The 909,900-nt window shown below is 68.0% G+C and carries 816 protein-coding genes, 7 tRNA genes, 3 pseudogenes and 1 riboswitch (1 of these 827 only partly in view); of the genes and pseudogenes, 497 read left to right on the top strand and 329 right to left on the bottom strand.

The annotated features are described in order from the left end of the window. On the bottom strand, positions 1-38 hold the beginning of the coding sequence (locus ODI_RS04100; RefSeq protein WP_067752237.1) for an NAD(P)-dependent oxidoreductase. 856 nt of this gene lie to the left of the window's left edge; only the first 38 of its 894 coding nucleotides appear in the window; it begins with the start codon at positions 36-38; the stop codon falls past the left edge of the window. Between the two features lie 11 nt (positions 39-49). Then, positions 50-1,390, bottom strand: a complete 1,341-nt coding sequence (locus ODI_RS04095) for a DUF3100 domain-containing protein (RefSeq protein WP_067752239.1) — start codon at positions 1,388-1,390, stop codon at positions 50-52. A gap of 185 nt (positions 1,391-1,575) precedes the next feature. Here ODI_RS04095 and ODI_RS04090 point away from each other — a divergent pair, with 185 nt between their 5' ends. The 8 genes and pseudogenes from ODI_RS04090 to ODI_RS04060 all read left to right on the top strand — a co-directional run bounded on the left by ODI_RS04090 (position 1,576) and on the right by ODI_RS04060 (position 9,374). Beyond that, on the top strand, positions 1,576-2,493 hold the full coding sequence (locus ODI_RS04090; protein WP_067752242.1) for a LysR family transcriptional regulator: 918 nt from the start codon (positions 1,576-1,578) through the stop codon (positions 2,491-2,493). A gap of 383 nt (positions 2,494-2,876) precedes the next feature. Further along, positions 2,877-3,689 (top strand): annotated as a pseudogene (locus ODI_RS22485) (NAD-dependent epimerase/dehydratase family protein); the annotation flags it as partial. Continuing rightward, a complete protein-coding gene (locus ODI_RS04085) occupies positions 3,669-4,610 on the top strand; it encodes an SMP-30/gluconolactonase/LRE family protein (protein WP_067752362.1) in 942 nt (313 codons plus the stop codon). The pseudogene ODI_RS22485 and the gene ODI_RS04085, both read left to right, overlap by 21 nt. A 50-nt stretch (positions 4,611-4,660) precedes the next feature. Continuing rightward, positions 4,661-5,629 (top strand): TRAP transporter substrate-binding protein, encoded by a 969-nt coding sequence (locus ODI_RS04080; protein ID WP_067752245.1) that lies wholly within the window; start codon positions 4,661-4,663, stop codon positions 5,627-5,629. 84 nt (positions 5,630-5,713) lie between these two features. Beyond that, positions 5,714-6,238, top strand: a complete 525-nt coding sequence (locus tag ODI_RS04075) for a TRAP transporter small permease (protein WP_067752248.1) — start codon at positions 5,714-5,716, stop codon at positions 6,236-6,238. After that, the gene (locus ODI_RS04070; RefSeq protein WP_067752251.1) at positions 6,238-7,518 is read left to right on the top strand and encodes a TRAP transporter large permease; all 1,281 of its coding nucleotides are present in this window, start codon (positions 6,238-6,240) and stop codon (positions 7,516-7,518) included. The genes ODI_RS04075 and ODI_RS04070 overlap by 1 nt, the downstream gene beginning before the upstream one ends. Beyond that, positions 7,515-8,423 carry an aldose 1-epimerase gene (locus tag ODI_RS04065; protein WP_067752254.1) on the top strand — a complete coding sequence of 303 codons (909 nt, stop codon included), beginning with the start codon at positions 7,515-7,517 and terminating at the stop codon, positions 8,421-8,423. The genes ODI_RS04070 and ODI_RS04065 overlap by 4 nt, the downstream gene beginning before the upstream one ends. A gap of 33 nt (positions 8,424-8,456) precedes the next feature. Next, the gene (locus ODI_RS04060) at positions 8,457-9,374 is read left to right on the top strand and encodes a DMT family transporter (protein ID WP_067752257.1); all 918 of its coding nucleotides are present in this window, start codon (positions 8,457-8,459) and stop codon (positions 9,372-9,374) included. A gap of 28 nt (positions 9,375-9,402) precedes the next feature. On the opposite strand, the gene ODI_RS04055 is transcribed toward ODI_RS04060, so the two are convergent. From ODI_RS04055 to ODI_RS04040, 4 genes are all read right to left on the bottom strand, one after another. After that, on the bottom strand, positions 9,403-20,610 hold the full coding sequence (locus ODI_RS04055) for a filamentous haemagglutinin family protein (RefSeq protein ID WP_098020836.1): 11,208 nt from the start codon (positions 20,608-20,610) through the stop codon (positions 9,403-9,405). A 145-nt stretch (positions 20,611-20,755) separates the two neighbouring features. Then, entirely contained in the window at positions 20,756-21,727 is a 972-nt protein-coding gene (locus tag ODI_RS04050) for a FecR family protein (protein ID WP_082985255.1), read from the bottom strand. Beyond that, complete coding sequence (locus ODI_RS04045) at positions 21,724-22,242, bottom strand: RNA polymerase sigma factor (RefSeq protein ID WP_067752365.1); 519 nt, start codon at positions 22,240-22,242, stop codon at positions 21,724-21,726. Before ODI_RS04045 ends, ODI_RS04050 begins: the two co-directional genes overlap by 4 nt. After that, positions 22,239-23,009 (bottom strand): STN domain-containing protein, encoded by a 771-nt coding sequence (locus tag ODI_RS04040; RefSeq protein WP_157929714.1) that lies wholly within the window; start codon positions 23,007-23,009, stop codon positions 22,239-22,241. The genes ODI_RS04045 and ODI_RS04040 overlap by 4 nt, the downstream gene beginning before the upstream one ends. A 201-nt stretch (positions 23,010-23,210) precedes the next feature. Here ODI_RS04040 and ODI_RS04035 point away from each other — a divergent pair, with 201 nt between their 5' ends. After that, complete coding sequence (locus tag ODI_RS04035) at positions 23,211-24,179, top strand: Bug family tripartite tricarboxylate transporter substrate binding protein (RefSeq protein ID WP_067752368.1); 969 nt, start codon at positions 23,211-23,213, stop codon at positions 24,177-24,179. Between the two features lie 19 nt (positions 24,180-24,198). Here the strand turns inward: ODI_RS04035 and ODI_RS04030 are convergent, their stop codons facing one another. Then, positions 24,199-25,092, bottom strand: a complete 894-nt coding sequence (locus ODI_RS04030) for a dienelactone hydrolase family protein (protein WP_067752268.1) — start codon at positions 25,090-25,092, stop codon at positions 24,199-24,201. Between the two features lie 153 nt (positions 25,093-25,245). On the opposite strand from ODI_RS04030, the gene ODI_RS04025 reads away from it, so the two are divergent. After that, positions 25,246-26,298, top strand: coding sequence for an AbrB family transcriptional regulator (locus tag ODI_RS04025; RefSeq protein ID WP_067752271.1), 1,053 nt, complete (start codon positions 25,246-25,248; stop codon positions 26,296-26,298). Positions 26,299-26,460: 162 nt separating this feature from the next. Next, positions 26,461-27,339, top strand: a complete 879-nt coding sequence (locus ODI_RS04020) for an SAM-dependent methyltransferase (RefSeq protein WP_082985256.1) — start codon at positions 26,461-26,463, stop codon at positions 27,337-27,339. Positions 27,340-27,431: 92 nt separating this feature from the next. On the opposite strand, the gene ODI_RS04015 is transcribed toward ODI_RS04020, so the two are convergent. The 12 genes from ODI_RS04015 to ODI_RS03960 all read right to left on the bottom strand — a co-directional run bounded on the left by ODI_RS04015 (position 27,432) and on the right by ODI_RS03960 (position 44,280). Then, positions 27,432-28,160, bottom strand: a complete 729-nt coding sequence (locus tag ODI_RS04015; RefSeq protein ID WP_067752274.1) for a putative type VI secretion system effector — start codon at positions 28,158-28,160, stop codon at positions 27,432-27,434. A 25-nt stretch (positions 28,161-28,185) separates the two neighbouring features. Next, positions 28,186-31,056 (bottom strand): T6SS effector BTH_I2691 family protein, encoded by a 2,871-nt coding sequence (locus ODI_RS04010; RefSeq protein ID WP_067752277.1) that lies wholly within the window; start codon positions 31,054-31,056, stop codon positions 28,186-28,188. Further along, positions 31,053-32,021, bottom strand: coding sequence for a DUF4123 domain-containing protein (locus ODI_RS04005; RefSeq protein WP_067752280.1), 969 nt, complete (start codon positions 32,019-32,021; stop codon positions 31,053-31,055). Before ODI_RS04005 ends, ODI_RS04010 begins: the two co-directional genes overlap by 4 nt. Then, positions 32,018-34,705 carry a type VI secretion system Vgr family protein gene (locus tag ODI_RS04000; protein WP_067752283.1) on the bottom strand — a complete coding sequence of 896 codons (2,688 nt, stop codon included), beginning with the start codon at positions 34,703-34,705 and terminating at the stop codon, positions 32,018-32,020. The genes ODI_RS04005 and ODI_RS04000 overlap by 4 nt, the downstream gene beginning before the upstream one ends. 13 nt (positions 34,706-34,718) lie before the next feature. Then, the gene (gene tssH, locus ODI_RS03995) at positions 34,719-37,433 is read right to left on the bottom strand and encodes a type VI secretion system ATPase TssH (RefSeq protein ID WP_067752285.1); all 2,715 of its coding nucleotides are present in this window, start codon (positions 37,431-37,433) and stop codon (positions 34,719-34,721) included. 49 nt (positions 37,434-37,482) lie between these two features. Further along, entirely contained in the window at positions 37,483-38,586 is a 1,104-nt protein-coding gene (tssG, locus tag ODI_RS03990; protein ID WP_162292288.1) for a type VI secretion system baseplate subunit TssG, read from the bottom strand. Next, positions 38,550-40,388 (bottom strand): type VI secretion system baseplate subunit TssF, encoded by a 1,839-nt coding sequence (gene tssF, locus ODI_RS03985; RefSeq protein ID WP_067752290.1) that lies wholly within the window; start codon positions 40,386-40,388, stop codon positions 38,550-38,552. The genes tssG and tssF overlap by 37 nt, the downstream gene beginning before the upstream one ends. A 42-nt stretch (positions 40,389-40,430) precedes the next feature. Continuing rightward, on the bottom strand, positions 40,431-40,916 hold the full coding sequence (gene tssE, locus ODI_RS03980; protein WP_067752293.1) for a type VI secretion system baseplate subunit TssE: 486 nt from the start codon (positions 40,914-40,916) through the stop codon (positions 40,431-40,433). A 77-nt stretch (positions 40,917-40,993) separates the two neighbouring features. After that, positions 40,994-41,497, bottom strand: coding sequence for an Hcp family type VI secretion system effector (locus tag ODI_RS03975; protein ID WP_067752295.1), 504 nt, complete (start codon positions 41,495-41,497; stop codon positions 40,994-40,996). A 41-nt stretch (positions 41,498-41,538) separates the two neighbouring features. After that, on the bottom strand, positions 41,539-43,029 hold the full coding sequence (tssC, locus tag ODI_RS03970) for a type VI secretion system contractile sheath large subunit (RefSeq protein ID WP_067752298.1): 1,491 nt from the start codon (positions 43,027-43,029) through the stop codon (positions 41,539-41,541). After that, positions 43,022-43,540, bottom strand: a complete 519-nt coding sequence (gene tssB / locus ODI_RS03965) for a type VI secretion system contractile sheath small subunit (RefSeq protein WP_067752301.1) — start codon at positions 43,538-43,540, stop codon at positions 43,022-43,024. The genes tssC and tssB overlap by 8 nt, the downstream gene beginning before the upstream one ends. A gap of 104 nt (positions 43,541-43,644) precedes the next feature. Beyond that, positions 43,645-44,280 (bottom strand): tetratricopeptide repeat protein, encoded by a 636-nt coding sequence (locus ODI_RS03960; protein ID WP_067752304.1) that lies wholly within the window; start codon positions 44,278-44,280, stop codon positions 43,645-43,647. 152 nt (positions 44,281-44,432) lie between these two features. Between ODI_RS03960 and tssJ the strand changes: the two genes are divergently transcribed. From tssJ to ODI_RS03935, 5 genes are all read left to right on the top strand, one after another. Continuing rightward, on the top strand, positions 44,433-45,044 hold the full coding sequence (gene tssJ / locus ODI_RS03955; RefSeq protein WP_074046788.1) for a type VI secretion system lipoprotein TssJ: 612 nt from the start codon (positions 44,433-44,435) through the stop codon (positions 45,042-45,044). An 81-nt stretch (positions 45,045-45,125) separates the two neighbouring features. Further along, the gene (tssK, locus tag ODI_RS03950; protein ID WP_067752306.1) at positions 45,126-46,472 is read left to right on the top strand and encodes a type VI secretion system baseplate subunit TssK; all 1,347 of its coding nucleotides are present in this window, start codon (positions 45,126-45,128) and stop codon (positions 46,470-46,472) included. A gap of 15 nt (positions 46,473-46,487) precedes the next feature. Then, positions 46,488-47,261 carry a type IVB secretion system protein IcmH/DotU gene (icmH, locus tag ODI_RS03945; RefSeq protein WP_067752309.1) on the top strand — a complete coding sequence of 258 codons (774 nt, stop codon included), beginning with the start codon at positions 46,488-46,490 and terminating at the stop codon, positions 47,259-47,261. Between the two features lie 16 nt (positions 47,262-47,277). Then, entirely contained in the window at positions 47,278-55,137 is a 7,860-nt protein-coding gene (gene tssI / locus ODI_RS03940; protein WP_162292287.1) for a type VI secretion system Vgr family protein, read from the top strand. A gap of 104 nt (positions 55,138-55,241) precedes the next feature. Continuing rightward, positions 55,242-55,736, top strand: a complete 495-nt coding sequence (locus ODI_RS03935) for a hypothetical protein (protein ID WP_231968193.1) — start codon at positions 55,242-55,244, stop codon at positions 55,734-55,736. A 68-nt stretch (positions 55,737-55,804) separates the two neighbouring features. On the opposite strand, the gene ODI_RS03930 is transcribed toward ODI_RS03935, so the two are convergent. The 4 genes from ODI_RS03930 to ODI_RS03915 form a co-directional block, all read right to left on the bottom strand. Further along, positions 55,805-56,746, bottom strand: a complete 942-nt coding sequence (locus tag ODI_RS03930) for a T6SS immunity protein Tli4 family protein (RefSeq protein ID WP_162292286.1) — start codon at positions 56,744-56,746, stop codon at positions 55,805-55,807. A 134-nt stretch (positions 56,747-56,880) separates the two neighbouring features. Beyond that, positions 56,881-58,593 (bottom strand): esterase/lipase family protein, encoded by a 1,713-nt coding sequence (locus tag ODI_RS03925; protein WP_067752322.1) that lies wholly within the window; start codon positions 58,591-58,593, stop codon positions 56,881-56,883. A gap of 28 nt (positions 58,594-58,621) precedes the next feature. Next, the gene (locus tag ODI_RS03920; protein WP_067752325.1) at positions 58,622-61,651 is read right to left on the bottom strand and encodes a type VI secretion system Vgr family protein; all 3,030 of its coding nucleotides are present in this window, start codon (positions 61,649-61,651) and stop codon (positions 58,622-58,624) included. Positions 61,652-61,734: 83 nt separating this feature from the next. Then, the gene (locus ODI_RS03915; protein ID WP_157929712.1) at positions 61,735-62,685 is read right to left on the bottom strand and encodes a hypothetical protein; all 951 of its coding nucleotides are present in this window, start codon (positions 62,683-62,685) and stop codon (positions 61,735-61,737) included. A 185-nt stretch (positions 62,686-62,870) separates the two neighbouring features. On the opposite strand from ODI_RS03915, the gene ODI_RS03910 reads away from it, so the two are divergent. The 6 genes from ODI_RS03910 (at position 62,871) to ODI_RS03885 (ending at position 72,187) form a co-directional block, all read left to right on the top strand. Next, positions 62,871-63,704 carry a M15 family metallopeptidase gene (locus ODI_RS03910; RefSeq protein ID WP_067752331.1) on the top strand — a complete coding sequence of 278 codons (834 nt, stop codon included), beginning with the start codon at positions 62,871-62,873 and terminating at the stop codon, positions 63,702-63,704. Between the two features lie 54 nt (positions 63,705-63,758). Continuing rightward, the gene (locus ODI_RS03905; RefSeq protein WP_067752334.1) at positions 63,759-65,120 is read left to right on the top strand and encodes a hypothetical protein; all 1,362 of its coding nucleotides are present in this window, start codon (positions 63,759-63,761) and stop codon (positions 65,118-65,120) included. An 85-nt stretch (positions 65,121-65,205) separates the two neighbouring features. Next, a complete protein-coding gene (gene tssM / locus ODI_RS03900) occupies positions 65,206-68,976 on the top strand; it encodes a type VI secretion system membrane subunit TssM (protein WP_067752337.1) in 3,771 nt (1,256 codons plus the stop codon). Further along, positions 68,973-69,956, top strand: a complete 984-nt coding sequence (gene tagF / locus ODI_RS03895; protein WP_067752340.1) for a type VI secretion system-associated protein TagF — start codon at positions 68,973-68,975, stop codon at positions 69,954-69,956. Before tssM ends, tagF begins: the two co-directional genes overlap by 4 nt. A 2-nt stretch (positions 69,957-69,958) precedes the next feature. Then, positions 69,959-70,753: an OmpA family protein gene (locus tag ODI_RS03890; protein WP_067752343.1), complete on the top strand. Its 795-nt coding sequence runs from the start codon at positions 69,959-69,961 to the stop codon at positions 70,751-70,753. An 85-nt stretch (positions 70,754-70,838) separates the two neighbouring features. Continuing rightward, positions 70,839-72,187, top strand: a protein-coding gene (locus ODI_RS03885) for an IS3 family transposase (RefSeq protein ID WP_098020833.1) whose coding sequence is annotated in 2 segments (ribosomal slippage) — positions 70,839-71,325 and positions 71,325-72,187 — 1,350 coding nt in all. Because the reading frame shifts where the segments join, the coding sequence is not laid out codon by codon here. Between the two features lie 66 nt (positions 72,188-72,253). Here ODI_RS03885 and tssA read toward each other — a convergent pair. Then, positions 72,254-73,372, bottom strand: coding sequence for a type VI secretion system protein TssA (gene tssA, locus ODI_RS03880; protein WP_067749716.1), 1,119 nt, complete (start codon positions 73,370-73,372; stop codon positions 72,254-72,256). A gap of 198 nt (positions 73,373-73,570) precedes the next feature. Between tssA and ODI_RS03875 the strand changes: the two genes are divergently transcribed. Further along, entirely contained in the window at positions 73,571-73,822 is a 252-nt protein-coding gene (locus ODI_RS03875) for a hypothetical protein (RefSeq protein WP_067749714.1), read from the top strand. 40 nt (positions 73,823-73,862) lie between these two features. Beyond that, the gene (locus tag ODI_RS03870) at positions 73,863-74,126 is read left to right on the top strand and encodes a PAAR domain-containing protein (RefSeq protein WP_067749712.1); all 264 of its coding nucleotides are present in this window, start codon (positions 73,863-73,865) and stop codon (positions 74,124-74,126) included. Between the two features lie 46 nt (positions 74,127-74,172). On the opposite strand, the gene ODI_RS03865 is transcribed toward ODI_RS03870, so the two are convergent. Further along, positions 74,173-74,628: an RcnB family protein gene (locus ODI_RS03865; protein ID WP_067749710.1), complete on the bottom strand. Its 456-nt coding sequence runs from the start codon at positions 74,626-74,628 to the stop codon at positions 74,173-74,175. A gap of 166 nt (positions 74,629-74,794) precedes the next feature. Next, complete coding sequence (locus tag ODI_RS03860) at positions 74,795-75,541, bottom strand: lytic transglycosylase domain-containing protein (RefSeq protein ID WP_082985136.1); 747 nt, start codon at positions 75,539-75,541, stop codon at positions 74,795-74,797. A 291-nt stretch (positions 75,542-75,832) separates the two neighbouring features. Between ODI_RS03860 and ODI_RS03855 the strand changes: the two genes are divergently transcribed. The 33 genes from ODI_RS03855 (at position 75,833) to treY (ending at position 128,933) form a co-directional block, all read left to right on the top strand. Then, a complete protein-coding gene (locus tag ODI_RS03855) occupies positions 75,833-76,501 on the top strand; it encodes a response regulator transcription factor (protein WP_067749707.1) in 669 nt (222 codons plus the stop codon). Positions 76,502-76,504: 3 nt separating this feature from the next. Then, complete coding sequence (locus ODI_RS03850) at positions 76,505-78,049, top strand: sensor histidine kinase (RefSeq protein ID WP_067749705.1); 1,545 nt, start codon at positions 76,505-76,507, stop codon at positions 78,047-78,049. A 124-nt stretch (positions 78,050-78,173) separates the two neighbouring features. Continuing rightward, positions 78,174-78,377: a Flp family type IVb pilin gene (locus ODI_RS03845; RefSeq protein WP_067749703.1), complete on the top strand. Its 204-nt coding sequence runs from the start codon at positions 78,174-78,176 to the stop codon at positions 78,375-78,377. 8 nt (positions 78,378-78,385) lie between these two features. Next, positions 78,386-78,916: an A24 family peptidase gene (locus ODI_RS03840; protein ID WP_067749701.1), complete on the top strand. Its 531-nt coding sequence runs from the start codon at positions 78,386-78,388 to the stop codon at positions 78,914-78,916. A gap of 112 nt (positions 78,917-79,028) precedes the next feature. After that, a complete protein-coding gene (gene cpaB / locus ODI_RS03835; RefSeq protein WP_067749699.1) occupies positions 79,029-79,976 on the top strand; it encodes a Flp pilus assembly protein CpaB in 948 nt (315 codons plus the stop codon). 65 nt (positions 79,977-80,041) lie between these two features. After that, positions 80,042-81,574, top strand: coding sequence for a type II and III secretion system protein family protein (locus ODI_RS03830; protein ID WP_067749697.1), 1,533 nt, complete (start codon positions 80,042-80,044; stop codon positions 81,572-81,574). Between the two features lie 20 nt (positions 81,575-81,594). After that, positions 81,595-82,287: a CpaD family pilus assembly protein gene (locus ODI_RS03825; protein WP_067749695.1), complete on the top strand. Its 693-nt coding sequence runs from the start codon at positions 81,595-81,597 to the stop codon at positions 82,285-82,287. A gap of 5 nt (positions 82,288-82,292) precedes the next feature. Continuing rightward, the gene (locus ODI_RS03820) at positions 82,293-83,567 is read left to right on the top strand and encodes an AAA family ATPase (RefSeq protein WP_157929711.1); all 1,275 of its coding nucleotides are present in this window, start codon (positions 82,293-82,295) and stop codon (positions 83,565-83,567) included. Between the two features lie 18 nt (positions 83,568-83,585). Further along, entirely contained in the window at positions 83,586-85,013 is a 1,428-nt protein-coding gene (locus ODI_RS03815) for a CpaF family protein (RefSeq protein WP_067749690.1), read from the top strand. Positions 85,014-85,035: 22 nt separating this feature from the next. Then, positions 85,036-86,019 carry a type II secretion system F family protein gene (locus ODI_RS03810; protein WP_067749688.1) on the top strand — a complete coding sequence of 328 codons (984 nt, stop codon included), beginning with the start codon at positions 85,036-85,038 and terminating at the stop codon, positions 86,017-86,019. A gap of 17 nt (positions 86,020-86,036) precedes the next feature. Next, a complete protein-coding gene (locus ODI_RS03805) occupies positions 86,037-86,981 on the top strand; it encodes a type II secretion system F family protein (RefSeq protein ID WP_067749685.1) in 945 nt (314 codons plus the stop codon). Continuing rightward, positions 86,978-87,931, top strand: a complete 954-nt coding sequence (locus ODI_RS03800) for a tetratricopeptide repeat protein (RefSeq protein WP_067749683.1) — start codon at positions 86,978-86,980, stop codon at positions 87,929-87,931. The genes ODI_RS03805 and ODI_RS03800 overlap by 4 nt, the downstream gene beginning before the upstream one ends. Further along, positions 87,924-88,433 (top strand): hypothetical protein, encoded by a 510-nt coding sequence (locus tag ODI_RS03795; RefSeq protein WP_067749681.1) that lies wholly within the window; start codon positions 87,924-87,926, stop codon positions 88,431-88,433. Before ODI_RS03800 ends, ODI_RS03795 begins: the two co-directional genes overlap by 8 nt. Before the next feature lie 2 nt (positions 88,434-88,435). Beyond that, positions 88,436-89,032: a TadE/TadG family type IV pilus assembly protein gene (locus ODI_RS03790; RefSeq protein WP_067749680.1), complete on the top strand. Its 597-nt coding sequence runs from the start codon at positions 88,436-88,438 to the stop codon at positions 89,030-89,032. Next, on the top strand, positions 89,029-90,594 hold the full coding sequence (locus ODI_RS03785; protein WP_067749678.1) for a hypothetical protein: 1,566 nt from the start codon (positions 89,029-89,031) through the stop codon (positions 90,592-90,594). The genes ODI_RS03790 and ODI_RS03785 overlap by 4 nt, the downstream gene beginning before the upstream one ends. Positions 90,595-90,629: 35 nt before the next feature. Then, complete coding sequence (locus tag ODI_RS03780; protein WP_067749676.1) at positions 90,630-100,724, top strand: putative Ig domain-containing protein; 10,095 nt, start codon at positions 90,630-90,632, stop codon at positions 100,722-100,724. Positions 100,725-100,732: 8 nt separating this feature from the next. Next, positions 100,733-102,454: a TolC family protein gene (locus ODI_RS03775; RefSeq protein ID WP_231968192.1), complete on the top strand. Its 1,722-nt coding sequence runs from the start codon at positions 100,733-100,735 to the stop codon at positions 102,452-102,454. Between the two features lies 1 nt (position 102,455). Then, positions 102,456-103,271: an efflux RND transporter periplasmic adaptor subunit gene (locus ODI_RS03770; RefSeq protein WP_067749671.1), complete on the top strand. Its 816-nt coding sequence runs from the start codon at positions 102,456-102,458 to the stop codon at positions 103,269-103,271. A gap of 30 nt (positions 103,272-103,301) precedes the next feature. After that, the gene (locus ODI_RS03765) at positions 103,302-104,678 is read left to right on the top strand and encodes an efflux RND transporter periplasmic adaptor subunit (protein ID WP_197707134.1); all 1,377 of its coding nucleotides are present in this window, start codon (positions 103,302-103,304) and stop codon (positions 104,676-104,678) included. Positions 104,679-104,683: 5 nt separating this feature from the next. Beyond that, a complete protein-coding gene (locus ODI_RS03760) occupies positions 104,684-106,906 on the top strand; it encodes an HlyD family efflux transporter periplasmic adaptor subunit (protein WP_067749667.1) in 2,223 nt (740 codons plus the stop codon). A 151-nt stretch (positions 106,907-107,057) separates the two neighbouring features. Further along, the gene (locus tag ODI_RS03755; protein WP_067749734.1) at positions 107,058-107,651 is read left to right on the top strand and encodes a biliverdin-producing heme oxygenase; all 594 of its coding nucleotides are present in this window, start codon (positions 107,058-107,060) and stop codon (positions 107,649-107,651) included. Next, positions 107,648-108,124 carry a YbaN family protein gene (locus ODI_RS03750; protein ID WP_231968191.1) on the top strand — a complete coding sequence of 159 codons (477 nt, stop codon included), beginning with the start codon at positions 107,648-107,650 and terminating at the stop codon, positions 108,122-108,124. The genes ODI_RS03755 and ODI_RS03750 overlap by 4 nt, the downstream gene beginning before the upstream one ends. A gap of 300 nt (positions 108,125-108,424) precedes the next feature. Next, positions 108,425-109,225, top strand: a complete 801-nt coding sequence (locus ODI_RS03745) for an endonuclease/exonuclease/phosphatase family protein (protein WP_231968190.1) — start codon at positions 108,425-108,427, stop codon at positions 109,223-109,225. Further along, entirely contained in the window at positions 109,222-110,433 is a 1,212-nt protein-coding gene (clsB, locus tag ODI_RS03740; protein ID WP_067749663.1) for a cardiolipin synthase ClsB, read from the top strand. Before ODI_RS03745 ends, clsB begins: the two co-directional genes overlap by 4 nt. Next, positions 110,430-111,416 carry a lysylphosphatidylglycerol synthase domain-containing protein gene (locus ODI_RS03735; RefSeq protein ID WP_157929710.1) on the top strand — a complete coding sequence of 329 codons (987 nt, stop codon included), beginning with the start codon at positions 110,430-110,432 and terminating at the stop codon, positions 111,414-111,416. The genes clsB and ODI_RS03735 overlap by 4 nt, the downstream gene beginning before the upstream one ends. Before the next feature lie 229 nt (positions 111,417-111,645). Further along, positions 111,646-113,217, top strand: coding sequence for a glycogen synthase GlgA (glgA, locus tag ODI_RS03730; RefSeq protein ID WP_067749661.1), 1,572 nt, complete (start codon positions 111,646-111,648; stop codon positions 113,215-113,217). A 59-nt stretch (positions 113,218-113,276) separates the two neighbouring features. Then, a complete protein-coding gene (locus ODI_RS03725; RefSeq protein ID WP_231968189.1) occupies positions 113,277-116,516 on the top strand; it encodes an alpha-1,4-glucan--maltose-1-phosphate maltosyltransferase in 3,240 nt (1,079 codons plus the stop codon). A gap of 8 nt (positions 116,517-116,524) precedes the next feature. Next, positions 116,525-118,045 carry a putative maltokinase gene (locus ODI_RS03720; RefSeq protein ID WP_157929709.1) on the top strand — a complete coding sequence of 507 codons (1,521 nt, stop codon included), beginning with the start codon at positions 116,525-116,527 and terminating at the stop codon, positions 118,043-118,045. After that, positions 118,042-120,228: a 1,4-alpha-glucan branching protein GlgB gene (gene glgB / locus ODI_RS03715; RefSeq protein ID WP_067749655.1), complete on the top strand. Its 2,187-nt coding sequence runs from the start codon at positions 118,042-118,044 to the stop codon at positions 120,226-120,228. Before ODI_RS03720 ends, glgB begins: the two co-directional genes overlap by 4 nt. Before the next feature lie 6 nt (positions 120,229-120,234). Next, the gene (gene glgX, locus ODI_RS03710; RefSeq protein WP_067749653.1) at positions 120,235-122,406 is read left to right on the top strand and encodes a glycogen debranching protein GlgX; all 2,172 of its coding nucleotides are present in this window, start codon (positions 120,235-120,237) and stop codon (positions 122,404-122,406) included. Next, on the top strand, positions 122,378-124,186 hold the full coding sequence (treZ, locus tag ODI_RS03705; protein ID WP_067749651.1) for a malto-oligosyltrehalose trehalohydrolase: 1,809 nt from the start codon (positions 122,378-122,380) through the stop codon (positions 124,184-124,186). The genes glgX and treZ overlap by 29 nt, the downstream gene beginning before the upstream one ends. Next, complete coding sequence (malQ, locus tag ODI_RS03700; protein ID WP_067749649.1) at positions 124,183-126,312, top strand: 4-alpha-glucanotransferase; 2,130 nt, start codon at positions 124,183-124,185, stop codon at positions 126,310-126,312. The genes treZ and malQ overlap by 4 nt, the downstream gene beginning before the upstream one ends. Beyond that, the gene (gene treY, locus ODI_RS03695; RefSeq protein WP_067749728.1) at positions 126,309-128,933 is read left to right on the top strand and encodes a malto-oligosyltrehalose synthase; all 2,625 of its coding nucleotides are present in this window, start codon (positions 126,309-126,311) and stop codon (positions 128,931-128,933) included. Before malQ ends, treY begins: the two co-directional genes overlap by 4 nt. A 19-nt stretch (positions 128,934-128,952) precedes the next feature. Here the strand turns inward: treY and treS are convergent, their stop codons facing one another. The 3 genes from treS to ODI_RS03680 all read right to left on the bottom strand — a co-directional run bounded on the left by treS (position 128,953) and on the right by ODI_RS03680 (position 133,825). Next, positions 128,953-131,040: a maltose alpha-D-glucosyltransferase gene (treS, locus tag ODI_RS03690; RefSeq protein ID WP_067749647.1), complete on the bottom strand. Its 2,088-nt coding sequence runs from the start codon at positions 131,038-131,040 to the stop codon at positions 128,953-128,955. Positions 131,041-131,158: 118 nt separating this feature from the next. Beyond that, the gene (locus tag ODI_RS03685) at positions 131,159-131,920 is read right to left on the bottom strand and encodes a fused MFS/spermidine synthase (RefSeq protein ID WP_067749645.1); all 762 of its coding nucleotides are present in this window, start codon (positions 131,918-131,920) and stop codon (positions 131,159-131,161) included. Positions 131,921-132,046: 126 nt separating this feature from the next. Next, positions 132,047-133,825 (bottom strand): sensor histidine kinase, encoded by a 1,779-nt coding sequence (locus tag ODI_RS03680; RefSeq protein ID WP_067749643.1) that lies wholly within the window; start codon positions 133,823-133,825, stop codon positions 132,047-132,049. A 212-nt stretch (positions 133,826-134,037) separates the two neighbouring features. Between ODI_RS03680 and ODI_RS03675 the strand changes: the two genes are divergently transcribed. Continuing rightward, positions 134,038-135,660 (top strand): EAL domain-containing protein, encoded by a 1,623-nt coding sequence (locus tag ODI_RS03675; protein ID WP_197707133.1) that lies wholly within the window; start codon positions 134,038-134,040, stop codon positions 135,658-135,660. Positions 135,661-135,691: 31 nt separating this feature from the next. Here the strand turns inward: ODI_RS03675 and ODI_RS03670 are convergent, their stop codons facing one another. Genes ODI_RS03670 through ODI_RS03660 form a run of 3 tightly spaced genes read right to left on the bottom strand, consistent with a single transcriptional unit; the run spans position 135,692 to position 138,532 of the window. After that, positions 135,692-137,002 (bottom strand): TRAP transporter large permease, encoded by a 1,311-nt coding sequence (locus ODI_RS03670; protein ID WP_067749639.1) that lies wholly within the window; start codon positions 137,000-137,002, stop codon positions 135,692-135,694. A gap of 24 nt (positions 137,003-137,026) precedes the next feature. Then, a complete protein-coding gene (locus tag ODI_RS03665; RefSeq protein ID WP_067749637.1) occupies positions 137,027-137,536 on the bottom strand; it encodes a TRAP transporter small permease in 510 nt (169 codons plus the stop codon). Positions 137,537-137,539: 3 nt separating this feature from the next. After that, the gene (locus tag ODI_RS03660) at positions 137,540-138,532 is read right to left on the bottom strand and encodes a TRAP transporter substrate-binding protein (protein WP_067749634.1); all 993 of its coding nucleotides are present in this window, start codon (positions 138,530-138,532) and stop codon (positions 137,540-137,542) included. A gap of 600 nt (positions 138,533-139,132) precedes the next feature. On the opposite strand from ODI_RS03660, the gene ODI_RS03655 reads away from it, so the two are divergent. From ODI_RS03655 to ODI_RS03635, 5 genes are read left to right on the top strand one after another with little or no spacing between them, the layout of a single operon-like run. Then, positions 139,133-140,815, top strand: coding sequence for a thiamine pyrophosphate-dependent enzyme (locus ODI_RS03655; protein ID WP_067749632.1), 1,683 nt, complete (start codon positions 139,133-139,135; stop codon positions 140,813-140,815). Next, a complete protein-coding gene (locus ODI_RS03650; RefSeq protein WP_067749630.1) occupies positions 140,812-142,887 on the top strand; it encodes a hydantoinase/oxoprolinase family protein in 2,076 nt (691 codons plus the stop codon). Before ODI_RS03655 ends, ODI_RS03650 begins: the two co-directional genes overlap by 4 nt. A gap of 3 nt (positions 142,888-142,890) precedes the next feature. Beyond that, positions 142,891-144,510: a hydantoinase B/oxoprolinase family protein gene (locus tag ODI_RS03645; RefSeq protein ID WP_067749628.1), complete on the top strand. Its 1,620-nt coding sequence runs from the start codon at positions 142,891-142,893 to the stop codon at positions 144,508-144,510. Beyond that, entirely contained in the window at positions 144,507-145,724 is a 1,218-nt protein-coding gene (locus ODI_RS03640; RefSeq protein WP_067749626.1) for a pyridoxal phosphate-dependent aminotransferase, read from the top strand. Before ODI_RS03645 ends, ODI_RS03640 begins: the two co-directional genes overlap by 4 nt. Next, positions 145,721-146,659: a LysR substrate-binding domain-containing protein gene (locus ODI_RS03635; protein ID WP_067749625.1), complete on the top strand. Its 939-nt coding sequence runs from the start codon at positions 145,721-145,723 to the stop codon at positions 146,657-146,659. The genes ODI_RS03640 and ODI_RS03635 overlap by 4 nt, the downstream gene beginning before the upstream one ends. Before the next feature lie 33 nt (positions 146,660-146,692). On the opposite strand, the gene ODI_RS03630 is transcribed toward ODI_RS03635, so the two are convergent. Then, positions 146,693-147,619 carry a LysR family transcriptional regulator gene (locus ODI_RS03630; protein WP_067749623.1) on the bottom strand — a complete coding sequence of 309 codons (927 nt, stop codon included), beginning with the start codon at positions 147,617-147,619 and terminating at the stop codon, positions 146,693-146,695. 150 nt (positions 147,620-147,769) lie between these two features. Here ODI_RS03630 and ODI_RS03625 point away from each other — a divergent pair, with 150 nt between their 5' ends. Beyond that, positions 147,770-148,423 (top strand): hydrolase, encoded by a 654-nt coding sequence (locus ODI_RS03625; protein ID WP_067749621.1) that lies wholly within the window; start codon positions 147,770-147,772, stop codon positions 148,421-148,423. A 114-nt stretch (positions 148,424-148,537) separates the two neighbouring features. On the opposite strand, the gene ODI_RS03620 is transcribed toward ODI_RS03625, so the two are convergent. From ODI_RS03620 to ODI_RS03605, 4 genes are all read right to left on the bottom strand, one after another. Beyond that, a complete protein-coding gene (locus ODI_RS03620; RefSeq protein WP_231968187.1) occupies positions 148,538-150,931 on the bottom strand; it encodes a TonB-dependent receptor in 2,394 nt (797 codons plus the stop codon). A gap of 209 nt (positions 150,932-151,140) precedes the next feature. Further along, on the bottom strand, positions 151,141-152,121 hold the full coding sequence (locus ODI_RS03615) for a FecR family protein (RefSeq protein WP_067749619.1): 981 nt from the start codon (positions 152,119-152,121) through the stop codon (positions 151,141-151,143). A gap of 18 nt (positions 152,122-152,139) precedes the next feature. Beyond that, positions 152,140-152,634: a sigma-70 family RNA polymerase sigma factor gene (locus ODI_RS03610; RefSeq protein ID WP_067749617.1), complete on the bottom strand. Its 495-nt coding sequence runs from the start codon at positions 152,632-152,634 to the stop codon at positions 152,140-152,142. A gap of 142 nt (positions 152,635-152,776) precedes the next feature. Further along, positions 152,777-153,232 carry a hypothetical protein gene (locus ODI_RS03605; RefSeq protein WP_067749615.1) on the bottom strand — a complete coding sequence of 152 codons (456 nt, stop codon included), beginning with the start codon at positions 153,230-153,232 and terminating at the stop codon, positions 152,777-152,779. Positions 153,233-153,938: 706 nt separating this feature from the next. Here ODI_RS03605 and ODI_RS03600 point away from each other — a divergent pair. Together ODI_RS03600 and ODI_RS22195 are read left to right on the top strand one after the other, a co-directional pair. Then, entirely contained in the window at positions 153,939-154,601 is a 663-nt protein-coding gene (locus tag ODI_RS03600; RefSeq protein ID WP_067749613.1) for a hypothetical protein, read from the top strand. A 110-nt stretch (positions 154,602-154,711) separates the two neighbouring features. Next, positions 154,712-155,035 (top strand): hypothetical protein, encoded by a 324-nt coding sequence (locus ODI_RS22195; protein WP_157929708.1) that lies wholly within the window; start codon positions 154,712-154,714, stop codon positions 155,033-155,035. Between the two features lie 772 nt (positions 155,036-155,807). Here the strand turns inward: ODI_RS22195 and ODI_RS03590 are convergent. The 5 genes from ODI_RS03590 to glyA all read right to left on the bottom strand — a co-directional run bounded on the left by ODI_RS03590 (position 155,808) and on the right by glyA (position 159,815). Beyond that, positions 155,808-155,898 (bottom strand) — tRNA-Ser (locus ODI_RS03590). Between the two features lie 120 nt (positions 155,899-156,018). After that, positions 156,019-156,639, bottom strand: a complete 621-nt coding sequence (locus ODI_RS03585; protein WP_067749609.1) for a riboflavin synthase — start codon at positions 156,637-156,639, stop codon at positions 156,019-156,021. A gap of 44 nt (positions 156,640-156,683) precedes the next feature. Next, positions 156,684-157,880, bottom strand: coding sequence for a bifunctional diaminohydroxyphosphoribosylaminopyrimidine deaminase/5-amino-6-(5-phosphoribosylamino)uracil reductase RibD (gene ribD / locus ODI_RS03580; protein WP_456299557.1), 1,197 nt, complete (start codon positions 157,878-157,880; stop codon positions 156,684-156,686). A gap of 36 nt (positions 157,881-157,916) precedes the next feature. Further along, positions 157,917-158,393, bottom strand: a complete 477-nt coding sequence (gene nrdR, locus ODI_RS03575) for a transcriptional regulator NrdR (RefSeq protein WP_067749607.1) — start codon at positions 158,391-158,393, stop codon at positions 157,917-157,919. 177 nt (positions 158,394-158,570) lie between these two features. Then, complete coding sequence (gene glyA, locus ODI_RS03570) at positions 158,571-159,815, bottom strand: serine hydroxymethyltransferase (RefSeq protein WP_067749605.1); 1,245 nt, start codon at positions 159,813-159,815, stop codon at positions 158,571-158,573. A gap of 313 nt (positions 159,816-160,128) precedes the next feature. On the opposite strand from glyA, the gene ODI_RS03565 reads away from it, so the two are divergent. Genes ODI_RS03565 through ODI_RS03535 form a run of 7 tightly spaced genes read left to right on the top strand, consistent with a single transcriptional unit; the run spans position 160,129 to position 166,274 of the window. Further along, entirely contained in the window at positions 160,129-160,551 is a 423-nt protein-coding gene (locus tag ODI_RS03565; protein WP_067749603.1) for a cupin domain-containing protein, read from the top strand. Further along, positions 160,548-161,699: a substrate-binding protein gene (locus ODI_RS03560; protein ID WP_067749601.1), complete on the top strand. Its 1,152-nt coding sequence runs from the start codon at positions 160,548-160,550 to the stop codon at positions 161,697-161,699. Before ODI_RS03565 ends, ODI_RS03560 begins: the two co-directional genes overlap by 4 nt. 35 nt (positions 161,700-161,734) lie before the next feature. Next, positions 161,735-162,442 (top strand): ABC transporter ATP-binding protein, encoded by a 708-nt coding sequence (locus ODI_RS03555; protein WP_067749599.1) that lies wholly within the window; start codon positions 161,735-161,737, stop codon positions 162,440-162,442. Then, complete coding sequence (locus ODI_RS03550) at positions 162,432-163,160, top strand: ABC transporter ATP-binding protein (protein WP_067749597.1); 729 nt, start codon at positions 162,432-162,434, stop codon at positions 163,158-163,160. Before ODI_RS03555 ends, ODI_RS03550 begins: the two co-directional genes overlap by 11 nt. Before the next feature lie 7 nt (positions 163,161-163,167). Next, positions 163,168-164,019, top strand: a complete 852-nt coding sequence (locus ODI_RS03545; protein WP_067749596.1) for a branched-chain amino acid ABC transporter permease — start codon at positions 163,168-163,170, stop codon at positions 164,017-164,019. After that, the gene (locus ODI_RS03540; protein ID WP_067749594.1) at positions 164,016-165,008 is read left to right on the top strand and encodes a branched-chain amino acid ABC transporter permease; all 993 of its coding nucleotides are present in this window, start codon (positions 164,016-164,018) and stop codon (positions 165,006-165,008) included. Before ODI_RS03545 ends, ODI_RS03540 begins: the two co-directional genes overlap by 4 nt. Before the next feature lie 45 nt (positions 165,009-165,053). Continuing rightward, the gene (locus ODI_RS03535) at positions 165,054-166,274 is read left to right on the top strand and encodes an acyl-CoA dehydrogenase family protein (protein WP_157929707.1); all 1,221 of its coding nucleotides are present in this window, start codon (positions 165,054-165,056) and stop codon (positions 166,272-166,274) included. A gap of 77 nt (positions 166,275-166,351) precedes the next feature. On the opposite strand, the gene ODI_RS03530 is transcribed toward ODI_RS03535, so the two are convergent. Both ODI_RS03530 and tyrS read right to left on the bottom strand, forming a co-directional pair. After that, a complete protein-coding gene (locus ODI_RS03530) occupies positions 166,352-167,008 on the bottom strand; it encodes a YbhB/YbcL family Raf kinase inhibitor-like protein (protein ID WP_067749590.1) in 657 nt (218 codons plus the stop codon). A 47-nt stretch (positions 167,009-167,055) separates the two neighbouring features. Then, positions 167,056-168,297 carry a tyrosine--tRNA ligase gene (gene tyrS / locus ODI_RS03525; RefSeq protein WP_067749588.1) on the bottom strand — a complete coding sequence of 414 codons (1,242 nt, stop codon included), beginning with the start codon at positions 168,295-168,297 and terminating at the stop codon, positions 167,056-167,058. Between the two features lie 378 nt (positions 168,298-168,675). Here tyrS and ODI_RS03520 point away from each other — a divergent pair, with 378 nt between their 5' ends. Together ODI_RS03520 and ODI_RS03515 are read left to right on the top strand one after the other, a co-directional pair. Further along, complete coding sequence (locus ODI_RS03520) at positions 168,676-170,097, top strand: M23 family metallopeptidase (RefSeq protein WP_067749586.1); 1,422 nt, start codon at positions 168,676-168,678, stop codon at positions 170,095-170,097. 19 nt (positions 170,098-170,116) lie between these two features. Further along, complete coding sequence (locus tag ODI_RS03515; RefSeq protein ID WP_067749584.1) at positions 170,117-171,238, top strand: anhydro-N-acetylmuramic acid kinase; 1,122 nt, start codon at positions 170,117-170,119, stop codon at positions 171,236-171,238. A 129-nt stretch (positions 171,239-171,367) separates the two neighbouring features. On the opposite strand, the gene erpA is transcribed toward ODI_RS03515, so the two are convergent. The 6 genes from erpA to pmbA form a co-directional block, all read right to left on the bottom strand. Next, positions 171,368-171,736, bottom strand: a complete 369-nt coding sequence (gene erpA, locus ODI_RS03510; protein ID WP_067749582.1) for an iron-sulfur cluster insertion protein ErpA — start codon at positions 171,734-171,736, stop codon at positions 171,368-171,370. A gap of 149 nt (positions 171,737-171,885) precedes the next feature. Further along, on the bottom strand, positions 171,886-172,662 hold the full coding sequence (locus ODI_RS03505) for a DUF6776 family protein (RefSeq protein ID WP_231968186.1): 777 nt from the start codon (positions 172,660-172,662) through the stop codon (positions 171,886-171,888). A gap of 108 nt (positions 172,663-172,770) precedes the next feature. After that, on the bottom strand, positions 172,771-173,832 hold the full coding sequence (gene argC, locus ODI_RS03500) for an N-acetyl-gamma-glutamyl-phosphate reductase (protein WP_067749581.1): 1,062 nt from the start codon (positions 173,830-173,832) through the stop codon (positions 172,771-172,773). A 160-nt stretch (positions 173,833-173,992) separates the two neighbouring features. Continuing rightward, complete coding sequence (rpsI, locus tag ODI_RS03495) at positions 173,993-174,385, bottom strand: 30S ribosomal protein S9 (protein WP_067749579.1); 393 nt, start codon at positions 174,383-174,385, stop codon at positions 173,993-173,995. Positions 174,386-174,397: 12 nt separating this feature from the next. After that, the gene (gene rplM, locus ODI_RS03490; RefSeq protein WP_067749577.1) at positions 174,398-174,826 is read right to left on the bottom strand and encodes a 50S ribosomal protein L13; all 429 of its coding nucleotides are present in this window, start codon (positions 174,824-174,826) and stop codon (positions 174,398-174,400) included. 368 nt (positions 174,827-175,194) lie between these two features. Then, positions 175,195-176,559, bottom strand: a complete 1,365-nt coding sequence (gene pmbA, locus ODI_RS03485; RefSeq protein WP_067749575.1) for a metalloprotease PmbA — start codon at positions 176,557-176,559, stop codon at positions 175,195-175,197. Positions 176,560-176,768: 209 nt separating this feature from the next. Here pmbA and yjgA point away from each other — a divergent pair, with 209 nt between their 5' ends. After that, the gene (gene yjgA, locus ODI_RS03480) at positions 176,769-177,323 is read left to right on the top strand and encodes a ribosome biogenesis factor YjgA (RefSeq protein WP_067749573.1); all 555 of its coding nucleotides are present in this window, start codon (positions 176,769-176,771) and stop codon (positions 177,321-177,323) included. Between the two features lie 40 nt (positions 177,324-177,363). Further along, positions 177,364-178,035 carry an alpha/beta hydrolase gene (locus ODI_RS03475; RefSeq protein WP_067749571.1) on the top strand — a complete coding sequence of 224 codons (672 nt, stop codon included), beginning with the start codon at positions 177,364-177,366 and terminating at the stop codon, positions 178,033-178,035. Between the two features lie 35 nt (positions 178,036-178,070). Here ODI_RS03475 and ODI_RS03470 read toward each other — a convergent pair whose 3' ends face one another. Further along, positions 178,071-180,530 (bottom strand): bifunctional acetate--CoA ligase family protein/GNAT family N-acetyltransferase, encoded by a 2,460-nt coding sequence (locus ODI_RS03470; RefSeq protein WP_067749570.1) that lies wholly within the window; start codon positions 180,528-180,530, stop codon positions 178,071-178,073. 251 nt (positions 180,531-180,781) lie between these two features. Between ODI_RS03470 and gltX the strand changes: the two genes are divergently transcribed. Continuing rightward, the gene (gltX, locus tag ODI_RS03465) at positions 180,782-182,179 is read left to right on the top strand and encodes a glutamate--tRNA ligase (RefSeq protein WP_098020828.1); all 1,398 of its coding nucleotides are present in this window, start codon (positions 180,782-180,784) and stop codon (positions 182,177-182,179) included. Between the two features lie 40 nt (positions 182,180-182,219). Here gltX and ODI_RS03460 read toward each other — a convergent pair whose 3' ends face one another. Continuing rightward, on the bottom strand, positions 182,220-182,753 hold the full coding sequence (locus ODI_RS03460; RefSeq protein WP_067749717.1) for a hypothetical protein: 534 nt from the start codon (positions 182,751-182,753) through the stop codon (positions 182,220-182,222). A 587-nt stretch (positions 182,754-183,340) separates the two neighbouring features. Between ODI_RS03460 and ODI_RS03455 the strand changes: the two genes are divergently transcribed. The 5 genes from ODI_RS03455 (at position 183,341) to ODI_RS03435 (ending at position 190,115) form a co-directional block, all read left to right on the top strand. Further along, entirely contained in the window at positions 183,341-186,250 is a 2,910-nt protein-coding gene (locus tag ODI_RS03455) for a ribonucleoside-diphosphate reductase subunit alpha (protein WP_067749568.1), read from the top strand. A gap of 24 nt (positions 186,251-186,274) precedes the next feature. Then, positions 186,275-187,459: a ribonucleotide-diphosphate reductase subunit beta gene (locus tag ODI_RS03450; protein ID WP_067749566.1), complete on the top strand. Its 1,185-nt coding sequence runs from the start codon at positions 186,275-186,277 to the stop codon at positions 187,457-187,459. Between the two features lie 302 nt (positions 187,460-187,761). After that, positions 187,762-188,328, top strand: coding sequence for a histone H1-like DNA-binding protein (locus ODI_RS03445; RefSeq protein ID WP_067749564.1), 567 nt, complete (start codon positions 187,762-187,764; stop codon positions 188,326-188,328). A gap of 102 nt (positions 188,329-188,430) precedes the next feature. Further along, positions 188,431-189,471 carry a hypothetical protein gene (locus tag ODI_RS03440; protein WP_067749562.1) on the top strand — a complete coding sequence of 347 codons (1,041 nt, stop codon included), beginning with the start codon at positions 188,431-188,433 and terminating at the stop codon, positions 189,469-189,471. Between the two features lie 80 nt (positions 189,472-189,551). Continuing rightward, positions 189,552-190,115, top strand: coding sequence for a YggT family protein (locus tag ODI_RS03435; RefSeq protein ID WP_067749559.1), 564 nt, complete (start codon positions 189,552-189,554; stop codon positions 190,113-190,115). Positions 190,116-190,217: 102 nt separating this feature from the next. Here the strand turns inward: ODI_RS03435 and ODI_RS03430 are convergent, their stop codons facing one another. The 8 genes from ODI_RS03430 to ODI_RS03395 form a co-directional block, all read right to left on the bottom strand. Beyond that, complete coding sequence (locus ODI_RS03430; protein ID WP_067749558.1) at positions 190,218-190,718, bottom strand: outer membrane lipoprotein; 501 nt, start codon at positions 190,716-190,718, stop codon at positions 190,218-190,220. Positions 190,719-190,818: 100 nt separating this feature from the next. Next, entirely contained in the window at positions 190,819-191,763 is a 945-nt protein-coding gene (locus ODI_RS03425) for a carbohydrate kinase family protein (RefSeq protein ID WP_067749556.1), read from the bottom strand. Between the two features lie 12 nt (positions 191,764-191,775). Beyond that, a complete protein-coding gene (locus ODI_RS03420; RefSeq protein ID WP_331716311.1) occupies positions 191,776-192,813 on the bottom strand; it encodes a DUF3426 domain-containing protein in 1,038 nt (345 codons plus the stop codon). 29 nt (positions 192,814-192,842) lie between these two features. Next, positions 192,843-193,754: a 50S ribosomal protein L11 methyltransferase gene (gene prmA / locus ODI_RS03415; RefSeq protein WP_067749552.1), complete on the bottom strand. Its 912-nt coding sequence runs from the start codon at positions 193,752-193,754 to the stop codon at positions 192,843-192,845. 147 nt (positions 193,755-193,901) lie between these two features. After that, the gene (gene accC, locus ODI_RS03410; RefSeq protein WP_067749550.1) at positions 193,902-195,248 is read right to left on the bottom strand and encodes an acetyl-CoA carboxylase biotin carboxylase subunit; all 1,347 of its coding nucleotides are present in this window, start codon (positions 195,246-195,248) and stop codon (positions 193,902-193,904) included. A 1-nt stretch (position 195,249) separates the two neighbouring features. Beyond that, a complete protein-coding gene (gene accB / locus ODI_RS03405) occupies positions 195,250-195,705 on the bottom strand; it encodes an acetyl-CoA carboxylase biotin carboxyl carrier protein (protein WP_067749548.1) in 456 nt (151 codons plus the stop codon). A gap of 96 nt (positions 195,706-195,801) precedes the next feature. Then, a complete protein-coding gene (gene aroQ / locus ODI_RS03400) occupies positions 195,802-196,236 on the bottom strand; it encodes a type II 3-dehydroquinate dehydratase (protein ID WP_067749545.1) in 435 nt (144 codons plus the stop codon). A gap of 69 nt (positions 196,237-196,305) precedes the next feature. Continuing rightward, a complete protein-coding gene (locus ODI_RS03395) occupies positions 196,306-196,854 on the bottom strand; it encodes a TlpA family protein disulfide reductase (protein ID WP_067749542.1) in 549 nt (182 codons plus the stop codon). 49 nt (positions 196,855-196,903) lie between these two features. On the opposite strand from ODI_RS03395, the gene mpl reads away from it, so the two are divergent. The 6 genes from mpl (at position 196,904) to mtgA (ending at position 203,470) form a co-directional block, all read left to right on the top strand. Continuing rightward, positions 196,904-198,274, top strand: coding sequence for a UDP-N-acetylmuramate:L-alanyl-gamma-D-glutamyl-meso-diaminopimelate ligase (gene mpl, locus ODI_RS03390; RefSeq protein ID WP_067749540.1), 1,371 nt, complete (start codon positions 196,904-196,906; stop codon positions 198,272-198,274). A 24-nt stretch (positions 198,275-198,298) separates the two neighbouring features. Continuing rightward, positions 198,299-198,925, top strand: coding sequence for a YqiA/YcfP family alpha/beta fold hydrolase (locus tag ODI_RS03385; RefSeq protein ID WP_067749538.1), 627 nt, complete (start codon positions 198,299-198,301; stop codon positions 198,923-198,925). Between the two features lie 55 nt (positions 198,926-198,980). Continuing rightward, the gene (locus tag ODI_RS03380; protein ID WP_067749536.1) at positions 198,981-200,870 is read left to right on the top strand and encodes a ribonuclease catalytic domain-containing protein; all 1,890 of its coding nucleotides are present in this window, start codon (positions 198,981-198,983) and stop codon (positions 200,868-200,870) included. 61 nt (positions 200,871-200,931) lie between these two features. Further along, positions 200,932-201,831 carry a TonB family protein gene (locus tag ODI_RS03375; RefSeq protein WP_231968185.1) on the top strand — a complete coding sequence of 300 codons (900 nt, stop codon included), beginning with the start codon at positions 200,932-200,934 and terminating at the stop codon, positions 201,829-201,831. 29 nt (positions 201,832-201,860) lie between these two features. Further along, positions 201,861-202,730 carry a shikimate dehydrogenase gene (aroE, locus tag ODI_RS03370; protein ID WP_067756664.1) on the top strand — a complete coding sequence of 290 codons (870 nt, stop codon included), beginning with the start codon at positions 201,861-201,863 and terminating at the stop codon, positions 202,728-202,730. Further along, positions 202,727-203,470, top strand: a complete 744-nt coding sequence (gene mtgA, locus ODI_RS03365) for a monofunctional biosynthetic peptidoglycan transglycosylase (RefSeq protein WP_067756668.1) — start codon at positions 202,727-202,729, stop codon at positions 203,468-203,470. Before aroE ends, mtgA begins: the two co-directional genes overlap by 4 nt. A gap of 31 nt (positions 203,471-203,501) precedes the next feature. On the opposite strand, the gene ODI_RS03360 is transcribed toward mtgA, so the two are convergent. After that, positions 203,502-204,761: a flavin-containing monooxygenase gene (locus ODI_RS03360; RefSeq protein WP_067756671.1), complete on the bottom strand. Its 1,260-nt coding sequence runs from the start codon at positions 204,759-204,761 to the stop codon at positions 203,502-203,504. 216 nt (positions 204,762-204,977) lie between these two features. Here ODI_RS03360 and ODI_RS03355 point away from each other — a divergent pair, with 216 nt between their 5' ends. The 5 genes from ODI_RS03355 to ODI_RS03335 are packed head-to-tail and all read left to right on the top strand — an operon-like array spanning position 204,978 to position 209,213. Continuing rightward, positions 204,978-206,096 (top strand): ABC transporter ATP-binding protein, encoded by a 1,119-nt coding sequence (locus ODI_RS03355; protein WP_067756720.1) that lies wholly within the window; start codon positions 204,978-204,980, stop codon positions 206,094-206,096. 7 nt (positions 206,097-206,103) lie between these two features. After that, positions 206,104-207,108, top strand: a complete 1,005-nt coding sequence (locus ODI_RS03350) for an NAD(P)H-quinone oxidoreductase (protein WP_231968184.1) — start codon at positions 206,104-206,106, stop codon at positions 207,106-207,108. A 31-nt stretch (positions 207,109-207,139) separates the two neighbouring features. After that, on the top strand, positions 207,140-207,775 hold the full coding sequence (locus ODI_RS03345; protein WP_067756674.1) for a glutathione S-transferase family protein: 636 nt from the start codon (positions 207,140-207,142) through the stop codon (positions 207,773-207,775). Beyond that, positions 207,772-208,248 (top strand): type II 3-dehydroquinate dehydratase, encoded by a 477-nt coding sequence (locus ODI_RS03340; protein WP_067756677.1) that lies wholly within the window; start codon positions 207,772-207,774, stop codon positions 208,246-208,248. The genes ODI_RS03345 and ODI_RS03340 overlap by 4 nt, the downstream gene beginning before the upstream one ends. Then, a complete protein-coding gene (locus ODI_RS03335; RefSeq protein WP_231968183.1) occupies positions 208,245-209,213 on the top strand; it encodes a 2-hydroxyacid dehydrogenase in 969 nt (322 codons plus the stop codon). The genes ODI_RS03340 and ODI_RS03335 overlap by 4 nt, the downstream gene beginning before the upstream one ends. 73 nt (positions 209,214-209,286) lie before the next feature. On the opposite strand, the gene ODI_RS03330 is transcribed toward ODI_RS03335, so the two are convergent. From ODI_RS03330 to ODI_RS03320, 3 genes are all read right to left on the bottom strand, one after another. Further along, complete coding sequence (locus ODI_RS03330) at positions 209,287-210,093, bottom strand: ABC transporter permease (protein WP_067756729.1); 807 nt, start codon at positions 210,091-210,093, stop codon at positions 209,287-209,289. A gap of 55 nt (positions 210,094-210,148) precedes the next feature. Then, positions 210,149-211,003, bottom strand: coding sequence for an ABC transporter permease (locus ODI_RS03325; RefSeq protein WP_067756680.1), 855 nt, complete (start codon positions 211,001-211,003; stop codon positions 210,149-210,151). Between the two features lie 94 nt (positions 211,004-211,097). After that, the gene (locus ODI_RS03320) at positions 211,098-212,123 is read right to left on the bottom strand and encodes an ABC transporter substrate-binding protein (protein ID WP_067756683.1); all 1,026 of its coding nucleotides are present in this window, start codon (positions 212,121-212,123) and stop codon (positions 211,098-211,100) included. A gap of 273 nt (positions 212,124-212,396) precedes the next feature. Here ODI_RS03320 and ODI_RS03315 point away from each other — a divergent pair, with 273 nt between their 5' ends. The 6 genes from ODI_RS03315 to ODI_RS03290 all read left to right on the top strand — a co-directional run bounded on the left by ODI_RS03315 (position 212,397) and on the right by ODI_RS03290 (position 217,894). Next, a complete protein-coding gene (locus ODI_RS03315; protein WP_067756685.1) occupies positions 212,397-212,810 on the top strand; it encodes a RidA family protein in 414 nt (137 codons plus the stop codon). A 5-nt stretch (positions 212,811-212,815) separates the two neighbouring features. Continuing rightward, positions 212,816-213,487 carry a DUF1028 domain-containing protein gene (locus ODI_RS03310; RefSeq protein WP_067756688.1) on the top strand — a complete coding sequence of 224 codons (672 nt, stop codon included), beginning with the start codon at positions 212,816-212,818 and terminating at the stop codon, positions 213,485-213,487. Between the two features lie 95 nt (positions 213,488-213,582). Beyond that, on the top strand, positions 213,583-214,560 hold the full coding sequence (locus ODI_RS03305) for a LysR substrate-binding domain-containing protein (protein WP_067756691.1): 978 nt from the start codon (positions 213,583-213,585) through the stop codon (positions 214,558-214,560). A 42-nt stretch (positions 214,561-214,602) separates the two neighbouring features. Next, positions 214,603-215,778 (top strand): acetylornithine deacetylase, encoded by a 1,176-nt coding sequence (gene argE / locus ODI_RS03300; protein ID WP_067756694.1) that lies wholly within the window; start codon positions 214,603-214,605, stop codon positions 215,776-215,778. Between the two features lie 104 nt (positions 215,779-215,882). Next, on the top strand, positions 215,883-217,061 hold the full coding sequence (gene lptG, locus ODI_RS03295; protein ID WP_067756696.1) for an LPS export ABC transporter permease LptG: 1,179 nt from the start codon (positions 215,883-215,885) through the stop codon (positions 217,059-217,061). Next, positions 217,058-217,894 carry a symmetrical bis(5'-nucleosyl)-tetraphosphatase gene (locus ODI_RS03290; protein ID WP_067756699.1) on the top strand — a complete coding sequence of 279 codons (837 nt, stop codon included), beginning with the start codon at positions 217,058-217,060 and terminating at the stop codon, positions 217,892-217,894. The genes lptG and ODI_RS03290 overlap by 4 nt, the downstream gene beginning before the upstream one ends. Positions 217,895-217,918: 24 nt before the next feature. Here ODI_RS03290 and ODI_RS03285 read toward each other — a convergent pair whose 3' ends face one another. Genes ODI_RS03285 through ODI_RS03255 form a run of 7 tightly spaced genes read right to left on the bottom strand, consistent with a single transcriptional unit; the run spans position 217,919 to position 222,849 of the window. Continuing rightward, positions 217,919-218,698: a lysophospholipid acyltransferase family protein gene (locus tag ODI_RS03285; protein ID WP_067756701.1), complete on the bottom strand. Its 780-nt coding sequence runs from the start codon at positions 218,696-218,698 to the stop codon at positions 217,919-217,921. Then, positions 218,695-219,993, bottom strand: coding sequence for a dihydroorotase (locus ODI_RS03280; RefSeq protein WP_067756704.1), 1,299 nt, complete (start codon positions 219,991-219,993; stop codon positions 218,695-218,697). Before ODI_RS03280 ends, ODI_RS03285 begins: the two co-directional genes overlap by 4 nt. 30 nt (positions 219,994-220,023) lie before the next feature. Then, positions 220,024-220,977: an aspartate carbamoyltransferase catalytic subunit gene (locus ODI_RS03275; protein WP_067756707.1), complete on the bottom strand. Its 954-nt coding sequence runs from the start codon at positions 220,975-220,977 to the stop codon at positions 220,024-220,026. Continuing rightward, positions 220,970-221,518 (bottom strand): bifunctional pyr operon transcriptional regulator/uracil phosphoribosyltransferase PyrR, encoded by a 549-nt coding sequence (pyrR, locus tag ODI_RS03270; protein WP_067756710.1) that lies wholly within the window; start codon positions 221,516-221,518, stop codon positions 220,970-220,972. Before pyrR ends, ODI_RS03275 begins: the two co-directional genes overlap by 8 nt. A 30-nt stretch (positions 221,519-221,548) precedes the next feature. Next, a complete protein-coding gene (gene ruvX / locus ODI_RS03265) occupies positions 221,549-222,034 on the bottom strand; it encodes a Holliday junction resolvase RuvX (RefSeq protein ID WP_082985407.1) in 486 nt (161 codons plus the stop codon). Next, positions 222,027-222,632: a YqgE/AlgH family protein gene (locus tag ODI_RS03260; protein ID WP_067756735.1), complete on the bottom strand. Its 606-nt coding sequence runs from the start codon at positions 222,630-222,632 to the stop codon at positions 222,027-222,029. The genes ruvX and ODI_RS03260 overlap by 8 nt, the downstream gene beginning before the upstream one ends. Positions 222,633-222,684: 52 nt before the next feature. Next, positions 222,685-222,849: a rubredoxin gene (locus tag ODI_RS03255; RefSeq protein WP_067756713.1), complete on the bottom strand. Its 165-nt coding sequence runs from the start codon at positions 222,847-222,849 to the stop codon at positions 222,685-222,687. On the opposite strand from ODI_RS03255, the gene ODI_RS03250 reads away from it, so the two are divergent. The 4 genes from ODI_RS03250 to hemL are packed head-to-tail and all read left to right on the top strand — an operon-like array spanning position 222,848 to position 225,883. Next, positions 222,848-223,045: a hypothetical protein gene (locus tag ODI_RS03250; RefSeq protein ID WP_067756716.1), complete on the top strand. Its 198-nt coding sequence runs from the start codon at positions 222,848-222,850 to the stop codon at positions 223,043-223,045. The two genes, ODI_RS03255 and ODI_RS03250, sit on opposite strands and share 2 nt — an antisense overlap. Positions 223,046-223,047: 2 nt before the next feature. Continuing rightward, the gene (thiD, locus tag ODI_RS03245; RefSeq protein WP_231968181.1) at positions 223,048-223,860 is read left to right on the top strand and encodes a bifunctional hydroxymethylpyrimidine kinase/phosphomethylpyrimidine kinase; all 813 of its coding nucleotides are present in this window, start codon (positions 223,048-223,050) and stop codon (positions 223,858-223,860) included. Then, positions 223,857-224,546 (top strand): thiamine phosphate synthase, encoded by a 690-nt coding sequence (thiE, locus tag ODI_RS03240; protein WP_098020825.1) that lies wholly within the window; start codon positions 223,857-223,859, stop codon positions 224,544-224,546. The genes thiD (ODI_RS03245) and thiE overlap by 4 nt, the downstream gene beginning before the upstream one ends. 59 nt (positions 224,547-224,605) lie before the next feature. Further along, positions 224,606-225,883 (top strand): glutamate-1-semialdehyde 2,1-aminomutase, encoded by a 1,278-nt coding sequence (hemL, locus tag ODI_RS03235; RefSeq protein ID WP_067757890.1) that lies wholly within the window; start codon positions 224,606-224,608, stop codon positions 225,881-225,883. A 174-nt stretch (positions 225,884-226,057) separates the two neighbouring features. On the opposite strand, the gene ODI_RS03230 is transcribed toward hemL, so the two are convergent. Genes ODI_RS03230 through siaA form a run of 5 tightly spaced genes read right to left on the bottom strand, consistent with a single transcriptional unit; the run spans position 226,058 to position 231,178 of the window. Then, positions 226,058-227,392 (bottom strand): putative bifunctional diguanylate cyclase/phosphodiesterase, encoded by a 1,335-nt coding sequence (locus tag ODI_RS03230; protein WP_082985376.1) that lies wholly within the window; start codon positions 227,390-227,392, stop codon positions 226,058-226,060. Positions 227,393-227,421: 29 nt separating this feature from the next. Further along, positions 227,422-228,222, bottom strand: a complete 801-nt coding sequence (gene siaD / locus ODI_RS03225; protein ID WP_067755843.1) for a biofilm regulation diguanylate cyclase SiaD — start codon at positions 228,220-228,222, stop codon at positions 227,422-227,424. Next, positions 228,222-228,596: a biofilm regulation phosphoprotein SiaC gene (siaC, locus tag ODI_RS03220; RefSeq protein ID WP_067755839.1), complete on the bottom strand. Its 375-nt coding sequence runs from the start codon at positions 228,594-228,596 to the stop codon at positions 228,222-228,224. Before siaC ends, siaD begins: the two co-directional genes overlap by 1 nt. Positions 228,597-228,619: 23 nt before the next feature. Further along, the gene (gene siaB / locus ODI_RS03215) at positions 228,620-229,162 is read right to left on the bottom strand and encodes a biofilm regulation protein kinase SiaB (RefSeq protein ID WP_067755836.1); all 543 of its coding nucleotides are present in this window, start codon (positions 229,160-229,162) and stop codon (positions 228,620-228,622) included. A gap of 27 nt (positions 229,163-229,189) precedes the next feature. Then, the gene (gene siaA, locus ODI_RS03210) at positions 229,190-231,178 is read right to left on the bottom strand and encodes a biofilm regulation protein phosphatase SiaA (RefSeq protein WP_098020824.1); all 1,989 of its coding nucleotides are present in this window, start codon (positions 231,176-231,178) and stop codon (positions 229,190-229,192) included. 358 nt (positions 231,179-231,536) lie between these two features. Between siaA and ODI_RS03205 the strand changes: the two genes are divergently transcribed. Continuing rightward, positions 231,537-232,028: a MarR family winged helix-turn-helix transcriptional regulator gene (locus ODI_RS03205; protein ID WP_067755833.1), complete on the top strand. Its 492-nt coding sequence runs from the start codon at positions 231,537-231,539 to the stop codon at positions 232,026-232,028. Positions 232,029-232,052: 24 nt separating this feature from the next. On the opposite strand, the gene ODI_RS03200 is transcribed toward ODI_RS03205, so the two are convergent. After that, positions 232,053-232,499, bottom strand: coding sequence for a DUF1425 domain-containing protein (locus ODI_RS03200; protein WP_067755831.1), 447 nt, complete (start codon positions 232,497-232,499; stop codon positions 232,053-232,055). Between the two features lie 158 nt (positions 232,500-232,657). Here ODI_RS03200 and argJ point away from each other — a divergent pair, with 158 nt between their 5' ends. Then, entirely contained in the window at positions 232,658-233,884 is a 1,227-nt protein-coding gene (gene argJ / locus ODI_RS03195) for a bifunctional glutamate N-acetyltransferase/amino-acid acetyltransferase ArgJ (RefSeq protein ID WP_067755829.1), read from the top strand. Between the two features lie 32 nt (positions 233,885-233,916). Next, complete coding sequence (locus ODI_RS03190; protein WP_067755826.1) at positions 233,917-234,951, top strand: XdhC family protein; 1,035 nt, start codon at positions 233,917-233,919, stop codon at positions 234,949-234,951. A gap of 24 nt (positions 234,952-234,975) precedes the next feature. On the opposite strand, the gene queC is transcribed toward ODI_RS03190, so the two are convergent. After that, complete coding sequence (queC, locus tag ODI_RS03185) at positions 234,976-235,701, bottom strand: 7-cyano-7-deazaguanine synthase QueC (protein ID WP_067755824.1); 726 nt, start codon at positions 235,699-235,701, stop codon at positions 234,976-234,978. Between the two features lie 230 nt (positions 235,702-235,931). On the opposite strand from queC, the gene ppc reads away from it, so the two are divergent. Together ppc and ODI_RS03175 are read left to right on the top strand one after the other, a co-directional pair. Beyond that, on the top strand, positions 235,932-238,793 hold the full coding sequence (gene ppc, locus ODI_RS03180; protein WP_067755821.1) for a phosphoenolpyruvate carboxylase: 2,862 nt from the start codon (positions 235,932-235,934) through the stop codon (positions 238,791-238,793). 21 nt (positions 238,794-238,814) lie between these two features. Continuing rightward, a complete protein-coding gene (locus ODI_RS03175; protein ID WP_098020974.1) occupies positions 238,815-239,798 on the top strand; it encodes an Lnb N-terminal periplasmic domain-containing protein in 984 nt (327 codons plus the stop codon). 24 nt (positions 239,799-239,822) lie between these two features. Here the strand turns inward: ODI_RS03175 and ODI_RS03170 are convergent, their stop codons facing one another. The 7 genes from ODI_RS03170 to ODI_RS03140 all read right to left on the bottom strand — a co-directional run bounded on the left by ODI_RS03170 (position 239,823) and on the right by ODI_RS03140 (position 248,081). Then, positions 239,823-240,611 carry an SDR family NAD(P)-dependent oxidoreductase gene (locus ODI_RS03170; protein WP_067755817.1) on the bottom strand — a complete coding sequence of 263 codons (789 nt, stop codon included), beginning with the start codon at positions 240,609-240,611 and terminating at the stop codon, positions 239,823-239,825. Further along, a complete protein-coding gene (locus tag ODI_RS03165; protein ID WP_067755814.1) occupies positions 240,601-241,533 on the bottom strand; it encodes a BKACE family enzyme in 933 nt (310 codons plus the stop codon). The genes ODI_RS03170 and ODI_RS03165 overlap by 11 nt, the downstream gene beginning before the upstream one ends. 23 nt (positions 241,534-241,556) lie before the next feature. Then, positions 241,557-242,519 carry a 3-hydroxyacyl-CoA dehydrogenase gene (locus ODI_RS03160; RefSeq protein ID WP_067755812.1) on the bottom strand — a complete coding sequence of 321 codons (963 nt, stop codon included), beginning with the start codon at positions 242,517-242,519 and terminating at the stop codon, positions 241,557-241,559. Between the two features lie 9 nt (positions 242,520-242,528). After that, the gene (locus ODI_RS03155) at positions 242,529-243,311 is read right to left on the bottom strand and encodes an SDR family oxidoreductase (protein ID WP_067755809.1); all 783 of its coding nucleotides are present in this window, start codon (positions 243,309-243,311) and stop codon (positions 242,529-242,531) included. 42 nt (positions 243,312-243,353) lie between these two features. Beyond that, positions 243,354-245,864: a branched-chain amino acid ABC transporter ATP-binding protein/permease gene (locus ODI_RS03150; protein ID WP_067755806.1), complete on the bottom strand. Its 2,511-nt coding sequence runs from the start codon at positions 245,862-245,864 to the stop codon at positions 243,354-243,356. A gap of 3 nt (positions 245,865-245,867) precedes the next feature. Then, positions 245,868-246,743, bottom strand: coding sequence for a branched-chain amino acid ABC transporter permease (locus tag ODI_RS03145; RefSeq protein ID WP_067755852.1), 876 nt, complete (start codon positions 246,741-246,743; stop codon positions 245,868-245,870). Between the two features lie 84 nt (positions 246,744-246,827). Further along, on the bottom strand, positions 246,828-248,081 hold the full coding sequence (locus tag ODI_RS03140; protein ID WP_067755803.1) for an ABC transporter substrate-binding protein: 1,254 nt from the start codon (positions 248,079-248,081) through the stop codon (positions 246,828-246,830). Between the two features lie 112 nt (positions 248,082-248,193). Here ODI_RS03140 and ODI_RS03135 point away from each other — a divergent pair, with 112 nt between their 5' ends. From ODI_RS03135 to ODI_RS03125, 3 genes are all read left to right on the top strand, one after another. Further along, positions 248,194-248,910, top strand: coding sequence for a GntR family transcriptional regulator (locus ODI_RS03135; RefSeq protein WP_067755800.1), 717 nt, complete (start codon positions 248,194-248,196; stop codon positions 248,908-248,910). A gap of 167 nt (positions 248,911-249,077) precedes the next feature. Continuing rightward, on the top strand, positions 249,078-250,910 hold the full coding sequence (locus ODI_RS03130; protein ID WP_082985374.1) for an alkaline phosphatase D family protein: 1,833 nt from the start codon (positions 249,078-249,080) through the stop codon (positions 250,908-250,910). An 83-nt stretch (positions 250,911-250,993) separates the two neighbouring features. After that, a protein-coding gene (locus ODI_RS03125) for an IS3 family transposase (RefSeq protein WP_098020823.1) occupies positions 250,994-252,348 on the top strand; the annotation gives its coding sequence in 2 pieces (ribosomal slippage) (positions 250,994-251,450 and positions 251,450-252,348; 1,356 coding nt in all). Between the two features lie 116 nt (positions 252,349-252,464). Here the strand turns inward: ODI_RS03125 and ODI_RS03120 are convergent. From ODI_RS03120 to ODI_RS03110, 3 genes are all read right to left on the bottom strand, one after another. Further along, positions 252,465-254,087: a methyl-accepting chemotaxis protein gene (locus ODI_RS03120; protein WP_231968180.1), complete on the bottom strand. Its 1,623-nt coding sequence runs from the start codon at positions 254,085-254,087 to the stop codon at positions 252,465-252,467. Positions 254,088-254,618: 531 nt separating this feature from the next. Beyond that, positions 254,619-254,695, bottom strand: a tRNA-Pro gene (locus tag ODI_RS03115). Between the two features lie 66 nt (positions 254,696-254,761). Then, positions 254,762-255,727, bottom strand: coding sequence for a polyprenyl synthetase family protein (locus tag ODI_RS03110; protein ID WP_067753956.1), 966 nt, complete (start codon positions 255,725-255,727; stop codon positions 254,762-254,764). Between the two features lie 254 nt (positions 255,728-255,981). On the opposite strand from ODI_RS03110, the gene rplU reads away from it, so the two are divergent. The 4 genes from rplU (at position 255,982) to proB (ending at position 259,116) form a co-directional block, all read left to right on the top strand. Further along, positions 255,982-256,293 carry a 50S ribosomal protein L21 gene (gene rplU, locus ODI_RS03105; protein ID WP_067753954.1) on the top strand — a complete coding sequence of 104 codons (312 nt, stop codon included), beginning with the start codon at positions 255,982-255,984 and terminating at the stop codon, positions 256,291-256,293. A 77-nt stretch (positions 256,294-256,370) separates the two neighbouring features. After that, positions 256,371-256,631: a 50S ribosomal protein L27 gene (rpmA, locus tag ODI_RS03100; RefSeq protein WP_067753951.1), complete on the top strand. Its 261-nt coding sequence runs from the start codon at positions 256,371-256,373 to the stop codon at positions 256,629-256,631. A gap of 130 nt (positions 256,632-256,761) precedes the next feature. Beyond that, positions 256,762-257,907 (top strand): GTPase ObgE, encoded by a 1,146-nt coding sequence (obgE, locus tag ODI_RS03095; protein WP_067753948.1) that lies wholly within the window; start codon positions 256,762-256,764, stop codon positions 257,905-257,907. Positions 257,908-257,958: 51 nt separating this feature from the next. Beyond that, the gene (proB, locus tag ODI_RS03090; protein ID WP_067753945.1) at positions 257,959-259,116 is read left to right on the top strand and encodes a glutamate 5-kinase; all 1,158 of its coding nucleotides are present in this window, start codon (positions 257,959-257,961) and stop codon (positions 259,114-259,116) included. Here the strand turns inward: proB and ODI_RS03085 are convergent. Beyond that, positions 259,092-259,787 (bottom strand): response regulator transcription factor, encoded by a 696-nt coding sequence (locus ODI_RS03085; protein WP_067753942.1) that lies wholly within the window; start codon positions 259,785-259,787, stop codon positions 259,092-259,094. The genes proB and ODI_RS03085 overlap by 25 nt on opposite strands. 108 nt (positions 259,788-259,895) lie before the next feature. Here ODI_RS03085 and ODI_RS03080 point away from each other — a divergent pair, with 108 nt between their 5' ends. The 3 genes from ODI_RS03080 to ODI_RS03070 all read left to right on the top strand — a co-directional run bounded on the left by ODI_RS03080 (position 259,896) and on the right by ODI_RS03070 (position 262,331). Further along, entirely contained in the window at positions 259,896-260,519 is a 624-nt protein-coding gene (locus tag ODI_RS03080; protein ID WP_098020822.1) for a helix-turn-helix domain-containing protein, read from the top strand. A 259-nt stretch (positions 260,520-260,778) separates the two neighbouring features. Beyond that, positions 260,779-261,642, top strand: a complete 864-nt coding sequence (locus tag ODI_RS03075) for a substrate-binding periplasmic protein (protein WP_067753936.1) — start codon at positions 260,779-260,781, stop codon at positions 261,640-261,642. 35 nt (positions 261,643-261,677) lie between these two features. Further along, positions 261,678-262,331 (top strand): RNA polymerase sigma factor, encoded by a 654-nt coding sequence (locus ODI_RS03070; RefSeq protein WP_197707132.1) that lies wholly within the window; start codon positions 261,678-261,680, stop codon positions 262,329-262,331. A gap of 1 nt (position 262,332) precedes the next feature. Here the strand turns inward: ODI_RS03070 and ODI_RS03065 are convergent, their stop codons facing one another. After that, positions 262,333-262,899: a GNAT family N-acetyltransferase gene (locus ODI_RS03065; RefSeq protein WP_067753933.1), complete on the bottom strand. Its 567-nt coding sequence runs from the start codon at positions 262,897-262,899 to the stop codon at positions 262,333-262,335. Positions 262,900-263,094: 195 nt separating this feature from the next. On the opposite strand from ODI_RS03065, the gene ODI_RS03060 reads away from it, so the two are divergent. Then, positions 263,095-263,574, top strand: coding sequence for a lytic transglycosylase domain-containing protein (locus ODI_RS03060; RefSeq protein WP_067753987.1), 480 nt, complete (start codon positions 263,095-263,097; stop codon positions 263,572-263,574). Then, positions 263,571-264,887 carry a cytochrome P450 gene (locus ODI_RS03055; RefSeq protein WP_067753930.1) on the top strand — a complete coding sequence of 439 codons (1,317 nt, stop codon included), beginning with the start codon at positions 263,571-263,573 and terminating at the stop codon, positions 264,885-264,887. Before ODI_RS03060 ends, ODI_RS03055 begins: the two co-directional genes overlap by 4 nt. Here the strand turns inward: ODI_RS03055 and ODI_RS03050 are convergent. From ODI_RS03050 to ODI_RS03010, 9 genes are all read right to left on the bottom strand, one after another. Then, positions 264,868-266,298 carry a helix-turn-helix transcriptional regulator gene (locus tag ODI_RS03050; protein WP_067753927.1) on the bottom strand — a complete coding sequence of 477 codons (1,431 nt, stop codon included), beginning with the start codon at positions 266,296-266,298 and terminating at the stop codon, positions 264,868-264,870. The two genes, ODI_RS03055 and ODI_RS03050, sit on opposite strands and share 20 nt — an antisense overlap. Positions 266,299-266,578: 280 nt before the next feature. Then, a complete protein-coding gene (sctT, locus tag ODI_RS03045; protein ID WP_067753924.1) occupies positions 266,579-267,424 on the bottom strand; it encodes a type III secretion system export apparatus subunit SctT in 846 nt (281 codons plus the stop codon). 14 nt (positions 267,425-267,438) lie between these two features. After that, positions 267,439-267,948, bottom strand: a complete 510-nt coding sequence (locus ODI_RS03040) for a hypothetical protein (protein WP_157929706.1) — start codon at positions 267,946-267,948, stop codon at positions 267,439-267,441. Between the two features lie 4 nt (positions 267,949-267,952). Beyond that, a complete protein-coding gene (sctN, locus tag ODI_RS03035) occupies positions 267,953-269,332 on the bottom strand; it encodes a type III secretion system ATPase SctN (RefSeq protein ID WP_082985311.1) in 1,380 nt (459 codons plus the stop codon). Continuing rightward, the gene (gene sctL, locus ODI_RS03030; protein ID WP_067753918.1) at positions 269,329-270,033 is read right to left on the bottom strand and encodes a type III secretion system stator protein SctL; all 705 of its coding nucleotides are present in this window, start codon (positions 270,031-270,033) and stop codon (positions 269,329-269,331) included. Before sctL ends, sctN begins: the two co-directional genes overlap by 4 nt. Next, on the bottom strand, positions 270,030-270,698 hold the full coding sequence (locus tag ODI_RS03025; protein ID WP_067753915.1) for a type III secretion protein HrpB4: 669 nt from the start codon (positions 270,696-270,698) through the stop codon (positions 270,030-270,032). Before ODI_RS03025 ends, sctL begins: the two co-directional genes overlap by 4 nt. A gap of 4 nt (positions 270,699-270,702) precedes the next feature. Next, positions 270,703-271,506: a type III secretion system inner membrane ring lipoprotein SctJ gene (sctJ, locus tag ODI_RS03020; RefSeq protein ID WP_067753912.1), complete on the bottom strand. Its 804-nt coding sequence runs from the start codon at positions 271,504-271,506 to the stop codon at positions 270,703-270,705. Further along, the gene (locus tag ODI_RS03015) at positions 271,503-271,883 is read right to left on the bottom strand and encodes a hypothetical protein (protein WP_067753909.1); all 381 of its coding nucleotides are present in this window, start codon (positions 271,881-271,883) and stop codon (positions 271,503-271,505) included. Before ODI_RS03015 ends, sctJ begins: the two co-directional genes overlap by 4 nt. A 10-nt stretch (positions 271,884-271,893) precedes the next feature. Beyond that, on the bottom strand, positions 271,894-272,475 hold the full coding sequence (locus ODI_RS03010) for an HrpB1 family type III secretion system apparatus protein (RefSeq protein ID WP_067753906.1): 582 nt from the start codon (positions 272,473-272,475) through the stop codon (positions 271,894-271,896). A gap of 231 nt (positions 272,476-272,706) precedes the next feature. Here ODI_RS03010 and ODI_RS03005 point away from each other — a divergent pair, with 231 nt between their 5' ends. The 12 genes from ODI_RS03005 to ODI_RS02955 all read left to right on the top strand — a co-directional run bounded on the left by ODI_RS03005 (position 272,707) and on the right by ODI_RS02955 (position 282,548). Further along, on the top strand, positions 272,707-273,798 hold the full coding sequence (locus ODI_RS03005) for an EscU/YscU/HrcU family type III secretion system export apparatus switch protein (RefSeq protein WP_067753903.1): 1,092 nt from the start codon (positions 272,707-272,709) through the stop codon (positions 273,796-273,798). Continuing rightward, the gene (gene sctV, locus ODI_RS03000) at positions 273,795-275,864 is read left to right on the top strand and encodes a type III secretion system export apparatus subunit SctV (protein WP_098020821.1); all 2,070 of its coding nucleotides are present in this window, start codon (positions 273,795-273,797) and stop codon (positions 275,862-275,864) included. The genes ODI_RS03005 and sctV overlap by 4 nt, the downstream gene beginning before the upstream one ends. A gap of 5 nt (positions 275,865-275,869) precedes the next feature. Next, entirely contained in the window at positions 275,870-276,457 is a 588-nt protein-coding gene (gene sctP / locus ODI_RS02995) for a type III secretion system protein SctP (RefSeq protein ID WP_067753900.1), read from the top strand. Beyond that, on the top strand, positions 276,451-277,587 hold the full coding sequence (locus ODI_RS02990; RefSeq protein WP_067753897.1) for a FliM/FliN family flagellar motor switch protein: 1,137 nt from the start codon (positions 276,451-276,453) through the stop codon (positions 277,585-277,587). The genes sctP and ODI_RS02990 overlap by 7 nt, the downstream gene beginning before the upstream one ends. Next, positions 277,584-278,237 carry a type III secretion system export apparatus subunit SctR gene (gene sctR, locus ODI_RS02985; RefSeq protein WP_067753894.1) on the top strand — a complete coding sequence of 218 codons (654 nt, stop codon included), beginning with the start codon at positions 277,584-277,586 and terminating at the stop codon, positions 278,235-278,237. Before ODI_RS02990 ends, sctR begins: the two co-directional genes overlap by 4 nt. A gap of 6 nt (positions 278,238-278,243) precedes the next feature. Next, positions 278,244-278,507 carry an EscS/YscS/HrcS family type III secretion system export apparatus protein gene (locus ODI_RS02980; RefSeq protein ID WP_067753891.1) on the top strand — a complete coding sequence of 88 codons (264 nt, stop codon included), beginning with the start codon at positions 278,244-278,246 and terminating at the stop codon, positions 278,505-278,507. Continuing rightward, positions 278,504-279,466 (top strand): hypothetical protein, encoded by a 963-nt coding sequence (locus tag ODI_RS02975; RefSeq protein ID WP_067753888.1) that lies wholly within the window; start codon positions 278,504-278,506, stop codon positions 279,464-279,466. The genes ODI_RS02980 and ODI_RS02975 overlap by 4 nt, the downstream gene beginning before the upstream one ends. Before the next feature lie 98 nt (positions 279,467-279,564). Next, complete coding sequence (locus tag ODI_RS02970; protein ID WP_067753886.1) at positions 279,565-280,890, top strand: hypothetical protein; 1,326 nt, start codon at positions 279,565-279,567, stop codon at positions 280,888-280,890. Positions 280,891-280,941: 51 nt separating this feature from the next. Beyond that, positions 280,942-281,184: a hypothetical protein gene (locus ODI_RS02965; RefSeq protein WP_067753884.1), complete on the top strand. Its 243-nt coding sequence runs from the start codon at positions 280,942-280,944 to the stop codon at positions 281,182-281,184. A gap of 110 nt (positions 281,185-281,294) precedes the next feature. After that, on the top strand, positions 281,295-281,468 hold the full coding sequence (locus ODI_RS22190; RefSeq protein WP_157929705.1) for a hypothetical protein: 174 nt from the start codon (positions 281,295-281,297) through the stop codon (positions 281,466-281,468). Between the two features lie 31 nt (positions 281,469-281,499). Beyond that, positions 281,500-281,955, top strand: coding sequence for a type III secretion system chaperone family protein (locus tag ODI_RS02960; protein ID WP_067753882.1), 456 nt, complete (start codon positions 281,500-281,502; stop codon positions 281,953-281,955). A 47-nt stretch (positions 281,956-282,002) separates the two neighbouring features. Beyond that, positions 282,003-282,548 carry a hypothetical protein gene (locus ODI_RS02955; RefSeq protein ID WP_067753880.1) on the top strand — a complete coding sequence of 182 codons (546 nt, stop codon included), beginning with the start codon at positions 282,003-282,005 and terminating at the stop codon, positions 282,546-282,548. A 53-nt stretch (positions 282,549-282,601) separates the two neighbouring features. On the opposite strand, the gene sctC is transcribed toward ODI_RS02955, so the two are convergent. Beyond that, positions 282,602-284,320: a type III secretion system outer membrane ring subunit SctC gene (sctC, locus tag ODI_RS02950; protein WP_067753877.1), complete on the bottom strand. Its 1,719-nt coding sequence runs from the start codon at positions 284,318-284,320 to the stop codon at positions 282,602-282,604. 225 nt (positions 284,321-284,545) lie between these two features. On the opposite strand from sctC, the gene ODI_RS22185 reads away from it, so the two are divergent. Next, positions 284,546-285,502, top strand: coding sequence for a hypothetical protein (locus tag ODI_RS22185; RefSeq protein ID WP_157929704.1), 957 nt, complete (start codon positions 284,546-284,548; stop codon positions 285,500-285,502). 166 nt (positions 285,503-285,668) lie between these two features. Continuing rightward, a complete protein-coding gene (alr, locus tag ODI_RS02940; RefSeq protein ID WP_067753871.1) occupies positions 285,669-287,243 on the top strand; it encodes an alanine racemase in 1,575 nt (524 codons plus the stop codon). A 136-nt stretch (positions 287,244-287,379) separates the two neighbouring features. Here the strand turns inward: alr and ODI_RS02935 are convergent, their stop codons facing one another. Together ODI_RS02935 and ODI_RS02930 are read right to left on the bottom strand one after the other, a co-directional pair. Further along, on the bottom strand, positions 287,380-289,371 hold the full coding sequence (locus ODI_RS02935; RefSeq protein ID WP_067753868.1) for a hypothetical protein: 1,992 nt from the start codon (positions 289,369-289,371) through the stop codon (positions 287,380-287,382). 169 nt (positions 289,372-289,540) lie between these two features. Further along, positions 289,541-290,644, bottom strand: a complete 1,104-nt coding sequence (locus ODI_RS02930; protein WP_067753865.1) for a GlxA family transcriptional regulator — start codon at positions 290,642-290,644, stop codon at positions 289,541-289,543. Between the two features lie 187 nt (positions 290,645-290,831). On the opposite strand from ODI_RS02930, the gene ODI_RS02925 reads away from it, so the two are divergent. From ODI_RS02925 to ODI_RS02910, 4 genes are read left to right on the top strand one after another with little or no spacing between them, the layout of a single operon-like run. After that, entirely contained in the window at positions 290,832-291,596 is a 765-nt protein-coding gene (locus ODI_RS02925; protein WP_331716310.1) for an amino acid ABC transporter ATP-binding protein, read from the top strand. Then, positions 291,596-292,246, top strand: coding sequence for an amino acid ABC transporter permease (locus ODI_RS02920; RefSeq protein WP_231968178.1), 651 nt, complete (start codon positions 291,596-291,598; stop codon positions 292,244-292,246). Before ODI_RS02925 ends, ODI_RS02920 begins: the two co-directional genes overlap by 1 nt. Then, on the top strand, positions 292,243-292,929 hold the full coding sequence (locus tag ODI_RS02915; RefSeq protein ID WP_067753858.1) for an amino acid ABC transporter permease: 687 nt from the start codon (positions 292,243-292,245) through the stop codon (positions 292,927-292,929). Before ODI_RS02920 ends, ODI_RS02915 begins: the two co-directional genes overlap by 4 nt. Beyond that, positions 292,926-294,362, top strand: a complete 1,437-nt coding sequence (locus tag ODI_RS02910) for an amidase (protein WP_067753855.1) — start codon at positions 292,926-292,928, stop codon at positions 294,360-294,362. The genes ODI_RS02915 and ODI_RS02910 overlap by 4 nt, the downstream gene beginning before the upstream one ends. Before the next feature lie 88 nt (positions 294,363-294,450). On the opposite strand, the gene ODI_RS02905 is transcribed toward ODI_RS02910, so the two are convergent. Continuing rightward, positions 294,451-295,092 carry a SecDF P1 head subdomain-containing protein gene (locus ODI_RS02905; protein ID WP_067753977.1) on the bottom strand — a complete coding sequence of 214 codons (642 nt, stop codon included), beginning with the start codon at positions 295,090-295,092 and terminating at the stop codon, positions 294,451-294,453. Between the two features lie 400 nt (positions 295,093-295,492). Between ODI_RS02905 and thiC the strand changes: the two genes are divergently transcribed. Next, positions 295,493-297,406 (top strand): phosphomethylpyrimidine synthase ThiC, encoded by a 1,914-nt coding sequence (gene thiC / locus ODI_RS02900; RefSeq protein WP_067753852.1) that lies wholly within the window; start codon positions 295,493-295,495, stop codon positions 297,404-297,406. A gap of 128 nt (positions 297,407-297,534) precedes the next feature. On the opposite strand, the gene ODI_RS02895 is transcribed toward thiC, so the two are convergent. After that, positions 297,535-298,509 carry a Bug family tripartite tricarboxylate transporter substrate binding protein gene (locus ODI_RS02895; protein ID WP_067753850.1) on the bottom strand — a complete coding sequence of 325 codons (975 nt, stop codon included), beginning with the start codon at positions 298,507-298,509 and terminating at the stop codon, positions 297,535-297,537. Positions 298,510-298,623: 114 nt separating this feature from the next. Here ODI_RS02895 and ODI_RS02890 point away from each other — a divergent pair, with 114 nt between their 5' ends. The 3 genes from ODI_RS02890 (at position 298,624) to ODI_RS02880 (ending at position 300,359) form a co-directional block, all read left to right on the top strand. Further along, positions 298,624-299,376, top strand: coding sequence for a tetratricopeptide repeat protein (locus ODI_RS02890; RefSeq protein WP_067753847.1), 753 nt, complete (start codon positions 298,624-298,626; stop codon positions 299,374-299,376). Positions 299,377-299,444: 68 nt separating this feature from the next. Then, complete coding sequence (locus tag ODI_RS02885; protein WP_067753844.1) at positions 299,445-299,984, top strand: YaeQ family protein; 540 nt, start codon at positions 299,445-299,447, stop codon at positions 299,982-299,984. A gap of 27 nt (positions 299,985-300,011) precedes the next feature. Then, complete coding sequence (locus ODI_RS02880) at positions 300,012-300,359, top strand: hypothetical protein (protein ID WP_067753841.1); 348 nt, start codon at positions 300,012-300,014, stop codon at positions 300,357-300,359. 57 nt (positions 300,360-300,416) lie between these two features. Here the strand turns inward: ODI_RS02880 and ODI_RS02875 are convergent, their stop codons facing one another. Continuing rightward, on the bottom strand, positions 300,417-301,841 hold the full coding sequence (locus tag ODI_RS02875) for an APC family permease (protein ID WP_067753839.1): 1,425 nt from the start codon (positions 301,839-301,841) through the stop codon (positions 300,417-300,419). Between the two features lie 398 nt (positions 301,842-302,239). Here ODI_RS02875 and ODI_RS02870 point away from each other — a divergent pair, with 398 nt between their 5' ends. Next, positions 302,240-303,610, top strand: a complete 1,371-nt coding sequence (locus tag ODI_RS02870) for a GGDEF domain-containing protein (protein WP_157929703.1) — start codon at positions 302,240-302,242, stop codon at positions 303,608-303,610. Here ODI_RS02870 and metH read toward each other — a convergent pair. Next, positions 303,597-307,376 (bottom strand): methionine synthase, encoded by a 3,780-nt coding sequence (gene metH, locus ODI_RS02865; RefSeq protein WP_067753965.1) that lies wholly within the window; start codon positions 307,374-307,376, stop codon positions 303,597-303,599. The genes ODI_RS02870 and metH overlap by 14 nt on opposite strands. A 412-nt stretch (positions 307,377-307,788) precedes the next feature. On the opposite strand from metH, the gene ODI_RS02860 reads away from it, so the two are divergent. The 8 genes from ODI_RS02860 to ODI_RS02825 all read left to right on the top strand — a co-directional run bounded on the left by ODI_RS02860 (position 307,789) and on the right by ODI_RS02825 (position 316,231). Continuing rightward, positions 307,789-309,792 carry a TonB-dependent receptor gene (locus ODI_RS02860; protein WP_067753834.1) on the top strand — a complete coding sequence of 668 codons (2,004 nt, stop codon included), beginning with the start codon at positions 307,789-307,791 and terminating at the stop codon, positions 309,790-309,792. A 2-nt stretch (positions 309,793-309,794) separates the two neighbouring features. Then, the gene (locus tag ODI_RS02855) at positions 309,795-310,727 is read left to right on the top strand and encodes a cobalamin-binding protein (RefSeq protein ID WP_067753832.1); all 933 of its coding nucleotides are present in this window, start codon (positions 309,795-309,797) and stop codon (positions 310,725-310,727) included. A 73-nt stretch (positions 310,728-310,800) separates the two neighbouring features. Further along, a complete protein-coding gene (locus ODI_RS02850; RefSeq protein WP_157929702.1) occupies positions 310,801-311,826 on the top strand; it encodes a DUF2931 family protein in 1,026 nt (341 codons plus the stop codon). Positions 311,827-311,889: 63 nt separating this feature from the next. Then, the gene (locus ODI_RS02845; RefSeq protein WP_067753828.1) at positions 311,890-312,228 is read left to right on the top strand and encodes a hypothetical protein; all 339 of its coding nucleotides are present in this window, start codon (positions 311,890-311,892) and stop codon (positions 312,226-312,228) included. 98 nt (positions 312,229-312,326) lie between these two features. After that, positions 312,327-313,127, top strand: coding sequence for a thiazole synthase (locus ODI_RS02840; RefSeq protein ID WP_067753962.1), 801 nt, complete (start codon positions 312,327-312,329; stop codon positions 313,125-313,127). 5 nt (positions 313,128-313,132) lie between these two features. Beyond that, entirely contained in the window at positions 313,133-313,981 is an 849-nt protein-coding gene (gene thiD, locus ODI_RS02835; RefSeq protein WP_067753826.1) for a bifunctional hydroxymethylpyrimidine kinase/phosphomethylpyrimidine kinase, read from the top strand. Positions 313,982-314,115: 134 nt separating this feature from the next. Further along, complete coding sequence (locus ODI_RS02830) at positions 314,116-314,796, top strand: protein-L-isoaspartate O-methyltransferase family protein (RefSeq protein ID WP_067753823.1); 681 nt, start codon at positions 314,116-314,118, stop codon at positions 314,794-314,796. Between the two features lie 16 nt (positions 314,797-314,812). After that, on the top strand, positions 314,813-316,231 hold the full coding sequence (locus ODI_RS02825; protein ID WP_408635934.1) for a TolC family outer membrane protein: 1,419 nt from the start codon (positions 314,813-314,815) through the stop codon (positions 316,229-316,231). 88 nt (positions 316,232-316,319) lie between these two features. Here ODI_RS02825 and ODI_RS02820 read toward each other — a convergent pair whose 3' ends face one another. From ODI_RS02820 to ODI_RS02795, 6 genes are all read right to left on the bottom strand, one after another. After that, positions 316,320-316,832, bottom strand: coding sequence for an adenylyltransferase/cytidyltransferase family protein (locus ODI_RS02820; RefSeq protein WP_067756554.1), 513 nt, complete (start codon positions 316,830-316,832; stop codon positions 316,320-316,322). Continuing rightward, on the bottom strand, positions 316,832-317,707 hold the full coding sequence (locus ODI_RS02815; RefSeq protein ID WP_067756552.1) for a ferritin: 876 nt from the start codon (positions 317,705-317,707) through the stop codon (positions 316,832-316,834). The genes ODI_RS02820 and ODI_RS02815 overlap by 1 nt, the downstream gene beginning before the upstream one ends. A gap of 261 nt (positions 317,708-317,968) precedes the next feature. Beyond that, positions 317,969-319,522: a ubiquinone biosynthesis regulatory protein kinase UbiB gene (gene ubiB / locus ODI_RS02810; protein WP_067756549.1), complete on the bottom strand. Its 1,554-nt coding sequence runs from the start codon at positions 319,520-319,522 to the stop codon at positions 317,969-317,971. 7 nt (positions 319,523-319,529) lie between these two features. After that, positions 319,530-320,162 (bottom strand): ubiquinone biosynthesis accessory factor UbiJ, encoded by a 633-nt coding sequence (locus ODI_RS02805; RefSeq protein WP_067756546.1) that lies wholly within the window; start codon positions 320,160-320,162, stop codon positions 319,530-319,532. Positions 320,163-320,425: 263 nt separating this feature from the next. Continuing rightward, positions 320,426-321,430, bottom strand: coding sequence for a Tim44 domain-containing protein (locus tag ODI_RS02800; protein ID WP_067756543.1), 1,005 nt, complete (start codon positions 321,428-321,430; stop codon positions 320,426-320,428). Between the two features lie 190 nt (positions 321,431-321,620). After that, positions 321,621-322,673, bottom strand: a complete 1,053-nt coding sequence (locus ODI_RS02795; protein WP_098020973.1) for a GlxA family transcriptional regulator — start codon at positions 322,671-322,673, stop codon at positions 321,621-321,623. Between ODI_RS02795 and ODI_RS22180 the strand changes: the two genes are divergently transcribed. From ODI_RS22180 to ODI_RS02770, 6 genes are all read left to right on the top strand, one after another. Beyond that, on the top strand, positions 322,672-322,878 hold the full coding sequence (locus ODI_RS22180) for a hypothetical protein (protein WP_157929701.1): 207 nt from the start codon (positions 322,672-322,674) through the stop codon (positions 322,876-322,878). The genes ODI_RS02795 and ODI_RS22180 overlap by 2 nt on opposite strands. Further along, positions 322,875-323,933: an ABC transporter substrate-binding protein gene (locus ODI_RS02790; RefSeq protein WP_067756537.1), complete on the top strand. Its 1,059-nt coding sequence runs from the start codon at positions 322,875-322,877 to the stop codon at positions 323,931-323,933. The genes ODI_RS22180 and ODI_RS02790 overlap by 4 nt, the downstream gene beginning before the upstream one ends. A gap of 18 nt (positions 323,934-323,951) precedes the next feature. Next, on the top strand, positions 323,952-325,019 hold the full coding sequence (locus ODI_RS02785; RefSeq protein WP_067756534.1) for an ABC transporter ATP-binding protein: 1,068 nt from the start codon (positions 323,952-323,954) through the stop codon (positions 325,017-325,019). Continuing rightward, positions 325,016-325,849 carry an ABC transporter permease gene (locus tag ODI_RS02780; RefSeq protein WP_067756531.1) on the top strand — a complete coding sequence of 278 codons (834 nt, stop codon included), beginning with the start codon at positions 325,016-325,018 and terminating at the stop codon, positions 325,847-325,849. Before ODI_RS02785 ends, ODI_RS02780 begins: the two co-directional genes overlap by 4 nt. A gap of 3 nt (positions 325,850-325,852) precedes the next feature. Then, positions 325,853-326,641, top strand: a complete 789-nt coding sequence (locus ODI_RS02775; RefSeq protein WP_067756529.1) for an ABC transporter permease — start codon at positions 325,853-325,855, stop codon at positions 326,639-326,641. 67 nt (positions 326,642-326,708) lie between these two features. After that, positions 326,709-327,722 carry a proline racemase family protein gene (locus ODI_RS02770; RefSeq protein WP_067756527.1) on the top strand — a complete coding sequence of 338 codons (1,014 nt, stop codon included), beginning with the start codon at positions 326,709-326,711 and terminating at the stop codon, positions 327,720-327,722. Between the two features lie 66 nt (positions 327,723-327,788). Here ODI_RS02770 and ubiE read toward each other — a convergent pair whose 3' ends face one another. Continuing rightward, a complete protein-coding gene (gene ubiE, locus ODI_RS02765) occupies positions 327,789-328,571 on the bottom strand; it encodes a bifunctional demethylmenaquinone methyltransferase/2-methoxy-6-polyprenyl-1,4-benzoquinol methylase UbiE (protein ID WP_067756524.1) in 783 nt (260 codons plus the stop codon). Between the two features lie 173 nt (positions 328,572-328,744). Between ubiE and phoB the strand changes: the two genes are divergently transcribed. From phoB to ODI_RS22475, 6 genes are all read left to right on the top strand, one after another. Then, the gene (gene phoB, locus ODI_RS02760; protein WP_067756522.1) at positions 328,745-329,443 is read left to right on the top strand and encodes a phosphate regulon transcriptional regulator PhoB; all 699 of its coding nucleotides are present in this window, start codon (positions 328,745-328,747) and stop codon (positions 329,441-329,443) included. A gap of 42 nt (positions 329,444-329,485) precedes the next feature. Beyond that, positions 329,486-330,781, top strand: a complete 1,296-nt coding sequence (gene phoR, locus ODI_RS02755) for a phosphate regulon sensor histidine kinase PhoR (protein ID WP_067756656.1) — start codon at positions 329,486-329,488, stop codon at positions 330,779-330,781. 108 nt (positions 330,782-330,889) lie between these two features. After that, positions 330,890-332,089, top strand: coding sequence for a phosphoglycerate dehydrogenase (gene serA / locus ODI_RS02750; RefSeq protein ID WP_067756519.1), 1,200 nt, complete (start codon positions 330,890-330,892; stop codon positions 332,087-332,089). Positions 332,090-332,266: 177 nt separating this feature from the next. Beyond that, on the top strand, positions 332,267-332,866 hold the full coding sequence (locus ODI_RS02745) for a MarR family transcriptional regulator (RefSeq protein ID WP_067756517.1): 600 nt from the start codon (positions 332,267-332,269) through the stop codon (positions 332,864-332,866). Further along, the gene (locus ODI_RS22480) at positions 332,832-333,029 is read left to right on the top strand and encodes a hypothetical protein (RefSeq protein WP_231968176.1); all 198 of its coding nucleotides are present in this window, start codon (positions 332,832-332,834) and stop codon (positions 333,027-333,029) included. Before ODI_RS02745 ends, ODI_RS22480 begins: the two co-directional genes overlap by 35 nt. Before the next feature lie 6 nt (positions 333,030-333,035). After that, a complete protein-coding gene (locus ODI_RS22475) occupies positions 333,036-333,275 on the top strand; it encodes a hypothetical protein (protein ID WP_231968175.1) in 240 nt (79 codons plus the stop codon). Positions 333,276-333,299: 24 nt separating this feature from the next. On the opposite strand, the gene ODI_RS02735 is transcribed toward ODI_RS22475, so the two are convergent. Then, positions 333,300-334,199: a LysR family transcriptional regulator gene (locus tag ODI_RS02735; RefSeq protein ID WP_067756653.1), complete on the bottom strand. Its 900-nt coding sequence runs from the start codon at positions 334,197-334,199 to the stop codon at positions 333,300-333,302. Positions 334,200-334,418: 219 nt separating this feature from the next. On the opposite strand from ODI_RS02735, the gene ODI_RS02730 reads away from it, so the two are divergent. From ODI_RS02730 to ODI_RS02690, 9 genes are all read left to right on the top strand, one after another. Continuing rightward, entirely contained in the window at positions 334,419-334,850 is a 432-nt protein-coding gene (locus tag ODI_RS02730; protein WP_067756514.1) for a VOC family protein, read from the top strand. Positions 334,851-334,865: 15 nt separating this feature from the next. Next, positions 334,866-335,645: a 5-oxoprolinase subunit PxpB gene (pxpB, locus tag ODI_RS02725; protein WP_067756512.1), complete on the top strand. Its 780-nt coding sequence runs from the start codon at positions 334,866-334,868 to the stop codon at positions 335,643-335,645. Then, a complete protein-coding gene (locus tag ODI_RS02720) occupies positions 335,642-336,652 on the top strand; it encodes a 5-oxoprolinase subunit C family protein (RefSeq protein WP_067756510.1) in 1,011 nt (336 codons plus the stop codon). Before pxpB ends, ODI_RS02720 begins: the two co-directional genes overlap by 4 nt. Next, the gene (locus ODI_RS02715; RefSeq protein ID WP_067756507.1) at positions 336,649-337,422 is read left to right on the top strand and encodes a LamB/YcsF family protein; all 774 of its coding nucleotides are present in this window, start codon (positions 336,649-336,651) and stop codon (positions 337,420-337,422) included. The genes ODI_RS02720 and ODI_RS02715 overlap by 4 nt, the downstream gene beginning before the upstream one ends. Positions 337,423-337,522: 100 nt before the next feature. After that, a complete protein-coding gene (locus ODI_RS02710; protein WP_067756504.1) occupies positions 337,523-338,491 on the top strand; it encodes a TRAP transporter substrate-binding protein in 969 nt (322 codons plus the stop codon). A gap of 110 nt (positions 338,492-338,601) precedes the next feature. Beyond that, positions 338,602-339,120 carry a TRAP transporter small permease gene (locus ODI_RS02705; protein WP_067756503.1) on the top strand — a complete coding sequence of 173 codons (519 nt, stop codon included), beginning with the start codon at positions 338,602-338,604 and terminating at the stop codon, positions 339,118-339,120. A 12-nt stretch (positions 339,121-339,132) separates the two neighbouring features. Next, positions 339,133-340,425: a TRAP transporter large permease gene (locus ODI_RS02700; protein WP_067756500.1), complete on the top strand. Its 1,293-nt coding sequence runs from the start codon at positions 339,133-339,135 to the stop codon at positions 340,423-340,425. Positions 340,426-340,558: 133 nt separating this feature from the next. Continuing rightward, complete coding sequence (locus ODI_RS02695) at positions 340,559-340,825, top strand: type II toxin-antitoxin system Phd/YefM family antitoxin (RefSeq protein ID WP_067756497.1); 267 nt, start codon at positions 340,559-340,561, stop codon at positions 340,823-340,825. Further along, the gene (locus ODI_RS02690) at positions 340,822-341,088 is read left to right on the top strand and encodes a Txe/YoeB family addiction module toxin (protein ID WP_067756494.1); all 267 of its coding nucleotides are present in this window, start codon (positions 340,822-340,824) and stop codon (positions 341,086-341,088) included. Before ODI_RS02695 ends, ODI_RS02690 begins: the two co-directional genes overlap by 4 nt. A 168-nt stretch (positions 341,089-341,256) precedes the next feature. On the opposite strand, the gene ODI_RS02685 is transcribed toward ODI_RS02690, so the two are convergent. From ODI_RS02685 to ODI_RS02600, 18 genes are all read right to left on the bottom strand, one after another. Beyond that, the gene (locus ODI_RS02685) at positions 341,257-345,198 is read right to left on the bottom strand and encodes a DUF3683 domain-containing protein (RefSeq protein WP_067756491.1); all 3,942 of its coding nucleotides are present in this window, start codon (positions 345,196-345,198) and stop codon (positions 341,257-341,259) included. Between the two features lie 146 nt (positions 345,199-345,344). Beyond that, positions 345,345-345,554, bottom strand: a complete 210-nt coding sequence (locus ODI_RS02680) for a hypothetical protein (RefSeq protein WP_067756488.1) — start codon at positions 345,552-345,554, stop codon at positions 345,345-345,347. Between the two features lie 27 nt (positions 345,555-345,581). After that, positions 345,582-346,343 carry a GAF domain-containing protein gene (locus ODI_RS02675; RefSeq protein WP_231968174.1) on the bottom strand — a complete coding sequence of 254 codons (762 nt, stop codon included), beginning with the start codon at positions 346,341-346,343 and terminating at the stop codon, positions 345,582-345,584. Positions 346,344-346,440: 97 nt separating this feature from the next. Continuing rightward, complete coding sequence (locus ODI_RS02670) at positions 346,441-347,076, bottom strand: YqaA family protein (RefSeq protein ID WP_067756485.1); 636 nt, start codon at positions 347,074-347,076, stop codon at positions 346,441-346,443. Between the two features lie 79 nt (positions 347,077-347,155). Beyond that, positions 347,156-348,859 carry a thiamine pyrophosphate-binding protein gene (locus ODI_RS02665; RefSeq protein ID WP_067756482.1) on the bottom strand — a complete coding sequence of 568 codons (1,704 nt, stop codon included), beginning with the start codon at positions 348,857-348,859 and terminating at the stop codon, positions 347,156-347,158. Further along, positions 348,856-350,073 (bottom strand): alpha-hydroxy acid oxidase, encoded by a 1,218-nt coding sequence (locus ODI_RS02660; RefSeq protein WP_067756479.1) that lies wholly within the window; start codon positions 350,071-350,073, stop codon positions 348,856-348,858. Before ODI_RS02660 ends, ODI_RS02665 begins: the two co-directional genes overlap by 4 nt. Before the next feature lie 27 nt (positions 350,074-350,100). Beyond that, positions 350,101-351,795, bottom strand: a complete 1,695-nt coding sequence (locus ODI_RS02655) for a GMC family oxidoreductase (RefSeq protein WP_067756476.1) — start codon at positions 351,793-351,795, stop codon at positions 350,101-350,103. A gap of 9 nt (positions 351,796-351,804) precedes the next feature. Further along, positions 351,805-353,154 (bottom strand): MFS transporter, encoded by a 1,350-nt coding sequence (locus ODI_RS02650; protein WP_067756473.1) that lies wholly within the window; start codon positions 353,152-353,154, stop codon positions 351,805-351,807. A gap of 92 nt (positions 353,155-353,246) precedes the next feature. Beyond that, positions 353,247-354,053, bottom strand: a complete 807-nt coding sequence (locus tag ODI_RS02645) for an enoyl-CoA hydratase/isomerase family protein (RefSeq protein WP_067756470.1) — start codon at positions 354,051-354,053, stop codon at positions 353,247-353,249. A gap of 79 nt (positions 354,054-354,132) precedes the next feature. Further along, positions 354,133-354,771 carry a UbiX family flavin prenyltransferase gene (locus ODI_RS02640; RefSeq protein ID WP_067756467.1) on the bottom strand — a complete coding sequence of 213 codons (639 nt, stop codon included), beginning with the start codon at positions 354,769-354,771 and terminating at the stop codon, positions 354,133-354,135. Between the two features lie 8 nt (positions 354,772-354,779). Next, positions 354,780-356,213 (bottom strand): UbiD family decarboxylase, encoded by a 1,434-nt coding sequence (locus ODI_RS02635; protein WP_067756464.1) that lies wholly within the window; start codon positions 356,211-356,213, stop codon positions 354,780-354,782. A gap of 69 nt (positions 356,214-356,282) precedes the next feature. Then, positions 356,283-357,869: an AMP-binding protein gene (locus tag ODI_RS02630; protein WP_067756461.1), complete on the bottom strand. Its 1,587-nt coding sequence runs from the start codon at positions 357,867-357,869 to the stop codon at positions 356,283-356,285. 5 nt (positions 357,870-357,874) lie between these two features. Then, positions 357,875-358,396, bottom strand: a complete 522-nt coding sequence (locus tag ODI_RS02625; protein WP_067756459.1) for a (2Fe-2S)-binding protein — start codon at positions 358,394-358,396, stop codon at positions 357,875-357,877. Continuing rightward, the gene (locus ODI_RS02620) at positions 358,393-359,235 is read right to left on the bottom strand and encodes an FAD binding domain-containing protein (RefSeq protein ID WP_067756456.1); all 843 of its coding nucleotides are present in this window, start codon (positions 359,233-359,235) and stop codon (positions 358,393-358,395) included. The genes ODI_RS02625 and ODI_RS02620 overlap by 4 nt, the downstream gene beginning before the upstream one ends. Continuing rightward, entirely contained in the window at positions 359,232-362,225 is a 2,994-nt protein-coding gene (locus tag ODI_RS02615) for a xanthine dehydrogenase family protein molybdopterin-binding subunit (RefSeq protein WP_067756453.1), read from the bottom strand. Before ODI_RS02615 ends, ODI_RS02620 begins: the two co-directional genes overlap by 4 nt. Positions 362,226-362,244: 19 nt before the next feature. Further along, complete coding sequence (locus ODI_RS02610; protein WP_067756450.1) at positions 362,245-363,696, bottom strand: aldehyde dehydrogenase family protein; 1,452 nt, start codon at positions 363,694-363,696, stop codon at positions 362,245-362,247. A gap of 36 nt (positions 363,697-363,732) precedes the next feature. After that, positions 363,733-364,707 carry a tripartite tricarboxylate transporter substrate binding protein gene (locus ODI_RS02605; RefSeq protein WP_067756447.1) on the bottom strand — a complete coding sequence of 325 codons (975 nt, stop codon included), beginning with the start codon at positions 364,705-364,707 and terminating at the stop codon, positions 363,733-363,735. Between the two features lie 94 nt (positions 364,708-364,801). Further along, on the bottom strand, positions 364,802-365,995 hold the full coding sequence (locus ODI_RS02600) for a mandelate racemase/muconate lactonizing enzyme family protein (RefSeq protein WP_231968173.1): 1,194 nt from the start codon (positions 365,993-365,995) through the stop codon (positions 364,802-364,804). Positions 365,996-366,242: 247 nt separating this feature from the next. Between ODI_RS02600 and ODI_RS02595 the strand changes: the two genes are divergently transcribed. Continuing rightward, positions 366,243-367,487: a D-amino acid dehydrogenase gene (locus tag ODI_RS02595; protein ID WP_067756444.1), complete on the top strand. Its 1,245-nt coding sequence runs from the start codon at positions 366,243-366,245 to the stop codon at positions 367,485-367,487. Positions 367,488-367,527: 40 nt separating this feature from the next. On the opposite strand, the gene ODI_RS02590 is transcribed toward ODI_RS02595, so the two are convergent. Next, positions 367,528-368,517: a tripartite tricarboxylate transporter substrate binding protein gene (locus ODI_RS02590; protein WP_082985399.1), complete on the bottom strand. Its 990-nt coding sequence runs from the start codon at positions 368,515-368,517 to the stop codon at positions 367,528-367,530. 324 nt (positions 368,518-368,841) lie between these two features. Here ODI_RS02590 and ODI_RS02585 point away from each other — a divergent pair, with 324 nt between their 5' ends. Continuing rightward, entirely contained in the window at positions 368,842-369,846 is a 1,005-nt protein-coding gene (locus tag ODI_RS02585; protein WP_067756441.1) for a LysR family transcriptional regulator, read from the top strand. Positions 369,847-369,867: 21 nt separating this feature from the next. On the opposite strand, the gene ODI_RS02580 is transcribed toward ODI_RS02585, so the two are convergent. Further along, positions 369,868-370,287 (bottom strand): winged helix-turn-helix transcriptional regulator, encoded by a 420-nt coding sequence (locus ODI_RS02580; RefSeq protein WP_067756438.1) that lies wholly within the window; start codon positions 370,285-370,287, stop codon positions 369,868-369,870. 64 nt (positions 370,288-370,351) lie between these two features. On the opposite strand from ODI_RS02580, the gene ODI_RS02575 reads away from it, so the two are divergent. Further along, positions 370,352-371,248: an aromatic alcohol reductase gene (locus tag ODI_RS02575; protein ID WP_067756435.1), complete on the top strand. Its 897-nt coding sequence runs from the start codon at positions 370,352-370,354 to the stop codon at positions 371,246-371,248. 21 nt (positions 371,249-371,269) lie between these two features. Here the strand turns inward: ODI_RS02575 and ilvA are convergent, their stop codons facing one another. Next, the gene (ilvA, locus tag ODI_RS02570) at positions 371,270-372,778 is read right to left on the bottom strand and encodes a threonine ammonia-lyase, biosynthetic (RefSeq protein WP_067756432.1); all 1,509 of its coding nucleotides are present in this window, start codon (positions 372,776-372,778) and stop codon (positions 371,270-371,272) included. A 91-nt stretch (positions 372,779-372,869) separates the two neighbouring features. On the opposite strand from ilvA, the gene ODI_RS02565 reads away from it, so the two are divergent. Beyond that, on the top strand, positions 372,870-373,490 hold the full coding sequence (locus ODI_RS02565; RefSeq protein ID WP_157929700.1) for a nucleotidyltransferase family protein: 621 nt from the start codon (positions 372,870-372,872) through the stop codon (positions 373,488-373,490). A gap of 8 nt (positions 373,491-373,498) precedes the next feature. Here the strand turns inward: ODI_RS02565 and ODI_RS02560 are convergent, their stop codons facing one another. The 8 genes and pseudogenes from ODI_RS02560 to purT form a co-directional block, all read right to left on the bottom strand. Then, entirely contained in the window at positions 373,499-374,065 is a 567-nt protein-coding gene (locus ODI_RS02560; protein WP_067756429.1) for an adenine phosphoribosyltransferase, read from the bottom strand. Positions 374,066-374,167: 102 nt separating this feature from the next. After that, on the bottom strand, positions 374,168-375,865 hold the full coding sequence (gene cydC, locus ODI_RS02555) for a thiol reductant ABC exporter subunit CydC (protein WP_067756426.1): 1,698 nt from the start codon (positions 375,863-375,865) through the stop codon (positions 374,168-374,170). A 119-nt stretch (positions 375,866-375,984) separates the two neighbouring features. Beyond that, a complete protein-coding gene (cydD, locus tag ODI_RS02550) occupies positions 375,985-377,766 on the bottom strand; it encodes a thiol reductant ABC exporter subunit CydD (RefSeq protein WP_408635885.1) in 1,782 nt (593 codons plus the stop codon). 68 nt (positions 377,767-377,834) lie between these two features. Then, positions 377,835-377,954, bottom strand: a pseudogene (gene cydX / locus ODI_RS22445) (cytochrome bd-I oxidase subunit CydX); the annotation flags it as partial. 19 nt (positions 377,955-377,973) lie between these two features. Further along, positions 377,974-379,131 carry a cytochrome d ubiquinol oxidase subunit II gene (gene cydB / locus ODI_RS02540; protein WP_067756423.1) on the bottom strand — a complete coding sequence of 386 codons (1,158 nt, stop codon included), beginning with the start codon at positions 379,129-379,131 and terminating at the stop codon, positions 377,974-377,976. A gap of 13 nt (positions 379,132-379,144) precedes the next feature. Next, positions 379,145-380,740: a cytochrome ubiquinol oxidase subunit I gene (locus tag ODI_RS02535; RefSeq protein WP_067756635.1), complete on the bottom strand. Its 1,596-nt coding sequence runs from the start codon at positions 380,738-380,740 to the stop codon at positions 379,145-379,147. Positions 380,741-380,881: 141 nt separating this feature from the next. Further along, complete coding sequence (locus ODI_RS02530; protein ID WP_067756420.1) at positions 380,882-381,433, bottom strand: GbsR/MarR family transcriptional regulator; 552 nt, start codon at positions 381,431-381,433, stop codon at positions 380,882-380,884. Between the two features lie 303 nt (positions 381,434-381,736). Further along, entirely contained in the window at positions 381,737-382,954 is a 1,218-nt protein-coding gene (gene purT / locus ODI_RS02525; RefSeq protein WP_067756417.1) for a formate-dependent phosphoribosylglycinamide formyltransferase, read from the bottom strand. Between the two features lie 155 nt (positions 382,955-383,109). Between purT and ODI_RS02520 the strand changes: the two genes are divergently transcribed. The 10 genes from ODI_RS02520 to ODI_RS02475 all read left to right on the top strand — a co-directional run bounded on the left by ODI_RS02520 (position 383,110) and on the right by ODI_RS02475 (position 390,915). Continuing rightward, entirely contained in the window at positions 383,110-384,099 is a 990-nt protein-coding gene (locus tag ODI_RS02520) for a KpsF/GutQ family sugar-phosphate isomerase (RefSeq protein WP_067756414.1), read from the top strand. Between the two features lie 2 nt (positions 384,100-384,101). Then, positions 384,102-384,695 (top strand): KdsC family phosphatase, encoded by a 594-nt coding sequence (locus ODI_RS02515; RefSeq protein WP_098020818.1) that lies wholly within the window; start codon positions 384,102-384,104, stop codon positions 384,693-384,695. A gap of 3 nt (positions 384,696-384,698) precedes the next feature. Beyond that, positions 384,699-385,313 carry an LPS export ABC transporter periplasmic protein LptC gene (lptC, locus tag ODI_RS02510; RefSeq protein WP_067756409.1) on the top strand — a complete coding sequence of 205 codons (615 nt, stop codon included), beginning with the start codon at positions 384,699-384,701 and terminating at the stop codon, positions 385,311-385,313. A gap of 7 nt (positions 385,314-385,320) precedes the next feature. After that, positions 385,321-385,920, top strand: coding sequence for a lipopolysaccharide transport periplasmic protein LptA (gene lptA, locus ODI_RS02505; protein ID WP_067756631.1), 600 nt, complete (start codon positions 385,321-385,323; stop codon positions 385,918-385,920). A gap of 13 nt (positions 385,921-385,933) precedes the next feature. After that, positions 385,934-386,770: an LPS export ABC transporter ATP-binding protein gene (gene lptB / locus ODI_RS02500; RefSeq protein WP_082985397.1), complete on the top strand. Its 837-nt coding sequence runs from the start codon at positions 385,934-385,936 to the stop codon at positions 386,768-386,770. Positions 386,771-386,969: 199 nt separating this feature from the next. After that, a complete protein-coding gene (hpf, locus tag ODI_RS02495) occupies positions 386,970-387,290 on the top strand; it encodes a ribosome hibernation-promoting factor, HPF/YfiA family (protein WP_067756406.1) in 321 nt (106 codons plus the stop codon). 337 nt (positions 387,291-387,627) lie between these two features. Next, a complete protein-coding gene (locus ODI_RS02490) occupies positions 387,628-388,083 on the top strand; it encodes a PTS sugar transporter subunit IIA (RefSeq protein WP_067756625.1) in 456 nt (151 codons plus the stop codon). 17 nt (positions 388,084-388,100) lie between these two features. Beyond that, the gene (gene hprK, locus ODI_RS02485; protein ID WP_067756405.1) at positions 388,101-389,027 is read left to right on the top strand and encodes an HPr(Ser) kinase/phosphatase; all 927 of its coding nucleotides are present in this window, start codon (positions 388,101-388,103) and stop codon (positions 389,025-389,027) included. Beyond that, complete coding sequence (gene rapZ / locus ODI_RS02480; protein ID WP_067756403.1) at positions 389,024-389,929, top strand: RNase adapter RapZ; 906 nt, start codon at positions 389,024-389,026, stop codon at positions 389,927-389,929. Before hprK ends, rapZ begins: the two co-directional genes overlap by 4 nt. Before the next feature lie 5 nt (positions 389,930-389,934). Continuing rightward, positions 389,935-390,915, top strand: coding sequence for a septal ring lytic transglycosylase RlpA family protein (locus ODI_RS02475; protein WP_408635932.1), 981 nt, complete (start codon positions 389,935-389,937; stop codon positions 390,913-390,915). 22 nt (positions 390,916-390,937) lie between these two features. Here ODI_RS02475 and rsmI read toward each other — a convergent pair whose 3' ends face one another. Beyond that, the gene (gene rsmI, locus ODI_RS02470) at positions 390,938-391,867 is read right to left on the bottom strand and encodes a 16S rRNA (cytidine(1402)-2'-O)-methyltransferase (RefSeq protein ID WP_067756401.1); all 930 of its coding nucleotides are present in this window, start codon (positions 391,865-391,867) and stop codon (positions 390,938-390,940) included. A 66-nt stretch (positions 391,868-391,933) separates the two neighbouring features. Here rsmI and ODI_RS02465 point away from each other — a divergent pair, with 66 nt between their 5' ends. The 4 genes from ODI_RS02465 (at position 391,934) to ODI_RS02450 (ending at position 394,361) form a co-directional block, all read left to right on the top strand. Then, positions 391,934-392,473: a YraN family protein gene (locus ODI_RS02465; protein ID WP_067756398.1), complete on the top strand. Its 540-nt coding sequence runs from the start codon at positions 391,934-391,936 to the stop codon at positions 392,471-392,473. A 63-nt stretch (positions 392,474-392,536) separates the two neighbouring features. Then, positions 392,537-393,130 carry a phosphoheptose isomerase gene (locus ODI_RS02460; RefSeq protein ID WP_067756395.1) on the top strand — a complete coding sequence of 198 codons (594 nt, stop codon included), beginning with the start codon at positions 392,537-392,539 and terminating at the stop codon, positions 393,128-393,130. Beyond that, positions 393,127-393,873 carry a BON domain-containing protein gene (locus tag ODI_RS02455; RefSeq protein ID WP_067756389.1) on the top strand — a complete coding sequence of 249 codons (747 nt, stop codon included), beginning with the start codon at positions 393,127-393,129 and terminating at the stop codon, positions 393,871-393,873. The genes ODI_RS02460 and ODI_RS02455 overlap by 4 nt, the downstream gene beginning before the upstream one ends. Further along, positions 393,870-394,361, top strand: coding sequence for a peroxiredoxin family protein (locus tag ODI_RS02450; protein ID WP_067756386.1), 492 nt, complete (start codon positions 393,870-393,872; stop codon positions 394,359-394,361). Before ODI_RS02455 ends, ODI_RS02450 begins: the two co-directional genes overlap by 4 nt. 81 nt (positions 394,362-394,442) lie before the next feature. Here ODI_RS02450 and ODI_RS02445 read toward each other — a convergent pair whose 3' ends face one another. From ODI_RS02445 to ODI_RS02435, 3 genes are read right to left on the bottom strand one after another with little or no spacing between them, the layout of a single operon-like run. Further along, the gene (locus ODI_RS02445) at positions 394,443-395,228 is read right to left on the bottom strand and encodes a MetQ/NlpA family ABC transporter substrate-binding protein (RefSeq protein WP_082985396.1); all 786 of its coding nucleotides are present in this window, start codon (positions 395,226-395,228) and stop codon (positions 394,443-394,445) included. A gap of 60 nt (positions 395,229-395,288) precedes the next feature. Continuing rightward, positions 395,289-395,948: a methionine ABC transporter permease gene (locus tag ODI_RS02440; RefSeq protein ID WP_067756619.1), complete on the bottom strand. Its 660-nt coding sequence runs from the start codon at positions 395,946-395,948 to the stop codon at positions 395,289-395,291. Next, positions 395,948-396,973 carry a methionine ABC transporter ATP-binding protein gene (locus ODI_RS02435; protein ID WP_067756381.1) on the bottom strand — a complete coding sequence of 342 codons (1,026 nt, stop codon included), beginning with the start codon at positions 396,971-396,973 and terminating at the stop codon, positions 395,948-395,950. Before ODI_RS02435 ends, ODI_RS02440 begins: the two co-directional genes overlap by 1 nt. 288 nt (positions 396,974-397,261) lie before the next feature. Between ODI_RS02435 and argB the strand changes: the two genes are divergently transcribed. The 7 genes from argB (at position 397,262) to ODI_RS02400 (ending at position 403,732) form a co-directional block, all read left to right on the top strand. After that, entirely contained in the window at positions 397,262-398,176 is a 915-nt protein-coding gene (gene argB / locus ODI_RS02430) for an acetylglutamate kinase (protein ID WP_067756616.1), read from the top strand. Beyond that, the gene (locus ODI_RS02425; RefSeq protein ID WP_067756378.1) at positions 398,176-398,934 is read left to right on the top strand and encodes a pyrimidine 5'-nucleotidase; all 759 of its coding nucleotides are present in this window, start codon (positions 398,176-398,178) and stop codon (positions 398,932-398,934) included. Before argB ends, ODI_RS02425 begins: the two co-directional genes overlap by 1 nt. 56 nt (positions 398,935-398,990) lie before the next feature. Next, a complete protein-coding gene (gene slmA, locus ODI_RS02420) occupies positions 398,991-399,566 on the top strand; it encodes a nucleoid occlusion factor SlmA (protein ID WP_067756375.1) in 576 nt (191 codons plus the stop codon). A gap of 223 nt (positions 399,567-399,789) precedes the next feature. Further along, positions 399,790-401,289: a DASS family sodium-coupled anion symporter gene (locus tag ODI_RS02415; RefSeq protein WP_067756372.1), complete on the top strand. Its 1,500-nt coding sequence runs from the start codon at positions 399,790-399,792 to the stop codon at positions 401,287-401,289. Between the two features lie 11 nt (positions 401,290-401,300). Continuing rightward, positions 401,301-402,365 carry an Ldh family oxidoreductase gene (locus ODI_RS02410; RefSeq protein ID WP_067756613.1) on the top strand — a complete coding sequence of 355 codons (1,065 nt, stop codon included), beginning with the start codon at positions 401,301-401,303 and terminating at the stop codon, positions 402,363-402,365. A 17-nt stretch (positions 402,366-402,382) separates the two neighbouring features. Then, a complete protein-coding gene (locus ODI_RS02405; protein WP_082985395.1) occupies positions 402,383-403,282 on the top strand; it encodes a spermidine synthase in 900 nt (299 codons plus the stop codon). Positions 403,283-403,351: 69 nt separating this feature from the next. Continuing rightward, complete coding sequence (locus tag ODI_RS02400) at positions 403,352-403,732, top strand: DUF1801 domain-containing protein (protein ID WP_067756369.1); 381 nt, start codon at positions 403,352-403,354, stop codon at positions 403,730-403,732. A gap of 76 nt (positions 403,733-403,808) precedes the next feature. Here ODI_RS02400 and ODI_RS02395 read toward each other — a convergent pair whose 3' ends face one another. The 3 genes from ODI_RS02395 to ODI_RS02390 form a co-directional block, all read right to left on the bottom strand. After that, positions 403,809-406,256 carry a membrane-bound PQQ-dependent dehydrogenase, glucose/quinate/shikimate family gene (locus ODI_RS02395; protein ID WP_067756366.1) on the bottom strand — a complete coding sequence of 816 codons (2,448 nt, stop codon included), beginning with the start codon at positions 406,254-406,256 and terminating at the stop codon, positions 403,809-403,811. Positions 406,257-406,569: 313 nt separating this feature from the next. Next, a complete protein-coding gene (locus ODI_RS22175) occupies positions 406,570-407,322 on the bottom strand; it encodes a hypothetical protein (protein WP_157929699.1) in 753 nt (250 codons plus the stop codon). Between the two features lie 173 nt (positions 407,323-407,495). After that, a complete protein-coding gene (locus ODI_RS02390; protein WP_082985394.1) occupies positions 407,496-408,494 on the bottom strand; it encodes a Bug family tripartite tricarboxylate transporter substrate binding protein in 999 nt (332 codons plus the stop codon). 196 nt (positions 408,495-408,690) lie between these two features. On the opposite strand from ODI_RS02390, the gene ODI_RS02385 reads away from it, so the two are divergent. The 3 genes from ODI_RS02385 (at position 408,691) to ODI_RS02375 (ending at position 412,231) form a co-directional block, all read left to right on the top strand. Continuing rightward, on the top strand, positions 408,691-410,445 hold the full coding sequence (locus ODI_RS02385) for an IlvD/Edd family dehydratase (protein WP_067756361.1): 1,755 nt from the start codon (positions 408,691-408,693) through the stop codon (positions 410,443-410,445). A 15-nt stretch (positions 410,446-410,460) separates the two neighbouring features. Continuing rightward, positions 410,461-411,171, top strand: coding sequence for a GntR family transcriptional regulator (locus ODI_RS02380; protein ID WP_067756358.1), 711 nt, complete (start codon positions 410,461-410,463; stop codon positions 411,169-411,171). Positions 411,172-411,265: 94 nt separating this feature from the next. After that, entirely contained in the window at positions 411,266-412,231 is a 966-nt protein-coding gene (locus tag ODI_RS02375) for a 3-hydroxyacyl-CoA dehydrogenase family protein (RefSeq protein WP_067756355.1), read from the top strand. Positions 412,232-412,527: 296 nt separating this feature from the next. Here ODI_RS02375 and ODI_RS02370 read toward each other — a convergent pair whose 3' ends face one another. Then, positions 412,528-412,905 (bottom strand): hypothetical protein, encoded by a 378-nt coding sequence (locus tag ODI_RS02370; RefSeq protein ID WP_067756352.1) that lies wholly within the window; start codon positions 412,903-412,905, stop codon positions 412,528-412,530. Next, positions 412,905-414,263, bottom strand: coding sequence for a PAAR domain-containing protein (locus ODI_RS02365; protein ID WP_082985393.1), 1,359 nt, complete (start codon positions 414,261-414,263; stop codon positions 412,905-412,907). Before ODI_RS02365 ends, ODI_RS02370 begins: the two co-directional genes overlap by 1 nt. Before the next feature lie 312 nt (positions 414,264-414,575). Here ODI_RS02365 and ODI_RS02360 point away from each other — a divergent pair, with 312 nt between their 5' ends. Beyond that, positions 414,576-415,160, top strand: coding sequence for a YceI family protein (locus tag ODI_RS02360; RefSeq protein WP_067756346.1), 585 nt, complete (start codon positions 414,576-414,578; stop codon positions 415,158-415,160). 45 nt (positions 415,161-415,205) lie between these two features. On the opposite strand, the gene ODI_RS02355 is transcribed toward ODI_RS02360, so the two are convergent. Together ODI_RS02355 and ODI_RS02350 are read right to left on the bottom strand one after the other, a co-directional pair. Next, the gene (locus ODI_RS02355) at positions 415,206-416,030 is read right to left on the bottom strand and encodes a hypothetical protein (protein WP_157929698.1); all 825 of its coding nucleotides are present in this window, start codon (positions 416,028-416,030) and stop codon (positions 415,206-415,208) included. A 5-nt stretch (positions 416,031-416,035) separates the two neighbouring features. Beyond that, positions 416,036-417,022, bottom strand: coding sequence for a GlxA family transcriptional regulator (locus tag ODI_RS02350; RefSeq protein WP_082985392.1), 987 nt, complete (start codon positions 417,020-417,022; stop codon positions 416,036-416,038). A gap of 122 nt (positions 417,023-417,144) precedes the next feature. Between ODI_RS02350 and ODI_RS02345 the strand changes: the two genes are divergently transcribed. Further along, positions 417,145-417,501 carry a DUF1428 domain-containing protein gene (locus tag ODI_RS02345; protein ID WP_067756338.1) on the top strand — a complete coding sequence of 119 codons (357 nt, stop codon included), beginning with the start codon at positions 417,145-417,147 and terminating at the stop codon, positions 417,499-417,501. A 24-nt stretch (positions 417,502-417,525) separates the two neighbouring features. Beyond that, the gene (locus ODI_RS02340) at positions 417,526-417,999 is read left to right on the top strand and encodes a VOC family protein (RefSeq protein WP_067756335.1); all 474 of its coding nucleotides are present in this window, start codon (positions 417,526-417,528) and stop codon (positions 417,997-417,999) included. A gap of 50 nt (positions 418,000-418,049) precedes the next feature. Here the strand turns inward: ODI_RS02340 and ODI_RS02335 are convergent, their stop codons facing one another. From ODI_RS02335 to gpmA, 4 genes are all read right to left on the bottom strand, one after another. After that, on the bottom strand, positions 418,050-418,841 hold the full coding sequence (locus tag ODI_RS02335; RefSeq protein WP_067756604.1) for a HesA/MoeB/ThiF family protein: 792 nt from the start codon (positions 418,839-418,841) through the stop codon (positions 418,050-418,052). 5 nt (positions 418,842-418,846) lie between these two features. Next, positions 418,847-420,304: a S41 family peptidase gene (locus tag ODI_RS02330; RefSeq protein ID WP_067756332.1), complete on the bottom strand. Its 1,458-nt coding sequence runs from the start codon at positions 420,302-420,304 to the stop codon at positions 418,847-418,849. A gap of 74 nt (positions 420,305-420,378) precedes the next feature. Further along, a complete protein-coding gene (locus ODI_RS02325; RefSeq protein WP_067756329.1) occupies positions 420,379-421,881 on the bottom strand; it encodes a murein hydrolase activator EnvC family protein in 1,503 nt (500 codons plus the stop codon). 2 nt (positions 421,882-421,883) lie between these two features. After that, on the bottom strand, positions 421,884-422,636 hold the full coding sequence (gene gpmA / locus ODI_RS02320; RefSeq protein ID WP_067756326.1) for a 2,3-diphosphoglycerate-dependent phosphoglycerate mutase: 753 nt from the start codon (positions 422,634-422,636) through the stop codon (positions 421,884-421,886). Between the two features lie 214 nt (positions 422,637-422,850). Between gpmA and ODI_RS02315 the strand changes: the two genes are divergently transcribed. The 5 genes from ODI_RS02315 (at position 422,851) to ODI_RS02295 (ending at position 426,286) form a co-directional block, all read left to right on the top strand. Next, a complete protein-coding gene (locus ODI_RS02315) occupies positions 422,851-423,270 on the top strand; it encodes a rhodanese-like domain-containing protein (RefSeq protein WP_067756324.1) in 420 nt (139 codons plus the stop codon). A gap of 72 nt (positions 423,271-423,342) precedes the next feature. After that, positions 423,343-423,600 carry a glutaredoxin 3 gene (grxC, locus tag ODI_RS02310; protein WP_067756321.1) on the top strand — a complete coding sequence of 86 codons (258 nt, stop codon included), beginning with the start codon at positions 423,343-423,345 and terminating at the stop codon, positions 423,598-423,600. A 73-nt stretch (positions 423,601-423,673) separates the two neighbouring features. Further along, a complete protein-coding gene (gene secB / locus ODI_RS02305; RefSeq protein ID WP_067756318.1) occupies positions 423,674-424,198 on the top strand; it encodes a protein-export chaperone SecB in 525 nt (174 codons plus the stop codon). Positions 424,199-424,205: 7 nt separating this feature from the next. Next, complete coding sequence (locus ODI_RS02300; RefSeq protein WP_067756315.1) at positions 424,206-425,261, top strand: NAD(P)H-dependent glycerol-3-phosphate dehydrogenase; 1,056 nt, start codon at positions 424,206-424,208, stop codon at positions 425,259-425,261. A 26-nt stretch (positions 425,262-425,287) separates the two neighbouring features. Further along, entirely contained in the window at positions 425,288-426,286 is a 999-nt protein-coding gene (locus tag ODI_RS02295) for a Bug family tripartite tricarboxylate transporter substrate binding protein (RefSeq protein ID WP_067756313.1), read from the top strand. Positions 426,287-426,310: 24 nt separating this feature from the next. Here the strand turns inward: ODI_RS02295 and ODI_RS02290 are convergent, their stop codons facing one another. Both ODI_RS02290 and ODI_RS22170 read right to left on the bottom strand, forming a co-directional pair. Then, the gene (locus ODI_RS02290) at positions 426,311-426,781 is read right to left on the bottom strand and encodes a tRNA (cytidine(34)-2'-O)-methyltransferase (RefSeq protein WP_067756310.1); all 471 of its coding nucleotides are present in this window, start codon (positions 426,779-426,781) and stop codon (positions 426,311-426,313) included. 32 nt (positions 426,782-426,813) lie between these two features. Further along, a complete protein-coding gene (locus tag ODI_RS22170) occupies positions 426,814-427,662 on the bottom strand; it encodes a ComF family protein (protein ID WP_157929697.1) in 849 nt (282 codons plus the stop codon). Between the two features lie 80 nt (positions 427,663-427,742). Between ODI_RS22170 and ODI_RS02280 the strand changes: the two genes are divergently transcribed. After that, on the top strand, positions 427,743-428,654 hold the full coding sequence (locus ODI_RS02280) for a methyltransferase domain-containing protein (RefSeq protein ID WP_067756307.1): 912 nt from the start codon (positions 427,743-427,745) through the stop codon (positions 428,652-428,654). 40 nt (positions 428,655-428,694) lie between these two features. Here the strand turns inward: ODI_RS02280 and ODI_RS02275 are convergent, their stop codons facing one another. The 8 genes from ODI_RS02275 to rsmB all read right to left on the bottom strand — a co-directional run bounded on the left by ODI_RS02275 (position 428,695) and on the right by rsmB (position 439,870). Continuing rightward, the gene (locus tag ODI_RS02275; RefSeq protein WP_067756301.1) at positions 428,695-430,113 is read right to left on the bottom strand and encodes a short-chain fatty acid transporter; all 1,419 of its coding nucleotides are present in this window, start codon (positions 430,111-430,113) and stop codon (positions 428,695-428,697) included. Positions 430,114-430,369: 256 nt separating this feature from the next. Continuing rightward, entirely contained in the window at positions 430,370-431,611 is a 1,242-nt protein-coding gene (locus tag ODI_RS02270) for a YbdK family carboxylate-amine ligase (RefSeq protein ID WP_067756298.1), read from the bottom strand. A gap of 306 nt (positions 431,612-431,917) precedes the next feature. Continuing rightward, a complete protein-coding gene (locus ODI_RS02265; RefSeq protein WP_067756294.1) occupies positions 431,918-433,387 on the bottom strand; it encodes a TrkH family potassium uptake protein in 1,470 nt (489 codons plus the stop codon). 19 nt (positions 433,388-433,406) lie between these two features. Next, positions 433,407-434,786 (bottom strand): Trk system potassium transporter TrkA, encoded by a 1,380-nt coding sequence (gene trkA / locus ODI_RS02260; RefSeq protein WP_067756292.1) that lies wholly within the window; start codon positions 434,784-434,786, stop codon positions 433,407-433,409. A gap of 7 nt (positions 434,787-434,793) precedes the next feature. Beyond that, positions 434,794-435,555, bottom strand: a complete 762-nt coding sequence (locus ODI_RS02255; RefSeq protein WP_067756291.1) for a response regulator — start codon at positions 435,553-435,555, stop codon at positions 434,794-434,796. A gap of 27 nt (positions 435,556-435,582) precedes the next feature. Then, positions 435,583-437,895 (bottom strand): sensor histidine kinase, encoded by a 2,313-nt coding sequence (locus ODI_RS02250; RefSeq protein ID WP_067756288.1) that lies wholly within the window; start codon positions 437,893-437,895, stop codon positions 435,583-435,585. Continuing rightward, complete coding sequence (locus ODI_RS02245) at positions 437,892-438,464, bottom strand: DUF4390 domain-containing protein (RefSeq protein ID WP_067756282.1); 573 nt, start codon at positions 438,462-438,464, stop codon at positions 437,892-437,894. Before ODI_RS02245 ends, ODI_RS02250 begins: the two co-directional genes overlap by 4 nt. Before the next feature lie 59 nt (positions 438,465-438,523). Next, entirely contained in the window at positions 438,524-439,870 is a 1,347-nt protein-coding gene (gene rsmB / locus ODI_RS02240) for a 16S rRNA (cytosine(967)-C(5))-methyltransferase RsmB (protein ID WP_408635883.1), read from the bottom strand. Between the two features lie 106 nt (positions 439,871-439,976). Here rsmB and ODI_RS02235 point away from each other — a divergent pair, with 106 nt between their 5' ends. From ODI_RS02235 to ODI_RS02220, 4 genes are all read left to right on the top strand, one after another. Beyond that, positions 439,977-442,145, top strand: a complete 2,169-nt coding sequence (locus ODI_RS02235; RefSeq protein WP_067756278.1) for an AsmA family protein — start codon at positions 439,977-439,979, stop codon at positions 442,143-442,145. Positions 442,146-442,258: 113 nt separating this feature from the next. Beyond that, positions 442,259-442,855 (top strand): BPSL1445 family SYLF domain-containing lipoprotein, encoded by a 597-nt coding sequence (locus ODI_RS02230; protein ID WP_067756275.1) that lies wholly within the window; start codon positions 442,259-442,261, stop codon positions 442,853-442,855. Between the two features lie 240 nt (positions 442,856-443,095). Then, complete coding sequence (gene rimO / locus ODI_RS02225) at positions 443,096-444,412, top strand: 30S ribosomal protein S12 methylthiotransferase RimO (RefSeq protein ID WP_067756272.1); 1,317 nt, start codon at positions 443,096-443,098, stop codon at positions 444,410-444,412. 2 nt (positions 444,413-444,414) lie between these two features. Then, positions 444,415-444,900 carry a cupin domain-containing protein gene (locus tag ODI_RS02220; protein ID WP_067756270.1) on the top strand — a complete coding sequence of 162 codons (486 nt, stop codon included), beginning with the start codon at positions 444,415-444,417 and terminating at the stop codon, positions 444,898-444,900. Between the two features lie 3 nt (positions 444,901-444,903). Here ODI_RS02220 and ODI_RS02215 read toward each other — a convergent pair whose 3' ends face one another. Then, positions 444,904-446,493: a phospholipase D family protein gene (locus tag ODI_RS02215; RefSeq protein ID WP_082985391.1), complete on the bottom strand. Its 1,590-nt coding sequence runs from the start codon at positions 446,491-446,493 to the stop codon at positions 444,904-444,906. Between the two features lie 183 nt (positions 446,494-446,676). Next, positions 446,677-447,234 (bottom strand): ferritin-like domain-containing protein, encoded by a 558-nt coding sequence (locus tag ODI_RS02210; RefSeq protein WP_067756266.1) that lies wholly within the window; start codon positions 447,232-447,234, stop codon positions 446,677-446,679. Positions 447,235-447,507: 273 nt separating this feature from the next. Here ODI_RS02210 and ODI_RS02205 point away from each other — a divergent pair, with 273 nt between their 5' ends. Together ODI_RS02205 and ODI_RS02200 are read left to right on the top strand one after the other, a co-directional pair. Beyond that, entirely contained in the window at positions 447,508-448,095 is a 588-nt protein-coding gene (locus tag ODI_RS02205; protein ID WP_067756264.1) for an LOG family protein, read from the top strand. A 2-nt stretch (positions 448,096-448,097) separates the two neighbouring features. Further along, on the top strand, positions 448,098-448,751 hold the full coding sequence (locus tag ODI_RS02200) for an HAD hydrolase-like protein (protein ID WP_067756261.1): 654 nt from the start codon (positions 448,098-448,100) through the stop codon (positions 448,749-448,751). A gap of 16 nt (positions 448,752-448,767) precedes the next feature. Here ODI_RS02200 and fmt read toward each other — a convergent pair whose 3' ends face one another. After that, entirely contained in the window at positions 448,768-449,709 is a 942-nt protein-coding gene (gene fmt / locus ODI_RS02195) for a methionyl-tRNA formyltransferase (RefSeq protein WP_067756258.1), read from the bottom strand. A 102-nt stretch (positions 449,710-449,811) separates the two neighbouring features. Then, positions 449,812-450,324, bottom strand: coding sequence for a peptide deformylase (gene def / locus ODI_RS02190; protein WP_067756255.1), 513 nt, complete (start codon positions 450,322-450,324; stop codon positions 449,812-449,814). Between the two features lie 160 nt (positions 450,325-450,484). Here def and dprA point away from each other — a divergent pair, with 160 nt between their 5' ends. From dprA to ODI_RS02160, 6 genes are all read left to right on the top strand, one after another. Further along, complete coding sequence (gene dprA / locus ODI_RS02185; protein WP_067756252.1) at positions 450,485-451,627, top strand: DNA-processing protein DprA; 1,143 nt, start codon at positions 450,485-450,487, stop codon at positions 451,625-451,627. A gap of 112 nt (positions 451,628-451,739) precedes the next feature. Beyond that, positions 451,740-452,648: a hydroxymethylglutaryl-CoA lyase gene (locus ODI_RS02180; protein ID WP_067756249.1), complete on the top strand. Its 909-nt coding sequence runs from the start codon at positions 451,740-451,742 to the stop codon at positions 452,646-452,648. A gap of 142 nt (positions 452,649-452,790) precedes the next feature. Next, positions 452,791-453,408, top strand: a complete 618-nt coding sequence (locus ODI_RS02175; RefSeq protein ID WP_067756247.1) for a glutathione S-transferase family protein — start codon at positions 452,791-452,793, stop codon at positions 453,406-453,408. 41 nt (positions 453,409-453,449) lie between these two features. Beyond that, complete coding sequence (locus tag ODI_RS02170; protein ID WP_067756245.1) at positions 453,450-455,525, top strand: 2Fe-2S iron-sulfur cluster-binding protein; 2,076 nt, start codon at positions 453,450-453,452, stop codon at positions 455,523-455,525. Between the two features lie 47 nt (positions 455,526-455,572). Then, a complete protein-coding gene (locus tag ODI_RS02165) occupies positions 455,573-456,037 on the top strand; it encodes a nuclear transport factor 2 family protein (protein WP_067756243.1) in 465 nt (154 codons plus the stop codon). 85 nt (positions 456,038-456,122) lie between these two features. Further along, entirely contained in the window at positions 456,123-457,013 is an 891-nt protein-coding gene (locus ODI_RS02160) for a LysR family transcriptional regulator (RefSeq protein WP_067756241.1), read from the top strand. A 3-nt stretch (positions 457,014-457,016) separates the two neighbouring features. Here the strand turns inward: ODI_RS02160 and ODI_RS02155 are convergent, their stop codons facing one another. Continuing rightward, entirely contained in the window at positions 457,017-458,006 is a 990-nt protein-coding gene (locus ODI_RS02155; RefSeq protein ID WP_067756237.1) for a LacI family DNA-binding transcriptional regulator, read from the bottom strand. Positions 458,007-458,242: 236 nt separating this feature from the next. On the opposite strand from ODI_RS02155, the gene ODI_RS02150 reads away from it, so the two are divergent. The 7 genes from ODI_RS02150 to ODI_RS02120 all read left to right on the top strand — a co-directional run bounded on the left by ODI_RS02150 (position 458,243) and on the right by ODI_RS02120 (position 463,232). Beyond that, on the top strand, positions 458,243-459,382 hold the full coding sequence (locus ODI_RS02150) for an L-talarate/galactarate dehydratase (RefSeq protein WP_067756234.1): 1,140 nt from the start codon (positions 458,243-458,245) through the stop codon (positions 459,380-459,382). A gap of 81 nt (positions 459,383-459,463) precedes the next feature. After that, entirely contained in the window at positions 459,464-460,426 is a 963-nt protein-coding gene (locus ODI_RS02145) for a Bug family tripartite tricarboxylate transporter substrate binding protein (RefSeq protein WP_067756231.1), read from the top strand. Positions 460,427-460,640: 214 nt separating this feature from the next. Beyond that, complete coding sequence (locus tag ODI_RS02140) at positions 460,641-461,024, top strand: PAAR domain-containing protein (RefSeq protein ID WP_074046824.1); 384 nt, start codon at positions 460,641-460,643, stop codon at positions 461,022-461,024. 5 nt (positions 461,025-461,029) lie between these two features. Beyond that, positions 461,030-461,536 carry a DUF4123 domain-containing protein gene (locus tag ODI_RS02135; protein ID WP_067756228.1) on the top strand — a complete coding sequence of 169 codons (507 nt, stop codon included), beginning with the start codon at positions 461,030-461,032 and terminating at the stop codon, positions 461,534-461,536. Next, complete coding sequence (locus tag ODI_RS02130; protein WP_067756225.1) at positions 461,526-461,870, top strand: hypothetical protein; 345 nt, start codon at positions 461,526-461,528, stop codon at positions 461,868-461,870. The genes ODI_RS02135 and ODI_RS02130 overlap by 11 nt, the downstream gene beginning before the upstream one ends. A 6-nt stretch (positions 461,871-461,876) precedes the next feature. Beyond that, positions 461,877-462,491 carry a restriction endonuclease fold toxin 5 domain-containing protein gene (locus ODI_RS02125; RefSeq protein WP_082985390.1) on the top strand — a complete coding sequence of 205 codons (615 nt, stop codon included), beginning with the start codon at positions 461,877-461,879 and terminating at the stop codon, positions 462,489-462,491. 9 nt (positions 462,492-462,500) lie between these two features. Then, the gene (locus tag ODI_RS02120) at positions 462,501-463,232 is read left to right on the top strand and encodes an immunity 52 family protein (RefSeq protein WP_067756224.1); all 732 of its coding nucleotides are present in this window, start codon (positions 462,501-462,503) and stop codon (positions 463,230-463,232) included. Positions 463,233-463,319: 87 nt separating this feature from the next. Here ODI_RS02120 and ODI_RS02115 read toward each other — a convergent pair whose 3' ends face one another. Then, entirely contained in the window at positions 463,320-464,336 is a 1,017-nt protein-coding gene (locus tag ODI_RS02115) for an amino acid ABC transporter substrate-binding protein (RefSeq protein WP_067756221.1), read from the bottom strand. Positions 464,337-464,658: 322 nt separating this feature from the next. Here ODI_RS02115 and ODI_RS02110 point away from each other — a divergent pair, with 322 nt between their 5' ends. Continuing rightward, positions 464,659-465,588, top strand: coding sequence for a LysR family transcriptional regulator (locus ODI_RS02110; protein ID WP_067756219.1), 930 nt, complete (start codon positions 464,659-464,661; stop codon positions 465,586-465,588). A gap of 370 nt (positions 465,589-465,958) precedes the next feature. Then, positions 465,959-467,068 carry a porin gene (locus ODI_RS02105; RefSeq protein ID WP_067756214.1) on the top strand — a complete coding sequence of 370 codons (1,110 nt, stop codon included), beginning with the start codon at positions 465,959-465,961 and terminating at the stop codon, positions 467,066-467,068. A gap of 198 nt (positions 467,069-467,266) precedes the next feature. On the opposite strand, the gene ODI_RS02100 is transcribed toward ODI_RS02105, so the two are convergent. The 7 genes from ODI_RS02100 to ODI_RS02070 form a co-directional block, all read right to left on the bottom strand. After that, the gene (locus tag ODI_RS02100) at positions 467,267-468,538 is read right to left on the bottom strand and encodes a phenylacetate--CoA ligase family protein (RefSeq protein WP_067756211.1); all 1,272 of its coding nucleotides are present in this window, start codon (positions 468,536-468,538) and stop codon (positions 467,267-467,269) included. An 85-nt stretch (positions 468,539-468,623) separates the two neighbouring features. Further along, positions 468,624-469,466 (bottom strand): ABC transporter ATP-binding protein, encoded by an 843-nt coding sequence (locus ODI_RS02095; RefSeq protein WP_067756209.1) that lies wholly within the window; start codon positions 469,464-469,466, stop codon positions 468,624-468,626. 78 nt (positions 469,467-469,544) lie between these two features. Beyond that, the gene (locus ODI_RS02090) at positions 469,545-470,861 is read right to left on the bottom strand and encodes an ABC transporter substrate-binding protein (protein WP_067756206.1); all 1,317 of its coding nucleotides are present in this window, start codon (positions 470,859-470,861) and stop codon (positions 469,545-469,547) included. A gap of 189 nt (positions 470,862-471,050) precedes the next feature. Beyond that, positions 471,051-472,115 carry a branched-chain amino acid ABC transporter permease gene (locus ODI_RS02085; RefSeq protein WP_067756203.1) on the bottom strand — a complete coding sequence of 355 codons (1,065 nt, stop codon included), beginning with the start codon at positions 472,113-472,115 and terminating at the stop codon, positions 471,051-471,053. Positions 472,116-472,140: 25 nt separating this feature from the next. Beyond that, positions 472,141-473,070: a branched-chain amino acid ABC transporter permease gene (locus ODI_RS02080; protein WP_067756201.1), complete on the bottom strand. Its 930-nt coding sequence runs from the start codon at positions 473,068-473,070 to the stop codon at positions 472,141-472,143. 10 nt (positions 473,071-473,080) lie between these two features. Continuing rightward, positions 473,081-473,908 (bottom strand): ABC transporter ATP-binding protein, encoded by an 828-nt coding sequence (locus ODI_RS02075; RefSeq protein ID WP_067756198.1) that lies wholly within the window; start codon positions 473,906-473,908, stop codon positions 473,081-473,083. Continuing rightward, positions 473,908-475,878, bottom strand: coding sequence for an AMP-dependent synthetase/ligase (locus tag ODI_RS02070; protein ID WP_067756196.1), 1,971 nt, complete (start codon positions 475,876-475,878; stop codon positions 473,908-473,910). Before ODI_RS02070 ends, ODI_RS02075 begins: the two co-directional genes overlap by 1 nt. A gap of 141 nt (positions 475,879-476,019) precedes the next feature. Here ODI_RS02070 and ODI_RS02065 point away from each other — a divergent pair, with 141 nt between their 5' ends. The 5 genes from ODI_RS02065 to ODI_RS02045 all read left to right on the top strand — a co-directional run bounded on the left by ODI_RS02065 (position 476,020) and on the right by ODI_RS02045 (position 481,605). After that, positions 476,020-476,694 (top strand): Crp/Fnr family transcriptional regulator, encoded by a 675-nt coding sequence (locus tag ODI_RS02065; RefSeq protein ID WP_067756192.1) that lies wholly within the window; start codon positions 476,020-476,022, stop codon positions 476,692-476,694. An 89-nt stretch (positions 476,695-476,783) separates the two neighbouring features. Next, on the top strand, positions 476,784-477,284 hold the full coding sequence (locus ODI_RS02060; RefSeq protein ID WP_067756190.1) for a copper chaperone PCu(A)C: 501 nt from the start codon (positions 476,784-476,786) through the stop codon (positions 477,282-477,284). A 47-nt stretch (positions 477,285-477,331) separates the two neighbouring features. Next, positions 477,332-478,477: a methyltransferase gene (locus ODI_RS02055; protein ID WP_231968172.1), complete on the top strand. Its 1,146-nt coding sequence runs from the start codon at positions 477,332-477,334 to the stop codon at positions 478,475-478,477. Positions 478,478-478,659: 182 nt separating this feature from the next. Next, positions 478,660-480,693 (top strand): phosphatase PAP2 family protein, encoded by a 2,034-nt coding sequence (locus tag ODI_RS02050; RefSeq protein ID WP_067756189.1) that lies wholly within the window; start codon positions 478,660-478,662, stop codon positions 480,691-480,693. A 186-nt stretch (positions 480,694-480,879) separates the two neighbouring features. Beyond that, positions 480,880-481,605 carry a YggS family pyridoxal phosphate-dependent enzyme gene (locus tag ODI_RS02045; RefSeq protein ID WP_067756186.1) on the top strand — a complete coding sequence of 242 codons (726 nt, stop codon included), beginning with the start codon at positions 480,880-480,882 and terminating at the stop codon, positions 481,603-481,605. A 42-nt stretch (positions 481,606-481,647) separates the two neighbouring features. On the opposite strand, the gene ODI_RS02040 is transcribed toward ODI_RS02045, so the two are convergent. The 6 genes from ODI_RS02040 to ODI_RS02015 all read right to left on the bottom strand — a co-directional run bounded on the left by ODI_RS02040 (position 481,648) and on the right by ODI_RS02015 (position 487,988). Continuing rightward, a complete protein-coding gene (locus tag ODI_RS02040) occupies positions 481,648-482,922 on the bottom strand; it encodes a TRAP transporter large permease (RefSeq protein WP_067756183.1) in 1,275 nt (424 codons plus the stop codon). Between the two features lie 36 nt (positions 482,923-482,958). Further along, positions 482,959-483,453, bottom strand: a complete 495-nt coding sequence (locus ODI_RS02035) for a TRAP transporter small permease (RefSeq protein ID WP_067756177.1) — start codon at positions 483,451-483,453, stop codon at positions 482,959-482,961. 91 nt (positions 483,454-483,544) lie between these two features. Further along, positions 483,545-484,528, bottom strand: coding sequence for a TRAP transporter substrate-binding protein (locus ODI_RS02030; RefSeq protein ID WP_067756174.1), 984 nt, complete (start codon positions 484,526-484,528; stop codon positions 483,545-483,547). Positions 484,529-484,590: 62 nt separating this feature from the next. After that, entirely contained in the window at positions 484,591-485,346 is a 756-nt protein-coding gene (locus ODI_RS02025; RefSeq protein ID WP_067756170.1) for an SDR family oxidoreductase, read from the bottom strand. 85 nt (positions 485,347-485,431) lie between these two features. Beyond that, the gene (locus ODI_RS02020) at positions 485,432-486,868 is read right to left on the bottom strand and encodes an aldehyde dehydrogenase family protein (protein WP_067756168.1); all 1,437 of its coding nucleotides are present in this window, start codon (positions 486,866-486,868) and stop codon (positions 485,432-485,434) included. 49 nt (positions 486,869-486,917) lie between these two features. Then, complete coding sequence (locus ODI_RS02015; RefSeq protein ID WP_074046823.1) at positions 486,918-487,988, bottom strand: tartrate dehydrogenase; 1,071 nt, start codon at positions 487,986-487,988, stop codon at positions 486,918-486,920. 160 nt (positions 487,989-488,148) lie between these two features. Here ODI_RS02015 and ODI_RS02010 point away from each other — a divergent pair, with 160 nt between their 5' ends. From ODI_RS02010 to ODI_RS01995, 4 genes are read left to right on the top strand one after another with little or no spacing between them, the layout of a single operon-like run. Then, positions 488,149-488,952, top strand: coding sequence for a FadR/GntR family transcriptional regulator (locus ODI_RS02010; RefSeq protein ID WP_067756165.1), 804 nt, complete (start codon positions 488,149-488,151; stop codon positions 488,950-488,952). Then, the gene (gene denD, locus ODI_RS02005; protein ID WP_067756163.1) at positions 488,949-489,923 is read left to right on the top strand and encodes a D-erythronate dehydrogenase; all 975 of its coding nucleotides are present in this window, start codon (positions 488,949-488,951) and stop codon (positions 489,921-489,923) included. Before ODI_RS02010 ends, denD begins: the two co-directional genes overlap by 4 nt. Before the next feature lie 29 nt (positions 489,924-489,952). Beyond that, positions 489,953-491,233: a 3-oxo-tetronate kinase gene (otnK, locus tag ODI_RS02000; RefSeq protein ID WP_067756161.1), complete on the top strand. Its 1,281-nt coding sequence runs from the start codon at positions 489,953-489,955 to the stop codon at positions 491,231-491,233. 18 nt (positions 491,234-491,251) lie between these two features. Next, positions 491,252-492,034, top strand: coding sequence for a hydroxypyruvate isomerase family protein (locus ODI_RS01995; protein ID WP_067756157.1), 783 nt, complete (start codon positions 491,252-491,254; stop codon positions 492,032-492,034). On the opposite strand, the gene otnC is transcribed toward ODI_RS01995, so the two are convergent. The 5 genes from otnC to nanR all read right to left on the bottom strand — a co-directional run bounded on the left by otnC (position 492,024) and on the right by nanR (position 497,256). After that, the gene (gene otnC / locus ODI_RS01990) at positions 492,024-492,752 is read right to left on the bottom strand and encodes a 3-oxo-tetronate 4-phosphate decarboxylase (protein ID WP_067756155.1); all 729 of its coding nucleotides are present in this window, start codon (positions 492,750-492,752) and stop codon (positions 492,024-492,026) included. The genes ODI_RS01995 and otnC overlap by 11 nt on opposite strands. Before the next feature lie 84 nt (positions 492,753-492,836). After that, entirely contained in the window at positions 492,837-493,709 is an 873-nt protein-coding gene (locus tag ODI_RS01985; protein WP_331716309.1) for a phosphogluconate dehydrogenase C-terminal domain-containing protein, read from the bottom strand. Further along, positions 493,706-495,121: a four-carbon acid sugar kinase family protein gene (locus ODI_RS01980; protein ID WP_231968171.1), complete on the bottom strand. Its 1,416-nt coding sequence runs from the start codon at positions 495,119-495,121 to the stop codon at positions 493,706-493,708. Before ODI_RS01980 ends, ODI_RS01985 begins: the two co-directional genes overlap by 4 nt. Positions 495,122-495,129: 8 nt before the next feature. Then, positions 495,130-496,428: a ribulose-bisphosphate carboxylase large subunit family protein gene (locus tag ODI_RS01975; protein ID WP_067756147.1), complete on the bottom strand. Its 1,299-nt coding sequence runs from the start codon at positions 496,426-496,428 to the stop codon at positions 495,130-495,132. 84 nt (positions 496,429-496,512) lie between these two features. Next, positions 496,513-497,256 (bottom strand): transcriptional regulator NanR, encoded by a 744-nt coding sequence (gene nanR, locus ODI_RS01970; protein ID WP_067756143.1) that lies wholly within the window; start codon positions 497,254-497,256, stop codon positions 496,513-496,515. Positions 497,257-497,437: 181 nt separating this feature from the next. Between nanR and ODI_RS01965 the strand changes: the two genes are divergently transcribed. Continuing rightward, positions 497,438-497,935, top strand: coding sequence for an acyl-CoA thioesterase (locus ODI_RS01965; protein WP_067756140.1), 498 nt, complete (start codon positions 497,438-497,440; stop codon positions 497,933-497,935). A gap of 45 nt (positions 497,936-497,980) precedes the next feature. On the opposite strand, the gene ODI_RS01960 is transcribed toward ODI_RS01965, so the two are convergent. Together ODI_RS01960 and ODI_RS01955 are read right to left on the bottom strand one after the other, a co-directional pair. Next, positions 497,981-500,170 carry a TonB-dependent receptor family protein gene (locus ODI_RS01960; RefSeq protein ID WP_082985387.1) on the bottom strand — a complete coding sequence of 730 codons (2,190 nt, stop codon included), beginning with the start codon at positions 500,168-500,170 and terminating at the stop codon, positions 497,981-497,983. 92 nt (positions 500,171-500,262) lie between these two features. Further along, positions 500,263-500,886, bottom strand: a complete 624-nt coding sequence (locus ODI_RS01955; protein ID WP_067756137.1) for a DUF2239 family protein — start codon at positions 500,884-500,886, stop codon at positions 500,263-500,265. 252 nt (positions 500,887-501,138) lie between these two features. On the opposite strand from ODI_RS01955, the gene ODI_RS01950 reads away from it, so the two are divergent. The 3 genes from ODI_RS01950 (at position 501,139) to ODI_RS01940 (ending at position 504,196) form a co-directional block, all read left to right on the top strand. After that, a complete protein-coding gene (locus ODI_RS01950; protein WP_067756134.1) occupies positions 501,139-503,346 on the top strand; it encodes a TonB-dependent receptor in 2,208 nt (735 codons plus the stop codon). A 216-nt stretch (positions 503,347-503,562) separates the two neighbouring features. Beyond that, a complete protein-coding gene (locus ODI_RS01945; protein ID WP_067756131.1) occupies positions 503,563-503,910 on the top strand; it encodes a type II toxin-antitoxin system RelE/ParE family toxin in 348 nt (115 codons plus the stop codon). Further along, on the top strand, positions 503,891-504,196 hold the full coding sequence (locus ODI_RS01940; RefSeq protein WP_067756128.1) for a helix-turn-helix domain-containing transcriptional regulator: 306 nt from the start codon (positions 503,891-503,893) through the stop codon (positions 504,194-504,196). Before ODI_RS01945 ends, ODI_RS01940 begins: the two co-directional genes overlap by 20 nt. 9 nt (positions 504,197-504,205) lie before the next feature. On the opposite strand, the gene ODI_RS01935 is transcribed toward ODI_RS01940, so the two are convergent. Beyond that, entirely contained in the window at positions 504,206-505,102 is an 897-nt protein-coding gene (locus ODI_RS01935) for a LysR family transcriptional regulator (protein WP_067756125.1), read from the bottom strand. A gap of 101 nt (positions 505,103-505,203) precedes the next feature. On the opposite strand from ODI_RS01935, the gene ODI_RS01930 reads away from it, so the two are divergent. Then, a complete protein-coding gene (locus tag ODI_RS01930; protein WP_067756122.1) occupies positions 505,204-506,457 on the top strand; it encodes an MFS transporter in 1,254 nt (417 codons plus the stop codon). Here the strand turns inward: ODI_RS01930 and ODI_RS01925 are convergent. From ODI_RS01925 to ODI_RS01910, 4 genes are all read right to left on the bottom strand, one after another. Then, complete coding sequence (locus tag ODI_RS01925) at positions 506,370-507,293, bottom strand: SMP-30/gluconolactonase/LRE family protein (protein ID WP_067756119.1); 924 nt, start codon at positions 507,291-507,293, stop codon at positions 506,370-506,372. The two genes, ODI_RS01930 and ODI_RS01925, sit on opposite strands and share 88 nt — an antisense overlap. Before the next feature lie 111 nt (positions 507,294-507,404). Next, on the bottom strand, positions 507,405-508,373 hold the full coding sequence (locus ODI_RS01920) for a Bug family tripartite tricarboxylate transporter substrate binding protein (RefSeq protein ID WP_231968170.1): 969 nt from the start codon (positions 508,371-508,373) through the stop codon (positions 507,405-507,407). Between the two features lie 258 nt (positions 508,374-508,631). Continuing rightward, on the bottom strand, positions 508,632-509,852 hold the full coding sequence (locus tag ODI_RS01915) for a CaiB/BaiF CoA transferase family protein (protein ID WP_067756113.1): 1,221 nt from the start codon (positions 509,850-509,852) through the stop codon (positions 508,632-508,634). Between the two features lie 2 nt (positions 509,853-509,854). Next, entirely contained in the window at positions 509,855-510,826 is a 972-nt protein-coding gene (locus ODI_RS01910; protein ID WP_067756110.1) for a hydroxymethylglutaryl-CoA lyase, read from the bottom strand. Positions 510,827-511,099: 273 nt separating this feature from the next. On the opposite strand from ODI_RS01910, the gene ODI_RS01905 reads away from it, so the two are divergent. Further along, positions 511,100-511,813: an IclR family transcriptional regulator gene (locus tag ODI_RS01905; RefSeq protein WP_067756107.1), complete on the top strand. Its 714-nt coding sequence runs from the start codon at positions 511,100-511,102 to the stop codon at positions 511,811-511,813. Positions 511,814-512,046: 233 nt separating this feature from the next. Beyond that, entirely contained in the window at positions 512,047-512,730 is a 684-nt protein-coding gene (locus tag ODI_RS01900; protein ID WP_082985385.1) for a YrbL family protein, read from the top strand. Here the strand turns inward: ODI_RS01900 and ODI_RS01895 are convergent. The 5 genes from ODI_RS01895 to ODI_RS01880 all read right to left on the bottom strand — a co-directional run bounded on the left by ODI_RS01895 (position 512,692) and on the right by ODI_RS01880 (position 517,100). Next, positions 512,692-513,240: a GNAT family N-acetyltransferase gene (locus tag ODI_RS01895; protein WP_231968169.1), complete on the bottom strand. Its 549-nt coding sequence runs from the start codon at positions 513,238-513,240 to the stop codon at positions 512,692-512,694. The two genes, ODI_RS01900 and ODI_RS01895, sit on opposite strands and share 39 nt — an antisense overlap. A gap of 81 nt (positions 513,241-513,321) precedes the next feature. After that, positions 513,322-514,152 (bottom strand): phytanoyl-CoA dioxygenase family protein, encoded by an 831-nt coding sequence (locus ODI_RS01890; RefSeq protein WP_067756101.1) that lies wholly within the window; start codon positions 514,150-514,152, stop codon positions 513,322-513,324. A gap of 30 nt (positions 514,153-514,182) precedes the next feature. Continuing rightward, a complete protein-coding gene (locus tag ODI_RS01885) occupies positions 514,183-515,403 on the bottom strand; it encodes an amino acid ABC transporter substrate-binding protein (protein WP_067756099.1) in 1,221 nt (406 codons plus the stop codon). A gap of 80 nt (positions 515,404-515,483) precedes the next feature. Then, entirely contained in the window at positions 515,484-515,792 is a 309-nt protein-coding gene (locus tag ODI_RS22695) for a twin-arginine translocation signal domain-containing protein (protein WP_157929696.1), read from the bottom strand. Positions 515,793-515,798: 6 nt separating this feature from the next. Then, positions 515,799-517,100, bottom strand: coding sequence for a DUF445 domain-containing protein (locus ODI_RS01880; protein WP_067756096.1), 1,302 nt, complete (start codon positions 517,098-517,100; stop codon positions 515,799-515,801). Positions 517,101-517,193: 93 nt separating this feature from the next. On the opposite strand from ODI_RS01880, the gene ODI_RS01875 reads away from it, so the two are divergent. Beyond that, positions 517,194-517,655, top strand: a complete 462-nt coding sequence (locus ODI_RS01875; protein WP_408635880.1) for a MarR family winged helix-turn-helix transcriptional regulator — start codon at positions 517,194-517,196, stop codon at positions 517,653-517,655. A gap of 41 nt (positions 517,656-517,696) precedes the next feature. Here ODI_RS01875 and ODI_RS01870 read toward each other — a convergent pair whose 3' ends face one another. Next, the gene (locus ODI_RS01870) at positions 517,697-519,202 is read right to left on the bottom strand and encodes a tripartite tricarboxylate transporter permease (RefSeq protein ID WP_067756092.1); all 1,506 of its coding nucleotides are present in this window, start codon (positions 519,200-519,202) and stop codon (positions 517,697-517,699) included. A gap of 204 nt (positions 519,203-519,406) precedes the next feature. Between ODI_RS01870 and ODI_RS01865 the strand changes: the two genes are divergently transcribed. Continuing rightward, positions 519,407-520,549, top strand: a complete 1,143-nt coding sequence (locus ODI_RS01865; protein WP_067756089.1) for an esterase-like activity of phytase family protein — start codon at positions 519,407-519,409, stop codon at positions 520,547-520,549. A gap of 33 nt (positions 520,550-520,582) precedes the next feature. Here ODI_RS01865 and ODI_RS01860 read toward each other — a convergent pair whose 3' ends face one another. Next, positions 520,583-520,831 (bottom strand): SlyX family protein, encoded by a 249-nt coding sequence (locus ODI_RS01860; RefSeq protein ID WP_231968168.1) that lies wholly within the window; start codon positions 520,829-520,831, stop codon positions 520,583-520,585. Positions 520,832-521,028: 197 nt separating this feature from the next. Continuing rightward, on the bottom strand, positions 521,029-522,864 hold the full coding sequence (locus tag ODI_RS01855; RefSeq protein ID WP_067756087.1) for a CocE/NonD family hydrolase: 1,836 nt from the start codon (positions 522,862-522,864) through the stop codon (positions 521,029-521,031). Positions 522,865-523,079: 215 nt separating this feature from the next. Here ODI_RS01855 and ODI_RS01850 point away from each other — a divergent pair, with 215 nt between their 5' ends. After that, positions 523,080-524,012, top strand: coding sequence for a LysR substrate-binding domain-containing protein (locus ODI_RS01850; protein WP_067756084.1), 933 nt, complete (start codon positions 523,080-523,082; stop codon positions 524,010-524,012). Between the two features lie 25 nt (positions 524,013-524,037). Here ODI_RS01850 and ODI_RS01845 read toward each other — a convergent pair whose 3' ends face one another. Then, entirely contained in the window at positions 524,038-525,012 is a 975-nt protein-coding gene (locus ODI_RS01845; RefSeq protein WP_067756081.1) for a Bug family tripartite tricarboxylate transporter substrate binding protein, read from the bottom strand. Between the two features lie 266 nt (positions 525,013-525,278). Here ODI_RS01845 and ODI_RS01840 point away from each other — a divergent pair, with 266 nt between their 5' ends. Then, complete coding sequence (locus tag ODI_RS01840; RefSeq protein ID WP_067756078.1) at positions 525,279-525,830, top strand: DUF4166 domain-containing protein; 552 nt, start codon at positions 525,279-525,281, stop codon at positions 525,828-525,830. Between the two features lie 19 nt (positions 525,831-525,849). Here ODI_RS01840 and ODI_RS01835 read toward each other — a convergent pair whose 3' ends face one another. From ODI_RS01835 to ODI_RS01805, 7 genes are all read right to left on the bottom strand, one after another. Beyond that, positions 525,850-527,055 carry an ABC transporter substrate-binding protein gene (locus ODI_RS01835; protein ID WP_157929695.1) on the bottom strand — a complete coding sequence of 402 codons (1,206 nt, stop codon included), beginning with the start codon at positions 527,053-527,055 and terminating at the stop codon, positions 525,850-525,852. After that, positions 527,036-527,872 (bottom strand): ABC transporter ATP-binding protein, encoded by an 837-nt coding sequence (locus ODI_RS01830; RefSeq protein WP_231968167.1) that lies wholly within the window; start codon positions 527,870-527,872, stop codon positions 527,036-527,038. The genes ODI_RS01835 and ODI_RS01830 overlap by 20 nt, the downstream gene beginning before the upstream one ends. Beyond that, positions 527,869-528,933: a FecCD family ABC transporter permease gene (locus ODI_RS01825; RefSeq protein ID WP_067756068.1), complete on the bottom strand. Its 1,065-nt coding sequence runs from the start codon at positions 528,931-528,933 to the stop codon at positions 527,869-527,871. The genes ODI_RS01830 and ODI_RS01825 overlap by 4 nt, the downstream gene beginning before the upstream one ends. After that, positions 528,933-531,347, bottom strand: coding sequence for a TonB-dependent siderophore receptor (locus ODI_RS01820; RefSeq protein ID WP_067756062.1), 2,415 nt, complete (start codon positions 531,345-531,347; stop codon positions 528,933-528,935). The genes ODI_RS01825 and ODI_RS01820 overlap by 1 nt, the downstream gene beginning before the upstream one ends. A gap of 105 nt (positions 531,348-531,452) precedes the next feature. Continuing rightward, entirely contained in the window at positions 531,453-532,433 is a 981-nt protein-coding gene (locus ODI_RS01815) for a FecR domain-containing protein (protein ID WP_162292285.1), read from the bottom strand. A 5-nt stretch (positions 532,434-532,438) separates the two neighbouring features. After that, positions 532,439-532,954: a sigma-70 family RNA polymerase sigma factor gene (locus tag ODI_RS01810; RefSeq protein WP_067756056.1), complete on the bottom strand. Its 516-nt coding sequence runs from the start codon at positions 532,952-532,954 to the stop codon at positions 532,439-532,441. A gap of 91 nt (positions 532,955-533,045) precedes the next feature. Continuing rightward, positions 533,046-534,977, bottom strand: coding sequence for a putative bifunctional diguanylate cyclase/phosphodiesterase (locus ODI_RS01805; RefSeq protein ID WP_067756053.1), 1,932 nt, complete (start codon positions 534,975-534,977; stop codon positions 533,046-533,048). A gap of 381 nt (positions 534,978-535,358) precedes the next feature. Between ODI_RS01805 and ODI_RS01800 the strand changes: the two genes are divergently transcribed. After that, positions 535,359-536,177: a prephenate dehydratase gene (locus tag ODI_RS01800; RefSeq protein WP_067756050.1), complete on the top strand. Its 819-nt coding sequence runs from the start codon at positions 535,359-535,361 to the stop codon at positions 536,175-536,177. A gap of 35 nt (positions 536,178-536,212) precedes the next feature. Here the strand turns inward: ODI_RS01800 and ODI_RS01795 are convergent, their stop codons facing one another. Continuing rightward, entirely contained in the window at positions 536,213-536,848 is a 636-nt protein-coding gene (locus ODI_RS01795; RefSeq protein WP_067756048.1) for a VTT domain-containing protein, read from the bottom strand. A gap of 183 nt (positions 536,849-537,031) precedes the next feature. On the opposite strand from ODI_RS01795, the gene ODI_RS01790 reads away from it, so the two are divergent. After that, entirely contained in the window at positions 537,032-538,942 is a 1,911-nt protein-coding gene (locus ODI_RS01790; protein ID WP_067756045.1) for a bifunctional metallophosphatase/5'-nucleotidase, read from the top strand. 89 nt (positions 538,943-539,031) lie between these two features. Here ODI_RS01790 and ODI_RS01785 read toward each other — a convergent pair whose 3' ends face one another. The 5 genes from ODI_RS01785 to ODI_RS01765 all read right to left on the bottom strand — a co-directional run bounded on the left by ODI_RS01785 (position 539,032) and on the right by ODI_RS01765 (position 545,386). Next, entirely contained in the window at positions 539,032-540,543 is a 1,512-nt protein-coding gene (locus ODI_RS01785; RefSeq protein ID WP_082985381.1) for an argininosuccinate lyase, read from the bottom strand. A gap of 120 nt (positions 540,544-540,663) precedes the next feature. Further along, on the bottom strand, positions 540,664-542,088 hold the full coding sequence (locus ODI_RS01780; RefSeq protein ID WP_067756042.1) for an FAD-binding oxidoreductase: 1,425 nt from the start codon (positions 542,086-542,088) through the stop codon (positions 540,664-540,666). 50 nt (positions 542,089-542,138) lie between these two features. Beyond that, positions 542,139-543,125 carry a Bug family tripartite tricarboxylate transporter substrate binding protein gene (locus ODI_RS01775; RefSeq protein ID WP_067756039.1) on the bottom strand — a complete coding sequence of 329 codons (987 nt, stop codon included), beginning with the start codon at positions 543,123-543,125 and terminating at the stop codon, positions 542,139-542,141. A 122-nt stretch (positions 543,126-543,247) separates the two neighbouring features. Further along, positions 543,248-544,153, bottom strand: a complete 906-nt coding sequence (locus ODI_RS01770; protein WP_067756036.1) for a dihydrodipicolinate synthase family protein — start codon at positions 544,151-544,153, stop codon at positions 543,248-543,250. A gap of 132 nt (positions 544,154-544,285) precedes the next feature. Continuing rightward, positions 544,286-545,386 (bottom strand): LacI family DNA-binding transcriptional regulator, encoded by a 1,101-nt coding sequence (locus ODI_RS01765; protein WP_067756033.1) that lies wholly within the window; start codon positions 545,384-545,386, stop codon positions 544,286-544,288. Positions 545,387-545,757: 371 nt separating this feature from the next. Here ODI_RS01765 and ODI_RS01760 point away from each other — a divergent pair, with 371 nt between their 5' ends. Next, positions 545,758-546,726 (top strand): Bug family tripartite tricarboxylate transporter substrate binding protein, encoded by a 969-nt coding sequence (locus ODI_RS01760; protein WP_067756575.1) that lies wholly within the window; start codon positions 545,758-545,760, stop codon positions 546,724-546,726. Positions 546,727-546,745: 19 nt separating this feature from the next. Here the strand turns inward: ODI_RS01760 and ODI_RS01755 are convergent, their stop codons facing one another. After that, entirely contained in the window at positions 546,746-547,675 is a 930-nt protein-coding gene (locus tag ODI_RS01755; RefSeq protein WP_067756030.1) for a LysR substrate-binding domain-containing protein, read from the bottom strand. A 178-nt stretch (positions 547,676-547,853) separates the two neighbouring features. Between ODI_RS01755 and ODI_RS01750 the strand changes: the two genes are divergently transcribed. From ODI_RS01750 to ODI_RS01730, 5 genes are read left to right on the top strand one after another with little or no spacing between them, the layout of a single operon-like run. Continuing rightward, entirely contained in the window at positions 547,854-549,476 is a 1,623-nt protein-coding gene (locus ODI_RS01750) for a hydantoinase B/oxoprolinase family protein (RefSeq protein ID WP_157929694.1), read from the top strand. Between the two features lie 13 nt (positions 549,477-549,489). Then, positions 549,490-551,637 (top strand): hydantoinase/oxoprolinase family protein, encoded by a 2,148-nt coding sequence (locus tag ODI_RS01745; protein ID WP_067756024.1) that lies wholly within the window; start codon positions 549,490-549,492, stop codon positions 551,635-551,637. Beyond that, a complete protein-coding gene (locus ODI_RS01740) occupies positions 551,627-552,841 on the top strand; it encodes a CaiB/BaiF CoA transferase family protein (protein ID WP_067756022.1) in 1,215 nt (404 codons plus the stop codon). The genes ODI_RS01745 and ODI_RS01740 overlap by 11 nt, the downstream gene beginning before the upstream one ends. Positions 552,842-552,874: 33 nt before the next feature. Continuing rightward, positions 552,875-553,348 carry an acyl-CoA thioesterase gene (locus ODI_RS01735; protein WP_067756020.1) on the top strand — a complete coding sequence of 158 codons (474 nt, stop codon included), beginning with the start codon at positions 552,875-552,877 and terminating at the stop codon, positions 553,346-553,348. Between the two features lie 26 nt (positions 553,349-553,374). Further along, the gene (locus ODI_RS01730) at positions 553,375-554,169 is read left to right on the top strand and encodes an enoyl-CoA hydratase (protein WP_067756017.1); all 795 of its coding nucleotides are present in this window, start codon (positions 553,375-553,377) and stop codon (positions 554,167-554,169) included. Between the two features lie 16 nt (positions 554,170-554,185). Here the strand turns inward: ODI_RS01730 and ODI_RS01725 are convergent, their stop codons facing one another. Then, positions 554,186-554,938 carry an IclR family transcriptional regulator gene (locus ODI_RS01725; RefSeq protein ID WP_067756572.1) on the bottom strand — a complete coding sequence of 251 codons (753 nt, stop codon included), beginning with the start codon at positions 554,936-554,938 and terminating at the stop codon, positions 554,186-554,188. Between the two features lie 94 nt (positions 554,939-555,032). Between ODI_RS01725 and ODI_RS01720 the strand changes: the two genes are divergently transcribed. The 5 genes from ODI_RS01720 to ODI_RS01700 all read left to right on the top strand — a co-directional run bounded on the left by ODI_RS01720 (position 555,033) and on the right by ODI_RS01700 (position 559,660). After that, entirely contained in the window at positions 555,033-556,004 is a 972-nt protein-coding gene (locus tag ODI_RS01720; RefSeq protein WP_067756014.1) for a Bug family tripartite tricarboxylate transporter substrate binding protein, read from the top strand. A gap of 34 nt (positions 556,005-556,038) precedes the next feature. Then, the gene (locus tag ODI_RS01715; RefSeq protein ID WP_067756011.1) at positions 556,039-556,725 is read left to right on the top strand and encodes an RraA family protein; all 687 of its coding nucleotides are present in this window, start codon (positions 556,039-556,041) and stop codon (positions 556,723-556,725) included. Beyond that, on the top strand, positions 556,722-557,660 hold the full coding sequence (locus ODI_RS01710) for an NAD(P)-dependent oxidoreductase (protein ID WP_067756008.1): 939 nt from the start codon (positions 556,722-556,724) through the stop codon (positions 557,658-557,660). Before ODI_RS01715 ends, ODI_RS01710 begins: the two co-directional genes overlap by 4 nt. 45 nt (positions 557,661-557,705) lie before the next feature. Continuing rightward, positions 557,706-558,671, top strand: coding sequence for a Bug family tripartite tricarboxylate transporter substrate binding protein (locus ODI_RS01705; protein WP_067756005.1), 966 nt, complete (start codon positions 557,706-557,708; stop codon positions 558,669-558,671). Positions 558,672-558,736: 65 nt separating this feature from the next. Further along, positions 558,737-559,660, top strand: coding sequence for an SMP-30/gluconolactonase/LRE family protein (locus ODI_RS01700; protein ID WP_067756002.1), 924 nt, complete (start codon positions 558,737-558,739; stop codon positions 559,658-559,660). A 41-nt stretch (positions 559,661-559,701) separates the two neighbouring features. On the opposite strand, the gene ODI_RS01695 is transcribed toward ODI_RS01700, so the two are convergent. Continuing rightward, positions 559,702-560,505, bottom strand: coding sequence for a formate/nitrite transporter family protein (locus tag ODI_RS01695; RefSeq protein ID WP_067756000.1), 804 nt, complete (start codon positions 560,503-560,505; stop codon positions 559,702-559,704). Then, the gene (locus ODI_RS01690) at positions 560,502-562,805 is read right to left on the bottom strand and encodes an FdhF/YdeP family oxidoreductase (protein WP_067755997.1); all 2,304 of its coding nucleotides are present in this window, start codon (positions 562,803-562,805) and stop codon (positions 560,502-560,504) included. Before ODI_RS01690 ends, ODI_RS01695 begins: the two co-directional genes overlap by 4 nt. Positions 562,806-563,107: 302 nt before the next feature. Between ODI_RS01690 and ODI_RS22605 the strand changes: the two genes are divergently transcribed. The 3 genes from ODI_RS22605 to ycaC all read left to right on the top strand — a co-directional run bounded on the left by ODI_RS22605 (position 563,108) and on the right by ycaC (position 565,015). Further along, positions 563,108-563,233 (top strand): hypothetical protein, encoded by a 126-nt coding sequence (locus tag ODI_RS22605; protein WP_269460524.1) that lies wholly within the window; start codon positions 563,108-563,110, stop codon positions 563,231-563,233. Between the two features lie 120 nt (positions 563,234-563,353). Beyond that, complete coding sequence (locus tag ODI_RS01685) at positions 563,354-564,118, top strand: SDR family oxidoreductase (RefSeq protein WP_067755994.1); 765 nt, start codon at positions 563,354-563,356, stop codon at positions 564,116-564,118. Between the two features lie 261 nt (positions 564,119-564,379). After that, entirely contained in the window at positions 564,380-565,015 is a 636-nt protein-coding gene (gene ycaC, locus ODI_RS01680) for an isochorismate family cysteine hydrolase YcaC (protein WP_067755991.1), read from the top strand. A gap of 76 nt (positions 565,016-565,091) precedes the next feature. Here ycaC and ODI_RS01675 read toward each other — a convergent pair whose 3' ends face one another. Together ODI_RS01675 and ODI_RS01670 are read right to left on the bottom strand one after the other, a co-directional pair. Beyond that, the gene (locus tag ODI_RS01675) at positions 565,092-565,871 is read right to left on the bottom strand and encodes an MOSC domain-containing protein (RefSeq protein WP_067755987.1); all 780 of its coding nucleotides are present in this window, start codon (positions 565,869-565,871) and stop codon (positions 565,092-565,094) included. 119 nt (positions 565,872-565,990) lie between these two features. Continuing rightward, positions 565,991-567,268: an MFS transporter gene (locus ODI_RS01670; RefSeq protein WP_067755984.1), complete on the bottom strand. Its 1,278-nt coding sequence runs from the start codon at positions 567,266-567,268 to the stop codon at positions 565,991-565,993. Positions 567,269-567,500: 232 nt separating this feature from the next. Between ODI_RS01670 and ODI_RS01665 the strand changes: the two are divergent. Continuing rightward, positions 567,501-567,692 (top strand): annotated as a pseudogene (locus tag ODI_RS01665) (MurR/RpiR family transcriptional regulator); the annotation flags it as partial. 280 nt (positions 567,693-567,972) lie between these two features. Here the strand turns inward: ODI_RS01665 and ODI_RS01655 are convergent. After that, positions 567,973-568,836 carry a MurR/RpiR family transcriptional regulator gene (locus ODI_RS01655; RefSeq protein WP_157929693.1) on the bottom strand — a complete coding sequence of 288 codons (864 nt, stop codon included), beginning with the start codon at positions 568,834-568,836 and terminating at the stop codon, positions 567,973-567,975. Between the two features lie 129 nt (positions 568,837-568,965). After that, positions 568,966-570,123, bottom strand: coding sequence for a Bug family tripartite tricarboxylate transporter substrate binding protein (locus tag ODI_RS01650; protein ID WP_082985380.1), 1,158 nt, complete (start codon positions 570,121-570,123; stop codon positions 568,966-568,968). Between the two features lie 114 nt (positions 570,124-570,237). Between ODI_RS01650 and ODI_RS01645 the strand changes: the two genes are divergently transcribed. From ODI_RS01645 to ODI_RS01630, 4 genes are all read left to right on the top strand, one after another. Beyond that, on the top strand, positions 570,238-573,918 hold the full coding sequence (locus tag ODI_RS01645; protein ID WP_067755977.1) for a hydantoinase B/oxoprolinase family protein: 3,681 nt from the start codon (positions 570,238-570,240) through the stop codon (positions 573,916-573,918). Between the two features lie 78 nt (positions 573,919-573,996). Continuing rightward, positions 573,997-574,704, top strand: coding sequence for an RraA family protein (locus tag ODI_RS01640; protein ID WP_067755975.1), 708 nt, complete (start codon positions 573,997-573,999; stop codon positions 574,702-574,704). Positions 574,705-574,713: 9 nt separating this feature from the next. Next, entirely contained in the window at positions 574,714-575,916 is a 1,203-nt protein-coding gene (locus ODI_RS01635; RefSeq protein ID WP_067755972.1) for a pyridoxal phosphate-dependent aminotransferase, read from the top strand. A gap of 62 nt (positions 575,917-575,978) precedes the next feature. After that, on the top strand, positions 575,979-576,923 hold the full coding sequence (locus tag ODI_RS01630) for a 2-hydroxyacid dehydrogenase (RefSeq protein ID WP_067755969.1): 945 nt from the start codon (positions 575,979-575,981) through the stop codon (positions 576,921-576,923). A gap of 246 nt (positions 576,924-577,169) precedes the next feature. On the opposite strand, the gene glmS is transcribed toward ODI_RS01630, so the two are convergent. Then, positions 577,170-579,002 (bottom strand): glutamine--fructose-6-phosphate transaminase (isomerizing), encoded by a 1,833-nt coding sequence (gene glmS, locus ODI_RS01625; protein ID WP_067755967.1) that lies wholly within the window; start codon positions 579,000-579,002, stop codon positions 577,170-577,172. 150 nt (positions 579,003-579,152) lie between these two features. Between glmS and ODI_RS01620 the strand changes: the two genes are divergently transcribed. The 3 genes from ODI_RS01620 to ODI_RS01610 all read left to right on the top strand — a co-directional run bounded on the left by ODI_RS01620 (position 579,153) and on the right by ODI_RS01610 (position 582,006). Beyond that, positions 579,153-579,638 carry an Lrp/AsnC family transcriptional regulator gene (locus tag ODI_RS01620; RefSeq protein WP_067755964.1) on the top strand — a complete coding sequence of 162 codons (486 nt, stop codon included), beginning with the start codon at positions 579,153-579,155 and terminating at the stop codon, positions 579,636-579,638. A gap of 104 nt (positions 579,639-579,742) precedes the next feature. Further along, positions 579,743-580,903 carry a DUF1624 domain-containing protein gene (locus ODI_RS01615; RefSeq protein WP_067755961.1) on the top strand — a complete coding sequence of 387 codons (1,161 nt, stop codon included), beginning with the start codon at positions 579,743-579,745 and terminating at the stop codon, positions 580,901-580,903. Further along, positions 580,903-582,006: a porin gene (locus tag ODI_RS01610; protein WP_074046821.1), complete on the top strand. Its 1,104-nt coding sequence runs from the start codon at positions 580,903-580,905 to the stop codon at positions 582,004-582,006. Before ODI_RS01615 ends, ODI_RS01610 begins: the two co-directional genes overlap by 1 nt. A gap of 20 nt (positions 582,007-582,026) precedes the next feature. On the opposite strand, the gene ODI_RS01605 is transcribed toward ODI_RS01610, so the two are convergent. The 8 genes from ODI_RS01605 to ODI_RS01570 all read right to left on the bottom strand — a co-directional run bounded on the left by ODI_RS01605 (position 582,027) and on the right by ODI_RS01570 (position 591,382). After that, positions 582,027-583,094 (bottom strand): glycosyltransferase family 4 protein, encoded by a 1,068-nt coding sequence (locus tag ODI_RS01605; protein WP_067755954.1) that lies wholly within the window; start codon positions 583,092-583,094, stop codon positions 582,027-582,029. Beyond that, positions 583,091-584,137: a glycosyltransferase family 9 protein gene (locus ODI_RS01600; protein WP_067755951.1), complete on the bottom strand. Its 1,047-nt coding sequence runs from the start codon at positions 584,135-584,137 to the stop codon at positions 583,091-583,093. Before ODI_RS01600 ends, ODI_RS01605 begins: the two co-directional genes overlap by 4 nt. Next, complete coding sequence (locus ODI_RS01595) at positions 584,134-585,471, bottom strand: O-antigen ligase family protein (RefSeq protein WP_082985378.1); 1,338 nt, start codon at positions 585,469-585,471, stop codon at positions 584,134-584,136. Before ODI_RS01595 ends, ODI_RS01600 begins: the two co-directional genes overlap by 4 nt. Before the next feature lie 38 nt (positions 585,472-585,509). Then, positions 585,510-586,832, bottom strand: a complete 1,323-nt coding sequence (locus tag ODI_RS01590; RefSeq protein WP_067755945.1) for a UDP-glucose dehydrogenase family protein — start codon at positions 586,830-586,832, stop codon at positions 585,510-585,512. A 237-nt stretch (positions 586,833-587,069) separates the two neighbouring features. Then, positions 587,070-588,452 carry an MFS transporter gene (locus tag ODI_RS01585; RefSeq protein ID WP_067755942.1) on the bottom strand — a complete coding sequence of 461 codons (1,383 nt, stop codon included), beginning with the start codon at positions 588,450-588,452 and terminating at the stop codon, positions 587,070-587,072. Then, a complete protein-coding gene (gene glmU, locus ODI_RS01580) occupies positions 588,449-589,819 on the bottom strand; it encodes a bifunctional UDP-N-acetylglucosamine diphosphorylase/glucosamine-1-phosphate N-acetyltransferase GlmU (RefSeq protein ID WP_067755939.1) in 1,371 nt (456 codons plus the stop codon). Before glmU ends, ODI_RS01585 begins: the two co-directional genes overlap by 4 nt. A gap of 65 nt (positions 589,820-589,884) precedes the next feature. Next, the gene (locus ODI_RS01575; RefSeq protein ID WP_067755935.1) at positions 589,885-590,709 is read right to left on the bottom strand and encodes a PhaM family polyhydroxyalkanoate granule multifunctional regulatory protein; all 825 of its coding nucleotides are present in this window, start codon (positions 590,707-590,709) and stop codon (positions 589,885-589,887) included. 40 nt (positions 590,710-590,749) lie between these two features. Further along, positions 590,750-591,382, bottom strand: a complete 633-nt coding sequence (locus ODI_RS01570) for a glycine zipper 2TM domain-containing protein (protein ID WP_067755932.1) — start codon at positions 591,380-591,382, stop codon at positions 590,750-590,752. A gap of 142 nt (positions 591,383-591,524) precedes the next feature. On the opposite strand from ODI_RS01570, the gene ODI_RS01565 reads away from it, so the two are divergent. Beyond that, positions 591,525-591,758, top strand: coding sequence for a DUF3717 domain-containing protein (locus ODI_RS01565; RefSeq protein WP_067755929.1), 234 nt, complete (start codon positions 591,525-591,527; stop codon positions 591,756-591,758). Between the two features lie 22 nt (positions 591,759-591,780). Here ODI_RS01565 and ODI_RS01560 read toward each other — a convergent pair whose 3' ends face one another. The 5 genes from ODI_RS01560 to ODI_RS01540 are packed head-to-tail and all read right to left on the bottom strand — an operon-like array spanning position 591,781 to position 595,798. Beyond that, positions 591,781-592,380, bottom strand: a complete 600-nt coding sequence (locus ODI_RS01560) for an SCO family protein (RefSeq protein ID WP_067756569.1) — start codon at positions 592,378-592,380, stop codon at positions 591,781-591,783. 26 nt (positions 592,381-592,406) lie between these two features. Then, a complete protein-coding gene (gene cyoE, locus ODI_RS01555) occupies positions 592,407-593,297 on the bottom strand; it encodes a heme o synthase (RefSeq protein ID WP_067755927.1) in 891 nt (296 codons plus the stop codon). A gap of 11 nt (positions 593,298-593,308) precedes the next feature. Beyond that, positions 593,309-594,349, bottom strand: coding sequence for a COX15/CtaA family protein (locus tag ODI_RS01550; protein WP_067755924.1), 1,041 nt, complete (start codon positions 594,347-594,349; stop codon positions 593,309-593,311). Positions 594,350-594,362: 13 nt separating this feature from the next. Beyond that, positions 594,363-595,013, bottom strand: a complete 651-nt coding sequence (locus ODI_RS01545) for an SCO family protein (protein ID WP_098020812.1) — start codon at positions 595,011-595,013, stop codon at positions 594,363-594,365. A gap of 29 nt (positions 595,014-595,042) precedes the next feature. Then, positions 595,043-595,798, bottom strand: a complete 756-nt coding sequence (locus ODI_RS01540) for an SURF1 family protein (RefSeq protein WP_082985377.1) — start codon at positions 595,796-595,798, stop codon at positions 595,043-595,045. 36 nt (positions 595,799-595,834) lie between these two features. Here ODI_RS01540 and ODI_RS01535 point away from each other — a divergent pair, with 36 nt between their 5' ends. Continuing rightward, positions 595,835-596,035 (top strand): twin transmembrane helix small protein, encoded by a 201-nt coding sequence (locus ODI_RS01535; protein ID WP_067755921.1) that lies wholly within the window; start codon positions 595,835-595,837, stop codon positions 596,033-596,035. Positions 596,036-596,049: 14 nt separating this feature from the next. Here ODI_RS01535 and ODI_RS01530 read toward each other — a convergent pair whose 3' ends face one another. From ODI_RS01530 to coxB, 5 genes are all read right to left on the bottom strand, one after another. Further along, positions 596,050-596,919, bottom strand: a complete 870-nt coding sequence (locus ODI_RS01530) for a cytochrome c oxidase subunit 3 (protein ID WP_067755918.1) — start codon at positions 596,917-596,919, stop codon at positions 596,050-596,052. A 74-nt stretch (positions 596,920-596,993) separates the two neighbouring features. Next, positions 596,994-597,218, bottom strand: coding sequence for a DUF2970 domain-containing protein (locus ODI_RS01525; protein ID WP_067755915.1), 225 nt, complete (start codon positions 597,216-597,218; stop codon positions 596,994-596,996). A 10-nt stretch (positions 597,219-597,228) separates the two neighbouring features. Then, positions 597,229-597,345, bottom strand: coding sequence for a cytochrome oxidase small assembly protein (locus ODI_RS22470; protein WP_231968166.1), 117 nt, complete (start codon positions 597,343-597,345; stop codon positions 597,229-597,231). Positions 597,346-597,383: 38 nt separating this feature from the next. Further along, a complete protein-coding gene (gene ctaD / locus ODI_RS01520) occupies positions 597,384-599,012 on the bottom strand; it encodes a cytochrome c oxidase subunit I (protein ID WP_067755912.1) in 1,629 nt (542 codons plus the stop codon). 103 nt (positions 599,013-599,115) lie between these two features. Next, positions 599,116-600,273, bottom strand: a complete 1,158-nt coding sequence (coxB, locus tag ODI_RS01515) for a cytochrome c oxidase subunit II (RefSeq protein ID WP_067756563.1) — start codon at positions 600,271-600,273, stop codon at positions 599,116-599,118. Between the two features lie 310 nt (positions 600,274-600,583). On the opposite strand from coxB, the gene ODI_RS01510 reads away from it, so the two are divergent. Together ODI_RS01510 and ODI_RS01505 are read left to right on the top strand one after the other, a co-directional pair. Further along, positions 600,584-601,393, top strand: a complete 810-nt coding sequence (locus ODI_RS01510) for an NUDIX hydrolase (protein WP_408635930.1) — start codon at positions 600,584-600,586, stop codon at positions 601,391-601,393. Then, entirely contained in the window at positions 601,394-602,404 is a 1,011-nt protein-coding gene (locus ODI_RS01505) for a LacI family DNA-binding transcriptional regulator (protein WP_067755906.1), read from the top strand. Between the two features lie 6 nt (positions 602,405-602,410). On the opposite strand, the gene ODI_RS01500 is transcribed toward ODI_RS01505, so the two are convergent. The 4 genes from ODI_RS01500 to rpoH all read right to left on the bottom strand — a co-directional run bounded on the left by ODI_RS01500 (position 602,411) and on the right by rpoH (position 607,450). Continuing rightward, positions 602,411-604,951, bottom strand: coding sequence for a cation:proton antiporter (locus ODI_RS01500; protein ID WP_067755903.1), 2,541 nt, complete (start codon positions 604,949-604,951; stop codon positions 602,411-602,413). A 317-nt stretch (positions 604,952-605,268) separates the two neighbouring features. After that, a complete protein-coding gene (locus ODI_RS01495; protein WP_067755899.1) occupies positions 605,269-605,679 on the bottom strand; it encodes a PIN-like domain-containing protein in 411 nt (136 codons plus the stop codon). Continuing rightward, positions 605,676-606,389: a hypothetical protein gene (locus ODI_RS01490; protein WP_067755897.1), complete on the bottom strand. Its 714-nt coding sequence runs from the start codon at positions 606,387-606,389 to the stop codon at positions 605,676-605,678. Before ODI_RS01490 ends, ODI_RS01495 begins: the two co-directional genes overlap by 4 nt. Positions 606,390-606,565: 176 nt before the next feature. After that, complete coding sequence (rpoH, locus tag ODI_RS01485; RefSeq protein ID WP_067755895.1) at positions 606,566-607,450, bottom strand: RNA polymerase sigma factor RpoH; 885 nt, start codon at positions 607,448-607,450, stop codon at positions 606,566-606,568. A 274-nt stretch (positions 607,451-607,724) separates the two neighbouring features. On the opposite strand from rpoH, the gene ODI_RS01480 reads away from it, so the two are divergent. Next, on the top strand, positions 607,725-608,720 hold the full coding sequence (locus tag ODI_RS01480; protein WP_067755893.1) for a Bug family tripartite tricarboxylate transporter substrate binding protein: 996 nt from the start codon (positions 607,725-607,727) through the stop codon (positions 608,718-608,720). A gap of 144 nt (positions 608,721-608,864) precedes the next feature. Then, the gene (locus tag ODI_RS01475; protein ID WP_067755891.1) at positions 608,865-610,625 is read left to right on the top strand and encodes an IlvD/Edd family dehydratase; all 1,761 of its coding nucleotides are present in this window, start codon (positions 608,865-608,867) and stop codon (positions 610,623-610,625) included. A gap of 12 nt (positions 610,626-610,637) precedes the next feature. Here the strand turns inward: ODI_RS01475 and ODI_RS01470 are convergent, their stop codons facing one another. Beyond that, complete coding sequence (locus ODI_RS01470; RefSeq protein WP_067755888.1) at positions 610,638-611,525, bottom strand: LysR family transcriptional regulator; 888 nt, start codon at positions 611,523-611,525, stop codon at positions 610,638-610,640. A 206-nt stretch (positions 611,526-611,731) separates the two neighbouring features. Between ODI_RS01470 and ODI_RS01465 the strand changes: the two genes are divergently transcribed. The 4 genes from ODI_RS01465 (at position 611,732) to ODI_RS01450 (ending at position 615,959) form a co-directional block, all read left to right on the top strand. Further along, the gene (locus tag ODI_RS01465; protein ID WP_067755886.1) at positions 611,732-612,655 is read left to right on the top strand and encodes a 2-hydroxyacid dehydrogenase; all 924 of its coding nucleotides are present in this window, start codon (positions 611,732-611,734) and stop codon (positions 612,653-612,655) included. Between the two features lie 4 nt (positions 612,656-612,659). After that, the gene (locus ODI_RS01460; RefSeq protein WP_067755881.1) at positions 612,660-613,583 is read left to right on the top strand and encodes a LysR family transcriptional regulator; all 924 of its coding nucleotides are present in this window, start codon (positions 612,660-612,662) and stop codon (positions 613,581-613,583) included. A 145-nt stretch (positions 613,584-613,728) separates the two neighbouring features. Continuing rightward, positions 613,729-614,871 carry a mandelate racemase/muconate lactonizing enzyme family protein gene (locus ODI_RS01455; RefSeq protein WP_067756560.1) on the top strand — a complete coding sequence of 381 codons (1,143 nt, stop codon included), beginning with the start codon at positions 613,729-613,731 and terminating at the stop codon, positions 614,869-614,871. 104 nt (positions 614,872-614,975) lie between these two features. Next, positions 614,976-615,959 (top strand): tripartite tricarboxylate transporter substrate binding protein, encoded by a 984-nt coding sequence (locus ODI_RS01450; protein WP_067755878.1) that lies wholly within the window; start codon positions 614,976-614,978, stop codon positions 615,957-615,959. A 21-nt stretch (positions 615,960-615,980) separates the two neighbouring features. Here ODI_RS01450 and ODI_RS01445 read toward each other — a convergent pair whose 3' ends face one another. Continuing rightward, the gene (locus tag ODI_RS01445; RefSeq protein WP_067755875.1) at positions 615,981-616,658 is read right to left on the bottom strand and encodes a hypothetical protein; all 678 of its coding nucleotides are present in this window, start codon (positions 616,656-616,658) and stop codon (positions 615,981-615,983) included. Between the two features lie 39 nt (positions 616,659-616,697). Continuing rightward, positions 616,698-617,543 carry an S-formylglutathione hydrolase gene (gene fghA / locus ODI_RS01440; protein ID WP_067755872.1) on the bottom strand — a complete coding sequence of 282 codons (846 nt, stop codon included), beginning with the start codon at positions 617,541-617,543 and terminating at the stop codon, positions 616,698-616,700. A gap of 128 nt (positions 617,544-617,671) precedes the next feature. On the opposite strand from fghA, the gene ODI_RS01435 reads away from it, so the two are divergent. The 28 genes from ODI_RS01435 to ODI_RS01300 all read left to right on the top strand — a co-directional run bounded on the left by ODI_RS01435 (position 617,672) and on the right by ODI_RS01300 (position 643,482). Further along, on the top strand, positions 617,672-618,376 hold the full coding sequence (locus ODI_RS01435; protein ID WP_067755869.1) for a hypothetical protein: 705 nt from the start codon (positions 617,672-617,674) through the stop codon (positions 618,374-618,376). Between the two features lie 380 nt (positions 618,377-618,756). Beyond that, positions 618,757-623,499 carry a glutamate synthase-related protein gene (locus ODI_RS01430; protein WP_067755861.1) on the top strand — a complete coding sequence of 1,581 codons (4,743 nt, stop codon included), beginning with the start codon at positions 618,757-618,759 and terminating at the stop codon, positions 623,497-623,499. A 9-nt stretch (positions 623,500-623,508) separates the two neighbouring features. After that, on the top strand, positions 623,509-624,975 hold the full coding sequence (locus ODI_RS01425; protein ID WP_067755858.1) for a glutamate synthase subunit beta: 1,467 nt from the start codon (positions 623,509-623,511) through the stop codon (positions 624,973-624,975). Positions 624,976-625,220: 245 nt separating this feature from the next. Beyond that, on the top strand, positions 625,221-626,114 hold the full coding sequence (gene rfbD, locus ODI_RS01420) for a dTDP-4-dehydrorhamnose reductase (RefSeq protein WP_067753439.1): 894 nt from the start codon (positions 625,221-625,223) through the stop codon (positions 626,112-626,114). Beyond that, on the top strand, positions 626,111-626,677 hold the full coding sequence (gene rfbC / locus ODI_RS01415; RefSeq protein WP_067753442.1) for a dTDP-4-dehydrorhamnose 3,5-epimerase: 567 nt from the start codon (positions 626,111-626,113) through the stop codon (positions 626,675-626,677). Before rfbD ends, rfbC begins: the two co-directional genes overlap by 4 nt. Positions 626,678-626,741: 64 nt before the next feature. Further along, the gene (locus ODI_RS01410; protein WP_067753445.1) at positions 626,742-627,593 is read left to right on the top strand and encodes an ABC transporter ATP-binding protein; all 852 of its coding nucleotides are present in this window, start codon (positions 626,742-626,744) and stop codon (positions 627,591-627,593) included. Next, positions 627,590-628,375: a lipid asymmetry maintenance ABC transporter permease subunit MlaE gene (gene mlaE, locus ODI_RS01405; protein WP_067753448.1), complete on the top strand. Its 786-nt coding sequence runs from the start codon at positions 627,590-627,592 to the stop codon at positions 628,373-628,375. Before ODI_RS01410 ends, mlaE begins: the two co-directional genes overlap by 4 nt. A gap of 78 nt (positions 628,376-628,453) precedes the next feature. Then, positions 628,454-628,993 carry an outer membrane lipid asymmetry maintenance protein MlaD gene (gene mlaD / locus ODI_RS01400; RefSeq protein ID WP_067753451.1) on the top strand — a complete coding sequence of 180 codons (540 nt, stop codon included), beginning with the start codon at positions 628,454-628,456 and terminating at the stop codon, positions 628,991-628,993. Positions 628,994-629,045: 52 nt separating this feature from the next. Continuing rightward, positions 629,046-629,822 carry an MlaA family lipoprotein gene (locus tag ODI_RS01395; protein WP_067753633.1) on the top strand — a complete coding sequence of 259 codons (777 nt, stop codon included), beginning with the start codon at positions 629,046-629,048 and terminating at the stop codon, positions 629,820-629,822. A 14-nt stretch (positions 629,823-629,836) separates the two neighbouring features. After that, a complete protein-coding gene (locus tag ODI_RS01390; RefSeq protein WP_082985294.1) occupies positions 629,837-630,484 on the top strand; it encodes an MlaC/ttg2D family ABC transporter substrate-binding protein in 648 nt (215 codons plus the stop codon). 220 nt (positions 630,485-630,704) lie between these two features. After that, a complete protein-coding gene (locus ODI_RS01385; protein WP_067753454.1) occupies positions 630,705-631,499 on the top strand; it encodes an ABC transporter ATP-binding protein in 795 nt (264 codons plus the stop codon). Beyond that, positions 631,499-632,275, top strand: coding sequence for an ABC transporter permease (locus ODI_RS01380; protein ID WP_067753457.1), 777 nt, complete (start codon positions 631,499-631,501; stop codon positions 632,273-632,275). The genes ODI_RS01385 and ODI_RS01380 overlap by 1 nt, the downstream gene beginning before the upstream one ends. A 6-nt stretch (positions 632,276-632,281) precedes the next feature. Further along, the gene (locus ODI_RS01375) at positions 632,282-632,554 is read left to right on the top strand and encodes a BolA family protein (RefSeq protein WP_067753460.1); all 273 of its coding nucleotides are present in this window, start codon (positions 632,282-632,284) and stop codon (positions 632,552-632,554) included. Beyond that, the gene (gene murA / locus ODI_RS01370; RefSeq protein ID WP_067753463.1) at positions 632,554-633,822 is read left to right on the top strand and encodes a UDP-N-acetylglucosamine 1-carboxyvinyltransferase; all 1,269 of its coding nucleotides are present in this window, start codon (positions 632,554-632,556) and stop codon (positions 633,820-633,822) included. The genes ODI_RS01375 and murA overlap by 1 nt, the downstream gene beginning before the upstream one ends. Positions 633,823-633,843: 21 nt before the next feature. Beyond that, positions 633,844-634,527 (top strand): ATP phosphoribosyltransferase, encoded by a 684-nt coding sequence (hisG, locus tag ODI_RS01365; RefSeq protein ID WP_067753466.1) that lies wholly within the window; start codon positions 633,844-633,846, stop codon positions 634,525-634,527. Between the two features lie 23 nt (positions 634,528-634,550). Further along, positions 634,551-635,855, top strand: coding sequence for a histidinol dehydrogenase (hisD, locus tag ODI_RS01360; RefSeq protein WP_067753469.1), 1,305 nt, complete (start codon positions 634,551-634,553; stop codon positions 635,853-635,855). Next, the gene (hisC, locus tag ODI_RS01355; RefSeq protein ID WP_082985295.1) at positions 635,852-637,009 is read left to right on the top strand and encodes a histidinol-phosphate transaminase; all 1,158 of its coding nucleotides are present in this window, start codon (positions 635,852-635,854) and stop codon (positions 637,007-637,009) included. Before hisD ends, hisC begins: the two co-directional genes overlap by 4 nt. A 13-nt stretch (positions 637,010-637,022) precedes the next feature. Continuing rightward, positions 637,023-637,610: an imidazoleglycerol-phosphate dehydratase HisB gene (hisB, locus tag ODI_RS01350; RefSeq protein ID WP_067753472.1), complete on the top strand. Its 588-nt coding sequence runs from the start codon at positions 637,023-637,025 to the stop codon at positions 637,608-637,610. A 40-nt stretch (positions 637,611-637,650) separates the two neighbouring features. After that, positions 637,651-638,331 (top strand): imidazole glycerol phosphate synthase subunit HisH, encoded by a 681-nt coding sequence (locus ODI_RS01345; RefSeq protein WP_067753475.1) that lies wholly within the window; start codon positions 637,651-637,653, stop codon positions 638,329-638,331. 65 nt (positions 638,332-638,396) lie between these two features. Next, a complete protein-coding gene (gene hisA / locus ODI_RS01340) occupies positions 638,397-639,137 on the top strand; it encodes a 1-(5-phosphoribosyl)-5-[(5-phosphoribosylamino)methylideneamino]imidazole-4-carboxamide isomerase (RefSeq protein ID WP_067753478.1) in 741 nt (246 codons plus the stop codon). After that, the gene (gene hisF, locus ODI_RS01335; protein WP_067753481.1) at positions 639,137-639,916 is read left to right on the top strand and encodes an imidazole glycerol phosphate synthase subunit HisF; all 780 of its coding nucleotides are present in this window, start codon (positions 639,137-639,139) and stop codon (positions 639,914-639,916) included. Before hisA ends, hisF begins: the two co-directional genes overlap by 1 nt. Positions 639,917-639,950: 34 nt before the next feature. Beyond that, entirely contained in the window at positions 639,951-640,355 is a 405-nt protein-coding gene (hisI, locus tag ODI_RS01330) for a phosphoribosyl-AMP cyclohydrolase (protein ID WP_067753484.1), read from the top strand. A gap of 29 nt (positions 640,356-640,384) precedes the next feature. Continuing rightward, the gene (locus ODI_RS01325; protein ID WP_067753642.1) at positions 640,385-640,720 is read left to right on the top strand and encodes a phosphoribosyl-ATP diphosphatase; all 336 of its coding nucleotides are present in this window, start codon (positions 640,385-640,387) and stop codon (positions 640,718-640,720) included. 26 nt (positions 640,721-640,746) lie between these two features. Further along, complete coding sequence (locus ODI_RS01320) at positions 640,747-641,115, top strand: histidine triad nucleotide-binding protein (RefSeq protein ID WP_067753487.1); 369 nt, start codon at positions 640,747-640,749, stop codon at positions 641,113-641,115. Between the two features lie 16 nt (positions 641,116-641,131). After that, a complete protein-coding gene (gene tatA, locus ODI_RS01315; protein WP_067753490.1) occupies positions 641,132-641,371 on the top strand; it encodes a Sec-independent protein translocase subunit TatA in 240 nt (79 codons plus the stop codon). A gap of 99 nt (positions 641,372-641,470) precedes the next feature. Continuing rightward, positions 641,471-642,097, top strand: a complete 627-nt coding sequence (gene tatB, locus ODI_RS01310) for a Sec-independent protein translocase protein TatB (protein WP_067753493.1) — start codon at positions 641,471-641,473, stop codon at positions 642,095-642,097. Further along, a complete protein-coding gene (gene tatC / locus ODI_RS01305) occupies positions 642,094-642,867 on the top strand; it encodes a twin-arginine translocase subunit TatC (protein WP_067753496.1) in 774 nt (257 codons plus the stop codon). Before tatB ends, tatC begins: the two co-directional genes overlap by 4 nt. Positions 642,868-643,173: 306 nt before the next feature. Beyond that, positions 643,174-643,482 carry a helix-turn-helix transcriptional regulator gene (locus ODI_RS01300; RefSeq protein WP_067753499.1) on the top strand — a complete coding sequence of 103 codons (309 nt, stop codon included), beginning with the start codon at positions 643,174-643,176 and terminating at the stop codon, positions 643,480-643,482. A gap of 40 nt (positions 643,483-643,522) precedes the next feature. Here ODI_RS01300 and ODI_RS01295 read toward each other — a convergent pair whose 3' ends face one another. Next, complete coding sequence (locus ODI_RS01295; RefSeq protein ID WP_067753502.1) at positions 643,523-644,689, bottom strand: trypsin-like peptidase domain-containing protein; 1,167 nt, start codon at positions 644,687-644,689, stop codon at positions 643,523-643,525. A 22-nt stretch (positions 644,690-644,711) separates the two neighbouring features. On the opposite strand from ODI_RS01295, the gene ODI_RS01290 reads away from it, so the two are divergent. Then, positions 644,712-645,488 carry a Nif3-like dinuclear metal center hexameric protein gene (locus ODI_RS01290; protein ID WP_067753505.1) on the top strand — a complete coding sequence of 259 codons (777 nt, stop codon included), beginning with the start codon at positions 644,712-644,714 and terminating at the stop codon, positions 645,486-645,488. A gap of 47 nt (positions 645,489-645,535) precedes the next feature. Here the strand turns inward: ODI_RS01290 and mscL are convergent, their stop codons facing one another. Next, positions 645,536-645,991 (bottom strand): large conductance mechanosensitive channel protein MscL, encoded by a 456-nt coding sequence (mscL, locus tag ODI_RS01285; protein ID WP_067753508.1) that lies wholly within the window; start codon positions 645,989-645,991, stop codon positions 645,536-645,538. 350 nt (positions 645,992-646,341) lie between these two features. Here mscL and petA point away from each other — a divergent pair, with 350 nt between their 5' ends. The 8 genes from petA (at position 646,342) to ODI_RS01245 (ending at position 651,399) form a co-directional block, all read left to right on the top strand. Beyond that, positions 646,342-646,983: a ubiquinol-cytochrome c reductase iron-sulfur subunit gene (gene petA, locus ODI_RS01280; RefSeq protein ID WP_067753511.1), complete on the top strand. Its 642-nt coding sequence runs from the start codon at positions 646,342-646,344 to the stop codon at positions 646,981-646,983. A 71-nt stretch (positions 646,984-647,054) separates the two neighbouring features. Beyond that, positions 647,055-648,440 carry a cytochrome b gene (locus tag ODI_RS01275; RefSeq protein WP_067753514.1) on the top strand — a complete coding sequence of 462 codons (1,386 nt, stop codon included), beginning with the start codon at positions 647,055-647,057 and terminating at the stop codon, positions 648,438-648,440. 22 nt (positions 648,441-648,462) lie between these two features. After that, on the top strand, positions 648,463-649,314 hold the full coding sequence (locus ODI_RS01270; RefSeq protein WP_098020810.1) for a cytochrome c1: 852 nt from the start codon (positions 648,463-648,465) through the stop codon (positions 649,312-649,314). A gap of 105 nt (positions 649,315-649,419) precedes the next feature. Continuing rightward, entirely contained in the window at positions 649,420-650,031 is a 612-nt protein-coding gene (locus tag ODI_RS01265) for a glutathione S-transferase N-terminal domain-containing protein (RefSeq protein WP_067753517.1), read from the top strand. A 2-nt stretch (positions 650,032-650,033) separates the two neighbouring features. After that, entirely contained in the window at positions 650,034-650,507 is a 474-nt protein-coding gene (locus ODI_RS01260; protein WP_067753519.1) for a ClpXP protease specificity-enhancing factor, read from the top strand. A gap of 58 nt (positions 650,508-650,565) precedes the next feature. Beyond that, positions 650,566-650,641, top strand: a tRNA-Thr gene (locus ODI_RS01255). A gap of 191 nt (positions 650,642-650,832) precedes the next feature. Continuing rightward, positions 650,833-651,111 carry a type II toxin-antitoxin system RelE/ParE family toxin gene (locus tag ODI_RS01250; protein WP_067753524.1) on the top strand — a complete coding sequence of 93 codons (279 nt, stop codon included), beginning with the start codon at positions 650,833-650,835 and terminating at the stop codon, positions 651,109-651,111. A gap of 9 nt (positions 651,112-651,120) precedes the next feature. Then, positions 651,121-651,399 carry a HigA family addiction module antitoxin gene (locus ODI_RS01245; protein ID WP_067753526.1) on the top strand — a complete coding sequence of 93 codons (279 nt, stop codon included), beginning with the start codon at positions 651,121-651,123 and terminating at the stop codon, positions 651,397-651,399. Positions 651,400-651,553: 154 nt separating this feature from the next. Here ODI_RS01245 and hpxZ read toward each other — a convergent pair whose 3' ends face one another. Beyond that, positions 651,554-651,928: an oxalurate catabolism protein HpxZ gene (hpxZ, locus tag ODI_RS01240; RefSeq protein WP_067753528.1), complete on the bottom strand. Its 375-nt coding sequence runs from the start codon at positions 651,926-651,928 to the stop codon at positions 651,554-651,556. A 176-nt stretch (positions 651,929-652,104) separates the two neighbouring features. Between hpxZ and ODI_RS01235 the strand changes: the two genes are divergently transcribed. The 9 genes from ODI_RS01235 (at position 652,105) to ODI_RS01195 (ending at position 661,798) form a co-directional block, all read left to right on the top strand. Further along, positions 652,105-653,502 (top strand): DUF2868 domain-containing protein, encoded by a 1,398-nt coding sequence (locus tag ODI_RS01235; protein WP_067753530.1) that lies wholly within the window; start codon positions 652,105-652,107, stop codon positions 653,500-653,502. Further along, positions 653,495-654,937 carry a GTPase/DUF3482 domain-containing protein gene (locus ODI_RS01230; RefSeq protein WP_067753533.1) on the top strand — a complete coding sequence of 481 codons (1,443 nt, stop codon included), beginning with the start codon at positions 653,495-653,497 and terminating at the stop codon, positions 654,935-654,937. The genes ODI_RS01235 and ODI_RS01230 overlap by 8 nt, the downstream gene beginning before the upstream one ends. Before the next feature lie 299 nt (positions 654,938-655,236). Further along, the gene (locus ODI_RS01225) at positions 655,237-656,724 is read left to right on the top strand and encodes a DEAD/DEAH box helicase (protein WP_067753536.1); all 1,488 of its coding nucleotides are present in this window, start codon (positions 655,237-655,239) and stop codon (positions 656,722-656,724) included. 124 nt (positions 656,725-656,848) lie between these two features. After that, entirely contained in the window at positions 656,849-657,481 is a 633-nt protein-coding gene (locus ODI_RS01220) for a LysE family transporter (protein WP_067753539.1), read from the top strand. 159 nt (positions 657,482-657,640) lie between these two features. After that, the gene (locus ODI_RS01215; RefSeq protein WP_067753542.1) at positions 657,641-658,333 is read left to right on the top strand and encodes a CsgG/HfaB family protein; all 693 of its coding nucleotides are present in this window, start codon (positions 657,641-657,643) and stop codon (positions 658,331-658,333) included. 11 nt (positions 658,334-658,344) lie between these two features. Then, the gene (locus tag ODI_RS01210; RefSeq protein ID WP_067753647.1) at positions 658,345-658,722 is read left to right on the top strand and encodes a DUF4810 domain-containing protein; all 378 of its coding nucleotides are present in this window, start codon (positions 658,345-658,347) and stop codon (positions 658,720-658,722) included. Beyond that, the gene (locus ODI_RS01205; protein ID WP_067753544.1) at positions 658,719-659,384 is read left to right on the top strand and encodes a DUF799 domain-containing protein; all 666 of its coding nucleotides are present in this window, start codon (positions 658,719-658,721) and stop codon (positions 659,382-659,384) included. The genes ODI_RS01210 and ODI_RS01205 overlap by 4 nt, the downstream gene beginning before the upstream one ends. A 69-nt stretch (positions 659,385-659,453) precedes the next feature. After that, a complete protein-coding gene (locus tag ODI_RS01200; protein WP_067753547.1) occupies positions 659,454-661,061 on the top strand; it encodes a peptide chain release factor 3 in 1,608 nt (535 codons plus the stop codon). Between the two features lie 65 nt (positions 661,062-661,126). Further along, positions 661,127-661,798 carry a hypothetical protein gene (locus ODI_RS01195; RefSeq protein WP_067753550.1) on the top strand — a complete coding sequence of 224 codons (672 nt, stop codon included), beginning with the start codon at positions 661,127-661,129 and terminating at the stop codon, positions 661,796-661,798. 100 nt (positions 661,799-661,898) lie between these two features. Here ODI_RS01195 and bfr read toward each other — a convergent pair whose 3' ends face one another. From bfr to rpoN, 3 genes are all read right to left on the bottom strand, one after another. Beyond that, the gene (gene bfr, locus ODI_RS01190) at positions 661,899-662,378 is read right to left on the bottom strand and encodes a bacterioferritin (RefSeq protein WP_067753553.1); all 480 of its coding nucleotides are present in this window, start codon (positions 662,376-662,378) and stop codon (positions 661,899-661,901) included. 373 nt (positions 662,379-662,751) lie between these two features. Further along, a complete protein-coding gene (locus tag ODI_RS01185; protein ID WP_067753556.1) occupies positions 662,752-663,024 on the bottom strand; it encodes a (2Fe-2S)-binding protein in 273 nt (90 codons plus the stop codon). Between the two features lie 124 nt (positions 663,025-663,148). Continuing rightward, positions 663,149-664,585 carry an RNA polymerase factor sigma-54 gene (gene rpoN, locus ODI_RS01180; RefSeq protein WP_067753559.1) on the bottom strand — a complete coding sequence of 479 codons (1,437 nt, stop codon included), beginning with the start codon at positions 664,583-664,585 and terminating at the stop codon, positions 663,149-663,151. 15 nt (positions 664,586-664,600) lie between these two features. Here rpoN and ODI_RS01175 point away from each other — a divergent pair, with 15 nt between their 5' ends. Further along, positions 664,601-665,461, top strand: coding sequence for a hypothetical protein (locus ODI_RS01175; RefSeq protein ID WP_067753562.1), 861 nt, complete (start codon positions 664,601-664,603; stop codon positions 665,459-665,461). A gap of 348 nt (positions 665,462-665,809) precedes the next feature. Then, the gene (leuA, locus tag ODI_RS01170) at positions 665,810-667,519 is read left to right on the top strand and encodes a 2-isopropylmalate synthase (RefSeq protein WP_067753565.1); all 1,710 of its coding nucleotides are present in this window, start codon (positions 665,810-665,812) and stop codon (positions 667,517-667,519) included. A gap of 60 nt (positions 667,520-667,579) precedes the next feature. On the opposite strand, the gene ODI_RS01165 is transcribed toward leuA, so the two are convergent. Then, positions 667,580-668,740, bottom strand: coding sequence for a DSD1 family PLP-dependent enzyme (locus ODI_RS01165; RefSeq protein WP_067753567.1), 1,161 nt, complete (start codon positions 668,738-668,740; stop codon positions 667,580-667,582). Between the two features lie 150 nt (positions 668,741-668,890). Between ODI_RS01165 and ODI_RS01160 the strand changes: the two genes are divergently transcribed. From ODI_RS01160 to ODI_RS01115, 10 genes are all read left to right on the top strand, one after another. Next, positions 668,891-669,949 carry a LacI family DNA-binding transcriptional regulator gene (locus ODI_RS01160; protein ID WP_067753570.1) on the top strand — a complete coding sequence of 353 codons (1,059 nt, stop codon included), beginning with the start codon at positions 668,891-668,893 and terminating at the stop codon, positions 669,947-669,949. Next, positions 669,946-670,965 (top strand): ABC transporter substrate-binding protein, encoded by a 1,020-nt coding sequence (locus ODI_RS01155; RefSeq protein WP_067753573.1) that lies wholly within the window; start codon positions 669,946-669,948, stop codon positions 670,963-670,965. Before ODI_RS01160 ends, ODI_RS01155 begins: the two co-directional genes overlap by 4 nt. 2 nt (positions 670,966-670,967) lie before the next feature. Beyond that, the gene (locus tag ODI_RS01150; protein ID WP_067753576.1) at positions 670,968-671,792 is read left to right on the top strand and encodes an ABC transporter permease; all 825 of its coding nucleotides are present in this window, start codon (positions 670,968-670,970) and stop codon (positions 671,790-671,792) included. Next, positions 671,746-672,645: an ABC transporter permease gene (locus ODI_RS01145; protein ID WP_082985296.1), complete on the top strand. Its 900-nt coding sequence runs from the start codon at positions 671,746-671,748 to the stop codon at positions 672,643-672,645. The genes ODI_RS01150 and ODI_RS01145 overlap by 47 nt, the downstream gene beginning before the upstream one ends. After that, positions 672,642-673,628 (top strand): ABC transporter ATP-binding protein, encoded by a 987-nt coding sequence (locus tag ODI_RS01140; RefSeq protein ID WP_067753579.1) that lies wholly within the window; start codon positions 672,642-672,644, stop codon positions 673,626-673,628. Before ODI_RS01145 ends, ODI_RS01140 begins: the two co-directional genes overlap by 4 nt. A 13-nt stretch (positions 673,629-673,641) precedes the next feature. Next, positions 673,642-674,463, top strand: a complete 822-nt coding sequence (locus ODI_RS01135; RefSeq protein ID WP_067753582.1) for a phosphodiesterase — start codon at positions 673,642-673,644, stop codon at positions 674,461-674,463. Positions 674,464-674,581: 118 nt separating this feature from the next. Then, a complete protein-coding gene (locus ODI_RS01130) occupies positions 674,582-675,655 on the top strand; it encodes an ABC transporter ATP-binding protein (RefSeq protein WP_067753585.1) in 1,074 nt (357 codons plus the stop codon). A gap of 9 nt (positions 675,656-675,664) precedes the next feature. Beyond that, complete coding sequence (locus tag ODI_RS01125) at positions 675,665-676,960, top strand: ABC transporter substrate-binding protein (protein ID WP_067753588.1); 1,296 nt, start codon at positions 675,665-675,667, stop codon at positions 676,958-676,960. 23 nt (positions 676,961-676,983) lie between these two features. Next, a complete protein-coding gene (locus ODI_RS01120; protein WP_098020970.1) occupies positions 676,984-677,883 on the top strand; it encodes a carbohydrate ABC transporter permease in 900 nt (299 codons plus the stop codon). Beyond that, positions 677,880-678,680, top strand: coding sequence for a carbohydrate ABC transporter permease (locus tag ODI_RS01115; RefSeq protein WP_067753591.1), 801 nt, complete (start codon positions 677,880-677,882; stop codon positions 678,678-678,680). Before ODI_RS01120 ends, ODI_RS01115 begins: the two co-directional genes overlap by 4 nt. Before the next feature lie 16 nt (positions 678,681-678,696). Here the strand turns inward: ODI_RS01115 and ODI_RS01110 are convergent, their stop codons facing one another. Both ODI_RS01110 and ODI_RS01105 read right to left on the bottom strand, forming a co-directional pair. Continuing rightward, a complete protein-coding gene (locus tag ODI_RS01110; RefSeq protein WP_067753594.1) occupies positions 678,697-679,014 on the bottom strand; it encodes a hypothetical protein in 318 nt (105 codons plus the stop codon). Positions 679,015-679,070: 56 nt separating this feature from the next. Further along, positions 679,071-679,415, bottom strand: a complete 345-nt coding sequence (locus tag ODI_RS01105; protein WP_067753597.1) for a DUF1840 domain-containing protein — start codon at positions 679,413-679,415, stop codon at positions 679,071-679,073. Between the two features lie 276 nt (positions 679,416-679,691). Between ODI_RS01105 and argS the strand changes: the two genes are divergently transcribed. The 3 genes from argS (at position 679,692) to ODI_RS01090 (ending at position 682,769) form a co-directional block, all read left to right on the top strand. Then, positions 679,692-681,377, top strand: a complete 1,686-nt coding sequence (gene argS, locus ODI_RS01100; RefSeq protein ID WP_067753600.1) for an arginine--tRNA ligase — start codon at positions 679,692-679,694, stop codon at positions 681,375-681,377. A gap of 11 nt (positions 681,378-681,388) precedes the next feature. After that, the gene (locus tag ODI_RS01095) at positions 681,389-682,048 is read left to right on the top strand and encodes an SPOR domain-containing protein (protein WP_067753603.1); all 660 of its coding nucleotides are present in this window, start codon (positions 681,389-681,391) and stop codon (positions 682,046-682,048) included. 94 nt (positions 682,049-682,142) lie between these two features. After that, positions 682,143-682,769 (top strand): thiol:disulfide interchange protein DsbA/DsbL, encoded by a 627-nt coding sequence (locus tag ODI_RS01090; protein ID WP_098020969.1) that lies wholly within the window; start codon positions 682,143-682,145, stop codon positions 682,767-682,769. Positions 682,770-682,854: 85 nt separating this feature from the next. Here the strand turns inward: ODI_RS01090 and metC are convergent, their stop codons facing one another. Both metC and ODI_RS01080 read right to left on the bottom strand, forming a co-directional pair. Then, positions 682,855-684,057: a cystathionine beta-lyase gene (gene metC / locus ODI_RS01085; protein ID WP_067753608.1), complete on the bottom strand. Its 1,203-nt coding sequence runs from the start codon at positions 684,055-684,057 to the stop codon at positions 682,855-682,857. Between the two features lie 111 nt (positions 684,058-684,168). After that, positions 684,169-685,281: an MBL fold metallo-hydrolase gene (locus tag ODI_RS01080; RefSeq protein WP_067753611.1), complete on the bottom strand. Its 1,113-nt coding sequence runs from the start codon at positions 685,279-685,281 to the stop codon at positions 684,169-684,171. A 109-nt stretch (positions 685,282-685,390) separates the two neighbouring features. Between ODI_RS01080 and ODI_RS01075 the strand changes: the two genes are divergently transcribed. The 7 genes from ODI_RS01075 to ODI_RS01045 all read left to right on the top strand — a co-directional run bounded on the left by ODI_RS01075 (position 685,391) and on the right by ODI_RS01045 (position 695,441). Then, a complete protein-coding gene (locus ODI_RS01075; RefSeq protein ID WP_067753615.1) occupies positions 685,391-685,768 on the top strand; it encodes a MerR family transcriptional regulator in 378 nt (125 codons plus the stop codon). A 60-nt stretch (positions 685,769-685,828) separates the two neighbouring features. Continuing rightward, the gene (locus ODI_RS01070) at positions 685,829-687,007 is read left to right on the top strand and encodes an isovaleryl-CoA dehydrogenase (RefSeq protein WP_067753618.1); all 1,179 of its coding nucleotides are present in this window, start codon (positions 685,829-685,831) and stop codon (positions 687,005-687,007) included. An 8-nt stretch (positions 687,008-687,015) separates the two neighbouring features. Then, positions 687,016-688,911, top strand: coding sequence for a bifunctional isocitrate dehydrogenase kinase/phosphatase (gene aceK, locus ODI_RS01065; RefSeq protein WP_067753621.1), 1,896 nt, complete (start codon positions 687,016-687,018; stop codon positions 688,909-688,911). Further along, positions 688,904-690,085 (top strand): acetyl-CoA C-acyltransferase, encoded by a 1,182-nt coding sequence (locus ODI_RS01060; RefSeq protein WP_067753624.1) that lies wholly within the window; start codon positions 688,904-688,906, stop codon positions 690,083-690,085. The genes aceK and ODI_RS01060 overlap by 8 nt, the downstream gene beginning before the upstream one ends. 197 nt (positions 690,086-690,282) lie before the next feature. Further along, positions 690,283-691,890, top strand: coding sequence for a carboxyl transferase domain-containing protein (locus ODI_RS01055; protein WP_067753627.1), 1,608 nt, complete (start codon positions 690,283-690,285; stop codon positions 691,888-691,890). Positions 691,891-691,931: 41 nt separating this feature from the next. Next, positions 691,932-693,971, top strand: coding sequence for an acetyl/propionyl/methylcrotonyl-CoA carboxylase subunit alpha (locus tag ODI_RS01050; protein WP_067753630.1), 2,040 nt, complete (start codon positions 691,932-691,934; stop codon positions 693,969-693,971). A gap of 115 nt (positions 693,972-694,086) precedes the next feature. Further along, positions 694,087-695,441 (top strand): IS3 family transposase gene (locus tag ODI_RS01045; protein ID WP_098020808.1). Its coding sequence is split into 2 segments (ribosomal slippage): positions 694,087-694,543 and positions 694,543-695,441, totalling 1,356 coding nucleotides; the frame shifts between segments, so codons are not numbered across the junction. A gap of 68 nt (positions 695,442-695,509) precedes the next feature. Here ODI_RS01045 and ODI_RS01040 read toward each other — a convergent pair. Further along, positions 695,510-696,697 carry an acetylornithine transaminase gene (locus ODI_RS01040; RefSeq protein WP_067755079.1) on the bottom strand — a complete coding sequence of 396 codons (1,188 nt, stop codon included), beginning with the start codon at positions 696,695-696,697 and terminating at the stop codon, positions 695,510-695,512. 80 nt (positions 696,698-696,777) lie between these two features. Continuing rightward, the gene (locus ODI_RS01035) at positions 696,778-698,064 is read right to left on the bottom strand and encodes a M20/M25/M40 family metallo-hydrolase (protein ID WP_067755077.1); all 1,287 of its coding nucleotides are present in this window, start codon (positions 698,062-698,064) and stop codon (positions 696,778-696,780) included. 255 nt (positions 698,065-698,319) lie between these two features. On the opposite strand from ODI_RS01035, the gene ODI_RS01030 reads away from it, so the two are divergent. The 6 genes from ODI_RS01030 to ODI_RS01005 all read left to right on the top strand — a co-directional run bounded on the left by ODI_RS01030 (position 698,320) and on the right by ODI_RS01005 (position 704,480). After that, positions 698,320-698,778: a DUF494 family protein gene (locus ODI_RS01030; protein ID WP_067755074.1), complete on the top strand. Its 459-nt coding sequence runs from the start codon at positions 698,320-698,322 to the stop codon at positions 698,776-698,778. A gap of 93 nt (positions 698,779-698,871) precedes the next feature. After that, positions 698,872-699,756 (top strand): tRNA glutamyl-Q(34) synthetase GluQRS, encoded by an 885-nt coding sequence (gene gluQRS / locus ODI_RS01025; RefSeq protein ID WP_067755071.1) that lies wholly within the window; start codon positions 698,872-698,874, stop codon positions 699,754-699,756. Positions 699,757-699,859: 103 nt separating this feature from the next. Next, positions 699,860-700,657 carry a sterol desaturase family protein gene (locus ODI_RS01020; protein ID WP_067755069.1) on the top strand — a complete coding sequence of 266 codons (798 nt, stop codon included), beginning with the start codon at positions 699,860-699,862 and terminating at the stop codon, positions 700,655-700,657. Then, on the top strand, positions 700,647-701,618 hold the full coding sequence (locus ODI_RS01015; protein WP_082985354.1) for a fatty acid desaturase: 972 nt from the start codon (positions 700,647-700,649) through the stop codon (positions 701,616-701,618). The genes ODI_RS01020 and ODI_RS01015 overlap by 11 nt, the downstream gene beginning before the upstream one ends. Further along, positions 701,602-703,533: a StlD/DarB family beta-ketosynthase gene (locus ODI_RS01010; RefSeq protein WP_067755066.1), complete on the top strand. Its 1,932-nt coding sequence runs from the start codon at positions 701,602-701,604 to the stop codon at positions 703,531-703,533. Before ODI_RS01015 ends, ODI_RS01010 begins: the two co-directional genes overlap by 17 nt. Before the next feature lie 8 nt (positions 703,534-703,541). Then, positions 703,542-704,480 carry a DUF6999 family protein gene (locus tag ODI_RS01005; protein ID WP_082985351.1) on the top strand — a complete coding sequence of 313 codons (939 nt, stop codon included), beginning with the start codon at positions 703,542-703,544 and terminating at the stop codon, positions 704,478-704,480. A gap of 51 nt (positions 704,481-704,531) precedes the next feature. On the opposite strand, the gene ODI_RS01000 is transcribed toward ODI_RS01005, so the two are convergent. Both ODI_RS01000 and ODI_RS00995 read right to left on the bottom strand, forming a co-directional pair. Beyond that, entirely contained in the window at positions 704,532-707,087 is a 2,556-nt protein-coding gene (locus tag ODI_RS01000; RefSeq protein ID WP_067755063.1) for a GDYXXLXY domain-containing protein, read from the bottom strand. A 119-nt stretch (positions 707,088-707,206) separates the two neighbouring features. Beyond that, entirely contained in the window at positions 707,207-707,989 is a 783-nt protein-coding gene (locus tag ODI_RS00995; RefSeq protein WP_067755088.1) for a class II aldolase/adducin family protein, read from the bottom strand. Between the two features lie 153 nt (positions 707,990-708,142). On the opposite strand from ODI_RS00995, the gene ODI_RS00990 reads away from it, so the two are divergent. From ODI_RS00990 to ODI_RS00980, 3 genes are all read left to right on the top strand, one after another. Further along, positions 708,143-709,084: a LysR substrate-binding domain-containing protein gene (locus ODI_RS00990; RefSeq protein WP_067755060.1), complete on the top strand. Its 942-nt coding sequence runs from the start codon at positions 708,143-708,145 to the stop codon at positions 709,082-709,084. Positions 709,085-709,126: 42 nt separating this feature from the next. Then, positions 709,127-711,832 carry a DNA topoisomerase III gene (locus ODI_RS00985; protein ID WP_067755057.1) on the top strand — a complete coding sequence of 902 codons (2,706 nt, stop codon included), beginning with the start codon at positions 709,127-709,129 and terminating at the stop codon, positions 711,830-711,832. A gap of 147 nt (positions 711,833-711,979) precedes the next feature. Continuing rightward, on the top strand, positions 711,980-713,311 hold the full coding sequence (locus ODI_RS00980) for an aspartate aminotransferase family protein (RefSeq protein WP_067755054.1): 1,332 nt from the start codon (positions 711,980-711,982) through the stop codon (positions 713,309-713,311). Positions 713,312-713,360: 49 nt separating this feature from the next. Here the strand turns inward: ODI_RS00980 and pdxR are convergent, their stop codons facing one another. Beyond that, complete coding sequence (gene pdxR / locus ODI_RS00975; protein WP_067755051.1) at positions 713,361-714,845, bottom strand: MocR-like pyridoxine biosynthesis transcription factor PdxR; 1,485 nt, start codon at positions 714,843-714,845, stop codon at positions 713,361-713,363. 201 nt (positions 714,846-715,046) lie between these two features. Between pdxR and ODI_RS00970 the strand changes: the two genes are divergently transcribed. From ODI_RS00970 to ODI_RS00950, 5 genes are all read left to right on the top strand, one after another. Then, positions 715,047-715,919 (top strand): transporter substrate-binding domain-containing protein, encoded by an 873-nt coding sequence (locus ODI_RS00970; protein ID WP_067755048.1) that lies wholly within the window; start codon positions 715,047-715,049, stop codon positions 715,917-715,919. Between the two features lie 13 nt (positions 715,920-715,932). Beyond that, a complete protein-coding gene (locus ODI_RS00965; RefSeq protein ID WP_067755045.1) occupies positions 715,933-716,574 on the top strand; it encodes an amino acid ABC transporter permease in 642 nt (213 codons plus the stop codon). 14 nt (positions 716,575-716,588) lie between these two features. Further along, entirely contained in the window at positions 716,589-717,254 is a 666-nt protein-coding gene (locus tag ODI_RS00960) for an amino acid ABC transporter permease (protein ID WP_067755042.1), read from the top strand. Continuing rightward, the gene (locus ODI_RS00955; RefSeq protein WP_067755040.1) at positions 717,247-718,005 is read left to right on the top strand and encodes an amino acid ABC transporter ATP-binding protein; all 759 of its coding nucleotides are present in this window, start codon (positions 717,247-717,249) and stop codon (positions 718,003-718,005) included. Before ODI_RS00960 ends, ODI_RS00955 begins: the two co-directional genes overlap by 8 nt. A gap of 63 nt (positions 718,006-718,068) precedes the next feature. After that, positions 718,069-718,830 (top strand): SDR family NAD(P)-dependent oxidoreductase, encoded by a 762-nt coding sequence (locus ODI_RS00950; protein WP_067755038.1) that lies wholly within the window; start codon positions 718,069-718,071, stop codon positions 718,828-718,830. Positions 718,831-718,878: 48 nt separating this feature from the next. On the opposite strand, the gene ODI_RS00945 is transcribed toward ODI_RS00950, so the two are convergent. The 3 genes from ODI_RS00945 to ODI_RS00935 form a co-directional block, all read right to left on the bottom strand. Beyond that, entirely contained in the window at positions 718,879-719,865 is a 987-nt protein-coding gene (locus ODI_RS00945; protein WP_067755035.1) for a Bug family tripartite tricarboxylate transporter substrate binding protein, read from the bottom strand. Between the two features lie 64 nt (positions 719,866-719,929). Then, on the bottom strand, positions 719,930-720,886 hold the full coding sequence (locus tag ODI_RS00940; protein ID WP_067755032.1) for a 2-hydroxyacid dehydrogenase: 957 nt from the start codon (positions 720,884-720,886) through the stop codon (positions 719,930-719,932). A 19-nt stretch (positions 720,887-720,905) separates the two neighbouring features. Next, the gene (locus tag ODI_RS00935; RefSeq protein ID WP_067755030.1) at positions 720,906-722,111 is read right to left on the bottom strand and encodes a mandelate racemase/muconate lactonizing enzyme family protein; all 1,206 of its coding nucleotides are present in this window, start codon (positions 722,109-722,111) and stop codon (positions 720,906-720,908) included. 171 nt (positions 722,112-722,282) lie between these two features. Between ODI_RS00935 and ODI_RS00930 the strand changes: the two genes are divergently transcribed. After that, positions 722,283-722,978, top strand: a complete 696-nt coding sequence (locus ODI_RS00930; RefSeq protein WP_067755027.1) for a FadR/GntR family transcriptional regulator — start codon at positions 722,283-722,285, stop codon at positions 722,976-722,978. Between the two features lie 4 nt (positions 722,979-722,982). Here the strand turns inward: ODI_RS00930 and ilvB are convergent, their stop codons facing one another. Continuing rightward, positions 722,983-724,857: a biosynthetic-type acetolactate synthase large subunit gene (ilvB, locus tag ODI_RS00925; protein ID WP_067755024.1), complete on the bottom strand. Its 1,875-nt coding sequence runs from the start codon at positions 724,855-724,857 to the stop codon at positions 722,983-722,985. A gap of 101 nt (positions 724,858-724,958) precedes the next feature. Between ilvB and ODI_RS00920 the strand changes: the two genes are divergently transcribed. Beyond that, a complete protein-coding gene (locus ODI_RS00920) occupies positions 724,959-725,417 on the top strand; it encodes an Lrp/AsnC family transcriptional regulator (protein ID WP_067755022.1) in 459 nt (152 codons plus the stop codon). A gap of 29 nt (positions 725,418-725,446) precedes the next feature. Here ODI_RS00920 and ODI_RS00915 read toward each other — a convergent pair whose 3' ends face one another. From ODI_RS00915 to ODI_RS00895, 5 genes are all read right to left on the bottom strand, one after another. Beyond that, positions 725,447-726,280 carry an AraC family transcriptional regulator gene (locus ODI_RS00915; RefSeq protein WP_067755020.1) on the bottom strand — a complete coding sequence of 278 codons (834 nt, stop codon included), beginning with the start codon at positions 726,278-726,280 and terminating at the stop codon, positions 725,447-725,449. 97 nt (positions 726,281-726,377) lie between these two features. Further along, positions 726,378-727,547: an alpha-hydroxy acid oxidase gene (locus ODI_RS00910; RefSeq protein ID WP_067755019.1), complete on the bottom strand. Its 1,170-nt coding sequence runs from the start codon at positions 727,545-727,547 to the stop codon at positions 726,378-726,380. A 121-nt stretch (positions 727,548-727,668) separates the two neighbouring features. After that, positions 727,669-728,187: a GAF domain-containing protein gene (locus tag ODI_RS00905; RefSeq protein ID WP_231968165.1), complete on the bottom strand. Its 519-nt coding sequence runs from the start codon at positions 728,185-728,187 to the stop codon at positions 727,669-727,671. Positions 728,188-728,194: 7 nt separating this feature from the next. Then, positions 728,195-729,169, bottom strand: a complete 975-nt coding sequence (locus ODI_RS00900; protein WP_067755016.1) for a Bug family tripartite tricarboxylate transporter substrate binding protein — start codon at positions 729,167-729,169, stop codon at positions 728,195-728,197. A 95-nt stretch (positions 729,170-729,264) separates the two neighbouring features. After that, positions 729,265-731,103: a gamma-glutamyltransferase family protein gene (locus ODI_RS00895; protein ID WP_067755013.1), complete on the bottom strand. Its 1,839-nt coding sequence runs from the start codon at positions 731,101-731,103 to the stop codon at positions 729,265-729,267. A gap of 165 nt (positions 731,104-731,268) precedes the next feature. On the opposite strand from ODI_RS00895, the gene ODI_RS00890 reads away from it, so the two are divergent. Then, on the top strand, positions 731,269-732,201 hold the full coding sequence (locus tag ODI_RS00890; RefSeq protein WP_067755010.1) for a LysR family transcriptional regulator: 933 nt from the start codon (positions 731,269-731,271) through the stop codon (positions 732,199-732,201). A gap of 28 nt (positions 732,202-732,229) precedes the next feature. Here ODI_RS00890 and ODI_RS00885 read toward each other — a convergent pair whose 3' ends face one another. From ODI_RS00885 to ODI_RS00870, 4 genes are all read right to left on the bottom strand, one after another. Beyond that, complete coding sequence (locus ODI_RS00885) at positions 732,230-733,105, bottom strand: ABC transporter permease (protein ID WP_067755006.1); 876 nt, start codon at positions 733,103-733,105, stop codon at positions 732,230-732,232. Between the two features lie 27 nt (positions 733,106-733,132). Then, on the bottom strand, positions 733,133-733,987 hold the full coding sequence (locus ODI_RS00880; RefSeq protein ID WP_067755003.1) for an ABC transporter ATP-binding protein: 855 nt from the start codon (positions 733,985-733,987) through the stop codon (positions 733,133-733,135). A gap of 3 nt (positions 733,988-733,990) precedes the next feature. Then, positions 733,991-735,022, bottom strand: a complete 1,032-nt coding sequence (locus ODI_RS00875; RefSeq protein WP_067755001.1) for an ABC transporter substrate-binding protein — start codon at positions 735,020-735,022, stop codon at positions 733,991-733,993. Positions 735,023-735,104: 82 nt separating this feature from the next. Beyond that, positions 735,105-736,010: a TauD/TfdA dioxygenase family protein gene (locus ODI_RS00870; RefSeq protein WP_067754998.1), complete on the bottom strand. Its 906-nt coding sequence runs from the start codon at positions 736,008-736,010 to the stop codon at positions 735,105-735,107. Between the two features lie 212 nt (positions 736,011-736,222). On the opposite strand from ODI_RS00870, the gene mnmE reads away from it, so the two are divergent. Next, entirely contained in the window at positions 736,223-737,584 is a 1,362-nt protein-coding gene (gene mnmE, locus ODI_RS00865; protein ID WP_067754995.1) for a tRNA uridine-5-carboxymethylaminomethyl(34) synthesis GTPase MnmE, read from the top strand. A 33-nt stretch (positions 737,585-737,617) separates the two neighbouring features. Here the strand turns inward: mnmE and ODI_RS00860 are convergent, their stop codons facing one another. Both ODI_RS00860 and ODI_RS00855 read right to left on the bottom strand, forming a co-directional pair. After that, a complete protein-coding gene (locus ODI_RS00860) occupies positions 737,618-738,613 on the bottom strand; it encodes a Bug family tripartite tricarboxylate transporter substrate binding protein (protein ID WP_074046813.1) in 996 nt (331 codons plus the stop codon). A gap of 2 nt (positions 738,614-738,615) precedes the next feature. Then, the gene (locus tag ODI_RS00855; RefSeq protein WP_067754992.1) at positions 738,616-739,845 is read right to left on the bottom strand and encodes an amidase; all 1,230 of its coding nucleotides are present in this window, start codon (positions 739,843-739,845) and stop codon (positions 738,616-738,618) included. 76 nt (positions 739,846-739,921) lie between these two features. Here ODI_RS00855 and ODI_RS00850 point away from each other — a divergent pair, with 76 nt between their 5' ends. Further along, positions 739,922-740,839: a LysR substrate-binding domain-containing protein gene (locus ODI_RS00850; RefSeq protein WP_231968164.1), complete on the top strand. Its 918-nt coding sequence runs from the start codon at positions 739,922-739,924 to the stop codon at positions 740,837-740,839. A gap of 33 nt (positions 740,840-740,872) precedes the next feature. Here the strand turns inward: ODI_RS00850 and ODI_RS00845 are convergent, their stop codons facing one another. Next, positions 740,873-741,214 (bottom strand): nucleotide pyrophosphohydrolase, encoded by a 342-nt coding sequence (locus ODI_RS00845; RefSeq protein WP_067754986.1) that lies wholly within the window; start codon positions 741,212-741,214, stop codon positions 740,873-740,875. 55 nt (positions 741,215-741,269) lie between these two features. Then, positions 741,270-742,187, bottom strand: coding sequence for an AraC family transcriptional regulator (locus ODI_RS00840; RefSeq protein ID WP_067754983.1), 918 nt, complete (start codon positions 742,185-742,187; stop codon positions 741,270-741,272). A 179-nt stretch (positions 742,188-742,366) separates the two neighbouring features. Here ODI_RS00840 and ODI_RS00835 point away from each other — a divergent pair, with 179 nt between their 5' ends. The 3 genes from ODI_RS00835 (at position 742,367) to fusA (ODI_RS00825) (ending at position 745,730) form a co-directional block, all read left to right on the top strand. Then, entirely contained in the window at positions 742,367-743,050 is a 684-nt protein-coding gene (locus ODI_RS00835) for an SDR family oxidoreductase (protein ID WP_082985350.1), read from the top strand. After that, complete coding sequence (locus ODI_RS00830; RefSeq protein WP_067754980.1) at positions 742,933-743,517, top strand: TetR/AcrR family transcriptional regulator; 585 nt, start codon at positions 742,933-742,935, stop codon at positions 743,515-743,517. Before ODI_RS00835 ends, ODI_RS00830 begins: the two co-directional genes overlap by 118 nt. A gap of 113 nt (positions 743,518-743,630) precedes the next feature. Then, positions 743,631-745,730: an elongation factor G gene (gene fusA, locus ODI_RS00825; protein WP_067754976.1), complete on the top strand. Its 2,100-nt coding sequence runs from the start codon at positions 743,631-743,633 to the stop codon at positions 745,728-745,730. A gap of 40 nt (positions 745,731-745,770) precedes the next feature. Here fusA (ODI_RS00825) and ODI_RS00820 read toward each other — a convergent pair whose 3' ends face one another. Next, positions 745,771-746,235, bottom strand: coding sequence for a MaoC family dehydratase (locus ODI_RS00820; protein WP_408635874.1), 465 nt, complete (start codon positions 746,233-746,235; stop codon positions 745,771-745,773). 266 nt (positions 746,236-746,501) lie between these two features. On the opposite strand from ODI_RS00820, the gene ODI_RS00815 reads away from it, so the two are divergent. Beyond that, positions 746,502-747,944, top strand: a complete 1,443-nt coding sequence (locus ODI_RS00815) for an NAD-dependent succinate-semialdehyde dehydrogenase (RefSeq protein ID WP_067754969.1) — start codon at positions 746,502-746,504, stop codon at positions 747,942-747,944. Positions 747,945-748,035: 91 nt separating this feature from the next. Here ODI_RS00815 and pyrE read toward each other — a convergent pair whose 3' ends face one another. After that, complete coding sequence (gene pyrE / locus ODI_RS00810; protein WP_067755081.1) at positions 748,036-748,722, bottom strand: orotate phosphoribosyltransferase; 687 nt, start codon at positions 748,720-748,722, stop codon at positions 748,036-748,038. 247 nt (positions 748,723-748,969) lie between these two features. Between pyrE and ODI_RS00805 the strand changes: the two genes are divergently transcribed. After that, positions 748,970-749,416, top strand: a complete 447-nt coding sequence (locus tag ODI_RS00805) for an HIT family protein (protein WP_067754966.1) — start codon at positions 748,970-748,972, stop codon at positions 749,414-749,416. A 9-nt stretch (positions 749,417-749,425) separates the two neighbouring features. Here the strand turns inward: ODI_RS00805 and ODI_RS00800 are convergent, their stop codons facing one another. The 3 genes from ODI_RS00800 to ODI_RS00790 all read right to left on the bottom strand — a co-directional run bounded on the left by ODI_RS00800 (position 749,426) and on the right by ODI_RS00790 (position 753,186). After that, positions 749,426-749,929, bottom strand: coding sequence for a DUF2938 domain-containing protein (locus ODI_RS00800; protein WP_067754963.1), 504 nt, complete (start codon positions 749,927-749,929; stop codon positions 749,426-749,428). An 86-nt stretch (positions 749,930-750,015) separates the two neighbouring features. Next, the gene (locus ODI_RS00795; RefSeq protein ID WP_173719621.1) at positions 750,016-751,680 is read right to left on the bottom strand and encodes a CehA/McbA family metallohydrolase domain-containing protein; all 1,665 of its coding nucleotides are present in this window, start codon (positions 751,678-751,680) and stop codon (positions 750,016-750,018) included. A gap of 129 nt (positions 751,681-751,809) precedes the next feature. Next, a complete protein-coding gene (locus tag ODI_RS00790; protein WP_067758470.1) occupies positions 751,810-753,186 on the bottom strand; it encodes a CoA transferase in 1,377 nt (458 codons plus the stop codon). 755 nt (positions 753,187-753,941) lie between these two features. Between ODI_RS00790 and ODI_RS00785 the strand changes: the two genes are divergently transcribed. The 5 genes from ODI_RS00785 (at position 753,942) to ODI_RS00765 (ending at position 759,389) form a co-directional block, all read left to right on the top strand. Then, entirely contained in the window at positions 753,942-754,652 is a 711-nt protein-coding gene (locus ODI_RS00785) for a response regulator (protein WP_067758383.1), read from the top strand. Further along, on the top strand, positions 754,645-756,057 hold the full coding sequence (locus tag ODI_RS00780; protein WP_067758380.1) for a sensor histidine kinase: 1,413 nt from the start codon (positions 754,645-754,647) through the stop codon (positions 756,055-756,057). Before ODI_RS00785 ends, ODI_RS00780 begins: the two co-directional genes overlap by 8 nt. A 166-nt stretch (positions 756,058-756,223) precedes the next feature. Next, positions 756,224-757,222: a Bug family tripartite tricarboxylate transporter substrate binding protein gene (locus ODI_RS00775; protein ID WP_098020806.1), complete on the top strand. Its 999-nt coding sequence runs from the start codon at positions 756,224-756,226 to the stop codon at positions 757,220-757,222. Between the two features lie 197 nt (positions 757,223-757,419). After that, a complete protein-coding gene (locus ODI_RS00770; RefSeq protein WP_067758467.1) occupies positions 757,420-757,857 on the top strand; it encodes a tripartite tricarboxylate transporter TctB family protein in 438 nt (145 codons plus the stop codon). Beyond that, positions 757,854-759,389, top strand: coding sequence for a tripartite tricarboxylate transporter permease (locus tag ODI_RS00765; protein WP_067758374.1), 1,536 nt, complete (start codon positions 757,854-757,856; stop codon positions 759,387-759,389). The genes ODI_RS00770 and ODI_RS00765 overlap by 4 nt, the downstream gene beginning before the upstream one ends. Before the next feature lie 107 nt (positions 759,390-759,496). Here the strand turns inward: ODI_RS00765 and ODI_RS00760 are convergent, their stop codons facing one another. Then, complete coding sequence (locus ODI_RS00760; RefSeq protein WP_067758372.1) at positions 759,497-760,663, bottom strand: pyridoxal phosphate-dependent aminotransferase; 1,167 nt, start codon at positions 760,661-760,663, stop codon at positions 759,497-759,499. A gap of 119 nt (positions 760,664-760,782) precedes the next feature. Here ODI_RS00760 and ODI_RS00755 point away from each other — a divergent pair, with 119 nt between their 5' ends. Then, complete coding sequence (locus tag ODI_RS00755; RefSeq protein WP_067758464.1) at positions 760,783-761,823, top strand: AbrB family transcriptional regulator; 1,041 nt, start codon at positions 760,783-760,785, stop codon at positions 761,821-761,823. Between the two features lie 234 nt (positions 761,824-762,057). Beyond that, positions 762,058-762,264 carry a cold-shock protein gene (locus ODI_RS00750; RefSeq protein WP_067758460.1) on the top strand — a complete coding sequence of 69 codons (207 nt, stop codon included), beginning with the start codon at positions 762,058-762,060 and terminating at the stop codon, positions 762,262-762,264. Positions 762,265-762,406: 142 nt separating this feature from the next. Here the strand turns inward: ODI_RS00750 and ODI_RS00745 are convergent, their stop codons facing one another. Then, a complete protein-coding gene (locus ODI_RS00745) occupies positions 762,407-763,021 on the bottom strand; it encodes a short chain dehydrogenase (RefSeq protein WP_067758370.1) in 615 nt (204 codons plus the stop codon). A gap of 113 nt (positions 763,022-763,134) precedes the next feature. Between ODI_RS00745 and ODI_RS00740 the strand changes: the two genes are divergently transcribed. From ODI_RS00740 to rpoC, 19 genes are all read left to right on the top strand, one after another. Beyond that, a complete protein-coding gene (locus ODI_RS00740; protein ID WP_067758458.1) occupies positions 763,135-764,031 on the top strand; it encodes a LysR family transcriptional regulator in 897 nt (298 codons plus the stop codon). Between the two features lie 297 nt (positions 764,032-764,328). Further along, entirely contained in the window at positions 764,329-766,248 is a 1,920-nt protein-coding gene (gene mnmG, locus ODI_RS00735; RefSeq protein WP_067758455.1) for a tRNA uridine-5-carboxymethylaminomethyl(34) synthesis enzyme MnmG, read from the top strand. Beyond that, a complete protein-coding gene (rsmG, locus tag ODI_RS00730; RefSeq protein WP_067758368.1) occupies positions 766,249-766,938 on the top strand; it encodes a 16S rRNA (guanine(527)-N(7))-methyltransferase RsmG in 690 nt (229 codons plus the stop codon). Beyond that, positions 766,935-767,729 (top strand): ParA family protein, encoded by a 795-nt coding sequence (locus ODI_RS00725; RefSeq protein WP_067758365.1) that lies wholly within the window; start codon positions 766,935-766,937, stop codon positions 767,727-767,729. The genes rsmG and ODI_RS00725 overlap by 4 nt, the downstream gene beginning before the upstream one ends. A 52-nt stretch (positions 767,730-767,781) precedes the next feature. Beyond that, the gene (locus ODI_RS00720; protein WP_067758363.1) at positions 767,782-768,699 is read left to right on the top strand and encodes a ParB/RepB/Spo0J family partition protein; all 918 of its coding nucleotides are present in this window, start codon (positions 767,782-767,784) and stop codon (positions 768,697-768,699) included. Continuing rightward, positions 768,692-769,681 (top strand): asparaginase, encoded by a 990-nt coding sequence (locus ODI_RS00715; protein ID WP_067758361.1) that lies wholly within the window; start codon positions 768,692-768,694, stop codon positions 769,679-769,681. The genes ODI_RS00720 and ODI_RS00715 overlap by 8 nt, the downstream gene beginning before the upstream one ends. A 118-nt stretch (positions 769,682-769,799) precedes the next feature. Next, positions 769,800-769,886 (top strand) — tRNA-Tyr (locus ODI_RS00710). 134 nt (positions 769,887-770,020) lie between these two features. Further along, a tRNA-Gly gene (locus ODI_RS00705) sits at positions 770,021-770,094 on the top strand. 45 nt (positions 770,095-770,139) lie between these two features. After that, a tRNA-Thr gene (locus ODI_RS00700) sits at positions 770,140-770,214 on the top strand. A gap of 66 nt (positions 770,215-770,280) precedes the next feature. After that, a complete protein-coding gene (gene tuf, locus ODI_RS00695; RefSeq protein WP_067758359.1) occupies positions 770,281-771,471 on the top strand; it encodes an elongation factor Tu in 1,191 nt (396 codons plus the stop codon). Between the two features lie 158 nt (positions 771,472-771,629). Then, positions 771,630-771,705 (top strand) — tRNA-Trp (locus ODI_RS00690). Positions 771,706-771,751: 46 nt separating this feature from the next. Continuing rightward, entirely contained in the window at positions 771,752-772,132 is a 381-nt protein-coding gene (secE, locus tag ODI_RS00685) for a preprotein translocase subunit SecE (RefSeq protein WP_067758357.1), read from the top strand. 10 nt (positions 772,133-772,142) lie between these two features. Then, complete coding sequence (nusG, locus tag ODI_RS00680) at positions 772,143-772,676, top strand: transcription termination/antitermination protein NusG (protein ID WP_067758354.1); 534 nt, start codon at positions 772,143-772,145, stop codon at positions 772,674-772,676. Positions 772,677-772,738: 62 nt separating this feature from the next. After that, on the top strand, positions 772,739-773,170 hold the full coding sequence (rplK, locus tag ODI_RS00675) for a 50S ribosomal protein L11 (protein ID WP_067758351.1): 432 nt from the start codon (positions 772,739-772,741) through the stop codon (positions 773,168-773,170). Positions 773,171-773,172: 2 nt separating this feature from the next. Beyond that, complete coding sequence (gene rplA / locus ODI_RS00670; protein ID WP_067758348.1) at positions 773,173-773,877, top strand: 50S ribosomal protein L1; 705 nt, start codon at positions 773,173-773,175, stop codon at positions 773,875-773,877. Between the two features lie 310 nt (positions 773,878-774,187). Then, complete coding sequence (rplJ, locus tag ODI_RS00665) at positions 774,188-774,712, top strand: 50S ribosomal protein L10 (protein ID WP_067758345.1); 525 nt, start codon at positions 774,188-774,190, stop codon at positions 774,710-774,712. 79 nt (positions 774,713-774,791) lie between these two features. Further along, positions 774,792-775,172, top strand: a complete 381-nt coding sequence (gene rplL, locus ODI_RS00660) for a 50S ribosomal protein L7/L12 (RefSeq protein WP_067758341.1) — start codon at positions 774,792-774,794, stop codon at positions 775,170-775,172. A 165-nt stretch (positions 775,173-775,337) separates the two neighbouring features. Continuing rightward, positions 775,338-779,450 (top strand): DNA-directed RNA polymerase subunit beta, encoded by a 4,113-nt coding sequence (gene rpoB / locus ODI_RS00655; protein WP_067758338.1) that lies wholly within the window; start codon positions 775,338-775,340, stop codon positions 779,448-779,450. Beyond that, a complete protein-coding gene (gene rpoC / locus ODI_RS00650) occupies positions 779,450-783,706 on the top strand; it encodes a DNA-directed RNA polymerase subunit beta' (protein WP_067758335.1) in 4,257 nt (1,418 codons plus the stop codon). The genes rpoB and rpoC overlap by 1 nt, the downstream gene beginning before the upstream one ends. A gap of 129 nt (positions 783,707-783,835) precedes the next feature. Here rpoC and ODI_RS00645 read toward each other — a convergent pair whose 3' ends face one another. Then, positions 783,836-786,232 (bottom strand): membrane-bound PQQ-dependent dehydrogenase, glucose/quinate/shikimate family, encoded by a 2,397-nt coding sequence (locus ODI_RS00645; protein ID WP_067758334.1) that lies wholly within the window; start codon positions 786,230-786,232, stop codon positions 783,836-783,838. A 300-nt stretch (positions 786,233-786,532) separates the two neighbouring features. On the opposite strand from ODI_RS00645, the gene ODI_RS00640 reads away from it, so the two are divergent. The 22 genes from ODI_RS00640 to ODI_RS00535 all read left to right on the top strand — a co-directional run bounded on the left by ODI_RS00640 (position 786,533) and on the right by ODI_RS00535 (position 812,219). Beyond that, positions 786,533-787,081 carry a sigma-70 family RNA polymerase sigma factor gene (locus ODI_RS00640; protein WP_067758331.1) on the top strand — a complete coding sequence of 183 codons (549 nt, stop codon included), beginning with the start codon at positions 786,533-786,535 and terminating at the stop codon, positions 787,079-787,081. A gap of 5 nt (positions 787,082-787,086) precedes the next feature. Continuing rightward, positions 787,087-788,094, top strand: a complete 1,008-nt coding sequence (locus ODI_RS00635; RefSeq protein WP_231968163.1) for a FecR domain-containing protein — start codon at positions 787,087-787,089, stop codon at positions 788,092-788,094. Positions 788,095-788,423: 329 nt separating this feature from the next. Then, complete coding sequence (locus ODI_RS00630) at positions 788,424-790,742, top strand: TonB-dependent siderophore receptor (RefSeq protein ID WP_157929692.1); 2,319 nt, start codon at positions 788,424-788,426, stop codon at positions 790,740-790,742. Between the two features lie 284 nt (positions 790,743-791,026). Further along, positions 791,027-792,283 carry an amidohydrolase/deacetylase family metallohydrolase gene (locus ODI_RS00625; RefSeq protein WP_067758326.1) on the top strand — a complete coding sequence of 419 codons (1,257 nt, stop codon included), beginning with the start codon at positions 791,027-791,029 and terminating at the stop codon, positions 792,281-792,283. Between the two features lie 18 nt (positions 792,284-792,301). Beyond that, positions 792,302-794,707, top strand: coding sequence for a xanthine dehydrogenase family protein molybdopterin-binding subunit (locus ODI_RS00620; protein WP_067758324.1), 2,406 nt, complete (start codon positions 792,302-792,304; stop codon positions 794,705-794,707). Beyond that, positions 794,704-795,558: an FAD binding domain-containing protein gene (locus tag ODI_RS00615; RefSeq protein WP_067758322.1), complete on the top strand. Its 855-nt coding sequence runs from the start codon at positions 794,704-794,706 to the stop codon at positions 795,556-795,558. Before ODI_RS00620 ends, ODI_RS00615 begins: the two co-directional genes overlap by 4 nt. After that, on the top strand, positions 795,555-796,043 hold the full coding sequence (locus ODI_RS00610) for a (2Fe-2S)-binding protein (protein ID WP_067758321.1): 489 nt from the start codon (positions 795,555-795,557) through the stop codon (positions 796,041-796,043). The genes ODI_RS00615 and ODI_RS00610 overlap by 4 nt, the downstream gene beginning before the upstream one ends. Before the next feature lie 45 nt (positions 796,044-796,088). Continuing rightward, a complete protein-coding gene (locus tag ODI_RS00605; protein ID WP_067758318.1) occupies positions 796,089-796,817 on the top strand; it encodes an SRPBCC family protein in 729 nt (242 codons plus the stop codon). Positions 796,818-796,887: 70 nt separating this feature from the next. Then, positions 796,888-798,072: an amino acid ABC transporter substrate-binding protein gene (locus tag ODI_RS00600; RefSeq protein WP_067758315.1), complete on the top strand. Its 1,185-nt coding sequence runs from the start codon at positions 796,888-796,890 to the stop codon at positions 798,070-798,072. Positions 798,073-798,102: 30 nt separating this feature from the next. Further along, positions 798,103-798,966, top strand: a complete 864-nt coding sequence (locus tag ODI_RS00595; RefSeq protein ID WP_067758313.1) for a branched-chain amino acid ABC transporter permease — start codon at positions 798,103-798,105, stop codon at positions 798,964-798,966. After that, on the top strand, positions 798,963-799,964 hold the full coding sequence (locus ODI_RS00590; RefSeq protein WP_067758310.1) for a branched-chain amino acid ABC transporter permease: 1,002 nt from the start codon (positions 798,963-798,965) through the stop codon (positions 799,962-799,964). The genes ODI_RS00595 and ODI_RS00590 overlap by 4 nt, the downstream gene beginning before the upstream one ends. Beyond that, the gene (locus ODI_RS00585) at positions 799,961-800,734 is read left to right on the top strand and encodes an ABC transporter ATP-binding protein (RefSeq protein ID WP_067758307.1); all 774 of its coding nucleotides are present in this window, start codon (positions 799,961-799,963) and stop codon (positions 800,732-800,734) included. Before ODI_RS00590 ends, ODI_RS00585 begins: the two co-directional genes overlap by 4 nt. After that, positions 800,727-801,449: an ABC transporter ATP-binding protein gene (locus ODI_RS00580; protein WP_067758304.1), complete on the top strand. Its 723-nt coding sequence runs from the start codon at positions 800,727-800,729 to the stop codon at positions 801,447-801,449. Before ODI_RS00585 ends, ODI_RS00580 begins: the two co-directional genes overlap by 8 nt. A 2-nt stretch (positions 801,450-801,451) precedes the next feature. After that, positions 801,452-802,684 carry a YlbE family protein gene (locus ODI_RS00575; RefSeq protein ID WP_067758301.1) on the top strand — a complete coding sequence of 411 codons (1,233 nt, stop codon included), beginning with the start codon at positions 801,452-801,454 and terminating at the stop codon, positions 802,682-802,684. Then, positions 802,681-804,294 carry a GMC family oxidoreductase gene (locus ODI_RS00570; RefSeq protein WP_067758298.1) on the top strand — a complete coding sequence of 538 codons (1,614 nt, stop codon included), beginning with the start codon at positions 802,681-802,683 and terminating at the stop codon, positions 804,292-804,294. Before ODI_RS00575 ends, ODI_RS00570 begins: the two co-directional genes overlap by 4 nt. Beyond that, positions 804,288-805,400 carry an ABC transporter ATP-binding protein gene (locus tag ODI_RS00565; RefSeq protein WP_067758295.1) on the top strand — a complete coding sequence of 371 codons (1,113 nt, stop codon included), beginning with the start codon at positions 804,288-804,290 and terminating at the stop codon, positions 805,398-805,400. The genes ODI_RS00570 and ODI_RS00565 overlap by 7 nt, the downstream gene beginning before the upstream one ends. Beyond that, entirely contained in the window at positions 805,400-806,533 is a 1,134-nt protein-coding gene (locus tag ODI_RS00560) for an ABC transporter ATP-binding protein (RefSeq protein WP_067758292.1), read from the top strand. Before ODI_RS00565 ends, ODI_RS00560 begins: the two co-directional genes overlap by 1 nt. Positions 806,534-806,606: 73 nt before the next feature. Next, positions 806,607-808,025: an extracellular solute-binding protein gene (locus tag ODI_RS00555; RefSeq protein ID WP_082985468.1), complete on the top strand. Its 1,419-nt coding sequence runs from the start codon at positions 806,607-806,609 to the stop codon at positions 808,023-808,025. Between the two features lie 19 nt (positions 808,026-808,044). After that, the gene (locus tag ODI_RS00550) at positions 808,045-808,923 is read left to right on the top strand and encodes a carbohydrate ABC transporter permease (RefSeq protein WP_197707130.1); all 879 of its coding nucleotides are present in this window, start codon (positions 808,045-808,047) and stop codon (positions 808,921-808,923) included. A gap of 12 nt (positions 808,924-808,935) precedes the next feature. After that, positions 808,936-809,763 (top strand): carbohydrate ABC transporter permease, encoded by an 828-nt coding sequence (locus ODI_RS00545; protein WP_067758289.1) that lies wholly within the window; start codon positions 808,936-808,938, stop codon positions 809,761-809,763. A 10-nt stretch (positions 809,764-809,773) separates the two neighbouring features. Then, on the top strand, positions 809,774-810,727 hold the full coding sequence (locus ODI_RS00540; protein ID WP_067758286.1) for an acetamidase/formamidase family protein: 954 nt from the start codon (positions 809,774-809,776) through the stop codon (positions 810,725-810,727). Positions 810,728-810,743: 16 nt separating this feature from the next. Next, the gene (locus ODI_RS00535; protein WP_197707129.1) at positions 810,744-812,219 is read left to right on the top strand and encodes an aldehyde dehydrogenase family protein; all 1,476 of its coding nucleotides are present in this window, start codon (positions 810,744-810,746) and stop codon (positions 812,217-812,219) included. Positions 812,220-812,239: 20 nt separating this feature from the next. Here ODI_RS00535 and ODI_RS00530 read toward each other — a convergent pair whose 3' ends face one another. After that, on the bottom strand, positions 812,240-813,169 hold the full coding sequence (locus ODI_RS00530; protein ID WP_082985467.1) for a LysR substrate-binding domain-containing protein: 930 nt from the start codon (positions 813,167-813,169) through the stop codon (positions 812,240-812,242). A 154-nt stretch (positions 813,170-813,323) separates the two neighbouring features. Here ODI_RS00530 and ODI_RS00525 point away from each other — a divergent pair, with 154 nt between their 5' ends. The 5 genes from ODI_RS00525 to ODI_RS00505 all read left to right on the top strand — a co-directional run bounded on the left by ODI_RS00525 (position 813,324) and on the right by ODI_RS00505 (position 817,589). Beyond that, a complete protein-coding gene (locus ODI_RS00525) occupies positions 813,324-814,229 on the top strand; it encodes an amino acid ABC transporter substrate-binding protein (RefSeq protein ID WP_067758282.1) in 906 nt (301 codons plus the stop codon). A 61-nt stretch (positions 814,230-814,290) separates the two neighbouring features. Next, complete coding sequence (locus tag ODI_RS00520; RefSeq protein WP_067758436.1) at positions 814,291-815,037, top strand: amino acid ABC transporter permease; 747 nt, start codon at positions 814,291-814,293, stop codon at positions 815,035-815,037. Between the two features lie 10 nt (positions 815,038-815,047). Continuing rightward, positions 815,048-815,737, top strand: a complete 690-nt coding sequence (locus ODI_RS00515; RefSeq protein WP_082985473.1) for an amino acid ABC transporter permease — start codon at positions 815,048-815,050, stop codon at positions 815,735-815,737. A 25-nt stretch (positions 815,738-815,762) separates the two neighbouring features. Then, positions 815,763-816,497: an amino acid ABC transporter ATP-binding protein gene (locus ODI_RS00510; protein ID WP_067758277.1), complete on the top strand. Its 735-nt coding sequence runs from the start codon at positions 815,763-815,765 to the stop codon at positions 816,495-816,497. A gap of 6 nt (positions 816,498-816,503) precedes the next feature. Beyond that, on the top strand, positions 816,504-817,589 hold the full coding sequence (locus ODI_RS00505; protein WP_067758275.1) for a threonine aldolase family protein: 1,086 nt from the start codon (positions 816,504-816,506) through the stop codon (positions 817,587-817,589). Between the two features lie 29 nt (positions 817,590-817,618). On the opposite strand, the gene ODI_RS00500 is transcribed toward ODI_RS00505, so the two are convergent. Together ODI_RS00500 and ODI_RS00495 are read right to left on the bottom strand one after the other, a co-directional pair. Then, positions 817,619-818,329 (bottom strand): phosphoribosyltransferase, encoded by a 711-nt coding sequence (locus ODI_RS00500; protein ID WP_067758273.1) that lies wholly within the window; start codon positions 818,327-818,329, stop codon positions 817,619-817,621. A gap of 9 nt (positions 818,330-818,338) precedes the next feature. Next, the gene (locus tag ODI_RS00495) at positions 818,339-818,848 is read right to left on the bottom strand and encodes a MarR family winged helix-turn-helix transcriptional regulator (protein WP_067758270.1); all 510 of its coding nucleotides are present in this window, start codon (positions 818,846-818,848) and stop codon (positions 818,339-818,341) included. Positions 818,849-819,300: 452 nt separating this feature from the next. Between ODI_RS00495 and rpsL the strand changes: the two genes are divergently transcribed. From rpsL to rpsJ, 5 genes are all read left to right on the top strand, one after another. Next, a complete protein-coding gene (gene rpsL / locus ODI_RS00490; protein ID WP_067758267.1) occupies positions 819,301-819,678 on the top strand; it encodes a 30S ribosomal protein S12 in 378 nt (125 codons plus the stop codon). A gap of 182 nt (positions 819,679-819,860) precedes the next feature. Continuing rightward, positions 819,861-820,331 carry a 30S ribosomal protein S7 gene (gene rpsG / locus ODI_RS00485; protein WP_067758264.1) on the top strand — a complete coding sequence of 157 codons (471 nt, stop codon included), beginning with the start codon at positions 819,861-819,863 and terminating at the stop codon, positions 820,329-820,331. Positions 820,332-820,354: 23 nt separating this feature from the next. After that, positions 820,355-822,457: an elongation factor G gene (gene fusA, locus ODI_RS00480; protein ID WP_067758259.1), complete on the top strand. Its 2,103-nt coding sequence runs from the start codon at positions 820,355-820,357 to the stop codon at positions 822,455-822,457. An 85-nt stretch (positions 822,458-822,542) separates the two neighbouring features. Continuing rightward, the gene (gene tuf / locus ODI_RS00475; protein WP_067758359.1) at positions 822,543-823,733 is read left to right on the top strand and encodes an elongation factor Tu; all 1,191 of its coding nucleotides are present in this window, start codon (positions 822,543-822,545) and stop codon (positions 823,731-823,733) included. 99 nt (positions 823,734-823,832) lie between these two features. Beyond that, a complete protein-coding gene (rpsJ, locus tag ODI_RS00470) occupies positions 823,833-824,144 on the top strand; it encodes a 30S ribosomal protein S10 (RefSeq protein ID WP_019937402.1) in 312 nt (103 codons plus the stop codon). A gap of 144 nt (positions 824,145-824,288) precedes the next feature. Here the strand turns inward: rpsJ and ODI_RS00465 are convergent, their stop codons facing one another. Further along, complete coding sequence (locus ODI_RS00465) at positions 824,289-826,490, bottom strand: TonB-dependent siderophore receptor (RefSeq protein ID WP_067758254.1); 2,202 nt, start codon at positions 826,488-826,490, stop codon at positions 824,289-824,291. Between the two features lie 125 nt (positions 826,491-826,615). On the opposite strand from ODI_RS00465, the gene ODI_RS00460 reads away from it, so the two are divergent. From ODI_RS00460 to ODI_RS00280, 37 genes are all read left to right on the top strand, one after another. Beyond that, positions 826,616-827,590 (top strand): helix-turn-helix transcriptional regulator, encoded by a 975-nt coding sequence (locus ODI_RS00460; RefSeq protein ID WP_067758251.1) that lies wholly within the window; start codon positions 826,616-826,618, stop codon positions 827,588-827,590. A 285-nt stretch (positions 827,591-827,875) separates the two neighbouring features. Continuing rightward, complete coding sequence (rplC, locus tag ODI_RS00455; protein ID WP_067758249.1) at positions 827,876-828,565, top strand: 50S ribosomal protein L3; 690 nt, start codon at positions 827,876-827,878, stop codon at positions 828,563-828,565. 4 nt (positions 828,566-828,569) lie between these two features. Beyond that, positions 828,570-829,190: a 50S ribosomal protein L4 gene (gene rplD, locus ODI_RS00450; RefSeq protein WP_067758246.1), complete on the top strand. Its 621-nt coding sequence runs from the start codon at positions 828,570-828,572 to the stop codon at positions 829,188-829,190. Then, entirely contained in the window at positions 829,187-829,483 is a 297-nt protein-coding gene (rplW, locus tag ODI_RS00445; protein ID WP_067758243.1) for a 50S ribosomal protein L23, read from the top strand. The genes rplD and rplW overlap by 4 nt, the downstream gene beginning before the upstream one ends. Then, positions 829,484-830,311: a 50S ribosomal protein L2 gene (gene rplB, locus ODI_RS00440; protein WP_067758240.1), complete on the top strand. Its 828-nt coding sequence runs from the start codon at positions 829,484-829,486 to the stop codon at positions 830,309-830,311. 12 nt (positions 830,312-830,323) lie between these two features. Beyond that, on the top strand, positions 830,324-830,599 hold the full coding sequence (gene rpsS, locus ODI_RS00435) for a 30S ribosomal protein S19 (RefSeq protein WP_067758237.1): 276 nt from the start codon (positions 830,324-830,326) through the stop codon (positions 830,597-830,599). A 3-nt stretch (positions 830,600-830,602) separates the two neighbouring features. Beyond that, entirely contained in the window at positions 830,603-830,932 is a 330-nt protein-coding gene (gene rplV, locus ODI_RS00430) for a 50S ribosomal protein L22 (RefSeq protein ID WP_067758234.1), read from the top strand. Between the two features lie 9 nt (positions 830,933-830,941). Next, positions 830,942-831,742 carry a 30S ribosomal protein S3 gene (gene rpsC, locus ODI_RS00425; RefSeq protein ID WP_067758231.1) on the top strand — a complete coding sequence of 267 codons (801 nt, stop codon included), beginning with the start codon at positions 830,942-830,944 and terminating at the stop codon, positions 831,740-831,742. Between the two features lie 2 nt (positions 831,743-831,744). Next, a complete protein-coding gene (gene rplP / locus ODI_RS00420) occupies positions 831,745-832,161 on the top strand; it encodes a 50S ribosomal protein L16 (protein ID WP_067758228.1) in 417 nt (138 codons plus the stop codon). Positions 832,162-832,172: 11 nt separating this feature from the next. Continuing rightward, positions 832,173-832,364: a 50S ribosomal protein L29 gene (gene rpmC / locus ODI_RS00415; protein ID WP_067758225.1), complete on the top strand. Its 192-nt coding sequence runs from the start codon at positions 832,173-832,175 to the stop codon at positions 832,362-832,364. A 1-nt stretch (position 832,365) separates the two neighbouring features. Continuing rightward, on the top strand, positions 832,366-832,647 hold the full coding sequence (gene rpsQ / locus ODI_RS00410) for a 30S ribosomal protein S17 (protein ID WP_067758221.1): 282 nt from the start codon (positions 832,366-832,368) through the stop codon (positions 832,645-832,647). A gap of 278 nt (positions 832,648-832,925) precedes the next feature. Continuing rightward, entirely contained in the window at positions 832,926-833,948 is a 1,023-nt protein-coding gene (locus ODI_RS00405) for a 2-keto-3-deoxygluconate permease (protein ID WP_082985466.1), read from the top strand. Continuing rightward, positions 833,945-835,159, top strand: coding sequence for a four-carbon acid sugar kinase family protein (locus ODI_RS00400; protein ID WP_067758218.1), 1,215 nt, complete (start codon positions 833,945-833,947; stop codon positions 835,157-835,159). The genes ODI_RS00405 and ODI_RS00400 overlap by 4 nt, the downstream gene beginning before the upstream one ends. Further along, positions 835,156-836,205 (top strand): 4-hydroxythreonine-4-phosphate dehydrogenase PdxA, encoded by a 1,050-nt coding sequence (gene pdxA, locus ODI_RS00395; RefSeq protein WP_067758215.1) that lies wholly within the window; start codon positions 835,156-835,158, stop codon positions 836,203-836,205. Before ODI_RS00400 ends, pdxA begins: the two co-directional genes overlap by 4 nt. Positions 836,206-836,212: 7 nt before the next feature. Further along, a complete protein-coding gene (locus ODI_RS00390; RefSeq protein WP_067758212.1) occupies positions 836,213-837,121 on the top strand; it encodes a GntR family transcriptional regulator in 909 nt (302 codons plus the stop codon). A 290-nt stretch (positions 837,122-837,411) separates the two neighbouring features. Continuing rightward, positions 837,412-839,052 carry a methyl-accepting chemotaxis protein gene (locus ODI_RS00385; protein WP_067758208.1) on the top strand — a complete coding sequence of 547 codons (1,641 nt, stop codon included), beginning with the start codon at positions 837,412-837,414 and terminating at the stop codon, positions 839,050-839,052. Between the two features lie 386 nt (positions 839,053-839,438). Further along, positions 839,439-839,807, top strand: coding sequence for a 50S ribosomal protein L14 (rplN, locus tag ODI_RS00380; RefSeq protein WP_067758205.1), 369 nt, complete (start codon positions 839,439-839,441; stop codon positions 839,805-839,807). 10 nt (positions 839,808-839,817) lie between these two features. Then, a complete protein-coding gene (gene rplX / locus ODI_RS00375) occupies positions 839,818-840,138 on the top strand; it encodes a 50S ribosomal protein L24 (RefSeq protein WP_067758202.1) in 321 nt (106 codons plus the stop codon). A gap of 12 nt (positions 840,139-840,150) precedes the next feature. Further along, the gene (rplE, locus tag ODI_RS00370) at positions 840,151-840,690 is read left to right on the top strand and encodes a 50S ribosomal protein L5 (RefSeq protein WP_067758199.1); all 540 of its coding nucleotides are present in this window, start codon (positions 840,151-840,153) and stop codon (positions 840,688-840,690) included. Positions 840,691-840,701: 11 nt separating this feature from the next. Next, the gene (gene rpsN / locus ODI_RS00365; RefSeq protein WP_067758196.1) at positions 840,702-841,007 is read left to right on the top strand and encodes a 30S ribosomal protein S14; all 306 of its coding nucleotides are present in this window, start codon (positions 840,702-840,704) and stop codon (positions 841,005-841,007) included. A gap of 11 nt (positions 841,008-841,018) precedes the next feature. After that, positions 841,019-841,414 carry a 30S ribosomal protein S8 gene (gene rpsH / locus ODI_RS00360; RefSeq protein WP_067758193.1) on the top strand — a complete coding sequence of 132 codons (396 nt, stop codon included), beginning with the start codon at positions 841,019-841,021 and terminating at the stop codon, positions 841,412-841,414. Positions 841,415-841,426: 12 nt separating this feature from the next. Beyond that, a complete protein-coding gene (gene rplF / locus ODI_RS00355) occupies positions 841,427-841,960 on the top strand; it encodes a 50S ribosomal protein L6 (RefSeq protein WP_067758190.1) in 534 nt (177 codons plus the stop codon). A 21-nt stretch (positions 841,961-841,981) separates the two neighbouring features. Further along, positions 841,982-842,347, top strand: a complete 366-nt coding sequence (gene rplR, locus ODI_RS00350; RefSeq protein WP_067758187.1) for a 50S ribosomal protein L18 — start codon at positions 841,982-841,984, stop codon at positions 842,345-842,347. Positions 842,348-842,362: 15 nt separating this feature from the next. Beyond that, entirely contained in the window at positions 842,363-842,881 is a 519-nt protein-coding gene (gene rpsE, locus ODI_RS00345; protein ID WP_067758184.1) for a 30S ribosomal protein S5, read from the top strand. A gap of 3 nt (positions 842,882-842,884) precedes the next feature. Continuing rightward, complete coding sequence (gene rpmD / locus ODI_RS00340; protein WP_067758181.1) at positions 842,885-843,070, top strand: 50S ribosomal protein L30; 186 nt, start codon at positions 842,885-842,887, stop codon at positions 843,068-843,070. A gap of 9 nt (positions 843,071-843,079) precedes the next feature. Continuing rightward, positions 843,080-843,520 (top strand): 50S ribosomal protein L15, encoded by a 441-nt coding sequence (rplO, locus tag ODI_RS00335; protein WP_067758178.1) that lies wholly within the window; start codon positions 843,080-843,082, stop codon positions 843,518-843,520. 15 nt (positions 843,521-843,535) lie between these two features. Continuing rightward, the gene (gene secY / locus ODI_RS00330) at positions 843,536-844,861 is read left to right on the top strand and encodes a preprotein translocase subunit SecY (RefSeq protein ID WP_067758175.1); all 1,326 of its coding nucleotides are present in this window, start codon (positions 843,536-843,538) and stop codon (positions 844,859-844,861) included. Positions 844,862-844,870: 9 nt separating this feature from the next. After that, the gene (gene infA, locus ODI_RS00325) at positions 844,871-845,089 is read left to right on the top strand and encodes a translation initiation factor IF-1 (RefSeq protein WP_009523889.1); all 219 of its coding nucleotides are present in this window, start codon (positions 844,871-844,873) and stop codon (positions 845,087-845,089) included. 33 nt (positions 845,090-845,122) lie between these two features. Next, on the top strand, positions 845,123-845,236 hold the full coding sequence (rpmJ, locus tag ODI_RS00320) for a 50S ribosomal protein L36 (RefSeq protein ID WP_067758172.1): 114 nt from the start codon (positions 845,123-845,125) through the stop codon (positions 845,234-845,236). A gap of 47 nt (positions 845,237-845,283) precedes the next feature. Next, positions 845,284-845,649, top strand: coding sequence for a 30S ribosomal protein S13 (gene rpsM / locus ODI_RS00315; RefSeq protein WP_067758169.1), 366 nt, complete (start codon positions 845,284-845,286; stop codon positions 845,647-845,649). Between the two features lie 15 nt (positions 845,650-845,664). Then, the gene (gene rpsK / locus ODI_RS00310; RefSeq protein ID WP_067758165.1) at positions 845,665-846,066 is read left to right on the top strand and encodes a 30S ribosomal protein S11; all 402 of its coding nucleotides are present in this window, start codon (positions 845,665-845,667) and stop codon (positions 846,064-846,066) included. Positions 846,067-846,077: 11 nt separating this feature from the next. Continuing rightward, positions 846,078-846,701 (top strand): 30S ribosomal protein S4, encoded by a 624-nt coding sequence (gene rpsD / locus ODI_RS00305; RefSeq protein ID WP_067758162.1) that lies wholly within the window; start codon positions 846,078-846,080, stop codon positions 846,699-846,701. Positions 846,702-846,849: 148 nt separating this feature from the next. Next, positions 846,850-847,836: a DNA-directed RNA polymerase subunit alpha gene (locus ODI_RS00300; protein ID WP_067758159.1), complete on the top strand. Its 987-nt coding sequence runs from the start codon at positions 846,850-846,852 to the stop codon at positions 847,834-847,836. A 346-nt stretch (positions 847,837-848,182) separates the two neighbouring features. Further along, a complete protein-coding gene (rplQ, locus tag ODI_RS00295) occupies positions 848,183-848,575 on the top strand; it encodes a 50S ribosomal protein L17 (protein ID WP_067758156.1) in 393 nt (130 codons plus the stop codon). A 242-nt stretch (positions 848,576-848,817) separates the two neighbouring features. After that, positions 848,818-849,156 carry a divalent-cation tolerance protein CutA gene (gene cutA, locus ODI_RS00290; protein ID WP_067758153.1) on the top strand — a complete coding sequence of 113 codons (339 nt, stop codon included), beginning with the start codon at positions 848,818-848,820 and terminating at the stop codon, positions 849,154-849,156. A 47-nt stretch (positions 849,157-849,203) separates the two neighbouring features. Beyond that, on the top strand, positions 849,204-851,138 hold the full coding sequence (gene dsbD / locus ODI_RS00285; protein WP_408635929.1) for a protein-disulfide reductase DsbD: 1,935 nt from the start codon (positions 849,204-849,206) through the stop codon (positions 851,136-851,138). A 39-nt stretch (positions 851,139-851,177) separates the two neighbouring features. Beyond that, positions 851,178-852,395, top strand: coding sequence for an MFS transporter (locus tag ODI_RS00280; protein ID WP_067758147.1), 1,218 nt, complete (start codon positions 851,178-851,180; stop codon positions 852,393-852,395). A 69-nt stretch (positions 852,396-852,464) separates the two neighbouring features. Here the strand turns inward: ODI_RS00280 and hemB are convergent, their stop codons facing one another. Beyond that, positions 852,465-853,487 carry a porphobilinogen synthase gene (hemB, locus tag ODI_RS00275; RefSeq protein ID WP_067758144.1) on the bottom strand — a complete coding sequence of 341 codons (1,023 nt, stop codon included), beginning with the start codon at positions 853,485-853,487 and terminating at the stop codon, positions 852,465-852,467. Continuing rightward, a complete protein-coding gene (gene yihA / locus ODI_RS00270; RefSeq protein ID WP_067758430.1) occupies positions 853,484-854,116 on the bottom strand; it encodes a ribosome biogenesis GTP-binding protein YihA/YsxC in 633 nt (210 codons plus the stop codon). The genes hemB and yihA overlap by 4 nt, the downstream gene beginning before the upstream one ends. Positions 854,117-854,460: 344 nt before the next feature. On the opposite strand from yihA, the gene ODI_RS00260 reads away from it, so the two are divergent. From ODI_RS00260 to ODI_RS00240, 5 genes are all read left to right on the top strand, one after another. After that, positions 854,461-855,156: a c-type cytochrome gene (locus ODI_RS00260; RefSeq protein ID WP_098020802.1), complete on the top strand. Its 696-nt coding sequence runs from the start codon at positions 854,461-854,463 to the stop codon at positions 855,154-855,156. 177 nt (positions 855,157-855,333) lie between these two features. Next, positions 855,334-857,421 carry a cytochrome c biogenesis protein ResB gene (locus tag ODI_RS00255; RefSeq protein WP_067758133.1) on the top strand — a complete coding sequence of 696 codons (2,088 nt, stop codon included), beginning with the start codon at positions 855,334-855,336 and terminating at the stop codon, positions 857,419-857,421. Further along, a complete protein-coding gene (ccsB, locus tag ODI_RS00250) occupies positions 857,418-858,755 on the top strand; it encodes a c-type cytochrome biogenesis protein CcsB (protein WP_067758130.1) in 1,338 nt (445 codons plus the stop codon). Before ODI_RS00255 ends, ccsB begins: the two co-directional genes overlap by 4 nt. A 209-nt stretch (positions 858,756-858,964) precedes the next feature. Next, positions 858,965-859,303, top strand: coding sequence for a helix-turn-helix transcriptional regulator (locus ODI_RS00245; RefSeq protein ID WP_067758126.1), 339 nt, complete (start codon positions 858,965-858,967; stop codon positions 859,301-859,303). 22 nt (positions 859,304-859,325) lie between these two features. Beyond that, entirely contained in the window at positions 859,326-860,570 is a 1,245-nt protein-coding gene (locus ODI_RS00240; RefSeq protein ID WP_197707128.1) for a type II toxin-antitoxin system HipA family toxin, read from the top strand. A gap of 58 nt (positions 860,571-860,628) precedes the next feature. Here the strand turns inward: ODI_RS00240 and ODI_RS00235 are convergent, their stop codons facing one another. From ODI_RS00235 to lptM, 3 genes are read right to left on the bottom strand one after another with little or no spacing between them, the layout of a single operon-like run. Then, positions 860,629-861,321 carry a dienelactone hydrolase family protein gene (locus tag ODI_RS00235; RefSeq protein WP_067758121.1) on the bottom strand — a complete coding sequence of 231 codons (693 nt, stop codon included), beginning with the start codon at positions 861,319-861,321 and terminating at the stop codon, positions 860,629-860,631. 22 nt (positions 861,322-861,343) lie between these two features. Beyond that, entirely contained in the window at positions 861,344-862,639 is a 1,296-nt protein-coding gene (lysA, locus tag ODI_RS00230; protein WP_067758119.1) for a diaminopimelate decarboxylase, read from the bottom strand. Beyond that, complete coding sequence (gene lptM / locus ODI_RS00225) at positions 862,636-862,884, bottom strand: LPS translocon maturation chaperone LptM (protein ID WP_067758117.1); 249 nt, start codon at positions 862,882-862,884, stop codon at positions 862,636-862,638. Before lptM ends, lysA begins: the two co-directional genes overlap by 4 nt. Positions 862,885-862,918: 34 nt before the next feature. Between lptM and cyaY the strand changes: the two genes are divergently transcribed. Next, the gene (gene cyaY / locus ODI_RS00220; protein ID WP_067758115.1) at positions 862,919-863,248 is read left to right on the top strand and encodes an iron donor protein CyaY; all 330 of its coding nucleotides are present in this window, start codon (positions 862,919-862,921) and stop codon (positions 863,246-863,248) included. Between the two features lie 83 nt (positions 863,249-863,331). Here cyaY and ODI_RS00215 read toward each other — a convergent pair whose 3' ends face one another. After that, positions 863,332-865,752: a mechanosensitive ion channel domain-containing protein gene (locus ODI_RS00215; RefSeq protein WP_067758113.1), complete on the bottom strand. Its 2,421-nt coding sequence runs from the start codon at positions 865,750-865,752 to the stop codon at positions 863,332-863,334. Positions 865,753-866,194: 442 nt separating this feature from the next. On the opposite strand from ODI_RS00215, the gene ODI_RS00210 reads away from it, so the two are divergent. From ODI_RS00210 to ODI_RS00160, 11 genes are all read left to right on the top strand, one after another. Continuing rightward, entirely contained in the window at positions 866,195-868,630 is a 2,436-nt protein-coding gene (locus ODI_RS00210; protein WP_067758111.1) for a DUF3772 domain-containing protein, read from the top strand. Positions 868,631-868,924: 294 nt separating this feature from the next. After that, complete coding sequence (ssuD, locus tag ODI_RS00205; protein ID WP_067758427.1) at positions 868,925-870,079, top strand: FMNH2-dependent alkanesulfonate monooxygenase; 1,155 nt, start codon at positions 868,925-868,927, stop codon at positions 870,077-870,079. After that, a complete protein-coding gene (locus ODI_RS00200; RefSeq protein WP_082985465.1) occupies positions 870,076-871,314 on the top strand; it encodes an acyl-CoA dehydrogenase family protein in 1,239 nt (412 codons plus the stop codon). The genes ssuD and ODI_RS00200 overlap by 4 nt, the downstream gene beginning before the upstream one ends. Continuing rightward, positions 871,311-872,369, top strand: coding sequence for a sigma-54 interaction domain-containing protein (locus ODI_RS00195; protein WP_067758108.1), 1,059 nt, complete (start codon positions 871,311-871,313; stop codon positions 872,367-872,369). Before ODI_RS00200 ends, ODI_RS00195 begins: the two co-directional genes overlap by 4 nt. A gap of 69 nt (positions 872,370-872,438) precedes the next feature. Further along, the gene (locus tag ODI_RS00190) at positions 872,439-873,230 is read left to right on the top strand and encodes a methionine ABC transporter ATP-binding protein (RefSeq protein WP_067758105.1); all 792 of its coding nucleotides are present in this window, start codon (positions 872,439-872,441) and stop codon (positions 873,228-873,230) included. Beyond that, on the top strand, positions 873,227-873,892 hold the full coding sequence (locus ODI_RS00185) for a methionine ABC transporter permease (protein ID WP_408635873.1): 666 nt from the start codon (positions 873,227-873,229) through the stop codon (positions 873,890-873,892). Before ODI_RS00190 ends, ODI_RS00185 begins: the two co-directional genes overlap by 4 nt. A 63-nt stretch (positions 873,893-873,955) precedes the next feature. Continuing rightward, the gene (locus ODI_RS00180) at positions 873,956-874,771 is read left to right on the top strand and encodes a MetQ/NlpA family ABC transporter substrate-binding protein (RefSeq protein WP_067758418.1); all 816 of its coding nucleotides are present in this window, start codon (positions 873,956-873,958) and stop codon (positions 874,769-874,771) included. Between the two features lie 7 nt (positions 874,772-874,778). After that, positions 874,779-875,600: a MetQ/NlpA family ABC transporter substrate-binding protein gene (locus ODI_RS00175; RefSeq protein WP_067758102.1), complete on the top strand. Its 822-nt coding sequence runs from the start codon at positions 874,779-874,781 to the stop codon at positions 875,598-875,600. Between the two features lie 27 nt (positions 875,601-875,627). Next, the gene (locus tag ODI_RS00170) at positions 875,628-876,434 is read left to right on the top strand and encodes a MetQ/NlpA family ABC transporter substrate-binding protein (RefSeq protein ID WP_067758099.1); all 807 of its coding nucleotides are present in this window, start codon (positions 875,628-875,630) and stop codon (positions 876,432-876,434) included. Beyond that, positions 876,422-877,507 carry a methionine ABC transporter ATP-binding protein gene (locus ODI_RS00165; RefSeq protein ID WP_067758096.1) on the top strand — a complete coding sequence of 362 codons (1,086 nt, stop codon included), beginning with the start codon at positions 876,422-876,424 and terminating at the stop codon, positions 877,505-877,507. The genes ODI_RS00170 and ODI_RS00165 overlap by 13 nt, the downstream gene beginning before the upstream one ends. Further along, positions 877,485-878,141, top strand: a complete 657-nt coding sequence (locus ODI_RS00160) for a methionine ABC transporter permease (protein WP_067758093.1) — start codon at positions 877,485-877,487, stop codon at positions 878,139-878,141. Before ODI_RS00165 ends, ODI_RS00160 begins: the two co-directional genes overlap by 23 nt. A gap of 14 nt (positions 878,142-878,155) precedes the next feature. Here ODI_RS00160 and ODI_RS00155 read toward each other — a convergent pair whose 3' ends face one another. The 6 genes from ODI_RS00155 to ODI_RS00130 are packed head-to-tail and all read right to left on the bottom strand — an operon-like array spanning position 878,156 to position 884,714. Next, positions 878,156-879,523 (bottom strand): LLM class flavin-dependent oxidoreductase, encoded by a 1,368-nt coding sequence (locus ODI_RS00155; RefSeq protein ID WP_067758091.1) that lies wholly within the window; start codon positions 879,521-879,523, stop codon positions 878,156-878,158. Further along, complete coding sequence (locus tag ODI_RS00150; protein WP_067758089.1) at positions 879,523-880,797, bottom strand: SfnB family sulfur acquisition oxidoreductase; 1,275 nt, start codon at positions 880,795-880,797, stop codon at positions 879,523-879,525. The genes ODI_RS00155 and ODI_RS00150 overlap by 1 nt, the downstream gene beginning before the upstream one ends. Beyond that, positions 880,788-882,026, bottom strand: a complete 1,239-nt coding sequence (locus tag ODI_RS00145; protein WP_067758086.1) for an SfnB family sulfur acquisition oxidoreductase — start codon at positions 882,024-882,026, stop codon at positions 880,788-880,790. Before ODI_RS00145 ends, ODI_RS00150 begins: the two co-directional genes overlap by 10 nt. Positions 882,027-882,062: 36 nt before the next feature. Continuing rightward, positions 882,063-882,884 (bottom strand): ABC transporter ATP-binding protein, encoded by an 822-nt coding sequence (locus tag ODI_RS00140; protein WP_067758083.1) that lies wholly within the window; start codon positions 882,882-882,884, stop codon positions 882,063-882,065. A 4-nt stretch (positions 882,885-882,888) separates the two neighbouring features. Next, on the bottom strand, positions 882,889-883,713 hold the full coding sequence (locus ODI_RS00135; RefSeq protein ID WP_067758080.1) for an ABC transporter permease: 825 nt from the start codon (positions 883,711-883,713) through the stop codon (positions 882,889-882,891). Between the two features lie 11 nt (positions 883,714-883,724). After that, the gene (locus ODI_RS00130) at positions 883,725-884,714 is read right to left on the bottom strand and encodes an aliphatic sulfonate ABC transporter substrate-binding protein (protein WP_067758078.1); all 990 of its coding nucleotides are present in this window, start codon (positions 884,712-884,714) and stop codon (positions 883,725-883,727) included. 245 nt (positions 884,715-884,959) lie between these two features. Between ODI_RS00130 and ODI_RS00125 the strand changes: the two genes are divergently transcribed. Genes ODI_RS00125 through ODI_RS00115 form a run of 3 tightly spaced genes read left to right on the top strand, consistent with a single transcriptional unit; the run spans position 884,960 to position 887,581 of the window. Then, a complete protein-coding gene (locus ODI_RS00125; RefSeq protein ID WP_067758076.1) occupies positions 884,960-885,940 on the top strand; it encodes a sulfonate ABC transporter substrate-binding protein in 981 nt (326 codons plus the stop codon). An 18-nt stretch (positions 885,941-885,958) separates the two neighbouring features. After that, a complete protein-coding gene (gene ssuC / locus ODI_RS00120; RefSeq protein WP_067758072.1) occupies positions 885,959-886,747 on the top strand; it encodes an aliphatic sulfonate ABC transporter permease SsuC in 789 nt (262 codons plus the stop codon). Positions 886,748-886,777: 30 nt separating this feature from the next. Beyond that, positions 886,778-887,581: an ATP-binding cassette domain-containing protein gene (locus tag ODI_RS00115; protein WP_067758415.1), complete on the top strand. Its 804-nt coding sequence runs from the start codon at positions 886,778-886,780 to the stop codon at positions 887,579-887,581. 14 nt (positions 887,582-887,595) lie between these two features. On the opposite strand, the gene ODI_RS00110 is transcribed toward ODI_RS00115, so the two are convergent. The 3 genes from ODI_RS00110 to ODI_RS00100 all read right to left on the bottom strand — a co-directional run bounded on the left by ODI_RS00110 (position 887,596) and on the right by ODI_RS00100 (position 888,959). Further along, positions 887,596-888,135 (bottom strand): DNA-deoxyinosine glycosylase, encoded by a 540-nt coding sequence (locus ODI_RS00110; protein ID WP_074046842.1) that lies wholly within the window; start codon positions 888,133-888,135, stop codon positions 887,596-887,598. Then, positions 888,113-888,409 (bottom strand): acylphosphatase, encoded by a 297-nt coding sequence (locus ODI_RS00105; protein ID WP_067758069.1) that lies wholly within the window; start codon positions 888,407-888,409, stop codon positions 888,113-888,115. The genes ODI_RS00110 and ODI_RS00105 overlap by 23 nt, the downstream gene beginning before the upstream one ends. A 61-nt stretch (positions 888,410-888,470) precedes the next feature. Continuing rightward, a complete protein-coding gene (locus ODI_RS00100) occupies positions 888,471-888,959 on the bottom strand; it encodes an Lrp/AsnC family transcriptional regulator (RefSeq protein ID WP_067758066.1) in 489 nt (162 codons plus the stop codon). Positions 888,960-889,203: 244 nt separating this feature from the next. Here ODI_RS00100 and mdeB point away from each other — a divergent pair, with 244 nt between their 5' ends. Both mdeB and ODI_RS00090 read left to right on the top strand, forming a co-directional pair. Continuing rightward, positions 889,204-891,897, top strand: a complete 2,694-nt coding sequence (mdeB, locus tag ODI_RS00095; RefSeq protein WP_082985471.1) for an alpha-ketoglutarate dehydrogenase — start codon at positions 889,204-889,206, stop codon at positions 891,895-891,897. 51 nt (positions 891,898-891,948) lie between these two features. Then, on the top strand, positions 891,949-892,479 hold the full coding sequence (locus ODI_RS00090) for a nucleoside 2-deoxyribosyltransferase (protein WP_067758063.1): 531 nt from the start codon (positions 891,949-891,951) through the stop codon (positions 892,477-892,479). A gap of 88 nt (positions 892,480-892,567) precedes the next feature. On the opposite strand, the gene ribB is transcribed toward ODI_RS00090, so the two are convergent. The 5 genes from ribB to prpR form a co-directional block, all read right to left on the bottom strand. Continuing rightward, positions 892,568-893,308 (bottom strand): 3,4-dihydroxy-2-butanone-4-phosphate synthase, encoded by a 741-nt coding sequence (gene ribB, locus ODI_RS00085; protein WP_067758060.1) that lies wholly within the window; start codon positions 893,306-893,308, stop codon positions 892,568-892,570. Between the two features lie 99 nt (positions 893,309-893,407). Then, positions 893,408-893,586: riboswitch (FMN riboswitch) on the bottom strand. A gap of 74 nt (positions 893,587-893,660) precedes the next feature. Then, entirely contained in the window at positions 893,661-894,251 is a 591-nt protein-coding gene (locus tag ODI_RS00080; RefSeq protein WP_067758056.1) for an SET domain-containing protein, read from the bottom strand. Beyond that, positions 894,248-895,084 (bottom strand): 3-methyl-2-oxobutanoate hydroxymethyltransferase, encoded by an 837-nt coding sequence (gene panB, locus ODI_RS00075; protein WP_067758053.1) that lies wholly within the window; start codon positions 895,082-895,084, stop codon positions 894,248-894,250. Before panB ends, ODI_RS00080 begins: the two co-directional genes overlap by 4 nt. 152 nt (positions 895,085-895,236) lie before the next feature. Next, on the bottom strand, positions 895,237-896,700 hold the full coding sequence (locus ODI_RS00070; RefSeq protein ID WP_067758050.1) for a catalase: 1,464 nt from the start codon (positions 896,698-896,700) through the stop codon (positions 895,237-895,239). A 196-nt stretch (positions 896,701-896,896) separates the two neighbouring features. Further along, on the bottom strand, positions 896,897-898,876 hold the full coding sequence (gene prpR / locus ODI_RS00065) for a propionate catabolism operon regulatory protein PrpR (RefSeq protein WP_067758408.1): 1,980 nt from the start codon (positions 898,874-898,876) through the stop codon (positions 896,897-896,899). Positions 898,877-899,102: 226 nt separating this feature from the next. On the opposite strand from prpR, the gene ODI_RS00060 reads away from it, so the two are divergent. The 3 genes from ODI_RS00060 to ODI_RS00050 are packed head-to-tail and all read left to right on the top strand — an operon-like array spanning position 899,103 to position 902,260. Then, positions 899,103-900,302 (top strand): CaiB/BaiF CoA transferase family protein, encoded by a 1,200-nt coding sequence (locus tag ODI_RS00060; RefSeq protein WP_067758047.1) that lies wholly within the window; start codon positions 899,103-899,105, stop codon positions 900,300-900,302. Between the two features lie 12 nt (positions 900,303-900,314). Further along, positions 900,315-901,226: a hydroxymethylglutaryl-CoA lyase gene (locus ODI_RS00055; protein ID WP_067758044.1), complete on the top strand. Its 912-nt coding sequence runs from the start codon at positions 900,315-900,317 to the stop codon at positions 901,224-901,226. Positions 901,227-901,279: 53 nt separating this feature from the next. After that, positions 901,280-902,260, top strand: a complete 981-nt coding sequence (locus tag ODI_RS00050) for a Bug family tripartite tricarboxylate transporter substrate binding protein (RefSeq protein ID WP_067758041.1) — start codon at positions 901,280-901,282, stop codon at positions 902,258-902,260. A gap of 73 nt (positions 902,261-902,333) precedes the next feature. Here ODI_RS00050 and ODI_RS00045 read toward each other — a convergent pair whose 3' ends face one another. From ODI_RS00045 to rpmH, 9 genes are all read right to left on the bottom strand, one after another. Beyond that, positions 902,334-903,197 carry an isocitrate lyase/PEP mutase family protein gene (locus ODI_RS00045; protein WP_067758038.1) on the bottom strand — a complete coding sequence of 288 codons (864 nt, stop codon included), beginning with the start codon at positions 903,195-903,197 and terminating at the stop codon, positions 902,334-902,336. A gap of 81 nt (positions 903,198-903,278) precedes the next feature. Beyond that, positions 903,279-904,049 (bottom strand): ABC transporter permease, encoded by a 771-nt coding sequence (locus ODI_RS00040; RefSeq protein WP_067758035.1) that lies wholly within the window; start codon positions 904,047-904,049, stop codon positions 903,279-903,281. After that, the gene (locus tag ODI_RS00035) at positions 904,046-904,855 is read right to left on the bottom strand and encodes an ABC transporter permease (protein ID WP_082985461.1); all 810 of its coding nucleotides are present in this window, start codon (positions 904,853-904,855) and stop codon (positions 904,046-904,048) included. Before ODI_RS00035 ends, ODI_RS00040 begins: the two co-directional genes overlap by 4 nt. Beyond that, positions 904,852-905,640: an ABC transporter ATP-binding protein gene (locus tag ODI_RS00030; RefSeq protein ID WP_067758032.1), complete on the bottom strand. Its 789-nt coding sequence runs from the start codon at positions 905,638-905,640 to the stop codon at positions 904,852-904,854. Before ODI_RS00030 ends, ODI_RS00035 begins: the two co-directional genes overlap by 4 nt. 7 nt (positions 905,641-905,647) lie before the next feature. Continuing rightward, positions 905,648-906,628, bottom strand: coding sequence for an ABC transporter substrate-binding protein (locus ODI_RS00025; RefSeq protein WP_067758029.1), 981 nt, complete (start codon positions 906,626-906,628; stop codon positions 905,648-905,650). A gap of 352 nt (positions 906,629-906,980) precedes the next feature. Beyond that, entirely contained in the window at positions 906,981-908,681 is a 1,701-nt protein-coding gene (yidC, locus tag ODI_RS00020) for a membrane protein insertase YidC (RefSeq protein ID WP_067758024.1), read from the bottom strand. Positions 908,682-908,787: 106 nt separating this feature from the next. Then, positions 908,788-909,090 carry a membrane protein insertion efficiency factor YidD gene (yidD, locus tag ODI_RS00015; RefSeq protein WP_067758021.1) on the bottom strand — a complete coding sequence of 101 codons (303 nt, stop codon included), beginning with the start codon at positions 909,088-909,090 and terminating at the stop codon, positions 908,788-908,790. Continuing rightward, the gene (locus ODI_RS00010; RefSeq protein ID WP_067758402.1) at positions 909,087-909,455 is read right to left on the bottom strand and encodes a ribonuclease P protein component; all 369 of its coding nucleotides are present in this window, start codon (positions 909,453-909,455) and stop codon (positions 909,087-909,089) included. Before ODI_RS00010 ends, yidD begins: the two co-directional genes overlap by 4 nt. Before the next feature lie 122 nt (positions 909,456-909,577). Then, entirely contained in the window at positions 909,578-909,712 is a 135-nt protein-coding gene (gene rpmH, locus ODI_RS00005; RefSeq protein ID WP_067758018.1) for a 50S ribosomal protein L34, read from the bottom strand. Positions 909,713-909,900: the final 188 nt, after the last annotated feature.

Genomic DNA, 909,900 nt, shown 5'->3' with positions numbered 1-909,900 from the left:
CCGGCGCGCTGGCCGGCGGCGTTCAATGCTTGCGTCATGTCCGGGCCCCTTACAGCGTGTGGACGAAGAATTGCGCGATGAAGGCGGCGCCGAGGAACACGCCGGCATTGGCCAGCAGCGACACGACGACGATGCGCCAGCCCAGGCGGCGGAACGCCGGCAGGTCCTTGGCCAGCGACAGGCCGGCGAAGGTCAGCATGGGGGTGATCAGCGCCAGGAAGCTCACCTTGCCGGTCAGCTCGGCGATGGTCGAGGCCAGCGGGAAGCCGGGGAAGGTCATGCCCATGGCGACCAGCGAGACCCAGCACACGGCCGGGATCTTGCGGCCCAGGCCGCGATAGATCAGGTCGCCGATGACGACCGCGCCCACCATCAGCGCCACGCCGGGCAGCGCTTCCAGGATCGGCACGCCGAAGCCCACGCGGTTGCCCAGCAGCACCATGAAGCCCACCACGCACCAGGCGAGCAGGCGCTCGAGCCACTTCAGGTCGGGCACGATCATGCCGGCGGCCTGCTTCTCGGTCTCGGTCAGCTGGATGGCGCCCTTGTCGCCGCGGTCGCGGCCACGGCCCAGCACGGGCTCCAGCACGCGGTAGGCCCAGACGGCGAAGGGCAGCGAGATGAACAGCGTCATGTAGGTGCCCACGGTCGTCGCGATCAGGTTGCTGGCGGCGGCGAAAGCGGCCACGTCCTTGGCGACTTCAGGCGTCTGCTGCGCGGCGATGGCGCCCACGGCGGCGGCGGTCATGCTGCCCGAGCCCACGCCCGCGCCCATGGCCAGGGCCAGCGGGTGGAAGAGGTTCAGGCTGGTGACGAAGCCCGCGAAGATCGAGATGAAGATGGCGCCGATGAGCGTGCCGGTCACGTACTCGGCCAGCACGCCGCGGCCCTCGGGCGAATCCATGCCGAACTTCTCGCCGATGATGGCCAGGCCCGGCTCGCGGCCGATGGAGAAGGTCGCCCCCACGGCCTCACGCTTGATGCCCAGCAGCAGCGCCACCGGCATGCCCAGCAGCACGCAGCCGAACAGGTTGCCGAACTCCTGCAGCAGCAGGCCCCAGCCGGCTTCCGCCAGCTTGGGCAGCGCGCCGCCCACCAGCAGGCCCAGCTTGGCGATGAAGATCAGCAGCGCGGGCTGCAGGACGGCGGATGCCAGGAACTGCGTAGGCAGGTCGACGCGCGTGGCCGCGGGCAGGCGTTGCTGCCAGATGCCCAGCGCCAGGCCGATGAGCAGCGCCCAGATCATGGGCAGCAGCACGACCTTGCCGATGCCCAGCGGGATCGCCAGGGGGCCGAGCGCCTCGGCCACGACGGCGATGACGATCGCCAGGACATAAAGACGTAGCGGGCTTGCGCTCTGCGCCTGACCGGCGAGCGGAATGGTTGCCATGGAACTTCTCCCCTTGGGCGCCGGCCTTGTTGTGCCGGTCACCTGGCTGAAATGAACGAATGTGGTGTGGCCAGGCCACTGCGCGGCCCAGCTAGTCCGCACTGTAGCAACGCGGAAAACTCCTCTTTCAGTTTTTTTGTTCTAATAATTCGCACACCACCCGTCCTGTCACAGAGCCCGCCGCCATGCCTGCCTTTCCCGAGCAACGCCTGCCCTATCTCTATGAGGCCGTGCACTGCGGCAGTGTGCGCGCAGCCGCCGAGAAGCTCGCCATCGCGCCCTCGGCCGTCAGCCGCCAGATCGCGCTGCTGGAAGAGGAGCTGAACGTGGCGTTGCTGGAACGCCACCGCAAGGGCGTGGTGCCCACGCAGGCGGGCCAGTTGCTGATCGACTACACGCGCCAGCAGGTGGCGCATCGTGGCGACATGCTCTCGAAGATCGAATCGCTGCGCGGCCTGCGCAGCGGCTCGGTGGCCGTGGTGACGGGCGAGGGTTTCGTGCAGGACCTCGTGCGCAACCCGCTGCGGGCATTCCGCGAACACTATCCGGGCATCACCGTCTCGGTGGAGATCAACGGCACCACCGAGATCCTGCGCCGCATCAGCGAAGACGAGGCCGAGCTGGGCCTGGTCTACAACACCCCCGCCGATTCACGCATCGTCATGCGCGCGGCCTGCCAGCAGCCCATGTGCGCCATCGTTGCCCCCGACCACCCCCTGCGGCGCGAGCAACACCTGGCATTCGCCGAACTCACGCGCTGGCCCATCGCCCTGATGAACGGCAGCTACGGCATCCGCCAGTTGCTGGCCCACGTGGAGTACACGGAGAAGACGCGGCTGAACCCCGTGCTCACCACCAACCTGATCTCGGTGCTCAAGGCCTTCGTCGCCACCGGCCAGGGCATCACGCTGCTGCCCCGCTTCTCGATCTCGCACGAACTGGCGGCGGGCGAACTGTTCGCCGTGCCCGTGCGCCATGACATCCTGGAACGGGCCGAGGTGCATCTGATCACGCGCGCGGGCCGGCACCTGTCGCCTGCCGCCAACCAGTTCGTCTCGCATTGCCTGCAGGGCATGTCCGCCTTCCGCCCCGGCGCCAATTGAAAGCTTCCGGCAGGGATCGCCGGACCTGACACCGCGTCCCGTCAGACGCGACAGCGATGTTTACGTTGTCATACAACTAAATTCCTGGGTTCTCTTCATCGGAACCCGCATGGCGATTGGGGATAGCGCTATTTCACCGCGGAACCGCAGCTTTCACGCATCGCCTCGGCTTCGTAAGCTTCGCGTAAACAAAGGCTCTCAGCCTATCGTAATCCCTAGGCGAGGGATTGCCCCGATGACTCGGGTTTGTCGTTGACATGCCGATTTTTGGCGGCAGATAATCCATCAACTCATACGACAACATATGACGAACGCATCGATCCGGTGACGCTTCGTTCCCGAGACAAGCCGCCCCCTTCCGGGGGCGATCATCGATTCCCGCCATGACCCGACCCGAGACCCCGAACCGCCTCGACCGCATCCTGCTGACCGGCGCCGCCGGCGGCCTGGGCAAGGTGCTGCGGCAAAGCCTGCGCCCCTACGCCCGCATCCTGCGCCTGTCCGACCTCGCCCCCATGGACCCCGCCGGTCCCGGCGAAGAAGTCGTGCCGTGCGACCTGGCCGACCGCGACGCCGTCGACGCCCTGGCCCGCGATGTCGACGCCATCCTGCATTTCGGCGGCGTCTCGGTCGAACGTCCCTTCGAGGAGATCCTGGACGCCAACATCCGCGGCATCTTCCATCTCTACGAGGCGGCGCGGCGCAATGGCGTGAAGCGCGTGGTCTTCGCCAGCTCCAACCACGTCATCGGCTTCCACAAGCAGACCGAGACCCTCGACGCCCACGCGCCGCGCCGGCCCGACAGCTACTACGGCCTGTCGAAATCCTATGGCGAGGACGTGGCCAGCTTCTATTTCGACCGCTACGGCATCGAGACCGTCAGCATCCGCATCGGCTCGTCGTTCCCGGCGCCCGCCAACCGCCGCATGATGTCCACGTGGCTCAGCTACCGCGACCTGACCGCGCTGCTCGAACGTGCGCTCTTCACGCCCGGCGTCGGCCACACGGTGGTCTACGGCATGTCCGACAACGACGTGGTGTGGTGGGACAACCGCCACGCGGCCCACCTGGGCTATGCCCCGCAGGACAGCTCGCGCGTGTTCCGCGACCAGGTCGAGGCGCAGCCCGCGCCCCCGGCCGACGACCCTTCGATGGTCTACCAGGGCGGCGCTTTCGTGGCCGCCGGCCCCTTCGAGGCCCCCGCCGCCCGCGCGCGGCCGCCCGTCGCCGGCGCCGAACTCATCGTGGACGCGCGCCACGGCGTGGGCGAAAGCCCGGTGTGGCAGGCCGCCGAACAGGCGCTGTATTGGGTGGACATCCCCGGCAGGACGCTCAACCGCTGGCGCGCCGAAGACGGCAGCCACACGGCCTGGACGGCCGGCGAGCAGATCGCCTGCCTGGCCCGCCACGGCGACGGCTGGGTGGCGGGCATGGAAAGCGGCATCTTCGCGCTGCGGCCCGAGGCCGGCGGCCAGCTGGCGCAGACGCTGCTGGCCCGCATCCCGCACGCCCTGGCAGGCATGCGCCTGAACGACGGGCGCTGCGACCGTCAAGGCCGTTTCTGGACGGGCAGCATGCTCATGGACATGGCGCAAGGCGCGCCCGTGGGCGCCCTGTACCGCCTGGACAGCGCCCAGCCCGGCCAGACGCTGTCCCCGCGCCTCGACGGCCTGGTGGTGCCCAACGGCATCGCCTTCAGCCCCGATGGGCGCACGATGTATGTGTCCGATTCGCATGCCAGCGTGCGCCGCGTCTGGGCCTTCGACTACGACACCCGCACTGGCACGCCGTCGAACCGCCGTCTCTTCATCGACATGAACTCGTTCCCCGGCCGTCCCGACGGCGCCGCGGTGGACGCGCACGGCTGCTACTGGATCTGCGGCAACGACGCGGGCCTGGTGCATCGCTTCACGCCCGACGGCCGGCTGGACCGTTCGCTGGCCGTGCCCGTGAAGAAACCCACGATGTGCGCCTTCGGCGGCCCGGGCCTGCGCACGCTCTTCGTCGCCTCCATCCGCCCGCAAGGCATCGACCTGTCCGACCAGCCGCTGGCCGGCGGCGTCTTCGCCCTCAATCCGGGCGTGGCCGGCCTGGCCGAACCCGCGTTCCGGGGCTAGGAGCCGGACGGCCCCTGCCCATCCTTCCATAAGAAAACAGGAGACACCCCATGAAACCGCTACGCACCCTGCTCGCCGCCCTGCCGCTGGCGCTGGCCCTGCCCTCCGTGGCCCTGGCCCAGACGCTGAAGGCGTCGGACACCCATTCCGCCGGCTATCCCACCGTGGTGGCGGTGGAGCAGATGGGCAAGAAGCTGGAAGCCGCCACCGGCGGCAAGCTGAAGATCCAGATGTTCTCCGGCGGCGTGCTGGGCACCGAAACCGAGGTGGTGGAACAGACCCAGCTGGGCGCCGTGCAGATCGCGCGCATCTCGCTGGGCGTGGTGGGCCCCATCGTGCCGGACGTGAACGTCTTCAACCTGCCCTACGTCTTCCGTGACGAGGCACACATGCGCCGCGTGGTCGACGGCGAGATCGGCCAGGAGATCCTCGACAAGGTCACGAACGCCAACTTCAACCTGGTCGCGCTGGGCTGGATGGATGGCGGCACGCGCCACCTGTACACCAAGAAGCCGGTGCGCACGGCCGCCGACCTGAAGGGCATGAAGATCCGCATGCAGAACAACCCCGTGCTGCTCGACACCATGGAAGCCATGGGCGGCAATGGCGTGGCCATGAACACGGGCGAAATCTTCAGCGCGCTGCAGACCGGCGTGATCGACGGCGCCGAGAACAACTCGCCGACCCTGCTGGCGCACAACCACTACCAGATCACCAAGTTCTTCACGCAAAGCGGCCACCTGATCATTCCCGAGCTGCTGGTGATGTCCAAGCGCAGCTGGGAAAAGCTCACGCCCGAACACCAGGCCCTGGTGAAGAAGGTGGCGCGCGAAGCGCAGCTGGAGCAGCGCGAGCTGTGGAACAAGCGCGTGGCCGAGAGCAATGACAAGCTCAAGGCCGCCGGCGTCGAGTTCATCGAGATCGACAAGACGCCCTTCCAGCAGGGCACGGCCCCGGTGCGCGAGAAGCACGGCGCGCCGTATGCCGAGCTGATGAAGCGCATTGCCGCGGTGCAGTAACACCGTCACCCCACGCCTGGGACACAGGCCGGCCCATGCGCTTCCCGATCCAGGTGGCGCAGGCGGCCGGCGTCCGGAGCCTTCATGAAGAACCTGATCCTGCGCGCCAACGACGCGTTGTACAACGCCTGCATCTGGATTTCGGGCCTGTCGCTGACCGCGATCGCCCTCATCATTCCCTGGGGCATCTTCGCGCGCTACGTGCTGGGCACGGGCTCGCGCTGGCCCGAACCCGTGGCGGTGCTGCTCGTCACCGTCTTCACCTTCCTGGGCGCCGCGGCCGCCTACCGTGCCAACGCGCACATGGCCGTGGCGATATTCACCGCCCGGCTGGGTGCCTCGTTCAGCAAGGGCTGCGGCGTGCTCATCCAATTGCTGATGGGCATCGTGGCGCTCTTCATGCTGATCTGGGGCATCAACCTGTGCATGGCCACCTGGGGCCAGTTCAACAGTGCCCTGCCCGGCTTGCGCACAGGCATGGCCTATCTGCCGATTCCCGTCGGCGCGGCCGTCACGCTCGCCTTCGTGATCGAACGGATGCTGCTCGGCGAACAGCATGAACGCCCCATCATGCAGCTGGATGCCCCCGCAGCCGAGGGAGTCGAATAATGGATGCCTTCGTCCTCATCGGCAGTTTCCTGCTGCTCATCGTTCTCGGCATGCCCGTGGCCTATGCGCTGGGCCTGTCCGCGCTCATCGGCGCGTTCTGGATCGACATTCCCTTCAGCGCGATGATGATCCAGGTGGCCGGTGGCGTCAGCAAGTTCTCGCTGCTGGCCATTCCCTTCTTCGTGCTGGCGGGCGCCATCATGGCCGAAGGCGGCATGTCGCGCCGCCTCATCGCCTTCGCGGGCGTGCTGGTCGGTTTCGTGCGTGGCGGCCTCTCGCTGGTGAACATCGTGGCCTCGACCTTCTTCGGCGCCATCTCCGGCTCGTCCGTGGCCGATACGGCCTCCGTGGGCTCGGTGATGATCCCCGAGATGGTGAAGAAAGGCTATCCGCGCGAATTCTCCACCGCCGTCACCGTCAGCGGCTCCGTGCAGGCGCTGCTGACGCCGCCCAGCCACAACTCGGTGCTGTACTCGCTGGCGGCCGGCGGCTCGGTGTCGATTGCCGCGCTCTTCATGGCCGGCATCCTGCCCGGCCTGTTGATGAGCGCGGCGCTCATGGCGCTGTGCATGGTATTCGCCCGGCGACGCAACTATCCCAAGGGCAAGGTGATTCCGCTGCGCGAAGCCTTGAAGATCTGCGTGGAGGCAACCTGGGGGCTGATGACGCTCGTCATCATCCTGGGCGGCATTCTTTCCGGTGTCTTCACCGCCACCGAATCCGCCGCCATCGCTGTGCTGTGGGCCTTCTTCGTGACGATGTTCATCTATCGCGACTACCGCTGGCGCGACCTGCCCAAGCTCATGCACCGCACCATCCGCACGGTCTCCATCGTGATGATGCTGATCGGCTTCGCGGCCAGCTTCGGCTACATGCTCACGCTGATGCAGATCCCGGCCCAGATCACGGCCACCTTCATGGCGCTGTCGGACAACCCGACCATGATCCTGCTGTACATCAACATCATGCTGCTCATCCTGGGCACGATGATGGACATGGCGCCGCTCATCCTGATCCTCACGCCCATCCTGCTGCCGGTCGTCACCAGCATCGGCGTCGACCCGGTGCACTTCGGCATGATCATGCTGGTGAACCTGGGCATCGGGCTCATCACGCCGCCGGTGGGCGCCGTGCTGTTCGTGGGCGCGGCGGTGGGCAAGGTCAGCATCGAAGCCACCATCAAGGCGCTGCTGCCCTTCTACCTGGCGCTCTTCCTGGTGCTGATGGCGGTCACCTACATCCCCGCCATCTCGCTGTGGCTGCCCGGCCTGGTGCTGTGACGCGCGACGTCCCGCGCACGCCCCTGCTGGTCCTGCAAGACGGCCTCACCCGGCTGGCGCTCGCGCCGTCGCTGGGCGGGGCCATCGCCAGCTGGCGGCGGCTGCGCGACGGGCTGCCGCTGCTGCGCGATGGCGGCGATGCCATCGCCTCGGACGCCAGCCCGCGCACCCTGGCGCAGTATCCGCTCGTGCCCTGGTCCAACCGCATCGGCCAAGGCGGCTACGAGACCCCGCAAGGGTGGCAGGCGCTGGCGCCCAACACCTCGCACGACCCCCACCCCATCCACGGTTCCGCCTGGCAGCAGGCGTGGCAGGTAGTCTCGCACGGCGCGCGCCACGCGCACTTGCGGCTCGCGTGCGCCACGCCCTTCGCCTACGTTGCCGAGCAGCGCATCACGCTGGACGAAGGATGCCTGGACTGCCGGCTGGTGGTCACGCATCACGACCACCGTCCCAACTGGCACGGGCTGGGCCTGCACCCTTACTTCCCTCGCAACGCCGCGACCCGGCTGCACGCGCCCGCGACAGCCGTCTGGCAGGGCCAGCCCGGCGCGCTGCCTGACGCGCTCACGCCGGTGCCCGCTGACTGGCGCTTCCCGCAGGCCCGTGCGCTGCCCGCCACCCCCGTCGACCACGCCTTCGACGGGTGGGATGGCACGTGCGTGATCTCGCAACCCGACCACGGCTATGCACTGGCCGGACGCGCCACCGGCTGCGGCCTGTACCTGCTGTATTGCCCGGCGGGCCGGGACTTCTTCTGCTTCGAGCCCGTCAGCCACCCCATCGATGCGCATCACCTGCCCGGCCGTCCCGGGCTACGATGGTTGACCTCGGGCCAGCAGGCCGCCCTGCGCTGGCAGTTGCGCTACCGGGAAACGCCCGCGCCTCACATGACAGGCGTATAGTCTGTCGACAACAAGTATCCTGAATCTTCCTCCGTGTCACACGCCGCCAAGCCTGCCGTCTTCCCCCGTCATGTCGCCATCGCCGTGCTGCTTGCCGTGGGCTGCACCTTTGCCGGCAACCACGTCGCCGCGCGCATCGCGTTCGATGAAGGCACGGGCCTGCTGCTGGCGGTGCTGGTGCGCTCGGGCACGGGCCTGCTGGCGCTGGGCGCGGTCGTCCTGTGGCAGCGCCAGTCGCTGCGGCTGCCCCCGGGCACCTGGCGGTGGCAGGCACTGCTCGGCGTGCTCATCACCATCCAGAGCCTGTGCCTCTATTCCGCCGTGGCCCGCGTGCCCGTGGCCGTGGCGCTGCTGGTGGCCAACGTATTCCCTGTGATCCTGGCGCTGCTGACCTGGGCATTGGGCGGCAAGCCGCCCAGCCGCCGCACCGCGCTCATCATGAGCATCACGCTGTGCGGCCTGCTGCTGGTGCTGGACATCCCCGCCAAGCTGGCCGGCCAGGCCGTGGGCCCGGAGTGGCTCGTGGGGATCGCCTGCGCGGTGACCGCCGCCTGCGCCTTCGCCTCGGGCCTGTGGGTCACCGAGCACAAGCTGGCGCCCCTGGCGGGCGCCACGCGCAGCTTCTACACCATCCTGGTCGTGTTCACGCTCATGATCGGCGCGGGCAGCGCGGGCGTGCTGCCCAGCGGCATGGTCACGCCCGACAGCCTGCGGGGCTGGCTTGGCATTGCCGCGCTGGCCGTGCTGTATTCCACCGCTTTTTCCATCCTCTTCGTGTCCATTCCGCGCCTGGACATGGCGCGCAATGCGCCGGTCATGAACATCGAGCCGGTCGCCACGCTGTTCATGGGCTGGGCCCTGCTGGGCCAAACGCTGGAACCGATACAGCTGGTGGGCGGGGCCATCGTGCTGAGCGGGATCATCCTGCTGGCGTATTCGAAGCAGCGTTGAAGCCGGCGCCGCGCCGGCTTCGTCCTGCTTACAGCCCCATCTGGCGGGCTTCCTCTTCCGTCAACCGCGCCCGCGCGCTTGCCGACAGCTTGCCCGCCGCCAGGGTTTCCATCATGCCGTCGGGCGGCGCCGATGAGTGCCGCTCGCCCGGCCGGCGCGCCTCCTCGCCAGCGGGCGCATCGCCGAAACCCAGGATCTGCACGCTGATGATGGAAGGCAGATTGCGGCGCGCTTCCCTGCGCTGACGCTGCACCGACTCCTGCGCGGCGCTGGCCGCCGACGAGGAGGCGGCACTGGCCGAGGTCAACGCCCCGGTATCCACCACGACCGCCAGCGGCACGCCCTTGCTTTCGCCCTGGACCTCGATGTTGGCGGCATTCAGCACCTGCAAGGCGGCGATGTTCAGGTTGCCCGCCACGCGGATGCCGGCGTCGCCCGCATTCACGGTGCCTTCCGGCGCCACCATGTCCACGTCGCCATCCCCGACCGTGCCGATGCCGCTGCCGCTCATGTCGGCGCGCTCGCGCACCACGGTGTTGGCGTCCTCATCGGTCAGCACCTCGGGCGAGGACGGCACGCGCACGGTCTTGGCGCCGCGCCCGGCATCGATGTCGCCGCGCGTGGACCAGAGGATCTGGTCGCTGCCCTGGCGCGTGGCCTCCGGCACGAAGGACAGCAGGCGCGACCGGTTGATCGTGATGTCGTCGCGTGCGAACACATTGATGTGGCCCGATGCCAGCGTCACCAGGCCGAAACCCGCTGGCACCTCGGCGCCCAGCGCGGCCACCTGCAGGCCGCCGCCTGGCGTGAAGACATTGATGTCGCCGCCCAGGTAAGTGCGCACCATCAGGTTGTTCGCGGTGATGTCGCCCCGCCACGCGTCCCCGGGGAACAGGGTGCGGACGGCGGCGTGGCCGCGGTTGTAGCCGCCGTTGCGCGGCAGCTCGTCCACGCCGGGCTCGTTCTGGTCGCGGCCCGCATCGCGCAGCTCCAGCAGGAAGGCCTGCCGCAGGAAGGCTTCGCGCGCCAGCGCCGGCAAGGCCTGATACCGCGCCCAGGCGTCCATCGGCGCCAGACGCTCGCCGGTCAGGGTCTCCATGTACGACACCAGCCCGCGCCTGACGGTCTTGGCAAAGCCATCCGCGCGCGTCTGCACCAGGTCGCTGAGGTAGATCGGCAGGCGCGTGCCCTCCGGCCCGGTCCCGGTCAGGTAATCCGGCATCGCCGCCACCCGAGCCGGATCCAGGTAGGCCGACTCGAAGGCAGCGTAATCCGCGGCACCCGCCAGCCCCGCCATCAGGGTGATGCCGGCACCCTGCTCGGGCAAGCCATTCACCTTGCGGCCCGGCACGGGGCGGTTATTGGTGTCGTAAGCCTCGTGATGACCCAGTGTGACCACCCGCAACGCGTTCGCGTAGATGTCCCGGCCGGCGGCCATCACCAGCAGCCCCGGCCCCTGGATCTCGATGTCGTTGACCGCATAGGGATTCAGGTCCGTGCGCAGATGCAGGATGTCGTTGCCGGCCTCCAGCAGCGTCACGTCGGTCGCGCGCAGGTTGCGGCCAAGCAGCTCGATGCCGCGGATGTCCACGCCCGCACGCACCCAGGTCTGTTCGTTGGCGCGCATCCTGAGCCCCGTGATGGAGCCTTGTGCGTACACGCGGCTGGCGTCCATGTCGTCGCGCAGATCCAGCACGTCCGGATTGCGGGCCGCCAGGTCATTCGGCTGTATCGGATTGCGCAGGATATCGTCGATGGGCCCGAGTTGATGCTCCCCCTGTTCATGCGTCGGCGCATAGGGCGAGGGCATCAACGCCAGGGGCGTGTAGGCCATATAGATGCCGGGCACCTTGAGGCCCATGCGTTGCGCGTCACGCGAGAGGCGGTCGATCAGCACGGTCGAGAAATCGAGATCGCCCCCCACCGCGATGCGCAGGTCATTGACCACGCCGGGCGCCATCTTCAGCGGCCCTTGCAGGGAAAGGTCGCCATTGAGCGCGCTCACCCGCAGGCGCGCCGGGAACAGGTTGCCGCCGTCCCCGATCAGGAAGTCCTGTTCGGTCGTGGCCGTGGTCAAGGTCACATCGCGGAAGATGAAGTCCGCCTGGTTGGTCAGCGTCACGTTGCCACCCGTCGAGACGAGCTCCAGCGCCGAGCGCGCGGTGTAGCCGTTCATCTTCGCACCGTGGTGCCGCGTGATCTCGCCCAGGCCATCCGGCCCGTAACGCACCATCAAGGGATCGACCACCGTCTGCAGCACGAGATCGCCCGCCGTTCGCAGGCTCAGCGTCGCGTCGCCCAGGGCCAGCACCGGCGCGAGATCCAGCTTGTGGACGCGCGACGGCCAGTCCTCGACCGTGACCGCCACGCTGTGGCCCACGCCGGTACGCGCGGCCGTGATGCGGCCGGCGCCGCGCGCCACGTAGTACTGCCCGCCCAGGATGGCGCCGCCGGCCTCGACCTCGAAGGCGCCGCCGTTGCGCAGATGCTGGGTCATCGCCTGGCCCAGCGCCAGGCCACCGCCCAGGCGCATGTTGGTGGGCTGCACGACCAGCAGGTTCACCAGGTCCGCGCCCGCGCTGACCGAAACGTTGCCGCCGCCCAGGGCGCCCACGCCCTGCTGGAAGGCGCCGTGGCGGACCCACCAACTGGACTGTTCGGGCGGGCGCAGGGCCGGCACCCAGTTCCAGTTCTCGTCGTAGCTGCCCTCGCCCACATCGTAGGTGCCGAAGTACAGCAGCTTGTTCACGTTGCCCTGACGGTTCAGCCATTCGACAAAGCGCTGCCCGGAAGGCTGCGCGCTGATACTGCCTTGCGCGGAGATGTCGAGATTGCCGCCCTCGATGGCATAGACCGCGTCGGCCCGGGCCGTCGTGAACACGCCGCCCAGGGTCGCATCCGCATCCCGCCGGCCTGCCGTGTACAGCACCGATGCCTTGTGTGCCAACGTCACGTCGCGGCCCGCCCGCACGAACAGGTCACCCGTACCGGTACGGGCGTGAATGCCGGTGCCGGTATCCACCGACGCATCGGGATCCGTATCGGGCGTGCCCAGCACCACGCTGCCACTGCCCGCGGGCAGCGCGGCAGCGGGCCGCAAGGCCAGGCGGTCGATGGCGGCAAGATCCGCGCCCGCGACCAGGCTCAGGTCCCACGACTCTCCGCCTTGCAGCGCGCCGTCGCGGCCTGCCAGGTCGAAGCCATCGCTCAGGTGGCCCAGCAGGCGCAGGTCGCCCGCCGCCCGCAGCGTCAGGCTGCCCAGGCGCAACGCAGGGAAGTCGGCATGCAGGTTCCAATCGGACGACAAGGTCAGGTCGCCCTGGCTGGCCAGCTCGATGGCCGGCATGATGGCAAAGCCGCTCGCGCCGCCCAGGCGGCTGGCGATGGCGCCGCCCTGCGCGCCGAAAGCCGAGGCCTCGGCCACCGCCTGGGCGCGCGCGGCGTCCACGTCGCTGGTCTCGTAGCGCTGCAAGCCTTCCAGCACCCGGGCACGATCACCCCGCACATCCAGTTGCAGGCGATCGACCGCCAGGTCCAGGTTGCCCGGCATGCGCAGCGCGCTGATGCGCACCCGGCCGCCGTCGCCGCCCCCCACGTCCACCAGCCCGCCCGCGATATCCACCCGGCCGCCCGCCGCTTCCAGCGTCACGCGTCCGCTGCCCACGGCCTCGGTCGCCCCCGCCAGGATGCTGCCGGCGGAGGTCATCGCGAATCCGCCGCCACCGACGAGACGCACCTTGCCGCCGTAAGGCGAACGCGCATCGATCATCCCGTCCACGCGAATGACGCCGCGATCGGCCTGCAGGGAAAAGTCGCGCACTTGCGTCAGGCCATCGACACGAACGTCGCCGTCGCGGACACGCAGGTGGCGCGCACGCGAGAAGCCGGCGTCGTTCAGCCGCTGCGCCAGCGTGGCATAGTCAGGCAGGCGATCAATATCCAGCGTCAATGCGCCGCCCAGGCCACCCAGGCCGGCCTGGGCGTGCAACACGCCCTCCAGCGTGACACCCTGGTCAGCCACCATGGCGAGCGTGCCCGCACTGGCGCCCGTGGCATCGCCCGACAGGTCGGCCACGCTGCCCGCGGCCAGACGGACGGCCCCGCCCACCGAGGTCAGCGAGATCTGCCCGGCGTCCACGTATTCGACCAGATCGTGGAACACCTTGCCCATGCCCCGGACGTCCAGCAGCGCGCCGTCGCCCAGCAGCAGGTCGCCCGCCGAGGCGGCCAGCGTGATCGCACCGCCGCGCGCGACGATCCGGCCATCCACGTGCAATTGGGCGCCCGAGAGCGACAGGCGCGCGCCCAGACCGCCGCCGTCCACCGGCACGGCTTCGCTGGCCGCCAGAACCAGCTTGCCTGCCGTGCGCAAGGACATGGCGGCGGCATCCTCGCCCACCAGTACCGGCGCACGCAGCACGACGTTCGCGCTACCCGCGTCCAGCGTGCCCTGGCCGCTGCCGAGGATGTCCTCTTCGCCCTGCAACAGCACCTCGCCGAAGCCGGACAGCGTCTTGGTCCCCTCGCCGAGCACCAGCCTGTCGGCCACGACAGCCAACGTGCCCTGCCCCGTGCCCAGCGGCGCGGTGGCCCCCGTGCTGTTGGCCAGGGTGACGCGCGCGCCGCGCAGCGACACGGTCTGGCCGCCATGGCCCGCAAAACCCGCGCCATCGAAGGTGACGGTGTGCAGCCCCGCCGCCAGCAGATCGACGGACTGGTGGAAATCGAAGCCCGTGTAGCTGCGCAGCGTCAGGCTGCGCGTGTCCGACAGTTGGGCCAGCGCATCGGCGTCCAGCACCAGGCCTTCGCCGCCGCCGAAACCCACCCGTCCCGCCGAGACCGTCAGCGCCCGAGCGGACAGGATGGCTGAAGGCGCCATGTCGGTGCGGCGGGTCGCGTCGATCAGCAAGGCTTCGCCGCCGGCCAGGCGCGCGCGCGCGCCGATGCGTACCCAGCCGCCCATGCCGCTGCTGTCCACGCCCTCGCGCAGCACCCGGCTCGGCGCACCGTTCGAGACACGCAGCAGGGCCCCCCAGTCGCGCGCGGGCGCCAACAGCGTGTCGTCCTCGGGCAAACCCGGCGTACCGCCATCGTCATATTGGGCCGCCTGTTGCGGCAGCAGCACCAGGTCGGTCGCGTCAGCGGCCAAGGTTCCGCGCGCCTCGACCTGGCTGCCCGCCTCGATGTTGAGCTGCTCGCTGGCCGCCAGCAGGATCTCCGGTCCCCACAACACGCTGTCGGTGCCATTGCGCACCACCAGGTCGGTGGCGGTGACCGACACGTTCAGGCCCAGCTCGCCCCCGCGGCGCGTGCCGCCCACCAACAGGCTGCCCGCGCCGAAATTCGACAGCCTGCCGGTGTCGAGCAGCAGGAAACCGTCGGCGCGCAGGTCGGCAGCGTCCTGCCCCGCACCCACCAGCGCGATCTTGCTGCCGGCAATGTCGACCAGGCCGCCGCGTCCGCCCGGCGCCGCAACCGAATGCAGGCTGCCATCCAGCGTCAGCGACTGGCGCGCGTCGAACACCACCGAGCCGCCATCACGCGGCAGGCGGGGCGTGACGATGTTCACGCCCGACTGGCGGTAGCGGGTGAGCTTGAAGGCTTGCGAGGAGAAATAATCATTGGCGCCCGCCTCGTTGTACTCGGTGTAGGCGCGCACCATGGCGCCGGGCATGATCTGCCAGGCCTGTTCCTGGAAGGCGAAGGAGCCATCCAGGCCATTGCCGCGCCGCCCCGCCATGACGAGGCTGCCATCCGCCAGGCGGGCCACCCCACCGGCTGCCGCGACGCCCAGCGGGGCATCGCCCGCCACCCGCACGGCATACGCGCCCGGCAGCAAGGCATAACGCGCCGGCAGCAGGGTGTACCAGCCCGCGGCCAGGCCCGGCCCGCCGGGCAGCCACAGTTGCTCGGCCGAGTCCGTTCCCGGCACGGGCGCGTATCGTGGCCCCTGAGGCAGGATGGCATAGGTGCCGGGCCGCGCCAGCACGTCATGCGAACCGCCCGGGCCCGGCACGAATTCCCAGGCCTGCAGATCGCCGCCGCCCGCGATGTCCACGCGGCCGCCCGGCGCCAGCGCCACGTCGGGCGCCTGCAGCAGGATGCGCTTCTCGGGCGGGGCCAGCAGCAGGCCATCCAGGGGATTGGACTCGTCCAGGATCTGGCGGGTCGGGTCCAGCCACTGCTCGCCATTGCGCAGCGTGCCGTACAAGGTATGGACGCCGGCGCCCGACACCGAGGTCAGGCTGTCCGGCCCCAGCACCAGCCGCTCAGAGGCCTCCAGCACGATCTGTCCATGCGGCGCGCGCAGCACGCCGTTCTGCTCGATCACGGGAGCGCGCAGCGTCAGGGAACTGCCCGCCGACAACGGCGCGCCGCCTTCGGCGCCGGCACGCGTGACCTGGATGGCATCGCCCGCGCGCACCTCGACCTGCACGCCGCTATCGGCGTGGACGACGCCCGCGGCCAGTTGCAGCGTGCCGTCCACGTCCATCAGCGCCGTTTCCAGCGGCGTGCCCACGTAGCGGATGGCGTCCGCGCGCAAGCGCGATTCTGCATAGCCGGTGATGCGCGCGCCGCCCGACCGGTTGACGCCGCCCCGCACCTCGATCACTTGCGCATCCAGCGACAAACGGCCCGCCAGTCCCGTCTCCGCACGGGCGGGCGCGGTGCTGTCAGGCGCGGCCAGTCCCAGCGAGATCATGGGCGCCGACAGGCGGGAGTCGGTGCCGTTCATGCCGGCCACCACGCCGTGCAGCGAGATCGAGCGGCCCAGCGACAGCGCCACGCCGTCGAGCTGGATCGCGGACTGCGACGACGACACGGACAGGTCCGCGAAACCGCCGCTCGCCAAGGCGCCCGGCCGCAGCACCAGCGCATAAGGACGCCCCGGCGCGGCCAGGCCGTCCCGCAGCACATCGGTGTAGAACACGTTGTCGCGGAAGGCATCCAGCACGTCGGGCGTCAGGCCGTAATCCACCGGATTCACGGGCTGCGGCGCAGGGCCCGCGCCCGCCGCCCGATCCGAAATCATCATCGCATGGCTGGAGCCGCCACCCAGCAGGCTTTCCAGCTCCAGCGGCAGGATCATCGTCATACCCGGCGGCAGCGCCCAACTGAAGGCCGGCGCGTAGTCCACGCCCAGGGCCTCGCGCCAATCGGCGTAGTCGCAGACGCCGTTGCCCGCCAGCCCGTAGCAATCCGGGTCCAGCCACTTCAGCGTCTCCTTGATCTGTTCGATGGGAGCGGGGCCGTTGCCGGCAGGCGCGGCATAGCCGATCTCCAGCCCGCCCCCCGCCGCGCCCGGGCCACCGGCCTGCCCCAGGAATGTCCCCTCCAGCGTGCCCACGCCGCTGATGCGGATGCGTCCCGCATCGCTGGGCCAGCGCAGGGTCTGGCGCGACGCCGTGAAGCCGTTGGCGCGCACGGCGTCGATCTCGCCCTCCGCGCCCGATACGTCGATCAGCGCACCGCGCGGCATCGCGAGCTCACCATAGAGGGTGATGTCGCCGCCCGGCAGCACCTTGCCGCCCCGCAAGCCGCTCGCGTCCCGGTGGATCAACGCGACGCCCCGCGCCAGCAGGCTGGCGCCCGCGTGCATGTCGGTTTGCCTGGCGTGGACCGTGATGCGTCCGGCCGGCGCATCCAGCGTGCCGCGCAACACAAGCGTGTCGATGGATTCGACCGTGCTGCCCAGGTCCAGGCTGGCGCGCGGCGCCAGGCGCAGCAGCGCGCCTTCGCCGATTTCCACCCGCTGGGCGCTGAGCGACAGGCCGCCCGGGGCCCAGGCCAACTGCTGGTCCGGGCGGCCCGTGGTCAGGCCCCCCGCCTCGGTGATGGCGGCGCCCGTCGGCAGGCTGGCATAGCCGCCATCCTCGACGTTGACGGCCACGCGGCGGTGTGTCAACTGCACGCCCGCGGGAAGCGTGATCGTGCCATCTCCGAACCCAGCGACGTCCAGCGTGTGGAAACCGCGGTCGCCATACAAGGATGCCGGCAGCACCACCGTGCCCGGCCCCGCCCCGCTCGGGTCGCCGCCGAGCTGCACGTTCGCCCCGATGCCCAGGGCCAACACGCCCCCTTCGCCCGCCGCATAGGCACGCAGATCCAGGCCTTGCAGCCCGCTCAGCGCATCCAGCTGGCCCACGCGCAGGACGCCCGCATCGCCCGCCGTCAACGCCGCACGGCCACGGCTGCCGACACGGACCTGTCCGCCCCCCGACACATCCAGCCGGGCGCCGGCCTCGACCCGCAAGTCACCGCCCTCGACGCTTAGCTGCAGCAATGCAATGGTGCCGCCATCAATCGCCGTTGCCTCGGCCCGCTGGCCGTCCTGACTGTCATTGAGCCAACTGCCCGAGACATCCAGCACGCTTCGCGCGCCCATCTGCAACGTGCCGCCCCGGGTCTCGACGATCAGCGTGCCGCCCGGCGCGCGGACCTGGCCATCCACCTTCATGTCGACCGAGGAGCCTTCCACCGCCCTCAGGTTCAGCGCCGCCCCCGGCGCCAGCACGAGGCGTGCGTCCGCGTCCATGACCACGTCACGCGTCACGTTCAGGTTCATCTCGCCCAGCCCTGAGGCATTCAGCATCGCATCCGACAGATACGTCCGCTTGGTGGGCCTCGTCTGGCCCATCTCATCCTTCGCGAGGGGATCGGAGCGGTCCTTGTCCAGGACGGTGTCGATGCCGAAGGAAGCCGGCAGCAGCCCGCGCTCGCCCGCGGACAGCACCAGGCTGCTCATCGACCAGCTGGTATCGTTGAACGAACCGCCGCCGATGGTCAGCGTCCCGCCCGCGACCGGCACGCGGCCCGGCGTGCGGCCCTCGGGCAGGCGCCCGGCCCAGATGTCGCCATCCAGCACCAGGCCCGCCCCCGCCTTGATCTCGATCTCGCCCGCCGCACGGCCTTCCAGGTAGCCCGGCTCGTGCAGGGCACGACCGCCTTGCAGCGGGTCGAACCAGCGCCGCGTCACGCCCCAGCGGCCATGCGCCACGGCGTAGCTGCCCGCCAGGCCGATATACGAGACGTCGAGCGGCGCGGCGCCGATTTCATGGATGCGCCCATCGCTGCCCAGCAGACGGCTGGCGGTGTTCAGGCCATCGCCATAGCGCACGGAACCGCCCGCTACGTCCAGGAGCGCGCCCGCGCGGGTGATGATGTCGCCCTCGGCATTCACCAGCGAGATGCCACCGCCCCGCGTGGACAGCTCGGCCAGGTCCGTCTTGCCGACCCCCACCCACCCCGACACATCGGCCAGCGGCGTGCCTACCCAGGCGCCCGGCACCGCGACGCCATCGTCGCCCATGATCCACTCGACACCCGACATCGGGCCGGCGCCATGACTGCCCGCCACGCGACGGTCCACCACGAGCTTCTGTCCGCGCAGCCAGCCGTCGCGCTGCATCGGGGAGTCCCGCAATTCGTTGATGCGCAACTCCACCGCCACGAAATTGCGCGCCATCGGCACGCCCACTTCCTGCAGGCCGGCGGTGCTCAGGAACGCCTGATCGGCCAGGTAGATGCGGCCGCCCCGGGCGCTGCCATCGCGCAGGCCGCGGGCGGATTCCTGAATGCCCAGCGCATTGCCCGAGGCCTGCACGTCGATCGTGCCCGCCGGCACACGCACGGTCGCCGCGCCCTCGAAGGACACCAGCTTGCCGTACAGGCGCACGCTGCCCGGCACATAGCGGGTGGCCAGCGCCGCGGCCTCGATCTCGCTCGTATCGCCGGCGTCGGGCAGGACCTGCGTGACGCTGCCCGCCCCCAGCGTCAGCGTGCCCGAGCTCCAGGAGCGCATCTCGTTGGTCGAGTCCGCGAAGGACATCATGCCCTGGCCCCAAGCCCTCAGGTGGATGGAGCCATTGCGGTTGTTCAAGGCCGTGCTGGCGTGCAGCACACCGCGTTGCGTGACGTCCAGGCCGTGCACGGTGATGTTGCCGCGCTCGGCGCTCACCACGCCGTCGTTGCGGACTTCATAGCCCACCTCGCGGGCGCGCGCGTCCATCACGTCCAGCACCCGCTCGCGGATCTCGGCCCGCGGCTGGCTCATGAAATGGCCGGTGAGCTGGTAATAGGTGAGATTGCGCGGATACGGCGAGGACACCGCCACGTCCAGCCCCCGCACCTCATTGGGCGTGCCTTCGTTGCTGACAGACGTAATGGTTTTCAGGAATATGTTCTCGCCCGCCGCCAGGATCACCTGGCCGTCCGGCGCGGCCAGCCCGCCCGCGTTGAGCACCTTCGGCGCGAACAGCATGATCTTGCCGCCCGCGTGGGCCTCCAGCCGGGCGCCGGCTTCCACCTCCACGGGCGCGGGCGCGGCCCCCGGCTCGAACGAGGGCGCGGTGCCAAAAGGCGAGATGGCCTCGCCCGCATGCTCGCCGAAGGTGGGAATGGCGTATCCCGTTCCCGCGCCCAGGTCATGGTTGCTGGGCGAATTGATGCCCTTGCGGAACTGCTCGTCGCTCAGCTTGAGGCTGGCCGCCACCAGGTTGCGCGCGTTGACCTGGCTGCTGCCATGGAAAATGACGCCATTGCGGTTGACCAGATAGACCGCACCCTCGGCGCGGATCTGTCCCGCGATGCGGCTGGGCCGGCCGCTCGGATCATTGATGCGGTTGAGCACCACCCAATCGTTGGCGCCACTGGCCGCCGTGCCTGCGCGCTGGTCGAAATGGACGGTGGTGTTGCGCCCGACGTTGAAGGACTCCCAGTTCAGGATGGCCTTGGACTCCACCTGTTCGACCACGACCTCGGTGCGTCCGCTCGTGGTGGACTGGCGAGGCGCCAGGGCGCCTGCCCAACCCGCCGTGGCGGATGCGGTGTCCACCGCCAGCCCCCCGCGCGCCAAGCCATCCGGGATGTCGCCGTTGGCTGCCAGCGCGGCACGCCGCGCCGCGTCCTGCGCGGCATTCTGGGCGGCGATGGCCTGGGCGCTCCGCGCCAGGTTCTCCATCTGCCGGCGGGCCTGTTGCGTCTGGGCACGCGCCTGCGGCGTGCCCACGGCCGGCACGCGCACGGCGGGACGCGCAGCGCCCTCGACATTGCCACGTTGCGCCGCGAACCAGTTGCCGCTGGCATGGGCATCGGGCGCACCGCCCATCAGCAGCGCAGCCAGGACGGTCGCCAGCGGCGTCAGCGCCGGACCCGGCACGCTGGCGCCAGCGTGGGGCGCACGGCGCGAACGCAGGCGGGAATGCGGGGAACACGAGGGGGGAACTAAGGACGTCATGGCGGCTTGGAATCCTGGGCTGAGCAGTGGCTGGAGCCGCCGTGTCGCGGCAGGCTCCCTGCTATCTAGTCGGATCACGCGGCGCCGATCGCTACCGGCAACGCCATGAATTTTTTATGACACCTTGCCGCCCGGCATGGATGACTCAGCCCAGGAACACCACCCTGCCCATGCGGCGCATGGGCAGGTGGTACAGCGACTGGATCTGGGCCACGGCCTCGTCCAGCGCGGCGATCTCGAAGTTCGCGCTGATTCGCCGCGCCGCCTGGCTTTCATCCAGCAGGACGACCCGCCCAGGCCGGTAGCGGTTGATCTCTTCGATGGCCTCGGCCAGCGGCAGATCGTGGAACACCAGCATGCCGCGCCGCCAATCGGCCTGAGCGCCTGCCGAGGGATAGGGCCGCAGCACGCCCAGCTGCCGCGCGTCATAGGCCACCTCGTGCCGCGCCGGCACCTGCAGCACCCGTTCGCCATGGCGCAACTCGGCCCCCCCGGCATTGCAGCGCAAGCGCACCGCGCCATCCCGCAAGCAGCGCAGTTCGATATCGCCGTGCGTCAGGCGCACGCGGCCCGCGCCCGCCACCACGTCCAGCGGCGCCGCGCGGCGAGCTGTCACGGCGGCTTCGCCGCGCAACAGGGCCAGGCGGGGCGCATCGCCCGCCATGTCCACCGACAGGCTGCTCTGCGTATTGAGCATCACGCTCGCCTGGGCCACGACGTCCAGGTCGCGCCGCTCACCGGTCGCGGTGCGATAGTCCGCATCCAGGTCGCGCCAGGGCTCCCACAGGCCCAGCGGCGGGCGCACGAGTCCCACTGCCCCCACCGCCCCGGCAGCCGTCGCGGCCAGCCCCAGCACCTGGCGGCGGGTCGGACGCGCGGGGCGTGCAACGGCGGGCGCATGCGCCGCATAGGCCCGGGTCACACCGCCCAGTTCGCGCCAGGTCTGCGCGGCGTGTTTCCACGCCTGCTCGTGCGCAGGGCTTTGCGCACGCCAGCGCCGGAACGACTCGCCATCCTGGCGCGTCGCATTGCCGCTGGCCAGGCGCGCCGCCCAGTCATGGGCCTGGGCCTGGAGGGCGCCTGCGCCGGCGAGGTCGTCGCGCTTCGCGCCCATCATTCCTGTTCCTCGTCCATGGCACGCGCGCAATGCCGATGCGCGGCCTGCAACTCGCGTCCGACCATGGCCAGCGAGATGCCCCAGCGGCGCGCCAGTTCAGCACGCGGCACCTCGTGCACCCGGGCAGACACCAGGATGTCGCGCTGCCGCGCCGGCAAGCCGTCCAGGACCGCGAACATCCGGGCCAGATCGTGGCGCGCGTGCGCCGTCTGGTCCGGCCCGGCCGCGTGGTCGGCCACGTCGAAGAAATCCGCCACCTCCGCCTCGCTCAACAGGCGATGGTCCCCACGCAGGCGATCGATGGCGGCATGCACGGCCGTGCTCACCAGATAGCTTTGCGGATGGGCGACGTTCTCGAACCCTTCCTTGCCGGCCAGCCGCACATAGGCGTCATGCAAGGCGTCTTCCGCGAGCTCTTCCGGTCCGCCCAGGCGCCGCGCCACCTGGCTGCGCAGCGAGGCGTAGCGCTCGGTCAGCACGCGGCGCAGTTCCACCAATCCCTTTCCGCCGCTCATGCGCGTCTCCAGGCAGGGCGGGCCGAGCGCCGGCGCCGCCGCGGACAACCGCCATGCCGGCGGGCCGACGCGGGTGTCAGCAGCAACAGCGTCGGCTGCCCATAACCCGCGGGAGGCGCCGACCCCAGGGAAAGATTCGTCAACGCCGCACGGATGCCGGGTTCCTGCTCGGGCCGGCCCGTCGCGACGATCTGCAAGGCGTCGATGCGCTGGCGGCTGTCGATCCGGAACCGCAGCAGCAGGCGGTAATCCCCAGTCTGCAACGCGGGATCGGCGCACAGCGCCCCCATCACGCGGCGGCGCACGCGCGCGGCATAGGCATCGACCGCGGGACGGACCGTCGGACGGGAAGCCTCCGCCTCCTCGGCTGGCGCGGCGGGCACCGGTACCAGCATGAAGGAACGGGAGGAGGTGTTCCGGGACACCAGCCCCGTGCCGGCCAGCAAGCCGCGCAAGGCCGCCTCCGGCGTATAGCGGCCATGCAGCGGCGCGGAACGGCGCGTGGCGGCCAATGCCGTGTCGTAGAGCACCGAGCGCCGCGTCTGCCGGCTATACGCCTCGAGCGCCTCGTGCAGGGGCAGGCTGGGCAGCTCGAAGGCCTGCGCGTCGTCCACGGCCTGGGCGAGGGCCGCGGCCTGACCCGGCTGAGACGCGCCCAGGACGCTCCATGCGGCGCCTGCCAGGACCAGCATGGCGATCAGCCTCGCCACCGCAGGCTTGCGGGCGACACGCGGATCGGCGCGGAAGGAGAGGCGTGGGACATGCACGGACAGGGCGGGAAAGGACGCAGGCAGAGCGTCCGGCGAAGGGCGCCAGCCTACCCCAGCGTGTTGACAGTCCCGTGACATCCGGCGGGCCGCCTGCGCGGGCCGACTACCCTCCCGGGCCATATGCAAATGGCCGATGCGTCTTGGACACGCCGGCCGCCCGGCGACAAGAATGCCGTTTACCTTGCCCGGACGCCCACCATGTCACGCACCCGATCCCCCGCCCGCCTGCGCCTGTGGGCCTGTGCCGCCCTGCTGCTGGGCTCGGCCCAGGCGCTGGCCTATCCCACCAAGCCCGTCACGCTGGTGGTCTCCTATCCGGCGGGCGGCAGCGTCGACGTCGCGGCCCGCATCCTGCAGCAACCGCTGTCGCAGGCGCTGGGCCAACCCGTGGTCATCGAGACGCGTGGCGGCGCGGGCGGGACCATCGGCACCAACCACGTGGTGAAGAGCCCGGCCGACGGCCACACGCTGCTCATCACGCTGTCCTCGCACACCATCAATCCGGCCATCTACAACAAGCTGCCGTTCGACACCGAGAAGGACCTCGCCGCCGTCTCGCTGGTGGCGTCCGCCCCGCAGATCCTGGTGGCGCATCCTTCCTTCCCTGCCGCCACGCTCGCCGATCTCGTGCAGCATGGCAAGGACAAGACCGACGTACCCTACGGTTCTGCCGGCACCGGCTCGCCCAGCCACATCGCCGGCGAACTGCTGAAACAGCGCACCGGCCTGCCCTTCGTGCACGTCGCCTACCGCGGCGGCGCGCCCGCCGTCATCGACGTGCTGGGCGGACAGATTCCGCTGCTGTGGGTGTCGCTGCCCGCCGTCACGCAACACGTCAAGGAAGGCAGGCTGAAAGCCCTGGCGGTGTCCACCGCCCAGCGCACGCCCGTGCTGCCCGACGTGCCCACCGTGGCCGAGACCCTGCCGGGCTTCGAGGTCGATTCCTGGTACGCCGTCTTCGCCCCCGCCAATACACCAGCCGACGTCATTGCCAAGGTACAGGACGGCCTCATCCAGGCCACGCGCGACCCCGCCATCCAAAAGGCCTTCCTGGACCAGGGCGCGGTGGCGGTGGGCAGCACCGCGCAGGAACTCGACGCGCAGGTCACGCGCGAGATCGCGCAATGGAAAACGCTGGCCAGGCAGGCCAGCATCCGCGTCGACTGAGCCGCGCGACGCGCCGCCTTCAACGCAGGGACTTGGCGAACCACTCCTGCATGCGCTGCCAGCCCGCCTCGGCCTCGGCCTTGCGATAGCTGGGGCGATAGTCCGCGTGGAACGCGTGCGGCGCGTCTTTGTACAGCAGGAAACTGGAGGCCTGCGCGGCAGGCGACCCCTTGCCCAGCGCGTCCTTCATGGTGTTGATGGACGTGACCGGAATACCGGCATCCTGCCCGCCATACAAGCCCAGCACGGGCGCGTGCAGACGCGCGGCCACGTCCACCGGGTGCGCCGGATGCAGGGGATCGGTGTCGCCCACCAGGCGGCCGTACCAGGCCACGCCCGCCTTCAGGTTGGGATTGTGCGCGGCATAGAGCCAGGTGATGCGCCCGCCCCAGCAGAAACCGGTAATGCCCAGGCGCTTGGCGTCGCCGCCTTGCTGCCCCGCCCATGCCACGACCGCATCCAGGTCGGCCATGACCTGCTCGTCGGACACCTTGCTGACGATCTCGCGTTGCAGCGTGGGAATGTCCTTGATCTGGCTCGGGTCGCCCTGGCGCGCGAACATTTCCGGCGCGACGGCGTAATACCCGAGGTGGGCCAGGCGGCGGCAGACGTCCTTGATATATTCGTGCACGCCGAAGATCTCCTGGATCACCAGCACCACCGGCGCATTGCGCTTGCCTTCGGGCGCGGCGCGATAGGCGGGCAGGTCGCCGTCGCGCACGGGGATCTTCACTTCGCCGGCCACCAGACCCTGCGTCGGTGTCTGGATGGCGGTCTGGGCCTGCACCGCGCCCGCCGCCACGGCGAAGCCGCCTGCCAGCGACGTCACGAGAAAGCCGCGGCGATCGAGAGTCAGCGGGGGCAACAGGCTGTCGAAGTCGGTATCGGGTTTGTCTGAGACGTGCGAAGACATGGGCGCATCCTTTGAGACGAGGCAGGCTTGCCGGGAGACCCACTATACTCGTGGCTCAGCCGCAAGAACCACCGTAGGTCCCGCCGTGTTCGCCTCCCCTCCCCATCGCCCTGCCCGCCCGTCCCTGGCGACGCGCATGCGGCGGGCTGCGCCATGAGCGGTGCCCTCCCCCTGCCCGAGCGGGCCAAACCCATCGCCGCACTGACGCTGGCGGCGCTGGCAGGCTGGCTCTTCTCCCTCCTCAATTCCCCGCTGCCCTGGCTGATCGGGCCCATGCTCGTCGTGGCCGCGGCGCAGATGCTTGGCGCCGACCTGCACGTGCCGCGCGGACTGCGCTTCGGCGGCCAGTGGATCGTCGGGGGCGCCATCGGCCTCTATTTCACCCCGCCCGTGCTGGCGATGCTGCCCGGCCTGCTGCCGTGGATCATCCTGGGACTGGCCGCCTCCATCCTGCTCAGCATGCTGGCCGCCAAGGTCCTGGCCCACTATGCCGGCATCGACCCCGTCACCGCGCTGTACGCCAGCTTCCTGGGCGGCGCGGCCGAAATGGCGAACCTGGCCGAACGCAGCGGCGCGCTGGTCGACCGCGTCGCCGCCGCGCAGTCGGTGCGCATCATCCTGGTCGTGGTGCTGATTCCCTTCGCCTTTCGCTGGGCCGACCTGCACGGCGCGGACAGCTACGCCACCGCCAGCCTGGTCTTCGACGCGCCCGGCTTCGTGCTGCTGATGGGCGCCACCTTCGCCGCGGGCCTGGTCTGCCACCTGCTGCGCCTGCCCAATGCCTGGCTGGTGGGCCCCGTCTTCGCCAGCATCGCCCTGAACGCGGCCGGCCATGCCAGCTCCATCATGCCGGTCGCGCTGGTGGATGTCGCCCAGGTTCTCATCGGCTGCTCGCTGGGCACCAAGTTCTCGCGCGAGTTCTTCCACGCCGCGCCGCGTTTCATGCTGGTGTCCACGCTGTGCAGCGCCGCGGTGCTGCTGGGCTCCTCGCTGGGCGCCGTCATCCTGGGCTGGCTGGCGGGGCTGCCCGCGCCCACGCTCATCCTGGGCATGGCGCCCGGCGGCATCGCCGAGATGAGCCTCACGGCGGGCCTGCTGCAATTGGGGGTGCCCGTGGTGGTGGCTTTCCAGCTGACGCGCCTGCTGGTGGTGGTGTCCAGCGCCTCGCTCATGCACCGGGCGGCCATGCGCTGGCTGCTGCGCTGACAGGCGCCTGCGTTAACAGGCTCTTACCCGGGTGGAACTCAGCAGCGTGTAAGCTGTCCTTGACTATGAACGCGCGCCCGCGCCTTGCGGGCGCATGGACGTTCCCGCCGCCTGCCATCCACGGCACGGGCCGGATCGACACCCTCTCAAGGAACGCTCACCATGCCCTTCACGCTCTCGCCCCGCCTTGCCGGCGCCACCGGCCGCGGCCCGCGCGCCAATCGCATTGCGAAGTCCCTCCGTGCCACCTGCCTGGCCGCCCTGCTGGCCGCGCCCTTCGCACTGCCTGCCCACGCGGCGCCGGCAGCCGCCAAGGCGGAAACCGAAAGCTATGTGCCCGACGTGGGCCAGGCCGGCAAGGACGTGATCTGGGTGCCGACCCCGCAGACCATGGTCGACAAGATGCTGGACATGGCCAAGGTCACGCCCAAGGACCGACTGATGGACCTGGGCTCGGGCGACGGCCGCACCGTCATCACCGCCGCCAAGCGCGGCCTGACGGCCAAGGGCATCGAGTACAACCCCGACATGGTCGAACTCTCGAAGCGCAACGCCGCCCGCGAAGGCGTGGCCAAGCAGGCGACCTTCGAGAAGGCGGATCTCTTCGAGACCGACCTGTCCAAGGCCGACGTCATCACCATGTTCCTGCTACCCACCATCAACGAGCAGCTGCGCCCCAAGATCCTGGAACTGAAGCCCGGCACCCGCATCGTGTCGAATTCCTTCCACATGGGCGACTGGGAGCCGGACGCCACCGAAGAGGTCAAGGAAGACTGCCGCACCTACTGCACGGCCCTGCTGTGGATCGTGCCCGCCAAGGTCGACGGCACGTGGAAGATCGACGGCCAGACGCTGCAGCTCACGCAGACCTACCAGATGCTGACGGGCAAGCTGGGCAACGCCGACATCACCGACGCGCGCCTGGACGGCAAGAAGATCACCTTCACCGCCAATGGCACGCGCTACACCGGCGAAGTGAACGGCCGCAGCATCAGCGGCACCAAGGAGGGCGGCGGCAAGTGGACGGCCAAGCGCGCCTGATTCCGCCAGCAAGGCATCATCCTGCAAGGTGAATTCCTGCAGGCGGAAAACGGGGCAGCCGCGGCTGCCCCGTTTTCACTCCGGCTGGTATCTCAATACCGGAAGAAGAAGTATCCGTAGTCGCCCGTTTCCTTCTCGCCGCGCTTCGCCCGCGAGGTCTTGCGCAGGCTGATGCGGGAGGGATCGGGCCAACCGAAGGTACGGAATATTTCCTCCGCCAGTTGCGGAAACACCGCCAGCTTGCGCGTGGCGCGATAGCCCAGGAAGCCGTAGACCAAGACCATCACGCCAGGCAGGTACAGGAACAGCTCGCGCGCGGTGGTCGCCCAACGGTCAGGGTGATCGCTGAAGAGCGTGAAGCCCACCGAGAAGCACGCCCCCACCAGATAGCAGGCAAAGGCGAACCAGGCATAGAAACGCAGGCTGGCGCGCCGATGCGCGACAGTGCCTTCGTGGCAATGGGGATAGACCGCGACGATGCCGTCATCGCGCCGGCGCGCGCCATAGGCCACCCACTGGTCCGGATTGCCCTGTGTGCCGGACAGCTTTTCAGCGGCCACGTCGAGCTCGTCGCCTTCCGAGAACGGGAAGCGCCAGAACCAGCCCTTCACGCGGCGGCCCTCCAGGTCGAACTCGACGTAGTCCGCCTCTTCGTTGCTGTCGGCGAAGGCCGTGCTGACCGCCGCGCCACCCATGCCCGCCAGCGCAAAGCTGGCCGCCGTCGCCGTGGTACCCACCGCGCCGCCGATCTCGCCCATCACGAAGTCCCGGGTGGCTCGGCGCCGCAACAGTCCCTGCACACGTCCGCTCAGCTTTTCCACGTCGCTCCCTCCGCCAGTGCGCCCATCAACCCACCGACTCCAGCGCGGCGGCGAACTTCTCTTCCTGCAGCTTGGCGTCCGTGAACGGCTTGCCGAAGGTCTGGTTGCCGAATGCCGAGGTCTCGCACCACTCCTCCAGGTCGTCGGGTGTGAAGTACCAGACCAGGATCTGGATGCCCGTCACCACGATGGTGACCTTCCAGCCAGCGATCATGCCAAGCACGCGCGCCAGCGCGGCCGCGGCCGCCCACCTGCTCACGTTCGTACCGACGAAGACCAGGATCCTGACGCCCGTCTTCTCGCCCAGCTTCTTGATGAAGGGCGCGGAAGCCACCGTCGCCAGCAGCAGGGTGTTGCCGATGGTCCCCACGCCGACCGCGAACTTCACGTAGTACAGGGTGGCCACGCCCAGCTTGTTTTCTTCCGCCGCCTGGCGGGCCGCCGCGAAATCGATGCCGGCGTTGATGAAGCTGGCGATGCCGCTCAACGCGGCGCCGCGCAGCTTCCAGATCTGGAAGCCCATCGCCCGCTTCGCGCCCAGCAGGTGATACGGCACGATGCCGATTTCGATGATGGCCGCACTGAGCGATGCGATGGACGCCACGATCTGGGCGTAATCCTTGCCTTTCTTGTCCGTCGCCGACACCATCTTGATCAGGTTGGCGACCTCGACGAAACCCACCGCCACGCCGATGCGCATGTTGGTGACCTGCTGCCTGGCTTCGATCGGACGGACACGCGACCACATTTCCGTCAGGGCCACCGAGCCGGGCTGGCGCACGATTGCCTCGTTGGCCTCCATGAGCGTGCGCGCGGTGCGGATGCGCGCCAGCGTCTGCGCCCGGTTCAAGCCCTCGTGCTGCGCCTGAAGCTTCACCAGGTTCAGGGAGTCGACATCCGGCACGCCGCCACGGACCAGGAACAGATGCTGGATCACTTTCTCGCCCACGTAGTCGGCCAGATTGTTGATGCGCAGATAGCTGAAGACCTTGTCGCCGCAGGTCACCACCAGCTTGTCGAAACCGACGTTCTTGAGCACGCGGTTCCAGGGGGGAATCTTGCTCGGGTCTTTCTGGTGGACCCGGCCCAGCGAGGCCTTGTAGTAGTTCGCGTACTTCTTGAAACTGTTGAGCAGCGCCACCACCGACGCGAACCCACCCGCGCCGCTGATGCTCTCGTCCTTCTTGGCTTGTGCCTGCGCCAGGCCCTCGGCAAGCTCCTTGCGCAGCTCGTCCTGGTTGGCGGCAATGGCGCGCCAGAACAGGGCGCCGGGCTGGGTGGGATCGGTGCGCTGCGTCACCAGCATGGTCAGGTAGGCCTCGCCCGAGGGGCAGGAACCCAGCCCCTCGATCAAGTCCCCGACCACCTCGGCGAACTCCTCGCCGTCATCCGGGTCCTCGCCGTGGTAATCCTCCAGGGTGTCCCACAACAGTGGCGACTCCAGCCACTTGATCAGGTCCTGCGCGCGATAATCCGCCAATTGCTTGATGGTGCGCTGGAACACCTCGTACTGCCGCTCGAAGGCATTGAGCTTGTCCCAGTTGATGTTGTCTTCGTAACGCGGCCAGGCCCCGGCAATCTCGCTCTGCTTGTGCTGGTCCAGCCGGCCGTCCAGTTCCGCCTGCTGCCGTTCCAGGTCGGTATGGTAGATATCGAATGCCTGGCCAGCTTCGCCACGCTTGTCCGCAGGCAGGTGTTGGGCAAACACCTGCTCGCGCTCACGCTGGTAGGTGGCGGCATCGATCTCGCCCGTGGCACGGCGGCGCTCCAGTTGCGCCATGGCCTGCTTGCCCTCCATCGTCGGGAAGTAGGACTCGATCACGGCATTGCGCACACGGATATCCTGTCCGCGGTCCCCGACCCGTATTCCCTCGCGCACCCGATCGGCTGCCTGGTCCGCCCGGTCCGCGGCCCGCGTTTCCAGCACGACCTTGGCGCCACGGATGTTCGCGGCCGCCGTGATCTCCAGCTTGCGCTCGTCGCTGTAGCGGGCCAACGCGCCCAACGCATCGGAGTAATAGCCGTTCAATTCATCCGTCAGCCCGATGGCGTCCCACAGGGCGATGCCCATCGGCCAATACTCGACGCCCATGCTGGGATCGCCGCACTTGTCCATCATCTGGTTGTGCAGCTGCTCCAGCACCTTGTCCTTCTGGTCGCCCTGCGCGGTATTGCGCAGGTGCCACGCATGGCGCGTGGACTGCATGCGCATCACCGCATCGACGTGCGTGCCGTTGGCGTGGCTGATGGTGGGCGGCGTCTCAGCGCCCTTGAAGGGCAGCTCCTTCGGCTCGCCATTCACCAGCTCATGGTCGCTGAAATACTCCAGGGCGGACTTCAGGTTGCTGTCGAGCGCGTAGATCTCCTGGTGGTTCGCCGCGACGGCCCCCGTGATCCACTTGGCGGGCTCGATGGGCTGCATGCGCTTGGCGCGGATGGCCGCGTCCTTGTAGCGATCCAGCGTCTTGTCGCTCCACTTGTGCTCGGAATACGCCAGCCAGACCTTGCCGCACTGCTCCGGCTTCTCGATGACCAGGTATTGCATGCGCAGCGCGTTGTGGCCGCCTTGCGAGGAACACGCCTTGGTCACCGCGCCCTGCACGCTCTGCGCGTCGGCCGCCTTCCACAGTTCACCGGCCTCGGTGACGGCATAGGCTTCCCAGTAATTCGATCCCTGCGGCCCCGACTCATAGAACAGGTACAGGAAACCCGCGCGCAACGTGCGCACCGCGTAGCGATACCTGTCGCTGATGGCCACGTCCTTGACCCGCTCTCCCGAATACACGCCCAGCGGATCGGCCCGGGGAACCGGAAAATTCTGGGGAATGACGGTATAGCGGCAGGGCAGCACGGGCAGGCCGGTCGCCTGGCAGGTTCTGCAGGGGTTGTTGCTCATGAGTCGTTCCTGACGAGTATGCCGTGGTCCAGGCCACGGCGGCAGTCCTCTTGCACGGCGTCCCATTCCGCCGTCGTGATGCCGGAAAACAATCGGGCCAGCGCGACGTCATCGGGCGCATCGGCGAAACGTTGCCGCAGCAATGCGTGCCGGTCGAAATCGGGCGACACCGTCAGCGCGCGCCAGGCACAGGCCTCCCAGTCGCGCGGATCGTCGTAGCCCAGGGCGCGCACGCGCCGCATGCAGGCAAGCACCTCGGGCAGCCTCGCCGACGCAGCCGACGGCCAGGGCTCGGGCAGGCGACGCCACGCGCGGTTCAAGGAGGCCAGGCCTTCCACAAGGTCCCACTGCGCCGCGTCCAGCGCCAGGCCCTGCGCCGGCACCGCGCCGCCACCGGGCTGGGCACGCACGGCCAGGCCGCCCCAGCGGTCGCGCTGCAGCCATTGGCGGCAGGGGCCCAGCACCGCGGCCTGCTGCGCGGCGCGCAACTGCGGCCACAGCACGTCCATCACGGCCGGATCGTGCAGGCGCAGCATGGCGCGCCAGCCTTGCGGATGCCGCGCCAGCATCACGCCGGAGAGATGGCGGGCCAACGCCGCGCCATCATCGCAGCCGAACAGCCAGCCACCGATGCGGTGGCCCATGCCCTGGCGCAGCGAGCCCAGCTCGCCATCCTCGACGGACATGTGTGCCGCCGCGCGGGCCAGGTCGGCGTCACGGTACGAAGACAGGTCCAGCCGCACCAGCCGGGGCCAGGCGGACGGATCGACATCGCGGTCGGCCAGCCGCACGGGCAGGCTGCGTACCTGCACGGCCTCACGCCAGGGCGCCCAACCCGGGTGATCCAGTGGATCACGCAACACCGGATCGATCAGCAGCCAGCAGACACTGCTGCCCAACCCCGCGGCGTGCTGGTGCAGCGACTCGGCCAATGCAATGCCATCTTCCTGGTATTCATGCGTCATAAGGCCACGACCCCGCCGCTGGCGCCCGCCGCGTCTTCCATGCGCTGCTGGCAGCCCTGGTAATCGCCCGACGGCGTGGCGAATGCCGCGCTGGCGGATTGCGGGCCGCTCCAGTCATGCGCGCCCGACCGGAACTCCACCTTGCCCGGAGCGTGCAGGTTGACCTTGCCGCCCTCGATGCTGAGATACGCGCCAGCGGCCGTGGCCAGCACGCGCTTGCCTGCGGTGACCTGCACCGATCCCTGGGCCGACGCGATGGTGACCTGCTTCTGCGCCTGCCACTCCATGCCCGTATCCTGGGCCTGGATGCGCAGCGGACCGCTGGCCGCATGCAGCCGCAAGCCCTGCTCCTGCACGGCACGCCCCTGCCCGGGCGCGGCCCCCTGGGCGAAGAGCACGAGGCCGTCAGCGACGTTGACCGCCATGTGTCCCATGGCCGCCCAGTTGACGTGGGGCGCGACGAAACTCGCGCTGCGGCCGGCCACGACGACGGCGTCAGCGGGGGTCAGCTGGCCGATGCCGCCTGGCGCACTGAACTGGAGATGGGGACGGCTATAGGCCGCTGCCTCTCCGCCCGTCCCGGCCTGTTTCGCGCCGACTATTTCGAACACGGCCGCCAGGCCCTCCAGCGCGGGGGCGGCGCCCTTGCCACCCTCGGGCTCGGCGCGATGCACCGCCGCGGCATCCGCCAACGAGCGCGCCGCCTCGTGCGCCGCCTGTATCTGGTCCACGGCCTCCTGGCTGTCCAGGTGCGCACCCTGCGCGTCGCGGCGCGCATCGGCGCTCACCAGCAAACCCGCGCCCGCGCGCACCGACACGGCCTCTGCCGTCGACAGGGCCGCGCCGTGCCCCTGGTCGTCCAGCCGCTCGTTGTCGCGTTGATGCTTGTGATGCCCCAGCGTCAGGCCGCTGTCGGCCTGCGTGGTCGAGACGTTCAGGCGCGCCTGGCCGGGCGAATCGTCCATGACGATCTGGTTGTAGCCGCCGTCGCCCTTGCCGCTCTCGGACAGGGCCTGCGTCTTGATGCCCGACAGCACCGCGTTGTGGCCGTGCGCTTCCTTCTCGCCCGCGAACCAGGCCGGCGCGTTGCCGGTGGCATTCGCCGCGCCGCCCTGCACGGTGTTGTGCGGCGCGTCGACGGCGCCCTCGCCGTTGTACAGCGTGCCCACCACGATGGGCCGGTCGATGTCGCCGTGCAGGAACTGCACCAGCACTTCCTGGCCCACGCGCGGCACGAAGTTGCCGCCCCAGTCGCCGCCCGCCACCGCCTCGGCCACGCGCACCCAGGTGCTGGACTGGCCGCGCGCGGGCGCGTTGTCCTCGCCGCTGGGGTGCGCCAGGCGCGCGCTGGCGCCCTCGCCGCGCTGCCAGTGGAACTGGATGCGGATACGGTGATCGCGGTCCGTCATCACCCGCGCGCCCTCGTCGCCCACCACCAGGGCGGTCTGCGTGCCGTGCACCGTGGGCCGCGGCAACAGCCGGGCGCCATGGCCGTCGCGCGTGGCGGGACGATAGGTCACGCTGGCCGGAATCGCGGTGAAGACGTTCTGGTAGAAATCCGCCTCGGCGCCGTCCTCGGCAGCCCCCAGCGCGACGTCCACGGCGCGTTCAAGCTGCTCGTCGAAATTGTTGCGCGCACGATGCCGCACCGACAGCAGCAGGTAATCGCCGTCGCCGGGTGCCCAGTGGCCATCCAGGCCGAAGCGCTGGCCGGCGGCGAAAGTGCGCACGGTACCGCGCCCTTCGTGGCGCGAGGCTGCCACCTGGCGCGCGGCCAGCGCGCTGTGCGCCAGGCGGTCGCCCTGCGCGTCGTTCTCATAGGCGTATTGGCCGGGATAGTCCTCGTCGACGAGTTCACGGTCCTTCGGAAACCCCGCGCTGGCCTGCGCGCTCACCGGCCGCGCCTGGCGGCTGCGGTAATCCCAGCTGGACAGGCGCACGGCATTCACGCCCCAGGCACGCCGGGCCTGCCACTGCTGCACGGTGTCCTCGGACTCCGTCACGTCGGCGCGCTGGAAACGCGCGCGCGCCTGGGCGCCGGCCTTCATCGCATCGTTGTGGTCGGCGATCACCACCGTGTGGCCCGCATCGCCCGGCGCGTGCTCGACCCAATAGAACAGTCCTTCTTCCGCCAGCAGGCGCTCGACGAAGTCGAAATCCGTCTCGCGGTACTGGATGGTCAGGCTGCGTTTGGCATAGACCGCACGGTCCTTCACTTCCCAGCGCCATTGCGGCGCCAGCCCGCCCTGGCCGTTGTAGTCGCCGAACACGCTGTCGACGATCTCGAAGACGCTCACGTCCTGGAAGACGAAGCTGTCGCGCCGCTCGCGCAAAAAGGCCAGCCAGGGCTCGACGATCAGGCGATAGCGCGCCAGGCCGCCATTGGCGCCCTCGAAGCGCGCCTCGGTCACGTGCCCGTTCCACACGCGCGGCGCATCCTCGCCCAGCGCGGTGCGCAGCGTCAGCGTCACCGGCTTGCCCAGCAGGCTGGCCAGCGGAATGTGCGCATCCAGCGCCAGCGCCGAAACCTCCAGGCGGCTCGCGCCGCCGCTCAGCATCTCCACGCCTTGCAGCGTTTCCGCCAGCAGCGTGTTGGCGCCCAGCGGCGTTTCCAGGTCCAGCAGGCGGTTGGCCTGCGTGAACGCGGCGGACATCAGGTGCGTGGGGGAAAAGGACGTGTCCATGGCTGGTGCTCCCTCAGCTCACGCGGTAGCGGAACTCGCCGTTCTTGGCCGCGCTCACCTTGATCTTCGTGACGGCCTCGCCCTGCGCCATGCGGCCCAGCACTTCGCCGGACACCTCGGGCAGCAGCGTGCCGTTCAGGATGTGGTCCACGTTGCGCGCGCCCGTGTCGACTTCGGTGCAGCGCGCCAGCACGGCCTCGACCAGCGCCTCGTCCCACTCGAACACCGCGCGGTGATTGGCCTGCACCCGTTCGGCGATGCGCGAGAGCTTCAGCGTGATGATGCGCACCAGCGCGTCGTCGTCCACCGGGAAGAACGGGATCGTCTTCATGCGGCCCAGGAAGGCGGGCTTGAAGGCCTTGTACAGCTGCGGCGTCAACAAGGCGTGCAGGTCATCCGGCGAAGGCCGCGATTCCGCGGGCTGGTTCAGGCAGGCCTGCATGATCGCGGACGAGCCCACGTTCGAGGTCAGGATGATCAGCGTGTTGCGGAAATCGATCTCGCGGCCTTCGGCGTCATCCATGACGCCCTTGTCGAAGACCTGGAAGAACATCTCCAGCACGTCCGGGTGGGCCTTCTCGATTTCATCCAGCAGCACCACGCTGTAGGGCTGGCGCCGCACGGCCTCGGTCAGCACGCCGCCCTCGCCATAGCCCACGTAGCCGGGCGGCGAGCCTTTCAGCCCGGAGACGCTGTGCGCCTCCTGGTATTCGCTCATGTTGATGGTGACCAGCTTGCGCTCGCCGCCATACAGGATGTCGGCCAGCGCCAGCGCGGTTTCGGTCTTGCCCACGCCCGACGGCCCCACGAAAAGGAACACGCCCTTGGGCTTGTTCGGATCCTCCAGGCCCGCGCGCGCCGTGCGCACGCGTTGCGCCAGCGCCTCCAGGGCGTGGTCCTGCCCGATCACGCGCTCGCCCAGCATGCCCTGCAGCGCCAGCACGGTGCGGATCTCGTCGTTGACCATGCGGCCCAGCGGAATGCCGGTCCAGCCCGACACCACCTCGGCGATCGTCTGCGCATCGACGCAGGCGGGCACCAGCGGATCCTCGCCCTGCAGCGCGCGCAGCTCGGCCTGCAAGGCGGCCAGTTGCTGCTGTTCGGGCGAGGCGGGCGCGGCGGTGGCCTTGGCGCCACGGCGCTTGGGCGCAGGCGCGGCGGCCGGCTCCGCGCCGGCATCCGCAGCCTGTGCGGGCGCATTCTCGCCTTCCAGCTTGGCGCGCAGTTCATGGATGCGCGTCACCAGTTCGCTTTCCTGCGCGTGGCGGGCCTCGGCCTGCGCCAGGGCCTCGCGCGCGGCGCCGATCTCGTCCTCCACCTCCTTCAGGCGGGCAGGCGCGGCGCCGCTGGCGCGGCGCTCGCGGCCCAGCGCGTCCAGCTCGGCCTGCAGCCGCGTCAGGCGATGACGGGCGTCGTCGATGCGCGCGGGCGTGGCCGAGCGGCCCAGCGCCACGCGGGCGCAAGCCGTATCCAGCACGCTCACGGCCTTGTCGGGCAGTTGGCGGGCGCTGATGTAGCGGTGCGACAGGCGCACGGCCGCCACCACGGCCTCGTCCAGCACGCGGATGCCGAAATGGCGCTCCATCAGCGGCGCCATCGCGCGCAGCATGCTCGCGGCCAGCGGTTCCGTGGGCTCCTCCACCTTCACCACCTGGAAGCGGCGGGCCAGCGCGGCGTCCTTCTCGAAGTACTTCTTGTATTCGCTCCAGGTCGTGGCGGCGATGGTGCGCAGCTCGCCACGCGCCAGCGCGGGCTTGAGCAGGTTGGCGGCATCGTTCTGGCCCGCCTGGCCGCCCGCGCCGATCATGGTGTGCGCCTCGTCGATGAACAGGATGATGGGCGTGGCGCTCTTCTTCACCTCGTCGATCACGTTCTTCAGGCGGTTCTCGAACTCGCCCTTCACGCTGGCGCCCGCCTGCAGCAGGCCCAGGTCCAGCGTGCGCAGCGACACGTTCTGCAGCACCGGCGGTACGTCGCCCTCGGCGATGCGCAGCGCCAGGCCTTCCACCACGGCGGTCTTGCCCACGCCTGCCTCGCCGGTCAGGATGGGATTGTTCTGCCGGCGGCGCAGCAGGATGTCGATCATCTGGCGGATCTCGGTCTCGCGGCCGATCACCGGGTCGATCTGGCCATCGCGCGCGCGCTGCGTCAGGTCGGTGGTGTACTGGTCCAGCGCCGGCGTGGCAGAGGGCTTGCCGCGCGTGTCGGGCGCATCGGACTCGGGCGCCTCGCTGGTGGCCTGCGCACGCTCGGCCTCCCTGGAGCCCCTTGCCAGCTCGTCATAGCGATGCTTCAGGTCGTCCAGGCGGAACGACGCGAACCGCGACGAACCCCGCAAGGCCAGTTGCGCCAGGTCCGGCGCGGTCAGGAGCGCCAGCAGCAGGTGGCCCGAACGGATGCGGGTGTCGTGGCTGTCCAGCGAGGCGATGAGCCAGGCGTGCTCGAACAGCGTCTGCAGGTGCGGCGAGAACACCGGCGTGCGCGTGTTGCCCGTGCGGACATTGCCCAGCTCGTGTTCCAGGTCGCCCTGCAGCGCGGCCACATTGATGTCGCAGCGCCCTGCCATCACCACGAAATCGCTGTCCGGCTGCTCCAGCAGGGCCAGGAAGACGTGCTCCAGGTCGACTTCGTAATGGCCACGGCCCATGCAGATGCTGGCGGCGCGTTCGGCCGCCTGGCGGCAGGTGGGGTTGAGCTTGCCTATCAGTGTCTTGAGCGGAGTCGTCATGGAAGGTTGCGTCGGGGTTCGGTGATGGCGAATTCGGTTCAGCCGGATGTCAATGGATCGTGTTCAGGCCGTAGCCGGCGTCGTCGCGGTCCTGGTCGGCGACCTCGGTGCACAGGAAGGAGTTCCAGCCCAGGCGGGTGCCGGACTGGCCATCGTCCTCGTCGGACAGCTGGCTGTTGCCCACTTCCTCCTTGGCCAGCACCAGCTTGATCTCGTACTCGAAGGTCGGGCCGCCCAGGAGCAGCAACAGCTTCTCCAGCGCCTGGGCCTGGCTGCCGCCAGGCAGGAAGCCCGCGAAGGCCTCCTTCTTCAGGGGACCGATGCGCAGGCGCAGGCACAGGTCGCGCTGCCAGATGCGGTCGCCAGCGAAAGCCGACACGCCCAGCACGGCGCCCGGCGCGCCCAGCACCGTGCGATGCGCCGGCGGCACGTCGTACCACCGCCCCACGAACTGCTCCACGCGCAGGTCCTCGCCGAAGTAGTCGGACAGCACGCGCTGCAGGTACTCGGCCGATACCGGCCGCTGGCGCACCGCCGCGGCATAGTGCGCGATGGCCTCGTCGTGCACCTGGCCCGGGCCGTCCATCATGCGGCGGCGCAACGCGGAGTGCCCCAGGCCGGCCAGGGACAGCAGCAGCGGCAGGTAATGGTGATCGCGATCGGTCTCGTGGCGCAGCGCCAGGCGGTACTTCTTCCAGGCACGATAGAACAGCGCCGCGGCGCGATTCGAGAAGATGTCGAAGAAGGCGCGCGCGCCGCGCTCGCGCGTGCGCGCCTCGCCCTGCGCCAGCGCCTCGGAATAATGCAGCGGCAGCGCGCCCTGCGCGCCCAGCAGGCCGAAGAAGGCCGGTGTCAGCGCCACCTGCCCCAGCTTGCCCGCCTGGATGGCCTCGCGGCGCACGTCCGGATCAGCCAGCAGTTCACCCTGGTCGTCATACGCCAGCGCGCCGGCCAGCTCGCTGGGCGGGAAGGCCAGCGAGGGGGAATTCAGGAAGCGCATCTGGGCCGCCACGGCATCGCGCCCGGGCTGGCCGCCCTGCCGGGCAAAATGCAGCTCCATCAGGCGCACCGCCTGGAAGAACCCGAAACGCTGCGGCTCCGCCAGCAGCGCTTCGATCACACCAGGATCGCGTCGCCGTTGCATGGCTGGCACCTCAGGATTTCCTCGGCATTGCGGCGCGACACCACCACCAGCTGCACGAAGCTGTTGGCTTGCACGTAAAGGCCGAAATAACGGTTGATGACGCTCACGAACGTATGCAGGCTCGTGCCGACGAAGTTGTCTTCGTTCACGGCCAGCTTGATCTCGATGCCGCGCACGAAGGTCGCGAAAGGCTCGCCCGGCATCCAGTGCGTGGTGGGCCGGTAGTCCATGCCCGTGATGCCCTCGATCTGGCGCGCCGAGGTCGCCGACCGCGACAGGTCATAGAGCCGCAGGGTTTCCTTCAGCGCCGCCAGGCCGCTGTGCACCAGCGACAGGTGATTCAGCGACAGATGCGAGATCAGCCGCCAGTGCGCCGCGCGGCCCTGCTCGAAGCGGTGCGCGTGCGTGGGCCGGCGCAGCAGGCGGATGGCGCGGGCAATCGAGCCGCCTTCCAGGAACAGATCGCCGCCGGACTGGCCCACGCTGAGCTGGGCCGGCAGGTCGCGGTTGGTGCAGGTGAGCTCCAGGCTCATCGTCTCCACCTGCGGCACGGCCGGATTGAAATCGATGTCCACGATGGTCAGCTCGGTTTCATAACCGGGGCTGCGCTGCGCGGTCAGCTCGTTGCGGCGCGCGGTCCAGTAATGCCCGCCCGTCTCCGGCGTCTGGCCGTGGCGCAGCGAATAGAACGGCCGGAACTCGATCACCGCGTCGCCCTGCGCGTTCTGGCGCACCTGGCGCACGCGGTCGATGGAATAGATTTCATAGCCGTAGGCGCGGCGCGCATCGGCCACGACCGGATAGTTCGCGCCGGCGTGCGTCACCCGGATGGGTTCCGCGCGCTGCGGGAACAGGTTCACCACGGGCGTGCAACCCAGGCGCAGGTTGTCCGCGCTCAAGGTCTCAAGCAGGCGCGCCGTGTTCGAATCGGCGCGCAGCTTGCTGACGGGCAGGTGCACCGTCACGCGGCGCGCGGCGCCCACCGTGGCGCGCAGCACGCGCAGGTCCAGGTCGACGAAATTGAATTTCTCGGGGAAGGAAAAATATTCCGCCAGCAGGCGATAGGCCGGATGCGAGCTGGCGGGGAAATCGATGAGCGATTCGTCGGCGCCCATGCCCACTTCGTGCAGCAGTTGGCCCGGCAAGCGTTCCCACCAGCCCAGGCGCGTTTCGGCATAGACCGCGCTCGTGCGTAGGAACAGGCAGTCGCGCAGGGCAGCCACGAAGGACGGCTCGCCGTGCAGATAGATCCGCAGCGTGTCCACGCCCAGGTTGGCCAGGTTGGCCGTCTCGCCCAGGCACTCCAGGGTCAGCGACAGCCGGCCCGTCACATCGGGCGCCAGCACCACGCTGCCCGGCGCGCTGGCCGCCGGCACGAACTCGGCATGCGCCACCTGCAACGGCGCGATGGTGACGTCGTAGGCGCTACGGAAGCGGCACGCCACGCCCTTGACGGGCTGCGACTTGAATTCCGTGCCGCGCGGCATGCGCACGGGCGCGGTCAGCTGGCCGGCCACGCCGCCCACGTCGAAATACGCGATCGAACACGCCGGGAAAGGCCGCAGGTAGTGCGGATACATCACCTCGAACAGCGCTTCGGTGAATTCCGGGTAGTCGTCGTCCAGCTTCTTGTTGATGCGCGCGCCCAGCAACGCGAAGGATTCGATCATCCGTTCGACGTGCGGATCCTCGCAGACCTCGCCGGACAGCCCGAGCCTGCCCGCGATCTTGGGGTAGCGATCGGCAAACTCGCGCGAGGTGCTGCGCAGGAAACCCAGCTCGCGTTCGTAATAGGGCAGTAGGTCTTCCATCTTTGCTCTCTTCTCGCTTCGCGCGCGGCGCCCGCGCGTTCCTCAGAGTCCCGGGCCGGTCTTGCCGCGGCCCTTGGTGACGGAATACTGCAGGGTGGACGGTTGCAGGGTCGCATCGAACGCCACGGGTTCGTGCGCGGGCCCCACGTCCAGGATGGCCGTGATGGCGAAATACAGGACCGACGTCGCGCGGCTGTCCACCTGCAGCAGCACGCGCACCTGCGTCAGGCGCGGCTCATGGCGGGCAATCGCCTGCTCCAGCGCGCGGCAGATGAACTCACGGTCGTAGAAACTGGCCAGGCTCAGGCCTGAGAAATCGGACAGCCCATATGTCAGGATCGAGCGCTGGCACTCCGGAAAGCGCGACAGCGTTTCCTCGGTGAAGACCATGCGCGTGTTCAGCAAGGCCTCGATGTCGCGGGCGACCGTCTCCTTGATCTCCTCGACCGAGAGACGGCGCAACGCGTGCGGCGCCTGGGATGGCGCCGCGAACAGCTTGTCGAACAGGCTGGGTTCGAATCCCTTCATGACGCCCCTGTACCCTCAATATGGCAACGGGCCGCGAACCTTGCCGGGTCGCGGCCCGCTTGCTGGGAAGGGACGAATTAGACCGAGTAGGTCTTGTCGTTCTTCGTCAGGCTCCAGGCGCCTTGCGCGTTGCCGCCCTGGTTGCCGCCGATCTTCTGCTGCGTGTACTTCCACTGCACTGCAGCGTACTTCAGCGAGAAGCTTTCGTTGGGCAGGCCTTCGCTGACCACCTCGGGCGCGACGCGCGAGATGATGACGTGCTTGAGCTTGATTTCCAGGTACTTGACGCGATTGCCTTCGCCGTCGGCGCGCAGGAAGTCGACGGTCACTTCGTCGAAGGTGGTGCCGCCCGAGGCGTGCTGGTACAGCAGCGGGCTGACGACGTCCAGGTCCTTCGTGAAGACCATCTCGCCATGCTCGGTGCGCTCGGCGGTGTGGCCGCCCGAGGTCGAGGCAGTGGCCGAACGCGGCTGGATGATCTCATGGCGCCAGGAGCCGACTTCGATCCAGTCCGGGTGATCCTTGTCCTGAGACTCCCCCTTCAGAGCGGGGTTGCCGAATTTGATGTAGATGTCCTTCATGAAATGACCTCTTCAGTGGGTAGGGTTGGGTTGACGCAACGTCACGACTTCTGGGCCTGGGCCGGCAATTCGGCAACCAGGCGCAGCGAGATCGAGAGCTCGTCGAGCTGGAAGTGCGGCCGCAGGAAGGCCACGGCACGGAAGACGCCGGGGCGACCCGGCACTTCGGCAACTTGCACCGAAGCCTCCCGCAAGGGGAACTGCGCTTTCTGCTCCTGCGAGGCGTTGTCATCGAGCAGCACGTATTGCGACACCCAACGATTCAGGAAGCCTTCCACGGACTGGGCCGAGGCGAAGCTGCCGATCTTGTCGCGCATCATCGCCTTCAGATAATGCGCAACCCGCGACACGGAGAAGATGTACTGGAGCTGGGCCGACAACACCGCGTTCGCGTTGGCGCTGTCGGTGTTGTACTTCTTCGCCTTCTGGACCGATTGCGCACCGAAGAAGGCGGCATAGTCCGAATTCTTGCAATGGACCAGCGGGATCAGGCCGAGGTCGCTGAGTTCCTTTTCCCGGCGGTCGGTGATGGCGATCTCGGTCGGGCACTTGAGCGCGACTTCGCCGTCATCGGTCTTGAAGGTGTGCGTGGGCAGGTTCTCGACCAGGCCCCCACCTTCCACGCCGCGGATGGCGGCGCACCAGCCAAAATCGGCGAAGGCGGAGGTCAGGCGCGCGCCGAAGGCCCAGGCGGCGTTGCACCACAGGTACTTGGCGTGATCGGTGCCGTCGACCTCTTCCACGAAGTTGAAGCCTTCCACCGAGGTGCCTTCCTTGGGGTCGTAAGGCAGACGGCCCAGGAAGCGCGGCATGGTCAGGCCGACATAGCGCGAGTCTTCCGAATCGCGGAAGCTGCGCCACTTGGTGTATTCCACCGTGTCGAAGACCTTGGCCAGGTCACGCGGGCGGCCCAGGTCGGCAAAGCTTTCCAGGCCCAGCAGCTCGGGCGAGGCCGAGGCGATGAAGGGCGCGTGCGCGGCGGCCGCGACGTGCGACATCTGCTCGATGAAGTACATGTCCTCGGGCTGGCGCGTCACTTCGAAGTTGCCCAGCAGGGCGCCGAAAGGCGCGCCGCCGAAGGTGCCGAATTCCTCTTCGTAGACCTTCTTGAACATCAGGCTCTGGTCGAAGTCGATGGCCGTCTGGAAATCGCGCACCAGGTCACGCTTGGTGGCGTTCAGCAGCTTGATCTTCAGCATCGGGCCCGTGTTGCTCTCCTGGCAGAGGTAATGCAGGCCCCGCCAGGTCGACTCCAGCTGCTGGAACTTGGGGCCGTGCATCACTTCGCTCAGCTGGGCGGAGATCAGGGTGTCCAGCTCGGCGACGCGCGCATCGAGCATGGCCGACAGGTTGTCGGACACCACCACGGTGCCTTTCATCACTTCCCGGACCAGCTCGCCGATGATGTCGCGGGCACGATCGTGCTCGGCATCGGACTTGGCGACGCGGCTCTGCTCGACGATCTGGTCCAGCAGGCCCGCCTCGGCCTGGGCGGCGGGCGCGGCATTCGCCTGGGCAGCAGTGTTACTCATGGCGATCTCCCTTCTTGTCCGTTTCGGTGCTCAGCTGCTTGAGCTTCTCGGTGCTTTGCAGCACGTCGCCCAACAGGTCTTCCAGCTTGTCGTTGCCAGCCAGCTTGTTGCGCAGGTCGGCCAGCTTGGTGCGGATCTCCAGCAGCTCCTTGAGCGGCTCGATCTGCTGCACCACGGCCTCGGGACGGAAATCGTCGATCGAGCGGAAGGTCAGGTCCACGGCGAAGGTGCCCTTCTCGTCGCTCAGGCGATTGCGCACCTGGTAGGCGGCGCGCGGCGCCAGGCCGTTCATGACGTCGTCGAAGTTGTCGACGTCCACGTTCACGAACTTGCGGTCCTTCAGGCGCGGCAGCTCGGCTTCCGATTGCGCGCTGAAATCACCGACGACGCCGACCACGAAAGGCAGTTCCTTCTGCTCGATCGCGTCACCCTTCTCGACGTCATAGGTCAGCTGCACGCGCGGCGGGCGCACTTTCTGCAGCTTCTTCTGGACGCTTTCTTTCTTGGCCATGGCTAGAACTCCAGGAGTCGGGCGCATCGGAATAAGACACCGCGCGCCGCGGGATAAAGACGGCTAGGGAAAACTGCGCGCCGGCTCCCGGCGCGCACGGGGAATCAACGCAGCAGGTTGCCGAAAGGATCGGGCGCGCGGCCAGGGGCGGCAGCGGGCGGGGCAGCCGGTGCAGGCGCGGGCTCGTTCGCTTGCGGACGTGCGGCGGGCGCTTCCGTGGGCTGGCGCGGGCGCGTATTGGTGTTGCCACGGGGCGGGCGCTTGCGGCCATCCGGGAACAGAATATCCTCGCCCAGCGTTTCGCGCATGGCACTGGCAAGCGCCACGGCGTCGGGACGGGCATTGCCGGCCAGCAGCGCATCGGCGCGCAGGTCGGCCAGCGATTGCATCGCCACGCGCAGGCCGCCCACGGCGCGCACGCTCTTCGCGACGTAATCCTGGGGGTCGCGGCGCAGCGCCTCGTCGGCGGACACGATGGCCTCGCCATAACGCTGCTCGTCAAAAAGGATCTTGGCCATATAGGACCACGGTTCGCCCTTCTCGGGATTGCGGGTCGCGATGGTCTCGAGTTGTTCGAGGGCGGGCTCGGCGCCCTTCTGCGCCAGCGTCGTCTCGGCCTGGGCCAGCGACTGGCGGAATTGTTCGTCGGACTGCGGCGTGGGACTGGTGGCGCAACCCGCCAGCACGATCAGCACACCGGCGATGAAAGCATGGCGAAGACTGCGATGAGAGGGCGGCATGGTGAGCAGTAAGTCCTGAGAGGCGAGGCGGCGTATTTCATCAATTACTTGTAAATCATTGACTACTGCATATTTCATAACATTACAGCGGATTTAGTGGCCCTTACGGCGTGCATTGCGCACACTTGCAAGAGGTTCCGGTATAAAGGGCCATGCTGAAACGAAATCTTCCAGCGCGCCTCCTGCGCGCCGGCCTTCTTTTGGTCGTGATCCCCGTGTTTACTGGCTGCGCAGGCGTCGGTGCCGTGGCTGAACTCGCCAATTCGGCCCTGGAAATGACAGGCCTGAAAAAGGACAAGAATGCGCCTGTCGAGGTGAAATTGACACTTGTTGCTGGCGAAAATTTAAATGTTAGTAACGGCCAGCCCCTGTCGATGATTACAAAAATATACTACCTGAAGAATAATGAAACATTTATGCGGGCCCCGGTCAACCAATTGATCGACCCCGCCCAGGAAAAGGCCGCGCTTGGCGACAGCCTGATCGCCTCGCGTGAAGTCCCGCTCATGCCGGGACAGCGCATCGAATCCATCGAGAAGGTCCCGCCCACCGCCCCCTACATCGCGGTGGCGGGGCTTTTCTTTTCTCCGGCCCCGCAACGCTGGAAGTTCGTCTTCCGCGCGGACGAAGCCAGGAGCACCGGCCTGATGATCGCGGCGCACGCCTGCGCGCTGACCGTCACGCAAGGCAAGCCCGTGCCGCTGCCCGGCATGCCTGCCTTCGACCCCTCGCGGCTCGCATCCGTGCGCTGCCCGGCGGGCTAGCGCGGCGCGGCGGCAGACAGCCCTCTCTATATAGATAGACCCACACACTTCCCGATAACGAACCGAAGATATCCCGACACCGTGAGTCACTCTCCCAAAGTCCTCTGGGGCGAAGGCCTCTTCCTGCGCCCGCAACACTTCCAGCGCCAGGACGCCTACCACGAGTCGCGTCTGGCGGAAATGAGCCGCGCGCTGCATCCCTATGCCTGGGGCCTGCAATCGCTGCGCGTCGATGAAGACGCATTGGCCAATGGCATGCTGCGCCTGACCGAACTGTCGCTGGTGTTCCCCGATGGCGACGCCTATCACGCACCCGCTGGCGACGCCCTGCCCCCGCCCGTGTCGCTGAACATCCTGGATGGCGCCACCGAAGCCGTCTTCCACATCGCGCTGCATCCGCTGAAGGAAATCGGCGGCAACTACCGCCGGCCCGACGCCGTCGACGCCTTCGACGCGCGTTATGTGCAGGTGAATGGGCCGGCGCCGGACCTCTACACCAGCGCCGCCGCCGCCGAGCTGACCTTCCTGCGCAAGAACGTGCGGCTCCTGGCCAGCCACGAACCGCGCCAGGCATTGCTGTCGCTGCCCGTGCTGCGCGTGCGCAAGACGGCCAGCGCCGGCTATGAAATCGACACCAGCTTCATCGCGCCCAGCATGTCGGTGCTGGCCTCCCCCGCCCTGCACGTGCAATTGCGCCGCCTGCTGGACGTGCTGCAGGCCAAGGTCAGCGCGCTGTACGGCTTTCATCGCGAGCCCAGCAAGAACATCATCGAGTTCCGCTCGGGCGACGTGGCGTCGTTCTGGCTGCTGCACACCGCCAACGAGGCCTATGCGGCGCTGTCGCATCTCTTCCATCACCCGCACCTGCACCCCGAGCGCCTGTTCCAGGAACTGCTGCGGCTGGCCGGCGCGCTGATGACGTTTTCCAAGGAGCGCACGCTGGCCGACCTGCCGGTCTATCGCCACGACGCGCCCGGCCCGGCCTTCGAGCAGTTGGACGGCATCCTGCGCGAACTGCTCGACACCGTCATCTCCACGCGCTACTTCTCGATCCTGCTGGAAGAAGTGCGGCCGTCCTTCCACCAGGGCCGCCTCGACTCCGACAAGCTGGACGAGGCCACGACGCTGTACCTGTCGGTGCAGTCCTCGCTGCCGGCCAGCGAGCTCACCGAAATGGTGCCGCTGCGCTTCAAGGTCGGCGCGCCCGACGACGTCGAGAAGCTGGTGCTCTCGGCCATGCCCGGGCTGCCCGTGAGCTATGCGCCGCAGGTGCCGCCGGCCGTCCCGGTCAAGCCCGGCGCCAGCTACTTCGTGCTGCAGAACCGCGGCTCGCTCTACGAAAGGATGCTGCAATCGCGCAGCATCGCCATCTACGCGCCCTCGGGCATCCCGGAACTCAAGCTCGACCTCATCGCCGTCACCCGCTGACGACAGGACCTCGCCATGACCGACGCGCCCTCCTTGCTGAACGATGCCGCCGTCTCGCGCGCCGAGGCGTATGCCGCCTCGCGTCCCGCCAACTCCCTGCTGGACCTGCTCTATGACGGGTTCCTGATGATCTTCCTGCTCAAGCGCGGCCAGGCGCCTGGCGACGCGGCCGCCTTCTCGGCGCGCGTACAGCAGTTCCTGGCGGACTTCGAGCGCAACGCCAAGAAGCTCAATGCGTCCAACGAGGACATCTACGCCACCAAGTACGCCTTCTGCGCGGCGGTCGACGAAACCGTGCTGATGTCGGGCTTCCCCATCCGCGACGCCTGGATGCTGCAACCGCTGCAGCTGACCCTGTTCGGCGAGCAACTGGCGGGCGAGAACTTCTTCAACCGGCTGGAAGACCTGCGCGCGCAGGGCGCGGCGCGCCTGGACTCGCTGGAGGTGTATTACATGTGCCTGCTGCTGGGCTTCCAGGGCAAGTACCTGCTGGAAGGCCAGGAGAAACTGGGCTACCTGACCGCGCGCCTGGGCGACGAAATCGGCCTGCTGCGCGGCAAGCGCACCGGCTTCGCGCCGCACTGGCCGCTGCCCGACAAGGTCTCGCATGCGCTCAAGCGCGACGTGCCGCTGTGGACCATCGCGGCGCTCTTCTCCCTGCTGGCCATGCTGGCCTACCTGGGCCTGACCCACACGCTCAAGGGCGACATGCAGACCGCCATGGCGCCCTACGAGCAGATCATCAAGCTGGGCCCCCGCGCCGCACACCTGAACATTTCCCTTCCCTGACGCCACACGGATGTCCATGAACGCCAGCCCCACCGCAGCGTCCGGCTACTCCTCGCTGGATACCGCCACCTTCGCCCAACACGAGCGGCTCGTCACGCTGCGCACGCCGCTGGACGCCGCGCTCACCGTCGCCAGGTACACGCTGCACGAGGGCGTGGACACCCTGTTCTCGCTGCGCATCGACTGCCTGGCCTCGTCCGCGCAGCTCGACGTCGCCAGCCTGCTGGGCAAGGAAATCACGCTGTCGCAACGCCTGGCCGATGGTGGCTGGCGCCGCTGGCATGCCGTGGTGGAATCGGTGGAGGCCCTGGGCAGCGACGGGGGCGTGGCACGCTACCGCATCGTTGCCGGCCCGTGGCTGGGCGCGCTGGCGTGGCGGCGCGACAGCTTCGTCTATCAGGACAAGACCGCCGCCGACGTGCTGGCCGAACTGTTCTCCGACTATCCGCTGTCCGCCCACAGCTTCGCCCACACGGGCGACCTGCCCACCCGCCCCATCCGCACGCAATACCGCGAGACCGACCTGGCGTTCGTGCAGCGCGTGCTGGCGGAAGAAGGCCTGAGCTTCCGTTTCGACCATGACCAGGCCGACGGCGACGGCGACGGGCGCGCGGCGCGGCACACGCTGGTGATCTTCGACGCGGAAACCGAGCTGCCCCAGGCGCCCGGCGCCGCCGTGCGTTTTCATCGCAGCGATGCCACCGAGACCGAGGACGCCATCGGTCGTTTCGGCGTGGCGCGCCGCGTCACCGCCAACAAGGTGACGCGCGCCAGCTGGAACGACCGCGCGTTGGCGGCACCCGCCGCGCAGGCGCAGGCCGACATCGGCGAGCTGCCTGAACTGGAGGACTACGAAGACACCGGCTATCTGCGTTATGCCGACACCGCCGTCGCCGAGCGCGACGCGCAGCGTGGCTTGCGGGCCCACCAGGCGCGCGTGGTGCGCTACGAGGGCGAAGGCACGGCGCGGGCCCTGGCCCCCGGCCATCGCTTCACCCTGTCGCAGCATGCGCGCTATGAGGGCGGCAACGCAGGTGGCAAGGACGGCGAACTGCGTGACGTGGGCGACAACCATTACGTGCTGCTGTCCATCACGCACGAGGCCGCCAACAATCTGGGCAAGCAGATCGCGCAGCAACTGGCGATCGACGGTGTCGAGGCCGGCAGCTATCGCAACAGTTTCTCGGCCCAGCCCGCCGCCGCGGCCATCGCCGCCCCCTGGCGTCCGCGCCCGCAAGCGCCGGAAAGCATGGTGGCGCTGGTGATGGCGGCCAGCGAGGCCCCCATTTCCACCGGACGCGACCTGCGCATCAAGGTGCAGTTCCCGTGGCAGCGCGGCGAGAAACCGGTAGAGGGCGGCCTGGCGCACCGCAGCCACGGCGACGGGCAGGGCAACGCACCCGGCGACGACACGTCGGGCACCTGGCTGCGCGTGGCCACCTGGCAAGCCGGCCCCAACTGGGGCGGCAATCACCTGCCCCGCCACGGCACCGAAGTGCTGGTGGAATTCCTGGACAGCGATATCGACCAGCCCGTGGTCACCGCCCAGCTCTACAACGATGCCGACCTGCCCCCTTGGTCTGCGGGCGTGGACACCGAGACCGATCATCCCGGCACGCTGAGCGGCTGGCACAGCAAGAGCCTGGGCGACGGCGGCTACAACCAGTGGCTGCTGGACGACACGGCAGAACAATTGCGCGTGCGCATGGCCAGTTCCGCCGGCGTGTCGCAACTCAACCTGGGCTTCATGGTGACGCAACGCCCGGAAGACACCCAGCGCGGCGCCTGGCGCGGCACGGGCTTCGAATTGCGCTCGGATGCCTGGACGGTGCTGCGCGCGGGCCAGGGCATGCTGGTCTCGACGACCGCGCGCGCGCTGGGTGAGTCCACCGCGGCCGACATGAAGGAAACCCTCGTCCTGCTGCGTGGTGCGCAGGAAAGCGCCGTCCGCCTGCACGACAGCGCGGCGCAACGCCAGGCACGCGGCCTTGCCGCCAACGCCAGCCACGACACGCTGATCGAATCGCTGGATCCCGAAGCCAAGGGCCGCTATCCCGACTCCGTCTCTGGGCAGCCGGCACGCAAGCCCGGCGACGATGCGCGCGAAGGCGACGCGCCGGTCGAGCGCATCGACGGCGCGCGCATGGTGCTGGACAGCCCCGAGACCATGAATTTCGCCACGCCGGCCACGGCGGTGCTGCACGCAGGCGAGAACCTTCACCTCACCTCGCAGGAAGACTCGCTGATTTCGGGCGCGCGCACCGTCGCCTACGCCAGCGGCCAGTCCGCCACGCTCTACAGCCATAACGTGGGCGTGCAGGTCATCGCGGGCGGTGGCCCGGTGTCCCTGCACGCGCATACCGACAAACTCCTCGGCGACGCCGGCGAGGACATCACCATCACGTCCACGAGCGAGGGCATCGAGATCCTCGCCCAACAGCGCATCACGCTGCAGGCCGACGGCGCGAGCGTCACGCTGGACGGCGCGGACATCCGCTTCACCGGCCCGGGCATCCTGTCCGTGAAGGCCGCCTCGCACAGCTTCATCGGTCCCGCCAGCGACGCGGCAAGCCTGCCCGGCCTGCCGCAAACCGCCATCGATGACCCGATGATCGTATCGGCCAGCATCATGCACAAGGCCGCCAACACACCGATCGCGGCCATCGCCAGTGCGACCGGCCTGGGTGGCACGGGCGCCGGCGCGGGCCTGGCCGGTGGCCTGGGTGACCTGGGCGGCCTGGCTGCCCAGGCCTTGGCCGGCGGCGGCACGCTCGCCGGCATCAACGGCCTGCCTGGCTCCCTGGCAGCCGCCGCGCAAGGCGCAGGCGGCTTGCTGGGTTCTGTCGCTTCCGTCGGCGAGATGGCCAGCGCGGGGGCAAGCGGACTTGCATCGCGCGCACTGGGCGCGCTGCCTGGCGGCATGGGCCAGACGCTGCAGAACGCCTACGGCACTGCCAGCGGCCTGGTGTCGTCGGCGTCCGGTGTCATGCAATCCGCCAACGGGCTGGCCTCGTCGGTGGGTGCGCTTGGTGGCGCGGGCGGGTTGTCCTCCCTCGGCGGCGCCGTCCAGGGGGCAAGCGGCCTGGCTTCTTCGCTGGGCAGTGCGCTGCCTGGCGCATCCGGGATGATGGCTTCGGTGGGCAATGCCATTCCTGGCGCCGCAGGCCTGACCTCGGCCGTCGGCGGCGCCTTGCAGGGCGCCGGCGGCATGGCAGGTGCTGCTGCGGGCGCGATGCAGCAGACCATGGGCGCAGCCGGTCAGGCCATCAGTGGCGTCACCGGCACGCTGGCGCAGGGTGCCGGCAGCGCGGTCCAGGGGATCGGCGGTGCGATGTCAGGCGTTATGCCCGGTGCGGGCGCCGCCACGGCGGGCATCGCCCAGGGCGTCACGCAAGGTGTCGGGCAAGGGCTGTCGGGCGCGCTGGGCGCTGGCGGCATTACTGGCGCGGGTGGCTCGGCCTTTGGTGCTTCGAGCGCTTCGGGCGCAGTGGTCGGGGCGGCAGGCGCAGGCATGACGGCGCCCCTGGGCGGCTCGCATGCAGGTATGCCGGGCAGCGCACTGGCAGGCAACCCTGGCAACGCAGGCGCAAACACGGGCATGGGCACACAGGCAGGCCTGGGTGCAGCAACGGGCAGCTCGAACATGAGCGTTGGTCAGCCGGGCGCGGGCGGTCTCGCACACGCCGGTTCCGCGCCAGCCTCGGCAGGATCGGCAGCAGGCCCATTCTCGAACACGTCCTCCTTGCCCGCTTCGGGCGCGGCAGGCACACCCGCAGGCGGCACGCACGTCGCGGCGGGATGGCAAGGCACCGGCCCCATGGCCCCCGCCAACGCGCCGGGCGTCTCGCAAGGAACGGGCTTGCTCGCTGGCAACATGGCCACAGGCAATGGCGGCCAACTGGGTGCCATGCCGGGGCAGGCAGGTACGCCCGCCGCAGGCTTCGCCAACCAGGAAGGTGTCTCGGGCATCGGGGCGGGGGGCGGTATCGCCAGCCCGCACAGCGGCGCGGCGATATCGTCGCAAGGCCTGCACAGCACGACGCTTGACGCACGAGAGACCGGCATGCCTGGCGTTTCGCCGTCGGCACTGACAGCAAGCGGGGGGGGCCTGGTCACTACCGGCAACGCACACACGGCCGGGTTGGCCGGCGGTGCAGGCAACCTGCCCCAGGCGGGTGCTGCCACTGCCGCCCTGCATGGCGGCAACCTCGGCACCGGCATGCCCCGCGCGGGCCTCGCCGACTCACGTGCCCTCTCGGCCCCCAACATGCACGGCGTACCGCTGGACACCGGCAGCGTTCAAAGCCTGTCCAGCCACAGCACAACCTCCTCGGCCTCGGCCTTGTCTGCACAAGCCTCGCTGACCGCACACTCGCCCCTGCAGGGCACGGCGGCTCCCAGCACTCCCACGGCAATCACATCCGGCCTCTCCGGCACGGCCGGAACATCCGGCCTGGTGGGCGTGTCGGCACTGGCAGCCGGTGCTGGCGCAGGTGCGTCGCTGGCTGGAGGTCTCTCCGGCGCGAGCGGACTCGCCTCGAATCTCTCCAGCCTGGCCAGCACCGCTGCCAGCCTGGGCGCACTACCGGGCGCCACCACCTTGGCGCAGGCGGCAGACGCCGCTGCCGCGCTGGCCGCCCGCTTCACCAGCGTCCCGCAATCCGTGATGACAGGCGCCGTGCCCGGCACGGCGACGTCCATCACCGGTATCAGCGGCGCGCCCATGACCGGCACGCACACCGCCGGCATCGGCGGTGCAGGCATCGGCAGTGTGGGAATGACGGCAACCGGCTCCGCCTCTGCGGGCCTGGGTGGCGTGACTGCCGGCATCGGCCAGGCCGGTACGCAGGCAGGCGCCTTCCCCGGCCAGGTTGCCACCGGCATCGGCGCAACGAACAACGGCATGCCAGGCCTGGGCGGCGGCGCACTCGGCAACACCGCCACGGGATCGATCGATGCAAGCGGCCTGCCCTCGAGCGCCATGGGCGCGGGCACGGTGGCTGACGCGGGCGGCCTGGGTGCGCTGGGTAGCGCGCAGGCAAGTGCCAGCCAGGCAGGCATGGGCGGCGCAGGCCAGGGCTTGGGCGGCATCGGTGGCGCCAATCCGGTTGCCAGCGGCGGCGCGAACCTGCCCGGCATCGGCGCAGGCGCCGGAACCTCCGTTGGCGCAACCGTGCCGGGAACACCCGGCACCGGCTTCGCCAATCCCGGCGGCATCGCAGGCACTCACGGCGCGCCTAACGGCATCCCCGGCGCGAACGCCAGTGGTGCACAGGCAAGCACGGGCCAAGGTCCGCTCCAGTCGGGTGCAAGTCTCCCGGCTTCCGGAAGCACCCAAGCCGGCGCCACGACGGGCAGCACCCATGCCGGTGCGGCCTATTCCGGCAATCCCGCTGCACAGGGCGGCAGCGCCGCAGCCGGTGGTCAGCCGGCGGCAGGCCAGCCCTACGCCAACACAGGCGCCAGCCAGACCGGTACAGGCACCACAGCAGGAACGACCACGCCCGCGGGAAATCCGGCGAACGCACAAGGCGGCGTAACGGGCGGTCAAGCCGGTTCGGCGCCCGGCAACCCGACATCGGCATCGGGTCAACCTTCCCAGCAGGCTGGCGCCGCACCGCAAGGCGCCGCCTCTGCACAAACCGGCGCCTCTGGCGCCACGAACACCACCGGCAATGCAGCGGGTGGCGCAGGCGCCGCCAATCCGGCCGGCACTGCTGCTCCCTCTGCGTCGGCCAACGCCCCTGCCGGCGCCAATCCCGGCGTCTCCTCGGGTGCTACGGCAGCCAACGGCAACGCAGGCATCGCTGCTGGCAGCACCCCGGCAACGGCGATGAGCGGGGCTACCCCCGCGACGGCCGGCACTGTCGCGGGTGTCGCCACGCCGGCTTCGGCTAGCGCCATCTCCGGAACTGCCGCATCCGGCGGAGGCATGAGTGCCGCCGCCATCCTGGGTGGTGGCGGCCTGGCTGCCGTGGCCGGATCGGCCATGAGCAGCCCTGGCCTGGCACAGACCATTTCCACCTCTGTCGGCCAGGCAGCCTCATCCGCGGCACAAGGAATCGGCGGCTTCGCCAACCAGGCATTGGGCAAGGTCGGACTGCCGATGATGTCCGCGCAAGCGCCGGCCGAGACAAGCACAAGCGGCGCTGTGGGCGGCGGTGGCATCACAGGCGGCGGTACGCTGGACCAGGCCATCGGCGGCGCCGTGGCAGGCGCGGTCACCGGCGCGATCTCCGGAGGCAAGCACGACAAGGTGCTGGCCTGGGCCGCCGCAGGCGCGGTGCTGCTCCCGTTGGCTGGCAAGGCGCTGTCCTCCATACTCGGCGGTGACGCTTCCGGCGGCGGCGCCACGCGCCCCGGCGATGGCGACGTCATTCCCAAGCCCCCCTTCCCCGGCGCCGACACCTCCGGCAGCCCCGGCTGGCCCTCGGCCACGGATGGCGCGGCAAGCAGCAACCGCGCACCGTCCACGTCGCCGTCGAGCTACTCCGGCAAGTCAGGCTCGCACCTGCAATACGTGAACCTGAAGGCCCGCGAAGACCGCTGGAACGATGGCCGCGCGCTGGACAGCCTGGACCGCCAGACCAGCAAGCCGCGCATCCACGTGAAGTTCAACAAACCCGGCGCGCACACGTTCACCATCAAGGTGGTGCCGGGCAAGGACAACATCCAATACAGTGCCGCCGAACAGGGCCGTCGTGCCTCCTACAAGGATGTCGGCACCTCGGTGCGGACCTACACGACCAAGGCGGACGGCACCTATATCGTCGACGATATCTCGTTGCCTGCAGCCGGCCTGAACACCTATACCTTTGAAGTTCGTGACGCGCGCAACCAGTTGGTCATGACCGAAACGGTGGAGACCGCACGCCGCTTCTACATCCAGGAACTGGTCCTGCCGGGCCAACGGCCCGGCGACCCCGCCAACGACGTCAGCCCGGCGCTGGCCGAATTCAAGCGGCTGGGCATCGACGTGGTGCAGTTGCCCCGGGCAACCGGCCCCACGACGGGCAACATCAACATCGACTACGAATCCGGCAGGCAGTTGCTGATGGGCAATGCCACGCGTCCGTACCAAGGCTCGGAAGGCCCTGCCCACGAGCCCTATACCATCGCGGTGTGCCACGTGCAGAGCCTGGCTTCCAAGGACGGCTTCACGCAACCCATCGTGGTCGACGCTATCGCCGGGCCGGGACAGGGTGGTGCGGTCATTCCCCTCGTCGATGGCACCGGCACCGGCTATTTCCTGTGGCATGGCATCGATAACGACCCCTGGTTCATCGACGCGGAGTTTTCCTACGTCGATGAGAAGGGCAAGTCACGGACGGTCAAGTTCCCCGTCGAACGCCTGCGGCCCTGGCCCAACGATCCGAAGATGCCCAACGCCTGCGCCACGATTCTGGCACGCATGAACGACTTCACGCCCACGGTGGTGAAGGGCTCGCTGGCTGTCAAGGTCTACGTGATGACCGGCGCCGCGGCGGGCGTGGCGTACTCGGGCGGCAACCTGATCGCGGTGGCCACGTACGATCCCTGGGATCGCACCGACACGGGCTACCAGTTGGAAACGCTGGTGCACGAACTGGGCCACGCCATCGGCATGACCCCCAGCGGCCCCAACTGGGCCAGCGACCCCAATGCCTGGGAAGACTTCGACGAGTCGAAGCTGGACCGCATTCCGAACTTCTACAGCGAAGCGGGCAACCACTGCCATTACGGTCAGCCTAAGATGGCGGAGTCGGATTACGTCCAGCACACGGGTGACTGCGTGATGTATGGCGGCGACACGACCAGCATCAAGTTCTGCCCCGACTGCTCCAAGGGCGTGCGCAAGGTCGACCTCTCCAAGGGATGGCTCCGCTTCAAGCTATGACCCCATCGCGCCTGCTCGCCCCTCTCCTGATCGTCCTCCTGGCCGGCTGCGCCGCGCCAGCCGCGGCGCCGGCCAGCCCAACGACCTCCACGACACACAGCCCCATGCGCACAGACTGGATCACCCCCGCCAGCTTCGCCGACGCCCCCGTCGGCACCAACGACGAACACGCCTGCCTGCCGCCGCGCCATGGCTACGATGCGCAGGTGAATATTGCGGCCCCGACACGCGTGACGCCCCGTTCCGACGGAACGCTGGTCGTGCCGGTATGCATGCGTGGCCTGGTGCCGGTGTCGATGGGCATGGACCCACCCACGGTTCATGCGCGCGACGTCGCCACGGGCAAGGAATACTCGGGCGTCGCCTATGTGCACCCGGCGCCGGGCGAACGCTATGGCGCCCACGCGGACATCATTCCCAGCTCCCGCCCCAAGCCCCAGCCCATCCCTGAAGGCACGCGCGTCGGCCAACAGTTCACCACCGACCTGGTGCGCAACGCGGGCATTCCGCGCGAGCCCGCGGTCTACGAGGTGCACATCCTGGCAGGTGGCATGAAGTCGGAAGTCGTGAAGGTGGAGGTCGCGGCGCCCACGCCCTGACGCGGCACGCCGGCGGCTTGGGCCACACCGGCAAGCCTCCATGGCGGGGCTTGCCGTACAAAGAGGGATCAACGCAGGCGCGTGCCTTCCAGAAGAGCCTCCCACAGCCCCATGAACTTGGCTTGCGGCGACCGGCCCGATTCGTCGGCATCGGGAAAATCCGCCCACTTGGCAGGCGCTTCTTGAGACGTGTACGCCACCTCGAGCGTCATCGTCACATGGGGCCGGGCAGCCCCCCCTCCAACCTCGCCCGGGAAGTACCATTGCGCGCTAACGGTGGTCTGATAGCCGCGGCCCTCTTTCGCGGTGATCGCGGATATATGTTCCGTGCCGGGCAAATCTGCGACCTCGCGCTTGCTGTCACGCAGAGGCTTGCCTTGGAAATCGTCGCCGTGGCCGAACAGGAAGTCTGGCTTGCGAGGCTTGAGCCCGGCCTGCTGCTCAGGGGAAAGCAAAGTGACTGTCTCGACATTCAACAGCATCGGCGGCGCGGCCGGGATATCGATGGCGAAGCGCACCGCCTCGCCCGGATCTCCCGCCCTGGGATCCGCGAAGAAGCTGCCCGCGGCGCAAAGCCCCTTCTGGGTGGGCATGGCATCGAATTCGCGTACCTGCAAGGCGCTCATGGCCGAGGCGATGTGCCTGGCCGAATTGCGGCGGGGCGTGAAATGGAACATGTGCCCGTCACGCCAGAGGTAGCCTTCCGTCTGGCCCATCTCCTCACCTTCGAAGCCCGGCCCCCCGAAATCCAGGCGGATATGCTCCGAACTGAAAATGACCGCGTCTTCCGTCAGATCCGTACGGGTGGAAGGCGAGGCATAGGGGCGGTTGTTCGAGTCGTGCGTTTTGCCCTGCAAGGTTCGCCAGCGTTCTTCCAGCAGTCGCTGGAACGCCTCACGGGACATTTTGCCGCGATAGGCGAACGGGGATTCCACGACCGATGTCGCCACCGCCACGCTACTCCCTTGGGGCAAGGGGACGACAAATCGTCCCAGGCAATGATTCTGCATGCTTCGCATAGTTTGCTCGATTTGGAATGAGTGGGATTCCTGGTCTGAAAACACTCCCTTGCTGCCGCCCCACAGCCAAGCAACCCCCGCGGCAGCAAGAATCCCGACGCCAAAGATAAGTCTTCTGGACCGCATCATTGCAACGACTGGGCCTTGGCGGCAATTTTTAGGACGGAGTACAACGTCACTTGCTGCACCTGTGGGTCCTTGTAGCTGCCTTGGTGATCAAAGCCTTGCATTTGTGCGAAGAAGGACGCGTGCTGGCGAGGCGCCACCCCTGAATGTGCGGGTACGGTGGCGTCGCCGGGTCCATCGGGTGGCCCTAGCCAAGCCCGATACGAACTCCCGGTGGAACGACGAATCACTCCCTGCCCGTTACGGTTGACCATCACGTCGCCAGCGGTCGATGAGTCAAAAATTTCACAATGCCCCTTCATCCCGTCCAGCATAAGCCGGGCGTTGCGGACACCCTCGGCTTGCGGCGTTCTGTTCAACACGCCGGTGCTGACCTCTCGAAGAGGCTGCAAGCTCCACGTCACCCTGCGCCACGCTTTCTGATGAACGTCGGAGCCGCAGTGGGCATAGGTCATGGGATGATAGTAGGCACCCAGCTCTTCGTGGAACGCCCTCGCCGTCGTCAGTTGCTCAAGATAGTCGCCCCATGCAGCCGTTACGCCTTGCTGAGTGGGATCCGAAGGGTTGATCGCCCTCGGGTTCATCAGCCGCCACCACACATCGTGACGTCCGTATATCTCCACATACGGATCCTGCGCGGGCACGCTGAAAAGCGTCCTCTTGGCCCTCCCCTCTCCGCTCTCCACGACGATCCAATCGGGCCCGTACTGCCGATTGGGCAGCAACTCCAAGGGCCCTGGTGCGTTGGCAAAGATGGCGGAGACTTCCGTTCCATTCGCACCAAGAATCCAGGAAGACACCAGCGCTTCGCTTGAGGCCCCGAACTGGGTTATCCGGAAACCCGGCGCTTCCCAACCGGTACGCACGCGCGCGTAGGCCGCAGGCGCTCCGACAGCGGGCTGGACGCCATGCACGATGCCCTGCACGTCGTCCGGGTAGCTTTGGGCATAGCTGCGCGCGATGAATCCCCCCATGGAATGGGTGACGAATATCACCTTGTCGCACTGCAGTCCCAGGCGGACACGACAATCCTGCCGTATCGCATCCACCCTGCGCTTCACATACTCCGCGCCCTCTTTATTGCTGGCGAGCCAGTTGTAGCCCACCGCATAGACCGGAAACCGCCACTCTGCGGCCTGCTCGATCTCCTCATCCGTCAACCTCTCGTAACCATGCAAAGTCCCCCATTCGGCAGGCGCCGCGGGCCGGACCGATTCCGTGCTGTCGGAGATTTTTCCTCGCTGCATGATGCGCCTGAGGTTACTTTCCAGATAGCTCATGATCGGCGCATAGGAGCTCACCATGGTGGACCCCCAGCCTCGGCGGGCAGCCTCCTGGGCGCTCAAACCGAAGACGATATCCTCGTCCTCCAGCAAATCCATGTCGGCGTCTTCAGGCTCCAGCGGGCGGACGGCTTTTGGATTCAAGAGTTGACGGCGGTCGGCCGCTCCCAGCCGCCAGAAGCCCGTGAGCATCCAGGTGTAGCTGTAATCGGGGCGCCATGCCCAATGACCCTGCCCCAGAAACATGCGGCGATTCTCCCGCACCGTCGTGATCAGGGGGCTGCCCATGATCCCGGGCAGGAAAATGATAGGAATCGCCTGCGTTGGCAACGCATAGACCTCATCCGTCCCGCCGGGCGTGGCGAATGGAATCTCTGCGTGCTCTACGCCGTCCTTATCCGGTCTCGTCTCATGGACGAGACCTTGCATGATGTGCTTTCTCATTGCTGCCCGAGATTCAGTCGTTATTCGGCAGGATCTTGATCAGGTACCGGCCCAGCAGTTCGCTACGCTGCACGCCAGTACGCCCCTCGGCATCGGTCACGCCCTGTATCCGTGCCCCGTCCTCGCGCACGATCTCGAAGGGACGATTGGCCATGGCCTTGCCCGACGGGCCGCGCACGATCACGTCCTTGTCGAAGCTGGCGTCGGGCCAGGTGTTCATCTGTTCGGACAAGCGGGTGGCGCCTTCGAAACGCTTGTCGCTCATCTTCACGTCGATGCGGCCGGGCGCCGTCACCGTGATGTTGCCGCCCTCGATCAGGATGCTTGCGCCGGCGGCAGTGGCAATCCGAATACGCGTCGGCGACGCTGCCTTCACCTTGCCCGCGCGGGCGGTCAGAAGGATGTCCTGCTGAGCCTGCGCCGTCAGCACATCGGCCTGTGCCTGCACCGATACGTCGGCAGTGGCGCAGATCACATCCAGGCCTGCATCCTGCGCACCTTTCTGCACACCAGCCACGACGCCCGCAGCCTGCCCCGCATGAATGCGCAGGCTGCCCGCCACCGCATGGTTCACGTCCTTGCCCGCCGAGGCGTGCACGGCATCACCCGCCACGTATTGCATGTGCTGGCCGGCGACCTGCGCCAGCCCGGCCCGGGCCGCCATCACCACGACAGCATCGTTCGTGTGCGGCACCTTGCCTTCGACAGCCTGGGTATGGCGCGACGCGGCATCGCCACGGGCAGGCGACAAGCCCTCTCCTGCCACGGTGCCTGAAACGGCACGATGAAACGCGGCCAGCGGCGGATACTCCGGGTCGCGGCGGCTCGCGCCCGCCTGCTCGGTGCCCAGCGCCGAGGCCAGCCTCACGCTCTGGTGCGCGCCCGCCATGTCGTCCAGCGACTTGGCCATCAGGTGCGCCTGCGAGGCCAGCGTCTGCGCGCCGGCCGCCTCGCCCGAGGGCGCGCCGGCCTGCGCAGCATAGGTCGTCAGCAACACCCCGGCGCCGCCACGCAGCGCGCCGTGGGCATCGGTGCGCAGTTCCGCGCCCACGCCCCGCAGGCTGCCGCGGTAATTGCCGGCCTGGTGGATCAGGTGGCCCAGCGTCAGACTGGTGGCCGCCTGCGTCGTGCTGACATGCACGCGCAACTGGTCGTCGCTGTCGTCCAGCACCACCTGGCTGTAGCCCGCGCCGCCGAATTCCTTGCTCTTGAAGCCGCTCAGCGCGGCGGCATTGCGATGCGCCTCGTCCGACGCCCCGGCGCCGTGCCAGGCCGGGGCGTGGCCGCCCACCAGGTTGGCCTGCGCGCTGGGCGCGAGGTCGCGTGCGGCCGCATACAACTCGGCGCCGCCGCCTTCTTCGCCCGCCGCGCCCGCGGGGGTCGGCGCCACGCCGCCTTCGCCACGGCCGTTGTACAGCGCGCCCACCACGATGGGCTGGTTCACGTCATGATCGAGAAAGCGCACCAGCACTTCCTGGCCGATGCGCGGCACGAAGGTCATGCCCATGCCGCCGCCGGCCTGGCGCTGCGCCACGCGCGCCCAGCGGCTGTGCGCCTGGTTGCCGCCCGTGCCCTGCCAGGGAAAACGGATGCGCACGTCGCCGCGCCGGTTGCGCAGCACTTCGTCCTTGCCGCCGGCCTGGTCGCTGCCCTCGGCGTCCACGACAACGGCCGTCTGCACGCCATGCACGGTGGGTGCGGCATGCGGCCAGGCGCCGCGCGCTTGCGACACGCGCGGGCGCCACGCACGGTCGCAGCGCAAGGCCCGGAATCCATTGGCGTAACCCGTGGCACGCGCCTGCGTGAGCAGCGCCTCGGCGGGCGTCTCGGCCGGCACCTCGCGCCACAAGGCGTCGTCGTCCTGGGCATTTACGGCATCGCCGCGCACCGGCGCCGCAGGGGCGGCGTCGAAGCTCAAGGCGGTGTCCAGCGGGCCCAGCCGCGCATCCAGCGATGCACGCGCCGCTTCGGGCAGGTTGTTGATGCCCACGTGCTCCACCGCATCGAGCGCGAAGACGGGCTCGAAATCCTTTTCGCCGGCGGGCCCAAGCGGCGCCATGTCCTTGAGCGTGAAACGCGTGCCCGACCGGAAGCTGCGCACGGTGCCACGGCCCAGGAACTGCTCGTCCTCGGCATGGAAGCCTTCCCACAACAGCCCGGCCTGGCGGCGCGCCTCGTCCTCGCTGGCCAGCGAGCCGTGGCCCGTGAAGTCGTACCACTCCAGGCCTTCCGCCTCGCCGCTGTCGGACTGCACCTCACCCGAGGCATCGCCCGACACGGCGCGCTTGCCGCCGCCCTGCCAGCCCAGCAGCGTGACGCGCTCGGTCACGCGGCGGCGCTGGCGCGCGAATGCCTGCACGCCATCGCGCGCCTCAGCCGCATTGGCGCGGTGGAAAGGCACGCCCACCGAGGACGAGGAGGCATCCTCGGGCAGTTGCCGGCTGTCGGCGAAGACCAGGATGGCGTGGCGCGAAGGCGCCTGCGTGTCTTCCACCACGGTCCAGCCCAGGCCGGCGCCGGCCATCACACGGGTAAGGAAGGCGTAGTCGGTCTCGCGGTATTGCGTGACGTAGGGCGCGACAGGCAGTTCGGCCACGGCGGCCGAGGCATCGCCCGACAGCTTCCAGCTGTAGCCTTCATAGGCATCGAGAATGCTCGTCAGGATGTCGAGCACCGGACGGCCTTCGAAGATGCGGCTGGCGCGCGTCTGGTCGGCCAGCCACAGCCACGGCACCACGGTCAGGCGATAGCGCGCCAGGCCGCCATCTCCCGCCACGCGCTCCGCCGCGCGCACCAGTCCGCTGCGGCTCGAGCGCTCGCCATCGGCACTCGTGGTCCACAGCGTGACCGGACGCGAGACCATGTCGTCGAGATCCAGGCTCGCATCATCGGACAGGGCCAGCACCCGCAGTTCGGGCAGACTCGACAGCGCCTCGCGCGCGGTCCAGGCTTCCACCTGCAGACCGCCAAGCGCGCCTTCACCTTCCAGGGCATAAAGCCGCGCGCCCGCGGAAAAGAGTGAGGAAAGGCTGGAGGATTCCATCGACATGCGTTCCACGTTTCAGGGGCTGGCCAGGGTCAGTGGCTGAGGTTCAGGAAAGGGGTTCGATCAGGCGTTCGATGACGTCAGGGACTCACTTCAGGCTGGGCAAGCGGGCACTCGGGGGCCTGCCCCCAATGGCCCGCGCAGACCTGCATGCGGCATTGCTGTCCGGCGAAGAAGCCCTGGTCGCGGCATTGCGCCAGACGCTCCTGCAGGGACGAGCCCGGCAGCTCGCGGATGAAGACGCCATCGGTCTTGTACACACGCGTGCCGGGCGGGGAGGCAGGCGGCAGGCCATAGGCCATCAATGCCGAGAGGATGTCCGCGTCGCTGTCCTGCGTGTCGCCGCGCCTGGCAGGGGCCGCGCGGCGCGGCTGCGCGGCCTTGCCGTTCGCATTGGCATTGGCCGCCGCCGCACGCGTGGGCCCCCGCGAGGCCTCCGGCTTCGCGCCGCTGTTCCTGGCGTTGGAAGGCTGCGGGCCCTTGGCCGGGGTGGCCTTGCCCGGCGGCGTCGCCGTCACGGCGGCCAACGGGCCTGCGCCCAGCGCAGCCAGCGGATTGGCGCCCTCGCCCAGGCCTTGCGGCCGGTCGTCGACCAGCGTGGCGGTCTGCGGCAGCGAGGGCTGCGCCACGCCGCCCAGCGACAGCTGGTCCAGCGGAGAACGCAACGGCGCGTTGTCGTCTTCGGCCGGCGCCTCTTCCTGTTCGATCACGGCCGGCGCATTGGCCACGACCTCGCCTTGCGGCGCGGGCGCGCTGGCCACGGCATCGCGGTCGTCCGCTTGCTGCCAATACGGCATCAGCCAGAATGCCGCGCCCAACAGCAGCAACAGCACCGCCAGCAGCCACAAGGCGCGCGCGCCTTTGCGCCGGGCTGGCGGCGCAACGTGCTGGGCTTCGGGATCGGGTTGCCGTCCTTCCAGGGCTGCGAGGATGCGCGCACGCCCCCCGGTCTCGTCCGGTCCGGAGTGGGCGGCCCCGAGCAAGGACGGGGAAGGCGTGGAGGAAGGCGTCGTGTGTGCGTTGTCTGCCATGCGAAGTTCAGCGCTGCCAGGGCATACCGCCCCACATTTGAGGCAACGGAGAGTACCCCACACGCCGAGGGAATTCATTGCGTCTTGTTACGATTCTCTCAGACGAAAACGCGCTTGCGGGGGTTGGAGCGCTTGCCTCGCTCGTCAATCCAACAAAAGATTACGCCTTCCCCAGAGAGAACTCCTTGCTGCACCTCATTCCGCTTTATTTCCTGTTGGCTGTCGCCGTGTCGGCGCTGCTCTTCTTCCCCGCGCTACGGCAGTGGACGAAGCAGCGCCTGCACGCCTGCAAGCAAGGCTTGGCGCGCGGTCTCTCGCGCTCGGCCAGCCACGCGGAAGGCGCGGCCGGGGGCACCGCGGCGGTACTGAGAAGCGCATTTTCGGGCTGCGTCGGGGCCGTCCAGCGGCATCCCATACCAATCCTGACAGTTGTCGCAATCCTGGCTTTGCCGACAACTTTCGCTTTCCTACTGAGACACAATCACACATTTGATTACGATGATCAGTGGAGTCCGCCCGATCGCCGCGTGGAGGCCCTGCTCACGGGTGAGCGGCTCGTGCCCCCGCCCGCGCTGCCCCCGGAAGTCTTCACCACGCGCGAAGTGGAACTGGTGCGTCCGAACCTGGCACGCGCCAGCCGCGAGTGGAACCTGCTGGACCCCGACTTCCGCCAGCGCCTGCTGGCGGTCTTCCAGATCATGCGTGAGGAACACGGCTATGAAATGGCGCTCATCGAAGGCTATCGCAGCCCCGAACGCCAGGCGGAACTGCAGAGCCAGGGCTCGCACGTGACCAATGCCGGCGCTTTCCAGAGCTATCACCAATATGGCCTGGCTGCCGACTCCGCCTTCCTGCGCGAGGGCAAGCTGGTCATCACCGAGAAGGATCCCTGGGCCATGCGCGGCTACGAGCTTTACGGCGAGGCCGCCGAGCGCGTGGGCCTGACCTGGGGCGGACGCTGGAAGATGATGGACTTCGGCCACGTAGAATTGCGCCGCCCCGGCGTAATGAAACGATAAGCGGAAACCTTGCCCCCTCATGCTGACACCCATGCAGACTTCGACCGACCTCCCATGAGACGCTTCCTGAAATACGGTGCCCTGGCGGCCCTCGTCTTCGCCCTGGTATGGCTGGCCGTCATCATCTGGTGGCAAGAGACGCGCACCCTGCCCTCGGGCCCGGACATCGCGCTCTATCTGTTTGCATTGCCCGCCGCGCTGCTGCTGGCGTTCTTCCTGGGCGTGAAGGCCGTGCGTGCCGCGCGCGCGCCCAAGCCTGCCCCCGAGGCCGCGCCCGACGCCGCGCCCCAGGCCCCCCGGCATGCGCGCCTGGCCGTCCTGGCCGCCGCGGCCAGCGCGGGGCCCGGCACCTCGGCGCAGGCCATCCTGGATGCCTGCGCCGCGCAGGCACGTGCCGCGCTCGATCCCGAACTGCTGAGCCGCGCCGGCTATCCGGTCTTCGCGGCCCGCCACGCGGCGCTGGACACCGCCACGCTGCGCCTGCACGCCGCCATCGGCGCGGCCTCGGCCGCCGACATCCCCGATGCCGCCTTGCGCGCCTGCGCGCTGGCCGAGCCCGTCGCGCAGGCCCTGGTGGAACAGGCCGACGCACACGTCGTCGCCACGCAAGGCCGCCTGCCCGCCGGCCAACGGCCCACACTGCACATGGATGTGGCACTGCCGGCTGGATGGACAGCCGCGGCCCAGCGGCTGGCACTGGAAACCCTCGCCCGCGCCGCCGCCGTCTGGCCGCCCGAACAGCTCCACCTTGCACTGATCCCGCCCGCGCAAGCGCACCCGGACGCCGACAGCGACACCACGCAACCGCTGCTGCGCGCGCTGGGCGCCCATGACCTCCCCGGGCTGCGCATCGTGCTGGCGCTGGATTCCGCCATCGACGCCGGCGTCATCGGCGCCTGGGAAGACCGCGGCGCGCTGATGGGTCCCGAGACCCCCGCGGGCCGCGTGCCCGGCGAATCGGCTGCCGGCCTGCTGCTGGTGACCGGCGCCGCCCCCGCGGCCGGCGCCTCGACGCTCGTCTTCTCGCCGCGGGTCCAGCGAGGCCGCCCCGCCGATGCGCGCGGCGCGGCCTCGGACACCACGCTGGGCGAACTGGCCGACGCCTTCCTGCCCGAAGAGAAGATCGACACCGCGCAGGTCGCCGCCGTCGTCAGCGACGCCGATCATCGGGGCTCGCGCACGCTCGAATCCGTGGGCCTGACTGCCCGCCTCTTCCCGCAGCTCGATCCGGCCAAGGATTGCCTGGTGCTGGGCACGGCCTGCGGCGCGACCGGCGCGGCCACCACCCTGCTGACGCTGGCCCTGGCGCTGGAAGCCAGCCGCGCCGCACAGGCGCCCGCCCTTGCCCTTTTGACCCAGGACCCGCTGGCGCGCGCGCTGGCCGTGGTGCTGCCTCCCTCTTCTTCCGCCGCCTGACCACAGAACCATGCATAGCCCATCAGGTTTTCTTTCTTCCCTCAGCAGCTTCTTCAGCACCTTGCGCCACTGGTGCAGCAGAGCGATGGCCAATCCCCGCACCTTCCTGGTGCTGGGCCTGCTCGCGCTGATCATCTTCCTGTTCCTGCTGGCCGACACGCTCGAGGTCGCCCTCATCTGGGTCGGCATGGTGCTGGGCGTGGTGCTGTTCGTCATGCTGCTGACCTGGCTGTGGCGCCGCCGCAAGGCGCGCCGCGCGGGCGGCAAGCTCACCGACATGCTGGAACACCAGGCGCAGACCGGCGCGGTGTCCAAGCGCGGCGAGGTCGAGGCGCTGCGCACGCGCCTGGCCGACGCCGTGCGCACCATCAAGACGTCGAAGCTGGGCCAGGTGTCGGGCAAGGAAGCCCTGTATGAACTGCCCTGGTACATCGTCATCGGCAACCCCGCGGCGGGCAAGAGCAGCGCGGTCATCCATTCGGGCCTGCAGTTCCCCTTCGCCGACAAGAACGGCGCGGCGGTGCGCGGCGTGGGCGGCACCCGCAACTGCGACTGGTTCTTCACCACCGAAGGCATCCTGCTCGATACCGCCGGCCGCTACTCGGTGCACGAGGAAGACCGCGAAGAATGGATGGGCTTCCTGGACCTGCTGAAGCGCTATCGTCCGCGCGCGCCCATCAACGGCATCATCGTGGCCGCCAGCATCAGCGAACTGTCGGGCTCCAGCCCCGAGTTCGCCATCAACCTGGCCAAGAACCTGCGCCAGCGCGTGCAGGAACTGGCCGACAGGCTGGAAGTGTTCGCGCCGGTGTACGTCATCTTCACCAAGGCCGACCTCATCGCCGGCTTCAGCGAATTCTTCTCGGACAGCGACCAGGCCGAGCGCGATCGCGTGTGGGGCGCCACCCTGCCCTACAGCACCGAGGAAAACCGCGACGTGCTGGCGCTCTTCGACACGCGTTTCGACGAACTGTATGACGGCCTGAAGGAGATGGGCGCCGCCCAGATCGCGCTGCGCCGCAACCACGACCTGCCCCCGGGCCTGCTGACCTTCCCGCTGGAGTTCGCCTCGATCAAGCCCGCGCTGCGCACCTTCCTGGCAACGCTGTTCGAGACCAACCCCTTCCAGCACAAGCCCGTCTTCCGCGGCTTCTACTTCACCAGCGCCCTGCAGGAAGGCGTCGCCCACAGCACCTCCACGGCGAAGCTGGCGCAACGTTTCGGCCTGGCCCCGGGCGGTCCCGAGCCCGTGCGCACCGTCACGGCCAACAACGGCTTCTTCCTGCGCGACCTGTTCTCCAAGGTGGTCTTCGCCGACAAGCGACTGGTTCGCCAGCACGCCAGTCCCGGCAAGATCCGCGCCCGCTACCTGGCCTTCTTCGGCATCGTGCTGGCGCTGGGCCTGCTGCTGGGCGGCTGGAGCTGGTCCTATATGGGCAACCGCCAGCTGGCCAGCAACGTGCAGGCCGACCTGGACCAGGTCGCGCGCATGCAGGCGGCCAGCACCGACCTGCAGAGCCGCCTGGAAGGCATGGCCATCCTGCAGGACCGCATCGAACAGCTGGATCGTTATTCCGCCAGCCGCCCGATGTCGCTGGGGCTGGGGCTCTACCAGGGCGACGTGCTGCGCGAGCACCTGCTGAAGGAGTACTACCACGGCCTGAACCAGTTCATGCTGGCGCCGGTGCGCGCCAGCCTGGAAGACTTCCTCGGCAAGGTCGACACCTCCGGCCAGTCCGCCAGCCTGCCCGGCGCGCAGGCCGGCCAGGACGGCGCCACCGCCAACAGGCCGGCCACGCCCGCCACCGTGGGCGGCAACAGCGACATGCTGTTCCAGGATGCCTCGCCGCGGAATGTCGACGACGCCTACAACGCGCTCAAGACCTACCTGATGATGGCCAACCGGCAGCACGTGGACCCCACGCACCTGTCGGACCAGATCACGCGCTACTGGCGCGGCTGGCTGGAAACCAACCGCGGCACCATGCCGCGCGACCAGATGATCCGCAGCGCCGAACGGCTGATCTCCTTCTATGCCAGCCGCTCCGCCGATCCCGCGTGGCCGCAGATCGAGACCAATCTCGCCATCGTCGAGAAGACCCGCGGCAGCCTGCGTTCCGTGATGCAGGGCATGCCCGCGCGCGAACGCGCCTATGCCACCATCAAGGCGCGCGCCGCCACGCGCTTCCCGGCCATTACCGTGGCAGGACTGGTGGGCGAGAGCGACGCGGCCGTGGTCGCGGGCAGCTTCGCCATTCCCGGCACCTTCACCCGCCAGGCCTGGGTGCAGTACGTCGAACCCGCCATCCAGGAAGCGGCCCGCCAGGAAATGCAGACCACCGACTGGGTGCTGGGCACGAGCGGGCGCGATGACCTGACGCTGGAAGGCAGCCCGGAGCAGATCCGCAAGAGCCTCGCCACGCTCTACAAGACCGAGTACGCCGAGCACTGGCAGAAGTTCCTGCGCGGCGTCACGATCCAGCCCTTCACGAGCTTCGAGCAATCGGTCACGGCCATGAACCGCCTGGGCAATCCCCAGACATCGCCGCTGGCCAAGCTCATCAACGAGACCTACGAGCAGACGTCCTGGGACAACCCCTCGCTGGTGAACGCCGGCCTGCAGCAGGCGCAGACCGGCATCGTGGCCTGGTTCAAGCGCGTCATCCTGCGCCAGACCCCGCCCGGCCCAGGCGCCCCCGCCCAGACCGCCGGCGGCGAAGCCATTCCCATGGGACCGATCGGCCGCGAGTTCTCGGACGTTGCGCGGCTCGTGGTCACGCGCGACAACCAGTCGCTGCTGGGCAACTACATGAACGCGCTGTCGCAGATCCGCACGCGCTTCAACCAGCTCAACAACCAGGGCGACCCCGGCCCAGGCGCGCTGACGCTCATGCGCCAGACGCTGGAAGGCAAGGACTCGGAATTGGCCGCCGCGCTGAAGCTCGTGGACGAGCAGATGCTGGCGGGCCTCACGCCCTCGCAGCGCGACACGCTGCGTCCGCTGCTGGTGCGTCCGCTCATCGAGGCCTACGCCATCATCATGCAGCCGGCCGAGACGGAACTGAACAAGGTCTGGGCGGCGCAGATCCACGAGCCCTTCAACCAGTCGCTGGTCAACAAGTATCCCTTCGCCGCCAGCGCCAGCGTCGAGGCCAGCGCGGAAGAGATCGGCCAGGTCTTCGGTCCGCAAGGCAGCATCGCCAAGTTCGTCAATGACACGCTGGGGCCCCTGACCGTGCGCCGCGGCGACATCCTGACCGCCCGCACCTGGGGCGACATGGGCGTCAGCCTGCAGCCCACCTTCACGGCCAACTTCGCACGCTGGGTCGCACCGTTGACGGGCGGCGCGGGTGGCGCGGCCGCGCAGGCGCAGACGCTGTTCCAGATCCAGCCGCGTCCGGCCTCGGGCATCACCGAGTACACCATCGAGATCGACGGCCAGCAGCTGCGCTACCGCAACACGCCGCCGCAATGGGTCAACTTCGTGTGGCCCAACCCGCAAGGCGCCCCCGGCGCGCGCATCACGGCCACGACCTTCGACGGCACGACGGTGGAGATCATCAACGAACCCGGCCGCTTCGGCCTGGAACGCCTGATCGGCACCGCCCAGCGCACCAGCAACGCCGACGGCAGTTTCGACATGATCTGGACCCAGTCCAATGTGTCGGTGCCGGTGAAACTGCGCATCATCAGCAGCGCCCAGGCCAGCGCCAGCGAGCCGGGCAGCCAGGGCCTGCGTGAACTGCGCCTGCCCGCCACGGTGGTGGGCGCGGCGTCCGCGCCCACCCGGCCTGCCCCCGCAGGCAACGCGGCTCCCTCCGCCGCCCAGCCGTCCCGCAACGGAGCCCAGCAATGACCGCCGCGCAATCCCTGCTTTTCCGCACCGCCTACTTCGGCAAGCTGCCCTCGCGCGGCGACTTCGTGAAGAACGCCGCCCACCCGCAGCTCATGGACTCGCTTGACAGCTGGGTGGCTGGCGCCATGGAGGTGCTGGGCCAGGACCCGCACTGGAAGCCCTTCTACGACGAAGCCCAGCCGCTGCAGTTCGCCTTCCTGGGGTCGCGCAGCAAGCTGGCCATCGCCGGCACGCTGCACCCCAGCCAGGACCAGTCGGGCCGCCGCTTTCCCTTCCTCGCCGCCACCTCGCTGGAAGTCGCGCAGCCCCTGCCCTTCATCGCGCGCAGTCCGGTCGCCTTCAGCCGGCTGTGGAGCCGCATGGACACGGCCACCGCCGCGCTGCTGGTCACGAGCGAACCGGGCCCGGGCCTGGCCGCGCTGAACGAACTGGAAGGCGAAGTGCGTCCCGCCGCCGACGACGGCTTCGACGCCTTCGTCGACCTGCAGACGGTCGAACGCGTCGAGGCCATGCTGCGCGGCGCGGGCCACAACGTCCGCATGCACGACATCGTGCTGGCGCTGGGCATCCTGCTGGCGCCGGTCATGTCCAGCGGTTCCTCCAGGCTGGGCAAGGGCCTGGCGCTGCCGCTGCCCGACGACCCGCTCTACGCCAACCTGGTCAGCGCCTACTGGATGACGCTGATCGCGCCCTTCCTGGGCCGCGCCGACTTCGAGATCGCCCTGTTCTCGGGCCGCATCGCTGGCGTGCCACGCCTCATCGTGGGCTTCGACGGTGCCTCGCCGGTCACGCTGGCCAGCATCCTGGCCGCCCCGCGCTTCCTCGCCGAGCGCCATATCGTGCTGGACGAAGCCCCGTGGGTGAACGATCACATCCAGGCCAGCCACGGCCTGGCCAAGCTGTCCAGCTACCTGCACCAGCCCCGGCTGTCGCTGCGCACCGCGCTGGACACCTTCAGCGAAGTCTTCACAGGAGCCTGAGCATGAGACTGCTCATCGTCTGCGCCGCGCTCACGCTGTCGGCCACCGCCTACGCCCAGGACGCCGCCACCGTGGTGCCGGCCAATGTCATCCCCCAACCCGGCCAGGTCGTCGCCAGCGGCGCCGTGCCCGACGAAGCCACCAAGGCCGAGGTGCTGGCCCGCCTGCAGAAGCTGTACGGCGTGGGCAACGTCATCGACCGGATCGAAGTGGGCGGCGTCGTCGCGCCGCCGAACTGGTCGCAGCACGTGGGCCGCCTGATCGACGCGCCGCTCAAGGACATCAGCCGCGGCCAGCTGGAAATCGACGGCACGCAGGTGCGCCTGCGCGGCGAGGTGACCAACGAGGCCAAGCGCCAGCAAATCGCCAGCACCTTCGCCACGTCGCTGAATCCCACCTATCGCATCGTGAACGGCCTGCACGTGTCGGCCGACCAGCGCGAACAGCATCTGCTGGACGACCTGCTGACCGATCGCACGGTGGAGTTCGAGACCGGCAGCGCGCGGCTCACGCAGCAAGGCCGGGCGCTGCTCGACCAGATCGCCGACGTGATCCCCAAGCTCACCAGCGACAAGGTCCAGGTCATCGGCCACACCGACAGCTCGGGCAGCCGCGCCACCAACCTGGCCTTGAGCCAGGCGCGCGCGGACGCGGTCAAGGCCTACCTGATCGACAAGGGCCTGCCGCCCTCGCGCTTCGAGGCCACGGGTGTCGGCCCCGACCAGCCGCTGGCCACGAACAGCACGGCGGAAGGGCGCGCCAAGAACCGGCGGATCGAGTTCCGGGCGTCCCGCTGAGCAGCGGGCACCCAGCCATGGAAAAGGGCTCCCTCTGAACTGACCCCCGAAAGTTGGACGAAATCCAATCTTCGGGGGTTTTTGCATGGCGAAGTACGACGAGCAGTTCAAGCTCAGGGTAGTCAGGCGGTATTTATCGGGCTCGGCGGGAGCCAAGACGGTCGGTGCTGAGCAGGGTCTTGGCCATGCGACGGTCAGACGCTGGGTGCAGAGCTACCGGGAGCATGGCCTGTCCGGGTTGCGCCGCAAGGGGGCAAGCTATGACGCAGCCTTCAAGCTGCAGGTGCTCAGGCGAATGCGGCAGGAGCACTGGTCGCAGGCCCAGACGGCGGCCGCGTTCAACATTCGCTGTGCGACTCACATTGGCAAGTGGGCACGCCAGTATGATGCGGGAGGACTGGGCGCATTGGCGCCCAAACGTAGAGGTCGACCTCCGATGCCCCACAAGCACCCGCCCGCGCCAATTCCCACGGACATGACTGCCGAGCAGATGCGCGAGGAGCTGGCCTATCTGCGCGCGGAGAATGATTATCTAAAAAAATTGAAGGCCTTGATCGAAGCGGAACGGACCGAAGCGCTGGTGAAAAAGCGCAAATTGTCCAAGGATTGAGGCCGACACATCCGCTGTCGCTATTGCTGCGGGCGGCCAAGCTCTCGCGCAGCACGTTCTACTACCATCTGAAGGCGCAGGGTGCGGTCGATCAGTACGCCGCGCTCAAGGCCAAGATCCGTGCTATCTACACACGTCACAAGGGCCGCTACGGCTACCGGCGCATCACGGCCGCGCTGCGCCAGGCCGGCCAGTGCGTGAACCACAAGACGGTGCAGAAGCTGATGCGGGCGTTGGGACTGAAGTCCTTGGTGCGGCCGAAGAGGTATCGCTCGTACCGAGGCGAGGTAGGCCGCGTGGCGCCGAACGTGCTGGCGCGCCAGTTCGAGGCCGACCGTCCGAACCAGAAGTGGGTCACCGACGTGACGGAGTTCAACGTGCGCGGCCAGAAGCTGTATCTGTCGCCGGTGATGGACCTGTACAACGGTGAGATCGTGGCCTACGAGACCAGCGAACGCCCGCTGTTCGGGCTGGTGGGCAACATGCTCAAGAAGGCGATGCGCCGCCTGTCGCCGGGCGACCAACCGCTGCTGCACTCGGACCAGGGCTGGCAGTACCAGCAGCCCAGCTACCGGCGCATGCTGGCCGATCGTGGCCTCACGCAAAGCATGTCGCGCAAGGGCAACTGCCTGGACAACGCCGCCATGGAGAGCTGGTTCGCCACGCTCAAGACCGAGTGCTTCTACCTGCGCCGCTACGACAGCATCGAGCAGCTTCAAAAGGCCATCGGCCAGTTCATCCACTACTACAACCACCAGCGTATCCGGCTCAAACTAAAAGGCCTGAGCCCGGTGCAATACCGAACTCAGGCCTTGGCCGCCTGATCTTTTAAACTGTCCAACTTCTGGGGGTCAGTTCACTCGGGAGCCCTTTTTTCACACTCGCGGCGCTCAGTTGCCGTCGGACGGCTTGCGCGCCACGCCCAGGATTTCCTCCAGCGCGCTGAGCGTTTCCTCGTTCTTCAGCACGGTGCGCAGCCACAGGTGCAGCGACATCTCGCCCCAATCCGCCGCCTTGTCGGCCAGGTAGGCCACCGGGCTGTGCGGTTCGGTGCGGCGGAAGAAGGCCGCCACGTCCCGCAGCTGCGCCAGCGCCTGCTCGCGCGATTGCAGGGGCCCCGGGATGGGCGCGGGCGCCGCCGGCACCGTGGCCGGCGCGGCCAGGGCGGGCGACAGCGTGGGCTCGATGCGGGCGGACGCGCTGTCGGGCACGGCAGCCGCCGGCGCGGCCGCGGGTTCCGAGCGCTCGGCCAGTCCGGCTTCGCGCGCGAAACGGCGCGTCAGGTCGCTGACCTGCCTCAGGCTGGTGCGCAGCGGCGAGAACGCGGGACCCTCATCGCCCAGGCGCTCGGTCAGGGTGGCTTCCAGCGCATCCACGGCCTGCGCGCAGGTATGCAGGTCCTGTTCCAGGCGCAGGTAGAACGTCGCAGGCGTGTCGCGGCGCGCCTGGTCGTACTGCTCCATCGTCACGCGGCCCTGCGACAGGTCATTGGCGCGTTGCGGCTCACGGCGGATCGAATTGGCCAGGGCCGAGGCGCTGTCCCACACCGCGGCGCCATAACGTCCGCCTTCGGTATCGGTCAGCGGCAGCTCGGTCACCAGCTGGCGCGAGCGCGACAGCAGCCAGGCCAGGTTGCCCACGCGCTGCTGCGCGTCGCCGTCTTCGGGCACGGGATGCACCGTGTCCCAGTAGTCGCGGCACAGGCCGTCCACCAGCAGCAGGCCGTCGCGCAGGCCCGGAAAGCCGCGCGTCTTGGCCCAGGCTTCCGCCAGCCAGCCCGCCACGCGCAGATCCTTGCTGCGCGTGCTCAGCACCTCGGCGCAGACGCGCGCCACGCGGTGCCAGTCGGCCTCCTTGATGTCGGTGACCCAGTCACCCTGGTCCAGATGCGGATCGTCCTGCCGGCGCGCTTCGCGGATCTCGTCGAACTCGGCGGAGAACACCATGTCCTCGCCAGCCGGCGCGTCGCCGGGGATGGGTTGCAGCAGCGTGTTGATGTCCGTCGTCATGATGGAGGCTGTATGAAGGGCAGATGACGCACGCGCGGCGCCACGCCGCGCGATGGGCTCACATCCTAACCGGGAAGGCGCGCTGTTACGTCTTCCTGACACGACCGCTTACAAAGCCGCGCGCGCCCTGCCGCTATCATGTGGCCTCGATTGTGGCGCCCAGCCTGGGCCGCAGCCCGCGCCTGTCCGAGGATCACCATGAAGAAGACGTTCTCGCTCGCCCCCAACGGCACGTATGTCATCGGCAAGCCGCGCCGTTGTCCCGACGGCACCTATGTCGGCGGCACCGGCGCCATCACGCGCGCCCCCGATGGCACCTACGTCGCGGGCAAGCCGCAGCGCGCGCCCAATGGCCGCTACCTGGGCGGCGAAGGCCGCGTCACCCTGGCGCCGGACGGCAGCTTCGTGGTGGGCATGCCCCGCCTCACGCCCGCCGGCGGCTATCTCTGATTTCCCGTCCTTCCTTCCGATCCGCCAGGAGCATCCGGACATGGCGCAACGCCCTGTGATCCGCAAGGGCGACACCACCTCGCATGGTGGCGTCGTCGTCACCGGCGACGAAACCGTCGTCATCTTCGGCCAGCCGATGGCACGCGTGGGCGACCAGGTCACCTGCCCGCGTTGCAACGGCACCCACGTCATCGTGGAAGGCATCGAAACCACCGGCTCGGACCGCAAGACCGCGCTGGAAGGCATGAAGACTTCCTGCGGCGCCACGCTCATCGCCAGCCAGCGTTTCTATCAGCTCGGCTGAAGCACGGCCAGGCCTGCCGCGTCAGCCCTGGCCTGTCGGGCCGTGATCAACGGTTGATCACGGAATCCAGGATGATGCCGGTGGCCACGCCCACCAGGAAATACTCGGCGCCCACGCCGACCCAGTGGTAGCCGTGGCGAGGCGGCGGCAGGCGATGCCCCCGCCAGTCCCGCACCACATAGCGCGGTTCGCGGTAGTAAGGCGGCAGGCGTTCGCCGCGCGACCAGCGTCGTTGTGTCGGATAGACGTTCACCACCACGGGTGCGCGGCCGCGATAGGCCCGGCGGTCGTCCTTCCAATGATGGCCGCCATTCCAGCCACGACGGTCATCCTTCCAGTCACGGCGATCATGGTGCCGGTCACCGCGCCGCGGGCCATCGTCGCGCCAATGCGGCCCATCGCCGCGGCCGCGCCAATCCCTTCCGTCGGGGCCGGCCATTGCCGGCAGGGTTGCCACCGCCAGCACGGCGGCAAGCAGGAGTCGGGTAGAGAGCGTCTTCATGATTCTTCCATCGAAGCGGCAAGCTGCGCCGTTGAGGAAATTCTAGGCAGCCCCATCGCGGAAGGTGTGTCGATTCTGTAGCAAACCGGGGGGTGGCGGACGATGCTGATTTCAGCCGATTTCAAGCCAGCCCGAACGTTGCGTTCCCGCCCCATCCCGCCGCGTGTCATCGCCGCCGCGGCGGCACCGTCACGAACCCCGCCTCGAAGCGCTGCACCGCCTGCGCCTCGCCCTGGGCCGTCCACACGGACAGCCCCGTCGTCGTGCCCGGGTCGGCCGTGACCGGCAGCGCGGCCACCGGCTTCGGTTGATAGCCGTCCATGATCTTGCGCACGTACTGCTTCGTCTCCGCGTAGTTGGGCACGCGATTGCCCGCGCGCTGCACCGCCCCTTCCCCCGCGTTATAGGCCGCCAGCACCAGCGCGAGATCGCCGTCGTAGCGCGCCAGCAAGTCGCGCAGATAGCGCGTGCCTGCGTCCACGTTCATGTCCAGCTTGCGCAGGTTCTGCGCAAAGACGGCGTCCGTGCCCGGGATCCCATAGCGGCGCGCCGTGTCGGGCATGAGCTGCATGAGGCCCACCGCCCCCTTGGGCGACACCGCGTCCACGTCGAAACCCGACTCGGCCTCGGCCACCGCGTGCAGCAGGCCGTAGTCCACGCCGTGGCGTTGCGCGGCCCGCTCCAGCGCCTGCCGGATTTCCGCGGTGGGCTGGGCGGCACGGCGGGCGCCGCCCGCGCGTGCGGACAAGTCGCGGAACAGCAGGCGATAGCGCGCATCCACCGCGCGGGCCGAAAAATGCGCCATGCCGGCCTCGTCGTACATCACATAGACGTCACCTGCCCGGGAGGACGAGATCGGCAAGAGGAGAAGACACGCCAGCGCGCCAGCGGTCCGGGCCAGGAGGATAGACATGGAATCAGGGAAGGAAAACGAGGCTGGACGCGGCCGTGGCCGCGCCGTCGAACGCGATGATCCTGACGGATCACCCCGGGTGGAATTTTACAAGAATGACAATCATTTTTATTTAGAATAAAATTAAATCTTGTTAACCTTCGCGCCCCATCCGTTGCCAGACGCGCGGCGATCCCGTAAATACGCAGCGTGGCGCATGGCTTCGGGGGAACGGCGAAGGTGCGCAAGGGGTGCAACACGTTCGACAGAGGACGCTGGCGGAAAGCAATGCAACGCTGGCGAGGAAAAAGCATGCGGATACTGCTGATCGAAGACGACAGCAAGGTGAGCTACTGGCTGGCCAGCAAGTTTCAGGCAAGTGGCCATCATTGCGTGCCAGTCGAATCGGGCGAGGCCGCGCTGGACGCGCTGGATCGTCACGCCTTCGACATCGTGGTGCTGGACCGCATGCTGCCCGGCATGGATGGCATGGAGGTGCTGCGCCGCCTGCAAGGCCGCCCGCATCCGCCCGTCATCATCCTTTCCGCCGTCGACCAGGCCTCCGACCGGGTCGAGGGACTTCGTGCGGGCGCGCAGGACTACGTGGGCAAGCCTTTCGACTTCCCCGAGCTGATGGTGCGCATGGAGCTGCTGGTGCAACGCAGCGATGACACGCCCGGCAACACGGGACGCCTGTGCGTGCGCGACCTGCAGATCGACCTGATGCGCCGCAAGGTCACCCGCTCCGGGCGCGACATCAACCTGACCGACAAGGAATTCCTGCTGCTGCGCACGCTGGCCGAACACGCCGGCCAGACGGTGCCGCGCGGCATGCTGCTGGAGAAGGTCTGGGGCCTGCAGTTCGATCCACAGACGAATCTCATCGACGTGCATGTTTCCAAGCTGCGCTCCAAGATCGACCGCGACTTCGCCCAGCCGCTGCTCAAGACGGTGCGGGCCATGGGCTACGTGCTGAGCTGACCGATGTCCACGTTGTCGCAATCCTTCTGGCCGCCTCTGCGAGCGTTCTGCCGCGGCCCCTTGCGCGGCCTGGCGCAAGCGTGGCGGCCGTTCTGGCAGAACCCCGGCGCGCACGCCGGCCCGGCAGAGTCCTCCGTCGCGCTGCGCACCAGCCACTTCCGCCAGACGACCTGCTTCGCCTTCATCTTCCTGCTTGTCACGCTGGGGTCGATCGCCTGGGGCCAGAACCTGCTCGAACAGGTGATGATCCGGCACGTGAAGGACATGGTGGCCACCGAGATCCGCGCCCACCAGACACTGAGCGGCCGCGACAGCGCCGCCCAGCTGGCGCTCGCGCTCAGCCAGCGCGAGACCACCGTCAACCGGCGGGAACGCGCGGCCGCCGTCCAGGACGCCGACGGCACCCTGCTCTATGGCAACGCCGAACTGCTGGCGCCCGGCCTGTGCGCGGGCCGGGCGGAACCGTGCCGCGGCTGGCTGCGCAGTTCGCACACGGGCGGCGACGGCATGCGGGAATGGCTGGGCCACGCCTATCTGCTGCCGGATGGCGGGCGCTACATCATCGCCTACGACATCCTGCCCATGCTCAACCGCATCTATCCGGTGCCGCTGGTGGTGGGCCTGAGCGTCTTTACCGCCTTGCTGCTCAGCCTGGGCGCCGGGCTTTTCTTCAGCATGGACGCGGCCAACCGCATCTCCCGCATCCGCCAGGCGATGGGCCGCTTCGCGCGCGGCGAGCTGGACGCCCGCGTGGCGCTGCGGGGCAGGCAGGACGAGTTCGACCAACTGGGCAAGGACGTGAACCAGGCGCTGGGGCGCATCTACTTCCTGATGGAAGAAGTGCGCAACGCCACCAACCACATCGCCCACGAGCTGCGCACGCCCTTGACGCGGCTGCAGCAGCGCCTGAGCAATGCCGCCGACACCATCCGCGACAACCCGGCCGCCGACAACGAGCTGGCGCTGGCGGAAGAAGAGATCCGGCGCATCCTGTACCTGTTCCGCGCGGTCATGCGCATCAGCGAGATCGAGACCGGCCGCTGCCACCATGAACCCGCCCCCATCGATATCCCCGCCCTGCTGCGGGACCTGCACGAGTACTACGACGTGCTGGCCGAGCAACGCGAACTGCGCCTGCTGACGACCCTGGATGAAGACCTGGCGCTGCACGGCGACGCCGCCCTGCTCTTCCAGGCGCTGGTCAACCTGGTCGACAACGCGATCAAGTATGCCCCTGCCGGCACCACCATCACGCTGCTCGCCCGCCGGGCTGGCGCCGGGCTGGAGCTGGGGGTTGCCGACGAGGGACCGGGCATCGACGCCGGCCATCGCGGCCAGGCCGTGCAGCGTTTCCGCCGCCTGACCCATGACCGCACCATCGCCGGCCATGGCCTGGGACTGGCCCTGGTGCAGGCCGTGGCGGCGCTGCACGAGGGCAGCCTCGTGCTGGGCGACAACCCGCTCCCGCGCGCGGCGCCAGGGGGGTTGCGAGGCCTGATGGCGGTGTTGCGCCTGCCCGCCACACCCGCCGCGCAAGCAGGTTCCTGAACGTTCCTGAACGACTTTTAATGATTGAACCGTTGCCGCGTAGCTGCAAATGAATCCTAATATCGTCTGTACGAAGGCCGGTCTGGCCGGCCTGTTTCCGCCCTTCTTTTCCAGGACTATCCCCGTGACTTCCCGCATCCAGCAATTCCTTCGCGACGAAAGCGGCGTGACCGCCATCGAATACGGCATCCTGGCCGCTGCCATGGCAGCGGCTGTCGGCGTGATCTTCGGTTCCGACGGCGCCTTCATCTCCGCCCTGCGCGACAAGTTCGGCGCCATCGCCTCGGACATCACCGAAGCCGGCACCGACACCCGTTCGGGCGGCTGATTTCCCCCATGAACGCCACGCTCGCCAGCATCGTCCTGCTGCCCGCCCTGGCCTGGGTGGTCGTCTCCGATCTGCTGTACCGCCGCATCAGCAACACGCTGGTGCTGGCGTTGCTGCTGTCGTGGGCGGCCTACGCGGCCTGGGTACTGGCGCAAGGCGACGCCGGCCAGCGCAGCGCGCTGCTGACAGGCGCGCTGGCCAGCATCGCCGTGCTGGCAGTGGGTTATTTCCTCTTCACGATGCGCTGGATGGGCGCGGGCGACGCCAAGCTCATGGCGGTGCTCTGCCTCTGGCTGGGCGACCACACCTTCGTCTTCCTCATCGTGACGGCGCTTGCCGGTGGCGTGCTGGCCCTGGCCCTGCCGCTGCTGCGCATGCTTGAGCGGACACTGGCACTGGGCCTGGTCCGGCTCAACACCTGGCTGTCCACGCTGGTCTTTCCCACGCCGCATGCCTTGCGGCCAGAACAGACCCAAGGCATTCCCTACGGACTCGCCATCGCCAGCGGCGCGGCCTTCGTGCTCTGGAGCGCCAGCTAGCGCCCGCAACACCCCGCTCGTCCTCTTGCCCCACCCTTGACCAGATTCCTCCGCCCTGACGGCGCTGTCACGCCACGGCTGAGAATAAAAAGCTAAATCGATCTCATTTGAAATGAAAACCAGATCCCTGATCCTGCTTGCCTCGGCGATCACACTGGCCGCCGGCGCGGCCCTGGTGGGCCGCGCGCTGATGCGGCCGCCTCCCCCCGTGACCATCGTCAAGGAAGTGGCGGCGCCCGCCAAGCCCCAGCAGCAGCGCCAGGTGCTGGTTGCCGCCCGGCCGCTGACACCCGGGGAATTCCTGGACGGCGGGTCGCTGGCCTGGCGTGCGCTGCCTGAAGACAGCCTGCGCGTCGAACACTACACCGCCAGCGTCGACGCCGACCGCCGCAAGATCGAGCAGGAAGTCGTGGGCGCGACGCCGCGCCGCAACCTGGCCGAAGGCGATGCGCTGACGCGCGAGACGCTGGTGCGCAACGGCGAGCACGGCTTCATCGCCACGGTGCTCAAGCCCAACATGCGCGCCGTCTCCATCCCCATCAACGCGGTCAGCAGCAACACCGGCCTGGTGAATGCCGGCGATCGCGTGGACGTGATCCTGTATCTCGAGCGCAAGGAAATGGAGATGCAGTCCCAGGACCTGCCCAACGGCGCCTACACGCTGCTGGCCGCCCAGACCATCGTCCAGGACGCGCGCGTGCTGGGCCTGAACGGCAACCCCTCCGGTATCGGCCCCAAGCTGCCTGCCGAGACCGACGAGAACACATCCGGCGGCCGCTCTCCCATCCGTGTCCTGTACGAAAGCATCACGCTGGAAGTGACGCCCGCCGACGCCGAGCGTCTCGCAATGGCCCGAGAAATCGGCGCCCTGCAGGTCGCGCTGCGTGGCGGGCGCCAAGAGGGCACGGCGACGGCCCAGGCCACCCACGCGGATATCTCGCCCGCCGTGACCCGGCTGGGCAATGCCACCGACATCTTCAAGCTGCCGACCCCGCAGGCGGTCAAGACATTCCGCGGTGAGCAACAAGGCCAGCAGACCTTCGCCCCGACGGCCCGATGACGATGCGCGTTCTCCGCACCCTTGCGGCACAGTCCGCCCCCCTTACCGACCCTTCCCACGCTGACATGATCCACCACGAGCCCCGCCGCGGCATCGTCCTGCGCCACCTCCAGCCCGGCCTGGCCGCCACGCTGTGCCTGCTGGCCGGCGCGAATGCCCTGGCCGCGCCGCCGACCCCCGTCGCATTGACCGGAGAGCGCCCCGCCGTCGCCGTGCAAAGCACGCCAAGCAAGCTCCCCTCGCCGCTGCAGCAAGTGCCCCCGTCGGGCGAGATCACGCTGCACGTTCGCGAAGGCCACCTGCTGAAGCTGCGGCGCGACGCCGCCAAGGTGCTGGTGGCCGACCCGCGCGTCGCCAGCTTCCAGGTGCCCTCGCCCAACAACATCTTCGTCTTCGCCCAGGGCGTGGGCACCACCACGCTGTACGCGCTGGACGCCCAGGACCAGGTGATCGCGGCCATCCGCGTCGTCAGCGAGCACAACCTGAAGGCGCTGCGCGAACAGATCCTGCGTTCGGTGCCCGGCGCCGACATCGAGCTGGAACCCTCGCTGAACAGCCGCATCATCGTGCGCGGCAAGGTCCGCACGCCCATCGAAGCACGCCAGGTGGTGGACCAGATCCAGGCCTACCTGGACGGCCTGGCCGGACAAGGCGGCCAGGGTGGCGGCGGCGGCGGTGGCGGCGGGAACAACCGCGACCAGGTCATCAATCAACTGAAGGTCGAGCTCTCTTCTCAGATCAACATCCAGGTCCGCGTGGTCGAGGTCTCCCGGTCGCTGTCGCATGAGCTCGGCTTCGACTGGGCCGCCACGCTGAACTCCGGCAGCGGCGCCTGGGGCGTCATGACCGGCGGCGCGGCGGGCGGCTTCGCCAAGGCCACCGAGGTGGTCAACCCCTCGCTCTTCGACTCGGTCACCGGCACGACCTTCTCGAACCTCATCCCGGGCTCCACCACGTCGCGCTTCGCGGCAGGCGGCATGCGCACCCGCGGCCGTTTCACGATGGGCGGCCTGATCTCCGCCCTGTCGTCCGAAGGCTTCGCCACCGTGCTGGCCGAGCCCAACCTGACGGCCATGTCCGGCGAAAGCGCCGCCTTCGCCGCGGGCGGCGAAGTGCCCATCGTCATCATCACCAACAACAACGTCCAGATCGACTTCAAGTCGTATGGCGTGATCCTGCGCATGACGCCCACGCTGCTGTCGGCCAACCGCATCAGCCTGCGCATCGCGCCCGAGGTCAGCGAATTGACCGAAGACGGCGCGGTGACGTTGCAAGGCGTTTCCGTGCCCGCGCTGAAGGTGCGCCGCGCCGACACCACCGTGGAACTGGCCAGTGGGCAGAGCTTCGCGCTGGCCGGCATGCTGCGCTCCACGCAGGCCCAGACGGTGCAGGGCGTGCCCGGATTGAGCAGCATCCCCTGGCTGGGCCGCCTCTTCGAGCACGAGGTCTCGGCCAAGGACGAAACCGAGCTGGTGATCCTGGTCACCGCCAACGTGGTCGACCCGGTCAGCGCCGGCGACCTGCAAGTGCCGGGCCAAGGCCTGCCCGGCATCGACGAGCTGGTGCCGCAGCAAGCCGCCATCGGCTACCTGTACTGAGCACCCAGCAAGGACACGCCATGACTCATCACACTTTCCTGACATCCAAGCCCGCCGCGACGTGGCGATTGCTGCCCCTGGTCCTGCTGGTCGCGCTGGCCGGGTGCCAGTCGCCGATCCACGAGACGCGCGCCAAGCGCTTCGGCACCGGCGTCGCCCCGCAGGCCATCACCGCCGAGCCGCGCGCCGTCGCGTTGGCCCTGCAGATCGCGCCGGATGGCCGCGGGCTGTCGCCCGACTCGCTGCGCGAGGCCAATGCCATGCTGAGCAGCCAGGGCCGCATCGAGACCCAGGTGCTGACGCTGACGCCCTTCAATGCGCAGGGCGCCGAGATCGCGCAACGGCTGGCCCAGGCGCTGGCGCGCAGCGGCGCGCGCGAGCCGCGCGTCGAAGCCGTGCCTGCCGACCCGCAACGCGTCGCACAGGCCGCCGAAGCCGGTTGGGACCTCGAGCTGCAATCCGAAGCGCTGGCCGTGGACATTCCGCGCTGCGGCATCGCCAAGCCCAACGAGTGGACCATCCACCCCTACTACGGCGTCGGCGCGCTGGGTTGCGCCAACCGCGCCAACATCGCCCGCATGGTCAGCGACCCGCGCGACCTGTCGCGTCCGCGCACGCTGGAAGGCGCGGACGGCAAGGCAGCCGCGGGCGCCGTCGAGCGCTACCAGACGGGCGAAACCCGCGACCTGCTCGACATCGACTTCGACAACTGATGACCATGAGCACCTACAACAGCGGCAACGCCCCCTCCTCCCGCGACGACCTGCCCGCCAACGGACCTGCCGTCTTCGCCGCCGCGGCCGACCTGGCCGTCATCGGCGGCCAACTGGAACGTCTCCAGCGCCCTGCCGCCGTGCTGCAGGCCGGCGGCCCCACCGAAGCGGCCGCCTGGTGCGCCGCGAACGGCGAGGCGGCCGTCATCCTGGTCGACATCACCGGCCAGGCCCATCCCATCGCCGCCCTGCTGGCGCTGGCTTCCCAGGCCGGTCCCGCCTGCCGCCTGATCGCACTGGGCGACAGGCAGGACGTCGACCTGTACCGCCAACTGCTGCAAGCGGGCATCTTCGACTACCTGGTGAAGCCGCCACGCCTGGACGTCCTGGGCGACGCGCTGGCGCGCGCCGACCAGGACGAGCCCCTGGCCCAGGGCGGCAACGCCCGCGCCGGCCGCTCCGCCGCCTTCGTGGGCACGGGCGGCGGACTGGGCGTCAGCACGCTCACCGCCACGCTCGGCCAATGGCTGGCACACACCCGCCAGACCCCGACCGTGCTGGTGGACTTCGACCGCCGCAAGGGCGACCTGCCCTTGCTGCTGGGCCTGGAAGCCGACACCGGCCTGGCCAGCCTGCTGGCGGCGCCCGGCATCGACCCCCGCCTGCTGCAACGCACGCTGCTGGCGGCCGCGCAGCAACCCGGCCAGGCCCCCTCCCGCCTGCATCTGCTGGCGCAACGTCCCGGCCCGGAAACACCCATCGATCCCGAACGCGCGCTGGAGCTGGGCGGCGCGCTGTGCCAGTGGTTCTCGCTGTCGCTGTGGGACCTGCCTTCGCATCGCCCCGCCGGCGCGGACGACGTGCTGGCACACGCGGACATCCGCGTGGTGCTGACCGAGATGACGGTCCAGGGCGCGCGCAACGCCCATCGGCTGCTGGCGGAACTGGGCCAGAGCAATCCGAACCAGCGCCTGCTGCTGGTGGCCAGCGCCGCCCGCCTGGCGCAAGCGCCCACGCTGCCCGCCGCCCAATTCGAGGATTTCGTCGGCCACGCCATCGACCATCACCTGCCGCACGCCGGCCAGGCGCTGGCCGCCAGCCTGCTGCAGGGGCCGCTGGACACCCGCCAATCACCTGCCTATGCCCAGGCCGCCGTGCAACTGGGCGGCCGCATCCTGGGACTGCCCGACATCGCGTCGCGCGGCACCACAGGCGTGGCGCAACGCCTGCGCGCATGGATCAACCGCCGCCCCGCCAATGCCGGCGCTGCCCGCGCCTGATAGAAAGGACCGACAGACATGCTGCCTCGCCGCAAGACTGTTCCGACGCCCGCCGCGAAGCCCTCGCCGGCGCCCACGCCGGCCATGACACCGCCCACGCCCGCCGCGCCGGCCGCCAACGACCACGTCTCGCGGCCGGCGCGCGCGGCAGCGCCTGTCCATGCCACGACGCCCAAGCCCGTGCCCGGCGCCGCCGTGGTGGCCACGGAGAACGCCAGCCAGCGCCGCGTCATCCGCGATGAACTCTTTGCGCAGATCGATCCCTTGAAGGCGGCGGCGATGCCGCGCAACACGCTGCAATCGCAGATCGACGCGCTCATCCGCCGCATCTGCGACGAACAGCGCCTGCAACTGTCGGCGCAGGAAGAACTGCACATCTCGCGCCAGATGCTGGACGAGATGGTGGGCGTGGGCCCCATCGAGCCGTTGCTGCACGATGACTCGGTCAACGACATCCTGGTGAACGGCGCGGGGCAGATCTTCATCGAGCGCTACGGCAAGCTCGAAAAATCGTCCATCACCTTCATCGACGAAGAACACGTCTTCAACACGGCGCAGCGCATCGCGGCGCGTGTGGGCCGCCGTATCGACGAAGCCAACCCCATGGTCGACGCCCGCCTGCCCGACGGCAGCCGCGTCAACGTCATCACGCATCCGCTGGCGCTGGGCGGCACGACGATCTCGATCCGCAAGTTCATGCGGCGCGACCTGTCGCTGGAATCGCTGGCCCAACGCGGCGCCATGTCGATGGACATGGCGGTGCTGCTGCGCCGCGCGATGGAAGCCCGGCTGAACATCATCGTCTCGGGCGGCACCGGCGCCGGCAAGACGACCCTGCTGAACGCGCTGTCGCAGAAGATCAGCCCGCTCGAACGCATCATCACCATCGAAGACGCGGCCGAACTGCAGTTGCAGCAGGAACACGTGGTCACGCTGGAGACACGCCCCGAAAGCGCCGAAGGCACGGGCCGCGTGGACCAGCGCGACCTGATGAAGAATGCCCTGCGGATGCGGCCCGACCGCATCATCCTGGGCGAGGTGCGCGGCGGCGAATGCTTCGACATGCTGCAGGCCATGAACACCGGCCACGACGGCTCGCTTTGCACGGTGCACGCCAACACGCCGCGCGACGCCCTCATGCGCCTGGAGAACATGGTGATGATGGCCAACATGCAGCTGCCGCTGCCCGCCATCCGCCGCCAGATCGCCAGCGCGGTGGACCTCATCGTGCAGATCGAACGCATGCGCGACGGCGGCCGCCGCGTGGCGTCCATCGTGGAAGTGTGCGGCATGGAAGAGGAAGTGATCCAGACACAGGAGCTTTTCGCCTTCCGTTCGCGTCCCGGCTCGACCTCCACCCAGGTGCTGGGCGAGCACATCGGCAGCGGCCTGCGCCCGAACTTCTATACCGACAAATCCCACCTGTTCGACCAGGACATCGCCTGAGCGTCACGCCAGGCCGCCCCCCATGCTCGATCTCTTCACCCTGCTCGTCTTCCTGCTGGTCTTCATCGGCTTCTATGCCGTGCGCGCGAACAGCCGCCGGCAACGCCGCGCGGACGCGATGGCGGCCCGCCTGGCCGGCCTGCGCCAGCAGATGCTGCGAGAAAGCGGACAGGCCGAGGCCGTGCTGCAGTCCGCCGACTCGATCGCGCTGCCCGGCCAGTCTGACCTGCTGCCGCGCTGGCCGTGGCTGGGCCGCCGCCTGACCCGCCTGCGCGATGGCCTGAAGGCGCTGGGCTGGCTGCGCACCCTGCGCCAGCGCGTGCTGCTGTCGGCGGCCGTGGCCCTCGTGGGGGGCATCGCGGTGGTGCACATGAGCGGCACGCCCTTCGCGCTGGTGCTGCTCGCCGCGCCCGTGCTGTGGCTGGCGCTGTGCACGGTGGCCTATCAACAGGCCATGGGCAAGCACCTGGTCGCGCTCACCCGCAGCCTGCCCGAGGCCATCGACGCCATCACCCGCATCTGCCGTTCGGGCGTGCCGCTGCACAGCGCCTTCGGCATCGCCGCCGATCACCTGCACGGCCCGCTGGCGCCGGAGCTGCGCGAGATCGAGAACTGGCTGAAGCTGGGCGTGCCCCTGAAGCAGGCCATGCAGCATTCCGCCGTGCGCGTGCCACTCGCCGAATACCGCTTCTTCGCAGTCATCCTCATCATCAGCCAGGAATCCGGCGGCCGCCTGGGCGACACGCTGGAGCGCCTGTCCGCCACGCTGCGCGCCCGCGCCGAACTGGGCATGAAGGTGCAGGCCAAGACGTCGGAAGCGCGCGCCTCGGCCAAGATCGTCGCCCTGCTGGTACCCGGCGTGCTGCTCTACATGTACCTGAACTCGCCCAACGATTTCCGCTTCATGTTCAACGACGCCGCCGGCATCAAGGTCATGGCCTACGCCGCCCTGAGCGTGGGCCTGGGCCTCTTGATCACCCACCTGATGGTCAAGCGCATCCGCTGACGGCCACGAGTCCTCCCATGTCCTTCCTCTCCGATCCTCTTGCACCCGTCCTGCTGCTGGCCTTCGTGGCCGGCCTGGTGCTGACGGTGTGGCTGCTGCGCGCCGAGTCGCGCCGCAATCCCCTGCATGAGCGCCTGGGCCCCAACCAGGCCGAGCGCGCCGAACTGGCGGCGCAATCCATCTCGCTGAATGATCGCGCGCCGCTGTCGCCCGCGCTGAACGCCATCGCGGCTTTCGGCCAGAAACTGGCCGGCACGGCACAGGACCGCCTGGCCATCGAGCGGCTGCTCGCCCAGGCGGGCTGGCGCCGTGCGGAAGCCACCGGCCTGTTCATGGCGGCCAAGTACGGCAGCGGCGTGCTGCTCTGCGCGGCCGGCCTGTGGTTGTTCACCAGCCCGCAAAGCCGCTTCGGCATGTCGGGCCTGGCGGTCGGCCTGGTGGCGCTCTTCGTCGGCACCACCCTGCCCGAACTGGTGGTCAAGATACGCGCCGCGCGCCGCCACGAGGCCCTGACCCGCAGCATGCCCGACGCCCTGGACCTGATGGTGATCTGCGCCGAAGCGGGCCTGCCCTTCCCGCGCATCCTGAAGGTGGTTTCACGAGAACTGGCCTTCAGCGCGCCGGCCATGGCCGACGAACTTGCCTACACCAGCGCCGAGCTGCAACTGCTGCCCGACCGCGCAGCGGCGCTGCGCCACCTGGCCGATCGCACCCGCGTGCCCACCATCGAAAGCATGGTCGGTTCGCTGCTGCAGGCCGAACGCTATGGCACGCCGCTGGCGCAGGCACTGCGCACCATCGCGGAAGAAAGCCGCAGCCGCCTCATCCTGGAACTGGAAGAGAAGGCCGGCAAGCTGCCCGCCCAGCTGAGCGTGCCGCTCATGACCCTGATCCTCCCGCCCGTGGTGGCCATCGTCGCCACCCCCGCGCTCATGCGCGTCATCCGGACCCTGATGCAATGACCGTGCCTTCCTTTTCCCGACTCCTGCGCCCGCTGGCGGCCAGCCTGCTCGCCGCCACGCTGAGCGCCTGCGGCGGCATCACCATCCAGGCCGATGCCAGCAATGGGCCTGCCGGCAAGCGCAACGTCCCCACGCCGGCCCCCACCACCGCCGCGGCACCACGTCCGCCGGCCAACAGCGCCGACAGCACGGCCGAAGGCCTGAAGCTGGCCCGCCTGCTGCGCGACCAGGGCCGTTATGAAGGCGCGGCCGGCGTCTATGCGCAACTGGAACAGCGCGGCGCGCTGAAGCCGCTGGAAGTGCTGGAATACGCCAGCGTCGCGGCGCCCGTGCAAAGCCCGCAGGAGAACCTGGCCCTGTTCGGACGCGCGCGCCGCGCGCTGAACGAGGCAGGCGCGAAACTGTCCGCCGCCGCCACCGTGACCCTGTGCAACGGCCTGGGCCGCGCCCGCATGAACATGGGCCTGCAGGATGCCGCGCTGGCGGACTTCGACTGCACGCTCGCCGTCGACGCCAACAACGTCCCGGCCCTGAACGCCAAGGGCGTGCTGCTGGATGCGCGCGGAGACCACGACGGTGCGCGCAAGCTCTTCAGCCAGGCCCTGGAGCTGGACCCGTCCGACTTCCGTGCGCTGAACAACCTGGCGTTGTCCCACCTGGCCAGCGGCGACCCCGAGCAAGCCATCCGCCTGCTGTCGCAGACCGATGCCCGCACCCTGCCCACCCTGGCGCTGAACCTCGCCTTCGCCCGCGCACTGCAGGGCGACGAAGCGGGTGCGCGCCAGTCGCTCTCGGCCATCATGTCGCCCTCATTGGTACCGCGCGCGCTGGAGGACTTCGCCCAGCGCCGCCAGCGCATCCGCGACGGCGCCCCCGTGGCCGGTGAGTTGCTGGCGGCCAGCCGCCACCTGCTGCAGCTGCGCGAGCAGGAGAAGGACGGCAATGGCTAAGCGTCCTGCCCTGCCGCGCCGCCAGCGCGGCTCGCTGTCGGTCGAGGCGGCCTATGTGCTGCCGGTGATCATCGCCGCGGCCATGATGTTCATGGAACTGGCCAACATCGGCCTGACCATCAACATGGGCGCCAGCGCGCTGGAGCGCGCCGTGCAGCAATTCCGCCAGGACGGTCCGGCCAGCCTGGCCGACGGCGGCGCCATGGAGTCGCTGCTGCGCCAGCGCATGGCGGCCGCCTCGCACAACTACCTGGACGAGTCCAACATCGCCACGGTGGAAGTCGAGCGCTACACCTCGCTGGACGCGATGGGTGGCGGCACGGAAGACGAGGAGACCACGCCCAACGCCTTCAGCAGCCAGCCTGCCTGGCGCATCGAGGTGGACATCCGCAAGGACTTCATCACGCCGCTGCCGCGCCTCCTGGGCGTGGACAGCAGCGCCTTCCGCTACCGCTACCAGCAGGTGCTGGCCTACCTGCCGCAACGCACGGAGACCGAATAGCCGTGAAGCTGCCCTCGCTGCGCCGACTGCAACGCGGCGCCTTCGCCGTGGAAGCCGCCCTGGCCTTGCCCATCCTGATCGGGGTGGGCGTGATCGGCGCGGACATGCAACGTATCCACAGCGAGCGCATCCGCGTCGAGAACGCCGCCGGCGTGCTGGCGGTGAACATCGCCGCCCAGCGCAGGCTGACCACGGCCGGGATCGACGTGCTCGCCGACGTCGCGATGCAGGGTCATGAAGCGATGCAGCAGCTCTACATCCTGAACGTGCTGCAGTCCGGCCGCGTGGCCTGGGCCTTGCGGCGCGGCGGCGCCGATGCGCTGTGCGACGCGCCGGTGGCGGGCGGCGTCTACACCGGCCAGCTGCCCGAGGATCCTCCGGCCGGCAACAGCAACGCGGCCGTGGACAACAGCACGATGTCGCTGATCGTCGTGAAGGCCTGCCGCGACACCGGGGATATCGCGCTGTCCAGCGGCGTCATGCTGCCGGCGGTGCTGGAGACCCTCACGCTGTTTCGCGCCACCAACAAGACCATCACCCTGGACACCCCGCTGACGGACGAGAGCCGTGCCAGCGGCCTCGCCTTCCCGCAATCATGATGCCCTTCACGCGCCGCCTTGCCTTCCCTCGCCGCCAACGCGGCGCTGCCGCCATTTTCCTCCTGCTGCTCATCGGCGGCGCCGTGGCCCTGTCGGCGTTCTCGTCGGACGGCACGCGCATGACCGCGGACGCCGCGCAACTGAAGCGCGCCACGGATGCGGCGGCGCTCGCCGCGGCCGGCGCCTATGCGGGCTCGCGCGATGCCAACATCCAGGACATCGCGCAGCGATACGTGGAAGCCAACCTGGGCATGGACCGCACGCAGCTCGAGGGCGAACTGACGGTCAGCGCCCAGGCCATCACGTTCGAGGACTCGCCCGGCGTGCGCGTCCGGGCCTCGTTCGTCGCGTCCTCGATGCTGGCCAGCACGCCCGCGCAGACGCTCGAGGTGGCATCCGCCGCCATCTCGCGCCAGCGCTCGCTCGAGGTCGCCCTGGTGCTGCCCAACACGCTGGGCGAGAACGCGGCCAACCTGGCCGTGCTGCGACGCCTGGGCAAAAGTTTCTCGCGCCGGCTGATCGCGGAATCCGAGAAGACCTGGGTCGCCCTCGTGCCCTTCAGCCAGGCGGTGAACGTGTACGACCCGCGCCATGCCAATCGCATCATCGACTGGAGCAGGAACGGCGCGTTGCGGCCGGTGGAACTGACGTCGTTGTTCCGGTCGGGCTACAGCGGCCTGAACGACCGCCGCATCCCGGACCGCCGCGCCAATCTGCTGTGCATGTATCGCGGCCTGAACCGCAACCAGAACTATTTCTGGGACGAGCCGCCCGCCAAGCAGTTCGGCATCTATTACCGCCATGACCTGCCCGAGAACGGCAGCCCGGGCGCGCCTCCCATCAGCTGGGTCGGGCCGAACCCGTTCTTTGGCCAGGCGACGGGCGTGAACGACACGCGCTGGATGGTGGCTGACCGGGGCTGCCCGAACGCGGCGCTGCTGCCGCTCACCAACGACCAGGCCGAGATCGACCAACGCCTGGACCAGATGTCCACGCGCTTCAACAACAACTATGCCATCGCCATGGGCTGGGCCGCCATGGCGCTTTCCCCGTCCTTCCAGGGCGACGCGGGCTGGGGCCTGGAGGATGATCTGCCCCGCGACTTCGACGACGGCACCGGCGACCGCGTGAAGGCGATCGTGCTGCTGGTGAACTCCACGGACCAGCGCTGGTTCGACTCGGATTCCTATAACGCATGGGTGGGCGAACGGATCGATGGTGTCGGCGATACCCCGGACGAGAGCGACGCCAACGTCATCACGCAGCGATTCCGCAATCTGTGCACCAGCTTCCGCGCGCGCCGCCTGAAGTTCTACCTGATCGTGACCGGCAGCGACGAGACGGCCAACAACGATCTGGGTTCGGATGGCAACGTGGAAAGCGCATCCGCGTTCCGCAAGATCGCCGGTCCGGGCCTTGCCGTCTGCGCCGAGAAAGGCGCCGACCAGCTTTACCTGCCTGGCCGCGATTTCGTCGCAACCGAAGGACGCATCCAGGCCCGCCTGGACGATCTCGCCGACGAACTTCGCCAGCTTGCCTCGCTGACCACGCTCATCGAATGAGCCCGGCCCCCTTGCTTCATCCTGAGAAGACAGCCATGACCCTTCGCCGCTCCGCCACCTTCCGCCACCAGACCCTGGCCCTGGAACCCCGCTTCCTGCTGGACGCCGCCATGGTCGAGACGGCCGTCGACGTCGCCAAGAACGTCGCGCCCACCGAGACGGCGCCAGGGGTGGAAGCCACGCCGAAAGACAGCAAGATCACGATCACCGACAGCACCGACAGTTTCCCCACCGTGGACCTGTTCGACGATGTCACCGTTCATCCGGATGCCGAGGGCGAGGAACTCGAGAACCTGGTGATCACCGTGGATCGCAGCGGCGCCAAGCATGCGATCGTCATCGACGGCACCGAAATCGCCCTGCAGGCCACGTCTTTCACCGGCAGCACCGCCGGCCACGGCTATTCCTATGACGTGCGCATCAGCGGCGGCACGACGACCATCACGCTGTCCATCAGCTCGTCGGCGAGCTACCAGCCCGCCGACGTGGCCGCGCTGATCGACGGCATGGCCTATCGCCCGCTCGACAGGACGGTGGAAAGCGGCACGATCCAGGTGAAGCTCGCCAGCCTGAGCGACGCCGGCCAGGAAACCGCGCTCCTGGACATTGGCGCCGAGATCGAGATCCTCAACCAGATCAACATCGCGCCGGTGCTGGCCGACGCTGGCGTGCCGGACCTGTCGCAGGCCGTCACGCTGGCCGACCTGGGCAGCAGCCGCGAGGTCGCCTATTCCCGCGACGGCAAGTATCTTTATGCGGCCAACGCATCGGGCAGCATTGCCGTCTTTACGATCGGCGAGCACGACGAACTGAGTTTCAAGGCCTTGCATGCCAATGTCGAGGGCCTGGGCAACCTGGTCGACCTGGCAGTCAGCGCCGACGGCAAGTCGCTGTACGGCATCTCCGGCGGACAGGTCGTGACGCTGGATATCGGCGCCGACGGCACGCTGTCGAATGCGCGTGCGATGAGCGTGGGCGACACCGTGCGCAACATGACCCTGTCCGACGACGGCAAGCAGCTCTACGTCACCCACCAGTACAACGGCATGTCGGTCTACAACCGCGATGCGGCCACGGGCGACCTGACCCTGGTGCATCGCCTGGACGAGGGCGCGCTGGGCGGCGGGCGTTCCCGCACCGTCTTCAGCACCGGCGACTATGTCTTCGTGGCGTCCGGCACCAGCCTGGTGACCTTGCAACGCAACGAGGATGGCACGCTCAGCAAGCTGGACTTCGGATCACTCGTGACCGGCATTCCCACCGGCACCACGCCCTCGCTGGCCGCCACGGCCGACGGCAGCCTGGTATTCATCGGCGACGGTTCCACCATCCGCATCTACGCACTGCGCGAAGGCACGCTGGAAGCCCGCGGCAGCGTCGCCCTGGGCGGCGTCACGGCGCTGGCCGTCAGCGCCAACGACAGCGCGCTCTATGCCACCTCCAGCAACGGCACGCTGACGGTCTATGTCATCGCCGCCAACGACACGCTGGTCGAACGCGGCACCGTGTCCGGCGTGGACGGCGCCGCCACGCTGGCGATCTCCCCGGATGGCGAGAACATCGTGGTGGGCGGCAGCAGCCTCTCCCGCCTGTCCACCACGCACGCCTACACCATCGGCGCCGACCCTGTGCGCTTCGCCGAGAACCTGACGCTCTCCGACGTCAATGCCGACCCCCTGTCGGGCGGCACGGGCGACTACAACGGCGCGACCCTTACCATCAGCGTGGACGCCGCGCACGGCGCCGGCAGCAATTTCGGTTTCGCCAGCGGCAATGGCCTGGCCCTGGTCGGCAACACCCTGCAGCTCAACGACGCGGCCATCGCGACGTTCGACGCGACCGGCGGCACGCTGACGATCACGTTCACCGCCGCCACCAGCACGGCCACCGCCAACCAGGTGCTGCGCCAGTTGACCTACGCCAATGCCAACGCCACGGCGGGCACCCCGATCACCTTGACCGTCAGCGGCAACGATGGCGCCCTGGACAGCAATACCGTGGAGGTCGTGCTGCCGGTGAACGCCGCCCCGCGGGTCGACGACGACGTCGCCACGGGCTACACACCCGCCGGCCCGGTCAGCGAGACCCCCTATAGCCTGGTGCTGCCCGACACGCTCTTCACCGATGCCGACGGCGACACGCTGACCTGGCGCGTCACCGGCCTGCCCGAGGGCCTGAGCTTCGATCCCGCCACGCGAACGATCTCCGGCACCACGGTCCTGACCGGCAGTTTCGCCGTCAAGGTGATCGTGAGCGATGCCTACGGCGCCACCGCGGAACATGCCCTGACCCTGACCGTCGACCAGATCGACAACCGTCCGCCGGTCGTCAGCGACACCGCGCCCGCCGCGCTGCCCCTTGCCCCCGAGGGCCAGGCAGGCTACAGCGTGACGCTGGACGCGGCCATGTTCAGCGACCCCGACAGCGGCTACGCAGACAGCACGCTGACCTGGAGCACGAGCACGCTGCCGGCGGGGCTGACGTTCGATGCCGCCACGCGCACGATCAGCGGCACACCCACCACGGCGGGCGATTACGAGATCACGATCACGGTGACCGACGAGCATGGCGCGCGCGCCGAACACGTCCTGGCGCTGCGGGTCATCGATGCCGCCGAAGCCCAGAACAGCGCACCCGCCCTGACGCCGGACACCGATACGTTGAACTACACGCACGACGGCACGCTCGAGGGCTTCTCGCAATACGTCAACCAGATCACGCTGTCGGCCGACGGCCAGACGCTGCTGGTCGCCGCCAGCACCGGACAACTGGGCAACGGCACCCACACGCTGTACGTCTACAGCCGCGACGCGGCCACGGGCGCACTGACGCAACGCCAGGCGCTGGCGCTGGCCGGCGCGACCACATTCTCCTATGCCAAGGACGGCAGCCGCATCTATGCCAGCAGCGGCAGCGGCACCGCCTATACCGTGACGAGCTTCTCCGTGGGCAGCGACGGCCTGTTGACCGAGAGCGGCGCATCCTCGGTCATCCCGGAACGCATCCTGCAGGTGGATATCGCGGACACCGGCAACACGCTCTATGCCCTCTCCGCGACCCGGGTCTATGCCTATACGGTTGGCGCCGACGGCGGCTTGACGGCCCTGGGCGACTACACGCACAGCAACGGCTTCGGCACGGCGATGTCGATGCAGGTCGGCGCGGACGGCACGGTGTTCGTGCAAAGCGCCGCCCGCCTGACCGTCTACACGGCCGCGGCCGACGGCAGCCTGTCGCTGGCGGGGCAACTGACACGCAACGGCACCGCGCTGAACTGGACCGACGCCACGGGTACCGCCACCCAGGTGGGCACCTTGCCCAGCGGCAATGCATTCAGCGGCGTGAATGCATTCGTGGTGTCGGCGGACAACAACCTGTACCTCACGACCGATAATTTCTATCTCACCACGCTGCATTTCGACAGCGCCACCCAGGCGATCAGCCTGGTCGACGCCAAGGGCGTCGCCGTCGGCAGCCAGACGGCGCACGGCGTTGCGCTCTCCGCCGACGGCAAGGCCTTGTACCTGGGCAGCGCGGGCGGCAACGGCCTGAGCCTGTACCGGGTGGGAGATGACGGCATCGCCACCAACGCCGGCAGCATCGTCACGGCGGGCGGCATGACCCGCTTCGCGGTGAGCGAGGACGGCAAGTCCATCTATGGCGGCAAGCACCGCTTCTTCGGTGTCATCGCCCTGGGCATGATCAGCGCCGGCGACGAAAGCCGCGGCAGCCACACCGAAGGAACGGCATCGACGCCCGCCGCCGGCATCACGCTGTCGGATGCCGACTACGACGCGCGCAACGGCGGCGCGGGCGACTACAACGGCGCCACGATCACCCTGGCACGCGAAGGCGGCGCCAATGCCGAGGACAGCTTCGGCTTCGCCGACAGCGACAGCCTCAAGCGCGTCGGCAACGACATCCAGCTCGATGGCGCGACCATCGCCAGCTTCACCAGCGTCGACGGCACGCTCACGCTGACTTTCGCCGCCGCGGCCTCCACCGCCACCGCCAACGAGGTGTTGCACCGCATCAGCTACGTCAACGCCAGCAAGGACCCGTCCACCACCATCCGCCTGGCCCTGTCGGTGAAGGACGAATTCCCCAGCGGCAAGGCGGACGTGGCCTTGGTGCTGACCGTCACGCTGGTCAATGACGCCCCGGTGGCAACCGCCACGCCGACCCACCCTGGCTACGATCCCGGCGCCGATCCCGTCACGCTCTTCCAGGACGCGGACGTCTCGACCGTCGAAGCCGGCCAGACCATCACCCAACTGACGTTCACCGTGTCCGGCGTGGCGAACGGCGCCAGCGAGACGCTGACGCTGGACGGCACCGCCATCCCCTTGGTGGCCGGCACCGGCACCACGTCGAGCGGACTGGCCTATGCCGTCACGGTGGACGGGGGCATCGTCACCGTCGTGCTGGAGGCCTCGGCTGGCCTGGACAACGCCGCCGCCACGGCGCTCATCAACGGCGCGCGCTACGCCAATGGCAGCGCCGAGCCCACGCTGGGTGAACGCGCCATCACGCTGACATCGTTGCGCGACAACGGCGGCAACGACCACGGGGGCCAGGACACGGCGTCGCTCAGCCTGAGCACGCGCGTGCAGGTGCAATACGAGGCGCCGGCGTTGAACACGCCGGCGGACTCGCTGGACTCGCCCGAGGTGTATGCCCCGGTCGCCGACGACGGCTTCACCGCCCTGTTCGACGAGGCGACCAGCGTGGTCTCCGTGGGCGACAGGATCTATATCCTGCAACCCACCACGGCATGGAACAGCAGTACGTTCAACGACGATCCGGTCTTCAGGCTCCATGTCCTGCAGCGCGCCGAAGACGGCTCGCTATCGGTGGTGCAAACCTTCACGCACGCGGAAGTCCCCGCGCTGACCGGCGCCTCCACCATGCGCGTCTCGGCTGCCGGTGCGACGCTCTACGTGGTCGGCGAGGCCGGCATCGCGCTGTTTGGCCGCGATGCCACGACCGGCGACCTGACCGCCGCGGGCAGCTTCGCCGCCGATGCGGTCGAGACCCACGGCATGATCCGCGACGTGCTGGCGCGAGGCGACAAGGTCTACCTGGCGGCGGGCGACAGCCTGCTGGTCTACACCCGCCAGGGCGATGCGTTCACCTTGACCGACACCCTGCCCGCCTCGGGCAGCGGCAGTGCAAACGTGGATGCCGCCAATTCGCTGGCGCTGTCGCCTGACGGCAACTACCTGGTGGTCGGCACGGCCGGCGGCGCGACGCTGGCCAGCGTCTTCCGGGTCGACCCCGCCACCGGCGCCCTGACCTTCGTCATGGCCGCGCAAGGCCAGGACCCCGCGGCGCAGGGCGCGTTCTATTATTCCTCCACGCTGGCCTTCTCGCCCGACGGCAAGACGCTCTACGTCGTCGACGCAGGCGAAGACGGCACCGCCAGCCTGCACACGCTGGCGCTGGGGGCCGACGGCCAATTGACGGCGGTCGCCGCCGCCACCCTGGACGGCGCCGCCCGCCAGGTCATCGTGTCGCCCGACGGTTCGGCGCTCTTCCTGATCGGCGAAGACAAGATCGGCATCTATCGCCTCGGCGCGGATGGCGCCCCCTCGCCGGTCGCCGAGCTGACCGAATGGGGGGACCGGTGGGAAGGCGGCATCGGCCTGGACGCCCTGCGCGGCGCCACGCTGAGCGAGGACGGCACCAGACTGTACCTGGTGGGTGACTTCTCTTCGGGCGACGGCTTGCTGACCCTGGCGCTGAAACCCGCCCCGGCCGCCTACACCGAAGGCGAAACGCCGGTGGCGGTGCTGCCCTCGGCCACGCTCTCCGACCCGCAACTGGACGCGCTGAACGGCGGCCTGGGCAACTACGACGGCGCCAGCATCTCGATTGCACGCGAAGGCGGCGCACAAACCGACGACCGCTATGGCTTCATCGACGGTGCGAACCTGGCGCTGGACGGCGAACGGCTCCTGCTGGGCGGCGTGGAGATCGGCACGTTCAAGCAGGACGGCGGCACGCTCACGCTGGTCTTCACCGCTGCCATCAGCCAGGCCGATGCACAGCAGGTGCTGCGCCGCATCGCCTACGCCAACGACAGCAAGGATCCCACCGCCGACGGCGACCGCATTACCCTGCGCGTCACGCTCAACGACGGCGACGGCAACAGCGACACGCTGTCGGCCGAGATCGCGCTGACGGGGGTAAACGACCCGCCTGTCGTCACCACCTCGCCGCTTTCGCCCACCTTCCAGGCCGAAGGCGAGCGGGTGAAGCTCTTCGAGAACACCGTGATCGATACCGTCGAGGCGGGCCAGAACATCGCGCGCGTCATCCTGACCGTCAGCCCCTCGGATGCCAGCGATTTCCTGGCCGTCGGCGGCAGCAGGATCACGCTGGACCGATCGTTGAGCGGCGTATTCACCCTGCCCAACGGCCAGCAGTACTCGGTGCAGCTCGCCAATGGCGTCGCCACCGTGACGCTGTATTTCAACGCTTCCGCCACGCACGTCGCCGCGGTCATCGACAGCCTCTCGTATGGCCACACCGGCGATGCCGCCAGCGGCAGCCGCGTGATCAGCATGGCCGTGACGGAGTGGGCCGACCAGAACCAGACGACGACGCTCGCCGATGCCGTGACCGTCACGCTGGCGGGCCCTGCCAGCCCCAACACCGCGCCCACGCTGGACGGCGGCGCCACCGTGCCCTATACGGAGCTGGCCGAGCCGGTGCTGATCGCGGCAGGCGCAACCCTGTCCGATGCCCAGATGGATGCCTTCAATGGCGGCGCGGGCAACTACGACGGCGCGGTGCTGACCATCTCCCTGGGCGCGGGCAAGAGCGCGTCTGACGTGCTGGGATTCAGGCCGGGCAATGGCCTGAGCCTGGAGGGCACCGACCTGAAGAAGGACGGCGTGACGATCGGCCAACTGACCGTCGCCGACGGCGTCATGACCATCCGCTTCAGCGACGCGGCCGGCACCACGCCGACCACGGCGGACGTGCGCAACACGCTGCGGCAAGTCACCTATGCCAACAGCAGCAATGTGCCCGGCGACAGCGTGGCGGTCAGCGTGACGCTGGCCGACCAGCGCGGCCTGGCGTCCGCGGCGCTGGACTTCGCCATCGACATCACCACGATCAACGACGCCCCGGTCGTGGGTGACGACCCGGTGCTGTCGCTGGGCGAACTCAAGGATGTGCAGGCGCTGGCCACGATATCCGGCCTGGGCACGCTGACCGCCAGCACGGTGTCCGGCGACGGCACGCATGTCTATGTGAGCGACGCGCAAGGCGCCATTGCGCTCTTCAGCCGCGACACGCAGACCGGCATGCTGAGCCACGTCGGCACGTTCCCCGCGGAAAGCAGCGTGGACGGCATCAAGCAATTGCTGCTGTCGGCCGACGGCGAGAACCTCTACGCCCTGCGTGCGGACGGCAATGCCATCGCCACGTTCGCGGTGGACGCACAAGGCGGGCTGAGCCACCAGGCCACGCTGGTCAGCGATCACGACGTCGACCAGAGCGCGCTCTTCAACCTGAAGGCGATCTCTCTGTCGCAAGACGGCAAGAACCTGTACGCCATCAACGGAACCACCCTGCTGTACCTGAACCGCGACGCCGCGAGCGGGACCGTGAGCTTCGGCGGCGCGCTGCCAGCCAGCATGAACGATGCCCCCTATCTGTGGCAGCCCACCGACATCGTCGTGCGCGGCGACCTCGTCTTCGTCGTGACCTTGCCGTCCAACGGGTCGACGCTGATCGTGTTCCAACGTGATGCCGACGGCGTGCCGACGGCACTGGGGTACATCCACTCCGGCGGCACCGACGCCAGCGGCCAGACCATTACGCTGGACAACATCCAGCACCTGGCGGTCAGCGAGGACGGCCGCACGATCTTCATCGCCAACAGCCGCACCAGCACCTTCAACGGGTGGGAAGGCACGTGGACGGTCGAGGAGCACCCCCAAGCCGTCCACGCCTTCAGCCTGGACGCCGCCGCCGGCGCGCTGACCTACCTGGGCACGATCAACGGCGACAAGGTCGTCGAAGGCATCGCCCTGTCGGCGGACGGCAAGGCGCTCTTCGTGACGCTGTCCGATGGTTCCCTGAACTACTACGCCACCGCCACCCTGGCCTTGCTGGAAACCCGCCAGGGCATGACCGGCGCGGAGCAGGTCGTGGTGTCGGCGGACGGCGGCGTCATCGTCGTCGGCGACGCCTTGACCGTACTGCGCACGCCTCCTGCCGCCAGCCCTGTCGCCATCATCGGCGGCGACCCCGTCCTGCTCGCCCCCACGCTGGAAATCCGCGATGCGGAGCTTGACGCGGCCGACGGCGGCGCGGGCAACTACCAGGGCGCCAGCCTCGTGCTGACCGGCCAGCCCGGCGACCGTTACGGCGTGCTGGCCGGCAACGGCTACACCGTGGACGGCGACACCATCCTGCTGGACGGCCAGGCCGTGGCGACCCTGTCGCAGACCGGCGGCACCGCCACCCTGCGCTTCACCGCCGCGCTGACCCGCGAACAGGCCAACGCCCTGCTGCGCCAGGTGAGCTACGCCAGCGACACGGGCACGGCGGGCAGCCGATCGATCACCGTGCGCCTGAACGACGGCGAGATCGACAGCGCCGCGCACACCGTGGACGTCACCGTGAGAGAACCCAACCGCGCCCCCGAGGACAGCGGCGAGTCCTTCACCCCCGATGAGGCATTGCGCGGCCGGCCCTACAGCCTGGTGCTGCCGGAGACGCTTTTCTCCGACCCCGACGGCGATACGTTGACCTGGGACGTCTCCGGCCTGCCCGACGGTCTCGGCTTCGATGCCGATACGCGCACCGTCAGCGGCACCGCCACGGCCGTCGGCAGCCACGTCATCACCATCACGGTGACCGACCCCGAAGGCAAGACTGCCACGCGCACGCTCACGCTGACTATCGCCGAGCCGCCCAACACCGCCCCGGTCGACAGCGGCATCACCGTCACGCCCGATACGGCACGTGCTGGCGAAGCGTATTCCTACACCCTGCCCGCCGGCCTCTTCACCGATGCCGACGGCGACACGCTGACCTGGCAAGTGCAGGGCCTGCCCGAGGGCCTGGTGTTCGACCCGAACACCCGCACCATCTACGGCCGCGCGCAGGCCATCGGGGCCTACTCCCTGTCCGTGAGCGCGGCCGATCCCTCGGGCGCCAGCATCACGCGCACCGTGACGCTGACGGTCGCCGAGGCCAGCGTCGTGCCCAATCCGGACCCGGGTACGAATCCAGGCACCGATCCCGGCACCGCGCCCACCCCCGGCACCCCGGCGGACGCGCCCCCGCCGGACGTCCTCATCCTCCAGCGCAACGATGTCTTCGACGTGCGCGCCCCCGTGGACGCGGAGGACGCCGTGACCTGGTTCACCTCGCAAGCCTTCGCGCCTGCGCCGCCGGTCGTCGCCGACAGCCTCGCGTCGACGCCGCGCGACGCGACGAACGGCGCCCAACCCCGCGACGCCGCCCAGGTGCTCGACCAGCTCCTGGCCGACTCCCTGGAACGCCGGGACGCGGACACCGCCACGCCTTGGCGGATGGAAACGCCCAACGGCGCCACGTCCCGCCTCATCGTGCTGGCGGGCCCCGACGCACAAGGCCTGAGTGCTTCCGTCGCCTCGCTGGCCGGGGTCTGGCGCAATGACCTGGCCGGCAACCGGCAACTGTATGCCCTGCCCGCGGGCCTCATCCGCAGCACCGAGCCGATTGCGGCCATCGGCCTGCGCATGGCCGACGGCAGCCCCCTGCCCGGCGGACTGCGCCTGGATGCCGCGCGCGGCCTGATCGTGGCGCCCGGCCTCTCCGGCACCGAGCGCCTGTCGCTGGTGCTGGTGGTCCGCAGCGCCACGGGCGACATCTTGAGCGTGCCCGTCACGCTGTCGGCGGCCAAGCCGGTGGCCTGGGCGCCCATGCATGACGCCGCCCAGGAAGACGCCGCGACCCTCGCCCACAAACCCGCCCTGAGCCAGCAACTGCGCCAGACCGCCGCGCAGGACCTGCTGGACCGGGCTCGCCAATTCCTTGCCAGCCTGGGCGACGACGTCCAGACAGCGCCCGCCCAAGCGTCCGACAGCGCCCGGCCGGCCGCCCCCCTCACCGTAGAAAGCTGATCTTCGCCATGACTCACACGACTAACTTCGAGACGCCCATGCCACGCCGCGCCACCCGCCCCCTCGTCCTGACCGTGCTCGCCACGGCATTGCTCGCCGGTTGCGCCGTGGCGCCGCCCGAGCGCCTGAGCACGCAGGACCTGCTTGCGCACGACCAGAGCGACCGCGGCGCGATGTTCGCCCAGCAGGAGCCGTTGTCCGGCCCGGTCACGCTTGACGAAGCCATCGCCCGCGCCGTGAAGTACAACCTGCAGCAGCGCCTGGCCCTGATGGAGCGCGCGCTGGAGGACAACCTGGTCGACGTGCAGAAGCAGGGCATGCTGCCCAAGCTGACCGCCCGCGCCGGCCTGCGCACCCGCAGCAATGACTATGGTTCGTCCAGCGAATCGCTGGCCACCGGCGCGCAATCGCTGGTGCCCTCGACCAGCCAGGAGCGCGAAGGCGAGACCGCCGACCTGCAGCTGTCGTGGAACGTGCTGGACTTCGGCCTGAGCTATTTCGGCGCCAAGGCCCAGGGCAACAAGGCGCTGGCCGCCGAAGAGCGCCGCCGCCGCGTGGTGGCAGACATCATCCGCCAGACCCGCAGCGCCTATTGGAATGCCGTCACCGCCGAGCGGCTGAAGGATCGCGTGTCCTCGACCCTGGCCGAAGCCCGCCAGACGCTGGAGTACGCCCGCCAGACCGAGGAGAAGCGCCTGGTGGCGCCGATCCTGGCGCTGCGCTACCAGCGCGACCTGCTCAACATGGTGCGCCAGACCGAAGCGCTGGAGAATGAACTGGCCCAGGCCAAGGCACGCCTGGCCACGCTGATGAACCTGCCGCCCGCCACCGACTTCACGCTGGCGCTGCCCGACGAAGGCCAATTGGCGCCGCCCCGGCTGGCCTATGCGCTGAACGACCTGGAAGCGCTGGCCATGGTGCGCCGCCCCGAGCTGCGCGAGGAAAGCTACCTGGCCCGCAACGCCGTGCTGGAAACCCGCATGTCGATCCTGCGCCTCTTCCCCAACGCGCAACTCTTCGGCGGCCTGAACTACGACAGCAACAAGTACCTGGCCAACAACAATTGGGCCGACGCCGGCGTGCAGGTCAGCTGGAACCTGCTGAACGTGCTGTCGTGGCCCGCCATCAGCCGCGCGGGCGAATCGCGCGAGGAAGTGGCCGTGCTGCGCCGCCAGGCCCTGCGCATGACCGTGCTCAGCCAGGTGCACATCGCCTGGCTGGAACGCGAACGCGCCGAGTCCGCCTTCACGCGCGCCAACGAACTGAGCCGCCTGCAGGACGCCATCCAGGTGCAGACCGAGAACGCCGCGCGCAACAGCGCCGAGACCCACCTGGAGCTGGTGCGCGCCAAGGTGGAGACGCTGCTGGCCACCCGCGCCCGCGACCTCAGCTATGCCGAACTCGTCAATGCCCAGAACACGGTCTACCAGGCCGCCGGCATCGACCCGCTGCCCGAGCGCATCGCCGACGAGAGCCTGGCCAGCCTGGCGCGCGACATCGCCGAGACCAATCGCCTGATCGAGCGCGGCCATGTAGACGTGCCGCGCCTGGCGCAGACCGATGCCCCGGCCGCCACGCCCGTGGCCCTGGCGGAACCGGCGGCGCCCGCGCCCGCCGCGCCGCCGGCGCGCCGCAACGTCAGCGGCAGCCCCTGGAACCACCTGGGTTCCGTGGCCGGCGCCGGCGCCGAACCTGCCGCCGTGCAGGCGCTGCCCGTGAGTGCGCGCTGACATGACCGGACATTACGCGCGACGCCGTCCCGGCGCCCGGCTGGCGCTGGCAGCCGCCCTGTGGCTGGCCGCGCCGGCCTGGTCGCAAGACCTGCCGCCGCTGCCCACGCCTTCCTCGCCGTTGTCCGCCCAGGTCGACAGCACCCGCGCGCAACTGGTGGCGGCACGCCGTGCGGTGATCTCCAGCGGACTGGCGGCGCGCATCGACCGCCTCCCCCTGCGCGAAGGCGACCGCTTCAAGAAGGGCGACGTGCTGGTGGCCTACGACTGCGCGCTGAACCGTGCGCGGCTGGAACGCGCCGTGCAGGCCGAGGCGGCCGCCCGCAAGAAGCTTGCCGTCGCGGAGCAGCTGGACACGCTGAAGTCCATCAGCCGCTCCGACGTGGAACAGGCCCGCGCGGCGGTGTCCGTGGCGCGCGCCGAAAGCGGCGCGGAGCGCGTGCTGGTGGAGCGCTGCACGATCACCGCGCCGTATGCCGGACGCGTGGGGGAAAGCTATGCGCGCGCGGCCGAAAGCGTGGCCGAGGGCCAGAAGCTGCTGAGCATCTACGACGACTCGGCCTTCGAACTGGAAACCATCGTGCCTTCGCGCTGGCTGGCGTGGCTCAAGCCCGGCTATCCGCTGCGCATCACCGTCGACGAAACCGGGCGCGATTACGCGGCCGAAGTCTCGCACATCGCCGGCGCCGTCGACCCGATCAGCCAGTCCGTGAAGATCATCGGCCGACTGGCCGGCAAGGACGGCGCAGCCGCCGACCTGCTGCCCGGCATGAGCGGCAATGTGCGCGTCGATCCCCCTGCCGGCAAGACGCCCTGACGCCACGCGGCATCCTCTATCGAACCCGCAGTGACCACGCCCATTTCCCCCACCCGCGAACAGCGGCTTGCCGCCCTCCTGCAACTGGAACAGCGCGCCCGCGCCTGCGCCGACACGCAGGAGCTGGCGTTCCTGATGGTCAATGACACGCACGCGCTGGCGCCCTATCGGCAGGCCGCGCTGTGGCTGCCCGACCCGGGCGGCGACGGTACCGTGTCGGCGCTGTCTGGCCTGGCCGTGCCGGACGCCAATGCGCCCTACACCGTCTGGCTGGCCGGCGTGCTGGCGGCCCGCGCCCGCGCGGGTGGAGCCGGCGCCTTGCACGCGCAGGCCGACGAGGCGGCCATGTGGGCCGAGCACCTGCCCGCCCACGGTTGGCTGCTGCCCCTGCCGCTCGCCGACGATCGCGACGGCGCCCCGCGCCAGGGGCTGCTGGCCCTGTGGCGCGACACACCTTGGGCGCCTGGCGAAAGCCAGGTCCTCGGCCTGCTGGCCGACGCCTATGCGCATGCCTGGCGCGCGCTCGCGCCACGCCAGGAACGGCGCGGCCCCAAAGGCTGGTGGGCGACGTTGCGGCACGGCAAGCGGCGCGGCCGCTGGTGGCTGGCCCTGGCCGCCGCCGTGCTCGTGCTGCTGTGCCTGCCCGTGCGGCAATCCGTGCTGGCCCCCGCCGAGGTCGTCGCCCGCTCGCCCTTCGCCGTGCGGGCGCCGCTGCAGGGCGTGGTGGACCGCATCGCCGTCACCCCCAATCAAGCCGTGAAGGCCGGCCAACTGCTGGCCGCGCTGGACTCGCGCGAACTCGAAGGCAGGCTGGAGACGGCGCGCCAGGCCTTGGCGGTGGCCGACGCCGAACTGCGGCAGAACCGCCAGCAGGCGCTGGTGGACGAGCGCAGCAAGGCAACCCTGGCCCTGGCGCTGGGCAAGCGCGACCAGGCGGCCGCCGATGCCGACTATTACACCAAGGCGCTCGCGCGCACCCAGCTGCACGCGGAACGCGACGGCATCGCCCTCTTCGACGATCCGGCGGACTGGATCGGCAAGCCCGTTGCCCTGGGCGAACGCATCATGATGGTGGCCGATCCGGGCGATGCGGAACTGGAGATCCTGCTGCCCGTGGGCGACGCCATCGACCTGCCGGCCGGCGCCACCGTCAGCCTGTTCCTGAATACCGCGCCCGCCGCGCCGCTGTCCGCCACCTTGTTGCGCGTGGGCTATCGCGCCGCACCCGCCGCCGACGGCACGCTGGCCTACCGGGTGCGCGCCCGCTTCGACGAGACCGTCGCGCCCGAGGACCTGCCCCGTGTCGGCTTGAAGGGCACCGCGAAGCTGTACGGCTCGCGTACCCCCCTGGCGGGCTACCTGCTGCGCAAGCCGCTGGCGACGCTGCGCGTGTGGCTCGGCCTGTAAGCGCGATGGCTTCCGCAATCCCGTCCCTGCCGCTGCCTGCGGACGCACTGCCCTCGCCTGCCGCGAAACCGGCGCCCCTGCCCTTGCTGCGCGAAGACCTGCTGTTGCATCGCTCTCCGCGCAACCATGACGGCTCGCCCGCCTGGACGCTGGAAGACCCCGGCCGCGCCGCCTTCTTCCAGATCGGCTGGGCCGAAGCCGAGATGCTGGCGCGCTGGCGCCTGGGCAAGGCCGATGCCATCGCCCACGCCATCAGCGATGAGACGACCCTGGCGCTGGACGCCGCCGACGTCGATGCCTTCGCGCAATTCCTGCAACGCAACAGCCTGGTCCAGTCACGCGGCCCCAAGGCCATCGCCCAGCACCGCCAGGCCGCCAAGGACCGCCAAGGCGGCCACTGGCTGAAGCAGCTGATGCACCAGTACCTGTTCTTCCGCGTCCCGCTGGTGCGCCCCGACGCGTTCCTCACGCGTACCCTGCCGCGGGTGCGGCGGCTCTTCTTCACGCGCACCTTCGCCCGGCTGACAGCGGCCGCCGGACTCGTCGGCCTGTTCCTGGCCGCGCGCCAGTGGGACCAGTTCCTGCACACCTTCCTGCATTTCTTCACCCTGGAAGGCGCGCTGGCCGCGGCCATCACGCTGGGCGCGGCCAAGGTGCTGCACGAACTGGGCCATGCCTATGCCGCGAAGCAGCATGGCTGCCGCGTCGCCACCATGGGCGTGGCCTTCATGGTGATGTGGCCGGTGCTGTACACCGACTCGTCCGGCGCCTGGCGCCTGGCCAGCCGGCGCAAGCGCCTGTCCATCGGCGCCGCCGGCATGGCGGCCGAGACCGCGCTGGCCGCCTGGGCCACGCTGGCCTGGAGCTTCCTGCCCGACGGCATGCTGCGCAGCGCGGCCTTCATGCTGGCCACCACCACCTGGCTGCTGACGCTGGCGGTGAACCTGAACCCGCTCATGCGCTTCGACGGCTACTTCCTGCTGTCCGACGCGCTGAACGTGCCCAACCTGCAGCACCGCGCCTTCGCGCTGGGCCGCTGGCGCCTGCGCGAATGGCTCTTCGGCCTGGGCGACGACAAGCCCGAAGTGTTCGCGCCCTGGCGCGAACGCACGCTGATCCTGTATGCCTACAGCGTCTGGATCTACCGCTTCTTCCTCTTCCTCGGCATCGCCCTGCTCGTCTATCACATGGCGTTCAAGCTGCTGGGCATCGTCCTTTTCGCCATCGAGATCGTGGCCTTCATCCTTCGTCCCCTCTATACCGAACTGCGCGCCTGGCGCGAACGCCTGGGCAAGGCGCCAGGCCAGGGCTGGAACCGCCGCAGCCGCCTGACCGCCGTCATGGCCGCGCTGGCCCTGCTGGCCGCCATCATTCCCTGGCGAACGCGCATCGACGCGCCGGCCCTGCTGCGCGCCGCGCAACAGGCGCAGATCATCGCGCCCGTGGGTGCCCAGGTGGAGCGGATCGCCGCCCAGGCCGGCCAGGCCATCCCGGCCGGCACGCCGCTTTTCGTGCTGCGCGCACCAGACCTCGAACACGAACGCGACGCGCTGGCGCGCCGCATCCGCGTGCTGCAATGGCAACAGGCCTTCCAGGCCATGACGCGGGACACGGCGGCCTCGGTGCCGGTGGCGCAGGGCGAGCTGCAGGCCGCGCAGGCGCGCTTCGACGTGCTGTCGCGCCAGGCCGCGCAACTGACGCTGCGCGCCCCCTTCGATGGCGTCGTCGCGGATCAGGCCCACCCCTTGGCCGAAGGCGAGTGGATCGGCCAGGGCGAATGGCTGGCGACACTGGCGGATCCGCGCCAGATGCGGGTGGAGGCCTACGTGTCCGAGCAGGACCTGCATCGGCTGCGCCAGGACGGCAAGGCCCGCTTCCTTGCCGAAGACCCACGCGTCGATGCCATCGACCTGCGCGTGGAAGACATATCGGCCACCGCGACCCGCCGTCTGCACGCGGCGCCTGAACTCAGTTCCACGCATGGCGGCGGCATCGCCGCGCTGCAGGCGCCGGCCAGCGACAAACGGCATGACCCGGAAAGCCAGGGCCTGATGCCGGAACGCGCTGTCTATCGCTTGCTGCTGCGCCCCGCCGATGACGCAGCGGCGCCCATGCCGCGCGCGCAGGCATTGCGTGGCACCGTGGTCATCGATGGCGCGGCCGAGAGCCTGCTGGCGAAGATCTGGCGCCGTGCCGCCGCCATTCTCGTGCGAGAGACCGGATTCTGAGCAGAGCCTTTCCTGGCGCGGCTTCCAAGCCAGTCGGCAGCTGCGTTCCTTAAGCAACTTTAACGTGTCATTCCCGGAGGGCTGGGAAATAATGAAACCCATTCGCGGCAGCCATCCCGCGTCCCCTCCCCTCTCATTTTCCGCCGCCATCATGACCACCGAAATCCTCGAGCGCCCCTCGCTGTCGCAGCGCCTGAAGCAAGAAACCAACGACCAGCACGAACGCATGCACACGCTGATGGCGCGCGCCGCGCCCTTCGCCAGCCGTGAGTCCTATGCCCGCTTCGTCGCCGCGCAATACCTGTTCCAGCGCGACGTCGAATTCCTGTTCAAGGACGCTGCCGTGAAGTCCGCCGTGCCCGACCTGGAAGCGCGCGGCCGCGAAGAAGCCTCGCTGGCCGACCTGCGCGACCTGGGCGCCGCCGCGCCGCAGGACGACATCGCCAGCGTCGGCGTCACCATGCCCGAAGCGCTGGGCTGGCTGTACGTCTCCGAAGGCTCGACCCTGGGCGCCGCCTTCCTCTTCAAGGAAGCGCAGGCCAGCCTGGGCCTCTCGGCCGAGTTCGGCGCGCGCAACCTGGCGGCCTATCCGGAAGGCCGCGCCATCGTGTGGCGCCGCTTCGTCGCCTCGCTGGACAGCGAGGCCATCGATCCGGACACGCACGACGCCGTCATCGCGGGCGCCAACGCTGCCTACGATCGCTTCGGCCAGTTGCTCACGCGTCACTTCGACCTGGGCGCATGAACCCGCTAGGCCGCATGCGCGCCGAGCCCGGCGGCCAGGCCCTGGGGGCCGGCTTGCCCGGCCCGCTCCATGCCGTGCCCGCGCCCGCACGCTCGCCGTTGCAGCGTGCGCTGTACTTCCTGCTGGCTTGCGCAAGCCTGTGCCTGGCGGTCGCCGGCGCCTTCCTGCCCGGCCTGCCCAGCACGGAGTTCGTGCTGCTGGCCTCTTGGGCGGCGGCGCGCAGCTCGCCCCGCCTGCACCACTGGCTGCACGCGCACCCGTGGTTCGGTCCGCTGCTGCGTAACTGGCGCCAGGGACGGCGCGTCAGCCGCGCCGCAAAGATCAGCGCAACCGTATCCATGACGGTTTGCCTGGGCCTGCTGATCCACGCCGGCCCGCCCGCCTGGGTGGCCTGGCCCGCCGCCGCGTGCATGGCAGGCGTGCTCGCCTGGCTGTGGCGGCGACCCGAACCCGACGCCTCCCGACCCGCCTGAGCGCAGCAGGCGCCTACGCCTGGATACCTTCAGACAAACCTTGGCAAGGGCGACTGCGGCATCGTGATGACAAATCCGATGCCCAGGAGGCGCCATGGTTTCCGCCCGTCTACCTTATTACGTTCCCGGCGTGCCTGAACGACCGGGCAGCACTGCGCCCGGCTCTTCTCCGGCGCGGTCCGGCCCGCGCCCGGCCAGCGCTGCCGCCACTGCGCCGGGTTCCCGCCTGGCGGCCGCGCCCACTGCCCCTGCCGCAAGCAGGCGCCCCGACGTCGCAGCCCCGTAACGTTGGTAACAAGCTTGCGCAGCAGCCCGCCCCCCTCCCACCTTCCCGACCTGCCTTCGGTGGCAGGCGCCCGTGCGCCCGTCGGCTTGCACGTGCTGACGGTCAACGCCCACAAGGGATTCACGTTCTTCAATCGAAAGATGATCCTCCACGAACTTCGCGACGCCATCCGCTACGCGGCACCGGACGTGGTCTTCCTGCAGGAGATCATCGGCGAGCACCAGCGCCATGCCAGCCGCTACCAGGCCTGGCCGACGCTGACCCAGTACGAGTTCCTGGCGGACGAGTTGTGGCCCAACTTCGCCTACGGCCGCAACGCGGTCTACACCGACGGCCATCACGGCAATGCGATCCTGTCCAAGTACCCCATCATCGCCTACGACAACCACGACATCAGCGTGCCCGGGCACGAGAACCGCGGCTTGCTGCATTGCGTACTGGACGTGGAAGGCGTACCGGTGCACGCGGTCTGCGTCCACCTGGGCCTGCACGAGACGCATCGGCGGCTGCAGCTGGAAAGCCTGTGCGCGCTGCTGCGCGACACCTTGCCGGATGGCGAGCCCGTCGTGGTGGCCGGCGACTTCAACGATTGGCGCCGCCGCGCCGGCCAGGTGCTCGCGGCCTGCGGCGCCACGGAGGTCTATACGGACAGCTTCGGGGCGCCCGCGCGCACCTTTCCCGCACGCTTCCCATTGCTGCCGCTGGACCGTATCTACGTGCGCAACATCCGGCAGTTCAAGCCCCGGCCGATGAGCGCCCGGCCCTGGCGGGCCCTGTCTGATCATTTGCCGATCGCGGCGGAGGTTGAGGTATGAACGTCCAATGGCGTAGCGGCAATCGCTTCGAACTGCTCGAGAACGGCGAGGAATTCTTCCCGCGCGTGATCGAGCTGGTCGGGCAGGCGCGCAAGGAAGTCCTGGTCGAGACCTTCATTCTCTTCGACGATAAGGTCGGCCAGCAGATCCGCGAGGCGCTGATCGCGGCGGCGCGGCGTGGCGTGCAGGTGGAGCTGACCGTCGATGGCTATGGCTCGGAAGGCCTGTCCGAGGAATTCGTCGGCGGCATGACCGACGCCGGCGTGGGCTTCCACGTGTTCGACCCGCGCCCGCGTGTCCTGGGCATGCGCACGAACTGGTTCCGCCGCATGCACCGCAAGATCGTGACCATCGACGGCGAGCGCGCACTGATCGGCGGCATCAATTACTCCGCCGACCACCTGGCCGACTTCGGTCCCGAAGCCAAACAGGACTACGCCGTGCAGATCGACGGCCCGCTGGCGGGCGACCTGCGCGAGTTCGCCCGCAAGATGCTGGCGCCCGCCAAGCGTGGCCTGCCGCGCCTGCGGCGCCGCCCGCCTCCCGAGGCTGACCTCGTCGAGCCGGGCACCGGCAGGCTGGTGTTCCGCGACAACGGCCAGCACCGCGACGATATCGAACGGGTCTATCGCACCGGCATCCGCAGCGCGACCAGGGAAATCCTGATCGCCAATGCGTATTTCTTCCCGGGCTTTCGCCTGTTGCATGACCTGGCGCGCGCGGCTCGCCGCGGCGTGCGGGTTCGCCTGATCCTGCAAGGCCAGCCCGACATGCCGGTGGCCAAGATGGCGGCGGGAATGCTCTACGAATACCTGCTCGAGGCCGGCGTGGAAATCTACGAATACTGCCAGCGCCCGCTGCACGGCAAGGTGGCGATCGTGGACGACGAATGGTCCACCATCGGCTCCAGCAATCTCGACCCCCTCAGCCTGTCCTTGAACCTGGAGGCGAACGTCGTGGTGCGCGATCCCGCGCTGAACCAGGCGTTGCGCGAAAGCCTGGAACGCCTGATGGCCCATCATTGCCAGCGCGCGCCCGCGCCCTCGCGTTCGGGCGGCACCTTGCGCCGGCTGTGGACGGGCGTGTTCGTCTTCCACTTCCTGCGGCGCTTTCCGGCATGGGCAGGCTACTTCCCCGCCCATCGCTCGCGCCTGAAGACCATTTCCGCCGACGCGTTCGACCACTCGGACGTGGGGGAGACCTCATGAGCGCCGATGCGCACACCCGCCAGCCGCGCGGGATGCGAGGCTGGATCCGGGCGCACGGGAGCGTGCTGAAGAAGTGCTTCGTCGGGCTCATCATGGCGGTGACCGCCGTGCTGATCGGCAAGCTGGCCATGCAGGTCGACTGGCCAGAGGTGCTGGCCGCGGCACGCCGCATCCCGCCGCTTACCATCGCGCTGGGCCTGGCGCTGGCAGCCGCGGGCTATGCCGTATATGCCAGCTTCGACCTGTTGTCGCGCCAGTACGCCGGCCATGACCTTCCCGCCTGGAAAGTGCTGGGCGTCACGGCCATCAGCTATTCGCTGAACCAGAACCTTGGCGTGCTGCTGGGCGGCGTGGCCGTACGCTTCAGGCTGTATGCCAAGCTGGGATTGGACACGCCGACGATCAGCCGGGTCTTTCTTTTCAGCACGGTCACCAACTGGCTTGGCTACGCCTGGCTGGGCGGCCTGCTGTTCGTGGGCGGCTTCGTCCCGACGCCTGAAGGCTGGGGGCTGGGAAAGGGTCTGCTGACGCTGATAGGCGCGGCGCTGCTGGCCATCTCGGCGGGCTACCTGGGCCTGTGTGCATTCTCGCGCAAGCGTGACTGGACGCTACGCGGACAGGAGATCCACCTGCCGTCCTGGCGCATGGCCGGCAGCCAGGCCTTGCTGGGCGCACTGTCGTGGTGCCTGATGGCTGCCATCCTGTATGCCTTCCTGCAAGGCGAGGTCGCCTATCCGACCGTGCTGGGCGTTCTCCTGTGCGCCAGCATCGCCGCCGTGGTCACGCACATCCCGGGCGGGCTGGGCACGACCGAGGCAATCTTCGTCGCCGCGTTGTCCTCGCAATTGCCCCCGCCCACCATCCTGGGCGCCGTGTTGATGTATCGGGCCTGCTATGCCTTGACGCCGCTGGTGCTCGGGTTGGTGGCCTACCTTGCGGTCGAGGCCAGGATGTCCGGCGCCGACACTCGTCACGCGCGGTAAGCGCCTCGTCAGACTTCGCGACAACTGCAACACATTCCCCGCGTGAGGGTGCCCCATGCCCCGCCGTGGCGCTCGCCGGGAGCGCCTTGCGCACCACTTCCGCCCATCGCACTCCGTCACGCGTCATTACACATGGGCGGAACCCGGGACGGAACGGATGCGTAGAGTGAATCCCAATGGGTTGGCCTGAGCATGTTGCCGCCAGCCGCACGTAATGGGAACGAGGCAAATGCCGCCAATTCGAGTGCTGATGGTAACGGCCGAGGCTTACCCCTTGGCGAAGACAGGGGGCCTGGGAGATGCGGTGACCGGCATGGCGCTTGCCATGGGGACTGCCGGCCAGGATGTCCAGGTGCTGCTTCCCGCCTACCCCGGCGTGGTCGACGGTTTGAGTCGTGCGCGCACGGTCGCGCGGCTGCCGGACCTGCCGGGCGGCCCGGCCACCCTGGTGCGTGGCCACTGCCGGTCTTCCGGACTGAGGGTCCTGGCCCTGTGCAACGACGCGCTGTATGACCGTGTCAGTCCCTACGTCGATGGCGAAGGCAAGGAACACCCCGATAACGCCCTGCGCTTCGCGGCGCTGTCCCACGCAGCAAGCTGCATTGCGCAAGGCCTGCCGGGGCTGGATGCGCCACACGTGGTCCACGCGCATGATTGGCACGCCGGCCTGGTGCCGTTGCTGATGCATGCGGCGGGCGTGCGCGGTGTGCGCACCGTCCTGACCCTGCACAACATGGCATTCCAGGGCGCATTCGACATGGCGTGGGCGGACGCCATCCATTTGCCCCGGATATATCGGAACACGCAGCACGCCGTGGCCTGGGACCGGCTCAATTTCCTGAAGGCCGGGATCCTGCACGCCGACCGCGTCACCACCGTCAGCCATCACTACGCCCAGGAAATCCTGACCCCCGCTTTCGGTTGCGGCCTGGATTCCGTCCTGGCTTCGCGCGGCGATGCGCTGATCGCCATCCCGAACGGGATCGACGCGCACGAATGGGACCCCGCGCGCGACCCCGCGCTGGGCGAAGACCGCTACAGCGCCCGCGACACCCGGCCAAAGACGCGTTGCAAAGCCGTCCTGCAGCATGCCTTCGGTCTGCATGCCAGGGAGGACAGCGTCATCATGGCCCTGGGCAGCAGGCTCACCCACCAGAAGATGGCGGACGTGGCGGTGCAGGCGCTGCCGCGCGCGCTGGATGCGCATCCGCGACTGCAGGTGGCGGCCATCGGCTGTGGCGACCCGGCCATGGAGGCCGCGCTGGCCGAGCTTGCGCAACGCTATCCGGGGCGTTGCGGCGTGCACATCGGCTATGACGAGACGCTGGCGCACCGCCTGCACGCCGGCGCCGACATCCTGTTGCATGGCAGCCGCTTCGAGCCCTTCGGCCTGACGCCGCTCTATGCCATGCGCTACGGCACGATTCCCATCGGCTCGCGCGTGGGCGGCATGGTGGACACCATCCGCGATCCGGGCCAGGAAGCGCCGCTCGAGGCCATGCGTTGCGCGACGGGCGTCCTGTTCGAGGGCGACAGCGTCGACGCCATGACGGCCGCCATCGACCGCACGCTGTGCCTGCAACAGCGCCCCGCGCTGTGGCGCGCCATCCAACGCAATGCCATGACCGCCAATTTCAGTTGGGACCATGCGGTCGAGCGGTATGCCGCGCTGTACCGCGACCTGGTGGGCGACCTTGCCGAGGCGGTCGCCCCGCGCGTCGCGGCCCGCCCGAAACCGTCCAGTCTGCTGGCATTGCCGGCACCGGGTCTGGCGGATGACGCCATTCCCGCCGCGGCCTGAGGCCCGCTGCCATGGCTGCCCGGCGCCGCGGCAAAGCCGCCCCACCCGCGGACGCCGCGTTGCACGCTGCGCCCCCCGCCTTGCTGCACGTGGGCCTGGCCGACCTTGGCAAGGCGGATGAGGCGGTTGGCGCCTGGCAGGGGCTGTGCGAGTTCGCGCAGCGCGTGGGCGCCAACGGGGTGTTGGTGGAGCCGCTGTGGCGGCGCGCTGCCGATGCCACGCAGGGCGAAGACCCCCAGGACGGCCACGGCGATGCGGCGCCCGCCGATGCCGACACCAGCACCACCCGCCTGGGCGGGCAAGCCATGCCGACCTTGCTGGCGGACATGGCACGCACTGCACGCGAATACGGACTGGCGTTGGTGGTGGAGGTGGCCCTGGACCGCGCCGCGCGCCACGCCACGGCCGCCACCGCCCTGCCCGAGTGGCTTGCCCAGCCGGTGGATGAGCCCGCCCGCGATCCCCGACAGCCGCCGACTGCGGGCCAAGTCCTGACGTTGCGCGCGGGTGCAGTCCCCCCAGCATTCCTGCAAGCCTGGCATGCGCGCCTGGCGAGCTGGCTGGATGCCGGCGTCGCAGGATTCTGCTTCGATGCGCCACAACGCCTGCCCGCCGCCGATTGGCGGCATCTGCTGGGCGGACTGCGCGGCCATGCCGCGCCCCTGCTTGCCTATGCCTGGACCCACGGCCTGGCGCCCGAACACCTGGCGGGCCTGCGTGGAGCGGGTTTCGATGGCGTCTTCTCTTCCCTGCCCTGGTGGAACTTCCAGGACGACTGGCTTCTGCACGAAGCGCATCGACTGCGCGCCGTGGCCCCGCTCATCGCGCCCGTCGGTGTCAGCCGGGGCACGCCCCACGCCGACCGCCGCATGCTGTGGGCAGCGGCGCTGGCGGGCGACGGCATGCTGCTGCCTGCGCGCACGCTGCTGCCCCCGCGCGAGATCGCGGCGGCAGTGTCCTGCCAGCGCCAACGCCCGCCTGCCGGCACCCTGTACATCGTGGGCGGCCCACCTGGCGGCGCCACCGCGCTGTTGCGGCGCGCCGGTACGCCGCTGGCCATTGCCGACACGGCGGACCTGTTGCTGATCAACCCCGACGCACAGGCGCCGGCGCAGGTGGCGCCCGGCCTCCTGGCCGGCGTCCTGCCGCCCGGCGCACTGCACATCGCGGACGAAGCCGGCACACCCGCCGACCTGCCCGACAGCCTGCCGCCGGGCGCCTGCCTGCGGCTCGCCGTCGGCGCACCGCAGCCCGTCGTGTCGACCGCCTACACCGCCATGCGCCGCCAGGCCCCGCAACGCCTGGCCATCGAAAGCGTGGCGCCGGCCGTCGACGATGGCGCCTTTCCCGCCAAGACCATCACCTATCGGCCACTGGCCGTCAGCGCGGACCTGATCTTCGACGGCCACGACACCCTGGCGGGCGAAGTGCGCTGGCGCGCATTGGACGAAGACACGTGGCAGGTCGCGTCGCTGGTTCCCCTGGGCAATGACCGCTGGGCGGCCAGCCTCACGCCTCGGCGCGTCGGCCGCCACGAATTCGCGATCGCCGCCTGGCGTGACACCTGGGCCAGTTTCACGTACGAGTTGCGCAAGAAGCACGAGGCGGGCGTGGCCAGTGGCCTGGAACTCCTGGACGGCGCGGCATTGCTGCGTGCGGCCGCCGCACGTGCGGGCAAGCGCCAGCCCGCCGAGGCGGTGCGCACCGTGAAGGCTGCGCTGCACGCCCTGGGCGACCTGCCTTCCCCGGCTTCCCAAGGCGAACGGCTGGCCGCCGCCGACCTTCCCGCCGCGACCGCCGAGCGTGTGGCCACGCTGCTGGACCCCGCGCTCGCACAGGCCATGCGTCTCGTGGATGACCGCGCCTTCGAGGCCGTCACGCCTGCCTACCCGCTGTGGGTGGACAGGCCGCAGGCCGAATTCGCCAGTTGGTATGAACTGTTCCCGCGGTCGCAATCCAGCGAGCCCGGCCGCCACGGTACCTTCGCCGATGTCGCCCGGCGCCTGCCCGCGCTGCGCGAGATGGGTTTCGACGTGCTGTATTTTCCGCCCATCCATCCCATCGGGCTGTCGCACCGCAAAGGCCGCAACAACAGCCTGATCGCGGCGCCCGGCGACGTCGGCAGCCCTTACGCCATCGGCTCGGCGGAAGGCGGCCATGACGCCATCCATGGGGAGCTGGGCAACCTGCAGGACTTCCTGGCGCTGTTGCGGGACGCTCGTACGCATGGAATGGACGTGGCACTGGATTTCGCCATCCAGTGCTCGCCGGACCATCCCTGGCTGGCCGAGCATCCCGACTGGTTCACCCGGCGCGCCGACGGCAGCATCCGCCACGCCGAGAATCCGCCGAAGAAATATGAAGACATCGTCAACGTCGCGTTCTATGCCGAGACCGGCAAGCGCGCCCGCCAGGCGTCCCTGTGGGAAGCGCTGCGCGACGTGGTGCTGTTCTGGGTGGCACACGGCGTGCGCGTCTTCCGGGTCGACAATCCGCACACCAAGCCCCTGCCGTTCTGGGCCTGGCTGATCGACAGCGTCCAGGATGCGCACCCCGATGTGCTGTTCCTGTCCGAGGCCTTCACCCGGCCCCGCATGATGTTGCGGCTGGCAAAGGTGGGGTTCACGCAGTCGTACACCTACTTCACGTGGCGGCACGGCAAGCAGGAAATCATCGACTACCTGCGTGAGCTCTCGCAGCCTCCGATGGCCGACACCTACCGGCCGAATTTCTTCGTCAACACGCCGGACATCAACCCCTATTTCCTGCAGGGCTCGGGACGCGCGGGTTTCCTGATCCGCGCAGCGTTGGCCGCCACGACCTCCGGGCTGTGGGGCATGTACAGTGGCTTCGAACTGTGCGAGGCCGCGCCGGTGCCGGGCAAGGAGGAATACCTCGACTCCGAGAAGTACGAGATCCGCCAGCGCGACTGGGACCAGCCCGGCAACCTGAACGCGCAGATCGCACGGCTGAACCTCATCCGCCGCCAGAACCCGGCACTGCAGTCGCACCGTGGCTTCCACGTGGCCGAGTGCGCCAACCCCGACCTGCTGTGCTTCTGGAAGGCCACGCCCTGCCACGGCAACATCGTGCTGGGCGTCATCAGTCTCGATCCGCATCGCGTGCAGCAGGGCGAGATGGCATTGCCGCGCTGGCTGGCAGGCAAAGGCCCGGCTGGCATCGTTGCAGAGGACCTGCTGGCGGACGGCACCGAGACGTGGTGGCACGACTGGCACGGCGTGACGCTGACGCCGGATGCGCCCTATCGCCTGTGGCGCCTGACGGCGGCCGCGCCATGAATTCGTCCATGTCGCCCCCGGCCGCCGCGCCGATTCCCGTGCTGGGCGTGCAGACGGCGCCAGGCTTGGCGCTGACGCCCCAAGCCTGCGCACAGCTCGAGACCGAGGTGCTGCCGGTCTTTCTCGCCACCCGCCGCTGGTTCCCGCAAGACCGCGACGGGCTTCCCGTGCGCGTGGCGGCCCTGACGCCCTTGCCCGACACGACCCCCGGCGTGTCGCTGGTGCTGGCCGAACTCGAAACGCCCGGCGCACCTGAAGGAGAACGCATCCTCCTGGTGCTGTCGGCCAGCTGGGAAACGCTGCCCGAGGCACCGTTGGCGCGCCTGGCGTTCGCCGGACGCGAGGGCTGGCTGGCAGAGGCAGCCGATACGACGGCGTTCACGCAAGCCATGCTCGCGGCGCTGCGCGCGACATGGCGTGCAGGCCAGCTTCGGGCCGTGCCCGAAGCTGGCCTGGCGTCGCTGGCATTGCCCGATCCGCTCGCGGTCCAACCCATCCGCGGCGAGCAGTCCAACAGTTCGGTCGTCGTGGGAAAGGCCGCGGTGCTCAAGCTGATACGTCGCGTCGCGCCCGGCGTGTCGCCCGAAACCGAAATGACTCGGCACCTGACACGCGCGGGATTCACCCATGCCCCTGCCTTGCTGGGCGCGTTGCAGCAGGACCTGACGCCTGGCCCCCGCACGCTGGCCGTCCTGCATGCCTATGTGCCGAACCATGGCGACGCCTGGGGCTGGACCCTGGCACAAGGCGAGGCAGCCCTGCGCGCCGCGCGCCAGTCGGGACAGCCCCCCGACTGGACCCCCTTGCAACGCATGACGGCCCGCATCGGCCAGCGCCTGGGCGAAATGCACGCGGTGCTGGCGCGGCCATCGGAGGACGCCCGCTTCGCGCCCGAACCCGCCAGCGCGCGGCACCTGTCGTCCCGCGCCACCCAGGTCCAGGACACGCTCGCGCGGGCGCTGGCAGCACTGGCGCCGCGCCTGGCTGACATGCCAGCGCGCGAACGGGAAGCGGCGCAGTGGCTGGTGGCCCGCCGGTCCTGGCTGGACGCCCACATCCAGGCACTGTGCCAGGCCGAGCTGGGCCAAACGCGCATCCGGGTGCACGGCGACTTCCACCTGGGCCAGGTATTGCTCAGCCCCGATGACGCCACGCTCATCGATTTCGAGGGCGAGCCCGCCAACCCGCTGTCGGTGCGCCGCGCCCGCCACAGCCCCTACAAGGACGTCGCAGGCCTGCTGCGCTCGCTCGACTACGCCGCGGCGATGCTGTCGCGGCAGGCGGCTGACCTGGCCGCCCTCGCCACTTTCCACGCGGCGACCGCCCCGGCCTTCCTCGATGCCTACCACCATGCCCATCCTGACGCGGGGTGCCAGGACGCCGGCCGCCGCGCGGCCCTGCTCGACCTGGGTCTGCTGGAAAAAGCAGCCTACGAAATCGTCTACGAATGCGCACATCGACCCGATTGGATAAACATCCCCGTGAACGGTCTGGCCAGGCTGGTCCAGGCAGCGGAGGGGCGCCAATGATCCCCGCCGACGATCCATCGCCCGATGCGCTGCGGGCCCTGCTCGCTGGCGAACATGGCCAGCCTTTCGCAGTGCTGGGCGTGCACGACAGTGGCGCTGGCCGGGTGCTGCGCGCGCTGCAACCCGGCGCCTCGGCGGTGACGGCAACCCTCGCGGACGGCACCGACGTGCCGCTGGACGACGCGGGCGGGGGCCTCTTCGTCGGCGTGCTGCCGACCGGCAGGAACGACCCCGTCCCGGCCTATCGCCTGCGCATCGACTGGTCTGGCGTGCAGCAGGACACGGCGGACGCCTATGCCTACGGCACGCAGATCGACGAGACCGACCTGGCCGGCCTGGCTGCGGGCGACTGGCGCTGCGCCCGTCGCGCGCTGGGCGCACACTGGCTGCGCCACGGCGAGGTCGAAGGCGTGCGCTTCTCTGTCTGGGCGCCGAATGCGCGGCGGGTGGCGGTGGTGGGCGACTTCAACAGCTGGGACGGGCGCCGCCACGGCATGCGGCTGCGCCATACCGCGGGCGTCTGGGAAATCTTCGTGCCCGGCGTACAAGCCGGCCAACGCTACAAGTACCAGGTCCATGGCGCAGACGGCCTCACGACCCTGCGCGCGGACCCCGTGGCCTGGCGCAGCGAACCCTCGCCCGGCACCGCCTCCCTGGTCGCCGACCCCACCGCCTTCGCCTGGACCGACACGGACTGGCTGACCCGCCGCGCGGCGCGGCAGGCGCCGGACGCGCCAATGGCCATCTATGAGTTGCATGCCGGCTCGTGGCTGGCCGACGACGCGGGTCCTGACGATACCTGGGACTTGCTGGCCGAGCGCTTGCCCGCCTACGCCAAGGCCATGGGCTTCACGCACATCGAACTGCTGCCCGTCATGGAGCATCCCTTCGGCGGCTCGTGGGGCTACCAGCCGCTCGGCATGTTCAGTCCCTGCGGGCGCCTCGGCACGCCAACGTCCTTCGCGCGTTTCGTGGACCGCTGCCACGCAGAGGGCATCGGCGTACTGCTGGACTGGGTGCCTGCACACTTTCCCAACGATGCCCATGGACTCGTGCATTTCGACGGCACCGCGCTGTACGAATACGCCGACCCGCGCGAAGGCTTCCATCCAGACTGGAACACCTGCATCTACAACCTTGGCCGCAACGAGGTTCGCGCCATGCTGGTGGCCAGCGCCATGCACTGGCTGCAGCACTACCACGTCGACGGACTGCGCGTGGACGCGGTGGCCTCCATGCTGTATCGCGACTACAGCCGCAAGCCGGGCGAGTGGATTCCCAACCACCTGGGCGGTCGCGAGAATCTGGAGTCGGTCGCCTTCCTGCGCCAGATGAACGAGGCCGTGCATGACGCTGCGCCCGGCGCGATCACGGTGGCCGAGGAATCGACCGCCTGGCCCGGCGTGACCGCCCCGGTGGCGCGCGATGGCCTGGGCTTCGACTACAAATGGAACATGGGCTGGATGCACGACACCTTGCGCTACATGGCGCACGAACCGGTACATCGCGCCTACCACCACGATGACATGACCTTCGGCCTGGTCTATGCGTATTCCGAGCATTTCGTCCTGCCGCTGTCGCACGATGAGGTGGTGCACGGCAAGGGTTCGCTATTGAACAAGATGCCCGGTTGGCACGGCGACAAGCTGGCCAACCTGCGCGCCTATTACGGTTTCATGTGGAGCCATCCCGGCAAGAAGCTGCTGTTCATGGGGGGTGAACTGGCCCAGCGCAGCGAATGGAATCACGATGCCACCCTGCCCTGGGCGCAGCTGGACGACACCGGCCACCGCGGCGTGCAGCGCCTGGTGGCCGACCTGAATCACCTGTACGCGGCCTTGCCGGCCTTGCACGCGCTGGATTGCGACCCCGACGGCTTCCGCTGGGTCGTGGGCGACGACCGCGGCAACAGCGTGCTGGCCTACCTGCGCAGCGACCGCCGGCAATGGGTGCTGGCCGTCTGCAATTTCACCCCGGTCGTCCGCGAAGGCTATCGCATCGGCGTGCCCGCCGCCGGCCGTTGGCGGGAATGCCTGAACACCGACGCCGCAACCTATGGCGGCGGCAACCAGGGCAATGCGGGCGGCGTGCACGCCGACCCCATTGCCGCCCATGGCATGGCGCACTCCCTTGTGCTGCGCCTGCCTCCCCTGACCACGCTGCTGTTGACCCCCGAGGATTGATCCATCATGGCCAGCCCCACAATCGACCGGCTGCTGCCGGGCCAGCCTTATCCGCTGGGCGCCACCAGCGATGGCCTGGGCGTGAATTTCGCGGTGTTCTCCGCCCATGCCACCCGCATGGAACTGTGCGTGTTCGATGCGCGCGGCCGCCACGAGATGCGCCGCTACGACTTGCCGGAGTGCACCGACGAGGTCTGGCACGGCTACCTGCCCGATGCCCAGCCTGGCCTGGTGTACGGCTATCGCGCGCACGGCCCGCATGATCCGGACAACGGCCACCGCTTCAATCCCCACAAGCTGCTGCTCGATCCCTACGCGCGCCAACTTACCGGCGCGCCGCGCTGGCACGATGCGCTGTTTGGCTATCGCATGGGGCACAGCCGAGCCGACCTGTCGCTGGACCGCCGCGACAGTGCGCCCTACATGCCCAAAGCCATCGTGCTGGACGACGCCTTCAACTGGGGCGGCGCGCGGCGCCCGCAGACGCCCTGGGAGCGCACGGTGATCTATGAAATGCACCTGCGCGGCGCCTCCATGCAACGCGAAGACCTGCGGCCGCCGCTGCGCGGCACCGCGACGGCGCTGGCCGACCCGCGCTTCATCGATCACCTGGGCAAACTGGGCGTGACGGCGGTCGAACTGCTGCCCGTGCATGCCTTCCTGCAGGACAGCTTCCTGGTGGACCGGGGCCTGCGCAACTATTGGGGCTACAGCACGCTGTGCTTTTTCTCGCCCGAGCCCGCCTACCTGGGCGACGGCGGACCCAACAGCCTGAAGCAGGCCATCCGGCGCCTGCACGGCGCCGGCATCGAAGTGATCCTGGACGTGGTCTACAACCACACCTGCGAGGGCAGTGAACTGGGGCCCACGCTGTCTTGGCGCGGCCTGGACAACGCCAGCTACTACCGCCTGATACCCGGCGAGGAACGCTACTACATCAACGACACCGGCTGCGGCAACACGGTCAACCTGTCGCATCCGCGCGTCCTCCAGATGGTGCTGGACTCACTGCGCTACTGGACCGAGGCCTACCAGGTGGACGGTTTCCGCTTCGACCTGGGCGTCACACTGGGCCGCGAGGGCACCGGCTTCGATCCTGGCTCGGGCTTCTTCGATGCCATCCTGCAGGACCCGGTGCTGGCCACGCGCAAGCTCATCTCCGAGCCCTGGGACATTGGGCCCGGTGGCTACCAGCTGGGCAACCATCCGCCCCGCTTCGCGGAGTGGAACGACCAGTTCCGCGACGGCGTGCGCCGCTTCTGGCGCGGCGACGAAGGCATGCGCGGCGCGCTGGCCAGCAACCTGTCCGGCTCGCGCGAATTGTTCGACAAGCGACATCGCCGGCCCTGGGCGTCCGTCAACTTCGTCACCGCGCACGACGGCTTCACCCTGGCCGACGTGGTGAGCTACACGGAACGGCACAACGAGGCCAACGGCGAGGAAGGCCGCGACGGCCACAGCGAGAACTACAGCGCCAACTGGGGCGAGGAAGGCGAGACGGAGGACGCCGGTATCCTGGCACAGCGCGCACGCGTGCAGCGCGCCATGCTGGCCACCATCCTGCTCTCGGACGGCACGCCGATGCTGCTGGCAGGCGACGAGTTCGGCAATTCGCAGTCGGGCAACAACAACGCCTATTGCCAGGACAACCCGATCTCGTGGCTGGACTGGCAGGTCGCGGCCAGCCCGGCAGGCCAGGCGCTCACGCGCTTCGTGGCGCAGGCCGTGTCCTTGCGCCGCGCGCACGCCAGCCTGCGCACGGCGCGCTATACCGACGTGGCCGAAGCGCTCACGCCCGGTCTCTCCCGCCTGGCCTGGTTCGACGCGCAGGCCCGCTTCATGGACCAGGCGGCCTGGGAGAATCCGCAGGATCGCGCGTTGCAGCTTCGCCGCGTGGCCGAACACGACGACGACCCGACTCAACTGGATGTCACGCTGCTGCTCGTCAATGGCGGCGCCGAGCCTGTCGACTTCCAGCTTCCCGAGCCACGGCTGGCGTGGCAGGTGTGCCTGGACAGCGGCGAGCCCGAGCGTCGCGACGCGCCGGGTGTTTCGGTCACGGTCGGCCCGCATGCCCTGATGATGCTTTGCGCCCAGGCCGACCGCGCCTCGCCCCACGCGCCTCCCGTTCCTTCCCCAAAAAAGACCGATGCCCGGAAATCCGCTACCCACGCTTGATCCTCCCGCGCCGGCGGACACCACGTGGCGCTTCGGCGCCGCCCTGCTGTCGAACGGCAAGGTGCGCTTCCAGTTGTGGGCGCCCAATGCCGCGCCCGGCCTGACGCTGGAGGTGGACGGGCACGCGCCCGTGCCGCTGGTGCCCGACGCGCAAGGCTTTGCCGTTGCCGACGTGGCCTGCGCGCCCGGCACACGCTATCGCTATCGCCTGGCGGACGGCCGCGCGGTGCCCGACCCCGCCTCGCGCCTGCAGGCGGGCGACGTGCACGACGACAGCGTGGTGGCCTCTCCCGTGGGCTACGCCTGGCAGCATGCTCAGTGGACGGGGCGTCCGTGGCGCGACAGCGTGATCTATGAACTCCATCCCGGCCTGGCGGGCGGCTTCGCCGGCATCACGCGCCAATTGCCCGACCTCGCCGCGCTGGGCATCACATTGCTGGAATTGATGCCCATCGCCGATTTCCCCGGCACGCGCAACTGGGGCTACGACGGGGTGCTGCCGTTCGCGCCGGACAGCGCCTACGGCACGCCGGACGCGCTCAAGGCCATGGTCGACACCGCCCACGGCCTTGGCATGGGTGTCATGCTGGATGTGGTCTACAACCACTTCGGACCGGATGGCAACTATCTGGCCGACTACGCCGGCGACTTCTTTCGCGACGACATCAAGACCCCGTGGGGCTCGGCGATCGACTTCCGCCGCCCCGCCGTGCGCCGCTATTTCCAGGAAAACGCCCTGTACTGGCTGCAGGAGTACCGCTTCGACGGACTGCGGCTGGACGCGGTGCACGCCATCGCCGACCATGGCTGGCTGCCCGAACTAGCCGCAACGCTGCGCGCCAGCCTGCCCGGCCGTCACGTTCACCTGGTGCTGGAGAATGACGACAACGCCGCCCACCTGCTCGAACAGGGCTACGACGCGCAATGGAACGACGATGCGCACCACGTCCTGCACCACTTGCTGACTGGCGAAACACGCGGCTATTACGCCGGCTACACCGGCCAACCCGGTGCCGACCTTGCGCGCGCGCTGTCCGAGGGTTTCGTCTATCAGGGGCAACCGTCGGCGCATCACGGCGGTACCCCGCGTGGCGAGCCCAGTGCCCACCTGCCGCCGCTTTCGTTCGTTACCTTCCTGCAGAACCATGACCAGGCCGGCAACCGCCCGCTGGGCGAACGGCTGGTCCACCTGACCGAGCCGGCGCGCCTGCGCGACGCGGTGGCACTGCAGCTGTTGTGCCCCCATGTGCCGCTGATCTTCATGGGCGAGGAATTCGGCGCGCGCACGCCCTTCCTTTATTTCACCGACCACCTCGACCCCGCGCTGGCCCAGGCCGTGCGCGACGGCCGCCGTGGCGAGTTCGCCGGTTTTTTCGATGACGGCGACACGCGCAGGGTGCCTGATCCCAACGCGGCCCGCACCCATGCGGACTCCGATCCCTGGACGAGCCCACCGGCCGATGCGGACGACTGGCGACGCCTGTATCGCAGCTTGCTGGCCTTGCGCCGCGCACACCTGGCGCCACGCCTGGAGGGCTGCGAAGCCACCCACGCGCAGGCGCTGGACGACCGGGCCGTCCACGTGGCCTGGCGCCTGCAAGACGGCACCCGTCTGGCCGTGCTGGCCAACTTCGGGCCCGCGTCCGTCGCGTTGCCCCAGCTTGCGCAAGACGATGCACGCCTGCCCTGCCTGTGGGAAAGCCGACCCGAGGCCGCCCGCGGGGCGGCCTCGGGAACCTTGCCGCCGGGCGTCACCTGGTTCCTGGAGGATGCCCGATGAACGCCGCCCACCCGCCCCAGGACGCGCACGTCACGCTGGCCCAGGCCGTCGGCCTGGCGGTGGACTGGACCGATGCCCACGGCCAGCCCCAACGTGTCTCGCCGGACAGCCAGCGCATGCTGCTGGCGGCCATGGGCCTGGACGGCGATCCGGCCGAGACACTGCACGCGCTGACGCAGAAACACGCCCAGGTCCGCGACTTCCACATCGGTGACGCAGGTGGTGTGTGGGTGGTACGCGCGGCGCGCCCGCCCGGCACGCACTGGCTGGACGAGACAGGCCGGCCGCACATGTGCCCGGCCCTGCCAGACCTGCCCGGGCACTGGCGGGTCCGGCTGCCAAGCCAGCCCGGCTATTACCGCTGCCTGCACGAGGGCCGCGACGTGACCGTGGCCGTCGCGCCGGCACGCTGCCCCACGCCTGCCGACCGGCTGGGCGGCGCCACACGTGCCTGGGGGGTGGCGGCGCAGCTCTACAGCCTGCGCGCAGCCAGCGCCGAGCGCCACGCAGGCGGCCACGGCGACTTCGCGGCCCTGTCGGACCTGGCACGGGCCGCGGCCCGGCAGGGTGCGCAGGCCGTCGCCATCAGTCCCGTGCACGCCGGGTTTGCCAGCGCGCCCGAGCGCTACAGTCCTTACTCTCCCTCCAGCCGGCTGTTCCTGAACATCCTGTACGGCAATCCGGAAGGCGTGCTGCCGGCCGCGCTGCTGCAGGCCGCGCGCACGGACCTGGCGCAGCCAGACCTGGCGGCGCTGGAGGCCGCGCCCTTGATCGACTGGCCGGCCACGCATGCCGCCCGCCTCGCCTGGTTGCGTGCGCTTCACGCACGCCTGGGCGCGGCGCCAGGTGACGTCCAGGCACGCTTCCAGGCCTTTCGCACGGCGGGCGGGCAGGCCCTGCGCGATCACGCCGTGTATGAAAGCCTGGCCACCGTACATGGCTCGGATTGGCGCGCCTGGCCCGACGCCCTGCGTCAGCCTCGTTCCGCCGCCGCCGACGGATTCGCCGCGACCCACGCGCACGACGTGCAGTTCCACCAGTTCGCGCAATGGCTGGCGGCGGAAAGCCTCGCCCGTGCCCAGCACACCGCGCGCGAGGCAGGCATGCGCATCGGCCTGCTGGCCGACCTCGCCATCGGCACCGACCCGCGCGGCAGCCAGGCCTGGAGCGATCCCGACAGCCTGCTGCCTGGCGTGGCGGTGGGCGCCCCGCCCGACATCCTCAACCGTGCCGGCCAGGACTGGGGACTGACCGCATTCTCGCCACGCGGCCTGCGCACACGCGGCTACGCGCCTTTCATCCAGATGCTGCGGGCGGCGCTGGCGCATGCGGGCGGCGTGCGGATAGACCACGTGCTGGGCATGGCGCGCCTGTGGCTGGTGCCGCAAGGGGCCTCGCCCGCGCAGGGCGCCTACCTGCACTACCCGCTGGACGACCTGCTGCGCCTGACCCGCCTGGAGGCGTGGCGCCACGAGGCGGTGGTGGTGGGCGAGAACCTGGGTACCGTGCCCGCCGGCTTCAACGCGCGGCTGGCGGCCTCCGGCGTCCTGGGCATGGACGTGCTGTGGTTCGCACAAGCCGAGGACGGCACGCCGCTGCCGCCTGCCGCCTGGTCGCCCGACGCGGTGGCCATGACCACCACGCACGACCTGCCCACGCTGTCGGGCTGGTGGCAAGGCACCGATATCGGGTGGCGCGCGCGGCTGGGCCAGTATGCCGGCGACGGCACCGACGTGGCACCCGCCGCCGACCCGCCCCAGGCCGCCGCCCAGACCGAAGCCCAGGCGCGTGCCCAGCGCGACCGCGAACGGCACGCCCTGTGGCAGGCCATGCGGCACGCAGGCGTCACGGACCTTGCCTCGCCAGAGGGCGCCCCTGCCGGCGGCCCGCCCTGCGCCACGCCGGATCGTGCACTACTGGCCTATGTGGCGTCGAGCCCCACCGCGTTGGCACTGTTCCCGCTGGAAGACTTGGCCGGCCTTGAGGAGCAACCCAACCTGCCCAACTCGGGCGATGCCCACCCCAATTGGCAACGGCGCCTGCCCACGGACCCGGCCACCTTGCTGGCGGAGCCGGCGTGCGTGGCGCGCATCGCGGCCATTCGCCGCGCCAGGACGACATCATGACCCCGCGCGCCACCGCCCGCCTGCAATTGCATGCCGGTTTCACGCTTGCCGACGCGCAGGCCCAGGTCGACTACTACGCCGCGCTGAGCATCAGCCACCTGTACCTGTCGCCCGTCACGCGCGCGCGCGCCGGCTCCACGCATGGCTACGATGTTATCGACCACGGTGCCGTCGACCCGGCACTGGGCGGCGAGGCCGCGCTGCGGGCGCTGGCCCAGGCCGCGCGCGCGCAAGGCATGGGCCTGGTCCTGGACATCGTGCCCAACCACATGGCCGTCCACGCCGACAACGCCTGGTGGTGGGACGTGCTGCAGCACGGACCCGCCAGCGCGCACGCAGGCACCTTCGACATCGACTGGCGCCCCGCCGACCCCGACCTGGCCGGCAAGGTGCATCTGCCCGTACTGGGCCAGGCCTACGGCGCCTGCCTGGCGCGCGGCGACCTGACACTGGCCCACGACGACGCGCGCGGCTATGTGCTGCGCGCCCACGACGCTCCCTACCCGGTCGCCCCCGGCACCCTGGCGCCCGCGGGCACGGTGGCCGAGACGCTGGCGCACCATGACCCGTCCAGTCCCTGCGGGCGCACGCGCCTGCACGCGCTGCTCCAAGCCCAGCATTACCGCCTGGCCTGGTGGCGCACCGCGCCCGACCAGATCAACTGGCGCCGTTTCTTCGAGATCACCGAACTGGCCGGCGTGCGCGTGGAAGACCCGGCCATCTTCGACGCGGTCCACAGCCTTGTGCTGCGGCTGTATGCCGAGGGCATCGTCGAAGGGCTTCGCATCGATCACATCGACGGCCTGGCGGACCCCGGCGGCTATGCACACCGCCTGCGCGAGGCCATGACACGCGCCCGCCCGGACGTCCCGCCCTACATCGTCGTCGAGAAGATCCTGGCGGAAGACGAAATCCTGCCCGGGACATGGCGCGTGGCCGGCACCTCCGGCTATGACTTCATGGACCAGGTGGGCGCACTGCTGCACGCCCCGCAGGCCCGGACCGTGCTGGACGAAGGCTGGCGCGCGCTGACGGGCGATGCCCGCTCGCCGCGCGTGCAATGGCAGGCCGCCCGCCACCGCATGATCACGCGCCACTTCCCCGCCGAGCGTGCGGCGCTCGTGCGCTGCCTGCTGCGCCTGGCCCGCCTCGATCCGTGCACGCGGGATTGGAGCGCCGTCGCCATCGACCGCGCCCTGTCGGCCGTCCTGGTCGCATTTCCCGTCTACCGCAGCTATGCCGACGCGCGCGGCCGCGACGCCGCCGATGCCGCCGTGTGCCAGCAAGCCTGGCGCGATGCACGCGTGCTGCTGGACAGCCGCCCGGGCGATCCGGCCCACGACCTCCTGCCGGTACTGGACGCATGGCTGGGCGGCACTCCCCTCCCATCGGACCCCGCCACGCGTGCCCTGCGCGAGGAAGCGCTGCGCCGCTTCCAGCAACTGACGCCGCCGCTGGCCGCCAAGGCGCTGGAAGACACCCTCTTCTATCGCCATGGTCCGCTGCTCTCGCGCAACGAGGTGGGCGCGGCGCCCGGGGCGCTGTCCTTGCCCCCCGCCCGGTTCCTGGCGCTGGCGCGCATACGCGGCCAGGATTTTCCCGGCGCCTTGCTGGCCACCGCCACCCACGACCACAAGCGTGGCGAGGACGTGCGCGCGCGGCTCGCCTCGGCCACCGAGGACGCGGCGACGTGGCACGACACCTTGTCGGCCTGGACGCGTGACTGGCACGTGGATAGGCCGGGCAAGGACGCACCGCTGCCGGCGGATCGCTACATGCTGCTGCAGACCCTGGTGGGAGCATGGCCCGTCGGCCTGTCGCCGGACGATGCAAAGGGTGTCGCCGACTTCATCGGCCGCGTCGGCGCCTGGCAGGAAAAAGCCCTGCGCGAAGCCAAGCTGCGCACCGACTGGTATGCCCCCGACACGGACTACGAAGCCGCCTGCGCGGCGTTCCTCCAGGCCATTGCGGACACGCCCGCAAGGCTTGCCGCCCTGTCCCGGCAAGTCGATGCCCTGGCAGGCCCGGGCATGATCAATGGTCTCTCGCAGACCTTGCTGCGCCACACCGTACCGGGCGTGCCTGATCTCTACCAGGGTCGGGAAAGCTGGGATTTCAGCCTGGTCGACCCCGACAACCGGCGCGAGGTGGACTACGCCGCCTTGCGCCAGGGCCTGGCCAATTCACCCGCCGCCACGGACGTCCACGCCTGGACCGACGGGCGCATCAAGCAGGCGCTGGTGCAGCGTTGCCTGGCGCATCGCCAGTCGCAAGCTGCCCTGTACGCCGCCGGCGAGCTCCAGCCGCTGGCGGTGGCGGGCACGCGGTCGGCCAACATCCTGGCGTTCCTGCGCCGGCATGGCCCGGCGCGACTGCTGGTCGTCGTGCCCTTGCACTGCACGCAAACCATGCCCTGCGCCGGTGCGAAGCCCGGCCAGGTAACGCCGGCCAGCGCGGCGTATTGGGGGGACACCCGCATCGTGTTGGACGACACGGACAGGCCAGCGCAGGCTTGGGACATCCTGCACGACGTTCCCGTCGCGATCGACGGCGACCTGCCCGTGCACGCGCTGCTGCGCGAATGGCCGGTCGCCGCCTGGCAGTGGCGCCAGGCAGGCTGAGCGGCCCGGCGGGCGAACACTAGGGCACCAGCGCGGGCACGGCGCTGGCCACGCGCAGGCACAAGCCTTCGTAACCTTCCAGCCGCAATGCCAGGCGCCCATCCTCGCCCAGGTCGCCCTCGATGCGCTCGTTGATCATGTCCACCACCGGCCCGGGCGCGGTATCTGCCAGCTGGATCACCTCTTCCAACGGCTCGGCGCCGAAATTCAATGCCGTCACCTGCGTGCCGCGGCCCGCGGGCAATTCGTGGATCATCACCAGCAAGCCCGGCGCCACCACGTCGGGAATGGGCAATTGCCTGCTCTCGGCGATGCCGTGCGCCTGCCGCAACGCCAGCAGTTTCTTCACCTGGCTGGCGAACGAGTCCGGATCCTCCAGCTGCGCCTGGATGCTGCCGTACAGGCAGCGTGCGCGCGGCAAGCCTTCGCCAGACAGCGCCGCGTCCGGGTTCGCGTCGATGAGGTCATAGGCCCCGCGGGCGATCCAGCGCGTATCGCCATCGGCCATCCGGTCGGCGACCTGCTCGGCGGGCAAGGGCAACGCCCCCACCAGGTCCCAACCCGACAACGCAAAGACGCCCGGCTGCAGCGCGTTGTACATGGCCATCAGCAGGTGCAGTTGCCGGATGCGCACGATGTCTTGAGGTTCCAGCGTGTCCAGGTCGCGGATGCCCAGCGCCGCGGTCGCGATGCTGGCCGACGTGCAGGCGATGCCGTTGGTCACGAAGCGCAGGTTGTAGGGGGCGTGCTCGCCGCTCAGACGCTCGTACACCGTCTCGCGGATGTGCTCACGCAGGATCGCGCCAGGCCAGGTCTGGCCACGGAAGATGAAGGGCGTATCGGCGTGCAGCGTCCAGAAGTGCACCAGCTCCAGCGTCAGCTCATCGTGGTTTTGCAAGGCGTGGATCAACGAGGCAGGATCGATGCCGAACTGGTGCACGGTGCGCAGCATCAGGCGCAGGAATTCGGTGTCGCCCGTCAGCAGCGCGTGCTGGTAGGCTGGCCGGGTGATGAAGTCATAGGACAGGTCCGCCCCCCCTTGCGACATGGCCGCGATGTCATCCACCGTCAGGTTCAATTCCTGGAAGCTGAACCCCCCTGCCTTGCGGATCATCCCCCCCACTATCTGGTTGCCCACGATGGACAAGGGGTGGCCTTCCGACCAGGCCTTGTCCTGGGCGCGTCGCTCCACGCCCAGGAAACCGTTGGCGTCCAGCCGTAGTCCGCGCGCGCCCATCACATCCAGGCTGTGCAGGGCGTCGCCCACCACCATCTGCTGCGCGGCGAAACTCGGGTCCAGCCAGTTCAGCGAGGGCTGGCCCTCCTTGAAGTAATGCAGGTAGACCCAGCGTCGCAGCTTGCCATCCGCGCCCATCACTTCGCCCGTGGCGCTCCAGTCGGTTTCCTTCACGCCCGGCTCGAAAAAGATCACGCGCTGCAGCTGCCCCACGATGTAGCACTTCTCCTTCAGCGCATCCACTGTTTCCGGGCTCAGGTTCACCGCGTCGCGGCCCTCGGGCACGTCAGGCAACAAGCCCCAGTCGTCGGCCTTGATCTCCACCATGTGATAAAGCCCGGGGTAATCCCCCACCGCCATCTCGGCCAGGCGAAAATCGGCGCCCTTGCCCGTGTGCGAGGGAATCACGTCATCGATGACGACGGCATTGAAGGCAGAGGCCATACGGCTGACGGCGATGAACTCCTCCTCGGTGCCGAAGCGCGGGTCGATGTCCAAGCCGATCCGGTCGAAATTGCCATCGATGGTCGGGGTAAACGCATCGCCACGCAGCCCGCCGCTGCGCTTGGTCGGTCCCACATGGATGGCCTGCACGCCGATGGACGACAGGGCCTGCCACAAGTCGGCGCTGCCCAGGCTCTTCAGCACGGAATCGCCCTTTGCCGTGATGACCGCCCCCGGATAGGCCGTGAACCACACCGAAGCGATGGCCAGGGCACGCCGGGGGTGGGCTTGCGCATAGGGATTGAGCCACATGCGCGCCTGCCCCCCGTAGCTGCGCGCACGATCGCGCGCCTGCGACAGCATCGACTGGTCGATGAGCCACTGAAGGGTGCCCGAAGACGGGGTGTCCGGAGAAGACGCCGACATCGCAAACGCTCCTGTACGCGGCCTCATGGCCCGATAGGAAACTCTATGCCTTCGGCGCGCGCCCATCCCGTAGCAGAGCGTCAGGAATGGCAACCAGACCCTGCGGCCACGCCAGGGCTCAGCGCATCGTCAGCGTCGCCTCGATGACCTTGAACGTCGGCGCCAGTTGCCGCCACGCATCCTTGGCCAGGTGGGCGGGCTTGCGCAACGCGGCGCCCAGGTCGGTTTCCTCGAAGCGTTCGCCCTTGCAGGCGAACACGATGCAGTTGGTCATGTCATCGTCGATGACTTCGAACAGCGCCGTCCCGAACACCGCGCGCAGGTGATCGAGGCACACCTGGCAGGTCTCGCTTTCCAGGTGCAGGTTCAGCACCAGGATGCCCTGGGGCGAAAGCGCGCGATGACAGTCCCTGAAGAACCCGGCTTCACACAGGGCGGCCGGCATGCCCTTGCCGTCATAAGCGTCGACCAGCAAGACGTCCGCCGGCGCGGGATCGCCTTGCAAGTAGGCCTTGCCGTCCGCCTGGATGATGCGAAAGCGCGCGTCGTCGGCCGGCACCCTGAACGCCTCTCGCAAGGCGATGACGCCCGGATCGATCTCGACCACCTCGATGTCGGCCTGCGGCAGGTAACGATGGCAGAACTTCGGCAAGGAACCGCCGCCCAGGCCGATCATCAGGATGCGGGCCGGCGCGCTGTCGAACAGCAGGAAACCCATCATCAGGCGGGTGTACTCCAGGTCCAGCGCATGCGGGTTCAGCAGGGACATGCTGCTCTGGATCGACGGGGAGCCGGCAAACTGCAGCGTCAGGGCTTCTCGAGTCTGGCGCAACTGGGCCTGGCCGGGCGGCAGGTCATGGACGGGTGGGGCGGGTGGCATCGGCTGGGGGACGGGAACGAAGAACGCGCCTAGCATAGCCGCCCGGCCCGGGCGCAGGCGTGGCCTTCGTGGGCCTGGCGGCATGGCTGGCGCTGACGGAGCGCTAAAGAAACGCCGAAGCCGGCCCTAGGGCGCTTGCTGCGGGGGCACGCGCAGGGTCACCCGCGTGCCGCGTGCCGGCGCGCTGTCCACCGCCACGCTGCCGCCCAGGCGTTCGGCGCGCAGGCGCATGCCTGTGAGGCCACGGCCTGTCCCGCCCCCGCTCTCTGCGGCCACCGCAGCATCGAAGCCCTTTCCGTCGTCCTGCACCTGTATGCGCAGATCCTGCCCGTCCTGCCCGATCTCGATGTGCAGGTGGCCGGGTTGCGCATGCTTCAAGGCATTGTTGATGGCCTCCTGCACGATCCGCAGGATGGACAATGCGCCGCCCGCATTCAGGCCAGCCAGCGGCGGCATGGCCTCGGCATTCCAGCTCAGCCGGATGCCCAGCGCCGCCAGGCGCGGCGCCAGCCGGAAGCGCAGGTTGCCCAGCAAGGGCAGCACGTCGCCGCCAGACACGTCCAGCGAATCGATGATCAGCCTCAAGTCCTGCAAGGACTCGTCGATGACCAGCGCCAATTCGCCCCGGTCCACATCCTGCCGCAAGGCCAGGCGCTTGGCGGTGATCAGCTGGGCGCCCATGCCGTCATGCATGTCCTGCAGGATGCGCGCCCGCTCCGCGTCGACGGCCTCGCCGCGGCTGCGCAATGCGGCATCCCGGTCCTGCACGAAGCGCTCTGCCAGGATCAACACCATCAACGCGCACAACGGCACGCCCGCCGCGGTGTTGTAGCGGAAGGCATCCCAGTGCGTCACGTCCAGCGTCAGGATGCTGGCGTGCACGAACGTGGCCGCCCACACCAGCGCCGTCAGGGCCAGCAGCAACATCCGGAGCGAACGCTGCAGCCAGGCGGTCTGCAGCAGCAGCGCCAGCACGTAGGCAACCAGCACATAGAAAGGCATCAACAACAGCGAGACCAGGTCCGTGGCCAGGCCCAGCGGAATCGTCGCCACCACGGACCCGATCACCAGCAAGGCCACCGCGACGATCCAACGCGGCAGTCGGGGCCGGCGCAACACGGACAGGCGGTAGGCGACGTGGCACAGGCAACTCAAGCCCGCGGCGACCGCCGCCACGCGCAGGACGCCCACCTCGCTGCGCGTGAGGGGCAGGTCGTGCACCAGGTCCAGGATCAGGGCAATCGCGGCGAAGGCCACTGTCATCGGGATGTCGAGATACTGGCGGCGCCGATAGGCATACGCGCAGGCCAATGCCATCGCCGACAGCATCAGGATGCCCAGCACGTAAGGCATGGCGGTGCTGAGCAGGCGTTGCGGCATCATCATCGCCGAGACGACCGGCGCCGGCCCCAGGCGCGGCGCGGACAGGCCGCTGCGCACGCCCGGATCGCCCAGCAGGCGAACCAGGATCTCGTTGTGCCCCGCCCTGAACATGCGGGAGGGCAGTTCGAAATACAGCGGCTGGTCGTTGAAGCGCAGCTCACGTCCGCCCGGCGCCTCGTCGGGCAGCCGGGTGTTCAGCAAAGAGCCATTGAGCCAGACCTCTCCTGCGATGGCGACGCGCGGCAGGTACAGGGCCTTGGGCGCATCCGGCACCGCTTCCAGGTCAAAGCGGATGCGATACCAGGCCACGCCCTTGGCCTGCGGCCGCCGCGCGCGCCAGCTGTCGGGCAGCGACACGACCTGCCACCCCGTCTCTGGCGGCTCGCGCGCGTCGCCCAGCACGAACTCGGCCTGCGTCAGCGTCTGCACGCCGGGCGCCGTCTGGGGGGGCAAGGCGGGGTCCCACACCAGCAGGACCATCTCGGCGGCCAGCACCAGCAACGCGAGAAGCCAGGTGCGCATCAGCCGCCCGCTGCGCGAAAGCGGGCAACGCGCACTGCGGCGCCGGCGGCGTGGACGAGGACGGTCATGGACACGCATTCTATGCCTGCGTGCCCGGGCGGCACAGTACCGTGAAAGGGGTATATCGGCCGTTGATCTTCGGCGAAAAACGGCAAATCCATCCTCCCCGCGGCTACACTCCGCTTCGATCAACCGGCCAGGTAACGGGATACATGATGAATCGACGCAGCATCGTTGTCATAGCGACCGTCGCCGCCATACTGGCCGCCGTCATCCCCCTGCTGTCGATCGCGGGCTATGCGCGCCATCGCGCCATCCAGGTTGAAACCGAGCACCTGAAGGCCTACAGCGGCTGGACGCTGCAGCGCGCCGAACAGAACTTCAGCCAGGCCCGGCATGTCTTCGACATGCTCGAACAGGACGCCTGGGCCGCCTGTTCGCCGGCCCACATCGCGCGCATGCGGGAACTCACCATCGACTCGCAGTCCGTCGACGAGATCGGTTATTTCGTCGATGGACAGCTTGCCTGCACCAGCTGGGGCCCCGTCCAGCAGGACATCGGCATCGGCGTGCCCAGCGCCACCCTGGTCGACGGCTATGCCCTTTACCTGCACATCACGCCCTTCGTCACCGGCGGCGCCCCTCTGCTGGCCATCTCCCGGGGCGACTACAACGTCCTGATGAAACACGAACGGCTGGTGGACGTGCTGACGGACACAAAGATGACGCTGGGCCTGGCCACCCTGGACGGACAGCTGATCGCCATGAGCCGCAAGGCGGACGGCGCCCTGTCCCAGGCGCTCGCCCGCGGCCTGGCGGACGGACACGACCAGGACCTGATGTACGCCAGCGCCGAGAACACGCACTTCCGCGCCTTTGCCATCACGGACCGCTCGACCGCCTTCGACCGCATGGACCAGGAGCTGCTCCTGCTGATTCCGCTGGGCGCGGGCATGTCCGTCATCCTCATCGGCCTGGTCGTCTGGATTTCGCGGCAGCACCTGTCGCCCCAGGGCGCGCTGCAACTGGCCATCAAACGCAAGGCTTTCGTCACCCACTACCAGCCCATCATCGAACTGGCGACGGGACAGTGCGCCGGCGCCGAAGCCCTGGTGCGCTGGCGACAGCCCGATGGCTCCTTCGTGCCGCCGGACATGTTCATCCCGCTGGCGGAACGCACCGGCCTGATCGAACCCCTGACCGATCTCGTCATCCAGCGCGTGGTCGACGACCTGGCCAGCATGCTGCGCCGGGAGCCGTCCATGCACGTGGCCATCAACATCGCCGCCTGCGACATGCAGTCGGGCCGCTTCCTGCCCGTGCTGTCACGCGCCCTGCGCGGCGCCGGTGTCGCGCCCACGCAAGTCTGGCTGGAAGCGACCGAGAGCGGGTTCATGGACGTCAATGCCGCGCGAGCCACCATCGACCAGGCCCGGCAGGCCGGCCATGCCATCGCGATCGACGATTTCGGCACCGGCTATTCCAGCCTGTCCCTGCTGCAGACCCTGCCGCTGGACGCGCTGAAGATCGACAAATCCTTCGTGGACGCGATCGGCACGCAGGCCGCCACCAGCATCGTCGTGCCGCACATCATCAGCATGGCCCACGGCCTCAGGTTCCGGATCGTGGCCGAAGGCGTGGAAACCGCGGCGCAGGAGGCCTATCTGCGCGAAGCAGGGGTGCAGTTCGTGCAGGGCTGGCTGTATTCGAAGGCCTTGCCGCTGGAAGCGTTCCTGGCGTTCTACAAGGCACGCAACCAGCGCCGGACCGCGCCGCCGCCGGACACCGAGGCGACCGGCTTGACGCCTCCGCCGGCCAGCCCGAGCGCGGGCTGAACCGGGACACGCCAGCCAACCCGCTCCGGCGTCATCGCATCATCATGTCCGGCACGGCCGTGACGATCTCCGGGAACACGGTGATCAGCACGACCGCCAGCAGCAACAGGCCGATGAAGGGCAGCGAGGCCATCGTCACGCGCCAGATGTCCCGCCCTGTCATGGACTGCAGCACGAACAGGTTGAAGCCCAGCGGCGGCGTGAGCTGCGCGATCTCGATCACGATGATGATGTAGATGCCGAACCACAGCAGGTCGATGCCCGCGGCCTGCACCATCGGCAGCACCACCGCGCTGCTGAGCACCAGGATGGAGATGCCCTCCAGGAAGCAGCCCAGCACCAGGAAGCACACCGTCAGCACCACCAGCAGCATCATCGGCGACAGTTCCATCGCCTGCACGGCGGCGGCCAGCACCTGCGGAATGCCCAGGAAGCCCACGGTGATGGACAGCACCGCCGCGCACGCCACGATGAACGAGATCATGCAGGATATCTTCATCGCCGAGAGCAGGCTCTCGCCCATGCTGCGCAAGGTCAGCCCGCCCGTGGCCGCGGCCAGCACCAGGGCGCCCAGCACGCCGAAGGTGGCGGCCTCGGTGGGCGTCGCCACGCCGCCGTAGATCGTGCCGATCACCGCGACGATCAGCAGCACCACCGGGATCAGGCGGCGCGAGTTCCACAGCTTGGCCCCGAACGGCATCGGCGGGTCGCGCGGCGGCACCTCGTCCGGATTGAGCGCCGACCACAGCATCACGTAGCCCATGAAGAGCGCCATCAGCAGCATGCCAGGCAGGATGCCCGCCATGAAGAGCCGCGCCACGGACTGCTGCGCCGTCACCCCATAGACGATCATGATGATGGACGGGGGAATCATCAGGCCCAGCGTGCCCGAGCCCGCCAGCGTCCCCAGCATCATGCCCTCGTGATAGCCGCGCCGCTTGAGCTCGGGCAAGGCCATGCGCGCCACCGTGGCGCACGTGACCGACGATGACCCCGCCACGGCCGCCATCATGCCGCAGCCCAGCACGTTGACGTGCAGCAAGCGTCCGGGCATCCAGTTCACCCAGGGCGCAAGGCCCTTGAACATGTCCTCGGACAGGCGCGTCCGGAACAGGATCTCGCCCATCCAGATGAACAGCGGCAAGGCCGTCATCGCCCATGACCAGCTGGCATCCCAGATGGTCGAGACCACCAGCGAGCCCACCGGCGTGTCCGTGAACAGCACCAGGCCCAGCATGCTGATGGCCAGCAGCGACAGCGACACCCACAGTCCGCTTGCCAGCAGCAACAGCAGGGCCACCAGCATGACCAGGCCGGCCAGCAACGTTGTTGATTCACCCATTGTTTTCACCTTCGGATGCCGGGCTCATTCGCCCAGCACCGCATCCTCGTTGCGTTCGTAGCCGGCCTTGCGGCCATGCGCCACCGCCCATGCGGCATCGAGCAACGCCACGGTCAGGATGACCAGGCCCGCCGCCATGCCCGCCTGCGGAATCCAGAACGGAATCGCCAGCAGCCCCGGACTGATGTCGTTGAACTCATGCGACTCGAAGGCGAAGATCACGGCGTACACCGAGGTGTACGCCGCCAGCCCCGCGCCCACCAGGCAGCTCCAGAGTTCGAAGGCCTTGCGCGCCCGGCCTTCCAGCCGCGTCACCAGCAGACCGATGCGGATATGGCCGCCGTCGCGAAAGGTATAGGCCAGGCCCAGGAAGGTGGCCGCCGCCATGAAGAAGCCCGACAGTTCGGTGGCATCCGCAGTCATGCCCAGCATCCGGCCGAACACCTGCGCCAGCACCGCCAGCCCGATGCCCGCCATGAACATGGCCGCCGCCAGTCCGCTGGCCTTGTACAGGCCATTCAGAAAGGTGCGCATGGCTCAGTTCCCCGCCTGCTTCTTCATCCCCAGGTAATCGTCGAGCACCTTCTGCTGCTCGGGATTGGCCGTCTTGCGCCACTCGGCCATCATCGTCTCGCCGACCTCGCCCAACTGCTTCTGGATGGAGTCGGGCGCCTCGGACACCTCCATGCCATTGGCGCGCAGCGTGGCAATGGTCTCGTCGCCCGCCTTGCGGCTCATGTCGAAGCCGCGCCTGGATGCGCGCTCGCCCGCGACCAGCACGATCTTCTGCAGGTCATCGTCCAGGCGCTTGAAGGCGCGGTCATTGACGATGACCATGTTCTTGTTGTGCAGCGTGCCCGTGTACATGAAGTACTTCACGTTGTCCCAGGCCTGCGTGTCGATGCCGGTCTGCGCGCTGGTGAACAGGGAGTCGATCAGGCCGGTGGCGAAGGCCTGCGGCACTTCCGCGAAGGGCAGGATGGTGGCCTGGAAGCCCAGCATCTGCCCCATCTTGAGCGTGGGCTGGGAATAGATCCGCAGGCGCTTGCCCTTGAAATCTGCCGGCGACGCGACCGGCGTCTTGGTGTAGAAGCCCTGTCCGGGCCAGGCCACGTAGGTGATGGCACGCAGATTGTGCCGCCCCAGGATCTTCTCGAAGTAGGGCGCCTGCGCCTGCATCAACTGCCATGCCTCTTCATAGTTGCCGGCGATGTTGGGCAGGCCGTCCAGGACGTACATCGGGTCTTCGTTGCCATAGACGCCCAGGCGCACTTCGCCCGCCTGGATCTGCCCCGTCTGCACCGCGCGCTTGATCGCGTCGTGCTTGATCAGGGTGTCGTTGGGACGCAGGTCGATCTTCAGGCGCCCGCCGCTTTCCTTCTCGACCTCGCTGATGAACTGACGGATGTTCTGGGTGAAGAAACTGCTTTCCGGATACCCGGTGGCCATGGTCCAGGTGGTGTTGGCACCGGCCATTGCCGCCGGCAGCGCCAGCGTGAACGCAGCCGCCCATTTTGCAATTGCTCGCATGGTTGATTCCCCTTGTTTTAGTTGCCTTTATTGGCAGCGGTCCTGTGGACCTTCGATGGAAAAAATCGGTCAAGGCATCGGCGCATCCTGATGCGATGCGCCATCGCCGCAAGCGGTCCTTCCTGCATGCCGGACACGCACGCCACCGGGCCGCCAGGCAATGCCGGCAGCCACAAGGACACGGGAAGACAGAGTGATGGAAGGGACGCCACCGCGAACCCGGCACCTGGCGAAATACCACGCCAGGCTTGGCTTCCAGACAGGCATGAAGTTGTTGAACACAGTACGCATACGCCCTCGGGCCCGATGCCCAGACACCCTCGACTGCACCCTGGCGTGGCACGCGCCATGCCCCATTCCGGTGAACCACCTGCCTGTCCGGACAGCGTTTGCGGCGATGCAGCAAACACGCCACAGGCATGCAAATTCTTGCGCCGATTTCGCGGCACATCAAACAAGTAATACTTGTTCAAAAACGCAATTTCTTGGTTTTCAACCGTCACGCCCCAAGCGCATGATCACTGGCTGCAAGACCTGCCCTGCGCACGGCGCCGACGGCGGGTCGCGCGATGCAAACCCGACATCACGATAGGGAACACCATGCATAGAAACGGGGGAAAACTATTGGTCGACAGCCTGCTTGCACTGGGCGCGACCAAGAGCTTCGGCGTGCCAGGGGAAAGCTACCTGGCCGTGCTGGACGCACTGCACGACACGGCGGGGAAACTGGACTATGTCCTGTGCCGCAACGAAGGAGGCGCCGCCTTCATGGCGGCGGCCTACGGCAAGCTCACCCGCAGGCCGGGCATCTGTTTCGTCACGCGCGGGCCCGGCGCCACCAACGCCTCGATCGGCGTGCACACGGCCCTGCAGGACAGCGCGCCCATGCTTCTGTTCGTGGGCCAGGTCGGCACCGACATGAAGGGCCGCGAGGCCTTCCAGGAGGTCGACTATCGCGCGGCTTTCGGCGCGCTGGCCAAATGGGCGGTCGAGATCGACGACGTCGACCGCATTCCCGAGATCCTGTCGCGGGCATGGACCATGGCCGTGTCGGGCCGGCCCGGACCGGTAGTCATCGCCCTGCCCGAGGACATGCTGACCGCGCGCACCACGGTGGAACCGCTGCGCGGCCCCGTGCAGGTGCATGAGCCCGCGCCGGCGGAACGCCCGTTGCGGGCGCTGCGCGCCTATCTGACGACCGCGCGCAGGCCGGTCATCCTGCTGGGCGGCTGCAACTGGGAAGACCAGGGCACCGCGCCCATCCAGCGGTTCGCCGAGGCCTCCGACATCCCCGTCGTCGCCGTGTTCCGCTACCAGGACCAGTTCGACAACCACTCTCCCGTGTTCTGCGGCGAAGCCGGCGTGGGCATGAGCCCCGCCGTCAGGACGCTGCTGCGCGATGCCGACGTGATCCTGGCCATCAACAACCGATTCGGCGAGAACTCCACCGAAGGCTATACCCTGCTGTCGGTGCCGGAACCTGCGCAAACGCTCATCCACGTGCACGCCAGCGACCTGGAGCTGGGCAAGGTCTACCGGCCCGCGCTGGCCATCCAGGCCGGGCCCAACGCCTTCGCGCGCGCCCTGGGCGAGCTTGCGCCGGTGCAAGGCGGCTGGGCCGACTGGCGCGCCTCGGCCCGCCAGGCCTATGAAGCGGGCTTCGACCTGCCCGACCTGCCTTCGCCCGTGGACATGGGCAAGGTCTGCGCCCATCTGCGCGACACCCTGCCCGAGGACGCCATCCTGACCAACGGCGCAGGCAATTTCGCCGTGTGGCCGGGCAAGTTCTTCCGCTATGGACCGCGCGCGCGGCTGCTGGGCCCGCAATCGGGCGCCATGGGCTACGGCCTGCCCGCCGCCATCGCCGCCAGGCTCGTGCATCCGACGCGCACCGTGGTGTGCTTTGCCGGCGACGGGGATTTCCAGATGAACTGCGCCGAACTGGCCACCGCGCTGCAGGCCGACGCGCAGCCCATCATCCTGCTCATCAACAACGGCATCTACGGCACCATCCGCGCGCACCAGGAACGCCATTATCCCGAGCGGGTGCACGGCACCACCATGTCGCGCAACCCGGACTTCGTCACGCTGGCCCAGGCCTATGGCCTGCACGCCGAGCGCGTGCAGCACACCAGCGAGTTCGCGGCCGCCTTCGCCCGCGCGCGCGCCTCGCGCACCGGCGCGCTGCTCGACCTGGCCATTTCGCCCGAAGCCATCACCCCTCGCCAGACGCTGAGCCAGATGCGCCAGCAGGCGCTTGCCGCAAAGGAAACCACCTCATGATGGGTCAAGACATACGCCTGGGCGCCGACATTGGCGGCACCTTCACGGACGTCGCGCTCGACGTGCGCGGCACGCTCTATTCCACCAAGGTACTGACCAACCACGCCGCCCCGGAGCAGGGCATCCTCGACGCCATCGCCATCGTGGCGCAGGACGCCGGCATCGCGCTGTCGGACGTGGACCTGATCATCCACGGCACCACGCTGGCCACCAACGCGCTGATCGAGCGGCGCGGCGCGCGCACGGCCTTCGTCACCACCGAGGGCTTTCGCGACGTGATCGAGATGCGCACCGAGAACCGCTACGAGCAATACGACCTGGGCATCGCGCTGCCGCCGCCGCTGATTCCGCGCGAAGACCGCTATACCGTGAAGGGCCGCATCAGCGCGCAGGGCGAAGTGCTCCAGCCGCTGGACGAGGAAGGCCTGGCCGCCATCGCCCAACGCATCAAGGCGGGCGGCTATGGCGCGGTGGCCATCGGCTTCATCCACGCCTACATGAACGACGCGCACGAGCGGCGCGCCCGCGACATCCTCGCGGCCCAGCTCGACCTCCCGATCTCGCTGTCGGCCGAGGTGTCGCCGCAGATGCGCGAGTTCGAGCGCTTCAACACCGTCTGCGCGAACGCCTATGTCCGGCCGCTGATGGCCAGCTACCTGAAGCGCCTGCAAAGCCGTCTCCTGGAAATGGGCGCGCGCTGCCCGGTCTACATGATCCACTCGGGCGGCGGCCTGATCTCGGTGGACACGGCCGCGCAGTTCCCGGTGCGTCTCGTGGAGTCAGGCCCGGCCGGCGGCGCGATCTTCGCCGCCGACATCGCGCGCCGCTTCGGCCTGGCGCGCGTGGTGTCCTATGACATGGGCGGCACCACCGCCAAGATCTGCCTGATCGAGGGTTTCCAGCCCCAGACGGCACGCACCTTCGAGGTCGCGCGCACCTATCGCTTCTGCAAGGGCTCGGGCATGCCCATCTCGATTCCCGTCATCGAGATGATCGAGATCGGCGCGGGCGGCGGCTCGCTGGCCTGGGTGGACGCGCTGGGACGCATCCAGGTGGGGCCGGAATCCGCGGGCTCCGAACCAGGTCCGGCCTGCTATGACCGGGGCGGCCAGCGTCCCGGCGTCACCGACGCCGACCTGCTGCTGGGCAAGCTCGATCCCGACAACTTCGCGGGCGGCAAGATCCGCCTGTCCGCCGACGCCTCCCGCGCGGCGGTGCTGAAGGACGTGGGCGAGCCGCTGCAGCTCGACGCCCAGGGCGCGGCCTTCGGCATCTGCGACGTCGTCGACGAAAACATGGCCAATGCCGCGCGGGTGCACGCCGTCGAGAACGGCAAGAACATCGCCGAGAACACCATGATCGCCTTCGGCGGCGCGGCGCCCCTGCACGCCGCGCGCCTGTGCGAGAAGCTCGGCATCGATCGCTGCCTGGTGCCCCGCGGCGCGGGCGTGGGCTCGGCCATCGGCTTCCTCAAGGCGCCTTTCGGCTACGAGGCCGTGGCGTCGCAGGTCTGCCGCCTGGCCGGCTTCGACAGCGCCGGCCTGAACACCCTGCTGGCGGACCTGAAACGCACCGCCGAAGGCTTCGTGCGCGAAGGCACCCAGGCGGAGGTCGGGCGCGAGATCACCGCCTTCATGCGCTATGCCGGCCAGGGCTGGGAGATCCCGGTCAGCCTGCCGGACCGGGAGTTCAGCCCGGCGGACGAGGCCATGATCGAGGCCGCCTTCCGTGAGCGCTATGCGCAATTCTTCGGCCGCGCGGTCGAAGGCCCCGCCATCGAGTTCGTGACCTTCTCGGTCAAGGTGCAGGAGATCCATCCCGAAGGCACGCGCCAGCCTCTCGTCGACCAGGGCAAACCCGTCGGCGCCAGCGTCCGCCGCAAGGTCTTCGACCCCGCGCTGGGCAGCGAGCAGGACAGCGCCATCGTCGAACGCGACGCGCTGTCGGCGGGCGACCGCGTCAGCGGTCCGGCCATCATCGTCGAACGCGAAACCTCCACCGTCCTCACCTCCCCCTTCGACGCCGTCGTGCAAGCCGACGGCACCTTGCTGCTCGTACGCAAAGGACACTGAGCCATGAGCCAGATAGACGAAATCCGTATGCAGGTCATGTGGAACCGCCTGATCTCCGTCGTCGAGGAGCAGGCGCTCACGCTCCTGCGCACCGCCTTCTCGACCTCCGTGCGCGAAGCGGGCGACCTCTCCGCCGGCGTCTACAACGCGCGCGGCGAGATGCTGGCCCAGGCGGTCACCGGCACGCCCGGCCACGTCAACACCATGGCCGAGGCGGTGCGCCACTTCATCGACGAGATCACGCCGGCGCGCATGTATCCCGGCGACACCTACGTGACCAACGACCCCTGGAAAGGCACGGGCCACCTGCACGACATCACCATGGTCACGCCGTCCTTCCGCGGCGAGGTGCTGGTGGGCTTCTTCGCCTGCACGGCGCACGTGGTGGACGTGGGCGGGCGCGGCTTCGGCGCCGACGGCAAATCGGTGTACGAGGAGGGCATCCAGATCCCCATCATGAAGTTCGCCGAGCGCGGCGACGTGAACCAGGACCTGATCCGCATCCTGCGCGCCAATGTGCGCGAGCCCAACCAGGTGATCGGCGACTTCTATTCGCTGGCCGCCTGCAACGACGTGGGCCATCGCCGCCTGATGGAAATGCTGGACGAGGTGAAGCTGCCCGACCTGGAAAGCCTGGGCGCCTTCATCCTGGCCCGCACGCACGCCGCCACCCTGGCGCGCATCGCCAAGCTGCCGCGAGGCACCTGGGCCAACGACATGATGACCGACGGCTACGACGAGCCCATCAAGCTGGCTGCCGCGGTCACCATCGCCCAGGACGGCGTGAACGTCGACTTCACGGGGTCCTCGCCCACCAGCCGCTGGGGCATCAACGTGCCGCTGATCTATACCAAGGCCTATGCGTGCTATGCGATCAAGTGCGTCGTGGCGCCGGACATCCCCAACAACGCGGCTTCGCTGGCGCTCTTCAACGTCTCCTCGCCACCCAACGTGCTGAACGCGCTGCGACCGGCCCCGGTGTCGGTGCGGCACGTGATCGGCCACATGGTGCCCGACCTGGTGCTGGGCGCGCTGGCCCAGGCCCTGCCCGGCCAGATCCTGGCCGAAGGCGCCGGCGCGCTGTGGAACGTGCACATCTCGGTGCGTCCCGCCGCGGGCCGGCAAGGCCGCCGCGCCGAGGTGCTGATGTTCAACTCCGGCGGCATGGGCGCCCGGCCCGGCCTGGACGGCCTGTCGGCCACCGCCTTCCCGTCGGGCGTGCACACCATGCCCATCGAGGCGACCGAGCACACCGGCCCCATCGTCGTCTGGCGCAAGGAGCTGCGTCCCGACTCGGGCGGCGCGGGCCGCTATCGCGGCGGACTGGGGCAGGTCATCGAGATCGCCCCCGCCGACGGCCACGAGTTCGACTTCTCGGCCATGTTCGACCGCATCACCTCGCCGCCGCGCGGCCGCGACGGCGGCGCTGCCGGTGCGCCGGGCAAGGTCGCGCTGGACGACGGCACCTTGCTGCGGCCCAAGGGATGGCAGCACGTGCCCGCCGGACGGCGGCTGGTGCTGAACCTGCCGGGCGGCGGCGGCTTCGGCGACCCGGCCCGACGCGCCGAGGACGCGCGAACGCAGGACCGCGTGCGCGGCTACGAGACCGGGGGCCAGTCATGAGCCTGATCGCGCAACGCCTGTCCGCCATCAAGCCGTCCGCGTCCATGGCGGCCTCGCTGGCCGCCCGGGAACTGGCGGCCACCGGGGTCGACGTGATCGACCTCAGCCTGGGCGAGCCCGACTTCGCGCCGCCCGCGCACATCATCGACACGGCCTTCCACGCGGCGCGCCAGACACGTATGCTGTACACGCCCGCCGCGGGCACGCCCGCGCTGCGCCACGCCGTGGCCGCCAAGTTCGCGCGCGAGAACGGCCTGGCCTACGCCATCGACGAGATCGCGGTCGCAGGCGGCGCCAAGCAGGTCATCTTCAATGCCCTCATGGCCACCATGGATCCGGGCGACGAGGTCATCCTGCCCGCGCCCTATTTCGTGTCCTACCCCGAGATGGTCAAGCTGCTGGGCGGCATCCCCGTCACCCCGGCCTGCGCCGCCGAACACGGTTTCCGGCTGACGCCCGAGATCCTGGAAAGCGCCATCACGCCCCGCAGCAAATGGCTGTTCCTGAACCTGCCCGGCAACCCCTCGGGCGCCACCTACAGCCAGGCCGAGCTGCGGGCGCTGGGCGACGTGCTGGCACGGCATCCGCACGTGCACATCCTGTCGGACGAGATCTACGAGCACATCATCTTCGACGGACGCTCCTTCGTCTCCTTCGGCCTGGCCTGCCCCGACCTGCGCGATCGCAGCCTGATCGTCAACGGTGTCTCGAAGGCCTATGCCATGACGGGCTGGCGCATCGGCTATGCGGCCGGGCCGCGCGCGCTCATCGCCGCCATGTCCAAGGTGCAGAGCCAGTCCTGCACGGCCGTCTGCACCGTGGCGCAGATCGCCGCCCAGGCCGCGCTGGAAGGCCCGCAGGACTGCGTCGCCGAGTATCGCGCCGCGTTCGAGCGCCGGCGCGACCTGGTCGCGCAGGGCATCGCCGGCATCGACGGGCTCACCCTGGCGCCGCCCGAAGGCGCGTTCTATGCCTACATCGGCTGCGCGGCGTTGATCGGCGCCACGACCCCACAGGGCGACACCCTGGCCGACGACGTCGCCGTCAGCCGCCACCTGCTCGCGCAGGCGCACGTCTCGTCGGTGCCCGGCACGGCTTACGGCCTGTCGCCATTCTTCCGTATCTCCACCGCGGCCTCCGATGCTACGCTTGCCGAGGCACTCCGCCGCATCGACACCGCTGTCGCCTCCCTTACCCGGCCACCACGAAGATGACCCGCAGCCCGCGCCTGCCCCCGCTCAACGCCCTGCGTGCTTTCTGGGTCGTCATGCGGCACGGCAGTTTCCGCGGGGCCGCCGAGGAGCTGCTGATCAGCCCGCAGGCCGTCAGCCAGCAGATCCAGCTGCTGGAGGAAAGCCTGAAGATCACGCTGTTCCGGCGCCGGGGCCGGCTGATCGAACCCACCGACCAGGCGGCCCTGCTCGCGCCCTTCGTGCAGGCGGGCTTCGACGAGCTGACCGAAGGCGTGCAGCGCGTGACGCGCGCCAGCAGCCGCAAGCGCATCAACATCAACGTCAGCCCCTACTTCGCCATGCACTACCTGATGGCCAGGCTGGAACGCTTCTCCAAGCAGATGCCCGATGCCGACCTGCGGCTCACCACCATGGTGACGCTGCCGGACTTCACCGCCGACGAGGTCGACGTGTCGATCCAGTGGGGCTTCGGCGAATGGAAGGACCTGGACACCACGCTGCTGGTGCGCGACCCGAAGATCATCTGCTGCACGCCCGCGCTGGCCAGGACCATCCACGCGCCCGAAGACCTGCTCACGCACACCCTGCTGCATCCAGTCATGGCGCGCGGCCTGTGGAACACCGTCCTGCAGCACCTGGGCATGGATGTCACCCTGCAGACCGGCAGCCTGCAACTGCTGGACGCCGCGACGCTGCGGCGCGCCGCCATCGCCGGCATGGGCGTGGGCCTGGTCTCGGACCTGCACGCGCACGCCGACCTGGCCGCGGGCCGGCTGGTGGCGCCGCTGGGCGTGGACGCGCTGGACGGCATGGACCCTGCGCAGATGCCAGGCTTCTACCTGGTGCTGCCGCGCTCGCACAAACGGGTCGCGACGATCGAAGCCTTCAGCCGCTGGGTCAAGGCCGAGCGCTGGGACCAGGAACCCGTCTGCGATTTCGATACCGATTGCGTGTGACGGCCACGCCCCGGCGGGCACGCCGCCGTCGGACTAGCGGACGCGGCGCGCGGCCGCCTTCGCGGGCCGGCTGCCCGTCTCGGCCGGACGCGAGGGGTCGCCCAGGCACTCGATCAGCAGCTCGGTCAGCACCCGCAACTTCCTGGCCGGATGCGCACCCGGCGGACGAATGACATACACCCCCGCGGGCGGCGGCGGATAACGCGTCATCACCGCCACCAGCCTGCCGTCCGCCACATAGGGATCGGTGACCGGATCCGGCACCCAGGCAATGCCCAGCCCTGCCGCGGCGGCCGCCGCCAGCGCCGCGCCGTTGTCGGCCTTGAAGCGTCCCTGCGGCCGTACCGAGACGATGCGCTCGCCATCCATGAACTGCCAGGTTTCGGTGCCCTGCGTGACCGCCTGGTGCGCCTCGACCTGGTCCGGCGTCTCGGGCGCGCCATGCGCCGCGATGTAGTCCGGACTGGCGACCAGCTTGCCGTACAGGGGCGCCACGCGCCGGGCGACCAGGTTGGAATCCGGCAGGTAGCCGACGCGGATCGCGCAATCGAAACCTTCCGCGATGAGATCGACGAAACGATCGCTGTACGACGTATGGATGTGGAGCTGCGGGTGCCGCCGCGCCATTTCCGCCAGGATGTTCGCGAAGAGCGTCGGGCCCAGCGACAGCGGCGCAGCCACGCGCAGGCGGCCGCACAGTTCGCCGTCGGGCACGATCGTTTCCCTGGCCTCGTCGATCTCGGCGCATACCCGGGCGGCGTGGTCGCGGAACACGGCGCCGGCCTCCGTCAACGCCGCACCGCGGGTGGTGCGCGCCAGCAGTTGGACGCCCAGCGCCGCTTCCAGCTTGACGAGCCGCCTGCTGACGATGGACTTGGACACGCCCAGCCGGCGCGCGGCCGGCGACACGCCGCCCGCATCAGCCACTTCCACGAATGTCCGCAGGTCTTCGATATCCATTTGGCGTTCCAGTTTTCGCGACACAGCGTAGCACGGCATACCGGTACCGCCGCGCAAACTGGAATGCCAGAATCCTCGGGACGCCGCCGTGCATGGCGCGGCGCTCCTGGCACCCCTGCCTCATCCGCAACATCGACAAAGGATGCATCAATGACCTTCCGCAATGGCCTGGATTCGCTGCTTCGCCCCGAAGACTCCGTACTCGTCCTGATCGACCACCAGCCCTACCAGCTCGCGAACGTGAACAGCCACGAGCCGCAAATGGTGATCAACAACACGGCAGGCCTGGCCAAGGCCGCCAAGGCCTTCGGCGTGCCCACCATCCTGACCACCGTGATCGCGGCGCAGGGCGGCCACCTCTTCCCGCAGATCACCGAGGTGTTCCCCGGCCAGGAAGTCATCGACCGCACCCTCATCAACACCTGGGAAGACAAGAAGGTGGTGGACCTGGTCAAGGCGACGGGCCGCAAGCAGTTGATCATCGCCGGCCTGTGGACCGAAGTCTGCGTCGCGATGCCGGCGATCCAGGCGCTGGGCGAAGGCTGGGACGTGACGGTTGTCACCGATGCCTCGGGCGCCGTCTCGGTCGAGGCCCACCAGGTGGCCATCCAGCGCATGATCGCCGCCGGCGCCAACATGATGACCTGGCTGGCGGTGGCCGCCGAATGGCAGCGCGACTGGGCCCGCACCGAGCAGGCCGTCGCCCTGACGGACGTGATCAAGCAGCACGCCGGCGGCAGCGGCATTGCCTTCCTGTGGGAGCAGCAGCTGCTGAATACGCCGGTGCCGAACAAGGCGGGTTGAGGCCGCCTGCCCCGCGCATCGGCGCCACGAGGCTGACCGATGGCCGGCAGGAAAATGGCAAGGCCCTGGTGCGTGGCACCAGGGCCTTGTCGCAGGCCTCGACGGGCGGGGCGCTCAGAACTGCATCTGGGCGGAGAACGCCACGCTGCGGGGCGGCCCCACGTAATAGCTGTTGATCCAGTAATTGCGGTCGGCCAGGTTGTTGACGTTCAGCCGCAAGGTCAGCGGCTTGCCCGACACCTTGGTGGCGTAGCGCAGGCCGACGTCCGCCGTCGTGAACGAGGGCAGGCGGCTGGTGTTCGCATCGTCGGCCCATTGCTTGCCGGTGTAGTAGATACCGCCGGTCAACGCCAGGCCCGGCACCTCGGCGAAGGCGTATTCCGAGTAGAGCTTCGCAACCGTGCGCGAAACGTTCATCGGCATCTTGCCGTCAAGCGCCGACTGCTTGACCTTGGCATCCAGCCACGTCAGGCCGCCGAAGACCGTGACGCGCTCGCTCACCTTGCCCGATGCCGTCAGCTCCAGCCCCCGGTGCTGCTGGCGGCCATCCTGCGTATAGGTGTTGCCACCGTCGATGAACTCGTAGGCCTTCTCGATATCGAACAGCGCCGCGGTCAGCAAGGTGCCGCCCACGCTGGCCTTGACCCCGATCTCCTTCTGCTTGCTGACCATGGGCGCCATGATCTGGTCCCGGTTGGACGCCTCTTCGGGCGCCACGCCGCCCTGCTCCAGGCCTTCGATATAGGTCGCGTACGTCGTCAGCCAGGACAGCGGCTTGTAGCTCAGCGAGACCGACGGCGAATTGCGACGCTGGTCGTAGTCGGGCTGCGTGCGAACGCCCTGCGCGTTCAGGCTGCGCGTGCGGATCCGGCTGTGGTTCACGCCGGCGATCAGCGTCCACTGGTCCCCGAACTCGATCACGTCGCCCAGGAACAGGTTCTGGTTCTCCATCTTGCCCGAGTAGTACGGCCGCGACGCGGTGTCGGGGAACACGGGCTCCGGCCGATGCACGGGCGCACTGCGCGGGAACGGTCCCAGCCAGCCGGTGTTGGGACTGTCCGGCGTGGCCCAGCTCTTGTCCGAATAACCGTAATAACCCAGGGTCAGGCGATGCGACAGCGGACCGGTCTCGAGATCGATGTCCGCCATCAGCGTGGCGGCCTGGTATTCATTCTTGGTGCGGCCGGAACGGATCGCGATCTGGTAGTACTCGTCGTTCAGGCGGCCCGAGTTCATGGTGTGGTCCTGCACCGGCCGGTCGTGATATTCCCGCATCACGCTGCCGCGCAGGGTGATGCGGTCGCTGGCCTGGTAGGTCAGCTTGCCCATCAGGCGGGTCTTCTCGAATTCGTCGCGGATCCAGGGCTGCGACCACTGCTTGCTCGCGTCCGGCACCGGCGTGCGGCTCACGCCCGGCCGATAGGTCCAATAGGCGCTTGCGCCTTCGGTGCGATAGCGGTGGTAGCTGGCGTTGACCTCGGCCAGCAGCCTGTCGGTCAACTGCCAATCCAGGGCGCCGCTGATCAGCGTGCGGTCGACCTTCTGGTCGTCGATGGCCGTGCTGCCGTCCTGGCGCACGACGTTCAAGCGATAGCCCGCGCGCCCTTGCGCGTCGATACGACCGCCGAAATCGCCATGCGCGTAGTACTGGCTGCCGCCATAGTTGCCCACGGTCAGGCTGTTCAGGCGCTCCAGGGTGGGACGCTTGTACACATAGTTCACCATGCCGCCCGGCGAGGCCGCGCCATACATGAAGCCGGACAGGCCGCTCAGCACTTCGACGCGCTCCTTGTCCTCCATCGACGTGGCGAAACTGTTGGGGCGGCGCAGGCCGTCCTCGGCGGTGTCATAGGTGCCGAAGCCGCGGATGCGCACCATGGGTGCCCAACCGGTCATCTGCGGCGTCGTGCTCTGCGTGGTGGGGTTGATGCGGAACACGTCATCGGGCGATTGCGCCTGGATGTTGGTGATCAGGTCGCGCGGCACGACGGTGATCGCATAGGGCGCATCGCGAATATCCATCGCGCCCAGCGTGCCCAACGACGACACCGTGCGCACGCGGTAGCCCTCGGCCTCGCCGCCTTCCTGCTGCAGCGCCGCGCCAGGCGGCAGCGTGTTGCCCAGCACCGTCACCGGCTTGAGCTGGGTGACGTCCGAGCGGTTGAGCGTGACCTCCCTGCCTTCGCGCCGATAGTCCACGGGCTGGCCGGCCAGCAGCCGCGCCAGGGCCTGGTCGGGGGTCAGCCTGCCTTGCAGCGCCGGGGCGCGCAGGCCCGAGACCGCCTCGGGCGCATAGAACACCTGCAGGCCGGTCTGGCGTCCCAGCTGGATAAGCGCCGCATCGAGGGATTGCGCCGGGATGTCGAGGAAGACGGCAGCTTCCTGCGCATGGATGGCCGGGCTGTGGAACGCCGTCAGGCACAGGGCCGCCGGCAGGGTCAGGTGCGCGCGCAGCAGGGCACGCCGCGCCGCCTGGCGCCAACGTGCGTCTGGGAAAAAGGAGGTCACGATAAAGGTCGTCCTGGTTGGGTCGGTCACACGAGAGGGATGGACCCCTTTGGCCAAAGGGACGAGCAGGGTCGGCGCTTGCCGCCGGCCATGCCCGTCCTGTAGACGCCTGGCGCGTCGCAAGTCCTGAATGGATCGCGGCCACGAATTTGAAACAAGATGAAACTTGAAACAAAACACGCAGGTGATCCCCCGCGGATGGCGCGGACTCAGCGCGGCAGGATGTCCACGGTGCCGGCCGTTCCAGCCTGGACGGAGACCGGCAGGATGCGCGGCAAGGCGGCAAGCAGCGCCTTGGGATTGGCCGTGTCGAAGATGCCCGACACGCGCAGCGCCGCAAGCCGGGGCTCGGCGAAACGCGGCCGCAGCGGGTCGGGCAAGTAGCGGTTCATCTCGGCAAGCGCCTGCGGCAAGGGGGTGTCGCGAAAGACGATGCGCCCATCACGCCACGCGATGGCGGCCTGCACGTCCAGATCCGGCGTGGTGGACGCCGCGTCCGCATAACGGGAACCCTGGCCCGCCGTCAGCAGCGCGCGCTGCCTGTTCCACCAGGGGCCGCGCTCGACGCGGACCGTGCCGCCGGCGACGGCGACGCTGAAGGCATCGCCCTCCCGGCGCACATTGAACTGCGTGCCCAGCACCGTGACCCGCCCCGTTCCCGCATCGACAACGAAGGGCCGGCCAGCGTCACGGGTCACGGTAAAGAACGCCTCGCCCTCCTCCAGCCAGATCCGGCGCTGCCCGGCGTCGTACCGCACCCGCAAGGCGCTGCCGCTGTTCAGCGACACCAGGCTGCCGTCGGGCAGGGAAAGCTCCTGGCGCTCGCCGCGCGCCGTCGCGATGCTGCGCGCGTATTCCTCGGGCAAGGGCCAGAGCTTCACCCCCACCAGCGCCGCGGCAGCCGTCGCGCCCATGCCCGCGCCCAGCGCCAGCCAGCGGCGGCGGCTGGGCAGCGACGGCGCTCGGTACGCCCGGCCCAGCCGGGCCTGCTGCGCCGCATCCAGCGTTCCCGCCGCCTGCCACAAGGCCTCGATCTCGGCGTACTGCCGCACATGCGCGGGATCGGCCGCCCGCCACGCCTCGAATTGCGCGCGCTCGCCCGCGCTGGCCTCGCCCGATTGCAGCCGGGCAAACCAGTAGGCGGCGCGATCACGCGCATCGTCCGAGGGCGGAAGGGAGGTCGAGGTCATCGGGTCAAGGCGCGCGCGTCAACTGCCCATGCGATCATGCAGGTATCTCATGGCCCGCATCATATGGCGTTCCACCATATTGCGCGACACGCCCAGGCGCTCGGCGATCTCGCCGTTGCTCAACCCGTCGAAGCGCCGCAGGCGGAAGGCTTCCTGGCAGGCCGGCGGCAGCTCGCACAAGGCATCGGTCAAGCGCTCGGCCAACTGGCGGGCCTGGTAGTGCGCCTCGGCGCTGGCGGCAGCCGGGTGCTCCGGTTCCGCCAACTCGTGCAGGGCTTGCGCCTGGCGCACGCGCTGCGCGCGATGCAGGCTGACGAGCCGATTGGCGACGCTGCGCCGCAGATAGGCCGAAGGGTCCTCCAGGGCACTGCCAGCGCGCTCCAGGCAGCGCAGCGCGGCATCCTGGGCGGCATCCTCGGCATCATGCCGGTTGGCGCCACCACGCGCCCAAAGCCGCGCAAGCTTGCGGTATTGCGCAAGCCATACCGGTTCGGCTGGCGGGACGGACGACATCGGAAAGCGGGCTCATCGGGATAGCATTGCGGACCCGCGATTATTGCCAATCATTCTCATTTCATCAATGGCCGTCGTGCCATGGCACCACCCGAGCCAGGCTGGCAGCCAGTTCAAGCGCCGGCGCGGGCCAGCCTGAACCTCAACGCTTGTTGCTGACCTTGCACCGCGCGATGAAAGTGCCGCCGGTGGCATCGGCCCGGGCGTTGGCGGGGCCGTGCAGCGAGGCCAGGAGGAGACCCTTGGTGGGATAAAGGGAATAGACCATGATCTCCGGCCCGTCGGGCACGAGGAAGGTGATCAGGGCAGGCCGGGCATCGATGACGTCGGCGAGCTGTTCGCCAGGCGGCTCGGCGGAATCGGCGGATGTGTGGCGGACAGTGCCCTGCTCGGGCCGGGTGCTGTCCCACACCAGCGTCCAGGTGCTGTTGCCGTAGCCGGCCTTCTCCTGCACGGGCTGGGACTTGCCCGCAGGCACATGGAAGAAGGTGCCTTGCGGATTTGCGCATTCAGCACTGAGTTGCACGGCCTGGGCGGTACCGAGCGTGGCGACGGTGAGGCCGGCAGTGAACAGCGAACGAAAGAGAATACGGCGCATGGCAAAACTCCTGTAACGCGCGGGCAGGTGGATCGGAGGGAGACGGTACCACCCCCCTCCTGCCCCTTGCGGGTCAACAAGGCCTTCACGCTGAAGGAAATCGACGTCGACGTGTCGCGATCGGCCACCGTCGGCCTGAGCTACGGCGACCAGTACAGCAACGGCAACCGAGGGCTCGCGCAGGCTCCCTGCACGTGCGCTGGCGCTTCTGACGCCGTCGGTCGGGCCGATGCCGACCGCGCAGCCGCTTGCCTAGAAAGAAAAGCCCCGCGGACGACGCTTGGTCCAGTCAATCTGAATGTGGTTGTAGTGCCGCTAGGGAGGAGGCTAATCTCTCATTCCTTCTACGTCCTGCTCCGTTGCAGGAAGGCCTTCATTTTCTGAATCAGCGCACCTCGCGCTGCATTGAACGATCACGTCAGCACACGAAATCGCGAGTGCCGATACTTCGGCCGGTACCTGCAGGAAAAGCAAAACCTACGTAATTCTGTTCATTCCCAGGTCGCACCTTTCCCCTATTTTCTAGTTTGGCTAGCGATCGGGCGGTTTCATCTTGCCATCGCTGGTCGGCAAGAAGCCGCCTGCAATCGGCATCGGGACCCGTTACCCGATCCCGTCACGCAGTCAGGTGATATCGACCGGTTCCAGGCCACCGGAGCCGTGCCAAACGAAGCCAATCCAAACGCACTGGAAATCGGAGATCAGCATGAACCTGCCTCGTCTTTTGGTTGCCTTGACGGCGGCCTTTGCATTGCATGTAGGAACCGCGGCTGCCACGCCTATTTATAGCGACGACCCCGAAGTTGAGGGCTTGCGCCAGATGGTCTGCGCCGCCAAAGGCGGCGTCGACATCACGAACCAGGGCACCCTGACCCTGGGTGGCGATGTCTCTTCGGCAGTGGTGTGCGCGGGCGCTGCGGAACCTGCAGCGGCTGGAACTGCGGTAACGCCCACCGCCGACGTTCAACCGCTCGCACTGTGCGGGCAGTTCAGTTCGGTCTGCGCATCGCTGTACCCGCCCTCGGGCACGTACACCATCACGAGCAGCAACCCGACGTTCACGACGTCATGCTCGGCCGACGTGAACGTGCGCTCGCGCCCGGGTGGTGGCACCAGCACAGGCACCTCGACCCTTAACTGCCGGGCCTATACGCCAGGCGGCAGTGCGGTGGGGTGCAATGTGAACTGGTCCGGGCCTTCGTCGTTCCCGGTTGGCGTGCGCGCCAATGTGTCCGTCAGTTTCACCTGCCTTGTGGCGGGCCCGGGTTCGCGCGGCACCGTCGCAGACTTCTCGTATCAAGACGCCACGTATGGCGCTGTGCGCGCAGACGGCCAGCAGACGAGCAGCCTGACCATCGTGCTGCAATAAGGGCAGTCGCCTGACACAGACACGTCATCAGGCTTGGGCGCAACCGGCCTATACTCATTTTACAAACCCGGTTGCGCCCTCTGCGAGCCGTCTCCTACGAGGAATCCGCCATGTCCGCTACGCTTGCTCGCCTCACCGCGCTGGTGCTGGGGATCGGCCTGACCTCATTGGCCGCTGCGCAAACTTTGACACCTGCACCATCGGATAACGAGGCAGTCCCTTCCTGCATCGACGTGCAAGTCGGCAGTGCTCGTAGCGTCTCCTATGATTGCCTGGCGCAAAGGATGGCGCCTCCCGAGAAAAAGCCCGGTCACCCAGATATACCGAACCCTGCCCTGGCTTCTGAGCGTGTCACGCGCCTGCCGCCGACGCAAACGGGTCTTTTCACCAGCCTGCACCAGATGCTGATTTCTGGCGTCAAGCGGGACAAATAGCCTTCTCGCCGTCACAAGAACCTTCTGCCTAGCCACGCGAAGCGTCACCGTGCGTCCACAGTCAGACCCATGAGAAAACAAATGCAGATGCTCCCCCGGTACGGCGTAGCCACAATTACCTACTTACTGCTCGCCGGTTGTGCGACATCTTCTGACGCCGGAAGCGTGGCGCCCGCCTCCTTGGTCAAGGTCCAATGCACGACGTCCAGCACCAGCGATCTTGGACCGTGCCAGGCACGCGCGAGCCAGCTATGCGATGGCACGGCCCGCTTGCGCGGCATCGATTCGCGTTCAGACGCCGGCAGCACTGGGCCGACCGGCAAGTACCAGCTCTACCACATCAGCGCCAGCTATGAGTGCATAAAACGAGAGACCCAACCGGCAAGCTGAGGCCCAGGCGGCAAGCGCCGTCACGACGCGGCCGAGCAGGCAAATCTCCGCCGCCCGGCGCGGCGGGGGAATTGCGCGCGCCGGCTTGAGGACTCTGCGGGCGCGCCCGTCCGGGCGACCGCGTCACCAGTGGAAAGTTTGTAGGCTTTCTCCCCGGGCTTGGCTTGGCGCAACTGGATGTCTGTGAGCGTGGCGAGCGCGCCGATGCGCGTGTTCTCCCGCTGGCATCTGGGGCGGGTGACGGCGAAACGTCGTTTGTACCAGCAAAAATACCAGCAAAAGCCGTGAGCCATCCTGAGACAACGTGGGGCAAAGAAAAACCCGCACAGCCAAGGCTGGTGCGGGTTCTGAGGCGACGTGAGACTACGTGCGCAATAATTCTTGGCGGACAGAGGGGGATTCGAACCCCCGATACGCTATTCACGTATACACGCTTTCCAGGCGTGCGCCTTCAACCGCTCGGCCACCTGTCCTGATCGTTTTTGCCCCCGAAAAACCAGGGCGCCAAAACGGCAATCCGCGATTCTAGCAGAATCGCCCAAAACTTTCCGCCACGCGAGGCGGCCCGACAGCAGCCCCGCCAGCTCGCCTGCTCAGCGCGCGCCCTGCCCCATCATCCGGTCCACATAACGCGCGATGGTGTCGATCTCCAGGTTCACGCGCGAGCCAGGCGTCAGCGCGCCCAGCGTCGTCGCCGACAGCGTATGCGGAATGATGTTGATGCTGAAGTCGCACCCTTCAGCCACGTCCTCCACCCGGTTCACGGTCAGGCTCACGCCGTTGACGGTGATCGACCCCTTGTAGGCCAGGTAGCGGCCCAGCGCCTGCGGCGCACGGATCACCAGTTCATGCGACTCGCCCACCGGCGCGAAGCGCTGGACCTCGCCCAGGCCATCCACATGGCCGGACACGATGTGGCCGCCCAGGTAATCGCCCACGCGCAGCGCCTTCTCCAGGTTGACCGGGCCGATGGCATCCAGGCCGGCCGTCAGGCGCAGGCTTTCGCGCGAGACCTCGACGTCGAACTGATTGCCCGCCATCTCGACCACCGTCATGCAGGCGCCCTGGATGGCGATGGAGTCGCCGATGCGCACGTCTTCCAGCGGCAGGCTGCCCGCCGTCACGCGCAGGCGCACGCCTGCGTCGCTGGCCCCCTGCTGCAAGGGCTGGACTTCGTCGATGCGGCCGACGGCGGCGATGATGCCGGTGAACATGACTAGCACTCCTTCGATTCAGATTCGGTTTCGGTGACGCGCGGTCAGGACGACAGGTTCAAGGCCACGCGATCGCGCAAGGCCTGCCAGCGGCTGGGCAGGTGCGCGCGCAGCCGCAGGTCCTCGCCCACGCGCTGGACATCGGTATAGGCATAGCGGCGCACGCCTTCCAGGGAGTCCAACCTGGGCAGCGCCGCCATGGGCGCGGCATCGCCCAGCAGCATGGGGGCCGAATAGCACAGCAGCTCGTCCACGCAGTCGGCCGCCAGCAGCGCGCCGCTCAGGATCGGCCCGGCCTCCACATGCACCTCGTTCACGCCATCGGCCGCCAGCCATTGCATGACGGCGGGCAGGTCGACGCGCTGGCCGTCGGCCTGCGGCAGCAGCACCACCTGGGCGTTGCGCGCGGCCAGGCGCTGCGCCTTGCCGGCATCCGCGCGCGCGGCGAAGATCAGCACCGGCGTGCCATCGAACAGGCGCGCCGTCTCGGAAATGGAAAACCCGCTGTCGATGACGGCCTTGCGCGGCGGGTGCGCGGTAGGCGCAAGCCGGGTGTCCAGCAGCGGATCGTCGGCGCGCACCGTGCCGATGCCGGTCAGCACCACGCAACTGCGCGCGCGCCACTGGTGGCCGTCGGCGCGTGCCTCGGGGCCGGTGATCCATTGCGAGACGCCGTTATGCAAGGCCGCGCGGCCGTCCAGCGACGCCGCCAGCTTCAGCCACGCCCAGGGCGTGCCGCGGCTCATGCGCGCGATGAAACCCACGTTCAGGGCCAGGGCCTCGTCCTGGCACAGTCCCGCCGACACCGCGATACCGGCCTCGCGCAGGATGCGCAGGCCGCGGCCATTGACCAGCGGGTTGGGGTCGCCCATGGCGACGACCACGCGCGCCAGCCGCGCGGCCACCAGCGCATCGGCGCAGGGCGGCGTGCGGCCGTGGTGGCTGCAGGGCTCCAGCGTGACGTAGGCCGTGGCGCCTGCCACGTCGTGGCCGCGCGCGGCGGCATCCCGCAAGGCGCTGATCTCGGCGTGCGGCCCGCCAGGGGGCTGCGTGGCGCCCTCGCCCAGCACCTGCCCATCGCGCACGATGACGCAGCCCACGCGCGGGTTGGGCCGGGTGGACGACAGGACACCCGCGGCCAGCGCCAGGGCGCGGCGCATCCAGTGCGTGTCGTCGGGAAAGGAAAGGGAGGTGTCGCTCACGGCACGATTGTATGCCCGCGCCAGGCCCCGCCCCGGCATGCCATCGGCAGGCGCAGGGACAACGCCCGCGAGGATTTACTTGCGCAGCTTCTTGGGCAGCAGCGGCCCCTGCATCTCGCGGATGGCTTCCACGAACTCGCCGATGTCCTCGAAGCTTTTGTAGACCGAGGCAAAGCGCACGTAGGCGACCTTGTCCATCTTCTTCAGCTCGGCCATGACCAGCTCGCCCAGGTAGGCGGACGGGACTTCGCGCTGGCCGCTGGTAAGCAGGCCTTCCTCGATGCGGGCCACGGCGGCGTCGACGTCTTCGGTGCTGACCGGGCGCTTGCGCAGCGACAGCGCCAGGCTGGCACGCAGCTTCTCGGACTGGTATTCGCTGCGGCTGCCGTTGCGCTTGACGATGGACGGCATGGCCAGCTCGACCCGCTCATAGGTCGTGAAGCGCCGGTCACAGGACAGGCAGCGGCGGCGGCGGCGAATGGTGTCGCCCTCTTCGGAGACGCGCGAATCGAGCACCTGGGTGTCGGCGTGGTCGCAGAATGGACATTTCATGGGAAGGAAACCTGGTCGCGATCGCGACTTGGTGACCGGCCGCGATACCGGCGCGCGCAGGGAAGACCTGGCGCGCCTCGGCCAGGACGGCCGAGGATGACGCGTAGTCTAGCGGAGACGGGCGCATGCGCCCAGGGGCCGGCGGAGAAAATCCGCGCGGCCCCCGCCAAGCGGGGCTTAGCGATATACCGGCAGGCGCGCGGTCAGGGCATTGACGCGCTCGCGCACCGACGCGATGGTCGCGGCGTCGCGCGGATTGTCCAGCACGTCGGCGATCAGGTTGCCGGTTTCCTCGGCCTCGGCTTCACGGAAGCCGCGGGTGGTCATGGCCGGGGTGCCCAGGCGCACGCCGCTGGTCACGAAGGGCTTCTCGGGGTCGTTGGGGATGGCGTTCTTGTTGACCGTGATGTGGGCATCGCCCAGCACGGCTTCCGCTTCCTTGCCCGTGATGCCCTTGGCGCGCAGGTCGACCAGCATGACGTGGCTTTCCGTGCGGCCCGAGACGATGCGCAGGCCACGCTTGACCAGGGTGTCGGCCAGCACGCTGGCGTTCTTGACGACCTGGGCGGCGTAATCCTTGAACTCCGGCGCCAGCGCTTCCTTGAAAGCCACGGCCTTGGCGGCGATGACGTGCATGAGCGGACCGCCCTGGATGCCGGGGAAGATCGCCGAGTTGACGATCTTTTCGTGTTCGGCCTTCATCATGATCACGCCGCCGCGCGGGCCGCGCAGGGACTTGTGCGTGGTCGAGGTGACGAAGTCGGCATGCGGCACGGGGTTGGGGTAGGCGCCGCCGGCGACCAGGCCCGCGTAGTGGGCGATGTCGACCATGAACAGCGCGCCGTGGTCACGGGCGATGCGGGCCATGCGCGCGAAGTCGATGTGCAGCGAGTAGGCCGAAGCGCCCGCCACGATCAGCTTGGGGCTGTGTTCCTTGGCCAGTTGCTCGACGCGGTCGTAGTCCAGGACTTCATTGGCATCCAGGCCGTACTGGTGGAAGTTGTACAGCTTGCCCGACGCGTTGACCGACGCGCCGTGCGTCAGGTGGCCGCCCTCGGCCAGGCTCATGCCCAGCACGCTGTCGCCCGGCTTCAGCACGGCCGTGTAGACGCCCTGGTTGGCCTGCGAGCCAGAGTTGGGCTGCACGTTGGCGGCCTCGGCGCCGAAGAGCTGCTTCAGGCGGTCGATGGCCAGCTGCTCGACCACGTCCACGTGCTCGCAACCGCCGTAGTAACGCTTGCCGGGATAGCCTTCGGCGTACTTGTTGGTGAGCTGCGTGCCCTGGGCCTGCATGACGGCGGGGCTGGCGTAGTTCTCCGAAGCGATCAGCTCGATGTGCTGTTCCTGGCGGACGTCTTCTTTCTGGATGGCGGCCCAGACGTCGGGGTCTACCTGGTCGATGGTGCGGTTACGGTCGAACATGGAGGGTCCTGGAATGAGGGTAAAGCGGTCAGTCGATGCGCTAGTTTACCCTGCGCTCCAAGGCGCCCGCCCTACCTGAGTTGGCAAGACACGCGCATGTCCCCGGACCGCAAAGCCGACTCATGGACAACATGAAGCCTGCTCAAGACGCAGACCAGGCCAGCCCCCCCCCCCCGGCCGAGGGGAGGCCCAAGAGGAAACCCACAGAAGCCCGCGAGACAACCCAAATAAAGACATAAGGACTCCTTAGTTATAAAAATACGATCGGACGTTTATATTTAATCCAAGTCCACATATCTCCCCCTCCAGGCACATGGCCGACCAGACCCCCGCCGTCACGCCGCGCCCGTTTTCCGGCGCCACCCTCCATTTCGAGGACGACCACGTCGCCATCTGGGAAGAGGTTTTCCTGCCTGGCATCCCCACCCCGCCGCATCGCCATTTGCGCGACTACATCGCCGTGTCCCTGACCGACGTTGACTTGCGCATCGAACCGCTGCCCGGAGAAGCGCCGGAATCCGCCACGTCCATCGTGGGGGAAAGCCAGGCCCATCCGCAGGCATTCCGCCGCACCTCCCGGCGCGGCCGGGTCGCCCACGTGGCCGTTACGACGCAAGGCGCGGGCCACGTCGCGGTCAACCTCGCCAACCAGGAAGCGCGCATGCTGATCATCGAAATCAAGGGCAGCGGCGCGGAAAAGCCCGCGCCCCGCTCCCGCCAAGGAGACACGGCATGATCTCGCGCCGCGCCCTGCTCCAGGGCAGCCTCGCCGCCGCGCTGGCCGCGCCCATGCGCCGCGTCCGGGCGGCCACGCCCTTGCGCCTGGGCGTCCTGCTGCCCTTCTCCGGCGGCCTCGAAGTGGTCGGCCACCAGGCCCGCCTGGGCGTGGAGCTGGCCGTGGCCCGGCTGAACGCCGCGGGCGGCGTGCTGGGCGCCCCCATCGAGGTCACCTGGCAGGACGACAAGACCGACCCCAAGACCGCGGTGGAACGCGCCACCTCGCTGATCCAGCGGCAGAAGGTCGCGGCCATCATCGGCCCCATCCTGTCCCCCTCCCGCGACGCCATCCTGGCGGTGCACCAGCGTCACCAGGTGCCCTTGCTGTACGCGGCCAGCTTCGAGGGCACCACCTGCAGCCCGCAACTCTTCAACGTGGGCACCGTGCCCAACCAGGAGCTGGACGCCCTGCTGGCAGCGCTCGGGGGTGGCGCGGACAAGCCCTTCTACCTTTTCGGCGCTGACATTGCCTGGGGCCAGAAACTCTTTCCCCGCGCCCGCGCGCTGCTGTCCGCGCAGGGCAGCCCGGTGGCAGGACAGGAGCTGCTGGCGCTGGGCACGACCGACTTCTCGGCCACGCTGCGGCGCATCGCCGACAGCGGCGCACGGGTCCTGGTCCAGGCCTTTCCCGGCGCCGGGGGCCTGAACTTCCTGAAGCAGGCCAGCCAGTTCGGCTTGCTGCGCCAACTCGACTACGCCTATGTCGGCTTCAGCGAATCCGGACTGCGCGCCTTGCAACCCGGCGAGGGCGAAGGCATCTGGACGCAGACCCCCTTCGTGGCCAGCCTGCGCACCGAGGCCGCCGCAAGTTTCGTGGCGGCGGCCCGCCAGCATGCACCCGCCATCCTGCCCACGCGTTTCGCCACGGCGCATTACAACGCCGTACTCGCCCTCGCCGGCGCGGCCGAACGCAGCAAGGACACGTCTCGCGAAGCCCTGTTGCAGGGCCTGCCCGGCGTCGCCCTGGACGGCCCCTCGGGTCCGGTCACCCTGGACCCGGCCAGCCGAGCCGCCAACCAGACCCTGTATCTCGGCCGCGTGCAGGCAGGCGAACTTGTCGCCACCCGGACGCTCGGCCGCATCCAGGCGGACACGCTGTGCGGCTAGCCCCGCGCCGCAAGGCCGCCGCAACGTCGCCTCCCTTGCTGCAAGCGCACGCCCTCGGCCATGCCTTTGGCCGCCAGTGCGCGCTCGACGGCGTCTCCTTGCGCATGGACAGCGGCGACACCCTGTGCGTGATCGGCCCTAACGGATCAGGCAAGACCACCTTGTTCAACACGCTGTCCGGTCAATTGCAGCCCCAGCGGGGCCAGGTCCTGTTCCGCGGCATGGCCCTGCGCGGCAGGCGGCCCGACCAGATCGCGCGGCTGGGCCTGGGCCGGAAATTCCAGGTTCCCAGCGTCTTCGGCACGCTCAGCAGCCTGGACAACCTGCTGCTGGCCCGCCGGGCTGCCGGCCTGCCTGCCCGCCCGGCCGACGTGGACACGCTGCTGCGCGACACCGGCCTGGCTGGGCGCGCCCAGGTGCCGGCCGCCGAGCTGTCGCATGGCGAGCGCCAATGGCTGGAGATCGCCATGGTGACCTCGCAGGCGCCTCGCCTGCTGCTCCTGGACGAACCCACCGCCGGCATGACGCAAGCCGAGACGCTGGCCACGGTCGCCCTGATACGAAAGCTGTGCCAGCGCGACGGCATCGCCTGCATCGTGGTCGAACACGACATGCAGTTCGTCGCGGCGCTGGAAAGCAAGGTGATGGTGCTGGCCGATGGCCGGGTCATCGCGCAAGGCGCTTTCGACACGGTCCGGCAATCAGCCGCCGTCCGGCAAGCCTATCTCGGCCATGACGCCTGAGCCCCACGGACTCCGCGTCAGCGGGCTCGGCGCCGGCTATGGCCAGGGCCTGGCAATCGCCGACATCACCTTGCACTGCGCGCCAGGCGAAACGCTGGGCCTGGTGGGCCGCAACGGCGCGGGCAAAACCACCTTGCTGCGCGCACTGGTCGCGCAATTGCCGCGCGACGGCCATGTCCACTACGCCGGCACGTGCCTGGACAGGCTCGCGCCCGAAGCCATTGCCCGGCACGGCATCGCCTACGTGCCGCAAGGACGCGGCCTCTTCGTCGACTTCAGCATCGAGGAAAACCTCATGCTGGCGGCCCACGCCCTGCCTGCCGCCCAGGCCAAGGCCCGCGACCTGCTCACGCCCGCCTACCAGGCCTTTCCCTGGCTGCGCGACCAACGCCGCAGCCGTGCCGGCAGCCTCTCGGGTGGCCAGCAGCAACAGCTGGCCATCGCCCGCGCCCTGGTGGCCCGGCCCGGCCTCATCCTGCTGGACGAACCCCTGGAAGGCATCCAGCCTTCCATCGTCGCCCGCATCGTGCAGGTGCTGAGGAACCTGCGCACCCAGACACGCCCCACTGCCCTGCTGCTGGTCGAACAGAACCTGGAGGTCGTCCGCGCACTGTGCGACCGCGTACTGCTGCTGGAGTCCGGCCGCCTGCGCCAGGCCTGGGACGCACGGGCGCTGCGCGACGACCCCGGCCTGATCGCCCGCCACCTGGCCCTCTGAGAACGCCATGGCCCTTGCCCTCGACCTGAACACCTACGTCGCCCTGTTGGCCCTCGTGTCGCTGGGCCTGGCCATCGTGCTGGGCCTGATGCACGTTATCAACATGGCCCATCCCGAGTTCCTGACCCTGGGTGCCTACGTGGCCGTGCTGACCCAGGCCGCCGGCCTGCCCTTCGTCGCCAGCCTGCCCCTGGCGCTGGCCGCCGCCGCGCTCACCGGCTGCCTGGTGGAAGCCAGCCTGATCCGGCACACCTATGGCCGGGCCGAGGACACCATCCTGGCCACGGCCGGCGTGGCGCTCGTCATGCGCCAGGCGTTCGTCCTGGGCTTTGGCGCCGACGCCTACAGCGTGCAAGCACCGGACACGGGCATGGTCCAACTCATGGGCACTGCCTATCCCAGCTATCGGCTCTGGCTGATCGGCGTCGCCGCGGCCACCCTCGCATTCACCTGGCTGCTGTTCTTCCGCACCCGCGGAGGCTTGGCCGCACGCGCCGTCATGGCCGACCGCGCCACCGCCCGCAGCCTGGGCATCCGGGGCGCGCGCCATGACCGCGCCACGTTCTCGCTGGGCTGCGGACTCGCGGGACTGGCCGGTGCCATGCTTGCGCCCCTGTCTTCCGTGGAGCCCATGCTGGGCAACCTATACGGCGCGCCCGCCTTCCTCTCGGTGCTGGTCGGCGGCATGGCCAGCATCGTCGCCCCGGTGCTGGGCAGCGCAGTGCTGGGCTCGGCCCAGACGCTCAGCGCGGCGTGGGTGTCGCCGGCCTGGGCGCCGGTCATCATGCTCGCGCTTGCCCTGGCATGCGTGCGCCTTTTCCCCGGCGGACTGCTGCGACCGCGCGCACGGCAGGCATGACACGCCCGCAAGCCGACACCACGGCCCCCCTGCTCCTGCTGGCCGCGTTCAGCCTCCTGCCTTTCCTGCTGGAAGACTGGCAACGCGCCGAGCTCACCCGTTACTTCGCCTACATGCTCTTCGCGGCCAGCACGGCATGGGTCTGGGGACACTGCGGACTGCTCTCTTTCGGCCAGGCTGTCTTCTTCGGCATGGGCGCCTATGCCATGGGCCTGGCCAGTTCGGACGCGCATGCCGGCCTGCAAGGCATGGCCGCGCTCGTCACCGGCATGGCAGGCGGCACCCTTGCCGCCGTCCTGCTCGCATTCTGCATCGGACGCGTGTTCCTGTCGGGTCGACAGGCGGCAGGCCCGCATTTCGCCATCGCCACGCTGGCCATCAGCCTGGTCGCGGAACACACCCTCACCAGCTCGCCGCTGCTGGGCGGGGCGAATGGCCTGCTGGGCATCTCGCTGCTGGAATTCGACTGGGCCATCCGCCTGGGACTGCCGCCTGACTGGGTTGCCTACTTCCTGGGGCTGGCCGTGCTGGCCTGCGGCGCGGGCCTGCTGGTTCATGCCGCCCGCCACCCCTGGGGCATCGCGCTGCAGGCCATCCGCACCCATCCGCTGCGGGCCGAGGCACTGGGACTCGACCTGGGACGCGAGCGCCGGCGCGCCTACATGCTGGGCGCGGCCACCGCCGCCGCGGCGGGCGCCTTCTTCGTCACGCAGTTCGGCTTCGCCGCGCCCTCGCTGGCCGGACCGGCGTTCTCCGCCGAGGTCATCATCTGGGTGGCCCTGGGCGGGCGCAAGCACATCGTCACAGCCTGCCTGGGTGCCCTGATCGTGCGCGGCACGGAGACCTGGCTCACCGGTCCCGCCGAAGTCTATCGCCCTCTTCTGCTGGGCCTGGCCTTCATCCTGGTGGTCCTGCGCTATCCGGAAGGCCTGCTCGCCGCAGCAGGCCGACGCCTGGCGCGGCGCGCGGCCGGACAGGGGCCACGCTGAGGCCGCCACCGTTTTCCAACCACCCGGCAATGCACCATGTCCGCCATGTCTCACCAAGATCTGCTCTCAGACCCCAGCCATCCGCCCGCCCCCGGCCTGGCCGACTGGCTCGCCCTCGCCGACGAGCTTGGCGACCGGCTGCGCCTCGACATCACCGAGCGGGAACAGGCCAACGCTTCACCCGCGCCGCAGATCGCCATGCTGCGCGACGCCGGCCTGTTGACGTTGACGATTCCCAGCGCCTGGGGCGGCAAGGGCCAGCCGTGGCACACCGCCGTACAGACCGTGCGCCGCCTGGCGCGCAGCGACGGCGCCATTGCCCAGTTGCTGGGCTATCACTACGCCTGGCTGCGCATCGCCCAGGCCATCGGCGGCGCCAACACCCAGGCCCTGCTCACCCAGACCGCCAGCCAGGGCTGGTTCTGGGCCAGCGCGGGGGCCCCCCGCGCCGGCAGGCTCGTCCTGCATCCCCGTCCCGAGGGCGGCTACCTGGTACAGGGCGAATCCGGGTTTGCCACGGGTGCCGCGGTCGCGGACCGCCTGTTCGTGCGCGGTGTGGACAGCGCCACCCAACGCGTCGTGGTGGTCGCCCTGGACACCCGCCAGGCCGGCGTCGAGCCTGGCGGCGACTGGAATGCCCTGGGACTGCGGCAATCGGCCAGCGACAGCCTGCGGCTGGTCAATGCGGCCGTCGCGGCGCAGGACGTCCTCGGCACATTCCAGACGATTTCCGAGCCGCCGCCGATGGTCTCCACGCTGGGCGTGCTGGCGTTCCAGTCCCTGTTCACGCAACTTCACCTGGGCATGGCCGAAGGCGCCGTCCTCGAAGCAGCGGACTACGTCCGCCAACGCGCCCAGCCTTGGGTGCACGCCCAGGTGGCGCACGCGCAGGAAGACCCACACATCCAGAACGGCTTCGGACAAGCGGTCGCGTCATTGCAGGCAGTGGCCGCGCTGGCCGAGCGCGCGGACGCGGCGGTCAGCTGGCTCTTCGGGCATGCGGAAAGCGCCACGCCCGCCCAACGCGCCGAAGTGGCGGAACTCGTGGCCTGCGCCAAGATCATTTCGGTGCAAGCAGGGCTGGCCGCGGCCAGTGACGTGTTCAACCTGACGGGCGCCCGCGCCACGCGCCGCGCCCAGGGGCTGGACCGCCACTGGCGCGACCTGCGCACCCTGACGCTGCATGACCCGCTGGCCTACAAGCTGAACGAGGTGGGACGTTATTTCCTGGGCGGCGAGGCGCCCGAACCCTCGAACTATCGCTGAGCGGGCAGGCCCGGAAACAGGACACCCCGCACGCGGCGGGGTGTCGGGAACATGGCGCCATGCCCTGCCGAAGGACGTCAGGTTGCCGTGGTCGACCCCACCTGTTTCGGCGCCAGGCGCGGATTGAGCGTGTACCAGCCCGAGACGGACGCCTCGGCCAGCGTCACGTCCTTGACCTCGCGCAGCACGTCCGGGCCCTTGAAGCGGCCGTCCAAGGGCAGCGCGTCCACGCGCAGCGCATACAGCGTGAAGATGTAGCGGTGCACCTTGGCGTCGTTCCAGGGCGGGCACGGACCGTCATAACCGAAATACTCGCCGTTCATGTCGCGGTCGGCGGCAAACAGCGCGGTGTAGTCGTTCAGGCCCTGGCGCGCATCGAGCGGCGCCAGCGGGCCGCCCTTGCCGCGCGGCGTGATGCCGCTGGAAAAAGTGCCTTCCTCGATCTCGCGCAAGTCGGCGGACAGGTTGATGACGGACCAGTGGAAGAACGGCACCCGCGGCAGATCTTCCGCCACTTCGCGCCCCTCCTGGTTCACGTCGTCCAGCAACTTGGGCGCGTCGGGGTCGACGCACACCAGCGCAAAGGAGCGCGTCCCTTCGGGCACGTCGTCCCAGGCCAGGTGCGGGTTGTAGTTGTCCGCCAGCGCCACGCGCGAATGCGGATCGATGCGGGCGAAGGCGTAGCGTTCCGGGATCGCCTCACCTTCGGAAAAGGACAGACTCCTCAGTTTCATGATGTGCTCCTTGGGTCCACCGGGCCCGCGCCTTGTGGCGCGCGAGCCTATCCACGCAAGGTAACACGGGCGAACTTGCGTTTGCCCACCTGGATCACATAGCTGCCCTCGGGCAATTGCAACGATTTGTCTTCCACGCGCGTGCCGTCCACGCGCACCCCGCCCTGCTCGATATTGCGCTGGGCTTCGGTGCCCGACGCGGCCAGGCCGGCTTCGCGCAGCACCTTCAGGATGCCCAGGGGCGCGCCCGCCAGGTTGACCTCGGGAATGTCGTCCGGAATGGCGCCATCGCGAAAGCGCGCCTCGAAGGCAGCCAGCGCGGCCTCGCCCTGGCCCTGGCCATGGAAACGGTCCACGATTTCCTGGGCCAGCAGCACCTTGGCATCGCGCGGATTGCGGCCGCCCTCAGTCTCGGCGCGCAGCGCCGCGATCTCGGCCTCGCTGCGGAAGGACAGCAGCGTGAAGTATTTCCACATCAGCGTGTCGGAAATCGACATGAGCTTGCCGAACATCGATTCGGGCGCTTCCGAGATGCCGATGTAGTTGCCCTTGGACTTGGACATCTTCTCGACGCCGTCCGTGCCCTCCAGCAGCGGCATGGTCAGGATGCACTGCGGCTCCTGGCCGTACTCCTTCTGCAGCTCGCGGCCCACCAGCAGGTTGAACTTCTGGTCGGTGCCGCCCAGTTCCAGGTCGGCGCGCAGCGCGACCGAATCATTGCCCTGCAGCAGCGGGTACAGGAATTCGTGGATGGAGATGGGCGTGCCGCCCTTGTAGCGCTTGGTGAAATCCTCGCGCTCCATCATGCGCGCCACGGTATAGCGCGAGGCCAGCTGGATCAGGCCGCGCGCGCCCAGCGGGTCGCACCACTCGGAGTTGTAGCGGATCTCGGTGCGGGTGGAATCCAGCACCATGCTGGCTTGCGCGTAATAGGTACGGGCGTTTTCCTCGATCTGCTCGCGGGTGAGCGGCGGACGGGTGGAGTTGCGGCCGCTGGGGTCGCCGATGGTGGTCGTGAAGTCACCGATCAGGAAGATGACCGTGTGGCCCAGGTCCTGGAGCTGGCGCATCTTGTTCAGCACCACCGTGTGGCCCAGGTGGATGTCGGGCGCGGTGGGGTCCAGGCCCAGCTTGATGCGCAGCGGCACGCCGGTGCTGCGGCTGCGCGCCAGCTTGCGCGCAAACTCGGACTCGACCAGCAGCTCGTCCACGCCGCGGCGCACGATCTGGAGATCGGCCTGGACTTCGGGGGATTCGATGAGAGCGGCGAGCGTGTCGGTTTGCGGCATGGCAAGAAAAGACCTGAAAAAGCCCCTCAATTGAGGGTGCAAAAATTCGTTAAAAGGTGTTAAAACTGTCGCAATCCCTAAGGGGCGTAGCTAACATTGCAGGTTAGTTTCGGCTGTTGATTCAGCGGGTGAATCATAGTGCAAGCGGCGGTATCGTTCCCGGGCCAGCCCCGGCAGCGTAACCGATACGGGCGACACAGTCCCCCGGCGTGTGCCACCGCAGGCCATGCCGCCCCGCCGGCGCCTGCCACGCGCGCCCGACGCGCGTGACGCCCCTCCGGCGACGCCCGCAGCACGTCTGGCAACACCCCGGCAGTACCTCGACGACACCCGGCAAGACGCATCCGGCAATATATTTCAGGCAAAAGGTTTTACACGATGACGCGTGGGCAGAATGAGACGGAGCGCCTCGGCGCCGCCAAGATTACGGATGCATCCGCGCTCCCCGAACCTGCCCGCCGCCCGTACCGCCGCCTGCGCGTGACCCTGCTGGCCAGCGCCGTGGGCCTGTTTGGCGCCGCCGCCGCGCTGGGCATGGTCCAGCCAAGCTCGCAGGAATCCCTGCCTCCGCTGCGCCAGGTCCAGGACATCATCACGCTGGTGCCGCCCGCGGCCGAGCCCGCCCCTGCCGTCGCGGCCGCTGAAGACGCTCCCTACGTCAACGAAACCCGCATCCGCCGGGGCGACACGCTGGCCGCCGTGCTGGCTCGCCTGAACATCGACGCGCCTGGCCTGCAAGGTTTCCTGACCCACGACACCTCGGCCCGCAGCATCTACAAGCTCTACCCCGGCCGCGCCGTGCAGGCCGCCACCGACGCCGATGGCAAGCTGCGCTGGCTGCGCTACATCCATACCCCGGGCAACGAATCCGACGGCCAGGTGGTCACCCGCCTGCTGCAGGTCGAACCCTCGGGCGACAGCTACAAGGCCGCCGAAGTCACGCACGACACCGACCGCCAGGTGCGCGTCGCCGTCGGCACCATCCGCAACTCGCTCTTCGGCGCCACCGACGCCGCGGGCGTGCCCGACGCCATCACCCTGCAGATGGCCGAGATCCTGGGCAGCAAGATCGACTTCCTGCGCGACCTGCGCCAGGGCGACACCTTCCGCGTGGTCTACGAGGCCCGCATGCACGAAGGCCGTTACGCTGGCGCCGGACGCATGCTGGCCGTGGAATTCATCAACCGCGGCAAGAGCCACTCGGCCGTCTGGTTCAGCCCCGAGAAGCAAGGCGGCAGCTACTACGCCTTCGACGGCACCAGCCTGCGCGGCGCCTTCCTGCGCAACTCGATCAAGTTCACGCGCGTGAGCTCGACCTTCGGCATGCGCATGCACCCCATCCACCAGAAGTGGATCGGCCACAAGGGCGTGGACTACGCCGCGCCGACCGGCACGCCCATCCACGCCACGGCCGACGGCACCATCGATTTCGCCGGCTGGATGAACGGCTACGGCAACACCGTCCGCATCCAGCACCACGGCAAATATTCCACGCTGTACGCCCACGCCAGCCGCCTGGCGCCCGGCATCAGCAAGGGTGACAAGGTTTCGCAAGGCCAGTTGATCGCCTACGTCGGCTCCACCGGCTGGGCCACCGGCCCTCACCTGCACTACGAATTCCGCATCAACGGCACGCCGGTCGACCCGCTGTCGGTCGACCTGCCCGTGGCGCGCGCGCTGGAGCCCAAGGAACTGCAGGCCTTCAAGACGGCCGTGGATCCTTACATGCAGCAGATCGCGTTGCTGGCCAATTTCCAGCAGACCCTGCCCGAGTCGCTGGCCAACGTCGCCAGCCGCTAAACCCGCTTTTCCCTCCGCCATGACTGCCGCGATGGCGCCCGCCCAGGATCTCTACGTCGGCCTGATGTCGGGCACGAGCATGGACGGCATCGACGGGGTGCTGGCGCGCATCGACGCGCAAGGCCGCCCCCAGCGCCTGGCCCACGCCAGTGCGCCGCTGCCGCAGATGCTGCGCGACGAACTCCATGCCCTGAACAGCAGCGGCCCCGATGAACTGCATCGGGCCGCGCTGGCGGCTGTCGCCCTGGCCCACTGTTATGCGGATGTCGTCACCCGCCTGCTCGATGTTGCGGGCGTGCGCCGCCATGAAGTGGCCGCGCTGGGTGCGCACGGCCAGACGCTGCGCCACCAGCCCGGCCAGGGCTACACGCTGCAATTGAACGCGCCCGCCCTGCTGGCGGAACTTACCGGCCTGGGCGTCGTGGCGGACTTCCGCAGCCGCGACGTCGCCGCCGGAGGCCAGGGCGCGCCGCTGGTGCCCGCCTTCCACGCGCGCGTCTTCGCCTCGGACGCCCCGCGCGCGGTGCTGAACCTGGGCGGCATTGCCAACGTCACGCTGCTGACGCCGGGCTCGGACATGCCTGCCGCGGGCTTCGACACCGGCCCCGCCAACATGCTGATGGACCTCTGGTGCCAGCAGCACACCGGCAAGCCCTATGACGAGGACGGCCAGTGGGCGGCGCAGGGCCAGGTGCAGGCCGGCCTGCTGCGCACGCTCATCGACAACGAACCCTGGTTCGCCCTGCCCGCCCCGAAATCCACCGGGCGGGACCTCTTCCATGCCGCGTGGCTGGCGCAACGCCTGCAAGGCATCGACGCCCGGCCCGAGGACGTGCAAGCCACCCTGCGCCAGCTGACCGTGGAAACCGTGGCGCGCGCCCTGGAAAGCCAGCCGCAAGCCGTGGCCGACATGCTGGTCTGTGGCGGCGGCGCCTATAACAAGGGCCTCATGCAGGCCCTGGCCGAACGCCTGGGCTGCCCGGTGAGCGCCACCGACAGCGTGGGCGTGCCCGCCCAGGAAGTGGAGGCATTGGCCTTCGCCTGGCTGGGCTGGGCCCACCTGCACCAGGTGCCCGCAGGCCTGCCCAGCGTCACGGGCGCGCGCGGCGCGCGCGTGCTGGGCGCGCACTACCCCGCCTGAGCCTCATTCCCTTCTCTTCGCCACGCCGGAAACGACAAGGGCCTGCCCTGAGGCAAGCCCTTGCTTGTGCGCCAGGGGCCACGCAAGCGTGGCGTCACTGGCCGCCTGGCGCGAAAACGCGCGAGACGCCTAGACCGAGAACGACGACCCGCAACCGCAGGTCGTGGAGGCGTTCGGGTTGCGGATGACGAACTGCGCGCCTTCCAGGTCTTCCTTGTAGTCGATCTCGGCGCCAACCAGGTACTGGAAGCTCATCGGATCGACCAGCAGGGCCACGCCGGCCTTTTCCAGCACGGTGTCATCTTCGTTGGTTTCTTCATCGAAGGTGAAGCCGTACTGGAAGCCGGAACAGCCGCCGCCTTGCACGAACACGCGCAGCTTGAGGTTGGGATTGCCTTCCTCGGCCAGCAGGTCCTTGACCTTGGCCGCGGCGGAATCGGTGAAGACGAGGGGCGTGGGGGGCGCCTGCAGATCGGTGCTTTCGGTGAGGGCGTTCATATTCTCTGACTCCTGGCGGCGGGCAACGGCGCCAACCGCGGATGGCATCGCAAGCGGGGCGCGGGAGCGTTCAGGCTTGCGGATGATGGCCGCGCTAGCATGCTGCTTGCGGCCCTAGGGTTACCACTATAGCGCAGGCTTGATGCGCCTCAAAACTCCAACTCGACGTTGCGCGTGGCCCGCACCGTGTCGCCGTCCAGGACGCGGATGGTGACGGATTCGGGGACGAAACCGCCCGGCACCGCCAGAACGCCCTGGCTACGCACATATTGATCGAAATTGAGCCTCAGCATTTCCTTACCCGCGTCGGTCGAAGGGGCAACGCTGCCGTCGGCGCGCACCTGCAGCGGCTGCAATTCGAGCGTGACGGGCTTGCCGCGCTGGGATCCCGTGGCCATGAATTGCAAACTGCCCACGAAGCCGCCGCTGTCGGCGCCATTGCGCATTAACAACACGCGGTAACGCAGGCCCGGCCCCTGGCGGCTGAACTCGGCCCCGCGGATGTCCAATGCGCCCTTCTGGCCCGGCGGCAGCAGCTGCTCATAGAACGCCAGTTGGTCGCGCACGCGGCCCAGCTCGGTCTGCTGCCCCAGCAACTGGGTTTCCAGCTCCTTGCGGGCGGCGCGCTCGACGGCGATCTCGCCATCGGAGGAATCGAGCTGCGCGCGCAGGAAGCGGATCTCGGCCTCGCGCTGGGCCACGCTGGCGCGCAAGGCGGTGAGCTGCTCCTTGGAGATGGCAGCGCGATCCTGGTCCAGATACAGGGCGGCGGCCCGGTATCCGGCCGCCGCGCCCACGCCCAGGGCGAGCAGGACGACCAAGAGCCACAGCAGGTGACGGACCCGGCCCGCGGACGCCTGCGCGGCGGGCGACGGCGTGGCCGGCTGGGCGGAGGGCGTGGACACCTCCGGCTCGGAAGACTTCATGGTGACGCGGGAATCCCTGAAAACGGCAGACCCAGGACAGACCCTGCCGGGTGACGGAGGTTCCCCCCGCCCCGGCGGCGATGGCTGGCCCTGCCGGCTGCCCTGGAATCAGGGCAGGATGGCGACCTGGTCGAGGCCGGCGGTTTCGGGCAGGCCGAACATGAGGTTCATGTTCTGCACGGCCTGGCCGGACGCGCCCTTGACCAGGTTGTCCTGCACCACCAGCACGATCAGCTGGTCGCCGTTGCCCGGACGCTGGACGGCGATGCGCAGGGTGTTGGACGCACGCACCGAGCGTGTCTCGGGCAGCGCGCCGGCAGGCAGCACGTCCACGAAAGGATCGTTGGCGTAACGGGCCTCGAACAGCGCCTGGAAGTCGGTGTCCATGGCGTCGGGCAGGATGCGGGCATAAAGGGTGGAGAACATGCCCCGGATCATCGGCACCAGGTGCGGCACGAACACCAGGCCCACCGGGCCGCCGTTCAGGCGCGCCAGCTGCTCGGAGATTTCCGGGTGATGGCGGTGGCCCGCCACGCCGTAGGCCTTGAAGTTGTCGCTGGCTTCCGAGAACAGGGTATGGACCTCGGCCTTGCGGCCGGCGCCCGTGACGCCCGACTTGCAGTCGGCGATGATGTGGCGCGTGTCGATGCGGGCGCCGCCCTCGAGCACGGGGGCCAGGCCCAGCAGCACCGTGGTGGGATAGCAGCCGGGGTTGCCGATGACGCGCGCGCGAGAGATGCCGGCGCGATCCAGTTCCACCAGGCCGTAGACGGCCTCTTCCAGCACGTCGGGGCAGGCGTGGTCGATCTTGTACCACTTCTGGAAAGTGGGGATGTCCTTCAGGCGGAAGTCGGCCGCCAGGTCGATGACGCGCACGCCGGCATCCAACAGTTCGCGCGCCTGGGCCATGGCCACGCCGTGCGGCGTGGCGAAGAACACCACGTCGCAACCCGACAGCGGCGCCTTGTCCGGCGAGGAGAACGCCAGGTCGACGCGGCCGCGCAGGTTGGGATACATCTCGGCCACCGGCATGCCGTCTTCCTTGCGCGAGGTGATCGCGGTCAGTTCCACGTGCGGGTGCTGGGAGAGCAGGCGCAGCAGTTCGACGCCGGTGTAACCGGTGCCGCCGACGATGCCGACTTTGATGCGGGATTGGGGGGTCGAGGCCATGTGCGTTTTCCTATGCGACGGACGACGATATTAACGCGTCCCGGCATGACAGCCGTGCGCGTGGGGAGCAGGAAACCGCCTTGCGGCGCCAGGCCTGCACCCGCGCGCGGAATGGAAAAAAGGCCGCTTGCGCGGCCTTTTTTTCGTACAGCAGACGGGATTAGCGCTTGCTGAACTGCTTGCGACGACGCGCCTTGTGGAAGCCGACCTTCTTACGTTCGACTTCACGGGCATCGCGCGTCACGAAGCCAGCCTTGGACAGCGTGGGCTTCAACGCGGCGTCGTAGTCGATCAGCGCACGGGTGATGCCGTGGCGGACCGCGCCGGCCTGGCCGCTTTCGCCGCCGCCATGCACGTTCACGTGGAAGTCGAACGACTCCAGGTGGCCGGTCAGCTCGAGCGGCTGACGCACGACCATGCGGCCCGTTTCGCGAGCGAAGTATTCATCAACAGGCTTGCCGTTGACGACGATCTTGCCCGTGCCCTTCTTGAGGAACACGCGCGCCACCGAAGTCTTGCGGCGGCCGGTTCCGTAGTTCCAGTTACCGATCATGATGGGCCTTCCTTAGAAATCCAGCGGCTGGGGCTGCTGGGCGGTGTGCGGGTGCTCGGCACCGGCGTACACCTTGAGTTTCTTGATCATGGCGTAGCCCAGGGGACCCTTGGGCAGCATGCCCTTGACAGCCTTCTGGATGGCGCGGCCGGGGAAGCGCTGTTGCAGCTTCTCGAAGTTGGTCTCGCGGATACCGCCCGGGTAGGTGGTGTGGCGGAAGTACTTCTTGTCTTGCGCCTTGGTTCCGGTGACGACGATATCGGCAGCGTTGATGATGACGATGTAGTCGCCCGTATCCACGTGGGGCGTGAATTCAGGTTTGTGCTTACCGCGCAGACGGCGTGCGACTTCGCTGGCCACACGACCGAGGACTTTGCCCTTGGCGTCGATCACAAACCAGTCACGCTTGACTTCATGCGGCTTGGCCACAAAGGTCTTCATGATGGTTCCTAAGAATAAATATGGATTTGTGCCATCCGCCCAAAAAGGGACAGGCTGGCGGTTTCACCACCGGGTTGCTGAAATGCTGCGTGTGCTTTTGGGTGCGTCTCTGGGTGAGCCGAGAGGCTCTGAAACGCAAATTGCCGCACTTACCGCATATCTACCTGGCGGCGCTACCGTGGGAAGGTTCGTGGCCTGAAGCGTTAGAAATTTCGCCCGTGCACCTGACACCTTTTCCAAGGTAAGCCGGTGATTCTAGCACAGAACAACTTTCTGTAAACCTGTCAAGGCCTTAGCCCGCCATCCCGGACAAGCCGGCATGGCGGGGGCGCAACAGGGCGGCAAGCGGTAGCCCCCTGCGGACAGGCTCAGGCGCCCGCCACCGCCATCCGTTCGATCAGGATGGAACCGGTGCATTTGGTGCCACGGCAGATCTCGTCGGCGCCGATGGCCACGATCTGCCGGAACATCTCGGCCAGGTTGCCCGCGATGGTGACTTCCTGCACGGCGTGCTGGATTTCGCCATTGACGACCCAATAGCCGAAAGCGCCGCGGGAATAGTCGCCCGTGACGTAGTTCACCCCCTGCCCGATGAGCTCGGTCACCAGGAAACCCGTGCCCAGCTTGCGCAGCATGGCGCGGAAGTCGTCATCGGGACGCGTCAGGCGCGAGCGCAGCGTCAGGTTGTGCGAGCCGCCCGCGTTGCCCGTGGACACCATGCCCAGCTTGCGGGCGGTGTAGCTGGACAGGAAGTAGCCCTGCAGCACGCCGGCCTCGACCACCTTGCGGGCCTGGGTGCGCACCCCCTCGTCGTCGAAGGGCGAACTGCCCATCGCGCCGGGCACGAAAGGATCCTCGGCCACGTCCAGGTGATCGGCCAGCACGGGCTTGCCCAGCGCATCGACCAGGAAGCTGGCCTTGCGGTACAGCGCCCCGCCGCTGGTGGCCTGCGTCAGCGCGCCCAGCAGGCCGAGGGCCAGCGGCGCTTCGAACAGCACCGGAAACTTGCCCGTCTTGATACGGCGGGCCGACAGGCGCGACAGCGCGCGCTCCGCGGCATAGCGGCCCACGGCCTCGGGGTCGGCCAGCTTGCTGGCGTCGCGGTCGCTGGTGTACCAGTAGTCGCGCTGCATGTGCGCGCCGCGTCCGGCGATGGGCGCGGCCGACAGGCTGTGGCGCGAATAGGGGTAGCCCGCCAGGAAGCCGCGCGTGTTGCCCAGCACGAAGTGGCCTTCGTAGGTGCTGACGCTGGCGCCATCGGTGTTGGTGATGCGCGCGTCGGTGTCGGCCGCGGCACGTTCGGCGCGCAGGGCCAGCCTGGCGGCCTCTTCCGCGGAGATCGTCCAGGGATAGTGCAGCGACAGGTCCTGGGGTTCCTGCACCAGCAGGTCGGCGTCGGGCAGGCCGGCCACCGGGTCTTCCGCGGTGTAGCGGGCGATGTGCCAGGCAGCCTCGACGGTTTCCCGCAAGGCAGCCTCGGAGAAATCGGAGGTGGAGGCCGAGCCGCGCCGCTGGCCGGCATAGACCGTCACGTCCAGCGAACGGTCGCGGGTCTGCTCGACCGTCTCGACGTCCTTTTTGCGCACTGTGACCGCCAGACCCTGGCTTTCCGACACCTCGGCGGCGGCATCGCTTGCGCCCAGCGTACGCGCGTGGTCCAGCGCCTGCTGCACGAGTTCGCGGAAACGCGCCTGGTTGGCCTGGATGGGAAGGGAGTGTTGAGCGTTTGCCATGGCTGTCCGTTGCGGTGAGACGGGTATCATAGCCAAGTCGCCGGACCGCGCGCGAACCGCGCCCCGCCCGGGCGGTTCCGGCCCGTCCCGCCTGCCGTCCTGTCTCCGGGCCCGCGTCCAGCCCCTGTTCCGGCCTTTTTTTGGCCTTTTTTTGGGGCCCTTTCCCGGCCCGTTTATTTCCGCCCGCCACCGCCAGGCTCCTCCACGCCATGCACGCCCATTCCGATACCCCCGACCACGACGACGCGTACGACGATTTCGACGACCGACCCAGCAAATCGCAGGTCAAGCGCGACATGCACGCCCTGCTCGACCTGGGCAAGGAGCTGATCGACCTGCCGGTCGACCGCCTGAAGCAGTTGCCGCTGTCCGAGCGCCTGTACCAGGAAATCCGCGAAGCCCAACGCATCACCAGCCACGGCGGCCGCCGCCGCCAGGTGCACTTCGTCGGCAAGCTGATGCGCGACGCGCCCGCCGACGAGATCCGCCAGCAACTGCACGACTGGGCCAAGGGCTCGCGCGAGCAGACCGCCCACATGCACCGCCTGGAAACCCTGCGCGACAGGCTGCTGGCCGATGACGACGCCCTGACCGGGCTGCTGGCCGACCATCCGGGCGCCGACATCCAGCGCCTGCGCACCCTGATCCGCGAAGGCCGCAAGGAAGCCGCCGCCAACGCCGCCCTGACGCAGGGCCGCGAGCCGCAGCGCAAGCATTACCGCGCGCTCTTCCAGGAGCTGAAGGGCATGATCCCGGCGCCCTGACCCGCCTCCTTTCTTTCACCCGCGACACGAGCCTCACACCATGACCTCCGCCCTGCTGGACACCATCGAACGCGAAACCGGCACGACTCCCACCCATGCTGTCATCTGGCTGCACGGCCTGGGCGCCGACGGCAACGACTTCGTGCCGATCGTGCCCGAGCTGGGCCTGGACGCCACGCCGGCCGTGCGCTTCGTGTTCCCCAATGCGCCGGTGCAGCCCGTCACCATCAACGGCGGCATGGCCATGCGTTCCTGGTACGACATCCGCGTGGTGGACCTGTCACGCCAGGAAGACGGCGCAGGCATCGCGCTGTCGGCGCAGGCCGTCCAGGCCCTGATCGCCCGCGAGAACGCGCGCGGCATTCCCACGCGGAACATCGTGCTGGCGGGCTTCTCGCAAGGTTGCGCGATGACGCTGCACACGGGCCTGCGCCATCCGGAAAAACTGGCCGGCCTGGTCGGCCTGTCGGGCTACCTGCCGCTCATCGACACCGCGGCGGGCGAACGCCACACCGCCAACAGCACCACCCCCATCTTCCTGGCCCATGGCCTGCACGACCCCGTCGTGCCGCTGGCGCGCGCCGAGGCCTCGCGCACGGCGCTGGAACAATTGGGCTATTCGGTGCAATGGCACACGTATCCGATGCCGCACTCGGTCTGCATGCCCGAAGTGCAGGACATCGCGGCCTTCCTCAAGCAGGTCCTGAAGTAAGCGCCTGACACCGCGGGCATCGCACCCACGGACTACTAGGCCGGCGGCGGCCCCGCCGTCGCCAGGTCCAGCCAGACCCGGCGCATCTGCGGATCTTCCTCGTCGACGTCGTTGACGAAACCCAGCCGCGTCATCAGCGCCAGCATTGGCCGGTTGTTGGCCAGCACCAGGCCGTCGATGTATTCCAGGCGCTGCTCGCGCGCGGCCTCGATCAGCACCGACATCAGGTCGAAGCCCAGGCGGCGGCGCTGCCAGTCATCGCCGATGACCAGGGCGTATTCCGCGCCCCGCCCATCCGGATTGCGCAGATAGTGCGCCAGCCCGATGATGATTTCGCGCGGATGGCCGCGATGCTCCGGGTTGGGCACCTGCGTGGTCGCCACCAGCGCCAGCTCGCGGTGATAGTCCACCTGCGTGTAGCGCGCCAGCATGCGCGGGGTGAGTTCGCGCATCATCGACACGAAACGCATGTAGCGCGTGCGCTCGGACAACCCGCGCGTGAATGCCTGCAGGGCCTCCGCATCCTCGGGCCGGATCGGCCGCACCACCCACGGCGTGCCATCCGCGAAGGCGCGCGCCTGCACCCAGCGCGTGGGATAGGGATGGATGGCCATGTGCGGATAGCCATGCGCCTGCGGGGAATCGCAGGCCGCCTGTTCGCGCAGCACCATGCACACGCCGCCCGCGGTCAGCGCGCTGTCGCCTACATGCAGCGGGTCCAGCGCCAGCGTCTCGACGTCGGGCAGCTCGGTGACCAGGTCGGACACCTGCTCCAGCACGCCGCGCAAGGCGTCCAGCGCGGCGGGCGTGGCGCTGCCCGACAGCACGCGGCGCCAGAGGCGGCTGCGCTCGATCAGCTGGCGTGCCAGGAAGGCATTGAGCGGCGGCAGGTCCATGCCCCGATCGGACACGTCCAGCACGCCCGCCGGACCGCCCACGCCCAGGCGCAGCACGGGCCCGAAACGTGCGCCGGTCTCCACGCGGATGGCGGCCGGCACGGCCAGCGCGTCGTCGGGGGGCGACGCGTCGGGCTCGGCGATGCGCACCGGCACGTCGAAGGCGCGCAGCAGGGCCTCGCACTCGTCCTGGTTCAGTTCACGGCGGCCCGCCGCGCGCGCGGCGGCCACGATGGCGCGTGCCTGGCCCAGATCGGGCGGACGGCCGGGCGGCTCGGGCGGCTGGGTCTGCAGCAGCAGCTGCTGGTTGTAGTGGTGCGTGGCCAGCACGCCGAAGGCGTCCGCCGCCGACTCGGGCGTGCGGAAGGCGGGCGTGCCGGCGTCGTCCAGGCGCCGGCGCAGGGGCCGCATGCCGGCATCGCCCATGAAGCAGGTGATCACCGGCTTGCGCGCCTTGGGCGCCAGCTCGGCCAATTGCGTGGCCACGGCGGGAATGTCGGAACGCGCATCAGGCGCCAGCAGCACCAGCACGCCGTCGACGTTGGCGTCTTCCTGCAGCGCGTCCACCACCGCCTTGGTGCGAGCGGGCGTGAGCGGCAGGTAGGTGATGACGGGATTGGACGGCGTGACACCCGGCTCCAGGACCTCGCCCAGCGCCCGCAGGGTGGGCGGCGTCAGCTCGGCGCGCACCGTGGGCGCGTTCGGGCCCATCAGGTCCAGGGCCAGCTGGGGCGGCCCGCTGCCGTTGGAGACCAGGGCGATGCGCCGCCCGCGCGGCCGGCGCGCATAGCCCAGCACCTTCAGGGCCGAGAAGAGCTGTACGAAATACCGCACGCGGACCGCGCCGGCGCGGCCCAGCGCGGCGTCGAACATGGCGTCGGCCAGGCTGGAGTCCAGCGCGCGGCCGGCCTTCAGCACGACCACCGGCTTGACGCTGGCGGCCGCGCGCAGCGCGCTCATGAACTCGCGGGCGAAACCGACCTCTTCCACATAGAGCGCGATGCTGTCGGTGCGCGGGTCGCTGGCCAGGTAGTCCAGCACCTGCGGCAGGCCCAGGACCGCCTCGTCGCCCAGGGCCAGCGCCGTGGAGAAGCCGATCTGCACATCCTCGGCCCAGTCCATCACCGAGGCCATGATGGCGCGCGACTGCGCCACCAGCGCCACCTTGCCGCTGCGCGCCAGCAGCGGATGCTGGCTCAGATTCAGCCCCGCGTGCGGACGCTGCACGCCGAAGGAGTTCGGCCCCAGCAGGGCGCATTTGTGCGCCAGCGCCCAGTCGCGGCACAGCGCGCTGCTTGCAGCGGGGTCGGGATCCGCCTCGTCGTGCGGCAGGAAGATGGCGCCGGCGGGCCGCCACGCAGCCAGCCACGCCAGGGTCCGCGGCAGCAGACGGGGCGCCACGCAGACCAGCGCCAGGTCCGGCCGGCCCTGGCCCACTTCCGGCGACGGCCCGCTGGGCGCCTCGCCCGGCGCGCAATCGGCCAGCACCAGCTTCTCGCGCAAGGCGGGCGGCAGGGAGTGCAGGACGGGCAGGGGACGATCGGCGGCCACCAGCAGTGTGCGCGGCTCGAACAGCGGGGCGAGGGCGTGACGCAGCATGAGGGAGGGTTCAGTCCAGAATCAACAGTCCGATGGCGGCAAGGCAGGGATCACACGCGAAAACCGCGGCAGTCGCGGCACCGCCCGGCGGGCATTCATCTCCGTCCTTTAAAATGACCCGCATCCGCCGGACCACGCGGCCACCCGTTCACGGGCCTGCACGGTTCCCGCAACGATACACCCTTGCCACGGCGGGCAGGCCGCTCCCGGCAGGCCTGCCTCGCCCGACCTTACGCCACATCATTTCGCCCATGTCCAACACACCCGTCCGTACCCGCTTCGCCCCCTCGCCCACCGGCTTCCTGCACCTGGGCGGCGCGCGCACCGCGCTTTTCGCCTGGGCATTCGCCCGCCACCACGGCGGCACCTTCGTGCTGCGCATCGAGGACACCGACCTCGAGCGCTCGACGCCCGAGGCGGTCGAGGCCATCCTGCAGGGCATGGCGTGGCTGGGCCTGGACGCCGACGAAGGCCCCTTCTATCAGATGCAGCGCATGGACCGCTATCGCGAGGTGGTGGCGCAGATGCTGGAAGCCGGCACCGCCTATCGCTGCTACAGCACGCCCGAGGAAGTCGAGGCCATGCGCGAAGCCGCTCGCGCCGCGGGCCGCAAGCCGCGCTACGACGGCACCTGGCGCCCCGAGCCGGGCAAGACCCTGCCCGCCGTGCCGGAAGGCCGCCAGCCGGTGATCCGCTTCAAGAACCCGCTGGAGGGCGTCACCGCCTGGAACGACCTGGTCAAGGGGCCCATCAGCATCGACAACGGCGAGCTGGACGACCTCATCATCGCCCGCCCCGACGGCACCCCCACCTATAACTTCTGCGTGGTGGTCGACGACTGGGACATGCGCATCACCCACGTGCTGCGCGGCGACGACCACGTCAACAACACGCCGCGCCAGATCAACATCCTGCGCGCGCTGGGCGGCGAGTTGCCTGAATACGGCCACGTGCCGATGATCCTGGGCCCGGACGGCGAGAAGCTGTCCAAGCGCCACGGCGCGGTCAACCTGATGGAGTACGACGTCCAGGGCTACCTGCCCGAGGCCATGGTGAACTACCTGGCCCGCCTGGGCTGGAGCCACGGCGACGACGAGCTCTTCACCCGCGCCCAGCTCGTGGAGTGGTTCGACACGCGCAGCCTGTCGAAATCGGCATCGCAATGGGACCCCAAGAAACTGAACTGGGTGAACGCCCACTACATCAAGCAGGCCGACGACGCCTGGCTGGCCAACCACGTGTCGCCGCGCGTGGCCGCGCTTGGCGGCGACCCGCAGGCCGTGGACCTGGTCGCGGTGATCGGACTGCTGAAGGATCGCGCCGAAACGCTGGCGCAGCTGGCCGAAGGCGCCCTGCTGTTCTGCGGCCCGGCCCGTGAGGCCCCCGCCGAACTGGTGGCCCAGCACCTGACCGAGGACGCCCGTGCCGCGCTGCGCGACTTCGCCGCCCAGGCCGCCGCGGGCGACTGGACGCGCGAGGCGCTGAGCGCCGCGCTGAAAGCGGTGATGGCCGCGCGCGGCCTGAAGATGCCGCAAGTGGCGATTCCGCTGCGCGTGGCCGTCACCGGCCAGACGCAAACCCCCGCCATCGACGCGGTACTGGCCATCCTGGGCCGCGACGTCGTGCTGGCGCGGCTCGGCAAGATCTGATCGGCAACGGCATTGCTGGCGCCAGGCGCCGGCAATGCCCTCAAGGCATCATGTAGCCCGCAGGCATCTTGCGGGCCGTCATGCTGCCGGCGCCCGGCTGCCCTTCGCGGAACACCATGCGCGTGCCATCGACACGCTCGACGCGATAGGTGTTGCGGTAGATCGGGTCCTTGGCGTCCACCAGTTCGCCGTTGGAACGCGTGACGATGGTCGTGAATCCCCGCGCATCCTTCGCTTCCCAGCAACCCGACTCCCGCAATTCCGAGCGGATGTTGCGGCCGGCCTGGACCCGGGTTTCCATCTTGTAGCTGCCATCGGCAGACAGCACGAGCAGGCGGCGGAACTCGCCTTTCACGCCTTTCTGCTGGCTGACGGCATACCAGGTGGCGGCCAGCGCACCGGCTGCGGCGGGTGCCGCGGCGCAGACCGGCGCCTGGGCCGGCTGCGGCGGCGCGCCGGTAGCCGCGCGGCTGTCCCCCGGCTTGGCCGGGGTGGCCTGGCGCTGCCCGGCGCAGCCGGCCAGCAGGACGATCATCAGCGCGGATACCCCCGCGCGCACTGCGGAAATGGCCATGAAACCCTCGATGGCGGAGCCGGCGCGGCAACGCCCCACGCGTGCTGCCATGGGCGCCAAGCCCTCGCCGCCAATCTACCTGCGCGAGTGGGAGCGGGGCAATCGGAGATACGCCTTTTTGCATTCCCGCAACGTCGTGTTCAAATCGCGCCTTTTTTGCGGCATGTACCGGGCGCCCCGACAGTGGAAATGTGAGAGAGAAACCGAGCCGTCACATGACCCGGGGATGACAAGGGTTGCGACGCTGAAACGGCCGAAAAGCCGCGTCAGGGCGGAGGGTGATAGCAGTCACTACGCCCTTGCAGGCAAGCAGGCATGCGCGTACGCATTCAGTAACAACCCCGCTCGCCCGCCCGGCGGAAATTTGTTGAAGAGGTTACACTTACGCCACTAGAATTAGTGCCAACGCTGGTCACAGCCACCAGATGTTGTGGTTGGCACGGCGACGCACCCGATAGAAAAGCCCTCCCCGATGGGACAAACCTGCTTGCGTCGCAATCCTCCGTAATACAGCAACACACCGTACCGAACATCCCACAAGAGGCAGGCACCTTCGATGCCTGTCTATTTCTCGCACAGGAGCTTCCATGCAGACTTCGACCGCCGCTGACACGCGGCCTAGCGCCGTGCCGCAACAGCCCGCGACCACAGAGGCCCCCGCCACGGGGCAGTGGTCCGGTTACCACGTCATCCGCCGCAACGGCGCCGTCGTCGGCTTCGAGCCGGGCAAGATCGCCATCGCCATCACCAAGGCGTTCCTGGCGGTCAACGGTGGCCAGGGCGCCGCGTCCGCGCGAGTGCGCGAACTGGTCGACAACCTGACCCAGCAAGTGGTCAACGCCCTGCTGCGCAACCGCCCCAATGGCGGCACCTTCCATATCGAAGACATCCAGGACCAGGTCGAGCTGTCGCTGATGCGCTCGGGCGAGCATGACGCCGCGCGCGCCTACGTGCTGTATCGCGAGAAACGCGCCCAGGAGCGCGCCCACGCGCCCGCTGTCGCCTCCGATCCGCACCCCACCCTGAACGTCACCGAGAACGGCGCGCGCCGTCCGCTGGACCAGGGCGCGCTGCGCGCGACCATCGAAGCCGCCGGCGTCGGCCTGACCGAGTTCATCGACACCGAAGCCATCCTGCGCGAAACCATCAAGAACCTGTACGACGGCATCCCCGTCGACGAGGTCTACAAGTCCGCCATCCTGTCGGCGCGCTCGCTGGTGGAAAAGGATCCGGCCTACAGCCAGGTCACCGCCCGCCTGCTGCTGCACACGATCCGCAAGGAAGTGCTGGGCAAGGAAGTCTCGCAAGCCGAGATGCACACGGCCTACGCCGACTACTTCCCCACCTTCATCGCCCGCGGCATCGAGAACGGCCTGGTCTCGCCTGAACTGGCCAAGTACGACCTGCCCCGCATCTCCGCCGCGCTGAAGGCCGACCGCGACCTGCAGTTCAGCTACCTGGGCCTGCAGACCCTGTACGACCGCTACTTCCTGCACGTGCGCAACGTCCGCATCGAGCTGCCGCAGGTCTTCTTCATGCGCGTGGCCATGGGCCTGGCGCTGCGCGAAACCGACCGCGAAGCCCGCGCCATCGAGTTCTACGAGATCCTGTCCTCGTTCGACTTCATGAGCTCGACCCCCACGCTGTTCAACTCGGGCACCCTGCACTCGCAACTGTCGTCGTGCTACCTGACGACCGTGTCGGACGACCTGGAAGGCATCTACGACGCCATCAAGGAAAACGCCCTGCTGGCCAAGTACGCCGGCGGCCTGGGCAACGACTGGACCCCCGTGCGCGCGCTGCGCAGCCACATCAAGGGCACCAACGGCGAAAGCCAGGGCGTCGTGCCGTTCCTGAAGGTCGTCAACGACACCGCCGTGGCGGTGAACCAGGGCGGCAAGCGCAAGGGCGCGGTCTGCACGTACCTGGAAACGTGGCACCTGGACATCGAAGAGTTCCTGGAACTGCGCAAGAACACCGGCGACGAGCGCCGCCGCACCCACGACATGAACACGGCGAACTGGATTCCCGACCTGTTCATGAAGCGCGTCATGGAAGCCGGCGACTGGACCCTGTTCTCGCCCTCGGACTGCCCCGACCTGCATGACAAGGTGGGCAAGGACTTCGAAGTCGCCTATCTGGAATACGAACGCCGCACGACCACGGGCGAGCTGACGCTCTTCAAGAAGATGCCGGCGCTGACCCTGTGGCGCAAGATGCTCTCGATGCTGTTCGAGACCGGCCACCCCTGGATCACGTTCAAGGATCCTTGCAACATCCGCTCGCCGCAGCAGCACGTCGGCGTGGTGCACAGCTCGAACCTGTGCACGGAAATCACGCTGAACACCAACGACGAGGAAATCGCGGTGTGCAACCTGGGTTCGGTGAACCTGGTCGCCCACATGAAGCCCTCGGCCAATGGCGGCTTCGAGCTCGACCACGACAAGATCAAGCGCACGGTCACCATCGCCATGCGCATGCTCGACAACGTGATCGACATCAACTACTACGCCGTCAAGAAGGCGAAGGACTCCAACGAGCGCCATCGCCCCGTCGGCATGGGCATCATGGGCTTCCAGGATTGCCTGCAGATGATGCGCGTGCCCTACGCTTCGCAAGCGGCCGTCGAGTTCGCCGACCGTTCGATGGAAGCCGTGTGCTATCACGCCTATTCGGCCTCCAGCGACCTCGCGCAGGAACGCGGCCGCTACCCGTCGTACGAAGGTTCGCTGTGGTCGCGCGGCATCCTGCCGCAGGACACGCTGGCCATGCTGCAGGAAGAGCGCGGCGGCCACGTCGAGGTCGACACGTCGAGCACGCTGGACTGGGATGCGTTGCGCGCGCGCATCAAGCAAAACGGCATGCGGAATTCCAATTGCGTCGCGATTGCCCCAACCGCAACTATTTCCAATATCATTGGCGTGTCTGCGTGCATCGAACCGACCTACCAAAACTTGTACGTCAAATCGAATCTCTCCGGCGAGTTCACGGTTGTTAACGATTACCTCGTTCGCGATCTCAAGAAACTCGGTCTCTGGGACGAAGTCATGGTCGCCGACCTCAAGTACTTCGACGGCACCCTGTCCCGCATCGATCGCGTTCCCCCCGAACTCCGCAAGCTCTACGCCACGGCCTTCGAAGTCGAGCCGCAATGGCTGGTCGAGTGCGCGTCGCGCCGCCAGAAGTGGATCGATCAGGCACAGTCGCTCAACATCTACATGGCCGGCGCCTCGGGCAAGAAGCTCGATGAAACCTACAAGCTCGCATGGCTGCGTGGCCTGAAGACTACCTACTACCTCCGCACGCTGGGCGCCACCAGCGCGGAGAAGTCCACCGGCAAGGGTGGCGAACTGAACGCCGTCGCCACGGGAAGCACGTCTGTCGCCGCCTCGGCCGCCAGCACCGCCCCCAACCTGCCGGAACCCGAAATCCTCGGAGCGGTTTGCACCATGAAGCCGGGCGACCCCGGTTTCGAAGAGTGCGAAGCCTGCCAGTAACCACCGACTCCGGAGAAAACCATAATGCTCGATTGGGACGACGAACCCCGCCAACAACCGGCCACCAGCCCCGCCCCCGCGGGCGGTGACCGGCCCTCCGCCGAACCCGCGCGCGCCGCGGTCGGCGCATTCAACGACACGGCGCTGCAGCCGGCGGCCGCGCCGCAAGCTGCAGGCGCCGAAGGGACCGCACGCCGCGTCAGCGCCGCCGACAAGCGCATCATCAACGGCGAAACCGACGTCAACCAGCTGGTGCCGTTCAAGTACAAGTGGGCCTGGGAAAAGTACCTGGCCACCTGCGCCAACCACTGGATGCCGCAGGAAATCAACATGTCGCGCGACATCGCGCTGTGGAAGAACCCCAACGGCCTGACGGAAGACGAACGTCGCATCGTCAAGCGCAACCTGGGCTTCTTCGTCACGGCCGACTCGCTCGCGGCCAACAACATCGTGCTGGGCACCTACCGCCACATCACGGCGCCCGAATGCCGCCAGTTCCTGCTGCGCCAGGCATTCGAGGAAGCGATCCACACGCACGCCTACCAGTACATCGTCGAAAGCCTGGACCTCGATGAAGGCGAGATCTTCAACGCCTACAACGAAGTCCCGTCGATCCGCGCCAAGGACGAGTTCCTGATTCCGTTCATCGACGCCATCGCCGATCCGGACTTCAAGACCGGCACGCCCGAAGCCGACCAGACGCTGCTGAAGTCCCTGATCGTGTTCGCGTGCCTGATGGAAGGTCTCTTCTTCTACGTCGGCTTCACGCAGATCCTTGCGCTGGGCCGCCAGAACAAGATGACCGGCGCGGCCGAGCAGTACATGTACATCCTTCGCGATGAATCCATGCACTGCAACTTCGGCATCGACCTCATCAACACCGTCAAACTTGAGAATCCTCACTTGTGGACACCGGAATTTCGTGAGGAAATCCGAAATTTGTTCCTCAAGGCAGTGGAACTGGAATACGCTTACGCCGAAGACACGATGCCGCGCGGCGTCCTGGGCCTGAATGCATCGATGTTCAAGTCCTACCTGCGCTTCATCGCGAACCGGCGTTGCCAGCAGATCGGTCTCGAGCAGCTGTTCCCGCAGGAAGAGAATCCCTTCCCGTGGATGGCCGAGATGATTGATCTGAAGAAGGAACGAAACTTTTTCGAGACGCGAGTCATCGAGTACCAAACCGGAGGCGCGCTCAACTGGGAGTGAGCGTGCTTGCCCGGAGATGCTTTCCGGGTCAGGGGTAGTCGCGACACGCGCTTGGCAGCAGCAGTGAATACGGCAAGCGGCTGGAAACGGCCGCTTGCTGGCGCCATTTGAGATGGCTCGCGCCAAGGGGCGGGGGCCATATCAAATGGTCGTGCGGCATTCATTAGCGCAAACCGTCATGCCGTCGCCTTCAAGGGACGGCGGCTTGCGCCGATGAATAGCCCGGGCTGGTACCTCGCCCTCCGGGGCAGGCGCTTGCACGGGTTTAAGTTCTGGGACCCCTGAACCTAAGGAGCAAGACCATGGCAACTGCCAAGAAGGCCGCCAAGAAGGCGGTCAAGAAAGCCCCGGCCAAGAAAGCGGCCGTGAAGAAGACCCCGGCCGTCAAGAAAGTCGCGGCCAAGAAGCCCGCTGTGAAGAAGGTTGCCGCCAAGAAGGCGCCGGCCAAGAAAGCCGCAGTGAAGAAGGTCGCCGCCAAGAAGGCGCCGGCCAAGAAGGCTGCCGTCAAGAAAGCCGCTGTGAAGAAGGTTGCCGCCAAGAAGGCGCCGGCGAAGAAAGCCGCCGTCAAGAAGGTTGCCGCCAAGAAAGCCCCGGCGAAGAAAGCCGCGGTGAAGAAGGTTGCTGCCAAGAAGGCCCCGGCGAAGAAGGCCGCGGTCAAGAAGGTTGCTGCCAAGAAGCCCGCCGCCAAGAAGGCTGCCGCCACCAAGGCCCCCGCGGCCAAGAAGGCGCCTGCCAAGAAGGCTGCTGCCAAGAAGCCCGCTGCGAAGAAGCCCGCTGTGACGCCGCCGTCGACGGCTGCTGCACCGGGCGCCAAGACCGCGCTGAATCCCGCGGCTTCGTGGCCCTTCCCCACGGGCGGCCGCCCCTAATTCGGGCCGTCCTGAAAACCGCCCGGCGCCGCAAGGTACCGGGCGGTTTTTTTATTGCCTCCCCCCTGCCTGCATGCGTCCACCTCTTTCCCTGGATCCCCCTTGAAGCTGCCTCGCCCCCCTCGCATTGCCACCGTATTGCTCTTCGCCCTCGGTCTGTCGGGCTGCGTGACGCAGCCTCTCGGTAGCGGCCAGCACGAAAAGGAGCAGGCGGAATATGCGCAGATGCTGTATGTGATCGGCGAGGCCCTGAAGGCCGACATGGCGGTGGTGCTGGTGGCGGACCTGACGCCCCACAAATCGCTCGCCGACGCGGAAGGCATGAGCAAATGGACATCGAACGTCATCTGGACCCACGAGGCCAAGCCGGAGATCGCGTTCAGCCGTAAATTCCAGAACAACGAACTGCAACGCGACCCCAAGACCACCTATCTGTTCAAGGCGTTCGAGGTCCATATCCTGCCGCCCGGCAAATACCTGCTGACCGGGGGCGACGACTACCAGCTCAAGGCGACGCTCGACGCATTCGGCAAGAAGCCGGGCGCGACCGGCAGGGCACGCGGCGCGCGCGGCACGGCGTCCCTGACGCCCGAGACCTACCGCGAGTACTACCTCGAGATGAACTGGAAGGAAGGCACCACGCACACGCAGACCCGCACCCAGAAATACTGCACCACCATCCATCGGGCCTCGGGCAACTGCGTCGCCTGGGGCGAACAGCAATACGACGAGACGACGCCCGGCATGGGGGCCGGCTATTACCAGGACACGGATTCCCGCGACATCCCGGCGCTCAAGGTGCAGGTGCGCCTGCCTCCCAAGCAGGCGCTGGCGAGCTTCACGCTGCAGGGCGGGCAACTGGTGCTGAGCCAGCGCAGCCATCTGAAGACGCCGAGCTATCGCTACCGCCAGGGAAACTGCCGCAAGGTCGCCGCGGACAAGGTGGACTGCCCGTTGGAGGGCTTCACGGTGCATACGCTTGCGCCTCCCATGGACTTCACGCGCAACTATCTGGCCACCCGTGCCACGCTGAACGCCGAACAGCAGGCCCTGCTGTCGCGGCTCGTGCCGATGCAGGTCACTGTCCTGGGCCGCCAGGGGCCGGCCGATCCGGTCTGGGGCACGCCCATCTCGCTGCCTTGAATGCCCCCCGGCTCCAGACTCGTGCCCCGCCAACGCTTGCATGCGACAATGGCCGCCACAACTGACTGATACCTTTCCCCATGTTCGGCGACATCATCCGCTTCCTGCTTGAAATTGCGTTCACCCTGCTGGGCGCCGCGCTGCTCGCGCGCGCCTGGTTCATCGCGGTGCGCATGCATCCCTTCCACCCGGTGGTGCAGTCCATCAACCAGGCGACCAACTGGCTCGTCATGCCCTTGCGCAAGATCCTGCCCAACACCGGCAGGATCGACTGGGCCTGCCTGCTGGCGGCCTGGCTCGTGGCCCTGGTGTACCTGGTGCTGAGCTGGCTGGTGTCGACGGGGAGCATGGTGCCGGTGCAGTTGCTGCCGGCCGCGCTGGGCGCCGCGCTCCTCACCGTGGCCCGCTGGTCGTTGAACCTGGTGCTGTGGCTCACGCTGTTGCAGGTGGTGCTGTCCTGGGTCAACCCGGCCGCCCCCATGATGGGCCTGCTGCGCACGCTGACCGCCCCCTTGCTGGACCCGCTGCGCCGCATCCTGCCCAATATGGGCGGCATCGATCTCTCGCCGCTGGCGCTGCTGATCATCGCCCAGGTCCTGATGATGGTGCTGGCGCGCGTCAGCTACGGCATCTTCGGCGTCTGATCGCCTCTGCTGGCTACCCGGCGTTCCGTAAACGGGGCGCCAAACAAGAAGCCCGCCGACAAGGCGGGCTTCTTGCTGAACGGGCCAAGCCGTCCGAGGCGCTTACAGCGGCGCCACGCGGGTGGGGCCGGCGCCGCTGATGACCTGCACGCGCTGGCCCACGCTGACGGGCGTATCGGCTTCCTGGGCAACCACGCGGGTTTCGCCGTTGTCCAGACGGACCGAGATTTCGTAGCCCGAGGTGCGGCCCACGCGGTTCTCGACGGCATTACCGGCGATGGCACCCAGGATGGCGCCGCCCACGGTGGCGATGGCACGGCCCGTGCCGCCGCCCACGGCGTTGCCCGCGACGCCGCCCAGGGCACCGCCGGCCAGCACGCCTGCGCCGCTCGACTTGCTTTCCTGGATGCTGATGGGACGAACGCCCGTGACGGTACCGGTACGCACGATCTGTTCGCGCTGTGCCTGGTCATAGCTGTAGACCTGGCTGGAAGCGCTGTTGTTCGCGCAACCGGCCAGCACGCCAAGCGAAGCCGTCACGGCCGCAATGGCCATCCAGCGCGAGGCGCGCGATTGAATGGCGGTAGTCTGGGTGGTCGGCATGGTTTTCTCCTGATCGAGCGAATGACTCACGGGCAAATATTACCTGGGGCATTCGGACCAATAATAGTCCGATGGCAACAAGCTGCAACCCTTGGATTCTTCAGACGCGCGGGAGTTCTAGGCCATAAGTTTCAAGCAATTTCGCACTGATCTCGGCGCGCGAAGGCGCGTGGTTCTGGGGTCCCTGCGAAGCGATCTTGATGGCGCCCATCAGGTTGCCCAGCTTGCAGCTGTCCTCCCAGCTCCAACCCTCGATCAGGCCATACAGCAGGCCGGCGCGGTGCGAATCCCCGCAACCGGTAGGATCGACAACGCCGCCGGCCTTGACCGGCGCAATGATGATCTCGCGGCCTTCCGTGTAGAGCGTGGCGCCTTCGGCGCCGCGCGTCACGACGACCGCGCGCAGGCCTTGCGCGATGTCCTGCATGGAGCGGCCCAGGCGCTGCTCGACCACGCCGGCTTCGTAATCGTTGACCGTCATCGCCTGTGCCATGTCCAGCATGCGGGCCAGGTCGGCACCGTCGAACAGCGGCATGGCCTGCCCCAGGTCGAAGATGAACGGCACGCCGCCGGCATGCAGCCGCTCGGCGTGCGCGAACATGCCTTCCTTGGCATCCGGCCCCACCAGCGCCCAGCCAGCCTGCACCCCGGTCAGGTCGTTGCTGGCCGAGAAGGACATCGCCCCGGGGTGGAAGGCCGTGATCTGGTTGTCCGCCAGGTCAGTGGTGATGAAGCATTGCGCCGTCAGCGTGTCGGGCACCACCTTGATGCGCGAGGTGTCGATACCCAGATCCTGGAAACGCGCCAGGTAGTCCGTGGCGTCCTCGCCCACCGTGGCCACCGGCACGGGGGTGCCGCCCAGCAGGTGCAGGTTGTAGGCGATGTTGCCGGCGCAGCCGCCGAACTCCTTGCGCATGCGCGGCACGAGAAAGGACACGGCCAGCGTCTGGATGCGGTCTGGCAGGATGTGGTCCTTGAAATAGCCGTCGAACACCGCGATGGTGTCGAAGGCAACGGAACCGCACATCAGGACGGGCTTGCTCATGCTGGATAGACCTCAGGGAAAGAATTTATCGATTTGGTAACCATTGACGGACAGGCCACCGGTGCGCAGCGGCACGGCAAGCGTGACCTCCTCGCCCGCGGCCAACGGTCCGCGCTGCCGCCCGCCCGGCAGGTAGTCGGCGGCGGTCAGCATGCGGCGCGCCACGACCGTGTCGGACAGGTCGGTCAGGCTCAGCATGAGCGCGGGCCACTCCTGCGGCTGGGTATAACGATTGCGCAACACCACATGCAGGATGAGGTCGGGACGCCCGGTATCGGGGCGCCCGGACTCGTTCGCCCCCGCCGATCCGGCGGGCGGCGGCTGCAGCGACGACGACATGATGGAGATGCGCTCGGCCCGGCGAGCATAGCCCACCTTGCATTGCAAAGGCTGGCACAGCAGTTCCAGGGCCGGACGCAACGTAGGGACGGCCAGGGCCAGTTGCGTGCGATAGACGAGCAGGCCCTGCCCCACCGCGAGCAGCAGGGCGAGCACGCATGCCCAGCCCCAAAGCTGGCGGCGCAGCCGCGCGCGCTGCAGCAGGTCGTCGTCGAGAAAGGCGGGCGACGGCGCGGCAACGGGATCGCGGCCCGGATAGATGCCATCGGCCGGCCTTGGCGCGAAGCCGTCATCTTCCGGCATCCGCGCAAGGATAGGGCTGTCCTCGCCGTCCGCGGCCTGCAGGTTCGCGCCCGCCGCGGGTGCCTCCACGCGGCGCGTGCGCCACACGAAAGGCGCCGCCGAGGAAGGTGGCGCGCCATCGGGCAGGAACATGGCGGGTTCGCGCGCGCGATCCGGCGCCATGGCCTCGTCGTCATCGTCCAACGCACCGTCCTGCTCGCGCTGCGCGCTGTGGCGCAACATGTCGGCGCGATTGCGCAGGACCGCCGGCGGCTGCCTGCGAGGCAGGGGCTCATCGGCCGACGTCAGGCAGGCATAGCCGTCGAACACCGCCGCGCAATTGCCGCAACGCACCAGCCCGCCGCGCAGGCGCAACTGCTCGGCCTGTACCTTGAAGGTGGCGCCGCATTGCGGGCAACGGGTGTTCATGACCATCGGGATGCGTCCCGGCCCGCGGCCTAGCTTCGCTGGCCGTGCAGGCAAACCCAGCCATCGCGGGTCTGCCAGACGGACAGGGCAATCCAGGGCGCATACGCGGCGGCGACCTCCTCGGCCTGGCGGGCCAGCACGCCGGACAGCACCAGATGGCCGCCCGAGGCCACGCGGCCGGCCAGCATGGGCGCCAGCACCTTGAGCGGATTGGAGAGGATGTTGGCCACGACCACGTCGCTCTGGCCGTCGGGCAAGCCATCGGGCAACGCCGCCAGGACAGCCACGCCGTTGACGCCGGCATTGTCCAGCGTGGCTTGCACTGCCTGCTCGTCGATGTCGATGCCGCGCGTGAGGCCTGCGCCCAGCTTGCGGGCCGCGATGGCAAGAATGCCCGAGCCGCAGCCATAATCCAGCACCGTCGCGCCTTGCGGCAGGCACTCGGCCAGCCATTCCAGGCAAAGATGGGTGGTGGGATGGCTGCCGGTGCCGAATGCCAGGCCCGGATCCAGCTGGATGGCGATGCGCGTGTCGGAGGCCTGCGGCGCGGGCACCTCGTCGGCGTGCCAGCTCGGCACGATGAGGATGCGCTCGCCCACGTGGATGGGGCCGAACTGCGATTGGGTCAATCGCACCCAATCGGCATCCGGCACGTCGCGCAGATGCCAGTCGCGCACGGCCTCGGCCGGCACGCCGCTATCGAGCAGGGCGGCTTCGATCAGTTGGGCGGGGTCCGCGCCATCGGGCAACAGCGCCACGACGCGGTTGCGATCCCAGGCCAGGGTCTCGGGTTCCAGGCCAGGCTCGCCAAACAGGGGTTTCTCGGCATCGGTGTCGCTGTCGGCATCCTCGACGGACACGGACAGGGCGCCAGCTTCGAGCAGCGCGTCGGACCAGGCTTCGGCCAGGTCTCCCGGGCAGGACAGCACCAGTTCACGCATAGTGTTTTTCCATCATCAAACCAGGTGGACGATCCACCCGGCATAAGCGCCTGCGTCTCCGATCCGGGCCACCGCGGAGCCGGCTCTGCCGGTCCGCCAGTGGCGCCCCCTGGGGGGGAAGCGCCGCAGGCGCTTCGGGGGGGACCGCTACGGACGTTGTTCCAGCTTGTGCTCCAGGTAGTGGATGCTGGTGCCGCCTTCGATGAAGCGGGCATCCTGCAGCAACTCGCGGTGCAGCGCAATGTTGGTGGAGATGCCCTCGACCACCATTTCGGACAGCGCGATGCGCATGCGCGCGAGCGCCTGCTCACGCGTGTCGCCATAGGTGATGACCTTGGCGATCATCGAGTCGTAGTTGGGCGGGACGAAATAGCCGTTGTAGACGTGCGAGTCGATCCGCACGCCCGGGCCGCCCGGCACGTGCCAGTTGGTGATGCGGCCGGGGCTGGGCGTGAAGCGGAAAGGATCTTCGGCGTTGATGCGGCACTCGATCGAGTGGCCCTTGAACGCGATGTCGCGCTGGCGCAGCAGGAACTTCTCGCCGGCGGCGATCAGGATCTGCTGCTGGACGATGTCCACGCCCGTGATGAGCTCGGTGACCGGGTGCTCGACCTGGACGCGCGTGTTCATCTCGATGAAGTAGAACTCGCCGTTCTCGAACAGGAACTCGAAGGTGCCCGCGCCGCGGTAGCCCATCTTGCGGCAGGCATCCGCGCAGCGGTCGCCGATGCGCTCGATGAGGCGGCGGGTGATGCCGGGGGCCGGCGCTTCCTCGATGACCTTCTGGTGGCGGCGCTGCATGGAGCAGTCGCGCTCGCCCAGCCAGACGGCGTTGCGGCCGCCGTCGGCCAGCACCTGGATCTCGACGTGGCGCGGGTTCTCGAGGAACTTCTCGAGGTAGACCTCGGGGTTGTTGAACGCGGCGCCCGCTTCCGACTTGGTCATGGTGACCGCGTTCAGCAGCGCTGCTTCGGTGTAGACCACGCGCATGCCGCGGCCGCCACCGCCACCGGCGGCCTTGATGATGACCGGGTAGCCGACTTCACGCGCGATGCGCAGGACTTCCTGGGGGTCGTCGGGCAGCGCGCCTTCCGAGCCGGGCACCACGGGCACGCCGGCTTCGATCATGGCGTGCTTGGCGCTGACCTTGTCGCCCATCAGGCGAATGGTCTCGGGGCGCGGGCCGATGAAGACGAAACCGCTCTTTTCCACGCGCTCGGCGAAATCGGCGTTCTCGGAGAGAAAGCCGTAGCCGGGGTGGATGGCTTCAGCGTCGGTGACTTCGGCGGCCGAAATGATGGCCGGCATGTTCAGGTAGCTGTCGCGCGACGGCGCCGGCCCGATGCAGACGGACTCGTCGGCCAGGCGGACGTACTTGGCCTCGCGGTCCGCCTCGGAATGCACCACCACGGTCTTGATGCCCAGCTCCCGGCACGCACGCTGGATGCGCAGGGCAATCTCGCCACGGTTGGCAATAAGGATTTTTTCGAACATATCAACCAATCACGAACAAGGGTTGGCCGTACTCGACGGGCTCGCCGTTCTCGATCAGGATTTCCTTGATGACGCCGGACTTGTCGGCTTCGATTTCGTTGAGCAGCTTCATCGCTTCGATGATGCAGAGGGCGTCGCCTTCCTTGACGGTCTGGCCGACTTCGACGAAAGGCTGCGCGCCGGGGTTGGGCGCGCGGTAGAAGGTGCCGACCATGGGCGCCTTCACCAGGTGGCCCTGGGGCACTGCCGGCGCAGCGGGCGCGGCGGCTTCGGCCGGGGCGGCGGCGGGGGCGCCGGCCGCGACGACGGGCGCCTGGGCGTAGATGGGCTGCGGCGTGGCGGCGGGTTGCGAGAACTTGACGATGCGAACCTTGCCCTCGCCCTCAGTGATCTCGAGTTCGGCGATGCCCGATTCCGCCACGAGGTCGATCAGGGTTTTGAGTTTTCGGAGATCCATACAAGACTTTCCATAAAGTGCGTGGCCGCTACCCGCCGGACGGGACGCCACAGAAAAATTGAAACGAGCAAGGCGTGGCAGGTGCCACGCCGGAGATCAGTACGCCACGGCGTAACGCAGGGCGGCTTCGTAGCCAAACGTGCCCAGGCCCGCCACGACACCCACCGCCTGGTCGGACAGATAGGAGTGGTGGCGGAAGGGCTCGCGCTTGTAGACGTTGGAGACGTGAACCTCGATGAACGGGATGGCCACGCCAGCCAATGCGTCCCTCAATGCCACGCTGGTGTGCGTGTAGGCGCCGGCATTGATGATGATGAACTCGACCGACTCGCGCGCCGCGCGCTGGATCCGGTCGACCAACTCTCCTTCGTGATTGGACTGGGCGCTTTCGACGGAAACGCCCAACTCCCGGCCAAGGACGGCAAGCCGCTCATCGACCTGCGCCAGCGTGACGCTGCCGTAAAGTTGCGGTTCCCGCGTGCCCAGCAGATTGAGGTTGGGACCGTTGAGAACCAGGATGCGTTGCGCCATTTTGTCGGCAGAAGTTAACGATAGACCGTTTTTTTACGTCAAAACGGGGCTTGTTGTCCATCGTGACAACTAGGTGTACCGATCTAGCGAACGGGCCAGGTCATCGGGGTTGATCTGCCCCAGAACCTTGCGGGATACCGTCCCATCTGCGTCGAAAATGAGCGTAAAAGGCAGCCCGCCTGCGGCGTTGCCCAGCCCCCTGACAATATCGATACCGCCATGCCCCGCGACCAGCAGGGGATACCCCACCGGCACCTTTTCGGAAAATGCGCGCATGTTGTCCGCGGAATCGATGCCGATGCCGACAAAGTGCACGCCCGGATATTTCTTGTGCAAGGCGTCCAGGTCGGGCATTTCCTTGACACAGGGGGGGCACCAGGTGGCCCAGAAGTTGACCAGCATCGGCTTGCCGCGGAAGCTTTCCATGGCGACGGGCTTGCCGGACAGGTCAGGCAAGGTCAGCGCATAGAGGTCTGTCGGCGCGGCCGCCGCGGCCGTGCCCGGGGCGGCGCGCTCGGCGCCCGGCCCCATGCGGGAGGACTCGCGCCAGGCGAACCAGCCTCCGCCAATCATGGCGGCCACGCCCAGGGCGCCGGAAAGAAAGACTCGACGTTTCATGCGCGAATGATAACCGCCCGGGCCACTACAATGCAGGCCGGAGGTTTCCATGCATCTGCACATATTAGGGATCTGCGGCACGTTCATGGGCGGACTGGCCCTGATCGCCCGCGCCGCGGGACATCGCGTGACCGGCTGCGACGCCGGGGTCTACCCCCCCATGAGCACGCAGCTCGCGGAACAGGGCATCGACCTGATCGAGGGCTTCAGCCCCGACCAGCTGGCGCTCAAGCCCGACCTGTACGTCATCGGCAACGTGGTCTCGCGCGGCAATCCGCTCATGGAGGCCATCCTGGAATCCGGCGCGGCCTATACCTCCGGTCCGCAATGGCTGGGCGAGCACGTGCTGCGCCAGCGCCACGTCCTGGCCGTGGCCGGCACCCACGGCAAGACGACCACCAGTTCGATGCTGGCCTGGATCCTGGAATACGCGGGCCTGGCGCCCGACTTCCTGATCGGCGGCGTGGCCAGCGACCTGAAAGTCTCGGCCCGACACGCCCCCGGCGCGCGGCACTTCGTGATCGAGGCGGATGAATACGACACGGCGTTCTTCGACAAGCGCTCGAAGTTCGTGCACTACCGTCCGCGCACGGCCATCCTGAACAATCTTGAATACGATCACGCGGACATCTTCCCCGATCTGGCCGCCATCGAAACCCAGTTCCACCACCTGGTGCGCACGATCCCCGGCAGCGGCCGCATCGTGCTGCCCACGGATTGCGAGGCGCTCGAACGCGTGCTGGCGCGCGGATGCTGGTCGGAAAGCGTGCGGATCGGCGACGAAGCCGGCTGGTCAGGCCAGCCGCTGGACGCACAGTCCTTCCGCGTGCTGCACGCGGGCAGGCCCGTGGGCGAGGTCCACTGGGCGTTGACCGGCGCGCACAACCAGGCCAATGCCCTGGCGGCGCTGGCGGCGGCCGAGCACGTGGGCGTGGCGCCCGCGACCGCGATCGCGGCGCTGTCGGCCTTCGGCGGCGTGAAGCGCCGCATGGAATTGCGCGGCGAAGTGCGTGGCGTGGCCGTCTATGACGACTTCGCCCACCACCCCACCGCCATCGCCACCACCCTGGACGGCCTGCGCCGGCAGGTGGGCGACGCCCGCATCCTGGCGGTGCTGGAGCCGCGCTCGAACACCATGAAGCTGGGCACCATGGCCGCCCGCCTGCCGCAAGCCCTGGCGCTGGCCGACCGCGTCTATTGCTTCGGCGCGCGCGAAGGCAAGCATGCGCTGGGCTGGGACCCGGCGCAGGTCCTGGCCCCCCTGGGCGGCCGCGCCAGCGGCTGGGACGACCTGGACGCACTGGTGGCGGCGGTCGCCCGGGAAGCCCGCGCCGGTGACAAGGTGCTGGTCATGAGCAATGGCGGCTTCGGCGGCATCCACGGCAAGCTGCTCACCGCGCTGGCCTCGCCGGCAAGCTGACCCCTCTCCACGACAGGCCCCGGCATGCTCCTTTATCTACACGGCTTTCGCTCCTCGCCCCAGTCCTACAAGGCCCAGCTCACCGCCAAGACCCTGAGCGCGCTGGGCATGCAGCGCTGGTGGCGTTGCCCGCAACTGCCCGTGTCGCCCCGCGAGGCCGCCCAACTGGCCCTGGCCGAGGCGGAAAGCCTGCTGGCCGGGCCGCGCTGGCCGGGCTGCCCCGACGGGCCCGACGGGCTGACGGTGGTGGGCTCGTCGCTGGGCGGCTACTACGCCACCTGGCTGGCCGAGCGGCTGGGCTGCCGGGCCGTGCTGCTGAATCCCGCGGTGCTGGCCGCCCGCGCCCTGGCGGCGCAGGTCGGCGAGCACCAGATGTATCATTCGGACGCGCCGATGACGTTCCTGCCCGAATACCTGGACGAGCTGGACGCCCTGCATGTGCCGCGACTGACACGCCCCGAGCGCTATTTCCTCATTGCCGCCACCGGCGACGAGGTGCTCGACTGGCGCGACATGCGCGACTACGCCGCCGGCTGCAGGCAGCACATCATCGAAGGCGGCGACCACGCGCTCTCCGGCTTCGAGCGCTGGTTGCCCCTGGTGCTGGCCTTCGCGAACCTGCCGGCGCCGCCCTCCCCGGCCTCACCCTGACACTCCGCTCGCCGCGACCAGCGCGGCGGCCCCCCGGTATCCATAGGCATTGACGATGTATCTGTTTTACGAAGAAGACGGCGGTTTCAAGGCAGGCCGTATCCTGTCGGAGGCCGACGCCAGCCTGCAGGTCGAATCGGAGTCGGGCAAGCGCAGCAAGATCAAGACGGCCAGCGCGCTGTTCAAGTTCGACGCGCCCGACGCCCCCGCGTTGATCGCCCAGGCGCAACAGCAGGCAGAGGGCATCGACCTGCCCTTCCTGTGGGAATGCGCGCCGCAGGATGAGTTCGACGCCACGGAATTCGCCGCCGACTATTACGGCCATGCCCCCGGCGCCGTCGAAAAGGCCGCGCTGATCCTGGCGCTGCACGGCGCGCCCGTGTATTTCCACCGGCGCGGCAAGGGCCGCTACCGTCCCGCCCCCCCCGACATCCTGGCAGCGGCGCTGGCCGCGCTGGAGAAGAAGCGCCTGGCCGCCGAGCAGCAGGCCAGCTGGGTCGACGACATGGCCGCGGGCCGCCTGCCCGAGGCCATCGGCGCCATCGCCGAAACCCTGCTGGTGCGGCCCGACAAGAACGGCATGCCCTGGAAGGCCCTGGAGGCTGCCTGCACCCGCCTGCAGAAGACGCCGGAGCGCCTGCTGCTGGACCTGGGCGCGTGGCCGCATGCGCTGGCCCTGCACAAGCGCCGCTTCCTGGCGACCTATTTCCCGCGCGGCATCGATTTCGGCGACATCACCCTGCCCGCCCTGCCCGACGGCCTGCCCGAGGCCGAGGTCACCGCCTATTCGGTGGATGATGTCACCACCACTGAAATCGACGACGCCCTGTCCGTGAGCGTGCTGCCCGACGGCCGCGTTCGCGTGGGCGTGCACATTGCGGCGCCGGCCCTGGCGGTCACCCGCGACAGCGACCTCGACAAGCTCGCGCGCGCGCGCCTGTCCACGGTCTACATGCCGGGCGACAAGATCCCCATGCAGCCCGATGCGGTGAACGATGCGTTCTCGCTGGAAGCGGGCCGCCCCGTGCCGGCCCTGTCGCTGTACGTGACGGCCGACCCGGCGACGGGCGAGATCGCGGCCACCGAGACGCGCCTGGAACGCCTGACGGTCAAGGAGAACCTGCGCCACAACATGCTGGACGGGCAGGTCACCGAAGCCGCGCTGCAGGACCCGGACGCGCCGCTGCCCTACGCCGACTGGCTGCGTCCGCTCTGGCAACTGGCCCAGGCGCTGTCGGCCCAGCGCGACATCGTGCGCGGCAAGACCGAGAACAACACGCGGGTGGAATACAGCTTCTACCTGGACGGCAACCCCGACGATCCCGACACGCCCGTGCGCCTGGTGCCCCGCCAGCGCAACGCGCCGCTGGACCGCCTGGTGGCCGAATACATGATCCTGGCCAACCGGGTCTGGGGCGGCCTGCTGGACGAGTGCGGCGTGCCCGGCATCTATCGCTCGCAGCAGGCGGGCCGCGTGCGCATGAGCACGCAGTCGCTGCCCCACGAGGCGATCGGCGTGCCGCAGTACGCCTGGAGCACCTCGCCGCTGCGCCGCTACGTCGACCTGGTGAACCAGCGCCAGTTGATCGCCGCCGCCGAACACGGCGTGTCGGCCCGCCTGGTGGCGCCGTACAAGCCGCGCGACGCGGATCTCTTCGCCATCATCGGCGCCTTCGACGCCCAGTACGCCGCCTGGGGCGAGTTCCAGTCGAACCTGGAACGCTACTGGTGCCTGCGCTGGCTGGCGCAGCAAGGCATCACGCGCACCCGCGCGCAGGTGCTGCGCGAAGACCTGGTGCGCCTGTCGTGCGCCCCCTTCGTGACGCGGGTGGGCGGCCTGCCCGAACTGGAACGTGGCCAGGAGGTCGAACTGGACATCCTGGGCGCGGACGAGCTGGCGCTGACGCTGGACTGCCGCTACGTCTCGACGGTGGAATCCGCCTGAGCCGGGCGGGCGCCCGAGGAAAATTCCCGGGCACCCGCCCTCGCCTCGTAAAATGGCGCGCGTGCAAGCCCACTCCGTCGCCCCCTCTTCGCTGAACCGTCTGCTGCGCTGGCTGGCCTCGCCCCGCCGGCAGCGGCTGCGTTTCGGCATCGTGGTCTCGCTGGCCGTGCACGCCGGCGTGCTGAGCCTGGGCGCGGCCCTGCCCGATCCGGCCCGCCCGCCCGCCCGCGGCCTGGAGGTGGTGCTGGTCAATCGCGAAAGCGCCGAGGCGCCCGCGCAGGCCAGGCTGCTGGCCCAGATGCAGCTCGATGGCGGCGGCGCCGATGCCGAAGGCCACGCGCAAAGCCCGCTGCCCTATACGGGCGAGGCGGCGCAGGCCGTGGTGCTGGAAGCCTTGCGCCAACGCCAGCGCGAACTGGAAGACGAGCAGCGCCGGCTGCTGACGCAGCTGGAAAGCCGCCGGGCCGCCCCCGCCGACAAGCCGCGCGCCAGCGCCTGGGAAGACACCCGTGAGGCGGGCGCCGACAACGAAGACCAGCCCGCCGTCCTGCAGAACGCACAGGCCGCCGCGCTGAGCGAGCAGGTGAAGCAGTACAACGCCCGCCCCCGCAAGCATTTCTTCGCGCCGTCCACGTCGGCCTCGCCGTATGCGCAATACGTGGACGGCTGGCGGGCCCGCATCGAGCAGACCGGCACCCGCCACTATCCCGCCGAGGCACGGGGCCGCCTCTATGGCTCGCTGCGCATGACCGTCACGCTGCGCGCCGATGGCAGCGTCGCCCAGATAGACATCGACCGGCCCGCGCCGCACGCGATACTGAACCAGGCGGCGCGCCGCATCGTCCAACTGGCTGCGCCCTTCCCGCCGTTCCCGCCAGACATCGCCCGCGAGACCGATCTGCTGTCGATCACCCGCACCTGGCATTTCACCCACGACAGGCTGGAGGCCGGCGCGCCCTGAGCGCCCGCCTCCGCCACCCTGGAAGCCCCATGACCCTTGCCGCTCCCGCCCGCTACGCCGTCGTCGGCAATCCCGTTGCCCACAGCCGCTCGCCGCGCATCCACACGCTGTTTGCCGCCCAGACCGGCAAGACGCTCGTGTACGAGAAGCTGGCAGCGCCGCTGGACGGTTTCACGGCGACGGTGGCGGACTTCTTCGCCGCTGGCGGCCTGGGCCTGAACGTGACCGTGCCGTTCAAGCTGGAAGCCCATGCGCTGGCGGCGCGGCACCTGAGTCCGCGCGCGCGCGCCGCGGGCGCCGTCAACACCCTGTGGCGCCAGGACGGCGCGCTGCACGGCTGCAATACCGACGGCGTGGGCCTGGTGGCCGACCTGAAGCGGCTGGACGCGCCGCTGGACGGCGCCCGGGTGCTGCTGGTGGGCGCCGGTGGCGCGTCGCGCGGCGCGCTGGGACCGCTGCTCGATGCCGGCTGCGCCCGCCTGCGCATCGCCAACCGGACCGAGGCGCGCGCCTTGCAACTGCTGGCGGACTGGCAGGCCCAGGGGGGCTCGGATACGCGCCTGGATGCCACGGGCCTGGCAGGCGCGGGCATCGCGCAGGGCTGGGACCTGGTCATCAACGCCACGGCCAGCAGCCTGGCCGATGCCGCTCCCGACCTGCCCGCCGCGCTGTATGCGGCGGGCGCGCACGCCTACGACATGATGTACGGCGCCGCCCCGACCCCGTTCATGCGCCAGGCGCGTGCCGACGGCGCCGCGCAGGCGCACGACGGCCTGGGCATGCTGGTCGGCCAGGCTGCGGAAAGCTTCCATATCTGGCACGGCTTGCGGCCCGACCCCTTGCCCGTCCTGGCCGCCCTGCGCGAAGACCTGGCCCGCCCCGCGGAGGTGCCGGCATGAGCACCTCGCCGCGGCGTGGCGCGCCCCCTCGGCGCGTGTCCTGGTTTCGCATCATCACCGGCGCGCTCATGGCGCTGGTGTCGCTGGCCATCCTGTACCAGCTGTGGTTCCTCTTCATGGTGTTCTGGTACGCGCACCAGAACCCGGGCGGCAGCGCCATGATGCGCGCGGAGCTCACGCGCCTGCAGGCCGAGGACCCGGATGCCAGGCTGCGCTATGAGTGGGCCGATTACGACAAGATCAGCCGCAACCTCAAGCGCGCCGTGATCGCCTCCGAGGACGCCAACTTCACCGAGCACGAAGGCGTGGAGTGGGACGCCATCCGCAAGGCCTGGGAGTACAACCAGCGCCAGGCCGCCCGCGAAAGCAGCAAGCGGCGCGGCGGCTCCACCATCACCCAGCAGGTGGCGAAGAACCTGTTCCTGTCTGGCGACCGCAGCTATCTGCGCAAGGGCCAGGAACTGGTGCTGGCCTACACGATCGAGCACGTCATGACCAAGGAACGGATCCTGGAGCTCTATCTGAACGTGGCCGAATGGGGCGTGGGCGTGTTCGGTGCCGAAGCCGCCGCCCAGCATTACTACGGCGTGGGCGCCGCGCAGCTGTCGGCCAGCCAGGCGGCCCGGCTGGCGGCCATGCTGCCCAACCCGCGCTACTACGACAAGCACCGCAACACGTCCTATCTGAACGCCCGCACCGGCACGCTGCTGCGCCGCATGAACATGGTGCAGATCCCCTGACCCGCGGGAGATCCGCGCCAGCCGGCGCGGGTCACGCGCCGGCGGACTTTTCGTACGCCAGGTAATCCAGGTGGATGCCGATGTGATCGGCGATGTACTTGGCATCGTGCCAGATCCCCCAGATGAAAGACGAGGAACGATTCGTCTGGTTCGGCAGGCCCACGAAGTAGATGCCCTTCTCGGGGGTGATGCCGCGCTTGTGCACGGGATAGCCCTTGTCGTCGAAGATGTCGAGGCCCACCCAGCTGTAGTCCACCTTGAAGCCCGTGGCCCAGACGATGCTGCGGATGCCGGCCTGCGCCAGGTCCAGGCTCAGGATCGGCTGCGTCAGGCATGCCGGATCGTCCAGCAGCTGCCACGCCTCGGGCTCGGGCGGCAGGTCCAGGCCATTCTGCTCGATGTACGCATCCGCCTCGCGCAGGACTTCGAAGTAATCCTGGTCGCCCTGCGCCACGTTGCGGGCCAGGCCTTCCTCGAAGTTCATCACGCCGTTCGCATAGTCCTTGGCGATGCCCACCAGTTCGATGCCCGAGTGCGCCAGGCGGCGGAAATCGATCGTCCTGCCGTTGTCATAGCCGCTCACCGCGAACGCGACGTGCTCGCGCTTGGGCTTTTTCTTGACCTCGTCCCACATGCCCAGGGCGCCCAGCCACCAGCAGTAGTCGCGCCCGCGATAGGCGCGCGGCGGGCGGTAATGCTCGCCCACCGACAGATAGACCTTGCGGCCGGCCTGGCGCAGTTCCTCGGCGATCTGCGAGCCCGATGCGCCCGCGCCGACGACCAGCACCGCGCCATCGGCCAGTTGCGCGGGGTTCTTGTAGGCCGATGAATGAACCTGCTGGATGCCGGCTTCGGCCGGGACGATCCGTGGATAGCTCGGGATCTGGAAGGCGCCGGTGGCCACCACGACATGCTGCGCGTCGATCACGCCTGCCGAGGTCGTCACGGTGAAGCCAGGGCGCTTGTCGTTGCGCGTGACGCCCAGCACTTCCACGCCCGTGCGCACAGGCGCCTTGATCATGGCCGCATAGTCCTCGAAATACTTGGCCATGCGCTCCTTGGGCGGGAAGACATCCGGTCCGACGTCATCGAACTTCAGGCCCGGGAAGCGGTCGTGCCAGGCGGGGCCGTTGGCCACCAGCGAGTCCCAGCGCTCGGAGCGCCAGCGCTCGGCGATGCGCTTGCGCTCCAGGACGATGTGCGCGATGCCCATTGCACCGAGGTGTTCGCTCATCGCAACGCCGGCCTGTCCGGCGCCGATCACCAGCGTATTGGTTTTTTCAACTGACATGTTCTTTCCTAGGAAGTATCGAGACCAGGTCCGGCACGGGAACCGCGCACCCGACGATGCGACGCAGTGTGAGCCAGATGGCCAGGCGAGAGAACTTCGTTTTTTGGACGCTGGGCTTAGGAAAAAGCAAATCACTGCCGGCTTTCGCTTTTTCCGATGCCGGGCCTCAGCATCGACAAAGCGTCGTGGCCCGACCCTTGCCGTATTCTGCAAATCATGAAGAACAGCCCCCTGCCTCCCGACTCCTCCTGCGCGGTCAGCCTCGAAGGCGTCGTCAAGAAATACCGCCAGCAGACCGTGCTGCAGTCGCTTACGCTGAAGATCCAGCGCGGCGAATTCCTGACCCTCCTGGGCCCTTCCGGCTGCGGCAAGACCACGCTGCTCAACCTCATCGCCGGCTTCGCGGAAGCGGACAACGGCGAGATCTTCATCGAGAACCAGCTGGTGACCGACCTGCCCCCGTATCAACGGGAGATCGGCATCGTGTTCCAGAACTACGCCCTCTTTCCCCACATGACGGTGGCGCGCAACATCGGCTATGGACTGCGCATGCGCGGGACGCCGCCCGATGAGATCGCGCGGCGCGTGAAGGAGGCGATGGCGCTGGTGAAACTGACCGACCTGGCCGAGCGCAAGCCGCGCGAACTCTCCGGCGGCCAGCAGCAGCGGGTCGCGCTGGCGCGGGCGCTGGTCATCCGCCCCAAGGTGTTGCTGCTGGACGAGCCGTTCTCGGCGCTGGACAAGGGCCTGCGCGGGGCCATGCAGATCGAGATCCGCGAGATCCAGCGCAAGCTGGGGGTGACCACGGTGTTCGTCACCCACGACCAGAGCGAGGCGCTCAGCATGTCGGACCGGATCGCGGTGATGTCCGGCGGCGTCATCCGCCAGATCGCCACGCCTGACGAGCTGTACCGCAACCCGCAGGATCCTTTCGTGGCCGCGTTCCTGGGCGACGTGAACATCCTGCCGGCGCACTACCACGGCGCCGATCCGGGCGGCATCCTGCTGCGCCTGGGCGCCGGCCTGATCCGCGTCGACCGCGACCGCCTGGTCGGAGGCTCGCACGAAGGCCGGCGCCTGGATATCTACGTGCGGCCCGAGCAGATCCGCCTGGAGGCCCTGCACGGGGATTCCGTGCTGAGCGGCACGGTGGTGAACCATGTCTTCCAGGGCGACCACATCGATTCCTATATCGACGTCGACATTCCGGTGGCGGGCAACCAGCGCGTCATGGTGCGCACGGCGGGACTGAGCGCGCCGCGGCAATGGCCGGTCGGCACGGTCACCGGCCTTGCGCTGCCCGGCGAGGGCATCAGCGTCTTCAATGCCGCCTGAGACGCGCATGGCACCGATGACGATCCCCTCGGCCATGCAGGCCATCATCGCCACCACGCCCGGCGACGCGAGCGTCCTGGCGCTGGCTGAACGTCCCGTCCCGCAACCCGGCCACGGCGAGGTGCTGCTGCGCGTGCTGGCAGCCGGCGTCAACCGGCCCGACATCATGCAGCGTGAAGGGCTGGCCAAGCCCGCGCCCGGCGTGACCGACGTGCTGGGCCTGGAAGCCTGCGGCGAGGTGGCGGCCTGCGGTCCTGGCGTGCCCGGCCACCTGCTCGGACAACGCGTGATGAGCCTGCTGCCCGGCGGCGGCTATGCGCCCTGGTGCGTGGCGCGCCTGGACCATTCGCTGGCCGTCCCGGCCACGCTCGACGATGCGGCGGCAGGCGCGCTTCCCGAAGGCCTGTTCACGGTCTGGCACAACCTGTTCGAACTGGGCGGCCTGCGCCTGGGCGAAACCGTGCTGGTCCACGGCGCGGCGGGAGGCATCGGCACCCTGGCGGTCCGCCTGGCCCATGCGGCGGGCGCCCGGGTCATCGCCACCGCCGGCAGGGCGGATCGCCTGCCCGCATTGCGGGACATGGGCGCAAGCACGGCCCTCTGCTACCGCGATGCCGATTTCGTGCAGGCCTGCCTGGATCACACCGACGGCAGGGGCGTGGACGTCGTCCTGGACATGGTGGGCGGCGACTACGTGCGCCGCAACCTGCAGGCGCTGGCCTTTGGCGGCCGGCACGTCAGCCTCTCCTTCCTGCAAGGTGCGACGGTCGAACTGGACCTGCTGGTCCTGATGCAGAAGCAGCTCAGCCTGCACTCCTCGACGATGCGCCCGCAAAGCCCCGCCGAGAAGGCGCGCATGGCCCAGGCCATTGCGCGGCACGTGCTGCCGCTGGTCGCGGACGGCCGCGTCCTGCCTCGCGTCTGCGACAGCCTGCCGCTGGCACAGGCGGGCGAGGCACACCGGATGCTGGAGCGCGGAGACGTGTTCGGCAAGGTCGTGCTGCATCCCTGACCCCTTCCCGCCGCCCCCATCAGGACGCCCCATGCTCCAGTTGCTCTACGCCCCGACATCGCCCTATGTCCGCAAGGTCGTGGCCTGCGCGCACCTCTGCGGCCTGGCCGACCGGATCGAATGGCTGGACAGCGCGGCGAACCCGATCCGGCGCGACGCCAGGATCGCCGTCCACAACCCGCTGGCCAAGGTGCCGACCCTGATCCTGCCCGATGGACAGCCGCTGTACGACAGCCGCGTGATCTGCGAGTACCTGGCCGACCTGGGCGGGAACCCCGACCTGTTTCCCGCCGCGGGGCCGCAACGCTGGCAGGCGCTGACGCGGCAGGCACTGGGCGATGGCCTGCTCGACGCAGCCCTGCTGGCGCGCTACGAGTCCACGGCCCGGCCGCCCGAGTGGCAATGGCCCGCCTGGCGCGAGGCGCAACTGACCAAGGTCGCCGCCTGCCTGGACACGATCGAGACCCTGGCGCCGAACCTGGCCCTGGACACGCCCTCCATCGGCGAACTCACGCTGGGTTGCGCGCTGGGTTACCTGGACTTCCGCTTTCCCGAACTCGACTGGCGCGCCCGCCATCCCGCCGCCGCGGGCTGGGAAGCCAGCTTCCGCGCCCTGCCCGCCCTGCAGGCGACCCTTCCCCATGAGCCCGAGACGACACGACCATGACCTTGCCCTCCGCGCCCGCCGATGCCGGCCGCCCCACGATCTGGTTCCTGAACGGCCCCAATGCCAACCTGTATGGCCTCGACGCCAACAAGACCTATGGCACGGAGAGCTTCCCGGCGCTGCGCGAACGCTGCGAAGCGAAGGCAGCCAGCCTGGGCCTGGCCCTGCGCTTCGTGCAGTCCAACCATGAAGGCCAGTTGGTCGACTGGATCCAGGAAGCGCGCGGCGAGGCCCCGGGCCTGATCATCAACGCCGCCGGCCTGACCTATTCTTCCGTGCCCATCCTGGATGCCCTGCTGGCGTTCCCGGGCCGGATCATCGAAGTGCACATGAGCAACATCTGGCGGCGGGAGCCCTTCCGCCATCACTCCTATATCTCGAAGGCCGCCGACGGCGTCATCGCGGGACTGGGCGGGGAAGGCTACGAACTCGCCATCGACGCCATGTCCCGCCTGGTCAGGACGCCCCGATGAGCGGCGGGACCCAGGCCATGACCGGACACCCCAGCGGCGCCCTGGTGTTCTACAGCGCCTTCGACGATTTCGATACCTGGAAGAACGCCCTCCATGCCTGCCTGCCCTCGCTGCGCATCCTGCATGCCAGCGAGGTCACCGACCCGGCCGGGATCCACTATGCCCTGGCCTGGAAACCCCCAGCGGGTTTCTTCGACAGCATGCGCAACCTGCGCCTCATCATCAACCTGGGCGCGGGCGTCGATGCGCTGGTCGGCCGCAAGGACCTGCCGGCCAACGTGCCGATCACCCGCATCACCGACCCCGACATGGCGCGCATGATGGCGGGCTACGTGCTCTTCGCCACGCTGCGCCACGCGCGCGAGATTCCCTGGTTCGAGCAGGCCCAGCGCCGTGGCGAATGGGCCTATCGCCACCCCCGCTCGCCACGGGACATCCGTGTCGGCGTGCTCGGACTGGGCGAACTCGGCGCACACGCCGCCCACGAGCTGCAGCGCCAGGGCCTGACCGTGCTGGGCTGGTCGCGCAGCCCGCGCGAGATCCCCGGCGTGCGCTGCCACGCGGGCATGGATGCCCTGGACACCGTGATCGCCCAATCGGACATCCTGGTGATCATGCTGCCGCTCACGCCCCAGACGCACGGGCTGCTCGGCCGCGAGCGGCTTGAACGCCTGCCGCGCGGCGCCTCGCTCATCAACGTGGCCCGCGGCGCGCTGGTCGACCAGGCCGCCATGACGGCCCTGCTGCGGGACGGCCATATCGGCGCGGCCACGCTCGACGTCTTCACGCACGAACCGCTGCCGGCGGACGATCCGCTCTGGCGCATGGAGAACGTGCTGATCACGCCCCACCTGGCTTCCGTTGCCATTCCGGCATCGGCGGCCACGCAGATCGCCGGGAACATCCTGCGCGTCGCACGAGGCGAGGCACCGCTGCACGAGATCGATCCGTCGCGCGGCTACTGACCGCCTGGCCCCTGAACAAAGAAAAACGGCGCCGGATTCGCATCCGGCGCCGTTTTTCTTGGCCCTGCCGGGCTCAGTGCCCGTCCTCGATATTGAGCACCTTGCCCAGCCCGAGGAAGTAGTTGGCGAACGCGAGCAGCGTGGCGGTGACGGCGATGTAGACGACGGACAGCGCCGCCAGCGTCGGGTCCGCGAACTCGCGCACGTAGTTGTACATGGAGACCGGCAGCGTCTGCGTCATCTGCGTCGTCACGAACAGCGACGCCGTGAACTCGCTGAAGGACATGATCGCCGCGAACAGCCATCCGCCGAAGAGGCCGGGCCCCAGCAGGGGAAGGGTGATCGTGAACATCACGCGCAGGGGCGATGCGCCCAGGCTGGCCGCGGCCTGCTCCAGCCTTTCGTCGAGGTTCTCCATCGACACGTAGACGCTGCGCATGACGAAGGGCAGCACCAGCATCACGTGGCAGAGGATCACCAGCCCATAACCCCGGTCCAGGTCGAACTGGGCGACCAGGATCAGCAGCCCCAGGCCCAGCGTGAAATGCGGGATCACCAGGGGCGACAGGAGGATGCCCTGCAGCAGGTCCTTGCCCGGGAAGGCCATGCGCTTCACGGCGATGGCCAGCGCCGTCCCGATGCCCAGGGCGATGAATGACGACCAGAGCATCACGATCAGGCTGGCCCGGAAGCCCTGCTGGAAGTCCGGATAGGTGAAGGCGCGGATGAACCAGCGCCAGGACCAGGTCTCGGGGGGAAAGGTCAGCAGCGCCTTGTCGTTGAAGGACGCCAGGGTCACGACGAAGACGGGCAGCAGCACGAAGGCCAGGATGAGGACGATGAGCAGGGGCGCGCCGATGCGCAAGAGCAGCATCGTCATGTCCCGGCGGCGCGGCGCCGGGGTGGCGCGGGAAAGGGAAGAGGCAGTCGTCATGCTAGTGGGCTCCCATTGCCTTGAGGCGGCGGGTCGCGCGGCCGAGCAACAGCAGCGCCGCGAAGGTCAGGGCCAGTCCGGCGACGCTCAGGCTGGCGGCCAGCGGGAAGTTCATCGACGAGAACCCCAGTTGATACACCAGGGTGGACACCGTGGGCACGCGCCCGCCCCCGATCATCTGCGGCGTGGCGAAGGCGCTGAACGTCCAGGCGAAGGCCGTGGTGATGCTGGCGATGATGCCGGGCATGGACAGCGGCAGCGTCACCGTCAGGAACGTGCGCACCGGCCCGGCACCCAGGCTTTGCGCCGCCTTCTCGTAGTCGCGGTCGATGTGCGAGATGGCGGTGGCCAGCATCAGGACCACCACGGGAATCGTCACGTGCACCAGCGCGATGAGTACGCCCAGATGCGTGAACATCAGGTTCAGCGGCAGGTCGATCAGCCCCAGCTTGCGCAGCGTGGTGTTGATGAAACCGTTGCTGCCCAGCACGATGATCCACGAGTACGTGCGCACGATCTCGCCCAGGAACAGCGGCGTGATCGACACGATGAGGATGAAGGGCTTCAACACGCGGTTGCGCACGCGCACCAGTGCGTAGGCCAGCGGATAGGCGATCAGCAGCGAGAAGATCGTGGTCTCGATGCTGAGCAGCAGGGTGTTGGTGAAGGCCGTCAGATAGATGGACTTGCCCAGGCCGGTGAAATTCTCCAGCGTCAGCCCGCCCACCTCCATCGAGCCGGGAATGAATGCACGCACGCTGAACTGGAGCACCGACGCCATCGCCACGCAGATGCACAGCGCGACGAGCCCTGCGGGGGAAATCAGCCATCCCCTCAGACTGGAACGCGTGTTCATGGATCTTCCGTCTTCCGTAAGCGTTGAAATCTCGAATTGCTTGCGTCCCGGCGCGCGCGCTCGGCGGCCGGGACGCGAACGCGGCAGGGCGCGATCAGTTCATGATGTTTTCGGTGAACCACTTGCGCCACTCGGCGGTCTTCTCCGCGCGCAGCTTGTGATCGATGATGATGGCCTGCTTTTCCCACTGTTCCTTGGTGGTGAACACGCCGGGCAGGGCCGCGTCCTCGGCCGAGACCTTGGCGTTGGTCACGACCGGGCTGGCCTTCTTGTAGGCCACGATCTTCGACTGGACCTCGGGCGACAGCGCGATGTCCATGAACTTGTAGGCCAGGTCGGTCTTGGTCGTGCCTTTCATGATGCCCATGGTGTCCACGCCCAGGACCGCGCCTTCCTTGGGCATCGTGACCTTGATGGGCACGCCCTGGCCGATCATGTAATAGGCGTTCATCGACAACAGCACCTGCACGGGCGTCTCGCCGGTGGCGATCAGCTGCTGGCTGTTGGCGTCGTTGGTGTAGAAGGCCTTGAAGTTGGGCTTGAGCGCGCGGAGCTTGTCCGTGCCCTTTTCCCAGGTGCTGGCATCGCCGCCCGAGAGCAGCGCGGCCACGTTGATGATGTGGCTGGGGTCGAAGTCCGGCGCCGACAGCTTGGCCTTGAGCGCGGGGTTCCACAGGTCGTTCCAGCTCTCGAAGGTGATGTCTTTGGGCACCAGGTCGGGGCGATAGCCGATGGTATAGACATAGGCCCAGCTGCCGACGTGGAAGGGACTGATCCTGGCCTGCTCCACCAGGTTGGCGTAGTTGGGCAGCTTCGCCGTGTCGAGCTTCTCGAACAGGTTGCCGTCCGCGTACAGCCAGCCGATGTGCGAGGTCGTGAAGGTGATGTCGCTTTCCGGCGTCTTGCTCAGCTTGGCCTTGTTCAGGCGGTCGATCGTGCCGCCGGTGATGTACTTCACCGGCACGCCCGTCTGGCGGGTGAACTCCTTGCCGATGTTCTCGTCGATCAGGTCGCGGAAGCTGCCGCCCCAGGTGCTGATGACGAGGGCTTCCTCGGCCGAGGCCACGCTGGTCAGCAGCGCGCAGGAAAGCAGACTGGCGACCGTAAATTTTCGAATCATTGCAAACCCCTTGTGATGTTGTCGTCCGACGAGCGCTGCCGACCGGAGTCCAGATGATGGGAGAGGCGGCCTGCCGCACCAAGTCACCTTTTCCTTAGGGCCGGTTCGCATTTCCCGAACCGCCATGCCGCCCAGGCCGGGTCGGAATTTCCGAGAGCGCCCACCGGAAAAAACAAATAGGCGCGACGGCGCCGGGGATCGACGATGGAAGCCTCGCTTTTTCCCGCAGGTCTGCGCCCGCGCCCAGCCCGTGCCAACCCTTTCCAGGCAACCATGAAACACACGCGCATCCGCCCCTTCAACACCAAGGCCACCTATCCCGAGCAAAGCCTGGACAACGACCTGTGCCAGGCCGTCGTCGCGCGCGGCAGCACCGTGTTCCTGCGCGGACAGATCGGCCAGAACCTGGACACCTCCGAAAGCGTCTGCATCGGCGACGCGGCGGGCCAGGCGGAACAGGCCATGGCCAACATCGCCATGCTGCTGAAGGAGGCCGGCGGCGAGCTCAAGGACATCTGCAAGATCACCATCTACCTGATCGATCCGCGTTACCGCGAAGCGGTGTATCGCGTGGTGGGCCGCTGGCTGCAGGGCGTGCACCCGGTTTCCACGGGCCTGGTGGTGTCCGCGCTGGCCCGCCCGGAGTGGCTGGTCGAGATCGACGCCACCGCGGTCATTCCGGACTGAACGCCATGACGTTCTCGATCCTCGCGCGCTGCCCGGACTCGGGGCAGTTCGGCGCGGCAGTCTCGTCCTCGTCGCCCGCCGTGGCGGCGCGCTGCATCCGCGTGCGCGCCGGGGTGGGCGCGGCGGTCAGCCAGAACATCACCGACCCCGCGCTGGGACCGTTGGCACTGGACCTGATGGCACAGGGACGCACGCCCGAGCAGGCGCTGGCGCAACTGCAGACGCGCCCCTTCATCGACTACCGCCAGCTGATGGCCATCGACGCCGCGCATCCGCCCGCCGTCTTCACCGGTCCGAGCGCGCTGGGCACGCTGGCCAGCGCGACGGGCACGCACGCCGCCTGCGCGGGCAACATGCTGGCGTCGCGGGACGTTCCCGGCGCGATGCTGGCTGCCTTCGAGCATGCCAGCGGCCCGCTGGCGGAGCGGCTGATGCGGGCGTTGCTTGCCGGCCAGGCCGCCGGCGGCGAAGAGGGGCCTGTCCACTCGGCGGGCCTGCTGGTCTGCCACGAACTGGACTGGCCGCTGGTCGACCTGCGCCTGGACTGGGTCGAACACGCCCCCGTCGAAGCGCTCTATGAGACGTGGAAGGTCTACGAACCGCAAGTCGAGGCCTACGTCACCCGCGCCCGCGATCCGCGCGCGGCACCCAGCTTCGGCGTGCCTGGCGACCTCTGACGCGGGCGTCGCGGGGGCCGCGCCAGGCGCCTCCCCCCTCGCCCTGGAGAGTGTGGATACACTGAAGCCCGCCTCTTGCTTCCCTGAATCGGACAATGCTCAATCGCATCTCGCTGCGCCAGATGGAGTATTTCGTGGCCACTGCCAGGCACGGCAGCATCGCCTCGGCCTCCTCGCAGATCCATATCTCCCCGCCCTCCATCTCGGCCGCCATCGCCCATATCGAGACGGAGCTCGGCGTGCAGCTGTTCGTGCGCCACCCGTCGAAAGGCCTGGCGCTGACACCGCTGGGCATGCACGTGATGCAGGAGTGCGAAGGGCTGCTGGAGCGCGCCTCGCGGCTGTACGACATCGCATCGGACTCCAACGACAGCATCCAGGGCGTGCTGCGCGTGGGCTGCTTCCAGCCCCTGGCCGCCATGATCGCCCCGGAAGTCATCTTCGGCTTTGCCCGCGCCTTCGAGAAAGTCGAGCTGCACATGGTGGAAGGCGACCAGCAGGAGCTCATCAACAAGCTGCACACCCTCGACATCGACGTCGCGCTGACCTACGACCTGCAGCTGGGCGAGGAAATCGGCTTCGAGAGCCTGGCGCAAATGCCGCCGCACGTGCTCGTGAGCGAACTGCACCCGTTGGCACAGCAGATCGCCGTCACCCTCGAGGAACTGGCCCAGCAGCCCATGGTGCTGCTGGATCTGCCCATGAGCCGGGAGTATTTCCTGTCGCTGTTCTCCAAGGCGGGGCTGGAACCCAATATCGTCGCCCGCTCGCGTTCCGAGGATGTCGTGCGGTCGATGGTGGCCAACGGTTTCGGCTATGCGCTCTTCAACGTCCGGCCCAAATCGACCCAGTCGCTGGACGGCAAGCGCCTGGTGCGCCTGCGCCTGGCCGGGGAACAGCGGCCGATGCTGCTGGGCATGGCCACCTACAAGCCGATGAAGCTCTCGCGGCTGGCGCAGGCCTTCATGCAGCGCTGCCGCGCCTACATCTCGAACCAGTACATCCCTGGCATGAGCGCGGCCAGCTTCTTCGACCCCCACATTTCGAACCCTGCCGGGCCGCCGCCCCGCTGAGCGCGGCGCAGCGGCCCGGCGCCCCTCTTCCCAGCGCAAGCCATGACGTCTCCCCTCCCTTCCGACAGCCTCGCGCTGCTGCGCGAACTGATCGCCTTCCCTTCGGTCACCCTCACGCCCAACGCCGCACTGATGGACCGTGTCCAGGCGATCCTGGACACGGCCGGCATCCCCTCGACACGGGTCCCCGACCCGCAGGATCCCTCGCGCTGCAACCTGTACGCCAGCGTCGGCCCCCAGGGCCTGCCGGGCATCCTGCTGTCGGGACATACCGACGTGGTGCCGGTCGAGGGCCAGCCCTGGACCGTGGCGCCCTTCGCGGCGACCGAGCGCGAGGGGCGTGTCTATGGCCGGGGCGCCGCGGACATGAAAGGCTTCGTGGCCTGCGCCGTCATGGCCATGGTCCTTGCGGCGCGGCAGCCGCTCAAGCGCCCCTTGCAACTCGCGCTGTCCTTCGACGAGGAAATCGGCTGCGTGGGCGTCCGGCACCTGCTGCATGCGCTGAAGGACCTGCAACCCCAGCCCTCCCTCTGCGTGGTCGGCGAGCCCACCCTCATGAAAATCGGGACGGGCCACAAGGGCAAGGCTGCCTATCGGGCCCGCTGCCGCGGCCAGGCCGGCCACTCGGGCCTGGCGCCCCACTACGTCAACGCCATCCACACGGCGGCCGATCTCGTGGCCGCGCTGCGGGAGGTGCAACAGGACCTGGCGGCCCACGGGCCGCGCGAGGCAGGCTACGCCGTCCCCTACTCGACCGTGCACGCCGGGACGATCCGGGGCGGCACCGCCCTGAACATCGTGCCGGCCGACTGCGACGTGGATTTCGAAATTCGTAACATCGCTCTGGACGAACCCGCCGAGATCCTTGCCCGGATCGTGGCGCGCACCCAGGCGCGGATGCGCGACGCCCAGGCGCTGCCCGCGGCACAGGCACCCGATATCCAGCTCGTCAACGCCTATCCCGGCCTGTCCGTCCCCGACGACGCGCCGAGCGTGCGGCTGCTGGCCTCCTTCCTGCCGCCGGACACGCCCCGCACCAAGGTGGCATTCGGAACGGAAGGCGGCCTCTTCGGCCGGCAATGGCGGCAGACCGCCGTGCTGGTCTGCGGCCCGGGCAGCATCGAAGTGGCCCACAAAGCCGACGAATATGTGGAGATATCGCAGATCGAGGCCTGCGACCGGATGCTCGCCAACTTGGCAAAACACCTATGCGCCTAGGGAAAGCACAGGAAAAACCACAGCCCGGGCGCTGCGCGTCGGCAAAGAATCCGAAAACGTCGCAAAATACCGGGTTTACACCTTCGGTCCAGAACCCGACCCCTATGCGTACAGCCCGTCGCTACCTGGCACGCGAAATCTATCGTTCCTGCACGGTCGTGCTGCTGGCCCTGCTCGGCCTCTTCACGTTCTTCGCGCTGGTCGATGAGCTGGACGGCCTGGGCGGCAACTTCACGTTGCTCTCGCTGCTTTACCTGCAGGCGCTGGCCCTGCCGACGCGCCTCTACGACCTGCTGCCCATCGGCCTGCTGATCGGCGCCATCCTGGCCCTGGCAGGCCTGGCACAACGCAACGAGCTGGTGATCCTGCGCGTGTCCGGCGTCAGCGGCCTGCGTCTCATGGGCATGCTGTGGCTCGTGACCCTGCCCGTGATGGTCCTGGCGCTGCTGCTCTCCGAGGTCGCCACGCCCGCGGCGGAACTGCGCTCGGGCGAAGCCAACCTGCTGCTGCGCGGCAAAGCCGGCGGCGGCCGCATGGCCAGCGGCTACTGGTTCAAGGAGCCGGTGGCCGGTGGCGGCTCGCGCATCCTGAACGTGAAGAACCTGCTGGCCAACGGCGGCGTGGGCGACGTCACGCTCTACGAATTCGAGAATGCCCAGACCTTGCGCGCGTTCTCGACCGCCAAGACGGGCCGCTTCGAGGACGGCAAGCTGATCCTGGAAGACATCGGCGAGAACACCATTGCCAGCGATGCGACGGACCGTTTCAAGGATGCCGCCGCGCCCCAGAAACCGCTGCTGGCCAGCCGTCGCCTGGAAAGCCGCACCCTCGACACCACCCTGACACCCGAACGCCTGCTGGCCCGCGTGCTGACGCCCGAGCGCATGTCGCTCTTCAGCCTGTGGGACTACATCGACTATCTCCACGCCAACAACCTCCAGACGGACCGCCAGGTCGTGGCGGTCTGGCGCAAGCTCGTCTACCCCTTCACGCTGCTGGTCATGATGACCATCGCCGCCCCGATCAGCTTCATGCAGACGCGGCGCGGGGGCGTCGGGGCCAAGGTTTTCATCGGCATCCTGCTGGGGGTCGGTTTCTTCATGCTCAACCAACTGGCGCTGAACGTCGGCATGCTGGGGCGCTGGCCGCCCTGGGTGACCGCGCTCGTGCCCAACGCCGCCGCGCTGACGCTGGCGCTGGGGTCGCTGTGGGTCATGGAAAGCCGGCATACCCTGGCGAACCTGTCCCAGCACCGATGGCCCTGGAGAAAATCTAGCGTATGAGCAGTCCCGACATCTGGATGATCGGCGATGTGCAAGGGTGTTGCGGTCCGCTGGACGCCCTGCTTGAGCAACCTGAACTCACGGCCGACCCGGCTGCCCGCTACTGGTTCGCGGGCGACCTGATCAACCGGGGCCCCCAATCGCTCGCCACCCTGCGCCGCATCCGCGACATGGAGGAACGCTCCGTCTCCATCCTGGGCAACCACGACCTGCACCTGCTGGCCGCCGCCGCCGGCGTGCGCCGGCCCGGCAAGAACGACACGATCGACGAGATCCTGGACGCGCCCGACGCCGATGAACTGATCGACTGGCTGCGTTACCGGCCCCTGGCGCATTACCAGCATGACCATCTGATGGTCCATGCGGGCGTGCTGGCCAAATGGGATGTCGCCAAGACGCTGTCGCTGGCGGGCGAAGTGCAGGACGCCCTGCGCTCGGCCAACTGGAAGAAACGCCTGCAGAAGATGTACGGCAACGAACCCGTGCACTGGAAGGACGGCTTCGAGGGCGCCAAGCGCCTGCGCGTCATCATCAACGCGCTCACCCGCATGCGGCTGTGCACGGCCAAGGGACTGATGGACTTCACCGCCAAGGCCCTGCCGGGCGATCCGCCGCCCGGCCTCATGCCGTGGTTCGACGTGCCCAAGCGCGCCACCCGCGACGTAACCGTGGTGTTCGGCCACTGGTCGACGCTGGGCCTGCTGCTGCGCGACGATGTGATCTGCCTGGACTCAGGCTGCGTCTGGGGCGGCCAGCTGACCGCCGTGCGCCTGCAGGACCGCCGCGTCGTGCAGGTGAAGTGCTCGCAATTCCAGGATCCGGGCAAGGACTGAGCGTCCCTGCCCGCGCGGCGCGGCTCAGCCCGCCGCGGGGTCCATCGTCTCGTCCACGCCCCTGCGCACTTCGTCGCGCACCATGGCGTGCGCACGCGTGGCAAGCGCCACGCGGGTACAGACCTCGCCTGCGTCGTTCTGCCGCACCAGGGGCGGCAGGAACACGGCCTCGATCACGACGCTGCGGCTGCGCAGCACGCGCCACGCATTGCCCATCAGGCTCTCCTCGCCGACGAAGGCCGCGAAATCGCTGCGCCGTCCCTCGTGCATGAAGCACAGCGCGACCGGCTGGATGGCGACATCGAGATGGCGGGCCGGCTCGAAGAGACTGGGATGGAAGGGACGCACGTCATAGCCCGGCGAAGTCGTGCCTTCCGGGAAGAGGCCCACGGCTTCGCCGCGGTCGAAACGCAGGCGCATGGCCTCGCTGACCGCATGCACCGCGTGGCGCTGGCCACGCTCGATGAAGACCGTGCCCGCGCCCGCCACCAGCCAGCCGATGATCGGCCATTTGCGGATCTCGGCCTTGGCGACGAAGGCGGTTGCCCGCACGCTGTTCAGCACGTAGATGTCCAGCCACGAGACATGGTTGGCCACCCACAGCACCGGCGCCTGCAGCACCGGCTCGCCGCGTACCAGGATCTTGACGCCGCAAGCCGCCATCAGCGTGCGGGACCACTTGCGGTTGGCGATGGCCTTGGCACGCACGCTCATGAACGGAAATGCCGTGGCGATGATCAAGAGGCCCAGCAGGACCAGCGCCAGTGCGATCGTCAGCCGCAAGACATAACGGAGGAGACTCACGCAGCCGCTTCCCAGACGACGCGGCCGCCCACCACCGTGCTCTTCACGCGCCCCTGCAGCACCATGCCGTGGAACGGCGTGTGGTGGCTCTGGCTGAGCAGCGTGTCACGGCCCACCTTCCAGCGCGCATCGAGATCGACCAGGCAGAAATCCGCCGGCGCGCCCACGCCCAGGCGGCCGCAAGGCGGCAACGCCGGGGCGCCAGCGGCCAGGATGCCGGCAGGCTCGCTGGTGACGCGCGCCAACGCCTGCTTGAGCGGCACGCCTGCGTCTTCGGCCCACTTGATGGTCAGCGACAGCAGCAGCTCCAGGCCCGTGGCGCCGGCTTCCGCCTCGGCGAACGGCAGCAGCTTGCCATCGTCGTCCACCGGCGTGTGGTCCGAGCAGATGGCATCGATGGTGCCGTCCAGCAGCCCGGCGCGCAGGCCGTCACGGTCGCGCTGGCCGCGCAGCGGCGGCTCGACGCGGAAATTGCTGTCGTAATAGCCGATATCCACGTCGGTCAGGTGCACGTGGTTGGCCGAGACGTCGCAGGTCACGGGCAGGCCTTCGCGCTTGGCCTGGCGCACCAGGTCCACGCCCGCGGCGCTGGAGATGCGGCACAGGTGCAGGCGTGCGCCGCTGACGCGCTGCAGGTCGAACAAGGTGTTCAGCGCAATGGTTTCAGCCTGCACCGGCACGCCCGACAGGCCCAGGCGCGAGGCATAGGCGCCGCTGGCGGCCACGCCGCCGCGCGCCAGCCACGGATCCTGCGGACGCAGCCACAGCACATAGCCGAAGGTGTGCGCGTATTGCATGGTGCGCAGCAGCACGCCGGTGTCGGTCACGGCCTGGTCCGCCTGCGAGAAGGCCACGCAGCCCGCCTCGGTCAGCTCGGCCATCTCGGTGACGACCTCGCCCTTCAGGCCCACGGTCATGGCGCCCAGCGGATACAGGTGCGCCTGGTTCAATTGGCGCGCGCGGTGCTTGAGCATTTCGACCAGGCCCGGCTCGTCGAGCGGGGGATCGGTGTCGGGCGGCTGCACGAGGCTCGTCACGCCGCCGGCCAGCGCGGCCTGCATTTCGGACTCCAGCGTGGCGCGATACTCGAAGCCAGGCTCGCGCAGGCGTGCGGCCAGGTCGACCAGGCCCGGCAGCACGGCCAGTCCGGCGGCGTCCAGCGTGCGGCTCGCCTCGAAGCCGGCGGGTATCTCGCCCACGCCCACCACGCGGCCCCCGGCCACGTAGAGGTCGCAGACACGGTCGATGTCATTGGCCGGATCGATCAGCCGGCCGCCCTTGATGTGCAATTTCATCTGTGTTCTCTACCGAAAGTCAGTGCCGGCTCAGGCGCTGGCGCCCGCCACGATGCTCATGACAGCCATGCGCACCGCGATGCCGAAGGTGACCTGCTTCAGGATCACGGCCTGCTCGCCATCGGCCACGGCGGAGTCGATCTCCACGCCCCGGTTCATGGGGCCGGGGTGCATGACGATGGCGTCGGGCTTGGCCAGGGCCAGCTTCTCGCGCGTCAGGCCGTAGTGCTTGAAGTACTCGTGCGAGGACGGCAGCAGCGCGCCGCGCATGCGCTCGCTTTGCAGGCGCAGCATGATGATCACGTCCACGCCCTTCAGGCCCGCGCTCATGTCGGTGAAGACGCGCACGCCCATCTGTTCCAGGCCGCCCGGCAGCAGCGTCAGCGGCCCGATGGCGCGGACTTCCGCCACGCCCAGCGTGGTCAGCGCATGGATATCGGAACGCGCCACCCGCGAGTGCAGGATGTCGCCCACGATGGCTACGGTCAGGTTGGAGAAATCTTTCTTGAAGTGCCGGATCGTGTACATGTCCAGCAGCGCCTGCGTCGGGTGGGCATGGCGGCCGTCGCCGGCATTGACCACGTGCACGTGCGGCGCGACGTGGCGCGCGATCAGGTGCGGCGCGCCGCTGGCCTGGTGGCGCACGACGAAGAGGTCCGCCTGCATCGCCGACAGGTTGGCGATGGTGTCCAGCAGCGACTCTCCCTTGGCGGCCGAGGAGGCATTGATGTTCAGGTTGAACACGTCGGCCGACAGGCGCTTGGCCGCGATCTCGAACGTGGTGCGGGTACGGGTCGAGTTCTCGAAGAACAGGTTGAATACGCTCTTGCCGCGCAGGAGCGGCACCTTCTTGACGTCGCGCTCGGCCAGCGGCACGAAGGTCTCGGCCGTGTCCAGGATGTGCGTCAGCACGTCGCGGGGCAGGCCTTCGGTGGTCAGCAGGTGCGTCAGCTCGCCATGCCGGTTGAGCTGAGGGTTATTCATCGTCCGTTTCCTTTTCGAGGGCGAGGGCAAAGCTGCCGTCTTCCTGGCGGGTCAGCACGAGGCTGCCGTCCGGAGCCGGCTCCACCCGCGCGCCCACGGCGCAGGCAGCAACAGGCAGTTCACGTCCGCCACGGTCGAGCAGGACCGCCAGCCGGATCGAGGCGGGGCGGCCGTAGTCGAACAGTTCGTTCATGGCGGCGCGGATGGTGCGGCCGGTGAAGAGCACGTCGTCGACCACGATCAGGTGCGCGTCGGCCACCACGAAGGGGATGTCCGAAGGCTGCACCTGGGAATGCAGGCCGATGCGGTCGAAATCGTCGCGATAGAAGCTGATGTCCAGGGTGCCGGGCTTGCCGGGCAGGCCCAGGTCGGCCTGCAGGCGCTCGGCGAGCCAGGCGCCGCCGGAGTGGATGCCGACCAGGTGGACAGCGCCGGCGGGCAGCGCAGCCAGCTCGCGGCGCACAGCTTCACGCAGGCTGGCGTAGAGGGTTTCGGCGTCAGGCAGGGCGTCGGGGGTATAGACGGGAGGCGTATGGGACATGGTCAGGAAAGGGTTGCGCGATCACTGCAACTAACGGATCGCATCCAGATATCTTTGCAGAATAATAGCCGCTGCGACGGCGTCCTCGGGCGCGTGGGTGCCCAACTGCGCCTGTGCCTCCATGCTGGAGCCCCGCTCGTCGACCAGGACGACCGGCAGGCCGAAGCGCCCATGCAACTGGTTGGCGAAGCGCCGGCCCTGCAGGCTGGCGTGCTGCTCCGTGCCCGCCGAGGTCAGCGCCAGGCCGACCACCAGCCGTTGCGGCTGCCAGTCGGCCAGCAGTTGCGCGATCCGGGCGAAGCGGCCATCGCGGGTGGGGGCCAGGATGATTTCCAGGGCGCCCGCACGGCGCGTGACGGTATTGCCCAGGGCCACGCCCAGCTTGCGCGTGCCGAAATCGAAGGCCAGCAGCGTCTCGTCGGCGCCAGCGCCCGGGGGAGCGGCAAGGTCGAGCACGGTGACGCCCGTGCCCTGCCCCACCGAAGGCAGCGGTTTTTCCGGGACCGGCTCAGGCATGCCCGGCGCCACCCGACAGCATGACCGGATCGATGCCCAGCAGCTTCAGGGCAGCCGGGTAGCGCTCTTCCGGCGCCACGTCGAAGATGATGCCCTGGTCGGAGGACATGCTCAGCCAGGCGTTCTGCGACAACTCGCTTTCGAGCTGGCCCGCGCCCCAGCCCGCATAACCCAGGGTGACCAGCATGCGGGGCGGGCCGTTGCCGTCGGCCACGGCCTGCAGCACATCGCGCGAGGTGGTGAGCGCGAGCTCTCCGAGGCGGATGCTGGAGGTGTAGTCGCCCGGCGGCGCATGCAGCACGAAGCCCCGGTCCGTCTGCACCGGTCCGCCGAAGAACACCGGCGCGTCGCGCGCGGGCATGATCTCCAGCTTCATGTCGATGCGTTCGAAGAGCGAACCCAGCGTCAGGTCGGTGGGCCGGTTGATGACCAGGCCCAGCGCCCCGCGCTCGGTGTGTTCGCAGACGTAGATGAGCGTGCCGGCCAGGCTGCCTTCGACCATGCCGGGCATGGCGAGCAGGAACTGGTTGGACAAGTCGATGGCAACGCCAACCGGCGTCGGGCCGTTGTCGGCGACGGGTTCTTTGCTTGCTGTCATGGCGCCCCCCTCCATCGGGTAGTGAAACTTTGCTGGCTGCCCTTGCGCGAAATCAGATTTCCATCAGCTCGAAATCTTCCTTGCGCGCGCCGCATTCGGGACAGACCCAGTTCGGCGGCACGTCTTCCCAGCGGGTGCCGGGAGCGATGCCCTCCTCGGGCAGGCCTGCTTCTTCTTCGTAGACCCAGCCACAGATCAGACACATCCAGGTTTTCATGCTTGATTTCTCTCGTTTCGTTCGGGACGACGCGCCGGCCGGCACGACGCCGGGCGAACGATACGCGACCTTCCCCTACAATGGGGTCAATCTTACCGAAACCCAACCGGCGCTGCCCGGGGTCCGCGCGGAAAGCCGGCACATGCGCCTGGCCTCCTCGCCGCAGCCCGCGCGCCGCCGCAACCTGATGCCGTAGCCGTGGCCGCCATTCCGACTCCCCCCCTCGTCCTGCTCTTCGGCCCGGTCGACCCGACCGGCGCCGACGGCCTGCCCGCCGATGCCATCACCTGCGCGGCGCTGGGCGCCCACGGGCTGGCCTCTCCCACCGCGCTGACGGTGCAGGACAGCGCCAGCATCGAAGACGTCGTACCCCTGCCCCCCGAGCAGATCGACGACCAGGCCCGCTGCCTGCTCGAGGACATGGCCGTGCAGGCCATCAAGGTGGGCACGCTCTATACCCCCGAGGCCGTCAGCGCCGTGGCCCAGGTGGCCGCCGACTACAGCCACCTGCCGCTGGTGCTGCACCTGGGCGGCCAGGGCCTGCCCGTGGGCGACGCCGCCGAGCAGGAAGACGCCGAGGACGTGCTGGGCGCGACCTTCGAGCTGCTGCTGCCGCAAGCCGACGTGGTCGTGGTCGACCACCTCCTGCTCCTGCGCTGGCACGCCGAGGGTTTCCTGGAAACCAACGAAGCCTCGGATGCCTACCTGGCGCTGCTGTCCGCCGGGGCCGACTGGGTGCTGACGCTGGGCCATGCCCTGCAGGCGGGACACCGCAACAGCCTCTTGTCCGGCCCCGACCAGCAGACGGCCTCGTGGCCCTGGCAGGCCCCGCCCGAGCGCACCGGCGACACCGGCGGCGCGCTGGCCGCGGCGCTGGCCGTCTGGCTGGCGCACGGCCTGACGGTGCCCCAGGCCGCAGAACGCGCCATTGCCTACGCGGACGCCGCGCTGGGCAGTGCCTTCCGGCCCGGCATGGGCCGCCACATCGCCAACAGGATGATCCGCCTATGACCGATATCCCCCACGCCGCCCCGCCTTCCCCCGCCACGCCGGCCACCCGCCTGCCCCGCGGCCTGTATGGCATCACCCCCGAGTGGGACGACACCGACCGCCTGCTGGCCGCCATCCGCGCCGCCGCCCGCGGCGGCCTGCGCACGCTGCAATTGCGTCGCAAGACCGTCTCGCTCCCCTTCAAGCATCAGCAGGCCATCGCCGTGCGCGACGTGTGCCGCGAGCTGGGCGTGGTCTTCATCCTGAACGACCACTGGCGCCTGGCGCAGGAACTGGGCGCCGACGGCGTGCACCTGGGCCGAGAAGACGGCGATCTGGCGCTGGTGCGCCAGAGCGTGGGCGACAGCCTGCTCATCGGCGCATCCTGCTATGACGACATCGGCCGCGCGCGCGACCTGCTGGATGCGGGCGCCGACTACATCGCCTTCGGCGCGGTCCATCCCTCTCCCACCAAGCCGCAGGCCGTGCGCGCGCCGCTGTCGCTGCTGGGCGAAGCCCGCACGCTGACCGATGCGCTGCCCGCGCCCCGCCCGGCCGTCGTCGCCATCGGCGGCATCACGCCCGATAACGCCGGGGCCGTCGCCGAGGCCGGCGCCGACGCGCTGGCGCTCATCAGCGGGCTGTTCGAGGCGCCGGACGTCGAAGCCGCCGCGCGCGCCTGCTCCGCCCTGTACACGCAGGCCTGAGCGGCCGCGACATGACACATCCCTCACCCTTGCCCATCCGTCAGGACACCCAACCCGCCATGTCCCGCAACGAAGACCTCTTCACCCGTGCCGCCCGCAGCATTCCCGGCGGCGTGAACTCCCCCGTGCGCGCCTTCCGCTCCGTCGGCGGCACGCCGCGCTTCATCGCCCGCGCCCAAGGCCCCTACATCTGGGATGCGGAAGGCACGCGCTATATCGACTACGTGGGCTCGTGGGGTCCGGCCATCCTGGGCCACGCCCATCCCGAGGTGATCCGCGCGGTGCAGGAAGCCGCCGTCAACGGCCTGTCCTTCGGCGCCCCCACCGAAGCCGAAGTCGAGATCGCCGAAGCGCTGATCGCGCGCCTGCCCTCGCTGCAACAGGTGCGCCTGGTGAGCTCGGGCACCGAAGCCACCATGAGCGCCATCCGCCTGGCGCGCGGCGCCACGGGCCGCAACAAGATCGTGAAGTTCGAGGGCTGCTACCACGGCCACGCCGACAGCCTGCTGGTCAAGGCGGGCTCCGGCCTGCTCACCTTCGGCAACCCGACCTCGGCGGGCGTGCCGGCCGAATTCGTGGCCCACACGCTGGTGCTGGACTACAACGACCAGGCCGCCGTCGAGGCCGCCTTCGCGCAGCACGGCCAGGACATCGCCTGCGTGATCGTCGAACCCGTGGCCGGCAACATGAACCTGGTGCGCCCCGCCGCCGGCTTCCTGCAGGCGCTGCGCGACCAGTGCACGCAGCACGGCGCCCTGCTGATCTTCGACGAGGTCATGACGGGCTTTCGCGTCGGCCCGCAAGGCGTGCAAGGCTTGACGGGCGTGACGCCCGACCTGACGACGCTGGCCAAGGTGATCGGCGGCGGCATGCCGGTGGGCGCCTTCGGCGGCCGCGCGGACATCATGGCGCACGTGGCGCCCGTGGGCGGGGTCTACCAGGCCGGCACGCTGTCGGGCAACCCGGTGGCCGTGGCCGCGGGCCTGGCCACGCTGCGCCTGATCGGCGAGCCCGGCTTCCATGACCGCCTGGGCGCGCAAACCGAAAAACTGGTGCAGGGCCTGTCCGCCCGCGCACAAGCGGCCGGCGTGACCTTCAGCGCCGATTCACTGGGCGGCATGTTCGGCCTGTATTTCGGCGCCAAGGTGCCGACCTCGCTGGCGGAAGTGTCGGCCTGCGACACACAGGCCTTCACCCGCTTCTTCCACGGCATGCTGTCCGAAGGCGTGCACTTCGCGCCGTCGGCATTCGAAGCCGGGTTCGTGTCGGCCACGCATGATGACGCCGTCATCGAGGCGACCCTGGATGCGGCGGAAAGGGTGTTTGCGCGGCTTTGAGTCTTTGCCGGGATTGATTTGTCTTGGTGGGGTTCCGAGACCGCCGGGTTGACGGCCGCCGCGGCTGGGCGGGACGGCGGGCGCCTTCTGCGGGGGGCGGGGCGCTGTGGGCGCCCCACCACGCGGCAGGCGGCCGACGGCACGACCACACTCGGCGGCCGTCAACGAAGCGGTCTAAAACACCACCCCCGCCCCCCGCCTCTGCCTCAACCACCGCGGCAAATCCTCGGCCCCCAACGGCTCCGCATACAAAAACCCCTGGGCAGCCTGCGCCCCACATTCAGACAGGAACTTCCGCTGCGCCTCGGTCTCCACGCCCTCCACCACCACGGCCAGATTCAGGCTGGCGCCGATCCCGACCACGGCGCGCGTCAACGCCCGCACCATCCGGTCGTGGTCCAGCCCCTGGATGAAGCCACGGTCCAGCTTCAGTTCGTCGACGGGTAGATCGCGCAGGCGCGCCAGGCTGGAATAGCCGGTGCCGAAGTCGTCCACCGACAGCCGCACGCCCAGGGCGTGGACGGCGTGGATCATGCGGGCCGATTCGGCGTCGGGGTCCATGTAGACGCTTTCCGTCAGCTCCAGCGTCAGGTCGCTGGGCGCCAGGCCGCAAGCCGACAGCACGGCCGCCACCTGCTCGGCCAGGTCCGGATTGCGGAACTGCGTCGGCGACAGGTTCACCGACACCGATGGCACTTTCGCGCCCGCCGCGCGCCAGCGGGCCAGTTGCTGGCAGGCTTCGCGCACGGCCCAGGTGCCGATCTGGTCGATCAGGCCGCAGGCCTCCGCCAGCGGCACGAAATTGTCCGGCAGGATTTCCCCCAGGCGGGGATGCTGCCAGCGCGCCAGCGCCTCGACGCCATAGAGCTCGCCGTCGGCCAGGCGCAGCTGGGGTTGATACCGCAGCAGCAACTCGCCCTGCGTGGACAAGGCGCGGCCCAGCGCCACCTGCAAGGCGCGGCGGTCGGCGTTGCGGTCCGTTGCCTGGGCGTCGACCAGGCCCAGCTGGCACACCCGGGCCTGCAGCGCATCGCGCTCCAGGGCCAGGCGGGCGTGCTGCACGGCCAGGTCGATGACGGGCACGGGCAGCAGGGCTTTCGGGTCGCCGCCACGCGCATACGCGCAGAAGAATCCCAACAGCGCGCCATCATCGCCGCGCAGCGCGCGTTCCACGGCCAGCGTCCAGCCCTGTTCGGCCAGCCAGGCCGTGATCGGCGCGATGTCGGGATCGCCATGCAGGTCGTTCAGGCAGGCGGGCTGGCAGCCGCGCAAGCGGTCCGCATACCCTGGCGGCAGGCCGCCGGCCATCGTGGCCAGCAGGCCGCCCGCGGGGTCGCGGCGCACCACGGCGACCGCGGCATTGGGCGCAAGCGTGAAGACTTCCCGGCACAGGCCTTGCAGGAACGCCACCGTGGCAACGCCACCCGAAGCGTCTTCCAGCAGGCGCTGGTGTGCTGCCAGCAGGTCCAGCAACTCGGGTGCGGCAGGTGAAAAAGAGGAGTCAGGCATGGGCGCTCGGCAGGCGGCGTCGCCGCCGGCTAGGCCGTCACGCCATCGTCGGCGTAGATGCGATTGCGGCCCAGCTGCTTGGCACGGTAAAGCGCCCGGTCGGCGCGGTCAATCGCAGCGGAGAAATTCTCGCCAGGCTGGTAGCGCGCCACGCCGATGCTGACCGTCAGGCTCAGCGTGTGGCCCGCCACGGTCAGGGGCGCCAGGCGCAGGCCTTCCTGCACCTGCGCAGCCGCTTGCCGTGCGCCATCCAGCGACGATTGCGGCAGGATCAGCACGAACTCCTCGCCGCCCCACCGCGCGCACAGCGCATCGCCCTCGATGTTGCTGGCCAGCGTGTGGGCCATCTCGACCAGGACGCGGTCGCCGACCTCATGGCCGTACTGATCGTTGACGCTCTTGAAATGGTCCACGTCGATCACGGCGATGCAATAGCTCTCGCCGCCCGCCGCGACCATCGCGGTCTCGTCGCGCAGGCGCTCCATCACCATGCGGCGGTTATAGAGCCCGGTCAGCGGATCACGGTGCGAGGCCTCGCGCAGCGCCTCGTTCAGGTCCCGCATCATTTCCTGGTAACGGTCGGAGATGCGCGCCACCTTGCCGATACGCTTCATCTGGCGTTCGAAGCGTTCGTTGATGCTCATCTCGCGTTCGCGCGCCATGGCCTGGTACGCGTCCGAGATGTAGGTGATGCGCTCGATGCGTGCCATCTGGCTCTGCGACTGTTCCCACAGGTCGGACAGCGCCGCACGCAGCGGATGTCCTTCATGACCGGGGTCTGCCAGCAGACGCTGGATGCGCGCCTCGAGGTCCTCTCCGTGCGTTTTCATTACCGGCTCGTGATCTCGAACGGAAAGGAACAATCTTCCTTGAATTCCTCGGCCAGTTCGGCGACGCGCTCGTTCTGCTGGTCATAGACCCAGCGCAGCGACACGTCACGCTTGGCGCGATAGGCTTCCTCGACGAGGTCGAGGATGTCCATCATGGCCTTGACGCTGCTGGTGTTCAGGTACAGCAGCTCAAGCTCCAGGCGCAGCGGCTTGTCGGTGCTGCCCAGGTATTCCTCGACCCAGCGGATCACGGGACCGAACAGCTCGAAGGAGTTCTCGGGATAGGAGTCGCCCCGCATGTGCAGGATGCCCCGCTCGAAATCGGCCGAGACACTGGGCGTCGACTGGGTGGCGGAAATATTCAGGTCGTTCATGGTCGTTGGCAAGTAGTTCGGGGTCAGATGACCACGCTCAAACTGAAGAATGCGCGCTGGCCGATGGTGTGGCTGAGCGTCGCGCTGAGGGGTGCGCTGGACTTGCGCGCGATGTCGATGAGACCCAGGCCGGCGCCGGTGGCGGCCTCCTGGTCGCGCGGCTTGCGCAGTTGTTCCTTGTAGAGCGCCTTGAGCGCGTTCTTGTCGAGGCCCGACAGCGACTCCACGGCCTTCAGCAGCGCCTGGCCGTCCTCGGGCTCGACGCTGTTGCCTGCCGACACCACGTAGCGGCCCAGGTCATCGCGGGCGATGACCACCGTGGCGGCCGAATCCAGCTCGGAAAAGCCTCGCGTGACGGCGTAATGGCGGATGTTCTGCGTCATTTCAATATAGACCGCGAACACGTCGGTGGCAGCACGAGGCTGCGCCTGTTCCTGCTCCAGGTAGTTCTTCAGCGCCTTGCCGATTTCTTCAATGAGGCTGCGCGAAATCGGGCCATTGAAGCAGAGCAGCGTGCGGTCGCTATTGAACCGCTCGCGCAGCGCGTATAGCTCGGGGGCATTCATGGTGCGTCGTATCCTGTCGGAAAGCGATCAATCAAATCGGAAAGCCAATATCGTAATGTCGTCGCGCTGGGGGTTCTCACCCTGGTAATGCGTCAGGCGCTGTGCAAATGCCTCGGATTGCTCCGCAAGCGGCATTCTCGCGCACTCCTTCAGCATTTGCGTGAACCGTGTGTTACCGAAACCAAATCCATGGTCGCCGCCCGACTGGTCGAGGAAGCCGTCGGTGCTGAGATAGAACGTCCAGCCTTGCGACAGGTCAAGCGCGATATTGTCCAGCTCGGGCTCGCGGCGGTCGAACAGGCCGCGGCGCCCGCCCTTGAACTCGCGCACCTGCTCGCCATCGCTGGCATAGAGCGAGATCTTGGCGCCCGCGAAACGCAAGGCCTTGGCCTCGCGGTCGACGTAGACCAGGCCGGCATCCAGGTTCGTGGCCAGCGCACGCGGCAATTGGGCATCGGCCAGCATGCTGCGCAAGGTCTGGTCGGTGCGCGCCAGGATGGCGGCCGGATCGCGCGGGCCGCATTCGGCGATGGCGCCATCGATGGCCGCCCGGGCCAGCATGGTCATCAGCGCGCCCGGCACGCCATGGCCGGCGCAATCCACCACGCCCAGCAGGCAGTTGGCGCCATCGGCATGGAACACATAGAAGTCCCCGCCCACCACATCACGCGGCTTCCACAGCACGAAGTGGCGCACGCCCAGCGACTGGGTCAGCTGGCGATCCGGCAGGATGGCCTGCTGGATGAGGCTGGCGTAGTCGATGGAGTCGCCAATCTTCTTCTGTGCCACCGCCATCTCGCGGTTGGCGGCCTCGAGCGCCGACGTGCGCTCGCGCACCTTCGACTCGAGCTCGGCCGTATGGCTGCGCACCTTGTCGGCCATCATGCCGAAGGCACGGGTCAGGTCGCCGATCTCGTCCTTGCCACGGCTCGGCAGCGACACTTCATAGCGCCCCTGGGCAATGGCGCGCGCCGAATGCTGCAGGCGGCGCAGCGGCGACAGCACGAGCCGCTCGACCAGATAGCCGAAGCCAAGCAGCAGCGCACCCAGCAGCAGGACGAGGGTGAGCAGCGTGGGCAGCATCCAGTCGCGGTCGAGGATCTTGGCCGCGCGCAGGTCCACGGCGGTCAGGACATACCAGTTCAGCTCGGGCACGAAGGCCAGGGCCAGCAGTTGCGGGCGGCCTTCCATGGTGACGTTCAGCGCCTGCACCGATCCGCGTTCGGCGCGCGCGCGCAGCATCGCATCATGCAGGGCGTCCTTGCCGGCGCTGTCATCCACGAGATCGGACAGGCGGCTGTCGCTGGTCGAGGGACCGATGGCCGAGTTCAGCGCGATGCGCGTCTTGTCGGGATGGGCCTGGATGGCGCCATTGGCATCCAGCACGACCGGCGTCACGCCCACTTCGCCCGTATTGACGAAGTCGGACAGGAAGTCGCTCAGGTCCAGGCTGGCCCCGGCCAGCCCCAGCGGCGTGTCGCCATCCTTGATCAGGACGTTGAGCCAGATACGGGTCAAGCCCAGTTCGCGGTCGGTATTGATGTTGAGCGTGTAGTCCGACCCGCCCATGACGGTCACGTAGAACCAGCTGTCCTTCGGGTTCGCCCGCTCCAGCGTGTAGCGCGAGGCGTCGGAGAACGGCTTCTCGTCGTCGTTGTAGTAATAGTTGCCCGACGACTCGCTGACCAGGAAATAGGCGCGGTCGGCGAGGTCACGGCGATAGCTTTCGGCTTCGCGAAAGAACATGGCGCGGCGGGCCGGGTCGTTTTCGGCGCGCAGCCACTGGTGCGTCAACTCGGAATTCGCCAGGCGGCGCGACAGCGCCAGTTCACGCGACAGCGGCCCCAGGATGCGCTGCAGGTTCAGCTGCGTGAAATTGCGCGCATAGGCCGCGCCAAAATGTTCCCTGACGTTGTCGACGGCCAGCCAGCCGGCGAGCCCCGCGGGCACCAGGGCCAGCAGGCATGCCAGGATCAGCGCCACCAGCGATTTACCACGCAAACCCAGGTGGGCCATGTTGTCAGACTTCCGGAAAATGGTCGTAGAAGGCCAGTCCGCGCCGCGCGGTTTACCGGCAAGGGAAATGCCGCAAGTCCTGGAAAACACGCCGCCAGGACGTGCGAAGATCTGGCGGGCGCATGGCGGGAAACGGCCGCCACGCCTGCAAACAGTAGGTCCCAGACGCCAAAACTGCCACTCGTTTCTCGGCGAGCGGCAGCAGGTTGCGGATTTTATCACCCGCCCATGACGGCGCCTTGACGAAAAATACTGAGTGCATACACAGTATTAAGTTCGCCACAATGGAACAATCAGGGTTACATTTGCAGCGATCAAGCGTGGCAGTGGCCACTTCATCGCTATCCAGAAAGCAACAATGACTGATCATCCAGACCTCGAGACCCGACCGCTACCCGACGGACATGATGACCTGCGCGTCTGGCTGCGCATCATGACCTGTTTCAACCTCGTCCAGACCGAGATGCGCACCCGGCTGCGGGAACGCTTCGACATCACCCTGCCCCGCTTCGACCTGCTCGCCCAGCTCGAGCGCGTTCCCGACGGCCTGAAGATGGGGGAATTGTCGCGCCGCATGATGGTCACCAACGGCAACATCACGGGCATCACCCAGCAGTTGGAGAAGGAAGGCCTGATCTCCCGCAGCAACGCCGCCAGCGACCGCCGCGTGTCGGTCCTGCGCCTGACGCCGCAAGGTCGCAAGGCCTTCGCCGTCATGGCGCGAGAGCACGAAGCGTGGATCAAGCGTCTCTTCAGCGACCTGAGCGACCAGGACCGCGAGACGCTGTACCGTGGCCTGAGCCTGCTGAAGGTGAGCGTGCGACGCAACCGCGTCGCACCCGATCAGTAGCGCGACGGCGCGCCTGGACGGCTGTCAGGGCTCGGGCCGTTCCTTGGCCAGCTCCAGACGGAAATCCACGGCCTCGGGCACGGGCGCCTGGCCTTTCAGCAGCCGGGGCGTATCCGACACCATCACCGAACCCGGACGCCATGTGTCCGGCTTTCCCACAGCGCTGCCGCTGGCGTCCAGCCAGCGGTACCGGTAATAGAAGTCGTAGGGCTTCTTGCCCAGGGGTTGCAGCGCTGCCTCGACGACCAGCAGCCCCGCTGCCTGAGAGGTGGCAAAGCGCTGGATGCGCACGCCGCTCACGCCTTTCCCGCCCTCGATTTTCTGCGCGACCTCCGCCGTCGCGGCATAGCGTGGCACGCCCGCCCCGTTCCCGCCCGACAGGGGCGGCAAGCTGCATCCGGCCAGGGCCAGCAAGGCGGCCAGGCATGCCACCGGGACCTGGCGGCGCACGTTGGCGAAACGTGGATTCATGGTGCTCTCACATCGCGAAAAGCGACAGGATACGGCATGACAGGCATCGCCGGCAGTGGACGATGACGTCCCGCGGACATGCATGCCCTGCCAGGATTGGTCATAATGGGGGATCAAGGACGCACTCCTTCCTGTCACCAAAACCATAGAGACGCAGCATGGCGGTCAACCTGAACATTCCTGACGATTCCGACGTTTTCGCCGTTCCGGGCGTGGAGATCGGCGTCACCGAAGCCGGTGTGCGCAAGGCCAACCGGCGCGACCTCACCGTATTCCGCCTTGCCGAGGGCAGCACCGTCGCAGGCGTCTTCACCCGCAACCGTTTCCGCGCCGCGCCCGTCCAGGTCTGCGAAGCCCACCTGTCGGCAGGGCTGCCCATCCGCGCGCTGGTCATCAACACCGGCAACGCCAATGCCGGCACCGGTCCGCAAGGCCTGGCCGCGGCCAACGCCACCTGCGACGCGCTGGCCAAGGCCTTGCAGCTCGACGCCCGCCAGGTGCTGCCCTTCTCCACCGGCGTCATCCTCGAGCAGCTTCCGGTCGACCGCATCGTGGCCGGCCTGCCCGCCGCCATCGGCAAGCTGGGCCCGGACAACTGGGTGCAAGCCGCGCACGGCATCATGACCACCGACACGCTGCCCAAGATCCACTCCTCGCGCCACGCGCTGGACGGCAAGACGGTCACCATCACCGGCGTGAGCAAGGGCGCGGGCATGATCCGTCCCAACATGGCCACCATGCTGGGCTACCTGGCCACCGACGCCGGCATCGCCCAGCCGCTGCTGACCGAACTGGCGCGCGAACTGGCCGACGTGTCCTTCAACCGCATCACCGTCGACGGCGATACGTCCACCAACGATTCGTTCATCGTCATCGCCACCGGCAAAAGCGGCCTGTCGATCGAAAGCCGCCAGGACCCCCACTTTCCCGCCGTGCGCGCAGCGCTGGCAGCGGCCGCCACCGATCTTGCACAGAAGATCGTGCGCGACGCCGAAGGCGCCACGAAGTTCATGACCATCCGCGTCGAGGAAGCCGCCGACACCGAGGAAGCGCTCAAGGTGGCCTATGCCGTCGCCCACTCGCCCCTGGTCAAGACCGCCTTCTACGCCTCGGACCCCAACCTGGGCCGCATCCTGGCCGCCGTCGGCTACGCCGGCATCGCCGACCTCGACACCGCCACCGTGCGGCTGTGGCTGGACGACGTGCTGGTCGCCACCGGCGGCGGCCGCAATCCCGACTACCGCGAGGAAGACGGGCAGCGCGTCATGAAGCAGGCCGAGATCCTGGTGCGCATCGCGCTGGGCCGCGGCCACGTGGCCGACACGGTCTACACCTGCGACTTCTCGCACGAGTACGTCAGCATCAACGCCGACTACCGTTCCTGATCGCCCAGGCCTCGCAACACAGGCAGCGCCCCATGGATAGCGTCGACCTCGAAGTCCTCCACCGCAGCAACCAGTGGCTGGCCCAGGGGCGCCGCGCCCTGCTGGTCACGGTGGTGCAGACCTGGGGCTCGTCGCCCAGGCCCGAAGGCGCCATGCTGGTCGTGCGCGAGGACGGCGCCGTGACAGGCTCGGTCTCGGGCGGCTGCATCGAGGACGACATCATCGACCGCGTGCGCCGCCAGGGCATCACCGATGGCCTGCCGCAATCGTTGCGCTACGGCGTCAGCGCCGACGAAGCGCACCGCTTCGGCCTGCCCTGCGGCGGCACCATCCAGCTCGTCATGGAACCCCTCACCGCCGCCAGCGGCATCGACGCCCTGCTGGCGCGCGTGCAGGCCGGCGAGCTCGTGCAGCGCACGCTGGACATGAAAACCGGCAGCGCCACGCTCACCCGCGCCAGCGCCCGGGACATGCTGGCATTCGACGGCGAGCACCTGATCACGGTGCACGGACCGCGCTATCGCATGCTGGTGATCGGCGCTGGACAGCTGTCGGAATACCTGTGCCAGGCCGCCCTGGGCCTGGATTTCCGCGTCACGGTCTGCGACCCGCGCGAGGAATACGCAGACAACTGGCCCGTGCAGGGTGTCGAGCTCGTGCGCGACATGCCCGATGACGTGGTCATGGCCATGAACCTGGACGAGCGTTGCGCCGTCATCACGCTCACGCACGATCCCAAGCTCGACGACCTGGCGCTGATGGAAGCGCTGCGCACCCCGGCTTTCTACATCGGCGCGCTGGGATCGCGGCGCAACAACGAGGCACGCCGCGAGCGCCTGCTGGCGTTCGACCTGACGCTGGCCCAGGTTGCGCGCCTGCGCGGGCCGGCCGGCATCTACATCGGCAGCAAGACGCCCCCCGAAATCGCCATCTCGATCCTGGCCGAAGTCATTGCCGCGAAGAACAACGTCTCGCTGCCCGATATCCTGGGCGTCGAGGGCGCCAAGCACGCCAGGAAAATCGCCGCGAACACGGCCTCCGGCTGCCTGGTCAGCCCCCCTCGCTGACCCGGCGGCCGCCCCGGGCCAGGGTCAGGCCTGGCGCCACTTCAGCCATCCCTGCGCGCGCAGCGCGCAGGCCGGACACGTGCCGCAACCGTAGCCCCAGCCATGGCGCGCGCCGCGCTCGCCCAGGTAGCAGGTGTGGCTGCGCTCGACGATCAAGTCGACCAGCGCATCGCCGCCCAGCGCGCGGGCCAACGCCCAGGTCTGGGCTTTGTCCAGCCACATCAGCGGCGTCTCGATCAGCACGCGCGTGCCCATGCCCAGGCCCAGTGCAACCTGCTGCGCCTTGATGGTGTCGTCGCGGCAGTCGGGATAGCCGGAAAAATCCGTCTCGCACATGCCCCCCACCAGCACGTCCAGGCCACGGCGGTAGCCCAGCGCCGCGGCCAGCGTCAGGAAAAGCAGGTTGCGGCCAGGCACGAAGGTATTGGGCAGGCCGTTGGCCTGCATCTCGATGGCGCGGTCCTGGGTCAGCGCCGTATCCGACACCTGGCCCAGCACGCCCAGGTCCAGCAGGTGGTCCTCGCCCAGGCGGGCAGCCCATTCGGGGAACTGCGCACGCACGCCGGCCAGCACCTCCAGCCGCGCATCGAGCTCGATGCGATGGCGCTGGCCGTAGTCGAAAGCCACCGTCTCCACGTGCGCATAGCGCGACAAGGCCCAGGCCAGGCAGGTCGAGGAGTCCTGGCCGCCGGAAAACAGCACCAGCGCGCGGCGCTCGGCGGACAGGACAGCGGGAGAGGGAGCGGACATGAGGCACTTCCTGAAGCAATGAGATCAGGCGCACTGTACCGCTACGGCGGCAGGCCCGTCGAACCCCTGCCGCGGCGCCGGCTTGCCGCCCCCAAGGGGCCTGCTTTCCGTCTCGCGGCGGCCCACCGCCAAAAAGTGCCATACTTTCCCCGCGATCCCGCTTCCGCAGCAACCCGCGTCCTCGTTCAAACAAGACAAGATCAGCCTGACCGGCCCTTTGGAGACCCGCCTTGCGCACGCCCCGCCCGCAGTCCTCTTCCGATGAACCCCTGCGCGACGGCATCCGGCTGCTGGGCCGGCTGCTTGGCGAAGTCATCAAGGAATGCGAGGGCAAGCCCGCTTTCGACACCATCGAGACGCTGCGCCGCTCGGCCGTGCGCTTCCGGCGCGAAGGCCGCGCGGCCGACGCGCGCCGCATGCGTGACAAGGTGGGCCAGCTGCGCGGCGAAGACGCGAACGCCGTCGCGCGCGCCTTCAGCTACTTCCTGCACCTGGCCAACATCGCCGAGGACCACGAACAGAACAAGCAGCAGCGCGCCGACACGCTGGCGCAGACCGCGCCCGCGCGCGGCAGCGTGCGCGGCGCCCTGGCGGTGCTGAAGGAACAGGGGGTGACGGGCGCGCGCCTGCGCAAGCTGCTGGCCGACGCCTGCGTGGTGCCCGTGCTGACCGCCCACCCCACCGAAGTGCAACGCAAGAGCACGCTGGACCTGCACCGCCTGATCGCCCAGGCGCTGGCGCGCCGCGAAGGCGAGCTGACGGGGTCCGAACGCGAGGACATCGACCTGGAGCTGCTGGGCCGCATCACCACCTTGTGGCAGACCCGCATGCTGCGCGAGTCGCGCCTGACCGTGGCCGACGAGATCGAGAACGCGCTGTCCTACTACCGCAGCACCTTCCTGCCCGTGATCCCGCGGCTGTATGCGGATCTGGCGCGGCTGGTGGAAGGCGAGCCCCGCTCGCCCTTCGCCGCCGCGCCCGAACCGCTGCAGCCCTTCCTGCGCATGGGCAGCTGGATCGGCGGCGATCGCGACGGCAACCCGAACGTCGATGCCGGGACGCTGGAGCACGCCCTGCTGCGCCAGGCCACCGTGCTGTTCGACCATTACCTGCTGGAAGTCCATGCGCTGGGCCAGGAGCTCTCCGCCACCCGCTGGCTCACGCAGGTATCGCCGGCCCTGCTGGCATTGGGCGAGACAGGCGGCGACGATTCGCCGCACCGCCGTGACGAGCCCTATCGGCGCGCGCTGGTGGGCATGTACAACCGCGTCGCCGCCACGGCGCAGGCGTTGACCGGCCAGGACCTGGCGCGCCGGCCCACGCGCCCCGCGCCCGCCTATGCCGCCCCCGCCGAGCTGGCTGCCGACCTGGCCGTGCTGGCCGAGTCGCTCGCGGCCCACCACGGCGCGCCCGTCGCCCGCCTGCGCCTGAACGCGCTGCGCCAGTCCGTCGAGGTCTTCGGCTTCCACCTGGCCACGCTGGACCTGCGCCAGAGCTCGGATGTGCATGAGCGCACCCTGACCGAACTCTTCCAGCGCGCCGGCGTCCAGCACGAGGGCGCGCTGCTGGACTACGCCAGCCTGGACGAAGCCCAACGCGTCGCGCTCCTGCGCGCCGAACTCGCGCAAGGGCGTCCGCTGGCCTCGCCCTGGATCGAATACAGCGAGGAAACGCGCCGCGAGATGGCCGTGCTGCGCGCCGCCGCCGAGGGCCGCGCCCGCTACGGCGAGGCCGCCCTGCGCCAGACCATCGTCTCGCACACCGAAACCCTGAGCGACCTGCTGGAAGTGCTGGTGCTGCAGAAGGAAACCGGCCTGCTGCCCGCGCCGGGCGCCGACGGCAGCCCCGCGCCCGATGGCGGCCTGATGGTGGTGCCGCTCTTCGAAACCATTCCCGACCTGGAGAACGGTCCGGACATCATGGCCCGCTTCCTGGACCTGCCCGAGGTGCGCGCCCGCGTGCGCGGCGCCCAGGGCGGCGTGCAGGAAGTCATGCTGGGCTATTCGGACAGCAACAAGGACGGCGGCTTCCTGACCTCGAACTGGGCGCTTTACCAGGCCGAACGCGCGCTGGTGGACGTGTTCAACGAACGCGGCATCGCGCTGCGGCTCTTCCACGGCCGCGGCGGCACGGTGGGACGCGGCGGCGGCTCCAGCTTCGATGCCATCCTGGCGCAGCCGCCCGGCACGGTCGCCGGGCAGATCCGCCTGACCGAGCAGGGCGAGGTCATCCAGAGCAAGTACAAGGATGCCGAAGTGGGCCGCTGGCACCTGGAGCTGCTGGTCTCGGCCACGCTGGAAGCCAGCCAGGCGCCGCGTTCGCGCGCGGCCAGCGACGAGGACGCCTACATGGCGCGCTATGGCGACGTCGTGTCGCACCTGTCCGAGGCGGCGCAGCGCGCCTATCGCTCCCTGGTCTACGACACCCCCGGCTTCGCGCAGTACTTCTTCGCCGCCACGCCCATCAACGAGATCGCGGGCCTGAATATCGGCTCGCGCCCGGCCTCGCGCAAGGGGGGCCAGCGCATCGAGGACCTGCGCGCCATCCCCTGGGGCTTCTCGTGGTCGCAATGCCGCCTGCTGCTGACGGGCTGGTACGGCGTGGGCACGGCCATCCAGGACTACCTGGCCGACGGCGCGCCGGGCGCCCCCGGCAGCCGCAAGGCGCGCCTGGCCCAGCTGCGCGAGATGGCCGGCGCCTGGCCCTTCTTCCGGGTGCTGCTGTCGAACATGGAGATGGTGCTGGCCAAGACGGATCTGGCGATTGCGGCGCGCTATGCCGAGCTGGTGCCGCAGAAGGCGCTGCGCGAGCGCATCTTCGGCCGCATTGCCGACGAGCACGCGCGCACCCTGGCCGTGTTCAAGGAGATCACGCAACGGGAGCTGCTGGCCGACAACCCCGCGCTGGCGGCCTCGCTGCGCGAGCGCTTCGCCTACATCGACCCGCTGAACGCCTTGCAGGTGGAAGTGCTGCGCCGGCACCGCGCGGGCCTGAAGCGCGGCACGGCGCTGGCCGACACGCCCAAGCCCATGCAGCGCGCCATCCACCTGACCATCAACGGAATCGCGGCCGGCCTGCGCAATTCGGGCTGAGCCATGACGCGTCCGCGCACCATGACCACGATCCTGGTCCTGGCCTCCCTGCTCGCCGTGCTGGCGGCAGCCTGGGGCGCGCTGGCGCTGTGGGTGCAGTTCCCGGCCCCGCCGCCCCGGCGCATCCTGATGGCCTGCCTGTGGATGGCGGCCATGCTGGCCCTGCTGGTGCTGGCCTGGCAGGGGCGCAGCCTGCTGCCGCTCATCGGACACGTGCTGCTGCTGGCCTTGCTGGCGGCATGGTGGCTGGGCATCCAGCCGTCGAACACGCGCGACTGGGCGGACGATGTCTCGCGGCCCTCCACCGGCGAGATCCACGGCGACATCGCCACGCTGCACGATGTGCGCAATTTCGACTGGCGCACGGCCACGGACTACACCCCGCGCTGGGAGACGCGCCAATACGACCTGTCCACGCTGCGCGACGTGGACATGATCCTGTCGTACTGGACCATCGAGCCCATCGCCCACACCCTGGTGTCCTTCGGCTTCGAGAATGGCGAGCGCGTGGTGTTCTCGGTCGAAATCCGCAAGGAGCGCCACGAAAGCTTCTCGGCGCTGGGCGGTTTCTTCAAGCAGTTCGAGGCCAGCGTCATCGCGGCGGACGAACGCGACATCGTGCGGGTGCGCAGCAACGTGCGCAACGAGCGCGTGTTCCTGTACAAGGTGCAGATGCCGCAGCCGGTCATGCGCTCGCTCTTCGCGGCCTATGTGCAAGAGGCCAACCGGCTGTCGGCCGAACCGCGCTTCTACAACACGCTGACCGAGAACTGCACCACCATCGTCTACGGCATGATGCGGCGCCTGGTCGACGGCCTGCCCATGAACTGGCGGCTGCTGGCCTCGGGCTATCTGCCGGCCTATGTCCATGCGCGCGACGCGCTGGCGCCCGGCGTGGCGCTGGATGTGCTGCGCGAACGCGGCCACATCAATGCCCGCGCGCATGCGGCCGGCGACGCGCCGGATTTCTCGCAACGCATCCGCGCGGGCGTGCCCGGTTACTGAGCGCCGGCCACGTCCCGCCGGCGGCTACATGGTCGCCGACAAGCCGCCGTCCACGGCCAGGATCTGCCCCGTCACGAACCCTGACTCGCGCGCGGCCAGGAACACCATGGCGCTGGCCAGGTCTTCCGGCGTGCCCCAGCGCCCCGCGGGCGTGCGGCGGCGCAGCCAGGCATCGAACTCGCCATCGCCATGCAAGGCCTGGGTCAGGTCGGTGCGGATGTAGCCCGGCGCCAGGGCGTTCACGGTGACGCCACGCGCGGCCAGCTCCGCCGACCATTGCCGCACCAGGGCGTGCAAGGCCCCCTTGGCGGCGGTATACGCCGTGACGTTCTCACGGCCCAGGATGGCGGTGATGGACCCGGTGAAGACGATGCGGCCATGCCCGCGCGCCGCCATGCCGCGGGCGGCGTGACGCGCCAGCGCCCATTGCGCGGTCAGGTTCGTGAACAGCACGCGCTGGAAATCCGCCAGGTCGAATTCCAGCAGCGGCGCGCGATGCTGCACCCCGGCATTGGCGAACAGGATGTCCACCGGCCCCACGCGGGCTTCGGCCGCGTCCATGGCGGCGGTGGCGCCCTGCAGGTCATCCACGTCGAAGACCACGGCCTCGGCGCGGATGCCAGCCTCGCCCAGCTCGCGCACCGTGCGGGCCGCCCGGCCTGCATCGCGGCCGTTGACCAGCACGCGGGCGCCCTGCCGTCCCAGCGCGAACGCGCAGGCGCGGCCGATGCCGCGGCTGGCGCCCAGCACCAGCGCTACCTGGCCCGCCAGGGAAAAGAGCGGCCCCGTGCCGCAGCCCGGATCAGAAGCCAACCTTGTCTCCGCCCTTCAGGTCCAGGATGCGGCGCGCCTCGGCGGGCGTGGCCACCTCCATGTCCAGCGCCTCGATGATGGTGCGGATGCGCGTGACCTGCGCGGCATTGGATTCGGCCAGCTTGCCCGGCCCCAGCCACAGGGAATCTTCCAGGCCCACCCGCACGTGCGAGCCCATGGTCAGGCCCATCGTGGCCAGCGGCAGCTGGTTGCGGCCCGCCCCCAGGATGGACCATTGGTACTGGTCGCCGAAAAGCCGGTCGGCGGTGCGGCGCATGTGCATCAGGTCTTCCGGGCTGGGACCGATGCCGCCCAGGATGCCGAACACCGACTGCACGAAGAACGGGCCTTTCACCAGGCCACGGTCGTGGAAGTGCGCCAGGTTGTACAGGTGGCTGATGTCGTAGCACTCGAACTCGAAGCGCGTGCCGTTGTCGGTGCCGCGCTTCAGGATCGTCTCGATGTCCTGGTAGGTGTTCTTGAAGACCAGGTCGCGGCTGTTCTCCAGGTGCTGGCGCTCCCACTCGTGTTCGAAGGTGTCGAAGCGCTTGAGCATCGGGAACAGCCCGAAATTCATGGACCCCATGTTCAGCGAGGCGACCTCGGGCTGGTAGGTCATGGCCGGGCGCATGCGCTCTTCGACGGTCATGTGCGGGCTGCCGCCCGTGGTGATGTTCACCACCGCGTCGGTGGCGGCCTTGATCTTGTCCAGGAAAGGCTTGAAGAAGGCCGGATCCTGCGTGGGGCGGCCATCCCTGGGATCGCGCGCGTGCAGATGCAGGATGGCCGCGCCGGCCTGGGCCGCGCCGATGGCGGCATCGGCGATCTCGTCGGCCGTCACCGGCAGGTGCGGCGACATGCTGGGAGTGTGGATGGCGCCCGTGGCGGCGCAGGTGATGATGACTTTTCGCTTCGTTGCCATGACTGTCTCCGCAAAGAGGGGTATCAGGATGTCTTGCCGTCGTCGGCGGCGAAGCCCTGCTTCAGGGCCGCCAGCCGCATCAATCGTTCGTCGCGCCAGATGCGCCGCTCGGCCAGTTCCGCGGCCGGCAGTGCCGCGCGGCGCTCGGCGTGCAGGCGTGCCACCAGCGCTGGCGGCCAGGGGTCGCTGTCGGCCTGCTCGCGGGCGATGGATTCATACATGCCCCCGTAGCGCGCGCAGTAATCGGCCAGCCCCTCGGGCGCGTTCAGGTCGATGGTCTCGAACGGCCCCATGAAGGACCAGCGCAGGCCCAGGCCGTCGCGGATCGTGCGGTCCAGGCCCTCGGCGTCCACATAGCCCTGCGCGTACAGGCGGAAGGCCTCGCGCAGCAAGGCGCCTTGCAGGCGGTTCAGGACGAAGCCCTCCAGTTCGCGGCGCACGATCACCGGCGCCTGCTTCACGCGTTCCATCAGCGCCGCGGCGCGCCGCAGCACCTCTGGCTCGGTCCACGGTGCGCCACAGATCTCCACGACCGGCACCAGGTAAGGCGGGTTGACGGGATGTGCGATCACGCAGCGTCCCCGCCCCGGCAGGTCTTCCGTGAAGGCCGAGGCCGGGATGCTGGACGTGGAGCTGGCCAGGATCGCGGCGGGCGGCGCGACGGCGTCCAGGCGCGCGTGGATCTCGCGCTTGATCTCGACGCGCTCGGGCAGGCTTTCCTGGACATAGTCCACGCCCGCCAGCGCCGCCTCCAGCGTCGGGCAAGGCTGCAGGCGCGCCACGATGGCCGGCACGTCCTGCACCAGGCCATGCGCCGCCAGCGCCTGCAGTTGCGCGGCGATCAGGTCCACGGCGCGCGACAGGGCCTGGGCGTCGCCATCCCACAGCCGCACCGTCAGGCCGGCCCTGGCGAACACGATCGCCCAGCCCTGGCCGATGAGGCCCGTTCCCACCACGGCAACGGCGCCGTCCTGCTGCGTATCCATGCGTGCTCCTCAGCTCAGTTTCTGCGTATGGCCGTCCACCACCAGTTCCTGGCCGGACAGGTTGATGGCCGCGTCGCTCACGGCGAACAAGGCCATGTTCGCGATGTCTTCCGCCGTCACCATGCGGCCCAGGGCGGCCTGGCTTTCATAGGCATGCGTCACCGCTTCAAGCGGCAGGCCAGTGGTCGCGGCCTTGGCCGCGATCACGGCGCGGATGCGCGGCCCGTCCACGGCGCCGGGCAGGATCGCGTTGACGCGGATGCCATCGGCGCCCAGCTCGATGGCCAGGGACTTGGTGAAGCCCACCACCGCCCACTTGGAGGCCGAATAGGGCGAGCGCCCCGGGAAGCCCAGGTGCCCGGCGGCGGAAGACAGATTGAGGATGGAAGGGTTCACGCCGCGCCGCAGCCGCGGCACCGCCAGCCTCGCGCACAGGAACTGGCCGGTGATGTTCACGTCCAGCGTGCGGCGCCAGTCGGCCAGCGACAGCGTCTCGACCCCGCCCGTGGGGCCGGCCACGCCCGCGTTGTTGACCAGGATGTCCAGCCCGCCCAGGCAGGCGTCCGCAGCCTCGAACAACGCGGCCACGCTGGCCTCGTCGGACACGTCGGCGCTGATGCCCTGCAGCCCCGGCAGGGATTTCCGTGCCGCCGCCAGCGCCGCCTCGTCCACGTCGCAGACGAACACCTTGGCGCCCGCGCCGCGGAAGGCCCGCGCGATGGCCAGGCCGATGCCGCTGGCGCCCGCCGTCACCAGCACGCGGCGGCTTGAGAGGGTCTTGTCACCAAACATGATGCTGCTCCTTGCGTGAAGAATTGCGCTTGCCCGCCCTGTTCACACCCACAGCTTCTCGCGCCGCAAGGCCAGGTCGGTCAGGAGCGGCAGCGCCGGCCCGTGATGCGACACCCGTCCGCGATCCAGCACCAGGGCCGTGTCGGCCAGCGCCAGCGTAAGGTCCAGGTTGTGGTCCACGATGAGGATGGTGATCTCGCCCTTGAGCTTCAGGATGGCATTGAAGACTTCCTCCGTCATCGCGGGCGAGAGCCCTTCGAAGGGTTCGTCCAGCAGCAGCACGCGCACATGGCCCGACAGCGCGCGCGCGATCGCCACCATCTGCTGTTCGCCGCCCGACAGCAGCTCGGCGTTCACCATGTAGCGCTCGCGCAGGCGCGGGAAGATCGAGAAGATACGCTCGTCGTCCCAGGCATCCTCGCTGCCGCGGCGCAGGCGGCCCAGCATCAGGTTGTCCTTCACCGTCAGCCCGGGGAAGAGGCGCCGGCCCTGCGGCACGAGGGCCAGGCCCAGCCGCGCCATGGCCTCGGGCACCGGCGACTGGATCGTCTGCCCCGCCACCGTCACCTCGCCCTGCGCCAGCCGCGCCATGCCGATGAGGCTCTTCAGCAAGGTCGACTTGCCCGCGCCATTGCGGCCCAGCACCGCGACGATCTCGCCGCGATGCGCCGAGAAGCCGATGCCCGACAGGATGTGGCTCTTGCCGTAATAGGCCTCGATGCCCGCCACCGCCAGGGTGACTTCGGTGGACACCTCGGTGGGCTGCACCTTCGCGGCAAGCGCCTCGCTGCCGGAGCCGATATAGATTTCGTGCACGCGCGCGTCACGCTGCACCGTCGCGGCATCGCCTTCGATCAGCACGGCGCCCTGGTTCATCACCGTGATGCGGTCGGACAGGGCGAAGACGCGGTCCACGTCATGCTCCACCAGCAGCACGCCGATGCGGTCGCCCACCGCCCGGATCAGCCGGCCGATGCGGTCGCGCTCGGCCACCGCCAGGCCGGCCAGCGGTTCGTCCAGCAACAGCAGGCGCGGCGCGGAGCCCAGCGCCAGGCCCATGTCCACCAGGCGCTGCCCGCCATAGGACAGGTCCTCGGCCAGGGCCGTCTCCATGCCGGTCACCCCCAGGAAACGCACCAGCTCGTCGGTCTCGCGCTGGGCCTTGTCCAGGTCGGAGGCCCGCCGCAGGATGGCGTAGCGCGCCGGGTCGCGCGCCATGACCGACAGCAGCAGGTTGTCGCGCACCGACAGGCCTTTGAAGAGGTTGGTGATCTGGAACGAGCGCGCCACGCCTGCCCCGCAGATCACGTCCGGCGTGCCCGCCGTGAGATCGCGCGTCCCCAGCCTGACCTTGCCTTCGTCGGGCGCGAACATGCCCGACAGCAGATTGAAGAACGAGGTCTTGCCCGCGCCATTGGGGCCGATCAGCGCGTGCACGCCCTGGTCCGAGATCGTGGTGCTCACGTCCGCCACGGCCTTCACGCCGCCAAAGCGCTTGCTCACGCCTTCGGCCACCAGCGGCTGGCGGTCGGCACGTTGCAGGAAGGACGGAAACTCGCCCACCTCGGGCGGCGTGCTGCGGGCGCCCATCGCGGCGGCGCGGTCGGCCTCCGGGCGGACCATGCGCCACACCCGGTTCCAGATACCGGCCAGGCCCGCGGGCGAGAACAGGATGAAGGCGATGAACACCAGGCCGAACCAGAGCAGCCAGTTCTCCGTCACCATCGACAGGTACTCGCGGAACAGCACGAAGAACAGCGCGCCCAGGATCGGGCCGGCAAAGCTGCGCATGCCGCCGATCAGCACGATGGCCAGCAGCTCGCCCGAGAACGGCACCGACAGGCTCTCGGCCGAAGCGATCCGGTGGTTCAGCACCGCCAGCCCGCCCGCCATGCCCGTGACCGTGGCCGAGATGGCGAAGGCGATGAGCTTGTAGCGGCGCACCGGATAGCCGACGAAGCGCGTGCGCACCTCGTTCTCGCGGATGGCGAGCAGCACCTTGCCGAAAGGCGAGTGCGTCAGGCGCAGCAGCAGGGCGGCCACCACCAGCCCGATCACGGCCACCACAGCATAGAAGGTCGGCCCATGATCCAGCGGCAGGCCGAACAGGCTGTGGCGCTCGATGCCGCCCATGCCGTTCTCGCCGCCCGTCAGCGAGGTCCAGCGAAACGCCACCGTGAAGCACAGCGCCGAAAAAGCCAGCGTGAGCAGCGAGAAATACACGCCGCGCCGGCGCAGCACCAGCGCGCCCACGGCGAGCGACGCCACCGCCACCAGCGCCACCGCGCCCAGCACGGGCAGCACCACGCTGTCGGGCAGATAACGCACCTGCAGGATGGCGACCGTGTAGGCGCCAATGCCGTACCACGCGCCATGCCCGAAGGACACCAGGCCGGTCTGGCCCAGCAGGACGTTCAGCCCCAGGCCGACCATCGCCAGCAGCACGCAATCGACAGCCGAGGTATAGGTCAGCCCGCCCGCCTGCAGCGCGAAGGGCAGCACCGCGAGGCCCGCGGCCAGCGCCGCCAGGGTCTTGAGTTCAGTGTTCTGCATGGCTTACTCCAGGCGTTCCATGCGCTCGCCCATGATGCCGCGGGGACGCAGCAGCAGGACGGCCAGCATCAGGAGATAGAGGGAGGCTTCCGACGCCGGCGGATAGAAGTACGCCGTCAGGCCGCGCAGCACGCCGACCAGCACGGCCGCCACCACGACACCCCAGAAGCTTCCCAGGCCGCCGATCACCACCACCACGAAGGCGGCGGTCAGGATCTCGTGCCCCATCGCCGGGTGCACGCCCGTCACGGGCGAGAGCAAGGCGCCCGCCAGGCCCGCCAGGCCGATGCCGATGCCGCACACCGCCGTCAGTACGGGCGCCAGCGAGATGCCCAGCGCACGCACCATGTCCGGATCGCTGATCCCGGCACGCACCACTTTGCCGAAGGCGGTGCGGCGCAGCAGCCACCAGGTGCCGCCCAGCGCGGCCAGGGCCACGGCCAGCATGGCCAGCCGGTAGTTGGGATACATGAAGTCGCCCACGGTGACCATGCCCCGCGCGGCCGGCGGAATGGAGAACTGCAGCGGCGAGGCGCCGTAGATCATGCGCAGCGACTGCTCGATCACCATGGCCAGGCCGAAGGTGAACAGCAGGCTCAGCACCGGATCGGCCTTGTAGAAGCGGCGCAGGAAAAGCCGCTCCACGATCATGCCCAGGATGGCCACCAGCAGCGGCGAGGCCACGAAGCCCACGCCGTAGCCGGCCCAGCCGGTGATCGTCACCATGAAATAGGCGCCCAGGGCGAAGAACGCGCCATGCGCCAGGTTCACCACGCCGCCCAGGCTGAAGATGATCGACAGCCCCAGCGCGATCAACAGGTAGTAGAAGCCGAGCAGGAGGCCGTTGACCACCTGCTCGGCGAGGAAGATCAATTCCATGCCCATCGCTTCCTTGCCAGACACTTGCACCGGTATGCCTTCCCCTGCGCGCACGGCCCCCGCGGGCCGTGCGCGCGGGAAACGTCACGCGAACTTGCAGGCGTTCTCCGCCATCGTGGGCAGGAGCAGCTCCATGTCCTCCTCGGGACCCGGCACGGGCGCACTGGTCTGGAAGATGTCCCACTTGTCGGCCGACTTGTCCTTGCTGGGCGTCACCGTGTACATCTCGAAGACGAGCTGGTGGTCCCATTTGCGGAAATAGCCCTCGCGCTGGCGCAGCACGTCGAACTTCACGCCGCTCTCCAGGTAATCGATGAGCTTGGCCGTGTCGTCGCTGTCGGTTTCCTTGATGGCCTGGGCCAACACCTTCACCGCCAGGTAGTCGGCGATGGCCTGGTTGTCGGGCGGACGGCCGAAGCGCCTGGTGAAGGCTTCAGTGAACTTCTGGCCCGAGGGCGACTTCACCTGGTGCGTCCAGATGATGGGCCACACGCCGCTGAAGCCGGCCGCCCCCGCGCCCCAGATGCTGGTGGCGTTCAGGTCCGCGCCCGCCAGCGGAATGGGCAGGCCGAACTCGTTGTACTGCTTCATGAAGTTCGTGGTCTGGTTGCCCGCCAGGTTGCTCATGACCAGGTCCGGCTTCTGCTGGCGGATCTTCAGGATCACCGAGCTGAACTCCGTGGCGTCGGTGGGGATCATGTCGTTGGACACGAACACCGCGCCGTGCTCGTCCATGAACTTCTTGGTCTGCGCGAAGAGGTCGTGGCCGAAGGCGTAGTCGGCGGTGAACGCCATCCAGCGCTTGCCCTTCACCATGTTCTGGCGCAGCAGTTCACGGCCCACCGTGCGCACATACATGGTGTTGTTGGCTTCCAGGTGGAACAGCGTGCGGCTGCAGCTCTTGCCCCGCAGCTCGTCGGAATTGCAGCCCGTCTGCAGGAACAGCTTGTTGGCGCGCGCGGCCACTTGCGAGATCGCCAGGCCCGAGGCCGAACTGATCTCGCCCACCAGCGCCAGCACGCCGTCGCGCTCGACCATGCGTTGCGCCTTGGCCGAGGCCGTCTGCGGATTGACGCTGTCCTCGCTCATCAACTGGAACTTGCGGCCACGCACGCCGCCCGCCTGGTTGACCTCGTCGACCGCCAGCGTCGCGCCCATGACGGCGTACTCGCCCATCGGACCGAGGAAGCCGGTGCGCGGCGTCAGGTGGCCGATGCGATAGACGTCCGAGGATTGCGCGCGCAACAGCGCGGGTGCCGCGCCCAGCACGGCGGCCGTCGTCGCGCCAAGCACCAGCTGCCGGCGTGACGCGGAAAAACGGGGATTGCCTGTCTTCACGAAAGTCTCCTTTGGATGGTGTTGCGCGAAGGCTGTGCCGCCTTTCTGGAATCGAGTGTATATCTGTGATCACAGATACCAATACCGTGGATACCCTAATATAATTCCGCCCATGGCCCTCACCGAACTCGTCACTCCCGTCCCCAAGCGCCAGACGCTTGGCGCCGACGTCCACGCGCAGATCCGCGAACTGCTGACCAGCGGCCGCCTGCGTCCCGGCGAGCAGATCTCGCTGCGCACCACCGCCCAGGCGCTGGGCGTCAGCGTCATGCCTGTGCGGGAAGCGGTCTATCAACTGGTGGCCGAGCAGGCGCTGGAAGTCACCGCCAACCGCAGCATCCGCGTGCCCCGCATGACGGTGAGCGCATTCCGCGAGATGACCTACATCCGCGTGCACGTGGAGTCGCTGGCGGCGCACCACGCGGCACAGCACTGCACCAAGGCGCTGACCAGGGAGATGCGCGGCTGGAACGAGAAGCTGGAAGCGGAGATGCGGACCGCCGAACCCGACGCCGCCAAGCTGATCCTGTTCAACCGCGAACTGCACTTCGCGATGTACCGCGCGGCGCAGATGCCGCTGCTCTTCAAGATGATCGAGAGCCTGTGGCTGCGGGTGGGGCCGATCCTGAACTACGACCTGCGCTCGGGCTCGCCGAGAGTGAAGGAGCGCACGGCGGTAACGCACCACCAACGGATGATCGCCGCGCTGGACAAGGGCGATACGGTGGGGGCCGGGGAAGCCTTGCGGGACGACATCCAGAGCGCCGCGAACACGATCATCGCGGCGGGGGTGCTGTTGGATGCGGATGATGCCGGGGATGAGGGTTAAGACTGCCTAGTTGACGGCCGCCGAGGGTGGTCGTGCCGTCGGCCGCCCACCCTCGGCGGCCGTCAACCCAGCGATCCCCCCCACACCAGATTTCACAGGGCTGTCACCAACCCCCACCAAACTTGCGTTCGTCCCCCTCCCACAGCCAACGACGAATCGCAAACCCCATGACGACGAACATCCCCTCGCGCCGCCGCTTCCTCCGCGGCGCTGCCGGCACCCTCACTGTCGCTTCCTCCCTGGGTCTGGGCGCCTGCGGCAGCAGCAACGACGATCCCGACGAGTCCCAAAATCCCGCGCCCAGCGCCAGTTTCCTGCATGGCGTGGCCAGTGGCGATCCGCTTGCCGATCGCGTCATCCTGTGGACCCGCATCACGCCTGAGCGCGAGCGCGAGGTCGAGCTGGTCTGGGAGCTGGCCGAGGACGACGCCTTCACGCGCGGCCTGAAGACCGGCACGCTGCTCACCGATGCCTCGCGCGACTACACCGCCAAGATCGACGTCACGGGCCTGGCCGCCAACACCGTGTACTGGTACCGCTTCAAGCACGACGTCACCACCAGCACCATCGGCCGCACCCGCACCCTGCCTGCCGGCGCCGTCAGCCAGGCGCGGCTGGCCGTGTTCTCCTGTTCGAACTTCCCCGCGGGTTACTTCCACGTGTACGCCGAAGCCGCGCGCCGTGACGACCTGCATGCCGCCATCCACCTGGGCGACTACATCTACGAATACGCCAGCGACGGCTATGCCTCGGACAACGCCGCCGCCATGGGCCGCGTCTCGGAACCCGCCAACGAGATCGTCTCGCTGACCGACTATCGCCGCCGCTACGCGCAATATCGCACCGACGCCGACCTGCAGGCCGTGCACGCCGCCCTGCCCTTCATCGTGATCTGGGACGATCACGAAATCGCCAACAACACCTGGCGCGAAGGCGCCGAGAACCACCAGCCCGAGACCGAAGGCGCGTTCGACGTGCGCAAGGTCGCGGCCGTGAAGGCCTATCACGAATGGCTGCCCACCCGTGAACAGGTGCCGGTCGACCACCTCTATCGACGCTTCGAGTTCGGCGACCTGCTGACCTTGCACATGCTGGACACCCGCCTGGTCGCACGCGACGAACAGCTGGACTACACCCGCTACTTCCCTGCCCTGCTGGGCAACCCCGATCCCGCAGCGGGCCTGACGGACTTCCTGACCCAGCTGGGCACGGATCTCGGCGACACGAACCGCCAGTTGCTGGGCGCCGAGCAACTGGGCTGGCTGCAACAGGGCATGATGGCCTCGTCGGCCACGTGGCAGGTGCTGGGCCAGCAGGTGCTGATGGCCCCCGTGACCCTGCCGCTGCCCGTGCTGCTGGGCCTGCTGGCCGGCGCGGGCCAGCTTGGCGACGTGACCCTCCCGCCCGGCTTCACGATCGACCCGGCGGCCTATGCGACGCTGCTGCAACGCCGGAGCAACGGTGAAGTCCTGACGGCCCCGGAAAACGCCATCCTGGACCTGCCCAGCCTGCCCTACAACCTCGACTCGTGGGACGGCTACTGGGCCGCACGCGAAACCGTGCTGCAGACCGCGCGCACCCTGGACAAGAACCTGGTGGTGCTGGCCGGCGACACGCACAACGCCTGGGCCAGCGACCTGCGCAGCATCGCGGGCGAACGCGTGGGCGTCGAGTTCGCCACCTCGTCGGTCAGCTCGCCGGGCTTCGAGGAATACCTGGGCGCGGGATATCCGCCCGCGGCGCTGTCGGCGCTGGTTCGCCAGTTGTCCAACCTGAACACCTTGGGCGCCGTCGGCAGCCACTGGGCTGGCAGCCTGCAGTATTCCGACACCAGCCGCCGCGGCTACATGGTGATCACCGCCACCCACGCCGAAGTCCGCGCGGATTGGCACATGGTCGACACCGTGCAGCAGGAAGCCTACACGGCCGTGCTGGACAAGAGCCTGCGCGTGCTGCCGGGCGCGGCCAACCGCCGGCTGCTGGATGACATCGTCGGCTGACGTCAGCTCACGCGAGGAAAAACGGCCCCCAAATGAACTGACCCCCGAAAGTTGGACGAAATCCAATCTTCGGGGGTTTTTGCATGGCGAAGTACGACGAGCGTTTCAAGCTCAAGGTAGTGAAGGAGTATCTGTCAGGATCGGGGGGATCGAAGACGGTGGGCGCCAGGCACGGTCTTGGTCACGCCACAGTCAGGCGGTGGGTAAGTAGCTATCGAGAGCACGGGGTGTGCGGCCTGCGTCGCAAGGGCGCGAGCTACGACGCGGCATTCAAGCTGCAGGTGCTCAATCGGATGTGGCGTGAGGGGTGGTCTCTGACGCAGACGGCGGCAGCATTTGATATTCGCTCGGCGAGCCACATTGGTAGGTGGGAGCGTCAGTATCATGAGGGTGGAAATGAAGCCCTTGAGCGCCGTCGGCGCGGATGCAGAGCCATGTCAGATCAGTCAGTAAAACCGTCAGGGCCCACAGCCCCAGAGCAGAAAACCCTTGAGGAGGTGCTCAAGGAAAACGAGTACCTCCGAGCGGAGAACGCCTACCTAAAAAAGCTCGATGCCTTGATCCAGCAAAAGAGGGCGGCAGCGCAGAAAAAGCGCAGTTGATCGCTGGGTTGAGGCAAGAGCATCGCGTAGGTGTGCTGCTGGCAGTCGCAGGGCTCTCGCGCAGCACGTTCTACTACCACTTGAAGGCGCGGGGCGTGGCAGACAAGTCTGCGGGGCTCAAGGCCAGGATCAGTGCCGTCTATGCGCGCCACAAGGGCCGCTACGGCTACCGACGCATCACGGCCGCGCTGCGCCAGGCCGGCCAGTGCGTGAACCACAAGACGGTGCAGAAGCTGATGCGGGCGTTGGGACTGAAGTCCTTGGTGCGGCCGAAGAGGTATCGCTCGTACCGAGGCGAGGTAGGCCGCGTGGCGCCGAACGTGCTGGCGCGCCAGTTCGAGGCCGACCGTCCGAACCAGAAGTGGGTCACCGACGTGACGGAGTTCAACGTGCGCGGCCAGAAGCTGTATCTGTCGCCGGTGATGGACCTGTACAACGGTGAGATCGTGGCCTACGAGACCAGCGAGCGTCCGTTGTTCGGGCTGGTGGGCAACATGCTCAAGAAGGCGATGCGCCGCCTGTCGCCGGGCGACCAACCGCTGCTGCACTCGGACCAGGGCTGGCAGTACCAGCAGCCCAGCTACCGGCGCATGCTGGCCGATCGTGGCCTCACGCAAAGCATGTCGCGCAAGGGCAACTGCCTGGACAACGCCGCCATGGAGAGCTGGTTCGCCACGCTCAAGACCGAGTGCTTCTACCTGCGCCGCTACGACAGCATCGAGCAGCTTCAAAAGGCCATCGGCCAGTTCATCCACTACTACAACCACCAGCGTATCCGGCTCAAACTAAAAGGCCTGAGCCCGGTGCAATACCGAACTCAGGCCTTGGCCGCCTGACCTTTTAAACTGTCCAACTTCTGGGGGTCAGTTCAAAACCCGGCGGCACGCCGGGCTCGGGGGCCGTTGCGCTTCACGCCAGGATCCGTCCATCCAGGCCGATCCTGGCGCGGCGATCAAGCCGTCAACAATCGCGGCATGCCCGCGCCGCGCTCGGCCTGTTCCACCGCCACGCGCAGCGGCTCGCCGTCCACCTTGAAGATCGAGATCGCGCGCAACAGATAGCGCGACTGTTCCGCCAAGGCCTGCGCCGCGGCCGACGCCTCCTCGACCAGCGCGGCATTCTGCTGCGTGACCGAATCCATCTGCGCCACCGCCACGCCCACCTGCTCGATGCCCTGGGTCTGCTCGCCAGAGGCATTGGCGATTTCGCCGTTGATGTCCGCCATCGCGCCCACGGCCTTGACCACGTCGCCCATGTTCTCGCCGGTGCGGCTGGCCAGGCGCGTGCCGTCCTGGATGATGCCCGACGAACGCTCGATGATCTCGCGCACCTCCTTGGCCGCCGTGGCGCTGCGTTGCGCCAGCGCACGCACCTCCGAGGCCACGACCGCGAAGCCGCGGCCCTGCTCGCCTGCACGCGCGGCCTCCACCGCCGCATTGAGCGCCAGGATGTTGGTCTGGAAGGCGATGCTCTCGATCACCGAGATGATGTCGTTGATCCTGCCCGAGCTGTCCTGGATGGCGTTCATGCTGGCCACCACCTGCGACACCAGCTCGCCGGTCTGGCGCACCTGCGCGGCCGAGGTCACGGCCAGCTCGCTGCCCTGGCGGGCGCTTTCGTTGTTCTGCCGGACCGTGGAGGTCAGCTCTTCCATGCTGGCGGCGGTTTCCTCCAGCGAAGCGGCCTGCTCCTCGGTGCGCTGCGACAGCTCGGTGTTGCCCTGGGCGATCTGTTCGGCGGCGCTGGAAATCGATTCCGCCGATTCGCGGATGCCGTGGACGATGCTGCCCAGCCGTCGGCGCATCGCCTCCAGCGACGCCATCAGGCTGGCGTCGTCGCCCGCAGGCACGGCCAGGCGCACGGCCAGATTGCCCGAGGCGATCTCGCCGGCCACGCGTTGCGCCTCGGCGGGCTCGCCGCCCAGCTGGCGCAGGATGCTGCGGGTGATCAGCACGGCCGCCAGGATGCCCAGCAACAGGGCCAGGCCGGCAGCCACGCCGATGGTGACGGACAGGCCCGCCCCCGTCACTTGCGCCGCGTCGGCGGTGTCGGTCGACAGCGTCGCTTCCAGGTCGGCCAGCTTTTCCAGCTGCGCCAGCCAGGCATGCTGGCGCCCGCGCAGCTCCTTGCCCAGCACGGCGGTCCCCTCTTCCACCCGGCCATCCAGCATGAGTTGCATCACCTGGTTCGCATAGGGAACGGTCTCCTGGGCCAGGCGCTGGATATCCGCCAGCAGCGCATGCTCCTCGGCCGTCGTATGGGGATCGTCGCGATACATCTGCGCCAGGCGCGCCGATGCGTCCTGGTAACGCTTGCCCGCGTCGTTAAAGCGGTCGTACTCGGCCTTGACCAGGTCGGGCGCGGTAAAGAGCGCCACGCTGCGCACGTTGACCGCACGCACCTGCAGCGCCATGTACATGTCGTCCGCCAACTGCTTCTGTACTGCGTTCACCTCGGTGATGTCCACCAGGCTGCGCCGCATCTCGTTCATGCCGTACAAGCCCAGCCCGCCGATCACGCCCAAGAGGGCCAGCAGGATGCCAAAACCCAGCGCCAGGCGCGAGGCTACTTTCATGCGATGCAAGTTCATGTGTTGTCCGCCTTGAGCGGCCTGCGCCGGTTTTCCCTGCCGGCATGGCCAGTGAATGCTGCGTGGGAATCGCCGCATCGGCCAGCGTCATCGCGCTGAACACTGAAACCATACGCAACAAAACACGCAAAATAGTGACATTAAATGACACCATTCGCCAATCGGTTCTATTGATGGAGACAGGCAGATCGATCGAGGGCCTTGATGGCGGCCGCGGCGGCAGCGATGAAGTTTTTCGGCGTGCAGGCCCGCCACCCGCGGCGCGAGCGCCCTGGATATGGAGACGTGGGGAGAAAAGTGGCGCGCGCGAATGGCGCGGCAAACAAACACAAAAAAGCCCCCACGCCGCGCCTTCGGCTTGCTGCCCCCCAAGGGGGCCGCTTTTTGTCTTGGGGCGGCCCAGCGACAAAAAAGCCGGCATCGCTTGCGCGTGCCGGCTTCCTGCGGACGATATATCGGGAATGTCGTCCTGAATCTTGCCATCAAGGTCCGACCTGCTTAGCCAAATCACTAAGCTGGTCGGGGCGAGAGGATTCGAACCTCCGACTCCTGCGTCCCGAACGCAGTACTCTACCAGGCTGAGCTACGCCCCGTACTTGATGCTTCTACTTCTATCTTCCCCGCGGCGGAACTTCCTGATCCCCACCCTGTGAAACAGGTCAGCGATCACGATCCACCGCGAAAGCGCAAAATTCTAGCAGGGATTTCGAGAAATCGGAAATCGGGTACGCAGCCAGGGCCTCCCGGGCTGTCCCGGCCTCGGCCAGCGCGCAGCGGCGGGCATGGTCCAGCGCATCGGTGGCATGGATGGCCGCGGCCACCGCCTCGAAGTCGCCCTCGCCCGTTTCAATGGCCGAACGGACCAGGTCGCGTTGCGCGGGCGTGCCCACTTCCATGACGCGGATGAGCGGCAGCGTGGGCTTGCCTTCACGCAGGTCGTCGCCCACGTTCTTGCCCAGGGCGCCTGCGTCGCCGCTGTAGTCCAGCACGTCGTCGATCAGCTGGAAGGCCGTGCCGATGTGGCGGCCATAGGCGGCGGCGGCGGCTTCCTGCTCGGGCGTGGCGCCCGCCAGCACGGCGCCCACCTGGGCCGAGGCCTCGAAGAGCTTGCCGGTCTTGTAGCGCACCACCTGCAGGTAGCGCGCCTCGGAGACCTCGGGGTCGCGCACGTTCAGCAGCTGCAGCACCTCGCCTTCGGCGATGACCGTGGTGGCGCCGGACATGATCTCCATGATGCGCATGGAGTTGGCCTCGACCATCATCTCGAAGGCGCGCGAATAGAGGTAGTCGCCCACCAGCACGCTGGCGGCGTTGCCGAAGACCGCGTTGGCGGTGCTGCGGCCACGGCGCAGGTCGGACTCGTCGACCACGTCATCGTGCAGCAGGGTCGAGGTGTGGATGAACTCGACGACCGCGGCCAGCAGGTGGTGGTGGGCGCCCTGGTAACCCAGCGCACGCGCGATCATGAGCAGCAGTGCCGGGCGCATGCGCTTGCCGCCGGCGCTGACGATGTATTCACCGATGGTACGGATCAGCACCACCTCGGAATCCAGCCTGGCTCGGATGACGGCATCGACGGACTTCATGTCGTCGGCAACGGGGGCAAGCAAGTCAGACAGATTCAAGGCGGATCCGGTATCGAAAAAACGCCCCTTGGGCGAAGGGCAAGCGGGCGGGCGCCGGGCTATCCCGGTGCGCGCAAACAACAGCCGATTATACGGGCGTGGCGGCCCCTCCCCTGCGCCCAGGCGCATCGGCGCCGGCCGGAAAGCCCATTTCCCGGTGCGCCCGCTTGACTTTCGTTTGACTATCAATGGCTTGCGGGCTAGAATCCCGAGTTCGGCGCTTTTTGTGCCGGAATATTTTCCAAGGAACCCTCATGTACGCGGTCATAAAAACCGGTGGCAAGCAGTATCGCGTTGCCGCTGGCGAAAAACTCAAAATCGAACAGATACCGGCAGACATTGGGCAAGAAATCACCCTGGACCAGGTTCTGTCCGTGGGCGAAGGCGAAACGCTGAAGATCGGCGCGCCCTTCGTTTCCGGCGCCGCGGTCAAGGTCACGGTTCTTGCGCAAGGACGCCACGACAAGGTCAAGATCTTCAAGATGCGCCGTCGCAAGCACTACCAGAAGCGTCAAGGCCATCGCCAGAACTACACCGAGATCCGCATCGACGCGATCACGGGCTGATCTGGCACCGAGCAGATCCGGTATCTTCCCAGCATCCTTTCTCAGCCTCCTGGGGCAAGAATTCGTAGGAGCCAAACATGGCACAGAAAAAGGGCGGCGGCTCAACCCGCAACGGCCGCGACTCAGAAAGTAAACGCCTTGGCGTCAAGGTGTACGGCGGCCAGGCCATCCTGGCTGGCGGCATCATCGTGCGCCAGCGTGGCACCCGCTTCCACCCCGGCACCAACGTCGGCGTGGGCAAGGACCACACCCTGTACGCGCTGACCGACGGTCACGTGAAGTTCGGCGTCAAGGGCAAGCTCAGCAAGCAGACCGTGTCGGTCCTGGCTGCCGAGTAAGTCGCGCCACGCACGCAAGCCGGCCGCAAGCCTGGCTGAAAAAGCCCTGCCCTGGCGGCAGGGCTTTTTTGCTTGTCCCCCGGGACGGCACACTTGGCGGCCACGCGGCCGCGCTTAGGACACACAGATCATGAAATTCGTCGACGAAGCCACCATCGAAGTCATCGCCGGCAAAGGCGGCAACGGCGTGGCGAGCTTTCGCCGCGAAAAATTCATTCCCCGCGGCGGCCCAGACGGCGGCGATGGCGGACGCGGCGGCAGCATCTATGCCGTGGCCGACCGCAACATCAACACGCTGATCGACTTCCGCTACGCCCGCCTGCACCGCGCCAAGAATGGCGAGAACGGCCGCGGCTCGGACCAGTACGGCGCCGCCGCCCCCGACATCACCCTGCGCGTGCCCGTGGGCACCATCGTGCACGACGCCGAGACCGGCGAGGTGCTGTTCGACCTCAACCACCACGCGCAGCAGGTGACGCTGGCCGCCGGTGGCCAGGGCGGCATGGGCAACCTGCACTTCAAGTCCAGCGTGAACCGCGCGCCGCGCCAATGGACGCCCGGCCGCGAAGGCGAGCAGCGCAAGCTGCGGCTGGAACTGAAGGTGCTGGCCGACGTCGGCCTGCTGGGCATGCCCAACGCCGGCAAATCCACCTTCATTGCCCGCGTGTCGAACGCGCGCCCCAAGATCGCCGACTATCCCTTCACCACGCTGCACCCGAACCTGGGCGTGGTGCGCACCTCCGAGGCCCGCAGCTTCGTCATCGCCGACATTCCCGGCCTGATCGAAGGCGCCTCGGAAGGCGCCGGCCTGGGCCACCAGTTCCTGCGGCACCTGGCGCGCACCCGCGTGCTGCTGCACCTGGTGGATGTCGCCTCGCCCGACCCGGACGCCGACCCCATCCCGCAAGCCGTGGAGAACGCCCGCGCCATCGTCGAGGAACTGCGCCGCTATGACGCCGACCTCCACGCCAAGCCGCGCTGGCTGATCCTGAACAAGCTGGACATGGCAGGCGAGGACCCGGCGGGCCTGCAGGCGCGCTTCGTCGAGCAGCTGGACTGGCAGGGCCCCACCTTCGCGATCTCGGCCCTGACCGGCGACGGCACGCGCGACCTGCTCTACGCGCTGCAGGACTACCTGGATGCCGAACGCAGCAAGGACCAGCAGGCGGAGGACGAAGCCGCCGGCACCTACGTGCCGGAAGACCCGCGCTTCGACCCTGCCCGCGATCAGACCCAAACCCAGGCCAACGCCACGCCGCCCGACGACGCGCAATAGGTCATAATCGCGGCATCCCCGCCGCCTCCCCCCTTACTCGTTCCTCCGGTCATGTCCGCCGCCACGCCTGCTGTCTCCGTTGTCGCCCCCGCCGGCCGCCTGGTCGTCAAGGTGGGCTCCTCGCTGGTCACCAACGAGGGACGCGGCATGGACCGCAACGCGCTGTCGCACTGGGCCCGGCAGATCGCCGCGCTGCGCCAGCAGGGCAAGCAGGTCGTGCTGGTGTCCAGCGGCGCCATCGCCGAAGGCATGGCGCGGCTGGGCTGGCACCAGCGTCCGGCGGCCATGCACGAACTCCAGGCCGCCGCCGCCGTGGGCCAGATGGGCCTGGCCCAGGCCTACGAGGCCGCCTTCGCCGAGTTCGGCCTGCGCACCGCGCAGATCCTGCTGACCCACGAAGACCTGGCCGACCGCACCCGCTACCTGAACGCGCGCTCGACGCTCTTCGCGCTGCTGCGCCTGGGCGTGGTGCCCATCGTGAACGAGAACGACACGGTGGTCACCGACGAGATCCGCCTGGGCGACAACGACACGCTGGGCGCGCTGGTCACCAACCTGATCGAGGCCGACGCGCTGATCATCCTGACCGACCAACGCGGCCTGTACGAGTCCGATCCCCGCAAGAATCCCGATGCGCGCTTCGTCGCGCATGCGCAGGCGGGCGAGCCCAGCCTGGAAGCCATGGCGGGCGGCGCCGGCAGCGCGGTGGGCACGGGCGGCATGCTGACCAAGATCCTGGCGGCCAAGCGTGCCGCGCGCAGCGGCGCCCACACGGTGGTGGCCTCGGGCCGCGAGCACAACGTGCTGCTGCGCCTGGCCCAGGGCGAATGCATCGGCACGGAATTGCAGGCCACGATGCCGGTGTGGTCGGCGCGCAAGCAATGGCTGGCCGATCACCTGCGGCTGCGCGGCCGCGTGGTGCTGGACGCCGGCGCCGTGCGCGCGTTGCTGCAGGAAGGCAAGAGCCTGCTGCCCATCGGCGTGCTGCAGGCGGAAGGCGAATTCGCGCGCGGCGACGTGGTGGCCTGCGTGGACGAGACCGGACGCGAATGCGCCCGCGGCCTCATCAATTATTCCGCGGGCGACACGCGCCGCATCCTGCGCAAGCCCTCTTCACAGATCGCCGCGGTGCTGGGCAGCATGTCCGAACCCGAACTCATGCACCGCGACAATCTCGTGGTGCTTCAGAGCGCCCCCGCGAACGCGTAACCCCAGCCCGAGACGGTGCGCAGCGGCAAATCGATGCCTTGCCGCGCGGCCTTGCGGCGCAGGCGGCACACCAGCATGTCCAGGCGGCGCGTGGTTTCCCCGGCACGCGCGGCCAGATAGGCGCGCCGGTCGAGGCGTGCATCGGGCGCCGCCAGCAGCTCGGCCATGAACGCGCGCTCGGCGCCCGTCAGCACCAGGCTGGCACCCTCGGGCGCGCGCAGCACCCATCCTTTCTCCAACAGCCGCCAGACTGACGGGGCTGGCCGCAAGGGCGCATCCGGCACGCCGCGGCCATTGACCCGGCGGGCCAGCGCCTGCAACGCCGCCACCAGCTCTCCCACCTGCAGATCCCCTGCCAGGCACAGGTCTGCGCCCTGCCGCATGACCTCGATGCGCTGGTCGGCGCCGTCGTAGTGCGACACCGCGACGATGCCCGCCTGGGGACTGCGTTGCCGCAAGCCCGAGCACAGGCTGGCCAACGTCGCCGGAGACCCCGCCAGTACCAGCAGGGGCGCCCTGTCACCCGCGACACGCCGATGCGCGTCGCCTTCCGAACGGCATCCCTCGACGCCCATGCCGCAGCGGCGCATGGCGCGCACGGCGGCACGGCGGAAGGCCTCATCGGAGGACAGCACAAGCACGGGACGGCCCGTGGCGACGAAATGGTCCATGCGGTTTCCTTGCGTGGCGCACCGACGCGGGCAATGCGCCGGGCTCGGGGGAAGCGTCGAGGAAAGATCGGGATTTTTTCTTGAGTCCTGGCGCGAGCCCCGCAGATTATGGAGACCCAGGCGATACTGCTGACGTCAACTAAGAGATTCTTTGCCTCTTCCTGCGCGCCGCCGCACCTGGATTACCGGTCTGCCGCGCACCGCGCCCACCCGATCATCACGAACGTGATTCTACCGAACACCAAAGTGATTGGAAGCTCCGATTCAATCACGGACGTGAAAACCTTTGGCGAACGGCTCCGTCACGCGCGACACCTGCGCGGCATGACCCAGCGCGAACTGGCGCTGGCGAGCAAGGTATCGCAAAGCGCGATCGGCAATTACGAAAGCGATCTGCGCAATTCCAGCCGTGCGCTGCTGCGGCTGGCGCAGGCGCTTGCGGTCAGCCCCGCATGGCTGGAGAACGGCCAGGGGGCCATGGAAGCCACCGCCACGGCGGCTGGGTATCCCATGCCACGCCACAACACGCCAACCCTGCGCGACGAGTTGACGGCGGAGCAACCCGCCCAACCCGCGGAATGGCTGTTCGACGCGCGCGATCACGAGCGCTACCTGCAACTCCATCCCGAGAACCGGCGCTTCCTGCGCCAGGCCATGCGCGCGCTGCTGGACTCGCTCCATGCGGAGCAAGGCACGCCCGTGTCCACGCGCAAATCCCGCCGCCCTACTTAATCCCGCGCACCCCGCGTTGCCGTCACCGTGTCGACATGCCCGCACCGAATTGGTGTCGCAGGCGATGCCGGCACGCGCGCCGACGGGGCATCGCGCACCATGCTGGCGTTCCCCGCAAAGCCGCGCCAGCAAAGGAGACAAGGGATTTCCCTCGATGTCGCAACGGTGCCATTTCTCCGCGCTTTTCTGCTATCCGGCCACGCCTCGCCCACATAAGATCGCCGCACATTCCACGCAACAACAAACAAGGGGTCATATCATGCGTACCTATCTGCTGGCGGGCGCGGTCGCGGCTTGCGCCTTCCTCTCCGTCACCACGCCCGCGACGGCGCAGCCGCTCAAGACCGTCGAGCCGGGCGTGCTCACCGTCGCGTTCTCGGGCGACATGCCGGGCACCGGATGGCAGGACGGCCGCATGACCGGCTACGACGGCGAAGTGCTGGAACGCGTTGCGCGCGCGCTGAACCTGAAGATCAAGCCCGCGCTCATGGAGTGGTCGGGCACGATCGCCTCGGTGCAATCGGGACGCGTGGACATCATGGCGGGCACCATGGGGTGGACGGCGCAGCGCGCGAAGATCATGACGCTGAGCGACCCCATCCAGTACTTCAAGAACGGCATCACGCAGACCGAGAAGACCAACTGGACCCGCCTGAAGGACCTGGAGAACAAGAAGGTCGGCACGATCACCGGGTTCTCGTTCATTCCTGAACTGCGCAAGCTCGACGGCCTGACGCTGTCGCTCTACGACACCTCGGACGCCGCCGTGCGCGACCTGCTGGCAGGCCGCATCGACGCGGTCATCGGCGACCCGCCCGTCATGCAGTACGCCCTGTCGCGCAATCCGGACTGGAAGCTCAAGTTCAACGCGTTCGAGGACAACGATCCGAAGTTCCCCTTGCTGACCGGCATGGGGCAGGTGGTCTTCGGCATGAACAAGGACAGCGAAGCGCTGGCCAGCGCCGTGAACGCGGAGATCGCCAAGCTGTGGAAGGAATGCGCCATGCGCGGGATCGGCAAGACCTACGGGCTGGAGCAGGACGTGTGGTACGTGCCCCAGGGCGCCAACGCCCGGCACGGGGTGGACCGGCCGGAAAGCTGGTCGCTGCCCGCTTGCCCGTGATCGTTTCTCCCACCGCCGCAAGGGAGGCGATAGCCATGCGCAAGACCTGCCAACCCACCCCGCTGGCGCGTCGACGCGCGCATGCCGGCGCCACGGCCGGCGGCAGCCCGGCCGCTGCCGGCCTGATGCGCGCCGGCACCCAGGACATCCGCGTCGAACCTTGGGAAACAGCCGAAAGCATCTATGACCTGCTGCCGGAGACGCTCCCCGCCCTGTCGCGTTTCGCGCTGCGGATGACAGGCCATCCTCACGACGCCGAGGACCTGGTCCAGCGCACCTGCGTGCGTGCGCTGGAATGCGGACATCAGTTGCGGCCAGGTTCGTCCGCGCGCAGCTGGCTCTACGCCATCATGTATTCGCTGTGGATGAACGAGTTGCGGGCGCGCCAGACCCACGGCGGCGAGCATGCGCCGTGGGACGACGCACTGGCTGCGCCATGCGACCATGGCCCGGACACGGAGTTGCAGTATCGGCAGACGGTGGAGATGCTGGAGCGCCTGCCCGAGCAGCAGCGCGCGGTGCTGCGGCTGGTCGCCATGGAAGGCTTCGGCTACAAGGAGGCCGCGCAGCGGCTGCAATTGCCCATCGGCACCGTCACCAGCCGCCTGGCCCGGGCCCGCGCCGCGATCGACAGGATGCTGGGCGCGAACGGCCTGGAGACGCCCGCCACCCGGCGCGCGGCGGACTGACCTAGGCGCGCGGCGCCCCCTCGCGCCGCGTCATCGCATAGAGCAGGCTGTCTCCCACGCGCGGGCCCTCACCGCCGTTGGGGCGGATCTCCCAGTTCTCCAGCCGCGCTTCCAGCCGGAAACCCAGGCGCTCCATGGCGCTGGCTGCCCGCCCTTCCGGCGCGCAGAAGGCGTGCACGCGATGCACGTCGGGGTGATCGGCGATCCAGTCCACCAGCTTGCGCAGCACGTGCAGTCCGGCGCTGCGGCGACGCACCGCCGGACTGCTGGCGCTGATGACGCCGATCTCCACGCGCGGCATGTAGGGCTGCACCTCGATGACGCCGCTGATGTCGCCGTTGTCCTTGCCCTGCACCACCCAGGCGAAGCCCGTTCCCAGATGCCAGTTCCGGCGGTAGCGCTGGATGGCCGCCAGGGTTTCCGCCTCGTCGCGATGCCGGGGGAACGCCAGCCAGCGCATCACGTCCTCGTCCGCGAAAAGATTGCGAAAGAGCGCCGCGCTGTCCGCCTCGGTGGGCGGCCGCGCGACGACCTTGTCGGATTCGATGATCAGTGGTGGCAGGAACATGGGCACATCGTAAGAGGCGGCGCGCAACGCGCGGGCCGGCGGGCGAACCCGCGTTGCGCGAAACGAAACCTGCCTCGCGTGTGGCCGGCGAGCCCGCCGCAATTTCGCCCCCATGCAAATGCCTTCGTGCCCGTGCGCGTGCGCACGGCCCGCCATCCCTACCATCGCTTCCATCATCCCGATACCGGTCACGCCATGAAGACGCCCCGTTTCCCACGCCAAGCCTGGATCGCCGCCTTGCCCCTGACACTGGCCTGCCTGGTTCCCGGCGCCGCGTGGAGCAAGGCGCAGCTGGAGCAGTGCTTTGACGCCGCCTCGGAGTTCCACCAGGTCAATCCGCTGGTCCTGCGCGCCATCGCGTGGCAGGAGTCGCGCCACAACCCCAAGGCCATCAACCGGAACAACAATGGCACGACCGATTACGGCATCATGCAGATCAACTCCATCCACCTGCGCGAACTGGGTGCCTACGACATCTCGGCCGAGACGCTGATGAAGCCCTGCGAGAGCATCTTCATCGCGGCGTGGTACCTGCGCCGCATGATGGACCGATACGGCAACACCTGGGATGCCGTGGGCTCCTATCATTCGCAGACCCCCGTGCACCGCGACCGCTATGCCAAGGGCATCGTGTCCACGCTGCGCGGCTGGGGCGTCCTGCAGGCGGCGCGATGAGCGCCGGCCTGCTGCTTGCCGAACACGAGGCCGCGCCTGCGGGACCTGCGCCCGGCCAGGCCGTGCCACGCCGGGACGACGCCGCCATTCTGACGCCGCTGTTCCAGGACGACCTGATCGCGCGCGAACGTGATGGCGTGCTGCGGCTTTACAAGGCCCTGACGCGTGACCGGCCCCTCTTTCGCGACGCCAATGGCAGCTGGGTGGTGTCGTCCTTCGAACAGGGTTGCGCCGTGCTGTCCGACCCCGCCTATGTCGCCCAGCCGCCACTGCCCGCCGAGGAGGCCGCGGTCTATGCCCCCATCCTGGCCACCATGCTGCTGCGTGACGGCGACGCGCACGCGGCGCTGCGGCGCCACTTCGCGCCGCTCTTCAAGACCCAGCGCATGGATCGCCTGCATGCCTTCATGGACCAGGACATCGCCACCTGCGTGGCGGCCCTGCCGGCCTCGGCATTCGACGCAGGCGCGTCCCTGGCCCATCACCTGCCCGCCCGGATGGCTTGCGTCCTGATGGGGCTGGCCCCCGAGCACGCGCCGCGCCTGGTTGCCCTGACGGCGCCGGTGCTCAGGCTGATCAGCGGCACACCGCTACCTCCCACCTCCATGCTGGCGCTGCTGCAAGCCAGCCGCGTGGCGATCCAGGCGCTGGCCACGCTGATGGCCAGGCAAGCCCCGGCGACGCTGCACTACCTGGACATCGACCCCCACGCCCTCGCCACGCACGCGCTGTCGGACGGCACCGAACACGCGAGCTGCGCCAGCAACCTGTGCCTGCTTTTCGTGGCGGCCTACACCACTTCGATGCTGAGCCTGGGCAATACGCTGGCGCTGGCCACCCAGCGCCCCGGCCTGTGGACGCAGATGGCGCAGGAGCCCTCGCGCATTCCCCGCACCGTCGCCGAACTGGGCAGGCTGGCGCCCGCCGCGCAGGCCTTGCAGCGATACGCCGCGCATGACCTCACCCTGGGAGACGTCCCCCTGCGCGCGGGCGAACCCGTGGTGGTGATGGTGGCGGCAGCCAACCGCGACCCCCGTGCGTTCGAGCACCCGGACGAAGTGGACCTCGGTCGCCACGCGCGGACCCTCACGTTCGGCGCCGGCCCCCACGGCTGCGTGGGCGTCGGACTGGCGCGCCGGCAACTGGGCGGCCTCCTGGCCGCGCTCACTTCCCGCTATCCGCGCCTCGCTCCGCTCGCGCGGCCATCGCGCGGCTTGCAGATCGGCACCTTCCTGGGGTACGACAGGCTATGGCTGGGGGTGCCTGCGGAATCGGCGAAAGCGCCCGCCCCTGTCAGGCAGCCGAACGCATGATGGTGTCGGTGGGAGACTCGTTGAACTCACGGCGGTACGCATTGGCCAGCGTGGACCGGTGGCGCACGCCCCATTTGGCGGCGATGGCCAGCACGTTCTTGGAAGACCCCTCGCTGAGCAGTTCGCTGTGGATGCGCTCCATCCGCAGCCGCCGGATGAGCTGCGTCGGGCTGATGCCGATACTGCTGCGCATGGCCAGTTGCAGGGCACGCTCCGTGACGCCGATGTGCGCCGCGACCTCCTTGACGGACAGGTCGGGCTGGTCCAGGTGCTCGACCAGATAGGCATAGGCCCTGCGGTACTTCCCCACGAGTCTCGCGCTGATGTCGTCCGCCGCCGCCACCTGTTCGCGCCTCGCCGCCGGCAGCGGCACCAGGGTGTTCATCGTCATGGCCTGTTCGCGCGTGCGTTTCATGGCCAGCAGGCAATAACGCCGGTAATGCGCATCCGCCTCAGTGCGCCTGCCCTGGCGGCGAGGCAGCTCGGCCTGGCAGAACAGGTAGTCCAGCAGCCAATGGCCGCCACGGGGCATGCTCACGCCGGGTTCCCCGAACGACTCCAGCGCCTGGCGCGCGACATCGGGCGCGCCGCCCGCCAGCGCCGCGACCGCCAGGTCCAGCCTGAGAAAGCGCGCGTACTCGGGCATGCCCAGTCCGGCTGCCCACTGCACCGTGTCATGCAACGCCGCCAGGCCGTGCTGGCCGCCCTCCGCCAGGGTGCGCAGATGCTGCTGGAAGGCGCCATGGCGGGCAAGCGCGCCGCCGTCGACAGGCGAGGACAGCGAGGGTTCGAGGTCGGCCGGCAGCCGCAATTCCGTCACCAGATGGCGCCAGAACACGTGGTCCACAAGGCCCTCGGCGCCGCGCCAGCGCACCTGCGCGAGCAGCTCCTGCTGGAGCACCGCCGCAAGCGCGGGCCACACGCCTTCCGCCGCCTCACCCGCCATGGCCTCGACGCGCTCGGCGCAGTCCCAGGCGGCCTCCAGCTGGCCAAGCTGGAACATGACGAGCGCCAAGCCCAGCCACGCCTCGCGTTGCAAGGCGGGTTGCGCGCGTTCGTCTTCCACGACACGGCGAAAGCAGGCCAGCGCCGCGCCGTTACGCTGCAGGAACAGCGCCTGCCAGGCCGCATTGCGGCATGACAGCACGCGGAAGTAGTCGCGCTCGTCGGCCAACGCCTTGAGCGCATCGCGATGCAGCTGCTCCGCCTCCTCGTAGCGGCCGAACAGCCACTGCATATCCGCGTAAGCCCGCTGCGTGTCGGGGCCCGCGGGCACATCCGCGTCCATGCGCGCGGCCAGCTGACGCTCGAGGGCGTGGAACTCGCCCTGCCACGCCAGGCGGACCTGGGAGGGAGACAGGGCGGGGGATGCCGTCAGTGCCGCCACGGCGAAATACAGATGCGTGTGCATAACTGCAACTCCTTACATATTTCTTCCGCCACGCCGCCTGCACATCGCAGGCGGCGCCGCTCGCAAGCCAGGGCGGCTGGTAGCCGCCCAGCCCCGGAAGCCGGGCCGACCCGTTACGAGAACCTCAAAAACGCCCCGTTTATTCCTCGCTTTCCGCTAGCCATTGCCACGCAATGTAAAAAGTACTACCGGGCATTCCGACGTCTTCTCTCACAATTGCGAAGATCAGTGTTACGGCGTAACAGCATCGTGACATTTCCATACAAGGCGCGGGGTCGGTTCAGCGATCCCCCCTGCCCTGCAGCGGCGTGGCGGCACCGCCCGCCGGCCCCTCGCGCAAACCGAGAGCGGATATCTGCTCACGCAATTCCGCCAGGGTGATCTGGTCTTTCACCTGATCGACGAACGTGGCCACCAGCATCGCCAGCGCGACCAACGCAAAAGCGCCTTTCAGGGGCTGCCCCAACGTTTGCAGCTCCAGTTTGGCGGCCACGCGCGCCGCCATGCCGATGGCCAGGTCGATGATGACCAGGAGCACCATGAATGGCATGGCCATCTTGGCCAGCATCAGCATCATGGAATCCGTCTGCCGCAACACGAAGTCTCCCAGCATGGCCGCTGGCGCCGGCGACAGCGACGCCAGCGGCCACCAGCGATAGGAGTCGTACAGGATGCCGAGCAATACGATCATGCCGCCCAGCCCCCAGAAGACGACGATGGCGCACTGGCCAAGCAGGGTCCCCAGGATGCTGGTCTGTTCGCCGTAGCTGGGGTTGGATGACTGGACATTGTTGTAGCCGTTCAGTTCGTCCACATAGCTGCCCACGCTTTGCGCCACCCAGAACACCGCCCCCGCCGCGTAGCCCAGCACCAGCCCGATGAGCGCCTCTTTCAGGCAAATGAGCACCAGCACCGCGCCGTGCATCAGCAACTGGTCGGGCGACTGGCTGACCGCGATGAAGAAACTCCAGACGATCACGATGCCGTTGCGCACGAGGCCCTGCAGATAGTCTCCCGCCGTGGGGGGGAAGATGATGAAGAGCACGGCCAGCCGGATGCTGCACAGTCCGGTCATGATGAGCAGCTGGATCGCCTCGCGGCCCATCTCGTGCACGGTGATGTCCATGGCGCGTCCGGTCCTTAGCGCTGCAAGCCGCCCGCGCGACGCCGCGCGGCGCTGTTTTCCTCGGCCTGCTCTTCCTGCCTGTGCATGTCGCGCAGGGTCTCGCCGCGGCGCAACAGGGCGATGCGTTGCGCATAGGCGTCCATGCGCGCCTGGCAGCGTCCGACGCCCCGGGCCAGTTCGTCGGCGTGCTCGCGCGCGGCGTCGCGCGCCCGGGCCCTCCGCGCAACCTCCTTGTCGGCCGCCGCTTGCCGCGCCTCGCGGTCCTCGCGTTCGCGAAGCAGGACCACCATGCGCGCGGCGGAAAACGCCGGCTGGTCCTTCAATGCCTGTATCCGCTGCGCGCAACTGGCCACCGCCTCGCGCGAATGCGTCAGGGCGTCCTGCGCGGCGTCGTGGGCCTGCGCGCGCTCGGCTTCCCGATCCCGCGCCTCGCGCAGGCTCACGCGCAGGGCGTCATGCTCACGCCGCGCCTTGTCCTGCATGATCCGGTAGACCGCCAGCCGCCTGCGCGCGTCGTTCGTCATGCATTCACCTTGGCAGGTCCGCCAGCAGGGCCAGGCCATCGAACGTGTCGTCGAAGGCCTGGAACTCGTCCGTGCGCTGGGCAAGGAATGCCTGGATCGCGCCGTGTCGCGCCAAGGCCTGGTCCGCCAGGGGGTCGCTGCCGGCCTGGTACTCGCCAATCTGCACCAGGGTTTCCACCTCGCGATGCCGGGCCATCAAGCTGCGCAGCCGGCCCGCCGCGCGCTGATGCGAAGGCGCCACCACCTGGGGCATGACGCGCGACAGGCTTGCCAGCACGTCGATCGCGGGGTAATGGTTGCGCGCCGCGATCTCGCGCGACAGCACGACGTGCCCATCCAGCAGGCCGCGCACTTCCTCGGCCACCGGGTCGTCACCGCTCTCGTCCTCGGCCAGCACGGTATAGACGGCGGTGATCGCCCCCTTTTCATTCAAGCCCGTGCGCTCCAGCAGGCGCGGCAGCTCGGCGAAGGTCGAAGGCGGAAAGCCGCGGCGGGTCGGCGGCTCGCCCGCTGCCAGGCCGATCTCGCGCTGCGCACGCGCGTAGCGGGTAAGGGAGTCCATCATCAGCAGCACATGCTTGCCCTGATCCCTGAAGTCCTCGGCGATGGCCGTGGCGATGTGGGCCGCCTTCGCCCGCTCGATGGCGGAGCGGTCCGACGTGGCGCAGACGACCACGGACCTGGCCATGCCTTCCTCGCCCAGGGTCTGGCTGATGAACTCGCGCACCTCGCGGCCTCGTTCGCCGATCAGGGCGATGACGTTGATGTCGCAGCGCGCGCCGCGCGCGAGCATGCCAAGCAGGGTGCTCTTGCCCGCGCCGGCAGGCGCGAAAATGCCGATACGCTGGCCGATGCCCAAGGTCAGCAGCCCGTCGACGGCGCGCACACCCGTCTCCAGCGCCGTATCCATCAGTGGACGCGCCATGGGATTGGGCGGTTCGCCGAAGGCCGAACGCCAGGCTCGGCCGGTAATGGCGCCACGGCCATCCAGCGGCTCGCCCAGGCTATCGACCACGCGGCCCACGAGGCCTTCACCGACCTGGATGGACAGGGCCCGCCCCAGCGCGTGCACCTGGGTCGAGCGGGACAGGCCATCGACCGGTCCGAAAGGCGAGAGCAAGGCCGACTCGCGGGCGAATCCCACCACCTCGGCCCGCTGCAACAACGAGCCATCGGCACGACGCAGCTCGCACAGCTCGCCGATCTGCGCGTCCACCCCAACGGCACGTATCAGCGTGCCCACCACCTCCTGCACCTTGCCGGTGCAGGCCGTCAGCGGGCGTTCATGCAGCGCGCGGCCGATCGATCCGATCAGCTCCGTCCAGGCCTGGCGCGGAGGTTCGCCCAAGGGCAGGGGCGAGGAGGCAGGCGGCGGCTGGGTCATCCTTCCTGCTTGTCCAGCGATCGCTGCAACACGGCCGCGAGCGCACGCAACTGGACGTCCAGGCTGGCGTCCACGGTGCCCACCTCGGTCTGGCAGACGCAGGCGCCGGCGGCCAGGCCCGCATCGGCTTCCACCGTCACGGACATGGGCTTGCCCGCGGCCCGCCAGCGCTCGGCCAGCTGCGCGAATGCTTCGCTGGCGGCCGCCTGGTCCTCGGGGTGCACCTGCACCACGATCGCCGCATGCTCGCCGATGATCCCCTCCACGGTCTGGACCGCCCGCGCGAAGAGATCGCCGGGGGCATGCACGCGCACGATACGGCTGACCGCCTCCACCACGATCGCCGCCACCTCGTCGCGCGAAGCAAGCTGGGCGGCATGCCGCAAGGCAAGCGCGGCATCGGCCTCTTCCCACCATTGCGCCAGGGCATCCACGCGTCCCTGTTCCGCGCCACGCAAGGCCGCCGTCTCGTAGGCGGCCTGCGCATCGGCCAGCAGGGACGCCGCCGCGATTTCCGCCTCGCCCAGGCAGGCCTTCGCCCGCGCCTGCGCCTCGGCCATCCGCGCCTCGCAGGCCTGGTGAGTCGCCACCCAGGCTTCATCGAGCGACATCAGACGGCCTTGCGCATGCGCGGGAATGACCGCGTCCGCCAGACCGATGGCCAGTTCCCCTTCGCCGGGCGCGCGCAGCCAGACCATCATGCCAGCATCTCCTCGTGCCTGACGGCCAGTTGCGCCACCAACAGGCTGCCGCGCGTGTCGGCCCAATCGCACACCGCCGGCACGCCCACGGCGCAGGCCGCATCGAGCGCCAGCGGAATGAGGCCACAAGGCCCCTGGTCGAACACCACGCCGTCGCGAAGCAGCAGGCAATACCCTTGCCAAGCCAGCGAGTCGGCGCAACAGCGCGACAACGCGCCGCCGGACTCGACACTGGCAGGCGATGCGTGGGCCAGGATGCCCGACACCCACTCGCCTGCCCGCGGACCCAGCCACGACGCCAGCAACGCGCGGCGCGGCGTGTCGATCCAATGGCGCAGTTCGGCCGCATGGGCATGCAGCGCGCGCAGGCGGGCGAGCCGGACCATGTTGCCGACGGACAGGCCGTACAGCGCCTGTCCTCCTCGCAGGAATGCATCCAGCGCGGGCATGGGCAACCCGGCGGCGGACAACCAGCGTTCCGCCTGTTCCGCCGTGACGCCGCCGGACGCGCCGCGCAGCACCTGCATGCCTACGTCCTGGCGCGAGTCATGCAGCCACGTGTCCACCTGGCGCCTGTGGCGCTGGTGGGAAAGCAGGCGGCGCGCCACCTGCCGGGCCTGCACCCGGTGGCGGTCGCCCGCGCCAATGGGAATGGGTTCGACCATGGGCTTACTCGTTGGCGTTGGCCGCCACGGCCTTGCCCTCGCGGCGAGAGCGGCCGAACAGGCCACCCAGCGCCTCGGGCCAGCCGGCGGCGTGGCGCCGCAATGCCAGCGCAATTGCCGAGGCCCCCAGCAGGAAGAGTCCCAACGCCGCGCCCACCAGCAGATTCCGGTCCGGCTCGCTGGCGCGCGCCTGCGCCGGCATGACCAGCGGGTCGGCCTGCACCAGTGTCAGGCTGACCTGGTCATACGACAGCCCCTCGACGCTGTGCACCACCATGTTCTTGATCTGGGGCGTGAGCGCGTCCAGGTTGGCGTCGGAACGGTACTTGATGAAGACCGACGCCGAGGACGGCCGCACCGACGTGGCAAGCGGATCGTTATTGGGCAGCACGATGTGCACGCGTGCCAGGATCACGCCGTCGATCCGCGACAAGGTCTCGGAAAGCTGCTGTTCGCTGCCGTAGATGAAGCGCACGCGCTCCTGCACCGGCGTGGACACGAAACCGTCCTTCTTGAAGAGCTCGCCCAGGTTGTCGTAGCTGCGCTCCGGCAGGCCGCGCACGCGCAGCACTTCCATGGCCTGCACCATGGCGTCGCGCTTGACCACCGCGCTCCAGCTCTTGCCGCCGTCCGGGCTTTCCTTACGCGCCGGGATGCCGGCCTCAAGCAGCGCCGCCACCACTTCGTTGGAGTCCCGCTCGCTCAGGTTGCTGTAAAGCGTCTGGTCCGAACACGCAGCCAGCAACAGCACGCACGCGGGTGCCAGGACGCAGGCGCGCGCGCGCCGCAGGAGGGCGGGCGTCATCATTGGTTTTTCATGAGCGTGGACAAGGCGTCCTTGGACGCGGTGATCGTGGCCATCTTGGCCTGCATGTCCACGGTCAGGCTGGCGGTCTCGACCTGAACCAGCATCGCGGCCGCGAACATCTTGTCGGGCGCCAGGCTGGACAGATTGTTGCCGAGCCAGACCGCATCGTTCGCCACGCGATGGATGGCCGCATCCTGCGCGTGCGCGATGGCCGCGATCGGATTGGTCTGCTGCGCCCCGGCCGCCTGCGGCGGCGCAAGCGGCCCTGTCTGCATGAGTTCGGCGAAGCGCTGGGCCGCATCCTGGCTGACGGCGCCAGGATCGACATTGGTCACCGCCTGCACCGCCTCTTTCAACTGCACGGCATCGATCTGCATGGCGTCCCCCTCAAACCCGTAGATACGCACCCGCGGGCGCGATGGTTGCCGCAGGCGCCGATGCAGCGGCGCCCATATCGGTCAAGGCTGCCTCCTGGCTGCGCTGGTTCTGCTCGATCAACTCGCGCACCGAATCAGGCTCGTCATAGACACCCTTCACGCTGGCTTCGCGCGCCGCCCGCTCCAGGTCCTGGCGCGCCACCAGCGCCTGCACCAGCAGGCGATGGGAGTCGGTGACGCGCTGCCCGGCCAGCAAGGCGTCGGCGGCGGCACGCCAGTCGGCGTCGCCCAGCAGGCCCATGCAGAACACGGCCATGGCGTCGCTGCTGGGCGAACACAGCCCGCGGTCGCGCAGGTCCGTGAAGATCGCGCTGGCGCCCTGCCAGTCCCTGCGCGTCACGGCCACCATGCCACGCAGCATGGCCAGCTCGCGCAGCCCGGGACGCAGGGTCTGCAGCATATCCACCATCTCTTCCATGTCGTCCGGTTCGATGGTCGCTTCGGGAAACTTCCTGAATACCACCGCGTTGAACAAGGCGACCAGGCCGGCGAACGCATCGTCGCCGCACTGGATTTCCGCTGTCTGCGTCATGGAGCCCTCTCATGGATGTCAATGAAGTGCTGGCATCGTATGCCTGCCCGCCAGGCGCCGATGGACGGCAATGCGAAGCGATCGTCCGGGAAGCGAAGCCCAGCCTCGGGCGGGCCGCAGCGCCGCCTGGGCCTTCGCCGGCCGGGCTGGCGGTTCGCTTTTCCGCCACGCGCGTCGCGGCGGCGTGGCTATGGTGCCGGGACCCGCCTGCCTGCGGGTGGAAGCCCTGCCATGAGCGAAGAGAAAACCGAAAGCCCGACAGAGAAGAAACTGCGCGACGCGCGATTGCAGGGCGCCGCGCTCAAGAGCCAGGACATCGTCGACAGCATGTCGCTGCTGGCGGTGGTCGTCCTGATGATCAGCGCCACCTCGTGGCTGGCCGGCCATTTCAATGACATCCTGGCGGAAGGCCTGGCCTTCGTGGACGGCGACCACGACGACACCGCACTGCTCTCCGCGCTGTGGCGCATCCTGCGCTCGGCGCTCATCGCCTCCCTTGCGGTCGTTGCCGCGGCGGCCGGCGCGGCGCTGCTGGCGCTTGCCCTGCAGGTCGGATTCCATCCCACGCTCAAGCCCGTCACGCCGAGGCTGGAGAACGTGAACCCCGTCGCCGGCTTCAAGCGGCTGTTTTCCTTGCGGGCGCTGCTGGACCTGGCCAAGTCCATCGTCAAGGCCTTGATCTTCCTTTGGATAGGAGGACTGGTGCTGGCCTGGCTGCTGCCCATTGCGCTGGCCGCCGCATACCAGCCCGTCAGGGAGCTTGCGCATCTGGCCTGGCAGGCCTGCATGCGCCTGTTGCAGTTCTGGCTGGGCGTCTACCTGGTGATCGGCCTCATCGACTGGTTCCTGCAGCGCATGGTGTTCCTGCGCAGCCAGCGCATGTCCAAGGACGAGGTCAAGCGCGAACACAAGAACGACGAGGGCGATCCGATCATCAAGGGTGAACGCCGCAAGCTGCAGCGCAGCAGCGCGGACGGCCCCGAGCCTTCCCCGAAGGCCGCCATGCGCCAGGCCTCGGTGCTCGTCACCAACCCCACGCACTACGCGGTGGCGTTGCGATACCACCCGCAGGAGTGCCCCGTCCCTCAGATCCTGGCCACCGGCATGGACGAGCAGGCGGCCGTGCTGCGCGAACTCGCGCGGCGCGAGGATGTTCCCATCGTCGCCAACCCGCCCCTGGCGCGCGCGCTGTACCAGGCCGGGCCGGGCGCCTACATACCCGAACCGCTGTTCGAGGCCGTCGCGGCCGTGCTGCGTTGGGTGCTTGCCACCGCGCACCTCGAACAATCCTCCACCCTCCCGCAGCAGGCCAGCGATCCATGATGATCAAGACGTTCAAGCTCCCCACCGGCGGCGAAGCCGGCATCGCCATTCTGCTGGCGGCGGTCGTGATGCTGATGATCCTGCCCCTGTCGCCCACGATGATCGACATCCTGGTGTCGATCAACATCTGCGTCAGCATCACGCTGTTGATGACCACGATGTACGCGCGCGGACTGACATCGCTGACTGCCTTCCCGACCCTGCTGCTCTTCACCACCCTGTATCGCCTGTCTCTGAACATCGCCTCGACGAAGTCCATCCTGCTCCACGCGGAAGCGGGCGACATCATCGAGAGCTTCGGCAACCTCGTGGTGGGGGGCAACCTGGTCGTGGGGCTGGTGGTCTTCGCCATCATCACCATCGTGCAGTTCATCGTGATCGCCAAGGGCTCCGAGCGCGTGGCGGAGGTGGGCGCCCGTTTCACCCTGGACGGCCTGCCCGGCAAGCAGATGAGCATCGACGCGGACCTGCGCGCCGGCATCCTGACGCCGGAGGAGGCACGGCGCAAGCGCGCCCACCTTTCCCTGGAAAGCGCCCTGCATGGCGGCATGGACGGCGCCATGAAGTTCGTGAAGGGCGATGCGATCGCCGGGCTGCTCATCACGGCGGTCACCATCATCGCCGGCATCGCGGTGGGCGTGCTGTACCACGGAATGAGCACGTCGCAATCGGCCTCTCATTTCGCGGTGCTGTCCATCGGCGACGCCATGGTGTCGCAGATCCCGTCGCTGATCATCTCGGTGGCGGCGGGCATCATGATCACGCGGGTGTCCGATGACACGCAGTCCACGCAGAAGGGCAACAGCTCGCTGGGCGAGGACATCGTGCGCCAGATCCTGGGAGACCCTCGCGCGCTGGGGTTCGCCGCGGTGCTGGTAGGCAGCTTCGCCGCGATGCCGGGCTTTCCCTGGCCGCTGTTCCTGCTGCTGGGCGGCCTGCTGGGCGTGGCCAGTTTCCGCGCGGCGCGCAGTGGCGCCTCGGGGAGCGAGCCGCCCGCCGGCGGATCCCCGTTGCAACGGGCCGGCGCCAAGCAGGAAGACGCACGGATACGCGCGCAGGCGCCCCAGTTCACCTGCGCCGTCGGCGTCAAGCTCTCGCCAGCGCTGGCCCGCGGCCTATCGCGCGAACGCCTGGACGCCGCATTCGAGCGCCGCCGCGTCGCCCTGCAGGAAGCACTGGGCCTGCCCTTCCCGGGCATCACCATGTGGCACAGCGATACCGTCAGCGACCACGGCTACCAGGTGCTGCTCCAGGACGTGCCCGTCGCCACCGTGGCCTTGCCGCCCGGCAAGCTGCTGGTGCCACAGGCCGAGGACGATGCGACGCTAGCCGCGCGTTGCGAGGCGCGCGGCGCGGCCGGCGGCTTCGAGAAGACCTGGTGGCTGTCCGCCAGGGAGGCGGCCGACGTACCCCAGGCCTGGTCCGTGGAAGAGGTGATCGCCAACGAGACCATCGGCGTGCTGCGCAAGTCGGCCTCCATCTTCGTCGGCATCCAGGAAACGCAATGGGTGCTGGACCAGCTCAACGTGGACTATCCCGGCCTGGTGACCGAGGTCCAGAAATCGCTGTCGGTGCAACGCATCGCCGAGGTGCTGCGCCGCCTGCTCGAAGAGGAAGTGTCCATCCGCAATGCGCGCGGCATCATGGAAAGCCTGGTCATCTGGGGCCCGAAGGAAAAGGACCTGCTGATGCTCACGGAGTATGTGCGCTGCGACATGGCGCGCTATATCGCGTGGCGCGCCACCGCGGGCGGCAGCGCCCTGCCCGCGGTGCTGCTGGAGGCGGAACTGGAGCAGTACATCCGGCAATCCATCAAGCAGACTCCCACTGGCAACTTCCTTGCCTTGCCACCGGAAGAGATCGACGTGATCGTGCAGCGCATCGTCGCGCTGTCGGAGCCGGACGCGAGCGGACGCGTGGCGGGCGCGGCGCTGGTGGCGTCCATGGATATCCGCAGGTATGTGCGGCGCATGATCGAGGTGCGGCTGAACTGGCTGCCGGTTTATTCCTACCAGGAACTCGGCGGCCTGGTGGAACTGCGGCCGCTGGGCCGCGTCGGCATGTAATCGCCATGCGCGTCCTGCGTCCCGCCTCGCGCGCCGCCGACACGCCGGACGAGACCGGCGGCCGGCCGGCACGGCCGTCCCAGGCCTTCGATTTCGCACGGCTGCTGCGGCGGGCGCGCCTGCCCGGCCCGCTGCCCCCCGGCGACCAGGAGGATCCGCTCGCCGCGCCGTCGCCGGCCGTCGTCGTGCCGCCGCTGCCCGCGCCGGCGCAGCACCTGCCCGCCCAGCCGCACACGGACTGGTTTCTTCAGCACAGCGCAGGCAACGACCCCGTGCAATCCCTGGCGTGCGACCAGGCCCAGGCGACGGCGCTCTGCTCGGCCATCGCCGGGCACGTGGCGGGGTTCTGCGCCGACCCCGCGGTGGCCAGCCGGGGAGACTGGATGCTGCGCGTCACGCTGGACCCGGTGCTGCTGCCCGGCTGCGTCCTGCAGATGGACCTTTCGTTTCTCAGGCTCGCCCTTCGCTTCGAAACCCGGGAGGCCGACACGCGGGCGCTAGTGTTGCGCCATGTGGACACGCTCGAAACCAACCTCACTGCCCTGTTGCGGCAACACGCCATGGTGCACGACCTGGAGATCACGGTGTGGTAGCGCACGCGACTGACACGTCACGCCCCGAGGCGCCTGCTGCTGGCGGGCCGCCCGCCTGGTCCCCCCTGGCGGGCAGCCTGCCCCGCCACGCACCGGATGACGCCCGCCTCCTCAAGCTGACGCATGACAGGCGCCTGGCGGCCTTGCTGCGCACGCTGCCGGCGCTGGAGAACACGCGCCTGGAATTGTCGTCCCCTGCCCCGGGCGCCCGGCCTCGCGTCTGGGTCCTGCTGGGCCACGCCAACGACGCGGGCTGGCTGGGGCTGGATGACGCGACGATGCCTGCGCTAAGCAGCCTGGCGACGCCGCGCCGGCAGGGCGATGCCGACGCCCACGCCGCACTGGGCCGCGCCATCGCCTCGCAACTGTTGTCACCGCTGCTGGCATTCCTGCGCACCCTGGGCCTGCCTGCCCTCGATGTGCTGGCCGTGTCAGGCACGGCCCCGGCCCTGCCGGCCTGCACGTTGTGGCGGCTGGCGCTGAGACAGGGCGAGGGCAGGCCGCTGGAGGCCTGGTTCCCCACCCCGCCCGCCGGCTGGCTGGACGCGGTCGCGGAGCGTATCGCCGCCTGCCGGGGCCCGACCGGGCTGGAGACCTCCCGGCTATGCCTGCCGGCATGGCTCGTCCTGGGCCGCCAGGCGCAACGCATCCGGACACTGAGCGCCTTGCGCTCCGGCGACATCCTGCTGCACGTGATCGATCCCGAGCCTGCGCGTGATATCGCCGCGCACGCCCCGTTCAATGCCACGCTGCGCTGGGTCGGCGCGGCCACGCCGCGCACCCGGCGCTTTCTGCAAGCCGCGGTGCGGGTCGACGGCGCCCAACTCACCCTCCAGGAGGCCCCCCGCATGACCCAGGAACTGAACGAGGACTTGCCCGATCCGGATGCATCCGACAGCGCCGTGCCGCTGGACGAAGTGGAGCTGCCGCTACAGATCGAGGTGGCGGCCATGGCCCTGGCTGCGGCCGACGTGGCGGCCCTGCAGCCGGGCCAGGTCCTGACCCTGCCCGCCACGGTGCGCGACGCGCGGGTCCGGCTGACCGTCTTCGGCCAGCAGGTCGCCACGGGTGAACTGGTGTGCGTAGGCGATCACCTGGGCGTGCGCATCCGCGCGACGGAGCGCCCATGACCCAGCTTGGAGACCTGACTGGCCTGATGCTGGCCGTCATCGCGATCAGCCTGCTTCCCTTCGTCGCGATGGTGGTCACTTCCTACGCCAAGATCGTGGTGGTCCTGGGGCTTCTGCGCAATGCCATGGGCGTGCAGCAGGTGCCGCCGAACATGGTGCTCAACGGCATCGCCATCCTCGTCTCCATCTACGTCATGGCCCCCATCGGCAGCAAGGCGATGGAAGTCCTGCAACAGAACAACGGCCGGGAAACGAACCCGACCCAGCTCACCATCGACGTGCTGGGCGCGGCGCGCGAGCCGTTCAGGGAATTCCTCATCAAGCACACGCCCCAGCGCGAAAAGCAGTTCTTCCTGCATGCCGCCCGCAGCGTATGGCCCGAGGACATGGCCGCCAAGCTGAACGAGAACGACCTGATCGTGCTGGCGCCCTCCTTCACGCTGTCCGAGATGACGGACGCCTTCCGCATCGGCTTCGTACTGTACATCGCCTTCCTCGTGGTCGACCTGGTCATCGCCAACATCCTCCTGGCGATGGGGCTGAACCAGGTCCAGCCCGTCAACGTCGCCATACCGTTCAAGCTCCTGCTCTTCGTCCTCATGGACGGCTGGTCCACGCTGATGCATGGCCTGGTCATGACCTACCGGTGAACGCCCATGGAAGTCGAAAACCTGATCAGCATCACCACCGAAGGCCTGCTGCTTTGCCTTTACGTCTCGCTACCCGTCGTGCTGGTGTCGGCCGTCACGGGCCTGCTGGTCGCGTTCGTGCAAGGCATCACCGCGATGCAGGAAGCCATGCTTGCCCACCTGATCAAACTGCTGGTGGTGACGGTGACCATCGCGCTCGGCGCCGCGGCGGGCGGCATCGCCATCCTCCGCTTCGCCGAGAACCTGCTCATGCGGGTCGTGCCGTCGTGAGCCGTCGCATCGCCGCAGGACAGGCGGCCGCCTCCTTCGCCCCGGAGCACGCGCAGCTGCGGCAGACGCAAGGCCGGCGCACGCAGTTGCGGCTGCTGGCGCGCCGCAGGCAGGCGATGCGCCTGCACGACGACCTGCTCATCCGTGACGCGCAGCATGGCATTCCCCACGCCACCGTGGCGGACGACAGGCGCACGCGCCGCCGGGAACTGCTGGCCCGGCTGTCGGCCAGGCGCGCGCAAGCCGCTGGGGCCGGCGACACGCAAGCGCCGCCGCCCGTCCCGTCCGCGGCGCCGTCGGAACCTGGCGCCACGCCACCGGAAACACCCCGCCCGCAAGACCTGGCGGCTTGGCGCGACGCCCCGCCGCCCGCCGCCGATACGGGTGGGAGGGCGCCGCTGGCCGTCGGTGAACGCAATGCCCGGCAGCAGGCCGGCCACCAGGACGACGCGGACGAACGGCGGGAGGGCGCAGGCGCCGAGCCGGCAACGGGCGCCGGTCGCCGCCGCACGATCGCCGTGGGCCGTGCGCGCGCCGCCGCGCCCCTGCGGCAGGCTGGCGACCTGCAGCAGTTCCTGTGGGCGCACCATCGCGATGCGCTGACCGCGCTCCCCATGATGGCCGATGCCTGGGCCCGCGCCTTGCTGCACGCCATCGACAGCGCGGGCGCTTCCCGCTCCTGCGTCGACGCGGCGCTGGCCTGCCAGGAAGACCTGCTGGCAGCCTGGGCTCGCCACGGCGAACGGCTGGAGGTGAAACAAGGCGCCTTGCTGCAAGCCTTTCTGCCGGCGCTGCGCGACCATGCGCCCGCGCCGGATGGCGGAGCCGGCAGGCCATATGCCCTGTTGCCGCTGCTCATGATCAGCGGCTTGCGCCCGCGCACACCCACGCAGTTGCGGGAGACGCGCACGCGCGTGCGCAACCAGCGCCTGGCTCGCCTGCCTCCGAAGGAGCGCTGAGGTGCCTTCGTTCCCGGATCGCTCGCTTCGCATTGCGAGCCAGCCCTTTCCCTTCCGCCGCTAGGATGGCGGCACGAGATGCCACAAGGCGGAGCACGATGAAACGATTACGCGTACTGACCGGCATCCACGCAGGCGTCTCCGTCGTCCTGGGCGTGGGACGGGTGCGCGTGGGCCGCGACAGCCAGTCCGACATCCTGATCTCGGACTGGACGGAAGCGGACGTCATGCTGATCGTCCCGCAGGAGGGACCGGTGCTCGCCCACGCCGTCAGTGACGCGGGGGACGCCGGGGACGCGGCGGACAGCCTGGCGCTCCCGCCGGCCGGCGACGACCCGGCGCGGCCACTGCCGGACTACGCCGCGCAGCGTCACGGCGAAGTCGTCTTCTGCATCGGCCCCGATGACGAACCCTGGCCGCCGGACGTCACCTTGCTGCAGGCCCTGTACGGCGCCGGCCCCGCCAGTGCGCGGCGCACGCCATCCCGCTGGCGCACGCCCGCGCTGGTAGGCGTGGGCGCGCTGGCTTGCGGGCTGGCGGCGGTGTGCGCGTTGTTGCTGATGTCCGAAACCGGCCACGCCCTTGCCGTGCCGCCGGCGCAGGATGCCAAGGCCAGGCAGTTGCTGGCCACGCGGCTGCAAGCCGAATTCGATCACCAGGGCTGGACTGACCTGCACGTGCGCACGCAGGCGGGCCGGCTCCAGGTGCATGGCTACGTGCCTAACCTCGCCGCCGATGCGCGCGTGCGCGACGTGCTGCGCACGCTGGGCGCGACGGAGGCGGAACGGCGCTACCGGGATGCTGGCGGCGACGCGCAGGCGCTGCGCCAGATGCTGGCCCAGCACGATATCAAGGTCAGCTACACCGGCGAGGGCCGCTTCCATCTTGCCGGCAAGGTGGCCTCGCTGCCTGCCTTCGAGGACGCCCTGACCCGCGCGCGCGGCGAGCTGGGCAACCCCGAGGTCCGCATCACCACCGACATCACGCAAAAACCCGACAGGGCTCCCGCACTGGCCTATGTGAACGTCTTCGCCACCGACAACCTGCGCGTGGCGCGTACGCCTGACGGCACCCGCCACGTGTTCTCCGCCACCTCGCCGGCGGAGACCGCCGGGCAGCCCGACGCGCCCGCCAGCCCGTCGCTCGGCACGCCCGCCAGTCCGCCGCCTGCGGCGCCCGCCGCCGCCGCAACGCCGGCCATCCACGTCCTGTCGCCGGACGCGGACATTCCCCCAGCGGTCGCGGCCGCCACGGCGGCCCAAGCCGCCGCCCCGCCGCGGCAAGCCGAGGCCAGGCCTGCCGCCGCCCCGGCGGCCGCCAAGCCCACCCGCCGCAAGGCCCGCGCCACCTATGTTCCGCCCCGTCCGCCCTTTCCCGAGGACGGCCGCTACGTCGGCCTGCCCAGCATGTCGGGCGCGCCCTGAGCCGGCCAGCGCCCACCTTCCACGCGCCCATCCTGATAGAGGTCATCCGCCATGTTCGACGATATCCAGTCTGCCTCCCGCGCCATGCAGGCCAGCGCCCACTACGACGCGCCCGGCCTGGCCAGCCAGATCGCCGCCATCGACCAGGCCCTTGCCGCCAGCGCCGAGAAAGTCGACGACGCCCTGCGCGCCACCGACGACGCCGCACGCCGACAGGCCTTGCGCACGGTGTACCGCGGCCTCCAGGCGTCCCGCCGGGGAGCGAGCCGTCTCGCCGACCTGGCCCAGTCCTAGACCGCCCGGCCAGCATGTCCCGGCGGCGCCTCGGCGTCGCCGAGCATCCTCCTCTGGTCAATCGCCAGAGGCCTTTTCCCTTCACCCTTCCTTTTCAGTGAGGTCTAACTATGGCAGCAGCAGCAGGCGCCGCGACCGGCGCAGCCGGCGGCATCATGAGCGCGATGATTCCCGCCATGACCGCGATGGCGGAAATGCAGGTCACCATGTCCCTGACGCAGGCCGTTCTGGATATCGCCAAGACTGGCGCGTCCGACGCCGAGCGTTCAGCGCAGAAGACCTGATCCGCGTCCAGCGGCGGGACGGGGAAGGCAGGTGGACATTGGCCAGTTCGAGGCGGTGCTGCGCGACCTGGCCGAGTGCGTCGACCTTCCCTCTCCCGACCCGCTGCTCAAGACGCGTGCGCTCGACATCGAGGGCTTCGAGGTCCGCTTCGAGTATTTCGAAGCGGACCCGGCCGCGATGTATGTCAATTTCCACTACGGCACCGTCACCGCCGGCCGCACGCTGGCGCTGTTCCGCTTGATGCTGGAAGCCAATCTGCTGATCTACGCCCAGGACCAGGCACAGTTGGGACTCGATTCGGACACCGGTGGAACGGTGCTGATCCTGCGTCTGGGCCTGACACACGAGCTCAGCGGCGAAGTGCTGGTCGAGACGATGGAACACTATGCCGAGCACGGCCGATACTGGCGCAAGAACATCATCGAAGCCAGCGACGAAATGTTTGCGGGAATCGTAAGTGGCGACTATAAATGGTTAAAAGCCTGATTTCTGGCAGGCAATGGTGGGGGACATCTTGAAATTGAGTCTTTGCGATGCGCAGCCGCATCACTAGCCCGAACACGGCCCAAGCCGCGGGACAGGAAGACCCCGCCGGCCGGCCCGATGCCCTTGCCAGCCGGCCCGGGGCAGATCGCCCCGTCCCCGCCGACGGCGCGCTTGCCCCGCTGAAGGCCAAGCCCGCGCCCAAGGCGCAGCAGGCCGAGCCCAATACCGAGAGGCGCGTCTCGCTGCCCGCCGTGCCCGGCAGGCTGCCCCTTGCCCCCCCCCCCTCCGCCATCCTTGCCTCCAGCCGCCCGGCTGCCACGGCGCAGGCTCGGCTCGATGCGCTGGAACCCGCGCTGGTCCAGCTCCTGGGCTCGACCAATGGGCATGCCAGCCATCTCGCCGAACGCCTGGAAGTGTTGACCCGGCTGGTCGAGAAAGGCGTGTCGCAAGTCGAACTGGGCGACGTGCTCGACCGGACTGACGCCATCCTGGAATCGGCCATCGAGTTCGAGCGCGCCGAGATCATCGACAAGGCGCAGTGCCGGGACATCACGGATTACGTCACCGCCTTGCGCCAGAAAGCCGAGGAATGACACCGGGGGCGATGCCGGCCGGGCCGTCCGCGGCCTGGCCGGCATCGCCCGCGTCAGAGGTTGATGACCCGTGGCGTAAGCAGGAACAGCCGTTCGCGCTGCGCGCTGGTATTGGTCTTGTGGCGGAACAAGGCGCCGATGAGCGGAATATGGGACAGGAAAGGTACGCCCGTCTCCCCCTCTTCGGTCTGGTTCACCTTGTAGCCCGCGATCAGCAAGGACTGCCCCTCGTTGATGAAGGCCGAGGTGGTGATGTTGGTCGAGGTGATCACCGGGATGTTGTCCACCGACTGGCCGGTGATCCTGCCATCCTGGATGACCACATCCATCTTGACCTGCACCCGCTCGGTGTCCTGCACCACCATCGGCAGGACATTCAGGGACACGCCGGTCGTCACGGTGAACAGGTTGCTGGCCGCGAATCCGGCCACGCGCACGAAGAACTGCTGGTTGTTGTCCATCCGCGCCTCGAGGTTGTCCAGGGTGGTCACTTTCGGGCTGGCCTGGATGCTGGCGCGATTGTCCTGCTGCAGCGCCGAGATCCGCGTCATGATGTAGCGGCCCGCGTCACCCACGACGGCCGAGATCGACGCCCCGACGGGCGCGGCCGCCACGGCGCCGCCGCCGGGCAGGATGACCGTGCCGAAATTGGGCGCCACCCGGCCATCGAAGGCATTCTGCGCGCCGCCCGTTCCCGTCTGGAAGTCGAAGCGGCTGCTATGGATGCGCCAGTCCACGCCCAGCTGCCGCAGCGCGCCTTCCTCGATGTCGATGATATGGGCTTCGATCTCGATCAGCCTGGGCTTGACGTCCAGACGCTCGATCAGCTCGGCGTACTGATACATGCGGTCCGGCGTGTCGCGCACCAGCACGGAATTGGTGCGCTGGTCCGGACGGATCACGGGCAGGTCCTGGCTGCCGCCAGGCAAAGGCGGCGCGGTGCCGCGCGCGCCCGCGATGTTCTCCAGCGCCGGCGACGGCGTGCCCGCCAGGCCGCCCAGCACCGAGTTCGGCATGTTGCCGGCCAGGCCAGGCAAGGGACCGTTGCCGGGCATGCCCACGGCATTGTTCATGGGCCGCAGATTGCTGATGTCTCCCATCGCGTCGCCCCGGGGAATGGTCTTGCCGCCGCCCTCGTCGGGGTGGAACATGCCGCTCAGGACCTTGGCCACCCCGGGCAGGAAGACCGAGGAGCCGCCCAGCGCGACGGTTCGGTCCATGGCCCAGGCATGCTTGAGCGGGTACACGCGGATGACCGTGCCGCTGCGGTGCCGCGCCTCTTCGTCCAGCCGCTCCGCCACCGATTGCACGAGGCTCACGTAGGCCTGCGGGCCGGTGACGATGACGGTCTTCTGCCGGCTGTCGTAGGTGATCCGGAACCGGGTATCCAGCACGCCCGTCGAAGTCAGCACGTCGCGCAGGTCACGCATGGTGGCGTGATTCAAGCGCACCAGCGTGCTCTTGACGTCATCGGGCGGCACGACATGCAGGATGCTGCCGTCGTAGTACCAGACGAAGCCGAAAGTCGAGGCCAGCGTCTCCAGGAAACGCTGGGGCGGCATGTGGAATTCGCCGCGCACGGTGCCGCTGACATCCTTGGAGATGCGCGCCGTGATGCCCTGGCTGGCCGCCAGGTCGCGCAGGACTTCCTTCACGTCCTGGCCGTTGGTGGTGTAGTCGACGCGGTTGCTGACCCAGCGCACGGGCGCCGCGTGGGCGCCCAGGCTGCAGACGAGCAGGGCAAGGAAAATGAGCCGTTTCACGATGTTCATGTCATCCTGCGGGAAAGATCGGGGCTGCGGAAGGGCGGGCATCGGCGGGGCCAGGGCACGAAGCCCGAGTCGCCGTGATCGACGTGTGCGTACTGTATGCCCGGGGATGGCGGCTGGCGCGGCGGGATCGGACGCGGCTTCGCATGCGGCGCATTGGCTTCGCAATTCGCGACAGGTGCGCGCGGGACTTCTCCATCATGGGAACATCGCCACGGAAACCGCCACGTGCCCTCCTCCCGTCCGCTCTCCCCCTCCGCGCTCGATATTCGCCAACCAGACTTCGGCGAACGCGCGCCAGCCACGCCGGCAGGCCCCGTCGAGGTCCCTGCGCGCGGCCGGCCCTCGACGCGCCCGCCTTCGCCGACGGGGCTGGACGGATTGGAGGCCTTGCGCCAGGCCCGTCACGATCAACATTCACCCCGGCCCGATCGCAACGGGGGGCGCGATCCCGATCCTGCCTCGCCCCTTCCCACGGCCCGGTCCTCGCGCGCGCCCTCGCCGACCCGCATGCGCGCCCGGCTGCCCTCGATGGAACCGCCGCCCCGCCTGGAACTGCCGCCCCACTGGCAACCCGTGCCCCCCTTCGAACCGCCGCCCCGCCTGGAACACGACGCCGATACGGCGTCCTTCTCGCGACGCTTCCCGACCATGGAGGAAATCGAGGATCGGGAAGGCGGGCGGCCCCAGCGGCTGGGCGCCGACCGGGCGCCGTCACCCAGCATGCACGGGCACGCGCCCGTGCCTGACGCCAGGACGGAAACTTCCTTCGTCCCGCCGCCACCGCGCCGCTCGAACTCGATGCCGGCACGCCCCCGCAACAGGACAGATGCAAGGGTGGACGACGGCACCCACGCCGCGCCCGCCCCACCCGAGCCGGGGACCCCGCCTCGGCCGTACTCGTCGCGCCCGCCGCACATGCCGGACGCGGACACGGGCGCGCGCCCCGGCATGGGCCGCCACGACACCCGCCCGCCATCCATCGAGCAGTTGCTGAACCAGCTGTCTTCCCTGGAAGCCAGCGAGAACGTCGACACCAGCAACATGACCGAATCGGAAAAGATGCGGCACCACCAGGTCACGTTCGCCAAGATGCAGATCTACCAGGCCCTGCTGGGCGCGGTCATCGACATCGTCAAGAGCCTGGCCAGCGGCATCGAAAGCGCGGCGCGGCCGCCGCGTTGATGGCGGCGCGCCGCTGTCTTCGCGCGGGCTAGCGCGCTTTCGGGTCTGCAGCGTGCGCAGGCCGCGCAAGGTGGGAGGATGGTTCCGGGACGTTGCAAGGCCTGTCCGGACACGCCGCGACAACGACCGTCCATTCCTACCACCCCTGTCTTCTCCGAGGTTTCTCATGGTCCCATCCCCCTCCGTGGGCAGTTCGTCCACCCCTCAGCCTGCCATCGCATCCTCGTCCGCGGCACCGCCGCCCCCGCCTCCCGTCGTTGCCAGCGCACCCAGCAGCAGCCAGCATCTCGGCCTGCTGAAAGGACGCGCGGCCAAGGGAGCGCAGCCCAACCGCCCCCTGGGCAAGCCGCTGCCGGTCGCCGAAAGCGCGGGTACGTCCAAGCCTCCTGTCTTTGCCCGCGCCAATCTGGCACGCGCGAAGTTCTGGGCAAAGGACAGTCCCATCTACGCGAAGATCATGACCGCGCTGAACGAGCCTCGCATCGAGGCATCCTTCGCCGCCACGCTGGAAGTCAATCTCGGCAATATCCGGAAGAACTACCGTAAAGGCGCCGACAAGCTGGGCGCGCACGTGGAAGCCGCTGCCGTCATCAAGGCCGACGCCTATGGCCTGGGCGCCACGACGGTCGCCAAGGCGCTCATGCAGGAGGGATGCCGCACGTTCTTCGTGGCGCGCACCACGGAAGCCATCAAGTTGCGCAGCGAGCTGCGCGACGAAGACCATCCGCTGGCCGACACGGTGAAGATCCACGTCCTGGACGGCCTGCTGGCTCATGTGGAACCGCGCGTGCTGGTCGAATACGACATCTCTCCCGTCCTGAACTCACCTGCGCAAGCCAAGCGCTGGAGCGACCACGCGGCGAACTCGCCGACCGGCAAGCTGCCTTGCATCCTCCAGTTCGACACCGGCATGAACCGCGCGGGCATGACCGAGGCCGAAGCCGAAACGATGATCGCCCAGTTGAGCGGCACGGCGGGCCCGGACGCCGCCGGCAGCCTGGAGCAGGAAAGGTATGCGGGCCTGGAAGTCACCCACATCATGACTCACCTGGCGAAGGCAGGTGAGGCTGCGCCGCGTCCCGGCGAAGGCAACGACGCCACGCGGCAGGCGGGAGAAACCAGCCAGGCCCAGCTCGCACGTTTCGAGACGCTTTGCCAGCATTTCCCGCAAGCCAAGCACTCCATCGGCGCATCGTCCACCGTCTTCCTGGAACCTGCCTTCCACAAGGACATGGTCCGCATGGGCGGGACCTTCCATGGCCAGGCGCCGTTCGAAGCGGATACGAACCCGCTGCTTCCCACGATCACGCTGGTGACCAGCCTGTCGAAAATACACCAGCTGAAGGCGGGGGAAGGCACGGGCTACGGCCTCAGGTTCACGGCCCACCAGGACATGCCCGTGGCGACCATCCCCCTGGGATATGCGGACGGCCTGCCTCGCCGCGCCCACGGCAACGCACCCGCCGACGCCGGGCAACCGGAGGCCTTCGTGCTGGTGGAGGGCCGCTACCGCGCCCCGTTCGTGGGCGCCACGTCGATGGACATGTCGACCATCGACTTGAGCGCGGTTCCGAAGGCGTTCCACCACGAAGGTGCACGCGTCACCGTGATCGGTCCGCACGAGGCGAGCGGCCAGGGCATCACGCCTGATCACTTCGGGGACAGCGAAGGCACCAACGCGTCGGAGTTGCAGACCAAGATCACCTCCCGCGTCCGCAAGACCTATACCGACCAGGCCTGATACCGCCCACGCCACACCTTGGCCTCTCCCTTCGGGGAGAGGTTTTTTTTCGGCGGGCCGTCCCAAGGCAAAAAAAGGGTGGCGCCCGACAAGCGCCACCCTTCCCGACTGCCTGGCCGGCTATCGCCGGCGTGCCTCACGCCTGATGCGTGGAAGGTATCGTCTGCGGGTCCCGCTGCGACAAGGGAATGTCGACCTCGGGCACCGTCAGGGCCAAGCTTTCGTCATCCTCCGTTCGCGGCCCGGGCTGCGCCGAGCCGGCGTTGGCGAACGGCTCGTACAGCACGCAATTGGTCGCGCCGATGATGATGTCGGCCACCGCCTTCGACAATTCCGGGTTGTTCGCCAGCACATCCGAACGTTCGGCCATCGCCACCATGCCCAGCGTCATGGACAGGATGCCGGTGCGCACCGCCCACGGCCCCATCGCCGCGTTCTTCAAGTGCGCCGATTCCGCCTCGACGGTCAAGCCCAGTTGCAAGGGATGGGACTCCCTGCCCTGCTCCGCGTTCTGGTTGAGCCAGGAGCGGACCGCGGGAATGCTCTGGAACATCAGGTCTTCCGCGCATTCCCCCACCCAGTTGATGACGCCGCGGGTCACCGCGTTGGCGATCACCGTGCCGGCCGCCGTGCCCGCCAGGGCGGCCGCCGGCCCCGACGGCGAGGCGAACTCGGTCATGCCCCGGTTCACCAGCGCCTGGTCGATGCCGTAGAGCACCGAAATGATGGCGAAGTGCTTCGCGTCCATCGCGTAGCCCTGGGTGGTGTGCTCCGCCATCGCCGGGTTCACGAAGCGCAGCAGGCAGTTGGAGAACAGGTCGCGCCACGCCGTGTAGGCCGTGAAGGCCACCATATTGGCGGCAGCGGTGGACGTCCCCCCCGTCATGGCGCCCGCGACGCCCACGGCCAGCGTGCCCAGGCCCATGATCGCCCGTGAGCGCACGCTGGTCGACGTCTGGGTGCCGTGCGAGCGGTCACGCATCCAGCCCAGCGCCTGCGACGCGACCGCGGCGGCGGGCATCCCCACGCCGACCATGGTTCGCACATTGCTGCTGGCATTGGTCGCCTCGAAGGCTGCCTGCACGCCATGGCCGATGAACTGGCGCAGGATCGTGGGCAACAGCACCCCGGCGGCATTGCGCACGGCCACGTTGGCGACGGATGCGCCGACCTTGGACGCCGAGTGCGTGAACTCCTCGTTGGCCCCTACCTTGCGCAGCACGGCGGTCAGCAGCGAGGCCGCACGCTTGAAACGGCCGACTGCCTCGGTGTCGCCGTGGGCCGGCGGAAAATCGGGGGACTCGGCGGCATCCTGGATGACCGCCGCCACGATGTGCATGCCTTCTTGCTGACCCGGCACCGCGCGGATCGACAGGGAGTCGCTCGAGGCGGCACGCGGCGCGCGGATCGCCAGGGGCGCGTGCATGGGCGGCGCTTCGCCCGAGATCGCGCGTGCCACGCCTTCGCCCGACAGGCGCAGCGCGGGAGGCGGGCTATCGCTCCGCGGCGCTTCATGCACCTGGATCTCCGCGGAATGCACCGAGCGGGGCGGCGTGCGGGACTTCCGCTTCCCCGACACGCTGCCGGAACCGTGCGCGGCAGGCGTCTGTGGACCAGGCTCCGGCGCATGTTCCTCGCGCACCGACTCGCGGGATGGGCTGCGCACTGGCGTGGAACCGCGAGACGAGCCTTCGATGAATTCCGAGATCGCCTCTTCGCCCCCTTCGGGCAGCGGCGTCCGGGCCGCGATATCCAGCACGTCAGCCAGACTGGCCGTCGTGGCCGCTTCGATCTTGCGCGCCGCGTCCTCGACCTGCTCGGGCTCGATGTCGGCCTTTTCCAGGGAGGCGTCCAAGGGTTTGAAAATGCTGGACAGATTGCTATGGATGCCCGCGACCTCGCGTTCGTCGGCCGGAGGTTCGGTGCTGGACGATGCGCTGCGCGCGTGCGAGCTGGCGCTTGATGCGGGCCGGGTGGGCGAAGGCGGCCGCCCGACAGGCAAGGAGGCGTTGGAACGACGCGGCGTTGGAGCGGAGTGCACGCTGCCTGCAGTGTTCCGCTCCGCAGGCTGCGGCGCAACGGCATGCAGGTCGGGCGTGCTGGAAGACGAGATATTGGGCGTGGGCATGAGAGCGGTCCTGGAAAGGGAAGAAGAGGAAAGGCCGGTCCGCGAACGGACGCAGGCCTTGCCAACCCATTCTTCCCGCTCCACAGCCCCCGGGCGTTCGCCCAGGCGAAACACTGCGTCCACTTGCGAAGACGCGGGCCCACCGCCACGCGCCTGGCGCGCGCCTGACTCAGGCGCGCGCCGCCTCGCTACTCAAGGCCTTGCGCAGCCTGCCGGGCGGCAGGCCATACAACTGCTGGAAATGGCGGATGAAATGCGACGCATCGGAGAAACCCGCTTCATGCGCGATCGCCGAGACCGGCAGGTCGCTGCTTACCAGCAGCCAGCGCGCGAAACGCAGCCGGGTGCGGCGGTAGTATTCCGAGGGGCTGGCCCCTGTCTCGTTCAGGAAGACCCGCTCCAACTGGCGGCTGCTGGTCTTCACCAGCCTGGCGATCACCGCGATTTCCAGCGGCGTGGCGATGTTCTTCTCCATCAGCACGATGGCCTGGCGCAGCGTCTTGTGATCGCTGGGCTCGTAGCCCAGCGCGTGCCGGCGCGCGACGTGGGTGGCGCTGTGGTCGGCATCCACCGTCATCTGGTGCACGACCTTGGCCGCCCGGTCCGCGCCGCAATGCAGATGCACCAGCTCGGCCACCAGCTCGACGATGGAAATGCCGCCCGGACAGGTGATACGCCCCGGGCTGAAGGCGTAATGGGCGCGCGTCTCGTAGGGCACGACCGGGTGGCGGGCTTTCCAGTCCTCGACGTGGAAAGGATGGATGCAGGGCGTGTGCCCCTCCAGCAATCCCAGCTCGGCCAGCACGAAGCTGCCCGTGCAGATGCCGATGAGCGGCACGCCGCGCGCATCCGCTTGCCGCAGATAGGACACATAACGCCGGTCGACATCGGCGTCACGCCCCAGCAAGCCGCCGATGACGGCAAGGTAGTCGAACTCGGTCACGTCGTCGAACGGCTGGTCCACCGGGACGCGCACGCCACAGCTGGCGGGCACGCCCTCACCGGGCACGCCCAGGACCGCCCAAGAACAACGGTTCTGGCGGCTCTGGTCGCCGACATCCGCGGCATGGCGCAGTCCGTCGCACAGGCCCGCCAGGGACAGCAGCGGAAACCCCGGCCACAGCAGGATGCCGATGCGCAGCTCCACGCCATCGACGGCGTGGAGCGCCCGCCGCGCAGGCAGCGCGGAACGGTCCAGCTGGTCCACCAACTGGCGGGACGTCAGGGTGGCCGGCCGGTCCGCCGTGCCGGCCATGTCGGAATCATTCAACATGCTCAGGTTCCGGAAGGGTCTCTAGGCAAGCACCGGCCCTAGGGGGTTTCCCGCAATGTCGCTTCTGTTCTATCCGTCGTCAACCCCCTGCTATGAGGCCTGCGCGTTGATCCATATATTGGACCGCGTTGATTATTGATGAAAAAAACGTAGCGAGGTAGGTATGGTTGGTAACGACTTGCTCCGAGTGCAGCGGCTCCGAAAGCAGTACGGCGACACCGAGGTGCTCAAGGACATTTCCTTCACTCTCAAGCGCGGGGAAACCTTGGCCTTGATCGGCCCCAGCGGGTCGGGCAAGTCGACCTGCCTGCGCTGCATCAATTTCCTGGAGCAGCCCAACGGCGGCGACATTTGGCTGGAAGATGAGCTCATCGGCCGCGTCCGCAACGGCGCACGCGAGCGCGTGATGAGCGACAAGGAACTCGCGCCGCAACGGCGCGAAATCGGCATGGTCTTCCAGCTCTTCTATCTGTGGCCGCATCTGACAGTGCGCGACAACGTGGCCCTCGCATCCATCAAGGCCGGCGGCCTGACGCGCAGCCAGGCCTACGAGCTTGCCGAACAGATGCTCGGCAAGGTGCACATGCTGCACAAGGCCGACCAATACCCGGAAAAACTGTCGGGCGGCCAGCAGCAGCGCGTGGCCATCGCCCGTGCCTTGGCCCAGCGCCCGAAACTGATCCTCTTCGACGAACCCACTTCCGCGCTGGACCCGGAACTGGTGGGCGAGGTGCTGGGGGTCATCAAGGAGCTTGCCGACGAAGGCCGCTCGATGATCCTGGTCACGCATGAGATCCGCTTCGCGCGCGACGTCGCGGACCGCGTCATTTTCATGGAGGGCGGCCTGATCGTCGAGGAAGGGCCTGCCCAGGACGTCATCAACCGCCCAGCCCAGGAACGCACCCGCGCCTTCCTGGGCCAGGTCCACGCGGACGGAGGCATTGCTGCCTGATGATGCAACATCTCCCCACCATCTTCGCCACCCTGCTCGACGGCGCGTGGATCGCGGCGCAGATCGCGCTGGGCGCCGCGCTGCTGGCCTTCGTGCTGGGCCTGGCACTGGCGCTGCTCGACGTCTTCGTTCCCTTGCGCGCGCTGCGCCTGGTCATCGCCGCCTTCATCGAGTGGATGCGCAACGTGCCCGCGCTTGCGCATCTCTTCATCCTGTATTTCGGCCTCGCCTCTGTCGGCATCCGCTTCTCGCCCATCACCGCCGCCGTGCTCGGCCTGGGGCTGGTGGGCGCGGCGGTGCTGTGCGAGGTGTTTTCCGCTGGCATGCGCGCCCTGCACATCGGCCAGCGCGAAGCCGCCCTTGCAGTGGGACTCACCCCCATGCAGACCTTGCGGCACATCCTGCTGCCGCAGATGCTCAAGCTCACGCTGCCCGCGGTCACGAACTATGTGGCCCAGCTGATCAAGGACACCTCCATCGCCTCGGCCATCGCCGCCCCGGAAATCATGTTCTGGGCCCGCAACCTGGTGACCTCGACCTTCCAGACTCCGTTGATCTATGCCAGCGCGATCGTGCTCTACGCGATGATCGTCCTGCCAGTCAGCTGGCTGCTGGGACGCCTGGAACGCCGCCTGGGAGTCGGCCAATGATGGAATTTCTTGCAAGCTACGGAGAATACTGGTCCGAGTGGTTTCCCCGCCTGCTGGAGGCGGGACGCGTCACCCTGGCCCTGTCCGCCCTGGGTTTCGGCCTGGCCCTGGTCACGGGCAGTCTGCTGGCGATGCTGTCGCGCTCGCCCTGCAAGCCGCTACGGCTCGTCGCGGCGGCCATCGTGGAATTCCTGCGAGCCGTCCCGCTGCTCGCGCTGCTGCTCGCGCTCTACTTCGGGCTGCCAGCCTTCGGCCTCACGCTGTCCGGCTTCTGGGCCAGCGTGATCGGCCTGGGCATCCAGGGCGGCGCCTACGTGGCGGAGATCCTGCGCGGCGGGCTGGATTCCGTGCACCGCGGCCAACGAGAAGCCGCATTGGCCGCCGGCCTCACGCCAAGACAGGTCTTCGCATACATCATCCTGCCCCAGATGCTGCGGGTCATCCTGCCACCGATGGTGAACTGCTACGTGACCTTGCTGAAGGACAGCTCGTTGTGCGCGCTCATCGCCACGCCCGAACTGATGCTCGCGGCACGTGCCATGTCCAGCGAATACTTCCTGCCGCTGCAGATATTCGTGCTCGTCGGACTGTGCTACTTCGTTATCGCCTTCCCGCTTTCCGTCCTGTCGCGCCAACTTTCCAAACGGCTCTCGCGTGGCCGTCGCTCACTGGGAACCCCATGAATCCGCAAGCAGAAAACCGGATCCCCTCGCTCTCGGACGCCGCCGCGGCCATCGCAGCCGGAAAACTCACCAGCACCGCGCTGGTCACGCAGCAACTGGCGCGCATCGACGCAATGGACCGCAAGCTGCATGCGTATGTCGACGTCTATCGCGACGAAGCGCTGGCGGTGGCTGCCTCGCTCGACGCCATGCAGGAGGCCGGCATCCGCCTGGGTCCGCTGCATGGGGTCACCGTCGCCATCAAGGACCTGTTCGACATCGCCGGCAAGCCGATCGGCGCAGGTTCGCTCGCACGCCCGCCGCGCCGATCCGCGCTCACGGCCACCGTGGTCGATCGCCTGCGCGCGGCCGGCGCCGTCGTACTGGGCAAGACCCAGACCGTGGAGTTCGCTTTCGGCGGCTGGGGCACGAATGCCGTCATGGGCACGCCGTGGAACCCCTGGGACCTCGAGACGCACCGCATTCCCGGCGGCTCCAGCAGCGGCTCCTCGGTCGCGGTGGCGGCCGGCATGGCATGCGGCGCGCTTGGCACCGACACGGGCGGATCGGTGCGCATCCCCGCGGGGCTATGCGGACTGGTTGGATTGAAGACGACCGGCGGGCTGGTCAGCCGCCACGGCCTGATCCAGCTTTGCCCGACGCACGACACGGTCGGTCCCATCGCGCACCGGGTACGCGACGTGGCGCTGTTGCTGGATGTCATCGCGGGCCCCGATCCGCAGGACGCCGCCAGCGTCCACAGCCCAGTGCGCTCGGTCAGCGGCCAGCTGGACGGCGACGTCTCCGGCACGCGCGTCTGGATCCTTCCCGAATCGGAACGGCAGGACATCGAACCCGCCGTGCTGGCCGCCTACGACGGCGTGCTCGAAACGCTGGCCCGCCTTGGAATGTGCCTGGTCGAGCGCGCCCTGCCGCAAAGCCTGTCGGAATCCATGCGCATCGCGGGAGCGCTGATGAGCGCAGAGGGGTTCGCCCACCTGGGCGACCTGTTTGAGCAGGATCTCGTGTTCGATCCTCACGTGAAACGCCGCATCCTGGCAGGGCGCGACATCCCTGCCGCGCAATACATCGGCCTGCTGCGTCTCAGGGAACAGGCAAGACTGGCCATGCTCGCGGCCATGGAACCGGTGGACGTCTGCGTCATGCCCACCAACGCCATCACCGCCATCTCCGTGGCGGAGGTCGATGAGTCCATGACCACGCTGTCACGTTTCGGCCGCTTCGTGAACCTGCTGGATCTGTGCTCCGTGGCGGTTCCCGCGGGCTTCTCGCACGAAGGCCTGCCTATCTCCGTGCAGTTCGTCGGCCGGCCCTGGCACGAGCCTCAGGTGCTTCGCATTGCCCGGGCCTTCGAGGATGCGACACGCTGGTATCAGGTCATGCCGCAAGGCCTGGAAGAGGCATTCGTCACCAACCGCCCCGCCGCGGCCTGAAACGCCCTGCCAGCGACGTGGCCCGCATGACAAACGGCCTCTCCCTTGCGGGAGAGGCCGTCCTGTTTGCGCAGCGCAACCAGCGCGTTCAGCTACCCGACTGCGCGGGCACCGTCGGCGCGGGCGCGGCGCCCGGCTGGGTGGCGCCGCTGGGCGCGGGCTCGGCGGCGGGATCGTCGCCACGGATGGCCGCGGCGATTTCCGCGGCGGCTTGCGCGTTGGGCGTGCCGAAGGCCAGCACGCCACGATCCAGCGGCTCGGAAATGCGCGGCGCGGCGACCAGCTCGCGGTTGATCACCAGCGCCAGCATATTGCCCACGTTCTTGCTGCTGATCTCGCTCAGCTTGCGCGCACCAGCGTCGTTGAAGCGCAGGCCCACGAAGTTCTGGCCCTGCTGGTCGACCATGGCGGCAGCCTCGACGAGATCGCCGCGAGTCAGGACCGGCGTGCGCTGGACGTACAGCTTGCCATCCTGCAAGGGCACTTCCAGCAGGCCGGCTTCCTGCTTGGTCTGGGCAATATAGAAGCCCACCTGGGCTGCCGAGGCGGCCGCCTGCGCCGCCGGCGTGGCGGGCGAGCCAGGCTTGGCGGCTGGTGCCGGTTGGGCCTGGCCCGGCGTGGCAGGCGCGCCCGCGGCACCGGCGGATTTGTCGGAAGCGGTCTGGCAACCCGCCAGCACCAAAACCAGCGCGGCCGCGACCGGTGCCAGGTAACGCTTGTGGGTGTGCATCATGCTCGGCCTCTTCTCTTCTGAATGGAAACAATGTCGTCGGGCCCACAGGCCCCAGACGGAAAAGTGTAGCGGGGCGCGGCCTGCCTATCGGGTATGCGGCCGTGCGGGGTTGCGTCTGAATGTAAGCCCGCCCGATGCGCGGGACAAGCCCGCGTGCTGCAACGCAGCACCGGCAGCGTTCGACGGGCCGGGGCCGCGCGCCCTATACTTCGCGTTCACGCAGGGGTACTCCCGCGCCGCGCCCGCGGCGCGCAAGGGGGTTGAGAGAGTCCCTTCGTACCAGTACGGATAATGCCGATGCTGGGAGCGATAGTCCGGTTGCGCGCACGCATTCGCCCGTGCGCGTCCGGATTCCGTCCCTATCGGCTCCAACCAACGCTTTCGTTTGGAGCTACACATGAACGCCAATCCCAAGTTCCTGGCCGCCACGGCCGAAGTCGACTCGGCCGCCGTCGCGCCGCTGCCGCAATCGCGCAAGATCTACCAGCAAGGCTCCCGCCCCGACCTGCGCGTGCCGTTCCGGGAAATCTCGCAGGACGACACGCCCACGATGTTCGGCGGCGAATCGAACCCGCCCCTGACCGTCTACGACACCAGCGGTCCCTATACCGACCCCTCGGTGCAGATCGACATCCGCCGCGGCCTGCCCGCCCTGCGCCAGGCCTGGATCGACGAGCGCGGCGACACCGAACTGCTCGCCGGCCCGACCAGCGACTACGGCAAGGAACGCCTGCTCGACCCGAAGCTGACCGCCATGCGCTTCGACCTGCAGCGCCCGCCGCGCCGCGCCAAGGCCGGCGCCAACGTCTCGCAGATGCACTATGCCCGCCGCGGCATCGTCACCCCCGAGATGGAATACGTGGCCATCCGCGAAAGCCTGCGCCGCGAGCAATACATCGAGACCCTGCGCGCCAGCGGCCCCGATGGCGAGAAGCTGGCCCGCCGCCTGCTGCGCCAGCACCCCGGCCAGTCCTTCGGCGCGGCCATCCCCGGCGAGATCACCCCGGAATTCGTGCGTGACGAGATCGCGCGCGGCCGCGCCATCATTCCCGCCAACATCAACCACCCCGAAATCGAGCCGATGATCATCGGCCGCAACTTCCTGGTGAAGATCAACGCCAACATCGGCAACTCCGCCGTCAGCTCGGGCATCGGCGAGGAAGTCGAGAAGATGACCTGGGCCATCCGCTGGGGCGGCGACACGGTCATGGACCTGTCCACCGGCAAGCACATCCACGAAACGCGCGAGTGGATCATCCGCAACTCGCCCGTGCCCATCGGCACCGTGCCCATCTACCAGGCGCTGGAAAAGGTCGACGGCAAGGCCGAGGAGCTGACCTGGGAGATCTTCCGCGACACGCTGATCGAGCAGGCCGAACAGGGCGTGGACTACTTCACCATCCACGCCGGTGTGCGCCTGCCCTTCATTCCCATGACCGCCGACCGCATGACGGGCATCGTTTCGCGCGGCGGCTCGATCATGGCCAAGTGGTGCCTGGCGCACCACAAGGAGAGCTTCCTCTATGAACGCTTCGAGGAGATCTGTGAAATCATGAAGGCCTACGACGTCAGCTTCTCGCTGGGCGATGGCCTGCGCCCGGGCTCGGCCTGGGACGCCAATGACGAGGCGCAGTTCGCCGAACTGAAGACGCTGGGCGAACTGACCCAGGTGGCATGGAAGCACGACGTGCAGGTCATGATCGAAGGCCCGGGCCACGTGCCCATGCAGATGATCAAGGAGAACATGGACCTGCAGCTGGAACACTGCCACGAGGCGCCGTTCTACACGCTGGGGCCCCTGACCACCGACATCGCGCCGGGCTACGACCACATCACCTCGGGCATCGGCGCCGCGCTCATCGGCTGGTACGGCACCGCCATGCTCTGCTACGTGACGCCCAAGGAACACCTGGGCCTGCCCAACAAGAAGGACGTGAAGGACGGCATCATCACCTACAAGATCGCGGCCCATGCCGCCGACCTTGCCAAGGGCCATCCGGGCGCGGCCATCCGCGACAACGCGCTGTCCAAGGCGCGCTTCGAGTTCCGCTGGGAAGACCAGTTCAACCTTGGCCTGGATCCTGACACGGCCAAGGAATTCCACGACGAGACCCTGCCCAAGGACTCGATGAAGGTCGCCCACTTCTGCTCGATGTGCGGCCCGCACTTCTGCAGCATGAAGATCACGCAGGACGTGCGCGAGTATGCCCAGCAGCAGGGCCTGAGCGCCAATGACGCGCTGGCCAAGGGCATGCAGGAAAAATCGGTGGAGTTCGTGAAGAAGGGCGCGGCCATCTACCACCAGCAGTAGGCACAGGGCCTCGCTGGAAAAGGGCCGCGCGCCAGCGCCGGCCTTCATCCGGGACACCGCGGAGCTGGCTTTGCCAGTCCGCTGGTGTCGCCCCCCTAAGGGGGGAGGCGCGCAAGCGCTTCGGGGGGTTAGTCTAATCTGGCGCCAGACATTTCCACCAGGGCTTTGAAGCGCTCGATTTCCTTCAGCACGAAGGCATCGAGCGCGGCCGGGTCACGCAGCGGCCCCACCTGCACGCCCATCTCCTCCAGCTGCTTGCGGATGGCGGGTTCCTGCAGGATCGCATTCACTTCCTTGTTCAGCCGCGCGACGATCTCGGGCGGCGTGCCGGCGCGGGCCGCCAGGCCGTACCACGCCGCCGCGTGCATGCCCTTCAGCCCCACCTCGTCGAACGTCGGCACGTCAGGCAGCACGCTCAGGCGCTCGCCCGAGGCCACGGCCAGCGCGCGCAAGGCGCCGCCCTTCACCTGGCTCAGCGAGCCGGTGTCCAGCATGAAGTCGATCTTCTCGCCCAGCAGGTCCGCCACGGCCAGGCCGCTGCCCTTGTAGGGAATGTGCGTGATCTCGATCCCCGCGCTGTGCACCAGTTGCGCCGCGGCCAGGTGCTGCGACGAGCCCACCCCCGCCGTGCCGTAGTCCAGCTTGCCGGGGTTCGCGCGCGCGTAGTCCAGCAGCTCGCGGGCGGTCTTGAAGGGCGACTTGGCCGGCACCTCGAGCACGTTCGGAATGGAACCGACGAAGGCCACGTGGGCGAAATCCTTGGCCGCGTCGTAGCCGGTCTGGCTGTACAGATGGGTGTTGATGGCGTTGGTGGAACTGGTCGTCATCAGCAGCGCATAGCCGTCGGCCTTCTCGCGCACGAACGCGGCCGTGCCGATGTTGCCGCCCGCGCCGCCCTTGTTCTCGACCACGATGGGCTGGCCCAGCTGCTCGCCCAGGCGCTTGCCCACGATGCGGGCGATGACGTCCGTGGCGCCGCCAGGCGCCCAGGGCACGACCAGGCGGATGGGCCGATCGGGATACTGCGCCTGCGCGCAGGCGGGCATGGCCACGGCCAGGGCGCCAGCGGCGAAGAGAGGGGCAATGAAACGCTTGACTGACATACTTGTCTCCCATTCTTATTTGAAACGTCAAAGAATTGTCCGCCAGACCGCGCCATCTGTATATGGAATAATCTCGCGGCTTTCTTTTCCCAGGAAGACCCACAGGATCCAGCCATGCCGATACTCGGATTGGGGGTGCATGTCCTCATCGCCCTGTTCTTCGCCGTTCACGCCGTGCGCAGCGGCCAGCAGACCTACTGGCTCTTCATCCTGTTCTCCTTTCCCTTGCTGGGCAGCCTGGTCTATTTCCTGACCATCTACCTGCCCAGTTCGCGGCTCGAGCGCGGCGCCCGCCGCGCCGTGGCGGCTGCCGGCCGCGCGCTCGACCCCACCCGCGACCTGCGCGAAGCGCAGTCCGCCTATGACTACGCGCCCACCGCGCAGAACCAGATGCAGCTGGCCGCCGCGCTGCTGGCAGCCGGCGATGCGCAGACCGCCGCGCAGCACTACGAGGACTGCCTGAAGGGGCCCTTCGCCACCGACATGGAGATCCGCCTGGGCGCCGCCCGCGCCTTCCTGGCTTGCGGCCGCAGCGCCCAGGCCGTGGCCCATGCCGAAGCCATCCGCCAGGCCCAACCCGATTTCCGCGCCGAGACCGTCAGCCTGCTGCTGGCCCGCGCCTATGCCGCCGACGGCCAGGAAGCCCGGGCCCAGGCCGAGTACGAAGCCACCCATGCCCGCTTCGGCACCTTCGAGAGCCTGGCCGAATACGCCATCTGGGCCGCCGAGGCCGGCCGCGCCGACCTGGCCGAAAGGCTGTATGCCGAGGCGCGCCAGACCATCACGCGCTGGAGCCGCCCTGTCCGCACGCAGAACCAGGCGCTGATCCGCCGCCTGGAAGCCGCCCAGCGCGGCGCGTCAGCCTAGCCGCCCACGGGGCGGGCATCGCGGCGCAGTACACTGCGCCCTTTCCCGACGCCCTTCCGATACGCTTCATGGCCCTGCGCGCAACCATCTACAAGGCGGACATCAACGTCGCCGACAACGACCGCGGCTACTACGGCAGCCACGCCGTGACCGTCGCCCGCCACCCTTCCGAGACCGAAGAGCGCCTGATGGTGCGCCTGATGGCGTTCGCGCTGCATGCCGATGCCGAGGACACGCTGGCCTTCACGCGCGGCCTGAGCGAGGCCGACGAACCCGATCTTTGGCGCCTGGACCTGACCGGCGCCATCCAGCAGTGGATCGAGACGGGCCTGCCCGACGACCGCCGGCTCATGAAGGCAAGCGGCCGCGCCGACGAAGTCGTGGTGTATGCCTATGGGCGCAGCGCCGACATCTGGTGGAACGGCATCAAGAACAAGGTCTCGCGCGCGCGCAACCTGAAGGTCTTCATCCTGGCGCCCGAGGCCACGCAGACGCTGGCCGCCCTGGCCGGGCGCACCATGACCCTGAACATCAACGTGCAGGACGGCACGGTGTGGGTGTCCGCCGACAAGGGCGAGGCCAGCGTCGAGATCGGCATCCTGCGCTGAAGCGCAGGCGGCACGAGCCTGACCCCGATGGAGATCGCCGGCTACATCGCCATCGCGCTGGGGGTAATCTTCATGATCTCCGCGCTCTACGCGCAATCGGCGCTGTCGGCGCTGCTGGACCACTTCCGCCATGATCCCGAACTGCTGAAGGAAACCGGCGCGATCTCGGACCTGTATTTTCTTTTCGACCTGCTGCAATGGCGGCACGGGTTCGTGAAGTACCTGTACCGGCATCCCGAACCGCCGGCCGCGATCGCCGCGGCGTTTCCCGACTATGCACGGCTGAGGAAGATTTCGAACGTGGTGTATGCCTTGAAGATCGGGCTGGGCGTCTATCTGCTGGCGATGTTCGTGGCGATGTCGGTCATCCGATAGCCTCTTCAAAGAAACGGCGGCCCGCAGCCGCCGTGTCATCTCCACCTGCCTCTTTCTTTATTCCCTGGCCGGCACCCCGTCATCATCGTCCAGTTGCTCGGGGTCCAGCCTGCCGATCTGCTTGTTGGCGATCACGGTGATGCCCCACATCACCACGCCCAGCGCCAGCAGCCAGCCCGCCACCTGGTACTGGATGACGTCGCGGCCCGTGATGGGCGTCACCAGGAACAGGCACGCCGCCGCGCCCAGCACCGCCACCACGGTGTTGGTGCGGAAGTGCTGGTGCTCTACCTTGTGGCGGCGCAGCACCAGCACGGCCACGTTCACGAAGGCGAACACGCCCAGCAGTAGCAGCGCGGTGGTGCCGCCCAGCGCCTTGATGGCCTGCGATTCGACGTTGGCGACCAGCACGATCAGCGCCACGCCCAGCACGGTGGTGAAGACGATGGCGGCCCAGGGCGTGCGGGTACGCTGGTGCACGGCAGCCAGGAAGCGCGGCAGCACGCCCTGGCGCGACATGCCGTACAGCAGGCGGCTGGCCATCAGCATGTTGATGAGCGCGGAGTTGGCCACCGCGAACATCGAGATGATGGGCATGATGGTGTCCATGGGCAGGCCGGGCGCGGCGCGCTCGACCACCAGCACCAGCGGCGTGTCGCTGCCGGCGAGTTCGCCCACGGGAATCAGCGCCACGGCGCAGATGGACACCAGCACGTAGATGACGGCGGTGATGCCCAGGCCCGTCAACATGACTTTCGGGAAGATCTTGTGGGGCGCGTGGGTTTCCTCGGCCATGTTGACCGAGTCCTCGAAGCCCACCATCGCGAAAAAGGCCAGCGCCGTGGCGGAGGTGATCGCCAGGAACACGCTCTTGTCCTCGGGCGTGTCGAAGGCCACGACGCGCGAGAAGTCCGCCTGGCCGCCCGCCATCGCATAGAAGCCCAGGCCGATGACCAGCAGCAGGCCGGTCAGCTCGACCAGCGTCAGCACCACGTTGAACTTCACGCTTTCCGAGACGCCGCGGAAGTTGATGACCATGATGAGCAGCATGAAGCCGACCGCGCCCAGCATCACCATGTTGCCGTCCGCCTCGATGCCGAAGGCCGCGAACATGTTGGCGGCGAAGGCGTTCGAGGCCGTGGCCGAGGACGTCAGCCCCGAGCACATGACGGTGAAGCACACGATGAAGGTCAGGAAGTGCACGCCGAAGGCCTTGTGCACGTACAGGGCGGCGCCCGCGGCCTTGGGATACTTGGTGACCAGTTCCAGATAGGAGAAGGCGGTGAGCAGGGCCACGCCGAAGGCCACGAGGAACGGCGCCCAGGCCGCCCCACCCACTTCCGCCGCCACCTGTCCGGTCAGGGCATAGATGCCGGTGCCCAGGATGTCGCCGATGATGAACAGCAGCAGCAGCTTGGGTCCCATGACCCGCTTGAGCGGGGTGTTGTCTTGCGTCGTCGTCGCGTGATCCGTGGTGGCCATGTTCCCCTCCAGCCTTGAACGGCGGGGGACATGTCGCGCACTCCCGCCTTGTGCACCGATTCTAGAAGCGCGGATGAAAGCCAAATGCAAGCAACGCTGCAAGCAAAGGTCACAATTGTTGGATTCCTACCGGAAAATCCAGCATTCCGAAGCCAGCACTGACGCGCCGTAACCCGCGCAGCATGGCTGTTACACCCGCGCCAGGGAATGGCAACACATGGCAGCAAACCTGCGAGCACTCCCCCCGGACAGGCGGCGGCGCCTCTAGAATGCCAACACGCAATGCCCGGCCCGCGTCGCAGCCACCCCAGTGAGCCAGACGGCCAGGCGAGATCAAGGAGTCCGCCATCGCCTCCGCTCACCTCCAACAGAGACTGGCCGTCCGCGGGCTGCTGCGCTTGCCATGGGCGCCGGCATTGCTGGCGGGGGCGGTGGTGTTGGCCGCCTGCCTGGCGGGGCTGCTGACGCGGCCGGTGGGATTCCTGGCCTTTTTCTGGCCGGCCAATGCCCTGCTGCTGGGGCTGATGATCCGCGTGCCTGGCACCGCGCGTCCGTCCGGCTGGCTGGCCGCGGGCGCGGCCTATATGGCGGCGGACCTGATCATCGGCACGCCATTGCTGACGAATGTCATCCTGAACGCCGCGAACCTGGCGGGCGTCGGCCTCGCCTATGCGGTCTACACCCGGCTGCCACCCGGCCTGCGACGGCTGCGGCATCCCGCCTCGCTGCTCCATCTCACGCTCGTGGCTGTCGCGGGCGGCGCCGCCGCGGGCGTGATCGGCGGCCTGGCCAACCCGATCCTGTTCGGACGCAGCGTGATTTCCGGCTGGGTATTCTGGTGCGTCACGGAGATCGTCAATTTCATCGCCATCCTGCCCGCGCTATTGAGCGCGCCCACCCTCGCGGCGTGGCCGCGCGTGCGCGCGCAACTCGCTCGCACGCGCTGGACGGATTACCTCCCCGTGCTTGCGCTGGCGCTTTCCTGCCTGGCGGCACTGCTGATAGGGGGCCCGGGTACGCTGGCCTTCCCGGTGCCCGCGCTGCTGTGGTGCGCGCTGGCCTATCCCGTCTTTCCCACGGCGGTCCTGACCTCGCTGTTCGGCTTCGGCACCTTGTCACTCGTCGCCGCCATGCCCGTCTTCGACGTGGCAGCCTCCCAGGCGACAAGCGACCTGATATCGGCCAGGCTGGGCATTTCGCTCGTGGCGCTCGCCCCCATCATGCTGGCAATCGCCATGCAGAACCGCAACAGGCTCATGGCCCGGCTGCAACACCTGGCCGCCCACGACACGCTGACCGGCGTGGCCAACCGAGGCGCCTTCCAGGCGCGGGCCCAGGCGCTGCTTTCCAGCCGCCACGGACCCGCCGCGGCGCTGATGATCGACCTCGACCACTTCAAGAGCGTGAACGACACCGTCGGCCATGCGGGCGGCGACGCCGTCCTCGTCACGTTCTCGCAGCGCGTGGCGCAATGCCTGCGCAGAGACGACGTGCTGGGCAGAGTGGGGGGCGAGGAGTTCGCGGTCTGCCTGCCCGACTGCCCGGCACGGGACGCGATTGGCATCGCCGAACGCATCCGCGCCGCGGTCAAGCAGCCCATACGGCTGAGGGACGGGCGCCAGTTGACCGTGACGGCCAGCGTGGGCCTGTCCACGACGGACGGTACCGCTCCCGTCGCGCTCGAGGCCCTGCTCGCCGAGGCCGATGCCCGGCTCTACGACGCCAAGTCACGCGGCAGGGACCGCGTGGAAGGCATCAGCCCAGGCTAGAGGCCAGCACGCGCTTCAGCGCCGCCTCGGGCTCGCCGCTGCGGCGCGCGTAGTCGGCAAGCTGGTCTTCGCCGATGGTGCCCACGTTGAAGTACTGCGATTTGGGATGGCTGAAATAGAAGCCCGACACCGCCGCCGCCGGGAACATGGCGTAGCTCTCGGTGAGCTGCATGCCGATTTCCTCGGGCGCCAGCGTGTCGAACACACTGCGCATCACGCGATGCTCGGGGCAGGCAGGATAGCCGGGCGCGGGCCGGATGCCCTGGTACTTCTCGGCAATCAGCGCCTCGTTGTCCAGGTCCTCGCCGGGCACGTAGCCCCACAGGTCGCGCCGCACCCGCGCGTGCAGGCACTCGGCGAAGGCTTCCGCCAAGCGGTCGGCCAGCGACTTCAGCATGATGGCCGAATAGTCGTCGCCGGCGGCCTCGAATTCCTTTTCCTTCTTCTCCACGCCCAGGCCCGCGGTGACCGCGAACATGCCGATGTAGTCGACCAGGCCGCTGTCGCGCGGCGCGATGTAGTCGGCCAGGCATTTGTTCTCGACGCCTTCGCGCTTGACGCCCTGCTGGCGCAGGTTGCGCCAGGTGAAGAGCACCTTCTCGCGCGTCTCGTCGGCATAGACTTCGATGTCCTCGTCATTGACGCGGTTGGCCGGATGGAAGGCCGCCACGCCGCTGGCGGTCAGCCAGCGGCCGTCGATGATGCGCTTGAGCATGGCCTGGCCGTCCTCGAAGACCTTGCGGGCCTGCTCGCCCACCACCTTGTCCTCCAGGATGGCGGGGTACTGGCCGAACAGGCTCCAGGTCTGGAAGAAAGGCGTCCAGTCGATGTAGCGCGCCAGCTCCGCCAGGTCGTAGTGCTTGAACGTGCGGCGGCCGATGAACTTGGGCCGCGGCGGCGCATAGGCCGACCAGTCGATGTCCGGGCGCGCCGCGCGCGCCTCGGCCAGCGGCATGAGCGGCGTGGCCTTGCGGTTGGCGTGGCGGCGGCGCACGTCCTCGTAGTCCTGCTTCAGCTCGTCGATATAGGCCTGCGCCTTGTCCGACACCAGGTTCTGCGCGACGCCCACCGAACGGCTGGCGTCGGGCACGTAGATCACCGGGCCGTCGTAGTGCGGCGCGATCTTCACCGCCGTGTGCACGCGGCTGGTGGTGGCGCCGCCGATCAGCAGCGGCGTCTTGCGCTCGGCGAAATACGGGTCGCGCTGCATCTCGCTGGCCACATAGGCCATTTCCTCGAGGCTGGGCGTGATCAGGCCCGACAGGCCGATCATGTCCGCCTGCGCTTCCTTGGCGGCCTCCAGGATCTTGGCGCAAGGCACCATGACGCCCATGTTGACCACTTCGAAGTTGTTGCACTGCAGGACGACCGTGACGATGTTCTTGCCGATGTCGTGCACGTCGCCCTTGACGGTGGCGATCACGATCTTGCCCTTGGCGCGCACGTCGCCGCCGGCCGCCGCGATCTGGCGCTTCTCTTCCTCGATGAAGGGCACCAGGTGGGCCACGGCCTGCTTCATGACGCGGGCCGACTTCACCACCTGCGGCAGGAACATCTTGCCCTCGCCGAAGAGGTCGCCCACGATGTTCATGCCATCCATGAGCGGGCCTTCGATCACCTCGATGGGCCGGCCGCCGCGCGCGGCGATCTGCTGGCGGATCTCTTCCGTGTCCTCGACGATGAAGGCGGTCAGGCCGTGCACCATCGCGTGGGCCAGGCGCTTTTCCACCGGCTGCTCGCGCCAGCTCAGGTCTTCCTCGCGCTTGGCGCCGCTGCCCTTGACCGTGTCGGCGAACTGCACCAGCCGCTCGGTGGGCGTGCGCGTGTCGTCGCTGTCCTTGCGGCCCACAGGCGTCTCGCGATCCAGGATCACGTCCTCCACCAGGTCGCGCAGCTGCGGCGCCAGGTCGGCATAGACGCCCAGCTGGCCGGCGTTGACGATGCCCATCGTCATGCCTTCGCGGATGGCGTAATACAGGAAGACCGTGTGGATAGCCTCGCGCATGGGCTCGTTGCCGCGGAACGAGAAGCTGACGTTGGAGACGCCGCCCGAGATGCGCGCATGCGGCAGGTTGTCGCGGATCCAGCGCGTGCCTTCGATGAAATCCACCGCGTAGTGGTTGTGCTCGTCGATGCCGGTGGCGACCGCGAACACGTTCGGATCGAAGATGATGTCCTCGGGCGGGAAGCCCACCTCTTCCACCAGCAGCTGGTATGCCCGGCCGCAGATGTCCTTGCGGCGCTGCAGCGTATCGGCCTGGCCTTCCTCGTCGAACGCCATGACCACCACGGCCGCGCCATAGCGGCGGCACAGGCGCGCGTGATGCAGGAAGGGCTCGATGCCTTCCTTCATGGAGATGGAGTTCACCACCGGCTTGCCCTGCACGCACTTCAGGCCGGCCTCGATGACCTCCCACTTGGAACTGTCGATCATGACCGGCACGCGGGCGATGTCGGGCTCGGACGCGATCAGGTTCATGAAGCGCGCCATGCAGGCCACCGAATCCAGCATGGCTTCGTCCATGTTGACGTCGATGATCTGCGCGCCGTTCTCGACCTGCTGGCGGGCCACGGCCAGGGCCTCGTCGTACTTTTCCTCGCGGATGAGGCGGGCGAACATCTTGCTGCCGGTGACGTTGGTGCGCTCGCCCACGTTGACGAAGAGCGTCTCCTCGTCGATGTTCAGCGCCTCCAGGCCCGACAGGCGGGTCTTGACCGGCACCTCCGGCACGACGCGCGGCGTGAGCGTGCGCACCGCCTCGTCGATGGCCTGGATGTGGTCGGGCGTGGTGCCGCAGCAGCCGCCCGCCATGTTGACCAGCCCGGCGCGCGCGAACTCCTCCAGCAGCGCCGAGGTGTCGGCCGGGGTTTCATCGAAGCCGGTCTCGGCCATGGGGTTGGGCAGGCCGGCGTTGGGATACACGCAGACGAAGGTGTCGGCGATCTTGGCCAGCTCGGCGATATAAGGACGCATCAGCGCCGCGCCCAGCGCGCAGTTCAGGCCGATGGTGACCGGACGGGCGTGGCGCACCGAGTTCCAGAAGGCCTCCACCGTCTGGCCCGACAGGATGCGGCCCGAGGCATCGGTGACGGTGCCCGAGATCATCACGGGCAGGCGCACGCCGCGCGCCTCGAAGACCGCCTCCACGGCGAAGATGGCGGCCTTGGCATTCAGCGTGTCGAAGATGGTCTCGATCAGGACGATGTCGATGCCGCCATCGAGCAGGCCGTTCATCTGCTCGACATAGGCCTCGCGCAACTCGTCGAAGGTGACGTTGCGCGCGCCGGGGTCGTTCACGTCGGGCGAGATCGACGCCGTCTTGGGCTGCGGGCCCAGCGCGCCGGCCACGAAACGCGGGCGCTCGGGCGTGCTGTAGGCGTCACAGGCCTCGCGCGCCAGCTGCGCCGAGACCTTGTTCAGTTCGTAGGCCAACTCCGGCAGGTCGTAGTCGCCCTGGGCAATCGAGGTGGCGCCGAAGGTGTTGGTCTCGATGACGTCCGCGCCAGCGGCCAGGTACTGGCGGTGGATCTCGCTGATGACGTCGGGACGCACGAGCGACAGCAGCTCGTTGTCGCCCTTCAGGTCCTTGTGGTGATCGGTGAAGCGCTCACCCCGGAAATCGGCCTCGCCCAGCTTGTAGCGCTGGATCATCGTGCCCATCGCGCCATCCAGGATCAGGATGCGGCGCCCCTCGCCCAGCAGGCGCGCGAACTCGGCGCCGTGGGTATAGGACTCGGGAGGAAAGGGCAGCGAGGGGAAGGGCATGTGTGGACCAGGTGCGACGAAAAGGCCCGCCACGCGCGGCAGGGCCAGGAAAATCAATCAGTTATCGTAACAAAATGATGACGCCGTGATAGAGTCTCGCCCCGAACCGGTGCTTTCGATGCACGGCGCGCCCGGCAGCAGTTCATGACGGCGCGCCTCGCATCGGGAAAGTTCAAACGGGAAACAGGAAGAGGCCGCCCGCCGCGTCGTCGCGCCGCAACGTCTCCAGCCTGTGCTGCCCCCGCAACGGTCACTCCGCGCGCTGCCGCCGCGGACGAGCCCGATACCGGCCGGTTCACCACGGAGGATGCCCCGCGCCTGCCGCACACGCTCGGCTGCGCCCATGGCGCGGCCACCCTCCATGTCGAGAATGACGTGCGGGGACGCGCGTCCACCCGAGGTGACTCCTTCCATGAAACGCACTGCCCTGCGCCCCTACGCCGGCGCCGCCCTGCTCGTGGCGCCGCTGCTGGCCCACGCCCAACCCGCCCCCGCGCCGGCCCAGCTGGACTCCGTGACCGTCACCGCCTCGCGCGTGGCCGCGGACACCGACAGGCTGCCGGTCGCCTACGACATCATCACCGCCCAGGACATCGCCAACAGCAGTGCCCGCAACGTGCAGGAGCTGCTGTCGACGCAGACCGGCGTGCACCTGCTGAACAGCTCGGGTTCCAGCGACCGCCAGACCATCGACCTGCGCGGCTTCGGCATGACCGGCTCCAGCAACACGCTGGTGCTGATCGACGGCGTGCGCCAGAACGACAACGACCTGTCCGCGCCTTCGCTGGGCGCGGTCCCGCTCGCCAGCATCGACCGCATCGAGATCATCCGCGGCAGCGGCGCGGTGCAGTACGGCGGCGGCGCCACCGGCGGCGTCATCAACATCATCACCAAGACCGGCTTCAACGCCGAGCACCGCGTACAGCTGTCCCACACCGTGGGCAGCTACGACCTGCACCAGACCGACGCCTCGGTGGCCCTGCACAATGAGCGGGTTGCCTTCGACGCCTACGGCCAGGTCATGCGCACCGACAACTACCGCGACAACAACGCCGAGCGCCGCGACAGCGGCGGCGCGAGCCTGGCCTTCCGCCACGACGGCGGCCAGATCCGCGGCTACGTGCGCACCAGCAGCCAGAAGCTGGAATTGCCCGGCGCGCGCGGCGTGCCCAACGCCATGGGCGAGGACGAATATCACAACGACCGCCGCGGCGCGACGACGCCCGACGACTACGTGCGCCTGCACACCGATGCCTTCGGCCTGCAGGCCGAACAGCGCATCGGCACCGGCACGCTGTATGCCGACCTGGGCCAGCGCGACAAGCGCCTGTATGGCCTGAGCTTCGGCAGCACGGTGCGCGAGCAGGATCTGGACGAAAGCACCGCCAGCGTGCGTTACCGGCTGCCCTTCAACGGCGGCCACAGCCTGGTGGTGGGCGCGGACTGGCAGCGCGGCACCCTGGACGGCGAAGAGCGCAGCGCCTTCGGCGACTCGGCCTGGCGCACGTCCCAGACCCAGCGCGGCATCTTCGGCGAAGTGCAGATCCAGGCGACCGAGTCGACGACCGTGACCGTGGGCGGCCGCCGCCAGGCATCGGACGACCGTATCACCGTGCGCCAAGGTTTCGCCCCCGAATCCGACCAGTCGCACCGCCTGGGCGCCTGGCAGGCGGGCGTGCGCCAGCAGCTCGGCAATGACTTCAGCGCCTATGCCCGCATCGGCCGCAGCTTCCGCATCGCCAACGCGGACGAGCTGATGTCGCTGTTCGGCCGCGACCCGCTGATCCCGCAGACCTCGGTGGACAAGGAAATCGGCGTGGACTGGCGCTCGGGCGCCACCCGCGCGCGCGTGTCGTTCTTCCAGTCGGACCTCGACAACGAGATCCACTTCAATGCGCTGGACGGCGGCGGCTTCGGCTCGAACGCCAACCTGCCGCCCACGCGCCGCCGCGGCATCGAGATCGAAGGCAGCCACGCGTTCAGCGACGCGCTGTCGTTCAACGCCAATGCCACCTGGCTGCAGGCCCGCTTCCGCGAAGGCACCTTCGCGGGCGTCGACCTGGCCGGCAAGACCGTGCCGCTGGTCCCCACCTGGATGGCCAATGCCAGCGTGACCTGGCGTCCGATCTCCGAGCTCGCGCTGAACCTGGGCGCGCAGTACGTCGGCAAGACCCGCCTGGACAACGACCAGGCCAACCAGTTCCACGCCCGCCTGCCGTCATACGTGCTGGTCAACGGCCGCGCCAGCTACCAGATCACCAAGAACGTGGAAGCCAGTTTCGCGGTGAACAACCTGTTCGACCGCAAGTACGCCACCTACGGCGTGCGTGCCGGCTCGGTGGGCGAGGCCGGCCGCTACAACCTGTACCCGGCAGCCGAGCGCAACGTCATGGCCACGCTGGCCGTGCGCTACTGAGCATGCCCCCCCCGGTGTCCCGATTGATATCGAACCGGGCGCCAGTCGCGGCGGCGCTCGCCGCCGCGCTGGCCCTGTCCGGCTGGGTGCATGCCGCCGCGCCGGACTCGCCTTCCACGGCCATCCTCATCCTCGATGACGATGGCCGTTCCATTTCTCTGCCCGCCCCCGCGCGGCGCGTCATCACCCTGACGCCCCACGCGACCGAGCTGGTCTATGCCGCCGGCGGCGGCGACCGCCTGGTCGCCACCGTCGCGTCTTCCGACTATCCGCCCGACGCGCGCGCCCTGCCCCGCGTGGGCCTGGGCATGACGACCAATCCCGAAAGCCTGGCTGCCCATGCTCCCGATCTCGTGATCGGCTGGCGCACCGGCAGGATGGATCCCGCCGCCACCGCGCTGGCCCGTCTGGGCACGCCGCTGTTCGTGAGCGCGCCCGGCACCCTGGCCGACATCCCCGGCACGCTGGAACGCTTCGGCGGCCTGCTGGGCACGCAGGCGGTGGCGCAGCCCGCGGCGGATGCGCTGCGCACGCGCCTGGCCACGCTGGCCGCGCGGTATGCGCACAAGCCGCCCGTGCGCGTGTTCGTGCAGATCGGCGAACGCCCGCTCTATACCTTGAATGGCGCGCACATCGTGAGCGACATGCTGCGCGCCTGCGGCGCGGTCAATGTGTTCGCGGACCTGGCCCTGCCCGCGCCGCAGGTCAGCGAGGAAAGCGTGCTGGCCGCGCGGCCCGATGCCGTGCTGCTGGGCGCCGGCCCCGACAGCGCCCGGCTGATTCGCGCCTGGCAGGATCGCGGATTGCCGGCTGCGATGTCCGGCCATGCCTATGCCCTGGATCCCGATACGCTCTGGCGTCCGGGCCCGCGCATGATCGATGCCGCCGAAACGCTGTGCCCCTTGCTGGACGCGGCACGCAGACCGCAAGGCTAGAGGCCCGGCACGGCGCCTGTCCCCGCCCCAGGCGAGCGATACACTGCAAGGCCCCGCCCATCTCGTGCCTGCCATGCATCTCCTTTCCCTGCGTGCCCTGATCGCCTGCCTGGCACTGCTGGGCGCCACCAGCGCCCTCGCCGCACGCGCGAGCCCGGCCTTCATGTGGCTGGGATCGATCTCCGCGCCGCAGGAGTATCCGGTTGAAGTCTACGAAGGCGCACTGATCGCGGACGGCTACAGCTATCCGTTCAGCCCCATCTGGGGACTCATCCATGGCGGCTGGGGACAGCCCGGCGGCGTCATGAGCCTCGGCGCCAGGCCGCAAGCGCTGCCGCACACCTTGCGCATCACCTGGTATGCCGTCAAGGAAAAGGTCTTCTACACCGGCGAATGGCCGCTGGACACCGCAAGCCTGAACGCGCGCTGGGAAGCAGCCCGGCCCAATCCCCGTACCGGCAAGCGCTCGCCCTATACCTCCCTGCTGGTCGGCTTGGGCCCAGCGGGCAAGGTGGTGTTGTGGGCGCACGGCTCGGTCAGCCAGGTCCAAGTGGGCAGTTTTCGGGCACGAGCCACCACGCTCACGCAAGAAGATGCGCGCGAGGATTTCCAGTTCTTCTTCCGCGATGCGTATCGCCATACCGTCCATGCCGAACGCGAGCTTTATGCACCCGCGCTGCTCGCCCGGCTGAAGAAAGAGGGCTGGCCCGATCCGGCGCGCTATGACGCCTACGAGACCCGGTATCCCTGGCAAATCGACGGTTCCCGCCTGGGCCGGCAAGGCCCGATCAGACTGCTTTACCAGGCCTTCAACGGCGACCTCGACATTCGCGTCCCACAAGCGTTGGAGACCGCGCCTGCGCCACGCCCCTTGCCGCGGCGCATCCAGGCCGTCTGGCACGATCCGGAGGGCAGGGAGTGGGTGATGGACATGCACCTCGCGTTCGAAGACATCAAGGCGGCCATGGACGCGCTGGACGGCGCCACCGACATCCGGTTACGCATCGAGACCCATCCGGACGGCCCCCGCCTTTATGCTGTTTCCGCCCGGCAGGCCCTGCAGGTCCGGCTCCAGCATGTCGATGTCGTGACGGATTGACGGCCCGGGCGCCTTTCGTTGCGCAGCGCCCTGACGCGGCCTTATCCAACAGGATACATTTCGATGAAGCAGCACGCGGGCTGGACACTGGTGTTCGGCATGAGCCTGGCATTCACCGCGCAGGCCCAGGACGTCAGGACGCCCACCGAAAAAGAAGCCGCCACCGCGGTTGCCGAGATGCTGCCCGACTACGCCGACTACCTGGACGGCGTGAAGCTGGGCACCTGCATTCCGGCCGTCGCCGCCAGCCAACCGGGCCAGGTTGCCTGCACCGCGGCCATCCGTCTGGGCGCCGCCGCCAACGAAACCCAATTGGACTTCGTGCCTCGGGGCCAGGCCTGGGATGCCATGCCCAGCAGCTCGCAGGACAAACTGCCGTTCCCCGATCCGAAGCTGCACTGATTGCCAGTGTGGGTACAGGGCGGCGCCCGGCCCAACTGCTTTATCATGGGGGTTTCCTTTCGCTGCGGGTCATGCGCCCCGCCGCCTTGCACCCCATCATGACGACTACGGACACTCTGACCATCGCGGGCACCGCCTACGGCTCGCGCCTGCTGGTGGGCACCGGCAAATACAAGGATTTCGACCAGACCCGCGACGCGATCGAGGCAAGCGGCGCCAATATCGTCACGGTGGCCATCCGCCGCACGAACCTCGGCCAGAATCCCGGCGAGCCCAACCTGCTGGACTACCTGCCGCCCTCGCGCTACACGCTGCTGCCCAATACCGCCGGCTGCTACAGCGCCGATGACGCGGTGCGCACGCTGCGCCTGGCGCGCGAACTGCTGGACGGCCACGACCTCGTCAAACTGGAAGTGCTGGGCGACTCGCACACGCTCTTCCCCAACATGCCCGAGACGCTGAAGGCGGCCAGGACGCTGGTCGACGATGGCTTCAAGGTCATGGTGTATTGCACCGACGATCCCATCCAGGCCCGCATGCTGGAAGACATCGGCTGCGTCGCCGTCATGCCGCTCGCGTCCCTCATCGGCTCGGGCATGGGCATCCTGAACCCCTGGAACCTCAAGCTCATCATCGACCAGGCCCGCGTGCCCGTCATCGTCGACGCGGGCGTGGGCACGGCATCGGACGCCGCCATCGCCATGGAACTGGGCTGCGACGCCGTGCTGATGAACACCGCCATCGCGGCGGCCCAGGACCCGGTGCGCATGGCAGGCGCCATGCGCAAGGCCGTCGAGGCCGGCCGCGACGCCTTCCTGGCCGGCCGCATGCCGCGCAAGCGCTACAGCGGCGCGCCCAGCTCGCCCACCGAAGGGCTCATCACCGGCGGCGCGAACTGAACGCCATGGCCAGCGCCTCCCGCGCGCGCGCCCAGGGCGCGCCGATCCCCAACGCCCTCACGATCGCCGGCGTCGACCCCTCGGGCGGCGCCGGCATCCTGGCCGACGTCAAGGCCATGAGCGCCCTCGGCGCCTATGGCTGCGCGGTCATCGCCGCGCTGACCGCCCAGAACACACAGGGCGTCTCGCACATCTCGCCGGTGCCGCCCGCCTTCGTCGGCGCGCAGATCGACACGCTGTTTGCCGACGTGCGCATCGATGCCGTGAAGATCGGCATGCTGGGCCAGCGGCCCGTCACCGAGGTCGTGGCCGAGAAGCTCGCCAGGTACCGGCCCGCCCACGTGGTGCTGGACCCGGTCATGGTGGCGAAAAGCGGCGACCTGCTGCTGGAGAACGACGCGGTGGGCGCGCTGCGCGAGGCCCTGCTGCCCCAGGCCACGCTGCTCACGCCCAACCTGCCAGAGGCCGGCGTCCTGCTCGGCGAACGCGCGGTGGAGACGGTCAAGGAAATGCGCCGCGTGGCGGAAAAGCTGCGTGAACGCATGGCATATTCCGGCCACCGCTGGGTGATGCTCAAGGGCGGCCACCTGCCTGGCCAGGACACCGTCGACCTGTTGCACGATGGCGACCGCATGATCGAACTGCCGGGCCTGCGCGTGGAAACCCGCAACACCCACGGCACGGGCTGCACGCTGTCGGCCGCGCTGGCCGCGCTGCTGCCCCAGACCGGCGACGTGCCCGAGGCGGCCCGGCGCGCCAAGGCCTACCTGACGGAGGCCATCCGCCACGCCGACCTGCTGCAGGTGGGCAGCGGCCACGGCCCCGTGCACCATTTCCACGGCTGGTGGCGCTGAGGCCCGAGCCACATTTCTGCGGCACGTGAAACTAGCCGCTACAATGGCTTGCGACCCCCGCGCCCTGCCGCGGTCGCTTCGCGGGCCGGACACCCTCCCGCCCCCTCCCTCCCCAAGTGCCCGAAGTGCCAGACATGAACGCATCCACTCTGCCCGACGTCGAAAAAGCCCGCTTCAACATGGTGGAACAGCAGATCCGCCCCTGGGACGTGCTGGACTCCAACGTGCTCAACGCCCTCAGCCAGGTGCGCCGCGAACTGTTCGTGCCGCCTGCCGTGCGTGCGCTGGCCTTTTCCGACGTGGAACTGCCGCTGGAAATCAACGGCACCGACACGCACCAGACCATGCTGTCGCCCAAGGTCGAAGCCAAGCTCGCGCAGGAACTGCGCCTGCAGGCCAGCGACTGCGTGCTGGAAGTGGGCACGGGCTCGGGCCACCAGGCCGCGCTGCTCAGCAAGCTGGCCCAGACGGTCGTGTCGGTGGAAATCGACAACCGCCTGAGCGCCTTCGCCCAGCAGAACCTGCAGCTCAACCACATCGCCAACGTCAAGGTCGAGACCGGTGACGCCAGCAACGGCTGGGGCTCCACCGAGTACGACGCCATCCTGCTGACGGGCTCGGTGCCTGTCGTGCCGGACGCCTTCAAGTACCAGCTGCGCGTCGGTGGCCGCCTGGTCGCCGTGGTGGGCCAGGGCATGCAGATGACCGCTTGTCGCATCACGCGCACGACGGCCGCGACGTTCGAGACCGAGAACCTGTTCGAGACTGTCATCAAGCCCCTGCGCGGCGCCACCGTCTCCAAGTTCAAGTTCTGACCCCATGCGGGACGGGCTGCGCAAGAAGCTGGTCCTGCTGTCGCTAGTCGGTGCGGGCCTGGTGGGCAGCAGCCTGCCTGCCGCCGCGCAGGACCTGATCCAGTCCTGGCAGGCCGCCCTGGCCCGCGACCCCGTCTATGCCGCCGCGCGCGCCGCCTATCGCGCCGGCCAGGAAAGACTCCCCCAGGCCCGCGCGGCCCTGCGCCCCACCGTCACCGCCGAAGTCGGCGCGGAATACCTGGAGGTGCGCGGCGCCAGCAACCTGTCGCGCGCCGATTCCGGCAACCGCGGCACCTGGGCGCTGGCGCTGACCCAACCGCTCTTCGACCGCGCCGCCTGGGAAGCCATGGACCAGGCCAGGCTGCTGGTGGCCGACAACGAGGTCGCCCTGGCGCAGGCCCAGCAGGCGCTGATCCTGCGGCTGTCACAGGCCTATTTCGACGTGCTGGCGGCCCAGGACACCCTGGCGGCCATCGAGGCCGAGAAAAGCGCCGTGGCCGAGCAACTGGCCTTCGCCAAGCGCAATTTCGAACTGGGCAATGCCACCGTCACCGACACCCACGAAGCGCAATCGCGCTACGACCTGCTGATCGCGCAGGAACTGGCAGCGGGCAACACCCTGGACCTGGCGCGCGACACGCTGGCCACGGTCACCGGGGAGCGCCCGCTGGCGCTGGCCGAACTGCCTTACGAAACCCGCCTGCCCGCCCCCGTGCCCGCCCGCCAGGACGACTGGATCACGCAGGCCACCCGCGCCAGCCTGGCCGTGCAGCGCACGCAGCTGCAGACCCAGGCGGCCCAGCGCGGCATAGAAATCGCCCGTTCCGGCCACTATCCGCGGCTGGACCTGCGCGCCTCGTCGGGCAGCGCCACCAACAGCGGCCTGCAGAACCGCAACCTGCCCGCCAGCCTGTCGGGCCGGCCGCTGGACAGCAACGTCGGCGTGGTGCTCTCCATCCCCATCTATACCGGCGGCGGCACCTCCTCGCGCGTCACCGAACAGATCGAACTGGCCGAACAGGCCCGCCAGAACGCCCTGGCCGCGCGCCTCGAGGCAGAGCGCGACGCACGGCAGTTCTTTTCAGGGGTCACCACGGGCCTGGCGCGCATCCGCGCGCTGGAGGCCGGCGAACTGTCCAGCCGGTCGGCCGTGCAGGCCAACCGCACCGGCTATGAAATGGGCGTGCGCATCAACCTGGACGTGCTGAACGCCCAGCAGCAGCTCTACACCACGCTGCGCGACCTGGCGCGCGCCCGCTACGACACGGTCATGGCCAGCCTGCGCCTGCGGGCCGCCACCGGCACGCTGTCGGAGAGCGACCTGGAAGCCGTGAACCGACTGCTGGTGCCCGCCACCGGCGAAGCCGGCTCGCGCATGGCCGAGCGCGCCCGCGCCGCCCGCCAGGCGACCACGCCGCCTGGCGTGACGCGCTGAACGCGCACGCAGCGCACGCAGCGCACGCAACCGGATCATCAGGGAATCACGGCGGGAACCCCGCCGCAGGGCTGGGCAACAGCCGCGCTCAGCCGCGGATCTTGCCGACCAGCGCCGTGGTGGAGCGCTGGAACTCGAAGGGAATGGCCACCGCGCGCCCGCCCCAGCTTTCCACCAGGGCGGTTTCGGGCAGGACGGCCATGTCGTAGTCGCCGCCCTTCACGATCACGTCCGGACGCAGCAGGTCGATGAGCTGCTCGGGCGTGTCTTCATCGAACCAGGTGACCAGGTCGGTGCAGCCCAGGCTGGCCAACAGTGCCGCGCGGTCTTCGCAGGCATTGAGGGGCCGCTCGGGGCCCTTGCCCAGGCGGCGGGCCGAGGCATCGGTGTTCACGGCCACGATCAGCGTGGCGCCCAGCTGGGCCGCGCGATCGAGATACGTGACGTGGCCACGGTGCAGCAGGTCGAAGACGCCGTTGGTGAAGACCCAGGGGCGCGGAAAGGCGCCCGCGGCCAGCGCCTGGGCGCAGTCCTGCGGCGTCATGACCTTGGCTTCGAAACGCGCCGGCTGTCCGGCCGGCGCGAGGTCGCGTTCGCCCATCAGTTGGCGGCGGGAAGGATGATGCCCGAGCTGGTGGCGTTGCGCACCAGTTCCTTGCGGTAGCGGTTCAGGTCCTGGACCGTTTCGAAGGCGGTGCCCATCAACAGCGACAGGTTGTGCAGGATGCGGCCGCTGACCTTGGTTTCCCAATCCTTGTCGAAACGGATCTGGGTGTCCAGCCAACGCTCCAGCCAGCCGGGTTCCGGCAGCTTGGACTGCACGGTGTCATTGGGGAACATGTCCTTGTTGACGTGCAGGTTGGTGGGGTGCAGCGCCTGGGGCGTGCGGTGGGCCGAGGCCATGAGCACGCCGATCTTGCTGAACGCCATGCGGGCCTGCGCGGCCGAGACCTGGTTCTGGTCGCCCAGCGCGCGCTTCATGTAGCGCAGGTAGGCGCCGGCATGACGGGCCTCGTCCTGCGAGATGATCTTGTAGATGGCCTTGATGACCGGCTCGGTGTGCCAGTCGGCGGCGCAGCGGTACCAGTGGTTCAGGCGCACTTCGCCGCAGAAGTGCAGCATCAGCGTTTCCATGGCCGGCGCCGGATCGAATTCGAAGCGCACGCGGTGCAGCTCTTCCTCGGTGGGCAGCAGCTCGGGCATGAAGCGGCGCAGGTATTCCATCAACACCAGCGAGTGCTTCTGTTCCTCGAAGAACCAGACCGACATGAACGCGCTGAAATCGCTGTCTTCGCGATTGTCGCGCAGGAACATTTCGGTGGCGGGCAGCGCGGCCCACTCGGTGATGGCGTTCATCTTGATCGTGTTCGCCTGCTCGTCGGTGAGCTTGCTGCGATCGAAGTCGTCCCACGGAATGTCGGCGGCCATGTTCCAACGCACCGATTCCATGGATTTGAAGAGTTCAGGATAAAGCATGAGACGTGCCTTTATATCTCTAGAGGTTCCCGCTGATGAGCTGCGCGTGGTGGGCAGGTGGCCAGGGTCCTTGTCTTGACGTCGTACCAGTGGGTCTAACGGTCAGTTTGGGAGTGCCTGCGAAGGTTTCACGCGCGACGAGCGCGGCGGCAGGCCTGGATGTCTAAGAATTAACGCTGCCGCACGACGATCATATGACCATATTTTGAATGTTTTGTTTCACAGAGGGCAAAAATTCGCATTCTCAATTAGGTCGTTCCCTTATTGCGACAACGCCCAGAGGGCGATGGTGATCGCAAGTGCCCCCAGCCCTGCCACGGCAGCCAGCAGCCGGTTGCCCTGCTCGCGCGCGCGGCGCAGTTGGGCCAGCTCGGCCAGCACGGCCGGCGTCAGGTCTGGGCGATCCAGTTGGGCATGCATCAGGCGCGGCAGTTCGGGCAGCAATTGCGCCCACTGGCCGGCTTCCTTCCGCAGCTTGCGGCGCAGGCCGGGCAGGCCCACGCGTTCGTGCATCCATTGTTCCAGATACGGCTTGGCGGTCTTCCACAGGTCCAGTGCCGGGTCCAGCTCGCGGCCCATGCCTTCGACGTTCAGCAGCGTCTTCTGCAGCAGCACCAGTTGCGGCTGGATTTCCACATTGAAACGGCGCGAGGTCTGGAAGAGGCGCAGCAGCACCTGACCCAGCGAGATCTCGGCCAGCGGCCGGTCGAAATAGGGCTCGCACACCGCCCGCACCGCGCCTTCCAGCTCTTCCTCGCGGGTATCGGGGGGCACCCAGCCCGACTCGATGTGCAATTGCGCCACGCGGCGATAGTCGCGCTGGAAGAAGGCCAGGAAATTCTGCGCCAGGTAGTTCTTGTCGAACTCCGACAGCGAGCCCACGATGCCGAAGTCGAGCGCGATGTAGCGGCCGAGCGTCTCGGGCCGGTCCGATACGTAGATATTGCCTGGGTGCATGTCGGCGTGGAAGAAGCCGTCGCTGAACACCTGCGAGAAGAAGATCTCCACGCCCGTGCGGGCCAGCGTCGGAATGTCCACGCCGGCTTCGCGCAGGCGCGCGATCTGGCTGACCGGGATGCCGTACATGCGCTCCATGGTGAACACCGTGGAGGTCGTGAACTCCCAGATCACCTCGGGCACCATCAACAGCTGGCCACGCGGCGTGTCGGGCGAGAAATTGCGGCGCAGCTGGCTGCAATTGGCGGCCTCGCGCACCAGGTCCAGCTCGTCGTGCAGATACTTGTCGAACTCGGCCACGACGTCGCGGGGCCGCAGGCGGCGGCCATCGGGCAGCAGCCGCTCGATGAGGCCCGCCAGCACGCGCAGCAGCTGCAGGTCCTTGTCGATGACCGCGCGCATGCCCGGGCGCAGCACCTTGACCGCCACACGGCGGCCATCGTGCAGCACGGCGAAATGCACCTGGGCGATGGACGCGGAGGCCACCGGATCGGTTTCGAACTGCGCAAACAGCTGCGCGGGCGGCGCGCCCAGCGCGGCCTCGATGCAGGCGGCGGCCTCGGCCGAGGGGAACGGCGGCACGCGATCCTGCAGGCGCGCCAGTTCATCGGCAAGGTCGGGCGCGATCAGGTCGCGCCGGGTGGACAGCACCTGGCCGAACTTCACGAAGATGGGGCCCAGCGACTCCAGCGCCAGGCGCAGGCGCTCGCCACGCGGGCGGCTCGGCCGGGTACCCAGACGGATGACGCGCAGCAGGCCCGAAGCCAGGGGGTGGTTCAGGCCGGTCAGGACGAGGTCGTCCAGCCCATGGCGCAGGCAGACGAAGATGATGCGGACCAGGCGCAGGAACGTCAGCATGGCCGCCTCAACCCCGCGCCGCGGTCAATCGGGCCACGCGGGCCTGCAGCGCGGCCAGGCGGGCAGCGCCGGCATCCAGCGCGGCCTGGGTGTCGGCCAGGTCGCGGCGCCACGTCTGCCACTCGGGCTGGCCCACCAGCATGCGGTTTTCCTCGCTCAGGTATTCGGCGACGTTGCCCGTCAGGCGTTCGCCCGCGACCCGCGCACTGGAGAACATGGCCTTGCAGCCCGCCACCACGCGCACGGCTGGCGCGTCGCCGATCCAGCGGGCCAGTTCGTCTTCCGGATCTGGCCGCAACTGGCGCGCCAGGTCACCTACCACCTGGGCCAAGGCGGCGTCGCCCGAAATATGTGTCATGTCGGCAATGGCATCGCCGCCCGCGCCCGGCAACAGGCGCGCCAGCGTGACGCGCTCGGGCACCACGCCCAGCGTCACGTCGATGCTGGCATCGGCGGCAGCCGGCACCACCGTGCCCGCCGCCTCCACGCTCAGCGCCAGCGCAAAGCCGCCCAGCGTGAAGCGCACGGTCTTGCCCGCATGGCGCGCCAGCCGGTCGCGCGCCCAGGGCTCGCGGGCCAGCACGGCATTGATCGCACGGGCGGCAAGCCGCGCCGGAGGAGGCAGGAAGGCAGGCAACATGAAGAGAAAATGCAGGCCGGATCAAGGACGCCAGCCAAGCGAAGACGACGACACCGCAGTGTAACGTGCCCCGGGGAACAACCCGGGCCGGCCAGGCTCGCACCAACCACGCCGCTGCGCCAGAAAAAAGACACCGCCACAAAAACCAAAGGCCGGGACAAAGTCCCGGCCTACCAGGGGTGCCGCGGAGCCGGCTTTGCCGGTCCGCCAGCACCGCCCCCTTTGAGGGGGGAGGCGCGAAGCGCCTCGGGGGTGGGCCCCACTCAGCTGGCGTATTCGACCGGGATCTGCTGGATGCCGGCCAACAGCCAACCGCCGTTGTCGGGCTTGTACAGGTTCCAGACCTCTTCGAAGCGGAAGGCTTCGGCGCCGGCTTCCTCGCGCAGCATGCCCGAGTAGCGCACGCTGGCCAGGTGGCCTTCCGAGACCTTTTCCACGCCGAGCAGCTCGGCATTCAGCAGCACGACTTCCGTCTGGCTGGTGCCGTCGCGCTGGGCAAGCTGCGGGCTCAGTTCGGCGATCAGGTCATCGGTCAGGTATTCCTGCAGGCGCGAGGTGTCGCCGCTGTCCCAGACCTTCTGGATCTCGATGAAGTGTTCCTTGGACTTCTTCAGGAACTGGGGCGTGTCGAAGTCGGCGCCCGGCAGAAACCAGGTGGGGTCCTGGCCTGCCGTGGGCGCCGAGGCCGCAGCCACCGGGGCGGCGGCAGCAGCGGCAGGCGCCGCGGCGGCGGGCTGCAGCGACTCGCGCCATGCCGGTTGCGACTGGCCGTCGCGGCCGCCATTGTTGCCACCGAAGGCGCCGCCCTGGCCGGCGCCCTGCATGGCGGGGCGCGCGGCGCCACCGCGCAGGCGGCGGATCAGGAACAGCACGGCGAAGACAACCAGGGCGATCAGCAGGGCGCTGGCCAGGAACTCGGCGAACGCGGCGCCCAGGCCCAGGTGCGACAGCAGCGCGGCGATACCCAGGCCAGCGGCGATGCCGGCAATGGGGCCGAACCAGCGCGACGCGGTGCTGCGCGAAGCGGCGCCGGCGGCAGCGCCGGTGGCGGCGGCAGGCGCGGTGGCCGAACGCTGGGCGCCGGCCGTGGGCGCGGCGGCGGGCGGCGTGGCGGCGCGCTGCTGCATGACGTTGGTGGACTGGCGGCCGGCGTTACCACCGCCGCCCATGCGGCGGGCTTCGGCGTCGAAGGTCGTTGCCAGCATCGCCGTACCGGCGAAAGCAAGCAAGGCAGCGGCACAGTAGCGGGAAAGACGCTTGGTGGACATGTCTTGTACTCCTCGGTGACGGACCCGCCCCGCGGGCAGTCGCCAACCTGATTGGTGTGTGAGAGTCAGATTACTGAGGACCGCGCTTGCGCAGCCTGTCAACTCAAATCTTACTCGAAGCTGAACGTTAGTCAAAACCGGAATGTCCGGCCCGGGGCCAGGGGACCGACATGGTACGCGAGACGCCCGCTCAGGGCTCGCCCGCTACGCGCGCCAGCTCCTGCAGGTAGCGCCGCGGCGACATGCCATAGCGGCCGCTGAATTCGCGCGAGAAATGCGCGCCGTCGGCATAGCCGCAATCCAGCGCCACCTGGGTGATGCTGCGCTGGCCCCCCTGCAGCAGCCAGCGGCCATACTCCAGGCGCAGGCGCCGGTAGCAGGCCATTGGCGACTCGCCCAGCGAGGCCTGGAAGGCCCGCTCCAGCTGGCGGCTGCCGATGCCCACGTAGCGGGCGATGGCATCCAGCGAAGGCGGGCTGTCGAGCCGCTGCTCGATGTAGTGCATGGCCTGGCGCACCCGCAGGTCCTCGATGCCGTCCAGGTCGCTGTAGAAATGCGCCTGCGGCAGCCGGGCCGGGCGGATGCCCTGCAGCATCATGTGCCGCACCGCCTGCTGCGCCTTGTCGCGCCCGCAATGGCGCGCCACCAGATAAAGCCCCAGGTCGATGGCGGCAGTGGAGCCGGCGCAGGTGATCAGGTCGCCTTCATCGACGAACAGGCGGTCCACCACCGCGTGCGGCTGCGGATGGCGGGCGCGGAAATCGTCCAGCACGTTCCAGTGGATGCAGACGGTGCGCGACCCCACCAGCCCCGCCTGCGCCAGCACGAAGGTGCCCGTGCAGATGCCCAGCATGCGCACGCGCCGGCTGGCAGCCAGCGCCAGCCAGTCGGCCAGCGGCTGGGGCAGTTTGTCGTTCAGGTAATCGTTGCCGCCGCAGACCGCGATGTAGTCGAACTGGGCAGGGTCCTGCAGGCCGGTGATGTCGGACACCTGCAAGCCCGCGCTGGAGCGGCGCGGCTGCCCGTTCACGCTCATGATCTCCCACGAGGTCGCGATCTGGCGGCTGCGTCCGCCCGGGTCGCCCGCCAGGCGCAACACGTCGATGAGACCCGAAAAGGCCGCCAGCGTGAACTGGTGCAGCAGCACGAAGCCGATGCGCAGCCGCGAGGTGACCGACGCATCGACGGCGTCGCCGTCGCGAACGGGCAGGACGGAAGGCTCGGGTGCAGGGAGGCCATTCATGTCGGAATTATTCAACTTTTTGACCGGCACATTCAAGCTGGCGACGGTCATGCAGGCGCAATATCTCCTTGCGCGCAGCGATGTTCGTTCAGGTTCCAGCGAGCCGTCGGGCCGCCCCAAGGCGAAGCCGCCCCCCTCCGGGGGCGGCAAGCCGAAGGCGCGGCGTGGGGGCTCCCTATACAAACACTTCAAGGGGAAACCATGACTCACCGTGCACACCGCGTTTCGCGGCTGGCCTTGCTATGCCTTACGGGTTTGTTCGCCGTCTCGACGGTGCAGGCCCAGAAGACCGACAAAATCACCGTCGCCTGGTACGGCGGCAATTGGGGCGAGGCGTTCAATGCCTGCGTCGCCCAGCCGTTCACCAAAGCCACGGGCATCGCGGTCGTGCCGGACATCGGCACCTCGACCACCACCCTGGCCAAGCTGCAGCAACAGAAAGCCTCGCCCACGCTGGACGTGGCCTGGCTGGACGGCGGCATCAGCGAACTGGCCGAGCAGGCCGGCGTGCTGGAGACGCTGGACCCGGCACGGCTGAAGAACCTGGGCAACCTCATCGACCGGGCCGTCTACCGCAAGGATGGCCAGGCCTATGCCGTGGGCTCGGGGTTCTATTCGCTGGGGCTGACCTACAACACCAAGGAAGTGCCCGCCGCCCCCGCCTCTTGGCAGGACCTGTGGAAGCCCGAGTACGCCGGCGCCGTGACGGTGCCCTCGCCCGCCAACTCTTCCGGCGTGCCCTTCATCTTCTTCCTGAGCCAGATGCTGCTCACCGGCCCGAACGACTTCTCCCCGGTCTACAAGAAGCTGTCCGCCCTGGACGCGGCGCTCTTCTTCGACAGCTCGGGCGCGGCCTCCAATGCCTTCCAGAGCGGCGAAGCGATCATCGGCGCGCACTTCAACGTGGGCGCCTGGGACCTGATCGACAAGGGCATGCCCATCGGCTTCACCGTGCCGAAGGAAGGCGTCTGGGCCACCGACGCGCGCCTGCACCTGGTGAAGAACGGCCCGAACCGCGAGGCGGCCGAGCGCTTCATCGATACGGCAATGACCCCGCAGGCGGCGGAATGCCTGGCCACGCGCCTGTACCTGGGCCCGGCGGTGCAGGGCGTGAACCTTCCCCCGGAGGTCAGCAAGAAACTGCCCTGGGGCGAGAAAGGCTCGGTGGCGTCGCTGCGCTTCTTCGACTGGAACGTCATCAACGCGCGCCGCGCCGAGGTGACCGAAGCCTGGAACCGCGAAGTCGCCCACAAGCGCTGACGCCAGCAGAGACTGACGATGCCTCACCTTCTTTCCATCGACGGCGTGCGACGCACGTTCGGCAAGCACGTCGCGCTCGACGACATCCGCCTGGACGTCGAGCAAGGCGAATTCATCGCCCTGCTCGGCCCCAGCGGCTGCGGCAAGACGACGCTGCTGCGCGCCATTGCCGGCTTCCTGTCGCCGGACGCCGGCCGCATCGCGATCGACGGCCAGGATGTCGGCGCGCTGCCCGCGCACCGGCGGCCGCTGAACACGGTGTTCCAGAACTACGCGCTGTTCCCGCACATGACCGTGGCGCAGAACGTGGCCTACGGGCCGCGGCGCCAGGGCGCTTCGCGCCGCGAGGCGCATGAGCGGGCGCTCGAAGCCCTGGACATGGTCGGCCTGCGCGACATGGGCGAGCGTCATCCTCGCCAGATGTCCGGCGGCCAGCAGCAGCGCGTGGCGCTGGCGCGCGCCATCGTGAACCGGCCCAAGCTGCTGCTGCTCGACGAGCCGCTCTCGGCGCTGGACCTGAAGCTGCGCAAGCGCATGCAGCTCGAGCTCAAGCACCTTCAGGAGAAGCTGGGCATCGCCTTCATCTTCGTCACGCACGACCAGGAAGAAGCGATGGTCATGGCCGACCGCATCGTCGTCATGAACGGCGGACGCATCGAGCAGGTGGGCAAGGGCGAAGACATCTACCTGCGTCCCCACACCCGCTTCGTGGCCGACTTCATCGGCGAGGCCAACCTGCTGGCCTGCCGTGCCGCCGGCACGGGGATGCTGGCGCTGGGCTCGCAGGAAGTGCCCGTGCCCTGCGCGCAGCCCCTGCCCGCGGGCACGCTGACGGCGATGCTGCGGCCCGAGCACCTGTGCCTGCTGCCTGCTGGCGTGCCCGTGCCCGCAGGCCTGGTCAGCTTGACCGGCACGCTGCGCGAGCAGGTCAGCGTGGGCAGCCACACGACGCTCTATGTCCGCACCGAGGCTGGCGAGCTCGCCGTGCGCCAGATGGGCATGCCGGACGTGGCGCTGCGCGACGGCGACGCCGTGACGGTGGGCTTCGCGCCCGACCGGCTGCACCTGATCGCGGACGCATCATGAGCCGCCGCGCCCAAGTCCTCGCGCTGCTGCTGGGCGCCCCCACCGCGTTCTTCACGGCCTTCTTCCTGGCGCCGCTGGCAGTGGTCGCATTGGCAAGCATCACCAGCGACGGCGGCGGCCTGACGGCGGCGCATTACCTGCGCATCCTGGGCGACCGCTATCACTGGGACGTCATCGCGGTGACCTTCCGCATCGGCGCGCTCACCACCGTGTTCTGCCTGCTGGTGGGCTATCCGCTGGCGTGGTACCTGGTGCGCGTGGTGCGCTGGCAGGCCTGGCGGCGGGCCTGCGTGATCATGCTGGTGGTGCCGCTCTTCACCAGCAACATCGTGCGGTCTTTCGGCTGGATGGTGCTGCTGGGCCGCAACGGGCTGGTCAACGACACGCTGACAGGCCTGGGCCTGGCCGACCGCCCGGTGCGCTTTCTCGGCACCGAGACCGGCATCCTGATCGGCATGGTCTATATCCTGCTGCCCTTCGTGGTGCTGGCGGTCGGCAACGCCCTGGCCCGCGTGGACCGCAGCGTGGAACAGGCCTCGGCCGACCTCGGCGCGGGCCCGGCAGCCACCTTCTGGCACGTGACCTTCCCCTTGACGCTGCCCGGGCTGGTCGCGGGCGCCATCATGGTCTTCACGCTGTCGGTCAGCGCCTACGTCACCCCCGCCCTGCTCTCGGGCGGCCGGCTGTCCGTGCTGTCGATGCTGATCTTCCAGCAATACAGCTCGGTCTTCGATTTCCACTACGGCGGCGCCCTGAGCGTGGTGCTGCTGGCGCTCACGCTGGTGCTGGTCGCGCTGGCCGGGCGTATCGGCGCCGTGCGCGGGAGCTGATCCATGTTGACCCGAACCCTCATCCGTCTGATCGCGTGGGCCGCGCTGGCCTACCTGGTGCTGCCCCTGGTGGTGATCCTGGGCGCCTCGCTCACCACCACCAGCTACCTGGCCTTCCCGCCGCAAGGCATCACGCTGGCCTGGTATGAAAAGCTGCTGGACGACCCGAGCTACGTGGCGGCCTTCACCACCAGCACCGTGCTGGCGCTGGCAGCCACCGCGGCGGCCATCGTGCTGGCCATCCCCGCCGCGCTGGCGGTGGCCCGCTACGACTTCCCGGGCAAGGCCACGCTGTCGGCCATCCTGATGTCGCCGCTGGTGCTGCCGCACATCGTGCTGGGCGCGGCGCTGCTGCAGTTCGGCGCGCACATCGGGCTGACCCGCAGCTTCCTGGCCCTGCTCATCGGCCACACCGTGATCATCACGCCCTTCGTGCTGCGCTCGGTGCTGGCGCTGCTCTCGCCCGAACAGCGCAGCCTGGAAGAAGCCTCGGCCGACCTGGGCGCGGGACCCGTGCAGACCTTCTTCCTGGTGGTGCTGCCGCAGATCCGGCCCGGCGTCGTCACCGGCGGCATCTTCGCCTTCATCTCCTCGTGGATCAACGTCGAGCTGTCCATCTTCAACACGACGGCGCAGCTCAACACCATCCCCGTCAAGCTCTTCAACTACGTCCAGTACACGATCGACCCGACCATCGCCGCCGTCTCCGCGGCCACGATCCTCGCGGCGGTCGTGGCCATCGTGATCCTCGACCTGACCGTCGGCCTGGACATGCTTTCCGAACCCGATTGACCCCACGCGGCGCCTGCCGCAGCCCGACCTTTCCTTCTTCCCCCTCATCTGCCAGGAGTACCCAGTCATGCGCAAGCAAGACGCGTTCGACGTCATCTATACCCACACCGAAGGTGAACCGCTCTGCATCATCCACAGCGGCATTCCCTACCCCGCCGGCTCGTCCATCCTGGAGAAGCGCCGCTTCCTGAAGGAAAACTACGACTGGCTGCGTGAAGCGCTGATGCGCGAGCCGCGCGGCCACAAGGACATGTTCGGCGTGTTCCTGACCCCGCCCTCCAGCCCCGACTACGACGCCGGCCTGATCTACATCGACGGCACCGAGTATTCGCACATGTGCGGCCACGGCACCATCGCGGTCAGCATGGCCATGGTGGCCAATGGCCTGGTGCGCCGCGGCGAGAACGGCATCACGCGCATCCGCTTCGAAACCACGGCCGGCCTGGTCGTGTCCGAAGTGGCCTCGGAAGGCGACACCGTGCTGTGGACCCGCTTCGAGAACGTGCCAGCCTACGTGGCCGAACAGGACATTCCCGTGACCGTGCCGGGCTATGGCGAACTGAAGGCCGACATCGCCTGGGGCGGCAACTATTTCGGCATCGTCGACCTGACGGACTGCGCGCTGCGCATCTCGCCCGACAACGGCACGGAACTGTCGCGCCTGGGCCTGGCCGTGCGCGACCAGCTGAACGCCAAGATCCGCCTGCAGCATCCCACGCAGGCCCACGTGACCGACCTGAACTTCATCACCTTCTGGCACCCCGCCACCATCGAAGGCGCCTTCTACAAGAACGTGCACGTCTTCAGTGCCGGCCAGCTCGACCGCTCGCCCGGCGGCACCGGCACCAGCGCGATGATGGCGATGTTCGAGGCACGCGGGAAGCTGGGCATGAACCAGCCCATCCTGAGCGAAGGCCTGCTGGGCAGCGGCACCTTCGAAGGCTGCTTGCTGGGTGAAGTGGACCTGGGCGGCAAGCGCGCCGTGCGCCCGACCGTGAAGGGCACCGCCAGCATCCTGGGCACCGCCCGCTGGATCATCGACCGCAACGACCCCGTTGGCGCAGGTTTCCTGATCCGCTGAGCTAGCGGTTGCACGCAAGAAAAAGGGCTGCCCCGGGCAGCCCTTTCGTCGTACCCCGTGCGTGGTTCAGTCCAGGCGCACGCCTTCGTGCAAGGCCACCAGGCCCGCGGTCAGGTTGAAATACTGCACCCGGCTCAGGCCTGCGGCGCCCATCATGGTCGCCAGCGTGTCCTGGTCGGGATGCATGCGGATGGACTCGGCCAGGTAACGGTAGCTGGCCTCGTCGTTGGCCACCTTGCGGCCCAGCCAGGGCAGCACGTTGAAGGAATACCAGTCGTAGGCGGGCGCCAGCGGCTTGGCGATGCGCGAGAACTCCAGCACCAGCAGCTTGCCGCCCGGCTTCAGCACGCGGCGCATCTCGGCCAGCGCGCGGTCCTTGTGCGTCATGTTGCGCAGGCCGAAGGCCACCGAGACGCGATCGAAGGTCTGGTCCGGGAACGGCAGGTGCTCGGCGTCGCAGACCGTGACGGGCAGCAGCATGCCGCCGTCGGTGAGGCGGTCGCGGCCCACGCGCAGCATGGATTCGTTGATGTCGGTGAGCCACACTTCCCCGGTGGGGCCGGCGCGCTTGGCGAAGGCCCGGGCCAGGTCGCCGGTGCCCCCGGCGATGTCCAGCACCTTCATGCCGGGCCGGATGGCCGCGCGGTTGACGGTGAAGGCCTTCCAGACCCGGTGCATGCCGGCCGACATGAGGTCGTTCATGACGTCGTAGCGGGCTGCCACGGAATGGAAGACGCCAGCCACCCGGGCGGCCTTCTCGCCCTCGGGCACCGTCTGGTAACCGAAGTGCGTGGACGAGTCCGATCCGGCGGGGGTCGAGGAGGATTGGGGGGCTTGTGACAGGCTCATGCCGCAATCGTAGCCGATCCCGCCCCAAGGCAAGTTTCCCTGTGAAAATGAAAGGGTGTCGGAACCGTGCCACCTCGACGGTCCTGCGGCCGAAAGCGTCACATACCTGCAACATTACGGCCATACTATGGCAACGTCCGCGCCATAGAAGCGCTTTATCAGGTCAGTCCGCAATGTCCAGCACCATTCTCGTTGTCGAAGACGAACCCGCAATCCAGGAGCTGATTGCGGTCAACCTGTCCTTCGCGGGACACAAGGTCCTCCGGGCCACCGACGCCGAGCAGGCCAACACCCTGATCCGTGCCGAACTGCCAGACCTGGTGCTGCTGGACTGGATGCTGCCGGGCGCCTCGGGCCTGTCGCTGGCGCGCAGCCTGCGCGGCGACGAGCGCACCCGCGCCGTGCCCATCATCATGCTGACCGCCAAGAGCGCCGAACATGACAAGGTCGACGGCCTGGAAGCCGGCGCCGACGACTACATCACCAAGCCCTTCTCGCCCAAGGAACTGATGGCCCGCATCAAGGCCGTGCTGCGCCGCCGCGCGCCGCAGCTCACCGACGACGTCATCGACGTCTGCGGCCTGAAGCTGGACCCCGTCACGCACCGCCTGACCGGCCACGGCAAGGCGCTGCCCATCGGCCCCACGGAATTCCGCCTGCTGCACTTCTTCATGACGCACCCCGAGCGCGTCTTCTCGCGCACCCAGCTGCTGGACCAGGTCTGGGGCGATCACGTGTTCGTCGAAGAGCGCACCGTGGACGTGCACATCCGCCGCCTGCGCAAGGCCCTGGAACCCAGCTCGCACGACGGCCACGTGGAAACCGTGCGCGGCAGCGGCTACCGCTTCACCGGACACGTGCCTGCGCGCTGATTCCGCATGCCTGCTCACGCACCGAATGCGACAATGCAGGCCATGATCTGGCTTCGTACACTCGCCGCACTGCTGTTCTGTTTCTTCGTCGCCGGACTGGTGCATGTCTTCGTGGGCAGCGCCGCCGGCTGGATCGCCCTGTCGGTCGCGCTGGCCGCGCTCACGGTCTGGCGCAGCTGGGCACTGGCCCGCGTCTCCCGCTGGGCCCTGCACCCCGATACCCCGCCGCCCACCGCCGCGGGCGCGCTGGACACCCTGGTCGCCACCGTCTATCGCCACCGCCGTACCCTGACGCGCGAGCTCACCGAAAGCCGTGATGCGCTGCAAGGCATGCTGGCGGCCGCCCAGGCCCTGCCCGACGGCGCCGTGACCCTGGACGCCGGGTTCCACATCGACTGGTGCAACCGCATGGCCTCGCGCCATCTGGGCCTGCGCCTGCAGAGCGACCGTGGCAGCAATCTGCTGAACCTGCTGCGCTCGCCCGAATTCATCGCCTACGCCAACCAGGACGAGTGGCCCGAGCCCATCCTGGTACGCATCAAGCAGGACGGCCACGACCGCCTGCTGATGATGCACCTGACCCGCTACGCCCGCGACCAGCGCCTGCTGATCACCCGCGACGTCACGCAGATCGAGAAGCTGGAAACCACGCGCCGCGACTTCGTGGCCAACGTGTCGCACGAGCTGCGCACGCCGCTGACCGTGCTGACCGGCTTCCTGGAAACGCTGCACGACATGCCGGTGGACTCCATGTCCGCCGACCAGCGCGAGCAATACATCGAGATGATGCACGAGCAGGCCCAGCGCATGCAGGCCATCGTGGCCGACCTGCTGACCCTGTCCACGCTGGAGTCCTCGCCCAGCGCCGAGCCGCACGAAGTGGGCATGGCCGAACTGCTGGAGAAAGCCCGCAAGCAGGCGGAAGCGCTGTCGGGCGGACGCCACGACTTCGTCTGGCAGGTCGACGACACGCTGGACGTGCTGGGTTCCGAAACCGAGCTCATCTCGGCGCTGTCCAATTTGCTGGTCAACGCCGTGCGCTACTCGCCGGAACGCACCGCCATCACCGTCACCTGGCAGGGCACGCCCGACGGCGGCGCCCGCTACTCGGTGGCGGACACCGGCATCGGCATCGCCGCCCACCACTTGCCCCGCCTCACCGAGCGCTTCTACCGCGTCGACCGGGGCCGCTCGCGCGCCATCGGCGGCACGGGCCTGGGCCTTGCCATCACCAAGCACATCGCCATGCGCCACGACGCCGAGCTGGAAATCGCCAGCGTCGTCGGCAAGGGCAGCACCTTCAGCCTGCGCTTCCCCGCGGAGCGGGTGACCCGGTAAGGCCCACCCCGAGGGGAAACCCTTCCCGGGTCAGGGATGACCCTGACTGCGGGGGCGTTTTGCGCGACAATGGCAGGCTGTGATTCTCATTTGCATTGGAAGCCCCGCATGGCCCAGATCGTCCTGTTCGAGAACATCCACCCCAGCGCCCGCGAAGTCTTCACCGCCGCCGGCCTGACCGACATCGCCACGTATTCGTCGGCGCTGCCGTCCGCGGAAATCTTCGACGCCTTGCGCGGCGCCGAGCTGGTGGGCATCCGCTCCCGCACCCATCTGGACGCCGACCTGATCGGCCGCCTGCCCGCCCTGCGCGCGGTGGGCTGCTTCTGCATCGGCACCAACCAGGTCGACGTCAACAGCGCCATGCTGCGCGGCGTGCCGGTCTTCAACGCCCCCTTCTCCAACACCCGTTCGGTGGCGGAGCTGGTGCTGGCCGAAGCCATCCTGCTGCTGCGCCGCGTGCCCGAGAAGAACAACCGCGTGCACCTGGGCCATTGGGACAAGTCGGCCGCGGGCGCCTTCGAGGCGCGCGGCAAGACGCTGGGCATCGTGGGCTACGGCAACATCGGCTCGCAGCTCAGCACCCTGGCCGAAAGCCTGGGCATGCGCGTGATCTACCACGACGTGGAAGCCAAGCTGCCGCTGGGCAATGCGCGGCCCGCCGGCTCGCTGCAGGACCTGCTGGCCCAATCCGACGTCGTCACGCTGCACGTGCCGGGCGGCAAGGCCACCGAGAACATCATCAACGCCCAGGCCCTGGCTGCCACCAAGCGCGGCGCCATCCTCATCAACGCCTCGCGCGGCACGGTGGTGGACATCGCGGCGCTGCACGCAGCCGTGCAGTCGGGCCAGATCGGCGGCGCGGCGCTGGACGTCTTCCCGACCGAGCCCAAGAGCGTGGACGAGCCCCTGGACAGCCCGCTGCGCGGCCTGCTCAACGTGATCCTGACGCCGCACATCGGCGGCAGCACGCAGGAATCGCAAGAGAACATCGGCCGTGAAGTCGCCGAGAAACTGGTGCGCTTCTTCCAGAGCGGCACCACCAAGGGCGCGGTGAACTTCCCCGAGCTGCCCTACCAGGACGCCGGCGGCAACCGCCGCCTGCTGCACGTGCACCGCAACCTGCCGGGCGCGCTGGGTTCGCTGGACAACCTGCTGGCCGAACATGGGCTGAACATCGTCAGCCAGCGCCTGCAGACGCAGGGCGAGATCGGCTACGTGATCACCGACGTGGACGGCGAGGTCAGCGACATCGTCATGGCGGCGCTGCGCGCGCACCCGATCACGGTGCGCTGCGATCTGGTCTAGGCTGCCTGGGCAGTCTCCCGCAGAAGGCCGCGGCTGGTGTCCGCGGCCTTTTTCTATTGAGTGGTTCCAGCGCACGCGGCGCAACCAGCCTCCCCTGCGCGCGGCCTCACCAACCCGTAAAAAGCAAGGCATCAACCTTGCCAATCGATTCAAAAAAGGCAACAATCGATCTCATATATGAATCATTCTCTCGCCGCCACCTTGCTGCCGGAATATCGGCGCCGCATCCTGGGACTGCTGTTACTGCATCCGGAAGCACAATTGCATGGTCGCGAGATCGCGCGACGCACGGGCTTATCTGCCGGGACCGTGACGCGCGAACTCAACAGGCTGGTGGCTGTTGGCCTCCTGCAACGAGAGAAACGCGGCAACCAGCAGTTGTATCGAGCGGACAAAAACTGCCCTATCTTCCTGGAATTAGCCAGCATTTTGCGCAAGACTTCAGGCGTGGCGGATGTGCTGACGACAGCGCTGACGCCCTTGGAAAAACAGATCGCGGTGGCGTTCATCTTCGGTTCGGTCGCACAAGGACGCGAAAGCGCGACCAGCGACATCGATGTGATGCTGATCGGCAGCCTGGGATTTGACGACGCCGTACGACACCTTTGGCCCCTGCAGCCGTCGCTAAGCCGGGAAATCAATCCGCAAGTCTTCAGCTGCGAGCAGTTCGCGGCGCGGGTGGACGAGCCCTTCTTTCGCGACGTCCTGGGCAAACCAAAGCTCTTCCTGATAGGAGGCAATGATGAGCTTGCAGAACTTGTTGGGGGTGAGCCTTGAAAAGGCACCTCCCAATGCTCTGCAAATTACGCAGTTGTTGGCAGCGGCGAATCGGAACATCGCCGACGCCCGGATCGCCAGCTTGAGCGAGGAAAACCAGTTCGACGCTGCCTACAAGGCAATCATGCAACTCGCCATGGTGGGCCTGCTGGCCAACGGCTAGCGGCCCTTGACCAGCAAACCAGGGCATCATCAAACAGCCATCCAGTCACTTACCCTGAAAGTGGGCTGGCCTCCAGAAAAAGTGTGGCCGCTGGACGCGCTACGCAAGCAGCGCAACCTGGCAGACTACTCAGGCGATCTCGTCTCGACGGCCGCCGTGCAAAGCTGCCTGAATAACGCTCAGTTGCTGCATCTCCATATTCGCAGTTGGCTTCAGACACATCATCCGACCCTCCTGCCCGACTGAGCGAGCGCCGCGGCACCGCCCGCGTCAGGCCTCTCCGACCTGCACCGCACGCGGTGCCACAGCCGACGCCGCGACCGCCTGCAGGCAACGCGCTATCTCCAGAGCGGGCCGCTCCAGCCGTTCGTCGCGCCGCGCCACGATGCCGATCTCGCGGTCCACCGCGTCTTCACCCAGGCTCACCAGCTGCAGGCCTCGCGTATCCATCCAGGCCGAACAGGGCAGCAGCGCCACGCCCAGCCCCACCCTCACCATGTTGGCGATGGCCTCGATCTCGTCCAGCTCCACCACGTCCTGCGTGACGATGCGGTGCCGACGCAATACCGTGTCGGCCAGCCTGCCGCCGAAAGACGCCTTGTCGTAGCGCACGAAGGGCTCGGATGCCGCCATCTCGCGCCAGGGCCGCAGGGACATGCGTTCGGGCGCCGCCAGGACGATGGGTTCGCGCAACAGCCCGCGCCAGACCAGGTCGGGCGGCAGCGCGAACGGCGGCTTGATCATCAGCGCAAGGTCCACCTCGCCGGCGTCGGCCTGGGACAACAGGCTCAGCGACACGCCCGGCACCACGCGCACCCGGACCTCGGGCAAGGTCTCGCGGAAGCGCCGCAGGGCATGCACCAGCAGGCCCTGTTGCACGGATGCGATCGACCCCAGGCGCAAGGTGCCGCTGACGCTGCTCAGGCCGGTGTGGCTGACCATGCGGTCGACCTGCGCCAGCACCTGCTCGGCCTGGGCCAGCATGTCCTGTCCGGCGGGATTCAGGACCGCGGCGCGGGCGCTGCGGTCGAAGAGTTCCATGCCCAGGAAGGACTCCAGCCGCTTGATCTGGGCGCTGACCGCCGACTGCGTCAGGCCGAGCGCATCGCCCGCGCCGGCAAAGGAACCGTGCCGGGCCACGGCGGAGAAGGTACGGAACTCACGAATCATGGCAGCGGGGTCGGGACGGAACCAGGGCGAGCACAAGGCCAGGCGTGCCGGCGTGATTGATCAATAATATTCTTGCTAAGAATCAAAAAATATCGTTTTTATATCGAAAAAACAAGGTCTAAACTTGCCTTTCGCTGGATGCGGCACGCCGGTTCCCAAGCCCGCCGCCCACCCGGAATCCTTCATTCAAGCCCTCGTATTTTCGGAGTTTTCAGTTCCATGAGCACCCAAGCCGCCATGCCCCCCTTCCACCTCGCGTTCCCCGTGCGCGACCTGGCCGAAGCCCGTGCCTTCTACGGCGACCTGCTGGGCTGTCCGGAAGGCCGTAGCTCGTCGGAGTGGATCGACTTCAACTTCTATGGCCACCAGATCGTCGCCCACCTGGCGCCCGAAGAGTGCACCCCGGTCACCACCAGCGCCGTGGACTCCAAGAACGTCCCCGTGCGCCACTTCGGCGCCGTGCTGAACCTGGAACAGTGGGAAGCCCTGGCCAAGAAATTGACCGATGCCGGTACGAAGTTCATCATCGAGCCGTACATCCGCTTCAAGGGTGAAGTGGGTGAGCAGGCCACGATGTTCTTCCTGGATCCGTCGAGCAATGCCATCGAACTCAAGTCGTTCAAGAACCTCGATTCGCTGTTCGCCAAGTAAGGCATGGCTGCGCGCATGAGCGCTGCCCCGTCGACCCAAGGCAGCTCCGACAGCGCCGCGGCGCCCGGGTGGCGCTTGCGCCCCCAGGGCGACCGCTGCCTGATCGTCAATTTCGGCGATGCCATCGCCCCGGAAACGGGGCGCCTGTGCCTGGCCCTCGCGCAGAAACTGCGCGAGGCCGCGCTGCCTGGCGTCACGGATGTCGTGCCGTCCTTCGTGGCGGTGGCGGTGCACTACGCGCCGCTGCCTGACGGATCCGGCCCCACCTGGGACACGCTGTCGGCCCAGGTGCGCGCGCTGATCGAAGCGGGCCTCGATGCCGCCGACGAAGCCGGACGCGACGTCGAGATTCCCGTCTGCTACGGCGGCGAACACGGGCCCGACCTCGAGGACGTGGCCCGCGCCTGTGGCCGCACCCCCGACGAAATCATCGCCCTGCACAGCAGCGAGCCCTGCATGGTCTACATGCTGGGCTTTGCGCCGGGGCACGCCTATCTCGGCCTGCACGAACTGAACCTGCCGCGCCGCGACGAACCGCGAACCGAAGTGCCCGCGGGCTCCATCGCCATCGCCAACCGGCAGACCGTCATCTATCCCAACCGCCTGCCCGGCGGCTGGCACATCCTGGGCGCAACGCCGCTGGTCATGTTCGACGCGCAACGGGATCCGCCCGCGCTGCTTTCGCCGGGCGACCGCGTGCGCTTCGTGCCCATCAGCGAGGCGCGCTTTCGCGCCATGCGCGCGGAACTGCAAGCCCGTCAGCCCGCTGCGCCCACTACCGGAAAACCAGCATGATCAAGGTGCTGAAACCCGGCATGCTGTCCACCTTCCAGGATCTGGGCCGCCACGGCAGCCAGCACCTGGGCATCCCCGTGGCCGGCGCCATGGACGCGGCCGCGCACCGGCTGGCGAACCTGCTGGCCGGCAACGAGGCCGACTGCGCCACGCTGGAAATCACGCTGACCGGGCCGCTGCTCTGTTTTGAATCCGCCGCCTGTATTGCGCTGGCGGGCGCGGACCTGGGCGCCACGCTCAATGGCAAGCCCCTGCCGCCGCACCGCCCCGTGCTGGCCCAGTCCGGTGACCTGCTCGCCTTCGGCGGCCGGGTGTCGGGCACGCGCGCCTACCTGGCGATACGCGGCGGCTGCGCGCTGGATCGCATGATGGGCAGCGACAGCACCTATCTGCGCAGCGGCTTCGGCGGCTTCCAGGGACGCGCGCTGGCCAAGGGCGACACCCTGCGCCTGAACCAGCCCATCCGACTGAAGGATGCCGAACTGGCCGCGCTGGACGCCGCGCTGTGGGAATTGCGCATCACGCTGCCCGCGGCGGTGCGCGCATCGGCGCGCGACACCGTGCGCGTGACCGAAGGCAGCCAGTGGGAAGCCTTCACGCCCGACAGCCGCGCGGCCCTGCTGGAACAGCCCTTCCGCATCAGCCCGCAATCCGAACGCATGGGCTACCGCCTGAAGGGGCCGTCGCTGACCATGACGAAGCCCACGCAGCAACTCTCGGAAGCCATCAGTTTCGGCACCGTGCAGGTGCCCTCGGGCGGTGATCCCATCGTGCTGATGGCCGACCGCCAGACCACCGGCGGCTACCCGAAGATCGCGCAGGTCATCCAGGTCGACCTGCCGCTGCTCGGGCAACTGGGCCCCGGCGACACGGTCCGCTTCGCGGCGGTGACGCTGGCAGAGGCCCAGGCGCTGGACGCACGCCGGGAGCAGGCTTACGCTCGCCTGCATGGGCAGCTGGCGGGGCTGCGCGATCTGCAACGCAGGCACCTGAAGGAGACCGCATGACGGCGCGCAGCATCGATCTGAACTGTGACATGGGCGAGAGCTATGGGCCCTGGGTCATGGGCGACGACCTGAACGTGCTGCCGCACGTGACCTCGGCCAACATCGCCTGCGGTTTCCACGGCGGCGACCCCGCCATCGCGCGCAAGACCGTCGCGGCCGCACTGGCACAGGGTGTCGCGCTGGGCGCGCACCCCGGCCTGAACGACCTGCCCGGTTTCGGCCGGCGCAACATTCCCATCACGCCCCAGGAAGCCTACGACATCACCGTGTACCAGGTGGGTGCGCTGGCTGGCGTGGCCGCCTCGCAAGGCGCGCGGCTGCATCACGTGAAGGCCCACGGGGCGCTCTACAACATGGCGGCCAAGTCCGCCCCGCTGGCCGAGGCCATTGCCCGCGCCGTGCGAGACGTGGACGCGGGCCTTGTCTTCTATGGCCTGGCCGGCAGCGCGCTGGTGCGCGCGGCCGAAGACGTGGGCCTGATCACCGCCAGCGAAGTCTTCGCCGACCGCAGCTACCAGGCGGACGGCACGCTGACGCCGCGCGGCCAGCCCGGCGCCATGATCGAGACCCTGGAGGCCTCCATCGCGCAGGTGCTGCGCATGGTGCAGGAAGGCAAGGTGCGCAGCGCCGACGGCCAGGACGTGACGGTTCGCGCCGACACGCTGTGCATCCACGGCGACCAGCCCGGCGCCGTCACGTTCGCGCGCGGCATCCGTGCCGCGCTGGCGGACGCGGGCATCGCGATCAGGACCATGCAGCGCCAGGCTTGATCCTGGCGCGCACATATTCGACGGACGCGCGGACCACGCGCGCCGCGTAACACCACGCCGCGAAACAGACCGGCGTGAAAGTTCTACAAGGGGAACTGCCATGAAACTGCTGCACACCGTTGCACTGACCGGCCTGCTGGCCGCCGGCCCCGCGCTGGCGCAAAGCACCTGGACGCTGCCCACCGCGTATCCGGAAACCAACTTCCACACGCGCAACCTCAAGCAGTTCATCGAGGACGTGGACACGTCCACCGGCGGCAAGCTGAAGATCACGCTGCACTCGGGCGGCGCGCTCATCAAGATGCCCGAGATCAAGCGCGCGGTGCAGACCGGCCAGGTGCAGGCAGGGGAAATCTTCCTGGGCACCATGGCCAACGAAACGCCGCTGTACTCCTTCGACAGCATCCCCTTCATGAGCGCCGGCCACGCCGACGCGCAGAAGCTGTGGGCCGCCGCGCGTCCGCTGGTCACGGCGCGCCTGGACCGCCAGAACCTGCACGTGCTGTATTCGGTGGCCTGGCCCGCGCAAGGCATCTATGCCAAGCGTGAGCTCAATGCCATCGGCGACTTCAAGGGCCTGAAGTTCCGCGCCCCCAGCCCCAGCACGGCCGACTTCGCCAAGCGCCTGGGCGCCGTGCCCACCGTGGTGCAGGCCGCCGACATCCCGCAGGCCTTCCTGACGGGTCTGGTCGACGCCATGATGACCTCGTCCACCACCGGCGTGGACACGCAGGCCTGGGACTACCTGAGCCACTTCTACAGCGTTCCCACCATGTTCCCGCAGAACATCGTGTTCGTGAACAAGGCCGCCTGGAACAAGCTCGACGAGCCCACCAGGAAGGCGGTCACCGAAGCGGCCGCCCGCGCGGAGGCCCGCGGCTGGGAAATGAGCGCCGAGGAGAACGCCACCAACATCGGCAAGCTCAAGGAAAACAAGCTGACGGTGCTGGACGTGCCGCCCGCGCTGATGACCGATTTCACCCGCGTCGGCGGCGAGATGGCAAAGGACTGGCTGGCCAAGCTCACCCCCGAAGAGCGCGCGGCGCTGGAACCCGTCCTCAAGCGCTGACCACTGGCCCGGCGCCGGCCGGCCTGGCCGAGCGCAGCGGGCCCACGGCGGCGCGCAGCGGGACGGCCCGTGGCCGCCGCCGACCCTAACAACGATTCAAGGGGGCCGTCATGCGGCAAGCTCTCAATACCCTCTACAAGTCGGCGGGCGTGCTCGCCTGCCTGTTCCTCATCGCCATCGCCGTCCTGACCCTTGCGACGATCGCCGGACGCATACTTGGCCTGGAACTCTATTCCATGGACGAGTTCGCGGGCTGGTGCATGGCCGCGTCCACCTTCCTCGCGCTGGCCTCCACGCTGCGCAAGAACGAGCACATCCGTGTCTCGTTGCTCATCGAGCGCCTGGCTCCCTCGTACCGCAAGATCGCCGAAATGCTGTGCCTGCTGGTGGCCACGGTATTCATGGGCATCTTCGCCTGGTACGCCATCACGGGCATGATCGAATCACACCAGTTCGGCGAGGTCACGCAAGGCATGGTGCCGGTGCCCCTGTGGATCCCCCAGATCGGCATGGCCGTGGGTGCGCTGATCATGTTCATCGCACTGACCGACGACCTCCTCTGCGCGCTGCGCGGCAAGGATCCTTCCTATCTTGTCGCCAAGCCGGTCTCCATGACCGAGCAGATCTGAGGAGCGCGCATCATGGTCATCGAAACCGTATTCGTGCTCGGCCTGCTTTTCGCGCTGCTGCTGGGCGGCGTCTGGATCGGCATTGCCCTCTTCGCCCTGGGCTGGGCCACGCTGACCGTCTTCACCGACACGCTGCCCGGCCCGCTCATGGCCAATACGACCTGGGGCGCGGCCAGCGCCTGGTCGCTGACGGCACTGCCCATGTTCATCTGGATGGGCGAGATCCTGACGCGCAGCCGCGTCTCCGAGGACATGTTCAAGGGCCTGGTGCCCTGGCTGAACCGCCTGCCGGGCCGCCTGCTTCACTGCAATGTGGTGGGCTGCGGCATCTTCGCGGCCATCTGCGGCTCGTCGGCCGCCACGGCGGCCACCATCGGCCGCATGACCGTGCCCGAACTGACACGACGCGGCTATGACGAGCGGATGGTGATCGGCTCGCTGGCGGGCTCCGGCACGCTCGGCCTGATGATCCCGCCCTCCATCATGATGATCGTCTACGGCATCACCGCCGAGGTCTCGATCGCGCGGCTGTTCATCGCGGGCGTGCTGCCGGGGCTGCTGCTCATCCTGCTGTTCTCGGGCTTCATCGCCATCTGGGCGATGCGCAACCCCTCGAAGGTTCCGGCAGCCGAAGCGCGCACCACCCTGAAGGAGAAGCTCTGGGAATCCCGCCTGCTGATCCCGACGGTGCTGCTCATCGCCGCCATCATCGGCTCGATCTACACCGGCATCGCCACGCCCACCGAGGCCGCCGCCCTGGGCGTGCTGGGCTCGCTGATCCTGTCCGTGGTTTCGGGCAGCATGACGTGGAAGGTCTTCTGGGAAAGCGCCATGGCGGCCACCCGCATTTCCTGCATGATCGGCTTCATCATCGCCTCGGCGGGTTTCCTCACCACGGCCACGGCCTTCATCGGACTGCCCGCTGCCATCGCGCAAGGCATTTCCAACATGGGCCTCAGCCCCGGCGGCCTGATCATCATGCTGACGATCATCTTCATCGTCCTGGGCTGCTTCCTGGACGGCGTCTCGATGATCGTGCTGACCTCGGCGGTGTTGCTGCCGACCGTCACCGCCGCCGGCATCGACCTGATCTGGTTCGGGATTTTCGTGATCCTGGTGGTCGAGATGGCGCAGATCACGCCGCCCGTGGGCTTCAACCTGTTCGTGCTGCAATCGCTGACGGGCAGGGACATGTTCACCATCGCAAGGGCGACGATGCCATTCTTCTTCCTGCTGCTCCTGGCTGTGGCCCTGCTGTGGTTCGCGCCGTGGCTGGCGGTGTGGCTGCCGAAGGCGATGCTGTAGGCAAATCATGAGCGACGCCAAGGCCGGGGCGGAATCATCCTGCCCCGGCCTTGTTCATTCCCGGCCGACATGTACAATTATCTGTACATGTCATTTCCGTCTTCGTGCGAGCTGGCCCCCCGCCCCAAAAGCCATGAAAATCGTCAACTACACCGATGCCCGCAACGGCCTGAAAGCCGTCCTGGATCAGGTCAGCGATGACGCGGACGTCACCGTCATCACGCGCAGGGACGGGCCCGATGCCGTCGTCATGTCGAAGGCGCACTACGACGGCATCATGGAAACGCTCCACCTCCTGCGCTCCCCGGCAAACGCGGCACGGCTGCGCGTGTCGGTGGCGAACGTCCGCGACAAGGCTTACCAGGCACGGAATCTCATCCATCCTGACGAGCAAGCATGACTCCACCGCCCAAGGGCGTCTGTTTCGACAAGCATGGCTGGGAAGACTACCTCTCCTGGCAAGACGACCCGAAGAAAAGAAAACGCATCAACCAGCTCATCGACCACACCTTGCGCACGCCTTTCGAAGGCATCGGCAAGCCCGAGCCCTTGAAAGGCGACCTGCAGGGCTTCTGGTCACGGCGCATCGACGAGGAGCACCGGCTGGTCTACTGCGTGGAAGACGAACAACTGATCGTCATCCAATGCCGATATCACTACTGACGCCGGCACCACCGGAAGGGGCGCTCATGTCGCTCGCCGTGTCCGTGTGCGCAGTCCTGCTGCTGCGCGGCCTCTGCCGGCGGCGGATCCGCCAGCAGCGCCGCACATGAAAAAGCCGGGCCCGCTCACCGCGGCGCCCGGCTTCTTTCTTGCCAACAGGCCGTCAGCCTACACCAGCACCCGCTCGATCCCGCCAGCATTCGCGCGGTCGACGTACTTCTCCATCCAGTCGGCGCCCAGGATGTGGCGCGCCATTTCGACGACGATGTAGTCGGCCTCGGTGCCCACGTCGCCCTGGTAGCGCGACAGGCCCTGCAGGCAGGACGGACAGGAGGTCAGCACCTTCACCTCGCCGTCGTAGCCATCCTGGCGCAGCGTGTCGGTGTTCTTCAGCATCTCTTCCTGCTTGCGGAAGCGGATCTGCGTGGAGATGTCCGGCCGCGTGACCGCCAGCGTGCCCGACTCGCCACAGCAGCGGTCGGTCTTGATGGCGCCCTCGCCCACCAGCGACTTCACCGTCTTCATCGGATCCTGCAGCTTCATGGGCGTGTGGCAGGGGTCGTGGTACATGTAGCGCACGCCCTTGGCATCGTCCAGCCTGATGCCCTTCTCCAGCAGGTATTCGTGGATGTCGATCAGGCGGCAGCCCGGGAAGATCTTCTCGAATTCGTAGCCCGCGAGCTGGTCGTAGCAGGTGCCGCAGCTGACCACCACCGTCTTGATGTCGAGGTAGTTCAGCGTGTTGGCCATGCGATGGAAGAGCACCCGGTTGTCGGTGATGATCTTCTCGGCCTTGTCTGTCATGCCGTTGCCGCGCTGCGGATAGCCGCAGCACAGGTAGCCCGGCGGCAGCACGGTCTGCACGCCCGCGTGCCACAGCATGGCCTGCGTGGCCAGGCCCACCTGCGAGAACAGGCGCTCGGAGCCGCAACCCGGGAAGTAGAACACCGCCTCGGTGTCGGCCGTGGTCAGCTTGGGGTCGCGGATGATGGGCACATAGGCCGAATCCTCGATGTCCAGCAGCTTGCGCGCCGTCTTCTTGGGCAGGCCGCCCGGCATCTTCTTGTTGACGAAGTGCACGACCTGCTCGCGCATGGGCGCGCGGCCCACGGTGGCGGGGGGCGCGTCGACCTGCTTGCGCGCCACCGAGGCCATGACGTCGTGCGCCAGGCGCTGGACCTTGTAGCCCACGCCCACCATCGCCTTGCGGGTGGCGTTGATGGTGGCCGGGTCCTTGGCGTTCAGGAAGAACATCGCCGCGGTGGTGCCCGCGTTGAAGGACTTGCGACCCATGCGCCGCAACAGCGCGCGCATCTGCATCGACACGTCGCCGAAGTCGATGTCGACCGGACAGGGGTTGTAGCACTTGTGGCAGACCGTGCAGTGGTCGGCCACGTCCTCGAACTCTTCCCAGTGCTTCAGGCTGATGCCGCGGCGCGTCTGCTCTTCGTACAGGAAGGCTTCGATCAGCAGCGAAGTCGCCAGGATCTTGTTGCGCGGCGAATACAGCAGGTTGGCGCGCGGCACGTGCGTCGCGCAGACGGGCTTGCACTTGCCGCAGCGCAGGCAGTCCTTGATGGCATGCGAGATCGAGCCGATGTCGCTCTGCTGCATGATCAGCGATTCGTGGCCCAGCAGGTTGAAGCTGGGCGTCCAGGCATGGCGCAGGTCGGCGCCAGGCAACAGCTTGCCCGCGTTGAAGCGGCCTTGCGGGTCGACTTCGCGCTTGTACTGCTGGAAGGGCGCGAGTTCGGCTTCGGTCAGGAATTCATACTTGGTAAGGCCGATGCCGTGCTCGCCCGAGATCACGCCGTCGAGCTCGCGCGCGATCTGCATGATGCGCACGACCGTCTGGTTGGCCTCCTGCAGCATGCCGTAGTCGTCGGAGTTGACCGGGATGTTGGTGTGCACGTTGCCGTCGCCGGCGTGCATGTGCAGCGCGACGAAGACGCGGCTCTTGAGCACGCGATCATGGATGGCCTGGGCTTCCGCCAGCACCGGGGCGCAATCGGCGCCGCCGAAGATGTGCTCCAGGCCCGCGCGCACCTCGGTCTTCCACGAGACGCGCACCGTGCGGTCCTGCACCACGTCGAAAACCCGTGCGCCAGGCTGCGCGGCATGGCGCGCGCCCAGCTCGGGGATGATGGCGGCCAGGCCCACGTCAGGCAGCGCCGGCAGCGCGTCGGCCAGCGGCAGGTCCAGATTGTCGAGCAGCCACTGCCAGCGTTGGCGGGCCTCGGCGATCAGGGCCTGGGCGCGCTGCGTCTGCTCGGCCAGCAGCTCGGCGCGCGACTCGGCGTGTTCGTCGTCGTGGTGCGGCTTGGCAACGGCCAGCGGACCCTGCAGGTAGGTATCCAGCGCGTCCAGCAGGCGCAGCTTGTTGCGCGTGGACAGCTCGATGTTGATGCGCTCGATGGCGTCGGTGTATTCCCCCATGCGCTTCAGGGGAATCACCACGTCCTCGTTGATCTTGAAGGCGTTGGTGTGGCGCGCGATGGCGGCGGTGCGCGAACGGTCGAGCCAGAACTTCTTGCGGGCTTCGGGGCTGACCGCGACGAAGCCTTCGCCGTGGCGCGTGTTGGCCAGGCGCACGACTTCGCTGGCGGCCGCGGCCACCGCGTTGTCGTCATCGCCGACGATGTCGCCGATCAGGACCATCTTGGGCAGCTCGCCGCGCTTGCTCTTGGTGGCATAGCCCACCGCGCGCAGGTAGCGTTCGTCCAGGTGCTCCAGGCCCGCCAGGATGGCGCCGCCCTTGCGGCCCTCGGCGTCCAGGAAGTCCTTGATCTCGACGATGGACGGGATGGCGTGGCGCGCCTGCCCGAAGAACTCCATGCAGACCGTGCGCGTGTGGCGCGGCATGCGGTGCAGCACCCAGCGCGCCGAGGTGATGAGGCCGTCGCAGCCTTCCTTCTGCACGCCGGGCAGGCCGGCCAGGAACTTGTCGGTGACGTCCTTGCCCAGGCCTTCCTTGCGGAAGCGGCGGCCTTCGATTTCCAGGATGCGGGTGCGCAGCACGCGCTCGCCGGGCTTGTAGGCGCCGTCGGACCAGGTCAGCTCGAAGCGCGCCACGTCCACGTCATGGATCTTGCCCATGTTGTGGTCCAGGCGCACCGTGTCCAGCCAGTTGCCATCCGGGTCGACCATGCGCCAGGAGGCCAGGTTGTCCAGCGCGGTGCCCCACAGCACGGCCTTCTTGCCGCCGGCGTTCATGGCGACGTTGCCGCCCACGCAGGACGCTTCCGCCGAGGTCGGGTCCACCGCGAAGACGTGGCCGGCGCGCTCGGCGGCTTCGGCGACACGCTTGGTGACCACGCCCGCGCCCGACAGCACCGTGGCGACGGGGCTGTCGAGGCCGGGCAGCGTACAGGACTCGACCTCGCCCAGCTTGTCGAGCTTCTCGGTGTTGATGACGACCGACTTCCACGACAGCGGGATGGCGCCGCCGGTATAGCCGGTGCCGCCGCCGCGCGGCACGATGGTCATGCCGAGCTCGACGCAGCCGCGCACCAACGCCGCCATTTCGTTCTCGTGGTCGGGCGTGAGCACCACGAAGGGATATTCCACGCGCCAGTCGGTGGCGTCGGTCACGTGCGAGACGCGCGACAGGCCGTCGAACTTGATGTTGTCGCGCGCCGTGCTGCGGCCCAGCACCTTGACCACCTGCTTGCGCAGGCGCTGCGTTTCCTCGAAGCCTTCCTCGAAGGCCGCGATGGCCGCGCGGGCACGCACCAGCAGGGCGGCGACCTTGTCGTCGCGATCCAGGTCGTCGGTGGCGCGGCGGCGGTCGATCTCGCGCAGGCGGTGCTCCAGCGCCTCGATCAGCAGCTTGCGGCGCTTGGGATTGTCCAGCAGGTCGTCCTGCAGGTAGGGATTGCGGCGCACCACCCAGATGTCGCCCAGCACCTCGTAGAGCATGCGCGCGGAGCGGCCCGTGCGGCGCTCGCCGCGCAGGTCATCCAGCAACTGCCAGGCGTCTTCGCCCAGCAGGCGGTTGACGATCTCGCGGTCCGAGAACGAGGTGTAGTTGTAGGGAATTTCACGCAGACGCGATTGCTCGGTGGGCGTGAGGGCGGCGGTCAGGAGATGGGTGGCGAGGGGGGCGTTCATGGCTGAGGTAATAAGCCCTTAAAGAGCCATTTTACGGCATCGACGGAGAGGCGGCCCGGGGAAACCCCGACAAACAAAAAGCCGCCCGGCGGAAGGGGCGGCTGTCGTCTTGGTCGCGCGCGGCGCGGAAAGCGCCGCAGGAAAGGCTAGGCCGCCTGCAGGGAACGGAGCTTTCCGGATCGCCAACCTTGCAGCGATGCGCCGGCTTCGATGCCGGCGCTGCCTGTGGTGAGGGCTTGGCGGCCGGCCTCGGTCAGGCGCAGCCGTTTGACGATGATCTTGGCGTCAGGGCGCGAGACGACCTCCACGCGCTCGATGAGGGGCGTGACCGGGGCATGCTTGATTGGCTTTTCCATATCAATTCCCAAGGTCTGTCCGTCACCCTAGTATCTGCGGGTGACGAATTCGCCGATGGCATCGCTGACTGAAAGGAGGAGGTCCGTGGCCTCCGCCGGGTCGAAAATGCCCTTGGCGCTTGAATCCAAGTAAATCACGCCCAGCACGTGCTGTCCACTTTTGTCCAGCACGGGCACGGCGGCCGCGGAATAGCGGCCGGGCGTGATCTGGGCCACCTGGGCCTCGGTGTAGCCCCAATCCGACACCAGTTCCGCCCGGTGGTCGGACTCGGACTCGGCCTCGCTGGACATGACGTAGGGCTCGCGCTTGCGCACTGCCTGGCCGGTGATGCCCGTGTTCAACGAGAAGCGCCGGCCCAGGCCGCCCGTGGCGCCAACATAGGGAATGATCTGTTCGATCTGGGTGGGCCGGTCCAGCGGCGGCACGATCCGGTGGAAGGTGGCACGCAGGTCGGGGAGCTCGCCGCGGGCCTGCCCCACCTGGTGAAGCACCGCGGCATGCAGCGCGGCGGTGGCGGCGTACAGCCCTTCGTGCGTCACATCCGGGCCTTCCCTGGCGTCCTGGCGCCGCGCCAGCGCCACGCGCAGCAGCCCGGCGCAGGCCAGCCACGCCACCATGCCGGCCGCCAGGTAGCCCAGCGGCATGCGCAAGGGGTTGCCCCACAGGTTGACGGCGGTGAAACCCGCCGCCACCACGGGCGGCACGCTGGTGACGGTCTCGAGGAACCAGCGGCGGCGCCACAGGGGCGGACGCTCGACGCCGGGGATGTGCTGGGCACGCAGGGCCATTGTTGGAGTCTTGTCGGTAGCCTGGAGTCCGACAACGATATACAGCGGGGATGACAGCGGCAAGCGCGCGGCGGCGCGGGTTTGTGACAGGACGCTGCTAGATTTCCTTGACGGCCCAGAGCAGGAAGGCCGTCATGGTGAGGTAGCGGCCGAACTTGCCGATGGCCATGTAGAGGACGCAGGGCCAGAACGACAGGCGCAGCCAGCCGGCCGCGGCGCACAGCGGGTCGCCCACCACGGGCAGCCAGGACAGCAGCAGCGCAGGCGGGCCCATGCGGGTCATCCAGGCGCGGGCACGCTCGTTCCAGCGGCCGCCGGGCGCGCCTTTGGGGGCGGCTGGCGGTTGCGCGGCGGCCAGCGCCGCGGCATTGGCCTGTTCAACCGTCGGGTCGGCCACGCCGGTGGCGACGCCCTCTTCCCTGGCCGCCACCCTGGCCTTCTCGGCCTCGTGGGCGTCGTGCTTTTCCTTCCAGGCCTCGTAGGCCTTGTGCGCGCCCAGGCCCATCCAGTAGCTGGTGGCGCCGCCCAGGGTGTTGCCCAGGGTGGCGATCAGCACGGCGGGCCAGAACATGTGCGGCGAGAGCTGGATGTAGCCGAAGACCGCCGGCTCGGAACCCAGCGGCAGCAGCGTGGCGGAAATGAAGCTGACGAGGAAGATGGCCGAGAGCCCCACGCTGGGCAGGGCCAGCGTGGCAAGCAGCCAATCGACGGAGGAAAGGAGGAAGGCTTCCATGAGGGCGCCAGTGTATCCCCGGGGGCTTTCTGTCGCCTGTCACGGCCTGTAAGGCAAGGTTGCCGCCTGCTCGCGCCCGCTACAGGCCGGCCTTCTCCCGCAAGGCGGAAATCGTCAGGCGCGGCGACAGGGCATCCTGGCTGACGCGCAGCTCGATCACCGCCGCCTTGCCCGAGGCCTGCGCACGCGCGAATGCCGCGGCGAAATCCTCGGTGCGTTCGACCACTTCGCCATGCGCGCCATAGGCGCGGGCCAGGTCGGCGAAATCCGGGTTGGACAGGTCGGTGCCGCAGACGCGGCCCGGATAGTGGCGTTCCTGGTGCATGCGGATGCTGCCGTACATGCCGTTGTTCACCACGATGACCAGCACGTCCAGGCCGTACTGCACGGCGGTGGCCAGCTCCTGGCCGTTCATCAGGAAGCAGCCGTCGCCGGCGAAGCACACGGCCTGGCGCTCGGGGTGGGCCAGCTTGGCGGCGATGGCGGCGGGCAGGCCGTAGCCCATGGTGCCGCTGGTGGGGGCCAGTTGCGTGCGCACGCCGCGATACTGGTAGAAGCGCTGCACCCACAGCGTGTAGTTGCCCGCGCCGTTGCTGATGAAGGTGTCCGCGGGCAGGCGCTCACGCAGGAAGACCATGATCTGGCCCAGGTCCACCGGTCCGGGCATGGGCGCGGGCTGGAGGTTGTCCAGGTAGTCGGCGCGGGCCTGGCGCGTCCAGTCGCGGCGCGCGGCGGGCACCTCCCGGGGCGCAGGCAGGGCAGCGGCGGCGGCCGCAAAGGCGTCCATGCCCGCATTGATGCCCAGGTCGGCGTGATACACCCGGCCCAGTTCCTCCGGGTCGGCGTGCACGTGGATCAGCGCCTGCCTCGGGCGCGGCACGTCCAGCAGCGTATAGCCATGGGTGGTGGTCTCGCCCAGGCGCGGGCCGATGGCCAGGATCAGGTCGGCGTCCTGGATGCGGCGCGCGATGCGCGGATCCATGCCCAGGCCGGCCTCGCCGACGTAATGGTCGTGATGGTTGTCCAGCAGGTCCTGGCGGCGGAAGGCGCAGGCCACCGGCAGGCCGAAGCGCGCGGCGAACGCGCCCACCTGCTCGCTGGCCGCGCGCGACCAGCCGCCGCCGCCCAGGATCACCAGCGGGCGTTCCGCAAGGGCCAGGCGCTCGGCCAGCTCGGCCATCTCGGCCTGGCCGGGGCTGGCCTGGGCACGGCGGTAAGGCGGGCAGTCCGCCACCTCGGCCATCTCCTCCAGCATGTCCTCGGGCAAGGCCAGCACCACCGGGCCTGGCCGGCCCGACGTGGCGATGTGGAAGGCACGGTTGATGTACTCGGGAATCCGCGCGGCGGTGTCGATCTGGTCGACCCACTTGGCGATGTGGCCGAACATGTGGCGGTAGTCGATTTCCTGCCAGGCCTCGCGGCCCAGCGCCTCGCGCGCCACCTGGCCCACGAAGACGATGAGCGGCGTGGAATCCTGGCGCGCCGTGTGGATGCCGATGCTGGCGTTGGTGGCGCCCGGCCCGCGCGTCACGAAGCAGATGCCGGGCCTGCCGGTCAGCTTGCCATGCGCCTCGGCCATGTGCGCCGCCCCGCCTTCCTGGCGGCAGACGATCAGTTCCAGGTCATCGCGCACGTCGTGGAAGGCGTCGATGGCGGCCAGGAAGCTCTCGCCCGGCACGCAGAAGGCGCGGTCGGCGCCATGGGCGCGCAGCGCGTCGATGAGGATGCGGCCACCGTTGCGAGGGCCGGCTTGGGTGGAATCGCGAGTAAGGGTGTCGCTCATGAGGCTTCCCGGGTTGCTTGCGTGAGGATGTCGGTGCCCTGCGCCTGCATGGGCACGGGTCGATGCGCGCGGCACAGATAGGCAGGGCCCAGGCGCGCCACGTCGGGGCAGCCCAGCAGCGCCAGGTCCACGTCCAGTTCGCGCCGCAGCAAGGCCAGCGCATGGGCCACGCCCGCCTGCCCGCCTGCCGCCAGGCCATACATGGCGGGGCGGCCCACGAAGGCCGCGTGCGCGCCCAGCGAGACGGCCTTGATGATATCGGTGCCGCGCCGCACGCCGCCGTCCAGCAGCAGCGTGAGGCCGGGCGCCGCGGCGGCGATGGCGGGCAAGGCATCGAGCGAGGCCACCGCGCCATCCAGCTGGCGGCCGCCATGGTTGGAAATGAAGATGCCATCCACGCCGATGGACTGCGCCAGTTGCGCGTCGGCGGCGCGCAGCACGCCCTTGACCACCAGCTTGCCGGCCCAGCGCTCGCGGATCCAGGCGATTTCCTTCCAGCTGAGCGCGGCGCGGCCGGCGCGGTGGTCGCCGCGCGCGGCGGCAATGATCGGGCCGCCGCGCTGGGCGGTGAAGTTCTCGAAATGCGGCACGCCCTGGCGCAGCAAGGTGCGCGCGAAGGTCTCGGCCATCCAGCGCGGATGCGTGAGACCGCCCCACACCAGTTTCGTGCTCAGCCGCAGCGGCAGGCTGAAGCCGTTGCGCAGTTCGTTCTCGCGCGCCGAGGCAATGGGCACGTCGGCCGTCACCACCAGCACGCCGATGCCCGCACCCGCGACGCGGTCCAGCAGCGGACCGATGACCTCGGTGCGCGCAGGCACATAGGCCTGGTACCACATGCCCGGATACGCCTCGGCCACGCGTTCGAGCGGCGTGGTCGAGGCCGCGCTCAGCACGAAGGGCAGGTTCGCCTCGCGCGCGGCGCGCGCCATCGCCACGTCGCCATCGAAACCGCAGATGGCGGTGACGCCCATGGGGCTGATGCCCAGCGGGGCGGCATAGCGCGTGCCGAACAGGGTGACGCCCAGTTCTCGCCGGGACACGTCGACCAGGGGGTGCGTCTGGAAGCGCCAGCCATCGAAGGCGTCGCGGTTGGCCCGCAGCGAGGACTGGTCTTCGCTGCCGCCGCTGACGTAGCCATAGACACCGGGCGGCAGGCGGCGGCGGGCAATGACGGCAAGGTCCGCTATGGACAGGGCCTGGTTGGCGGCGCTCATGGCACGCTCCCGCGTGGCGCCAGGGCCTTAGTGTTCCGCACGCAGCGCATCGCTGATTTTCTCCGCGATCATGATGACCGGAATGTTGGTATTGGCCGTCGGCAGCCGCGGCATGACCGAGGCGTCGGCGACATGGAGATTGCGCATGCCGATGACCTTGCCACCGGCGTCCACCACCGCCATCGGATCATCCAGCGCGCCCATCCGGCAGGTGCCGCTGGCGTGCCAGACACCGAAGACGCTGCGGCGCACGAAGGCTTCCAGCTGGGTGTCGTCGGCCAGGATGTCCGCCAGCGACACGCCGCCCGTCATGCCGTGGCGCAGGATCATGCGGCGTAGCGGCGCGGGCACGTCCAGCATGGCGCCCAGGATCCGGTTCAGGCGCGCGTTGCCGGGCGAATAGGCGCTCAGCCGCTTGATCCGCGGCGTGAACGCAGCCGGGAAGAGATCGTCCGGATTGGGGTTGAGCGCGGGCGCCACGGCCAGCTGGGCCACGCGGCGCACGCACTGCATCATGCGCGCCAGGTCGCTGTCGTCCGACAGCAGGCCGAGGTCCACGTCGGGATGCGTGTCGGCGTCTGGCGAGACCAGCCTGACGGCGCCTTGCGAACGCGGCCGGTTGCACCACATGAAATAAAGCGCCAGCCGCGCGCCCAGCGCATGCCAGCCGGCGCGCGCGGACGCGGTCACGTACATGTCCGAGGCGCACCCCCCGGGCAGTCCCGAGGAATAGCGCATGGCCAGGAAACTGGCGCGGCGGTAGGACATCGGCAGGCGCAAGGCGCGCGGCAGGAACTGCGCCAGCGTCAGCGCGGGATGGTCGCGCAGGTTGCGGCCCACCCCCGGCAGGTCCAGGACCACCCGGATGCCCAGCTTGGCCAACGCATCGCCCGGGCCGATGCCGGCCCGCAGCAACAGGGCCGGCGATTGCAGGGCGCCCGCGGTCAGCACCACGCGCCCGGCACGCACCGCTTGCGACGCGCCGCCACGCCGCAACGTCAGGCCGGTGATCTCGCGGCCTTGCAGCGTCAGGCCCTGCACGGTCGTGTCGGCCCAGATCGCCAGGTTGGGCCGCGCGCGCGTGGCCGCATCCAGGTAAGCCTGAGCGGTGGACACGCGCCGGTCGTTCTCGTTGGAGAACGCGGGCGGGAAGAGGCCGTCCTCGAAGTCGCCGTTCTGGTCTTCGCGCAGCGGCAGGCCGCTGGCCGAGAAGGCCTGCCGCACCGCCTTGCCGAAAGGCGGGAACGCGTGCGCGGGGATGCGGCGGATGGGCAAGGGTCCGTCCTTGCCATGCAGGGGACCGCCGCAATCCAGGTCGCGCTCGAGCTTGCGGAAGTACGGCAGCACGCTGGCCCAGTCCCAGCCCGTCGCGCCCAGTTCGGCCCACTCGTCGTAGTCGCGCGGCAGGCCCCGGTTGGCGGCCTGCACGTTGATGCTGGAGCCACCGCCCAGGATGCGGCCCTGCTCATAGGCGCGCTGGGTCGGCTTGCCATCCGGCCCTGTGGTGATGCGCGCCTTCAGGCCGGGCCAGATGTAGGTATCGCCGTGGAAGAGCCCCATGGGATAGCTGTCCAGGATGGCCGCGGGCTCCTTGCCCGGCGGCATGTCCTGGCCGGCCTCGACCAGCAGCACGCGGCGCGCCGGGTCGGCGCTCAGGCGGTTGGCCAGCACGCAGCCGGCCGAGCCACCGCCCACGATCACGACATCGTAGAAATCCTGCATGCCGCCGACCTAGCGGAAATTGCCGCGCGTTTCGCGGATGACCAGCGCGCCCAGGATGTAGACCGCGAAGGCCCCGATCGAGAAGTAGCCCAGGATGCGCGGCACGTCGGCCATGGTGTTGGCCGCCAGCGAGACGAAGGTGGGCGTGAGGCCGCCGATGGCGAAGCCGATGTTCCACGACAGGCCGGTTCCCGTGGCGCGCAAGGCCGTGGGGAAGCGCTCGTTCAGGAAGATCAGGATCGGCGCATAGGCCGCATTGCCGAGGAAGGCGATGCCCAAGGCATAAGGCAGGATGGTGGCGGCATCGGTGGCCTGGCCCATGCCGTTGAACAGGATCGGCAGCAGGATCAGCGCGGGCACGCCCAGCGCCAGGAAGGCCAGCTTGCGGCCGATGAAGTCGCTGATGAAACCCACGAACAGCGAGGCGAAGAAGGCGCAGACGCTGGCCCAGATCAGGATGCGCGACGCCTCGCTGTTGGGCAGGCCGTTCACCAGCCGCAGGAACGAGGGCATGTAGCCCGAGGTCAGGTAATAGGCCGCGCCGCCGCCGAAGGTGATCAGCAGGTTGAACATCAGCACCTTGCGGTACTCGCCGCCGAATAGCGTCTTCACGGGGGACACGCGCGGCGCGTTCGCGCGCTTCTGCGCGCGGGCGGCCTGCGCCTGCTTGAAATACGGCGACTCTTCCAGGTTGCCGAAGATGAAGAGCCCCAGCACCGCGCTCAGCAGGCCCGAGAAGAACATGCAGCGCCAGCCCCACACGGCGAACGCATCCCCGGGGAAAATGGACGACACGATCCAGAACACCAGCGCCGCCAGCAGCGCGCCCAGCGCCGCGCCGCCCCCCACGAAGCCCGACATGGTGCCGCGCCAGCGCGGGGCGACCGATTCGGTGCCGATGGTGTGCGTGGCCGCGACCACGCCGCCAATGAACATGCCCTGCACCAGGCGCAGGATCAGGAACAGGACGGGGGCGATGATGCCGGCCTGGTGGATCGTCGGCAGCAGGCCGAAGGCGGCCGTGGACACGCCCGTGCCCACCAGCGCCACCGTCATGGCGCCCTTGCGGCCATACAGGTCGGCATAGTGGCCGAACACGGCCGACCCCAACGGACGGATGATGAGCGCCACGGCCGAGGACGCGTACACCGCGGCCAGCGACAGCGTGGGCTGCGAAGACGGGAAGAACAGCACGCTGACCACCGGGGCCACGTACAGCAGGATGAACAGGTCGAACAGGTCCAGTGACCAGCCCAGCACCGACGCGGCAATCGCGTTGCGCCGCTGGCGGGGGCTGATCTGCGGCGCCTCGTCAGGCGCGGGGGTGGCTGGGTTGGCTTGCGAACTGCTGCTGGCCATGGTGTCTACTCCTCGATCTTCTTATTGGTGCCCGGTGGTGTCGGAAGGCCGCGCGGGCGCACGCGGCCTTCCCTCCTGCCATCGATGGCCGCTCAGTTGCCCGTGAAGGTCGGCTTGCGCTTGCCGTGGAAGGCTTCGACGCCTTCCTTGAAATCGTGCGACTGGCGCAGGCGGCTGTAGCAATGGCCTTCCAGCTCGATGGAGGCCGACAGCGAGGCGTCCTCGGTGTCGTTCAGCAGCTTCTTGGCCGTGCGCTGCGCGAGGGGCGAGAACACGACCAGCTCTTCCACCAGGCGGTCGGTGGCGGCCTCCAGCTCGGCATCGGGCACGATCTCGGTGGCCAGGCCCCAGTCATAGGCCTGTTGGCCGGGAATGCGGCGCGAGCGCATCACGACGTCCTTGGTGCGGGTGATGCCCACCATCTTCTGCAGGCGCGCGGAACCGCCCGAACCGGGGATCTGGCCCAGCTTCTGCTCGGGCAGCGCGTATTGTGTGGTCTCGGTGACCAGGCGGAAGTCGCAGGCCAGCGAAATCTCGAAGCCCACGCCGAAGCAATAGCCGCGGTTGGCCACCACGACGGGCTTGCTGCAGCGCGCGGGCGCGGCGATGTTCCAGGCCAGCCTGGACACGTGCTCGGGCGTGGCTTCCAGGAAACCCTTGATATCGCCGCCGCTGGAAAAGTGCTCGCCTTCGGCGCGCAGCACGATGACGCGCACGTCGTCGTGCTCGTCCAGGGCTTCGAACACCAGGCGCAGCTGGTCGCGCTGGAACATCGAGATGATGTTGAAGGGCGGGCGCGCCAGCACGATGTCGGCGCGCTTGCGGCCGGCGTCGATCTCGACGCGGAAGCCGTCGAGCTTGTCCAGCAGACGCTGGGCGGAATGGGTCAGTGCGGTCATGGTGTGCTCCAGGTCAGGGGTCCGTCGCGCGCGGCGGAGAAATCGGAATCAGGTTGGAAAGGGTCGTCGGGTTGTCGGGTCAGGTGTCTTGGGCTGCCGACGTCTCGCCAGGCTTGCGCAATCCCTCCCAGCGCCGCACCAGCCCCTGGTGCGGCACATCGAAGAGATCCAGCACGCGGCCCACGGTGTGGTCGATCATGTCGTCCAGCGAGGCCGGCATCGCATAGAAGGCCGGCACGGGCGGAAAGACGATGGCGCCCATTTCGGTGGCCGTGGTCATGTTGCGCAGGTGAGCCAGGTTCAGCGGCGTCTCGCGCGCCAGCAGCACCACGCGGCGGCGCTCCTTCAGCGCCACGTCGGCGGCGCGCGTCACCAGGTTGTCGGCCATGCCCAGCGCCACGCCCGCCAGCGTCTTCATCGAGCACGGCGCGATCACCATGCCTTCCGTGCGGAACGAACCGCTGGAGATCGCGGCGCCGATGTCCTTGGCGTTGTGCACCACATCGGCGAAGGATTCGATCTCGCCGCGTGTCAGGGACAGCTCCTGCGAGGCGGTCAGGCCGCCCGAGGCAGACATCACCAGGTGCGTTTCCCAGCCAGGCAGCTGGCGCAGCACCTGCAGCAGGCGCACGCCATAGACCGCGCCGCTGGCGCCGGTGATGGCGACGATCAGGCGGCGCGGCGGCGCGGCGGGAGTCGAGGTAACGGGCGGCTGCATGGCGATGCTCAGGACAGGTGGAAGTCGGCGCGTGCGCCGCTGTCCAGGTCACGCGCCGGGTCCACGGTGTCTTCGCCCGGCACGCGGACCTTGGTGAAGACATGCTCGTGGTACGCCACCGGACGCGTGGCATCCAGGCCCATCTTGGCGCTGATGCCCTGTTCGTGCGGCGGTTGCACGCCGTCCCTGGCCGGACGCGTGAGCGTGGTCGACGGGTCCAGCGCCGAGCCCTGCGCGCCCGCGATCACCACCAGGTCGCGATCGGCCTGGAAGCGCGTGGCCACCGCCCACTCGACCTGCTGCGGATCGTGCACGTCCACGTCCTCGTCCACCACGATCACCTGCTTGATGTCGTAGTGCGCGCCGAAAGCCGCCAGGATGACGTTCTTGGGCTGGCCCTCGTGGCGCTTGTGCATCTTCACGTACAGGTGATAGCGGCCCACCCCGCCGATCGACAGGTGCACGTCGCGCACGTCCTGGTGGCTGCGCTGCAGGATGGCCAGCAGCGTCGCCTCGCGCGGGATCGAGCCCAGCAGCAGGTGCTCCATCTCGGCCGGGATGATGGTGTGATAGATCGGGTCGCGGCGATGCGTGATGGCGTCGACCTGGATGACCTCGCGCGCCTCGCGGGCGCTGTAGTACTTCGGAAACTCGCCGAAGGGGCCCTCTTCCTCGCGCACGCGCGGCAGCAGGCGGCCTTCGATGACGATCTCGGCATGGGCGGGCACCCGCACCTCGTTGGTCAGGCACTTGGTCACGGGCAGCGGCGCGCCGTGCAGGGCGCCGGCGATCTCCAGTTCGTCATGGTCGATGGGCGTGATGGCCTGCGAGGCCAGCATCGTCATCGGGTCCACGCCGATCACCACCGCCACGGCCAGCGCCTCGTTGCGCGCCTCGGCTTCCTTGTAGAAAGCCCACAGGTGGCGCGGCAGCAGCAGGATGGCCATGCGGTCGCGGGCATGTACCTGGATGCGGTTGATCGACACGTTCTGCACGCCCGTCACCGGATTGCGCGCGATCACCAGGCCCGCCGTGATGTAGGGACCGTTGTCATGTTCGCTGTGCGTGGGCACGGGCAGGATGCCGCGCACGTCCGGCTCGCGATGCACCACCTGCTGGCAAGGCGGATCCTGGACCTCGCGCCAGGCCATCGGCGCCTCGGCCGCGCGGCGGAAGGCATCCAGCAAGCCGGATTGCGGCACGCCCATGGCCTCGGCGATCCAGCCGCGCCGGGACATGAAACCGGACACCACCGGCACCGTGGCGCCCTCGGGCTTGGGGAAGTAGACGGCCTTCCGGCCGTCCATGTGCTTGGCGATGGCCGCCAGCTCATGGGTCAACGCCACGCCCTCGCGCGCCACCGCCAGCCTGCCCGTGTCCTGCAGATGGGCCAGCCAGCGCCGGAAGTCGGTGTGGACCGGCAGTGCCTGTTCGTTCCTCATTGCTCTGTGCTCCCGCTGCGCGCGCGAGCCGTGCTCGCACGCAGATTTGGTCGATGGCGCCCGCGCGCCCTAGGATTTCGCCGGCGCGGCGGGCGCGGCGCCCTGCCCGCCCTCGGCTTCGTATTCACCCGCCACCAGCTTCCTGCGCAAGACCTTGCCCACGGGCGATTTGGGAATCTCGGTCACAAACACATATTCACGCGGACGCTTGAAGTTCGGCAGGTCCGACTGGCGGCAGTGCGCGTCCAGCGCGGCGGCTTCCGCCGCGGCGTCGGCCTCGGCATCCTTGCGCTTGACGAAGGCCACCACGCGCTGGCCCCAGCGTTCGTCGCGCAGGCCGGCCACCGCCACCTCGTCCACGCCCGGATGCAGCGACACCACCGACTCGATGTCCACCGGCGAGATGTTCTCGCCGCCGCTGATGATCATGTCGTCCACCCGGCCCGTCACGAAGAGATCCCCGTCTTCGTCGAAGTAGCCCGTGTCGCCCGTGCAATACCAGCCCTGGCGCAAGGACTTGGCGTCGGCATCGGCCCGGTTCCAGTAGTGTTCGAAGGCCTCGTCTCCCGACAGGTCGGCCACGATCTGGCCTTCCTCGTTGACCGCCGCCACCTCGTCGGGCGTCTGCGCATCGAGCCTGATGACGCGCAGGCGCGTGTTGATGCCCGCACGGCCGGCGCTGCCGGGCTTCCTCATGGCGTCCTGGTCGATGGAGAAGGTATAGACCTCGGACGAGCCGTAGTGATTGACGAAGAGCTCGGGCCCGACCGCGGTGTTCAGGCGTTGCAGCAGCGCGTCGTGCATCGGCGCGCCGGCGAATCCCAGCTTGGTCACCGAGGACAGGTCGCCGCCCTGGCGTTCCTGGCAGGACAGCATGTCGTGATACAGCGTCGGCACGAGATACAGGCAGGTGATGCCCTCTGCCTCGATGATGGCCAGGGTCTGCGCCGCGTCGAACTTCGGCATGCACACGAAGAGGCCGTCGACCAGCGCCATCGCCAGCAGCGAGCGCACGCCCATCGTGTGATACAGCGGCATCACGCCCAGCGTGCGCTCGCCGCGGCGGTAGAGATTCTGCGCCACGTGGCCCAGCGCGGCGGCGCGCTCGTGGCGATGGCGGCGCGGCACGCCCTTGGGCTTGCCGGTGGTGCCCGAGGTGTAGAGCATCAAGGAATAGTCATCGGCGCTGGCCTGCGGCTGCAGGGCGCCGGCAGGCGTGGCCAGCAATTGCGCGAAGGTGGGTGCGCCGCCGATGGGCGCGCCGGCCAGCGCGCCCACGGCCACGCAAGGCACGGTCTGCACGGCCTTGCTGGCACGCACGGCCTCTTCGTTGACCGCCTCGAAGAACACCACGCGAACCTGCGCATCGGCCGCGCAGTAGTCCACCTCCTCGGGCTTGGCGCGCCAGTTCAGCGGCGTCATGATCAGGCCGGCGAACTGGCAGGCCCAATGCAGCGTGGCCATTTCATAGCGGTTCTGCAGCACCGCCAGCACGTGGTCGCCACGCGCCAGGCCCATGCCCTGCAGGCCCGCGACCAGCCCGGCGATTTCGTCGCGCCATTGCGCATAGGTCCGGCGCAGGTCGCCGTCGACGATGGCAAGCGCTTGCGGGCTGCGCTCCACGCTTTGCAGGAAGGTCCGTCCAAGGTCCAGCATGTGTCTCACTCCCCCGTGGTCGCCGGGGCGGTGGCCGCCCGGCGCGCCGCTGCCGTCTCCAGGACGGCGCGGACGATGTTGGTGTAGCCGGTGCACCGGCAAAGATGGCCCGACAGCATGTCGCGCACCTCCTGTTCGGTCGGGTCCGGGCGCCGGCGCAGGTAATCCGCGCAGGACATCAGGATGCCGGCCGTGCAGAAGCCGCACTGCAGGGCGTGGTTGCGATGAAAGGCTTCCTGCAGGTCCGAGAAATCGTCCTCCAGGCCGCACAGTCCCTCGACCGTGTCGACGCTGCGCTCGTCCACCTGCACGGCCAGCGTCAGACAGGCGCGGCCTGCCACGCCGTCGATCTGCACCGTGCAGGCGCCGCACACGCCGTGCTCGCAGCCGACGTGCGTGCCGGTGGCGCCCAGCGTGTCGCGCAGGAAATCCGAGAGCAGCGTGCGTGACTCGCACGCGCCGCTGCGCGGCTGGCCATTGAGCGTGAGCCGGATGACGTGGCTGCCGTCCTGGGCATAGGTCTTCATGTCGTCTCCTCGGCGGCGCGCGCGTCCGTGACCCGCGCGATCATCTGCGCGCCCAGCCGGCGCACCAGGTGGCGGCGAAAGCGCGCGCTGGCGTGGTGGTCATCCTGGGCGCCCAGCGACCAGGCGAAATCGTTCAGGGCCGTGTCCTGTTCGGCGCCGGCCTGCAGCGGCAGCGTGGCCGCGCGTGGCCGGTCCGCGACGCCGCCCACCGCCAGCCGCAGCGCGTCGCCGCGCCGCACGGCGGCCACCGAGGCCACAGCGAAGTCACCGTGGCGCGTGGCGAATTCGGTGAAGGCCACGCGCTCTCCTTCCCTGCCCAGCGGGAAACGCACCTCTTCGACCAGTTCATCGGGCGCACGCGCCGTCATCAACATGCCCTGGAAGAAATCGTCGGCCGCCAGCACGCGGCGCTTCTTCGGGCCGCGCAGCACCACTTGGCCGCCCAGCGCCACCAGGGCCAGCGGCAGCTCCGCGCTCGGGTCGGCATGCGCAACGGAGCCGCAGACCGTGCCGCGATTGCGGATCTGGAAGTGCGAGATATGGGGAAATATCTGCGCCAGCAGCGGCACTTCGCGCGCCAGTTCCGGCCGCCATTCGACGCTGGCCTGGGTGGCTGCCGCGCCCACGCACAGGTGGCCATCGGCGATGCGCGCGTAGTCCAGTTCCTGGCAACGCGAGATGTCGATGAGCGCCGTGGGCTGCGCCAGGCGCATGTTCAGCACCGCCATCAGCGACTGGCCGCCCGCCAGGATGCGTGCGTCCTGGCCCAGCTTGGCCAGCAGGTCGATGGCTTCCTTCGCCGTGTCGGCGCGTATGTAGTCGACGGCCTGCGGCTTCATCGCCCCACTCCCAGGCGGCGCAGCAGGCGCCGCCACCATGGGCCGGACGCAGACGCGGCCGAGCCGCCTCCCGCCTGCCGGCCCAGTTGCTCGAACAGCTGGCGCAGCACGATCTTGGCCGCGCCTTCCAGCATGCGTCCGCCCACCGCGGCCACCTTGCCCGACACCTCGGCCTGGTAGTCATAGCCCAGCAGCGTGCCGCCTTCGGCGGCGGTCAGCGTGACCTTGCCGCTGCCCTTGGCCGACCCCACCGACGACAGGCCCGAGCCGGACAGACGCAGGCTGTTGGGGGGGTCGAGCTCGGACAGCGAGACCTCCGCCGCGTAGCGCGCCTTGATCATGCCCACGCCCACCGTGACGTCGGCGCGATAGCGGTTCTCGCCCACGGCCTGCAAGGCGTTGCAGCCCGGGATGACATTGGCCAGTGCCTTGGGGTCCAGCAGGACCGCGAACACCGCCTCGGGCGAGGCCGGCAACAGCACTTCGCCGCGCGCAGCCAGCGCCTTGCCGCCCTTGCCCGCCGGTTCGGCGCTGGCCTCCTCCTGCGGTTTGCTGGAGGGCGGGTCTTCCATGCCCAGCAGGTCCATCACCCGCGTGGCCGTCAGCGGCAAGGTGATATCGCGCACGCCCAGCGCATCGGCCACGGCGTTGGCGATACAGGGCGGCGTGCTCATGTTGTTGCCCTCGCCCACCCCCTTGGCGCCCAGCGGCGTGAAAGGCGATGGCGTCTCCTGGTGCAGGATCACCGGCTCGGGCACTTCGCAGGTGGTGGGCAGCAGGTAGTCGGCATAGGTGCCCGACTGGAAGCTGCCGTCCGCGCCGTAACGGAACTCTTCCATCAGCGCCGCGCCCAGGCCCTGGGCGAACGCGCCGCGGATCTGGCCATCCACCAGCGCCGGGTTCAGGATGCGGCCCGCGTCGTGGGTCGTGATGTAGCGGTCGATGCGCACGCGGCCGGTATCGCGATCGATCTCCACCGCGCACACGTCGAACGCGAAGCCATAGGCAGCCGAGGTATTGACCCGGTCCTGCTCATCGGGCGCGGTCAGTTGCGGCGGCGTCCAGAACGCCGTCTCGCGCAGGCCCGGGTCCATGCCTTCCGGCAACAGGCCGGGCGCCCAGTGCGGCGAGGCGGCCAGGCGGGTGAAGGCCACGCCGCGCTCGGGCGCCTGCTCGGGAAAGATCTTGCCGTTGGCAAAGCGCACGTCCTCGGGCGCCACGCCGAACTGGTGGGCCGCGATGCGCGACAGCTTGTCGCGCAGCTTCAGGCAGGCCAGGTGCAGCGTGCCCGCCACGGCGCCCGCGAAACGGCTGGAATAGTTGCCGGCCGCGACCGACCAGGCATCCTTGGCCGTGTCGAATTCCACATTCACCGCCACCTGCTCGGGCTGCACGCCGAACACGTCGGCCACCACCTGGGCGCAAACCGTGCGATGCCCCTGCCCCGCGGGCGACGAGGCCACCACGACGTTCAGGCCGCCCAGCGGATCGATGCCCACGGTGGCGGCGGCGATGGCGCCGTTCTTCGGGCCCGCCTTGGCGCGCGCCTCGGCGGGCATGGCCGTGGTGATGTAGCCCATGTTGGACACCGAGGGCTCGACGATGGCGGCATAGCCGATGCCATACAGCCGGCCTTCGGCGCGCGCGGCGTCGCGGCGCGCCAGCAGGTCGTCCAGCCCGCCCTCGGCGCGCACGCGATCCAGCGCCCCCGTGTAATCACCCGAGTCGATCAGGGCGCCGGCCGCCGCCTGATAAGGGAAGGCATCGCTGGGAATGAAGTTGCGCCGGTACAGCGCCAGCGGCTCGATGCCCAGTTCCACCGAGATGCGCTGCATCACGCGCTCCAGCGCGAAATACACCTGTGGTCCGCCGAAGCCGCGCACCAGTCCGGCAGGCGTCTTGTTGGTCAGCACCACGCGGTTGCGCACGCGCAGGTTGGGAATGTCGTAGGCGCCCGTCAGGCAGCCATGCATGCGATAGAAGGTGGCAGGCTCGGGCGCCCGCAGATAGCCGCCCACGTCGTCCAGCTGGTCGTAGGACAGCGCCGTGATGCGGCCGTCTGCGCGCACGGCGGCCTCGATGCGGCTGGCGCGGCCCGTGGCCGACGTCGCGGCCGTCAGGTGCTCCAGGCGGTCTTCCACCCACTTCACCGGCGCCTGCGCCTTGCGCGCGGCCAGGCACATCAGCACCACATAGGGGAACACCGACTGCTTCACGCCGAAGCTGCCGCCCGAATCCTTGAAGGTCTTGTGGCGCAGCTGGTTGCCGGAAATCTTCAGCGCCAGCGCCATCACCGTGTGCAGCGTGAAGGGCCCCATGAAATTGGAGCTGGCCTCGTAGCCATCCTGTGCCGAGAGGTACTGCGCCACCACCACCGCGCCCTCGATCGGGGTGCAGGAATTGCGCGGATAACGCACGTCCAGCGCGATCACGTGGTCCGCCTCGGCGAACGCCTTCTCCGGGTCGCCGTAGCGGAAGCTGCGGTCGCTGACCACGTTGGTGCCGACCTTCTCGTGCAGCACCGGCGCGTCGTCCTCGGCGGCCTCCACCACGTCCACGGCAGGCGGCAACTGCTCGTAGCTGACGGTGACGCGGTCGGCGCCGTCTTCCGCCTGGTAGCGCGATTCGGCGATCACCACGACCACGGGCTCGCCCACGTAGCGCACCTTTTCCTGCGCCAGCGCCCATTGCTCCATGGGCTGCTTCACGCCCACCACGAAAGGCTTGGACCAGGCGGCCACGTCCTCGGGCAGCAGCACGGCCCGCACGCCCGGCACGGCCAGCGCCGCGCTGGCGTCGATGCCCGTGATGCGGGCATGCGCGTGGGGGGCGCGCACCACGGCAGCGTGCAGCGTGCCCGCGGGCACGGCCACGTCGTCGCCATACTGGCCGCGGCCGGTCAGGATGGCCCGATTCTCCAGCCGCGCCATCGGCCGTCCCAGGTGAGGCCGGTTGTCTGACGCGTCCGAAGACGAAGAGGAATGACTCATGCTTGTGCTGCCTGCCGGCTCAGACCACGCCGGCGTTCTGGTAGATGTGCTTGATCTCGACGAAGTCGATCAGGGCGTCGAACCCGTGCAGGCGGCCGATGCCGCTGCGGCGGTAGCCGCCGGTCTCCGCCTCGGCGAAGAGCTTGTTGTGGTCGTTCAGCCAGACCGTGCCGTTGCGCAGCGCGCGCGCCACGCGCCAGCCGCGCGCGCCGTCGTTCGTCCACACGCTGGCGGACAGGCCGAACTCGCTGTGGTTGGCGCGCGTCACGGCCTCGCGCTCGTCCTCGAACTTCTCCAGCACCAGCAGGGGACCGAAGATCTCTTCCTGCACGAAGAAGGCGCTGGTGTCGCGGTGCGCCACCAGCGTGGGCAGCAGGTAGCAACCCTGCTTCGGCGCATCCTGCGGGCGGCCGCCGCGCACGATCACTTCGTCGGCGGCATCCAGCGTGGCGGCGATGCGCGCCTCCACGTGATCCCGCGCGGCGGCGTCGATCAGCGGCCCGATCTGCACGCCCTGGGCCAGGCCTGGTCCCACGCGCAGCGCCCCCAGCGCCTGCGCCAACGCCTGCTTCATCTCGTCGTAGCGCGAGGCATGCACCAGCACGCGGCGCGCGGCGGTGCACTGTTGCCCGGAAATGATGGTGGCGGCGGCCGCCAGCGCCGGCGCCACCTTGGCCACATCGGCATCCTCGAAGACCAGGCAGCTGGACTTGCCGCCCAGCTCCAGCGACAGCTTCTTCATGGTGGGCGCGGCGGCGGCCATGATGCGCTGGCCCGTGCCGTTAGACCCCGTGAAGCTGATGACCTCGACCTCGGGCGATTCGACCAGGCGCTGCGCGACCGCGTGGCCGGTTTCGCTCAGCAGGTTCAGCACGCCCTTGGGCAGGCCCGTGGCGGCATCGAGTTCGCGCAGCACGTCCCAACTGACCAGCGCCGTCTGCGGCGCGGGCTTCACCACCGTCGTGCAGCCCGCGGCCAACGCCGGCGCCAGCGAGCGGATCAACAGCACGATCGGCGCGTTCCACGGGATGATGAGGCCCGCGACGCCGGCCGGCTCCTTCAGCAGGGTCGAGAACACACCCGGCTCGACTTCCATGGCGTGGCCGGGAATGTGGCGCGCCAGGCCGGCGTAATAGCGGATCTCGGAGATCGCGCCCGCCATCTCGCCGCGCGACTGCGCCAACACCTTGCCGTTCTCGCGCGTCAGCAGTTCCGCCAGCGCCTCGGTCCGCGCCTCCAGCCTGTCGGCCCAGCGCAGCAGCACCTGCTGGCGCAGGCGCGGGTTCTGCGCCCAGTCGGGCCGCTCGAACGCCTCGCGCGCGGCGGCGATGGCCGCCCGCGCGTCCGCGTCCCCGCTGTCGGGAAAGCGCCCCAGCACGCTGCCGTCCGACGGGTCGGTGCTGGTGGCGGTCTTGCCCGAGCGCGCCGGCTGCCAGGTGCCGCCGATCAGGTTGAGGGCTTCGATGCTCATGTGCTGCGATTCCTGTTGCTGTGTTGTCGGCGAGGCTTACTGCGGCGGAATGCCCGACTCGCTCACGACCTTCTTCCACATGTCCATCTGCTGTCCGATGAAGGCGCCGAACTCGGCGGCCGTGCCGCCATCGGGCACCACGCCCTGCTCGGCAAAGACCTTGCGCACCTCGGGCTGTTTCAGGATGGCGTTGATCTGCGTGTTGAGTTTCTCCACGATGGGCGCGGGCGTGCCTGCCGGCACCACGAAGCCGTGCCACGACGACACCTCGTAGCCCGGCACGCCGGCCTGGCCGAGGGTGGGCAGTTCGGGCATCAGCGGCGAGCGATCGGCGCTGGCGATGGCCAGCGGCCGCACCTTGCCCGACTGGATGAAGGGCAGCGCGTGGGGGAAGGCGTCGAACGCCACTTCCACCTGGCCGCCGGCCAGGTCGGTCAGCAGCGGCGTGCTGCCCTTGTAGGGCACCTGCGTCATCTCGACGCCCGCCATGCTTTCGAACAGCTCCATCGCCAGGTGGTTGGACGAGCCGCTGCCCGACGAGCCGTAGTTGATGGCGCCCGGCCTGGCCTTGGCCGCGGCCAGCACGTCGGCCGTGCTCTGGTACCGCGACTTGGCATTCACCACCAGCAGCATGGGCGAGCGGCCTGCCAGCACCACGGGCGCGAAGTCCTTCGCCGTGTCATAGGGCAATTGCCTGTAGAGCCAGGGGTTGGCCGCGAAGGGGAACTGCACCACCAGCACGGTGTAGCCATCGGCCGGCGCCTTGGCAGCGAACGACGTGCCGATCTGCGTGCCGGCGCCCGGCTTGTTGTCGACGATGGCCGGCTGGCCCCAGGCCTCGGCAAGCTTGGCGCCCACCACGCGGCCCAGCGTGTCGTTGAAGCCCCCCGCCGGATACGGCACCACGATCCGGATCGGCTTGTCCGGATACGTGCCCTGCGCCGAGGCGCCGGCCGCCAGGCCAAGCACTCCGATCGCCAGAACCGCTGCTGCGCGCGCTACCTTGTTCATGCTGTCTCCCTTGTCTTATTGGATGACCCGACCTTCCTGCCAGGCCTTTCTGGGGTCGCGTCGGCCCGGTTCTGTCGCCGGGTCCGCCACGCCGTCACACGTAGGCCGGCCCCTCGATGGCGGGGTGGGCCTTGATGAATGCCTCGTCGACCTCGACGCCGATGCCGGGGGCTTCCAGCGGCCGCACCATGCCTTGCGCGTCCACACGGAACGGCTCGGACACCAACTCGTCGCGGAAGCGGTTGCGGCGCGACACGTCGGCCTCGAAATAGCCGCCGTTGTCCAGCGCCGACAGCACCTGCACGGACGCGGCCATGTTCAGGCCCGTCATCGAGGTATGCAGGTGGATGGGCAGGCGGTACGACGACGCCAGGCCCGCGATGCGCAGGGTCTCGGTGATGCCGCCCGTCTTGGACAGGTCGGGTTGCAGGATGGCGGCCACGCGGCCTTCCACCAGGCGCGTGAACTCGAAGCGCGTGTAGTGGTTCTCGCCCGCGGCGAAGGGCACGTTGCCGAAGGCCCGGGCCAGTTCGTAGTGGCGGTAGTCATGGGCGGGAAACGGTTCCTCCAGCCAACCCACCCGCAGGCGGTCCAGCGCGGGAATGACCTGGCGCGCATCCTCCAGCGTGTAGGCGCCGTTGGCGTCGGCCAGGATCGTGACGTCCTCGCCCAGCGTCTCGCGCACGGCCTCGGCGCGCGTGATGTCGCGCCGCCAGGTGTCGCCCAGGCGCAGCTTCACCGCGCGATAGCCCGCGGCCACGTGCTTGCCGGCCTCTTCAACCAGTTCGGCCGGCGGCTGCCAGCCCAATGCGACGCCGCCGGCATAGGCGGGCACGGCACGGCCCGAGCCGCCCAGCAGGCGATACAGCGGCTGGCCCGCCGCCTTGCCGCGGATGTCCCACAGCGCCATGTCCAGGCCGCTCATGGCGACCACGCAGCCGGTGCCCAGGCCCATGCCCACCAGCTGGCGGCGATAGACCAGGTCCCAGATGCCGGTGGTGTCGCCCGCGTCGCGGCCCAGCACGGCGTCGCGCAGGGCGGTGTTGATGAAATGCGCCACGGTGGTGTGGGCGCGGCAGTGGTGCGACTCGCCATAGCCCGTCAGCCCGCACTCCGTCGTGACCTTCACGATCACGGCATCGCGCTTGACCGCCCGACCCACGCCCAGCGTCACGCTGTCGCCGGCCGCGACGGGAAACGACACCGCGCTGGCCTGGACGTCACGGATCTTCAATGCGGCGGCCCCGAAGGAGGATGCCTGGGTCGGTGCTGCGGCGGACTGCGTCATGCTGCCTGTCTCCTGCTCGCCCGTCTTGCGGACAATGCTGTGGTCTTGTGGGGCGAGTCTAGGTAAGGGCAGCAATCATGTAAATTAATCTTTAATGATTAAAACAATCAGTTCAAATGATGACCCTGAAACATCACCCATGAAGGACTGTCGCAGCGCCCCCGCCATGAGGCCGGTTTGACAGCACGTTGATGGCGTCGATAGGATCGGCCTGATCCGCAGCAAGCAGGCAGTCAAGAACACATCCATGCATATCGTCGTCATCGGCGCCGGCATCATCGGCACGAGCACCGCCTACGCCCTGATGCAGGACGGCCACTACGTCACCCTCATCGACGCCGCCCCGCACGCGGGCACGCAGGCCAGCCGCGCGAATGGCGGCCAGCTCAGCTACAGCTTCGTCGCGCCCCTGGCCGAACCCGCGGTGCTGCCCCAGTTGCCGCGCTGGCTCTTGCGCGAGGACTCGCCGCTGCGCTGGCGGCCGCGCGCAGACCCGGCGCAATGGCGCTGGATCCTGTCCTTCCTGCTCGCCTGTCGGCGTGGTCTCCACCAGGAGACCACGCGCGACCTGCTGGCACTGGGCATGGCCAGCCGCCACGCGCTGCGCCAGCTGGTCGAGCGCGAGTCGCCCGCCTTCGACTTTACGGCCAGCGGCAAGCTGCAGGTCTACGGCGACACGAAATCGCTGGACGCGGCACGCCGCCGCACCGAGTTCCTGGCTTCGCTGGGCTGCCCGCAACAGATCCTGAGCACCGCCGACTGCGTGGCGCGCGAACCCGCGCTGGCCGACATGGCCGGCGGCATCGCCGGCGGGGTCCATACGGAAACCGAGGACGCGGGCGATGCCCACGCCCTGTGCCGCCACATGGAAGAAGGCCTGCGCCAGTCCTCGCGCAGCCAGTTGATGTTCGAGACCACGGTGCAAGGCTGGCGCACCAGTGGTCTGCGCGTGGTGGCGCTGCGCACCTCGCGCGGCGAACTGGCCGCCGACGGCTACGTGCTGGCCGGCGGCGTCGGCTCGCAGGCCCTGGCGCGACGGCTGGGCATGGACCTCGGCATCTATCCGCTGAAGGGCTACAGCCTCACCTATGCGCTGACGCCGGACAGCCGCGCGCCCACCATGAGCGTGAGCGACATCGCCAGCAAGGTGGTCTATGCGCGACTGGGTGACCGGCTGCGCGTGGCCGGCATGGTGGACATCGGCCACGTCACCACCGAGATCGACGCCGGGCGCATCACCCGCATGGAGCAGGCGGTGGCGCAGCGCTTCCCGCGCCTGAACGCCGCGGGCGCGCCCAGCGCCTGGGCCGGCCTGCGTCCGGCACGCCCGAACGGCAAGCCGCTCATCGGCCCCACCCGCTATGACAACCTGTGGCTGAACACCGGCCACGGCATGCTGGGCTTCACGCTGGCGGCGGGCAGCGCCCGCCTGCTGGCCGACCAGATCGCCGGACGGCCCACTTCCCTGGCCGGCGACCTGTTCCAGCCCTGAGCGCCCGGGGGGCACGCCCCGGACGCCCTGACCGCGCGCCTTACTGCGCGCGAATGTTGGCCTGCCTGATCACCTTCGACCACTTGGCCATTTCGCCTTCCACGAACACCTTGAAGTCTTCCGGCGACCCGCCCAGCGGCTCCACGCCCTGGTCGGCGTAGATCTTGCGCACATCCTCGGACTGCATGGCCTTGTTCAGCTCGGCGTTGATCTTGGCGATGATCGCGGGCGGCGTGCCGGCCGGCGCGAAGAGGCCATAAGGCACCGACACCTCGAAGTCCGCATAGCCCTGCTCGGCCACGGTCGGCACATCGGGCGCCAGCGGCGAGCGCTTGGGGCTGGTGATGGCCAGCGCGCGCATCTTGCCGGCCTTCACGTGCGGCAGCACGTGGGGCACGTTGTCGAACATCACATCCACCTGGCCACCCAGCAGGTCCGTGACCATGGGCGCGCTGCCCTTGTACGGAATCTGTGTGAGGTCGGTGCCCGTGGCGACCTTGAAGTACTCCATGGTCACGTGGTTGGACGTGCCGTTGCCGGACGAGGCGTAGTTCAGCTTGCCGGGCGCCGCCTTGGCGCGCGCCACCAGGTCCTGCAACGACGTGATCGGCGACGCCTGGCGCACCACCAGCAGGTTGCGGGCCTGCGCGCCGCCCACCACCGGCACCAGATCCTTGCGGGTGTCGTAGGGCAGCTTGTCGTACAGGAAGGAATTGACGATGAACGGGAAGCCCTGGATCAGCAGGGTATAGCCGTCGGGCGCGGCGCGCGCCGCCATCTCCGTGCCGACGATGGTGCCGGCCCCGGCCTTGTTCTCGACCACCACGGGCTGGCCCCAGGCCTCCTGCAGTTTGCGGGCGAAGATGCGGCCCAGCGTGTCGTTGAAGCCCCCGGGGGTGTAGGGCACGATGATCTTCACGAGCTTGTCGGGATAGGACGCGGCGGCGTCCGTTACGGCGTGCGCCCCCAGGCTGGCGGCGCCCAGGGCGGCGGCCAGCAAGAGGCGGGTGAGCGTCTTGGCTGCATTCATGCTTGTCTCCGTTTTTATAGGCATGGCATCGGGCGCCAGTGTGCTGTCCCACAGATACGTCGGCATGACGAAACGTGCCGGTTGGGGCCAGGGCTAGGCGCGAACCGCAGCGATACCCGTAGGTATCGCGAGGATTCGCAACGACGCCATGGGTTCAACCGGCGCGTTTCGTGTCGGCGTATCTGTGGGACAGCACACCAGGCACCGTGCTGCGGCACAGTGTGTGAGGGCACATACATCAAGTCAATTAATCATTAATGATCGAACCCATCACTAATGATGATATAAATCCCGGCATCTCCTCCTGCCCTCCGGAGCCCCGGCATGGAATTCCGCCAGATCCAGTATTTCGTCTGTCTTTTCGAGGAAGGCACGGTCACGCGCGCGGCCAAGCGCCTGAACATCGTGCAGCCCGCGCTCAGCATGCAGATCGCCAAGCTCGAAGAGGAGGTCGGCCAGCGCCTGTTCGACCGCAGCACCCAGGGCATGCAACCCACGGCGGCGGGCAGGCAGATGTACCGCCTCTTCCTGCCCGTGCTGCGCGACTTCGCCCACGCGCGCGAACAGGTCATGCGCACCGACGGCGAGCTGGGCGGCCACGTCAATGTCGGCATGATCGCGTCCATCGCGCAGGGCGTGCTGTCGGACATGCTGATCGAGTTCTCGATGCGCCATCCCAAGGTCAACGTGACGCTGACCGACGGCTACAGCACCATGCTGGCCGACTGGGTGGCGGGCGGCCAGATCGAGGCGGCCATCATCAACAAGCCGCGCCGCCCCCTGGCCCTGAACGTGGAGCACATCGCCGACGAGGACCTGGTGCTGCTGACCAGCGTCAACCACCACCAGGCGCTGCCCGCCAACGTGCCATTCCGCATGGTGCCCACGCTGGAGCTCGCATTGCCCACGCGCCATCACGGCCTGCGTGGCATTCTGGAAAGTTTCGCGCAGGCCGAGGACGTGGACCTGGCGCCCACCTGCGAGACGGACTCCATCGTCAGCATCGTGAAACTGGTGGAGCGCACGCAGTTCGCCACGCTGCTGCCGCGCGTGGCCGTGCGCCGCCGGCTGGAGCGCGGCCACCTGCGCTGCCACAACGTCGTGTCGCCGCGGCTGTCGCGCCAGGTCGTGTGCGTGACGCACCCGCGCCGCCCGCTGTCTCCCGCCACCACGGCCTTCCTGGCCATGCTGAACCTGCACATCCGCGCGCTGGAAGGCGAAAGCAGCACGCCCGCGCGCGAGGGCGGCACGCAGGCCGGCGGTGTCAGCGAGACCTTGGGCGAGCAGGCGGCGCAGGCCGCGCTGGCGCAGTTGCGCGGCGCCGGTTGAGCATCGGCCTTACCGACCCGCTCAGCCTTGCTCCGCGTCGTAGCGCCGGCGTGCGCTGCGCAAGCCCTCTGCGTGCGCGATGACCCACTGCCAAAGCGGAAGCATGCCGGTCAACAGCCCCCGCCCCAGCTCGGTGAGGCGATATTCCACACGCGGCGGCACCTCCCGAAAATCGTGCCTGGATATCAGGCCGTCGCGCTCGAGCTGGCGCAGGGTGCGGGTCAGCATGCGCTGCGTGACACCCTCGAGCCTGCGCGCGATTTCCGCGTGACGCAGCGTGCCCCCCACGCCCAAGGCATGCACCACCCCCAGCGACCAGCGATTGCCGGCATGCGACAGGATCTCCCGCTTGAGGCCATCGTCATCGTCGCTCAGGGCATCGCAGGCTTGCTGCGACTGCCTCATGAGGGCATCGAACTCGGGGGTGGCTTGCGGTATCACGGGTGTGCCTTCTTCTCTTCGGGGAATCGCGTCACTATTATTCCCGACTCCACAGGAGTCGAGCATGTCAGCCATACTTTCATCGAAGCCATCGACGCTCGTGCTTGGCGCGGGCGAACTGGGCGCCTGCGTCCTGCGCGAACTCGCGCTGCTGCGCAACCAGGGCCAGGCAGGCCCCATCAGCGTGCTGCTGCGGCCTGGCAGCAGGACCGATCCGCGTGAAACAGGCGCCGAGGCCGTCGAAGCAGACCTGGCCACGGCCACCGTGACGGCGCTGGCGCACGTCTTCTCGCGATTCGACCAGGTCATCTGCTGCACGGGGTTCGTCGGCGGGCCCGGCACCCAACGCAAGATCACCGATGCCGTGCTGAAGGCCGGCATCGCCCATTACATCCCGTGGCAGTTCGGCGTGGACTACGACCGCATCGGACGCGGCAGCGGCCAGGACGTCTGGGACGAGCAGCTCGATGTCCGGGACATGCTGCGCGGACAGGATCAGGTCCGCTGGACGATCATTTCGACAGGCATCTTCACCAGCTTCGTCTTCCTGCCAGCATTCGGGCTGGTGGATCTTGCCGGGAACACCGTGCACGCACTGGGAGATTGGGACTACCGGCTCACGGCGACCACGCCGCAGGACATCGGGCACCTGACCGCCCGCATCGCCACGTCGCGTCCCGACTTCGACGACCAGGTGGTCTTCGTCGCCGGCGACACGTTCTCGTACCGTGAACTGGCCGACACCGTCGAAAGCGTGCTGGGCAAGCCCGTGCGACGGCACTGCTGGCGCCTGCCGCAATTGCGGGCCGACGCAGCGGCGCACCCGGACGACACCCTGCGCAAGTACCGGCTGGCGTTCGCCCGTCCGGACGGCGTCGCCTGGCCGAAAGACCAATCCTTCAATGCCCGGCACGACATTCCGGTGACCGATGTGGAAACCTGGCTGCGCGAAAACCGCTGACGCATCCGCCAGGAAAAGACCCTAGAGGAACAGGCGATACGCCGGGTTCTCGGTTTCGTTCCAGTACGGATAACCCAGCTCTTCCAGGAAGCCCTTGTAGCGCTTCTTGTCCGAGGGCGGCACCTGGATGCCGACCAGGATGCGGCCATAGTCGGCGCCCTGGTTGCGGTAATGGAACAGGCTGATGTTCCACTCTTGCGGCATGGCCTCCAGGAAGCGCATCAGCGCGCCCGGACGCTCGGGGAACTCGAAGCGGTACAGCAGTTCATCGCTGGCCAGGCCCGAGCGTCCGCCCACCATGTGGCGCAGGTGGGTCTTGGCCATTTCGTCGTGGGTCAGGTCCAGCGTGTCGAAGCCATGCTTGCGGAAGTTCGCCGCCATGCGCGTGGGCTCGGCAGGCGAGGCCACCTGCACGCCCACGAAGACGTGCGCCTTGTCGGCATCCGAAATACGGTAGTTGAACTCGGTGACGTTGCGCTCGCCCACCAGCTTGCAGAAGCGGCGGAAGCTGCCGCGTTCCTCGGGCATGGTCACGGCGAAGATGGCTTCGCGCGCCTCGCCCACCTCGGCGCGCTCGGCGACGAAGCGCAGGCGGTCGAAATTCATGTTGGCGCCGCAGGTGATGGCCACCAGCGACTTGTTCTTCCACTTGTTCTGGGCCGCGTACTGCTTGGCGCCGGCAAGCGCCAGGGCGCCCGCAGGCTCCAGCACGCTGCGCGTTTCCTGGAAGACGTCCTTGATGGCCGCGCAGATGGCGTCGGTGTCGACCACCACGAAATCGTCCACGACCTGGCGCACCAGGCGGAAGGTCTCGGCGCCCACCTGCTTGACGGCCGTGCCGTCCGAGAACAGGCCCACGTCGGACAGCGTCACGCGGCGGCCGGCGCGCACGCTGCGCACCATGGCGTCGGAGTCGACCGTCTGCACGCCGATGATCTTGATGTCGGGGCGCAGCGCCTTCACATACGCGCCCACGCCGGAAATCAGGCCGCCGCCGCCGATGGCCACGAAAATGGCGTCGATGGGATCGGCGTGCTGGCGCAGGATTTCCATGCCCACGGTGCCCTGCCCCGCGATCACGTCAGGGTCGTCGAAGGGATGCACGAAGGTGAGCTTTTCTTTCTTCTCCAGTTCCAGCGCGTGCGCATAGGCATCGGAAAAGCTGTCGCCGGCCAGCACGACCTCGCCGCCCCAGCCGCGCACGGCATCGATCTTGACCTGCGGCGTGGTGACCGGCATGACGATCACGGCGCGACAGCCCAGGCGGCTGGCCGACATGGCCACGCCCTGGGCATGGTTGCCCGCCGAAGCCGCGATCACGCCGCGCGCCAGCGCCGCCGGCGGCAGGTGCGCCATCTTGTTGTAGGCGCCGCGCAGCTTGAAACTGAACACCGGCTGCGTGTCCTCCCGCTTCAGCATCACCGCGTTCGAAATTCGCTCGGACAGCAAAGGGGCGTGTTCCAGGGGCGTTTCGACGGCGACGTCGTAGACTTTCGACGTCAGGATGCGTTTCAGATAGTCGGTGAACATGGACAACAGCAAAGGAATGAAGGAAGGTGGCGCGCGGCCGGGGGACGTGCAAGCGGTCTTGCGACCGGCCTGGCCATCAGGGGCCGCGAGCGTGCTCACCCCGCAGGGTGCGGGCCAGATTACCACAGCGCCCCTGGCCGTCGCGGGGCGCGTCGGCCTCGTGCTGGCGGGGGGCGCGGGCCAGCGTTTCGACCCCAGCGGCAAACGCTACAAGCTGGTGCAGCCGCTGCCGGATGGGCGCGCCGTCGTGCGCGCGGCCTGCGAGGCGCTCCTGCCCTGGGTCGATGCCGTGGTCGTGGTGTGCGGCGCGCGCCAGGCGGAAATCGCCAACGCGCTGGCAGGCCTGGCCTGGCAGGCTGTTCCCTGCCCCGACGCCGCACGCGGCATGGGCGCCACCCTGAAACACGGCATCGCCGCCACGCCAGCAGCAAGCGGCTGGGTCGTGGCGCTGGCCGACATGCCTTTCCTGGCTGCCGGCGATATCGGCGCCGTGGTGCAGGCCCTGGCAGCCGGCGCGCGCATCGCACGCCCGCGCCACGAGGGCGTGCCCGGTCATCCCGTGGGGTTTTCAGCGGACTGCCGCAACGCCTTGCTGGCGCTGGACGACGCGCAAGGCGCGGGGCCCTGGCTGCGCCAGCAGGCGGACATCACGTGGGTGGCGGGCGGGCCGGGCGTGGTGCGCGACGTGGACGTGCCTGCCGACCTGGGCTGAGCCGGGGCTCAGGCCGCCGGGGCGTCCTCGGTCTCGCCGCCGAACTGGCAGACGGTGTAGAGCGGCGTGCCCGTCGCGGCAATGGCGCGCGAGCCGCCCAGTTCGGGCAGGTCGATGACCGCGGCCGCCTCGACCACATTGGCGCCCAGGCGCTGCAGCAGCTTGATGCCCGCCAGCATCGTGCCGCCGGTGGCGATCAGGTCGTCCACCAGCAGGACGCGCTGGCCGGTACGCACGGCGTCAGCGTGCATTTCCACCGTCGCATTGCCGTACTCCAGCACATACGACTCGGACACCGTGCGGGACGGCAGCTTGCCCTGCTTGCGCACGGGCACGAAGCCCAGGTTCAGCTCATAGGCCAGCACGCTGCCCACGATGAAACCGCGCGCGTCGATGCCCGCCACCAGATCCAGGCGCTGGCGCATGTAGCGATAGACGAAGAGATCGATCAGCACGCGGAAGGCGCGCGGGTCCTGCAGGACCGGGGTGATGTCGCGGAAGGTGACGCCGGGCTTCGGCCAATCAGGCACGCTGCGGATGGCGCGCCGGACCAGATCGTGGAGATCGTTCTGCATGGAAGGGCGTCCAGGGTGAAGAGGGGCAGCGGCCCGGGGACGCCACTATAACCGCCCGCCCGGCGGCGAAGCCAGCGAAGTCCGCGTTGCGGACAGACGCCCTCACACCGGGCCGGCCACCGGAAGCAAGCGCCCGCTTTCAACGCGCAGCACGCGGTGCATGACGCCCGGCGGCAGGCTGGCGTGCGTGGACAGCACCACCGACCTGCCCCGCGCCGCGCGTGGCAGATCCGCAAGAAACGCCCTCTCGGTCTCGGCATCCAGGCCCTGGGTGGGCTCGTCCAGCACCAGGACCCGGGCCGGGCTCAGCAACGCCCGCGCCAGGCACAGGCGCCGCGCCTGGCCGGCCGACAAGGTACGTCCCGTTTCGCCCGTCCAGGTGTCCAGCCCTTCCGGCAGGCCGCGCACGAACGCGCCCAGCCCCGCCGCATCCAGCGCCTCCCACAAGGCGGCCTCGCCCGCCTCGGGCGCGCCGATCAGCAGATTGGTGCGCACCGTGCCCAGGAACACCGGCGCGTCCTGCGACAGCAGCGTCACGCGCGCATGGAGGTCTTGCTGGCGCAGGGCGCGCAGGTCCACGCCGCCCAGCGTGACCCGGCCGGCGGTCGGATCGGCCAGGCGCAGCAGCAGGCTCAGCAGCGTCGACTTGCCCGCCCCGCTTTCGCCGACCAGCGCGATGCGCTCGCCCGGCGCCACGCTCAGCGACACGTCGCGCAGCACGGCGCGCCCGCCCGGCGCATAGGCATAATCCACCGCCTCCACGCGCAAGGTCACGTCGGCCGGCGGCGGCGCAGGCGTGCCGGGATCGCGCACCGCGGGCGACAGGGCAGCCAGCTCAGCCACCCGCGCGCCCGCCGACGCCGCGCCGCCCAGCCGCGACGCGCCACGCATCAACGGCCCCACCACCTCGAAGAATCCCAGCACCGCCAGCAGCAGCCCCACCAGCACGGGACCGGGCAGCGTGCCATTACGCAGGGCAGGCAGGCCCCAGACCAGCACCGCCAGCACACAGGCGCCCGCCACGGCCTGCAAGGCCGCCTGGCCCGCGGTGCCCAGGTTGGCCTGGCGCTGGCGCGCCCGCGACAAGGCGGTACAGGCCTGCGCAAACTCGCGGCGCGCAGCGCCCTCCGCATCCAGGGCCAGCAAATCGGCGTGGCCTTCCACGGCCTGCAGGGCCTGGCTGCGCAGCTCGGCCGCCGCCTGCTGCGCAGCCGCGCCCGGCGCACGGCTGGCCTGCGCCAGCCACCACGGCACCAGCAGGGCGCTGGCGCCCACCGACACCGCCAGCGTCCAAGCGGCGGCGGGCAGCCAGAGGCCCAACACCACGCCCAGCGCCGCGCCGCCCAGCAAGGCGCAGGCGATGGGCACCAGCACCAGCAGGAACACCGAATCCAGCGCATCGACGTCGCCTGTCAGGCGCGCCACCAGGTCGCCATCGCGATAGCGCGACAGTTGCGCCAGGTCCAGCGGCAACAGCTTGCCGAACACCACCGTGCGCAGGTCCGCCAGCAGGCGCAGCGTGGCGCCATGGCCGGTCACGCGTTCGCCGTAGCGCGCGGCGATCCGCAGGAAGGACAGGCCGCGCACCAATGCCGAAGGCGCGAACAGGTTGAACGCCATGCCCGCGGTCGTCAGTGCCGCGCCCGTCAGGAACCAGCCCGAGACCCCCAGCAGCCCCACGCCCGCGGCCAGTGTCACGCCGGCCAGCGCGAAAGCCGCGGCCAAGGCCCCGGCGCGCTGGCGGTACAGGGGCGCCAGCAAGCGCCACAGGTCTCGCGCCCAGTGGCGGCGCGCGGGCATTGACGCGCCGGCCGCCGCCTGGGCGGGCAACGCAGCGGTGCGCGCGTGAACGGGCGTGCTCACTGGACTACCTTCGCGCTTCGCACTCCGGTATTCGCCCTTGGGACGGCCCGGCGGGCTCATGCCACCCTCCCGCCCGCCTGGATCCGCAACACGCGCGGGAACGCATCCAGCACGGCCTCATCGTGCGTGACCAGCAACAGCGTGCGGCCCTCGCAGAAGGCCAGGATCTCGCGCAGCACCGCGTCGCGCGTCCCGCCGTCCAGGTGCGCGGTCGGCTCGTCCAGCAGCACCAGCCCCGGGTCGCGCAGGAAGAGCCGCGCCAGCGCCACGCGCTGCGCCTGTCCGCCCGACAGGCCATAGCCGCGCGGCCCCAGCTCGGTGTCCAGCCCTTGCGGCAGGTCCTGCGCGAAGCGCAGCACGCCCGCGCGCTCGGCCGCCCGATGCAGCGCCTCGGCATCGGCTTGCGGCGCGGCCAGGCGCAGGTTCCCGGCAATCGACCCGGCCTGCAGATAAGGACGCTGGCTGATGAGCGCGACACGCTGGCGCAAGTCCGCGCGCGGCCAGTCGGCCAGCGGCCGGCCATCGAGCCGGATCGTGCCCTCACCGTCGCGCAGTCCCGCCAGGGCCTCGAGCAAGGTGGACTTGCCGATGCCGCTGGCGCCGGCCAGCGCGACGTGTTCGCCCGGCGCCAGGGAGAAACCCGCGGCATCGATGACTGGCAGCGGCCGCCCCGGCGCGCGCAGGACCAAGCCCGACACCTGCAAGGCAGCAGCGTCCGACGCCGGCTGCGCCGCCGGCGCACGCAGGGTTTCCTGTCCCTGCCCCGCGGCCAAGGCGGCGGGCTCGGGCAGGGTTTCGAAGGTCGCCGCCAATTGCGCGGTCGCCGCCCTTGCGGTGGCGCGGTCGTGATAGTGCGCGGCGAACTGCCGCAAGGGCGCATAGACCTCCGGCGCCATCAGCAAACAGAAGAGACCGGCCTGCAAGCTGAGCGGCGACACGCGCAGGTCGACGAAGCCCAGGTAGCTCAGCCCCACGTACAGCGCCACGCCGGCCACGCCCAGCGCGGCAAAGAATTCCAGCACGGCCGAGGACAGGAAGGCGATGCGCAACACCGCCATCGTCTTGGCGCGCACCACCTCGGTCGCATCACGCACCGCCTGCGCCTCGGCCTGTGCGCGGCCGAACAGCTTCAGCGTGGCCAGGCCGCGTACCCGGTCGGCGAAGAAGCCGGACAGGCGTGCGAACGCCTGCAGGTGGCGGCGGTTGGCGGCTTCCGCGCCCCAGCCCACCAGCGCCATGAAGACGGGGATGAGCGGCGCGGTCAGCAACAGAATGAGGCCCGCCACCCAGTCCACCGGCATCAGCGCCAGCGCGAAGGCCAGCGGCAGGAACGCCGCCGCGACCATGGCGGGCAGATAGCGGGAAAAGAAACCGTCCAATGCCTCGACCTGTTCGGCCAGCATGCTGGCCAGCTCGCCGGAACGCTGGCCGCGCGTCCATTGCGGACCGCGCGCCAGCAGTTGCGCAAACAGGGCCTGCCGCAACGACAGCTTGATGGACTCCGCGGCGCGCTGCCCGGCACGCTCGCCCAGCCAGGTCAGCAGGACGCGCGCGCCCATCAACGTGGCCACCACGGCGATGCCGCCGTACAGCGTGCCCACCGGCGCGCCTTCCGCAATGGCCTGGTGCAGCACCTGGGCCAGGAACCAGGTCTGCGCCAGCAACAGCGCGCCGGCCAGCAAGGGTGCGGCCACCGCCGCCATCAAGGGCCGGCGCGCGGCACGCGCCAGCCCGGCCAGCCAGCGCGCGTGCGCCCGTCCGGGTGACGAGGCCGCGGCGGCGAGCGGCGCCGCCGGCTCGTCTGCCGGCACGGGCTGGGCGGCCGGCGTCAGGCTCACGGCTGGACCGCGGGCGAGTCCAGGGGATCGTCGGTCTCGCGCTCGGGATCGGCCCCGCCGCGCAAGGGGTCCTGCGTGCGGCGCAACGGCTCGTGCTCATGCCCTTCGCGCAGTTCGAACCACATCGCGTTCAGGATGGCGAACGCGCAGGCCAGGCCCAGGCCCAGTATCCAGGAGAAGTACCACATGGCGTTTGGCTCCTTGGTCTCAATAGGAATTCGGCGTGTCGCCGACGGTGTGCTCGGTCACCTTGCCGCGCATCACGCGGTACACCCAGCTGGTGTAGGCAGTGACGATAGGCAGGAAGATCAGCGTCACCAGCAGCATGATCCACAGCGTCAGGTGGCTGGACGAGGCGTCCCACACCGTCAGGCTGGCGCGCGGGTCCAGGGTCGAGGGCATGATGAACGGGAACATCGACAGGCCGACGGTCAGGATGATGCCGCTGATGGCCAGCGCCGACGCCACGAAGGCCAGGACGTTGCGACGCACGGACACCAGCAGGGCCGTCAGCAGGGCCATGCCCACGCCCAGTGCCGGCGCGGCCCAGGCCAGAGGCCAGCGTTCATAGTTCTGCATCCAGGCGCCCGCGCTGACCGCCACGGTCTTGGCCGCCGGGTTCGACGCGCCGTCCGTCACGATGGCGCTGGTGATGGAATAGCCGTCGATGCCCGACGCGATCCACACGCCGCCCAGGGCGAACAGCAAGGCCGTCAGCACCGCGCCGCCACGCGCCCATTGCCGGGCACGCGCCGCCACCGGACCTTCGGTGCGCCAGGCCAGCAGCACGGCGCCGTGCGTGACCAGCATCGCCACGCTCAGCACGCCGGCCAGCAGGGCGAAGGGATTGAAGAGCGCGAAGAACGAGCCTTCGTACACCGGCCGCAAGGTGGCCGGGTCGGCGCCGAAGGGCACGCCCTGCAGGATGTTGCCCATGGCCACGCCGAACACCAGGCTGGCGATCACGCCCGAGGCGCACAGCAGCATGTCCCAGCGGGCGCGCCAACGCGTGCCTTCGAACTTGCTGCGGTACTTGAAACCCGCCGGCCGGATGATGAGCGCCACCAGCAACAGCAGCATCGCCAGGTACAAGCCGGAGAACGAGGCGGCGTAAAGCAGCGGCCACGCCGCGAAGATCGCGCCGCCCGCCGTGATCAGCCAGACCTGGTTGCCTTCCCAGACGGGACCCACCACGTTGATGACCACGCGCCGTTCGGCGTCGGTCCTGGCCACCACGGGCAGCAACGCGGCCACGCCGAGGTCGAAGCCGTCCATGACGGCGAAGCCGATGAGGAGCGCCCCCATCAGCGCCCACCACACCACGCGCAGCGTGCCGTAGTCCAGGGGAATGATGAACTGTTCCATATTGAACTCCGTATCAGCGCGCGGCGGCGGGGGCGTTGGCGAGGGCGGCGGCGCCCACGGGATCGCTGGGCGCAGGGGCCCGCGGCTTGGACTCGTCCTTGGGGCCGCTGCGCACCGCATGCAGCATCACCTTCATGCCCACGATGAAGAGCACGGTGTAGAGCGCCAGGTAGACCGACAGGCTGATGACCAGGTCCGTCAGCGACAGGCCCGATGCCGCATAGAAGGTCGGCAGCACGCCTTCGATCACCCAGGGCTGGCGGCCATATTCCGCCACGAACCAGCCGCATTCGATGGCGATCCAGGGCAGCGGCAGGCTCCACAGCGCGATCTTCAGGAAGCGCGGGCTGGTGGCCAGCCTGCCGCGCGACGCCAGCCAGAAGGCCGCGGCGAAGAAGGCGATGAAGTAGATGCCCAGCGCCACCATGATGCGGAAGGTCCAGAAGAGCGGCGCCACCGTGGGCACGGTGTCCCAGGCCGCCTTGGCGACTTCGGCGTCCGTGGCCAGGGCGATGTCCTCGCGATAGCGCTTCAGCAGCAAGCCGTAGCCCAGGTCGGGCCAGGTGCGGTCGAACAGCGCGCGGGCTTCGGCGTTCTTCGGGTCGGCGCGCACCTGCTGCAAGGCGCCATAGGCCACCACGCCATTGCGCACCCGTTGCTCGGCCAGCTTCACCAGGTCATTGATGCCGAGCATGGGCGTGGTCACCGAACGCGTGCCGATCAGGCCCATCACATAGGGAATCTCGACGGCGAAATGGTTCTCGCGTCCGGCCTGGTCGGGAATGGCGAACAGGTTGAAGCTGGCCGGCGCGGGCTCGGTGTGCCACATGGCTTCCATCGCGGCGATCTTCATGCGCTGGTGCTCGGTGGTCAGGTAGCCGCTTTCGTCGCCCAGCACCACCACCGACAGCGAGGCGGCGAGGCCGAAGCTGGCGGCCACGGCCATCGAGCGCTTGGCCAGGTCCAGGTGACGGCCGCGCAGGATGTACCAGGCGCTGATCGACATGACGAACATGGCGCCCGTCACGTAGCCCGCGCTGACGGTATGCACGAACTTGGCCTGTGCCACCGGATTGAACACGACGGCCGCGAAGTCCGTCATTTCCATGCGCATGGTTTCGGGGTTGAACACCGAGCCCGTGGGGTTCTGCATCCAGCCGTTGGCGATCAGGATCCACAGCGCCGACAGGTTGGTGCCCAGCGCCACCAGCCAGGTCACGATCAGGTGGCTGACCTTGGACATGCGGTTCCAGCCGAAGAAGAACAGGCCGATGAAGGTCGCTTCCAGGAAGAAGGCCATCAGCCCCTCGATGGCCAGCGGCGCGCCGAAGATGTCGCCCACGTAGTGGCTGTAGTACGACCAGTTCATGCCGAACTGGAACTCCATGACCACGCCCGTGGCCACGCCCAGCGCGAAGTTGATGCCGAAGAGCGTGCCCCAGAACATCGTCATGCGGCGCCAGATGGTGCGTCCGGTCATGACGTACACGCTTTCCATGATGGCGATCAGGAAGGACAGCCCGAGCGTGAGGGGAACGAAGATGAAGTGGTACATGACCGTCAGGGCGAACTGCAGCCGCGACAGGTCGACGACGTTGAAATCAATCATGATGGCCAACCTTGCAGGAAGGGAGATCGGCCCGACAGGGGCCGCGACGAACAGGCGCCGCGGCCTGTGGTGACGCAGAGGGGGTATCCGGATTCATGAGGGTGCTGCCTTGGGTCGTGCTTCAGGGAAGGAAAGGGGGAATCAGCGTTTGCCGCCACCGCTGAGTTTTCCGGCGATGCTCAGCACCTTCTGCACCTTGGACCCCAGGCGCATCAGGCGCTCCAGGGTCTCGGGCGGCAGGCGCTGGATCTCGTCGAACCAGGCGGTGGAAAGCTCGATCAGCTCGAGCATGTCTTTCATGCGGGCTTGCGCGTGGCGCTCGGCCGCGTCGGCCGGCGGCTCCAGCAGCGTGTCGCGCAGCAGCGTCAGGGTGGGTTCGATCTCGCGCTTGCGCTTTTCCTCGACCAGCACCCGGAAGATTTCCCAGACGTCGCTGGGCGAATCGAAGTAGTCACGCCGATCGCCCACCTGGTGGACCATCTTCACCAGCCGCCAGGACTGCAGTTCCTTCAGGCCCATGCTGACGTTCGAGCGCGAGAACCCCAGGGTCTCGGCGATGTCATCGGCATTCAGCGGCTTCTCGGACAGGAACAGCAGCGCGTAGATCTGGCCGACGGTGCGATTCACGCCCCAGCGGCTGCCCATTTCTCCGAAATGCAGGACGAAACGTTGGGACTGGGGGGGGAGTTGCATGGGGCTGGCCTGCGTTGTCGCGCGTGTTACGTTTTTTGTTACGTTGATTTCACTACTTGCTGAAATTATCGAACTTCATGTGATTAAAAGCAAACGTAACGCGCACGGCCAGCCGCAAACCGTGCCGGCCAGGCCACAGTTGGCCCGGGGCTTGCTTCAACGACATGTCAGAAACCGCGCCAAGGCCGGCTCGGGACGAAAAAAAACCGCCAGGGGGGTCCTGGCGGTTTTCCAAGCAAACCTTGCGGCCTCGGGCGGCCGGCGTCGCGCCCCGCCCAGGACGCCCCGCTCACGGCACGCGGCTCAAGGCGCCTTGACCGTCACGGCGGCGCTGACGCGGCGCGCCTTCTCGCGTGCAGCCTCCACGTCGTCCGCCACGGCCAGGCCCACGCCCATGCGGCGCCTGGTGAAGGACGCCGGCTTGCCGAACAGGCGGATGTCCGTGCCCGGCTCGGCCAGCGCATCGGCCACGCCATGGAAGCTGACGCCCTGGGCATCCACCCCGCCATAGATCACGGCGCTTGCGCCCGGCTGGCGCAGGCGCGTGTCCACCGGCAGGCCCAGCAGCGCGCGGGCATGCAGCTCGAATTCGTTCTGGGCCTGGGTGATCAGCGTGACCATGCCGGTGTCGTGCGGACGCGGGCTGACCTCCGAGAACCAGACCTCCTCGCCCGACACGAACAGTTCCACGCCGAAGATGCCCAGGCCGCCCAGGTCGCCCGTGACGGCCAGCGCGATTTCCTCGGCGCGGGCCAGGGCCTTGGGCGCCATGGGGTGCGGCTGCCAGCTCTCCACGTAATCGCCGTCGACCTGCTTGTGGCCGATGGGCGCGCAGAACCCGGTCTGCACCGTGCCGTCGGCGCCGCGATAACGTACGGTCAGCAGGGTGATCTCGTAGTCGAAGTTGATGAAACCCTCGACGATGGCGCGTCCGGCGCCCACGCGCCCGCCTTCCTGGCAGTAGCGCCAGGCGGCCGCCACGTCGGCCTCGCTGCGCAGCACCGACTGGCCCTTGCCCGACGAGGACATCACCGGCTTGATGACGCAGGGATAGCCGATGCCGCCGTCGATGGCGGCGCGCAGTTCGGCCTCGGTGTCGACGAAGCGATAGGGCGAGGTCGGCAGGCCCAGGGTCTCGGCCGCCAGGCGGCGGATGCCCTCGCGGTTCATGGTCAGGCGCGCGGCGCGGGCCGTCGGTGTCACGCGGGTGACGCCGGCTGCCTCCAGCTCCACCAGCAGGTCGGTGGCAATGGCCTCGATCTCGGGCACCACCACGTCGGGACGCTCGGTTTCGATCACGCGGCGCAGCGCAGCGGCGTCGGTCATGGGCACCGTATGCGAGCGATGGGCCACCTGCTGGCCGGGCGCGTTGTCATACCGGTCCACGGCAATCACCTCGGCGCCCAGGCGCTGCAGGGCGATCACCACTTCCTTGCCCAGTTCGCCGGCGCCCAGCAACATGACGCGGGTGGCCGAGGGGCTCAAGGGGGTACCGAGGACGGGCGTGGGCAGGTCGGCCATGACGATCGAATTCCAAAAATAGGGACGCCCAGGAACGCCGGGCGGGCAGGAAACGAAGCTTGCCACAGCGCCGCGCCCGCCCGCAAACGCGCCATCCCGGCGGACGCCACGGGGTTTCCCTGCACCCTGACGCCCCTCTGAATTAAACTCCTGCGATGACCGACACCCCTATCTTCCAGCCGGGCGACGCCCTGGCCAGCGCGCGCCGCACCCTCCTGACGGAGGCGCAGGCCATCGAGACGCTGGCCGCGCGCCTGGACGACGCCTTCGCCGAGGCGGTCCGGCTGCTGCTCGCCTGCCGGGGCCGCGTGGTCGTCAGCGGCCTGGGCAAGACCGGCCACATCGGCCGCAAGATCGCCGCCACGCTGGCCTCCACCGGCACGCCGGCCTTTTTCCTGCACGCCGCCGAGGCCGTGCACGGCGACCTGGGCATGCTGACCGCCCAGGACGTCCTCATCGCGCTGTCGCACTCCGGCGCCAGCCAGGAACTCCTGACCGTGCTGCCCGCGGTGCGCCGCCTGGGCGCCAAGGTCATCGCCATCACCGGCAACCCGCAGTCCGAACTGGCGCAACTGGCCGACATCCACCTGAATGGCGCCGTCGACCAGGAAGCCTGCCCGCTCAACCTGGCCCCCACCGCCAGCACGACCGCGGCGCTCGCCCTGGGCGACGCGCTGGCGGTGGCCTGTCTGGAAGCCCGCGGCTTCGGCCCCGAGGACTTCGCCCGCTCGCACCCCGGCGGGGCGCTGGGCCGCCGGCTGCTGACCCACGTGCGCGACGTCATGCGCCAGGGTGGCGCGGTGCCGCGCGTGCCATTGTCGGCAACGCTCTTCCAGGCGCTGGAGGAAATGTCGGCCAAGGGCATGGGCATGACCGTCATCGTCGATGACGCGAACCGCCCCGCCGGCATCTTCACCGACGGCGACCTGCGCCGCCTGATCGAACGCCGCGGCGACCTGCGCGGCCTGCTGGCCGCCGAAGGCATGAGCCGCAACCCCCGCACCATTGCCGCCGAGGCGCTCGCCGTCGACGCCGCCGCGCAAATGGATGAACAACGCCTGAGCCAGATGCTGGTAGTGGGCAAGCAAGGCGAACTGATCGGGGCGCTGCACATGCACGACCTGATGGCCGCCAAAGTGGTTTGACGATGACGATGAGCATTCCCCACCCCGCCGAATCCCTGGTCCTGTCCCGCGTGACCCCCGTCGTGCGCGAACGCGTCTCGGCCGTGCGTCTCATGGTGTTCGACGTGGACGGCGTCCTGACCGACGGCAGCCTCTGGTATGGCGAGAACGGCGAGGCGCTCAAGCGCTTCAACGTGCTGGACGGCCATGGCCTGCGCCTGCTGGGCGAAAGCGGCGTCATCGTGGCGCTCATGACGGGCCGCCAGGGCCCCATCGTCGACCGCCGGGCCGCCGAACTGGGCATCTCGCATGTCCTGCAAGGCGTGCGCGACAAAGGCACCGCCCTGACGGAACTGGCGCAGCGCCATAATGTCCTATTGGACCAGACCGGCTACATGGGCGATGACCTCATCGACCTGCCCGCCATGCAGCGCGCGCGTTTCGCCGCCAGCGTGCCGGGCGCGCCGGCGTACGTCGCCCAGGCCGCGCACTGGGTCGCCAGCCGCCCCGGCGGCGAAGGCGCCGCGCGCGAATGCTGCGACCTCATCCTGGCCGCGCAAGGCCGGCTGGGCACCTATTTCCAGCCCGGCCTGCTTGGCCCCGGAGCCATCCAGTAAGCCATGAAAGAACGCTTTTCCTCCCTCGTCGCGCTGGGCCTGCTGCTTGCCCTGGTATTGGGCACGTGGTGGGCGGCCGACTACGCGCAACGGTCGATCCCCATCGACCCGCCCCGCCGCGTCACCCACGAGCCCGACTCCTGGGCAGAGAAGTTCGTCATGCTGCGCGCCGACGAGACCGGCGCCCCCATCAACCGCCTGGAAGGCGATTTGATGCAGCACTATCCCGACGACGACTCCTACGAGATCACCAATCCGCGCGCCGTGGGCCAGCGCGCCGGCACGCCCGTCACCATCGGCACGGCGCGCGTGGCCGTCATGGACCAGGACGCCAACCGCATCATCATGCGCCAGGATGCCCACCTGCACCGCATGCCCGACGGCCAACGCGCCGCGATGGACGTGCGCAGCGAGGAGATCATCATGCTGATCGACCAGGACCTGGCCTACACCGACAAGCCCGCGCAGGTCGACCAGGGCCGCTCGCGCATGAATGGCACCGGCATGCGCTACAACAACAAAACCCGCCAACTCGAGGTCCACTCCGCCACCGACGTGCAGATCTCCGGCGCCGAAACCCGTTCGCGCAACACGCGGACCGATACTCCCTCACGATAAAAAGATGATGACCGCCTCGCGCTCCTTCCTCCCCGCCCTGCTGGCCGCACTGACGCTGGCGCTGCCCGTGCACGCCGCCCAGCAGCCGCCCGCCGAGGACCCCGACACCCTGATCCTGTCGGACACCCTGCACTATGACGACGTGAAGCGCACCAGCACCTTCACGGGCAACGTCATCATGACCCGCGGCGACCTGACCCTGAAATCGGACACGCTGGCGATGCGCGAGGATGCCGACGGCTTCCAGTTCGGCACCGCCACGGCGAACAAGGGCAAGGAGGTCTTCATCCGCCAGGTCCGCGCCGGCACGGCCGAAGTCATGGAAGCCACGGGCCTGCGCGCCGAATACGACGGCAAGAACGAAACGCTGGACATCATCGGCCAGGCGGTCGTCACGCGCCTCGTGTGTGGCAAGCCCTTCGACAACGTGCGTGGCCAGCGCATCCGCTACAACCAGAAGACCGACACCTACGAAGCCTTCGGCGGCGGCGACTCGGCCGCGCCCGGCGGACGCGTGCGCTCGGTCGCGCAGTCGCGCGCCAAGTCCGACGCGGCGGCCGCGGCATGCAAGGACGTCGCCCCGGCCAAGCCCGCGGCGTCGAACTGAGGGGGCCGCAAGCATGAGCGCAGACGCAAAAGCCACCGCCAACGCCAACGCCACCGACGCCGACCTGCCCGGCGCCTCGGCCGCCGTCGCCAGCGGCCTGTCCAGCCAAGCCGGCCGGCTGCGCGCCGTCGGCCTGCGCAAGACCTACAACAGCCGCACCGTGGTCCAGGACGTCTCCATCGCCGTGGACAGCGGCGAGGTCGTGGGGCTGCTCGGCCCCAATGGCGCGGGCAAGACCACCAGCTTCTACATGATCGTGGGCCTCGTGCCCGCCGACGCCGGCCGCATCGAGATCGACGGCGTGCCGGTCACCGCCATGCCCATCCACAAGCGGGCACGGCTGGGCCTGTCCTACCTGCCGCAGGACGCCTCGGTGTTCCGCCGCCTGACGGTCGAACAGAACATCCGCGCCGTGCTGGAACTGCAGGTCGACGCCAACGGCAAGGCACTCTCGGCGGCCAAGACCGAGGAACTGCTCGAATCGTTGCTGGAAGAACTCCAGATCGGCCACATCCGCCGCAACATGGCCATCTCGCTGTCGGGCGGCGAACGCCGCCGCGTCGAAATCGCCCGCGCGCTGGCCACGCAGCCGCGCTTCATCCTGCTGGACGAGCCCTTCGCCGGCGTGGACCCCATCGCGGTCATCGAAATCCAGCGCATCGTGCGCTTCCTGAAGAGCCGCAACATCGGCGTGCTCATCACCGACCACAACGTGCGCGAAACGCTGGGCATCTGCGACCGCGCCTACATCATCAGCGAAGGCAAGGTGCTGACCGATGGCCATCCCGACGAGATCGTCGGCGATCCCGCCGTCCGGCGCGTCTATCTGGGCGAGCACTTCCGGATGTAAAAAACCGGTGCCAGACCCGTTCTTGCTTACACGCAAGAACCCACGTAAAACGACGTGTAACGACCCCGCCCAGACCCTTGGTTTCGGCGGGGTTTGTCTATACACTGAATTCACGACGAACTCGTTTCAGGAGGATGGCCTACAAGTCCAAACCCGCGTACCCACGCGCCTTGTTTTAGTCACGATAGGAGAGTTCCATATGAACCTGAGCATCAGTGGTCACCATCTCGACGTCACCCCCGCCATCCGGGAATATGTCCTCACCAAGCTGGCGCGCGTGCTGCGTCACTTCGACAACGTCATCGACACGCAGGTCATACTCTCGGTCGAGCCCCTGAGGCACAGAGCCGAAATCACGATGCGTGTCCGCGGCAAGGACATTCATTGCGAAGCCGTCGAGGAAAACCTTTACGCGGCCATCGACGCCCTGGCCGACAAGGTCGACCGCAAGGTCATCCAGCACAAGGATCGACTCCAGAACCACTCGCATGAGCCCGCAAAGCGGCAAATGGCGGCATAGCGCCCGTCAACGTGCACGCGGCGTGTCCCTGAGCTGACGCGCCCTCGCCTGGCGTCCCTCGAGCTTTCGCGGGGCCCAGGCCAGCCAAGATTTTCTTGGTTTCCAGCAGTCCATCCCCCCATTCCGACACACTCGCTCCTGGCGGCTTGCTGCCCCCGGCCGTACCGGTCTATGCTTGTCCCTCACGGCGAGGCTTCGGCCACGCACACTGATTGCGGCAATGCCACGCCGCCAGGCTTCTCGCGGGGACTGGCGCGCATCGTCCGAAGACGCCCGCCCAGCATGCGGCGCCGGGGCGTTTTGTGCATTGCGACATTCGAAACCTATAATGCTTCGCATGAACCACTTGTCGCGTATCCTGCCGGCCGGAAATGTCGTCCTTGACCTGCCGGTCACAAGCAAAAAGCGGGCGTTCGAACAAGCCGGCCTGCTCTTCGAAAACCAGCACGGCCTGGCGCGCACCACGGTGTTCGACAGCCTGTTCTCTCGAGAGCGGCTGGGCTCGACGGCCCTGGGACAGGGCGTCGCGGTGCCGCACGGCCGGGTCAAGGGCCTGACCGAAGCGCTGGCGGCGTTCTATCGTCTGGCACAGCCCGTGCCCTTCGATGCGCCCGATGGCCAGCCCGTCAGCCTGCTGATGATCCTGCTCGTGCCGGAAACGGCCACCCAGCAACACCTGGACATCCTGGCCGAACTCGCGCAACTGCTGTCGAACAAGCCCTTGCGTGAACGCCTGAATACCGAGACAGACCCTGCCATCGTGCACCGGCTGCTCACCACCGGCCAGCCCTGACCTCTACAGAGCGTGACATGCTGACAGTCCAGGATCTTGTAGACGACAACGCCGACAAAATTCCCTTCACCTGGATCGCCGGCCACGCTGCCGCGGACAACGGCATCCCGGACGACGGAACCTCGGCCGCCGACCTCATCGGCCACCTGAACCTCATCCACCCCTCGCGCATCCAGGTCGTGGGCGAGGGCGAAATGGCCTACTACACCCGCATGGATGCACGGCGCCGATCACAACAGATCGACGAACTGCTGGTGGGCAACGTCCCGGGCATCCTGCTGGCCGACGGCCTGTCCGCCCCGGACGACCTCATCGAGAACTGCGAAAAGCACAACGTCCCGCTGCTGTCGACGCCGATCAGCGCCGCGCAGGTCATCGACCTGCTGCGCGTCTACCTGGGCAAGCGCCTGGCGCCCACCACCACCGTGCACGGCGTCTTCATGGACGTGCTGGGCGTGGGCGTGCTGATCACCGGCGAATCGGGCCTGGGCAAGAGCGAGCTGGCGCTGGAACTGATTTCGCGCGGCCACGGGCTCGTCGCCGACGATGCCGTGGAGCTGTCGCGCACCGCGCCCAGCGTCATCGAAGGGCACTGCCCGCCGTTGCTGCAGAACCTGCTGGAAGTGCGCGGCCTGGGACTGCTCGACATCCGCACCATCTTCGGCGAGACCTCGGTGCGCCGCAAGATGCGCCTGAAGCTCATCGTGCACCTCATCCGCGCCACCGCGCAGGACAAGTTCGAACGCCTGCCGCTGCAGGACATGACGCAGGACATGCTGGGCCTGCCCATCCGCCGCGTCATGCTGCAGGTGGCCGCCGGGCGCAACCTGGCCGTGCTGGTCGAGGCCGCCGTGCGCAACACCATCCTGAAGCTGCGTGGCATCGACACGCTGGGCGAATTCATGGAACGCCAGACCATCGCGATCATGCAGAACAGCAAATGACGGCGCCCATCGAAGAGTCCCCGGCGCTGCACGTCGTCCTGATCACCGGCATCTCGGGCTCCGGCAAGTCCGTTGCGCTGCGCCTGCTGGAAGACTCCGGCTACACCTGCATCGACAACCTGCCCGTGCGCTTCCTGCACGAGTTCCTGGGCAACGCCAAGGAAGACGAAAGCCTCAAGCGCGTGGCTGTCGCCATCGATGTCCGCTCGCCGGGCGAACTGGCCGAGCTGCCCGACGTCATCACCGCGCAGCGCGCCATGGGCACCGAACTGCGCGTCATCTTCCTGGATGCCAACACAGACACGCTGGTGCAGCGCTATTCGGAATCGCGCCGGCGCCACCCGCTGGCCGACCGCCTGCGCACCGCGACGGGCGGCACGCCCTCGTTGAAGGAATGCATCGCGCACGAACGCGAGCTGCTGGCGCCGCTGCGCGAGCAGGAACACGTCATCGACACCTCCGAGCTCACGCCTGGCCACCTGCGCGCCTGGGTGCGCGACCTGGTGCATGCCGACCGCCAGCCGCTGGTGCTGACCTTCCAGTCCTTCGCCTACAAGCGCGGCGTGCCGCGCGACTCCGACCTCGTCTTCGACGTGCGCTGCCTGCCGAACCCGCATTACGACAGCCAGCTGCGTCCGCTGACCGGCAAGGACGAACCCGTGGCAGCGTGGCTGCGCGGCTTCGACGAGGTCGAGCAGATGATCGAGGACATCGAGGGCTTCATCCGCCGCTGGCTACCGCGCTACATGCAGGACACGCGCAGCTACCTGACGGTGGCCGTCGGCTGTACAGGCGGCCAGCACCGTTCCGTCTACATCGTCGAGGAACTCTCGCGGCGCTTCGCCGACCACCAGCCCCTGCTCGTGCGTCACCGCGCACAACCGGCAAACGACCCCGCATGAACACCATGATGCCTGCCTCCAGCCACGGCGGTGCGCGCGGCTGGCGCGTGCTGCGCACCGCGCTGATCGTCGCCACCGTCCTCGTCCTTGCCGCCTGCGGCGCCTCGCCCAAGAAGTCGGGCGGCGGCGGGTATTACAAGGACGACGGCCCTCACGACAGCCCGCCCAGCAACCTGGACGCCATCCCGGATGCCGTGCCGCGCATCGAACCGCTGTCCGCCGGCACGATGCGCCCCTACGTCATCTTCGGCAAACGCTATGTGCCGGACACCACCGACCGTCCCTACAAGGCGCGCGGCCGGGCATCGTGGTATGGCCGCAAGTTCCACGGCAACAGCACCTCCAATGGCGAGAAGTACGACATGTACGCTATGACGGCCGCGCACACCACCCTGCCGATACCCAGCTATGTGCGCGTCACGCGCGTGGGCACCAACAAGACCGTGGTGCTGCGCGTGAACGACCGCGGCCCCTTCCATGACGGGCGCATCATCGACCTGTCGTATGTCGCGGCCCACAAGCTGGGCATCATCGGCCCGGGCAGCGGCGAGGTCATCGTCGAGCGCATCCTGCCCGACGAGATCCGCGAGATCCAGGCAGGCCGCGCCGCCGCCAATCCGGGCGCGCAGGCAGTGGCCTACGAGCCCGCCCCCGCACCACAGGCGCAACCGCTACCCCCGCCTGTCGCCGCCATCCCGGCTTCGTCGGCCCCCACGCAAGCGGCCATCGGCGCGCCCGACACCGGCGCGCGCGGCGTCTTCCTGCAACTGGGCGCCTTCGGCGAAGCCGGCAATGCGCACGCCCTGGCCGGGCGCGTCGGCACGGCGTTCTCGCCGGGCGAGACGCCTGCCATCAATGTGCATCAATCGGGGTCGTTCTATCGCGTACGCATCGGGCCGTACGCCGACCGCATGAGCGCCGAGCGCGCGGCCCAGGACGTGGCCAACCGCACGGGCGTGATTCCCAGCCTGGCGATCGTGCCCTGACCTTGCTGCGTCGCGGCCGGGCTCAGCCCGGTTTGCGCGCCAGCGCGGCCGCGTACAGCTGGTCGCGCGGCAGGCCGCTCACCTTCGCGGCCACGCGCGCGGCGTCGCGCACCGACACCGTTTCCAGCAAGGCATCCAGCAGCGCCAGGGTTTCCGGCGCAATGGCCTCGTCGCCGCGCTCGGGCGCGGCGGGCGCCTCGTGCACGATCAGCACGAACTCGCCCTGGCCGCGGTGCGCATCGGCCGCCAGCCAGGCCGCCGCCTCGGCCAGCGTCACCGTCGCGATTTCCTCGAAACGCTTGGTCAGCTCGCGCGCCAGCGTCAGCTGCCGCTCGGGGCCGGCCACCTCCAGCAAATCCGACAGCGTGGCCGAAAGGCGGTGGGGCGACTCGTAGATCACCACCGGCGCGGGCAGCGCGCACCACAGGCGCAGCCAGCGCTGGCGTGCCGCCTGCTTGGCGGGTGCGAACCCCGCGAAGGCAAAGGCGGGATTCTCGTCGGACGTGACGCCGCTGCCCATCAGGGCGGCGATGACGGCGCTGGGGCCCGGCACGGGCACCACCTTGTGGCCAGCCTCGCGGGCAGCACGCACGATGCGGGCGCCCGGGTCGCTGACCGCGGGCGCGCCTGCGTCCGACACCAGCGCCACGCGCTCGCCGCGCGCCAGGCGCGCCACCACGTCCTGCGCGGCGGCCGCCTCGTTGTGACGGTGCGCGGCCATGAGCGGCGTGCCCACGCCCCACGCGTCCATCAGCACGCGGCTGGCGCGGGTGTCCTCGGCGGCGATGACGTCGGCGCGCACCAGCGCCTGCCAGGCCCGCAGGCCCAGGTCGCCCAGGTTGCCGATGGGCGTGGCCACCACGTACAGGGCCCCTTCGGGCCAATGCTGGCCGTCGACGCGCTCGGCCACGCGGCGCCAGGCATCGTGGGGGGACTGGACGTTTTCGTTCATGGGGGACTTCTCAGGCGCTGGAGGGTCTGCCAGTGTAGCCGCCACCCTCTTTCGCCCCGCGCTGCCATGCCTGCCCCCACCGACACGCCGCTTCCCGCCCTGCCCGCCTCGGCCTGGCAGACCGTGCGCAACGCCCAGAAAAAGGCGCAACGCAGCCGCCAGCGCGCGGCCCGGCCACGCGCTGCCGACGGTCGGGCATCGGAGGCGGCGCAGACGCCGGCCAGCCCCGTCACGGCCGCCCAGCGCCGCGGCCAGGCCACGGAAGACGCGGCGCTGGCCCTGCTGTGCCGCGCCGGCCTCGCGCCCCTGGCGCGCAACCTGCGCTGCAAGGCGGGCGAGATCGACCTCGTCATGCGCGACGGCGACGTGCTCGTCTTCGTCGAGGTGCGCTACCGAGCGGCGGCTCGCCACGGCGGCGCGGCGGCCAGCGTGGACGCCGCCAAGCAGGCCCGCGTGGCCCGGGCCGCGGCGCATTTCCTGCCCCGTCTTGCCCGCGCCGGCTGGAACGGCCGGCAACCCGCCTGCCGCTACGACGTCGTGGCCGCGGAAGACGGGTCGCTGACCTGGCTGCGCGGCGCCTTCGACACCCCGGACGCCCCCGCTTGACCACGCGCAGGACCGCCTTTCCCGCCCGCGCCACGAGACAGCCGCCGTGAGATAATCGCGCCCATGGACATGACCTCTCGTATGACGGCGCATTTCAATGACGCCATCTCCACCTTCCAGGAAAGCAGCCAGGCCCTGAGCGGCCCGCTCGCCCTGGGCGTGGACCTGTTGTTCGCCGCCCTGGCCAACAACGGCAAGATCCTGGCCTGCGGCAATGGCGGCTCGGCCGCCGACGCCCAGCACTTCATCGCCGAGCTGGTCGGCCGCTTCGAGCGCGAACGCCTGCCGCTGGCCGGCATCGCGCTGAACACCGACACCTCCATCCTGACCGCGGTCGGCAACGACTACGGCTACGAACACGTCTTCGAACGCCAGGTCCTGGCGCTGGGCCAACCCGGCGACGTGCTGGTGGCCATTTCCACCAGCGGGAACTCCGTCAACGTGGCACTGTCCATCGAAGCAGCCCATGAACGCGACATGCGCGTCATCGCGCTCACGGGCAAGGGTGGCGGCCAGTTCAACGACCTGCTCACCCCCGACGACGTCCACCTGTGCGTGCCGCATGACCGCACCATGCGCATCCAGGAGGTCCACATCCTGCTGTTGCACGCGCTGTGCGACGGCATTGACGCCTTGCTGCTCGGAGACCCCGCATGACCCTGACCGCCCGTCGCGCCGCCCGCCCCCTGCTGATCGCCGCGGCACTCGCCGCCGGCACCAGCCTGCTGTCGGCCTGCGCCCCGCTGGTCGTGGGCGCCGCTGCCGGCGGCACGGCCCTGGTCGCCACCGACCGCCGCACGGCTGGCGTGCAGCTGGAAGACCAGAACATCGGCTTCAAGGTCGAAAGCAACATGCGCCGCCATTTCGGCGACACCGCGCGCATCAATGCCTCGGCCTACCAGACCAAGGTCCTGCTGACCGGCGAAGCCCCCAATGAAACGGTCAAGCAGCAGGCCTCCGAAATCGCCGGCAAGGTCGAGAACGTCACCCACGTCTACAACCAGCTGAACATCGGCCCGGTGTCCAGCGCGGAAGCCCGCACCAACGACACCTGGCTGGGCACCAAGGTGCGCACCGCCCTCATCAACACCAAGGGCGTGCCCTCGCGCACGCTCACCGTCACGGTCGAGCGCGGCGTGGTCTACCTGCAAGGCAAGGTCACCCGCCTGGAAGGCGATTACGCGTCCGCCGCCGCCGCCAACGTCAGCGGCGTGAAGCAGGTCGTGCGCCTGCTAGACGTCATGACGCCCGAGGAAGAACGCGCGCTGGCCGAATCGCAGGAGAACCCCGGCAGCCAGAAGAGCCAGGCCGCCCCCATCACCCATGGCAGCGAGCCTGCCCAGGAAGCCGCGCCGCAAACGCTGCCGTCCTCGGGCGTTGAAGTCATGCCCATCCAATGAAAAAACTCCTGATCGGCCTCGTCCTCGTCATCGCCGGCGGCATTGGCGCCTGGTTCATCTGGAACCCCGCGCCCAAGGCGCCGGAACTGGCCTTCACCACGATCAAGGGCGAGCAGCTTTCCATGGAAAGCCTGCGCGGCAAGGTGGTGCTGGTGAAATTCTGGGCCACCAGCTGCGTCACCTGCATCAAGCAGATGCCCGACACCATCGAGAACTACACGCGCTTCCACGATCGCGGCTTCGAGACCATCGCCGTGGCCATGAACTACGACCCGGCCAACTACGTCCTGAACTACGTCGAGACGCGCAACCTGCCGTTCAAGGTCGTGCACGACACGAAGGGCGAGATCGCCAAGGGCTTCGGCGACGTGCGGCTCACGCCCACCGCCTTCCTGATCGACAAGCAGGGCCGCATCGTCAAGCGCTACCTGGGCGAATACGACAAGGCCGATTTCCACGCCACGCTGGAAAAGGCGCTGGCCGGCTGAAGCCGCCAGGCGGCACACGAAAAAATAGCCGCCAGCAGAGGGCGGCTATTTTTTTACCCGTCTCTTACCTGACTGCGTCCCTCAGAACGCCGGCACCACCGCGCCCTTGTACTTCTCCTCGATGAAGGCCTTGGTCTCGGCCGACTGCAGAGCCTGGATCAGCTTCTTCACGGCCGGGGCATCCTTGTTGTCGGGACGCGTGACCAGCAGGTTCGCATAGGGCGAGTCCTTGTCTTCGATGAAGAGGGCGTCCTGGGTGGGCGACAGGCCGGCTTCCAGGGCATAGTTGGTGTTGATCAGCGCCAGGTCCACGTCCGCCAGCACGCGCGGCAGCGTGGCCGCCTCCAGTTCGCGGAAGCGGAACTTGCGCGGGTTCTCCGCCACGTCGCGCGCCGTCGCCAGGATATTGGACGGGTCCTTCAGCTTGAGCAGCCCCTGCTTCTGCAGCAGCACCAGCGAGCGGCCCGCGTTGGACGGATCGTTGGGAATCGCGATGGTGGCGCCATCCTTCAGATCGGCCACGGCCTTGACCTTCTTCGAATAGGCGCCGAAAGGCTCGACGTGCACCGCGCCCACCGGCACCAGGTTCGTCCCGCGGTCCTTGTTGAACGTGTCCAGATAGGGCTTGTGCTGGAAGAAGTTGGCGTCCAGGTTCTTCTCGAAGACCTGCAGATTGGGCTGCACGTAGTCGGTGAAGACCTTGATGTCGAGCTCGACACCCTCCTTGGCCAGGCGCGGTTTCACGAACTCCAGCAGCTCGGCATGGGGCACGGGCGTGGCCGCGATCGAGAGCTTTTCCGCCTGCACGCCACTGGCGGCCAGCGCCAGCACGGAAGTGGCGATCAGGGAACTGACGGTCTTGAACATGATGACTTCCTCCAGGAACGATGAAACAGCACGATTGAACGGACAGGGATCGGGAAGGCCTTATTTCCGGTTCAGGCGCTGCACCAGCCAGTCGCCCAGCACCTGCACCCCCTGCACCATGACCACCAGCGCAGCGACGGTCACGATCATCACGTCGGTCTGGTAGCGCTGATAGCCGAAACGCACCGCCAGGTCGCCCAGGCCGCCGCCGCCGATCACGCCCGACATGGCCGAATAGCCCACGAGCGTGATCGCGGTCACCACGGTCGCGGCAATGAGCCCGGTCGTGGCCTCGGGCAGCAAGGCCCACAGCACCGTCTGGCGCGAATCCGCGCCCATGGCATGGCAGGCTTCGGTCACGCCGGGGTCCAGTTCACGCAGCACGTTCTCCACCAGCCGGGCGAAGAACGGCGCCGCGCTGGCCACCAGCGGCGGAATCGCGCCCTGGACCCCCAGCGACGTTCCCGCCAGTACGCGCGTGAGCGGAATCATCACGATCAGCAGGATCAGGAAGGGCACGGAGCGCAGGACGTTCACGATGAAGGAGAGCACGCCGTAGACGGCACGGTTGGCCAGCATCTGGCGCGGCCCCGTCAGGAACAGCACCACGCCCAGCGGCAAACCGATCAGCACCGTGAAGCCCAGCGAGAAACCCGTCATCAACAGCGTGTCGGCAGCCGCCTCGCCGATCAACGGCCAGTCCAGGGAGGCCCAGTCCATCATCGCAGCACCTCATGGTCGATCCGCGCCTCGGCCAGCCTCGCCAGCAGCCGCGCCACGGTCGCCTCGTCGGCGTCCACGGCCAGCACCAGCTGTCCGTAATGCGCTTCCTTGATGCGGCTCACCGTCCCTTGCAGGATGCTCAGGTCGACGTCCAGTTCGCGTGACAGGCGCGAGAGCAGGGGACGGGCGGTGTCATCGCCCCGCAGGCTCAGGCGGAGGATCCGTCCCGGCGCCGCATCGGCCAGCGCCTGCCAACCTTCGGCCTGCACCCCGCTTTCGGCCAACAGGCGCTGCGTCACCGCGTGCCGGGGGTGCAGGAAGACATCCAGCACCTCGCCGGACTCGACGACGCGGCCGGCGTCCAGCACGGCGACGCGATCGCAGACGCTGCGGATCACGTCCATGCCATGGGTGATCAGCACGATGGTCAGGCCCAAGCGCTGGTTGATGTCGGCCAGCAGCCTCAGGATGGACTGCGTGGTTTCCGGATCCAGCGCGGACGTGGCCTCGTCGCACAGCAGCAAGGTGGGACGGTTGGCCAGCGCCCGCGCGATTCCCACCCGCTGGCGCTGGCCACCCGAGAGCTGGCGCGGATAGGCGGCAACATGCGCCGACAGCCCGACCAGTTCCAGGACCTCTTTCGCCCGCGCCACCCGCTCCGCGCGGGGCAGGCCGGCCAGCCGCAGCGGAAAGCAGACGTTGTCCAGCACGGTGCGCGAATCGAGCAGGTTGAAATGCTGGAACACCATGCCGATGCGCTGGCGCAACGTGCGCAGCGCCGGCATGTCCAGGCGCGTGATGTCCACCCCATCGATCCAGACCGAGCCGGAGGAAGGCCGCTCCAGCAGGTTCAGCATGCGGATCAGCGTGCTCTTGCCCGCCCCCGAGCGGCCGATGATGCCGAAGACCTCGCCCTGGCCGATTTCCAGGTCGATGTCGCGCAGCGCCTCGAAAGCGCCCTCGGGTCCGCCATCGCCCCCACGGGCCGGGAAGGACTTGCTCAGATTCTCGATGCGTATCACGTAAGACGGAACTCCTATGCTTGCCGCGCAGGTTACCGCAAGCACGCGGGCAAGCCTGATATCTCGTCCTTATGGACACACGATCCGGGGTTATAAGGCCGGATGGCCCCCCGGATCGGCGAGCCCCTTGCATGCCGGTACAATGCCCGCAAGACCCAACGGCCCGCCCTTTCCAGCGGGCCGCGCTTTTCCGCCCGTGGGTTCCACCGGCCCAGGCCAAGGTTGGCAGGCCGGTTATCCGTCACCGTTCCGTTTTCCTGTCATCAGACTCTAAGGTTGCCCGCCGCCATGACTTCCTCCGACGCGCTCGAACCCGACCCGCTCAGCCTGCTCTCGCCCGCCATCAAGGCAGGCGTGTTGTCGGAAGCCCTGCCCTATATCCGCCGCTTCCATGGCAAGACCGTGGTGGTCAAGTACGGTGGCAACGCCATGACCGAAGAGCGCCTGCAGCGCAGCTTCGCGCACGACGTCGTGCTGCTGAAGCTGGTGGGCCTGAACCCCGTGGTCGTCCACGGCGGCGGTCCGCAGATCGATACGGCGCTGTCGCGCCTGGGCAAGAAAGGCACGTTCGTGCAGGGCATGCGCATCACCGACGCCGAGACCATGGAAGTGGTGGAGTGGGTGCTGGGCGGCCAGGTGCAGCAGGACATCGTCATGATGATCAACGAGGTCGGCGGCAAGGCCGTGGGCCTCACCGGCAAGGATGGCGGCCTGATCCTCGCCGAAAAAAAGTACATGGACGACAAGGAACATCCGGGCGAGCGCCTGGACATCGGTTTCGTGGGCGACGTGGTGCGCATCGAGCCGGCCGTGGTGAAGGCGCTGCAGGATGACCAGTTCATCCCCGTCATCTCGCCCATCGGCTACGGCAGCGACGGCACCGCCTACAACATCAACGCCGACGTGGTGGCCGGCAAGATGGCGGAAGTGCTGGGCGCGGAAAAGCTCATCATGATGACCAACACCCCGGGCGTGCTCGACAAGAATGGCAACCTGCTGACGGGCCTGACCACGCAGACCATCGACGAGCTCTTCGCCGACGGCACGATCTCGGGCGGCATGCTGCCCAAGATCTCGTCCGCGCTGGACGCCGCCAAGAACGGCGTGAACTCGGTGCACGTCGTCGACGGCCGCGTGCCGCACTGCCTGCTGCTGGAAATCCTGACCGACCAGGGCGTGGGCACGATGATCCGCTCGCAGTAATGCGGGGACCTCGCCGCCTGCACGGCCCCACCCCGCGGCTCCTGCGCACGCGGGGCGTGGGGCCGGGGCCCGGCGCCACGCCGGGCCCGGTGTGGTTGTTCGACCTGGACAACACCCTGCACAACAGCTCGCACGCCATCTTCACCCACATCAACATCGGCATGACCCGCGCGGTCATGGAGACGCTGGACGTGGACGAAGACCAGGCCAACGTGCTGCGCACGCGCTACTGGAAACGCTACGGCGCCACGGTCATCGGCCTGAACCGCCATCACGGCGTCAACGTCGACGATTTCCTGGCCCGCAGCCACGATTTCGACGTGCCCGAACTCGTGCGCGCCCCCAAGTCGCTGGCCTATCGCCTGTCGCGCCTGCCCGGACGCAAGGTGCTGCTCACCAATGCGCCGCGCCACTATGCGCTGTCCGTGCTGAAGCACCTGAAGCTGCTGCGCTTCTTCGACAGCATCTGGGCCATCGAGCAGATGCGCATCCACGGCACCTTCCGTCCGAAACCCTCGCCCGCGCTGATGCGCCATGTGCTGGCACGCGAGGGCATTCCCGCCTCGCGCGCGATCCTGGTCGAGGACACCCTGGAAAACCTGCGTGGCGCGCGCCAGGCAGGCCTGCACACGGTGCACGTGTTCCATCCCGGGACGCCCTTCGCACGGGGCCACCGGGGCCGCGCAGATTACGTGGACTTGCGGGTAAACTCGGTCGAGCACCTGCTGTGCAGACGCCGCCCCCTGCGGCGCCGCTAGGCAGGCTACGCCGCGCACCATGCGGGGCGTGCACGACATCGGAACCGCAACAGGCCATGGCCAGCAAACCCGGCGAACGTAGAAACCGCATCCTGCAAACGCTGGCCGAGATGCTCGAGCAACCGCGCGCCGCGCGGATCACCACCGCGGCGCTTGCCGCGCGCATGCAGGTCTCGGAAGCCGCCCTCTATCGCCACTTCGCCAGCAAGGCGCAGATGTTCGAAGGGCTCATCGAATTCATCGAGACCAGCGTCTTCACGCTGGTCAACCAGATCACCGTCTCCGAGCCGCGCGGCCTGGCCCAGGCGCGCGGCATCGCCAGCATGCTGCTCGCCTTCGCCGAACGCAATCGCGGCATGACCCGCGTGCTGACCGGCGACGCGCTGGTCACCGAGGACGACCGGCTGCAGGAACGCATCAACCAGTTCAACGATCGCGTGGAAGCCTCTTTCCGCCAGTCGCTGCGCACGGCGGTGACCGAAGGCGCCCTGCCCGCCGACGCCGACCTCAACGCCCATGCCAGCCTCCTTACCCACTTCGTGCTGGGCCGCTGGCTGCGCTACGCCCAAAGCGGCTGGCGCATTGCGCCCACGGCCCATCTCGACACCCAATTGCGGCTGCTGCTGGCCTAAATAATCGAAAAAGGCCCGCCGCGCGCGCGGGTATCTTGCGTGCGCTTGCGATGCATCAAGGAAATACCCATATGGTAGATAGGGAGATACGCAAGAAATTGTGATAATTGGGGGCATCATTGCTGGCGCCCGACTTGCTGAAGGCGCCAGCGCGCCTTACCCCGAGCACCTGTCCCGACGGCCGTCCGGCCCGACCACAGGGGCTCTCACAGGAGCACCAGGCATGAACGCCTCCAGCAGTCCCTCGCCCGCCGCACCAGCCCCCGCGGCCCGCACACGCATTCCGCCTGGCCTCGTCGCCGGCGTCGTCGCGCTCATCGTCGTGCTGTTGCTGCCGCTGCCGGCAGACCTGCCGACGGCGGGCCACTACATGCTGGCCATCCTGGCCTTCGCCGTCGTCATCTGGATCACCGAAGCGGTCTCCTACGAGGCCAGCGCCATCATGATCACGGCGCTCATGGCCTTCCTGGTGGGCACCGCCCCCATGATCGACAACCCCAGCGTCGACTACGGCACCTCGCGCGCCATCAGCATGGCGCTGGCCGGCTTCTCCAACAGCGCGCTGGCGCTGGTGGCGGGCGCCCTCTTCATCGCCGCGGCCATGACCCACACGGGCCTGGACAAGCGCATCGCGCTGGTCACGCTCAACCGCGTCGGCACCAGCACCCAGCGCGTGCTGATCGGCGCGGTCGCCGTCACCATCGTGCTGAGCCTGGTCGTGCCCAGCGCCACCGCGCGCAGCGCCTGCGTCGTGCCCATCATGATGGGTGTCGTCGCCGCCTTCGGCGTCAACAAGCGCTCGAACATCGCCGCCGGCCTCATGATCGTCGTGGCCCAGGGCACCAGCATCTGGAACGTCGGCATCCAGACGGCCGCCGCGCAGAACCTGCTCACCGTCGGCTTCATGGAAAAGATGCTGGGCGCGCGCGTCACCTGGTCCGACTGGCTGGTGGCCGGCGCCCCGTGGGCCGTCATCATGTCCATCGTCATGCTGGTGGTCGTGCTGAAGATGCTGCCGCCCGAAAGCGACAACCTGGCCGGCGGCAAGGAAGCCGTGCAGAAGTCGCTGGCCGACCTGGGCCCCATGCCCGGCCCGCAAAAGCGCCTGATGGCCGTGGCCATCGGCCTGCTGGCGCTCTGGTCCACCGAGGGCAAGCTGCACAGCTTCGACACCACCTCCACCACCTATGCCGGCCTGGTCGTGCTGATGCTGCCGCGCGTGGGTGTCATGACCTGGAAGGACGTGCAGGCCCGCATCCCGTGGGGCACCATCATCGTCTTCGGCGTCGGCATCAGCCTGGGCACCGCGCTGCTCACCACCAAGGCCGGCCAATGGCTGGGCGCGCAGGTCGTGCTGCACACCGGCCTGGACGCCGTCGGCCCGCTGGGCGTGCTGGCCATCCTCAGCGCCTTCCTCATCCTCATCCACCTGGGCTTTGCCAGCGCCACCGCGCTGACCTCGGCCATGCTGCCCATCCTGATCGCCGTGCTGCAGACCCTGCCCGGCGACTTCAACCGCCTGGGCCTGACCATGATGCTGGGCTTTGCCGTCAGCTTCGGCTTCATGCTGCCCATCAACGCGCCGCAGAACATGGTGTGCATGGGCACCGAAACCTTCACCGCGAAACAGTTCGCGAAGGTCGGGGTCATCCTGACAATCGTCGGCTACCTGCTCCTGCTGCTGTTCGGCGCGACCTACTGGAAGTGGCTGGGATGGATGTGAGCAGCAACGCCGTGACGGTGACCCTGGAGGAGGCGCGCAGCTTCGGCGCAGCGCTCGTGCGCGCCCAGGGCGCCCCCGAGGACATCGCCCAGGACGTGGCCGAACACCTGGTCGAGGCAGACCGGGTGGGCTACACCAGCCACGGACTGTCCATCCTGGGCAGCTATCGCAAGGCGCTGGACGCGGGCCTGCTCGATCCGCAAGGGCGCGCCGAGCGGGTGAACGACCGCGGCACGCTGCTGGCCTTCGAGGGCCATCACGGCTACGGCCAGCACGTGGGCCGCGACGTCTTCAAGCAAGGCATCGCGCGCACCCGCGAGCGCGGCCAATGCATCCTGACGCTGCGCAACAGCCACCACCTGGGCCGCATGGGCCACTACGGCGAGATGTGCGCGCACGCCGGCTTCGTGCTGCTGGCCTTCACCAACGTCATCGACCGCAATCCCACCGTCGCCCCCTTCGGCGGCGCGCAGGCGCGCATGACCACCAACCCGCTGTGCTTCGCCGGCCCCCTGCCCGATGGCCGGCCGCCGCTCATCGTGGACATGGCCACCAGCACCATCGCCGTCAACAAGGCGCGCGTGCTGGCGGCGCAAGGGTCGGAGGCGCCCGCGGGCGCGCTCATCGATGCAGAAGGCCGGGCCACCACCAACCCCGGCGCGCTCTTCACCGACCCGCCCGGCGCGCTGCTGCCTTTCGGCGGCCACAAGGGCTATGCCCTGGGCCTGGTCGCCGAACTGCTGGCGGGCGTGCTGTCCGGCGGCGGCACCATCCAGCCCGAACGCCCGCGCCGCGGCGCCGCCACCAACAACCTCTTCGCGCTGATCCTGGACCCGCAGGTCGACTTCCAGTCCGACTGGCGCACGCACGAAGTGGGCGCCTTCATCGACTACCTGCTGGACACGCCGCCGCAACCGGGCGTTGACCGCGTGCAATACCCCGGCGAATACGAGGCCGGCAACCGCGCGAAGCACGCCACGCACCTGACCTTCGACGCCGCCATCTGGCAGGGCCTGAGCACGCTGGCCCATGACCTGTCGGTGCCGCTGCCCGCGCACCGGACGGACCCGGCGTGAGGGGCTGGCTGGGCCCTTTGCTTGACCACAAGGTGCTGTCCCGCCTGGGCGGCATCCTGCTCGCGTGGGGGCTGCTTGCCGCCGCCCCCGCGCAGGCCCAGCACACCATCCTGCACACCGAGCAATCGCCGTTCTCGCCCATCATCGTCTATGAGCTGGCGGGCGAACGCTGCATGGCTTTCGGCACCTTCCTGGGCGCGGGCCGCCAGACCTGCCAGGACGTGAAGGCGCCGCGCCGCATGGTCTTCGACTACACCCGGATGATGATGTCGGCGCTGCTCACGCAGCCCCAGCCCGAGCGCATTCTCGTCATCGGCCTGGGTGGCGGCACGCTGCCGCGCGCCTATGCCGAGCTGCTGCCCAAGGCGCGCATCGACGTCGTGGAGATCGACCCGGCCGTCGTCAAGATCGCCCGCACGTTCTTCCACTTCCAACCCTCCGACCGCGTGCGCGTGCACGAGGCGGATGGCCGCCAGTTCGTGCAGGACGCCGTGCGGGCAGGCACGCGCTATGACCTGGTGCTGCTGGACGCGTTCGACGTCGACTACATCCCTTCGCACCTGACCACGCGCGAGTTCCTGGCGGAGGTGAAAACGCTGCTGGCCCCGGGCGGCGTGCTGGCCGCCAACACCTTCACCGGCAGCACGCTGTTCGAGCGCGAGTCCGCCACCTATGCCGAGGTCTTCGGCCCCACCTACAACCTGCGCAGCGGCAACCGCGTCATCCTGGCCGCCAACGGCCCCTTGCCCGACGCCGCCGCGCTGCAACGCAACCTGCAAACCTGGAAGCCTCGCCTGACGCCGTACGGCGTGGACCTGGAGCGCGAGCTGGGCCGCTATGGCCCGCCGCCCGACTGGCCGCGCGATACCGCCTTGCTGCGCGATGGCGTGGACACCAAAACGCCGTCCCTGCAGTAAGCAAGCCCCCATTTCCGACCCCGGGCCTGACCTGCACCGTCGCTCAGGCCTCTCTCATGAAGGAGACCCATGCGCCCGAAGCCGCCCAAGACACCGGACGACTACGTTGAACTGCAACAGGGATGGGTCCGTCACTATGTGGAGTATCTGCGCGAACACGTCCAGGCGGCCGCCGCCGTCACCGAGACCCTCATGTGGGGGCACCTGGTCTACCTGTCCGACGGGCCGGTGCTGCTGATCCGCGCCGAGGGCAAGCGCGTGCTCTTCGCGTTCTGGCGCGGCAAGCGCCTGCAGGAAGTCGCGCCCACGCTGAGACCCGTGGGGAACTACGAGATGGCGACGATCGAGATCCATGAGGGGCAACTGCCCTCGCCCGCGGTCATCGAGTCGCTGGTGTCGCGCGCCGTGCTGCTGAACAAGCAGCTGGGGAATCCGCAGGACGTGAGCTGACGAGGCGCCATGAAAAACAAACGCCGGCACGTGTGGCACGTTGCCGGCGTTTGCGCCATGGTGGATACCTTGCGGCTTACTGCTTCGGCAGGGCGTAGGCGATCACGTAGTCCCCACGGTCAGGCGAATTGCGCGCCCCACCGGCCGAGATCACGATGTACTGCCGGCCATCTTCCGTCGACTTGTAGCTGATCGGCGTGGCCTGGCTGCCCACCGGCAGGCGGCCCTTCCACACTTCCTTGCCCGTGCCGCTGTCGTACGCGCGCAGGTAGTAATCCTGCGTGGCGGCGATGAACACCAGGCCGCCTTGCGTGGCCATCGTGCCCCCGATGGTCGGCATGCCGATCGGAATCGGCAGGCCCATCTTCACGCCGAACGGACCCGTGTCCTTCACCGTGCCCACCGGCACCTGCCACAGCATCTGCTGCGTCTTCAGGTCGATGGCGCTCAGCGTGCCGAAAGGCGGCTTCTGGCACGGGATCTCCAGCTGCGACATGAAGCGCACCTTGGCGTTGATGGCATAGGGCGTGCCCGACAGCGCGACCGGGCCGCTGATGGCGGCGGCTTCGTTGCCGTCGCTCTTCCTGGCCTGCACGTTGGGCGACACTTCCACCAGTTGCACTTCCAGGCCCACGCGCATGTCGTTCACGAACAGCAGGCCATTGACCGGATCGATCGACAGACCGCCCCAGTTCATGCCGCCCAGCGAACCCGGCAGGTTCAGCGACGCATCCGTGCCCGGCGGCGTGAAGAGACCCGTATAGCGCTTCGACTTGAAGTGGATGCGGCACAGCAGCTGGTCGAAGGGCGTCGCGCCCCACATGTCCGACTCTGTCAGGTCGTCCGCGCCGATGGAGGGCATGCCCACCGAGAAGGGCTGCGTCGGCGAATAGGTCTCGCCCTGGATGTTGCCCGCGGGCACCGGACGCTCTTCCACCTGGGTCAGCGGCTTGCCGGTCAGGCGGTCCAGCACGAAGATCTGACCAGCCTTGGTGCCGAAGATCAGCGCCGGCGTCGTGCCGCCCTGGCCATTCGGGAAGTCCGCGAAGGTCGGCTGCATGGGCACGTCGAAGTCCCACAGGTCGTCGTGCACCGTTTGGTACACCCACTTCTCCTTGCCGGTCGTCGCGTCCACCGCCAGCATCGACGCGCCGTACTTGCGGTCCAGCGCCGTGTGCTTCACGCCCCACAGGTCCACCGCCGCGCTGCCCACCGGCATGAACACCGTGTTGGACGTCGAGTCATAGGACATCGGCGCCCACACGTTCGGCGTCGAGCGCGTATAGGTCTGGCCGTCGGCTGGCGCGGCCTGGTCTTGCGGCTTGCCCGGATCGAAGGCCCAGCGCTGCGCGCCGGTGATCACGTCGAAGCCGCGCACCACGCCGCCAGGCATGTCGGTGCTGACGTTGTCGGCCACGCGCCCGCCGATCACGATCGTCGTGCCCGCCAGCGTCGGCGCCGAGGTCGGGTAGTACTCGCCCTTGTCCGCGCCCTTGCCCATGCCGGCGCGCAGGTCCACGCGGCCATTCACGCCGAAGTCGGGGCAGAACGCGCCCGTGTCGGCATCCAGCGCGATCAGCTCGGGGGCCACGCTGTTCATCAGGATGCGGCGCTGGCAGATGGCGCCGGCAGGCACGCTCACCGGCAGCACCAGCGACGCGCCTTCCGTGTTGGGCTGCGCCAGCGGCTCGGCCACGTCGAAATAGGCCAGGCCACGGCAGCGCATCCACTTCTTCTGCTTGGCATTGATCTCCGTCTTCCAGAGTTCCTTGCCCGTGGTTGCGTCCAGCGCGATCACGTTGTTGTGCGGCGTGCACAGGAACACACGATTGCCGATCTGCAGGGGGGTCTGCTGGTCTTCCGCCCCGCCACCGCCAGGGCTGACGGGCGTGTCGCCGGTGCGATAGGTCCAGGCGACTTCCAGGTCCTTCACGTTGTCGCGGGTGATCTGGTCCAACGCGGCGAAACGCGTGCCGCCTTCGGTGTTGCCGTAGTGGGACCAGTTCTTTTGTTCCTTGGCGGGGTCGACGGGCTTCAGGGCCAGTTGCTCGCCCTTCGACACGGGCGCGTGCGGCATGAACATGCCGGCGACGGTGGCAACGCAGGCGACGGCCAGGACGGCGGCGACGACCTTGGATGCACTGCGCTTCGTGGGGGTGCTGTCCTGCTGCTTGTCAGTGCGCAGCAGCGGATAGGACAGCGACACCAGGATGCCCAGGCCGGCCAGCACCATCAGGCGCGACACCAGCGGCCAGAAGTCCAGGCCGGCGTCGGCCACGGCCCAGATCAGCGTGCCTGCGAAGGTGAGTGCATAGAGCCAGGCGCCGCTGGTTTTGCGGCGGGCGATCTGGATGCCCGAGAGCAGCAGGAGGATGCCTGCGATGAGGAAGTAGGGGCTGCCGCTTAGGGTGACCAGCTGGAAGCCGTAGTAGGTGAAGAAGGCGCCGGTTGCCAGGATCAGGAAGGCAAGGACGAGGCGCCATGCCGTGGCAAGCACGGAGGGGCGGGGAGCGGGGGTAGACATTGGTGTGGTTCCAGAGCGCATCAGCTGGCCGAGGGGGCTCGGCGTTTGGCTGATCAGATGCGGGGGAAGCGGGCTTCCCGTGCATGGCTGTCAGTGCGGCTCGGGGGAGCCGCTATGTCGTGGCACGAGGGGTTGGGCCACTACGGGGCGGGACTATAGCGCTTTGTGGCCTGCAGAGTCCTGAATGACCCCAACAAACTCACGGCTAAGAGCGCTAGGCTGCGGAGATGATGCGGGCACGATCCTGTAAACAATTTATCCAAGAGAGATCAGGAATCCAGAAGGCACAGCGTCCGAATTGGCGTTAGTGCCTTTAGATTTGCTGCATTCTCACGTTCCGCCTTGATCCCTTGGATTCTCTCCAGACCTCCACCCTAAGTGCCAAAGACGGCTGCCGTCGAGAAGGTTGACGAGAGGGAGAGGGTCGAAGCCCCTCACTCACAGATAATAAGGGGTCCGAAAACTCGTGCGGCGGAAATATTGGCGTTTGCTGATGGTAGCTGGGTGCCGAACGCAAAGATGCGTCCAAACCGTTTAAAAAATCAACATCTACTCGATTCCCCAGCATCCTCTCCGCTTGCTGCATCGCTTGATCCACCGATAGCCGCCCACTTTGCACTTGATCGAACAGTTTTCTCAGCTTTCCTAAATCACCCCCTTGCTTTGTTATCTTAGGCTTTACTTTTTCGGCACCAAAAGGAGCCGCTGCCGCCTTCCCAAGGAATGTCCCTGCAGCACTCACTTGAGACCAGATAGTCTCAATGCCCGAGACAAAAGACCCGTATTGGCCTATCCCGAAATAAAGCACCGTCGCTAGCGTAGCTATGCGACCCTTGCCTTTTATAGACCCCTCATCTACGACAAGAGACAGAGAGTAATCAGGTAGTGCCAACGCTTCAGCCAAATGGCCATCCCACTGATCGAATAGACGAGTCGAGTACGACTCAAACTCTTCGCCCGCCAAGCTAGGCACATCGATATAAAAACTCGCCTGCCCCAGATCAATCATTTTTTGAACATTTTCATTGTTGGTGCAATCTCGCTTTTTATCACTATTCGAGACCAATCACTTATACATAATTCAATCAAGTGCCAAACAATTAACACGTCCTTGGCAAACGAATTTAAAAAAACGCCCCGGCTCCAGACTCTCGTCCAGAACCGGGGCGCTCCCCCGCCGTATGAGTCGGGTTCAAAGGGCCACCATCACCCTCCCAACCCCATCACCAGCTTTCTACATCACTCAGGCTTGATATTCGCCTTCTGAATCACGTCCCGCCATTTACCCACTTCCTTGGCGATCTCCTTGCCCGTATCCGCAGCCGACGCATATTCAGCAATCGCGCCCTGCTTCAACAGCGCATCCTTCACGGCCGGGCGGGCCAGGATTTCCTTCAGCGCGGCATTGACCTTCTCCACCACATCAGCAGGCGTGCCAGCCGGCGCCAGAATCCCAAACATCGAATTCACTTCGAAGTTAGGCAAACCCGCCTCGGCAGCGGTCGGCACATCCGGCAGCGTCGACACACGTTGCGCCGTCGTCACCGCCAGCGCACGCAGCTTGCCGCCCTGAATATGCGGCTGCGCGGCCGGCACGGTTTCGATCATGGTCAGCACCTGGCCGCCGATCAGGTCGGTCATGGCGGGGCCGCTCCCGCGATACGGAACCTGCAGCAGGTCCACGCCCGCCGTCACCTTGAACAGTTCACCCGACAGATGCTGCGGCGAGCCATTGCCCGAGTTCGCATAGGTCAGTTCGCCCGGCTTTGACTTCGCCAGATCAATCAGTTCCTTCAGGTTGTTGGCCTTGACGCTGGGATTCACCACGAAGACCAGTGGCACGCGGCCCAGCAGCGACACGGGGGTGAAGCTCTTTTCCAGGTCGTAGGACACCTGCTTGGCGTACAGCACCGAATTGATGGAGTGGCTGGTCAGCGCGCCCATCAGCAGGGTGTAGCCGTCAGGGGCGGACGAGGCGACGGCGGCGGCGCCGATGTTGCCGGCGGCACCCGCGCGGTTTTCCACGACGACCGTCTGGCCCAGCGATTCACCCAGCGCCTGGCCGACGACGCGGCCGATCACGTCGGTGGCGCCGCCGGGCGGGTAGGGAACGATCAGGCGGATGGGCTTGTCGGGATACGCCGCTTGAACGACGGGTGCGGCAGCGGCGAACGCGGCGCCAGCGACCATGACCGCGCCAAGCATGCGCGCACGACAGGAATTCAGGGAAAACCTCATGGGTACAGCCTCCTGGTTATCTAACGCCACGTGTCGCGGCGTCTTATTTACAGGCCGGTTTGCCCGGCACTTGCGGCCATCATAGGAATGGGTGATATGATTGTCAACGACATTATCGATAATCTAAACGGCCCTTTCCCCCTTTTATTCCATCCTTTGTGCCCGGATTTTTTCCTGGGCGAGATGACGCATCGCCATGAGCCAAGACAATTCCAATCGCGACGACGACCAATCGAAATCCGGCCTGCGCAAGGGCCTGACGAACTACGGCGACGCCGGCTTCTCGCTGTTCCTGCGCAAGGCCTTCATCAAGGGCGCGGGCTATACCGACGACGCGCTGGCGCGTCCGGTGGTGGGCATCATCGACACGGGCAGCGCCTATAACCCCTGTCATGGCAACGCCCCCCAACTGGTGGAAGCGGTGAAGCGCGGCGTGCTGATGAGCGGCGGGCTGCCCATGCCCTTCCCCACGATCTCGGTGCACGAGAGCTTCTCGCAGCCGACCAGCATGTACCTGCGCAACCTGATGTCGATGGACACGGAAGAGATGATCCGTGCCCAGCCGATGGATGCCGTGGTGCTGATCGGCGGTTGCGACAAGACGGTGCCGGCGCAGTTGATGGGCGCGGCGTCGGCCGGCGTGCCCGCCATCCAGCTGGTGACGGGGTCGATGCTGACGGGCGGCCATCGCGGCGAGCGCGTGGGGGCCTGTACGGATTGCCGCCGTTTCTGGGGCAAGTACCGTGCCGATGAAATCGATGGCGAGGAAATCGCCGACGTGAACAACCAGCTGGTGGCCAGCGTGGGCACCTGCTCGGTGATGGGCACGGCCAGCACGATGGCCTGCATGACCGAGGCGCTGGGCATGATGCTGCCGGGCAGCGCCGCGCCTCCCGCCGTGACCGCCGACCGCATGCGCTATGCCGAGCAGACCGGCGTGACCGCCGTGACGATGGCGCGCAATCGCCTGACGCCCGACAAGATCATGACGCCCGCGGCCTTCGAGAACGCACTGCGCGTGCTGCTGGCCATCGGTGGCTCGACCAACGGCGTGGTGCACATGACCGCCGTGGCCGGCCGCCTGGGCTTCGACATCGACATGAAGCAGCTCGACAAGATGAGCCGCGAAACCCCGGTGCTGGTGGACCTGAAGCCCTCGGGCCAGCACTATATGGAAGACCTGCACAAGGCGGGCGGCGTGCCCGCGCTGCTGCGCGAGCTGCGTCCGCTGCTGCGTTTGGAAGCGCTGACCGTGACAGGCCGCACGCTGGGCGAAGAGCTGGACGACGCCCGTCCGCCCTTCACGCAGCACGTGATCCGCACCGTGGCCGACCCGATCTATCCGCAAGGCGGCATCGCCGTGCTGGAAGGCAACCTGGCCCCCGGTGGCGCGATCATCAAGCAGTCGGCGGCCGCCCCCGCGCTGATGGAGCATGAAGGCCGCGCCGTGGTGTTCGAGAACGCCGAGGACATGGCGAATCGCATCGACGATCCGGACCTGGACGTGAACGCCGACGACGTGCTGGTGCTGAAGAACATCGGCCCGACGGGCGCGCCGGGCATGCCGGAAGCCGGCTACCTGCCGATCCCGAAGAAGCTGGCCCGCCAGGGCGTGAAGGACATGGTGCGCATTTCCGACGGCCGCATGAGCGGCACGGCGGCTGGCACCATCGTGCTGCACGTGACGCCCGAAGCCGCCGTGGGCGGCACGCTGGCCTATGTGCAGAACGGCGACCGCATCCGCCTGAGCGTGGCCAAGCGCGAGATCAGCCTGCTGGTGGACGAGGCCGAACTGGCCCGCCGCCGCGCCGAGAAGCCGGTGGTGCGTCCGGAGGCCGGGCGCGGTTATCGCAAGCTGTTCCTGCAGACCGTGACGCAGGCCGACAAGGGCGTGGACTTCGACTTTTTGCGGTCGGAGGAGAATAACGGGAAAATCCCGGAATCGCGCTGACCCCTCTCCTTTTCCATGCCCGACCTCGCCAGCCCCGACATCGCCGTGCCGCTCCCTCCCGGGGCGCACGCGCCTGCGCCCGTCCATGACGTCGCCAGCGCGGTGGCGGCCCTGGAAGAGGACATCGTGCTCAACCGCCTGCATCCGCGCGAGCGGCTGACGGAAGACGAGCTGATGCAGCGTTTCGGCCTGAAGCGTCACGCGGTGCGCGACGTGCTGGCCGAGCTGACGCGGCTGGGCCTGGCCGAGCGGCGCAAGAACGTGGGGGCCGAAGTGCGGTCCTTCACGGTACGCGAGGTGATGGAGCTGTACGCCGTGCGCGAGCTGCTGGAAACCGAGGCCGCGCGCCAGGTGCCCTGCCCGCCCGCGCCGGAAGACCTGCAGCGCCTGATCGACGTGCAACGCCAGCACGACGCGGCCGTGGCCGCGGAAGACCCACGCGCGGTGTTCCGCACCAACCTGGCGTTCCACCAGACGCTGTTCGGCCTGTGCGAGAACCTGGTGCTGCAGAAGGCCATCCAGGAATATGCGCGCCAGACCCACTCCATCCGCTTCAGCACGCTGGTGTCGGCCGACTATCGCAGCCGGGCCCGGCACGAGCACTGGCAGATGATCGAGGCCCTGCGCCAGGGCCAGCGCGAGGTGCTGGTGGCGCTGTGCCGCGAACACATCACGCCGTCGCGCGACGGCTATCTGGCGGCGAACCGCCATCTTCAAGAGGGTTAGCGCGCGCGTTCGGACAAGGACGGACCGCTGGCCCTGTGCAGTCTCGCTGTCTTGCGACGGCGTTCATAACATCGATAAACAGGAGCAAGCCCTCATGTCCGCAGCATCCCCCGCCTATCTGTCCGCGCCGTCCCAGACCCCCTCCGTGGTGGTGGGTGGCGGCACGATGGGTGCCGACGTCGCCGTGGTATTGGCCCGCGCGCAATCGCCCGTGACCGTGATCGAGACCAATGCGTCACGCCACCCCGCCATCGTGGAGAAGGTGCGCGCGGCGCTGGCCGACCGGGGCGAAGCGGAATTGGTGAAGCACCTGAGCGTGGCGGTGTCGCTGGATGACGTGGACTGGACCCGCGTGCGCCTGGTGATCGAATGCATTCCGGAATCGCTGTCGGCCAAGCAGGGCCTGTTTGCCGACCTGGTGAAACGCAGCACGCCCGACACGGTGCTGGCCAGCAACAGCTCGAGCTTCCCGATCAGCCAGATCGGCGAAGGCCTGGAGACGCAAGGCCGCATGGTGGGCCTGCACTTCTTCATGCCCGCGCACCTGGTGCCGCTGGTGGAAGTGGTGCGCGGTGAAAACACCGACCCGGCAGCCGCTGAGGCACTGAAGACCTTCATGCGCCGTTGCGGCAGCGTGCCGGTGCTGGTCAAGCGCGACATTCCGGGCTTCCTGGCCAACCGCCTGCAACACGCCCTGGCGCGTGAGGCCTTCAGCCTGCTGGAGCAGGACATCGCCAGCGCCGAGGACATCGACGCGGCGGTGCGGTTTGGTTTTGGTTTCCGTTTCCTGGCGGCAGGTCCGGTCATGCAGCGCGACCACGCGGGCCTGGAAGTGCATACGGCAGCTGCCGCCACGATGTATCCCTCGCTGTCGAATACTGACAAGCCCGCCACGGTGCTGTCGGAGCGCGTGAAGGCCGGGCAGTATGGAATGAAGTCCGGCCAGGGGTTTTATACGTGGAATGCCGAGACGGCCGCGGCAGAGCGGGCGCGCTATGACCGGATGCTGCGGGAAGGGTTGGCGTTGATTGCGGGGGATTTGCCGCGGGTTGAGCCGTAAGCGACCAGTTTGTGCTGGGGTGCTTAGGTCAGTGCTTTTTCAAGCGCTGACCTGCGAGCCGCTTGCCACCGAGCGTCGGATTCTGGTCTCTTCTCACGACAAAGCAGCACTGAGCGCGCTACCAAGCGGCAGCACCAACAATATGGTCAAGCCCGAACCAAAATAAAAATGGCACTTGGATGCTTGAGAAAAATTGGCTCACCCGCCGCGGAAAAACAAACTAATACTGCAATGATGCAAATGGAGAGGGTAAGTGCTTTGATATAAAGCTAGCATGATGAATCGCCCCCATGCGCTCAACCATCCAATAGCATCAGTACGTAATTAGCAGTCAACAGCACCACGCCAATGGCCCATGCTCCATAGACGGTTAAAAGCGGCTTCTTGATGTCGCCGGGGAACCGAGAAGCATCCAGATGGGAAAACATGGCCGCGTTCTTCCGCCCAACTGGGCCTTTAGCATTTGGGAACGCCAACCAGATCGTCGTCATCGTGCATATTCTGAGTAGCTCATGAAGCGAGAATTCCCCCTTGCTTCGCGCCGAATCTTTCGGCTGACGTACGAGCTCAAGCATTCCATCCAGCTTACGACGATAGAAATGGATGCCCACCACGACCCAGACCAAGAAAACGAAGGAAAACAGCAGCGCAATGGCTGCACTTATCTCTTGCATTAGTGTGCCAACCCTTCGATGATTTCGTATCCTGACCGGGTGATATTGCCTCCCCCGTATTTTCCTGCATTGGATCCCAACTCGCCGCCCAAAAGCGCAGCCCCTACCACCCCGGCAGCGCACACTAATGCAGGCACGCCCCCTGCGGGAGCGAGATACGCGCAGATCGCTATCCCACCGGCTGCACCAGCCGCTCCTCCCAGTAAACCACCAGCCACGCCCGAGACCTCAGCCCCTGCCGTCACGACGCACTCTTTTCGCGTACTGGCATCATCGCTACAGACGTCATAAATCTCCACCCCAGCCTTCGTGCTCACGAAAGCCAATCCCAAGTTGGTACCTACTCGTTCATATTTGCCGAACCACTCCACGATCTGGCGTTGTCTGGAGATATAGATCGGTGAGCCCCCTTTACGCCAAATATTAGTGACTGATTTGCTGGAGAGATTCAGTGCAGCTGACAGCTTGACCTGGTCGGGAACTCCTGCTCGCGCCATCAACATACGGTTGAATTTGATGTCCAGTTGCGCCAACAGCTTCGCTCGCTCCGCTCGAAACTGCGCATCGTTCAGGCTACCCGAGCGTTTCAGTGAATCCTGCGCACTTGACTCCAATTGGCTCAGAACTCTGGTTATTTCCAATCGCTGTTGCTTGAAGAAAAGCGCTGCACTTCCCACAACGCTGTCGCCTTCTTGCACCACAGCATAAGCGAGCAAGTCCCAATTATCGACTAAGGTCTGCACGTTCGTCGCAGACAACTTCGCCCGCAACGACTCCACCTCCTGCACCTCCCGCATCAGCTTGCGCGACTCCGCCGCATAGATCTCCTGGTCATAGTCGCTGGACACCATGACGATGCTGCCGAACTGCGCGTATCGGCCAAGATGGCTGTTGAGCTTGATGAAGCGGCGGACATGCTCGGGCTTGCGATCCGCCAGCAGTTCGTGCGCCAACCTGCCGATGCCGATGGGACGGCGCATATCCTGGATATAGAAGGACACCTGCGCCTTGCCGGGCACCAGACGTTTATTGGGTTCTTCCTCCGGGGTCGCGGACGTCGATGCGCTATCAGACCCGCTGCCGCTGCCTACGGCACACAATTCGGTCCAGAATTGCTGGCTGGCGATCAGCACTGCGCCGCAAGCCGTGCGCATGCCCTCCAAGGCCAGTAGCCTGTCACTCCCACAGGCCATCGCGCCCTCCACGATGGGAAAAGTGCCCTTGCACTGCGGGCACGTGACCATATCCCCTTTTCGCGCTGCCGGCTGCCCGAAGACGTTGATCGTCTGGTCGCCTGAGATCACGACCCCGCCATGTGTGGTGCGGTCTCCAATTCGTATGACGGGTCTGCGCTGCATCGGGCTCAACGGGAGATAAGAGGGAGCCCGGACTATATCAACATTCCAAAAGTTGAGACTTCAATGGCGCGGAGTCGCATTATTCCCGGCGCACGCCAGCATTGCCAGTCTGAAACAAGCAAAACCGCGCGTGCCCCAAAGCCAGCAGGCATCCCTGATGGTCTGCATCAAGTATTCACACCTTGAAGAAGTGAAAAGCCAGGGCGCAACGGTAAGCTGAAGGCGAACTGAATGGACGCGCGACGGTCCATTTCCCGGTGCCTTGCCGCCAACCCGCGCAAGGCGCGTCCCGCCACATCATGGAGAAGCCCAATGAAGACAGTGAAGTCGTTCGTCCTGGCCGCCGGCCTGGCCGCCAGCACCGCCACCCTGGCCGCCCCGGTCACCTACGACATCGATCCGTCCCACACCTACCCCAGCTTCGAGGCTGACCACATGGGCGGACTGTCCAAATGGCGCGGCAAGTTCAACGAAACCAGCGGCACCATCGTGCTGGATCGCGCCGCGCGCACGGGCACGGTGGACGTCACCGTGAAGATCGATTCGGTGGACTTCGGCCACGACGAAATGAACCAGCACGCCGTGGCCCCGGACATCTTCGATGCCAAGCAATTCCCCACGGCCACGTTCAAGGGCAAGTTCACGGAGTTCGACGGCGACCGTCCCGAAAAGGCCACGGGCGAGTTCACGCTGCGCGGCGTGACGCGCCAGGTGACGCTGGACATCGACGACTTCGTCTGCATGGACCACCCGATGAAGAAGGGCACCGAGGTCTGCGGCGCCGATGCCTCGCTGGAGTTCAACCGGGGCGATTACGGCCTGGATTTCGGCCTGAAGATGGGCTTCAAGCCCGAAGTGAAGCTGCAGATCCAGGTGGAAGCGCTGCGCCGCGGCTAAGCCGCATGCCTCGCGCGCCAGGGCTCGATCGAGCCCTGGGCCTGATCACTTCGGCCTGACCCAGGGCGCCAGCAAGGTCGACAGCCGCTTGCGGGTTTGCGCCCGGGCCCGGTCGGCCTGCGCCTGCGGCAAGAAGACATCCTCGCCCGCCGAGGGCAGGCGGCCCTTGCCGCACAGCAAGGCGTCCGGGCCCCGCATGGGCGCGACGCGGATATCGAGGTCGTGGGCATAGCGCAGCAATGCCTGCTGGACGTTCTCGGGCAGGCTGCGCGCATAGGCCCACAAGGCAGACTGCCCGCGCCGCACGTTGTCTTCCCAGAAGACCAGGGCTTCGGCGTCGCGGCAACGGCGGCTTTCCACTTCGGCCACGGCCACGGCATACAGCGCGTGCGCCACGGCGGTCTGCCGCACTTGGTCGGCCTGCGCCGCCAGGGCCTCGGCCTGCGCGGGCGTGTCGCGCGCACTGTTCTCCAGCGTCTGGCCCATCGTCCAGAGACTGTCCGCATAGACGTAGGCCATCGAGGCCGGCGCGCCGGTATAGACCACCAACCGCTCCCAGTTCGCCTGCGCCGACAGCGAGGGCAGGTCGACGACGTGCTGCTTGGTCAGGTCGGTGATCCGCCACATGTCCTGCCTGGCCAGCGCGTCGTCCAGCTCGGCCCGATAGGCGGGCATCTCGTAACCCGGCTGTTCGCCCACATAGCGCGCCATGGCGGCGCGATAGGCCGAGATGATGTCGCCCGTGGCGTCATCGGGCGGCACGGCCGGGGGACCGGCGCGCGGCACCTCGGCGGCATGGACGGAAAGAGAGAGTGCAGCCAACGCACAGGCCAGCCAGGGCGCGACGGCGCGCAAAGAGTAGGAACGCATCGGCGTCATGTTAACTGCCCGGCCGCCGCCTTGGCATAGCGCTCGCGGTACAGCACCGGCGACAGCCCGCTGAACTTCACGAAGACGTCGCGGAAGGCCTTGGCGTCGCTGTAGCCCACTTCGTACATGACCTCGGCCACCGTCTCGCGCGAGGTTTCCAGCCGGCGCTTGGCGGCCTCCACGCGGATGCGCTGCAAGTATTCCAGCACGCTGCTGCCGGTGGCCTGGCGAAAGCGCCGCTCCAATGTGCGGCGTCCCAGCAGGAAGCGATCGGCCAGGTCGTCCACGGTGATGCGGTCGGCGTAGCGGCCCTCGATGTGATCCTGCACGCCGCGCACCACTTCGTCGGCATGGGTCTTGTCGCCCGAGAAGACGGCATAGGGCAGCTGGCTTTGGCGGCTCCAGTCCAGCTGGAAATACTTGGCGCACCAGATGGCCGTTACGCGGTCGGCGTATTTTTCAATCAGATACAGCACCAGGTGCGCGGCCGAGAACGCGCCGCCGCTGGTGTAGATGCCCTTGCCTGCCAGCACCACGCGGTCGCTGACCCATTGCACGGTGGGAAAGGCGCGCGCGTAGTCCTGGCGGGCGGCCCAGTGCACCACGGCACGCTGCCCGTCCAGCAGGCCGCCCGCAGCGGGCAGCGCCGCGCCCAGGCACAGGCTGGCCACTTCGCCGCCGGCCTGGTGATGACGGACCAGCCATTCGATGAGCGGACCATTGGCGCGCACGGCATCGGCCACCGGCCCCTGCAGCGGCGGCACCACGCAGAGATCCACCGCGCCGGTATCGGACAGGACGCCGTCGGCCAGCACCTGGATCCGTCCTCCATCGAGCCGCACCTGGGCGGTGGCGGCGATGAGGCGCAGGGAGAACCGCGGGGGATCGCCGCGCGCCTGCAGGTAGCGATTGGCCACCTGGAAACCGTAACGGGCGTTCTCCAGCATGGCGATGTCAGCACACTCGGGAACGAGAAAGGCGACGTTCTTCATGCCGGCGAGCTTACTCCAAAGCTGTCGCAATCCACCCGCCAGATTGTCGCAATCCGCCATCCGGCGGGAACGAGGCGGCCACTACAGTATCCCTGCAACAGCCCCCACTAGGAGGAACCATCATGAGCCAATACATCGACGGATTTCTGGTGCCCGTGCCCGCGGAACACATCGAGGCCTATGCCCGCATGTCGAGCAAGGCGGGCGCCATCTGGAAGGCGCACGGCGCGCTGGACTACCGCGAGTGCGTCGGCGACGACCTGGACGTGCCCGACATGACCTCGTTTCGCCAGTCCGCCGGCGCCAAGGACGGCGAGCTGGTCGTCTTCGCCTGGATCCTGTACCCCAGCAAGGAAGACCGGGACCGCATCAATGCCGCCGTCATGGCCGACCCGCGACTGAACTGCGAGGAAGCCAAGGGCATGTTCGACTTCCGCCGCATGGCCTGCGGCGGCTTCCGCAGCATCGTGCACGTCTGAATCACCCATTTTCTTGAGCCCGCCATGAACCAGCCCGTGAAACGCATTCCCGACGACATGCACGCGGTGACCCCGCACCTGGCCGTCGATGACTCCCGCGCCGCCATCCGCTTCTATAAACAGGCCTTCGGCGCCACGCAGGCCGCGCTGCTGCCCGGCCCCGGCGGTCGCATCATGCACGCCATGGTCCGCATCCGCGACTCGGCCGTCATGTTGCACGACGCCATGGCCGAATGCGGCTCACCCAGTCCCAAGGGGCTGAAGGGCACGCCGGTGACGCTGCACCTGTACGTGGAAGACACGGACGCCGCGTTCGCGCAAGCGGTGGCGGCGGGCGCGACGGCCGTAATGCCGCCCGCGGACATGTTCTGGGGCGACCGCTATGGCGTGGTGGAGGACCCTTTCGGGCACCGCTGGTCGATTGCGACGCACATGCGGGATCTGACACCCGAGCAGATTGCGGAAGAGATGAAGGCGTTCATGCCGGGCGGCGACTAGACGGCCAGATCCAGGCACGATGCCGGCCCTGGTGGCCGGCGTGATGGCATTCAGAGATCGACGGCCGCGCCGTCATCGACCTTGCCCGCGTGCGGTCTCACGCCGCACACCCGGCATTCAGGGTCGCGTTGGACACGGGCGCTGCGCCATTGCATGGTGAGCGCGTCCAGCCACTGCATGCGGCCGTCCAGGCTTTCGCCCAGGCCCATGATGAGCTTGAGCGCTTCGGCTGCCTGCATGGCGCCAATGATGCCCACGACCGGCGCGAAGACGCCCGAGGTGGCGCAGTTCATTTCTTCCGGCGTGTCGGTGTCGGGGAACAGGCAGTGATAGCAGGCCGAGCCGGGCTTGCGCTGGTCGAACACGGTGACCTGGCCGCCGAAGCGGATGGCCGCGCCGGACACCAGCGGCTTGGAGAACAGCACGCAGGCTTCGTTCAGCGCATGGCGCGTCTCGAAGTTGTCGGTGCAGTCCAGCACCACGTCGGCGGCCGCCACCTCGAGCTCCATCAGGGAATCTTCCAGGCGCAGCACTTGCGCGCGGACCTGGATCTCGGGGTTGATGGCTTCCAGCATCTGCTTGCCGGACTCGGCCTTGTTCTTGCCGATGCGCGCGGTGGTGTGCAGGATCTGGCGCTGCAGGTTGCTGAGCTCGACCGCGTCGTGGTCGGCCAGCACGATTTCGCCGACGCCGGCCGAGGCAAGGTAGACGGCGGCGGGCGAACCCAGGCCGCCCGCCCCCACCACCAGGGCCCGCGCATTGATCAGCTTCTGCTGGCCTTCGATACCGATCTCGTCCAGCAGGATGTGCCGCGCATAGCGCAGCAACTGCGCGTCATTCAGTTCGTTCATTTGCTCGGGCTGGGGGGCTCGGGCTGAACGCCACCGGGGGTGATCTTCAGGCGCTCGGTCTCGGTCTTGCCGCTCGCCTTCTGGTCAGCCGCGGCCTGCTTCGGACGCTCCTTCGCCTTTTCCACCGGCTTGCCATCCAGCACGTTGATGGCCTGCTTCAGCTGGAAGTCATCGGCGCCGCCGAATTCGAACATCTTCAGGTCGGACGGGGGGCCGTCGCCCGTCGAGCGGATTTCGCCCTCGGGGTTCTGCTGGTTCGACAGGTGACGCTGCAGGTCGGCTTCACGCGGCAGGCGGAAGAGATCGCCTTCGGCGGTGTCGGCCACGACGATGTCGGGCTCGATGCCGGTGGCCTGGATGGAGCGGCCCTTGGGCGTGTAGTAGCGCGAGGTCGTCAGCTTGATGGCGGTGTCGGCCGACAGCGGCAGGATGACCTGGACCGAGCCCTTGCCGAAGGTGCGGTTGCCCACGACCTTGGCACGGCCGTGGTCCTGCAGGGCGCCGGCCACGATTTCCGAGGCAGAGGCCGAGCCGACGTTGACCAGGACGACCATGGGCACGGTCTTGGCCCAGGCCGGCAGGTCCGTCAGGTAGTTGCGCTCGTTGCGGGCGAAGTCGATGGGATTGGCCATGTACTTGTGGCGCGAATCCGGCACGCGGCCGTCGGTCGAGACCACCAGCACATCAGGCGGCAGGAAGGCCGACGAGACGCCGATGGCGCTGGTCAGCAGGCCGCCCGGGTCGTTGCGCAGGTCCAGCACCAGCGCGCGCGGCGCGCCCTTGGCGCCCAGGTCGTTCAGGTGGCGGATGAGATCCGAGCCCGTCTTTTCCTGGAACTGGGCGATGCGGACGTAGCCGATGTTGTCGTCGAGCATCTTGCTGCGCACGCTGCGCACCTTGATGACGTCGCGCATGATCTTGATGGTGAGCGGCTGGGCCTGGCCCTCGCGCATGACCGTCAGGACGATGGGGGTCTTGGGCGCGCCGCGCATGAGCTTGACGGCGTCGGTCAGCGACATGCCCTTGGTGGACGTGTTGTCGATGCGCACGATGAGGTCGCCCGCCAGGATGCCGGCGCGCGCCGCCGGGGTGTCCTCGATGGGGGAGATGACCTTGACGAAGCCGTCTTCGGTGCCGACCTCGATGCCCAGGCCGCCGAACTCGCCCTGCGTGGCCGTCTGCATGTCGCGGAAGGCTTCCGCGTCCAGGTAGGCCGAGTGGGGGTCCAGGTCGGACAGCATGCCGGTGATGGCACCGTCGATCAGCGCCTTGTCGGAGACGGGTTCGACGTAGTTGTTCTTGATGGCCGCGAAGACGCTGGTGAACTGCCGCAACTCTTCGAGCGGCAGCGGCGTGCCGCGTTGGGCCACGGCGGTGATGCCCAGGCTGATCATGACGCCGGTCACGACACCGAGGCCGACCAGTCCGAAACTGCGATATTTACGAGTGCTCATGCACGTTCCCGTGTCGGTGTTGGGACTGCGCGCCAGCCGGCCGACAAACCGGCCCGGCGCATCGGCACGCGGGCTTACCGCGATATGAACTGATAAGGGTCGACGGGCGCCCCCCGGTGCCGAACTTCAAAGTATAGGCCCGAATCCACCTGCCCGCCCGTGGAACCCGCGGCGGCAACCGCTTCACCGGCACGGACGACGTCGCCCACCCGGCGCAACAGGCTCTGGTTGTAGGCATAGACGGTCAGGTATTGCTCTCCATGGTCGACGATCAGCAGATTGCCGAAACCGCGCAGCCAATCGGCATAGACCACGGTGCCGGCCGCCACGGCCTTGACCGGCGCGCCCTCGGCGGCCTTCAGCAGCACCCCGCGCCAGACGCCCCCTTCCGGACGGCTGGAACCGAAGCGCGCCATGACCTGCCCGGGCACGGGCGGTGTCAGGCCCGATTTCAGGCCCTTGAAGCCGCCGGCGGGCGGCAAGGTGGCCTGGGCGGACCCGCGTATCGGTTCCTTGACGGCTGAGACACGCTCTTCGGCCGAGGGTTCCATGGCTTTTGCCCGGGCGGCGGCCTGGGCGGCCTCGCGGGCACGGGCGGCGTCCTCGGCGGCCATGCGGGCCCGGGTGGCTTCGTCGGCCCGGCGGGCAGCCTCGGCGCGGGCAGCGGCCTCGCGCCTGGCGTCGCGTTCGGCCTGGGCGCGGCGCTCGGCCTCGGCTTTCCTGGCGGCTTCGGCGGCGGCAGCCGCCTTGCGGGCCGCTTCGGCGCGCCGGGCGGCTTCAGCCTTGCGCGCTGCCTCGGCGGCCTTGCGGGCGGCCTCGATCTGCTTTTCCAGGTCGCCGATGACCCGCGACAGGCGCTGGTTGTCCCGGTCCAGCCGGTTGGCCTCGGAACGCTGGGCCGACAACTGGCCGTCCAGCTTGGCCAGCAGGGTGGCACGGGTGCGCTGCTGGGCCACCAGGGCATCCCTCTGGGCGCCGGTGTCGGTCTCGACCTTCTGGATCTCGGCGCGGCGGGCGTCGGCGGCCTGCTGCAGGTCGGACAGGCGCTGCAATTCACGCTGCAGGCGCGCCAGCGCGTCGGCGCGGGCGCGCGAGACGTAATCCAGGTAGCCCAGGTTGCGGCCGATTTCCTGGGGGTCGTCGCCCGACAGCATGGCCGTCCAGGGCGACAGGCCGCTGGCGTACTGGGTGCGCAGCTGGGCGGCGAGCTCTTCGCGGCGCACGCCCAGTTCCTTGTTCTGCGCGACGATCGCGTCTTCCAGGCGCTCCAGCTCGCCGCCGGCCTGCTTGCGCTGGGTGGCCAGCTCATCCAGGCGGCGGTTGATGCGGGAGATCGCCGTTTCGGATTCGCGCAGCGCGTCGGCCGCTTCCTTGCGGGCCGACTCGCGTGCATCGATGTCCTTCTGCAGGGCGTCGATGCGATCGCGCAGTTCGGCCTGGCGTGTTTCCGCCTCGGACTGGCGCGCAGCCATGTCCGCGGAGACCCCCTCCTGGGCCAGGCCAGGCGGGGTTGCCACGGCCAGCAGGGCCAACGTGAAGCCGGCCGCCGCGCTAGCCGCCGCGCGCGCTTTCGTCATGATCAGCCTTGCCTGGCCTTGCCCTGGGCGGCGACGGCCGCCATGGCGGCGGCGATCTCGTCGGCGTTGCCCAGGTAGTAGTGCTTGATCGGACGCAGGTCGGCGTCCAGCTCGTACACCAGCGGCTGGCCGGTCGGGATGTTCAGGTTGACGATGTCTTCCTCGGACACGTTGTCCAGGTGCTTGATCAACGCGCGCAGGCTGTTGCCGTGGGCGGCGATCAGCACGCGGCGGCCGGCGCGGATGGCCGGGGCGATGGACTCGTTCCACAGCGGCAGCACGCGCGACACGGTGTCCTGCAGGCATTCGGTGGCCGGCAGTTGCTCGGGCGTCAGGCGGGCGTAGCGGCCGTCGAAACGCGGATGGCGCGGATCGTCCAGTTCCAGCGGGTTCGGGGCGATGGCGTAGGCGCGGCGCCAGATCAGCACCTGCTCGTCGCCGTACTGGGCGGCGGTCTCGGCCTTGTTCAGGCCCTGCAAGGCGCCGTAGTGGCGCTCGTTCAGGCGCCAGCTGTTGTGCACCGGGGTGTACATGGCATCCATGGCATCCAGCGCGATCCACAGGGTGCGGATGGCGCGCTTCAGCACCGAGGTGTAGGCCAGGTCGAACGCATAGCCCTCGCGCTTGAGCAGTTCGCCCGCCTGGCGGGCCTGCTCACGGCCGGTTTCGGTCAGGTCGACGTCGGTCCAGCCGGTGAAGCGGTTCTCGAGGTTCCACTGGCTCTCACCGTGGCGCATCAGGACAAGTTTGTACATGGCGAATGCAGGTTAAAGTTGAAGAATCCGCTCATTTTATAATCTTGCGGTTTCGGTCCGGGGTTTTGCAGCAAAGGCGCGCCTTTGCGGCGACAATCCGGGCTCCGTCGCTTCCCCCCGCGGGCCATGCGCGCGTGGTGCGCCGGGCCTCGCGGCACGAAGCCCTTTTGACCGCCCTCTTTGACACGCGTGCCTTGGCGCGCAGGACAGCAACGTGGATTTCCTTCTCCAGCAAAACAACCTTCTCATCCTCGGCGTCGCCATCCTCTCGGGCCTGATGCTCGCCTGGCCCGCGATCAACCGTGGCCGCGCCGGCGCGGCAGTGGACACCGACGCGGCCATCCGCCTCATCAACCAGAAGCAGGCCGTGCTGATCGACGTGCGCCCCGCCGAGCGTTTCCAGGCCAGCCACATCGCCCAGGCCCGCAGCGTGCCGCTGGATGAAATCGAACAGAAGGCCGCCTCGCTGCCCAAGAACAAGCCGCTGATCGTGGTCTGCGAACTGGGCCGCGACTCCGGCAAGGCCGTCGCCAAGCTCAAGGCCCAGGGCCACACCGAGGTCGTCGCGCTGGAAGGCGGCCAGCAGGCCTGGATCAAGGCCGGCCTGCCCACCACCGGCAAGAAGGCGGCCTGAGCCAGGCAGCCTGAGCCCGATCCGAGGCCGGCCTGGGTCAAGCCCAGGGCTGGCCGCAGCAAGGAGTCATCCATGAAAAAAGTCATCATGTACAGCACGGCCGTGTGCCCGTACTGCGTGCGCGCCGAAATGCTGCTCAAGCAGCGCGGCGTGGCAGAGATCGAGAAGATCCGCATCGACACCGACCCGTCACAACGGCAGGTCATGATGGAGCGCACTGGCCGGCGCACAGTGCCGCAAATCTATATCGGCGACACGCACGTCGGCGGTTTCGACGACCTGGCGGCGCTGGATCGCGCCGGCGGGCTGGAACCGCTGCTGGCAGACTGACACCTGCCCTGACGTCCACGATCCGGCGGCTTGCCCGCCACCCCCTTTACCTCCTCTCTACCCAGGAAGCCTCATGTCCGAGCAAGACCAAGCCGCCCAAGCCGGCCAGGAACCCGCCTTCAACCTGCAGCGCGTCTACCTGAAAGACCTCTCCCTGGAGATGCCCAACGCGCCGCACGTCTTCCTGGAACAGGAAGGCCCCAAGGTCGAGATCAGCATCAACGTCGGCGGCCAGCGCCTGGCCGAGACCATCTTCGAATCGACCGTCACCGTCACCGTGACGACCCGCATCGAAGACAAGGTGCTGTACCTGGTCGAGGCCACGCAGGCCGGCATCTTCGAACTGGCGAACATCCCCGCCGAGCAGCTGGATCCGCTGGTCGGCATCGTCTGCCCGACCATGCTGTATCCCTACCTGCGCGCCAACGTCGCCGACGTCATCACCCGCACCTCGCTGCCCGCGCTGCACCTGGCCGAAGTCAACTTCCAGGCCCTGTACGAACAGCGCATCGCCGAGCTGCAAGCCCAGCAGCAAGGCCAGGCGACCAACGGCGCCGACAGCGGCATCATCCTGCCGCCGGGCGCCACGCGCCAGTAAGCGCGCGATGCCTGCCCCCGCCGCCATCCAGCCCCAGCAAGGCCGCCTGCGCGTGGCCGTGCTGGGCGCGGGGGCCTGGGGCACCGCCCTGGCCGCCGCCGCCGCAAGACTGCATCCCACCCTGCTGTGGGCCCGCGACGCGGCCCAGGCCGCGGCCATTTCAAGCGCCCACGAAAACATCCGATATCTCCCTGGCGTGCGCCTGCCCGCAACGCTGGGCTGCACCGACAGCATGGACGCCGTCTATGCGCACCTGCGCGACGGCGACCAGGCATTGATCATCCTTGGCGTGCCGGTGGCCGGCCTGCAGGCCGCCTGTGCGGGCCTGGCGCTGGGCCTGCCCGCGCATGGCCTGGGCCACGCCGCCGTCGCCTGGACCTGCAAGGGTTTCGAGGCCGACACCGGCCGCCTGCCGCACGAAGTGGTGGCGCAGGCGCTGGCCGCCGTGCCCGCGCTGGGCACAGGCGTGCTGTCCGGCCCGTCCTTCGCGCGCGAGGTCGCGCAGGGGCTGCCCGTGGCGCTGACCATCGCCAGCCCCAGCGCCGACGTGCGCGAGCTGGCCATGGCCGGCCTGCATGGCGGCAACGTCCGCGTCTATGCCAGCCAGGACGTGGTGGGCGTGGAGGTGGGCGGCGCGGTGAAGAACGTCATCGCCATCGCCTGCGGCATTGCCGACGGCCTGGACATGGGCGCCAACGCGCGCGCCGCGCTGGTCACGCGCGGCCTGGCCGAGATGACCCGGCTGGGCGTGGCGCTGGGCGCGCAAGCCGAGACCTTCGCCGGCCTGACCGGCCTGGGCGACCTGGTGCTGACCACCACCGGCGACCTGTCGCGCAACCGCCGCGCGGGGCTCGAAATCGGCCGTGGCCGGCCGCTGGCCGACATCCTGGCGGGCGGCATGACCGCCGAAGGCGTGCGCTGCGCGCGCGCCACGCTGCAGCGCGCCCGCGCGCTGGGCGTCGACATGCCCATCACCGAGGCCGTCAGCCGCGTGCTGTTCGAGAACCTGGCGCCGCGCGACGCCGTGCAATTGCTGCTGGGCCGCGAGGCCGGCTTCGAATAACGCATAACAACACCCGGAGACCCGCGATGGTGCCTGGCAATGTCTTCACCGCCCGACTGCGCCAGTTCGGTGCGGCCCTGACCGCTGCCTGCGCGCTGCTGGCCGGTGCGCCTGCCCAGGCCGACTGGCCCGAGAAGCCGGTGCGCATCATCGTGCCGTATCCGGCGGGCTCCTCGCCCGACACGCTGGCGCGCGCCATTGCCGGGCCGCTGTCCGACGCGCTGGCCCAGCCCGTCATCGTGGAAAACAAGCCCGGGGCGGGCGGCAACATCGGCACGCGCAGCGTGGCACATGCCAAGCCCGACGGCCATACCCTGCTCTACACGATCAACGGCCCGCTGGTGACCGCGCCCACGCTGTATCCGCGCACGCTGGGCTACGACCCCGGCGCGGATCTCGCGCCCATCTCGCTCATCGGCACCAGCCCGAACGTGCTGGTGGTGGCCAAGAACCTGAACATCAAGTCGGTCGAGGAACTGGTGGACCTGGCGCGCCGCCGCCCGGGCGCCATGAACTATGGCTCGGTCGGCCCGGGCAGCTCGGCCCACCTGGCCATGGAAATGTTCAAGCATGACGCCGGCATCGACCTGCTGCAGGTGCCCTACTCCGGCTTCCCGCAGGTCATCACGGCCATCCTGGCGGGTGACGTGCAGGCGGGCTTCATGGTGCCTGCCATCGCCATGCCGCAAGTGCGCGACGGCCGCGCCCGCGCCCTGGCCGTGACCAGCCTGCAGGCGGACCCGGCGCTGCCTGGCGTGCCGCCCATGTCCGAGGCGGGCTACAAGGACTTCGAATCGATTTCCTGGAATGCCATGCTGGCGCCGGCGGGCACGCCCACGCCCGTCATCGAGCGCTTGAACCGCGAACTGGCGCGCATCCTGGAGCGCCCGCAAGTGCGCGAGCAATTCGCGCAGCAGTTCTTCACCGCCAGGTCTTCCACGCCCGAAGCGCTGTCGCACCGGATCCGGGATGAAAAGGCGCGCTGGGACGCCGTGATCACGCGCCTGGGCCTCTCGCTGGACTGAGCGCGCCGCGCAGCGTGGCGGCGCTCAGCCGCCGTGCGCGTAGCCGTGCTGGCGCCAGGCCTCGAAGACCGCCACCGCCACCGCATTCGACAGATTCAGGCTGCGCTGCCCCGCGCGCATCGGCAGTCGCACGCGCTGTCCGGGGGCGAAGCGCTCATGGTCCGCATCGGACAGGCCGGCCGTCTCGCAACCGAACACGAACACATCGCCCGGCTGGAACGCCACGTCCGGCAGCAGGCGCGTGGCCCGCGTGGTCAGGGCGAAGCAGCGCTCGGGCGGCGCGCCCGCGGCGGCCAGGGCCGCCTCCAGGCTGTCGTGCACCTGCATGGGCTGCCACTCGTGATAATCCAGGCCGGCGCGCCGCAAGCGCGCATCATCCAGTTCGAAGCCCAGCGGCCGCACCAGGTGCAATTGCGCCCCCGTGTTGGCGCACAGGCGGATGACGTTGCCCGTGTTGGGCGGGATTTCGGGATGGACGAGGATGACGTGGAACATGATCGCGGCATTGTACGAGCAGCGATTTTTTATCACCGGCCCGCCCCAAGCCAAAAAACGGCCCCCTCGGGTGGGATGACGCCGGCGGCCGCGCCGGCCCCGTCAACCGGCATCTCGCTCCACGCCCGGGCGGCCACCAGCACCACCACCTCGGCGGCACCGGCACGCACCAACGCACGGGCCGCCGAATCCGCCGTGCTGCCGGTGGTCATCACGTCGTCGACCAGCACCACGCGCGCGCCATCGATGCGTACCGGACAGGCGTAGGCGCCCAGCACCGCAAGCCGCCTGGCCTCACGGCCCAGGCGGCTTTGCTTGCGGCCATCGCGCACCCGCGCCAGCCACTCGCCCCGGCAGGACCACCCCAGTTCGGCGGACACCGCACGCGCCAGTTCCGCCGCGGGATTGAAGCCCCGCCGCTGCAGCGACGCCCGGCTGGCGGGCACGGGCACCAGCACGCGTGAGGCGTCCTGGCACAGGCCCGCCTCGCGCGCGGCCTGGCTCATCAGGGCCGCCACGGCCCGCAACCGCGACAGGCGCAGGCGGTTCTTCAGGTCCAGCACCAGCAGGTCGGCGGGCGGGCGGTAGTCGAACGCCGCCACCGCCTGCACGAACGCCGCGTGGCGCAAGGGGCAGCCACACCCGCGCCCGGCCGTATCCATCGCCGGCATGGCGCAGCGCAGGCAACGCCGGGGCGTGGCCGCCTGCCACGCCAGGCGCAGGTCGTCGGCGCAGCCCCGGCACAGGCGGGCGCCGCGCGCGGCGCCGCCGCACAAGGGGCAGTCGGTCGACAGCCGCGCCACGATCCGGTGCCACGCATCGGCCAGCCGGCGCGAACCCGGGCTAGGGGTATTCAGGGCCGCTGCCGGGGGATGGTCCATAATGTTTGCCTCTTTGGAAGTGTCCACGAGACGCATCCCAGCATGTTTACGCGGCGCGTGGCGCCGCAGGCCAGAGCAATATGTCCTCCCCCGCCCCCCTTCCCTTGCGCACCGACGACGTCCGGCGCCAGTTCACCCGCCGTGGCGAGCTGGCCGAGGCGCGCTTCTTCTACGACGAGATCGCCACGCGCATGGACGAACGGCTGGGCTACATCCGGCTGGCGCCGCAGGCGCTGCTGGACGCCGGCTGCGGCACGGGCGCGAACCTGCCCACGCTGCGCGCGCGCTATCCGCAGGCGGGCTATACCGGCCAGGACCACTGTGCACCGCTGCTGGACATCGCCCGGCGCAAGCACACCGCCAGCGGCCCGCTGGGCTGGCTGAAGCAGCTGGGCAAGCGCCAGCCGTCCGTGCAGTTCGTGCAGGCGGACCTGGCCAGGACCGAACTGCCCGCCGAGAGCCTGGACCTCGTGTGGTCCAACCTGGCGCTGCACTGGCACCCCGAACCGCATGCCGTGCTGGCCGAATGGCGGCGCGTGCTGCGCGTGGACGGCCTGGCGATGTTCTCGTGGCTGGGCCCGGGCACGCTGAAGGAACTGCGCCAGGCGCTGGCCGACGCGAAGCTGGCCACGGCCACGCCCGCCTTCGTCGACATGCATGATTTCGGCGACCTGCTGGTGGAAAGCGGCTTCGCCGACCCGGTGATGGACCAGGAAACGATCACGCTGACCTATCGCGACCCGGTGAAGCTGCTGGCCGACGTGCGAGCGCTGGGCGGCAACCCTGCCGCGGCGCGGCGCGCGGGCCTGGCCTCGCGGACATGGCGCCAGCGGCTGCTGGATGCGCTCGACGCGCAGCGCAACGCCGACGGGCTCATCGCGCTGTCGATGGAAGTGTCTTACGGCCACGCGTGGCGGGCCGCGACGCGGCGCAGCGCGCCCAACGAGACGATGCTGTCGGTCAGCGCGATCGGACGCAAGGCGCGCGACTGAGGGCCCGGCCGACAGGCCGGGCTTGCCGCGCATTCGGCAACTAGGGCTGCATCGGCGGGATATAGGCCAGCGTCTGGCCCAGCGCCCACAGCAGGATCAGCACCAGCGGGATGTGCACCAGCAACTGCACGAAGGTGAAGCCGATCAGGTCGCGCGCCTTCAGGCCCAGCACGCCCAACAGGGGCAGCATGTAGAACGGATTGATCAGGTTGGGCAGCGCCTCGGCGGCGTTATAGATCTGCACCGCCCAGCCCAGGTGGTATTCCAGCTGGTTGGCGACCTGCATGACGTACGGCGCCTCGATGATCCACTTGCCGCCGCCCGACGGGATGAAAAAGCCCAGCACGGCCGAGTACACGCCCATCAGCACGGCATAGGTGTCGTGCGACGCGATGCGCATGAAGAACTCGGAGATGTAGTGCGCGATCGTCTCGCCGCCGCTGCCGTCGACCTGCGTCATGATGGCCGCGATGGAGCCGTACAACGGGAACTGGATCAGCACGCCCGTGGTGGTGGGCACCGCGCGCGCCACCGCATCCAGGAAGCTGCGCGGGCGCCAGTGCAGCAGTGCACCCGCCATGATGAAGAGCAGGTTGTAGGTGTTCAGGCCCGAGATCGCCTGGATGGCGGGCTTGGCCATGAACTCCTGGATCAGCCAGCCGGCGGCCAGCGCCACCAGCACCAGGATCAGGAAGGGGCTGTGCTCCAGCCACTCGCCGGGACGCGTGGGCTTGCTGACCTTGGGCGCCTCCAGCACCGGATCCACGCCGCAGGCCTTGGCGTCGCGCGCGCTGGCAGCGCTGGGCGCGGTCACGTAGGCAATGATGAGCGAGACCACCATGATCGCCAGCAGCATCGCGCCCGATTGCCACAGGAAGATGGTTTCCGTGAAGGGAATGACGCCCGTGATCGCCAGGATCGAGGGCGGCAGGCTGCCAGGGTTCGCCTGCAGTTGCGCGGCCGACGAGGACAGGCCCAGCGCCCACACGGCGCCCAGGCCCAGATAGGCGGCGGCGCCGGCGGCGCGATAGTCCATCTTCAGGTCTTCGCGGCGCGCCATGGCACGCACGAGCAGCCCGCCGAACACCAGGCTCAGGCCCCAGTTCAGCAAGGACGCGACCATGGAAATGATGGCGACCCAGGCCACGGCCGAGCGGCCGTTCTTCGGCAGCATCGCCAACCGGTGGATCAGCCTGGAAGCCGGACCTGAGGTGGCCACGACATAACCGCCGATCACCACGAACGCCATCTGCATGGTGAAGGGGATCAGGCTCCAGAAGCCGTCGCCGAAGGCCTTGGCGGTGGAAGCGGGGGTGGCGCCGATGGCCAGCGCAGCCAGCGTCACGATGAGGACGCCGACGGTGGCGAAGACCCAGGAGTCGGGGAACCAGCGTTCCGCCCAGGCGGCGCAACGCATGGCGAAACGTGCCGAGCGACTTTCTTCTAGGGGTGCTGCCATGATTCAACCTCTATAGCGTGTGTACGGGGAAACGACGATCAAACGACAAAACGCGGCGGCGCCACGGTGTATCGCCGTGGCGCCGCCGCGCGGAAAAAGGGTTCAGGGTAGGGGCAGCCGCCCCCAGGCCGGACAGTCCGCGCCTGCGCCTTTTTGGGCGGCGCAAGCACACAGGGCCGCAGCCTGGCGGCCACGGCCCTGTCGGGCGAAGAAGGTGAGCTTGCGATGCTGCCGCGGGCTCATGGGTGATGCAGGATCAGTGCAGGGTGCCGGGAGGGACATCCGGCGTGGCAAGGGTCTGCACGGCCATCATGGGCTCGGACGTGGCGCGGATACGGCGCCGCGTGGCGGCCTGCTCCGGCGTGGTCTGCTGCACGGCCTTCTCGCGGCCACCGTCGAAGGCATGGGTCATGGCGTCGACCATCGCGGGAAGATCGCGCAGGCGATTGAACTGCGCCCGCATCCAGCGCGCGTCGCTGCCGTTCTTGCGCACGTCCTCGCGCAACCCGGACAACATGTCGAGCGTACCCAGTTCGTCGGCCACCGGCATCAATTGCTCGAAGGTGTCGCGCAGGTGATCGGCCAGGCGCATGCGCTGACCATCCGGCGTGACGTAGTTGCCATGCAGGCCGAAACGGCAGGCCTGGAAGTGGTTGCTGGCATAGGCCATCCACGCGCCATCGGCCGGGCCGGGATTGCGCATGACCCAGACCGACAGGGCCTGCGCGAAGGCCGCCAGCTGGCAGGCCTTCTCGACAGTCAGCGGCGTATCGCAGATGCGCAGCTCGACCGTGCCGAACTCCGGCTTGGGGCGGATATCCCAATAAAGATCCTTGATGCTCTCGGCCAGGCCGAAGGAATGCAGCTTGGCCAGGTGGGCCTCGAAGCGATACCAGTCGTCGATCTCGGCCGGCATGAAGCCGGACAGCGGGAAGCTGTTGACCGAGTGCAGGCGCGAGCACGAGAAGAGCGTGTCGACGCCCTCGCAGTAAGGCGAGGAGGAAGACATGGCGATGAAGTGCGGCACATAGGGCGTGAGCCGGCGCGTGAGCGCGATGGCGTGGTCGCCCGACTGCACGCCCACGTGGATGTGCTGGCCGAACACCGTGAACTGGCGCGCCAGGTAGCCATACATCTCGGCCAGGTACTGGAAGCGTGGCGTATCGGAAATGGCGCGATCCTGCCAGCGCATGAAGGGATGGGCGCCGCCGCCCGCCACGCGCACGCCGACCACTTCGGCGGCATTGCACAGGGCATCGCGCATTTCACGCATCTCGACCAGCAGGCCGGCGGGATGGGTATGCACGGACGAATTCAGTTCGATCATCGAGCGGGTGATCTCGGGCTTGACCCGGTCAGCCATGGGATGGTCGGAGAGTTGCGCGATCAGTTCTTCGGATGCGACTGCCAGGTCGAAGCTGCGGGGGTCGATCAGCTGCAGTTCAAGTTCGATGCCTAGCGTGTTCGGGGCCGAGGAAACAAAGGGAATGTGTTCCATGCCGGTCTCCTAAGGGCGGCGGACCCGCGGTCAGGCACTCACACGCGGATCCCCTGAATGAGGGGGGGTTGCCGCGCAAGTGTATAGGCCGATTCATGGCAGAAAGATTGAAATTCGTGACATTTATCGCAGCATTGGCGCACGATGACGTAAACGCCCCGTGCGCATAACGAAAGCGGTCACTGACTTTTCAAGGAAAACGCGCCCTGGGGCGACGCACACGCTGTAAAGGCTTTTACAGCAAGGCTTTCCAGGCATTCGGGTTTACCCCAAATAAGGGAAAACCACGAGCGGCGGCCACTCGGTTCACTTGCGCCAGAAGCCCGGCGTGAAGAGGATCAGCACGGTGAAAAGTTCGAGCCGGCCGATCAGCATGGCGAAGGTGCAGACCCAGGTCTGGAAGTCGGTCAGGCCGGCGAAATTGCCCATGGGGCCCACGCTGCCCAGGCCAGGCCCGGTGTTGTTGATGCTGGCGATCACCGCGGAAAAGGCCGTCAGCGGCTCCAGTCCCGACAGCAGCATCAGCGCCGTCATGACCGCGATGGACAGGCCATAGACCAGCATGAACGCCAGCACCGAAACCAGCACGCGCGGCGGCACCACGCGCTCGCCCACCCGCACCGGCGTGATGGCGTGGGGATGCAGCATGCTCACCATCTCCTGGCGCGCCTGCTTGACCAGGATGATGGCGCGGATCATCTTGATGCCCCCGCCCGTGGAGCCCGCCGAGGTGCAGAACATGGCCAGCACCAGCATCAGCAGCGGCGCGAAGAGCGGCCATTGGGCGTAGTCCACATTGGCGAAGCCCGTGCTGGTGGCGACCGACACGGTGTTGAAGATGCCATAGCGCAAGGCCTCCAGCGGATCGCCATAGACGCCGCGCCAGTACAGGTAGGCCGAGATCAGCAGGCCCGCGCCGAACATCACCACCAGGTAGGGCACGGCTTCCGGGCAACGCCAATAGGCCTTCAGGCTGTGCTGGCGCAAGGCGTTGAAGTGCGTGGCGAAGTTGATGCCCGCGATCGTCATGAACACGACCGCCACGGCCTCCACGCCGACCGAGTCGTAGTGCACGAAGCCTTCGTCATAGGTGGAGAACCCGCCCAGCCCCATCGTGGACGACATGTGGCACCAGGCCTCGAACCAGGACAGCCCGACGGCGCGATAGGCCAGCAGGCAGATGATCGACAGGCCGAAATACACGCCGTACAGCGCCTTGGCCGTGCTGGCGATGCGCGGCGTCAGGCGGTCGTCCTTCATGGGGCCGGGCGTCTCGGCCCGGAACACCTGGTGCCCGCCCACGCCCAGCAGCGGCAGCACCGCCACGGCCAGCACCAGGATGCCCATGCCACCCACCCAGACCAGCGTCGTGCGCCACAGGTTGATGGAGGGTGGCAGGAACTCCAGCCCGGTCAGGATCGTGCCACCGGTGGTGGTCAATCCCGACATGGCCTCGAAATAGGCGTCCGTGAAGGACAGCGGCGTGCCCGCGCGAGCGAAATAGATCTGCAGCGGAATGGTGGCCAGCGCGGGCAGCACGGTCCACACCAGCGAGGCCAGCAGGAAGCCGTCGCGCGGACGCAGCTCGGTGCGGAAGCGCCGCGTGCCCAGCCAGCAGGCAAGGCCCAGGCCCAGCGAGATCAGGAAGCCGTCGACGAAGGCATCGAGCGCCGCGTCGCCATTCCAGGCCGCCACCACCAGGGGGAAAATCATGGTGGTGGCGAACAGGGCCATGACGAAGCCCAGCGTGTGCAGGATGGCGGCGAGACGGCGCATGGGGAGCGTGGGCGGCGCGTCAGAAGAACGAGGCCGAGACCTGGAAGAGCTTCTCGACCTTGGCCATCTGCGAACGCGTGGGCACGAAGACGATGACGTGGTCGCCGGACTCGATGAGGGTGTCGTTCTCGGCCATGATGATCTCCTCGCCGCGCACCAGCGTGACGATGGCCGCGCCGCGCGGCAGGCGGATGTCCGACACGCGCCGGCCCACCACCTTGGAATTCGAACGGTCGCCGTGCGCCACGGCCTCCAGCGCCTCGGCCTTGCCCTGGCGCAGCCGGTGCACGGCCACCACGTCGCCGCGCCGCACGTGGCGCAGCAGCTCGCTCATGGTGGCCTGCGAGGGCGACACGGCGATGTCGATATGGCTGCCCTGCATCAGCTCGCCATAAGCCTGGCGGTTGATCAGCGCGATGACCTTGCGCGCGCCCAGCCGCTTGGCCAGCAGCGAGGACATGATGTTGTCCTCGTCGTCGCTGGTCAGCGCCAGCCACGTGTCCATCTCGTCGATGTTCTCGCGTTCCAGCAGGGCCTCGTCGGTGCCGTTGCCGTGCAGCACCAGCACGTTGGAAGGCAGCTGGGCTGCCAGGTATTCGCAGCGTGACTGGTCGCGCTCGATGATGCGCACGCTGTAGCCCTCGTCGGCCAGGTCGCCGGCCAGGCGCATGCCGATGTTGCCGCCGCCCGCGATCATGACGCGCCGCACGCTCTTTTCCGCCTCGTGCAGCTGGCGCACCGCGCGCCGCGCGTGGCGCGTGTCGCCCACCAGCAGCACTTCGTCGCCCGGGGTAATGATGCCGCCGGCGCCCTGCGTGACCGGCTGGCCGTTGCGCTGCACGTCCACCAGCCGCGCGTTCACGTCGGGAAAGACGGCGTCCATGTGACGCACCGATTGGCCCGCCAACGGGCTCTTGGGGCCGACCTTCACGGTGACGACGCTGACACGCCCCTCCGCGAACTCGACCACCTGCAGCGCTTCCGGGAACTCGATGAGGCTGTGCAGATAGGTGGTGACGCTGCGCTCGGGGCTGATGAGCGAATCGATGCAGAAGCCGTCCTCGCCCAGCAGCTCCGGCATCTCGGGGATTTCGGGGGAACGGATGCGGGCGATGCGCCGCGGCACGTTGAAGATCTGGCGCGCCAGCTTGCAGACCACCAGGTTGGCGCTGTCCTGCTCGACACAGGCGATCAGCATGTCGGCGTCGTCGGCGCCCGCCTGCTTCAGGATGGAAGGCTGGCAGCCGTCACCCTGCACCGTGCGCAGGTCGAAGCGTTCGTGGAGATAAGCCAACCTGTCGGGGCGCTGATCGATGACGGTGATGTCGTTCTGCTCGGACACCAGGTTCTCGGCCACGCTGGTGCCGACGCGCCCAGCGCCCACGATGAGGATCTTCATGAATGCGTCAGAGGCTGCGCTTGCGTGAAGACTCGATGCCCAGCTGCTTGAGCTTGCGGTACAAGTGCGTGCGCTCCAGGCCGGTTTTCTCGGACACGCGGGTCATGCTGTGATTCTCGCGGCCCAGGTGGTATTCGAAATAGATGCGTTCGAAGGCGTCGCGCGCCTCGCGCAACGGCAGGTCCAGCGATACGCCGCTGACCTGGTTGGCCGCGGCCGGGGGCTCGGCGGCATCGGCCTGCGCCGGCGCCACGGCGGCAGCCGGCGTGGCGGCCAGGCCCGGGGAATAGGCGGCGGCCGATGCCGCGGGTGCCTGCTGGTGGTGCGGCACGGTCAATTGGGCGGTGGCGGCCGCCACGGGCGCGGGAGCCGGCGCGGCGGCCACGGCGGTGCCTTGCGGCAGGCGCACGCGCGCCAGGCCAGCGGCCACCGTCTTCAGGAGGCGCTGCAGCGTGATGGGTTTTTCCAGGAAGTCGATGGCGCCGATGCGCGTGGCCTCGACCGCCGTGTCGATGGTGGCATGGCCGCTCATCATGATGACAGGCATGTCCAGCAGGCTTTGCGACGCCCACTCCTTGAGCAGGCTCACGCCGTCCGTGTCGGGCATCCAGATGTCGAGCAGGACGAGATCCGGACGCGTGCGCTGGCGCGCTTCACGTGCCTGTTGGGCGTTCTCTGCCAACTCGACCGTATGACCTTCGTCATACAGGATCTCGGACAGCAATTCGCGAATGCCGATTTCGTCGTCAACTACCAGAATACGGGCCATAAGTGATCACCTGTTATGTCCGCCGCATTATCCCTGTTCCGAGACAGGGGCGTCCACCTTGTCCGAGTGGCCTGCCAAGCGCGTCAGGAGTATGGTGACGCGCGCGCCCCCCTCCTTCCGGTTTGCCAGGTCGATGCGACCGCCGTGCTCTTCGACGATCTTCCTGACGATAGCCAGTCCCAGGCCGGTGCCGTGAGACTTGGTCGTTACGTAGGGCTCGAAAGCCCGCTGCAGCACCTGCGGCGCGAAACCGCGCCCGGTGTCCGACACCGTGAAGCGCACGGCGCAGTGTTCCTTGCCGTCCACCTGTCCTGCCTGGGCCAGCCTGGTGCTGACACGCACGATGCCCTGGCCCTCCTGCTCGGCAATGGCGTCGCGCGCATTGGCAAGCAGATTATGAATGATCTGGCGCAATTGCGTGGCATCGCCTTCGATCTCAGGCAGATTCTCGGCCAGATCGACTTCCAGCCGCAAGGCCTGGCCGCTGGGATCGCGCGCCTCGCCCGCGATCGGATCCCAGCCATAGAGCGCCAGCACCTCGTCGACCAGCGCGTTGAAGTCGATGCGCTGCAGCACCGCGGGTGGCGTGCGGGCGTATTCGCGGAAATCGTCGACCATCTGCTTCAGCGACGAGACCTGGTTCACGATGGTCTGCGTGGCGCGCGTGACCATCTGCGCATCGGCGGCCTCCAGCCTGCCGGCAAGCTTGTGCGCCAGGCGCTCGGCGGACAGCTGGATGGGCGTGAGCGGGTTCTTGATTTCGTGCGCCAGGCGCCGCGCCACCTCGCCCCAGGCAACGGTGCGGTTGGCCGAGATGACTTCGGTGATGTCGTCGAACACCAGCAGGTAGCCCGTGCCGCGTCCGTCGACCTGCAGGTGGGTGCCGCGCGCCAGCAGCGTCACGGAAGGCGGCGAGCCGACGCCCGCGGGCGCCAGGTGCGGCATCGCGACCTCGACCTGCTGCTGCCAGTGCGCCCGCTCGGAGCCCACCGCGTCGTGGGCCGAGAAGGCCTGGCGCACCATCTGCGCGAAGGCCAGCAGCCCATCGATGGTTTCCAGCGGCCGGCCGATGACGGCGCGCAGGTCGGAGTGCAGGATGGTCTGCGCCCCACGGTTGATCGTGGTGACACGGAAAGCCTCGTCGAAGGTCAGCACGCCGGATGACAGATTGGCCAGCACGCTTTCCAGGTAGACGTTCGAGCGTTCGAGCTGCTGGCGGTTGCTCTCGACCATGCGGCGGGCTTCGTCGAGCTGGCGCGTCATGGCGTTGAACGAACGGGTCAGTTGGCCCACCTCGTCGCGCGCGGGCGGCTCGGGCAGGGGCCGGTAGTCCCCCACGCTGACCGCCTGGGTGCCGGCCGCCAGGGTCAGCAGCGGGCGCACCAGGCGCTTGGACAGGTAGAGCGCCACCGCGATGGCGCCGAAGGTGGCCAGCACCAGCGCCAGCGTCAGCGTCAGGCCATAGAGCTTGCGGATGCCCAGGCGCGACAGCGAGAGTTCCTGGTAGTCCCGGAACCCTTGCTGGACCCGGTTGGCGTTGTGGGCGATCTGCTCGGGCACGGGCTGGATGAGCTGCAGCCAGCGCGGCTCGGCGGTCGCGCCGCCCAGGTTCAGGGAGTCGTAGCGCTCCGGGGTGTTGATGGGCACGACCACGCGCAGGTGCAGGCCCTCTTCCGACGCGGAGGCGCCCGGATCGTCGGCCTCGGCCGCCAGGTAGCCGCGCGAGATGCGCAGCTGGTTCAGGACCGTGGCGGGCGGCAGTTCGGGCAGCAGCCGGCCGAAGTTGCCGGTGGAGAACGACACCATGCGGCCGTTGGTGAAGACCATCGCCTCGCTGATGCCGTTGGCCTCGCGCAGGCGCGTGAGCGCCAGTGGCAGGGCACTGTCGGGCGTGTTGGCCAGCTGCTGCGCGAAGGCGCGGCCCTTGGCATCCAGGTCGGCCAGCAGGGAGTCGAGCGCCGCGCGCCCCAGGTTCAGGCCGGCTTCCAGCGAGTTGTCCACCCGCACGTTGAACCAGGACTCGATGGAGCGCGACAGGAACTGCACCGACAGGGTGTAGATGAGCGCCCCGGGCAGCACCCCGATCAGGGCGAACGCCAGCGCGAAGCGGGCGGTCAGCCGCGCGCCGAACTGCCTGCGCCGCAACTGCCGCACCAGCCGCACGGTGAGCGCCACCACCCAGACGCCCATGGCCAGGGCCAACACGCCGTTCAGGATGACCAGCAGGTCGTAATAACGGGCGAAGCGCGAGGCGTTGCCGGTGGACCAGGCCAACAAGCCCAGGAGGGCCAATCCGCTGATTGCGCCGATGATCAGCGCAAAGCGCAATACTTTCGTCATGGCTCGCTGGCCCCGCGCACCGAGAAGCTGAAGGGCGCCCAGGGGGTCGTCAACGACCACGAACTGCTGTTCAAGGCATTCACCTGGAAGGGCCGGGCCAGTTGGGAGGTATCCAGCCGCAGCCGGAACTGACCACGGTATTCGGTATCGGAGCGCAACCGGTCCAGCGGCACGACGGACCAATGGCGCACCTTGCGCACCACCTCCATCGCCTCGTCCAGCGTGGACACCGGCAGCGACAGCTCATCCGCGCCCACCCGCCACTGGCGCGTGAGGGCGTTGTACACGACGCGCCAGGTGATGCTGGCCTCGGCCACCTGCTCGTCGAACCAGTACCAGCGGTCCCGTGAAATGACGACGTCCGCCGTGAAATAGAGCGGCAAGCCGCGCTCGGCGGCATCGCGCAGCTGCGGGTTCAGTTCGAAATCCACGTCCGCGTCGATGCGCAGCAGGCCATCGTGGATCGCCGGGTCGATGCGCGTGACCGACGGATCGGCCGCCCAGGCAGGCGCGGCCGACAGCCAGGCGGCCAGCGCGAGCAGGCAGACGAGGATCCGGCGGGAGATCATGCAGTCAGGGGAAGCGAACGGGAATCGTTGCAGCGCATCATGCCGGTATTCTTGGCGATTCAGGCACGCTTGGCAAACAAGGCATAGAAAAAGCCGTCGTGTTGATCCGACAGCGGCGCCGCCGCTCCCGATGGCAGGATCTGGCCGGGCGCAGGCAGGCGCTCGGCGTCGCCATGGCGGCCGGCAAAGGCCTGCGCCTGCGACTCGCCCTCTTCCGGGAAGATCGAGCACGTCACGTACAGCAGCCTGCCGCCCGGCTTCACCGTGCGCCACAGCGCATCGGCGATGCACGCCTGCAGGGCAGCCGTGCGCGGCAGGTCATCGGGGCGGCGCAACCAGCGGATGTCGGGGTGCCGGCGCACGATGCCGGAGGCCGTGCAGGGCACGTCGGCCAGCACGGCGTCGAAAGGACGGCCGTCCCACCAGGCATCCAGGTCGGCGGCATCGGCGGCCACCAGCGTCACGTCCGGCCCCGACAGCCCCAGGCGCGCCAGGTTTTCCCCCACGCGGGCCAGCCTGTCGGCATCGGCGTCCAGCGCCAGCAGCTCCACCCTGGCGCCCTCCAGCAGGTGCGCGGTCTTGCCGCCAGGCGCGGCGCAGGCGTCCAGCACCCGCCAGCCGTCCTGTGCGTCCAGCAGGGGTGCCGCCACCTGGGCGCCGGCATCCTGCACCGACCACCAGCCCTCGGCATAGCCCGGCAATTGCGCCACCGGCCTGGGCGTTTCCAGCACCAGGCCGTGGGCGTGCACCGGCACCGCCGCCACGCCCGCCTCGTCCAGCGCGCGGGCCACCTCCTCGCGGCTGGCCCGGCGCGGATTGACCCGCAAGGTCAGCGCGGGCGGCGTGTCCGCGCCGGCAAGCAGGGCCTGCCAGGTATCGGGGTAGGCCTCGGCCAGGCGGGCAATCCACCAATCGGGGTAGTTCCAGCGTGCCTCGCCCGTGTCGGGCAGTGCCGCCACCAGGGCGTCGCGCTCGCGCAGGTAGCGGCGCAACACCGCGTTGACCAGCCCCTTGGCGCCTTGCAGGCGATGCTGGCTGGAAACCGCGCGCACGGCCTGGTCCACCAGCGTATGCGGCGCGTAGCGCGAGACAGCCCGGCGGCGGGCGCCCGTCTCCGTGTCGGCCTCGGGCGCCGTCGAGGCATCCAGCAGGGCCAGGGAAACCAGCAGCAGCGCATCCAGCAGCGGCTGCGTGGGCGGGCGCGGCACCAGCGCCTCGCGCAGGGCGCGGGCGCGGCCCAGGCCGCGCATGACCTGGAAGGACAGCGCCTGCACCGCGGGCCGCTGCACCGCAGGCACGGCCGCCAGCGCATCGGTCAACGACCGGCCGGACAGCACGGCCTGCAGGTTGCGGGCGGTGGACAGGAGAAGAACGGAAAGCGGCGGAGCCTGGACGGATGTCTGCATGGAGCGCATTGTAGTTACATCCAGTCAGGCAAAGGCCCGCCAAGACGCGTAGTCTGCCCGGACGGCTTGGCTATGCAACAGGAGACCCGCCATGGCACGCGGCCCAATGTCACGCGGCATCAAAATCCTCATCGGCCTTGCGGCCACTCTCGTCGTGCTGGTGGTGATCGCGGTGGTTTTCATCGCCACCTTCGACTGGAACCGCGCCCGGCCCATGATCAACGACAAGGTGTCGACGGAGCTGAATCGCCCCTTCGCCATCAACGGCGACCTGACGGTGCAATGGCGCCGCGAGCCCGGCGTGACCGGCTGGCGCGGCTGGGTGCCCTGGCCGAACGTCACGGCGCGCGACATCACCCTGGGCAATCCCGACTGGGCCGAGACGCCGCAGATGGCCAGCCTGGCCGCCGTCGAGGCCCGCCTGTCGCCCTTGCCGCTGATTGCCCGGCGCGTCGTCATCCCGCAAATCCAGCTGACCGGCCCCACTGCCTCGCTGCAGCGCCTGGCCGATGGCCGCGCCAACTGGAATTTCTCCCTGCCTGCCAAGGAAGGCGACGAGGCCAAGGCCACGCCGTGGGACCTGGACATCGGCACGATAGGCTTCGACACCGCGAAGGTCGACCTGGATGACGCGGTCGTGCAGGCCAAGCTGTCGCTGGCGGTGGACCCGCTGGGCGAACCCATTCCCTTCTCGCAGCTCACGGCTTTCGGCAATAAGCCCGCCGAGGACGTAACGGGCGGTGACGGGAAGCCGCGGGCCGAGGCCGGCGACAAGGCAGCGGCTGGCGCGGAGGACGCGACGGACGCCCCCACCCCGGGCGACTACGCCTTCGGCTGGAAGATGACCGGCAGCTACAAGGCGCAGAAGGTATCCGGCGAAGGCAAGGTGGGTGGCCTGCTGGCCCTGCAGGACGCCGCCACGCCCTTCCCCCTGCAGGCCGACCTGCGCGCGGGCGCCACCCGCGTGCGCCTGGCCGGCACCTTGACCGACCCCATGAAGCTGGGCGCGCTGGACCTGCGCCTGGCCCTGTCGGGCAACAGCATGGCCGACCTCTATGCCCTGACCGGCGTCACCCTGCCCGATACGCCGCCCTACTCCACCGATGGCCGGCTGCGCGCCGACCTGCACAACCCGGCGGGCGCCGTCTTCGATTACTCCGGCTTCAACGGCAAGGTCGGCGACAGCGACCTGCACGGCGACATCCGCTACGCCGCCACCCAGCCTCGTCCCAAGCTGACCGGCAAGCTGCGATCGGATCTGCTGCAACTGGCCGACCTGGGGCCGCTCATCGGCCTGCCGGCCGACGGCGCGGACAAGGCCGACAGCAAGGAGAAAGCCGCGCAGGCCAAGGACGACAAGAGCGGGCAGCCCGCCGGCAAGGTATTGCCGTATGCAGAGTTCCGCACCGACCGCTGGCGCGCCATGGATGCCGACGTGTCGCTGACGGGCAAGCGCATCGTCCACAGCGAACGCCTGCCGCTGACCGACCTGAACGCCCGGCTGATCCTGGAAGACGGCACGTTGCGGCTCATGCCCCTGCGCTTCGGCGTGGCGGGCGGCTCGCTGGACGCGGCCATCCGCCTGGACGGCGGCGACACCCCGCTGCGCGGCCGCATCGACCTGCAGGCCCGCAGCCTGGCCTTGAAGCAGCTCTTCCCGGGCTTCGAACCCATGCGCACCAGCCTGGGCGAGATCAACGGCAAGGCCGCCATCGATGGCACCGGCAACTCGGTGGCGGCGCTGCTGGGAACGGCCAATGGCAGTCTCAGCATCCTGATCAACGACGGCGCCATCAGCCGCGGGCTGACCGAGATTGCCGGCCTGAACGTGGCCAACTACCTGATCACCACGATGTTCGGCGACGACACCGTGAAGATCAATTGCGCGGCCGCCGACATGCGCATCGAGAAAGGCGTGATGCACCCGCGCATCTTCCTCTTCGACACCGAGAACGCCCTGGTCGAAGTGGAAGGCCCCATCAACCTGCGCGACGAGACGCTGGACCTGGACATCACCCCGCACAGCAAAGGTTTCCGTATCTTTTCACTACGCTCGCCGCTGTATGTGCAGGGCACTTTCGCCAATCCCAAGGCGGGCGTGCATACCGGTCCGTTGTTGGCGCGCGGCGCCGGCATGGTGGCCCTGGGCGCCCTGCTCACGCCCGCGGCGGGCCTGCTGGCACTGATCGCGCCCAGCGTGGGGGAAGACAACGCCTGCACCCAGATGGTGGAAGACATGAAGCAGCGGGGCCGCAAGGCGCCGGCCAAGCGCTGAAGCGCCTCGAGAACTGTTGCAATTGCTGGCGCACTGTCAGGCTTTGCTCACTTCGCTGACAGTTTTAAGGCGGATAGTAGTCACCGGGACACCACATTTCACGGAGAGCCAACATGACGAAAATCACCCACATCCTGAACCGCCGCACCGCGGCTGCCGCCACCCTCGCCCTGGCCGGTCTGGCCATGGCCGGTTGCACGGTCAACAACCACGAAGCCCGCTCGACGCCCACCGAGCAACGCGCGGAAATCAACTCGGCCGCCGACGGCGCGCTCTCGCGCCTGTACACCGCCGCGCCGGAATCCAAGCAACTGGTGCGCGACGCCAAGGGCGTGCTGATCTTCCCGCAAGTGCTGGGCGCTAGCTTCATCGTGGGCGGCGAATACGGCAACGGCGTGCTGCGCGTCGGCGGCAGGAACGACTCGTACTACAGCGTCGCCTCGGGTTCGCTGGGCTTCCAGGCCGGCGCCCAGTCGCAAGCCACCATCCTGCTGTTCATGACCGATGAAGCCCTGCAGAAATTCCGCAACAGCAAGGGCTGGACCATCGGTGCCGACGCCAACGTCGTGGTCGCCAAGATCGGCGCCAACGGCCACATCGATTCGAACACGGCGCGCCAGCCTGTGGTCGGCTTCGTGCTGAACAACGCCGGCCTGGCCGGTGGCGTGTCGATCCAGGGTTCGAAGATCACGCCGGAACCGAATCTGTAAGTCGTTACGGCATGCCGGGCCCAGCCCGGCGCTTCCCCTATCGGGCCGCCTCCATCCCTGCAGGTGGCCCGACGCTTTCCTGCCGGCACCTCCCCACATTTCCCCGATCGCTGTGCCCCGCACACCACAATCCGATCCGATGAGAGACGAAATTGGGGTCGCTGATGAGGCCAGGGGACCAAGGAGCGGTAAAATTTCGCCCTTCTCGATCGCCGGGCCTCGCCCCGCCAAGGTTTCCCCATGTCTACCCCCAAAGTCGGTTTCGTCAGCCTGGGCTGTCCGAAAGCCCTCGTCGACTCCGAGCGCATCCTCACCCAACTGCGCACCGAAGGCTACGAGGTCGTCTCCTCCTACGACAACGCCGATGTCGTCGTCGTCAACACCTGTGGCTTCATCGACAGCGCCAAGGCCGAGTCGCTGGACGCCATCGGCGAGGCCATCGCCGAGAACGGCCGCGTGATCGTCACGGGCTGCATGGGCGTCGAGGAATCGGCCATCCGCTCGGTGCACCCCAGCGTGCTGGCCGTGACCGGCCCGCAACAGTACGAGCAGGTGGTGCGCGCGGTGCACGACGCGGCGCCCGCGCCCGTCATCCACAACCCCTATGTGGACCTGGTGCCGCCGCAAGGCATCAAGCTGACGCCGCGCCATTACGCCTACCTGAAGATTTCCGAAGGCTGCAACCACCGCTGCAGCTTCTGCATCATCCCGTCCATGCGCGGCGACCTGGTCAGCCGTCCCATCGGCGATGTCCTGGACGAGGCCAGGCGCCTGGCCGACGCCGGCGTGAAGGAACTGCTGGTGATCTCGCAGGACACCAGCGCCTACGGCGTGGACGTGAAATTCCGCACGGGCTTCTGGAACGGCCGTCCGGTGCGCACGCGCATGACCGAACTGTGCGAGGCGCTGTCCGAACTGGGCATCTGGGTGCGCCTGCACTACGTCTATCCCTATCCGCACGTGGACGAGGCCATCCCGTTGATGGCCGAGGGCAAGATCCTGCCCTACCTGGACATCCCCTTCCAGCACGCCAGCCCCGCGGTGCTGAAGGCCATGAAGCGCCCCGCCTTCGAGGACCGCACGCTGGCCCGCATCCACCGCTGGCGCGAGACCTGTCCGGACTTGACCCTGCGCTCGACCTTCATCGTCGGCTTCCCCGGCGAGACCGAGGCCGACTTCCAGTACCTGCTGGACTGGCTGACCGAAGCCCAGCTCGACCGCGTGGGCTGTTTCCAGTATTCGGCCGTGGACGGCGCGCCGGCCAATGCGCTGGCCGGCGCCGTGCCCGAGGAAGTGAAGCAGGAACGCTGGGAGCGCTTCATGGCGCATCAGCAGGGCATCTCGGCCGCCCGCCTGCAACGCAAGGTCGACACCGAGATCGACGTGCTGATCGACAAGGTGGACGAGGACGGCGCGGTAGGCCGCTCCAGCGCCGACGCGCCCGAGATCGACGGCTGTGTCTACGTGGCCAGCGACCGCGAACTGTCGCCTGGCGACATCGTGCGGGTGCGCGTGACCGAGGCCGACGAGTACGACCTCTGGGGCGACACGGTTTGACGATGGACGCGCGCGCAGAGGAACTGGTGCGCCTGCTGCAACTGCAGCCGCATCCCGAGGGCGGGCTGTACCGCGAGGTCTTCCGCTCGGCGCTGGGCGTGCGGCGCGAGCCCGACGGCGCGTCCCGCTGCGCGCTGACCTCGATCTATTTCCTGCTGCCGCGCGGCGCCGTCAGCCGCTGGCACCGCGTGGCGGCCGACGAGGCCTGGCACCACTACGAGGGCGAGCCCATCGAACTGTTGGTGCTGCTGCCTGGCGCCTCGCACATCGAGACCTGGCGCGTGGGCCGCGCAGATGCCGACACGGCGCCGGTGCGCGTGGTGCCTGCCGGCGCCTGGCAGGCCGCCCGCCCCACCGGCGCCTACGCGCTGGCGGGCTGCTCCGTGGGTCCGGGCTTCGAATTCCAGGATTTCACGCTGGTCTCGGACGTGTCCGCCGCGGACATTCCCGTGGCGTTGACACAGGCGCCCTACGACGCATTCTGCTAGGCCCTAGAGCATCGGCTCCAGCGGCAGCAGCGACAGGATGTCCACGCCCAGGCGTTTCAGCGCCGTGGTGCCCGGCTCGGTCGTGTGCCGCAACGTCTGGCCGTCGCGCTGCTCCAGCCAGACCAGCGTGTCGTCGTCTTCCAGCCGCAAGGAATAGGCCGCCTGCGGGATATCCGTGTCGAACACGCCCGACACCGCCCGTGCCATCTCCGGGCTGTCGATCAGGAAGCCCAGCTCGGTATTCAGGTTGAACGAACGCGGGTCGAAGTTGAACGACCCGACGAAAAGCCGCTTGCCATCGACCGCGAAGGTCTTGGCATGCAGGCTGGAGCCCGAACTGCCGAAACGTCCCTTGCCGCGGATCTCCACCGCCTCGCCCTCATCCGAGGCGCGCATTTCATACAGCTCGACCCCGGCGCGCAACAGCGCCTTGCGGCGCTTGGCGTAGCCCGAGTGCACCACCGGCACGTCGGTCGCTTCCAGCGCGTTGGTCAGCACGCGTATGCGCACGCCCTGTTCCACCAGCGCCGCGAAGGCCGCCACGCCGGATTTCGTCGGCACGAAGTACGGCGACACGAGGTCGAACCCCTGCTCGGGATCGCCGATGGCACGGCGCAGCTGTTCCGGCAGGTTGCCGTCCTCGCCCTTGACGCCCAGCACCTTGTCCGGATCGTCGCTGACCATGTGCGTGACGGCCCACTGCACCGCCAGCTCGCCTTGCACCAGTTGCTGGATGAAGGGCAGTTCCTCCAGCGCCTTCATGTAGGCCGCGGCGGCCGGGTCGCGCTCCAGCACCGACGCGCGCGCGGCCAGGTCCTGCAGGTCGCTTTCCGGCGCAGCCTTGATCAGCTGATCCACGGGATAGGCGGATTCACTGGCCCAATAGCGGTCGAAGTCTTCCGAGACCTCGCGCACCACCGGGCCGATGGCCAGCACGTCCAGGTCGGCGAACAGCACGTCCTCGCCCGCGCCGAAATACTCGTCGCCCACGTTGCGGCCGCCGATGATGGTGGCCTGGTTGTCGGCGGTGAAGGACTTGTTGTGCATGCGCCGGTTCAGGCGGCTGAAGTCGGTCACGAAGCCCAGCATCTTGGGCCAACGCAGAACGAAGGGATTGAAGAGCCGCACCTCGATGTTCGGGTGGGCATGCAGGGCAGCCAGCACACGGTCCAGGCCATTGGTGCCGTTGTCGTCCAGCAGCAGGCGCACCCGCACGCCGCGGTCGGCGGCCTCGTGCAGGGCTTCCAGCAGCAATGTGCCGGTCATGTCGTCGCGCCAGATGTAGTACTGGACGTCCAGCGTGTGCGTGGCCGCGCGCGCCAGCAGGATGCGCGCGGCGAAGGCGTCGTGGGCGTCGTCCAGGGCGTGGATGCCGCTCTTGCCCTCGCGGTCGCCCTTGTAGGTCATCGCGCCCTGGCCCAAGGGAGTGTCGCGGGAGGCCTCCACCGCCAGCGCCTGGGAGGCGGGACGGGGTTTCAGCGGCGGCAAGCTGCACCCTCCTGCCCAGGGCAGCAGGCACGCCAGTAACAGGCCTGCGGCCCAGCGGCGGACGTGAACGGTCGAAGGGCGCGAAGGCGGTACGGCAGGCGGCATGGCGAACGAGGCAGCATGGTGGACAGGCGGTGGGCCACAAGCAAAAACCGGGGCGTCCCGCTGATAGCGGGACGCCCCGACTGGCAAGGCCGGCGGGCGCGGCCGATGGGCGCTTGGGCCCCTACTGCCCGCGTTGGAAAGCGGCCCCGCGCAATGCGCGGGCTCTCACGCCACCTTCCGGGTTCAATTGCGCGTCAGGAAGTCCGACAGGTCGTCGGCGTGCTCTTCCTCGACGGCAAGGATCTGCTCCAGCATACGCCGGGTGGTCGGATCCGTATCGCCAATATAGTCCACCATCTGGCGGTAACTGTCGATGGCGATGCGCTCGGCGATCAGATCTTCCTTGATCATGTCCTGCAGCGTGTCGCCCGTCGCATATTCCGCGTGGCTACGCTTGGAGAGGCCGTCGGGCGAAAAGTTCGGCTCGCCGCCCAATTGCACGATCCGCTCGGCGAGCTGGTCGGCATGCTCCTGCTCCTGGGCGGCGTGCTCGGCGAACTCGGCGGCGACCGGCTCGGCATTCAGGCCCGTAGCCATGAAGTAGTGGCGCTTGTAGCGCAGCGTACAGACCAGTTCGGTGGCCAGGGCGCCATTGAGCATGTCGATGATGGTTTCGCGGTCGGCGCGGTAGCCTTCCGTGACGGCGCCCGACTCGATATCCTTGCGGGCCTTCTTGCGGATGGCTTCCACGTCCAGGTGAAAACCGGTGTGGGGCACTTTTTCGGCGAGATGCGATTTCATAGTGGTGGTCTCCCATGAGAGGCGCGGCCCGCTGGGCGGGTCCGCGCCGTGTCGGAATCAGCTGGGTCCAGTGTATCGACGGCCCTCGCCGGGCTTGTGTCTCGATGGATAGGGCTTGTGACGGAAGGTGTCGCTTTTGCCTTGGGGCCGCCCCAAGGCAAAAAGGCGCCCCACCCCACGCCGCCTGCGCCGCGCTGGGCGATTGCTTATAGTTGCCCTTTTCCCTGGGCACCGCGCCGGGAACGAATCATTTCCTCACAAGACACATCAGGTATGAAACGTAAGTCTCTCTGCATCTATTGCGGCTCCAATCCGGGCCGCCAGCCCGTCTACCTCGAGGCGGCGCGCGAACTCGGCCGTGAAATGGCCCGCCGCGGCATCGCCCTGGTCTATGGTGGCGCCAGCGTGGGCATCATGGGCGCGGTGGCCGACGCCGTGCTGGCCGAAGGCGGTCACGTCACCGGGATCATTCCCGAATCGCTGGTCAAGAAGGAACTGGCGCACAACGGCCTGTCGGAATTCCACGTGACCCAGTCCATGCACGAACGCAAGCGCATGATGGCCGACCTCTCGGACGGCTTCGTCGCCCTGCCCGGTGGCGCGGGCACCATGGAAGAACTCTTCGAGATCTGGACCTGGGCGCAGCTCGGTCATCACGACAAGCCCTGCGCGCTGTACAACGCCGGCGGCTACTACGACCTGCTGTCGGCCTTCCTCGACCACATGGTGGCGGAGCAGTTCGTGAAGCAGCCCCACCGCGACATGCTGATCGTGGCGAACGAGCCGGGCACGCTGCTGGACCGCCTGGAGACCTACGAGGCCCCCGTGGTCACGAAGTGGATCGGCCGCGGCGAAACCTGAGCATGACGCTTCCCGCCGGCACGCCGCGCTATGCGCTAGTGGCCTTCGACTTCGACGGCACGCTGGCCGACACCATGGACTGGTTCGACGGCATGATCGAGGAGGTCTGCGCGCGTTACGGACTGCGCACGCCCGACCGCGAGGAGCGCGCCGCGCTGCGCCTGCACGACGCGCGGGAGGTGTTCCGCAAGCTGGGGCTGCCGCTGTGGAAAGTGCCGGCGGTGGTTGCCTTCCTGCGCCGCAGGATGGCGGCGTCGCGCCCGGGCCTCGCGCTCTTTCCCGGCATCGAGGACGCGCTGGCCACGCTGCACGCGGCCGGGGTGCGCCTGGCGCTGCTCAGTTCCAACAGCAGCGAGAACGTGCGCGAGGTCCTGGGGCCGCGCATGTGGGCCTGCTTCAGCGAGGATGCCTGCGGCAGCGACGTGTTCGGCAAGGCCGGCAAGATGCGCCGCCTGCTGCGCCGGCAAGGCGTGCCCGCGGCACAGGCGCTGCTGGTGGGCGATGAACTGCGGGACATCGATGCCGCCCGCGAGGCGCGGGTGGCGGCGGGCGCCGTGACCTGGGGCTACAACCTGCCCGACGTGCTGCGCGCACGCCAGCCGGACCTGCTGTTCGAGACGCCGGCGGACCTGGCCCGGCTCATCCTGGCGGATTGAGCCAGGCCCTTGGGGCTCAATTGCCCTGCCAACCCCGCACGAACACGTCCACCGGCTGGCGCTTGCCGCCGGCCTTCTGCAGTTCCAGCAGGCGCAGCACGCCCGCCCCCGTGGCGATGTCGATGCCCTGGGCATCCGCGCGGATGACGCTGCCCGGCGCGGCGTCGGCGGTCATCGAGGCCACTTGCGCGCGCCACACCTTCACGGGCTCGTCCAGGCCCGGCAGGCGCACGCTGGCGCCCGGCACCGGGTTGAAGGCGCGCACCCGGCGCGCCAGCAGCTCGGCGGACTGCGTGAGGTCCAGCGCCGCCTCGGCCTTCTCCAGCTTGGCCGCATAGGTCACGCCCGCCTCGGGCTGGGGCCGGGCGTGCAGGCGGTTTTCCGACAGGCCGAGCAGCGCCTCGACGATGGCCTCGCCGCCCACCTGCGCAAGCGCATCGTGCAAGGCGGCCGCGGTCTGGTCGGCGCCGATGTTCACGGCGCGCTCGAGCAGCATGTCACCAGTGTCCAGGCCCGCATCCATCTGCATGATGGTCACGCCGGTCTGCGCGTCGCCTGCCTCGATGGCGCGCTGGATGGGCGCGGCGCCCCGCCAGCGGGGCAGGAGGCTTGCATGGATGTTCAGGCAGCCGCGCCGCGGCAGGTCCAGCGTCCATTGCGGCAGGATGAGGCCGTAAGCCGCCACCACCATTGCCTCGGGCGCGGCGTCGTGCAAGGCGGCCTGGGCCTGCGCGGCCTCGTCCGGATACTTGCCATCCAGGCGCAGGCTGCGCGGCTGCAGCACCGGAATGCCAGCCGCCACGGCGGCCTGCTTGACCGGGCTGGGCGTGAGCTTCAACCCCCGGCCCGCAGGCCGGTCGGGTTGGGTCAGGACGAGCACGATCTCGTGGCCCGCGGCGCGCAGCGCATCGAGCGCCACGCGGGCGAATTCAGGCGTACCGGCAAAGACGAGGCGCATGGAGGAAAAGCCAGGAAGAAGACGGCGCGAGCCGCAAGGGGATGCGCGAAGCGCAATGACAGCATACCCGCCGGCTGGCGGCGGGCCTGCAGGCAGGAGGAATCAGGCGCGGGCGGATTCGCGCTCGGACTTGCGCGCGCGGGTCTTGATGCGCGTCTGCTTGAGCTGCGAGAGGTATTGCACGAAGACCTTGCCGTCGAGGTGATCGATTTCGTGCTGCACGCAGACGGCCAGCAGGCCATCGGCGTCGAATTCATAAGGCTCGCCACGCTCGTTCAGTGCACGCACGCGCACGGCGGAGGGACGCTCGACTTCGTCGTAGACGCCGGGCACCGACAGACAGCCTTCCTCGTAGGTCTTGCGTTCTTCGCTGCTGCCCAGGATCTCGGGATTGATCAGCACGATCAGGCCGCTGCGGTCCTCGGACAGATCGATGACCACCACGCGTTCGTGCACGTCCACCTGGGTGGCGGCCAGGCCGATGCCGGGCGCGTCGTACATGGTCTCGGCCATGTCGCGCACCAGTTGGCGAATGCGGTCGTCCACCACTTGCACCGGCTTGGCCTTCTTGTGCAGGCGCGGATCGGGATAGTGAAGGATGGGAAGCAAAGCCATGGCACTGCGGACCTGTGAGGGAAGGGAAGCCCTCATGTTAGTTCAATAGCCCAGGGAGTTCTAATAGATTTGCACTAATACGCCCATGCGGGGTTTTCCGGTGTGACGGGCTTGTCCCGCTGACGCCACAGGTGTGCGCCATGGCCGACACACTGGCAGGATGGATGCCTCTCCCGCCGCCGCCCCCTCCGATCCCTCCCACTGGCTGCGCCTGTCGCTGGAACCCGGCGTCGGGCCTGTCACCGCGCTGGGCCTGCTGCGGGCCTTCGGGTCGCCCGGCGCCATCCAGGAGGCCACGCACGCGGCGCTTGCCCGCCTGACCAGCCCGGCATTGGCGGACCAGCTGAAAGCGGACCCGCCCGCGCCGATGCGCGACGGCATCGAACGGGGACTGGCATGGCAGGCCGCAAGCGCCTCGCACCATCTGCTGACGCTGGACGATGTCGCCTATCCCGCCATGCTGCGCACGCTGCCCGACCCGCCTCTCGTCCTGTACGCGCGAGGCGAGCTGGCGCGGCTACAGAGCGACGGCATGGCGATCGTCGGTGCACGCAACGCCACGCCCGCGGGCCTGGCGAACGCGCAAGCCTTTGCCCGACACCTGGCCGGGGCGGGCTGGTGCATCGTCAGCGGCCTGGCACGCGGCATCGACGCGGCGGCGCACACGGGCGCGCTGGAGGCCGGCGCCGATGGCGGCAGCACCGTGGCCGTGCTGGGAACAGGAATCGATCTGTGCTATCCCGCCGCGCATCGCAAGCTGGCCAATGCCATCGCGGCGCAGGGCGTGCTGCTCACCGAGCTGCCGCTCGGCACCGAACCGCTGCCGCACCACTTTCCACGCCGCAACCGCTTGGTGGCGGGGCTGGCGCGCGGCGTCCTGGTCGTCGAGGCGGCCAGGCAGTCAGGCTCGCTGGGCACCGCGCGCCTGGCCGCCGAAGGGGGACGCGAGGTCTTCGCCCTGCCCGGCTCCATCCATTCGCCCCTGTCGCGCGGCTGCCACGCCCTGATCCGCCAGGGCGCGAAGCTGGTGGAAGTGGCGCAGGACATCACGGAGGAGCTGGGACCGCCGAAGGGCGGACGCACCCGATGGGCGGCGCACGCCCCCGACGGGACGCCCGAGCCCGCTCCGCTTTCCGCCGCGGTCCATCCGCTGCTGACAGCCATGGGCTACGAGCCCGTGCATCCCGACACGCTGGCCTTGCGCACCAGCAGATCGGCGGCGTCGCTGCACGCGGATCTGCTGGCGCTGGAGCTGGAGGGCGCGGTGTTGCGGCTGCCAGGGGGAAGGTTTCAGCGGTGTTGAGTCCCGCCTGTGCCGCCTCGCGTGCCGCCCCCCACGAGACTAGAATCACCTGCAAGACTGGCCGCCTCGCGTATCAGGCCGCCCACCCAGAACAACAACACCGGAGCCAAGCATGCCCTTGCCCCACCGCGTCAAGATCGTCGAGGTCGCCCCGCGCGACGGCCTGCAGAACGAGAAGGCCTTCATCGATACGGCCATCAAGGTCGAGCTGGTGGACCGGCTGGCGGCCGCGGGCTTCCAGAATGTCGAGGCCGCGTCCTTCGTGTCGCCCAGGTGGGTGCCGCAGATGGCCGATGGCGCGGAGGTCATGGCGCGCATCACGCGCCGTCCCGGCACGCTTTACTCCGCGCTGACGCCCAACCTGAAGGGCTTCGAGGCGGCGCGGGCGGCGGGGGTGGACGAGGTCGTCATCTTCAGCGCGGCCAGCGAGGCGTTCGCGCAAAAGAACATCAACTGCTCCATCGCCGAGTCGATCGCCCGCTTCGAGCCGGTGGCGCAGGCCGCGCGCGAGGCGGGCATCCGCTTGCGCGGCAGCATCAGTTGCGCGTTGGGCTGCCCTTATCAAGGCGAGGTGCCCGCCAGCGCGGCCGTGGATGTCGCCCGGCGCTTCCTGGCGCTGGGCTGCGACGAGATCGACGTGGCGGACACCATCGGCGTGGCCACGCCCGCCAAGGTCCGCGCGGTGATGGATGCCGTGACGCAAAGCGTGGACCCCGCCCGGATCGCCGCGCACTTCCACGACACCTATGGCCAGGCCGTGGCCAATATCGTGGCCGCCCTGGAAACCGGCATCACCATCGTGCACAGCTCGGTGGCGGGCCTGGGCGGCTGTCCCTATGCGCGCGGCGCGACCGGCAACGTGGCGACCGAGGACGTGCTGTACCTGCTGCGCGGCCTGGACATCGACACCGGCGTGGACCTGGACGCGGTCGTGGACACGGGCCAATGGATCTCGGCCCACCTGGACCGCAAGAGCGCCAGCCGTGCGGGCAACGCCCTCGCAGCCAAGCGGGCGGCATAGCAGCGCGGGGATCCCGCGCAGCGATTATTTCTTCCTGCGCAATACTGAAGTGTTTTCACCGGCCATTCTCTTCATGACCTGATGGCAGCACACTGGCTTCCAGGACGGGCACCCGCCTTTCCCCCAGACCAGGAAGCCCATCATGAAGCTCTACCACCACCCGCTGTCCGGCCACGCGCACCGCGCGCATCTGTTCCTGTCGCTGCTCGGCCTGCCCCATGAGCTCGTCGAGGTCGACGTCAAGGCCGGCGCGCACAAGCAGCCCGCGTTTCTGGCGCTCAACCCCTTCGGCCAGATCCCCGTGCTGGACGACGACGGCACGATCGTGTCCGACTCCAACGCCATCCTCGTCTACCTGGCCACCAAGCATGGCCGGACCGACTGGCTGCCCCAGGACGCCGTCCAGGCCGCCGCCGTGCAGCGCTGGCTGTCCGTGGCGGCTGGCGAACTCGCCTATGGCGCCTGCGCCGCCCGCCTGGTCACCGTCTTCGGCGCCACGTTCCGTCCCGAGGAAGTGATCGCCCGGGCGCACGCCTTGCTGGCCCACCTGGACAAGCACCTGGCCGCGCGCCAATGGCTGGTCGGCGAGCACCCCACCATCGCCGACGTCGCCCTCTACAGCTATCTCGCCAACGCGCCCGAAGGCAATGTGGACACCGCCGGCTATCCCGCCGTGCTGGCCCACCTGCGCCGGATCGAGGCCCTGCCCGGCTTCGTCCCCTTCGCCCAGACGCCCGCCGGCCTGCGCGCCGCGGCCTGACGGGCCACCGCCAGACGACGCACGCGGACAGGAGACACGCCATGCGCGATGCCCCGAACCGGACCCGGCTGCCGACCTGGCACGAAGGCGAGCTCGCCCTGCAACGGCACGTGGGCGTGGCGGAAAAGATGGACGGCGTGGGCAAGCGGGTCGTGCGCGACCACATGCCCGACCAGCACCGCGCGTTCTACGCCCAACTGCCTTTCCTGCTCGCGGGCAGCGTCGATGGCCAGGGTGATGCCTGGGCCACGGTGCTGGAAGGCCAGCCGGGCTTCACGCAATCACCGTCGCCCACGTCACTGCGCATCGACGCGCGGCCGGCCCCCTCGGATCCGGCAGGCGCGGGCATGCGCGACGGCGACGCCATCGGGCTGCTGGGCATCGAACTGCACACGCGCCGGCGCAACCGCGTGAACGGCACGCTGCGCGCGGCCGGCCCCGGCGCCCTGCTGTTCGAGGTCGACCAGAGCTTCGGCAACTGTCCGCGCTATATCCAGTTGCGCGACTTCACCTGGTCGCGCGAGCCAGGCCAGGCGCATGCGGGCAGCATCGACACCGGCACGGCGCTGGACGACGGCGCACGTGCCATGATCGAGGCCGCCGACGCATTCTTCGTCGCGTCCTATGCCGACCGCGAAGACAGGCAGCAGGTGGATGTCTCGCATCGTGGCGGCAAGGCGGGCTTCGTGCGCGTGGAGGCAGACGGCACGCTGGTCATCCCCGACTTCAATGGCAACCTGTTCTTCAACACGCTGGGCAACATCCTGCTGAACGGCAAGGCCGGCCTCACGTTCATCGATTTCCGCAACGGCGACCTGCTGCAGATGACGGGCGATGCCGAGGTGCTGCTGGACTCGCCCGAGATCGCGGCCTTCCAGGGCGCGGAGCGCCTCTGGACCTTCCGCCCTCGCCGCGTCGTGCGGCGCGGCGGCGCACTGGCGCTGCGCTGGGCCATGCAGGACGAGGCCTGGTCGCCCGCCTCGCTGATGACCGGCGACTGGGCGCAGGCCGCCCAACGGCTGCGCGCGGCGGAACTCGCCACGCGCTGGCGCCCGTACTCGGTCACCCGCATCGTCGAGGAAAGCGCCACGGTGCGCTCCTTCCACCTGCGGCCCGCCGACGGCGCCGGCCTGCTGCCCCACGCGGCAGGGCAACACCTGCCCATCCGTATCGCGCTGCGCGGCGCCGACAAGCCCGTCATCCGGACCTACACGCTGTCCCGCCCCCCTTCCGACGGCGAATACCGCATCAGCGTGCGGCGCGCCGGCGCGGTGTCCGCCCACCTGCACGACACGGTACGCGTGGGTGACATCATCGAAGCGCGCGCGCCCGGCGGCGCCTTCACGCTGGACGTCGCGGCGAGCCGGCCCGCAGTGCTGCTGGCCGGCGGCATCGGCATCACGCCCCTGCTCGCGATGCTGGGACACGTGGTCTACGAGGGCCTGCGCAAGCAGGCCATCCGCCCCACCACGCTGTTCTATGCAACGCGCGACGCGCACGACCGTCCCTTCCAGCAGGAACTGGATGCGCTGGTGCGGGCGGGCCGCGGGGCCGTTCGCGTCATCCGCGTCGTGAGCCGGACTGACGGTGCCCAGGCCGGGCAGGACTATGACGCAACGGGCCGCATCGACATGGCGCTGCTCAGCCAGCACCTGGCGTTCAACGACTACGACTTCTACCTGTGCGGGCCCCCCGGTTTCTCGCAATCGCTCTACGACGGGCTGCGCCACGTCAACGTCGCCGACGACCGGATCCATGCCGAGGCCTTCGGGCCCGCGGCGCTGACCCGGACCGCCTCGGCAGCCTCGCACAGCGACACCCCCAAGGCCGTGCCCGCCACGCAATCGGTGCCGGTCATCTTCACGGCTTCCCTGAAGGAAGCGCGCTGGGAGCCGGCATCGGGCAGCCTGCTGGACCTGGCCGAAGCACGCGGCCTGGCGCCCGAATTCAGTTGCCGCGAAGGTTCCTGCGGCACCTGCAAGACCAGGCTGCTGGCAGGCGCCGTGGCGTATCCGGTGCCGCCCTCGGCGGCGGTGGCCGAAGACGAAGTCTTGATCTGCTGCGCGGTCCCCGCGCACACTGAAGGCGATGCCCCGCGCCTCCAGTTGGCACTCTGATGCCACGTAGCAACCGCCCCTATCCCAGACCCTTGCAGGAGCCTGCCATGTCCCGCCCCCCGCTGCCCCCCTTCACCGAACAGAGCGCCATCGAGAAAGTCCGCCTGGCCGAAGACGGCTGGAACAGCCGTGACCCCGCCAAGGTCGCGCTGGCCTACACCCTGGACACCCGCTGGCGTAACCGGGCCGAGTTCCCGCAAGGACGCGACGAGGTCGAGGCCTTCCTGACGCGCAAGTGGAACCGCGAGCTGGACTACCGCCTCATCAAGGAACTGTGGGCCTTCGGCGGCAACCGCATCGCGGTGCGCTACGCCTACGAGTACCACGACGACAGCGGCCACTGGTTCCGGGCCTATGGCAACGAGAACTGGGAATTCGCCGAGGACGGCCTGATGCGCGTGCGTCACAGCAGCATCAACGAGCACCCCATCACCGAGGCGGAGCGCAAGTTCCGCTGGCCGCTGGGCCGCCGCCCTGACGACCATCCCGGCCTGAGCCACTTCGGCTTCTGACGCCTCGCCCCTGCCTGCGCGCGCAATTCATGCCATGATCCCGGCACATACCGGCCAGCAACGGCCAATCAGACCGGGAACACGCATGGATCGCTGGCAGGCAATGCGCATTGCCGTCAAAGTCGCTGACAGCGGCAGCTTCGCGCAAGCTGCCCGCCAGCTGCACCTGAGCCCCGCCGCGATCACCCGCGCGGTGTCCGCGCTGGAAGACCAGCTGCGCGCGCGGCTTTTCGTGCGCACCACGCGTTCGGTCAAGCTGACCGACGCGGGCAGCCGCTATGTCGAGGATTGCCGGCGCATCCTGGCCGACATCGACGAAGCCGAGGCCGCGGCGGGCGGCCTGCACGCCACGCCTTCCGGCACCCTGACCCTGACCGCGCCCATCCTCTTCGGACAGATGGTCGTGCTGCCCATCCTGCACGACTATCTTGCCGCTTACCCGGCGATGCGCGGCAGGACGCTGTTCCTGGACCGCCCGGTGAACCTGCTGGAGGAAGACATCGACGTCGCGGTGCGCATCGGCCACCTGCCCGACTCGGGCTTCACCGCGATACAGGTGGGCAGCGTGCGGCGCGTCGTCTGTGGCGCACCCGCGTATTTCTCGCGCCACGGCACGCCCGCCACGCCGGCGGACCTGAAGGACCACCGCCTGATCGCCCCGACCGGCGCATGGGCCTCATCGGAGTGGCGCTTCGCGGGCAATCAGCGGATCACCACCGATCCCTGGCTGCAATGCAACACCAACGACGTCGCCATCGCCACGGCGCTGGCGGGTGCCGGGCTGACGCGCGTGCTGCATTACCAGATCGGCCCCGCCCTGCAGGCCGGCCAGTTGCAGATCGTGCTGGCCGGGTTCGAGGAGCCTGCCCTGCCCATCCACGTGCTGTATCCGGAGGGCCGCCGCGCATCGGCCAAGGTGAAGGCGTTCGTGGACATGGCGGTGACGCAACTGCGCGCCCACCCGTTGCTGCGCTGAGGCTCAGCCCGCCGTCGACGCCCGCTCGACGATGCGGAATCCCACGTCCACGACCGGCGCATCCACGGTTTCGCCGCGCAGGCGGGCCATCAGCACGCGGGCGGCTTCGGTGCCGATCAGGGCGCCGTCCACGTGGACGGTGGTCAGCGCAGGCGCCAGGTGCGCCGAGAAATCCGCGCCGCCAAAACCGCAAACCGCCAGGTCTTCCGGCACGCGCAGGCCGCGCACGCGCGCCTCCGTCATCACGCCTTCGGCCAGGGCATCGGCGCTGCAGAAGATGGCGCGCAGCGAAGGATCCTGCGCCAGCAGTGCCGCGCAGGCGCGGCGCCCGGACGCCACGTTGCTGGGCGCGGGCACGGTGACGGTGGGCACGTCGTGGCCGATCACCGACAGGAAACCCGCGCGGCGAATGGCCGCGCGCTGGTCGTCGCCCGTGGCCAGGCCGACGCGCGGCCATCCCTTGGCCTGGAAGTAGTCTCCCACGGCGGCCCCCACCTTGTGATGCGAGAAGCCCACCACCATGTCCAGCGGCTGGGCGCTGAGGTCCCAGGTCTCGACGACCGGGATGCCGATGTCGCGCAGGCGACGTGCCGCCACCGTGTCGTTCAGCAGCCCCGCCACGACGATGCCATCCACGCGCCGCCCCGCCATCGCGGCCAGCAGGGCTTCCTCGCGGGCGTGGTCATAGCCCGTCTGGCCGAGGATGAGCTGGTAGCCCTCGCGATCGAGGTCGGCGGTCAGGGCCTGGATGGTGGGCAGGAACTGCGGCACCGAGATGATCGGCACCAGGGCCGCCACCGTGCGGCTGCGCCGCGACTTCAACCCGCCTGCCAGCAGGTTGGGGATGTAGCCCGTGGCCGCCACGGCCGCCTGGACGCGCGCGATCGTCGCGGCGGACACGCGCTCGGGATTGCTGAGCGCGCGCGAGGCGGTGATGAGCGACACACCGGCTTCACGGGCGACGTCATGCAGGGTGATGGACTTGGCTTTCATGGGCCGCTACGGGTTTTCCTGAGACGTTTCGCCGTTGCCGGGCATGTTGGATAACGTTACCATCATTCGTACCGACACGCAGGGTCAAGCGCCCCGCGTACGAGTGGGACACCCGTCCTGCCCCTGCCGCGGCAACACGCGCCCGCCATCGGCGCTTTTTATTTTCCCAGAAATGACAACGTTATCCATCGTGCTGTCCTGCTTCACGATGCTAGACGAAACACCCCGGAATCCTCATGACCGCTACTTCCGCCGACCGCATTGCCTGGCTGCGCATCTCCTCCTGCTATCTGCCCCTGGCCACTCCCATCAGCGACGCCAAGGTCCTGACCGGCAGGCAGAAACCCATGACCGAGGTCGCCATGCTCTTCGTCGAGGTGCAGACCGAGAACGGCGACGAGGGGATCGGCCTGAGCTATTCCAAGCGGGCCGGCGGCCCCGGCCAGTTCGCGCATGCCCAGGAGATCGCCCCCGCGCTCATCGGCGAGGATCCCAGCGACATCGGCCGCCTGTGGACCAAGCTGTGCTGGGCGGGCGCCTCGGTGGGCCGCAGCGGCCTGTCGACGCAGGCGATCGGCGCCTTCGACGTGGCGCTGTATGACCTGAAGGCGCGCCGCGCGGGCCTGCCGCTGGCCAAGCTGCTGGGCGCCTATCGCGACTCGGTGGCCTGCTACAACACCTCGGGCGGCTTCCTGCACACGCCGCTGGAGCAACTGCTGGTGAACGCCAGCGCCTCGCGCGCGCGCGGCATCGGCGGCATCAAGCTGAAGGTCGGCCAGCCCGACCGCCAGCTGGACATCCGCCGCGTCGAAGCCGTGCGCAAGCACCTGGGCGACGAGGTGCCGATCATGGTCGACGCCAACCAGCAATGGGACCGTCCCACCGCCCAGCGCATGTGCCGCATCTTCGAGCAATACAACCTCATCTGGATCGAGGAGCCGCTGGACGCCTACGACCACGAGGGCCACGCGGCGCTCGCCACGCAGTTCGACACCCCCATCGCCACCGGCGAGATGCTGACCAGCGCCGCCGAACACGGCGAGCTGATCCGCCATCGGGCGGCCGACTACCTGATGCCCGACGCGCCCCGCGTGGGCGGCATCACCCCTTTCCTGAAGATCGCCGCGCAGGCGGAACAGGCCGGCGCGATGCTGGCCCCGCACTTCGCGATGGAGCTTCACGTCCACCTGGCCGCGGCATATCCTACGGAACCGTGGGTCGAGCACTTCGACTGGCTCGAGCCGCTCTTCAACGAGCGGCTCGAGATCCGGGACGGGCGCATGCTCGTGCCCACGCGGCCCGGCCTGGGCCTGTCGCTCAGCGAACAGGCCCGCGCCTGGACCCGGGAGAAGGTGGAAGTGGGCAAGCGAGCCTGATTGCAATCCGCCCCGCGCGTCGCGCGGGGCGCCAAGCAGCACCACCGGCGCGAAGACGCCGACACCCTTGAGGAGACATCCATGAAGAAACTGCTGACCACGCTGGCGCTCGGCCTGGCCGTCGCCGCCACGGCACAGGCCCAGACCTGGCCCGCGAAACCGGTGACGATGCTCGTGCCCTTCCCGCCAGGCGGCTCGACGGATTTCATCGCCCGCGCCGTGGGCGCCAAGCTGCAGGAAAAATTCGGCGGCACCTTCGTGACCGAGAACCGGCCCGGCGCCGGCGGCACCCTGGGCGCCACGGTGGCCAAGCGCGCCGCTCCCGATGGCTACACCCTCTTCGTCTCCTCGCTGGGCCCCTTCGTGATCGGCCCGCACCTGGTCAAGGACCCGGGCTACGACCCGCGCAAGGACTTCGACTACATCACCGTCGCCGTGCAGGCGCCCAATGTCCTGGTGGTGCCGGCCAACTCGCCGTACAAGTCCGTCAACGACGTGCTGGCCTACCTGAAGGCCAACCCGGGCAAGATGACCTTTGCCTCGGCGGGCAACGGCACCTCGGACCACCTGACGGCCGAACTCTTCTGGCAGGAAACCAAGACCGAAGCCACGCACGTGCCCTACAAGGGCGGCGCCCCGGCCATCATGGACCTGATCGGCGGCCAGGTGAACGCCAGCTTCAGCAACATCAACACGTGTCTGACGCACGTGCAGTCGGGCAAGCTGCGCGCGCTGGCCGTCACCAGCGCCAAGCGCTCGCCGCTGCTGCCCGACGTGCCGACCATGGAAGAGCTGGGCCTGAAGGGCGTGACGGTGACCTCGTGGCAGGCCTTCGCCGCGCCCAAGGGCTTTCCGACCGACGTGCGCGACAAGCTGCGCACCGCCATCGTGGAAAGCCTGAACGACGCCTCGGTGAAGCCCAAGCTGCTGGAGCTGGGCTTCGAGATCGTCGGCAACACGCCCGAGGAATTCACCCGGTTCCAGGCCGAGGAATATGCGCGCTGGGGCAAGGTGATCGAGACCGGGAAGATCACGGCGAACTAAGCCACATGCTCGGAAAAATGTGGGGCTATCTTTCGAGGTAGGCAAGTCTCTGAAGCGCTAGGGGCCTGGATCCGGTACCGCAACCGGCGCCAGGCCTTTTCATTCGTCTTAGCTTGCCAGTCGGCGCACCTGTCACTCTTTCTTCACCCCTCAAGGAATTTCCACAAGTCAGAACGCCAAGGTATGTTCGTGGCAGACATGAGAGGCATGCAACATGGCTGGACGCGCAATTATCCGAAAAGGAGATTCCACCTCCCACGGCGGCACTGTGATCGAAGGGCATGCCATGGGCATACTTTTCGGACGCGAGATTGCTCTGGTCGGCCACCTGGTGGTATGCCAGAAGTGCAAGGGGGCATTCCCGATCCTGCCCGATGCAGGACGCCGGCATACCTTCATGGATAAGGAGACCGCCGTCGAAGGAATGCGCACGGCCTGCGGGGCAGTGCTGATCGCATCCCAAACGGTCGCTTGCATAGATGAAGCCGCGGGCACTACCGGCCCCCGAAATAGCATCACGCCCCAAAGTGGCACGCTTTGCCAAGAATGCCTGGAAACTGCCGCGCGCAACGCAGCCACACTCGTGACGCGAGGCTAAGCCCGATGCCCGGGGATATCGAGGACTATCTAGCCGCCACCCAACAACAAGTGAGCCATCCCTTGCGGCTTTACGGTCTGGCTGATGGCGTATTGCATGCCCACGCGAATCCTGCGGCCCCGCTATCAAGATCCAGTTCCTGCATCGCCTTGTTCGACCACACCCCCGATCACGCGCTTGCCCATGCCGGTCCATGGTTGCTGGACGCGACCGATCCCGCCGGCCCTGATAGAGCTACCTTGAAGCGCCTGGGATGCAGCGGTGACGGATGCATCTGGCTCATCAGCACCCATTCTTTCGCAGACTTGGCAGATGCTTTGCGCGCGCGCCTGGATGTCCGGTTGCCATCAGGCGCTACCGCGCTGCTGCGCTATTACGACGCGCGAATCAGCGAGCAAATTCTCGCCGTGTTGTCGATCACCCAGCGTGCCGAATTTTTCGGCCCGGTGCGCCAGTGGCTGTCCCAGTGCCAAGGACGACTGACTCGCATCTACCCCACCCATGCCGATTGATCTCACTCCGCAGCAACTCGCAGGCCTATCCAAGATCGACGCCCATAACTTCGTACTGGGTGTACAGCAAGACCTGCTGCGGGCGTACCCAGGCTTGCCCCAGGCGGGATTGACCGAAAGGCTGGCGGCAGCGCGCGACATGGGCATCGATATCGACGCAGACCTGGTTGAATTTCTCAAGACCGAAGCACTGGCACCCGGTTTCTACACTCAGCCTGGATTCCGCCGCTGGATAGCCAAGCCAGGCAGGCCGGCGGAGCAGCGTTTCCACGACTACATGCAAGTGATGCGATGGCAGACACGCCGGGCAGCGCAAGGCAGCAACAAGGAGTAATGCATCATGCCTGCACCATTGGCAATCCCCATCGCGACGTGGATAACGGAAGCGCTGATCGCGGCGGCCGGTCGGCTCGCCGTGGGCGCTGCTACTGGCGCGGCCGTGGGGGGCGTGGCGGCCCTGCCGGGCGACACGCCTAGAGAGGACAGCGAGGCCAAGTCCGGGGCCATGGCGACAGACCGTGAGCTCTCGCGTACAGCGGAAGCCTGTAAAAAATGTCCACCGGACATGGGCCTGATGGTCAGACAGCCTCACGGTGTGAATTGGAACGCCTACACTTACCAGGCCAGGATCACCGGCTTTCCGTTCGACACGGTGAGTTGTCGCTGGAGCGACGAATGGGTCTGGATGGGTGTGAGGTTCGATGGATTTGTATCGGGCGAGTGCCTATTACAGGAGGCGAAGGGAAATTACGATCAATTCGTCGACAGGGACGGCGAAGTGAAAGAATGGTTCTTTGGTTTTGATGATATGGAAATAGAAGCTGGCAGGCAGGCAATGGTAGTGCGTGGTTCTGCACCGGCGAGATTACGTTGGTACTTCCAGACACCCAAAGCGTGGGGGCTCATGCGCCCTGCCTTGACAGCCTTGAGTATCGAGTCGATCTTCGTCCCCTAGGCCAATCGAATGCTGATCACCTGCCAATTCAAAGACTCCACGCTTCGCTCGGACGATTTCAATGAAATGCTCCGACGCCTGCATATCATTGCCAAGTTGCTCGCAGACAAGTCAGAAGGCTTGACGCACTGGTTCGCGCAAGGAAACTCTCGCGAAGAGGCTTTTCTATACCCGGCCTTCGAGGGTGATGAGGCGTCGACAGCTTTGCTCGCGGTTCTGCAGCACAAATTCCATGCAGACAAATCGTTCACCTTCGTGTCGATTTGGAATGGCGCAGAAAAACCGCAAGATGGGGTAGTCCTCGCGATGCACGTCAACAGTGTTGGCGCGCCCTGCACCATTAAGATCTCTTACCACAAACGCCGTGACGATCGCTTTGGGAAAGCAGACTCCGTCAAGGACATCCTCATCTCGTTGATATCGCTGTTTCCCGCGCAATACATATCTGTCGCGCCACGGTATTACGACCAGCATCAAGTCTTCGAAGACAAACCCGGCGCAGGCTGGATGCTTTACTTGCCCCGCGTCATCACCGCCCAGCAACTCCCCGAGGCCCAAGCACTTATCCCGACACCCTCGGCAGGAAAAAAACAAAAAGGCACGATCATCATCAGCACCCTGGATGAGATATTTTCCCTGGACAATGCGCGCCACATCGAGCGAGCCAATCAGATCGAACTGCGCCTGGTCGATCAGGATCTGATAGACACCTACGCAGATATGTACCAATCGGCAGATTAAGCCCAGGCTGACGCTGCCAAACCATCAGGAAAGCGAGGTAGCCCAAGCGGCTTTTGCCTGCACGCATCTCCTCGCCGCCCAACTCCCTTACCGCACCGGCAACGCGTACATCAGCCCGCCATCGGTCCATTGCCTGTTGAGCCCCCGCTCGATCTTCAGCGGGCTGCCCAGCCCGACGTTACGGTCGAAGCTTTCACCGTAGTTGCCCACCTGCTCGATGATGCTGCGCGCCCAGGTCTCGGACAGGCCCATGTTCTTGCCCGCGCCGGGCGTCACGCCCAGCAGGCGCCGCACGTTCGGATTGGCGCTCTCCAGCATCTGGCCCACGTTCTTCGACGTGACGCCGTATTCCTCGGCCTCGATCATGGCGAACAGCGACCACTTCACCACGTTCAGCCAGGTGTCGTCGCCCTGGCGCACGAAGGGTCCCAGGGGCTCCTTGGAGATGATCTCGGGCAGCACCACGTAGTCGTCCGGGTTCTGCAGTTTCGAAATGCGGATGGACGCCAGGCCCGAGGCATCGGTGCTGAACACGTCGCAGCGGCCGGCCGCGAAGGCATTGACCACTTCGTTGAAGGACTCGATGACCACCGGTTTGTATTTCACCTGGTGCGCGCGCGCCCAGTCCGCCAGCGTGTTCTCGTTGGAAGTGCCCGTCTGCAGGCAGATCGTCGCGCCGTCGATCTCCCTGGCGCTTTTCACGCCCAGCGCGCGCGGCACCAGGAAGCCCTGGCCGTCATAGAAATTGATGCCCGCGTGGATGATGCCCAGCGCCGTGTCGCGCTGCTGCGTGACCGTGGTGTTGCGCGCCAGCAGGTCGATCTCGCCGGACTGCAGGGCCGTGAAGCGCTGCTGGGCATTGAGGGGCACGATCTTCATCTTGCCCGCGTCGCCGAACACCGCAGCCGCCACCGCACGGCACAGGTCCACGTCCAGGCCCTTCCAGTTGCCTTGCGCGTCGGGCGCCGAGAAGCCGGCGAACCCCGTGGTGGTGCCGCATTGCACGACGCCGCGCTGCTTGACCGTCTCCAGCGTCGTCGCCGCATGCGCGCCTTGCGCCGCCATGAGCGCCAATGCGCCCGCCACTGCCTTCCAAGCCTTCATGATGTGCTCCTGCCTTGCGTGTTGCGTGGACGAGGCCTCTGCCCCTGCCTGGCCGGCAGCGTAACCGGCGAGCCGGGGCGCAGACAAACGCGTTGCCTGCGGAAAGTCGGCAAATCGCCGACGAACAGAAGCAGAACGGCAAGAATTACCCCCCCATTACAACCAGGTGTCATAAAACTGTCCGCAAAAAGTCCTTACAGTTCGGCACGCGGTTCCATTGGATGCTGGCCTGCCCGCCTCAGGGCGGAGGCGCCTGTTCCCGGCACGCAGAACCGCAAGCCTCACCATGACGTACGCTGCACCTGCTTCCTTTCCAGACGCCGTGAGCCCTGCCGGCGCACCCTCGCAACCCGATCTCAACGACATCGCCTTGTTCGTGGAGGTGGCCAGGCGCGGCAACATCTCGCGCGCGGCCGACACCACCGGCGTTCCCGCCAGCACGGTTTCGCGCCGCCTGCGCAAGCTCGAAGCCACGCTGGGCGTGTCCCTGCTGGTGCGCACCACGCGCCAGATCACCCTGACCGATGCCGGCCGCCTGTACTTCGAACGCTGCCGGCAACTCGTCGAGGAAGTGCGCGACGCGCACTCGGTCCTGCACGAGCTGGGCGTGCGCCCGCGCGGCACGCTGCGCGTGCTGTTGCCCGAACCGCTGGAAGCCCTGGACTTCAGCCAGCTGGCGCGTGAGTTCGCCGAACACTGGCCGGAACTGGAATACCGCTATGACTACAGCCACGAACCGAATCCGCATCCCGCGCGGCAGTTCGACGTGGCCTTGCGCTGGGGCGAACAGGCCGACTCCGACCTGATCGCCCGGCGCCTCGCGGACATCCCGCACCAGTTGTATGCCTCGCCGCATTACCTGCGCGAACATGGCGTGCCCGCCTCGCCCGGCGATCTGATCCGGCACGAATGCCTGGGCTCGGACGTGTGCGGTGAGCTGAGCGCCTGGACGCTGGAGCGGGATGGCGAACGGGTGCGGATCCCGGTGACGGGCCGCTTCGGCTCCAACAACCCGGAGTTGTTGCGCCGGCTCGCCATCACGGGCGCGGGCATCGTGGCCCTGCCCTGTGTCGGGTCCCGGCAGCCGGATCACATGGTGCCCGTGCTGCCGGCCTGGCAGTTGGCCTCCATTCCCCTGTACGCCATGTTCGCCAGCCGCCGTCCGCCCGCGCGCACGCGCGTCTTCCTGGATTTCCTGCAGGCGCGCATCCAGGAGATGCTGCATTGCAAGCGGGATGCTGTTGCGGCGTGACAACGTCTGGCTCAAGACGGCGCCTGCGGGCGCTTTTTTTCGTCCTCACGCAGCGCGGCGCACCCGCGCTGCACCAGGAAAGCGCAACATTTTTGAAACGTGTGCTTGCACTTCGCAATGCCTTGCGCCGCAAGGGTTTACCCAAGATCCCGCGTTTTTCCGCACACGCTGGCCCACGCCTTTCATGACAGTGCCTGCATGCATTGCGCCACGGGCGGCAAAGAGCTTGCCATTGCGCATATTAATCGTCCCGTCTCCCCCTCCCATACTGCGAAGGCACCAGAACTGCCAGGCGCGCCGCCGCCCTCACCGGCACGCGCCCGACACCCATGCGCCACACAGGCGCTTTTCATTTCGGAGAAGAAGACTCATGAAGTTCAAGCTTTGCGCCCTCGCCGCCACCCTGGCCGCCGGCCTGGTTTCCGCCGCCCAAGCCCAAACCACCGTGACCCTGTACGGCGTGGTTGACCTGGGTATCGGCTACGAGAAGGTCGAAGGCCCCAACGGCTTCGAACAAAGCCGCGTCGGCATGATCGACGGGGGCCACGGCAGCTCGCGCTTCGGCCTGAAGGGCGCGGAAGACCTGGGCGGTGGCCTGAAGGCCATCTTCACGCTGGAGAACGGCTACAACGCCTCGACCGGCAAGCAAGGCCAAAGCGGCCGCCTGTTCGGCCGCCAGGCCACGCTGGGCCTGCAAAGCGATTCGTGGGGCAAGATCCAGGCCGGCCTGAACAAGAACTTCCAGACGTCGTGGGTCGGCGAAGCCGTCAGCCCCTTCGGCACCAACTTCGGTTCGGCCTCGATCGGCTCGACCTTCTCGGGCGCCGCCAGCGTGCGCTACGACAATCTGGTCACCTACGAAACCCCGAAGTTCGGCGGCTTCCAGGCTGGCGTGGGCTACTCGTTCAACGCCGACAGCGGCAAGACCAACACCGGCTTCGCCACCGACCTGAACAACCGCGCCACGACCCTGGGCCTGCGTTACTCGGCCGGCCCCGTGTACCTGGCCGCCGCCTACGACAGCGTGAACCTGTCGAACCAGAATTCGCGTGATGAAGACGAAATCCAGTCGTTCATGCTGGGCGGCACCTATGACTTCGAAGTGGTCAAGATCGGCCTGGCCTATGGCCAGGTGCGTGACGGCTGGATGAAGAACACCGACATCGGCGTCGGCCCCTCGGGCGCCCGCTATGCCGGCAGCTACACCGCCGCCAAGGGCTTCCGCGCCAACTCGTACCTGGTTGCCGCCACCGTTCCGCTGGGCGCCAACAAGGTCTTCGCGTCGTGGCAAGCCGCCGACCCCAAGAACGACAAGCTGAACGGCCAGGACGAAACCACCAACGTCTACAGCATCGGCTTCACGCACGACCTGTCCAAGCGCACGAACGTGTACGCCTACGCGTCGTACGCCGACAACTTCTACTTCCGCGAAGACGTGAAGAGCACGTCGGTGGCGGTGGGTCTGCGTCACCGGTTCTAAGCTGGCGGTTCATCCACCGCGGTTGCCGACATAGCAAGGAATCTCCGGCCTGGCTACAGTGGCTTCCGACTTTCGCGAAGGGAAGTGTCGCGGTGGATGATCGTGATGCTGGAAGGGTTGGGCCGCCTCTCGGGGCGGCCCGCTCGTTTCTGGAAGGCGCCGGGCGCGGGCCCGGCGCCTTTTCCCATTGCCGGCATGTCATTCGTAGGACCGCGCGTCCTCGATCACCTTGCCATCATTCGGCAGGTCGCCCTGCCGCACATGCTCGACCTCGGCGCGCAGCTTGGTGACGTCCCGCACCGAGCCCGCGATCTTCTCCGCCAGGCCGGGCGGCCAGGCATCCGCCTCGACCCGCAAGTGCAACACGTCGCTGCCCGCGGCGCCGCTCACCACCAGCCGGGCCCTGCGGATCTCGGGGTGGCGCGACACGATGTCGGCCACCTGCGGCGGGTGCACGAACAGCCCGCGCACCTTGGTGGTCTGGTCGGCGCGGCCCATCCAGCCCTTGATGCGCGTGTTCGTGCGTCCGCAAGGGGAACGTCCAGGCAACACGGCGGAAAGGTCGCCGGTGCCGAAGCGCACCAGCGGGTAATCGGGATTGAGCGTGGTGACGACCACCTCGCCCACCTCGCCGTCGGGCACGGGAATGCCGGTGCCCGGCCGCACGATCTCGACCAGGATGTCCTCGCCCAGCACCAGGCCCTCGCGCGCGGGCGTCTCGAAGGCGATCATGCCGAGGTCCGCGCTGCCATAGGCCTGGTAGCCGTCGATGCCACGCGCGCGCAGCCAGTCGCGCAAGGAAGGCGGGAACGCTTCGCCCGACACCAGCGCGCGGCGCACCGACAGCAGCGGCACGCCCATTTCATCGGCTTTCTCCAGGATGATCTTCAGGAAGCTGGGGGTGCCCGTATAGCCGCTGGGCGCCAGGTCATGCATGGCGCGCACCTGCTGCTCGGTCTGGCCCGTGCCGCCCGGGAAGACCGTGCAGCCCACGGCGTGCGCCGCCGTCTCCATCATGGAGCCGGCAGGCGTGAAGTGATACGAAAAGCAGTTGTAGGCCAGTTCGCCCGCCCGGAAGCCCGCGGCATACAGGGCACGCGCGAAACGCCAGTAGTCCGGCCTGGCGCTTTCGGGCTCATAGATGGGGCCGGGCGAGGCGAACACCCGCAGCGACTGGCCCCAGCCGATGGTCGAGAAACCGCCGAAGACGCGTTGCAGCGTGGGCGCCGCGCCCGCCCCCGGTGCACGGGCCGACTGCTGGGCTTCCAGCAATTCGTGCTTGCGCAGCACGGGCAGCTGGGCCAGCGCCTCGCGGCCGCGCACGGCCCACGGGTCGACCCCCTGCAATTGCCTGGCCACCGCCGGCGCGCTGGAGACGGCGCGCGCCACCGCGCCCGGCAGGGCCGCCATCAGGTCGCGTTCGCGCCGCTCGGGATCGCGGGTTTCCAATGCATCGAAGTACTCGGACATGATCCTGCCCCTGCTGCCTTGCGTTCATGCCTCGGCCGCGCCGGGCATTCCGTGATCGGTGGACTGAAATGCTGCGTCGGTAAGGCTAGGCCAGCCAGCGCTTGCGCCGGCGGTAGAACTTGGTGTCGCGAAAGCTCTTCCTTTCGCCGCTGGAGATGCCAAGGTAGAACTCCTTGACGTCCTCGTTGCTGGCCAGCACGCTGGCCTCGCCGTCCATCATGACGCGGCCGTTCTCCAGGATGTAGCCGTAATCCGCGTAGCGCAGCGCGATGTTGGTGTTCTGCTCGGCCAGCAGGAAGCTCACGCGCTCGCGCTGGTTCAGGTCGCGCACGATCTCGAAGATTTCCTCCACGATCTGCGGCGCCAGGCCCATCGAAGGCTCGTCCAGCAGGATCATGTTGGGGTCCGCCATCAACGCGCGGCCGATGGCGCACATCTGCTGTTCGCCACCCGAGGTGTAGCCCGCCTGGCTGCCGCGGCGCTGCTTCAGGCGCGGGAAATACTGATACACGCGTTCCAGCGCTTCCTGAACGCCGCCGCGATCCAGCTTGCGCGTATAGGCGCCGGTCAGCAGGTTTTCCTCGATGGTCAGGTGGGCGAAGCAGTGCCGCCCTTCCATCACCTGCACCACGCCGCGCTTGACCAGGGCGGCGGGGGTCAGTTGCTCGATGCGTTCGCCGCGATACTGGATCTGGCCCTTGGTGACCTCGCCCCGCTCGCCCTTCAGCAGGTTCGATACCGCACGCAGCGTCGTGGTCTTGCCCGCGCCGTTGGCGCCCAGCAGGGCCACGATGCGGCCTTGCGGCACGCGCAGCGACACGCCCTTGAGCACCAGGATCACGTGGTTGTAGATGACCTCGATGCCGTTGACGTCCAGCAGGATGTCGGGCGCGGCACTCTCGGCCGATGGGCTTGCGGTCTCGCTCATGTTGCGGTTCCTTGCGTGGCGGGATGTGGCCGGCGGCGCTGCCGGCGCGCCCGGCCTCGCGGCCGGACGCGCACGGGATCAGCACGTGCGCGGCGTGACGCCCTTCTCCTTGGCATAGCGGGCGGCCAGTTCCTTCACCATCGGATCGATGATGCTCTTGTCGCCCTCGTACCAGTCCGACGCGATGGTGAACTTGGCGCCGTCCCACTGCACGATGCGGGCCCAGTCGCCGCCCACGTGGTTGGCGCACGAGGTCTGGATGGGCCGCATGATGCCGCCGAAGCCCAGCTGGTCCAGGCGTTCCTGGGTCAGGTTCAGGTTCTCGTAGCCCCAACGCACCTGCTCGGGTGTCATGTGCTTGCCCTTGCCGTACTTTTCCTGCGCGGCGCGGATGGCCTCGACCTGCAGCATCGAGATGATCATGCCGCGGGTGTGGGCGATGGTGCCGACCGTGTTGCCGCCGCGGTCGGTGCCCTGGCCCTTGTCGTACACATGCGTCTTCAGGTCGTCGTGGACCTTGCCCCGCTCGGCGCTGTTCTGCAGCGTGATGGCGTTGTAGCCCTTGGCCACGGCGCCCAGGTCCTTCACGTCGCCTTCCGAGCCCGCCCACCAGATGGCGTACATCTTTTCACGCGGATAGCCGCTGGCCTGCGCCTCGCGGATGGCCGTGGGCGTCATGATGCCGGCGCTCCAGAGCAGCACGTAGGCCGGACGCGACTGGCGGATCTGCAGCCACGTGGACTTCTGCTCGACGCCGGGCGCGGTGACCGGATAGAGCAGGACCTCGAAGCCGTGCTTCCTGGCGCGCGCCTGCAGCAGCGGAATGGGCTCCTTGCCGTAGGGCGAATCGTGGTAGACCAGGGCGATCTTCTTGCCCTTGAGCTTGTCCATGCCGCCTTCCTTCTTGGCGATGTCCTGCAGCATCACGTCGGCGGCGGTCCAGTAGGTGCCACCCAGCGGGAAGTTCCATTCGAAGACGCTGCCGTCGGCCGACTGCGACAGGCCGTAGCCCGGCGTGACCACCGGCACCTTGTCGCCCGGCGCCTTGTCGGTCACGGCGAAGGTGATGCCGGTGGACTGCGTGTCGAAACCCGAGGCGCCGCCCGAGCGGCCCTTCAGGCGCTCATAGCACTCCACGCCGCGGTCGGTGGCATAGGCCGTCTCGCACTCCTCATAGACGATCTTCACGCCGTTGACGCCGCCATCGCGGGCGTTCACCAGCTTCAGGTAATCCATCTTGCCGTCGGCCCAGGGAATGCCCAGCGGCGCGAAGGACCCCGTGCGATACGCCAGCAGCGGGATGAACTGCTCGGCCGAGAAGGCCGGCAGCGACACGGCGCCCAGCGCGCCGGTTGCGGCGAGCGTGGCCGCGACACGTACCAGTTTCTGCTTCATCTCCAACTCCTCCTCGGGGGTGCCTTCGCACCGCTATTAGCGGGCCCGGTCTCATGGCCGGGTTGCTTCAAAACAGCGACTCGCGTCGCAATGCACAATGCATCCAGGGCGTCGCGGAGCTGGCTTTGCCAGTCCGCTGGCGCCGCCCCCTTGAGGGGGAGGCGCAAAGCGCCTCGGGGGTGGGCCCCATCAATGCGGGAACGGCCAGATGCGGAGCTTCTCTTTTCCGATGCTCCACAGCCTGGCCAGCCCATGCGGCTCGGCAATCAGGAAGAACACGATCAGCGCGCCGAACACCATGTGCTCGATGTGCGCGGCGGTATCCACCGACAAGGGCAGGCCGAACCAGCCCGGCACATTGGCCAGGAAGATCGGCACCAGCACGATGAAGGCCGCGCCGAAGAAGCTGCCCAGCAGCGACCCCAGCCCACCGATGATCACCATGAACAGCAACTGGAACGAGCGGTTCAGGTCGAAGGCCAGCGGTTCCCACGAACCCAGGTGCAGGAAGCCCCACAGGGCGCCCGCCACGCCGACGATGAAGGAGCTGACCGCGAAGGCCGTGAGCTTGGCGTAGACCGGCCGGATGCCGATGACGGCGGCGGCCACGTCCATGTCGCGGATGGCCATCCACTCGCGGCCGATGGCGCCGCGCACCAGGTTCTTGGCCAGCAGCGTGAACACCACCACCATGCCCAGCACGAGGTAGTACCGGTCCAGCGACGAGGCGATGGGCATGCCGAACATCTCCAGGCGCGGCACCGACACGTTGCCCGAGGGCGAGTAATTGGTGAAATAGGGAATGCGCAGGAAGGCCCAGTCGACGAAGAACTGCGCCGCCAGCGTCGCCACGGCCAGGTAGAGCCCCCGGATGCGCAGGCTGGGAATGCCGAACAGCACGCCCACCGCCGTCGCGCACAAGCCGCCGAACAGGAACTGCAGCAGCAGCGGCACCTCGGGCACGCGCACGCCCAGGTTCCAGGCCGCATACGCGCCCACGGCCATGAAGGCGCCGGTGCCCAGCGAGATCTGCCCGCAATACCCCACCAGGATGTTCAGCCCCACGGCCGCCAGCGCCAGGATCAGGAAGGGAATCAGCACGGCGCGCAGCAGGTAATCCGACGCCAGCATCGGCACCGCCACGAAGGCCACCGCCAGCAGCAGCGCCATGAAAATGCGGTCCTGCCGGATGGGCAGGATCTGCTGGTCGGCCCGGTAGCTGGTCTTGAACTGGCCGTTCTCGCGATAGAACATGTCTGGTCCTTTTTTTCAGCAGGCCTTAGACCCGGTCGATGATCTTTTCACCGAAGAGGCCTTGCGGGCGGAACAGCAGGAACACCAGGGCCAGCACGTAGGCGAACCAGATCTCGATGCCGCCGCCCACCATCGGGCCCAGGTAGACCTCCGACAGCTTCTCGCCGACGCCGATGATGAGGCCGCCGATGATGGCGCCCGGCACCGAGGTGAGCCCGCCCAGGATCACCACCGGCAAGGCCCGCAACGTGGCCGTGGCCAGGGTGAACTGCACGCCGAACTTCGAGCCCCAGATGATCCCGGCCACCAGGGCCACGATGCCCGCCACCAGCCACACGATCACCCAGATGCGGTTCAGCGCGATGCCGACGGACTGCGCCGCCTGGTGGTCGTCGGCCACCGCGCGCAGCGCGCGCCCGGTGCCCGTGTACTGGAAGAAGACCGCCAGCATCGCCACCAGGGCCGCCGCCACCAACGCCGCCGTCAGGTCTTCCAGGCTGATCAACAAGCCCCCTTCGAATACCGACTCCAGCACGAAGAGCGGATCCTTGGGCATGCCCACGTCGATGCTGTAGACCGAACTGCCGAAGGCGATCTGGCCCAGGCCGTCCAGGAAGTAGCTGATGCCCAGCGTCGCCATGAGCAGGGTCGTGGCCTCCTGGTTGACCAGGTGGCGCAGCACGAAACGCTCGACCGCCCACGCGAAGACGAACATCAGCGCGGCGCTGACGCCGAAGGCCAGCACATTGGCCAGCAGCTTGTTTTCGAAGCCCAGCCATTGCGGGATCCAGACCGAGAAGCGGGCCATGGACAGCGCGGCCACCAGCACCATCGCGCCCTGCGCGAAGTTGAAGACGCCGGAAGCCTTGAAGATCAGCACGAAGCCCAGGCCGATCAGCGCGTACAGCATGCCGCTCATGAGGCCGCCGAACAACGTTTCCAGGAAGAATCCCATGACGCGTCTCCTAGGCCTGGGCAGCGGTCGCGTTGGCCTGGGCATCCACGCCGAGATAGGCGCGGATCACGTCCGGGTTGGCCCGCACCGCGTCGGGCGTGCCGTCGCCGATCTTGCGGCCGTAGTCCAGCACCACCACCCGATCCGAGATGTCCATGACCACGCCCATGTCGTGCTCGATCAGCACGATGGTCGTGCCGAACTCGTCGTTGACGTCCAGGATGTAGCGGCTCATGTCCTGCTTCTCCTCGATGTTCATGCCAGCCATGGGCTCGTCCAGCAGCAGCATGCGCGGCTCCATCGCCAGCGCCCGCCCCAGGTCCACGCGCTTCTGCAGGCCGTAGGGCAGCCGTCCCACGGGCGTCTTGCGCCAGGCCTGGATCTCCAGGAAGTCGATGATGTTCTCGACGAATTCGCGGTGGCGGGTTTCCTCGCGCTCGGCCGGCCCCAGCCGCAGGGCCTGCGACAGCAGGCCGCACTTCATGCGCAGGTTGCGTCCGCTCATGATGTTGTCCAGCACGCTCATGCCCTTGAAGAGCGCGAGGTTCTGGAAGGTGCGCGCGATCCCCATCTCGGCCGCGCGGCGCGGGCTCATGCGCGAGAAGGTCTTGCCGTCGAAGACGATGTTGCCCTGCTGCGGCGTATAGACGCCGTTGACCACGTTCAGCATCGAGCTCTTGCCCGCGCCGTTCGGGCCGATGATGGCGCGGATCTCGTGCTCGCGCACGTCGAAGGAAATGTCGGTCAGCGCCTTGACCCCGCCGAAAGCCAGCGAGATGTTCTTCATGTCCAGGACGACGTCGCCGACCCGGCTTGCGCGCCCGCTTTGCTTGTCCATCATGCGATTGCCTCCGCCGCGCGCACCGGATGCACGGTTGCCTCGCGGATGGTCAGCGTCGCGGCGATCTTGCCGCTGCGGCCATCCTCGAACTTGACCTCGGTCTCGATGTACTGCGACGCCTGCCCCGCGAACAGCGCATCGATCAGCACCGCGTACTTCTGCGCGATGAAGCCGCGCCGTACCTTGCGGGTGCGGGTCAGCTCGTCGTCGTCCGGGTCCAGCTCCTTGTGCAGCACCAGGAAGCGGCGCAGCTGCGAACTGCCCAGCTTGGCATCGCCGGCCAGGTCGGCGTTCACCTGGTCCACGCACTCGGCGATCAGGTCGATGACCTCCTTCTTGCCCGCCAGGTCGGCATAGCCGGCATAGGGCAGGCCACGCCGCTCGGCCCAGTTGCCCACCGCTTCCAGGTCGATGTTCACGAAGGCGCAGGCGATCTCGCGGTCGGCGCCGAAGGCCACGGCCTCCTTGATGTAGGGGAAGAACTTCAGCTTGTTCTCGATGTACTTGGGCGCGAACAGGCTGCCATCGGCCAGCTTGCCGACGTCCTTGGCGCGGTCGATGATCTTCAGTTGCCCGTCCTCGTCCAGGAACCCCGCGTCGCCGGTGCGGAACCAGCCGTCCTCGGTCATCGTTTCCCGGGTGGCCTGCGGGTTGCGGTGGTATTCCTTGAAGAGGCCGGGGCTCTTGACCAGCACTTCACCGGCCTCGCTCACCTGGATCTCCACGCCCGCCACGGGCGGGCCCACCGTATCGGCGCGCACCTGGCCGTCGGCCTGCACGCACACGAACACGGAGGTCTCGGTGGAGCCGTACAGCTGCTTCAGGTTGATGCCCAGCGAGCGATAGAACACGAAGAGGTCCGGCCCGATGGCCTCGCCCGCCGTATAGGCGATACGCACGCGGCTCATGCCCAGCGCATTGCGCAAGGGACCGTAGATCAGCACGTTGCCCAAGCCGTACATCAGGCGGTCCAGCGCGCCCACGTCCTCGCCGTCCAGGATGCGCGTGCCCACCCGGCGCGCCAGCGCCATGCAGCGCCTGAAGAGCTGGCGCTTCACCCAGCCGGCATCTTCCATGCGGATCAGCACCTGCGTGAGCAGGCCTTCCAGCACGCGCGGCGGCGCGAAGTAATAGGTGGGACCGATGTCGCGCATGTCGATGGCGACGGTCTCGGGCGACTCGGGATGGTTCACGGTGAAACCGGTCACCAGCAACTGCGTGTACGAAAACATGTTCTGCCCGATCCACGCTGGCGGCAGGTAGGCCAGCACGTCCTCGCGGTCCGTCAGCGACTCCATGCGTTCCACGGCACGCGCCCGGTCGATCAGCGCATGGTGGGTCAGCACCACGCCCTTGGGCTTGCCGGTGGTGCCGGAGGTATAGAACATGGCCGCGGGGTCCTGCGGCTGCACCCGCGCGATGGCCGATGCATACGCGTCCGGATGCGCCGCGCCATGCGCATCGCCGCGCTCGGCCAGCGCATCGCAGGACAGCAGCGCCGGGTCGTCGTAGTGGCGCAGGCCGCGCGGGTCGTCATAGATGATGCTGCGCAGTTGCGGGCATTGGGCGCGCGCCTCCAGCAGCTTGTCGACCTGCTCCTGGTCCTCGACCACGGCGACGCCCACGTCGGCATCCTGCAGCACGAAACCCATTTCCTGGGCGACGGCGTCCTGGTAGAGCGGCACGGGGATGGCGCCCAGGGCCTGGGCCGCCATCATGGCCATGTAGAGACGCGGCCGGTTCTCGCCGACCACGGCCACGTGCTGGCCAGGTTCGACGCCCAGCGTGGCCAGCCCCAGCGCCATGCGTTCGACTTCGCGGGCAACCTGCGACCAGGTGTAGGTCTGCCAGATGCCCAGGTCCTTCTCGCGCAAGGCCGGACGGTCGCCGCGCTCCCGGGCATGCGCGAGCAGCAGCGCCGGGAAGGTGTCGGCAAGCGTGGCGGCGGTGGATTCGGGTCGCGACACGTTCGTCTCCTCCGGATCACCTGGTTCCCCGCGCTGGACGGGAAATACCGGTATCCGTGATTGTTGGGCATAAGGTATAAGCTAGCTGCCGCCCCAACTGTCAGAATCACGACATTCCCGGGGCATTCAGGGTATATCCCGATGCCGATTGCCGACTCGCTTCAACTCGCCGCTGCCTGGACCCGCGTGCTCACGCCGGAACAGCTCGCGCGCGTGGAGCGCGACGTCACGACGCAGGAGGTGCCGGCCGGCGCCATCATCGAACGCAAGGGCGAGCTGGCGCAGGTCTGGATCGGCGTCATCGCCGGGTTGGTGAAGATTTCCGTGGGCAATGCCGAGGGCAAGCTGGCCTCGCTGACCGGCGTGCCCGCCGGCGGCTGGATCGGCGAAGGCTCCCTGCTGAAACGCGAGCGCCGCCGCTATGACGTGGTGGCCCTGCGCGACTCCGTCATCGCCCGCCTGCCTGCGCCCACCTTCGAATGGCTGCTCGATTCCAGCATCGCCTTCAATCGTTACCTGCTCGACCAGTTGAATGAACGCGTCGCGCAGTTCATCGGCAAGGCCGAGCACGACCGCCTGCTGAATCCGGATGCGCGCGTGGCCCGCTGCCTGGCCGAGCTTTTCAACCCGCTGCTCTACCCGGGCATGGGCATGCGGCTGGCCATCACGCAGGAAGAACTCGGCTACCTGGGCCGCGTGTCACGCCAGCGCGCCAACCAGGCCTTGCGCACGCTGGAGGCGGCCGGGCTGCTGAAGGTGGAATACGGCGCGGTGCGCGTCCTGGACCTGGACGGCCTGAAGCGCTACGGGCCTTGATCCAGGTTCAAGGCCGGGCCGCGGGCGGCGGGTACACTTGCTGCGATCCGCCGACCGGCACCGCCGTCGGCCCGACGAGGAGACCCTCCATGATCTTGCGCAGCATTGCAGCCGGCCTGCTCGGCCTTGCCTTGTCCACGTCCGCCCTGGCCGCCGACATCGCCATCGACGCCCCCTGGGTGCGGGCCTCGGCGCCCGGCCAGAAGAACGGCGCCGGCTACCTGGCCGTGACCAACACCGGACAGGCGCCCGACCGGCTGCTGGGTATTTCCTCCGCTGCCGCCGGACGCGTGGAGCTGCATACCGTCGTGAACGAGAAAGGCGTGGCCAGCATGCGGCCGGTCGAGGCCGTGGACCTGGCACCCGGCGCCACCGTCACGATGAGCCCGGGCGGCTATCACATCATGTTCCTGAAGCTGGCCGAGCCCTTCAAGCAAGGCGCGACGGTGGCCGCCACGCTGCGCTTCGAGTGCGCGGGCGAAGTGCCGGTGAACTTCGAGGTGAAGCCGGCCACCTATACTGGCACCCCCGCTGGCAACGACGCCGGCAAGGATGCCGGCCATGCGGGCCACGGCGCGCACAAACACTGAGTTTCCTGACGCGCGGTGCATTGGCGCCGTGCCCTGCCTTGCCTACCGTGCCTGACACTTCCCCTCCCCTGCTGCACTGGACCGAGAACCAACTGCCGGCCAGCGCTCGCTGGCGCGCCGAGAATGGCGCCGCGCCGCCGCGCCGCGTCGTGCTGGCCGACGACACGATGACGGCCGACGCCGCCTATCGGCTGGCCAGCGAAGGCACCGGTCTCCTGTGGCGCGGCGACTTCCACAATGCGCGGCAACTGCTGCAAGCCCTGGCGCGGCGCATCGACAAACGACGCGCCAAGCAGGCCTTGCCCGCCAGCGACCCGCGAGAGGCCTTCAACCAGCACCGCCAGGCGCAGGCGCAGCGCGCCCGCACGCTGGGCATGCTGCTCATCGAGCTGGACGCAGGCTACGGCTGCGCGCTGCGGCGCGCGCCCGACCTGCGCGACGCCTGTCTGGCTGCCTATGGCCCCGCGGACGGCCCCAGCGTCGCCTCGCTGCGCGAACTGCAAGGCCTGGTGGGCGCGCAGCAATGGCGCCTGAAAGGCGTCGAGCTGCCCGCGCTGGGCGGCGCGCGCATCCATCCGCACTATGGCGTGTTCTCGCCCGTGCGCGGCGAATACCTGCGGCTCGTGGCACAGGCGCCGCTGCCCGCTGGCGCCGAGACACTGGCCGTCGACGTGGGCACGGGCACCGGCGTGCTGGCCGCGCTGCTGGCCCGGCGCGGCGTGGCCCGCGTCATCGCCACCGACCTGAATCCCCGCGCGCTGGCCTGCGCACGCGACAACCTGGCGGCCCTGGGGCTGGCCCAACGCGTCACCGTGCGGGAGGCGGATCTGTTCCCGCCCGAGCGGGCACCGCTCGTGGTGTGCAACCCGCCGTGGCTGCCTGCCCGGCCGTCCTCGCAACTGGAAATGGCCGTCTACGATCAGGACAGCCGCATGCTGCGCGGCTTCCTGGACGGCCTGGCCGCGCATCTGGCGCCTGGCGGCGAAGGCTGGCTGATCCTGTCAGACCTGGCCGAGCACCTGGGGCTGCGCAGCCGGGAAGCGCTGCTGGACTGGATCGCGGCGGCAGGGCTGACCGTGGCCGGCCGGCTGGACGCCAGGCCCGAACACCCGCGCGCCGCCGACGCGAGCGACCCGCTGCATGCGGCGCGGGCGGCGGAAGTAACGTCGCTGTGGCGGCTGCGGGCGGCCTAGAACGGCCAGGCCTGCCGCGAACCCCATGCACGCCTTGGCAAGGCGGCATCGATAGGCATGGGGAATGAAGGGACTGGAGAAATGGCGTATTTCTCAAAAAATATCGATCTATTTCATTCCCCTGAAATACTTAAAATCTAAATTATCCAACCTTTCAATTCGTGGTACTTAGGTTGGATTAGATGGAATTCCAAAGAAATAAACTCGCTTACGCCGTTTTCCTGGCCTGCGCGATCAGTCTGGCCGGTTGCGGCGGCGGCGATTCGGGCAGCCCGGCAGTCCCCGACGAGCCCGTCACCCCGACCCATCCCGACACCCCGACCGAGCCGGCTGATCCTGATTTCGTCGACAGCGCGCCTGTCAACGACGCCGTCACGGCGTATGTCGATGCCTCCTACAGCAATACGCAGAACAATGTTTGCCATGTCACGGTGGACTCGAATGCCGGGATTCGCCTGGCTGACGGTTTCCTGGACATCTGGACGCCGGCCACCCTCCTTGCCGATGCCGGCCGTGGGGCCCGCGCAGCCGGAACCGATCCGGTCACGGGCGAAGCATGTCCCGCCGTGCCTGCCGGTACGTGGGACGGCAATGCGAACTCGGGCGGGACGGTCGTCAACCAAGCGGTACATGACGCAAACATCAGGTTCTCCGTGCAGGCGACGAACAACCGCAGCCTGGAGCAGGAAGAAACGGCATCGATCGACCAACCCGTGCACGGCGCCTACCTGATGACCGAAGGCATGGGGCACATGGCCCAGGCCTGGCGGGATGCTTCCGGCATCACAGGGTCTTACGCATTCAATCCCGACCGAAGCGTCACGGCCACGGGCACGATGAGCGGCTCGGTGAACAGCCAGCTCGGCAAGGTCGTCGTCCTGATCGATGACGGCCTCGACCAGCCCGACAATGACGAAGCAAAGCGCTTCTACAAGTATGCGCGCCCCTACCTCTGGGACAACAACGTCAAGATGGCCCCGGGCGTCAACTACACCGGTCCCAGCGTCGGTTCCTCCGACTTCGTCAGCGGCCACACCGTGGGCGCCTGGCGCCGGGCGGCCAGCATGGCCTACGCCATGCCGGAACGCTTCCAGGAGTTCTATGCCCGCGCGATGATCCATGGGCAATCCCGCGTCTGGGGTGGCGCGCACTCTCCGCTGGCCTCGATCGGCGGACGCATGTCGGGACTCGCCATCGCGGCCGCCAACCTCTACAGCTCGGAGAATCCCGACCTGAAACAGGAACTGCGCAACCCCGACATCACCGCCCAAGCCAAGCGCGAAGCACGCGAACAGGCCCTGACGGTCATGCAGGCCCGTGCCGGCACCACCACGTGGCGTGAGTTCTACGATTATCTGCATGCCGGTCAGAACACGGATCCGGCTGGCCAGGACTACGATCGCTTCGCGGACCACGGCAAGAACAAGGCTGCGTTCCTGGAAGGCATGAACTATGGCATGACGGACCAGATCATCCACCCCACGGATCTTGCCGCAGTCGTACCCAAGGGCGCCGAGGTCCTGATAGAAACCCGTTACCCCTACCTGACTTCCGAGCAACGCCGCGTCGTGCTCAAGACGACGGCCTTCCCCTCGGGCTACCCCGTCATGACGGATGAGGAAGGCTGGGGCCGCCTGAACATGTTCGCCGCAGGCGACGGCTATGGACAGTTCAACGGCCTGGTCACCATCGACATGGATTCGTCGCTCGGCACTTTCGCCACCTACGACATCTGGCGTAACGACATTTCCGGTGAAGGCAAGCTGGTCTTCAACGGGGATGGCACGCTGAAGCTCGGCGGGCGCAACGCCTACAGCGGCGGCACGCTGATCAATGGCGGTGCGCTGGAAGCCGCCTCGGCCTCCGCGTTGGGCAGCGGCAGCGTGCAGGTGAACGGCGGCACCCTGATCGTCAGTGCCGGTGCACCGCTGGAGGTCGGCAACAACTACACGCAAAGCGCCGGCGCCCACCTTGAAGTCGTGATCGGTGCGGACGACCAGGTCGGCGTGCAAGTGAAGAACACCGCAAAAATCGAAGGCGGCACCCTGCACGTGAAGTTCGCCCCTGGCTATCAACCCATCGCCGGCACGACGCTCAGGATCATCAGCGCGGGCAGGATGGAAGGCGACTTCTCCAAGGTGACGGTGGACAACTGGAACGTCCTGTCGGTTTTCACCCCCACCGGCATTTCGGTGGATCTGGCGGAGCCGAAATAAGGTTGGCGCAGGCATCGCGCGGCAATCCCACCGCCTTTGATCCGTGAGGCAGGTCAACGCCGCGCACCCGACATCAACGCATGGCATTCCCGGGTACCGCATACCCTTGCGGTGCCCGGGAATTTTTCTTTCCCGAAGAATCCGCTATCCTCGGCCCCATCGCATGCCGAACCGAGTGTTTCTTCCATGGCCGATGACGCGCCGACCCTCCCCCCCGACACCTTCGCCACCCGCCTCGCCACCCTGCGTGCCCGCATCGACGCCGCCTGCGTGCGCCACGGCCGCAACCCGGCCGACGTCGCCCTGCTCCCCGTCAGCAAGACCTTCGGCCCGGACCTCATCCGCGAAGCCACCCGCCTGGGCCTGAAGCGCTTCGGCGAAAACAAGGTGCAGGAGATCCGCGACAAGGCCGAACCGCTGGCCGATTGCGGCATCGATTGGGTGGTGATCGGCCACCTGCAGACCAACAAGGCACGCGACGTGGCGCGCCTGGCCGCCGAGGTGCAATCGCTGGACCGGCTGGAACTGGCGCAAGCGCTGGACCGCCGCCTGCAGCAGGAAGGCCGCGCGCTGGATGTGCTGTTGCAGGTGAAGACGTCCGACGAGGAAACCAAGTCGGGCCTGGCGCCCGCCGACGCGCCCGCGCTGCTGCGCGAACTGGCCAGACTGGACACCCTGCGCGTGCGCGGGCTGATGACGTTGGCCGTCAACTCGGATGACGAGGCTGCCGTGCGCACATGCTTTGCCAGCCTGCGCACGTTGCGCGACCAGCTGCGGCAGGATGCCCCCGCCGGCATCACGCTGGACCGCCTGTCCATGGGCATGAGCGGCGACTTCGAACTGGCCATCGCCGAAGGCTCGACCGAGGTGCGCATCGGCTCGGCGCTGTTCGGCGCGCGCAGCTACGCCTGACATCGCATCGCCGCGCCGCCCCACGCGGCGCGGCGGCCCTTTTTACCGATAGACCAAATCCCGCAACGTCAGGCTGATCGCCGGGATCGTCGTGATGAAGACCAGGCACACCAGGATCACCGCCACGAAGGGCAACAGGCTGCCGATGATCCGGTCCAGCGATATTCGCGCCACCGCGCAGGCCGCGAACAGGTTCACCCCGAATGGCGGCGTGATCATGCCCAGCGCCAGGTTCACCACCATGATGAGCCCGAAGTGCACGGGGTCGATGCCGAAGAACATCGCCACCGGCGCCAGGATCGGCGCCAGCACGATGATGGCCGCCGAGGTCTCGATGAACATGCCGATCAGGAACAACGCCACGTTCACGCCCAGCAGGAACCATATCGGCGAGGTCAGCGTTTCCTTCAGGTAGTTGCCGATGTCGTTCGGCACGCCCGCGCGGGTGATCAGGAAGGCAAAGAGCCCGGCGTTGGCAATGATGAACATGATCACCGCCGACGAGACCGCCGACTTCTTCAGGACGGGAAACAGGTCCTTCAGGCCGATCTCGCGGTAGACGCAGGTGCCCACGAAGAGCGCATAGACCACCGCCACGGCGGAGGCCTCGGTGGGCGTGAAGATGCCCCCGTAGATGCCGCCCAGGATGATGACGGGCATCATCAAGGCCCAGAACGCAAGGCGTGACGAGCGCCAGAGCGACAGGCGGCCTTCGCCGTCGTTCTTGCCCCAGCCACGGATCTTGCAGGTCACCCACACGAAGCCCATCAATGCCAGGCAGACGAAGATGGCCGGGCCGATGCCTGCGATGAACAGCTCGCCAATCGACACTTCCGCCGACACGCCGTAAAGGATCATGGGAATGGACGGCGGCATGATCACGCCCAGCTCGGCGCTGGTCGCCTGCAGCGAGGCCGCGTACGGCGTGGGATAGCCATGCTTGATCAGCGCGGGAATCAGGATGGCGCCCACCGCGAAAGTGGTGGCCACCGACGAGCCCGACACCGCCGCGAAGATCATGCAGGTCAATACACAGGTCATCGGCAGGCCGCCCTGCACGCCGCCCACGATGGACTTGGCGAACTCCACGAGACGACGCGAGATGCCGCCCGTCTCCATGAGATTGCCCGCCAGGATGAAGAAGGGAATGGCCGCCAGGGGAAACTTGTTGATCGCGCCGAAGATTTCCTTCACGGACAACAGCATGTTGGCGTCCACGACGTGGATGCCGAGGATCGCCGACAGCCCGATGGACACCGCCACCGGAATCGTCAGCGCGAAACACAGCACCATGCTGATCAGCATCGCTGTAGACATGTCCTGCCTCCTCCAGGCCGTGGCCTTGCCGCGGCGCTATTGCGCGTTTTCGAGCTCGCGATTGATGGGGTCCAGCCACTGGCCGACGATGCCGAACAGCGACACGACGCCGCCCACGGGCACGGCCAGGTAGGCCCAGAACATGGAGATGCTTTCCAGCCCGGCGATGGTCTGCACGCTGCCTCGACGGGCGTAGTCCCAGCCCACCACGATGAACACCAGCGACAGCGCGATGCCAGCCAGCGCCACCACGGCATCCAGGCCGCGCCCCACCCCGCGCGGCGTCCAGCGGCGCAGCACGTCCACGCTGATCATGGCGCCCACGCGATAGGCCTTCGGGATGCCCAGGAAGACCATCCAGATGAGCGAGAAGCGGATGAGCACTTCGGTCCACTCGGTGGTCTGCTCCAGCACGAAGCGGGCGATCACCTGGTAGAAGCCCAGGCCCGCGGCCAGGGCCAGCATCAGGCAGGCCAGCACCAACGCCGTCTGCGTGACGACGTTTTCCACTGCCAGGAATTGCCGTTTCATGGTCGACACCTTGCAAGGAGGCGGCCCCGGCCGGCACCCGCCGTCCGGAGCATGAGGCCGGCCGCGCCCAGTCCAGGCACGGCCGGAGGACTTACTGGACGTTGCGGATCTCGTCCAGCTTGTCCTGGCCGAACTGCTTGGCGAACTGCTTGTAGACGTCCGCCAGCGCAGCCTGGTAGGCCGTCTTGTCCACGTCAGTGACGATCTGCATGCCGTTCTTCTGCAAGGCGGCGACGGCCTCCCTTTCGTCCTTGTCCACGCGCGCGCGGTTGGCGGCGATGCCGGCCTTGGCCGCCTCCTGGAAGGCATTCTGGTCTTCCGCCGACAGGCCCTTCCACGCGTCCATGCTCATCAGCACCACGCAGGGCGAAAACACGTGGCCGGTCAGGCTCATGTATTTCTGCACCTGGTCGAGCTTGTTGGACTGGATGATGGACAGCGGGTTTTCCTGCCCGTCCACCGTGCCCTGCTGCAAGGCCGTGAAGACCTCGGTGAAGGACATGGGCGTGGGAATGATGCCGAAGGCCTTGTAGGCCTGGATGTGCACCGGATTCTCCATGGTGCGCATCTTCAGGCCCTTCAGGTCGGCCGGCGCATTCACCGCGCGACGGCTGTTGGTCATGTGACGGAAGCCGTTGTCACACCAGCCCAGCGCCTTCATGCCCTTGGGCTCGAACTGCGACAGCATCTTCTGGCCGATGGGGCCGTCCAGCACCTTGCGCGCGTGGTCGTAATCGCGGAACAGGAAGGGCACGTCCAGGATGCGCGCCTCGGGCACGAAGTTGGGCACCGGTCCGGTGGACGACAGCGTGAGCTCCTGCGTGCCCAGCTGCACGGCCTCGATGGCCTCGCGTTCGCCGCCCAGGGCGCCCGCGTGGAAGCCCTGGATCTGGTAGCGGCCGTTGGTCAGGCGCTTCACCTCATCGGCGAATTTATGCACCAGGTCGCCGTAGTGGGAGTTCTCCGCCACGGTGGTGCTCATGCGCATCTGCTTGGGCTTGTCCTGGGCCGAGACCTGGGCGGCAAACAGCGCCGACAAAGCCACCAGCCAGAGTCCTGCGGGTTTCTTATGCATGATTCGTCTCCGTTGTTGTCATGGCGCCTGAGCCGCGCGCGCGAGGTGCTGCTGGGGTGTTGCTAGGCGGTGCGTCCTCCATCCACCGGCAGTTCCACGCCGGTGAGCAGGCTGGCAGCGTCCGATGCCAGGTAGACCGCCGCGCCCGCGATGTCCTCGGGCGTGGACAGCCTGCCCAGCGGGATGTTGGCGGTGATCTTGGCGCGGTTCTCGGGCGTGTCGCTCATGCCCATGAAATGCTCGATGAGGCCGGTGGCGCCCATGACGGGCAGGATGGCGTTGACGCGGATGGCCTCCGGTCCCAGTTCGATGGCCATCGAGCGGGTCAGCGTGTTCACCGCGCCCTTGGTGCCGTTGTACCAGGTGAGGCCGGGGCGCGGCTTCACGCCCGCGGTCGAGCTGACGTTGATGATGCAGCCGCCCTTGCCGCGCTTGCGCAGGTGCGGGATCAGCGACTTGGCGGTCAGATAGATGGACTTCACGTTCACCGCATAGACCAGGTCGAAGGTGGCCTCGTCCACGTCCAGCATGGGTTGGCTGCGGTGGGTGGTGCCCGCGTTGTTCACCAGGATGTCGGGCACGCCGAAGGTATCGAGGGTGTGCTGGATCATTTTCTCGACGTCGGCGCCCTTGCTCACGTCGCAGCCGACGAAGTTGGTGTCGGCGCCCAGTTCGCGCGCCAGCTTCTCCACGGTCTCGGGCTTGATGTCGGCCAGCACCACCTTGGCGCCTTCGCGCACATAGGCCCGTGCGATGCCTTCGCCGAAACCGCCGCCCGCGCCGGTCACGATCGCGATTTTTCCCTTCAGTGCTGCCATGCCTCTTCTCCTGTCTGGTGATGTCTCAATGGACTATCTTCGTGCTGCGCACTCAGGTGTGCCCGCTTGGGGCGGCCCGGCGCGCTCACGCGTAGTGGTGAACGATGGTCTTGGTGATGCTCATTTCTTCCAATGCCAGCAGGCCCTTCTCGCGCCCGTGGCCGCTCTTGCCGAATCCACCGAAGGGCAGTTCCACCCCGCCGCCGGCGCCATAGCAATTGATGTAGACCTGGCCGCTGTCGATGCCGTGCGCCACGCGCTGCTGGCGGCCGCCGTTCTCGGTCCAGACGCCTGCCACCAGGCCATAGTCGGTGCCATTGGCCAGCGCGATGGCGTCGGCCTCGTCCTCGAAGGGCAGCGCGGCCAGCACCGGACCGAACACTTCTTCCCTGGCCAGCATGTGGTCCCGCGGTACGTCCGCGAAGAAGGTCGGCGCGACATAGAAGCCGCCCTCGGGCAGGCCCTTGTCCAGCTCGCCCTGCGCGGCGATGCGCGCGCCCGCGCCCTGCGCGTTCTCGATGAAGCGGCGCACACGGCCCAGCTGGCACGCATTGATGAGCGGGCCGCAATCCAGGTCGTCGGCCTGCACGCCGGTGCGCAGCGCGCGGAAGCGCCCGGCCACGCGGGCCACCACGTCGGCATAGATGTCCCGCTGCACCAGCAGCCGCGACCCCGCCGAGCAGGTCTGGCCGGCGTTCTGGATGATGCCGTTGACGATGGCGGGAATCGCGCGGTCCAGGTCCGCGTCGGCGAACACGACCTGCGGCGACTTGCCGCCCAGCTCCAGCACGCACTTCACATGGTTGCGCGCGGTTTCCTGCTGCACCAGCGTGCCCACCTGGGGCGAGCCCGTGAACGACACGAAGTTCACGCGCGGGTGCGAGATGAGCGCCGCGCCGGCGGTCTGGCCGTAGCCCGGCACCACGTTGAAGACGCCATCGGGCAGGCCGGCCTGCGTGGCCAGTTCCGCCACGCGCAGGATCGTCAGGCTGGCGTCCTCGGCCGGCTTGATGACCGAGACATTGCCCATGGCCAGCGCCGCGCCCACCGAGCGGCCCAGGATTTGCGCCGGATAGTTCCACGGGATGATGTGGCCGACCACGCCGAAGGGCTGGCGCACCAGGTTCACGCCATAGCCGCGCTGGTAGGGGATGACGTCGCCATGGATCTTGTCGGCGGCGCCGCCATAGAACTCGAAATAGCGCGCCAGCAGCTTGATGTCGTTGCGCGCGGTCGTCATGACCTTGCCGCAGTCGCGCGACTCCAGCCCCGACAGTTCGTCGGCATGGTCGGTGATGAGCTCGGCCAGCCGCGACAGGATCCTGCCCCGCTCGGTCGCGGTCGCAGCCCCCCAGGGGCCGGCCAGCGCGGCGCGCGCGGCCTGCACGGCCAGGTCGATATCGCCCGCCTGCCCGTCGGCGATCACGCCGATCTCCTCGCCCGTGCCGGGGTCGATCACCGGGATCGTCTTGCCCGACTGGGGATGCTGCCACTTGCCGCCGATGTACACCATGCCTTCCATGTCCGCTCCGTTGCGATGCGTGGGTGGCGGCCCGTGGCCGCCGGGGGATTCAGGCGCCCGAGGCGATGACCGCCGCCACCGCGCGGCCGACCTCGACCGTGCTGGCCTTGCCGCCCAGGTCACGCGTGCGCGGTCCGTCGGCCAGCACGGTCTCGATGGCGGACAACACCGTCTTCGCCGCCTCGGCGTGCCCCAGGAAGTCCAGCATGAGCGAGGCGCTCCAGATCTGGCCGATGGGGTTGGCGATGCCCTTGCCCGCGATGTCCGGCGCCGAGCCGTGCACCGGCTCGAACAGGGACGGAAAGGCTCGCTCGGGATTCAGGTTGGCCGACGGCGCGATGCCGATGGTGCCCGTGCACGCGGGCCCCAGGTCCGACAGGATGTCGCCGAACAGGTTGGACGCCACCACCACGTCGAACCAGTCGGGGTGCTGCACGAAGTGCGCCGTCAGGATGTCGATGTGGTACTTGTCCCAGCGCACGTCCGGATACTGCGTGGCGATATCGGCCACGCGCTCGTCCCACCAGGGCATGGAGATGGAGATGCCGTTGGACTTGGTGGCCGCCGTCAGGTGCTTGCCGCGTTTCTGCGCCAGCTCGAAGGCGTACTTCAGGACGCGGTGCGCACCGTGCCGGGTGAAGACGCTTTCCTGGATGACCACCTCGCGGTCGGTGCCTTCGAAGAGCCTGCCGCCGCTGTTGGAATACTCCCCTTCGGTGTTCTCGCGCACGATCAGGAAATCGATGTCGCCAGGCTTGCGGTCCGCCAGCGGCGAACGCACGCCGGGCATCAGCTTCACGGGACGCAGGTTGATGTACTGGTCGAAGCGGCGGCGGAACATGAGCAGCGAGCCCCACAGCGCAATATGGTCCGGCACGATTTCGGGCCAGCCCATCGCGCCGAAGAAAATGGCCTCGTGCCTGCCGATCTGGTCTTCCCAGTCGGGCGGCACCATCGCGCCTTCGCGGGCGTAGCGCTGCGAATTCCAGTCGAATTCGTCGAACTGGAAACCGATGCCGAAACGCGTGGCCACGGCATCCAGCGCGCGCAGTCCTTCCGGCATGACTTCCGTGCCGATGCCGTCGCCGGCGATCACGGCGATCCTGTGCTTCGTACCCACTTCGTCTCCTCGCGTCCGGCGTGTGCACCGTGACTTGTTATACAAATTCGTCATACAATTTGCGCATGGTGCCAGACGCGCCCGGCCGCACGTAACCGGAATAACCCTAGGGTCCCGCCGTGCCGGCAGGCGCGCGCCGCACCGCTACCAAGGAAAACGCATGAGCCTGGACACCGCGCGCCCTGCTCCGTCCGACCAAGGCACCCTGGCCGACCAGGTCACCGCCGCATTGCGGCAAGCCATCCACGATGGCCAGTACCCCGTGCACTCCAACCTGCCCACCGAGGCCGTGCTGACGCAACGCCACGGAGTGAGCCGCACCGTCGTGCGAGAAGCCATCTCGCGGCTGCGCGTCGACGGCCTGGTCGGCACGCGCCAGGGCAGCGGCACGGTCGTGCTGGGGGCCAATCCCAACGTGCCCTTCCGCATCGACCTGGACATGCGCGGTTCGGCGGACCACGCCATCTATGTGCTGGAGCTGCGCCGCAGCGTCGAGGCCGAGATGGCCGCGCTGGCCGCGCAACGCCGCAGCCGCGCCGAGGCCGCCGCCATCTGGCGCGCGCTGGAAGCCATCGCCCAGGCCACCCGCCAGGGCCGCGACGGCGTGAAGGAAGACATCGCCTTCCACATGGCCATCGCACAGGCCAGCGGCAACCCGCTTTTCCCCTCCATGCTGCGCTTCCTGGGCCACCTGCTGACGGACACCATGCACCTGACGCGGGGCCACGAGGCGCAATACCCGCGCAAGGCGCAGAAGGTCATCGCCGAGCACACCGCGCTTGCGCAGTCCATCCAGGATGGCGACGCCGTCGCGGCACGGCGCGCGGCCAGCACCCATATGCGCAACACCGACACGCGTATCCGCGCGGCCATGCAGGAACACGCCAGCGCAGCGGCGGGCGACGCGCCCCGTTCCCCTGCGCGCCCCACCCCAAGCAGAAGGAAACAGGAGACCCACCCATGAAAGTGCTCGTGACCGGCAGCAGCGGTTTTCTTGGACAGCGTTTCATCGAGGCCTTGCTGGCGCGCCGGGACATCCCGGATGGGCGTGGCGGCGCCGGGCCCGTCACCGAGATCCTGGCGCTGGACCAGGGTCCAGGCGCCCTGCAGGACACGCGGGTGCGCGACATCCAGGCCGACATCGCCGATGCCGCGCAATTGCGTGACCTGATGACGCCCGACCTCGTTGGCATCGCCCACCTGGCCGGCGTGGTCAGCGGCACGGCCGAAGCCGACTTCGACCTGGGCATGCGCGTGAACCTGGACGGCACCCGCACGCTGCTGGAGGCGGCGCGCGGCCTGGGCCGTCCCATTCCCTTCCTGTTCTCCAGCTCGCTGGCCGTGTACGGCGGCGACCTGCCGGAGGTGGTCGACGACGACACCCGCCCCGACCCGCAGTCCTCCTACGGCATCCAGAAACTCATCGGCGAACTGCTGGTGGCCGACTACACGCGCAAGGGCTACATCGACGGCCGCAGCGTGCGCATTCCCACCGTGTCGGTGCGCCCCGGCCTGCCCAATGGCGCGGCATCCAGCTTCGCCAGCGGCATCATCCGCGAGCCCATGGCGGGCGAGCGCGCCATCTGTCCCGTGGACCCCGGCACGCCCTTGTGGCTGGCGGCCACCGACCGCGCGGTGGAAGCGCTGGTGCACGCGTTCCTGCTGCCGGGCGGCAAACTGGGCAAGGCACGCAGCATCAACCTGCCCGGCCTGACGGTCACGGCGGGCGAAATGGTGGACACGCTGCGCGAGCTGGCGGGCGATGCCGTGGCCGACCGCATCGACTGGCAGCCCGACACGCGCATCAAGGCCATCGTCGACACCTGGCCCGCGCGCATCGACACCAGCCGCGCCCAGGCGCTGGGCTTTGCCCCGCCCGGCACCGGCGCCGAACTGGTGGCCGACTATGTGCGCACGCAGGCCCCCGCGGCCTGACCCCGCCCGACACCGAAGGAGACACCGCCATGCTGCTGGGCTGCATCGCCGATGATTTCACCGGGGCCAGCGATCTGGCCAACACGCTGGCGCGTGCCGGCATGGCCACGACGCAGTTCGTGGGCGTGCCGCCCGACGCCTCGCCCGACACCTGCGAGGCTGGCGTGGTCGCGTTGAAGACGCGCTCCATTCCTGCCGACGAAGCCGTGGCCCAGTCGCTGGCCGCCTTGCGCTGGCTGCGTGCCCAGGGCTGCCGCCAGTTCCTGTTCAAGTATTGCTCCACCTTCGATTCCACCCCGGCAGGCAACATCGGCCCGGTGGCCCTGGCGCTGCTGGACGCGCTGAACGCGCCCGGCGCCTTCGTCTGCCCGGTCTTTCCCGCCACGGGCCGCACGCTCTACATGGGCCACCTGTTCGTGGGCGACAGGCTGCTGTCGGAATCCGGCATGCAACGGCATCCGCTCACGCCCATGACCGACCCGGACATCCGCCGCTGGCTGGGCCGCCAGATCGAGGGTGAAGCCGGCCTGGTGCGCCACGACGCCGTTCGGCGCGGCAGTGCCGCGATCGGCGAGGCGTGGCGCGACGAGGTGGCGGCCGGCCGCAGGCTCGTGGTGGTCGACGCCATCACCGACGACGACCTGCGCGCCATCGGACATGCCGCGCGCGGCCACGCGCTGATCACCGGCGGCTCGGGCATTGCGCTGGGACTGCCCGAGAACTTCCGCGCGCAAGGCCTGCTGTCCGGCGAACGGCTCGCCTTCGAGCCATTGCTGGGGCCCGCCGCAGTGCTGTCCGGCTCCTGCTCGAGCATGTCGCTGCGGCAGGTGGACGACTATCGCCAGGACCATCCCTCGCTGGCGGTCTCGCCCGATGCGCTGCTTTCCGGCACACTGACCGTGGAAACGGCGCTGGCCTTCGCGCGCAAGCACCTGGCCGACGCCCCGCTGATCTATTCCAGCGCCGACCCCGACAGCGTCGCCCGCGCCCAGGCCGCCCATGGCCGCGACCGCGCGGCACAGGCCGTGGAAGCCTTCTTCGGCGAACTCGCGGCGCAGCTGATCCAGGCCGGCGTCACGCGCCTGGCCGTCGGCGGCGGCGAAACCTCGGGTGCGGTGGTGGGCGCGCTGTCGCTGCGCCAGCTCGCCATCGGCCCCGAGATCGACCCGGGCGTGCCCGTGCTGTCCGCCTGCCCCGCCCTGGCCGGGCCGCAAGGCATCCGGCTGGCCTTGAAAAGCGGCAACTTCGGCACGCCGGATTTCTATCGCAAGGCCCTGCGGCAGATGTCGCACGCCGCCCCCCACCCCTGATTCTGCTGGAGCCCTGCCATGCCCCGCTTCTCCGCCAACCTCGGTTTCCTCTGGCCCGACCTGCCGCTGCCGGCACGCATCGAGGCCGCGGCCCGGGCAGGCTTCAAGGCCATCGAATTGCATTGGCCTTATGACACACCGGCGGACGAAGTGCGCGCCCGCTGCGAGCAGCTTGGCCTGACCCTGCTGGGCGTGAACACGGTGGTGGGAGACGGCGGACGCGGCGAGTTCGGGCTGGGCGCGCTGCCCGGGCGCGAAGCCGATTTCCAGGCCGCCGTCGACCAGGCCATCGCCTGGAGCGTGGCAGCAGGCGGCCAGTCCATCCACGCCATGGCGGGCATCGTGCCCCCGGGCTCGCGCCCGCTCGCCACCGACACATTCGTGCGCAACCTGGGGCTGGCGGCCGACAAGGCCGCCGAGCACGGCCTGACGCTGCTGCTGGAACCCATCAACCCGCGCGACAAGCCCGGCTATTTCTACTCCCGCGTGGCCGAGGCCGACACGATCATCGACTACGTCGGCAAGGACAACGTGCGCCTGATGTTCGACGCCTATCACGTGGGCGTGACCGAGGGCGACGTGCTGACCAGGCTGGCGCGGCACCTGCCGCGCATCGGGCACGTGCAGATCGCCGCCGTGCCCAGCCGGGCCGAGCCGGATGAAGGCGAGCTGCGCTACGAGATCCTCTTCGAACAGCTGGACGCGCTGGGCTACGCGGGCTGGGTGGGCTGCGAATACAAGCCGCGCGGCGACACCGACGCGGGGCTGGCATGGTTCGGCAAGATGGGCCTCAGTCCTTGACCGCTGGGCCATGCCCCGCGCAACCCGCATGCCCTGCCTCGCAACTGCCGTGCGCAGGCAACTGGCCTACCGCGTCATCCAGCTTGAAGACCGACACCAGGTCACGCACCTGCGCGGCATCCAGCCCACGCGGGTTCATGCCGCGCAGCAACAGGAAGAGCTTGGCGGTTTCCTCCAGCTCCTCGGTGGCGAAGACCGCCGCCTCCAGGTCCGCGCCAGCCACCACCGGGCCATGGTTGGACAGCAGCACCGACGCGTACTTGCCCGCCAGACCCCGGATGGCTTCCGCCACGGCGGGATCGCCGGGACGGTAGTACGGCAGCAATGCCGTGCGGCCCACGCGCATCAGGTAATAGGGCGTGAGCGGCGGCAGCACGTCGCGCGGGTCGATGCCCGGCAACATGGAAATCGCCACCGAATGCGTGGAATGCAGGTGCACCACGGCGCGCGCGCCATCGCGCGTGTCGTACAAGGCCGTGTGCAGCGGAATCTCCTTGGTCGGCGCATCACCCGACAGCAGGCGCCCCTGCGCGTCCAGGCGCGACAGCCGCGCCGGGTCCAGGAAACCCAGCGAGGCATTGGTGGGGGTGACGAGCCAGCCGCCATCTTCCAGGCGATAGCTGATGTTGCCCGATGAGCCGGGCGTCAGGCCCCGCTCGAAGAGCGAGCGGCCATAACGGCAGATGGCTTCCCGCAGGAGGGTCTCGTTGGCGGCCATGCGTGTTGTCTCCGTGGACGTTGCCGGGCCCGTCATTGTGCGCCTGGCATGACGGCTCGCACAATGCGGCACCCGGCAGGCGGATCAAGGCGTGGTGATCTGCCGGATGCTCTCGGCCACCGCCTTGGGCTCGAAGACCTTCTTCCAGTCCGGCGCGAACAGCTCGCGCTTGGCGATCTCCACCGCCTTGATGGCCGCGTCCGACATGCGCGCGTGAGGCCCCATCAGCCCGAACTGCATCGCGGTCAGCACCGTCATGTGCCCCAGGATGAAATCGTGCGCGGCCTGCTCCGGCACGCCGCGCCGCACGGCCTCCTGCGTCGCCTCGCGCATGATGGCGATGCAGGTCGCGCCGATGGTCTCGGACAGCACCGGCTCCAGGATCGCCATGTGCTCCACCGTGACGCGGTGCGCGCGCATCACCGGCGCGTACATGCGCCGCGCCACGTCCTCGGCCAGCGCATAGTGCGCGTCGGGCCCGCGCATCAGCGAGCACACGATGTGCTGCTTGGCGGCCACGCCGCCGAAGTAGTCCTGCTTGGCCTCGGGCGTCACCTCGTCATTGAAGAGCGGCGGGTGGCACGGATGCGCCACGAAGATCGTCAGGTCTTCGCGTTCCGGCAATTCGCCCGCGAACGGCGCCGCGGCATCCAGCGCGATCAGGATGGCGCCCGGCTTGTAAAGACTCTCCTGCTGCGCGGTGATGCGGCCGATCAGGTTGTCGGGAATGGCCAGGATCACCACGTCGGCCTGCCGCAATGCCGCCTCGGCCTCGACGCACGTGATGTCCAGCTCGCGCAGCCGCTGGCGGCCCGCCTCGCTGACTTCGATATGGCTTACCTGGTACGGCGCGCCCTTCAGGTTGGCGGATACGCGATAGCCCATCTTGCCGCCCGCGCCCACGATGGCGATGTGTTGCATGCTTGTCTCCTCGTCCTTGTGTGTGTTGTGCTTCACCCCGCCACGCGCGGCATGCCCGCCCGCACGTCGCCGAAGAATCCTTCTCCGCCCATCTGCCCCCCCTTCAGCGCCACCTGCAGGCCTGGCGCGCCGTCCCTCGGTTCGCAGGCCTCGCACAGCGGCACGCCCGGCGCGAAGGCCGCATGCAGGCGCAGGGCCGAGATGCCCATGGCCTGCATCACCTGTCCCGAGGTGTCGCCGCCGGCCACCGCCACCCGCTGCAGGCCCGCCCCCTGCGCGGCGGCGCGCAGGGCGATGCCCAACGCCTGGCCCACGCGGGCCAGGGCATCGGCCTCGTCCAGGCCGCGCGCGCGCAGCACGGAGCGGAACTGCGTGATCGCCGGATCATCCGGTCCCTGCGCCGTATAGGCCAGCACGCTGCGCCCGCCTGACAAGGCGGCCAGCATGCGCGCGCCCAGCGCGGCACCGCTGGCGGCCACGTCGTCCAGCAGGGTCTCCGGCGCCACGCGCAGGCAGGCGAAGCCATCCTGCCCCGCCTGCGTGATCTGCGCGGCGGTGACCGGCGAGCAACTGCCCGACACCGCCGCGATGGCCTGCACCCGCGACGCCCGGCCGGGCGGTGGCGCGCCGGGCCGGGCCAGTCCGCCGGTCTCGCGCCAGGCGGCGATCAAGCCGTACTCCACGCCCGACGAGCCCACGCAGAACAGGGGATGCCCGGGCTGCGCGCAGGCCGCCTGCCACAGCAGGCGGCCTGCCGAGGCCAGCGTCGCCTCGTCCAGCACGTCCATCAGCAGGATCTCGTGGTCCGCCATCGCTCGGGCATGGCGCGCCCTGGCGTCCGGCCGCGTCGCCTCGGTGAAATCGAAGAGGCCGCCACGCAAGGTCGTCTGCGCGGCCAGGTGCCGCAGCAGGTCGGCTTCCGCCATCGGGGTGACGGGATGCGCGGCCATGGTGGGATGGCGGTCGATGCGCCAGACGCGCTCGCCGCCAGACGCGTACAGATGACCGAAAGCGGTGTAGCGGCGCAAGGCAGGCGCGCCCACGATGACCGGCGTCGCGCGCGGCACGGGCGAGGGAAACGCCGCCCGGCCCAGTTCGATGGCCCGGCCGATGCTGCCCAAGGCGGGCGAGGAGTCGAAGGTGGAACAGACCTTGTAGTGCACGAGCGGCGCGCCTGAGGCGGCCAGTGCCGCGTACGCCGCTGGCAGATGCGCGTCCATCCAGGCCGGCCCCTGGCTGCGGCTCACGCCGGCCAGGCCGATCGCCGCATAGCGCCCCCGCGCCGCCGCCAGCGCCCGTGCGTCCGGCGTACGCAGGAACAGCAGGGTCGGCGCGCCCTGCACGGCCAGGGCCTGCATGGCATCGGTGGAGCCCGTGAAGTCATCGCCCAGGAATGCCAGGGCGGGCGCCTCGGCATCGGAAGGCATCGAGAAGGACGACTGGGACACGTCGCCCCTCACTTGCCGAAGAAATCAAGCGCCTGGCGCAGCGCCGCGTTGCCGACGGCAGCCTCCTGCACGGCTTGTCCGCGCGCTGCCGCCTGCCAGGCCGCGCGCACGCTCTCCACCCCCGCGGCAATGCCGCCCGGATGCGCCACGATGCCGCCGCCGCAGGTGTAGATGAGATCGTCGCTGCCCAGGGCACGATAGGTGTCCGCGGCCTGCCCCGCCCACTGCCCCGAAGAAAACACGGGCATGGCCGCGTAGCCCGGCAGCCCCTCCGAGAACAGCGGCTCGGCCAGCGCCCTGGCCGATGCGATCACCGATTCATCGGGCTCCGAGAACTTGTTGCGCAAGCCGTTCACATGCATGTGGTCAGCGCCCGCCAGCCGCCACAACACCTGCCAGGCGGCATAGTCGAAACCCAGGGCCGGATGGCGGCTGAGGTAACCCCAGCCATTGCGATGCGCGTGGATGGGCAGCGCGCAATGGCGCCGCAGGTAGGCCAGCCCAGCCAGCCCGATGCTGTTCACGCTGACCATCACGCACGTGCCTTCATGCGCCAGCACCGTATCGTGGTGGCGCCGCATGGCGTCCAGGTCGTCGGTGATGTTGAAGGCCACCATCGGCTTCTTGCCCGTGCGCGCGGCATGGTCGTTGACCACGCGCATCACGGCATGCACCCGCGCCTCGAACGGACAGTGCGGCCCGTCGGCCTGCAACTCGTCGTCCTTGATGAAGTCGATGCCGCCTTCGCACAGCGTCGCCACCATCGCCGCCGTCTGCTCGGGCGACAGCCCCACGCTGGGCTTGATGATCGTGCCCACCAGCGGACCCGCGCGCACGCCCGCCAGCCGCCGCGTGCCCGTCACGCCAAACTGCGGCCCCGGATAGCGCGCCGCATAGCCGTCAGGCAGATTCAGCGTCAGCAGGCGCAGCCCCGTCACGTCGCGCAGCTCGAACAGATTGCCCGCCACCGTCGCCATCAGGTTGGGCAGGGAACAGCCGAAGTTCTCCTCGCTCCAGGACAGCTCGATGAGCGCCCGCCGCACCGGCACATCGCCCGCGCGGCGGGCCGTGGGCAGGCTGGCGTGCGGGGCGCCCTCCACTTCCTGCACCGACTCCACGACGGCATCGCAACGCGCGGCCCGCGCCTCGACCTCCGGCGCCAGCCGCACGAAGGTGCCGGTGGACTGCTCGCCGGCGATGGTCTCGGCCACCTTGCGCGGGTCTGCCGGGGTTTCCAGCCAATAGCGGGCACGCAGCCGCGTATTGGGGGCCTTGCCGCTGGAGAGGATGCTGCCGGATTTCGTCATGTCATCAGACCAGTTGGTTGATGCCGCGCCCGTGCTGGCTCGCAACAGGATGAAAGGATCGCTTTTGCCGCCGGACCGCCCCTGTCAGGCTCGCTTGCGGACGGCGCGTCCCGCCGGCACGCACGCCTGGGTCGACTGCTGATACAAGCGGTTGGCCCGCGTCAGGTGATCGGTCATGGCGCGCGCGGCGCCGTCGGGGTCGCCCGCCGCCACGCTGTCGTAGATGGCCTGGTGCTCGGCCAGGGTCTGCTGCTCGGCGCCCGGCGTCTGCACCAGCGCCACGTGATAGCGCGCCAGCCACTCGTACATGGCCACGCTGACGGCCGTGAAGATCGGATTGCCGGAGATGTCGGCCAACTGCTGGTGAAAGGCCTTGTCCGCCTGCAGGAAGCGCTGGCCGTCATCCGCCGCCGCGGCCTGCAGACGGAGGTTGTCGCGCAGCGCCGCCAACTGGGGCTCGGTGGCGCGCTCGGCCGCGCGGCGCACCATGCCGACCTCGAAGAACTGGCGCGCATCCTTCAGGTAGGCCAGGTTGGCTTCCGAGCCTGCCAGCATGTGGTCCCCCAGCGCGGCCATGTGCTGGATGACCGAAGCCGGCGAAGGCCGCGTCACCCGCGTGCGCTCGCCATGCAGGATCTCGACGATGCCCATCTTCTCCAGCGCGAAGAGCGCCTCGCGCACGGCCGGGCGTCCCACGCCGTACGCCTCCATCAGCGTGCGCTCGGAGGGCAGGCGCGCGTCGTGCGCGAACTCGCCCGCCTGGATGCGGGCCAGCAGGCGATCGGCCACTTCCTGGTAGAGCTTGCGGCGGTTGATGACGTCGGGCATCGGCGGCACTCCACAACTGGTCTGATGAGACTATGAGTTCTGCCAGCGCGCCTCGCCATCCTCGATTTCCCGGATGCGGGGCCCGCGCAACAGCAGGAACCGCCCCTTGCTCCCCGCACTGCGCAGGCACGCCAGTCCGTACAATCGCGCCATCCCGCCACCCTCTTTGCGGCCGCCGCCCATGAAGAACGATTCCAACCACCAGCTTTCGATGACCATCCTGATGACGCCCGACATGGCGAACTTCGCCGGGAACGTCCACGGGGGCACCATCCTGAAGTACCTCGACCAGGTGGCCTACGCCTGTGCCAGCCGCTATGCCGGCCGCTACGTCGTGACCCTGTCGGTCGACCAGGTGATCTTCCGCCAGCCCATCCACGTGGGCGAGCTGGTGACGTTCTACGCCTCGGTGAACTACACCGGCCGCACCTCGCTGGAGGTCGGCATCAAGGTCGTGGCCGAGGACATCCGCCAGAAGCTGGTGCGCCACGCCAACAGCTGTTATTTCACGATGGTGGCGGTGGACGACGACCGCAACCCGGTGCCCGTGCCGCCGCTGCAGCCTTCGGACGACGAAGAGCGCGAACGCTTCCAGGCCGCCGAGCTGCGCCGCGAGCTGCGCCAGGAAATGGAACGCCGCCAGAAGGCGATCAAGCTGAAGGTCGCGGCGGAAAGCTGAGGCAAACAGGAGGCGGCCCTGAACGGGCCGCCCGGTGTACACACGTCAGAACGTGTATTGCACGCTGGCGCCCGCATACCAGGCGATACCCGGCGCCGGCTCGTAATAGCGGCGATTGCCATCCCCCACGATGACCGAGCCGATGTATTGCTTGTCCAGCAGGTTGTCCAGGCGGAACAGTTGGCGGAAGGTCCACGGGCCGTGCGTCTGCTCGAACTGGGTGCGCCAGTTCAGGACGGTGTAGGCAGGCGCGGGGGCTCGGGTGTTAGTGTCCTCGACGTAGACCTTACCGCGATATACGGCCTCCAAGCCGGTGGTCACCCACGGACGAGGTGTCCAGGCAATCTCGGCGTAGGCGTTCATTTCCGGCACACCTGGCAGGCGGTTGCCGCGCGCGATAAGGTTGGTTCCGTTCGTGAAGCTACTGTCGTAGGTCGCGTCCAGATACGTGAACGCCGCAGCAGCACGCCACTGGGGGCTCAGACGCGAATCCAGCGAGAGTTCGGCGCCGCGGCGCAGGGTGTTGCCGGCATTCCTGTAGCTATTTCGGCCGCCTTGCGCCTCGGCAACCACCAACTCATCTTTCGTACGAATCTGGAAGACGGCCACATCCACACGCGTATCCTCGCCGATCAACGCCTTGATGCCAGCCTCTATCTGTTCGCTGCGCGAGGGGCCCAACGCGCTGTTGAAACCGCCGCCACCTGCCGAATAAGCCAGCTCACCCAAGGACGGCGTTTCCGTTCCTTTGCCCGCATTCACATAGACATGCAAGGCAGGCGTTACAGCATAAGAGGCCCCCAAGGCTGGGGCATAACGCGTGTAGCGCCTTGAGCCCGTGTCATCTCCGTTGGACAGATAGTGATCGTCCACCTCGATCTTCACCTCATTGCGACGCAACCCGGCCTGAAGCGTCCAACGGCCCACTTCCCAACTCGCATGGGCGTAGGGGTCAACCGATGTGACGGTGTTGATTTCGTCACGGCGAAGACGTCCACGCACCCCCAGGTGCTCGACGCCGCCCTCAACGATGAAATTCTCGTAACCCTGACGGTCGTCCTCGCTACGGTCATATGCCAAACCGCCCGTCAGCGTCAGCGTCCCTCCGCCAAACCCAAAAGGCTGTTGCCACTGCGCTCCGCCACCCTCGAAGCGGCGGTTGAAGTCCACAACCCCGCCGGCATGCGTCTGCAAGCCGGTGCTCGGGTGTGGCCGTTGCTGAACATCACTCGGTATCGACAGATACTGTGTCACTCTCCGCGCACCGCCGTAAGCATTCAATGACAGCGTTCCATCGCCGATCCGCCGCTCGTAGGCGATACCACCCTGTCTGTGCCGAATGCTCTTGCGTGTATTGAAGTCCAGCGCCTGCGACGCCACCCCACGCGGATTGTCCCGCGCCATCTGCCAGGTCAGCCCCAGCGGATCATCCGTGTTCCGCTGATCCAGGCTGCTGAACACCACGCGCAAGGTGCTGCGGTCATCGGGCCGGATCGTCAGCTTGCCGAAGCCCTGGTCGCGCCGCACCGCGCTGTGCTCGCGATAGCCATCGCTGCTCATGCGCGACGCATCCAGCACATAGCCCACGCCGTCGATCTCGCCTTCCGAGCCCAGCCGGCGCTTCCACAGGCCGTCGCTGCCCGACAGCGTTTCCGCGGTGATGCTGGGACGTCCCTGGCCATCGCGCGAGAACACCTGGATCACGCCACCGGCATTGCTGCCGTACAAGGTCGCCATCGGGCCGCGCAGCACTTCGATGCGCTCGGCGGTGTCCAGGTTGAAGGTGGCCGCCTGGCCTTGTCCGTCGGGCGTGCTGGCGGGAATGCCGTCGGTGATGAGCTTCAACCCACGCACGCCGAAGGGCGTCTGCGCGCCAAAACCGCGCGAGGAGATCTGCAGGTCCTGGGCGTAGTTCTGGCGGTTCTGCACCACCAGGCCCGGGACGCGCGCCAACGCTTCGGACGCGTTGATCCGCAATTGGCCGGTCGCTATCTGGCTCGCGTCGACACTGTCGACCGAATACGGCGCCATGAAGCTGGAGATTGCGCCGTAGCTGCCGGACACCACGATGGTGTCCAGCGTGTTCGGCTCGGGGGAAGGCTGCGCGGCCTGCGCGTGGGCGGCGCTCAGGCCACCGGCCAGCAGGGCCACGGCCAGCGCGCCGGGACGCAGCCGCCAGGAGGAATGAAAGACGAAGACAGGGCGGGCCTGCGGGGCGGACCGTTCAGGGGTCATGCGGATCTCGGGTGAAGCAAGGCGGTCGAACCACCAGGAAAGTGCCGCGTCGCCACCAGCCGTCCGCGCTGGTCCCCCAGGGAAAACGGCCCTCAGGCCAGGGCCGGCTCTTCGATCTCGAAGGCCGTCAGGGCCAGCCGCGCGGCATGCGCGCGTATATCGACCGGCCAGCCGCTGATATGTTCACGAAACGCGGCGGCATCGCCGGAATATAACGCCCGCGACGCTTCCTCGTAGCCAGGGCGGTTGCCCGCCATCGTCTGCATGAAGGCGTCGCACGCTGCCTGGGCGCTGCGCACCCGGTCATGCCACGCGTTCTCGCGCTTGGCGGCATCGACCAGCTTGCGCAGCGTCACCGACGCCCCGCCGGGCTGGGCGGAGAGCCATTCCCAATGCCGGGGCAGCAGCGTCACCTCGCGCGCCACCACGCCCAGTCTTGGCCGGCCCGGGCCTCGGGGAACGGGCGCTGCCGGGGCCACCTCTGCCTCCGGGCTGGCATCCGCCACGCGCAGGCGCGCGGCCACTTCGTCGGGCGAGCCCCGCAAGTCCAGATCCACCTGCCTGCCGGTGGCGTCGTCGAATACCAGCAGGCTGCGCCCAGGTTGCGCATCCAGCGCCGCGCGCGCCGCGCCGGCCACATGCGAAGGCGCGCCAGTAGCCAGGCACTGGTCCCCCGAAAAAGCCGTATAGCTGGGCGAGAAGGCGATGTCATTCATGGGGCGTCTCCGGTAACGGTCCATCATCCTTCCGATACTACCCAGCCCAATTTCGCTTTCAATATCACCCGGATTTAAATTGTGCCGCAACGTTACGCACCCACTCGGTGTGGCGTGCATGCGACACAGTTGCTTACTTTGTTGCAAGAGGCTGGGGGTTGAGGGCTATCCGCCTTGCAAGAGTCAAGAATCGTCAAGAATAATAAGAACGATTCACATTTTCCTTAAAGCGTCCTGACAGGATTCCGCCACATGCCTTCTCGTTTCCCCACCGTCCGCCCCACGCTCCTGGCCCGCGCCCTGCGCGCCGCCTTGGCGACGGCGTTCGTCAGCCCCGCCCTGCTCCCCCTGGCAGTGCAGGCGCAGACCGTCTCCGCGCCCACGCCTTCGCCCGACGTGCAGACGCTGCAGAGCGTGACGGTCCGGGCCGAAGCCCCGATCTCGGCCCCCACGCCGACGACCTACGGCGGCGGCCAGGTCGCCACGGGTGGCCAGATGGGGATCCTGGGCAACCTGGACATCATGGAAGCGCCCTTCACGATCAGCAGCTATACCTCGAAACTGGTCCAGGATCAGCAAGCTCGCACGCTGGGCGACGTCTTGAAGAACGACTCGTCCGTGCAAGTAGGCAACGGCTTCGGCAACCAGGCGCAGACCTTCGTGATCCGCGGCTTCGCGCTGAACAACGACGACCTGTCCTTCAACGGCCTGTACGGCATCCTGCCGCGCCAGGTGCTGCCCACCCAGATGGTCGAGCGCGTCGAGGTCTTCAAGGGCGCGAGCGGCTTCCTGAACGGCGCCGCCCCCGGCGGTTCGGGCCTGGGCGGCCTGATCAACATCCAGCCCAAGCGCGCCACGGATGACCCCATCTCCCGCGTCGACGTCGACTACACCAGCCGCGGCCAATTCGGCGGCGGCGTGGACATCGGCCGCCGCTGGGGGGCAGACAACCAGTTCGGCGTGCGCGTCAATGCCGCACACCGCGATGGTGAAACCTCGGTCAAGGACGCCGACGAGCGCATCAGCATGGGTTCGGTCGGTCTCGACTTCCGTGGAGAGCGCCTGCGCGTGTCGGTGGATGCCGGCGCACAAAGGGTCCGCTACGACCATCCGCGCTCGGCCATCCGCCTGAGCAGCACCGACGTGCCGAGCGCACCGGAAACGGACGTGAACTACGGGCAATCGTGGGCCTACTCCGACCTGGAAAGCCGCTTCCTGGTGGGCCGCGCTGAATTCGACATCAACAACAACTGGATGGCCTATGCGGCCATCGGCACCAGCACCGATGAAGAAGAAGGCCTCTACGCCACGCCGACGGTCGGCGGAGACGGTATCGGCACCCAGGGCTACCTGAATTCGCCCTATCGCCGCGACTCGGTCACCGGCGAAACCGGCCTGCGCGGCCGTTTCAACACGGGATCGGTCGGTCATCGCGTCAACCTGAACGTCTCGGCGCTCAAGCAGATCGGTCGCACGGCTTACGCCAGCCCGGCCTTCGGCACGCCGGCCAGCCCCCAGAACATCCACGACCCCGTGCAATTCGAACGCCCTGCCGAAGGCCCTTCGGTCGGCGATTTGAATGACCCGCCCCGCTCCGAGCGCACCATCCTGCGCAGTGTCACGCTGTCGGACACCCTGTCCTTCATGGATGAACGCTTGCTCGTGACGATCGGCGCACGCCACCAGTCGATCGACCAGCGCACGTACGGCGCCTTCGGCTCGGCGTACGACGACTCGGTCATCTCTCCGATGGGCGGTATCGTCTTCCGCGCCACGGACAACCTGTCGGTGTACGCGAACTACATCCAGGGCCTGGCACGCGGTGAAGTCGCCCCGAACAACGCCGCCAACCCCGGCGAATTGTTCAAGCCAGCACGCACCAAGCAGATCGAAGCCGGCGTGAAGGCCGACTTCGGCGACTACGGCGCCAGTTTCGCCGTGTTCCAGATCCAACGGCCTGATTTCTATCAGGACATCAACACGAATATCTTCAGCGACGCCGGCCGTCAACGTAATCGCGGTGTCGAACTGAATGTGTACGGCGAACCCATGACGGGCCTGCGCCTGATCGGCGGCATCACGCTCATGCAAGCCAAGCTGCGCAACACCAACGGCGGCCTGCAGGACGGCAACTATGCCCGAGGCGTGCCCAAGTACCAGGCAGTCCTGGGCGCCGAATACGACCTGCCCGCGCTGCAGGGCTTGACCCTGCAAGGCCATGTCTCGCGCCGCGGCGCGCAGTACATCGACATCAACAACAGCGCCGAGATCCCGGCGTGGACCCGCGTCGACCTGGGCGCGCGCTACACCACCAAGCTGCAAGGCAAGGAAGTGACGTGGCGCCTGGGCGTGGACAACGTCTTCGACAAGAAGTACTGGGCCACCGTAGCGCCCCAGTTCGGCCAGATCACGGCCGGCACGGGCCGCGTCTACAAGGCCACGATGTCCGTCGCCTTCTGATCGCCGCGCCGCCAGGCGTACTGAAGCAGGGCAAGACCGCCCCGGCCGCCATAAGGCGCCGGGGCGGTTTTTCTTTTCCGTTCGAGTCTCTCCTCATGGAGAAAACGCGCGCAGGGGGAGGCACAGAGCAAGCCTCCCCGCGACAATCCTGGCCATCCCGCGCACCCCCTCTCCATGGTGTTTCGCGCGTTGACGAAATTTCGCTTATTAACGAAAATGGCCCGATATCGAATTGCGCATTACCTAACCGCCGACCACCACGACCCGTATCTCTCACGGCTGAAGTACGCCCGTGATCAGCAGGCGCGAATCGCCGTCATCCGGCGTATCGCTCGCCTAGGGCAAGGCAACTTCGGCGACCATCGCTATTGCCGAGAGGGTGTCTGGGAATTGCGCATCGACATGGGACCAGGCTACCGCGTGTACTACGCCACGGCTGGCCCACAACGGGTGCTTCTGCTTTGCGCTGGCGACAAGCGCAATCAGACCAACGACATCGCCCGTGCCGTGGCGTACTGGAACGACTGGCAGCAAAGGAAAGACGATGAAAACCCGCCCGCATGACGATGCCATGGCCGAGCTGTACCGCGACGACCCCGAACTGGCGCTTGCCGCGCTCAATGCCATCCTGGCGGATGGCGACCAGGGAGAACTCCTGGCCGTCCTGCGCCAATTCGCGCAAGCGTTCGGCGGTGTGCAGGAAGTTGCCCGGCGGGCGGCCTTGAATCCCACCCAGCTCTACCGCACACTTTCTCCGCAGGGCAACCCTGCGCTCAGCAGCCTGACTGCGATACTGAAGGCAATGGGACTTCGATTGGAAATCCGGCCCCTGGCGCACGCCACCTCATAAAGCACCGCCTCACTCCAACCGCCCCCGCAATCCCTCCTGCACATAATCCAGGAAGCACGAAATCCGCGCGCCCAGCGCGGTGTTGCGGTAGTACACCGCCTGGATGGGCTGGCGCACGTCCACCGTGACGCGCGCCAGCACCTGCACCAGATCCCCGCGCGCGCGATCGGCGTGGGTCATGAAGTCCGCCAGGCAGACGATGCCCTGCCCTGCCAAGGCAAGCTCGCGCAGGATCTCGCCGTTGCTGGCCTGCAAGGCCGGCGTGATGACGTAGCGCTCGTCCTGCGCATGGCGCAGCGGCCAATGGTTCAAGTGTTCCGGCTGCGAGAAACCCAGCAGGCTGTGCCGTGCCAGGTCAGCCACGTTGCGCGGCTTGCCGCGCTCGGCCAGGTAGGCCGGACTGGCCAGCACCCGCAGGCGGCTGTGGCCCAGCGGGCGCGCGTGCAGCGTGGAGTCGCGCAGGATGCCGATGCGGATCGCCACGTCGGTGCGCCGTTCCAGCAGGTCGATGTTGCCCTCGTCGCTGTGCAGCGACAGGTCGATCTCCGGAAACCGCCGGCGAAAGCCATCCACCAGCGGCACCAGCGCATGCACCATGAACGGCGTGGCCGCGTTCACGCGCAACCGCCCGGCGGGGCGGCTGCGGCGCACGGCCATCTGGTTCTCGGCGTCTTCGACCGCGTCCAGGATCTGGCGGGCCCGCGCCAGGAACAGCGCGCCTTCCTCCGTCAGTGCCAGCCGCCGCGTGGTCCGGCGCAGCAAGGTGGTGCCCAGCTTTTCCTCCAGGCGCGCCAGCGCCCGGCTGACGCCGGAAGCGGTCTGGGACAACTGCTCGGCCGCGGCGGTGATGGAGCCTGTGTCCACCACGGCGGCAAAGACGGAAAGCTCATCGAGGGTCGTTTTCATTCTTGAATATTAGTCAAAAATATTCTGCCTGGAACCCCGTTTTTTGAAAGGATGGGCGGCGCGATACTGCCGGGCACTTTCCCCGCAACCGGATTCCCGCCATGCGCATTGCCCTCCTGGCGCTCACGATCAGCGCCTTCGCCATCGGTACCACCGAGTTCGTGATCGTCGGACTCATCCCGACCATCGCCGCCGATCTCGGCGTGTCGTTGCCCTCGGCTGGCCTGCTGGTCAGTCTCTATGCCCTGGGCGTGGCCATCGGCGCGCCCGTGCTCACGGCGCTGACCGGCAGGCTGCCGCGCAAGACGCTGCTGCTCGCGCTCATGGTGCTCTTCACGCTGGGCAACCTGCTGGCCTGGCAGGCGCCGGGCTATGGCCCGCTGGTGGCCGCGCGCATCCTCACGGGCCTGGCGCACGGCGTGTTCTTCTCCATCGGCTCGACCCTGGCCACCAGCCTGGTGCCCAAGGAGAAGGCCGCCGGCGCCATCGCCATCATGTTCACCGGCCTGACCGTCGCGCTGGTGACCGGCGTGCCGCTGGGCACTTTCATCGGTCAGCACTACGGCTGGCGCGAGACCTTCCTGGCGGTGTCGCTGCTGGGGGTGGTCGCCTTCATCGGCAGCCTGCTGTTCGTGCCGCGCAACATCCCGCGCGGCACCACGGCCACCCTGCTGCAGCAGGCCAAGGTGCTGGGCCAGGGCCGGCTGCTGCTGGTCTACGCCATGACGGCCGTGGGCTACGGCGGCTCGTTCATCGCCTTCACTTTCCTCGCGCCGATCCTGCAGGACGTCACCGGTTTCGCGCCCGGCGCGGTCAGCCTGGTGATGCTGGTCTATGGGGTGTCGGTCGCCGTGGGCAACCTGTGGGGCGGCCGCCTGGCCGATCGACAGGGACCGATCCCGGCGCTCACGCGCATCTTCCTGCTGCTGGCCATCGTGCTGTTCGTGCTGACCTGGACCGCGCACAGTCCGTGGCTGGCGCTGGCCACCGTGCTGGCCTGGGGCGCCGTCGCCTTCGGCAACGTGCCCGGCCTGCAGGTCTATGTGGTGCGCCAGGCTGAGCGCCACGCGCCGCAGGCGGTGGACGTGGCCTCGGGCCTGAACATCGCGGCCTTCAACCTTGGCATCGCGCTGGGCGCCTGGGGCGGCGGCCTCATCGTGGAACACCTGGGCCTCATGCACACGCCCTGGATCGGCGGCGTGGTGGTGCTGGGCGCCCTGGCCCTGACGGCCTGGAGCGGTCGCCTGGACCAGCGCGACGCGCGCCGTCAGGCGTGCGAGTACAGCGCCGCGCCCTCGCAGGGCAGCGCGGCGGTCAGCACCGTGCCGGTCGAGGAATCGGTCAGCACCAGCTGACGCGTGCCCGGCCGGAAAGCCACGTTGGTGATGGTCTTGCCGCAAGGGCTTTGCACGAAATGGGTGACCTCGCCCATGGCGTTCAGCACGAAGGCGCCGCCCAGGCTGGCGTGCGCAACCACCAGTTCGTTGTTCGCGCCCACCGCCATGCCATCGGGGCCGCTGGTGCCGAAGAACGTGCGCAGCACGCCCACCTTGCTGAGCGAGCCGTCACGCTGCACCGGGCCGCGCCACACGGCGTTGCCGCGCGTGACAGCCAGGAAGAAGGCCTTGCCATGCGCGTCCAGCGCCAGGCCGTTGGGGCTGGGCGCATTGGACAGCAGCACGTCCAGGCGGCCATCGGCGGGATCGTAGCGGTAGACGCGTCCGCTGGGGTCGTGCATGCCGGTCTGGCCCTGGTCGGTAAACCAGCAGCGGCCCTGTGCATCGAAGATCAGGTCGTTGATGCCCTTGAAGGACTCGCTGTTGCGATGGCCCAGCACGGCTTCGGGTTGGCCGCCCTCGGGCGACAGGCGCAGCAGGCCGCGGCGGTAGTCGGCAATCCAGATGCTGCCATCGCGATGGATGGCCAGGCCATTGGGCCAGCCGTCGTACTCGGCCACCACGTGCCAGGCGCCTTGCGCATCGATACGCAGGATGCGGCCGTGCGGAATGTCGGTCACATAGAGGTTGCCCGCGCGGTCGAAGACCGGGCCTTCCAGGAAACTGTCGATGGGTTCGCCCGCCTTGTTGGCATCCGCCCAGGCTGACGGCCGGGGCAGGCGCAGCGCATCGGGCATCGCGGTCAGCACCTCGGCCTGGATGCGTTCGGGCGGGGTGAAGGAAAGGTTCCACATCTTCTTTTTCTCCTGGAAAGAAAACAGGCGCGGCCGATGGCCGCGCCTGTGGGGCGCGCGTGTCAGTCTACGACAGGCACGCGTTCACGCGTATTGCCTTGCCCGCGCCGATTACTCGGGTTTGACGCCAGCCTTCTTGGCGACGTCGGTCCACAGCGTGATTTCCTCGCTGACCAGCTTCTGGAACTCGGCGGGCTTCAGCGTGCCGGGCTTGGCGCCCTGCTCTTCCAGCTGGGCACGCAGCTTGTCGTCGTCCAGGGCCTTCAGCACCAGCGTCGACAGCTTCTCGACGACGGGCGCGGGCGTGTTGCGCGGCACGGCGAAACCGAACCAGTTGATGACCTGGTAGTCGGCCAGGCCGGCTTCCTTGAAGGTCGGCACGTTCGGCAGGGCCTTCAGCCGCTCATTGCCGCTGACGGCCAGCGCGCGCACGCGATTGCCCTTGATGGGGCCGATGGCGGTGGGCGTGGCGGTGATCAGGAAGTCGATCTGGCCGGCCATCAGGTCGGTCATGGCGGCGCCGGCGCCACGGTAGGGGATGTGGGCGACGTTGATCTGGGCCTGGTCACGGAAGACTTCCGACGACAGGTGGGTGGAGCTGCCTTGGCCGCCCGAGCCGAAGTTCAGCAGGCCGGGGTTCTGCTTGGCGTAGTCGATCAGGTCCTGCATCGTCTGGAATTTCGACGCTTGCGGCACGACCAGCGTGACGGGCGACTGGATCAGCATGCTGACCGGCACCAGGTCGTTCTTGTGGTCCCAGGCCAGCTTGTCGAACAGCGCCGGCAGCATGGCGTAGGTCGTGTCGTTGGTCAGGATGTTGTAGCCGTCGGCGGCCGACCGGACCACGTCCAGGGTGCCGATGGTGCCCGACGCGCCGGCCTTGTTCTCGACGAAGAAGGTCTGGCCATTTTGTTCCGTCAGCTTTTGCGCGACGATGCGGGCAGCGTAGTCGGTGGTGCCGCCTGCCGAATACGGCACGACGATGCGCACGGGCTTGGACGGATAGGTATCAGCCGATTCTGCGGCCTGGGCGTTGAACGCGAAGGCCAGCATGGCCGCTGCGACGAGGGGGAATTTCACACTAAGTCTCCAGGTGGATAAGCAAAGCATGGGAACAGTCCAGACCTGGCGGGCTTTTGACCCGTCAAGTCGCAACATGCTGCCACGCATGAAAGCGTTATAAAAGGTATCGGTTGTATCACCGATTGAAACGTTTGAACAAAGGGGTTATTTCGCACCAAAAAGTGAAAAGTTCGCGACTGTCGCGGGCGCGGGATGCAAGGAACCGGGGCGCGTCCGGAAATCCGGCCGCGTCCTTTCCTTTGGCACCGCCCGCGATCAGCCTTCGCCGTCGTGGATGATCTGCTGGGATTCCAGCGCCTTGATCTCGTCGGCGCTGTAACCCAGTTCCCGCAGCAACGCAGCGGTATGCTCGCCGATGGAAGGCGGATTGCTGCGCACGCCCAGCCGCTCGCCATCCAGCATCAGCGGCAGGAGCGGCGTGCGGGTATCCAGGTCCGCCTGCGCGCCGCTGGCATCGGGCGCGATATGCACAGGTGCCAGGCCGCCGCTTTCGCGCAGGTGCTCGTCCTCGAACAGTTCATGCGGCTGCGTGATCGGCGCGAAGGGCAGTCCGTGCGCTTCGAAGCGCGTCGAGATCTCGTCCGCGGAATAGGTTGCCATCACGGCGCGCAGTTGCGGCATCAGCCACTCGCGCTCGGCCACGCGTTGCGGGTTGGTCGCCAGGCGCGGCGACGCCTTCAGCGCGGCCAGGCCGAAGGCGTCGCAGAACAGGCGCCATTGCGTATCCGACACCACGCCGAGGAAAATCTGCCCGCCGTCGCGCGCCTCGAACACGTCGTAGACCGCCCAGGCCGCCACGCGGCTGGGCATGGGCTTGGCGGGCTTGCCGGTCACGGCGTACTGCATCATGTGCGTGCCCATCAGGAACACGTTGTTCTCGAAGAGCGAGCTTTCGACCTGCTGGCCGCGGCCCGTCGTGTCGCGGGTGCGCAGCGCGGCCATGGCGCCGATGGCGCCGAAGATGCCGCCCATGATGTCGTTGACCGACGCCCCGGCCCGCAGCGGACGGCCTTCGGGACCGGTCATGTAGGCCATGCCGCCCATCATCTGCACGACCTCGTCCAGCGCGGTGCGCTGGTCGTAGGGCCCCTTCAGGAAGCCCTTGTGCGAGACATAGATCAGGCGGGGATTGAGCTTGGACAGCGCCTCATAGCCCAGGCCCAGCTTTTCCATGGTGCCGGGCTTGAAGTTCTCGCTGAACACATCGGCCGTGGCAAGCAGGCGCAGCACGGCTTCGCGGCCAGCGGGCTGCTTCACGTCCACCGCCAGGCTCTTCTTGTTGCGGTTGAACATGGCATAGAAGCCCGAGCCCGAACCGGGCAGGCGGCGCGTGTTGTCGCCGTTGACGGGTTCGACCTTGATGACTTCGGCGCCCAGGTCCGCGAGCAGCATGCCGCAGCTCGGGCCCATGACCATGTGCGTGAATTCGACGACGCGGATGCCGGCGAGCGGCAAGGGGTTCTTCTGTTCGCTCATGATCAGGCCTGCGCTCCGCAACCGACGCGCGCGGGCGTCTCGGGCGGCACGCGGCCATCGGCATAGACGAAGCCCTTGGGCAGGCCGGCGTCAGGGACGTGGCCGTACAGCGGCTCGCCAGGCAGGCCTTCGGCCAGCACGGCGCGCGCGGCCAGCAGCTTCTCGACGTCGATGCCGGTGTCCAGGCCCATGGCTTCCAGCAGATACACCAGGTCTTCGGTGACGATGTTGCCGGTGGCGCCCGGCGCGTAGGGACAGCCGCCCAGGCCGCCCTGGCTGGCGTCGAAGGTGGTGACGCCAGCATCCAGCGCGGCGACCACGTTGGCCATGCCCTGGCCACGCGTGTTGTGGAAGTGCGCGCCGCCCGCCTTCTCGCCCAGCTCGGCCTGCAGGCGACGGAACATGCGGCCCACCTGGGCCGGGTTGCCGTAGCCCGTGGTGTCGGACAGGCCGACCTCGTCCACGCCCAGCTCGGCCATCAGATGCCCGATGCGCATCGTTTCGTCATCGGCCACGGCGCCGGCCAGCGTGCAGCCGAAGGCCACCGACATGCCGGCCTCGATGGCAATGCCGGGGTACTGCGCGTTGCGCAGCGCCACGACCTGGCGCACTTCCTCGAAGACCTGTTCGTGCGTGCGGCGGATGTTCGCCAGCGAATGCACTTCCGTCACCGAGATCGGCAGCGTGATCTTGTGCACGCCAGCCTCGAACGCGGCCTGCGCGCCCTTCAGGTTGGGCACGAGCACGGCCACGTGCAGGCCGGGCAGGGTCTTGGCATGGGCCACCACCTGCGCGGTGTCGGCCATTTGCGGCAACAGCTTGGGAGAGACGAAGGAGCCGACCTCGATTTCCTGCAGGCCCGCCGCATGCAGCGCCGAGATCCACTGCGTCTTGTGCGCCAGGCTCATCGTGCGCTTGACGCTTTGCAGGCCGTCGCGGGGTCCGACCTCGCTCACCAATACTTTTGTTGCCACGGGACATTCCTGTTTCTGTCGGGGACGTCCCAGCGCACGAAGCGTTGTGCGTTTGGACCGCGTCTCCGGATTTATTCATCGTAGACCTTGCAGTCCGCGATTCTGTTCTATAAGATTCCGTTCTATAGGATACATATCCTAAGGAACGCTACTTATAAATTCTATTTGATAGAATCAAGTTCTATCCTTAAAATAGATTATTCGCTTGACCGTCCGCGCTGTCAATCGCGCCGCGGTCTTTTCCCTGCTGTCTTTTTGGTACGCGAGTCATTCATGCCCAGGAAATCCGCGCAGAAGTCCGTCGCCGACGAGAACCTCGCCCCCGGCGGCGTTGCCGCCGTCGACAAAGCCCTCACGGTGCTTGCCGCCTTTCGCAATGGCGACGAGTCGCTGAGCCTGACCGAATTGGCCAACCGCACGCGGCTCTACAAGAGCGCGGTGTCGCGGCTGCTTGCCTCGCTGGTCCATGGCCGACTGATCCGTCAGACGGAAACCGGTCGCTATGCTATCGGCCCGGAAGTGGCACGCTTGCATGCCCTTTACGCGGCGTCCTTTTCACTGGAACCGCTGGTCACGCCGCTGCTGCAACGCCTGGTGGCGCAGACCGGTGAAAGCGCGGCCTTCCACGTGCGCCAGGGCGACCAGCGCATCTGCCTGTATCGGGTCGATTCCCCGCAGCCGCTGCGCGACCACCTGAAGGCCGGCGACGTGCTGCCCATGGGGCGTGGCGCGGGTGGCCGCGTGCTGAGCGCCTACAGCGGCGGCATCGGCGAGGTCTATGAGCAGATCCGCCGCGACGGCGTCATCCTGCTGAACGGCGACCGCACGCCCGACCTGTCGGGCATCTCGGCGCCGGTCTTCAAGAACGGCACGGAGCTGGTGGGCGCCGTCACACTGACCATGCCCACGCATCGCCTGAACCCGAGCCACGTGCAACTGGTGAAGGACGCGGCGCGCGAGCTCTGCGACACGCTGGACAGCAACTAGGCCGACGCCAGCCTCCGTGCAGCGGAGGCCCTGTCCGCCACGTTGACACAAACGTCGAATTTGCGTCAAAACAACGAATCCCCTTGGGCTTGAGGTGACTCAAGCATTCCAGGGGGCTTCCACGCGCCACCTGGGCCCTCCAAGGCAAGAAGCGCTGATAATATTTGTTTCATCATCATGAAATAAATGCCGGGAATCCTTGCCTTGTGCGACGAGGACGGGCGGAGACGCAGATGGATTCGACTGGCCGCGCCACATCGACAGACCCACCCGAGGCATTGAGCCTGGCCACCCTGATCGGCACCGGCAATCAGCGGGAATGCTGGCAACACCCGCTGGACCCATCCCTGTGCATCAAGGTGAGCCGCGCCGGGCAATCTGCCGACCTCCTCGAGAATGCGCTCGAGCTGCATTACCTCCAGCACCTCAACACCCGCAAGCTCACGTCGCAGCACCTGCCCAAGATCCATCAACCGGTAGCCACCTCGAAGGGCCACGGGATCGTGGTGGAACTGATCCGGGGCCGCGATGGCCAGGCCGCGCAGACGCTCGAGCGCATGCTCCACTCGGGCGCCATCTCCCAGCTGGAAGCACTTGGCTTGATCACCGAAATGCTGCACTGGCTGCACAAGAACGGTGTCATCTGGAACGACGTGAATCTGTGCAATGTCGTCGTCGCACATACCTGTGCGGGGCGCCCTTACCTGGTCATCGTGGATGGCCTGGGCGGACGCCGCTACGATTTCCGCTACCGGCTACGCTGCAAGTTCAAGTTTCTTGAACGCTGGACCGCGCGCCGAAAGATCAACCAGCACTTCCCCAAGATCCTGGCGTATCTCGGACTGAGTGACGCACCGCCGGCTGGCTCGAAGGCGGCATCAGCCGCCCTGCCCCGCGGCGCCACGGTCCACCACTGAATCCATCGCACGCGCCAGGTAGCAGGCGCCCTCGCCATACTGGCGCAACTTTTCCGCCAGCCCCGGCATCACCCCGACCGGCGTCGCGTACCCCAGCCGCAGCCAGTAGGGAACGGCCTCGGCCAGTGCCACCAGGCAGCCATGTCGCAAACCAGCTTCCCAGGCCTGGCGCCTGCCGGCTTCGTACAGTGCCTTGCCCACGCCGCGCCCCTGCGCGCGGGGATGCACGGCGCAATCATGCAGGAACCAATGGTCGGCGCCTGCCGGCAGTGAGGGCAAGGCCTGGCCGAGTTCGGGCGGCAACCCGCCCGACCACGGATACGCGACCAGGTAGCCCTGCATCGCGTCGCTGGCGGCATCCCTCGCCACCCAGCAGGTCGCCGGAGACAAGGCCAGGCGATTCAGGAAGAAGCCCGCCTCTTCGTTGAGGATGGCGGGGTAGGCGGCGGCCTGGACATCGAGCACGTCGGGGATGTCCGCGGCGCACATGCCGCGCAGGACCAGGGACATGGCAGACACGCGCGCCATGGGCGCGCAGGATAGGGGAACTGGCGGGATCGTAGCACCCGCCCGCTCCGCTCCCCGACGCCCTCAGGCCTGCGCCGACATGTCCGCGGCCTGCAATACCTTGCCATCCTTGTAGCTGCCCCAGGCGGAACGGAGCTGCTGCATCGACAACGGATCGAGGTCCATGGTGGGCAGGTCGTCGGCATCCCAATGGCCGTACTCGTCCACACCCCGCACCAGCGTGGCGCGGCCACGCCGTTTGAGCAGGCGCGCATGGGTGGGCACGTAGAAGAACGCGAACCCCATCCGCCGGCCCGTGCTCCGGTTGGGCAACGAGCTGTGCGCCGTGCGCTCGTGGTGCAGCGAAAACTGTCCCGCGCGCAGCGGCATCGACACGGCCCGGCTTTCATCGATGCCGATCAGCGACTGTCCCTTGGCCAGCATGTTGTCCGGCGCGTAGGTTTCCTCATGCTTGAAGTCCGGCCCCCGATGCGAGCCGGGCAGCACGCGCAGGCAGCCGTTCTCCTCCGTCGAGTCCGTCAGGCCGACCCATGCCGTGATTTCGTCGTGCGGATCCAGGCCGAAATAGGCCGAGTCCTGGTGCCAGGAGACGTAGCGCGGATCGCCGCCGTCCTTGGCGAAGATGGAGGCGCCGAAAAGCAGGATGTTGGGGCCGATCAGGTCCTCGACCGCGTCGAGGATGCGAGGATGGCGGCCCAACGCCACCAGGTCGGGCAAGGCCAGGTGCCCCTTGATCTTCAGCGTCTGGTTGGCGTCGTAGCCGCTCTGCTGCTCGTAGGACTCGATGCGGGCGCGCAGCCGCGCGGCCTCCTGTGCGTCGAAGGCATCGAAGGGATAGGCGTAGCCGTGCTGGCGGAAATCATCGATCTGCGCGGGGCTCAGGTGCTTGGGCATGGCAAGTCTCCGGTCGTTCTTTCCGTTGATTCACTTCGCGCTCAGCCGCAACGCGGAGGCCTGCGCGGGGACGGGGAACAGCACGACGGGATTGCCGTCATGGATCTGGATGATGGGCAGTTCGCGATTCATGTTCATGCCGTCCTCGCGGAATTTCACCGGACCATAGAAAGTCATGACGTCCAGCCCCGCCAGCGCATCGCGTACCTTGGCACGGTCCCGCGTGCCCGCGGCCTCCACCGCCTTCTGCAGCACCACCAGCGCCGCGGCCGACGAGGCATGGACGTAGTCCGGATCCTTGCCGGTGCGGTCGCGCACGGCCTGCGCAAAGGCCTGCGTTCCGCCAAACACGTCATCCGAGGAATAGGTCTGCGACGCGTGCCACCACGTCGCGCTGGTCACGTTCTCGGCCAGCGGGCCCAGGCCATCGACGAACTCGGGATAGGCGGGACCCGTCACCATGGTGAGGATGGGCGCATCCACGCCCAGGTCGGCCATCTGCTTGCGCGCCAGGATGAGATCGCTGGTGTAGCCGGTGACGTATATCCAGTCCGGCCTGGCCGCCTTGATCGCGGTAAGCGCCGCGCTGAAGTCCATCGTGCCCACGGGATAGAGCGTGTCGTACACGACCTTCAAGCCGGCCTTCGCCGCCTGCCTGGACATCGTGGTCGCCATCACCTTGGGAAAGACGTCGTCGCGCCCCAGCACGGCGATCGTGCCGGTCCCCGGCCGCTGCGCCGTGAAATACTCGATCATCGTGTCGATCAGCCCCACGGAGGGCGCCAGGGTGCCGAACAGATGCTTGTAGCCCTGGTTGTGCACGGGCTCGCTGGAGGCGACCGCGATCACCGGCACGCCATAGCGCTCGGCGACGCCGGCGACCACCTTGGCATGGCCGGACCCGAAGGGCGCGGTCATGAAATCGACGCGGTCCTGGGTGATCAGGCGCTCGGCCAATTGCTGCGCACGCTTTTCGTCGGACTGGTAGTCATAGGTCACCAGCTCGACCGGCACTTTCGCGCCGCCGATCATGATGCCCCCCTGGGCCTGGATGCGTTCGAGCCAAAGCTGGTAGGCCACCTGCTGCTTCTTGCCTTCCTCGGCCAGCCCGCCGCTCAGTGCCAGGGGCGCCCCGATGCGCAACGGCTTTTCCGCCAGGCTGGGAAGGCTGGCGGTGGCCGCCAGACAGGCCAGCGCCCCGCCCACGACGGCGCGCCACAGACGCCGCGCGCTGGCGGCGGAAAAACCCATGAGGTGATGCATCGCAGTGATCCCTTGAGTGATTCAAGAGGCGCATGAAATCTTGCCCCAGCGGACACGGCGGCAGCCGTTCATGCTTCAACCATGCAAGTTGCGTGCCAGGTATTTCCAGGTCTTCCCTGCGCTGATACGCGGCATCCCCGCCAGGCCTTTATCGGCGCGGGTTTGCGGCAGGTCAAGATAAGTGGTGCACCCCGCTTCATGGCACGGGCGACACGGCTGGCATGCACGTTGGCGGGGCGGAATCCGCACCGTCGTGCAGCATTTGCGTGGCATGCCACGCAGTGGTGAGGCGCGCCGCCTGCAGCGGCGCCCAGCGTGGCGTTCTTCAGAAACGAACGGCGTTGTTTGACGGCATTTTTATCTTCCGGCGAAAGCAAGGCGTGTCACGCCGATGCGGCAAGCACCAGGGCGTGCAGGGCCAGGCCGATCAGGCCGCCCACCAGCGTGCCGTTGTAGCGGATGTACTGCAGGTCGCGGCCCACGCTGAGCTCCAGTTCGTCGACCAGCTTGCGTTCGTCCCAGGCCTTGACCGTGCGCGCGATGTGCGCCGAGGCCTCCTCGCGCAGGTCTTCCGTCAGCGTCTCGGCGTTGGCCATCACATGCGCGTTGATCGCGTCACGCAGGGACGCGTCCTCGCTTACCTTGCGGCCCAGCGCCAGCAATACGTCGTCCAGGTGGCGCGCCAGCACCGAATCTTCGCGCATCAGGTCGCGGCGCAAGGCGTCTTGGATGTCGTCCCACAGACCGCGCACGTATTCCTGCACGTCGGGATGATCCATCAGGCGCTGCTTGATGGCCTCGGCCTGGTGTGCGAGGTCGGGATCGTCGCGCAGGCGCGTGACATAGTCCGCGAACCAGGCTTCGTATTCCTGGCGCAGCGGATGCTCGGGCGCCGACAGCACGTCGCGCAGCTCTTCCAGCAGCGCGCGCGACATCCGGTCGGCCAGCCGATCGGCGATGTCATCCACCGACGACACCAGCTCCACCGCGCCCACCAGGCGCGGCCATTCACGGCTGGCGTGCTTGACCAGCAGGGCCGACACGCGCTGGCGGATTTCCTCCTTGCCCAGGTATTGCGCCATGCGCTCCAGCGCGGCGTCCAGCAGTTCCTGGTGACGGCCGTCGCGCGTCAGCAGGCCAAGCACGTCTCCCGCGGTGGCGGCCGCGTTCCACCGGTGCAGGCGGCCCATGACGAAACCGTGGATGGCGCGGCGCACGGCAACCTCGTCCAGCAATTCCAGCGACTGCAGTGCCGCCTGGCGCGCCCCCTGCGCCAGGCGGCGCGTGTTGTCGGGCACGGCCAGCCATTGCCCCAGGCGTGCGGCTGGGTCGAAGGCCTGGATGCGCGCCATCAAGATGCCGGGCTCCAGGAAGTGGTCACGCACGAAGACGCCCAGCTTGTCGGCCAGGCGATCCTTGTTTGAGGGAATGATGGCGGTGTGCGGCACCGGTATGCCCAGCGGGTGGCGAAACAACGCCACCACGGCGAACCAGTCCGCCAAGGCGCCCACGGTGGCCGCTTCGCAGAAGGCGCGCAGCCAGGCCCAGCCGCCCTGCCCGCCCATGGCATGCGCAAGGATGAGCCCCGCGACCATGAGCGCCAGCAGCGCCGCGGCGCCGATCTTCATGCGGCGCAGTTCGGCGCGGCGCGCGGCAAGGGTCTGGGTACGCGAGGCGTCTGTCATGGCCCGCAGCGTAGCACCGGCGGACGGGCCGACCAAGCACGCGGCCCATGGCGGCATGCAGCCGTACAATGGAACGTCCTCAGGGTACAGACCATGTCCGCGATGCCAGACACCGAACACAGTCCCGTCGTGCCCGCCGTGCCGCAGCGCGTTCCCGGCAAGGCGGACTTCATTGCGCTGTCCAAGCTGCGCTACGAATTACGCAAGTTCCTCGCCTTCAGCGAAGCGGCCGCCGCCGCCAATGGCCTCACGCCGCAGCAGCACCAGGTGCTGCTGGCCATCAAGGGCTCTCCCGACGACGTGCTGACGGTCGGCGAAATCGCCGACCGCATGCTGCTGCGCCATCACAGCGCGGGCGAACTGGTCGGCCGCCTGGAGCGCATGGGCCTGGTCAGCCGCGAGCACGATCCGCGCGACCGGCGCCGCATCAACATCCGCGTCACCGAACTGACCGAAGCCAAGTTGCGGCTGCTGTCAGGCGCGCACCTGGACGAACTCAGCGCCACCGGCCCGCTGCTCAGCACCCTGCTGAAGCACTTCGTGAAACGGGCCTGAGCTCGCATCGCGCGGCGCAAGCCCGACACCGGCCGCGGCACCTACTCCTCTTCGACGAACGCCTCCTGGCGCTTGCGCTTCACCGACGGCAGGGCCACCAACACGACCAGTATCAGCGCCGCGCCCAGTAGCGACGCCGACAGCGGACGCTCGATGAAGGTCATGAATTCCCCGCGCGAGAGCAGCAGCGCCCGGCGGAAGTTCTCTTCCATCATGGGACCCAGCACCAGACCCAACAGCAGCGGCGCGCCTTCGCACTTCAGCTTCGCCCACACATAGCCCACCATCGCGAAGACGGCAGTGATGTAGATGTCGAAGACGTTGTAGTTCAGGGAATAGACGCCAACCGTGCAGAACACCAGGATGGCCGGAAACAGGATGCGGTAGGGCACCTTCAGCAGCTTCACCCACAGGCCCACCAGCGGCAGGTTCAGCACCACCAGCATCAGGTTGCCGATCCACATCGACGCCACCAGGCCCCAGAACAGTTCCGGATGGCTCGTCATGACCTGCGGGCCGGGCTGGATGTTGTGGATGGTCATGGCCCCCACCATCAACGCCATCACGGCGTTCCCCGGTATGCCCAGGGTGAGCAGCGGAATGAAGGAGGTCTGCGCGCCCGCGTTGTTGGCCGACTCCGGCCCCGCCAGGCCGGCGGGATGGCCCTTGCCGAAACGCTCCGGCTCCTTCGATATCTTCTTTTCCAGCGTGTAGGAAGAGAACGACGACAGCGTCGCGCCGCCGCCCGGCAGCAGGCCCAGCATGCAGCCCAGCGCCGTGCCGCGCAGCATGGCGGGCGCCGCCTCCTTCATTTCCTGCCGGTTCGGATACAGCGAGCCAACCTTGTCGGTGATGTCGACGCGGTTCTCTTTCTGCTCGAGGTTGGACATGATCTCGGCCAGGCCGAACACGCCCATGGCGACGATGGCGAAGTCGATACCGTCCTGCAGTTCCGGGATGCCGAAGTCGTAGCGCGCCACGCCCGAGTTCACGTCCGTGCCGACCATGCCCAGCAGCAGGCCGATGAGGATCATCCCGATGGCTTTCAGCAGCGAGCCCGACGCCAGCACCACGGCACCGATCAAGCCCAACGCCATCAAAGAGAAATATTCGGCGGGACCGAACTTGAACGCGATCTCCGCCAGCGGCGGCGCGAACGCCGCGATCAGCAGGGTGGCGAAGCTGCCAGCGAAGAACGAGCCGATCGCCGCCAGCGCCAGCGCCGCACCGGCGCGGCCATTGCGCGCCATCTGGTGCCCATCCAGCACGGTCACCACGGCAGCGGTCTCACCCGGCAGGTTCACCAGGATGGCCGTGGTCGAGCCGCCATACTGCGTGCCGTAATAGATGCCAGCCAGCATAATCAGGCCGGCGATGGGTGGCAGCACATAGGTGATGGGCAGCAGCATGGCGATGGTGGGCACTGGACCCAGGCCAGGCAGCACCCCCACCAGCGTGCCCAGGATGCAGCCCAGCAGGGCATAAAGCAGGTTCTCGGGCGTGAAGGCCACCGAGAAGCCCAGCATGAGGTTGTCTAACAATTCCACGATCGACTCCAGACACGGAGAAAGCAAAGTGAAAGGATCGTATAGCGATACATTTACCCTTAGACACCCGGGATAACCTGCATTGAACACATGGGATTTATCAGATTCCGCTCGCGCGACTCATATATCGTGTCACCACTCTATTTCCGGAAATTCTGTCGAACTGCTTTCATTGCCTGCTGGCTGGCCGTGGCGCCACAGGCCGTGCTCGCGCAAGCGCCCTCCCCGACGCCCGCGCTGCCCGGCCTGCGCCTGCTGGGCAGCGCCACGCTGCCCGCCGGCCTGATGGTCGACGGCACGCGCGTGGGCGGCCTGTCCGGCCTGGACTACGACCCGGCCACGCGGAAATGGCTGCTGGTCAGCGATGACCGCTCCCAGCACGCCCCGGCACGGGTCTACACCGCCACGCTGGACCTGGACGCCGATGGCCTGCACGGCGTGACCTTCACCGGCATGCGCGTGCTGCGGCAGGCGGACGGCACGCCCTATCCCGACCCGTGGCGCTACTTGTGGGCGGGTGGCGACGTGCCGGACTGGGAAGCGGTGCGATGGGACCCGTTGGCGCCCGGCTTCTGGCTGGCTGGCGAAGGCGACCGGGCGCTGGGCCTGCCGCCCGGCATCGTCCGCATGAGTCCCGCCGGCCAGCTGCAGGCGCAACTGCCCACGCTGCCGGGCTTCGGTGTCCACCGCCTGCGCATCCAGGGGCCACGCCGCAACCTGGCCTTCGAGGGGCTGACCTTCACGCCGGACGGGCAATCGCTGTGGGTGGGCATGGAGGGGCCGCTGGCGCAGGACGGGCCGGCGCCCACGCCCGATGAAGGCGGCTGGGCGCGGTTCACGCGCATCGACCGAGAAGGCGGGATGCTGGCCCAGGTGGCGTATCCGGTGGACCCGATTCCGGCGCGTCCCGCGCACGGACGCCACGCGGACAACGGCGTGTCGGAGATCCTGGCCCTGGATGCCACCCGGCTGCTGGTGCTGGAACGCGCGGCGGTGCAACCGGCAGACGGCCCCATGCGCAACTTCCTCCGGCTTTACCTGGCGGACCTGTCCACGGGCAGCGACGTGCGTGGCCAGGAACGGTTGCGGCCCGGCGCCTTCACGCCGGTGACGAAGCAACTGGTGCTGGACCTGACGACGCTGGACACGCGCCTGGACAACCTGGAAGGCATGGCCTGGGGCCCGCGCCTGCCCAACGGCAACGCCACGCTGGTGATGGTGTCCGACGACAACTTCAATGCATCCCAGGTCACGCTGTTCCTGGCGTTCGAAGTCCGAGAGGAAAGCCGCAACGAGCCGGGACGCAGCGGAGCCGGCTCCGCCGGTCCGCCAGCATCGCCCCCTTGAAGGGGCGCGCGCGCCAGCGCCTCGGGGGTGGGCCTAGTAATGCGGAGGCAGTTCGTCGCGCAGGTTGCGCGGCGTACCGGGGCCTTCCTGCCCCTGCCGCCGCAACTCGAACAGTTCCTTGCCCAGCAGCTCGATCTGGCGTTGCTGGCGGAAGATCGTCTGGTTGAGCTGGTCCAGCATGTCGTCGGCCAGCCCGGCCTTGATCTCCAGGTCGAAAAGGCGCTTGGCCAGCGCCTGCAGGTCAGGCAGCGCGTCGGTGTCGGTCATGATGTCGGTCGCCATGGGCAAAGCGGAATTATCGCCCGCGTTCGCGCGTGGCCGCCCAGCACAGCAGGGATCCCGCCGTGACCATGCCCACGCCCTGCCAGCGAGAGGCCGCCCTCACCGCCCACCGCCGCTCCTTCGCACCGCCGCTTTTCAAGGCAGCGATCATAACGCCGCGGCAAGCCCTTGCCCGCCGCGGCGCCGCCAGGCCAGCGTCAGGCGGTTTTCCAGGGCAGCAGCACCCGCGAGGCCTGGCCTTCGCCCATCCCCACGCTCAGGCGCGGCGGCCGGCCATGCGGCACTTGCCCGCAGTGGTCCTTGTCGGCCCCCGCGATCGACAGGCGCACCCGGCTGCCGGCGGAGAAACGCCACGCCGTGGGAATGAACGCCAGGCGCACGAATTCCTGCCGCCCCGGCACCAGCGGCGCGGCGTCGTCCTTGCGGCAGGAATGGAAGGGCCAGGTCGTGCGGTAGCTGTCCGGACACGGCGACTCCTTGCGGTGCAGGAGACGCAACAAGCCTTCGCTGACATACCGCTCGGTGCCATCCGCCTCGATCTCGGTCAGGTAGGCGAACAGCGCGCCGTCGCGTTCGCTGCTGGCGACGAACAGTTCCAGCACGGCATGGCCTGCCAGTTCCATCGCCTGCGCCAGCGGCGCGGACGTGAAGCTCAGCATGCGGTCGGTGCGGCCCTGCCAGTCGGGGTAATAGGACGTGCTGTTGATGGCGGCGATGCGCTCATAGCGCGTGCCCTGCCCCGTGCCCAGCGTGAAGTCCACCTGGTAGTCGGCCTGCGTGGCGGCCGCATCGGCCTGGCCCGCCAGCGCCGCGCCGGCGGACAGGTAAAGCGGCGTGTCCTGCGCTTGCGGCAGGGGCGGCCACTGGCTGGCGGCGCGCCACTGTTCCGAATGCAGGGCGTAATAGTGGATCGGCGCCTCCCGGTCCAGGCCCGTGTCGCGACCCAGCAGATAGTGGTCGAAAAAGCGCAGCACTTCACCCAGCCAGGGCGCCTCGGCCATCTCCTGCTTGCGCCACGGCGAGATGTCGATGCGCGCGCCATGGTCCCACGGCCCCAGCATCAGGTGCCGGCGGTTTTCCGACAGGGTCAGGTAGCGCGAGATGGCGCCGTTCATGTAGCCGCCGCCATCCATCCACCCCGATACCGACAGCACGGCCACGTCCTTGGGGATGGAGGCGGCCAGGCTGTAGGGGCTGAAGGAGGCGGAGCTGAAGGTCTCGTCATAGGGCAGCGGATCTTCGCGGAAGCGGAACTCCGGCATGAACTCCGTCTGGCGGAAGTTGCCCAGGTGCTCGTGCACGGCCTGGGCCAGCAGCGCGCCGTCCGGGTCCTCGTCCACGGGCTGGGGGCCCGCGAAACCGGGATTCGCGTAATACACGAAGCGCGACAGCATCTGGCGCTGGTCATGGTCCAGCGCCACCATCAGGTCGTCGTAGCTCTGCGTCAGCGCCTTGAGCTGCAGGCCGCCAGGAAAGTAGTTGTCGGCATAGGTGTCCCACACCGAGAACAAAGGCGCGATGGCCCGCACCGCCGGGTGGCCGGTGCTTGCCAGGAAATCCGAGGCCGCGCCCAGATAGGAAATGCCGGTGGCGCCCACCACGCCATCGGACCAGGGCTGCGCCACGATCCAGTCCACCACCTCCTTGCTGTCGTCACGCTCGCGCGGCGAGCGGAAGCTGTCGCGCGTGCCGAAGCTCGCCCCCGTGCCACGCACGTCGATCACCACGACGGCATAGCCACGCGGCACCAGGTAGTCGCGCAACTTGGCGGTGTTGGGCGCGCACTCGCCAGTCGCGCCGGGCGCCATCCTGAAACGGCGGTAGTACGGCGTGAACAGCGTGATGGTGGGAAACGCGGCAGGCGCTGCCTGGTCCGCCAGCGGCACCGGCACGTAGACATCGATGGCCAGGCGGCAGCCATCGCGCATCGCCAGGTAGCGCGATGCCGGCGCCGGCACGCGATGGGTGGCGGGACGCGAGGCTTCGTACTGTTGCGGCGTGACGCGCCAGGCGGTCGGGTTATCGGAAGACATGAGCACATCCAGGAAGGGAAGACAGGAAAGGGCGCGCACGCATCGGAAGCCGATGCGATACGCCGGAAAGACGAAAGAAGGCGTCGAGGCATATGCCAAAACGATTGCGCCACGCACACGGCGCAAGCCTTGCTAGACTTAGGCGCGGGGGCGAGCATGTCCCCGCGCTGGCCGCTCCATGCCGGGCACGCCAGGCTGCCCTATCGGAACGACCCATGGATTTACGCCAGCTGAAATACTTCACCCGGATCGTGGAACTGGAGAGCATCACCGCGGCCGCCGAATCGCTGCACGTGGCCCAGCCCTCGCTCAGCCAGCACGTGGCCAAGCTGGAGAACGAATTCAACGCGCAACTGCTGGTGCGCGGCCCGGCCGGCGTGCGCCCCACCGAGACCGGCAGGCTGCTGTACAGCCACGCGAAGCAGGTCCTGCGCCAGGTGGATGCGGCAAGGGCGGCGGTCGAACATGGCCGCGACACGCCGTCGGGCCACGTGAGCTTCGGACTGTCCACCAGCGCCTCGCGCGTGGTCGCCGTGCCACTCTTCGACGCGGTCCGGCAGGCATACCCGGAAGTCATGCTGGAGCTGATCGAAGGCAGCAACGCCGACCTGGCGGAATCGGTCGTGCGGCAGCGGCTGGACCTGGCGCTGGCCATGGACGTGGGGCAGCGTCCCGACCATATGCAAGCCACGCCGGTCCTGGACGAACAGCTGCTGCTGGTGGGCCTGCCGCTGCCCGACGGCGCGCGCGCCGTCAGCCTGGCGGGCGTCGCGGCGCTGCCGCTGGTGCTGCCCAGCTTCCCGAACTCGATCCGCGTCCTGTCCGAGCGCGCCTTCAGCGACGCCGGCCTGGCGTTCAACCTGATCGCCGAGACCAGCGCGGTGTCGGTGCTGCTGGCACTGGTGCGGGCCGGCCGCGGCTGGACCATCCTGCCTGCCTCGGCGCTGGGCGACCCGGACGCCAAGGGACAGGACCTCGTGGGCATTCCCATTTCGGACCACGTGTTCACGCGGCGGGCATCGCTGTGCCTGTCCGCCTCGGCCCAGCAGAGCCTGGCCTGCAAGGCGGTGCGCGAACTGGCCCGGGCGCTGATCAGGGACATGATCGACGATGGACGCTGGCAGGGCGTGACGCGCCTGGACGGTTGAACACGGCCCGGGCGCGCCTGGCGCCTTACTCCACCTGCACGCCCACGCGGCGCACGAACTCGCCCCAGAAGGCGGAATCTTCGCCCGCGCGCTTGCGGATCTCGTCGGCGGTGCCGGCAAAGGGCAGGAAGTACAGGGCCTTCAGGCGCGCCTGGATGCCGGCGTCGTTCACGGCGGCCTGCGTCGCGGCGTTCAGCCGCGCCACGACCTGGGGGTCCAGGCCGGCGGGGCCGACGATGGCAAACCAGCCGGGCATGGTGGGCGCCTTCAGGCCCAGCTCCTTCAGCGTCGGCACGTCAGGCACCTCCGCGATGCGCTGCTCGCCCAGCACGGCCAGGGGCACGACGTTGCCCGCCGTCACCTGCGGCAGGGCCGCGCCCAGCACGCTGGTCATGAGATCGATCTGGCCGGCCAGGACGGCGTTCAAGGCAGGGCCGGACCCCTTGTAGGGCACGTGCATGAGTTTGATGCCCGCGGCGTCGGCGACCATCTCGGTGGAAAGGTGCGTCGAATTGCCGGCGCCCGCGCTGCCATAGGTCAGCGTATTGGGCTTGGCACGGGCGCGCTCGATGAGCGCCTGCATCGACGTGATGCCGCTTGCCTTGCTGGCCACCACGATGAAAGGCGTGTCGATCACCGGCGCGACATACGAGAAATCCTTCTCGGCGTCGTAGGGCAGGTTCTGGTACAGGTGCGGATTGAAGCTGATCTGCGAGACGCCGGCCAGCATCAGGGTATAGCCGTCGGGCGCCGACTTGGCCACGAAGGATGCCGCGATCACGCCATTGGCGCCCGGACGGTTTTCCACCACCACGGGCTGGCCCAGCGAGGCGCCCAGCTTGTCGCTGATGAGACGGGCGACCACGTCGCCGCCCGAGCCCGCGGACTGCGGCACGATCAGGCGGACGGGATGGCTGGGAAAGGCTTGCTGCGCCTGCGCGGGCGTGGCAAGCAACGAGATGGCGGCGCACAGCGCGCCCAGGATGTGGCGTGTGGACATGGCATTCCCCTTGCTTGGCGGTTTGAGCCGCCTTGTGTCACTCCGGCCTGGCCGGGTGTGCCCGGTACCGCCCGGGCTTGCGAGCATCTTAGGAACGCCGCCCGCCCCCGACAAATACGGCTTGCCTATGCGCGCATAGGAAAAAACGTTGGCTCCCGCAGCATCGCGGCGCCCGGCGAATGGCCAGTGAAAACAATTTCATGGCCGCGAAATGTGCCACGGGCTGACAAGGACGTTTAATATTTCAGCCGCAACTGAAAGCAGCCATGACTCCACGCGCGTCCCTCTACGAACAGCTCCTGGGCCCCCGCTACGCCCTCCTGCCCGCCGCCGTCCGTCGCTTCCACTCCCTGCAAGGCCAGCACACCCTGGGCGGCCATATCGTGGTCGACGGCGCGGAATCCGCCATCGGCCGCCTGCTCATGCGCGCCATGGGTTTCCCGCCCACCAGCATGGCCCGTCCGCTGCGCTTCGAGCTGGACGCCACGCCCGACAGGGAAATCTGGACACGCCACATGCTGGCGCGCCACACCGTCACCACCCTGGTCCTGCGCGACAATCACCTGGTGGAGTCCTTCGGTCCGCTGCGCCTGCGCTATGAGGTCGAGGCGGACGCCACCGGCCTGCGCATGCGCGCGGGGCGCGCCAGTCTCCTGGGCATCCCCCTGCCCGGCTTCCTGACCCCGCGCATCGAGACCAGCGAGCGCGAGGCCGATGGCCGCTATGCCTTCGACATCCGCGCCAACTGGCCCGGCACGCGGCGCCTGATCGCCTATCGCGGCACCGTGGACCTGGACCGCCCGCCCGTCCAGCGCTGAGCAATCCAGGCGCGAACGTTCAGCCTGCCGCGTCCTTTTCGCAATCGCGTCCATCGCCGAAACCCCGGCTCAGGTGGAACAGGAAAGGGGCATCCGGAATCTGCGTGTAGCGCCGAATGATCTCCCGGTAGGTTCCCGCCGGATCCAGGTGCCCCAGCGTGGCCGGATACATCATCCGCCCCAGGTACTCCAGCGCGGCGATGTTGTAGGCGCTGGTGTAGAACTGGTGATACAACCCCTGGGCGCAATCCGCCGGCGTGCGCGCGACCAGCCTGAAGGCCGGCCGCGCCATCAGGTCGGCCATGACCGCAGCGGCCGCCTCGCGGGTCGCGCCATAACCGAAAGGGATGACGCGCGCGCCGCGCCGCACGCGCGCCGTGCCCGTCATCACGTAGTGATCGGGCCGGTCACGGATGAGGCGTTCCAGCGCGATGTCGCCCGTGGACCCGCGCAGCAGCGGCGTGGCGTAATTGCTGCCCCCCGCGGCATCGACCATCTGGCCCCAGGACGTGCGCCCCTGCGAATAGCAGCACTGGTCCAGGCCCAGCCGCCCGGCCCGGCTCTCGATGAAGACGCGCGGCGCGGCCATGCCCGCCTCGCGGGGCTGCGTGATGCCCGCCTGCAGCGCCTGCCAGCGGGCCGCGTGGAACGCCAGGTACTCCTCGGCGCGGGCCTGCTGGCCCACCGCCTGCCCCAGGGCCCGGATCGTGCGCGGCGTGTTGCCCAGCGGGTCGATGGACGCGTCCACATAAAGGATTGGAATGTTCAGCGCCGCCAGCACCGCCTGGGCCGGCCCGCGCTCCACGGCCGGCCGCGCGCGCAACTCCAGCACCAGCAGGTCGGGCTTCATGCGCACCAGCCGCTCCAGGTCGGCGTTGCCGCTCGCGTCGAAATGCAGCTCAGGCACCTGCCCACCTTGCGGCCAGCGCTGGCGCATCAGGTTCCAGATGGTCGGGTCGGAATTCCCCAGATTGTTTTCCCAGGCGACCAGCCCCGCGAAAGGGTCTTCGCGATTCAACAGCGCCAGCGCAAGCAGGTGGCCGCCGTTCTGCAGGAAGATGCGGCGGGGCTCGCGCGCCAGGTGGACGTCGCGTCCCGCGACATCGGTCACGGTGACGGGATAGGCGCCAGCGTCGGGCGTCTGCGCAAACGCGCCGGACAGGGCCGACCACCCCAACATGGCCGCCAGCAACGGCGCTCGCCACTCAATGCGAGGGATCGGCATCGATGGCCTCGTCCGCATGCACGCTCAGGTAACCCCGCGCGCAGGTCTCCACACGGGCGCGCACGCCATACGCCCGCGCCAGCGTCTCGGGGGTCAGCGCCGACAGGGGCGTGCCGGCCGCGCAAAGCACGCCTGCCTTCAGCACGACGACCTCGTCGGCCCAGCGCGCGGCCAGGCTCAGGTCGTGCAGCACGACGATCACCAGCCTGCCCTCGCCAGCCAGGGCGCGCAGGGTGCGCATGACCGTTACCTGATGGCGCAGGTCCAGCGCACTGGTGGGTTCGTCCAGCAGCAACACGCCAGGGTCCGGCGCCAGGGCCTGTGCCAGGCTTGCCATCTGCCGCTGGCCCCCCGACAGCCCGTGCAGCGGCGACATCGCCAACGCCGCGATGCCCAGGTGATCCAGCGTATCCATGGCCCGCGCCATCGCGGCGTCACTCGTGATCGGCGCACGGCCCGTACGCAGCCGCAAGATGCTCAACAGGCTGTCCAGCACCGTCATGTCCAGATCGTCCGGCAGCCGCTGCGGCATGTAGCCCACGCGCGCCGCGCGCTCGGCGGGCGGCATCGCGGCCAGCGGCAAGCCATCCAGCGAGATCTCGCCCGTGCACGGCACGATGCCTGCCAGCGTCTTCAGCAAGGTGCTCTTGCCCGCGCCGTTCGGCCCCAGCAAAGCCACCACGCTGCCCGGCCGCAGGTCGGGGAGATCGAGCCCATCGATCACCGGCTTGCGGCGGTAGCCTGCCCGCAACCCGCGCACGCGCAGGCCGCCAGGCGCCGCCACGTCCTGCAAGGCGTGGCTCGGCATCGCGCTCATGATCGGCGCTCCCGGCGCAGGATCAACCCCAGGAACACCGGCACGCCCACCAGCGCGGTGACGATGCCCACGGGCAGCAGCACGCCGGGCACCAGCGTCTTGCTGGCAATGGACGCCAGCGACATCAACAGGGCACCGACCAGGGCGCTGGCCGGCAGGAAATGGCGGTGATCCTCGCCCACCAGCATGCGTGCCACGTGCGGCCCGACCAGCCCCACGAAGCCGATGGCCCCGACGAAGGCCACCGCCGTGGCCGCCAGCAGGCTGACCCGCAGCAAGGCCCCCAGCCGCAGGCGGCCCACGTCCACGCCCAGGGTACGCGCGCGGTCCTCGCCCATGCGCAGCACATTCAGGCGCCAGGCCGACCGCAGCGTGAAAGGCAGCACCAGCAGCAGCACCAGGCCCAGCGCCTGCAGCTTGGGCCAGTTGGACAACGCCAGGCTGCCCATGCTCCAGAACACCAGTTGCTGCAGGTCCTCGGGGTTGGCGATGTACTGCAGCAGCGCCACCAGCGCGTTGAAGGAGAACACCATGGCGATGCCGAACAGCACCATCGTCTGCCGGCCGCCGCGCCCGCCACGCGTGACGGCCTGCAGCAGCAGCACCGAGCCGAAGGCGAAGAGAAAGGCGCTGGCCGCCAGGCTCCAGCCCGCGGGCACGCCGGGAATCTGCAGGCCCAGCACGATGACCAGGGCCGCGCCCAGCGAGGCGGCCGAGGACACGCCCAGCGTGAAGGGGTCGGCCAGCGCGTTGTCCAGGATGGTCTGCATCTCGGCGCCCGCCAGCGACAGCGCGGCGCCCACCAGCACGGCCATCAGCGCGTAGGGCAAGCGCAGCGACCACACGATGACCGCCGTCTCGGCCTCGACACTGCCCGGCGACAGGATCGCCGCCAGGATCTCGCCCGGCGCGAACGCCGCCGCCCCCAGCGAGACGTCCATCGCCACGCTGAACGCCAGTCCCAGCGCAATCAGCGCCAGGCGCAGCCACCGCGCGCGCTGCGCGGCGGCATGCGCCCGCGCGATCCCGGCGCGGGCGCCCTCGGCCACGGCAACCGCCATCAGAACGCGCCGCGCAAGGTCAGCATCGCGCCGCGCGGTTCGCCGTAGTAGGTCTGGCGGAACTCATGGCCCGATATCTTCTTGAAGTAGCGCTTGTCGAACAGGTTGGTGACCGTCAACGTCAGGTCCATGTCGGGACGCAAGGCATAGCCCAGCTGCAGGTCCACCAGGGTGTAGGCCGGCTGCGTCCAGCGCGCGCCGCCGCGTTGCACGTACTGCTCGCTGAGCCAGCGCAGGCCGCCGCCCACCGACACCCGGTCGAGCACGCCATCGGCAAAGCGATATTTCGTCCACAACGAGAAGTTGTGGCGTGGATAGGCCGAGTTGTACGGCAGGCCCACTTCGTTGTCGGCGCCCTCGCGATACCTGGTCGAGGTATAGGCATAGCCGGCGCTCATTTCCCACTGCGGGGTCAGGCGTCCCGACACCTCGGCCTCGACGCCCTGGCTGCGTACCTTGCCCGCAGCCAGCGAGAAGTCCTCGTTGTCCGGGTCCGCGATGGCGCGGTTCACGTCGTCGATGCGGAACACCGCCAGGTGCGTGTTCAGCCGCTGGTCCAGGTATTCGCCCTTGATGCCAAGCTCCACCTGCCGCCCCACGCGCGGCGCAAGGAAGCCGCCGCCCGCCGACTGCTCGGTCTGCGGGCTGAAGATGCGGCTGTAGCTGGCATAGGCCGAATGATGCGCGTCGAGGTCCACGACCAGGCCCGCATAGGGCACGAACTCGGCCTTGATGCGCTGGTCGCTGTCCGGCGCATCCGGGTCGCGGGTGTCCCACCAGGCATAGCGTCCGCCCAGCAGCACGGTCACGGGTTCGACGGGCTTCACCCGGGCCTGGGCATACACGCCGTACTGCGTCACCTGGGTGCGCGGCAACTCGCCCGGCTCGAACAGCGTGGGGGCCACGCCCAGGTCGGGCCGGTCGATGTTCTGGCGGAACGACACGAACGGCGCCTGCACCTGCCCGCCCTGGTATTCCTGGTAGTTCGCGCCCGCCGTGATCTCGTGGCGCAGGCCCCAGGCGTCCACCGGCAACGTCAGGAAGGCGTCCACGCCCTTGTTCTCCTGGCGCGAGCGCTGGCGCGCGGCACGGATCGTGACGTCGTTCGTGACGGGGTCGATGTAGCTGTGCGTCATGTAGCGGTTCAGCCAGGTCCTGCGCACCGAATGGCTGGCATTCAGGCGGAACTTGCCGCCATCGGCCAGGCGATGCTCCAGCTCGGCGAAGTAGCTGAGCGCGTTGTCATCCTTGTTGGCATCCTTCGACCCGAGGTAGGTGGAGCGCGGCACGTCGATGTTGCGGCCGTCCGCGTACTGCGGCAGGCCCACGAACACCAGCGAGCCGCCCTCCTGCCAGGTGCCGCCCACCGACAGCGTGGTCGACGGCGTGAAGTCGTACTCCAGCGTGCCATAGACCGTGCGGCGATCCGAATAGACCCGGTGCAGGTGGCTGCCCGCGCGATCCTCGATCACCACGCCACGCGCGCGCAGGCGGCCATCCTCGGTCAGCGCGCCCGTGCCGTCGATCTCGGCGCGATAGCGGTCCCAGGTGCCCACCGACACCGCGCCCTTGAAGCCGGGCTCGGCCAGCGCGCGCTTGCGCACCAGGTTGATCGTGCCGCTGGGCTCGGCCGCGCCTTCCAGCAGGCCCGTGGGACCGCGCCAGACTTCCACGCGGTCATAGATACCCAGGTCCATCAGGGCGTTGCCCCACATGCCCTGCCCGCCCTTGAACGGCAGGCCGTCGACCAGGTATTCGTTGATGAGGAAGCCGCGCGACTCGATGTTCACGATGCCCGTGCCCGTCGGGCTTGCCTTCACGCCGGTGACGTAGTCCATGGCCTGGCCCAGCGTCGTGACGTTCTGGTCGTCCATGCGCTGGCGGGTCAGCACCGTGATGGATTGCGGCGTCTCGCGCAAGGAGTGCGTGCTCTTGCCCATGGAGACCGCGCGCGCGGTATAGGAACGCGTGCCTTCCGTGACGGTTGGATCGACCAGCGTGGCCGCCACCATCACCGGCGCCAGTTGCGAGGCGCCGCGCACCGGCGCGGGCGCCGGCCTGACGGTGATCGCGCGGCTGGGCGTGGTGACGCTTTCCAGGTCCGTGCCCGCCAACGCGCGGCGCACCGCCTCTTCCGCGTCGAACATTCCCTGCACCGCGCCGGCCTGTCGGCCGGCCACCAGCGCGGGATCGACCGAGATGACCCGCCCGCTGCTCAAGGAAATGCGATTGAGCGTGTCGGCCAGCGGACCGGCAGGCAAGGCATAGACGTGCAAGGCATCCGACTGGCCGGGCGGGATGGACTGGGCCAGGACGGGCGTGGCCAGCGTGCTGGCGGCCAACGCCAGCGCGACGGGCAGGGCAGCGACCGCAAGGGCTGGCGCGCGCGGACGGGACCCGGTGGGGCAGGGCATGGAGGCTCTCCGATTATCGACTCTGCAAGGCTTGTGTCGTCGAGGAGCCGGAACCAGACACGAATTTACAAATATTCACCAAACTGCCGATCGAGGTCGAGTGGCCTACACCCGGCGTTCGATCAGCGTCAGCCAGCCGCCATAGTCGCGCACCCGGATGGGCAGGGTGTCGGCCAGGCCCGCCAGGGAGGCCGCCACGTCATCCAGGGGAAAGCCGCCTTGAACCAGCAGGCGTCCCGCATCGGGCGCCACGCGCAGCACGCCACGGCGATAACGCTGCAATTCGGCCACCACCTCGGCCAGCGGCCGCTGGTTCACCAGCAGATGGCCTTCCAGCCATTCGGCGCCGGTGATGCCCGCGGCGTCGAAGCCGTCGATGCGCGCGGCATCGAAGACCGCTCCTTCCCCTTCGCGCAGGACCCGCCTGGCGCCATGCCGCGTACGGATCTCGACGTCGTGCGACAAGGCCGCGACGCGCGTGCGCTCGGCTTCCTGGCGCACCAGGAAGCGCGTGCCCAGGGCCAGCACGCCGCCTTCCCGCGTCAAGACGACGAAGGGGCGCACCGCGTCCGCCACCACGCTGGCCACGAGTTCGCCCGCTCGCAGGCGGACCTCGCGCCGTTCAGCGGTATAGGCGACGTCGGCGGCCGAGCGGGCGTTCAAGGCCAGGTCGCTGCCGTCCTGCAAGGCGTAATGGCGGCGCTCGGCCGTGCCGGTACGCAGATCGGCGCCCAGCTCGGACAGCGGCAGGTAGCGGTTCGCCACGACGCCGCCCAGGGCCGCGCCCGTGCCCATCGCCACCAGCGACTTCAGCACGACCCGCCGTCGCGGGCGCAGCAGGATGTCGCGCGCCACCTCGCGTGCCGGCCAGGCGGCGCCGTTGCCCGCGGCCAGACAGGCGGGCTGCAGGGCGGCCTGCACGCGCTGCCAGGCCGCCTCGTGATCCGGCTGCGCGCGCCAGGCGTCGAAGGCAAGGCGATCCTCGGCCGTGGCGGCGCCCGAACGCAGCCTCACCATCCAGTCGACCGCGGCCTCGGTCGCGGCCTGGGCGTCCTCCTTGTCGTGCGTCGCCGCGCGTCTTGCCACGCCGCTCATGCCTGGGCCACGGCCACGCAGTGCAGCAGCGCCTGCTTGATGTGGCGCGCCACGGTGCGGGTCGAAACGCCCAGCCTGGCGGCGATCTCGTCATAGCCCATCTCGTCGAACTGGCTATAGAGGAAGGCCCGGCGCACGTCGCGCGGCAAGCCGTCCAGCAGGCGGTCCAGCTGGGCGATCGCCTGGATGGCCATCGCGCGCGCCTCGGCCGACGGGGCGTGATCGGGCGACGCGGTCTCCAGCCACTGCAGATAGGCCCGCTCGATCTCGCGATCGCGATACAGGTGATAGACCAAGCGCTTGGCGATGCGCGTGAGATACGCGCGCGGCTCGCGGATGAGGCTGGGGTCCTCGCGCGACGCCACCACTTGGCAGAAGGTCTCGGATGCGATGTCCTGCGCGTCGCCCTGATGCCGCATGCGGCGCAGCAACAGCGAGACCAGCCAGGAATGATTCTCGGCGTAGAGCCCGTGCAGGACCTGCTGCCGACTGGATTCAACGGAGGGAGGCATGGCGTTGCGAAGATCGGCGTGCAGCGCCGTATTTGAAAATAGTTCTTATTATTACATCAACGTCAGCCGCCCAGCCAGCCCTGCGCCTGGCTCAGGCCGATATCCGCAAGGCCGCCTCGAGACCGAAAGTCTGCGCAAACTGCTGTGCCGGCAATGGCCTGCCGAACAGATAGCCCTGCCCCTCCTCGCAATGCTCGGCCAGCAAGCGCTCGCGTTGCGCATCGGTCTCGATGCCCTCGGCGATGGTGCACAGGTCGAAGCTGTGCGCCACGTCCAGGATCGCCCGGATCACCGTGGCATCGCGTTTCGACTCCAGGATCCCGCTGACGAAGGAGCGGTCGATCTTGATGCGCGTGAGCGGGTGCGTCTTCAGCAGGCTCAGCGACGCATAGCCCGTGCCGAAGTCATCGAAGGAGATGCCCACGCCATGCGCGCGCAGGCGCCGCAGAATCTCGAGCGCCGTATCGTCATTGTTCAGGACGATGTTCTCGGTGATCTCCAGTTCCAGCGCCTCTGGCGGCAGACCGTGGCGCGCCAGCGTCTCCATGACCTCGGTCGCCAGGTCGCCCACGCGGAACTGCACGCCGAAAAGATTCACCCCGATGCGGAAATCATGGGCGCCGCTGCGCCGCCAGAAGGCGGCCTGGCTGCAGGCCTCGTCCAGCACCCATGACCCCACGGTGGCCGCCAGGGGCCCGCCCTCCAGCGAAGGCAGGAAAACCCCCGGCGCCAGCAAGCCCAATTGCGGATGCCGCCAGCGCAGCAAGGCTTCGGCGCCCGTCAGTTCACCGCTCGCCAGCTTGATCTGCGGCTGGTAGAAAAGCAGGAATTCACCATTGGCGACCGCCCGGTGCAACTCCATGCCATACAGGCGCCGGGCCACGGCCTCCAGCCTCAGGTTGGGCACGAAGACGAAGATCCGGCCCCGGCCGACGGCCTTCGCCTTCACCAGCGCCAGGTCGGCATTGCCCACCAGCTCGAGCGCCTCGTGGGCATGCAGCGGCGCCAGTGCCACGCCGCAGCTGGCGGTCAGCCGCAACTCCTGCCCCTGCACGGAAATCGGTTCGGCAACGCGCGCCAGTACCGCCTGCGCCAACTCGGTCGCCTGCTTGAGGTCCATGACGTTGGGCTGCAGGATGGCGAACTCGTCCCCGCCCAGGCGCGCGACCGTGTCGCAAAGCCCCACGGTGCGCGCCAGCCGGGCGGCCAGTTCGCGCAGGATCACGTCGCCCACCGCGTGGCCCATCGTGTCGTTGATGTCCTTGAAACCGTCCAGGTCCACCATGAGGATGGCCGCTGACGAGGGGTGCGACAGCACCTCCTCCACGCGCCGATAGAAGATGCCGCGGTTGGCCAGGCCCGTCAACGGATCGAAGCTGGAGAGCTTGCGCAGGTCGTCGTTCTCGCGCTTGCGCGCCATGTCGGAATCGGCCTGTTGCGCGGCAGCGGCGGCAAGCGCCGCATTGGCGCGCTCCTGCTGGGCACGCGCCTGGGCCTCCTCGCGGGCATGCTCGGCGCAGACCTCGACCCGGCGCAACTCCAGCCGATCCCCCGCCATGCGGGCCAGCTCGCGCAAGCGGTCCTTGTCTTCCTCGCCGAAGTCACCATGCGGCTCGGTGTCGATGATGCACAGTGCGCCCAGCGGATGGCCTTCGGGCGAATGCAGGGGCACCCCGGCATAGAACCGGATGTTCGCTTCCCCGGACACCAGCGGATTGTCGTGAAAACGGTCATCCAGCCGCGCATCGGGCACGACCATGACATCGCCCTGGGTGATCGCGTGGGCGCAGAAGGACACGTCGCGCCGCATGTCCGTCACGCCCACGCCGACGCCGACGCTGGCGGCGAAGAACACATGGTCGCTGCCGATCATGTTGATGGCCGACACCGGCATGTTGAACATGCGCGATGCGATACGTACGACCGGGTCCAGGCTGGGCAGCGAATGCTGCGGATCCAGCCCATACTCCGAAAGCGCATGCAGCCTCTCGGATTCGTTCGGCAAAGGTGAGGGGCATTTCATCGAAAGCCTCCTGTCTGACTCTCCCTGTGCTGCGCCGTACTCGATTCCCGGCGACACGCGGGCGAAACGCACAACGCCCACCTCCTGCCTTGCCGCCATCGCTGCACGCGCCGCGGGAGGTGCCGTTGGAACTTTGTTTGTCGTGCGCCACGAAACATCGCCCTCTTTCCCAAGGCGATTGGAACAGGCAGCCAGGTATCGAAGTGTGACCAGCCCAAGGAAAAAAGCCAGTCACAGCTGTAACTAGCTGTTCCAGCCTCCGAATTTAGCGCACGTTCTCGCGGTTTTCCAGCGCTTGGAATGCGTCGCCGGGCGATATGCTTGCGCCCGACGTGGCGGTCATCGTGTCCGCCCCGAGCCGAGACCCCCAATACCAACAACATGTCCCGTCCCGACACCCCCGCCAAGATCGCCTATCTGGGGCCCGCGGGCACCTGGTCACACCAGGCCTGCCTGGACCTCTTCGGCCGCTACACGGCCATCACGCCGCTGGACAAGGAGGCGCTCTTTGCCGCCTACGCCAGCGGGCAGGCCGACAAGATCTGCGTGCCGGTCATCACCTCCACCGTCGGCGTGACGCCCTACCTGGATCCCATCCTGGCCCTGTCCGCGCCCTGCATCGTGGCCGAATACGCCCGGCAACTGGACTACAGCCTGCTCGCCAACCGGGGCGCCACGCTGGATGACATCCGCAACGTCCTCGCCCACCCCATCGCCCATGCCGAGGTCAAGGCCTGGATGGACCGGGTGCTGCCGCACGCCGGCCGTGTCCACACCGCCACCAACGGCGCCGCGGCGCAGGAGGTTGCGCGCAGCGGCTCGCTGGCGATGGCGTCCATGGGGCCGCGCGTGGGCGCAGCGGTATATGGCCTGGTCTCCCTGGCCGACGGCATCGAGCAGGGGCCGCACAACGTCACGCGCTGGTGGGTGCTGGGGCGCGAAACGCCAGCGCCGACGGGCCACGACAAGAGCACGCTGTGCGTCGAGACGGACGACGAAGGCCTGTCCACGGCCCTGGCCACCCTGGTGAAGGGCGGCATACGCATCCTGACGGTCTATGAACGCCCCAGCCGCCGCTCGCTGGACACACACAGGTACGTCATCGACGTGGCCGGCCACCGCGGGGATGCCGCGCTGGCGGACGTGCTGACGCATTGCCCCGGCACGCGCGTCCTGGGCTCCTATCCGCGCACCTGCTGAGACAGGCCCGAGGCGGGCCGGAAGGCCGGTGCGCGTCAGGCGCCCTGCCGGTTGCGCCAGCGCGCCAGCGCGTGAATGGCCAGCGGCCCCACCGACAGCACGATGATGATGAGCGACACCCAGTGCAGGTTCTGCTTCACCCACGGAATCGCGCCCAGGAAGTGGCCGGCCAGCAGCATCACGCCCACCCACAGCGCCGCCCCCACCACGTTGTAGGCGAAGAACGTGCGGCGGGGCATCCTGGCCAGGCCTGCGCAGAACGGCGCCACGGTACGCACGATGGGAATGAAGCGCGCCACGATGATGGTCTGCGCGCCGAAGCGCGCGAAGTAGCCAGCGGCCTTTTCCATGTGCGCGGGCTTCACGAGCTTGCGCGCCAGGATGCGCTGGCTGAGCGGCGAGTTGCCGATGCTGTAGTTCAGCGCATCGCCCGCGATGGCCGCCACCGTCACGGCCAGCAAGGGCAGCCAGGGCGACACGCCCGCCAGCCCCAGGAAGGCGCCGGCGGCGAAAAGCAGCGAATCGCCCGGCAGGAAGGGCATGATCACCAGCCCTGTCTCCACGAAGACGACCGCGCAGATGATGAAGGTGCCCAGCACCCAGTTCTGCGCCAGCAGGGCCATGAGGCCGTGCTCGCTGGTGAGCCAGGAAAAAGCGTCGATAGGGTTCATGATGCTGCGACAAGCAAAGAAACGGAAAGCAGTCCGCACTATACCGGCGGCGTGTCAAAACCATGTCAAGCCGGGGGATTTCATTTTCATTTCCGATGATTGTTTTTTCATTCTGGATTCACGCCGCCGTCACACACGGCAAACAGAATGCGGGCCTCGATCACCACCGATGGATAGAGGCAAATGAAGGACTGGAAACGGAACGCGATCGCCGCCGCGATGCTGAGCGCAATGGCGCTGATGGCGGGCTGCGGCAGCAGCAACGACGACGATGAAACGCCCCCCGTCACCGAGACGCCCGCGGAACCCCGTCCGCTGGAGCTGACGATCCTCCACATCAACGACCAGCACTCCGCGTTGGACAGTTCCGACAGGACCCTCATGCTGAAGGACAGCACGGGCACGCCCACCGAGGTGGAAATCGCCTCGGCGGGCATGCCCCGCGTGAAGGCAGCCATCGACGCGCTGGCCGCCGAATCATCGAACGTGATCACGTTGCACGCGGGTGACGCCCTGACCGGCACGCTGTACTTCAATCGTGCCGGCGAGGCCGGACAGGCCGATGCCGCGCTGATGAACACCGTCTGCTTCGATGCGATGGCCGTGGGCAACCACGAATTCGACAAGGGCGACGCCGGCCTCAAAGGCTTCATCGACTTCCTCCACGCCGACACCTGCAAGACCCCGGTACTCAGTGCGAACGTGCAATTCGGAGAAAGCTCCCCGCTGCACGGCACCGGTCTGGTCAATCCATCGACGATCATCGAGCGCGACGGCCAGCGCATCGGCATCGTCGGCCTGACCATCGCCACCAAAACCAAGCAATCCTCCAGCCCGGATGCCACCACGACGTTCTCGGACGAAACGGAAGCAGCCCAGGCGCAGATCGACGCCCTGCGCGCCGATGGCATCGACAAGGTCATCGTCCTCAGCCACATCGGCTACCACTACGACAAGGACGTCATCGCCAGGCTGAGCGGCGTGGACGTCGTGGTGGGCGGCGATTCGCACTCGCTCCTCGGCCCGGACACGCTGGAGACCTATGACGTGGGCTCCCCGGAAGGCCCCTATCCCACCCGTCTCACCGACAAGGACGGCAAGCAGGTCTGCCTGGTGCAGGCCTGGGAATACACGAAGGTGCTGGGCGAGTTGAAGGTCAGCTTCGACGCCAACGGCGACGTGACCGCCTGCGAAGGCACGCCTCACGTCCTTCTGGGCGAGACCGTGACCGTGGGAGGCGCCGCGCCATCCCCCGAGGATCTCGTGGCGTTCCAAGCGGACCTGGCGGCCGCCGGATACCTGCGCCAGCAGGCACCGGACGCCGGCGCCGAGGCCGTGCTGCAACCCTTCAAGGACAAGGTCGAGGTCTACAGCCAGAGCGAAGTGGCGCTGGTGACGCAGGAACTGTGCCGCCGCCGGGTGCCGGGCACCGGTGGAGACACCAGCAACTCCAGCGCCGCCTGCAACGCGGAAGGCAAGGTCGCCCAGCGCGGTGGCGATATCCAGCAACTGGTGGCGCAGGCCTACCTGGACATGGCCAACGACAGCTACGGTGGTGCCGACATTGCGCTCCAGAATGGCGGTGGCGTGCGCCAGCCCCTGAACCCCGGCCGCATCACCGCTGCCCAGGTCATCGAGGTGCTGCCGTTCGGCAATGTGCTGTGGCGCATGGAAGTCACCGGCGTCGAGGTCAAGGCAATGATCGAGGACGGCATGGACGCCGTCTTCCGCACCGGTGGGACTACCGGGCCCTACCCGTATGCGGGCGGCCTGCGTTGGGATGCCGACCGCACGCAAGCCAAGGGCAACCGCGCCAGCAACCTGGAAGTCCTGGACCAGGCCACCAACACCTGGTTGCCCCTGGACGAAACCCGCACGTACCGCCTGTTCCTGCTGAGTTTCCTGGCGGGCGGCGGTGACGGCTACACGACACTCGGCAACGTTCCCACCGACCGCCGCGAGGACATCGGTGCGCTCGACGCCGACGTCTTCCAGGCCTACATCGACAAGCAGCCCAGGGATCCAGGCACGGGCCTGCCCGTCCTGAACCGGGTGGCTGACGATCTCTACAGCACGAAATCGTTCACGGAGTAGGAACGACCGGCAGGCGCGGCACCCTCACCCGCGCCTGCCGCGATATCCCTTTCTTTCCAGGCGGCCCGCCGGCCGGCCGCCGTGGCGCCTCAGGGCGGCAGCAGCCGGGCGAAATCCCTGTCCAGCCGCGCCAAGGCATCGTCGATGTGGTCGCGACGCGCGCTGGCCCAGCCGGCGTCCGCAGCCAGGCGCTTGCGGGCCAGCTCAAGCATGCGCGCCATCTCTGCCGCTTGCGGCCCGCCGGCGGTCGCCCGCGCCGCCACGATGGCGCGCGGATCCAGCGCGGCGCGGAACGCCGCCTCGTCCATGGGCAGGTCGGCCTGGTATTTCGTGCCCTTCACCGCCTCGCCGTAGATGCGCCGCGCCTCGGCGTAGGGGAAGTCGGGCGGGCGGATGCCGTGCTCGCGCGCATGGGTGACCACCTCGGACGCGAAATGGTGGCCCACCCGGAAGGGCAGGCCGTGATCCCGCATCAGCACGTCCGCCAGTTCCTGCGAGGCGGTCCAGTCGCTGTTGAGTTCCTCCAGCGCGCGATCCCGGTTGATCACCAGCGCCTTCAGCACGCGGTCCCAGCGCTTCAGCACGGCGATGGCGGCGTCCACCATTGCAGCGTTCTGCGTCACGTCCTTGGGATCGGGCATGCCGGGCGTGATGTTGTGGGTCTGCAGGACCGGCCCCATGGCCAGCGTCAACGCCGTGGACGCCTCGCTGCGCGTGTTGTTGAGCAAACCCGGATTGCGTTTCTGCGGCATCGCGCTCGACACATAGGTATTGCCGCCGCCTTCCTCCAGCAGGATCCATGGGCGCGGCTGGGCATACTGCGTCAGCACGTCCTCGACGAAATTGCCGGCATGCAGGGCGATGGCGGTCACGATGGATGCCACCTCCACCGGCTGGTCCATGGCGGCGATCTGCGAGGCGTCATAGGCGTTCTCCACCAAGGCGCCAAAGCCCAGGTAGTCGGCCATGCGCTGGCGGTCCAGCGGCCAGCCCGTGCCATTGAGCACGGTCGTGCCCATCGGGGACCGGTCTATCCGGGCATAGGCCTCGCGGATGCGTTCGGCATCGCGCTGCAGGCCGGCGGCATGGCCCAGCAGGTAATGGCCGTAGCTGTTGGGCTGGGCGGCCACGCCGTTGGTGTAGTTGGGCACGATGGTGTCCACGTGCTGGCTCGCCAGCTCGACCAGGGTGCCAGCGGTCTGGTTCAGTTGCGTGCTGAGCGCCAGCAGCTTGTCGCGCAGCATGGCCGCGCGGAAGGTCGCATGCATGTCCTGGCTGGAGCGGCCGGCATGCAGCAGGGTGATGTCCTCGCCCGCGGCCTTGATCAGCAGCGGCTCGAAGGTGATGACCGTATTCGGGCGCTTGGCGCCGGCAGCGTTGCCCGCGTCCAGCACCTTCTGCAGGCCGGCGGCCAGGCGCGGCGCCATGGCCTTGTCGAGCAGGCCCTGATCCGTATTGATGACCGCGGTGGCCTTGTTGATTTCCCCCAGCCAGAAGAACTCGTCACGGGGCGGTGCATCCGCGGCCTGCGCGGCAACGGCCACGCTCAGGAGCAGGACGGGTGCGGCGTTGCGCCCCAGGCGATGCAGGGTTTGTCTCATGCTGTTCTCGTTGTCGGGTGGGGAGCGAAAAATTCTAGCCCCGGCAGCCTGACATGCCGCTGGCAAGATTGCGACCACGCGTAACGATGGCGGCTATGCCGCGAGGCGCGGCGCAGGACGCTACTGGCGCGCCACCACCCGCCCAGGATTGAATATCCCCTTCGGATCGAACAGCTGCTTGATGCGCGCCATCATCGCCATTTCCACCGGCTGCTTGTAGCCCGCAACGGTGCTCACGCGCAGCTGGCCCACGCCGTGCTCGGCGGAGATGGACCCGTTCATGCCGGCCACCACGTCATAGATGGCCTGCGAAATCGTCTTCTCCGACGCCCGCATGGCGCGGTACGCCTCGGCATCCGACCCTGCAGGAGCCGACACGTTGTAGTGCAGGTTGCCGTCGCCCACGTGACCGAAGACGAAGATGCGCGCCCCCGGCAGCACGCGCTGCACCGCGGCGCCCGCGGCATCGATGAACTCGCCGATGCGGGAAATGGGCAGCGAGATGTCGTGCTTCACGTTCTCGCCGTCCGCGGTCTGCGCCTCGGGCAGGTGATGGCGGATCTTCCAGAAGGCGGCCGACTGCGCCAGCGACGACGCAATGGCCGCGTCGGTGACGATGCCGTCCTCGAATGCCGCGGCCATCAGGGCCTCGAAGCGCGCCGTCGCGTGCGCCTCGTTTTCCGCGTCGCTGGACTCGAGCAGCACGTAGTACGGGGCCTGGGTTTCGACGGGACTGCGCGCACCCGGCATGTGGTGCAGCACGAGCGCCACTGCCGGACCGCTGATCAGTTCAAAGGCGGTCAGACTGGCGGACAGGCAGGACTGCGCCAGCGCCAGCAGCTTCACCGCGCTGTGCGCGTCGGGCACGGCGGCGAACGCCGTCATCTGCGCGGCGGGACGCGGAAACAGCTTGACGGTGGCCGCGGTGATGATGCCCAGCGTGCCCTCCGCGCCGATGAAGAGCTGCTTCAGGTCATAACCGGTGTTGTCCTTGCGCAGGCCGCGCAAGCCGTTCCACACCTGGCCGTCGGGCAGCACCACCTCCAGCCCCAGGCAGAGATCGCGCGCATTGCCGTAGCGCAGCACCTGGATGCCGCCCGCGTTGGTCGACAGGTTGCCCGCCAGCGTGCAGCTGCCTTCGGCCCCCAGGCTCAGCGGGAACAGGCGGCCCGCGCGCGCGGCGGCTTCCTGCACGGAAGCCAGCACCGCGCCGCCTTGCGCCGTCAAGGTGTTGTTGTAGGGATCGACATCGACGATGGCGTTCATGCGCGCCAGCGACAGGATGATGCTGTGGCCGCTGTCGTCCGGCACGCTGCCGCCCACCAGCCCGGTGTTGCCGCCCTGGGGAAACAGCGACACGCCGTGCTCGCCGCACCAGCGCACCAGCGCCGCGACGTCCTCGGTCCGCTCGGGCTGGACGAGCGCGATGCTGCGGCCCGTCCAGCGCTTGCGATAGTCGGTCAGGTGGGGCGCGAGCGCGTCCCGGTCTTCGATCACGCGCCCCTGGAAGGCGGCGCGCAGGGACTCGCTCAACGCGTGTGCCATGACACTTCTGCTCCTGTCGATATCTTGCGGGCGCTGATGCCAGCCAGCGCTCAGTTCGGCTCGATGTTGGCGTCCTTCACCACGGCCTTCCACTTCTCGATCTCGGTGCCGATGAAGGCGTCGAAGTCCTTGGGGCCCTTCACCATCGGCACCGCGCCCAGCTCGACCACGCGCTTCTGCATCTCGGGCTGCGCCATGGCCTTCTGGATGGCGTCGTCGATGCGCGCGATGATGTCGGGCGAGGTCTTCCTGGGCGCCAGGACGCCGAACCACGAACCCGCCTCGAAGTTGGGCACGCCGGCTTCCGCCATGGTGGGGACGTCGGGCAGGTTGGTGCTGCGCTGGGCGCTGGTCACCGCGAGGGCGCGCAGCTTGCCTGTCTGGATATGCGGCAGGGAGGTCGGCAGGTTGTCGAACATCAGGTTGACCTGGCCGCCGATCAGGTCGGTGACCGCCAGCGCGCTGCCCTTGTAGGGCACATGCACCATGTCGATCTTCTCGCGGCTCTTGAACATTTCGCCCGACAGGTGGATGGAGCTGCCGGCGCCGCTGGACGCGAAGCTGAGCTTGCCTGGATTCTTGCGGCCGTATTCGATCAGTTCCTTCACGCTCTTGACCGGCATCGACGGCGTCACCACCAGAACGTTGGGCACCGACGCCACCAGCGTCACCGGCGCGAAATCGGCAGCCTTGAAGCGGATGTCCTTGTAGATGCTGTAGTTGATGGCCTGCGTGCCCACCGTGCCCATCAGGAAGGTATAGCCATCGGCATCTGCCTTGGCCACGAACTCGGCGGCAATGTTGCCGGCCGCGCCCGGGCGGTTCTCCACGACCACCGTCTGGCCCACGGCCTTCTCGATGTGCGGGGCGATGAGACGCGCGACCACGTCGGTGTTGCCGCCCGCCGCGAAGGGGATGATGAGCCGCAGCGGCTTGGTAGGCCACTTGTCGGCGGCCTGCGCGGCCAGCGGCACGGTGGCGAGGGTGGCCGCACCCAGGCAGGCGGCCAGAAGGCGTTGCGTGTAAGGCTGGAACATCGCTTGTCTCCTTGATGTGTTGTGTGTCGTTGCGCGGCCCTTGCCACGCAACGATTGCGACGTCTGCGCACGCGCGCCTCTTGCGGGCGGGCTGTGCGCGGGTACTGCCGGGTACGACTACGTCAGCCCGCGTCCTTGAGGTCGCGCGCCAGGCGTTGCAGCAGGCGGTCGATTTCCGCGTGATCCGTGGCATCCAGCCTGGGGCCGGGCGTGCGCATGCCGGCGTGCCGGATCGCGCCACGCCGCCGCAGCACCTCCTTGCGCACCGCCACCCCCCATTGGCTCTGGTTCTCGTAGCTGAGCAAAGGCAGATAGCGGTCGAACACGTCGTGCGCCTCGCCCACCTTCCCCGCGGTGTAAAGGGCGTAGACCTGCGACAGCATCTCGGGATGCGAGAAACCCGCCATCGGCCCGTCGATCCCGCGCCCCAGCTCCAGCGGCAGGAACATGGCGTTGTTGCCAGTCAGGATCGCCACGCGGCGCCCGGGCAGGGCACGCAGCCTGGTGATCTTGGTGAGGCTGGGCAGGTCTTCTTCCTTGATGACCTGGATCTGTGCGTGGCGCGCAATCAGTTCGCCCATGATCGGCACCGACATCCAGGTGCCGGTGGAGAAGGGAAAATCCTGCAGCACGACAGGCACGTTGCCGATGCGCTTGAAAACCGCGTCGAAGTAGCCCAGCACCTCCTGCTCGGTGCGCAGGCCGCCGGGCGGCGCGATCATCACGCCCTGGGCGCCCTGGTCCATCACCAGTGCCGTCAATTCGGCCAGTTGCGCCACGCTGCTGTGGCTCACGCCGACCACTACCGGCCGGCCCTGCGCACGCTTCACGTAGCGCGCCGCCACGGCCACCGACTCCGCCTGGGTCAGCTTGTTGGCCTCGCCGGCCACGCCCAGCACCGTCAGGCCGCTGGCCCCGTGCTGGAAATAGAAATCCGTCAGCGTGTCCACGCTGTCGAGGTCGATCTCGCCGTTCTCCTTGAAGGGCGTCTGCGCGACGATATAGACGCCTTTGGCCTGGTCCAGCATGCGGTCTCCTGCGCCCGGCGGCAGCCGGGCCTAGTGAATTATTAGCGCTAATATTACGGCGCGAGGACCGTCTCTGCCATAGGGGCTTACGCGTAGTCGGCGGCCGGGAAAGGAAAACCGGGGCGGAATGCCTCAGGCGCTTTCCCGCCGCATCAGGGTGAAACCCACGTCCACGATGGGCGCGTCGACCAGCCTGCCTTCCAGCCGGTCCACGATGCATTGCGCCGCACGGGCGCCGATGGCCGAGCCGTCGATGCGCACCGTGGTGAGCGGCGGCGTGGTCGACATGGCATAGGCCTGGTCGCCGAAACCGACCACGGCCAGGTCCCGCGGCACGCTGCGGCCGCGCGCGGCCGCCTCCAGCAGCACGCCCATGGCGATCATGTCGGTGCTGCAGACGACGGCATCCACGGCCGGGTCGCGCGCGAGCAGGTCGGCCAGGCCACGCCGGCCGCCCCCCATGGTGGCGGGCGCACGCAGCAGCGCGATGGGCGGCTCGGGCGCCTGCGCAGCGATGAGCCCGCACTCCCGCCCCGCCGCGATGAAGCTGCGCAGGCGCCGGCCCGCGCGGGGATCGTCGCCCGCCACGATGGCCGGACGGCGCCGGCCCGTTTCGGCCAGGAAACGCGCCACGCAGGCGCCCGCGGCCTCATGCGAGAAACCGATGAGCATGTCCACCGGGTCGGCGATCCAGTCCCAGGCCTCCACCACCGGGATGCGCGCCGCGCGCAGCTGCACGCGCGCGGCCTCGGTCAACACCGTGCGCATCAGCACGATGCCATCGGGGCGTCGGCCAAGGATGGCTTGCAGGGCGCCCGCTTCCTTGTCGGCGTCATAGCCGCTCTCGGCCAGCATCATCTGGTAGCCCCGGCCGCTCAGGTGATGGCTGAGCGCCTGCAGGGCCTCCAGGAACACCGGGCTGCCCAGCGTGGGCACGACCACCGCCACCAGGCGGCTGCGGCCGCTGGCCAGGCTGCCGGCGATCAGATCCGGCACATAGCCCGTCTGCGCAATGGCGTCGCGGATGATGCGCACCGTGCGCTCGGGCACGTTGTCCGGCGTGTTGAGCACGCGCGAGACCGTGTGCATCGACATGCCGGCCACGCGCGCGACGTCGGCCAGGGTCACGCGGCCCGAGCCTCGGCGCGGACGGCGGGCAGGCGGCGCGTCGGACGGCGCGGCGTTCTCGCCCGCGGGCGCACGGCGCGTCGATCGCTTCGGGGTGGCGGACATCCAGGCTCCTGCACGTTGGAAATGGCACGGCGCCCATCATAAGGCCGGCCGCGCCGCGTCCCCATCACGGTGCGCCGCATGCCGCGACACGGTGCGCCACGCGCCCGCGTGGCGCATGCGCGCGCCTCGCCAAGCCGCATGTATGTTCATTCCGCATAGGGTAGGTTCGAAAAAGAATTATGCCCACGCCGCCGTTGTTCACATAATTTGAACGCGAACGAGAGTCCGGGACGATGCAGCCAGGACCACGGAAGCGGCTGGCCAAGGGCTGCAACGCGGCGCGCGGCACGCCACTGCTTCAAGGGGGATTCCGACCCTGTTCGGTAGGGAGAGGCATGCTCGAACAACACCACATCAAGGCGGAAAAAATCATGAAGAAACTATTGTGCGCGCTATTCGCGGCCACCTTTTGCCTGGCCGCGCCAGCCCTGGCCGACACCTATCCTTCCAAGCCGATCAAGCTGGTCGTGCCGCTGGCGCCCGGCGGCACGGCCGACGTCCTGGGCCGGCTGCTGGCGCAGAAACTCAACGAGAAATACGGCCAGAGCGTCATCGTGGAGAACCGTCCCGGCGTGGGCGGCAACATCGGCGCGGAGAACGTCGCGCGTTCGGACCCGGACGGCTACACGCTGCTCTTCGGCACCATCGGCATCCACTCGACGTTCCATATCTACAAGGACCTGAAATACAACCCCACCAATGATCTCAAGCCGGTCGTGATCCTGGCCGAGACGCCCAATGTGCTGGTGGTGCCCAAGAACGTGTCCCTGGCCAACACCGCCGCAATCATCGCGGAAAGCAAGGCCAAGCCGGAATCGCTGTTCTTCGGGTCGGCAGGCTTCGGCAGTTCCACGCACATGGCGGGCGAGCTGTTCCGCTTCCAGTCGCACGCGGCCATCTCGCACATTCCCTACAAGGGCAGCGGCCCCGCGCTCACCGACCTGGTGGCGGGCCGGCTGCAGCTGATGTTCGAGAACCTGCCCACCGCGCTGCCGCTCATCCAGGCCGGCCAGCTCCGCGCCGTTGCGGTCACCAGCGCCGAACGCGCGCCGAGCCTGCCGAACGTGCCGACCATCGCGCAGGACGGCCTGCCCGGGTATGCCTTCACGGCATGGTTCACGATCTCGGCGCCCGCCGGCACACCCGACGCCATCGTCAGCAAGCTGAACAACGACATCCGCGCGGTCATGCTGGACCCGGCCCTGCAGCCCCGGCTGGCCGAGATGGGCGTGACGCCCGTGCCGGGCAACCGGGACGCTGCCGCCACGCGCGCCTTCATCGGCGAGGAGACGCAGAAGTTCGGCACCATGATCAGCCAGGCCAACCTCGTGGCCCAATGAGGCAGGATCAAGGCTGGGCCTAGCCCCACTGCTGGCGCAGCGCGGGCATCGCGGCTTTCAGCCGCTCGATGAACATCGACGAGATGCGCGACGGCGAGGAATCCAGCGCCGTCAGCAGCATCAGCTCGATCGGCAGGCTGGGTTCGAAGCGCTTGATGACCAGCCCGGAGCGGCGCAGGTGCATGGCCGCGAAGGGACTCACCAGCGCGGCACCCGCGCCCTGCATCGCCAGCAGGCACATCGTCATGGCGTAGCTCGTTTCGGCCGATAGATGCGGCGTGATGCCTTCGTCGGCGAACATCTGCGCAATGGCCGTGTGCGACGCGCTGTCGCGCGACGGCAGGATCATCGGCACGCCCTCGAGGTCACGCACATTGATGGAGCGCTTGCCCGCCAGGGCATGCGTCCGGTCCATCACGCACACCGTGTTCACCTCCACCAGCGGCTCTGCATTCACGCCTGCCGTATCGATGGACTTCAACGCCACGCCCAGGTCCGCCTTGCCCGACACCACGCTGTGGCGGATGAGGCTGGAGTTCACGGTTTCCACCGAGATGCGGATGCCCGGCTCGTCTTTCAGGAAGCGTGCCGCGATGTCGGCCAGCGGCCCCATGCCGAAGGACGGCAGGCTGCCCACCACCAGCCGCCCGCTGTGCCCGCCACGCAACTCGGCAATGGTGTGGGCCACGTGCTCCAGGCCCGCATAGGTGCGCTCGATGGTGTGGAACAACACCCGGGCCTCGGGCGTGGGCACCAGCCGGCTCTTGCGCAGCTCGAACAGCTTGATGCCGATGTGGCGCTGGAAACGCGCGATCAATTTGCTGACCACCGGCTGCGAGGTGTGCAGCAGCACGGCGGCCTCGGTAGCCGTGCCGCGCAGCATCACCGCGCGGAAGGCCTCCAGCTCGTGGATCTTCAGGGTGTGCGCGGACAGCGGCGTTTCACTCATGGCGGGCGTTCTTGGCTGGGGGATTGGCTGTCACAGGGGCTGTCACAGGGGTATGTCTGTTCGGCATGCCCGGCAGCGAAATAAACATTGGGAAGACATAGTCTAAATCGCTACAGTGAATCGGTACCAACAAAAAAACATTGCCGCGCCTGGGCGGCAATGCCTTCAAGGGGAAATGATGAGCCAGACGTTCGATCCCATCACGCTGGAGCTCCTGTGGACACGCATGATCTCCATCGTGGACGAGGCCGCCGCCGCCATGGTGCGCACCTCGTTCTCCACCATCGTGCGCGAGTCGAATGACTTCGCCTGCGTGCTGACCACGGCCGACGGACGTTCGGTGGCGCAAGCCACCAACAGCATCCCGTCGTTCATGAACACCATGCCGCGCACCATCCGCCACTTCCTGGACGCCTATCCGCTGGAAACGCTGGAACCCGGCGACGTGCTGATCACCAACGACATCTGGATGGGCACCGGCCACCTGCCGGACATCTCGGTGGCCAAGCCCGTGTTCCTGGACGGCAAGGTCGTGGCCTGGGCCGGGTCGGTGGCGCACGCCCCCGACATCGGCGGACGCATCCGCTCGGCCGATGCGCGCGAGGTCTACGAGGAAGGCCTGCAGATCCCGGTCATGAAGGTCATGCGCCGTGGCGAGATCGACCCCACCTTCGAAATGATCCTGCGCAAGAACGTGCGCGAGCCCGATCAGGTCATGGGCGACCTTTATGCCCAGTTCACCGCGCTGCGCATGATCGAGTCGCGCATGCTGGCGCTGCTGGAGGAGCGCAGGCTGGACACGCTGGACGGCCTGGCCGCCGAGATCCACGCGCGCTCGGAGAAGGCCATGCGCGATGCGATCCGCGCGCTGCCCGATGGCGAGTACCGCCACCACGCCGTCAGCGACGGCCTGGACCAGCCGGTGAAGCTGGCCATCACGCTGACCGTGAAGGGCGACGAGATCGAGGTGGATTACGCCGGCACCGACGGCCAGGTGCCGCGCTCGATCAACGTCTGCCTGGCCTACACCATCGCCTACACCTGCTACGGCCTGCGGGCCGTGCTGCTGCCCAACGTGCCCAACAACGAAGGCGTGATGGCGCCCATCCACGTGAAGGCGCCGCTGGGCAGCATCCTGAACTCCACCCCGCCCGCGGCGGGCGGCGCGCGCGCGCTGATCGGCCACTTCGTGCCGATGATGGTGATCGGCGCGCTGTCGCAGGCCATGCCCGAGCGCGCCATCGCGCAGGTGGGCTCGCCGCTCTGGTGCGTGAACCTGTCGGGCGTGCGCGAGACGGGCAGGCCCTTCACCAACCTCTTCTTCATGAATGGCGGCTACGGCGCCTCGCAGAAGCAGGACGGCGCCAACGTGCTGTCCTGGCCCAGCAACATCTCGTCGACCCCGGTGGAGATGATCGAGAAGATGTCGCCGCTGCACGTGCGCCACCGCAAGCTGCGCGACGACGCCGGCGGCGCGGGCCTGCATCGCGGCGGCACCGGGCAGGCGATCGCGCTGGAGAACCGCAACAAGACGCCCATCGTCGTCAGCTTCATGGCCGAACGCACGCGCCCCGAGGCCGCGGCGCAGGGGCTGGCAGGCGGCGAGGCCGGCGCGCCGGGCGCGGTCATCCTGAACGGCAAGCCGGTCAATCCGAAGGTTCAGCACGTGCTGAACCCCGGCGAAGTGGTGGAACTGCTCACGCCGGGCGGCGGCGGCTACGGCCCGGCCAAGGACCGCAACAAGGACGCCGCGACGGCCGACCTCGCCGACGGCTACGTCACGCGCGCCGCGCAACACTGATTGGGGAATCATCATGACAGCAGGCAAATACTCCCTGGGCATCGATATCGGCGGCACGTTCACCGACATCGTGGTCTACGACGACATCAGCGGGAAATCCGTCTCGCACAAGGAACTGACCACGCCGCACGCTCCCTATGAAGGCGCGGTGCGCGGCGTGCGCACGCTCTTCGAACGCGAGAAGATGGCCTACGCCGAGGTCGACCGCGTCATCCACGCCACCACGCTCTTCACCAACGCGCTGATCGAACGCAAGGGCGCCACCACCGGCCTCATCACCACTGCCGGTTTCCGCGACACGCTGGAAATGGCGCGCGAGCACAAGTACGAACTCTTCGATCTCCACATCGAACTGCCGCGCGTGCTGGTGCCGCGCCGCCACCGCCTGGAAGTCACCGAGCGGATGGGACCGGACGGCACGGTGCTGCAAGCGCTGGACGTCCAGCAAGCGGTGGAGCAGGCCGGTCGCCTGGCCGAGGCCGGCGTCTCGTCGGTCGCCATCGTCTTCCTGCATGCCTATGTGAATCCGGCGCACGAACGCGCCGCGCGCGAGGCCATCCAGAAGGCGCACCCCGGCCTCTTCGTGTCGATCTCCTCGGACGTGTCGCCGCAGATCCGCGAGTTCGAACGCACCTCCACCACCGTCGCCAACGCCTATGTGAAGCCGCTGGTCGACGGCTACCTGGACCGCATGTGCGCCGAGATCGCCAAGCTGGGCATCGGCGCGCCGCTCTTCATGATGCTGTCCAACGGCGGCCTGACCCACGTGGCCGAGGCCAAGCGCGTGCCCATCCAGCTGCTGGAATCCGGCCCCGCCGCGGGCGCGCTGGCCGGCGCCTTCTTCGGCCACAGCGCGCAGGTCGATGACATCCTGGCCTTCGACATGGGCGGCACCACCGCCAAGCTCGCCATCGTCGATGGCGGCGTGCCGCTCATCGCCCATCACTTCGAGGCCAGCCGCGAGAAGCGCCTGACCGAAGGCAGCGGCCTGCCGATCTCGATCTCCACCATCGAGCTCATCGAGATCGGCGCGGGCGGCGGCAGCATCGCGCACCTGGACGCGCTGGGTCTCCTGAAGGTCGGCCCGGAAAGCGCCAGCTCCAACCCAGGCCCCGCCTGCTATGGCCGCGGCGGCGCGCAGCCCACCGTCACCGACGCCAACCTGGTGCTGGGCTTCCTGGACCCAGCTTCCTTCGCGGGCGGCACGATGACCATCGACGTTTCCAAGGCCGAGGACGCCATGCGCCCGCTGGCCGAGCGCTCGGGCATGGACGTGCCCGAGTTCGCCTGGGGCATCCACTCCATCGTCAACGAGAACATGGCCGCGGCGGCGCGCGTGCACGTGGCCGAGCGCGGCCACCACGCCGGCCGTTTCGCCTTGCTGCTGACCGGCGGCGGCGGCCCCCTGCACGGCTGCGAAGTCGCGCGGCGCCTGGGCATCCGCCAGGTCGTCTGCCCGCCGGGCGCGGGCGTGGCCTCGGCGCTGGGCCTCTTGATGGCGCCCGCGCGCATCGACCGCATGGTCAGCGTCGGCTGGAAGCTGGAAACCGTGGACTGGAAAGAACTGGAGCAGGCCTACGCGGACATCGAGAACGATGCGCGCCAGGTCATCGAATCGACGCTGCCCGGCCAGGGCGCGAAGGCCCAGGTGCAACGCGCCGCCGACCTGCGCTTCGTGGGCCAGGGCTTCGAGGTGATCACCGACCTGCCCGCCGGCCCCTATGGTCGCGGCAGCTACGACGGCATCCGCGAGGCCTTCCTAGCGAACTACGCCAAGACCTTCGGCCAGCTGCCGCCCAGCGGCGAGATCGAAGTCATCAACATCCGCGTGGCCGTCTCGGCCCAGGCCGGCAGCGGCTCGCTGGACGTGCAGACAGGTTCCGTGGCGGCCACGCAGGCCCTGACGGGCCAGCGCCGCATGTACCTGGGCGACCGGCAGGCCTATGCCGACGTGCCGGTCTACGAGCGCAGCGCCCTGCAGGCCGGCCAGGCCATCGCCGGCCCGGCCATCGTGCAGGAAGCCTCCTCCACGCTGATCATCCCCGACCTGGCGCGCGCCACCGTGGACGCACGCGGCAACCTGCTGGTCGACCTGCAGCCGCAACAGGACGGCCGCGCCAACCTTTCTTCCCGCGAGGCTGAACGTGAACATGCAAACTGAAGCCGCGTTCCCGGCCACGGCCCAACGCGAAGGTCCGCTCAAGCGCTTCCGCGTGCTGGACCTGACGCGCGTGCGCGCCGGCCCCACCTGCATCCGCCAGTTCGCCGACTGGGGCGCCGACGTCATCAAGATCGAAAGCCCCGACCACATGGAGGTCAGCGATGGCTGGGGCGGCCTGCGCGACGGGCCGGACTTCCAGAACCTGCACCGCAACAAGCGCTCGCTGACGCTCAACCTGAAGGACCCCAAGGGCCGCGAGATCTTCCTGGAACTGGTGAAGCAGGCAGACGTGGTGGCCGAGAACTTCCGTCCCGACGTGAAGTTCCGCCTGGGCATCGACTATGAAACGCTGAAGGCGGTGAACCCGCGCATCGTCTACGCCAGCATCTCGGGCTTCGGCCAGGACGGCCCCTATGCCAAGCGGCCGGGCTTCGACCACATCGTGCAAGGCATGGGCGGGCTCATGTCCATCACGGGCGATCCTTCCCATGGTCCCATGCGCACCGGCATCGCCGTGGCAGACACGGGCGCGGGGTTGTATTGCGCCATGGCCATCATGACCGCCTTGCTGGAACGCGAGGAGTCCGGCCAGGGCCAGTGGGTGCAGGTATCGCTGCTGCAGGCCATGATCGCCATGTGCGACTTCCAGGCCGCGCGCTGGCTGTTCCTGAAGGAGATCCCCGGGCAGCCAGGCAACAACCACCCCACCTCGATCCCCACCGGGGTCTATCCCACCGCAGACGGCTACATCAACATCGCCGCGGGCGAGCAGGCCATGTTCCGGCGGCTGTGCACGGCGCTGGAGGTGCCCGAGCTGATGGAGCGCGAGCCCTACAGCACCGAGCAGGGCCGTTCCGACAACCGTGTCGCCTTGAATGCCGAGCTGAGCGCGCTCACCCGGCAGCGCAGCACCGCCGACTGGATGGTGCGCATGGAGGAATGCCACGTGGCGGCGGGTCCCATCAACCGCATGAACGAGGTCTTCGCCGACGCGCAGGTGCAGCACCTGGGCATCGCCACGCCGGTGAAGCACAAGCGCATCGGCCCGGTGGAGGTCGTGGGCCAGCCCTTCATGATGAGCCGCACGCCCAGCCAGGTGCGCAGCGCGGCACCCGACCGGGGCGAGGACACAGAGGAGATCCTGCGCGAGCTGAACTACTCGGCCGGGCAGATCGCGGCCCTGCGGGAACAGGGCGTGCTGTGAGGCGTCACGGTTCAGGCCTCAGGACGTGAACGCATGCTGACGATCATCGACGACGGCAAGCCGGCGCCCGCGCCGGTCTTCCAGGCGCGCATCCCGGTACGCTGGGGCGACCTGGATGCCGACGGCCACGTCAACAACACGGTGTTCCTGCGCTACGTGGAAGAAGCGCGCATGCAATGGGCGCAGGCCCTGTCGCTGGCCGCGTCCGCCCCCGGGCTCACGCCGGTGGTGGCGAACCTGGCCTGCGAATACCTGGCGCCCCTGCACTATCCCGCGACGGTCATCGTGTCGATTGCCTGCGCGCATGCGGGCAACAGCAGCCTGCAGCTGCTGTTCTCGCTGCATGTCCCGGCCGACGCGGCCGACCTCGCGCCCGCGCTGCATGCCCGTGCGCGCATCACCTGGGTCTGGCTGGACGCCGGCACGGGCCGGCCGCATGCCATGCCAGAGTCCTTGCGCGCGGCCTGCACGGCCGCCGCGCCCTCCCCTCCCTCATCGGCGGACTGATCCGCCACGCACCAAGGAGCAGCACCATGTCCGAGCAACAGGGAAGCGTCGTCGCACAGAAGGACGGCGCCATCGGCTGGGTCATCTTCAACCATGTCGAGAAACACAACGCCGTCTCGCTGGACATGTCGGCGGCCGTGCCCGGCATCATCGCCGGCTTCGACGCAGACCCGGACGTGCGCGTGGTCGTGCTGAAAGGCGCGGGCGAACGGTCCTTCATCGCGGGCTCGAACATCTCCACCTTCGACGCCGTGCGCACCGACGCCGCGCAGAACGAGAAATACCAGGCGCTGTCGCAAGGCTCCTATGACTCGGTCTACCACTGCGGCAAGCCCACCATCGCCATGGTGCGCGGCTACTGCATCGGCGGCGGCATGGACTACGCCGCCAGCTGCGACATCCGCATCTGCGCCAGCGATGCCGTGTTCGCCATCCCGGCGGTGAAGCTGGGGCTGGGCTATGGCTACCAAGGCCAGATCCGCCTGAACCGCCTCATCGGCAGCGCGCAGGCGCGCGACCTGTACTTCACCGGCAGGCGCTATGACGCGCAGGACGCCTTGCGGGTGGGACTGGTGCACGAAGTGGTCGAGCCGCAAGCACTGGAAGCGCGGGTGCGTGAGTACGCGCAAGGCATCGCCGCCAATGCGCCGCTGACGCTGCGCGCATTGAAGCGCGTCTTCCTGGAACTGGAGCGCGACCCGGCCGCGCGTGACATGGATGCGGCGCACGCGATGATCGCTGCGTGCTATGCCAGCGAGGATTACCAGGAAGGCAAGGCGGCGTTCGCGGAGAAGCGCAAGCCGCGGTTCCAGGGGAAATGAAGCGGCGGTCCGGGCGCTACGGCGACATCGGCCGGGCAGATGCCCCGCCCTGCCGCCCACCCATCATCGCCCGCGACAACTTCCCCGCCACCGACAGCACCACTTCCCTGTGCTGCGTCAGCACCGCCTCGCTCAGACGCGAGATCGGGCCCGAAATGCAGATGGCGCCGAACAGCGCCCAGTTCATGCCATAGACAGGCGCGGAGATGCTCGACACCTCGGCATCCCGCTCCCCGAGCGACATCATGTAGCCCGCGCGCCGAATGGATTCGTACGGCTCCCCTGGCTCGCCCGAGAACGCCAGAATGACCCGCCCCGGACTGCCGCGGTCCAACGGTAGCCCGGCCCCCAGCCGCACGTGATGGCGGATGGCCTTCGGGCCCTCCACCCGCACCACGCAGATGCGCTGGTTCCCTTCGCGCACATAGAAGGTCGCGCTTTCCCCGGTCGCCAGGCTGAGCTCGCGCAGCAGCGGCTCGACCACGTCATGCACGTTGAAGGTGGCCTGGTAACACGCGCCCAGCCAGCCCGCGGCGCGCGCCAGCCGCCAGGTGCCGTCGGCGCGCTGGGCCAGATAGTCGTCCATGGCCAGCGTGCGCGCCAGGCGCAACACGGTGGAACGGTGATAGCCCGTGCGCCGGCTGAGCTCAGCCAGCGACAGGTGGGCGTCCTGCACCCCGAAGGCCTGGAGGATGCGCATGGCGCGGCGGACGGCAGTGACGCCCTCGCCCGCGTCGGCGGCGGGATCGTCTTGCGCAATATCGTTCATGGCATGGAACATGTTCTGCTGTGCGAAACGCTATTGTACAGAGCGGAACATACGCTGAGAATGCAGTCACACCAAAACAAGATCGGAGACTGCAATGAAGACCTTGCGCGTCGCGCTCGTGGGCCTGGCCCTGGCCTGCTCCGCCCTGCCCCTGGCTACCCAGGCCGCGTATCCCGAAAAACCCATCCGCCTCATCGTGCCCTTCCCACCCGGCGGCGGCACCGATGCGCTGGCGCGCGCGGCCGCCAACAAGGTGGCCAGCGATACCGGCTGGCGCATCGTCACCGAGAACCGTCCCGGCGCGGGCGGCAACCTGGGCGTCGACATGGTGGCCAAGGCCCCGGCCGATGGCTATACGCTGGTGCTGGGCCAGACCAGCAACCTGTCGATCAACCCCAGCCTCTACCCCAACCTCCCCTATGACCCGCAGAAGGACCTGACGCCCATCGGCCTCATCGCCGATGCGCCGCTGGTGCTGGCCGTGGCGGCCAACTCCCCCTACAGGACGCTGGCCGACATGGTGGCCGACGCCAGGCGCCAACCCGGCGTCCTGAACTACGCCAGTTCCGGCAACGGCACGGTCTCGCACCTGGCCACCGAACAGTTCCAGAAGGCCGCCGGCATCCAGTTGACGCACATCCCCTACAAGGGCGCATCGCAAGGCGCGAACGACCTGATCGGCGGCGCGATCCAGATGTACATGTCCTCGGTGCCGACGCTGATCGGCCACATCCGCAACGGCAAGATGCGCGCGCTGGCCGTGACCTCGCGCGCGCGTACCGCCGACCTGCCCGACGTCCCCACCTTCGCCGAGTCCGGCGTGCCGGGCTTCGAGGCCGTCACCTGGTTCGGCCTGGCCGGCCCCGCGGGACTGCCGCCAGACGTGGTGCAGGCCCTGAACGCGGCCTTCGCCAAGGCGGTGAAGGATCCCGCCACGCAACAGCATTACCAGACCCAGGGCGCCGCCGTGCTGACCAGTTCGCCGCAGGCATTCAGTGAGCTGATCCGCAAGGAAAGGACGCGCTGGGAACGCATCGTGCAGGAATCGGGCGCGCGCGCCGACTGATGCACCCACTTCATTCTTCCCTCGCAGACCCATCATGAACCAACTTCCCGACATCATCCGTGACTTCGACCGCGTCAGCCCCGAAGTCGTCAAGCAGGCAGCCGGATTCCAGGCTGCCATCCTGGCCGACGTCGCCGGCCGCCGCGGCACGCTGCACGCCCGCGTGGCGCCCGTGCATGAACGCATGGCGCTGGCCGGCCCGGCCTTCACCGTCGAGGTCCGCCCTGGCGACAACCTGATGATCCACGCCGCCATCGCCATGGCCAAGCCGGGCGACATCATCATCGTCGACGGCAAGGGCGACCAGACCGCGGCGCTGATGGGCACGCTGATGCTGAGCGCCTGCAAGAAGCTCGGCCTGGGCGGGGTCGTCATCGACGGCGCCATCCGCGACAAGCTGGAAATCCTGGACCTGGGCTTCCCGGTCTTCAGCGCAGGCTTCAACCCCGCCGGTCCCACCAAGTTCGTGCCGGGCCGCATCAACCACCCCGTCTCCGTGGGCGGTGTCGCCGTGCAACCGGGCGACCTCATCGTCGGTGACGCGGACGGCGTGGTCGTCGTGGAACGCGCCAAGGCGCCCGCCATGATGGCGCTGGCGCAGAAGAAAGTGGCCGACGAGGCCGCCCGCCTGGAAGCCATCGCGCGCGGCGACACCGCGTCGACATGGCTGCCCGCGGCCCTGCGGGCGGCCGGCGTCCTGAAGGAAGGAGAGTCGCTGTGACACGCGGCACCATCCTCGTCACGGCTGCCGACCTGGCGCTCCAGGCCGTGGCGCTGCTGGACGGCTACGACGTGGTGTACGCCGGCAAGACACCGGCAGAGGCCGACATCGTCGGCCTCTGCAGGCAGCACGACCCTGTCGCCATCATCGTCCGCTACAGCGGCGTGTCGCGCGCCGCCATCGAGGCCGCGCCGTCGCTGAAGGTGATATCCAAGCACGGCAGCGGCACCGACACCATCGACAAGGCAGCCGCCCAGGCGCATGGGGTCGCGGTGGTGGCCGCCGTCGGCGTGAATGCGGCCGCCGTGGCCGAACAGGCACTGGCGCTGCTGCTGGCCTGCGCCAAGTCAGTGCCGCGGCTGGATGGCCGCATGCATGACGGCCACTGGGACAAGGCCACGCACAAGAGCCTGGAGCTGCAGGGCCGCACCGTCGGGCTCATCGGCCTGGGCGCCATCGGCCTGCGCTTTGCCAAGATGGCCCACGCGCTGGATGTGCAGGTGATCGGCCACGACCCCTACACACGCGACCTGCCCGCCCATGTGCGCGCCGTGGACCTGGACACGCTCTGGCGGGACGCCGACGCCATCTCGCTGCACTGCCCGCTGACCGACGACAACCGCGGCCTCATCAACGCCGCCACGCTGGCACGCTGCAAACCCGGCGTCATCGTGGTCAACACGGCCCGCGGCGGCCTCATCGACGAAGCCGCGCTGCTGGCGGCGGTGCGCAGCGGACAGGTGCGCGCCGCGGGCCTGGACAGCTTCGCCGTCGAACCCATGACGGCAGGCCATCCCTTCCAGCACCAGCCGGGTTTCATCCTCAGCCCGCACATCGGCGGCGTCACGAGCGACGCCTATGTGAACATGGGCGTCACCGCCGTGCGCAACGTCCTGGACGTGCTGTCTCGCAAAGGCCACGCCCAGCCCCTCTGACACAGCGCCACCGCAGTCATCATTCCAATAACCGGAGACAACCCCATGACCCCTCGCAACGCCATCGCGGCGATGTGCCTTGCCGCCCTTTCCCTGGTGGGTACAGCCGCCCACGCTGCATTCCCGGAACGGGCCATCACCATCGTCGTGCCCTACGCGCCTGGCGGCGCCTCCGACACCGTCGCCCGCCTGCTCGCCAATCGCATGGCCGACAAACTGGGCACGAGCATCGTCGTCGAGAACAAGCCTGGCGCCAGCGGCACCATCGGCGCCAATTTCGTGGCGCGCGCGCCGGCCGATGGCTACACCGTCCTGTACGACGCCACGCCCTACTCCATCAACCCGCAACTGTTCGCCAAGATGCCCTTCGCCGCGGACGCCCTGCAACCGCTGTCGCTCGTGCTGCTGCAGCCCAACACGCTGATCGTCAAGCCCGACTCGCCCTTCAAGGACGTGACGTCGCTGGTGGAAGCGGCCAAGACCAAGCCCGGCACGATCAATTTCGCCTCCGGCGGCAGCGGCACCGTGCAACGCCTGGCTGCCGAACTGTTCCGCCAGCAGCTGGGCCTGGACATGGTCCACATCCCCTACAAGAGCGGTGGCCCTGCCATCGTCGACGTGATGGGCGGCCAGGTGGACTTCATGTTCAGCACCGTGGCCGCGGCCTATCCGCTGGTCTCCACCGGCAAGCTGCGCGCGCTGGCGGTGTCCTCTGCGCAACGGTCCGGGCGCCTGCCCGACGTTCCCACCGTGGCGGAATCGGGCGTGCCGGGCTACGAAGCCTATGAATGGAACGGCCTGTTCCTGCCCAAGGGCACGCCCGAGGCCGTGAGCGCCAAGCTGCACGCCGTGCTGGTGCAGGTGCTGGATGAGGCGGAGGTCAAGCAGCGCCTGTCGGACCTGGGGGCGCAGCCGGCAGGCTCCACCCCCGCCGACTTCTCAGCCTTCCTGCGGAAGGAAAGCGCCAAGTGGGCAGAGGTCATCGAGGCAGGCAGGATCAGCCTGGATTGAACGATGCCCCGCCGCCATGGCGCCATGGCGGCATTCCCGTCCGGTTTGTCAACACGGTTTCCCGCATGTTCCTGCTCAACGCTCCCCTCGTCAGCGATCTCGCACTGTTCACGTCCCTGCCCGAGGCTTTCCGCCGGCACGCCCGCAGCGACTGGGCCGACGCCAATCGTGGCGGCGCCCTCACGGACTCCTTCCTGGAAGGCCCTGTCTTCGACCGCGCGGGCAACCTGTACGTCACGGACATTCCCTGGGGCCGCATCTTCCGCATCGATCCCGCAGGCGAATGGACGCTGGTCGCCGAGTACGACGGCGAACCCAATGGCATGAAATTCCTGGACAGCGGCACCCTGCTCATCACCGACTACAAGAACGGACTGATGCAGCTGGACATCGCCTCCGGCAAGGTCGCTGCATTCCTGGCACGCCGCAACAGCGAACGCTTCAAGGGCGTGAACGACCTGGTGTTCGACACCGCGGGCAACCTCTACTTCACCGACCAGGGGCAAAGCGGCCTGCATGACCCTTCCGGACGCCTTTACCGACTGAGGCCGAGCGGGCAACTGGACCTGTTGCTGGCCAACGTCCCCAGTCCCAACGGCGTGGCCTTGTCTCCGGATGAACGCGTGCTGTACCTGGCAGTGACGCGCGGCAACTGCGTCTGGCGCGTGCCGCTGCTGCCGGACGGCAGCGTCGCCAAGGTCAGCCAGTTCTTCACGTCCCATGGCGCGAGCGGTCCCGATGGCCTGGCGGTGGACCAGCAGGGCCGCCTGCTGGTCGCCAATCCCGGACTGGGCTACGTGTGGGTGTTGAATCACCGGGCAGAGCCGGTGCAGGTCCTGCGCGGACCCGAGGGATGCTCCACGACCAACCTGGCGTTTGGCGGCGCCGATGGCCGCGACCTGTATGTGACCAACGCCACGCATGGGCAGATCCTGCGCGCGCGGCTCGACGTCGCGGGCCTGCCGCTGTCCTCCGGCGCGAGCCACTGATCGGCCGCGGCCAGCTCCGGGGAAGTGGGCCCTGGACGGCCCTACCCCGCCTGCCGCCCGTAGGCCGCCCAGTAGACGAGCGCCACCAGCGCGCCACCCACCATGTTGCCCGCCGTTGCCGGCCCCAGGTTGCCCAGGATCGCGGGCAGGCTCATCGGCCCCGCGTCGCCGCTCGCGGCCTGCACCATCCACGCGTAGGGCAGCAGGTACATATTGGCGACGGAGTGCTCCAGCCCGGCCGCGACAAACGCCGCGACGGGCAGCATCAGGCCGGCTATCTTCTGCGTGACGGTGCGGCCCGCGGCAGCCAGCCAGACGGCCAGGCACACCAGCATGTTGGCCAGCACGCCGCTGGCGAAAGTGGCCAAGAAGCCGTTGCCGACCTTGTTCCCGCCCAACGCCAGCGCCGCGCGCCCGACCGAGCCTTCGCCCGCCTCATGCAGGCCGGCTCCCATCGCCATCGCCGCCAGGGCCACCGAACCCAGCAGATTGGCCGCATAGACGATGCCCAGCGCGCGGGCCGCCTGCCCCAGTCGAATCCGTCCCGCCGCCACGGGCCCGGCGAACAACATGTTGCCAGTGAAGAGTTCGGCGCCCGCAAGGATCACCAGGGCGAGCCCCAGGGAGAAAACGGCCCCCGCCAGCACCTGGCCCAGCCCGTGGGGCAACGCCTCCGCACCCGCCAGGGCGACGGTCGAGAAAAGGCCCCCCAGGCCGATATAGGCGCCCGCCAACATGCCCAGCATGACGAGCACGCGCGGCGGCAACGCGGCCTTGCCTGCCAGCCCGTCGAACACCTCTTCGAGCAAGGCGGGCGGTGACGGCAAGGAGGTGTCCTGGCTCATCCGCCGCTCCCTGGGGCGCGATCCGGGCCGGCGCGTACCGGCACCGACTTCGCCGCGGGGGTCTTGCTCTGCTCGGCGTACTGCCACAGCGGGATGAGGCCGTTGCACTCGGGGTAGTAGGCCGCGCAGGTGCCGGCCGGCAGGTCATAGTCGATGACCCGCAAGCCGCCCAGGGTGCGCAACACCCCGTCGTCCACCGCCGTCGTCAGCCGCGCGTCGCCGTGCTCGGGAATGCCCAGGCGCTCGCGGTCCTGGCGATTCATCATGATGATCATCCGTGAATCGTGGATGCCGCGCAGCCGGTCGTCGTAGCCATACACCGTGGTGTTGAACTGGTCGTTCGAGCGCAGCGTGACCAGGCGCAGAACGTTCGGGTCCCGACCATCGTCGAAGCTGGACGACAGCGCCTGCGGCAACAGGAAGTGCGCCTTGCCACTGTCGGTTTCCCACTCGCGCCGGCGCGCCGCCACGTCGCGCGGAAAGCCGCCCGGCACGTCAAGGCGCGCGTTGAAGTCGTGGAAGTCCCTGGGAAAGAGGGACGCGATCTCATCCCGCACCCGCGCATAGTCGTCCGCCCATGCGCCCCAGGGCACCTTGGGATTGGGCGGCAGCGCGGCCTTGGCCAATTCCGCCACGATGCGCGGCTCGGACAGCAGGTTCGCGCTGGCGGGCGCGTGCTTGCCGCGCGAGGCATGGATGCAGGTCGTGGAATCTTCCATGGTCACGATCTGCGGCCCCGTGGCCTGCTCATCGATTTCCGACCGCACCAGCGTCGGCAGCAGATAGGTCGTGCCCGCGGTGATGAGATGGCTGCGATTGAGCTTGGTGGCGATCTGCACCGACAGGTCCATGCTGCGCCATGACGCCTCCATGACGGTGGTATCCGGGATGGCCCGGATGAAGTTGCCGCCCAGGCTGATGAACGCCTGGATGCGCCCGGCCACCACTTCCTCGCAGGCCTCCACCGTATTCAGTCCATCCTCGCGCGGCGGCGTGAATCCATAGCGCTCGCCCATGGCGTCCAGCGGCACGAGCGCGGTCTTCTCCGCGATCCCCACCGTGCGCTGACCCTGCACGTTGGAATGGCCGCGCACGGGACAGATGCCCGAGCCTGGCCGGCCGATGTGGCCGCCCATCAGCAGCAGGTTCACCAGCGTCTGCACGTTGTCCAGGCCCAGGCGATGCTGGGTGAGCCCCATGCCATAGATGGCGATCACCGAGCGGGCCCGCGCGAAGGTATCGCCCGCGGCCTCCAGCGCGGCGCGCGGCAGCCCTGACTCGCGCTCGATCTCCGGCCATGCGGTCCTGCGCACCAGGGCTTCGAATTCCGCGAAGCCGGTGGTGTGATGGGCAATGAAGCCTTCGTCGAGCACGCGCGCCCCGCCGGTTTCACGTGCGGCGTCGTCCATGGCCAGCAGGGTCTTGGCCATGCCCATCATGGCCGCGATATCGCCGCCGGCGCGCACCTGGTGATACTGCGTCGCGATCTGGGTGGGAGAGTTGCTCAGCATCTGGCCCGGGTGCTGGGGATTGACGAAGGTCTCCCAGCCGCGCTCGCGCAGCGGATTGAACACCACGATGGGCACGTCGCGCTCACGGGCCAACTGCAGCGAATGCAACAGGCGCGGCGAGTTGGTGCCCACGTTCTGGCCGAAGGACAGGATGCAATCGGTCTGCTCGAAATCTTCCAGCAGCACCGTGCCCACCGGCGTGCCCAGGCTTTGCGCCAGGCCGACCGAGGTGGTCTCGTGGCACATGTTCGAGCTGTCGGGCAGGTTGTTGTTGCCGTACAGCCGCGCCAGCAGCTGGTACATGAACGAGGTTTCCAGCGACGCGCGCCCCGAGGCATAGAACACCACACGCTTGGGGTCGTAGCCCTTGAGCCTGGCGCCGATATCGGCGAACGCTTCGTCCCAGCCCACTGCAATGTACTTGTCGCTGGCCGGGTCGTAGCGCATCGGATGCGTGAGACGCCCCTCATTCTCCAGGTCGAAGTCCTGCCACGCCAGCAGTTCGGTCACCGTGTGGCGCGCGAAGAAATCCGGCGTGGTGCGCTTGGGCGTCAGGTCCCAGAAGGTTGCCTTGGCGCCGTTCTCGCAGAACTCCGCTGTGTGCGGCTCGCCCGGCTTGGCCCAGGCACAGCTGGTGCACATGTATCCCTTGGGCTTGTTGTGTTCGCGCAGCAGGGCGGGGATGCTGGCATACGCCCGCTGGCGCGTCGAATGCTTGACCAGGGACCTCACCGATCCCCATCCGCCCGTGGGCTGGTCGCTGGGCCGATACTTCAGTTCATTCTTCATGCGCGTCCCCTTGTCTGTCGCTGTGCCGAAGCTGTCTATAAGCTGAACGCTAACGGCCAAGGGCACGGCGATCCTGTTTCCCTGTGTGTCGAGGACTCTCCAAGCGCGAGGGGGGGATCCGTCCACTCGCGCCGCCGCAAGGGGGGCACGGCGCCTCGCGCTGGGTTGCCGTGCCAACCTATCGGTAGGACGTTGTCACCACTTTCCCAGCACGCCTTGGCGCATCGATCCTCATCGCCCGCCCGACGAAGGGGCCGGCCTTCGACACCGCGCAAAGCCATGGCAAGCGCGTGCGCATCGACGTGAGCCGTGCGCACTTCTGGGACGTCACAGGTCGAGGTGGCTGGCATGGACGCCGCCAGCGCAACGTGGTCGACTGCTACGGCACGCACGACAAAGCCCAGGCCGGCGACCTGTCCGGGCACTGATCGGCGCGGCGCTGCCGAACCTCCCCCTCGGCCCCGCCCGGGAGGTATGCTCTGCAGGCGCGCCTGCCTGGAGACAGGGGCAGCGCGGATTGCCGTTCACACAACAACAAGGAGTCAACGATGAGTGGTGGAAAAGTCGCCGTGGTCACGGGTGCCGGCTCCGGCATCGGCCGCGCGGTTGCGCTGGCATTGCTGGGAGGAGGCTATCGCGTGGTGCTGGCCGGCAGGCGGGCAGCGAACCTGGAAGAGACGCGCGATGCGGCGCAGGCGACGCACGGCGCGGGCGACCGCGTGCTGTGCGTGCCGACGGACGTGACGGACCCGGCCGCGGTGCGCCGCCTGTTCGACACGGCGGTTGAAGAATTCGGCCGCGTCGACCTGCTTTTCAACAACGCCGGCCGCGGCAATCCGCCGGGCTCCTTCATCGACTGGACGCCGGAGCAATGGCAGGACGTCGTGAACACCAACCTGAACGGCATGTTCTATTGCATCCAGCAGGCCTTCCGCGTCATGCGCGACCAGTCGCCGCGCGGCGGCCGCATCATCAACAACGGCTCGATCTCGGCCCACGCGCCGCGGCCGAACTCCATCGCCTACACCGCCACCAAGCACGCGGTCATGGGCCTGACCAAGACCGCCTCGCTGGACGGCCGCGCCCATGACATCGCGGTCGGACAGATCGACATCGGCAACGCGCTGACGGATCTTGCCGCGCGCATGGGCAAGGGCGTGCCCCAGGCCAATGGCGAGGTGGCGGTCGAGCCGCTGATGGACGTGGCTGTCGTCGGCCAGTCGGTGCTGTACATGGACAGCCTGCCGCTGGAGGCCAACGTGCTGTTCCACACGGTCATGGCCACCAAGATGCCGTTCGTGGGCCGCGGCTGAGCCCGGCCGGCGGTTGCTCCTGCTTGCGCGGTCATGCCCGCGCAAGCATTCCCGCTCCCCCTTGGCCCTCGCTTGGCACGGCTTGGCGCAAGGCCATCGTTCCTATGATAGGACGCTGTACCAAAAAATCGCTATCTACCGGGCCATCGTTCCCTTCTTTAAAGTTCTGCTCATGGACAGCACGCAACGACGCGGTGCTGCAGGACTCCCCCCACCCCGGTGCTCACCCACTACGCAGCACCCACCTGAAGAGAGAACGCCATGACCCAGCCCTACGCCAAGCTCGACAAGAACAACGCCGCCGTCCTGCTCGTGGATCACCAGGCAGGCCTGCTGTCCCTGGTGCGTGACTTCCAGCCCGACCAGTTCAAGAACAACGTCCTGGCCCTGGGCGACCTGGCCAGGTACTTCAACCTGCCCACCATCCTCACCACCAGCTTCGAGCAAGGCCCCAACGGCCCGCTGGTGCAGGAACTGAAGGACCAGTTCCCCGACGCCCCCTACATCGCCCGCCCCGGCCAGATCAATGCCTGGGACAACGAAGACTTCGTCAAGGCCGTGAAGGCCACCGGCAGGAAGCAGCTGATCATCGCCGGCGTCGTCACCGAAGTCTGCGTCGCCTTCCCCGCCCTGTCGGCACTGGAAGAAGGGTTTGAAGTGTTCGTCGTGACCGATGCCTCGGGCACCTTCAACGAAGTCACCCGCGATGCCGCCTGGGACCGCATGTCCCAAGCCGGCGCCCAGCTGATGAGCTGGTTCGGCGTGGCCTGCGAACTGCACCGCGACTGGCGCAACGACATCGAAGGCCTGGGCACGCTGTTCGCCAACCACATCCCCGACTACCGCAACCTGATGGCCAGCTATTCGGCCGTGCAGGCCGCCTCGCAGGGCAAGTGACCTGCGCGACGCCCATGCGAAGACGGCGGGACGGGCCATGGAGGCCTGTCCCGCCGTCTTGTCTCCGATCCGTCGATCAGCCCTGCAGCGTGACGCGGTCCTCGACGCGCACCTCGCCGCCCTTGCGCACTTCACCGTAGACCCCGCACAGCACGTGCCCGAAATGCCTGGATAGCGCGGCGGGGATGGCCAGGTCGCGCTCGGCGGTGACCGGATCCACGTTGACGGCCGGGCAGCGCTTGGTCTGTCGCACGATGCGCAAGGTCGTGTCGCCCACCTGCACGTCCTTGTCCATCCAGTCCATCTCGCTCCACGGCTCGCCGTTGTCGAAGTAGATGTTCGACCGGAAGCGCAGCGGGTTCACCGCCACGCCCATCGCCCGCGACAGATCCCGCACCGAGGCCAGGTTGATGAACGACACCGCGTTCATCAGGGCCTCGGAATTCACGCTGACGTCGGTATATCGGATGCCTTCGGCCGACACGATGGCCGGCGGTCCATCAAGCTCGGCGTCCGCGAGATGATCGGCGATGCGCTGCGCGCACTTCGCCCGGTCCGCCGGGTCGGACAGCCGGTAATGCGTGACGGTGCCTTGCGGATCCTTCACCACCAGCGTCTCGCTATCGTCCAGGTAGCGCGTGGACAGGGCAGCCAGCGCCTCGTGCTTGAGCAGCACCAGGTAATCGGTCTTGGGGCGCGGCGTGAACGTGGCGGCGTCGAAGGTCCACGACCCATTGGTGATGGCGTAGCGGCGATCGGCGGGAATGCCCTTGCCGGCGATGAGATCGACACGGTCCAGCGATTCGCCGGACAGGCCTTTCACCGGAAAACGGAACAGGCTGTGGACGGAACCCATGGATGTTGTGCTCCCCGAGAATGTTGGCGTGGCGCCCGCCGCCTGTGACGCGCCGGGCCGACACGCCACGATATCGCAATCCAGCGCGGCTCGGCACCTGCCTGCGCCCCGGCACGCGATCAGGCCTGCGGCCGGCCCGTCTCCTCGACCGCCTCGCGGTCCAGCGCGCCCTGCACCAGTTCTTCCGTCACGCGCATCTCCACGCCGGTGGGCGACATCTGCGCGGCGGCCGCGAACGGCGCCACAGGCACGGGTTCCGGGCGCTCCTTGCGGCGCCAGACCAGGAAGACCAGCAAGGCCAGGTGCATGCCCGCGAAGGCCCAGAACAGGCCATTCGGTCCCATCCTGGCCATCATGCCGGAAATGGCGATGGGGCTCAGCGCCGAGCCGATCGAGTTGATCAGCAGCAGCCCCTGGATCATCGGCACCAGCGACTCGGCCTGCGCGCGATCCACCGCGTGGCTCACCGCCACCGGATACACCGCGAAAATGCCGCCGCCCGTCAGGAACAGCAGCCCCATCAACAGGACGGGCGTCGGCGGCAGCGCCAGCACCGCCACCGACAGGGCCGTGCACAAGGCGCCCAGGACGATCAGCACCGACAGGCGGCCGCGTTTGTCCGACCAGCGTCCCACCGGATACTGCAGCACCATCGCCCCGAAAATGGTCGCCGCCATCATCGCCCCGATCTCGCCCACCGTCAGGCCGATGCGCTGCAGGTAGAGCGGCAGCAAGGTATAGACGGCGGCAATCGCCAGGCCCGACACAAAGCAGCTGACGACGCCCGTCGGACTCATGCGCAGCAGCCTGAGCGGGGGCAGCGGCTCGACCCGTTCGACGTGCGGCGAGTGGCGCGGCAGCAGCACGATGGGCAACAGCGACCAGATGGCCAGGATGCCCGCCAGGATGAACGGCGCCTCGACGCCCCACGCATCCAGCGCGCCCAATTGCGCCTGCCCGATCATGCTCGAGCCGTACAGGGCGATCATGTAGAAGGCCAGCAGGCGGCCGCGCATCTTCGCGTCGGCGGCCAGCAGCAGCCAGCTTTCCACCACCAGGAACACGCCCACGATGGCCCAGCCGTAGACCAGGCGCAGGAAGAGCCAGCCCCAGACATCCACGAACAGGCTCTGCACCAACACGCTGACGGCGATCAGGGCGGCGAAGCAGCTATAGGCACGAATGTGGCCGATGCGCACGATGAGCCGATCGTTGAAGATCGCGCCCAGCGTCAGGCCGATGAAATACGAGGAAGAGACCAGGCCCACGGCCGTGGCGGAGACGCCGGCGGCGTCCAGCCGCAACGTGGTCAATGAGGCCGCGAAGCCATTGCCGACGCAGACGATGAACAGGCTGAACAGGGGCGCCAGCCCGGTGGCCAGCAGTTGCCGAAACATGGGGGAATCGATCCATCAATGACGGGGCGTCGGCGGGTGGAACCTCCCTGGGGAGGCAAACGCCGACAGCGGGGCCGCGCGTCGCGGCGGCGATTCTACTCTTTCCCGTTGCGTGGCATGGCGGCCCCTGCGTGGGAATCGCGCCACCTCTTGCGCAAGCCTGTCGCATCCGCCCCATTGAATAAAACAACTGTAGCAATTACTAGAGCACAGCCATCGGGAAATTGCCGCCATGACGCTTGCCCGCCGGATCGACAGCCTGACCCATGCTCAGCAGGACCTGGCGCGCTACATCCTCGACCACAACGAGCCGGCCGCCTTCATGACCGCCCGGCAGCTTGCCGACGCGGTGGGCCAGAGCGATGCGGCCGTGGTACGTTTCGCCCAGGCAGTCGGCTACACCGGCTATCCGGAACTGCGCACCGGGCTGCGCGGCGGCCTGCTGGAATCAACGTCGAGCACGGCGACCTGGCGAACCGCCTGCGCGAAAAAAGCGCTGGCCATGCGCAGGATGTCCTTGGCGCGGCGCAGTTCTCGGTTCTCCCGCTCCAACTCCTTTGATGCGCTCTCACCAACTGGTAGTGACGCCTTCGCGCTGGCCACTGCCGACCTCGTGGCGCTTGACCCACGTCAGCAGCCTCTGCGCGGAGCAGCGGTTCTGTCAAGAGTAGAAGCCTCCGCAAAAATCCGGGGCGGTTCGCTATTCATGAAGAATGGTAGTGTATTTGGCTGTAGCGAAACATTCGTTCCACTTCAGCCAAGTTCTTTGCGGCGCGTTTGCGATTCTTTATCAGCACTTCTGAACAAATCGCATTTATCAAAGAAAGCCCGCTAGTTAGCGAAGTTGCTGTGCTGAGTACGGACGTATGCACTGAAAAGAGCACATCTGCCAAGTTCGCCGTGGGCGACATTGGTCCATCCGTGATCGCTATGAGCTTAGCGTGAGCCTCATGCGCGTATTGCATCGCTGCTACCGTCAAGCGAGCATGCCGCGGGAAGCTGATGCCTATCAGTACATCCTGCAGGCCAATATTCCGAAGGGGTTCGAGCGTTTCCCCCCCAAGCGCATCAAGCAACACCACATTACCCAACATCTGTTGCAACTGAAAGTACAGGGAGTGAGCAAGGCAAAGTGAAGTGCGAAGCCCGATGATGTAGATCGTGCGCGCATTGGAGACTATATCAACTGCTTGATCCATGCTTGCAGGCGGAATTCCTCGCTCTGTACGCAGGATATCTTCAATGTCTTGATGAAATAGCTGAGAGTAGGGCCTACCCGAACGCTCACGGTCAGGCGCCGTAAATTTCAACCGTTGCAACGGCTCCAAGTGTCGCCGTATATCACTCTGTAGATCTCGCCTGAAGGCAGGATATCCGGCATAGCCCAGCAACACGGCAAATCGGGATACAGTTGATTCGCTGATGCCCAAGCGCTCGGCCACGCGAGCAGCAGGCAGCATAGCCACGTCTTCGGGTTTTTCCAGCACGAACTGCGCAACCGCACGTGCGCCTTCGCTCATGTTCTCAAGGTTCTTGCGTATGCGATCGTTGAGCTGGGAGGAGAGCATGGCGGAAGCGGGGAACAAGGCGGACCGTGGGCCCGAAAATGCTGCGATCCGGCGAAGAATACCAGAACGCCCCCCTGACTTCGGGGTCCGGGCGCACGGACTTTGCGCCCGGCGCCAGCCCTGGCTAGTTTACTTCTGCACCAGGCCGGCAGCTTTGATCAATGGCGGCAAGGTCTCGTGGCTTTCCTCGAACTGGGTCTGCAATGCGGCGCCACTCAAATACTGCGGAATCATCGCCATGCTTTCCATGGCCCGGATGAACTCCGGATCCTTGGTGGCCTGCTCGACGGCGAGCTCGAGCTTCTTGCGCACCTGTTCGTCCAGTCCCTTGGGTGCAGCCAGGCCCGTCCATACATCGGCATCCCAATCGAAGCCGGCATCCCGGATCGAGGGCACATCCTTGATCGCCTCGATCTTCTTGGCCGAGAACGAGGCCAAGAAACGGACCTTTCCCGAAAGCACATAGGGCAAGGCTTCGCCCGCCAGGGTCGCTACCTTGATCTGGTCGCCGAGCAGCGCCGTAATGACCTGTGCGCCCCCCCCATAAGTGACGAATTCGGTGCTCAAGCCTTTTTCCTGCAGCATGCGCGCGGTGGCCAGGTGCGTGCCCGACCCCAAAGTGGTGATGCCGAACATCACCTTGCCCGGCTCGGCTTGCATGTCGCCCAAGAGATCCTGCAGCGTCTTGTAGGGCGAATCGGCGGGTACGGCCACATAGAGCGTGGTCAACGCATAGTTGGCAATCAGCGAGAAGTCCGTCTTGGCGTCATAGTTGACCGATTGCATGTTGGGTGTGATGACGGCATTGGGCGGCATGAAGACGCCTAAGGTATAGCCGTCGGGCTTGGCGCGGGCCACCTGCCCCAGCGCGATCGACCCGCCGCCGCCGGGCCGGTTCACCACGACCACCGAAGCCCCCGGCAGCGTCTTCTCCAATGCGCGGCCGAGCGCACGCGCCGTAACGTCGATGGAGCCGCCCGCGCTGAACGGCACGAACAATTGGATAGGGCTTGCCGGAAAACTATCTGGAGCGGCAGCCGTGCTCTGGAAGGTCAAGGAAAGGCCGGTTGCCAGCAGCAGGGCACGGCTCCAGGTGGTGATACGACTCATGAAATTCCCCTTTTTCTTGAATGACATAAATACGTCAGTCATAGTATTTAGTTGAGAGAAATACATCACTTTGTGCGGCAAACCGCACAGCATGCAGGCACGTTGAACAGCCGGGGAAATAGCCAAGAGACTTCCCAAGCCGCCCTGAATCCAGTGAAACATACGCATGCCGATCATGCAATATATTTATCTAAAATAAATTGCCATGACAGAAAACTTGCACGATAATTGGGGCTGGATCAACTACCGACGCCAGCCAGGCACCAGGACCATTCAATGAAGCAAGCTCAAATGCGTTTGTCCCTAGGCGTGGACATCGGCGGAACGTTCACCGACATAGTGGCCTTGGACGAAACATCCAACCGTGTCTGGTCATTCAAGGAACTGACCACGCCCCAGGCGCCTGCCCAGGGTGTCGTGCGCGGCATCGCCAAGCTGTTCGAGCGGGAAAGCTTCCGGCTTGACCAGGTAGGCCGTGTCGTCCACGCCACGACACTGTTCACCAATGCCCTGATCGAGCGCCGCGGCGCCAAGGTAGGCTTCATCACCACCGAAGGCTTCCGCGACGTCGTGGCTATCGGCCGAGAACGCAAGTACGACATCTACGACCTGCAGATCGAGATGGTGGCCCCCTTGTGCAGCCTGGAAGCCTCGTACGAAGTGCCCGAACGCATCGACGCCGCAGGCGCCGTGGTGATCCCGCTGGACGAAGCGGTGCTGGTGGCGACGGCCGAACGCGCATTGGCCGATGGCTGCGAAAGCCTGGCTGTGGGCCTGATCAATGCCTATATCAACCCTGCCCATGAAATCGCCGCGCGACGCGTCATCGAGCAACGGTTTCCCGGCGTGCCGCTGTCCATCTCGCACGAGATCGCCAACGAAGCTCGCGAATACGACCGCTTCTGCACGGTGATGGCCAATGCCTACATCCAACCACTGGCCATCGGCTACCTGCAGGTGCTGGCCGGAGAGCTGCGTGCCATGGGCCTGGCTTGTCCGCTGTTTGTCATGCGTTCCAACGGCGGCCTTACGACCGTGCAAGAAGCCTCGCGATCGCCTATCCAATTGTTGGAGTCAGGACCGGCGGCAGGCACCCTGGCCGCCGCCTATTTCGCCAAGCGCAGCGGCTCGGAAAACTTCGTGGCTTTGGACCTGGGTGGCACCACCGCCAAGCTGTGTGCCGTGGAGAACGGCGAACCGCTGGTGTCGCACGTGTTCGAAGCCGCGCGTGAAAAACGCTTTGTGCCCGACAGCGGCCTGCCCATCCGCATCCCCACGATCGACCTGATCGAGATCGGCGCCGGCGGGGGCGGCATTGCCCGCGTGGACAAGCTGGGCCTGCTGAAAGTGGGCCCGACCAGCGCCGGCTCGGAACCCGGCCCGGCTGCCTATGGCCGTGGCGGCGTGCACCCCACGGTCAGCGACGCCAACCTGTTGCTGGGCTACCTGAACCCAGGTTACTTCGCCAACGGCACCATCAACCTGGACCGCAATCGCTCGGACGCCGTATTCGGGCGCCTGAGCCAGGACTTGGATGTTCCGCTGCACGCCGCAGCCGGCGGCGTGCACGACTTGGCAAATGAAAGCATGGCCGCGGCTGCCCGAGTGCATGCGGCGGAACGCGGCCAGGATCCGTCGCGTCTGGCCTTGCTAGTCACGGGCGGCGGCGGCCCGATCCATGGTGGTGGCGTCGCCCGCAAGCTGAAGATATCGACCCTGATCTGCCCCGCCGCCGCCGGCGTGGCGTCGGCCATCGGCCTGGTGCTGGCGCCAGTACGCGTAGACTGCGCGCGCTTCCTGGGCGCGAAGCTGTCTGACCATACCCTACCGACTATTCAAGACGCCTTCGATGCGCTCTCGCGGGAAGGTGCTGCGCAAGTGGCAGACATGCTGCCCGGCCACCCCGCCGCCGACATCGCCTATTTGGCCGAAATGCGCTACGCCGGCCAAGGCTTTGAACTGTCAGTCACGCTGACCGAAGCACTGGCCAGTGTGGACCCGGTGCAATCCATCCGCGCCGCCTTCGAGGCCCAGTACAGCGCGGTGTTTGGCCAGGCGCTGGCGTGGGGCGAAGTGGAGTTGACCATGCTGCGCGTGACGGCGTCGCTCACCCTGGTGGACCCGGACACCGAGCTGAGCTTTCCGGTATCCGGACCGGACATCGGCTTGCAGGCACGTGTAGGAGAACGGGAAATCCTCATTCCCGGCCAGGACCAGGCCACCATGGCTGGCGTCTACCGCTGGCATGCCATTGCCGAAGGTGAGTCGGTGGACGGCCCCGCCGTGGTCGAACAGCCCGGGTCTACCCTGGTGCTGGCCAACGGCGACCGCTTGGTCATGGGCAAGGGTGGCACGGCCATCGTCAGCATTGCCGGCGCCAGCTCGCACAACAAGCATTTCGACAGCGTCAGCCTGGAGATTTTCTGGCGTCGCCTGATCGCCATCGTCGACGAAGCCGCCGCCGCCCTGGTGCGCACCTCGTTCTCGACCGTGGTGCGCGAGTCCGACGACTTCTCGGTGGTGTTGACCGACAAGCATGGCAACGCCTTGGCGCAAGGCACCAAAAGCATCCCGGTCTTCATCGGCAGCCTGCCACGCACGGTGCGGCATTTCATTACGCATTTCGGCCTGGACAACATCCATGAAGGCGATGTCTACGTGACCAACGACGCCTGGCTGGGTACCGGCCACCTGTCGGACATCAACGTGGCTGCGCCCATCTTCCACGACGGCAAGCTGGTGGCCTTCGCGGCCAGCACCGCGCACGCCGTGGACATCGGCGGCAACTCCAATGCCTACGCCATCCCCGACATCTTCCAGGAAGGTTTCCAGATCCCCATCATGAAGCTCAAGTCGCGCGGCGTAGTCAACGAGGCCATCGTGCAACTGCTGGCCAAGAACGTGCGCGCCCCGGACCAGGTGGTGGGCGACCTCTTCGGCCAGATTTCGGCGCTGACGGTGATGGAGCGACGCGTCAAGACCGTGATGCAGGAGTGGAACCTGGCGCACCTGGACGACTTCGCCCGTGAATCGTTCGCGCGCACCGACAACGCCACGCGCAACAGCATCCGTGCCATCCCCAATGGCAGCTACCCAGCCAGCCAGCTCATGGATGGCCTGGGTACGCCACTCAAGCTCAATGCCAAGGTCATCGTCGAGGACGAGCGCATTACGGTGGACTACGACGGCACGACCGACGAGATCCGCGCCGCGCTGAACGTGGCCTATTGCTACACGCATGCCTTCACCGTGTATGCCCTGAAGTGCCTGCTCGATCCGGACAGCCCCAACAACGAAGGTTCCTTCCGTTCACTGGATGTGCTGGCGCCCGAGGGCAGCATCCTGAACCACAACTTCCCACTGTCCGGCGGCAACCGCGCCACCGTCGGCCACTACCTGCCCTCGCTGGTGTTCCAGGCACTGGCCCCTGCCCTACCCGGCAAGATCCAGGCCAGCGCCGGCTCGCCCATATGGGCCATGCTAATCAAGGGGCGCACCGCAGCAGGAGAAAACGTCATGATCAAGGGCTTCTTCAATGGCGGCATGGGCGGCTCGCATGCCCGTCACGGCCTGGCTGCCGTCAGTTGGCCCAGCAACATCTCGGGCGCACCGCTGGAAGTTCTCGAACGCCTGGGACCGGTACGCGTGAACTACCGCCGCCTGCGCACCGGCTCGGGCGGCAAGGGCTGGCACCGCGGAGGAGACGGTATCGACATGGAATTCCTGATTACCGAGGCGGGCACGTACACGCTGAACATGGTGGGCGACCGTGTGCGCCATGGCGCCCCCGGCGTGTTTGGTGGTGGCGAAGGCCAACATGGCCAGGCCCTGCTCAACGGCGAACAGATCGACCTGCGCAAGAGCCACGAATTGAAAAAAGGCGACGTGCTGGTGGTGCGCACCCCCGGCGGAGGCGGATTCGGTTCGCCCGACTGGCAGGCGTGCGATCTGCAGGCCCTGCTGAGCGACTGAATCCCCTTCAAGAACCCAAGCGCTTGCCCTGCGCAACCCACGCACACGTTGCCGGCAGGCCTTACCCAAGGAGCAAACATGTCAATAGGAAACCGTGTCTTTCCCCGCAACTGGCCAAGCCTGGGCGACCTGGTCGAGCAGTACCGCGGTCTGCCCGTGGCCAACATCAGCGACTCGATGCAACGCCTGTCAGGCGGCGGAAGCCGGCTACGCCCGTATCACAATGGCGCCTACCTGTGCGGCCAGGCACTGACCGTGCGCGTGCGCCCCGGTGACAACCTGATGGTGCATCAGGCCATCGAAATGGCGCAGCCTGGAGACGTCATCGTAGTGGAGGCCGGTGGCGACCTGACCAACTCGATCATCGGTGAATTCATCCTTGCCTACGCCGAACGCAAGTCAGTGGCCGGTTTCGTCATCGATGGCGCCATCCGCGACGTAGCCGCCATACGCCAGTCGAACATGCCCGTTTTCGCCGCCGGCGTCACGCATCGCGGCCCCTACAAAGCGGGGCCGGGCGAAATCAACGTGCCGGTGATCCTGGGCCAGATGACCGTGAACCCCGGCGACCTGATCGTGGGGGACGACGATGGCGTTCTGGCCATTGCCGCTGCCGATGCCACCGACCTGTTGCCGGCGGCCCGCAAGAAGCATGGCGCCGAGCAAGGCAGCTGGGATCGTATCCGAGCCGGCAAGGACGACCGGTCGTGGGTCGAGGCCGCCGTGCGTGCCTCGGGCTGTGTTTTCATGCCCGCCGGCGCCAGCGCTGCCGGCAACGCCAAGTAAGGACCAGCGATGCCCACAATACTCTCCAGCGCGGTCATGCGCATGAACCCGTCGGCTACCATGCGCGTGGCGCAGACCGCCCGCGAGCTGAAAGCCGCCGGCCGCGACGTGATCTCGCTGAGCACCGGCGAGCCCGACTTCCACACGCCCGAGCACATCCAGTTGGCGGCCCGAGACGCCGCCGCGCGCGGCCAGACCAAATACACGCCTGCCAGCGGCATCGAGGCGTTGCGTCAGGCCATCGTGACCAAGCTCTCGCGCGAGAACGGTCTGCACTACGGCATGGACGAGGTGATGGCGTCCAACGGCGCCAAGCAGGTCATCTCCAACGCCCTTATTGCCACCATCAACCCGGGCGACGAAGTCATCATTCCCGTGCCCTATTGGGTCACGTATCCCGAGTTGGTCGGCCTTTTGGGCGGGGTACCGGTGTATGCACAACCCGAGGCAGGCACGCTGAAACTGACGCCGGCAGTACTCGAGCATCACATCACGGCGAAGACGAAATGGCTGATGCTGAACTCGCCATGCAATCCCTCGGGCGCAGTGTACAGCCTGGCAGAACTGCAGGGCCTGGCGCAGGTTCTGGCGCGCCACCCGCATGTACACGTAATGAGCGACGACATCTACGAACACCTGGTCTACGACTCGGTGAAGTTCGCGACGCTGCCTCAGGCGGCCCCCGAGCTGAAGGCGCGCACGTTGCTGGTCAATGGCGTCTCGAAGGCCTACGCCATGACAGGCTGGCGCATCGGCTACGCGGCTGGCGACAAGGCGCTGCTCAAGGCCATGCAGAAGGTACAAAGCCAGCTTACCTCAGCGCCCAATTCGGTAGCGCAATGGGCGGCCGCTGCGGCGCTGGACGGTCCATTCGACGACGTGCTGCGGTTTCGGCAGGCCTATGCGCAGCGACGGCAACTGGTGGCGCGAGTACTGCAGCCGGCACGCGGCTTGCGGTACGCGATGCCCGAAGGTGCTTTCTATTACTTCATCTCGTGCGAAGACGCCCTGGGCAAACACACCGAAGATGGACGGGCGCTGGCCTCGGACCAGGACTTTGCCCAGGCCTTGCTGACGCAGACCGGCGTGGCCGTCGTGCCAGGCACGGCCTTCGGTCAGCCCGGCTACTTCCGCATTTCCTTCGCCACCGAGACCAAGGCCCTGAAGAAGGCCTGCGAACGTATCGCTGCCTTTTGCGCTTCGTTGCGCTGACCATGACGGGCCGCCTGCGCGCGGCCTGCCGCTGAAGTCTACAGCGACTAGGAGAACGGGCCATGACGACTGCCAGCAAACCCGCCGTACTGGCGATCACCCGCAACAGCGACGCGCACCTGGCCTGGATGCGCGAGCATTTCGACATTACGGTGGCGGTGGAACCCGACTTCAGGCAACGCACCATCGAACAACATGGCGCACGATTCCGTTGCGTTCTCACCAATGGCTCGGAGGGCCTGCACGCGGACGAGATCACAGCCTTGCCTAATCTGACGCTGGTCTGCGTGCAAGGCACAGGCTACGAGAAGGTGGACGTCGCGGCGGCCCGCCAGCGGGGCATCACCGTCACCAATGGTGCGAGCAGCAACGCGATTACGGTGTCCGATCACGCCTTTGCCTTGATGTTCTCGCTGGTGCGCGGCATTCCCATGCTCGACGCCTTCGCACGCCAGGGCGGCTGGCGCTCACAACTGCAGCCGCTGCCCATCGTATCGGGCCGCCGGCTAGGCCTGTGCGGCATGGGGGCGATCGGGCAATGCATCGCCCGACGCGCGGCAGCCTTCGACATGCCAGTGGGATACTTCTCGCGAAATCCCAAGCCGGATGTTCCAGCCACTCATTTCTCCAGCGTCATGGCTTTGGCGGCGTGGGCCGAGGTCTTGATAGTAGCCTTGCCCGGTGGCATGGCCACGCACCACCTGATAGGCGGCGACGCCTTGCGTGCATTGGGAAGCAAAGGTTATGTGATCAATGTCGGCCGTGGCAGCGTGGTCGATACGGTAGCCCTCGTGGCTTGCCTGCACGCAAGCGAAATCGCCGGCGCCGGCCTCGATGTCTATGAAGGCGAACCAGCCTTTCCGGCAGCCTTTGAAAACTGCCCGAATCTGCTGGTGACACCGCACGTGGGCGGATGGTCGCAAGAAGCGCTGGACAACAGCGTGCGTATGTTCATCGACAATGCCTTGCGGCACTTTTCGGGACGGCCGCTGACAGGGGTACTGTGACTCATTAAATGGGCATTGGCAATGGCGCTGGGTAATCCCCCCCGCTAAAGCGTTGGATCCAGAAGTGGAATTTTCTCGTTGAGGTGTTCTACAGCATGAGGAAATCGAGATCCACTGACTGAACCCTCTTACACGACAAACCGTATGAGTTAGCGGCAAGATTAGAAGGAATCGGTTTAGACAGACTTTATTCCGTCTAAACCGACTTTATTCCTTACCCTCAGCCGCGCGCCCCTGGCTACCGCCTCACTCCACCGTCACGCTCTTCGCCAGATTCCGCGGCTTGTCCACGTCCGTCCCGCGCGCGCAAGCCGTGTGATACGACAGCAGCTGCAGCGGCACCGTGTGCAGGATCGGAGACAGCATGCCGTAATGCTCGGGCATGCGGATCACGTGCAGCCCTTCGGCGCTGGCGATCTTGCTGTCGGCGTCGGCGAACACATACATTTCGCCGCCGCGCGCGCGCACTTCCTGGATGTTGGACTTCAGCTTCTCCAGCAGCGCGTCGTTCGGCGCGATGGTGACCACGGGCATTTCGTCCGTGACCAGCGCCAGCGGGCCGTGCTTCAGTTCGCCGGCCGGATAGGCCTCGGCGTGGATGTAGCTGATTTCCTTCAGCTTCAGCGCGCCCTCCAGGGCGATGGGATAGTGCATGCCACGGCCCAGGAACAGGGCGTTCTCCTTGTTGGCGAAGCGCTCGGCCCAGGCGATGATCTGCGGTTCCAGGGCCACCACCGAACCGATGGCCGCGGGCAGGTGGCGCAGCGCCTTCAGGTGCGCGGCCTCGTCCTCGGCGGACAGGCGGCCGCGTGCCTTGGCCAGCACCAGCGTCAGCAGGAACAGCCCCGTAAGCTGCGTGGTGAAGGCCTTGGTGGAGGCCACGCCGATTTCCACACCGGCGCGCGTGATGAAGTTCAGCGCGCACTCGCGCACCATGGCGCTGGTGGACACGTTGCAGATGGTCAGCGTGTGCTGCATGCCCTGGTCGCGAGCGTGCTTCAGCGCGGCCAGCGTGTCGGCGGTTTCGCCAGACTGCGAGATGGTGACGACCAGGCTGCGCGGGTTGGGCACGCTGTCGCGATAGCGGTATTCGCTGGCGATCTCGACGTTGACGGGGATCTGGGCCAGCGATTCGATCCAGTACTTGGCGGTCAGGCCGGCGTAGTAGCTGGTGCCACAAGCCAGGATCAGCAGCGAGTCGACTTCCTTGAAGATCTTGTCGGCGCCATCGCCGAAGAGCTCGGGCGTGATGTGCTCGATGTCCTGCAGCGTGTCGCCCACGGCGCGCGGCTGCTCGAAGATTTCCTTCTGCATGAAGTGGCGATACGGGCCCAGGTCGGCGGCGCCGGTGTGGACCTGCACGGTGTTCTGCTTGCGCGACACTTCGCGGCCGTCGGCATCGACGATCCAGACGCGGTCCAGCTGCAGGTCGGCCACGTCGCCGTCTTCCAGGTAGATGATCTGGTCGGTGGTGCCGGCCAGGGCCAGCGCGTCCGAGGCCAGGAAGTTCTCGTGCTTGCCGATGCCCACGACCAGCGGCGAGCCCTGGCGGGCGCCGACCACGCGATGCGGTTCGTCGCGGCAGAAGACGGCGATGGCATAGGCGCCATGCAGGCGGCGCACGGCTTGCTGCACGGCTTCGAACAGGTCGCCCTGGTACAGGTGGTTGACCAGGTGGGCGATGACTTCGGTGTCGGTCTGGCTTTCGAACACATAGCCAACGGCTTGCAGCTCGGCGCGCAATTCGTCGTGGTTCTCGATGATGCCGTTGTGGACCAGCGCGATGCGCGGCTCGTCCTTGCCCTGTGCCGAGAAGTGGGGGTGGGCGTTGTGCGTGAGCGGCGCGCCGTGCGTGGCCCAGCGGGTGTGGGCGATGCCGGTGAAGCCGTTCAGCTTGTCCTGCTCGATCTGCGAGGCCAGTTCCGACACGCGCTGCGTGCTGCGCGTGCGGCGCAGCTTGCCGTCCAGGTAGACCGCCACGCCGCAGGAGTCATAGCCACGGTATTCCAGGCGCTTCAGGCCTTCGACGAGGATGGGGGTGATGTCGCGCTGGGCGACGGCGCCTACGATGCCGCACATGGAGAATGCCTCCGATCAAGAAAACGATGGGGCATTGTGCGTCAGGCGAGAAGAAATTTGATGTCTTAATTCCTTGATTTTTGGCCGTTTATTTTCTTACATTATTGTGATTAAATTAAATTCCATATTTATGATTTACATGGAATTTTCATGCAAGAAAGCCCGTCCGAGCTGCCGGAACTGGATGATCTGGACCGCCGCATCCTGGCGCAACTGCAGGAAGACAGCGCGCTGACCAACCAGGACCTGGCCGCGCGGGTGCATGCATCGCCGCCCACCTGCCTGCGGCGGGTGCGCCGGCTGACCGAGCTGGGCGTCATCGAACGCCAGGTGGCCATCCTGGATCCGCGCAAGCTGGGCAGCACCCTGACCGCCATCGTGGAGGTCACGCTGGACAACCAGGCCGCCGAAAGCCTGGACGCCTTCGAACGGCAGATGTGCAAGGAAGCTGCCGTGCTGCAGTGCTACCGCGTGTCGCCCGGCCCCGACTTCCTGCTGGTGGCGCAGGTGCGCGACATGCCGGCCTATCACGCACTGGTGCACCGGGCCTTCACCGCCCAGGCCAATGTGCGCAACGTGCGCACCTTCTTCTCGGTGCATCGCGCCAAGTTCGATACCCGTATCGCGGTGGACTGACATCCGGGCACGTCACACGGACAGGCGGGCGCCACGCCATTGCAATGAAACGTTATTTCATTACAATCCTGCCTCGTTCCCTTGTCCTGCCTCCCCCGTTTTCCATGTCTTCCCCCGCTGCCCCCCCCTCTTCCCGCCTTCTCGCCATCGACGCCCTGCGCGGCCTGGTCATCGTGATCATGCTGCTGGACCACGTGCGCGAGACCGTCTTCCTGCATCACCAGGTCGGCGACCCGATGGACGCGGCCGCGACCGAACCCGTGCTGTTCTTCTCGCGCCTGCTGGCCCATCTGTGCGCGCCGGTGTTCGTCTTCCTGACCGGCCTGTCGGCCTGGCTTTACGGCCAGAAGGCGGGCAGCACACGCGAGGTGGCGGCCTTTCTTGCCAAGCGCGGCCTGTTCCTGGTGGCGCTGGAAGTCATCGTGGTGAACTTCGCGTGGACAGGCCAGTTCCCGCCCACCGTGGTCTACCTGCAGGTGATCTGGGCCATCGGCCTGTCGATGCTGGCACTGGCCGCGCTGGTGTGGCTGCCCCGCACGGCGCTGGTGATGGTCGGCGTGGCGCTGGTGGCGGGCCACAACGCGCTGGACGGCGTGCACTTCGCGGCGGGGCACGCCATGCATGTGCCCTGGGCCATCCTGCATGACCGCGGCTGGCTGGCAGTGAGCGAATCGCTGCGCCTGCGCACCTCGTATCCGGTGCTGCCGTGGATCGGCGTGATCGCGCTGGGCTACGCGGCCGGCCCCTGGTTCGGCAAGGCGACCGCGCCTGCCCTGCGTGCGCGCTGGCTGTGGACCGCCGGCCTGTCGGCCCTGGCGGCCTTCACGCTCCTGCGCGCTTTCAACGCCTATGGCCAGGCACAGACCTGGCAGCCGCAGGACACCCTGCTGCGCACCATCATGGATGTCGTGAACATCACGAAGTATCCGCCCTCGCTTTTCTTCCTGCTGCTGACGCTGGGCCTGGGCCTGTTGTTGCTGGCATGCATCGAACGCGCGGGCGAGGCCCGCTGGGTGCGCGCCCTGTGCGTGTATGGCGCGGCGCCGATGTTCTTCTATCTTCTGCACCTGTATGTGCTGAAGGGGCTGTACCTGGTGTGCGTGGCCGTGTGGGGCCTGAACCAGGGCAAATACTTCGGCGTGGACAGCATGGCTGCCGTGTGGCTGATCACGGTGCTGCTGGCCGTGGCGCTGTACCTGCCGGTGCGCGCCTTCGGGCGCCTGAAGGCGCGCCGCCGCGACATCGCGTGGCTGAAGTATCTGTGATGCGGATCAGGCAATGTTGCGCCGTGGTGGCGCTGGCTGCGCTGTCCGCGCCCGCCGCCGCGCAGACCGCGGCGCCCAGCACCGGCGCCGTCACCCTCTATGGCGTGCTGGATCTCAGCATGACGGGCACGCACCGCGATGAGGAGGGCTCGTCGCTGGCCCTGCAATCCGGCGTGCAGTCGGGCTCGCGCTGGGGCCTGCGCGGCCACGAAGACCTGGGCGGCGGCTGGCGCGCCCGCTTCCAGCTGGAAAGCGGCGTGGTCGCCAACACGGGCCGCTCCGCGCAAGGCAGCCGGCTTTTCGGGCGCGCCGCGTGGCTGGGCATCGACAGCCCCCTGGGTGATCTGCGCCTGGGCCGCCAGACCTCGGTGTCGTCCGCCGTGCTGGCCGACTTCGATCCTTTCCTGGCCTCCTACCTGGTCACGGGCGCGCAGACCTCGCTGCAACCCTTCAACGCCAATCGCAACGACAACACGCTGGCCTACTGGACGCCGTCCGCCGGCGGCTGGCGCGCGGGCGTGGACTACAGCTTCGACCAGAATGAACCGCGCGCGGGCAGTGCCACGCGCAGCAAGGTGATGAGCGCGGCGCTGGTGCACGAAGGCGCCGCGCACGCGGTGACGCTGACGGTGGAGCGCGCGGACTGGGGACCGGGCTCGCCGCATGACCTGGGCATGCAGGCCGCGGACGGCAGCGCCAAGCCCTATGCGGTGTCGTTGGCGGCACGCGGCAAGATCGATGACCTGACGCTGTATGGCGCGTGGTCGCTCATGCGCCACGGCTCGACCGTGCCCGCCATCCAATGGCCCGGCCAATCCGTGTACTACCCGGGTTCCACCGTGCACGGCGTGATGCTGGGCGGTGCGTGGCGGGTGGGCGCGGGATCGGTGCTGGCTTCATGGCAGGCCAGCCTGCCGCGGGACGGCGGCGCGCTGGCGCGGCAGGATGCCACGCACAACCAGCAGGTGCTGTCAGTGGGCTATGCCCATGATCTGTCCAGGCGCACGAATGTGTATGCGGTGCTGGGGCACATGATCGGCGCCTGGCACGACGCCGGCTGGCGCGAGACGCAGTATGCGGTGGGGCTGCGCCACCGGTACTGAGTCCGCCCGAAGCGGGCGCCTCAGCGCCCGCGCCGCGCCAGGCCCTGCGTCATCTGTTCCAGATAGCGCCGGCCCATTTCCGTGACGTCGTGCTCGCTGCGGACATAGGCATGGGCCTTTTCGGTGACCTCGGCACGCAGCGCCGCATCGTCCAGCAGGCGCGCCATGCCATCGGCCAGGGCCGCATCGTCACCCACGGGGCACAGCACGCCACGACCGTCGGCCAGGGATTCCGCCAAGCCGCCCGCCGCCGTCGACACGACCGGCACGCGCAACAGGAAGGCATCCAGCACGCTGCTGCCCAGCGCCTCTTCTTCCGAACTCATGACGAAGACGTCCATGATGCTGTAGAAGTCCTCGACGCCACGCCGGAAGCCGCACAGCTGATAGGTGCCTGCCAAGCCGAGTTCATCGACCAGGTCGCGCGCCGCCTGCTCGCGATGACCGCCGCCGCCAAAATGCAGGAACACGAAATCGTCTCGCGTCTTCGCCAGGCGCGCCACGGCGCGGATGAGCGTCAGCGGATCCTTGTCCTGGATGAGCGCCGCAGAGGTCGCCAGCACCTTCTTGCCCTGCAACTGGTATTCCTGCACCAGCGCATCGACGTTGGCCTGGTCGATGGCGCGCGGCTCGACCGCGCTGCGGATCACCACGGGCGACAGGCCCAGGCGGCGCGGCTCGGCGGCCGCCATGTCGCTGACCGTGGCCATCACATCGACACGGCGCCACTTGGCGCCTGTCTTCCATTCCTCGCCCGGCTTCACCACGAAGGACGTGCGGCGCGAGAACACCACCAGCGCGCCATGCAGGCGCTTGGTCAGCACGGCCCAGGTCACCGTATTGGCGGTCTGCGCGTGGATCACGTCGTGGCGCCGGCCGCGCGTGGCAAGGTAAGCCAGCTGGCCAGGCACGTTGCGCGCGGTGTGGACGGTGAAGCCCTCGGCGCGCGCGCGTTCGGCCATGGGCCCGCCTTCGCGCGCCAGCAGCTCGACCTCGTGGCCCGCCGCCCGGAAGGCCAGCATGCAATAGAGCGTCTGGCGCTCACCGCCGCGCCAGCCTTTCTCGAAGTTGAGTTGAAGGATTTTCATAGGGGTGGCGTAGTCGGGGGCGACACGGGAAAAGGCTGATCCGCCAGCGTCAGCGCCGGAAAACAATCAGAGAACGCGCGGACCAACGTCTGCAGATCGATCTCCGCCGGAGAGACCCGGTGCAAGGTTTCGCCGCCTCCGGGCCCTTGGGCGAAGGTTCGCGCCGGCTCCCCCGGCGCGAAGACACCCAATGTGCGCAAGCCGCAAGCAGACGCGATATGCAGCACGCCGGAATCATGGCCCGCATAGGCCTCGCAATGCGCCAGCAGTCCGATCGTGCTGTCCAATGAACCGTCGCCCAAGACATCGCCATACAAGCCAGGCGCATTCAGATCACGCAGGCGCTGCAACTCTTTGGATACGCCAAACCACACCACCTGCTTGCCAGCGTCTGACAAGACCTGCGCGAACGAACGCCACACCTCCAAGGGCAGGCAGCGCGTGGGGCTGCCTGCGAAGGCGTGCAAGCCCACCCAGGGTCGCGTCTTGCCATGCAACTGCGCGACATCGATGGCTGCCTGCTCACGAGCGGCCTGGACTTTGGCTGGATCGAGCACGTAATGCGCCGATCTTTCTGTCTCGCCCAGTGCATCGAGCAGCGTCATCAAGGCAGGCACCACCGGCTGTTGCCGGCTGGGCAGCGGCGCCACATGCGTCAGGAATCTCTTGAGCTTTGGATAGGCATAGCCAACACGCACCGGAATCCCGGCCAGCTTCGCCAGCCAGCCCAGGCGCCAGTTCTTGCCGACGAGAATCGCCACGTCGTAGCCCGTGGCCTTCAATACTCGACGGGCAGCGAGAAACGCGCGCAGGCGCCCCCGGCGCACAAGCGGGTTGATGGCCAGGACAGCCGGCACGGCGTGCACCTGATTCGTACCTGGCATGAATCGCGCCACCGTGGCGGTATCTGGCCGTGCCAGCACATCCACGGTAGCGCCAGCGCGCAGCGCATTCGCGATGGCGGACGCAAAGACCAGGTCGCCCAGATTGTCCTGGCAGACCAGAAGGACACGGCACGAGGAAAGTCCGCCCAGGCCGCTCATGGGCCGATGCGTTCCGTTCTTGTGGCTTCCTGGCCCGGCTCGGCAAGCGCCAGCAGCAAGGTGACCGTCCCAAGATAAAACACCGTGCCGATGGAGCGATAGAACATGACATCCGTCAGCGAGAAAATCGCATAGCCTGTCACCACAAGCAGGCCTCCGAGCGCTATCTCGGCACGCCACGGCTCGACGCTGCGGGACAGCCGGAAAAACCGCCAGGCCGGATAAGCGTATGAGAACAACAACGCCAGCAGGCCCAACAGGCCAAGATTGGCGGCGGCATTGAAATAATCGCTGTGCGCATGCCGGAATCGTGGCGAATCGACTCCCTCGGCCTCGAACACATAGCTGCCGGGCCCCGCGCCGAACAGCGGATGCTCGACAGTGACGTCCAGCGCATGCTTCCACATGCGCAGGCGATATCCCACGGAGTCCTGGCTGGCGTTCGGATCAAAAGACAACAGGGCGGTATAGGCCAGGCCGACACGATGTCGCAGCACATCGCCAGGCATGAGTGCCTGCGCCACCAGGATGCCCGCGAGGAATACCCCCACGATCCCGATCAAACGCCCCTTCTGCCGCCGGGCCCACGCCGATGCCACGACGATGAGCAGCAGGAAGGGCAGCGCGACCCACCCCCCTCGCGACATCGACAAGAGGCTGGCCAGCAGGCCGCACAGCAGTGCGAACCATCCCAGGAGGCCCCAACCCAAGGCGCCGTGGCGCCGCGCAAGCTTCAACCCACTCAGCAGGCCAAGGAGGCCGAGCAACAATGAAATATTGCCGAAGTAGATGGGATTGACGGCGCCACCTGCACGGCCAATGCCCTCACCCACTAGCCACGCATCCAGCCAGCCATGGACCTGGGCATACGCCGTCGCAAAGCACAGGATCGCACCGACGATGTAGCAAACCCAAAGCTTGTTCGCGATGCGCTGTGCGTTGCCTTGCCAGAACGGCGCAAGCCCGAAGACGATGAACGGCACCAGGAGGAACTTCAGGTAAGGCGTATCCAGCTCGCGGCCCTGCGACACGAGAAAACCATTCGCGGCCCAAGAGCTCAATGCCGCGACACACCATAGCAAGCAAACGATGACCCAGGCGCGCAGCGACTTGGACACCCCTAGCCCTTGCCCGCGCCTTCCCAGCAAGACAAGCAAGCCCAGCAGGCTCAGTGCAGTCCAGGCCCAGGATTCAGCTTTGACCAGCACCAGCCCGACGAAACTGATACAGGAGAAAAGAAGCAGGAAAACCCACAACCAAAACCTTCCCGGCGCCGTGTCCGACAGATCGTGTTCACTTTGGGGGAAAGCAAGGAAACGAAAGAGAAAATTCATGAGGTATGGGGTGGAATGGCTGATTTCAATCGAAAATTTCAGCGACGACCGATTCCCTCATAGTCAAAGCCCAAATCGCGCAGATCGGCGGGATCATACAGGTTACGTCCATCGAAGATAACCGGCGTCTTCAGCGCGCGCTTGACGCGCTCAAAGTCAGGGGCGCGGAAGACCTTCCATTCCGTCACGATGATGAGGGCATCTGCTCCCTCCAGCGCGGCATACATGTCGTCGGCCAGCGTGACACGATCATTGCCGGCCAGCAGCTTGCCGGCCTCGTGCATGGCGACCGGGTCATGGGCGCAGACACGCGCGCCGCGACGGGTCAGCTCATCGATGACCTCAAGACTGGGCGCCTCGCGCATGTCGTCGGTGTTGGGCTTGAAGGCCAAGCCCCACAGCGCGAAGGTCCGGCCCGACAGGTCCTCGCCGAAGCGCGCGATGGCCTTGCGCGCCAGTGCGCGCTTCTGCTCGACGTTGGTGGCTTCCACCGCATGCACCACGCGCATCGGCAGGCCGAACTCGTCGGCGGTGCGGATCAGCGCCTGCACGTCCTTGGGGAAGCACGAACCGCCGTAGCCCGCGCCGGGATACAGGAAGTGGTAGCCGATGCGCGAGTCGGCGCCGATGCCGCGGCGCACGTGTTCGATGTCCGCGCCCAGCGCTTCGGCCAGGCCCGCCATCTCGTTCATGAACGAGATGCGCGTGGCCAGCATGGCGTTGGCGGCGTACTTGGTGAGTTCCGCCGAGCGCAGGTCCATGACCATCAGGCGGTCGTGGGTGCGCTGGAAGGGGCCGTAGATGCGGCGCATCACGGCGACGTCTTCATCGCTGTCGGCGCCGACGATGATGCGCTCGGGGCCCATGAAGTCCTTGACCGCCGAGCCTTCCTTCAGGAATTCGGGATTGGAGACCACGCCGAAAGGCAGCTCGACGCCGCGCTCGGCCAGCACCTCGGCCACTGCCGCGCGCACATTGTCGGCGGTGCCCACGGGCACGGTGGACTTGTCGACGATGACCTTGCGGTTCGCCATGTGGCGGCCGATGTTGCGGGCGGCGGCCAGCACGTATTGCAGGTCGGCCGATCCGTCCTCGCCGGGCGGCGTGCCCACGGCGATGAACTGCACGTCGCCGAAGGCCACGCTGGCTTCGATGTCGTTGGTGAACTGCAGGCGGCTGGCCTCGACGTTGCGCTGCACCAGCTCTTCCAGGCCCGGCTCATAGATGGGGATGCGGCCTTCGCGCAGCATGGCCACCTTGGCCTCGTCCACGTCCAGGCACATGACGTTGTTGCCCATGTCGGCCAGGCAGGCGCCGGTGACCAGCCCCACATACCCCGTGCCTATCACGGTGATCTTCATGAATCGCGTCCCTACAGGAATCCGTGGCGCCGCCAGTCGCGACGCCGGGGGGAATTATAGAAGGCCAGGCGTGGCTGCCGGGCGACGGCGCGGGCCGGCCCAAGACAAAAGGCGTCCCCCCGGGGGGCAGCAAGCCGCAGGCGCAGCGTGGGGGCCCCTTTTGTCGCCGGGCCGCCCCCAGACAAAAGACGCCCCCCCCGGGGGCAGCAAGCCGAAGGCGCGGCGTGGGGGCCCCTTCTATGGCCGTAGCCTCTTCAGCCTGACGCCGTTGACGGCCACGGCCAGCACGGCACAGGCGCTGCTGAAGGCCAGCGCCAGCGTGGGCCCGCGCAAGGCCGCCAGGCCGAAGGCGATGGCCACCAGCGCAGTGCCGAAACTCTGGCCGAAGACCCGGGTGGTGGCCTGCAGGCCACCCGCCGCCCCGCTGCGGTGGCGGGGCGCCGAGGTCAGCATGGCGCGGTTGTTCGGCGTCTGGAAGAAGCCGAAGCCCACGCCGGCCAGGAACATGGCCGCCGCCGTCCACGACAGAGGCACGTCCAGCGGCAAGGCCGACAGCACGGCCAGCCCCACCGCCATGGTGCCCGCGCCGATGCCGGCCAGCATCGCGGCGGAATAGCGGTCCGACAGGCGTCCCGCGGGCGGGGCCATGAGGGCCGCGCCCAGCGGCCAGGCCGACAGCAGCAGGCCAGTCGTCAGCGCATCCAGGCCGCGCTCCTGCTGGAAGTAGAAGGGAAACGCCACGAACGCCGACATCTGCGCCGCGAAGGACAACGCCGAGGCGGCGACCGCGTAGGCCAGCGACGGAATGCGCAGCAGGTCCACCGGCACCAGCGGCTCGGGCTGCGCCAGCGCACGGCGCACCAGCCAGACGGCCAGCGCGGCCGCCACGGCAAGCAGGCCCAGCGAGCGGACCGTGTGGGAGGCCAGGTGATCGATACCCAGGATGAAGCAGGCCAGCATGATCATGCAAAGCACCGCGCTGGGCAGGTCGAAAGGCTTGCGGGTGCCCGGCACGTCAGGCAGCATGCGCACGCCCAGGAAGGCCAGCAAGCCGATGGGAAGATTGATGGCGAAGATCCACTGCCACGAGGCCAGCGACAGGATGCCCGCGCCGATGGTCGGCCCCAGCACGGTCATGATGCCGACCGTCATGGCGTTCCAGCTGATGCCCCGGCCCATCATGCGCAGGGGATAGATGTTGCGCACCAGTCCGCCGAAGAGGCACATGAGGCTGGCCGAACCCGTGGCCTGGAAGACCCGCGCCAGCACCAGCGATGCCAGCGACCCCGACAGCGCGCTGGCCAGGGAACCCAGCAGGAACACGGTGAGCCCGATACAGAACATGCGCCGGAAGCCCACGCGCTCCGCCACCGCCGAGAGCGGCAGCAACAGCATGACAACCGTGAGGTTGTAGGCGTTGACGATCCAGACCGCGGACGCCGGCGTCGTGTCCAGGTCGGCCGCGATGGTGGGCAGCGCGACGTTGGCGATGGTGGCGTCCAGCACCGCCAGCGACATCGCGGTCAGCAGCGTCAGCGCGGCCCAATGGCGCCGGGGCGTGGGCAGGCCATCGGCCGCCGCCCCGGCAGGGGAAGACGCGTCGGGATCCGCCGGGCTCAAGACTTCTTCACGGGCCGCGTCCAACCCTCGATGGTGGCCTGCTTGGCGCGCGACAGCGTCAGGCGGTCGGCCGGCGCTTCGCGCGTCAGCGTGGTGCCCGCGCCGATCGTGGCGCCTCGGCGCACGGTGACGGGCGCCACCAGTTGCGTGTCGGAACCGATGAAGGCGTCATCCTCGATGATGGTGCGGTGCTTGTTCACGCCGTCGTAATTGCAGGTGATCGTGCCCGCGCCGATGTTCACGCGCGCGCCCACCTCGGCATCGCCCACATAGGCCAGGTGATTGGCCTTGCTGTCTTCGCCCAGCACGGTGTTCTTGATCTCGACGAAGTTGCCGACATGGCTGCGCGCGCCCAGCTTGGCGCCCGGACGCAGGCGGGCATACGGACCGATGCGCGCGTCGCCGCCTACCTCGGCCTGCTGCAGATGGCTGTAAGCCTCGATGCGCGTGCCCGCGCCGATGGTCACGTCGCGCAGCACGCTGTGCGGGCCGACGTGCACGCCATCGGCCAGCTCCACCGTGCCTTCGAATACGCAGCCCACGTCGATGAACACGTCACGGCCGCAACGCAGCGTGCCGCGCACGTCGAAACGGGCGGGGTCGGCCAGCGTGACGCCGGCCTCCAGCTGCCGGCGCGCCTGTTCGAGCTGCCAGGTGCGCTCCAGCGCAGCCTGCTGCACGCGGCTGTTCACGCCCAGCGTTTCCCAGCCGGCGGCCGGCTGGGCGGTGCTGACGGTATCGCCGTCGCCCACGGCCAGGCCGATGATGTCGGTCAGGTAGTACTCGCCCTGGGCATTGTTGTTGTCGATGCGCGAGAGCCAGTCCTTCAGCTTGGCGGTGGGCGCGGCGACGATGCCGGTGTTGACCTCGCCGATGGCGCGCTCGGACTCGCTGGCGTCCTTGTGCTCGACGATGCGCAGGACACGGCCTTGCGCGTCGCGCACGATGCGGCCGTAGCCGGTGGGGTCCGCGAGCTGCTCGGTCAGCACGGCCAGGCCCTGGCCGCGCGCGGCCAGCAGGCGCTGCAGCGTGTCGGGCTGCACCAGCGGCACGTCGCCATACAGCACCAGCGTGGCGTCGTCGGCATCGCCTTCGACCAGCAGCGGCACGGCCTGCTGCACGGCGTGGCCGGTGCCGTGTTGGGGTTGCTGCAGCGCGAACTGCACATCGGGCTGGTCGGCGAACGCTTCCTTGACCCGGTCGGCGCCGTGGCCCACGACGACGACGATGCGCGCCGGCGACAGCGCACGGGCGCTGTCCAGCGCGTGCGCCAGCATGGGCTTGCCAGCCAGCGCATGCAGCACCTTGGGCAGATTGGATTGCATGCGCTTGCCCAGACCAGCGGCGAGGATGACGATATTCAGCATAGGGATTCCAACAAAAAAGAATGCGCGGCGCGACCAATCGCACCGCGCGTAGATGAGGAGAAGAATCAGCCGCCCGCCACCGTCTTGCGGGGCGCGCGCTTGGCCGCGGACTTGGCGGCCGGCTTGGAGGAGGACTTCGTGGCGCGCTTGCGCGGCGCGGCGGAAGACTTGGCGGCAGGCGCCGTGGCGCTGGCCGGCTTGGCGCCCGGCTTCGCGGCGGGCTGGGCCGAGGCTTTCGCGGCGGGCTTCGCAGCGCCCGCTCCCATGCCCGGCATGCTGGCGGCCGTCGCCTGGGCCAGCGTGTCGAACTGCTGCTGCAGCAGGTTCCACCAGGCATTCGCCGCGGCGGGCGTCGCCTCGGCGGCAGCTGCGGCAAGACCTTCCGTGCCCGGCACTGCCGCCGCGGCGGCCTCGGGCGCCTTGTCAGCCGGGGCCGGGGCCGCTGGCGCAGCAGCGGCCTGGGACGCGGCCGGCTTGGCCGCCTGCCTGGGCGACCTGCCCTCGGCCGGGCGCCGGATACCCAGCAGCACGTCCAGCGGGGAGCCTTCGCCCGCTCCGCCCGGCGCGCTGGCGGACATGCCGTCGGCGAACGCACGCAGCGTGGAGATCGTGGCGCGCTGCACCTCCAGCCCCTGGATGGTGCTGCCCAGGAGCGAGAGGTTCAGTTGCAGCCAGTTTTCCACGGTGCGCAGGTCGCTGATGCGGCGCTCGAGGTCTTCCAGGCTGAGCGGCGGCGTGATGGGCATGCTTTGCGCCAGGCCGCCCGCGCCAGCCAGGCTGGACCACGCTTGCCGCATCATTTCCATGCTGGCCATGATGGGGTTGCCGGCGAGTTCGGGAGACTGCCCCACGCCGGGCAGCACGAAGGGGTTCTTGGGAGTCTGCGTCATGCCTTGTCTCTGGCGGGCTGGAGCGGGACCGGTGCCGCGCTCAGCGCAGCACGACCCTGCCGTTGTCGTTGATGCGAACGTGGTCGCCCGAGGCCAGGTTGAACGGCTCCTGGCTATTGAAGGTGCGAAGTTCGCCGTCGCTCATGCGCACCTTCATCTCGTGGCGTGTCACGGTTCGTTGCCCTTGGATATTACGCTCGATTTCACGGCCGGCCAAAGCGCCCCCGACGGCGCCCAGCACGGTCAGCGCCGTCTTGCCATTGCCGCCGCCGAACTGGTTGCCGACCACGCCGCCCACGACGCCGCCCGCCAAGGTGCCGACGATGGCGTTGCCCTGGTTATCGACGGGCACCTGGATCTGGCGCACGCTTTCCACGGTGCCGCAGCGGGCGCAATCAGCCGCCGCGGTCGCGGCTGGCTTGGCTGCCGGTTTGGCGGGCTGCGCCGGCTTGGCGGGCTTGGCTTCAGGCGCAGCGGGCGCCTGGGCCAGCATCTGGGCGTCGGCGACGCCGGAAGCGCCTTCCTGGGCTTGGGAGCGGGGCAGCCAGCCGGCGAAGCCGGCGATGCCGACCACGCACAGGGCGATGACGGCGACGGCGGCCGCGGCCACCAGCGGATGCAGGCGAGAGACGGGCGAACCGCCCGGGGGGTGATAGGGTTGGATCGAGCTCATGGCGATACCTCCTTTGTTGCGTCGCTGCTGGTATAGCACCCGCTTTCGGTATCGGAATATTGCGTGGGTGACGGTTTGCAAGCGATCAAACCGTCACAAGTCCGGGCCTGCCGCCAGGCCGCCAATCTGGGAAAATGGCGGCATGTCCACGATCTCCCTGCCCGAACTCGAGGCCGCCATCAATTACTGGCGCGCCCGCTCGCCCTCGACGGGCGAAGACCTCAAGCTCTGCCCGCAGGCGGCAGCGTTGGCCGTGCCCTACGCCGGCATGATCGTCGCACGCGCGCACGACCTGAGCCTGGACGCGCTGGCGCCCGACGCGCGCGACGCCTACGCCGCCTGGCTATCGGTTCAGTCGGGACAACCGCCGGCCTGACACCGGCCCGGCGCATCACGCCTCAGAGCAGGGCGCGGATGTCGTGCACCAGCACATCGTTGCTGGCGCTGTTGTTCAGCAGCACGCGCGTCTGGCCCTTGGCGTCGAACAGATAGAAAGCCGCCGTGTGGTCCATGGAATAGTCGCCATCGGGACGCGGCGACTTCGCGAAATAGGCCTTGAACGAGCCCGCCGTCTGCCGGACCTGCGCCAGCGTGCCGGTCAGCCCTTCGAAGCGCGGGTCGAATGCCTTGACGTATTCGCGCATGATGGCGGGCGTATCGCGCTCGGGGTCCACCGTGATCAGCAGCACCTGCACCCGGTCGGCATCCGCGCCCAGCGTCTGCATGACCTGGGCGAGTTGCGCCAGCGCCGTGGGGCAGACATCGGGGCATTGCGTGAAGCCGAAGAAAGCGACGACGACCTTGCCGGAATAATCGGCCAGGGTCTTCGTCTTTCCGTCGGTGCCGACCAGCGACAGGTCCTTGCCCAGGTTCGTGCCGGTGATGTCGCTGCCCTGGAAAGCGGGACGATCCTGGCCGCAGGCCGACAGGACCGCCGCGGCGCCCAGCGCCAGCGCCGCGCGCAGCACGGCGCGGCGGGAGGGATGCGGAGAGGACATGAAGGCTGCCAAAGCTGCGGCGGCCATTACAGCAGCTGCAGCCAGTGATCGAGGAGCAGCGCGCCGAAGAGGAGCGCCAGGTACAGGATGGAGTAGCGGAACAGCTGGCGCGCCAGCGCGTCGCTGTATTCCTGGTACAGGCGCCATGCCATGTAGAGGAAGCGCCCGCCCAGCGCCAGCGCGGCGGCCAGGTAGAGCAGGCCGCTCATGCGGATGATGTAGGGAAGCAGCGTGGTGGCCAGCAGCGCCACGCTATAGAGCAGGATGTGCAGGCGCGTGAACTTCTCGCCATGGGTGACGGGCAGCATGGGCAGGCCCGCGTTGGCATAGTCGTGGTTGCGGTACAGCGCCAGCGCCCAGAAATGCGGCGGCGTCCAGATGAAGATGATCAGCACCAGCACCCAGGCCTCGGCCGGCACGGCGTTGGCCACGGCAGCCCAGCCCAGCGCGGGCGGCATCGCGCCAGACAGCCCGCCGATGACGATGTTCTGCGGCGTGCGCGGCTTCAGGATGACGGTATAGATGATGGCGTAGCCGACGAAGGTGGCGAAGGTCAGCCACATCGTGAGCGGATTCACGCCGTGATACAGCACCATCATGCCGGCCCCGCCCAGCAGGCCGGACAGGCCCAGCACCTGCGGCGCGGTGATGGTGCCGCGCGCGGTCGCCCGGCGCGCGGTGCGCAGCATGCGGGCGTCGACTTCCTGTTCGATGAGGCAATTGATGGCGAAGGCCGCGGCGGCCAGCAGCCAGATGCCCAGGGTGGCCAGGGCGACGGTGGCGGGGTCGGGCAGGCCCGGCACCGCCAGGAACATGCCGATCACCGCGCAGAAGACGGCAAGCTGCGTCACCCTCGGCTTGGTCAGCACGAGGTATTGGCGCAGGAGCCCGGTTTGCGAGGCGGCTAGGGTGTTCATGGGGCGGTATTTTAGGAAATCTGGCCGGGTCGTGCTTGCCCCGGGGCGGGCGGCGGCGCCAAGCCGGCACGCGCGCAGCGCGACAACAACGTTACACCCGCCAGCACCAGTCCCGCCGCGCCACCGTTGTGCAGCACGGCGATCAGCAGGGGCCACTGGAAGAAGATGGTCGTCAGGCCGGTCAGCAGCTGGGCCAGCAGCAGCGCCAGGATCAGGCGCGCGGGCCCTGCCAGGCCAGGCTCGGCCCGCAGGCGCCAGGCCAGCGCCCCCAGATAGGCGAACACCAGGAAGGCGAAATTGCGATGCACCCAATGGATGGCGGTCAGCGCGTCCTGGGAGATCATGTCGCCCGAGGGCAATTCGCCCAGGCCGCGGATCAGGGAATATCCCCCGGCGAAATCCATGGGCGGCACCCAGCTGCCGTGGCAGGTGGGAAAGTCCATGCAGGCCAGCGCAGCGTAGTTAGTGCTTACCCACCCGCCCAGCGCGATCTGCACGAAGAGCAAGGCGAGCCCCCCGGCCGCCCAGGGCGTCCAGCGCCGGGCCGCGGCGGCCACCGGCGGATGATGCCGCACGCGCGCGGCCAGCCAGGTCATCAGCGCCAGCAGGCCCATGCCGCCCAGCAGGTGGGCGGTCACCACGGCCGGCATCAGCTTGTGCGTCACGGTCCAGGCGCCGAAAGCGCCCTGCACGCAGACGGCGATCAGCGTCACCACCGCCAGGCGCGGCGTGTGGCCCAGTTCGCGGCGGTAGCGCCAGGCCATCCAGGTGATGGCGATGATCAGCATGCCCAGCAGCGAGCCGACGTAGCGGTGGATCATCTCGATCCAGGCCTTGGACATCGTGACGGGGCCATACGGCATGGCCTCGACCGCCTCGCGGATGTCGCCCACGGCCCCCAGGGGCGTGACCTTGCCGTAGCAGCCGGGCCAGTCCGGACAGCCCAGGCCCGAATCGGTCAGGCGCACGAAGGCGCCGAACATGATGAGGTCCAGCGTGAGAAACCAGGTGAAGAACACCAGCTTGCGATAACGGTCGTGAAGAGAGTGCATGAATCGTGGCGGGTCAGCCGATGCGCGAGTTGTAGATCAGCTTGCTCAGGTCCTTGCGGAAACGCAGCGGATCGGCCTCGGCGGGGTATTGCAGGATGAGGTTGCCGTGCGGATCGGCAATCCACATCGGCGCGGCCAGGCCGGCATCGGCCTGGGGAGTGTCCTTGGACAGGTATTCGGCCAATTGTTCCGGCCGGGCGCGCAACATGATAGTCCCTCGGTAGGCATCCAGCACTTTGTCAGGAACGGGCTGGTCGTCGGTGATGAACCAGATGCGCGTCACGCGCTCGACGTTCTTGCCCTGGCTGGCGTGCGAATTGCGCAGGATGAAGAGCTTGCGCGCGCACGCTTCCTCGCACTGGGCGCCGTCCACCGTCATCAGCAGCCATTCGCCTTTCAGGCTGTTCAGGTCGAAGGGCTTGCCGTCCAGCGTGGTCAGGGTCAGTTCGGACGGGGCGGGCATCGGCCGCTGCGGCTGCACCAGTTGGCCATAGTTGGTGGATTCCGACGGCCACCATTGCGGATTGAAATAGACCATCACCGCGCCCAGCACGGGCGCAATGCTGACCAGCAGCACCAGATAGAGCGGCAACAGGCTGCGCCGCGGCAGCGCGGGCTTCGGGGCGGATGCTGTTGCGGGCACGGCGGACTCCTGTTGGGTCATGACTGATGTCCTGCTGGGGTGAATGAGGCTCAGCGCAAGCCGCGGCGCCACGCGCCCGCGGCCACGACAAGCCAGGCGATGCCTGCGATCGCCGCGAAACCGAACCACTGGAGGGCATAGCCCGTATTCTTGTCGGCGTCGATGGACGGCTGCGGCCACTCGCGCAGCAGCCCATCGCCGTCGCCGCCCGTCTGCATCAGCACGGCGGGTACCAGGTGCAGGCCCGTGGCGGCGGCCAGGTCGGGCAAGGCCAGGTTCTGCACGCGCGGCGGCGCGGCGTTCCCGCCTTGCGGCCAGCCCGCGGGCAGGCGGCCCGCCTCGCGGTCGAGCTCGAACAGACGCGGCACATGGGTGGCAAGCTCCCCTTCCACCGCCAGTCGGCCCGTGGGCGCGGGCAGCGCGGGCATCGCCGTGTCGCCCAGCGGACGGGCCAGCCAGCCACGCAACACCAGCACGGCGTCGCCGCGCTCGGCATCCAGCATCAGCGGCGTGGCCACCCAGAAACCGGGACGGCCATCCTGGTTGCGGTTGTCCAGCAGCACGGTCAGGTCATGGCGCCAGGCGCCGGTTGCGCGCGCCGGACGCCAGGGCTGCAGTTGCTCGGCGGCCATGCCGGCCGACAAGGCCAGCGGCGGTTGCACGCGCCCGGCCTCGATGGCCGCGGCCACCGCGCGGCGCTCGTCGGCGCGGCGCAGTTGCCAGCGGCCCAGCGACACCGTGGCCGCCACCACCAGCGCCAGGAGAATCAACGCCGCAATCACGCGGCGCGAGGAATTTGCTGCCATCTCTGCAATAATTTCCGCTACACCGGAGACTGATCAATGCGCATCGTCGTCATCCTGGCTTTCATCGGCATCCTGGGCAGCCTCGCGTCGGCCCTGGTCTACCTGATGCGGGACAAGGGCCGCAGCAACCGCACCGTCAACGCGCTGACCGTACGCATCGGCCTGTCCGTGCTGCTCTTCCTGTTCGTGCTCTTCGCCCACTGGATGGGCTGGATCCAGAGCACCGGCCTGCGCTAGCGGCAGGCCAGGCGTCAGAACCAGTAGATGAACAGGTACAGGCCCAGCCAGACCACGTCCACGAAGTGCCAATACCAGGCGGCGCCTTCGAATCCGAAGTGATGGTCCGGGCGGAAGTGCCCCTTGATCAGGCGCCCCAGGATCACCAGCAGCATCGTCGCGCCCATGAGCACGTGGAAGCCGTGGAAGCCCGTCAGCATGTAGAACAGCGAGCCATAGGCGCCCGAGTTGAACTTCAGGTTCAGGTCCTGGTAGGCGTGCACGTATTCATAGGTCTGGACGCCCACGAAGATGAAGCCCAGCAGCACCGTGGCGGCCAGCCAGAAGATGGTCTGGCTGCGATGATTGGCGCGCAGCGCATGGTGCGAGATGGTCAGCGTGATGCCCGACGTGAGCAGCAGCGCGGTGTTGATGGTGGGCAGCCAGAACGGGCCCACGGTCTGGAAGGGTTCGATGATGCCCGCGGGCCCGAGATTGGGCCAGGCCGCCGCGAAGTCGGGCCACAGGAAGAGCTTGTGGTCCAGGTCGCCGAGCCAGGGCGTGGTCACCGTGCGCACGTACCAGAGCGCGCCGAAGAAGCCCGCGAAGAACATGACCTCGGAGAAGATGAACCAGCTCATGCCCCAGCGGTAGGACACGTCGACGCGGCGGCTGTTCAGCCCGCCTTCCGATTCGCGGATGGCGTCGGCGAACCAGACCCACAGCGACGCGATCAGGCCGGCGAAGCCGACCATGACGGCCCACTTGCCCATCGTGACACCGTTGATCCAGGCCGCCGCGCCCAGGCCCATGACCAGGAGCGCCAGCGCCGTGCGCACCGGGTGCGCCGATTCACCCGGCACATAGTAATAAGGGGCTTCGTTGACCGAGTGACTGGCACTCATGGTGTTCTCCCTGGTGTTCGGACTGACTGGATGATGTTGTTGTAGGGTTCCACGCCCGGGTCCTGGCGGCGGCGCTATGCCGCGCCGCCTGCCGCCCAGCGTACGATGAAAATCAGCACCGTGACGAAGATCGCCGCGGCCAGCAGGCCCGCGATGATCACGTGCACCGGATTGAGCCGGGCCACGTCCTGGTCATAGCCCGCGCCCTTGCGCACGCCGAACAGCGCCCACAACACCGCCTTCAGGGTCTGAAGGAAGTTCAGCTTGCGCTGCGAGGCGTCACGAAGGTCGTCGCTCATGGCTCGTCCGTCACGGATTCACGATCATGTACTGCTTGTAGATGACCCAGCCGAACACGGCCACCACGAAGAGCAGCAGGAACAGGCCGGTCTTGCGGTTGCGGCGGCGTTGTTCGGGCGTCTTCATGGTCAGGCTCTGCGTAGGGGGTTGAGTCATCCGGGGGATCACTTGACTTCGGGGGGCGTCTCGAAGGTATGGAAGGGCGCGGGCGACGGCACCGTCCACTCCAGGCCTTCCGCGCCTTCCCAGGGTTTGGCCGGGGCGGGCTCGCCACGGCCGGCATAGCACTTCAGCACGACGTACAGGAACAGCAGCTGCGACAGGCCGAACCAGAACGCGCCGAGGGTGGCGATCTGGTGGAAGTCGGTGAACTGCGCCGCGTAGTCGGCGTAACGGCGCGGCATGCCGGCCAGGCCCAGGAAGTGCATGGGGAAGAAGGTGACGTTGAACGAGAGCATCGTCGACCAGAAGTGGATCTTGCCCAGGCGCTCGTCATACATGCGGCCCGTCCACTTGGGCAGCCAGTAATAGGTGCCGGCGAACAGCGCGAAGAGCGAGCCCGCCACCAGCACGTAGTGGAAGTGCGCCACCACGTAATAGGTGTCGTGCACCTGGATGTCGATGGGCGCCACCGACAGGATGAGGCCGGTGAAGCCGCCCAGCGTGAACACGAAGATGAAGCCCACCGAGAACAGCATGGGCGTCTCGAAGGTCATGGAGCCGCGCCACATGGTGGCCACCCAGTTGAACACCTTCACCCCGGTGGGAATGGAGATGAGCATGGTGGCGTACATGAAGTACAGCTGGCCGGTCACCGGCATGCCGGTCGTGAACATGTGGTGCGCCCACACGATGAACGACAGGATGGCGATGGAGGCCGTGGCATACACCATCGACGCATAGCCGAAGAGGCGCTTGCGGGCGAAGGCCGGCACGATGGCCGAGACGATCCCGAAGGCCGGCAGGATCATGATGTAGACCTCGGGGTGGCCGAAGAACCAGAACACGTGCTGGTACAGCACCGGGTCGCCGCCGGCGGCCGCGTTGAAAAAGCCCGTGCCGAAATGGCGGTCGGTCAGCACCATGGTGATGGCGGCGGCCAGCACCGGCAGCACGGCGATCAGCAGGTAGGCGGTGATGAGCCAGGTCCAGCAGAACAGCGGCATCTTCATCAGCGTCATGCCGGGCGCGCGCATGTTCAGGATGGTGACGACGATGTTGATCGCGCCCATGATCGACGAGGCGCCCATGATGTGCATCGCGAAGATGGCCAGGTCCATGCCCGGGCCCATCTGGATCGACAGCGGCGCATACAGCGTCCAGCCCGCGGCGGTGGCGCCGCCGGGCACGAAGAACGATGCCGTCAGCATCAGGCCCGCCACCGGCAGCAGCCAGAAGCTGAAGTTGTTCATGCGCGCGAAGGCCATGTCCGACGCGCCGATCTGCAGCGGGATCATCCAGTTCGCGAAACCCACGAAGGCCGGCATGATGGCGCCGAACACCATGATGAGGCCGTGCATGGTGGTGAACTGGTTGAAGAGCTCGGGGCGGAAGAACTGCAGGCCCGGCTCGAAGAGCTCGGTGCGCAGCAGCAGCGCCAGCGTGCCGCCTTCCAGCAGCATGATGAACGAGAACAACAGGTACATCGTGCCGATGTCCTTGTGGTTCGTCGCGAACAACCACCGGCGCCAGCCGTGGGGTTGATGGTGGGCGTGATCGTGATGATCGCCGTGATCGTGGCCGTGGCCCTGACCCGGAACAGCCGGAGCGTGACCTGCGGTGACGCTGCTCATGATGGACTCCTTCCTGCTTGGCGGCGGTCCTGCGCCTGTGGCGCGGACCGGCGAAGTGTCTTAGATCTCTGAACGGATTCTTTTCTTGCGGGGCCTCGCGCGCTCAGCGCGCGGCGGCCACGTCCGCGGGCAGTACCACCTGGTCCTCGCCCTTGCCTGCGTTGCCCCAGGCATTGCGGGTATAGGTGATGGCTGCCGCGATTTCGACATCATTGAGCTGCGGGCCGAAGGCCTGCATGGCGGTGCCGGGCTTGCCCTTGACCACCACGCCAATCTGCGCGGCCTTGGGGCCCAGCACCACGGGGTCGCCATCCAGCGGCGGGAAGCTGCCCGGCAGGCCGCGTCCATTGGCCTGGTGACAGGCCACGCAGTTGGCGGCATAGACCTTCTGGCCGCGCTCGATGAGCTCGTCCTTGGTCCATTCCTTGTTGGGATCGTCGGCCAGTTCGGCCAGCTTCTTCTGCTCGCCCGCGGCCCACTCGGCGTAGGCCTCTTCGGACAGCACCTTCACCACGATGGGCATGAAGGCGTGGTCCTTGCCGCAGAGCTCCGCGCACTGGCCACGGAACTCGCCTTCCTTCTCGGCGCGGAACCAGCTGTCGCGCAGGAAGCCGGGAATGGCGTCCTGCTTCACGCCGAAGGCGGGAATCATCCACGAGTGGATCACGTCGGCCGAGGTCAGCACCAGGCGCACCTTCTTGCCCACCGGCACCACCATGGGGTTGTCGACCTCCATGAGGTAGAACTCGCCCTTGGGTTCCAGGTTGGCGATCTGCGCCGGCGGCGTGGAGAGGTTGGACAGGAAGCGCACGCCGGAGGCCTCGCCGTCCATGTATTCGTAGCCCCACTTCCACTGGTAGCCCGTGATCTTGATGGTGAGGTCAGGGCTGGAGGTGTCCTTCATGGCGACCACGGTGCGGGTCGCCGGCAGGGCCATCGCGATGACGATGATGAAGGGTATGACGGTCCAGGCGATTTCGACGCCCACGTGCTCGTGGAAGGTCGCCGGCTTGGCGCCGCGCGACTTGCGATGCGCCCAGATGGAGTAGAACATCACCCCGAAGACGCCGACGAAGATCACCAGACAGATGATCAACATCATCCAGTGCAGCCACGCAATATCCTGCGAGATCTGCGTGACACCTGCCTGCAGATTCAGCTGATTGACTCGGGGACCGCCAGGCATGTCTTGCACCTGGGCGCTCGCCACGCTGCCAACCAGCATGGCACAGCTCCCCAGGAACCCTCTCAACTTCTTCATGCTGACCTCGAACAACGGCGCCTCCAACCGTCCGCTTCCGCCAGCATGCAGCATAAAAAGGCTGTCGGAAACGCTCGTCTTGTGCGCGATTAATTATTAGGACGGCAAGCGGCGGACTTCAGGCGATGCCCGGGCTTGCCTGCGCAAATCACAACGAAACCGCCGGATTATAGCGAACCCCCTTGACGCAACACAAAGCGTTCGGGCCATGCAGAGACTATCTGTGCAGGCAATCGGGGTTAGCGAGCATAGTCCTGGCGCGAGGCATACAATCGCCGCCATGCCCGCTGCGCTGATTCTTCCCCTGCCCTTGCCCGACCTGCGAGCCCGCTACGCGCGCCTCGCCGCCGAGGTCCACCAACCCGCCCACGAAGGCTCGATGCCGGTCTGGATCGGCGCACGCCGCTGCGGCATGGCCGCGCCCGCGGCCCGCGCCGCGCTGGCCGGACTGGATGGCGTACGCGAGGACGGCACGGGGCTGCGCATCGGCGACGACCTGCCCGCAGGCGCCGCGCGTAACGCCCTGCTGGCCCGCGTGGCCGACACCCTGCGTGACGCGGGCTGCCTGCGCGGCTGGCGCGGCGAGCTGCTGGACGTGGCCGCGGCCGACGGCCACCGGCTGGGCGCCATCGAACGCGCCGCCACCCGCCCCCTGGGCCTGCTCACCTTCGCCGTGCACCTGAACGCCTGGACGCCGGACAACGCGCTGTGGATCGCCCGCCGCGCGCTCACCAAGAGCACCGACCCCGGCCTGTGGGACACGCTGGTGGGCGGCCTGTCCGGCAGTTGCGAAACCCTGGAGGACTCCCTGCTGCGCGAATGCGGCGAGGAGGCCGGCCTGGACCCACCCGACCTGGTCTGCCGCTCGCCCCTGCGCACGATCCTGCGCTTCCAGCGCCAGTTGGCGGGCGAAGGCATGCAGGTGGAGGACATCCTCGTCAGCACCTGTGTGCTGGCGGCGGATGCGCGTCCTGAAAACCGCGACGGCGAGGTCATGGAGATCCGCCACGTCCCTGTGGCGACCGCGCTGGCGATGCTGGATGCTGGCGAATTCACCGACGAGGCCGCGGCGGTGATCCTGGAAGACATGCTGTATCGCGCAGGCGGAGGCCTGCCCTGAATGAAGCGCCCGGCCCGCGTCACCCTGGCCGACGTCGCCCGGCTGGCGCGTGTCAGCGCGATGACCGTGTCGCGCGCGCTGAACACCCCGGAAAAAGTGGATGCCGCGCTGCGCGAACGGGTGGCGCAGGCCTGTGCCCAGCTTGACTACATCCCCAGCCGCGCGGCGCGCGCGCTGGCCTCGGCGCGCTCACGCCTGGTGGTGACGCTGGCGCCCGCGGGCGACCCCGCCTGCGAGCCCTTGCTGGACGGCCTGGGCGCCGCCCTGCACGAGGCGGGCTACCTGATGGCCATTGCCCGGGTCGACCCCGCCCATCCCGCAACCGACGCGCGGGCGCTGGCCTTGCGGGCCTTCCTGCCGCATGCGCCCGAAGCGGTGGCCCTGGCGGGCCTGGCGCCCGACGCGGACCTGCTCGCGCTGCTCGGCAAGCTGGACCTGCCCTGGACGGAAGCCTGCGGGGCGGGCGCCGATGCCAAGCCCCCCCGCCCTGGCGCGGGGGCGCCGCCGCAGGCCGTGGGAGAAACCGCGGTTGCGCACTTGCACGCCAGCGGCCGGCGCCGCATCGGTGTGCTGGCCGCGCTGGGCGAGGCAGGCGCGCAAGGCCGTCTCGCTGGCGCCATCGCGGCGTGGACCGCCGCCACGAAAGACCAGGATGTGCCTCAGGCCATCCACCCCGCGGCGCCCTGCCCTGCGCTGGGTCAGGCCCTGCTGGCCGAACTGCTGGCCGCCAGGCCGGATTGCGACGCGGTGTATTGCACCCACGACCTGCTGGCCTGGGGCGCGTTGGCGCACTGCCGGCAAGCCGGCATCGCGGTGCCGGACCGCTTGCTGCTGATAGGCACCCACGACCTGCCCGCCACGCGCTGGCTGACGCCGCCGCTGGCATCGGTCGCCACGCGGCGCGACCTGGCGGGCCGGCAGGCCGCGCTGGAATTGATTGCCCGCGTGGAGGGCCCGGCGCGGCGCGCGCGGTGGTACGACACCGGCCACGCCTTGCGCACGGCCGGCTGAGGCCGGCTAAGCGGCAGCCTCCGGGTCCGCTGACGCCCTGGCATCTTCCTTCGCCTGCTCCTGCGTCTTGCGCCAGACCTCCAGCGCGCGCAGGCGCTGGCGCGCCACCACCTCGATACGCTCACGCAACGACGGATCGCGCTCGAGCAGTGCGTGGAAATCGCGCGCCGGCAGCATCAGCAGGCGGCTGTAGCCCAGCGAGGTGACCGACAGCGCCACCCCCTCGCCCGACAGCAATGCCAGCTCGCCGAAGAACTCGCCGCTGCCCAGCTCGATGAAGGTGCCGTCCGGCAACGCGACCTTGACCGCGCCGGAGGCCACGAAGCACATCATTTCGCCGTGGCGGTTGCGCAGGATCACCGGCCGTTCCGGCAGCACCAGCCGTGGCTTGAGCAGGCGCGCGATCGCCTGCCGCGCCTCGTCGCTCAGTCCCTCGAACAGCGGCACGGCCTTGATCAGCTCATCGGCGCCCAGGCCCATGTCCAGCGGGGGATGCTTGTCGATGTGGCGCCAGCGCGCCTTCAACTGCTCCATCAGGTCGGCGTAGACCTCGCCGCTGATGAGGAACTGCTCCAGCATCTCGCGGTAGCGCATGCGTTCCAGCTCGCGCGCCACACGGCCCAGGTACGCCTCCTGCAGCCACTCTGCGTACGACGGATATTGCAGGGTCATGGCCTGCAAGGCGTTCTCGATCAGCACCAGCCGCTGCTCGTGCAGGGCGACGATGCGGTCGGTGGCCTCCTTGCCCAGCAAGGGCTGGACCTGCGTGCGCGCGAAGCCCAGCAGGCGCTGCCCCACCGAGCGCTTGCTCATCAGGTTGGAGAAGCGCTGCGCCAGCGACTGGGCCAGCCAGCGCTGGACGCCGAAACGATCATAGATTTCCAGCGCCAGGCGGAAGCCGCGCGAATAGCGCAAGTCACGCACCAGCGCCGCCTCGAAACCATCCAGGCCGTTGGCGCGCACCGACTCGCCCAGGCGCTCGGCCCGGGCCAGCAGGCCCTCGGCCATGCGCCAGTCCACCAACTGCGCCTTGAGGATGTCGAAGAACATTTCCGCTTCGCGCGCCGCCAGCATGGCCAGGCCCACGGCCACCTTCCTGTCCTCGGGCAGTTGCGCCACCTGCGTGTCGTGCACGCCGGCCAGGCTCGCGTCGAACACCGCCCGGATCCGGGCCTGCGCCTCGGCGCCGATGTGCTCGGTCTTCGCAAGTTGCTCGGTGTGCTCCTGCAGGTCTTCCAGCGCCACGACCAGCGCCTGGTTGCGCAGGGTGTTCTCCATGGGCGACAGCTTGTTCAGGCCCAGCAGGCCGATCAGCGGCCGCAGCGTCGTGCCGTTGATGAAGAGCGTGGCCAGCACGAAACCGGTGACGACCACCGCGACGAACTGCCGGTCGCCCGCGGGCACGGCATGCTGCTCGGTCACCGCCAGCGCCAGCGCCAACGATACGGCGCCGCGCAAGCCGCCCCACAGCATCACCGACTTATAGCGGTAGCCCACCCGCTGGCCGATGCGCAGCATCTGCAGGAGCGGCAGCAAGCCGAAGACCACGATGGCCCGGGCCGCCAGCGTCGCGCCGAAGACCACCACCACCAGGAGAATCTCGGCCAGGTCGGCGTCGGCCATCAGGCGCGGCACCAGCATGGCCGCGAACAGGAAGATGAGGGAATTGGCCCAGAAGCCGAACTGCTCCCAGAAGCTGGACAACTGCTCGAAGGTCGTGGGCGACATGCGCGTGCGGCCGCTGGACCCCACCACCAGCCCGGCGATGACGGTGGCCACCACCCCCGACACGCCCAGGTAGTGCTCGGAAATGAAGAAACTGAGATACGCCAGGGTCAGCGTCAGCGTGATCTCGGCCGTGGGCCAGCCGCGCAGCCAGGCGAACAGGCCGCAGGCCAGCCGCCCCATGACGAAGCCCGCCACGCCGCCGCCCAGGAAAGTCACCAGGAAGTCCTTGGCGATGGCGCCCGTGGACAGCGTGCCCTCGCCCGCCAGCACGGCCAGCAGCACCGAATACAGCGCGATGGACGCGGCGTCGTTGAACAGGCTCTCGCCCTCCACCAGCGTCGTCAGCCGCTTGGGCGCCCCCACCTCGCGGAAGATGCCCACCACCGCCACCGGGTCCGTGGTGGCGACGATGGCCCCCAGCAGCAGGCAGACCACCAGGCCGTACTGGGAAATGGTGGACAGCGTGAAACCGACGACGACGGTGCACACCACCACCGCGACGATCGCCATCATCAGGATGGGGCCGAGGTCGTCCAGCAGGCGGCGCACGTTCATGGCCAGCGCCGTCTCGAAGAGCAGCACCGGCAGGAACACCATGAGGAAGGTTTCGGAGGAGATCTCGAAGAGATCGAGCGTATCGAGGAAATCGGCGACGACCCGGGGCGCCCAGTCGTGCACGTGGACGACGTAGCCCAGCGCGCATCCCACGATGGCCAGCAGCACCGAATAGGGCAGCTTGAGCCGGCCGGCCAGGGGCGGCATGAAGCAGACCAGGGCCAACAAGCCAGCCAGGCCGAAAACGAGAAAACCGACTTCCATGCGCGCGCACCCAAAACGACTGCTGCAAGAATAGCCCACCCCCGCAGGAAGATCGCGCGATGGCGCGGGCGGCACGCATAAAAAACGGGGCACCTGGGGGTCCAGGTGCCCCGTAAACACCCATCTCATTGGGGAGGGGAAAGAGGAGAAGCCGAGATGGGTGTCAAGACCACTGCCGGGGGCGTTGCACCTGGTCCGGCGCGCGGTCTGTGTGGATTAGGCGGCAGGCGCCGGGTTTGGTTCCGGTCCGTACTGGAAAAAAAGATGCTCGGTTTGTTTCCAGGCATGAATGCGCCGGGACCGCCCCAGGACGGACACTAGATCTGCCGAAACCGGCCGCTGGATCGCCAAGGCACCTCGAAGGTCGATGCCTCGACTGCATTGGCTTGTGCCACGATCTTGGGCCACCACAAGACCAGTTGGGACAGCTTGTCCCAGTAACGCCTGCTCGACCACGAGGGCTGCAACACGAACACCGTAATGCCGTGCTTGCGGATCAGGCGGCGCTCCGCGCCCTGGCGCTTTCGAAAAGCGTCTCCGGAGAGAACGGCCCAGTTCTTTTCCGCACCCAGTGCGTCCAGCCACACAGTGTCTTGAGCGGACACGCCGAACCTGTCCCGAATGTGGCCAACCTCTCCGAGCATCGCATCCGGAAACTGTCTCCGGCTAGCCTCCACCAGGACCGACGACCAGTTTGGCGGCAGGTTCTCGTCGAGGAGGAAGTTCAATGGGAGGCCTTCGCGAGCTGGCTTTCGTAACGAATAGCCGCCTTCACCCAGCGCAAGGGGATGTCGTAGGTGGCTGCGGTCAACGCCGCGGCACGCTCGTCTCCCCCTTCCGCCAGATATGAGGCATGGAGCGCTTCCGTGGGTACGCCGGTGTCTTCGTTGATCGGGCTGCCGAAATGACGCGCCGGATCAAGGACGATGTGGTCCCGTTTCGGCACGGGGTACCACTTGGAGGCGTGCTCGCCTTGGTATTCGATGCCGGCATAGAGCGAGGGAACGATGATTTCCCGGAAGACGACTTGACGACTACGCAAGTCGATCAGGGGGTCCTCATCGACACTTTGGCGGACAGCCTCGCCGAAGATGCTTTTCCCATCCGTCTTGAAGCGCAGCGTGGTGAAGGGATACGGGACGCCATAGAGTTGCTGGGCCGAAACCAGGCAGCGGCGGACGACCAGCAAGGGCACGCCATGGCTGACGAAGGCATGTACGAAGCGCGCTTCGAGCAGATCCTGAAAACCGATGGTCTTGGACGCTTCGCCTTCCGTGACCTGCGGCGCCCACAGCGGCGCGGAATATCCAGCGACAGCCCTGCCATCACGTCTCTTCTGGCATTTGTAACCGAAGAGCCAGCGACTCAATTGGGCGGAAGACACGCCAATCAAGCGGCCTGCCTCGCCCAGGGAATAGATGCCGGTACCGGTGTACATGAAGAGGACGTTTGCTGTGGTGGCCGGAAAAGTTTAGCAAGCAGCCACGCCCAAAACCACTCAGGCTCCCTTGTCAGAGGCCGATACGACCACCCTGATTTCCCTGCCCCCCCCCAGAAACAAAACACCCCAAGTCCGGGGCTGGCCCTGGCTTGGGGTGTTCCGCATCCAAACGTTCAGGCCGACAACGCCGCGCGCATCTTCTTCATGGCGGCGGCTTCGATCTGGCGGATGCGCTCGGCGGACACGCCGAACTCCTGGGCCAGTTCGTGCAGCGTGGCGCCGCCTTCGTCCTGCAGCCAGCGGGCCTGCACGATGCGGCGCGACCGCTCGTCCAGCACATCCAGGGCGCCAGCCAGGCCGCGGCCCTGCAGGGCCGACTGCGCCGCGCGCTCCATCACTTGCGTGGGTTCCTGGCGGCCTTCGTCGGACAGGTAGGCGATGGGCGCGTAGGTGTCGTCATCGTCGTCCTGGTTCTCCAGCGACATGTCGCGGCCGGTCAGGCGCACTTCCATCTCGCTGACATCCTGGGGACGCACGTCCAGCTCGCGCGCGATGGCGTCGATCTGGGCCGGATCCAGGGTCTGGCCGTCCGGACGCATGCTGCGCAGGTTGAAGAACAGCTTGCGCTGCGCCTTGGTCGTGGCGACCTTCACCAGGCGCCAGTTGCGGATGATGAACTCGTGGATCTCGGCCTTGATCCAGTGCACGGCGAAGGAGACCAGGCGCACGCCGCGCTCGGGGTCGAAACGTTTCACGGCCTTCATGAGGCCGACGTTGCCTTCCTGGATCAGGTCGGCGTGCGGCAGGCCATAGCCCAGGTACTGGCGCGAGACGGAGACCACCAGTCGCAGGTGCGACACCACCAGCTCACGGGCGGCGTCCAGCGAATCCGTGTCGCGCAGCTTGCGCGCGAGGGACGTTTCCTGCTCGGGGGTCAGCAGGGGCAGGCGGTTCACGGTGGAGATGTACGCATCCAGCGTGCCCAGTGCGCCCGGGTTGGCGATGGCCACGGCCAGCGAGGGGCTTGCCGTAGCCAGGGAATGATTGGCGGTTTGCATAGCAGGGTCGCTCCTGTATCGGTCGGATTGCGACGACCAAGGCATGTTAGCACTCTCAACTACCGAGTGCTAATTAGAGGATGTTGCACTGGGGAAGTTCCCGATTTAATAGGGACATATTGGGGCAATCCCTTGGTTTGTTCTGTCCAAACCGAAACAAAATTTTGTTTTGAACGCAGGGAATTGACGCCCCCGCCGCCTGGGGAACCCAGACAATGCGGCAGACGGGTGCGCTTGAAGACTGCCCGCGACAACAATACTCGGAGACACCGACATGTCCTTCTGTTCCAACCGCCGGCCGCTGGCCGCCCTGGCCCTGATGGCGCTGGGTACCCTGATGGCCCCGCTGGCCGCCCACGCCGCCTATCCCGACAAACCCATCCGCCTGGTCGTGCCCTACCCGCCCGGCGGCGCCACCGACGTGGTCGGCCGCGTCATCGCCAACCACCTGTCCGAGGAGCTCAAGCAGCAGGTCATCGTCGAGAACAAGGGCGGCGCCGGCGGCAACCTGGGCGCCGACTCGGTGGCCCGCGCCACGCCCGACGGCTACACCCTGCTGATGGGCGCGATCACCTCGCACTCCATCATGGCCACGCTGGAGAAGAATCGCATCTCCTACAAGCTGATGGACGACCTGGCGCCGGTGGCGACCATTGCCGCCGTGCCGCTGGTGTTCGTGGTGAACCCGGCCAAGGTGCCGGCCAACAACCTGACCGAGCTGATCGACTACGCCAAGAAGAACCCTGGCAAGCTGACCTATGCCTCGTCGGGCGCGGGCGCGCCCCAGCGCATGGCCGCCGAACTCTTCAAGCGCCAGGCCGGCGTCGACATGCTGCACGTGCCCTACCGCGGCAGCGGCCCCGCCATGACCGACCTCGTCGGCGGCCAGGTGCTGACGATGGTCGAGACCGTGCCCGCCTCGCTGGGCTTCATCAAGAGCGGGCAGTTGCGCGCGCTGGCGGTGACCATGCCCGAACGCATCTCGATGCTGCCTGACACCCCGACCGCCGCGGAAGCCGGCCTGCCCGGCTTCGAGGTCGCCTCGATGTTCGGCGTGCTGGCCCCCGCCAAAACGCCCAAGCCCATCGTCGAGCAATTGAACGCGGCGCTGCAGAAAGTGCTGGTGAAGGAAGACTTCAAGGCGCAGATGCTGCAACAGGGCGCCTATGCGGTGGAGCCTGCCTCGGCCGACGCCGCCCGCCAGCGCCTGCAGAAGGAAGTCGACATGTGGGCCAAGGTGATCGAGGACGCAAAAATTACGGTGGAGTAGGTTTCCCCCCCCCGAGGCGCTGACGCGCCTCCCCCCCAGGGGGGCGGTGCTGGTGGACCGGCGGAGCCGGCTCCACTGCACCCCTGCTCCTTCTTTTGTTAGATCGCTTTGAATCGTAGATAGTCTTTTTTCTGGAAGAACCCCATGTCCTCCTCCGACAGCAAGAAAACCGATGCCCCCTCCGGCATGCGCCGCGGCTTGACCAGTTATGGCGATACCGGCTTTTCCCTGTTCCTGCGCAAGGCCTTCATCAAGGGCGCAGGGCTGACCGATGACGCGTTGTCGCGGCCGGTGGTGGGCATTGCCAACACGGGCAGCGCCTATAACCCCTGCCACGGCAATGCGCCGCAGCTGATCGAGGCGGTCAAGCGCGGCGTGATGCTGGCGGGCGGATTGCCGGTGGACTTCCCCACCATCTCGGTGCATGAGAGCTTCGCGGCGCCCACCAGCATGTACCTGCGCAACCTGATGTCGATGGACACGGAGGAGATGATCCGTGCCCAGCCCATGGACGCGGTGGTGCTGATCGGCGGGTGCGACAAGACCGTGCCGGCCCAGCTGATGGGCGCGGCCTCGGCCGGCATCCCGGCCATCCAGCTGGTGACGGGTTCGATGCTGACGGGCGGGCACCGCGGCGAACGCGTGGGCGCCTGTACCGACTGCCGCCGCTTCTGGGGCAAGTATCGCGCCGACGAGATCGACGACCAGGAAATCGCCGACGTGAACAACCAGTTGGTGGCCAGCGTGGGCACCTGCTCGGTGATGGGCACGGCCAGCACGATGGCCTGTATCGCGGAAGCCCTGGGCATGATGCTGCCGGGCGGCGCCTCGCCTCCCGCGGTGACGGCCGACCGCATGCGCATCGCCGAACAGACCGGCACGCAGGCGGTGCGCATGATCGCGCAGCAGCTCACCCCGAACAGGATCCTCACGCCCAAGGCCTTCGAGAACGCGCTGCGCGTGCTGCTGGCCATCGGCGGCTCCACCAACGGCATCGTCCATCTGACCGCCGTGGCGGGACGCCTGGGCATCGAGGTGGACATGGCGGCCTTCGACCGCATCGGCCGCGAGACGCCGGTGCTGGTGGACCTGAAGCCGTCGGGCCAGCACTACATGGAAGACTTCCACAAGGCGGGCGGCATGCGCACGCTGCTGCGCGAGCTGCGCCCGCTGCTGCACCTGGACGCGCTGACCGTCACCGGCCGCACGCTGGGCGAAGAAATGGATGCCGACCGACCGCCCTTCAAGCAGGACGTCATCCGCGCCTTCGACAATCCCATCTACGCCCAGGGCGGCATCGCCGTGCTGCGCGGCAACCTGGCCCCGGGCGGCGCGATCATCAAGCAGTCGGCCGCCTCGCCCACGCTCATGGAGCACGAGGGCCGCGCAGTGGTGTTCGAGAACCTGGAAGACCTGGCCGCCCGCGTCGACGCGCCCGACCTGGACGTGAACGCCGATGACATCATGGTGCTGAAGAACATCGGCCCGACCGGCGCGCCCGGCATGCCCGAAGCCGGCTACATGCCCATCCCGATGAAGCTGGCGCGCGCCGGCGTGAAGGACATGGTGCGGATCTCGGACGGCCGCATGAGCGGCACGGCCTCGGGCACCATCGTGCTGCACGTGACGCCGGAATCCGCCATCGGCGGGCCGCTGGGGCTGGTGAAGACGGGCGACCGCATCCGCCTGAGCGTGCGCGAGCGCAGCCTGACGCTGCTGGTCGACGAGGCCGACCTGGCCGCGCGCAAGGCGGCATGGCAGGCGCCCGGCGAACGCCCGGGCGACGACCGCGGCTACCGCAAGCTCTTCCTGACCACGGTCACGCAGGCCGACAAGGGGGTCGACTTCGACTTCCTGCGCAGCACGGGCAAGGGCGGCGCCACGCCGCTCCCGCCGAAGAAGTAGGCCGTGGCGGGCTCAGGCCGCGCCCGCGCGGCCAGGGAAGACGGCGCGGCATTCGCGCAGGAAGGCCTCGGCCAGCGCGGCACGTGGCCCTTGCGCCTGCCAGGCCAGCCCCACGCGGCGCACGGGCGCGCGCCCCGGCAAGGGAATGCGCGCCAGCGCATACTTGGTGGACCACATCGAGGACCAGTCCGGCAGCAGCGCCACGCCCAGGCCCTGGTCCACCAGCGCGGCCACGCCCAGCAGGCTGTCGATCTCCATGCGCTGGCGCGGCACGATGCCATGGTCGCGCAGATAGCGGTCGGCCAATTGCCCGCCCACCACCGAGCGGTCGTAGCGGATGAAAGGCTCCGTGCGCAGCAGCTCGTGCGGATCGCCCGCCTGCATGGTGGCGGGCGCCACCACCACCAGCGGCTCTTCCATGACGGCATCCCAGCGGCAGGTCTTGCCGATGGAGAACTGCGGCTCGACCACCACGGCCGCATCCAGTTCGCCTTCGCCCACGCGCCGGCACAGGTCCACCGACGAGCCGGGCAGCACGAAGACGGACAGGCGCGGATGGCTGTCGTAGAGGCGCTTCAACACCGGCGGCAGCACGCTCGTCATGGCCGAGACGAACACGCCCAGCTTCAGTTCGCCGAAGGGCGCGTCGACCTCGGCCGCGGCGGCCAGGTCGCGCGCATCGCGCAAGAGCGCACGCGCGCGGTCCAGGATGCGCAGCCCGGCCTCGGTGGCGCGCACCGACCGGCCCGCGCGCCGCACCAATGTCAGGCCCAGGCTCTGCTCCAGCGCCTTCACGCGCGCGGCCACGGCGGTGGACGTCAGGTCCAGCTGGCGGGCGGCCTGCGCGAACGAGCCGCGCTCGACCACGGTGACGAAGCTCTGCAGATATCGGATGTCCATGTGCCGGGGCCTCTCCTGTCGCCCTGGAATCGCGCTTCTTTTTCCCCTGCCCGGCGCGCCGCGCCGGGGATGCACACTATGACGCACATTCACGGCCCGCGCCAATGTGCCCCTTCAACTTCCGTGCCGTCCCAAGGCAAAAGCGCCCCTTCGGGGGGCAGCCAGCCGAAAGCGCGGCGTGGGTTTTTTTCCGGAGACCCTGCAACATGAGCCTGCCCGCGCTGCTGCGCATCGGCGCCTTCCCGCCCGTGGCCCACGCCCTGCTGTCGCAACACTTCACCCTGGTTCCGCCCGAAGAGGCCAGCGACGCGCAATGGGCCGCTTTCCAGGGCCTGGTCACCCGCTCGAACCAGCGGGTCGACCCTGCACTGATCGACCGCCTGCCCGCCTTGCGCGTCATCGCCACCTGCGGCGTGGGCTACGACGGCATCGCCGTCGACCACGCGCGTGCGCGCGGCGTCCAGGTCACCCACACGCCTGGCGTGCTCGACACCGCCGTGGCGGAACTGGCCGTGGGCCTGCTGCTGGCCCTGCTGCGCCGGCTGCCCGCCGCCGACGCCTTCGTGCGCTCGGACCGCTGGCACAGAGAGGGCGCCTTCCCGCTGGGCGCGAGCCTGGCGGGCAAGCGCGTGGGCATCGTGGGGCTGGGCCGCATCGGGCGCGCCATCGCGGACCGCTTGGCGCCCTTCCAGGTGTCGCTGGCTTATCACGGCCCCACCGACCAGGGTCTGGCCCTGTCCTATTACCCGAACCTGGCCGCGATGGCGCGCGACTGCGACATCCTCATCGTGTGCTGCCCCGGCGGGGCCCGCACCGCCGGGATCATCGACGCCGAGGTGCTGGCCGCGCTGGGACCGCGCGGCGCGCTGGTCAACGTGTCGCGCGGCTCCGTCGTCGACGAGGCGGCGCTGGTCCAGGCCCTGCAGGCCGGCACCCTGGGCGCCGCGGCGCTCGACGTGTTCCAGACCGAACCCACCGCGAACGCGGCCCTGCTGGCCCTGGAGCAGGTGGTGCTGGCCCCGCACATCGGCAGCGCCACCGAAGAAACGCGGCTGGCCATGGCCGAGCTGGCAACGGCCAACCTGCAGGCGGTGCTGGCGGGCAAGCCAGCGCTGACCCCGGTGCCCTGACAGCATGACGCCGATCGCCCCCCCACCCCCCGTCACCCATATCAACCTGCGCCTGTTGCAGACTTTCATGCTGGTGGCGGAGACCTCGAGTTTCCGCGAGGCGGCCGAGCGCACGCGGCGCTCGCAATCGGCGGTGAGCATCCAGATCAAGCAGCTGGAAGAACAGCTGGGCCTGAAGCTGCTGTACCGCACCACGCGCACGGTGCGGCTCACCGACGAAGGCGCGGAACTCTACAAGGGCACCCGCCGCGCCATGGACGAAGTGCAGCTGGGCCTGCGGCGCATCCGCGAATCGACCGACATCCGGCGCGGCAACGTCTCACTGGCCTGCTCGCCCAGTGCGGCAGCCTCGCTGCTGCCACGCGTGCTGGCCGTCTTCGAGACGGACTATCCCGACGTGCAGGTGCATCTGCGCGAGCTGCATTCGCATGATTTGTTCCAGGCGGTGCGCGCGGGCGAGGTCGATTTCGGCATCGGTCCGCGGGTGGCGGGCGTGGGCGAGGACATCGCGTTCGAGGTCATGTTCTCGGACCCCTTCATCGCGCTGGTGCATCGCTCGCTGGCGCCCGGCAACCGCAACCACATCACGCTGGCCGAACTGGGCGCCATGCCGGTGCTGATGCAGGACACCAGCTCCGTGACGCGTGGCCAGCTGGAGGAAGCCTTGCGCCGCGCCGGCGTGCGCCTGAACGGCAAATACGACTGCATGCAGGCGCAGACGCTGGTTGCCATGGCCGAGGCAGGCCTGGGCGCGGCCGTCGTGCCGCGCTCCATCCTGCGCTCGCTGCACGCGCCCTCCACCCGGGCGCTGCGCATCGACGGGGCCAAGCTGGTGCGCGACATCTCGCTGGTCACGTCGCGCGGCAAGCCCCTGTCGCCCACGGCGCAACGGCTGGCGCAACGCGTGCGGGAATTCTCCGAGCCATAGGGAAACGCGTGCCTGCTTCGCAAGCAGCCGCCGATTGATTAAGCAAACGCATCAATCGCCAAGATCTTTGAACTTAACAGGGGAGATGCCTTCGGCCAAGCTGACGTTCATGTTCAACCCGCATCGCGCCGCCGCGACATCCCGCATGAAAATCGTCCGCATCGAAGCCCATCACCTGGCCAACATCCCCATCCAGCCGCCCCCCTTCCGCAAGAAACCCGATGTCGAGCATGCCCTCGTCGTCGAAATCGAAACCAGCGACGGGCACATCGGCTACAGCATGGGCGGCTATACCCATCCCGTCATCGTCGACTTCATCAACCGCCACGCCGCGCCGCTGCTCACCGGCGAGGACGCCCGCAACATCGAGCGCCTGACCGCGCGCTTCCACCGCCACTCGGTCATCCGCTTCATGGGCCGCGCCTATCTGTCCGCCCTGGCGCTGGTGGACATCGCCCTGTGGGACCTGCGCGGCAAGGCGCTGGGCGTGCCCGTGCACCAGCTGCTGGGCGGCGCCCGCGACAAGGTGCCGGTCTACATCACCCACGGCGCCGCCTATGGCGGGGAAACCGCCTATACGCCGGAGGAACTCGCCGCCGAGGCCAGGCACCTGGCCGAACTGGGCAATGTCTTCCTGAAGAACACCGTGGGCCGGCAGGCCGTGCCCGATCCGGACGACGACTACATCCGCATGCGGGCCATGCGCGAGGCCGTGGGCCCCGACGTGAAGCTTGCCATGGACGGCAACGCGCGCATGACGGTGGGCCAGGCCATCCGGCTGTGCAAGTTGACCGAGGAGCTGAACATCAGCTTCCTGGAAGAGCCCATCATCGACAACGAGCCCGGCCAGTTGCGCGAACTGCGTGCCCACACCGCGATTCCCATCGCCGCCGCCGAGAACCACAAGTATTCGGCGCGGGACCTGCTGGTGAACGATGCCGTCGACATCCTGCAGCCCAACGTGACGAACGACGGCGGCTACACCGCGGGCCTGCGCATCGGCATGCTGGCCCAGGCCTTCAACCGCCCGCTCGGACACGGCAACGGCAGCGGCCCGCACAACATCGCGCTGCAAGCCGGGCTCGCCAATGGCGGGCTGGTGGAATACCACTTCCACAAATGGATGGCCTACAACGCGGTCTTCGCGCATGTGCCCCAGCCGGAGAACGGCTACCTGGCCGTGCCGCAGGAACCTGGCCTGGGCCTGAACCCCAAGCCCGGCCTCATCGAGGAGTACAAGGTGCGCGAACGCGTATCCGTGCTGGCCACGCAGCCCGGCGCCATCTGATTCCCGCCGGGCGCCACGGCCCGCCAGGCGGCGCCCGGCAACACAATGACAAGAACACGTGCGCACCGCGGATCGCGGCCTGCCGGCACGATCAGGAGACACGCATGCCAGCCCACTTCCTTGCCCGCGCGGCGCGAACCGCCGCACTTCCCCTCGCCCTCTTCGCCATGGCGGCGCCTGCCGCTGCCCAGGCCTATCCCCAGGGACCCATCACCCTGGTGGTGCCCTTCCCGCCCGGCGGCTCGAACGACCTCTTTGCCAGGCACATGTCCAAGGACCTGGGCGACGCGCTCGGCCAGCCCATCGTGATCGAGAACCGGCCCGGCGCGGGCGGCACCATGGGCGCCGCGCTCGTCTCGCGCGCGCAGCCGGACGGGCACACGCTGATGCTGGTGTCCTCGACCTTCGTCACCAATGCCGTCACGCAGGCCAGCACACCTTTCGACATCTTCAAGGACTTCACGCCCGTGGCGCTGCTGGCCAAGGCGCCGCTCATCGTGACGGTGAACAACGACTTCCCGGTGCGGAACCCGTCGGAACTGGTCGCGCTGATACGCAAGAATCCAGGCAGGTACAACTACGCCTCGGCGGGCCCGGGCAGCCTGAACCAGTTCAGCATGGAGCTGCTGAAGTCGCAGGCAGGCGGCCTGGACATCACGCACGTGCCCTACCGGGGCGGCGGCCCGGCGGTGAACGACATGATCGGCAATCGCACCCAGGTCTACATCACCAGCGCGCCCGCCGCGCTGCCCACCGTGCGCACCGGCAAGATCAAGGCGATCGGCGTCACCAGCCTGGCACCCAGTCCCATCGCGCCCGACCTGCCGACCGTGGCAAGCGCGGTGCCAGGCTATGAATACCAATCGTGGTGGGCAATCCTTGGGCCGGCAGGCACCCCTGCGCCGGTCGTCGAGAAGCTGAACGCGGCCATCAACGCGGTGATGACGACACCGCAGATCCGCGAGTCGTTCCTGCGCGAGGGCGCGCAGGCCACGCCCGGCACGCCGGCCGAGCTGGCCCAGCTGCTGTCCAGTGAATTCGCCCGCTTCAAGAAGCTGGCCCAGGACCAGCACATCGTGGCGCAATGAGCGCCGCGCGGGGCTGGCCGCCTACCAGCCCGCGTCGCGCAGCAGCGCCTCCGTCTTCGGATCCGCCGGCCGCGCGAACAACGCGCCGCGCGGATCCATGAACAGGCGGAAGGTGCCGCCGTCCAGCATGGGCAGGTAGGCCGCGCTGCCCACCTGCACGTCGACGAACGGCAGCCAGGCAGGGAAGCGGCGCTTCAGCGCGCCGACATCCGGGGTCGGGAACGCGCGCAGGTCATGCACGCTGCGCGGGGCGCTGCGCTCCTGGTCGATGTCTTCATAACGCCCGGACAGGCGCTCCACCTTGTAGAGCGGCGGCATGCCCGCCAGCAAGGCCGGCAGGCGCCAGCGCACGACGCGGGCATCCAGTTGCCAGGCGTCGCCATTCAGCGGGAAGGTGCGCTGCCCAACGTTCGGCAGGTCCAGCGTGGCGATGAACTGCTGAGGCTGGTTGCGCACGAAGGAAATGGTGCCGACAGGCGCGTCGGACAGCAGCCGCGCATACTGCACCACCGACACCGCCAGCAGGCCCAATGCTGCCGCCAGCAGCACCATCAGCAGGCCGATCAGCCTGCGTACCGGCCGCAGGCGGGGACGGCGTTCGTGCGCGGCACGGCGCCTGCCCGAGGACAGCAGCATGATCAGGCCCGGCACCGCAAGGACCACGGCCAGGAGGGCAATCCACAGAAACGGCGCCACCATGTCTTTTCCCTGTTCGCGTTACGGGTTGTCCGCCGGCGCTCAGGCCGTCAATTGCGCGGCGTGGAAACGCAGGTGGTCTTCCACGAAGGTGGAGATGAAGTAATAGCCGTGGTCGTAGCCCTCGTGGCGGCGCAGCGTCAGCGGCTGGCCGGCCTGGCGGCAGGCCTCCTCGAAGACCTCGGGATACAGTTGCTCGGCCAGGAAGTTGTCCTTCAGGCCCTGGTCCACCAGGATGCCGCCCGGGAAGGGCGCGCGACGCGCGGCCATCAACGCCGAGGCGTCATGCGCGGCCCAGGCTGCGCGGTCATTGCCCAGGTAGCCCGAGAACGCCTTCTCACCCCACGGGCAGCGGGTGGGCGCGGCGATGGGCGCAAAGGCCGACACGGAGCGGAAGACGTCGGGATGGCGCAGCGCCAGCACCAGGGCGCCATGGCCGCCCATCGAGTGGCCGAACACGCCCGCGCGCGCCAGGTCGGCCGGCAAGGCCTTGGCCACCAGGGCGGGCAGTTCACGCGCCACGTAGCTTTCCATGCGGTAGTGCGTGTTCCACTCGGGCTGCGTGGCGTCCAGGTAGAACCCCGCGCCCGTGCCGAAATCCCAGCTGTCGTCCTCGCCGGCCACGCCCGCGCCGCGGGGGCTGGTGTCCGGCGCCACCAGCATCAGGCCCAGTTCGGACGCCACGCGCTGGGCGCCCGCCTTGATCATGAACGTTTCCTCGGTGCAGGTCAGGCCCGCAAGGTAGAACAGCACCGGCACCGGCCCCTGCTCGGCCTGGGGCGGCAGGTAGACCGAAAACCGCATCGGCAGGCCGATTTCGCGCGAAGCGTGGCGGTAATAGCGCTGGGTGCCGCCGAAGCAGCGGTGTTCGTTCTGGATCTCGAGCATGCAGGGCCCCGGGGGTGATTCGCGGAAGTTCAACACTGGAGACACTACGTATTACGCATTCCCCGGGTCGATGTTAACCTTTGCCGACAGGCAGCCTTGTTTCCATCCGCTCGCTCTTCTCCGTCCCCATGGCCAGACTTCCTCGTCTGTACGCGCCGGGCCTGCCGCAACTGGTCCAGGCCAGTTTTGCCGAACCGCTGGCGCAGCCTGACCAGCCGGCACCGGCCGCGCTTCTGAATGACCTGACCGCCTGGCTGGGCGCGGCCGCCACGCGCCATCGCGTGTCGGTCCACGGCTGGGTGCTTTCCATCGACCGCGTGGTCCTGCTGGCCACGCCCGTCGACGAGGAAGGCCTGCCTCGTCTCATGCAAACGCTGGGCCGCAACCTGGCTTCGCGCCAACGCGGCGGCCGCATCTTCGCTGGCCGCTACCGCTCCGCGCTGCTCGAACCCGGCCAATGGGTGCTGCCGGCGCTGGTCTGGCTGGAGTCGCTGCCCGGCCAATCGGGCTCGCCGGACATCGAGGCCTGGCCCTGGTCCTCGGCCGCCTCGCACACCGGCTTGCTGGGGTCGCCGCCCAGCTGGCTGGTCGACCACGCCGACTACTGGTCCTGCGGCAACACCCCGTTCGATCGGCAGGCGAACTATCGCCGCCGCCTGCACGAAGGCCTGTCCCGCGAACAGTCCGAGCGCATCCGCGCGACGCTGTCGGGCCAATGGGCGCTGGGCAGCCCGGCTTTCCTGGAAAAGCTCACCCACACCGCCAGCCGCCGGGTCTCTCCCGGCCAGCGCGGAAGGCCGCGCAAGCAGCCGCTGCCACCGACCGAGGCCTGAAAGCCTCCCTCACCCGAGGATCAAGGCGCCCTGCGGGGCGCCTTGTCATTTGCGCCAGCCAGCATGCCCTCGCGTTGCGCTGTCACGACGCCGCTGACCGCTGACGGTCATCCGCACCGACGTTACAAATGCACTGCAGAAATAAGGGACGTATTGCTGATGAATCTTTTCGCACCAAAGCAGTGCATTTCGGGCATTTCAACGCATCACCTTGGTGTCATTCGGGTCTTTGTTATGTCCCTATTATTTTACTGAGATAAATTCTCATCAAATAAATGGGGAACGACCCCATTTATTGCCGTTGCACGCCGCAAACTTGCGCAGTATCTTCCCATTCCCTGCACTGCAGCATTCCGTTTGCAGCCAACGCGGAGCGCACCATGTCCACACCGATCATCCCCGCCGCCGAATCCTGTCGTCCTGCCGCGCAACCCATCGATGCGTCGCGCATCGGGTTGCCGCCTGCCCAGGGCCTGTACCACCCCAACAACGAGCACGACGCTTGCGGCGTGGGCTTCGTCGCCCATATCAAGGGCCGAAAGAGCCACGCGATCGTCCAGCAGGGCCTGAAGATCCTCGAGAACCTGGATCACCGGGGCGCCGTGGGGGCGGACAAGCTGATGGGCGACGGCGCCGGCATCCTGATCCAGATCCCGGACGCGCTCTACCGCGAGGAAATGGCCGCCCAGGGCGTGACGCTGCCGCCCCCGGGCGAATACGGCGTGGTCATGCTGTTCATGCCCAAGGAAACCGCCTCGCGCCTGGCCTGCGAACAGGAACTCGAGCGCGCCGTGCGGGCCGAGGGCCAGACCGTGCTGGGCTGGCGCGACGTGCCCGTGGACGTCGACATGCCCATGTCGCCCACCGTGCGCGACCGCGAACCCGTCATCCGCCAACTCTTCGTGGGCCGCGGCGCCGACGTGATGGTGCCGGACGCGCTGGAACGCAAGCTCTACGTCATCCGCAAGACCGCCAGCCACGCCATCCAGAACATGCGCCTGGCGCACGGCAAGGAATACTTCGTGCCCTCGGCGTCGGTGCGCACCGTGGTCTACAAGGGCCTGCTGCTGGCCGACCAGGTCGGCCGCTACTACCGCGACCTGGCCGACACCCGCACGGTGTCCGCCCTGGCGCTGGTGCACCAGCGCTTCTCGACCAACACCTTCCCGGCCTGGCCGCTTGCCCACCCCTACCGCCTGATCGCCCACAACGGCGAAATCAACACGGTCAAGGGCAACTTCAACTGGCTGCGCGCCCGTGAAGGCATGATGCAGTCGGCCGTGCTGGGCGACGACCTGAAGAAGCTCTACCCCATCGTCTATGAAGGCCAGTCGGACACCGCCACGTTCGACAACTGCCTGGAACTCCTGACGATGTCGGGCTATTCCCTGGCCCACGCCATGATGATGATGATCCCGGAAGCCTGGGAACAGCATGAGCGCATGGACCAGAGCCGCCGCGCGTTCTACGAGTACCACGCGGCCATGATGGAACCCTGGGACGGCCCCGCCGCCGTCGCGTTCACCGATGGCCGCCAGATCGGCGCCACGCTGGACCGCAACGGCCTGCGCCCCGCCCGCTACGTGGTCACCGACGACGACATGGTCATCCTGGCCTCGGAGGCTGGCACGCTGCCCGTGCCCGAGCACCGCATCGTCAAGAAGTGGCGCCTGCAGCCCGGCAAGATGTTCCTGATCGACCTGGAACAGGGCCGCATCATCGACGACGCCGAGATCAAGTCGCAACTGGCCAACTCGCGCCCCTACCGCCAGTGGATCGACCGCCTGCGCGTGAAGCTGGAGTCGCTGACCGCGCCCCGCCACACCGCCGAGCCGACCACCGCCGTCTCGCTGCTGGACCGCCAGCAGGCCTTCGGCTGGACCCAGGAGGACTACAAGTTCATCCTGGAACCCATGGCCGCCACCGGCGAGGAAGCCATCGGCTCCATGGGCAACGACGCGCCCATGGCCGTGCTGTCGAGCCGCGCCAAGACCTTCTACAACTATTTCCGCCAGCTGTTCGCGCAGGTCACGAACCCGCCCATCGACCCCATCCGTGAACAGATGGTGATGTCGCTGGTGTCGTTCATCGGCCCCAAGCCCAACCTGCTCGACATCAACAACGTGAACCCGCCGCTGCGTCTGGAAGTCTCGCAGCCGGTGCTGGATCTCAACGCCATGGCGATCCTGCGCGACATCTCGCAGGTCACGCACAACAAGTTCCGCAGCTTCGAGCTGGACATCACCTATCCGGTGGCCTGGGGCCGCGAGGGCATCGAAGCCCGCGTGGCGGCCCTGTGCGCCCGCGCCGTCGACGCCGTGCAGAGCGGCTACAACGTGCTGATCCTGTCGGACCGCCGCGTGGACGGCGAGCGCGTGGCCATCCCCGCGCTGCTGGCCACCTCGGCCATCCACCAGCACCTGATCCGCGCCGGCCTGCGCACCGCCACCGGCCTCGTGGTCGAGACGGGCTCCGTGCGCGAGGTGCACCACTTCGCGCTGCTGGCGGGATACGGCGCCGAAGCCGTCCACCCCTACCTGGCGCTGGAAGCGCTGGCCGAGATGTCCGAGTCGCCTGAAAAGGCCGTCAAGAACTACATCAAGGCAGTCGGCAAGGGCCTGAACAAGGTCATGTCCAAGATGGGCATCTCGACCTACATGTCCTATTGCGGCGCGCAGATCTTCGAAGCCGTCGGCCTGCGCTCGTCGCTGGTCGACCAGTACTTCGCCGGCACGCCCAGCGCCATCGAAGGCATCGGCATCTTCGAAGTGGCCGAAGAGGCGCTGCGCCTGCACCGCGCCGCCTTCGGCAACGATCCCGTGCTGGCCAACGCCCTGGACGCGGGCGGCGAATATGCCTTCCGCGTGCGTGGCGAAGACCACATGTGGACGCCCGACTCCATCGCCAAGCTGCAGCACGCCTCGCGCGCCAACAACTACCGCACCTACAAGGAATACGCGCAGCTCATCAACGACCAGAGCCGCCGCCACCTGACCCTGCGCGGCCTCTTCGAATTCAAGGTCGAGCCCACGCGCGCCATCTCGCTGGACGACGTCGAGCCGGCCAAGGAGATCGTCAAGCGCTTCGCCACCGGCGCCATGTCGCTCGGCTCGATCTCGACCGAAGCCCACTCGGTGCTGGCCGCGGCCATGAACCGCATCGGCGGCAAGTCGAACACCGGCGAAGGCGGCGAGGACGAACTGCGCTACCGCGCCGAGATGCGTGACGGCGATGCCGGCATCAAGGAAGGCGACACGCTGGCCTCGGTGCTGGGCGCCGACCGCATCGTGGCCGACGTGCCCCTGCAGGCCGGCGACTCGCTGCGCTCCAAGATCAAGCAGGTGGCCTCGGGCCGTTTCGGCGTCACCGCCGAATACCTGGCCAGCGCCGACCAGATCCAGATCAAGATGGCCCAGGGCGCCAAGCCCGGCGAAGGCGGCCAGCTGCCCGGCCACAAGGTCTCGGAATACATCGCCAAGCTGCGTTACTCGGTGCCGGGCGTGGGCCTCATCTCGCCCCCTCCCCACCACGACATCTACTCGATCGAAGACCTGGCCCAGCTCATCCACGACCTGAAGAACGTCAATCCGCGGTCCTCGATCTCGGTGAAGCTGGTCTCGGCCTCGGGCGTGGGCACCATCGCCACCGGCGTGGCCAAGGCCAAGGCCGACCACGTCGTGATCGCCGGCCATGACGGCGGCACCGGCGCCTCGCCCGTGTCGTCCATCAAGCAGGTGGGTTCGCCCTGGGAACTGGGCCTGGCCGAAACGCAGCAGACGCTGGTGCTGAACCGCCTGCGCAGCCGCATCCGCGTGCAGGCCGACGGCCAGATGAAGACCGGCCGCGACGTCGTGATCGGCGCGCTGCTGGGCGCCGACGAGTTCGGCTTCGCGACCGCGCCGCTGGTCGTCGAAGGCTGCATCATGATGCGCAAGTGCCACCTGAACACCTGCCCCGTGGGCGTGGCCACCCAGGACCCGGTGCTGCGCGCCAAGTTCCAGGGCAAGCCCGAACACGTCGTGAACTTCTTCTTCTTCATCGCCGAGGAAGTGCGCGAAATCATGGCCCAGCTGGGCATCCGCAAGTTCGATGACCTGATCGGCCGCGCCGACCTGCTGGACATGCGCGCCGGCATCGAACACTGGAAGGCCCAGGGCCTGGACTTCAGCCGCGTCTTCCACCAGATCGAGTCCGACGCCGGCTACCGCCAGTTCGAAGCGCAGGACCACGGCCTGGACGGCGCGCTGGATCACCAGTTGATCGAGCGCAGCAAGCCCGCGCTGGAGCGTGGCGAGAAGGTCTCGTTCATCACCCCCGTGCGCAACCGCAACCGCACCATCGGCGCCATGCTCTCGGGCGCGGTGGCCGCGCGCTACGGCCACGACGGCCTGCCCGACGACACCATCCACATCCAGTGCAACGGCACGGCGGGCCAGAGCTTCGGCGCCTTCCTGGCCCACGGCATCACGATGGACCTGGTGGGCGAAGGCAATGACTACGTCGGCAAGGGCCTGTCGGGCGGCCGCATCATCGTGCGCTCGCCCAACGACTTCCGTGGCTTCGGCCCCGAGCACATCATCGCCGGCAACACCGTGCTGTACGGCGCGCTGGCAGGCGAGGCCTACATCAACGGCGTGGCGGGCGAACGCTTCGCGGTGCGCAACTCCGGCGCCATCGCGGTCGTCGAAGGCACGGGCGACCACGGCTGCGAATACATGACCGGCGGCACCGTCGTCGTCCTGGGCCGCACCGGCCGCAACTTCGCCGCGGGCATGTCCGGCGGCGTGGCCTACGTCTGGGATCCCAAGGGCGAGCTGGCCGACAACTGCAACCTGTCCATGGTCGAACTGGAGTCGATCCAGGCGCTGGACGTGCAGCAGTCGGCCGGGGCCATCGAGACCTGGCACAGCGCCACCCGTGGCGGCGAGCGCGAGCCGGATGAAGCCATCCTGCGCCGCCTGGTCGAGAACCACTTCCGCTACACGGGCAGCTATCAGGCGCGCGAGATCCTGGGCAACTGGGAAACCGCCCGCGCCAAGTTCGTGAAGGTCATGCCGACCGAATACCGCCGTGCGTTGGTAGAAATGTATCGCGCCGCCAACCCCGAACAGTTGGTCGCCTGAGGAAACATCATGGGTAAAGTCACCGGTTTTTTGGAATACGAACGCCTGGACGAGGGCTATGAAGCCCCCGTCAAGCGCCTGAAGCATTGGCGCGAGTTCGTGCTGCACCTGAACGAAGACCAGGCCAGGCAGCAAGGCGCGCGCTGCATGGACTGCGGCATCCCGTTCTGCAACACAGGCTGCCCGGTCAACAACATCATCCCCGACTGGAACGACCTGGTTTATCGCAACCAGTGGCGCCAGGCGCTGGCCGTCCTGCACTCGACGAACAACTTCCCCGAGTTCACCGGCCGCATCTGCCCGGCGCCCTGCGAGGCCGCCTGTACCCTCAACATCAACGACGACGCCGTCGGCATCAAGTCCATCGAGCACGCGATCATCGACCGCGGCTGGGACGAGGGCTGGGTCGTGCCGCAACCGCCCGCGCGCAAGACCGGCAAGAAGGTCGCCGTGGTGGGCTCGGGCCCCTCGGGCCTGGCCTGCGCCCAGCAACTGGCGCGCGCCGGCCACCAGGTCACCGTGTTCGAGAAAAGCGACCGCATCGGCGGCCTGCTGCGCTACGGCATCCCCGACTTCAAGCTGGAAAAGACCCAGATCGACCGCCGCGTGGCGCAGATGGAGGCCGAAGGCGTGGAGTTCTGCCCCTCCACCTACATCGGCCAGCCCGGTGACGCGGGCGTCGACGGCCTGACCGTCAAGACGCCCCAGGCGCTGCAGGCCGAGTTCGATGCCGTGGTCATGGCCGGCGGCGCGGAAACCCCGCGCGACCTGCCGGTGCCCGGCCGCGAACTGGACGGCGTCTATTTCGCCATGGACTTCCTGCGCCAGCAGAACAAGGCCGTGGCCGGCGACCGCCTGTCCAGCCAGACCCTGGCCAAGGACAAGCACGTCATCGTCATCGGCGGCGGCGACACCGGCTCCGACTGCGTGGGCACCAGCAACCGCCACGGCGCCAAGTCGGTCACCCAGATCGAACTGATGCCGCGCCCGCCCGAGGAAGAGAACAAGGCCCTGACCTGGCCCTACTGGCCGGCCAAGCTGCGCACCTCCTCCTCGCACGTGGAAGGCTGCGACCGCGACTGGGCCATCACCAGCAAGTCCTTCGAAGGCGAGAACGGCAAGGTCACGAAGCTCGTGGCCGCCCGCGTCGAGTGGGTCAAGGACGAGGCCACCGGCCAGATGAAGATGCAGGAAGTCGAAGGCTCGCAATTCGAGCTGCCGGCCGACCTGGTGCTGCTGGCCATGGGCTTCGTCTCGCCCGTCTCGACCGTGCTGGACGCCTTCGGCGTGGACCGTGACGGCCGCGGCAACGTGCGCGCCAACACCGACGACTACCGCACCAACGTCGACAAGGTGTTCGCCGCTGGCGACATGCGCCGCGGGCAATCGCTGATCGTCTGGGCGATCCGCGAAGGCCGCCAGTGCGCCCGCTCGGTCGACGCGTTCCTGATGGGCTCGACCGAACTGCCGCGGTAATACCCCCCCCCCCCCGAGGCGCTGACGCGCCTCCCCCCCAGGGGGGCGGCGCTGGTGGACCGGCGGAGCCGGCTCCACTGCGCCCTGGCTGGACCGCCTGGCAGCGACGGAAGTTCTCTTTCTATAGAACTCGCGCACGGCCCCCGGTACTCCCGCGGGGGCCGTGTCGCATTTCGCTACATTACCGCCCGGGTAGATCGGCCGCGCCCGGCTATCATGCCCTTCCCCCTTTCAACGTGATCGCCATGCCCCTGCGCATCCTGCTGCTGGGCGGGACCGGGCAGTTGGGCCGCGCATTGCGCCCCGTTCTGGAAGCCGCCGGCACCGTCCACGCACCCGCCCGCCAGGAACTGGACCTGACCGATACCGCGGCCTTGCGGCAGGCGGTGATCGCGTCGCGGCCGGATGTCGTGGTCAACGCCGCGGCCTGGACCGACGTCGACGGGGCGGAACAGCAGGAAGCCGCCGCGCACGCGGTCAACGCCGAGGCCCCCGCCGCGCTGGCCGATGCCACGCGCCAGGCCGGCGCGCTGCTCATCCATTACTCCACCGATTACGTCTTCGACGGCGCGCTGGCCCGCCCCTACCGGGAAGACGACCCCACCGCCCCGCTATCGGCCTATGGCCGGGGCAAGCGGGCGGGCGAAGCCGCCGTGCAGGCACGCGGCGGCAACTGGCTGGTGCTGCGCACCGGCTGGCTCTATAGCGCGCAAGCCCGCAACTTCATGACGGCCATCCTGGCGCGCGCGCAGGCAGGCCACCCCATGGCCGTCGTGGACGACCAGGTCGGCGCCCCCACGCCGGCGGCCTGGGTCGCCCAGGCGACGGGCGCCCTGGTGGCGCAGTACGCCGCCGATCGCGATCATTTCACGTCCGCCCTGCTGCACGTGGGCGCGGCGGGCCAGGTCTCCCGGCACGGCTGGGCGCAGGCCATCCTGGACCAGGCTGCCACGCAGGCGGGTACGGACTGGGCACGCGTGGCCGTCCGCCCGATCGCCTCGCACACGCTGGCCGGCGCCCCCCGCCCGGCCCAATCCGCGCTGGACAGCAGCCAGGCGGCAAGCCGCCTGGGATGGTCCGTACCCGAGTGGCGGACTGCCCTGCCCGCGCTGGTCAACGAGGCGCTGGCAACGTCATGAACGTCATCGATACCGACCTGCCTGACGTGAAGATCCTCGAACCCGTCGCCTACGCCGACGAACGCGGTTTCTTCTTCGAGGTTTTCAATGCCGAACGCTGGCCCGCCGCCCTGGGCCCGGCGCCGGTCTTCGTCCAGCAGAACCACTCGCGCTCTACCCGTGGCGTGCTGCGCGGCCTGCATTGGCAGGCACGGCCCTCGAGCCAGGACAAGCTCGTGCGCGTCGTCGCCGGGGCAGTCCAGGACGTCGTCGTGGACATTCGTCCCGAGTCTCCCCACTTCGGCCGCTGGACGACCGTGACGCTATCTGCCGCCAACCGCCGCCAACTCTGGGTGCCGCAAGGCCATGCGCACGGCTTCCTGGCTCTGGAGGACGACAGCGACACCCTTTATGACGTCACGTCGCCGTACCGACCCGACGCCGAGCGGACGCTCGCCTGGGACGACCCATCCGTGGGGATACAATGGCCCCTTTTACCGGGTCAATCGCCCATCCTGTCCGCCAAGGACCGGCAAGGCCTGCGTCTGCAGGACTTGAAGCTGAAGCGCGCCCCGCCTTCCTGAGCGGGATCTTTCCTCCCGACACCCAGCCATTCCACCGGACACCGACCTGACCCACGCCCAAGCCATGCCCACGCCGACTTCCGCCGCCTCCACCGTTGCCGCCCTGGACCTGCGCGATGTGTCCCTGGGCTATGGCGACTTCACCGTGCTGTCCGGCATCGACCTGCGCGTCGCGCCGGGTCAGGTGGTGGCCATCATGGGCAGTTCTGGCTCGGGCAAGACCACGCTGCTGCGCGCCGCCACCGGCCAGCTGAAGCCCCGCAACGGCGCGGTCCGCGTCTTCGGCGAGGACGTCGCCGCGCAATCGCTGTCCGGCCTGCAGGCGCTGCGCCAGCGCATGGGCGTGCTGTTCCAGCAGGGCGCCCTCTTCACCGACCTCGACGTCTTCGAGAACGTCGCCTTCCCGCTGCGCGAGCACAAGTCGCTGCCGGAAGCCGAGCTCATCGCCCGTGTGCTGGACAAGCTGGATGCCGTGGGGCTGCGCGCCGCCGCCCACCTGCGCGTCTCGGAGATCTCCGGCGGCATGGCCCGCCGTGTCGCCCTGGCGCGCGCCGTGGTGCTGGAGCCCGAGCTCATCCTCTATGACGAGCCTTTCGCCGGCCTCGACCCCATTTCCCTGGGCATCACCGCCAGGCTCATCCGCCACCTGTCGGACCGCCTGGGCTGCGCCTCGGTGCTGATCACCCACGACATCCAGGAATCCTTCGCCATCGCCGACCATGTGTACCTGGTCGGCCAGGGTGAACTGAAGGCGTCCGGCACGCCCGCCGACCTGTCGCGGTCGCAGGATCCCTACGTGCGCCAGTTCCTGGACGGCGCCGCCGACGGCCCCGTGGCCTTCCACTATCCGGAGACGCCCGCCTTCGCGGCCTGGCGGCGCAGGCACGGCGTGGCCGACAAGGAAACCCAAGCATGAGCCTGACACGTCCCATTTCCGCGCTGGGCGCCGGCGTGCTGGCACGCATCGCCGGCATCGGCGCCTTCACCCGCTTCTTCTTCCAGTTGCTGGGCCGCAGCGGCATCGCCGTCTCGCGCCCGCGCCTGGTCTCGCAGCAAATCCACTTCATCGGCAACTATTCGCTGCTGATCATCGCCGTATCCGGCATGTTCGTCGGCTTCGTGCTGGGCCTGCAGGGCTACTACACGCTCAATCGCTACGGCGCCGAGGAATCGCTGGGCCTGCTGGTGGCGCTGTCGCTCGTGCGCGAGCTGGGGCCGGTGGTGACGGCACTGCTCTTCGCCGGCCGCGCCGGCACGTCCCTGACCGCCGAGATCGGCCTCATGAAGGCGGGCGAGCAGCTCTCCGCCATGGAAGTCATGGCCGTGGACCCGCTGCGCCGCGTGCTGGTGCCGCGGCTCTGGGGCGGCATCATCGCCATGCCCGTGCTGGCGGCCATCTTCTCGATGGTCGGCATCATGGGCGGCTGGGTCGTGGGCGTGCTGATGATCGGGGTGGACGCAGGCGCCTTCTGGTCGCAGATGCAGGGCGGCGTCGACGTCTGGAACGACGTGGCCAACGGCGTCATCAAGAGCGTGGTGTTCGGGGTGGCGGTCACGCTGATCGCCCTCTATGAAGGGTGGCACGCGCGCCCCACGCCCGAAGGCGTGGCACGCGCCACCACCCGCACGGTGGTCGCCGGCTCGCTCGCGGTGCTGGGCCTGGACTTCCTGCTGACCGCCCTGATGTTCGGCAACTGATTTTCGGCAACGGATGATCAACGCCTGACATCGTACGCCAACACGCATTCAACGCACATACATACGGAACGGATAACCATGACGCGCGACAAAACCGATTTCTGGGTAGGCCTCTTCGTGCTGCTGGGCGCGGCAGCGGTGGTATTCCTGGCCCTGCGGGCCGGCAACCTGAGCTCCTTCTCGTTCGCCCCCACCTACACGCTGACCGCCAACTTCGACAACATCGGCGGCCTGAAGCCCCGCGCCGCGGTCAAGAGCGCCGGCGTGGTGGTCGGCCGGATCAAGCACATCGGCTTCGACGACCAGATGTACCAGGCCGTCGTCACGATGGAGCTGGAACAGGGCTATGACTTCCCGACGGACTCCTCGGCCAAGATCCTCACCTCGGGCCTCCTGGGCGAGCAATACATCGGCCTGGAAGCCGGCGGGGATGACAAGTTCTTTGCCGATGGTGAAAAAATCCGTTATACCCAGAGCGCCGTGGTGCTGGAGAACCTGATCAGCCAGTTCCTCTACAACACCGCCGAACGCCAGGGCGGCGACGAGGCAGCGCCCGCCAATCCGCCGGCCGCCGATGCGCCGCCCCCGCCCGCGCCGGCTCCCGCGCCGCAGCAATGATTCCAATGATTCATCTCGCGACCAGACCAATTCGAACAAGGATCGTTTCTCCATGAAGACCGCAACCTCCCTTACCCGCCTGGCCTGCGCGCTCTCCGCGGCCGCCCTGCTGGCCGGCTGCGCCACGTCCTCGCAGCCTGACCCGCGCGACCCCTGGGAAGGGATGAACCGCGGCATCTACCAGTTCAACGACACCTTCGACCGCGCGCTGCTGCGTCCGGTGGCGCAGGGTTACGACTACATCGTCCCCGATCCCATCCAGAACTGCGTGCACAACATGTTCTCGAACCTGGGCGACGTCTGGTCGGCCGCCAACAGCTTCCTGCAGGCGCGCGGCCACGACTTCTTCAACACCCTGGGCCGTTTCCTCTTCAACACCACCATGGGCGTGGGCGGCTGCTTCGACGTCGCCACGGCCAACGGCGCGCGCAAGATCCCCAACGACCTGGGCGTGACGCTGGGCGTCTGGGGCATCGGCCAGGGGCCGTACCTGGTGCTGCCGTTCCTGGGCGCGAGCACCGTGCGTGACGGCGTCGGCACGGTCGGCGGCTTCTACGGGAACGTTGCGGCGGTCGGCAGCATCGAAAACGTGCGTCTGCGCAATTCGCTGTGGGGGCTGGAGGTCGTCGACCGCCGCGCCTCGCTGCTGGAGGTCACGGACACCGTCGACCGCACCGCGATCGATCCGTACAGTTTCATCCGCGACGCCTACCTCCAGCGCCGCAACGCCCAGGTGCTGCAACGCACCGGCGGCGCCGACAGCGACAACCTGCCGGATTACTCGGATGACGAGGACGACGTCCCCGCCACGCCCGCCGGCCAGAACTGAAAGGAGTCTTCTTTATGCAAGCTATCCGCAACATGAACGTCTTCGGTTTCGCCTCCCGCCTGGCCCTCACCGGCCTGCTCGCCCTGGGCGTGGCCGCCACGCCCGCGCGCGCGCAAGCGGTCAACCAGCAGGCCGCGCCCAACGAGTTCGTGCAACAGGTCGCCGACCAGTTGCTGGCCGTGCTCAAGAAGGACACCACGCTGCGCTCGGGCAACCTCGCCCGCATCAACCAGGTCGTGGACCAGCAACTGCTGCCCTATGTGAACTTCGAGCGCACCACGCGCCTGGCCGCCGGGCGCAACTGGCGCCAGGCCACGCCCGAACAGCAGGCCGCGCTGTCGCAGGCCTTCCGCGGCACCCTGATCCGCACCTACAGCGGCGCGCTCACCAAGGTCGACCAGGGCACCTCGGTGCGCCTGCTGCCCTTCCGCGGCGACCCCAACGCCGACGACGTGGTCGTGCGCTCGCAGATCATCCCGCAGGCCAACGCCCAGCCGGTGGGCGTGGACTACCGACTGGAAAAGACGCCCAAGGGCTGGCTGATCTATGACCTGAACGTCGAAGGCATCTGGCTGATCGAGAACTATCGCAACCAGTTCGCCCAGGAAATCAACCGCAGCGGCATCGACGGCCTGATCAAGGCGCTGAACTCGAGGCAGTAGGGCCCCCCCCGAGGCGCTGACGCGCCTCCCCCCCCAGGGGGGCGGCACTGGCGGACCGGCGAAGCCGGCTCCGCGGTGCCCCGGCTCCCTGAGGTTCTTGCGAAGACCGCTGCCGGTCGCCCTGAAAGTCCCTCCCCGGCAGGGGTATGCCGGGAGTTACGGGATCACCCCTATATAATCGGCGATCCGCGCTTTTCCGGGGCCTGCGCGCCCTGTCCTCATGTCCGCCGTCCGTCTCGACCACGTCTCCAAGATCTACCCGACCCGGGCCCCCGGACTCTTCGGGCGGTTCAAGGCCGCCCCCGACCAGGGCTTCCAGGCCCTCGACGACGTCAGCCTGGACATCCAGCCCGGCGAATTCTTCGGCCTGCTGGGCCCCAACGGCGCGGGCAAGACCACCCTCATTTCCATCCTGGCGGGCCTGGCGCGCGCCAGCGGCGGCACCGCCAGTGTCTGTGGCCACGACGTGGTCAGCGACTACCGCAACGCGCGGCGCGCGCTGGGCGTGGTGCCCCAGGAACTGGTCTACGACCCCTTTTTCACGGTGCGCGAGACCCTGCGCATCCAGTCGGGCTATTTCGGCCTGCGCAACAACGATGACTGGATCGACGAGATCCTGGCCAACCTCGGCCTGTCCGACAAGGCGGACAACAACATGCGCGCGCTGTCCGGCGGCATGAAGCGCCGCGTGCTGGTGGCCCAGGCGCTGGTGCACCGCCCGCCCGTCATCGTGCTGGACGAGCCCACCGCCGGCGTGGACGTGGACCTGCGCCGCACGCTGTGGGAGTTCATCTCGCGCCTGAACCGGGAAGGCCACACCATCATGCTGACCACGCACTACCTCGAAGAAGCCGAGGCCCTGTGCGGCCGCATCGCCATGCTCAAGCGCGGACGCATCGTCGCGCTGGACACCACCCAGGCGCTGCTGGCCAGCGTGGGCGGCGCGGACCTGGAGGACGCCTTCGTGCGCATCATGCACCAGGACGGCACCGAACTGACGGGGATCGCGCGCTGATGGCACCCGCACCTCAATACGGCTCCGGCTTCCCCACGCTGCTGCGCAAGGAATTGCTGCGCTTCTGGAAGGTCAGCTTCCAGACCATCGCCGCCCCCGTCGTCACGGCCCTGCTCTATCTCGTCGTCTTCGCGCAGGTCCTGCAGGACCGCGTGCAGGTCTACGGCGAGATCCGCTACACGGCGTTCCTGATCCCCGGCCTCATGATGATGAGCATGCTGCAGAACGCCTTCGCCAACCCGTCGTCGTCGCTCATCCAGAGCCGCATCACGGGCAACCTGGTGTTCATGCTGCTGCCCCCGCTCTCGCACCGCGAGATCTTCAGCGCCTACGTGCTGGCCGCCATCGTGCGCGGACTGGCGGTGGGGCTGTGCGTCTGGCTGGTGGCGCTGTTCTTCGTTCCCCTGCCCCTGCAGCACCCGCTGTGGATCCTGGCCTTCGCCACGCTGGCCTGCGGCATCATGGGCATCATGGGGCTCATCGCCGGCCTCTGGTCCGAAAAATTCGACCAGCTCGCCGCCTTCCAGAACTTCCTCATCATGCCGGCCACCTTCCTGTCCGGCGTGTTCTACTCCATCCACACGCTGCCGCCGTTCTGGCAGCACGTGTCGCACTGGAATCCGATCTTCTACACCATCGACGGTTTCCGCTACGGCTTCTTCTCGATCTCGGACGTCTCGCCCTGGCACAGCCTGGCCGTCGTCGCCGGGGTCTTCGCCGTGCTGGCCGTCTTCGCCCTGCGCCTGCTGGCCAGCGGCTACAAACTCCGAAGCTAGAACGCCATGCTGCCTACCCCCGAGCAAGTCCGGCAATACATTGCGGACAACCTGCCCTGTACCCACATCGACGTCCAGGGCGACGGCGCGCATTTCTACGCGACCATCGTCAGCGCCGCCTTCGAAGGCCAATCGCTGGTTGCGCGCCAACGCCTGGTCTACGCCGCGCTGGGCGCGCGCATGGACGGTTCCAACGCCGAGATCCACGCGCTGTCGATGAAGAACCACACCCCCGACGAATACGCCGCCAAGGGCGGCAAGACCGAGGCAGGACGCTGATGGACAAGCTGCGCATCACCGGTGGCAATCGCCTGCAGGGCGAAGTCACCATTTCCGGCGCCAAGAACGCGGCGCTGCCCATCCTCTGCGCAGGCCTGCTCACCGCCGATGAAGTGACGCTGGAGAACGTGCCGGCCCTGAACGACATCTCGACCACGCTGCGCCTGCTGGGCCGCCTGGGCGTGGCCGCGACGCGCGGCGACGACGGCCGCGTCTCGCTGCGGGCCGACAAGGTCGACAACCTGGAAGCGCCCTACGACCTGGTCAAGACCATGCGCGCCTCCATCCTGGTGCTGGGCCCGCTGCTCGCCCGCTTCGGCGAGGCCCGCGTGAGCCTGCCCGGCGGCTGCGCCATCGGCCAGCGTCCGGTGGACCAGCACATCAAGGGCCTGGCCGCGCTGGGCGCCGAGATCCACATCGAACACGGCTTCGTCGTCGCGCGCGCCAAGCGCCTGAAGGGCGCGACGGTGCGCACCGACATGATCACCGTCACCGGCACCGAGAACCTGCTGATGGCGGCGGTGCTGGCCGAAGGCCGCACCGTGCTGGAGAACGCCGCGCGTGAACCCGAGGTCGTCGACCTGGCCGAGCTGCTCATCAAGATGGGCGCACGCATCGAAGGCCACGGCACCGACCGCATCGTGATCGAAGGCGTCGAGCGCCTGCACGGCGCCAGCCACAGCGTCACGCCCGACCGCATCGAAGCCGGCAGCTTCCTGTGCGCCGTGGGCGCGGCCGGCGGCGACATCCTGCTGCGCGGCGTGGCGCCGCAGGCCATGGGCGCCACGCTGGACAAGCTGCGCGCCACCGGCATCACGCTGGAATGCGGCACGGACACCATCCGCGCCAGCATGGACCGCCGCCCCAGCCCGGTCGACGTGCGCACGCTGGAATACCCCGGCTTCGCCACCGACATGCAGGCGCAGATCATGGCGCTGAACACGCTGGCCGACGGCACCGCGATGATCGTGGAAACGATCTTCGAGAATCGCTTCATGCACGTGCAGGAACTCTGCCGCCTGGGCGCCGACATCGACATCGACGGCCACACGGCGGTCGTGCGCGGCGTGCCGCGACTCTCGGGCGCGCGCGTCATGGCCACCGACCTGCGCGCCTCGGCCAGCCTGGTCATCGCCGGCCTGGCCGCCGAGGGCGAAACCATCATCGACCGCATCTATCACCTGGACCGCGGCTACGAACGCATGGAAGTGAAGCTGGGCGCGCTGGGCGCCAGGATCGAACGCCTCTCCGGCAAGGACGCGGCCTGAAGCGCCGGCACGGGAACACGCATGACTGACATCCAAACCGCCTCTCGTCCGCTGACGCTCGCGCTCTCCAAGGGCCGCATCTTCGAGGAAACGCTGCCGCTGCTGGCCGCCGCCGGCATCGAGGTCAGCGAGAACCCCGAGAAGTCGCGCAAGCTCATCATCGGCACCAGCGATCCCAACCTGCGCCTCATCATCGTGCGCGCGTCGGACGTCCCCACCTACGTACAATACGGCGCCGCCGACCTCGGCATCGCCGGCAAGGACGTGCTGAACGAGCACCAGGCCCAGGATCCGGGCGGCCTCTACCAGCCCATCGACCTGAACATCGCCCGCTGCAAGCTGTGCGTGGCCGTGCGCGCCGACTTCGACTACACCGCCGCGGTCTACCAGGGCGCGCGCCTGCGCGTGGCCACCAAATACACCCAGGCTGCGCGCGAGCATTTCGCCGCCAAGGGCATGTACGTCGACCTGATCAAGCTCTACGGCTCGATGGAGCTCGCCCCGCTGGTCGGGCTGGCCGACGCCATCGTCGACCTGGTGTCCACCGGCGGCACGCTGCGCGCCAACAACCTGGTCGCTGTCGAGGACATCATGCCGATCTCCTCGCGCCTGGTCGTCAACCGGGCCTCGCTGAAGACGCGCGGCGCCGCGCTGCAGCCGCTGCTGGACGCCTTCGAGCGCGCCTCGGCGGCGCCCGCGCCCTGACCCGTTTCCGCTACGATATCCCCATGGCTGCCCTCATCCAACGACTCGACGCCCGCGACGCGGGCTTTCGCGACGCGCTCACGCGCCTGCTCGCCTTCGACGCCTCGCAGGACGAATCCATCGACCGCGCCGCGGCCGGCATCCTGGCCGACGTCCGCCAGCGCGGCGACGCCGCGCTGCTCGAATACACCCAGCGCTATGACCGCGTGCAGGCCACCTCGATCGATGCGCTGGAAATCCCGCGCGCCGACTGGGAAGCCGCGCTGGCCGCGCTGCCGGCCCACCAGCGCAATGCCCTGGAAGCCGCCGCCGACCGCGTGCGCAGCTATCACGTGCACCAGCGCGCGGAAAGCTGGAGCTATACCGAGGCCGACGGCACCGTGCTGGGCCAGCAGATCACCCCGCTGGACCGCGTGGGCCTCTACGTGCCCGGCGGCAAGGCCGCCTATCCCTCGTCCGTGCTGATGAACGCCATCCCCGCCAAGGTCGCGGGCGTGCCGGAAGTCATCATGGTCACCCCGACGCCCGACGGCGTGCGCAATCCCATCGTGCTGGCCGCCGCGGCCATCGCCGGCGTGGACCGCGCGTTTGCCGTGGGCGGCGCCCAGGCCGTGGGCGCGCTGGCCTACGGCACCGCCACCCTGCCCGCCGTCGACAAGATCGTCGGCCCCGGCAACGCTTACGTCGCCGCCGCCAAGCGCCGCGTCTTCGGCACGGTCGGCATCGACATGATCGCCGGCCCCAGCGAGATCCTGATCATCTGCGACGGCAAGACGCCCGCCGACTGGATCGCCATGGATCTCTTCTCGCAGGCCGAGCACGACGAGCTGGCGCAGGCCATCCTGCTGTGCCCCGACGCGGCCTACCTCGACGAAGTGGAAGCCGCCATCGCGCGCCTGCTGCCCACCATGCCGCGCGCGGACATCATCCGCAAGAGCCTGGCAGACCGTGGCGCGCTCATCCTGGTGGCCAGCATCGACGAAGCCTGCGAGATCGCCAACCACATCGCGCCCGAGCACCTGGAGATCTCCACCGAAGACGCCGTGACGGTCGCCGCGCGCATCCGCCACGCGGGCGCCATCTTCCTGGGCCGCTACAGCTCCGAGTCGCTGGGCGACTACTGTGCCGGCCCCAATCACGTGCTGCCGACCTCGCGCACGGCGCGCTTCTCCTCGCCCCTGGGCGTCTACGACTTCCAGAAGCGCTCGAGCCTCATCCAGGTTTCGCATGCCGGCGCACAGACGCTGGGCCGCATCGCAGCCGACCTCGCCCATGGCGAAGGCCTGCAGGCCCATGCGGCCAGCGCCGAATACCGCCTCGACAAATGAGCCCTGCACGCACCGGGGGCCAGACGCCCCCCGGCGCACCGGGGGCTGACGGCCCTGCTTCCTCGCAACACGACGTCCGCGTCGCCGACCGCGTCGCGGCCACCGTGCGCGCCGACATCCGCGGCTTGCAGGCCTATCCCGTGGCACATGCCGAAGGCTGCATCAAGCTCGACGCGATGGAGTGCCCCTATCCGCTGCCGCCCGCGCTGCGGGACGCCGTGGCCGCCGCCATCGCCCACAGCGACCTGACGCGCTACCCGGGCGACAACGCCGCCTTGCGGGCCCGCGTGCGCCAGGCCTTCGACGTCCCCGAGGCCGCGGGCCTGGTGTTCGGCAACGGCTCCGACGAACTCATCCACCTGCTGGTTCAGGCCTGCTGCGCGCCCGGCGACGTCGTCCTGTCGCCCTGGCCCTCGTTCGTCTATTTCGACATGGCCGCGCGCTTCGATCACGCGCGCTTCGTGGGCGTGCCGCTCACGCCGGCCCTCGAACTCGACCTGCCCGCGCTGCTGGACGCGATCGCGCGCGAGCAGCCCAGGCTGGTGTTCCTGGCGCTGCCCAACAACCCGACCGGCGGCCTGTGGTCGGACGACGCGGTGCGCGCGGTGCTGGCCGCCGCCCCCGGCCTGGTCGTGGTGGACGAGGCCTACCAGCCCTTCGCGGGCCACACCTGGATGCCGGAAGTGCTGGCGCATCCCAACCTGGTGGTGCTGCGCACCGTGTCCAAGATCGGCCTGGCGGGCCTGCGCTTCGGCTACCTCGCCAGCCACCCCGCCTGGACCGCCGAACTGGACAAGGTCCGTCCCCCTTACAATATCGGCGTGCATACGCAGGCGGCGCTGGATGTGCTGCTCGCGCACAAGGATGTGCTGGACGACATGGCCGCGCGCCTGCGCGCCGACCGCGAGCCCCTGGCGCGCGCGCTGGCGGCGCTGCCCGGCGTCACCGTGTTCCCGTCGTCCGGCAACTTCCTGCTGCTGCGCACCGACCGTGGCGCCGATGCCGTGCAGGCCGCGCTGGCCGGGCGCCGCATCCTGGTGCGCAACGTATCCCGCTTCCATCCGCTGCTGACCGACTGCCTGCGCGTGTCGATCGGCGCGCCCGACGAAAACGCCGCCCTCCTGGCGGCCCTGACTGACATCCTCAGTGCCTGACCCGAGTCCCGACATGCGTACCGCAGAGATCAGCCGCAACACCAACGAGACCCGCATCCGCGTGGCCGTGAACCTGGACGGCACCGGCCGCCAGACCATCGACACCGGCGTCCCGTTCCTCGACCACATGCTCGACCAGATCGCGCGCCACGGTCTCATCGACCTGGACATCAAGGCCGAGGGCGACCTGCACATCGACGACCACCACACCGTGGAAGACGTCGGCATCACGCTGGGCATGGCCATCGCGCGCGCGGTGGGCGACAAGGCCGGCATCCGCCGCTACGGCCACGCCTACGTGCCGCTGGACGAAGCCCTCTCGCGCGTCGTGGTCGACTTCTCGGGCCGTCCCGGCCTGCAGTACCACGTGCCCTACACCCGCGCCCGCATCGGCAACTTCGACGTGGACCTCGCCCGCGAATTCTTCCAGGGCCTGGTCAACCACGCCCTCATCACGCTGCACGTCGACAACCTGCGCGGCGAGAACGCCCACCACCAGTGCGAGACCGTCTTCAAGGCCTGTGGCCGCGCGCTGCGCATGGCGCTGGAACGCGACGCGCGCAGCGAAGGCGTGATCCCCTCCACCAAGGGCGTGCTCTGAGCCCCGCCCTGTCCCTCACTTCCACACGCGAGCGCCTGACGTGACCACCATCGCCATCGTCGACTACGGCATGGGCAACTTCCACTCCGTGGCCCGTGCGCTGCGCCATGCCGCGCCCGATGCCGACATCCGCATCTGCAATACCGCGGCCCAGATCGACGCGGCGGACCGCGTGGTCTTCCCCGGCCAGGGCGCCATGCCCGACTGCATGCGCACGCTGGACGCCTCCGGCCTGCGCGACGCGGTGCTGCGCGCGGCCCGCAACAAGCCGCTGCTGGGCGTGTGCGTGGGCGAGCAGATGATGTTCGAGCGCAGCGAGGAAGGCGACACGCCCTGCCTCGCCCTTTTCCCGGGCGAAGTGCGCCGCTTCGCCGGCCCCGGCTTCGCCCAGGCGCTGGCGCCCGCCGACGCCTCGGCCGCCGTCGCCGCGCCCCCGCACGGCGACCTGCTCAAGGTGCCCCACATGGGCTGGAACCCGGTGCGCCAGACCCGCGCGCATGCGCTCTGGGCGGGCATTCCCGACGACACCCATTTCTATTTCGTGCACAGTTACTACGTCGTGCCGCGCGACGCCGCGCTGACAGTAGGTGAAACCCGCTATGGGCTTGCCTTTACGTCAGCGGTGGCCGACGCTAACATTTTCGCGGTGCAGTTCCACCCGGAGAAGAGCGCGGCCCACGGCTTGCGCCTGTACCGCAATTTTGTAGACTGGCAACCGTAAGCACGCCGCACGCGTGCCCCGGCCCTGTTTTCCACCCACGCCATACCAAAAGACCTGACACGACCATGCTGCTGATCCCCGCCATTGACCTCAAAGACGGGCGCTGCGTGCGCTTGCGCCAAGGCGATCTCGACGACGCCACGGTGTTCTCAGAAGATCCCGCCGCCATGGCCACCCATTGGCTCGAGCGCGGCGCGCGCCGCCTGCACCTGGTCGACCTGAACGGCGCCGTCGCGGGCAAGCCCAAGAACGAAGCGGTCATCCGCAGCATCGTCGACGCCGTGGGCGCCGAGATCCCGGTGCAGATCGGTGGCGGCATCCGCGACCTGGACACCATCGAGCGCTACCTCGACTTCGGCATCGCCTACGTCATCATCGGCACCGCCGCCGTGAAGAACCCCGGCTTCCTGCACGACGCCTGCGGCGCCTTCCCCGGCAGCATCATCGTGGGCCTGGACGCGCGCGACGGCAAGGTCGCCACCGACGGCTGGAGCAAGCTCACCGGCCACGACGTGCTCGACATGGCGCGCAAGTTCGAGGACTACGGCTGCGAGGCCATCATCTACACCGACATCGGCCGCGACGGCATGCTCTCGGGCGTGAACATCGAAGCCACCGTGCGCCTGGCCCAGCACGTCCGCATCCCCGTCATCGCCTCGGGCGGCATCGCCGACCTGAAGGACATCGACGCGCTGTGCGAAGTGGAAAGCGAAGGCGTCGAAGGCGCCATCCTGGGCCGCAGCATCTATGAAGGCACGCTCGATTTCGAAGCCGCGCAGACCCGTGCCGACGAGTTAGGCGCGTGATGAACGGCCTGACCCGGCGCATCATCCCCTGCCTGGACGTGACCGCCGGGCGCGTCGTCAAGGGCGTGAACTTCGTCAACCTGATGGACGCCGGCGACCCGGTGGAAATCGCCAAGCGCTACGACGACCAGGGCGCCGACGAACTCACCTTCCTCGACATCACCGCCACCAGCGACGGCCGCGACCTCATCCTCCCCATCATCGAGGAAGTGGCGTCGCAGGTCTTCATCCCGCTCACCGTGGGCGGCGGCGTGCGCCAGGTATCCGATGTGCAGCGCCTGCTCAATGCGGGCGCCGACAAGATCTCCATCAACAGCGCCGCCATCGCGCGGCCTGAACTGGTGCTCGACGCCGCGGCCTACCACGGCTCGCAGTGCATCGTGGTCGCCATCGACGCGCGCCGCGTCAGCGCCGACGGCGAAGCCGCCCGCTGGGAAGTCTTCACCCATGGCGGACGCCGGGCCACCGGCCTGGACGCCATCGAGTGGGCGCGCCGCATGGCCGCCTATGGCGCGGGCGAAATCCTGCTGACCAGCATGGACCGCGACGGCACCAAGTCGGGCTTCGACCTCGAACTCACGCGCCGCGTGGCCGAGGCCGTCCCCGTCCCCGTCATCGCATCGGGCGGCGTCGGCGGCTTGCAGCACCTGGCCGATGGCGTTACGCTGGGCCAGGCCAATGCAGTGCTGGCGGCCAGCATCTTCCACTACGGCCAGCACACGGTCGGCGAAGCCAAGCGCTTCATGGCCGGCCAGGGCATCCCCGTGCGCCTGGATTGAGCGGCCCCCGCCTGCGCGGCCCTACGGAACTCACATGACCCAACACCCCGACTGGATGGCCGACGTGGCCTTCGACAAGGACGGCCTCGTCCCCGCCATCGCCCAGGACGCCGAAAGCGGCCAGATCATGATGGTGGCCTGGATGAACGCCGAGGCGCTCGCCGAAACGGCCGCCACCCAGCGCGCCGTCTACTGGTCGCGCTCGCGCTCGCGTCTCTGGCGCAAGGGCGAGGAATCCGGCCACACGCAAACGGTGCACGAGTTGCGCCTGGACTGCGACGGCGACGTCGTGCTGCTGAAGATCACCCAGCATGGCGGCATCGCCTGCCACACGGGCCGGCCCAGCTGCTTCTATCGCCAGCTGCAGGGCGAAGGCGCGCAATCGGCCTGGCAGATCACCGACCCGGTCCTGAAAGACCCCGAACTCATCTATAAATGATGGGCGCCCCCCGCGCGCCCGGCACCGTCATGGCAGATTCCTCCGATATCCTCGCGCGCCTGGCCGACACGCTGGCCACGCGCCTGCCCGCCAACGGCGGCGACCCGCAAGGCTCCTACGTCGCCAAGCTGCTGGCCAAGGGTCCCGACGCCTTCCTGAAGAAGATCGGCGAGGAAGCCACCGAACTCGTCATGGCCGCCAAGGATGCGGCGCCTGACCGCGTGGTCGCCGAAACCGCGGACTTGTGGTTTCATTGCATGGTGGCCCTGACCCATTTCGGCCTGCGTCCCGAGGACGTGCTGGCCGAGTTGGCGCGCCGCGAGGGCCTGTCCGGCCTCGAGGAAAAGGCCCGCCGCGCGACCTGACCCACCGATATCCAGCGAGCATCGACGTGAGCGACACCTGTATCTTCTGCAAGATCGCCAAGGGGGACATCCCCGCCCGCAAGGTCCATGAAGACGAGGAATTCCTCGCCTTCCACGACATCAGCCCCGCCGCCCCCGTGCACCTGTTGTTGATTCCGCGCCACCACATCGTCTCCATGGCCGAGGTGACACAAAAAGATGCGGGTTGGTTGGGTAGAATGATGATTCTGGCCTCCCGGCTGGCCGAGGAAAACGGCTGCCGCCCCGGACCCGAAGGCGGTTTCCGCCTGGTGGCCAACGCCGGCGCGGACGGCGGCCAGGAAGTTCCGCACCTGCATTTCCACATTCTCGGCGGCGCGCGTCCCTGGCAGGGCCGCATGGCGTCGATTGCCTAATTCTCGGAGAACGCTCATGGGCAGCTTTAGCATCTGGCATTGGTTGATCGTCCTCCTCATCATTGCGCTGGTGTTCGGCACCAAGAAGCTGCGCAACGTCGGCTCCGACCTGGGCGGCGCCGTCAAGGGCTTCAAGGACGGCATGAAGGAAGCCAACAGCAGCGACACCCCCGAACAACAGGCCGCGCAACGCGTCGCCAATGGCGAAGCCATTGACGTCCAGGCCAAGGAAAAGTCGGCCTCGTCGCAGTCCTGATGCGCGCCGGCACCACGCCGCTGGCTCGCCCAGGCCTTACCCTGACGCCGCGCGGCGGCATGCCGCGCGCCATTTCTTCTTGCCTGCGCACCGATCTCAATGTTTGACGTCAGCTTCACCGAAATGCTGGTCATCGGCGTGATCGCGCTGATCGTGATCGGCCCGGAACGCCTGCCCAAGGTCGCCCGCACCGTCGGCCACCTGCTGGGCCGCGCCCAGCGCTACGTCAGCGACGTCAAGACCGACATCCGCCGCGAGATCGAACTCGACGAGCTGCGCAAGTTCAAGGACCAGATGCAGGACGCCGCCAGCAGCGTGCAAAGCTCGCTGCGCGACACCAGCGCCTCGCTGCGCGCGCCGCTCGACGACCTGTCCCGCTCCTTCTCGGAAACCGGCGACGCCCTCAGGAAAGACATGGAAGGCACGTCGGACACGCAAGCCGACCCGCAGGCCATCCAGGCGCCCGAAGACGTGCCGCCGCTCACCACGCCGCCCGGCACGCCCGAAGACACCGACACGCCGCCGTCTTCCGTGGCAGGCGGCGCCAGCGAACTCCCCGAGCCCGTCCGGGCCCCGGCCACCGCCCAGGCACAGCCCATGGCGCCTGCGCCGGTCACCCCGCTGCCGCCCAGCCCCGAACCCGCAAGCGCCGCGGAGTGGGCCGAGGCCGATTCCGCCCGGCAAGCGCGCGCCACCCCCCAGACCCCTAACGGCAGCCCCACGTGAGCCAGGAAGATCTCCCTCAGGACACGTTCATCTCGCACCTGGTCGAGCTGCGTTCGCGCGTGCTCAAGGCCGCTGGCGCCGTCCTGGGCGTCTTCGTGGTGCTGTTCATGTATCCGGGGCCTTCGGCCATCTATGACCTGCTGGCCCAGCCCATGCTGGCCTCGCTGCCCGACGGCACGCGCATGATCGCCACGGGCGTCATCACGCCCTTCATGGTGCCCGTCAAGGTCACCATGCTGGCCGCCTTCGTGCTATCGCTGCCCGTGGTGCTGTACCAGGCCTGGGCCTTCGTGGCGCCCGGCCTCTACCGGCATGAAAAGCGCCTGGCCATGCCGCTCATCATCTCCAGCTCGGCGCTGTTCCTGCTGGGCATGGCGTTCTGCTATTTCTTCGTCTTCAAGACGGTCTTCCACTTCATCGCCACCTTCGCGCCGCAGTCCATCACGCCGGCGCCGGACATCGAGGCCTACCTGAACTTCGTCATGACGATGTTCCTGGCCTTCGGCATCACGTTCGAAGTCCCCATCGTGGTGATCGTGCTGGTCATCACGGGGGTCGTCACGGTCGCGCAACTGCGGGCCGCGCGTGGCTACGTCATCGTCGGCGCCTTCATCATCGCGGCGGTCGTCACCCCCCCCGACGTCGTCAGCCAGTTCATGCTGGCCGTGCCGCTGTGCCTGCTGTTCGAGGTCGGCCTGCTCATTGCCCGCATGATCAAGAAACCGGCACCCGCCAGCAGCGACGACAGCGCGCTGACCGAGCGCACCTGATCCCCCAGCCCCCCGGGGCCGGGTGCCTTCCCTTTTCCCCCTGCTGCGTCCTGGCGATCTTCGCGAGGGCGCAGCACCACGTCCGGCGTGCGCGCTCGCGCTTCCTGATGTCTGGCTGATGTTTACTCCTGCTGGCCGCAATGCCTTGCCCGGCAAGGCATTGCGGGAAACACAAGCGCCCGGCACAAGGCCCGCAGGCCCGAAAAGCGTCAAACTGCACGCGGCGTGCAACGCTCCTCTCACCTTCCCTGCCAGGCCGTGCCCGCCAGAATTCCCGGCAAGATCAAGGTTTCAGGAATCGCGCCCGTGCTTTCCCATCGCTTGAAAGAGGCCCGGCAACGGCTCGGTGTCTCGCAGGAAAAACTTGGCCAGCTGGCCGGCATCGACGCGGCCTCGGCCAGTGCACGCATGAACCAGTACGAACGGGGCAAGCACACACCGGATTTCTCGCTGATGCGCAGGCTGGCCCCCATCCTGCAGTTGCCGGTGCCCTGGTTCTATACGCCCGACGACGACATGGCCGACCTGCTGGAGGCCTATCACCACATGCAGGCGCCTGACCAGGCCTACCTGCTGGACCTGGCGCGCAAGCTGCGCCGCCGGCCGCGCGACTAGCGTGCTGCCCCGTGAGTTGCCCAGCTTGCGGGACAGCACGCTAGCCGCCAGGCTTGCCCGGCCGCATGCCCACGACCACGGGCACTTCCAGGGCCTTCCCGCCGCGGCGGACATGCACGATGACCTCCGACTTCGGCGGCAAGGCCGCGATCAGCGCCAGCAACGACGTGGTGTCGCGCACCGGCTGCTCACCGATGGCCTCCACGATGTCACCGGTACGCAGGCCCGCCTTGCCGGCAGGTCCCTCGCGCAGCACGCCGGCGATGATGACCCCTCCGGGCCGCGCCAGCCCGAAAGCTCGGGCCAGATCGGCGGTGATGTCCTGGGGTTCGACGCCCAGCCAGCCGCGCACCACCGCGCCGTGCTCGACGATCTGCTCCATCACCCGCAGCGCGGCCTGTGCCGGAATGGCAAAGCCGATGCCCACCGACCCACCCGACTGCGAATAGATCGCCGTGTTGATGCCGATCAGCCGGCCCTGGTGGTCGATCAGCGCGCCGCCGGAGTTGCCGGGATTGATCGCGGCGTCGGTCTGGATGAAGTTCTCATACGGATTGATGCCCAGCCGGTTGCGGCCCAGCGCCGAGACGATGCCCATGGTGGTCGTCTGGCCCACGCCGAAAGGATTGCCGATGGCCAGCGCCACGTCGCCCACCTGCAGCTGCGTCGCGTCGCCCAGCGTCATCACGGGCAGGTCGGACAGCGCGATCTTCAGCACGGCCAGGTCCGTTTCAGGGTCGGCGCCCACCACCTTGGCGGCGGTCTGCCTGCCATCGGCCAGCGCCACCTCGACCGACTCGGCGGCCTTCACCACGTGATAGTTGGTCAGCACATAGCCCGATGCGCTGACGATCACGCCCGAGCCCAGGCTGGTGCTTTCCTCGCGCCGGCTCAGGCCCGGCACCTTGCCCAGCAGGTCGCGCAGCACCGGATCGTCGTCGGGCAGCGGCACCAGCGGCACGGACACGGTCTTGCTGGTGAAGACGTTCACCACCGACGGCGCGGCACGCGCCACGGCCTGCGAAAACGACACGCCGGGCACCAGGCCGCTCGCCGCGGGCACGCCATTGGGCGCAGCCGCCGGCGCGGGCGCGGCCCCCCCATTGCCGTTCAGCCGCAGCCAGTCCGGGCGCAGGGTCGTCACCACGAATAGAATGGCCAGACTCACCGTGACGGTCTGGGCGAAGATCAGCCAGTATCGACGCATGTTTCGGAAAGGCGGCAAGAAAATGAATCAGGTAAGCACTCGCGAACTCTCTGCATGGCTGGACGATGTCCTGCAAGTCGCGCGTTTCAAGGACTACTGTCCCAATGGCCAGCAGGTCGAAGGCAAGCCCGTCGTGAAGCACATTATCGCTGGCGTCACCGCCAGCGAGGCGCTGCTGCGCGAAGCCATCGCGCGCGGCGCCGACGCCGTGCTCGTGCACCACGGCTGGTTCTGGAAGAACGAAGACCCGCGGGTGCGCGGCACGCGCCGCACGCGGCTGGCGCTTGCACTCGCCCACGCGCTGAACCTCTACGCGTATCACCTGCCGCTGGATGCCCACCCCGACTGGGGCAACAACGCGCAGCTGGCACGCGTGCTGGGCCTGGAGCCGGAACGGACCGACACCGGCGCGCCCCGCAACTGCGGACCCGACAACCTCATCTGGACCGGCACCGCGCCCGGCCTGCGCACGCTTGGCGAATTCGCCGAACAGGTGCAGGCCCGCCTGGGCCGCAAGCCGCTGGTGGTGGGCGATGCCCGCCAGCCCCTGGACCGCATCGCCTGGTGCACGGGCGGCGCGCAAGGCTTCATGCAGGCCGCGCTGGATGCCGGCGCCACCGTCTACCTGACCGGCGAAGCCTCGGAACCCAACACGCACCTGGCCCGCGAGACCGGCACCGCCTTCATTGGCGCCGGCCATCACGCCACCGAGCGCTATGGCGTGCAGGCACTGGGCGAAGCCATCGCGGCGCGTTTCGGCATCCGCGTGGACTTCATCGACATCGACAACCCCGTCTGAGGCGGGCCGCCAGCCAGGCTGGCGCGCCTTGCCCCCAGGGTACCGGATCAACGCTTCAGCAGGTCGCGAATCTCGCGCAGCAGCGCCACGTCCTCGGGAGGAGGCGTAGGCGCGGCGGGCGCTGCCGGCTCGGCTTCCTGCTTGCGGCGCGCGGCGTTCACGGCCTTGACCATCCAGAAGATCACGAAGGCCAGCAGGATGAAGTTGATCAGGATGGTGATGAAGTTGCCCCACGCGAACACGATGGCGCCCGCCTGGGTCAGTTCGGCGTAGGTCTGCGGACCGGTATAGCCCTCGGGCGCGCGCAGCACCAGGAACTTGTTGCTGAAGTCCACGGAACCGCCGAGGACGAAGTTCACCAAGGGCATGACCACGTCTTTCACCAGCGAGTCGACGATCTTGCCGAAAGCCGCGCCGATGATCACACCGACCGCGAGGTCGATGACATTGCCCTTGGTTGCGAAATCGCGAAACTCCTTGAGAATACCGCCTGCTTTACTCATTCTGGCCCCCAACAATTGCCGCCCGACAGTGGGCTGGCGCTATAATAAGGGGTTACTAGGAGACAAAAGCGCGGGAGACACCGCTGCTCACAAATCCTGGCTAGTATCAGTAGAAAAACAGCACTAGGTAAAAACCAGTAGAAATTCGCGCGTGTCTTGATGATGCGCAAGCGACGCGGCTGTATCCCGCGGCATTATTCCAGGCAAGGTCCGGTCACTCCGCCGCAAGCGGACGGTCTTTGCGCCGACGGGCTGCTCTCTGGCCATCCGTCGCCCCCTCGGGGCGACAGCCAGTCCGGGAGCGGCACGGAGGTGGTGTTCTACCGCCGGGCACAACACAGGATGGGAAGATGAGTCAGGATACGATTGTTGTCGACGACGATGGCGCGGTGGCACCCAATTTGCCCCCGGATCCCTCGCGGCGATTCTGGATAGGCGCGACCTGTGCGGTCGGCGGTGTCGCAGGCGCGGCAACCGCCCTACCGTTCGTCAGCACCTTCGCGCCGTCCGAGCGCGCCAAGGCTGCGGGCGCGCCCGTCGAAGTGGATATCGGCGACCTGGCTCCCGGCCAGATGCGCACGGTCGAATGGCGGGGCAAACCCGTCTGGATCATCCGCCGCACCGACGAACAGCTCGCGGCCCTGAAGGGCCTGGACAGCCAGATGGCCGACCCAGCGTCGGAACGCCCCGGCTACACCCCCGAGTACGCCAAGAACGAATACCGCTCGCGCAAGCCCGACGTGCTCGTCACGGTCGGCATCTGCACGCACCTGGGCTGTTCGCCCACGCCGCGCTTCGCGATGGGCGCGCAGCCCAGCCTGCCCTCCGACTGGGCCGGCGGTTTCATCTGCCCCTGCCACGGCTCGACCTTCGACATGGCAGGCCGCGTCTACAAGAACAAACCCGCGCCCGACAACCTCGAGGTGCCGCCCTATCAGTACCTGAGCGACACCCGGATCATCGTCGGGGTTGACGAGGACAACAAGGCCTGAGGCTCGCGGCCTCGCCTTGCTGAATCCGTCAATCACATCACGCGACTACAGAACGTAGAAGGAGCCATCACATGGCTGGCGACAAAATCGTCGAGACGACAGGTCTCTTGGGCTGGGTAGACCGGCGCTTCCCGGCAAGCACGCTGTGGAAAGCCCATCTTTCCGAGTACTACGCGCCCAAGAACTTCAATTTCTGGTATTTCTTCGGCTCCCTGGCCCTGCTGGTCCTGGTGCTGCAGATCGTGACCGGCATCTTCCTGGTCATGCACTACAAGCCGGACGCCGCCCGCGCGTTCGAATCCGTCGAATACATCATGCGCGAGGTCCCGTGGGGCTGGCTGGTGCGCTACATGCACTCGACCGGCGCCTCGATGTTCTTCGTCGTGGTCTATCTCCACATGCTGCGGGGCCTCTTCTACGGCTCCTACCGCAAGCCGCGCGAGCTGGTGTGGATCTTCGGCGTGGCCATCTTCCTGTGCCTGATGGCCGAGGCCTTCTTCGGCTACCTGCTGCCCTGGGGCCAGATGTCCTACTGGGGCGCGCAGGTGATCGTGAACCTGTTCTCCGCCATCCCCTACATCGGCCCCGAGCTGTCCATCTGGATCCGCGGCGACTACGTCGTGTCCGATGCCACGCTCAACCGCTTCTTCTCCTTCCACGTCATTGCCATCCCGCTGGTGCTGGTGGGCCTGGTCGCGGCGCACCTGGTGGCGCTGCACGAGGTCGGCTCGAACAACCCCGACGGCGTGGAAATCAAGAAGTACAAGGACCGCCATGGCCGTCCGCTCGACGGCATTCCCTTCCACCCCTTCTACACGGTGCACGACATCGTGGGCGTGGCGGGCTTCCTCATCGTCTTCGCGGCCATCGTGTTCTTCGCGCCGGAAATGGGCGGCTACTTCCTGGAGTACAACAACTTCCTGCCGGCAGACCCGCTGAAGACCCCGCCGCACATCGCGCCGGTCTGGTACTTCACGCCGTTCTACTCGATGCTGCGCGCCACCACCGACGAGTTCACCTGGGTGCTGGCCGGCTTCTGCGTGCTGGGCGCCATCGGGCTCTACCTGAAGGGCGGCCTGAAGGGCGTCCTGCGCATCGCCGTGCCGGTCGTGCTGATCGGCGTGGCCGTCCTGCTGCGTGCCATCGACGCCAAGTTCTGGGGCGTCGTGGCCATGGGCGGCGCGGTCGTGATCCTGTTCTTCCTGCCCTGGCTGGACCACAGCCCGGTCAAGTCGATCCGCTACCGTCCGGGCTGGCACAAGTGGCTGTACGCCATCTTCCTCATCAACTTCGTGATCCTGGGCTACCTCGGTACGCAGGCGCCCACCGACGTGTTCAACCTGATGTCGCAGGTCGGCACCGTGATCTACCTGGGCTTCTTCCTGCTGATGCCCGTGTGGAGCCGCCTCGGGACCTTCAAGCCGGTCCCCGACCGCGTCACCTTCCATGCCCACTGAGCCGGCCACAGGAATCAACGGAATGAGCATGATCAAGAAGCTGCTGGGTGCCTTCGCACTGACGCTCTCCTGCACGGCCGCCCTGGCGGCCGGCGGGGACTTCCCGCTGGAGCGCGCGCCCAAGAACATCAATGACATGGCCTCGCTGCAGAACGGCGCGAAGCTCTTCGTCAACTACTGTCTGAACTGTCATAGCGCGAACTCCATGCGCTACAACAAGCTGGCCGACATCGGGCTCACGGACGACCAGATCCGCGACAACCTGCTGTTCACCGGCGAGAAGATCGGCGACCTGATGCACATCGCCATGACGCCGCAGGACGCCAAGAAGTGGTTCGGCACGACGCCGCCCGACCTCTCGGTCATCGCGCGCGCCAAGTCGATCAACGCCGGCCCCTCGGGCGCCGACTACCTCTACACCTACCTGCGCACCTTCTACCGCGACGCCAGCAAGGCCTCGGGCTGGGACAACCTCGTGTTCCCCAGCGTCGGCATGCCGCACGTCATGTGGGCGCAGCAAGGCCCGCGCGAACTCACCCGCACCGAAGTCCACAAGGTGGCCAAGGACGGCGCCGAAGGCTGGGAGCGCGTGAAGACCACCTACGACGCCCAGGGCTTCGTCAGCGTCGAGAAGGAACCGCTGGCCAACTACACCGGCCATGGCTCGGTCGAGAACCGCTTCAAGGCCCTGGATCCGGCTGCCGCGCGCCAGTTCGACCAGGACGTCGCGGACCTGACCAACTTCATGGCCTGGATGGCCGAGCCGGTCAAGCGCCAGCGCCAGCAGCTGGGCGTCTGGGTGCTGCTTTTCCTGGGCGTTTTCTTCGTGGTTGCATGGCGTTTGAATGCTTCCTACTGGAAACACGTAAAATAACTGTCTACGCCGCGTCGGACCCCTCGGTCCGGCGTCCGGGGCCAGTGCCTGCGACACCCGCCGGCACTGGCCTTTCGCTTTGATATCAAGGATGGAATCCCCGCCATGATGGTGCTCTATTCCGGAACCACGTGCCCGTTCTCGCAACGCTGCCGGTTCGTGTTGTTCGAAAAAGGCATGGACTTCGAAATCCGTGACATAGACCTCTACAACAAGCCCGAGGACATCTCGGTGATGAACCCGTACGGCCAGGTCCCCATCCTGGTCGAGCGCGATCTCGTCCTGTACGAGTCGAACATCATCAACGAGTACATCGACGAGCGCTTCCCGCACCCGCAGCTCATGCCGGCCGACCCCGTCATGCGCGCCCGCACGCGCCTGTTCCTGTACAACTTCGAGAAGGAACTCTTCTCGCACGTCTCGGTGCTGGAAGACCGTTCCAACCGCCCCGACGAGAAGAAGCTGGCCGCCGCCCGCGCCGCGATCCGCGACCGCCTGGCCCAGCTCGCCCCCATGCTCATCAAGAGCAAGTTCATGCTGGGCGAAGAGTTCTCGATGCTGGACGTCGCCGTGGCCCCGCTGCTGTGGCGCCTGGACCACTACGGCATCGAACTGCCGAAGAACGCGGCGCCCATCCAGAAGTACGCCGAGCGCATCTTCTCGCGCCCGGCCTACATCGAAGCGCTGACCCCGTCCGAAAAAGTCATGCGGCGTTGAGGATGGGCGAAACGTCGACCAAGCCGTACCTGATCCGTGCCCTGCATGAGTGGTGCACGGACAACGGCTACACGCCTTATGTCGTGGTCAAGACCGATGCCCGCACCCGGGTGCCGCTGGCGCACGTGCAGGACGGCCAGATCACGTTGAACATCGGCACGCTGGCCACCAACCAGCTGACGCTGGGCAACGAGTTCATCGAGTTCCAGGCCCGCTTCGGCGGCGTCACCGAGCACGTATCGGTGCCGATCTACGCCGTTTCCGCCATTTATGCGCGCGAAACCGGCGCCGGCATGGGCTTCGAAGTCGAACCGCCCGCGGACGACGAACTGCCCGAAGGCCTGGCCCCCGATCAGGCTGGCGACACGTCGGCGGTGCAGTCCGTCCCGGCCGATCCGGCCGCGCCGGACACCGACGACGACCCGTCAGGCCCCGACGACGAGCCCAAGCGCCCGCGTCTCACGATCGTCAAGTAATATCCGTGGCGGCCGGCTTCCCGGCCCCACCCCCGCCGCCCTTCCCCAGGGCGGCTTTGCCGGTGTAGCTCAGTTGGTAGAGCAGCGCACTTGTAATGCGAAGGTCGAGGGTTCGATTCCTTTCACCGGCACCACTGTAGTGTCCATTGAAGTCCAGGACCGCACACCAAACCCGCACCAGTGCTAGCGCTGCGGGTTTTTATTGTCCATAGCAGTCCCGAGAAGTCTATTGCCAGATGCCGACACCTGACGGTGTTTTGACGGTATGTCGCCAATTTGGCATTTCAGCATTGCCGTCACGTAAACAAAGTGTTTACAATGAAGCATGATCTTGTCATTCCAGCACCGAGGCCTGAGACGATTCTTCGACACAGGTAGCGTGGCGGGCATCCAACCCCATCATGCCGACAAGCTGCGGGAACTACTGACCGCGCTGAATGCCGCTAGTGCCCCTGCCGACTTGGCCCGCCCAAGCTGGCGTTATCACATGCTGACCGGCAAGCAAAAGGGCTTTGCGTCACTGACGGTCAACGGCAATTGGCGCCTCATCTTCCGCTGGCATGGACAAGACGTAGAGCTACTGGATTATCTGGACTATCACTAGGAGGGCACCATGCACATGCACAATCCCGCCCATCCGGGCGAAATCCTCGCAGGCTGGCTGGCCGACCTGGGCACCAGCATCACCGCCTTTGCTGCGCATATCGGCCTGTCCCGTGTGTTGGTCTCCAGGATCTTGCACGCCAAGGCGGGTATTACCGCCGACACGGATCTGCGTCTATCCGATGCGCTGGGCACCACACCCGGCTATTGGCTGCGGATACAGGGTCAATACGACCTGTGGCAAGCAAGCCAGAATGACAGGCCGGTGATCGAGCGACTTGCGGCATAGGGCCGCAGCGCCCGCTGCCTGACGGTAGTTTTGTCGGTATCTGACGTTGCCGGGAGCCGCAAAGCCAGCACTTACGCGGCTTACCTGCAACAGTCCGATTCCTTTCACCGGCACCAGCCCCACTCCCCTACGATCAACGCGCCGCGTGCATGCCTCACCCCATGCTGCTCACATGCGCCGACACCACCCGCCACCCCTCGGGCATCCTGACCCAGGTCTGCGTCTGCCGCCCCACCTTCTCCACGCCTTCCCTTCGAAACTCCAGGTGCGCCGTCGCCATGTCGCGGCCAAACGTCGTGATCTGCGTCTTCACGATGCTGCGATCCAGCCCCTTCGATGGCCGCGCGGCGCGGAACGCCTGGATCTCCGCATAGCCGTATAGCTGCTCGGTCGCGCCGTAGCGCACCGTCTGTGCCGCATTCCAGAACAGTTCGTCCAGCACAGCCACGTCGTTGCCGGTCAACGCGGCTTCGTAACGCATGAATTGCTGCCGCACTTCTTCCAGCACGGCCGGGTTGTTGATTTCCATTTTCTGGTTCCTGTTATGTGTGTCCGGGCGGGGCTGCTTGCCCGGTTTTCCCCATCCAGGAATGTACCCACATGTGACCCCACGGGACCAGGGGCGCGGGCGCGTCTAAAATTGCCGTCTTTCGCGCCGGCCCGATACACGACGGCGTGCATCCCATTCCTGAGACCTGTGCCGTCTTGAGCAATCATCGCCCCACCCTGACCCGCTATTGGCTGGCCGAAACCCTGCGGCTGCGCGAAGCGCATTGGGGACCGCTGGAGGACGGCGATGCCGTCCGGCAGGCGCGGGCGCAGGGCGGCTCGCTGCGCGACCGCATGCTGGCGCGCGCCGACATCCTGGCCGAAGACAGCGGCCTGGCGCGCACGGTGGCCGACTGGCGGCGAGGCAGCCTGCTGGCGCTGCTCGTCCTGCTGGCGCTGACCCTGCTGGGCGGCGCGGCGGCGGCCATGGGCGCGCTGGGCGGCGGCGAGCGGCCCGTGAACGTGATCTGGGCGCTGGGCGCCCTGCTGGGCCTGCATGTCCTGACCTTCCTGCTGTGGCCCATCGGCCTGCTGCTGCGCAGCGACGGCGCCTGGCTGGGCCAGGCGTGGCTGTGGGCGTCCAGGAAGCTTGCGCGCGGCCCGGATGCGGCGCTGGCGCCACAGGCCTTCATGACGCTGCTGGCGCGCCACGGCGGGCTGCGCTGGTGGCTGGGCGCCATCACGCACGGCGCGTGGCTGCTGGGCCTGTCGGCGATGCTGGGCACGCTGCTGGCGGCGCTGTCCGCGCGCCGCTATACCTTCGCCTGGGAAACGACCATCCTGTCGCCCGAGACCTTCGTGTCGCTGACCGAAGCGCTGGGCTGGCTGCCGGCCAGGCTGGGTTTCCCGGTGCCCGACGCGCAGGCCATCCTGGCCAGCGACGGCATGCAGGCCGTGCCCGCCGCGGTGCAGGCGCAGTGGTCGGGTTGGCTGGTGGGCGCGCTGCTGGCCTATGGCGTTGCCCCGCGCGCGCTGGCGCTGTTGCTCTGCCTGGTCCAGGTGCTGCGCGTGCGCGCCCGCCTGTCGCTGGATCCGGCGCTGCCCGGCCTGGCGGGCCTGCGCGACCGCCTGCAGCCCCCCACCGAGTCCCTGGGCGTGGACGCCGCCGCGGGCGAGCCCACGCTGCCCCGCCATGCGCCCCGCCCCACGCAACCCGAGGACGCCTGCAACGGCCCGACGCTCGTCGGCATCGAGCTGCCCCCCGACCTGCCGTGGCCGCAACTGCCGCCGGGCATGGTGGACGCCGGCATCATCGACACGCGCGAGCAACGCCACGCCCTGCTGGAGCGCCTGACCCGCAATCCGCCGACGCGGCTGCTGCTGGTGTGCGATGCGCGCCAGACGCCGGATCGCGGCACCCTGCGGCTGGTGGTGTCGCTGTCGGGCCTCGCGCCGCGCACGCGCGTCTGGCTGCGCGCCAGCGATCGCGCCGAGGACGCCCGCGTGCAAGGCTGGAAGAAACAGTTGCAGGAAGCCGGCCTGCCCGACGATGACGTGACACGGGATGGCCACGCCGCGCTGAACTGGCTGCTGAAGGGAGACAGCCATGAGTGACCACGCCACGTCCCTGCTGAAACTGGCGGTGGTGGGCCACACCAACACCGGCAAGACATCGCTGCTGCGCACGCTGACGCGCAACCCGGGCTTCGGCGTGGTGGCCGACGAGCCGGGTACGACCCGCCACGTGGAAGGCGCGCGCCTGATGGTGCAGGGCGAACCCACGCTGGCGCTCTATGACACCCCTGGCCTGGAAGACGGCATGGGGCTGCGCGATTACCTGGAACAGTTGCCACGCCCCGCCTCCGGCCGGCTGGACGGCCCGGGCCGCATCACGCGTTTCCTCGACACGCCCGAAGCGCGCGGCCGCTATGAACAGGAAGCCCGCGTCCTGGCCAAGCTGCTGGACTGCGACGCGGCGCTGTACGTGATCGACGCCCGCGATCCGGTGCTGGGCAAGCATCGCGACGAACTGGCGCTGCTGGCCGATTGCGGCCGGCCCATCCTGCCCGTGCTGAATTTCGTGAACAGCGACAACCGCCGCACGCCGGAATGGCGCGCCGCGCTGGCGCGGCTGGGCCTGCATGCCCTGGTGGAGTTCGACACCGTGGCCCCCGCGCTGGATGGCGAGCAGCAGTTGTATGCGCGCCTGGGCATGCTGCTGGACCAGGATCGCCACGCGGCGCTGGAACGGCTGGTCCACGACCTGGACACGCAACGCAAGGAACGCCGGCGCGCTGCCTTGCGCGCCGTGTCGGAACTGCTGATCGACGCGGCGGCGCTGAAGGTCACCTGCGAAGGCACCGAGGAGGCCGCCCAGGCGGCCGTGCAGGCGCTGCAGACGCGCGTGCGCCAACGCGAACAGGCCTGCGTGACCGCGCTGCTGTCGCTCTACAACTTCCGCGCCAGCGACTACGCGGCCAACGAGCTGCCGCTGACGGGCAATCGCTGGGGCATGGATCTCTTCAACCCGCAGGCCCTGCGGGACATGGGCATCCAACTCGGCAAGGGCGCGGCAGCGGGCGCCATGGCAGGTGCCGCGGTGGACGTGATGACCGGCGGCCTGAGCCTGGGCGCGGGCACGCTGGCCGGCGCCGCGGCAGGCGGCCTGTGGCAGGGCGGCGAGCGTTGGGGCAAGCGCATCCTCAGCCGCCTGCGCGGCTGGCAGGCCATCAGCGTGGGAGACGACGTGCTGCGCCTGCTGGCGGTGCGGCAATGCCTGCTGGCCGATGCCCTGGAACGGCGCGGCCATGCCGCCCGTGCCCCGGTGAAGCTGGACGCGGCCACGGGCGCGGACTCGCTGCGCCGCGGCCCATTGCCCTCGCCCCTGCGCGATGCGCGCGGCCAGCCGCACTGGTCGGCCTGCGGCGACGACTACCAGCCGGGTGCCGGGCGCGAGCGAGCCATCGCGCTGCTGGCGCAGGCGCTGCTCGAAGAGCGCGATGCGGCCAAGCATCGCGTGTCCGCCGAGCGGGAAGCCGAAAGGCGCTGAACCGGGAAACCGCCTCGTCCCGCGGCGGCATTTGTCTCCCTCGCTGTTAACCGCCAGTGACACCTGCAACACACCTCGGGGCCACTGCCATCAAAAAGCAACACCCGCTCGGGTACAATGGCGTTACTTCGTGCCCAGCCAATCGGCACGAACGTCAACCGAAAGCCGCCTGACGCCTTGGCGCGCGGCGCCCAGCCTGGCCTTCCTGCCAAGCCTCCCGGTTTTCCCCCCACTCCCCTTGCATCGACCTGGATTGGAGTCTCTCTTCCCGAGCGACAGGCCGATGGCTGGAGCATTTCTTGTCTACCCAGATTACCTTCGCCGACCTCGCGCTGGCCGAGCCGCTGTTGCGCGCCATCAATGAAGCCGGCTACACGTCGCCCACCCCCATCCAGGCCCAGGCCATTCCGCAGGTCCTGGAAGGCGGCGACCTGCTGGCCGCCGCCCAGACCGGCACCGGCAAGACGGCAGGCTTCACCCTGCCCATCCTGCACCTGCTGCTGTCGCGCCCGCTCACCGGCCAACGCGCCGGCCGCCCGCGCGTGCTGATCCTGACTCCCACCCGCGAATTGACCGCCCAGGTGGAAGAGTCGGTGAAGACCTACGGCAAGCACACCCCCATCCGCTCGATGGTCATGTTCGGCGGCGTGAACATCAACCCGCAGATCACCGCGTTGAAGAAGCCCCTGGACATCCTGGTGGCCACGCCCGGCCGCCTGCTGGACCACATGGGCCAGCGCACCATCGACCTGTCGGGCGTGGAGATCCTGGTGCTGGACGAGGCCGACCGCATGCTGGACATGGGCTTCATCCGCGACATCCGCAAGGTGCTGGCCGTGCTGCCCAAGCAACGCCAGAACCTGCTGTTCTCGGCCACGTTCTCGGAAGAGATCCGCACGCTGGCGCGCGGCGTCCTGAACAACCCCGGCGAAGTCTCGGTCACGCCGCGCAACACCGCCTCGGAGCGCGTGCAGCAAAGCGTGCACCTGGTGGACCAGGTCCACAAGCGCGACCTCGTCAGCCACATCATCCGCGAAAGCGGCTGGCACCAGGTGCTGGTCTTCACGCGCACCAAGCACGGCGCCAACCGCCTGGCTGAAAAACTGGTGAAGGACGGCCTCTCGGCCGCCGCCATCCACGGCAACAAGAGCCAGGCCGCGCGCACGCGTGCGCTGGACGGCTTCAAGCAGGGCAAGGTCGCCGTGCTGGTCGCCACCGACATCGCCGCGCGCGGCATCGACATCGACCAGCTGCCGCAAGTGGTGAACTTCGAGCTGCCCAACGTGCCCGAGGATTACGTGCACCGTATCGGCCGTACCGGCCGCGCCGGCGCCACGGGCTCGGCCGTGTCGCTGGTCGACCCCAGCGAAATCAAGCTGCTGCGCGCCATCGAGAACCTGATCCGCAAGCCCATCGAGCGCATCGCCGTCGAAGGCTGGGTGCCGCCCGTGCGCTCCGCCGCCCAGATCGCCGAAGACGCGCGCGATGCCGAGCGTGAAACCGACACCCGCTTCAGCCGAGGCGGTGGCGGTGGCCGCGGCGGCCAGCGCAACGGCCAACGTAGCGGCCCGGGCAAGCCCGCGGGCGCCGGCGGCGGTGCCCGCCAGGGCCAGGGCCAAGGCCGCCCCGGTGGCGGTTACGCCAACGCGCGCGGCCCGGCAGGGTCGGGCGCGAGCCGCGGCAGCGGCGCTGGCGCGGCCTCGGGCGACCGTCGCCACGGCAGCGGCCAGGGCACCCCGCGCCCTGCCGGCGCGCCGGCCCGCCGTCCCGCGCTGCTGTCGAAATAACCCTGTCCGCCCTCGCGGCGGATTGGCCGGCCGGGGCGTTTTGCCTTGGCGACGGCGCGGCGGCACAATGGATGCCGCCCCCCGATCCCCGCCCCGGCGGGGATCTTCGCTTCCAAGGCCCATCATGACGCTCACCACCTGGCTCGCTTTCTTTGCCGCTTCCTGGGCCATCTCGTTCTCGCCCGGCGCGGGCGCCATCTCGGCCATGTCCTGCGGACTGCGCTATGGCTTCGCGCGCGGCTACTGGAACACCCTGGGCCTGATCCTGGGCATCATGGCGCAGGTGGCCATCGTGGGCATCGGCCTGGGCGCGCTGCTGGCCACCTCCGAACTGGCCTTCGCCGTGGTCAAGTGGCTGGGCGTGGCGTACCTGATCTACCTGGGCGTGAAGCAATTCCGCGCCAATGCCGCGCCCGTCACCGACGTGCAGCCCGGCGGCCCGCTGACCGCCTCCATCCGCGAGCTGGTGCTGCGGGGCTTCCTGATCAACATCAGCAATCCCAAGGGCACGGTGTTCCTGCTGGCCGTGGTGCCGCAGTTCATCAATCCCGCCAACCCCGTCACGCCGCAATACCTCATCATCGCCGGCACGCTGGCCTTCACCGACCTGGTCGCCATGGCGATCTACACCGTGCTGGCGGCCAAGGTGCTGCGCCTCTTGCGCAACCCGGTCCACATCCGCTGGATGAACCGCGGTTTCGGCGCGATGTTCGTCGCCGCCGGCGCCTTCCTCGCCACGTTCCGCCGTTCGGCCTGAGCCCCCGCCCTCCCGGCTTCGATACGACTTTGGTCGCAGCCTTCAGGGGGTGCGACGGTATCCATTCGTCTCAAACTTCAAAACACATGTAAACTTTTGTCGCGTTAAGTTACGTAAGTTTCCCGCCTTTGGCGCTTTTTCGGCTTTTTTCACGCGACTATGCAAACCCGTCCCAATTTCCTGAGCCTGCTCGTGCTGGCTGGCGCCGTCACCCTTGCCGGGTGCGCCACTGAACAATCCCGCAGCGTTGCCGTGGCGACCACCTCGGCGGCCACCTCCGCGCAAAGCGCCCCCTACCAAGGCCCCAAGAGCGCCCTGTCGGTGGGCAAGTTCGACAACCGCTCCAGCTACCTGCGCGGCATGTTCTCGGACGGCGTGGATCGCCTTGGCGGCCAGGCCAAGACCATCCTGATCACCCACCTGCAGCAGACCGGCCGCTTCACCGTGCTGGATCGCGCCAACATGCAGGAAATCCAGCAGGAAGCCGCCATCGCCAAGACCCAGCAGGCCTTGAAGGGCGCCAACTACGTCGTGACGGGCGACGTGACCGAATTCGGCCGCAAGGACGTGGGCGACCGCCAGCTCTTCGGCATCCTGGGACGTGGCAAGTCGCAGGTCGCCTATGCCAAGGTCGCGCTGAACATCGTCAACGTCCAGACCTCGGAAGTCGTCTACTCGGCCGCCGGCGCGGGCGAGTACAGCCTGTCGAACCGCGAGATCGTGGGCTTCGGCGGCACCGCGGGCTATGACTCGACGCTCAACGGCAAGGTGCTGGACCTGGCCATCCGCGAAGCCGTGGACAAGCTGGTGGCCGGCGTGGAATCGGGCGCCTGGCGTCCGGGCCAGCAATGAAGGGGATGACGATGCCCGTACTCTCCCTGCCGCGCCGCCTGGCGCGGGTCGGCGCCATTGCTGCCGTCACCTTGCTCGCCGCCTGCGCCCAGGCGCCCAAGCCGCTCTACCACTGGGGCGGCTACCAGGACCAGGTCTATGCCCATTTCAAGGGCACGGACGGCGACCCCGTCGCCCAGATCGGCGCCATGGAAAAGCAGATCGAGGAAGCCCGCGCGGCCGACATGACGCTGCCGCCCGGTTTCCACGCGCACCTCGGCATGCTGTACGCCCAGGTGGGCCGCGACGACGCGGTGCTCCCGCAATTCCAGACCGAGAAAACCCTGTTCCCGGAATCGGCCGTCTTCATGGACGTCCTGATGAAGCAACCCAAGGAGAAAGCGCAATGATCCGGCGTTCCTTCGCGCGCCTGCTCGGCGCCCTGTCCGTGGTCCTGGTCGTGGCCGGCTGCGCCAAGCCCACGCCCTATGACTACTCGGCCTTCCGGGAAAGCCGCCCGCGCTCCATCCTCGTGCTGCCGCCGCTCAACAGCTCGCCGGAAGTCGCGGCCAGCTACGGCGTCCTGTCGCGCAGCACCCTGCCGCTGGCGGAATCGGGCTACTACGTCCTGCCCGTCACGCTGGTCGACGAGACCTTCAAGCAGAACGGCCTGGCGCACCCGGCCGAGATGCACGAAGCGCCGCCCGCCAAGCTGCGCGAGATCTTCGGCGCCGATGCCGCGCTGTACATGGAGGTCACCGAATACGGCGCGTCCTACAAGATCGTCCAGGCGGACATCGACGTGGCGCTCAAGGCCAAGCTGGTGGACCTGCGCAGCGGCGCGCTGCTGTGGGAAGGCAAGGCCCGCGCCTCGACCGCCGAGCAGCAGAACCAGGGCGGCGGCCTGATCGGCATGCTGATCAGCGCGGTGGTGAACCAGATCATCAACTCGGCCAGCGACGAGCGCACCCTGATGATCGCGACTTACGCCAACAACCGCCTGCTGGCCGCGTCCCCCCAGACCAACGGCATCCTGTACGGGCCCTACTCCCCGCGCTACGGCACGGACTGAAGCCTGTAAAAGCGGGGGCCAGGCGGCCGGCCCGGCAGGGCCGGCCGTCGGGGTTAAAATCCCCGCACAATGAGCATCCCCCACGAAGTCGCCCGGCGACGCACGTTCGCCATCATCTCCCACCCCGACGCGGGCAAGACCACCCTGACCGAGAAGCTCCTGCTGTTCGCAGGCGCCATCCAGATCGCGGGCAGCGTCAAGGCGCGCAAGGCCTCCCGTCACGCCTCGTCCGACTGGATGGAGATCGAAAAGCAGCGCGGCATCTCCGTGGCCTCCTCGGTCATGCAGATGGAATACCGCGACTGCGTGATCAACCTGCTCGACACCCCGGGCCACCAGGACTTCTCCGAAGACACCTACCGCGTGCTGACGGCGGTGGATGCGGCCCTCATGGTCATCGACGCCGCCAACGGCGTGGAGCCGCAGACCATCCGCCTGTTGCAGGTGTGCCGCGCACGCAACACGCCCATCATCACCTTCATCAACAAGCTGGACCGCGAAGTGCGCGAGCCGCTGGAGCTGCTCTCCGAGATCGAAGGCCACCTGGGCATGGATGCCGTCCCCTTTTCGTGGCCGGTGGGCATGGGCCGCAACTTCGGCGGCGTCTTCGACATCCGGCGCGACCGCATGCGCGTCTTCCGCGCAGGCCAGGAACGCCGCAACGATGACAGCGACATCATCGAAGGACTGGCCAACCCCGTCATCGCCGAGCGTTATGGCGACGACTTCAAGAAGGCCTCCGACGAGATCGAGCTGATCCAGGCTGCCGCGCCCGCCTTCGACGCGCAAGCGTTCCTGGCCGGCCGCCAGACCCCGGTGTTCTTCGGCTCGGCCATCAACAACTTCGGCGTGCAGGAAGTGCTGGACGCGCTGGTGGACCTGGCGCCCGCGCCCGGCCCGCGCGCCGCGCTGGAGCGCGAAGTGCGCCCGGAAGAGCCGCGCTTCTCCGGCGTCGTCTTCAAGGTCCAGGCCAACATGGATCCCGCCCACCGCGACCGGGTGGCCTTCGTGCGCGTGGCCGGCGGCCGCTTCGAACGCGGCATGCGCCTGAAGGTCAGCCGCACCGGCAAGGAAATCCGTCCGAACAACGTGGTGTCCTTCCTGTCGCAGCGCCGCGACCTGCTGGACGAGGCCTATGCCGGCGACATCATCGGCATCCCCAACCACGGCGTGCTGCAACTGGGCGACGTGCTGACCGAAGGCGAGGCCCTGCGCTTCACCGGCCTGCCCTTCTTCGCCCCGGAACTGTTCCAGCAAGTGGAAGTGAAGGACCCGCTGCGCACCAAGCAGTTGCGCACCGGCCTCACCCAGTTGGGCGAGGAAGGCGCGATCCAGGTGTTCAAGCCGGTTGCCCACGGCGGCCAGCTGTTGTTGGGCGCCGTCGGCCAACTGCAGTTCGAAGTGGTGGCCCACCGGCTGAAAACCGAGTACAACGCCGACGCGCGCCTGCTGCCCTCGCGCTATACGATGGCGCGCTGGCTGACCGCCGACGACCCCAAGGCGCTGCGCAAGTTCATGGATGCGAACGCTGCCCATATCGCCTATGATGTGGTGGAGGCACCCGCCTTCCTGGCCACTTCCTCGGCCCAATTGCGCGTGGCCGAAGACCTCTATCCCGACGTGCGTTTCCACGCCATGCGCGAGCACGGCGGCCACGTCTTCGGCGAGAAGGCCTGAGTGCCGGCGCGCTGGCATCGGCACTCACGCCGCAGCACGGTAATCCACGCAACGAAGATAGATTCATGTCCTGGCGTCTCCTGATCCTCATCCTCTTGCTGGCCGCAGGCGGCGCCGCCCTGGGCGGCATGCAGCTGGGCGAGTACCTGGTCGCGCGCGCGCCCGTCGCCGCGCCGGCCCCCGGCGAGGACGACAACGATCCCGACCGCGTGGTGCTGGACGCCAACGGCAAGCCCTATACCGCCCAACCGCCCCAGCCGCGCGTGGATGGCACCCTGGGCGTGCCGGACCAGCCCGCCGACACCAAGTGGGAAGTGCCCACGGTGTCGCTGTTCGACACCACCACCAATCCCGACGTCCTGATCTCGCGCAATCGCCTGAACGCCAATGAAGTGCGTGAGCTGGCCTCGGCCTCCAGGGGCTTGCCCGCCGGCCCGCAGGATGTCGTCACCATCGACGTCGCACGCCCTGGCGAAGGCAGCCATGCGCCGCTGATGTCCGGCCAGCAGCCCGCGCAGCCTTTCGTCGTCTCGCAGGCCAACCAGGCTGCGCCGGACAATCCCCAGCAGGCCGCCACGGCCGCAGGCTGGGAAGGCGAATTCCGCCGGGCCATGGACCAGTGCGCCAACACGGGCTTCTTTGAACGCCCCACCTGTGCCTGGAACGCCCGCAACAAGTACTGCGCCCCCAACAACGCCTGGGGCAAGGTCGACGGCTGCCCGCGCCGCTCGTTCTGAGCGCATTGCGGCACCGGGCGGCGCTGCCCCGTCACCCCCATGAAAAACGGCCCCTTCCGGGGCCGTTTTCTCGTTCGCGCAAGCGCTTGGCGGCGCGCGCTTACTCGCTCTCGGTTTCCATCTGGCTTTGCAGGTAGTTCTGCAGGCCGACCTGCTCGACCAGGCCGAGCTGGGTCTCGAGGTAATCGATGTGCTCTTCGGTGTCGTCCAGGATGTCCTGCAGCAGGTCGCGCGACACGTAGTCACGCACCGACTCACAGTGGGCGATGCCATCCTTGACGGTCTGCTGGGCAGCGGTTTCCAGCTTCAGGTCACAGGAGAGCAGCTCGGGCACGTTTTCGCCGATCATCAGCTTGTGCAGGTCCTGCAGGTTGGGCAGGCCGTCCAGCATGAAAATGCGCTCGATCAGGCGGTCGGCGTGCTTCATTTCGCCGATGGACTCCTCGTACTCATGCTTGCCCAGGCGCTTGAATCCCCAGTGGTTCAGCATGCGGGCATGCAGGAAATACTGGTTGATGGCCGTCAGCTCGTTGGTGAGCTGCTTGTTGAGGTACTGGATGACGGTTTTATCGCCTTTCATGACGGACTCCTGATTTCTGGGTGCGAGGCCGGGAGGGCCTGTCCTGGCGGCCGGCGCAACGGCGCCGATGCCGGACAACGGACGCAGACTAACACCGGCTCCGAAGCACTGACTACCCTTGGCGCGAAAGTCGTGAAAGGGCGTGCTAGCGCAATCAGGAACCGTCGAGCGAATGAAAATAAGAACGTTTGCGCCACGCAGCGACACCGCCCACACGGTTTCATGCGGGCCATAAGCTGGCCTGAAGCCGGAAAATCAAGCGGAATGCGCAAGAAAACGCCGAAAACTCGGGCGTTGCGGAGGGAAATACGAGGGAGAACAGCGGAAAATGGGATTGTTGCGATGCCGCAACAATCAACAGGCCTGGCTGGAATCAGGCCGCGCGGGCGATCTTGACGACGGGGTAGCCGTTGGCGGCCAAGGTGCCGGGCTGGGCGACAGCGGTGACCGGCGGCTGCATCTCGCAGTGGCCCCGGTTGGCGCAGGCGGTGCCGCCAGGCAGGTATTCGCTGGCCGTGTCGGCGCAGCAGCCACAGCAGGTGGCCACGCCAAGGTCGAACTGGAGATCAGCAAGCGACGATGCCCCAGCGGCCACGCTGGCGTGGACCTGGCTTTCGGTCACTGCGTTGCAGACACAAACGTACATGAGAATAATTATCGAAAATATCTAGACGAAAAGCAAGCGCGTGCGCAACGGCCGTGGCGGGCACGCCGCAGTGCTGGATTCCAGTCAAAAGGGGGACGCGCTGAAAGCGCGGATCAGGCGGAAATCAGGTGCGCAGCGAGGCCTGTGCCTTGCGCACGGATGCCGGGGCGATGCGCAGCGCTTCACGGTATTTGGCGACCGTTCGGCGTGCGATGACGATGCCGCGATCGGCCAGCATCTGCATGATCTGGTTGTCCGACAGCGGCTTGCCCGCGGACTCTTCCGCCACCATCTGGCGGATCTGCGCCTGCACGGCGGTGGCGGACGCCGAGCCGCCCGCTTCCGTGGCCACCCCCGCGCCGAAGAAGCGCTTGAGCTCCATGGTGCCGAAGGGTGTCAGCATGAACTTCTGGGTGGTCGCGCGCGAGATCGTGGACTCGTGCAAGCCGAGCTCGCCCGCGATGTCCTTCAGGATCAGCGGCTGCATGGCGCCGGCGCCGTGCGAGAAGAATTCGGACTGGCGGTCGACGATGGCCTGCGACACCCGCAGGATGGTGTCGAAGCGCTGTTCGACGTTGCGCACCATCCAGCGCGCCTGCTGCAACTGCGATTGCAAGGCGGAATGATCGCCGCTGCGGTTGCTGGCCAGGACCTGGGCATAGACCGAGTTGATGCGCAGGCGCGGCATGACGGCGGTGTTCAGCACGGCCTGCCAACCTTTGCGCGTCTTGTGCACGATGACGTCGGGCACGGCGTAATCGGCCGCGGGCACGGTCCACGCGCGGCCCGGACGCGGATCCAGGCGCAGGATGAGCGAATGGGCCGCGCGCAGGGCCTCGTCGCCACAGTGCAGCGCCTCGCGCAGCTTGGCCGCGCTGCCACCGGCCAGCAGCTGAAGATGCTCGGCACAGAGCTTGCGGGCCAGCGCCAGCACCTGCGGATCGGCAGCCTCGGGGAAGCGCTCCGGGTCGGGGTGGCGCAATTGCAGCACCAGGCAGTCGGCCACGTCGAAGGCCCCCACCCCCGAGGGATCGAAGGAGCGCAGCAGCGTGAGCGCGGCGTGCAACTCATCTTCGTCGCACTCCAGTTCGGCGGGCAGCCAGCCCAGGATCTCTTCCAGCGAAGAGGCCAGGAAGCCGTTCTCGTCCAGTTCGTCGATGAGCAGCTCGACCAGCGCCGCATCACGGTCGCTGACGCGGGTCAGCGACAGCTGGCCGAGCAGGTGCTCGCGCAGCGTCTCGGCGCGCACCGCCTCGGGAAAGGCGCGGTCGTCGTCATCGTTCTGGCTGGAACCGCTGCCGCGCATGCCGTCTTCCAGCGATACCGTGGCGGACTCGTAATCCGCGCCGCTGTCACCCGCGTCGCCCTCGGCGGGGGCATCGCCTTCGGAATCGCCGCCCGGCTCGCCTTCGCGCTCGAGCATGGGGTTTTCAGTGAGCGCCTGCGCGATCTCCATTTCGAGCTCGAGCGCCGACAGCTGCAGCATCCGGATGGATTGCTGCAGTTGCGGTGTCAGCGTGAGGTGCTGACTGTGTCGCAGTTCTAAGGAATGGCGCGTCATGAGACAATATTTTGCATGAACTCTGCAGATCGCTCCCAAGAAGACGCCCGACTCCTCAGCCGCACCTTGCTGGGCTTGGCGACGCCGCGTCTCATCCGGCGCGCCATAGTAATCGTCATCGCGGCGCTTGTGTGGCTGTTCATCTGCTCCCGCATCCTGGGTTTCGGCGCCGGCATGCGTTATACGGCGCTGGCGCCGCTGGGCCAGCAGACCGTCGACCTGCTGATCCGCATCAATCCTTATTTGTGGTGGGTCGTCGTGGTGCTGTTCACGCTGGCCGTCTTCTTCGGGGTGCGCGGCTGGTACGAACGCAGCATTGCCGCTGGCCGCGCCCAGCCCGTCGACCTGCCCACCCTGCGCGACTTGGCCCACGGCCTGTCGGACGACGGCCGGATGGTGCTGGGCTGGGCCTGGCGAGACCGTGAGGACCCCATCACCGTGGGCGACCTGCTACTGGCGCGCGACGAAATGCGTCATGGCCGCGCCAGCAAGATCTACCTGGCACGCGAACAGGCCGAGGCATTGCGCCTGCCGCCCCTGGAAACGGCCCCTGCCGCACCCGGGGTCTCCGCGCCTGCCCCCGCCGTGCGCAAGGCAGGCGCCCCCGCTGCGCCGGCCGAGCCGCCCCTGGGCGACCTGGCGCCGCGCTCGCGCAGTCAGGATGTCTTTGCCCCCCGTCCCGCCGCGCCCGCGCCCAAGGCGGAACCGGCACCGGCGCCCACCCCCGCGTCTTCGCCAGCGAAGGCCGAGCCCGTCATCGGGACCACGCCCGCCGAACCCACGCTGCGCGCCGAGCCGCGCGTACAGCCCGAAGCGCCTCGCGCCACGACGCAGCGCACCGAACCCCGCCTGGGCGACATCGGCCCGAAACGCTGAAAAAAGGGAGCGCCGCGCACATGGCAATTTGCCAGCGCGGCGCAAATGTGTTCGACTATCGCCTTATGGCCGATCTTCAGACCTCCTCTCTGAACACCGCTGCCGGGCGCTCCAGCCTGGCCGTCGGCCTTGTCGCGTCCTCCTCCCTGGCCCTAGCGCTAGCACTAGCGATCGGTTGCCGAGCCTAGCGCTCCGTGGCAGTTCGGCAGCCTGTCGCCACACGGTTTTTTCCTGTCCAGAATTCTCGCCTGGCCCAAGCCAGGGCACGCCGCCTACACTGGCGGCGCGAAATCATACGGACGGCCGTGACCCCAACCGACCCGGCCGCCCCACTGTTCACAGAGGTGCATGATGCTTGCCAACCCCATCCAGAAGTACAAACCCTTCGTTCCGTTTGATCGCGACTTCTCCGAGCGCACCTGGCCCAGCCGCCGGATCACGACGCCGCCGATCTGGATGAGCACGGACCTGCGCGACGGCAACCAATCCTTGATCGAACCGATGAGCGTCGAGCGCAAGCTGCGCTTCTTCGACCAGCTGCTGAAGATCGGCTTCAAGGAAATCGAGGTGGGTTTCCCCTCGGCCTCGCAGACCGACTTCGATTTCGTGCGCCGCCTGATCGACGAAAACCGCATCCCCGAGGACGTCACCATCATCGTGCTGACGCAGGCGCGCGAAGACCTGATCTCCCGCACGGTCGAGGCCGCCGCCGGCGCCAGGCAGGCCATCATCCACCTGTACAACGCCTGCGCGCCCGCCTTCCGCAAGATCGTCTTCAACATGAGCCGCGACGAGATCCGCAACATCGCGGTCACCGGCACGCGCCTGGTCAAGCAGCACATGGCCAAGTATCCGCAGACCCGCTGGGGCTACCAATACTCGCCCGAGGTGTTCAGCACCACCGAGCCCGATTTCGCGCTGGACGTATCCAATGCCGTGGCCGAGGAATGGGACGCCACGCCGGAAAAGAAGCTCATCCTGAACCTGCCCGCCACGATCGAGGCCACCACCCCGAACCTGTACGCGGACCAGATCGAGTGGATGCACCGCAACCTGGCGCGCCGCGACAGCATCGTGCTGAGCGTGCACCCGCATAATGACCGCGGCACCGCCGTGGCCGCCGCCGAGTTCGCCGTGATGGCCGGCGCCGACCGCATCGAAGGCTGCCTCTTCGGCAGCGGCGAGCGCACCGGCAACGTCGACCTGGTGACCCTGGCCTTGAACCTCTACACGCAAGGCGTGCATCCTGGCCTGGACTTCTCGGACATCGACGAAGTGCGCCGCTGCGCGGAGTATTGCAACCAGTTGCCCGTGCATCCGCGCCACCCCTATGCGGGCGACCTCGTCTTCACGGCCTTCTCGGGTTCGCACCAGGACGCCATCAAGAAGGGTCTGTCGCAGCAGCAAGCCGATGCGCTGTGGGAAGTGCCGTACCTCCCCATCGACCCGGCCGACCTGGGCCGCAGCTATGACGCCGTCATCCGCGTGAACAGCCAGTCGGGCAAGGGCGGGGTGTCGTACCTGCTCGAGCAGGAGCACGGCCTGGTGTTGCCGCGCCGCCTGCAGATCGAGTTCAGCCGCGCCATCCAGCGCGTGACCGACGAGACCGGCCGCGAAGTCACCGCCGCCAGCGTGCACGACATCTTCCAGGACGAGTACCTGAAACAGCACGCGCCGTGGAAGCTGGTGCGCCACCGCATCGTGGGCGACCCCTCTGCCGCCGAAGGCCATACCTTCAGCATCGAGGTGGACCTGGAGCACGACGGCCAGGTGCGCACGGTGCGCGGTGAAGGCGACGGCGCGATCTCGGCGTTCGTGAATGCGCTGGGCCTGCCCGTGCGCATCATGGATTACCACGAGCACGCCATCGGCACCGGCACCGACACGCGCGCGGCCTCCTATGTGGAGTTGCGCCTGGGCGATTCGGCCACGGGTTTTGGCGTGGGCATCCACCGCGACATCGTCACCGCCTCGTTCCAGGCCGTGCTGAGCGCGGTCAACCGCCATGTGAAGGCCGGCGTCGACGCCATGCCGGCCGAGGCCGCGCAGTCGGCGTGAGCCGGTCGTCCTGACCCCGTCAGCACGACGGGGTGACGGGCCGGACGGCCCGCCGGCGCGTCAGAACAATGCGCCGCGCGCCGCCACCGGCCAGACCGCCTCGACCTGTTCGCCGCGGATCGCCACCAGCCAGTCGTGCAGGTTGACGGTGGGATCGCAATGACCCGGCAAGACCCGCAGCCGCTGGCCCACCGCCAGCGGCTGCGGCGTTTCCGGCGCGGCCGGATCCGGGACCAGGACGGTGTGCTCGTCCGACACGCTGGCCACCTTCCATCCCGGCGCCAGCACGCGCGGCAGGCCGGAATCGACGGCAAACGCCTTCAGGCCGCCATCGAGCACCGCCCGGCCCTCCTGGGCGCTGATGACCGTGCACAGGCCCTGCAGGGCATGCGCCAGCGTCGCCGCGCCCGGTTCGGGCTGGTTGGCGGCGTAGTCGACGTCCATCAGGACATAGGAGCCGGGCTGCACCTCGGTATACAGACCCGAGGCCAGCTCGTACGCGTAGCTGCCCGTGCCCCCGCCCGTGATGGTGTCGCAGGGCAGGCCCGCGGCCGTCAGCGCCGCCACGGCCTCGCGCACGCGGGCGCACGCCTCTTCCACGGCCTTCTGGCGGGCGGCAGGCTCGCGCAGGTGCTGGGCCGACCCGCGATAGGCGTGCAGGCCGCCAAATCGCAGCGCAGGCCCGTGGCCCGCAATGAGACGGGCCAGCGACACCGCGGCGTCGGGACCGGCCACGCCGCAGCGTCCCTGCCCCACTTCCAGTTCCACCAGCACCTCGATGCAGGTGCCATGCCTGGCGGCTGCCGCGGCCAGCGCCTCGACCTGCGCCGGGTCATCGGCGCACACGGCCAGGCGCACCCGGCCCGCCAGGCGCGCGGCGCGCTCGGCCTTGGCCTCGCCGACCAGCTGATTCGTCACCAGGACGTCATGAATGCCCCATGAGGCGAAGACCTCGGCTTCCCCCAGCTTCTGGCAGCAGATGCCATGGGCGCCGCCCGCGATCTGCAACAGCGCGATGGGCGGGCACTTGTGCGCCTTGCCGTGTGCGCGGATGCGCAGGCCGGCAGCCAGGATGCGGCCATGGACCGCATCCATGTTGCGCTGGAGCGCGTCGAGGTCCACCAGCAGCGCCGGCGTATCGATCTGCGCCACGGAGTGGCCTGCCCGCGCGGGGGCGGGAGGCGGTCCGCACAGGACACGCTCGGCGGGGTGGTTTCGCATGGGTAGAGAAGCCGTAATGTTTGGAGACACGATACTACGCGGCTGCCTTTGACGGGGCGCTGAATGGTCGCGTGGCGGGTCCGTCATGGTTGCAATACGCACGTCATATCGCCAAGGGAAAATGAAAACGTTTTCAACCGAGACGACACGATGCCCCACCGCAGCCCGACACGCTTGTCCATCGTCCAGATTGCAGAAGAAGCCGGCGTGTCCATCGCCACCGTCTCGCGCGCCTTCAACCAGCCCGCCCTGCTCAAGGCCGATACGCTCGCGCACATCAGCGACATCGCGCAGCGCCACGGTTTCCGCCCCAACCGGGTGGGCCGCAGCCTGCGCTCGGGCAGCACGCGCACCATCGGACTGGTGCTGCCCACCCTGTCGAACCCCGTTTTCGCCGAGTGCTTCGAAGGCGCGGAGCAATGTGCGCGGGAATCCGGCTACAGCGTGATGCTGACCGTCGCCGGCTACGACCCCGACCGTGAAGCGGAAGCGGTACAGGCGCTCATCGACCATCAGGTGGAAGGCCTGATCCTGACCGTGGCGGACGCCGCGCGCAGCGCGCTGCCCGATACGCTGCACAAGGCCCGCATGCCCTATGTGCTGGTCTACAACGAATCCAGCCGTCATCCCTACGCCTCGGTGGACAACCGCCGCGCCGCCGCGGACATGGTGCGGCACCTGGCGGAATGCGGCCATCGCCGCATCGCCTTCCTGACCGGTCCGCTGACGGCCTCCGACCGCGCCCGCCGCCGCCTGCACGGCGCGCGCGCCCAGGCGCGCAAGCTCGGCATGGAAGAAGTGGCCCACTGGGCCATGCCCGCCCACACCGGCGCCGACGCCGCGCAACTGCAGGCCCTGCTGCGCGACGGCCCGGCGCCCACCGCGCTGTTCTGCTCGAACGACCTGCTGGCCGCCTCGGTCATTGCCGCGCTGCTCACGCTGGGCCTGCGCGTGCCGCAGGACATCTCCGTCTGCGGCTTCGACGGCATGGATTTCGGCGCGCTGATGACCCCGCCGCTGACCACCGTGCGCCAGCCCAGCCGCGAGATCGGCCGCGCGGCCAGCGCCAACCTGCTTGGCCAGATCCAGGGCGTCACCCCGCGCTCGGACCGGCTGCTGCACGGCGTGATCACCGGCGGCACGGTCGCCGCCGGCGCCAACACCCAGGATTCTCCCCGCCCCTCCCGAACCAGGAAGACCTCACCATGACCTCCCGTCCCACCCGCCTGCTGCGCGCCGCCCTGCTGGCGCTCGGCCTGTGCGCCGGCGCCGCTGCCCAGGCGCAGGCCCAGACCGCCATCTGCTACAACTGCCCGCCAGAATGGGCCGACTGGGGCACGCAACTGCGTGTCATCAAGGAGAAGACCGGCATCGCCGTGCCCGGCGACAACAAGAACTCCGGGCAATCGCTGGCCTCGTTGGCAGCCGAAAAGGCCAATCCCGTGGCCGACGTCGTGTACTACGGCGTGACCTTCGGCATCCAGGCCGACAAGGATGGCCTGGTGACCGGCTACAAGCCCGCGCACTGGGACGACATTCCCGCCGGCCTGAAGGACGCCGACGGCAAGTGGTTCGCCATCCACTCCGGCACGCTGGGCTTCATGGTCAACGTCGACGCCCTGCGCGGCAAGCCCGTGCCCAAGTCGTGGGCCGACCTGCAAAAGCCCGAGTACCGCGGCCTGGTCGGCTATCTGGACCCCGCCTCGGCCTTCGTCGGCTACGTCGGCGCCGTCGCGCTGAACCGCGCGCTCGGCGGCTCGCTGGACAACTTCGATCCTGCCATCAAGTGGTTCCGCGACATGAAGGCCAACCAGCCCATCGTGCCGAAGCAGACCGCCTACGCCCGCGTGCTGTCGGGCGAAATCCCGATCCTGGTGGACTACGACTTCAACGCCTACCGCGCCAAGTACAAGGACGGCGCCAACGTCGAATTCGTCATTCCCGCCGAAGGCACCATCGCCGTGCCCTACGTGATGAGCCTGGTGCAAGGCGCGCCGCGCGCCGACAACGGCCGCAAGGTGCTGGACTTCGTGCTGTCCGACGAAGGCCAGGCCATCTGGGCCAACGCCTTCCTGCGCCCCGTGCGCGCCGGCGCCATGTCTGCCGAAGCGCAGAAGAAGTTCCTGCCCGACAGCGACTATGCCCGCGCCGGCACGGTGGACTATGGCCACATGGCCGATGCCCAGCGTGGCTTCTCGGACCGCTACAACAAGGAAGTGAACTGACCATGCGCCGCCGCGGCTGGCTCTTCTTCGGTGCGCCCGCGGCGGCGCTCTTCACGGCCTTCTGGGCCCTGCCCATGCTGAACCTGGCATGGGTGGGCGCGGCGGGCCGCGAAGGCGATGCGTTCGGCGCCGCATATTGGCAGGTCCTGACGCAGCCGCTGTACTGGCGCAGCCTGGGCAACACCGTGGCGCTGTCGCTGGCCGCCACGCTCGCCACGCTGCTGCTGGCCTTGCCGGTGGGGCGTTTCCTGGCGCGCCACCCCCGCTTTCCCGGCCGCGCCACGCTGGTGGCGCTGCTGACCTTTCCGCTCGCCTTTCCCGGCGTGGTCGTGGGATTCCTGGTGATCCTGCTGGCCGGCCGCCAGGGGGTGCTGTCCTCGCTCACGGAATGGTTGACCGGCGAGCCGCGCGCCTTCGCCTACGGCATGGCCGGACTCTTCGTGGGCTATCTGTACTTCTCCTTGCCACGCGCCATCGGCATGGTGTCGGCCGCCGCGCAGCAGATGGATCCCAGCCTGCTCGACGCGGGCCGCACGCTGGGCGCAGGCGCCTGGCGCCGCCTGGTGGACATCGAACTGCCCGCGCTCAAACCTGCCCTGATCGGCGCGGGCGCCATGAGCTTCGCGACCAGCATGGGCGCCTTCGGCACCGCCTTCACCCTCGCCACGCAGATCAACGTGCTGCCGCTCACCATCTACAACGAGTTCACCAACTACGCGAACATTCCGGTCGCCGCGGCGCTGTCGGTGCTGCTGGGCCTTGCCACCTGGGCCGTGCTGTATGCCGCGCACAGCCTGGCGGGCACACGCGGAGGCGCCGGTGGCTAAGGTTTCTTCTCACACCCCGCTCGCCGCGCGCGGCGACCGCTGGGACGCCCGGCTGGGCGCGACCGTGACGCTGGCCGTCGCGGCTTTCCTCATCGGCCCCGTCGTGCTGTCGGTGCTGGCGGGCCTCACGAAGAACTACTTCGTCGGGCTGTCCAGCGGGCTCACGCTGCGCTGGGTGACCGAGGTCTGGTCGCTGTATGCCGACACCATCGGCCGCACCTTCACCGTGGCGTTCCTGACGCTCGCGGTCTGCGTGGCGCTGGGCGTGCCGCTGGCGTGGGCGCTGACGGTCTTCCAGGGCCGCGCGGCGCGCGCGCTGGAAGAGCTGATGAGCCTGCCCGTGGCGGTGCCGGGGCTGGCATCGGCGCTGGCCCTCATCATCTCATGGGGCACGGTGTCCGGCCTGCGCGGCAGCCTGTGGTTCATCGTCATCGGCCACGTGCTGTTCACCCTGCCCTTCATGGTGCGCGCCACCCGTGCCGCCATGTCGCAGCAGGGCCTGCTCGGCCTGGACGAAGCGGCCGCCACGCTGGGCGCCTCGCGCCTGCGCCGCTTCCTGACCATCATCGTGCCCAATGCCGCGCCCGGCATCCTGACCGGCGCGCTGACGGTGCTCACGCTTTCCATCGGCGAGTTCAACCTGACCTGGTTGCTGCACACGCCGCTCACCAAGACCTTGCCTGTCGGCCTGGCCGACAGCTACGCCTCCATGCGGCTCGAGATCGCCTCGGCCTACACGCTGGTCTTCCTGCTGATGCTGCTGCCCCTGCTGGTGGGCCTGCAATGGCTGGCAAACCGGGGTACGCGCCGCGCCCATGCGGCGGTCCCCCCCAACACGACGACACACTCATGAGCGCTGTTCGCATCGACCTGGCGCAATGCGCCAAGACCTGGCCCGACGGCAGCCGGGCCCTGCATCCGCTGGACCTCACGGTCGAAGGCGGCGAGATCCTGGCGCTGCTGGGTCCCTCCGGCTGCGGCAAGACCACGCTGCTGCGCCTGATCGCCGGCCTGGAGCGCGCCGACGCCGGCAGCGCCATCCGCTTCGACGGCCAGGACGTGAGCGCCTTGCCGGCAGAGGCGCGCGGCGTGGGCGTGGTGTTCCAGAACTATGCCCTGTTCCCCAACATGAACGTGCTGGACAACGTGGCCTACGGCCTGAAGGTGCGCGGCATGCCGCGCGCCGGGCGTGACGCGCGGGCACGCGAGATGCTGGCGCTGGTGCAGCTGGACGCGCACGCGGCCCGGCGCATCGACCAGCTGTCCGGCGGCCAGCGCCAACGCGTGGCCCTGGCGCGCGCGCTGGCCATCCGTCCGCGCGTGCTGCTGCTGGACGAGCCGCTGACCGCCCTGGACGCGCAGCTGCGCGAGCACCTGCGCGTGGAGTTGGCGCAGATGCTGCGCCAATTGGGCATCACCACGATCATCGTCACGCACGACCAGGAGGAAGCCATGATGCTGGGCAACCGCATCGCCGTGATGTCCGCGGGCCGCCTGGAACAGATCGGCGACGCCGAGACGATCTATCACGCCCCGCGGACCCCGTTCGTGGCGCAGTTCATCGGCAGCCTCTGCACCTTGCAGGGCGCGGCGCATGACGGCCTGCTGGTGGCGGGCGACGCCACGCTGCGCTTCCGGCCGCACCAGGCCAGCCTGCACGCGCCCGAACCCGGCGCGCTCACTGGCCGCGTGCGCGACCGCTATTTCCTGGGCGAGTCCGTCAGGCTGGAAGTGCGGCTGGAAGACGGCCAGCACCTGAGCATCACCGCCCCCCACGACAACACGCATCAACCCGGCGAACGCGTCAGCGTGCGCCTGGCCCATTTCCACCCCTGAAGCAGAACCCGACATGCTCATTGCCCAAATCAGCGACCTGCACATCCGCCTGCCCGGCCAGAAGGCCTATCGCGTGGTGGAGACCGACGCCTATCTTCCGCCTGTCGTCGACGCGCTGAACCGCCTCGATCCGCGTCCGGACTGCGTGGTGATCACCGGCGACCTGACCGACTTCGGGCGCCCCGCGGAATATGCCCACCTGCGCCACCTGCTGGCGCCGCTGCAGCTGCCTTTCTTCCTGCTGCCCGGCAACCACGATGACCGCCAGGCGCTGGCCGACGCCTTCCCCGAGCATGCCTACCTGCGCACGGACGGCCCGTTCGTCCAGTACGCCGTGGAGCAGTATCCCGTGCGCATCCTCGCGCTGGATACGGTGGTGCCGTTCAAAGGCCACGGCGCGCTGTGCGCCGAGCGCCTGCAGTGGCTGGAGACCGAGCTGGCGCGCGAGCCGGGCCGCCCGACGCTGATCGCCATGCACCACCCGCCGTTCAAGACCGGCATCGCGCACATGGACGCCATCGGTTTGCTGTCCGGCGCACCGGAACTGGCGGCGCTGGTCGGCCGTCACCCGAACATCGAACGCATCATCTGCGGCCACCTGCACCGCACGATCTATGCGCGCTTCGGCGGCACCGTGGCCTCGTGCTGCCCCGGCACCGCGCACCAGATCGCGCTGGACCTGCGGCCGGCCGGCCCGTCGGCCTTCGTGATGGAACCGCCGGGCTACCAGCTGCACACCTGGCAAGGCGGCGCGCTGACCACGCATTCGGCCGTCCTGGGCGAATTTCCCGGCCCCTATCCCTTCCATGAGGAAGGCGCGTTGATCGACGAGTAGACGACGCATCCATCGACAGCGAAACGAAGGCGGCCTGCAATACGGCCGTCATTTTCCGCCGCGATGATGTAAAGGTTTTCATTCGAGACGCCGCAGAAGCGTCCCACTCCTTCCCATCATGTCCTCCATCGTCCTCGACAGCCTGGAAAAGCGCTATGGCGACCACCTCGCCATCAGCGGCATCGACATCGTCGTCGAGGCAGGCACGTTCACGGTCCTGCTGGGCCCGTCGGGCTGCGGCAAGTCGACCACCCTGCGCATGATCGCGGGACTCGACACGCCCACCGCCGGCACCGTGGTGATCGGCGGGCGCGACGTGACGCAGCTGCCGCCGTCGCAACGCCGCATCTCGATGGTGTTCCAGTCCTATGCGCTGTTCCCGCACCTGTCCGTGCGCGAGAACATCCTCTTCGGCCTGAAGGTCCGCCGCGAACCCGCCCGCGACCACGCCGCCCGCCTGCAACGCGTGGCGCAGCTGCTGGGCCTGGACGCCCTGCTCGACCGCAAGCCTTCGCAACTCTCGGGCGGCCAGCAGCAGCGCGTCGCGCTGGGCCGCGCGGTCATCTCCGAAGCCCCCGTCTGCCTGATGGACGAGCCGCTGTCCAACCTGGATGCACAGCTGCGCCACGACATGCGCCGCGAGATCCGCGCGCTGCAACGCCAGCTGGGCATCACGATGGTCTACGTCACGCACGACCAGACCGAGGCCATGAGCATGGCCGACAAGGTCGTGCTGCTGAACGGCGGACGCATCGAACAGCACGACACCCCCGACGCGCTTTATGCCCGGCCCGCCAGCGAGTTCGCCGCGCGCTTCATCGGCACGCCGCCCATGAACGTGCTGACGCTCGAAACGCTGCACGGCGTGCCCGTGCTGGCCGGCAGCCACGGCCCGGCGTTGCGCGGCGCCGGCGCCGGCGCCCAAAAGCTGGGCGTGCGCCCCGAGCACATGCGCCTGGACATCACGGGCCGCTGGCGTGCACGCGTCGCCAGCGTCGAATACTTCGGCGCGGACTCCATCGTGGCCTGCGACCTGGGTGCGGCCGGCATCGCCGCCGTGCGCGTGCCCGGCGCGTCGCCCTGCCGTGCCGGCGAGATCGTCCACCTGGAATGGGATGCCGCCCACCAGCATTTCTTCGGCGCGTCCGGACGCGCCCTGCCCTCTTCCCCGAGCCCTCTCCTCGAACCCTAGGAGCCGTCCATGCGACGCACCATCCTGAAGTCCCTCGGCATCGGCCTCGCCGGTGTGTTGGCTGCCTGCCCCGCGCTGGCCCAGAAAGCCCCGGTCGAAGTCGAGTTCTACTACCCCGTGGCCGTCGGCGGCCCGATCACCAAGGTCATCGACGACATGGCCGCCGCGTTCCACAAGGAGAACCCGGACGTCGTGGTCAAGCCCGTGTACGCCGGCTCCTACCAGGACTCGATCGCCAAGGCGCTGACCGCCCACAAGGGCGGCAAGCCGCCGCAACTGGCCGTGCTGCTGTCGACCGACATGTTCACGCTGATCGACGAGGAAGCCATCGTCCCCATCGACGCGGTGGCCAAGAGCGCCGACGACCAGAAGTGGCTGGGCGGCTTCTATGACGCCTTCATGCAGAACAGCCGCAGCGGTGGCCACACCTGGGGCGTGCCGTTCCAGCGTTCGACCATCGTGATGTACTACAACAAGGACCTGTTCCGCGAAGCCGGGCTGGATCCCGACAAGGCGCCCGCCACCTGGACCGAACTGGTCGAGGCCGCCAAGAAGCTGACCAAGCGCGACGCCAACGGCCAGGTCACGCAGTGGGGCATCGAGATCCCGTCGGGCGGCGCGTTCGCCTATTGGCTCTTCCAGGCGCTCACCACGCCCCACGGCGAGATCCTGATGAACGAAGCCGGCAACGAGGTCTACCTCGACAAGCCGGGCGTCGTCGAGGCCGTGCAGTACTGGCGCGACCTGGCCGCCAAGCACAAGGTCATGCCCGAAGGCACGATCGACTGGGGCACCACGCCCAAGGACTTCCTGGAAAGGAAGGCCGCCATCGTCTGGACGACCACCGGCAACCTGACCAACATCCGCAGCAACGCCAAGTTCCCGTTCGGCGTGGCGCCGATGCCGGCCAGCAAGCGCGGCGGCAGCCCCACCGGCGGCGGCAACTTCTATGTCTTCAAGAACGCCACGCCCGAGCAGCAGGCCGCCGCCGTGCGTTTCGCCAAGTGGGCCACGACCCCCGAGCGCGCCGCCGAATGGAGCATCGCCACCGGCTACGTCGCCGTGACGCCGGCCGCCTGGGAAACCGAGCGGATGAAGACCTACGCCAAGGACGTGCCGGCCGCCGTGGTGGCGCGCGACCAGCTCGCCGTGAGCGTGGCCGAGTTCTCGACGCATGAGAACCAGCGCGTGACCAAGCTGCTGAACGACAACCTGCAGGCTGCGCTGACAGGCGCGAAGACCCCCGCCCAGGCCATGGCCGACGCACAGCGCGAAGCCGACCGCATCCTGCGCGCCTACCGCTGAGCCTGCCCTTGACCCCTGCCGCCATGCACGCAAGCACCGCCCGGCTTTCCCTGGCCCGGCAGCACGCCATCACCGGCTGGCTGCTGGTGTTGCCGGCGGTCGCGCTGCTGGCGGCGTTCACGCACTATCCGGCGCTGGCCACGTTGTGGCACAGCTTCTTCAGCACCCCGAAGGGCAGCCGCCCGGCGCGCTTCGTGGGGCTGGAGAACTACGCCCTGATGGCCGACGACCCGGTGTTCTGGCAGTCGCTCTGGAACAATCTGTGGTTCGCGCTGGGCACCATTCCCACCTCGGTGGGCCTGGCGCTGGCCATGGCCCTCTGGGTCAACGGCAAGCTCAGCGGCCGCGGGCTGCTGCGCATGGCCTACTTCACCCCCACCGTGCTGCCCATGGTGGCCGTGGCGAACATCTGGCTCTTCTTCTATACCCCGCAGTACGGCCTCATCGCCCAGGTCACGGGGCTCTTCGGCCTGCCCAGCGTCAACTGGCTGGGCTCGCGCGAGACCGCGCTGCCCGCGCTGATGCTCGTGACGATCTGGAAGGAAGCCGGCTTCTTCATGATCTTCTACCTGGCCGCGCTGCAGGGCATTCCGCCCACGTTGCGCGAAGCCGCCATGCTGGAAGGCGCCTCGCGCGGCCAGTATTTCCGCCGCGTGCTGTGGCCGCTGCTCATGCCCACCACGCTCTTCGTGCTGATCAACGCGCTCATCAACGCCTTCCGCCTGGTCGACCACGTCGTAGTGATGACCCGCGGCGGCCCCGACAACGCCAGCACGCTGCTGCTCTTCTATATCTACCAGGTCGGCTTCGCCTTCTGGGACACGGCCTATGCCGCCACGCTGACCGTGGTGCTGCTTGCCGTGCTGGCGGCCACCGCCTGGATCAAGTTCAACTGGCTCGACCGCCGCACCCATTACCAATGAACCGCGCACTGGATACGCTGGCCGCCTGGCTGCTGGGCCTCTTGTGGATCGCGCCGCTGGCCTACGCCGCCTGGGCGGCGTTCCACCCGCCCGCCTACGCGACGCGCTTCGATCTGTTCGCGCCGCTCACGCTGGCGAATTTCGCACAGGCCTGGGCGTCGGCGCCGTTCGCCCAATACTTCGTCAACACCTTCACGCTGGTCACGATGGTGCTGGTCGCGCAGTTCGTGCTGGCGACGCTGGCGGCCTACGCCTTCGCGCGCTTCACCTTCCCCGGACGCGACCTGCTGTTCATGCTGGTGCTGCTGCAGCTCATGGTGATGCCCGACGTGCTCATCGTCGAGAACTACCGCAGCATGAGCGCGCTGGGCATCCGCGACACGGTGTTCGCCGTGGGACTGCCCTATTTCGCGTCGGCCTTCGGCATCTTCCTGCTGCGCCAGACCTTCAAGACCGTGCCACGCGAGCTGGAAGAGGCCGCGCGCATGGAAGGCGCCAGCGCGCTGCAGGTGTTGATGAAGGTGTACGTGCCGCTGGCCAAGCCCATGTACGTGGCCTATGGCCTGGTGTCGGTCAGCCACCACTGGAACAACTTCCTGTGGCCGCTCATCATCACGAACTCGGTGGAGTCGCGTCCGCTCACCGTGGGCCTGCAGGTGTTTTCGTCGACCGATCAGGGCATCGACTGGTCGATCATCACGGCGGCCACGCTCATCAGCGCGGCGCCGTTGCTGGTGGCGTTCCTGCTGTTCCAGCGCCAGTTCGTGCAGTCGTTCATGCGGGCGGGCATACGCTGAACGCCGCGCGTGGCGGTCAGTAACCCACCATCAGGCCGGGCAGGTCCACCGTGATGCGCGGACGCTCCAGCGCCCGTGCCACGTTCTCGGCGAACACGCGCGCGATCTCGGGTTCCGCCACCAGGCGCTCGTGGCCGTAGGCGTCGGCGATTCCCAGCACCTTGTCCAGCAGCAGCACCTTGCCGCTGGGACGCAGCGGCTCACAGCCGAGCTGCTCCCAGGTGTCGTCCAGCCACTGCCGCGCCTGCGCGGCGGAATCGTCGCCCGGCACAGTCTGCACCGTCAGGTCCAGGCTGCGGCGGGGATCGAAGATGACAGTGATCTGACTACGCATGTGTGCTCCTGTCCGATGCCGGTCGTGTGCCGGCACCTTATGGTTGGTAGAGGGCGTTACCAGGCCGAACTGCCTTCCCACATCACGTCCACCCCCGAAGCCTGCGACTTCCTGAGCAGGTCCAGCAGGGGAAAGGCGCGCTGGCCCAGCGCGACCGGCAGGGCGATGGGATGGACGGGCGGCTTGTCGTCATCGTCGTCGTCGTCCTCGTCCGCCAGGGGCGGCGCGGCCGCGATCGCCTTTTCCAGGCCCGCGATGGCGGCGGGCAGCTGGGCCACGGTGAAGACGCCGCGCTCGGGCGAGACACCAGGCGCCTTGCCGGCGGCCTGCAAGAGCGGCAGCGCGTGTTCCTCCAGCATGAGGACATCGCCGGCGGCCTTGGATTGGAAGGTGATAAGCATGAGGAAATCCCGAGTTCAGGCATGTTGCGCGCCAACTGGCGTGGCGAGCATCCACACTACCGCAAGCCGTCCGCCCTGCCAACCGGCGCCCGGCCCGCGCACTGGGCGGCAGGACATCGAATCAGGCTATCATCGTGGGATGCCCGCCTGGCGCGCCGCCGGCCTTCAGGCATGCGTCAGGCCCCGCCGGCGCCCTCCCGGCCGCGCCCACGGCCCTGACTCGGCCACGGCGCCAGGCGCCGGCCCCCCACTGGTCAATTTTTCGAATCCCGCTCCATGCTCCTCGAGCAACAAGAACTCCTCATCTCCCGCATCCAGGCCGCCGTGGCCGCCCTCCTGCCCGACGCGCAGGCCAACGTCCTGCTCGAGCGCCCCAAGGTGGCCGCGCATGGCGACCTCGCCACCAACGTCGCCATGCAACTGGCCAAGCCCGCCCGCCGCAATCCGCGCGAACTGGCCCAGGCGCTGGTCGATGCCCTGCAGGCCGACCCGCAGGCCGCCGCGCTGATCGCCAGCGCCGAACTGGCCGGCCCCGGCTTCATCAATTTCCGCCTCACGCCGGCCGCCCGCCAGGCCGTGCTGCCCGTCGTGTCGGCCCAGGGCGCGCAATACGGCCGCGCCGCCCGGCGCGACGCCAAGGTCCTGGTCGAGTTCGTGTCGGCCAACCCCACCGGTCCGCTGCACGTGGGCCACGCGCGGCAGGCCGCGCTGGGCGACGCGCTGTGCCGCCTGTTCGACGCCAGCGGCTTCGACGTGACGCGCGAGTTCTACTACAACGACGCCGGCAACCAGATCGAGAACCTGGCCATCAGCGTGCAGGCGCGCGCCCGCGGCCTGACGCCCGAGGCGCCCGAGTGGCCCGCCGACGGCTACCGCGGCGACTACATCGTCGACATCGCCAATGACTTCCGCGCCGGCAAGACCGTGCAGGCCTCCGACGCCGAGCCGGTCACGGCCAGCGGCGACATCGACAGCCTGGACGACATCCGGCGCTTCGCGGTCGCCTACCTGCGCCGCGAGCAGGACCTGGACCTGCAGGCCTTCGGCCTGAAGTTCGACAACTATTACCTGGAAAGCTCGCTCTACACCTCCGGCCGCGTCGAGCGCGCCGTGCAGAGCCTCGTCGCCAGCGGCCACACCTACGAGAACGAGGGCGCGCTGTGGCTGCGCACCACGGAACTCGGCACCGGCGACGACAAGGACCGCGTGATGCGCAAGTCCGAGGGCGGCTACACCTACTTCGTGCCGGACGTGGCCTATCACGTCGCCAAGTGGGAGCGCGGCTTCCACCACGCCATCAACATCCAGGGCAGCGACCACCACGGCACCGTGGCGCGCGTGCGCGCCGGCCTGCAGGCGCTGGACCTGGGCATCCCCAAGGACTATCCCAGCTACGTGCTGCACAAGATGGTCAAGGTCATGCGCGGCGGCGAGGAAGTGAAGATCTCCAAGCGCGCCGGCAGCTACGTCACGCTGCGCGACCTGGTCGAGTGGGTGGGCCGCGACGCGACGCGCTTCTTCCTGATCCAGCGCCGCGCCGACACGGAGTTCGTGTTCGACATCGACCTGGCGCTGTCGAAGAGCGAAGAGAACCCCGTCTACTACATCCAGTACGCGCATGCCCGCATCTGCTCGGTGATCGCCGGCGCCGAGGCCGACGCCCAGGCGGTGGCCCAGGCCGACATCGCGCCGCTGGTCGCCCCCACCGAGTTCGCGCTGCTGCAGCGCCTGGCCGAGTTCCCTGCCCTGGTGAACACCGCCGCGCAGGAACTGTCCCCGCACCTGGTGGCATTCTGGCTGCGTGACTGCGCCTCCGACTTCCACGCCTGGTACAACGCCGAGCGCGTGCGCGTGGACGACGAAGCCCTGAAGCTGGCGCGCCTGCGCCTGGCCGACGCCACCCGCCAGGTGCTGGCCAACGGCCTGGCGCTGCTGGGCGTGCAAGCCCCCGAGAGGATGTAACATCGATTCCCATGGCCAAGACGACCCGACGTTCCTCGCGCAAACAGAGCGGCGGCAGCACGCTGTACGGTGTGCTGGCCGGCCTGCTGGTGGGCCTGATCCTCGCGGCAGGCGTCGCGTTCTACGTGACCAAGGCGCCCATGCCTTTCGTGGACCGCGCCACCCGCGAATCTGCCCAGAGCACGCTGCCCGACCCGCGCAACGCCCCTGATCCCAACCGGGGCCTGTATGGCCGCGACAGCGCCGCGGGCACGCCCAGCACCGGCCCGACCGACACGGCCATCGCGCCGCTGCCCGGCGCCGGCACCGCCACGCCTCCGTCCGGCTCGCGTCCCGACGACCTGGGTGCACTGATCGCCACCCTGCCCAGCACCCCGCAAGCCACGCCCCCCGCGGCGCGGCCGCCTGCCAAGCCCGCCCCCGCGCAAGCCGCCTCGGGCGACAGCGTGTACTTCCTGCAGGTGGGCTCGTATCGCGTGCTGGAAGATGCCGAATCGCTGCGCGCGCGCATCCTGCTGCTGGGCCTGCCGGTCCAGGTGCAGCGCGCCGAGGTCAACGGCCTGCAGGTCAACCGGGTGCGCGTGGGTCCCTACGCCCGCCTGGACGACATGAACCGCACCCGGGCACGCCTGGGCGAGGAAAAGATCGAATCCGCGGTGGTGCGCCAATGAACGTTGCGCCAATAAGCCCCCCGCAAAAATGAACTTGTCCGGCCCTCGCGGGTCAGATCCGCTTTCACCGGTTTTCATTCCAGGAATCGCACGCATCATGCAAACCCTGTTCTCCCGCCTGCTGGCGGCCGCCTCGTTCGTCGCCGCCGCTGCCTTCGCGCCCGTGTCGCTCGCGCAAACCTCCAACTTCATCGAGCTCAATCCGCCGCAGTCGACGGATGCCGGCGACAAGACCGAAGTCCTGGAGTTCTTCGCGTACTCGTGCCCGCATTGCAACGTGCTCGAGCCCATGGTCGAAACCTGGTCGAAGCAGTTGCCCGCCAACGCCGTGCTGACCCGCGTGCCGGTGGCCTTCAACGCCGGCATGAAGCCGCAGCAGCAGCTGTATTACACGCTGGAAGCGCTGGGCCGCCTGGACCTGCACCCCAAGGTCTTCGCCGCCATCCACAAGGATCGCAAGCGCCTGGTCACCAAGCAGAACATCGTCGACTGGGCCGCCGACCAGGGCCTGGATCGCGCCAAGTTCGAAAGCGCCTACGACTCCTTCGGCGTCTCGTCGAAGGCCCAGCGCGCCGACCAGCTGACCCGCAACTACCGCATCGAAGGCACGCCTTCCATCGCCGTGGGCGGCCGCTACGTCACGTCGCCCTCGCAGGCCGGCGGCTACCGCGAAACCATCACCGTCGCAGACGGGCTGGTGAAGCGCCTGGCTGGCCAATAAGCCAGGCCTGCCCCACGAAAAATCCCCGCTGCGTGCGGGGATTTTTCTTTGGCGGCAAGGCGCATGCCTTGCCACGCCTTGCCGCTCAGCCAGCGGCCTGGTCCAGCGCCTGCGCCAGGTCGGCAACCAGGTCATCCACGGCTTCCAGGCCCACGTGCAGGCGCACGACCGTCAGGCCGCGCGCGGCCTGTGCATAGGCGTGCGGCGCCAGGCCGTCGGGCTCGACCCACTGCACCAGGCTTTCATAGCCGCCCCACGAGAAGCCGATGCCGAAGAGCCGCAGGGCATCGACGAAGCGGCGGCCCGCGGCACGGTCCAGTTTCAGCGACACGCTGAGCATGCCGTTGGAGCCCGTGCAATCGCGCTGCCACAACGCATGGCCCGCGTCCTGCGGCCAGGCGGGGTGATAGATGCTGGCCGTCTCCGGACGGCTGGCCAGGAACTCGCACACGCGCAACGCGCTGCGGGCGTGCTCGGCCATGCGCACGGGCAGGGTGCGCACGCCGCGCAGGGCCAGCCAGGCATCGTCCGCGCCCAGCGCGTAGCCCAGCGCGTACTGCATGGCGCCCAGGCGCTGGCCCATCGCCAGGTCGCGCGACACGACCGCGCCCAGCATCAGGTCGGAGTGCCCGGCCACGTATTTCGTGCCCGCCACCACCGACACGTCCGCGCCCAGCGCCAGCGGCTGGTAGATATAGCCCGAGCCCCAGGTGTTGTCGACGACCAGCGGCACGCCCTTCGCTTTCGCCACCTGGGCCAGCGCCGGGATGTCGGTCATCTGCAGCAGCAGCGAGCCGGGCGACTCGGCATAGACCAGCTTCGTGTCGGGACGCAGCTTCGCGGCCAGGTCGTCGGGCCGGGTCGGGTCGAAGTATTCCAGCGTCATGCCCAGTTTCTTGAGCAGCGTGTCATCCAGGTGGCGCAGCGGGCCATAGACGTTGTCGGCCACCAGGGCGTGGTCGCCCGCGCCCATCAGGCCCAGGAAGGCCAGCGTGATGGCCGCCAGTCCCGATGGCGCCAGTACGGTGTGCGCGCCGCCTTCGAGCTGCGTGAACACGTCTTCCAGGGCGCGGTGCGTGTCCATGCCCGAGCGGCCATAGGTGATGGCGCGTTCACCCGCGCGGCGGCGCTGATAGGCGCGGTCCAGGGCCGCCAGGTCGGCGAAGCGCACGGTGCTGCTGCGCTTGGGCGGCAGGCCCACGGCGGCCGTGCCGGTCTCGGGGTCGAAGGGATCGCTGCCGGTATGTTGCAGGCGGGTCTGGAGGCTGAGGGTATCGGGTCGCTTCACGCTGTCGGTCTGTCTTCATCAAGGCGGGAGCCCCGACGATAACCGGGCGCGCGCCGGCGCGAAAGCGCCCGGGTGCCGGGCTTCGGATATATCGACCTGCCGGCGTGCGCCTCAGCCTTGCACCGCCTCTGCCTCGCTCTCGTCCGGCAGCTGGGCGGGCGGACGCACGCGGTAGCGCACGATGCCATCGCTGCCGGTGTCGCGCACCAGGCGGCCCTCGTGGAACAGGGCCTGCAGATGCGCCAGCGCCTCGCCCATGGCGAAGGTGAGCTGGTGCAGGTCCAGCTTGCGCTTGAACAGCACGGGCACGATGTCGGCAGCCGAGCACGGCTGGGCATCGCAGGCCTCCATCACCTCCTGCAGGCGCTCGGCGTGGTGATGCCGCTGCTGCGCGATGCGTTCGTGCAGGCCCTTGAAGGGACGGCCGTGCGAGGGCAGCACCAGCGTGTCCTCGGGCACGTCGTCGTAGCCCGCCAGCGAACTCAGGTACAGGCGCAGCGGATCGGCGTCGGGTTCGCTGTCGAAGACGCTGACATTGGTGGAGATGCGCGGCAGGACCATGTCGCCCGAGATCAGCGTCTGCAGCGCCGGGCTGTAGAGCGAGATGTGTTCGGGCGCATGGCCGTAGCCCACGATGAGCCGCCAGTCATGGCGGCCGATGCGCAGCCAGTCGCCGTGCACCAGGCGATGGAAGGTGCTGGGCATGCCGGGCACCAGCCCGCGGTAATAGCCCGAGCGCTCGCGGATCTGCGCCTGTGCCTCGGGGTCGACCAGGCCGTGGCGGCCGAAGTGGGCCACCGCGGTGTCGCCGCCGGTGCCTTCGCCCTGCGGGCCTTCCTGCGACCAGAGCCGCGCCAGCACGTAGTCGGTCATGCTCATGAAGAGCGGCACCTTCCACTTGGCGCACAGCCACTGGGCCAGGCCCACGTGGTCGGGGTGCATGTGCGTCACGATGACGCGCAGCACCGGCAGGCCGTGCAGGCAGTGGGTGAAGACGTCTTCCCAGAGCGCGCGGATTTCCTCGCGGGCGATGCCGCAATCCACGATGGCCCAGCCCTGCCGGCCTTCGTATTCATCGCGGATCAGCCAGACGTTGACGTGATCCAGCACGAAAGGCAGCGGCATGCGCACCCAGTACACGCCCTCCGCGGCCTCCAGCGCCCGGCCAGGCTCGGGCTGCAAGTCATTCCACGGGTAGACCAGCTTCTGCTCATCAGGGTTCATGCGTTGCGCTCCGAGCTTGACGACAGGGTTCCAGGCATTCTAATTTACGTTTACGTAAACTGCCAATCGGCACCCGCGCCCCGCTCCGGGTGCCCAGCCTGCCCCGCTTATGCCGACCTCCCGCTGGACCATTTCCGACCTGGCGCAGGAATTCTCCATCACGCCGCGCACGATCCGGTTCTACGAGGACCAGGGCATCGTGAGCCCGGCCCGTGAAGGCCGCCAGCGCGTCTATGCCGCCCGCGACCGCGCCCGCCTGAAGCTGGCGCTGCGCGGCAAGCGGCTGGGCCTGCAACTGTCCGACATCCGCGCGCTCATCGACATGTACGACGGGCCCGGCACCACCGAACCGCAATTGCGCAGCTACCTGTCCGTGCTCAACCGCCACCGGGAATCGCTGTCCCGGCAGCGCGAGGACATCGACGAGACGCTGGCCGAGATCGCCGAACAGGAGCGCCAGTGCCTGGCGCTCCTGGATGGACGCTGACCCGGGACGCACCGAGACAGGCCGCGCCCGCCCCACTGATCACACGCGATGGAGACAACCATGGATCTACCCGGCCTGGACTTCAACCTGGGCGAAGACGTCGAGATGCTGCGCGCCTCCCTGCGCGATTTCGCGGATGCGGAGATCGCGCCGCGCGCCGCGCGGATCGATGCCGACGACCAGTTCCCCGCCGATCTGTGGCGAAAATTCGGCGACCTGGGCCTGCTGGGCGTGACGGTGAAGGAGGAGTACGGCGGCGCCGACATGGGCTACGTGGCCCACATGGTGGCCATGGAGGAAATCTCGCGCGCCAGCGCCTCGGTGGGCCTGTCCTACGGCGCGCACTCGAACCTGTGCGTGAACCAGATCCACCGCAACGGCACCGACGCGCAGAAGCGCAGGTACCTGCCCAAGCTGATCTCGGGCGAACACGTGGGCGCGCTGGCCATGAGCGAACCCGGCGCGGGCTCGGATGTCGTCAGCATGCGCCTGCAGGCCAGGAAACACGGCGACCGCTATGTGCTGAACGGCACGAAGATGTGGATCACCAACGGCCCGGACGCCGACACGCTGGTCGTCTACGCCAAGACCGACCCCGAGGCGCACCAGCGCGGCATCACCGCCTTCATCGTCGAGAAGGGCTACAAGGGCTTCTCGGTGGCCCAGAAGCTCGACAAGCTGGGCATGCGCGGCAGCCACACCGGTGAGCTCGTCTTCCAGGACTGCGAGGTGCCGGAAGAGAACATCCTGGGCGAGCTCAACGGCGGCGCGCGCGTGCTGATGAGCGGCCTGGACTATGAACGCGCCGTGCTGGCAGGCGGCCCGCTGGGCATCATGCAGGGCGTCATGGACATCGTGGTGCCCTACATCCACGAGCGCAAGCAGTTCGGCCAGGCCATCGGCGAATTCCAGCTCATCCAGGGCAAGGTGGCCGATCTGTACACCACGCTGCAAGCCAGCCGCGCCTTCTGCTATGCGGTGGGCAAGAACCTGGACGCCCTGGGCGCCGAGCACGCCCGGCGCGTGCGCAAGGACTGCGCCGCCGTCATCCTGTATTGCGCGGAGAAAGCCACCTGGATGGCCGGCGAAGGCATCCAGATCCTGGGCGGCAACGGCTACATCAACGAGTATCCGGTGGGCCGCCTGTGGCGCGACGCCAAGCTCTACGAGATCGGCGCGGGCACCAGCGAGATCCGCCGCATGCTGATCGGCCGCGAACTCTTCAACGAGACCGCCTGAGCCCCGCCATGAGCAAGAATGGCGACCTGCTGCGCATCGAACCCGTGCCGCCCGCGGCAGCCGGGCCGGGCGAGGTCGCCGCGCAGATCCTGGCCGGCTTCGACCGCCACTACGCGCTGTTCCGCTACAGCGCGCAGCGCGCCAAGTCGCTGTTCGAGTCGGGCGAGTGGCAGGGCATGCAGCAGCTGTCGCGCGAGCGCATCGAGTACTACGACATGCGCGTGCGCGAATGCGCGGCGAAGGTGGGGCAGACCTTGCGCCGCGCACCGGCGCGCCACGACGAGACACGCACGGCAACGCACGAGGCGCCGCTGCGCATGGACGGCGCGGAAGCCGCCTACTGGCAGGCGGTGAAGCAGGCCTATGCCGCGCAGCTGATCGGCCACCGCCAGCCCGAGTGCGCCGAGACCTTCTTCAATTCGGTGTCTTGCCGGGTGCTGCACCGCGACTACTTCCACAACGACTTCCTGTTCGTGCGCCCGCACGCCGCCACCGATTACCTGGACAGCGCGCTGCCCGCCTACCGCGTGTACTACCCGGCCAGCGAAGGCCTGCGCCGCAGCCTCGTGCGCATGCTGGCCGACTTCGGCCTGGCCGCCCCCTTCGCCGACCTGCCACGCGACGCGGGCAGGCTGGCGCGCGCGGCGCTGTCGGCCCTGCAGGAACAGTTGCCGCGTGGCGTGGGTCCGCGCCTGGCGGCCGACTGCCAGGTGCACGTGCTGGGCACGCTCTTCTTCCGCAACAAGGGCGCCTATGTCGTCGGACGGCTCATCAACCACGGCAAGCTGCATCCGTTCTCCATCGCGTTGCTGCGCGACCCGGCAGGCCGTATCCAGCCCGACGCGCTGCTCTTCACCGAGGACGACCTGAGCCGTCTCTTCAGCTTCACCCGTGCCTATTTCCTGGTGGACATGGAAACCCCGTCCATCACCGTGCGCTTCCTGTCGACGCTGCTGCCGCGCAAGCCCCAGGCCGAGCTCTACACCATGATCGGCCTGCAGAAGCAGGGCAAGACGCTGTTCTACCGTGACTTCCTGGAACACCTGGCGCACTCGCACGACCGCTTCGACATCGCCCCCGGCATCCGGGGCATGGTGATGTGCGTCTTCACGCTGCCCTCGTATCCCTATGTCTTCAAGCTGATCCGCGACCGCAGCGCCAAGCGCCACATGGACCCCGCGACGGTGCGGCGCAAGTACCAGATGGTGAAGCTGCACGACCGCGCGGGCCGCATGGCCGACACCTGGGAGTACTCGCAGGTGGCGCTGCCGCGCGCGCGCTTCGCGCCAGGCCTGCTGGAGGAGCTGCGCGGCACCGCGCCCAGCCTGATCGAGGCAGACGGCGACAGCATCGTGCTGCGCCACGTCTACATCGAGCGGCGCATGACGCCCTTGAACCTGTACCTGCAGCAGGCGCCGGGCGCCCTGCGCGACGCCGCCGTGCGCGACTATGGCCAGGCCATCCGCGACATCGCCGCCGCCGGCCTCTTTCCCGGCGACATGCTCTACAAGAATTTCGGCGTCACGCGCCTGGGGCGGGTGGTCTTCTATGACTACGACGAAATCCAGCGCATGACCGAGATCAACTTCCGCGCCATTCCCCCCGCGCCGGACGACGAGGCGGAAATGTCATCCGAACCGTGGTATCCAGTGGGAGAGAACGACGTGTTCCCCGAGGAGTTCGGCCAGTTCCTGCTGGGCCAGCCGCGGGTGCGCACGGTGTTCATGGCGCACCATGCGGCGCTGCTCGACCCCGCATGGTGGCAAGCCTGCCGCGACCGTGTCGCGCGCGGCGGGGTGGCCGATGTTTTCCCTTACGATACCCACAGGCGCCTGCCAGGACCGTCACCGACGGCACCCACCGGCGCGCTGCAAACCGATCAACCTGGAGCGCAACATGTCTGATCCCGTCGTCATCGTTTCCGTCGCCCGCACGCCCATGGGCGGCATGCTGGGCAGCCTGTCCGGCCTGGCCGCCCACGAGCTGGGCTCGGTCGTCATCAAGGCCGCCGTCGAACGCGCCGGCATCCAGCCCAACCAAGTCAACGAAGTCATCATGGGCAACGTCCTGCAGGCCGGCCAAGGCCAGGCGCCGGCCCGCCAGGCCGCCCTGGGCGCGGGCCTGCCGCTGGGCGTGGCGTGCACCACCATCCACAAGGTCTGCGGCTCGGGCCTGAAGGCCGCGATGTTCGGCCACGACCTGCTGGCCGCCGGCAGCGCCGACGTCGTCGTCACGGGCGGCCAGGAAAGCATGAGCAACGCCCCCTACCTGCTGCTGCGCGGCCGCCAGGGCTATCGCTACGGCCACTCCACCGTCTATGACCACATGGCGCTGGACGGCCTGGAAGACGCCTACGACCGCGGCAAGGCCATGGGCGTTTTCGCCGAGGATTGCGCCGCCAAGTACAGCTTCACGCGCGAGCAGCAGGACGAATTCACGCTGGAATCGCTGCGCCGCGCGCGCGCCGCCATCGAGGCCGGCGACTTCAAGTGGGAAATCGCGCCGGTCACCGTGGCCGGCCGCAAGGGCGACACGGTCGTCGATACCGACGAAGCGCCGCTGAAGGCGATGCCCGAGAAGATCCCCACGCTGAAACCCGCCTTCAAGAAGGACGGCACCGTCACGGCCGCCACCTCGTCGTCGATCTCCGACGGCGCCGCCGCCGCCGTGCTGATGCGCGCGTCCACCGCGCAGAAGCTGGGTGTGACGCCCATCGCGCGCATCGTCGCGCACAGCCAGCATTCGCAAGAGCCTGCATGGTTCACCACCGCCCCCGTGGGCGCGCTGAAGACCCTGTTCGCCAAGACCGGCTGGCAGCCCGAGGACGTCGATCTCTATGAGATCAACGAAGCCTTCGCCGTGGTGGCCATGGCCGCCATGACGGACTTCAAGCTGCCGCACGACAAGGTGAACATCCACGGCGGCGCCACCGCGCTCGGCCACCCCATCGGCGCCTCGGGCGCGCGCCTGCTGACCACGCTGGTGGGCGGCCTGCGCAAGACCGGCGGCAAGCGCGGCGTGGCCACGCTGTGCATCGGCGGCGGCGAAGCCGTCGCGATGGCAATAGAAATGCTGTAAAGAAGAGACGAGGCCACGCCGAGACGCTGGTTCGGCTCGCAGGCAAGGAGCGAGCATCAAGAAACCAGCGCTACGGCTGTCGGGCTGTTACCCCGGGAGGCAGCGGAGCCGGCTTTGCCGGTCCGCCAGCCTCGCCCCCTTGAGGGGGAGGCGCGAAGCGCCTCGGGGGTGGGACTATCCTCTGGTGGAAGAGACACATGCCCGCAATCGAATCCCGCATCAATCCGCGCGCGCCTGATTTCGCGGCCAATGCGCAAGCCATGCAGGCGCAGGTGGACGCGCTGCGCGCGCAGTTGGCGCGCACCGCGCAGGGCGGCAGCGAAGAAGCGCGCGCCAAGCACGTGGCGCGGGGCAAGCTGTTGCCGCGCGAGCGCGTCGAGGCGCTCATCGACCCCGACAGTCCGTTCCTGGAACTGTCGCCGATGGCGGCGCACGGCCTGTACGACGGCGAGGCGCCGGGCGCGGGGCTCATCACCGGCATCGGCCGCGTGGCCGGCACGCAATGCATGATCGTGTGCAACGACGCCACGGTCAAAGGCGGCACCTATTACCCCGCCACGGTCAAGAAGCACCTGCGCGCGCAGGAGATCGCTGCCGAGAACCGCCTGCCCTGCCTGTACCTGGTGGATTCGGGCGGCGCCAACCTGCCACGCCAGGACGAGGTGTTCCCCGACCGCGATCACTTCGGCCGCATTTTCTACAACCAGGCCAACATGTCGGCGGCCGGCATCGCGCAGATCGCCGTGGTCATGGGCTCGTGCACCGCGGGCGGCGCCTATGTGCCCGCCATGAGCGACGAGTCCATCATCGTGCGCAACCAGGGCACGATCTTCCTGGGCGGCCCCCCGCTGGTGAAGGCCGCCACGGGCGAGGTCGTCAGCGTGGAAGACCTGGGCGGCGGCGACGTGCACACGCGCCTGTCCGGCGTGGCCGACCACCTGGCCGCGAACGACCTGCATGCGCTGCGCCTGGCGCGCGATGCGGTGGCGCGCCTGAACCTGCAGCCGCCCCAACAGCCCCCGCTGACGCCCGTGCGCGCGCCGCGCTACGACCCGTCGGAACTGGGCGGCATCATTCCCGTGGACACGCGCAAGCCCTATGACGTACGCGAGGTCATCGCGCGTATCGTGGACGGCTCGGACTTCGACGAGTTCAAGGCGCGCTACGGCACCACGCTGGTCACGGGCTTCGCGCACATCCACGGCATGCCCGTGGGCATCGTGGCCAACAACGGCGTGCTGTTCTCCGAGTCCGCGCAGAAAGGCGCGCACTTCATCGAGCTGTGCGCGCAGCGCAAGATTCCGCTGGTGTTCCTGCAGAACATCACGGGCTTCATGGTGGGCCGCAAGGCCGAGAACGAAGGCATCGCGCGCCACGGCGCCAAGATGGTCACCGCCGTGGCCACGGCCGCGGTCCCGAAGTTCACGGTCATCATCGGCGGCTCGTTCGGCGCGGGCAACTACGGCATGTGCGGGCGCGCCTATTCGCCGCGCCTGCTCTTCATGTGGCCCAACGCCCGCATCTCGGTGATGGGCGGCGAGCAGGCCGCCAGCGTGCTGGCCACCGTGCGCCGCGATGCGCTGGAGGCGCGCGGCGGCCACTGGAGCGCCAACGACGAGGACGCCTTCAAGCGCCCGATCCGCGAGCAATACGAGCGCGAGGGCCATCCCTATTACGCCACCGGACGGCTGTGGGACGACGGCATCATCGCGCCGGCCGACACGCGCCGCGTGCTGGGGCTGGCGCTGGCCGTCGCCCGCAACACCCCCGTCGACGACACACGCTTCGGCGTGTTCCGGATGTAGGCCGACACGCCATCACCGCCCGCCCCACCAGGAGCTCCGCTGTGTTCGACACCCTGCTCATTGCCAATCGCGGCGAGATCGCCTGCCGCGTCGCCGCCACCGCCCGCCGCCTGGGCATCCGCACCGTGGCGGTGTACTCCGATGCCGATGCCGACGCCCGCCATGTCGCCGCCTGCGACACGGCCGTGCGCATCGGCGAAGCCGAGCCGCGCGCCAGCTACCTGCGCGCCGACGCCATCCTGGCGGCCGCGCAGGCCACCGGCGCGCAGGCCATCCACCCCGGCTACGGCTTCCTGTCCGAGAACGAAGCCTTCGCGCAGGCCTGCCAGGCCGCCGGCATTGTCTTCGTGGGCCCGCCCATCGACGCCATTGCCGCGATGGGCAGCAAGTCCGCCGCCAAGGCGCTGATGGAGAAGGCCGGCGTGCCGCTGGTGCCCGGCTACCACGGCGACAGGCAGGACGCGGACTTCCTGCGCCAGCAGGCCGACGCCATCGGCTATCCCGTCCTCATCAAGGCCAGCGCGGGCGGCGGCGGCAAGGGCATGCGCGTGGTCGAATCCAGCGCGGACTTCGCCGCGGCCCTGGCCTCGTGCCAGCGCGAGGCTGGCGCCAGTTTCGGCGACGACCGCGTGCTGATCGAACGCTATCTGCAGAAGCCGCGGCACATCGAGATCCAGGTGTTCGCCGACACGCACGGCGAGTGCGTCCATCTCTTCGAGCGCGACTGCTCGGTGCAGCGCCGCCACCAGAAGGTCATCGAGGAGGCGCCGGCGCCCGGCATGACGCCGGAGCGGCGCGCGGCCATGGGCGAGGCCGCGATCGCGGCGGCGCGCGCCGTGGGCTACGTCGGCGCGGGCACGGTGGAATTCATTGCCGAGCCTGACGGCCGCTTCTACTTCATGGAGATGAACACGCGGCTGCAGGTGGAGCATCCCGTCACCGAGATGATCACCGGCCTGGACCTGGTGGAGTGGCAGCTGCGCGTGGCGGCGGGCGAGCCGCTGCCGCTCGTGCAAAAGCAGCTGTGGATACAAGGCCATGCCATCGAGGCGCGGCTGTATGCCGAGAACCCCGAGAAGGGCTTCCTGCCCTCCATCGGCACGCTCAGCCACCTGACGCTGCCGCCGCACGCGGCCTTCGTGAACGCCGACGTGCGCGTCGACGGCGGCGTGCGCGCAGGCGACACGATCTCGCCCTATTACGACCCGATGATCGCCAAGCTCATCGTGCGCGGCGACACGCGCGACCAGGCGCGCCGCCGCATGCTGGCCGCGCTGGCGCAGACGCAGGCCATCGGCGTGCAGACCAATGCCGCCTTCCTGGCACGCCTGATGGCCGACGAGGCCTTCGCCGCCGCCGACCTGGACACCGGTCTCATCGAACGCCGCCGCGCGACGCTGTTGCCGCCCCCGGCCCCGCCCGATGCCGCGACCCTGGCGCTGGCCACCGCTGCCGTGCTCGCCAGGGAAACGGCGGATGCCGCCACGCAGGACGATCCGTGGCGCGCGCGCGATGGCTGGCGCATCGGCGGCGCAAGACCGCGCACGCTGGCGTTCCGCGTCGATGACACCGAGACGCGCGCGGTGCTTACCCGGCATGCGCTCGGGGCCGGCACAGACACATTGGACACCGGCGACACCCACGCCGCGCAGGCCTATTCCTGGCAAGCCGAGCACCAGGCGGACGGCAGCCTGGCGCTGCGGGTCAGGCTGGGCGCGCAGACCTTGGCTGCCCAGGCGGTGTGGACCGGCGACACCCTGCATTTGCATGGGCCCGACCGGCGCGCCACGCTCCAGCTGCACGATCCCCTCGCGCATGCGGGCGACGATGACCAGGACCATGGCGGCGGCTTGGCCGCGCCGATGCCGGGCAAGATCATCTCGGTGGCGATAAAGGCCGGCGACGCGGTCAAGCCCGGCCAGGCCCTGGTGGTAATGGAAGCCATGAAGATGGAGCACACCATCACCGCGCCCGAGGCGGGCGTAGTCAGCGAGGTCTTCTACACGGCGGGTGACCAGGTGTCGGAAGGCGCCCCCTTGCTGGCGCTGGAGACCATCCAGGCAGCGGCGGCACCAGGCTGAATGGAGATGCCGCCGTGACGGCATGAGCAGGCACCCTGAAAAAAGGCGGCCCAGTCGTGTGAACTTGAACTGACCCCCGAAAGTTGGACGAAATCCAATCTTAGGGGGTTTTTGCATGGCGAAGTACGACGAGCGTTTCAAGCTCAAGGTAGTGAAGGAGTATCTGTCAGGATCGGGGGGATCGAAGACGGTGGGCGCCAGGCACGGTCTTGGTCACGCCACAGTCAGGCGGTGGGTAAGTAGCTATCGAGAGCACGGGGTGTGCGGCCTGCGTCGCAAGGGCGCGAGCTACGACGCGGCATTCAAGCTGCAGGTGCTCAATCGGATGTGGCGTGAGGGGTGGTCTCTGACGCAGACTGCGGCAGCATTTGATATTCGCTCGGCGAGCCACATTGGTAGGTGGGAGCGTCAGTATCATGAGGGTGGAAATGAAGCCCTTGAGCGCCGTCGGCGCGGATGCAGAGCCATGTCAGATCAGTCAGTAAAACCGTCAGGGCCCACAGCCCCAGAGCAGAAAACCCTTGAGGAGGTGCTCAAGGAAAACGAGTACCTCCGAGCGGAGAACGCCTACCTAAAAAAGCTCGATGCCTTGATCCAGCAAAAGAGGGCGGCAGCGCAGAAAAAGCGCAGTTGATCGCTGGGTTGAGGCAAGAGCATCGCGTAGGTGTGCTGCTGGCAGTCGCAGGGCTCTCGCGCAGCACGTTCTACTACCACTTGAAGGCGCGGGGCGTGGCAGACAAGTCTGCGGGGCTCAAGGCCAAGATCAGTGCCGTCTATGCGCGCCACAAGGGCCGCTACGGCTACCGACGCATCACTGCCGCGCTACGCCAGGCTGGCCAGTGCGTGAACCACAAGACGGTGCAGAAGCTGATGCGGGTGCTGGGTCTGAAGTCCTTGGTGCGCCCGAAGAAGTATCGCTCGTACCGGGGTGAGGTGGGCCGCGTGGCGCCGAACGTGCTGGCACGCCAGTTCGAGGCCGACCGTCCGAACCAGAAGTGGGTCACCGACGTGACGGAGTTCAACGTGCGCGGCCAGAAGCTGTATCTGTCGCCGGTGATGGACCTGTACAACGGTGAGATCGTGGCCTACGAGACCAGCGAGCGTCCGTTGTTCGGGCTGGTGGGCAACATGCTCAAGAAGGCGATGCGCCGCCTGTCGCCGGGCGACCAACCGCTGCTGCACTCGGACCAGGGCTGGCAGTACCAGCAGCCCAGCTACCGGCGCATGCTGGCCGATCGTGGCCTCACGCAAAGCATGTCGCGCAAGGGCAACTGCCTGGACAACGCCGCCATGGAGAGCTGGTTCGCCACGCTCAAGACCGAGTGCTTCTACCTGAACCGCTACGACAGCATCGACCAGCTACAGAAAGCCATCGGCCAGTTCATCCACTACTACAACCACCAGCGTATCCGGCTCAAACTAAAAGGCCTGAGCCCGGTGCAATACCGAACTCAGGCCTTGGCCGCCTGACCTTTTAAACTGTCCAACTTCTGGGGGTCAGTTCAACTGGCCGCCTTTTTTTGCGCATCGCTCCCTGCTTAACGGCGCAGGCCGGCGACGACGTCGTCCAACATGTCCAGCATCAGGACGACTTCATCGGCGCTGACGTTCAGCGCGGGCATGAAGCGCAGCAGGTTGGGACGCGGCGCGTTCAGCAGCAGGCCTTCCGGCGCCAGCGCGCGGGCGCGCTCGACGATGGCGGGGCCTTCGTCGCGCTTGAGCTTCAGCGCGCGCAGCAGGCCCAGGCCACGCTCGCCTTCCATGTCCCACTTTTCCGACAGCGCCAGCAGACCATCGCGCAGCTGGTCGGCGCGCTCGCGCACCGACGCCAGGAAGCCATGCGAGGCCAGCGCATCGAAGACGGCCACGCCAGCGGCCGTCATGAGCGGGTTGCCGTTGTAGGTGCCGCCCTGGTCGCCGTGGTTGAAGACGCAGACTTCCTCGCGCGCCAGCAGGGCGGCCAGCGGCACGCCGCCGCCGATGCCCTTGCCAAGCGTCATGATGTCGGGCTCGATGCCGTAGTGCTGATAGGCGAACATCGTGCCGGTGCGGCCCATGCCGGTCTGCACCTCGTCGACGATGAGCAGCAGGCCCCGCTCGGCCGTCAGCGCGCGCAGGCCCTGCATGAATTCAACCGAGGCGGGAATGACGCCGGCCTCGCCCTGCACGGGCTCGAGCATGACCGCCACGGTCTGGTCGTCGATGAGCGCGCGCACCGAATCCAGGTCGTTCAGCTCGGCCTTGGGGAAGCCATCGACCTGCGGCGCGAACAGCGTATCCCAGCCCGGCTTGCCCGACGCCGACATGGTGGCCAGCGTGCGGCCGTGGAAACCATGGTTGAACGTGATGATCCTGTAGGCGCCGTTACGGTACTTCTGGCCGTACTTGCGTGCCAGCTTGATCGCGCCCTCATTGGCTTCCGCGCCGCTGTTGGCGAAGAAGACCTGGTCGAAGCACGATGCGCCGGTCAGGCGCAGGGCGAGCTCGATGGACGGCACGTTATAGAAGGCAGGCGAGGGATTGACCAGCGTGGAAGCCTGGTCCGCCACCGCCTGGGCCACCGGCGCCGGGCTGTGGCCCAGGCAGTTGACCGCCCAGCCTTGCACGAAATCCAGGTAACGCTTGCCCGCCTCGTCCACCAGCCAGCTGCCATGGCCTCGCACGAACACGATGTCGGGGCGTTGCGTGATTTCCATCAGGGACTGGACGTGAAATAGCTGCGACATGGCGCTTCCGGCGAGTAGGGGTGACCCGTGAGGGTGATCTGGAAAACGCATAGTATGCCGCAGCACGCCGGCATCTCCCCTCACATTTGCGAGGAATCTTCGCCCAGCATGTCCGCCAGCGACAAGGCCAGCACCTTGGTGGCCCGGTAGAGGTCGTTCAGGCGCAGGTTTTCGTCGCTGTTGTGCCCCCTCGCCTCGAGGATGGTGCGGGGGCCGGCACCGTAGAGAACGGTGGGAATGCCCCGCGCGGCATAGTGGCGCGCGTCGGTGAACAGGGGCAAGCCCTGGACCGGGATATCCGTGCCGAACTGGGCCCGGGCATGGCGTTGCAACGGCTCGGTCAGCGTTTCCACGCCGGGCAGCGGCGCCAGCGGCTGCGCCAGCAACAGGCGGCGCACGCTGGCCGAGGTGCCGGCACAGGGCGCAATGGCCTCGGCGATCAGGCGGCGCAGTTCGCCTTCGACGTCCTGGCCCGCTTCCTCCGGAATCATGCGCCGATCCACGCGGAAAACGACCAGATCCGGCACGACGTTGGTGTTGATGCCGCCGCGGATCGTGCCCACCGTCAAGGAAGGGGTGTCGATGCCGGGCGAGGCCGAATGGCGCTGGGCGAGCTGGTCGCGATAGGCGTACAGCGCGGTCAGGATACGGTTGGCCGCCTCGAGCGCGTCGGCGCCGCTGCGCGGCACGGCGGCGTGGGCCTGCTTGCCCCGTACCGTGACTTCGATCTGCAGGCAGCCGTTGTGCGCCGTGGTGACGGCATAGGAAAAGCCGGCACAGATGGCGAGGTCGGGTTTGACGAAGTCGTTGGCCAACAGCCACTTGGGCCCGATCTCGCCGCGGGCTTCCTCGTCATAGGTGAAATGCAGTTCGATGCGGCCGCGCAGGCGCAGCCCCTGGCGCTCGGCCTCTTTCAGGGCCAGCAGCGCCCAGGTGTAGGCGGCGATATCCGATTTCGACACCGCGACGCCGCGTCCGTACATGACCGGACCGTGCTCGGGGTCTTCCTCGATGCGCGCGGCATACGGGTCGCGCCGCCAGCCCAGCCCGGGCGGCACCGCGTCGCCGTGGGCGTTCAGGGCCACCACCCGGCCGCCGGCGCCGAAAGCCTGGCGCACCACCAGGTTGGTGGCCGAGATCATGCCGTTGGCGCGCACTTCGTCGGCCGGCACGCTGAAGGCTTCAACGGGCAGGTCGAGCGTGGAAAGCAGGGATTGCAGGCGCTGGCCGTGGCTGGCGCAGTTGCCAGGCGGGTTGTCAGAAGGCACCCGCACGAGTTCGCGCAGGAAATCGACTTGCCGCTCTTGCTGCTGGTCCAGGTACTGGCCCAGCGCCACGGCACGTTCAGCAGGAAGTAGAGCAGCCACCGGAACTAGCGATTCGAGGTTGCGGACATGGGGCCAATGTATTGCATGCTGCACCGCAGCGCAATGCCTGCCCCGGGCCGGTGCGGCGGCGTCTCCAGGGGGATTCCGAAGGTCGGAAATCCGCGTGATGCGCGGCTGCGACGAAACCCGCGCCCGTGTTGCCCGGGGGGGTAAATCAGCGTAGAGTAAACTCACGTTCGAAGCCGTCGGTTTCGGTAAGGGCCGGTGGCGTAACGGGGCAACCTGCGCTGCAATATGTACGACATTCTGGTTTACCTGTTCGAAAACTACTACACGCCTCAGGCCTGCCCCACGGCAGATGTCCTGACGAGGCGCTTGGTGGCTGCTGGCTTCGAGCACGAGGACATCGACGATGCCCTCGGATGGCTCTACGGCCTGGCCGAGACGACCGAGCGCTGCGTCGACCTGGCCCACGCACCCAGCACGGGCACGCGCATCTACACAGACTCCGAATACAACCAGATGGGCTCAGAGGCCATCGGCTTCGTCGCCTTCCTGGAATCCGCCGGCGTGCTGCCCGCCGCCCTGCGCGAGATCGTGCTCGACCGCGCCATGGCGCTGAACGAATCGCCCCTGTCGCTGGAAAAGCTCAAGATCATCGCGCTGATGGTGCTCTGGAGCCAGGAAGCCGAAATCGACAACCTCGTCCTCGAGGAACTGCTCGACGACGAGGGCGCGCGCCGCCTGCACTGATTCCGCGCCCATCCCCGAAGGCGCCGTGCCCCGCGCGGCGCCTTTGTCATTTCCGGCGCCGGCACGCCGGCCTTGCCACGGAAGCTTGACCGCATGCGCTACATCGGCCGTTTCGCCCCCAGCCCCAGTGGGCCGCTGCACGCGGGCTCGCTGGTGGCGGCCATGGCCAGCTACCTGGACGCACGCGCCCACGGCGGGCGATGGCTGCTGCGCATGGAAGACGTCGACACGCCGCGCATGGTGCCGGGCGCGGCCGAGACCATCCTGGATCAACTGAGCGCCCTGGGCTTGCGGTGGGATGGCGACATCGTGTGGCAATCCCGGCGCGACGATGCCTATCAGGCCGCCATGGATGCGCTGGCGGCACGTGGCCTGCTGTATCCCTGCGGCTGCACCCGGCGCGAGATCGCCGATTCGGCGCGGCTGCGCTTCAGCACGCTGCCCGACGGCGAGCGGCCCTATCCCGGCACCTGCCGCGACGGCCTGCCGCCCGGCCGCGCGCCGCGCGCCTGGCGCGTGCGGGTGCCGGACGGCGTCGAACGGTTCGAGGACCGCTGGCTCGGCCCCCAGGAACAGGACGTCGCCCAGGCCGTGGGCGATTTCGTGCTGCGCCGCGCGGACGGCCTGTGGGCCTACCAGCTTGCCGTGGTGGTGGACGATGCGGCGCAAGGCGTTACCGACATCGTGCGCGGCGAGGACCTGCTGGGATCCACCGCACGCCAGCGCGTGCTGGCGCGCCTGCTGGACCTGCCCGTGCCGCGCGTGATGCACGTGCCGCTGGTGATCGACGAAGCTTCCGGACTGAAGCTTTCCAAGCAGAACGGCGCACCGGCGCTGGATCTCTCCCTGCCGGTCCAGACGTTGAACGCGGCCTGGCGGAAGCTGGGACAGGCACCGCTGGCCGTGGAAACGCCCGATGCCTTCTGGCAGGCCGCCACGCCCGCCTGGGCCGCGCGCCACGGCCTGCCGCCGCCCTGAAGACAAGCCCCGCGCCCCTGGGCAGACTTTTCAGGGACAGGAGCGCCGAGTTTGCTTAAGATGTGGCCGTCTCATCCATCCCCGCTCGCGGAAAGCCTCGACCATGGCGCAAGCCTTCGCTGCTCTCTCCGCCGTCGAAGTCATGGCCTACGGCCTGCTGTTCTTCGGCGGCATCTACCTGGTGTTCGGCCTGGCCACCTGGACGCTGACGCGTCACGTGCTGCCCGCGCTGGGCATCGGCCGCGTGCTCGATCCGCGCGCGCTCCAGCCCGGCCAGCTGCGCCGCGAGCTGCAGCAATCGGGCGTGTCCATCCTGATCTTCGGCCTGGGCATGATCTTTCCGTGGGGCCTGCTGCAGCTGGGCTGGGCGCAACTGGCTGAACGCACGCCGGGCCAGGTCGCGCTGGAGATCCTGGCACTGGTCATCTGGAACGACGTGCACTTCTACATCAACCACCGCCTGCTGCACACGCGGCCGCTGCGGCGCTTCCACCTGCCGCACCATCGCTCGGTGGTCACCACGCCGTTTTCCACCTACAGCTTCCACCCGATCGAGGCGCTGATGCTGGGCAACGTGATCCTGCTGCCGATGGTCGTGCACGACTTCAGTTTCTGGTCGCTGCTGTCCGTGCCGATCTTCAGCCTTTTCTTCAACTGCATCGGCCACGCGAACTACGACTTCTTCACGCGCGTCTCGCCCATGCACTGGTTCGCCGCCAGCCGCCGGCACCACCTGCATCATGCCTGCTACCAGGGCAACTACGGCTTCCAGTTCACCTTCATGGACAGGCTGTTCCGCTCGGTGCTGCCGCCGGACGCGGCGGCAGCGCAGATCCAGCAACAAAGCCAGGCTCGCGCCCGCCGTGATGCGGGAAGCCAGGCCGGTGGCCATGCAGGCTGAACGGCAAAAAAGGCCGCGCGGCCTGCGCCACTGGCGCGACCTGCAGAGCGTGGCCTACCTGCTGGCGCTGCCGGCGCTGGCCGCCTGGCAATGGCAACACGGTTTCTCTTGGCTGCTGTACGGCCTGATGCTGTTCCTGACCTTGGGCGTGGGCGTCATCCACCACAACCATACGCACCTGCGCATGTGGCATGGCCGCTGGGCCAACCGGGCCACCGACCTGTGGATCACGCTGCTGCAGGGCCATCCCACCTTCGTCTTCTATCCCGCGCACGTGGCCAACCATCACCGCCATCGGCACGGGCCGCGCGACGCGGCGCGCACCTATCGCTTCGGCGGCGATACCAATCACCTTGCGGGCTATCTGCTGCATCCCTTCCAGGCCGTGTGGGTGCTGATGCCGCTGTTCTGGCGCTGGCTGCAGAGGCTGCGGCGCCACCGGCCCGGCGCGTGGCGTTATTGCCTGCTGCAGTACGCCATCTGGCTGGGTTCGTGGGGGCTGCTGCTGGCGCTGGACTGGCGGAAGGCGCTGCTCTTCGTGATCGTGCCGCAACTGCATGGCCTGCACTGGCTGCTGGCCACCAACTACCTGCAGCACGCGCACGCCGATGGCCGCCGGCATCCGCCAGGCGAGGCCACGCTGAACTACGCCCGCAACTTCGAAGGGCTGGTCAACCCGCTGCTGTTCAACATCGGCCTGCACACCGCGCACCACGAGCATTCGCGCGCGCACTGGTCCGAACTGGCGCAGCTGCACGCGCGCGTGCGCCAGCGCGTGGACCCGCGCCTGAACGAACGCGGCCTGCTGCCCTATATGGGCCGCGTCTTCCTCCTGGGCGCCGTGTGGCCGCGCATGCGCAGCGTCTCGCTGATGCCCGTGGCAAGCCTTGCCGCGCCCGCGCCCGCAAACGAACCGTCTTCACCCGCAACAGAGAACCCGTCCCATGCCCATCCGCTTTGAGCGCGTCCATGTGGAAAGCGCCGCGTACTACCTGCCCGGCGAGCCTGTCAGCAACGATCAGATGGACGCGTACATCGCGCCGCTGAACCGGATGTCGGACCGCATCAAGCGCCGCATCCTGGCCGAGAACGGCATCACCACGCGCCATTACGCCATCGACGCCGAGGGCAACACCGTCATGGGCAATGCGCAGTTGGCGGCCGCCGCCATCCGCGACTGCCTGGCGCGCGGCGGCGCCCGGCTGGATGAAGTGTCGATGCTGGCCAGCGGCTCGTCCGGCGGCGACGCGCTGATGCCGGGCTTCGCCAACATGATCCAGGGCGAACTGGCGGCACCGCCCATGGAAACCCTGTCCGTGCACGGTATCTGCGCCGCCGGCGTGTCGGCCGTGCAGGCCGCCGCGCAAGGCATCGAACTGGGTGCGCATGGCCGCGCCCTGGCGGTGGCCAGCGAAATGCCCTCGCGGCTCTTCAAGCGTTCGCGCTTTGCCAATCGCGGCTATGACGCCGACTTCGACGCGCATTTCCTGCGCTGGATGCTGTCCGACGGCGCCGGCGCGCTGCTGCTGGGCGATGGCTCGGCCGGCCGCGCCACCGCGCAGCCCGGCATCCGCCTGAAATTGAAGTGGGTCCACCAGCGCGCGTTCTCGGGCGACTACCCGGTGTGCATGCAATTGGGCCTGTCCGAGGACCGCAAGCGCGCACACCTGGACTATCCCTCGTGGGCGGATGCCGAAGCCGACGGCGCGCTGTCGCTGCGCCAGGACATCCGGCTGCTGCCCCACCTCTTCGACATCGGCATCCACGAATACGCGCAACTCGTGCGCGACGGCTGGCTGGACCCGAAGACCGTGGACCACTTCCTGTGCCACTACTCCTCGGCGCGCTTCATCCCGGTGGTGGAAGACCTGATGGAAAAGGCAGGCCTCGTCATCCCGCGCGAGCGCTGGTACAGCAACCTGGCCTGGCGCGGCAACACGGGCGCGGCCTCCATCTTCGTCATGCTGGCCGAGTTCCTGCAGACGCGCACACTGCGGCCCGGCGAGCGGATCTTCTGCTATATCCCCGAGTCGGGCCGCTTCATGGCCGCCTACATGCTGTTCGAAGCGGAAGCGGACGAGGCAGCGGGCGCCAATGCCGAGTCCCGCCCGGCCGCGGCCCCGGCCGCCAAGCCGCCCGCCGCGATGGACAGCGACGACGTGCTCATCGCGCCCCCGCATGATCCCGACACCGGTCCCGATCCGCTGCGGCCGCTGCTGACCGAGCTGGCCGCCATCTGGCACGACTATCGCTCGCGCGTCTGGCGCACGCCCGTGATCCGCAAGCTGCGCGAACGCCGCTTCGAGACCTCGGATTACATCGGCTGGATGTCGCACTGGATTCCGCAGGTGCGCGAAGGCAGCAAGTGGATGCGCGAAGGCGCGGCCTCGCTGACCGGCCCGTATGCAGAGCTGTCCGCGCTCATCGACCTGCACGCGGGTGAAGAGCAGAACGACTTCAAGATCCTTTTCCAGGACTACCAGCGCGCGGGCGGCACGGCGCCGGACATCGACGCGCTGCGCCGCAATCCGGGCGGCGAGGCGCTGAACGCCTATCTGCACGGCCTGGCCGCCACGCAGGATCCCATCGGCCTGCTGGGCGCGATCTATATCATCGAGGGCACCGGGCAGCGCATCGTGCCCCAGCTGCTGCCGCTGTTGCGCGCCAGCCTGCCGCTGCCGCCGGAGGCCTTCCGCTTCCTGGAGTACCACGGCCACAATGACGAAGACCATCTGGCGCGCTGGCTGATGGCGGTGCAGCTGGTGATGGAGGTCGGCGACCCGGCGCGCTCGGCCGCCCGCATCGTCGACACCGCGCGGCGCACGGCGGCGCTGTATCTCATGCAGTTCCAGCACGTCATGGAGGCGGAACGATGAAACACCCCATGCCCGAGCCCGATTTCCTGCGGCGCGGCCACGATCCGGCAGACCCCAGCCCCTGGCTGGCGCTGTACCTGGACCGCAGCACGCCGCTGCCGGACCACGTGAAGCGGGCATGGCTGAAGGATTCCAGCAGCGCGTCGCGGCAATACCTGCTGCCGTTCCTGCGGCCGCTGGCGCGCGTCCTGATCATCGTGATCCAGATCGTGAAGACCTTCCTGCCGCGCAAGTGGTCGCACTCGCGCGTGCTGCACCGGCTGCTGGCCTGGGGACTGTCGCGCTTCGTCTCGCCCGAGGCCAACTGGCTGATCCTGCGCCACTTCCACCTGGGCGCGCAGATCCTGTCGTTCATCGGCCGCAACTCGCCCGCCCCCATCGAGACCACGCCGCTGGAACCGATGTGCATCGCGGACCTGAAGGACGATCTCTTCGTCAAGCATGACGTCAATCTCTTCAACTTCGTCATCCGCCTGAACCAGGCCCTGCAGGCGCAGGGCCTGGAGATGGGCCCGCCCGACGAAGTGGATTACGGCATGCTGCGCGAGCCGCCGCTGCGACTGCAGGACATGCCGCGCGGGCGCCTGAACGTCATCGACATCCAGAGCGCCATCGAGGTGTTCACGCCGGTGTACCAGCTGCTGCTGACCGACAACGATTTCTGGCGCGCAGCCAATTCGCTGCAGCTGGACGAGACCATCGGCATCTATGCGGCGCAATTGCTGGGCGCGCCCGAGCATCTCATCCTGGTCAACAACCATCACCCGCTGATTCCGCTGTCGACACTGCGCGCCGGCCACCGCCTGGTACTGCACGGCCTGTCGACCGAGATGCTGCATGCGCTGCTGATGAGCCGCAAGACGGGGCATCCGCCCGCCTCGGTGACCGGCGGTCACGACGACGCAGGGCAGGACGACGAGGCTGCCGCGACGGCTCAGGCCCAGTGAAGGATCGCGGGCGACAGCCGCAAGGGAATCGCCCGCCAGGCTTCGATCCGCTTACAGCGGCTGGCCCTCGGCATCCAGCAGCCGCAACAAGAGGCCGGTGCCGCCGTCGTTGACGCGGAACTCACCGAAGCGCGCGGCCTCGTAGCGTTCCGCCTGGCCTTCGGCGAAGAAATAGGCATTGGTCACGATGTGCACCTGCCCCGCGCGCTTGCGGTAACGCAGCGCGATCTCGTCCTGCGCGCGCGGCCGTGGCTCGCCCTGCACGCGCTGCAGGCGCGCCACGCCCTGCTCGTCGTGCCGCAGCACCAGGTAGCCGTCGGCCGGCACCTCGACCACCGGCGCGTCCGCCGGCGCGCCGGGCGGACGCAGTTGCCGCAGCTGATCGGCCACCTCGAAGTTCAAGGCCATGTAGTCGCCCTGCATCAGGCTGCGCGGGTCCACCGGCGCCAGGGCCAGGCGCAGCACCTGGCCTTGCGCCAGGATGCGCTCGTTGCGCCAGACACTGGTGTTGGCCACGCCCAGCGCGGCGGCCAGGCCCAGGGTGATGACGGCCAGGCGCCAGGCCGGGCCTCGCGGCGCGGCCGCCTGCCTGGCGGGCGCGTCCGGCTCGGCGCGACGCCGGGCCGCGCGCGCCCCCCAGGCTGCCGCGACGTAGAGAACCCATGCCAGCCCGCCGGCCAGCGCCAGCCACAGGCTCTTGTCCAGCAAGGGCACCTGCAGCTGGTAGTAATAGCGCAACAGGTACCCCAGGCCGCCCAGCACGCCCAGCCCCGTCAGCAAGGGTCGCCGCAACGCCTGGCCCAGCAGCAACCACGCCAGCGCGAACGCCACGCCCGGCGACGGCATCCACAGCAGCGACAAGCCCAGCACGCCCACGCAGGCGCCCAGGCGCCAACCGGGCCCGGCGCGCGATGCGCCAGGCGCATGGCCCGGCAGCCCGGGCGCACTGGCCCAGGCCATGCAGAACACGGGCAGCAACACCGTCGCGGCCAGTGCCAGGGCTGCCGGCGTATACAGCGACCACAGCGCGGGCCAGCCCGTCAGCGGCACGCCGCCGGCCAACCAGACACCCGCCTGCGCCACCAGGGCCCAGGCCCAGGCCAATGGCGTCCAGCGCTGCCTGGCAGCCGGCCCCGTGGCTGCGGCAAGGAACGCCAGCGCCGCGCCCCAGGCCAGGATCGCGGTCGGCATCAGCGAGGTCTGGAAGACATCCCCCGCGGGCGAAAACAGGATCCGCAGCAGGAGGTCCGACTGCTGGTGCACGGCCAGCGAGCCCCCGATGACCGCGACGCCCATCCCGATGCCCGTGAGCAGGCGCAGGACCCGCTCCGCGGCCAGCGCATAGAGGATCGCGGCGAAGCCGAAGCACACCGCCCACACCCGCGCATCGGACGCCGCGTCCTCCAGCACCGCCACGGCGGCCATGCCCAGGCCTGTCAAACTGAGGGCGATCGCCATCTGGCGCGGGAAGACCGGCAAGCGCTTCAGCCGCAGCACCCCCGCGCCCGCCAAGGCCAGCACGATGCCAGGCCACAGCAGGTCCGAAGGTTCGTCGATCCCGCGCAGGAATGCCGTCGTGACCAGCAGCATCAAGGCTGCCAGCCACGCCGCGCCCGCCAGCAGCACCTGCACATACCAGGGTGGACTGCCATCCGCCGCGACCGCGGGCGGCTGGGCCGCGTCCGTCCGGGCCGGCGTCTTGCCGTGCCCGGCCTGCAGCAACCGCGCCACCAGCCACGCTTCGGTCAGGATCAGTCCCGCCATGACGGGCAGGGCGATCAAGCCGTCGATGCCGTCGAACAGCCAGTCGCCCGCCCAGCGCAGCGACACCGTCATGAAGGCGGCGGCCACCATCGCCAGCACCACCCGGTCGTTGCGGACACGGTAGAACCAGAATGACAGGCTGATCAGCAGCCACACGAAGACGACGTGCAGCAAATCGAGCTTCATGGGGCTGATCATCACGCTGAAGCCCAGCGAGGCCAGGGTGAGCGCCGCCAGCACGCGCACGCCCCATTTGGCGCGCGTGGCGCCGCGCATCAGCATGATTTCCCAGATGGCCAGCGCGATCAGGTTGCAGGCCCCCGCCACCATGCCCCCCAGGGGCGTGTCGAAAACGGTCATCCACGCGAGCGGCGTCAGTTCGGCCAGCCCGAACATCAGCGCGACATTGCCCACCAGCAGGCACAGCATCCACGGCGCCGCCCCGCCTGCCAGGCCCCAGGGCACCAGCAGCACCGCCCACCAGGCAAAGAGCTGCCAGGTGTCGGCGCCGGTCTGGTAGGTTTGCCCGATGAGCGCCAGCAAGGCGCCCAGCGCGATGCCGCCCAGCACCAGCGCGGCGACCAGGGCGGGCCGGGGCTGGCCCGCGCCGTCGCGGCGGCCCAGCGCCAGGGCAATCAGCCCGCACAGCACGACAATGGCCTGGGCGCCGGCGAGACGCGCCCACACGGGCATGGCGGGCCAGTTGGCCGCCACCGCGCACACCAGGGCGCTGCCCAGCAGCGCCACGGCCAGGCCGAGCGCGAGCCGGGCCACGGGGCGGCGCCAGTCCGCCACGCCCGGGAAGACGTCAGAGGGGTCGGCGGGCGAGGCGGTATCGGTCATGCGGCGGGGCTCCAGGCAGGCCGGACGATTGCCGGCCTGGGTCGAAAGTCCCGATTATGGACCGCGATGCGTCCCCCAGGGGTCACGCATGGCAACAGCGCGCATCCGCGCCCCGGCGATCAGGCGTCGTAGCCCGGATTGCGGCGGTCCAGCCGGCGCAGCAGCGCGGGCCAGGCCAAGGCAGCCTTGGCGGCACGGTCCGCCTTCGATTCGCGGCGGGCGCCGTCCAGGATCTCCTGGGGAATCTCCAGCAACTCGGCGCCGCCCGACTGCGCGCGCACCTGCACCATGCAGGCGGCCTCCAGCCGGTGCATGGCCTGGAAGGCGTCGGCCATGCTGGCACCCACGGTCAGGAGGCCATGGTTGCGCAGGATCATGTAATTGTTCTCGCCCAGGTCGCGCACCAGGCGCGGCTGCTCTTCCGGATTCAGCGCGAAGCCTTCGTAGCCGTGGTACGACAGCTGGCCCAGCACGATGTAGGCGAACTGCGAGATCGGCAGCAGGCCGTCGCGCTGGGCCGCCACCGCCGCGCCGTTGATGGAGTGCGTATGCAGCACGCACATGGCGTCGGCGCGCGCGGCATGGATACAGCTGTGGATGGTGAAGCCGGCAGGGTTGATGTCGTAGTCCGACGCCATCACCTTGTTGCCCTGCAGGTCGATCTTCACCAGGCTCGAGGCGGTGATCTCGTCGAAGGTCATGCCGTAGGGGTTGATCAGGAAGTGTTCGGTGCCCGGCACCTTGGCGGTGACATGGGTGAAGATCAGGTCGTCCCAGTTGAACAGCGCAACCAGGCGATAGAGCGCCGCCAGGTCGACGCGGGCCTGCCATTCCTCCGGGCTGACCTGTTCGCGGACGGAGGGCGTACGAGACGGCGTGACGATCTGTGCGGAAAAACTCATGAAGACCTCGGCGAGGAAATTGGGGGTCAGGCTGGACCGCACACTGCCTTTCGGAGAGTTTCCATGGTGGAATGGCGGCCTGTGCTGTTATGGTAGAAAGTTGCCGCCCCCGGACAAACCGGGAAAATCTCATCACGCTGATGAGTTTTACGAATGTTCCTGCGCAAGCTCACCCCGTCCATGCCCCAGCTGCTGGCCTTCGAGGCCGCGGCGCGCCATGGCAATTTCACGGCCGCCGCCCGCGAACTGCACCTGACGCAGAGCGCGGTCAGCCGCCACATCCAGGAGCTGGAATCCTCGCTGCAGGCCGACCTGTTCGAGCGTGCCGGCAGGCGCGTGACGCTGACGCCCGAGGGGCTGCGCTATGCCCGCGAGATCGCCGGCGCCCTGGCGCGCATCCGCAGCGCCAGCATGGAGGTCTACGAGGCCCGGGCCCGCGCCGGCGCGCTGCAGCTGGCCGTCGTGCCCATCTTCGGCTCGAAGTGGCTGATGCCGCGCCTGGGGGCGTTCCACGCCCGGCACCCGGACGTGCTGGTCAACGTGCATTCACGCATCGGCGAGATCGACGCCGCGCTGTCCGGCATGGACGCCTATATTGCAATCGGGGATGGCCATTGGCCACAATGGGTCTCGCACCACCTGCTGGACGCCCCGGCCGTGGTCATCGCCAGCCCGGCGCTGCTGCGCAGGCTGCCCGTGGAAAAACCCGCCGACCTGATCCGGCACCCCTTGTTGCAGATCACCGGGCACGTCCCCGGCTGGCGCGAATGCCTGCTGGCCAACGGCCTGGACCCGCGGCAGGTCACCATGGGCTCGCGCTTCGAGTACACGGCCCACCTCATCCAGGCCGTGGTGGGCGGGATGGGCCTGGGGCTGGTCGCCAATATGTTTGTCCAGGAAGAACTTCGGGCGGGCAGCCTTGTCATTCCAGGCATCGCCGGCTTCACGCCGCCCGTGAAGCGCTATTACCTGCTTTACCCGCCCGATCGGGCCGAGCTGCCCACCCTGCAGACCTTCAAGACGTGGCTGCTGGAAGCGGCGGCGGATGCGTCGATCCGGCCCCTTGACTTGCAAGCCCCGAAACTCCGCACTTAATATCCGCGCTGACGCGGCGATCTCAGTCGCCACAGGAACCGCATGACTAAAACGCTGATTATTGCCGAGAAGCCCTCCGTCGCACTGGACATCTCCCGTGCCCTGGGCGGCTTCGCGCGCGAGGGAGACTACTTCGAGAGCGACCGCTACGTGCTGGCCTCCAGCATCGGGCACCTGCTCGGGCTGGTCGCGCCGAACGACCCGGTCAAGGGCAAGTGGAGCTTCACCCACCTGCCGGTCATCCCGCCCGAGTTCGAACTCGGGCCGGCGGACAAGCGCTCGGCCGAAAGGCTGAAGCTGCTGGTGCGGCTCATCAAGCGCAAGGATGTCGACAGCCTCATCAACGCCTGCGACGCGGGACGTGAAGGCGAACTGATCTTCCGCTATATCGCGCAATACGCCGGCACCAAGAAGCCCGTCCAGCGCCTATGGCTGCAGTCCATGACGCAGCAGGCCATCCGCGACGCCTTCCAGAACCTGCGTGACGACGAAGCCCTGCAACCGCTGGAAGCCGCCGCGCGCTCGCGCGCCGAGGCGGACTGGCTGGTGGGCATCAACGGCACGCGCGCCATGACCGCCTTCAACAGCAAGGACGGCGGCTTCTTCAAGACGCCGGTGGGCCGCGTGCAGACGCCCACGCTGGCCATCGTGGCCGAGCGCGAGGAACGCATCCGCCGCTTCGTGTCGCGCGACTACTGGGAAGTGCGCGCCAGCTTCGTGGCGGCGGGCGGCCTCTATGAAGGCCGCTGGTACGACCCCGACTTCAAGAAGGACGAACGCGATCCCGAGAAGCGCGATTCGCGCCTCTGGTCGCAGGCCGCCGCCCAGAGCGTGGTGGCCGCCTGTCGCGAACAGCCGGGCACCGTCACCGAGGAATCCAAGCCTTCGACGCAGATGTCGCCCGGGCTCTTCGACCTGACCTCGCTGCAGCGCGAGGCCAACGGGCGTTTCGGCTTCTCCGCCAAGACCACCCTGTCGCTGGCCCAGTCGTTGTACGAACGCCACAAGGCGCTGACCTATCCGCGTACCGACTCGCGCTACCTGCCCGAGGACTACCTCAGCACCGTGCAGGAAACCATGCAGGCGCTGGCCCAGGGTGAATCGTCCGCCGTCTCGGGCCTGCGCACGCATGCGGCCCGGGTAGTGCAGCAAGGCTGGGTCAAGCCCAACCGCCGCATCTTCGACAACAAGAAGGTCTCGGATCACTTTGCCATCATCCCGACGCTGCAGGTGCCGCGCGAGCTGAGCGAGGCCGAGGCCAAGCTCTATGACCTGGTGGTCAAGCGCTTCCTGGCCGTCTTCTTCCCGCCCGCCGAGTTCCGCGTCACCACGCGCGACACGCTGGTCAACGGCCATCACTTCAAGACCGAAGGCAAGGTGCTGGTGTCGCCGGGCTGGCTCGCCATCTATGGCCGCGAAGCCCAGGGCGACGATGCCAACCTGGTCCCGGTGGCCGAAGGCGAGACCGTGCGCACGGAGGACGTCGAGTCCGTGCCGCTGCAGACCAAGCCGCCAGCGCGCTATTCCGAAGCCACGCTGCTGTCCGCCATGGAAGGCGCGGGCAAGCTGGTGGAAGACGAAGAGCTGCGCGAGGCCATGTCCGAGCGCGGCCTGGGCACGCCTGCCACGCGCGCGGCCATCATCGAAGGCCTGCTGAACGAAGGCTACCTGCGCCGCGAAGGCCGCGAGCTGATCCCCTCGGCCAAGGCCCGCCAGCTGATGACGCTGCTGTCCGGCCTGGACGTGGCCGAACTCACCTCGCCCGAACTGACGGGCGAGTGGGAGCACAAGCTCAAGCAGATCGAACAGCGCCAGCTGGACCGTGCCGCGTTCATGCGCGAGATCGCGCAGATGACGCAGGTCATCGTGAAGCGCGCCAAGGAATACGACCGCGACACCGTGCCGGGCGACTACGCGACCCTGACCACGCCCTGCCCCAAGTGCGGCGGCGTGGTGAAGGAAAACTACCGCCGCTTCGCCTGCACGCAGTGCGACTTCTCCATCGGCAAGCACCCGGGCGGCCGCACCTTCGAACTGCCCGAGGTCGAGGAGCTGCTGGCCAAGCGCGAGATCGGTCCGCTGCAGGGCTTCATCAGCAAGATGGGCCGCCCCTTCGCCGCCATCCTGAAGCTGGACGGCGAGCAGAAACTCGCCTTCGACTTCGGCCAGAACGACGAAGAGAACAACGAGCCGGTCGACTTCTCGCAACTCACACCGCTGGGGCCCTGCCCCAAGTGCGGCAGCCGGGTGTTCGAGCACGGCATGAGCTTCATCTGCGAGAAATCCGTCGGCCCGCAACGCAACTGCGACTTCCGTTCCGGCAAGGTCATCCTGCAGCAGGAGATCTCGCAGGCACAGATGGAAAAGCTGCTGGGCCCGGACGGCAAGACCGACCTGCTCGACGGCTTCGTCTCCAGCCGCACCAACCGCAAGTTCAAGGCCTTCCTGACGCGCCAGAAGGACGGCAAGATCGGCTTCGAGTTCGAGCCGCGTCCGGAAAAGCCCGGCCGCAAGACGGCCACGAAGACCGCGGCCAAGACGGCGGCGGGCGAAGCGGCACCGGCCAAGAAGGCCCCCGCCAGGAAGGCCGCCGCGAAGAAAGCGCCGGCCAAGAAAGCGGCGGCGAAGAAGGCCACCAAGACCGCAAGCAAGACCGCCACCAAGACAGCGGCCAAGAAGGCGGTGAAGAAAGCCGCCGCCAAGACCGCCGGCGCCCCCGCGCCGGACACGCCGGCCTGGGACGACTGACCGCCAGGCTGACGCCGCGCACGGGACAGGACACCACGCGCCTGGCCCGCGCGCGGCGGTCAACTGGCTCTATGGCGCGTGCCCGCCCCCTGTCTATAGTGGCCGCTATCCCGGCAGGCCGCCGGCGCAATAACGGACAGAGGCACCATGAAGCAATTCGACGGCATCACGAACCAGCACGTGCGCGAGCTGGACAAGCGCCACGTCTTCCACTCCTGGTCGGCCCAGGCCAAGCTCGATCCGCTCGCCTTCGCCAGCGGCGCGGGCTGCCTGCTGTGGGACTACGAAGGCCGTGAATACCTGGACTTCAGCAGCCAGCTGATCAACACCAACGTGGGCCACCAGCATCCCAGGGTGGTGCGCGCCATCCAGGAGCAGGCCGCGCAGCTCTGCACCATCGCCCCGGCGGCCGCCAACCTGGCACGCGGCGAAGCGGCGCAGCGCATCCTGGCCCGCGCGCCGCGCGGCTTCGAGAAGGTCTTCTTCACCAACGGCGGCGCCGACGCCAACGAGAACGCCATCCGCATGGCCCGCCAGGTCACCGGCCGCGACAAGGTGCTGTCCGCCTACCGCTCGTACCACGGCAACACCGGCGCGGCCATCGTCGCCACCGGCGACCCGCGCCGCGTGCCGAACGAATACGCGCGCGGCCACGTGCATTTCTTCAATCCCTATCTGTACCGCAGCGAATTCCACGCACGCGACGAGGACGAGGAGTGCGAGCGCGCCCTGCGCCACCTGCGCCGGGTCATCGAATGCGAAGGCGGCGGGGCCATCGCCGCCATCCTGCTGGAGTCCGTGCCGGGCACGGCCGGCGTGCTGGTGCCGCCGCGCGACTACCTGAAGGGCGTGCGCGCGCTGGCCGACGAGTTCGGCGCGCTGCTGATCATGGACGAGGTCATGGTGGGTTTCGGGCGCACCGGCGCCTGGTTCGCGTTCGAGCATTTCGACGTGACGCCCGATCTCATCACCTTCGCCAAGGGCGTGAACTCGGGCTACGTGCCGGCGGGCGGCGTCATCGTGCCCGAGCGCATCTGCGCCTATTTCGCCGAGCGCGTCTTCCCCGGCGGCCTGACCTACTCGGGCCATCCGCTGGCCATGGCCGCCATCGTCGCCACGCTGGACGCCATGCAGGAAGAGGACATGGTCGGCAACGCGCAGCGCATCGGCCGGGACGTGCTGGGCCCCGGCCTGCGGGCCCTGGGCGCGCGCCACGCGGCCATCGGCGAGGTGCGCGGCATGGGCCTCTTCTGGGCGCTGGAGCTGGTCGCCAACGCCGATACGCGCGCGCCCATCTCGGCGACCCACGCGGCTGCCATCAAGGCCGAGTGCCTGGCGCGCGGCCTGCTCGCCTTCTTCGTCGAGAACCGCGTCCACGTGGCGCCGCCCTGCCTCGTCACGGCGCAACAGGTGGACGATGCGCTGTCGCGCCTGGACGATGCGTTCACGGCGGTGTTCGGCAGCGCGACGGGCGCGTAACGCCCGCATCCTCAGCCATCGTGCGCCACGAGGCCGCGCTTGCGCGGCCTCATATCCTTTCCATCACCTCCGCCAGCAGCGACACGCCCGGTTCGATCCGGTCCTCGGCGATCGCCTGGAAGCCCAGCCGGAAATGCTGGTCCTGCGGCGCGTCTTCAAAGAAATGCCGGAAGCCCGGCTCGATCATCACGCTGCGGCGCGAAGCCGCCCAGGCCAGCTTCTGCGTGTTGACGCCCGCCGGCGCATTCAGCCAGAACGCCGCCGCGCCGGCGCCGTCGGCATAGCCGCAGGCGCCCAGGTGGCGGTCGATGGCCCGCCCCAGCACGTCGCGCTTGCGCGCCTGCGCGTCGCGGAAGCGCCGCAGGTGCGCATCGTAGTCGCCCTGGGCCAGGAAGATCGCCAGCATGCGCTGGTTGTTCAAGGGCGGGTGGCGGTACATCAACCGGCGCAGCGCGCGCAGTTCACGCACCAATTCCTCGTCAGCCACCAGGTAGCCCAGCCGCAGGCCGGGCGCCAGGCACTTGGACAGGCTGCTCAGGTAGATCACCCGGCCATGCGCATCATCGGCCTTCAGGGCCGGCGGCGGATGGTTGGACAGGTCGAGGTCGGCATCGTAGTCATCCTCGATCAGCACCTGGTCATGGCGGTGCACCTGGCTCCACAACCGCGTGCGCCGGGCGGCGCTCATCGTCACGCCGGTGGGGACCTGGTGGCTGGGCATCGCATAGACGTAGTCGCAGCGGGCCAGGCGCTCGTCGATGACGATGCCCTCTTCGTCCACGCCATGCAAGGAGACGTCCGCCTCCTGCATGCCGAAGATGTTCCAGGCATCGCGAAAGCCCGGGCTTTCGATGCCCACGCGCACGCCCGGTCCCATGAGCAGCATGGCCAACAGGGACAGGGCGTTCTGTGAGCCCAGCGTCACCAGGATTTCGCCCGGCGCCGCGCGGATGCCGCGCTTGGGCAGCACGCGCGTGCGCAGCTGCTCGATCAGTTCCGGATCGTCCTGGTCCATGGCGTCGCCCAGCCACGTGGTGTCGCGCCCGGCGCGCAGCAGTTCGCGCGAGGCGCGGCGCCAGGCCTGCAGGGGAAAGGTGCCCGGGTCGGCCTGGCCATAGACGAAAGGATAGTCATACTGGCGCCAGTTGCTGGGCCGCAGGACGCCCTGGCGCAGGCTGGGCTGGCGTTGCAGGCGCTTGCTCCAGCTTGGTTCATGGCCGCCCGCGTGCGCCCCAGGTCGGGGCATCGCCGCCTCGCGCGCTGGCTCGGGCGCCGCGCCGCGCCGGTAATCCGGGTGCAGGTAATAGCCGCTGCGGGGCCGGCTCTGCAGATAGCCCTTGTCCAGCAGGCTTTCATAGACCAATGCCACCGTATTGCGTGAGACGGCCAGTTGCTGCGACAGCTGGCGGCACGACGGCAAAGGCTCGTCGGGCGGGAAGATGCCATGCAGGATGGCGTGCACCAACGACTCGCGCAACTGCTCCTGCAGGCCGCGCTCATGCCTGAAGTCGAGATGGAAGTAGTGCTCGATCATGGGTCCGCCCTTCGTCCGATCCGCAATGCACGACAGACATCAAGCAAGAACCAGGCCAGCCCGCAGCTGGCCAGCGCACTGGCGCCAACTGTCCCTATCGGCCCGCCAAACGCCGACCCTAAGATGGCCCGGACCCTGGCAGCAACCAGGGCACGCCGCCCGAGCTGGCGCGCGACACCAACATCAGACAGGGGAAGCACCATGCGCACCATCACCGACATCCGGCATGCCGCCGTCCGCGCCGCGCTGGCCATCACGCTGGGCCTGGCCGCGGTCTTGCCCGCCCAGGCCGATCTGGCTGACATCGAGAAGCGCGGCCACATGACCGTCGCCACCGAGGACGACTACGCACCCTTCAACTTCATCGCCGACGGCAAGCCCTCGGGCTTCCACGCCGACCTGCTGCAGGACCTGAAGGCCTATGCCAAGGTCGACGTGCGCCAGGAGATCCTGCCGTGGACGGGCCTGCTGGCCGCCGTGTCCGGCGGCAAGTACGACCTGGCCTACACCGGCGCGCTGATCACCGACGAACGCCTGCGCGTCTTCGACTTCGCGCCGCCCTTTGCCTCGGCGCAGCACTTCTACGTGAAGCGCGCGGGCGACAAGCGCCTGGGCGAGGTCGCCACGCTCAGCGGCAAGTCGGTGGGCGTGCAGGCCGGCAGCGCCATCCTGGCGCGCCTGCCCGAACTGGAGAAGATGCTGGCCGCCAGCGGCGGCAAGCTGGGCGAGGTCGTGCAGTACCAGTCCTATCCCGAAGCCTATGCCGACCTGGCCAACGGCCGGCTGGACTACGTCATCAACGGCATCGTCTCGGTCAACGACCTGGTCAAGGCGCGTCCCAAGGTTTTCGAGAAAGGCGTGGCGGTATCCGGCGACGGCTTCGCGGCCTGGCCCATTCCCAAGAACAATCCCGCGCTGCTGGCCTACATGGCAGGCTTCATGAAGCACGTGCGCGACAGCGGCCGCCTGGCCGAACTGCAGAAGAAGTGGTTCGGCGACGCCTTCCCCAATCTGCCCGCCGAGCCCATCACGACGGTCGAGCAGTTCCACACGCTGGCAGGCCTGAAGCCCTGAAGGACGGCGGCTCATGGATGCGCAAGCGTGGCGGATGCTGCTTGACGGCGCATGGGTGACGGCCTGGATCTCGGGCCTGTCCATCGCCCTGGGCGTGGTGATCGGACTGGGCATGGCGCTGCTGCGCCTGGCCCGGATACCGGTAGTGGATACGCTGCTCGCCACCTGGATCAGCCTGTCGCGTGCCACGCCGCTGGTTACCCTGGTGCTCTTCCTGTTCCTGGCCGCGCCGTCGCTGGGCTGGACGCCGGCACGCGAGTGGATCGCGGTGGCGGCATTGACGATCAACACCTCGGCCTTCAACGCCGAAGTGTGGCGCGCCGCCTTCCGTGCCTTCTCGCGCGAGCAGCGCGAAGCGGCGCTGGCCTGCGGCATGCGGCCCGGCCAGATCCTGCGGCGCATCATGCTGCCGCAGATGGCCATCAGCAGCCTGCCCGGCCTCGTCAACGAGATGTCCTTCCTGGTGAAGGGCAGTCCCGCCATCGCCATCATCGGCCTGGTGGACCTCAGCCGCGTCACCAACCGCATCGCCGCGGTCACGTATGAGCCCCTGCCGCCCATCCTGGCCGCGGCGGCCATCTACATGCTGCTGATCGCCCTGTTGCTGAAGCTGCAATCCATTGCCGAACGGCGCGCCCAGCGCCTGGCGATGTAAGGCAAGGAGCGCGCATGGAAACCTGGTCCATCGTCTGGGAAGCCCGCGACACGTTCGTGGCGGGCTTCACCACGACCATCGTGCTCTTCCTGCTGTCGGGCATCGCAGCCAGCCTGCTGGGCTGCTTCCTGGTCTACGGCCTGGAAGGCCCCGCCAACCCGGCGCGGCGGCTGCTGGTGGCCTTCATCAACGGCATGCGCATGCTGCCCTTCCTGATCTTCGCCTACCTGCTGTATTACGGCCTGCCCACCTTCGGGCTGCGGCTCACGGCGTGGCAGGCCGGGCTGGTGGGCCTGTCCGTCTATCACGGCGCCTACATCGCGGAGATCCTGCGCGGCGCGCGCCTGGTGCTGCCGCCCGGCCCGCTGGAAGCCGCCATCGCGCACGGCTACCGGCGCGGTCCCGCCTTCCTGCGCATCGTGCTGCCGCAACTCGTCATGCGCTCGCGCGGCGTCCTGGGCAACCAGTTCATCATGTGCCTGAAGGACACCTCCTTCCTCAGCATCATCACCGTGGCCGAACTGACCGCGGCCGCCAATGCCGTGCAGTCGCGCTACTTCATCCCGGTGGAGGCCTTCGTGGTCGCCATCGGCCTGTACTGGGCCATCGGCCTTGCCATCGAAGCGGCCGTGCGCGCGGCGCGCCGCCCCGGCATCCAGCGAGGAATCGAGCATGACTGAAACGCCCGCGGTCAGCCTGCGCAACATCTCCAAGAGCTTCGACGGCTACGAGGTGCTGCGCGACATCAACCTCACCGTGAAGCGCGGCGACGTGGTCAGCGTGCTGGGTTCATCCGGCTCCGGCAAATCCACGCTGCTGCGTTGCGTGAACTGGCTGGAGCAGCCCGACCGCGGCGAGGTCCGCGTGGCCGGCCAGCGCATGGGCCTGAGCGAAGCGGGCAAGCCCATGAACGCGCGCCAGCTCGCCGCCGCGCGCGCGCGCACCGGCATGGTGTTCCAGGGCTTCAACCTGTGGCCGCACTTCACCGTGCTGCAGAACGTCACGGAGGTCCCGATCCACGTGCAGGGCATGCCCCGCGCCCAGGCGCGCGAGAAGGCGCAGGCGCTGCTGCAGAAGGTGGGCCTGGCCGACAAGGCGAACCAGTATCCGCACACGCTGTCGGGCGGCCAGAAGCAGCGCGTGGCCATCGCGCGCGTGCTTGCCATCGAGCCCGAGGTGCTGCTGTTCGACGAGCCGACCTCCGCCCTGGACCCCGAACGCGTGGGCGAGGTGCTCAACGTCATGCGCGATCTGTCGGCCGATGGGTATACGATGATCGTCGTCACGCACGAAATGGATTTCGCCCGCGCCGTCTCCAGTCAGGTCGTGTTCCTGGAGCGGGGCAAGATCATCGAGCAAGGCGATCCGGAAACCTTCTTCACGCGCCCCAGCACGGAACGCGTGCAGCGGTTCCTGGAGCGCCGCGACTGAACCCGCCGGGCCCGCGGCAGCACGGCCCGCGATCCGCCATCCCCTAACGCAAGGACCCCATCCATGAAGCAAGTCGTTTTCATCACCGGCGCCACCTCGGGCTTCGGACGCGCCACCGCGCGCCGCTTCGCGCAGGCCGGCTGGTCGCTGGTGCTGACGGGCCGCCGCACGGACCGCCTGGAAGAGCTCAAGGCCGAGCTCTCGCCCAAGGTGCCCGTGCACATCGCCACGCTGGACGTGCGCGATGCCGCCGCCGTGCAGGCCGTGGTCGATGCCCTGCCTGAAGATTTCCGCCCGGTGAAGTCGCTCATCAACAATGCCGGCCTGGCGCTGGCGCCGCAGCCCTCGCAATCGGTGGCGCTGGATGACTGGCACACCATGATCGACACCAACATCACCGGCCTGGTCAACGTGACCCACGCCCTGCTGCCGCTGCTGCTGAAGGCCGGTCCGGGCGCCAGCATCGTCAACATCGGCTCGGTGGCCGGCCAGTGGCCCTATCCGGGCGGCCACGTCTATGGCGCCTCGAAGGCCTTCGTGCAGCAGTTCTCGTACAACCTGCGCTGCGACCTCATCAAGACCGGCGTGCGCGTCACCGACATCGCCCCGGGCATGGCCGAGACCGAGTTCTCGCTGGTGCGCAACAAGGGCGACCAGGCGGCCGCCGACAAGGTCTATGCCGGCACCACGGCCATGTCGGCGGAGGACATCGCCGAGCAGATCCACTACGTGGCAGCGCTGCCCGCGCACCTGAACATCAACCGCCTGGAGATCATGCCCGTGCGCCAGGCATGGTCGAATTTCGCCGTGGACCGCGACGCCTGATGCCGCGCCGCGCGGGATGCGTCCGGCAGCCCGCGTCCGCCGGCCGGGTCACTCCAGCTTGATGGTGTTGTCGCGCACGACCTTCGCCCAGTAATCGGTCTGCTCGCGCAGCCAGTCCGCGAACTCGGCGGGCGTCTTCTCCACCGGCTCGGAGCCCAGCTCCGCCAGCCGCGCCCGCACATCGGGCCGGGCCACGATGCGGGCGATGTCGGCGTGGATCTTCGCCACGATGTCCGGCGGCGTGCCGGCAGGCGCCAGCAGGCCCTGCCAGGAACCCGTCACGAAACCCGGCACACTTTCGGCCAGCGTCGGCGTGTCGGGTATCGGCGCGTACCGCTCCGGGCTGGCCACGCCCACCAGCTTGATGTTGCCGCTTTTCACCAGCGGATAGGTCGCCAGGAAGCTGTTGATGGCGGCGTCGATCTGTCCGCCCGCCAGGTCGGACAGCACCTGCGAGCCGCCCTTGTAGCCCACGTAGTTCCAGGTGAACGCCTTGCGCTGCGCCAGCAGCACGCCCGCCAGGTGCGTGATGGCGCCCGGCGTGACGCCCAGGTTCAGCTTGCCCGGATTTGCCTTGGCATAGGCCACCAGCGCCTCCACGTTGCTGACCGGCAGGTCCTTGCGCACCACCAGGATGTGCGGCGAGTAGGCCACGATGGAGACCGGCGCCAGGTCCCTCGTGGGGCTGTACTGCAGCGTGTACAGGCTGGGCGAGATCGCCAGGCTGCCCTGATCCATCAGCAGCAGGGTGTGGCCGTCGGGCTCGGCCTTGGCCACCACCATCGCGCCGATGTTGCCGTTGGCCCCCGCGCGGTTTTCCACCACCACGGGCTGTCCCCACTCGTCGCCCAGCTTCTGCGCGATGAGGCGCGCCACCACGTCGGACGCCCCGCCCGCCGGATTGGGCACCACGATGCGCACGGGCTTGGCCGGGTAGTCCGGCGCGGCCTGCGCGGCGCCCAGGGGCAGGGCCAGCGCCGCGCCCAGCGCGGCCAGGCTCGTCAGCCGGCAGGCGCCGGCAATCAAGGTCTTCATCACGTTGTCTCCTTGCTGTTATCGCTTTGATGTGATCGGAATGAAGCGCGGGATGGCGATGGCGTCAGCGCGGCGGCACCACCACGTTCAAGGGTTCCAGCCCGGCGGCGAGCCGCTTGATGTTCTCGGCGATGAACGCATATCGCCGCGCCAGCAGGCCTGGCGTCATGGCCGAGATGTGCGGCGTGGCGCGCACATTGGGCAGCGCATGCAGCGGGTGGTGCGCGGGCGCCACCGAGGCCTGGCCAGGCTTGGGGTAGCGGTACCAGACGTCCAGCACCGCGCGGCCCAGCCGGCCCGAACGCAGCGCCTCGTACAAGGCGGCCTCGTCCACGACCTCTGCGCGAGCGACATTGACCAGCAGCGCATCGCGGGGCAGCCGCGCCAGCGCGGCAGCGTCGATGAGCCCGCGCGTGTTCTCGTCCAGCGGGCAGCACAGCACCAGGATGTCGCTGCGCGGCAGCACCTCGGCCAGGCGGCTGACGGGCACGCTCTGGTCCACGCCATCGGCGGGCCCCAGCTGGCCCCGCCGCGTCACCGCCACCACGCGCATGTCCAGCGCCCGCGCGCGGCGCGCCACCTCGCGGCCGATGTGGCCATGGCCCACCAGCGTCACCGTGCGGCCCGCGGCCTCGCCGTGGATGGGACGCGCGGCATAGACGGCGGGCCAGGCGGTTTCATCCAGCAGCGGCGGCAGCTTCCACAGCGCCAGCACGTGCTCGAGGATGGCGTGGATCGTGAACTCCGCGATGGGCACTTCGTGGCCGTGCACGTTCGCGACCGTGCAGCCGGGCGGCAAGGCATCGGCCGCGATCTGCTCGGTACCCGCGCCCGGCACCTGCAGCAGGCGGCAGCGCAGGCTTGCGGCCTGCGCCGCGTCCACCGCATTGGTGACGACCACGTCCGCCGCCTCGCCCGTGGCGGGAAAGGACGGCATGCCCTGCACGCGATAGGCCTCTCCCAGCAAAGCCTGCAGGCGGGGCGCGTTGGGGGCATGCAGCCCCACGATATGAATCAGCATGGTGGTTTCCGTGACGGGTTCAGGCCTGGACGCGTGATTCACGCGTGACGAGGCTGGGTTGGGCGCGCAGGGACGGATGCAATGCCGTGCCCAGGCCAGGTGCCTCGGGCGCCAGCGCGTGTCCATCGCGCAGCACGGGCAGGTGCGTGACGAGGTCCTGGTACCAGGTGGCCAGCGACGCGCGCACCACCTCCTGGTAGATGGCGGTGGAGGCGTGCAAGGCCATGTGCAGGCCGGCCATCAGCGTGACGGGGCCGGTGCAGTCGTGCGGCGCCAGGGGCTTGGCATAGGCCTGCGCCAGCGCCGCGATCTTGCGCCCTTCCGTGATGCCGCCGCACCAGGCAAGGTCCAGCATCACCACGTCCAGCGCATCTTCCGCCAGCAGGTCGCGGAAGGCACGCACGCCCGCCAGCGTCTCGCTGCCGCACACCGGCACGCGCGTGCGGGCGCGCAGGTCGCGCAAGGCGCGGGCGTCGTCCATCTTGCTGATCGGATCCTCGACCCAGAAGACGCCGTAGTCCTCCAGGGCCTGGCAGATCCGCTGGGCCGCATGCGTGCCCCACAGGCTGTGCAGTTCGCACATCACCTCGATGCGGTCGCCCACCGCCTGGCGCACGCGCGCAAACGGCGCCAGGCCTGTCTTCAGGTCCGCCAGGCCGATCGTCTGCCCGCCCGAGGCCGCCGCATAGGTATCGAAAGGCCAGATCTTCATGGCGCGGTAGCCTTCCGCCACCAGGCTCTCGGCCAGCGCGCCGGCATCGCGCATGAAGGCGACCTGGTCGTCATAGGGACCGGCGCTGGCGTCCTTCGCGCCGATGTCGCGCCGCACGCCGCCCGAGTTGTAGGCATACCCCGCGCAGGTGTTGTAGACAGGCACGGTGACCCGCGCGCCGCCGCCCAGCGCCACGTACAGCGGCACCCCCTGGCGCTGTCCCGCCAGGTCCCACAGGGCGATGTCGATGGCGCTGGCAGCGCGGATTTCCGCGCCCGAGCCGTTGAAGCCGACGTACGGATTCAGCAGGTGGCGCGAGACCGCCTCGATGTGGGTGGCATCGCGCCCCAGCAACCACGGCGCGATCTCCTCGTGCAGCACCGTTTCCACGGCTGCGGCGCCGCGGAAGGTCTCGCCCAGGCCGACGCGCCCGTCCTCGGTTTCCAGCTCGACCCAGACGAGGCCGGGTCGTTCGGGCAGGCGCAAGGTGCGCAGGCAGGTGATGGCGGGCATGGGGAGCACTCCGTGGCGGTGGCGTCGGCGCGGATGCGCCGTTGCGAGGCATCTTCCGGCGGCCCCCCAGGGGTGTCAATATTTGTACGGATGGATGGAAAAATAATCCCCATGCTGTAATACAGCCTTGCTGGCGAAGGCCAATTCCGCCCTTCGCGCCCGGAGCCTGCCATGCCCCTGACCCAAGGTGATCGCCTGCTGAGCGATACCGTCTACGACGCGCTGCTGGCGCTGCTGGACACACCGGGCTTCACGCCGCAGTCGCGGCTGCCCGGCGAGATCGCGCTGGCCGAACGTTTCGGCGTGTCGCGGCCCGTGCTGCGCCAGGCCTTGGCGCGGCTGCGCATGGAAGGCCGTATCCAGACCCGCAAGGGCTCGGGCAATTTCGTGTGCGACCCGCGCAGCGGCCCGCCCGCGGTGACGTTCGGCGCGCTCACCAGCATCCCCGATATCCGCGATTTCCTGGAATTCCGATGCAGCCTGGAAGGCGAGATCGCCGCGCACGCGGCGCGCCAGCACACCGCCAAGGACCTGGCGCGCATCCGGCGCCAGCGGCGCCTGTTCGAGGAAGCCTTGCGCCGTGGCGACAGCGGCATCGAGGAAGACATCGCGTTCCACGCCGCCATCACCGATGCCAGCGCGAACCGCTACTTCGCCATGACGATGGCCGCGCTGGATACGCAGACCCGTTTCAGCATCAACCTGGTCAGGGGCCTCTCCAGTCCCGAGAACCGCGAGCGCCGGCATGCCGATGTGTGCCGCGAGCACGAAGCCATCGAGGCCGCCATTGCCGCGCGCGATCCGGATGCCTCGCGGCGCGCCATGGCGCACCACCTGCGGGGCGGCATCGCCAGGTTGTTCGGCTAGCGGCCTAGCCTTGCGCGCCCTCTTCTTCGTACCAGACGTCGCGCGCCAGCATGATGCGGTCATGGCCCGCGCCGGCAGGGATCATGGGGAAGCAGTTCTCCTGCGCCGCCACCACCACGTCCAGGAAATACGGACCGTCCCAGGCCAGGCATTCCGCCAGCGCGGCGGCTAGCTGGTCCGGATGCTCGACGCGACCCGCGCCCCAGCCGAAGGCGCGCGCCAGCGCGACGAAGTCGGGCAGGGATTCGTTGTAGCTGTGGCTCAGCCGCCCGCCGTGGATGAGTTCCTGCCACTGCCGCACCATGCCCATGTAGCCGTTGTTGCACAGCACGACCTTCACCGGCGTGCCGTGCTGGCGCGCGGTGGAGAGTTCCTGGATGTTCATCAGCACCGACGCATCGCCGCTCACGCACACCACGGTGCGGTCCGGATGCGCGATCTGCGCGCCCAGCGCCGCGGGCAGGCCATAACCCATCGTGCCCGCGCCGCCCGAGGTCAACCAGCGGTTGGGACGGTCGAAGCGCAGGTATTGCGCGGCCCACATCTGGTGCTGGCCCACGTCGGTGGAGACGATGGCGTCGCGCCCGGCCAGCGCGCCATTCAACGCCTGCATCAGGTGCTGCGGCAGGATGCGCTCTGCCTCGGGCTGGAACCCCAGGCAGTCTCGCGCGCGCCAGCGGGCAATGCGCGCCCACCAGGGGTTCAGGCGTGCCAGCGGCAAGGCGCCGTGGCTGGCGAGCTCATCGCGCAAGGCGGACACCAGCGGCAGGCAGTCCCCCACCATCGCCACGTCCACCCGCACCACCTTGTTGATGGAAGTCGGGTCGATGTCCAGGTGGATCTTGTGCGCATGCGGACAGAAGGACGACAGCTTGCCCGTGATGCGGTCGTCGAAGCGCGCGCCCACGCACACCACCAGGTCGGCCTCGTGCATGGCAAGGTTGGCTTCCAGCGTGCCGTGCATGCCCAGCATGCCGACGAATTGCGGATCGGAGGCCGGATAGGCGCCCAGGCCCATCAGGGTCAACGTGCACGGCGCCCCCACGTCGCGCACCAGCGCGGCGAACGCCTCGCAGGCCTCTGGGCCGGCATTGACCAGGCCGCCACCGCCATAGAACACCGGCCGGCGGGCCTGGCGGATCAGCGACACCGCGCGCCGCACGGCTGCCGTCGGCACCTTGGGCGCGGCCCGGCGCGCCAGGCGCTCGGCGCGCGCGCGCGCATTGATCGCCGCGCGCGTGGCAGCCACGTCGTCGTGATCCTCCACCGCGCCCCGCAGGCTGCCGCGCGCCGGCACCGCCAGTTGCACGTCCTTGGGCAGGTCGACCAGCACCGGACCGGGACGGCCCTGGCGGGTCAGTTCGAACGCCCGGCTCACCACGTCGGCCACGTCCTCGGCGGATTGCACCTGCGTGTTCCACTTGGTGATGGAACGCGAGATCCCCAGCGCGTCGCACTCCTGGAAGGCATCCGTGCCGATGGCGGTGGTGGCCACCTGGCCACTGACGCACAGCACGGGGATGGAGTCGCACAGCGCATCCAGCAGGCCCGAGGTCGTGTTGGCCATGCCCGGGCCGGACGTCACGAACACCACGCCCGTGCGGCCCGTGGACCGCGCATAGCCCTCCGCCGCATGGACGGCCGCCTGCTCGTGGCGCACCAGCACATGGCGCAGGCGCGGCTCGGTATGCAGCGCGTCATACAGGGGCAGGACGGCCCCGCCGGGATAGCCGAACACGGTGTCCACGCCATGGGCAATCAGCGTATCCAGCAGGATCTGCGCGCCATTGCGCGGCGCGGCGGCGCGCACGGGGGCGGACGCATCGCGGTGGGAATCCGCCAGGGCGGCCAGGGCATCGGGGTGTAGGCGATCGTTCATGAAAACAGGATAGGCCGGATCGCAGGGAATATTTCTCCTATTTTCTGCTCCTCAGCCGGAATAGCGGTAAATTATTCTTCAAATCATCAAATCAGAAGAAAATGAACCTGGACAAGTTCGACCTGGCCATTCTGGGCGTGCTGCAACGCAATGCGCGCGCCAGCCTGAACGACATCGGCGCGGAGGTGGGCCTGTCGTCCACGCCCTGCTGGAATCGCATCAAGCGCATGGAGGCGGCGGGCGTCATCCGGGGCTACACCGTGGAGATCGACCCCGCCAGCCTGGGCTACATGGATACCGTGATCGTGCACGTCACGCTGGAAAGCCACAGCGAGGAAACGCTCTATGAGTTCGGCCGCGCACTGGCCTCCATCCCCGAGGTGCTGGAGGCCTTCCTGGTCTCGGGCGACTACGACTACTACATCCGCATCGCCGTGCGCGACACGCGCGATTATGAACGCCTGCTGCGCGAGCAGTTGTACCGGATCCCGGGCATCCGGCACAGCAAGTCGTCCTTCGTGCTGCGGCGGCTGAAGGAGACGCCGCTGCCGCTGGGTTGAGGCCCCAGGCCCGGCCACGGCATGGCTTCTTACGCCAGCGGCAGGTAGATGCGCGTCAGCAATGCCGCCGGCGGCGTGGTCTTGGGGTCGTTCAGGTAGGCCTCGAACACCGGCACGTCAGCCGGCTCATGCCCGCTCTGCGCCAGCCACGGCCCGAAGAGCCAGGCATAGGCCGCCTCCAGTTCGCTGTAGGGCCCCACGTGTTCCAGCACCGCACAGCGCCCGGCAGGCAGCGCCACGCGCTCGAACACCGCATCCAGGTCGGCGTCGGCCGCCACGGGAATGCCTGCGCTGGAACGCAGTGCGTCCACGGCGGTCTGCGCCGGATCGTCGTAGTACACGCCGTAGCCCACCGTCTCGGTGTCGGCCAGGCCACGGGCGCCGGCCAGCATGTACAGGCGGTCGAACGCGGCGCCGATGGCTTCGTAGCTGCCCCGATGCGGCAGCGTGGCCAGGGTCAGGCCGGAGAAGTCTTCCAGGGTAACGGTGTGCATGATGGGCTCCTGGGGATGGGGAAGCCGCGCGCGCTGCGCGCGGTAACGTCCTGGCGCCAGCCCATAGGCTTGCGTGAAAGCCCGTCCGAACGCGGCGGCGGATTGATACCCCGCGCGCCGCGCCACCTGCGCCAGGCTGCGCCCGCCTGTCTCCAGCTCACCCGCCGCACGATGCAGGCGCATGCGCTGCGCCGTGGCGGTCACGGTCTCGCCCGTCATGGCGCGATACACGCGGTGGAAATGGAAGGGCGACAGGCAGGCCAGCTCGGCCAGGTGGTACAGATCCGGCTCGTCGTCCGGATGCGCCATCAGCCAGTCGAGGACGGGCAGAAGGCGATCGGCATGGCGCAGGCGGGTCTCGGTTTTCATGCAAGCCTCATGAGGCGGTCCAGTCCCGTCAGGCTACGCGCGGCGCGTATGCCGATCTTGCGGTTTTGCCGCGCACGCGCGCGCGGCAAGACATCGCTCAGGCGGGGTAGGTGCCCGGCACGAGGATGCCCTGATCGACCTTGTCCACCTGCGTGCGGCCGCACAGGGCCATGGTCACGTCCATTTCCTTGTACAGGATTTCCAGCGCGCGCTTGACACCCGGCTGGCCGAAGGCGCCCAGGCCGTACAGGAAGCTGCGTCCGATCATCGCGCCACGCGCGCCCAGGGCCACGGCCTTCAGCACGTCCTGGCCCGAACGCACGCCGCCGTCCATGAGCACCTCGATGCGCGAGCCCACGGCATCGGCAATCGCCGGCACCAGGCTGATGGACGACACCGCGCCGTCCAGCTGGCGCCCGCCGTGGTTGCTGACCACCAGGGCATCCGCGCCCGTGTCGGCAGCCATGCGCGCATCCTCGACGTCGAGGATGCCTTTCAGGATCAGCTTGCCGCCCCAGCGCTTCTTGATCCATTCCACGTCGGCCCAGCTCAGGCAGGGGTCGAACTGTTCCGCCGTCCACATCGACAGCGAGGACATGTCCGACACGCCCTTGGCGTGTCCCACGATGTTGCCGAAGGTGCGGCGCTTCGTGCCCAGCATGCCCAGGCACCAGCGCGGCTTGGTCGCCAGGTTGATGAGATTGGCCAGCGTGGGCTTGGGCGGCGTGGACAGGCCGTTCTTGATGTCCTTGTGGCGCTGGCCCATGATCTGCAGGTCCAGCGTCAGCACCAGCGCCGAGCAGCCCGCCGCCTTGGCGCGGTCGATCAGCGCCTCGATGAAGCCGCGGTCGCGCATCACGTACAACTGGAACCAGAAAGGATGCCCACCCGTGCCCGCGGCCACGTCCTCGATCGAGCAGATGCTCATCGTCGACAGCGTGAAGGGCACGCCGAACTCCGCGCAGGCGCGCGCGGCCAGGATCTCGCCGTCGGCGTGCTGCATGCCGGTCAGGCCGGTCGGCGCGATCGCCAGCGGCATGGCGGCGTCCTGGCCCACCAGCGTGGTGCGCAGGCTGCGGCCCTCCATGTTGACCGCCACGCGCTGGCGCAGCTTGATCTTCTGGAAGTCTTCCTCGTTGGCGCGATAGGTGCCTTCGGTCCAGGCGCCGGAATCGGCATAGTCATAGAACATGCGCGGCACGCGGCGCTTGGCAACCACGCGCAGGTCTTCGATGGTGGTGATGCGGGAGAGATCGGGGGCGGACATGGATGGAGAATCTGGAAGGAGTCATCCCCAGCGCGGCAAGGCAGGCCTTGCGCGGATGGGCTGCTGGGGGCGTCGGTAGCGCGAGGATACAACTTTCCGCGCCGCGACGCCCCCCGCCCGATCAATGCACGCGCGCGCGCGCCGCGAGCACGAAGCCCGGCAGCGCAAGCAAGGCGGCCCAGCGCGCCGCCTCGATCTTGGCGTCCGTCACCCGCGCATCGGCCATCAGGAAGTTGACCGTGCCCAGGCAATCGCCGGCCAGCACGACCGGCACGTTGATGACCGAGCGCAAACCCAGCGCAACGATGGCGGCATGGTCGTCGAACGACTGCGCGATGGCGGCTTCGCCCTCGCCCACGAACACGCGCTGCTCCAGCAGCACGTGCCGGCCCCAGTCCGTGCCGGCCTTGGCCTTGCTGCCCCCAGGCGGGTAGGCCTCGGGGTTGGAGCTGTAGAGCCGGTGCAGGCGCAGCGCGCCGGCGTCCAGCTGGTTGACCGTGCACAACAGGTGGCCCAGGGACCTGTGCATGCGCCGGTCCAGCTCGGCGAACAGCGCTGGCGCATCGCCGTGCGCGCAGGCCGCTGACAGCGGCGTCACGTCATCCAGGAACGCCGGATCCGCGGCGGCAAGACTCGTCATGCTCATCCTATTCGACCTGGATGCCCAGTTCCTTCACCAGCTTGCCGTACTTCGCGGCGTCCGCGCGCAGCAGCGTGTCGAAGGCCTCTGGCGTGCCCTGGCGCACTTCCACCGCCATGCCTTCCATCTTGGCGACGACGTCGGGACGCGCCAGTACCGCGTTGATCTCCTTGTTCAGGCGCTGCACCAGCGCCGGATCCATCCCCTTCGGACCGAAAGCGCCGTACCACACGGCCATCTCGTAGCCCGGCACGCTCTCGGCCACGGTCGGCACGTCGGGCAGCAGGGGCGAACGCTGCGCCTCGGTCACGGCCAGCAGCTTCAGCTTGCCGCCCTTCACGTGCGGCAGCGTCTGCGTGCCCGCGCTGAAGAACAGCTGCGTGCGGTCGGCAGCCGTATCCAGCACGGCGGGCGCGCCGCCGCGATAGGGAATGTGCGTCATCTGGATGCCGAGCGCCTTCTCGAACATCGCCGCGCTCAGGTGGTTGGTCGAACCCGTGCCGGCCGAGGCATAGGCGATCTTGTCGGCGTTGGCGCGCGCGTAGTCCACGAACTCGGCCAAGGTGTTGGCGGGCACCGAGCTGCTCACCACCATGGTGTTGGTGACCAGCGCCAATTCCGCGATGGGCGTGAAGTCTTCCACGCCATCGAAAGGCATGGTGGAGAAGAGCGCCTGGTTCATGGTGTGGGTGCTCATCGAGCCCACCAGCAGCGTGTAGCCGTCGGGCTTGGCGCGCGCCACGAAGTTCGAGCCGATGTTGCCCGACGCGCCGGAGCGGTTCTCCACGATGAAGGGCTGGCCCATCGACTGTGTCAGGTGCTCGGACAGCAGCCGCGCCAGGATGTCGGTGGAACCGCCCGCCGCCCACGGCACGATGAGCGTGACGGGCTTTTCCGGATAGGCCGCGTGGGCCGCTGCGCCGGCCAGGCTGGCAAGCGCCAGCACTGGCGCGAGGATCATGCGCTTGAAGAGAGTGGACATGACATTACCCCTTGAATGAATGCCTCCGGTCGATGGTGCCGGATAGGCAGGACAACGCCGCCACGCCTGCATGCCAGGGCGTGGCGGCAAGAAAACTAGCGCCCCACGGCGTAGCCCTGCATGCCGCGCGGATTGGCGCCCGCGCGCAGCAGCAGGCCGCCTTGTCCGTCAGGCTCGCGGGTGCACACACTGATGCGGCCTTCCGACCACGGGCCGCCCACCTTGACCTCATGCCCGGCTTCGCGCAGCGCGGCCAGCGTGGCCTCGGGCATGCGCGATTCCACCGTCAGGCGATTGAGCACGGTGGTGCGCGGCCAGAACGAGGCGGGACCATGATCGACGTGCCACGACGGCGCCTCGATGGCCGACTGCAGGTCCATGCCATGCACCGCGTGGCGCAGGAAGAACGCGACGGTCCACTGGTCCTGCTGGTCGCCGCCCGGCGTGCCGAACACCATGTAGGGCTTGCCGTCGCGCAGGGCCAGGCCCGGCGACAGCGTGGTGCTGGGCCGCTTGCCGGCTTGCAGCCCGCCGGGCAGGCCCTCGTCCAGCCAGCTCATCTGCAGGCGCGTGGTAATGGAAAAACCGAGTTCGGGAATGGCGGGGCTGGAAGACAGCCAGCCGCCGGACGGCGTGGCCGCGACCATGTTGCCCTGCGCGTCGATCACGTCGATGTGGCAGGTATCGCCCACGAAAATCTCGCGCGGCAGCCATTGCGCCACCGGCGGCAATTGCGCGAAGGTGGGCTCGCCCACGCCATAGCGCGTGTCGGCGGTGGTCAGCGTGCGCGCCGACACGCCGGTGTCCGGCAGCACCGGAGGCCGGCCATCCGGGGAACCCGGCTGCAAGGCCGTGGCGGCCGTGGCGCCCACGCCGCGTGCGCGCTCGCGCGCATAGTCGTTCGACAGCAACTGCGCCAAGGGCACGTCGTGGCGCTCGGGGTCGCCATACCAGGCCAGGCGATCCGCGAAGGCCAGCTTGGTGGCCTCGGCCAGGCGGTGCACGAAACCGAAGCTGTCCGGCGCGTGCGCGCCGATGTCCAGGTGCTTGAGCAGGCTCAGCTGCTGCAGGAATACCGGTCCCTGCGACCACGGCCCGCACTTCGCCACGGTATAGCGGCCGAAGTCCAGCGTGGCGGGGTCTTCGTAGGCAGGCCGCCAGCCGGCCATGTCCTCTCGCCGCAGCAGGCCCGTGTTGCGTTCCCCCGTGGTGTCGCGCACGGCCGTCTCGCGGTAATAGCGGTCCACCGCCTCGGCCACGAAACCGTCGTACCACGCGTCCAATGCCGCATCGATGCGGCCTTCCCGCGTCGTGCCGGCAGCCTCGGCCCGCTCGATCACGCGCGCATAGGTCCGCGCCAGCGCCGGCAGGCGGAACAGCGCATTGGCATCGGGCACCTCGCCCCCGGGCAGCCACACGTCGGCCGAGCTCGTCCATTCCTCGCGGAACAGCGCCTGCACCGCGATGATCGCCGACACGATGCGCGGCACCAGCGGGAAACCCTGGCGCGCATAGGACATGGCGGGCGCCAGCACGTCGGCCAGCTCCCAGGTGCCATGGTCGCGCAGCAGCGTCAGCCACGCGCCGAAGGCGCCAGGCACGCAGGCGGGCAGCAGGCCGATGCCCGGCACCTGCTCCAGCCCCATCGCACGGAAGTACGCCGGCTCGGCCAGCTTGGGCGCCGGACCCTGTCCGCACAGCACGCGCGTGCGCTGCTCGCGCTCGCTCCAGAAGATGATGGGCACTTCCCCGCCCGGCCCGTTCAGGTGCGGCTCCACGACCTGCAGCGCGAAGCCGCCGGCCACGGCGGCATCGAAGGCATTGCCGCCGCGCTCGAGCACGCTCATGGCCACTTGCGAGGCCAGCCAGTGCGTCGAGGACACGACGCCGAAGGTGCCCCGGATCTCGGGACGGGTAGTGAAGGAATCGGACATGTGGCGGTACCGTGAAAGTTCGGCCTGCCGGCCCATGGCGCGGGCCGCGCAGGAAATCAGTATAGGAAGACGGAATAACGGGATTACACTTTGTGCGCATGGCGGCATAACCAAATGGTTATGCCATGTCTGTCATGGCTCTCCCCCTGTTCCCGGATCGTTCCCATGCCTGCCGCTCCCCTGCTCTCGCGCCTGAAGCACCGCCACCTGCTGTTGCTGACCGACCTGGCGGAGCTCGGCACCTTGACGCGTGCCGCGGCGCGCGCGGGCGTCAGCCAACCGGCGGCCACCAAGACGCTGGCCGAGCTGGAAACGATCTTCGGGGCGCCCTTGTTCGTGCGTGGCGGCGCACGCCTCACGCCCACCGACCTGGGCCGGCAGGCCATCGTGCGCGCGCATCAGATGCTGCGGGACCTGGAAAACTGGCAAAGGGAAATGGAGGCGTCGCGCGCGGGGCTGCGCGGCCATCTGCACATCGGCGCGGTGCCCTACGTGTCGGGCGACTTCCTGGCGCAGGCGCTGGCCACGCTGCACCGCGAACATGGCGTGGCCAGCACGCTCACGCGGGCCACCAGCGACCAGCTGGGCCGCGCCCTGGCCAATCACGACATCGACTGCCTGATCGGCCGCGCGTCGGCGGCCGCGCTGGGGCCGGAATATCAGCACGAACCGCTCTTCACGCAGAAACCCACGCTGATCGCGCACCCTCGCCTCGCGCGCAGGCTGGCGCAGCGCCTGCCCGATTGGGGCGAGCTGTCGCGCATGAACTGGATTCTGCCCTCACCCGCCACGCCCACCGGCATGATCGTGGCGGAGCTGTTCGCGCAGGCACAGGTTGCCGCGCCCGTGCCCATCGTCGAGACCTACAGCCTCGACATCATCGCCGGCATGCTGCGCGACGACGCCACGCTGCTGTCCATCCTGCCCGAGAGCGTGGCGCGGGACATGGCGCGGCGCGGCGACATCGGCCTGGTCGACTGGGACCTCGGCTGGATGCTGCCGCCCGTCACGCTGATCCGCCGCCGGCGCGACACGCCGCAACCCGCGGAAGAGCAGCTCGCCCAGATCCTGCGCGCGCTGTGCGCGACGATGCCCTGACGGGATGGCAGCGATCACCGCGCACGCATCAACGCTGCATGCCCCAGCGGCGCACCGTCACGCGCTCCAGGGTCTCGAACACCAGGTTCTCCACGACCAGGCCGATCAGGATCACGGCCACCAGGCCCGCGAACACGCGGTCGGTGTAGAGCTCGTTGCGATTCTGGAAGATGTACCAGCCCAGCCCGCCCTTGCCGCTGGTCGCGCCGAACACCAGCTCGGCGGCGATCAGCGTGCGCCACGCGAAGGCCCAGCCGATCTTCAGGCCGGACAGGATCGAGGGCAACGCCGCCGGCACCAGGATGTGCAGCACATAGCGCAGGCCGCGCAGGCCATAGTTGCGCCCCGCCATGCGCAGGGTTTCCGCCACCGACAGGAAACCCGTGTACATGCTGAGCGCCACGGCCCAGACCACCGAGTGCACCAGCACGAAGATCAGGCTGCCCTCGCCCAGGCCGAACCACAGCAGGGCCAGGGGCAGCAGCGCAATGGCAGGCAAGGGATTGAACATGGCCGTGAGCGTGGCCAGCAGGTCGCGTCCCGGCTGCGTGGACACCGCCAGCGACGTCAGGATGAAGGCGAGCGTGATGCCGGCCAGGTAGCCTTGCACCAGCACGCCCAGCGACAAGCCCGCGCGCTGGACCAGCTCGCCGCTGGCCAGGCCGTCGAAAAATGCCTGCGCGGTCTGCAGGAAGCCGGGCAGCAGCAGGTCGTTGTCCTGGTAGCGCGCCAGCGCTTCCCACAGCACCGCCAGCACGATCAGGATGAGGCTCTTGCGCAGCCAGCCTTGCGACCACAGCCGCGCGCCCAGCGACACGCGCCGGTCCGGTTCGATGTCGGTCAGCGGTTCGAGCTCGACCAGGTATTCAGGACGCAGCGCGCCGATGTCGGGTGAAGTCGCCATGGTGTTCGTCTATTCCTTCAGGCCCTGTCAGGCCGCTGCGCGGGCCAGCACCTGCGCCTGCGCGGCATGCGGCACCGCCGGCTCGTCGAAGAGCAGGTCGTGGATGCGGCGCGACGCCGCCTGGAACGCGGGCGATCCCGCACTGTGCAGGCCGAAGGCATGCGCGTCCAGCTCGGCGCGCACCCGTCCAGGATGCGGCGACAGCAGCAGCACGCGATTGCCCACCACCAGCGCCTCGTCGATGGAGTGGGTCACGAACAGCAGCGTGAACGGCGCGTCTTCCCACAAGGCCAGCAGCTCTTCCTGCATGCGCCGGCGCGTCAGCGCATCCAGCGCCGCGAAGGGTTCGTCCATCAGCAGGATGCGCGGCTGCATGGCCAGCGCGCGCGCAATCGCCACACGCTGCTTCATGCCGCCCGACAGCGTGTGCGGATAGGCTTGCACGAAGGCCGACAATCCCACCTTGTCCAGATAATGGCGCGCACGCGCCTCGGCTTCCTTGCGCGACAGCTTGCGCGCCACCTGCAGCGGAAACGCCACGTTCTGCAGCACGGTCTTCCACGGCGGCAACTGGTCGAACTCCTGGAAGACGACGATGCGGTCCGGGCCCGGCTCGCGCACGGGCTTGCCATCCAGTTCGATGCTGCCTTCGCGCACCGGCACGAAACCCGCCACCGCCTTCAGCAGCGACGACTTGCCGCAACCCGACGGCCCCAACAGGATGTAGCGGTCCGAAGGCAGCACGTCGAAGCTCACGCGATGCGTGGCGCGCACCACGCGCTCGCGGCTGCGGTATTCCAGCGTGGCGCCGCGCACCCGCAACAGGGGGTCCGGCAGCGACGGGACAACAGCGCTCAGTTCGCGCGTGGCGTCTCGCGTCATCGTTCAGCTCCCTTGCGCGGTCAGCGCGTCGTCGAAGAAGTAGTCGCGCCAGGATGCCGGCTTGTTCTTGATGGCGCCCACCTCGTGCATGAATTCCGCAAGCGCATAGGTATTCTGCGGCGCGACCTTGAACTGGATCTCGGGGTTCTTGATGATCTTGATGAGGAAGTCGCGGTCGATCTTCGCACCCGTCACGCGCAGGTAGATATCGGCGGCCTCTTCCGGCTTGGCCGTGATGAAGGCGGCGGCTTCGGCCAGCGCGTCCTGGAAGGCCTTGTAGGTCTTGGGGTTCTCCTTGCGGAACTTCTCCGTCGCGAAGAGCACGGTGGCCGAGCTGGGTCCGCCCAGCACCTCGTAGGAATTCAGCACGATGCGCGCATTGGGATTGCCCGCCAGCTCCTGCTCCTGGAAGGGCGGATTGCCGAAGTGTCCCGTGATCTCGGTGCCGCCGGAAATGATGGCCGCCGCCGCATCCGGGTGCGGCACCGCCAGCGAGATCGCATCGAGCTTGTTGTACTGCTCCTTGCCCCACAGCTTGGCAGAGGCCAATTGCAGCACGCGCGACTGCACCGACACGCCCACCGCCGGCACCGCGATGCGGTCCTTGTCGGTGAAGTCGGCGATCGTCTTCACGTTCGGGTTGTTCGAGACCAGGTAATAGGGGAAGTTGCCCAGCGAGGCCACGCCCTTCACGTTCTGGCGGCCATGCGTGCGGTCCCAGATCGTCAGCAGCGGGCCGACGCCCGCGCCGGCGATATCGATGGACCCCGACAGCAGCGCATCGTTCACCGCCGAGCCGCCCGACAGCTTGCGCCACTCCACGGCGATGTCCACGCCGGCGGTCTTGCCGTGCTTCTCGATCAGTTGCTGGTCGCGCGCCACGTTCAGCAGCAGGTACACGATGCCGAATTGCTCGGCGATGCGCAGCTGGCCTTCGGCGTGCGCGGCAGGCGCGGCGGCGACGCCGAGCGAGGCGGCCACCACGGCGGCGCCCACGCGGGTGGACAGGCGGGAAAGGAATGCGGGAATCTTCATCGGGATGCTCGTTTGCGCTCAGGCGTCAGGGGCGGCGGGCCGGGTCTTTTTCGAAGGTGTTTTCGCTGGGGGAAGGATGGCTTCAGAACGGCGCGTCGCCCTCGATCGTCGTGCGGTACAGCTTGCGGCGCAGATGATCCGGCGTGCCGCCTGCCAGGTGCATCAGCGAACGGTTGTCCCAGAACACCAGGTCATGCGGCTGCCAGCGATGGCGGTAGACGTATTGCGGCTGCACGCTGTGCGCGAAGATTTCGTCCAGCAACGCGCGGCTTTCGTCGGCGGGAATGCCTTCGATATGCGTCGTGAAATGCTCGCTCACGAAAAGCGCCTTGCGGCCCGTCTCCGGATGCGTGCGCACGATCGGATGGCTCACTTCCTGCACCTGCGCCAGCTGCTGCGCGCTGAGCGTCGGACGCCACGTGGCGTCCTTCTGCATCTGTCCATACTTGGCCAGATAGGTATGCACCGCGCGGCGGCCCTCCACCGCCTGGCGCAGCCGCGCGGGCAGGTCGTCCCAGGCTCGGTGCATGTCCGCGAACAAGGTATCGCCGCCTTCCGCCGGCAGCTCCTGCGCGTGCAGCAGGGACCCCAGCGCGGGCAGCTCCTTGTAGGAAATGTCCGAATGCCAATACTTGCCCGCATCGCCCAGCCCGATGGGCTTGCCGTCCTCGACCACGTTGGACACGATCAGGATTTCCGGGTGGCCGGCCAGGTGGAACTGGTGCAGCACGTGGATCATCAGCTTGCCGAAGCGGCGGCTGAAGGCAATGTGGTCGGCAGGCGTGATGTCCTGCCCGCGGAACACCACCACGTGGTGATCCAGGTGCGCGCGATGGATGCGCGCGAAGTCGGCGTCGTTCAGCGCCTGGCCCAGGTCCAGGCCGATGATCTCGGCGCCCAGTCCGCCTTCCAGCGGACGGACCTCGAAAGACTGCGGCGGCGCGGCGCGCGGCGACAAGGGTGCATCGAAAGCGGTGGCAAGGGACATGGCGGGCTCCGGAAGGGACAGGCACTGCTACGGGCGGTCTGCGCCGACGGCGCGTCCACCCTGGGTGTTGGGTCTGCTTCATTATTCAGAACCCGCCCCGCCCGCGTAAAAGACTATCTGGGCGTTTGGACATAACGCCGCCACATAACAAGACCTTGTCCACCGGGTGCGCAGTTATATTTACGGCTGTTTCCGCCCCCTCTTTTTCCTGCATGGCCGCCTCCGACCTCGACCCCATCGCCGCCATCGCCACCGCCCCCGGACGCGGCGGCATCGGCGTCGTGCGCATTTCCGGCCAGGACCTCCGCGCCCTGGCGCGCACGCTGTTGGGCCGCGCCCCCACGCCGCGCCACGCGCACTTCCTGCCCTTCAACGACGCACAAGGCGCCGCCATCGACGAAGGCATCGCGCTCTTCTTCGACGCGCCGCGTTCCTACACCGGCGAGGACGTGCTGGAACTGCAAGGCCATGGCGGACCCGCCGTGCTGCGCCGGCTGCTGGCGCGCTGCCTGGAAGCCGGCCGCGAACAGGGCCTGCGCCTGGCGGAACCCGGCGAATTCACGCGCCGCGCCTTCCTGAACGAACGCCTGGACCTGGCCCAGGCCGAGGCAGTGGCCGACCTCATCGAGGCCTCGTCGGAAGCCGCCGCGCGCGGCGCCATCGCGTCGCTGTCGGGCAAGTTCTCGGGCGAGATCAACGCGCTGGCCGAGCGCATCATCCAGCTGCGCCTGCTGGTGGAAGCCACGCTGGATTTCCCCGAAGAGGAAATCGACTTCCTGGAGAAGTACCAGGCACGCGGCACGCTGGCCGGCATCACCGCCACGCTGGACACGCTGCTGGCCCAGACGCGCCAGGGCGCCATCCTGCGCGAGGGCCTGCACGTCGTGCTGGCCGGGCGCCCGAACGTCGGCAAGTCCAGCCTGCTGAATGCCCTGGCGGGCGAAGACGTCGCCATCGTCACCGACATCGCCGGCACCACGCGCGACAAGGTCGTGCAGCAGATCCACCTGGACGGCGTGCCGCTGCACATCGTCGACACGGCGGGCCTGCGCGAGACCGCCGACACCGTGGAAAGGCTGGGCATCTCGCGCAGCTGGGCCGAGATTGAAAAGGCCGACGTCATCCTGCACCTGCGCGATGCGCGCGAGCCCGACGTGGCGCTGGATGCGGAGATTGCTGCAAGACGCCATCCGCGCACGCCGGTGCTGGCCGTGTTGAACAAGGCGGACCTGCTGGCCGAATGGCCGCAAGACCTGCCGCAGGACACGCTGGCGGTCTCGGCGCGCAACGGCCAGGGCCTGGATGCCCTGCGCACGACGCTGCTCGGCCTGGCGGGCTGGACGCCCGGCGGCGAATCACCGTGGCTGGCGCGCGCGCGTCATGTGCGCGCGCTGGAACTGGCGCGCGAGCACCTGACGGTGGCCGAGCAGCACGCGGCGCAGGACGACCGGGTGCTGGACCTGTTCGCGGAGGAATTGCGGCTGGCGCACGAGGCGCTGGGCGAAATCACCGGGCAGTTCTCCAGCGATGACATGCTGGGACGGATTTTTTCGAGTTTCTGCATCGGGAAGTGATCCAGGCGCGGCCTGCGTGCCGCACGCCTGGCATCAATCCACCGTCGCGCCCGATTTCGCCACCACTTCCTTCCACACCTGAAGCTCGGCCTCCTGGCGCACGGCCAGTTCCTTCGGGCCTTCCTCCAGCACCTGCATGCCCATCTTGTCGAAGCTCTCGCGCAGGCGCGGGTGCTTCATGGCCTGGGCGATCGCATCCGACAGGCGCGTGATCACCGCGGCGGGCGTGCCCTTGGGCGCATACACCGCCACCCACATGTCGCTCTCGAAGCCCTTCACCTGTTCGCCGATCGCAGGGACGTCAGGCAGCACCGCATTGCGCTGCGCGCTGGCGATACCCAGGGCGCGCAGCTTGCCCGCGCGGATGTTCTCCAGCAGCGAGGGCAGCGTGCCGAACAGGATGGGCACCTGGTTGCCCAGCACGTCGGTCATGGCAGGCGCCACGCCACGATACGGCACGTGCTCCAGCGAGCCGCCAGACTGCTGCGCCAGCATCTCCGGCAGCAGGTGGTTCAGCGTGCCGTTGCCGGCCGAGGCGTACTGGAACTGACCCGGTTTCTCCTTCATCAGCGCAAGGAACTGCGCCAGGTCCTTGGCGGGAAAGGACGGATTCACCGTCAGCACGAAAGGCACGCTGCCCACCGCCGCCACCGGTTCGAAATCCTTGATGGGATCGAAGCCCGGGTTCTTGTACAGCCAGGGCACGATGAGCTGGTTGCTGTTGGCCGTGACCAGCAGCGTGTAGCCGTCGGCCTTCTCGCGCATGGCGCTTTGCGTGCCGATGACGCCGCCCGCGCCGGGCTTGTTGCTGACCACCAGCGGCTGGCCCAGCACCGGGCTCAGGGCCTCGGCCAGCGCGCGCGCCACCACGTCCACGCCGCCGCCGGCGGCGGTGGGCGTGACCAGCGTGATGGGCCGCGTCGGGAAGTCCGCCTGCGCGGCGGCGGTGCCCGTGGCGCCCAGCAGCATGGCCGCGGCCGTGGCGGCCAGCCAGCGTGCCGGCCTGGCGAAGGTGAGCGTTTTCCCCATGATTATTTTTCCTCGTTGAACAGGACGTGATGAAGGCGCTCGCCCCAGGCGAGCAGTGTGAAGTCGTTTTCCCAATCCGCCACCAGTTGGACGCCCAGGGGCAGGCCCGTGGCGTCCTTGCCCAATGGCAGATGCAGGCAGGGCCAGCCCAGCACCGACCAGGGTTTGGCGAAGGCGGGCGAGCCGGTATGCGCGATGCCCGCGGGCGCCGCGCCCGGCACGCTGGGCGTCAGCACCAGGTCGGCATCGCCGGCAAGCGCGGACCAGGCCGTGCGCAGGCGGCGCTGCACGGCCAGCGCGGCGCGGTACTGCGCGCCATCGATGGCCAGGCCGTGCGTGACGGCCTCGCGCAGCACGGCGCTGACACCGTCGGGGGCGCGCCTGGCCACTGGCGCCAGGTTGCGGGCGAATTCGTAATGCATCAGCACGTCGTGCGCGGCCATCAGTTCTCGCAGCGCAGCCTGCGGCACGCGTGTCTCGCAGCGGGCGCCCAGGGCGCGCAGGCGGTCGGCCGCGCGCGCCAGCGTGGCCGCGCCGTCTGCACTCAAGGTTGCAGCGGGACTCCAATCCACCACCGCCACGCGCAGGCCCGGCAGCGCCGGCAAGGGCGCAGCGCCATCGGCAACGGCCGGCAGCAGCACCTTGCCCACCTGCGTGGCCGTTGCCACCGAGTCCGCATGCCAGCCGATCACGTCCAGCGAATCGCAGGTCGACGCAAGTCCCGCGCGCGAGACCAGGCCGAAAGTGGGCTTGAAGCCGACCACGCCGCAATACGCGGCGGGCCGCACGATGGAGCCGCCCGTCTGGGTGCTGAGCGCGAAAGGCACCATGCCCGCCGCCACCGCCGCGGCGGAACCGCTGGATGACCCGCCCGGCGTGTGCGCCGGTGCGTGCGGGTTGCAGGTCGGGCCGGGCGTGCGGAAGGCGTATTCGGCCGTCACCGTCTTGCCCACCGGCACCGCGCCCGCCGCCCGCAAGGCCGACACGCAGGCGGCATCGAAGGCGCGGGGGCCGGCATCGGATGCCTGGGCGCCGCAACGCGTGGGCATGCCGGCCACGTCGATCACGTCCTTCACGCCGAAAGGCAGGCCCGAGACGGTACCGGCCACGCGTGCAGGCCAGGCCTGCGGCCAGTCCGTCTCGGCCAGGTGCGCCCAGGCCCGCAGTTGCGGCTCGCGCTCGGCGATACGCGACAGGCGGTCAGGGCGGGAAGAGGCGGGGGGCTGCGGCATGCGGGTTCCTGTGAACGATTCCCCGCATGGTAAAAATCGGACTGTTAGCAGTCCAATACTGAATTTCGCCAGGATTATGAGCGTTTCAGAATTAATGCGCCTGGACGGCAAGCTGCTCGTGACCTTCTGCGTGGTCGCGCAGGAGCTGCATTTCGGCCGTGCCGCGCAACGGCTGTGCATCAGCCAGCCGCCGCTCAGCCAGCAGATCAAGCGCCTGGAAAAACTGGTGGGCACGCCGCTCTTCGAGCGCACCACGCGCTCTGTGTCGCTGACCCCCGCCGGCGCCGTGATGTTCCATCGCGCCAGCCGGCTTTGCGCAGACATGCAGGAAATGCTGCAGCTCACCCGGCAATCCGCGCAGGGCCTGCACGGCAGCCTGCGCGTCGGGCTCGCACCCAGCGCGGGCTATTCGCCCGTGGTGCAGGCGCTGCAGGCCTACCGGCGCCAACATCCGCAGATCGCGCTGTCGCTGCACGAGATGAATTCCGTCCACATGCCGGCGGCGCTGCGCGCACGCGAACTGGACGCAGCCGTCATGCGACCCTTCGCCGCGCACGCCGACATCGACACGCAGTGCGTGCATCGCGAAGCGCTGGGGCTCGTTGCCTGCCATGACGACCTGGTGGGCGGCGCAAGGATCAGCCTGGCGCAGGTCGCGCAATCGCCGCTCATCGGCTACGAGGCCGACCACTCGCCCTATTTCCGGCAGTTGCTGGACGACCTCTTCCAGCAGGCCGGCCTGGCGCCGCGCATCGTGCAGGAGAGCCGCCTGCCCACCATCCTGACGCTGGTGGAAGCGGGCGTGGGCCGCGCCATCGTGCCGTGGTCGCTGGCGCGCCTGCATGCAGACACGCTCAAGTTCATCCCCGTCGACGAACTGGCGCCGCGTCCGGCCAGCCTCGTCATGGCGACCCTGCGCGGCAACGCCAACCCCGCGCTGGCCAACTTCGTCGCCACGCTGCTGGCACACCCCGGCACGCAAGCGCAGGAGTGACGCGCACCGTCGCGGGTAACGGGCTTGCTCGCCCTAACGGCCCCCCAGCAGCGTCTTCCCGGCCGCCACCGGAAACCGCCCCGCGTTCACGCGCAGCTTCTCCTGCGCCGCCTGCACCGGGTCGATGCCCAGTTCGCTGGACAGCTGCACCAGGTACAGCAGCACGTCGGCGATCTCGGCGCCCACCTCCTTGCGCTGTTCGGCGGACACATGCCGGCTCTCGGCCTCCGTCATCCACTGGAAATGCTCCAGCAACTCGCCCGCCTCCACCGTCAGCGCGGCGGCCAGGTTCTTCGGTGAATGGAAAGGCTTCCAGTCGCGCTCGCGCGCGAACTGGTCCAGGGCAAGGGCAAGGTCTTTCAGGGAGTCGGCCATCTTGGTTTCCTGCGTGATTCCAGGCCCAAGCATACCGGCGCCACGGCGGGCGATCTCAGTCCTGCACCGCCACGGCGCCCGTCATCTGTTCGCGCGCCCGGTCCACGTCGCGCATGGGCGGCATGCCGTACAGGCGGCTGTACTCGCGGCTGAACTGCGAAGGGCTCTGGTAGCCGACACGGTATCCGGCACTGCCCACGTCCAGCCGCTCGATGAGCATCAGGCGGCGCGCCTCGTGCAGCCGCAGGCGCTTCTGGTATTGCATCGGCGTCATGGCCGTCACCGCGCTGAAATGATGATGCAGCGACGACACGCTCATGCCCACGTGCGCGGCCAGCGCTTCGATGCGCAGGGCATCGGTATAGTGCTCGCGCAGCCAGGCGATGGCGCGCGCGATCTTGTTGCTGGGGCTGTCGGTGGCGGCAATGCGCAGCAAGGTCGCGCCGCAAGGTCCGCTCAGCAGCCGGTACAGGATCTCCTGCTCGATCAGCGGCGCCATGGCGGGAATATCCGCCTGGCGGTCCAGCAGCCGCAACAGCCGCAAGGTGGCGTCCAGCAATTCCGTGGGCGCCTGATTCAACTGGATGCCCAGCGGCGTATCCGCGGCGGGCAGGGAGGGCGCTTCCATGCGGGCCAGCACTTCCTGCAGGCACGGCCCCTCGATTGCCAGGCCCAGGCCCAGCAAAGGCTTCTCCGGTGACGCCAACGTGATGCAGGACACCACCGGCAGGTCCAGCGACACCACCAGGAAATCTCCCACGCCATATTCGATCACCGTCTCGCCCAGCATCAGCCGCTTGGCACCTTGGGTCACCAGCACGAAGCAGGGCTGCTGCTTCGTGTGCAAGGCTTGCGAAGGCCGGCTGCGGCTGCTGACGAAAAGGCGCGGGATCGCCGTGCCGCCGTCGCCGTCTTCGCTGGCGTATCGGGCAATGATCCCGTTGATCTCGCGGTAATAATCCGCTGGCTGCATGAAAGAAAACTCCCGTAAGGGCAGACGCTTGGATGGCTGCCATCCTGCCTGATCCCCCGAGGGCGGAACAGGGCCCTGCCAGAGGATTGCAGGATCGTGCATGAAACGCGGAGGATCAGGATAACGCTGCGAGGCGCGCGCGCGACACACTGGCGCCATTCCTCGATCCGGAGACCGACATGCAGAGAATGCTCCCCCGCAGCGTGCTGGTGACCGGCGCCTCCCACAAGGCGGGTGCCAGCGCCGCCAGGGCGCTGGCCGCCCAGGGCGCGGCTGTCGTCTTGAGCGATGCGCCCGGCCATCCCCGCGTGGCGCGCACGGTGGCCGCCATCCGGCGCGCGGGCGGCCTGGCCATTTCCGTGCCTGCCGACCTGTGCCAGGCCGATCAGGTGCAGGCGCTGTTCGACGTGGCGGAAGCTGCCTTCGGCACGCCCGAACTCATCGTCCACCACGCCGGCCCCTGCGTGCGCGACGCCGCCGACCCACGGGGCGCCGCACAGATCACCGGCACGCTGCTGGTCGTCCAGGAGAGCGCCCGCCGCCTGGGGCCCGACGGCGGCACCATCCTCAACCTGGATGGCGGCTGGACGCGCGACAGCGGGTCGCCCATGCAGACGCTGGTCCAGGGCTACGCCCCGGCGCTGGCGCAGCGCAATATCCACATCCGGTCGGTGCGCGCCCACGGTTGGCGCGCCTTGCGCTACAGTCCCGTTATAGATACTTTCATCCATAACACCGCCCACCCATGGCCAGACCCCGCCAATTCGACGCCGACACCGTGCTGGATGCCGCCAAGCACTTGTTCTGGGACAAGGGCTTCGAAGCCACCTCCACGGAGGACCTCTGCCAGGCCATGGGCCTGAGCCGGCAGAGTTTCTACAACGCCTTCGGCGGCAAGCGCGAAGTCTTCCTGGCCGCCCTGGAACGCTACGCGGCCGAACGCACCGACGCGCAGATCGCCTTGCTCAGTGACGCCCCCGCCCCCCTGCAGGGCCTGCGCGAGCTCCTGCAGGCCGTTGCCGCCCACGCGCCCGACCGCCGCAAGCTGGGCTGCATGAGCGTTGCCACGGCCAGCGCCTTCGGCGACGAAGACGCCGACGTCTCGGCCATCCTGCGCCACCACGGAATGCGCCTGCAGAAAGCCATGCAGGCATCGCTGTCGCGCGCGCGCGACCAAGGCCAGCTGCAGGGCGACACCGACCTGCCGCTGGCCGCCCAGTTCCTGCGCACATCGCAGCACGGCATCAGCCTGGCCGCCCGCACCGGCGCCACGCCCGCGCAGCTGCGCGGCATGGCCGAACTCGCGCTGCGCGCGGTCGGCGCCGCCTGACCTTTCCTTCCGGTTTGTCCCCGCCGCGCAACGGATCATCCTGCCCCTATCCAGTTATAGACAATAGTGTCTAAAATAGGAGCCTTACTCAACAGGCTTCACGGAGGCCGATCATGACCCGCAAGACACCACTGGAACGCACCCGCAACATCGGCATTTCCGCTCACATCGATGCGGGCAAGACCACCACGACCGAGCGGATCCTGTTCTACACCGGTGTCAACCACAAGCTGGGCGAGGTGCATGAAGGCGCGGCCACCATGGACTGGATGGCCCAGGAACAGGAGCGCGGCATCACCATCACGTCGGCGGCCACCACCGCCTTCTGGCGCGGCATGGCGGGCGACTATCCTGAACACCGCATCAACATCATCGACACCCCGGGTCACGTGGACTTCACCGTCGAGGTGGAACGCTCCATGCGCGTGCTCGACGGCGCCGTCATGGTGTATGACGCCGTGGGCGGCGTGCAGCCGCAATCCGAGACCGTCTGGCGCCAGGCCAACAAATACGGCGTGCCGCGCATTGCCTTCGTCAACAAGATGGACCGCGTGGGCGCGGACTTCTTCCGCGTGCAGCGCCAGATCGGCGAGCGGCTGAAGGGCGACGCCGTGCCCATCCAGATCCCCGTGGGCGCCGAGGCCGGCTTCCAGGGCGTGGTCGACCTCGTCAAGATGAAAGCCATCATCTGGGACGAAGCCAGCCAGGGTGTGCGTTTCTCCTATGCGGACATCCCGGCCGACCTGCGCGAGACCGCGCAGGCCTGGCACGAACGCCTGGTGGAAAAGGCCGCGGAAGCCGACGATGCGCTGCTGGAGAAATACCTGTCCGGTACGCCGCTGGCGGAGGCCGAGATCAAGCGCGGCCTGCGCCAGCGCACCATCGCGGGCCAGATCGTGCCCATGCTGAGCGGCTCGGCCTTCAAGAACAAGGGCGTGCAGGCCATGCTGGATGCGGTGATCGACTATCTGCCCTCGCCGGCCGACGTGCCCGCCGTGCGAGGCCACGATGAACGCGACAACGAGGTCGCGCGCGCCGCCCAGGACGACGCGCCCTTCTCCGCGCTTGCCTTCAAGATCATGACCGACCCCTTCGTCGGCCAGCTGGCCTTCGTGCGCGTGTATTCAGGCATCCTGAAGTCGGGCGACACCGTCTACAACCCGCTCAAGGGGCGCAAGGAGCGCATCGGCCGGCTGCTGCAGATGCACGCCAACACGCGCCAGGAGATCGACGAGGTGCGCGCGGGCGACATCGCGGCCGTGGTGGGCCTGAAGGACATCACCACCGGCGAGACCTTGAGCGATCCCGCGCATCCCATCGTGCTCGAGCGCATGCGCTTTCCCGAGCCTGTGATCTCGCAGGCGGTGGAGCCGCGCACCCAGGCCGACCAGGAGAAGATGGGCCTGGCCTTGAATCGTCTTGCGCAGGAGGATCCTTCCTTCCGCGTGCACACCGACGAGGAATCGGGCCAGACCATCATCTCGGGCATGGGCGAGCTGCACCTGGAGATCCTGGTGGACCGCATGAAGCGGGAGTTCAACGTGCAGGCCAATGTGGGCAAGCCGCAGGTGGCCTATCGCGAAACCGTGAGACGCCCGGCGGAAGACGTCGAGGGCAAGTTCGTCAAGCAGTCGGGCGGACGCGGCCAATACGGCCACGTGGTCATCAGGCTGGAACCGCAAGCGGCGGGCGCGGGCTATGCCTTCGTCGACGCCATCAAGGGCGGCGTGGTGCCGCGCGAGTTCATCCCGGCGGTCGACAAGGGCATCCAGGACACGCTGGGCAGCGGCGTGCTGGCGGGCTATCCGGTGGTGGACGTGAAAGTGACGCTCACCTTCGGCTCCTACCATGACGTGGACTCGAACGAGAACGCGTTCCGCATGGCCGGATCGCTGGCCTTCAAGGAAGCGATGCGCCGCGCGGACCCCGTGCTGCTCGAGCCCGTGATGCAGGTCGAGGTGGAAACGCCCGAGGACTTCACCGGCAACGTGATGGGCGACCTGTCCTCGCGCCGCGGCATCGTGCAGGGCATGGACGACGCGCCGGGCGGCGGCAAGGCCATCCGGGCCGAGGTGCCGCTGGCCGAGATGTTCGGCTATGCCACGTCGCTGCGTTCGCTGACACAGGGACGCGCGACGTACACGATGGCGTTCAAGCACTATGCGCAGGCGCCGCGCACCGTGTCCGAGCTGGTCATCGCGTCGCGCAAGTGAGCCCCACCGCGGCGGGACACGCGTCCCGCCGCGGTGCGCCTCAGCCCAGCTCCGGCTGCCGCCGGAACGCCAGCATGCGCGCGGTGGAGCGCTGGCACAGTTCGCCATGCTGGTTGAAGGTGTCGCTCTGCACCGTGACGATGCCGCGGTCCGGCCGCGACCGCGACGGCACGACCGACAGGATGGTGCTTTCCACGTGCAGCACGTCGCCCGGACGCGTGGCGCGTGGCCACGTGACCTCGGTGCCCGCGCCGATCAGGCCGCCGGCCAGCTTCACGCTTTGCACCACCAGGCGCATGGTGATGGCCGCCGTGTGCCAGCCGCTGGCGGCCAGGCCCTGGAAGAAGGTGTCGCGCGCGGCCGCTTCGTCGGTGTGGAAAGGCTGCGGATCGTACTGGCTGGCGAACACGCGGATCTGCTCGGCATCCAGCGCATGTTCACCGCTGCGGAACACCTGTCCGACCTGCAGGTCTTCAAGGTAAAGGGGTTGTTCTTGTTGTGCCAACGTGCTGCTCCTCCAATGACGGCTTGCGGGCATAGCTTACCCCTGCCGCCGCCGGGGCGGTGACCCGTCCCTTTTGCCGCCGGGCCGTCCCAAGACAAAAGACGGCCCCCTCGGGGGGCAGCAAGCCGAAGGCGCGGCGTGGGGGTCCCTTTTGCCGCCGGGGCCGCCGTCATGGCCCGCCCCCCGCCCAGGGAGTACAGTCATGGGGTGCACGTGGCGTCGCCGCTTCGTCCTTTCCCTTTTCCGTTCAACCCAAGGATCGCTACATGACTGTTTCCTACCCCGACACGCAGTTGCTCATCGGTGGAGAATGGGTCGATGCCGCCAGCGGCAAGACCCTGGACGTGATCAACCCGGCCACGGGCCGCGCCATCGGCAAGGTCGCCCACGCCAGCACCGCCGACCTGGATCGCGCGCTGGCCGCCGCGCAAAAGGGTTTCGAGGCCTGGCGCGACATCCCCGCGCACGAACGCGCCGCCACCATGCGCCGCGCCGCCGCGCTGGTGCGCGAACGCGCCGACGAGATCGCGCCGCTGCTCACGCAGGAACAAGGCAAGCCGCTTACCGAAGCCCGCATGGAAACGCTGGCCGCCGCCGACATCATCGAATGGTTCGCCGACGAGGGCCGCCGCGTCTATGGCCGCATCGTGCCCTCGCGCAACCTCGACGCGCAGCAACTGGTGCTGAAGGAGCCCGTGGGCCCAGTCGCCGCGTTCACCCCCTGGAACTTTCCCATCAACCAGGTCGTGCGCAAGCTGGGCGCGGCACTGGCCGCGGGCTGCTCGTTCCTGGTGAAGGCGCCCGAAGAAACCCCTGCCTCGCCTGCCGCGCTGATCCGCGCCTTCGTGGACGCGGGGGTGCCCGCGGGCGTCGTGGGCCTGGTGTTCGGCGATCCCGCCGAGATCTCCAGCTACCTCATTCCGCACCCCGTGATCCGCAAGATCACCTTCACCGGCTCGACGCCCGTGGGCAAGCAATTGGCCTCGCTGGCCGGCAAGCACATGAAGCGCGTGACGATGGAGCTGGGCGGCCACGCCCCCGTCATCGTGGCCGAGGACGCCGACCTGGCGCTGGCCGCCAAGGCCACCGGCGGCGCGAAGTTCCGCAACGCCGGCCAGGTCTGCATCTCGCCCACGCGCTTCCTGGTCCACAACAGCGTGCGCGAAGCCTTCACGCAGGCGCTGGTCGCGCACGCCCAAGGCCTGAAGCTGGGCGATGGCCTGCAGGACGGCACCACGCTGGGCCCGCTGGCCAACACGCGCCGCGTGGAAGCCATCACGAAGCTGGTGCAGGACGCGCAGAAGAAGGGCGCCAAGCTTGCCACCGGCGGCGAGGCCGTCCAGCGCGACGGCAACTTCTTCGCCCCCACGGTGCTGTCCGACGTGCCGCTGGAGGCGTCGATCTTCAACGAAGAGCCTTTCGGTCCGGTCGCCGCCATCCGTGGCTTCGACAAACTGGAAGACGCCATCGCCGAAGCCAACCGCCTGCCTTTCGGCCTGGCCGGCTACGCCTACACCAACTCCATCAAGAACGTGCACCTGCTCAGCCGCCGCATCGAAGTGGGCATGCTGTGGGTGAACCAGCCCGCCGCCCCCACGCCCGAGCTGCCTTTCGGCGGCGTGAAGGATTCGGGCTACGGTTCGGAAGGCGGTCCGGAAGCGGTCGAGGCCTACCTCAACATCAAGACCGTTTCGGTCATGGCGGTCTGATCCGCGCCTGATGTGGGAAGGCCGGGCAACCGGCAAGCAAAACGGGACGCCAGTGGCGTCCCGTTTTTACTTGCAGGATCGATGCCGGGCGTCAGGCCGCTTGCACGCCATAACGTTCGCGATACGCGGAGACCTTGGCATAGTGCTCTCCGATGCCGGCGCCGCCTTGGGCGCGCAGGTAGTCCAGCAGGTCCGACAGCGTGGCGATGGACACCACGCTCAGGCCCAGCGTGTCGCGCACGAACTGCACGGCCGAGTGCGGCGTGTCCACGCCGTTTTCGTGCGCCCGCTCCTGGCGGTCCAGCGCGATCACCACGCCGCAAGGCGTGGCGCCCGCGGCACGGATCAGGGCGATGGATTCGCGCACCGAGGTGCCGGCCGAGATCACGTCATCGATGATCAGCACGCGTCCTGCCACGGGAGCGCCCACCAGCGTGCCACCCTCGCCATGATCCTTGGCTTCCTTGCGGTTGTAGGCATACGGTTTGTTGTGGCCCAGGCGTGCCAGCTCGATGGAGACGGCGGCGGCCAGTGCGATGCCCTTGTAGGCGGGCCCGAACAGCATGTCGAACTGCAGGCCGCTGTCGATCAGGCGGCGCGCATAGAACTCGGCCAGGCGGCCCAGCGTGGCGCCGTCGTTGAACAGGCCGGCATTGAAGAAATACGGAGACAGGCGCCCGGCCTTGGTCTTGAATTCGCCGAACTTGAGCACGCCCGTGTCGAGCGAGAGCTGGAAGAAGGATTGGGCGAGGGTATCGGGCGTGGCAGGCGTCGTCATGCTGGTGAAGGGTGCGGGCTGAAAATGGGAATAACGGGCCGGCGGATGCGGGTCGAGCACGCATTGCGGACGGGCGGCTCGTCCCATGCCGGCGTCAGGCACGCCCCATGCGACAAGCGCGGCATTTTAACACCCGCGTCTTGCGGCTTCATCACGCGTCCGCACCAGGCACCCGCCCCAAGGTGCGCGTTCAGAATTCCAGAGGCACAATGCAAGCACAACAAGAATTCCAAGCGGAGACTGACACATGCCCAAGTTCGTCGACCCCTCGCCGCCCGGCCATTGCATTTTCTGCCGCCTGGTGGCGGGTGAGATTCCTGCCGCGCGCGTCGCCGAGGATGCGCTCACCATCGCCTTCATGGACCTGGGCCAGGTCAATCCGGGCCACGTGCTGGTGGCCACGCGCCGGCACGCGGAGAACCTTTACGACGTCACGCCCGCGGAAGCAGGGGCGGCGCTGAAGATGGCGCAACGCGTGGCGCTTGCCGTGCGCGACGCCTTCGCGCCGCCAGGCTTGACGATCCTGCAGGCCAACGGCCGCGAAGGCGACCAGACGGTCATGCATTTCCACTTGCACGTGGTGCCGCGCCATGCGGACGACGGCATCGCCCTGTCGTGGCCGCGCAAGGAGCCGCCTGCGGATGTCCTGCAGGATTACGCGGCCCGGCTGCGGGCAACGCTGCCCGCAGGCTGAACCAGGGCATCAGGCGCCAACGCGCAGAACGTCCACCAGCAGCGCGGTTTCATACAGGCCCAGGCCGAACACGGTGTGGCCCAGGATGTTCAGCACGCGTGCCTTGGCGGGGTTCGGCGTGCGCGAGGCCGCCACGCCCAGGCCCAATGCCGGCTGCAGGATGAACCAGCCGCAAGCGATCGTGATCCAGCCCACCGCCAATGCCGGGCCCAGCGTGGGCAGGCGCGCCCATGCCACGCCCCAGACCAGCAACAGCGCCGCCGCGAACACGATGCCCGTGACGTAATGCATGAGCCAGCCGATGGCAAGTTCGCCTTCCACGCGGGGAGACTTGCCGATGCCCTCGCGGTGCATGACACATCCGCGCGGCAGATGCGCGAACCAGCGGCCCGTCATCGCCCAGTTCGGCAGGGGTATGCCCACGGCGACCTTCAGCAGCCACGACCAGAGGTCGAACAAGGCAGTGGCGCCGATGCCGATCAGCACCGCATACAACAGGAACTCGGCGAACATGGGGTCTCGGTCTCCATCCGGGTTGGCCATGTCCGTGGCATGGCTTGCCGTCGATAGTACGCGAGACCCCTGCCTGCGCTCCAGGCTCAGTCTGCGACCGTCACGAACACCGGGTTCGAATAGAACCACAGGTCGTTGTAGTTGCGCGCGTTGATCGCATTGAAGCGATTCGCGTTGTCGGCGAAGTCGATCTTCTCGTCGGGCAGCGGCTCGCCATCGGCGGTCTCGTTGGCCACGTCGATGCCCAGGTTCGTGCCGCGCAGGCGCAGGTACTGGCTGTGCGTCGCGGTCACGCGATAGGTGATGACGTTGTAGCCCGCTTCGTCCACGGTCCAGTCGTCCTTCGTGAAGCGCGCCAGCACCTTGGTGGAAGGATTCGTGTCCGCGTCGTACGCGGGAGTTCCGGCTTGCGCCTTGCCCGTCACGTCGCCCACGATGAGATCCACGTGGTTGACCGTGGGCTTCGTGTAGGTGGGATTGCCGCTGTCGAAGGGATACTCATAGTTGTTGGTTTCCGGGCTGCGGAAGCGGATGGTCACTTCCACTTCCTCGTCCTTGGCGGCCACCAGCTCGCCCCCCATGTGCACCGTGCCCGCCGCGCCCTGCGCCGAGAAATCCAGGTGATCGATCAGGTCGCCGAACACGCCATAGACGCGGCCGCTGCGCAAGCCTGCCATCACCGCGGCCATGTCATCGCCGTCCTTCCAGACGTAGGTCTTGCTGTACTCGCCGGGCGCATAGCCGCTGCTGAACTGGCCCTGCGCGGTGCGGAAGTGATAGTCCGAATCGGCCACCGTCCAGATGCGGCGGCCCTCGCCCAGCAGCGCGTCCCACGTGCCGCCCAGCTTCGCGACGAGGTAGTCCGTGCCGCCATACGTGCGCGACCCGAGATTGGCGGGGATGTAGGCCTCGGCATAGCCGCCGCGGTCCGGCTCCATCTGGTTGCCGACCATGCCTTCGATGGTGAAGAACACCTCGGGCGCCAGGTCGTGCATGTCACGGATCTGGCCCGCCGTGTACTTGCCCATGTAGCGCGAGGGGTGGTTCAGCAGCATGTAGCTGTCGCCCGGATGCTTGTCGCGCAGCCACCGCAGCGCAGCCAGGGAATCCTCGTGCGTCGCATAGGCTCGCGTTTCCCCGGACAGGCGCGACACCAGCGCGGGGTCGAACAGATTGGGGTCACGGTTCGTGAACAGGTACTCGAATTCCGCCACTGCCTGCAGCGCCGCGGGCGACATGGGATCGTTCACGCCGATGCCGACGTTCACGTGGTCATGCGTGGGCATGTCCCATTCGAAGGAAGTGAAAATGGTCTTGCCGGCGTAACGGCCCGCTTCCTGCATCTGGCGGATGAACGGCACTTCGTAGTCGGCCATTCCTTGCGAGAACGGGATCGACGCGGGCAGGTCAGCCCCCGTGTGATCGCGGCGAGACAGGCGCAGGTGGTTCGAGATTGCCGCCCAATCCAGCTTGTAGCGGTCGAAGGCCTGGTCCAGCACGTGCTCCAGGCTCACCTGGGCGTCGTCGGACTGGTAGGTGTGGACGTGCAGGTCACCCTTGCTCCAGGCGCCCGTCACCACCGGGGGCTCCGGCTCTGGCGTGGGCGGCGTGCCGGGGTCGGTCACCGGCGGGGGGGTCTCGGCGGGCGGGGCGTCGTCGTCGCTGCTCCCGCAAGCGGCCAACAGGCTGCTCGCCAGCAGAACCGACAGGAGGGTCCGCGGCAACGTGGCCAGGGAAAGGGATATTTTCATGACTAAGCGCATCTTTCAGAACTTGAGTTCTGCCTTTTCGGAAAGGTGCGCAGTATGTCGATACTGAATGACGCCGCCATGACACCCGAGCGTCACGGAAATGGAATCTCCAGCATTTCCCGGCCGACGCTACCAGCTTGGCGCATCGGTCCCCGGCGGCACCGATGCGCGAACATAGCCCGCAGGCGTCCGGGCCAGCTCGGCCGCGGGCGGCAGCGCCCGCAACGCGCCATAGCCGCAGGGGTAATCCTGCAAGCAAGCATTCACATCCGGGCGCGGGCACGCCAGGCCATCGTCCACCCTGCCCAGGCCTCGCAGCCACTGCGCGGTCTGGGCCAGGGACACCTCCACCAGCCAGCTGCCGCCTTCGGATTGCTGGCGCCACAAGGCCGCCGCCGCGCCGAACGCCATCAGGAACCCCGTCGCCTGATCCAGGATCTGCATGGGCATGGCGCGCGGCTTGCCATCACCAGCCGCCTCGCCCTCGGCATGGTTGAAGCCCATGGCGGTCTGCAGCAGGGAATCGAATCCGCGCCGGCCGGCCCACGGGCCTTTCGTGCCGTATGCGCTCAAGGACACCATCACCAGGCCCGGACGGCGCGCGGCCAGGGCCCGGGGGGAAAAGCCCTTGGCTGCCAGGCTGCCGGGCCGGTAGCCCTGTGAGAACACATGGGCGCCATCCACCAGCGACCACAAGGCATCGCGCCCCGCCGCCGTGTCCAGGTCGACCAGGGCGGATCGCTTGCCACGGCTGGTGTCGACGATGGCGCCGATGTTCGGCAGCGTCGGGGAATTCACCAGCATGACATCGGCGCCGTGCGAGGCCAGCGCCCGTCCGCCCATCGGGCCGGCCAGGATGCGCGTCAGATCCAGCACACGCACCCCGGACAGGGGACGCGCCGCTGCATCCAGTGCCGGCAGGGCAAGAGGCGGCGCATCGTCCAGTCGCGTGAACGTCATGACAGGCTGGGCCGCCACCGCCCGTCCCTGGGGACTGCCATCCCATTGCGCAAAGCTGCGCAATGCCGTCACGACCAATCCCCGCGCCGCCGCGGCAGTCTCGAAGTCGATGGCGCGCCAGCCACGCAAGGCCTGCTGGACAGTGTCGCGGCTGGCATGGGCCACATCCAGTCCCAGCAAGCGCAAGGCACCGTCGCGATGATGCGCGAAATTCGCATGGATACGCACATGCCCGTCCGCGGTCTCGTACAGGCCGGTGATGGGATCCCAGTACTCCGGCTCCTTGCCGTCCAGCAGGAACCAGCCCGTGCACTCGATTGCAGCCTGCCGGGCCTGCACGGTCACCTGCTGCCGGGGCGTGCCGCGCAGATGCGCCAATTCGCAGGCTGCCAGGGCTGCGGCAGCCGTCGTGACCTGGGCCGCCAGGCCCACGGGAAAGGACGAGGGGAAGACGGGGTCCCGCCCGGGCAGTTGCACCGGCGCGAGCCCCTCGGCCGGCAAGCCGGCAAGGCGCCACAACGTTTCCAGGGTATCGAGAGCCGCCATCGCCATCTCATCCTTCAGCACCGATTGGCGCTTGTTCCAAAAACAGCCGTTGCTGGCCATTCTGCCTGCCGCCACCCGGGGCAGCAAACGCGTGGGCAAGGCGGTTTTCCCCATCGGGCCCGACCGCCCTGTGGATATCCTCCATGGAGCGGGGGTGTGGACAAGCTGTGGATCGTTTGGGGACAACACAGGGCCGTCCAGCGCCGCTTCCAGACTATCCACTTTCGCGTACAGCGGCACACAGGGGTGATCAACAGCGAAAATCCTTTTCAAACCATTGATTTCAAAAACCTATTCAGGCTTGTGCCACTTATGCACATCCCTTATCCATTACCATCAGTTGTATATATAAAGAAATGAACAAGGAACAAGGGAAAAGAAAAAAGTCCGTCCGGACCTGAGTCTTTGGCCTGACGGCCTACTCCCCTGTTCCAACCCTGTCTGCGCATAATTTGATCGGATCAAACTGCCATCGCTCCTCAGCGCCTGTGGATAACCTCTATGGAGCCGATATGTGCAGAAGCTGTGCGGGCTTTCTGGACAACCCGGGGATGGCAGGTGTCCCTCAAACTTTGTTCAACTTCATCCCCCGTTCAAAACACGGTTTCTTCACACCGAAAAAACGTGCCAACTTCTTGTTTTTGAAAAAATTTTCCAGGTAGTTCGAGTTATCCACAGGGCATCTTATCTACCATTAGTTGTATATAAAAGATATTAAGTAAAGACCACCCCGTCTCTCCTTCCCATCCAGATCCATGCGAATACTCCTAGTCGAAGACGAACCCGAATTGGCCCGTTGGGTCTCGCGCGCCCTGGCCCGTCAGGCAGGCTTCGTCGTGGAATGGGCCGACGATGGACTCCTGGCAGACAAACGGCTCGCCATGGAGGAATTCGACGCCATCGTGCTGGACCTGGGCCTGCCCACCCTGGATGGACGCACCTTGCTGGCGCGCTTGCGCGCGCGGGACGACCGGACCCCCGTTCTCGTCCTGACCGCCCGCGATTCGCTGGCGGATCGGGTCGATACGCTTCATGAAGGCGCGGATGACTTCCTCCCCAAACCTTTCCGCGTAGAAGAGCTGGAAGCCCGCCTGACGGCTTTAATCCGGCGCAGCAGGGGGAGGGAGCACCCCCGGCTTGCTTGCGGCGCCCTGGTGCTCGATACGGCCTCCCAGCGCTTTACCTTGCATGGACAACCCTTCGCCCTGTCTCCCCGCGAACATGCCGTGCTGCGCGTGTTCATCCAACGCACGGGAGAACCGGTGAACAAGCAGCAGATCCTGGAACGGGTGTTTTCCCAGGACAGCGACGTCAACCACGAAGCCATCGAAGTGCTGGTCCACCGATTGCGCAAGAAATTGGCAGGCGCCGGCGTGCAGATCGTGACGCTGCGCGGCATGGGCTATTACCTGGAAACCGTGGCCGGGGAAGTCACGCCCTCCGCCCTGCCCGCCGCCGATGCGTAGGCCGCTGTCGCCGCGCAGCCTGAAGGTCACGCTGCTGTCGTGGATGGTCCCTGTCCTGGTGCTCGTCATGATCGGCGCGCTGTGGCTGTCCAATCGCATGCTGAAGGAGCAGGTCGATGCCGCCTATGACCGCTCCCTGGCGGGTGCCTTGCGGGCCATCGACCTGAATATCTCCACCGCGTCAGGCGGCCTGTCGATGGAACAGCCCTATCTGATGCTGGAGTTCTTCGAGCTGACCGCCAACGGCCGGGTGCATTACCGGGTGGCCACCGAAGACGGTCTCGCCGAGATCGGCAGTCCGGCATTGCCCTTGCCAGATGTCCTGCCCTCCCCGGGCACGCCCATGTTCTATGAAGCGGTCTTCCAGGAAGAACCGGTACGCGTCGCCATCCTGTTGCGCGACGTGGATCCGCCGCTGGCCAGCGGACATGGCCGCCTGGTCGTGCAGGTGGCGGAAAGCCTGGAAACCCGGCGGGTCTTCATCAATGCCATGCTGCGGCGGTCCATCGAGCGCGACGTGGTCGGCATGATCATCAGCGTCCTGGTTCTGGTGGCGGGCGTCATCATTTCCTTGCGACCCCTGGGACGCCTGCGCGACGGGCTGCAGCGGCGTGATCCCGATGATCTTCGGCCGATCGAGTCCGACGAATTGCCGGACGAAGTCCTGCCCCTGGTCGACGCGCTGAACCAGCACATGGCGCGCCACGAGGCGCAGACACAGGCACAGCGGCAATTCCTGGACGATGCCTCGCACCAGTTGCGCACCCCCTTGTCCATCCTGCGGACCCAGCTGGGTTATGCCATGCGCGAATCGGATCCCGACGAGTTGCGGGCTGCGCTGCATGCCATGCAGGAAGGGCTCGATCGCGCCGAGCGCATGACCAACCAGATGCTCGCGCTGGCGCGTGCCCGGGACGCCGGCGTTGCGCGCCATGCCCTCGATTTCGAGACCGTGGACCTGCGTGAACTTGCGCACGGCGTGCTGCGTACCCTCTTGCCCGCGGCACGCGCCAAGCGGCTGGACTATGGCCTGGATGACGGGCCGGACAGCATGCGGATCTATGGCGTGGAATGGCTGTTGCGCGAAGCGCTCATGAACCTGGTGGACAACGCCATCCGCTATAGCCCCATCGAGGGGACTGTCAGCATCACCCTGTCGGCCAGCACGCACCTGGTGGAGGTCGGTGTCATCGACACCGGGCCGGGCATGAGCGAGGAGGACATCGCGCGCGCAGGGGTGCGCTTTCGCCGCGGCCAGGCCGGCAAAGGCAAGCCTGGCGCGGGTCTGGGGCTCGCGATCGTGCGCACGATCTCCGACCTGCATCGCGCCCGTCTTGCCTTGCAGGCCGCGCAACCGGGTCCGGGCTTGCACGTCAGCTGGGTCTTCCGGCGCGTGGCCTCGTGACGCTGTCACGCAGCTAGGGGTTATCCCTGGATTTGCGCAAATAATCCGCGAATTGAAAGGTAGCGGAAAGGCGCGGTTTCGTACCTTGTCGCCAGCATGCCGTCACCCGGCATGATTCCAGCGCGGCGGCGCACGATCGCCGGTGCATAAGAACATGGAGACTGACATGACCCCCATTTCCTTCCCGAAGGCCCGCGCGGCCGTGGCTGCCAGCCTGCTGGCCCTGGGCGTGGCTGCCGTGCCCGCGCACGCCGAGCCGCAACGTCCCGAGTGCATTGCGCCCGCCCAGCCTGGCGGCGGCTTCGACCTGACCTGCCGTCTGGCGCAGTCCGCCCTGAAGGAATCCGGCGCGCTGAAAAGCCCGCTGCGCATCGTGTACATGCCCGGCGGCATCGGCGCGGTGGCCTACAACAACATCGTGGCCCAGCGCCCCGCGGAAGCCGGCTCCATCGTCGCGTTCTCGGGCGGCTCGCTGCTGAATCTCGCGCAGGGCAAGTTCGGCAAGTACGGCGTGGACGACGTGCGCTGGCTGGCCGCGGTCGGCACCGATTACGGCGTGGCGGTCGTGCGCAATGACTCGCCGCACAAGGACCTGAAGAGCCTGATGGAGGCCTTCAAGCAGGATCCCACCAAGATCGTGCTGGGCGCTGGCGGTTCGGTCGGCAGCCAGGACTGGATGAAGGCCGCGCTGACCGCCAAGGCGGCTGGCGTCGACTACAAGAAGATGCGTTTCGTGGCGTTCGAAGGGGGTGGCGAAGCCATCACCGCCTTGCGTGGCGGCCACATCCAGGCCTACATGGGCGATGCCGCCGAGGCCATGACCATGCTGGAAGGCGGCGCACCCATCCGCGTGCTGGCCGTCTACAACGACAAGCGCCTGCCGGGCAAGCTGGCCGATATCCCCACCGCCGCCGAACAGGGCTACGACATCAACTGGCCCATCATCCGCGGCTACTACGTCGGCCCCAAGGTCTCGGACGCGGACTACCAGTGGTGGGTCGAAGCCTTCCAGAAAGCCATGGCCTCGCCCGGCTTCGAGAAGCTGCAACAGCAACAGGGCCTGTTCCCCATGAACATGGTGGGCCAGGAGCTGGACGCCTACGTGAAGGAACGCGTCAAGGCCTACGCACAGCAGGCGGAGTCCTTCGGCCTGATCAAGAAGTAAGACGCGGGGCGCCGCCGCCGCACTCCCCCGCCTGTTCCGATGTCTCCCCGGCGCAGGCGGGTTTTTTCTTCACGCCGACGTCATCGCAGATCACAGTCGCCGCGCGGCCCCTGGCCTTGCGGCCGTCCTGCGTCCCTGCATGGCCTCAGCGGGTGTCTTTCCATCAACATCGTCCAGACTGAGAGGGTGCCATGGCACTGAACGACAGGACTCTAGGGATTGCCGCGCTGGTGCTCGCGGCCTTCCTCACGTGGCATGGCTACGACCTGGAAGCGCCCTTCGCCTACGAGCCCGTGGGGCCGAAGGCCTTCCCCTTGCTCGTCGCATTGATCATCGCGCTCTGTGGCGTGCGCCTGATCATCAAGGGCGGCAATCCCGCCGAACCCAACCCGCCCGGGGCCAACGCGCGCATCGGCATCATGGTGGGACTGGTGGCCGGCTATGCCTTCCTTTTCCAGTGGCTGGGTTTCGTGATAGCCACCGCTGCCATGACCATCCTGGTCGGCCGTCTCTTCGGCGGCACCTGGCTCAAGAGCGCGATCGGTGGCGTGGTCATGTCCGTGGGCTTCTTCTTTCTCTTTGACCGTGCGCTGGATGTGGTGCTGCCCACCGGCCTCCTGGGAGGACTGCTATGAGCGGCATTCTCGACCAACTCGCCCTGGGTTTCGGCGTGGCCTTCACGCCCATGAACCTGCTGGTGGCGGCTCTCGGTTCGTTCTTCGGCACCATCGTCGGCGTGCTGCCGGGCCTGGGTCCCATCAATGGCGTGGCCATGCTGATCCCCATCGCCTTCGCGATGAACCTGCCGCCTGAAACCGCGCTGATCCTGCTTGCCGCGGTGTACGTGGGCGCCGAATATGGCGGGCGCATCACGTCCATCCTGATCAACGTGCCCGGCGAGGCAGCGGCGGTCATGACCACGCTCGATGGCTATCCCCTGGCGCGCCAGGGCCTTGCCAGCGTGGCGCTGTCGCTCTCAGCCTGGTCGTCGTTCATCGGCTCGCTGATCGCGACGCTGGGCATCATCCTGTTGGCGCCGTTGCTGGCCAACTGGGCCCTGGCTTTCGGTCCCGCCGAGTACTTCGTGCTGATGGTCTTTGCCTTTTGCGCGCTGACCAGCCTGCTGGGGGATCAACCCGTCAAGGGCGTGTTGGCGGCGATGATCGGTCTTGCCATTTCGACGGTGGGCGTGGATGCGAACTCGGGTGTCTACCGCTATGCCTTCGACATTCCGCACCTGGCTGACGGCATCGATTTCGTGGTGGTGGTGATCGGCCTCTTCGCCGTAGGCGAGATGCTGCAGATGCTGGAGAAGGTGCTGTCTGGCCATTCCATCGAGGTGCCGGTCAGCGGCCGCAAGCTCTTCAACTTCAAGGAATTGAAGTTCACCAACGGCAGCACCTTGCGTGGCGGTTTCCTCGGGTTTTTCCTCGGCGTGTTGCCGGGTGCAGGCGCCAGCGTGGCGTCGGCCGTGGCCTATGCCAACGAAAAGCGCTACATCGAAGGCAAGGACCCCGAAGCGAAGTTCGGCAAGGGTGACATGCGTGGCCTGGCGGCGCCCGAAGCCGCCAACAACAGCGCGGCAACCGGATCGTTCATTCCCATGCTGACGCTGGGCGTGCCGGGCTCGGGCACCACCGCCGTGATGATGGGCGCCCTGACGCTCTACAACATCACGCCGGGTCCGGTGCTGTTCGATGCGCAACCGCAGCTGGTGTGGGGCCTGATCGCGTCGCTCTTCGTCGCCAACGTCATGCTGTTCGTCATGAACGTGCCGATGGTGCGCGTGTTCGCCTCGATGCTGTCCATCCCATCCTGGCTGCTAGTGCCGGGCGTGCTGGCCATCAGCTTCATCGGTGTGTATGCCATCAACGCGACGACGTTCGACCTGGTGCTGGTCGTCATCATCGGCGCGCTGGGCTACTTCCTGCGCAAGCTGAATGTGCCGATGGCGCCGATGATCCTGGGCGTGGTGCTGGGCACGATGATGGAGCAGAACCTGCGCCGTGCCTTGTCCATCACGAACGGCGAAATCGGCATCCTGTTCCACAGCGGCGTGGCCAAGGGCTTGTGGATCGCGGCGTTGGCCGTGGTGATCCTGCCCATTGCGTATCGTCGCCTGATCCGCAAGCGCCGCGGGACGAAGGCGGGCGAGCAGGACGAGTGATCTGCTTTCGCCTGTCGGGGTAGGCGGAAAAGAAGAAGGGCGTGGCCAACAGCCGCGCCCTTCTTCCTTGGCCCGCCGGACACCGGATGGATGGGCCCGGCAGGCGTTCAGACCGACTGCAGGCGCCGGATGGCCTCGTCCAGGGTCGCGTCCTGCTTGGCGAAGCAGAAGCGCACGATCTGGTGGTTGGAAGCGGGGGCGGCAGGCTGGCGATAGAACGCCGACACGGGAATGACGGCCACGCCGTGTTCCAGCGTCAGCCAGCGCGAGAATTCGGCCTCGGGCAGGTCCGAGATCGCGCCATAGTCGGCCAGCATGAAGAAGGTGCCAGGGCATGGCAATGCCTTGAATTTCGTGGCGGCAAGTCCGCGCGCCAGGCGGTCGCGCTTGGCCTGGTAGAACGCGGGCAGGTTCGCGGCATGCGAGGCATCCTGCATATAGGTGGCCAGCGCATGCTGCATCGGCGAGGCCACCGTGAAGACCATGAACTGGTGCACCTTGCGCAGCTCGGCCGACAGGGCCTTGGGGGCGCAGCAATAGCCTATCTTCCAGCCGGTGGTGTGATACGTCTTGCCGAAAGACGAGATCACGAAGGCGCGCTCGGCCAGCGCAGGGCGGCTTGCCAGGCTGACGTGCGGCTGGCCATCGAACACGATGTGTTCATAGACTTCGTCCGACGAGAGCAGCACGCGCGTGTCGCGCACGATGTCTTCCAGCGTGTCCAGGTCGGCCTGCGTCAGCACCGCGCCGGTGGGGTTGTGCGGGAAGTTCAGCATCAGCAGGCGCGTGCGCGGCGTGATCGCATCGCGCACCTTCTGCCAGTCGACGCGGTAGTACGGATCGGCTTGCGTCGGCGCGCGCAGCGGCACCGGCACGGCCACGCCGCCCGCCAGGCGGATGGAAGGCAGGTAGGAGTCGTAGCAGGGTTCGATCACGACCACTTCGTCGCCAGCCTGGACCGCGCACAGCACCGTCGCCATCAGGGCTTCGGTGGCGCCGCTGGTCACCGTGATCTCGCTATCCGCGTCGTAGCGCCGTCCATAAAGGGAGGCCACCTTGTCCGAGATCGCCGCGCGCAGCGGCGCGATGCCGGGCATGTAGGGATACTGGTTATGGCCTTGCGCCATGGCCTGGCTGACCAGGTCCAGCAGTGCGGGGTCGGCGTTGAAGTCAGGAAAGCCCTGGCCCAGGTTGATGGCGCCGGTGTCGGCGGCCAGCTTGCTCATGACCGTGAAGATGGTGGTGCCGACGTCGGGGAGCTTGGATTCGATCATTGTGTGCTTGCGTGCCGCAGGAAAGGCAGCGGGCGGAGTTAAGGGGTTGGCGTGGAAGGCAAATGCCAGCGTGCGAAGGATAATACGCACTTTACGCGCGAATGCCGCCCCAGCCGTCCATGATGCCCTTGCGCCTTTTTGCCGGATTCCTGATTGCGTTGGCCGGCGCGCTGCTCGCCGTGCACCTGGACCTGCCGTTGCCGTGGATGCTGGGCCCCTTGCTGGCGACCGCGGCCACGCGCATCCGCGGCATGCAGACGGTCTGCCCTGCCCCGCTGCGCAACGCGGGCCAATGGGTCATCGGGACGTCCCTGGGCCTGTATTTCACGCCACAGGTCGTGGGACATGTCGTGGACCATGCGCCGGCCATCGTGGCGGGCATGGTGTTTCCGGTGCTGCTGTGCGGCCTGGGCGCCATCCTGATGCAGCGCTTCGCCAAGGTGGATTTCCAGACCGCCTGGTTCTCCTGTGCGATAGGCGGCGCCAGCGAGATGACGACCCTGGCCGAGCGCCATGGCGCGAACCTCGAACGCGTCGCCACGGCACACAGCGTGCGCATTCTGCTCGTGGTTATGATCGTGCCCTTCCTGTTCCAGGCCTGGGGCGTGGCGGGCCTGGATCCCTCCTTGCCGGGCACTGCACGGGTGGACCCGCCGGGATTGTTCCTGCTGGTCGCATTGACGTGCGCCAGCGCATTCCTGTTCGCCTGGCGCAAGCTGCCTGCGCCCTGGATACTTGGGCCGCTGGCCGTGGCCATGGGGCTCACCACGCAGGACGTGTCGCTGTCGGCGCTTCCCGCCGTGGTGACGGCAGGCGGGCAACTGCTCATCGGCTGGTCCTTGGGCGACCGCTATCGGCCGGGCTTCTTCCGCGGCGCGCCAAGCCTGGTCCTGACGGCGGCGCTCTATACCGTGCTTTCCTTGCTGCTGGCAGCGGGGTTCGCGTGCCTGCTCGTCCTCTTCACGGACGTCCCGCTACCGACGCTGATCCTGGGCACGACACCCGGTGGCATCGCCGAGATGGCGATCACCGCAAAGGTGCTGCAATTGGGCGTGCCGGTCGTCACCGCGTTTCACGTCACGCGGATGGTTTTCGTGGTGCTGGTGACGGGGCCTTTGTATCGTTTGGTTTCGCGCAAAAAGTCCGCGGAAAAGCCTTAATTGGCGCGGTTTGGCACGCACAAATACGACATTCGGGAAAACGCCGATATGAATATTTTGCCGGCCGTCGGTATGCTGCATTTCGCGGTTGTAATCAAGCTGTGCGCAAGACCCCTCTGTCGGCCCTCTCGCTTTACCCCTTGCCCTTCGCGGTATCCGGAAGCAGATGTCCAGTAGGAATTCAGCGACCTTGGTTCAATGCACTCCCTGTTTTCTATATGGACGTTTCCGATCATGGCTCAAACGGGCAAAGTTAAGTGGTTCAACGCCGAGAAGGGTTTCGGTTTCATTACCCCCGACGCGGGCGGCACTGACGTCTTCGCGCACTTCTCGGCCATCCAGGGCCGTGGCTACCGCAGCCTGAACGAAGGCCAGGCCGTCGAATTCGAAGTGAAGGATGGCCCCAAGGGCCCTCAAGCTGAGGACATCCGTCCTCTGTAAGTCGGGAAATCCCGTTTTTCCCGTCAGGCCAGCCTGTACTGGCCCGACAACGCCCCGCGCCTTTCAGGCCGGGGCGTTGTCACGTGAAGTCGTTGAAACTTATAAATTATCTATATAAATCAATGGCTTGCGGCGGCATTGCTCATCGCGCGTCGCGCACCCAGCCGACGCGATAGACCCTGCCAGTCTGTATTCCCTCGACGCTTCGGCGATAAGCCGCAGCCACTTTCCACGCTGGCACGCTGTCGAAACCGGGAAAACTGTTGGCATAGTGTTCCAAGGCCTCCGTCAGGACGGTAGGACTGACGACGTTGATACGCCGGCCTGACAACGCCAGCGCCGCTGCGCGCACAAATCCCTCCAGACCGGCGTTGACCGCTGCGGCGTTGGTGCCGTCCCGGATAGGCTCATCCGAGAGGATGCCGGTGGTCAGCGTAATCGAACCTCCTTCGTTCAGATAATGCTGGCCGATCAGCGTCAACCGCACCTGGCCCAGCAGCTTGTCCAGCAGGCCTTGTGCGAAGTCTTCCGCGCGCAGGGTTTGCAGCGCGCCGAAGTGGACGTTTCCCGTGGTGGCGATGATCGCATCCACCTTCCCTACCGATTCGAACAGCGCTTGCACGCTGTGCGCATCCTTGATGTCGACGGACAACGTGCTTCGGCGATGACTGGCCTGGATCACCTCGTGATCCCTTTCCAGGTCTTGGACTACCGCCTTCCCGATCAGTCCGCTGGCGCCGACGACGAGTACCTTCATGAATATGCTCCTTATCTGTTGGCTGACACGCCACAGTGTGGGGAGCGCATCCGAGCTGATCAATGGCGGATAATTTGCAGGACTTTCAACATCGGGTTGGGAATGAGGCGGGCATGGACAGGATCAAGGCCATAGAAGTCTTCGTTGCCGTGGTAGATAACGGCAGCTTGACCCGTGCCGCGGAGCGGCTGGACGTGACGCCAGCGATGGTGGGCAAGGTGTTGGCGCAACTGGAAACCCACCTGGGCGTGCAATTGATACGGCGAACAACCCGTCAGCAGAGCCTCACCGATGCGGGTCGGCGTTTCTACGAGGAAGGCCGGCGAGTATTGGAGCAATTGTCATGGGCGGAGGCATCCGTGACGGATCTTCAGGCACAAGGACAGGCAACGCTGCGCATCTCCTGCGCCACCACGCTGGGCCAATGCTTGATCGCACCGGCGCTGGCGGGTTTTCAGCAAGAGCATCCCAATGTCCGGCTTGTGCTGGAGCTGAGCAACAGCCATGTAAATCCTGTTGAGGAAGGATTCGATCTGCTGCTTCGCGTTGGCGCACTGGATCCGGACCTCGATCTGGTCGCGATACGTCTTGGGGACTATCGCATGGCGTTGTGTGCGTCTCCTGAGTATCTTGCCGTGCACGGCACGCCGGAACACGTCGAGCACTTGGTCAGCCATCGGTGTCTTGGAAACCTCGTTTGGAATAGGCGTTCCACGTGGAACCTGTTGATCGGGGAAGCGCCGCAGCCCTGGCCCGACGCGATCTTTCTGAGCAATGATGGCCCGGCATTGAGACAGGTTTCGCTAGCAGGCGGCGGCATCCTGCTTCAACCGGAGATGTTGGTGGAAGAGGATATCGCCTCCGGAAGGTTGATTCCCCTGCTTGAGGATTACCTGCCCGCGTCTCGGCCTATACATGCTCTGTATCGTCGGGACAGATTCCCGCTGGCGAAGGTATCGTCATTGGTGGATTACCTCCGACGGACCTTGAGATCAACGCTCCAGGATTGATCGCTATCGGGTGTTCCACGTGGAACATGCATTTTGCTTTGAGCTCCCGCGCAACGTTGGTTGTTTCACGTGGAACACGAACTCTCATTGTTCCACGTGAAACAGAACGCCAATGTTCCACGTGGAACATGGATCTCCCGCTCGGATATATCCCCAGGTGCTGGACACGACAATTACCTCAGTGCATTCATCGAGTGAGCCCGTCTCCCTTCCCCAACGCGCTTGATGTTCCACGTGGAACCAAAAGAGCCCCGGCACTATAATCCCGGTTTGATCTTTGCCTTACCCATTCCCATCATGGATTTCCCCCGCGAATTCGACGTCATCGTGGTCGGCGGCGGTCACGCCGGCGCCGAAGCTGCGCTGGCTGCCGCACGTGCCGGTAGCGCCACCCTGTTGCTGACCCACAATATTGAGACGTTGGGACAGATGTCCTGCAACCCGTCGATCGGGGGTATTGGTAAAGGCCACCTGGTCCGTGAAATCGATGCCCTGGGCGGTGCGATGGCCATTGCCACAGATGAGGCAGGTATCCAGTTCCGCATCCTGAATGGTTCCAAGGGCCCCGCGGTGCGTGCCACCCGTGCCCAAGCAGATCGGGTGCTTTATCGCAAAGCCATCCGCGGCCGCCTGGAAAATCAAGAAAATCTCTGGCTCTTCCAACAAGGCGTCGATGATTTGATGGTGGAAGGCGACCGTGTGGTGGGGGCCGTTACCCAGATTGGTTTGAAGTTTCGCGCGAAGACGGTGGTGCTGACTGCAGGCACCTTCCTGAACGGCCTGATCCACGTGGGACTGCAGAATTACTCCGGCGGCCGGGCAGGCGATCCGCCCGCGACCTCATTGGGACAACGCCTCAAGGAGCTGAAGCTACCGCAAGGGCGCCTGAAGACCGGGACGCCGCCGCGCATCGATGGCCGCAGCATCAACTACAGCGTGCTGGAAGAACAACCCGGTGACCTGGATCCGGTGCCGGTGTTCTCCTTCATGGGCAATGCGGCGATGCACCCTCGCCAGGTGCCTTGCTGGATCACCCACACCAATGCCCGGACCCACGACATCATCCGTGGTGGCCTGGATCGCTCGCCGATGTATAGCGGCGTGATCGAAGGCGTGGGGCCGCGCTATTGCCCGTCCATCGAGGACAAGGTCCATCGTTTTGCCGACAAGAACTCGCATCAGGTCTTCCTGGAGCCTGAAGGCCTGGATACGCATGAGGTCTATCCCAACGGCGTCTCCACCAGCCTGCCGTTCGACGTGCAGCTGGATCTGATACGGTCCTTGCCCGGTTTGGAAAACGCACACATCCTGCGTCCTGGCTATGCCATCGAATACGACTACTTCGATCCGCGTGGATTGAAGAGCAGCCTGGAGACGCGAGCCATCCAGGGGCTTTTCTTTGCGGGTCAGATCAACGGCACGACGGGCTACGAAGAAGCCGCGGCACAAGGCCTGCTGGCTGGCGTGAACGCCGCGCTGCAAGCCCAGGGGCGTGAACCCTGGGTGCCGCGCCGCGAAGAGTCCTACCTGGGTGTGCTCGTCGATGACCTGGTCACGCGGGGCGTCACCGAACCTTATCGGATGTTCACGTCGCGTGCGGAATACCGGCTGAGTCTGCGCGAAGACAATGCCGATCTGCGCCTGACCGAAATTGGCCGCAACCTGGGTATCGTGGACGATGCCCGCTGGGAGGCTTTCAATCGCAAGCGCGACGCCGTCGCCGCGGAAGTGCAGCGCTTGAAAAGCAGCTGGGTGCATCCGCGCAACTTTTCGTCGGATGCGGCCGAAGCCTTGCTCGGCAAAGCCATTGAACGTGAGTACTCGCTATCAGATTTGCTCTCACGCCCCAACGTGTCTTATCGCCGCCTGATGGAAGCGCCCAATGGCCTGGGCGAGCTACTGGCCGGTCCTGGCCTGCCAGAGGGCGAAGTGGCCGAGCAGGTCGAGATCCAGATCAAGTACGCGGGCTACATCGCCCGGCAGCAGGACGAGGTGCGCAAGCATGCCCACCACGAGGCCCAGCGCATCCCCGAAGACATCGATTACGACGCGGTGACCAGCCTGTCCTTCGAGGTGCGCCAGAAGCTCAAGGCCGCGCGCCCCGAAACCGTCGGCCAGGCCGCCCGGGTCTCGGGCGTCACGCCCGCCGCCATTTCATTGCTGCTCATCCACTTGAAGCGCCTGCAGTACGGCTCGCGCAATCGGCGGGCTGCCTGAATGCCGCCCGTCACCGCTAGTACCGACCACGCGCCTCGCCTGGCGCGTGCAGTGCAGGTCCTGGGCCTGACCCTGGATACGGTCCAGCAGGCCGCGCTGCTGGCCTATGTGGGCCAGATGCAGCACTGGAATCGCACCTACAACCTCACTGCGCTGCGGGATCCCGAGCAGATGCTGATCCAGCACGTCTTCGACAGCCTGTCGCTGGTGGGGCCGCTCGCGCGGGTCCTGGACGCGCGCGGCGACGCCCAGGCAGGCGCGCGCATCATGGACGTGGGCTCGGGCGGCGGCTTGCCGGGCGTCGTGCTGGCGATCGCGCGGCCGGACTGGCAGGTCACTTGCGTGGACGCCGTCGAAAAGAAAACCGCCTTCGTCCGCCAGATGGCCGGCGTGCTCAAGCTGCCGAACCTGAAGGCCACGCATTCGCGTGTCGAGCAGATCGAGCCCGCCCAATGCGATGCCGTGGTCTCGCGCGCGTTTGCATCGCTGGCGGATTTCTCTAGACTGGCGGGCCGGCATGTCGCCGAAGACGGCTGGCTCGTCGGCATGAAGGGTCGCGAACCCGACGACGAAGCGCAGGCGCTGCAGGAAGACAACGCGTGGGACATCACCCGCGTCGAGCCGCTGACCGTACCGGAATTGCAAGCACAACGCTGCATCGTGTGGATGCGCCGCAAAGGAAACCCATGACCGCCCATCGTTCCAAGACCGCCCGCGTGTTCTGCATCGCCAATCAGAAGGGCGGCGTCGGCAAGACCACCACGGCCATCAACCTGGCCGCGGGTCTTGCCGCGCACCAGCAGCGCGTCCTGCTGGTGGACCTGGACCCGCAAGGCAACGCGACCATGGGCAGCGGCATCGACAAGAGCGCGCTCAAGCACAACCTTTACCAGGTGCTGATCGGCGAGGCGACGGTGCGCGAGGCGCGCGTGACGGCTGAATCGGGCGGCTATGACGTCCTGCCCGCGAACCGTGAGCTCGCTGGCGCCGAGATCGATCTCGTGCAGATGGAAGACCGCGAACAGCAGTTGCGCCAGGCGCTGGCAACCGTGGGCGAAGACTACGACTTCGTCCTCATCGATTGCCCGCCCACGTTGTCGCTGCTCACGCTGAACGGCCTTGCGGCCGCGCATGGCGTCATCATCCCGATGCAGTGCGAATACTTCGCGCTGGAAGGCCTGTCCGACCTGGTCAACACCATCAAGCGCGTGCATCGCAACCTCAATCCGGACCTGCGCATCATCGGCCTGCTGCGTGTCATGTTCGACCCGCGCATGACGCTGCAGCAGCAGGTCTCGGCCCAACTCGAATCGCACTTCGGCGACAAGGTGTTCAGCACCATCGTGCCGCGCAATGTCCGTCTGGCCGAAGCGCCCAGCCACGGCATGCCCGGGGTCGTCTACGACCGCAATTCGCGCGGGGCGCAGGCCTACCTGTCCTTCGGCGCGGAAATGATCCAGCGCGTGAAGACGCTGGACTGACATGGCCGGCAAGGCCTCCGCAACACTTACACCAAGACCAAGGAACCAGAACATGGCAAGCAGAAAACCCAAGGGACTGGGACGCGGCCTGGATGCGCTGCTCGGCTCGGAAGGCCCGCCGCTGGCCACGCTGGGCAAGGAAGACGCGCCCAGCCTGCCGCCCGCGGTGCTGCCCGTCACGAAAATGCGCGCGGGCAAGTACCAGCCGCGCACCCGCATGGATGAAGGCGCGCTGGCCGAACTGGCCGAGTCGATCCGCGCACAGGGCGTCATGCAGCCCATCCTCGTGCGTCCGCTCGACGGCGACGACCAGGGCAAGTACGAGATCATCGCCGGCGAACGCCGCTTCCGCGCCGCCAAGCTGGCGGGCCTGAAGGAAGTGCCGGTGCTGGTGCGCGAAGTGCCCGACGAGAACGCCGCGGTCATGGCGCTCATCGAGAACATCCAGCGCGAAGACCTCAACCCGCTGGAAGAAGCCCATGGCGTGCGCCGCCTGCTCGACGAGTTCGGCCTCACGCACGAACAGGCCGCGCAATCGATCGGCCGTTCGCGTTCCGCCACCAGCAACCTGCTGCGCCTGCTGAACCTGGCGGAACCCGTGCAGACCATGCTGCTGGCTGGCGACATCGACATGGGCCACGCGCGTGCGCTGCTGGCCGTGGATGCCGCCACGCAGATCCTGTTGGCCAACCAGATCATCGCGCGCCGCCTGTCGGTGCGTGAAGCCGAGAAGCTCGTGGCGCGCGCCGTGCGCGAAGCCGAGACCGGCAGCCCCGCCGCGCGCAAGACCGCGGCGCCCAGCCGCGACGTGACGCGCCTGGAAGATGCGCTGTCCGATCACCTGGGCACGCGCGTCGCGCTGAAGGTGGGCGCGAAAGAGCGCGGCCAGATCGTCATCGACTTCCACGGCTGGGAACACCTGTCGTCCCTGCTGGAAAAGCAGGGCCTGGGCGGCGTGCTCGATGCCTGAACGCGCCCGCGTCGCCTTGCTGGCCACCGGCGGCACCATCGCCGGCGGCCAGGCGGAGGGCCTTGCCTATGCGGCGGGCGCGCTGCCTGTCGAGGCATTGCTGGCCGCGGTGCCCGCACTGGGCGCGCTGGCCGCGCTGCAAAGCGAGCAGGTCGCCAGCGTGGGCAGCCAGAACATGACGCTGGCCGTGTGGGATGCCCTCGCCACGCGCATACAAGCCCTGTGCGACGCCAAAGACGTGGATGCCGTGGTCGTGACGCACGGTACCGATACGCTCGAGGAAACGGCTTATTTCCTCAACCTCGTGCTGCGTACCGACGTCCCGGTCATCCTGACCGGCGCCATGCGGCCGCCCGATGCGCCGGATGCCGACGGTCCCGGCAATCTGCGCGATGCCGTGACGGTCGCGGTCGAGGCCGATGCGCGCGGCCGCGGCGTGCTGGCCGTCATGAACGGGCGCGTCTATGCCGCGCGCGATATTCAGAAAAGCGCCGCCAGTGGCGTGGATGCCTGGTATGCGCCCGGCCACGGCGTGAGCGCGCGCGTGCAGGGCGTCAACGTGCATTGGTCGCACGATACGCGCGGCGTGCACACCGCGCGCAGCGAATTCGCGCCCTGGCGCGGCCAGGCCCTGCCGCGCGTGGGCATCCTTTATTCCCACGCCGACCTCGATGCCGCCACCGCGCAGGCCCTGCTGGATACCGGCATGAAGGGGCTGGTGCTGGCCGGCGTTGGCAGCGGCAACACCACCGACGCGGTGCTTTCCGTGCTGGCTGACGCGGCCCGGCGCGGAGTGGCGGTGGTGCGGGCCAGCCGGACGGGGTCCGGCGCCGTCGTGCGCAACCAGGAAGTCGACGACGACGCGGCAGGTTTCATCGCCTCGGGCACCCTCAATCCCCAGAAGGCGCGCGTGCTGCTGGCGCTGGCCCTGTCGCGCGGCGTGTCAGGGCAGGGCCTGCAAGCCTGTTTTGACCGCTACTAAGCGGTCAGCAAGGCCTTTTCGATACGGCGCAGCGAATTTTTTTGCGGAATTCGTGATCCGTCCCGCAAAACGATTTGACACGGCCCGAAAAAATACCCATAATCCTTCGTTCTCTTGCGGAGAGATGCCCGAGTGGTTAAAGGGGGCAGACTGTAAATCTGTTGGCCTTGCGCCTACGTTGGTTCGAATCCAACTCTCTCCACCAAAAGACCCGCCCTCTGCCAGCAGTCCGGACACCCGCCGGACGTCCAGGCAGGCAAGTGGCCGCAGCAGTCAATGCTGCCGTAAGTGCAAGGCAATGCAGTAACGCAAGAAAGCAGTACGAGTGTTGGGAATCCCGCGGGTGTAGCTCAATGGTAGAGCAGAAGCCTTCCAAGCTTACGACGAGGGTTCGATTCCCTTCACCCGCTCCAAGCTTTAGCGCCGGTGGCGCGTGCAGGTAGCGCGCTGACGGACATGCCCATGTGGCTCAGTGGTAGAGCACTCCCTTGGTAAGGGAGAGGTCACGCGTTCGATCCGCGTCATGGGCACCACAATCATCTGTTCCAGTCTCCGGTCCTATCCACCTCCGGGGCTTCCATCCCAGTCAGGAGTCCGTCATGGCAAAAGGCAAGTTTGAACGTACCAAGCCGCACGTGAACGTGGGTACGATTGGTCACGTTGACCACGGCAAAACGACGTTGACGGCTGCGATCACGACGGTTCTGTCGACGAAGTTCGGTGGCGAAGCCCGAGGCTACGACCAGATCGACGCGGCGCCGGAAGAGAAGGCCCGTGGTATCACGATCAACACGGCACACGTCGAGTACGAAACGGAAACGCGTCACTACGCGCACGTTGACTGCCCGGGCCACGCTGACTATGTGAAGAACATGATCACGGGTGCGGCGCAGATGGACGGCGCGATCCTGGTGGTGTCGGCCGCGGACGGCCCCATGCCGCAGACGCGCGAGCACATCCTGCTGTCGCGCCAGGTTGGCGTGCCGTACATCATCGTCTTCCTGAACAAGGCGGACATGGTCGACGACGCCGAGCTGCTCGAGCTGGTGGAAATGGAAGTCCGCGAACTTCTGTCGAAGTACGACTTCCCGGGTGACGACACCCCGATCGTGAAGGGTTCGGCCAAGCTGGCGCTGGAAGGCGACAAGGGCGAACTGGGCGAGCAGGCCATCCTGAAGCTGGCCGAAGCGCTGGACACGTACATCCCGACGCCCGAGCGCGCGATCGACGGTACGTTCCTGATGCCGGTGGAAGACGTGTTCTCGATCTCGGGTCGTGGCACGGTGGTGACGGGCCGTATCGAGCGCGGCGTGGTGAAGGTCGGTGAAGAAATCGAAATCGTGGGCATCAAGCCGACGGTCAAGACGACCTGCACGGGCGTGGAAATGTTCCGCAAGCTGCTGGACCAAGGTCAGGCGGGCGACAACGTGGGCATTCTGCTGCGCGGCACCAAGCGTGAAGACGTCGAGCGTGGCCAGGTGCTGTCCAAGCCGGGTTCGATCAACCCGCACACGGACTTCACCGCCGAGGTGTACATCCTGTCGAAGGAAGAAGGCGGTCGCCACACGCCGTTCTTCAACGGCTATCGTCCCCAGTTCTACTTCCGCACGACGGACGTGACGGGCACGATCGAGCTGCCGGCCGACAAGGAAATGGTCCTGCCGGGCGACAACGTCTCGATGGTCGTCAAGCTCCTGGCCCCCATCGCCATGGAAGAAGGCCTGCGCTTCGCCATCCGTGAAGGCGGTCGTACCGTCGGCGCCGGCGTCGTCGCCAAGATCCTCAAGTAATACCCTGGTGAATCATGCCGCGCCCCGCGCGGCATGATTCGTCAGAACGTAGTACCATGAGGGGTTGCCGAGAGGGAACTCCTTTTGTCGATACGACAGATTGCAAGACTTGATGCCCGCGAATCGCCGTTGGCGTCAAGGTAGTACCGAAAGGTTCTAGGGGCATAGCTCAATTGGCAGAGCGTCGGTCTCCAAAACCGAAGGTTGTAGGTTCGATTCCTACTGCCCCTGCCACCGCGATATTGCGGTCAGCGCCCTTTCGGCGTGGCCGCGTCAAAAGATGACGAACACCAGCGTAGAAACAGTGACCAGCACCACCGACCGGCTCAAGCTGGGCTTGGCCGTGCTCGTCATTATTGGCGGCATTGTCGGTTTTTCCGTGCTGAGCGCCGAACCGATGGTCCTGCGCATCGGCGTTTTCGTCGGCAGCCTGGTCCTCGCCGCCCTGATCGCCTGGTTCAGCGAACCTGGTCGCCGCACCCTGAGCTTTGCGCAGGAATCCTATCACGAAGTCAAGCGCGTCTCCTGGCCTACCCGCAAGGAAACCGTGCAGATGACAGGCATCGTGTTCGCGTTCGTTGCCGTCATGGGCCTGTTCCTGTGGCTGTTGGACAAGGGCATCGAGTGGCTGCTGTACGGCGTGCTGCTGGGCTGGAAATAAAGGACGCCGCATGAGCAAGCGTTGGTATGTCGTGCAGGTCTACTCCGGCATGGAGAAGAGCGTTCACAAGGCGCTCATCGAGCGCGTCGAGCGCGCGGGCCTGCAAAATGAATTCGGCCGCATCCTTGTGCCCTCCGAAGAAGTCGTCGAGGTCAAGGGCGGTCAGAAGTCGATCACCGAACGCCGGATTTTCCCGGGCTACATCCTGGTCGAGCTCGAGCTCACGGATGAAACCTGGCATCTGGTGAAGAACACGAACCGCGTCACCGGCTTCCTGGGCGGGTCGAGCAATCGTCCCACCCCCATTTCCGAGAAGGAAGTGGAGAAGATCCTTTCCCAGATCGAGGAAGGTGTCGAGAAGCCCCGCCCCAAGGTGCTGTTCGAAGTGGGCGAAATGGTGCGCGTCAAGGAAGGTCCTTTCGCAGACTTCAACGGCAACGTCGAAGATGTGAACTACGAAAAGAGCAAGGTGCGTGTGTCCGTGACCATCTTCGGTCGCGCCACCCCTGTCGAACTCGATTTCAGCCAGGTCGAAAAGACCTGATTCTCAACCCCGGGGAGTGCGCCGTTTCGGCGTCGCACGTTTGAACCCGCAAGGAGCAAAGCATGGCGAAGAAGATCGTCGGCTTTATCAAGCTGCAAGTGCCGGCTGGTAAGGCCAATCCGTCCCCCCCCATCGGTCCGGCGCTCGGTCAGCGCGGCCTGAACATCATGGAATTCTGCAAGGCGTTCAACGCCAAGACCCAGGGCCTGGAGCCCGGTCTGCCGATTCCGGTGGTGATCACCGCTTTCGCCGACAAGAGCTTCACCTTCATCATGAAGACCCCGCCTGCGACGGTCCTCATCAAGAAGGCTGCCGGCGTGCAAAAGGGTTCGCCCAAGCCGCACACCGACAAGGTTGGCACGCTGACCCGCGCGCAAGCCGAGGAAATCGCGAAGACCAAGTCCCCGGACCTGACCGCGGCTGACCTGGACGCCGCCGTCCGTACCATTGCTGGCAGCGCCCGCAGCATGGGCATCACCGTCGAGGGGATCTGATCATGGCCAAACTGTCCAAGCGTACCGCCGCCCTGCGCGCGAAAATCGATCGCAACAAGACCTACCCCGTTTCCGAAGCCCTGTCGCTGATCAAGGAAACCGCCACCGCCAAGTTCGATGAGTCCGTCGACGTGGCCGTGCAGCTGGGTATCGATCCCAAGAAGTCGGACCAACTGGTCCGTGGCTCCGTCGTGCTGCCCGCCGGTACCGGCAAGAGCGTGCGCGTTGCCGTGTTTGCCCAAGGCGACAAGGCCGAGGCCGCCAAGGCCGCCGGCGCCGACATCGTCGGCCTGGAAGACCTGGCTGAACGCATCAAGGCTGGCCAGATGGACTTCGACGTCGTGATCGCTTCGCCCGACACGATGCGCGTGGTCGGTGCCCTGGGCCAGGTTCTGGGTCCCCGTGGCCTGATGCCGAACCCGAAGGTCGGCACCGTCACTCCCGACGTCGCCACCGCCGTCAAGAACGCCAAGGCCGGTCAGGTTCAGTACCGCACCGACAAGGCAGGCATCATTCACGCCACCATCGGCCGCGCGTCGTTCGGCGTCGAGCAACTGCAAAGCAACCTGGCTGCCCTGGTTGACGCGCTGAACAAGGCTCGTCCCGCTGCTGCCAAGGGTGTTTACCTGCGCAAGCTGGCCGTTTCCTCCACCATGGGTGGCGGCGCGCGCGTGGAAATCGCTTCGCTGACGGCCCCCGCCGCCTAAGTCCAGGCGGGCCCTTCGGGCCGTCAAGCTTTACAAGACTTTGGGCTGCATCCGGACTTCTCCGGATGCTGCTGTCAAAGACCGCTGGAGCCCAAGCCAGCCCGTGCAGTCCGTCCTAACGGTTTTTCGGAACCGTCGGGCGGGAAGCACGAACAGGCAAGGGCTTAATACCGTGGTGCAGATCACGGATCCAGCGCAGACGGCGTCCCACGGAAGATTTCTTTATTGAAGATCTCGACCAGGTTCGCCGCATTCGGTTGACGCAAGGAACAACGATGTTCCGCGCGTTTTTTGATGGAGTGTTCAAACCGTGAGTCTCAATCGCCAAGAGAAAGCGGTAGTCATCGAGGAAGTCTCGGCAGAAGTTGCCAAGGCCAAGTCGATCGTTATCGCTGAATACCGTGGTCTGGACGTCGCCTCTGTCACCGTACTGCGCAAGACTGCGCGTGAGTCGGGTGTGTACCTGCGTGTTCTGAAGAACACGCTGGCCCGTCGCGCTGTGAACGGCACTGCCTTCGAGCAGCTGTCGGCACAGCTGACCGGTCCGCTGATCTATGGCATCAGCGACGATCCGGTCAAGGCGGCCAAGGTGCTGGCTGATTTCGCAAAGAGCAATGACAAGCTGGTCATCAAGGCGGGCGCACTGCCCAACAGCCTGCTGACCGTCGATGGTGTGAAGGCCCTGGCCAACCTGCCGTCGCGCGAAGAGCTGCTCTCGAAACTGCTGGGCACCATGCAAGCCCCGATCGCGCAATTCGCACGTACGCTCAACGAAGTTCCGACCAAGTTCGTGCGCGGCCTCGCCGCTGTGCGCGACCAGAAGGCCGAAGCCTGATCCGCTTCGACCCACGGAATTTCGCCGACGGGCGACCCCCCATACCTGGCATACCTTTCAATATTTGGAGTTTTAGAAAATGGCACTTAGCAAAGCTGAAATCCTCGACGCCATCGCTGGCCTGACCGTTCTCGAACTGTCGGAACTGATCAAGGATCTGGAAGAAAAGTTCGGTGTGTCGGCTGCCGCCGCCGCCGTGGCTGTCGCCGCTCCCGCTGCTGGTGGCGCTGCCGCCGCTGCTGAAGAGCAGACCGAATTCAACGTCGTGCTGCTCGAAGCCGGCGCCAACAAGGTCAGCGTCATCAAGGCCGTGCGTGAACTGACGGGCCTGGGCCTGAAGGAAGCCAAGGACCTGGTTGACGGCGCTCCCAAGCCCGTCAAGGAAGGCATCGCCAAGGCTGACGCCGAAGCCGCCAAGAAGAAGCTGGAAGAAGCTGGCGCCAAGGTCGAACTCAAGTAAGACCTGCTTCAGTTTGCCCGGGGAAGGTGCTTTTTGCCCTCCCCGGGCTTTTGCGTTTCCAGGAAACCCCTCTTGACGGATGGGTTTCAGGCGCGAGAAGCGTTTCCTGGAGTCGTACCCCAGGGCCGTGGTTGACGGCCCATGTAACCTCGAGTCGGAGTGCTCATGCCTTACTCGTTCACCGAAAAAAAGCGCATCCGCAAAAGCTTTGCCAAGCGTGAAGACGTCCAGAACGTCCCGTTTCTGCTGGCAACCCAACTGCAATCCTACCTAACTTTCCTGCAGGCGGATGCGTCGCCTTCGGCACGCAAGGACGAAGGCCTACAGGCCGCGTTCTCTTCCATTTTCCCGATCGTCAGCCATAACCAGATGGCCCGTCTCGAGTTCGTCAGCTTCGTGCTGGGCGAACCGGTATTCGACGTGAAGGAATGCCAACAGCGCGGCCTGACCTATGCGTCGCCGCTGCGCGCCAAAGTGCGTCTGGTCCTGCTCGACCGCGAGGTCAGCAAGCCCACGGTGAAGGAAGTCAAAGAGCAGGAAGTGTACATGGGCGAAATTCCGCTCATGACCGGCACCGGCTCGTTCGTCATCAATGGCACCGAGCGTGTCATCGTCTCGCAGCTGCACCGTTCGCCTGGCGTGTTCTTCGAACACGACCGCGGCAAGACCCACAGCTCGGGCAAGCTGCTGTTCTCGGCCCGCGTGATTCCCTACCGCGGTTCGTGGCTGGACTTCGAGTTCGACCCGAAGGACATCCTGTTCTTCCGCGTCGACCGTCGCCGCAAGATGCCCGTGACGATCCTGCTGAAGTCCATCGGCATGACCAACGAAGCCATCCTGGCGCACTTCTTCGAGTTCGACAGCTTCGAGCTGAAGGCCGAAGGCGCGATGATGGAATTCGTGTCCGACCGCTGGAAGGGCGAAGTGGCCCGTTTCGACGTGACCGGCCGTGACGGCAAGGTCATCGTCGAGAAGGACAAGCGCGTCAACGCCAAGCACCTGCGCGAAATGTCGGCCGCCGAGATCTCGCGCATCTCCGTGCCCGAAGACTTCCTGGTCGGCCGCGTGCTGGCCAAGAACATCGTCGACGCCGACACCGGTGAAGTCGTGGCCAACGCCAACGACGAAATCACCGAGACCCTGCTCGCCACGCTGCGCGAAGCCGGCGTGCGTGAAATCCAGACGCTGTATACGAACGACCTGGATCGCGGTCCCTACATCTCGCAAACCCTGCGCACCGACGAAACCGTCGACCAGATGGCTGCCCGCGTGGCCATCTACCGCATGATGCGCCCCGGCGAGCCGCCCACCGAGGAAGCCGTCGAAGCGCTGTTCCAGCGCCTCTTCTACAGCGAAGACGCATACGACCTGTCGCGCGTCGGCCGCATGAAGGTCAACAGCCGCCTGGGTCGCGGCGACGACATCACCGGTCCGCTGACGCTGACCAACGAAGACATCGTCGAGACCATCAAGGTGCTGGTCGAGCTGCGTAACGGCCGTGGCCAGATCGATGACATCGATCACCTGGGCAACCGTCGCGTCCGCTGTGTGGGCGAACTGGCCGAGAACCAGTTCCGCGCCGGCCTCGTGCGTGTCGAACGCGCCGTCAAGGAGCGTCTGAGCCAGGCCGAGACCGAGAACCTGATGCCGCACGACCTGATCAACTCCAAGCCGATTTCCGCGGCCATCAAGGAGTTCTTCGGTTCGAGCCAGCTGTCGCAGTTCATGGACCAGACCAACCCGCTATCGGAAATCACGCACAAGCGCCGCGTCTCGGCCCTGGGCCCGGGCGGTCTGACGCGCGAGCGCGCCGGCTTCGAAGTCCGAGACGTGCACCCGACCCACTACGGCCGCGTCTGCCCGATCGAAACGCCGGAAGGCCCGAACATCGGCCTGATCAACTCGATGGCGCTGTATGCGCGCCTGAACGAGTATGGCTTCCTGGAAACCCCGTACCGCAAGATCATCGACGGCCGCGTCAGCGACCAGATCGAATATCTGTCGGCCATCGAGGAAAGCCGCTACGTGATCGCCCAGGCGAACGCGACGCTGGACGAAGAAGGCCGTTTCGCCGACGACCTCGTGGCTTGCCGCGAAGCGGGCGAAACGATGCTGACCTCGGGCGCGAACGTGCACTACATGGACGTGGCGCCGTCGCAGATCGTGTCCGTGGCTGCCTCGCTGATCCCGTTCCTCGAGCACGACGACGCGAACCGCGCGCTGATGGGCTCGAACATGCAACGCCAGGCCGTGCCTTGCCTGCGTCCGGAAAAGCCCGTCGTGGGCACCGGCATCGAGCGCACCGTCGCGGTCGACTCGGGCACCACCGTGCAGGCGCTGCGTGGCGGCGTGGTTGACCACGTCGACGCCGAGCGCGTCGTGATCCGCGTCAACGACGAGGAAAACGTCGCCGGCGAAGTGGGCGTGGACATCTACAACCTGATCAAGTACACGCGTTCCAACCAGAACACGAACATCAACCAGCGCCCCATCGTGCAACGCGGCGACCGCGTCGCCAAGGGTGACGTGCTGGCTGACGGCGCCTCGACCGACCTGGGCGAGCTCGCGCTGGGCCAGAACATGCTGATCGCGTTCATGCCCTGGAACGGCTACAACTTCGAAGACTCGATCCTGATCTCCGAAAACGTCGTGGCCGAAGACCGCTACACCTCGATCCACATCGAGGAACTGACGGTCGTCGCGCGTGACACGAAGCTCGGACCGGAAGAAATCACCCGCGACATCAGCAACCTGCCGGAAACCCAGCTCAACCGCCTGGATGAGTCGGGCATCGTGCACATCGGCGCCGAAGTGCGCGCCGACGACGTGCTGGTCGGCAAGGTCACGCCCAAGGGCGAGACCCAGCTGACGCCGGAAGAGAAGCTGCTGCGCGCGATCTTCGGCGAGAAGGCGTCGGACGTGAAGGACACCTCGCTGCGCGTGCCCTCGGGCATGGTCGGCACGGTCATCGACGTCCAGGTCTTCACGCGTGAAGGCATCGTGCGCGACAAGCGCGCCCAGTCGATCATCGACGACGAACTGCGCCGCTATCGCCAGGACCTGAACGACCAGCTGCGCATCGTCGAGAACGACACCTTCGACCGTATCGAGAAGACGCTGGTCGGCAAGGCCGTCAACGGCGGTCCGCGCAAGCTGGCCAAGGGCGCCACGATCACCAAGGAATACCTGGTGGATCTGGACCGCTGGCAGTGGTTCGACATCCGCCTGGCCGACGAAGCCCACGCCGTGGTGCTGGAGCAGGCCAAGGAGTCGCTCGAGCAGAAGCGCCACCAGTTCGACCTGGCCTTCGAAGAGAAGCGCAAGAAGCTGACGCAAGGCGACGAGCTGCCCCCGGGCGTGCTGAAGATGATCAAGGTCTACCTGGCCGTGAAGCGTCGTCTGCAGCCTGGCGACAAGATGGCCGGCCGTCACGGCAACAAGGGTGTGGTGTCGCGCATCGTGCCGGTGGAAGACATGCCGCACATGGCCGACGGTACCCCCGCCGACATCGTGCTGAACCCGCTGGGCGTGCCTTCGCGGATGAACGTCGGCCAGGTGCTGGAGGTCCACCTGGGCTGGGCCGCCAAGGGCGTGGGCTACCGCATCGCCGACCTGCTGCGCGACGAGCAGAAGGTCGAGGTGAAGAAGATCCGCACCTACCTGGACAAGGTCTACAACTCGACCGGCACCGGTGCCCGCATCGAAGAACTCTCGGACACCGAAGTTCTGGAAATGGCGAGCAACCTGAAGCGCGGCGTGCCCTTCGCGACCCCCGTGTTCGACGGCGCGACCGAAGAGGAAATCGGCAAGATGCTGGAGCTGGCCTACCCCGATGAGGTGGCCGAGCGTCTGCAACTGACCGACACGCGCGCCCAGGCCTGGCTGTTCGACGGCCGTACCGGCGAGAAATTCGAGCGTCCGGTCACCGTGGGCTACATGCACATGCTGAAGCTGCACCACTTGGTCGACGACAAGATGCACGCGCGCTCCACCGGCCCGTACTCGCTCGTCACCCAGCAGCCGCTGGGCGGCAAGGCGCAGTTCGGCGGTCAGCGTTTCGGGGAAATGGAAGTGTGGGCCCTCGAAGCCTACGGCGCCTCGTACACGCTGCAAGAGATGCTCACGGTCAAGTCCGACGACATCAACGGCCGCACCAAGGTTTACGAAAATATCGTCAAGGGCGACCACACGATCGACGCCGGCATGCCCGAGTCGTTCAACGTGCTGGTCAAGGAAATCCGTTCCCTCGCCCTCGACATGGATCTGGAGCGTAACTAATGAAAGCGCTACTCGACCTCTTCAAGCAAGTTACCCAGGACGACCAGTTCGACGCCATCAAGGTCGGCCTGGCCTCGCCCGAGAAAATCCGTTCGTGGTCGTATGGCGAGGTGCGCAAGCCCGAAACCATCAACTACCGCACCTTCAAGCCCGAGCGTGACGGCCTGTTCTGCGCCAAGATCTTTGGCCCGATCAAGGACTACGAGTGCTTGTGCGGCAAGTACAAGCGCCTGAAGCACCGCGGCGTCATCTGCGAGAAGTGCGGCGTCGAAGTGACCGTCGCCAAGGTTCGCCGCGAACGCATGGGCCACATCGAGCTGGCCAGCCCCGTCGCGCACATCTGGTTCCTGAAGAGCCTGCCGTCGCGCCTGGGCATGGTGCTGGACATGACGCTGCGCGACATCGAGCGCGTCCTGTACTTCGAAGCATGGTGCGTGATCGAACCGGGCATGACGCCGCTCAAGCGCGGCCAGATCATGTCCGACGACGACTACCTGGCGAAGACCGAGGAATACGGCGATGACTTCCGTGCCCTGATGGGCGCCGAAGCCGTGCGCGAACTGCTGCGCACGATCGACATCGACCGTGAAGTGGAAACGCTGCGTGGCGAACTGAAGGCCACCTCGTCGGACGCCAAGATCAAGAAGATCTCGAAGCGCCTGAAGGTGCTGGAAGGCTTCCAGAAGTCGGGCATCAAGCCCGACTGGATGGTCATGGACGTGCTGCCCGTGCTGCCGCCGGACCTGCGTCCGCTGGTGCCGCTGGACGGCGGCCGCTTCGCGACCTCCGACCTGAACGACCTGTACCGCCGCGTCATCAACCGCAACAACCGCCTGAAGCGCCTGCTCGAGCTGAAGGCCCCCGAGATCATCCTGCGCAACGAAAAGCGCATGCTGCAGGAATCGGTGGACTCGCTGCTGGACAACGGCCGTCGCGGCAAGGCCATGACGGGCGCCAACAAGCGCCAGCTGAAGTCGCTGGCCGACATGATCAAGGGCAAGAGCGGTCGTTTCCGCCAGAACCTGCTGGGCAAGCGCGTCGACTACTCGGGCCGTTCGGTCATCGTGGTGGGTCCGCAGCTCAAGCTGCACCAGTGCGGCCTGCCCAAGCTGATGGCCCTGGAACTGTTCAAGCCGTTCATCTTCAATCGTCTGGAGATGATGGGCCTGGCCACGACCATCAAGGCTGCCAAGAAGCTGGTGGAAAGCCAGGAACCGGTGGTGTGGGACATCCTGGAAGACGTGATCCGCGAACATCCGGTCATGCTCAACCGCGCGCCCACGCTGCACCGCCTGGGCATCCAGGCGTTCGAGCCCGTGCTGATCGAAGGCAAGGCCATCCAGCTGCACCCGCTGGTCTGCGCGGCGTTCAACGCCGACTTCGACGGCGACCAGATGGCCGTCCACGTGCCGCTGTCGCTGGAAGCGCAGATGGAAGCCCGCACGCTGATGCTGGCCTCCAACAACGTGCTGTTCCCGGCCAACGGCGAACCGTCGATCGTGCCGTCGCAGGACATCGTGCTGGGCCTGTACTACGCCACCCGTGAGCGTGTGAACGGCAAGGGCGAAGGCATGTTCATGACGGACGTGTCGGAAGTGCTGCGCGCCTACGACAACCGCGAAGTCGAACTGCAGACCCGCATCACCGTGCGCCTGAAGGAATACGTGCGCGACGAGCAGGGCGAATGGCAGCCGGTCATCAACCGTGTGGAAACCACGGTCGGCCGCGCCATCCTGTCGGAAATCCTGCCGCGCGGCCTGCCGTTCTCGGTGCTGAACAAGGCGCTGAAGAAGAAGGAAATCTCGCGCCTCATCAACCAGTCGTTCCGCCGTTGCGGCCTGCGCGACACGGTGATCTTCGCCGACAAGCTGATGCAGTCGGGCTTCCGCCTGGCCACGCGCGGCGGCATCTCGATCGCGATGAGCGACATGCTGATCCCGACGGGCAAGGAAGACATCCTGGCCGAAGCCGGCCGCGAAGTGAAGGAAATCGACAAACAGTACTCGTCGGGCCTGGTCACCTCGCAAGAGCGCTACAACAACGTCGTGGACATCTGGGGCAAGGCTGGCGATCGCGTCGGCAAGGCCATGATGGAGCAGCTGGCCACCGAGCCGGTCGTGAACCGCCACGGCGAGAACGTCCGCCAGGAATCGTTCAACTCGATCTACATGATGGCCGACTCGGGCGCCCGCGGTTCGGCCGCCCAGATCCGCCAGCTGGCCGGCATGCGCGGCCTGATGGCCAAGCCTGACGGCTCGATCATTGAAACGCCCATCACGGCGAACTTCCGTGAAGGCCTGAACGTGCTGCAGTACTTCATCTCGACCCACGGTGCGCGTAAGGGTCTGGCTGATACGGCACTGAAGACCGCGAACTCGGGCTACCTGACGCGTCGTCTGGTGGACGTGACGCAGGACCTGGTCATCACCGAAAGCGATTGCGGCACCACCCGCGGCTACGTCATGAAGGCGCTGGTCGAAGGCGGTGAAGTCATCGAAGCGCTGCGCGACCGCATCCTGGGTCGTGTGTCGGCCAACGACATCGTCAACCCGGACACGCAGGAAACGGTGTTCGCGGCTGGCGCGCTGATGGACGAAGACGCGGTCGACGTGATCGACCGCCTGGGCATCGACGAAGTGAAGGTCCGCACGCCGCTGACCTGCGAGACGCGTCGTGGCCTGTGCGCCCACTGCTATGGCCGTGACCTGGGTCGCGGCTACATGGTCAACGTCGGCGAAGCCGTCGGTGTCATCGCCGCCCAGTCGATCGGTGAACCCGGCACGCAGCTGACGATGCGTACGTTCCACATCGGCGGCGCCGCGTCGCGCGCCGCCATGGCCAGCGCCGTGGAAACGAAGTCCAACGGTACCGTTGCCTTCGCCAGCACGATGCGCTACGTCACCAACGCCAAGGGCGAACGCATCGCCATCTCGCGTTCGGGCGAAATCGTCATCAGCGACGACAACGGCCGCGAGCGCGAGCGCCACAAGGTGCCCTACGGCGCCACGGTGCTGGTCGGCGACGGCGAAACCGTCAAGGCCGGCGCCCGCCTGGCCACGTGGGACCCGCTGACCCGTCCGATCGTGTCGGAGTACGCCGGTTCGGTGCGCTTCGAGAACATCGAGGAAGGCGCGACCGTTGCCAAGCAGGTGGACGAAGTCACGGGCCTGTCGACGCTGGTCGTCATCACGCCCAAGACGCGCGGCGGCAAGATCGCCATGCGTCCGCAGATCAAGCTGCTGAACGAGGCTGGCGAGGAAGTGAAGATCGCCGGCACCGATCACTCGGTGAACATCTCGTTCCCGGTGGGCGCGCTGATTACCGTGCGCGACCTGCAGCAGGTCACCGTGGGTGAAGTGCTGGCGCGTATTCCGCAGGAATCGCAGAAGACCCGCGACATCACCGGCGGTCTGCCGCGCGTGGCCGAGCTGTTCGAAGCCCGTTCGCCGAAGGATGCCGGCATGCTGGCCGAAGTCACCGGCACGGTCTCGTTCGGCAAGGACACCAAGGGCAAGCAGCGTCTGGTCATCACCGACCTGGACGGCGTGAACCACGAGTTCCTGATCCCGAAGGAAAAGCAGGTGCTGGTGCACGACGGCCAAGTCGTGAACAAGGGCGAAATGATCGTGGACGGCCCGGCCGATCCCCACGACATCCTGCGCCTGCAAGGCATCGAGAAGCTGGCGACCTACATCGTCGACGAAGTGCAGGACGTCTACCGTCTGCAGGGCGTGAAGATCAACGACAAGCACATCGAAGTGATCGTGCGTCAGATGCTGCGCCGTGTGAACATCGTCGACGCTGGCGATACCGGCTTCATTCCTGGCGAACAGGTCGAGCGTTCGGAACTGCTCAACGAGAACGATCGCGTGGATGCCGAACAGAAGATCGGCGCCACCTACGACAACGTCCTGTTGGGTATCACGAAGGCCTCGCTGTCGACGGACTCGTTCATCTCGGCGGCCTCGTTCCAGGAAACGACCCGCGTGCTGACCGAAGCCGCCATCATGGGCAAGCGCGACGACCTGCGTGGCCTGAAGGAAAACGTCATCGTCGGCCGTCTGATCCCGGCAGGTACCGGTATGTCCTACCACGGTGCCCGCAAGGACAAGGAAGCGCTGGAAGTCGCCGAACGCGAAGCCGCCCGCGCCCAAGCCAACCCCTTCGAGGACACGCCGGTGGCCGTGGGTGGCGAGGACGACGCGGCCGAACCGGATGCACCGGTGTCGAACGAAGGCGGCAGCGACGCCGAGTAAGCGTCACTGTCCTTTCACCAGGCCAGCCTTCACGGTGGCCTGGCATGAACCCCGCAAGATCGCCCTTGGGCAGCTTGCGGGGTTTTTTCTTTCCGGCGCCTGCGCGCAGGCAAGCGCGGCGCGGCCTGCTCAGTCTCCCAGCGTGTAGGCCATGACGTAATCGCCTGGCGTGGTGCCGATCGCGCCGTGCCCGCCAGCGGCAATGACGACATACTGCTTGCCGTCCTCGCCGCGATAGGTCATCGGGGTGGCCTGTCCACCCGCTGGCAGGCGGGTCTTCCAGATTTCCTCTCCCGTCCGGACATCGTAGGCGCGCAGGTAGTTGTCCAGCGTCGCGCCGGCGAAATACACGCCGCCGGCCGTCACCAGCGATCCCCCGTGGCTGATGATGCCCATCGGGAAGGGGATGGGAAAGCGGAAGGGCAGGAAGGTCGTGGCCTGGTCGCGCACCGTCCCGTTACGTTGGACCCACGCTGTTTCGCCAGTGCGCAGATCCACGCCCACACGCGTGCCCCAGGGCGGGGCCTGGCAGGGAAGGCCCAAGCCGGAACGGAAGTTCTGGATGCTGATCGCGTACTTGCCCCCGAAGTTCTCGTTGAAGATCGGCGTGCCGTCCTTGCTGATCATCCGGGTATCGGGGGACTGCTGGTAGTCCGGGCGCTCGACCTGGTGGTACAGGTAGGCCAGGCGGACAGGCATGGCGATGAGCAACTGATTCACGGGGTCCACCGTCACGCTGCCCCAGTTGAAGACGCCGATGTTGCCGGGATAGACCAGCGAACCGTCGGAGGTGGGCGGCGTCCAGGGGTTGCCGTCATAGCGGTACTGCTTGTAGGTGATGCGGCACAGCAGCTGGTCGATGGGCGTCGTGCCCCACATATCCTGCTCGCGCAGCGGCGGCGGGGTGAAATTCAATGCCGACACGGGTTGCACGGGTGAGACGCGCTCGTTGGGTGTCGTGGTGTCGGTCCGCACCTTCACCTCATGCACCGGGACAATGGGCTTGCCCGTCTCGCGGTTCAGCACGAACAGGTTGCCGCCCTTGGTCGGCAACACCAGCGCGGGCACGCTTTCGCCCTTGACGTCCAGGTCGAGCAAAGACGGTTGCGAGGGATTGTCGCGGTCCCAGAGGTCGTGATAGCTCGTCTGGAAGGACCAGCGCAGTGCGCCAGTCCCCAGGTCCAGGGCGACGAGCGCATCGGTAAAGCGATCATCCTCGGGGCTGCGGTTGACGCCGATCTGGTCCGGCGACTTGTTCCCCAGCGGCACGTAGACAAGGCCCCGGGCTTCATCGGCCGCGAAGATCGTCCAGCTCAGCGGCGAGTTCGCCTCGTAGGTCTGGCCGTCGGCCAGCGGCTGCGTGTCATCGGGCTTGCCCGCGTCGAACTTCCAGACGATCTTGCCTGAACGCACGTCGTAGGCTCGGATGACGCCAGAGGGGTTCTGCGCATAGCCGTTGTCCGTGATCGACCCGCCGACGATGGCCAGCTCGCGCGTGACGGTCGGTGGCGAGGTCTGCATGTAGACCGACCGCGCGTGCAGGTTCGGCATGCCGGTGCGCAGATCCACGAAGCCCTTGTCACCGAAATCGGCGCAAGGCTTGCCGGTGTCCGCATCAAGCGCGAAGAGGCGCGCGTCGGTGGTGGTGGCCAGGATGCGGCGTGTGCATTCTCCCGCGGGCGCCTGCGCGGGCGTGGGCTGTCCGGCCTGCGCATCATGGTAGGAGACGCCGCGGCAGGTCTGGTGTTGCACCTGCAGGTCGGGCGCCACGACCGGATCGAACCGCCAGCGCTCCTTGCCGGTGGCCGGGTCCAGCGCCACGATGCGATTGTGCGGCGTGCACAGATAGAGCATGCCGTTGACCTTGAGCGGGGTGGCTTCGAACGTGAATTCCTTGGCATCGTCGGGCCCGCGCAAATCGCCCGTACGGTACTGCCAGGCCAGCTTCAGCTTGCCGACATTGGCGGCATCGATATCCTTGAGCGCCGAATAGCGTTGCCCCAGGTTGTTGCCGCCGTAGGCCACCCAGTCATCCGCCGGGGCGGGCGGGCCGCCGTCGGCAGGCGCCGGGCTCGCGGAGGCGGCCACCGGCAACTGGCCGGCGGAAGGGAAGGGGTCGTGGAAGGAGAGGGCGACCGTGGAGAGCGCCAGGAGCGCGACCGTCGTCGACAATGCGCCCCGGCTGCCGCGCCAGGCGGGATTGGGGGCGCCGGCGCCGAGGTGTCGGCTGACCCAGGGCAGGGCAATCCAGAGGCCCAGGGCGGCAAGCAGCGCCCCGCGGGGAATGAGCTGCCACTTGTCCAGCCCCACCTCGTAGAGTGACCACGCGACGGTGACCCAGAGGAGTCCCGCATAGATGGCCACCCCGAGACGGCGCCGCAGCGCCAGCAGGATGCCGGAAGCCAGCAGGCCCAGGCCCATGAGGATGTAGAAACTGCTGCCTCCCAGCCCGGCCAGCTTCACGCCGAGCAGGAGGATGACGAGGCCCAGCAGGGCGGTCAGGCCGCCGGTGACGATCGCGATCATTGCAAGCACTCCCGATATCTACGTCGTACGGGGCCAGGCGGGTGCGCACTGCCCCAGGCAGGAATCGGAACACGAATGCCCTTTCATCTTCCTGACCCATGCGCGGCGCGTGATGCGAACCCGACAGGTCCGGGCGGGGTTCCTCATGCTGTTTATACCGCTACGGCACGACAGGACAAAGCCCGTCTGGCCGCGCACGCAACGGTTGCCTTGCATCGGGCCAGCCCCATACAATGAGAACGGTTTTCATTCATATGGCCGCGTCGCAGCTGTCCCAGAACGCGTAGAAGGAGAGGCGCCGTGCCGGCCGCCAACAGCCCCGCGTCACCCATCCACACCCTGTATTCCGATCACCACGGCTGGTTGCGTGGCTGGCTGTCGCGCCGCCTGGGCAATGCGGCCGACGCCGCGGATATCGCGCACGACGTGTTCCTGCGCCTGATCGTGAAGCCGGCGCCGCGTGGCTTTCACAGCCCGGGCGAGGCGCGCGCATACCTGCGCGTGGTGGCGCAACACCTGTGCATCAACCAATGGCATCGCCGTGAGATCGAGCGGGCGTGGCTGCAGGCGCTTGCCGAGCGGCCCGAGGAATATGCGCCGTCTGCCGAGCGGCAGGCCATGGTGCTGGAAGCCCTGCAGGAAATCGGCGCCATGCTGCTCGAACTCCCTTCCAGGGCCGCCCAGGCCTTCCTGTTGGCGGAAGGCTGCCAGATGACGCATGCGGAGATCGCGGCCGAACTGGGCGTATCCACCCGGATGGTGCGCAAATACATTGCACAGGCCATGTTGGGCTGCCTGACCTTGCGCGCCAGGCAGACGGCCCAGGCCCTGATGGACGGGCGGGACTGAGGCGCATGACGATGTCCGCCGTGCGCGCTCAAACCGATGGCGCCGGGCCCAGCCATCGCGTGCTGGCACAGGCCGCGGAGTGGTATGCCTTGCTGCAGTCTGGCGATGCCACCGATGCCGACCGCTTGCGCTGGCGTGCCTGGCTGGACGAGGCCGCCGAGCATGCGCAGGCCTGGCGGCACGTCGAGGACATCAGCCAGGCGTTCCATGGCCTGCAGGCCGCGCCGGACCCGCGCGGCGCGGCGCAAGGCTTGTGGGAAGTGGACGCGCGCACACGCCAACGCCGCCGGGCGCTGGGTGGCCTGGCGGCCGTTGCGGCGAGTTGTGCGCTGGGCTGGACGGCCTGGCAGGACGGCCGGCCGCGCCGCCTGCTGCTGGCCAACTGGGCCGACCATCGCACGGGCATCGGCGAAACGCGCGAGATCCTGCTGAGCGATGGCACGCGCGTGTGGCTGAATACCGGCAGCGCGTTCAACCAGGTCTATGACGCAAGGCAGCGCCTGCTGCAGCTGGTGGCGGGGGAAATGCTGATCGAGACCGCGCCCGAGGCGCGCAGGCCCTTCGTGGCCGAGACGCCGCACGGCAGCATGCAGGCATTGGGCACGCGCTACACGGTCTGGCTGGATGGGGACGAAACGCTGCTGGCCGTGTACGAAGGCGCGGTGCGCGTGCGCAATCGGGCGGGTGACAGCGTGCAGATCGAGGCGGGCCGGCAACTGCGCTATGGCGCCCACAGCCTGGGCGAGACCCTGCCCGCGGACGCGGCGCGCGAAGCCTGGCGACGCCAGGTGCTGATCGCGCAGGATATCTCGCTGGCAGAGGTGGTGGCGCAGCTGGGCCGATACCGCCGCGGCCATCTTGGGGTGGCGCCCGAGGTGGCGGACTTGCGCGTGTTCGGCAGTTTCCCGCTGCAGGACACGGACGAGGTGCTGGATATGCTCGCCAAGGCCTTGCCCTTGCGGATCCAGCGCACGTTGCCGTGGTGGGTGACGATCGAGCCGGCCGGATCTTGACCGGGGCAGGGGATCGGCGGTTCCGCTTTTTCCGGGCTCGGCTGTTCATGAGGTAGGCGCCTTCACCCCATGCCGCGGCCAGGTTCGGCCCGCGCACGGACGGGAAGCGCTCCCCCATACAACCCAGAACCAGGGAAGCCGCAGCCATGCCCCGCAGTGCCTATCCTCGCCAGCCCGCGACACGACGTCCCTCGCAAAAAGCCAAGTATGTGCTCACACTCGCGCGGCATCCCGGCAGTACCCGTTTTTTTCAGGCATCGGTCGTGCTGGGTATCATGCTTGCCGGGGGGCCTGCCCCGTCCGCCGCGCAGAATCCGGCGCCTTCCGCCATGCCGCAGGCCTTGGCGGATACCCGCGTCTACGACATTCCGGCCGGCCCGCTGAGCGCCGTGTTGACCCGTTACGCCTCTGAGGCGGGGGTCTTCCTGGTGGGTGCCAGCGAACTGGCTGCCGGCAAGCAGAGCCCTGGCGTTCGAGGCCGTCATAGCGTGTCGGGCGGGCTGTCGGCCATCCTGGCGGGCACGGGCCTGCGGGCCGAATCCAGCTCGCCGGGCCGCTACGTCCTGCGGGAGGCCGGCGCGGTGTCCGAGCTGGCGCCGGTCACGGTCACCGGCACGGCCTTCCAGGAAAGCGCGACGGGGCCGGTGCAAGGTTTCGTCGCCACGCGCAGCGCCGTCGGCACCAAGACCGATACGCCTATTCTGGAGACCCCCCAGTCTGTGTCCGTGGTCGGGCGCGACGCCCTGGAGACCCAGGGCACGCTGAACGTCGCCAATGGCCTGCGCTATACCGCGGGCATGGGCGCTGCAGCCTATTCGAATGGTGACGGTAACGCCTATGACACCTTCACCATGCGCGGCTTCGTTGTGAGCAACGGCGGGTTGCTGCTCGACGGCATGCGGCTGCACTACAACGTGCTGGATGCGCCAGTGGAGGTCTATGGCCTGGAGCGGGTGGAGGTGCTGCGCGGGCCCGCGTCCATGCTCTATGGCCAATCGGGCCCCAGCGGGGTCGTCAACCTGGTGTCCAAACGGCCGAGCACTGAAGCCCGCCACGAGATCGAAGTCACGGGCGGCACGAACGACCGGCGCCAGGTCGCCACGGATCACACCGGCGCGCTGAACGACACGGGCACGTTGAGCTATCGGTTGACGGGGCTGTTGCGCGAAAGCGGCACCTTCGTGGACAACGGCCGCGACGACCGCAGTTTCCTCGCGCCGTCCCTGACCTGGCAGCCCTCGGCCGCCACCAGCCTGACGGTGTTGGCGAGCTACCAGAAGAGCAAGGGCACCTACTACATGGGCCTGCCTTACAGCGGCACGGTACGGCCCAATCCGCTCGGCGAGCCGTCCCGCGATACGAACCTGGGTGACCCGCGCCATGATTACTGGAACTCCACCAGCAAGAGCATCGGCTACGTACTGGATCATGCCTTCAACGAGTCGGTGAAACTGCGCCAATCCGTCCGCTATGGCGAGTCTGCGCTGCGTTATGGCTATCTGTTCCACGCTGCCGGGGGCGGCGACCTGCCGGGCAACCGCGTGGTGGCGCGCCAGTCCGTGCGCCGGCTCGACGACACGAGCCAGTTGGGCGCGGACACGAACCTCAGCACCCGCTGGCAAGGCCTCGGCGGCGAGCACACGACCTTGCTGGGTTTCGATTACGGCCGCAGTCACTCCGATACCTTCAACTATCGTGGGAGTGCGCCTGCGACAGACCTCTTCTCACCGGTATCCGGCGTGCCTGGCGTGCCGTCCGTCATGGCCTTGCGCAACAGCGACAAGGTGCGTTTCGAGCAGTTGGGGGTATATGCCCAGCAGCAAAGCAAGTTCCTGGACCGTTGGGTGGTCACGCTGAGCGGCAGGCAGGACTGGGCGGAGAACCGTGCGCTGAGCCGCGTGAGTGGACTGCGCCAGAAACAGCGCGACAACGCCTTCACGGGCCGCGTGGGCCTGACGTATCTGGCCCCTCGCGGCATTGCGCCTTACGTCAGCTATGCCACCTCGTTCGAGCCCGTGGGCGGCGTGACGTATGACGGAACTCCCTTCAGGCCCACCAAGGGCGAGCAGGTCGAGGCTGGCATCAAGTGGCAGCCCCCGGGCAGTGAAACGCTGGTTACGCTGGCCGCCTATCACCTGACCCAGCAGAACCTGCCCACCTTGCACCCCGACCAGGTGGCCTTCCCCAACGGCCGGGTCCAGACCGGCGAGGTCACCTCCAAGGGCGTCGAACTGGAGGCCGCCACCCACCTCACGCGCAGTCTGCGCCTGCGCGGTGCGCTCACGTTCAACCACAGCGAGATCACCGAGAGCAACGTGCCGGGCGAGGTGGGGCGGCGCCAGCCCGACACGCCGGCGCGAATGGCTTCACTGTGGGTGGACTACCGCCTGCCCGACGCCTGGGTACCGGGACTGCTTGCAGGCGGTGGCGTGCGCTATGTGGCCGGCACCCACGACGGCCCAAATCTGGTCAAGACCGATGGCTATACGGTGTACGACGCGATGCTGGGATACCAGGTGCAAAACTGGAAGTTCACGCTGAACCTGATGAACGTCTTCGACAAGCGCTACCTGAGTTCCTGCTATGCCTTCGCGTGCTACTACGGCCAGCCGCGCACGGCGATGCTGACCGCCAACTACGCCTGGTAGGCGCATCCGGCAGGGAAGGACCAGGCCCCGTCCGGCGTTTCCGGGCGGGGCGTCTCGTTCCATGCGAAGACTCCGTCCCTGAAATAAGTGGCATACCTCCTAAATGCGCCGGAAAAGTGCGGGCTTTCCCTTTTCTTGTGCACGTGCCGCAAGGCGGAGCATGTGGCAGGGCAAGGGATTCTTAAAAATTAAGAGGCATACCACTTAAATTGCGCGGGCGTTGATCCTGGCACGGTTGTTGCTTGATGAGCATCAAGAACAACCTTTGCCGTACGAGGACAACGATGGCGACGATAGTGTTGAAGGGCGGCCGGATCATCGACCCGGCCAGCGGCACCGACAAGGTGGGTGACCTGCTCGTGCGCGACGGCGCGATCCTGGGCATCGACGTCGAGCCGGGCGGCCTGGCCGAGACGATCGATTGCCGCGGCAAGCTGGTGCTGCCCGGTCTCATCGACACGCACGCGCACGTCTTCCGCTACGTCACGGGCCGCTTCGGGCTGGATCCGGACATGTGCGGGGTGTACTCGGGCGTGACCACGCTGGTGGATCAGGGTGGCCCGAGCTGTATCACGCTGCCGGCGTTCCGCCATTACGTCGCGGAGAAAAGCGAGACGCGCCTGCTGGCTTTCCTGTCGGCGTACCTGGTGGGGGGCCTGGAGGGGCACTACTACCCCGAGCTCTACCGGCCGAGCTGTCTGGACGTGGCCGCCACGGTGAAGTCCGCGCGTGCCAACCTCGACCTGGTCAAGGGCATCAAGGCCCATGCCGAACTGGGCGGATTCGCCCGTTGGGGCCTGGACGTGATGAAGCTGGCCGCACAGATCGGCCGTGAGGCGGACCTGCCCGTCTACGTGCATTTCGGCCAGCTCTGGCCCACGCCGGATGGGGGCGGCCTGGACGTCGATCCCGACACCATCCTGCCGCAGGTCATGGACCTGCTGCGGCCGGGCGACGTACTGGCCCATCCGTTCAGCCGTCATCCCGGCGGCTTCGTCGAGGTCAATGGCCAGGTCCATCCCATCGTGCGCGAAGCGATGGCGCGCGGGTTGAAGATGGACGTGGGCCACGGTTCCCACTTCAGCTTCGAGTCGGCCCGGAAAGTGATCGAGGCAGGTTTCATCCCCGACACGCTGGGTGCGGACATGCACGGCTACAACACGACCGTGCCCGCGCCGGCAGGCACGCCCGACTCGCATCCGGATGAAGAGGAACATCTCTTCCGTGGCAAGACGCGCTTCTCGCTGGTGTCCGCCATGAGCGCGATGATGGCGCTGGGCCTGCCGCTGGACCACGTGGTGCGCATGGTGACGGTGAACGCGGCAGCCTTGCTGCGCATGGAGAACGAACTGGGCACGCTGCGTGCGGGCGCCGTGGCGGACGTCAGCGTGCTGGATGACGTGCGGGGGCGCTTCGTCATGCGTGACAACGAGGGCACGCAGGTCGTGACCGACCGCATGCTCAGCCCGGCTTTCTGCCTGCGCGCTGGCAAGCGCTTCGACGCGCGCGCGGCCATTCTTCCCGTGGCCCAGGCCGCATAGTTGCCGGCGATACGCATCATGGCCCAGACCCGTCAGCCCGCGCATCCGCAAGGCATCGGCGCGCGCGTGCCGCGCAAGGAAGACGACCGCTTCATGCGCGGCCGCGGCGACTACGTGCCCAACCTGCGCCTGCCTGGCATGCAGGACGTCGCCTTCGTGCGCAGCCCCGTGGCGCATGGCCGCATCACCGGCATCGAGAAACCGGCGGGGCGCGAGGCCTGTGTGTTCGTTGCCGCGGACCTGGACGGCGTGCGGCCCATCGTCGCCAACTCGGGCCTGCCGGGTTTCAAGTCGTCCGAGCAGCCCGTCCTGGCCCATGACAAGGTGCGGCAGGTGGGCGAGATGATCGCCATGTGCCTGGCACCCACGCGCGCCGAGGCGGAAGACATCGCGGCGCAGGTCTACGTGGATTTCGACGAACTGCCCGCGGTGGTGGACATGCTGGCCGCGCGCGAGCCGGGCTCGGCGCAGGTGCATGAACACTGGGGCGACAACGTGTTCCTGGAAACGCATGTGGGTGCCGACCAGGTGCCCGTGTTCGAGGCGCTGCGCCGCAACGCGCCCATCAGGGTGCATCGCAAGCTGCGCACCGCGCGCCAGAGCATGGCGCCCATGGAAGGGCGGGGCTGCGTGGCCTATTGGGACCGCCGCGCCGACCAGCTGGTGCTGGTGACCTCCGCCCAGATGCCGCATATCAACCGCACGGGTCTGGCGGGCTGCCTGGGCCTGGACGAGGGGCGCGTGCGCGTCATCTCGCCGGACGTGGGCGGCGGCTTTGGCTACAAGGGCATCCTGCTGCCCGAGGAGGTCTGCGTGGCCTGGCTGGCCTTGCGGCTGGGACATCCGGTGCGCTGGATCGAGGACCGCCGAGAGCAGTTGACCGCCAACGCCAACTGCCGTGAACACGACTACGACATCACGGCCTACGCCGATGAGCACGGCAAGCTGCTGGGCCTGGAGTGCGAGGCGCACGTGGATTCGGGCGCGTATTCGTCCTATCCCTTCTCGGCCTGCCTGGAGGCCGCGCAGGTCGGCAGCATCCTGCCCGGTCCCTACAAGATGCCGCACTACCGCTGCCACACCTGGTCGGTGGCGACCAACAAGCCGCCCATCCTGCCGTATCGCGGCGTGGCGCGCACGGGTGTCTGCTATGCGATGGAAAGCGTCATGGACGACATCGCCGTGCAGGCAGGCATCGAGCCCTTCGAGGCGCGCCTGCGCAATCTCGTGCTGCCGCAGGAAATGCCCTACGACAACGTCACCAACAAGCATTTCGACAGCGGCGACTATCCCGAGGCCGTCAGGCGCGCGGTGGCAGCCCTGGACCTGCCCGCCTGGCGCGCGCGCCAGCGTGCGGGCGAGGCCGACGGACGGCGCATCGGCCTGGGCGTCTCGATCTTCTGCGAGCAGGGCGCGCACGGCACGTCCGTGTACCACGGCTGGGGCATTCCCATGGTGCCGGGCCGCGAGCCGGCGGGCGTGCGCCTGACGCCGGATGGCGTGGTGGAGATCCGCGCCGGCGTGCATTCGCACGGCCAGAGCATGGAGACCACGCTGGCGCAGATCGCCTGTGACGTGTTGGGCACGGACCTGTCCCGCGTGCGCCTGGTGCTGGGCGACACGGGCACCACGCCGTATTCCACCGGCACCTGGGGCTCGCGCGCCGCGGTCATGGCCGGGGGCGCGGTGGGGCAGGCCTGCAAGCAACTGCGCGAGCGGGTGCTGAAGATCGGCGCGCATCTGCTGAAGACCTCCGTCGACGCAGTGCGCTGGGAGTCTGGCGCGGTGGTGGGCGAGGGCGGCAGCGTGAGCCTGGAAGAGGTGGCGCGCACCTGGTACCTGAAGCCCCAGTTGCTGCCGGCGGACGTGGACCCGCAAGGCCTGGAAGTGAACACCACCTACCAGGCGCGCCGCGACACCGGCACCTTCAGCTATGCCTGCCATGCCGTGGCGCTGGCCGTGGACGTCATGCTGGGCCAGGTCGAGATCCTGGACTACGTGGTGGTCGAGGACGGCGGCGTGCTGATCAATCCGATGGTGGTGGATGGCCAGGTGTTCGGCGGCGTGGCGCAGGGCGTGGGCACCGCGCTGTACGAAGAGATGCGCTACAGCGAAGAAGGCCAGCCGCTGGCTTCCACGCTGGCCGACTACATGCTGCCCGGCGCCACCGAGGTGCCCGACGTGCGCATCGATCACATGGAAACGCCCGCGCCCTATACCGAGTTCGGCCAGAAGGGCATCGGCGAAAGCGGCGCCATCGGGCCGCCCGCTGCCATCGCGAATGCCGTGAACGACGCGCTGCGCCCCCTGGGCGCGCGCGTGGACGAATTGCCCGTCAGCCCGCGCGTGGTGCTGGCCGCGCTGGCGCGCGCCGAAGAACGATCTCCAGACCAGGCCGAGTCCGGCCAAAGGCAGGCAGCATGAAGGCAGCACGCTTCGACTATGCCCGTCCCGGCGAGCCCGGGGAGGCGATCGCCCTGCTGGCGCGTAGCGAAGGCATGGGCAAGCCCGTGGCGGGCGGCCAATCGCTGGGACCGATGATGAACATGCGCCTGGCGCAGCCCGAGCTGCTGGTGGACCTGCGCGCGGTGGCGGGGCAGGCGGATTGCGTCGAGCACGCCGACAGCGTGCAGCTGGGCGCGGGCGTGACGCACGCGCAGATCGAGGACGGCATCGCGCCCGATGCCACGCGCGGCCTGATGCCTTACGTGGCGCGCGGCATCGCCTATCGCGCGGTGCGCACGCGCGGCACGCTGGGCGGCAGCCTGGCGCATGCCGATGGCGCGGCCGACTGGATCAACGTCATGCCGCTGCTCGATGCCTGTTGCTGCGTGGCGGGTCCGCAAGGCGACCGCGAGGTGGCATGCGTGGACTGGATGCAAGGCACCTTCACCACCGTGCTGGCGGAGGACGAGATCCTGCGCGCGGTGCGCATACCGCGCCTGTCGGCGTCGGCACGCTGGAGCTATTACAAGTTCAACCGCAAGCCCGGCGAATTCGCCGAGGCCATCGCGGCCTTCATCGACGATCCCGAGCGCGGTGTCTGCCGCGGCGTGATCGGCGCGCTGGACGGTCCGCCCCACGTCATCGCGCAGGCGCGCCTGCTGCTGGATGAGTTGCGCGCGAGCGGCCTGGGGCCCATGGGGCGCGCAGAGCTGCTGGCCGCAGGGCTGGAAGCGGGCAGCTATGAATACCGCGTGCACGCCGTTGCCCTGTCGCGCGCCGCACAGGCATTGGACGCCGGTCCCGGCGCCCGCTCCGGAGACGCTTCATGATTCCCCTGACCCTGACCGTCAACGGCCGCGCCGTGCAGGCCGGCGTCGAACCACGCACCTCGCTGGCGGATTTCCTGCGCGACCAGCAAGGGCTGACAGGCACCAACCTGGGTTGCGAACAAGGCGTGTGCGGTGCCTGCACGCTGACCGTGGATGGCGCCCCGACGCGGTCGTGCCTGTTGCGGGCGGTGTCGTGCCAGGGGGCGGACGTGCGCAGCATCGAGGGCTATGACGACGACGCCGTGATGGTGCAACTGCGCGATGCCTTCCGCGCCGAGCACGCCCTGCAGTGCGGTTTCTGTACGCCCGGCATGCTGGCGACCGCGCGCGACATCGTCACGCGCCTGCCCGGTGCCGATGACGCGCGCGTGCGCCTGGAACTGTCCGGCAACCTCTGCCGCTGCACGGGCTACGTGGGCATCGTGCGCGCCATCCGCCGCGTGCTGGATGCGCGCCTGGCCACGGCCAGCCAGGCAGCGGCCTGAGTCCCGCACGCTCACCGAACCCTCTTCTTCTCCGGAACTCCGAACATGGACATCGAGCAGTCATTCACCGTGCCCTATCCGCCCGAGCAGGTGTGGGCGTCATTCCAGGATATCGAAGGCATCGTCGCCTGCCTGCCGGGGGCGTCGCTTGCCGCGCCGCCCGAAGGCGGACAGCTCAAGCTGGGCATGACCGTGAAGCTGGGGCCCATCGTGGCGGCCTTCGCGGGTGACGGCGAGATGACGCTGGACGATGCTTCGCGCAGCGGACGCATCACGGGGGGCGGGTCTGACCGCAAGAGCGGCTCGCGCGTCAAGGGCGAGGCCGCGTTCGCGCTCAATCCGGCCGTTGATGAAAACGGCGTGGCGGGCACCCGCGTGGATGTGCGGGTGGATTACGCCATCACGGGCTCGCTGGCGCAGTTCTCGCGTGGCGGGATCATGCGCGAGGTGGCGCAACGGCTCACGCAGGCCTTCGCCGAAAACCTGAAGCAGCGCCTGGCGGCCCAGGCCGGGACGCCCGTGGCGCCCCAGGACGCAGCTGCCGCGCCCGGATCCGTACTTCAGCCCGACGCGGCACCGGCAGGCCGGCAGCCCGAGCTACCGGGGATGGTGGCGTCCGAGCCTGCCGCCACGGTCGCCCCTGCGCCAGTCTCTGCCAGCGCACCCCCGGTCAAGCCCGCCGCGCCGCTGGACCTCGGCAACCTGTTCTGGTCGTCGTTGTGGGCCCGCGTACGCAAGCTTTTCGGCCTGGGCGGCAAGTCCTCGCGCACCTGATTTTTCCAAGCAGCAAGACGTACCAATGCGGCGAAGCACCGCAACCAGTCGACATAACAAGGGGAAGTTCATGAAGCTCAAGACGTTTGTCCCGGCGCTGCTCGCGCTGGCCCTGGCAGCAGGGGCCCAGGCTCAGTCCGTCATCAAGATCGGCGCACCGCTGGCGCTGACCGGCGGCCTGGCCGACGAGGGCAAGAAGCAGCAGGTCGCCTACGACATGTGGGCCAAGCGCGTGAACGACGCGGGCGGTATCCAGGTGGGTGACAAGAAGGTGAAGGTGGAACTGGTGAGCTATGACTACCAGTCGGACGAAAAGCGCGCGCAGCAGATGGCGGAGCGCCTCATCACCCAGGACCGCGTGGACTTCATGACGGCGCCTTTCGGCTCGGGCCACACCAAGGTCGTGGCGGGCGTGGCGGAGCGCTACGGCGTGCCGGTGATGGCCTCGGTGGCCTCGTCCGAGTCGGTCTTCAACCAGGGCTACAAATTCCTCTTCGGCACGCTCGCGCCCAACGGCGGCCTGGTCGACGCCATGATCAAGACCTTCGGCGCACAGATGCCCGATGTGAAGAAGATCGCGATCCTGGGCCGCGAAGATGTCTTCCCGCGCTCCATGGCCACCGCCATGCGCGACTCGGCCGAGAAGGCCGGCCTGACGATCGTGCACAACGAGTTCTATCCGGTGGGCGCGCTGGATCATTCGGCCTCGCTGTCGAAGATCAAGGCCTCGGGCGCACAGTGGATCTACATCACCGGCTATACCAAGGACCTGATCCTGGCGCGCAAGCAGATGGCCGACCTGGGCGTGACCGCGCCTGTCGTCACGATGGTCACCGGCCCGGCCTACCAGGAGTTCATCGACGGCCTGGGCAAGCTGGCCGACGGCGTGAGCAGCACGACCTGGTGGCACCACTCCACCGAGTACACGGCGGACGACGTGTTCGGCTCGACCAAGGCGTTCTATGACGAGTTCGTCTCGCGCCAGAAGCACGACCCCGACTACGTGCACGCGTCGGCCGCTGCCGCGCTGATCGCCTTGCAGAAGGCCATCGAGAAGGCCGGCACGACCGACAAGGCCAAGGTGCGCGACGCGCTGGCCACGCTGGACATCGAGACCTTCTACGGCCCGATCAAGTTCGGCGCCAACGGCATGAACGCCGGCCGCGACCTGCCCATCATCCAGGTGCAGAACAGCAAGGTGGTCGTGTTGTTCCCCGAGGCGGTCAAGCAGGCTGACGCCATTCCCATGCCCTGACAGGGCCGGGTTCCTCACTGTTGAATCGACATGACCCTATTCGCTCAAATCATCGCCAACGGCCTGATGCTGGGTGCGCTGTATGCCTGCATCGCCGTCGGGTTTTCGCTGGTGTGGGGCGTGCTGAACGTGATCAACATGCTGCACGGCTCGTTCATCGTGCTGGGCGGCTACCTCACGTTCTTTGCATGGTTCCACTTCCAGATCAACCCGTTCATCACGCTGCCCGCGGTCTGCGCGCTGCTCTTCCTGGTCGGCTACCTGCTGCAGTACTTCGCCATCAACCGCGTGATCACGCGGCCGGTGCTGACCACGCTGACGCTGACCTTCGGCCTGGACATGATCCTCTACAACTTCATGAACCTGGGCTTCGAGGCCACGCCGCGGCGTGTGTCGCTGGACCTGGGGCGCATCGACCTGGCGGGCGTGATCCTGCCGGTTGACCGCCTGCTGGCAATGGGCCTGGCGCTGGCGCTGACGGGGCTGCTGTATTACGTGATGCGCAGTTCCCGCATCGGCCGCGCCATCGTGGCCGTGCGCATGGACCGCGACGCGGCATCCCTGATGGGCATCCGGGTAGGGCATGTCTATGCCATCACCTTCGGCCTGGCGGCGCTGATGGCCGGCGCCTGCGGCGCGCTGATGTCGGTGGTGTTTCCCATCACCACCAACATCACGGGCCTGCTGCTGGGCAAGGCCTTCGTCATCTGCGTGATCGGCGGCCTGGGCACGGTGCCCGGCGCGCTGGTCGGCGGCCTGGCGCTGGGGCTCGTCGAAAGCGTGGTCGGCAATTTCCTGGGCGCGCAGTACGCGGTGCTGTTCGGTTTTCTCATCATGCTGGTGCTGCTGATCACCCGGCCCACCGGACTCATCGGCAAGAAGGGGTACGAATGAACGCCCTGCAAGCAACGACCGGCGCACGCGGCAAGCGCGTGGCGCACGGTCTTTTCATCGCGTGGGTGCTGCTGCTTGCGGCTTCGCCCTTCCTGGTCGACAACTACATGGTGCGGCTGGCCACCTTCGTCTGCATGTACGCGGCGCTGGCCATGTCGTGGAACTTCATCGGCGGCTACGCGGGCTATCCCTCGTTCTCCACCGCTGCCTTCGTCGGCCTGGGCAGCTATGCCGGCGGCCTGCTGCAGAACGCGGGCGTGCCGATGGTGCTGGCCTGGGTGGGCGCCACGCTGTTCGTCAGCGCGTTCGCGGCGCTGGCCGGCGCCGCCATCCTGCGCATGAAGGGGCACTATTTCGCCATCGGCTCGATCTCCATGGTCGAGGTGCTGCGGCTGGTGACCTCGCTGTGGTCGGATGTCACGGGCGGCGGCGATGGCCTGAACATCGCGATCATGCCGGGCGGCCCCGATTTCGCCGCGCGCGTGTTCCTGTACGCGATGCTGGCGGTGATGCTGTGCGCCTGGGTGACGACCCTGCTGGTGGACCGTTCGCGGCTGGGCTTCGGCCTGCGCTGCATCAGCCAGAACGAGGACGCGGCCGACATGGTGGGCATTGCCGTGAACCGCTACAAGACCGCTGCCTATACCTTGTCGGCGATCTATTGCGGCACGGTAGGCGCCATCTATGCCTCGTGGGTGTCGTACATCGCGCCCACCGACGCCTTCGGCATCCTGCTGACGCTGAAGGTGCCGGTCATGACCATGCTGGGCGGCGTCGGCACGGTCTATGGGCCGATCGTGGGCTCCGCGGCGTTCGTGCTGATGGAGGAAACCATCTGGGCACGCTTCCTGGATTACCACCAGGCCATCCTGGGCGTCATCATCGTGCTGCTCATCTTCTTCCTTCCGGGCGGTCTGCTGAAGATCGACTACCGGCGTGTGCTCGGACGCGCGCGCAAGCCCGCGGCCGAGGCTTCCAGCAAGGCGGTGCGGGCATGACGACGCTGCTTGAAGTGAAGAACCTGTCCAAGCGTTTCGGCGGCCTGCAGGCGACGAAGAACGTGTCGTTCACGTTGCGCGAAGGCGAGATCGTCGGGCTCATCGGCCCCAACGGCGCGGGCAAGACCACGCTGGTGAATCTCATCACCGGCGTGCTGACCGCCAGCGAAGGCAGCGTGGTGTTCCGCGGCCGCGACGTCACGCGCCAGCGGCCCTTCGAAGCCGCGCGCAGCGGCCTGGCGCGCACGTTCCAGATCGTGCAGCCGTTCCCGCACATGACCGTGCTGGAGAACGTCACCGCCGGCTCGCTCTTTGCCGCGGGCGCGGCCAGCCGCGCCCAGGCCGAACGCGAGGCCATGGCGCACCTGGAATTCGTGGGCCTGGGCGAGCAGGCGCATCGTCCGGCGTCGTCGCTGACGCTGCCGTCGCGCAAGCGCCTGGAGCTGGCCAAGAGCCTGGCCATGAATCCGCGCGTGCTGCTGCTGGACGAGGTGAATGCGGGCCTGAACACCTCCGAGATCGAGAAGGCGCTGGCGCTCATGCGCGCCATTGCCGCGCGCGGCATCACCATCCTGCTGATCGAGCACCTGATGAAGGTCGTGCTGTCGCTGAGCCAGCGGGTGCTGGTGCTGCATCACGGCGAACTCATCAGCGAAGGCGAACCGCAGGCCGTGATTTCGGACCCGCGGGTGGTGGAAGCCTACCTGGGCAGCAAGTTCGCGGCGCGCCAGCAGGCGCAAGCGTCGGCCAATGGAGGCACGCATGGCTAACACGCCGATATTGAAGATCGAGGGCCTGCAGTCGGGCTATGGCGACGTCCAGGTGCTGTGGGGCGTGGACCTGGAAGTGCCCGCGGGCGAGATCACCTGCATCGTCGGTTCCAACGGCGCGGGGAAGTCGACACTGCTGCGCACCATCTCGGGCATGGTCGCTGCCAAGGCAGGCCGCATCACCTTCTGCGGCAAGGACATGACGCACAGCGCGCCCGATGCCATGCTGGGCGCGGGCCTGGCGCACGTGCCGGAAGGGCGGCGCCTGTTCCGCGGCATGTCGATCCGGGACAACCTGCTGGTGGGGGCCTATCTGCGGCGCGACGCGCGCGCCGACATCGAGCGCGACCTGGAAGCGGTGTACGCGATGTTCCCGATCCTGAAGGAGCGCCAGCAGCAGGATGCCACCACGCTGTCGGGCGGCGAGCAGCAGATGTGCGCCATCGGCCGCGGCATCATGTCGCGGCCGCAGCTGCTGATGGTGGACGAGCTGTCGCTGGGCCTGGCGCCGCGCGCCGTCGAGAAGCTGGGCGACGCGCTGCGCGAGATCAACCGCACGGGCCTGACCATCCTGCTGGTCGAGCAGGACGTGGTCACGGCCTTCGAGCTGGCGCGCCACGCCTACGTCATCGAAACCGGCCGCGTGGGCATCGCCGGCGAGACGGAAGTGCTGTCGGCCGACCCGCGCGTGCGGCAAGCCTATATGGGGATCTGAGCATGCGGACCCTGCCACCCGAAGCCGAGTCCCGCCTGCCGGGCAATGCCGGGGCGCTGGCCCGGCTGTGCGCGGTGCGTCCCGTGTGGCGTGCGGTGCGCACCGCGCGGGAAGCGCTGGGCCTGCCGGAAGGTGTGCTGTTGCATGCCGGGCCGCCCTATGAGGATCCCGCGAGGCCCGCGGCGCCCGTGCTGTCGTCCGCTGTCCTGGCCTGCCTGCACGAGGGGTGGGCCAGCAGCGAGGAAGAGGCCGAGTCCCTGATCACGACAGGTCGTGTTCGCCTGGTGCCCGCGCAGCAGCACGGCACGGTGTTGCCGCTGGCCGCCGTGGCCGGACCGGGCACGGCGCTGGTGGAGGTGGCCGATGCGGATGGCAACGGCGTGGCGTGGTCCCTGCTGGGCAGCGGGGCGGGGCCGCAGATCCGCTTCGGCTCGCGGGACCCAGCCATCCTGGCGCGCCTGCGCTGGCGCGACACGGTGCTGGCGCCGCGCCTGCATGCGCTGGTATCGCGGCAGCCCGTGGGGCTGCTGGCGTTGGCGCATGCTGGCATCCAGGGCGGTGACGACCTGCATGCCAGCACCAGCGCCGCGCAACAGGCCCTGCTGGCACGCCTGGGGCCGGGGCTGGGCGAGCAGCAGGGCGACGTGGACATCCTGGCCATGCTGGGCGGCACGCCGCTGTTCTTCCTGACCCTGTGGATGGCGGCCACGCACCTGATGCTCGACACCGCCGCCGCGCAGGGGCGGGATCCGGACAGTACGCTCGTCGTGGCGATGGCGGGCAATGGCCGGGAGGTGGGCATCCGCCTTGCCGGTGAGCCGGCGCGATGGTTCACCCAGCCCGCGCCGCCGCCCGCCGGACCGCGCCTGGACCTCTCGGTCACGGCGCCGGCCGGCCCGATGGTCGGCGATAGCGGCGTCATCGATGCCGCGGGTTTCGGCGCGCAGGCCCTGTCGTGCGCACCGCAGCTGCGGGATGCGCTGCAGGCCTTTCTGCCCGGCGATTGGCGCGAGCGGCCGGCGCGGCTTTCAAGCACCAGGCATCCCGCCTTCGCGGACCTGGACCTTCGCCTGGGGGCCGACGCGCGGGCGGGGGTGGCGCCCCTGGCCGCCATCGCGATGGTGGCCGCCGATGGGCGCGCGGGCCTGCTTGGCCGGGGCATCGTGTCCCTGGATGCGGCGTTGTTCGCGCAGGCCGCCCAGGCGCTGGCGCAGGCCGGGAAGGGGCGTGCATGATCATCTCGGCCGATGCCGTCGCGGCGTCCTATGACTACATCGTCTGCGGCGCCGGCACCGCCGGCTGCGTCGTGGCCGCGAGGCTGTCCGAGGATCCGGCGTTGCGGGTGCTGCTGCTGGAGGCCGGCGGCCACGAACAGGTCGCCGAGGTCCGCGACGCGCGTGTCTGGATGCGCAATATCGGCAGCGAGCGCGACTGGCAATTCCGCGCCCAGCCGTCCTCCGCGCTGAACGGCCGCCAGCCGCCGCTGCCGATGGGGCGCGTGCTGGGCGGCGGCTCCAGCATCAATGGCCTCATCTGGGCGCGCGGGCACAAGAACGATTTCGACAGCTGGGCCGAGCAGACTGGCGACGCCGGCTGGTCCTACGACGCCGTGGTGGCCTTGTACCGGCGCATCGAGCATTGGACGGGGCCCGCCCATCCGCGCCTGCGCGGCACCGGCGGGCCCGTGCATGTCGGTTTGCCCGAGGATCCCGTGCCGCTGGCGGTCGCGTTGAAGGCGGCGACAGCGTCAGTGGCCGGCGTGCCGGCGGTCGATGACCTGAATGCCGAAGCCATGGAGGGCAGCGGCGCCTGCGGCATTCCGAACGTGGCGGTCATGCCCGGCGCGGTGCGTGTGTCGTCCGCCAGCGCCTATCTGCGGCCCGCCCTGGCGCGCGCCAACCTGGACGTGGTCACCGATGCGCTGGTGCACCGGTTGACCTTCGCAGGGACCCGTGCAACCGGTGTCGTGTTCAGCGTGGCGGGCAAACGCTTGACGGTTGCCGCCAGCAGCGAGGTCGTGTTGAGCGCGGGCGCGCTGAACACCCCGCGCATCCTGATGCTGTCCGGCATCGGTCCGCAGGCCGAGCTGGCGCGCCACGGTATCGCGCAGCGTATCGCGCTGCCCGGCGTGGGGCAGAATTTCCAGGACCATATCCTGGTGGCCGGGTGTGTCTGGGAATACCGGCGGCCCGAACCGCCGCGCAACAACTCGGCGGAGTTCACCTTCTTCTGCCGCAGCGACAGCGGGCTGGAGACGCCCGACCTGCAGCCCGTGCTGGAAGAGTGCGCCTTCGGCAGCGAAGTGACGCGCGGACAGTATGCGCTGCCCGACGATCCCGCGCGCGCCTGGACCCTGGCGCCGGGGCTGGTGCGTCCGCACAGCCGCGGGCATGTGTCCTTGACCGGCAGCGCGCCCGATGCGCCGCTGGCGATCCACGCGAACTTCCTGTCGGACGACCGCGACGTCCGTGCGCTGCTGCACGCGGTCGAACTGTGCCGCGACATCGGCAATTCCCAGGCCTTGCGCGAATTCGCGGGCCGCGAGCTGATGCCGGGTCCGCTCAAGGGCGCGGCGCTGGAACAGTTCCTGCGCAATGCCGCGGGCACCTATTTTCACCAGACCTGCACGGCCAGGATGGGACGTGACGAGATGTCCGTGGTGGACGGCGCGTTGCGAGTCCATGGCGTGCAGGGCTTGCGCATCGCCGACGGCTCGGTGATGCCGTCGATCACGACCGGCAACACCATGGCGCCCTGCGTCATGATCGGCGAGCGCGCGGCCGACCTGCTGCGCGCTGGCGCGGCGGCTCCGGTCGGGACAACCCAGGAGGAACGGGCATGGTAGAGGTCAGGCTGGAGGGCGTTGGCAAGTCCTACGATGGGGTCACCGACGCCATCCCGGACTTGAACCTGTTGTGTCCGCGCGGAGAAATGCTGGCCCTGCTGGGACCCTCCGGCTGCGGCAAGTCGTCCACGCTCAAGATGATCGCGGGCATCGAGCCCGTCAGCCGTGGCGCCATCTATTTCGAAGGCATCGACGTGTCGCGCCGTGACACGGCGGAGCGCAATGTCGCGATGGTGTTCGAGGACTATGCGCTCTATCCGCACCTGAGCGTCTACGAGAACATCGCCTTTCCCTTGCGCATCCGTTCCATGCTGCGCAGCGAGGTGTCGGCGCAGGTGGACCGCGTGCTGGACCTGCTGGACCTGCACGGCTTGCGGGACGCCTCGGTGCGCAAGCTGTCGGGCGGTGCGCAGCAGCGTGTGTCGATCGGCCGGGCGCTGGTGCGAGAGCCGTCGCTGGTCATGTTCGACGAGCCATTGAGCCACCTGGATGCCGACCAGAAGGTGCAGTTGCGTACCGAGATCAAGCGCCTGCAGACAACCTCCCGCCTGACGTCGGTGCTGGTCACGCACGACCAGAACGAAGCCATCTCCATGGCCGACCGGATCGCGGTGATGGACAAGGGCGTGCTGCAGCAGGTGGATACGCCCGCCAAGGTCTATGACGAACCCGCGAACCTGTTCGTCGCGGGCTTCATCGGCGAGCCTCCCATGAACGTGCTGAGCGCGCGGGTGCTGCGCGAGCAGGACGATCTCTTCGTGGTGTTCCACGGCCGTCTGCGGCTGCCCGTGCCGGCCTCGTTGCGGGCGGCCCTGGCCGCCTATCTGGAGGGCCCGCCCATCGTGGTGGGCGTGCGGCCCGAACATGTTTCCCTGGGGCAACAGGGCGGCGAGGCGCCGGTGCTGGGCGCGCGGCTGGCACGCCGCGAGCCTTGCGGCGACCGGGATGTCCTTGTCGCCGATACGCCCTTGGGCAAGGTGGTCGCCGAAGTGCCCGGGCCCACGGATCTGATGCCCGGTGAACAGCTCTGGCTGCGCCTGGACCCGGCACATCTGCACTTCTTCAACGCGCAGACCAGCGCCAACGTGCTTGCGGAGACCGCCTGATGCGTACCTCGGAACCGGTGCCCATGACCCTGGCGGTGGATGGCCTGTCCAAGCGCTTCGGCGCCACGCAGGCGCTGGACGGCCTGGCCCTGACGGTCGCGCCCGGCGAGATCGTCGCGGTTTCCGGGCCTTCCGGCGCGGGCAAGTCGACGCTGGGTCGCCTGCTGAGCGGGCTGGAGTCCGCCGACAGGGGGGAGATCCGCCTGGGCAGCCGGGCCATCCAGGGTCTGCCGCCCCAGCAGCGCGCCGTGGCGCACATGTTCGAGTCCTTCGCGCTGTATCCCACCCTGAACGTGTTCGACAACATCGCGTCGCCCCTGCGTTCGCCCATGCATGCCGGCCGCATCGATCCCGCCTCCATTGCCGAGCGCGTCGAGAACGTGCTGGCCCTGACCCAGATGTCGCACCTTGCAGGGCGCCGCCCCGCGGAGCTGTCCGGGGGACAGAAGCAGCGGGTGGCCTTGTGCCGGACGCTTGTGCAGACGCCGGACCTGTTCATCCTGGACGAGCCCATCGGCCACCTGGACGCGAAGCTGCGTCACACCCTGCGTGGCGATATCCGTGCCCGCCAGGGCGCCCTGGCGCAGGGCACGCTGTGGTTCACGCCGGATGCGGTGGAAGCGATGGCGGTGGCCGACCGGGTGGTCATGCTGGTCGGGGGGCGCGTGCGCCAGATCGGCACGCCGCGAGACATCTACCTGCGTCCCGCCGACACCAGCGTGGCAAGGCTGGTCGGCGATCCGGCGATGAACCTGCTGGACATCACCTTGACGTCTTCCGATGGCAGCCGGGAGATCCGCCACGCGGGCGATGCCGTGCGCGCGAGCCCGGCGTTGCGCGCGCGGCTGGCGGCCCTTCCCGGCGAGCGCTACGTCCTTGGTTTTCCGCCCATGCATACGCAATTGTGCGCGCCGGCCTCGGCCGAGGCCGACGTGTTGCCTGGCGAGATCTATGCCGTGGAGCCTTTCGGCAAGTACACGCTGGTGACCGCAAGCCTGGCGGGCGCCTTGTTGCGTGCCAAGGTCGCGCCGGGCTATGCCGCGCCGCTGGGTGCGCCCGTGGGTATCCGCATGCCTGAATCCGGGGTCCTGATCTTCGATGGGGACACGGGAAGCATTCTGCCAGACCAGTAAGAGTCGCCGCGCCCAGCGGAGCAGGGGAGACAGTACGCGTCAGTCCGGAGTCACTTACCGCGAGGATCGAAAGATGAGCAAGCCCCACGCTGCCCGCCTGGCAGCCAAAGCACTACCCGCAATTGGTTCGTTCCTGTCCGCCTGCGCGCTGGCCGCGTGGGCCTTGCCCGCGCAGGCCTGGTCCTACAAGGAGGCGGCGCAGCCCTATGCCGGCGCCAGCATCCGCGTGCTGGACGAGATCACGCCCCTGCAGGAGACCATGCGCAAGCTGGTGCCGCGATTCACCGAGGAAACGGGCATCAAGGTCGAGTACGAGCTGCTCAGCCATGGCGACGTGATCAACAAGGGCCAGGCCGATCTGTTCTCGCGCCGGGGCCATTACGACGCCATCATGCTGCATGGCTTGCAGCTGGGGCCGCTGCTGGCCGGCAACACCCTGGAACCGATAGACGCCTATGCCTCGGACGCGGCGCTCGCCAATCCCGACCTGCGCCTGGACGATCTCATCAATCCGGCCCATGAGAGCCTGGTGGCGCACGGCGGCAAGCGCTACGGCTTCCTGACCTGGAACTACAACCAGATCTACTGGGGCCGCAAGGACCTGCTGGAGCACCCCGCCGAGCGCGAGGCCTTCCAGGCCAGGTATGGCTATCCGCTGGCGCCGGCCGCGACGATGCAGCAGCTGCGCGACATCGCCGAGTTCTTCACGCGCAAGGCAGGCGACACCCTGGCCGGCGAAACCTTGAAGAGCGATTTCTACGGCATCGTGCTCGAGGGCATTCCGGGCGGCACCACGTTCACCACGGTGTGGGAGGTGTTCCTGCGCAACTGGGGCGGCGGCCTGTTCGATGCGCAGGGACGGCCGGCCTTCGACTCCCAGGCCAACATCGATGCGCTGCGCTTCTGGGCCGAACTGTGGAAATTCGCCCCGCCAGGACAGGCCGAATATTCGCTGGTGGACGTGCCCACCGTGATGGGCAACGGCATTGCCGCGCAGTCGATCGCATGGAGCGATTTCGTCCTGGGCGTGGACCGGCCCAATGGCGGCGCCTACGCGGGCAAGTTCGTCTATGGCGGCATCCCCGGCAACCCGCAAGCCAAGGCCACGCACAGCGCGGGCGCGGAGCCATCGTTGATGGCCATGAGCCGCTACAGCAAGAACAAGCAGGCCACCTTCCTCTTCATGCAGTGGCTGGTCGATGCCCAGACCCAGGCCCAGTTGCTGGAGGCCGGCGCGGGCGGCGTGCCGATCAGGCAGTCCTCCTTCGCGCTGCCGGTCATGCAGCAGCCCGAGCGCCAGTCCTTGTACGGCGCCATGAAGCAGTCGCTGGAAGTGGCCGTGGCCAAGCCCAAGCTGCCTGCCTTCTTCGAGATCGACTCGGCACTCAGCCCGATCGTGCAGCAGGTCGGCATCGGCAAGCTCACGCCGGAGCAGGCCGTGGCGCAGGGGCAGAAGAAGCTGCTGTCCATCTGCACCGAGTGCACCCTCTGATCCCGTCCGGAGCCCCGCAATGAATCGCGTGCACAGCCCCTGGTTTCCCTATGCGCTCATCGCGCCGGCATTGCTCGTGCTGGTGGTGGTGAGCCTGGTGCCTTTCTGCTTTGCGGTCTTCCTGAGCCTGCACAAGATCAATTTCGGGCAGATCGGCGCATTCGCGGGGTTCGACAACTACCTGCGCCTGTTCAACGATGCGCGGTTCTGGAACAGCCTGGCGGTCGCCGCGAAGTTCGTGCTCATCGCGGTGCCGCTGGAGTTCGGCCTGGGACTGGCGGGCGCGCTCATCCTGAACAAGCGGGTGTGGGGGCGCAGCGTGCTCCTGCCCCTGCTGTTCATCCCGACCATGATGGCGCCGATCCTGGTCGGCCTGTTGTGGAAGGTGATGTTCGCGGGGTCCTGGGGCCTGCTGTCGTACAACGTGCTGGAGCGCTTCGGCTGGCTGGCCGGGACCTCGGTGTTCTCGTCCACCGACTACGCCCTGCTTGCCCTCGCGCTGGTCGACGTGTGGCAGTGGACCCCGTTCATGATCCTGGCGTTCTTCGCGGGGCTGCAGGCCCTGCCGGTCAGCCCCTATCGCGCGGCCGCCGTCGATGGCGCCACGCCCATGCAGATGTTCCTGCGCCTCACCCTTCCGCTCATGGCGCCGCTGCTGGCGGTGATCGGCATGCTGCGCTTCATCGACGCCTTCAAGGTCTTCGATTCCATCTTCATCCTGACCGCCGGCGGGCCGGGGATCGCGACCGAGTCGCCCAGCATGCTGGCCTACAAGATGAGCTTCGAGCAATGGCGGCTGGGCGAGTCGGCGGCATTCGCCGTGCTGGTCTGGATCAGCTTCTTCCTGCTGTGCAACGTGTTCTATCACGTCGCCCGCAAGAAGCTCAACGCGTTCTGAGGATACCTTTCCATGTCTCGTTCCGCCTCCCCGCCGCACGCCTGGCTATGGACCGGCCTGACGGCGGTGATCGCGCTCATCGCGCTGTTTCCCGTCCTGTGGCTGGCCACGTTCATGTTCCGGCCGGACTCGGCCATGTTCGCGCGTCCCACGGCCTGGCTCTTCACGCCGACGCTGGCGCATTTCCGCTATGTCTACGACAGCGGGTTCCTGGGTTTTCTCGGCACGTCCTTCGTGCTGGCCTCGTTCAGCACCTTGCTGGTGGTGCTCATCGGCACGCCGGCCGCCTATGCCTTCGCGCGCTTCGAGATCCGCTTTCGCGACGACCTCTTCCTTTTCGTGCTCGCCACGCGCATGGCGCCGCCGATCTGCCTCGTCATCCCCTTCTATCTCATCTTTTCCCAGGTCGGGCTGATCGACACCTATCTGGGGCTGACGCTGGCCTACCTGACCTTCAACCTGTCCTTCTACATCTGGGTGCTGCGCAGCTTCTGCCGCGACCTGCCCGTCGAGCTGGAGGAGGTGGCGATGGTCGAGGGCTACTCCCGTTACGCGGTGTTCCTGCGGGTGGTGCTGCCCCTGCTGCGCTCGGGCATCGTGGCGACGGGGATGCTGTGCTTCATCTTCGCCTGGAACGAATTCCTCTTCGCCTTCATGCTGGGCGGACAGGAAGTCAAGACCCTGCCCGTCGCCTTCCCCATGCTGATCACCACCCAGGGCGTGCGGTGGGGGCAGATGGCGATCGTGGGAATGATCTCGCTGGTGCCGGTCCTGATCGCGGTGTTCCTGCTGCAGAAGCACATCGTGCGCGGCCTGACCATGGGCGCGGTGAAGGGATGAGGCACACGGCATGACACATCATCGATTGCCCGCGCGTCCGGACACCGTGCAATGGGGATATTGGGACGCGGCCAGCCAGCCCGTCCTGAGGGTGGCCTCGGGCGACACCGTGGCGCTCGATTCCCTGTCGGGTGAACCGGATGACCTGCACGACGCGTCGCGCCTGCTGCCCGAGCATCGCGACGTCCTGGCGGGCACGCCACGCGGTCCCGGCCCGCATCTGCTGACCGGTCCGGTATGGGTGGAAGGGGCGGCGCCGGGCGACGTGCTGCAGGTGGACATCCTGGAGATCTCGCTGCGGCAGGACTGGGGCTGGAATCTGATCCTGCCGCTGCACGGAACGCTGCCCGCTGATTTCCCGGTGGCGCGCCGCCTGCACATCGACCTGGACTGCCAGGCCGGCGTGGCCACGCTGCCATGGGGCTCGCGGGTGCCGCTGGCGCCGTTCTTCGGCAATTTCGGCGTCGCTCCGCCGCCGCACTATGGCCGCATCACGTCGACCATCCCGCGCGAGCATGGCGGCAACATGGACAACAAGGCCCTGGTGCAGGGCACGACCGTGTATTTCCCGGTCTTCAATCCCGGCGCGCTCTTTTCCGCGGGTGACGGCCATGCCGCGCAAGGCGATGGCGAGGTCTGCCTGACGGCCATCGAGACCAGCCTGTCCGGCGTGTTCCGGCTGACCGTGCGCAAGGACCTGTCGCTCGATTTTCCCCGCGCCGAAAGCCCGACCCATCTCATCTCCATGGGCATGGACGAGGACCTCGACGACGCCGCCCGCCAGGCCCTGCGCAACATGATTGCCTGGCTGGTGGAGGGATGGGGCCTGCTTCCCGTGGACGCCTATAGCTTGTGCAGCATCGCGGCGGACCTGCGCGTCACGCAGATGGTCGACGTCAACAAGGGCGTCCACGTGATGCTGCCCAAATCCGTATTGCCCGCCAGCCCGGCCGTTCCAGACTGACCCACAGGAGCACAGCATGAATCGTATCGATACCCACCTGGCGGCCAGCCTCGCCGTCCAGCCGATGTTCATCGACGGCCAATGGCGTCCCGGCGGAGATGCCGCGGCCGCCGACGATATCAATCCCGCCACGGGGCAGGCCTTCGCGCGGATCGCGCAGGCCAGTGCGCAGGATGTCGAGGACGCGCTTGCCAGCGCGCACCGCGCGCGCGTTGCCTGGGCGGCGATGCCCGCGCCCGAGCGCGAGGCGCTGCTGCTGGGCGCCGCGGAGATCATCGCGCAGCAGGCCGATGCCATCCGCGACCTGATCATCGAGGAAACCGGCTCGGTCATGCTGAAGGCGCCATGGGAAGTGGGGTATGCCATCGAATGCCTGCGCGTGGCCGCCGGCTGCGTGCGCCGCCCGCACGGCGATACCTTCCCGACCAGCCAGCCGGGCCAGCTTTCCATGACCCTGCGCCAACCCCTGGGCGTGGTGGCCGGGATCGCGCCGTTCAACTCGCCCTTCCTGCTGGCCATGAAGAAGGTCGCCTTCGCGCTGGCGGCGGGCAACACCTTCGTCCTCAAGCCCTCGGAACTGGCGCCGCTGTCCGGCCTGAAGATCGCCGAGGTGTTCGAGGCGGCGGGCCTGCCGCCGGGCGTGCTCAACGTCGTGCCGGGGTCCGCCGAGATCGTGGGCCAGAAGCTCGTCTCCGATCCCAGGGTGCGGCTCCTGACCTTCACCGGGTCGAGCCGGGTCGGGCGCCTGCTGGCCGCGGAGGCGGGCAGGCACATGAAGCGCGTCACGCTGGAAATGGGTGGCAAGAGCCCCCTGGTCGTGCTCAGGGATGCAGACCTGGACTACGCGGTGGACGCCGCCGCGTTCGGCATCTTCTATCACCAGGGGCAGGTCTGCATGGCCAGCTCGCGCCTCATCGTCGAGGCGCCCTTGTATGACGCCTTCTGCGAGAAATTCGTGCGCAAGGCGCATGGGATCAAGGTGGGCGATCCGCGCGATCCCGCCACGATCGTAGGGCCGCTGATCCGCCCGTCGCAGTGCGACTTCATCGCCCGCCAGCTTGCCGAGTCGGTGGCGCAAGGCGCGCGCATCCTTTGCGGCGGCACGCACGACGGCCCGTACTTCCAGCCCACGGTGGTGGCGGACGTGACCCCCGACATGCCGATCTACCAGGAAGAGTCGTTCGGTCCCGTCACGTCGATCCTGCGCGCCGAGGACTACGAGGAGGCCCTCGCCCTGGCGAACAACACCTCGGCGGGCCTGTCCTCGGCCATCGTGACCAACGACATGCAGAAGGCCATGGATTTCGCCCTGCGCGCCGAATCGGGCATGGTGCACATCAATGACGCGACGATCTCGGACGAGCCGCACATCGCTTTCGGCGGCGTCAAGGAGAGCGGTTTCGGCCGCGAGGGCGGCATGGCCTCCATCGAGGAAATGACGGAGGTGAAGTGGGTGACCATCCAGATGGGAAAGCGGGCGTTCCCGTTCTGACGGCCTGGCGGCCCGCGGGGCTACCGCCTGGGCCTGAGCCAGTCGAGCTCCTGCCGTATCACGTCGCGCGCCAGCTGGCTGAAGACGGTCACGAGCCGTGACCGCGTGTGGTACGGCGGGAACAGCAACGCAATGGACAGCGGAACCGAGGGCGCGAAGGGGCGGATCTCAAGGCCCGAGCCTTGGCTTTCCTCGCGTGCCGCCAGGGGGTTGATGAGGCTGACGCCCAGGCCCTGCGCCACCAGCGCGCAGATCGATGCGCCGAGGCTGGCCTCGGCGGCGGTCACGCCGCGCTCCACGCCGGCCGCCGTGAAGATCTGGTCCACGTGTTCGCGCATGGGGGCGCCCGGCGGAAACGAGATGAACGGCAAGCCCGCGAAGTCCGCGGGCTTCAGGCGCCGGTGGCGCGCCAGAGGATGGCCAGGCGGCAGCACCGCGACACACTGCGTGGTGATCACCGGCTCGACCTGGATGTGGGGCGACTCGCCATAGAGCATCGCCAGGCCGGTGTCGCAGAAACCCGAGGCGATCCAGTGGTTCACGGCGGTGTCGGAGCCGGAATGGATCGACACCGTCACTTCGGGATACTGCGCCTTGAAGCGCGCCACGATGCGCGCCAGCAGCCCTCCCGCCAGCCGGGGCATGGCCGCCACGCTCAGGCGCCCCGCGCCGAAGGAGCGGATGCCCGCGGCGGCGGACTCCAGTCCCGCCAGGCCGATGAAGGTCTTCTCCACTTCCTCGAAGAAACGCAGGCCGTCGACGGTGGGCGACAGCTTGCTGCCTTTGCGGTCGAACAGCGCGAACTGGGTGATCGTTTCCAGCTGCGAGATGAGCCGGCTGACCTGCGGCTGCGAGGTGTGCAGCCGCCTGGCGGCCTCGGTCATGGAGCCGCCCAGCATCACCGCACGGAATGCCTCGATGTGGCGCAGCGCCAGGCGGGTCTTCTGCATATCAGAAATGTATGAATGGATACGTGATTGGTATTGGCGTCAACGATAGGCCATCCCCCATACTTTGGCCAGCAGCAGGCAGAAGCTGCAAGCGGACCGGCACCAGCCGGACGATATAGAACATGCCGCGACAGCGGCTACAAGGGAAAACGTCATGAAAGCCATAGCAGCGATCCTCACCGTCGCGTCGCTGGCCTGCGCGCCTGCGTGGGCCGACGGCGGCAGCCGTATCGACAAACTGCGCCAGACCGGCGTGATCACCCTGGGCCATCCGGAAACGTCGGTGCCGTTCGCCTATCTGGACGGCCAGCAGAAGCCCATCGGCTACAGCGTCGAGATCTGCGAGCAGGTGGCGAACGAACTCAAGCGCACCCTGAACCTGCCCGCCCTGACCGTGCGCTACAACCCCACGACGTCCGCCACGCGCCTGCCGCTGATCGGCAATGGCACGATCGACCTCGAGTGCGGCAACACCACCAACAAGACCGACCGCCACAAGTTCGTCTCGTTCGCGCCGACGACCTTCGTCGCGCAGGTGGTGCTGGTGGCGCGCAAGGATGGCGGGGTCGACGTCAATGACCTGAATTCCTTCCGTGGCAAGACCGTGACTGCCCAGGCCGGCGGCCAGACCTTCAAGCTGATTTCGCAATTGAACGCGGCGCACAAGTACGGCATCACCGTCCTGCCCGCCAAGGACACGGCCGAGGCCTTCCTGATGGTGGAAAGCGGCCGCGCCTCGGCATCCGTCAATGACGATGGCCTGGCGTATGGCGCGGTGGCATCGGCGCGCCGGCCGGATGATTTCGTGGTGGGCACCAAGGGCCTCGAAGTGGCGCCGTATGGGATCGTCCAACCCAAGGACGATCCCGCCTTCAAGAAGGCGGTGGATGACGCCGTGCGCGAGCTGATCCGCAATGGCACGGTGGCGCGCATCTACGACAAATACTTCACTTCGCCCATTCCGCCCAAGCAGATCAACCTGCGCTATCCGATGAGCGACGTGCTCAAGCGCGCGCTGGCCAATCCCTCCGACTCGGGCGAGCCGGCCGACTATCTCTGATCCCTGATCGGCCGGGGCGTGCTGGCATGGGCCGCGCGTCCCGGCGTGCGTGGCGCGCATCATGAACTACGACTGGAACTGGTCCGTCTTCCTGGACCTCTCGCCCAATGGCGTCCATGCCTATTGGCAGACCCTCCTCATCGGCACGGGTTGGACGCTGGCCCTGGCCAGCGGCGCGATCGTCTTCTCCCTGCTGCTTGGCGCCATGCTGGGCGTGATGCGCACGGTGCCATCGCGGCCGGCGAACTTGATCGGGGCCGCGTACGTCGAGCTGTTCCGAAACATCCCGCTGCTGGTGCAGATGTTCCTCTGGTACTTCGTCCTGCCCGAACTGCTGCCGCGTGCCTGGGGGCTGGCCTTGAAGCAGATGCCGCAACCCTGGGGCCAGTTCCTGCCGGCGCTGCTGTGCCTGGGCTGCTACGGCTCGGCGCGGATCGCCGAGCAATTGCGCGCGGGCATACAGTCCCTGCCGCGCGGCCAGTTCCAGGCCGGCATCGCGCTGGGGCTGACACAGCGGCAGCTGTATCGGCACGTGATCCTGCCGGAAGCCTTCCGCATCGTGATCCCGCCGCTGACGTCCGAGTTCATGGGCACGATCAAGTATTCGTCGGTGGCGCTGACCATCGGCCTGCTGGAACTGACCGGACAGGCCCGCGCCATGCAGGAGTTCAGCTTCCACATCTTGGAGGCCTTCACCGCCGCCACGCTGATCTACCTGTTGCTCAATGGCCTGGTGGCGCGCGGCATGCGCGCGCTGGAGCGGCGTTGGGCGGTGCCGGGCCTGATTGGCGCGGACAAGAGCCGTTGAAGGACGCATGATGGGCAACCTCGATTTTTCCGTCATCCTGGATTCGGCTCCCTACCTGCTGGGCACCGGCCTGCAGTTCTCGATCATGCTGACGCTGGTGTCGGGCGCCTTCGGGCTGCTGTTCGGCGCGGTGCTGGCGGTCATGCGGCTGTCGCCGTTCGCCTGGCTGTCCGTTCCCGCCGGGGCCTACGTCAACACCATGCGCTCGATTCCGCTGCTGCTGGTGATCTTCTGGTTCTACTTCCTGGTGCCCTACATCGGCGCGTGGGTGCTCGGCGCGCCGCGGCCCGTCCAGGTGGGCGCGGTCAACTCGGCCATCATCACGTTCTCCCTGTTCGAGGCGGCGTACTTCTGCGAGATCCTGCGCGCCGGCATCCAGTCCATTCCGCGCGGCCAGTTGAGTGCGGGCATGGCGCTTGGCCTGGGGCCCTGGCAGAACCTGCGCTTCGTCGTGTTGCCGCAAGCCTTGCGCAACATGACGCCCGCCTTGCTCACGCGCATGATCATCCTGTTCCAGGACACCTCGCTGGTCTACGTGCTGTCCCTGACCGACTTCCTGGGGGCGGCCGCCAAGGTGGGGCAACGGGACGGCCGCCTGGCCGAGATGTACCTCTTCGTTGCCGCCGTCTACTTCGTCATCTGCTTCATTGCGTCGCGCCTGGTCAAGCACCTGGAGCGCCGCACCCGCATGGCGCGCTGACCCGCGCGCCGTAACAGGATTCCTCATGATAGAAATCGATCACGTCAGCAAGTGGTACGGCGAGTTTCAGGTGCTGGACGATTGCACGACCCGCGTCGCCAAGGGCGAGGTCGTCGTCGTGTGCGGGCCTTCTGGCTCGGGCAAGTCGACCCTGATCAAGACGGTCAATGCGCTGGAGCCCTTCCAGAAAGGCGAGATCCGGGTGAACGGGATCCCGGTGGGCGCGCCAGGCACCAACCTGCCCCGGCTGCGCGCCATTGCAGGCATGGTCTTCCAGCATTTCGAACTGTTCCCGCACCTGACCGTCATGGAGAACCTTTGCCTGGCCCAGGTGCAGGCCTTGCGCCGCAAACCCGAGGAGGCACACACGCGCGGCCGAGCGCTGCTCGAGCGCGTGGGCCTGGCCGCCCACCAGGACAAGCATCCGGGCGCCTTGTCCGGCGGACAGCAGCAACGTGTCGCGATCGCCCGCGCATTGGCCATGGATCCGGTGGTGATGCTGTTCGACGAGCCGACTTCCGCGCTGGATCCCGAGATGGTCAACGAGGTCCTGGACGTCATGACGGACCTGGCGCAGGAAGGCATGACGATGATGGTCGTGACCCATGAAATGGGCTTCGCACGACGGGTCGCTGACCGGGTGCTCTTCATGGATGGCGGGCGCATCGTGGAGGACTGCCTCAAGGAGTCCTTCTTCGGCGACCTGTCGGCGCGCACCGAACGTACCCGCCAGTTCCTTTCCAAGATTCTTCAGCACTGAGCCCGAATGATGGATATTCCTTCCGCCGACCACGCCAGCCGCCTCGCGGTGGATCTTCGCAGCGACACCGTGACGCGCCCCACGCCCGAGATGCTGGCGCGCATGCTTACCGCGGAGTTGGGCGACGACGGCCTGGAGGGCGACCCCACCGTGGGCGCCCTGGAGGCAGGCGCGGCGTCCATGCTGGGCAAGGAGGCGAGCCTGTTCGTCCCCAGTTGCACCATGGCCAATCTGCTGGCGGTGCTGGCGCAGGCGCCTCGTCATGAGCAACTGGTGCTTGAGTCGAGCGCGCATATGTATACGTCCGAGCGCGGCGCGGCCACGCTGACGGGTGTGTTCTATCTGGGCGTGCCGGGGCAGGGCGGCGCGATGGACACTGGCGTGCTGCAGGAGACCCTGGCCGGCGGCGGCCACAAGCTTCGCAGCGCCCTTGTTGCGATGGAAACCTCGCACAACAATGCGGGCGGGACGGTGCTGCCGCTCGATCACATGCGTAGCGTGTCCGACCTGGCCCGCCAGTACGGCGCGGCGGTCCACCTGGATGGCGCCCGGCTATGCAACGCAGCCGTGGCGCTCGACGTGCCTCCCTCCGAGATCGCGCGGCATGCCGATACGGTTTCGCTGTGCCTGTCCAAGGGGCTGAGCGCGCCCGTGGGCGCGGTGCTTGCCGGCACGCGCGCGCTCGTCGCGCGCGCGCGGGTACTGCGCCGCATGGTGGGCGGCACGCAGCGGCAGGCGGGCGTGGTGGCGGCCGCGGGTCTGGTGGCGATCGACGCCATGCGCGCGCGCCTGGCCGAGGATCATGCGCGCGCGCGCAACCTGAGCGCTGCATTGAATGCGCTGGGCGGCCCTTTGCTGGCCAGCGAACCCCAGACCAATATCGTTCAGGTGGATGTCCGGGCAACGGGGCGCGATAGCGCGTTCTGGGTGGCGGCGCTGGAGGGGGCCGGACTGCGCGTGCGGCCCTGGGGCGCACAGCGCCTGCGTTGCGTCACGCATCGCCATATCGATGACGCGTCGATCGACCAGGCGGTGGCCGCCTTTGACGCGGTGGCACGGAGCCTGTCCCGGGCGGCTGCCGGCCAGCCCTGAACCCAGGCGGCGTCCGCGTTCGCCCCTCTTTATTCAGGCAGCCAGCCATCCGCCACGCGCCGCAGCCGTGGCGAATCGAAGGCCGCCACCACGGGCAGGGGCTGGCCGGCGGGGTCCACCAGCACCTCGCGCCAGCGCGTGCCCTGGCGCATGGCCACCGCAATGCCGGCGACTTCGGCGCCGCAGCGCGCCAGCAGCGCCAGCGCCGCCTGCATCGTCTGGCCTGTGCTGACGGCGTCGTCGACCACCAGCACGCGGGCGCCCCGCAGGCTGCCGGCCAGGTTCGGGTCCACGTACAGCATCTTGCTCGCGCCCGGCGACGTCAGCGAACTGACGGGCACGGCCAGGTCGTCCCGGTACCAATACTTGCGTGAATACCCGAAGGGGACGTAGCGCGAGAAGCCCAGGGTGCGCGCCACCTGGGGCGCGAAGGCCAGCCCCAGCGTGGGCAGCCCCACCACGCAGTCCGCCGCCAGCGGCCGGGCCGCGTCGGCCATGAAGCCGCACAGGGCGTCGATGACGGAAAAAGAGGCATGGTTGGCGATCAGCGAGGCGACGCAACGGTCGGGATCCCGCGGCACGCCGCGCAGCGGCAGCACCAGGTAGCGGCCATCGGGCAGCCGGGCCGGGTAGCCGCGCTGATAGGGGCCGTCCAGCGGCATGTCCAGCGCATCGGCCGCAAGCAGCGCCTGCCAGTAGCCCTGGGTGCTGTCGAAGCCGTGGGAGGGCGGGGTCGGCATGTCGCGGTGTCAGGGCAGGCGGAAGGGCACGGTGCCGACATCGTTGTTGGCTTCCAACAAACGGATCAGCAGCAGCATCAACTGGTCACGGTCCTGCGGCGGCAGCGGCGCGATGGTCCGATCATGCGCCCGCTGCACGGCTTCGGCCATGCCTTCCACCATCTGCTGGCCCGAGCGCGCCAGCTTCACCAGCCGGACCCGGCCGTCCTTGGGGCTTTGCCGCCGGCGCACCAGGCCCCGGCCCTCCAGGCGCTGGATGACCTCGGCCACGGTGGTGCGTTCCAGGCCGACCTCCAGCGCGATGCTGATCTGGTCCATTTCGCCATGCTCGGCCAGCGCGGTCAGGACGCTGTACTGGACGGGCGTGATGCCGAATTCGGCGGTTTCCTCCAGGAAAAGGGCGCCGTGGATCTGGTGCAGGCGGCGTATCAGGAAGCCGGGGCGGCCCAGCAGCGCCGATTTCTGGACGGCGGCAGCCAGTTCGGCCGACGGGGCGGTCGCAGGGGGCAGGGCGGTCATGGAAGGCAGGGCGCAACAGGCCGCAGACAGGCGAAAAAAGGGATTCTACGCCTGGGTAGGGGGTATGCCACGGGGTTTCTTCTCCTGGTTGTCGGATGGCGGCCTGGTTCATCCCCTGTTGCCCGCCCGGGCGGCAAGGCCATAAGCATATTGACCAGGCCCGAAAACGTCCGGTACACTGGCGAGCTTAGCGAAATTTTGCAAGGGGCCTGGGCGTGCCTTGCCGGAATTTCGCCAAGGGCATGGCTGGCACTGCAAGCGCAACGCTTTCGGATTCCGGCCTACGCCAAGCCATTTTGCAGGAACCGCTCTTTTCGGCAGACCTCCCGGTAGGCCGTTCCAAGCTGCGGTCTTGCGTGAGCCGCCCAGGAACGGAACTTTGTCACAAACACGTCGCGACGTAGACACATGCGCGACGTGGGCGTGTCGACAACAGGGATAAACAACAGGTCATGCCTACTATCAGCCAACTCGTGCGCAAGCCGCGCGAAGTCAGCCAGGCCAAGAGCAAGAGCCCCGCGCTCGAAAACTGCCCTCAGCGCCGTGGCGTGTGCACCCGCGTGTACACCACTACCCCCAAGAAGCCTAACTCCGCTCTGCGTAAGGTCGCCAAGGTGCGCCTGACCAACGGTTTCGAGGTCATCTCCTACATCGGCGGCGAAGGCCACAACCTGCAGGAGCACTCGGTCGTGCTCGTGCGCGGCGGCCGCGTGAAGGATCTTCCCGGTGTTCGCTACCACATCGTGCGTGGCTCGCTGGACCTGCAAGGCGTGAAAGACCGCAAGCAGGCGCGTTCCAAGTACGGCGCGAAGCGCCCGAAGAAGGCTTGAACCCAGGCCTGAGCCAGGTCTTCGAGCAGTCCAGATTTACCGCTGTGCCGGATGTCCGGTCAGCGTCGTGCAGCCAGTGAAGCATCTCCGGATTCCCCGCTGGCACTAAGTGGTCGCCTGATTAGGCGATCGTGGCCGTGCAACAGTGCACGGTTCAACTGAACAGACACTAGGAAGCAAACATGCCCCGTCGTCGCGAAGTTCCCAAACGCGAGATTCTGCCCGATCCCAAATTCGGTAGCGTCGAACTCGCCAAGTTCATGAACGTTGTCATGCTGTCCGGCAAGAAGGCAGTGGCCGAGCGTATTGTCTACGGTGCGCTCGACCAGATTCAGACCAAGACCGGCAAGGAGCCGATCGAGATCTTCAGCCTGGCCATCAACAACATCAAGCCGCTGGTCGAAGTGAAGAGCCGCCGTGTCGGTGGCGCGAACTACCAGGTGCCGGTCGAAGTGCGCCCCGTGCGCCGCCTGGCGCTGGCCATGCGCTGGCTGCGTGAAGCCGCCAAGAAGCGCGGCGAAAAATCCATGGATCTCCGTCTGGCCGGTGAAATCATCGACGCCTCGGAAAACCGTGGTGCTGCAATGAAGAAGCGTGAAGATACGCACAAGATGGCCGAGGCCAACAAGGCCTTCAGCCATTTCCGCTGGTAAGCAGGTAATTTAAGGACACCCAAATGGCCCGCAAAACCCCGATCGAGCGTTATCGCAACATCGGTATCTCTGCGCACATCGATGCAGGGAAGACCACCACGACCGAGCGCATCCTGTTCTACACGGGCGTCAATCACAAGATTGGCGAAGTGCATGATGGCGCAGCCACCATGGACTGGATGGAGCAGGAGCAGGAGCGTGGGATCACCATCACGTCGGCCGCCACCACGGCGTTCTGGCGCGGCATGGGTGGTAACTATCCTGAACACCGCATCAACATCATCGACACCCCGGGCCACGTGGACTTCACCATCGAGGTGGAGCGTTCCATGCGCGTGCTGGACGGTGCCTGCATGGTCTACTGCGCGGTGGGTGGCGTTCAGCCCCAGTCGGAAACGGTGTGGCGCCAAGCCAACAAGTACGGCGTGCCCCGTCTGGCCTTCGTGAACAAGATGGACCGTACCGGCGCCAACTTCTTCAAGGTCTACGACCAGCTGCGCCTGCGCCTGAAGGCCAACCCCGTCCCGGTGGTGATCCCCATCGGCGCCGAGGACAACTTCAAGGGCGTGATCGACCTGGTCAAGATGAAGGCCATCATCTGGGACGAGGCCAGCCAGGGCACCAAGTTCGACTACGCCGACATCCCGGCCGAACTGAAGGACCAGGCTGACGAATGGCGCGAAAAGCTGGTGGAAGCCGCTGCCGAGTCGTCCGAAGAGTTGATGAACAAGTACCTGGAAGGCAACTCGCTGACCGAGGAAGAGATCAACGTCGCGCTGCGCACCCGCACCATCGCTGGCGAAATCCAGCCGATGCTGTGCGGCACCGCGTTCAAGAACAAGGGCGTGCAGCGCATGCTCGACGCCGTGATCGACTACCTGCCCTCGCCCGTGGACATTCCCCCGGTCGACGGCGAGACCGACGAAGGCGAGGCCATCACCCGCAAGGCTGACGACAACGAGAAGTTCTCGGCGCTGGCCTTCAAGCTGATGACCGACCCGTTCGTGGGCCAGCTGACCTTCGTGCGTGTGTACTCGGGCGTCCTGAAGTCGGGCGATACCGTCTACAACCCCATCAAGGGCAAGAAGGAACGTATCGGCCGCATCCTGCAGATGCACGCGAACAACCGCGAGGAAATCAAGGAAGTTCTGGCTGGCGACATCGCCGCCGTCGTGGGCCTGAAGGATGTGACCACCGGCGAAACGCTGTGCGACGTCGACAACCACATCATGCTCGAGCGCATGGTGTTCCCCGAGCCCGTGATTTCGCAGGCTGTCGAGCCCAAGACCAAGGCCGACCAGGAAAAGATGGGCCTGGCCCTGTCGCGCCTGGCCGCTGAAGATCCCTCGTTCCGCGTGCGGACCGACGAGGAATCGGGCCAGACCATCATTTCGGGCATGGGCGAGCTGCACCTGGAAATCATCGTCGATCGCATGAAGCGTGAATTCAACGTGGAAGCGAACGTCGGCAAGCCCCAGGTGGCCTACCGCGAAACCATCCGCAAGGTCTGCGAAGAAGTCGAAGGCAAGTTCGTCAAGCAGTCGGGCGGTCGCGGCCAGTACGGCCACGTGGTCCTGAAGGTCGAACCGTCGGAACCCGGCAAGGGCTACGAGTTCGTGGACGCCATCAAGGGCGGCGTGGTGCCGCGCGAGTTCATCCCCGCGGTGGACAAGGGCATCCAGGAAACCCTGCCGGCCGGCGTGCTGGCGGGTTACCCCATCGTCGACGTCAAGGTCACGCTGTTCTTCGGTTCGTACCACGATGTGGACTCGAACGAAAACGCGTTCAAGATGGCCGGCTCGATGGGCTTCAAGGAAGGTCTGCGTCGTGCCAGCCCGGTTCTGCTCGAGCCGATGATGGCCGTCGAAGTGGAAACGCCGGAAGACTACGCTGGTACCGTGATGGGCGATCTGTCCTCGCGTCGCGGCATGGTCCAGGGCATGGACGACATGGTTGGCGGCGGCAAGGTCATCAAGGCCGAAGTCCCGCTGGCCGAGATGTTCGGTTACGCCACGAACCTGCGTTCGCTGACGCAAGGCCGTGCGACCTACACCATGGAGTTCAAGCACTACGCCGAAGCTCCGAAGAACGTCGCTGACGAAATCATCAGCGCCCGTTCCAAGTAAGAAATCCGGGCCGGCGGCCCAAGGCTGCCGGCTCGACCTTGTGAAAACAGTTAAACAATTTCCTTGCTAGAGATAGGGATAGATCATGGCAAAAGGCAAGTTTGAACGTACCAAGCCGCACGTGAACGTGGGTACGATTGGTCACGTTGACCACGGCAAAACGACGTTGACGGCTGCGATCACGACGGTTCTGTCGACGAAGTTCGGTGGCGAAGCCCGAGGCTACGACCAGATCGACGCGGCGCCGGAAGAGAAGGCCCGTGGTATCACGATCAACACGGCACACGTCGAGTACGAAACGGAAACGCGTCACTACGCGCACGTTGACTGCCCGGGCCACGCTGACTATGTGAAGAACATGATCACGGGTGCGGCGCAGATGGACGGCGCGATCCTGGTGGTGTCGGCCGCGGACGGCCCCATGCCGCAGACGCGCGAGCACATCCTGCTGTCGCGCCAGGTTGGCGTGCCGTACATCATCGTCTTCCTGAACAAGGCGGACATGGTCGACGACGCCGAGCTGCTCGAGCTGGTGGAAATGGAAGTCCGCGAACTTCTGTCGAAGTACGACTTCCCGGGTGACGACACCCCGATCGTGAAGGGTTCGGCCAAGCTGGCGCTGGAAGGCGACAAGGGCGAACTGGGCGAGCAGGCCATCCTGAAGCTGGCCGAAGCGCTGGACACGTACATCCCGACGCCCGAGCGCGCGATCGACGGTACGTTCCTGATGCCGGTGGAAGACGTGTTCTCGATCTCGGGTCGTGGCACGGTGGTGACGGGCCGTATCGAGCGCGGCGTGGTGAAGGTTGGTGAAGAAATCGAAATCGTGGGCATCAAGCCGACGGTCAAGACGACCTGCACGGGCGTGGAAATGTTCCGCAAGCTGCTGGACCAAGGTCAGGCGGGCGACAACGTGGGCATTCTGCTGCGCGGCACCAAGCGTGAAGACGTCGAGCGTGGCCAGGTGCTGTCCAAGCCGGGTTCGATCAACCCGCACACGGACTTCACCGCCGAGGTGTACATCCTGTCGAAGGAAGAAGGCGGCCGCCATACCCCGTTCTTCAACGGCTATCGTCCCCAGTTCTACTTCCGCACGACGGACGTGACGGGCACGATCGAGCTGCCGGCCGACAAGGAAATGGTCCTGCCGGGCGACAACGTCTCGATGGTCGTCAAGCTCCTGGCCCCCATCGCCATGGAAGAAGGCCTGCGCTTCGCCATCCGTGAAGGCGGTCGTACCGTCGGCGCCGGCGTCGTCGCCAAGATCCTCAAGTAATACCCCTCGCGGCGGATGCCTGGGCCCCGGCCCGGCATTCCGCCTGCGGACCGGAATGTCTCCGGCCCGCCTCGCAGCTTCGTTCTTTAGGAATACGTCATGAAAAACCAGAAGATCCGCATTCGCCTGAAGGCTTTCGACTACAAGCTGATCGATCAATCGGCAGCCGAAATCGTCGAAACCGCCAAGCGTACCGGCGCTGTCGTCCGCGGTCCCGTTCCCCTGCCCACGCGCATCCGTCGCTACGACGTGCTGCGTTCGCCGCACGTGAACAAGACCTCGCGCGACCAGTTCGAAATCCGTACGCACCAGCGTCTGATGGACATCGTTGATCCCACCGACAAGACCGTCGACGCCCTGATGCGTCTGGACCTGCCGGCTGGCGTGGACGTCGAAATCGCGCTGCAGTAATACGGCATGACCATGGTGGATGCTTCGGCGTCCGCCATGACAGAAAGGCCACGTTCCCTCGGGAGCGTGGCCTTTCTGCTTTCAAGCCAGTTGGCGTTGCGCAGCGACGGCCGTCGATCCGGCCGGCCCTGCGCCCTTGCGGCATTACCAGCGATAGCGCGCGGTGGCCATCACTGTGCGCTCGGCGCCCCAGTAGCAGGCCACGGGACCCAAGCAGGTCGTCACGTATTTCTTGTCGAACACGTTGTTGACGTTCAGCGCCAGATCGGCGCCTCGCCAAGTCGGGTTGAGTCGTGCCAGGTCGAGTCGCAAGGCCGCGTCAGCCAGCGTCACCGCGGGAATGGCATAGCGGTTCGCGTTGTCGCCATAGGTGCTGCCGCGATAGCTGAGGCCGAAGCCGGCGCCGAGACCGGCCAACGGCCCTTCCTGCAAGGTCTTGTCCAGCCACAGGCTTGCCTGATGGCGGGGGACGAACGCCAGCGCGTTGCCGGCCTGCCCGTTCGTATTGCCCGCGTTGGTGCGCTGGATTTCGCTCTGGGTATAGGCGTAACCCGCCGTCACCGCCCAGCCTGCGTCGAAATTGGCCTTGGCTTCCAGCTCCACGCCTCGAATCCGCACCTTGCCAGTCTGGACGCTGAAACTGGTATTCAACGGATCGGGCGCACTGACGTTCTTCTGGTCCAACTGGAATGCCGCGGCAGTCGCGACCAGGCGTTGGTCGGGCGAGACGTACTTCACGCCCAGCTCCAACTGTTTGCCGGTGGTAGGCGAGAACGTGCCGCCATTGCGGTCCGTGCCCATCACAGGTTGGAAGGAGGTGGCATAGCTGGCGTATGGTGTGATGCCGCTGTCGAATTGATAAGCCAGTCCGACACGGCCAGTCAGGCGGCCAGGGTCGGTGTCGACCCTGCTCCAGGTGCTGCTGGCCGCCCGCCAGGTGCGGGTCGTCGCGTCGGTACGGTCGTAGCGGCCCGCCAGCGTCAATTGCCAGCGTTCGTAGGACATCAGGTTCTGAGCGTAGACACCCAACTGGTCCCGCCGCTGCCGGATTTTCATGGCGGCGGCCGGCGATGCGATGGGGCCGATGTCATAGCGCGGGTCCTGCAGGTCGAACAGAGGATAGCTGGGTGGCATGAATAGCGTCAGTGCCGACTCTTCGAAGCGAGAGTCTTCCTGGAGGTAATCCAGGCCAAGCAGCAAGGCGTGCGACACGGGGCCGGTGCGCAGGCGCAGATCCAACTGATTGTCGATCTGCAAGACACGCGAGCGCTCAGGGAAACGCCAGGCATAGCGCACCGCATCCTTTTCCGTTGCCATGAGGCCGATCTGGACGCGCTGTGTGTGCGTGTCCACCTCGCTGTAGCGCGCGGTCTGCCGGAAGCTGGCGCGGTCGTTGATGCGGTGGTCCAGTGTGTAGCCCAGCAGCAGCTGTTCGTTGTGGAAGCGGTCGAAATCCGGATCGCCGACATATCGCTCGCGCGGGATGTCGCCTGCGGACGATCGCCACAGCACGCCGTTCACTGGCAAGGCCGGTGCGCCGCCACCGCCGCGGGAATGGGTTTCCTGGAACTGGGCTGAAAGATTCAGGCTGGTATCGGCCGAGAACCGCCACGTCAGGCTGGGCGCGAAGAATCGCTTGTCGTCGGTGAGCGTATCGAAGGAGGAATTGCTTTCCTGGATCAAACCAGTCAGACGATAGAGCAGGCGGCCTTCGGCATCAGCCGGACCACCCAGGTCGAAGCTGCCGCGATAGCGATCAAAGCTGCCTCCCTGTACCACGATTTCCCGCAAAGGCTCGGCAGTGGGGCGCTTGCTGGTCATGGCGACCGTGCCGCCGGGCGAGGTCTGTCCGTACAGGCCGGAGGATGGGCCCTTCAGGACCTCGATGCGCTCGAGCGCATAGGTATCGAGCCGAGGCTGGGAGTAGCCGCGCGCACCGAAGGGCAGCAGCAGCCCGTCCAGGTAGCGGCCGGGCGTGAAGCCACGCACCGTCAGCCAATCATGGCGTGCGTCGGTATCGCCGTACTGCGCGGTCACGCCGGGCGTATAGCGTAACGCCTGCGCCACGGACGTCGAGCCCTGCCGTTCCATTTCCGTGCGTGTCACCACGTTCACGGCTTGCGTCGTGGAGCTCAGCGCGGTATCGGTCTTGCTGGCGCTGCGCGATCGCGTGGCGGCATAGGTGTCCCCCAGTTCGGGCGATTGGTCGATGCCGCCTCGTACCAGCACTGGCGCCAATTGCGCGGGGGCCTGGGATTGCGCGAATGCGGAAGAGGCTGCCAGCACGCCCAGGCAGGCAGCCAAAGGGGCAAAGCGACGGGAGGGTCGTAGGCAACGACGATTCATGTCGAAGGGCTCCAGGATAAAATAACGAGAATGATTTGCATTGGCGGGTATCATTCCAGAACGTCTGCTTGCCGTCTGGCGGTTTTTCCTCACTCTTGCGCGATTTCTCCGCAGTCTCGTCGCCCATGTCGCACGCCTCCCTCTTGCCGCGTCGTTACGATGCCCCCCGTCAGGCGCACGAGTGGTGGCGAGCGACCCTCCCGACAGTGCCGTCCACCGTCCATTGGGAGGCGGTACTGGTCGGGGTGGAGCGCGTCGCCCCGGATGTCAGCCTGGTCCGGATCGACGGCACGCCGGCACAGGATCTCTACATTCCCTCTCCCGGCACGGCACTCCTGGGACTGCAGATTTGCCTGCAGGGCGCCTTCGAGGTGCGGCTGGGTGCCTTGCCACCCCGTCGGGTGCACGCGGGGCAAGCCTATCTCTTCCAGTACTTCGAGCCTGCGGATGGGTTGTGGTGCTTGCCTGCCGGCAGCCCGCTGCGGATGGTGGACATCCGCCTTGCGCCGGACGCCCTGACGCGCTGGGGAAGGAGCGACCTCGCTCACAAGCTGCACACTGTGTTTGGGCAGGGGGAAAGGACAGAGGCGGCGGCAGCCTGCCTGCCGGCAGGACCATCGCTGCGCGAGGTTTCGCAGGCGCTGTCGCGAAGCGACGTTTTGCGGGATCCCGAGCTGCGCCAGGCCTGGCAGGCGACACGAATCCAGGAAGCCTTGGTGCTGTGCCTGGATGTGCTCGGCGCGCACCCGCCTGCCTGCCCGAGGGATGCCGCAGTGCAGGCAGGCGTGGCCGAGGCGGTGGCGAAGATCGCTGAGGCGTGCGCGTTGCCGTGGACCGCCGAGGCGCTCGCCCGGGCCGTGGGTGTCTCCGAACGCGCACTCCAGCGCGGGTTTCAGGCGCGCTTCGGGCTCTCGGTGCACGGCCACTTGCACAGTGTACGGCTGGCCTATGCCGCGGCCAGGCTGGACGGCGGCGCATCGGTGACGCGAGCCGCCAGTGATGCGGGGTTTTCCAGCCAAAGTCATTTCGCCAAGGCGTTTCGCCAGCAGTATGGCTTTGCGCCGCGGTCGTGGCGCCAGCGGGCTTATTCGAACGGCTGAGTCTCGGTCGTTGCGTTTACGCTGCTACCCGATGCCTTCAGTTGCTCAATTTGAGAGCAGCGTGGTATATTGGAAAACTTGCCATTTTTGGCGAGTACCTTATTTGTTGTCGTCTGGTGGTCCGGCGCGTTTTTGCCTTCGATTTGAAGGCGGCACGGCGCGGCGGGCCGGAATCCAGGACTCGGGAAACCGGGGCAGGGATTCAAGCCAGGCGCCAATCACGATGCCCGGCCATGTGCCGGGCCTTTTAGCCCCGACCAATCGCAGTCGGGAATGGAGAAAACGATGTCGAATCCGACACCCACGCCTGCCGCATTCCGGCTCGGGCTGGTGGGCCGCAAGGTCGGCATGACCCGCATTTTCACGGAAGATGGTGAATCCATCCCCGTGACCGTGCTGGACGTGTCCAACAACCGCGTCGCCCAAGTCAAGTCTCTCGAGACCGACGGCTATGCCGCCGTCCAGCTGGCTTACGGTACCCGCCGCGCTTCGCGCGTCGCCAAGCCGCAAACCGGTCACTACGCCAAGGCTGGCGTTGAAGCCGGCAGCATCCTCAAGGAATTCCGCCTCGATCCCACCCGCGCCGCCGAGTTCACGCCCGGTGCCGTGGTTGCCGTGGAAAGCGTGTTCGAAGCCGGCCAACAGGTCGACGTGACGGGCACCACCATCGGTAAGGGCTTCGCTGGCACCATCAAGCGTCACCACTTCGGTTCGCAGCGCGCGTCGCACGGTAACTCCCGTTCGCACCGCGTGCCCGGCTCGATCGGTCAGGCGCAAGATCCCGGCCGCATCTTCCCCGGCAAGCGCATGGCGGGTCACCTCGGTGACGTCACGCGTACCGTGCAGAACCTGGACGTCGTCCGCGTGGACGTCGAACGCGGCCTGCTGCTGGTCAAGGGCGCCGTCCCCGGCCATGCTGGCTCCGACATCATCGTGCGCCCCGCCATCAAGGCGCCGGCCAAGAAGGGAGCGTAAGCACATGGATCTCAAGCTCCTGAACGACCAAGGTCAGTCCGACGCGACTTTCAGCGCGCCCGACACCGTGTTCGGCCGTGACTTCAACGAAGCCCTGGTTCACCAGATCGTGGTGGCTTATCAAGCCAACGCCCGCAGCGGCAACCGCGCTCAGAAGGACCGTGCCGAAGTCAAGCACTCCACCAAGAAGCCCTGGCGCCAGAAGGGTACCGGCCGCGCTCGCGCCGGTATGACCTCGTCGCCGCTGTGGCGTGGGGGTGGTCGCACGTTCCCGAACTCGCCTGAAGAGAACTTCAGCCAGAAGGTCAACAAGAAGATGTACCGCGCAGGCCTGCGTTCGATCCTGTCGCAGCTGGCCCGCGAAGGCCGCATCTCGGTCGTTGATTCGTTCTCGCTGGAATCGCCCAAGACCAAGGTTGCCGCTGAAAAGCTGAAGACGCTGGGTCTGGATTCGGTGCTGATCATTACCGATGCCGTGGACGAAAACGTCTACCTGGCCACCCGCAACCTGGCGCACGTCGCCGTGGTTGAACCGCGTTACGCCGATCCGCTGTCGCTGATCCACTACAAGAAGGTGCTGATCACCAAGCCGGCTATCGCCCAATTCGAGGAGATGCTGGGATGAGCGCTGATCGTCTGCTCCAAGTCATTCTGGCTCCGATCGTGACCGAAAAGGCCACCTTCGTCGCCGACAAGCACCAGCAGATTGCCTTCCGTGTCGTGGCCGATGCCACCAAGCCGGAAATCAAGGCTGCTGTCGAATTGCTCTTCAAGGTGCAAGTCGAGTCCGTCCAGGTCCTGAACCGCAAGGGCAAGGCCAAGCGCTTCGGCCGTTTCACCGGTCGTCGCCGCAACGAGCGCAAGGCATACGTCTCGCTCGTCGAAGGCCAGGAAATCGACTTCGCGGAGGTGAAGTAAATGGCACTGGTCAAAGTCAAGCCCACCTCGGCCGGCCGTCGTGGCATGGTCAAGGTCGTTGCGCCCAATCTGCACAAGGGTGCACCTCACGCCGCGCTGCTCGAAAAGAAGACGCGTGGTTCGGGCCGTAACAACAACGGTCACATCACTGTTCGCCATCGTGGCGGCGGTCACAAGCAGCACTACCGTGTCGTCGACTTCCGTCGCGACAAGGACGGCATCCCGGCCAAGGTCGAACGTCTGGAATACGACCCCAACCGCACCGCCCACATCGCGCTGCTGTGCTACGCCGACGGCGAGCGCCGCTACATCATCGCTCCCCGTGGCCTCGAAGTCGGCGCCACGCTGATGTCGGGTATCGAAGCGCCGATCCGCTCGGGTAACACCCTGCCGATCCGCAACATCCCGGTCGGTAGCACCATCCACTGCATCGAGATGATCCCCGGCAAGGGTGCTCAGATGGCCCGTTCGGCCGGCGCTTCCGCCGTCCTGCTGGCTCGCGAAGGCATCTACGCTCAGGTCCGTCTGCGCTCGGGTGAAGTGCGCCGCGTGCACATCGAGTGCCGCGCCACCATCGGTGAAGTCGGCAATGAAGAACACAGCCTGCGCCAGATCGGCAAGGCCGGTGCAATGCGTTGGCGCGGTGTGCGTCCGACGGTTCGTGGCGTGGCCATGAACCCGGTGGATCACCCGCACGGTGGTGGTGAAGGCCGCACCGGTGAAGCTCGCGAGCCGGTCAGCCCGTGGGGTACTCCGTCGAAGGGTTACAAGACCCGTCGCAACAAGCGGACGAACAATATGATCGTCCAACGGCGCAAGCGCAAGTAAGGGGCGAACATCATGTCACGTTCGATCAAGAAGGGACCCTTCGTCGACGCTCACCTGATCAACAAGGTGGACAAGGCGGTAGCGGTCAAAGACAAGAAGCCGATCAAGACCTGGTCGCGTCGTTCCACGATCCTGCCGGAATTCATCGGCCTGACGATCGCGGTTCACAACGGCCGTCAACACGTTCCCGTTTACATCAACGAGAACATGGTCGGTCACAAGCTCGGCGAGTTCGCGCTGACCCGTACGTTCAAGGGTCACGCCGCGGACAAAAAGGCGAAGAGGTAAGCGATGGAAACCACTGCCAAGATCCGTGGAGTGCACATCTCCGCGCAGAAGACCCGTCTGGTCGCGGACCTGATCCGCGGCAAGTCGGTCGCGCAGGCGCTGAACATCCTTACGTTCTCGCCCAAGAAGGCTGCCGTCATCCTGAAGAAGGCTGTCGAGTCCGCCATCGCCAACGCAGAGCACAACGACGGCGCCGATATCGACGAGCTGAAGGTCACGACCATCTACGTGGACAAGGCCGAGTCGCTCAAGCGTTTTTCCGCGCGCGCCAAGGGCCGCGGCAACCGTATCGAGAAGCAGACTTGCCACATCGTGGTCAAAGTCGGCGTCTAAGGAGTCACGATGGGTCAGAAAATTCACCCGATTGGGTTCCGTCTCGCGGTTTCCCGTAACTGGGGTTCGCGCTGGTACGCCGACGACAAGGCCTTCGGCGGCATGCTCGCCCAGGACATCCGCGTCCGCGAATACCTGAAGAAGAAGCTGAAGAGCGCTTCGGTTGGTCGCGTCATCATCGAGCGTCCCGCCAAGAACGCCCGCATCACCATTTACTCGGCACGTCCGGGCGTGGTGATCGGCAAGCGCGGCGAGGACATCGAAAGCCTCAAGAGCGACCTGCAGCGTCTGATGGGCGTGCCCGTGCACGTCAACATCGAGGAAGTCCGCAAGCCGGAAACCGACGCTCAGCTGATCGCCGATTCGATTTCGCAGCAGCTCGAAAAGCGCATCATGTTCCGCCGCGCCATGAAGCGCGCCATGCAGAACGCGATGCGTCTGGGTGCCCAAGGCATCAAGATCATGAGCTCGGGCCGTCTGAACGGCATCGAAATCGCCCGTACCGAGTGGTATCGCGAAGGTCGTGTGCCGCTGCACACCCTGCGCGCCAACATCGATTACGGCACGTCGGAAGCGCACACCACCTACGGCGTGATCGGTATCAAGGTCTGGGTTTACAAGGGCGACATGCTGGCCAATGGCGAGCTGCCCCCGGAAACCGCTGCTCCCCGCGAAGAAGAGCGTCGTCCGCGTCGCGCGCCTCGCGGTGACCGCCCGGATGGCGCCCGTCGCGGCCCCGGTGGTCCCGGTGCAGGTCGCGGCCGTGGTCCGCGCAAGGCTGACGCCGCCCCGGCGGCCGAAGGAGAATAAGCATGCTGCAACCAGCACGCAGGAAATATCGTAAAGAGCAGAAAGGCCGCAACACCGGCCTGGCCACGCGCGGTACCAACGTGTCGTTCGGTGAGTTCGGTCTGAAGGCCACCGGCCGTGGCCGCCTGACCGCTCGCCAGATCGAGTCGGCGCGTCGTGCCATCAACCGTCACATCAAGCGTGGCGGCCGCATCTGGATCCGCATCTTCCCGGACAAGCCCATTTCGCAGAAGCCTGCTGAAGTGCGGATGGGTAACGGTAAGGGCAATCCGGAGTACTGGGTCGCTGAAATCCAGCCCGGCAAGGTGCTGTACGAAATGGAAGGCGTCAGTGAAGAGCTGGCACGCGAGGCGTTCCGCCTGGCTGCCGCCAAGCTGCCGATCTCGACCACGTTCGTGTCGCGTCATATCGGTGCTTGAGGAGAAACGATATGAAAGCTAGCGAACTGCGCACCAAGAGTGCCGAAGAGCTCGGTAAAGAACTGGAAAGCCTGCTGCGGGCCCAATTCGGTCTGCGCATGCAGAAAGCCACCCAGCAGCTTGCCAACAACAGCCAGCTCGGCAAGGTCCGCCGCGACATCGCGCGCGTCCGCACCCTGCTGACTGAAAAGTCGGGAAACTGATATGAGCGAAACCCAAACCACCCCCGTCGCCAAGCGTCAACGTACGCTGGTCGGCAAGGTCGTCAGCAACAAGATGGACAAGACCGTCGTCGTTCTCGTCGAACGCCGCACGAAGCACCCCATCTACGGCAAGATCATCATGCGCTCGAGCAAGTACAAGGCGCACGACGAATCGAACCAGTACAACGAAGGCGACACCGTCGAAATCGCTGAAGGCCGTCCCATCTCCCGCTCGAAGGCGTGGAGCGTGGTGCGTCTGCTGGAAGCCGCTCGCATCATCTAAGACGCGAGACGACAGGCAGTAAAAAGAACGGCAGGGGAAACCCTGCCGTTTTTTTTCGTCCGGACACCCGGAGGGCGCGCGTACCGGTTCCTCCTGGCGGAACGGGCCGAGAAGGGGCCTAGGGGAAAACCCGGGATCTTGTCGTAAATCTGCAAGATTTGCTTGTCCTGTACGTACAGGCCGTACGTACAGCGGTACACTATGCCGCGCCGAATCTTGAACACAGAACCCTGCGGCCCTACCGCACACGTCAAAAAACCGTCCTGGAGACTCCGATCGTGACGACCGAAACCACCCGCTCGCCATTCTTTGGCACCATGCAGAAAATTCCCGGCGGCCTGATGCTCGTGCCCCTGATCCTGGGCTCGCTGCTGGGCACGTTCGCGCCTGACGCGCTGGCGATTGGCGGCTTCACCACTGCGCTGTTCAAGAACAGCGCCTTGCCGCTGATCGCGCTGCTGATCTTCGCGACGGGCACGCATGTCAACGCGCGTACCGGTGGTCCGATCCTGGCGACGGCTGGAACGATCCTGTTGATGAAGACCCTCGTGCCTGCGACGCTGATCATCATCCTCGGCGCCTATGTCGGCCTGGACGGCGTGATGGGCGTATCGATCCTGGCCATGCTTGCGGCTTTTGACAACAGCAATGGCGGTCTGTGGCTGGCCTACACCGGACAGTATGGCGATGCGCGAGACCGCGGCGCGTATGTCGCGAGCGCGGTGAACGACGGTCCCTTCTTCAGCCTGCTGTTCCTGGGCGCCTCGGGCCTGGCCGACATTCCGCTGATCGCGCTGGTGGCCGCGCTTGTGCCTTTCCTGCTCGGCGTGCTGGTGGGCAACCTGGATCCCAAGTGGCGCGACGTGCTCAAGCCCGTGCCGAACATCGTCATTCCCTTCTTCGCCTTTGCGCTGGGCACCGGCATCAACCTGACCGCCGTGGTGGGCGGTGGCGTGACCGGCCTGATCCTGGGCCTGATCATCAGCCCGATCACGGGCGGCCTGGTCTACCTGGGCTATCGCGTCATCCTGCGCCGTGGCGGCAAGAGCGGTCTGGGTTTTGCCGCAGGCACGACCGCGGGCAACGCCATCGCCACGCCTGCCGTGGTGGCGGCCGCGGATCCCAACTTCCAGCAATACGTGGGTACCGCGACTGCCCAGGTGGCGGCTTGCGTGCTGATCAGTTCCATTCTGGCACCCATGTTGGCGTCGTACTTCCTGAAGCGTGCCGGAGAGTTGAAGCCCGTGGATGACACGGCTGCCGCGGAGGTGGGCGTTGCGGTGCCGGAGCCCAAGCTTTGAGCACCGTTATTGCCATCGTCGCCGATGACCTGACCGGCGCCGGCGATACCGCCGTGCAATTCGTGCGCGCAGGCTGGTCGACCCGCCTGTCGGTGGAAGGCGCGGAAGAGGCGCTGGCCGCCGGCGCGCCGGACGCCGAAGTGCTGGCCGTTACCACGCAAAGCCGCGCCATGTCCGATGCGCAAGCGGCGCGCGTGGTGCAGGACAACGTCGCGCGCTTGCGCGCGGCCGGCGCCCAGCGCCTGTACAAGAAGGTCGACTCCACCCTGCGCGGCGCCTTCAGGGCGGAAATCGAGGCCGCGCGCGTGGCCTGGCGCGAAGACGCCATCGCGGTGATCTGCCCGGCCTTCCCGGCCACGGGCCGCACCGTCGAGGCCGGCGTGCTGACCGTCAACGGCAAGCCCGTGACGGAAACCTCGGCGGCCACCGATCCCGTGACGCCCGTCACCGAAAGCCATATCCCGACCCTGCTGGGCTGCGGACACGTGGCCGCCGAGCCGGGCGAGTCCGCCCAGTCGCTGGCCGCGCGCATTGCGAAGGCCGGCGACGTGGTGGTGGTGGATGCCCGCAACGACGAGGACCTGGAATTGCTGGCCCGTGCGATTGCCGAGCTTGGCGAGCGCGTGATGCCCGTGGGCGCCGGCGGCCTGGCCGTGCCGCTGGCCCGCGTCTGGGCAGGCGCCGACCAGCGTTCGCCCGTGATCGTGGTCGTCACCTCGCAGCACAGCGCCGCCCGCGCGCAGGCCGAGGCGCTGCGCGCCGACGGCGCCACGGTGTGGCTGCCGACGCTGGCGCAACTGGCTGACGCCGCGCAATGGGAAGCCTGGGCTGCGCCCCTGGTCGAAGGGCTGGCCAAGTCGGACAGCGATGCACAGACCCTGTTGCTGCTGGCGCCGGAAGGCCGCCGCGACGACCTGGATTCGGACACCGTGGCGGAACGCCTGGGCGCCCTGGCTGCCCGCCTCGTGACCGAGACTGGCGCCGCGGGCGTGGTGGCCACTGGGGGCGACGGTGCACGCCAGACACTGATGGCGCTGGCGGCCAACGGTATTGCACTGGTTGATGAAGTGATGGGTGGCGTGCCCCTCGGCACGATGACCGGCGGCCCGGCCGCCGGCCTGCCCGTGGTGACCAAGGCCGGTGGCTTTGGCACCGAAGATGTACTGGTGCGCGCGGTGCGCGCCATCCGCGACAGGAGATTCAAACGATGACGCAAGCTTCCGCCAACCTTCCGCTGCTCGCCGTCACCCTCGGCGACGTGGCGGGCATCGGCCCGGAGATCACGGCAAAGATGCTGATGGGCCACGACGCGCTGCGCCAGAAGGCGCGCCTGGTCGTGATCGGCGACGTGGACGTGATGAAGGCCGCCGTGTCGGGCCTGGGCGGCGACCCCGCCATCGTGCGCCGTGTCGACAAGCCGGCTGACGCCACCAACACGCCCGGCACCATCGAGGTGTTGCAGGCCGGTCCTTCGCTGGCCCACGTGAAGCTTGGCGAGATCAACGCCGACGCCGGCGACGGCTCGGTGCGTTTCGTGACGACGGCCTGCGCCCTGGCGCGCGCGGGCGAGGTCGACGGCATCGTCACCGCGCCGCTGAACAAGGCCGCCATGCATGCCGCCGGCCACAAGTGGCCCGGCCACACCGAACTGCTGGCGCACGAGTTCGACGTGAAGACCTTCTCGCTGGTGCTGTCGGCCGGTGATCTGTACATCTTCCACGCGACGACCCACGTGTCGCTGCGCCAGGCCATCGAGGACGTGAACCCGGCCCGCATGCGCGCCGTGCTGCGCCTGGCCGGTTCGTTCGCCAAGGCCCTGGGCCGCGCCGACGAGCCCGTGGCCGTGGCAGGCCTGAACCCGCACGCGGGCGAGAATGGCATCTTCGGTTCCGAAGACGCCGACATCCTGACGCCCGCCGTGGCCGAAGCCAATGCCGAAGGCATCCTGGCCGCCGGTCCCATCCCCGCCGACGCGCTCTTCCCGCAAGCCGTGCGCGGCAAGTGGAAGTTCGTCATCGCCTGTTATCACGACCAGGGCCACGCGCCTTTCAAGTCGGTGTATGGCGACGACGGCGTGAACATCACCGTCGGCCTGCCGGTCGTGCGCGTGTCGGTGGACCACGGCACCGCCTTCGATATCGCCGGCAAGGGCATCGCCCGTGAAGACAGCCTGATCCTGGCCGCCGAGCGCGCCGCGCATCTGGCCCCGGGTTGGACGCATGTATGGGAAACTGCGCGGGCACAAACTGGAGGTTGATTCCCACATGGCGCCCGCCGACGCAGCACCCGGTCCAGAACACGAACTCGACCGCCAGGGCGGCGCGCCCCTGCATGCCCAGGTCGCGCAGCGGCTGCGCGAAGACATACGCGCGCGCCGCTCGCCGGCAGGCGCCGCGCTGCCCAGCGAGGCAGCCTTGTGTGAACGTTTCGGCGTGGCGCGCAGCGTCGTGCGCCAGGCCTTGTCGGCGTTGGTGGCCGAAGGCCTGATCCAGCGCGAGCCCGGGCGGGCCGCCACCGTGGCGCCCGTGCGTGAGCACCATCGCCTGGTGCAGCGCTCCACCGGCCTCTATGAGCAGTTCGCCCAGTCGGGCGTCACGCTGCAAACCCGCATCCTTTCGCTGGAACAGGCCGAGCCGCCTGCCGCGGTGGCCGAGTTCTTCGGCGCGCAGCCGCTGCTGGCGCTGGCGCGCCTGCGCCACGTGGGCGGCTCGCCGCTGGCTTACGTGCGCACCTGGCTGCCTGCGCGGGCCCTGCCAGGCCTGGCCGCGGAACACCTGGAAGACGCCTCCTTGCACCGGGTGCTGACCCAGCGCTATGACCTGCGCCCGGGAGCCGGCCGCAACCAGATCCGTGCCGTGGGGGCGGATGCCATCCGGGCCGAATTGCTCGATACGCCGCCCGGCAGTCCCCTGCTGATGCTGGAGGGGCAGGGCATGGACCAGTACGGTCGTCCGCTGGAGTGGTTCACCACCTGGCATCGCGCCGAATGCCTGGTCTTCGACGTCGATGTGAGCGAAGGCCGCGAAAGCGTCCAGCCGCGCCTGCAGGACACCCTGCCTTTGCCTGGCGTGCTGGATAAGCCTGCGGGAGAGAGCGAGGACGCCCTCGCGCGCGCGCAGGCGCTGGTCGCCGAATTGAGCAGTGAACTGGCCCGTTTGAGAGGGCGCCGCTGACGCCAGGATGGGGAGGCGGCTCATCCGTCCCCAATGAGGATGCAGCCTGTGCGCAACGTTTTGCCGTCATTGCTTGCGCCGGATCAAACCGCTGAACGAGGCGCGTGTAAGCGCTTGCTTACGGCAATCTGAAGACGTTTTCATAGGGTAATCCCTCGAGCCTGTTCGAAGCGCCGAACAGGCTGGCTTTCCCCTGGGTTATTGCCTGACTCGCCAATCTGGGCGTGGGTAGATTGGCGTCCCATCCCCCACCGCGCGCATGCGCCGCGGGCAACACTTCGCGAGTCCAAATGAACCTGAACCAATACAAGATCGGTGTGCGCCTGGCGGCGGGCTTCGGCCTGCTGATTCTGTTCTCCCTGGTGATGCTGGCCAGCAGTCTTCTCCAGCTGCAGCACGTGGCGGAGGAAACCCGCAACATGATGGCCAGCCCGCTGCACAAGGAGCGCCTGATCTCCGACTGGTATCGCACCGTCCACACGGGCGTACGCCGCGCAACCGCCATTGCACACAGCACCGACACGTCGCTGGCGGCGCTGTTCGCCGAAGACAATGCCGAAGGCACCCGCCAGTCGACCGCCCAGCAGAAGGAACTGGAAACGCTGCTGGCCACGCCCGAGGAAAAGACGCTCTTCGACCAGCTGGGCCGCAACCGGATCGCCTACGTAAAGGCGCGCGATGCGATTTCGGCCGAGAAGTCGGCGGGCCGGGTCGAAGAGGCTAACCGTATTTTCCAGAACGATTACCTGCCTGCCTCGAAGCTGTACCTGGGCAGCCTGCAGTCCCTGCTGGATGAGCAGCGCGCCACGATCGACCGCAGCGCCGCCGAGATCGATGCGTCCGCCACGCGTGGCTATGTCGTGCTGTCCGGCATCGGCATCGCCATCGTGTTCATCGGCGTCCTGCTGGGCTGGCGCTTCACGCGCAGCATCGTGCACCCCATCGGCCACTCGGTCCTGGCCGCGCAGCGTGTCGCCGCTGGCGACCTGACGCACGACGTGCGCGTCACCGGCCGCGACGAGGCCGCCCAATTGCTGCAGGCCCTGTCCGACATGACCGCCCGCCTGCGCAGCATCGTGGGCGAACTGCGCTCGGGTTCCGAAACCATTGCCGGCGCCTCGTCGCAGATCGCCGCGGGCAACGCCGACCTCTCCTCGCGCACCGAAGAGCAGGCCAGCGCCCTGCAGCAGACCGCCGCGTCCATCGAGGAACTGACCTCGACCGTGCGCCAGAACGCCGACAACGCGCGCCAGGCGAACCAGCTGGCCCGCGCCACCGCCAGCCAGGCCCAGGAAGGCGGCCAGCTGGTGTCCGAGGTGGTCCAGACCATGGGCGCCATCGATGCCTCGTCCAAGAAGATCGTCGACATCATCGGCGTGATCGACAGCATCGCCTTCCAGACCAACATCCTGGCCCTGAATGCCGCGGTGGAAGCCGCCAGGGCCGGCGAGCAGGGCCGTGGCTTCGCGGTCGTGGCCAGCGAAGTGCGCAACCTGGCGCAGCGCAGCGCCGCGGCGGCCAAGGAAATCAAGGCGCTGATCGATAACTCGGTGGGCACGGTGGAAGAAGGCAACCGCCTGGTCGAGCGCACCGGCGGCGCCATCAAGGACATCGTCCAGGGCGTGCGCCAGGTCAGCGACCTGGTGGGCGAGATCAGCGCGGCCAGCGAAGAGCAGACCCATGGCATCGAGCAGGTGAATGCCGCCGTGGCGCAAATGGAACAGACCACCCAGCAGAACGCGGCGCTGGTCGAGGAGGCCTCGGCCGCCACCATGGCGCTGCAGGACCAGGCAGGCCAGTTGGCCGGCGTGGCGGGCGTCTTCCGCGTGACGCGCGGCGCCGTGCCGGTTGCGCTGCCGGGCGCCCAGGCGCGCCGCCACGAGGACGAAGACTTCCAGGACCCCCGTGGCCCGCGCTTGTTGCCTGCCTGATGGCCCCAAGTGTGGCCTTCCTGCACTTTTCGGCGGCCACCGCTTGCGTGGCTTGCCGAACAGGGATAGAATGGTCGACTTTCCCATCGAGTCCATGCGGGCATCCCGGCTGGTGCGATAGCAAGCAATAAGCAACGCAGAAGCAAAGCAGGGTGTGCAGCGCGGCAAGGCAGGGGTCGCAGTGGCGTGCAAGGCGTCGCGGTGATTCGGCCAGGCTGTAGCGGTTAAGTGGGAAAGAACGTAGGCAAGCAGGAATTCAGCCCAGGGCGCATGGCGCGCCTGACGGGACCAAAACTGATTAGAAAGACTGGAAGCCCGCGATGGCAACCCAAGGTTGCGGTCTCGGGCACGACAGAATCTCTGATTAAGTTGGCACAGGAAAAAACATGATCCAAATGCAGACCACGCTGGACGTGGCCGATAACACTGGTGCGCGCTCTGTCATGTGCATCAAGGTGCTCGGCGGCTCCAAGCGCCGTTATGCCGCTATCGGTGACGTCATCAAGGTGAGCGTCAAGGATGCGGCGCCTCGCGGCCGTGTCAAGAAAGGCGAAATCTACAACGCCGTGGTGGTTCGCACCGCCAAGGGCGTGCGCCGCAAGGACGGCTCGCTGATTCGTTTCGGTGGCAATGCCGCCGTGCTGCTCAATGCAAAGCTGGAGCCCATCGGCACCCGCATCTTCGGCCCGGTCACGCGTGAACTGCGTACCGAGCGCTTCATGAAGATCGTGTCGCTGGCCCCGGAAGTGCTGTAAGGAACCCGCGATGAACAAGATTCGCAAAGGCGACGAAGTCGTCGTTCTGACCGGTCGCGACAAGAAGCGTCGCGGCACGGTGCTGGCCCGCATTGATGCCGACCATGTCCTGGTCGAAGGCATCAACGTCGTGAAGAAGCACGTGCGCCCGAACCCGATGCAGAACAACCCCGGTGGCATCGTCGAAAAGACCCTGCCGATCCACATTTCGAACGTGGCAATCTTCAATCCCGCCAGCGGCAAGGCCGATCGCGTGGGTATCAAAGAAGTCGACGGTCGCAAGGTCCGCGTCTATCGCTCCAGCGGCGATGTCGTTGGCGCCAAGGCTTAAGGAGCGATCGACATGTCTCGTTTGCAAGATTTGTACCGTGAAAAGATCGTCGCCGATCTGACCGAGAAGTTCGGTTACAAGAGCGCGATGCAAGTGCCGCGTATCACGAAGATCACCCTGAACATGGGTGTCTCGGAAGCCGTCGCCGACAAGAAGGTCATCGAGCACGCCTCGTCCGACCTGACCAAGATCGCCGGCCAGAAGGTCGTGATCACGAAGACGCGCAAGGCAATCGCCGGCTTCAAGATCCGTGAAGATTATCCGATCGGTTGCATGGTTACCCTGCGTGGTCAACGCATGTACGAATTCCTGGACCGCCTGGTCAACATCGCGCTGCCGCGCGTGCGTGACTTCCGTGGTATCTCGGGTCGTGCGTTCGACGGCCGTGGTAACTACAACATCGGGGTGAAAGAGCAGATCATTTTCCCCGAAATCGAATACGACAAGATCGACGCGCTGCGTGGGCTGAACATCAGCGTTACCACCTCCGCCAAGACCGACGAAGAAGCCAAGGCGCTCCTGACCGCCTTCAGCTTCCCGTTTCGTAACTAAGGGGCGATGACGTGGCCAAACTCTCACTGATCAATCGCAACAACAAGCGTATCAAGCTGGCGGAAAAGTTCGCTGCCAAGCGCGCGGCTCTGAAGGCGATCATCGACGACCAATCCAAGTCGGACGAAGAGCGCTATGAAGCTCGCCTGAAGCTGCAGCAGCTTCCCCGTAACTCGAACCCGACCCGTCAAGAAACCCGTTGCGCCATCACCGGCCGTCAACGCGGTGTCTTCCGCAAGTTCGGTCTGGGCCGCAACAAACTGCGTGAAATGGCCATGAAGGGTGAAATCCCCGGCATGACCAAGGCCAGCTGGTAGGAGAATAGAACATGAGCATGAGCGATCCCATCGCCGATATGCTGACCCGCATTCGCAATGCGCAGCAAGTGGACAAGCCCACGGTGACCATGCCCTCCTCGAAGCTGAAGGCTGCTATTGCCGCCGTGCTGAAGGACGAGGGCTACATCGAGAGCTTCGACGTCAAGGGCACTTCCGCCAAGCCTGAGCTGGAACTCACCCTGAAGTATTACGCTGGCCGTCCGGTCATCGAGCGCATCGAGCGCGTTTCGCGCCCCGGTCTGCGCATTTACAAGGGCCGCACCAGCATCCCTCAGGTCATGAACGGCCTGGGCGTTGCCATCGTGTCGACCTCGCGCGGCGTGATGACCGATCGCAAGGCTCGCGCCAATGGCGTGGGCGGCGAAGTGCTGTGCTACGTGGCCTAAGGAGAAATTCATATGTCACGCATAGCCAAGTACCCGGTCGAACTGCCGAAGGGCGTTGAAGCCAAGATCGAGCAGGACCAAATCGTCGTCAAGGGCCCCCTGGGCTCGCTGACCCAAGCGCTGACCGGTGATGTCGTCATCACCGAAGACAGCGGCAAGCTGACGTTCGTCGTCGCCAACGATTCCCGCCAGGCCAAGGCCATGTCGGGCACGCTGCGCGCCCTGGTGGCCAACATGGTCACCGGTGTGAGCAAGGGCTTCGAGCGCAAGCTGACCCTGGTGGGCGTGGGTTACCGCGCTCAAGTCCAAGGCGATGCCATCAAGCTGCAGCTGGGTTACTCGCACGACATCCTGCACAAGATGCCTGCCGGTATCAAAATCGAATGCCCCACCCAGACCGAAATCCTGGTGAAGGGCTCCGACAAACAAATCGTGGGCCAGGTGGCCGCCGAGATTCGCGCGTACCGCGAACCCGAACCCTACAAGGGCAAGGGTGTTCGCTACGCCGACGAGCGCGTGGTCATCAAGGAAACCAAGAAGAAGTAACCGCGCAGGCAAGGACGAATCATGGACAAGAAAATTTCCCGTTTGCGGCGTGCGATTCCGACCCGCCGGAAAATCACCGAGCTGCGCGTGCATCGCCTCACGGTTTTCCGCACGAATCAGCACATCTACGCGAACATCATCTCGCCGGAAGGCGACCGCGTGCTGGTCAGCGCTTCCACGGTGGAAACCGAAGTGCGTCAGCAACTGGCAGGCGAAACCGGCAAGGGCGGCAACGTCGCTGCCGCAACGCTGGTGGGCAAGCGCGTGGCCGAAAAGGCCAAGGCTGCTGGCATCGAGCTGGTTGCCTTCGACCGCTCCGGCTTTCGTTACCATGGCCGCGTCAAGGCGCTGGCCGATGCCGCGCGTGAAGCCGGCCTGAAGTTCTAAGCGAGGAGTTGTCAAATGGCTAAGATGCAAGGCAGGAATGCCCCGGAACAACCCGATGACGGCCTTCGCGAAAAAATGATCGCGGTCAACCGCGTGAGCAAAGTCGTCAAGGGTGGTCGCACCATGAGCTTTGCCGCGCTGACCGTGGTGGGCGATGGCGATGGCCGTATCGGCATGGGCAAGGGCAAGGCGCGTGAAGTGCCGGTCGCTGTCCAGAAGGCAATGGAACAGGCCCGCCGCGGCCAGTTCAAGGTTGCCCTGAAGAACGGCACGCTGCACCACACCGTCGTCGGCAAGCACGGCGCCTCGACCGTCCTGATTTCGCCTGCTGCGGAAGGTACCGGCATCATCGCCGGCGGCCCGATGCGCGCGATTTTCGACGTGATGGGCGTCCGTAACGTGGTTGCCAAGAGCCTGGGCTCGAGCAATCCCTACAACCTGGTCCGCGCCACGCTCAACGGCCTGCGCGCTTCGCTGACGCCGGCTGAAGTTGCCGCCAAGCGTGGCAAGACCGTCGAAGAGATCCTGGGGTAAGCCATGGCTCAGAAACAGATCAAAGTCACGCTGGTGCGCTCGGTCATCGGCACCAAGCAAGACCACCGCGATACGGTTCGCGGCCTGGGCCTGCGTCGCGTCAACAGCACCAAGGTGCTGGTCGACTCGCCGGAAGTGCGCGGGATGATCCGCAAGGTGGATTATCTCGTCACGGTTTCGGACGTCTAAGGAATCAAGATGTCGGATATTCAACTCAACAACATCAAGCCCGCCGAAGGCGCGAAGCACGCCAAGCGTCGCGTCGGCCGCGGCATCGGCTCCGGCCTGGGCAAGACTGCCGGTCGTGGCCACAAGGGCCAGAAGTCGCGTTCGGGCGGCTTCCACAAGGTCGGTTTCGAAGGCGGTCAAATGCCGCTGCAGCGTCGCCTGCCCAAGCGTGGCTTCAAGCCGCTGGGTCAGCACCTGTACGCGGAAGTCCGTCTGTCCGATCTGGAAGCCCTGCCCGTCGACGACATCGACGTGCAAGTGCTGAAGCAGGCAGGCGTGGTCGGCCAGGCCGTTCGCTATGCCAAGGTCATCAAGTCTGGTGAGCTGTCGCGCAAGGTTGCCCTCAAGGGTCTGACCGCGACGGCAGGTGCCCGCGCCGCGATCGAAGCGGCCGGCGGTTCGCTGGCTTGATTGGCGGGGTGACGAGTGGCTAACGCGCAGGCACTGGGCAAGACTGGCGCACGTTACGGCGATCTGAAGCGCCGTCTCGTGTTCCTGTTGCTCGCGCTGGTTGTCTACCGGCTGGGTACGCACATACCTGTTCCGGGCATCAACCCCGACGCGCTGGCGGACCTGTTCCGCCAGAACGAAGGCGGCATCCTGGGCTTGTTCAACATGTTCTCGGGCGGCGCCCTGTCGCGCTTCTCCATCTTCGCACTGGGGATCATGCCGTACATCTCGGCATCGATCATCATGCAGCTGGCGTCGGTCATCGTGCCCTCGCTGGAAGCGCTGAAGAAGGAAGGCGAGGCTGGCCGCCGCAAGATCACCCAGTACACGCGCTATGGCACGGTTGCCCTGGCGCTGGTGCAGGCAGTGGGTATCTCGGTGGCGCTCGAGTCGCAGCCGGGCCTGGTGATTGATCCTGGCATGCTGTTTCGCGTGACCACCATCGTGACGCTGGTGACCGGCACGATGTTCGTGATGTGGCTCGGTGAGCAGATCACGGAACGCGGCCTGGGCAATGGCATCTCGATCCTGATCTTCGCCGGTATCGTCGCGGGCTTGCCCACGGCGTTGGCGGGTCTGCTGGAACTGGTCAGTACTGATTCGATGTCCGTCGTGTCGGCACTGTTCATCGTGGCGCTGGTGGCGCTGGTGACGGCCTTCGTCGTGTTCGTCGAGCGCGGTCAGCGCAAGATCACGGTGAACTACGCCAAGCGCCAGGTGGGCAACAAGGTCTATGGCGGCCAAAGCTCGCACCTGCCGCTCAAGCTGAACATGGCCGGGGTGATTCCGCCGATCTTCGCATCGTCGATCATTCTGTTCCCTGCCACGATCACGAGCTGGTTCTCGAACAACGAGAGCATGCGTTGGCTGGGTGATCTGGCCGCCGCACTGGCACCGCGTCAGCCGCTGTACATCACGCTGTATTCCGCCGCGATCATCTTCTTCTGCTTCTTCTATACGGCCCTGGTGTTCAACAGCCGCGAAACCGCAGATAACCTGAAGAAGAGTGGTGCGTTCGTCCCTGGGATCCGTCCTGGCGACCAGACCGCGCGCTTCATCGACAAGATCCTGATGCGCCTGACCCTGGCTGGTGCGCTGTACATCACGCTGGTGTGCCTGCTGCCGGAATTCCTGGTGATGCGCTGGAATGTGCCGTTCTACTTCGGTGGTACGTCGCTGCTGATTATTGTGGTGGTCACCATGGATTTCATGGCGCAGGTTCAGGCCTACATGATGTCCCACCAATACGATTCCCTGCTCAAGAAGGCAAACTTCAAGGGCGGAAATCTGCCGATGCGGTAAGCGAAGAGAATGGCAAAGGACGACGTCATACAAATGCAGGGCGAGGTTCTCGAGAACCTTCCCAACGCGACTTTCCGCGTCAAGCTTGAGAATGGCCACGTAGTGCTGGGCCACATCTCCGGCAAGATGCGTATGCATTACATCCGGATCCTGCCGGGTGACAAGGTCACAGTGGAGCTCACGCCCTATGACCTGTCGCGAGCCAGGATCGTCTTCCGCTCCAAGTAATCGAGCGGTTTGCGGAAATAACAGGAGTCAACCATGAAAGTAATGGCATCGGTGAAGCGGATTTGCCGTAATTGCAAAGTCATCAAACGTCACGGCGTCGTGCGCATCATCTGCACCGACCCGCGTCACAAGCAGCGCCAGGGCTAACCCCGAGGGTTAGCGACTAGCGCAACGGATTTATTCAAGGAACAGTCATGGCCCGTATTGCTGGCATCAACATTCCGCCGCAACAGCACGCCGAGATCGGCTTGACCGCCATTTTCGGTATCGGTCGCACGCGCGCTCGCAAAATCTGCGAATCCGCTGGTGTGCCGCTGAACAAGAAAGTGAAGGATCTGACCGACGCAGAGCTCGAGCGCATTCGCGAACACGTCGGTGTGTTCACCGTCGAGGGCGATCTGCGCCGCGAAGTCCAGCTGTCGATCAAGCGCCTGATCGACCTGGGCAGCTACCGCGGAATGCGCCACAAGCGTGGCCTGCCGGTGCGCGGCCAGCGTACCCGCACGAACGCTCGTACCCGCAAGGGCCCGCGTCGCGCCGCTGCGTCTCTGAAGAAATAATCGAGGAACTAGAACATGGCGAAAGCTTCCAACAGCGGCGCCTCCCGCGTGCGCAAAAAGGTCAAGAAGAATGTGTCGGACGGCATCGCGCACGTTCACGCTTCCTTCAACAACACCATCATCACCATCACCGACCGCCAGGGCAACGCTCTGTCGTGGGCAACGTCGGGTGGCGCAGGCTTCAAGGGCTCGCGCAAATCCACCCCGTTCGCCGCGCAGGTTGCCGCGGAAACCGCTGGCCGCGTCGCGCTGGAATACGGCATCAAGACGCTGGAAGTGCGCATCAAGGGACCCGGCCCCGGCCGTGAGTCGTCCGTGCGCGCGCTGAATGCGCTGGGCATCAAGATCTCGAGCATCGCCGACATCACGCCCGTGCCGCATAACGGCTGCCGTCCGCCGAAGCGTCGTCGTATCTAAAGGGAACCGCAATGGCTCGTTATACTGGACCCAAATGCAAGCTCTCGCGCCGCGAGGGTACCGATCTGTTCCTGAAGAGCGCCCGCCGCTCGCTGGACTCCAAGTGCAAGCTGGATTCCAAGCCCGGCCAACACGGCCGCACTTCGGGTGCCCGCACTTCCGACTACGGCCTGCAGCTGCGCGAAAAGCAAAAGCTCAAGCGCATGTACGGCGTGCTGGAAAAGCAATTCCGCAAGTACTTCGCTGAAGCCGACCGTCGCCGTGGCAACACCGGCGAAACGCTGATCCAGCTGCTTGAATCGCGCCTGGACAACGTCGTCTACCGCATGGGCTTCGGCTCGACCCGCGCTGAAGCGCGCCAACTGGTGTCGCACCGCGCCATCGAAGTGAACGGCCGCTCGGCCAACATCGCTTCGCTGATCGTGAAGGCTGGCGACGTCGTGTCCATCCGTGAAAAGTCGAAGAGCCAGGCTCGCATCCGCGAATCGCTGGATCTGGCTTCCGGCCTGGGCATCCCTCAGTGGGTCGATGTCGACACCAGCAAGATGACCGGCACCTTCAAGCAGGCGCCCGATCGCGCTGACGTCGCTCGCGACATCAACGAATCGATGGTCGTCGAACTGTATTCGCGTTAATTCCGACGCGAGTTCGGCGCGAGTCGCAAGCCCGCTGCATGGTTTCATGCAGCGGGCTTTGCAGTCCCAGGGTGGTGCGTGTCGCGCCCCTTGTCTTCCATCAGCCTTATCGGTGTAACGAGCCGAGGGTATTGATAAAGGAATCACCATGTCCGTCCAAGGTTTTCTGAAGCCGCGTTCCATCGAAGTCGAACCGATGGGCACCCACCATGCCAAGATCGTCATGGAGCCCTTCGAGCGCGGCTACGGCCACACGCTGGGCAACGCCCTGCGCCGCATCCTGCTGTCGTCGATGACCGGCTATGCCCCCACCGAAGTGCAGATCACCGGTGTCGTGCATGAGTACTCGACCGTCCCGGGTGTCCGCGAAGACGTGGTCGACATCCTGCTGAACCTGAAGGGCGTGGTGTTCAAGCTCCACAACCGTGACGACGTGACCCTGGTCCTGCGCAAGACCGGCTCGGGCGCCGTGCTGGCCAGCGACATCGAACTGCCCCACGACGTCGAGATCATCAACCCGAACCACCCGATCGCCACGCTGACCGAATCCGGCAAGCTGGAAATGCAGATCAAGGTGGAGAAGGGCCGCGGCTACGTGCCCGGCAACGTGCGCGCGCTGACCGAAGACCGCAGCCACACCATCGGCCGCATCGTCCTGGACGCCTCGTTCAGCCCGATCCGCCGCGTGAGCTACGCCGTTGAAAGCGCCCGCGTGGAACAGCGTACCGACCTGGACAAGCTGGTGCTGGACATCGAAACCAACGGCGTGATCTCGCCCGAGGAAGCGGTTCGCCAGTCGGCCCGCATCCTGATGGACCAGATCTCGGTGTTCGCCGCCCTGGAAGGCGCTGGCGATTCGTACGAAGCGCCGGTCCGCGGTACGCCGCAGATCGACCCGGTTCTGCTGCGCCCGGTCGACGACCTGGAGCTGACGGTGCGTTCGGCCAACTGCCTGAAGGCCGAAAACATCTACTACATCGGCGACCTGATCCAGCGTACCGAAAACGAGCTGCTGAAGACCCCGAACCTGGGTCGCAAGTCGCTCAACGAAATCAAGGAAGTGCTGGCCGCACGCGGCCTGACCCTGGGCATGAAGCTGGAAAACTGGCCGCCTCTGGGTCTTGAGCGCCCCTAAGTCCCAAGGGGGGCAGTTTCGGTGCAGGCTAACTTCGCGCAAGCGAAGTTAAGGGGCGGAGCCCCGGCCGTAGCCAAAACTGGCCGCCTCTGGGTCTTGAGCGCCCCTAAGCTGTCTTGTTGGCTTGTCGTTCGTGGCGCAAGCGCCACGGATGACAGGCTCCCAAGGGGGAGACAAAGCAGGTAAGGCGCAGCGCCTCCGGGCCGGCACCGAAACCTTGCTACACTACCGGGCCGCAAAAACGCGGTCTGAACGACCCACCGGACCGCCGGCCTCCTGGCCGGATAGAAGAGCCGATAACCCGGCGACATCGTCGCCATATAGATTCGACTGAAAGGAAAACATCATGCGTCATCGCAATGGTTTGCGTAAGCTGAACCGCACCAGCAGCCACCGTCTCGCCATGTTCCGCAACATGGCCGTCGCCCTGCTGACCCACGAAGCCATCAAGACCACGCTGCCCAAGGCCAAGGAACTGCGCCGCATCGTCGAGCCGCTGATCACCCTGGGCAAGGAACCCACCCTGGCCAACAAGCGCCTGGCGTTCGCCCGCCTGCGTGACCGCGACGTGGTCGTGAAGCTGTTCGCCGAAATCGGCCCGCGCTACGCTGCCCGCAACGGCGGCTACACCCGTGTGCTGAAGATGGGCTTCCGCCAGGGCGACAACGCCCCCATGGCCTTCATGGAACTGGTTGACCGTCCGGAAGTCGACGCGGCCGAAGGCGAACAAGCCGAGTAAGCCTGACGCCAGCCCCGCGCAGCGCGCGTCGGCAGGCCGAGAAGAACCGGGACCCCAGGGTCCCGGTTTTTTTTCGTCCAGGCACAACGCCGGGGCAAGCCCGCGCATTCACCCAGGGATGGGGTGGCGCAAACCGGATGACCGGGCTGGGAAGGTTGCCGTCCGCCCTGCCGATACAATGCCCCTGGAAAGCCCCGCGCCTGCCGCGGCATCCTCTCCCGCCCACTCATTCCGGAGCCCCCATGTCGCGCGATGACGACGTCGTGCTGGTCATCAGCAATGCCCCCGATCTTTTGCTCGCCAAGCGCATCGCGCACGTGCTGGTCGAAGAGGGACTGGCGGCCTGCGTGAACCTTGGCGCGCCGGTGTTGTCCATCTACGGCTGGCAGGGAGAGGTCCAGGGCGACGCAGAGATCCCGATGTGGATCAAGACCACGGCAGGCCGGCGCGGCGCGCTGATGGAGGCGCTGGCGCGCCTGCACCCCTACGAGGTCCCCGAGATCCTGGTGCTGCCCGTCCTCGACGGCGCGGCGCCCTACCTGGATTGGGTGCGTGCGCAGACGCGCGGAAACGAGCCGTGAGAACAGCAAGCATGATGTGGATGATGCCCGGACGCGCGACGCGCGCCATGACCGACAGCTTCGCGCGGACCGCGCTGCTGCTGGCCTGCCTGGCGCTGGGCCTGGCCGCCCTGTTCGCCGCCCCGCGCGCGTCGGCCCAGGGGGCCATGAGCAATTTCACCGAGGCCGATTTCCTGCCGCCCGAGCAGGCATTCGGCTTCTCGGCCAGCATGGCCGATGCCGGCACGCTGCTGCTGCAATATCGCATCGCGCCGGGCTATTACATGTACCGCGAACGCTTCGGCTTCGAGTGGTCGCCGGCGCAGGCCGCCGCCGGCGATCCGGTGCTGCCCGCGGGGGAAGTGAAGTACGACCCGACCTTTGAGAAGGACATGGAGGTCTATCACGTGCCTGTGCTCGAGATCCGCGTGCCGGTGGCGCGGGCGGGCGATGCGCTGGCGCTGACGATCACCAGCCAGGGCTGTGCCGACGCGGGGCTGTGCTATCCGCCCGAACAGCACCTGGTGCGCCTGGCGGCCGATGGCGCGGGCGGCTATGCCGTGGCCCAGACCGGCCTGGCGCGCGACATGATGGCGGCGGAGGGTGCCGCCGCCACGACGCCCGCCAACGTCCCTGGCAGCGGCTGGAACGGCCTGCTGCAGGCCGGCGACGTGAGCCTGGCCGATGCGCTGGGCAGTTCGGGCTGGCTGGCCACGATGGGCGTCTTCTTCCTGCTGGGCATCCTGCTGGCCTTCACGCCTTGCGTGCTGCCCATGGTGCCCATCGTCTCGACGCTGGTGCTGGGCGGCCGGCAGGCGGCCGGCGCGGCGCCCTCGCGGTGGCGAGGACTGGGCCTGGCAGCGCTCTATGTGCTGGGCATGTCGGTGGTGTACACGCTGATGGGCGTGGCCGCGGGACTGTCCGGCGTCGGCCTGGCGGCCTGGCTGCAGACGCCCTGGGTGCTGGGCGTGTTCGCCACGTTGCTGGCCGTGCTGGCGCTGGCCATGTTCGACGTCTTCACCTTCCAGCTGCCGTCCGACCTGCAGACGCGCCTGTCGGCGCGCTTGGCGCGTATCCCGGGCGGCCGCGCCACCGGCGCCCTGCTGATGGGCGCGATCTCGGCGCTCATCGTGGGGCCCTGCGTGGCGGCGCCGCTGGCGGGCGCGCTGTTGTACCTCTCGCAGACCGGCGACGTGCTGACCGCCGCACTGGCGCTGTTCGCGCTGGCCTGGGGCATGGGGGTGCCGCTGCTGGCCGTGGGTGCGTCGGCGGGCACGCTGTTGCCGCGCACGGGGCCGTGGATGGAGAGCGTCAAGCGCCTGTTCGGCATGCTGCTGCTGGGCACCGCCTGGTGGATGCTGGCGCCGGTGCTGTCGGCCTGGGTGCAGATGCTGGGCTGGATGGGCCTGGCCGCCGCCGCGGCCGTGATGCTGGGCGCATTCGAGCCCTTGCCGCGCCCTTCGGGCGTGGGCAAGGTGTTCGCCAAGGCTCTGGGCCTGCTGCTGGCGCTGGCGGCCATCCTGCTGGGCGTGGGCCTGGCCAGTGGCGGGCGTGACCTGCTGCAGCCGCTGTCGCATTGGGAGAACCGTGGCGCCGCCGGCGTGGCGGCCGCAGGCGGCGCGCCCAACGTGAAGGAAGCCTTCGTGAAGGTGCGCTCCACCGCCGAACTGGATGCCGTGCTGGCGCGCAGCGACCGGCCCGTGATGCTCGATTTCTATGCCGACTGGTGCGTGTCCTGCAAGGAAATGGAGGCGTTCACGTTCACCGATCCCGAGGTTGCCGAGCGCATGTCGCGCATGATCCTGGTGCAGGCGGACGTGACGGCCAACAATGCCGATGACCGCGCGCTGCTCAAGCGCTTCCGGCTGTTCGGCCCGCCCGGGATCGTGTTCTTCGCGCCTGGCGGCAAACTGATCGACGATGCCCGCGTGGTGGGCTTCCAGAATGCGACGCGCTTTGCCGCGGTGCTGGAGCGGGTGGAAACCGGTAACTTGGTACAGTAAGGGGTCCCCGGGAAAAGGGGCCACGACAAGAAAGAGACCATGTCCGCCACCCCCGCAGCGCAGCCCGCAGTCCTTGCCGTCCCGGATCGCAATCGCATCATCCTGCTTCTCGCCCTGGCCGGCTTTGCCAGCGCCTGTGCCGCACGTGTCAGCGACCCGCTGCTGCCGCAACTGGCGCGAGACTTCTCCACCACCACGGGCCAGGCCGCGCAGGCCGTCACGCTGTTCGCGGTGGCCTACGGCATCTTCCAGTTCTTCTTCGGTCCGATGGGCGACCGCTATGGCAAGTACCGCACCATCACGGTCGCCACCTTGCTGTGCGCCATCGGCAACATCGCGGTACTGCTCTCGCCCACGCTCAACATGATGCTGGGTGCGCGCCTGATCACGGGCGCGGCGGCGGCGGGCATCATTCCGCTGTCGATGGCCTGGATCGGCGACAACGTGGAGTACGAAGCCCGGCAGGCCACGCTGGCGCGATTCATCACGGGCAACATCATCGGCATGGCGGGCGGCCAGTTCATCGGCGGGCTCTTTGCGGACACCCTGGGCTGGCGCTGGGCGTTCGGCTTCCTGGCCGTCTTGAACCTGGTGGTGGGCGCGCTGATGTGGACGCGCAAGGTGCCGGCGCCCGCGGCCACCAGCGGCCGCACCGAATTCCTGCGTCCCATGCGCGACGTGTTCTCGCAGGGCTGGGCGCGCGTGGTGCTGCTGACGGTGTTCCTGGAGGGCGCGCTGGTGTTCGGCGTGCTGGCCATGGTGCCTGCCTATGTGCAGACGCGCTTTGCACTGACGCCGACGGCAGCGGGCGCCATCGGCGGCATCTTCGCCCTGGGCGGCCTGGCCTATGTGGCCGTGGCGCGCCGCCTGGTGCAATCCTTGGGCGAGGCTGGCCTGGTCAGCGCCGGCGGCCTGGTGCTGGCGCTGGCGTGCGTGACCTATGCGGTGGGGCCGGTGTGGGCGTGGTCGCTGTTGGCAGGCGTGCTGTGCGGCTTCGGCTATTACCTGCTGCATGCCACGCTGCAGACCCAGGCGACGCAGATGGTGCCTGCGCGCCGCGGCACGGCCGTATCGCTGTTCGCGTGCTGCCTGTTCCTGGGACAGTCGGCGGGTGTGTCCGCCGCGGCGACCGTGGTGGATCGCATCGGCCCGGCCTGGCTCTTCTGGCCGGTGGCCGTGGCGGTGCCCCTGCTGGGCCTGGGGTTTGCGTGGGCCTTGCGGCGGCGCAAGCAGGCGTCAGGGACGGCGCAGGCCTGAAAAAGGCCTCGCGCGGCCAGGCCAGCGTCCGAGGCTGATCAGGACTTTCAGCCTCGGTGCCACGTCTGCCTAGCGCTGCGCGCGCAGCAGGCGGGCAGCGTCAGGGGCGAAGTAGGTCAGGATGCCGTCGGCGCCCGCGCGTTTGAAGCCCAGCAGCGATTCCATCATGACCTTGTCGTGGTCCAGCCAGCCGTTGGCGGCGGCGGCCTTGATCATGGCGTATTCGCCGCTCACCTGGTAAGCATAGGTCGGCACGCGGAAGGCGTCCTTCACGCGGCGCAGCACGTCCAGGTAGGGCATGCCGGGCTTGACCATGACCATGTCGGCGCCTTCGCGCAGGTCGGCGGCCACTTCGCGCAGCGCCTCGTCGATGTTGCCCGGATCCATCTGGTACACGAGCTTGTTGGACTTGCCCAGGTTGGCAGCCGACCCCACGGCGTCGCGGAAGGGGCCGTAGAACGCGCTGGCGTACTTGGCCGAATAGGCCATGATGCGCGTGTGCACGTGACCCTGGTCTTCCAGCACGGCGCGGATGGCGCCGATGCGGCCGTCCATCATGTCGCTGGGCGCCACGATGTCCACGCCCGCCTGGGCCTGCACCAGCGCCTGGCGCGAGAGCAGCTCGACGGTGTAGTCGTTGACCACGTAGCCGTTCTCGTCGATGTAGCCGTCCTGGCCGTGGCTGGTGTAGGGGTCCAGCGCCACGTCGGTCATGATGCCGAGTTCCGGATAGCGCGCCTTCAGCGCCGAGACCACGCGCGGGATGAGGCCGTCGGGGTTGGCGGCCTCGGTGCCCTCGGGGGTCTTCAGGCTGGGGTCGATGACCGGGAACAGCGCCAGGACGGGGATGCCGAGTTCCAGGCACGATTCCGCCACGGGCAACAGGGTGTCCAGCGAATGACGCACCACGCCGGGCATGGAGCCCACGGGCTGCTGCAGCTTCTGGCCTTCGGCGACGAAGACGGGATAGATCAGGTCGTCGACGGACAGGCTGTGCTCGCGCACCAGGCGGCGCGAGAAATCGTCGCGGCGGTTGCGGCGCGGGCGCGCATAGGGATAGTCGGCGGAGACGAGATGGGGCGTGGTGGTCATGGCACTACCTTGGGGGAGATCCAGTTGGCGATGATTTCGCCGGCCTCTTCGAGGCCGATGCGCTCGGTGGCCGAGAACGGCACGGTGAAGAGTGCGCCGATGTCGGCCAGGTCCTTGCGCACGGAAAAGATGGTGCGCATGCGCTGGCCATAGGGCAGCTTGTCGGCCTTGGTGAGCAGCGCCAGCACGGGGCGCTTGGTGGGCGTGATCCAGTCGACCAGGCGGCGGTCGAGGTCGGTCACGCCGCGGCGGATGTCGATGAGCAGCACCACGCCGACCAGCGCTTCGCGCTGGCGCAGGTAACCGCCCAGCACGTCGGCCCACTCCTCGCGCGCCTGCTTGGCGACCGCGGCATAACCGTAGCCGGGCAGGTCGACGAGGTAGCCCAGCCTGGCTTCCGGGTCATCCAGGTTGAGCGGATCGGGCAGGCCGAACAGGTTGATGAGGCGCGTGCGCCCCGGCGTCTTGCTGGAGAACGCCAGGCGACGCTGGTTGGTCAGCACGTTGATGGCTGAGGATTTGCCCGAATTCGAGCGCCCGACGAAACAGACTTCGGGTACGCTGGACGGCGGCAGTTGATCCAGCCGGGCGGCCGAGACGGTGAAGGAAGCGCGATGGAGGAGGGACACGGGCAAAACCACTGGGGTTGGCAATCAAGCCCTATTGTATAATCGAGTGTTTGCATCTGCGGCCAAGGGGGCAGTTCATGGGGGCCGATCAGATGCGCATGCCGGTGCTGGACGTTGCAGCGTCGGCGTTTTTCGCAAGCCGGTAACAGGGTTTCCGGGTGTGAAAGGCGCGGGCGTGGCAAGGCATCGGTAAGAGAAGCAGACCAAAAAGCGCGGGTTCGACCTGGACCTGCCGCAGGCTGCCGAACCCTCGGGCCGGTGGCGCGGCATGGCGGTCCTGGACGAACCTATAAACGGCGCGGTCACACCGCGCCATGATCGAAGTCCGATCGTCGAGGTTCTCCATGAAGCGTGTGTTGTCCCAGGTCCTGGTCGCCAGCGGGTTGTTGCTGAGCGCAGCCGTCTCGACCTGTCTTGCCGCGGAGGCCAGCGGCCCCGCAAAACCCGATCAAGCCAAGGGCAGCACCCTGTACGAACAGGGCGACGCGGCGCGCGGCATCGTCGCCTGTGCGTCCTGTCACGGCGCGGCGGGCAACAGCACGCTGCCGATGAATCCCAACCTGGCCGCGCAATCCCACGAATACCTGCTGAAGCAACTGCACGACTTCAAGGTCAAGGAAGGCGCCGAGCACGCGGCGCGCCGCGGCCCCGAAGGCGCGCCCTCCGCCATGAGCGCCATGGTCGGTCCGCTGACCGAGGAAGACATGCGCAACGTGGCCTACTTCCTGTCGCTGCAGAAGCTCGAGCAGCCCGCCACCGCCGGCCAGGAATCGCTGGTCGAGCGCGGCCAGCAGATCTGGCGCGGCGGCATCGCCGACCAGAAGGTCCCGGCCTGCGCGGCCTGCCACGGCGCCACGGGCGCGGGCATCCCCGGCCAGTATCCGCGTCTTTCCGGCCAGTTCCCCGCCTACATCGCCGAGCAGCTCAAGCTGTTCCGCAGCGGTGACCGCGCCAACAATCCCGCCATGCACGATGTGGCCAAGCGCATGACCGACGACGACATCAAGGCAGTGTCGGACTACGCTGCCGGCCTGCGCTGAACGACGCAGCCGCACTTGCGCGGGCTTGATCCCGCGCAAGCCTTGTGCGGGCGGGCAGGAACAATATACGGGCCTGCCCTGTCCATGCTGGGCGGATAGCCATGGGGCCGTCCGACCACGACTTGCCGGGGCTTTGCCCCCGCGCACGGTCTGGCGGCAAATGCTTACCGATTTCTCATGACTGATTCGCCTTCCTCGCCAGCCGCCCGCAGTCAAAGCCTGGGCGCCGACATGTCAGAACTGCTGGGCTCGATGCGCTTCGCGGTCAGCCTGCTGATGTTCATCTGCGTGGCGAGCATCATCGGCACCGTGTTGCCGCAGAACCGGCCGCTCAGCAATTACATCGACCAGTTCGGCCCCTTCTGGGTCGAGTTCTTCGACAAGTTCTCCATCTGGAACGTCTACAACAGCTGGTGGTTCCTGGTCATCATGGGCTTCCTGGTGATCTCGACCTCGCTGTGCGTTCTGCGCAACACGCCCAAGATGCTGGACGACATGCGCTCGTTCCGCGAGCACGTGCGCGCCTCCAGCCTGCGGGCCTTCCGCCATCGGGTGGAGATCGACAGCGACGCGTCCGCCCCGGCCCTGACGGACAAGGTGCGTGACCTGCTGGCCCGGCAAGGCTATGCCGTGCGCACGCGCCAGGACGGCGATTCGGTCATGCTGGCGGCCAAGCGCGGCAGCAGCAACCGGCTGGGCTACATCTTCGCGCACGTGTCGATCGTGGCCATCTGCGTGGGCGGGTTGCTCGACAGCGAATTGCCGGTGCGCATGCAGGTCTGGCTGAACGGCAAGGTGCCCGTCACCGAAGACATGCGCATTGCCGACGTGCCCGCCACGGGCCGCCTGTCGGTCGACAACCCGAGCTTCCGCGCCAACCTGCTGCTGCCCGAGGGCGGGCGCAGCGGCAGCGCCGTGGTGAACGTGGGCCAGGGGTCGCTGGTGCAGCCGCTGCCCTTCAACCTGACGCTGAAGAAGTTCATCGTCGACTATTACTCCACCGGCATGCCCAGCCGCTTCGCCAGCGAAGTGACCGTGCAGGACCCGGACAACGGCCACACCTTCGATGCCACCATCGAGGTCAACGAGCCGTTGCGCTACAAGGGCGTCACCGTCTACCAGTCCAGCTTCGACGATGGCGGCAGCCGCGTGTCGCTGGCGGGCCGTCCGCTCTCGGGCGACAAGGATTTCCGCTTCACGGTGGATGGCGTGGTGGGGCGCGACACCCAGCTGGCCCGGCCGGGCGAGGCGCCCCTGCAGGTACAGCTGACGGGCCTGCGTACCATCAACGTCGAGGACATGCGTACCGGCGAGCCGCAGCCGCGCGAGCTGGTCGAGCACGTCGCCGCCGTCACCGGCAGCGCCGCGGGCAAGGCGAACGAGCACCTGCGCAATGTCGGTCCCAGCGTGGAGTACCGCCTGATCGACGGCAGCGGCCAGGCCCAGGAGTTCCACAGCTACATGCTGCCCATCACCCTGGACGGCATTCCGGTCTTCATGACGGGCGTGCGCCCGAACCCTTCCGAGAACTATCGCTACCTGCGCATTCCCGCCGACGAGAAGGGCAGCCTGGATGCGTTCATGGCGCTGCGCGCGGCCATGTCCGATCCCGTGAAGCGCCGCGAAGCCGCCCGCCGCTTTGCCGTGCGCAGCGGCGCGGGCACGGGCGATCTGCAGGGCGTGCAGGAGTCCGCCGAGCGGGCCATGGCCACGCTGGCCGACAGCGGGCTGGCCGGCGTGTCGCGTTTCCTGGAAGACAACGTGCCCAAGGATGAATTGCCGCGCGCGGCAGGCATCATCATGCGGTTGTTGAACGCCACGCTGTTCGAGCTGCACGGATTGACGCGCGAAGAGGCCGGCCTGGCGCCGCTGCCCACCGAAGGCGCTGCGGCCAGCGCCGCGCAGGACTGGACCTTCGTTGCCCTGAATGCGCTGTCGGACCTGGCCCTGTATCCCTCGCCGGTGTATTTCTCGCTGTCCGACTTCGATCACGTCCAGGCCAGCGTCTTCCAGGTCAGCCGCACGCCCGGCAAGACCACCGTTTACCTGGGCTGCCTGCTGCTGACGCTGGGCATCTTCGCCATGTTCTACGTGCGTGACCGCCGCATCTGGGTCTGGATCACGCCCTCGCCGGACGGCGCCCGCGCCATGGCGGCCATGACCTCGCAAAAGCGTACACTCGATTTCAACCGGGAATTCGACCGGTTCCGCCAGACCATGGAAGGCCTGGCCAGCAGACGGAAACGTCCGGAGTCCTTTTCATGAGCGATACCGCCTCCTCCCTGTCCGCGTCGTCCTGGGACGAAGCCATGTCCGACACCGGCGACCACCGCGTGCGCCGTGGCCGTGGAGATTGGACTGACATCGTGTTCTTCCTGCTGCTGGCTGCTGGCGCGGTGTTCGCGCTGGAACGCTATCCGCAGGCCATGGATGGCTACGAGAAGATCATCCTCTGTGGCACCGTGCCCGCCCTGGTGTGGCTGGGCTGGCTGTGGCGTCCGCTGCGAACGCTGATGGTCGCCTGTGGCCTGGCGGCCGGCGCGGCCCTGGCGCTGTACGGCGGCGACCTGGCCCGGGCCGACGACGTCTTCTGGCTGAAGTACTTCTTCTCGTCCCAGTCCGCCATCATGTGGATGTGCGCGCTGTTCATGATCGCCATGGTCTGCTACTGGATCGGCTTCGTCAGCGCGACGGCCGCCTGGCTGGGCACGGCCCTGAGCTGGGGCGCGGTCTTCGCCGGCACGACCGGCCTGCTGGTGCGCTGGCGTGAGGGCCACCTGATGGGGCCGGACCTGGGCCACATCCCGGTCAGCAACCTGTACGAAGTCTTCGTGCTGTTCGCGCTGATCACGGCGCTCTTCTACCTGTATTACGAACGCCGCTATGCCACGCGCGCGCTGGGCGGCTTCGTGCTGCTGGTCATCAACTCGGCCGTGGTGTTCCTGCTCTGGTATTCGCTGACGCGCGACGCCTACCAGATCCAGCCCCTGGTGCCCGCCCTGAAAAGCTGGTGGATGAAGCTGCACGTGCCCGCCAATTTCATCGGCTATGGCACCTTCTCGCTGGCGGCGATGGTGGGTTTCGCCTACCTGGTGAAGGAACACGGCCAGACGCGCTCGTGGCTCAAGCTGACGCCGCTCTTCATCATGGGCGTGCTGCTGATGGCCGAGCCCATGGTCTTCCGCACCGATGGGCTGTCTGCCACCTGGATGTTCTATTTCGGCGGCGGCGCCGTGGTTGTGGGCGCCATCCTGCTGGCGCGCGGGCCGATCTCGCGCCGGCTGCCCTCGCTGGAGGTGCTGGACGACATCATGTATCGCGCCATTGCCGTGGGCTTCGCGTTCTTCACCGTGGCCACCATCCTGGGCGCGCTGTGGGCGGCCGATGCCTGGGGGGCCTACTGGCAGTGGGACCCCAAGGAAACCTGGGCGCTCATCGTCTGGCTGAACTATGCGGCGTGGCTGCACATGCGCCTGATGAAGGGCCTGCGCGGCACGCTGGCGTCCTACTGGGCGCTGGTGGGCCTGCTCATCACGGGCTTCGCCTTCCTGGGCGTGAACATGTTCCTGTCGGGCTTGCACTCCTACGGCGAACTGTAGCGGCCGACCTGCCGGGGGCGAGGCGGCCGTTCGCGCAGCGCATGCCAGCTGTCTCCGTTCGAAATGCCCCATTAATAATACATAAATAGCAAGAAAGCACTGTTAATGGAGCATGCCAATGGTGCTCGTCGTGAGCGCTTACGCTAACATGCACCATAAATAGATCGCTATAGGGATCTATGTCTTGTTAATGAAACAGGAAGGTGTCCATGGCGAAGCCCGCCACCCGTAGCTATTCCCACTACAGCCGGGAGGCTGCGCGTCTACTCGGGTTGGCGATCCGTGTTGCGCGGATTGAACGTGGAATGACCGCAGAAGATCTGGCAGAGCGAGCAGGCGTGTCGCGCGGGCTGGTTCGCCGCGCCGAGGAGGGGGACATGGGGTGTTCGCTGGGCGCTGTTTTCGAGCTTGCCGCCATTGTGGGCGTGCCGCTGTTCACGCCCGACCCGAGCATGATGACGATGCAGGCCGCCAGCCTGGAGAGAACGCTCACCTTGCTGCCGCGTGCGGTCCATCCTTCAAGGAAGGCAGTCAAGGATGAATTCTAGGAACGCCGCGCAGGAGGCTTACGTGTGGGTCTGGCTGCCGGGTGCAACGGCACCCGTGGTGGCAGGCCTGCTGAGCCGAAACGGGGAGCGGTATGGTTTCAACTATGGTCGCAGCTATTTGGCGCGGAACGATGCCATTCCGATTTACGAGCCGGAGTTGCCGCTGGTGCGTGGCGCCATTCCGCCCCAGCCCGGCCTACGCCTGGCGAGCGCGCTGAGAGACGCCGCTCCTGACGCATGGGGACGAAGGGTCATTCTGAACCGACTGCTTGGTGTCAAAGGCAAGAATGCGGATGTCACCGTGCTGGATGAGCTGACCTATCTGCTCGAATCCGGCTCCGACAGGATAGGTGGCCTCGATTTTCAGGCATCCCCGACGGAGTACGTGCCGAGGGCTGCACAGCCGGCCACGCTTGAGTCCCTGATGGAGGCAGCCACGATGGTCGAACGCGGCGTGCCGTTGGCACCCGAGTTGGGTCAAGCGCTGTTTCACGGCAGTTCACTGGGCGGTGCCAGGCCGAAAGCGATGATTGAGGCCAATGACGCGAAGTTCATCGCGAAGTTTTCCTCGTCGACCGATATGTACAACGTTGTGAAAGCCGAATATGTCGCCATGCGATTGGCGGCGGAGGCCGGATTGCACGTGGCGCCGGTGCAATGGCGTCACACTGCGGGCAAGGACGTTCTGCTCATCAAACGTTTCGATCGCACGAAAACCGGGCAGGGGTGGCAACGCCGGCTGATGGTGTCGGCGCTGACATTGTTCGGTCTCGATGAAATGATGGCGCGGTACGCAAGCTATGAAGACCTGACGGACATCATCCGTCAACGCTTCGAACAGCCCATACCGACGCTACGGGAACTGTACGGGCGCCTGGTTTTCAACGTCATTTGCGGCAACACCGACGATCATGCGCGTAACCACGCCGCGTTCTGGGATGGCAAGATGCTGAGTCTGACACCCGCCTACGATATTTGCCCGCAGCATCGGGCTGGTAACGAAGCCACGCAAGCAATGCTGATCGTCGGCGAGAACAGGATGAGCCGTCTCGCTGTTTGCCTGGAGGCTGCGCCAAAATTCCGGCTTGACGAGGCCGAAGCGATGTTGATCATCACGCAGCAGGTTGAGACAGTACGCGACCGGTGGACCGGAGTTTGCGACGAGGCCGAGCTGAGCGAGATCGACCGCAAGTTGTTCTGGGGGCGGATGTTCTGCAACCCCTTTATCTTTGAAGAGGCGCCATCAGCCCTTTCGCGGTTGGGATGAACACTGCGGTGGGAGGGGCAGGGCCGGCTGGCGCGCGCTGCTCAGCCGGCCCTCGCTGTCAGACCAGATGCTCCGCCAGGAAGGTCTGCGAACGCTGCTCGGCCTTGGCGGCCGCATCGGCGTCGAAGTGTTCGCCCTTGGGGCGCGCGAAGGCGTGGTCCACGCCGTCGTAGATGAAGGGCGTGAACTGGGGGTGCGCCGTGGCCAGGTCCATGACCAGGTCGCGCACGTCATGCGTCTGGAAGCGGTCTTCGCCCGCGATGTGCAGCAGCGTGGGCGCGGTGTCGATGGGGGCGTCGTTCAGCAGACTGTCCAGCCCGACACCGTAGTAGCTGACGGCGCACTTCACCGGGATCTCGAAGGCGGCGCGCACGGCCAGCATGCCGCCCATGCAGTAGCCGACGAGGGCGATCTTCTCGTGGCCGGATTCCTGCGCCAGCCAGGCGCGGGCGGCTTCGAGGTCGGCCAGGGTTTCCTCGGTCTTCATGGCTTGCATCATGCCGTAGCCGCGTTCGAACTCGGCCTTGACGGTCGGATCGAGCTCGACATCGGGGGCCTGGCGCCAGAAGAGATCGGGCACCACGACGTTGTAGCCTTTGGCGGCCCAGGTGTCGGCCAGCTCGCGCATGGCTGCGTTGATGCCGAAGATTTCCTGGATGAGGACGATGCCGCGCGCCGAGGACGAGGGGCCCTTGGCGTAATAGGCGTTGAACGGCTTGCCTTCCTTGCTGGTGAGCGTGACGGTGGTCATGGGACTCCTTCGCGGACGGTTGTCAGGGCAGGGTGGATTCGCCAGCGGTCAGGCTGGCCAGGGTGTCGCGCGTGCGCACGACATGCCAGTTCGCGCCATCGACCATGACTTCGGCGGGCCGGGGGCGGCTGTTGTAGGTGCTGGCCATGACGAAGCCGTAGGCGCCGGCGGACTCCACCGCCAGCAGGTCGCCTTCGCGCAGGGCCAGGGTGCGTTCGCGCGCAAGCCAGTCGGCGCTTTCGCAGACCGGGCCCACCACGTCATAAGACAGGGCCTCGCCGCTGCGCGGCGTGACGGCCAGGACGCCATGCCAGGCTTCGTATAGCGCGGGGCGCATGAGATCGTTCATGGCGGCGTCGACGATGGCGAAATTGCGCGCATCGGTGTGCTTCAGATATTCCACGCGGGTCAGCAGGATGCCGGCGTTGCCCACCAAGGAGCGGCCCGGCTCCATGACCAGTTGCACCGGCGGCAGGCCGCTGGCGTCCAGGCGCGCGAAGACCTTGTCGAGCAGCGCGCGCGGGGCGAGCGGCGTTTCGTCGTCATAGCGGATGCCGAGGCCGCCGCCGATGTCCAGGTGCGCGATGGAGATGTCGAGGTCGGCCAGCGCGCGCAGCAGGTCGAGCAGCTTGTCGAGCGCGTCGAGATAGGGCGCGGTGTCGGTGATCTGCGAGCCGATGTGGCAGTCCACGCCGACCACGCGCACGCCGGGCAGGCTGGCCGCGACGCGGTAGGCCTCCAGCGCGGTATCGATGGCGATGCCGAACTTGTTTTCCTTCAGGCCCGTGGAGATGTAGGGGTGGGTCTGGGCGTCGACGTCGGGGTTCACGCGCAGCGAGACGGGCGCGGTCACGCCCAGGCGGCTGGCGACCTGGGAAAGGCGGCGCAGCTCGGGCAGCGATTCGACGTTGAAGCACTTCACGCCGGCGCGCAGCGCGGCTTCCATTTCCCAGACCTGCTTGCCCACGCCCGAGAAGACGACCTTGCCGGGATCGCCGCCGGCGGCGACGACACGTTGCAGCTCACCGCCCGAGACGATGTCGAAGCCCGCGCCGGCGCGGGCGAATTCCTTCAGCACGGCCAGGTTGGCGTTGGCCTTCATGCCATAGCAGACCAGCACGTCGCGCTCGCCGATGGCGTCGCGGTAGGCCTTGAAGTTGGCATGCAGGGCCGCGCGCGAGTAGACGTAGAGCGGCGTGCCCAGCTGCTTGCACAGCGCGGGCAGGGCCACGTCCTCGGCGTGCAGTACGCCGTTCACGAAGTGGAAATGGGGTTGCCCGGCGGGTTGGCGGGCGGGATCGGCGAAATGTGCGGTCATTGGGCGCGGGAGGGCGTCGTCGTGGAAGGTTGGCGCGTCTGTGACTCGGCCGGGCGCGTGTCGGTTCCGCGCGCCTGGTCCTGAGCGGGCGCCTGGGTCTGGGCCTCCTGGGCCTGGTTCTGGGGCGCGGGCTTGGCGGGGGCCATGTAGAGCGGGCCCTTGTAGCCGCAGGCCGCGAGCGCGCCGATCGCCAGCAGCGTCGCTACAATGCGGGAAAACTGGCGGTGTTGGGCCGGTGCGTACACAGTAAAGCTCCGATAGACGTGCGGTGTGTGAATTATGAACGAAACAGAATTTCTTGCCCTGGCTGCGGGCGTCCTGGACCGGCTGGAAAGCCAGGCCGATGACTGGTTTTCCGTCAATGACGTCGATGTCGACGCCAATCGGAGCGGCAACGTCCTGACGCTGGCCTTCGACTCGGGCGTGCAGGTCATCGTCAACAGCCAGGCGCCCATGCAGGAGTTGTGGGTGGCGGCGCCCAGCGGCGGTTTCCACTATCGCCACGACGGCCAGGTCTGGCACGACACCCGTGGCGGCCCGCCCCTGCACGAAGCGCTGTCGCAGATCGTCAGCGCGGCGGCGGGCCAGCCGCTGACCGTCACGGTCTGACGCGCCAGTCTGCGCGCCGCATGTGACAGCGGCGTGCCAACCGGCGCGGACCTCGCGCCGGCCGCCGGCATGCGCGGCCCGTATCAGCGTTCCCTCGGGGGCGCGTCCGCCTCCTTCGGGTCGCCGTCCTCGTCCACCACGGTGTCCAACTCGTTGCCCAGCACCTCGTCCGAGGCGCCGGCGGGTTCCGGCGCGAGCTGGCGCGGGGTGTGGCCGGGGGCCGGCGCGTGGCCGACCTCCGCCGCCGCCGCGCCGGCCGACAGGGGCCGCACGCGGCGCAGGGGCAGGGCGGGGGCATTGCCGTCCTTGTCCTGCCCGAAATACACCACGGTGTGCGGGTACGGCAGCTCGATGCCGGCGGCGTTGAAGTGCTTCTTCACCAGGCGGTTGTAGCCGCGCTGGACCGCCCACTGCATGCCGGGCGAGGTCTTGATGAGGATCCGGATGGTGACGCCGCGCTCGCTCAGCGAGGTGACGCCCGCCACGGTCATGTCCTCCAGCAGTTCCGGCGACAGCACCTCGTCCTGCTGCAGTTCGGCATAGGCCGCCTTCAGGTGCTCGATCGCCTCGTCCACGTTCTCGCGGTGCGCGATGGTGTATTCGCCCACGTGGTACGAGAAGTCGCGCATGTGGTTGACCACGGTGTCTACCGACGAGAACGGGATCAGGTGGTAGCCGCCGTCCAGCGTGCGGATGCCCACTGACCGGATGGTCAGCTTCTCGACCGTGCCGAAGACGCCCGCGGCCTCGACCACGTCGTTCTGGTTCATGCCGTTTTCCAGCTGGATGAAGATGCCGGTGATGATGTCCTGCACCAGCTTCTGCGCGCCGAAGCCGATGGCCAGGCCGACCACGCCGGCGCCGGCGATCAGCGGGCCGATATCGATGCCGATCTGCGACAGCAGCACCAGGGCCGTCATGGTGACGATCACGATGAGCGCGGCATTCCTGAACAGCGACAGCAGCGTCTTCTCGCGCGCGCTGGGGCCGCCGGGGCCCGCGGCCATGTTCAGGCGATGCTCGATGATGCTGGCGATCACGGTCCAGGCCAGCGCGGCGATGAAGAGGATGATGCCCAGGCGCACCACCATGAAGATGGCCGCGCTGCCGCTGGCGGACATCAGCCAGGCGCTCAGGTCGAAGGCGTTCCAGGCGTCCAGCACGACCAGCGCCACGCCCAGCAGGATGAGCAGGCGCAGGCCTTTCAGGGCAGCCGGCACATAGGCGTTCAAGCGGGCTTCCAGCATGGGCAGGCGGCTGCGCCAGTGGTCGCTCAGGCGGATGCGGCGCGCCAGCGCCGAGGTCAGGATGGCCGACAGCAGCAGGCCCAGGCCCACGGCGATGACGGTCTGCGCCGTGGCGCGCGCCATGAAGGGCAGCGCCTGGTCGGGCGCCAGTTGGCTGGCGCCCAGCAGGATGGTGAAGTAGGCGATGGCCAGCAGGTGCCAGACACGCGCCAGCATGCGCAGCAGCGTGCCGAAGAATGCCGACGCGGTGTCGGCGCGGCGGTTCAGGCGATCGCGCAGCAGCTGGCGGTTGGTCCAGATGACACGCAGGGCGTAGATGTAGACGCCCAGCATGATGAAGAGGCCCAGCATCTGGCCGACGGCCGGCGAGAACATGGCCTTGACCAGCGGCACGGCGATCAGGATGCCGTAGCCCGTGAGGGTGACGAGGCGCGCCAGCCAGCTGTTCCAGAACACCGCCACCTCATCGGACATGGCCAGCAGGCGCAGGTGGGGATAGCGGGTGGCGAAGACCACGCGAACCAGGGCCTTGGCGATTTCCACCGCCAGGAAGGTGTTCACGAACAGCGCCTCCAGCCGGCCGATGGTGCCGGTGTCGCCCGCGATGAACACGCCCGCGCCATAGCCCGCCATGGCGGCCAGGGCGATGACGGCGATGTCGATGAGCAGGGCGCCGACGACGGCGAGGGTGCTGCGGTAAAGCGACTGCGGCGTCAGGCCGGGGCGCGGCGCACCGGGCGGGATTGCCTGCGGCGCGGGTGCGGGGGTGTGATGCGCCAGCCAGCGGTCGATGCGGGCATAGGCCTGCGACGCGATGAGGCGGAAGAGGGCCCAGGCCAACAGGGTGGCGGCGACCACGATGGCGAAGTCGATCAGGATGCCGCGCCACACTTCCACCGTCATGCCGCGCAGGCCTTCGCCCGTGCCCAGCGAGCGGAACGTGGCGGCGGCCTCGCCCAGGTCCTGGCTGAGGTCGGCGAAGAAATGCTGCACGCCTTCCGCCAACTGGCGCGAGACGCCGGGGGTGGCGTCGACGGCGGCGGCCTCGACGTCCGTGGCGGGCGCCTTTGGGTCGGCGGCGGTTTGCGCGGCTTCGGATTGTTGGCGCAGCTGCTGGATGAGCGCGTTGCGCGAGGCCTCGTTCTCCAGCAGGTCGGCCAGTTGGGCAGGGGACGCGGCCTGGTTGGCTGCCGGTTCGGGAGCAGGGGCTTGCGCGAAAGCAGGGGACAGACTGAGTAGCCAGAGCAGGAGGCCCATCGCCAGGAGGGTGCTTGGACCGTGCAGCCAGGCCGGCGCGCGGCCGGGGGGTGCGAGGGTTGGGGCGTGTCGGGCGTTCACTGCTTGCCTCCTGCGTGATGGTGTGCGGATGTCCGGGCCTGCCGAGTGTCCTGTGGGAAATGGGGTGCGTGGCGCGGGGCGCACGCGGGCGGCGCGGGCCCGGGGGCCTTCGCGCCGGTCTGGCGGCGGCTACCCGCGTGGGCGCCGCGCCAAAAAACCGGGGCCTGATCACAGGCCCCGGGAAACATCATAGTAGACGAGCCTTTCGGCCGGATTTCGAGACAAGTCCTGCGCATTTGCGCCATAAGGTAACGGGCGCGTGCGCCGGTGGGTTTATGTTGCACAATCCGGCTGTCTCGATTTTGGGAGCGCCCAGGGGCGCTCCGGAAGGTGGCGTATGCGCCCTGCAGTGTCCCGTTCGATGTCCAGCGCGGTCTCCCGCCCCGGTTCGGTCTTTCATTGGCTGGCCGTCTTGCTGCTGGTGCTGACCTGTGCGTTCAGCACGTCGCTGGCCCATGCCCAGCCTGCCGACGAGGCGCCCAGTGTCGACCTGGACGCGGCGCGCCAGCAGATCGACAAGGTGCAGAACGCGCTCGACAAGGACGAGCTTCCCGACGACGCGACGCTGCTGTCCCTGCGTGAGCAGGCGCTGAAGATCCAGTCCGGGGCGCAGGCCACCGCCGAAAGCCTGGGGCCGCAACTGGCCAGCGTGGCCGCCCGCCTGGACGAGCTGGGGGCGGCGCCCGAAGGCAAGGAGGCGCCCGATGTCGCGGCGCAGCGGGCACAGCTGGAAAAAAACCACAGCACGTTGGACGGCCAGGTCAAGCTGGCGCGGCTGCTGGCCGTGGAAAGCGGGCAGACGGCCGAAAGGATTTCCACCCTGCGCCGCTCGCAATTCCAGGCAAGCCTGGGTGAACGGCGGCCTTCCATCCTGGGCGGCAGGTTCTGGGATGAGTTCGCCGATGGCTGGCCGCGCGACCATGAGCGCCTGACGGCGTTCGGCGCGGAACTGTGGGAGGGCGCGCGCGCCGTGCCGCTGGCCGTGGTGGCGGGGCTGCTGGCCATCGCCGCCGTCCTGGTCGGCGCCAGGCTGCGTTTCGGCTCGCTGCTGTTCCAGCTGACCGCCAGCCGTGTTCCGCCGGGCCGCTTGCGGCGGTCGTTCGCCGCCCTCGCGCAGGTGCTGCAGTCGGTGCTCATGCCCGCGCTGCTGACATGGCTGGCGCTGATCGCGTTGAGCTGGTCGGGCGACCTCTCGGGCGAAACCGAACAGTTGCTGGCACGCATCGTGGCCATGGCCGCATTCGGCGGTTTCGTGTCGGGGCTGGCCTATGCCCTGCTGTCTCCCTACAAGACCTCGTGGCGGCTCCTGCCCCTGCCGGACGACGTCGCCATGGGCCTGCGCCGCTATCCGCCGATGCTGGGCGCAGCCGTGGTGCTGGTGTGGCTGGTCGAGCAGGTGGCCGCGCGCGTGAACGTGACGCTCAGCGCCACCATCGCCGCCAACGCCGTGGCCGTGCTGGTGCTGGCCGGCACGATGGGCTGGGCGCTGCATCGCGCGGAGCGCCTGCGCCGCGCCATTCCGCCGCCGGAAGGCGATGGCGGTCCGCCCCTGCGTCCGCTCTGGCTGGTGACGATCGTCAACCTGTGCTGGATCGCGCTGGCGACCGGCGTGATCTCCATCGCGGTGGGCTACGTGGCCTTCGGCGGTTTCGTCGTGAAGCAGCTGACCTGGGCGCTGGTGGTGCTGTGCACCGCATACCTGCTGGCCGTGCTGGTCGAGGATGCGTTCACCACGCTGCTGGCCTCGCCGCCTGCCGAGGCCGGCGGCGAGGGCAAGTCCGACGCCGACGCGCCGCGTGGCCGCGACCAGCTGGCCGTGCTGCTGTCGGGCGTGTGCCGCGTGACCATCGTGATGTTCGCGCTGGTGCTGTTGCTGGCGCCTTTCGGCGAAGGCCCGCTGGAGCTGGCCCATCGCATGGGCAGCCTGCCGCAGGGCATCACCATCGGCGAGATCCAGCTGCGCCCCGGCGCCGTGCTGCAAGGCGTGATGGTGCTGGTCATCGCGCTGGTCAGCGTGCGCCTGGTCAAGCATTGGCTGGAAGACCGCTATCTGCCCACGACCGCGCTCGATCCGGGCATGCGTATTTCGGCCTCGACCTTGTTCGGCTATGCCGGCGTCGTGGTGGCGGTGGCCCTGGGCATGTCGGCCCTGGGCGTGGGCCTGGAGCGCGTGGCCTGGGTGGCCAGCGCGCTGTCGGTGGGTATCGGTTTCGGCTTGCAGGCGGTGGTGCAGAACTTCGTGTCGGGCCTCATCCTGCTGGCCGAGCGGCCGGTGAAGGTGGGCGACTGGGTGGCCCTGGGCGGCGTCGAGGGCGACATCCAGCGCATCAATGTGCGCGCCACCGAGATCCGCATGGCGGACCGTTCCACCCTGATCGTGCCGAACTCCGAATTCATCACCAAGACCGTGCGCAACGTCACGCACTCCAACCCGCAGGGCGTGGTCAGCATCAAGCTGCCGGTGCCGCTGCCGGTGGATGCCGAGCAGGTGCGCAGCCTGATGCTGGCGGCCTTGCAGGCCAACGAAAGCGTGGCGCAGTCGCCCGCGCCCAGCGTCAGCCTGGAGGGGGTCGACAGCGCGGGCAACCTGCTGTTCAGCGGCACCTGCTATGTGAACTCGCCGCGCCTGTCGTACGCCACGCGCAGCGCGATCCTCTTCGATGTGCTGAAGCGCATGGACGAGGCGGGCATCTCGCTGGCGAAGTCGTCCACCACCACGCTGGTGATGGGCGGCCAGAACGGGGCCGATGACGCGGGCGACGGCGGCGCGCCGCTGCCGCCCTTGCCGCGAGGCTGAATGCCGCCGGGGCGCCGCGAGCGTCCCGGGCCTGGCGGTGTTGCCAGCAAGACACTACGTGCGTCTTGGCTGCCGCGCCACGGCGGCGCAAACCCTGCTCACTGTTGCCTGACGGTCATCCTGCTGGATGGCTGGGGACGGACGTCTCCATAACCAAATGGAAAATCAGCATTTCCCGGCGCGCGCGCGCTTCGGTGTAATGCCTGGACGCCTCGTGGGAATGCGCAGTCCCTGACTGTTCCCCACGCAACACCGGCGGCGGGCGCCGCCGCGTCACGCATGAGCACGCTGGACATGAATATTTTCTGGTTTCTCCCCACCCATGGCGACGGCCACTACCTGGGCACCTCGCAGGGCGCACGCCCTGTCACCTTGAACTACCTGAAGCAGGTGGCGCAGGCCGCGGACAGCCTGGGTTACTACGGCGTGCTGATCCCCACGGGCCGCAGCTGCGAGGATTCCTGGGTGGTGGCCTCGGCGCTGGCGCCGCAAACCGAAAGATTGCGCTACCTAGTGGCGATCCGCCCCGGCATCATCTCGCCTACCGTCTCGGCGCGCATGGCGGCAACACTGGACCGCCTGTCTGGCGGCAGGGTGCTGATCAACGTGGTGACGGGCGGAGACCCTGACGAGAACCGCGGTGACGGCCTGCACCTGGACCACGACGCGCGCTATGAGGCCGCGTCGGAGTTTCTTCACATATGGCGGCGCGTGCTGCAAGGCGAGGCGGTGACCTACGACGGCCAGCACCTGAAGGTCAGCAACGCCAAGGCCTTGTACCCCCCAGTACAGAAACCGTATCCGCCGCTGTACTTCGGCGGCTCTTCCGAGGCCGCGCACAAGTTGGCCGCCGAGCAGGTCGACGTGTACCTGAGTTGGGGCGAACCGCCGGACGCGGTGGCGGCCAAGATCCGCGATGTGCGCGCGCGCGCGGCCGCGCTGGGCCGCAGCGTCCGTTTCGGCGTGCGGCTGCACGTCATCGTGCGACGGACCAGCGAAGAGGCCTGGGCGGCGGCCAACGCGCTCATCGAGAATGTGTCGCCCGAGACCATCGCGGCCGCGCAGCAGTCGTTCAGCCGTTTCGACTCCGAGGGCCAGCGGCGCATGGCCGCGCTGCACGGCGGACGGCGCGACCAGTTGGAGATATATCCCAATCTGTGGGCGGGCGTGGGACTGGTGCGGGGAGGCGCGGGCACTGCGCTGGTGGGCGATCCCCAGACCGTGGCCGCGCGCATCCAGGAGTATGCGGACCTGGGCATCGAAAGCTTCATATTCTCGGGCTATCCGCATCTGGAGGAAGCCTATCGCTTCGCGGAACTGGTGTTTCCGCTGCTGCCGCAACCCTATGCCGATCTTGCCCGGCACGGCACGACCAACCTGACGGGCCCGTTCGGCGAGATGATCGCCAACGACGTGCTGCCCGCCACCGCCAGGGTCAAGTCCGCATGAAGCCGGCACTGGAGAGCTCGGCGGTCGTGGCGGTGCCACAGGCAAGCGCCGCCTTCATCGCTCGCGTGACGGCGGCGCGGGATCCTCTGGCCGTGGCGCGCGCGCTGGCCGATACCTTCGCGGTGACGGCGGCCGCCCGGGACAAGGCGGGCGGCACGCCCAAGGCGGAGCGCGACCAGCTGCGGGCCAGCGGCCTGTTGTCGTTGGTGATCCCGCGAGAGCAGGGTGGGCTGGGCGCGAGCTGGAGCGAGACGCTTGCGATCGTGCGCGAGATCGCGCGCGTGGACAGTTCACTTGCCCATGTTTTCGGTTTCCATCACCTGATGCTGGCCACCGTCAGGCTGTTCTCGCGGCCAGCGCAGTGGCGTCCCTGGTTCGAGCAGACGGCGGCCAAGCAATGGTTCTGGGGCAATGCGCTGAACCCGCTGGACACGCGGACCGTGGTGCGGCGCCACCCTGGCTGGCGCGATTTCTCGGGCCGCAAGAGCTTCTGCTCGGGCGCCATGGATTCCGAAATGCTGATCGCCTCGGGCGTCGATGCAGAGGGCGGCGGACTGCTGCTGGCGGCCGTGCCCACGGGGCGTAGCGGTATCACCGTGCATGGCGACTGGAACAACATGGGGCAGCGCCAGACCGACAGCGGCAGCGCCACGTTCGAGAACGTGCGGGTGGAAGAGGACGAGATGCTATTGGACCCGGGACCGCTGAGCACGCCTTTCGCATGCTTGCGGCCCGTCCTGGCACAGTTGCTGTTCGCGAACCTCTTCCTGGGCATTGCCGAAGGCGCCTTCGCGCAGGCCCGGCGTTACACGCGCCAGGAAGCACGGCCCTGGTTCCGGTCGGCGGCGGACAGCGCCAGCCAGGACCCCTACGTGCTGCGCCATTACGGCCAGCTGTGGGTGGAACTCGAAGGCGCCCGTGCCCTGGTCGAACGCGCGAGCACGCTGTTCGACGAGGCCTGGCGCCAGGGCGAAACCCTCAATGCCGAGGCGCGCGCCAAGGTCGCGGTCGCGGTGGCGACGGCGAAGGTGGCAAGTACGCGCACCGGCCTGGACGTGTCCAACCGGCTCTTCGAGGTGACCGGCGCGCGCGCCACGCATGGCGAATTGGCGCTGGACCGCTATTGGCGCAACGTGCGCACGCAGACCTTGCACGATCCGGTCGACTACAAGCTGCACGAGTTGGGAGAGTGGGCCTTGAACGACGTCCCTCCCACGCCGAGTTTCTATTCATGAGCGCCGGCGCCGTGGTCCCTCGCCTGCCCGCGCGTGCGCCCGCTGAGTCGGGCCTGGCAGCCCGCATCTTTGCCGACCCCAGATCGCAGGCCATGCTGGCGCACGTGCGGCAGATAGGTCCCAGTGACGCAAGCATCCTGATCGAAGGCCAGACCGGCACCGGCAAGGATCTCGTGGCCCGCCACGTCCACGAGATCAGCGCGCGGCGTGACGGACCTTTCCTGGCAGTCAGCTGCGGCGCCTTTTCCGAGGCCTTGGTGGACGCCGAACTCTTTGGCTATGAGCAGGGCGCTTTCCCCGGCGCCTTCGAAGCCAAGGGCGGCTGGTTCGAGGAGGCCGACGGTGGCACCCTGTTCCTGGACCAGATCGGAGACCTGCCCCTGCCCACGCAATCCAGGCTGTTGCGGGTGCTGCAGGAGCGCGAGGTGGTGCGGCTGGGTGGACGGCGCGGCAGGCCGATCGATGTGCGTGTCCTGGCCGCGACCAACGTGCCTTTGGAACCCCTGATCCAGTCCGGCGGCTTCCGCAAGGATCTCTACTACCGCCTGAATGTGGTCACGCTTGCCCTGCCGGCGCTGGCCGAGCGGCCCGGCGACATCCTGCCGCTTGCCCGCTACTTCATCGAGCGGCATGCCGAGCGGCTTGGCCATGACGTGGTGGCCCTGTCGCGTGACGCCGAGGCGGCCTTGCGCGCGCATGCCTGGCCGGGCAACGTGCGCGAACTGGAGAACGTGCTTCACCATGCGCTGCTGGTCTGCCGTGGCCAGGCCATCGATGCCGAGGACCTGCACCTGGCGGCCCCGCCTCTGGCGGCGACAGGCCTGCCGCCGAGCACGGCGACCTTGGACGAGCTGCTGGAAGCCACGTTCGCGCGCCTGTTCGAGGAGCAGCCGGAGCAGGCGCATGCCTACCTGGAGGAAGCATTGCTGCGCACGGCGTATCGCTATTGCCGGCAGAACCAGGTGCACACGGCAACGTTGCTGGGCCTGTCGCGCAACGTCACGCGCTCACAGCTCATACGGATCGGCGAGCTTCGGGTCAGCAAGCGCAAATAGTCCATTGCCGTACCGCTTATAGACATTCGTTCGTTCTCTCTCCGCAGGTCCTTGCCGCATATTCCCCACATGACCGTGAACCCGATACGAAGCGAGGCGTTGATCCGCCTGGAGCAGGTGGCCAAGGCCTACGCGGGCCAGGACGCGCCGTTGCCCGCGGTGCGCGGCGTGTCGCTGGAGATCGCGCGCGGCGATATCTTCGGCATCATCGGCAAGAGTGGCGCGGGCAAGTCCACCCTGCTGCGGCTGATCAACCTGCTGGAGCGACCCGATAGCGGACGCGTGATCGTGGACGGCCGGGACCTGACCGCGCTGTCCAAGCGCGCGCTGCGAACCGCGCGGCAGTCATTGGGCATGATCTTCCAGCAGTTCAACCTGCTGCAGAACGTCACGGTCTTCGAGAACGTGGCCTTTCCCTTGCGGGTGCACAGGACGCTGCGCGGCGAGGCGCTGGCCGCTCGCGTGCGCGAGTGCCTGGATATCGTCGGCCTGGCGGACAAGTCCGCCAGCTATTCCGCGCAGCTGTCGGGCGGGCAGAAGCAGCGGGTGGCCATTGCCCGCGCCCTGGCAAGCCAGCCCGCCGTGCTGCTGTGCGACGAACCCACCTCGGCGCTGGACACCGAGACCACGCGCGCCATCCTCGACGTGCTGCGTGACATCAATCGGCGGCTGTCGGTGACAGTCGTCATCGTCACGCATGAATTGTCGGTCGTGCGCGCGCTGTGCCGCCACGTGGCCGTGATGGAAGACGGCAGCGTGGTGGAGCAGGCACGCATCGACGGCCATCAGTTGGCCTTGCGCAGCGCGCTGGGCCTGGCGCTCATGCGCGAGGCCGCCAATCCCTATCTGGAGACGGCATGATCCCCGACAGCATCGTCGCCATCCTGCCCGAGCTGCATGTGGCCGTGGCGCAGACCTTCCTGATGCTGGGCATCGGCCTGTCGGCGGCCGTGGTGATCGGCGGTCCGCTGGGGATCTGGCTGTTCCTGCTGAGCCCGGGGCAGTCGCTGGCCAACCGGCCGGTTTTCACGGTGGTGAACTGGCTGGTCAACACCGTGCGCTCCTTCCCGTTCATCATCCTGCTGGTGGCATTGGTGCCGCTCACGCGGATGATCGCCGGCACTTCCATCGGCCCGCTGGCCGCCGCCGTGCCGCTGTCCTTCGCCGCCATCCCCTATTTCGCGCGCCTGGTCGAGCAATGCTTGCGTGACGTTCCGCGCGGTGTCATCGAGGCCGCGCACGCCGTCGGCGCGTCGGAGTGGCAGATCGTGCGCCGTGTCCTGCTCGTGGAGGCGCGTTCCGGCCTCGTGCTGGCGCTCACCGTCCTTGCCATCAGCTTCCTGTCCTACTCGGCCATCGCCGGCGTCGTGGGCGGCGGCGGGATCGGCGACCTTGCGATCCGCTACGGCTACTACCGCTTCCAGACCGATGTGATGGTGCTGACCGTCGCCATCCTGGTCGGCCTCGTTCAACTCATCCAGTTCGCGGGCGCCACGATCGCCCGTCGGCTGGACAAACGCTGAGCGGCGCGGGCGCGCTTGCCACGGCCGTACTCACCGATCCCTCGCCCACAAGGAACCCAGATGATGATTTCCCCGCGCCGTGCCTTCCTTTCCTCGCTCGTGGCCGTGCTGGCCGCGACCTCGCTGCCCGCCTGGGCCGCGGCCGCCGACAAGAAGAACCTGGTGATCGGCGCGACCGCCGGCTCCAATGTCGATGTCCTGAAGCTGGGCATCGTGCCCCAGCTTGCCAGGCAGGGGTACAGCGTGAAGGTGGTGGAGTTCAACGACTACGTGCAGCCGAACCTGGCGCTGGCACAGGGTTCGTTGGACGTGAACTACTTCCAGCACATCATCTACCTGAAGAAGTTCGCCACCGACCAGAAGCTGGATCTGACCGAGATCGTGCAGGGTCCCATCGCGCCGTTGGGCATCTATTCGCAGAAGCGCAAGTCCTTGAAGGACCTGCAGGACAGCGACCGCATCACGTTGCCCAACGACCCCAGCAATCTGGCGCGCGCGCTGGTGCTGCTGCAGGACCAGGGCCTCATCAAGGTGAAGGCCGACGTGGATCCCCTGCGCGTGACGGAGAAGGACATCACCGAGAATCCGCGCAAGCTGCGCCTGCAGCCCATCGAGGCGGCCCAGTTGCCGCGCACGCTGGGCGACGCGGAATACGCCATCATCAACGGCAACTTCGCCATCTCGTCGGGCTTGAAGCTGACCGAGGCCGTCGTGCTGGAGCAGACGCCCGATCACTACCTGCTGGTGGCCGCCGTGCGCACGGCCGATCGTGACACGCCCTGGGCCAGGGACGTGGCCGCGGCCTTCAAGACGGACTTCTTCAAGCAGGTGCTGGAGAAGGACTTCCCGGGCTATGCCCGCCCCGCGTTCCTGAAGTAGGCCGGCCATGAAGACACTCTCAAGATGGTTTGCGTGGGGCCTGCTGTGCCTGGTCGGGCCAGGGCTGGCGCTGTCGGTCCATGCCAAGACCCTCAAGATCGGCGTGACACCAGGTTCGTTGGCCGATTCCGTCGAAGTGGCGGCGGGTTTGGCACGGGAGCAGGGCTTGCAGGTCGAGGTCATCGAGTTCAGCGACTGGACCACGCCCAATACCGCGCTGGCAGCAGGCGACCTGGATCTGAACTACTTCCAGCACCAGGCGTTTCTCGACAACGCGGTGAAGGAGCGTGGCTATCCGCTGGTGAGCGTGGCGCTGGGCCTGTTGCCGAATATCGGCCTGTATTCGACCAAGGTGGATGCGCTGGCGCGGTTGCGCGACGGCGCCCGGGTGGCGGTGGCCAATGACCCTGTGAACCAGGGGCGGGGCCTGCTGCTGCTGGACAAGGCCGGCCTCATCACCTTGCGCCAGGGCGTCGGCCATCGGGGCGGCCTGGACGACATCGTGGGCAATCCGCGCAAGCTGTCCTTCGTCGAGATCGAGGGTCCCCAGCTGGTGCGCGCACTGGACGACGTGGACCTTGCGCAAGGCTATCCCGCGCATTTCGTGAACGCGGGCAAGCCCGAGATCGCCAGCCGGGCCTTGCGGTATTCGGGCCTGGAGGACAACGCGTTCGCCATCCGTTTCGTGAGCCGCAAGGACAATGCCCAGGACCCGGACATCGCGCGATTCGTGCGCATCTACCACGATGCTCCCCAGGTGCGCGCGCGCATCCACCAGGCTTTCGCCAACGACGACAAGCTCTACAGCCTGCCCTGGCTCAAGCCCTGACCCATTGCGTTTCCCTGGGAGCATCCGATGATTCTTCGTCCCCTGCTGGCAGGCTTGGCCACGCTGTTGCTGGCCGCCGGCGTCCATGCCAGCGAGACCGTGACGGTCGCCTCCACGCCCGGCGCCACTTCCGATGCCATCGAGGCCCTGATCCCCGAGGCCCGGGCTCAGGGCCTGGAAGTGAAGCTGATCGAATTCACGGACTGGACCCTGCCCAACGAGGCCGTCAACAACGGCGACGTGGACCTCAACTTCTTCCAGCACCAGGCGTTCCTGGACAATGCCATCAAGGAACGGGGCTACCAGCTGCGCATGGTGGGCCTGGGCCTGTTGCAGAACATCGGCATCTATTCCAACCGCATCAAGCGGCTGGAGGACGTGCCCGAGGGCGCGCGCGTATCCTTGGCCAACGACCCGGTGAACCAGGGCCGTGGCCTGCTGCTGTTGCAGAAGGCCGGGCTCATCACCTTGCGCGGCGGCAAGGCCGTGGGCGCGAGCCTGGACGACGTGGCCGAGAATCCGAAGCAGCTGCGCTTCTTCGAAATCGAAGGGCCGCAACTGATCCATTCCCTGCAGGACGTGGATCTGGCTGTGGTCTGGCCCAGCTACTTCGTGAATGCCGGCAAGGCCGAGCAGGCCAGCCAGGCGCTGCTGTATTCGGGCATCGACGACACTTTCTATGCCATGGGCTTCGTGGCAAGGACGGATCGTGCCGACGCGCCGAAGATCGCCCGCTTCGTCTCGCTGTTCCAGTCCTCGCCCAAGGTGCGCGAGGTGATCGCCTCGCGTTTCGGCAACGACCCCAAGCTGTACACCCTCCCGTGGCGGAAGTGAGCACCCAGGCCCTCGGCACGGTCGCGTTCGAGCAGGTCGGCAAGACCTACCCGAGTGCCGCCGGGCCTGTCCACGCCTTGCAGGACATTACGCTGGAAGTCCCGGCGAGCACCATTTTCGGCATCATCGGGCGCAGTGGCGCGGGCAAGTCCAGTCTGCTGCGAACGATCAACCGGCTGGAGCGCCCGACCACGGGCCGTGTGCGTGTCGATGGCGTGGACATCGCCACGCTGGACGAGGAGGGGCTGGTTGCGCTGCGCCGGCGCATCGGCATGATCTTCCAGCACTTCAACCTGCTGTCCGCGAAGACGGTCTGGGACAACGTGGCGCTGCCGCTGCAAGTGGCGGGCGTGGGGCGCGAGGCGACGGCGGCGCGGGTGGGCGAGCTGTTGGCGCTGGTCGGCCTGGCGGACAAGGCGCGCGTGTATCCCGCGCGGCTGTCGGGCGGGCAGAAGCAGCGCGTGGGCATCGCCCGCGCCCTGGCGACCAGGCCCGAGATCCTGCTGTGCGACGAGGCGACCTCGGCCCTGGACCCCGAGACCACGCAATCCATCCTTGGCTTGCTGAGGGACATCAACCGGCGGCTGGGCATCACCATCGTGCTGATCACGCATGAAATGAGCGTCATCCGTGAAGTGGCCGACCAGGTGCTGGTGCTGGAGCAGGGGCGCAACGTGGAGCTGGGGCCCGTCTGGAGGGTGTTCGGCGCACCCCGGGACGCGGCCACGCGCGCGTTGCTGGCGCCGTTGCAGCATGGGGTGCCCGATGATCTGCGGCGCCGGCTGGAGGCGGGGGTGACGCCTGGCCGGCCCAGCGAGCGGATCCTGCGGCTGTCCTACACGGGGGAGGGGGGACTGGAGCCCGATTTCGCGCGCATCGGCGATGCGTTTTCCCTGCCCTTGCGGCTGGTGCATGGCGGCGTGGACCGTATCCAGGGCCATGCGCACGGCAGGCTGCTGGTGGCGGTGCCCGGCGAGCATCCGCTCCCGGACCTGTCGGCGCTGGCGCGCGGCCCCGGCGCCATTGCCCACGCCATAGAGGAGATCGGTCATGTGGCTGACCATACCCGTTGAACGCTATCTGAAAGCCTTCGTCGACACGCTCACCATGGTGGGCGTGTCGGCCAGCATCGCGGTCGTGGCGGGAATCCCGCTTGCCGTACTGCTGATCGTCACCGCGCCGGGCGGCTTCCTGGCCTCGCCGCGGCTGTATCGCATGGTGGGCGCCATCGTGAACGGCTTTCGCGCCACGCCCTTCATCGTGCTGCTGGTTGCGCTCATCCCCTTTACCCGCCTCGTGGCGGGGACGACCATCGGGGTGTGGGCCGCCATCGTGCCCCTGGCCATCAGCGCCACGCCGTTCTTTGCACGGATCGCCGAGGTGAGCCTGCGGGACGTCGACCCAGGCCTCATCGAGGCGGCGCAGGCCATGGGCTGCCGGAAGTGGCATGTGGTGCGCCATGTGCTGCTGCCCGAAGCCCTGCCTGGCATCATCGGGGGCTTTACCATCACGGTGGTGGCCCTGATCGGCGCCTCGGCCATGGCGGGTGCCGTGGGCGCGGGCGGCCTGGGCGACCTGGCCATCCGCTACGGCTACCAGCGTTTCGACACGCAGGTGATGCTGATCGTGATCGCCGTGCTGATCGCGCTGGTCTCGGGCGTCCAGGCCACCGGCGATGCGTTCGCCCGGCGGCTCAAGCGGCGCTGAGCCGGGCGGACCGCTCAAGCGGGCCGGGCGAGGGGGCGATGGTGCGCGCCTTCATGGCGTGCCGGCAGCCGGTCGCCCTGGCCGAACAGCTTCTGGCGCAGCGTGCCGGCTTCGTAGGCGGTCTTGTAGACGCCGCGGTCCTGGAGGACGGGCACCACCAGGTCGATGAAATCGGCATAGCTTTCCGGTGTGACGATGCGGCTCAGGTTGAAGCCGTCCACCCCGGTGTCACGCACCCAGTCTTGCAACGCATCGGCCACGGTGGCAGGGTCGCCCACGATGGCGGGATAGCGTCCGCCCAGGGAAAACTGGGCCAGCAGGTCACGCCGGGTCCAGTTGTGCTCGCGCGCCACGCGGGTGGCGGACTCGATGGCATTGGTCGGACCGTAGCCCACGGGGTCGTCCAGCCCGTAGCGGCCATAGTCGATGCCGGTGCTGGCTGAAAAATGCGCCAGTCCCGCCTCCGGTGCGGCATGCCCGAGGTACTCGGCATGCTTGTCGCGCGCCTCGGCTTGCGTCGGTGCCACCACCACCGCGGCACCCATGAAGATCTTCACGTCGTCGGGGTGCCGGCCGGCCTGCGCGATCTGTTCGCGCAGGTCACGCACGATCTTGCGGCCCACCTCCTTGTTGGGCGGGGAGATGAACACGCATTCGGCATGGCGGGCGGCAAAGCGCTGGCCGCGGCCGGAACTGCCTGCCTGGTACAGCACGGGCGTGCGTTGCGGCGACGGTTCGCTCAGATGGTAACCCTCGACACGGTAATGGCGGCCGGCGTGCCGGATCTTGTGCACCTTGGATGGGTCGGCATACACGCGCGCCTGCCGGTCGCGGCGCACCGCGCCGTCTTCCCAGCTGCCTTCCCAGAGTTTGTAGAGGACTTCCAGGTATTCGTCGGCCCGGTCATAGCGTTCATCGTGGGCGATCTGTTCGTCCAGTCCCATGGCGCGTGCGGCGCTGTCCAGGTAGCCGGTCACGATGTTCCACCCCACGCGGCCTTCGCTCAGGTGGTCCAGCGTGGAAAGCGTACGGGCGAACAGATAGGGCGCCTGGTAGGTGAGGTTGGCCGTCAGGCCGAAACCGAGATGGCGCGTGACGGCGGCCATGGCCGAGACGAGCGGCACGGGGTCGTTCACGGGCAATTGCACCGATTCGCGCAGCGTCACGTCCACGCCGCCCTGGTAGACGTCGTACACCCCGACTATGTCCGCGATGAAGAGCCCGTCGAAGAGGCCACGTTCCAGCAGCTGGGCGAGTTCGGTCCAGTAACGCAGCGTGTGGTACTGGTCCGAAGTGTCGCGCGGATGGGTCCAGTGGCCATGATTGATGTGGCCCACGCAGTTCATGTTGAAGGCGTTGAGCAGGATGTGCTTGGTCGTCATCAGAGTGCGCCGTGCCGCGGTGGGAAGGTGTCGTTCAGGTAGTAATTGCCGACAGCGTGGTACTTCCAGCGCACCGGGTCGTGCAGCGTGTGGGTGCGTGCGTTGCGCCAGTGCCGGTCCAGTCCCAGCTCGTCCAGCGTGGACGAGGTGCCGCTCAGTTCGAAGAGTGCGTTGGAGGCCAGCAGCGATGCCGTGGTGGTGAGCACGCGCGCCTCGGCCACCGCCACGGATGCCGCCGCGACGGTGGCCTCGCTGGGCGCGGCCTGCGCGGATTCGGTGATGCGGCCCGCGCGTCGCAGCAGGGCCTGCGCGGCCCGCAGGCGAATGCTGACCTCGCCCACTTGCTGGATCGTCAGCGGGTCCTGGCGTGCCTCGTGGACGCCGGCGTCGATCCATGGCCGCGCGCGCTCACGAATGCCTTGCAGCATGTCGTCCCAGGCAGACCAGCCTATGCCCAGGTCAATGGCCGCGTGCATGATCTGGGCCACGGGCCCGATGGTGGTGGCGCGGATGAAGGAGTCGGAGAACGGCACGATCCACTCGGGGCGCACCAGTACCTGGTCGAAGGAAACGGAACCGCTGCCGGTCACGCGCTGGCCGAAGCCGTCCCAGTCGTCCGTGATGGTGACCCCGGGCGAGCCGGCGGGAATGAAGGCCAGCCAGCTGCGGCGCGGATCGTCGGGCGATACGACCAGCGTGGGAATCCAGTGCGCATAGAGCGCGCCGGTGCAGTAGAACTTGCGGCCGCTCACATACAGCCGCTCGTCGTTCCGGGCAGGGTCGCCCCGGGGGGCGGAACCGTCGGCCCGGTGCAGGCGCGTGCGCCGCTGGAAGTCCTTGTGGCCGACCTCGGCCAAGGCGTTGCCCAGTCGGGCGCCGCGCAGGACCTGTTCATGGATCAATGCCTGCTGGCCGGGGGTGCCGCCTACCCGCAGCACTTCCAGCGCGTAGAAGTGGTTCTGCGGGATCTGGCCCAGCGAGCCGTCCGCGCGTGCCAGCACGGCAATCACATCGGCCAGTGTGGACGCGCCCACGCCTGCGCCGCCGTGTTCGGCGGGCACGCTGATGGCGCCCAGTCCGCTGGCGGAAAATGCCTCCAGCTCGGCCCAGGGCAGAAGACGATCGCGGTCGCGCGCCACCGCGCCAGGGGCCGCGCGCGCGGCCAGCGCGTGCGCGGCCGCCAGCGCGTCCTGCGCGTTCGCAAGGCGCCGGGCCTCGGGAAGAGGCAGCGCCTCAGGGCCTGGCGACGCTTGGGTATCCGGGGTCAATTCCATTGGTGTCGGGCGGGCGCGATGCCGTTGAGTTCGAAGTTGCCGATGGCGTGGCGTTTCCATCGCACCGGGTCATGCAGCGTGTGGACGCGGGCATTGCGCCAATGCCGATCCAGGTTGTGGGCGGCGCGCGTGGCGGCCGAGCCCGCCAGTTCGAAGAGTTTCTCGCTGGCAGCGAGGGCCACGTCGGTGGTCAGTACCTTGGCCACGGCGACGTCCACGGATGCCTGCGCGCTTTCCTGCGCGGACAGAACACGGCCGCGCAGGCTGTCCAGGTTGCGGCCCGCCTCATACAGCGTCTCCTCGGCGGCGTGCAGGTCGATCCGCAATCGTCCCACCTCCTGGATCAGATAGGGGTCGTCCGTGGCCCGTGCCAGGCCCGAGTCCACCCAGGGCCGCGCGTGTTGGCGCACGAAGGCGGTGGCGGCCGCCAGCGAGGCGCGTGCGATGCCCGCGTCGATGGCGGCCTGGATGAGTTGCGATGTCGGGCCGAAAAGGCCAGGCCGGTCGGCCAGTTGCCAGACGGGCAGCACGGCATCCTCGTCGATGGGAACATCGGTGAAGCGCACGGAACCGCTGGCGGTGGTGCGTTGGCCAAACGCGCTCCAGTCGTCGATCACTGCCACGCCCGGCGCACCGCGGCGCGCCCAGACTTGCACGGCACGGCCCTCGTCGTCGAGGGCCCGCGTGGGAATCCAGTGCGCAAACAGGGCGCCGGTGGAGTAGAAGCGTTCGCCGTCCAGGCGCAGGCCGTCGGGTGTGCGGCGCAGGCGGGTGGTGACGGTGGTGATCGTCTTGCTGCGCCGCTCGGGCCCCGCGTTGCCTATGCGATGGCCAGCCAGCACGTCGGCGAAGAAGCGCTGTTGCTGCGCGGGCGTGCCGGCCTCGCGCAGCAGGGCCAGCACGCCGAACTGGTTCTGGGGGATCTGGCCCAGCGAAGCGTCAGCCGCCGACAGGATGACGAACACTTCCGCCAGCGTGGCGAACGAGACATCCGCGCCACCGTGCGCGCGCGGCACGGTGATGCCGCCCAGGCCGCTGCGGGTATAGCGCTCCAATTCTTCCCAAGGCAGCCGGCGCGCGCGGTCGCGCTCGCTGTCGTCCTGTGCATAGATGGCCGCCAGCGTGTGCGCGGTGGCGAGGGCATGCGCATCGTCACGGATGCGCTGGACCTGGTCGGGCTGGGGAGGGCGCGGCAAGGGACCGGGCGGGGGCGGATCAATAACGGTCATGCAAGGCGTCTCGCTGGAATACGCGGCGGGGGCAGCTCAAACGGCAATGAGATGGCTGGGCAGCAGGGCAGGCAAGGGCGGGTCCTGGAGGGGGGCTTCCCGCCGAGGGCGCGGTGAGCGCCCCGGTTGGGCCAGCGAGGAATCCAGCGCCTGCAGCACCTGCCGTTCCGCGCGCACGAAGGCATCGGCCAGGCGGTCGCGCGGATAGGGCAGCGAGAAGTCCAGCACGCTGTGGATGCGGCCGGGTTCGGGCTGCATGACCACCACGCGGTTCGACAAGGCCACGGCTTCCTGCACATCGTGCGTGACGATGACCAGCGTGGGCCGCTGGGCCTGCCAGAGATCGAGCAAGGCATCCTGCAGGCTGGCGCGGGTGAAGGCATCCAGCGCCGAGAAGGGTTCGTCCAGCAGCAGCACCTTGGGATGCGCCACCAGCGAGCGCGCGATGGCGACGCGTTGCGCCTGGCCGCCCGACAGCTCGCGCGGCCAGCGTGGGCCATAGGCGGCCAGTCCGATGCGCGCCAGCGCCCAGTCGGTCCGTTCGCGGCGCTCCGCCGCGGGCAGGTCGGCGATGTAGAAGCCGATGTTCTGCGCGATGGTGAGCCAGGGCAGCAGGCGCGGTTCCTGGAAGACGATGCCCACCGCCGGGTGCGGCGCGGTGATGGCTTCGCCATCGACGCGGATGGCGCCGCTGCTGGGCTGGTCCAGGCCGGCGGCCAGCCGCAGCAGCGTGCTCTTGCCGCAGCCCGAGCCGCCGACGATGGCGACGATGCGGCCTGCTTCCAGCGCGAGGTCGACGCCGCGCAGGGCTTCGGCGCCGTTGGGATAGGTCTTGTTGATGTGGTCGATGTGCAGCATGGCGTCAGGGCTTGCGATAGGTGTCCTGCCAGGCCAGCAGCGGCGCGCTTGCGCCGGCCAGCAGGCCGTCGGTGAGCTTGCCCAGCACGGCGAAGGCGATGATGGCGGCGACGATCTGGTCGGGTTTGCCCAGTTGCTGGCCATCCAGCAGCAGATAGCCCAGGCCTTCCGAGGCGCCCATGAATTCGGCGGCCACGACGAACATCCAGCCCAGACCCAGTCCCGAACGCAGCGACAGCAGATAGGCCGGCAGGATCGCGGGCAGCAGGATGCGGCGGAACAGGCCCGCGCCCGACAGCCGGGCGACGCGTCCCACTTCGATGATCTTGCGGTCGATGGAGACGATGGCGCCCAGCACGCCCAGGTACACGGGGAAGAACACGCCGACCGCGATGAGCGCGATCTTGGATTCCTCGAAGATGCCGAACCACAGGATGAAGAGCGGCACCCAGGCAATCGACGGCACCGCGCGCAGGCCCTGCAGGCTGGGGTCGAGGATGCGGCGCGCCAGCGGGGAGTAGCCGGTCAGTGCGCCGGCCAGCGTGCCGGCCACGACCCCCAGCAGGAAACCCACCGCGACGCGGGCCAGCGTGGCTTGCACGTGGCGCCAGAGTTCGAAGCCTTCGGACAGCGCCCAGAGCGTGGCCAGGATGCGGCTGGGCGGGGCGACGAGGCGGCCGTCGGCCAGGCCCGATTGCACGGCCAGCTCCCAGCCCAGGGCCAGCACGACCGGAAGTACCAGGCCCAGCGGCAGGCGTGCCAGCCAGCGGCGGGAGAGGGGCGTGCGCGCCGCCGGGGGCGGCGCGATCAGCGTGTCGGTGGTCGACATGGCGGGCGGCCTCAGGTGCCTGCCAGGCCGCTGCTGAACGACGGGTCGATCAGGGCGTCGAGGGTGCCGGCCACGTCCACCTTGGCGTCCACCACGCCGGCCTGCTTGAGCGCTTCGCCGGCGGCAAGGATCGTGTCGTATTGCGGACGGCCGATGGCGTTGTGGGTCAGCTCGGTGCGCTCGGTCAGCTGCTTGCGCGCCACGGCCTCGGGAATCTTGGCCTGCGTGGCCAGCAGCGCGACCAGCTTGTCGGGATTGGCCAGCGCCCACTGGCGGCCTTGTTCATAGACCTTGATGACACGCTTGACCGTGTCGGGGTGGCGCGCCGCGAAGTCCTCGCGCACGTTCAGCACGCCCCAGGTGTTGTAGTCGGGCTTGCGGAAGAACAGCACCGCGTTCTCTTCCAGCTCGGCGGAGGCCAGGATGGGATCGAGCCCGGCCCAGGCATCCACGTCGCCGCGGCTGAGCGCCGCGCGGCCATCGGCGTGCTGCAGCAGCACGAACTTCACGTCCTTCTCGGTCAGGCCGTGATCGGCCAGCGCGCGGATCAGGAAGATGTGCGGATCGGTGCCGCGCGTGACGGCCACCGACTTGCCCTTCAGGTCGGCCACGCTCTTGATGCCGGTGTCGGGACGGGTGACCAGCGCGGTCCATTCGGGACGCGAGTACACATAGACCGACTTGATGGGATTGCCATGGATCTTGCCCAGCAGCGCGGCCGAGCCCGCCGAGGAGCCGATGTCCAGCGAGCCCGCGTTCAGGAATTCCAGCGCCTTGTTCGAGCCGGCGGACTGTACCCAGCGCACGTTCACGCCATCCTTCTCGAACTCCTTCTCGATGAGTTTCTGGTCCTTGATGACCAGGCTGACCGGATTCCAGTAGGCCCAGTCGAGCTTGAGCTCCTTGGGGGCATCGGCGGCCCGGGCCTGCAGCGGCAGGGAAAGGGCGAGGGTGGCGGCCAGCGTGGCGCCCAGCCAGCGGCGGCGGGAGGAATGAATCATGGAAGGTCCAGAGAAGCGCGGCAACGGCGCGATCGAGGCGGGTTGGAAACGATTCTAGGGATGCGGACGAGGCGCGCGAACGACGGAAGAACAATATCCACATGCGGGTCCATGCACTGCCCGCAACAGCGCGCCAACACTTGTGCCGCGAAGAGGGGGGCCATATCGACATGCCAAAAAAATCGTGTTCGCCGCGGCTTTCGCATTCCTAGAATCGATTTCCTCTTGCCCTTCCTGGATGCGTCATGCACGACTTCGATCCCTCTTCGTCCCGCCGCCGCACGCTGTTGCAGGGCGCCCTGGCACTGAGCGCCCTGGGCGCCGCCGGCCTTGCCCGTCCCGTGCTGGGCCAGACGCAGGCCAAGCTGTTCCGGGTGGGCTGGCAGAAGGGGTCGAACCTGGCGGTGCTGAAGGCGCGCGGCAACCTGGATGCGCGGTTGAAGAAGGAAGGCGTCGAGGTGCGCTGGATCGAGTTCACCGCGGGTCCGCAGATGCTGGAAGGCCTGAACGTGGGCAGCATCGATTTCGCCTGCGTGGGGGAAACGCCGCCGGTCTTCGCGCAGGCCGCGGGCGCGGATCTGGTCTATGTGGCCAACGAACCGCCCGCGCCCAAGGCCGAGAAGATCCTGGTGCCCAAGGGGTCGCCCATCCAGTCGGTGGCGGAACTCAAGGGCAAGCGCATCGCGTTGAACCGCGGCTCGAACGTGCACTACCTCATCGTGAAGCTGTTGGAAAAATCCGGCCTGCAGTATGGCGACGTGAAGGTGTCGCTGCTGCCGCCCGCCGATGCGCGTGCCGCGTTCGAGAGCGGCTCCATCGATGCCTGGGTGATCTGGGACCCTTTCGCGCAGGCCGCCATCGGCCAGGTCGAGGCGCGGGTGCTGGCGGATGGCGTGGGCGCCGCGCACAACTACAACTTCTATCTCTCCACCGCGACCTATGCGCGCAACCACCCCGAGGTGTTGAAGTGGGCGATCGAGGAGGTGAAGGTGACGGGTGACTGGACCGTGGCCAACTTCGATGCGGCCGCCGAGATCCTGGCGCCGCAGATCGGCCTGTCGCGGGAGATCACACGCGCGGCGCTGGAGAACTATGCCTACGGCGTGACCTACCTGAACGACGACGTGGTGCGCAACCAGCAGGAGATCGCCGATACCTTCTCGGCGCTCAAGCTCATTCCGCGCAAGCTGGACGTGGCCTCGGTCGTCTGGCAGCCGCCCCGCTGATTCCTTGGGGGAACACACATGGCCTCGACGACACGACGCGCGCGCGCCCTGGGCGACACCCTGCTGCCCTGGCTGGTGCCGGTGGGACTGCTGGCGTTGTGGCAACTGGCGGCGCAGGCGGGCTGGATCTCGACCCGCATCGCGCCCGCGCCTTCCGCGGTGCTGGCCGCTGGCTGGGAACTGACCCGCACGGGCGATCTCTTCACGCACCTGTGGGCCAGCTTCGTGCGCGCGGCCACCGGGTTTCTCATCGGCGGCGCGCTGGGCCTGGCCTTCGGCCTGCTCAACGGCGGCTTCCACCTGTTCGAGAAGCTCTTCGACACGTCCATCCAGATGGTGCGCAACGTGCCGCACCTGGCCATGATCCCGCTCATCATCCTGTGGTTCGGCATCGACGAGGCCGGCAAGCTGTTCCTGGTGGCGCTGGGCACGCTCTTTCCCATCTACCTGAACACCTTCCATGGCATCCGCTCGGTGGATGCGGGCCTGGTCGAAATGGGGCGCTCGTATGGGCTCTCCCGCTGGCAGCTTTTCACGCAGGTCATCCTGCCGGGGGCCTTGCCCAGCATCCTGGTGGGGGTGCGGTATGCGCTGGGTTTCATGTGGCTCACGCTCATCGTGGCAGAGACCATCTCGGCCTCCAGCGGCATCGGCTACATGGCCATGAACGCGCGCGAGTTCCTGCAGACCGATGTCGTGGTGCTGGCCATCCTGCTGTACGCCCTGCTGGGCAAGCTGGCCGACACGGCGGCGCGGGCGCTGGAGCGGCGCTGGCTGCGCTGGAACACGTCCTTCCGGCCGGCCTGAGCCCGGCCCGACATTGCAAGGAGCATGAACATGGCGGCAGTTCCCGATATCGGCGCGGCAGGGCCGGGCCAGACCCGGTACGACGCTGGCGTGGCGGTGGCGGTGCGCGACGTCGGCAAGCGTTTCGGCGCCCGAGAGGTGTTGCACGAGGTCCGGCTGGGCGTGACGCCAGGCGACTTCGTGGCCATCGTGGGCAAGAGCGGTTGCGGCAAGAGCACCTTGCTGCGGCTGCTGGCGGGCCTGGACGCGCCCAGCGCCGGCTCGGTCTTGCTGGACGGCGTGCCGGTGGCCGGCATCGCGGCGCAGGCGCGCATCATGTACCAGGACGCGCGCCTGCTGCCCTGGCAGACGGTGGTCGACAACGTGGCCCTGGGCCTGCCCGGCAAGCGCGCGGCACGCCGCGAGCAGGCGCTTGCCGCGCTGGCGCAGGTGGGCCTGGCCGATCGCGCCGATGAATGGCCATCGGTGCTGTCAGGCGGACAGCGGCAACGCGTGGCGCTGGCGCGTGCGCTGGTGCACCGGCCGCGCCTGCTCTTGCTGGATGAGCCGCTGGGTGCGCTGGACGCCTTGACGCGCATCGACATGCAGGGACTCATCGAGCAGCTGTGGCAGACGCATGGCTTCACCGCGCTGCTGGTCACGCACGATGTGAGCGAGGCCGTGGCGCTGGCCAATCGCGTGGTGATCGTGGACGCGGGGCGCATCGCGCTGGACCGCCGCGTGGAGCTGGGCCGGCCGCGCGAACGTGGCGATGCCCGCTATGCCGCGCTGGAAGGCGAGATCCTGGATCGCCTGCTGGCGCACCCGGAACGGCAGGTGGCGCGCGTGGCCTGAGCGCCGGCCTGCGCTCAGGCCAGCGCGTCCGCCAGCGCCTCGCGCCACGCGGCCAGCTTGGCCTCGGGCCGCAAGGCCGCGTGGGCAGGACTGGTCGAGGGCAGCACGCACAGGCGTGCCCCGGCGGGCGCTTGCACGCGCGCCGCGACATGGCGCTGGTACAGCGTCGCGGCGGCACCGCCGTTGAAGCCGATCACCCGCAAGTCCGGGTGGCGCGCATAGAAGCCCGCGAAATCATTCGGCTCCACCGAATCGCGCGCGATGCGGGCGTCCAGGCTGCCCGGCCGCACGCAGCGGTGAACCACGTCCCACAACGCCACGCCGCGTGCGTTGGCCCCGGCGATGCGTTGCGCATAGGGCGCCCTGGCATCCAGGCCCAGCAGCTCGGCCATGATGAACCAGAAGGCATTGCGCGGATGCGCGTAGTACTGGCCGGCGTCCAGCGAGGCGACGCCGGGCATCGAACCCAGGATGAGGATGCGCGCGTGCCCCGACGCGGCGGGAGGGAAGCCCTGGACGGCGGCGTCGGCCTCAGTGCTGGGCGAAGTTGGCATACCTGCGGTCTTCGTACCGGACCTCGCTCAGCACCTCGCGCACCTCGGCCGCGGGTGGGCCTTCGCGCAGCCAGGCCAGCATGCGGTCGATCTGGTTGGCCGTGCCTTGCAGCAGCGCCTCCACCGAACCGTCGCTGGCGTTCTGCACCCAGCCACGCACGCCCAGAAGGCGCGCCTGGCGCACCGTGGCCAGGCGAAAGCCCACGCCCTGGACCTTGCCCAGCACGCGGACACTGACGGTTTCGATGGCGGAGGCGAGGGGATCTTCGGTCATGCGGGCGTTTCCTGTCGCGGTCATTGCGAACGCATTAGGATAAACGACGGCAGGGCACGCTTCAGGCGCGCTCGCGCGGCAGGTCCAGCGGCAGGGCCGTGGTGTACTTCACCTGCTTCAACGAGAAGCTGGAGCGGATGTTGGCCACGCCGGGAATGCGCGTGAGCTCGTCGATGATGAGATGCTCCAGCGACTGCATGTCTGGCACGACCACGCGCACCAGGTAATCCGCGTCGCCCGTCATCAGGTAGCACTCCATGACGTTGGGCAGCGCGCGCACCGCGCGTTCGAAGGTGTCCAGCGACTCCTTCACCTGCTTGTCCAGCGAGACCTGGATGAACACGTTCACGTTCATGCCCAGGTGCTGCGGGTCGAGCAGCGCGACGTGCCTGGCGATGATGCCGCGCGCCTGCAGGGCCTTGACCCGCGCCAGGCAGGGCGAGGGAGACAGGTGGACGCGCGCGGCGAGTTCCACGTTGCTGAGCCTGCCGTCGTGCTGCAGGGCGTGAAGGATGCGCAGGTCGATCTCGTCCAGATCCGGTCTTGCCATGACGGAGGTCTCCCGTGCCGCAGCGTGATTCGCGCGGCGCTGATGGTTTCGGGTCCATTCTGCAGAATTTTCTGCTGCAGAACAAACGAAAGCTGCGCGCATATATGGCAAATCCGCGTAAACCCGGGCCGCAAACGACAGCACATGCCAGGACGGCCTACCTAGAATGGATCCTGGCGTGGTGCCCCGGCTTCCGCTGTCCGGCGCCGCGCTCTTCCCTGACACTTCCACCGGGTCCGCCACGATGAAGAACGCGTTCCACGCCAGCGAGACAAGCACCGACCCCGGCCCCGATACCGGGGCCCCCCAGGATGCCGATCCCCAGGAAACCGCCGAATGGCTGGAGGCCCTCGAAGGCGTCCTGCGTGAAGAGGGCCCCGAGCGCGCTCGCTACCTGCTGGACACGCTGACCGAGCACGGCAGCTACCTGGGCCTGCCCGGCCATCCGCACCCGTGGTCGGCCTACCAGAACACGGTGCGCGTCGAGAACCAGGGCGCGTATCCCGGCGACCTGGCGATGGAGGAAACGCTGACCTCGATCATGCGGTGGAACGCGCTGGCGATGGTGGTGCGGGCCAACAAGGCCTACGGCGAGCTGGGCGGCCACGTTGCCAGCTATGCCTCGGTGGCGGAGATCTTCGAGGTCGGCTTCAACCATTTCTTCCGCGCCGACAGCGGCGAGGGCCGCGGCGACCTGGTGTTCTTCCAGCCGCACTCGGCCCCAGGCGTCTATTCGCGCGCCTATCTGGAAGGGCGGCTGACCGAGTCGCAACTGAAGCAATACCGCCAGGAAGTCGACGGCGGCGGGCTCTGTTCCTATCCGCATCCCTGGCTCATGCCGGAGTTCTGGCAGTTCCCCACCGGGTCCATGGGCATCGGCCCGCTCTCGGCCATCTATCAGGCGCGCTTCATGCGCTACCTGGAACATCGCGGCATTGCGCGTACCGCCGGACGGCGCGTGTGGGGCGTGTTCGGCGATGGCGAGATGGACGAGCCCGAGTCGCTGGCGGGCCTGTCGCTGGCCGCGCGCGAGAACCTGGACAACCTGACCTTCATCATCAACTGCAACCTGCAGCGCCTGGACGGGCCGGTGCGCGGCAACGGCCAGATCATCCAGGAGCTGGAGTCCACCTTCACCGGCGCGGGCTGGAACGTCATCAAGGTGATCTGGGGGTCCGACTGGGACGCCCTGTTCGCGCGCGACACGCATCACGCGCTGCTGCGCCGCTTCGCGGCCACGGTGGATGGGCAGTACCAGACCCTGGGCGCCAACGACGGCGCCTACAACCACGAGCACTTCTTCAATCTCGACCCGGAGCTGCGTGCCCTGGTCGCGCACATGACGCCCGACGAGATCAATGCCCTGAAGCGCGGCGGCCACGATTTCCGCAAGCTGCACGCCGCGCTGTCGGCGGCGCGCGCGCACAACGGCCAGCCCACGGTGATCCTGGCCAAGACCAAGAAGGGCTACGGCATGGGCGGCGCGGGCGAATCGCGCATGACCGCGCACCAGCAGAAGAAGCTGGACGTCGACGCCCTGAAGGCCTTCCGCGACCGTTTCCGCCTGCCGCTGTCGGACGAGGATGTCGCGCAGATGCGCTTCTACAAGCCCGCCGAGGACAGTCCGGAAATGAAGTACCTGCATGCCCGCCGCCAGGCATTGGGCGGCTATCTGCCGCAGCGGCGCGTGTTGTCGGAAGCGCTGGCCGTGCCCCCGGTGGCGACGCATGCCCGCTTCGCCCTGGAGGCCGAGGGCAAGGAAATGTCCACCACCATGTCGCTGGTGCGCCAGTTCAGCAACCTGCTGAAGGACCCGGTGGTGGGGCCGCGCGTGGTGCCCATCGTGGCCGACGAGGCGCGCACCTTCGGCATGGCCAACCTGTTCCGCCAGGTGGGCATCTATTCGCCGCAGGGCCAGCTGTACGAGCCCGAGGACGCGGGCTCGATGCTTTACTACAAGGAAGCGCGCGACGGCCAGCTGCTGGAAGAGGGCATCACCGAGGCCGGCGCGCTGTCGTCGTGGGTGGCCGCGGCCACGTCCTACAGCGTGCACGGCGTGGCCATGCTGCCGTTCTACATCTATTACTCCATCTTCGGCTTCCAGCGCGTGGGCGATCTCATCTGGGCCGCCGCCGACCAGCGCGCGCGCGGCTTCCTGATCGGCGCCACGGCCGGCCGCACCACGTTGGGCGGCGAAGGCCTGCAGCACCAGGACGGCTCCAGCCACGTGGTGGCCGCCACCATTCCGAACTGCCGCGCCTATGATCCGGCGTTCGCCGGCGAAGCCGCCGTCATCGTCGACCACGGCGCGCGCCAGATGCTGCAGGACCAGCAGGACGTCTTCTATTACCTGACGGTCTACAACGAGAACACGGCGCAGCCCTCCATTCCCGAGTCGGCGCACGAGGGCATCCTGCGCGGCATGTACCGCCATGCCACGCACGGCCAGGGCGATGCCGCCGTGCGCCTGCTGGGCTCGGGCTCGATCCTGCGCGAGGTGCTGGCCGCGGCCGAGCTGCTGTGGAACGACTGGCAGGTGCCCACCGAAACCTGGAGCGTCACCAGCTTCAGCGAACTGGCGCGCGATGCGCGCGAGGCCGAGCGCCTGAGCATCCAGGGCACGGCCACGCAAAGCTACCTGGACCAGTGCCTGCCCGGCGACACGCCCATCGTGGCGGCCTCGGATTACGTGCGCGCCTATCCGCAGCTGATCGCGGCCTATGTGCAGGGCCGCTATACCGCGCTGGGCACCGACGGTTTCGGACGCAGCGACACGCGCAGCGCCCTGCGCCGATTCTTCGAGGTGGACCGGCATCACGTGGTGCTGGCCGCGCTGCATGCGCGGGTGCGGGCGGGCGCGCTGGAAGCCGCGGCGCTGGGACGGGCCATGCAACAATACGGCATCGATCCCAACCTGGCAGCGCCCTGGTCGCGCTGACCCCCATCCGGGCGCGGCGGCCTTGCTGCCGCGCCCCGAGGCTACCGCGCAATGAAAATCTATCTGGCAGGCTTTGACGTGTTTCGCGCGGATGCGCGTGAATACGGTGAACGGCTGAAGGCGCTGTGCGCGCAATTCGGCTTCGAGGGCGTCTTTCCCCTGGACAACGAGGTGCCGGAAGGCCTGGAAGGCCCGCAGCGCGCCCACTGGATCTGCCAGGCGAACCTGGAACTGGTCCGCCAGTGCGACACCGTCATGGCCAACGTGAATCCCTTCCGCGGCGCGGAGCCCGATTCGGGCACCGTCTTCGAGATGGGCTTCGGCCATGCGCTGGGCAAGACCGTGTGGGCCTATACCGACGTGGCGGAAACGCTGGTCGACCAGGCCGGCGCCGAGTGGGACCCGGAACACCTGCGCCACCGCGACCTGCAGGGCTACACGGTCGAGGATTTCGGCCTGAACCTGAACCTGATGCTGGCCTGCTCCGCGCAGGTGGTCGTTGGCGACGCCAAGGATTGCCTGGAAGCCATGGCGCAAACCAAGTTCGGCGAGAAGCCGGCGCCGGGCGCGGCGGGCGGCTGAGGCCGGGTTTCACGGGCAGGCATGACGCAATGCCTGCCCGTGTGACGTGCTCAATGAAACAACGAGGCCTGTGAAGGGCCTCGTTTTTTTACGCGCCCCAGGCCAGCGCGGCGCTGTCCGCGCCGGCTTCCGCCTGGGCATCCAGCGCCTCGCGATGCGCGACCAGCTCGGCGATGGTCAGCGCCACCAGGCCCTGGCGCGCCGCATAGCGGTCCAGCGCCTCGCCGCGCATCATGGTGCCGTCGGGGTTCATCAGTTCGCACAGCACGGCGGAACTGCCCAGGCCGGCCAGTTCCGCCAGCTCGATGGAGCCTTCGGTGTGGCCGCGGCGCGCCAGCACGCCGCCTGGCTGCGCGCGCAGCGGGAAGACGTGGCCGGGCCGCGCCAGATCCTCGGGCCGGGCCTGCGGGGCGATGGCCGTGCGGATGGTGGTGACGCGGTCGGCCGCCGACACGCCGGTGCTGACACCGGCACGCGCCTCGATGCTGACGGTGAAGCCCGTGCCGTGACGGCTGTCGTTCCTGGCCACCATCGGCGGCAGGTCCAGCTGGGCAACGGTTTCGTCGGTGAGGCACAGGCAGACGATGCCGCTGCCATCGCGGATCAGCTGGGCCATGACGGGCACGGTGAGCTTGGCGGCCGCGACGATCAGGTCGGCCTCGTTCTCGCGATCGAAGTCGTCCAGCAGGATGACGGGACGGCCGATGCGCAGGTCGTGCAGGGCGCGGGCCAGGCGCGCCGCGAACGGACGGGCATCCAGCGTGGCGACGGCATTGGGCGGGACGGCGGTGGCCGTGGGGGAGACATCGGGGAAACACACAGCAGACATGAAACGCTCTCGCAAAAGGTCAGGGCGAAAAACGTTCCAGGGCAATGGCAAGCACGCGCGCATGGCAGCAGCGGTGATGCCGCTGCGCCGGGCGCGCGTGCTCGTCTTCTCTCATCCGGACTCTGACCGTCGGCCCTGGCTTCTCACCAGGTCTGCTGACCTTGCCGGCGGGGTGCCGGCAAGCGCTCGCGGGCTCGCGCGACAGACGGGGCCGTGGTGACGACACCGTCTTCGTGCATACCGCCGGTGGGGAATTTCGCCCCGCCCTGAAGACGCGTACACGGATCGCAAGGACTGCGATCCAGCGGGAATTGTACGCCGGGCCCGGCAGCGGGGCGCGAAAGACCTTGCTTCAGGCCGGGTCGTCGACGCCGGGGTGGCGCGGCTCGGCCGGCGCGGCCTGCACCGGCTTGGCCGCGGTCTCGGTGGTTTTTCCGGTGGTGCGCTTCGCGGCCTTCTTCGCGTTTTTCCCGGCGGCCTTCCTGGGCAGCGCCAGCATCGTGTGACGGCACTCGGGCGCGCCGCAGCGGCACTCGTACTGCTTGCGCAGCGTGGCGGTCAGCGGCTCGTCGATGACGAGCCCGTAGTCGTAGTTCAGTTCCTCGCCGCGCGTGATGTCGCGCAGCGCCACCACATAGACCCGCTTGCCGTGGCGGCCTTCCTGCGTCTCGCAGTTGGGCGCGCAGCTGTGGTTGATCCAGCGGGCGTCATTGCCTTCCTCGCCGCCGTCGATGACCTTGCCCGAGCTCAGCGCGAAGAAGAAGGTGTGGAAGGGATCGTCCGGGTTCACCGGATGGCGGCGGTCGGCTTCCTTGGCGCTGATGCGGGTGCCGGCGTATTCGATGACGCGCGTGCCCGCGGGGATCTTGCGGGCGGCAAACACGCCGCTGCCGTGCACCTTGGAGCGGCGCACCACGTGCCAGGGTTTTTCGATGTCGCTCATTCGCGAGGCTCTTTGGGTTTGATGCCGAAACAATGTTCCGGGCCGGGGAACACGCCCTCGCGGACTTCTTCCGCATAGGACTGGAAGGCGCCGCGCATGACCGTTTCCACGTCGGCGAAGCGTTTGACGAACTTGGGCACGCGCTCGCCGGAAAGGCCGAGCACGTCTTCCGTGACCAGCACCTGGCCGTCGCAGGCGGGCGAGGCGCCGATGCCGATGGTGGGGATGGCCACGCTTTCGGTGATGCGGCGGCCCAGCGGCTCGGCGATGCCTTCCAGCACCAGGCCGAAGGCGCCGGCGGATTCGTGCGCGCGCGCGTCGGCCAGGATGCGTTCGGCGGCGGCATCGTTCATGCCTTGCGCGCGGAAACCGCCCATGGTGTTGACGTACTGCGGCATCAGGCCCACGTGCGGCATGACGGGAATGCCGCGCTCGACCAGGAAGCGCACGGTGGGCGCCAGGGCCTCGCCGCCTTCGAGCTTCACGCCGTCGGCGCCGCTCACGGCCAGGATGCGCGCGGCATTGCGGAAGGCCTGCTCGGGCGATTCCTGGTAGCTGCCGAAGGGCATGTCGACGAGGACCGCGGCGTGGCGCGTGGCGCTGACGACGGCGGCGCCGTGCGCGGCCATCTGCTCGACCGTGATCGACAGGGTATTGGGATGGTTGTAGGCCACCATCGCGGTGGAGTCGCCCACCAGGATGAAGTCCATGTACGCATCCATGATGCGGGCGAAGGCGCTGTTGTGCGCCGTCAGGGAGACGATCTTGCGTTGGCCCTTGTAGGCCATCAATTGGGGAATGGTGGTCCGCTTGACCTGGGTGTGCACGCTCATGCCGGTCTGGGCCTCGCTGGGTACGGAAGACGGGGCAGTGTAGAGCAATCCCGGCCGCTTGATGCGAGCCCGGTCGCAGCGGAGCCGGCTTTGCCGGTCCGCCAGCGACGCCCCCTGGAAGGGGGGAGGCGCGAGCGCGCCTCCGGGGGGCTTCAGTTCAGGCCCAATGCCTTGGCCACGCCTGCCGCATACGCCGGATCGGCGCGGCGGAAGTGCTCCAGCTGGCGGCGCTTGATCACTTCGGGGATGTCGCCCATGTGCGCGGCGATGTTGTCGAAGAGCTGCTGCTTCTGGTTGTCGCTCATCAGGCGGAAGAGCGCGCCGGGCTGCGAGTAGTAATCCGTGTCCTCGCGGTGGTTCCAGCGGTCGGCGGCCTGGCCGTCCAGCGCCAGCGGCGGTTCCGCCGCAGAGGGCGTTTCACGCCATTGGCCGTAGCTGTTGGGCTCGTAGTTCAGCGTGCGGCCCTGGTTGCCGTCCACGCGGCCCTGGCCGTCGCGATGGAAGCTGTGGAAGGGGCAGCGCGGCTGGTTCACCGGCACCTGGTGGTGGTTCACGCCCAGGCGGTAGCGGTGCGCGTCGCCGTAGGAGAACAGGCGGCCCTGCAGCATCTTGTCGGGCGAGAAGCCGATGCCCGGCACCACGTTGGCCGGCGTGAAGGCGGCCTGCTCGACCTCGGCGAAATAGTTCTCCGGGTTGCGGTTCAGTTCCAGCACGCCCACTTCGATCAGCGGATAGTCGCCATGCGGCCAGACCTTGGTCAGGTCGAAGGGATTGATGTGATAGGTGGCTGCGTCCTGCTCGGGCATGACCTGCACGTACATCGTCCAGCGCGGGAAGTCGCCCTGCTCGATGGCGTCGAAGAGGTCGCGCTGCGAGCTTTCGCGGTCTTCACCGACGAGCGTGGCGGCCTCTTCGTTGCGCAGACAGGCGATGCCCTGCTGCGACTTGAAGTGGAACTTCACCCAGAAACGTTCGTTGTGCGCGTTGATGAAGCTGAAGGTGTGTGAGCCGAAGCCGTGTTGCTGGCGCAGGTTGGCGGGCAGGCCGCGGTCGCTCATCAGGATGGTGACCTGGTGCAGCGATTCGGGGTTCAGCGACCAGAAGTCCCAGGCCGCTTCGGCGCTGCGCAGGTTGGTGCGCGGGTCGCGCTTCTGCGTGTGGATGAAGTCGGGGAATTTCAGCGGATCGCGCACGAAGAACACCGGCGTGTTGTTGCCCACGAGATCCCAGTTGCCTTCATCGGTATAGAACTTGAGGGCGAAGCCGCGCACGTCGCGCTCGGCATCGGCCGCGCCGCGCTCACCGGCCACGGTGGAAAAGCGCAGGAAGAGCGGGGTCTGCTTGCCGATTTCCGCGAAGACCTTGGCGCGGCTGTATTGCGTGATGTCCTGCGTGATGGTCAGGGTGCCATAGGCGCCCGAGCCCTTGGCGTGCACCACGCGCTCGGGGATGCGTTCACGGTCGAAGTGGGCCAGCTTTTCCAGGAACCAGACGTCCTGCAGCAGGGCGGGACCACGCGGGCCGGCGGTCAGGGTGTGGTTGTTGTTGGGAACCGGCGCGCCAGCGGCGGTGGTCAGCGCGGTCTGGGGATCGGGGCGGTCGGCTTTGGAACTCATGGGCGGGTCTCCGGTGGGGCCCTCGTGGCCGGGACGAGGGCGAAAAGTCGGCCTGGGCACTGGGACGGCGTCCGTGGCTCAGGAGTTCCCATGATGGTAGGAGGGTGAGCGATTAATGTGAAGTCAATTGAATTTGTCGTTTCAATAAATTTTATTAATCGATCCAGGCCTCATCGCTGTGCGCGCGGCGGGTGTTTCAGTCGTCCAGCGCTGCCGCCCGCTGGGCGTCGGCCTCGCGCATCCAGCGCCACAGTGTCGCACGGCTGATCCCCAGCCTGCGGGCGGTTTCCTGGCGGTTGCCGCCGGTCTCGCGCAGCATGTCATGCAGGCGGGCGCGAGGCGGTGGCTCGGCATGGTTGGCGGTCACGTCCGGGTTGATGCCGCGCAAGGGGGCGGAGAGGGCGGAACCGTGCTCGGCATAGAGTTCCGGGCAGTCATGCCGCAAGCCGGTGTAATCCACCTCGGCCTGGCCGTCGAACTGGATCAGGAACACCGCGATGCGCTCGCTCAGGTTTTCCAGTTCGCGCACGTTGCCGGGCCAGTCGTAGGCTGCCAGGCGGCCCAGCAGGGGCGCCAGCGCGCGGCCCGCGTCCCGCTCGCTGCCCAGGCGGTGCAGGCAGCGCTGCACCAGCGTCAACGCCAGCGGCGCGATGTCCTCGCGGCGTTCGCGCAAGGCGGGCAAGGGCAGGTGCAGGGTATTGATGCGGTAATACAGGTCCTGGCGGAAGCGCCGCTCGCGCATCAGCTCGGCCAGCGGCTGGTGCGTGGCGGCCACGATGCGCACGTCGACGGGGATGGGCACGGTGCCGCCCAGGCGCACCACCTCGCGTTCCTGCAGCACGCGCAGCAGCCGCGTCTGCAGCGACACCGGCATGTCGCCGATCTCGTCCAGGAAAAGCGTGCCGGTGTGGGCGGCCTCGAAGAGCCCGCGCTTGCCGCCGCGCCGCGAGCCGGTGAAGGCGCCGTCCTCGTAGCCGAAGAGTTCGCTTTCCAGCAGGCTTTCGGGCAGCGAGGCGCAGTTCACCGCCACGAAAGGCCGCCCGGCGCGCGCGCTTTCGTTATGGATGGCCTGCGCGAAAAGCTCCTTGCCCGCGCCGCTCTCGCCCGAGATCAGCACGGTCAGGTCGGTGCGCGCGAAGCGGCGCGCGGTGGCGCAGGCGCGCTGGAAGGCGGGACTGGCGCCCACCAGGTTCTCGAAGCGATAGCGCGCCGTGGGCTGGCGGCTGCGCTGCTGCGTGCGCAGCGTGGCGTCGGCCTCCTGGATGCTGCGCGCGTCGTACAGCGTGATGGCGGCGCCCACGGTGTCGCCATGCTCGCGGATGGGCGTGCGGTTGGCGATCCAGTCGCGCTGCGCGTAGCGCAGCACGGCGGCGCGGTCTTCCTGGCCGGATTCCAGCGTCGTTTCCAGCGACAGTTCCGGCGCCAGGTCGTCCATGCGCTGGCCCAGCAGGCGTTGGCGGCTGCGCCCCAGCAGGCGCGCCATGGGCGGGTTCACGGCGATGGCGCGGTTGTCGCGGTCCACGGCCAGCACGGCCTCCTGCAGGTTGTGCAGCACGCCGTTCAACTGTTCATAGCGGCCGGCCTCCAGGCGCGCCACGCGCGCGAGTTCGATGGCGTCCTCGATGCCCTGGCGCACGGCCGACAGGGAATAGGCCAGCATGCCCTGGATGCCGTGCTGCTCGGCCAGTTCGACCACGATGCTGGACCCCACCACGACGTTGAAGCCCTCGCGGCGCAGCAGCTGGAAGCACTGGCGCGCCTCTTGCGGCGTGCGGTAGGCATATTGCGCGACCTCGATGCGCAGCATCTCCTTGACCGCGTCCAGCTCGGGAATCGTGCGTCCGAAAGTGATGACGCCCACGCGATCCGAGCAGTGCCGCGCCTTCATGAGCGCCAGCAGGATGTCGAAGCCGCCGAGCTTGATGGTGGCGACGGGCGCGTCCACCGTCTGCCGCAGGACGGCGGCATTGGCGCCCGCGCTGAGGAAGGCATCGGTGCTGCCCTGGCGGATGCGTTCGCGCACGGCGTCGACGGCCGCGTCGAAGGAGCCGTCGATGACTTCGATTTCCGCGCGCGAGGCGTACTCGTCCAGCACGGGCATGGCGAACCGGCTCATGTGCCGGTAGCTGACGAAACACAGCCGCGGACGCGACCCGCGTCCGGACAGGGAAGGGATCATGCTTGTCTCCTGGTGCTGCGGACTGGGCGTGGCGCCTTGGGGCGTTTCACGCGCGTCGCATGCGATGTCTTGCCAGTGTTTCATGAAATGCCGGGACCGGCCACACGACTCCGGGTAAGCCCGGGGCCGGCGGGTGCGCGCCTCCGTGGCGACGCCGTGCGCAGCGTGCTGGCATGGGGATTGCTGAAGCCTTGCTGCAACGATGACATCCAAGAAGGCGGCAATGACGGCACTCGAACACATCACGGTCCTCGACCTGACCCACATGCTCTCCGGCCCTTACGGCACCATGCTGCTGGCCGACCTGGGCGCACGCACCATCAAGGTGGAGCCGCCGGGAGAAGGCGAAGGCACGCGGCAGTTGCTGGCGAACAGCGAGGAATATTCACGCGACGGCATGGGGGCGTATTTCCTGACGCTCAACCGCAACAAGCGCAGCGTCTGCATCGACCTCAAGCAGGAGGCCGGGCTGGCGGTGTTCCTGGACCTGGTGCGCGAGGCGGACGTCGTGTTCGACAACTTCAGCGTGGGCGTGACCGAGCGCCTGGGGATCGACCATGCCAGCCTGTCCAAGGTGAATCCGCGCATCATCACCTGCTCGGTCACGGGTTTCGGCCAGACGGGGCCGGGCACGAAGCGGCCGGCCTTCGACCAGGTCGTGCAGGCAATGGGCGGCGGCATGTCCATCACCGGCATGGCGGAAGGCGGACCGGTACGCAGCGGCATTCCCATCGGGGATCTGGGCGGCGGACTGTTCGGCGCCATCGGCGTGCTGGCGGCGCTGCAGGCGCGCGCGCAGACGGGCCGGGGCCAGCACGTGGACATCTCGATGCTGGACGCCCAGGTGTCCCTGCTGAACTACATGGCCACCATGTACCTGATGTCGGGCATCGTGCCGGCGCGCATGGGCAACGGCCACTTCGTGCACGTGCCCTACAACGCCTATCCGACGAGCGACGGCCACGTCATCATCGCCTGCATCGGCGATGCGTTCTTCGAACGCTTCCTCGACGTGCTCGACCTGCCCGAGCTGCGCAAGCCCGAGTACCGCAAGCAGCCGGGCCGCTATGCCGACAAGGACCGTATCGACGACCTGATCGCCGCCGAGACGCGCGGCAACACCACCGCGCATTGGCTGGCCAGGCTGCAGCAGGCGCGCATTCCCTGCGGGCCCGTGAACGACTTCGCGCAATCGCTGGGCGACCCGCAGGTGCAGGCGCGCGACATGGTCGTGCCGGTGACCTTGCGCACGGGCGAAACGTTGAAGATGCCCGGCAATCCGGTGAAGCTGTCGGAAACCGCCACGTCGGCCTATGCCGCGCCGCCTGCGCTGGGCGAACACACGCAGGCGGTGCTGGCGGAGGTGCTGCGCTACGACGCCGCGCGCATCGATGCGCTGCGTGCGCAAGGCGCGGTGGCCTGAGGGGGGGGCGGCATGGACAGCATCCACATCACCGATGTCTCGCCGCGCGACGGCCTGCAGAACCAGCAGGTGCCGGTGGGCACGGACGACAAATACACGCTTATCCGCCTGCTGGCCCGGGCCGGGTTGCGCAGCGTGGAAGCCACCAGCTTCGTGTCGCCCAGGGCCGTGCCGCAGATGGCGGACGCCGCGGACCTGATGGCGCGGTTGGCACGGGATGCCTTCGGCCTGCGGGTGTCGGTGCTGGTGCCGAACCTGAAAGGCCTGGCGCGGGCGGCCGAGGCCGGCGCGCAGGAGGTCGCGGTGGTGCTGTCGGCCACCGAGACCATGAACCAGAAGAACATCAACATGGGCCTGGACCAGGCCACCGAGGTCAGCGAGCAGGTGCTGGCCGAGGCGCGGGCCCTGGGGCTGCGCACCCGCGCCTATGTGGCGGTGGCCTTCGATTGCCCTTTCGAGGGCGAGGTGCCGCTGGATCGCGTGGTGGCCCTGTCGCGCCGCATGGAGGCGGCGGGCGCGGGCGAGATCGTGATCGCCGACACCATCGGCGCGGCGGCGCCCGGGCACGTGAAGCTGCGCATGGCGACGCTGATGCAGGCCATCGCGGCGGACAAGCTGGCGATCCACCTGCATGACACCCGCGGCCTGGGCGCCGCCAATGCCTGGGCGGCGCTGGAGGCAGGCGTGCGCCGTTACGACAGCAGCGTGGGCGGCATCGGCGGCTGTCCCTTCGCGCCCGGCGCCGCGGGCAATCTCGCCACCGAGGACCTGGTGCTGATGGCCGAGCGCAGCGGCCTGGCGACCGGCATTTCCGTGGACGGCCTGCTGGCCGCCATCGATCACGCGCAGTCCTGCCTGGACCGGCAGCTGGGCGGACGATCCATCGCGTGGTTGCGCAAGCAGCAGGCCAGGCGCCTGGCCTGAGCGCGCACAGCCTCTCGCTAAGATTTCCCTACAAGAAGAAAGGAGACAACCGCATGTTGATACGCAAGTTGCTGCAGCGCCTGACCCTGGGGGCGCTGGCCTGCGCCACGACGCTGACCGCCGTGGCGGCCAGCGCCGCGCCCGCCGCCGACTGGCCCAGGCGTCCGGTCACGATGATCGTGCCCTATGCGCCCGGCGGCGGCACCGACATCGTGGCGCGGCTGATTGCCCAGAAGCTGTCGCTGCAATGGAAGCAGCCCGTGGTGGTGGAGAACCGGCCCGGCGCCAATGGCGTCATCGGCACGTCGCACGTGGCCAAGGCCGAGCCCGACGGCTACACGATGATGATGGTGGTGGGCTCGCATGCGCTGAACCCCATCCTGTTGAAGTCCTTGCCCTATGACACGGCGAAGGACTTCACCCCGATCACCCGCCTGGCGATCTCGCCGATGGTGCTGGTGGTGGCGCAGGACAATCCCGGCAAGGACCTGAAGGCCTTGGTGGAGGCCGCGCGCGGCAAGCAGATGGGCGTGGGCTATTCCGAAGGCACGACCCAGCTGACGGGCGAGCTGTTCCGCCAGGAAGGCAACCTGAAGACAACGCCGGTGCCCTACAAGGGCGGCGCGCAGATCATGGTCGACATCATGGGCGGCCATCTGGAGATGGGCTTCACCAGCGTGCTGACCGCGCTGCCGCACGTCACGGGCGGCAAGCTGCGCGTGATCGGCGTGGCCGCCGACGAACGCATGGACATCTTCCCGCAAGCCATGACGTTCAAGGAAGCGGGCCTGGGCGGCGTGCAGTCGCTGAACTGGTACGGCCTGTTCGGCCCGAAGGGCATGCCCGCCGACGTGGTCGCGCGCATCAATGCCGACCTGCGCACCGCGACGGACGATCCGGCCGTGGCCAAGCAGATGAAGGACCAGGGCGCGCAGGTGGTGCTGACGCCGCCCGCGGAGTTCGACGCCTTCATGCGCGAGGAACAGGCCAAGTGGTCGAAGGTGGCGGAGCGCGGCGGGATCAAGCCGCAGTAATGCTTGCGCCAGGGGTTTCGCCGTAAGGAAGAATGGGGCAGCGAGGGCTGCCCCATTCTTTTGTCCTTCCGCGTCAGCGTGCGTCCTGGTGCTGCTTCTCGAATTCCCAGATCCGCTCGAAGCCCATCAGCCTGGTGAAGTCCTCGAAGGGATACAGCGCGCCAGGCCAGCCGCGCGTCGAGCCTTCCTGGCGGATGGCGCCGTAGACGGAATCCAGGGCTGCGCTGGCCGCCAGGAAACCCGCCGCCGGATAGATGGCGATCTTGAAGCCCAGGGTTTCCAACTCGGCGCGGCTCAATACCGGCGTGCGTCCGCCTTCCACCATGTTGGCGAGCAGCGGCAGGTCGAAGGCGCGGCCGATGCGGGCCAGCTCCTCCTCGCTTTCCGGTGATTCGATGAAGAGGATGTCCGCGCCGGCCTCGGCGAAGGCCTCCGCGCGGCGCAGCGCTTCATCCAGGCCCAGGGCGGTGCGCGCATCGGTGCGCGCCACGATCAGGAAGTCCTTCGAGCCGCGCGCCTGCGCGGCCACGCGGATCTTGCGCGCGGCGTCCTCCAGCGGGATCACGCGCCGGTCGGGCGTGTGGCCGCATTTCTTCGGATATTCCTGGTCTTCCAGCTGGATGCCTTGCGCGCCGGCGGCCTCGTAGCCGCGCACGGTGAAATCCACGTTGAGCAGGCCGCCGTAGCCCGTGTCGCCGTCGGCGATGAGCGGCGTGCGCGTGCCGCGCGCGATCTGGCCCACGCGGGCGACCATGTCCGCGTAGCTGGCCAGCCCCGCGTCAGGCAGCCCCAGGTGCGAAGCCACGGTGCCGTAGCCGGTCATGTAGAGGGCATCGAAGCCCATCGCATCGGCGATGCGCGCCGAGATCATGTCATAGACGCCGGGCGCGGCGATGAGTCCGGGCTGGGCGAGGCGTTGCTTGAGCGAGAGCGTCATGGCGGGTGCTACCTGTGTGGAAGAAGAAGACGGCGCCACCCGCCGGGCCTGGGCGCGGCAGGGGGCGGCGGCGGGAGGGGCTCAGTCGTGGCGCAGGCCGCGCCGCAGCCGCTGGTCCAGCGCCAGCAGGACCAGGCTGGCCGCCACGGCGAAGGCGAAGAGCAGCAGCGACAGCGCCATGATGTCGTCGGCCTGGTTGCGGTCGATGGCATGCATCAGCATCTGGCCCAGCCCGTATTGCGAGGCGAACATCTCGCCGATCAGCGTGCCCAGCAGCGTCAGCGAAAAACCGATGCGCAGTCCCGCCACGATCTCGGGCAGCGCCGCCGGCATCAGCACGCGCCAGCCCAGCCGCCAGGGCGACATGCGCAGCATGCCCGCGGTGCGGAAATAGGTCCGGGGAATGTTGCGCACCGCGCCGATGGTGAAGATGGCGATGGGCACGACGCCGTGGATCACGCCGAAGGCGACCTTGGCGGGCAGGCCCAGCCCGAAGGCCAGCAGGATGACGGGATAGAGCGAGATCTTCGGGATCGAATACAACGCCATCAGCACGGGCTCGAATACGTCGCCCGCCAGCCGGTGCGCGCCCAGCAGCATGCCCAGCGTGACGCCCACGACGAAGGCGATGGCGAGCGCGAGGAGGAAGGCGCGCAGCGTCTCCCAGGCGTTGCGGGCGAAGTCGGGCGCCGCCATGATTTCGGCCAGTGTCTGCACGGTGGCCCAGGGCGAGGGCAGGATGTCCGCGCCCCACCAGGCGCCCAGGGCCGTCCAGCCGAGCAGGATGCCCGCCAGCAACAGCACGGCGTCCAGGGTGCGTTGTCGTGTGCCCGGGCGTACGCGCGTGCTCATGCCAGGCCTCGCTTGCGGTAGAGCCGCTGCTCGAAGGCATGCAGGGTCATGTTCAGTCCGCCCACGAAGAGCAGCAGGATGAGCATGAGGCCGTACATGGCCGGGTTGTCGAAGTTGTTGTACGCGAAGGCGATCCGATAGCCGAAGCCCGCGCCCGAGAGCACGAACTCGCCCGCGATGACCGCGATGAAGGCATACACCACGGTCAGCTTCAGGCCCGTCAGCAGATACGGCAGGCAGGCCGGCAGCATGATGCGACGGACTTTCGCTGCCCAGCCCATGCGCAGTCCGCGTCCTGTGCGCATCAGCACGGCAGGGATGCGTTCCAGTCCATTCAGGGTGTTGACCGCCATGGCCACCACCGCGAAGAGGAAACCGATGGCGACCAGCGGCCAGCGGTTCAGGCCGAACAGCACGATCAGCATGGGATACAGCACGAAGATCGGCACGGCGTAGTAGGACAGCAACAGCGGATCCAGCACGCGGCGCAAGCGTGGCAAGGCGTGCAGCAGCAGGCCGAAGGCCATGCCGGCCGCGGCCGCCAGCAGCACCGCCAGGCCGGCCGATTGCAGCGTGAGCCACATGTCGCGCGCGTATTCACCCGTGGCCAGCAGCCTGGCCGCCGCGGCGGCCATGGCCGACGGCGGGATGAAGGACACCGGGTCGATCCATGCCTGCCGGCTGGCCACTTCCAGCAGGCCGACGACGGCGATGATGAAGAGGCCGCGCAGCAGCCCGGCCCGGCTGATGGCCGCGGCCTTGCGGGTGCCGCTGCTGGCCGTGGCGGTCGAGGCCCGCCCGCTCATGCCTGGCTGGCCATGGCTTTCATGGCCTCCCCGCGCAGCCGTGTCCACACCTGTGCGGTCAGTTCGCCGAAGCGCGGCGAACTGACGATGCCGCCATCACGGTCACGCGGCCAGCCGGTCTCGACGGTCTCGATGAAGCGGCCGGGCCGCGAGGACATCACGCCGATGCGGTCCGACAGCATCACCGCCTCGTCGATGGAGTGGGTGATGAGCATGACGGTCGCGCCGGTCTCGCGCCACAGCTTCAGCAACTCCTCGCCCATCAGCAGGCGCGTCTGCTGGTCCAGCGCGCCGAAAGGCTCGTCCAGCAGCAGCAGGCGCGGGCGCATGACCATGGCGCGCGCGATGCAGGCGCGCTGGCGCATGCCGCCCGACAACTGCGCGGGATAGGCCTGCGCGAAACCGGAAAGCCCCGTGAAGGCCAGGGCGTGATCGACCCGCTGGCGGATCTCCGCCTCGGGCAGGCCCAGTTCACGCGCGCCGAAGGCCGCGTTCTCGAACACCGTCAGCCAGGGAAACGAGGCGTCTTCCTGGAAGACGATGGCCACGCCTTCGGGCACGCAGCCGTTCACGGGTTTCGACTCGAACTGCACCGTGCCCTCGGTGGCCGCGGCCAGGCCCGCGACCACGTCCAGCAACGTCGACTTGCCGCAGCCCGAGGGCCCCACGACACTGAAGAACTCGCCTTCCTGCAAGGCAAACGACACGGGCCCCAGGGCTTGGAACGTCGGGCGCTCGCCCTGGGCCGGATAACAGCGGGTGACGTCCGACAGGCTCAGATGCATGGCGGGCTCACCGGCTGCGCTGGTCGTCGGGCAGCAGCGCCTCGTTGCTGACGCGCTTCCAGTCGAACTCGCCCGACTCCACCGCCTTCACCAGCACCAGGCCCTTCAGCATCTCGGCCATGCCCGCGTAGTCCAGGCGGCCCAGGCTCCAGTAGTCCTTGTCGGCCATGACGGTGGCCAGCGCGGCGCGCGCCACCTCGGGCTCCAGCTTGTAGTGCTTGGCCAGGATGGTGGCGGCTTCTTCCGGATTGGCGTGGATGAACGCCACGCCCTTGCGCCGCGCGGTGATGATGGCGCGCACGGTGTCGGCGTTCTTCTCCAGGTAGTCGGTGCGCACCACGCCCACCGTCTGCGTCATGCGCGGCACGACGGCATCGGAGCGGAAGGCGACCCGGATCTTGTCCTTCTGCTGGCTCAGGATGGGCTCGGTGATGTAGACGGCGTCCACGGCCTTTTCCCGCAGCGCCGTCATGCCGGCGCTGACGCTGCCCACGGCGGTGCGGCGGGTCTTGTCCATGACGCCGGCCTGCGTGAGCGCCAGCGTCGACACCATGTCGGTGACCGATTTCGGGCTGCTGTAGCCCAGCGTCGCGCCGGCCAGGTCGGCAGGCTTCGCGATCTTGCTGTCGGGGCGCGCCGCCCATTGCAGGTCGGCCAGGCCCAGCACGCCGCCGTGGATGATGGTGAGCGGGCTGCCTTGCTGGATGGCGGCGATGGCCGCGGGCAGGGCCACTTCGCCATAGGGGATTTCCGAGGCCATGGCGTTGCGCACCGTGGTGCCGCCGCCGGGCGAGGTCATGAAGCCGGTGATGTCGAGCCCGGCTTCCTTGAAGTAGCCCTTCTCCAGGGCAATGGCGAAGGGCACGCCGTACATGCCCTGGCCCCAATGGGTCACGGTGAGGGTGGCGGCTTGGGCGGCAAGCGTGGTGCCCATCAGACAGGCCGCGGCGGCAAGCCGGCGCGCCAGGCGCGTGATGCGTGGGGTCATGGCAGTCTCCGTTCTGGTTGGCCGGCCCGCGGGGCGGGCGGCAGGCGCTTCTGTCGAGCGCTGTCCAGAGGTCAAGCAAGGGACGTGCCAGGAGGTCTTCAGGGAGGGCGGGCGCGGTCAAATGCCTTGCCGGGCAAGGGCTTGGCGTGTGCGGGAAACCACAGCCGCAGGCGGACCGGCATGTTTCATCCAGGATGGATGAAACGGCGCATGAGACGCCTGAAACGGTATGCACAGGCAAAAAAAAACCGAGCCGCCAGGGCTCGGTTTTGCTATCCGGATGCCGCGGAGCCGGCTTTGCCGGTCCGCAGGCATGCCCCCTGGGGGGAGGCGCGTAGCGCTTCGGGGCGGGTCAAGCCTTCGCAGCCGCGGTCTGCTTTTCGATCTTCTTGGTGATGTAGTACTGCTGCGCGATCGACAGGATGTTGTTGACGCACCAGTACAGCACCAGGCCGGCGGGGAAGAAGAACATCATGCCGCCGAAGACCAGGGGCATGATCATCATGATCTTGGCCTGCATGGGGTCGGGAGGCGTGGGGTTCAGCTTGATCTGCAGGAACATGGTGGCCATCATCACCGCGGGCAGGATGAACCAGGGGTCACGCACCGACAGGTCGTGGATCCACAGGATCCAGGGCGCGCCGCGCATTTCCACGCTGGCCAGCAGCACCCAGTACAGCGAGATGAACACGGGGATCTGCACCACCATGGGCAGGCAGCCGCCCAGCGGGTTGATCTTCTCGTTGCGATACAGCTCCATCATCGCCGTGTTCATCTTCTGGCGATCGTCGCCATACTTCTCCTTCAGGGCCTGCAGGCGCGGCGCGACGGCCTTCATGCGGGCCATGGAGCGGTAGCTGGTCGAGGCGAGCGGGTAGAAGAACAGCTTGATGAGGAAGGTCAGGGCGACGATGGTCCAGCCCCAGTTGCCCAGCAGCGAGTGCAGCCAGGTCATCAGCGCGAACAGCGGCTTGGCGATGATGGTCAGCCAGCCGTAGTCCACCACCAGTTCCAGGCCGGGGGCCAGGGCCGACAGCGCCTTCTGGTCCTGCGGTCCGATCCACAGGTGCGAATCGATGGTGGCGTTGGCGCCCGGGGCGACCGCGCCGACGGGCTCGATGCTGCGGATGGCGTAGATGTTGGGCTGCACCTGGGTCATGTCGTTGGTGCGCTGCGTGCCTTGCGGCGGCACCCAGGCCGTCACGAAGTAGTGCTGCACCATCGAGATCCAGCCGTTGTCGGCCTGCTTGATGTACGTGCCCTTGTTCTTCTCGATGTCCGAGAAGCCGACCTTCTGGAACTTCTCCTGCTCGGAGTAGAGTGCCGGGCCGGTGAAGGTGTGATAGAAGCTCGAGGTGTCGGGCGGGTTGTTGCCGTCGCGGGTGATCTGCAGGTACAGCGAAGGCGTGACAGCGGCATCGCCCACGTTGGCGATGTCGTGGCGCACGTCGATGTCATAGCGGCCGCGATGCAGGGTGTAGGTCTTGGTGACCTTCACGCCGCCCGAGATGCCTTCGAACGACACGGTCAGGGCATCGCCCTGCAGCTCACGGTCGGTGGTGGTGACGCGGAAGGGCGTCATGTGCGTCGGGAAGCCGGGGCCGCCCGAGGCGCCCACCACGCCGCTCTGCACCAGGTAGGTCAGCGCGTTGCTGCGGTCCAGCAGCACCGAGGGCTGGTCCGGGCGGTCGGTGGCGGGGAACTTCAGCAGTTCGGCGCGGATGATCTGGGCGCCGGCGGTGTCGAAGGTCAGTCGCAGCACGTCGGTGCTGATGACCACGGGCTCCGCCTGGGTCTGGGCTGCGGCGGTGGCGCCAGGCAGGCCGGCGGGCGGCGCCTCGACGGCCGAGGCCGGCGTGCTGGTGGGCGCGTTGGGCACGCCCTGCGCAGCCGGGGCCGGCGTGTCGCCCTGGGCGCCGTTGGCCGCCTGGGTGCTGCTGGCGGGCGGCGTGCCGAACAGCGACGGCTTGCCGTTATAGGTCTGCCAGTTGTTCCAGAGGAGCAACAGGGAGAACGAAAAGATCATCAGCAGGATAGTGCGGCGGATTTCCATTGGCGCGTGGGAATGAGTTGGTACGCTGAATCCAGCAAAGCCCGCCAGTTTACTTCAAGCCATTTTTTGCGCAGGGGGCGGGAGATCCCGGCGGCGCGGCCTTACTTCAGTGATGCTCGTGGTTGGAGCAGCCGCAACGCCGCGCAGGCGTGGCGTCGGGGCCGCCGGGCACCGGATCGTGGCCGCCCTTCGCAAATGGATGGCAACGGCCCAGGCGGCGCGCGGCCAGCATCAGACCACGCAAGGCCCCGTGGCGTTCAATCGCCTCGATGGCATAGACGGAACAGGTCGGCGTGAACCGGCAGGCATGTCCCGTCCAGGGGCTGATGACGTACCGGTAGAACCGGATGGGCAGGATCAACAGCCACTTGATCCCTTCATGCAGCGCCCGCAAGGCCTGGCCGATCATGGCGCCGCCCGCTTGAAGTGGGTGTCCGCTTCGGCGCGAGCCAGCGTTTTCAAGGAACGCAGGCTTTGCGGCGGAACCTTGGCGTGCAGGCGCACGACATAGATGCCGGGCGCAAGGCCGTGGCGGACGTGACGGAACGACTCGCGCACCACGCGCTTCAGGGTGTTGCGGGTGACGGCGAGCGGTGCGTGGCGTTTCGGAATGATGAGCCCCAGGCGGGCCAGGGCTTGCGGCCCGGCATCGCCTTGGCGGGCCAGCGTCAGAACGAAAAACGCCCCTCGGGCGATGCGCCTGCCCTTGAGGGCTGCGGCGTACTCCGAGGGGCTGTGCAGGCGCGCCTCGGGAACGAGCGTGGCGCGTTGCATGGGCAAGATCTTGCCGGTCGGCTGGGCGTGCATGCCGTCTCCTTATTGGGGGACGGACGCGGGCCGGGTGCGGCCGGCTGGCGGGCTTGCGTGCGTCTGGCTGAGCGGGCGAAAAGCCGCGCTTAGACGGCCAGGCGCTTGCGGCCCTTGGCGCGGCGGGCGCTGATGATGGCGCGACCGGCGCGGGTCTTCATGCGCACGCGGAAACCGTGGGTGCGCTTGCGACGGGTAACGGAAGGCTGGAAAGTACGCTTCATGACATATATCCAAAAAGAGCGATCCGGCCGCCATGCTCGCCTTGTGCGGCATCCAGGAAAAACAAGGCTGTCCGTGGGGGGCCTCAGTGTGTATCACTGTGTGTATCACTGGTGACGTATCACTGAGGTCTCACGCGCTTGCCGCTGGTTGCCAGACGAGTAGTCGCCGCCGGAAACGGAAAGGAGAA

This window comes from Orrella dioscoreae (assembly GCF_900089455.2).
In the GTDB taxonomy this organism is placed as follows: domain Bacteria; phylum Pseudomonadota; class Gammaproteobacteria; order Burkholderiales; family Burkholderiaceae_B; genus Orrella; species Orrella dioscoreae.
The sequence above is the reverse complement of the archived record's forward strand: the minus strand, read 5'-3'. Positions and strand labels throughout refer to the sequence as shown.

What these genes read in the sequence shown, in the direction of transcription:
- ODI_RS01560 (WP_067756569.1), bottom strand. Translation starts at nt 592,380, where the DNA reads ATGTCCTCTCCGCATCCCTCCCGCCGCGCCGTGCTGCGCGCGGCGCTG.
- ODI_RS01295 (WP_067753502.1), bottom strand. Translation starts at nt 644,689, where the DNA reads ATGCGTCGATACTGGCTGATCTTCGCCCAGACCGTCACGGTGAGTCTG.
- ODI_RS02345 (WP_067756338.1), top strand. Translation starts at nt 417,145, where the DNA reads ATGAGCCAATACATCGACGGATTTCTGGTGCCCGTGCCCGCGGAACAC.
- rpsE (WP_067758184.1), top strand. Translation starts at nt 842,363, where the DNA reads ATGGCTAAGATGCAAGGCAGGAATGCCCCGGAACAACCCGATGACGGC.
- ODI_RS01645 (WP_067755977.1), top strand. Translation starts at nt 570,238, where the DNA reads ATGCGTTTGTCCCTAGGCGTGGACATCGGCGGAACGTTCACCGACATA.
- ODI_RS02625 (WP_067756459.1), bottom strand. Translation starts at nt 358,396, where the DNA reads ATGAAGACCTATGCCCAGGACGGCAGCCACGTCATCCGGCTCACGCTC.
- ODI_RS03015 (WP_067753909.1), bottom strand. Translation starts at nt 271,883, where the DNA reads ATGCAGATCGATGCCGTGCAGTTGAAAGAGGCGGTGCAGGCGGTGACC.
- ODI_RS00105 (WP_067758069.1), bottom strand. Translation starts at nt 888,409, where the DNA reads ATGACCGAAGATCCCCTCGCCTCCGCCATCGAAACCGTCAGTGTCCGC.
- dprA (WP_067756252.1), top strand. Translation starts at nt 450,485, where the DNA reads ATGGATGCCTCTCCCGCCGCCGCCCCCTCCGATCCCTCCCACTGGCTG.
- tagF (WP_067752340.1), top strand. Translation starts at nt 68,973, where the DNA reads ATGACCGCCGCGCAATCCCTGCTTTTCCGCACCGCCTACTTCGGCAAG.
- ODI_RS01030 (WP_067755074.1), top strand. Translation starts at nt 698,320, where the DNA reads ATGTACGACATTCTGGTTTACCTGTTCGAAAACTACTACACGCCTCAG.
- ODI_RS03905 (WP_067752334.1), top strand. Translation starts at nt 63,759, where the DNA reads ATGAGACGCTTCCTGAAATACGGTGCCCTGGCGGCCCTCGTCTTCGCC.
- ODI_RS02030 (WP_067756174.1), bottom strand. Translation starts at nt 484,528, where the DNA reads ATGCATAAGAAACCCGCAGGACTCTGGCTGGTGGCTTTGTCGGCGCTG.
- tatB (WP_067753493.1), top strand. Translation starts at nt 641,471, where the DNA reads ATGTTTGACGTCAGCTTCACCGAAATGCTGGTCATCGGCGTGATCGCG.
- ODI_RS01130 (WP_067753585.1), top strand. Translation starts at nt 674,582, where the DNA reads ATGTCCTCCATCGTCCTCGACAGCCTGGAAAAGCGCTATGGCGACCAC.
- ODI_RS03800 (WP_067749683.1), top strand. Translation starts at nt 86,978, where the DNA reads ATGACCGTGCCTTCCTTTTCCCGACTCCTGCGCCCGCTGGCGGCCAGC.
- rplQ (WP_067758156.1), top strand. Translation starts at nt 848,183, where the DNA reads ATGCGTCATCGCAATGGTTTGCGTAAGCTGAACCGCACCAGCAGCCAC.
- ODI_RS01410 (WP_067753445.1), top strand. Translation starts at nt 626,742, where the DNA reads ATGCCCACGCCGACTTCCGCCGCCTCCACCGTTGCCGCCCTGGACCTG.
- ODI_RS00630 (WP_157929692.1), top strand. Translation starts at nt 788,424, where the DNA reads ATGCCGCAGGCCTTGGCGGATACCCGCGTCTACGACATTCCGGCCGGC.
- ODI_RS03445 (WP_067749564.1), top strand. Translation starts at nt 187,762, where the DNA reads ATGGCAACTGCCAAGAAGGCCGCCAAGAAGGCGGTCAAGAAAGCCCCG.
- ODI_RS01010 (WP_067755066.1), top strand. Translation starts at nt 701,602, where the DNA reads ATGCCCATCCGCTTTGAGCGCGTCCATGTGGAAAGCGCCGCGTACTAC.
- ODI_RS02440 (WP_067756619.1), bottom strand. Translation starts at nt 395,948, where the DNA reads ATGGACTGGGCCTCCCTGGACTGGCCGTTGATCGGCGAGGCGGCTGCC.
- ODI_RS03475 (WP_067749571.1), top strand. Translation starts at nt 177,364, where the DNA reads ATGACCTCCGCCCTGCTGGACACCATCGAACGCGAAACCGGCACGACT.
- thiD (WP_067753826.1), top strand. Translation starts at nt 313,133, where the DNA reads ATGGCCAGCGCCTCCCGCGCGCGCGCCCAGGGCGCGCCGATCCCCAAC.
- ODI_RS02025 (WP_067756170.1), bottom strand. Translation starts at nt 485,346, where the DNA reads ATGGCAGCACTGAAGGGAAAAATCGCGATCGTGACCGGCGCGGGCGGC.
- ODI_RS02665 (WP_067756482.1), bottom strand. Translation starts at nt 348,859, where the DNA reads ATGAGCGACACCCTTACTCGCGATTCCACCCAAGCCGGCCCTCGCAAC.
- murA (WP_067753463.1), top strand. Translation starts at nt 632,554, where the DNA reads ATGGACAAGCTGCGCATCACCGGTGGCAATCGCCTGCAGGGCGAAGTC.
- ODI_RS02280 (WP_067756307.1), top strand. Translation starts at nt 427,743, where the DNA reads ATGTCCTCCCCCGCCCCCCTTCCCTTGCGCACCGACGACGTCCGGCGC.
- alr (WP_067753871.1), top strand. Translation starts at nt 285,669, where the DNA reads ATGGTCCCATCCCCCTCCGTGGGCAGTTCGTCCACCCCTCAGCCTGCC.
- ODI_RS02290 (WP_067756310.1), bottom strand. Translation starts at nt 426,781, where the DNA reads ATGTTCCACGTCATCCTCGTCCATCCCGAAATCCCGCCCAACACGGGC.
- ODI_RS03345 (WP_067756674.1), top strand. Translation starts at nt 207,140, where the DNA reads ATGCTCCAGTTGCTCTACGCCCCGACATCGCCCTATGTCCGCAAGGTC.
- ODI_RS01880 (WP_067756096.1), bottom strand. Translation starts at nt 517,100, where the DNA reads ATGACAGACGCCTCGCGTACCCAGACCCTTGCCGCGCGCCGCGCCGAA.
- ODI_RS01935 (WP_067756125.1), bottom strand. Translation starts at nt 505,102, where the DNA reads ATGAAAACGACCCTCGATGAGCTTTCCGTCTTTGCCGCCGTGGTGGAC.
- rpmD (WP_067758181.1), top strand. Translation starts at nt 842,885, where the DNA reads ATGGCTCAGAAACAGATCAAAGTCACGCTGGTGCGCTCGGTCATCGGC.
- ODI_RS02255 (WP_067756291.1), bottom strand. Translation starts at nt 435,555, where the DNA reads ATGGCCCGTATTCTGGTAGTTGACGACGAAATCGGCATTCGCGAATTG.
- ODI_RS01850 (WP_067756084.1), top strand. Translation starts at nt 523,080, where the DNA reads ATGGATTTACGCCAGCTGAAATACTTCACCCGGATCGTGGAACTGGAG.
- fghA (WP_067755872.1), bottom strand. Translation starts at nt 617,543, where the DNA reads ATGCTCGAGATCCAGAACGAACACCGCTGCTTCGGCGGCACCCAGCGC.
- grxC (WP_067756321.1), top strand. Translation starts at nt 423,343, where the DNA reads ATGAAAAAAGTCATCATGTACAGCACGGCCGTGTGCCCGTACTGCGTG.
- ODI_RS02135 (WP_067756228.1), top strand. Translation starts at nt 461,030, where the DNA reads ATGCCCGGGGATATCGAGGACTATCTAGCCGCCACCCAACAACAAGTG.
- ODI_RS02010 (WP_067756165.1), top strand. Translation starts at nt 488,149, where the DNA reads ATGAGCCTGGACACCGCGCGCCCTGCTCCGTCCGACCAAGGCACCCTG.
- siaB (WP_067755836.1), bottom strand. Translation starts at nt 229,162, where the DNA reads ATGAATGCCCCCGAGCTATACGCGCTGCGCGAGCGGTTCAATAGCGAC.
- ODI_RS01905 (WP_067756107.1), top strand. Translation starts at nt 511,100, where the DNA reads ATGCCCAGGAAATCCGCGCAGAAGTCCGTCGCCGACGAGAACCTCGCC.
- def (WP_067756255.1), bottom strand. Translation starts at nt 450,324, where the DNA reads ATGGCTTTGCTTCCCATCCTTCACTATCCCGATCCGCGCCTGCACAAG.
- ODI_RS01800 (WP_067756050.1), top strand. Translation starts at nt 535,359, where the DNA reads ATGTCCCGTCCCGACACCCCCGCCAAGATCGCCTATCTGGGGCCCGCG.
- ODI_RS02425 (WP_067756378.1), top strand. Translation starts at nt 398,176, where the DNA reads ATGCGGGGACCTCGCCGCCTGCACGGCCCCACCCCGCGGCTCCTGCGC.
- ODI_RS02845 (WP_067753828.1), top strand. Translation starts at nt 311,890, where the DNA reads ATGAAGCAGCACGCGGGCTGGACACTGGTGTTCGGCATGAGCCTGGCA.
- ODI_RS00010 (WP_067758402.1), bottom strand. Translation starts at nt 909,455, where the DNA reads ATGCAACGCGCCACGCTCGTTCCCGAGGCGCGCCTGCACAGCCCCTCG.
- ODI_RS03455 (WP_067749568.1), top strand. Translation starts at nt 183,341, where the DNA reads ATGCAGACTTCGACCGCCGCTGACACGCGGCCTAGCGCCGTGCCGCAA.
- ODI_RS01860 (WP_231968168.1), bottom strand. Translation starts at nt 520,831, where the DNA reads ATGGCGACCGACATCATGACCGACACCGACGCGCTGCCTGACCTGCAG.
- ODI_RS04000 (WP_067752283.1), bottom strand. Translation starts at nt 34,705, where the DNA reads ATGGACACGTCCTTTTCCCCCACGCACCTGATGTCCGCCGCGTTCACG.
- ODI_RS00790 (WP_067758470.1), bottom strand. Translation starts at nt 753,186, where the DNA reads ATGGCGGCTCTCGATACCCTGGAAACGTTGTGGCGCCTTGCCGGCTTG.
- ssuD (WP_067758427.1), top strand. Translation starts at nt 868,925, where the DNA reads ATGAATATTTTCTGGTTTCTCCCCACCCATGGCGACGGCCACTACCTG.
- ODI_RS03855 (WP_067749707.1), top strand. Translation starts at nt 75,833, where the DNA reads ATGCGGATACTGCTGATCGAAGACGACAGCAAGGTGAGCTACTGGCTG.
- ODI_RS01545 (WP_098020812.1), bottom strand. Translation starts at nt 595,013, where the DNA reads ATGACCCAACAGGAGTCCGCCGTGCCCGCAACAGCATCCGCCCCGAAG.
- ODI_RS02860 (WP_067753834.1), top strand. Translation starts at nt 307,789, where the DNA reads ATGAAACGCACTGCCCTGCGCCCCTACGCCGGCGCCGCCCTGCTCGTG.
- ODI_RS01795 (WP_067756048.1), bottom strand. Translation starts at nt 536,848, where the DNA reads ATGAACCCTATCGACGCTTTTTCCTGGCTCACCAGCGAGCACGGCCTC.
- ODI_RS03600 (WP_067749613.1), top strand. Translation starts at nt 153,939, where the DNA reads ATGAACCTGCCTCGTCTTTTGGTTGCCTTGACGGCGGCCTTTGCATTG.
- ODI_RS01425 (WP_067755858.1), top strand. Translation starts at nt 623,509, where the DNA reads ATGGGTAAAGTCACCGGTTTTTTGGAATACGAACGCCTGGACGAGGGC.
- ODI_RS03615 (WP_067749619.1), bottom strand. Translation starts at nt 152,121, where the DNA reads ATGACCTCGACCTCCCTTCCGCCCTCGGACGATGCGCGTGATCGCGCC.
- ODI_RS02700 (WP_067756500.1), top strand. Translation starts at nt 339,133, where the DNA reads ATGGTCATCGAAACCGTATTCGTGCTCGGCCTGCTTTTCGCGCTGCTG.
- ODI_RS22470 (WP_231968166.1), bottom strand. Translation starts at nt 597,345, where the DNA reads ATGAAGACGCCCGAACAACGCCGCCGCAACCGCAAGACCGGCCTGTTC.
- ODI_RS02350 (WP_082985392.1), bottom strand. Translation starts at nt 417,022, where the DNA reads ATGAAGAACGTCGCCTTTCTCGTTCCCGAGTGTGCTGACATCGCCATG.
- ODI_RS03665 (WP_067749637.1), bottom strand. Translation starts at nt 137,536, where the DNA reads ATGCGCACCTTTCTGAATGGCCTGTACAAGGCCAGCGGACTGGCGGCG.
- ODI_RS00125 (WP_067758076.1), top strand. Translation starts at nt 884,960, where the DNA reads ATGCACGACTTCGATCCCTCTTCGTCCCGCCGCCGCACGCTGTTGCAG.
- ODI_RS02205 (WP_067756264.1), top strand. Translation starts at nt 447,508, where the DNA reads ATGAAACGTAAGTCTCTCTGCATCTATTGCGGCTCCAATCCGGGCCGC.
- ODI_RS01210 (WP_067753647.1), top strand. Translation starts at nt 658,345, where the DNA reads ATGCCCGTACTCTCCCTGCCGCGCCGCCTGGCGCGGGTCGGCGCCATT.
- ODI_RS00800 (WP_067754963.1), bottom strand. Translation starts at nt 749,929, where the DNA reads ATGTTCGCCGAGTTCCTGTTGTATGCGGTGCTGATCGGCATCGGCGCC.
- ODI_RS03145 (WP_067755852.1), bottom strand. Translation starts at nt 246,743, where the DNA reads ATGGAATTGATCTTCCTCGCCGAGCAGGTGGTCAACGGCCTCCTGCTC.
- nusG (WP_067758354.1), top strand. Translation starts at nt 772,143, where the DNA reads ATGAGCAAGCGTTGGTATGTCGTGCAGGTCTACTCCGGCATGGAGAAG.
- ODI_RS03635 (WP_067749625.1), top strand. Translation starts at nt 145,721, where the DNA reads ATGACCCGCAGCCCGCGCCTGCCCCCGCTCAACGCCCTGCGTGCTTTC.
- ODI_RS04090 (WP_067752242.1), top strand. Translation starts at nt 1,576, where the DNA reads ATGCCTGCCTTTCCCGAGCAACGCCTGCCCTATCTCTATGAGGCCGTG.
- ODI_RS01095 (WP_067753603.1), top strand. Translation starts at nt 681,389, where the DNA reads ATGGCCAAGACGACCCGACGTTCCTCGCGCAAACAGAGCGGCGGCAGC.
- ODI_RS01745 (WP_067756024.1), top strand. Translation starts at nt 549,490, where the DNA reads ATGACAGCAGGCAAATACTCCCTGGGCATCGATATCGGCGGCACGTTC.
- rplW (WP_067758243.1), top strand. Translation starts at nt 829,187, where the DNA reads ATGAGCGCTGATCGTCTGCTCCAAGTCATTCTGGCTCCGATCGTGACC.
- tssB (WP_067752301.1), bottom strand. Translation starts at nt 43,540, where the DNA reads ATGGCCAAGAAAGAAAGCGTCCAGAAGAAGCTGCAGAAAGTGCGCCCG.
- ODI_RS00140 (WP_067758083.1), bottom strand. Translation starts at nt 882,884, where the DNA reads ATGCTGCACATCGACCACATCAACAAGACCTATCCCAACGGCGCCGAA.
- ODI_RS00300 (WP_067758159.1), top strand. Translation starts at nt 846,850, where the DNA reads ATGTCCGTCCAAGGTTTTCTGAAGCCGCGTTCCATCGAAGTCGAACCG.
- ODI_RS00795 (WP_173719621.1), bottom strand. Translation starts at nt 751,680, where the DNA reads ATGAAAATATCCCTTTCCCTGGCCACGTTGCCGCGGACCCTCCTGTCG.
- rplP (WP_067758228.1), top strand. Translation starts at nt 831,745, where the DNA reads ATGCTGCAACCAGCACGCAGGAAATATCGTAAAGAGCAGAAAGGCCGC.
- ODI_RS01675 (WP_067755987.1), bottom strand. Translation starts at nt 565,871, where the DNA reads ATGGGTTCCGTCCACAGCCTGTTCCGTTTTCCGGTGAAAGGCCTGTCC.
- ODI_RS00035 (WP_082985461.1), bottom strand. Translation starts at nt 904,855, where the DNA reads ATGAGCGGGCGGGCCTCGACCGCCACGGCCAGCAGCGGCACCCGCAAG.
- ODI_RS00600 (WP_067758315.1), top strand. Translation starts at nt 796,888, where the DNA reads ATGAAGCTCAAGACGTTTGTCCCGGCGCTGCTCGCGCTGGCCCTGGCA.
- ODI_RS03350 (WP_231968184.1), top strand. Translation starts at nt 206,104, where the DNA reads ATGGCACCGATGACGATCCCCTCGGCCATGCAGGCCATCATCGCCACC.
- ODI_RS03175 (WP_098020974.1), top strand. Translation starts at nt 238,815, where the DNA reads ATGACCACGATCCTGGTCCTGGCCTCCCTGCTCGCCGTGCTGGCGGCA.
- ODI_RS02140 (WP_074046824.1), top strand. Translation starts at nt 460,641, where the DNA reads ATGGCTGGACGCGCAATTATCCGAAAAGGAGATTCCACCTCCCACGGC.
- ODI_RS00160 (WP_067758093.1), top strand. Translation starts at nt 877,485, where the DNA reads ATGTGGCTGACCATACCCGTTGAACGCTATCTGAAAGCCTTCGTCGAC.
- glgX (WP_067749653.1), top strand. Translation starts at nt 120,235, where the DNA reads ATGGCCAGCCCCACAATCGACCGGCTGCTGCCGGGCCAGCCTTATCCG.
- treY (WP_067749728.1), top strand. Translation starts at nt 126,309, where the DNA reads ATGACCCCGCGCGCCACCGCCCGCCTGCAATTGCATGCCGGTTTCACG.
- ODI_RS01445 (WP_067755875.1), bottom strand. Translation starts at nt 616,658, where the DNA reads ATGGTGGCGCCGTTTCTGTGGATTGCCCTCCTGGCCGTGGTCCTTGCG.
- ODI_RS00055 (WP_067758044.1), top strand. Translation starts at nt 900,315, where the DNA reads ATGGACAGCATCCACATCACCGATGTCTCGCCGCGCGACGGCCTGCAG.
- ODI_RS00465 (WP_067758254.1), bottom strand. Translation starts at nt 826,490, where the DNA reads ATGAATCGTCGTTGCCTACGACCCTCCCGTCGCTTTGCCCCTTTGGCT.
- ODI_RS02170 (WP_067756245.1), top strand. Translation starts at nt 453,450, where the DNA reads ATGCGCGATGCCCCGAACCGGACCCGGCTGCCGACCTGGCACGAAGGC.
- ODI_RS03785 (WP_067749678.1), top strand. Translation starts at nt 89,029, where the DNA reads ATGATGCCCTTCACGCGCCGCCTTGCCTTCCCTCGCCGCCAACGCGGC.
- ODI_RS03310 (WP_067756688.1), top strand. Translation starts at nt 212,816, where the DNA reads ATGACGTTCTCGATCCTCGCGCGCTGCCCGGACTCGGGGCAGTTCGGC.
- ODI_RS02575 (WP_067756435.1), top strand. Translation starts at nt 370,352, where the DNA reads ATGTCAGCCATACTTTCATCGAAGCCATCGACGCTCGTGCTTGGCGCG.
- ODI_RS04075 (WP_067752248.1), top strand. Translation starts at nt 5,714, where the DNA reads ATGAAGAACCTGATCCTGCGCGCCAACGACGCGTTGTACAACGCCTGC.
- ODI_RS02780 (WP_067756531.1), top strand. Translation starts at nt 325,016, where the DNA reads ATGAGCCGCCGCGCCCAAGTCCTCGCGCTGCTGCTGGGCGCCCCCACC.
- ODI_RS03680 (WP_067749643.1), bottom strand. Translation starts at nt 133,825, where the DNA reads ATGCGCACCTGGCTTCTCGCGTTGCTGGTGCTGGCCGCCGAGATGGTC.
- ODI_RS02330 (WP_067756332.1), bottom strand. Translation starts at nt 420,304, where the DNA reads ATGAGCACTCGTAAATATCGCAGTTTCGGACTGGTCGGCCTCGGTGTC.
- ODI_RS02120 (WP_067756224.1), top strand. Translation starts at nt 462,501, where the DNA reads ATGCTGATCACCTGCCAATTCAAAGACTCCACGCTTCGCTCGGACGAT.
- glgA (WP_067749661.1), top strand. Translation starts at nt 111,646, where the DNA reads ATGCCGCCAATTCGAGTGCTGATGGTAACGGCCGAGGCTTACCCCTTG.
- ODI_RS01955 (WP_067756137.1), bottom strand. Translation starts at nt 500,886, where the DNA reads ATGAATGACATCGCCTTCTCGCCCAGCTATACGGCTTTTTCGGGGGAC.
- ODI_RS02820 (WP_067756554.1), bottom strand. Translation starts at nt 316,832, where the DNA reads ATGGGCGAACGCGACCTCGCGCCGGCCGGACAGCCGGCGCGTTTCGAA.
- ODI_RS01890 (WP_067756101.1), bottom strand. Translation starts at nt 514,152, where the DNA reads ATGCCCAAGCACCTGAGCCCCGCGCAGATCGATGATTTCCGCCAGCAC.
- ODI_RS03815 (WP_067749690.1), top strand. Translation starts at nt 83,586, where the DNA reads ATGCTGCCTCGCCGCAAGACTGTTCCGACGCCCGCCGCGAAGCCCTCG.
- treS (WP_067749647.1), bottom strand. Translation starts at nt 131,040, where the DNA reads ATGTCGGCGTCTTCTCCGGACACCCCGTCTTCGGGCACCCTTCAGTGG.
- ODI_RS01960 (WP_082985387.1), bottom strand. Translation starts at nt 500,170, where the DNA reads ATGACCCCTGAACGGTCCGCCCCGCAGGCCCGCCCTGTCTTCGTCTTT.
- accB (WP_067749548.1), bottom strand. Translation starts at nt 195,705, where the DNA reads ATGGATCTCCGAAAACTCAAAACCCTGATCGACCTCGTGGCGGAATCG.
- ODI_RS00760 (WP_067758372.1), bottom strand. Translation starts at nt 760,663, where the DNA reads ATGATCGAATCCAAGCTCCCCGACGTCGGCACCACCATCTTCACGGTC.
- ODI_RS00835 (WP_082985350.1), top strand. Translation starts at nt 742,367, where the DNA reads ATGCAGAGAATGCTCCCCCGCAGCGTGCTGGTGACCGGCGCCTCCCAC.
- ODI_RS03200 (WP_067755831.1), bottom strand. Translation starts at nt 232,499, where the DNA reads ATGAATCCACGTTTCGCCAACGTGCGCCGCCAGGTCCCGGTGGCATGC.
- ODI_RS03935 (WP_231968193.1), top strand. Translation starts at nt 55,242, where the DNA reads ATGCGCACAGACTGGATCACCCCCGCCAGCTTCGCCGACGCCCCCGTC.
- rpsS (WP_067758237.1), top strand. Translation starts at nt 830,324, where the DNA reads ATGTCACGTTCGATCAAGAAGGGACCCTTCGTCGACGCTCACCTGATC.
- ODI_RS00815 (WP_067754969.1), top strand. Translation starts at nt 746,502, where the DNA reads ATGACTGTTTCCTACCCCGACACGCAGTTGCTCATCGGTGGAGAATGG.
- ODI_RS01160 (WP_067753570.1), top strand. Translation starts at nt 668,891, where the DNA reads ATGCCCCACCGCAGCCCGACACGCTTGTCCATCGTCCAGATTGCAGAA.
- ODI_RS03870 (WP_067749712.1), top strand. Translation starts at nt 73,863, where the DNA reads ATGGCGCAACGCCCTGTGATCCGCAAGGGCGACACCACCTCGCATGGT.
- otnK (WP_067756161.1), top strand. Translation starts at nt 489,953, where the DNA reads ATGCTGCTGGGCTGCATCGCCGATGATTTCACCGGGGCCAGCGATCTG.
- yjgA (WP_067749573.1), top strand. Translation starts at nt 176,769, where the DNA reads ATGCACGCCCATTCCGATACCCCCGACCACGACGACGCGTACGACGAT.
- ODI_RS00385 (WP_067758208.1), top strand. Translation starts at nt 837,412, where the DNA reads ATGAACCTGAACCAATACAAGATCGGTGTGCGCCTGGCGGCGGGCTTC.
- ODI_RS00260 (WP_098020802.1), top strand. Translation starts at nt 854,461, where the DNA reads ATGAAGCGTGTGTTGTCCCAGGTCCTGGTCGCCAGCGGGTTGTTGCTG.
- ODI_RS02805 (WP_067756546.1), bottom strand. Translation starts at nt 320,162, where the DNA reads ATGTTGCCTGCCTTCCTGCCTCCTCCGGCGCGGCTTGCCGCCCGTGCG.
- ubiE (WP_067756524.1), bottom strand. Translation starts at nt 328,571, where the DNA reads ATGAGCCTGTCACAAGCCCCCCAATCCTCCTCGACCCCCGCCGGATCG.
- tssA (WP_067749716.1), bottom strand. Translation starts at nt 73,372, where the DNA reads ATGACGACGGACATCAACACGCTGCTGCAACCCATCCCCGGCGACGCG.
- ODI_RS03915 (WP_157929712.1), bottom strand. Translation starts at nt 62,685, where the DNA reads ATGGCAGACAACGCACACACGACGCCTTCCTCCACGCCTTCCCCGTCC.
- ODI_RS02605 (WP_067756447.1), bottom strand. Translation starts at nt 364,707, where the DNA reads ATGAACAAGGTAGCGCGCGCAGCAGCGGTTCTGGCGATCGGAGTGCTT.
- ODI_RS01275 (WP_067753514.1), top strand. Translation starts at nt 647,055, where the DNA reads ATGGCTGGCGACAAAATCGTCGAGACGACAGGTCTCTTGGGCTGGGTA.
- mdeB (WP_082985471.1), top strand. Translation starts at nt 889,204, where the DNA reads ATGAAGAACGCGTTCCACGCCAGCGAGACAAGCACCGACCCCGGCCCC.
- ODI_RS03810 (WP_067749688.1), top strand. Translation starts at nt 85,036, where the DNA reads ATGCTCGATCTCTTCACCCTGCTCGTCTTCCTGCTGGTCTTCATCGGC.
- ODI_RS03560 (WP_067749601.1), top strand. Translation starts at nt 160,548, where the DNA reads ATGATCTCGCGCCGCGCCCTGCTCCAGGGCAGCCTCGCCGCCGCGCTG.
- ODI_RS02670 (WP_067756485.1), bottom strand. Translation starts at nt 347,076, where the DNA reads ATGGAAGCCTTCCTCCTTTCCTCCGTCGATTGGCTGCTTGCCACGCTG.
- ODI_RS00880 (WP_067755003.1), bottom strand. Translation starts at nt 733,987, where the DNA reads ATGACGCGAGACGCCACGCGCGAACTGAGCGCTGTTGTCCCGTCGCTG.
- ODI_RS00555 (WP_082985468.1), top strand. Translation starts at nt 806,607, where the DNA reads ATGAGCAAGCCCCACGCTGCCCGCCTGGCAGCCAAAGCACTACCCGCA.
- cydB (WP_067756423.1), bottom strand. Translation starts at nt 379,131, where the DNA reads ATGGAACAGTTCATCATTCCCCTGGACTACGGCACGCTGCGCGTGGTG.
- ODI_RS02040 (WP_067756183.1), bottom strand. Translation starts at nt 482,922, where the DNA reads ATGTCTACAGCGATGCTGATCAGCATGGTGCTGTGTTTCGCGCTGACG.
- ODI_RS01945 (WP_067756131.1), top strand. Translation starts at nt 503,563, where the DNA reads ATGGCCCGATATCGAATTGCGCATTACCTAACCGCCGACCACCACGAC.
- ODI_RS01265 (WP_067753517.1), top strand. Translation starts at nt 649,420, where the DNA reads ATGATGGTGCTCTATTCCGGAACCACGTGCCCGTTCTCGCAACGCTGC.
- ODI_RS02370 (WP_067756352.1), bottom strand. Translation starts at nt 412,905, where the DNA reads ATGCAAGAGATAAGTGCAGCCATTGCGCTGCTGTTTTCCTTCGTTTTC.
- ODI_RS03065 (WP_067753933.1), bottom strand. Translation starts at nt 262,899, where the DNA reads ATGTTCCTGCCACCACTGATCATCGAATCCGACAAGGTCGTCGCGCGG.
- ODI_RS02325 (WP_067756329.1), bottom strand. Translation starts at nt 421,881, where the DNA reads ATGACGAAAGCGCGCGCGGCGGCTAGCGCGGCGGCCGGCTTCACGTTG.
- ODI_RS00570 (WP_067758298.1), top strand. Translation starts at nt 802,681, where the DNA reads ATGATCATCTCGGCCGATGCCGTCGCGGCGTCCTATGACTACATCGTC.
- dsbD (WP_408635929.1), top strand. Translation starts at nt 849,204, where the DNA reads ATGACCGACAGCTTCGCGCGGACCGCGCTGCTGCTGGCCTGCCTGGCG.
- ODI_RS03605 (WP_067749615.1), bottom strand. Translation starts at nt 153,232, where the DNA reads ATGCGCCGTATTCTCTTTCGTTCGCTGTTCACTGCCGGCCTCACCGTC.
- ODI_RS00180 (WP_067758418.1), top strand. Translation starts at nt 873,956, where the DNA reads ATGATTTCCCCGCGCCGTGCCTTCCTTTCCTCGCTCGTGGCCGTGCTG.
- hisD (WP_067753469.1), top strand. Translation starts at nt 634,551, where the DNA reads ATGGCTGCCCTCATCCAACGACTCGACGCCCGCGACGCGGGCTTTCGC.
- cutA (WP_067758153.1), top strand. Translation starts at nt 848,818, where the DNA reads ATGTCGCGCGATGACGACGTCGTGCTGGTCATCAGCAATGCCCCCGAT.
- ODI_RS01195 (WP_067753550.1), top strand. Translation starts at nt 661,127, where the DNA reads ATGTCCTGGCGTCTCCTGATCCTCATCCTCTTGCTGGCCGCAGGCGGC.
- ODI_RS00900 (WP_067755016.1), bottom strand. Translation starts at nt 729,169, where the DNA reads ATGTCCACTCTCTTCAAGCGCATGATCCTCGCGCCAGTGCTGGCGCTT.
- ODI_RS00750 (WP_067758460.1), top strand. Translation starts at nt 762,058, where the DNA reads ATGGCTCAAACGGGCAAAGTTAAGTGGTTCAACGCCGAGAAGGGTTTC.
- ODI_RS01590 (WP_067755945.1), bottom strand. Translation starts at nt 586,832, where the DNA reads ATGAAGATCACCGTGATAGGCACGGGGTATGTGGGGCTGGTCACCGGC.
- ODI_RS04010 (WP_067752277.1), bottom strand. Translation starts at nt 31,056, where the DNA reads ATGAGCAACAACCCCTGCAGAACCTGCCAGGCGACCGGCCTGCCCGTG.
- ODI_RS01000 (WP_067755063.1), bottom strand. Translation starts at nt 707,087, where the DNA reads ATGACCGATACCGCCTCGCCCGCCGACCCCTCTGACGTCTTCCCGGGC.
- hisI (WP_067753484.1), top strand. Translation starts at nt 639,951, where the DNA reads ATGACCCAACACCCCGACTGGATGGCCGACGTGGCCTTCGACAAGGAC.
- ODI_RS03360 (WP_067756671.1), bottom strand. Translation starts at nt 204,761, where the DNA reads ATGTCAGTTGAAAAAACCAATACGCTGGTGATCGGCGCCGGACAGGCC.
- ODI_RS02375 (WP_067756355.1), top strand. Translation starts at nt 411,266, where the DNA reads ATGTCCGCAGCATCCCCCGCCTATCTGTCCGCGCCGTCCCAGACCCCC.
- ODI_RS03545 (WP_067749596.1), top strand. Translation starts at nt 163,168, where the DNA reads ATGGCCCTTGCCCTCGACCTGAACACCTACGTCGCCCTGTTGGCCCTC.
- ODI_RS04035 (WP_067752368.1), top strand. Translation starts at nt 23,211, where the DNA reads ATGTCACGCACCCGATCCCCCGCCCGCCTGCGCCTGTGGGCCTGTGCC.
- yidC (WP_067758024.1), bottom strand. Translation starts at nt 908,681, where the DNA reads ATGGAAATCCGCCGCACTATCCTGCTGATGATCTTTTCGTTCTCCCTG.
- ODI_RS03515 (WP_067749584.1), top strand. Translation starts at nt 170,117, where the DNA reads ATGACTGCCGCGATGGCGCCCGCCCAGGATCTCTACGTCGGCCTGATG.
- ODI_RS02795 (WP_098020973.1), bottom strand. Translation starts at nt 322,673, where the DNA reads ATGAATGGCCTCCCTGCACCCGAGCCTTCCGTCCTGCCCGTTCGCGAC.
- siaA (WP_098020824.1), bottom strand. Translation starts at nt 231,178, where the DNA reads ATGGCCCACCTGGGTTTGCGTGGTAAATCGCTGGTGGCGCTGATCCTG.
- ODI_RS03875 (WP_067749714.1), top strand. Translation starts at nt 73,571, where the DNA reads ATGAAGAAGACGTTCTCGCTCGCCCCCAACGGCACGTATGTCATCGGC.
- glmS (WP_067755967.1), bottom strand. Translation starts at nt 579,002, where the DNA reads ATGTGCGGCATCGTAGGCGCCGTCGCCCAGCGCGACATCACCCCCATC.
- ODI_RS02210 (WP_067756266.1), bottom strand. Translation starts at nt 447,234, where the DNA reads ATGAAATCGCATCTCGCCGAAAAAGTGCCCCACACCGGTTTTCACCTG.
- ODI_RS03075 (WP_067753936.1), top strand. Translation starts at nt 260,779, where the DNA reads ATGCGTACCTATCTGCTGGCGGGCGCGGTCGCGGCTTGCGCCTTCCTC.
- ODI_RS01930 (WP_067756122.1), top strand. Translation starts at nt 505,204, where the DNA reads ATGCGCATTGCCCTCCTGGCGCTCACGATCAGCGCCTTCGCCATCGGT.
- aroQ (WP_067749545.1), bottom strand. Translation starts at nt 196,236, where the DNA reads ATGGCGCAACGCATCCTGGTTCTCAACGGTCCCAACCTCAATCTGCTG.
- ODI_RS00620 (WP_067758324.1), top strand. Translation starts at nt 792,302, where the DNA reads ATGGCCCAGACCCGTCAGCCCGCGCATCCGCAAGGCATCGGCGCGCGC.
- ODI_RS03540 (WP_067749594.1), top strand. Translation starts at nt 164,016, where the DNA reads ATGACACGCCCGCAAGCCGACACCACGGCCCCCCTGCTCCTGCTGGCC.
- ODI_RS01005 (WP_082985351.1), top strand. Translation starts at nt 703,542, where the DNA reads ATGCCCGAGCCCGATTTCCTGCGGCGCGGCCACGATCCGGCAGACCCC.
- ODI_RS01145 (WP_082985296.1), top strand. Translation starts at nt 671,746, where the DNA reads ATGCCGCGCACAGCCTGGCGGGCACACGCGGAGGCGCCGGTGGCTAAG.
- hisC (WP_082985295.1), top strand. Translation starts at nt 635,852, where the DNA reads ATGAGCCCTGCACGCACCGGGGGCCAGACGCCCCCCGGCGCACCGGGG.
- ODI_RS03395 (WP_067749542.1), bottom strand. Translation starts at nt 196,854, where the DNA reads ATGAAACGTCGAGTCTTTCTTTCCGGCGCCCTGGGCGTGGCCGCCATG.
- ODI_RS02105 (WP_067756214.1), top strand. Translation starts at nt 465,959, where the DNA reads ATGAAGTTCAAGCTTTGCGCCCTCGCCGCCACCCTGGCCGCCGGCCTG.
- ODI_RS02800 (WP_067756543.1), bottom strand. Translation starts at nt 321,430, where the DNA reads ATGTCCACCAAGCGTCTTTCCCGCTACTGTGCCGCTGCCTTGCTTGCT.
- ODI_RS01695 (WP_067756000.1), bottom strand. Translation starts at nt 560,505, where the DNA reads ATGAGCCAGGACACCTCCTTGCCGTCACCGCCCGCCTTGCTCGAAGAG.
- ODI_RS00775 (WP_098020806.1), top strand. Translation starts at nt 756,224, where the DNA reads ATGACCCCCATTTCCTTCCCGAAGGCCCGCGCGGCCGTGGCTGCCAGC.
- ODI_RS02855 (WP_067753832.1), top strand. Translation starts at nt 309,795, where the DNA reads ATGCCCCCCCCGGTGTCCCGATTGATATCGAACCGGGCGCCAGTCGCG.
- ODI_RS02915 (WP_067753858.1), top strand. Translation starts at nt 292,243, where the DNA reads ATGATGGAATTTCTTGCAAGCTACGGAGAATACTGGTCCGAGTGGTTT.
- ODI_RS02790 (WP_067756537.1), top strand. Translation starts at nt 322,875, where the DNA reads ATGACTCACCGTGCACACCGCGTTTCGCGGCTGGCCTTGCTATGCCTT.
- ODI_RS02215 (WP_082985391.1), bottom strand. Translation starts at nt 446,493, where the DNA reads ATGCCGCCTGCCGTACCGCCTTCGCGCCCTTCGACCGTTCACGTCCGC.
- ODI_RS00550 (WP_197707130.1), top strand. Translation starts at nt 808,045, where the DNA reads ATGAATCGCGTGCACAGCCCCTGGTTTCCCTATGCGCTCATCGCGCCG.
- ribD (WP_456299557.1), bottom strand. Translation starts at nt 157,880, where the DNA reads ATGCCGGGGCGGGGCCTGGCGCGGGCATACAATCGTGCCGTGAGCGAC.
- ODI_RS02200 (WP_067756261.1), top strand. Translation starts at nt 448,098, where the DNA reads ATGACGCTTCCCGCCGGCACGCCGCGCTATGCGCTAGTGGCCTTCGAC.
- ODI_RS00605 (WP_067758318.1), top strand. Translation starts at nt 796,089, where the DNA reads ATGGACATCGAGCAGTCATTCACCGTGCCCTATCCGCCCGAGCAGGTG.
- tuf (WP_067758359.1), top strand. Translation starts at nt 770,281, where the DNA reads ATGGCAAAAGGCAAGTTTGAACGTACCAAGCCGCACGTGAACGTGGGT.
- ODI_RS01450 (WP_067755878.1), top strand. Translation starts at nt 614,976, where the DNA reads ATGCCAGCCCACTTCCTTGCCCGCGCGGCGCGAACCGCCGCACTTCCC.
- rpsH (WP_067758193.1), top strand. Translation starts at nt 841,019, where the DNA reads ATGAGCATGAGCGATCCCATCGCCGATATGCTGACCCGCATTCGCAAT.
- lptG (WP_067756696.1), top strand. Translation starts at nt 215,883, where the DNA reads ATGCGTACAGCCCGTCGCTACCTGGCACGCGAAATCTATCGTTCCTGC.
- ODI_RS00060 (WP_067758047.1), top strand. Translation starts at nt 899,103, where the DNA reads ATGACGGCACTCGAACACATCACGGTCCTCGACCTGACCCACATGCTC.
- ODI_RS01110 (WP_067753594.1), bottom strand. Translation starts at nt 679,014, where the DNA reads ATGCGTAGTCAGATCACTGTCATCTTCGATCCCCGCCGCAGCCTGGAC.
- ODI_RS03305 (WP_067756691.1), top strand. Translation starts at nt 213,583, where the DNA reads ATGCTCAATCGCATCTCGCTGCGCCAGATGGAGTATTTCGTGGCCACT.
- ODI_RS03040 (WP_157929706.1), bottom strand. Translation starts at nt 267,948, where the DNA reads ATGACGAACGACGCGCGCAGGCGGCTGGCGGTCTACCGGATCATGCAG.
- ODI_RS03760 (WP_067749667.1), top strand. Translation starts at nt 104,684, where the DNA reads ATGGCTTCCGCAATCCCGTCCCTGCCGCTGCCTGCGGACGCACTGCCC.
- ODI_RS01940 (WP_067756128.1), top strand. Translation starts at nt 503,891, where the DNA reads ATGAAAACCCGCCCGCATGACGATGCCATGGCCGAGCTGTACCGCGAC.
- ODI_RS00195 (WP_067758108.1), top strand. Translation starts at nt 871,311, where the DNA reads ATGAGCGCCGGCGCCGTGGTCCCTCGCCTGCCCGCGCGTGCGCCCGCT.
- lysA (WP_067758119.1), bottom strand. Translation starts at nt 862,639, where the DNA reads ATGACCGCACATTTCGCCGATCCCGCCCGCCAACCCGCCGGGCAACCC.
- ODI_RS00110 (WP_074046842.1), bottom strand. Translation starts at nt 888,135, where the DNA reads ATGCCAACTTCGCCCAGCACTGAGGCCGACGCCGCCGTCCAGGGCTTC.
- ODI_RS00170 (WP_067758099.1), top strand. Translation starts at nt 875,628, where the DNA reads ATGATTCTTCGTCCCCTGCTGGCAGGCTTGGCCACGCTGTTGCTGGCC.
- tssI (WP_162292287.1), top strand. Translation starts at nt 47,278, where the DNA reads ATGAACGCCAGCCCCACCGCAGCGTCCGGCTACTCCTCGCTGGATACC.
- ODI_RS02690 (WP_067756494.1), top strand. Translation starts at nt 340,822, where the DNA reads ATGACTCCACCGCCCAAGGGCGTCTGTTTCGACAAGCATGGCTGGGAA.
- hisG (WP_067753466.1), top strand. Translation starts at nt 633,844, where the DNA reads ATGACTGACATCCAAACCGCCTCTCGTCCGCTGACGCTCGCGCTCTCC.
- ODI_RS02050 (WP_067756189.1), top strand. Translation starts at nt 478,660, where the DNA reads ATGGAATTCCAAAGAAATAAACTCGCTTACGCCGTTTTCCTGGCCTGC.
- ODI_RS02390 (WP_082985394.1), bottom strand. Translation starts at nt 408,494, where the DNA reads ATGAGGTTTTCCCTGAATTCCTGTCGTGCGCGCATGCTTGGCGCGGTC.
- ODI_RS00765 (WP_067758374.1), top strand. Translation starts at nt 757,854, where the DNA reads ATGAGCGGCATTCTCGACCAACTCGCCCTGGGTTTCGGCGTGGCCTTC.
- ODI_RS00740 (WP_067758458.1), top strand. Translation starts at nt 763,135, where the DNA reads ATGGACAGGATCAAGGCCATAGAAGTCTTCGTTGCCGTGGTAGATAAC.
- ODI_RS03060 (WP_067753987.1), top strand. Translation starts at nt 263,095, where the DNA reads ATGAAGACGCCCCGTTTCCCACGCCAAGCCTGGATCGCCGCCTTGCCC.
- ODI_RS01060 (WP_067753624.1), top strand. Translation starts at nt 688,904, where the DNA reads ATGTCTGATCCCGTCGTCATCGTTTCCGTCGCCCGCACGCCCATGGGC.
- rfbD (WP_067753439.1), top strand. Translation starts at nt 625,221, where the DNA reads ATGCCCCTGCGCATCCTGCTGCTGGGCGGGACCGGGCAGTTGGGCCGC.
- panB (WP_067758053.1), bottom strand. Translation starts at nt 895,084, where the DNA reads ATGAGCGTGCACACCCAGGTCAAGCGGACCACCATTCCCCAATTGATG.
- sctN (WP_082985311.1), bottom strand. Translation starts at nt 269,332, where the DNA reads ATGACCCAGCCGCCGCCTGCCTCCTCGCCCCTGCCCTTGGGCGAACCT.
- ODI_RS02715 (WP_067756507.1), top strand. Translation starts at nt 336,649, where the DNA reads ATGACGGCGCGCAGCATCGATCTGAACTGTGACATGGGCGAGAGCTAT.
- ODI_RS01825 (WP_067756068.1), bottom strand. Translation starts at nt 528,933, where the DNA reads ATGGCGGTTGCCGTGGCCGAGGGCGCCCGCGCCGGGATCGCGCGGGCG.
- sctR (WP_067753894.1), top strand. Translation starts at nt 277,584, where the DNA reads ATGACCCAGCTTGGAGACCTGACTGGCCTGATGCTGGCCGTCATCGCG.
- ODI_RS02060 (WP_067756190.1), top strand. Translation starts at nt 476,784, where the DNA reads ATGATCTTGCGCAGCATTGCAGCCGGCCTGCTCGGCCTTGCCTTGTCC.
- ODI_RS00715 (WP_067758361.1), top strand. Translation starts at nt 768,692, where the DNA reads ATGCCTGAACGCGCCCGCGTCGCCTTGCTGGCCACCGGCGGCACCATC.
- ODI_RS04025 (WP_067752271.1), top strand. Translation starts at nt 25,246, where the DNA reads ATGAGCGGTGCCCTCCCCCTGCCCGAGCGGGCCAAACCCATCGCCGCA.
- ODI_RS01950 (WP_067756134.1), top strand. Translation starts at nt 501,139, where the DNA reads ATGCCTTCTCGTTTCCCCACCGTCCGCCCCACGCTCCTGGCCCGCGCC.
- glgB (WP_067749655.1), top strand. Translation starts at nt 118,042, where the DNA reads ATGATCCCCGCCGACGATCCATCGCCCGATGCGCTGCGGGCCCTGCTC.
- rpsK (WP_067758165.1), top strand. Translation starts at nt 845,665, where the DNA reads ATGGCGAAAGCTTCCAACAGCGGCGCCTCCCGCGTGCGCAAAAAGGTC.
- ODI_RS02935 (WP_067753868.1), bottom strand. Translation starts at nt 289,371, where the DNA reads ATGCCCACGCCCAATATCTCGTCTTCCAGCACGCCCGACCTGCATGCC.
- otnC (WP_067756155.1), bottom strand. Translation starts at nt 492,752, where the DNA reads ATGGCCGCCAACGAGACCCTCCTGCGGGAAGCCATCTGCCGTTATGGC.
- argJ (WP_067755829.1), top strand. Translation starts at nt 232,658, where the DNA reads ATGGCGGTCAACCTGAACATTCCTGACGATTCCGACGTTTTCGCCGTT.
- ODI_RS02680 (WP_067756488.1), bottom strand. Translation starts at nt 345,554, where the DNA reads ATGGAAAAGCCAATCAAGCATGCCCCGGTCACGCCCCTCATCGAGCGC.
- sctC (WP_067753877.1), bottom strand. Translation starts at nt 284,320, where the DNA reads ATGAACATCGTGAAACGGCTCATTTTCCTTGCCCTGCTCGTCTGCAGC.
- ODI_RS03155 (WP_067755809.1), bottom strand. Translation starts at nt 243,311, where the DNA reads ATGTTTGGTGACAAGACCCTCTCAAGCCGCCGCGTGCTGGTGACGGCG.
- ODI_RS01380 (WP_067753457.1), top strand. Translation starts at nt 631,499, where the DNA reads ATGGCACCCGCACCTCAATACGGCTCCGGCTTCCCCACGCTGCTGCGC.
- ODI_RS01885 (WP_067756099.1), bottom strand. Translation starts at nt 515,403, where the DNA reads ATGGGTTTTTCCGCCGCCAGCGCGCGGCGTCTGTGGCGCGCCGTCGTG.
- ODI_RS01075 (WP_067753615.1), top strand. Translation starts at nt 685,391, where the DNA reads ATGCCGACCTCCCGCTGGACCATTTCCGACCTGGCGCAGGAATTCTCC.
- siaD (WP_067755843.1), bottom strand. Translation starts at nt 228,222, where the DNA reads ATGAAAACGCACGGAGAGGACCTCGAGGCGCGCATCCAGCGTCTGCTG.
- ODI_RS01540 (WP_082985377.1), bottom strand. Translation starts at nt 595,798, where the DNA reads ATGGCAGCAAATTCCTCGCGCCGCGTGATTGCGGCGTTGATTCTCCTG.
- ODI_RS00080 (WP_067758056.1), bottom strand. Translation starts at nt 894,251, where the DNA reads ATGAGCGACATCGAAAAACCCTGGCACGTGGTGCGCCGCTCCAAGGTG.
- ODI_RS22480 (WP_231968176.1), top strand. Translation starts at nt 332,832, where the DNA reads ATGAGCTTGCAGAACTTGTTGGGGGTGAGCCTTGAAAAGGCACCTCCC.
- ODI_RS01925 (WP_067756119.1), bottom strand. Translation starts at nt 507,293, where the DNA reads ATGTGGAACCTTTCCTTCACCCCGCCCGAACGCATCCAGGCCGAGGTG.
- ODI_RS01615 (WP_067755961.1), top strand. Translation starts at nt 579,743, where the DNA reads ATGTCTTCCCCCGCTGCCCCCCCCTCTTCCCGCCTTCTCGCCATCGAC.
- ODI_RS01750 (WP_157929694.1), top strand. Translation starts at nt 547,854, where the DNA reads ATGAGCCAGACGTTCGATCCCATCACGCTGGAGCTCCTGTGGACACGC.
- ODI_RS00210 (WP_067758111.1), top strand. Translation starts at nt 866,195, where the DNA reads ATGTCCAGCGCGGTCTCCCGCCCCGGTTCGGTCTTTCATTGGCTGGCC.
- ODI_RS04030 (WP_067752268.1), bottom strand. Translation starts at nt 25,092, where the DNA reads ATGTCTTCGCACGTCTCAGACAAACCCGATACCGACTTCGACAGCCTG.
- lptC (WP_067756409.1), top strand. Translation starts at nt 384,699, where the DNA reads ATGAAAGAACGCTTTTCCTCCCTCGTCGCGCTGGGCCTGCTGCTTGCC.
- lptB (WP_082985397.1), top strand. Translation starts at nt 385,934, where the DNA reads ATGAGCGCAGACGCAAAAGCCACCGCCAACGCCAACGCCACCGACGCC.
- ODI_RS03865 (WP_067749710.1), bottom strand. Translation starts at nt 74,628, where the DNA reads ATGAAGACGCTCTCTACCCGACTCCTGCTTGCCGCCGTGCTGGCGGTG.
- ODI_RS01975 (WP_067756147.1), bottom strand. Translation starts at nt 496,428, where the DNA reads ATGACGAAATCCGGCAGCATCCTCTCCAGCGGCAAGGCCCCCAATACG.
- argE (WP_067756694.1), top strand. Translation starts at nt 214,603, where the DNA reads ATGACGTCTCCCCTCCCTTCCGACAGCCTCGCGCTGCTGCGCGAACTG.
- ODI_RS02080 (WP_067756201.1), bottom strand. Translation starts at nt 473,070, where the DNA reads ATGGGATTCTTCCTGGAAACGTTGTTCGGCGGCCTCATGAGCGGCATG.
- proB (WP_067753945.1), top strand. Translation starts at nt 257,959, where the DNA reads ATGTCCGCCGCCACGCCTGCTGTCTCCGTTGTCGCCCCCGCCGGCCGC.
- ODI_RS02640 (WP_067756467.1), bottom strand. Translation starts at nt 354,771, where the DNA reads ATGCAGCCGCCCGTTACCTCGACTCCCGCCGCGCCGCCGCGCCGCCTG.
- secE (WP_067758357.1), top strand. Translation starts at nt 771,752, where the DNA reads ATGACGAACACCAGCGTAGAAACAGTGACCAGCACCACCGACCGGCTC.
- ODI_RS00495 (WP_067758270.1), bottom strand. Translation starts at nt 818,848, where the DNA reads ATGACCGCCCTGCCCCCTGCGACCGCCCCGTCGGCCGAACTGGCTGCC.
- ODI_RS03250 (WP_067756716.1), top strand. Translation starts at nt 222,848, where the DNA reads ATGCTTGATTTCTCTCGTTTCGTTCGGGACGACGCGCCGGCCGGCACG.
- ODI_RS02095 (WP_067756209.1), bottom strand. Translation starts at nt 469,466, where the DNA reads ATGAGCGAGACCGCAAGCCCATCGGCCGAGAGTGCCGCGCCCGACATC.
- rpoC (WP_067758335.1), top strand. Translation starts at nt 779,450, where the DNA reads ATGAAAGCGCTACTCGACCTCTTCAAGCAAGTTACCCAGGACGACCAG.
- ODI_RS03005 (WP_067753903.1), top strand. Translation starts at nt 272,707, where the DNA reads ATGAGCGAAGAGAAAACCGAAAGCCCGACAGAGAAGAAACTGCGCGAC.
- ODI_RS01175 (WP_067753562.1), top strand. Translation starts at nt 664,601, where the DNA reads ATGAACTCTGCAGATCGCTCCCAAGAAGACGCCCGACTCCTCAGCCGC.
- ODI_RS01270 (WP_098020810.1), top strand. Translation starts at nt 648,463, where the DNA reads ATGAGCATGATCAAGAAGCTGCTGGGTGCCTTCGCACTGACGCTCTCC.
- ODI_RS02115 (WP_067756221.1), bottom strand. Translation starts at nt 464,336, where the DNA reads ATGAAGGCTTGGAAGGCAGTGGCGGGCGCATTGGCGCTCATGGCGGCG.
- pdxR (WP_067755051.1), bottom strand. Translation starts at nt 714,845, where the DNA reads ATGATCGAGCACTACTTCCATCTCGACTTCAGGCATGAGCGCGGCCTG.
- gpmA (WP_067756326.1), bottom strand. Translation starts at nt 422,636, where the DNA reads ATGTACAAACTTGTCCTGATGCGCCACGGTGAGAGCCAGTGGAACCTC.
- ODI_RS01375 (WP_067753460.1), top strand. Translation starts at nt 632,282, where the DNA reads ATGCTGCCTACCCCCGAGCAAGTCCGGCAATACATTGCGGACAACCTG.
- ODI_RS03085 (WP_067753942.1), bottom strand. Translation starts at nt 259,787, where the DNA reads ATGGACCATTTCGTCGCCACGGGCCGTCCCGTGCTTGTGCTGTCCTCC.
- ODI_RS02265 (WP_067756294.1), bottom strand. Translation starts at nt 433,387, where the DNA reads ATGCGCCGTCTCGCCGCCATCCTGCACACGCTGGGCTTCGTCATGGCC.
- ODI_RS02460 (WP_067756395.1), top strand. Translation starts at nt 392,537, where the DNA reads ATGGACATGACCTCTCGTATGACGGCGCATTTCAATGACGCCATCTCC.
- ODI_RS01135 (WP_067753582.1), top strand. Translation starts at nt 673,642, where the DNA reads ATGCTCATTGCCCAAATCAGCGACCTGCACATCCGCCTGCCCGGCCAG.
- sctP (WP_067753900.1), top strand. Translation starts at nt 275,870, where the DNA reads ATGCGCGTCCTGCGTCCCGCCTCGCGCGCCGCCGACACGCCGGACGAG.
- ODI_RS00200 (WP_082985465.1), top strand. Translation starts at nt 870,076, where the DNA reads ATGAAGCCGGCACTGGAGAGCTCGGCGGTCGTGGCGGTGCCACAGGCA.
- ODI_RS00040 (WP_067758035.1), bottom strand. Translation starts at nt 904,049, where the DNA reads ATGAGCACGCGCGTACGCCCGGGCACACGACAACGCACCCTGGACGCC.
- hemL (WP_067757890.1), top strand. Translation starts at nt 224,606, where the DNA reads ATGTCCCGCAACGAAGACCTCTTCACCCGTGCCGCCCGCAGCATTCCC.
- ODI_RS02065 (WP_067756192.1), top strand. Translation starts at nt 476,020, where the DNA reads ATGCCGATTGCCGACTCGCTTCAACTCGCCGCTGCCTGGACCCGCGTG.
- ODI_RS00590 (WP_067758310.1), top strand. Translation starts at nt 798,963, where the DNA reads ATGAACGCCCTGCAAGCAACGACCGGCGCACGCGGCAAGCGCGTGGCG.
- ODI_RS03775 (WP_231968192.1), top strand. Translation starts at nt 100,733, where the DNA reads ATGACTCACACGACTAACTTCGAGACGCCCATGCCACGCCGCGCCACC.
- ODI_RS02400 (WP_067756369.1), top strand. Translation starts at nt 403,352, where the DNA reads ATGCGCCCGAAGCCGCCCAAGACACCGGACGACTACGTTGAACTGCAA.
- rpmA (WP_067753951.1), top strand. Translation starts at nt 256,371, where the DNA reads ATGGCACAGAAAAAGGGCGGCGGCTCAACCCGCAACGGCCGCGACTCA.
- ODI_RS02785 (WP_067756534.1), top strand. Translation starts at nt 323,952, where the DNA reads ATGCCTCACCTTCTTTCCATCGACGGCGTGCGACGCACGTTCGGCAAG.
- ODI_RS01760 (WP_067756575.1), top strand. Translation starts at nt 545,758, where the DNA reads ATGAAGAAACTATTGTGCGCGCTATTCGCGGCCACCTTTTGCCTGGCC.
- ODI_RS01740 (WP_067756022.1), top strand. Translation starts at nt 551,627, where the DNA reads ATGCAAACTGAAGCCGCGTTCCCGGCCACGGCCCAACGCGAAGGTCCG.
- pxpB (WP_067756512.1), top strand. Translation starts at nt 334,866, where the DNA reads ATGAGCGCTGCCCCGTCGACCCAAGGCAGCTCCGACAGCGCCGCGGCG.
- ribB (WP_067758060.1), bottom strand. Translation starts at nt 893,308, where the DNA reads ATGTCTGCTGTGTGTTTCCCCGATGTCTCCCCCACGGCCACCGCCGTC.
- ODI_RS01115 (WP_067753591.1), top strand. Translation starts at nt 677,880, where the DNA reads ATGAACCGCGCACTGGATACGCTGGCCGCCTGGCTGCTGGGCCTCTTG.
- ODI_RS02735 (WP_067756653.1), bottom strand. Translation starts at nt 334,199, where the DNA reads ATGATTCGTGAGTTCCGTACCTTCTCCGCCGTGGCCCGGCACGGTTCC.
- ODI_RS03720 (WP_157929709.1), top strand. Translation starts at nt 116,525, where the DNA reads ATGTCGCCCCCGGCCGCCGCGCCGATTCCCGTGCTGGGCGTGCAGACG.
- ODI_RS02890 (WP_067753847.1), top strand. Translation starts at nt 298,624, where the DNA reads ATGCCGATACTCGGATTGGGGGTGCATGTCCTCATCGCCCTGTTCTTC.
- ODI_RS02895 (WP_067753850.1), bottom strand. Translation starts at nt 298,509, where the DNA reads ATGTCAGTCAAGCGTTTCATTGCCCCTCTCTTCGCCGCTGGCGCCCTG.
- ODI_RS02275 (WP_067756301.1), bottom strand. Translation starts at nt 430,113, where the DNA reads ATGGCAGCACCCCTAGAAGAAAGTCGCTCGGCACGTTTCGCCATGCGT.
- ODI_RS01260 (WP_067753519.1), top strand. Translation starts at nt 650,034, where the DNA reads ATGGGCGAAACGTCGACCAAGCCGTACCTGATCCGTGCCCTGCATGAG.
- ODI_RS00505 (WP_067758275.1), top strand. Translation starts at nt 816,504, where the DNA reads ATGATGGATATTCCTTCCGCCGACCACGCCAGCCGCCTCGCGGTGGAT.
- hpf (WP_067756406.1), top strand. Translation starts at nt 386,970, where the DNA reads ATGAACCTGAGCATCAGTGGTCACCATCTCGACGTCACCCCCGCCATC.
- ODI_RS02630 (WP_067756461.1), bottom strand. Translation starts at nt 357,869, where the DNA reads ATGCTGGACCTTGGACGGACCTTCCTGCAAAGCGTGGAGCGCAGCCCG.
- rpsJ (WP_019937402.1), top strand. Translation starts at nt 823,833, where the DNA reads ATGAAAAACCAGAAGATCCGCATTCGCCTGAAGGCTTTCGACTACAAG.
- rpsG (WP_067758264.1), top strand. Translation starts at nt 819,861, where the DNA reads ATGCCCCGTCGTCGCGAAGTTCCCAAACGCGAGATTCTGCCCGATCCC.
- ODI_RS00940 (WP_067755032.1), bottom strand. Translation starts at nt 720,886, where the DNA reads ATGCTGATTCATATCGTGGGGCTGCATGCCCCCAACGCGCCCCGCCTG.
- ODI_RS02465 (WP_067756398.1), top strand. Translation starts at nt 391,934, where the DNA reads ATGCCTGCCCCCACCGACACGCCGCTTCCCGCCCTGCCCGCCTCGGCC.
- rplK (WP_067758351.1), top strand. Translation starts at nt 772,739, where the DNA reads ATGGCGAAGAAGATCGTCGGCTTTATCAAGCTGCAAGTGCCGGCTGGT.
- ODI_RS03430 (WP_067749558.1), bottom strand. Translation starts at nt 190,718, where the DNA reads ATGCCGACCACCCAGACTACCGCCATTCAATCGCGCGCCTCGCGCTGG.
- ODI_RS01390 (WP_082985294.1), top strand. Translation starts at nt 629,837, where the DNA reads ATGCAAGCTATCCGCAACATGAACGTCTTCGGTTTCGCCTCCCGCCTG.
- ODI_RS03750 (WP_231968191.1), top strand. Translation starts at nt 107,648, where the DNA reads ATGAACCCGCTAGGCCGCATGCGCGCCGAGCCCGGCGGCCAGGCCCTG.
- ODI_RS01775 (WP_067756039.1), bottom strand. Translation starts at nt 543,125, where the DNA reads ATGTTCCAGCCTTACACGCAACGCCTTCTGGCCGCCTGCCTGGGTGCG.
- ODI_RS00895 (WP_067755013.1), bottom strand. Translation starts at nt 731,103, where the DNA reads ATGTCCGATTCCTTCACTACCCGTCCCGAGATCCGGGGCACCTTCGGC.
- ODI_RS01575 (WP_067755935.1), bottom strand. Translation starts at nt 590,709, where the DNA reads ATGACGCAGACTCCCAAGAACCCCTTCGTGCTGCCCGGCGTGGGGCAG.
- ODI_RS01570 (WP_067755932.1), bottom strand. Translation starts at nt 591,382, where the DNA reads ATGAGCTCGATCCAACCCTATCACCCCCCGGGCGGTTCGCCCGTCTCT.
- ODI_RS02910 (WP_067753855.1), top strand. Translation starts at nt 292,926, where the DNA reads ATGAATCCGCAAGCAGAAAACCGGATCCCCTCGCTCTCGGACGCCGCC.
- rsmI (WP_067756401.1), bottom strand. Translation starts at nt 391,867, where the DNA reads ATGAACGAAAACGTCCAGTCCCCCCACGATGCCTGGCGCCGCGTGGCC.
- ODI_RS01835 (WP_157929695.1), bottom strand. Translation starts at nt 527,055, where the DNA reads ATGCCGATCCCTCGCATTGAGTGGCGAGCGCCGTTGCTGGCGGCCATG.
- ODI_RS01435 (WP_067755869.1), top strand. Translation starts at nt 617,672, where the DNA reads ATGGCCAGACTTCCTCGTCTGTACGCGCCGGGCCTGCCGCAACTGGTC.
- ODI_RS00030 (WP_067758032.1), bottom strand. Translation starts at nt 905,640, where the DNA reads ATGCATCTGAGCCTGTCGGACGTCACCCGCTGTTATCCGGCCCAGGGC.
- ODI_RS00745 (WP_067758370.1), bottom strand. Translation starts at nt 763,021, where the DNA reads ATGAAGGTACTCGTCGTCGGCGCCAGCGGACTGATCGGGAAGGCGGTA.
- ODI_RS03315 (WP_067756685.1), top strand. Translation starts at nt 212,397, where the DNA reads ATGAAACACACGCGCATCCGCCCCTTCAACACCAAGGCCACCTATCCC.
- ODI_RS03535 (WP_157929707.1), top strand. Translation starts at nt 165,054, where the DNA reads ATGTCTCACCAAGATCTGCTCTCAGACCCCAGCCATCCGCCCGCCCCC.
- ODI_RS02685 (WP_067756491.1), bottom strand. Translation starts at nt 345,198, where the DNA reads ATGAACGCCCCCCTCGCCACCCATCTCCTGACCGCCGCCCTCACGCCC.
- ODI_RS02490 (WP_067756625.1), top strand. Translation starts at nt 387,628, where the DNA reads ATGAACCACTTGTCGCGTATCCTGCCGGCCGGAAATGTCGTCCTTGAC.
- ODI_RS02980 (WP_067753891.1), top strand. Translation starts at nt 278,244, where the DNA reads ATGGAAGTCGAAAACCTGATCAGCATCACCACCGAAGGCCTGCTGCTT.
- ODI_RS03010 (WP_067753906.1), bottom strand. Translation starts at nt 272,475, where the DNA reads ATGACGCAGACAGCGGAAATCCAGTGCGGCGACGATGCGTTCGCCGGC.
- siaC (WP_067755839.1), bottom strand. Translation starts at nt 228,596, where the DNA reads ATGAACGACCTGAATATTTCCGCCACCCAGTCGACGCCCAGTGTCTCG.
- ODI_RS02955 (WP_067753880.1), top strand. Translation starts at nt 282,003, where the DNA reads ATGCGCAGCCGCATCACTAGCCCGAACACGGCCCAAGCCGCGGGACAG.
- ODI_RS00935 (WP_067755030.1), bottom strand. Translation starts at nt 722,111, where the DNA reads ATGCCCGCCATCACCTGCCTGCGCACCTTGCGCCTGCCCGAACGACCC.
- rsmG (WP_067758368.1), top strand. Translation starts at nt 766,249, where the DNA reads ATGCCGCCCGTCACCGCTAGTACCGACCACGCGCCTCGCCTGGCGCGT.
- denD (WP_067756163.1), top strand. Translation starts at nt 488,949, where the DNA reads ATGAAAGTGCTCGTGACCGGCAGCAGCGGTTTTCTTGGACAGCGTTTC.
- fusA (WP_067754976.1), top strand. Translation starts at nt 743,631, where the DNA reads ATGACCCGCAAGACACCACTGGAACGCACCCGCAACATCGGCATTTCC.
- tyrS (WP_067749588.1), bottom strand. Translation starts at nt 168,297, where the DNA reads ATGCCGCAAACCGACACGCTCGCCGCTCTCATCGAATCCCCCGAAGTC.
- ODI_RS03505 (WP_231968186.1), bottom strand. Translation starts at nt 172,662, where the DNA reads ATGAAGTCTTCCGAGCCGGAGGTGTCCACGCCCTCCGCCCAGCCGGCC.
- rapZ (WP_067756403.1), top strand. Translation starts at nt 389,024, where the DNA reads ATGACGGCGCCCATCGAAGAGTCCCCGGCGCTGCACGTCGTCCTGATC.
- ODI_RS02830 (WP_067753823.1), top strand. Translation starts at nt 314,116, where the DNA reads ATGAACGCATCCACTCTGCCCGACGTCGAAAAAGCCCGCTTCAACATG.
- hisB (WP_067753472.1), top strand. Translation starts at nt 637,023, where the DNA reads ATGCGTACCGCAGAGATCAGCCGCAACACCAACGAGACCCGCATCCGC.
- ODI_RS03460 (WP_067749717.1), bottom strand. Translation starts at nt 182,753, where the DNA reads ATGGCCATTTCCGCAGTGCGCGCGGGGGTATCCGCGCTGATGATCGTC.
- ODI_RS02395 (WP_067756366.1), bottom strand. Translation starts at nt 406,256, where the DNA reads ATGTCTACCCCCGCTCCCCGCCCCTCCGTGCTTGCCACGGCATGGCGC.
- ODI_RS01855 (WP_067756087.1), bottom strand. Translation starts at nt 522,864, where the DNA reads ATGTCTTCCGATAACCCGACCGCCTGGCGCGTCACGCCGCAACAGTAC.
- ODI_RS01705 (WP_067756005.1), top strand. Translation starts at nt 557,706, where the DNA reads ATGACCCCTCGCAACGCCATCGCGGCGATGTGCCTTGCCGCCCTTTCC.
- ODI_RS03860 (WP_082985136.1), bottom strand. Translation starts at nt 75,541, where the DNA reads ATGTCTATCCTCCTGGCCCGGACCGCTGGCGCGCTGGCGTGTCTTCTC.
- ODI_RS03205 (WP_067755833.1), top strand. Translation starts at nt 231,537, where the DNA reads ATGACTGATCATCCAGACCTCGAGACCCGACCGCTACCCGACGGACAT.
- ODI_RS02235 (WP_067756278.1), top strand. Translation starts at nt 439,977, where the DNA reads ATGTCACGCGGCATCAAAATCCTCATCGGCCTTGCGGCCACTCTCGTC.
- ODI_RS00945 (WP_067755035.1), bottom strand. Translation starts at nt 719,865, where the DNA reads ATGAAGACCTTGATTGCCGGCGCCTGCCGGCTGACGAGCCTGGCCGCG.
- rpoN (WP_067753559.1), bottom strand. Translation starts at nt 664,585, where the DNA reads ATGACGCGCCATTCCTTAGAACTGCGACACAGTCAGCACCTCACGCTG.
- ODI_RS03050 (WP_067753927.1), bottom strand. Translation starts at nt 266,298, where the DNA reads ATGCACACGCATCTGTATTTCGCCGTGGCGGCACTGACGGCATCCCCC.
- rimO (WP_067756272.1), top strand. Translation starts at nt 443,096, where the DNA reads ATGTCTACCCCCAAAGTCGGTTTCGTCAGCCTGGGCTGTCCGAAAGCC.
- ODI_RS00990 (WP_067755060.1), top strand. Translation starts at nt 708,143, where the DNA reads ATGTTCCTGCGCAAGCTCACCCCGTCCATGCCCCAGCTGCTGGCCTTC.
- ODI_RS01810 (WP_067756056.1), bottom strand. Translation starts at nt 532,954, where the DNA reads ATGCCTCCCTCCGTTGAATCCAGTCGGCAGCAGGTCCTGCACGGGCTC.
- ODI_RS01715 (WP_067756011.1), top strand. Translation starts at nt 556,039, where the DNA reads ATGAACCAACTTCCCGACATCATCCGTGACTTCGACCGCGTCAGCCCC.
- ODI_RS02595 (WP_067756444.1), top strand. Translation starts at nt 366,243, where the DNA reads ATGCATATCGTCGTCATCGGCGCCGGCATCATCGGCACGAGCACCGCC.
- ODI_RS01395 (WP_067753633.1), top strand. Translation starts at nt 629,046, where the DNA reads ATGAAGACCGCAACCTCCCTTACCCGCCTGGCCTGCGCGCTCTCCGCG.
- ODI_RS02340 (WP_067756335.1), top strand. Translation starts at nt 417,526, where the DNA reads ATGAACCAGCCCGTGAAACGCATTCCCGACGACATGCACGCGGTGACC.
- queC (WP_067755824.1), bottom strand. Translation starts at nt 235,701, where the DNA reads ATGTCCGCTCCCTCTCCCGCTGTCCTGTCCGCCGAGCGCCGCGCGCTG.
- ODI_RS01875 (WP_408635880.1), top strand. Translation starts at nt 517,194, where the DNA reads ATGTCCGCGATGCCAGACACCGAACACAGTCCCGTCGTGCCCGCCGTG.
- ODI_RS02745 (WP_067756517.1), top strand. Translation starts at nt 332,267, where the DNA reads ATGAATCATTCTCTCGCCGCCACCTTGCTGCCGGAATATCGGCGCCGC.
- ODI_RS02365 (WP_082985393.1), bottom strand. Translation starts at nt 414,263, where the DNA reads ATGCAGCGCAGACCCGTCATACGAATTGGAGACCGCACCACACATGGC.
- ODI_RS01470 (WP_067755888.1), bottom strand. Translation starts at nt 611,525, where the DNA reads ATGGACATCCGATATCTGCAGAGCTTCGTCACCGTGGTCGAGCGCGGC.
- sctV (WP_098020821.1), top strand. Translation starts at nt 273,795, where the DNA reads ATGATGATCAAGACGTTCAAGCTCCCCACCGGCGGCGAAGCCGGCATC.
- rplM (WP_067749577.1), bottom strand. Translation starts at nt 174,826, where the DNA reads ATGAAGACCTTTGTGGCCAAGCCGCATGAAGTCAAGCGTGACTGGTTT.
- ODI_RS01720 (WP_067756014.1), top strand. Translation starts at nt 555,033, where the DNA reads ATGAAGACCTTGCGCGTCGCGCTCGTGGGCCTGGCCCTGGCCTGCTCC.
- ODI_RS04020 (WP_082985256.1), top strand. Translation starts at nt 26,461, where the DNA reads ATGCCCTTCACGCTCTCGCCCCGCCTTGCCGGCGCCACCGGCCGCGGC.
- ODI_RS02905 (WP_067753977.1), bottom strand. Translation starts at nt 295,092, where the DNA reads ATGCACACCCACAAGCGTTACCTGGCACCGGTCGCGGCCGCGCTGGTT.
- ODI_RS01845 (WP_067756081.1), bottom strand. Translation starts at nt 525,012, where the DNA reads ATGTCCACACGCCACATCCTGGGCGCGCTGTGCGCCGCCATCTCGTTG.
- ODI_RS02150 (WP_067756234.1), top strand. Translation starts at nt 458,243, where the DNA reads ATGACCGCTACTTCCGCCGACCGCATTGCCTGGCTGCGCATCTCCTCC.
- ODI_RS01655 (WP_157929693.1), bottom strand. Translation starts at nt 568,836, where the DNA reads ATGCTCTCCTCCCAGCTCAACGATCGCATACGCAAGAACCTTGAGAAC.
- ODI_RS02930 (WP_067753865.1), bottom strand. Translation starts at nt 290,644, where the DNA reads ATGTTGAATGATTCCGACATGGCCGGCACGGCGGACCGGCCGGCCACC.
- ODI_RS01640 (WP_067755975.1), top strand. Translation starts at nt 573,997, where the DNA reads ATGTCAATAGGAAACCGTGTCTTTCCCCGCAACTGGCCAAGCCTGGGC.
- rplC (WP_067758249.1), top strand. Translation starts at nt 827,876, where the DNA reads ATGTCGAATCCGACACCCACGCCTGCCGCATTCCGGCTCGGGCTGGTG.
- ODI_RS00510 (WP_067758277.1), top strand. Translation starts at nt 815,763, where the DNA reads ATGATAGAAATCGATCACGTCAGCAAGTGGTACGGCGAGTTTCAGGTG.
- rplN (WP_067758205.1), top strand. Translation starts at nt 839,439, where the DNA reads ATGATCCAAATGCAGACCACGCTGGACGTGGCCGATAACACTGGTGCG.
- ODI_RS02300 (WP_067756315.1), top strand. Translation starts at nt 424,206, where the DNA reads ATGCCTGCCCCCGCCGCCATCCAGCCCCAGCAAGGCCGCCTGCGCGTG.
- ODI_RS02600 (WP_231968173.1), bottom strand. Translation starts at nt 365,995, where the DNA reads ATGACGCAGTCCGCCGCAGCACCGACCCAGGCATCCTCCTTCGGGGCC.
- ODI_RS00280 (WP_067758147.1), top strand. Translation starts at nt 851,178, where the DNA reads ATGTCCGCCACCCCCGCAGCGCAGCCCGCAGTCCTTGCCGTCCCGGAT.
- fusA (WP_067758259.1), top strand. Translation starts at nt 820,355, where the DNA reads ATGGCCCGCAAAACCCCGATCGAGCGTTATCGCAACATCGGTATCTCT.
- ODI_RS03685 (WP_067749645.1), bottom strand. Translation starts at nt 131,920, where the DNA reads ATGCCACCCGCCCCACCCGTCCATGACCTGCCGCCCGGCCAGGCCCAG.
- ODI_RS01690 (WP_067755997.1), bottom strand. Translation starts at nt 562,805, where the DNA reads ATGAAGAATGAACTGAAGTATCGGCCCAGCGACCAGCCCACGGGCGGA.
- ODI_RS00255 (WP_067758133.1), top strand. Translation starts at nt 855,334, where the DNA reads ATGACTGATTCGCCTTCCTCGCCAGCCGCCCGCAGTCAAAGCCTGGGC.
- ODI_RS02880 (WP_067753841.1), top strand. Translation starts at nt 300,012, where the DNA reads ATGGAGATCGCCGGCTACATCGCCATCGCGCTGGGGGTAATCTTCATG.
- rplU (WP_067753954.1), top strand. Translation starts at nt 255,982, where the DNA reads ATGTACGCGGTCATAAAAACCGGTGGCAAGCAGTATCGCGTTGCCGCT.
- ODI_RS00890 (WP_067755010.1), top strand. Translation starts at nt 731,269, where the DNA reads ATGCCTGCCGCTCCCCTGCTCTCGCGCCTGAAGCACCGCCACCTGCTG.
- ODI_RS01700 (WP_067756002.1), top strand. Translation starts at nt 558,737, where the DNA reads ATGTTCCTGCTCAACGCTCCCCTCGTCAGCGATCTCGCACTGTTCACG.
- ODI_RS04005 (WP_067752280.1), bottom strand. Translation starts at nt 32,021, where the DNA reads ATGACGCATGAATACCAGGAAGATGGCATTGCATTGGCCGAGTCGCTG.
- ODI_RS04095 (WP_067752239.1), bottom strand. Translation starts at nt 1,390, where the DNA reads ATGGCAACCATTCCGCTCGCCGGTCAGGCGCAGAGCGCAAGCCCGCTA.
- infA (WP_009523889.1), top strand. Translation starts at nt 844,871, where the DNA reads ATGGCAAAGGACGACGTCATACAAATGCAGGGCGAGGTTCTCGAGAAC.
- nrdR (WP_067749607.1), bottom strand. Translation starts at nt 158,393, where the DNA reads ATGAAATGTCCATTCTGCGACCACGCCGACACCCAGGTGCTCGATTCG.
- ODI_RS00565 (WP_067758295.1), top strand. Translation starts at nt 804,288, where the DNA reads ATGGTAGAGGTCAGGCTGGAGGGCGTTGGCAAGTCCTACGATGGGGTC.
- ODI_RS03330 (WP_067756729.1), bottom strand. Translation starts at nt 210,093, where the DNA reads ATGACGATGCTGCTCTTGCGCATCGGCGCGCCCCTGCTCATCGTCCTC.
- ODI_RS03630 (WP_067749623.1), bottom strand. Translation starts at nt 147,619, where the DNA reads ATGGATATCGAAGACCTGCGGACATTCGTGGAAGTGGCTGATGCGGGC.
- ODI_RS03255 (WP_067756713.1), bottom strand. Translation starts at nt 222,849, where the DNA reads ATGAAAACCTGGATGTGTCTGATCTGTGGCTGGGTCTACGAAGAAGAA.
- ODI_RS00150 (WP_067758089.1), bottom strand. Translation starts at nt 880,797, where the DNA reads ATGGAATTGACCCCGGATACCCAAGCGTCGCCAGGCCCTGAGGCGCTG.
- ODI_RS02875 (WP_067753839.1), bottom strand. Translation starts at nt 301,841, where the DNA reads ATGGCCACCACGGATCACGCGACGACGACGCAAGACAACACCCCGCTC.
- argS (WP_067753600.1), top strand. Translation starts at nt 679,692, where the DNA reads ATGCTCCTCGAGCAACAAGAACTCCTCATCTCCCGCATCCAGGCCGCC.
- ODI_RS01105 (WP_067753597.1), bottom strand. Translation starts at nt 679,415, where the DNA reads ATGCTTATCACCTTCCAATCCAAGGCCGCCGGCGATGTCCTCATGCTG.
- ODI_RS00580 (WP_067758304.1), top strand. Translation starts at nt 800,727, where the DNA reads ATGGCTAACACGCCGATATTGAAGATCGAGGGCCTGCAGTCGGGCTAT.
- ODI_RS03650 (WP_067749630.1), top strand. Translation starts at nt 140,812, where the DNA reads ATGATGGGTCAAGACATACGCCTGGGCGCCGACATTGGCGGCACCTTC.
- ODI_RS01790 (WP_067756045.1), top strand. Translation starts at nt 537,032, where the DNA reads ATGAAGGACTGGAAACGGAACGCGATCGCCGCCGCGATGCTGAGCGCA.
- ODI_RS02675 (WP_231968174.1), bottom strand. Translation starts at nt 346,343, where the DNA reads ATGGCCCTGCGTGCCCAGCACATCCCCGGCGTCGAGCGTCCGCCCCTG.
- tssH (WP_067752285.1), bottom strand. Translation starts at nt 37,433, where the DNA reads ATGACGACTCCGCTCAAGACACTGATAGGCAAGCTCAACCCCACCTGC.
- ODI_RS02220 (WP_067756270.1), top strand. Translation starts at nt 444,415, where the DNA reads ATGGACGCGCGCGCAGAGGAACTGGTGCGCCTGCTGCAACTGCAGCCG.
- ODI_RS00050 (WP_067758041.1), top strand. Translation starts at nt 901,280, where the DNA reads ATGTTGATACGCAAGTTGCTGCAGCGCCTGACCCTGGGGGCGCTGGCC.
- ODI_RS03260 (WP_067756735.1), bottom strand. Translation starts at nt 222,632, where the DNA reads ATGACAGCAAGCAAAGAACCCGTCGCCGACAACGGCCCGACGCCGGTT.
- ODI_RS01895 (WP_231968169.1), bottom strand. Translation starts at nt 513,240, where the DNA reads ATGTCCCTGGTCCTGCGCGGCATGTGCGCCGCGGACATCCCCGACGTG.
- rplR (WP_067758187.1), top strand. Translation starts at nt 841,982, where the DNA reads ATGGACAAGAAAATTTCCCGTTTGCGGCGTGCGATTCCGACCCGCCGG.
- ODI_RS03190 (WP_067755826.1), top strand. Translation starts at nt 233,917, where the DNA reads ATGGATAGCGTCGACCTCGAAGTCCTCCACCGCAGCAACCAGTGGCTG.
- ODI_RS01245 (WP_067753526.1), top strand. Translation starts at nt 651,121, where the DNA reads ATGCACATGCACAATCCCGCCCATCCGGGCGAAATCCTCGCAGGCTGG.
- ODI_RS02450 (WP_067756386.1), top strand. Translation starts at nt 393,870, where the DNA reads ATGAAAAAACTCCTGATCGGCCTCGTCCTCGTCATCGCCGGCGGCATT.
- ODI_RS00755 (WP_067758464.1), top strand. Translation starts at nt 760,783, where the DNA reads ATGATGCCCTTGCGCCTTTTTGCCGGATTCCTGATTGCGTTGGCCGGC.
- ODI_RS01735 (WP_067756020.1), top strand. Translation starts at nt 552,875, where the DNA reads ATGCTGACGATCATCGACGACGGCAAGCCGGCGCCCGCGCCGGTCTTC.
- ODI_RS00190 (WP_067758105.1), top strand. Translation starts at nt 872,439, where the DNA reads ATGACCGTGAACCCGATACGAAGCGAGGCGTTGATCCGCCTGGAGCAG.
- ODI_RS01205 (WP_067753544.1), top strand. Translation starts at nt 658,719, where the DNA reads ATGATCCGGCGTTCCTTCGCGCGCCTGCTCGGCGCCCTGTCCGTGGTC.
- ODI_RS01725 (WP_067756572.1), bottom strand. Translation starts at nt 554,938, where the DNA reads ATGAACGATATTGCGCAAGACGATCCCGCCGCCGACGCGGGCGAGGGC.
- sctJ (WP_067753912.1), bottom strand. Translation starts at nt 271,506, where the DNA reads ATGATGACGCCCGCCCTCCTGCGGCGCGCGCGCGCCTGCGTCCTGGCA.
- ODI_RS03755 (WP_067749734.1), top strand. Translation starts at nt 107,058, where the DNA reads ATGACCACCGAAATCCTCGAGCGCCCCTCGCTGTCGCAGCGCCTGAAG.
- ODI_RS02380 (WP_067756358.1), top strand. Translation starts at nt 410,461, where the DNA reads ATGCCCGACCTCGCCAGCCCCGACATCGCCGTGCCGCTCCCTCCCGGG.
- ODI_RS03795 (WP_067749681.1), top strand. Translation starts at nt 87,924, where the DNA reads ATGGCTAAGCGTCCTGCCCTGCCGCGCCGCCAGCGCGGCTCGCTGTCG.
- ODI_RS00100 (WP_067758066.1), bottom strand. Translation starts at nt 888,959, where the DNA reads ATGGCAAGACCGGATCTGGACGAGATCGACCTGCGCATCCTTCACGCC.
- ODI_RS01475 (WP_067755891.1), top strand. Translation starts at nt 608,865, where the DNA reads ATGTCCTCCTCCGACAGCAAGAAAACCGATGCCCCCTCCGGCATGCGC.
- ODI_RS02815 (WP_067756552.1), bottom strand. Translation starts at nt 317,707, where the DNA reads ATGCTTTATCCTGAACTCTTCAAATCCATGGAATCGGTGCGTTGGAAC.
- prmA (WP_067749552.1), bottom strand. Translation starts at nt 193,754, where the DNA reads ATGCGTGAACTGGTGCTGTCCTGCCCGGGAGACCTGGCCGAAGCCTGG.
- ycaC (WP_067755991.1), top strand. Translation starts at nt 564,380, where the DNA reads ATGACCCAGCCCTACGCCAAGCTCGACAAGAACAACGCCGCCGTCCTG.
- ODI_RS01460 (WP_067755881.1), top strand. Translation starts at nt 612,660, where the DNA reads ATGACGCCGATCGCCCCCCCACCCCCCGTCACCCATATCAACCTGCGC.
- ODI_RS02585 (WP_067756441.1), top strand. Translation starts at nt 368,842, where the DNA reads ATGGAATTCCGCCAGATCCAGTATTTCGTCTGTCTTTTCGAGGAAGGC.
- ODI_RS00885 (WP_067755006.1), bottom strand. Translation starts at nt 733,105, where the DNA reads ATGGCGACTTCACCCGACATCGGCGCGCTGCGTCCTGAATACCTGGTC.
- ODI_RS00145 (WP_067758086.1), bottom strand. Translation starts at nt 882,026, where the DNA reads ATGACCGTTATTGATCCGCCCCCGCCCGGTCCCTTGCCGCGCCCTCCC.
- ODI_RS01290 (WP_067753505.1), top strand. Translation starts at nt 644,712, where the DNA reads ATGAATCAGGTAAGCACTCGCGAACTCTCTGCATGGCTGGACGATGTC.
- ODI_RS01490 (WP_067755897.1), bottom strand. Translation starts at nt 606,389, where the DNA reads ATGTACACCGGTACCGGCATCTATTCCCTGGGCGAGGCAGGCCGCTTG.
- rpoB (WP_067758338.1), top strand. Translation starts at nt 775,338, where the DNA reads ATGCCTTACTCGTTCACCGAAAAAAAGCGCATCCGCAAAAGCTTTGCC.
- yidD (WP_067758021.1), bottom strand. Translation starts at nt 909,090, where the DNA reads ATGATCGGCCAGGCCTTGCGGGCGCTGCATGAAGGGATCAAGTGGCTG.
- rpoH (WP_067755895.1), bottom strand. Translation starts at nt 607,450, where the DNA reads ATGCAAACCGCCAATCATTCCCTGGCTACGGCAAGCCCCTCGCTGGCC.
- rpsC (WP_067758231.1), top strand. Translation starts at nt 830,942, where the DNA reads ATGGGTCAGAAAATTCACCCGATTGGGTTCCGTCTCGCGGTTTCCCGT.
- ODI_RS02175 (WP_067756247.1), top strand. Translation starts at nt 452,791, where the DNA reads ATGAAGCTCTACCACCACCCGCTGTCCGGCCACGCGCACCGCGCGCAT.
- ODI_RS02770 (WP_067756527.1), top strand. Translation starts at nt 326,709, where the DNA reads ATGCGCAAGCAAGACGCGTTCGACGTCATCTATACCCACACCGAAGGT.
- aroE (WP_067756664.1), top strand. Translation starts at nt 201,861, where the DNA reads ATGACCCTTGCCGCTCCCGCCCGCTACGCCGTCGTCGGCAATCCCGTT.
- ODI_RS00855 (WP_067754992.1), bottom strand. Translation starts at nt 739,845, where the DNA reads ATGCCGCAGCCCCCCGCCTCTTCCCGCCCTGACCGCCTGTCGCGTATC.
- ODI_RS00830 (WP_067754980.1), top strand. Translation starts at nt 742,933, where the DNA reads ATGGCCAGACCCCGCCAATTCGACGCCGACACCGTGCTGGATGCCGCC.
- ODI_RS01525 (WP_067755915.1), bottom strand. Translation starts at nt 597,218, where the DNA reads ATGAGCGACGACCTTCGTGACGCCTCGCAGCGCAAGCTGAACTTCCTT.
- ODI_RS03780 (WP_067749676.1), top strand. Translation starts at nt 90,630, where the DNA reads ATGACCCTTCGCCGCTCCGCCACCTTCCGCCACCAGACCCTGGCCCTG.
- hpxZ (WP_067753528.1), bottom strand. Translation starts at nt 651,928, where the DNA reads ATGGAAATCAACAACCCGGCCGTGCTGGAAGAAGTGCGGCAGCAATTC.
- ODI_RS22190 (WP_157929705.1), top strand. Translation starts at nt 281,295, where the DNA reads ATGGCAGCAGCAGCAGGCGCCGCGACCGGCGCAGCCGGCGGCATCATG.
- ODI_RS03645 (WP_067749628.1), top strand. Translation starts at nt 142,891, where the DNA reads ATGAGCCAGATAGACGAAATCCGTATGCAGGTCATGTGGAACCGCCTG.
- ODI_RS03655 (WP_067749632.1), top strand. Translation starts at nt 139,133, where the DNA reads ATGCATAGAAACGGGGGAAAACTATTGGTCGACAGCCTGCTTGCACTG.
- sctT (WP_067753924.1), bottom strand. Translation starts at nt 267,424, where the DNA reads ATGGACATCACCGTGCACGAGATGGGCCGCGAGGCGATCCAGCTGCTC.
- ODI_RS00850 (WP_231968164.1), top strand. Translation starts at nt 739,922, where the DNA reads ATGAGCGTTTCAGAATTAATGCGCCTGGACGGCAAGCTGCTCGTGACC.
- ODI_RS03960 (WP_067752304.1), bottom strand. Translation starts at nt 44,280, where the DNA reads ATGCCGCCCTCTCATCGCAGTCTTCGCCATGCTTTCATCGCCGGTGTG.
- ODI_RS03565 (WP_067749603.1), top strand. Translation starts at nt 160,129, where the DNA reads ATGGCCGACCAGACCCCCGCCGTCACGCCGCGCCCGTTTTCCGGCGCC.
- ODI_RS01500 (WP_067755903.1), bottom strand. Translation starts at nt 604,951, where the DNA reads ATGGAAGTCGGTTTTCTCGTTTTCGGCCTGGCTGGCTTGTTGGCCCTG.
- cpaB (WP_067749699.1), top strand. Translation starts at nt 79,029, where the DNA reads ATGAAAACCAGATCCCTGATCCTGCTTGCCTCGGCGATCACACTGGCC.
- pdxA (WP_067758215.1), top strand. Translation starts at nt 835,156, where the DNA reads ATGACGCAAGCTTCCGCCAACCTTCCGCTGCTCGCCGTCACCCTCGGC.
- rpsD (WP_067758162.1), top strand. Translation starts at nt 846,078, where the DNA reads ATGGCTCGTTATACTGGACCCAAATGCAAGCTCTCGCGCCGCGAGGGT.
- ODI_RS03055 (WP_067753930.1), top strand. Translation starts at nt 263,571, where the DNA reads ATGAGCGCCGGCCTGCTGCTTGCCGAACACGAGGCCGCGCCTGCGGGA.
- ODI_RS00905 (WP_231968165.1), bottom strand. Translation starts at nt 728,187, where the DNA reads ATGACGAGTCTTGCCGCCGCGGATCCGGCGTTCCTGGATGACGTGACG.
- ODI_RS03160 (WP_067755812.1), bottom strand. Translation starts at nt 242,519, where the DNA reads ATGGATACGCAGCAGGACGGCGCCGTTGCCGTGGTGGGAACGGGCCTC.
- ODI_RS01465 (WP_067755886.1), top strand. Translation starts at nt 611,732, where the DNA reads ATGAGCCTGCCCGCGCTGCTGCGCATCGGCGCCTTCCCGCCCGTGGCC.
- ODI_RS03290 (WP_067756699.1), top strand. Translation starts at nt 217,058, where the DNA reads ATGAGCAGTCCCGACATCTGGATGATCGGCGATGTGCAAGGGTGTTGC.
- ODI_RS00860 (WP_074046813.1), bottom strand. Translation starts at nt 738,613, where the DNA reads ATGGGGAAAACGCTCACCTTCGCCAGGCCGGCACGCTGGCTGGCCGCC.
- pyrR (WP_067756710.1), bottom strand. Translation starts at nt 221,518, where the DNA reads ATGTCCCATACGCCTCCCGTCTATACCCCCGACGCCCTGCCTGACGCC.
- ODI_RS03850 (WP_067749705.1), top strand. Translation starts at nt 76,505, where the DNA reads ATGTCCACGTTGTCGCAATCCTTCTGGCCGCCTCTGCGAGCGTTCTGC.
- ODI_RS00025 (WP_067758029.1), bottom strand. Translation starts at nt 906,628, where the DNA reads ATGACCCCACGCATCACGCGCCTGGCGCGCCGGCTTGCCGCCGCGGCC.
- ODI_RS02610 (WP_067756450.1), bottom strand. Translation starts at nt 363,696, where the DNA reads ATGAGCATCGAAGCCCTCAACCTGATCGGCGGCACCTGGCAGCCGGCG.
- ODI_RS00115 (WP_067758415.1), top strand. Translation starts at nt 886,778, where the DNA reads ATGGCGGCAGTTCCCGATATCGGCGCGGCAGGGCCGGGCCAGACCCGG.
- ODI_RS03420 (WP_331716311.1), bottom strand. Translation starts at nt 192,813, where the DNA reads ATGAACACCCGTTGCCCGCAATGCGGCGCCACCTTCAAGGTACAGGCC.
- ODI_RS01820 (WP_067756062.1), bottom strand. Translation starts at nt 531,347, where the DNA reads ATGCCCTGCCCCACCGGGTCCCGTCCGCGCGCGCCAGCCCTTGCGGTC.
- ODI_RS02270 (WP_067756298.1), bottom strand. Translation starts at nt 431,611, where the DNA reads ATGGAACACATTCCCTTTGTTTCCTCGGCCCCGAACACGCTAGGCATC.
- tssM (WP_067752337.1), top strand. Translation starts at nt 65,206, where the DNA reads ATGGCCAATCCCCGCACCTTCCTGGTGCTGGGCCTGCTCGCGCTGATC.
- ilvB (WP_067755024.1), bottom strand. Translation starts at nt 724,857, where the DNA reads ATGAACGATCGCCTACACCCCGATGCCCTGGCCGCCCTGGCGGATTCC.
- ODI_RS03385 (WP_067749538.1), top strand. Translation starts at nt 198,299, where the DNA reads ATGCTCCTTTATCTACACGGCTTTCGCTCCTCGCCCCAGTCCTACAAG.
- ODI_RS00610 (WP_067758321.1), top strand. Translation starts at nt 795,555, where the DNA reads ATGATTCCCCTGACCCTGACCGTCAACGGCCGCGCCGTGCAGGCCGGC.
- ODI_RS02920 (WP_231968178.1), top strand. Translation starts at nt 291,596, where the DNA reads ATGATGCAACATCTCCCCACCATCTTCGCCACCCTGCTCGACGGCGCG.
- ODI_RS02145 (WP_067756231.1), top strand. Translation starts at nt 459,464, where the DNA reads ATGAAGAAACTGCTGACCACGCTGGCGCTCGGCCTGGCCGTCGCCGCC.
- ODI_RS02885 (WP_067753844.1), top strand. Translation starts at nt 299,445, where the DNA reads ATGGCCCTGCGCGCAACCATCTACAAGGCGGACATCAACGTCGCCGAC.
- ODI_RS03120 (WP_231968180.1), bottom strand. Translation starts at nt 254,087, where the DNA reads ATGAAAGTAGCCTCGCGCCTGGCGCTGGGTTTTGGCATCCTGCTGGCC.
- ODI_RS00970 (WP_067755048.1), top strand. Translation starts at nt 715,047, where the DNA reads ATGCGCACCATCACCGACATCCGGCATGCCGCCGTCCGCGCCGCGCTG.
- ODI_RS03920 (WP_067752325.1), bottom strand. Translation starts at nt 61,651, where the DNA reads ATGGAATCCTCCAGCCTTTCCTCACTCTTTTCCGCGGGCGCGCGGCTT.
- ODI_RS02695 (WP_067756497.1), top strand. Translation starts at nt 340,559, where the DNA reads ATGAAAATCGTCAACTACACCGATGCCCGCAACGGCCTGAAAGCCGTC.
- ODI_RS01840 (WP_067756078.1), top strand. Translation starts at nt 525,279, where the DNA reads ATGACTCCACGCGCGTCCCTCTACGAACAGCTCCTGGGCCCCCGCTAC.
- ODI_RS03770 (WP_067749671.1), top strand. Translation starts at nt 102,456, where the DNA reads ATGACCGGACATTACGCGCGACGCCGTCCCGGCGCCCGGCTGGCGCTG.
- ODI_RS03230 (WP_082985376.1), bottom strand. Translation starts at nt 227,392, where the DNA reads ATGCCTGACTCCTCTTTTTCACCTGCCGCACCCGAGTTGCTGGACCTG.
- ODI_RS03610 (WP_067749617.1), bottom strand. Translation starts at nt 152,634, where the DNA reads ATGTCGTCCGTCCCGCCAGCCGAACCGGTATGGCTTGCGCAATACCGC.
- rpmC (WP_067758225.1), top strand. Translation starts at nt 832,173, where the DNA reads ATGAAAGCTAGCGAACTGCGCACCAAGAGTGCCGAAGAGCTCGGTAAA.
- ODI_RS00920 (WP_067755022.1), top strand. Translation starts at nt 724,959, where the DNA reads ATGAACCTGGACAAGTTCGACCTGGCCATTCTGGGCGTGCTGCAACGC.
- ODI_RS00645 (WP_067758334.1), bottom strand. Translation starts at nt 786,232, where the DNA reads ATGATCGCGATCGTCACCGGCGGCCTGACCGCCCTGCTGGGCCTCGTC.
- ODI_RS00235 (WP_067758121.1), bottom strand. Translation starts at nt 861,321, where the DNA reads ATGACCACCGTCACGCTCACCAGCAAGGAAGGCAAGCCGTTCAACGCC.
- ODI_RS00390 (WP_067758212.1), top strand. Translation starts at nt 836,213, where the DNA reads ATGGCGCCCGCCGACGCAGCACCCGGTCCAGAACACGAACTCGACCGC.
- ODI_RS01595 (WP_082985378.1), bottom strand. Translation starts at nt 585,471, where the DNA reads ATGAATTTTCTCTTTCGTTTCCTTGCTTTCCCCCAAAGTGAACACGAT.
- gluQRS (WP_067755071.1), top strand. Translation starts at nt 698,872, where the DNA reads ATGCGCTACATCGGCCGTTTCGCCCCCAGCCCCAGTGGGCCGCTGCAC.
- ODI_RS00530 (WP_082985467.1), bottom strand. Translation starts at nt 813,169, where the DNA reads ATGCAGAAGACCCGCCTGGCGCTGCGCCACATCGAGGCATTCCGTGCG.
- tssJ (WP_074046788.1), top strand. Translation starts at nt 44,433, where the DNA reads ATGCTGAAACGAAATCTTCCAGCGCGCCTCCTGCGCGCCGGCCTTCTT.
- aceK (WP_067753621.1), top strand. Translation starts at nt 687,016, where the DNA reads ATGAGCAAGAATGGCGACCTGCTGCGCATCGAACCCGTGCCGCCCGCG.
- ODI_RS03130 (WP_082985374.1), top strand. Translation starts at nt 249,078, where the DNA reads ATGACGACGAACATCCCCTCGCGCCGCCGCTTCCTCCGCGGCGCTGCC.
- rpsM (WP_067758169.1), top strand. Translation starts at nt 845,284, where the DNA reads ATGGCCCGTATTGCTGGCATCAACATTCCGCCGCAACAGCACGCCGAG.
- rplO (WP_067758178.1), top strand. Translation starts at nt 843,080, where the DNA reads ATGTCGGATATTCAACTCAACAACATCAAGCCCGCCGAAGGCGCGAAG.
- ccsB (WP_067758130.1), top strand. Translation starts at nt 857,418, where the DNA reads ATGAGCGATACCGCCTCCTCCCTGTCCGCGTCGTCCTGGGACGAAGCC.
- ODI_RS00135 (WP_067758080.1), bottom strand. Translation starts at nt 883,713, where the DNA reads ATGTCGACCACCGACACGCTGATCGCGCCGCCCCCGGCGGCGCGCACG.
- ODI_RS02130 (WP_067756225.1), top strand. Translation starts at nt 461,526, where the DNA reads ATGCCGATTGATCTCACTCCGCAGCAACTCGCAGGCCTATCCAAGATC.
- ODI_RS03470 (WP_067749570.1), bottom strand. Translation starts at nt 180,530, where the DNA reads ATGCTGCGTCACGCCCTCGCCCCGCTGTTCGAGCCGCGCACACTGCTG.
- ODI_RS03025 (WP_067753915.1), bottom strand. Translation starts at nt 270,698, where the DNA reads ATGGTCGAACCCATTCCCATTGGCGCGGGCGACCGCCACCGGGTGCAG.
- ODI_RS04050 (WP_082985255.1), bottom strand. Translation starts at nt 21,727, where the DNA reads ATGATGGGCGCGAAGCGCGACGACCTCGCCGGCGCAGGCGCCCTCCAG.
- erpA (WP_067749582.1), bottom strand. Translation starts at nt 171,736, where the DNA reads ATGAACGCCCTCACCGAAAGCACCGATCTGCAGGCGCCCCCCACGCCC.
- ODI_RS00545 (WP_067758289.1), top strand. Translation starts at nt 808,936, where the DNA reads ATGTCTCGTTCCGCCTCCCCGCCGCACGCCTGGCTATGGACCGGCCTG.
- ODI_RS00960 (WP_067755042.1), top strand. Translation starts at nt 716,589, where the DNA reads ATGGAAACCTGGTCCATCGTCTGGGAAGCCCGCGACACGTTCGTGGCG.
- ODI_RS00720 (WP_067758363.1), top strand. Translation starts at nt 767,782, where the DNA reads ATGGCAAGCAGAAAACCCAAGGGACTGGGACGCGGCCTGGATGCGCTG.
- ODI_RS01185 (WP_067753556.1), bottom strand. Translation starts at nt 663,024, where the DNA reads ATGTACGTTTGTGTCTGCAACGCAGTGACCGAAAGCCAGGTCCACGCC.
- ODI_RS02245 (WP_067756282.1), bottom strand. Translation starts at nt 438,464, where the DNA reads ATGATCTCCCGCCGGATCCTCGTCTGCCTGCTCGCGCTGGCCGCCTGG.
- ODI_RS01015 (WP_082985354.1), top strand. Translation starts at nt 700,647, where the DNA reads ATGCAGGCTGAACGGCAAAAAAGGCCGCGCGGCCTGCGCCACTGGCGC.
- ilvA (WP_067756432.1), bottom strand. Translation starts at nt 372,778, where the DNA reads ATGTTCACCGACTATCTGAAACGCATCCTGACGTCGAAAGTCTACGAC.
- ODI_RS00995 (WP_067755088.1), bottom strand. Translation starts at nt 707,989, where the DNA reads ATGAGTTTTTCCGCACAGATCGTCACGCCGTCTCGTACGCCCTCCGTC.
- ODI_RS00045 (WP_067758038.1), bottom strand. Translation starts at nt 903,197, where the DNA reads ATGACGCTCTCGCTCAAGCAACGCCTCGCCCAGCCCGGACTCATCGCC.
- ODI_RS01080 (WP_067753611.1), bottom strand. Translation starts at nt 685,281, where the DNA reads ATGAACCCTGATGAGCAGAAGCTGGTCTACCCGTGGAATGACTTGCAG.
- ODI_RS02720 (WP_067756510.1), top strand. Translation starts at nt 335,642, where the DNA reads ATGATCAAGGTGCTGAAACCCGGCATGCTGTCCACCTTCCAGGATCTG.
- ODI_RS03805 (WP_067749685.1), top strand. Translation starts at nt 86,037, where the DNA reads ATGTCCTTCCTCTCCGATCCTCTTGCACCCGTCCTGCTGCTGGCCTTC.
- ODI_RS03825 (WP_067749695.1), top strand. Translation starts at nt 81,595, where the DNA reads ATGACTCATCACACTTTCCTGACATCCAAGCCCGCCGCGACGTGGCGA.
- ODI_RS22170 (WP_157929697.1), bottom strand. Translation starts at nt 427,662, where the DNA reads ATGGACCATCCCCCGGCAGCGGCCCTGAATACCCCTAGCCCGGGTTCG.
- ODI_RS03080 (WP_098020822.1), top strand. Translation starts at nt 259,896, where the DNA reads ATGGAGACCCAGGCGATACTGCTGACGTCAACTAAGAGATTCTTTGCC.
- tssE (WP_067752293.1), bottom strand. Translation starts at nt 40,916, where the DNA reads ATGAAGGGATTCGAACCCAGCCTGTTCGACAAGCTGTTCGCGGCGCCA.
- ODI_RS04070 (WP_067752251.1), top strand. Translation starts at nt 6,238, where the DNA reads ATGGATGCCTTCGTCCTCATCGGCAGTTTCCTGCTGCTCATCGTTCTC.
- ODI_RS01730 (WP_067756017.1), top strand. Translation starts at nt 553,375, where the DNA reads ATGTCCGAGCAACAGGGAAGCGTCGTCGCACAGAAGGACGGCGCCATC.
- ODI_RS03135 (WP_067755800.1), top strand. Translation starts at nt 248,194, where the DNA reads ATGGCCCTCACCGAACTCGTCACTCCCGTCCCCAAGCGCCAGACGCTT.
- gltX (WP_098020828.1), top strand. Translation starts at nt 180,782, where the DNA reads ATGTCCAACACACCCGTCCGTACCCGCTTCGCCCCCTCGCCCACCGGC.
- ODI_RS01480 (WP_067755893.1), top strand. Translation starts at nt 607,725, where the DNA reads ATGTCCTTCTGTTCCAACCGCCGGCCGCTGGCCGCCCTGGCCCTGATG.
- ODI_RS00875 (WP_067755001.1), bottom strand. Translation starts at nt 735,022, where the DNA reads ATGAAGATTCCCGCATTCCTTTCCCGCCTGTCCACCCGCGTGGGCGCC.
- ODI_RS00175 (WP_067758102.1), top strand. Translation starts at nt 874,779, where the DNA reads ATGAAGACACTCTCAAGATGGTTTGCGTGGGGCCTGCTGTGCCTGGTC.
- sctL (WP_067753918.1), bottom strand. Translation starts at nt 270,033, where the DNA reads ATGATGGTCTGGCTGCGCGCGCCCGGCGAAGGGGAACTGGCCATCGGT.
- ODI_RS01165 (WP_067753567.1), bottom strand. Translation starts at nt 668,740, where the DNA reads ATGCGAAACCACCCCGCCGAGCGTGTCCTGTGCGGACCGCCTCCCGCC.
- purT (WP_067756417.1), bottom strand. Translation starts at nt 382,954, where the DNA reads ATGGCCGACCTGCCCACGCCCGTCCTCGGTACCCCCTTGAGCCCCTCG.
- ODI_RS02020 (WP_067756168.1), bottom strand. Translation starts at nt 486,868, where the DNA reads ATGGAAGGCATGGTGTACATCGGCGGCAAGTGGCAGCATCCCCAGTCG.
- ODI_RS00525 (WP_067758282.1), top strand. Translation starts at nt 813,324, where the DNA reads ATGAAAGCCATAGCAGCGATCCTCACCGTCGCGTCGCTGGCCTGCGCG.
- ODI_RS00615 (WP_067758322.1), top strand. Translation starts at nt 794,704, where the DNA reads ATGAAGGCAGCACGCTTCGACTATGCCCGTCCCGGCGAGCCCGGGGAG.
- mnmG (WP_067758455.1), top strand. Translation starts at nt 764,329, where the DNA reads ATGGATTTCCCCCGCGAATTCGACGTCATCGTGGTCGGCGGCGGTCAC.
- ODI_RS03070 (WP_197707132.1), top strand. Translation starts at nt 261,678, where the DNA reads ATGCGCAAGACCTGCCAACCCACCCCGCTGGCGCGTCGACGCGCGCAT.
- phoR (WP_067756656.1), top strand. Translation starts at nt 329,486, where the DNA reads ATGATCTGGCTTCGTACACTCGCCGCACTGCTGTTCTGTTTCTTCGTC.
- ODI_RS02455 (WP_067756389.1), top strand. Translation starts at nt 393,127, where the DNA reads ATGACCCTGACCGCCCGTCGCGCCGCCCGCCCCCTGCTGATCGCCGCG.
- ODI_RS03325 (WP_067756680.1), bottom strand. Translation starts at nt 211,003, where the DNA reads ATGAACACGCGTTCCAGTCTGAGGGGATGGCTGATTTCCCCCGCAGGG.
- ODI_RS02250 (WP_067756288.1), bottom strand. Translation starts at nt 437,895, where the DNA reads ATGACGAAAGTATTGCGCTTTGCGCTGATCATCGGCGCAATCAGCGGA.
- ODI_RS03640 (WP_067749626.1), top strand. Translation starts at nt 144,507, where the DNA reads ATGAGCCTGATCGCGCAACGCCTGTCCGCCATCAAGCCGTCCGCGTCC.
- ODI_RS02530 (WP_067756420.1), bottom strand. Translation starts at nt 381,433, where the DNA reads ATGCAACTCCCCCCCCAGTCCCAACGTTTCGTCCTGCATTTCGGAGAA.
- ODI_RS00785 (WP_067758383.1), top strand. Translation starts at nt 753,942, where the DNA reads ATGCGAATACTCCTAGTCGAAGACGAACCCGAATTGGCCCGTTGGGTC.
- ODI_RS00980 (WP_067755054.1), top strand. Translation starts at nt 711,980, where the DNA reads ATGAAGCAATTCGACGGCATCACGAACCAGCACGTGCGCGAGCTGGAC.
- ODI_RS02100 (WP_067756211.1), bottom strand. Translation starts at nt 468,538, where the DNA reads ATGTCCGAGTACTTCGATGCATTGGAAACCCGCGATCCCGAGCGGCGC.
- ODI_RS01685 (WP_067755994.1), top strand. Translation starts at nt 563,354, where the DNA reads ATGAGTGGTGGAAAAGTCGCCGTGGTCACGGGTGCCGGCTCCGGCATC.
- ODI_RS00155 (WP_067758091.1), bottom strand. Translation starts at nt 879,523, where the DNA reads ATGACGACCAAGCACATCCTGCTCAACGCCTTCAACATGAACTGCGTG.
- ODI_RS04045 (WP_067752365.1), bottom strand. Translation starts at nt 22,242, where the DNA reads ATGAGCGGCGGAAAGGGATTGGTGGAACTGCGCCGCGTGCTGACCGAG.
- trkA (WP_067756292.1), bottom strand. Translation starts at nt 434,786, where the DNA reads ATGAAGATCCTCATCGTGGGCGCTGGGCGCGTCGGCACCAGCGTGGCC.
- ODI_RS00635 (WP_231968163.1), top strand. Translation starts at nt 787,087, where the DNA reads ATGACGATGTCCGCCGTGCGCGCTCAAACCGATGGCGCCGGGCCCAGC.
- ODI_RS22195 (WP_157929708.1), top strand. Translation starts at nt 154,712, where the DNA reads ATGTCCGCTACGCTTGCTCGCCTCACCGCGCTGGTGCTGGGGATCGGC.
- serA (WP_067756519.1), top strand. Translation starts at nt 330,890, where the DNA reads ATGGCCCAGATCGTCCTGTTCGAGAACATCCACCCCAGCGCCCGCGAA.
- cyoE (WP_067755927.1), bottom strand. Translation starts at nt 593,297, where the DNA reads ATGAACACCCTAGCCGCCTCGCAAACCGGGCTCCTGCGCCAATACCTC.
- ODI_RS00595 (WP_067758313.1), top strand. Translation starts at nt 798,103, where the DNA reads ATGACCCTATTCGCTCAAATCATCGCCAACGGCCTGATGCTGGGTGCG.
- ODI_RS00535 (WP_197707129.1), top strand. Translation starts at nt 810,744, where the DNA reads ATGAATCGTATCGATACCCACCTGGCGGCCAGCCTCGCCGTCCAGCCG.
- ODI_RS00575 (WP_067758301.1), top strand. Translation starts at nt 801,452, where the DNA reads ATGCGGACCCTGCCACCCGAAGCCGAGTCCCGCCTGCCGGGCAATGCC.
- ctaD (WP_067755912.1), bottom strand. Translation starts at nt 599,012, where the DNA reads ATGAGCAGCGTCACCGCAGGTCACGCTCCGGCTGTTCCGGGTCAGGGC.
- ODI_RS01600 (WP_067755951.1), bottom strand. Translation starts at nt 584,137, where the DNA reads ATGAGCGGCCTGGGCGGACTTTCCTCGTGCCGTGTCCTTCTGGTCTGC.
- ODI_RS01830 (WP_231968167.1), bottom strand. Translation starts at nt 527,872, where the DNA reads ATGAGCGCGATGCCGAGCCACGCCTTGCAGGACGTGGCGGCGCCTGGC.
- ODI_RS03425 (WP_067749556.1), bottom strand. Translation starts at nt 191,763, where the DNA reads ATGAGCAAGCCCGTCCTGATGTGCGGTTCCGTTGCCTTCGACACCATC.
- ODI_RS03670 (WP_067749639.1), bottom strand. Translation starts at nt 137,002, where the DNA reads ATGGGTGAATCAACAACGTTGCTGGCCGGCCTGGTCATGCTGGTGGCC.
- mtgA (WP_067756668.1), top strand. Translation starts at nt 202,727, where the DNA reads ATGAGCACCTCGCCGCGGCGTGGCGCGCCCCCTCGGCGCGTGTCCTGG.
- ODI_RS00215 (WP_067758113.1), bottom strand. Translation starts at nt 865,752, where the DNA reads ATGGGCCTCCTGCTCTGGCTACTCAGTCTGTCCCCTGCTTTCGCGCAA.
- ODI_RS02850 (WP_157929702.1), top strand. Translation starts at nt 310,801, where the DNA reads ATGCATCTCCTTTCCCTGCGTGCCCTGATCGCCTGCCTGGCACTGCTG.
- mnmE (WP_067754995.1), top strand. Translation starts at nt 736,223, where the DNA reads ATGGCCGCCTCCGACCTCGACCCCATCGCCGCCATCGCCACCGCCCCC.
- ODI_RS03275 (WP_067756707.1), bottom strand. Translation starts at nt 220,977, where the DNA reads ATGAATAACCCTCAGCTCAACCGGCATGGCGAGCTGACGCACCTGCTG.
- obgE (WP_067753948.1), top strand. Translation starts at nt 256,762, where the DNA reads ATGAAATTCGTCGACGAAGCCACCATCGAAGTCATCGCCGGCAAAGGC.
- ODI_RS01455 (WP_067756560.1), top strand. Translation starts at nt 613,729, where the DNA reads ATGAAAATCGTCCGCATCGAAGCCCATCACCTGGCCAACATCCCCATC.
- rplL (WP_067758341.1), top strand. Translation starts at nt 774,792, where the DNA reads ATGGCACTTAGCAAAGCTGAAATCCTCGACGCCATCGCTGGCCTGACC.
- rsmB (WP_408635883.1), bottom strand. Translation starts at nt 439,870, where the DNA reads ATGCAGACATCCGTCCAGGCTCCGCCGCTTTCCGTTCTTCTCCTGTCC.
- ODI_RS01620 (WP_067755964.1), top strand. Translation starts at nt 579,153, where the DNA reads ATGCAAGAAAGCCCGTCCGAGCTGCCGGAACTGGATGATCTGGACCGC.
- rplA (WP_067758348.1), top strand. Translation starts at nt 773,173, where the DNA reads ATGGCCAAACTGTCCAAGCGTACCGCCGCCCTGCGCGCGAAAATCGAT.
- ODI_RS02970 (WP_067753886.1), top strand. Translation starts at nt 279,565, where the DNA reads ATGAAACGATTACGCGTACTGACCGGCATCCACGCAGGCGTCTCCGTC.
- ODI_RS00500 (WP_067758273.1), bottom strand. Translation starts at nt 818,329, where the DNA reads ATGCCGACCCCGCCCTCCCACGGCTTCGACAGCACCCAGGGCTACTGG.
- ODI_RS02655 (WP_067756476.1), bottom strand. Translation starts at nt 351,795, where the DNA reads ATGCAGGATTTCTACGATGTCGTGATCGTGGGCGGTGGCTCGGCCGGC.
- ODI_RS02385 (WP_067756361.1), top strand. Translation starts at nt 408,691, where the DNA reads ATGAGCCAAGACAATTCCAATCGCGACGACGACCAATCGAAATCCGGC.
- ODI_RS01125 (WP_067753588.1), top strand. Translation starts at nt 675,665, where the DNA reads ATGCGACGCACCATCCTGAAGTCCCTCGGCATCGGCCTCGCCGGTGTG.
- ODI_RS01770 (WP_067756036.1), bottom strand. Translation starts at nt 544,153, where the DNA reads ATGCTGGACCAGGCCAAAGGCGTCTATATCGTCGCGCAGACGCCCTTC.
- bfr (WP_067753553.1), bottom strand. Translation starts at nt 662,378, where the DNA reads ATGAAAGGCGATAAAACCGTCATCCAGTACCTCAACAAGCAGCTCACC.
- ODI_RS00560 (WP_067758292.1), top strand. Translation starts at nt 805,400, where the DNA reads ATGCGTACCTCGGAACCGGTGCCCATGACCCTGGCGGTGGATGGCCTG.
- ODI_RS02515 (WP_098020818.1), top strand. Translation starts at nt 384,102, where the DNA reads ATGACGATGAGCATTCCCCACCCCGCCGAATCCCTGGTCCTGTCCCGC.
- tuf (WP_067758359.1), top strand. Translation starts at nt 822,543, where the DNA reads ATGGCAAAAGGCAAGTTTGAACGTACCAAGCCGCACGTGAACGTGGGT.
- ODI_RS01605 (WP_067755954.1), bottom strand. Translation starts at nt 583,094, where the DNA reads ATGAAAATCCTTCAACTCAACTTCGAGAAAGGCTGGCGCGGCGGTGAG.
- pyrE (WP_067755081.1), bottom strand. Translation starts at nt 748,722, where the DNA reads ATGACGACGCCTGCCACGCCCGATACCCTCGCCCAATCCTTCTTCCAG.
- accC (WP_067749550.1), bottom strand. Translation starts at nt 195,248, where the DNA reads ATGTTCGAAAAAATCCTTATTGCCAACCGTGGCGAGATTGCCCTGCGC.
- rplB (WP_067758240.1), top strand. Translation starts at nt 829,484, where the DNA reads ATGGCACTGGTCAAAGTCAAGCCCACCTCGGCCGGCCGTCGTGGCATG.
- ODI_RS01670 (WP_067755984.1), bottom strand. Translation starts at nt 567,268, where the DNA reads ATGTTTCGGCAACTGCTGGCCACCGGGCTGGCGCCCCTGTTCAGCCTG.
- ODI_RS01155 (WP_067753573.1), top strand. Translation starts at nt 669,946, where the DNA reads ATGACCTCCCGTCCCACCCGCCTGCTGCGCGCCGCCCTGCTGGCGCTC.
- ODI_RS01140 (WP_067753579.1), top strand. Translation starts at nt 672,642, where the DNA reads ATGAGCGCTGTTCGCATCGACCTGGCGCAATGCGCCAAGACCTGGCCC.
- metH (WP_067753965.1), bottom strand. Translation starts at nt 307,376, where the DNA reads ATGCCCTTCCCCTCGCTGCCCTTTCCTCCCGAGTCCTATACCCACGGC.
- ODI_RS00910 (WP_067755019.1), bottom strand. Translation starts at nt 727,547, where the DNA reads ATGTCCGCCCCCGATCTCTCCCGCATCACCACCATCGAAGACCTGCGC.
- ODI_RS03840 (WP_067749701.1), top strand. Translation starts at nt 78,386, where the DNA reads ATGAACGCCACGCTCGCCAGCATCGTCCTGCTGCCCGCCCTGGCCTGG.
- ODI_RS00915 (WP_067755020.1), bottom strand. Translation starts at nt 726,280, where the DNA reads ATGAAAACCGAGACCCGCCTGCGCCATGCCGATCGCCTTCTGCCCGTC.
- rpmH (WP_067758018.1), bottom strand. Translation starts at nt 909,712, where the DNA reads ATGAAGCGTACTTTCCAGCCTTCCGTTACCCGTCGCAAGCGCACCCAC.
- ODI_RS02360 (WP_067756346.1), top strand. Translation starts at nt 414,576, where the DNA reads ATGAAGACAGTGAAGTCGTTCGTCCTGGCCGCCGGCCTGGCCGCCAGC.
- ODI_RS01565 (WP_067755929.1), top strand. Translation starts at nt 591,525, where the DNA reads ATGTCCACGATCTCCCTGCCCGAACTCGAGGCCGCCATCAATTACTGG.
- ODI_RS00585 (WP_067758307.1), top strand. Translation starts at nt 799,961, where the DNA reads ATGACGACGCTGCTTGAAGTGAAGAACCTGTCCAAGCGTTTCGGCGGC.
- ODI_RS03450 (WP_067749566.1), top strand. Translation starts at nt 186,275, where the DNA reads ATGCTCGATTGGGACGACGAACCCCGCCAACAACCGGCCACCAGCCCC.
- pmbA (WP_067749575.1), bottom strand. Translation starts at nt 176,559, where the DNA reads ATGGCAAACGCTCAACACTCCCTTCCCATCCAGGCCAACCAGGCGCGT.
- ODI_RS03925 (WP_067752322.1), bottom strand. Translation starts at nt 58,593, where the DNA reads ATGCAAGGTCTCGTCCATGAGACGAGACCGGATAAGGACGGCGTAGAG.
- ODI_RS00070 (WP_067758050.1), bottom strand. Translation starts at nt 896,700, where the DNA reads ATGAGTTCCAAAGCCGACCGCCCCGATCCCCAGACCGCGCTGACCACC.
- ODI_RS02965 (WP_067753884.1), top strand. Translation starts at nt 280,942, where the DNA reads ATGTTCGACGATATCCAGTCTGCCTCCCGCGCCATGCAGGCCAGCGCC.
- ODI_RS01200 (WP_067753547.1), top strand. Translation starts at nt 659,454, where the DNA reads ATGAGCATCCCCCACGAAGTCGCCCGGCGACGCACGTTCGCCATCATC.
- rplD (WP_067758246.1), top strand. Translation starts at nt 828,570, where the DNA reads ATGGATCTCAAGCTCCTGAACGACCAAGGTCAGTCCGACGCGACTTTC.
- ODI_RS02180 (WP_067756249.1), top strand. Translation starts at nt 451,740, where the DNA reads ATGCCCTTGCCCCACCGCGTCAAGATCGTCGAGGTCGCCCCGCGCGAC.
- ODI_RS03355 (WP_067756720.1), top strand. Translation starts at nt 204,978, where the DNA reads ATGAAGAACAGCCCCCTGCCTCCCGACTCCTCCTGCGCGGTCAGCCTC.
- ODI_RS03340 (WP_067756677.1), top strand. Translation starts at nt 207,772, where the DNA reads ATGACCTTGCCCTCCGCGCCCGCCGATGCCGGCCGCCCCACGATCTGG.
- ODI_RS03550 (WP_067749597.1), top strand. Translation starts at nt 162,432, where the DNA reads ATGACGCCTGAGCCCCACGGACTCCGCGTCAGCGGGCTCGGCGCCGGC.
- rpsL (WP_067758267.1), top strand. Translation starts at nt 819,301, where the DNA reads ATGCCTACTATCAGCCAACTCGTGCGCAAGCCGCGCGAAGTCAGCCAG.
- cyaY (WP_067758115.1), top strand. Translation starts at nt 862,919, where the DNA reads ATGAACGAAACAGAATTTCTTGCCCTGGCTGCGGGCGTCCTGGACCGG.
- coxB (WP_067756563.1), bottom strand. Translation starts at nt 600,273, where the DNA reads ATGAAGAAGTTGAGAGGGTTCCTGGGGAGCTGTGCCATGCTGGTTGGC.
- ODI_RS01070 (WP_067753618.1), top strand. Translation starts at nt 685,829, where the DNA reads ATGGATCTACCCGGCCTGGACTTCAACCTGGGCGAAGACGTCGAGATG.
- ODI_RS01780 (WP_067756042.1), bottom strand. Translation starts at nt 542,088, where the DNA reads ATGGCACACGCGTTGAGCGAGTCCCTGCGCGCCGCCTTCCAGGGGCGC.
- ODI_RS03975 (WP_067752295.1), bottom strand. Translation starts at nt 41,497, where the DNA reads ATGAAGGACATCTACATCAAATTCGGCAACCCCGCTCTGAAGGGGGAG.
- ODI_RS03735 (WP_157929710.1), top strand. Translation starts at nt 110,430, where the DNA reads ATGAGCGCCGATGCGCACACCCGCCAGCCGCGCGGGATGCGAGGCTGG.
- ODI_RS00130 (WP_067758078.1), bottom strand. Translation starts at nt 884,714, where the DNA reads ATGATTCATTCCTCCCGCCGCCGCTGGCTGGGCGCCACGCTGGCCGCC.
- ODI_RS00805 (WP_067754966.1), top strand. Translation starts at nt 748,970, where the DNA reads ATGCCCAAGTTCGTCGACCCCTCGCCGCCCGGCCATTGCATTTTCTGC.
- rplX (WP_067758202.1), top strand. Translation starts at nt 839,818, where the DNA reads ATGAACAAGATTCGCAAAGGCGACGAAGTCGTCGTTCTGACCGGTCGC.
- ODI_RS03380 (WP_067749536.1), top strand. Translation starts at nt 198,981, where the DNA reads ATGTATCTGTTTTACGAAGAAGACGGCGGTTTCAAGGCAGGCCGTATC.
- ODI_RS01220 (WP_067753539.1), top strand. Translation starts at nt 656,849, where the DNA reads ATGACGCTCACCACCTGGCTCGCTTTCTTTGCCGCTTCCTGGGCCATC.
- ODI_RS00985 (WP_067755057.1), top strand. Translation starts at nt 709,127, where the DNA reads ATGACTAAAACGCTGATTATTGCCGAGAAGCCCTCCGTCGCACTGGAC.
- ODI_RS02355 (WP_157929698.1), bottom strand. Translation starts at nt 416,030, where the DNA reads ATGCGTTCCTACTCTTTGCGCGCCGTCGCGCCCTGGCTGGCCTGTGCG.
- ODI_RS01020 (WP_067755069.1), top strand. Translation starts at nt 699,860, where the DNA reads ATGGCGCAAGCCTTCGCTGCTCTCTCCGCCGTCGAAGTCATGGCCTAC.
- ODI_RS00845 (WP_067754986.1), bottom strand. Translation starts at nt 741,214, where the DNA reads ATGGCCGACTCCCTGAAAGACCTTGCCCTTGCCCTGGACCAGTTCGCG.
- hisA (WP_067753478.1), top strand. Translation starts at nt 638,397, where the DNA reads ATGCTGCTGATCCCCGCCATTGACCTCAAAGACGGGCGCTGCGTGCGC.
- ODI_RS03890 (WP_067752343.1), top strand. Translation starts at nt 69,959, where the DNA reads ATGAGACTGCTCATCGTCTGCGCCGCGCTCACGCTGTCGGCCACCGCC.
- ODI_RS02155 (WP_067756237.1), bottom strand. Translation starts at nt 458,006, where the DNA reads ATGAAAGCCAAGTCCATCACCCTGCATGACGTCGCCCGTGAAGCCGGT.
- ODI_RS00540 (WP_067758286.1), top strand. Translation starts at nt 809,774, where the DNA reads ATGACACATCATCGATTGCCCGCGCGTCCGGACACCGTGCAATGGGGA.
- ODI_RS03435 (WP_067749559.1), top strand. Translation starts at nt 189,552, where the DNA reads ATGTTCGGCGACATCATCCGCTTCCTGCTTGAAATTGCGTTCACCCTG.
- ODI_RS03150 (WP_067755806.1), bottom strand. Translation starts at nt 245,864, where the DNA reads ATGCAGAACACTGAACTCAAGACCCTGGCGGCGCTGGCCGCGGGCCTC.
- ODI_RS02090 (WP_067756206.1), bottom strand. Translation starts at nt 470,861, where the DNA reads ATGAAGCAGAAACTGGTACGTGTCGCGGCCACGCTCGCCGCAACCGGC.
- ODI_RS02645 (WP_067756470.1), bottom strand. Translation starts at nt 354,053, where the DNA reads ATGACCGCACTGACCCATTCCGCCCAGCGTCTGCTGGACAAGCTCGAC.
- argB (WP_067756616.1), top strand. Translation starts at nt 397,262, where the DNA reads ATGACTTCCTCCGACGCGCTCGAACCCGACCCGCTCAGCCTGCTCTCG.
- ODI_RS04055 (WP_098020836.1), bottom strand. Translation starts at nt 20,610, where the DNA reads ATGACGTCCTTAGTTCCCCCCTCGTGTTCCCCGCATTCCCGCCTGCGT.
- ODI_RS02045 (WP_067756186.1), top strand. Translation starts at nt 480,880, where the DNA reads ATGGCCGATGACGCGCCGACCCTCCCCCCCGACACCTTCGCCACCCGC.
- argC (WP_067749581.1), bottom strand. Translation starts at nt 173,832, where the DNA reads ATGGCCTCGACCCCCCAATCCCGCATCAAAGTCGGCATCGTCGGCGGC.
- mlaE (WP_067753448.1), top strand. Translation starts at nt 627,590, where the DNA reads ATGAGCCTGACACGTCCCATTTCCGCGCTGGGCGCCGGCGTGCTGGCA.
- thiC (WP_067753852.1), top strand. Translation starts at nt 295,493, where the DNA reads ATGAACGCCAATCCCAAGTTCCTGGCCGCCACGGCCGAAGTCGACTCG.
- rpmJ (WP_067758172.1), top strand. Translation starts at nt 845,123, where the DNA reads ATGAAAGTAATGGCATCGGTGAAGCGGATTTGCCGTAATTGCAAAGTC.
- ODI_RS03320 (WP_067756683.1), bottom strand. Translation starts at nt 212,123, where the DNA reads ATGATTCGAAAATTTACGGTCGCCAGTCTGCTTTCCTGCGCGCTGCTG.
- ODI_RS00625 (WP_067758326.1), top strand. Translation starts at nt 791,027, where the DNA reads ATGGCGACGATAGTGTTGAAGGGCGGCCGGATCATCGACCCGGCCAGC.
- ODI_RS01650 (WP_082985380.1), bottom strand. Translation starts at nt 570,123, where the DNA reads ATGATCGGCATGCGTATGTTTCACTGGATTCAGGGCGGCTTGGGAAGT.
- ODI_RS01430 (WP_067755861.1), top strand. Translation starts at nt 618,757, where the DNA reads ATGTCCACACCGATCATCCCCGCCGCCGAATCCTGTCGTCCTGCCGCG.
- mpl (WP_067749540.1), top strand. Translation starts at nt 196,904, where the DNA reads ATGCATCTGCACATATTAGGGATCTGCGGCACGTTCATGGGCGGACTG.
- ODI_RS01965 (WP_067756140.1), top strand. Translation starts at nt 497,438, where the DNA reads ATGAAGAACGATTCCAACCACCAGCTTTCGATGACCATCCTGATGACG.
- ODI_RS02520 (WP_067756414.1), top strand. Translation starts at nt 383,110, where the DNA reads ATGACCGACACCCCTATCTTCCAGCCGGGCGACGCCCTGGCCAGCGCG.
- ODI_RS01785 (WP_082985381.1), bottom strand. Translation starts at nt 540,543, where the DNA reads ATGAGACAAACCCTGCATCGCCTGGGGCGCAACGCCGCACCCGTCCTG.
- ODI_RS00245 (WP_067758126.1), top strand. Translation starts at nt 858,965, where the DNA reads ATGGCGAAGCCCGCCACCCGTAGCTATTCCCACTACAGCCGGGAGGCT.
- ODI_RS00520 (WP_067758436.1), top strand. Translation starts at nt 814,291, where the DNA reads ATGAACTACGACTGGAACTGGTCCGTCTTCCTGGACCTCTCGCCCAAT.
- rfbC (WP_067753442.1), top strand. Translation starts at nt 626,111, where the DNA reads ATGAACGTCATCGATACCGACCTGCCTGACGTGAAGATCCTCGAACCC.
- ODI_RS02590 (WP_082985399.1), bottom strand. Translation starts at nt 368,517, where the DNA reads ATGAATGCAGCCAAGACGCTCACCCGCCTCTTGCTGGCCGCCGCCCTG.
- thiE (WP_098020825.1), top strand. Translation starts at nt 223,857, where the DNA reads ATGACCGATATCCCCCACGCCGCCCCGCCTTCCCCCGCCACGCCGGCC.
- ODI_RS03930 (WP_162292286.1), bottom strand. Translation starts at nt 56,746, where the DNA reads ATGCAGAATCATTGCCTGGGACGATTTGTCGTCCCCTTGCCCCAAGGG.
- ubiB (WP_067756549.1), bottom strand. Translation starts at nt 319,522, where the DNA reads ATGCTGACGTTCCTGCGCCTGGTCCGCATCATCTTCGTCTGCCTGCGC.
- ODI_RS00955 (WP_067755040.1), top strand. Translation starts at nt 717,247, where the DNA reads ATGACTGAAACGCCCGCGGTCAGCCTGCGCAACATCTCCAAGAGCTTC.
- ODI_RS01900 (WP_082985385.1), top strand. Translation starts at nt 512,047, where the DNA reads ATGGATTCGACTGGCCGCGCCACATCGACAGACCCACCCGAGGCATTG.
- ODI_RS00870 (WP_067754998.1), bottom strand. Translation starts at nt 736,010, where the DNA reads ATGTCCCTTGCCACCGCTTTCGATGCACCCTTGTCGCCGCGCGCCGCG.
- ODI_RS03625 (WP_067749621.1), top strand. Translation starts at nt 147,770, where the DNA reads ATGACCTTCCGCAATGGCCTGGATTCGCTGCTTCGCCCCGAAGACTCC.
- ODI_RS02295 (WP_067756313.1), top strand. Translation starts at nt 425,288, where the DNA reads ATGGTGCCTGGCAATGTCTTCACCGCCCGACTGCGCCAGTTCGGTGCG.
- ODI_RS01150 (WP_067753576.1), top strand. Translation starts at nt 670,968, where the DNA reads ATGCGCCGCCGCGGCTGGCTCTTCTTCGGTGCGCCCGCGGCGGCGCTC.
- ODI_RS02560 (WP_067756429.1), bottom strand. Translation starts at nt 374,065, where the DNA reads ATGCAGAACGATCTCCACGATCTGGTCCGGCGCGCCATCCGCAGCGTG.
- ODI_RS01385 (WP_067753454.1), top strand. Translation starts at nt 630,705, where the DNA reads ATGTCCGCCGTCCGTCTCGACCACGTCTCCAAGATCTACCCGACCCGG.
- ODI_RS01230 (WP_067753533.1), top strand. Translation starts at nt 653,495, where the DNA reads ATGAGTGACCACGCCACGTCCCTGCTGAAACTGGCGGTGGTGGGCCAC.
- petA (WP_067753511.1), top strand. Translation starts at nt 646,342, where the DNA reads ATGAGTCAGGATACGATTGTTGTCGACGACGATGGCGCGGTGGCACCC.
- rplE (WP_067758199.1), top strand. Translation starts at nt 840,151, where the DNA reads ATGTCTCGTTTGCAAGATTTGTACCGTGAAAAGATCGTCGCCGATCTG.
- ODI_RS00780 (WP_067758380.1), top strand. Translation starts at nt 754,645, where the DNA reads ATGCGTAGGCCGCTGTCGCCGCGCAGCCTGAAGGTCACGCTGCTGTCG.
- ODI_RS01630 (WP_067755969.1), top strand. Translation starts at nt 575,979, where the DNA reads ATGACGACTGCCAGCAAACCCGCCGTACTGGCGATCACCCGCAACAGC.
- malQ (WP_067749649.1), top strand. Translation starts at nt 124,183, where the DNA reads ATGAACGCCGCCCACCCGCCCCAGGACGCGCACGTCACGCTGGCCCAG.
- hisF (WP_067753481.1), top strand. Translation starts at nt 639,137, where the DNA reads ATGAACGGCCTGACCCGGCGCATCATCCCCTGCCTGGACGTGACCGCC.
- ssuC (WP_067758072.1), top strand. Translation starts at nt 885,959, where the DNA reads ATGGCCTCGACGACACGACGCGCGCGCGCCCTGGGCGACACCCTGCTG.
- slmA (WP_067756375.1), top strand. Translation starts at nt 398,991, where the DNA reads ATGGCCAGCAAACCCGGCGAACGTAGAAACCGCATCCTGCAAACGCTG.
- ODI_RS22180 (WP_157929701.1), top strand. Translation starts at nt 322,672, where the DNA reads ATGTCGGAATTATTCAACTTTTTGACCGGCACATTCAAGCTGGCGACG.
- ODI_RS03530 (WP_067749590.1), bottom strand. Translation starts at nt 167,008, where the DNA reads ATGAAACTGAGGAGTCTGTCCTTTTCCGAAGGTGAGGCGATCCCGGAA.
- rpsI (WP_067749579.1), bottom strand. Translation starts at nt 174,385, where the DNA reads ATGATCGGTAACTGGAACTACGGAACCGGCCGCCGCAAGACTTCGGTG.
- ODI_RS02710 (WP_067756504.1), top strand. Translation starts at nt 337,523, where the DNA reads ATGAAACTGCTGCACACCGTTGCACTGACCGGCCTGCTGGCCGCCGGC.
- glyA (WP_067749605.1), bottom strand. Translation starts at nt 159,815, where the DNA reads ATGTTCGACCGTAACCGCACCATCGACCAGGTAGACCCCGACGTCTGG.
- ODI_RS03675 (WP_197707133.1), top strand. Translation starts at nt 134,038, where the DNA reads ATGATGAATCGACGCAGCATCGTTGTCATAGCGACCGTCGCCGCCATA.
- ODI_RS02620 (WP_067756456.1), bottom strand. Translation starts at nt 359,235, where the DNA reads ATGAAGCCGCAGGCCGTCGACTACATACGCGCCGACACGGCGAAGGAA.
- clsB (WP_067749663.1), top strand. Translation starts at nt 109,222, where the DNA reads ATGAACGTCCAATGGCGTAGCGGCAATCGCTTCGAACTGCTCGAGAAC.
- rplF (WP_067758190.1), top strand. Translation starts at nt 841,427, where the DNA reads ATGTCACGCATAGCCAAGTACCCGGTCGAACTGCCGAAGGGCGTTGAA.
- ODI_RS02650 (WP_067756473.1), bottom strand. Translation starts at nt 353,154, where the DNA reads ATGGCCAGCAGCAGTTCGCAAGCCAACCCAGCCACCCCCGCGCCTGAC.
- ODI_RS00515 (WP_082985473.1), top strand. Translation starts at nt 815,048, where the DNA reads ATGGGCAACCTCGATTTTTCCGTCATCCTGGATTCGGCTCCCTACCTG.
- rpsQ (WP_067758221.1), top strand. Translation starts at nt 832,366, where the DNA reads ATGAGCGAAACCCAAACCACCCCCGTCGCCAAGCGTCAACGTACGCTG.
- ODI_RS01505 (WP_067755906.1), top strand. Translation starts at nt 601,394, where the DNA reads ATGAAGCGCCCGGCCCGCGTCACCCTGGCCGACGTCGCCCGGCTGGCG.
- ODI_RS02615 (WP_067756453.1), bottom strand. Translation starts at nt 362,225, where the DNA reads ATGAGTCATTCCTCTTCGTCTTCGGACGCGTCAGACAACCGGCCTCAC.
- ODI_RS03585 (WP_067749609.1), bottom strand. Translation starts at nt 156,639, where the DNA reads ATGTTCACCGGCATCATCGCCGCCGTCGGCCGCATCGACGAAGTCCAG.
- ODI_RS02475 (WP_408635932.1), top strand. Translation starts at nt 389,935, where the DNA reads ATGATGCCTGCCTCCAGCCACGGCGGTGCGCGCGGCTGGCGCGTGCTG.
- ODI_RS00185 (WP_408635873.1), top strand. Translation starts at nt 873,227, where the DNA reads ATGATCCCCGACAGCATCGTCGCCATCCTGCCCGAGCTGCATGTGGCC.
- ODI_RS00460 (WP_067758251.1), top strand. Translation starts at nt 826,616, where the DNA reads ATGTCGCACGCCTCCCTCTTGCCGCGTCGTTACGATGCCCCCCGTCAG.
- ODI_RS01805 (WP_067756053.1), bottom strand. Translation starts at nt 534,977, where the DNA reads ATGAAATGCCCCTCACCTTTGCCGAACGAATCCGAGAGGCTGCATGCG.
- secB (WP_067756318.1), top strand. Translation starts at nt 423,674, where the DNA reads ATGTCCGAGCAAGACCAAGCCGCCCAAGCCGGCCAGGAACCCGCCTTC.
- ODI_RS01550 (WP_067755924.1), bottom strand. Translation starts at nt 594,349, where the DNA reads ATGCACTCTCTTCACGACCGTTATCGCAAGCTGGTGTTCTTCACCTGG.
- tssC (WP_067752298.1), bottom strand. Translation starts at nt 43,029, where the DNA reads ATGAGTAACACTGCTGCCCAGGCGAATGCCGCGCCCGCCGCCCAGGCC.
- ODI_RS03820 (WP_157929711.1), top strand. Translation starts at nt 82,293, where the DNA reads ATGAGCACCTACAACAGCGGCAACGCCCCCTCCTCCCGCGACGACCTG.
- ruvX (WP_082985407.1), bottom strand. Translation starts at nt 222,034, where the DNA reads ATGCCTGAGCCGGTCCCGGAAAAACCGCTGCCTTCGGTGGGGCAGGGC.
- ODI_RS01325 (WP_067753642.1), top strand. Translation starts at nt 640,385, where the DNA reads ATGGCAGATTCCTCCGATATCCTCGCGCGCCTGGCCGACACGCTGGCC.
- ODI_RS00965 (WP_067755045.1), top strand. Translation starts at nt 715,933, where the DNA reads ATGGATGCGCAAGCGTGGCGGATGCTGCTTGACGGCGCATGGGTGACG.
- ODI_RS01120 (WP_098020970.1), top strand. Translation starts at nt 676,984, where the DNA reads ATGCACGCAAGCACCGCCCGGCTTTCCCTGGCCCGGCAGCACGCCATC.
- ODI_RS01635 (WP_067755972.1), top strand. Translation starts at nt 574,714, where the DNA reads ATGCCCACAATACTCTCCAGCGCGGTCATGCGCATGAACCCGTCGGCT.
- ODI_RS02660 (WP_067756479.1), bottom strand. Translation starts at nt 350,073, where the DNA reads ATGAGCGCCGCCAACCAGGCCCTGTCCATAGCGGACCTTGCCGTCATT.
- ODI_RS01995 (WP_067756157.1), top strand. Translation starts at nt 491,252, where the DNA reads ATGCCCCGCTTCTCCGCCAACCTCGGTTTCCTCTGGCCCGACCTGCCG.
- ODI_RS02705 (WP_067756503.1), top strand. Translation starts at nt 338,602, where the DNA reads ATGCGGCAAGCTCTCAATACCCTCTACAAGTCGGCGGGCGTGCTCGCC.
- treZ (WP_067749651.1), top strand. Translation starts at nt 122,378, where the DNA reads ATGCCCGGAAATCCGCTACCCACGCTTGATCCTCCCGCGCCGGCGGAC.
- ODI_RS02230 (WP_067756275.1), top strand. Translation starts at nt 442,259, where the DNA reads ATGACGAAAATCACCCACATCCTGAACCGCCGCACCGCGGCTGCCGCC.
- ODI_RS02035 (WP_067756177.1), bottom strand. Translation starts at nt 483,453, where the DNA reads ATGAAACGGCAATTCCTGGCAGTGGAAAACGTCGTCACGCAGACGGCG.
- ODI_RS04080 (WP_067752245.1), top strand. Translation starts at nt 4,661, where the DNA reads ATGAAACCGCTACGCACCCTGCTCGCCGCCCTGCCGCTGGCGCTGGCC.
- ODI_RS02535 (WP_067756635.1), bottom strand. Translation starts at nt 380,740, where the DNA reads ATGATTGATTTCAACGTCGTCGACCTGTCGCGGCTGCAGTTCGCCCTG.
- glmU (WP_067755939.1), bottom strand. Translation starts at nt 589,819, where the DNA reads ATGCTGAATATCGTCATCCTCGCCGCTGGTCTGGGCAAGCGCATGCAA.
- ODI_RS00950 (WP_067755038.1), top strand. Translation starts at nt 718,069, where the DNA reads ATGAAGCAAGTCGTTTTCATCACCGGCGCCACCTCGGGCTTCGGACGC.
- ODI_RS02160 (WP_067756241.1), top strand. Translation starts at nt 456,123, where the DNA reads ATGGATCGCTGGCAGGCAATGCGCATTGCCGTCAAAGTCGCTGACAGC.
- nanR (WP_067756143.1), bottom strand. Translation starts at nt 497,256, where the DNA reads ATGCCCGACGTCATCAACCGCCGCAAGCTCTACCAGGAAGTGGCCGAT.
- ODI_RS02840 (WP_067753962.1), top strand. Translation starts at nt 312,327, where the DNA reads ATGACGACTACGGACACTCTGACCATCGCGGGCACCGCCTACGGCTCG.
- ODI_RS03520 (WP_067749586.1), top strand. Translation starts at nt 168,676, where the DNA reads ATGACGCGTGGGCAGAATGAGACGGAGCGCCTCGGCGCCGCCAAGATT.
- fmt (WP_067756258.1), bottom strand. Translation starts at nt 449,709, where the DNA reads ATGCGCCTCGTCTTTGCCGGTACGCCTGAATTCGCCCGCGTGGCGCTC.
- ODI_RS02415 (WP_067756372.1), top strand. Translation starts at nt 399,790, where the DNA reads ATGAACGCCTCCAGCAGTCCCTCGCCCGCCGCACCAGCCCCCGCGGCC.
- ODI_RS00840 (WP_067754983.1), bottom strand. Translation starts at nt 742,187, where the DNA reads ATGCAGCCAGCGGATTATTACCGCGAGATCAACGGGATCATTGCCCGA.
- ODI_RS03280 (WP_067756704.1), bottom strand. Translation starts at nt 219,993, where the DNA reads ATGAAATTGCACATCAAGGGCGGCCGGCTGATCGATCCGGCCAATGAC.
- ODI_RS01755 (WP_067756030.1), bottom strand. Translation starts at nt 547,675, where the DNA reads ATGAGTGAAACGCCGCTGTCCGCGCACACCCTGAAGATCCACGAGCTG.
- cydC (WP_067756426.1), bottom strand. Translation starts at nt 375,865, where the DNA reads ATGCCCGCGCGCCGCCACTGGGCGCGAGACCTGTGGCGCTTGCTGGCG.
- mlaD (WP_067753451.1), top strand. Translation starts at nt 628,454, where the DNA reads ATGACGCGCGACAAAACCGATTTCTGGGTAGGCCTCTTCGTGCTGCTG.
- ODI_RS01530 (WP_067755918.1), bottom strand. Translation starts at nt 596,919, where the DNA reads ATGAGTGCCAGTCACTCGGTCAACGAAGCCCCTTATTACTATGTGCCG.
- ODI_RS01040 (WP_067755079.1), bottom strand. Translation starts at nt 696,697, where the DNA reads ATGTCGCAGCTATTTCACGTCCAGTCCCTGATGGAAATCACGCAACGC.
- ODI_RS00090 (WP_067758063.1), top strand. Translation starts at nt 891,949, where the DNA reads ATGAAAATCTATCTGGCAGGCTTTGACGTGTTTCGCGCGGATGCGCGT.
- ODI_RS02445 (WP_082985396.1), bottom strand. Translation starts at nt 395,228, where the DNA reads ATGTTCAAGACCGTCAGTTCCCTGATCGCCACTTCCGTGCTGGCGCTG.
- lptA (WP_067756631.1), top strand. Translation starts at nt 385,321, where the DNA reads ATGACCGCCTCGCGCTCCTTCCTCCCCGCCCTGCTGGCCGCACTGACG.
- ODI_RS01915 (WP_067756113.1), bottom strand. Translation starts at nt 509,852, where the DNA reads ATGAGCGAACAGAAGAACCCCTTGCCGCTCGCCGGCATCCGCGTCGTC.
- tatA (WP_067753490.1), top strand. Translation starts at nt 641,132, where the DNA reads ATGGGCAGCTTTAGCATCTGGCATTGGTTGATCGTCCTCCTCATCATT.
- rplV (WP_067758234.1), top strand. Translation starts at nt 830,603, where the DNA reads ATGGAAACCACTGCCAAGATCCGTGGAGTGCACATCTCCGCGCAGAAG.
- ODI_RS03335 (WP_231968183.1), top strand. Translation starts at nt 208,245, where the DNA reads ATGAGCGGCGGGACCCAGGCCATGACCGGACACCCCAGCGGCGCCCTG.
- ODI_RS00725 (WP_067758365.1), top strand. Translation starts at nt 766,935, where the DNA reads ATGACCGCCCATCGTTCCAAGACCGCCCGCGTGTTCTGCATCGCCAAT.
- ODI_RS01610 (WP_074046821.1), top strand. Translation starts at nt 580,903, where the DNA reads ATGCGGATCAGGCAATGTTGCGCCGTGGTGGCGCTGGCTGCGCTGTCC.
- leuA (WP_067753565.1), top strand. Translation starts at nt 665,810, where the DNA reads ATGATGCTTGCCAACCCCATCCAGAAGTACAAACCCTTCGTTCCGTTT.
- ODI_RS02635 (WP_067756464.1), bottom strand. Translation starts at nt 356,213, where the DNA reads ATGAGGAACGAACAGGCACTGCCGGTCCACACCGACTTCCGGCGCTGG.
- mscL (WP_067753508.1), bottom strand. Translation starts at nt 645,991, where the DNA reads ATGAGTAAAGCAGGCGGTATTCTCAAGGAGTTTCGCGATTTCGCAACC.
- ODI_RS03165 (WP_067755814.1), bottom strand. Translation starts at nt 241,533, where the DNA reads ATGGCAACGAAGCGAAAAGTCATCATCACCTGCGCCGCCACGGGCGCC.
- ODI_RS02165 (WP_067756243.1), top strand. Translation starts at nt 455,573, where the DNA reads ATGTCCCGCCCCCCGCTGCCCCCCTTCACCGAACAGAGCGCCATCGAG.
- hprK (WP_067756405.1), top strand. Translation starts at nt 388,101, where the DNA reads ATGCTGACAGTCCAGGATCTTGTAGACGACAACGCCGACAAAATTCCC.
- icmH (WP_067752309.1), top strand. Translation starts at nt 46,488, where the DNA reads ATGACCGACGCGCCCTCCTTGCTGAACGATGCCGCCGTCTCGCGCGCC.
- ODI_RS02730 (WP_067756514.1), top strand. Translation starts at nt 334,419, where the DNA reads ATGAGCACCCAAGCCGCCATGCCCCCCTTCCACCTCGCGTTCCCCGTG.
- ODI_RS02085 (WP_067756203.1), bottom strand. Translation starts at nt 472,115, where the DNA reads ATGTTCTATCGCGAGAACGGCCAGTTCAAGACCAGCTACCGGGCCGAC.
- ODI_RS01215 (WP_067753542.1), top strand. Translation starts at nt 657,641, where the DNA reads ATGCAAACCCGTCCCAATTTCCTGAGCCTGCTCGTGCTGGCTGGCGCC.
- ODI_RS03660 (WP_067749634.1), bottom strand. Translation starts at nt 138,532, where the DNA reads ATGCGAGCAATTGCAAAATGGGCGGCTGCGTTCACGCTGGCGCTGCCG.
- ODI_RS02775 (WP_067756529.1), top strand. Translation starts at nt 325,853, where the DNA reads ATGTTGACCCGAACCCTCATCCGTCTGATCGCGTGGGCCGCGCTGGCC.
- phoB (WP_067756522.1), top strand. Translation starts at nt 328,745, where the DNA reads ATGTCCAGCACCATTCTCGTTGTCGAAGACGAACCCGCAATCCAGGAG.
- ODI_RS01535 (WP_067755921.1), top strand. Translation starts at nt 595,835, where the DNA reads ATGCGCATCGTCGTCATCCTGGCTTTCATCGGCATCCTGGGCAGCCTC.
- ODI_RS02075 (WP_067756198.1), bottom strand. Translation starts at nt 473,908, where the DNA reads ATGGACAAGCAAAGCGGGCGCGCAAGCCGGGTCGGCGACGTCGTCCTG.
- tssF (WP_067752290.1), bottom strand. Translation starts at nt 40,388, where the DNA reads ATGGAAGACCTACTGCCCTATTACGAACGCGAGCTGGGTTTCCTGCGC.
- ODI_RS03830 (WP_067749697.1), top strand. Translation starts at nt 80,042, where the DNA reads ATGATCCACCACGAGCCCCGCCGCGGCATCGTCCTGCGCCACCTCCAG.
- ODI_RS00930 (WP_067755027.1), top strand. Translation starts at nt 722,283, where the DNA reads ATGCCCCTGACCCAAGGTGATCGCCTGCTGAGCGATACCGTCTACGAC.
- hemB (WP_067758144.1), bottom strand. Translation starts at nt 853,487, where the DNA reads ATGACCACCACGCCCCATCTCGTCTCCGCCGACTATCCCTATGCGCGC.
- ODI_RS02125 (WP_082985390.1), top strand. Translation starts at nt 461,877, where the DNA reads ATGCCTGCACCATTGGCAATCCCCATCGCGACGTGGATAACGGAAGCG.
- ODI_RS01765 (WP_067756033.1), bottom strand. Translation starts at nt 545,386, where the DNA reads ATGTCCGCCACCCCGAAGCGATCGACGCGCCGTGCGCCCGCGGGCGAG.
- ODI_RS01250 (WP_067753524.1), top strand. Translation starts at nt 650,833, where the DNA reads ATGATCTTGTCATTCCAGCACCGAGGCCTGAGACGATTCTTCGACACA.
- ODI_RS01055 (WP_067753627.1), top strand. Translation starts at nt 690,283, where the DNA reads ATGCCCGCAATCGAATCCCGCATCAATCCGCGCGCGCCTGATTTCGCG.